Origin of the sequence: Chryseobacterium sp. MEBOG06 (assembly GCF_021869765.1) — a bacterium.
Classification (GTDB): domain Bacteria; phylum Bacteroidota; class Bacteroidia; order Flavobacteriales; family Weeksellaceae; genus Chryseobacterium.
Genome location: NZ_CP084580.1, coordinates 403,700 through 1,326,445, shown reverse-complemented (window position 1 = coordinate 1,326,445; position 922,746 = coordinate 403,700). Strand labels below are relative to the sequence as shown.

Annotated in this window: 827 protein-coding genes, 39 tRNA genes, 15 rRNA genes, 8 pseudogenes and 2 riboswitches (2 of these 891 only partly in view); of the genes and pseudogenes, 335 read left to right on the top strand and 554 right to left on the bottom strand. The window is 35.8% G+C overall.

Annotated features, from left to right (window positions below; translation table 11 throughout):
* From LF887_RS06175 to LF887_RS06150, 6 genes are all read right to left on the bottom strand, one after another.
* Window positions 1-386: the 5' portion of a hypothetical protein gene (locus tag LF887_RS06175; protein ID WP_236857961.1), read on the bottom strand. It extends 85 nt beyond the left edge of the window; the window shows 386 of its 471 coding nt (coding positions 1-386); its start codon is at window positions 384-386; its stop codon lies beyond the left edge, outside the window.
* Window positions 387-728: 342 nt separating this feature from the next.
* Entirely contained in the window at window positions 729-947 is a 219-nt protein-coding gene (locus LF887_RS06170) for a hypothetical protein (RefSeq protein ID WP_236857960.1), read from the bottom strand.
* 176 nt (window positions 948-1,123) lie between these two features.
* Window positions 1,124-1,891, bottom strand: coding sequence for a GLPGLI family protein (locus tag LF887_RS06165; RefSeq protein ID WP_236857959.1), 768 nt, complete (start codon window positions 1,889-1,891; stop codon window positions 1,124-1,126).
* 6 nt (window positions 1,892-1,897) lie between these two features.
* On the bottom strand, window positions 1,898-2,176 hold the full coding sequence (locus LF887_RS06160; RefSeq protein WP_236857958.1) for a hypothetical protein: 279 nt from the start codon (window positions 2,174-2,176) through the stop codon (window positions 1,898-1,900).
* Between the two features lie 1,144 nt (window positions 2,177-3,320).
* Window positions 3,321-3,920, bottom strand: a complete 600-nt coding sequence (locus LF887_RS06155) for an HAD family hydrolase (protein WP_236857957.1) — start codon at window positions 3,918-3,920, stop codon at window positions 3,321-3,323.
* A 15-nt stretch (window positions 3,921-3,935) separates the two neighbouring features.
* Window positions 3,936-4,325, bottom strand: a complete 390-nt coding sequence (locus tag LF887_RS06150; protein ID WP_236857956.1) for a VOC family protein — start codon at window positions 4,323-4,325, stop codon at window positions 3,936-3,938.
* A 113-nt stretch (window positions 4,326-4,438) separates the two neighbouring features.
* On the opposite strand from LF887_RS06150, the gene LF887_RS06145 reads away from it, so the two are divergent.
* Window positions 4,439-5,608, top strand: a complete 1,170-nt coding sequence (locus tag LF887_RS06145) for an MFS transporter (RefSeq protein WP_236857955.1) — start codon at window positions 4,439-4,441, stop codon at window positions 5,606-5,608.
* A 3-nt stretch (window positions 5,609-5,611) separates the two neighbouring features.
* Window positions 5,612-6,361 carry a DeoR/GlpR family DNA-binding transcription regulator gene (locus LF887_RS06140; RefSeq protein WP_236857954.1) on the top strand — a complete coding sequence of 250 codons (750 nt, stop codon included), beginning with the start codon at window positions 5,612-5,614 and terminating at the stop codon, window positions 6,359-6,361.
* 164 nt (window positions 6,362-6,525) lie between these two features.
* On the opposite strand, the gene LF887_RS06135 is transcribed toward LF887_RS06140, so the two are convergent.
* The 15 genes from LF887_RS06135 to LF887_RS06065 all read right to left on the bottom strand — a co-directional run bounded on the left by LF887_RS06135 (window position 6,526) and on the right by LF887_RS06065 (window position 21,656).
* Window positions 6,526-6,906: a hypothetical protein gene (locus tag LF887_RS06135; RefSeq protein WP_236857953.1), complete on the bottom strand. Its 381-nt coding sequence runs from the start codon at window positions 6,904-6,906 to the stop codon at window positions 6,526-6,528.
* Window positions 6,907-7,470: 564 nt separating this feature from the next.
* Window positions 7,471-8,235, bottom strand: coding sequence for a tetratricopeptide repeat protein (locus tag LF887_RS06130; RefSeq protein WP_236857952.1), 765 nt, complete (start codon window positions 8,233-8,235; stop codon window positions 7,471-7,473).
* Window positions 8,236-8,357: 122 nt separating this feature from the next.
* Complete coding sequence (locus LF887_RS06125; protein ID WP_236857951.1) at window positions 8,358-8,714, bottom strand: hypothetical protein; 357 nt, start codon at window positions 8,712-8,714, stop codon at window positions 8,358-8,360.
* A gap of 193 nt (window positions 8,715-8,907) precedes the next feature.
* Window positions 8,908-9,594: a hypothetical protein gene (locus LF887_RS06120; protein ID WP_236857950.1), complete on the bottom strand. Its 687-nt coding sequence runs from the start codon at window positions 9,592-9,594 to the stop codon at window positions 8,908-8,910.
* Window positions 9,591-10,787 (bottom strand): hypothetical protein, encoded by a 1,197-nt coding sequence (locus LF887_RS06115; RefSeq protein ID WP_236857949.1) that lies wholly within the window; start codon window positions 10,785-10,787, stop codon window positions 9,591-9,593. The genes LF887_RS06120 and LF887_RS06115 overlap by 4 nt, the downstream gene beginning before the upstream one ends.
* Before the next feature lie 736 nt (window positions 10,788-11,523).
* Window positions 11,524-11,943 (bottom strand): hypothetical protein, encoded by a 420-nt coding sequence (locus LF887_RS06110; protein ID WP_236857948.1) that lies wholly within the window; start codon window positions 11,941-11,943, stop codon window positions 11,524-11,526.
* Window positions 11,936-13,303 (bottom strand): glycoside hydrolase family 19 protein, encoded by a 1,368-nt coding sequence (locus LF887_RS06105; protein ID WP_236857947.1) that lies wholly within the window; start codon window positions 13,301-13,303, stop codon window positions 11,936-11,938. The genes LF887_RS06110 and LF887_RS06105 overlap by 8 nt, the downstream gene beginning before the upstream one ends.
* Complete coding sequence (locus LF887_RS06100; protein WP_236857946.1) at window positions 13,291-13,995, bottom strand: hypothetical protein; 705 nt, start codon at window positions 13,993-13,995, stop codon at window positions 13,291-13,293. The genes LF887_RS06105 and LF887_RS06100 overlap by 13 nt, the downstream gene beginning before the upstream one ends.
* A 2-nt stretch (window positions 13,996-13,997) precedes the next feature.
* Window positions 13,998-15,797: a phospholipase effector Tle1 domain-containing protein gene (locus tag LF887_RS06095; protein WP_236857945.1), complete on the bottom strand. Its 1,800-nt coding sequence runs from the start codon at window positions 15,795-15,797 to the stop codon at window positions 13,998-14,000.
* A 10-nt stretch (window positions 15,798-15,807) separates the two neighbouring features.
* Window positions 15,808-16,890 (bottom strand): DUF2931 family protein, encoded by a 1,083-nt coding sequence (locus LF887_RS06090; RefSeq protein ID WP_236857944.1) that lies wholly within the window; start codon window positions 16,888-16,890, stop codon window positions 15,808-15,810.
* A 78-nt stretch (window positions 16,891-16,968) separates the two neighbouring features.
* Window positions 16,969-17,334 (bottom strand): hypothetical protein, encoded by a 366-nt coding sequence (locus tag LF887_RS06085; protein ID WP_236857943.1) that lies wholly within the window; start codon window positions 17,332-17,334, stop codon window positions 16,969-16,971.
* 74 nt (window positions 17,335-17,408) lie between these two features.
* Window positions 17,409-19,268 carry a type VI secretion system Vgr family protein gene (locus tag LF887_RS06080; protein WP_236857942.1) on the bottom strand — a complete coding sequence of 620 codons (1,860 nt, stop codon included), beginning with the start codon at window positions 19,266-19,268 and terminating at the stop codon, window positions 17,409-17,411.
* Between the two features lie 253 nt (window positions 19,269-19,521).
* Entirely contained in the window at window positions 19,522-19,929 is a 408-nt protein-coding gene (gene tssD / locus LF887_RS06075) for a type VI secretion system tube protein TssD (protein WP_236857941.1), read from the bottom strand.
* A 202-nt stretch (window positions 19,930-20,131) separates the two neighbouring features.
* A complete protein-coding gene (locus tag LF887_RS06070) occupies window positions 20,132-20,827 on the bottom strand; it encodes a VIT family protein (RefSeq protein WP_236857940.1) in 696 nt (231 codons plus the stop codon).
* Between the two features lie 82 nt (window positions 20,828-20,909).
* On the bottom strand, window positions 20,910-21,656 hold the full coding sequence (locus tag LF887_RS06065; RefSeq protein WP_236857939.1) for a polysaccharide deacetylase family protein: 747 nt from the start codon (window positions 21,654-21,656) through the stop codon (window positions 20,910-20,912).
* A 239-nt stretch (window positions 21,657-21,895) separates the two neighbouring features.
* On the opposite strand from LF887_RS06065, the gene lgt reads away from it, so the two are divergent.
* Window positions 21,896-22,732 (top strand): prolipoprotein diacylglyceryl transferase, encoded by an 837-nt coding sequence (lgt, locus tag LF887_RS06060; RefSeq protein WP_236857938.1) that lies wholly within the window; start codon window positions 21,896-21,898, stop codon window positions 22,730-22,732.
* A gap of 79 nt (window positions 22,733-22,811) precedes the next feature.
* Here the strand turns inward: lgt and LF887_RS06055 are convergent, their stop codons facing one another.
* Complete coding sequence (locus LF887_RS06055) at window positions 22,812-23,567, bottom strand: SDR family oxidoreductase (protein WP_236857937.1); 756 nt, start codon at window positions 23,565-23,567, stop codon at window positions 22,812-22,814.
* Window positions 23,568-24,293: 726 nt separating this feature from the next.
* On the opposite strand from LF887_RS06055, the gene LF887_RS06050 reads away from it, so the two are divergent.
* Window positions 24,294-24,716 carry a cold shock domain-containing protein gene (locus LF887_RS06050; RefSeq protein ID WP_236857936.1) on the top strand — a complete coding sequence of 141 codons (423 nt, stop codon included), beginning with the start codon at window positions 24,294-24,296 and terminating at the stop codon, window positions 24,714-24,716.
* A 101-nt stretch (window positions 24,717-24,817) separates the two neighbouring features.
* Here the strand turns inward: LF887_RS06050 and LF887_RS06045 are convergent, their stop codons facing one another.
* The 7 genes from LF887_RS06045 to queG all read right to left on the bottom strand — a co-directional run bounded on the left by LF887_RS06045 (window position 24,818) and on the right by queG (window position 33,676).
* Window positions 24,818-26,260, bottom strand: a complete 1,443-nt coding sequence (locus LF887_RS06045) for a TolC family protein (protein WP_236857933.1) — start codon at window positions 26,258-26,260, stop codon at window positions 24,818-24,820.
* Window positions 26,241-29,363, bottom strand: a complete 3,123-nt coding sequence (locus LF887_RS06040) for an efflux RND transporter permease subunit (RefSeq protein WP_236857931.1) — start codon at window positions 29,361-29,363, stop codon at window positions 26,241-26,243. The genes LF887_RS06045 and LF887_RS06040 overlap by 20 nt, the downstream gene beginning before the upstream one ends.
* A gap of 28 nt (window positions 29,364-29,391) precedes the next feature.
* Window positions 29,392-30,480 carry an efflux RND transporter periplasmic adaptor subunit gene (locus LF887_RS06035; protein ID WP_236857930.1) on the bottom strand — a complete coding sequence of 363 codons (1,089 nt, stop codon included), beginning with the start codon at window positions 30,478-30,480 and terminating at the stop codon, window positions 29,392-29,394.
* 60 nt (window positions 30,481-30,540) lie between these two features.
* A complete protein-coding gene (locus tag LF887_RS06030) occupies window positions 30,541-30,873 on the bottom strand; it encodes a hypothetical protein (RefSeq protein WP_236857928.1) in 333 nt (110 codons plus the stop codon).
* Window positions 30,874-30,984: 111 nt separating this feature from the next.
* On the bottom strand, window positions 30,985-31,437 hold the full coding sequence (locus tag LF887_RS06025) for an SRPBCC family protein (protein WP_236857926.1): 453 nt from the start codon (window positions 31,435-31,437) through the stop codon (window positions 30,985-30,987).
* Between the two features lie 251 nt (window positions 31,438-31,688).
* Complete coding sequence (locus LF887_RS06020) at window positions 31,689-32,378, bottom strand: TIGR02117 family protein (protein ID WP_236857925.1); 690 nt, start codon at window positions 32,376-32,378, stop codon at window positions 31,689-31,691.
* A 359-nt stretch (window positions 32,379-32,737) separates the two neighbouring features.
* Window positions 32,738-33,676, bottom strand: coding sequence for a tRNA epoxyqueuosine(34) reductase QueG (queG, locus tag LF887_RS06015; protein ID WP_236857920.1), 939 nt, complete (start codon window positions 33,674-33,676; stop codon window positions 32,738-32,740).
* A 159-nt stretch (window positions 33,677-33,835) separates the two neighbouring features.
* On the opposite strand from queG, the gene LF887_RS06010 reads away from it, so the two are divergent.
* Together LF887_RS06010 and LF887_RS06005 are read left to right on the top strand one after the other, a co-directional pair.
* A complete protein-coding gene (locus LF887_RS06010) occupies window positions 33,836-34,135 on the top strand; it encodes a rhodanese-like domain-containing protein (protein ID WP_236857919.1) in 300 nt (99 codons plus the stop codon).
* 24 nt (window positions 34,136-34,159) lie between these two features.
* The gene (locus LF887_RS06005; protein ID WP_236857918.1) at window positions 34,160-34,780 is read left to right on the top strand and encodes a hypothetical protein; all 621 of its coding nucleotides are present in this window, start codon (window positions 34,160-34,162) and stop codon (window positions 34,778-34,780) included.
* Window positions 34,781-34,900: 120 nt separating this feature from the next.
* Here the strand turns inward: LF887_RS06005 and LF887_RS06000 are convergent, their stop codons facing one another.
* The 9 genes from LF887_RS06000 to LF887_RS05960 form a co-directional block, all read right to left on the bottom strand.
* Window positions 34,901-35,671, bottom strand: coding sequence for an alpha/beta fold hydrolase (locus LF887_RS06000; RefSeq protein ID WP_236857917.1), 771 nt, complete (start codon window positions 35,669-35,671; stop codon window positions 34,901-34,903).
* A 14-nt stretch (window positions 35,672-35,685) separates the two neighbouring features.
* Window positions 35,686-36,675 carry an NAD(P)H-dependent flavin oxidoreductase gene (locus LF887_RS05995; RefSeq protein ID WP_236857916.1) on the bottom strand — a complete coding sequence of 330 codons (990 nt, stop codon included), beginning with the start codon at window positions 36,673-36,675 and terminating at the stop codon, window positions 35,686-35,688.
* A gap of 254 nt (window positions 36,676-36,929) precedes the next feature.
* Entirely contained in the window at window positions 36,930-38,297 is a 1,368-nt protein-coding gene (locus LF887_RS05990; RefSeq protein ID WP_236857915.1) for a peptidylprolyl isomerase, read from the bottom strand.
* A gap of 86 nt (window positions 38,298-38,383) precedes the next feature.
* Entirely contained in the window at window positions 38,384-39,307 is a 924-nt protein-coding gene (locus LF887_RS05985) for a PfkB family carbohydrate kinase (RefSeq protein WP_236857914.1), read from the bottom strand.
* Between the two features lie 28 nt (window positions 39,308-39,335).
* Window positions 39,336-39,893 carry a gliding motility lipoprotein GldD gene (gldD, locus tag LF887_RS05980; RefSeq protein ID WP_236857913.1) on the bottom strand — a complete coding sequence of 186 codons (558 nt, stop codon included), beginning with the start codon at window positions 39,891-39,893 and terminating at the stop codon, window positions 39,336-39,338.
* A gap of 44 nt (window positions 39,894-39,937) precedes the next feature.
* The gene (gene mutY, locus LF887_RS05975; RefSeq protein ID WP_236857912.1) at window positions 39,938-40,972 is read right to left on the bottom strand and encodes an A/G-specific adenine glycosylase; all 1,035 of its coding nucleotides are present in this window, start codon (window positions 40,970-40,972) and stop codon (window positions 39,938-39,940) included.
* A gap of 84 nt (window positions 40,973-41,056) precedes the next feature.
* Window positions 41,057-41,515, bottom strand: a complete 459-nt coding sequence (locus LF887_RS05970) for a hypothetical protein (protein WP_236857911.1) — start codon at window positions 41,513-41,515, stop codon at window positions 41,057-41,059.
* Window positions 41,516-41,592: 77 nt separating this feature from the next.
* Entirely contained in the window at window positions 41,593-42,954 is a 1,362-nt protein-coding gene (locus LF887_RS05965; RefSeq protein WP_236857910.1) for a DUF5458 family protein, read from the bottom strand.
* 22 nt (window positions 42,955-42,976) lie between these two features.
* A complete protein-coding gene (locus LF887_RS05960; RefSeq protein ID WP_236857909.1) occupies window positions 42,977-43,423 on the bottom strand; it encodes a type VI secretion system contractile sheath small subunit in 447 nt (148 codons plus the stop codon).
* 354 nt (window positions 43,424-43,777) lie between these two features.
* Between LF887_RS05960 and LF887_RS05955 the strand changes: the two genes are divergently transcribed.
* Entirely contained in the window at window positions 43,778-44,824 is a 1,047-nt protein-coding gene (locus tag LF887_RS05955) for a hypothetical protein (RefSeq protein WP_236857908.1), read from the top strand.
* A 61-nt stretch (window positions 44,825-44,885) separates the two neighbouring features.
* Here the strand turns inward: LF887_RS05955 and LF887_RS05950 are convergent, their stop codons facing one another.
* The 4 genes from LF887_RS05950 to LF887_RS05935 form a co-directional block, all read right to left on the bottom strand.
* Complete coding sequence (locus LF887_RS05950; RefSeq protein ID WP_236857907.1) at window positions 44,886-46,982, bottom strand: M13 family metallopeptidase; 2,097 nt, start codon at window positions 46,980-46,982, stop codon at window positions 44,886-44,888.
* Between the two features lie 228 nt (window positions 46,983-47,210).
* Entirely contained in the window at window positions 47,211-49,268 is a 2,058-nt protein-coding gene (locus LF887_RS05945) for a M13 family metallopeptidase (protein ID WP_236857906.1), read from the bottom strand.
* Between the two features lie 76 nt (window positions 49,269-49,344).
* Complete coding sequence (locus LF887_RS05940) at window positions 49,345-52,743, bottom strand: polysaccharide deacetylase family protein (RefSeq protein WP_236857905.1); 3,399 nt, start codon at window positions 52,741-52,743, stop codon at window positions 49,345-49,347.
* Window positions 52,744-52,831: 88 nt separating this feature from the next.
* A complete protein-coding gene (locus LF887_RS05935; protein ID WP_236857904.1) occupies window positions 52,832-54,082 on the bottom strand; it encodes a CinA family nicotinamide mononucleotide deamidase-related protein in 1,251 nt (416 codons plus the stop codon).
* Window positions 54,083-54,198: 116 nt separating this feature from the next.
* On the opposite strand from LF887_RS05935, the gene LF887_RS05930 reads away from it, so the two are divergent.
* Window positions 54,199-54,672 (top strand): hypothetical protein, encoded by a 474-nt coding sequence (locus LF887_RS05930; RefSeq protein ID WP_236857903.1) that lies wholly within the window; start codon window positions 54,199-54,201, stop codon window positions 54,670-54,672.
* A 38-nt stretch (window positions 54,673-54,710) separates the two neighbouring features.
* Here the strand turns inward: LF887_RS05930 and LF887_RS05925 are convergent, their stop codons facing one another.
* The 4 genes from LF887_RS05925 to LF887_RS05910 all read right to left on the bottom strand — a co-directional run bounded on the left by LF887_RS05925 (window position 54,711) and on the right by LF887_RS05910 (window position 58,630).
* Window positions 54,711-55,253 (bottom strand): lipocalin family protein, encoded by a 543-nt coding sequence (locus tag LF887_RS05925; protein WP_236857902.1) that lies wholly within the window; start codon window positions 55,251-55,253, stop codon window positions 54,711-54,713.
* A gap of 74 nt (window positions 55,254-55,327) precedes the next feature.
* Window positions 55,328-56,062 (bottom strand): LytR/AlgR family response regulator transcription factor, encoded by a 735-nt coding sequence (locus tag LF887_RS05920; RefSeq protein ID WP_236857901.1) that lies wholly within the window; start codon window positions 56,060-56,062, stop codon window positions 55,328-55,330.
* 95 nt (window positions 56,063-56,157) lie between these two features.
* The gene (locus LF887_RS05915; RefSeq protein WP_236857900.1) at window positions 56,158-56,574 is read right to left on the bottom strand and encodes a DUF6326 family protein; all 417 of its coding nucleotides are present in this window, start codon (window positions 56,572-56,574) and stop codon (window positions 56,158-56,160) included.
* Between the two features lie 259 nt (window positions 56,575-56,833).
* Entirely contained in the window at window positions 56,834-58,630 is a 1,797-nt protein-coding gene (locus tag LF887_RS05910; RefSeq protein WP_236857899.1) for a histidine kinase, read from the bottom strand.
* Window positions 58,631-58,759: 129 nt separating this feature from the next.
* Between LF887_RS05910 and LF887_RS05905 the strand changes: the two genes are divergently transcribed.
* The 3 genes from LF887_RS05905 to LF887_RS05895 all read left to right on the top strand — a co-directional run bounded on the left by LF887_RS05905 (window position 58,760) and on the right by LF887_RS05895 (window position 62,401).
* A complete protein-coding gene (locus tag LF887_RS05905; protein ID WP_236857898.1) occupies window positions 58,760-59,434 on the top strand; it encodes an SIMPL domain-containing protein in 675 nt (224 codons plus the stop codon).
* A 154-nt stretch (window positions 59,435-59,588) separates the two neighbouring features.
* Window positions 59,589-61,190, top strand: a complete 1,602-nt coding sequence (locus LF887_RS05900; protein WP_236857897.1) for a DUF4139 domain-containing protein — start codon at window positions 59,589-59,591, stop codon at window positions 61,188-61,190.
* Between the two features lie 17 nt (window positions 61,191-61,207).
* Window positions 61,208-62,401 carry a vWA domain-containing protein gene (locus tag LF887_RS05895; RefSeq protein WP_236857896.1) on the top strand — a complete coding sequence of 398 codons (1,194 nt, stop codon included), beginning with the start codon at window positions 61,208-61,210 and terminating at the stop codon, window positions 62,399-62,401.
* A 40-nt stretch (window positions 62,402-62,441) separates the two neighbouring features.
* Here the strand turns inward: LF887_RS05895 and LF887_RS05890 are convergent, their stop codons facing one another.
* A complete protein-coding gene (locus LF887_RS05890) occupies window positions 62,442-63,647 on the bottom strand; it encodes an NAD(P)/FAD-dependent oxidoreductase (protein ID WP_236857895.1) in 1,206 nt (401 codons plus the stop codon).
* 115 nt (window positions 63,648-63,762) lie between these two features.
* Between LF887_RS05890 and LF887_RS05885 the strand changes: the two genes are divergently transcribed.
* Complete coding sequence (locus LF887_RS05885; RefSeq protein WP_236857894.1) at window positions 63,763-64,143, top strand: STAS/SEC14 domain-containing protein; 381 nt, start codon at window positions 63,763-63,765, stop codon at window positions 64,141-64,143.
* Window positions 64,144-64,212: 69 nt separating this feature from the next.
* On the opposite strand, the gene LF887_RS05880 is transcribed toward LF887_RS05885, so the two are convergent.
* A complete protein-coding gene (locus LF887_RS05880) occupies window positions 64,213-65,415 on the bottom strand; it encodes an MFS transporter (RefSeq protein WP_236857893.1) in 1,203 nt (400 codons plus the stop codon).
* 182 nt (window positions 65,416-65,597) lie between these two features.
* Here LF887_RS05880 and LF887_RS05875 point away from each other — a divergent pair, with 182 nt between their 5' ends.
* Window positions 65,598-66,497: an AraC family transcriptional regulator gene (locus tag LF887_RS05875; protein WP_236857892.1), complete on the top strand. Its 900-nt coding sequence runs from the start codon at window positions 65,598-65,600 to the stop codon at window positions 66,495-66,497.
* Window positions 66,498-66,685: 188 nt separating this feature from the next.
* Here the strand turns inward: LF887_RS05875 and lipA are convergent, their stop codons facing one another.
* Window positions 66,686-67,552 (bottom strand): lipoyl synthase, encoded by an 867-nt coding sequence (gene lipA / locus LF887_RS05870; protein WP_236857891.1) that lies wholly within the window; start codon window positions 67,550-67,552, stop codon window positions 66,686-66,688.
* A gap of 116 nt (window positions 67,553-67,668) precedes the next feature.
* Here lipA and LF887_RS05865 point away from each other — a divergent pair, with 116 nt between their 5' ends.
* Window positions 67,669-68,301, top strand: coding sequence for a hypothetical protein (locus LF887_RS05865; protein ID WP_236857890.1), 633 nt, complete (start codon window positions 67,669-67,671; stop codon window positions 68,299-68,301).
* Window positions 68,302-68,501: 200 nt separating this feature from the next.
* On the opposite strand, the gene LF887_RS05860 is transcribed toward LF887_RS05865, so the two are convergent.
* The gene (locus LF887_RS05860; RefSeq protein ID WP_236857889.1) at window positions 68,502-69,062 is read right to left on the bottom strand and encodes an RNA polymerase sigma factor; all 561 of its coding nucleotides are present in this window, start codon (window positions 69,060-69,062) and stop codon (window positions 68,502-68,504) included.
* A 156-nt stretch (window positions 69,063-69,218) separates the two neighbouring features.
* Here LF887_RS05860 and tyrS point away from each other — a divergent pair, with 156 nt between their 5' ends.
* On the top strand, window positions 69,219-70,514 hold the full coding sequence (tyrS, locus tag LF887_RS05855; protein ID WP_236857888.1) for a tyrosine--tRNA ligase: 1,296 nt from the start codon (window positions 69,219-69,221) through the stop codon (window positions 70,512-70,514).
* A 73-nt stretch (window positions 70,515-70,587) separates the two neighbouring features.
* Here the strand turns inward: tyrS and LF887_RS05850 are convergent, their stop codons facing one another.
* Complete coding sequence (locus LF887_RS05850; protein WP_236857887.1) at window positions 70,588-71,010, bottom strand: hypothetical protein; 423 nt, start codon at window positions 71,008-71,010, stop codon at window positions 70,588-70,590.
* Window positions 71,011-71,209: 199 nt separating this feature from the next.
* Between LF887_RS05850 and LF887_RS05845 the strand changes: the two genes are divergently transcribed.
* Entirely contained in the window at window positions 71,210-73,183 is a 1,974-nt protein-coding gene (locus LF887_RS05845) for a tetratricopeptide repeat-containing sensor histidine kinase (RefSeq protein ID WP_236857886.1), read from the top strand.
* Window positions 73,173-73,811, top strand: coding sequence for a response regulator (locus tag LF887_RS05840; protein WP_236857885.1), 639 nt, complete (start codon window positions 73,173-73,175; stop codon window positions 73,809-73,811). The genes LF887_RS05845 and LF887_RS05840 overlap by 11 nt, the downstream gene beginning before the upstream one ends.
* Before the next feature lie 48 nt (window positions 73,812-73,859).
* On the opposite strand, the gene LF887_RS05835 is transcribed toward LF887_RS05840, so the two are convergent.
* A complete protein-coding gene (locus LF887_RS05835; RefSeq protein WP_236857884.1) occupies window positions 73,860-74,291 on the bottom strand; it encodes a hypothetical protein in 432 nt (143 codons plus the stop codon).
* 247 nt (window positions 74,292-74,538) lie between these two features.
* Here LF887_RS05835 and LF887_RS05830 point away from each other — a divergent pair, with 247 nt between their 5' ends.
* The 3 genes from LF887_RS05830 to LF887_RS05820 all read left to right on the top strand — a co-directional run bounded on the left by LF887_RS05830 (window position 74,539) and on the right by LF887_RS05820 (window position 77,150).
* Entirely contained in the window at window positions 74,539-75,177 is a 639-nt protein-coding gene (locus tag LF887_RS05830) for an alpha/beta hydrolase (RefSeq protein ID WP_236857883.1), read from the top strand.
* 122 nt (window positions 75,178-75,299) lie between these two features.
* Window positions 75,300-76,619: a PDZ domain-containing protein gene (locus LF887_RS05825; protein ID WP_236857882.1), complete on the top strand. Its 1,320-nt coding sequence runs from the start codon at window positions 75,300-75,302 to the stop codon at window positions 76,617-76,619.
* A gap of 3 nt (window positions 76,620-76,622) precedes the next feature.
* Complete coding sequence (locus LF887_RS05820; protein ID WP_236857881.1) at window positions 76,623-77,150, top strand: hypothetical protein; 528 nt, start codon at window positions 76,623-76,625, stop codon at window positions 77,148-77,150.
* Here LF887_RS05820 and LF887_RS05815 read toward each other — a convergent pair.
* The 27 genes from LF887_RS05815 to LF887_RS05685 form a co-directional block, all read right to left on the bottom strand.
* Window positions 77,143-78,171: a L,D-transpeptidase gene (locus LF887_RS05815; RefSeq protein WP_236857880.1), complete on the bottom strand. Its 1,029-nt coding sequence runs from the start codon at window positions 78,169-78,171 to the stop codon at window positions 77,143-77,145. The two genes, LF887_RS05820 and LF887_RS05815, sit on opposite strands and share 8 nt — an antisense overlap.
* 572 nt (window positions 78,172-78,743) lie before the next feature.
* Window positions 78,744-78,817, bottom strand: a tRNA-Asp gene (locus LF887_RS05810).
* A gap of 32 nt (window positions 78,818-78,849) precedes the next feature.
* Window positions 78,850-78,923 (bottom strand) — tRNA-Asp (locus LF887_RS05805).
* Window positions 78,924-78,955: 32 nt separating this feature from the next.
* Window positions 78,956-79,029: transfer RNA gene (locus LF887_RS05800), tRNA-Asp, on the bottom strand.
* Window positions 79,030-79,061: 32 nt separating this feature from the next.
* Window positions 79,062-79,135, bottom strand: a tRNA-Asp gene (locus LF887_RS05795).
* 32 nt (window positions 79,136-79,167) lie between these two features.
* A tRNA-Asp gene (locus LF887_RS05790) sits at window positions 79,168-79,241 on the bottom strand.
* A gap of 125 nt (window positions 79,242-79,366) precedes the next feature.
* Window positions 79,367-79,684: a thioredoxin gene (gene trxA / locus LF887_RS05785; RefSeq protein ID WP_236857879.1), complete on the bottom strand. Its 318-nt coding sequence runs from the start codon at window positions 79,682-79,684 to the stop codon at window positions 79,367-79,369.
* A gap of 86 nt (window positions 79,685-79,770) precedes the next feature.
* Entirely contained in the window at window positions 79,771-80,946 is a 1,176-nt protein-coding gene (locus LF887_RS05780; protein WP_236857878.1) for a cysteine desulfurase family protein, read from the bottom strand.
* Between the two features lie 2 nt (window positions 80,947-80,948).
* The gene (locus LF887_RS05775) at window positions 80,949-81,416 is read right to left on the bottom strand and encodes a hypothetical protein (protein ID WP_236857877.1); all 468 of its coding nucleotides are present in this window, start codon (window positions 81,414-81,416) and stop codon (window positions 80,949-80,951) included.
* 24 nt (window positions 81,417-81,440) lie between these two features.
* The gene (locus LF887_RS05770; protein WP_236857876.1) at window positions 81,441-82,028 is read right to left on the bottom strand and encodes an HAD family hydrolase; all 588 of its coding nucleotides are present in this window, start codon (window positions 82,026-82,028) and stop codon (window positions 81,441-81,443) included.
* A gap of 4 nt (window positions 82,029-82,032) precedes the next feature.
* Window positions 82,033-82,758, bottom strand: coding sequence for an SDR family NAD(P)-dependent oxidoreductase (locus LF887_RS05765; RefSeq protein ID WP_236857875.1), 726 nt, complete (start codon window positions 82,756-82,758; stop codon window positions 82,033-82,035).
* Window positions 82,758-84,077 (bottom strand): FAD-binding oxidoreductase, encoded by a 1,320-nt coding sequence (locus tag LF887_RS05760; protein ID WP_236857874.1) that lies wholly within the window; start codon window positions 84,075-84,077, stop codon window positions 82,758-82,760. Before LF887_RS05760 ends, LF887_RS05765 begins: the two co-directional genes overlap by 1 nt.
* Window positions 84,074-84,961: a decaprenyl-phosphate phosphoribosyltransferase gene (locus tag LF887_RS05755; protein WP_236857873.1), complete on the bottom strand. Its 888-nt coding sequence runs from the start codon at window positions 84,959-84,961 to the stop codon at window positions 84,074-84,076. Before LF887_RS05755 ends, LF887_RS05760 begins: the two co-directional genes overlap by 4 nt.
* A gap of 109 nt (window positions 84,962-85,070) precedes the next feature.
* The gene (locus LF887_RS05750; RefSeq protein ID WP_236857872.1) at window positions 85,071-85,760 is read right to left on the bottom strand and encodes an OmpA family protein; all 690 of its coding nucleotides are present in this window, start codon (window positions 85,758-85,760) and stop codon (window positions 85,071-85,073) included.
* Window positions 85,761-85,785: 25 nt separating this feature from the next.
* On the bottom strand, window positions 85,786-86,277 hold the full coding sequence (locus tag LF887_RS05745; RefSeq protein WP_236857871.1) for a lipocalin family protein: 492 nt from the start codon (window positions 86,275-86,277) through the stop codon (window positions 85,786-85,788).
* Between the two features lie 124 nt (window positions 86,278-86,401).
* Entirely contained in the window at window positions 86,402-88,087 is a 1,686-nt protein-coding gene (locus LF887_RS05740; RefSeq protein WP_236857870.1) for a S8 family serine peptidase, read from the bottom strand.
* Between the two features lie 87 nt (window positions 88,088-88,174).
* Window positions 88,175-88,792, bottom strand: a complete 618-nt coding sequence (locus LF887_RS05735; protein WP_236857869.1) for a WbqC family protein — start codon at window positions 88,790-88,792, stop codon at window positions 88,175-88,177.
* 11 nt (window positions 88,793-88,803) lie between these two features.
* The gene (gene lepB, locus LF887_RS05730; RefSeq protein ID WP_236857868.1) at window positions 88,804-89,478 is read right to left on the bottom strand and encodes a signal peptidase I; all 675 of its coding nucleotides are present in this window, start codon (window positions 89,476-89,478) and stop codon (window positions 88,804-88,806) included.
* Window positions 89,478-91,121 carry a signal peptidase I gene (gene lepB / locus LF887_RS05725; RefSeq protein ID WP_236857867.1) on the bottom strand — a complete coding sequence of 548 codons (1,644 nt, stop codon included), beginning with the start codon at window positions 91,119-91,121 and terminating at the stop codon, window positions 89,478-89,480. The genes lepB (LF887_RS05730) and lepB (LF887_RS05725) overlap by 1 nt, the downstream gene beginning before the upstream one ends.
* Before the next feature lie 134 nt (window positions 91,122-91,255).
* Window positions 91,256-91,957: a 4-hydroxy-tetrahydrodipicolinate reductase gene (dapB, locus tag LF887_RS05720; RefSeq protein WP_236857866.1), complete on the bottom strand. Its 702-nt coding sequence runs from the start codon at window positions 91,955-91,957 to the stop codon at window positions 91,256-91,258.
* Between the two features lie 60 nt (window positions 91,958-92,017).
* A complete protein-coding gene (locus LF887_RS05715) occupies window positions 92,018-92,656 on the bottom strand; it encodes a DUF5683 domain-containing protein (protein WP_236857865.1) in 639 nt (212 codons plus the stop codon).
* Window positions 92,656-93,546 carry a ParB/RepB/Spo0J family partition protein gene (locus LF887_RS05710; RefSeq protein WP_236857864.1) on the bottom strand — a complete coding sequence of 297 codons (891 nt, stop codon included), beginning with the start codon at window positions 93,544-93,546 and terminating at the stop codon, window positions 92,656-92,658. Before LF887_RS05710 ends, LF887_RS05715 begins: the two co-directional genes overlap by 1 nt.
* A gap of 71 nt (window positions 93,547-93,617) precedes the next feature.
* Complete coding sequence (locus tag LF887_RS05705; RefSeq protein WP_236857863.1) at window positions 93,618-94,391, bottom strand: ParA family protein; 774 nt, start codon at window positions 94,389-94,391, stop codon at window positions 93,618-93,620.
* A gap of 167 nt (window positions 94,392-94,558) precedes the next feature.
* Window positions 94,559-95,404, bottom strand: a complete 846-nt coding sequence (locus tag LF887_RS05700) for an energy transducer TonB (protein WP_236857862.1) — start codon at window positions 95,402-95,404, stop codon at window positions 94,559-94,561.
* Window positions 95,405-95,723: 319 nt separating this feature from the next.
* Complete coding sequence (locus LF887_RS05695) at window positions 95,724-96,575, bottom strand: IS3 family transposase (RefSeq protein WP_236859472.1); 852 nt, start codon at window positions 96,573-96,575, stop codon at window positions 95,724-95,726.
* Between the two features lie 14 nt (window positions 96,576-96,589).
* Entirely contained in the window at window positions 96,590-97,024 is a 435-nt protein-coding gene (locus tag LF887_RS05690) for a hypothetical protein (RefSeq protein ID WP_236857860.1), read from the bottom strand.
* Between the two features lie 104 nt (window positions 97,025-97,128).
* Window positions 97,129-98,415: an adenylosuccinate synthase gene (locus LF887_RS05685; protein ID WP_236857858.1), complete on the bottom strand. Its 1,287-nt coding sequence runs from the start codon at window positions 98,413-98,415 to the stop codon at window positions 97,129-97,131.
* Window positions 98,416-98,596: 181 nt separating this feature from the next.
* On the opposite strand from LF887_RS05685, the gene LF887_RS05680 reads away from it, so the two are divergent.
* The 3 genes from LF887_RS05680 (at window position 98,597) to LF887_RS05670 (ending at window position 100,710) form a co-directional block, all read left to right on the top strand.
* On the top strand, window positions 98,597-99,181 hold the full coding sequence (locus LF887_RS05680) for a hypothetical protein (RefSeq protein ID WP_236857857.1): 585 nt from the start codon (window positions 98,597-98,599) through the stop codon (window positions 99,179-99,181).
* A 19-nt stretch (window positions 99,182-99,200) separates the two neighbouring features.
* Window positions 99,201-100,130 carry an alpha/beta fold hydrolase gene (locus LF887_RS05675; protein WP_236857855.1) on the top strand — a complete coding sequence of 310 codons (930 nt, stop codon included), beginning with the start codon at window positions 99,201-99,203 and terminating at the stop codon, window positions 100,128-100,130.
* 61 nt (window positions 100,131-100,191) lie between these two features.
* Window positions 100,192-100,710, top strand: coding sequence for a hypothetical protein (locus tag LF887_RS05670; protein ID WP_236857853.1), 519 nt, complete (start codon window positions 100,192-100,194; stop codon window positions 100,708-100,710).
* 151 nt (window positions 100,711-100,861) lie between these two features.
* On the opposite strand, the gene LF887_RS05665 is transcribed toward LF887_RS05670, so the two are convergent.
* Entirely contained in the window at window positions 100,862-102,451 is a 1,590-nt protein-coding gene (locus tag LF887_RS05665) for an ABC-F family ATP-binding cassette domain-containing protein (protein ID WP_236857851.1), read from the bottom strand.
* A gap of 195 nt (window positions 102,452-102,646) precedes the next feature.
* Here LF887_RS05665 and LF887_RS05660 point away from each other — a divergent pair, with 195 nt between their 5' ends.
* The 6 genes from LF887_RS05660 (at window position 102,647) to LF887_RS05635 (ending at window position 107,833) form a co-directional block, all read left to right on the top strand.
* The gene (locus LF887_RS05660; protein ID WP_236857844.1) at window positions 102,647-103,201 is read left to right on the top strand and encodes a phosphoribosyltransferase; all 555 of its coding nucleotides are present in this window, start codon (window positions 102,647-102,649) and stop codon (window positions 103,199-103,201) included.
* A gap of 127 nt (window positions 103,202-103,328) precedes the next feature.
* Window positions 103,329-103,907: an adenylate kinase gene (locus LF887_RS05655; protein ID WP_236857836.1), complete on the top strand. Its 579-nt coding sequence runs from the start codon at window positions 103,329-103,331 to the stop codon at window positions 103,905-103,907.
* 62 nt (window positions 103,908-103,969) lie between these two features.
* Window positions 103,970-104,953, top strand: coding sequence for a GTPase ObgE (gene obgE, locus LF887_RS05650; protein ID WP_236857834.1), 984 nt, complete (start codon window positions 103,970-103,972; stop codon window positions 104,951-104,953).
* Window positions 104,954-105,092: 139 nt separating this feature from the next.
* The gene (locus LF887_RS05645) at window positions 105,093-105,584 is read left to right on the top strand and encodes a DUF6438 domain-containing protein (protein WP_236857833.1); all 492 of its coding nucleotides are present in this window, start codon (window positions 105,093-105,095) and stop codon (window positions 105,582-105,584) included.
* Window positions 105,585-105,681: 97 nt separating this feature from the next.
* The gene (locus tag LF887_RS05640; RefSeq protein ID WP_236857832.1) at window positions 105,682-106,326 is read left to right on the top strand and encodes a porin family protein; all 645 of its coding nucleotides are present in this window, start codon (window positions 105,682-105,684) and stop codon (window positions 106,324-106,326) included.
* Between the two features lie 202 nt (window positions 106,327-106,528).
* A complete protein-coding gene (locus LF887_RS05635; RefSeq protein WP_236857828.1) occupies window positions 106,529-107,833 on the top strand; it encodes a DEAD/DEAH box helicase in 1,305 nt (434 codons plus the stop codon).
* Between the two features lie 62 nt (window positions 107,834-107,895).
* On the opposite strand, the gene LF887_RS05630 is transcribed toward LF887_RS05635, so the two are convergent.
* The 7 genes from LF887_RS05630 to LF887_RS05600 all read right to left on the bottom strand — a co-directional run bounded on the left by LF887_RS05630 (window position 107,896) and on the right by LF887_RS05600 (window position 114,950).
* Window positions 107,896-108,657: a TatD family hydrolase gene (locus LF887_RS05630; protein ID WP_236857826.1), complete on the bottom strand. Its 762-nt coding sequence runs from the start codon at window positions 108,655-108,657 to the stop codon at window positions 107,896-107,898.
* A 4-nt stretch (window positions 108,658-108,661) separates the two neighbouring features.
* A complete protein-coding gene (locus LF887_RS05625) occupies window positions 108,662-109,189 on the bottom strand; it encodes a DUF4269 domain-containing protein (protein WP_236857825.1) in 528 nt (175 codons plus the stop codon).
* The gene (locus LF887_RS05620) at window positions 109,190-110,140 is read right to left on the bottom strand and encodes a GSCFA domain-containing protein (protein ID WP_236857824.1); all 951 of its coding nucleotides are present in this window, start codon (window positions 110,138-110,140) and stop codon (window positions 109,190-109,192) included. It lies immediately after the preceding gene.
* A 74-nt stretch (window positions 110,141-110,214) separates the two neighbouring features.
* Complete coding sequence (locus LF887_RS05615; protein WP_236857819.1) at window positions 110,215-111,186, bottom strand: polyprenyl synthetase family protein; 972 nt, start codon at window positions 111,184-111,186, stop codon at window positions 110,215-110,217.
* A gap of 102 nt (window positions 111,187-111,288) precedes the next feature.
* Complete coding sequence (locus LF887_RS05610) at window positions 111,289-112,431, bottom strand: inorganic phosphate transporter (protein WP_236857811.1); 1,143 nt, start codon at window positions 112,429-112,431, stop codon at window positions 111,289-111,291.
* Window positions 112,432-112,444: 13 nt separating this feature from the next.
* Window positions 112,445-113,083 (bottom strand): DUF47 domain-containing protein, encoded by a 639-nt coding sequence (locus tag LF887_RS05605; RefSeq protein ID WP_236857806.1) that lies wholly within the window; start codon window positions 113,081-113,083, stop codon window positions 112,445-112,447.
* Window positions 113,084-113,234: 151 nt separating this feature from the next.
* A complete protein-coding gene (locus LF887_RS05600; RefSeq protein WP_236857805.1) occupies window positions 113,235-114,950 on the bottom strand; it encodes a DEAD/DEAH box helicase in 1,716 nt (571 codons plus the stop codon).
* A 227-nt stretch (window positions 114,951-115,177) separates the two neighbouring features.
* Here LF887_RS05600 and LF887_RS05595 point away from each other — a divergent pair, with 227 nt between their 5' ends.
* From LF887_RS05595 to LF887_RS05565, 7 genes are all read left to right on the top strand, one after another.
* Window positions 115,178-116,488 (top strand): TolC family protein, encoded by a 1,311-nt coding sequence (locus LF887_RS05595; RefSeq protein ID WP_236857804.1) that lies wholly within the window; start codon window positions 115,178-115,180, stop codon window positions 116,486-116,488.
* A gap of 3 nt (window positions 116,489-116,491) precedes the next feature.
* Entirely contained in the window at window positions 116,492-117,766 is a 1,275-nt protein-coding gene (locus tag LF887_RS05590) for an efflux RND transporter periplasmic adaptor subunit (RefSeq protein WP_236857803.1), read from the top strand.
* A gap of 85 nt (window positions 117,767-117,851) precedes the next feature.
* On the top strand, window positions 117,852-118,601 hold the full coding sequence (locus LF887_RS05585) for an ABC transporter ATP-binding protein (protein WP_236857802.1): 750 nt from the start codon (window positions 117,852-117,854) through the stop codon (window positions 118,599-118,601).
* 22 nt (window positions 118,602-118,623) lie between these two features.
* The gene (locus tag LF887_RS05580) at window positions 118,624-119,853 is read left to right on the top strand and encodes an ABC transporter permease (RefSeq protein WP_236857801.1); all 1,230 of its coding nucleotides are present in this window, start codon (window positions 118,624-118,626) and stop codon (window positions 119,851-119,853) included.
* A gap of 141 nt (window positions 119,854-119,994) precedes the next feature.
* On the top strand, window positions 119,995-120,660 hold the full coding sequence (locus tag LF887_RS05575; RefSeq protein ID WP_236857800.1) for a DUF2461 domain-containing protein: 666 nt from the start codon (window positions 119,995-119,997) through the stop codon (window positions 120,658-120,660).
* A 232-nt stretch (window positions 120,661-120,892) separates the two neighbouring features.
* Window positions 120,893-121,687 carry an FkbM family methyltransferase gene (locus LF887_RS05570; RefSeq protein ID WP_236857799.1) on the top strand — a complete coding sequence of 265 codons (795 nt, stop codon included), beginning with the start codon at window positions 120,893-120,895 and terminating at the stop codon, window positions 121,685-121,687.
* Window positions 121,688-121,695: 8 nt separating this feature from the next.
* Window positions 121,696-123,174, top strand: coding sequence for a lipopolysaccharide biosynthesis protein (locus LF887_RS05565; protein WP_236857798.1), 1,479 nt, complete (start codon window positions 121,696-121,698; stop codon window positions 123,172-123,174).
* A gap of 71 nt (window positions 123,175-123,245) precedes the next feature.
* Here LF887_RS05565 and LF887_RS05560 read toward each other — a convergent pair whose 3' ends face one another.
* From LF887_RS05560 to LF887_RS05545, 4 genes are all read right to left on the bottom strand, one after another.
* The gene (locus LF887_RS05560; RefSeq protein WP_236857797.1) at window positions 123,246-124,286 is read right to left on the bottom strand and encodes a hypothetical protein; all 1,041 of its coding nucleotides are present in this window, start codon (window positions 124,284-124,286) and stop codon (window positions 123,246-123,248) included.
* Window positions 124,287-124,437: 151 nt separating this feature from the next.
* A complete protein-coding gene (locus LF887_RS05555; RefSeq protein ID WP_236857796.1) occupies window positions 124,438-125,292 on the bottom strand; it encodes a glycosyltransferase family 2 protein in 855 nt (284 codons plus the stop codon).
* A gap of 76 nt (window positions 125,293-125,368) precedes the next feature.
* On the bottom strand, window positions 125,369-126,769 hold the full coding sequence (gene aspA / locus LF887_RS05550) for an aspartate ammonia-lyase (RefSeq protein ID WP_236857795.1): 1,401 nt from the start codon (window positions 126,767-126,769) through the stop codon (window positions 125,369-125,371).
* Window positions 126,770-126,841: 72 nt separating this feature from the next.
* Entirely contained in the window at window positions 126,842-127,867 is a 1,026-nt protein-coding gene (locus LF887_RS05545; protein WP_236857794.1) for an N-acetylmuramoyl-L-alanine amidase, read from the bottom strand.
* A 135-nt stretch (window positions 127,868-128,002) separates the two neighbouring features.
* Between LF887_RS05545 and LF887_RS05540 the strand changes: the two genes are divergently transcribed.
* From LF887_RS05540 to LF887_RS05525, 4 genes are all read left to right on the top strand, one after another.
* A tRNA-Ser gene (locus tag LF887_RS05540) sits at window positions 128,003-128,087 on the top strand.
* 17 nt (window positions 128,088-128,104) lie between these two features.
* Window positions 128,105-128,179 (top strand) — tRNA-Pro (locus LF887_RS05535).
* 32 nt (window positions 128,180-128,211) lie between these two features.
* Window positions 128,212-128,285 (top strand) — tRNA-Arg (locus LF887_RS05530).
* A 347-nt stretch (window positions 128,286-128,632) separates the two neighbouring features.
* On the top strand, window positions 128,633-129,457 hold the full coding sequence (locus LF887_RS05525; protein ID WP_236857793.1) for a 5'-nucleotidase, lipoprotein e(P4) family: 825 nt from the start codon (window positions 128,633-128,635) through the stop codon (window positions 129,455-129,457).
* A 208-nt stretch (window positions 129,458-129,665) separates the two neighbouring features.
* On the opposite strand, the gene LF887_RS05520 is transcribed toward LF887_RS05525, so the two are convergent.
* Together LF887_RS05520 and LF887_RS05515 are read right to left on the bottom strand one after the other, a co-directional pair.
* Window positions 129,666-130,796 carry a tetratricopeptide repeat protein gene (locus tag LF887_RS05520; RefSeq protein WP_236857792.1) on the bottom strand — a complete coding sequence of 377 codons (1,131 nt, stop codon included), beginning with the start codon at window positions 130,794-130,796 and terminating at the stop codon, window positions 129,666-129,668.
* Entirely contained in the window at window positions 130,793-132,346 is a 1,554-nt protein-coding gene (locus LF887_RS05515; protein ID WP_236857791.1) for a helix-turn-helix domain-containing protein, read from the bottom strand. Before LF887_RS05515 ends, LF887_RS05520 begins: the two co-directional genes overlap by 4 nt.
* A 479-nt stretch (window positions 132,347-132,825) precedes the next feature.
* Here LF887_RS05515 and LF887_RS05510 point away from each other — a divergent pair, with 479 nt between their 5' ends.
* From LF887_RS05510 to LF887_RS05485, 6 genes are all read left to right on the top strand, one after another.
* The gene (locus LF887_RS05510; RefSeq protein WP_236857790.1) at window positions 132,826-135,102 is read left to right on the top strand and encodes a fibronectin type III domain-containing protein; all 2,277 of its coding nucleotides are present in this window, start codon (window positions 132,826-132,828) and stop codon (window positions 135,100-135,102) included.
* Window positions 135,103-135,346: 244 nt separating this feature from the next.
* Window positions 135,347-138,424 carry a T9SS type B sorting domain-containing protein gene (locus tag LF887_RS05505; protein ID WP_236857789.1) on the top strand — a complete coding sequence of 1,026 codons (3,078 nt, stop codon included), beginning with the start codon at window positions 135,347-135,349 and terminating at the stop codon, window positions 138,422-138,424.
* A gap of 96 nt (window positions 138,425-138,520) precedes the next feature.
* A complete protein-coding gene (locus LF887_RS05500; RefSeq protein ID WP_236857788.1) occupies window positions 138,521-141,607 on the top strand; it encodes a gliding motility-associated C-terminal domain-containing protein in 3,087 nt (1,028 codons plus the stop codon).
* Between the two features lie 272 nt (window positions 141,608-141,879).
* Window positions 141,880-143,157 (top strand): erythromycin esterase family protein, encoded by a 1,278-nt coding sequence (locus LF887_RS05495; RefSeq protein WP_236857787.1) that lies wholly within the window; start codon window positions 141,880-141,882, stop codon window positions 143,155-143,157.
* On the top strand, window positions 143,157-144,059 hold the full coding sequence (locus LF887_RS05490; protein ID WP_236857786.1) for an ABC transporter ATP-binding protein: 903 nt from the start codon (window positions 143,157-143,159) through the stop codon (window positions 144,057-144,059). Before LF887_RS05495 ends, LF887_RS05490 begins: the two co-directional genes overlap by 1 nt.
* Window positions 144,052-144,834, top strand: a complete 783-nt coding sequence (locus LF887_RS05485; protein WP_236857785.1) for an ABC transporter permease — start codon at window positions 144,052-144,054, stop codon at window positions 144,832-144,834. The genes LF887_RS05490 and LF887_RS05485 overlap by 8 nt, the downstream gene beginning before the upstream one ends.
* Window positions 144,835-144,855: 21 nt before the next feature.
* Here LF887_RS05485 and LF887_RS05480 read toward each other — a convergent pair whose 3' ends face one another.
* The 13 genes and pseudogenes from LF887_RS05480 to LF887_RS05425 all read right to left on the bottom strand — a co-directional run bounded on the left by LF887_RS05480 (window position 144,856) and on the right by LF887_RS05425 (window position 153,609).
* The gene (locus LF887_RS05480; RefSeq protein WP_236857784.1) at window positions 144,856-145,377 is read right to left on the bottom strand and encodes a thermonuclease family protein; all 522 of its coding nucleotides are present in this window, start codon (window positions 145,375-145,377) and stop codon (window positions 144,856-144,858) included.
* Between the two features lie 206 nt (window positions 145,378-145,583).
* The gene (locus tag LF887_RS05475) at window positions 145,584-146,000 is read right to left on the bottom strand and encodes a hypothetical protein (RefSeq protein WP_236857783.1); all 417 of its coding nucleotides are present in this window, start codon (window positions 145,998-146,000) and stop codon (window positions 145,584-145,586) included.
* Window position 146,001: 1 nt separating this feature from the next.
* Window positions 146,002-147,027 carry an RHS repeat domain-containing protein gene (locus LF887_RS05470; RefSeq protein WP_262912512.1) on the bottom strand — a complete coding sequence of 342 codons (1,026 nt, stop codon included), beginning with the start codon at window positions 147,025-147,027 and terminating at the stop codon, window positions 146,002-146,004.
* Window positions 146,988-147,665: a hypothetical protein gene (locus LF887_RS05465; protein ID WP_236857781.1), complete on the bottom strand. Its 678-nt coding sequence runs from the start codon at window positions 147,663-147,665 to the stop codon at window positions 146,988-146,990. The genes LF887_RS05470 and LF887_RS05465 overlap by 40 nt, the downstream gene beginning before the upstream one ends.
* A gap of 19 nt (window positions 147,666-147,684) precedes the next feature.
* Entirely contained in the window at window positions 147,685-147,981 is a 297-nt protein-coding gene (locus tag LF887_RS05460) for a hypothetical protein (protein WP_236857780.1), read from the bottom strand.
* A 310-nt stretch (window positions 147,982-148,291) separates the two neighbouring features.
* The gene (locus LF887_RS05455; RefSeq protein WP_236857779.1) at window positions 148,292-148,798 is read right to left on the bottom strand and encodes a hypothetical protein; all 507 of its coding nucleotides are present in this window, start codon (window positions 148,796-148,798) and stop codon (window positions 148,292-148,294) included.
* Complete coding sequence (locus tag LF887_RS05450) at window positions 148,770-149,456, bottom strand: hypothetical protein (protein ID WP_262912542.1); 687 nt, start codon at window positions 149,454-149,456, stop codon at window positions 148,770-148,772. The genes LF887_RS05455 and LF887_RS05450 overlap by 29 nt, the downstream gene beginning before the upstream one ends.
* Window positions 149,454-149,660, bottom strand: a pseudogene (locus LF887_RS24225) (RHS repeat-associated core domain-containing protein); the annotation flags it as partial. The pseudogene LF887_RS24225 and the gene LF887_RS05450, both read right to left, overlap by 3 nt.
* A gap of 375 nt (window positions 149,661-150,035) precedes the next feature.
* Entirely contained in the window at window positions 150,036-150,191 is a 156-nt protein-coding gene (locus tag LF887_RS05445) for a hypothetical protein (RefSeq protein WP_236857777.1), read from the bottom strand.
* A gap of 16 nt (window positions 150,192-150,207) precedes the next feature.
* On the bottom strand, window positions 150,208-151,029 hold the full coding sequence (locus LF887_RS05440) for a hypothetical protein (protein ID WP_236857776.1): 822 nt from the start codon (window positions 151,027-151,029) through the stop codon (window positions 150,208-150,210).
* A gap of 8 nt (window positions 151,030-151,037) precedes the next feature.
* The gene (locus tag LF887_RS05435; protein ID WP_236857775.1) at window positions 151,038-152,321 is read right to left on the bottom strand and encodes a polymorphic toxin-type HINT domain-containing protein; all 1,284 of its coding nucleotides are present in this window, start codon (window positions 152,319-152,321) and stop codon (window positions 151,038-151,040) included.
* Between the two features lie 188 nt (window positions 152,322-152,509).
* Window positions 152,510-152,974 (bottom strand): hypothetical protein, encoded by a 465-nt coding sequence (locus LF887_RS05430; RefSeq protein WP_236857774.1) that lies wholly within the window; start codon window positions 152,972-152,974, stop codon window positions 152,510-152,512.
* A gap of 272 nt (window positions 152,975-153,246) precedes the next feature.
* Window positions 153,247-153,609, bottom strand: a complete 363-nt coding sequence (locus tag LF887_RS05425; RefSeq protein WP_236857773.1) for a pre-toxin TG domain-containing protein — start codon at window positions 153,607-153,609, stop codon at window positions 153,247-153,249.
* A 44-nt stretch (window positions 153,610-153,653) separates the two neighbouring features.
* Between LF887_RS05425 and LF887_RS05420 the strand changes: the two genes are divergently transcribed.
* Entirely contained in the window at window positions 153,654-153,926 is a 273-nt protein-coding gene (locus tag LF887_RS05420; RefSeq protein ID WP_236857772.1) for a hypothetical protein, read from the top strand.
* A 323-nt stretch (window positions 153,927-154,249) separates the two neighbouring features.
* Here LF887_RS05420 and LF887_RS05415 read toward each other — a convergent pair whose 3' ends face one another.
* The 9 genes from LF887_RS05415 to LF887_RS05375 form a co-directional block, all read right to left on the bottom strand.
* Complete coding sequence (locus tag LF887_RS05415; RefSeq protein WP_262912541.1) at window positions 154,250-155,245, bottom strand: RHS repeat-associated core domain-containing protein; 996 nt, start codon at window positions 155,243-155,245, stop codon at window positions 154,250-154,252.
* Between the two features lie 213 nt (window positions 155,246-155,458).
* Window positions 155,459-156,013: a hypothetical protein gene (locus tag LF887_RS05410; RefSeq protein ID WP_236857750.1), complete on the bottom strand. Its 555-nt coding sequence runs from the start codon at window positions 156,011-156,013 to the stop codon at window positions 155,459-155,461.
* 5 nt (window positions 156,014-156,018) lie between these two features.
* The gene (locus LF887_RS05405; RefSeq protein WP_236857749.1) at window positions 156,019-156,270 is read right to left on the bottom strand and encodes a hypothetical protein; all 252 of its coding nucleotides are present in this window, start codon (window positions 156,268-156,270) and stop codon (window positions 156,019-156,021) included.
* Window positions 156,271-156,464: 194 nt separating this feature from the next.
* A complete protein-coding gene (locus LF887_RS05400; protein ID WP_236857748.1) occupies window positions 156,465-156,815 on the bottom strand; it encodes a hypothetical protein in 351 nt (116 codons plus the stop codon).
* A 121-nt stretch (window positions 156,816-156,936) separates the two neighbouring features.
* A complete protein-coding gene (locus tag LF887_RS05395; RefSeq protein ID WP_236857770.1) occupies window positions 156,937-157,152 on the bottom strand; it encodes a hypothetical protein in 216 nt (71 codons plus the stop codon).
* A gap of 40 nt (window positions 157,153-157,192) precedes the next feature.
* Window positions 157,193-157,924, bottom strand: a complete 732-nt coding sequence (locus tag LF887_RS05390; RefSeq protein WP_236857769.1) for a barstar family protein — start codon at window positions 157,922-157,924, stop codon at window positions 157,193-157,195.
* Window positions 157,925-158,371: a hypothetical protein gene (locus LF887_RS05385; protein WP_236857768.1), complete on the bottom strand. Its 447-nt coding sequence runs from the start codon at window positions 158,369-158,371 to the stop codon at window positions 157,925-157,927.
* 473 nt (window positions 158,372-158,844) lie between these two features.
* Window positions 158,845-159,189 carry a hypothetical protein gene (locus tag LF887_RS05380; protein ID WP_236857767.1) on the bottom strand — a complete coding sequence of 115 codons (345 nt, stop codon included), beginning with the start codon at window positions 159,187-159,189 and terminating at the stop codon, window positions 158,845-158,847.
* Window positions 159,190-159,357: 168 nt separating this feature from the next.
* Complete coding sequence (locus LF887_RS05375) at window positions 159,358-160,275, bottom strand: RHS repeat-associated core domain-containing protein (RefSeq protein ID WP_236857766.1); 918 nt, start codon at window positions 160,273-160,275, stop codon at window positions 159,358-159,360.
* Window positions 160,276-160,340: 65 nt separating this feature from the next.
* Between LF887_RS05375 and LF887_RS05370 the strand changes: the two genes are divergently transcribed.
* Window positions 160,341-160,619 (top strand): hypothetical protein, encoded by a 279-nt coding sequence (locus LF887_RS05370; protein WP_236857765.1) that lies wholly within the window; start codon window positions 160,341-160,343, stop codon window positions 160,617-160,619.
* A 96-nt stretch (window positions 160,620-160,715) separates the two neighbouring features.
* Here LF887_RS05370 and LF887_RS05365 read toward each other — a convergent pair whose 3' ends face one another.
* The 8 genes and pseudogenes from LF887_RS05365 to LF887_RS05335 form a co-directional block, all read right to left on the bottom strand.
* A complete protein-coding gene (locus LF887_RS05365; protein WP_236857764.1) occupies window positions 160,716-161,396 on the bottom strand; it encodes a hypothetical protein in 681 nt (226 codons plus the stop codon).
* 19 nt (window positions 161,397-161,415) lie between these two features.
* Window positions 161,416-161,712 (bottom strand): hypothetical protein, encoded by a 297-nt coding sequence (locus LF887_RS05360; RefSeq protein ID WP_236857763.1) that lies wholly within the window; start codon window positions 161,710-161,712, stop codon window positions 161,416-161,418.
* Window positions 161,713-162,236: 524 nt separating this feature from the next.
* Window positions 162,237-162,728, bottom strand: coding sequence for a hypothetical protein (locus LF887_RS05355; protein WP_236857762.1), 492 nt, complete (start codon window positions 162,726-162,728; stop codon window positions 162,237-162,239).
* A 1-nt stretch (window position 162,729) separates the two neighbouring features.
* Window positions 162,730-162,939 (bottom strand): polymorphic toxin type 44 domain-containing protein, encoded by a 210-nt coding sequence (locus LF887_RS24370; protein WP_410681142.1) that lies wholly within the window; start codon window positions 162,937-162,939, stop codon window positions 162,730-162,732.
* A gap of 429 nt (window positions 162,940-163,368) precedes the next feature.
* Window positions 163,369-163,578 (bottom strand): annotated as a pseudogene (locus LF887_RS24215) (RHS repeat-associated core domain-containing protein); the annotation flags it as partial.
* Window positions 163,579-163,866: 288 nt separating this feature from the next.
* Window positions 163,867-164,466, bottom strand: a complete 600-nt coding sequence (locus LF887_RS05345; RefSeq protein ID WP_236857760.1) for a hypothetical protein — start codon at window positions 164,464-164,466, stop codon at window positions 163,867-163,869.
* Between the two features lies 1 nt (window position 164,467).
* Window positions 164,468-165,070: a hypothetical protein gene (locus LF887_RS05340; RefSeq protein ID WP_236857759.1), complete on the bottom strand. Its 603-nt coding sequence runs from the start codon at window positions 165,068-165,070 to the stop codon at window positions 164,468-164,470.
* 36 nt (window positions 165,071-165,106) lie between these two features.
* Window positions 165,107-165,340 (bottom strand): annotated as a pseudogene (locus tag LF887_RS05335) (RHS repeat domain-containing protein); the annotation flags it as partial.
* A 392-nt stretch (window positions 165,341-165,732) separates the two neighbouring features.
* On the opposite strand from LF887_RS05335, the gene LF887_RS05330 reads away from it, so the two are divergent.
* Entirely contained in the window at window positions 165,733-166,737 is a 1,005-nt protein-coding gene (locus LF887_RS05330) for a transposase (protein WP_236855060.1), read from the top strand.
* 60 nt (window positions 166,738-166,797) lie between these two features.
* Here the strand turns inward: LF887_RS05330 and LF887_RS05325 are convergent, their stop codons facing one another.
* A complete protein-coding gene (locus LF887_RS05325) occupies window positions 166,798-167,295 on the bottom strand; it encodes a hypothetical protein (RefSeq protein WP_236857757.1) in 498 nt (165 codons plus the stop codon).
* Window positions 167,296-167,300: 5 nt separating this feature from the next.
* On the bottom strand, window positions 167,301-168,356 hold the full coding sequence (locus LF887_RS05320) for an RHS repeat domain-containing protein (protein WP_236857756.1): 1,056 nt from the start codon (window positions 168,354-168,356) through the stop codon (window positions 167,301-167,303).
* 23 nt (window positions 168,357-168,379) lie between these two features.
* Between LF887_RS05320 and LF887_RS05315 the strand changes: the two genes are divergently transcribed.
* The gene (locus LF887_RS05315) at window positions 168,380-168,697 is read left to right on the top strand and encodes a helix-turn-helix domain-containing protein (protein ID WP_236857755.1); all 318 of its coding nucleotides are present in this window, start codon (window positions 168,380-168,382) and stop codon (window positions 168,695-168,697) included.
* A 58-nt stretch (window positions 168,698-168,755) separates the two neighbouring features.
* On the opposite strand, the gene LF887_RS05310 is transcribed toward LF887_RS05315, so the two are convergent.
* Together LF887_RS05310 and LF887_RS05305 are read right to left on the bottom strand one after the other, a co-directional pair.
* On the bottom strand, window positions 168,756-169,220 hold the full coding sequence (locus LF887_RS05310; RefSeq protein WP_236857754.1) for a hypothetical protein: 465 nt from the start codon (window positions 169,218-169,220) through the stop codon (window positions 168,756-168,758).
* Window positions 169,221-169,224: 4 nt separating this feature from the next.
* Window positions 169,225-170,160: an RHS repeat-associated core domain-containing protein gene (locus LF887_RS05305; RefSeq protein ID WP_262912539.1), complete on the bottom strand. Its 936-nt coding sequence runs from the start codon at window positions 170,158-170,160 to the stop codon at window positions 169,225-169,227.
* A 209-nt stretch (window positions 170,161-170,369) separates the two neighbouring features.
* On the opposite strand from LF887_RS05305, the gene LF887_RS05300 reads away from it, so the two are divergent.
* A protein-coding gene (locus tag LF887_RS05300; protein ID WP_236855320.1) for an IS3 family transposase occupies window positions 170,370-171,622 on the top strand; the annotation gives its coding sequence in 2 pieces (ribosomal slippage) (window positions 170,370-170,697 and window positions 170,697-171,622; 1,254 coding nt in all).
* 39 nt (window positions 171,623-171,661) lie between these two features.
* Here the strand turns inward: LF887_RS05300 and LF887_RS05295 are convergent.
* The 13 genes from LF887_RS05295 to LF887_RS05235 all read right to left on the bottom strand — a co-directional run bounded on the left by LF887_RS05295 (window position 171,662) and on the right by LF887_RS05235 (window position 191,653).
* Entirely contained in the window at window positions 171,662-172,114 is a 453-nt protein-coding gene (locus tag LF887_RS05295) for a hypothetical protein (protein ID WP_236857752.1), read from the bottom strand.
* The gene (locus LF887_RS05290) at window positions 172,104-173,024 is read right to left on the bottom strand and encodes an RHS repeat-associated core domain-containing protein (protein ID WP_262912538.1); all 921 of its coding nucleotides are present in this window, start codon (window positions 173,022-173,024) and stop codon (window positions 172,104-172,106) included. Before LF887_RS05290 ends, LF887_RS05295 begins: the two co-directional genes overlap by 11 nt.
* A gap of 213 nt (window positions 173,025-173,237) precedes the next feature.
* Complete coding sequence (locus LF887_RS05285) at window positions 173,238-173,792, bottom strand: hypothetical protein (RefSeq protein ID WP_236857750.1); 555 nt, start codon at window positions 173,790-173,792, stop codon at window positions 173,238-173,240.
* Window positions 173,793-173,797: 5 nt separating this feature from the next.
* On the bottom strand, window positions 173,798-174,049 hold the full coding sequence (locus tag LF887_RS05280; protein WP_236857749.1) for a hypothetical protein: 252 nt from the start codon (window positions 174,047-174,049) through the stop codon (window positions 173,798-173,800).
* 194 nt (window positions 174,050-174,243) lie between these two features.
* Entirely contained in the window at window positions 174,244-174,594 is a 351-nt protein-coding gene (locus tag LF887_RS05275) for a hypothetical protein (protein WP_236857748.1), read from the bottom strand.
* 377 nt (window positions 174,595-174,971) lie between these two features.
* Window positions 174,972-175,703, bottom strand: a complete 732-nt coding sequence (locus LF887_RS05270) for a barstar family protein (protein WP_236857747.1) — start codon at window positions 175,701-175,703, stop codon at window positions 174,972-174,974.
* A complete protein-coding gene (locus LF887_RS05265; RefSeq protein WP_236857746.1) occupies window positions 175,700-176,569 on the bottom strand; it encodes an RHS repeat-associated core domain-containing protein in 870 nt (289 codons plus the stop codon). Before LF887_RS05265 ends, LF887_RS05270 begins: the two co-directional genes overlap by 4 nt.
* Before the next feature lie 112 nt (window positions 176,570-176,681).
* Window positions 176,682-176,873 carry a hypothetical protein gene (locus tag LF887_RS05260; protein WP_236857745.1) on the bottom strand — a complete coding sequence of 64 codons (192 nt, stop codon included), beginning with the start codon at window positions 176,871-176,873 and terminating at the stop codon, window positions 176,682-176,684.
* 137 nt (window positions 176,874-177,010) lie between these two features.
* A complete protein-coding gene (locus LF887_RS05255) occupies window positions 177,011-177,736 on the bottom strand; it encodes a hypothetical protein (RefSeq protein WP_236857744.1) in 726 nt (241 codons plus the stop codon).
* A gap of 4 nt (window positions 177,737-177,740) precedes the next feature.
* Window positions 177,741-179,018 carry a polymorphic toxin-type HINT domain-containing protein gene (locus LF887_RS05250; RefSeq protein WP_236857743.1) on the bottom strand — a complete coding sequence of 426 codons (1,278 nt, stop codon included), beginning with the start codon at window positions 179,016-179,018 and terminating at the stop codon, window positions 177,741-177,743.
* A 301-nt stretch (window positions 179,019-179,319) separates the two neighbouring features.
* Window positions 179,320-179,919, bottom strand: a complete 600-nt coding sequence (locus LF887_RS05245; RefSeq protein WP_236857742.1) for a hypothetical protein — start codon at window positions 179,917-179,919, stop codon at window positions 179,320-179,322.
* A 1-nt stretch (window position 179,920) separates the two neighbouring features.
* Window positions 179,921-190,276 carry a SpvB/TcaC N-terminal domain-containing protein gene (locus tag LF887_RS05240; protein WP_236857741.1) on the bottom strand — a complete coding sequence of 3,452 codons (10,356 nt, stop codon included), beginning with the start codon at window positions 190,274-190,276 and terminating at the stop codon, window positions 179,921-179,923.
* A 9-nt stretch (window positions 190,277-190,285) separates the two neighbouring features.
* A complete protein-coding gene (locus LF887_RS05235; RefSeq protein ID WP_236857740.1) occupies window positions 190,286-191,653 on the bottom strand; it encodes a T9SS type A sorting domain-containing protein in 1,368 nt (455 codons plus the stop codon).
* Window positions 191,654-192,345: 692 nt separating this feature from the next.
* Here LF887_RS05235 and LF887_RS05230 point away from each other — a divergent pair.
* The 5 genes from LF887_RS05230 (at window position 192,346) to LF887_RS05210 (ending at window position 193,172) form a co-directional block, all read left to right on the top strand.
* Window positions 192,346-192,420: transfer RNA gene (locus LF887_RS05230), tRNA-Pro, on the top strand.
* A gap of 32 nt (window positions 192,421-192,452) precedes the next feature.
* Window positions 192,453-192,526, top strand: a tRNA-Arg gene (locus LF887_RS05225).
* 104 nt (window positions 192,527-192,630) lie between these two features.
* Window positions 192,631-192,705: transfer RNA gene (locus tag LF887_RS05220), tRNA-Pro, on the top strand.
* A 32-nt stretch (window positions 192,706-192,737) separates the two neighbouring features.
* Window positions 192,738-192,811: transfer RNA gene (locus tag LF887_RS05215), tRNA-Arg, on the top strand.
* Window positions 192,812-192,938: 127 nt separating this feature from the next.
* Window positions 192,939-193,172, top strand: a complete 234-nt coding sequence (locus LF887_RS05210; protein WP_236857739.1) for a hypothetical protein — start codon at window positions 192,939-192,941, stop codon at window positions 193,170-193,172.
* Window positions 193,173-193,514: 342 nt separating this feature from the next.
* On the opposite strand, the gene LF887_RS05205 is transcribed toward LF887_RS05210, so the two are convergent.
* The 5 genes from LF887_RS05205 to LF887_RS05185 all read right to left on the bottom strand — a co-directional run bounded on the left by LF887_RS05205 (window position 193,515) and on the right by LF887_RS05185 (window position 200,401).
* On the bottom strand, window positions 193,515-194,360 hold the full coding sequence (locus LF887_RS05205; protein ID WP_236857738.1) for an SH3 domain-containing protein: 846 nt from the start codon (window positions 194,358-194,360) through the stop codon (window positions 193,515-193,517).
* Between the two features lie 16 nt (window positions 194,361-194,376).
* Complete coding sequence (gene prmA / locus LF887_RS05200; RefSeq protein WP_236857737.1) at window positions 194,377-195,204, bottom strand: 50S ribosomal protein L11 methyltransferase; 828 nt, start codon at window positions 195,202-195,204, stop codon at window positions 194,377-194,379.
* 365 nt (window positions 195,205-195,569) lie between these two features.
* Complete coding sequence (locus LF887_RS05195; protein ID WP_236857736.1) at window positions 195,570-196,283, bottom strand: 3-ketoacyl-ACP reductase; 714 nt, start codon at window positions 196,281-196,283, stop codon at window positions 195,570-195,572.
* A gap of 155 nt (window positions 196,284-196,438) precedes the next feature.
* A complete protein-coding gene (locus LF887_RS05190; protein ID WP_236857735.1) occupies window positions 196,439-197,185 on the bottom strand; it encodes a glycerophosphodiester phosphodiesterase in 747 nt (248 codons plus the stop codon).
* 129 nt (window positions 197,186-197,314) lie between these two features.
* Window positions 197,315-200,401 carry a TonB-dependent receptor gene (locus tag LF887_RS05185; RefSeq protein WP_236857734.1) on the bottom strand — a complete coding sequence of 1,029 codons (3,087 nt, stop codon included), beginning with the start codon at window positions 200,399-200,401 and terminating at the stop codon, window positions 197,315-197,317.
* Between the two features lie 324 nt (window positions 200,402-200,725).
* On the opposite strand from LF887_RS05185, the gene ligA reads away from it, so the two are divergent.
* A complete protein-coding gene (ligA, locus tag LF887_RS05180) occupies window positions 200,726-202,729 on the top strand; it encodes an NAD-dependent DNA ligase LigA (protein WP_236857733.1) in 2,004 nt (667 codons plus the stop codon).
* A 92-nt stretch (window positions 202,730-202,821) separates the two neighbouring features.
* Window positions 202,822-205,374, top strand: a complete 2,553-nt coding sequence (locus LF887_RS05175; protein WP_236857732.1) for a T9SS type A sorting domain-containing protein — start codon at window positions 202,822-202,824, stop codon at window positions 205,372-205,374.
* Window positions 205,375-205,426: 52 nt separating this feature from the next.
* On the opposite strand, the gene LF887_RS05170 is transcribed toward LF887_RS05175, so the two are convergent.
* From LF887_RS05170 to LF887_RS05110, 14 genes are all read right to left on the bottom strand, one after another.
* A complete protein-coding gene (locus LF887_RS05170) occupies window positions 205,427-206,125 on the bottom strand; it encodes a hypothetical protein (protein WP_236857731.1) in 699 nt (232 codons plus the stop codon).
* A gap of 104 nt (window positions 206,126-206,229) precedes the next feature.
* Entirely contained in the window at window positions 206,230-207,945 is a 1,716-nt protein-coding gene (locus tag LF887_RS05165) for an ATP-binding protein (RefSeq protein WP_236857730.1), read from the bottom strand.
* A 5-nt stretch (window positions 207,946-207,950) separates the two neighbouring features.
* Window positions 207,951-209,060 carry a sensor protein KdpD gene (locus LF887_RS05160; RefSeq protein ID WP_236857729.1) on the bottom strand — a complete coding sequence of 370 codons (1,110 nt, stop codon included), beginning with the start codon at window positions 209,058-209,060 and terminating at the stop codon, window positions 207,951-207,953.
* Window positions 209,061-209,206: 146 nt separating this feature from the next.
* A complete protein-coding gene (locus LF887_RS05155; protein ID WP_410680922.1) occupies window positions 209,207-210,304 on the bottom strand; it encodes a porin in 1,098 nt (365 codons plus the stop codon).
* Window positions 210,305-210,366: 62 nt separating this feature from the next.
* Window positions 210,367-210,924 carry a K(+)-transporting ATPase subunit C gene (kdpC, locus tag LF887_RS05150; protein WP_236857727.1) on the bottom strand — a complete coding sequence of 186 codons (558 nt, stop codon included), beginning with the start codon at window positions 210,922-210,924 and terminating at the stop codon, window positions 210,367-210,369.
* A 10-nt stretch (window positions 210,925-210,934) separates the two neighbouring features.
* The gene (gene kdpB, locus LF887_RS05145) at window positions 210,935-212,974 is read right to left on the bottom strand and encodes a potassium-transporting ATPase subunit KdpB (RefSeq protein WP_236857726.1); all 2,040 of its coding nucleotides are present in this window, start codon (window positions 212,972-212,974) and stop codon (window positions 210,935-210,937) included.
* A 178-nt stretch (window positions 212,975-213,152) separates the two neighbouring features.
* A complete protein-coding gene (gene kdpA, locus LF887_RS05140) occupies window positions 213,153-214,847 on the bottom strand; it encodes a potassium-transporting ATPase subunit KdpA (RefSeq protein WP_236857725.1) in 1,695 nt (564 codons plus the stop codon).
* A 6-nt stretch (window positions 214,848-214,853) separates the two neighbouring features.
* Window positions 214,854-214,931, bottom strand: a complete 78-nt coding sequence (locus LF887_RS24365) for a potassium-transporting ATPase subunit F (protein WP_077415921.1) — start codon at window positions 214,929-214,931, stop codon at window positions 214,854-214,856.
* Window positions 214,932-215,284: 353 nt separating this feature from the next.
* Window positions 215,285-216,610, bottom strand: coding sequence for a sigma-54-dependent transcriptional regulator (locus LF887_RS05135; RefSeq protein ID WP_236857724.1), 1,326 nt, complete (start codon window positions 216,608-216,610; stop codon window positions 215,285-215,287).
* Window positions 216,611-217,020: 410 nt separating this feature from the next.
* Window positions 217,021-217,128 (bottom strand): 5S ribosomal RNA (gene rrf, locus LF887_RS05130).
* A gap of 141 nt (window positions 217,129-217,269) precedes the next feature.
* A 23S ribosomal RNA gene (locus tag LF887_RS05125) occupies window positions 217,270-220,027 on the bottom strand.
* Window positions 220,028-220,230: 203 nt separating this feature from the next.
* Window positions 220,231-220,304: transfer RNA gene (locus LF887_RS05120), tRNA-Ala, on the bottom strand.
* Window positions 220,305-220,391: 87 nt separating this feature from the next.
* A tRNA-Ile gene (locus tag LF887_RS05115) sits at window positions 220,392-220,465 on the bottom strand.
* Between the two features lie 204 nt (window positions 220,466-220,669).
* Window positions 220,670-222,186 (bottom strand): 16S ribosomal RNA (locus LF887_RS05110).
* Together the 16S, 23S and 5S rRNA genes with 2 tRNA genes alongside form the textbook arrangement of a ribosomal RNA operon.
* Before the next feature lie 802 nt (window positions 222,187-222,988).
* Between LF887_RS05110 and LF887_RS05105 the strand changes: the two genes are divergently transcribed.
* Window positions 222,989-225,856 carry a M16 family metallopeptidase gene (locus tag LF887_RS05105; protein ID WP_236857723.1) on the top strand — a complete coding sequence of 956 codons (2,868 nt, stop codon included), beginning with the start codon at window positions 222,989-222,991 and terminating at the stop codon, window positions 225,854-225,856.
* 84 nt (window positions 225,857-225,940) lie between these two features.
* On the opposite strand, the gene LF887_RS05100 is transcribed toward LF887_RS05105, so the two are convergent.
* The 3 genes from LF887_RS05100 to LF887_RS05090 form a co-directional block, all read right to left on the bottom strand.
* On the bottom strand, window positions 225,941-227,017 hold the full coding sequence (locus LF887_RS05100; RefSeq protein WP_236857722.1) for a GNAT family N-acetyltransferase: 1,077 nt from the start codon (window positions 227,015-227,017) through the stop codon (window positions 225,941-225,943).
* Entirely contained in the window at window positions 227,014-228,015 is a 1,002-nt protein-coding gene (locus tag LF887_RS05095) for a polysaccharide deacetylase family protein (protein WP_236857721.1), read from the bottom strand. The genes LF887_RS05100 and LF887_RS05095 overlap by 4 nt, the downstream gene beginning before the upstream one ends.
* A 72-nt stretch (window positions 228,016-228,087) precedes the next feature.
* The gene (locus LF887_RS05090; protein ID WP_236857720.1) at window positions 228,088-230,226 is read right to left on the bottom strand and encodes a S46 family peptidase; all 2,139 of its coding nucleotides are present in this window, start codon (window positions 230,224-230,226) and stop codon (window positions 228,088-228,090) included.
* Between the two features lie 335 nt (window positions 230,227-230,561).
* On the opposite strand from LF887_RS05090, the gene LF887_RS05085 reads away from it, so the two are divergent.
* On the top strand, window positions 230,562-231,053 hold the full coding sequence (locus LF887_RS05085; protein WP_236857719.1) for a copper resistance protein NlpE: 492 nt from the start codon (window positions 230,562-230,564) through the stop codon (window positions 231,051-231,053).
* Between the two features lie 27 nt (window positions 231,054-231,080).
* Here the strand turns inward: LF887_RS05085 and LF887_RS05080 are convergent, their stop codons facing one another.
* Complete coding sequence (locus tag LF887_RS05080) at window positions 231,081-231,728, bottom strand: MgtC/SapB family protein (protein WP_236857718.1); 648 nt, start codon at window positions 231,726-231,728, stop codon at window positions 231,081-231,083.
* Between the two features lie 195 nt (window positions 231,729-231,923).
* On the opposite strand from LF887_RS05080, the gene LF887_RS05075 reads away from it, so the two are divergent.
* The 3 genes from LF887_RS05075 to LF887_RS05065 all read left to right on the top strand — a co-directional run bounded on the left by LF887_RS05075 (window position 231,924) and on the right by LF887_RS05065 (window position 233,958).
* Window positions 231,924-232,508: a hypothetical protein gene (locus tag LF887_RS05075; RefSeq protein ID WP_236857717.1), complete on the top strand. Its 585-nt coding sequence runs from the start codon at window positions 231,924-231,926 to the stop codon at window positions 232,506-232,508.
* A 21-nt stretch (window positions 232,509-232,529) separates the two neighbouring features.
* A complete protein-coding gene (locus LF887_RS05070; protein WP_236857716.1) occupies window positions 232,530-232,934 on the top strand; it encodes an immunity 22 family protein in 405 nt (134 codons plus the stop codon).
* Between the two features lie 271 nt (window positions 232,935-233,205).
* Window positions 233,206-233,958 carry a protein phosphatase 2C domain-containing protein gene (locus LF887_RS05065; RefSeq protein ID WP_236857715.1) on the top strand — a complete coding sequence of 251 codons (753 nt, stop codon included), beginning with the start codon at window positions 233,206-233,208 and terminating at the stop codon, window positions 233,956-233,958.
* A 76-nt stretch (window positions 233,959-234,034) separates the two neighbouring features.
* Here LF887_RS05065 and polA read toward each other — a convergent pair whose 3' ends face one another.
* The 17 genes from polA to tssO form a co-directional block, all read right to left on the bottom strand.
* Window positions 234,035-236,869 (bottom strand): DNA polymerase I, encoded by a 2,835-nt coding sequence (polA, locus tag LF887_RS05060; RefSeq protein ID WP_236857714.1) that lies wholly within the window; start codon window positions 236,867-236,869, stop codon window positions 234,035-234,037.
* Between the two features lie 160 nt (window positions 236,870-237,029).
* Window positions 237,030-237,461: a hypothetical protein gene (locus LF887_RS05055; protein WP_236857713.1), complete on the bottom strand. Its 432-nt coding sequence runs from the start codon at window positions 237,459-237,461 to the stop codon at window positions 237,030-237,032.
* 94 nt (window positions 237,462-237,555) lie between these two features.
* The gene (gene tssD, locus LF887_RS05050; protein ID WP_230040876.1) at window positions 237,556-237,969 is read right to left on the bottom strand and encodes a type VI secretion system tube protein TssD; all 414 of its coding nucleotides are present in this window, start codon (window positions 237,967-237,969) and stop codon (window positions 237,556-237,558) included.
* A gap of 336 nt (window positions 237,970-238,305) precedes the next feature.
* Window positions 238,306-239,430 (bottom strand): hypothetical protein, encoded by a 1,125-nt coding sequence (locus tag LF887_RS05045; RefSeq protein WP_236857712.1) that lies wholly within the window; start codon window positions 239,428-239,430, stop codon window positions 238,306-238,308.
* Complete coding sequence (locus LF887_RS05040) at window positions 239,430-239,753, bottom strand: hypothetical protein (RefSeq protein WP_236857711.1); 324 nt, start codon at window positions 239,751-239,753, stop codon at window positions 239,430-239,432. Before LF887_RS05040 ends, LF887_RS05045 begins: the two co-directional genes overlap by 1 nt.
* A gap of 12 nt (window positions 239,754-239,765) precedes the next feature.
* Window positions 239,766-239,999, bottom strand: coding sequence for a hypothetical protein (locus LF887_RS05035; RefSeq protein WP_236857710.1), 234 nt, complete (start codon window positions 239,997-239,999; stop codon window positions 239,766-239,768).
* Window positions 240,000-240,219: 220 nt separating this feature from the next.
* Window positions 240,220-241,293, bottom strand: coding sequence for a PAAR domain-containing protein (locus LF887_RS05030; RefSeq protein ID WP_236857709.1), 1,074 nt, complete (start codon window positions 241,291-241,293; stop codon window positions 240,220-240,222).
* A gap of 2 nt (window positions 241,294-241,295) precedes the next feature.
* Complete coding sequence (locus tag LF887_RS05025) at window positions 241,296-243,491, bottom strand: type VI secretion system Vgr family protein (protein WP_236857708.1); 2,196 nt, start codon at window positions 243,489-243,491, stop codon at window positions 241,296-241,298.
* A 211-nt stretch (window positions 243,492-243,702) separates the two neighbouring features.
* Complete coding sequence (gene tssD / locus LF887_RS05020; RefSeq protein WP_236857707.1) at window positions 243,703-244,116, bottom strand: type VI secretion system tube protein TssD; 414 nt, start codon at window positions 244,114-244,116, stop codon at window positions 243,703-243,705.
* 355 nt (window positions 244,117-244,471) lie between these two features.
* Complete coding sequence (locus LF887_RS05015) at window positions 244,472-244,996, bottom strand: YdcF family protein (protein WP_236857706.1); 525 nt, start codon at window positions 244,994-244,996, stop codon at window positions 244,472-244,474.
* A 127-nt stretch (window positions 244,997-245,123) separates the two neighbouring features.
* Window positions 245,124-245,987 (bottom strand): lytic transglycosylase domain-containing protein, encoded by an 864-nt coding sequence (locus LF887_RS05010; protein ID WP_236857705.1) that lies wholly within the window; start codon window positions 245,985-245,987, stop codon window positions 245,124-245,126.
* A gap of 58 nt (window positions 245,988-246,045) precedes the next feature.
* A complete protein-coding gene (locus LF887_RS05005; protein WP_236857704.1) occupies window positions 246,046-248,541 on the bottom strand; it encodes an ATP-dependent Clp protease ATP-binding subunit in 2,496 nt (831 codons plus the stop codon).
* A gap of 396 nt (window positions 248,542-248,937) precedes the next feature.
* A complete protein-coding gene (tssD, locus tag LF887_RS05000; protein ID WP_236857703.1) occupies window positions 248,938-249,345 on the bottom strand; it encodes a type VI secretion system tube protein TssD in 408 nt (135 codons plus the stop codon).
* A 414-nt stretch (window positions 249,346-249,759) separates the two neighbouring features.
* Entirely contained in the window at window positions 249,760-252,165 is a 2,406-nt protein-coding gene (tssR, locus tag LF887_RS04995) for a type VI secretion system protein TssR domain-containing protein (RefSeq protein WP_236857702.1), read from the bottom strand.
* A gap of 48 nt (window positions 252,166-252,213) precedes the next feature.
* Window positions 252,214-253,125, bottom strand: coding sequence for a PKD domain-containing protein (locus LF887_RS04990; protein WP_236857701.1), 912 nt, complete (start codon window positions 253,123-253,125; stop codon window positions 252,214-252,216).
* Between the two features lie 45 nt (window positions 253,126-253,170).
* On the bottom strand, window positions 253,171-253,695 hold the full coding sequence (locus LF887_RS04985) for a type VI secretion system transmembrane protein TssO (protein ID WP_236857700.1): 525 nt from the start codon (window positions 253,693-253,695) through the stop codon (window positions 253,171-253,173).
* Window positions 253,696-253,706: 11 nt separating this feature from the next.
* Window positions 253,707-254,243: a type VI secretion system TssO gene (tssO, locus tag LF887_RS04980; RefSeq protein WP_236857699.1), complete on the bottom strand. Its 537-nt coding sequence runs from the start codon at window positions 254,241-254,243 to the stop codon at window positions 253,707-253,709.
* A 179-nt stretch (window positions 254,244-254,422) separates the two neighbouring features.
* Between tssO and LF887_RS04975 the strand changes: the two genes are divergently transcribed.
* The 7 genes from LF887_RS04975 to LF887_RS04945 all read left to right on the top strand — a co-directional run bounded on the left by LF887_RS04975 (window position 254,423) and on the right by LF887_RS04945 (window position 261,242).
* Window positions 254,423-255,094, top strand: a complete 672-nt coding sequence (locus LF887_RS04975; protein ID WP_236857698.1) for a response regulator transcription factor — start codon at window positions 254,423-254,425, stop codon at window positions 255,092-255,094.
* Window positions 255,095-255,410: 316 nt separating this feature from the next.
* The gene (locus LF887_RS04970) at window positions 255,411-255,701 is read left to right on the top strand and encodes an HU family DNA-binding protein (RefSeq protein ID WP_002984212.1); all 291 of its coding nucleotides are present in this window, start codon (window positions 255,411-255,413) and stop codon (window positions 255,699-255,701) included.
* 369 nt (window positions 255,702-256,070) lie between these two features.
* Entirely contained in the window at window positions 256,071-257,630 is a 1,560-nt protein-coding gene (locus LF887_RS04965) for a ribonuclease E/G (RefSeq protein WP_236857697.1), read from the top strand.
* A gap of 351 nt (window positions 257,631-257,981) precedes the next feature.
* A complete protein-coding gene (locus LF887_RS04960) occupies window positions 257,982-258,611 on the top strand; it encodes an NUDIX hydrolase (RefSeq protein ID WP_236857696.1) in 630 nt (209 codons plus the stop codon).
* A gap of 27 nt (window positions 258,612-258,638) precedes the next feature.
* Window positions 258,639-259,445 (top strand): lysophospholipid acyltransferase family protein, encoded by an 807-nt coding sequence (locus LF887_RS04955; protein WP_236857695.1) that lies wholly within the window; start codon window positions 258,639-258,641, stop codon window positions 259,443-259,445.
* A 15-nt stretch (window positions 259,446-259,460) separates the two neighbouring features.
* Window positions 259,461-259,898 carry a hypothetical protein gene (locus LF887_RS04950; protein WP_236857694.1) on the top strand — a complete coding sequence of 146 codons (438 nt, stop codon included), beginning with the start codon at window positions 259,461-259,463 and terminating at the stop codon, window positions 259,896-259,898.
* Window positions 259,899-259,904: 6 nt separating this feature from the next.
* A complete protein-coding gene (locus tag LF887_RS04945) occupies window positions 259,905-261,242 on the top strand; it encodes a UDP-N-acetylmuramate--L-alanine ligase (RefSeq protein ID WP_236857693.1) in 1,338 nt (445 codons plus the stop codon).
* 83 nt (window positions 261,243-261,325) lie between these two features.
* Here LF887_RS04945 and LF887_RS04940 read toward each other — a convergent pair whose 3' ends face one another.
* Complete coding sequence (locus LF887_RS04940) at window positions 261,326-262,384, bottom strand: NAD(P)H-dependent flavin oxidoreductase (RefSeq protein ID WP_236857692.1); 1,059 nt, start codon at window positions 262,382-262,384, stop codon at window positions 261,326-261,328.
* A gap of 174 nt (window positions 262,385-262,558) precedes the next feature.
* Entirely contained in the window at window positions 262,559-263,434 is an 876-nt protein-coding gene (locus LF887_RS04935) for an aldo/keto reductase (RefSeq protein ID WP_236857691.1), read from the bottom strand.
* Between the two features lie 362 nt (window positions 263,435-263,796).
* On the opposite strand from LF887_RS04935, the gene LF887_RS04930 reads away from it, so the two are divergent.
* Window positions 263,797-264,231 carry a GNAT family N-acetyltransferase gene (locus tag LF887_RS04930; RefSeq protein ID WP_236857690.1) on the top strand — a complete coding sequence of 145 codons (435 nt, stop codon included), beginning with the start codon at window positions 263,797-263,799 and terminating at the stop codon, window positions 264,229-264,231.
* Window positions 264,231-264,698: a GNAT family N-acetyltransferase gene (locus tag LF887_RS04925; RefSeq protein WP_236857689.1), complete on the top strand. Its 468-nt coding sequence runs from the start codon at window positions 264,231-264,233 to the stop codon at window positions 264,696-264,698. Before LF887_RS04930 ends, LF887_RS04925 begins: the two co-directional genes overlap by 1 nt.
* On the opposite strand, the gene LF887_RS04920 is transcribed toward LF887_RS04925, so the two are convergent.
* The 3 genes from LF887_RS04920 to LF887_RS04910 all read right to left on the bottom strand — a co-directional run bounded on the left by LF887_RS04920 (window position 264,672) and on the right by LF887_RS04910 (window position 267,618).
* Window positions 264,672-265,571, bottom strand: a complete 900-nt coding sequence (locus LF887_RS04920) for a LysR family transcriptional regulator (protein WP_236857688.1) — start codon at window positions 265,569-265,571, stop codon at window positions 264,672-264,674. The two genes, LF887_RS04925 and LF887_RS04920, sit on opposite strands and share 27 nt — an antisense overlap.
* A gap of 102 nt (window positions 265,572-265,673) precedes the next feature.
* Entirely contained in the window at window positions 265,674-266,609 is a 936-nt protein-coding gene (locus LF887_RS04915; protein ID WP_236857687.1) for an alpha/beta fold hydrolase, read from the bottom strand.
* Window positions 266,610-266,871: 262 nt separating this feature from the next.
* A complete protein-coding gene (locus LF887_RS04910; RefSeq protein WP_236857686.1) occupies window positions 266,872-267,618 on the bottom strand; it encodes a metallophosphoesterase family protein in 747 nt (248 codons plus the stop codon).
* A 190-nt stretch (window positions 267,619-267,808) separates the two neighbouring features.
* Between LF887_RS04910 and LF887_RS04905 the strand changes: the two genes are divergently transcribed.
* From LF887_RS04905 to LF887_RS04890, 4 genes are all read left to right on the top strand, one after another.
* Window positions 267,809-268,426 (top strand): NAD(P)H-dependent oxidoreductase, encoded by a 618-nt coding sequence (locus tag LF887_RS04905; RefSeq protein WP_236857685.1) that lies wholly within the window; start codon window positions 267,809-267,811, stop codon window positions 268,424-268,426.
* On the top strand, window positions 268,423-268,710 hold the full coding sequence (locus LF887_RS04900; protein WP_236857684.1) for a putative quinol monooxygenase: 288 nt from the start codon (window positions 268,423-268,425) through the stop codon (window positions 268,708-268,710). Before LF887_RS04905 ends, LF887_RS04900 begins: the two co-directional genes overlap by 4 nt.
* Before the next feature lie 80 nt (window positions 268,711-268,790).
* On the top strand, window positions 268,791-269,465 hold the full coding sequence (locus LF887_RS04895; protein WP_236857683.1) for a type 1 glutamine amidotransferase domain-containing protein: 675 nt from the start codon (window positions 268,791-268,793) through the stop codon (window positions 269,463-269,465).
* A gap of 179 nt (window positions 269,466-269,644) precedes the next feature.
* Window positions 269,645-270,628 carry an aldo/keto reductase gene (locus LF887_RS04890; protein ID WP_236857682.1) on the top strand — a complete coding sequence of 328 codons (984 nt, stop codon included), beginning with the start codon at window positions 269,645-269,647 and terminating at the stop codon, window positions 270,626-270,628.
* A 280-nt stretch (window positions 270,629-270,908) separates the two neighbouring features.
* Here LF887_RS04890 and LF887_RS04885 read toward each other — a convergent pair whose 3' ends face one another.
* The 3 genes from LF887_RS04885 to LF887_RS04875 all read right to left on the bottom strand — a co-directional run bounded on the left by LF887_RS04885 (window position 270,909) and on the right by LF887_RS04875 (window position 272,427).
* The gene (locus tag LF887_RS04885) at window positions 270,909-271,352 is read right to left on the bottom strand and encodes a carboxymuconolactone decarboxylase family protein (protein ID WP_236857681.1); all 444 of its coding nucleotides are present in this window, start codon (window positions 271,350-271,352) and stop codon (window positions 270,909-270,911) included.
* Window positions 271,353-271,359: 7 nt separating this feature from the next.
* The gene (locus LF887_RS04880; protein ID WP_236857680.1) at window positions 271,360-271,791 is read right to left on the bottom strand and encodes a DoxX family protein; all 432 of its coding nucleotides are present in this window, start codon (window positions 271,789-271,791) and stop codon (window positions 271,360-271,362) included.
* A gap of 63 nt (window positions 271,792-271,854) precedes the next feature.
* The gene (locus LF887_RS04875; RefSeq protein ID WP_236857679.1) at window positions 271,855-272,427 is read right to left on the bottom strand and encodes a Crp/Fnr family transcriptional regulator; all 573 of its coding nucleotides are present in this window, start codon (window positions 272,425-272,427) and stop codon (window positions 271,855-271,857) included.
* 64 nt (window positions 272,428-272,491) lie between these two features.
* On the opposite strand from LF887_RS04875, the gene LF887_RS04870 reads away from it, so the two are divergent.
* The 4 genes from LF887_RS04870 (at window position 272,492) to LF887_RS04855 (ending at window position 276,330) form a co-directional block, all read left to right on the top strand.
* Window positions 272,492-272,857, top strand: a complete 366-nt coding sequence (locus tag LF887_RS04870; RefSeq protein ID WP_236857678.1) for a DUF1304 domain-containing protein — start codon at window positions 272,492-272,494, stop codon at window positions 272,855-272,857.
* 537 nt (window positions 272,858-273,394) lie between these two features.
* A complete protein-coding gene (locus LF887_RS04865; RefSeq protein WP_236857677.1) occupies window positions 273,395-274,645 on the top strand; it encodes a glycine betaine/L-proline ABC transporter ATP-binding protein in 1,251 nt (416 codons plus the stop codon).
* A gap of 1 nt (window position 274,646) precedes the next feature.
* Entirely contained in the window at window positions 274,647-275,474 is an 828-nt protein-coding gene (locus LF887_RS04860) for an ABC transporter permease (RefSeq protein WP_236857676.1), read from the top strand.
* Window position 275,475: 1 nt separating this feature from the next.
* Window positions 275,476-276,330 carry a glycine betaine ABC transporter substrate-binding protein gene (locus tag LF887_RS04855; protein ID WP_236857675.1) on the top strand — a complete coding sequence of 285 codons (855 nt, stop codon included), beginning with the start codon at window positions 275,476-275,478 and terminating at the stop codon, window positions 276,328-276,330.
* Window positions 276,331-276,776: 446 nt separating this feature from the next.
* Here the strand turns inward: LF887_RS04855 and LF887_RS04850 are convergent, their stop codons facing one another.
* Window positions 276,777-277,154 carry a winged helix-turn-helix transcriptional regulator gene (locus tag LF887_RS04850; RefSeq protein WP_236859471.1) on the bottom strand — a complete coding sequence of 126 codons (378 nt, stop codon included), beginning with the start codon at window positions 277,152-277,154 and terminating at the stop codon, window positions 276,777-276,779.
* A 176-nt stretch (window positions 277,155-277,330) separates the two neighbouring features.
* On the opposite strand from LF887_RS04850, the gene LF887_RS04845 reads away from it, so the two are divergent.
* Together LF887_RS04845 and LF887_RS04840 are read left to right on the top strand one after the other, a co-directional pair.
* The gene (locus LF887_RS04845; RefSeq protein WP_236857674.1) at window positions 277,331-278,320 is read left to right on the top strand and encodes an NADP-dependent oxidoreductase; all 990 of its coding nucleotides are present in this window, start codon (window positions 277,331-277,333) and stop codon (window positions 278,318-278,320) included.
* Between the two features lie 3 nt (window positions 278,321-278,323).
* Window positions 278,324-278,794 (top strand): cupin domain-containing protein, encoded by a 471-nt coding sequence (locus LF887_RS04840; RefSeq protein ID WP_236857673.1) that lies wholly within the window; start codon window positions 278,324-278,326, stop codon window positions 278,792-278,794.
* 230 nt (window positions 278,795-279,024) lie between these two features.
* Here the strand turns inward: LF887_RS04840 and LF887_RS04835 are convergent, their stop codons facing one another.
* Together LF887_RS04835 and LF887_RS04830 are read right to left on the bottom strand one after the other, a co-directional pair.
* The gene (locus tag LF887_RS04835) at window positions 279,025-279,486 is read right to left on the bottom strand and encodes a thiol:disulfide interchange protein (RefSeq protein WP_236857672.1); all 462 of its coding nucleotides are present in this window, start codon (window positions 279,484-279,486) and stop codon (window positions 279,025-279,027) included.
* Window positions 279,483-281,552, bottom strand: coding sequence for a TonB-dependent receptor plug domain-containing protein (locus tag LF887_RS04830; protein ID WP_236857671.1), 2,070 nt, complete (start codon window positions 281,550-281,552; stop codon window positions 279,483-279,485). Before LF887_RS04830 ends, LF887_RS04835 begins: the two co-directional genes overlap by 4 nt.
* Window positions 281,553-281,674: 122 nt before the next feature.
* Between LF887_RS04830 and LF887_RS04825 the strand changes: the two genes are divergently transcribed.
* The 10 genes and pseudogenes from LF887_RS04825 to LF887_RS04790 all read left to right on the top strand — a co-directional run bounded on the left by LF887_RS04825 (window position 281,675) and on the right by LF887_RS04790 (window position 291,448).
* On the top strand, window positions 281,675-282,826 hold the full coding sequence (locus tag LF887_RS04825) for a homogentisate 1,2-dioxygenase (RefSeq protein ID WP_236857670.1): 1,152 nt from the start codon (window positions 281,675-281,677) through the stop codon (window positions 282,824-282,826).
* Between the two features lie 194 nt (window positions 282,827-283,020).
* The gene (locus LF887_RS04820; protein WP_236857669.1) at window positions 283,021-284,532 is read left to right on the top strand and encodes a succinate CoA transferase; all 1,512 of its coding nucleotides are present in this window, start codon (window positions 283,021-283,023) and stop codon (window positions 284,530-284,532) included.
* Between the two features lie 214 nt (window positions 284,533-284,746).
* Window positions 284,747-286,021, top strand: a complete 1,275-nt coding sequence (locus tag LF887_RS04815) for an acetyl-CoA hydrolase/transferase family protein (RefSeq protein ID WP_236857668.1) — start codon at window positions 284,747-284,749, stop codon at window positions 286,019-286,021.
* A 135-nt stretch (window positions 286,022-286,156) separates the two neighbouring features.
* Window positions 286,157-286,948: a hypothetical protein gene (locus tag LF887_RS04810; RefSeq protein WP_236857667.1), complete on the top strand. Its 792-nt coding sequence runs from the start codon at window positions 286,157-286,159 to the stop codon at window positions 286,946-286,948.
* A 238-nt stretch (window positions 286,949-287,186) separates the two neighbouring features.
* Complete coding sequence (gene hppD, locus LF887_RS04805) at window positions 287,187-288,317, top strand: 4-hydroxyphenylpyruvate dioxygenase (protein ID WP_236857666.1); 1,131 nt, start codon at window positions 287,187-287,189, stop codon at window positions 288,315-288,317.
* Between the two features lie 70 nt (window positions 288,318-288,387).
* Complete coding sequence (locus LF887_RS04800) at window positions 288,388-288,849, top strand: hypothetical protein (protein WP_236857665.1); 462 nt, start codon at window positions 288,388-288,390, stop codon at window positions 288,847-288,849.
* 42 nt (window positions 288,850-288,891) lie between these two features.
* Window positions 288,892-290,139, top strand: a complete 1,248-nt coding sequence (fahA, locus tag LF887_RS04795) for a fumarylacetoacetase (RefSeq protein ID WP_236857664.1) — start codon at window positions 288,892-288,894, stop codon at window positions 290,137-290,139.
* 137 nt (window positions 290,140-290,276) lie between these two features.
* Window positions 290,277-290,426 (top strand): GxxExxY protein, encoded by a 150-nt coding sequence (locus tag LF887_RS24360; protein WP_366915151.1) that lies wholly within the window; start codon window positions 290,277-290,279, stop codon window positions 290,424-290,426.
* Window positions 290,422-290,547: pseudogene (locus LF887_RS24210) on the top strand (GxxExxY protein); the annotation flags it as partial. The gene LF887_RS24360 and the pseudogene LF887_RS24210, both read left to right, overlap by 5 nt.
* A gap of 77 nt (window positions 290,548-290,624) precedes the next feature.
* Window positions 290,625-291,448 (top strand): annotated as a pseudogene (locus tag LF887_RS04790) (flavin reductase family protein).
* 49 nt (window positions 291,449-291,497) lie between these two features.
* Here the strand turns inward: LF887_RS04790 and LF887_RS04785 are convergent.
* Both LF887_RS04785 and LF887_RS04780 read right to left on the bottom strand, forming a co-directional pair.
* The gene (locus LF887_RS04785) at window positions 291,498-292,001 is read right to left on the bottom strand and encodes a hypothetical protein (RefSeq protein ID WP_236857663.1); all 504 of its coding nucleotides are present in this window, start codon (window positions 291,999-292,001) and stop codon (window positions 291,498-291,500) included.
* Between the two features lie 49 nt (window positions 292,002-292,050).
* Window positions 292,051-292,893, bottom strand: a complete 843-nt coding sequence (locus tag LF887_RS04780) for an alpha/beta hydrolase family protein (RefSeq protein ID WP_236857662.1) — start codon at window positions 292,891-292,893, stop codon at window positions 292,051-292,053.
* A 61-nt stretch (window positions 292,894-292,954) separates the two neighbouring features.
* Here LF887_RS04780 and LF887_RS04775 point away from each other — a divergent pair, with 61 nt between their 5' ends.
* The 8 genes from LF887_RS04775 to tenA all read left to right on the top strand — a co-directional run bounded on the left by LF887_RS04775 (window position 292,955) and on the right by tenA (window position 299,675).
* Entirely contained in the window at window positions 292,955-294,211 is a 1,257-nt protein-coding gene (locus LF887_RS04775) for a PKD domain-containing protein (RefSeq protein ID WP_236857661.1), read from the top strand.
* A gap of 15 nt (window positions 294,212-294,226) precedes the next feature.
* Entirely contained in the window at window positions 294,227-295,000 is a 774-nt protein-coding gene (locus LF887_RS04770; RefSeq protein ID WP_236857660.1) for a HipA family kinase, read from the top strand.
* Entirely contained in the window at window positions 294,987-295,370 is a 384-nt protein-coding gene (locus LF887_RS04765) for a DUF3037 domain-containing protein (RefSeq protein WP_236857659.1), read from the top strand. The genes LF887_RS04770 and LF887_RS04765 overlap by 14 nt, the downstream gene beginning before the upstream one ends.
* 24 nt (window positions 295,371-295,394) lie before the next feature.
* A complete protein-coding gene (locus LF887_RS04760) occupies window positions 295,395-296,429 on the top strand; it encodes an alpha/beta hydrolase (protein WP_236857658.1) in 1,035 nt (344 codons plus the stop codon).
* A gap of 195 nt (window positions 296,430-296,624) precedes the next feature.
* Window positions 296,625-296,717: riboswitch (TPP riboswitch) on the top strand.
* A gap of 61 nt (window positions 296,718-296,778) precedes the next feature.
* Complete coding sequence (gene thiM, locus LF887_RS04755; protein WP_236857657.1) at window positions 296,779-297,576, top strand: hydroxyethylthiazole kinase; 798 nt, start codon at window positions 296,779-296,781, stop codon at window positions 297,574-297,576.
* A complete protein-coding gene (gene thiE / locus LF887_RS04750; protein ID WP_236857656.1) occupies window positions 297,573-298,208 on the top strand; it encodes a thiamine phosphate synthase in 636 nt (211 codons plus the stop codon). The genes thiM and thiE overlap by 4 nt, the downstream gene beginning before the upstream one ends.
* Entirely contained in the window at window positions 298,205-299,038 is an 834-nt protein-coding gene (thiD, locus tag LF887_RS04745) for a bifunctional hydroxymethylpyrimidine kinase/phosphomethylpyrimidine kinase (protein WP_236857655.1), read from the top strand. Before thiE ends, thiD begins: the two co-directional genes overlap by 4 nt.
* The gene (tenA, locus tag LF887_RS04740; protein ID WP_236857654.1) at window positions 299,025-299,675 is read left to right on the top strand and encodes a thiaminase II; all 651 of its coding nucleotides are present in this window, start codon (window positions 299,025-299,027) and stop codon (window positions 299,673-299,675) included. Before thiD ends, tenA begins: the two co-directional genes overlap by 14 nt.
* Window positions 299,676-299,846: 171 nt before the next feature.
* On the opposite strand, the gene LF887_RS04735 is transcribed toward tenA, so the two are convergent.
* The gene (locus LF887_RS04735) at window positions 299,847-302,618 is read right to left on the bottom strand and encodes a TonB-dependent receptor plug domain-containing protein (protein ID WP_236857653.1); all 2,772 of its coding nucleotides are present in this window, start codon (window positions 302,616-302,618) and stop codon (window positions 299,847-299,849) included.
* Between the two features lie 227 nt (window positions 302,619-302,845).
* On the bottom strand, window positions 302,846-305,176 hold the full coding sequence (locus tag LF887_RS04730) for an ATP-dependent helicase (protein ID WP_236857652.1): 2,331 nt from the start codon (window positions 305,174-305,176) through the stop codon (window positions 302,846-302,848).
* A 188-nt stretch (window positions 305,177-305,364) separates the two neighbouring features.
* Between LF887_RS04730 and LF887_RS04725 the strand changes: the two genes are divergently transcribed.
* From LF887_RS04725 to secG, 3 genes are all read left to right on the top strand, one after another.
* On the top strand, window positions 305,365-306,678 hold the full coding sequence (locus LF887_RS04725; RefSeq protein ID WP_236857651.1) for a M16 family metallopeptidase: 1,314 nt from the start codon (window positions 305,365-305,367) through the stop codon (window positions 306,676-306,678).
* A gap of 8 nt (window positions 306,679-306,686) precedes the next feature.
* Window positions 306,687-308,717: a M16 family metallopeptidase gene (locus LF887_RS04720; protein ID WP_236857650.1), complete on the top strand. Its 2,031-nt coding sequence runs from the start codon at window positions 306,687-306,689 to the stop codon at window positions 308,715-308,717.
* 400 nt (window positions 308,718-309,117) lie between these two features.
* Window positions 309,118-309,474, top strand: coding sequence for a preprotein translocase subunit SecG (gene secG / locus LF887_RS04715; protein ID WP_236857649.1), 357 nt, complete (start codon window positions 309,118-309,120; stop codon window positions 309,472-309,474).
* Between the two features lie 51 nt (window positions 309,475-309,525).
* Here the strand turns inward: secG and LF887_RS04710 are convergent, their stop codons facing one another.
* Window positions 309,526-310,365: a glycosyltransferase family 2 protein gene (locus LF887_RS04710; protein WP_236859470.1), complete on the bottom strand. Its 840-nt coding sequence runs from the start codon at window positions 310,363-310,365 to the stop codon at window positions 309,526-309,528.
* Window positions 310,361-310,972: a recombination mediator RecR gene (gene recR, locus LF887_RS04705; protein ID WP_236857648.1), complete on the bottom strand. Its 612-nt coding sequence runs from the start codon at window positions 310,970-310,972 to the stop codon at window positions 310,361-310,363. Before recR ends, LF887_RS04710 begins: the two co-directional genes overlap by 5 nt.
* A gap of 326 nt (window positions 310,973-311,298) precedes the next feature.
* Here recR and LF887_RS04700 point away from each other — a divergent pair, with 326 nt between their 5' ends.
* From LF887_RS04700 to LF887_RS04680, 5 genes are all read left to right on the top strand, one after another.
* Window positions 311,299-311,904: a hypothetical protein gene (locus LF887_RS04700; protein WP_236857647.1), complete on the top strand. Its 606-nt coding sequence runs from the start codon at window positions 311,299-311,301 to the stop codon at window positions 311,902-311,904.
* A 23-nt stretch (window positions 311,905-311,927) separates the two neighbouring features.
* The gene (locus LF887_RS04695) at window positions 311,928-312,419 is read left to right on the top strand and encodes a hypothetical protein (protein WP_236857646.1); all 492 of its coding nucleotides are present in this window, start codon (window positions 311,928-311,930) and stop codon (window positions 312,417-312,419) included.
* Window positions 312,420-312,521: 102 nt separating this feature from the next.
* A complete protein-coding gene (locus LF887_RS04690) occupies window positions 312,522-313,964 on the top strand; it encodes an aminoacyl-histidine dipeptidase (protein WP_236857645.1) in 1,443 nt (480 codons plus the stop codon).
* Window positions 313,965-314,045: 81 nt separating this feature from the next.
* Window positions 314,046-314,627 carry a TIGR00730 family Rossman fold protein gene (locus LF887_RS04685; RefSeq protein WP_236857644.1) on the top strand — a complete coding sequence of 194 codons (582 nt, stop codon included), beginning with the start codon at window positions 314,046-314,048 and terminating at the stop codon, window positions 314,625-314,627.
* Between the two features lie 107 nt (window positions 314,628-314,734).
* Window positions 314,735-316,885: a prolyl oligopeptidase family serine peptidase gene (locus tag LF887_RS04680; RefSeq protein WP_236857643.1), complete on the top strand. Its 2,151-nt coding sequence runs from the start codon at window positions 314,735-314,737 to the stop codon at window positions 316,883-316,885.
* Between the two features lie 64 nt (window positions 316,886-316,949).
* Here LF887_RS04680 and LF887_RS04675 read toward each other — a convergent pair whose 3' ends face one another.
* Both LF887_RS04675 and LF887_RS04670 read right to left on the bottom strand, forming a co-directional pair.
* Window positions 316,950-317,279, bottom strand: a complete 330-nt coding sequence (locus tag LF887_RS04675; RefSeq protein WP_236857642.1) for a 2Fe-2S iron-sulfur cluster-binding protein — start codon at window positions 317,277-317,279, stop codon at window positions 316,950-316,952.
* Between the two features lie 12 nt (window positions 317,280-317,291).
* The gene (locus LF887_RS04670) at window positions 317,292-318,347 is read right to left on the bottom strand and encodes an NAD(P)/FAD-dependent oxidoreductase (RefSeq protein WP_236857641.1); all 1,056 of its coding nucleotides are present in this window, start codon (window positions 318,345-318,347) and stop codon (window positions 317,292-317,294) included.
* Between the two features lie 150 nt (window positions 318,348-318,497).
* On the opposite strand from LF887_RS04670, the gene LF887_RS04665 reads away from it, so the two are divergent.
* Window positions 318,498-319,268 (top strand): DUF3108 domain-containing protein, encoded by a 771-nt coding sequence (locus LF887_RS04665; protein WP_236857640.1) that lies wholly within the window; start codon window positions 318,498-318,500, stop codon window positions 319,266-319,268.
* 286 nt (window positions 319,269-319,554) lie between these two features.
* Here LF887_RS04665 and pheS read toward each other — a convergent pair whose 3' ends face one another.
* Both pheS and LF887_RS04655 read right to left on the bottom strand, forming a co-directional pair.
* A complete protein-coding gene (pheS, locus tag LF887_RS04660) occupies window positions 319,555-320,565 on the bottom strand; it encodes a phenylalanine--tRNA ligase subunit alpha (RefSeq protein WP_236857639.1) in 1,011 nt (336 codons plus the stop codon).
* Window positions 320,566-320,693: 128 nt separating this feature from the next.
* On the bottom strand, window positions 320,694-321,353 hold the full coding sequence (locus LF887_RS04655) for a YceI family protein (protein ID WP_236857638.1): 660 nt from the start codon (window positions 321,351-321,353) through the stop codon (window positions 320,694-320,696).
* A gap of 75 nt (window positions 321,354-321,428) precedes the next feature.
* Here LF887_RS04655 and LF887_RS04650 point away from each other — a divergent pair, with 75 nt between their 5' ends.
* Entirely contained in the window at window positions 321,429-322,373 is a 945-nt protein-coding gene (locus LF887_RS04650) for a sulfate/molybdate ABC transporter ATP-binding protein (protein WP_236857637.1), read from the top strand.
* A 418-nt stretch (window positions 322,374-322,791) separates the two neighbouring features.
* Here LF887_RS04650 and LF887_RS04645 read toward each other — a convergent pair whose 3' ends face one another.
* Window positions 322,792-323,136, bottom strand: a complete 345-nt coding sequence (locus LF887_RS04645; RefSeq protein WP_236857636.1) for a zinc ribbon domain-containing protein YjdM — start codon at window positions 323,134-323,136, stop codon at window positions 322,792-322,794.
* Between the two features lie 282 nt (window positions 323,137-323,418).
* Here LF887_RS04645 and LF887_RS04640 point away from each other — a divergent pair, with 282 nt between their 5' ends.
* The 14 genes from LF887_RS04640 (at window position 323,419) to LF887_RS04575 (ending at window position 337,378) form a co-directional block, all read left to right on the top strand.
* Window positions 323,419-324,624 (top strand): RsmB/NOP family class I SAM-dependent RNA methyltransferase, encoded by a 1,206-nt coding sequence (locus LF887_RS04640; RefSeq protein WP_236857635.1) that lies wholly within the window; start codon window positions 323,419-323,421, stop codon window positions 324,622-324,624.
* Window positions 324,625-324,809: 185 nt separating this feature from the next.
* Window positions 324,810-326,477 carry a GLPGLI family protein gene (locus LF887_RS04635; RefSeq protein ID WP_236857634.1) on the top strand — a complete coding sequence of 556 codons (1,668 nt, stop codon included), beginning with the start codon at window positions 324,810-324,812 and terminating at the stop codon, window positions 326,475-326,477.
* Window positions 326,478-326,797: 320 nt separating this feature from the next.
* Window positions 326,798-328,483, top strand: a complete 1,686-nt coding sequence (gene asnB, locus LF887_RS04630; protein ID WP_236857633.1) for an asparagine synthase B — start codon at window positions 326,798-326,800, stop codon at window positions 328,481-328,483.
* A 274-nt stretch (window positions 328,484-328,757) separates the two neighbouring features.
* Window positions 328,758-329,600, top strand: coding sequence for a hypothetical protein (locus LF887_RS04625; protein ID WP_236857632.1), 843 nt, complete (start codon window positions 328,758-328,760; stop codon window positions 329,598-329,600).
* A 140-nt stretch (window positions 329,601-329,740) separates the two neighbouring features.
* Window positions 329,741-331,144 carry an MFS transporter gene (locus LF887_RS04620; protein WP_236857631.1) on the top strand — a complete coding sequence of 468 codons (1,404 nt, stop codon included), beginning with the start codon at window positions 329,741-329,743 and terminating at the stop codon, window positions 331,142-331,144.
* 121 nt (window positions 331,145-331,265) lie between these two features.
* Window positions 331,266-332,141: a pirin family protein gene (locus LF887_RS04615; RefSeq protein ID WP_236857630.1), complete on the top strand. Its 876-nt coding sequence runs from the start codon at window positions 331,266-331,268 to the stop codon at window positions 332,139-332,141.
* A gap of 193 nt (window positions 332,142-332,334) precedes the next feature.
* Entirely contained in the window at window positions 332,335-332,646 is a 312-nt protein-coding gene (locus LF887_RS04610; RefSeq protein ID WP_236857629.1) for a GNAT family N-acetyltransferase, read from the top strand.
* Between the two features lie 60 nt (window positions 332,647-332,706).
* A complete protein-coding gene (locus tag LF887_RS04605) occupies window positions 332,707-333,606 on the top strand; it encodes a pirin family protein (RefSeq protein ID WP_236857628.1) in 900 nt (299 codons plus the stop codon).
* Window positions 333,607-333,630: 24 nt separating this feature from the next.
* Window positions 333,631-334,170 (top strand): NADPH-dependent FMN reductase, encoded by a 540-nt coding sequence (locus LF887_RS04600; RefSeq protein ID WP_236857627.1) that lies wholly within the window; start codon window positions 333,631-333,633, stop codon window positions 334,168-334,170.
* Entirely contained in the window at window positions 334,163-334,741 is a 579-nt protein-coding gene (locus tag LF887_RS04595) for a TMEM175 family protein (protein WP_236857626.1), read from the top strand. The genes LF887_RS04600 and LF887_RS04595 overlap by 8 nt, the downstream gene beginning before the upstream one ends.
* Before the next feature lies 1 nt (window position 334,742).
* On the top strand, window positions 334,743-334,961 hold the full coding sequence (locus tag LF887_RS04590; RefSeq protein ID WP_236857625.1) for a (4Fe-4S)-binding protein: 219 nt from the start codon (window positions 334,743-334,745) through the stop codon (window positions 334,959-334,961).
* Window positions 334,961-335,356 carry an OsmC family protein gene (locus tag LF887_RS04585; RefSeq protein WP_236857624.1) on the top strand — a complete coding sequence of 132 codons (396 nt, stop codon included), beginning with the start codon at window positions 334,961-334,963 and terminating at the stop codon, window positions 335,354-335,356. Before LF887_RS04590 ends, LF887_RS04585 begins: the two co-directional genes overlap by 1 nt.
* Before the next feature lies 1 nt (window position 335,357).
* Entirely contained in the window at window positions 335,358-335,645 is a 288-nt protein-coding gene (locus tag LF887_RS04580) for a GNAT family N-acetyltransferase (protein ID WP_236857623.1), read from the top strand.
* 170 nt (window positions 335,646-335,815) lie between these two features.
* The gene (locus tag LF887_RS04575) at window positions 335,816-337,378 is read left to right on the top strand and encodes a sodium:solute symporter (protein ID WP_236857622.1); all 1,563 of its coding nucleotides are present in this window, start codon (window positions 335,816-335,818) and stop codon (window positions 337,376-337,378) included.
* A gap of 139 nt (window positions 337,379-337,517) precedes the next feature.
* On the opposite strand, the gene LF887_RS04570 is transcribed toward LF887_RS04575, so the two are convergent.
* Entirely contained in the window at window positions 337,518-339,758 is a 2,241-nt protein-coding gene (locus LF887_RS04570; protein WP_236857621.1) for a reprolysin-like metallopeptidase, read from the bottom strand.
* Window positions 339,759-340,078: 320 nt separating this feature from the next.
* Between LF887_RS04570 and LF887_RS04565 the strand changes: the two genes are divergently transcribed.
* The 4 genes from LF887_RS04565 (at window position 340,079) to LF887_RS04550 (ending at window position 343,181) form a co-directional block, all read left to right on the top strand.
* Window positions 340,079-340,597, top strand: a complete 519-nt coding sequence (locus LF887_RS04565; protein ID WP_236857620.1) for a hypothetical protein — start codon at window positions 340,079-340,081, stop codon at window positions 340,595-340,597.
* A gap of 106 nt (window positions 340,598-340,703) precedes the next feature.
* A complete protein-coding gene (locus LF887_RS04560; protein WP_262912535.1) occupies window positions 340,704-341,558 on the top strand; it encodes a transketolase in 855 nt (284 codons plus the stop codon).
* An 8-nt stretch (window positions 341,559-341,566) separates the two neighbouring features.
* Window positions 341,567-342,220 carry a hypothetical protein gene (locus LF887_RS04555; protein WP_236857618.1) on the top strand — a complete coding sequence of 218 codons (654 nt, stop codon included), beginning with the start codon at window positions 341,567-341,569 and terminating at the stop codon, window positions 342,218-342,220.
* 16 nt (window positions 342,221-342,236) lie between these two features.
* Complete coding sequence (locus LF887_RS04550; protein ID WP_236857617.1) at window positions 342,237-343,181, top strand: transketolase family protein; 945 nt, start codon at window positions 342,237-342,239, stop codon at window positions 343,179-343,181.
* 88 nt (window positions 343,182-343,269) lie between these two features.
* Here the strand turns inward: LF887_RS04550 and LF887_RS04545 are convergent, their stop codons facing one another.
* From LF887_RS04545 to LF887_RS04525, 5 genes are read right to left on the bottom strand one after another with little or no spacing between them, the layout of a single operon-like run.
* Window positions 343,270-343,791: a hypothetical protein gene (locus LF887_RS04545; protein ID WP_236857616.1), complete on the bottom strand. Its 522-nt coding sequence runs from the start codon at window positions 343,789-343,791 to the stop codon at window positions 343,270-343,272.
* Window positions 343,769-344,248 carry a hypothetical protein gene (locus LF887_RS04540; protein WP_236857615.1) on the bottom strand — a complete coding sequence of 160 codons (480 nt, stop codon included), beginning with the start codon at window positions 344,246-344,248 and terminating at the stop codon, window positions 343,769-343,771. The genes LF887_RS04545 and LF887_RS04540 overlap by 23 nt, the downstream gene beginning before the upstream one ends.
* Window positions 344,249-344,294: 46 nt before the next feature.
* Window positions 344,295-344,840, bottom strand: a complete 546-nt coding sequence (locus LF887_RS04535) for a hypothetical protein (protein WP_236857614.1) — start codon at window positions 344,838-344,840, stop codon at window positions 344,295-344,297.
* A gap of 26 nt (window positions 344,841-344,866) precedes the next feature.
* Window positions 344,867-345,403 carry a DMP19 family protein gene (locus LF887_RS04530; RefSeq protein WP_236857613.1) on the bottom strand — a complete coding sequence of 179 codons (537 nt, stop codon included), beginning with the start codon at window positions 345,401-345,403 and terminating at the stop codon, window positions 344,867-344,869.
* Window positions 345,404-345,431: 28 nt separating this feature from the next.
* On the bottom strand, window positions 345,432-345,962 hold the full coding sequence (locus tag LF887_RS04525) for a DUF4303 domain-containing protein (RefSeq protein WP_236857612.1): 531 nt from the start codon (window positions 345,960-345,962) through the stop codon (window positions 345,432-345,434).
* A 656-nt stretch (window positions 345,963-346,618) separates the two neighbouring features.
* On the opposite strand from LF887_RS04525, the gene LF887_RS04520 reads away from it, so the two are divergent.
* From LF887_RS04520 to LF887_RS04500, 5 genes are all read left to right on the top strand, one after another.
* The gene (locus LF887_RS04520) at window positions 346,619-346,804 is read left to right on the top strand and encodes a TIGR04139 family peptide modification target (protein ID WP_262912510.1); all 186 of its coding nucleotides are present in this window, start codon (window positions 346,619-346,621) and stop codon (window positions 346,802-346,804) included.
* Between the two features lie 99 nt (window positions 346,805-346,903).
* A complete protein-coding gene (locus LF887_RS04515) occupies window positions 346,904-347,770 on the top strand; it encodes a hypothetical protein (protein ID WP_236857610.1) in 867 nt (288 codons plus the stop codon).
* Window positions 347,767-348,672 (top strand): grasp-with-spasm system ATP-grasp peptide maturase, encoded by a 906-nt coding sequence (gene gwsG / locus LF887_RS04510; RefSeq protein ID WP_236857609.1) that lies wholly within the window; start codon window positions 347,767-347,769, stop codon window positions 348,670-348,672. Before LF887_RS04515 ends, gwsG (LF887_RS04510) begins: the two co-directional genes overlap by 4 nt.
* 172 nt (window positions 348,673-348,844) lie before the next feature.
* A complete protein-coding gene (gene gwsS, locus LF887_RS04505) occupies window positions 348,845-349,864 on the top strand; it encodes a grasp-with-spasm system SPASM domain peptide maturase (protein ID WP_236857608.1) in 1,020 nt (339 codons plus the stop codon).
* A 13-nt stretch (window positions 349,865-349,877) separates the two neighbouring features.
* Window positions 349,878-350,054, top strand: a complete 177-nt coding sequence (locus tag LF887_RS04500) for a hypothetical protein (protein ID WP_236857607.1) — start codon at window positions 349,878-349,880, stop codon at window positions 350,052-350,054.
* 28 nt (window positions 350,055-350,082) lie between these two features.
* On the opposite strand, the gene LF887_RS04495 is transcribed toward LF887_RS04500, so the two are convergent.
* The 3 genes from LF887_RS04495 to LF887_RS04485 form a co-directional block, all read right to left on the bottom strand.
* Entirely contained in the window at window positions 350,083-350,460 is a 378-nt protein-coding gene (locus LF887_RS04495; RefSeq protein ID WP_236857606.1) for a hypothetical protein, read from the bottom strand.
* A gap of 68 nt (window positions 350,461-350,528) precedes the next feature.
* Window positions 350,529-350,999, bottom strand: a complete 471-nt coding sequence (locus LF887_RS04490) for an Lrp/AsnC family transcriptional regulator (RefSeq protein WP_103290738.1) — start codon at window positions 350,997-350,999, stop codon at window positions 350,529-350,531.
* Between the two features lie 134 nt (window positions 351,000-351,133).
* On the bottom strand, window positions 351,134-355,924 hold the full coding sequence (locus tag LF887_RS04485) for a translocation/assembly module TamB domain-containing protein (protein WP_236857605.1): 4,791 nt from the start codon (window positions 355,922-355,924) through the stop codon (window positions 351,134-351,136).
* A gap of 4 nt (window positions 355,925-355,928) precedes the next feature.
* Here LF887_RS04485 and tsaD point away from each other — a divergent pair, with 4 nt between their 5' ends.
* The 5 genes from tsaD to LF887_RS04460 all read left to right on the top strand — a co-directional run bounded on the left by tsaD (window position 355,929) and on the right by LF887_RS04460 (window position 360,636).
* Window positions 355,929-356,945, top strand: a complete 1,017-nt coding sequence (gene tsaD, locus LF887_RS04480) for a tRNA (adenosine(37)-N6)-threonylcarbamoyltransferase complex transferase subunit TsaD (protein WP_236857604.1) — start codon at window positions 355,929-355,931, stop codon at window positions 356,943-356,945.
* Window positions 356,942-357,337 carry a hypothetical protein gene (locus tag LF887_RS04475; RefSeq protein ID WP_236857603.1) on the top strand — a complete coding sequence of 132 codons (396 nt, stop codon included), beginning with the start codon at window positions 356,942-356,944 and terminating at the stop codon, window positions 357,335-357,337. The genes tsaD and LF887_RS04475 overlap by 4 nt, the downstream gene beginning before the upstream one ends.
* Window positions 357,334-358,029: an RsmE family RNA methyltransferase gene (locus tag LF887_RS04470; protein ID WP_236857602.1), complete on the top strand. Its 696-nt coding sequence runs from the start codon at window positions 357,334-357,336 to the stop codon at window positions 358,027-358,029. Before LF887_RS04475 ends, LF887_RS04470 begins: the two co-directional genes overlap by 4 nt.
* Before the next feature lie 61 nt (window positions 358,030-358,090).
* A complete protein-coding gene (locus tag LF887_RS04465; RefSeq protein ID WP_236857601.1) occupies window positions 358,091-360,121 on the top strand; it encodes an IgGFc-binding protein in 2,031 nt (676 codons plus the stop codon).
* Window positions 360,122-360,123: 2 nt separating this feature from the next.
* On the top strand, window positions 360,124-360,636 hold the full coding sequence (locus tag LF887_RS04460) for a hypothetical protein (RefSeq protein ID WP_236857600.1): 513 nt from the start codon (window positions 360,124-360,126) through the stop codon (window positions 360,634-360,636).
* Window positions 360,637-360,766: 130 nt separating this feature from the next.
* Here LF887_RS04460 and LF887_RS04455 read toward each other — a convergent pair whose 3' ends face one another.
* Window positions 360,767-361,438, bottom strand: coding sequence for a TrmH family RNA methyltransferase (locus LF887_RS04455; protein ID WP_236857599.1), 672 nt, complete (start codon window positions 361,436-361,438; stop codon window positions 360,767-360,769).
* A gap of 81 nt (window positions 361,439-361,519) precedes the next feature.
* Between LF887_RS04455 and LF887_RS04450 the strand changes: the two genes are divergently transcribed.
* Both LF887_RS04450 and LF887_RS04445 read left to right on the top strand, forming a co-directional pair.
* Complete coding sequence (locus LF887_RS04450) at window positions 361,520-362,536, top strand: asparaginase (protein WP_236857598.1); 1,017 nt, start codon at window positions 361,520-361,522, stop codon at window positions 362,534-362,536.
* A 54-nt stretch (window positions 362,537-362,590) separates the two neighbouring features.
* A tRNA-Ser gene (locus LF887_RS04445) sits at window positions 362,591-362,677 on the top strand.
* Window positions 362,678-362,772: 95 nt separating this feature from the next.
* Here LF887_RS04445 and LF887_RS04440 read toward each other — a convergent pair.
* Both LF887_RS04440 and LF887_RS04435 read right to left on the bottom strand, forming a co-directional pair.
* Window positions 362,773-363,723: pseudogene (locus LF887_RS04440) on the bottom strand (ISL3 family transposase).
* A 19-nt stretch (window positions 363,724-363,742) separates the two neighbouring features.
* A complete protein-coding gene (locus LF887_RS04435) occupies window positions 363,743-364,096 on the bottom strand; it encodes a transposase (RefSeq protein ID WP_236857597.1) in 354 nt (117 codons plus the stop codon).
* Window positions 364,097-364,300: 204 nt separating this feature from the next.
* On the opposite strand from LF887_RS04435, the gene LF887_RS04430 reads away from it, so the two are divergent.
* Complete coding sequence (locus tag LF887_RS04430; protein WP_236857596.1) at window positions 364,301-364,657, top strand: Arm DNA-binding domain-containing protein; 357 nt, start codon at window positions 364,301-364,303, stop codon at window positions 364,655-364,657.
* 44 nt (window positions 364,658-364,701) lie between these two features.
* On the opposite strand, the gene LF887_RS04425 is transcribed toward LF887_RS04430, so the two are convergent.
* The 5 genes from LF887_RS04425 to LF887_RS24355 form a co-directional block, all read right to left on the bottom strand.
* Complete coding sequence (locus LF887_RS04425; RefSeq protein WP_236857595.1) at window positions 364,702-364,947, bottom strand: hypothetical protein; 246 nt, start codon at window positions 364,945-364,947, stop codon at window positions 364,702-364,704.
* A 5-nt stretch (window positions 364,948-364,952) separates the two neighbouring features.
* Window positions 364,953-367,235, bottom strand: coding sequence for a cysteine peptidase family C39 domain-containing protein (locus LF887_RS04420; RefSeq protein ID WP_236857594.1), 2,283 nt, complete (start codon window positions 367,233-367,235; stop codon window positions 364,953-364,955).
* A gap of 579 nt (window positions 367,236-367,814) precedes the next feature.
* A complete protein-coding gene (locus LF887_RS04415) occupies window positions 367,815-368,771 on the bottom strand; it encodes a hypothetical protein (RefSeq protein WP_236857593.1) in 957 nt (318 codons plus the stop codon).
* A complete protein-coding gene (locus LF887_RS24205; protein ID WP_262912509.1) occupies window positions 368,771-368,905 on the bottom strand; it encodes a hypothetical protein in 135 nt (44 codons plus the stop codon). Before LF887_RS24205 ends, LF887_RS04415 begins: the two co-directional genes overlap by 1 nt.
* Window positions 368,856-369,467 (bottom strand): AAA family ATPase, encoded by a 612-nt coding sequence (locus tag LF887_RS24355; protein WP_410681138.1) that lies wholly within the window; start codon window positions 369,465-369,467, stop codon window positions 368,856-368,858. The genes LF887_RS24205 and LF887_RS24355 overlap by 50 nt, the downstream gene beginning before the upstream one ends.
* A 186-nt stretch (window positions 369,468-369,653) precedes the next feature.
* Between LF887_RS24355 and LF887_RS04410 the strand changes: the two genes are divergently transcribed.
* The 10 genes from LF887_RS04410 to LF887_RS04365 all read left to right on the top strand — a co-directional run bounded on the left by LF887_RS04410 (window position 369,654) and on the right by LF887_RS04365 (window position 377,330).
* Window positions 369,654-369,741: transfer RNA gene (locus tag LF887_RS04410), tRNA-Ser, on the top strand.
* A 452-nt stretch (window positions 369,742-370,193) separates the two neighbouring features.
* Window positions 370,194-370,403, top strand: coding sequence for a hypothetical protein (locus tag LF887_RS04405; protein ID WP_236857592.1), 210 nt, complete (start codon window positions 370,194-370,196; stop codon window positions 370,401-370,403).
* Complete coding sequence (locus tag LF887_RS04400) at window positions 370,393-371,133, top strand: hypothetical protein (protein ID WP_236857591.1); 741 nt, start codon at window positions 370,393-370,395, stop codon at window positions 371,131-371,133. The genes LF887_RS04405 and LF887_RS04400 overlap by 11 nt, the downstream gene beginning before the upstream one ends.
* Window positions 371,130-372,071: a hypothetical protein gene (locus LF887_RS04395; RefSeq protein WP_236857590.1), complete on the top strand. Its 942-nt coding sequence runs from the start codon at window positions 371,130-371,132 to the stop codon at window positions 372,069-372,071. Before LF887_RS04400 ends, LF887_RS04395 begins: the two co-directional genes overlap by 4 nt.
* Window positions 372,072-372,227: 156 nt before the next feature.
* Window positions 372,228-373,292, top strand: coding sequence for a grasp-with-spasm system SPASM domain peptide maturase (gene gwsS / locus LF887_RS04390; protein ID WP_236857589.1), 1,065 nt, complete (start codon window positions 372,228-372,230; stop codon window positions 373,290-373,292).
* A gap of 205 nt (window positions 373,293-373,497) precedes the next feature.
* Window positions 373,498-373,764, top strand: a complete 267-nt coding sequence (locus LF887_RS04385; RefSeq protein WP_236855179.1) for a transposase — start codon at window positions 373,498-373,500, stop codon at window positions 373,762-373,764.
* A 20-nt stretch (window positions 373,765-373,784) separates the two neighbouring features.
* Window positions 373,785-374,684: an IS3 family transposase gene (locus LF887_RS04380; RefSeq protein ID WP_236859468.1), complete on the top strand. Its 900-nt coding sequence runs from the start codon at window positions 373,785-373,787 to the stop codon at window positions 374,682-374,684.
* 341 nt (window positions 374,685-375,025) lie between these two features.
* A complete protein-coding gene (locus LF887_RS04375) occupies window positions 375,026-375,550 on the top strand; it encodes a hypothetical protein (protein WP_236857588.1) in 525 nt (174 codons plus the stop codon).
* Between the two features lie 452 nt (window positions 375,551-376,002).
* Window positions 376,003-376,416, top strand: a complete 414-nt coding sequence (locus LF887_RS04370; RefSeq protein ID WP_236857587.1) for a hypothetical protein — start codon at window positions 376,003-376,005, stop codon at window positions 376,414-376,416.
* Between the two features lie 179 nt (window positions 376,417-376,595).
* On the top strand, window positions 376,596-377,330 hold the full coding sequence (locus tag LF887_RS04365; RefSeq protein WP_236857586.1) for a hypothetical protein: 735 nt from the start codon (window positions 376,596-376,598) through the stop codon (window positions 377,328-377,330).
* 138 nt (window positions 377,331-377,468) lie between these two features.
* On the opposite strand, the gene LF887_RS04360 is transcribed toward LF887_RS04365, so the two are convergent.
* Window positions 377,469-379,937, bottom strand: a complete 2,469-nt coding sequence (locus LF887_RS04360; protein ID WP_236857585.1) for a TonB-dependent receptor — start codon at window positions 379,935-379,937, stop codon at window positions 377,469-377,471.
* A gap of 592 nt (window positions 379,938-380,529) precedes the next feature.
* Between LF887_RS04360 and LF887_RS04355 the strand changes: the two genes are divergently transcribed.
* Entirely contained in the window at window positions 380,530-381,333 is an 804-nt protein-coding gene (locus tag LF887_RS04355; protein WP_236857584.1) for a DUF2490 domain-containing protein, read from the top strand.
* Window positions 381,334-381,468: 135 nt separating this feature from the next.
* Here LF887_RS04355 and LF887_RS04350 read toward each other — a convergent pair whose 3' ends face one another.
* The 3 genes from LF887_RS04350 to map form a co-directional block, all read right to left on the bottom strand.
* Window positions 381,469-382,164 carry a hypothetical protein gene (locus tag LF887_RS04350; protein ID WP_236857583.1) on the bottom strand — a complete coding sequence of 232 codons (696 nt, stop codon included), beginning with the start codon at window positions 382,162-382,164 and terminating at the stop codon, window positions 381,469-381,471.
* A 276-nt stretch (window positions 382,165-382,440) separates the two neighbouring features.
* On the bottom strand, window positions 382,441-383,973 hold the full coding sequence (locus tag LF887_RS04345; RefSeq protein ID WP_236857582.1) for a M20/M25/M40 family metallo-hydrolase: 1,533 nt from the start codon (window positions 383,971-383,973) through the stop codon (window positions 382,441-382,443).
* Window positions 383,974-384,233: 260 nt separating this feature from the next.
* Window positions 384,234-384,998, bottom strand: coding sequence for a type I methionyl aminopeptidase (gene map, locus LF887_RS04340; protein WP_236857581.1), 765 nt, complete (start codon window positions 384,996-384,998; stop codon window positions 384,234-384,236).
* Window positions 384,999-385,232: 234 nt separating this feature from the next.
* On the opposite strand from map, the gene LF887_RS04335 reads away from it, so the two are divergent.
* Together LF887_RS04335 and LF887_RS04330 are read left to right on the top strand one after the other, a co-directional pair.
* Window positions 385,233-385,631, top strand: coding sequence for a helix-turn-helix domain-containing protein (locus tag LF887_RS04335; RefSeq protein ID WP_236859469.1), 399 nt, complete (start codon window positions 385,233-385,235; stop codon window positions 385,629-385,631).
* Between the two features lie 319 nt (window positions 385,632-385,950).
* Window positions 385,951-387,153, top strand: coding sequence for an IS256 family transposase (locus tag LF887_RS04330; RefSeq protein WP_236857580.1), 1,203 nt, complete (start codon window positions 385,951-385,953; stop codon window positions 387,151-387,153).
* Between the two features lie 245 nt (window positions 387,154-387,398).
* Here LF887_RS04330 and LF887_RS04325 read toward each other — a convergent pair whose 3' ends face one another.
* The 38 genes and pseudogenes from LF887_RS04325 to LF887_RS04140 all read right to left on the bottom strand — a co-directional run bounded on the left by LF887_RS04325 (window position 387,399) and on the right by LF887_RS04140 (window position 428,648).
* Entirely contained in the window at window positions 387,399-388,223 is an 825-nt protein-coding gene (locus LF887_RS04325) for an SDR family NAD(P)-dependent oxidoreductase (RefSeq protein ID WP_236857579.1), read from the bottom strand.
* A gap of 83 nt (window positions 388,224-388,306) precedes the next feature.
* Entirely contained in the window at window positions 388,307-388,873 is a 567-nt protein-coding gene (locus tag LF887_RS04320) for a Crp/Fnr family transcriptional regulator (RefSeq protein ID WP_236857578.1), read from the bottom strand.
* Between the two features lie 371 nt (window positions 388,874-389,244).
* A complete protein-coding gene (locus LF887_RS04315; protein WP_236857577.1) occupies window positions 389,245-389,637 on the bottom strand; it encodes a hypothetical protein in 393 nt (130 codons plus the stop codon).
* Between the two features lie 17 nt (window positions 389,638-389,654).
* Entirely contained in the window at window positions 389,655-390,035 is a 381-nt protein-coding gene (locus LF887_RS04310) for a hypothetical protein (protein WP_236857576.1), read from the bottom strand.
* A 55-nt stretch (window positions 390,036-390,090) separates the two neighbouring features.
* Window positions 390,091-390,330, bottom strand: a complete 240-nt coding sequence (locus LF887_RS04305) for a hypothetical protein (protein WP_236857575.1) — start codon at window positions 390,328-390,330, stop codon at window positions 390,091-390,093.
* A gap of 12 nt (window positions 390,331-390,342) precedes the next feature.
* Complete coding sequence (locus LF887_RS04300) at window positions 390,343-391,176, bottom strand: hypothetical protein (RefSeq protein ID WP_236857574.1); 834 nt, start codon at window positions 391,174-391,176, stop codon at window positions 390,343-390,345.
* 87 nt (window positions 391,177-391,263) lie between these two features.
* The gene (locus LF887_RS04295) at window positions 391,264-392,601 is read right to left on the bottom strand and encodes a hypothetical protein (protein WP_236857573.1); all 1,338 of its coding nucleotides are present in this window, start codon (window positions 392,599-392,601) and stop codon (window positions 391,264-391,266) included.
* Between the two features lie 614 nt (window positions 392,602-393,215).
* Window positions 393,216-393,914, bottom strand: a complete 699-nt coding sequence (locus tag LF887_RS04290; RefSeq protein WP_236857572.1) for a hypothetical protein — start codon at window positions 393,912-393,914, stop codon at window positions 393,216-393,218.
* A 6-nt stretch (window positions 393,915-393,920) separates the two neighbouring features.
* Window positions 393,921-394,982 (bottom strand): RHS repeat-associated core domain-containing protein, encoded by a 1,062-nt coding sequence (locus tag LF887_RS04285; protein WP_262912534.1) that lies wholly within the window; start codon window positions 394,980-394,982, stop codon window positions 393,921-393,923.
* 113 nt (window positions 394,983-395,095) lie between these two features.
* Window positions 395,096-395,764: a hypothetical protein gene (locus LF887_RS04280; protein ID WP_236857555.1), complete on the bottom strand. Its 669-nt coding sequence runs from the start codon at window positions 395,762-395,764 to the stop codon at window positions 395,096-395,098.
* Between the two features lie 8 nt (window positions 395,765-395,772).
* Window positions 395,773-396,579, bottom strand: coding sequence for a hypothetical protein (locus tag LF887_RS04275; RefSeq protein ID WP_236857570.1), 807 nt, complete (start codon window positions 396,577-396,579; stop codon window positions 395,773-395,775).
* On the bottom strand, window positions 396,566-397,465 hold the full coding sequence (locus tag LF887_RS04270; protein ID WP_236859468.1) for an IS3 family transposase: 900 nt from the start codon (window positions 397,463-397,465) through the stop codon (window positions 396,566-396,568). The genes LF887_RS04275 and LF887_RS04270 overlap by 14 nt, the downstream gene beginning before the upstream one ends.
* A gap of 20 nt (window positions 397,466-397,485) precedes the next feature.
* Window positions 397,486-397,752 carry a transposase gene (locus LF887_RS04265; RefSeq protein ID WP_236855179.1) on the bottom strand — a complete coding sequence of 89 codons (267 nt, stop codon included), beginning with the start codon at window positions 397,750-397,752 and terminating at the stop codon, window positions 397,486-397,488.
* Between the two features lie 53 nt (window positions 397,753-397,805).
* Window positions 397,806-397,961, bottom strand: a pseudogene (locus LF887_RS04260) (RHS repeat-associated core domain-containing protein); the annotation flags it as partial.
* Between the two features lie 457 nt (window positions 397,962-398,418).
* The gene (locus tag LF887_RS04255) at window positions 398,419-398,751 is read right to left on the bottom strand and encodes an enoyl-CoA hydratase (protein ID WP_236857568.1); all 333 of its coding nucleotides are present in this window, start codon (window positions 398,749-398,751) and stop codon (window positions 398,419-398,421) included.
* A gap of 1 nt (window position 398,752) precedes the next feature.
* Window positions 398,753-399,661 (bottom strand): hypothetical protein, encoded by a 909-nt coding sequence (locus LF887_RS04250; RefSeq protein ID WP_236857567.1) that lies wholly within the window; start codon window positions 399,659-399,661, stop codon window positions 398,753-398,755.
* A gap of 468 nt (window positions 399,662-400,129) precedes the next feature.
* Entirely contained in the window at window positions 400,130-400,684 is a 555-nt protein-coding gene (locus LF887_RS04245) for a hypothetical protein (protein ID WP_236857566.1), read from the bottom strand.
* Between the two features lies 1 nt (window position 400,685).
* Window positions 400,686-401,663: an RHS repeat-associated core domain-containing protein gene (locus LF887_RS04240; protein WP_236857565.1), complete on the bottom strand. Its 978-nt coding sequence runs from the start codon at window positions 401,661-401,663 to the stop codon at window positions 400,686-400,688.
* A gap of 158 nt (window positions 401,664-401,821) precedes the next feature.
* Window positions 401,822-402,355 carry a hypothetical protein gene (locus LF887_RS04235; protein WP_236857564.1) on the bottom strand — a complete coding sequence of 178 codons (534 nt, stop codon included), beginning with the start codon at window positions 402,353-402,355 and terminating at the stop codon, window positions 401,822-401,824.
* Between the two features lie 6 nt (window positions 402,356-402,361).
* Window positions 402,362-403,825 (bottom strand): RHS repeat-associated core domain-containing protein, encoded by a 1,464-nt coding sequence (locus LF887_RS04230; RefSeq protein WP_236857563.1) that lies wholly within the window; start codon window positions 403,823-403,825, stop codon window positions 402,362-402,364.
* A 345-nt stretch (window positions 403,826-404,170) separates the two neighbouring features.
* Window positions 404,171-404,827, bottom strand: a complete 657-nt coding sequence (locus LF887_RS04225; protein WP_236857562.1) for a hypothetical protein — start codon at window positions 404,825-404,827, stop codon at window positions 404,171-404,173.
* On the bottom strand, window positions 404,821-405,888 hold the full coding sequence (locus LF887_RS04220; protein ID WP_410681136.1) for an RHS repeat-associated core domain-containing protein: 1,068 nt from the start codon (window positions 405,886-405,888) through the stop codon (window positions 404,821-404,823). Before LF887_RS04220 ends, LF887_RS04225 begins: the two co-directional genes overlap by 7 nt.
* Window positions 405,889-406,178: 290 nt before the next feature.
* Window positions 406,179-406,820, bottom strand: a complete 642-nt coding sequence (locus LF887_RS04215; RefSeq protein WP_236857561.1) for a hypothetical protein — start codon at window positions 406,818-406,820, stop codon at window positions 406,179-406,181.
* Between the two features lie 230 nt (window positions 406,821-407,050).
* Entirely contained in the window at window positions 407,051-407,521 is a 471-nt protein-coding gene (locus tag LF887_RS04210; protein ID WP_236857560.1) for a hypothetical protein, read from the bottom strand.
* Between the two features lie 2 nt (window positions 407,522-407,523).
* Window positions 407,524-408,624: an RHS repeat protein gene (locus tag LF887_RS04205; RefSeq protein WP_236857559.1), complete on the bottom strand. Its 1,101-nt coding sequence runs from the start codon at window positions 408,622-408,624 to the stop codon at window positions 407,524-407,526.
* A gap of 343 nt (window positions 408,625-408,967) precedes the next feature.
* Complete coding sequence (locus tag LF887_RS04200; protein ID WP_236857558.1) at window positions 408,968-409,360, bottom strand: hypothetical protein; 393 nt, start codon at window positions 409,358-409,360, stop codon at window positions 408,968-408,970.
* Window positions 409,361-409,935: 575 nt separating this feature from the next.
* On the bottom strand, window positions 409,936-410,322 hold the full coding sequence (locus LF887_RS04195) for a hypothetical protein (RefSeq protein ID WP_236857557.1): 387 nt from the start codon (window positions 410,320-410,322) through the stop codon (window positions 409,936-409,938).
* 25 nt (window positions 410,323-410,347) lie between these two features.
* Window positions 410,348-411,289 carry an RHS repeat-associated core domain-containing protein gene (locus tag LF887_RS04190; protein WP_236857556.1) on the bottom strand — a complete coding sequence of 314 codons (942 nt, stop codon included), beginning with the start codon at window positions 411,287-411,289 and terminating at the stop codon, window positions 410,348-410,350.
* 170 nt (window positions 411,290-411,459) lie between these two features.
* A complete protein-coding gene (locus LF887_RS04185) occupies window positions 411,460-412,128 on the bottom strand; it encodes a hypothetical protein (RefSeq protein ID WP_236857555.1) in 669 nt (222 codons plus the stop codon).
* 8 nt (window positions 412,129-412,136) lie between these two features.
* Window positions 412,137-413,162 (bottom strand): RHS repeat-associated core domain-containing protein, encoded by a 1,026-nt coding sequence (locus LF887_RS04180; RefSeq protein ID WP_262912532.1) that lies wholly within the window; start codon window positions 413,160-413,162, stop codon window positions 412,137-412,139.
* Between the two features lie 281 nt (window positions 413,163-413,443).
* Window positions 413,444-413,776: a hypothetical protein gene (locus tag LF887_RS04175; protein WP_236857554.1), complete on the bottom strand. Its 333-nt coding sequence runs from the start codon at window positions 413,774-413,776 to the stop codon at window positions 413,444-413,446.
* A gap of 147 nt (window positions 413,777-413,923) precedes the next feature.
* Window positions 413,924-417,406: a DUF6443 domain-containing protein gene (locus tag LF887_RS04170; RefSeq protein ID WP_236857553.1), complete on the bottom strand. Its 3,483-nt coding sequence runs from the start codon at window positions 417,404-417,406 to the stop codon at window positions 413,924-413,926.
* A gap of 69 nt (window positions 417,407-417,475) precedes the next feature.
* Window positions 417,476-420,289: a hypothetical protein gene (locus LF887_RS04165; protein WP_236857552.1), complete on the bottom strand. Its 2,814-nt coding sequence runs from the start codon at window positions 420,287-420,289 to the stop codon at window positions 417,476-417,478.
* 11 nt (window positions 420,290-420,300) lie between these two features.
* Window positions 420,301-421,920 (bottom strand): T9SS type A sorting domain-containing protein, encoded by a 1,620-nt coding sequence (locus LF887_RS04160; RefSeq protein WP_236857551.1) that lies wholly within the window; start codon window positions 421,918-421,920, stop codon window positions 420,301-420,303.
* Between the two features lie 465 nt (window positions 421,921-422,385).
* Window positions 422,386-423,843, bottom strand: a complete 1,458-nt coding sequence (locus tag LF887_RS04155; RefSeq protein WP_236857550.1) for a TolC family protein — start codon at window positions 423,841-423,843, stop codon at window positions 422,386-422,388.
* Complete coding sequence (locus LF887_RS04150; protein ID WP_236857549.1) at window positions 423,815-427,006, bottom strand: efflux RND transporter permease subunit; 3,192 nt, start codon at window positions 427,004-427,006, stop codon at window positions 423,815-423,817. Before LF887_RS04150 ends, LF887_RS04155 begins: the two co-directional genes overlap by 29 nt.
* A 19-nt stretch (window positions 427,007-427,025) precedes the next feature.
* Window positions 427,026-428,108 carry an efflux RND transporter periplasmic adaptor subunit gene (locus LF887_RS04145; protein ID WP_410681133.1) on the bottom strand — a complete coding sequence of 361 codons (1,083 nt, stop codon included), beginning with the start codon at window positions 428,106-428,108 and terminating at the stop codon, window positions 427,026-427,028.
* Window positions 428,109-428,261: 153 nt separating this feature from the next.
* Window positions 428,262-428,648, bottom strand: a complete 387-nt coding sequence (locus LF887_RS04140; protein ID WP_236857547.1) for a hypothetical protein — start codon at window positions 428,646-428,648, stop codon at window positions 428,262-428,264.
* Window positions 428,649-429,301: 653 nt separating this feature from the next.
* Here LF887_RS04140 and LF887_RS04135 point away from each other — a divergent pair.
* Window positions 429,302-429,694, top strand: coding sequence for a hypothetical protein (locus tag LF887_RS04135; RefSeq protein WP_236857546.1), 393 nt, complete (start codon window positions 429,302-429,304; stop codon window positions 429,692-429,694).
* Window positions 429,695-429,730: 36 nt separating this feature from the next.
* Window positions 429,731-430,168, top strand: a complete 438-nt coding sequence (locus LF887_RS04130; protein ID WP_236857545.1) for an META domain-containing protein — start codon at window positions 429,731-429,733, stop codon at window positions 430,166-430,168.
* Window positions 430,169-430,241: 73 nt separating this feature from the next.
* Here the strand turns inward: LF887_RS04130 and LF887_RS04125 are convergent, their stop codons facing one another.
* The 9 genes from LF887_RS04125 to LF887_RS04085 form a co-directional block, all read right to left on the bottom strand.
* On the bottom strand, window positions 430,242-430,499 hold the full coding sequence (locus LF887_RS04125; RefSeq protein WP_236857544.1) for a SemiSWEET transporter: 258 nt from the start codon (window positions 430,497-430,499) through the stop codon (window positions 430,242-430,244).
* A 48-nt stretch (window positions 430,500-430,547) separates the two neighbouring features.
* Entirely contained in the window at window positions 430,548-431,582 is a 1,035-nt protein-coding gene (locus LF887_RS04120; RefSeq protein WP_236857543.1) for an NAD(P)/FAD-dependent oxidoreductase, read from the bottom strand.
* A 55-nt stretch (window positions 431,583-431,637) separates the two neighbouring features.
* The gene (gene gldN / locus LF887_RS04115) at window positions 431,638-432,576 is read right to left on the bottom strand and encodes a gliding motility protein GldN (RefSeq protein WP_236857542.1); all 939 of its coding nucleotides are present in this window, start codon (window positions 432,574-432,576) and stop codon (window positions 431,638-431,640) included.
* 21 nt (window positions 432,577-432,597) lie between these two features.
* Window positions 432,598-434,187, bottom strand: a complete 1,590-nt coding sequence (locus tag LF887_RS04110; protein WP_236857541.1) for a GldM family protein — start codon at window positions 434,185-434,187, stop codon at window positions 432,598-432,600.
* A 52-nt stretch (window positions 434,188-434,239) separates the two neighbouring features.
* Complete coding sequence (gldL, locus tag LF887_RS04105) at window positions 434,240-434,932, bottom strand: gliding motility protein GldL (protein WP_236857540.1); 693 nt, start codon at window positions 434,930-434,932, stop codon at window positions 434,240-434,242.
* 58 nt (window positions 434,933-434,990) lie between these two features.
* Entirely contained in the window at window positions 434,991-436,412 is a 1,422-nt protein-coding gene (gene gldK / locus LF887_RS04100; protein ID WP_236857539.1) for a gliding motility lipoprotein GldK, read from the bottom strand.
* Window positions 436,413-436,520: 108 nt separating this feature from the next.
* On the bottom strand, window positions 436,521-438,374 hold the full coding sequence (gene glmS / locus LF887_RS04095; protein ID WP_236857538.1) for a glutamine--fructose-6-phosphate transaminase (isomerizing): 1,854 nt from the start codon (window positions 438,372-438,374) through the stop codon (window positions 436,521-436,523).
* A 34-nt stretch (window positions 438,375-438,408) separates the two neighbouring features.
* A complete protein-coding gene (locus tag LF887_RS04090; RefSeq protein WP_236857537.1) occupies window positions 438,409-440,046 on the bottom strand; it encodes a DUF4270 family protein in 1,638 nt (545 codons plus the stop codon).
* 12 nt (window positions 440,047-440,058) lie between these two features.
* Window positions 440,059-440,829 (bottom strand): glycogen/starch synthase, encoded by a 771-nt coding sequence (locus LF887_RS04085; RefSeq protein WP_236857536.1) that lies wholly within the window; start codon window positions 440,827-440,829, stop codon window positions 440,059-440,061.
* Between the two features lie 171 nt (window positions 440,830-441,000).
* Here LF887_RS04085 and panC point away from each other — a divergent pair, with 171 nt between their 5' ends.
* Window positions 441,001-441,849, top strand: a complete 849-nt coding sequence (panC, locus tag LF887_RS04080; protein WP_236857535.1) for a pantoate--beta-alanine ligase — start codon at window positions 441,001-441,003, stop codon at window positions 441,847-441,849.
* A gap of 177 nt (window positions 441,850-442,026) precedes the next feature.
* On the opposite strand, the gene LF887_RS04075 is transcribed toward panC, so the two are convergent.
* The 3 genes from LF887_RS04075 to LF887_RS04065 form a co-directional block, all read right to left on the bottom strand.
* Window positions 442,027-442,099, bottom strand: a tRNA-Lys gene (locus tag LF887_RS04075).
* 55 nt (window positions 442,100-442,154) lie between these two features.
* Window positions 442,155-442,237: transfer RNA gene (locus LF887_RS04070), tRNA-Leu, on the bottom strand.
* A gap of 36 nt (window positions 442,238-442,273) precedes the next feature.
* A tRNA-Lys gene (locus LF887_RS04065) sits at window positions 442,274-442,346 on the bottom strand.
* A gap of 115 nt (window positions 442,347-442,461) precedes the next feature.
* On the opposite strand from LF887_RS04065, the gene LF887_RS04060 reads away from it, so the two are divergent.
* Window positions 442,462-442,977, top strand: coding sequence for a shikimate kinase (locus tag LF887_RS04060; RefSeq protein WP_236857534.1), 516 nt, complete (start codon window positions 442,462-442,464; stop codon window positions 442,975-442,977).
* A gap of 19 nt (window positions 442,978-442,996) precedes the next feature.
* Here the strand turns inward: LF887_RS04060 and LF887_RS04055 are convergent, their stop codons facing one another.
* Complete coding sequence (locus LF887_RS04055) at window positions 442,997-443,434, bottom strand: RNA-binding S4 domain-containing protein (protein WP_236857533.1); 438 nt, start codon at window positions 443,432-443,434, stop codon at window positions 442,997-442,999.
* 55 nt (window positions 443,435-443,489) lie between these two features.
* Between LF887_RS04055 and LF887_RS04050 the strand changes: the two genes are divergently transcribed.
* Entirely contained in the window at window positions 443,490-444,254 is a 765-nt protein-coding gene (locus LF887_RS04050; RefSeq protein ID WP_236857532.1) for a hypothetical protein, read from the top strand.
* A gap of 72 nt (window positions 444,255-444,326) precedes the next feature.
* Here LF887_RS04050 and LF887_RS04045 read toward each other — a convergent pair whose 3' ends face one another.
* From LF887_RS04045 to LF887_RS04025, 5 genes are all read right to left on the bottom strand, one after another.
* Window positions 444,327-445,844 carry an FMN-binding glutamate synthase family protein gene (locus LF887_RS04045; RefSeq protein WP_236857531.1) on the bottom strand — a complete coding sequence of 506 codons (1,518 nt, stop codon included), beginning with the start codon at window positions 445,842-445,844 and terminating at the stop codon, window positions 444,327-444,329.
* A gap of 54 nt (window positions 445,845-445,898) precedes the next feature.
* Window positions 445,899-447,245, bottom strand: a complete 1,347-nt coding sequence (mtaB, locus tag LF887_RS04040) for a tRNA (N(6)-L-threonylcarbamoyladenosine(37)-C(2))-methylthiotransferase MtaB (RefSeq protein WP_236857530.1) — start codon at window positions 447,243-447,245, stop codon at window positions 445,899-445,901.
* Window positions 447,246-447,311: 66 nt separating this feature from the next.
* Window positions 447,312-447,905 carry a DUF1572 family protein gene (locus LF887_RS04035; RefSeq protein WP_236857529.1) on the bottom strand — a complete coding sequence of 198 codons (594 nt, stop codon included), beginning with the start codon at window positions 447,903-447,905 and terminating at the stop codon, window positions 447,312-447,314.
* An 89-nt stretch (window positions 447,906-447,994) separates the two neighbouring features.
* Window positions 447,995-450,103: a T9SS type B sorting domain-containing protein gene (locus LF887_RS04030; RefSeq protein WP_236857528.1), complete on the bottom strand. Its 2,109-nt coding sequence runs from the start codon at window positions 450,101-450,103 to the stop codon at window positions 447,995-447,997.
* A gap of 158 nt (window positions 450,104-450,261) precedes the next feature.
* Entirely contained in the window at window positions 450,262-451,059 is a 798-nt protein-coding gene (locus LF887_RS04025; RefSeq protein WP_236857527.1) for a hypothetical protein, read from the bottom strand.
* A gap of 210 nt (window positions 451,060-451,269) precedes the next feature.
* Between LF887_RS04025 and glgP the strand changes: the two genes are divergently transcribed.
* On the top strand, window positions 451,270-452,934 hold the full coding sequence (glgP, locus tag LF887_RS04020; RefSeq protein WP_236857526.1) for an alpha-glucan family phosphorylase: 1,665 nt from the start codon (window positions 451,270-451,272) through the stop codon (window positions 452,932-452,934).
* A gap of 122 nt (window positions 452,935-453,056) precedes the next feature.
* Here the strand turns inward: glgP and LF887_RS04015 are convergent, their stop codons facing one another.
* Both LF887_RS04015 and LF887_RS04010 read right to left on the bottom strand, forming a co-directional pair.
* A complete protein-coding gene (locus LF887_RS04015; RefSeq protein ID WP_236857525.1) occupies window positions 453,057-453,239 on the bottom strand; it encodes a DUF6496 domain-containing protein in 183 nt (60 codons plus the stop codon).
* Window positions 453,240-453,250: 11 nt separating this feature from the next.
* Window positions 453,251-453,724 carry a hypothetical protein gene (locus LF887_RS04010; RefSeq protein WP_236857524.1) on the bottom strand — a complete coding sequence of 158 codons (474 nt, stop codon included), beginning with the start codon at window positions 453,722-453,724 and terminating at the stop codon, window positions 453,251-453,253.
* A gap of 123 nt (window positions 453,725-453,847) precedes the next feature.
* On the opposite strand from LF887_RS04010, the gene LF887_RS04005 reads away from it, so the two are divergent.
* The gene (locus LF887_RS04005) at window positions 453,848-455,977 is read left to right on the top strand and encodes a S9 family peptidase (protein WP_236857523.1); all 2,130 of its coding nucleotides are present in this window, start codon (window positions 453,848-453,850) and stop codon (window positions 455,975-455,977) included.
* Window positions 455,978-456,031: 54 nt separating this feature from the next.
* On the opposite strand, the gene LF887_RS04000 is transcribed toward LF887_RS04005, so the two are convergent.
* Complete coding sequence (locus tag LF887_RS04000; RefSeq protein ID WP_236857522.1) at window positions 456,032-456,334, bottom strand: hypothetical protein; 303 nt, start codon at window positions 456,332-456,334, stop codon at window positions 456,032-456,034.
* Window positions 456,335-456,552: 218 nt separating this feature from the next.
* Here LF887_RS04000 and LF887_RS03995 point away from each other — a divergent pair, with 218 nt between their 5' ends.
* The 6 genes from LF887_RS03995 (at window position 456,553) to recG (ending at window position 465,460) form a co-directional block, all read left to right on the top strand.
* On the top strand, window positions 456,553-458,208 hold the full coding sequence (locus tag LF887_RS03995; RefSeq protein ID WP_236857521.1) for a peptide MFS transporter: 1,656 nt from the start codon (window positions 456,553-456,555) through the stop codon (window positions 458,206-458,208).
* Window positions 458,209-458,340: 132 nt separating this feature from the next.
* Window positions 458,341-460,095, top strand: coding sequence for a peptide MFS transporter (locus tag LF887_RS03990; protein WP_236857520.1), 1,755 nt, complete (start codon window positions 458,341-458,343; stop codon window positions 460,093-460,095).
* A gap of 61 nt (window positions 460,096-460,156) precedes the next feature.
* Window positions 460,157-461,098, top strand: a complete 942-nt coding sequence (locus LF887_RS03985; protein ID WP_236857519.1) for a YhcG family protein — start codon at window positions 460,157-460,159, stop codon at window positions 461,096-461,098.
* A gap of 69 nt (window positions 461,099-461,167) precedes the next feature.
* Entirely contained in the window at window positions 461,168-462,679 is a 1,512-nt protein-coding gene (locus LF887_RS03980; RefSeq protein ID WP_236857518.1) for a peptide MFS transporter, read from the top strand.
* Between the two features lie 41 nt (window positions 462,680-462,720).
* Window positions 462,721-463,254 carry a thioredoxin family protein gene (locus LF887_RS03975; RefSeq protein WP_236857517.1) on the top strand — a complete coding sequence of 178 codons (534 nt, stop codon included), beginning with the start codon at window positions 462,721-462,723 and terminating at the stop codon, window positions 463,252-463,254.
* Between the two features lie 118 nt (window positions 463,255-463,372).
* Entirely contained in the window at window positions 463,373-465,460 is a 2,088-nt protein-coding gene (gene recG, locus LF887_RS03970) for an ATP-dependent DNA helicase RecG (RefSeq protein ID WP_236857516.1), read from the top strand.
* A 604-nt stretch (window positions 465,461-466,064) separates the two neighbouring features.
* Here the strand turns inward: recG and LF887_RS03965 are convergent.
* From LF887_RS03965 to dapA, 4 genes are all read right to left on the bottom strand, one after another.
* Window positions 466,065-466,511 (bottom strand): response regulator, encoded by a 447-nt coding sequence (locus LF887_RS03965; RefSeq protein ID WP_236857515.1) that lies wholly within the window; start codon window positions 466,509-466,511, stop codon window positions 466,065-466,067.
* On the bottom strand, window positions 466,504-467,085 hold the full coding sequence (locus LF887_RS03960) for a helix-turn-helix domain-containing protein (RefSeq protein WP_236857514.1): 582 nt from the start codon (window positions 467,083-467,085) through the stop codon (window positions 466,504-466,506). The genes LF887_RS03965 and LF887_RS03960 overlap by 8 nt, the downstream gene beginning before the upstream one ends.
* Before the next feature lie 291 nt (window positions 467,086-467,376).
* A complete protein-coding gene (locus tag LF887_RS03955; protein WP_236857513.1) occupies window positions 467,377-467,880 on the bottom strand; it encodes a GNAT family N-acetyltransferase in 504 nt (167 codons plus the stop codon).
* Window positions 467,881-467,978: 98 nt separating this feature from the next.
* Window positions 467,979-468,851 (bottom strand): 4-hydroxy-tetrahydrodipicolinate synthase, encoded by an 873-nt coding sequence (dapA, locus tag LF887_RS03950; RefSeq protein ID WP_236857512.1) that lies wholly within the window; start codon window positions 468,849-468,851, stop codon window positions 467,979-467,981.
* 107 nt (window positions 468,852-468,958) lie between these two features.
* Here dapA and LF887_RS03945 point away from each other — a divergent pair, with 107 nt between their 5' ends.
* From LF887_RS03945 to recO, 4 genes are read left to right on the top strand one after another with little or no spacing between them, the layout of a single operon-like run.
* Window positions 468,959-469,717: a 5'-nucleotidase C-terminal domain-containing protein gene (locus tag LF887_RS03945; protein WP_236857511.1), complete on the top strand. Its 759-nt coding sequence runs from the start codon at window positions 468,959-468,961 to the stop codon at window positions 469,715-469,717.
* Window positions 469,717-470,667: a bifunctional metallophosphatase/5'-nucleotidase gene (locus LF887_RS03940; protein ID WP_236857510.1), complete on the top strand. Its 951-nt coding sequence runs from the start codon at window positions 469,717-469,719 to the stop codon at window positions 470,665-470,667. The genes LF887_RS03945 and LF887_RS03940 overlap by 1 nt, the downstream gene beginning before the upstream one ends.
* 1 nt (window position 470,668) lies before the next feature.
* Complete coding sequence (locus LF887_RS03935; RefSeq protein ID WP_236857509.1) at window positions 470,669-472,918, top strand: T9SS type A sorting domain-containing protein; 2,250 nt, start codon at window positions 470,669-470,671, stop codon at window positions 472,916-472,918.
* Complete coding sequence (gene recO, locus LF887_RS03930; protein ID WP_236857508.1) at window positions 472,918-473,604, top strand: DNA repair protein RecO; 687 nt, start codon at window positions 472,918-472,920, stop codon at window positions 473,602-473,604. Before LF887_RS03935 ends, recO begins: the two co-directional genes overlap by 1 nt.
* A gap of 16 nt (window positions 473,605-473,620) precedes the next feature.
* Here the strand turns inward: recO and LF887_RS03925 are convergent, their stop codons facing one another.
* The 4 genes from LF887_RS03925 to LF887_RS03910 form a co-directional block, all read right to left on the bottom strand.
* On the bottom strand, window positions 473,621-476,287 hold the full coding sequence (locus LF887_RS03925) for an MGH1-like glycoside hydrolase domain-containing protein (RefSeq protein WP_236857507.1): 2,667 nt from the start codon (window positions 476,285-476,287) through the stop codon (window positions 473,621-473,623).
* 145 nt (window positions 476,288-476,432) lie between these two features.
* A complete protein-coding gene (locus tag LF887_RS03920; RefSeq protein WP_236857506.1) occupies window positions 476,433-477,242 on the bottom strand; it encodes a glucose 1-dehydrogenase in 810 nt (269 codons plus the stop codon).
* A 72-nt stretch (window positions 477,243-477,314) separates the two neighbouring features.
* Window positions 477,315-477,788 carry a GNAT family N-acetyltransferase gene (locus tag LF887_RS03915; RefSeq protein ID WP_236857505.1) on the bottom strand — a complete coding sequence of 158 codons (474 nt, stop codon included), beginning with the start codon at window positions 477,786-477,788 and terminating at the stop codon, window positions 477,315-477,317.
* Between the two features lie 2 nt (window positions 477,789-477,790).
* A complete protein-coding gene (locus tag LF887_RS03910; protein ID WP_236857504.1) occupies window positions 477,791-478,408 on the bottom strand; it encodes a DUF1684 domain-containing protein in 618 nt (205 codons plus the stop codon).
* A gap of 131 nt (window positions 478,409-478,539) precedes the next feature.
* Here LF887_RS03910 and LF887_RS03905 point away from each other — a divergent pair, with 131 nt between their 5' ends.
* Window positions 478,540-480,120 carry a GMC family oxidoreductase N-terminal domain-containing protein gene (locus LF887_RS03905; RefSeq protein WP_236857503.1) on the top strand — a complete coding sequence of 527 codons (1,581 nt, stop codon included), beginning with the start codon at window positions 478,540-478,542 and terminating at the stop codon, window positions 480,118-480,120.
* Window positions 480,121-480,122: 2 nt separating this feature from the next.
* Here LF887_RS03905 and LF887_RS03900 read toward each other — a convergent pair whose 3' ends face one another.
* The 3 genes from LF887_RS03900 to mqo form a co-directional block, all read right to left on the bottom strand.
* Window positions 480,123-480,989: an AadS family aminoglycoside 6-adenylyltransferase gene (locus LF887_RS03900; RefSeq protein WP_236857502.1), complete on the bottom strand. Its 867-nt coding sequence runs from the start codon at window positions 480,987-480,989 to the stop codon at window positions 480,123-480,125.
* Window position 480,990: 1 nt separating this feature from the next.
* A complete protein-coding gene (locus LF887_RS03895) occupies window positions 480,991-481,392 on the bottom strand; it encodes a hypothetical protein (protein WP_236857501.1) in 402 nt (133 codons plus the stop codon).
* Between the two features lie 66 nt (window positions 481,393-481,458).
* The gene (gene mqo, locus LF887_RS03890) at window positions 481,459-482,964 is read right to left on the bottom strand and encodes a malate dehydrogenase (quinone) (protein ID WP_236857500.1); all 1,506 of its coding nucleotides are present in this window, start codon (window positions 482,962-482,964) and stop codon (window positions 481,459-481,461) included.
* Between the two features lie 522 nt (window positions 482,965-483,486).
* On the opposite strand from mqo, the gene LF887_RS03885 reads away from it, so the two are divergent.
* Genes LF887_RS03885 through LF887_RS03875 form a run of 3 tightly spaced genes read left to right on the top strand, consistent with a single transcriptional unit; the run spans window position 483,487 to window position 486,216 of the window.
* Entirely contained in the window at window positions 483,487-484,593 is a 1,107-nt protein-coding gene (locus LF887_RS03885) for a hypothetical protein (protein ID WP_236857499.1), read from the top strand.
* Window positions 484,594-484,606: 13 nt separating this feature from the next.
* Window positions 484,607-485,428 carry a hypothetical protein gene (locus LF887_RS03880; RefSeq protein WP_236857498.1) on the top strand — a complete coding sequence of 274 codons (822 nt, stop codon included), beginning with the start codon at window positions 484,607-484,609 and terminating at the stop codon, window positions 485,426-485,428.
* A gap of 11 nt (window positions 485,429-485,439) precedes the next feature.
* Window positions 485,440-486,216 (top strand): hypothetical protein, encoded by a 777-nt coding sequence (locus tag LF887_RS03875; RefSeq protein WP_236857497.1) that lies wholly within the window; start codon window positions 485,440-485,442, stop codon window positions 486,214-486,216.
* A gap of 108 nt (window positions 486,217-486,324) precedes the next feature.
* Here LF887_RS03875 and LF887_RS03870 read toward each other — a convergent pair whose 3' ends face one another.
* Entirely contained in the window at window positions 486,325-487,365 is a 1,041-nt protein-coding gene (locus tag LF887_RS03870) for an NAD(P)H-dependent glycerol-3-phosphate dehydrogenase (RefSeq protein WP_236857496.1), read from the bottom strand.
* Window positions 487,366-487,590: 225 nt separating this feature from the next.
* Between LF887_RS03870 and LF887_RS03865 the strand changes: the two genes are divergently transcribed.
* Window positions 487,591-488,625, top strand: coding sequence for a M23 family metallopeptidase (locus tag LF887_RS03865; RefSeq protein WP_236857495.1), 1,035 nt, complete (start codon window positions 487,591-487,593; stop codon window positions 488,623-488,625).
* 94 nt (window positions 488,626-488,719) lie between these two features.
* Here LF887_RS03865 and LF887_RS03860 read toward each other — a convergent pair whose 3' ends face one another.
* The 5 genes from LF887_RS03860 to LF887_RS03840 all read right to left on the bottom strand — a co-directional run bounded on the left by LF887_RS03860 (window position 488,720) and on the right by LF887_RS03840 (window position 492,640).
* On the bottom strand, window positions 488,720-489,895 hold the full coding sequence (locus tag LF887_RS03860; RefSeq protein ID WP_236857494.1) for an MBL fold metallo-hydrolase: 1,176 nt from the start codon (window positions 489,893-489,895) through the stop codon (window positions 488,720-488,722).
* A 15-nt stretch (window positions 489,896-489,910) separates the two neighbouring features.
* The gene (locus LF887_RS03855; RefSeq protein ID WP_236857493.1) at window positions 489,911-490,564 is read right to left on the bottom strand and encodes an NAD(P)-dependent oxidoreductase; all 654 of its coding nucleotides are present in this window, start codon (window positions 490,562-490,564) and stop codon (window positions 489,911-489,913) included.
* A gap of 59 nt (window positions 490,565-490,623) precedes the next feature.
* Complete coding sequence (locus LF887_RS03850; protein WP_236857492.1) at window positions 490,624-491,034, bottom strand: Rrf2 family transcriptional regulator; 411 nt, start codon at window positions 491,032-491,034, stop codon at window positions 490,624-490,626.
* A 66-nt stretch (window positions 491,035-491,100) separates the two neighbouring features.
* Complete coding sequence (locus LF887_RS03845; RefSeq protein ID WP_236857491.1) at window positions 491,101-492,051, bottom strand: hypothetical protein; 951 nt, start codon at window positions 492,049-492,051, stop codon at window positions 491,101-491,103.
* Between the two features lie 154 nt (window positions 492,052-492,205).
* Window positions 492,206-492,640 carry an FKBP-type peptidyl-prolyl cis-trans isomerase gene (locus LF887_RS03840; protein ID WP_236857490.1) on the bottom strand — a complete coding sequence of 145 codons (435 nt, stop codon included), beginning with the start codon at window positions 492,638-492,640 and terminating at the stop codon, window positions 492,206-492,208.
* A 320-nt stretch (window positions 492,641-492,960) separates the two neighbouring features.
* On the opposite strand from LF887_RS03840, the gene LF887_RS03835 reads away from it, so the two are divergent.
* Window positions 492,961-493,968, top strand: a complete 1,008-nt coding sequence (locus LF887_RS03835; RefSeq protein ID WP_236857489.1) for a catalase — start codon at window positions 492,961-492,963, stop codon at window positions 493,966-493,968.
* Between the two features lie 158 nt (window positions 493,969-494,126).
* Here the strand turns inward: LF887_RS03835 and LF887_RS03830 are convergent, their stop codons facing one another.
* The 7 genes from LF887_RS03830 to LF887_RS03800 form a co-directional block, all read right to left on the bottom strand.
* A complete protein-coding gene (locus tag LF887_RS03830) occupies window positions 494,127-495,173 on the bottom strand; it encodes a TerC/Alx family metal homeostasis membrane protein (protein WP_262912508.1) in 1,047 nt (348 codons plus the stop codon).
* A gap of 85 nt (window positions 495,174-495,258) precedes the next feature.
* Window positions 495,259-495,867, bottom strand: a complete 609-nt coding sequence (locus tag LF887_RS03825; RefSeq protein WP_236857488.1) for a TerD family protein — start codon at window positions 495,865-495,867, stop codon at window positions 495,259-495,261.
* A gap of 73 nt (window positions 495,868-495,940) precedes the next feature.
* A complete protein-coding gene (locus LF887_RS03820) occupies window positions 495,941-496,888 on the bottom strand; it encodes a hypothetical protein (protein WP_236857487.1) in 948 nt (315 codons plus the stop codon).
* Between the two features lie 16 nt (window positions 496,889-496,904).
* Entirely contained in the window at window positions 496,905-498,074 is a 1,170-nt protein-coding gene (locus LF887_RS03815; protein WP_236857486.1) for a toxic anion resistance protein, read from the bottom strand.
* Between the two features lie 2 nt (window positions 498,075-498,076).
* On the bottom strand, window positions 498,077-498,634 hold the full coding sequence (locus LF887_RS03810; RefSeq protein WP_236857485.1) for a TerD family protein: 558 nt from the start codon (window positions 498,632-498,634) through the stop codon (window positions 498,077-498,079).
* The gene (locus LF887_RS03805) at window positions 498,624-499,448 is read right to left on the bottom strand and encodes a phosphoribosyltransferase family protein (RefSeq protein ID WP_236857484.1); all 825 of its coding nucleotides are present in this window, start codon (window positions 499,446-499,448) and stop codon (window positions 498,624-498,626) included. The genes LF887_RS03810 and LF887_RS03805 overlap by 11 nt, the downstream gene beginning before the upstream one ends.
* Window positions 499,449-499,456: 8 nt before the next feature.
* The gene (locus LF887_RS03800; RefSeq protein ID WP_236857483.1) at window positions 499,457-500,125 is read right to left on the bottom strand and encodes an HAD family hydrolase; all 669 of its coding nucleotides are present in this window, start codon (window positions 500,123-500,125) and stop codon (window positions 499,457-499,459) included.
* Window positions 500,126-500,751: 626 nt separating this feature from the next.
* Here LF887_RS03800 and fusA point away from each other — a divergent pair.
* Window positions 500,752-502,818 (top strand): elongation factor G, encoded by a 2,067-nt coding sequence (gene fusA, locus LF887_RS03795; protein ID WP_236857482.1) that lies wholly within the window; start codon window positions 500,752-500,754, stop codon window positions 502,816-502,818.
* 102 nt (window positions 502,819-502,920) lie between these two features.
* On the opposite strand, the gene LF887_RS03790 is transcribed toward fusA, so the two are convergent.
* A complete protein-coding gene (locus LF887_RS03790) occupies window positions 502,921-504,459 on the bottom strand; it encodes a SulP family inorganic anion transporter (RefSeq protein WP_236859464.1) in 1,539 nt (512 codons plus the stop codon).
* Between the two features lie 626 nt (window positions 504,460-505,085).
* Between LF887_RS03790 and LF887_RS03785 the strand changes: the two genes are divergently transcribed.
* Complete coding sequence (locus LF887_RS03785; protein WP_236857481.1) at window positions 505,086-505,514, top strand: transposase; 429 nt, start codon at window positions 505,086-505,088, stop codon at window positions 505,512-505,514.
* An 11-nt stretch (window positions 505,515-505,525) separates the two neighbouring features.
* Complete coding sequence (locus tag LF887_RS03780) at window positions 505,526-505,864, top strand: helix-turn-helix domain-containing protein (protein WP_236857480.1); 339 nt, start codon at window positions 505,526-505,528, stop codon at window positions 505,862-505,864.
* A gap of 1,097 nt (window positions 505,865-506,961) precedes the next feature.
* On the opposite strand, the gene LF887_RS03775 is transcribed toward LF887_RS03780, so the two are convergent.
* Together LF887_RS03775 and LF887_RS03770 are read right to left on the bottom strand one after the other, a co-directional pair.
* Complete coding sequence (locus LF887_RS03775) at window positions 506,962-507,627, bottom strand: hypothetical protein (RefSeq protein ID WP_236857479.1); 666 nt, start codon at window positions 507,625-507,627, stop codon at window positions 506,962-506,964.
* 144 nt (window positions 507,628-507,771) lie between these two features.
* Complete coding sequence (locus tag LF887_RS03770; RefSeq protein ID WP_236857478.1) at window positions 507,772-509,289, bottom strand: TROVE domain-containing protein; 1,518 nt, start codon at window positions 509,287-509,289, stop codon at window positions 507,772-507,774.
* A 400-nt stretch (window positions 509,290-509,689) separates the two neighbouring features.
* Here LF887_RS03770 and LF887_RS03765 point away from each other — a divergent pair, with 400 nt between their 5' ends.
* Window positions 509,690-510,139 carry a VOC family protein gene (locus LF887_RS03765; RefSeq protein ID WP_236857477.1) on the top strand — a complete coding sequence of 150 codons (450 nt, stop codon included), beginning with the start codon at window positions 509,690-509,692 and terminating at the stop codon, window positions 510,137-510,139.
* A gap of 105 nt (window positions 510,140-510,244) precedes the next feature.
* Here LF887_RS03765 and LF887_RS03760 read toward each other — a convergent pair whose 3' ends face one another.
* The 5 genes from LF887_RS03760 to LF887_RS03740 all read right to left on the bottom strand — a co-directional run bounded on the left by LF887_RS03760 (window position 510,245) and on the right by LF887_RS03740 (window position 519,138).
* A complete protein-coding gene (locus tag LF887_RS03760; protein WP_236857476.1) occupies window positions 510,245-511,588 on the bottom strand; it encodes an SWIM zinc finger family protein in 1,344 nt (447 codons plus the stop codon).
* A 3-nt stretch (window positions 511,589-511,591) separates the two neighbouring features.
* A complete protein-coding gene (locus LF887_RS03755; protein WP_236857475.1) occupies window positions 511,592-514,285 on the bottom strand; it encodes a DUF6493 family protein in 2,694 nt (897 codons plus the stop codon).
* Entirely contained in the window at window positions 514,282-516,813 is a 2,532-nt protein-coding gene (locus LF887_RS03750; RefSeq protein ID WP_236857474.1) for a DUF6493 family protein, read from the bottom strand. The genes LF887_RS03755 and LF887_RS03750 overlap by 4 nt, the downstream gene beginning before the upstream one ends.
* An 84-nt stretch (window positions 516,814-516,897) precedes the next feature.
* Window positions 516,898-518,952 (bottom strand): hypothetical protein, encoded by a 2,055-nt coding sequence (locus LF887_RS03745; protein WP_236857473.1) that lies wholly within the window; start codon window positions 518,950-518,952, stop codon window positions 516,898-516,900.
* 42 nt (window positions 518,953-518,994) lie between these two features.
* On the bottom strand, window positions 518,995-519,138 hold the full coding sequence (locus LF887_RS03740) for a hypothetical protein (protein WP_236857472.1): 144 nt from the start codon (window positions 519,136-519,138) through the stop codon (window positions 518,995-518,997).
* Between the two features lie 159 nt (window positions 519,139-519,297).
* On the opposite strand from LF887_RS03740, the gene LF887_RS03735 reads away from it, so the two are divergent.
* The 4 genes from LF887_RS03735 to LF887_RS03720 are packed head-to-tail and all read left to right on the top strand — an operon-like array spanning window position 519,298 to window position 521,397.
* The gene (locus LF887_RS03735; protein WP_236857471.1) at window positions 519,298-519,723 is read left to right on the top strand and encodes a MarR family winged helix-turn-helix transcriptional regulator; all 426 of its coding nucleotides are present in this window, start codon (window positions 519,298-519,300) and stop codon (window positions 519,721-519,723) included.
* 7 nt (window positions 519,724-519,730) lie between these two features.
* Window positions 519,731-520,069 carry a GIY-YIG nuclease family protein gene (locus LF887_RS03730; RefSeq protein WP_236857470.1) on the top strand — a complete coding sequence of 113 codons (339 nt, stop codon included), beginning with the start codon at window positions 519,731-519,733 and terminating at the stop codon, window positions 520,067-520,069.
* A 5-nt stretch (window positions 520,070-520,074) separates the two neighbouring features.
* The gene (locus LF887_RS03725) at window positions 520,075-520,506 is read left to right on the top strand and encodes a DUF1330 domain-containing protein (protein WP_236857469.1); all 432 of its coding nucleotides are present in this window, start codon (window positions 520,075-520,077) and stop codon (window positions 520,504-520,506) included.
* A 6-nt stretch (window positions 520,507-520,512) separates the two neighbouring features.
* Window positions 520,513-521,397, top strand: a complete 885-nt coding sequence (locus tag LF887_RS03720) for an alpha/beta fold hydrolase (RefSeq protein WP_236857468.1) — start codon at window positions 520,513-520,515, stop codon at window positions 521,395-521,397.
* Window positions 521,398-521,531: 134 nt separating this feature from the next.
* Here LF887_RS03720 and LF887_RS03715 read toward each other — a convergent pair whose 3' ends face one another.
* From LF887_RS03715 to LF887_RS03585, 28 genes are all read right to left on the bottom strand, one after another.
* Window positions 521,532-522,083: a 3'-5' exonuclease gene (locus LF887_RS03715; protein ID WP_236857467.1), complete on the bottom strand. Its 552-nt coding sequence runs from the start codon at window positions 522,081-522,083 to the stop codon at window positions 521,532-521,534.
* A 261-nt stretch (window positions 522,084-522,344) separates the two neighbouring features.
* Window positions 522,345-522,908 carry a metallophosphoesterase family protein gene (locus tag LF887_RS03710; RefSeq protein WP_236857466.1) on the bottom strand — a complete coding sequence of 188 codons (564 nt, stop codon included), beginning with the start codon at window positions 522,906-522,908 and terminating at the stop codon, window positions 522,345-522,347.
* A gap of 215 nt (window positions 522,909-523,123) precedes the next feature.
* Window positions 523,124-524,068 (bottom strand): MBL fold metallo-hydrolase, encoded by a 945-nt coding sequence (locus LF887_RS03705; RefSeq protein WP_236857465.1) that lies wholly within the window; start codon window positions 524,066-524,068, stop codon window positions 523,124-523,126.
* 216 nt (window positions 524,069-524,284) lie between these two features.
* Entirely contained in the window at window positions 524,285-524,875 is a 591-nt protein-coding gene (locus LF887_RS03700) for a DUF5565 family protein (RefSeq protein WP_236857464.1), read from the bottom strand.
* 52 nt (window positions 524,876-524,927) lie between these two features.
* The gene (locus tag LF887_RS03695; protein ID WP_236857463.1) at window positions 524,928-525,941 is read right to left on the bottom strand and encodes an RNA ligase family protein; all 1,014 of its coding nucleotides are present in this window, start codon (window positions 525,939-525,941) and stop codon (window positions 524,928-524,930) included.
* Complete coding sequence (locus LF887_RS03690; protein WP_236857462.1) at window positions 525,938-526,315, bottom strand: cyclic-phosphate processing receiver domain-containing protein; 378 nt, start codon at window positions 526,313-526,315, stop codon at window positions 525,938-525,940. Before LF887_RS03690 ends, LF887_RS03695 begins: the two co-directional genes overlap by 4 nt.
* A 3-nt stretch (window positions 526,316-526,318) precedes the next feature.
* On the bottom strand, window positions 526,319-527,104 hold the full coding sequence (locus LF887_RS03685; protein ID WP_236857461.1) for a hypothetical protein: 786 nt from the start codon (window positions 527,102-527,104) through the stop codon (window positions 526,319-526,321).
* 11 nt (window positions 527,105-527,115) lie between these two features.
* Entirely contained in the window at window positions 527,116-527,892 is a 777-nt protein-coding gene (locus tag LF887_RS03680) for an ATP-grasp domain-containing protein (RefSeq protein WP_236857460.1), read from the bottom strand.
* A gap of 24 nt (window positions 527,893-527,916) precedes the next feature.
* Window positions 527,917-528,729: a RimK family alpha-L-glutamate ligase gene (locus LF887_RS03675; protein WP_236857459.1), complete on the bottom strand. Its 813-nt coding sequence runs from the start codon at window positions 528,727-528,729 to the stop codon at window positions 527,917-527,919.
* An 88-nt stretch (window positions 528,730-528,817) separates the two neighbouring features.
* On the bottom strand, window positions 528,818-529,303 hold the full coding sequence (locus tag LF887_RS03670; RefSeq protein WP_236857458.1) for a ribonuclease H-like YkuK family protein: 486 nt from the start codon (window positions 529,301-529,303) through the stop codon (window positions 528,818-528,820).
* Window positions 529,304-529,486: 183 nt separating this feature from the next.
* Window positions 529,487-529,559: transfer RNA gene (locus tag LF887_RS03665), tRNA-Phe, on the bottom strand.
* A gap of 33 nt (window positions 529,560-529,592) precedes the next feature.
* Window positions 529,593-529,668: transfer RNA gene (locus LF887_RS03660), tRNA-Leu, on the bottom strand.
* 336 nt (window positions 529,669-530,004) lie between these two features.
* Window positions 530,005-530,076: transfer RNA gene (locus tag LF887_RS03655), tRNA-Glu, on the bottom strand.
* 723 nt (window positions 530,077-530,799) lie between these two features.
* Window positions 530,800-530,871: transfer RNA gene (locus tag LF887_RS03650), tRNA-Asn, on the bottom strand.
* Window positions 530,872-530,876: 5 nt separating this feature from the next.
* Window positions 530,877-530,948, bottom strand: a tRNA-Glu gene (locus tag LF887_RS03645).
* Between the two features lie 6 nt (window positions 530,949-530,954).
* Window positions 530,955-531,026, bottom strand: a tRNA-Pro gene (locus LF887_RS03640).
* 71 nt (window positions 531,027-531,097) lie between these two features.
* Window positions 531,098-531,171: transfer RNA gene (locus LF887_RS03635), tRNA-Arg, on the bottom strand.
* A 6-nt stretch (window positions 531,172-531,177) separates the two neighbouring features.
* Window positions 531,178-531,251: transfer RNA gene (locus LF887_RS03630), tRNA-Ile, on the bottom strand.
* Window positions 531,252-531,254: 3 nt separating this feature from the next.
* Window positions 531,255-531,329 (bottom strand) — tRNA-His (locus LF887_RS03625).
* 56 nt (window positions 531,330-531,385) lie between these two features.
* Entirely contained in the window at window positions 531,386-531,511 is a 126-nt protein-coding gene (locus LF887_RS24200; protein WP_262912507.1) for a hypothetical protein, read from the bottom strand.
* A gap of 387 nt (window positions 531,512-531,898) precedes the next feature.
* On the bottom strand, window positions 531,899-532,027 hold the full coding sequence (locus tag LF887_RS03620; RefSeq protein WP_236857457.1) for a penicillin-binding protein: 129 nt from the start codon (window positions 532,025-532,027) through the stop codon (window positions 531,899-531,901).
* 219 nt (window positions 532,028-532,246) lie between these two features.
* Window positions 532,247-533,272: a tetratricopeptide repeat protein gene (locus LF887_RS03615; protein ID WP_236857456.1), complete on the bottom strand. Its 1,026-nt coding sequence runs from the start codon at window positions 533,270-533,272 to the stop codon at window positions 532,247-532,249.
* The gene (locus tag LF887_RS03610; RefSeq protein ID WP_236857455.1) at window positions 533,259-534,956 is read right to left on the bottom strand and encodes an APC family permease; all 1,698 of its coding nucleotides are present in this window, start codon (window positions 534,954-534,956) and stop codon (window positions 533,259-533,261) included. The genes LF887_RS03615 and LF887_RS03610 overlap by 14 nt, the downstream gene beginning before the upstream one ends.
* Window positions 534,946-537,324: a hypothetical protein gene (locus LF887_RS03605; RefSeq protein WP_236857454.1), complete on the bottom strand. Its 2,379-nt coding sequence runs from the start codon at window positions 537,322-537,324 to the stop codon at window positions 534,946-534,948. Before LF887_RS03605 ends, LF887_RS03610 begins: the two co-directional genes overlap by 11 nt.
* Entirely contained in the window at window positions 537,315-538,058 is a 744-nt protein-coding gene (locus tag LF887_RS03600) for a hypothetical protein (RefSeq protein WP_236857453.1), read from the bottom strand. The genes LF887_RS03605 and LF887_RS03600 overlap by 10 nt, the downstream gene beginning before the upstream one ends.
* On the bottom strand, window positions 538,031-539,167 hold the full coding sequence (locus LF887_RS03595; protein ID WP_236857452.1) for an AAA family ATPase: 1,137 nt from the start codon (window positions 539,165-539,167) through the stop codon (window positions 538,031-538,033). Before LF887_RS03595 ends, LF887_RS03600 begins: the two co-directional genes overlap by 28 nt.
* Complete coding sequence (locus tag LF887_RS03590) at window positions 539,167-539,814, bottom strand: hypothetical protein (protein ID WP_236857451.1); 648 nt, start codon at window positions 539,812-539,814, stop codon at window positions 539,167-539,169. The genes LF887_RS03595 and LF887_RS03590 overlap by 1 nt, the downstream gene beginning before the upstream one ends.
* 229 nt (window positions 539,815-540,043) lie before the next feature.
* Window positions 540,044-541,198: an acyltransferase family protein gene (locus LF887_RS03585; RefSeq protein ID WP_236857450.1), complete on the bottom strand. Its 1,155-nt coding sequence runs from the start codon at window positions 541,196-541,198 to the stop codon at window positions 540,044-540,046.
* A 112-nt stretch (window positions 541,199-541,310) separates the two neighbouring features.
* On the opposite strand from LF887_RS03585, the gene LF887_RS03580 reads away from it, so the two are divergent.
* Both LF887_RS03580 and deoD read left to right on the top strand, forming a co-directional pair.
* The gene (locus tag LF887_RS03580; RefSeq protein WP_236857449.1) at window positions 541,311-542,162 is read left to right on the top strand and encodes an AraC family transcriptional regulator; all 852 of its coding nucleotides are present in this window, start codon (window positions 541,311-541,313) and stop codon (window positions 542,160-542,162) included.
* Between the two features lie 210 nt (window positions 542,163-542,372).
* Window positions 542,373-543,083 carry a purine-nucleoside phosphorylase gene (gene deoD, locus LF887_RS03575; RefSeq protein WP_236857448.1) on the top strand — a complete coding sequence of 237 codons (711 nt, stop codon included), beginning with the start codon at window positions 542,373-542,375 and terminating at the stop codon, window positions 543,081-543,083.
* A 93-nt stretch (window positions 543,084-543,176) separates the two neighbouring features.
* Here deoD and LF887_RS03570 read toward each other — a convergent pair whose 3' ends face one another.
* The 7 genes from LF887_RS03570 to LF887_RS03540 form a co-directional block, all read right to left on the bottom strand.
* The gene (locus LF887_RS03570) at window positions 543,177-543,896 is read right to left on the bottom strand and encodes a TatD family hydrolase (protein WP_236859463.1); all 720 of its coding nucleotides are present in this window, start codon (window positions 543,894-543,896) and stop codon (window positions 543,177-543,179) included.
* 147 nt (window positions 543,897-544,043) lie between these two features.
* On the bottom strand, window positions 544,044-544,871 hold the full coding sequence (locus tag LF887_RS03565) for an SIR2 family NAD-dependent protein deacylase (protein WP_236857447.1): 828 nt from the start codon (window positions 544,869-544,871) through the stop codon (window positions 544,044-544,046).
* Between the two features lie 20 nt (window positions 544,872-544,891).
* Window positions 544,892-544,961 (bottom strand) — tRNA-OTHER (locus LF887_RS03560).
* A gap of 11 nt (window positions 544,962-544,972) precedes the next feature.
* Entirely contained in the window at window positions 544,973-546,889 is a 1,917-nt protein-coding gene (locus LF887_RS03555; protein ID WP_236857446.1) for a hypothetical protein, read from the bottom strand.
* Window positions 546,876-547,310 carry a hypothetical protein gene (locus LF887_RS03550; RefSeq protein WP_236857445.1) on the bottom strand — a complete coding sequence of 145 codons (435 nt, stop codon included), beginning with the start codon at window positions 547,308-547,310 and terminating at the stop codon, window positions 546,876-546,878. Before LF887_RS03550 ends, LF887_RS03555 begins: the two co-directional genes overlap by 14 nt.
* Before the next feature lie 480 nt (window positions 547,311-547,790).
* Window positions 547,791-548,441 carry a hypothetical protein gene (locus LF887_RS03545; RefSeq protein ID WP_236857444.1) on the bottom strand — a complete coding sequence of 217 codons (651 nt, stop codon included), beginning with the start codon at window positions 548,439-548,441 and terminating at the stop codon, window positions 547,791-547,793.
* Window positions 548,442-548,444: 3 nt separating this feature from the next.
* Entirely contained in the window at window positions 548,445-549,146 is a 702-nt protein-coding gene (locus tag LF887_RS03540) for a DUF434 domain-containing protein (RefSeq protein ID WP_236857443.1), read from the bottom strand.
* Between the two features lie 229 nt (window positions 549,147-549,375).
* On the opposite strand from LF887_RS03540, the gene LF887_RS03535 reads away from it, so the two are divergent.
* Window positions 549,376-550,218, top strand: a complete 843-nt coding sequence (locus LF887_RS03535) for a DUF4822 domain-containing protein (RefSeq protein WP_236857442.1) — start codon at window positions 549,376-549,378, stop codon at window positions 550,216-550,218.
* 117 nt (window positions 550,219-550,335) lie between these two features.
* Here LF887_RS03535 and LF887_RS03530 read toward each other — a convergent pair whose 3' ends face one another.
* The 17 genes and pseudogenes from LF887_RS03530 to LF887_RS03450 all read right to left on the bottom strand — a co-directional run bounded on the left by LF887_RS03530 (window position 550,336) and on the right by LF887_RS03450 (window position 568,854).
* Window positions 550,336-551,382: an MBL fold metallo-hydrolase gene (locus tag LF887_RS03530; protein ID WP_236857441.1), complete on the bottom strand. Its 1,047-nt coding sequence runs from the start codon at window positions 551,380-551,382 to the stop codon at window positions 550,336-550,338.
* A gap of 10 nt (window positions 551,383-551,392) precedes the next feature.
* Window positions 551,393-552,973, bottom strand: coding sequence for a Na+/H+ antiporter (locus LF887_RS03525; RefSeq protein ID WP_236857440.1), 1,581 nt, complete (start codon window positions 552,971-552,973; stop codon window positions 551,393-551,395).
* A 390-nt stretch (window positions 552,974-553,363) separates the two neighbouring features.
* Window positions 553,364-554,053: a hypothetical protein gene (locus tag LF887_RS03520; RefSeq protein ID WP_236857439.1), complete on the bottom strand. Its 690-nt coding sequence runs from the start codon at window positions 554,051-554,053 to the stop codon at window positions 553,364-553,366.
* Window positions 554,054-554,327: 274 nt separating this feature from the next.
* Window positions 554,328-555,941 (bottom strand): ABC transporter ATP-binding protein, encoded by a 1,614-nt coding sequence (locus tag LF887_RS03515; RefSeq protein ID WP_236857438.1) that lies wholly within the window; start codon window positions 555,939-555,941, stop codon window positions 554,328-554,330.
* A 25-nt stretch (window positions 555,942-555,966) separates the two neighbouring features.
* Window positions 555,967-558,327, bottom strand: a complete 2,361-nt coding sequence (locus tag LF887_RS03510) for an outer membrane beta-barrel family protein (RefSeq protein WP_236857437.1) — start codon at window positions 558,325-558,327, stop codon at window positions 555,967-555,969.
* Window positions 558,327-558,581 carry a hypothetical protein gene (locus LF887_RS03505; protein WP_236857436.1) on the bottom strand — a complete coding sequence of 85 codons (255 nt, stop codon included), beginning with the start codon at window positions 558,579-558,581 and terminating at the stop codon, window positions 558,327-558,329. Before LF887_RS03505 ends, LF887_RS03510 begins: the two co-directional genes overlap by 1 nt.
* Window positions 558,578-559,153: a 2OG-Fe(II) oxygenase gene (locus tag LF887_RS03500; RefSeq protein WP_236857435.1), complete on the bottom strand. Its 576-nt coding sequence runs from the start codon at window positions 559,151-559,153 to the stop codon at window positions 558,578-558,580. The genes LF887_RS03505 and LF887_RS03500 overlap by 4 nt, the downstream gene beginning before the upstream one ends.
* Window positions 559,119-559,961: a cupin-like domain-containing protein gene (locus tag LF887_RS03495; RefSeq protein ID WP_236857434.1), complete on the bottom strand. Its 843-nt coding sequence runs from the start codon at window positions 559,959-559,961 to the stop codon at window positions 559,119-559,121. The genes LF887_RS03500 and LF887_RS03495 overlap by 35 nt, the downstream gene beginning before the upstream one ends.
* Window positions 559,945-560,268: a hypothetical protein gene (locus LF887_RS03490; RefSeq protein WP_236857433.1), complete on the bottom strand. Its 324-nt coding sequence runs from the start codon at window positions 560,266-560,268 to the stop codon at window positions 559,945-559,947. Before LF887_RS03490 ends, LF887_RS03495 begins: the two co-directional genes overlap by 17 nt.
* Before the next feature lie 167 nt (window positions 560,269-560,435).
* Window positions 560,436-560,888, bottom strand: a complete 453-nt coding sequence (locus LF887_RS03485) for a DUF1611 domain-containing protein (protein WP_236857432.1) — start codon at window positions 560,886-560,888, stop codon at window positions 560,436-560,438.
* Window positions 560,885-561,871, bottom strand: coding sequence for a S8 family peptidase (locus LF887_RS03480; RefSeq protein WP_236857431.1), 987 nt, complete (start codon window positions 561,869-561,871; stop codon window positions 560,885-560,887). Before LF887_RS03480 ends, LF887_RS03485 begins: the two co-directional genes overlap by 4 nt.
* 6 nt (window positions 561,872-561,877) lie before the next feature.
* A complete protein-coding gene (locus LF887_RS03475; RefSeq protein WP_236857430.1) occupies window positions 561,878-563,332 on the bottom strand; it encodes a radical SAM/SPASM domain-containing protein in 1,455 nt (484 codons plus the stop codon).
* A gap of 75 nt (window positions 563,333-563,407) precedes the next feature.
* On the bottom strand, window positions 563,408-563,551 hold the full coding sequence (locus tag LF887_RS03470; RefSeq protein WP_236857429.1) for a hypothetical protein: 144 nt from the start codon (window positions 563,549-563,551) through the stop codon (window positions 563,408-563,410).
* Window positions 563,552-563,576: 25 nt separating this feature from the next.
* Window positions 563,577-563,768 carry a hypothetical protein gene (locus LF887_RS03465; protein WP_236857428.1) on the bottom strand — a complete coding sequence of 64 codons (192 nt, stop codon included), beginning with the start codon at window positions 563,766-563,768 and terminating at the stop codon, window positions 563,577-563,579.
* Between the two features lie 236 nt (window positions 563,769-564,004).
* Window positions 564,005-565,759, bottom strand: coding sequence for a S41 family peptidase (locus LF887_RS03460; RefSeq protein ID WP_236857427.1), 1,755 nt, complete (start codon window positions 565,757-565,759; stop codon window positions 564,005-564,007).
* A 73-nt stretch (window positions 565,760-565,832) separates the two neighbouring features.
* Window positions 565,833-566,660, bottom strand: a pseudogene (locus LF887_RS03455) (UPF0489 family protein); the annotation flags it as partial.
* Window positions 566,661-567,102: 442 nt separating this feature from the next.
* The gene (locus LF887_RS03450) at window positions 567,103-568,854 is read right to left on the bottom strand and encodes a helix-turn-helix domain-containing protein (RefSeq protein ID WP_236857425.1); all 1,752 of its coding nucleotides are present in this window, start codon (window positions 568,852-568,854) and stop codon (window positions 567,103-567,105) included.
* Window positions 568,855-569,047: 193 nt separating this feature from the next.
* On the opposite strand from LF887_RS03450, the gene LF887_RS03445 reads away from it, so the two are divergent.
* Genes LF887_RS03445 through LF887_RS03430 form a run of 4 tightly spaced genes read left to right on the top strand, consistent with a single transcriptional unit; the run spans window position 569,048 to window position 574,527 of the window.
* Complete coding sequence (locus tag LF887_RS03445; protein ID WP_236857424.1) at window positions 569,048-569,242, top strand: hypothetical protein; 195 nt, start codon at window positions 569,048-569,050, stop codon at window positions 569,240-569,242.
* A 7-nt stretch (window positions 569,243-569,249) separates the two neighbouring features.
* Entirely contained in the window at window positions 569,250-571,451 is a 2,202-nt protein-coding gene (locus LF887_RS03440; RefSeq protein WP_236857423.1) for a prolyl oligopeptidase family serine peptidase, read from the top strand.
* Window positions 571,452-573,680, top strand: coding sequence for a lantibiotic dehydratase family protein (locus LF887_RS03435; RefSeq protein ID WP_236857422.1), 2,229 nt, complete (start codon window positions 571,452-571,454; stop codon window positions 573,678-573,680).
* A complete protein-coding gene (locus LF887_RS03430) occupies window positions 573,673-574,527 on the top strand; it encodes a thiopeptide-type bacteriocin biosynthesis protein (protein WP_236857421.1) in 855 nt (284 codons plus the stop codon). The genes LF887_RS03435 and LF887_RS03430 overlap by 8 nt, the downstream gene beginning before the upstream one ends.
* A gap of 368 nt (window positions 574,528-574,895) precedes the next feature.
* Here LF887_RS03430 and LF887_RS03425 read toward each other — a convergent pair.
* Together LF887_RS03425 and mce are read right to left on the bottom strand one after the other, a co-directional pair.
* Window positions 574,896-574,969, bottom strand: a tRNA-Ile gene (locus LF887_RS03425).
* Window positions 574,970-575,031: 62 nt separating this feature from the next.
* Window positions 575,032-575,430 carry a methylmalonyl-CoA epimerase gene (gene mce, locus LF887_RS03420; RefSeq protein ID WP_236857420.1) on the bottom strand — a complete coding sequence of 133 codons (399 nt, stop codon included), beginning with the start codon at window positions 575,428-575,430 and terminating at the stop codon, window positions 575,032-575,034.
* A gap of 93 nt (window positions 575,431-575,523) precedes the next feature.
* Between mce and rbfA the strand changes: the two genes are divergently transcribed.
* The 8 genes from rbfA to LF887_RS03380 all read left to right on the top strand — a co-directional run bounded on the left by rbfA (window position 575,524) and on the right by LF887_RS03380 (window position 585,553).
* Window positions 575,524-575,883: a 30S ribosome-binding factor RbfA gene (gene rbfA / locus LF887_RS03415; RefSeq protein WP_236857419.1), complete on the top strand. Its 360-nt coding sequence runs from the start codon at window positions 575,524-575,526 to the stop codon at window positions 575,881-575,883.
* A 3-nt stretch (window positions 575,884-575,886) separates the two neighbouring features.
* Entirely contained in the window at window positions 575,887-577,092 is a 1,206-nt protein-coding gene (locus LF887_RS03410) for an ABC transporter permease (RefSeq protein ID WP_236857418.1), read from the top strand.
* A 79-nt stretch (window positions 577,093-577,171) separates the two neighbouring features.
* A complete protein-coding gene (locus tag LF887_RS03405; protein ID WP_236857417.1) occupies window positions 577,172-578,953 on the top strand; it encodes an endonuclease in 1,782 nt (593 codons plus the stop codon).
* Window positions 578,954-579,016: 63 nt separating this feature from the next.
* Complete coding sequence (locus tag LF887_RS03400) at window positions 579,017-579,754, top strand: shikimate dehydrogenase family protein (protein ID WP_236857416.1); 738 nt, start codon at window positions 579,017-579,019, stop codon at window positions 579,752-579,754.
* Between the two features lie 74 nt (window positions 579,755-579,828).
* Window positions 579,829-581,631, top strand: coding sequence for a DUF349 domain-containing protein (locus LF887_RS03395; protein ID WP_236857415.1), 1,803 nt, complete (start codon window positions 579,829-579,831; stop codon window positions 581,629-581,631).
* 63 nt (window positions 581,632-581,694) lie between these two features.
* On the top strand, window positions 581,695-582,723 hold the full coding sequence (gene ribD / locus LF887_RS03390; RefSeq protein ID WP_236857414.1) for a bifunctional diaminohydroxyphosphoribosylaminopyrimidine deaminase/5-amino-6-(5-phosphoribosylamino)uracil reductase RibD: 1,029 nt from the start codon (window positions 581,695-581,697) through the stop codon (window positions 582,721-582,723).
* 61 nt (window positions 582,724-582,784) lie between these two features.
* Window positions 582,785-584,845, top strand: a complete 2,061-nt coding sequence (locus LF887_RS03385) for a YCF48-related protein (protein ID WP_236857413.1) — start codon at window positions 582,785-582,787, stop codon at window positions 584,843-584,845.
* 102 nt (window positions 584,846-584,947) lie between these two features.
* Window positions 584,948-585,553, top strand: coding sequence for an IMPACT family protein (locus tag LF887_RS03380; RefSeq protein ID WP_236857412.1), 606 nt, complete (start codon window positions 584,948-584,950; stop codon window positions 585,551-585,553).
* Here LF887_RS03380 and LF887_RS03375 read toward each other — a convergent pair.
* Complete coding sequence (locus LF887_RS03375) at window positions 585,550-586,260, bottom strand: zinc metallopeptidase (protein ID WP_236857411.1); 711 nt, start codon at window positions 586,258-586,260, stop codon at window positions 585,550-585,552. The two genes, LF887_RS03380 and LF887_RS03375, sit on opposite strands and share 4 nt — an antisense overlap.
* A 105-nt stretch (window positions 586,261-586,365) precedes the next feature.
* Here LF887_RS03375 and LF887_RS03370 point away from each other — a divergent pair, with 105 nt between their 5' ends.
* The 19 genes from LF887_RS03370 to LF887_RS03280 all read left to right on the top strand — a co-directional run bounded on the left by LF887_RS03370 (window position 586,366) and on the right by LF887_RS03280 (window position 607,061).
* A complete protein-coding gene (locus tag LF887_RS03370) occupies window positions 586,366-587,499 on the top strand; it encodes a GTP cyclohydrolase (protein ID WP_236857410.1) in 1,134 nt (377 codons plus the stop codon).
* A gap of 73 nt (window positions 587,500-587,572) precedes the next feature.
* Window positions 587,573-587,749, top strand: a complete 177-nt coding sequence (locus LF887_RS03365) for a hypothetical protein (protein ID WP_236857409.1) — start codon at window positions 587,573-587,575, stop codon at window positions 587,747-587,749.
* A gap of 121 nt (window positions 587,750-587,870) precedes the next feature.
* Window positions 587,871-588,242, top strand: coding sequence for an NADH-quinone oxidoreductase subunit A (locus tag LF887_RS03360; RefSeq protein ID WP_236857408.1), 372 nt, complete (start codon window positions 587,871-587,873; stop codon window positions 588,240-588,242).
* An 81-nt stretch (window positions 588,243-588,323) separates the two neighbouring features.
* Window positions 588,324-588,884: an NADH-quinone oxidoreductase subunit B gene (locus LF887_RS03355; RefSeq protein WP_002983540.1), complete on the top strand. Its 561-nt coding sequence runs from the start codon at window positions 588,324-588,326 to the stop codon at window positions 588,882-588,884.
* Between the two features lie 6 nt (window positions 588,885-588,890).
* A complete protein-coding gene (locus LF887_RS03350) occupies window positions 588,891-589,385 on the top strand; it encodes an NADH-quinone oxidoreductase subunit C (RefSeq protein ID WP_236857407.1) in 495 nt (164 codons plus the stop codon).
* Window positions 589,386-589,460: 75 nt separating this feature from the next.
* On the top strand, window positions 589,461-590,684 hold the full coding sequence (gene nuoD / locus LF887_RS03345) for an NADH dehydrogenase (quinone) subunit D (protein WP_106917368.1): 1,224 nt from the start codon (window positions 589,461-589,463) through the stop codon (window positions 590,682-590,684).
* A 103-nt stretch (window positions 590,685-590,787) separates the two neighbouring features.
* Window positions 590,788-591,297: a complex I 24 kDa subunit family protein gene (gene nuoE, locus LF887_RS03340; protein WP_047377758.1), complete on the top strand. Its 510-nt coding sequence runs from the start codon at window positions 590,788-590,790 to the stop codon at window positions 591,295-591,297.
* Between the two features lie 104 nt (window positions 591,298-591,401).
* Entirely contained in the window at window positions 591,402-592,760 is a 1,359-nt protein-coding gene (gene nuoF, locus LF887_RS03335; RefSeq protein WP_236857406.1) for an NADH-quinone oxidoreductase subunit NuoF, read from the top strand.
* The gene (locus LF887_RS03330; RefSeq protein WP_236857405.1) at window positions 592,761-593,636 is read left to right on the top strand and encodes a hypothetical protein; all 876 of its coding nucleotides are present in this window, start codon (window positions 592,761-592,763) and stop codon (window positions 593,634-593,636) included.
* A 41-nt stretch (window positions 593,637-593,677) separates the two neighbouring features.
* Complete coding sequence (locus LF887_RS03325; RefSeq protein WP_236857404.1) at window positions 593,678-594,676, top strand: 2Fe-2S iron-sulfur cluster-binding protein; 999 nt, start codon at window positions 593,678-593,680, stop codon at window positions 594,674-594,676.
* A 98-nt stretch (window positions 594,677-594,774) separates the two neighbouring features.
* Entirely contained in the window at window positions 594,775-595,836 is a 1,062-nt protein-coding gene (gene nuoH, locus LF887_RS03320) for an NADH-quinone oxidoreductase subunit NuoH (protein WP_236857403.1), read from the top strand.
* A 152-nt stretch (window positions 595,837-595,988) separates the two neighbouring features.
* Complete coding sequence (locus LF887_RS03315; protein WP_236857402.1) at window positions 595,989-596,546, top strand: NuoI/complex I 23 kDa subunit family protein; 558 nt, start codon at window positions 595,989-595,991, stop codon at window positions 596,544-596,546.
* A complete protein-coding gene (locus LF887_RS03310) occupies window positions 596,546-597,043 on the top strand; it encodes an NADH-quinone oxidoreductase subunit J (RefSeq protein ID WP_236857401.1) in 498 nt (165 codons plus the stop codon). The genes LF887_RS03315 and LF887_RS03310 overlap by 1 nt, the downstream gene beginning before the upstream one ends.
* A 4-nt stretch (window positions 597,044-597,047) precedes the next feature.
* On the top strand, window positions 597,048-597,377 hold the full coding sequence (nuoK, locus tag LF887_RS03305) for an NADH-quinone oxidoreductase subunit NuoK (protein ID WP_002983557.1): 330 nt from the start codon (window positions 597,048-597,050) through the stop codon (window positions 597,375-597,377).
* A 2-nt stretch (window positions 597,378-597,379) separates the two neighbouring features.
* Window positions 597,380-599,293 (top strand): NADH-quinone oxidoreductase subunit L, encoded by a 1,914-nt coding sequence (gene nuoL / locus LF887_RS03300; RefSeq protein WP_236857400.1) that lies wholly within the window; start codon window positions 597,380-597,382, stop codon window positions 599,291-599,293.
* A 2-nt stretch (window positions 599,294-599,295) separates the two neighbouring features.
* Entirely contained in the window at window positions 599,296-600,789 is a 1,494-nt protein-coding gene (locus tag LF887_RS03295; RefSeq protein ID WP_236857399.1) for a NuoM family protein, read from the top strand.
* A 161-nt stretch (window positions 600,790-600,950) separates the two neighbouring features.
* Window positions 600,951-602,330: an NADH-quinone oxidoreductase subunit N gene (locus LF887_RS03290; RefSeq protein ID WP_236857398.1), complete on the top strand. Its 1,380-nt coding sequence runs from the start codon at window positions 600,951-600,953 to the stop codon at window positions 602,328-602,330.
* A gap of 201 nt (window positions 602,331-602,531) precedes the next feature.
* Window positions 602,532-604,592, top strand: coding sequence for a S41 family peptidase (locus LF887_RS03285; RefSeq protein ID WP_236857397.1), 2,061 nt, complete (start codon window positions 602,532-602,534; stop codon window positions 604,590-604,592).
* 150 nt (window positions 604,593-604,742) lie between these two features.
* Window positions 604,743-607,061 carry a GAF domain-containing protein gene (locus LF887_RS03280; protein ID WP_236857396.1) on the top strand — a complete coding sequence of 773 codons (2,319 nt, stop codon included), beginning with the start codon at window positions 604,743-604,745 and terminating at the stop codon, window positions 607,059-607,061.
* A gap of 15 nt (window positions 607,062-607,076) precedes the next feature.
* Here LF887_RS03280 and LF887_RS03275 read toward each other — a convergent pair whose 3' ends face one another.
* Complete coding sequence (locus tag LF887_RS03275; protein ID WP_236857395.1) at window positions 607,077-608,246, bottom strand: Pycsar system effector family protein; 1,170 nt, start codon at window positions 608,244-608,246, stop codon at window positions 607,077-607,079.
* A 26-nt stretch (window positions 608,247-608,272) separates the two neighbouring features.
* Here LF887_RS03275 and LF887_RS03270 point away from each other — a divergent pair, with 26 nt between their 5' ends.
* Both LF887_RS03270 and LF887_RS03265 read left to right on the top strand, forming a co-directional pair.
* Window positions 608,273-611,989, top strand: a complete 3,717-nt coding sequence (locus LF887_RS03270) for a metallophosphoesterase (RefSeq protein ID WP_236857394.1) — start codon at window positions 608,273-608,275, stop codon at window positions 611,987-611,989.
* A 331-nt stretch (window positions 611,990-612,320) separates the two neighbouring features.
* The gene (locus tag LF887_RS03265; RefSeq protein WP_236857393.1) at window positions 612,321-613,040 is read left to right on the top strand and encodes a hypothetical protein; all 720 of its coding nucleotides are present in this window, start codon (window positions 612,321-612,323) and stop codon (window positions 613,038-613,040) included.
* A gap of 161 nt (window positions 613,041-613,201) precedes the next feature.
* On the opposite strand, the gene LF887_RS03260 is transcribed toward LF887_RS03265, so the two are convergent.
* The 5 genes from LF887_RS03260 to ruvX all read right to left on the bottom strand — a co-directional run bounded on the left by LF887_RS03260 (window position 613,202) and on the right by ruvX (window position 616,769).
* Window positions 613,202-614,074: a hypothetical protein gene (locus LF887_RS03260; protein WP_236857392.1), complete on the bottom strand. Its 873-nt coding sequence runs from the start codon at window positions 614,072-614,074 to the stop codon at window positions 613,202-613,204.
* Window positions 614,075-614,126: 52 nt separating this feature from the next.
* Window positions 614,127-614,894, bottom strand: a complete 768-nt coding sequence (gene mazG, locus LF887_RS03255; protein WP_236857391.1) for a nucleoside triphosphate pyrophosphohydrolase — start codon at window positions 614,892-614,894, stop codon at window positions 614,127-614,129.
* 257 nt (window positions 614,895-615,151) lie between these two features.
* Entirely contained in the window at window positions 615,152-615,709 is a 558-nt protein-coding gene (locus tag LF887_RS03250; RefSeq protein ID WP_236857390.1) for a DUF5606 domain-containing protein, read from the bottom strand.
* Between the two features lie 74 nt (window positions 615,710-615,783).
* Window positions 615,784-616,356: a peptide deformylase gene (gene def, locus LF887_RS03245; protein WP_236857389.1), complete on the bottom strand. Its 573-nt coding sequence runs from the start codon at window positions 616,354-616,356 to the stop codon at window positions 615,784-615,786.
* On the bottom strand, window positions 616,353-616,769 hold the full coding sequence (gene ruvX / locus LF887_RS03240) for a Holliday junction resolvase RuvX (protein ID WP_236857388.1): 417 nt from the start codon (window positions 616,767-616,769) through the stop codon (window positions 616,353-616,355). Before ruvX ends, def begins: the two co-directional genes overlap by 4 nt.
* 114 nt (window positions 616,770-616,883) lie before the next feature.
* Between ruvX and LF887_RS03235 the strand changes: the two genes are divergently transcribed.
* Together LF887_RS03235 and LF887_RS03230 are read left to right on the top strand one after the other, a co-directional pair.
* Window positions 616,884-617,360 carry a SixA phosphatase family protein gene (locus LF887_RS03235; RefSeq protein ID WP_236857387.1) on the top strand — a complete coding sequence of 159 codons (477 nt, stop codon included), beginning with the start codon at window positions 616,884-616,886 and terminating at the stop codon, window positions 617,358-617,360.
* Window positions 617,341-618,231: an archaemetzincin gene (locus tag LF887_RS03230; protein WP_236857386.1), complete on the top strand. Its 891-nt coding sequence runs from the start codon at window positions 617,341-617,343 to the stop codon at window positions 618,229-618,231. The genes LF887_RS03235 and LF887_RS03230 overlap by 20 nt, the downstream gene beginning before the upstream one ends.
* 172 nt (window positions 618,232-618,403) lie before the next feature.
* Here LF887_RS03230 and LF887_RS03225 read toward each other — a convergent pair whose 3' ends face one another.
* Complete coding sequence (locus LF887_RS03225) at window positions 618,404-619,948, bottom strand: serine hydrolase (protein ID WP_236857385.1); 1,545 nt, start codon at window positions 619,946-619,948, stop codon at window positions 618,404-618,406.
* 101 nt (window positions 619,949-620,049) lie between these two features.
* Here LF887_RS03225 and LF887_RS03220 point away from each other — a divergent pair, with 101 nt between their 5' ends.
* The 6 genes from LF887_RS03220 (at window position 620,050) to LF887_RS03195 (ending at window position 623,455) form a co-directional block, all read left to right on the top strand.
* Window positions 620,050-620,514, top strand: a complete 465-nt coding sequence (locus tag LF887_RS03220) for a hypothetical protein (protein WP_236857384.1) — start codon at window positions 620,050-620,052, stop codon at window positions 620,512-620,514.
* Window positions 620,515-620,599: 85 nt separating this feature from the next.
* A complete protein-coding gene (locus tag LF887_RS03215; RefSeq protein ID WP_236857383.1) occupies window positions 620,600-621,049 on the top strand; it encodes a hypothetical protein in 450 nt (149 codons plus the stop codon).
* Window positions 621,049-621,546, top strand: coding sequence for a metallophosphoesterase family protein (locus LF887_RS03210; protein ID WP_236857382.1), 498 nt, complete (start codon window positions 621,049-621,051; stop codon window positions 621,544-621,546). Before LF887_RS03215 ends, LF887_RS03210 begins: the two co-directional genes overlap by 1 nt.
* 25 nt (window positions 621,547-621,571) lie before the next feature.
* A complete protein-coding gene (locus LF887_RS03205; protein WP_236857381.1) occupies window positions 621,572-622,066 on the top strand; it encodes a Smr/MutS family protein in 495 nt (164 codons plus the stop codon).
* Window positions 622,067-622,084: 18 nt separating this feature from the next.
* Window positions 622,085-622,801 (top strand): DUF3822 family protein, encoded by a 717-nt coding sequence (locus tag LF887_RS03200; protein ID WP_236857380.1) that lies wholly within the window; start codon window positions 622,085-622,087, stop codon window positions 622,799-622,801.
* 81 nt (window positions 622,802-622,882) lie between these two features.
* The gene (locus LF887_RS03195) at window positions 622,883-623,455 is read left to right on the top strand and encodes an RsmD family RNA methyltransferase (RefSeq protein WP_236857379.1); all 573 of its coding nucleotides are present in this window, start codon (window positions 622,883-622,885) and stop codon (window positions 623,453-623,455) included.
* Here LF887_RS03195 and LF887_RS03190 read toward each other — a convergent pair.
* Window positions 623,452-623,799 (bottom strand): winged helix-turn-helix transcriptional regulator, encoded by a 348-nt coding sequence (locus LF887_RS03190; protein WP_236857378.1) that lies wholly within the window; start codon window positions 623,797-623,799, stop codon window positions 623,452-623,454. The genes LF887_RS03195 and LF887_RS03190 overlap by 4 nt on opposite strands.
* Before the next feature lie 82 nt (window positions 623,800-623,881).
* Between LF887_RS03190 and LF887_RS03185 the strand changes: the two genes are divergently transcribed.
* Entirely contained in the window at window positions 623,882-624,484 is a 603-nt protein-coding gene (locus LF887_RS03185; RefSeq protein WP_236857377.1) for a nitroreductase family protein, read from the top strand.
* 79 nt (window positions 624,485-624,563) lie between these two features.
* Here the strand turns inward: LF887_RS03185 and murI are convergent, their stop codons facing one another.
* The 5 genes from murI to LF887_RS03160 all read right to left on the bottom strand — a co-directional run bounded on the left by murI (window position 624,564) and on the right by LF887_RS03160 (window position 629,870).
* Window positions 624,564-625,394 (bottom strand): glutamate racemase, encoded by an 831-nt coding sequence (gene murI, locus LF887_RS03180; RefSeq protein WP_236857376.1) that lies wholly within the window; start codon window positions 625,392-625,394, stop codon window positions 624,564-624,566.
* Between the two features lie 61 nt (window positions 625,395-625,455).
* Window positions 625,456-626,580: a radical SAM family heme chaperone HemW gene (gene hemW, locus LF887_RS03175; RefSeq protein ID WP_236857375.1), complete on the bottom strand. Its 1,125-nt coding sequence runs from the start codon at window positions 626,578-626,580 to the stop codon at window positions 625,456-625,458.
* Between the two features lie 49 nt (window positions 626,581-626,629).
* Window positions 626,630-627,580 carry a PorP/SprF family type IX secretion system membrane protein gene (locus tag LF887_RS03170; RefSeq protein ID WP_236857374.1) on the bottom strand — a complete coding sequence of 317 codons (951 nt, stop codon included), beginning with the start codon at window positions 627,578-627,580 and terminating at the stop codon, window positions 626,630-626,632.
* 51 nt (window positions 627,581-627,631) lie between these two features.
* Window positions 627,632-628,705, bottom strand: a complete 1,074-nt coding sequence (locus tag LF887_RS03165; RefSeq protein WP_236857373.1) for an RluA family pseudouridine synthase — start codon at window positions 628,703-628,705, stop codon at window positions 627,632-627,634.
* A gap of 73 nt (window positions 628,706-628,778) precedes the next feature.
* Entirely contained in the window at window positions 628,779-629,870 is a 1,092-nt protein-coding gene (locus LF887_RS03160) for a PASTA domain-containing protein (RefSeq protein WP_236857372.1), read from the bottom strand.
* 156 nt (window positions 629,871-630,026) lie between these two features.
* Here LF887_RS03160 and LF887_RS03155 point away from each other — a divergent pair, with 156 nt between their 5' ends.
* From LF887_RS03155 to LF887_RS03145, 3 genes are all read left to right on the top strand, one after another.
* A complete protein-coding gene (locus LF887_RS03155) occupies window positions 630,027-631,019 on the top strand; it encodes a D-alanine--D-alanine ligase (RefSeq protein WP_236857371.1) in 993 nt (330 codons plus the stop codon).
* Between the two features lie 88 nt (window positions 631,020-631,107).
* A complete protein-coding gene (gene coaD / locus LF887_RS03150; RefSeq protein WP_115971715.1) occupies window positions 631,108-631,572 on the top strand; it encodes a pantetheine-phosphate adenylyltransferase in 465 nt (154 codons plus the stop codon).
* Window positions 631,573-631,824: 252 nt separating this feature from the next.
* Window positions 631,825-632,457 (top strand): trimeric intracellular cation channel family protein, encoded by a 633-nt coding sequence (locus LF887_RS03145; RefSeq protein WP_236857370.1) that lies wholly within the window; start codon window positions 631,825-631,827, stop codon window positions 632,455-632,457.
* Window positions 632,458-632,649: 192 nt separating this feature from the next.
* Here the strand turns inward: LF887_RS03145 and LF887_RS03140 are convergent, their stop codons facing one another.
* Complete coding sequence (locus tag LF887_RS03140) at window positions 632,650-633,216, bottom strand: DUF2892 domain-containing protein (RefSeq protein WP_236857369.1); 567 nt, start codon at window positions 633,214-633,216, stop codon at window positions 632,650-632,652.
* A gap of 75 nt (window positions 633,217-633,291) precedes the next feature.
* A complete protein-coding gene (locus tag LF887_RS03135) occupies window positions 633,292-633,786 on the bottom strand; it encodes a dihydrofolate reductase (RefSeq protein ID WP_236857368.1) in 495 nt (164 codons plus the stop codon).
* 74 nt (window positions 633,787-633,860) lie between these two features.
* Here LF887_RS03135 and LF887_RS03130 point away from each other — a divergent pair, with 74 nt between their 5' ends.
* From LF887_RS03130 to LF887_RS03110, 5 genes are all read left to right on the top strand, one after another.
* The gene (locus LF887_RS03130; protein ID WP_236857367.1) at window positions 633,861-634,466 is read left to right on the top strand and encodes a LemA family protein; all 606 of its coding nucleotides are present in this window, start codon (window positions 633,861-633,863) and stop codon (window positions 634,464-634,466) included.
* Window positions 634,467-634,468: 2 nt separating this feature from the next.
* Window positions 634,469-634,897 (top strand): TPM domain-containing protein, encoded by a 429-nt coding sequence (locus LF887_RS03125; RefSeq protein WP_236857366.1) that lies wholly within the window; start codon window positions 634,469-634,471, stop codon window positions 634,895-634,897.
* A complete protein-coding gene (locus tag LF887_RS03120; protein WP_236857365.1) occupies window positions 634,878-635,687 on the top strand; it encodes a TPM domain-containing protein in 810 nt (269 codons plus the stop codon). Before LF887_RS03125 ends, LF887_RS03120 begins: the two co-directional genes overlap by 20 nt.
* A gap of 202 nt (window positions 635,688-635,889) precedes the next feature.
* Complete coding sequence (locus LF887_RS03115; RefSeq protein WP_236857364.1) at window positions 635,890-636,411, top strand: NAD(P)H-dependent oxidoreductase; 522 nt, start codon at window positions 635,890-635,892, stop codon at window positions 636,409-636,411.
* A gap of 3 nt (window positions 636,412-636,414) precedes the next feature.
* Window positions 636,415-638,298, top strand: a complete 1,884-nt coding sequence (locus LF887_RS03110) for a monovalent cation:proton antiporter-2 (CPA2) family protein (protein WP_236857363.1) — start codon at window positions 636,415-636,417, stop codon at window positions 638,296-638,298.
* 1 nt (window position 638,299) lies between these two features.
* On the opposite strand, the gene LF887_RS03105 is transcribed toward LF887_RS03110, so the two are convergent.
* On the bottom strand, window positions 638,300-639,115 hold the full coding sequence (locus LF887_RS03105) for a GIN domain-containing protein (protein ID WP_236857362.1): 816 nt from the start codon (window positions 639,113-639,115) through the stop codon (window positions 638,300-638,302).
* A 255-nt stretch (window positions 639,116-639,370) separates the two neighbouring features.
* On the opposite strand from LF887_RS03105, the gene LF887_RS03100 reads away from it, so the two are divergent.
* Window positions 639,371-641,512 carry a M3 family metallopeptidase gene (locus LF887_RS03100; RefSeq protein ID WP_236857361.1) on the top strand — a complete coding sequence of 714 codons (2,142 nt, stop codon included), beginning with the start codon at window positions 639,371-639,373 and terminating at the stop codon, window positions 641,510-641,512.
* A 149-nt stretch (window positions 641,513-641,661) separates the two neighbouring features.
* Window positions 641,662-642,039, top strand: coding sequence for a YchJ family protein (locus LF887_RS03095; RefSeq protein ID WP_236857360.1), 378 nt, complete (start codon window positions 641,662-641,664; stop codon window positions 642,037-642,039).
* A gap of 302 nt (window positions 642,040-642,341) precedes the next feature.
* Here the strand turns inward: LF887_RS03095 and LF887_RS03090 are convergent, their stop codons facing one another.
* Together LF887_RS03090 and LF887_RS03085 are read right to left on the bottom strand one after the other, a co-directional pair.
* Window positions 642,342-642,842 (bottom strand): peptidylprolyl isomerase, encoded by a 501-nt coding sequence (locus LF887_RS03090; protein ID WP_236857359.1) that lies wholly within the window; start codon window positions 642,840-642,842, stop codon window positions 642,342-642,344.
* A gap of 112 nt (window positions 642,843-642,954) precedes the next feature.
* Window positions 642,955-643,206, bottom strand: coding sequence for a VF530 family DNA-binding protein (locus LF887_RS03085; protein ID WP_236857358.1), 252 nt, complete (start codon window positions 643,204-643,206; stop codon window positions 642,955-642,957).
* A 120-nt stretch (window positions 643,207-643,326) separates the two neighbouring features.
* Here LF887_RS03085 and LF887_RS03080 point away from each other — a divergent pair, with 120 nt between their 5' ends.
* From LF887_RS03080 to LF887_RS03045, 8 genes are all read left to right on the top strand, one after another.
* Window positions 643,327-643,479: a hypothetical protein gene (locus LF887_RS03080; RefSeq protein ID WP_236857357.1), complete on the top strand. Its 153-nt coding sequence runs from the start codon at window positions 643,327-643,329 to the stop codon at window positions 643,477-643,479.
* 124 nt (window positions 643,480-643,603) lie between these two features.
* Window positions 643,604-644,809 carry an exonuclease SbcCD subunit D gene (locus LF887_RS03075; protein WP_236857356.1) on the top strand — a complete coding sequence of 402 codons (1,206 nt, stop codon included), beginning with the start codon at window positions 643,604-643,606 and terminating at the stop codon, window positions 644,807-644,809.
* 3 nt (window positions 644,810-644,812) lie between these two features.
* Window positions 644,813-647,848 (top strand): SbcC/MukB-like Walker B domain-containing protein, encoded by a 3,036-nt coding sequence (locus tag LF887_RS03070; RefSeq protein WP_236857355.1) that lies wholly within the window; start codon window positions 644,813-644,815, stop codon window positions 647,846-647,848.
* Window positions 647,849-648,047: 199 nt separating this feature from the next.
* Window positions 648,048-649,136: a sensor histidine kinase gene (locus LF887_RS03065; protein ID WP_236857354.1), complete on the top strand. Its 1,089-nt coding sequence runs from the start codon at window positions 648,048-648,050 to the stop codon at window positions 649,134-649,136.
* Window positions 649,137-649,138: 2 nt separating this feature from the next.
* Complete coding sequence (locus tag LF887_RS03060; RefSeq protein WP_236857353.1) at window positions 649,139-649,813, top strand: LytR/AlgR family response regulator transcription factor; 675 nt, start codon at window positions 649,139-649,141, stop codon at window positions 649,811-649,813.
* A gap of 220 nt (window positions 649,814-650,033) precedes the next feature.
* Complete coding sequence (locus LF887_RS03055) at window positions 650,034-650,765, top strand: intradiol ring-cleavage dioxygenase (RefSeq protein ID WP_236857352.1); 732 nt, start codon at window positions 650,034-650,036, stop codon at window positions 650,763-650,765.
* A gap of 146 nt (window positions 650,766-650,911) precedes the next feature.
* Window positions 650,912-651,559, top strand: a complete 648-nt coding sequence (locus tag LF887_RS03050) for a hypothetical protein (protein ID WP_236857350.1) — start codon at window positions 650,912-650,914, stop codon at window positions 651,557-651,559.
* A gap of 53 nt (window positions 651,560-651,612) precedes the next feature.
* Window positions 651,613-652,110: a hypothetical protein gene (locus LF887_RS03045; RefSeq protein ID WP_236857348.1), complete on the top strand. Its 498-nt coding sequence runs from the start codon at window positions 651,613-651,615 to the stop codon at window positions 652,108-652,110.
* 57 nt (window positions 652,111-652,167) lie between these two features.
* Here LF887_RS03045 and LF887_RS03040 read toward each other — a convergent pair whose 3' ends face one another.
* Both LF887_RS03040 and LF887_RS03035 read right to left on the bottom strand, forming a co-directional pair.
* A complete protein-coding gene (locus LF887_RS03040; protein WP_236857347.1) occupies window positions 652,168-653,193 on the bottom strand; it encodes an LLM class flavin-dependent oxidoreductase in 1,026 nt (341 codons plus the stop codon).
* Window positions 653,194-653,518: 325 nt separating this feature from the next.
* Window positions 653,519-655,657, bottom strand: a complete 2,139-nt coding sequence (locus tag LF887_RS03035; RefSeq protein WP_236857346.1) for a S9 family peptidase — start codon at window positions 655,655-655,657, stop codon at window positions 653,519-653,521.
* Window positions 655,658-656,066: 409 nt separating this feature from the next.
* Here LF887_RS03035 and LF887_RS03030 point away from each other — a divergent pair, with 409 nt between their 5' ends.
* The gene (locus LF887_RS03030) at window positions 656,067-656,579 is read left to right on the top strand and encodes a YceI family protein (RefSeq protein WP_236857345.1); all 513 of its coding nucleotides are present in this window, start codon (window positions 656,067-656,069) and stop codon (window positions 656,577-656,579) included.
* An 81-nt stretch (window positions 656,580-656,660) separates the two neighbouring features.
* Window positions 656,661-657,488, top strand: a complete 828-nt coding sequence (gene ygiD, locus LF887_RS03025) for a 4,5-DOPA dioxygenase extradiol (RefSeq protein WP_236857344.1) — start codon at window positions 656,661-656,663, stop codon at window positions 657,486-657,488.
* A 97-nt stretch (window positions 657,489-657,585) separates the two neighbouring features.
* Here ygiD and LF887_RS03020 read toward each other — a convergent pair whose 3' ends face one another.
* From LF887_RS03020 to hutH, 4 genes are all read right to left on the bottom strand, one after another.
* Window positions 657,586-659,067, bottom strand: a complete 1,482-nt coding sequence (locus LF887_RS03020) for a S8 family peptidase (protein ID WP_236857343.1) — start codon at window positions 659,065-659,067, stop codon at window positions 657,586-657,588.
* A gap of 146 nt (window positions 659,068-659,213) precedes the next feature.
* The gene (locus tag LF887_RS03015; protein WP_236857342.1) at window positions 659,214-659,660 is read right to left on the bottom strand and encodes a GNAT family N-acetyltransferase; all 447 of its coding nucleotides are present in this window, start codon (window positions 659,658-659,660) and stop codon (window positions 659,214-659,216) included.
* 61 nt (window positions 659,661-659,721) lie between these two features.
* Window positions 659,722-660,171 carry a DUF2059 domain-containing protein gene (locus tag LF887_RS03010; protein ID WP_236857341.1) on the bottom strand — a complete coding sequence of 150 codons (450 nt, stop codon included), beginning with the start codon at window positions 660,169-660,171 and terminating at the stop codon, window positions 659,722-659,724.
* Window positions 660,172-660,174: 3 nt separating this feature from the next.
* A complete protein-coding gene (gene hutH / locus LF887_RS03005) occupies window positions 660,175-661,668 on the bottom strand; it encodes a histidine ammonia-lyase (RefSeq protein WP_236857339.1) in 1,494 nt (497 codons plus the stop codon).
* 130 nt (window positions 661,669-661,798) lie between these two features.
* On the opposite strand from hutH, the gene LF887_RS03000 reads away from it, so the two are divergent.
* Entirely contained in the window at window positions 661,799-662,560 is a 762-nt protein-coding gene (locus LF887_RS03000) for a hypothetical protein (protein WP_236857338.1), read from the top strand.
* 91 nt (window positions 662,561-662,651) lie between these two features.
* Entirely contained in the window at window positions 662,652-664,448 is a 1,797-nt protein-coding gene (uvrC, locus tag LF887_RS02995; RefSeq protein ID WP_236857337.1) for an excinuclease ABC subunit UvrC, read from the top strand.
* A 426-nt stretch (window positions 664,449-664,874) separates the two neighbouring features.
* Here the strand turns inward: uvrC and LF887_RS02990 are convergent, their stop codons facing one another.
* The 4 genes from LF887_RS02990 to LF887_RS02975 all read right to left on the bottom strand — a co-directional run bounded on the left by LF887_RS02990 (window position 664,875) and on the right by LF887_RS02975 (window position 670,548).
* Window positions 664,875-667,640, bottom strand: coding sequence for a T9SS type A sorting domain-containing protein (locus tag LF887_RS02990; RefSeq protein ID WP_236857336.1), 2,766 nt, complete (start codon window positions 667,638-667,640; stop codon window positions 664,875-664,877).
* A 173-nt stretch (window positions 667,641-667,813) separates the two neighbouring features.
* Window positions 667,814-668,563, bottom strand: a complete 750-nt coding sequence (locus LF887_RS02985) for a hypothetical protein (RefSeq protein ID WP_236857335.1) — start codon at window positions 668,561-668,563, stop codon at window positions 667,814-667,816.
* A gap of 10 nt (window positions 668,564-668,573) precedes the next feature.
* Window positions 668,574-669,656 (bottom strand): PorV/PorQ family protein, encoded by a 1,083-nt coding sequence (locus LF887_RS02980; RefSeq protein WP_236857334.1) that lies wholly within the window; start codon window positions 669,654-669,656, stop codon window positions 668,574-668,576.
* Window positions 669,657-669,669: 13 nt separating this feature from the next.
* A complete protein-coding gene (locus LF887_RS02975; protein WP_236857333.1) occupies window positions 669,670-670,548 on the bottom strand; it encodes a DMT family transporter in 879 nt (292 codons plus the stop codon).
* Window positions 670,549-670,796: 248 nt separating this feature from the next.
* On the opposite strand from LF887_RS02975, the gene LF887_RS02970 reads away from it, so the two are divergent.
* Together LF887_RS02970 and LF887_RS02965 are read left to right on the top strand one after the other, a co-directional pair.
* Window positions 670,797-671,324, top strand: coding sequence for a GNAT family N-acetyltransferase (locus LF887_RS02970; RefSeq protein WP_236857332.1), 528 nt, complete (start codon window positions 670,797-670,799; stop codon window positions 671,322-671,324).
* 301 nt (window positions 671,325-671,625) lie between these two features.
* Window positions 671,626-673,254, top strand: a complete 1,629-nt coding sequence (locus LF887_RS02965) for an acyl-CoA carboxylase subunit beta (RefSeq protein WP_236857331.1) — start codon at window positions 671,626-671,628, stop codon at window positions 673,252-673,254.
* 358 nt (window positions 673,255-673,612) lie between these two features.
* Here LF887_RS02965 and rrf (LF887_RS02960) read toward each other — a convergent pair.
* From rrf (LF887_RS02960) to LF887_RS02855, 22 genes are all read right to left on the bottom strand, one after another.
* Window positions 673,613-673,720: ribosomal RNA gene (gene rrf / locus LF887_RS02960) — 5S ribosomal RNA — on the bottom strand.
* A gap of 141 nt (window positions 673,721-673,861) precedes the next feature.
* A 23S ribosomal RNA gene (locus tag LF887_RS02955) occupies window positions 673,862-676,617 on the bottom strand.
* Between the two features lie 203 nt (window positions 676,618-676,820).
* A tRNA-Ala gene (locus tag LF887_RS02950) sits at window positions 676,821-676,894 on the bottom strand.
* An 87-nt stretch (window positions 676,895-676,981) separates the two neighbouring features.
* Window positions 676,982-677,055: transfer RNA gene (locus tag LF887_RS02945), tRNA-Ile, on the bottom strand.
* Window positions 677,056-677,259: 204 nt separating this feature from the next.
* Window positions 677,260-678,776: ribosomal RNA gene (locus LF887_RS02940) — 16S ribosomal RNA — on the bottom strand.
* 1,196 nt (window positions 678,777-679,972) lie between these two features.
* Window positions 679,973-680,080 (bottom strand): 5S ribosomal RNA (rrf, locus tag LF887_RS02935).
* Between the two features lie 145 nt (window positions 680,081-680,225).
* Window positions 680,226-682,983: ribosomal RNA gene (locus tag LF887_RS02930) — 23S ribosomal RNA — on the bottom strand.
* A gap of 203 nt (window positions 682,984-683,186) precedes the next feature.
* Window positions 683,187-683,260, bottom strand: a tRNA-Ala gene (locus LF887_RS02925).
* An 87-nt stretch (window positions 683,261-683,347) separates the two neighbouring features.
* A tRNA-Ile gene (locus LF887_RS02920) sits at window positions 683,348-683,421 on the bottom strand.
* 204 nt (window positions 683,422-683,625) lie between these two features.
* Window positions 683,626-685,142 (bottom strand): 16S ribosomal RNA (locus tag LF887_RS02915).
* 1,140 nt (window positions 685,143-686,282) lie between these two features.
* Window positions 686,283-686,390 (bottom strand): 5S ribosomal RNA (gene rrf / locus LF887_RS02910).
* Between the two features lie 141 nt (window positions 686,391-686,531).
* Window positions 686,532-689,289: ribosomal RNA gene (locus LF887_RS02905) — 23S ribosomal RNA — on the bottom strand.
* 203 nt (window positions 689,290-689,492) lie between these two features.
* Window positions 689,493-689,566 (bottom strand) — tRNA-Ala (locus LF887_RS02900).
* Between the two features lie 87 nt (window positions 689,567-689,653).
* Window positions 689,654-689,727 (bottom strand) — tRNA-Ile (locus LF887_RS02895).
* A gap of 204 nt (window positions 689,728-689,931) precedes the next feature.
* A 16S ribosomal RNA gene (locus LF887_RS02890) occupies window positions 689,932-691,448 on the bottom strand.
* 969 nt (window positions 691,449-692,417) lie between these two features.
* On the bottom strand, window positions 692,418-692,744 hold the full coding sequence (locus LF887_RS02885; RefSeq protein WP_236857330.1) for a VanZ family protein: 327 nt from the start codon (window positions 692,742-692,744) through the stop codon (window positions 692,418-692,420).
* Between the two features lie 25 nt (window positions 692,745-692,769).
* Window positions 692,770-693,147 carry a glycine cleavage system protein GcvH gene (gene gcvH / locus LF887_RS02880; protein ID WP_236857329.1) on the bottom strand — a complete coding sequence of 126 codons (378 nt, stop codon included), beginning with the start codon at window positions 693,145-693,147 and terminating at the stop codon, window positions 692,770-692,772.
* Between the two features lie 106 nt (window positions 693,148-693,253).
* Complete coding sequence (gene sprA, locus LF887_RS02875; RefSeq protein WP_236859462.1) at window positions 693,254-700,330, bottom strand: cell surface protein SprA; 7,077 nt, start codon at window positions 700,328-700,330, stop codon at window positions 693,254-693,256.
* Window positions 700,331-700,387: 57 nt separating this feature from the next.
* The gene (gene ruvA, locus LF887_RS02870; RefSeq protein ID WP_236857328.1) at window positions 700,388-700,972 is read right to left on the bottom strand and encodes a Holliday junction branch migration protein RuvA; all 585 of its coding nucleotides are present in this window, start codon (window positions 700,970-700,972) and stop codon (window positions 700,388-700,390) included.
* Window positions 700,973-701,211: 239 nt separating this feature from the next.
* Window positions 701,212-703,497: an NADP-dependent malic enzyme gene (locus tag LF887_RS02865; RefSeq protein ID WP_236857327.1), complete on the bottom strand. Its 2,286-nt coding sequence runs from the start codon at window positions 703,495-703,497 to the stop codon at window positions 701,212-701,214.
* A gap of 16 nt (window positions 703,498-703,513) precedes the next feature.
* Window positions 703,514-704,365 (bottom strand): ATPase, encoded by an 852-nt coding sequence (locus tag LF887_RS02860; RefSeq protein WP_236857326.1) that lies wholly within the window; start codon window positions 704,363-704,365, stop codon window positions 703,514-703,516.
* A gap of 85 nt (window positions 704,366-704,450) precedes the next feature.
* Window positions 704,451-704,714: a hypothetical protein gene (locus tag LF887_RS02855; RefSeq protein WP_236857325.1), complete on the bottom strand. Its 264-nt coding sequence runs from the start codon at window positions 704,712-704,714 to the stop codon at window positions 704,451-704,453.
* Between the two features lie 363 nt (window positions 704,715-705,077).
* Here LF887_RS02855 and LF887_RS02850 point away from each other — a divergent pair, with 363 nt between their 5' ends.
* The 4 genes from LF887_RS02850 to LF887_RS02835 all read left to right on the top strand — a co-directional run bounded on the left by LF887_RS02850 (window position 705,078) and on the right by LF887_RS02835 (window position 709,129).
* Window positions 705,078-705,536, top strand: coding sequence for a GtrA family protein (locus LF887_RS02850; protein ID WP_236857323.1), 459 nt, complete (start codon window positions 705,078-705,080; stop codon window positions 705,534-705,536).
* Window positions 705,537-705,539: 3 nt separating this feature from the next.
* A complete protein-coding gene (locus LF887_RS02845; RefSeq protein ID WP_236857322.1) occupies window positions 705,540-706,268 on the top strand; it encodes a lysophospholipid acyltransferase family protein in 729 nt (242 codons plus the stop codon).
* 40 nt (window positions 706,269-706,308) lie between these two features.
* On the top strand, window positions 706,309-708,078 hold the full coding sequence (locus LF887_RS02840) for an MFS transporter (protein ID WP_236857321.1): 1,770 nt from the start codon (window positions 706,309-706,311) through the stop codon (window positions 708,076-708,078).
* Between the two features lie 94 nt (window positions 708,079-708,172).
* A complete protein-coding gene (locus tag LF887_RS02835) occupies window positions 708,173-709,129 on the top strand; it encodes a DUF3810 domain-containing protein (protein ID WP_236857320.1) in 957 nt (318 codons plus the stop codon).
* 811 nt (window positions 709,130-709,940) lie between these two features.
* Here LF887_RS02835 and LF887_RS02830 read toward each other — a convergent pair.
* From LF887_RS02830 to LF887_RS02810, 5 genes are all read right to left on the bottom strand, one after another.
* Window positions 709,941-710,795: a thiopeptide-type bacteriocin biosynthesis protein gene (locus LF887_RS02830; protein WP_236857319.1), complete on the bottom strand. Its 855-nt coding sequence runs from the start codon at window positions 710,793-710,795 to the stop codon at window positions 709,941-709,943.
* A complete protein-coding gene (locus LF887_RS02825) occupies window positions 710,796-712,976 on the bottom strand; it encodes a lantibiotic dehydratase family protein (protein ID WP_236857318.1) in 2,181 nt (726 codons plus the stop codon).
* 4 nt (window positions 712,977-712,980) lie between these two features.
* Complete coding sequence (locus tag LF887_RS02820) at window positions 712,981-715,215, bottom strand: CocE/NonD family hydrolase (RefSeq protein ID WP_236857317.1); 2,235 nt, start codon at window positions 715,213-715,215, stop codon at window positions 712,981-712,983.
* Window positions 715,216-715,231: 16 nt separating this feature from the next.
* Window positions 715,232-715,429: a hypothetical protein gene (locus tag LF887_RS02815; RefSeq protein WP_236857316.1), complete on the bottom strand. Its 198-nt coding sequence runs from the start codon at window positions 715,427-715,429 to the stop codon at window positions 715,232-715,234.
* A 130-nt stretch (window positions 715,430-715,559) separates the two neighbouring features.
* Window positions 715,560-716,897, bottom strand: coding sequence for a helix-turn-helix domain-containing protein (locus LF887_RS02810; RefSeq protein ID WP_236857314.1), 1,338 nt, complete (start codon window positions 716,895-716,897; stop codon window positions 715,560-715,562).
* Window positions 716,898-717,597: 700 nt separating this feature from the next.
* Here LF887_RS02810 and LF887_RS02805 point away from each other — a divergent pair.
* The 9 genes from LF887_RS02805 to LF887_RS02765 all read left to right on the top strand — a co-directional run bounded on the left by LF887_RS02805 (window position 717,598) and on the right by LF887_RS02765 (window position 727,959).
* Window positions 717,598-717,822, top strand: coding sequence for a TIGR04139 family peptide modification target (locus LF887_RS02805; RefSeq protein WP_236857312.1), 225 nt, complete (start codon window positions 717,598-717,600; stop codon window positions 717,820-717,822).
* Window positions 717,823-717,883: 61 nt separating this feature from the next.
* The gene (locus LF887_RS02800; RefSeq protein WP_236857310.1) at window positions 717,884-718,774 is read left to right on the top strand and encodes a hypothetical protein; all 891 of its coding nucleotides are present in this window, start codon (window positions 717,884-717,886) and stop codon (window positions 718,772-718,774) included.
* Window positions 718,749-719,648, top strand: a complete 900-nt coding sequence (gene gwsG / locus LF887_RS02795) for a grasp-with-spasm system ATP-grasp peptide maturase (RefSeq protein WP_236857308.1) — start codon at window positions 718,749-718,751, stop codon at window positions 719,646-719,648. The genes LF887_RS02800 and gwsG (LF887_RS02795) overlap by 26 nt, the downstream gene beginning before the upstream one ends.
* Before the next feature lie 228 nt (window positions 719,649-719,876).
* Window positions 719,877-720,977 (top strand): grasp-with-spasm system SPASM domain peptide maturase, encoded by a 1,101-nt coding sequence (gene gwsS, locus LF887_RS02790; RefSeq protein ID WP_236857307.1) that lies wholly within the window; start codon window positions 719,877-719,879, stop codon window positions 720,975-720,977.
* A 110-nt stretch (window positions 720,978-721,087) separates the two neighbouring features.
* Window positions 721,088-722,602 carry a vitamin K epoxide reductase family protein gene (locus LF887_RS02785; RefSeq protein ID WP_236857306.1) on the top strand — a complete coding sequence of 505 codons (1,515 nt, stop codon included), beginning with the start codon at window positions 721,088-721,090 and terminating at the stop codon, window positions 722,600-722,602.
* Between the two features lie 292 nt (window positions 722,603-722,894).
* Window positions 722,895-725,087, top strand: a complete 2,193-nt coding sequence (locus LF887_RS02780) for a peptidase domain-containing ABC transporter (RefSeq protein ID WP_236857305.1) — start codon at window positions 722,895-722,897, stop codon at window positions 725,085-725,087.
* Window positions 725,088-725,151: 64 nt separating this feature from the next.
* Window positions 725,152-725,346: a hypothetical protein gene (locus LF887_RS02775; protein ID WP_236857304.1), complete on the top strand. Its 195-nt coding sequence runs from the start codon at window positions 725,152-725,154 to the stop codon at window positions 725,344-725,346.
* 45 nt (window positions 725,347-725,391) lie between these two features.
* Window positions 725,392-726,690, top strand: coding sequence for an HlyD family secretion protein (locus tag LF887_RS02770; protein WP_236857303.1), 1,299 nt, complete (start codon window positions 725,392-725,394; stop codon window positions 726,688-726,690).
* 435 nt (window positions 726,691-727,125) lie between these two features.
* Window positions 727,126-727,959, top strand: a complete 834-nt coding sequence (locus LF887_RS02765; RefSeq protein ID WP_262912506.1) for a GLPGLI family protein — start codon at window positions 727,126-727,128, stop codon at window positions 727,957-727,959.
* Between the two features lie 174 nt (window positions 727,960-728,133).
* On the opposite strand, the gene LF887_RS02760 is transcribed toward LF887_RS02765, so the two are convergent.
* Window positions 728,134-728,775: an ankyrin repeat domain-containing protein gene (locus LF887_RS02760; RefSeq protein ID WP_236857301.1), complete on the bottom strand. Its 642-nt coding sequence runs from the start codon at window positions 728,773-728,775 to the stop codon at window positions 728,134-728,136.
* Window positions 728,776-729,234: 459 nt separating this feature from the next.
* On the opposite strand from LF887_RS02760, the gene LF887_RS02755 reads away from it, so the two are divergent.
* Window positions 729,235-729,504: a transposase gene (locus tag LF887_RS02755; protein WP_317207803.1), complete on the top strand. Its 270-nt coding sequence runs from the start codon at window positions 729,235-729,237 to the stop codon at window positions 729,502-729,504.
* Between the two features lie 120 nt (window positions 729,505-729,624).
* Here the strand turns inward: LF887_RS02755 and LF887_RS02750 are convergent.
* From LF887_RS02750 to greA, 7 genes are all read right to left on the bottom strand, one after another.
* Window positions 729,625-729,698 (bottom strand) — tRNA-Met (locus tag LF887_RS02750).
* A gap of 43 nt (window positions 729,699-729,741) precedes the next feature.
* The gene (locus tag LF887_RS02745; RefSeq protein ID WP_236857299.1) at window positions 729,742-731,034 is read right to left on the bottom strand and encodes a TlpA family protein disulfide reductase; all 1,293 of its coding nucleotides are present in this window, start codon (window positions 731,032-731,034) and stop codon (window positions 729,742-729,744) included.
* 61 nt (window positions 731,035-731,095) lie between these two features.
* Window positions 731,096-731,308 (bottom strand): signal peptidase, encoded by a 213-nt coding sequence (locus LF887_RS02740; RefSeq protein WP_236857298.1) that lies wholly within the window; start codon window positions 731,306-731,308, stop codon window positions 731,096-731,098.
* Between the two features lie 5 nt (window positions 731,309-731,313).
* Entirely contained in the window at window positions 731,314-733,266 is a 1,953-nt protein-coding gene (locus tag LF887_RS02735; protein ID WP_236857297.1) for a T9SS type A sorting domain-containing protein, read from the bottom strand.
* 74 nt (window positions 733,267-733,340) lie between these two features.
* Window positions 733,341-734,528 (bottom strand): ATP-dependent Clp protease ATP-binding subunit ClpX, encoded by a 1,188-nt coding sequence (gene clpX, locus LF887_RS02730; protein ID WP_236857296.1) that lies wholly within the window; start codon window positions 734,526-734,528, stop codon window positions 733,341-733,343.
* 59 nt (window positions 734,529-734,587) lie between these two features.
* Window positions 734,588-734,977 carry an HIT family protein gene (locus tag LF887_RS02725; protein ID WP_236857295.1) on the bottom strand — a complete coding sequence of 130 codons (390 nt, stop codon included), beginning with the start codon at window positions 734,975-734,977 and terminating at the stop codon, window positions 734,588-734,590.
* A 55-nt stretch (window positions 734,978-735,032) separates the two neighbouring features.
* On the bottom strand, window positions 735,033-735,503 hold the full coding sequence (gene greA, locus LF887_RS02720) for a transcription elongation factor GreA (RefSeq protein WP_236857294.1): 471 nt from the start codon (window positions 735,501-735,503) through the stop codon (window positions 735,033-735,035).
* Window positions 735,504-735,612: 109 nt separating this feature from the next.
* Here greA and LF887_RS02715 point away from each other — a divergent pair, with 109 nt between their 5' ends.
* The 4 genes from LF887_RS02715 to LF887_RS02700 all read left to right on the top strand — a co-directional run bounded on the left by LF887_RS02715 (window position 735,613) and on the right by LF887_RS02700 (window position 738,969).
* Complete coding sequence (locus LF887_RS02715; protein WP_236857293.1) at window positions 735,613-736,068, top strand: hypothetical protein; 456 nt, start codon at window positions 735,613-735,615, stop codon at window positions 736,066-736,068.
* An 8-nt stretch (window positions 736,069-736,076) separates the two neighbouring features.
* Window positions 736,077-736,526, top strand: a complete 450-nt coding sequence (dtd, locus tag LF887_RS02710) for a D-aminoacyl-tRNA deacylase (protein ID WP_236857292.1) — start codon at window positions 736,077-736,079, stop codon at window positions 736,524-736,526.
* A 7-nt stretch (window positions 736,527-736,533) separates the two neighbouring features.
* Complete coding sequence (locus LF887_RS02705) at window positions 736,534-737,121, top strand: hypothetical protein (RefSeq protein ID WP_236857291.1); 588 nt, start codon at window positions 736,534-736,536, stop codon at window positions 737,119-737,121.
* Window positions 737,122-737,310: 189 nt separating this feature from the next.
* On the top strand, window positions 737,311-738,969 hold the full coding sequence (locus tag LF887_RS02700; protein ID WP_236857290.1) for a S8 family peptidase: 1,659 nt from the start codon (window positions 737,311-737,313) through the stop codon (window positions 738,967-738,969).
* 54 nt (window positions 738,970-739,023) lie between these two features.
* Here LF887_RS02700 and LF887_RS02695 read toward each other — a convergent pair whose 3' ends face one another.
* From LF887_RS02695 to LF887_RS02655, 9 genes are all read right to left on the bottom strand, one after another.
* Window positions 739,024-739,536 (bottom strand): hypothetical protein, encoded by a 513-nt coding sequence (locus LF887_RS02695; protein WP_236857289.1) that lies wholly within the window; start codon window positions 739,534-739,536, stop codon window positions 739,024-739,026.
* 60 nt (window positions 739,537-739,596) lie between these two features.
* Window positions 739,597-740,136 carry a hypothetical protein gene (locus LF887_RS02690; RefSeq protein WP_236857288.1) on the bottom strand — a complete coding sequence of 180 codons (540 nt, stop codon included), beginning with the start codon at window positions 740,134-740,136 and terminating at the stop codon, window positions 739,597-739,599.
* Between the two features lie 117 nt (window positions 740,137-740,253).
* Entirely contained in the window at window positions 740,254-741,624 is a 1,371-nt protein-coding gene (locus LF887_RS02685; protein ID WP_236857287.1) for a DUF4153 domain-containing protein, read from the bottom strand.
* Between the two features lie 50 nt (window positions 741,625-741,674).
* On the bottom strand, window positions 741,675-742,160 hold the full coding sequence (locus tag LF887_RS02680) for a ubiquinone biosynthesis protein COQ4 (RefSeq protein WP_236857285.1): 486 nt from the start codon (window positions 742,158-742,160) through the stop codon (window positions 741,675-741,677).
* A gap of 8 nt (window positions 742,161-742,168) precedes the next feature.
* Window positions 742,169-742,438, bottom strand: a complete 270-nt coding sequence (locus LF887_RS02675) for a hypothetical protein (RefSeq protein ID WP_236857284.1) — start codon at window positions 742,436-742,438, stop codon at window positions 742,169-742,171.
* A gap of 29 nt (window positions 742,439-742,467) precedes the next feature.
* A complete protein-coding gene (locus tag LF887_RS02670) occupies window positions 742,468-743,307 on the bottom strand; it encodes a metallophosphoesterase (RefSeq protein WP_236857283.1) in 840 nt (279 codons plus the stop codon).
* 60 nt (window positions 743,308-743,367) lie between these two features.
* Window positions 743,368-743,658 carry a winged helix-turn-helix domain-containing protein gene (locus LF887_RS02665; RefSeq protein ID WP_236857282.1) on the bottom strand — a complete coding sequence of 97 codons (291 nt, stop codon included), beginning with the start codon at window positions 743,656-743,658 and terminating at the stop codon, window positions 743,368-743,370.
* A gap of 273 nt (window positions 743,659-743,931) precedes the next feature.
* On the bottom strand, window positions 743,932-744,549 hold the full coding sequence (locus tag LF887_RS02660) for a hypothetical protein (protein ID WP_236857281.1): 618 nt from the start codon (window positions 744,547-744,549) through the stop codon (window positions 743,932-743,934).
* Between the two features lie 196 nt (window positions 744,550-744,745).
* Window positions 744,746-745,510 (bottom strand): enoyl-CoA hydratase/isomerase family protein, encoded by a 765-nt coding sequence (locus tag LF887_RS02655; protein WP_236857280.1) that lies wholly within the window; start codon window positions 745,508-745,510, stop codon window positions 744,746-744,748.
* Window positions 745,511-745,769: 259 nt separating this feature from the next.
* On the opposite strand from LF887_RS02655, the gene LF887_RS02650 reads away from it, so the two are divergent.
* A complete protein-coding gene (locus LF887_RS02650; RefSeq protein WP_236857279.1) occupies window positions 745,770-746,318 on the top strand; it encodes a phage tail protein in 549 nt (182 codons plus the stop codon).
* A gap of 37 nt (window positions 746,319-746,355) precedes the next feature.
* The gene (locus LF887_RS02645) at window positions 746,356-747,177 is read left to right on the top strand and encodes a T9SS type A sorting domain-containing protein (RefSeq protein WP_236857278.1); all 822 of its coding nucleotides are present in this window, start codon (window positions 746,356-746,358) and stop codon (window positions 747,175-747,177) included.
* Between the two features lie 85 nt (window positions 747,178-747,262).
* Here the strand turns inward: LF887_RS02645 and LF887_RS02640 are convergent, their stop codons facing one another.
* Genes LF887_RS02640 through LF887_RS02630 form a run of 3 tightly spaced genes read right to left on the bottom strand, consistent with a single transcriptional unit; the run spans window position 747,263 to window position 751,444 of the window.
* Complete coding sequence (locus LF887_RS02640; RefSeq protein ID WP_236857276.1) at window positions 747,263-749,944, bottom strand: DEAD/DEAH box helicase family protein; 2,682 nt, start codon at window positions 749,942-749,944, stop codon at window positions 747,263-747,265.
* Window positions 749,945-749,993: 49 nt separating this feature from the next.
* Entirely contained in the window at window positions 749,994-750,668 is a 675-nt protein-coding gene (locus tag LF887_RS02635; protein ID WP_236857275.1) for an SMUG2 DNA glycosylase family protein, read from the bottom strand.
* Window positions 750,669-750,676: 8 nt separating this feature from the next.
* On the bottom strand, window positions 750,677-751,444 hold the full coding sequence (locus tag LF887_RS02630) for a DUF4241 domain-containing protein (RefSeq protein ID WP_236857273.1): 768 nt from the start codon (window positions 751,442-751,444) through the stop codon (window positions 750,677-750,679).
* A gap of 211 nt (window positions 751,445-751,655) precedes the next feature.
* Here LF887_RS02630 and LF887_RS02625 point away from each other — a divergent pair, with 211 nt between their 5' ends.
* Window positions 751,656-752,348: a CPBP family intramembrane glutamic endopeptidase gene (locus LF887_RS02625; protein ID WP_236857272.1), complete on the top strand. Its 693-nt coding sequence runs from the start codon at window positions 751,656-751,658 to the stop codon at window positions 752,346-752,348.
* Window positions 752,349-752,365: 17 nt separating this feature from the next.
* Here LF887_RS02625 and LF887_RS02620 read toward each other — a convergent pair whose 3' ends face one another.
* From LF887_RS02620 to LF887_RS02530, 19 genes are all read right to left on the bottom strand, one after another.
* Window positions 752,366-752,902: an SMI1/KNR4 family protein gene (locus tag LF887_RS02620; protein ID WP_236857271.1), complete on the bottom strand. Its 537-nt coding sequence runs from the start codon at window positions 752,900-752,902 to the stop codon at window positions 752,366-752,368.
* Window positions 752,903-752,952: 50 nt separating this feature from the next.
* Complete coding sequence (locus LF887_RS02615) at window positions 752,953-753,201, bottom strand: hypothetical protein (RefSeq protein ID WP_236857270.1); 249 nt, start codon at window positions 753,199-753,201, stop codon at window positions 752,953-752,955.
* Between the two features lie 66 nt (window positions 753,202-753,267).
* Window positions 753,268-755,763, bottom strand: a complete 2,496-nt coding sequence (paaZ, locus tag LF887_RS02610; protein ID WP_236857269.1) for a phenylacetic acid degradation bifunctional protein PaaZ — start codon at window positions 755,761-755,763, stop codon at window positions 753,268-753,270.
* 121 nt (window positions 755,764-755,884) lie between these two features.
* Window positions 755,885-756,712 carry an alpha/beta hydrolase gene (locus LF887_RS02605; RefSeq protein ID WP_236857268.1) on the bottom strand — a complete coding sequence of 276 codons (828 nt, stop codon included), beginning with the start codon at window positions 756,710-756,712 and terminating at the stop codon, window positions 755,885-755,887.
* 19 nt (window positions 756,713-756,731) lie between these two features.
* Complete coding sequence (locus LF887_RS02600; RefSeq protein ID WP_236857267.1) at window positions 756,732-757,325, bottom strand: transferase hexapeptide repeat family protein; 594 nt, start codon at window positions 757,323-757,325, stop codon at window positions 756,732-756,734.
* Window positions 757,326-757,417: 92 nt separating this feature from the next.
* A complete protein-coding gene (gene pcaF, locus LF887_RS02595; RefSeq protein WP_236857266.1) occupies window positions 757,418-758,623 on the bottom strand; it encodes a 3-oxoadipyl-CoA thiolase in 1,206 nt (401 codons plus the stop codon).
* A 52-nt stretch (window positions 758,624-758,675) separates the two neighbouring features.
* Window positions 758,676-759,365 carry a DUF6624 domain-containing protein gene (locus LF887_RS02590; protein ID WP_236857264.1) on the bottom strand — a complete coding sequence of 230 codons (690 nt, stop codon included), beginning with the start codon at window positions 759,363-759,365 and terminating at the stop codon, window positions 758,676-758,678.
* A 32-nt stretch (window positions 759,366-759,397) separates the two neighbouring features.
* Complete coding sequence (locus LF887_RS02585) at window positions 759,398-759,811, bottom strand: PaaI family thioesterase (RefSeq protein ID WP_236857263.1); 414 nt, start codon at window positions 759,809-759,811, stop codon at window positions 759,398-759,400.
* 5 nt (window positions 759,812-759,816) lie between these two features.
* A complete protein-coding gene (locus LF887_RS02580; protein ID WP_236857261.1) occupies window positions 759,817-760,128 on the bottom strand; it encodes a hypothetical protein in 312 nt (103 codons plus the stop codon).
* 80 nt (window positions 760,129-760,208) lie between these two features.
* Complete coding sequence (locus tag LF887_RS02575) at window positions 760,209-761,342, bottom strand: 3-hydroxyacyl-CoA dehydrogenase NAD-binding domain-containing protein (RefSeq protein WP_236857260.1); 1,134 nt, start codon at window positions 761,340-761,342, stop codon at window positions 760,209-760,211.
* Window positions 761,343-761,425: 83 nt separating this feature from the next.
* Window positions 761,426-762,226, bottom strand: a complete 801-nt coding sequence (locus LF887_RS02570) for an enoyl-CoA hydratase/isomerase family protein (RefSeq protein WP_236857258.1) — start codon at window positions 762,224-762,226, stop codon at window positions 761,426-761,428.
* Between the two features lie 153 nt (window positions 762,227-762,379).
* Window positions 762,380-762,817, bottom strand: a complete 438-nt coding sequence (gene paaD / locus LF887_RS02565; RefSeq protein ID WP_410681130.1) for a 1,2-phenylacetyl-CoA epoxidase subunit PaaD — start codon at window positions 762,815-762,817, stop codon at window positions 762,380-762,382.
* A 279-nt stretch (window positions 762,818-763,096) separates the two neighbouring features.
* A complete protein-coding gene (gene paaC, locus LF887_RS02560; protein ID WP_236857256.1) occupies window positions 763,097-763,846 on the bottom strand; it encodes a 1,2-phenylacetyl-CoA epoxidase subunit PaaC in 750 nt (249 codons plus the stop codon).
* A gap of 106 nt (window positions 763,847-763,952) precedes the next feature.
* Window positions 763,953-764,234, bottom strand: a complete 282-nt coding sequence (gene paaB, locus LF887_RS02555; RefSeq protein ID WP_034703047.1) for a 1,2-phenylacetyl-CoA epoxidase subunit PaaB — start codon at window positions 764,232-764,234, stop codon at window positions 763,953-763,955.
* Window positions 764,235-764,246: 12 nt separating this feature from the next.
* Window positions 764,247-764,849 (bottom strand): hypothetical protein, encoded by a 603-nt coding sequence (locus LF887_RS02550; protein ID WP_236857255.1) that lies wholly within the window; start codon window positions 764,847-764,849, stop codon window positions 764,247-764,249.
* Between the two features lie 7 nt (window positions 764,850-764,856).
* On the bottom strand, window positions 764,857-765,795 hold the full coding sequence (gene paaA, locus LF887_RS02545) for a 1,2-phenylacetyl-CoA epoxidase subunit PaaA (RefSeq protein WP_236857254.1): 939 nt from the start codon (window positions 765,793-765,795) through the stop codon (window positions 764,857-764,859).
* 84 nt (window positions 765,796-765,879) lie between these two features.
* Window positions 765,880-766,965 carry a 2Fe-2S iron-sulfur cluster-binding protein gene (locus LF887_RS02540; RefSeq protein ID WP_236857253.1) on the bottom strand — a complete coding sequence of 362 codons (1,086 nt, stop codon included), beginning with the start codon at window positions 766,963-766,965 and terminating at the stop codon, window positions 765,880-765,882.
* A complete protein-coding gene (locus LF887_RS02535) occupies window positions 766,965-768,281 on the bottom strand; it encodes a phenylacetate--CoA ligase family protein (RefSeq protein ID WP_236857252.1) in 1,317 nt (438 codons plus the stop codon). The genes LF887_RS02540 and LF887_RS02535 overlap by 1 nt, the downstream gene beginning before the upstream one ends.
* Window positions 768,282-768,456: 175 nt before the next feature.
* Window positions 768,457-769,032: a TetR/AcrR family transcriptional regulator gene (locus LF887_RS02530; protein WP_236857251.1), complete on the bottom strand. Its 576-nt coding sequence runs from the start codon at window positions 769,030-769,032 to the stop codon at window positions 768,457-768,459.
* A 368-nt stretch (window positions 769,033-769,400) separates the two neighbouring features.
* On the opposite strand from LF887_RS02530, the gene clpB reads away from it, so the two are divergent.
* From clpB to LF887_RS02490, 8 genes are all read left to right on the top strand, one after another.
* Window positions 769,401-771,995, top strand: coding sequence for an ATP-dependent chaperone ClpB (clpB, locus tag LF887_RS02525; protein ID WP_236857250.1), 2,595 nt, complete (start codon window positions 769,401-769,403; stop codon window positions 771,993-771,995).
* A gap of 214 nt (window positions 771,996-772,209) precedes the next feature.
* Window positions 772,210-772,362, top strand: a complete 153-nt coding sequence (locus tag LF887_RS02520) for a hypothetical protein (protein WP_236857249.1) — start codon at window positions 772,210-772,212, stop codon at window positions 772,360-772,362.
* Between the two features lie 176 nt (window positions 772,363-772,538).
* On the top strand, window positions 772,539-773,096 hold the full coding sequence (locus LF887_RS02515) for a hypothetical protein (protein WP_236857248.1): 558 nt from the start codon (window positions 772,539-772,541) through the stop codon (window positions 773,094-773,096).
* Window positions 773,097-773,114: 18 nt separating this feature from the next.
* Window positions 773,115-773,759 (top strand): hypothetical protein, encoded by a 645-nt coding sequence (locus tag LF887_RS02510; protein WP_236857247.1) that lies wholly within the window; start codon window positions 773,115-773,117, stop codon window positions 773,757-773,759.
* 107 nt (window positions 773,760-773,866) lie between these two features.
* Window positions 773,867-774,523, top strand: a complete 657-nt coding sequence (locus LF887_RS02505) for a sensor histidine kinase (protein ID WP_236857246.1) — start codon at window positions 773,867-773,869, stop codon at window positions 774,521-774,523.
* Window positions 774,520-775,161, top strand: a complete 642-nt coding sequence (locus LF887_RS02500; RefSeq protein ID WP_236857245.1) for a response regulator transcription factor — start codon at window positions 774,520-774,522, stop codon at window positions 775,159-775,161. The genes LF887_RS02505 and LF887_RS02500 overlap by 4 nt, the downstream gene beginning before the upstream one ends.
* Before the next feature lie 244 nt (window positions 775,162-775,405).
* On the top strand, window positions 775,406-776,404 hold the full coding sequence (locus LF887_RS02495) for a zinc metalloprotease (RefSeq protein WP_236857244.1): 999 nt from the start codon (window positions 775,406-775,408) through the stop codon (window positions 776,402-776,404).
* Between the two features lie 95 nt (window positions 776,405-776,499).
* Window positions 776,500-777,885, top strand: coding sequence for a phosphatase PAP2 family protein (locus tag LF887_RS02490; RefSeq protein ID WP_236857243.1), 1,386 nt, complete (start codon window positions 776,500-776,502; stop codon window positions 777,883-777,885).
* Window positions 777,886-778,030: 145 nt separating this feature from the next.
* Here LF887_RS02490 and LF887_RS02485 read toward each other — a convergent pair whose 3' ends face one another.
* Both LF887_RS02485 and LF887_RS02480 read right to left on the bottom strand, forming a co-directional pair.
* The gene (locus tag LF887_RS02485; protein ID WP_236857241.1) at window positions 778,031-779,896 is read right to left on the bottom strand and encodes a M1 family metallopeptidase; all 1,866 of its coding nucleotides are present in this window, start codon (window positions 779,894-779,896) and stop codon (window positions 778,031-778,033) included.
* A 108-nt stretch (window positions 779,897-780,004) separates the two neighbouring features.
* Window positions 780,005-782,377: an outer membrane beta-barrel family protein gene (locus LF887_RS02480; protein WP_236857239.1), complete on the bottom strand. Its 2,373-nt coding sequence runs from the start codon at window positions 782,375-782,377 to the stop codon at window positions 780,005-780,007.
* A 155-nt stretch (window positions 782,378-782,532) separates the two neighbouring features.
* Here LF887_RS02480 and LF887_RS02475 point away from each other — a divergent pair, with 155 nt between their 5' ends.
* Entirely contained in the window at window positions 782,533-783,807 is a 1,275-nt protein-coding gene (locus LF887_RS02475; protein WP_236857237.1) for a sensor histidine kinase, read from the top strand.
* Window positions 783,797-784,483 carry a response regulator transcription factor gene (locus LF887_RS02470; RefSeq protein ID WP_236857236.1) on the top strand — a complete coding sequence of 229 codons (687 nt, stop codon included), beginning with the start codon at window positions 783,797-783,799 and terminating at the stop codon, window positions 784,481-784,483. The genes LF887_RS02475 and LF887_RS02470 overlap by 11 nt, the downstream gene beginning before the upstream one ends.
* A 2-nt stretch (window positions 784,484-784,485) precedes the next feature.
* On the opposite strand, the gene LF887_RS02465 is transcribed toward LF887_RS02470, so the two are convergent.
* The 4 genes from LF887_RS02465 to LF887_RS02450 all read right to left on the bottom strand — a co-directional run bounded on the left by LF887_RS02465 (window position 784,486) and on the right by LF887_RS02450 (window position 789,179).
* Window positions 784,486-785,313, bottom strand: coding sequence for an endonuclease/exonuclease/phosphatase family protein (locus tag LF887_RS02465; RefSeq protein WP_236857234.1), 828 nt, complete (start codon window positions 785,311-785,313; stop codon window positions 784,486-784,488).
* Between the two features lie 85 nt (window positions 785,314-785,398).
* Window positions 785,399-787,597, bottom strand: coding sequence for a M1 family metallopeptidase (locus LF887_RS02460; RefSeq protein WP_236857232.1), 2,199 nt, complete (start codon window positions 787,595-787,597; stop codon window positions 785,399-785,401).
* An 82-nt stretch (window positions 787,598-787,679) separates the two neighbouring features.
* Window positions 787,680-788,561 carry an SDR family oxidoreductase gene (locus LF887_RS02455; protein WP_236857231.1) on the bottom strand — a complete coding sequence of 294 codons (882 nt, stop codon included), beginning with the start codon at window positions 788,559-788,561 and terminating at the stop codon, window positions 787,680-787,682.
* Between the two features lie 207 nt (window positions 788,562-788,768).
* Window positions 788,769-789,179, bottom strand: coding sequence for a DUF1573 domain-containing protein (locus LF887_RS02450; protein ID WP_236857230.1), 411 nt, complete (start codon window positions 789,177-789,179; stop codon window positions 788,769-788,771).
* A gap of 170 nt (window positions 789,180-789,349) precedes the next feature.
* Between LF887_RS02450 and LF887_RS02445 the strand changes: the two genes are divergently transcribed.
* The 5 genes from LF887_RS02445 (at window position 789,350) to LF887_RS02425 (ending at window position 795,946) form a co-directional block, all read left to right on the top strand.
* Window positions 789,350-790,597: a sensor histidine kinase gene (locus LF887_RS02445; protein ID WP_236857229.1), complete on the top strand. Its 1,248-nt coding sequence runs from the start codon at window positions 789,350-789,352 to the stop codon at window positions 790,595-790,597.
* 18 nt (window positions 790,598-790,615) lie between these two features.
* Complete coding sequence (locus LF887_RS02440; protein WP_236857228.1) at window positions 790,616-791,302, top strand: response regulator transcription factor; 687 nt, start codon at window positions 790,616-790,618, stop codon at window positions 791,300-791,302.
* Between the two features lie 74 nt (window positions 791,303-791,376).
* Window positions 791,377-793,674 (top strand): GH92 family glycosyl hydrolase, encoded by a 2,298-nt coding sequence (locus LF887_RS02435; protein WP_236857227.1) that lies wholly within the window; start codon window positions 791,377-791,379, stop codon window positions 793,672-793,674.
* A gap of 186 nt (window positions 793,675-793,860) precedes the next feature.
* On the top strand, window positions 793,861-794,868 hold the full coding sequence (locus LF887_RS02430; protein ID WP_236857226.1) for an aldo/keto reductase: 1,008 nt from the start codon (window positions 793,861-793,863) through the stop codon (window positions 794,866-794,868).
* A gap of 181 nt (window positions 794,869-795,049) precedes the next feature.
* Window positions 795,050-795,946 carry a helix-turn-helix domain-containing protein gene (locus tag LF887_RS02425; RefSeq protein WP_236857224.1) on the top strand — a complete coding sequence of 299 codons (897 nt, stop codon included), beginning with the start codon at window positions 795,050-795,052 and terminating at the stop codon, window positions 795,944-795,946.
* Window positions 795,947-796,019: 73 nt separating this feature from the next.
* On the opposite strand, the gene LF887_RS02420 is transcribed toward LF887_RS02425, so the two are convergent.
* Window positions 796,020-796,979 carry a hypothetical protein gene (locus tag LF887_RS02420; RefSeq protein WP_236857223.1) on the bottom strand — a complete coding sequence of 320 codons (960 nt, stop codon included), beginning with the start codon at window positions 796,977-796,979 and terminating at the stop codon, window positions 796,020-796,022.
* 414 nt (window positions 796,980-797,393) lie between these two features.
* Window positions 797,394-798,728 (bottom strand): dihydroorotase, encoded by a 1,335-nt coding sequence (locus LF887_RS02415; RefSeq protein WP_236857222.1) that lies wholly within the window; start codon window positions 798,726-798,728, stop codon window positions 797,394-797,396.
* 100 nt (window positions 798,729-798,828) lie between these two features.
* Between LF887_RS02415 and LF887_RS02410 the strand changes: the two genes are divergently transcribed.
* The 9 genes from LF887_RS02410 to LF887_RS02370 all read left to right on the top strand — a co-directional run bounded on the left by LF887_RS02410 (window position 798,829) and on the right by LF887_RS02370 (window position 806,949).
* Window positions 798,829-800,256 carry an oligosaccharide flippase family protein gene (locus LF887_RS02410; RefSeq protein ID WP_236857221.1) on the top strand — a complete coding sequence of 476 codons (1,428 nt, stop codon included), beginning with the start codon at window positions 798,829-798,831 and terminating at the stop codon, window positions 800,254-800,256.
* Between the two features lie 136 nt (window positions 800,257-800,392).
* On the top strand, window positions 800,393-801,409 hold the full coding sequence (locus LF887_RS02405) for a sugar phosphate nucleotidyltransferase (protein WP_236857220.1): 1,017 nt from the start codon (window positions 800,393-800,395) through the stop codon (window positions 801,407-801,409).
* Window positions 801,410-801,518: 109 nt separating this feature from the next.
* Window positions 801,519-802,364 (top strand): DUF4292 domain-containing protein, encoded by an 846-nt coding sequence (locus LF887_RS02400; protein ID WP_236857219.1) that lies wholly within the window; start codon window positions 801,519-801,521, stop codon window positions 802,362-802,364.
* Window positions 802,361-803,923 (top strand): peptidoglycan DD-metalloendopeptidase family protein, encoded by a 1,563-nt coding sequence (locus LF887_RS02395; RefSeq protein WP_236857218.1) that lies wholly within the window; start codon window positions 802,361-802,363, stop codon window positions 803,921-803,923. Before LF887_RS02400 ends, LF887_RS02395 begins: the two co-directional genes overlap by 4 nt.
* 31 nt (window positions 803,924-803,954) lie before the next feature.
* On the top strand, window positions 803,955-804,167 hold the full coding sequence (locus tag LF887_RS02390) for a twin-arginine translocase TatA/TatE family subunit (protein ID WP_236857217.1): 213 nt from the start codon (window positions 803,955-803,957) through the stop codon (window positions 804,165-804,167).
* A 17-nt stretch (window positions 804,168-804,184) separates the two neighbouring features.
* On the top strand, window positions 804,185-804,799 hold the full coding sequence (locus LF887_RS02385; RefSeq protein WP_236857216.1) for a DUF4254 domain-containing protein: 615 nt from the start codon (window positions 804,185-804,187) through the stop codon (window positions 804,797-804,799).
* On the top strand, window positions 804,796-805,254 hold the full coding sequence (locus LF887_RS02380; protein WP_236857215.1) for a hypothetical protein: 459 nt from the start codon (window positions 804,796-804,798) through the stop codon (window positions 805,252-805,254). Before LF887_RS02385 ends, LF887_RS02380 begins: the two co-directional genes overlap by 4 nt.
* A 17-nt stretch (window positions 805,255-805,271) precedes the next feature.
* Entirely contained in the window at window positions 805,272-805,868 is a 597-nt protein-coding gene (gene ribA / locus LF887_RS02375; RefSeq protein WP_236857214.1) for a GTP cyclohydrolase II, read from the top strand.
* Window positions 805,869-806,019: 151 nt separating this feature from the next.
* Window positions 806,020-806,949: a hypothetical protein gene (locus LF887_RS02370; protein WP_236857213.1), complete on the top strand. Its 930-nt coding sequence runs from the start codon at window positions 806,020-806,022 to the stop codon at window positions 806,947-806,949.
* A 69-nt stretch (window positions 806,950-807,018) separates the two neighbouring features.
* On the opposite strand, the gene LF887_RS02365 is transcribed toward LF887_RS02370, so the two are convergent.
* A complete protein-coding gene (locus LF887_RS02365; RefSeq protein ID WP_236857212.1) occupies window positions 807,019-807,558 on the bottom strand; it encodes a hypothetical protein in 540 nt (179 codons plus the stop codon).
* 116 nt (window positions 807,559-807,674) lie between these two features.
* Here LF887_RS02365 and LF887_RS02360 point away from each other — a divergent pair, with 116 nt between their 5' ends.
* The 6 genes from LF887_RS02360 to LF887_RS02335 all read left to right on the top strand — a co-directional run bounded on the left by LF887_RS02360 (window position 807,675) and on the right by LF887_RS02335 (window position 813,236).
* The gene (locus LF887_RS02360) at window positions 807,675-809,396 is read left to right on the top strand and encodes a glycoside hydrolase family 3 protein (protein ID WP_236857211.1); all 1,722 of its coding nucleotides are present in this window, start codon (window positions 807,675-807,677) and stop codon (window positions 809,394-809,396) included.
* Between the two features lie 4 nt (window positions 809,397-809,400).
* Entirely contained in the window at window positions 809,401-810,549 is a 1,149-nt protein-coding gene (gene bshA / locus LF887_RS02355; protein ID WP_236857210.1) for an N-acetyl-alpha-D-glucosaminyl L-malate synthase BshA, read from the top strand.
* A 28-nt stretch (window positions 810,550-810,577) separates the two neighbouring features.
* A complete protein-coding gene (locus LF887_RS02350; RefSeq protein WP_236857209.1) occupies window positions 810,578-811,837 on the top strand; it encodes a DUF2851 family protein in 1,260 nt (419 codons plus the stop codon).
* A 110-nt stretch (window positions 811,838-811,947) separates the two neighbouring features.
* Window positions 811,948-812,424 carry a hypothetical protein gene (locus LF887_RS02345; RefSeq protein ID WP_236857208.1) on the top strand — a complete coding sequence of 159 codons (477 nt, stop codon included), beginning with the start codon at window positions 811,948-811,950 and terminating at the stop codon, window positions 812,422-812,424.
* 74 nt (window positions 812,425-812,498) lie between these two features.
* Window positions 812,499-812,720: a PspC family transcriptional regulator gene (locus LF887_RS02340; protein WP_167032978.1), complete on the top strand. Its 222-nt coding sequence runs from the start codon at window positions 812,499-812,501 to the stop codon at window positions 812,718-812,720.
* A 3-nt stretch (window positions 812,721-812,723) separates the two neighbouring features.
* Entirely contained in the window at window positions 812,724-813,236 is a 513-nt protein-coding gene (locus LF887_RS02335; RefSeq protein ID WP_236857207.1) for a GNAT family N-acetyltransferase, read from the top strand.
* A 63-nt stretch (window positions 813,237-813,299) separates the two neighbouring features.
* Here LF887_RS02335 and LF887_RS02330 read toward each other — a convergent pair whose 3' ends face one another.
* The 4 genes from LF887_RS02330 to LF887_RS02315 form a co-directional block, all read right to left on the bottom strand.
* Complete coding sequence (locus tag LF887_RS02330; RefSeq protein ID WP_236857206.1) at window positions 813,300-814,034, bottom strand: SIMPL domain-containing protein; 735 nt, start codon at window positions 814,032-814,034, stop codon at window positions 813,300-813,302.
* Between the two features lie 152 nt (window positions 814,035-814,186).
* Window positions 814,187-814,987: a carboxypeptidase-like regulatory domain-containing protein gene (locus LF887_RS02325; protein WP_236857205.1), complete on the bottom strand. Its 801-nt coding sequence runs from the start codon at window positions 814,985-814,987 to the stop codon at window positions 814,187-814,189.
* Window positions 814,988-815,006: 19 nt separating this feature from the next.
* A complete protein-coding gene (locus LF887_RS02320; RefSeq protein ID WP_236857204.1) occupies window positions 815,007-815,819 on the bottom strand; it encodes a hypothetical protein in 813 nt (270 codons plus the stop codon).
* Between the two features lie 14 nt (window positions 815,820-815,833).
* Window positions 815,834-816,580 (bottom strand): carboxypeptidase-like regulatory domain-containing protein, encoded by a 747-nt coding sequence (locus LF887_RS02315; protein WP_236857203.1) that lies wholly within the window; start codon window positions 816,578-816,580, stop codon window positions 815,834-815,836.
* A 182-nt stretch (window positions 816,581-816,762) separates the two neighbouring features.
* Here LF887_RS02315 and LF887_RS02310 point away from each other — a divergent pair, with 182 nt between their 5' ends.
* Window positions 816,763-819,903, top strand: a complete 3,141-nt coding sequence (locus tag LF887_RS02310) for a UvrD-helicase domain-containing protein (RefSeq protein ID WP_236857202.1) — start codon at window positions 816,763-816,765, stop codon at window positions 819,901-819,903.
* A 493-nt stretch (window positions 819,904-820,396) separates the two neighbouring features.
* Here LF887_RS02310 and LF887_RS02305 read toward each other — a convergent pair whose 3' ends face one another.
* From LF887_RS02305 to folE, 13 genes are all read right to left on the bottom strand, one after another.
* The gene (locus LF887_RS02305) at window positions 820,397-820,906 is read right to left on the bottom strand and encodes a ferritin (protein WP_236857201.1); all 510 of its coding nucleotides are present in this window, start codon (window positions 820,904-820,906) and stop codon (window positions 820,397-820,399) included.
* A 127-nt stretch (window positions 820,907-821,033) separates the two neighbouring features.
* Window positions 821,034-821,480, bottom strand: a complete 447-nt coding sequence (locus LF887_RS02300) for a hypothetical protein (protein ID WP_236857200.1) — start codon at window positions 821,478-821,480, stop codon at window positions 821,034-821,036.
* Between the two features lie 177 nt (window positions 821,481-821,657).
* Window positions 821,658-822,728 (bottom strand): hypothetical protein, encoded by a 1,071-nt coding sequence (locus LF887_RS02295; protein WP_236857199.1) that lies wholly within the window; start codon window positions 822,726-822,728, stop codon window positions 821,658-821,660.
* A 139-nt stretch (window positions 822,729-822,867) separates the two neighbouring features.
* Entirely contained in the window at window positions 822,868-825,519 is a 2,652-nt protein-coding gene (locus tag LF887_RS02290; RefSeq protein ID WP_236857198.1) for a 4-alpha-glucanotransferase, read from the bottom strand.
* 140 nt (window positions 825,520-825,659) lie between these two features.
* Complete coding sequence (locus LF887_RS02285) at window positions 825,660-826,826, bottom strand: T9SS type A sorting domain-containing protein (RefSeq protein WP_236857197.1); 1,167 nt, start codon at window positions 826,824-826,826, stop codon at window positions 825,660-825,662.
* Between the two features lie 395 nt (window positions 826,827-827,221).
* Window positions 827,222-827,329 (bottom strand): 5S ribosomal RNA (gene rrf / locus LF887_RS02280).
* A gap of 141 nt (window positions 827,330-827,470) precedes the next feature.
* Window positions 827,471-830,228, bottom strand: a 23S ribosomal RNA gene (locus LF887_RS02275).
* Window positions 830,229-830,431: 203 nt separating this feature from the next.
* A tRNA-Ala gene (locus tag LF887_RS02270) sits at window positions 830,432-830,505 on the bottom strand.
* 87 nt (window positions 830,506-830,592) lie between these two features.
* Window positions 830,593-830,666, bottom strand: a tRNA-Ile gene (locus LF887_RS02265).
* A 204-nt stretch (window positions 830,667-830,870) separates the two neighbouring features.
* Window positions 830,871-832,387 (bottom strand): 16S ribosomal RNA (locus LF887_RS02260).
* 1,005 nt (window positions 832,388-833,392) lie between these two features.
* Window positions 833,393-834,859 (bottom strand): cysteine--tRNA ligase, encoded by a 1,467-nt coding sequence (gene cysS, locus LF887_RS02255; protein ID WP_236857196.1) that lies wholly within the window; start codon window positions 834,857-834,859, stop codon window positions 833,393-833,395.
* Between the two features lie 122 nt (window positions 834,860-834,981).
* Entirely contained in the window at window positions 834,982-835,413 is a 432-nt protein-coding gene (locus tag LF887_RS02250; protein WP_236857195.1) for a DinB family protein, read from the bottom strand.
* A gap of 5 nt (window positions 835,414-835,418) precedes the next feature.
* The gene (gene folE / locus LF887_RS02245) at window positions 835,419-836,084 is read right to left on the bottom strand and encodes a GTP cyclohydrolase I FolE (protein ID WP_236857194.1); all 666 of its coding nucleotides are present in this window, start codon (window positions 836,082-836,084) and stop codon (window positions 835,419-835,421) included.
* A 177-nt stretch (window positions 836,085-836,261) separates the two neighbouring features.
* On the opposite strand from folE, the gene LF887_RS02240 reads away from it, so the two are divergent.
* Both LF887_RS02240 and LF887_RS02235 read left to right on the top strand, forming a co-directional pair.
* Window positions 836,262-837,413, top strand: a complete 1,152-nt coding sequence (locus LF887_RS02240; RefSeq protein ID WP_236857193.1) for a hypothetical protein — start codon at window positions 836,262-836,264, stop codon at window positions 837,411-837,413.
* 94 nt (window positions 837,414-837,507) lie between these two features.
* Entirely contained in the window at window positions 837,508-838,215 is a 708-nt protein-coding gene (locus LF887_RS02235) for a hypothetical protein (RefSeq protein ID WP_236857192.1), read from the top strand.
* Window positions 838,216-838,266: 51 nt separating this feature from the next.
* On the opposite strand, the gene metF is transcribed toward LF887_RS02235, so the two are convergent.
* The 7 genes from metF to LF887_RS02200 form a co-directional block, all read right to left on the bottom strand.
* Complete coding sequence (gene metF / locus LF887_RS02230) at window positions 838,267-839,226, bottom strand: methylenetetrahydrofolate reductase [NAD(P)H] (protein WP_236857191.1); 960 nt, start codon at window positions 839,224-839,226, stop codon at window positions 838,267-838,269.
* A 7-nt stretch (window positions 839,227-839,233) separates the two neighbouring features.
* The gene (gene metH, locus LF887_RS02225) at window positions 839,234-841,894 is read right to left on the bottom strand and encodes a methionine synthase (protein ID WP_236857190.1); all 2,661 of its coding nucleotides are present in this window, start codon (window positions 841,892-841,894) and stop codon (window positions 839,234-839,236) included.
* A gap of 5 nt (window positions 841,895-841,899) precedes the next feature.
* Complete coding sequence (locus LF887_RS02220) at window positions 841,900-842,991, bottom strand: fatty acid desaturase family protein (RefSeq protein ID WP_236857189.1); 1,092 nt, start codon at window positions 842,989-842,991, stop codon at window positions 841,900-841,902.
* 86 nt (window positions 842,992-843,077) lie between these two features.
* Entirely contained in the window at window positions 843,078-844,085 is a 1,008-nt protein-coding gene (locus LF887_RS02215) for a homocysteine S-methyltransferase family protein (protein WP_236857188.1), read from the bottom strand.
* Between the two features lie 72 nt (window positions 844,086-844,157).
* The gene (locus tag LF887_RS02210) at window positions 844,158-845,318 is read right to left on the bottom strand and encodes an O-succinylhomoserine sulfhydrylase (protein ID WP_236857187.1); all 1,161 of its coding nucleotides are present in this window, start codon (window positions 845,316-845,318) and stop codon (window positions 844,158-844,160) included.
* Between the two features lie 110 nt (window positions 845,319-845,428).
* On the bottom strand, window positions 845,429-846,967 hold the full coding sequence (locus tag LF887_RS02205) for an ACT domain-containing protein (protein ID WP_236857186.1): 1,539 nt from the start codon (window positions 846,965-846,967) through the stop codon (window positions 845,429-845,431).
* Window positions 846,954-847,910, bottom strand: coding sequence for an alpha/beta fold hydrolase (locus tag LF887_RS02200; protein ID WP_236857185.1), 957 nt, complete (start codon window positions 847,908-847,910; stop codon window positions 846,954-846,956). Before LF887_RS02200 ends, LF887_RS02205 begins: the two co-directional genes overlap by 14 nt.
* Window positions 847,911-847,968: 58 nt before the next feature.
* Window positions 847,969-848,075, bottom strand: a riboswitch (SAM riboswitch).
* Window positions 848,076-848,263: 188 nt separating this feature from the next.
* Here LF887_RS02200 and LF887_RS02195 point away from each other — a divergent pair.
* Window positions 848,264-850,882 carry an MGH1-like glycoside hydrolase domain-containing protein gene (locus LF887_RS02195; protein WP_236857184.1) on the top strand — a complete coding sequence of 873 codons (2,619 nt, stop codon included), beginning with the start codon at window positions 848,264-848,266 and terminating at the stop codon, window positions 850,880-850,882.
* A 64-nt stretch (window positions 850,883-850,946) separates the two neighbouring features.
* Here the strand turns inward: LF887_RS02195 and LF887_RS02190 are convergent, their stop codons facing one another.
* The 9 genes from LF887_RS02190 to LF887_RS02150 all read right to left on the bottom strand — a co-directional run bounded on the left by LF887_RS02190 (window position 850,947) and on the right by LF887_RS02150 (window position 858,234).
* Window positions 850,947-851,366 (bottom strand): OsmC family protein, encoded by a 420-nt coding sequence (locus LF887_RS02190; protein ID WP_236857183.1) that lies wholly within the window; start codon window positions 851,364-851,366, stop codon window positions 850,947-850,949.
* 71 nt (window positions 851,367-851,437) lie between these two features.
* Window positions 851,438-852,760, bottom strand: coding sequence for a DUF58 domain-containing protein (locus tag LF887_RS02185; protein ID WP_236857182.1), 1,323 nt, complete (start codon window positions 852,758-852,760; stop codon window positions 851,438-851,440).
* A 67-nt stretch (window positions 852,761-852,827) separates the two neighbouring features.
* Window positions 852,828-853,178: a four helix bundle protein gene (locus LF887_RS02180; RefSeq protein WP_236857181.1), complete on the bottom strand. Its 351-nt coding sequence runs from the start codon at window positions 853,176-853,178 to the stop codon at window positions 852,828-852,830.
* 60 nt (window positions 853,179-853,238) lie between these two features.
* A complete protein-coding gene (locus LF887_RS02175; protein ID WP_236857180.1) occupies window positions 853,239-854,270 on the bottom strand; it encodes an AAA family ATPase in 1,032 nt (343 codons plus the stop codon).
* 76 nt (window positions 854,271-854,346) lie between these two features.
* The gene (locus LF887_RS02170) at window positions 854,347-855,504 is read right to left on the bottom strand and encodes a DUF4350 domain-containing protein (RefSeq protein ID WP_236857179.1); all 1,158 of its coding nucleotides are present in this window, start codon (window positions 855,502-855,504) and stop codon (window positions 854,347-854,349) included.
* Window positions 855,505-855,515: 11 nt separating this feature from the next.
* Entirely contained in the window at window positions 855,516-856,307 is a 792-nt protein-coding gene (locus LF887_RS02165) for a DUF4129 domain-containing protein (protein WP_236857178.1), read from the bottom strand.
* A complete protein-coding gene (locus tag LF887_RS02160) occupies window positions 856,300-856,587 on the bottom strand; it encodes a hypothetical protein (RefSeq protein WP_236857177.1) in 288 nt (95 codons plus the stop codon). The genes LF887_RS02165 and LF887_RS02160 overlap by 8 nt, the downstream gene beginning before the upstream one ends.
* Window positions 856,584-857,261, bottom strand: coding sequence for a DUF4013 domain-containing protein (locus LF887_RS02155; RefSeq protein ID WP_236857176.1), 678 nt, complete (start codon window positions 857,259-857,261; stop codon window positions 856,584-856,586). The genes LF887_RS02160 and LF887_RS02155 overlap by 4 nt, the downstream gene beginning before the upstream one ends.
* Window positions 857,245-858,234, bottom strand: a complete 990-nt coding sequence (locus tag LF887_RS02150) for a stage II sporulation protein M (RefSeq protein ID WP_236857175.1) — start codon at window positions 858,232-858,234, stop codon at window positions 857,245-857,247. Before LF887_RS02150 ends, LF887_RS02155 begins: the two co-directional genes overlap by 17 nt.
* Before the next feature lie 27 nt (window positions 858,235-858,261).
* Between LF887_RS02150 and LF887_RS02145 the strand changes: the two genes are divergently transcribed.
* Together LF887_RS02145 and LF887_RS02140 are read left to right on the top strand one after the other, a co-directional pair.
* Entirely contained in the window at window positions 858,262-859,011 is a 750-nt protein-coding gene (locus LF887_RS02145) for an RDD family protein (RefSeq protein WP_236857174.1), read from the top strand.
* A 67-nt stretch (window positions 859,012-859,078) separates the two neighbouring features.
* On the top strand, window positions 859,079-859,369 hold the full coding sequence (locus LF887_RS02140; protein ID WP_236857173.1) for a GNAT family N-acetyltransferase: 291 nt from the start codon (window positions 859,079-859,081) through the stop codon (window positions 859,367-859,369).
* Here LF887_RS02140 and LF887_RS02135 read toward each other — a convergent pair.
* From LF887_RS02135 to smpB, 5 genes are all read right to left on the bottom strand, one after another.
* Window positions 859,358-860,329 carry a glycosyltransferase family protein gene (locus tag LF887_RS02135; RefSeq protein WP_236857172.1) on the bottom strand — a complete coding sequence of 324 codons (972 nt, stop codon included), beginning with the start codon at window positions 860,327-860,329 and terminating at the stop codon, window positions 859,358-859,360. The two genes, LF887_RS02140 and LF887_RS02135, sit on opposite strands and share 12 nt — an antisense overlap.
* Complete coding sequence (locus LF887_RS02130; protein WP_236857171.1) at window positions 860,330-861,154, bottom strand: UDP-2,3-diacylglucosamine diphosphatase; 825 nt, start codon at window positions 861,152-861,154, stop codon at window positions 860,330-860,332. It abuts the gene before it with no gap.
* 57 nt (window positions 861,155-861,211) lie between these two features.
* Complete coding sequence (locus LF887_RS02125) at window positions 861,212-861,952, bottom strand: YebC/PmpR family DNA-binding transcriptional regulator (protein ID WP_236857170.1); 741 nt, start codon at window positions 861,950-861,952, stop codon at window positions 861,212-861,214.
* A gap of 93 nt (window positions 861,953-862,045) precedes the next feature.
* Window positions 862,046-863,560, bottom strand: coding sequence for an OmpA family protein (locus LF887_RS02120; RefSeq protein WP_236857169.1), 1,515 nt, complete (start codon window positions 863,558-863,560; stop codon window positions 862,046-862,048).
* Between the two features lie 77 nt (window positions 863,561-863,637).
* Window positions 863,638-864,096, bottom strand: coding sequence for an SsrA-binding protein SmpB (smpB, locus tag LF887_RS02115; protein ID WP_236859461.1), 459 nt, complete (start codon window positions 864,094-864,096; stop codon window positions 863,638-863,640).
* A gap of 121 nt (window positions 864,097-864,217) precedes the next feature.
* On the opposite strand from smpB, the gene LF887_RS02110 reads away from it, so the two are divergent.
* Window positions 864,218-865,840, top strand: coding sequence for an ABC-F family ATP-binding cassette domain-containing protein (locus LF887_RS02110; protein WP_236857168.1), 1,623 nt, complete (start codon window positions 864,218-864,220; stop codon window positions 865,838-865,840).
* Between the two features lie 85 nt (window positions 865,841-865,925).
* Here the strand turns inward: LF887_RS02110 and LF887_RS02105 are convergent, their stop codons facing one another.
* A complete protein-coding gene (locus LF887_RS02105) occupies window positions 865,926-866,738 on the bottom strand; it encodes a M48 family metallopeptidase (protein WP_236857167.1) in 813 nt (270 codons plus the stop codon).
* Window positions 866,739-866,848: 110 nt separating this feature from the next.
* Here LF887_RS02105 and recJ point away from each other — a divergent pair, with 110 nt between their 5' ends.
* The 6 genes from recJ (at window position 866,849) to LF887_RS02075 (ending at window position 875,520) form a co-directional block, all read left to right on the top strand.
* Window positions 866,849-868,561, top strand: a complete 1,713-nt coding sequence (gene recJ, locus LF887_RS02100; protein WP_236857166.1) for a single-stranded-DNA-specific exonuclease RecJ — start codon at window positions 866,849-866,851, stop codon at window positions 868,559-868,561.
* A 37-nt stretch (window positions 868,562-868,598) separates the two neighbouring features.
* Window positions 868,599-869,183, top strand: coding sequence for a nicotinate (nicotinamide) nucleotide adenylyltransferase (gene nadD, locus LF887_RS02095; protein ID WP_236857165.1), 585 nt, complete (start codon window positions 868,599-868,601; stop codon window positions 869,181-869,183).
* Between the two features lie 256 nt (window positions 869,184-869,439).
* Window positions 869,440-869,781, top strand: a complete 342-nt coding sequence (locus LF887_RS02090) for a DUF3817 domain-containing protein (protein ID WP_236857164.1) — start codon at window positions 869,440-869,442, stop codon at window positions 869,779-869,781.
* Between the two features lie 241 nt (window positions 869,782-870,022).
* On the top strand, window positions 870,023-872,284 hold the full coding sequence (locus LF887_RS02085; protein ID WP_236857163.1) for an outer membrane beta-barrel family protein: 2,262 nt from the start codon (window positions 870,023-870,025) through the stop codon (window positions 872,282-872,284).
* Between the two features lie 44 nt (window positions 872,285-872,328).
* Window positions 872,329-874,581 (top strand): TonB-dependent receptor domain-containing protein, encoded by a 2,253-nt coding sequence (locus LF887_RS02080; protein ID WP_236857162.1) that lies wholly within the window; start codon window positions 872,329-872,331, stop codon window positions 874,579-874,581.
* A 78-nt stretch (window positions 874,582-874,659) separates the two neighbouring features.
* Window positions 874,660-875,520: an alpha/beta hydrolase gene (locus LF887_RS02075; RefSeq protein WP_236857161.1), complete on the top strand. Its 861-nt coding sequence runs from the start codon at window positions 874,660-874,662 to the stop codon at window positions 875,518-875,520.
* A 48-nt stretch (window positions 875,521-875,568) separates the two neighbouring features.
* Here LF887_RS02075 and LF887_RS02070 read toward each other — a convergent pair whose 3' ends face one another.
* The 3 genes from LF887_RS02070 to LF887_RS02060 form a co-directional block, all read right to left on the bottom strand.
* On the bottom strand, window positions 875,569-877,323 hold the full coding sequence (locus LF887_RS02070; RefSeq protein ID WP_236857160.1) for a discoidin domain-containing protein: 1,755 nt from the start codon (window positions 877,321-877,323) through the stop codon (window positions 875,569-875,571).
* A 172-nt stretch (window positions 877,324-877,495) separates the two neighbouring features.
* Window positions 877,496-878,419 carry a citrulline utilization hydrolase CtlX gene (gene ctlX / locus LF887_RS02065; RefSeq protein ID WP_236857159.1) on the bottom strand — a complete coding sequence of 308 codons (924 nt, stop codon included), beginning with the start codon at window positions 878,417-878,419 and terminating at the stop codon, window positions 877,496-877,498.
* 226 nt (window positions 878,420-878,645) lie between these two features.
* Window positions 878,646-879,560 (bottom strand): dimethylarginine dimethylaminohydrolase family protein, encoded by a 915-nt coding sequence (locus LF887_RS02060; protein ID WP_236857158.1) that lies wholly within the window; start codon window positions 879,558-879,560, stop codon window positions 878,646-878,648.
* A gap of 290 nt (window positions 879,561-879,850) precedes the next feature.
* Here LF887_RS02060 and LF887_RS02055 point away from each other — a divergent pair, with 290 nt between their 5' ends.
* The gene (locus LF887_RS02055; RefSeq protein ID WP_236857157.1) at window positions 879,851-880,009 is read left to right on the top strand and encodes a hypothetical protein; all 159 of its coding nucleotides are present in this window, start codon (window positions 879,851-879,853) and stop codon (window positions 880,007-880,009) included.
* Window positions 880,010-880,046: 37 nt separating this feature from the next.
* Here the strand turns inward: LF887_RS02055 and LF887_RS02050 are convergent, their stop codons facing one another.
* From LF887_RS02050 to LF887_RS02015, 8 genes are all read right to left on the bottom strand, one after another.
* Window positions 880,047-882,221, bottom strand: coding sequence for a TonB-dependent receptor domain-containing protein (locus tag LF887_RS02050; protein WP_236857156.1), 2,175 nt, complete (start codon window positions 882,219-882,221; stop codon window positions 880,047-880,049).
* 80 nt (window positions 882,222-882,301) lie between these two features.
* Window positions 882,302-883,363, bottom strand: coding sequence for a helix-turn-helix domain-containing protein (locus LF887_RS02045; RefSeq protein WP_236857155.1), 1,062 nt, complete (start codon window positions 883,361-883,363; stop codon window positions 882,302-882,304).
* Between the two features lie 312 nt (window positions 883,364-883,675).
* Window positions 883,676-884,962, bottom strand: coding sequence for a citrate synthase (locus LF887_RS02040; protein ID WP_236857154.1), 1,287 nt, complete (start codon window positions 884,960-884,962; stop codon window positions 883,676-883,678).
* 81 nt (window positions 884,963-885,043) lie between these two features.
* The gene (gene eno, locus LF887_RS02035) at window positions 885,044-886,336 is read right to left on the bottom strand and encodes a phosphopyruvate hydratase (protein WP_236857153.1); all 1,293 of its coding nucleotides are present in this window, start codon (window positions 886,334-886,336) and stop codon (window positions 885,044-885,046) included.
* Between the two features lie 340 nt (window positions 886,337-886,676).
* On the bottom strand, window positions 886,677-887,465 hold the full coding sequence (locus LF887_RS02030; protein WP_236857152.1) for a sensor histidine kinase: 789 nt from the start codon (window positions 887,463-887,465) through the stop codon (window positions 886,677-886,679).
* A complete protein-coding gene (locus LF887_RS02025) occupies window positions 887,462-888,094 on the bottom strand; it encodes a hypothetical protein (protein WP_236857151.1) in 633 nt (210 codons plus the stop codon). Before LF887_RS02025 ends, LF887_RS02030 begins: the two co-directional genes overlap by 4 nt.
* A gap of 2 nt (window positions 888,095-888,096) precedes the next feature.
* Window positions 888,097-888,822, bottom strand: coding sequence for a hypothetical protein (locus LF887_RS02020; protein WP_236857150.1), 726 nt, complete (start codon window positions 888,820-888,822; stop codon window positions 888,097-888,099).
* A 6-nt stretch (window positions 888,823-888,828) separates the two neighbouring features.
* Window positions 888,829-889,461, bottom strand: a complete 633-nt coding sequence (locus LF887_RS02015; RefSeq protein WP_236857149.1) for a response regulator — start codon at window positions 889,459-889,461, stop codon at window positions 888,829-888,831.
* 324 nt (window positions 889,462-889,785) lie between these two features.
* Here LF887_RS02015 and LF887_RS02010 point away from each other — a divergent pair, with 324 nt between their 5' ends.
* On the top strand, window positions 889,786-890,220 hold the full coding sequence (locus LF887_RS02010; protein WP_236857148.1) for a hypothetical protein: 435 nt from the start codon (window positions 889,786-889,788) through the stop codon (window positions 890,218-890,220).
* Between the two features lie 48 nt (window positions 890,221-890,268).
* On the opposite strand, the gene LF887_RS02005 is transcribed toward LF887_RS02010, so the two are convergent.
* The 32 genes from LF887_RS02005 to LF887_RS01850 form a co-directional block, all read right to left on the bottom strand.
* Complete coding sequence (locus tag LF887_RS02005) at window positions 890,269-891,093, bottom strand: N-acetylmuramoyl-L-alanine amidase (protein WP_236857147.1); 825 nt, start codon at window positions 891,091-891,093, stop codon at window positions 890,269-890,271.
* A gap of 282 nt (window positions 891,094-891,375) precedes the next feature.
* Window positions 891,376-892,194 (bottom strand): GLPGLI family protein, encoded by an 819-nt coding sequence (locus LF887_RS02000; protein ID WP_236857146.1) that lies wholly within the window; start codon window positions 892,192-892,194, stop codon window positions 891,376-891,378.
* Between the two features lie 9 nt (window positions 892,195-892,203).
* Window positions 892,204-892,413, bottom strand: a complete 210-nt coding sequence (locus LF887_RS01995) for a bacteriocin-like protein (protein ID WP_236857145.1) — start codon at window positions 892,411-892,413, stop codon at window positions 892,204-892,206.
* 372 nt (window positions 892,414-892,785) lie between these two features.
* Window positions 892,786-893,304, bottom strand: a complete 519-nt coding sequence (rplQ, locus tag LF887_RS01990) for a 50S ribosomal protein L17 (RefSeq protein ID WP_236857144.1) — start codon at window positions 893,302-893,304, stop codon at window positions 892,786-892,788.
* 6 nt (window positions 893,305-893,310) lie between these two features.
* Window positions 893,311-894,306 carry a DNA-directed RNA polymerase subunit alpha gene (locus LF887_RS01985; RefSeq protein WP_236857143.1) on the bottom strand — a complete coding sequence of 332 codons (996 nt, stop codon included), beginning with the start codon at window positions 894,304-894,306 and terminating at the stop codon, window positions 893,311-893,313.
* Between the two features lie 33 nt (window positions 894,307-894,339).
* Window positions 894,340-894,948: a 30S ribosomal protein S4 gene (rpsD, locus tag LF887_RS01980; protein ID WP_236857142.1), complete on the bottom strand. Its 609-nt coding sequence runs from the start codon at window positions 894,946-894,948 to the stop codon at window positions 894,340-894,342.
* Window positions 894,949-894,967: 19 nt separating this feature from the next.
* On the bottom strand, window positions 894,968-895,357 hold the full coding sequence (gene rpsK / locus LF887_RS01975) for a 30S ribosomal protein S11 (protein WP_034702879.1): 390 nt from the start codon (window positions 895,355-895,357) through the stop codon (window positions 894,968-894,970).
* A gap of 12 nt (window positions 895,358-895,369) precedes the next feature.
* A complete protein-coding gene (gene rpsM / locus LF887_RS01970) occupies window positions 895,370-895,747 on the bottom strand; it encodes a 30S ribosomal protein S13 (protein WP_002983260.1) in 378 nt (125 codons plus the stop codon).
* Window positions 895,748-895,756: 9 nt separating this feature from the next.
* Entirely contained in the window at window positions 895,757-895,873 is a 117-nt protein-coding gene (gene rpmJ / locus LF887_RS01965; protein ID WP_007839480.1) for a 50S ribosomal protein L36, read from the bottom strand.
* A gap of 62 nt (window positions 895,874-895,935) precedes the next feature.
* Window positions 895,936-896,151: a translation initiation factor IF-1 gene (infA, locus tag LF887_RS01960; protein ID WP_002983257.1), complete on the bottom strand. Its 216-nt coding sequence runs from the start codon at window positions 896,149-896,151 to the stop codon at window positions 895,936-895,938.
* 3 nt (window positions 896,152-896,154) lie between these two features.
* Window positions 896,155-897,534 carry a preprotein translocase subunit SecY gene (secY, locus tag LF887_RS01955; RefSeq protein ID WP_236857141.1) on the bottom strand — a complete coding sequence of 460 codons (1,380 nt, stop codon included), beginning with the start codon at window positions 897,532-897,534 and terminating at the stop codon, window positions 896,155-896,157.
* A gap of 9 nt (window positions 897,535-897,543) precedes the next feature.
* On the bottom strand, window positions 897,544-897,993 hold the full coding sequence (gene rplO, locus LF887_RS01950; protein ID WP_236857140.1) for a 50S ribosomal protein L15: 450 nt from the start codon (window positions 897,991-897,993) through the stop codon (window positions 897,544-897,546).
* A gap of 21 nt (window positions 897,994-898,014) precedes the next feature.
* Window positions 898,015-898,191, bottom strand: a complete 177-nt coding sequence (rpmD, locus tag LF887_RS01945; protein WP_027371710.1) for a 50S ribosomal protein L30 — start codon at window positions 898,189-898,191, stop codon at window positions 898,015-898,017.
* A 10-nt stretch (window positions 898,192-898,201) separates the two neighbouring features.
* Window positions 898,202-898,723 carry a 30S ribosomal protein S5 gene (gene rpsE, locus LF887_RS01940; RefSeq protein WP_042721505.1) on the bottom strand — a complete coding sequence of 174 codons (522 nt, stop codon included), beginning with the start codon at window positions 898,721-898,723 and terminating at the stop codon, window positions 898,202-898,204.
* Between the two features lie 19 nt (window positions 898,724-898,742).
* Window positions 898,743-899,096, bottom strand: a complete 354-nt coding sequence (rplR, locus tag LF887_RS01935; protein ID WP_236857139.1) for a 50S ribosomal protein L18 — start codon at window positions 899,094-899,096, stop codon at window positions 898,743-898,745.
* Between the two features lie 15 nt (window positions 899,097-899,111).
* Complete coding sequence (gene rplF, locus LF887_RS01930) at window positions 899,112-899,657, bottom strand: 50S ribosomal protein L6 (RefSeq protein ID WP_236857138.1); 546 nt, start codon at window positions 899,655-899,657, stop codon at window positions 899,112-899,114.
* 17 nt (window positions 899,658-899,674) lie between these two features.
* A complete protein-coding gene (gene rpsH / locus LF887_RS01925; RefSeq protein ID WP_236857137.1) occupies window positions 899,675-900,073 on the bottom strand; it encodes a 30S ribosomal protein S8 in 399 nt (132 codons plus the stop codon).
* 145 nt (window positions 900,074-900,218) lie between these two features.
* Window positions 900,219-900,488 carry a 30S ribosomal protein S14 gene (gene rpsN / locus LF887_RS01920; protein WP_076353267.1) on the bottom strand — a complete coding sequence of 90 codons (270 nt, stop codon included), beginning with the start codon at window positions 900,486-900,488 and terminating at the stop codon, window positions 900,219-900,221.
* Window positions 900,489-900,491: 3 nt separating this feature from the next.
* Window positions 900,492-901,043: a 50S ribosomal protein L5 gene (rplE, locus tag LF887_RS01915; RefSeq protein ID WP_123945195.1), complete on the bottom strand. Its 552-nt coding sequence runs from the start codon at window positions 901,041-901,043 to the stop codon at window positions 900,492-900,494.
* A gap of 13 nt (window positions 901,044-901,056) precedes the next feature.
* Window positions 901,057-901,383 carry a 50S ribosomal protein L24 gene (rplX, locus tag LF887_RS01910; protein ID WP_236857136.1) on the bottom strand — a complete coding sequence of 109 codons (327 nt, stop codon included), beginning with the start codon at window positions 901,381-901,383 and terminating at the stop codon, window positions 901,057-901,059.
* A 20-nt stretch (window positions 901,384-901,403) separates the two neighbouring features.
* Window positions 901,404-901,772 (bottom strand): 50S ribosomal protein L14, encoded by a 369-nt coding sequence (rplN, locus tag LF887_RS01905; protein WP_002983226.1) that lies wholly within the window; start codon window positions 901,770-901,772, stop codon window positions 901,404-901,406.
* A gap of 2 nt (window positions 901,773-901,774) precedes the next feature.
* Window positions 901,775-902,029: a 30S ribosomal protein S17 gene (gene rpsQ / locus LF887_RS01900; protein WP_027387210.1), complete on the bottom strand. Its 255-nt coding sequence runs from the start codon at window positions 902,027-902,029 to the stop codon at window positions 901,775-901,777.
* Window positions 902,030-902,041: 12 nt separating this feature from the next.
* On the bottom strand, window positions 902,042-902,227 hold the full coding sequence (gene rpmC / locus LF887_RS01895; protein ID WP_027371716.1) for a 50S ribosomal protein L29: 186 nt from the start codon (window positions 902,225-902,227) through the stop codon (window positions 902,042-902,044).
* Between the two features lie 12 nt (window positions 902,228-902,239).
* On the bottom strand, window positions 902,240-902,665 hold the full coding sequence (rplP, locus tag LF887_RS01890) for a 50S ribosomal protein L16 (RefSeq protein WP_172284535.1): 426 nt from the start codon (window positions 902,663-902,665) through the stop codon (window positions 902,240-902,242).
* A gap of 98 nt (window positions 902,666-902,763) precedes the next feature.
* Window positions 902,764-903,516, bottom strand: a complete 753-nt coding sequence (gene rpsC, locus LF887_RS01885; RefSeq protein WP_047491426.1) for a 30S ribosomal protein S3 — start codon at window positions 903,514-903,516, stop codon at window positions 902,764-902,766.
* Between the two features lie 7 nt (window positions 903,517-903,523).
* Window positions 903,524-903,922, bottom strand: coding sequence for a 50S ribosomal protein L22 (gene rplV / locus LF887_RS01880; protein ID WP_034702853.1), 399 nt, complete (start codon window positions 903,920-903,922; stop codon window positions 903,524-903,526).
* A gap of 2 nt (window positions 903,923-903,924) precedes the next feature.
* The gene (gene rpsS, locus LF887_RS01875) at window positions 903,925-904,203 is read right to left on the bottom strand and encodes a 30S ribosomal protein S19 (RefSeq protein ID WP_034702850.1); all 279 of its coding nucleotides are present in this window, start codon (window positions 904,201-904,203) and stop codon (window positions 903,925-903,927) included.
* 2 nt (window positions 904,204-904,205) lie between these two features.
* A complete protein-coding gene (gene rplB / locus LF887_RS01870) occupies window positions 904,206-905,027 on the bottom strand; it encodes a 50S ribosomal protein L2 (protein WP_236857135.1) in 822 nt (273 codons plus the stop codon).
* A gap of 22 nt (window positions 905,028-905,049) precedes the next feature.
* On the bottom strand, window positions 905,050-905,340 hold the full coding sequence (gene rplW / locus LF887_RS01865; RefSeq protein WP_105702145.1) for a 50S ribosomal protein L23: 291 nt from the start codon (window positions 905,338-905,340) through the stop codon (window positions 905,050-905,052).
* Between the two features lie 3 nt (window positions 905,341-905,343).
* Window positions 905,344-905,973 (bottom strand): 50S ribosomal protein L4, encoded by a 630-nt coding sequence (gene rplD, locus LF887_RS01860; protein ID WP_236857134.1) that lies wholly within the window; start codon window positions 905,971-905,973, stop codon window positions 905,344-905,346.
* Window positions 905,964-906,587, bottom strand: a complete 624-nt coding sequence (rplC, locus tag LF887_RS01855; RefSeq protein ID WP_236857133.1) for a 50S ribosomal protein L3 — start codon at window positions 906,585-906,587, stop codon at window positions 905,964-905,966. Before rplC ends, rplD begins: the two co-directional genes overlap by 10 nt.
* 249 nt (window positions 906,588-906,836) lie before the next feature.
* On the bottom strand, window positions 906,837-907,601 hold the full coding sequence (locus LF887_RS01850) for a DeoR/GlpR family DNA-binding transcription regulator (protein WP_236857132.1): 765 nt from the start codon (window positions 907,599-907,601) through the stop codon (window positions 906,837-906,839).
* Window positions 907,602-907,717: 116 nt separating this feature from the next.
* Here LF887_RS01850 and LF887_RS01845 point away from each other — a divergent pair, with 116 nt between their 5' ends.
* The 15 genes from LF887_RS01845 to LF887_RS01775 all read left to right on the top strand — a co-directional run.
* Window positions 907,718-909,316 carry a glycerol-3-phosphate dehydrogenase/oxidase gene (locus tag LF887_RS01845; protein ID WP_236857131.1) on the top strand — a complete coding sequence of 533 codons (1,599 nt, stop codon included), beginning with the start codon at window positions 907,718-907,720 and terminating at the stop codon, window positions 909,314-909,316.
* A gap of 7 nt (window positions 909,317-909,323) precedes the next feature.
* A complete protein-coding gene (gene glpK, locus LF887_RS01840; RefSeq protein ID WP_236857130.1) occupies window positions 909,324-910,820 on the top strand; it encodes a glycerol kinase GlpK in 1,497 nt (498 codons plus the stop codon).
* Window positions 910,821-910,846: 26 nt separating this feature from the next.
* Complete coding sequence (locus tag LF887_RS01835) at window positions 910,847-911,578, top strand: MIP/aquaporin family protein (RefSeq protein WP_236857129.1); 732 nt, start codon at window positions 910,847-910,849, stop codon at window positions 911,576-911,578.
* A gap of 5 nt (window positions 911,579-911,583) precedes the next feature.
* Window positions 911,584-912,387: a hypothetical protein gene (locus tag LF887_RS01830; protein ID WP_410680741.1), complete on the top strand. Its 804-nt coding sequence runs from the start codon at window positions 911,584-911,586 to the stop codon at window positions 912,385-912,387.
* Between the two features lie 220 nt (window positions 912,388-912,607).
* Entirely contained in the window at window positions 912,608-913,030 is a 423-nt protein-coding gene (locus LF887_RS01825) for a hypothetical protein (protein ID WP_236857128.1), read from the top strand.
* 280 nt (window positions 913,031-913,310) lie between these two features.
* Window positions 913,311-914,282: a hypothetical protein gene (locus LF887_RS01820; RefSeq protein ID WP_236857127.1), complete on the top strand. Its 972-nt coding sequence runs from the start codon at window positions 913,311-913,313 to the stop codon at window positions 914,280-914,282.
* A gap of 118 nt (window positions 914,283-914,400) precedes the next feature.
* Window positions 914,401-917,121, top strand: a complete 2,721-nt coding sequence (locus LF887_RS01815; protein ID WP_236857126.1) for a hypothetical protein — start codon at window positions 914,401-914,403, stop codon at window positions 917,119-917,121.
* Between the two features lie 110 nt (window positions 917,122-917,231).
* The gene (locus LF887_RS01810; protein WP_236857125.1) at window positions 917,232-918,179 is read left to right on the top strand and encodes a hypothetical protein; all 948 of its coding nucleotides are present in this window, start codon (window positions 917,232-917,234) and stop codon (window positions 918,177-918,179) included.
* Window positions 918,180-918,203: 24 nt separating this feature from the next.
* Complete coding sequence (locus tag LF887_RS01805; RefSeq protein ID WP_236857124.1) at window positions 918,204-918,629, top strand: hypothetical protein; 426 nt, start codon at window positions 918,204-918,206, stop codon at window positions 918,627-918,629.
* A gap of 164 nt (window positions 918,630-918,793) precedes the next feature.
* On the top strand, window positions 918,794-919,219 hold the full coding sequence (locus tag LF887_RS01800; protein ID WP_236857123.1) for a hypothetical protein: 426 nt from the start codon (window positions 918,794-918,796) through the stop codon (window positions 919,217-919,219).
* A 165-nt stretch (window positions 919,220-919,384) separates the two neighbouring features.
* On the top strand, window positions 919,385-919,807 hold the full coding sequence (locus tag LF887_RS01795; RefSeq protein WP_236857122.1) for a hypothetical protein: 423 nt from the start codon (window positions 919,385-919,387) through the stop codon (window positions 919,805-919,807).
* 242 nt (window positions 919,808-920,049) lie between these two features.
* Window positions 920,050-921,006, top strand: coding sequence for a hypothetical protein (locus LF887_RS01790; protein WP_236857121.1), 957 nt, complete (start codon window positions 920,050-920,052; stop codon window positions 921,004-921,006).
* A 2-nt stretch (window positions 921,007-921,008) separates the two neighbouring features.
* A complete protein-coding gene (locus LF887_RS01785; RefSeq protein ID WP_236857120.1) occupies window positions 921,009-921,218 on the top strand; it encodes a hypothetical protein in 210 nt (69 codons plus the stop codon).
* Between the two features lie 64 nt (window positions 921,219-921,282).
* Entirely contained in the window at window positions 921,283-921,630 is a 348-nt protein-coding gene (locus LF887_RS01780; RefSeq protein ID WP_236857119.1) for a hypothetical protein, read from the top strand.
* A 188-nt stretch (window positions 921,631-921,818) separates the two neighbouring features.
* Window positions 921,819-922,746, top strand: the 5' portion of a protein-coding gene (locus LF887_RS01775) for a hypothetical protein (RefSeq protein ID WP_236857118.1). Its footprint extends 62 nt past the window's final position; the window shows 928 of its 990 coding nt (coding positions 1-928); it begins with the start codon at window positions 921,819-921,821; the stop codon falls past the right edge of the window.

Sequence of the window (922,746 nt, the reverse complement as noted above, 5' to 3'; positions counted from 1 at the left end):
GAATAATATTTACAACTCAACGTGGTGTTTCTGTCAATGTACTTTAATTCTACATTTCCTACATAATCAGAAGCATTTAAAGCTGTAAATTTGGGTTTAAGAATTGAAGATTTAATCCAACTTTTTAAGCTGTCTTTTTCATTTTTGTCAAGATAAATTTTTGTCTTTATAGTGTCTTCAATAATGTATTTAGGGGGAATATTATAAATCTGTTTATTCCAGACAATATTTTCAACTTCTGAACTGTCAGAGTGATTTTCAATTGTAATTTTCTGAAAAAGGGTGATAACCTCTAATTTTTCCCAAGTGTCATTATCTATTTTATTTTCAGGTTGTTTTGCACAAGAAAACAAAAGACCTAGAATAAATATTGATTGTATTCGCATCGTTTTTTTGAGATTTATTATTAATTTTTAGTCTTTAAAATTATGTCTTAAAAATTAAACTTTACAATAAACTATATTTATTTTATCTTTTTTTGAGGCTATTTCGAATAGGTTAATTTCAGATCCATTTGTATACTATAAATTTTTATAGTTTATCTATATAGTTCTTCATTACGTTTCTCCCAATATTCATGCAACTCATGCCGGGTTGTAATAATTGAAGACTTCCCGTTTTTCAAATAGTTAATAAATATAAAATATACTCTAATTTGACCTTACCTCAAGATGATTTTAGCAAATAAAAAAGCCCCTACAATAATCTGTAGGAGCTAAAATATAAAGTTAGTTATTTTTACTTTTTTGAAGTGAGTGATAATGATTTGCTATATTAACCGCTAAAGAAATTACAAGACCTCTTATAAATGACCAAAGTATTATTTCATTTAATTCAGCTTTAGTAAAGTTAATATTGTCATGGTGTATATTAACTTCAATAACAAGTATAATTGATGTTAATGCTAAAGCTGCTAAGAATATATATCCTATCCTTCTTAAATTCATTTTATTTTAATTATTTTCAAATTCAACTTAATATATTAAGATTACAAAAATTAAATTATCTATTAAAAATCTGTTTTTTGACTAGTCCTGAATAGACACGCCTTAAAAAAGCTTCCCAGAAAAGGCTGGGAATATGACAAAGGTAAACTTCCCTGTTTTGTTTAAAAGGTGCTTTTTTAGTGAGCATACATTTGTTCAAACTCAAATTTTTTTTCCAAGCCTGCTCTGCCTTTTGAGTCGCTTTGGACTTTTGTGCCGGCTGGCATCCTGCTTAATAGATCCTTCATTTCATTGTTTTGAGTTCCATCCTTCAAATCAATAAACTCTTTCATTGTTATTTTAGGATAGCTGCTTAATTTGGGGGTAAAATTTATATTGGGATCAACACTTAATTCCACTTTTTCAGCTTTCCAGATGTTAAAATTTTTATTATCTTCTCTTATATCTAATATTATTCCCGGCAAGCCAAAGAATTTAAAAGGTCCGGCGGAATATGGCAATTCTTTTGTAAAATAGGCAGTGACCTCCGAGCCTCTAAAATTAGTAGTTGCTTTTATACAATTATAACCTAGAATTTTTTTTGTTTTCGTCTCGTCAATTTTCCAAACCGGTTTAGTTAAATTATCGTGAATAAAATATTTTGTATTTCTGTCAAGTCCAGTAAAGAAAAAATCTTTTGTTTTTCCTTTGTCCTGAAGCTTTGAAATAAAATAATTCTTGCTTAAAGGTCTGCCACTTGGTTTTACTGCAGACATTGTACCATTACTATTGAAGTTAACTATTGAATCCTGAATTGATATGACATCATTATCTTTTATGTATAGGTCTTCATATAGGGTCGCAATAGGAGATCTTACATGATAATATTTTACATGAATCTGTGCAAGTCCACGCAAGAAAAACATTACGAAAAATATCGTAAAATATTTTTTTTTGAAATTCATAATAATTTAGTTTGCAGAAAGACTAAATCCGGCTTTAGCAAGATTCCATTTTACCATAGCCTGAAAAGCCTGACAAGATGAAAGCGTAGGAGCATCGGTAACGTACCATTGAGAACCAGTTACATTTCCTTCACTGTCATAAAATGTAACATTCACGCCACAGAGGTCAAAAGCTTTCTTGATTTCTGTCTTCTCAGTTTTAATTGAGGAAATTTTAAAATCTTCGGATTTCGCGCTTACAAGTCCAGCAACTCCAAAAGCTGCTAATAAAATTAGTTTTTTCATAAATGTTTATTTTTTTAATTAATAATATAATTGTGATTGCAATCTGAGATAATTATAACAATTATTTTATTAATCCACATTACGGAAATCCGGATTTACTAAAACTTTATTATTATGCAGAATACATGTAAGGTGAAAAGGGTTTTAGCGTCATAAAATTCTTTAATTTTATTTAAATGCTTTTCAACTGAGCTTAAACTGTTTGGCTTAATACCTTCATTTTTTTAATCGTTCGGGTATTTCATTCTGACCAAAACCTTCTTGAAGATACTTAATAATCAATTTTTCTATTTCATATATGTAGTAAAATTACAATCTATGCTATTTTTCACCTTACAGAATCCCGTATGGATAGATCTGTATTGTATAGTAGTTTTACAATAAAAATAAAAGAATTTATCAATGGCTGTTTACTCTTAAAAAGTAAGGATAAACCAACTAAAGGATGATATTCTTCATAATTTGAAACAAACAGAAAAAAGGAACGCAGGTAAACAAAGTGAAGGAAGACTTATTGATGAACTAACTTTACTTCCTGCCTTTCAATATATATTTCCTATACCTGAATAGACACGCCTTAAAAAAGCTTCCCAGAAAAGGCTGGGAATATGACAAACAGGACAGAACGTTAGCTAACCGGGATGCTGAACTGGAAGCAAAAGTCTCAATAAGATACTCTCCATCTTGATAAGATCTCTTTCTTTATTTTAGATAGTTTTAATTCAATTTCTACTGCAATTCAATCTGCTTTTTCCTGATCGGTAAGCATTGTATAAGTCTCCAACTCATCTATCTGATGATTCAGTTCGGAATTTTCTTCTATTCCAATGTCTATTTTTCACGGATGGCTTCCCCTCGCTGCTGTACGATTGCATCGTGTGCTGAAGTAATAATAAACAACCACTGCTATTTTTGCAGTGGTTTTGTGTTTACTACTGAATACTACAATATTGCATTTTTTGTATTTATGGTAGAATATAAAATCATGATGGAAATATTAAGTAGTTTAATAAATCCTGACAACTCATCGCCCGTTGGGAAATTCAATGGGAATATTACAGAAATAGACTTGAATAAACAAAATAGGAGGTGTTCAAAAGCAGGAAAAGTTTACCTACCGACTTGGTATGGTTTCAATCACAATCTACAATACCCCTTTCAGTTTTAAAACTGAACTTAGCTGATTTGCACTGCTAAAATGTATACTTTCAAAGCCAAGTTCTGAAGCAGATTGAATGTTATCCTTATTATCATCAATAAAAAGGCAATCTTCAGCTTTAAGATTGTAGCGGTCTAATAATACCCGGAATATTTCTTTATCCGGTTTTATCATTTTCTCTGTTCCTGAAACGACAATACCATCCAATAATTTAAAAAAATCAAATCTATTATAAGCGATGGGAAATGTTTCCTCTGACCAATTGGTCAGCCCATATATAGCATATTTTTTCTTCAGCTCTTTCAAAACATGTACGGTTCCCGGTATTTCTCCGATGAGCATCTTCTCCCATTGTGAAAAATAGAATTGAATATTTACAGAATGCTGGGGATATTTTCTTTTCAAAATTGAAATACCTTCTTCAAAAGTTCTCCCCCTATCCTGCTCTAAATTCCAGTCGTCTGTACAGATGTTGCTGAGAAACCACTCCATCTCAGCGGGATCCTTAAATATATTTCTATAAAAATATCTGGGATTCCAGTCTAGCAGAACACCGCCAAGGTCAAATATTATTGTTTTAGTCATAAAAGATTTTATTGATTACGCTGATATTTCGACATAATTTCCTTCAGGATCAAGCACTACGCTTTCATAGTAACCGTCTCCTGTTGTTCTTGGTTCACTTTCAATAGTGTAATGATCTGCACGTAGCCTTTCTGTGAGCTTGTTTACAGCATTTTTTCCTCCTACAGAAATGGCAAAGTGAGCAATTCCCTTACTGAATCCTCTTTTTTCAGGCTCTTCATGAATATCCAACCTATTCATGATTTCTAAACGGGTATTACTTTCTCCGAATGTCAGAAAATAGGAAGTAAAACCTTTCCTTTCGTTGGTATATTTCTCTCCACTCACTGTATCAAAATACTTTAAATAAAATTCACGCATCTTTTCCAGGTCATCTGCCCAGATTGCTAAGTGTTCAATTTTCATAATGAAAAATTTTTAGGTGTTTGTCATTTTAAATAATCTATCAATTAAAATAATTAATTGTTTTTTTGCAAATTTATACAAATTTGCATAATATTGCAAAATATAAATTTAATATGTTAGACAAAAAAATAAGTGAAGCTAAAAGAGCCACCCAATTTATATTTTTAGTTTGCGGACTTGCATTGTCAAGCTGGGCACCTATGGTGCCTTTAGCCAAAGACAGACTTCTCCTGAACGAAGCTGAACTAGGATTTTTACTTCTTTTACTCGGAGGCGGAGCTTTAGTAATGATGCCGCTATCCGGATTTTTTATCAGTAAAAAAGGTACCAGAAAAGTTATTTTAACTTCTGTTTTATCAGCTGCCTTACTCCTTCCTTTTCTGCTCATTGTTTCAGATATCTATCTGATGGGAATAGTCCTTTTTGCATTTGGCTGTTGTATCGGGACCATTGATGTCGCCATGAATTCACACGGTGTACAGGTCCAGAATGCCTTTGGAAGGCCTATCATGTCATCATTACATGGACTGTTCAGTGTAGGAGGATTATTAGGGGCAATGGGATTAGGATTTTTAATTAAATTTGGGCTTAATCCCATCTATGCAGCCATCACAATTTCTGCTTTATTGATTGGATTATTGGTTTTCCAGTTTCGTCACTTATTAAACTATCCGGAAGAAAAAGAGATCATTCAAAAATTTTCTCACGTTGATGAAGCCCAAGTAGTGACCAGCCGTTTTCAGTGGCTAAATGGAACAGTATTTATATTAGGCTTCATGTGCTTTATCGTTTTTCTTTCTGAAGGCGCTATGCTGGATTGGAGTGCCATTTTCTTAAGAGATAATAAGGGAGTAGAATCTGAATTTTCAGGAATTGGATATGCTGCATTTTCTGTAGCCATGGCAGTAATGAGATTAACAGGCGATTCTTTAATCAGCAAATTGAACAGCAAAATTGTTGTCATTGGTGGAAGTGTTTTAGCTGCTTTAGGAGTCTTAATCCTGATATTCAGTCCGTGGCTGGCATTATCACTCGCAGGCTTTGTTCTGCTGGGAGTAGGTGCAGCTAATATTGTTCCCGTATTTTTCAGTGAAGGCGGAAAAATTCCGGGCTTATCGCCAACTGTTACTATACCTGTTATTTCCACTATGGGATATGCCGGCCAGCTGGCGGGTCCTGCACTACTGGGGTTCATTGCACATCATTTTTCTTTGATGGTTGCTTTTGAAAGCATAGCTTTGTTGTTTATAATCGTTGCTGTAATCTATAAATTCAGAAAGTAATATATGTTAAAGGAAGAACGCTTTGAAATAATTCTTAATGAACTTCAAAATAAGAAAAAGGTCAAGTTCGAAGATTTAGCGGTACAGATTAATGTCTCTGAAGATACTATAAGAAGAGATATTGATCTTCTTCATCGTAACGGCCTTCTCTCAAAAGCAAGAGGTGGTGCCATTGTAAGGGAAAAAGATCCGCTTACTTTTCATGACAGACAATCTTTCCTGACCAAAGAGAAAGATATTATCGCTCTAAAGACACAGCAATTCCTCAAAAACGGAATGACCGTTTTCATGGATGGAGGTACAACGATATGGGCTGTCGTAAATTATATGCCTTTAGATATTAAAATCCGGATTATCACCAATAATCTTTCTATAGTTCCAATCATTGAAAAGTTTAAAAATGTAGAATTAATAATTCTTGGCGGAAACTATGAGCAAGATCTGGCTGTCACCTCGGGAATGACTACTTGTTATGAAGTCTCTAAATATATTGCTGATCTTTTTATTATGGGAACATGTGCCGTTGATTCTTCGTTTGGAGTTTCTTCTGTTTCAATCTCTGATGGGGAAACAAAAAAAATGATGGTACAGTCTTCCAAAAAGACAATAGCCCTTGCCAGTCAGAATAAGCTTAATCAAAGCGAATCTTTCAAAGTATGTGATTTACGCCAGGTCAGCACCTTGATAACTGATCTTGATTCTGATGATTCTGTACTGAATGCTTACAGAAAACCGGAACTTCAGATCGTATAATCCATCATGTTTTGGTTGATTGTCAAATAGCGCATGTTAAGACATTTGATATCTCATAGTCACCATCAATCCTCTACCTTTACTTGAGGAGACTGCTTTTTTTAGATTCTTATCGAATGATAAGCACAGTATGAAGGTTGTTATTGATGATTTCTTGTGCTGCTTTATTTTAATAATGTCATTTTTGAAATATTGCCTGCTGTTAAGATAAATTCTCTGGAAGGAATAATTGTATTGGAAATCTGTTTAATTTCATATCTGGTTTCTTTTCCTAATCCCACTTGAATTGATATTACTTTTTCATCATAACTTTTTTTGTTACTGTCTATCAGAATTTCCCGATCAGTAATAAGTCTGCTTTCAGCATTGGTATGCGTTGTATATTTAAACACTCCTTTATTGGAAGATATCAGCTTCTTCTCTATTTGCTGATCTCCTTCTGTAGATTCTTTTAAAATATATTTTGGTATACCTGCTTCATTATAAGAAAACTTTACATTCCATTTATCCAGATAGTCACTTGCCTGGGTTCTGTGAGATTCCATATAGCCTTTTAATATTTTAAAATCTTTATGTTTATATTTTTCATATGATGAAATATATTTTAAATCATCAAGATTATAATCTGCTAAAAAATCCTCCAGGAAATCAATCAGATCAGTAATATTTAAATGATCTCCAATACTTTTACGGAGATATTTATAATAAGAATCATTTAAGTAAAAAATGTCTTTATCACCAATCGAAACTGTTTTTTGCTTATCACCGAATGTGATAGTAAGCTTTGTGCTATAGCTTTCATTTTTATAATTTAATAAAAGGCTACTTTGATTTTTTGTTAAAGTACATAGATTAGGAACTTTATTTTCCGATATTGGAGAGTCGTTAAATTCATAAAAAGCGACACTATCTTTTTTTTGAATTGAATATATAAATCAAGTTATTGATACTTATTCTGTCTTTTTTATCCATTCTCCGATCCTCTACATACTCTCCTTTATCAATAGTTTTGTTAATGATATGAGTTAAAATATATGATTTTGGTGCCTGTGCAAACGCGTTTATATGAAAGGCCAGCAGAAGAAATAATATATATGTTATCTTTTTCATTACTTCGCCCTTTTTTCTGCATACTTAGGAATTTTTTTCAAATCTTTTTTTTGATACTTCATCAAAGAAAGATACTTCTTATAATTTACTTTTGCTTTTTCCTTTTCCCCTATATTCCAATAACTATCTGCGATATTTAAATAGGCAACCGCTCTAGTAGGAAATTTATTAATGATTTGCTGTAAGAGTTCAATTGCTCCTTTTTGATTTCCATTTTCAGCAAGCCTGTATGCTACATTATTATAATCATCTAAATTAGAAAGAGATAACGCAAATTTTTTCTTGAAATCAGATATTACTGATTCATTAAAACTATTTGCCAATAAAGGATAGCTCGACACATCCGCATATAATTTTTTGAGATCTTTATAGGGTTTTATAACACCCTGTTGATCAAAAAATGTAAGTGATTTAAATCCTTTTGAATCGATGTCAAGCATTTCAGAATCAATGTTTTTGACAGGAATATTCATGCTTTTGGTTAATATTTTAAAATTCTGGTCTTGACATTCCTGACAAGGGTTATAAAAATTAACGTTTCTTATATACCAACCTTTCTTATAAAAAATAGTAATTGTGCTATACAATCCCCTGTCTCCAATATAATACACAGTTATCTCATAAGGATTAGAATATCCAATTTTTGTATTAATGAGTGCCGTTATTTCCGGTAGTTCAAAATTATCCGAAGTTTTATTCCCAAAATGAATATTTAAGAGACCTTTTTTCAGTACAACAGCATCCTGAAGATTATCACGATCCAAATCATAATAATTTGACTGGGCTGAAATAAAATTCACACAAAATAAACAGAACGCCAGTGTTAATTTCGATATGTTATTTTTTAATTTTATCACTATCCATAGTATATTGTATATAGATCATCTTATCTAGGATTTCTTTTCTTAGCCAGATGAATATACATTTCTTTACATTCTTTAAAACTAGTATATGGATTGATCGAATTCCCTGAATTCTGAATATAAATAGTATCATTGTCAAAAATCGCATTGATATTATTATTAAAATCCAGATAAGTCGTTTTGCCTTCTCTAAGTAACTTGACAACTCCCTCAATTCTTTTTCGTTTGTCTAATTCAAAAGCAAAATAAAAATTATTCTTAATTTTCAATTGAATTTTGCATTTAGAATCAAAGGATAGATAATTCCCGGAAATACTTTGGGAATATGAAAAATGTGGAATCAATAAAATAATGAGACTTGTGATTATATCTTTTTTCATTTATTTAAAATATTACTTTTCCCATCATTAACCCAACTGTTCTCTCTATTCCGGTTTCTTCCACAGTTTGTTTATAACTCTTTCATTACTCTAATTTTTTATACATCAACAATTACACCCTGTTTATTATACATTCTGACTCACCTTAAAATATAAATTCATCCTATTTCCTATAATATATTGCATTGATCCATTATTGAGATAATCTCCGTCTATACTGCGGTACAATAAAGTTCTCAATTTCCTTCCACGTAAAAAAAATTGGATATTTTAGATAACCACTATTTGTTCTATTTTTCTCATCATAAAAAATAAAACTAATACCTTCTACCTTGCCCACATTGTTCGTCTTTATTTTATATTGAGTCAGATTATTTATAAAAAAAGAACCCCCTTCTTCAACCTTTAATTTTATAAGACACAGTTTTAAAAGCTGTTCCTTATTTAGAAACAATTTTTCTCCAACTTCTATATTATTTTTATTATCAAAGAGATAATATTTTGCATCTTCCCAAGGCGAACCATAGGACTGAATATTTACGGACAAATTCAGCAAACCGTTTTTATCAAAAAATATTTTATATTTTTCAAATCCAAATTGAGAATCTCGTAAAGAATTTGTTGAAATTAACCTTTTTAAAGCATCTTTCTTTGCATTTAATCTTTTTTCGGGATCATCAAATAAAATACCATCAAAAATATCATAACTCTTTTGGATTTTTTTATAAACATTAATATTTATGGGGCTCATTTTCATTTCCTGCAGCTCAAGACATTCATTGGAAGTACATATAGAATCTTTTATAATAGAGATATTTTGGGCATAAGCAAAATAGCTAAGCAAAAAAACAAATAATATATTTAATACTGATTTCGTCATTTTTTTTCTTTTTTTATAAATTCATAATGTTCTTTAATTTCGAAAGCGATCTTAGCTCTTTCGTAATTTTTTGCTCTTTTAGGTAATGCCTTTGTATCATATCTATTAATAGCTTTTGAAACAGAATCCACATCATCATTATCAGCATGTTGTTTTGCCGACTTTTTATTATACTTTGTACCTTCATTCCAAAACCATATTGCAGATTGAGTAGCATACATTGGGTCTTCGGATAATTTTAAATATTTTCCTTTTAAAGAATCTCCCTGTTTTTCTTCTGTAAAATCTATTGCTCCAGTAGTATCATCAATAAAATTATTTTTCTTTCTATATTTTGAAAAACTTTCATAATTTGCCCGTCCTGTTACTTGTTTTAGCCCTCTACCCTTAAATTTCCACCCATCTCTAGTCAACTCATTCCCATTTCCAAGTCCTCTGGTATCACCTTGATAAGGAGCATAAGCTCTTGACATTAATGGAACGCCAAAATAAGTATGAGGTTTTAATATTATTCCGTAATCTAAAGACTTATCTGGCTTAAAAACTTGTTTAATTACTTTCCCTATCCTTTTTTTAGGGCTTTTAGGGTCCTTTACCCCTTGATATTTACCATACAATTCTCCATCTACAATAAGCGGATTTTCACTTAATAGTAATGATTTAAGTTCATCATTTGTTTTTGAAACTTCATTTCCTTTAGCATCCACTATACTGAAAATCGAAGTTAAATTATCTTTCAGAGATTCAACAATAGTAATATTAATCGGAATACTAGAAGAACTAAAAACGCCTAAGCTTATACTGGATGAATATTCTTCTCCTTCTTCAAAAGTTGTAAACCCAGCAGACTCAAGGGCTATTTGTGCTATAAAGTGAGCTTTTCTTAAACATGTGTCTAAACCAAAATCCTTTCTGTATTTATTTAAATAAGGTAATATTGAATTTATAATTCGCTGTTGTTTTGCACTTAAATTTTTTACACCAATCGTTTCTTTAATCAATTCAGAGGTCAGTTCTGCTGAACAATTTGGACACTTATCATCTTTCTGCTCCGGTACAGGAGCCCCTTTTGAATCAACACTCTCCGGTACGTTGATCTGTCCGGAAGTTACAAACTCTATCTTTCCGGTCTCAGGGGGTATATTCCCTGGCATTTTGCCTGTTCCCGGTAATGTTGATTTTTTTAATAACACATAATGATCCTGTACTTTAGCGGTCCCAAAATCCTGCCATTCTGTGAGGGATAGCATCTGAAAACCATCATAAAAGATAAAGTTGGGAATCTGTTTTTCTACAATGGTTCCGGTAAGTTTACCCTGTGTTGTGGGTACATCATTTAAAACTTTAAATTCACCCAAATGAGCATTGAATTTTATCTTTGCTCCATGTATTGCTAATAGCAATACATCTTCAACTTTATCTTTTTCCTCATTTTCTGAACGCTTCTCTTCCATTTTTTGGTTATTGGCGGCCTTTATCTGGTCACTATCCTGCGCAGCAGCCTGACTTTTAACTTCTGGAATGGATAAACCTGTATCTTTATCTAACCGATCATAGTAATGAATGTTTTAAATGATAATTGCTATTCTTCGTGGTAAAAAATTTTAAAATTCAGCCAACTAAATGTAAATAACTACCAATCATCAACTTAAAAGTAATAAGTTTTATTCTCAGTTTTAAATTAATCTGGTAATGTAAAAGCTGTACTTCTATTTCTTCTTTTAATAATAGGGATCATTCTTATTGAAAATGTAATGCGGGAAACTGAAGACTTTTCCTTTTACAAAACAATGAATATTTTTTCTTGAAAATGTAAACTACTCTATTTCAAACATGAACAATATTTTATTTCAGAATAAGTGTGCTATAATCTATCAATTATCATATTATTGCTTCATCTATTTTTGGAAATAAAATTCTGTTTAAAATTTATTCAAGATTTTTTTTTGAACATTTTATTAAATATTTTTTATTATCCAATATCTTATTCCGAGAATTATCAAATTTTTCTTCCTTAACCAGATGAATATACATATCATTACATTCCTTAAAATGTACATATGGATTCATGGAATTTCCAGAATTTTGGATAGAAATTGTATCATTAGAAAACATAGCGCTTATACCTTCACTGAAATCCAAATACATTATCTTATCTTCCTTAGAAATAGTGACAATTCCCTTATTCTTTTTTATTTTACCCATACTAAAAATAAAACTATTATCGTTGCCTATTTTTAGATTGAGTCTGCACTTAGGCTCAATAGAATTATATATCCCCATTATGTTTTGAGAATAGCTAAAATTAGAGGTTAAAGAAAATATAAGTAATAACAATAGCTTAATCATCAAATTTTTTGATTTTGGCCTTATTATTTTTACCCCATTTAAGATTTTTAATTCCGCTTGTTTCATAGGTATAAATAGCTATAGGTTTTAATTTATTGGTTTTACATTTCTCTTCGATCTTCATTAATTTAATAATCGATTTTACATTACTTTTTCTGTGATCAAAACCATTTAATCCTCCGTTTATTCTAACGGAAATAAAAATGAGATCGTCTTTATCAGCATAATTTCCAAGTTGTCTATCATCCCAAAACCAAGCAGCCGAATCACAGGTATAGGTCAAATCATTTGCAACAACTTCTGGTGTGTCAATCAGTTCTTTTTTACCAATATGCTTAAAGTATTTTTCATACGTGTCTTTCCATGTCAATTGTATCAGGCCTTTCCCTTTATACTTTGGTCCATAACCTTTAACATTATGTCCATGTTTTATACATTCATTATATCTGTTGTAAGCTCTTTGAATTTGTTTTATTTCCTGAGCATTAAACTTCTTATGAAGTTCGGAATTTAATTTTTTATCTTTTTTATAATTAACATAAGGTTTAAAACTTTCATATCCCTCTTGATGGGTGGAATGATCATAATCCCAACCAGAAGCATATTCCATTGTTGTATTAAGCCTATCAGATTCTGTTTCAATCTGTGCAAGAAAGTGAGCTTTTCTAAGACATGTATTGATATTATTATCTTTCATAGCTTTATTTAAAGCATCTGTAAAAACCTTGTATGTTTTCATCTCATCAGGTAATGGACAGTTTTTAGCGCTAAATAATTTTTTAGATTTATAAAACGATTTAATATCTTCCTCTGTAAACTCTTTTTCGCAGTAACATTTTTCATCATCTTTCTCCTTGGGTACAGGAGCACCCTTTGCGTCAACACTCTCCGGCACGTTGATCTGTCCGGAAGTTACAAACTCTATCTTTCCATTCTCAGGTGGTATATTCCCTGGCATTTTGCCTGTTCCCGGTAATGTCGATTTTTTTAATAACACATAATGATCCTGCACTTTAGCGGTCCCAAAATCCTGCCATTCTGTGAGGGATATCATCTGAAAACCATCATAAAAGGTAAAGTTGGGAATCTGTTTTTCCACAATGGTTCCGGTAAGCTTTCCTTGTGTGGTAGGTACATCATTTAAAACTTTAAATTCACCCAAATGAGCATTGAATTTTATTTTTGCCCCATGTATTGCTAATAGCAATCCATCTTCAACTTTATCTTTTTCCTCATTTTCTGCACGCTTCTTCTCCATTTTTTGACTATTGTCAGCCTTTATCTGATCACTATCCTGCGCAGTAACCTGACTTTGAGTTTCTGGAATGGGAGCTTTCGTATCTTTATCTAACCTATCCATAATAATGAATGTTTTAAATGCATATTATCTTTTTTGATTTCCATAAATCCTTCCTCATAATGATCTCCTTTGAATACAAATAATCCTCTGAAATGATCAATCTCTGTTGGATCCGGATTTTCAGGAGAAATTATTAAAGTCATTGTCTCTCCGTCTTTTACAGGAGTCATTATTTCCGTAAATCCATCAGGAGATTCTCTCTTTCTCTTAGTATCAAATGACTGTAATAAGCCATTAAAAAGCAATCCAAACATATTATAACCTCCCAGAAAATCGATAAGCCTGTTTTCATCTTCAAGTACATTACTGATTTGACTGAAATAGTTATCTATGACCTCTCCTTTATGGGTTTCTGAAAGTCTTGCAGCGATCTTCATCCATCTTAACCGAAGGAACTGAAGATTATTAACTTCAAGAATATTTCCATCTTTATCAACGGTTAATTCCACCTCATCAAACAAATAACTGATTTGTTTTAAAAATTTCCCCATTGCATTATCATCGTTTGAAAAATTGAAATCAACGACTAAAACATGATATTTAAAATGTCCTTTTTCATTTCCTAAATAATAGATCTCAGCTATTCTTACATATTTTTTTTCGGTAAGATAAAACAGATTTTTCTGTTCTGTAACAATCGTTTCCAGCCTATATGTTTTCTGATGAAGGTTCTTTAATATCTCCGGTACCATTCTTAATATATTCTTCTCTGATAATCATCGTTGGGGTCCATTCCCATCCAGTCTCTATTGGCAGACCAATGAAGATATTCATTTCTTATCGTTCTTAATAAACTTTGCCATCTATTGCCGTATATATTGACAGCGGGAATATTCATCACCTGATTGCCATCTTTATCAGCTGTCACACTAGGATATTCAACGGGAGCTTCCGCCCTCATTTTATCATATTCCTTTTCTAAATCTTCATCACTTCTGAATGCCCATGAGTCTTTACTGTCAAAAACATATTCGTGTAACCTTCTTTTAGCAGCCGGCAGGTGCTCATCATGCTCTATAGAATAGGTAGCTTCTGTTTTTGTTATAATCTTATGATCATAAAGCCTCAGCCCTTGTTCTTCCATAAAATGCAGTGGAATATAGCTGTACTCTTTTCGCAAAAATCGGGTTCCGGTAATTTTACGATATACATTTCCGAACGTTAAAATATTGAGAACTGTATTGTTGATTTCAATCTGATCATCATTAAACCAATGTTGATCAATTAAATCCTGCATTCGTTTTTTTAAAGCCCACAGTGGCTTGTGGTTGGAAGTTTCAATTTCATCTACTATTTCCATTCCATTTTCATAAGCTCCTCCGATGTCACAGTGAACCCCCGGAAATTCTTTTTCAATACTTCCCGGAAATCTGGTCAGCGAAAAGTTTTCACGATGTTCATCTGTTGCAGTAAAATGAACCGCTTTAAAATAAGAACCAGGATTTTTTAACTGCAGTTGTTCCACATCATCACCAAAATTGTGCTTAGGTCCTAATGCAGAATGCACCATCCCTCTATATCCTACTCTTTCCAGGGTTCCCATATCTCCGAATTCTTCATAAGATGAAACAGTTTCATAAACTCCTATAAAACGGACATCCAGCATCAGGTTTTCAAGTTGTTCCGGAGATAAGATTTTCTTACTTAAAAGATAATATCCCAAAAAGCCGAATTTTGGCAGCTTACCATTTATAAGATATTTGGGGTCTACTTCAATTTTGTCTTTATCTATCCAGATATCTCCATATTCAGGAACCATAACCGGGCCTTCATGAGCGTAGGATCCTACTTCTTTATACCCTACAATTTTCCTTGTTTTTTTTATTTCAACATCTTGGGCTCTCTTGTTGCCATTGATTTCATACACAAAATTTCTGGCAGCCGCCGCACCACGGCTGAACCCAAAAGCATCTATGGTGATTTTTGTTAATTTCTTTTTTGAACCAGCCTGCTTTATAAGTACCTTAATTCTATCTGCTATTTTTTCGCAACCTTTTCTCACTTTCCCACGTACTCCTGATTCACCGGAACCATACTGAAAACCATCATCAACATCCCTGCTGTTATTTAATGTACCAATCCCCTCTATATAAACTCCGTAATTGATCTGTTCACAACATTGATACATCCTTGCTACGTTGGTATAATCATTACTGAAACTATTATCAACCCCCTGACTATCTAACCACCCTCTATGGCTTCCTTTGAGATAACGGTCATATTCTGAATCTTTTTCAGAGATGTCACTGCTTTTCAAATCATCAAACTCTTCTTCCTGCTTTTCTCTTGTTTTTTTTATCGCTTCTTCTTTTGCCAGTATCTGATCTTTGGTATCCGTACTTTTTATTTTATTTTTGCCATCCCTGTATTTTTCTCTCAACGCTGTGTTTGTGAGATTATTTAAGGTACCATCGAAAAAAACGCCTATTTCCAGATTCAGTTCATCTATAGGAGGAACAGCATTACCTGTATTATACACCAATGTTTTTCCCATAATTTCCGTTTTAGAAAATTTCTACTTTATCTGCTTTTATAAAAGCTGTTTTACCATTCTCACCTCTCAGCTGTACCGTAAAATAACTGTTTGCTTCGTTTACCTTAATCACAATATAAGCTTTAGCTGAATCAGTATTTTCTCCAAATACAGTTTTAAAGGCATCAAAACTTGACTTTTCATTGAGATCACAATTGGCTCCATATTCTTTATTATCACTGCCAATAAAATCAAAAACTATTCTTGTAGGCATTGCTCTTTCTGCATTTTGAGCCACAGAAATTTCTGAAGCATCAAGTTGTTCTATTTCTCCATTAATCATATTGATCCCAACATCTGTTAAAGGGTTGAGCTTTGCTTTTTCCGGAAGTTCAAAAACAGGCTTCCAGCTATACCGTATTCTATAGGTATCCCAAATCCCAAATGGAATAGGTTTTCCTTTATTTTCTTCCCGTATTTTTTCAGGAATCACTTTGCCATTGTTAAATACCTCATCGAGATAATCTTTTCGCCAAAAACGGTTTTCATGGCTGTCCAGTTTGGCAATTTCTGATTCCGGAATCGTTATTTTCTTTCCCTGATACCTCCCTACTTCTTTCTGAACGCCAACACCGGCGACCCAGATCACAACAACTCCACCGGGAGCCATTCCTACGCCAATTTTATCATAATTTAAATGTTCAGTTTCCCCACTTCCGTTAGTAACTTTTACATCATATCCTTTGCTGAAATATGCTCTTAATTTATTGGTATCCACAGGGGTATCAATCAAATAAAACTGGTTTTCGATGTAAGACATCCAGATAAAATCCAAACGGCTAGGAAGGCTTTTAAAACCATTACCCATTCCATTATTTATAGCTCCCCAGGTATTTCCGCCGGGAATGATCCCAAAAGCCAGTCCAACCCACTCTCCTCCTTCACATTCCATTCCTCCCTTATATACTTCCATCGGATATCCTGAAGGAGCAGAAGTTCCCTCAGTCCATTCATATTTTGTCATTGTTTTTATTTTTTGATGGTCTTTCTTTTCCTGACACGAGATCTGAACAAAGAATAATAAGCTTAATAAATATTGTATTGATCGGTTCATTGTTTAAAAAAATTATTCTTTAATATCTTACTATAGCTGAGCTTGTTTTTTAATTTATTTTCCTTTTTCTTACAAGTACTAAGCGTCTGATTGCTTATGCCGCCTTTTAATTAGATTAACCGCAATTAAAATGATCAGAAAGGACAAAATCAATGAAATCAGCAGATATAAATCATTGTTTATACCGGATTTTTCTTTTCCTGAGACATTCAAACCCATAGTTAACAAAGCAAAAAAATAGACCATATTATAAATGTATATTGACGTTCTAACTTTAAGCTTTTTAAATTTATCTATTACTAAAAACACTACCAAGGACACTATTATCGATGCCACAGACGGTATTAAAATTTCTATTGGGATCATTCCAAAATCTGCTCCGTCCTCATTTAAAACTTTTGCCATCAGCATCATGATCAATACATTCAAAATTGTATTACTCATAAAAATACCTAAACATATTATATACTTCATTGGCAGCGAAGGTTAATTTTAATTTCTGAATTCATACTACCATTTTACCCTTTGTTCACTTTAGCATCTATTTTACCAAGCATTTTGGCAACGCCGGAACTCTGTAATAAAATATCACCATTTTTTGCCTTATGGGTTGTTGTAGAAGTTGTCTCTTTAAGATCTCCTGTAATATTGATCGTTTTATTTTCATTCACTGTCTGCGTATAGTTCTTTGAATTAAACCGATGATTATTGATAATATCAATGGAATTATCATTCCCTACACTGGTCTTCATATCCTTACCTACGTTAATTGAAAGATTTTCTCCCGCATTAAAGGTCATATTTTTAGGGGCTGTAACTATAATATTACCCGATCCATCCATAAAATAGTTATTACCGCTTGGGTCTATAATATTGACACTGCCTTCTGTATCATTCATTAAGATACGGATTCCGCTGCGGGTCTGTATGGATTTCAGGTGATTATCCACTCCACCGCCCAGGCCGGTTCCTCCATGAAACATTCCGCCCATTACAAAGGGACGGTCGGGATGGTTGTGTACAAAACCTACCATCACCTGATCTCCCACTTCGGGTATTGCTACATATCCTCTGTTTTGAGTGATCTGATCTGTTCCTCCTGCATCAGGAGACATCATCCGGATGAAATTTGTGGTATCATGTAACTGCCAGTCAAATCTTACAGTCACTCTTCCCTGCCCCAGCGGATCGGTATTGGATATTACGGTTGCAATTTGGGGCTGTGCAATAGGCAAGGTAAAATCCGGGGTCGGAATGTATCCTGTATCCGAAGCAATAGCTTCAAATCTTCCCGAATAACGTCCCAGAGCATCTACCTCGTGAATAACTTCCGTCATCATCAGTTTGGTAAAATAAGACGTTTTATTGGTATCTGTTTTCCGCATATTGATGTCAGCAACGCATCCTGGATATAAAAAAGGAATCGTAGTTCCTCCCGAAACGGTAAAAACCTCCACAGCTTTACTTCCCGCTGTACTCGTCTGAGAAATGACCACGTCCATATCAGTGGCAGCTTTTATTGGAGCTACCTGCAGTGATGGGGTTTTAAATATTCCGTCATTATTTTTATAAGCAGTTTGTGCAAGGTTTCCTACATGTTTTATAGGGGTTTCTCCGGAAGTAAGTTTAGCATTAGAACTGCTGTTATATCCATAGAACTGAGGTTTTATGTGTACAGCTTTTAATTCGACAGTGATATCAGTAACATTACTTCCGTAGACCAGTTCCAGTGATTTATTCTGAGGAGGCATATTCCCGAAGTGAAGCACTTCCCCATCATAATAAAACTGTTCACCATAAGCTTCTGCCATTCTGCAGAGATAGTTGTAATGGGTTTCGTTATACTGTGCACTGTAAAGGATCTGAGAGGAAGCTTTCGCGTTGATTTTAACATCAAACTTACTGTTTTCTATTCCTTGCTTAATAACATTGGTGGCAATAATCCCCATATTCACGGGCTGATCTCCACCAAAACTTTGTGTATGCGGGGCTGCATCCAATAAAATGGTAGGGCTGTATCCCTTTAAAACAATATTTCCAAGGCTGTGATTTTCCTGGCTGAATCCTACTTTTGTAATGACTCCAACAAAAGTTCTTTCCGGGCTACCTTCTACATCTTTATATTTAAATACTACTGTTAAACGTTTTCCCAAAAACTGCTGAGCCTCTTCCAGGTCATGATTTTGTACACCGTCGAGGGTATCATGTGCCAATGTAAGTTCAAAATCATGATGTCTTTTTACACTCTGATGCAGACGGAAGTATTTGAAGTGCTTTATCATTTTGCCCTCAATCACGATATCCATCTTCACCACACGGTTAATTCCCGGAATATGATTCTCCGAAATCTTTTCGGAATTCGAGATATTTTTATTCATATTATGCAAGGTGTTTGGTAAGATCTTTATTTTCCTTAAAAAACTAAAAATAACAGACCTTTCTATAAAGTTATAAATTTTTCACAACATATAATTCACTTTCATTAGCTTTATTTCAAAAATAACATTGATTTAATAAAGAGAATTATTCTACCTGGAACGGTATGATCAGAGACAAAAAAACAGAACAGCATCCCAATACCGGATGTACCATTCTGTTTTGATGTTATTTGATTTTCTAAGGAATCAGATCTTATACTGAAGGCCATCCTCCGTCGTAAGCAGAGTTTCCAAGATCAATTTGTTCCGCACTTACAACAAAACTGATGTACATACTGTTTTCATCTACGGCATCGAAATCTACTTCGTGCTGGATGACATAACCGTTTTGCCATTTTAATGTTGTTAAAGTTCCTTCTTCGTGAGACTTGTTGAAGGTAACCTCACCTACTGTTGGTTTGTATTTTCCATTTAGAAGGCTTTCCAGAATATCTGATTTTTCTGTAGCTTCTACGGTTATTTTGATAAGAGCATTGGAAGGATCTGATGCTACACGTCCTGAAACATCTGTAGATCTTGCTACGCTATAATTCAGCTTTAATAATTTCTGCCCTTCACCGTTGTTGAATTTTAAGATTCCTCTTGAATTTCTTTCTGCCATGATCGTAAATTTTAATCGTTAATATCTTGTGATTTGTTGTTGGTTATGTCACCAAATTTAGAAGTATTTACGATACTAAAATGATAATCAGGCATAAAAATGAAAAAGTGTAGTAATTCTACTACTAACACCTGTTAGGATAATTATTATTTGTAAATCAAAAACTTAGCATAAAAAAAAGAATATATAACCAATAAAAAAGTCACCCGACATTTACTCCAAAAACATGTCCTACAAAGGCAGTAATTCCCATAGCTACGGTTCCCCAGAAACATATCCTTAATACTGCAATCTTAATGCTGGACCCTCCGGTTTTTGCTGAAATGGCTCCCAGAAGCATTAGGAAAATGATAGAAAAACCATACTGAAAGTAAACCATCTGTTGGATAGGCGCCAAAAGTGAAACGGTAAACGGCAGCAAAGCTCCGACTGCAAACGAGCCAAATGAAGCTATAGCAGCCTGTAAAGGTTTTGCCTGTGTTATTTCATTAATGCCTAGTTCGTCCCGTGCATGGGCTCCCAATGCATCATGTTCTGTAAGTTCAACAGCAACCTGCATTGCGGTTTCTTTGCTGCATCCTCTTTTCTCATAAATTTTGGCAAGTTCTCTGAGCTCTATTGCAGGCATCTCTTCAAGTTCACGTTTTTCACGTGACAAATCTGCCTTTTCTGTATCTTCCTGTGAACTTACAGAAACGTATTCCCCTGCTGCCATAGACATGGCCCCGGCAATCATTCCGGCTAAGGCAGCAAGAATAATAATATCACGTTCCGGCTGTGCAGCGGCTACTCCTATTACAATGCTTGTTGTGGATAATAAGCCGTCGTTCGCTCCCAATACCGCTGCCCGAAGCCAGCCTACTCTGTTTACATAATGTTTTTCCAGCTTATGATGCATAATGAGAATTGTATTTGATTCCTAAACTCATGTTAAAGTTATCAAATCTTTTTTCAAGAATCATTTTAAATTACCCTCAGTCTTATTGCGGATAAAACCTCATCTGTTCAAAAATATAGTTGGGATTTGCTCTCAGCAGATCAATCAGCTGCTTAAGTTCAGATTCTTCCCAGGCTTTCTGAAACATTTCATCATGGATGAGCATCACCACATTATTTTTGGTAAATATTTTATCAGAAGTACACAGTTTCTGCACTGCGGTATACATCTCATTGACAGTTTGTACAGGAGTTCCATCTGAAGGACGGTGCTGCCATTCCACATCCCAGCCTACCACTTTAAAACCAAGATCTGCCAACTGATCTGCGGTCTTGATCCCATTGGTAACATCATTTTTTGATCTTCCTCCCAGACGCCACATATTTCGTCCCGGAAGACGTACAATTTTATAGGGTAATTTTAATATCGTCTGATTATACAGAATATCTTTTACCGATTTATCTGCATCATTATAAAAGGCTTCATAATGGTCATTAGCGTGGGTAAAACTATGGTTATATTCATCTATATAAGGATTCTGATCATAGTATTTAGCATAAGTATCCATCTGTTTATCTTTTACAACATGCTCGCCTACCATAAAAACACTGATCTTGATTTTTTCTTTTAAAATGATATCATTGATATTCTCGCTTCCATTAAGCGGGCCATCATCAAAAGTAAGATAGATATAGCATTTATCTGATGGTATTGCATTCACTTTCTGTGAATACAAAGCATTATTCATTATTAAAAAAATTCCGATAATGGTTCTAATAAACTTATTCATAATGTGTGATCTACTTACAAATATAATAAGGATTTCAGAATCTGGAATGTTAAACATCTGTTTCCCCTGTCACTTTTTCTGATAATGACTTTAAGATAAATTGCAGAGTATATCTCACGCTGCTGAATTTTGACTGTATGATTAGAAAAACAAATTCATAACACACTATTAACCAGTATTTAAAAACTCTAACCTGAGTTATCCTACCTGGAAATTCCTATTTTCTTATCTTTGCAGCAATGAATTTATTATACATCAATTGGGACATCAATCCCGAAATCGTCAATATTTTAGGAATTCCATTAAAATATTACGGACTATTATTCCTTGCAGGTCTTGTTTTATGTTTAAATATTTTAAAGAAGATTTACAAAAAGGAAAATCTAAGCTCACAGGCACATGAAGCTCTGTTTTCTTATGCACTTATAGGGATTCTAGTGGGAGCCAGACTGGGACACTGTATTTTCTACGACTTTGATTATTATTCCCAACATCCTGTTGAAATACTTCTACCTATTCAGAAAGGGCTGGACGGAGCGTATCATTTTACTGGTTTTGCAGGACTGGCAAGCCATGGCGGCGGTATAGGGCTTGTGATCATGCTTCTTTTGTATTCCAGAAAATTTTCTATCCCATTCATGACAGTCCTGGATGCCATTGCTATTGTACTTCCTTTAGGCGGTACTTTTATAAGGCTGGCCAACCTGATGAATTCGGAAATCATAGGGGTTCCTACCAATGTTCCATGGGCATTTGTATTCCGGCAGGTAGATGATCTTCCGAGACATCCTGCCCAGCTTTATGAGGCAATTTCCTATATTATTATCTTCTTCCTTATTTATTTTATGTACAGGAAGAATATTTTCAAAATTGGGAAAGGGTTTTATTTTGGGATCAGTATTCTTTTGATTTTCATCATGCGGATTCTGATTGAATTTATCAAAGTAGATCAGGCTGACTTTGAACGCGGAATGAGCCTGAACATGGGACAACTTCTAAGTATTCCTTTTGTTCTTCTCGGATTGTTCTTTATCATTAAAAATATATTGGAAAAAGGAAAAATGAAGACTTCATAATCCCCTTTTATCTTTTCATTATAACAAACTCACTGAAAATTATTTCAGTGAGTTTGTTTTTAATAGGGTTATTTAAAAATTATCTTGTCGTATATCCTCCGTTGGCAAAAATAGTCTGTCCGGTTATCCACCAGCCGTCAGTAACCAAAAATTCGACCAGTGGAGCAATGTCTTTGATGTCTGTAAGACCTCCCAACGCTGAGGCTGATTTGTGGTAAGCTACTGCATCTTCCGTTTCCTGTCCATAGAAGAACGGAGTATCCATTGGGCCCGGTGCCACAGCTGTTACAGAAATTCCTCTCGCCCCAAATTCTTTGGAAGCAGCTCTTGTGAAATGCTCCACCGGTGCTTTTGCTCCTGCATAGGTGGAATACAAACCTGTATAAGCAGCTAATAATGAAGTAACAATTGTACAGATCTTCCCATTGTCATTCAGTTTTTTACCGGCTTCCTGCAAAAAGAAGTAAGCTGACTTTGAGTTCACATTGAACATGGTGTCATATTCAGCTTCTGTAGTTTCAGCAAAAGGCTTTTTCAATACCATTCCTACGGTGTTGATGGCAATATCGATTCCTCCAAAACGGGAGACTGTTTCATCAAAAAACTTCGTAAGATTTTCAACTTTTGTAAGGTCACCCTGAAATAAAAACGCTTCTGCTCCCAATGCCTTAACTTCTTCCAGGGTTTTTTCACTCTCAGTTTTTGAACTTTCGCTATTATAGTGTACTGCCAATTTTGCTCCTTTTGCTGCAAAACTCCTGCTTAATAATCCACCCAGATTTTTACCGCCTCCGGCAATTAAAACAACTTTTCCCTTTACATTTTGTGCTGACATTATATTTATTTTTAAATGTTAATAGAGCAAAGATGGATAATAAAAGCCTCCTCAACATGGTGAAATTTTCGGAAGTTATCCTAAAATTTAAGATGATACGTCAGAAATATTATAGTTTATCTCTCAATTCGACATGACTCATCTAAAATTTATATAAACACGCATTTTTCAATATACTCCTATTTACCAACCAGATACGGGATGCAGGATAATTTTACTATTAAACATATTATAAATTATCCAACTTTAGGCACAACATTTGATACTTTCACACCCGTATGATACACCACTTCATTCTATAATATATTTTTTTTCATAATCCCCAGCATGCTGGGGATTTTTTATGGAGTTTTCAAAAAAGCTTTATGCTCGCTACATTCGGCTGGCAGAGTGTTTTTCTAAATCTATGCAAAAAAACTATTTCTGATAATCAATCATTTAAATGGGCATTATTCATTTTATTGTTGTATATTTGTACGTTAGTAACAGTAGTCACTACTTTTTGTTTTCTGTAACGACCAGAATATCTTTTTATTCAGTCTTTGCTTTTTGAGCAGGCATATTTTTAACTTTTATTCTTCTATTAAGAACAATACTTATCGGAATTTTAAAGGTCTGTATGATTGAGAAAATCCAAAACAGAAAACATAGGTGGGCTTTATAAGGTCTAGAATAGACCAGATTGAACTAATATAATTTATAGAAACTAAATACTAAAAATAATTTATGGCAGATTCTTTTTCTAAAAAGGAAAATTTCAAGAAAAAAATTCAAAAGCAAAAAGAAAAAGCGCTAAGACGCGAAGAACGTAAAACGAACAACAACAAGGGAATGGATGACGTGTTCATGTATGTAGATGAATTCGGAAGATTAACATCTACTCCACCTGAACAAAGACAGGAAGTGAACATTGAAGAAATTCAGTTGGGCGCAGCTCCAATCATTGACGAAGATCCGAGAAAACTGGGAATCATAACTTTCCACAGTGAAAAAGGATACGGTTTCATTACTGAAGATGTCACGAAAGAGAATATCTTCTTCCACAATAACAACTGTGCAGAAATGGTAAAAAAAGGAAACAAAGTATCTTTTGAAAAAGAAAAGTCTCCTAAAGGATTCTCTGCAGTTAACATCCAGATTGTTAAATAATACTTTGATCTATAAACACATTCTGTAGCATACAGATGCGTTTTAAACAATACAAAAAGCCACCTTTTTCAGGTGGCTTTTATCATTCTAAAAAGTAAGAATCAGTCCAGTTTTCCGCCCAGTGCCTTAAACAGCAGAACGTTATTTCTGGTATTCTGATGCCGGAATTGCAGTAAATCCAATTCGGCAGTCAGCTTGCTCTTCTGAGAATTGATCAGCTCAAAATAATTCGCATATCCTGTCAGATACAGATCATTGGAAACTTCAACACCGCGATCCAGAAAACCTACTTCCTCAGATTTCAGTTTCAAAACCTTTTCGTAGATTCTGGTCTGTTTTAAAATAGACTGCAATTCATTAAAAGCAGTAGTAATGCTCTTCTGATAATTTAAGAAGGCAATTTCCTGTTCTTTATCCGCCACTTTGAACTCATGCTTCAATTGTCCTTTGTTGAAAACTGGAACCATTAATCCACCCAATAACTGGCCTGCCAATGAACTTGGTCTGAATAATGTTTCAACGGAGAAAGCATTCAGCCCAATACCGGCACCCAGATCAATTTTTGGATAGAAAGCCGCTCTTGCAGCCTTTGCATCCGCGTGGGAAGCTTCCAAAACATAATAGTTAGATGCTACATCAGGTCTGGAATGAATAACGGCTTCTATATTAATGGTTTTATTTAAAACATCCATATTAGTAGGCATCAGTATTTTCCCACGCTTTACATCTCCGCCATAGCTTCCTGTGAGCGTCATTATTGCCTGCTCCACGGTAACAATCTCGACTTTGATATGTTCAATTTCTGCCAGCCAGTTATTGTTCTGAGCTTTAAACTGCTGTACCGCAAGTTCAGTAGCTTTTCCTACTTCGCGCTGTGCCAGGACAATTTCAAATGCCCTCTGCTGAAGATTATAATTTTTCTGATAAATGGCCAGACGATTGTCTAAAGCGACCAGCTGATAATACAAATTGGCAATATCTGTGAAAAGTTCTACCTGAAGCAGCCTCAGCCCTTCTGTAGAAGCCAGAAATTTCTTTTGTGCAGCGATCTTTTTATTTTTCAGCTTACCCCAGGCATCAATTTCCCAACTGCTTCTTGCTCCCACCCAGTAATTGGGTGTAAAATCTCTGTTGATCTTCTGTTGTTCTGTAATATTGGGAGAAAGATTGGTATCATAGTTTCCCACTCCTTCCATGGTATATTTACCATATCGGTTACCGGATATCTCAGTCCCTACTTCCAGTGAAGGCAAAAGGTCCATTTTGGAGCGCTGCAGGAAACTGTTGGCAATATCTACTCTTTGCTGTGCAATCTGAAAATCCGGATTAGCCTGTATCACTTTATCAAAAAGTTCAAGTAAATAGGCGTCTGTAAAATAAGCTTTCAGATTAAGCTGCCGGAATTCTTCTGAACCCACATTTTTAACAGGAGTTTCTGGCAAAGTCTGGGCTTTTTTCAAATCTGCAACCTGTGGAACAGCGCATGAGACTAAGCTCAATGCTGCAATTCCGTATATTATATTTCTATGATTTAATCTTTTCATCTTTCTTCTTATTTTCAAGTTTCGCAAAGAATATATACAGTCCCGGAATAACGATCAATCCGAAGATTGTACCTATCAGCATTCCTCCTGCAGCGGCTGTACCGATGGAACGGTTTCCTACCGCTCCTGCCCCCGATGCAATACACAGAGGAATAAGTCCTGCAACGAATGCAAAAGAAGTCATCAGAATAGGTCTCAGACGCTGTCTTGCTCCTTCAATAGCTGCCTGAACGATATCAAACCCCTGTTTGTTTCTGGCTACTGCAAATTCTACGATAAGAATGGCATTTTTAGCCAATAGCCCGATCAGCATGACCAGGGCAACCTGTGCATAAATATTATTATCAAGTCCTGCGAGCACCAAAGCGATATAAGAGCCGAAGATTCCCGTAGGAAGGCTTAGTAATACAGGCATTGGAAGAAGGAAACTTTCATATTGAGCTGCCAGTAAAAGATATACAAACAACAGACAGATCAGGAAAATGTAAACAGTCTGATTTCCTGACAGGATTTCTTCTCTGGTCATCCCCGACCATTCAATATCAAAACCCCGCGGAAGTACTTCCTTTGACACTCGCTCCACTGCTGCAATGGCATCTCCTGAACTGTATCCGTCCGCAGGTTCCCCATTGATCATGGCAGACATATACATATTATATCTGGTTAATACTTCAGGGCCATATACTTTTTCAATGGTAATAAATGTAGAGAACGGAACCATTTCTCCTTTATCGTTTTTTAAATATAAATTAAGAATACTTTCCGGGGTATCTCTATGTTCCGGACTTGCCTGAACCATTACTTTATACATCTGGCTGAAACGGATGAAATTGGTAGCGTAATAAGAACCCAGCATGGTTTGTAAAGTAGACATAGCATTATCTACAGATATTCCTTTCTTCGCTGCCATATCGTAATCTACATTGATCATGTATTGCGGGAAAGTGGCATCAAAACTGGTAAAGTTATTTTTTAACTCAGGGGCCTCATTCAGCTTTTTCACAAAATCCTTAGTGATCTTATCTGTATTCTCAATAGTTCCTCCGGTTCTGTCCAGCAAACGCAGTTCAAAACCACTTGTATTTCCGAATCCGGGAACAGTTGGAGGGGCAAAGATTTCAATCTGGGCATCTGAAATACCTTTTGTCTTTTCTGAAAGTTCTGCAATCAGATCATTGACTGAAATATCTCTTTCTTTCCAGTTTTTAAGGTTGATCATAGCCATTCCGTAAGATGATCCAGCGATTTCTGTTACAATACTGTATCCGGCAAGTGTGGTTACATTTTCTACACCTTTTATTTTATTTGCAATTACAGTAACTTCATCCAGTACCTTTTCTGTTCTTTCAACAGTAGCTCCCTGCGGAGTTGTAACGCTCACATACACCATCCCCTGGTCTTCCATCGGGATAAATCCGGTGGGAAGAAACTTACTGGTCAGAAACGTTAACGCAACAAATAAAAACAAAAGACCAAAGGTAACGGTAGTTCTGGTTGCAAATTTTGATAAAATGCCAACATAACCATTTGTTAACCGGTCAAAACCTATATTAAAACTTTTGAAGAACCTGTCTACAATTGTTTTCTTTTTATGATGATTATGAGGTTTTAAAATAATAGCACAAAGTGCGGGAGTGAGCGTCAATGCATTTACTCCTGAAATAACAATACTTATTGCCAGTGTTAATGAAAACTGGCGGTAAAAGACCCCCACAGGACCATCAAGAAAGGCTACCGGAATAAATACGGCAGACATAACAATGGTAATAGCCACTACTGCGCCTGCAATTTCTTTAGTAGCACTGATGGTAGCATCCATTGCATTCATTCCTTCTTCCATTTTAACATGAACTGCTTCTACGACGACAATGGCATTATCTACTACAATTCCGATGGCGAGAACCAAAGCAAAAAGCGTTAACAGGTTTACTGAGAAGTCCAGCATATTCATGAAGGTGAAAGTTCCTATAAGTGCTACGGGGACTGCCAAAACAGGAATTAACGTGGACCGCCAGTCCTGAAGGAATAGAAATACTACAATCCCTACCAGAATAAAGGCTTCAATAAGGGTTGTCAATACAGCACTGATGGATGCATCCAGAAATCGTGAAACATCATAGGCCATATTATATTCCATTCCCGGAGGAAAAGAAGATCCTTTCAGTTCTTCCATTTTTGTTTTTACACTTTCGATAACTTCGGACGCATTGGAACCCGGGCGCTGTTTCATCATAATAGATGCAGAAGGTCTTCCGTCTGTTTTGGAAACCATTCCGTAGTTCATGGCTCCGAATTCTACTTTAGCAATATCTTTAAGCTTTAAGATCGTTCCATCTACATCAGACCTGATGGGAATTTCTTCGTATTGCTTTGGTTCAAAAAACTTTCCTTTATACTTGATTACATACTGGAGCTGGCTTGAAGTTTTTCCTGAGGTTTCGCCTACTTTTCCGGGAGCTGCTGAAATATTCTGCTTTTGCAGGGAGGCAATCACTTCATCTGCTGAAATATTGTAGGCAGCCATCTTCTGCGGGTCCAGCCATACTCTCATAGAATATTCTTTCTGCCCCATGATTTCGGCACGTCCTACTCCATCAATACGTTTCAGCTCCTGAAGGACATTGATATCTGTAAAGTTGTAGATAAACTGCTCATCCTGGCTTGGATCCGTACTGGTGATGTTAAGATACATCAGCATACTGTTGACCTCCTTTTCTGTTGTTACCCCTGCACGAATGACCTCTTCCGGAAGTTCATCAAGAATTGTTGTCACTCTGTTCTGAACGTTTACTGCTGCTACATCCGGGTCTGTTCCCACTTCAAAGAAAACCTGAATAAGGGTAAGTCCGTCATTAGAAGTTACTGTAGACATATACGTCATTCCGGGAACTCCATTAATTGCCCTTTCCAGAGGAAGCGCCACCGCATTGGCAGACACTTCCGCATTGGCTCCTGTATATTTTGCCGTAACAGTTACAGAAGGCGGTACGATGTCCGGAAACTGTGTGATAGGCATTTTCAGGAGTGCCATAATTCCCAGGAGTACAAATACTATGGAAATAACCAACGAAAGAACCTTTCGTCTTATAAACATTTCTACCATTGTAAATTGATTTAAAGATTATGAAAGGTTAATATTTCTTTTTGATTTTGACCATATCTCCGTCTTTCAGAGACTGAGTCCCTTCATACACGATTAAATCACCTTTTTTAAGCCCGCTTTCCACCATATAAGAATCTCTTAAGGTTGTTCCGATCTTAATACTGGTCATTTTTACTTTATTCTTTTTATCAACTACAAAAACATAGGTTTTATCCTGAATGGAAAATGTAGATTTTTGCGGGATAAGAACTGCATTATTCTGCTGTTCGGAAATAATAAGTTTTCCGGACGTCCCATGCTTGATTAGATGATCAGGGTTTGGAAAAAGCACTTTATACCGGATAGAGCCTGTTGCTCTGTCAATTTCACCTTCTGCCGTTTTTAATGCACCATTAAACTGATAATTCACTCCGTTAGGCAGCGTCAGTTCAATTTTTTGATGATTCCCGATCTTATCGTTGGCCAAAAGCTCAAAGTATAGGTTTTCAGGAATTGAGAAGTAGGCATACACTTCATTAAGCTGGGATAATGTGGTCAGTAATGTTCCGTTTTCTACCAGACTTCCTTCTTTATGAGGAATAACATCAATCACTCCATCAAAAGGTGCGGTAATTCTTGTAAAACTTATTTTCTGAAGGACTGTTCTTTTTTCGGCATCGGCAAAAGAGTGCTTTGCCTGGGCAGAGGAAAGTTTTGCTTTTACCAGTTCCAGTTCATTATTGGCTACAAATTTTTTAGCATGAAGACTCTGGATCTGTTTCAGTTCTACTTCTGCAATCCTTACATCAGCCTGTGTTTGCTTCAGCGCAGCATTAGCTTTAAGAAGTTCCATTTGCAGCTCGGCATCATTGATTTTAAATAAGGCTTGCCCCTGATGTACAAACTGCCCCTCGTTCACATAAATATGGTGTATGATACCTCCTATTCTGGAACGCATTTCTACATTCTTTTTAGCTTGAATATCAGTAACAAACTGGTTACTCACCAGAGTATCTTTTTCTTTGATTTCAAGGACGGGAACTTCTTTATCTTTCTGATTGTTTTCTTTCTTGTCTTTACTGCATGACGCAGCGAATAATATTGCAAGAATGCAAATTATTACGTTTTTATAATACATTTTTAAATGTTTAAGTTATAAGATTTCCGTTAAAGCGATTTGGTTTTCAGAAACTTAAACTTAATACAGTTGAAGAAGATGGAGAAAAGATTTGACCCCGCAAATAATAGACAGGGCAATGACAGGAAGCTTAATTTTAGGAATATGATTTAAAATTCCTGAGAAATTCCCGGCAGCAAGATCGTCTTTGCGAAATGAATGTTTTACAATTTTAGAAGCCGCAGGCAATGCATGCGTATTCATATCCGCCTCCTCATAAACATCCAGCAGATGAATATTATTGACATGGGGTACATGAGGTATATCCTGCAATGATGCTTCTGCCCAATTCGAATTGAATAGGGAAAAAACCAGGATGATATAAAATAAGAAAAATGACCTCAGACTTGTCATGTCAATCAGAACGCGTTAGTTTTTTAGTAAAAACAATAGTTCTGCAAAAGTAAGGATTTTTAGCCGGGATCCTATGCCACGATTGTTAAAAAAACTTAAAAGATAAGTGTCTTAAAATAATTTTCTCAACACCTTGAAACGATAATCAAAAATATGCTCTAATTTCTTTCTCACAAAAAGATGATGCGCAATTTCGCCCAGAAACCCCATAGGAAGTTCATAATCAATTGTATCTTTCATTAATACTCCATCCTTATTGGTAATAAATTCATGGTGGTGGTTCCATAGTTTATAGGGGCCCTTTTTCTGGAAATCAATGAAACTTTTCTGAAAATCTACATGGGTAATTTCTGTCTGCCACTTCATTTTAATACCGAATAACGGAGAAACGTAATAATCAATAAGCATCCCTTTATAGATCTCATCTTCTTTCATTTCTGTCAAAACAATAAATCCCATATCTTTCGGTGTAATCTCTGAAAGATTGTTGGCTGAGGAGAAAAATTTCCAGGCAGTTTCTATATCACAGTTGAGCTGCTGTTCTCTTACAAGACGGTGCTTCATAAAAATGCTTTTTATATTAAAAAAAGAGGTATCGATCTTTCATATAATAATTCTGAAAATAGGGTACTGCAAAATAGCGATTATATATTAAGATACCCAATTATGTCACTACCGTAAATGACAGATTCTTTCGTTTTTTTAAGTACTGGAAAAAAATGATTGGCTCCTCAATGAAGTCTCATCCTTTTAATTGGGACAGATCAGTTGCGTGTTCCTTTTCAACTATTTCAGCAAAAGAAACTTTTCTTCTTTCACTGTGATTTATAATGCTGGAAAATTCCAAAATCTGAAGGGGTCCAGAGTGCTGCTTTCTGCCCTGCTGCTTTTAAAGCGTTATTGGACCAGGTATTACAGGTGTAAAGAAAACTATAGGTTCCCTTAGCATCGTAAAAGGCATCATTATCACTATAAACAGCATTGGTGGGAATAAGTATAAAATTTCCGTTCTGATCTCTGTCAAATTTATCTTCTACATACTTTACAAGACTCTCATATTGTCCTCTGCTGATCATGATCATCTTACAGTCTTCTCCTTCTTTCATCGTTTTATAATAAGTACAGTGCATAGCCGAATCACTCATCCAGAACGCTGCTTTTACAGCGGTAGAGAATTTCAGGTCAGCCCACGTTGGGGTATCCAGATAAAATCCTTTATCACCCCATCCGATTCCTATGTAATTATAGTCTGTTTTTTTAGATGCTGTATTGCCAAAAGGTATCTTCAGACTCCAGTCGTGAAGGTCATTTTTCACGGGCATTACAATATCCGTATGCACCCCGTTGGTATAAATATAGATTGGAATTTCTTTCTTCTGTCCGTCATCTTTGGCAGAGACCGTGATGAAAGGAAGCCCGAGCCCGAGCAAAACATAAATAAGCACTATTCCCAGGATAATTCCCAAGCCTTTCAGTATATATATCAGTATTATTTTCACAGTCATGTTTTTTAATAAAATTTAATCTTCATTTTTTTGTAAAAGTATTTGTTTTAATCGAAAAAATGGCTAAATTTATTTACGAAATATTCACAAATATGCGTAAAAACATCAAATCCCAAAAAAGATTTAAAGTAAGAGTAAAAACTGCTCCAAAAAGAATACAAAAAAAACGTTGATTTTCGGTGAGATCTGATCTCCTGAAGGTCAATTTTTCTTTTTAGGAAAGGCTTTTAAGAAACTTATCAGGAAAAAATCTTTACCTCCTTAAAACAAAAAACTTAAGGAATGGTCGATTGTCAGCTTTAGTTTGGAAGTCATAGAAATTCCAAAAAGGGAATCGTCACCAAAATTGTAAGCTAAAATCATTCTAAAGACTTCTCCAAAAACTCAATATTCCTTTTTAAGCCTGCAAATTTTGTTCTTTTCACGGGGGATTTTCTAAAGATTTCAGAGAAAATTTCCTGAGTCAGTTCTTTCCATTCTCCTTTTTTGAAGTTTTTGAGCGCTTCATTCGGGGTAAAACGGCTTTCTTTGTTAGGTGAAGAAAAGCGGTTCCAAGGGCATACATCCTGGCAAATATCACAACCGAACATCCAGTCTTCCATTTTATCTTTAAAATGATCCGGAATTTCGTTCTTCAATTCTATCGTAGCATATGAAATGCAGCGGCTTCCATCAATTATTTTTTCAGAAACGATAGCATCTGTAGGGCACGCATCAATGCATTTTCTGCACGTTCCGCAATGGTCAGTTGTTTCATGATCAGGAATCAGTTGTAGCTCACAGATAATTTCAGCCAGAAAATAAAATGATCCATTCTGTTTTGTAATAAGGTTGGCATTTTTTCCTACCCATCCTATTCCTGATTTTTTTGCCCATGCGCGTTCCAGAACCGGAGCAGAGTCTACAAAAACCCTGAAACCAAACTCCCCTATTTCCTCCTGCAGCTCAGCTACCATCTCACGGAGAATTTCTTTAATCACTTCGTGATAATCCTCTGCGTAAGCATATTTTGAGATTTTAAAATTCTCCAGTATTGATATTTTTTCTTCAGGGAAATAGTTGTACGACAATGAAATAACAGACCTGGCCCCTTCTACCAAAAGCCTCGGATCAAGTCTTTTATCAAAATGATTCTCCATATACTTCATTTCACCATTGAAGTTATTTTTAAGCCATTTTTCAAGACGGGGCGCCTCTTCTTCCAAAAAATCAGCCTTGGAAATACCACAACTTTGAAAGCCAAAACTTTTTGCTTTGGATTTTATGAGTTGAGAATATTTTTCGGCATTTGTATTCATAATTTCAGATTGCAAAATTAAGATTATTTTATCAATCTTCCGATTTTCAGCAGGTGTTCTATGCTTCTTCTTTTCTTAAAAATTATGTTTTAATTAAGATTTTTTTCAAAAAAAAATTGCGTAATTTCGTTCATAATTTAAATTTCAAAATAAACCACTATGTCTTTAATAGAAGTAATACAATCTGGAAACTATGAATTGATCGACGTTCGTGAGCCAATGGAGCTTGAAATGGACGGAAATATAGAAGGTGCTAAGAATATTCCACTTGGTGAAGTAGAAGACAGACAGGATGAAATTCTCTCTATCAAAAAACCGGTAATCTTATTCTGCAGAAGTGGAAACAGGAGTGGCAAAGCTTTAGAATACCTTACTTCTCAAGGATTAAAAGATGGCTATAACGGCGGCGGATGGGCTGAGCTGAAGGCTACTCTAGAAGCAAACAGAGGAACTTTTTAAAAGTTCCTTTTTTTATATCTTTTGATGATGAATCTGAGTAATCGATTTGAGGAGCTTTGTTTTCCATTGACAAAAAATCAGGAGTTCATAAGCCGTTTATGGAAAGAGATTGAGAAAAAATATACCGAAAAAGGCAGGCATTATCATAATCTTCTCCATCTTGAAAATATGTTTCGGGAACTGGAAAAAGTGAAAGACAATATTTCAGATTTTACAGCACTTTCCTTCGCTGTATTTTATCATGACATTGTTTATGACACTTCTTCTAAATCCAATGAGGAGAAAAGTGCGGTAAGAGCAGAGAAAAGGCTTACAGAATTGGGGTTACATCAAAATGAAACCGCATTGGTTTCAACTGAAATTCTCGCTACAAAATCCCACCAGAAATCCGAAAGTATGGATATCAATTACCTTCTGGATGCTGATCTCTCTGTCCTGGGAAAAGATTGGGAAATTTATCACAATTACACTCAAAATATCCGAAAAGAATATTCTGTTTACCCCGATTTTCTTTATAAACCGGGACGAAAAAAAGTACTTAACTACTTCCTTGAACTTGAAAGCATTTTTAAAACAGACTATTTTAAGGAAAGGTACGAGCTTCAGGCAAAGGAAAATATAACGGCTGAACTTCGTTTGCTGTAACTGAATGCGAAACTGCCGGTATTGTATTATGATATTAATTCTCATAATATTATCCGAAAAATAAAAGAGCGATCTGACGTGAGATCGCTCTTTGCTTTATTTTAAAATATAATTTTTGTACTATGAATTTTTCCTGATAAACTCTGCAGATTTCTCAAGTACCAGCTCAGAAGCCTCTTTGTGTGGAGTATGCCCAATATTAGGAATGATATATTTTTCAGCACTTCCGCTTACCTGCGTAATGGTTTTTTCAACCTGATCCAATGTACCGTACTCATCTGCATCTCCCTGAATAAATAACAACGGACAGGTAATATCTTTCAGAAGATATTCTATATTCCAGCTTCTGTAATCATCACGGGTCCAGGTTTCCGTCCAGGCTTTAAAAAGCATTTCTACCTTATCGCCATGATATTTCTGTAAACGTTCTGGAAGATTAGTTGTTTTATAAGCTTCCCAGGCATCATATACCCCCTTTAATGTTACTTCTTCCACGAAAATATGTCCTGCTTCACAAATTACAGCAGCTATTCTTTCCGGATATTTAGCAGCAGTAATAAGCGCAATTGTTCCTCCGTCGCTGTGCCCAAAAAGAATAGCATTGTTAATATTAAGTTCCGCCAACAGATCATTCAGTACATCAGCCTCCATCTCCATATAGTTAACCGGTCTTTCATGAATAGGCATAGGATATGATTTTCCGTATCCCAGGCGGTCATAAGAAAGAACATTGCATTGTGTGGTTTCAGATAGCTTAACAGGCAAATCCCTCCAAAGCTGTACCGACCCAAGCGAATCATGCAGAAAAACAAGAGTAGGTCTGTTTTCTAATGAACTGCTGTATTCAACATATAATTTTTTACCTTTTATATCAATTATTCTTCCTTCCATCGGGTAAAATTATATTAAAAAACAGGCATTTTTATTTCTTCAAATTCTTTTAACAGTTGTTTAAAAACGGTTTCTACCGAAAGAATATCGTCTATCAGAGCCGAAACCTGTCCTATTTCCAGTTCGCCATCTTCCATATCTCCTTCAAACATTCCTTTCTTAGCTCTGGCTCTTCCCAGGGAGGTAATCAAAGCTTCTTTATCTCTTCCTGTCTGATAGATATTTTCAAGCTCGTCAAAGAATTTATTTTTAACCATTCTTACAGGAGCTAGTTCTTTTAGGGTAAGATGAGTGTCTCCTTCCTGAAGTTCTGTAATTTTCTTTTTCCAGTTTTCGTGAGCGCTGGCTTCGGTAGTAGCTGCAAAGCGGGAACCAATCTGTACACCGTCTGCTCCCAGGATCATAGCAGCTTTCATCTGTGATCCCAACGCAATTCCTCCTGCAGCAATCAGCGGCCTGGAAATATGTTTTTTGACATTGGGAATAAGACAGAATGTTGTCGTTTCATCTCTTCCATTGTGGCCCCCAGCCTCAAAACCTTCGGCAACAATAGCATCTACTCCGGCATCTTCACATTTTACAGCAAATTTGGTAGAGGAAACTACGTGGGCAACTTTGATTCCTTCTTTCTGAAGAGTTTCTGTATATGTTTTTGGATTACCGGCTGACGTAAATACAATTTTCACCCCTTCTTCCAGAATAATCTGAATTATTTCTTCAATATTCGGGTACAGCATGGGAACATTTACTCCGAAAGGTTTATCTGTTGCCTGCTTACATTTTTGGATATTTTCTCTTAGAATATCAGGATACATACTTCCTGCACCTATTAAGCCTAATCCTCCACAATTGGATACAGCGGAAGCTAGTCTCCAGCCGGAATGCCAGATCATTCCTGCCTGAATAATTGGATATTTGATGTTAAAAAGGTGTGAAACTCTATTTTGGCTGGCCTGCATATCATGAAGTTTTTTTGCCGAATTGAAATCTATAAAATTACTCATGCGTAAAAATACTAAAAACAACCATTATCAGGACCTGCTATCGGTTAAAAAAACAGTTAAGAAAACTAAATATTATCATTTTTTATACTGCTCCAGTACCAGGTCTATAACAGGACTGATTTTCAAAATTTTTTGAATCAGCTTCTGCGTCTTTTTGTAGATTGCCATCGTTTACTACGGAAAGTTCTGAAACTGGTATTTCCTTTTATCAGAAGGCATAAAAAAAGCCTTCAGAAATTCTGAAGGCTTTGATTTTATTTTTTTAAAGACTCTTTCTTCCAGTTAGCCTTGAAGTTACAGTTATCATAACGTCCGTCTATAGAAATGAAAGTTGTTGGCAGTTTAGAGTTAACAAACTTTTCAACCATTTCACTTTTCTTTTTATTAAGTGCCATCTGCTTGATTCTGCTAAAGTCTGTTTCCAGAGTAATCTGGTGAGCAGGGATCACATCTTCCAGCTTAATAATCTTAATAGATTTTCTTTTATTTTCTTCATCTTCAAAAGCAGTAGTGATGTCTCCTTTATTCAACCCTGCCAATTCATAGCTGATTGTTCCGGGAATACTTTCTCTTTCAATTTTATCAGAACCGTCTGCACCGGGAACAACTCCCGCGTTAAACTTTGTTCTTTTATCATCTGAAAATCTGAAAGCAGCATCTTTAAACGTCATTTTACCTGCGATAATTAAACCTCTGATGCTGTCTAATTTTGCTTTTGCAGTATTAAGCTCTTCATCTGTAGGAGTCGCTTTTAAAAGAATATGTCTTGCATCATAAACTTTACCTGATCTTTTCAGAAGCTGAATAATATGATATCCGAATTCAGATTCAATAGGTTCTGAAATTTCATTGTCCTGAAGGTTCAGGGCAGCCGCTTCAAATGGCTTTACCATCTGACCTTTATTGATATTCTTATATAAACCTCCATTGGAAGCAGATCCTTCATCTTCAGAATAGATTCTTGCCTGGCTTTCAAAGGTTTCACCACCAAGGATATCTTTTTTGATCTTTTTCAGTCTATTGATCAGATCCTGCTTATGAGCCTCTGTCAATGATGGGTAAATCATAATCTGAGCTAAAGTAACTTCATCTTTTACCTCTGGCAGCTGTGATTTATAAAGATTATAAAAGTCAGTTACCTCATTTGGAGTTACGTCTGCTTTATCAGTAATTCTTTGATATTTTGCCTGTCCGTAATATTGATCGTTATCAATTTTTTCGATAGCGTTCTTCATTTCATAGGCATTTCTGAACTTATAAGCGGCAAGCAATGTTTTTTCATCCGGAAATTGAGAAAGCAACTGACGGTATTTTGCATTAGCCTGTTCTTTGATTGCTGCAGAACGGTTTTCAATTAATGTATCTTTTTTCGCTTCATATACAAGAAGCTTATTGCTGATAAGGTTTTCAAGGAACTCACATTTATCTGTGTTTGTAGCCCCCTGCTGTTTCCCGTAATTCATCTGCTCGGTTACATCAGATTCCAACACGATCTCATTCCCAATAACAGCAGCAATACCATCCACCAAATCTCCTGGTTTTAGCTGGGCATTCATCATATTGGAAGAAAACATCATGATGAAAATCCCAAGAAGAAAAGTGATTTTTAGTTTATTTGTCATTTTACTATTTTAACAAGTTGCAAATTTAGAATTCTTAACGAATTTTACTCAATTTTTTATTATAAATATTTCTTAAAAAGACTTATTTACTGCAGGTCAACATCAAATGTTGTTAATTCTTTAAATTGTCTTAATCTGCTGAACATATCAGATTCATCTACTTCCTGAATTCTTTCAGTTCCAAATTTCTCTACGGTAAATGAAGCCATTGCAGATCCTACGATAAGGGCAGATTTCATTGTTTCGAAATCAATTTTTCCTTTTTTAGCAAGATAAGCGGCAAAACCACCTGCAAAAGTATCTCCGGCTCCGGTTGGATCGAAAACGTCTTCTAACGGAAGTGCAGGGATAGCAAATACTTTATTATCATGGAAAAGTAAAGCACCATGCTCTCCTTTTTTAATGATTACATATTCTGGTCCCATTGTATGGATCTTCTTCGCTGCTTTTACTAAAGAGTATTCTCCGGAAAGCTGTCTCGCTTCTTCATCATTGATGGTAATTAAATCTGTTTTTGAAATCATCTCCATCAAAATATCCCACGCAGAATCCATCCAGAAGTTCATGGTATCCAGAATAACAAGCTTAGGACGTTTGTTCATTTTTTCCAATACGGATAATTGAACACCAGGGTGTAGGTTTCCAAGTAACAGGATTTCAGAATCCTGCATTGAATCAGGAATTTTCGGATCAAAATTCTCCAATACGTTTACTTCTGTAGCCAAAGTATCTCTGGTATTCAAATCGTTATGGTATTTTCCTGACCAGAAGAATGTTTTTCCTTCTTTTACGATTTCAATTCCTTCGATATTTACTTCTCTATTTGTGAACATATCAAGATGTTCCTGTGGAAAGTCTCCTCCTACTACAGAAACGATACCGGATTTAACGCCTAAAATAGATGAAGTAATCCCAATATAAGTGGCTGCACCTCCTAAAATTTTGTCCGTTTTACCAAATGGTGTTTCAATTGCATCAAATGCAACACTTCCTACAACTAAAAGTTTCATATATTTTTCAATGTATATTAAAAGTAATTTATTTTTTCCATTCAAAAGAGTCCAGCAGGTGCTTCATATCATTTTTGATATAACTCACCGCAGGAGCCAGAGAATCCGGTTTCGGTCTCGAATTAAAGTATAAATAAGCAGTTACGAAATGTTTCGTACTGTCTGTAATGTAAAACTGAAGATTGGAAGCACTCTGTCCTTTCAGTTCATAGAAATTCCCATATACTTTCTTTTCAGGGTATTCAAAGGATTTTGTATCTATAGAACTTGCTTTGATGGTATGTTCGTATACCATCTTTTCTGCTTCCTTGATATGTTCTGCAAAGTCATTCTGTATCGGGTAGTAAGTAACGAAAACCTTTGCCTTCATTTGAGGATAGTTCAGATAGAACCAGCATGGTTTCTTAGCTGGTGTAATCGAAGCAAAACCCGAATATTCAAAGGTATAGGCACAATCGTTTTCAAACTTCTGGTATTTCGGTGTTGGATATTCCAGACGCAGTTCTCCGTAAGGTTTCGGAGTCGTATCTTTTCCACATGAAATTAAAAGCAGTGATACAAAAATAAAAATGACTTTTTTAATCATTTTGCAAAAGTACAAATTAGATTTCAGATTTCGGAAGACAAATTTCAGTCTTTCAGAGAGTTTTGAATGTAATTTTCCAAAGGCTTCGGAAAGGATTTTTCATGCGAGTCTTCAACGTCAGTAATCAGGTATTGATTTTCAGTTATAAAATCATTCCACATCTTCTCTGAGGACACTTCCACGCTGAATATTTCAATGCTTAAATTTTTGTGTGTCAACTTATGGGCCACTGTTTTTGAGTTTGTAATAAACGGCTCCATCTCAGCTGGAATGGATGCAGGAAACTCAAACAATTTCTTCCAGATAAAGTCATCTTTTCTCTGGCGAATCAGAAATTCTCTGTTTCTGTGTACAAAATAGTAAGTTAAAGCAAGGTCTTCTGCTTTCACTTTTTTTGTTTTAACGGGATAATCGGAAATTTTATCCATAGAAAATGCAAGGCAGCCTTCATGAATAGGGCATTCACCACAAAGAGGATTTTTCGGTTTGCAGATCTCAGACCCCATATCCATCATTGCCTGATTGAAATCACCAACATTATCCGGCATCACCAGAGCAGCAAGTTCAGAAAAATAGGTAAATGCTTTTGAATTCGAAATATCAAAATCATCGGCAAAAAAACGACTCAGAACACGGTAAAAATTACCATCAACCGCCGGAGTTCTAGCTCCAAAACAAATGCTTGAAACTGCAGCAGCTGTATATTTACCTACGCCTTTTAGTTTTAAGATCTCATCATACTGATCAGGAAATATCCCATTGTAATCATTCATGATTTGCTGTGCAGCTTTATGAATATTAATCGCTCTGGAATAATATCCCAAACCTTTCCAGTATAGTAAAACCTCATTTTCTTCAGCATTTGCCAAAGTGGTCACATCCGGAAATCTTTCAATGAAATTATTATAGTGATTAAGTCCCTGACTGATCCTTGTCTGCTGAAATACGATTTCGCAAATCCAGATCTTATAGGGATCTTTTGTCTGTCTGAAAGGCAAATCTCTCGCATTATTTTTATACCACTCCAAAAGCCTGTTTCCTACATGAAGAAATTCTGAGGCTGTCCTATTTTTTTCCAAAAACCAATCTTATTTTAAAGTCAAGAAGAGCACGTTTTCTCTTCATTCCGGTGCATTATTTCAATATTGCAAAGATAAGGTTATTTATTTTTTCTTCACAGGATATACAGAAGCTCCTTTTAACCATTGATATTTAAGATTTCTATCCCTGGCAATAAGACGATAACCTTCCAGTTTTTTCAGATAAACGTACATTGAGTCGTTATTTTTCAGTTTTAGCTTATAAGGAGATAAGAACAGCATAGGAGTTTCTACGGTAGAATCTCTTACTGTTTTTAATACTTTTCCTGATCCTACTTTATAAAGAAAAAAAGATTTTCCCCGACCTTTTGAGCTGTCTGCTAATTTTACGCTTGAGCTTGCAATAACGAGCTCACTGCCTTCAAAGCATTCATCCTCATTCATGATGTACGCTTTCCCTTCCTGATGTTCATCTGAAAAGAGATCATTTTCATAATGAGCGGGACTTTGGTATTTTTTTTCACAGCCTATAATAAGAAGCATCAGCAAGGCAGGCAGGCCCATGATCAATTTTTTGTTCATATTCAATTTCATAGATATTGGTAGAAAAAAACCGATGTAAAAATTGCATCGGTTTTCATTATTTAAAATAAGTTTTTTTATTCCTGAGAGTATTCTGCATCCCATTCGTTACCATCATCTCCTTTGTGACCATCAAGTTTAATAACGAAACTTTTGGTTGGGAAATAGGGAGTCATACGGATGTCAAGCCATACTCTGTCTTTGTTCACTCTATCCTGCTCAAAACGAACAATTTTGAATTTTTCAATCAATTTGTCCGGTCCTTTAATATTATCAAGGAAGGTAACAATCTGTCTTCTCAAATCGTCTTCGTTTTTGGCGTTCCAGTTTTCGAAAGCTCTTCTGTTCAGGAAGTCCAGTAATACTTTGGTTACGTAGTCGAATACACGAACTACGGAATACGTCTGAAGACCTATATTGTCTCCTGTAAATAAGGTCTTTGCAGAGAAAGCCATAATTTTTCCGTATTCATTTACCATTGGTACCAGACCCATTTTTTCTAACTGAGAAATTTCACTTTTCTTCAATTCGAATTTTACAGCGTCTACTTCGTTGATATTACCGTGTTTTTTACCTGCTGCCACCTGAGACATCAGTGTTTTATGGATTTTTCCGGCTAATGAAGTGGATGGTGGAAGTTCTACGTTGTCTTCTTCCCCTACTTCTTCAGCTTTTCCACGTCCTACAAGCCAGTTACACGTCATAATAACGTTACTTCTGTGAAGTTCACCTCCTGTAAGGTTTGCAGAATGAAATAAATCTACAACGTCGTCCGGTTTATCAAGATTTGCGAAATCCGTAACCATCATTACTTTGTTTTCATTACAGATTTTTGCCCACTTTTCAATTACCTTATTGGAACCTAAGTATCCTGGAATGGCAAGGATTGAATAGTTATCTCTAAGGTCTAAACGGTCGTAGTAATTTTTGAATTCGTCAGAGATGGCATCAATGAATAAAGGGTTATCCAAATCTGAAACCTGATCGATGCTTGCATTCACAATACTCACGTTATCCACTTTGTCCAACTCTGTATTTTTGTAGAATTGAGCCACTGTTCTGTAGTTGGTTTCCAACATACGAACGGCATCCAGTGTATTTTTTAAGTTTGTCTTTAAGTTCTGGTCAGCCTGCTGTGCTTTAGTTTTGCACGTTTCGGCCATTTTATCTGCAGATTCGCTTCCTTCCAGAAGGCTTACCCAAAGGTTGATCTTCTGAAGAAGTTCTTTCCTTTCATCTGATTTATTACTGTCTGTAAGAAAGATTTCCTTTCTTGCTTTTCTTGTTGGGTTCATATTGGCGATACCGTCTACAACGGATTCAACAAAGCCAAAACCACCCATTTTATTGAGTTCAGCAAGCGGGTTTCCTTTCGGCTGCCCTGAGTGTTGCTGCTGCCCCTGCTGTTGGCTTTCTTGCGCCTGTAATTTGCTATCCATGATTTGATTTAAAAGTCTTTAATTATTTTTCAAGTTCTTGTGCCACTTCTTTTAATACGTCTATGAACGCCGCTCTTGTCTGATCGTTCTCCAGCATATTGCGTAAGATTTTATTTGTTTTCAGCTGACGTACAATTTTATTGTACTGCTCCTGTTCTATGCTCAGCTGCTGCAGATAGTCTGACTTTTGAGTAAGACTTTTGGGAGTAAATTCGCCAAGATGTTGAAAACGGAATTCTTCTTCAACCACTCCTCCGTCTTCTGTTTCGTGCTGTACAGACACTGAAGGCTGGAAATGTTTGAAAACGTCTTCTACTGTTTTCAATCCTGTTACAATTTCAGGGGTATAAGATTCTTCTGTTGTAAGCTGGCTTACTATCAGTGATTTATTTTCCTGTATTTCCTGAATAGCTTCATTAGCGTCTACTTTTACCTCGTTTCCGCCAACACCATAATTAAACATTGCCATATTATTATTATTTTGAGATTTACTATTTGGTTTTGGATCTGTCTTTGAGTAATTTACAGACGAATCAAATAAATTACCAATCCAATGTTTAAATTTAAAAAAAAACTGTAACATACAAAATTTTACCAAGTTTTTTCTTGGATTATTTAAATTTCCTTAAACATATTTAACATAAAATCATGATCTTACGATATCACTAAGCTATGAAAAAATAAATAAAATCGTTTAAGAAAAAATAAATAAAATTTTTGATTGGTTTACTGGTATAGAAAAACAGTAAATGAGTGTTAAAATGGGAATTCTTCAGACGCTTCAAAAAAAAAATCTTTATATTTAAGCAAAGGGAACAGTATTATGAAAGATGTAAAAATAGCGTTTAGAAAACCTATATTTCCAATTTCAGAAGCATTACATCAATATCTGGAAAAATATAACAGAACTACTAAAATTAAGTTTCTGTATGAAGACCTCCTGAGGTTTAGTGACAGTGTGAATATTCTGGATAAAGAGGGCAAAGATACATTGTGGCTCGGGGTTTTATATTCTGAATATGACTTTCTGGAAATAGAGGCTAATTTAAATAAAATCTACACCCTCCTTCATTCTGATGGAGATATTGCTACTTTACCTTATCTGAAAGTGGATACCATCGACTTTTGTACTTTTGGAAATTCTAAACCTTTTCGGATTAGGGTGAGAAATATACTTAATGATAATTATACTTATTTTTATATTAAACAGGCGGATGCTTCCCGAATATTCGGACTGGAACTTGAAGACCTGCTTTCTACCAACCGAATTAATTATCTGGTTTATAAAAACACTTTAATTGAAGAGCATATTTTAGGAATACCCGGAGATGTTTTTATTCAGAAACATCTATTCAACTGTACGGAACTTGAAAAGGCGCAGATTTCCAAGGAATTTGTAAAATTCAATGAACGCTGTCTCATTGGGCTTCTTGGTGATATGAGGTCTTATAATTATGTTGTTATTCCAATCCACGATTTCGACCAGGTTATTTACAGAATTCGTCCCATCGATTTTGATCAGCAAACTTATGAGGGAAATCTGAAGGTCTATCTTCCGCAGTATTTCAAAGAAAATAATCAAATGGTCCATATGGTACTGGAAAAACTTAAACCCAGTTCTATAGAGCAATACCGTAAGGAAGTACGTTCTCAAATCGTAAAAAGAGTGACAAGCAGTAAAGGCAGATTTGATGAACTTATTTCTATTATGAAAAAAGACAATATCGCACCGGAGGCCAATGTTACAGAACTAAAAACTGCTTTACAAAAACTTACCTATGATGTTAATTTCAAATATTGTACAACCATGGGAGACATTATGGAAACCGGAATAAAGTTTGTTCTCCGGAATTACAAGAAAGAATATTAAAAAGAGAATCCGTCTCAATCCAAAGTGAGACGGATTCTTTTTCTAACAATTTAAGGTAAAATTACCAAATTTTTATTCTGTCCTGAGGGGCTTTGTACATTTTGTCTCCAGGTTTAATATCAAATGCCTTGATGAATGAATCCTGATTAACCAACGGGCCAAATGCTCTGAACATTCCCGGAGAGTGCGGGTCTGTTTTCACCTGATTTGTCATATACTGATCGGTAGCTTTTGTTCTCCAAACGGTTGCCCAGCTCATAAAGAATCGCTGATCCTGAGTAAATCCACTGATTTTCCCTGGGTTTCCTTTGTCTTTCAGATACATCTGAAGAGCATCGTATGCTACTGCTACTCCACCAAGGTCACCAATGTTTTCACCACTCGTGAATTTTCCGTTAACAAAACTTCCTTTTACAGGTTCATAAGCACTGTACTGAGCTGCTAACTGACCTACTTTTGCATCAAAATTTTTACGGTCAGTATCTGTCCACCAGTTATTAAGGTTACCATCACCATCGAAACGTGAACCGCTGTCATCAAATCCGTGAGAGATCTCGTGACCGATTACAGCTCCAATACCTCCGAAGTTTACAGCGGCATCAGCTTTAGGGTTATAGAAAGGAGGCTGAAGGATTGCTGCAGGGAAAACAATTTCGTTGTTTGATCCGCTATAGTAAGCATTTACTGTCTGTGGAGACATTCCCCATTCTGTTTTATCAACAGGTTTGCCTACTTTATCCAAACTTCTCTGATATTGCCATGCTGACACATTCTGAAGATTGGAATATAATGTTGCTCCCTGTTTTGGAGATTCAACTTTCAACTGGCTGTAGTCTTTCCATTTGTCCGGATAAGCAATTTTCACTGTAAATTTGGATAGTTTTTCCTGAGCTTTTACTTTTGTTTCAGGAGACATCCAGTCCATATTGGCAATATGAGTTTTGAATGATTTTAAAATATAATCAATATAGGTTTCCATCTGCTGTTTTGCTTCCGGAGTAAAGTATTTATCGACATATAATTTACCAAAAGCTTCTCCAAGAACTCCATTTACAAGAGTAAGTCCTCTTTTGTCCATTGGACGCTGCTCTTTCTGGCCCTGTAAATATTTAGCATAAAAGTCAAATCTGATCTGCTCTAAGTTGTCATCCAGATTACTTGCATTCCCATTAATAATATGGTATTTCAAGTAATCTTTCAATAAAGGAAGATTCTTCTGCGTCACAAACTGATCCATATTCTGATAGTACTTCAGCTCTCCAATGATCACTCTGTCTGTATTTACTCCTGCATCTTTAAGATATTTTGCAAGATCTACATTTTTAACAAGACCTGATAATTCGGAAACATTTTTAGGATTGTATCTCAGATTGGCATCTCTGTTCTGCTCAAGAGTCAATAAATAATTGGCAAGCTGTTTTTCAAAATCCACAACATTCTGTGCGGTCTGAGTTGAATCTTTATATCCTAAAACACCAAATAGCTTTCCAACATAGGCCTGGTATTCTGCTAACGTTTTAGTATTTGCTTCGTTTACTTTTTGATAATAATCTCTTCCTAAGCCAAGATCCGGACCTCCAAGATAAACGGCATTCATCTTAGAGTTTTTCATATCTGCGCCCACTCTCCATCCGTAGAAAGAGTTATCCCCTAATCTTGTAGCCTCTAAAAGGTATTTCTGAAGGTCGTTAAGATTTTTAATGGCATCAACTTTTGCAAGATCAGCCTTAATAGGAGCCAGCCCTTCTGCATTTCTTTTAGCTGTATCCATAAAAGAAGCATACAGATTCTGAATTTTCTGGCCTTCTGATCCAGCAGGGTATGATTCTGTAAGAATTTTGTTCAATATATCTAATGAAGCATCATCTACATTTTCTCTCAATGCATTGAAAGATCCCCAATTTGCTTTATCGGAAGGAATCTGAGTGTTTTTCACCCAATTTCCGTTCACATAGCTAAAAAAGTCATCCTGCGGACGGACGTTGGTATCCATATAGGATAAATTGATCCCCTCCTCTTTTACTTCTTCTTTCACAGGCTTTGCTACAGTTGCCGCAGCTTCAGTTTTATTCTCTGTCCCAGCAGTCTTTGCTGCACCACAAGAATTAAGAAATACAATACCCGAAAGGGCAAGTATTCCAATATTTAGCTTTTTCATTAAAGATAATTTTTGATATTACACAAACTTACCAAATATACAAACTTTAAGGATATATGATGAAGGATAATTAAAAAGTGGAAAACTGAATTTGGAAAGTGGAAAATGATAAATGAGAAATTAGAAATTGTATGGCAAATTATGAGGCAGACTACCGTACTCTTAATCCTGACATATTTATATCTAAAAAAGCAAAAACCGTTCATTGCTGAACGGTTTTTATATTGATTACCAGATTTTAATTCTTTCTTCCGGTGTTTTGTATAATTTGTCTCCTTTTTTCACATCAAATGCTTTGTAGAAGGCATCAACGTTGATAAGCGGACCGAAACTTCTGAAATATCCAGGAGAATGCGGATCTGTTTTCACCTGATTGATCATATATTTCTCACTTGATAAAGTTCTCCAAACGGTTGCCCAGCTCAGGAAGAATCTCTGATCCTGAGTAAATCCACTGATTTTCCCAGGATTTCCTTTATCTTTCAGGTACATCTGAAGAGCATCGTAAGCGATATTTACCCCTCCCAAGTCAGCGATGTTTTCACCGTTTGTGAAGGTACCGTTTACGAAAGTTCCTTTTACAGGCTCATATTTGTCATATTGAGAAGCAAGCGCTTTTGTAGCTTTTTCGAAGTTAGCTTTGTCTTCCGGAGTCCACCAGTCAACTAAGTTACCATCTGCGTCAAACTGTGCCCCTGAATCATCAAACCCGTGGCTCATTTCGTGACCGATTACGGCACCAATTCCACCAAAGTTTACCGCTGCATCAGCCTTTGGATTAAAGAATGGCGGCTGAAGAATCGCTGCAGGGAATACAATCTCGTTATTTACCGGGTTGTAATATGCATTTACAGTTTGTGGAGTCATACCCCATTCTGTTTTATCAACTGGTTTACCGATTTTAGCTAAATCTTTATTGTACTGCCATTCACCGATGTTCTGAAGGTTTTTGTACAATGTACCACCTTTAGCTTCAGGAAGAATTACCAATTTTGAGTAGTCTTTCCATTTATCAGGATAAGCAACTTTTACAGTAAACTTATTCAGTTTCTGCATTGCCTTTTCCTTAGTCGTTGAAGACATCCATGCTAAATTATTGATATGAACTGCGAAACTTTTCTTTAAGTAGTCGATCAGTTCAACCATCTGAGCTTTTGCTTCGGCAGGGAAATATTTTTCAACATATAATTTTCCGAAAGCTTCTCCCAAAGAACCGTTGATCAACTCAAAACCTCTTTTGTTAAGCGCCCTTTGCTCCTGCTGTCCTCTAAGGTATTTACCATAGAAAGCAAACTTCATATTTCCTAAGTTTTCACTTAGATAAGAAGCACTTCCGTGGATCATGTGGAATTTCAGATAATCCTTGATCACCGGAAGATTCTGAGCATTTACCAATTTATCAAAATTCTTATAGAATCCTAATTCACTGATAATTACTTTATCTGTATTTACTCCTACTTTTTTAAGGTAACCAGGAAGGTCAACACCTTTTACCAAAGTGGAAAGTTCAGCCATCGTCTTAGGATTGTACTGAAGCGTATTATCACGGCTCTGCTCGTTTGTCAGATACGTATTTGCAATGCTTTTTTCATAGTTCACGATACCTTTTGCTGCTTCATCAGCATTTTTGTATCCTAATTCTTTTAGCATTGAAGCTACATACTTCTGATATTCAGCAATTGCTTCTGTATTTTTCTCGTTTACTTTCTGATAGTAATCTCTTCCTAAACCTAAAGAAGCATTTCCTAAGTAAACGGCATTCATTTTAGAATCTTTAAGGTCTGCATCCACTCCCCATCCGTAGAAAACGTTTTCACCTTCTTTTGTTACAGAAGCCAGGTAAGTCTGAAGATCAGCCATATTTTTAATCGCATCAATCTTATTCAGATTTTCCTGAATAGGCTTGATTCCGTCAGCATTTCTCTTCTCCATGTTCATGTAAGTAGCGTATAGATCCTGAATCTTTTTCCCCTCACTTCCGTCAGCAAATTTGTCTTTCAGAAGAGAATTCAGGATGGTCATGGAATTGTTATCCGTATCTTCAGCCAGTTTGTTGAAGCTTCCCCAAGTTGGTTTGTCAGATGGGATTTTAGCGGTCTTCATCCAGGTTCCGCTTACATAGTTATAAAAATCATCCTGTGGACGTACTGAAGTGTCCATCAAGCTAAGGTCTAAGCCTTTGTCTGCGTTATTAACTGCGGTTTTTACCGTTTTTGCTTGTGCGCTCATCGTATTCTGAGTACAGATCCCTGCTATTAAAAACAAAGAAAGCGTTATTTTTTTCATTATGATAACAATTTATATAATAGGTATAGTTAATTAACTATTTGTTACTTTTTAGAGAAACAAATTTAAACAAATATTAAGAAGCTGCTATCTCTTTTACATTTCCTGTTCTTTTCAGGAATCCCCAAGACTGCATTTCGCCTTTCAGTGCTTTTCTTAAACTTTTAAATAATACAATATACATCAGCCATCTATACCCGAATCTCTGCGGAATGATATACACAAGATTGGTGATTTTTTCCCTTTGCATAATAAAGGCTATTAAAGCCAGGGAAGCATCTACCAAAAGAAATATCAGATAATAGGTAAATATTTTACTTCCGTTTCCGGACAGGATTCCAAAAAACATGATCACATCTGCCAGCGGCGAGAAAAATGGTATGATATATTGGAATAATAAAATATTCGGCATTGCCCAAAGGCCCAATCCTTTATATTTGGGGTTAAGGAAAGTCTGTTTCTGTTTCCAGAACATCTGCATGATACCATAGGTCCATCGGAAACGCTGTTTTAAAAACTGTTTAACGGTTTCAGGCGCCTCAGTGACGGCAATTGCTTTATTTTCGTTAGCAATCGTATATCCTTCTCTCAATATTTTCACTGTAACATCACAGTCTTCAGCCAAAGTATCCGATGAGTATCCACCGACCTGAAGAACTACAGATCTTTTAAATGCTCCGATAGCGCCCGGAATTACTGTAATCGCATTAATATGTGCGTAAGCCAGCCTGTCAAAATTCTGACTTGTCGTATATTCTATTGCCTGCCATCTTGTAAGCCAGTTCACTGTATTTCCTACTTTCACATTTCCTGCTACTGCAGCTATTTTTTCTTCAGGACCTGAATTTAAAAACCTTGCTATAAGATATTTCACGGCATCCTGCTGTAATTTGGTGTCTGCATCTATACATACAACATATTCTGCATCGGTCTGCGAGATACCGAAATTTAAAGCTGTTGCTTTTCCTCCGTTTACTTTGGAGAAAATTTTCAGTTTCGGATGATCCGGGAATGCTTCTTTTGCCTTGGCATAGGTAGAATCCTTACTACCGTCATCTACCATAATGATGTTAAAATTCGGGTAGGTCTGCTTCAACAGATTATGCAGGGAAGAAACAATATTTACTTCTTCATTGTAAGCGGGAACAATAATGGAGACCTTAGGATAAGATTCCAGGATTGGAAACTCGCTTAGTTTTTTTTCTTTTTTTCTTTCTTTAAAAGCCCAGTAAGCCATTAATAAAAGTCTTATCAGTCCTAATACAATGAAAATGGTAAACAAAGCAACCAGAAAATGGCTTATTCCATAAATTGCTGTAGCCAATACCAGATTCAGCTGCATCACATAATAAGATCTCGTTTTGGGAACTTCAGGCATAAGCTCGTTTTTACTTTTATGAAGAATACTTCTAAGATTAGTAAAGTGATATCCCTGCTTCTGTAGAGTAGGAATTAAAACTTTTAAAGCCTTCACCGTTTCTTCTCTTGTATCACCTCCTGCATCATGAAGAAGAATGATGTTTCCTCTCTGCTGCTTGATACCCGCCATGACACGTTTTATAATTTCATCGGCTTTGATACCCGGCTGCCAGTCTTCGGGATCAATACTTTCACCGATATCCAGATAATTCTGCTGTCTTGCCAGTGCAACCGGAATGATCTCTTCTGAAGTAGTAGGTTCAGAATCCGCATTATAAGGTGCTCTGAATAGAATTGTACTGTGTCCGGTGATACATTCAATCAGTAATCTTGTAAGTTTCATTTCAAGTAAAGCTCTCTGCGGGCTTACTTTAGCCACATTTTCATGCGTGAATGTATGGTTTCCTATTTCATGTCCTTCACGGTAAATTCTTTTGACAAGCGGAAGGTTCTTTTCTGCATTTAAACCCACCAGAAAGAAAGCAGCAGGCACATGGTATTTAGATAATATATCCAGCACCTGCGGGGTATAAGTTTCATCCGGTCCGTCGTCGAAGGTCAGTACCAATTCTTTTTGAGGGGCACTTCCATATTTTTTTACTTCGTAAGAACTTGGATAGGTAATATAATTCTCGTCTGTAATAATTTTCTCTTTGGGATCAATCTCCAATTTGATTTTTCCATCGTGAGGAGTATTCAGAACATCCAGTACTTCCCCGTCTCCTATATAATCCACCATCGTCTGCCCTTTTACATTTTCCAGCGTTTTTAAATTCAGCTTGGAAAGACCTGCAGAAGTAAGATCTTTATCATAGAAATTCCAGACTCTGCTGTCTTCACTCCCCAGTCTCCAAAGTGCAGTTCCCGCCAAAGGATATTCTGATGAGAAGCGCATCGTATTAAAGATAGAAGCGGCATCGTTGAAGAATACAGTATGCGTCAGATTTTTAGAATCCGTATAGGAATAATTAAGGTTAAAAGTATTGTCATTAAAATCAATAACCGCTTTGCTAGCACTGGCTTTTGTAATCGCCTGCATGTAGGTCACAGAAGTATTGTCATCTTTATTGGAGCTCCAGTCATAGCCATAAGCTCCCAACCCAAGAATAATCTTGTGAGGAGAAGTCTGTTTCACTATTTTACCGGTTTGAGCTTCTATCCATTTCTGTGAAGAAACAGGGCCGGCATCACTTCCCGCGGAATACTCATCGTAAGCCATCAGAACAAAGTAATCTACATAAGGATCTAATCTGGGAATGTTGTAATCATCATTATCCGTCATAATATCCATGGTTACCAGCAGCTGATTCTGTTTGAAAGTCTCAGAAAGTTCTTTCATAAAGGCAATCAGGTTGTCATCAGAATTCAGATTCATATCTTCAAAGTCAATATTGATTCCTTTGAAGTGGTATTTTTTACACTGCTGGGTAATTTTTTGAATCAGGGCGGTTCTTCTTTTCGGATCGTTAAGTACTTTTACCAATCCTTCAGAACGGAATTCTCTGTCTGAGTTATTACTCAGCATCGGCATTGCGGCAACTCCCGTTCTTTTGATGACCTTATATCCTTCGGGATCTACATTTGTTTTCAGATCTCCTGTTTTGGGATCAATGAAAAACCATTCCGGAAAAACAAGATTAACGTGTCTGATATTTCTTTTTAAAGACATCAGAGACTGAGGATCCCATGCTACATAGAATGCAGAACGGATACCTCCGGGAAACTGAGCCCAGTTTCTGTTTTGATTTTTATATCTTTCTTCTCTCGCCTTTTCTATTTTGGCAAGACTTGTATGTATATTTTTTTCAGAAATGAAGTTTCTGAATCCTTTATATTCTTTGGAAATCTTATTCTCCTGAAGATAAGGTTTATTGGCAGTAATTACTGCTTTATAGTCTTCCTTAAAAGGAATTTTAGGACTTCTGTCCAGGGTCATCATCAGCCCTAAAGCAAGAAAAAGTAAAGCCGCAATAAAGATAAAAAAACGGCTGCTCCACTGTACGCTTTTCCAGCGTTTCTTGTTGTTGGTCTGAAAAATCTGTTTGGAATTTTCCACTATTTTAAATTTTAATGAATGATTCTCAAAAAGTGTGAAAAAGCGTATTAAAATTAATTAAAAAAAAATTAAAAAAGAAAAAAATAATCTAAGGATTTACCAAAAGACTCACAAGATCCTGAATCACTTTTTGAGAAACGAAATGCATAAAGTCCAGTCTTTCCAGATGAGGCATATATAATTTTGACGTCACTGCCTGATCATTGATTCTTATGGTATAAAAAACCGTTCCCACATCATTGCCATCCTCCCCTTTTCCCGGTCCTGCAACACCAGTGGTAGAAAGAGAAATATTGGTTTCAAACAACTCCTGACAACCTTTTGCCATTTCCTGCGCTACCTGCTCACTGACTACGGTAAACTGATCTACGGTTTCTTTGGAAACATTTAAAATTTTTATTTTTCTCTCTGTCGCATAAGGGACTATACCGCCAAGAAAGTATTTTGAACTCCCGGCAACGGAAGTGATCATTTTCGCCAACTCTCCTCCTGTACAACTTTCTGCTGTAGAAATGGTCAGCTTTCTTTCAGTAAGTATTTCTGCCAGAATATTTTCTATTTTATCTTCTGTTACCGCTATAACATGGTCCCCTAATAAAGGAAGCAGCTGCTGAATTTCATTTTCCACCTGCTGCTCTAAAGCAGCTTCATTATCTCCTGATGCTGTAATCCTCAGCTTAACTCTTGTTCCTACAGGAAGATAAGATAATGCCAGATTTTCAGGAAGTGCAAGTTCCCAGTTTTCAATGGTATCTGCAAGAATACTTTCGGGAATTCCCACTACGGATACAATTCTGGTATGGATATATTGAAGGTTAAATTTTTCCTGCAAGTAAGGAATAATCTGATCTTTGATCAATGGTTTCACTTCGTAAGGAACTCCGGGAAGACTGTAGCACAGTTTCCCATCCTGTTCCATCATCATGCATGGTGCTGTTCCATAATGGTTTTGAAAAACCAAAGATTTTGTAGGTACAAATGCCTGTTCTCTGTTTCTTTCCAGAATATCAGCACGTCCCCTTCTTTCCATATATCCTTTCAGATGGTTAAAAGTGACCTCATCCAGCGCTATTTCATCATTAAAAAATTCTGCCAGCGCTTTTTTTGTTTTATCATCTCTGGTAGGCCCCAGTCCTCCCGTTGTAATAATAAGGTCTCCCAATTCGAATGCGGTGCTCAATGTATTTTTGATAGTCTCAATTTCGTCTGAAATTGTAAAGATTTGCGAAACTTTTATGCCAATATTCTTTAGTTCAGAGGCAATAAAATTAGAATTGGTATCTATAGTATTCCCGGAAAGGATTTCGTCACCGATGGTGATAAGAACAGCTTTTTCCATATATCAATTTGTTGAAAAAAATTCTCTGCAAATGACGGAAAAATAGGTGGCTGCGGCAACATAAAATGATTTTTTCTATTTTTGGATAAAATTGTTTAAAACTATAATTTAAAATTATGTCTAAATATGATGATGCTTCATGGCATTATGGTGGTGATTTCCCGGAAGGACTTCCTCAGAAAAACGGAGCTACACATACGGGTATGTTCCTGAACTGGTGTGTTAATAACGATCTTATTTCCGATGAAATGAAAGAGGATGCAGGGGAAGAAATTGAACAGCTGAAACGAAGAGAGGTAACAGGTGCGGAATTTATAATGGACTGCTGTGACGGGAAATTTGCTGAGCATGACCTGAATGATCTGGGAAATAGCTTTGCAAAAGATTATTATGCAGATGACACCGATTTTGGAAACAGATATAGCTCATTTGCTGACGACTTCGTTAATATTTTTGATGGTAAGGCAGAGGAAAACGACTACGAGTATGAAACTTTTTATCATATCGAAGATACCTACGAAAACTATGATCTCATGAAACTGGTGATTGATCACCGTTTTGAGGAATGGAAAGAATATATCAGAAGTTAAAAAAACTAATGATGAAAGGGTGCTTTTGCCCTTTCATTTTATCTATCATGCTTCACCCAGATCAGTTCTTTTGTATTGTATCCAATTTTTCTAGCTTTTTCCAGGAAACGCTGTCTGATGCTTTCGGGGATATTGGTCCTTCGGGATAAGATCCACATATATTTTAAACTGCTTCCTGCTACAAGGGCATATTGATAGTCTTCATCAATATCAATAACATTATAACCTGCCCAGATCGGTTTGAAAAATGAAACTTTCAATCTGGCTTCAGTTTTATCTTTTACAAACTGTGCTTCTCCAATGGCCTCATCCCAGATTTTTTTGAGGTAGTTGTACCCTTTATTTCTTACCTGGATAGTACCATCCGGATTTTCGGAATATTCTGCGGTAACATTATCCATATTTTTTTCGAACCTGTAATTGAAACGGGCTATCTCGTACCATCTTCCGAGATATTTTTTAGCATCGAAATTCTTAACTGCTACAGCACCCCGGGGAATTCTTACAGAATAGGAGTTGAAAAGGATTAGTCCCAGTGCTCCCAATGAAACAGGAAGTATGATTTTGTGAATGGTTTTCATAACAGAAAGTTTTGGTATGACTGTTATAAGAGCTTCAAAAATAATGCCTTTAAGATGTTAAAAAACAAAAAAGTCTATGAAAATACTTTTAGAAACCCATCTTTAAAACTGCCTGAAACTTCTATTTCCGTATCGTCAGCAAGCATTACGGTTCCACTTTTATGATATGATTTAACAAAAGCTGTATTGATGATATGGGAACGGTGAACTCTTACGAAAGGGCTTTCTAAAAGATCATCAAAGTGTTTCAGAAAACGGCATACCATTTTCTTTGAACCGTCTGTAAGATATACCTGCGTAAAGTTCCCATCAGCCTGAAGTCTCAGAATATCTTCCGTTTTTACCACATCAAACCCTTGTAAAGTGGGAAGGATAAGCTGTTGCTTTTCCGGCTTTAGTTTTAAGTTTTCAAGCAGGATTTTATTCCGGTTAAGTTCATCTTTTTTCTCCAGACTCTCAGCGACTTTGTTCACTGCCAGTATCAACTCCTGAATATCAATTGGTTTTAAAATATAATAACTGGCTGACTTATTTAAGGCCTGTAGAGAATATTGAGAAAAAGCGGTAATGAAAATAGTTTCGTAGGAAAAATCTTTGGTAGCTTCCAATACATCAAAAGCATTTCCAAAAGGCATCTCTACATCCAGAAACACCAGCTGTGGCTGCTTTTCGGCAATCAACGGAACTGCATCTTTAATATTTTCGGCTTCACCAAGAATTTCAACCTGTGGACAGTATTTCGTAAGATAGCTTCTCAAAACTTCCCGGGCTATGATTTCATCGTCTACAATTACGGCTTTTATTTTCATTACGATCAGATATTAGGTAGCAGATTGCAGGTGCAAATTAGGAATATTTGATCAGTAGTACAATCTTACTCTAAGACTTTCTAAATTTTCTGATCTTATATTTTCTTCCATTGCCAGGCGTACTTTACAATCATGATCGTTATAATACACTCCAATGCTGCGAGAAAAATATAAAACAAATACCAGTCCGAAAAAGAGGATATACCGATAAACAGCATGATCAGCGTGAAAAATATTCCAAACACAATATTAAGGAACCTGTTGATCACCGGTTTTAAAATAAGGGAAAGAAATACCATTGCTGCTGGTATTGCCAGAATTGCTGAGGCTGTAAGTAACTTTAAGGGAGAATTCAATAAATTTTCACCTTCTAGAAGTCCCCACGCTTTTCCAGGAGTATACAGTTCAAAATAGTCGCCATATAAATAACATAACGTAACTGAAGCCCACAGCCCTGCCAGAATAATCTTTACGTTAACTTTAGTGTCTTCAAATTTTACAGATTTGTTCATAGTTTTGATTAGTTTTTGATGAATATCTTCATTATCTAGACAATCTATGTTTCGGTTTGGTTACAGAAAAACAGATCACAGATAAAAAACCAAAAACTTTTGAACTCTTCGGGTAATAACTAGCCGTTCATTGTTCAGATATAAATTATTACTGTTTTTAAACGCTAAAATTTATCTTTTATTTGCCGAACTTCCTTTTATATTCTGAGTCTGATTGAAACTGATCATTCATTTCAGAATCAATACAATCTTTCTATGCTTACACCAGATTCATTTTGAGAGTGACCAAAACACCACTACTCTCTTTCATATCTTTTATAGAACAGGTAATATCTTTTTTGTAAAGATCATTCAGCAGCTGGATTCTTTCGAGTGTATTTTTCATTCCACGTCCTTCTCTTGTCTTCTGATGTGTGGTTTTCTGCTTTTTACTTTCCTCAATTCCTATTCCGTTGTCTTCGACGACAATCTTCAGAGATTGTTTATCTTTTTCAAAGCTTAATTTCAACAATCCTTTTTCGGTTCTATAGCGGAGTCCATGCCAAATTGCATTCTCCAGAAATGGCTGTATAAGCATTCCGGGAATCTGCTGACTTTGCAGGTTCAGATTTTCATCTACCTCAATTTCGTAATCAAATTTATCTGCAAAACGTGTTTTTTCCAAAGCAAGATAGTTCTGGAGAAGATCCAGTTCCTGCTGAAAAGGGATAAAATCATCAGCAGAATTTTCCATGACACCACGCATTAGCTTGGAAAATTTTGTGAGGTACTGATTGGCTTCCAGTTCATTATTGGTTGCAATAAAATGATTGACACTATTTAGGCTGTTAAAAATAAAATGCGGATTCATCTCTCTCCGAAGCGACTGAAGGGCAATTTTTTTATTCTTAATCTGAACTTTCTTCAGAGTTCTGAAAATAAAAATAATCAACCCTGTTAAAATAATCAAAGCTCCTATCAAACCATAATTAAAAACATTTTTCTTACGGATGAGCTCGTCTTTCAGTTCTTTTTCCTTTTCCAGCTGCGAAATACGCTGTTCTGTGTCTTCAAGAACTTTATTATCTACAAGGCTTCTGTCTTTCGAAACCAGATTGGGAAGTTTTCCCAGGAAGTCTCTGTACAGCTGTACCGAAGCATTTGTGTTTCCAGAGATAGCATACAGACTGTCCAGCTTTTTCACACTTCTCTGAGCCTCCAGAGTATGTCCTTTTTCCAACGCAATTCCATAGGCATTTTTCAATAAAGTAACGGCTTCCTGCGGATCATTCTTCTTTATATAAATATCAGCAAGCTCCTGAATCTGGTTGACTTTCTCCTGTGAATTTTCTTTCACAAAGTCTTCTTTCAGAACTTTCTTTTTGGCTTCAATAGCTTTGTCAAAATTTCGGTTTTCTACGTAGAGATCAGCCAGTTTCTGATTAATTGCAAGCGCCTGCTGCGGAGCTTCCTTTTTTGAAATCTTATAGGCATTATTCAGATTCATTTCTGCCTTAGAAACATCTTTCTGCTGTATATTGACGTCTGCCAGCTGGCTGTAGCTTTCTGCCAGTCCGGCCTGTTCGCTTTCTTTTGTACTCAGGTTGATATTATTCTGGATGGCTTCTGCCTTTACTTCCGGTGCAGGAGAAGAAAGCCTTGCTACGTCATTGGAGTTCACAGCTTTGCTTTTTTTACTATAGCCCATCTGTGCTGCCGTACTGTAATTGCTGATAGCCGGAGAAATTTTATTCTGTTTTTCCTGTGACTGGGCTAATCTTCGGGTAGCTTTTTCAATATTGAATTTATCATTAAGCTTTTCATACAGCTTTTTGGCTTTCGTATAATATTCTTCACTCTTTGAAAAATTTCCGCTATTGAAAAATGTTTCTCCAATATTATAATAAGAACCTGCCTGCGCCGGCTCATCTTGATTATCAATGGCTTTCTGCAACTTCTTAGTTTCTACCTGAACTTCCTCCACAGTAGCATTGGAAGGATTATTAGTATTTTGGGAAAACATCTTATTTCCCCAAACTACCAATACAAAGATTATAAAAAGTCTGAACATTTTCATAAAGCAAAGATATACATATATATATCTGCGCAAAAACTATTCACCAAGTGAAAGCTTCATTTCACCAAGTCTCCCAATTTCCAGCTTCAGATCTGCGTAATTTTACTTCAGAATTTAAAACAAGAAATTATGAAATTAAAACATTTTTTATTAATCGGAGTCTTAACGTTAGGGAGCTTTGTAAATGCTCAGGAAGTAAAGAAAAACGCAATTGAAGTAACGGGTGTTGCCGAAATGGAAGTAGAACCGGACGAAATCATCTTCAGTATCGGGATAAAAGCGGATAACAAAAACGATCTGGCGGATAATGAAAAGAAATTATTTGAAATTTTAAAAAATGCTGGGGTAAAGAACGAGGATATCAAATTCAAGTCGATGTATCAGAATTTATATTCCAAAACGGCTAAGTTTTCAAAGAATTATCAATTTAAAGCCAGCACAAAATCAAGTCTTAGCAAAATATTTGAAGACCTGAACCAAAAATGGGTAAGCAGTCTGAACATCGCAGAAATCAAAAACACCAGAATTGCTGACTTTAGAAAAACAGTAAAGATCAATGCATTGAAAGCAGCAAAGGAAAAAGCTGATTATCTGCTGGAAAGTATGGGTAAAAAAACAGGAAATGCTCTTGAAATTGTAGAGATCGAAGATTATACCAGCGATATGATAATGCCGGCAGCCTATAAAACCAGAATGAACAGCGTACAGATGGAAATGGCAGATACCCCGGTAGACTATTCTTTTGATAACATTGAAAATATTAAACTTAAATACAGTATCAAAACAAGATACGAAATCCTTTAAAATAACAGATTTAAAAACACAGCTCTCAACGGAGCTGTTTTTATTTTTTCACCCGCTCCCACTCTCACCAAGTCAAACTGCCACTTCACCAAGTTGCCCGATTTTCAACCTTAAATAGGAATAATTTTACTTCAGGAATTTAAAATAACAAACGATGAAACGTTACTTTTTACTATTAATCATGTTTTCCGTCACTTTACTGAAAGCACAGGAAATCAAAAAAGAAATTGAAGTAAAACAGGCGACTGTCTATCTTCAGGGGGCAAAAGTCCTTGGAACGACCAGTGTAAACCTTCAGAAAGGAAGAAATACCGTAAAGATTGTCAACCTTCCCAATAATCTGGATGAGAATACCTATAAAATCAATCTTGAGAAAAATACAACGCTTCTTTCTATTACTCCCCAAAGTAATTTTTTGAAAAATGATGAGCTTTCAGACCGTGAAAAGAAGATCGCGCAGGAAACAAAAAAGCTTCAAAGACAAGTCGACCTGCTGAATATACAGATCAAAACCCTGACGGGAGAACAGAATATTATCAATGACAATTTAAAAGTTTCTACAAACGATAAATCTACGCCACAGGAACAGCTGATTAAGCTTACAGAATTTTACAGAAAGAGAATGCTGGAAATCGACAATCAGGTTTTTCTTCTGAAAGAACAGAAAGAAGTTATAGATGAATCTATTGCAAAATTTGACAAGCAATCCATAGAAGAGCAAACTCATAAAAATACCAATCGCAAAGAGCTTCTTCTTGAAATTCTTGCAGATAATGAAACCAACCTGAATCTTGGAATAAGTTATATCGTTTCTGATGCAGGATGGGTTCCTTCTTATGATCTGCGTGCACAGTCTGTAAAAAAACCTCTTGAGATGGTCTATAAAGGTAGAATTTACCAGAACACAGGACAGGACTGGAAAAATGTGAAGCTTTTTGTCTCTACTTACAGACCTTCATATAATCAGGACAGACCTATTTTGTCTCCGCTTTATGTAGCTGAATACACGCTGTATAACTCTCAGATGGAAATAGCGGGGTACAAATCTAAAAAGGAAATTTCAGCAGCCAATGCATATCAGATGAGAGAAGATATAGCTGTAAAACCAAGCCAGATTCCGGTAGCTACAGTTTCTGACCGCCAGATGAATGTGATCTATGAATTGAATTATAATCAAACCATTATAAGCCAGGAAAAGGAACAATATGTTATTCTGGATAAAAAACAGATTGAAGCTGCTTATAAATACCATACAGTTCCGAAAATCAATAACCAGGTATTCCTGATGGCTTTTGTAAAGAGCTGGCAGAGTCTCAATCTCATCAATGGGGAAGCCAATATCTATTTTGAAGATAATTATATAGGAAAAACAAATATTACCAGCAATTATGTCAAAGATGAATTTCCGATCTCTCTTGGGGTAGATGAAAGAATTGCGGTAAAAAGGATAAAACTGGAAGACAGAACTTCTCAAAAATCCATGAACTCCAATAAATGGGAAACAGAATCCTATCAGATCAGCATCAGAAATAATACAAAAGAAACTATTGAACTTGAAGTTCTTGACCAGCTCCCAATCAGTGAAAATTCAAAAATTATGGTAAAGCCAACGGATTCTGGAGGAGGCAGCTTTGATGAAAAAACAGGGAGTATTCTCTGGAATAAAAATATAAGTTCAGGAAGCTCAGACAAAATAAGCTTTTCATATGAAGTGAAATACCCAAAAGAGATGCAAGTTCAATATTACAGCAGATAACCCATAAAATAAATAGTATGACCATTTTAAAAACTTTAGCACTCGCAGCAGGAACCGCTTTTTTAAGCTCAGGTACTCTTTCAGACAGCCACTGCTCCAAGAAGAATCCAGACAAAAACAGTCTGTCTGTACAAAACGCCTCTGTAATTACCGCAAATACACTATCAAAGGATAATAAAATTCAGGTAGCACTTTTACTGGATACCTCCAACAGCATGGACGGACTGATTGATCAGGCAAAATCCAGGCTATGGAATATTGTGAATACCTTGACCACCCTGAAGTATAACGGAAAGGCTCCCCAGGTTGAGATAGCTCTGTATGAATATGGTAATGACGGAATTCGTGATGAAAATTACATCCGTCAGGTTACTCCTCTCACGCAGGATCTTGATCTTGTTTCTGAGAAACTATTTGCTTTAAGAACTAATGGCGGGAGTGAATATTGTGGTGCTGTGATTCGTGATGCTTCTTCCAATCTCAACTGGGATCGTAATGAGAATAGTATGAAACTGATCTACATTGCAGGCAATGAGCCTTTCAATCAGGGAAAAATTGATTATAAAGAAGTTATTTCAAAAGCAAAGAATAGAAACATCTATACCAATACTATTTTTTGTGGAAGCCGGGAGGAAGGGATTCAAAATTTATGGCAAAATGGTGCAAGTATAGGCAGTGGTAAGTACTTCAATATCGACAGCGACAGAAAAGTGCTCTATATTGAGACTCCATACGACATCAGGATTTCTGAGAGTAATGCAAAACTCAATGATACCTACATCTACTATGGCAGCCATGGTTCTGAATACAAACTAAAACAGATTGCCCAGGATAAAAATGCAGAAATACAGTCAGTCTCTAATCTTGTGGAAAGAACCGTCTCCAAATCCAAAAAGAATGCTTACAAAAATGAACATTGGGATCTGGTAGACAGAGCTGAAAAAGATGCAGGATTTATTGCTTCTGTAAAAGAAAGTGAACTTCCAAATGAGCTGAGGGGGAAAAGTAAAGATGAAATAAAGAAAGCTGTTGCCATAAAATCGGCAGAGCGTGAAAAAATTCAAAGGGAAATTGAAATGCTCTCTAAAAAGCGTCAGACCTATATTGATGATGAAATGAAAAAACGGGGAACTGATAATTCTGATGATCTGGGAAAAGCCATGGAAAGCTCTATTCTGGAATTAGCTAAGAAGAACGGATATAGCCTGTAATACAGAATCCACTGAGTTTAAAACTCAGTGGATTCTGTATTTATCTTCCAAATTTAAAATATCGGGATAATGGATGCTTTTTGTTTTTCATGAAAAGAGAAGCCATTTCCATTCCTGTTACAGAAAAGGTAATTCCATTGCCGCCAAAACCTAATACAAAATAAGAATTTTTAAACTTTTCGTGTTCTCCTATATACGGAAGTCCGTCTTTTGTTTCACCAAAAGTTCCGGCCCACACAAAATCTGTATAAAAGTCATAATCCGGTTTTATTTTTCGTAAGGTTTTTAAAATTGATTTTTCCTTTTTATCCAGTAAAGCATCACGTTTTTGAGCATCGTAAAAATCTTCATCTCCACCTCCTATCAGCAGTCTTCCGTCATCGGTAGTCCGCATATAGAGGTAAGGATCATCTGTATTCCAAACCAGTGTACTGCCAATATTTTTAAATTTATTTTTATCAATCTCAGAAACAACAGCATAGGTACTTTTCAGATCTACAAAATTTTCCTTCAATAGATTTTTGCTTTCATACCCAATGCAGTAAATAATCTTTTTTGCTTTGATCTGAAATCCGCTGTCTACCGTAACTAGATTAAAGCCTTTATGTTCCTTTACTTTTACCATTTCGGTCTTATCAAAGATCTTCATCCCTTTCTTTACATTATGCATAAAAAGCTCATGCGCAAACTGAAAGGCATCAATACTAGCTCCTTGTTTTGATAAAATACCACCATATGTATTCTCAAATTCAAACTGTTCTAAAATTTTTCCTGATTCCAGCCACTGCACTTCAAATCCGTTTTCTTTTCTCGCTTTATACTCCTTCTTCAACCATTCTACATCTTTCTTTTTTGAAGCAAAATAAAGTGATTTTTTGCGTTTAAAACCAGCTTTGGATCTTATTTTTTCCGAAAGTTTTTCTATAGTATCAATGGCGTTACTGCAAGCTTTATAACTTAACACAGCCCCTTTTTCTCCTATCTTGTCTATAAGTTCATAAAGAGGAACATCTATTTCATACTGCAGCATTGAAGTGGTGGCAGAGGTACTCCCGTTACAAAGTTCCCGTTTGTCTATGAGAATCGTATTATACCCCTCTTCCATCATCTGATGAGCAACCAAACTTCCGGTAATTCCACCTCCTACAATTAAGACATCACATTTCTCATCTGATTTTAAAGAAGGATACGATGCCATCAATCCATTTTTTAAAAGCCAGAAAGGTTCATTTGATTTAAGATCCATATTAATATTTTACATTATAAATAACAATATTTATACCTATTTTAACAACTTATTATTAAATTATGGTGTAGTTCTTGTTAGTTAAACAAAATCAAACCACCAAAAAATATTTATTATGATAACAATTATTCCAGAAGCTCCAGAGAATGTTGCGGCATTCAGTGCAACCGGAGAAGTAACGAAAGAGGATTTTGAAAGATTGGTAATTCCGCGTGTAAAAGAGAAGGTTGATCAATTTGGTGAGCTGAATTACTTACTGTATTTAGACACCGATCTGGATAATTTTACCATGGGCGCATGGCTCGAAGATTTGCTTTTAGGTTTTAAAAACCTGGCCAATTGGAACCGGGCAGCGATTGTTACTGATAAAGAAGGCATACAGAATTTCACAAGTATTTTCAGTGTTCTGATGCCTGGAGAGTTTAAGTCTTTCCCTAAGGAAAACCTATACAACGCCCTCTACTGGTGTAAAAATGGCGATGAAGTAGAGGTATAAAATTTATTTTGTAAAAAAGAGCCTGTTTCAAAGTATGAAACAGGCTCTTTTTTATAGTAGTTGATTTCCTTATTTATCACAAGGAGTATATTCTGTTGTGGATTCCTCTTCATTCTGCTCTTTTGAACCATACAGATACATATATCTTATGCTGACTACCACTCCAATAAAAGTCATCCCCACTCCTACCAACGATGGATAGTTGAAAGGTAATCCATATTCTAATGGAATTCCTCCCAGAAAAGCCCCCATTGCATTGGCGATATTAAAACCTGCCTGCATAAAAGCAGCAGCCATCATTTCGCTTTTCGGGGCAGCTTTCATCATCATAATATTAATAGGTGCTGCAATAGACATGGATAATGCTCCGCACATAAAGGTCAGCACAAGAGCTATATTCTGATGTTCGGCAAGAAAGAATACTCCTCCCAGAGAAATCATCATTAGAAAAATCAGCAATGCACAGGTTTTCTCAGGTCCTAATTTATCTGAAATAAATCCTCCTGCCAGATTTCCAACTACCATACCGGCTCCTGCCAGCACCATGACATAGGCCATCTGACTGCTCTTAATGCCTGCCACGACGGTCATCAGAGGCGTTATATAACTCAACCATGTGAACAGTCCTCCAAATCCTATTGCTGTAATAGCAAGTACAAGCCATGACTGTTTGTTTTTAAGGAATTTCAACTCTTCCAGGAAATGTGTATTCTGGTTAGATTCTGTTGCCGGAAGCCACAGTTTTAAAAACAAGATAGCAAAAAGGCCAATGACCGCTACAATAGCAAAGTATAATCTCCAATGGAAAGTATGCCCGATATAGGTGACCAGAGGTACCATCGCCAGATTGGCTACTGTGAGCCCCGTAAACATCATGGATATATAGAATGCTTCTTTCCCTTTTCCTGCCATTTTGGATGCTACTACCGTTCCTACTCCAAAGAATGCCCCATGAGGAAGTCCGGACATGAAACGTATGATCAGCATACTGTCATACCCCGGAGCAATAGCAGAAAGGCCATTAAATAAAGTAAAAAGAATCATAAAAGCTATCAGAACCTTTTTGGGTGGAAACTTCACAGAATAGCCTATAAGAATCGGTGCACCAATTACCACTCCCATTGCATAAGCAGAAATTAAATGCCCTGCCTGCGGAATCGTGATCTGTAATGTTTTAGCAATATCAGGAAGCAATCCCATGACGGTAAATTCTGTAGTTCCTATTCCCAAACCACCAATAGCCAGTGGTATTATTCTTTTATCAATCTTCATTGTATCTAAATCTTTTTTCTTAATTATTTTTTCATCAAACTAAAGCCGTTGCCGAGCTTTATTTTGAAAGTGCAAAAATCGTCAGAAAGTTTGAATTTCACTTCTCTTTGAATGATAAAAATTTGCTCCATATTAACCTTTTTACTTAATTTTAAATTCAGAAACAATCAAATTAGAACAAAATGAAAATTCAGAAAGAAATTATTGAGTTTGAAAATGGGAAATCATTCAAGCTGTTTGCTCCTTCGCTGAAAAATTGTTTTTTCTGGCATTATCATCCTGAAATTGAGTTGGTGTATGTAGAAGCCGTGAATGGGATCCGGCATGTGGGAAAAGATATTTCCGGCTTTACAGACAGTGATCTGCTGCTAATAGGAGCCAATGTTCCTCATCTGAATTTCGATTACGGTATCCAAACAGAATGTAAACAGCTTGTCTTGCAGATGCGGGAAAATTTTCTTCAGGATATTATTCTGCCTGTTCCCGAGTTCGAAAATATTAAAACCCTGTTAGAACGCTCATATCTCGGTTTGTCATTCTCCGGAGAAACAAAAAAAACAGTGGTTGAACGACTCAGGATCATTAAAGATAAAAACTCCTTTGAGTCATTGGTAGGACTGATTGAGATTCTTCAGATTCTGGCTGATTCAACAGAGGTAAAGGAACTCAATAAGGAAGATACAAGAATCAAATGGTTTCTTAATGACAAAATAAGAATGGGAACCATCTATGACTATATCCATGATAATTATGATAAAAAGCCCAACGTGAATGATATTGCCCGAATAATAGGACTAAGCACCCCCGCTTTCTGCCGTTATTTTAAAAAACAGACCAATATGACCTTCACAGATTTTGTCAATAACTACAGAATCAATCAGGCTAAGATTTTTCTGTTAAAAGATTATTCAATAACAGAAGTCTGTTTTCAGGTTGGTTTTGAAAGTCTTTCTTATTTTAATAAGTTATTCAAACAGCATACCGGTGAGACACCTTCTGAATTTAAGAAGAAACATTTCAGACCAATTGAAATAAACGGGCGAATTGGTGTAATGAACAGAGATTCTTTATATCATAAATAATAGATTGAGTAGAATCAGGTTTTGCACAAAGCCGAGTCAAGCGAAATTTATATTTAATTAAGCGCACTAAAGCCTTTTTCTATTTATTTTTGAATTATTCCGTTCATTTTATAACTCCCGATCCTGAACCTCTGGCTCGGCAGCTCTTAAAAACAAAAAACCGTTCATTTCTGAACGGTCTGTATTTTCTAATGAATATGTTTTTCTGCGTGGTAAGAACTTCTTACAAGAGGAGAACTTTCAACGTGTCTGAAGCCTAAGCTTCTTGCAAAATCTCCAAACTCATCAAACTCTTCCGGAGTAATGAACTTTTTTACAGGAAGGTGTTTTTTGGTTGGCTGAAGATATTGTCCAAGCGTGATAACATCTACATTAGCATTTCTGATGTCTTCAATTGTTTGGAAAACCTCATCTTTGTTTTCTCCCAAACCAAGCATTACACCTGTTTTTGTTCTTCTCTGCCCCGCCTCTTTTAAATATCTTAATACGTCAAGGCTTCTTTCATATTTTGCCTGAATTCTTACTTCCCTCGTCAAACGTTTTACCGTTTCCATATTGTGAGAAATTACCTCTGGGGCTACTTCTACCAATCTGTCTATATGTTTTGTAATTCCCTGGAAATCCGGAATCAGTGTTTCCATGGTAGTTCCCGGGGAAATTCTTCTCACAGCATTCACTGTTTCTCCCCAAAGAATAGATCCCATATCTTTCAGATCATCACGGTCTACAGAGGTAAGAACGGCATGTTTGATCTTCATTAATTTAATTGAACGGGCTACTTTTTCAGGTTCATCCCAGTTTACATCAAGTGGTTTTCCTGTTTTTACTCCACAAAAGCCACAGCTCCTCGTACAGATATTCCCAAGGATCATGAACGTTGCTGTACCTTCTCCCCAGCATTCTCCCATATTCGGGCAGCTTCCGCTTTGGCAAATTGTGTTTAGTTTATATTTATCAACCAATGTTCTCAGCTCTCTGTAATTCTTTCCGGTAGGAAGTTTTACGCGGATCCATTTTGGTTTTTGAACGGTAGTGTCTTGAACTGAATTTTCCATTTCTAAAATTGAAGTTCAAAGTTAAGGAATTTTTAATGGAAACCATCAACCAGAGAAATTGATGAAATTGATAATTCAAAATTTCATTGTACATTTATGTTTTCAAAATTCTTCCCATGAGAAAAATAGTTTTCCTTTTATCTGTTGCATCCAGTACACTTTTTTTTGCTCAAGAGCAATTTCAACCTGCAGGTTCTACCCTGCTTGAAACCATAGACGGAGATCTGGATGGTGATAACATTCCTGAAAAAGTAATGATCTATACGACAAAAGATGAGGGCGAACTGGGCAAAATCCGTGAAATTCAGATTTTGAAAAAAAACAATGGAAAGTGGACCTTGCTTGAAAAATCCAGAAATGCAGTTATGGAAAGCAGTGCCGGAGGAATGATGGGAGATCCTTATCAGAGTACTGAGATCAAAAAAGGAATTTTGATCATCATACAGGCTGGTGGAAGCAGCTGGAAATGGGATGTTACCGATAAATACAGATTTCAGAACGGACATTTTGAGCTCATAGGTACCTCTTCGTCTGCAGGAAGGCCGGGAGATTACTGGAAAGATACAGATTTCAATCTTTCTACGGGACAGCTTATCTTTAAAAAAGAGGTGGAGAATACTGCTGAATATGGTAAATCTCTAAGTGAAACGTATATTCATAAAGGTTTAAGGATCGATCTTCAAAATAGAAATCAGGAAAAACAGCGAAAAATCACGCTTCCCAAGACGAAAGAAGAAGTTTATTTCTAATGAATGCCTTTGAAAATTAAGCTTTGGCTCAACCCCGGTTTTGAATTTTGTCCTTCTGACGAAGGAAGAATCTTATTGATGAACAAATTTATGAGATTCTTCACTACATTTCTGAACTACGTTCGCAGACCTTCAGCCTGTGTTCAGAATGAAACTTTTGAGATAACTTGTTTTATTAAATAACTTGATATTTCTGACGCTTAATTATCATCAAACTCATTATTCTTCAATAATTCTGCAAGAACCTTTTTGGCTCGCATTACCCTTACTTTAGTATTGGCCACCGAAATCCCCAATTCTTCGGCAATTTCTTTAATACTTTTTTCTTCAAAAAACCTCAGCTTGATAATATCCTGATAGTTGGCATCCAGAGATTCTATGGTTTTGATGATTTTCTTTTGCTCTTCTTTAGAAATCAGAAGTTCTTCGGGAGATTTTGCAAACTGATTTTTAACTTCGTCAAGATTTTCAATGGAGTCTTCATTTTCGCGGCTTTTTTTCCGCCAGAAATCAATAACTGTATTCTGAGCTATGGTGAGCACCCACGTTTTAAACTGAAAATGGGGATCAAACATATCCAGTTTCGACAATACTTTAGAGAAAACATTTACGGTAATCTCATCTGCATCGTTTTCATCTCTTACCTTTTTCATAACAAAAGAGAAAACATCCACCCAAAAAATATTAATGAGTTTAGTCTGGGCCTTCTGATCTTTGTCTTTGGCCTTCTGGATGAGCAGGAATAGCTGTTCGTCGTTCATTAGTAACAAATATAGAGTATTTAGGGCAGAATTGCAAAGGGATAAAAAGTGAAAAAAGCTAATTAGAACATTAGCGGAATCGCTTTCTTTACTTTGTGCTGTCTTCCTTCTGAATTTATTATCTTTGCACCATAAAAATTTTAAAGTAAAAAATCAATGAATTCCTTTATAGAAGAACTGAAATGGCGTGGTCTGTTTGCCGATATGATGCCAGGAACCGATGAACAACTGAATAAAGAGGTAACTACTGCATATATTGGTTTTGATCCAACGGCCGATTCTTTACATATCGGAAGTCTTATTCAGATAAAAATTTTAGCGCACTTCCAGCAACATGGGCACAAACCTATCGCTTTGGTGGGAGGTGCTACAGGAATGATTGGAGATCCATCCGGGAAATCGGCTGAAAGAAATCTTTTGGACGAGGATACTCTTTTACATTATGTTGACTGCTTAAAAAATCAGCTTTCAAAATTTTTGAATTTTGAAGGAAATGAGCCGAATAAAGCTGAATTGGTTAACAACTATGACTGGATGAAGAATATTTCATTCCTTGATTTTGCTAAAAATATCGGAAAGAACATCACGGTTAACTACATGATGGCTAAAGATTCTGTGAAGAAGAGATTCTCCGGAGAATCTGGTGCAGATGGAATGAGTTTTACAGAATTTACTTACCAGTTAATTCAGGGATATGATTTCCTTCACTTATATCAAAATAATAATGTAAAGCTTCAGATGGGAGGCTCTGACCAGTGGGGAAATATCACCACAGGAACAGAATTGATCCGTAGAAAAGCACGTGGAGAAGCATTTGCATTAACGGTTCCATTGATCACAAAGGCTGACGGTTCTAAATTTGGAAAATCTGAAAGTGGAGAAAACTACTGGCTAGATAAAAAGAAAACATCACCTTATAAATTCTACCAGTTCTGGCTGAATGCTACAGATGAAGATGCTGAAAGATTCATCAAATTCTATACATTCCTTGGAAAAGAAGAAATTGAAGCTTTAGTGGAAGAGCACAAAACTGCGCCCCACGAAAGAAAGTTACAGAAGAAACTTGCTGAGGAAGTAACCGTTTGGGTACATGGAAGAGAGGAATATGAAAAAGCACTAAAAGCTTCGGAAATTCTTTTTGGACGTTCTACCTCTGAAGATTTGATAAGTCTGGATGAAGAAATCTTCCTTGAAGTTTTTGATGGCGTTCCTCAGAAGGAAGTTTCAAAAGCTGATGTATTGGGAGTTAATATTATTGATCTTCTTTCTGAAAAATCAGGATTCTTAAAGTCTAAGAGCGAGGCGCAGAGAGAAATAAAAGGTAATTCAATTTCCGTGAATAAGGAAAAAGTAAACGATACTTTCTCTGCCAATGAGACTGATCTTATTGATGGAAAATTCCTATTGCTTCAAAAAGGTAAGAAAAGCTACTTTATTGTGAAAGTAAACTAAGCTTAAGCACCATATAAAAACTGGCGCTGAGATTCATCTCAGCGCCAGTTTTATTTCCTAAAATGACTTAATATTAAAATGTATAGCTTGCAGAAGCAGATAAATACTGCCCGCTGGAAGTTCCTTCTTTTTTCAATTCTCCGTCTACCCAGATCTGAACCTTCAACGTAGAAGAAGCGTTTGCCCCGATTGCATTTACAGCGACATTAGCATTATATGCTCCCGGTTCTGATGTTATCTCAGGACTGGACCAGGTTGTTCCGCTAAGGCTTGAAGCTGTTGTAGGATTACCATCAACTCCGTAAACCGCTACATCAATATTACTTCCCGAAGAAGCGATAGCTTTAAAAACCACTTTATGGCTTTTTCCTGCTCCGTTCACATGGTTATCATCGTCATCATCTTTACTGCATGAAGCCACCAGCCCTATAAGCATTGCTGCCATTACGGCAATAAATGTTCCTCTTAACAGCTGACTCATTTTCATTTTTTTCATAATCTTTTTGTTTAAATTTTAGTTACTATATTGAATATTCTATGATTAATGATTTGATACCTGCAAAGCTATGGGAGTCATCAATTTCTATCAATCCTTAAAAACAGGTAATTTTTTCTACCTAAATTCAGGTATTTTTTATACTGAAATTTTTAATTAAATTGAACTTTTTAAAAATATCCTACAGAATTGATATCCAATGAAGAGATTACTTATCCTATTAAGCCTATTGTTGTCATTTAATTTACAATCCCAGCAAATCATTCCGCTTAATGAGAAATCTTATGTAGACAGCTTACAAAATATTACAAAAAAAAGTCTTCCTGACCCTTCAAAAGCAACAGCACTTTTTCTTCTGTCTAATTATTACAGAAACATTGATTCTCTTTTGAGTAAAAAGTTCCTTGAGAATGGGAAAATACTCGCCAAAAACGATCCTTTAATTTCAGCAAAATATTATTACTACGAAGGACAATATTATCTTGACCGGAACAGGACGAAAGCAGCAGTCTCCTATGAAAAGGCTATTAAAGCTTTATCTAAGTTCAGGAATGAGGAATCGGATTTCTTTCAGGCATTGGCCTGGTACAGCTATGGAGTTTCTCAAAAAAATAAAGAGGGTTATCTACCATTGGTCAAGATTATTCTTGAAAAGAGTCTTCCGCTTGTCAAAAAATATGAAAACAGCAGAAATCTAGGCTTTTTATACACACAGCTTGCTGTTATTCTTACTTATAATGCCCAGTTTAAAAAGGCAGAGAACTACAATAATAAAGCGTTAGAAATTCTTGAAAAAAAATTTCCAAATTCTGCAGAATTATTTTTCACTTACCTCAACTCCGCTAATAATTTCTGCTATCAGGCTAATGGAGATGAGGCTCAAAAGTATCTTAACAAGGCGGAAAAGTTAATTGAGCCTTATCCGGAATCTTCATCCAATGCTTTCTATTATTATAGCAAAACCCTTTTTTATATTACGAGGCAAAGGAATTCAGAAGCGCTCCCTATTATTGACAAAGGAATCTTTTACGCCAAAAAATTCAATCAGAATCTTCTCGCACAAATGTTTTATTTCAATAAATATGACATTTTAAAAAAGCTTAAAAGATATCATGAAGCCAAGAGCACTCTAGAAGATGTTTTAGCAGAAAAAACCTTAGCCATTGATCTCAATAACAGAAAAACCTTCTATAAACAACTCTCTTTACTAAATGAGGAACTAGGAGATACGAAAGAAGCACTGAAGTGGGAGCAAAAGTATTCCAAACTCAATGACAGCCTGAATATTGAAAATGTAAAACTGGAGATCAATAAACTTGAATCTAAATTCAACACTGCAGAAAAAGAAAGAAAAATAGCCACCTTAAACGCAGAGAAAAACCAAAAAGATCTGGAAGTAAATAAGAAAAATTCCTATTTATGGGGAATGGGACTCGTCCTGTTGCTGGCGTTGAGTCTCTTAGCTTTCTTTTATATTCTTTTCAGGAAAAATAATAAAATAAACACGCAAAAAATAAACGATATTAAGCAAAAGGAGGAATTATCACTCACCAAAGCTATTCTTGACGGTGAAGAAAGAGAAAGAGAACGTATTGCTCGAGACCTTCATGATGGTCTAGGGGGAATGCTGGCCGGTGTTAAAATTAATTTTTCGACCTGGTCTGCCAACCATTTACAGCCTGAAAAAGATGAAGAATTTTATAAGATTTTAGGACAGCTGGACAGCTCTGTAAGTGAACTCCGCCATGTAGCACGAAATTTAATGCCGGAATCACTGCTTAATTTTGGGCTCGAAACGGCCTTGGATGATCTTTGTGAATTCTATACCAGAAAAGATCTTGAAATTGATTTCCAAGCAATTGGCATTGAAAAAAAAGTGCCTTTAAATATTCAGCTTAATATTTACAGAATTGTACAGGAGCTTTTAGCAAATGCAGTAAAGCATGCACAGGCTACCAGTATCTTACTTCAGTGTTCCCAATCGGGAGAAAATTTTCTCATCACTATTGAAGATAATGGAAAAGGATTTGAGAAAGAGGTTGAAAAGACGACTAAAAGTATGGGACTTCATAACTTAAGAAACCGTGTCAACTACCTGAAAGGAAAAATGGAAATAAACTCTGACCATCAAGGGACAACTATTAATATAGAGCTTAACATTCATGAAGAATAGAAAAATAAGTATTGTCATTGTAGATGACCACCCTATTGTCATCGAAGGATTAAGAACCATGCTGAACAGCCAGCCATTTTTCAATGTTACCGAAACCTTCACGTCGGGTTCAGAAGTGATCAACTTTATCCGGTCCCATACTGTGGACATTATTTTTCTGGATATTACTTTACCTGATATCAATGGTACAGAGCTCTGCAGAGAAATTAAAGCTATTTCACAAGAAACGTCAGTGATCATGTTCAGTAACCGTTCTGAACGAAGTATTATTATTCAGTCGATACAAAACGGAGCAAGCGGCTATATTCTCAAAAACACTTCTATTGACGAGCTTGTCATATGTATCAAAGGGGCCCTTTCAGGAGATATTGTTTTTTGTAATGAGACGAAGCAAATCATCAGTCGGCCGGCTCACAACATTCTCCCTATTCCAAGGCTTACCAAAAGGGAAAAACAGATCCTGCAGATGGTAGCTCAGGGAAAAACAAGCAACAGGATTGCTGAAGAGCTTTTTCTAAGTCCGCTTACTGTAGATACCCACCGTAAGAACTTACTGCAAAAGTTTCACGCAAAAAATTCAACAGAGCTTATTAATCTTGCTGTACAGCAAGATATGATTGAAGAATAAAAAAAACCGCTGTTAAAGCGGTTTTTTTGTATATCGGTATCAATTTTTTTAAGGTTCCAAGAAGCTGTAATCAAGAGAAGCGACTAATACTCCTTTACCTTTTTTCTTAACGGTTCTGGCAACTTCCCCATCTATATAAAGGTTAATAGTCAATTCTGAATTATCATCCGGCATCGTTGCGTTTGCATCCAGATTAAGCTGTGCCTGGCTAGAGTTTACAAAGAATTCTCCGCTTGTCCAAGGTGATGTTACAGGTGATGTTGGAGTGTTATAAATGGTATTCTGAGAAGTACCCACTTGAGTTATAACGCTTATGATCTTACCTCCGGTAGTAGTTTTCACTTCAAACTGCACCACATGATCCTGAAATTCATCATCATCATCTTTTTTACAAGAGCTGACCACGGTAATGACAGAAAATAATAAAACGAATAAAAAAGAAAGTCTTAGTAAACTTTTTGAATTGTAAAATTGCTTCATTTCTCCAAATAGATTTTTTAATGTTTCAAATATAAGTTTTTTATTAATATAAAAATAACTTTTATGAAAAATTTCCAACAAAGATTTACAAATAATATCAAATCGACAAAAAATACACACAGGCTCTAAAACACAATAATACAGCTCAAATAATCAATCGTTGAACATCCGCCAGTCTATCATTAAAGTTCATTGTACACATAACAAAAGTTGATTTACAATGTAATTTATTAATTATATTTGCTGTATGAATTTAGATTATATAGTAAGAGAGCCGGAAAACATTACCCCCAGCACCCCTGTTCTTTTTATGCTTCACGGCTACGGCAGCAATGAGCAGGATCTTTTCAGTTTCAGGGAAACCCTTCCCGCCGACTGGCTTATTATCAGCTTCAGAGCTCCCAGAGATACACAGTTTGAAGGATATTCATGGTATGATATCAACTTCAATGATCCTGAAAACTTTATTGACGTACCTCAGGCGAAAGAATCTTTAAATGCTGTATTAGAAAACATCTTGAAACTGATCAACCATTATGGTCTTACTGAAAGCAGAGCACATTTGTGCGGCTTCAGCCAGGGTGGAATACTATGTTATGCTTTAGCTTTAAAATATCCTGACCTTTTTAATTATGTAGCCTGCCTTAGTGCTTATCCTGAAGATAAAATCCTGGACGGTGTCATAAAAGATAAAAAGAAACTTGAAAAACTGCGTTTCTTCATTTCCCATGGTACAGATGATGCTGTCATCCCGCTTGACTGGGGAAGAAAAGGGGCCGATCTTCTTTATGACCTTAGCTGCTATTTCACCTTCAGAGAGTATATGAGCGGTCATGGTGTGAATCAGAAAAATTATATGGACCTGATGGAATTTTTCTCCAAATAGTACATGGTACGATTTTAAAATAAATTTAACATTTCACACTACTTTATTGTAGTTTATATAAACATTCCTGCATTTGGAATGTTTTTTTATTACCATAACTATAATTTCAGTAAATTCAGTAAATGAAAATTAGGTTTCTTATACTGGGATTATTATTAGGCATTATTGTAAGTGCCCAAAACTCTTTTGAGCTGATCAATACAAAAAAAGCAGTCATCCCTTTTAAGTTTATCAACAATCTTATTTTTATCCCTATCAACGTTAATGGTGCGGAACTCACTTTTCTATTAGATTCGGGTGTTTCCGAGACTATTCTTTTCAGCCTTGAAAATAAGGAACTCAGGCTGGAAAATATTGAAAAAATCAAATTTTCCGGGCTTGGAGGAAGCTTAGATATTGACGGATTAAAATCCAACCGAAATTTGGGCAAAATAGGTGAAGTTCTTGTTAATACATCTATGTCTTTTTATATTATTATTGATGAAGACTTTAATATCTCACCCCATGTCGGAATTCCTGTAAATGGAGTTATAGGATATTATTTCTTCAAAGACCATCCTATTTCTATAGATTATGTTACAAAAAAAATAACAGTTTATGAAACCCTTGATCCTTTAAAAAAGAAGATCAGAAAGTTTGAAGAATTCCCTATCACTATTGAAAGAGACAAGCCTTATCTTCATGCTGATGTAGAGATGACGGCAGAAAGGAAGGATTCAAAACTTCTCATTGACCTTGGAAACAGTGATGCCATATGGCTCTTTCCTGCTCTCATTAAAAACTTTGTGTATAACAGACCCAATATTGATGATTTTCTGGGCCGTGGATTCAATGGAGATGTTTATGGTAAAAGAAGCAGAATTCATAATTTTTATCTGGGAAGCTTTAAGTTTGAAAAGCCGCTTACTGCTATGCCTGATGAGTTTTCTATCCAGCACGTCAATCTCGTAAAAGACAGAAAAGGCTCCGTAGGGGCAGAAATTATCCGCAGGTTTACCGCTATTTTTGATTATCCCAACAAAAAGCTATATCTTAAAAAAAATAAGTATTTTGATGATCCTTTCCATTTTAATATGAGTGGATTAGATTTCATGCAGGACGGCTTAGAATGGTCGGAAGACAAGTTAAAAATTGAAACCCAAAAATCATCAGCTGTAATAGCTGAAGTTTATAGAGACTCTTTTCAGTATAAATTCAGCTTGAAACCAATCTTTTCTATTGCAGGGGTAAGAAAAGATTCTCCAGCCTATAAAGCGGGTCTTCAGAAAGGTGACAAAGTACTAAGCATTAACGGCAATAAAACTGCTGATATGACATTGGAAAAAATTGTAGAACTTATGAGATCAAATGAAGGCCGAACCATTACGATTGTTGTTCAGAGAAAAACCGAGCAACTGACTTTCAGATTCAGTTTAGAAGATCCCATTCCTTATCAAGAATAGCATATGAATACCGAAGAAACCACCTTAGACAGAATAAGAACCAGACCCAGATTCAAAATGTTTACACATCTTACCAAGGAAGAGTATGCTGAGAACCTGAAACAATACTTTACAGAGCATAAAGATGAATTTGCCGGGAACATCAACAAAGAAGTAGCTACCATCTGGGTAGAAACCAAGTATGACAATTATTGGAAACCCCGCCTGGCACTGCGTGTAGAGATGGAGGATGAACATACGGTAATACGGGGAGTATTCGGTCCCAGCTCGGCGGTATGGACGTTTTTTATGTTTCTCTATTTTTCCTTTTCTATTCTCTGGATGGTCTTCTTCACGATGTACTATGTAGAAAAACAAATAAAAAGCGCCGAATACCCTTGGGCACTGAGCGCTTCTTTTGTAATGTTATTTTTTATTCTCCTCACTTATATTGCAGCAAGGTTTGGCCAGCATAAAGGGAAGAATGAAATGCTTAAACTGAGACGTTTTGCCGAAGAATCTACTTTACAATTTGAAAAGTTCATTAATTAGATAGCGGTTCTACAGGCTTTTCATTTTTTACAGGAGCCGCCATTGCTTTTGCAGCTTTTATTGAATCTGCTACTCTTTCTCTGTTGCTTTGTTCTTTCAGCATTTTTGGAACATCTGGTTCCAGCAGTTTCGTAAGTTCTTCCACTGAAATATTATTGGCATTGGGATCATTCAGAAGCTTTTTCCAGGGTCTTCTTCCGCCCCAGTTATAATCTCCGAATACCATTACCGCTGTACCCCGTGCTTTTGTAGTTGCTCCTCCAGGGTTTAGAATCCATGTATCTGCATAAGAATACAGCCATTGTGCATCTTTTCTGAGCAGTCTTAAACAAGAGTGTGAAGCCGGATATCCCGGAAGTGTATATTCATGCCATCCGATACCGCCTATATTATGGATATTAAAGTTATAAGGAAGCTTCCATTCACTGCTGACAGTAGAAATAGACAATTTCTTTTTCCAATTCGCAAAGGTAAGCCCCCTTGTTGTCTGAGCCGCCTTTTTCCCCATACTGGTTGGTCCCCATTTTACAAGGCTGCCGTTGGAATATACAGCATAGGCCTGAATAGGATATGAAAAGATGACAAACTTTTTTACTCCGCTCAGCACATCCAGCTGCATTGGAAATGGTGAATAAGCCATCAGTGTAGTATCTATTTTTGCAGGAACTACCAAAGTATCGGCATTCCATTTACTTTTAGAATCTAACCTGTTTAAAGCTAAAATAGCAGTACGTTCCTGCTCATTATATTTCTTACTGAACTGCGCGTATGCAGAATCTCTTGTTTTCTTATCTTTTGGAATCACAAAAGCATTATAAAACCCGTTCTCCTGCATCACCGGTGGTTCAGATTCTTTCTTTACAACCGGCACGGAGTCTTTTTTTATAGAATCTTTTTCTGCTTCCGGCATTTCAGAGGCAGCAACTGTATCTTTAAAAGTATCGCTTATTTTTTCTATTTCTTTTTTACAGGAAACGAGAAATACACCACATAAGCATGCATATAAAAATGATTTTTTCACAGATATGTTTTTCATAAATAAATCGGCCGTTTAGTTTGGCTACCCAGTACAAATATCAGACCTAAAATTGAATAACAAAAGACATTGATTAAAATACCGTAAAAAAACGGAGTTTTCAATTTATATCTTAAATTCACCGGAAACTTCAAAAACACAAATCCTGTTGTAAAAAATAAAGTCAAACAATAAAGCTTTTTAAACTATTTTAATTATTATGAATTACTATATCAGCAGGGGTTAAATCATAACCATCACCTTTTTCATATAATAATCAAAAATAAGACCTCCACAAGTGAAGGCCTTTATTTTTATTTCAAAATTTTTATGTTTTCAGAATACTTTAATACGTTTATCAAGCCGCATCGTTGGGAACTTTAAACTTGACGATGGCAAAAGTATGGATTAATATAAGACACTAAAAATAAACGACATAGAATATTATCAGATACTTTATAGAATTAGTTCTATATCACATCGGATCAGGTGCAAAAGTTGGGGGCTAAGCAAAAGTGATTGTATTAAAAAACAAAAAACCTGTAAAGAGACTTTACAGGTTTTTATGATCTTAGCTGCGATCCGGACGGGACTCGAACCCGCGACCTCCGCCGTGACAGGGCGGCATTCTAACCAGCTGAACTACCGGATCAATTTTTTTAAAGTAAATTGATAAAACTTATGCGATCCGGACGGGACTCGAACCCGCGACCTCCGCCGTGACAGGGCGGCATTCTAACCAGCTGAACTACCGGATCAATTTTTTTAAAGTAAATTGACAAAACTTATGCGATCCGGACGGGACTCGAACCCGCGACCTCCGCCGTGACAGGGCGGCATTCTAACCAGCTGAACTACCGGATCAATTTTTTTGAAGTAAATTGATAAAACTTATGCGATCCGGACGGGACTCGAACCCGCGACCTCCGCCGTGACAGGGCGGCATTCTAACCAGCTGAACTACCGGATCAATTTTTTTGAAGTAAATTGACAAAACTTATGCGATCCGGACGGGACTCGAACCCGCGACCTCCGCCGTGACAGGGCGGCATTCTAACCAACTGAACTACCGGATCAAAAATTTAAAGAACTTCGTTTCTTTTTCGTGGTTGCAAAATTACAACTTTTTTTATTCCCTGCAAATTATTTTCAAAAAAAAGCCTCCCAATCGTGGAAGGCATTCATTATCAAACTATTTTTTTTACAAGTGAGCGCTTAATTTTTCAGCGATTACCTCTTTTGGAGTTACTCCAACTAATTTGTCTACAACTTCACCGTTCTTAAAAATAAGAACGGTAGGAATATTTCTGATACCATACTGCATAGAAATCTCCTGATTGTTGTCCACATCTACCTTTCCTACTACTGCTCTTCCTTCAAAATCTGATGCTACTTCTTCGATGATTGGTCCTAAAGTTCTGCAAGGTCCACACCATACTGCCCAGAAGTCTACTAATACTGGTTTATCTGATTTCAAAACCGTATCCTGGAATGAGCTGTCTGTAATTTCTAAAGCCATGTTTGTCTCTTTTATTTTAATTAATATTATTCTCTTGTTTTTTATCTCTATTGAGTCCTCAAAATTACGACTTTTACATCATAAGACTATCTATGCTCAACATTAGTTTTTTCTATAGTGTAATCACTTGATATTTCTTTCAAAGCGCTCACCAGGGTATCGATATTCTCTTTGGTAGTCATATGGCTGAAAGAGATACGTAGTGGTGTACAGTGATCCATTTCATCCTCGGAAAGCACCATCATCATCACCATAGATGGTTTAGATGCCCCGGAAGAGCATGCACTTCCCTGTGAAATAGCAATTCCTTTCATATCCAGCTGAAGACCTATCAATGGATTTTTATAAGGCAGTAATGCGCTTAAAACAGTATAAAGGCTGTTTTCCTTCTCTGCGCTTCTTCCGTTGAATTTAATGCCATCTATTTCTGCAGAAAGCCTTTCAATGGCATAGTCTTTAATCTCCTGCATATGATGGGTATATTCATCCATATGAGCTAAAGAAATCTCCAATGCCTTCCCTAGTCCTACAATACCCGCTACATTTTCTGTTCCGGCTCTAAGACTTCTTTCCTGAGGCCCTCCCGTGATAATTCCTTTAAGGCCTGAAGCTTTTCTGATAAAAGCAAACCCTGCTCCTTTAGGCCCATGAAATTTATGGGCACTACATGAAGCGAAATCTACAGGAATATCTGAGAAATCCAGGTTCATATGAGCCATAGTCTGTACAGTATCTGAATGGAAAAGAGCATTATACTCTTTGCATAGCTCGGCAACCTTTTTCAGATTGATAAGATTTCCTATTTCGTTATTGGCATGCATTAAACTTACCAATGTTTTTTTATCTGAAGCTTTTAATAATTCTTCTAACTTATTAAAGTCGATATCTCCCTTTTCGTTAGGACGAATGTAACTTACTTCTACTCCTTTTCTGGTTTTCATATCCAGAATACTTTCAGAAACACATTTATGTTCCATAGGAGAACTGATGATTCTCTGTACTCCAAGATGTTCTACGGAGGACTTAATGATCATATTGTTTGACTCGGTTCCACAAGAAGTAAAAATGATTTCAGCAGGACTTACATGAAGATAGTCTGCAACCTGTCTTCTTACATTTTCAATAAGGATCTTTGCTTCCTGACCAAAACTGTGAGTTGATGACGGGTTTCCGAAATTCATTTTCATAGTGCCCACCATTGCATCTATAACTTCATCTGCAAGCGGAGTGGTTGCGGCATTATCTAAATATACTTTATCCATTATTATTTTGAATATTTTAATTCTACGGAGGTAAACTGGTAATCTGCAGGAACAGTAAAAATAAACCAGGGATTTGAGATCACCTGAATTTCCATTCCACCGGAAGGTTCTCCGGCCGGAACTTCTACATACAGAATTTTATTATTTACAGAAATACTTTTGATTTCTGAAATAGTATGGCTTCCTGACCTGAAACTACCTAAATTGTAAAGAACAACTTTTTTATCCTGAGGAAATGGTGGATATTTGATGTAAGATTCCGTTGCCAGACCCGCCAGACCAAAACTTCCTCTGATGGTGCTGCGAAAATCTTTTTCATCTTTAATAATTCTGAATCCAGCCTTATCTGCTCCTCCCTGTGATTCAGAGACAAGCAGTTCAGTCTTTTCCTTTATGGCATATGATTGATGAGACGGCGCGGATGCACAGCTCATAAAAATTATCATACATACCGATAAAAGACTTTTCATTTTCTACAATTTTATCTTCCAAAATTAATGAAAAAATTGGTAATGTCCCTCATTTGCCCATTTCAACATTGGCCGATCACCGGAAGTATCACCAAATGCGATAATTTTATCGTATTTAGAATCGTTAATTTCTTCTTTAATTCTTACTAATTTCTCGGGTCCGTTACAGTTTTTACCCACAAAGTTTCCTGTGAAAACACCGTTCTTAAACTCTGCCCGCGTAGAAACAAGCTCCATTTTAAGTTCATCAGCAAAAGGCTTCACCCAGATATCCAGTGAAGCAGTAACCAATAAACTTTGTGTATTATTCCTATCGATATTTTTTATAAAGTCTAACGCATTCTCCCTCACAATTTCAGGATAATGATGTTCAAAAAACTGCTTAGATTTCATTTCAATCTTTTCCTGAGTCTGCCCTCTCAAAATAGACCCGATAAAGCTTTTTTTCACTTTTTCTGTTTCAGCCAGTTTTAGCTTCAGCAGAATAAAGAGCGGTACATGTCTCAAAAATTGTATCCGGTATTTTGTAGAATTGTAGAATTTAAGATACATAAACATAGTATCTTTATAGGTAAGAGTCCCATCAAAATCAAAACAATACAATTTTTTCATTTTTTTAAAGCTTTAATTTTTTAAATATAAATTCAGGAATATTTCTGATAATCAACATGATAATACTCCAAACCGGCAAAACATATGCCACATTATTTTGTTTTTTGAAGGCTTTGTAAATACAGGCTGCTGCCTGCCTGGGACTGGCAGTCAATTTAGGGTTTAATGGCAGACCTTCCGTCATTTTAGTGGCCATAAATCCGGGCTTTATGGTAAGAACATGTACTTTTTTATCAAAAAGGTAATTCCTTAAACCACTTAAATAAGCTGTAAAGGCTGCTTTTGCGCTTCCATAGATAAAATTACTCTGTCTTCCTCTGTCTCCTGCCACTGATGAAAGCCCAATGATTGTTCCTGATCTTCTGTTTTCAAATTTATGGGCAAAATAATTCATTACAGGAACCAGCTTGGAATAATTAATATCAATAATACGCTGTGTATTTTTATTATCATACAAACCTTCTTCAGTTCCTTCTCCCAGATATCCTACGGCACAAAATAATACATTTGAATTGATCGTATCAAATCTGTTGTAATCAATTTCTTTTGTCAGATCCAGTTCAATCACTTCAGACTGCTGGAGAAACTTTACATCAATATGTCTTGCAAATCTCTCTGTAGTTTCTTTATTTGAGGTAAAAAGATAGATTTTTTCAAATTTTTCACCTTCCTGAAGTGCTTTTTCCACAAAAGCCTGTGCTACTTCAGATGTACTTCCGAGAACTATCATTATGAGTTATTATTTATGATTCTTTTGTGCTGTAAAGACACAAATTTGGAACTTCTAATATTTTTCAGGTAATTGGTAAGCGATGATCTGCTCATGCTGTCCTTGGTAAGGTAAATTCTCCCTCCAAATTCCTGTACAATGCCATCAAGCTGGTCTACCAATTTCTTTAGCTTTGAATTCACTTTAAAATCGAGTGCCAGGGTGTATCCTTCCATAGGGAATGAGTTGTAGGCATCGGGATTATGTTTTCCAAAAAGTTTTAAAACAGCTAAAAATGATCCGTTTCCGCTTTTGGCGATCGTCTCAAGAATCTTTTTCATTCCTTCTTTTCCGGCTTCTTTAGGGATGACCATCTGATATTGTATAAAACCAGATTTACCATAGATTTTATTCCATTCATTCACGGCATCTAAAGGATAGAAGAACGTCTCATAATCAATAAAGTTTTTAACTTCTTTTTTAGATTGCTTTTTATAATATAACCAATTGAAGAGTTTTACTGTCAGGGCATTCAATACAAATCCAGGAAAATAAAAGGGAACAGTTGGCTGCAGTTTTTTCTTTAATCGTAAAGGTGTTTTTCCAAGATTTTGAGGAAGCTCGTGTTGAAAGGCATGTTCCCCTCTCATCAGAATACTTCTTCCGATATCCTTTCCTTTCTGAAGACAATCAATCCAGGCCACTGTATAAGTCCAGCTTTCACTTTCATCAAAAAGCTTAAAAATCTCGTCCAGATTTTCTGCCTTGATACTTTCCTGACGGATGTAGGCAGATTCTATATTTTTAAGTTTAAATTTTGCAGTAAGAATAATTCCTGTAAGTCCCATTCCTCCGATTGTAGACCAGAACTTATCTGAATTTTCTTCTCTGGAGCAGGTAATAATATCTCCGCTCTCAGTCATTAGCTTGAACTCAATAACATATTCTGAGAAACAACCTTCGGCATGATGGTTCTTTCCATGAACATCAGATGCAATAGCGCCCCCTACAGAAATAAACTTGGTTCCGGGAGTCACATAAAGGAAGTATCCTTGGGGAACTGCTATTTCAAGGACATCCGAAAGCAATACTCCGGACTCACATTCTATAACGCCGTTTAAACGGTCAAAACTGATAAATTTATTTAATTTTTTGGTAGAAAATATAGATTCTCCTAATGAGGCATCTCCATAACATCTTCCATTTCCTCTTGCGATAATTTCGTTGTGATTGAGTACAAAATCTTTTATTTTTTTGAAGCTGTCTTCAGATCGCATTTCTTTTTCTACTACCGGGTAATTACCCCAGTTTGTAACTTTTTGTGTGAAATTCGGCTTCATTTTTTAAAGTAAATTTGAATTAAAAATGTGGCAACCCAAAGCAATAGAGTAACCTGTATATAACGGTCTCTGTATACAATTTTGGTAGGAGATTCTGTTCTGTTGTAAACTAATGTCTGCTGAAGATATCTCAGCAAGGCAAATACTACAAAAACTACGGTATAAAAAACCCGTTGATGGAATCTTGCCTGAACTTCCGGTGACAGGGTAAACATCAGATAACAAACGATAGCCAGTGTAATGGAAATAGATAATGCAATATCTGCAAACTGAACATTATACCCATCCAGAGATCTCCTTGTCTTTCCTGATATCTGTGCATTAATAAGCTCTCCTCTCCTTTTCCCGATCGCCAATACCAGCGCCAATACAAAAGTTAATAAAATAGCCCATTGTGAGATGCTGATCCCCGTAATATACCCTCCGGCAAGTACCCGCAGTACAAATCCGATTGCAATGATAAAAATATCAATAATCGGAACGTGCTTAAGCCTGAACGTATAGGCCAGATTCATTACGACGTAAAAACCTATGATGACAGCAAATTTCCATAAGGGCTGCTGAAAATAAAACTGTGCTAAAAATACGAGAATGATATCTGCTACCACCAGCCCTATAAGAATTCCTATAGCATTTGGTTTTGAAATAGCTCCGCTTGCCAGAGGTCTTCTTCTCTTTTCCGGATGTTTCCGGTCTGCCTCAATATCATTATAATCATTCAGGATATAAACAACGCTTGCTGCAAGAGAGAATATAGCAAAAGCGAAAATGCTTTTAGCAAGCAGATCAAAGTTGGTGATATTACCAGAAAAGAACAGAGGGACGAATACAAACAGGTTTTTCACCCATTGCTCCACACGGAGCAGTTTTAAATATTTCTTCATTTATGTTGTTTCAAATGCAAAAATAGTAAATTCAAAGTTTTCCAAGGATAAAAATACAAAAAAAACCGCCGGAGCGGTCTTTTACGAAAATATTTATATGTTAAATTACTTACTGCCCTTGTTTGGCATCGTTAATCATTTTCTCATTTGCAGTAATTGCGAATTCAACTCTTCTGTTTTTAGCTCTTCCTTCATCAGTATCATTACTTGCAACCGGCATATTTTTACCTTCACCTTTTGTAAACATTCTTGATGAAGCAACTCCTTTACCTGATAAGTAAGATTTCACAGCATCGGCTCTTCTTTGAGAAAGTGCCAGATTATAAGCATCTTTACCTACGCTGTCTGTATAACCGTAGATATTAATGTTGGTATCCGGGTTATCTGCCAATACCTGAGCCAGCTTATCAAGGTTAGTTTGGGCCACAGAAGTAAGGTTTGAAGAATCGAAAGCAAAGTTGACAATACTCTCGTTCATTGTTACTTTGATACCGTCTCCTACTCTTTCTACCTGAGCTCCCGGCAGTGTTTCTTTAATATCTTTAGCCTGCTTATCCATTTTGTTACCGATAACATTACCCGCAACACCACCGATAATACCTCCAAGTACAGCACCAATAGCACCATTTCCTCCTCTACCTACATTGTTACCAAGGATACCACCAAGAACGGCTCCTGAAGCAACACCTACAGCAGTTCCTCTTTGTTGGTGATTCGAATTCTGAACCGCTTCACAACTTGTCAGTAATAATGCTGATGACAAGAAAAGGGCTCCTACGTATGTTTTAGTAAATTTCATTTTTTTGATCTTTTATGTTGATAAATTATTTCATTCCTGCTCTCTGGAAGTTGTAAACAACTTTTACATTTCCTCCTTCAAACGGAACATCTTGCTGAAGTGAAAACTGATCTGTAGTCTGGTTAATCAGCGTCAGGGTATATCCTGCTGTATTTTGTTTTGCTTTAGTACCATCAGCAATTTTTTTAAACATAAACGTATTACCGTCTTTTACTTCAAATTTGATGGGTTGTGTAAATGCCGGGCAATTTCCACCACCGTTTAAAGTATACGCGCCTGTCCAGTTGTTCGGAATCAGTCTCCAGTGGCTTCCTACAAAACATTGTGCATCTGCACCTTCATCAAAGGGTTTAATTTTGAAACCTTTGTCGTAATCTACACTCACGATCTGCCAGTCTCCTTTCATTTTTAGAAAGTCTGCTCTTTGATTTTGAGAGGTAGCTGCTTTATTCGCAGAGGAACAAGACACTGCAAAAAGTGATGTTCCTAACATCCCTGCAAGTAGTAACTTTTTCATTTTGTTGTTTATTATTTTGTTACTATAAAGTTACAAAAAACCGTGCCAAAATTCATAATAAAAAATAAAAAGTCCGAAAAAATTCGGACTCTTTATGGTTTCTCCTTAAAGACAGGAAGATAAATTATTTTTTAACAGCCTTTTTTACGGATTTCGAAGGCTTCACAGTTTTGGTTGGTGCTTTACCATTATAAAAATGGGTATAGGCATATTCTGCTGCTCTTTTTACATCAATAACCCCTCCGGCCTGAGAATACTCTGCGAAACCATTGGCCGTACTTGGGTTGCTGCTTTTAACAAGGGATTCAATAATCTGGTAAGGCTTCAGATCCGGCATATATGCCAGTAAAACCGCCGCGGCCCCCGCGGCAACAGGTGAAGCCATCGAAGTCCCCTGAAGATATTTATACTCGTTTTTAGGAACGGTAGAATAAATTTCTTCACCCGGAGCGAATACATTAACCATTTTCTTGTTATAGTTAGAGAAATCGGCTCTTAATGCACTATTTTTATTAGTACTGGCACCTACTACCATTACATTGTTTACAAATGGTTTTTCATCTGTAACTTTTTTAAAGTTGGTAGGATAAGCAAGATGTTCTGCAACATCTTCATTTTCGTTACCAGCTGCTTTTACCAAAAGAACGCCTTTATCTTCAGCATATTTAAAGGCATCCCAAACTACGCTTTTACCTGGTGAAACAGGTTTTCCGAAGCTCATGTTAAGAATTTTAGCTCCATTATCAACTGCATATCTAATTGCATTAGCAACATCTTTGTCTCTTTCATCTCCATTGGGAACGGTTCTTACAGACATTATTTTTGCTACTTTGGAAGCCACTCCGTACTGAATTTCATTTCCCTGAGGAAGACCGGCAATAATTCCTGCTACGTGGGTTCCATGCTCCGCATCAGCACCTTCGTAATGGTTATTTCCATAGATTTTCTCAGAGTAATCATCATAATTATCTCCTACAATTTCTTTTCTTGTGTCATAACTTAAGTCATATTGCTTAGACTGAGGAGAATAGTAATCAATGGCTTCTTTCATTTGATCTTTAATCGCTTTTTCAAACTCTTCGGAAGATTTTCCTTTAAATTCCGGGCTCTGAGATACTCGCCCCAGGATATCTAGTGCGATAGCATCTTTTTGCTCTGTAGGAGGTTTTATAGCGGCTATAGTTTGTGCATTAACTGGTTTTCCTCCTAATAATTTCACCATATTAGGAATCAATTCGTTAATCATTGCATAGGTCTGAAGGCCCTGTTTTGCTTCTACACTTTTCTTATTGAAAAGTTCTTTAGACTTCATATACATTGCAAATTCTTCCGGCATTTTGGCCTGATTTGCTTTATTTTTTGTGGAATCGTCACCTTCAAAAACAGGTTTATATTTGGCAACTACTCTTGTTACCTCCATATTATCAATATCAACATCCCCGTTCTTTCCTCCCAGGAAATTCCAGCCATGTACATCGTCGATATATCCGTTCCCATCATCATCTTTACCATTTCCTGGAATTTCGTTAGGATTCGTCCATAGATTATTGATCAATCCCGGATGATCCACCTGTACTCCACTGTCCAAAACCCCAACAATTACAGGTTTAGGCTTTAGTCCTTTAGATTCCAGATATTTATAAGCGTTTGCGGTATTCACTCCATATACTTTTGAAGTGGAAAAATCTTTATGATACCAGGTCATAAGATCTTTATCTTCCTTAGGGTCAATACTTTTAGTTTTAGTCTCCTGTGCAAAAGAGAAATTAAAACCTGCTAAAAAAACGGCAGCTAATAATACCTTTTTCATATGTTGATATTTAATTTTTAAGGTAATATATAATCGCCACATTCATCTGTCTTACTAATAAAGAGTTGTAATTGCAACGATTTTATACTAATACAATTGTTTTATTTTTTTTATGTAGACCAATGATTCAGGCCCTTTGTTACAAACAAGGTCAAGAATCGATAAATCTTTCAAAAATCCGAATTTGTCTGAGAAAGTCTGATAGTATTCATCCATTTCAAATTCTGAAGGATTTTTTGCCGAAAACTTTTCTCTGAAATTGATCTCATCAGGATTTCTGATATATTCTTCATTCAAAGAGTGTGCCTTTTCTGTTTTCAGTATCTGTTGGATCACTTCTAACCCTTTAAGGTTAAAATCTAAAAGAAACTTTTCTTTGAGATCAAATATTTTCCTGAACTTATCTTCGTAATATTCAAAATAAGGAGAGCTCTGATAAGCTGTTTTAATGGACTTCCAGTGAAGATTTCTCCAGTCTTCTCTGTAAGAAATCTCAATATCTTTCGTCTCTCTCTTCCCATTATGATTTATAGGAATGATTAATGATAATTTTCCGTTTGCACCATAGATATTCGCTCTGTTTCTATAGGTTTGTTTTGGAAAACTTTCAAACTGTTCAAATACAATTTCCTTTTCAGCATCTAAAAACACTGAAAACCATGAAACCGGTGGCATATAAAATACCGGTAATAAAATATTTTGCATAATAATATATTCTAATTTTTAGGATAAAATACCCTTCCTACAATATCTTTCTTATCCACAAATCCCAAAAAACGGGAATCCATGCTCGCATTACGGTTATCTCCTAAGAAAAACATTTTTCCCTGCGGAATTCGCAGAGGTCCGAAGTTATCTGCGGTCCAGTTCTTGTGATACACTTTATTAATATCCTGATCGGGAGCCTGATTGATAAATCTTTCGTAGGTAAAACTGTTATTAAGTTCTTTATCACTCAACTGGGTAATGAAGTCGTTTTCATTCATTTGAAAGATCTCATGATCATCAAGACCTTTTAGGGTAAGATCATTGGCATATGCACGATCTATTTTATAGGAATGTTTAACGTTAAATTGATCTATTAAAACATTATTAATGTATAAATTCCCATCTTTAATCAGGACGATGTCATTCTCCTCTCCTATCAGTCTCTGCAGATATACTCCTCCGGGATAGTTCTGGTTATTCTGATTGTAGGCAAGCATGGTCAATTTCTCATAAGGCAGAATATTACTCATGAAAACGAACGACTTTCTTTTGATGGTAGGTTCGTTTCCCGCCTGGGGTACAAAAGCATATTGCAAAACCCCGGAGAGTTTTGCAATAATAAAAAGAGTTACAATAAAGCTTCCTGCTAAAAGGACTCTATTAAATATTTTATTTTTAAACACTATTCTTCTGTGTTTTTCTTTTTAAATAACTTCATGAAATATTCCCATCCGAAGAATAGTATCAGAATCATTGCTGCAATCCACCAGTAAGAAGTTTTATTTGCTTCTCCTGTATTGGTTGCTTTAAACATTCTTTCCCAACGGATTTTGAACGGAGCCTGATAAGTAGAACTGCTGTCTGCAAACGCTCCCTGAATACTCATCCATGTAAACATCGGCTTTCCTACGATATTTTCTTCCGGAACGAAACCAAAGAATCTTGCATCTAATGACGCATCTCTGTTATCCCCGATCATCATATAATAATCCTGCTGAATTGTATATTGATTGGCTTCTTTTCCGTTGATAAATATCTTTCCGTTCTTTTTCTCTAAACTGTTGTGCTCATATTCGGAAATAACCCATTGATACATTGGAAGAGTTTCGTTATTGATAGCAACAACATCTCCTTTCTTAGGAATTCTAAGCGGCCCGTACCAATCCTGATTCCATGGCTTGTTGATTGGGAAGATAGATTGGGTTGTATCAATTTTTGTTTTAGCCTGATCTCTGTAATATACAGCAGCTTCTCCTTTTACAGAAATATCTTCTGTCATGTTGGTTACATGAGGAATTTCTTTAATTTCTTTAGCAACCTTATCGGTTAACCCTTGAAAACCATAAACATAACTTCCGTTATCCTGTTGAAATTCCTGAACTGGTAAAAAACCATAGGCCTTATATAATGAAGGAATATCTAATTGGCTGTCCGTTGTTACAATATACCTGTGCTGTACTTCCTGATCACCTAAAACTACTTCCGGCTTTCCGTTTACGAAAAGTCTTCCGGCTCTCATTTCAAAAGTATCACCTGCTGTAGCCACACATCTTTTCACATAAGGATCTTTTCTGTCAATCGCTGTATGAACGGAATCCTGAGGATAGTTGAAAACAACTACATCATTTTTTTGCGGTTTATTGAATTGTAAGATTCTTGTATAAGGTAATTTTACTGCGTCTACATAAGATTTCGGATCATCTTTTGGATTTCCCTTCTTCCCAGTATCCATAATTGTTCCCTGAAGGAAAGGTATGGCTACGGGACGCATTGGCAATCTGTATCCGTAGCTCCATTTGTTTACGAAAAGGAAATCTCCTACTAATAAAGTTCTTTCCATAGATCCTGTAGGAATCCCGAAAGGCTGTGTTACAAAAACGTGAATGATGGTTGCAAAAACGACTGCAAAAGTGATAGATCCCAAAAATGTATCTTTCTTCTGATCGCTTACCTCTTCATCGGTAAGAAAAAGATTTTTTGTATTTTCATCTTCCAGTTCTAGATCTTTGGAATAGTTGATAACCGCCATATAAATAAATGGCAGGATCACGGTAAGAATCTGATCTTTAAAAAGAGTTTTTCCAAATTTCTTCACCAGGTAAAGATGGAAAACAGACATCATGATTGGTCCTACAATCGGAAGATATGAAAGAATCGCCCACCATTTCGGATGTTTGGTTTCCTTCAGGATAATGAAATAGTTGTAGAAAGGTATAAAAGCGAACAAGGGGCTATACCCCATTTTCTTGAACAGCTTCCAAGTTGAAATCCCCATTAATAAGGATAAAATGAGGACATACACTGTATACGTTAAAAAATAATTCATAGTTTTTTTGTGCCTATTCTTATGATATAAATGATAAATGATGAGTAATAAATGATCACAGCTTTCGCTCTATTTACAATTCACTATTCATCATTTTCTGTTATTGGTATGCAATTTAAAGATTTTGTTACAAATTAAAGCCCCAAAACATCTTTCATTCCGAAGTTTCCTTTTTTATCTTTAATCCATTCGGCAGCAACTACGGCTCCTAATGCAAAACCGTTTCTGTTGAAAGCGGTATGTTTGATTTCTATTTCGTCTACTTCACTTCTATAGTATACGCTGTGAGTTCCGGGAACTTCATCTTCACGTACGGCAAAAATACCTAGCTGCTTCCCTTCTGTTTCTTCCAGTTTCCAAGCATCAAATTTCGGATTATTCTGAATAATGCCTTCTGCTATGGAAATAGCGGTACCACTTGGGGCATCTTTTTTATGGATATGATGAATCTCTTCCAGCTGGCAATTGTATTCATCAACGTTTTTCATAAGACCCGCAAGCTTTTCGTTTAAGGCGAAGAATAAATTGACCCCTAAGCTAAAGTTTGAACCATATAAGAAAGCTGTATTATTTTCTACAGCCAGTTTTTCTATTTCTGCTTTTTGCTCCAGCCATCCTGTCGTTCCACAGATTACAGGAATTTTATTTTCAAGACAAGCTTTAATATTTTCAAATGCAACTTCCGGCAGCGAGAATTCAATCACAACATCCGGGTTGTTAAGATTTTCAGCAGTTGGAGTCTCCTTCAGGCGGGCCACTACTTTATGACCTCTTTTTTGTGCGATCTCATCAATGATCTTCCCCATTTTACCGTAACCAACTAATGCTATTTTCATATGCTCTTTTCTTTTATAATTGACCGTACAAATCTTACGGCTACCTGTTTAAATGTTTAACTAAAATCTATAGCTTAAACTAAATCCTGTTTTTGGCGCATCATATCCATACTGATCCTGAATAATGGATGGTTTAAAACTAAGATCCGGATCATGACGGCTTTCGTAAAGGTGTGCATCTACTACAGCGTCTACAATATTCAAAATATAAATTAATCCTGTAATTGCTATAGCATAGTCTCTCTGCCTTTTGGATCTGTCCTGTGCATTTCCCAAAGCTACTTTATCCAGCCAGGGGTGGCTGTCTACAAATTCATTGGGCGTACCATTCAGTTTCGCTACATAGTATTCACGATACTTTTTATACTGGTTATCATTCCAAATTGCAATTCCCACCCCGGCTCCTACAGCTCCCCAAACGATTGGAATCTTCCAATATTTTTTATTGTAGAACTGTCCTAATCCTGGGAAAACAGCTGAGTATAATCCAGCTCTGGTAGGATTAAGCTTTACCGTTTTCTTAGTAGGCCCATTGGCTTTTTCGAGATCTGCAATAATCTTGGATTCTGTTTTTCCCGGTTTTAAAGCAGGGATTTCCTCTTTCGGAGGGACCGGCATCCGAACAGTATCAATTGGCTTCACTTGTGAGTAGGCCATTGCGGCAATACACAAGAAAAATGTGAAAAATATTTTCTTCATTATTTAATATGAGATAAAATATACTCCAGCTCCTCTTCATTTTTGAAGTCCAGAACAATTTTACCTTTTTTACCGTTTCCAGAAGCTTTGATCTCCACTTTTATATCCAGGATATCTGCGATCGTCTTCTGGGCTCTTTTATAATTGTTAGAAAGCTCCACGTTTGCTTTTTTACCAGCCGGAGATTTAGGGTTCTTCAATGCAGCAGCAGCCTGCTCTGCCTGACGAACGTTTAATTTTTCTTTAATAATCAGACCAAATAAAACCTGCTGATCTTCTTCACTTTCAACACTGATAATTGCTCTTCCGTGTCCGGCAGAAATTTCGCCGCTTCTGATAGCATTCTGAATATCCGGATTCAATCTTAATAATCTGATTGAATTGGTAATCGTACTTCTGTCTTTTCCTATCCTCTGGCTAAGATTCTCCTGAGTAAGCCCGATTTCTTCCAAAAGTCTATGATAAGTCAGGGCAATTTCGATAGCATCAAGGTCTTCTCTCTGAATGTTTTCAACAAGAGCCATCTCAAGAAGTTCCTGATCGTTTACTAAACGGATATATGCCGGAATAGTTGTAAAGCCTGCAATTTTACTTGCTCTGTAACGTCTTTCCCCTGATATAATTTCGAATTTCTCACCGTCTTTTCTTAAGGTAATCGGCTGGATCACTCCTAAGTTTGTGATAGACTGTGCAAGTTCGTTTAATGCTTTTTCATCAAAATAAGTTCTCGGCTGCGTCGGATTCGGATAAATATCTTCAAGCGCAACTTCGACAATGTTTCCTACAAACTTATCTGCTCCCTCATCGGTAGCTGAATTGACCGTTGCTTTGGATTCTGCACTTAAAATAGCGCCCAAACCGCGTCCCATAGCTCTTTTTTTGTCCTTCATAGATATAACTGATAAATGATGTTTGATAAGTGATGGCTAACATTCACTTATATTGGCCATTTATTATTAATTTAATTTTTTACTAAATTTTCGTTCCTTAAAAGAACCTCTTCAGCTAACTGAATATACTGAACAGCTCCTTTACTTTCGGCATCATAATTCAGGATGCTCTCTCCAAAACTTGGTGCTTCACTCAACCTTACGTTTCTGCTGATAATGGTGTCAAAAACCATCTCCGGGAAGTGTAAATTCACTTCTTCCACAACTTGGTTAGACAATCTTAATCTGCTGTCATACATGGTAAGAAGAAGACCTTCTATTCCAAGATCTTTATTATGGATCTTCTGTACGTTTTTAACGGTATTTAAAAGTTTCCCAAGTCCTTCTAATGCAAAGTACTCACATTGAATGGGAATAATCACAGAATCTGCCGCAGTAAGTGCATTTACTGTAATAAGACCTAAACTCGGCGCACAGTCGATGATGATATAGTCATAATCATCTCTTACACTGGCCAATGCTTTTTTAAGCATATATTCACGGTCTTCCTTGTCTACCAGTTCTATTTCTGCCGCCACAAGGTCAATATGTGACGGAATAATATCCAAATTGGGAGTCGTAGTTCTCTTGATGCAGATTCTGGTATCTGCACTATGCTCCAATAGATTGTATGTAGAGTATTGAACATCTTCCACGCCCAGACCTGATGTAGCATTCGCCTGAGGGTCAGCGTCGATGATTAATATTTTTTTCTCCAATACTCCTAATGCTGCTGCCAAGTTTACGGCGGTAGTTGTCTTACCAACACCTCCTTTTTGATTAGCAATACCTATGATTTTTGCCATTATTCGAACTTTAAGTTTCAAAAATACACTTTTTTCTTTGCTCCCGATGAATGGTGAAAATTAAAATTGAGTTAAAATACTGTTAATAAGCATTTTAACTATTAAAAAAATTATCCACAAAAAAAAATCTTTGTGGATAACTATTTAATTTTTGTTTTCAGGATCAATTAATCAAACTTCATAGAGATCGGAAATTTAAAATAACTTCTTACAAACTCGCCTTTTTTATTTTTGGCGGGAGTCCATTTTCCCTTGTTAGAGATTGATTTAATTGTTCTTACCGCCTCATTGTTAAAGTCGGCATTAGTTCCATTAGCTTTTACCCCTGATATCGTTCCGTCAATTTCTACAATAAATGTAACGGCAGTTTTCACCACGTCTTCTGATTCAAATCCTGAAGCATCAAAGTTATTCATCACTTTACTTCTGAAGGAGTCTATTCCCCCTGCAAAACTAGCTTCAGACCCAAGCTCTCCAGGTTCTGCAATTTTATTTTTATCAACTGGCTGCGGAATTACCGGAGGAGGCGTAGTAATTACCGGTCCTGTTCCTACTGATACATGGGGAACACTTGGTGTATTAGGTATTACCGTTTCTCCTTTAAAGTGGTCTGTAAAGCCCGCGACAGCATCATCAGGAACGGGATCTTTTTTCAAATTATCCTTGGCCGTACTTGATGGTGTAGGAACTGTACTATCAAACGTTTTTACGGCGGGAGGCGGAGGAGTCGGCTTTACAACTTGTAATGGAAGTTCTTCTGTTTTGTCAACATCCTTGAGATCAACAGGCCCTGGATATTCACAAATTATGGTAGATCCTTCTGTAGTTTTGAATGCAGAAATCACAAACGGCGTAATGGATATTGCAGCCATTAAACTCGCTCCTATAAAAAGTGCTTTGGTTAATATTCTATCGGATTCGTTTCTTAATGCATAGGCACCATATTCTTTGTTTCGGTGCTCAAAAAGAACTTCGTTGAAGCGAAATTCTTGATTTTGGTTCAGGTGTTTCATCACTACTACTATTTAAACTGTTAAAAAAAAAATAGATTATTAATCTGTTAGTTGTTATCGATAAGCAATGTTTCAATATCAAAATATCTGCCATAATTTTACCAAAACAACATAATATTAGAAAATTTTATGATAAAGTTTAAAATTTAACATTTTTAAATAGAGAATTATGTAGTAAGTATCTGTTTTTTGTTTTTAATTCTTTAAAGGAGAAATTATAATCATCTTTAATGAGGGCAGGTCAGGAATCACAGAATTCTTACTGGGGTTTTGACTAGTCCTGAAAATCTGATACAGATTATAAGACAAAAATAAATAATTAAACCAGAGCAAATTTTCTTTTGCTTTGGTTTTTATTTTTATAAGTTCTCATTTTAATTTTCGACTGTGTATGCATCTGATTTGGTGTTAAATAATAATTCGAAAAATGAGGACGCAGACCATTGTAAATTTCAATGGATTCATCCACTAATTTTCTTCTTAAAGCATTGTTTATAGAATTCCTGTCAATATTAAATTCCTGCTTTAAAATACCATTAATCCTTTCTGCTACTGCATTTTCATAAGGATCAGAGTTTTGTGTCATACTGCATTTTAATTGATGTTTTTGCAAAACTTTCTGATATTCATTCGAGCAGTATTGTAAGCCACGATCAGAATGATGGATTAATGAGCCTGCCATACCTTTGTGTTTCTTTAAAGCTCTTTTCAATGCTACAAGACTACTCTCTGTATTTAAATTATCTGCTACAAAATGTCCCACTATTTTCTTGGAATATGCATCGGTTATTAAACTTAAATAACTTGGATTTTTCCTGTTCCCAATATAAGTAATATCTGCAACCCAAACCTGATTGGGTTTTGTTATCTGATAGTCCAGGATCAAATTTTTATGCTTTCTGAAACGATGATGGGAGTTGGTAGTAACATGGTAATTTTTCTTGGGTATAATCAATAAATGATTCGCTCTTAGGATGTCAAAAAATTTATCTCTTCCTACTTTAATAGAACTTAGTGATTCTTTTAAAATAAAATATAGTTTCCTTGCTCCTAATCTGGGCATTTTAATACGAATACCCTCCACCAGATCTACAACCTCTGAAGCCCTGTTCCTACAGACTTTTGTACGCTTGATACTTCTATAATAGATTTGTCTATTTAACCCTAACAATCCACAAGTAAAAATCAAAGTTTCTTTTTCTTTAGTGCGGAAGTAATCGATTGTTCGGGTGGTGAATTTTTTCGAATATCAATGTGATATTCTTTCTCTGCAAGTTGAATCATCATATCAAAAAATATCACTTTTTTATCAGCAATATAAGCCTGTTTTTCCAAGAAGGCTTTCTGTTTTTCAAGAAGCTTAACTTCTGCTTCTAATTCCATAATACGTTGTTCAGGTGTCTTTTCCATAGCATAAGGTCTTTGGTTTTCCCAATCAAAGTTACCATATTTTCTCAGCCAATTTAAAATAGTCCCGTGGGATTGTATACCATACTTCTTGCGACTAGTGGTAATGGTAGATTCTCCAGATTCAACTTCTTTTACTATTTGAAGTTTTAAACTTAAACTGTAATCTTTTTGTGTACGTTTGATGTACACAGATTTTAATTGTTCTTCCATAACGATTTGTTTTTATGTATCGCTATTTCAGGACTAGACATTTTAAACAAAAAAAAAGAGACTATCATGTGACAGTCTCTTTCTTATTTTATTTTCTAAGAATATTAGAATAATTCTTTTCTGATGATGTTCTGGCTTCTTTCCGGTCCTACAGAAACAAGGTATACATTAATTCCTAAATACTTCTCAATAAATTCGATGTATTTCTGCGCATTGTCCGGAAGTTCATCATAGCTTCTAGCTTTGGTGATATCTTCATCCCAACCTGGAAGATCCTGATAGATTGGTTCGTAGTTGTATAATTTCTCTGTTGATGAAGTGAAATAATCAATAATTTTTCCATCTTCAGTTTTGTAATGAGTAACGATTTTAAGGTTTTCAATTCCTGTAAGAACATCTAATTTTGTAATGACAAGGTTATTGATCCCGTTAATCATACAAGCGTGCTTTAAAGAAACCAGGTCTAACCAACCTGTTCTTCTCGGTCTACCGGTTGTAGCTCCGAATTCACCACCAATTTGTCTGATTTTCTCGCCTAGTTCGTTATCCAGTTCAGATGGAAAAGGTCCGTTTCCTACTCTTGTACAGTATGCTTTTGCAACACCGATCAGGTTCTGAAGTGAAGTTGGCGGAACTCCTGCTCCTGTACAAACTCCTCCTGTAGATGGAGAAGATGAAGTAACGTATGGATATGTTCCGAAATCGATATCCAGCATTAAAGCCTGCGCTCCTTCAAACAGAACGTTTTTACCATCTCTGATGGCTTCGTTCAATTCTAATTCAGTATCAACGATTCTGTCCTGAAGCTCTTTTCCGATTGCTAAGTATTCGTTGTAGATTTCTTCAACGTCTAATGTTGGTTTTCCGTAATATTTTTCAAAAAGAGAATTCTTAACTTTTAAGTTTTTCTCAATTTTATCTCTTAAAATTTCAGGATTTAAAAGATCTACCATTCTGATTCCGACTCTTGCGATTTTATCTTCATAACAAGGTCCGATTCCTTTTTTGGTAGTTCCTATCTGAGTTCCTCCGTGTTCTTCTTCACGGTAAGTATCCAAAAGGATGTGGTAAGGCATGATCACATGCGCTCTTCTGCTGATAAAGATATGATCTGATCTTAAGCCTTTGCTCTCAATCTGACCAACTTCTCTAATAAAAGATTTAGGGTTTACCACTACTCCGTTCGCAATGATACATTTCCCTTTGCATTGAAGAACTCCTGAAGGAAGAAGGTGTAGAACGAATTTTTCATCACCTACATAAACCGTGTGACCAGCGTTGTCTCCACCCTGGAAACGCACTACATAGTCTGATTTAGCTGATAAAACATCCGTGATTTTTCCTTTGCCTTCATCTCCGTACTGAAGACCTACAACTACATAAGTTGACATATTTTACTTTTGTTTTTAGATTCATGCAAAATTACTCTGAAAAAAAATGACGGCCAAATTATAGGGGATATTTATTTTTAGTCGGGGTGAAAATCATGGGGTTGAATATTACTTTATTCCTTGTATTTTTACTTTCACACCTGTATAAAATGGATTATATTTACTCTAAAAATTATTAAAAATGACATTTAAAGTTCTGATTCTACTTTTAATAGTTCCTCTGTTTTATATAAAGGCACAAAATAAAGTAAATGATTATATAAATGTACCTGGACCTATTAATTTGAATCAAAAAGTATATAATTTAGCCTGGAGCTCTCATCCTAATGAAAACTATTTCAAGCAGGAATACTTAAGTCCAAAAGAAAACATCAACCGATACAACAGTATGGTTTTAATTGAGTTTGTAAAAGGTAATTTCACTCTTAAAGATATTATTGATCAAAAAATAGGAGAACTTCAGGAAACAAAAAAGACTAACCCTGTTGTCAATTATCAGATTCTTGAAAATAATGGAGAATATATTTTGGATTTTCTTATTAATGAAAACTCAAAGGACGGCAAGGAAATACTGATTGCAGAAAGGAATATTTACCGTTATCAACTTATTAGTAATAGCAAAAATAAAGGAGTTCTTCTTTTTGCAGTAAGTGAAAGAGGATACGAGAAGAATATGGATAATTTCTTTAATAATTTAAAAGCCAACTCTTCTCAATTAATAGAAATTGTTGGGAATTTTAAACTTCCTGACATTGAGATAAAATAATACAAAAACCCAATTTATCATGCCATTATCCCAAAAATCATCATACCTCCCATCAAAAATAAACAACGAGTCCCAGCTTTTCTACACTCTATTTTCGCCCGAAACAATAAAAGCTACCTTGTTAATTGTTCACGGAATGCAGGAGCACAGCGGAAGATATGCAGAAATTGCAGAATATTTTGCATCTCATGGGATTGCTGTATTGACGTATGATCACTTGGGACATGGAAAATCTGTAAAAGAGAAAAAAGACATTGGTTTCTTCCAGCTTGAAAAACCGGACAAAAGGCTTGTGGCAGACGCAGAAATGATGGCAGATCATCTTGCAGAGCAGTATACGGAAGTTCCCCATTTTATTTTGGGGCATTCTATGGGATCTTTTATTACCCGATGTCTTCTGCAAAAAGCAAGCGGTAAATTTTCAGGAGCGGTTATTACCGGAACCGGAGGGCCTTTACCGGGTATTGACCTATTAAGAGGCTATTTATCATTAGCGAATAGCATAGCTCCTAAATACCATACTTTCTTAAATTCTGTTTTCACCACGGTCAATAACAAACATTTTAAAAAAGATAAAGATTTCAGTGATACCAGCTGGCTAAGCATCAATCCTGTCAACAGAAAAAACTTTGAAAAGGATGAACTTTGTGGAATTCCGTTCACTCATAATGCTTTTTATACTTTATTCACGATTTATAAAAGGGCTACGGCAAAAAATTGGGCTACTTCTATTTCTCAATCTTTTCCCTTCCTTTTTGTAAGCGGACAAAATGATCCGATCGGCGATTTTGGAAAAGGCGTAATGCATACGGTCAATAATCTAAAATCTGATGGTTTTCAAGATGTAGAGGTACATATGTATCCGGAAATGCGCCATGAGATTCTGAATGAGGAGATACGGGAAGAAGTTTTGGATGGAATATATAAGTGGATTTCTAAGCATTTCTAAATACACTTTTACATTTAAAAAGAATTCTAAATTAGAGTGCAGGAAAATCAAAATAACCATCATGACCCTAGAAGAACTATTTAAAGACAAAACAATAAAATCAAAGGAAAAAGCTAAAGTCATGAGCCAGTGGATCATAGAAAAATCTTTACCTACTGATGAATTAATTGCTTTCGCAGAGAAGTCAAAAGATCCAGTGAAGGCTGCATGCATCGAAGCTTTAGAATATGCAACAAAAGAAAATCCTGATCTTGCCGATGAAAGTGTATTCTTATTCGTAATCAATTCTCTTACTGAGAAAGCACCCAGAATAAAATGGGAAAGTGCAAAAGTAATCGGCAATACGGCCCATTTATTCCCTGAAAATCTGGATCAGGCAATTAAAAACCTTTCTTCCAATACAGAACATGAAGGAACCGTGGTACGCTGGAGCGCTGCTTTTGCATTGGGTGAAATTTTGAAATTAAAAACATCACATAATACGACACTGCTTTCTGCTCTTGAAAACATCAGTGAAAAAGAAGAAAAAAACAGTATTAAGAAAATCTACCTTGATGCCTTTAAGAAAACAAAGAAGTAAACAATTTAATCATAGAAATAAAAATCCCGGTCAGTCTAAATTACTTTCCAGGATTTGTTTTTTTAAGCTTTGGGTCAGAGTCCGCTCATATTGAAATAAAAAAGTGTATTAATAAGGGTCCAACAGCCACATTGTACGTCCACATTTAAAATTAGACCAACATCACTTCCCTATCTATTCCAATTTCCTCCATAAACTTCTCATCATGCGAAATCACCAGCAGTGTCCCATGATAATCTTTAACAGAATTTGTTAGAATTTCCACATTTTGCAGGTCAAGGTTATTCGTAGGCTCATCAAGAACCATCATATCCGGTGCTTTATTACTGATGGAAAGTCCGCACAGCAATAATCTCAATCTTTCCCCTCCACTCAGTACTCCGCATTTTTTATCCCAGGTATCTTTTCCAAAAAGAAATCTTGATAATAAAGTTTTCACATCGGATTCCTGCATTGCACTATCATTAAAAGTCTGTACAAAATCGTAAAGAGTTGAATCATTATCTATGAGGGAATATTCCTGATCAATATAAATACTGCTGAATTCTGCTTTAGTCAGATTGCCTTCAGAAGGATTAATACTTCCCAGCAAGAGTTGTATCAAGGTAGTCTTCCCGGATCCGTTGGCCCCTTTAATCCAAATTCTGTCACCGCTCAAAATCTCAAGACTAAGATTATTCTGCCAAAGCTTTCCTCTTCCATAACTGAAATTAATATTTTCAGCTGCAATTAAAATTTTACCGGAATGTAAACCCGAATCGCTAAAATTCACTTTCATCTGATCAGCATTCTTTAAAGAAGAACGCAGTTCCCTGAGATCACCCGAAATACCACTTATTTTATCAGCATGAACGCTTTTCAGTTTTGATGTATTTTTTTCAGCATTGTTCCGCAGAGTATTCATCATAATTCTCGCTACTCCGGATTTCTCCTGCTTTTGCTTTCCTTTTACATCCAGCTTCTGCTTGCGTTCCAGAGTTTCTCGTTCTTTCTCTTTTGCTTTTTTCAGTGCCCGTTCTTTTGCGTGGATATTACTATGTAAGGCTTCCATCTCCACTTCTTTTTGTTGCGCATAGAAATCATAATTTCCACCATAGGCTGCAATTCCCTGATTGCTTAATTCAAACAGGCTATCAACAAGATTGAGCAAAGTTCTGTCATGGCTTACGATAACAACGGTGGCATCTGTTTTATCAATAAGATCGTATAATAACTTTCTTCCTTCAAGATCAAGATGATTGGTTGGCTCATCTAAAATGACGATATCAGGCCGATTGATCTGAATTCCCGCAAGAAAAACCTTGGTCTTTTGTCCGCCACTTAAACCTTCAAGGGTTTGGTTCAACTGAAAATTTTCAAGTCCCCAATGTTCCAGAGCATTCTGACAGCGTTCTTCGATATCCCAGTGATCATTTAATATTTCAAAATAAATTTCATCTGCATGTCCACTTGTAATTTTTTGGAGTGCGTTTAGTTTTTGATCTATTTTTAAACATTGAGCTATGGTGAGGACATTAAAATTTCCAAACATCTGAGGTACATAGAAGATATCCCCCTGAACATTAGCGGTTCCGCTTAATGGCTGTATTTCACCGGCAATAATTTTCAACAGGGTAGATTTTCCCATGCCGTTACTTCCTACCAAAGCGGATTTGGTATGAGATTGTATTGTTAAATTGATATGATTGAATAGCAGGTTTCCTCCCGGAAACCCAAAGGACATATTTTGTAGTAAAATCATGATTTCTTTCTCAGTAATAGTTAAACATCAATAACTCTTTGGCTATCGTTTGATCAAATCTGAAAGAAATTATATCCTACATGTCTGTATTTTTGGGTTTTGAAAGAACAAAGATAGCACAAATCAAGGATTAAACACAAAAAGATTTTAATCAAAAATCAAAAATCCGTAACTTTGCCAACTACTAAAAATTTTATGGAAAGCATTAAAGTTCACGACAAAACTTTCGTTCCTTATTTAGAGGATGCCGAAATTCAGGAAATTGTAAAAAAGACAGCGTTAAGAATTTATGAAGATTACAAGGATGAAGTTCCTGTTTTCATTGGCGTTTTGAACGGAGTAATCATGTTCTTCTCAGATCTTTTGAAGTACTACCCGGGTGAATGCGAGATTGCTTTCATTCAAATGAGTTCTTATGTGGGAACTGAATCCACGGGAATTGTTTACCAGAAAATGGAACTGACAAAGGATGTAAGAGACCGTCACATTATTCTTGTAGAAGATATCGTTGACACAGGAAACACTGTAGAGAGTCTTTTTAAGTATTTCAAGGAAACACAACGTCCTAAATCTGTAAAACTCGCAAGTTTCTTATTGAAACCTGAGATTTACAAGAAGGATTTCAAACTGGATTATATTGGGATGGAAATTCCAAACAAATTCGTACTTGGATATGGATTGGATTATGATGAATTAGGAAGAAACCTCCGAAATTTGTATCAGTTGGAAGACGGACAAATCAATCATTAATTCTTGTCATTAGCTACTGGCTTTTGGCTGTTAGCTTTAAAATTTAATCGAAATAAAAGTAAAATATTAACTTAAAAAAGCTAAAAGCCAACAGTATATTGCTAAAGGCTGGCAGCGAATCAAACTTATGATAAACATTGTTCTGTTCGGCCCTCCAGGAAGTGGAAAAGGAACACAAGCTCAGAATCTAATCGAAAAATTCAATTTAAAACAGGTTTCAACAGGTGATCTTTTCAGATATAACATGAAAAATGACACGGAACTTGGAAAATTGGCTAAGTCTTATATCGATAAGGGAGAATTGGTTCCGGATCAGGTAACAACAGATATGCTGATTGATGAGATCAAAAAGCCTACTGATACCAACGGTTTTATCTTTGATGGATATCCAAGAACGACTGCTCAGACAGAAGCTTTGGAAACTATCGTTAAAGAGGAATTGAATGACAAGATTGATATCTGTCTTGCTTTGGTGGTAGATGATAAAATTTTGGTGGAAAGACTTCTGAACAGAGGTAAAACCAGCGGAAGATCTGACGACAGCAATGTAGAGATCATCGAAAACAGAATTAAAGAATATTATACTAAAACAGCAGAAGTAGCCGAGCTTTATAAGCAGCAGGGGAAATATGTAGAGGTAAACGGTGTAGGGGAAATTGATGAAATTTCCCAGAAACTTTTCGCTGAGGTACAGAAAATTAAATAATCGAGGTTCGGGATATGGGTTTTAAAATTCGCCCATAGCTTGCCACTCGCAACACAAACTATATGTCTAACTTTGTAGATTACGTAAAAATCCATTGTAAAAGCGGACACGGAGGTGCTGGTTCTGCCCACCTTCGCCGTGAAAAGTATATTCCTAAAGGAGGTCCTGACGGAGGTGACGGAGGTCGTGGCGGCCATGTCATCATGAGAGGAAATGCTCAGGAATGGACTTTACTTCCACTTCGATACACCCGTCACATAAAAGCAGAACGTGGTGAAAACGGAGCGAAAAACCAGCTGACCGGAGCTGACGGTTCTGATATTTACATCGATGTTCCCATTGGGACTATCGCTAAAAATGAAGAAGGTGAAATTATCGGAGAAATCCTTGAGGACAAGCAGGAAATCATTTTGATGCAAGGTGGAAAAGGTGGAAAAGGAAATGAACATTTCAAATCCTCAACCAATCAGACTCCAAGATATGCTCAACCCGGAATGGATGGTGAAGAAGGCTATATTGTTTTCGAACTTAAAATTTTGGCTGATGTAGGACTTGTTGGCTTTCCCAATGCTGGAAAATCTACACTTTTAGCATCTGTTTCTGCAGCAAAACCAAAAATTGCCAATTACGCCTTTACAACACTGACTCCTAACCTTGGAATCGTGGATTACAGAAATTACAAATCTTTTGTAATGGCTGATATTCCCGGGATTATTGAAGGGGCAGCAGAAGGAAAAGGTTTAGGACACAGATTCCTGAGACATATTGAAAGAAACTCTATTCTTTTATTTCTGATTCCTTCCGATTCTGAAAATCACTTCCAGGAATTTAAAATTCTTGAAAATGAGCTAAAGGAGTATAACCCTGAACTCCTTGATAAGGATTTCATTGTTTCTATTTCAAAATCAGATCTTTTGGATGATGAACTGAAAAAGGAAATTTCAGCTGAGTTCCCGGAAAACAAACAGCCTCTGTTCTTCTCAGGAGTTACAGGAGAAGGGCTTATGGAGCTTAAAGATGCAATCTGGAAGCAGCTACACGGATAGAAATCTGCTTTAATTTACTGTTCTAAATATAAACAGCCTCAGGTTTTTCCTTGGGGCTGTATTTTTTATATCCACCAAATGTTCCGTATTTGCTACTTTTGGAACAATTGTTGGGAGACTCTTTTAAATTGAAAAAACTATGAAATATCTGCTAGCCCTTTTTGCTTTTGTATTTTTACTTTCTTGTACAACGTCTAAGAAAGTAAATTCAAAATATACTAAAATAGAATATCAGGCAGGTCCCTGTTTTGGATTCTGCCCTGTTTTTAAAATAACCATCAACCCAGACCGGACTGCTGTTTTTGAAGCAGAACATTTTAATTTTGGTAATAAAACTTCAAAAGATGAGTTTTCAAAACCCCGTGAAGGAACTTTTACTGGAACCATCAAAGAAAAAGACTATAATAAACTGATCAGTTTACTGGATGGACTAAACGTAAAAAGTTTAGATGACAAATATGGAAAAAGAAATATCACAGATCTTTCAACTTCTTACTTAAGAATCAGTTTTGCAGATGGTACACAAAAAAATATAGAAGATTATGGAAAACGTGGCAGCGAAAAGCTTTCTGAAGTATATCATTTTTTTGAAGACTTAAGAAAAAATCAGGAATGGACTAAGGTACAGTAGTCTTTTTTAAAATATTTAAATTATTTTTGTGCAATAATTCCTTCATTTTGGAGGAATTATTTTTTTAGAAAACAATAATCGATTAATTCAAAAAAACATGAAAAAGAACTTTCTTTTCGTCTTACTACTTGCTGCTTCAGCTTTTATGAATGCACAAACCCAACAATCAACAAAAACGGAATCCTCTGTAAGCTTTGGTGTGAAAGGAGGTTATTCTTTATCCAGCATGAAGTTTTTTGATGAAAAACTGGATTCAAAATCTTATTTCTATGCTGGTATTGTGGCCGAGCAACCTTTATCACCAAAATTTGGATTACAGGCTGAAGTTCTTTATACTCAGTTAGGAGGTAAAATTGCCTATCCTGCAGTAGCCATAGTAGGAAATGAAGTTGTGAATGTAGGAAATATGACAGTAGAGTATCGCCTTAATCAGATTCAGGTTCCTATTTCTGCAAAGTATTATATTATTCCTAATCTTTCTGCTTCTGCAGGGATGAATTTTGGATTTAACATTTCAACAAAAGCAGAAACCAGCAATGCTATTACCGGAACTGAAAAAAGTAATTATGATGGAATAAAAACCTTAAATCTTTTTCCATTTCTGGGTGCAGAATACAAGATTAATGATAAGTTCTTTGTGGACGCCAGATATCATTTTAATTTTATAGAAATCAATAAAGGAAACGGTATTCCTGTAAAAGTAGGCTTTCTGCAGGCTGGTGTAGGTTATAAATTTAAATAGTTTCTATTTCCTAATAACAAGACAAATGGCTGCTAAGGTATGAGCGGTCATTTATTATATAATACCCTCTATCAGGAAAAACCATCTGACCTTAATAAGTCAAATAGAAGAATTAAAATTTTTAATTTTTTTTAGACTACCTTTGCAGGATGTAATTCTTTCAAACAGAAGGAATTTTTATATAAATTTTAAAATAATTCATTTGAATTTTACAGACTTAAACTTAATAGAACCTATTGCAAAAGCAATTCAGGAGCAGGGATATACAACTCCGACTCCTATCCAGGAAAGATCTATTCCTGATATATTAGATGGCAGAGACTTTTTAGGCTGTGCCCAGACCGGAACAGGAAAAACAGCTGCTTTTTCTATCCCCATCCTACAGAATTTATCCAAAAATAAAGTACCCAATAAACATATAAAAGCATTAATTCTTACTCCTACAAGAGAATTGGCTATCCAAATTGAAGAAAATATTAATGCTTACGGTAAATACCTTCCTTTAAAACAGCTTGTTATATTTGGAGGTGTAAAACAAGGAAACCAGGAAGCTGCATTAAGAAGAGGAGTTGATATATTGGTGGCTACACCGGGAAGACTTCTTGACTTTATTGCTCAGGGCATTATCAGTTTAAAAAATATTGAGATCTTTGTTCTTGATGAAGCAGACAGAATGCTTGATATGGGTTTTGTACATGATGTAAAAAGAATCATCAAGCTTTTACCACAAAGAAGGCAGACCTTATTTTTCTCGGCAACAATGCCTGGAGAAATACAGAAACTGGCTAATTCCATTTTAAATAATCCTATAAAAGTAGAAGTTACCCCTGTTTCATCTACTGCAGATACGATCAAACAGTCGGTTTATTTTGTTGAAAAAGAAAATAAACTGAATTTATTATCCCACATTCTGAAAAATGATATTTCAGATTCCGTATTGGTATTTTCAAGAACGAAACACGGGGCTGATAAAATCGCAAGAAAACTTCAAAGCGACCATATTTCAGCTGAAGCCATCCATGGTAATAAATCTCAGAATGCAAGGCAAAATGCATTGAATAATTTCAAATCCGGAAAGACAAGAGTGCTTGTTGCAACGGATATTGCAGCAAGGGGAATTGATATTGATGAATTGAAATTCGTCATCAATTTCGAACTGTCTGACGTTTCTGAGACTTATGTACACAGAATCGGAAGAACGGGAAGAGCAGGCGCTGAAGGAAGTTCCATATCTTTTGTGGACGGACTTGATCTTTTAAACTTAAAGAATACGGAGAAATTAATTGGGAAGAAAATTCCTGTAACCAAAGACCATCCGTTCCACACTGATGATCTGGTTGCCCAGAAAAGGGATTCCAATAACAGACCCTCTTCTGGAGGAGGTGACAAGCCAAAAGGGCCAAGCAGCAGTAATTCAAGGTCAAATAACAACCGTAAAAAGCCTTCTAATACGGCTTCAATCGGCTTAAAAAAACCTAAGAACAAGAATTTCACCAGAAAGAAATAAAAATAAAACCCTTTTCAATGTTTGAAAAGGGTTTTTCTTTATCTTACCGTTTAAAATACTTTTTATCTGAAAAGATTCTTCGCATTCTCTGTTGTAATCCTGTCTATCTCAGTAAAATCTTTTCCATAAATATTCACCAGTTTCCCGGCTACCAAATCCAGATATGAACTTTCGTTTCTTTTACCTCTGTACGGAACGGGGGCCAGATATGGAGAATCTGTTTCTAAAACGATTTTATCTAAAGGAATTTCATGTAAAAACTGATCTATTTTCCCATTTTTGAAGGTCACTACTCCACCGATTCCTAAGATAAAATTCAGATCAATGGCGTGTTTTGCCTGCTCCAGGTTTCCCGAAAAACAATGGAAAATCCCTCTCAATTTTGGATGTTTCTTTCTTTCCAGTACCTCAAAGGTTTCATCAAAACTGTCTCTTGTATGGATCACAATCGGAAGATCTTTTTCTATCGCCCAGTCAATTTGCTGTTCAAAAGCCTTTACCTGAATATCTAATGTTGTTTTATCCCAATACAGATCTATACCAATTTCCCCTACTGCCGGAAAATGTTTCTGATCAAGATATTTTTTTACAATGTCCAGTTCTTTTTCCCATGAGTCCGGCTTTACGTAACAAGGGTGTAATCCCATCATTGAATAAACCTGACCAGGGTATTCTGTTTCCAGCTGCAGCATTTTCTCATGTGATTCAGAATCAATTGCCGGAAGGTAAAATTCGGTAATTCCTTTATCTAAAGCTCTTTGAATAGTTTCTTTTCTATCTTCATCAAATTCTTCTGCATATAAATGCGTATGTGTATCAATCATTTTCTTATTGTTTTAACAGATCTTCATAGGGATCTTCAAGATTCATCAGCATTCCAAATGCGGGTTCTGTTTTGATTCCCTGTTTTTTAAGTTCTATTATTTTTAGTTTAAATTCTTCTCCTTTTTGCTGCAAAATATTGTATTCTGCGATCATATGTCTGTAAGCGTTCTGTTCTGTAACAGGTTTATTCTGACCAAAAATCTCAATAGGAAACTCTTCCAGCATGAAGTTCAGAACGATACTTTTCTCTCCTTTAATCCTACTCTTTTTAATTTTCAAATCAGCATTTGCCGGTATTAGCCCGCTTAATGTTACCTCATTCAAAAATTCATCTTCAAACCTGAGGTCAATTTCACAAATAATATCCAGATCGCTGGTCTCAATATCAATTTCTATGGGAATAGTTCCTGCCAATACCGGAGAATAATTCCCTAACTTTTCAAGAACTTTATATTGGGTAAGAACTTCGTAAGCTCTTTTCTGTCTTTCATTACCGTTTTTCAAATAGCCAATGCTGGTAAAGTCAATCATTTAAAATATTTTATGCTTTACTTTCTTACGCTGACATTCAATCCTTTCATCCAATTTTTCTCTGAATTCAATAAATTTAGGATCTTTTTTATCATTGGTCTTATGCTCTAGAGCCCTGATAATTTTAAAATTTTCTTTAATAAAATTTTGGGTATCTCCTGAAAAATAAGCATTCCCAAATTTATCAAAAATATAATTAACTGCCTGAGGACTTGGATGAATCATGTCTTCTTTGTAAAAGCGGTAATCTCTAAGATCATCCATTAAAATCTCATAAACGGGGAGGTAATGACAGTCTTCAAACATCGAAATAGATTCGTGAATGGCCGTAATTAATTTGGATTTACTCAGTTGATTTTCTACCATTCCGTCTTTGGTATGCCTTACGGGAGAAACAGTAAACAAAATCTGTACTCCTTCTTTACAAATATCTTTAAGATCTAAAACAGTCTGATAAATAGAGCTGGTAAGTTCCTGATGGGAGAGCAGCCTTTTTTCAAAAAATTTCTGCGGAATTTTATGACAGTTGGCCACCAGTTTTTCTTTCGGAACAAATTCATAGATAAAGGAAGATCCATAGGTAATGATAATCCAGTCTGCCTCCTGAAGGAAAGCATTCCCTTCTTCAATCTCTTTATTGATCTTATCCAGGGTCTGATGAATATACCGGGTATCAAAACTACTGTGATGATCTAAAGAAATGTATTCATTATTATAGATAATCAGCTCTTCTTCTTCATAAAATGAGGAATCATGAAGCCTTTTTACCGCATTATTGATGGAATATGGGTTAAAAATAGTTCCAAAAGGATTATTAAGGGTCTGAAGTTGCCCGTCTTTCAGTAAATCAGTCATTTCAGAAGCAAAACATGATCCTATTGAAAATATTTTATCTTCAATCTCTATCTTTTTTTCTGATGCGGGAATATCTACTTCAGTTCTGAATTTCATTGTATAGGAATTAGGTTGCAGGAAATAGGTTGCAGGTAGATTACCAACTGTCACCTATACCCTGCTGCCTATATTTAGCTTTCTCTTCTCAGCAAGTAATTTGCCAGTTCTATGAATGGCTTTTTCTTTTCTTCAGGGATATCTATTTTCTTAAGATAGCTTTGTCCGATTTCGTTATGTTTTTCGATCAGGCGTAATGCTTTTTCGTCAACTTTTGTTCTTCTGAATATTTTTTCTACCCCGTATACCTTATCTACGTTTTCAGTCTTTTTAGAATACCAGTAGTCAAGTTCTTTTCTTTCTTCATCTGTAGCATGTTCTCTTGCTAACAGGTATAGAACGGTCTTTTTATTCTCATAAATGTCTCCGGCATGTTTCTTCCCGAACTGAGCCTGATCTCCGAACACGTCCAAATAATCATCCATGATCTGAAATGCAATTCCAATATGCTTTCCGAAGTTAAAGATAGCTTTGGCATCTTTAAAATCAGCTCTTGCAATCAATGCTCCGATCTCAAAAGAAGAAGCACTCAGTACTCCAGTTTTATAAGTGATCATTCTGATATAATCATCGAATGTAACATTCTCCTGAGTTTCAAAGTTGATATCATACTGCTGTCCTTCACATAATAGAAGTCCTGTATGGGTAAAGATTCTGATACATGCTTTAAAAATTTCAGGTTCAAGATCTTCAAAAAACTTATAAGCTTTAAGCATCAACCCGTCTCCGGAAAGAATACCTACGTTAATTCCGTGTAAAGTGTGTATGGTGGGCTTGTTTCTTCTTAAAGGAGCTTCATCCATTATATCATCATGGATCAGCGTAAAATTATGGAAAAACTCGATAGCCAGTGCCGGCTTGATCGCCTCTTTAAGATCACCTCCAAAAAGATCACATGCCATCAGCACCATAATAGGGCGAAGACGTTTTCCACCGTGAGAAATGATATAATTCATCGGATCATATAACTCCGTAGGTTTATCTTTAAAAGTGTACTTGTTAATGGCGTCCGCAACAATCTGCTGGTATTTGTCTAAAAATTCCATAAAATCTTATAATTTGAACAAAAATACAATTTTTCGAGGCTTTATAAAACAAAAAACTTTGCCCAAACGGACAAAGTTTATATGATAATATGATTTTGTATTTTAAAAAAGGAAAGTTACTACAAGATAGGTAAATGCAGCCACTATTGCAGAGATTGGAATTGTTAAGACCCAAGCCCAAAGAAGACTTACGGTAATCCCCCATCTTACTGCTGAAATTCTTTTGGTTAATCCTACCCCAATAATAGAACCTGTGATCGTATGTGTGGTAGATACAGGAATACCGAAGTGGTCTGTGATAAACAAAGTAATTGCTCCTGCCGTTTCAGCACTCACTCCTTCCAGTGAAGTTACCTTTGTAATTTTAGTACCCATTGTCTTGATGATCTTCCAACCACCACTCATTGTTCCTAAAGCAATTGCAATAAATGAAACCAAAGGAACCCAGATATAATGCTGTGCAAAATAGTTGAAACGCTCTGCCGAAGGGATATCCAGATACTGCGCATCCTGAAGCATATTAACGTGATAATAAATTACCGCTGCTCCAATGATTCCCATTACTTTCTGAGCATCATTCAAACCGTGTCCTAAGCTAAACAGTGCTGATGAAGCCAACTGCAGTCTTTTGAAAGATTTATCTGCTTTATAAGGATTTGATCTTTTATAAAGGTGAACAATAATTAAAGTAATAATAATCGAAATAATCATCCCTATGATCGGAGCCATGAAAATAAATAAGAAGATCGGAATCACCTTATCAAACTTCACAACACTCTGATGGGTTACCTGATTGGCAGCTTCTTTTACAGTTTCCCACCATCCTAAGTTAGGCTGAGCAAGAGTAACAGCGTGATAATCAGACATAAAAGCATGCATAAGAGCAGCCCCTAAGAATCCTCCGATCAGCGTATGAGACGATGATGAAGGAATTCCAAACCACCATGTCAGAAGATTCCATGCAATAGCTGCCATAAGGCCGGAAAATATAACTTCAAGGGTGATAAAATTCTCGTTAACTGTTTTGGCAATTGTGTTACCAATTTTGAATTCTCCAATAATATAAGCAGCAATAAAGAAAGCTGCAAAGTTCCAGAGCGCCGCCCAAAGTACAGCCTGGAATGGAGTTAAAACTTTTGTAGAAACTATAGTTGCAATTGAATTGGCAGCATCATGAAAACCATTGATATAATCGAAAATCAGGGCCAACGCAATAATAACTACAAGTAAAATAGGAAATTCCATTTTTTGCTATGTATTAGGCGTATTTAATCATGATGTTCTCAATCGTGTTGGCAACATCTTCTGCTTTGTCTGTTACTATTTCAAGATAATTAAGTACAGATGAAATTTTAATGATATTGATGGCATCATTGGTTTCAAATAATTCTACCATTGAGTTGGAAAGCAGGTCATCTGCAATATTTTCAATAGAGTTTACCTTGATACAAGCTTCTTTTACCTGCTCCATGTTTTTGAATCCTTTAAGATTCTTCATTGCATTCTGAATTTCCAGACACGCTTTGTGGATCAGTAAAGAGAAGTCTGAATAAGCCTTCATCTCCGGAGATTTGTATAAGAAGATATATTTTGTAGAAGCGTAGATATAATCGGCGATATCATCTAACCCTGTTGCCAGTGTATGAATATCCTCACGATCGAAAGGTGTAATGAAGTTTTTCCCCAGTTCAACAAAGATCTCGTGCGTAAGCTCATCATTTTTATGTTCAAAATCACTCATTTTTTTCAACATAGAATCGTCATTAAGATCGAAATCTTTGATTCCTGTATTGAATTCCTCAGACATTGCAACTAGATTTTCAGTTACCTTTTCAAAAAGTACAAAGAAGATTTTATCTTTTGGTTGAAAAGCGTGGAAAATATTACCAATTCCCATTTTTTAGTATTTATAATTCGAGTGCAAATTTCCTAAAAAAGGATTGCACGTGAAACTATATAACATTAAGTTTTGTTAACATTCGCTTATCGCCTGAATATCAAATAAAAAAACCGACATTGCTGCCGGTTTTGTATGGTATGAAAAGCGATTAGTTAGCTACTTCAGCTCTCATATCTTTTCCTTTAAATTTCATTGATTGAATATTGCTTAAGACATTGTCTTTAAACGATTTTTCAACTTCGAAGAAAGAGAATTTCTCTAAGATTTCGATATCACCGATCTCAGCTCTTTTTTTGGATTTCCCATCACCAGTAGCTTTGTTGATAATATCTAAAACATCAAGTTTCTTCAAGTGATCTTTCTTTCCAAGGTTGAAGAAGAATCTAACCATGTTTTCATCTTTTCTTCTTGGCTTAGAACTACGATCTCTGTCTCTTCCACGATCTCTGTCTCTGCTATCTCTACTGTCTCTGTCACGACCTCTATCTCTGTCTCTATCACGTCCACGGTCTCTTCTAGAGTAATCATCATCTCTGCTGCTGAATTTCTGCTCAGCAAGATCATGTTTGTCTTTGTAGTATAAAGCAAGATCTTTCAATTGGAACTGTAGCAACTGGTGCACCAATTCTTCCTTTGTAAACTTACTTAGATCCGGGATCAGGCTATCATCAAACTCGAAAAGATCTTCATGCTCTGTTAATAACTTTTCGAAAACACCACCTACCTGAGCTTTGATAATATCTTCTCCTGTAGGAATGAATTTCTCATTGATTTCGATCTTCGTTGCAGACTTGATCTGCTTCAGTTTTCTACTTTCTTCAGGCTTAATCAAAGCCATTGAAATACCATCTTTTCCTGCTCTACCTGTTCTTCCGCTTCTGTGAACGAATACTTCAGGATCATCAGGTAAAGAAAAATGGATAACGTGAGTAAGAGAGTTTACATCCAATCCTCTTGCTGCAACGTCTGTTGCTACAAGAATATCAATGTTCTTCAGTCTGAACTTCTTCATTACGGTATCTCTCTGCGCTTGAGAAAGATCTCCGTGAAGAGCATCAGCTGCGTACCCATTCTGCATCAAGAAGTCAGCAACCTCCTGAGTTTCCATTCTCGTTCTACAGAAGATAATGGAGTACTGATTAGGGTTTGCATCGATAAGTCTCTTCAATGCTTCTTTTTTCTGACGGTACCCTACCACGTAATATTCGTGCGTAATGTTCTTCTTCACTTCGTTGATAGAACCTACTGAAATACGGTGTGGTTTTGTAAGGTAGTTTTTGGAAATTCTTTCCACTTCCTTGTTCATCGTAGCCGAGAATAAGAAAGTTTGTTTTGTTTCCGGAGTTTCTCTCAAAATGGTTTCCAATTCATCCTTGAATCCCATAGAAAGCATTTCATCTGCTTCATCTAATACCAACCAATGGATGGCAGAAAAGTCAAGCGCTTTTCTGTTGATAAGATCGATTACTCTTCCTGGAGTTCCTACAATAATCTGAGGCTTATCCTTCAAAGATCTCATTTGATCTACAATGCTACTTCCACCATAAACCGCAGTAGTTTTGATGTCTTTCATGTACTTAGAGTAGTTCTTTATGTCTTTCGAAATCTGAAGACATAATTCCCGTGTCGGACAAAGCACCAATAATTGGATTTTGCGACTCGTATCGTCAATCATATCCAAAATCGGAAGCGAAAACGCTGCTGTTTTGCCTGTCCCTGTCTGCGCAAGTGCGATCAAGTCGCGAATATCTGAAAGAATAAAAGGGATAGTCTGTTTTTGGATTTCTGTTGGGCTTTCGTAGCCCAGTTCGCCAATTGCCTTAAGGATATCAGGACTTAAATTGGTTTCCGTAAATAAATTCATTAACTATTTTAAAATTTTTGCAAAGATACAACAAATATTTGATTTGTTTTTGAATAAAGTATTAAATATACAAACTTAAATTCAGAATCTTTTAATATATTTTTAATTTTTTGAAAATTAAATCCAAAAAAACAAGCATTGGGTTAAAAAGTTGTTAAACATTATTTTTTTTTATTAAATTGGATTGATTTTTTCTGTGTTATTTATGAATTTTCAAAAATAAAACCATGAAACGCAAATTTTTCCTTCTGACATTCACTTTTATGGGGCTCGAAATATTTGCACAGTCGGCCAATTATCCAGCCAGCTGGACGCTGGAAAATTGTATAGAGTATGCAAAAGAGAATAATATCTCTATCAATTCACTGCGACTTTCAAAAAATTCTGCCGAACAGGATCTTCTTCAGGCAAAAGATGCCAAATATCCAAATCTGAACGGAACTGTATCTCAGGGGCTTTTTGCTCTAAATGGAGGTAATGGTCTTCAACTCAACAGTGTTCAGGCACAGAGTATAGGAGCTAATTCTTCCATGACCCTCTATCATGCCGGCTACATCAAAAATAATGAAGCATCAAAAAACCTGCTGGTTCAGATGGCTGATCTTTCAGTACAGGAATCACAGAATAACATTACGATAAATATTGCTCAGGCCTATTTAAACATCCTGATGACCCAGGAAAATATAATATCCCTTGAAGGTGTTCTGAAAACAAGCCAAACCCAATTAAAACAAGGGAATCAGTTTTATGCAGCAGGGAATATTTCAAAACTAAACTACCTTCAGATCCAGGCACAGGTAGCTCAGGATGAGTATAACTTAACCTCTTCTCAAAATACTTTGCGTACCAATATTGTTAATTTAAAACAAATACTGCAGCTGCCCTCTGGCTATGATTTTCAGATTGTAAAACCCGACAGCATCATTGTGGACAATCAGCTTAAATCATTACAGGAAGTTCAGGATCTGGCACAGAATCAACGTCCCGAGGTAAAATACGGAGAACTGAATATTGAAAATTCCAATACTGCTTTAAAAATGGCCCGGGCTTCCATACAGCCTACTTTAAATCTTACCGGAAATATTTCTACCAACTATGCGTATGGAAACGGTAATTATTTTAACCAGCTAGGCACCAATTTTTACATGCCAATCGGGCTGAGTCTCGGAATTCCAATCTATAACAACAGAATTTATAAAACTCAGGTCGAAAAATCTAAAATTGCTATTGAACAGGCCAATCTGGATTTATTGAATACGAAAACCGTCCTTAACCAACAGGTTGAGCAATCCTATATCAGCCTGCAGAACGCATTGTCACAATACGACTCAGCATCCAAACAAATGGACCTCAACAAACAGAGCTACGATATCATGAATGCCCAGATGAAAATTGGCAGTATTGACTATGTACAGCTTCAGCAGCAGCGATTGCTCTATATACAGTCTATCCAAAATTATCTGCAGGCTAAATATACTGCAGTACTCAATAAACAGATCTATGAATTTTATGCAGGTAACCCTATAAATCTAAAGTAAGCTATGAAAACAAAGAATAAAAAATGGTTGTACTGGGTTGTGGGCGGCATCATTGCTATTGGTGCAGTCTGGTTTTTCTTCATCAGAGAGAAAGAAATCAAAATACAACTGGAAACGGTGAAACCTGAGATGGGAGACCTCTCCAATTCTATCACAGCAACAGGAACTGTACAACCTGTAGATACTGTTGCTGTAGGTACGCAGGTATCAGGTATCATTAAAAGTCTTTATGTAGACTTCAATTCTACCGTCAAAAAAGGGCAACTTCTGGCTACTTTAGATCCTGACCTACTTCAGTATCAATCAGAACAGTATAAAGCTAATCTCCAAAATGCAAAGAGCAATCTTGCCTATAATGAGATCAATATTAACCGACAATCACAGCTTTACAAAGTAGGCGCCATCAGTAAAGCCGATTTTGACAATGCAACCAATCAGTATAACGCGGCGAAGGCTCAGGTAGGTACGGTAACAGCCCAGCTTTCCACGGCCAATAAAAACCTATCTCTTACGAATATCTATTCACCAATAGATGGAACGGTTCTTAACAGAAATGTAAGTGAAGGGCAGACAGTCGCTTCAAGTTTCAGCACACCTACCCTTTTCAGTATAGCCAAAGACCTTACCAAAATGCAGGTTCGCGCTTCAGTAGATGAAGCAGACATCGGGAATGTAAAAGTAGGTCAGAAATCTACCTTCACTGTAGATGCTTTCCCTGATGAAATATTTAAAGGGCAGGTTTCTGAAGTACGTCTCCATCCTACTGTTTCGTCGAATGTTGTGAATTATACAACAATTATTAATGCTGATAATTCCAGTTTAAAGCTAAAGCCTGGAATGACTGCCAATATTACTATTTATACTCAGGTTTTAGAAAATGTAATGAAAATTCCTGCGGCAGCGACAAGCTTCAGACCAGACAGTATCATTATTAAGAAATACAAGGTCAATTCACCTTTTGCTAATGGTAAAAAACATGAAAAAGGACAATGGAAAAAACAAGGAAAAGGAATGGATAAAAAGAATGAAGCAGCAGTCTGGATAATTGCTAAAGACAGTACCATCTCACGTAAAAGGATAAAAACAGGGCTGGACAATGATACGGAGATCCAAGTAATTTCCGGCCTGGATAAAAATGAAACAATCATTACCGGCTATAAAGTTCTTTCTAAAAAAACCTCCGGCGGACAGGCTAAAAGCCCTTTCATGCCGCAAAGAAGGAGTGGCGGAAACAATAAAAGCGGTGGTGGCAATGGCGGCGGCGGTGGACCGAGATAAAAGAATTTGAATTTAGTATTCACATTCTAATATCAATTTTCCATTTTCAACTTTAAATTTTCAATTTTCAACTAACAAAAAGGTTATGGCAGAAAAAATTCTGGAGATCATAGATCTTAAAAGAGAGTTCAAAATGGGTGAAGAAACCGTTCACGCCTTAAAAGGGGTAACATTTTCTGTAGAAAAAGGAGAATTCGTGACAGTGATGGGAAGCAGCGGCTCAGGAAAGTCCACTTTACTCAACATTATTGGCTGTCTGGACAAACCTTCAGGTGGAGATTATATTCTGGATGGGGTGAATATCAAAAACCTTGATCGTGATGAATTAGCTGTTTTGAGAAATCAAAAGATTGGATTTGTGTTTCAGTCCTACAATCTTCTGGCCAGAACTACAGCGAAAGAAAATGTGGAACTTCCTCTTCTCTACAATTCAAAAGTTTCTACTGAAGAGCGTCACAACCGGGCTCTAAAGGCACTTGCTGCAGTAAAACTTGAAAGCAGAGTTGACCATCTTCCGAATCAGATGTCAGGCGGACAACAGCAAAGAGTTGCCATCGCCAGGGCTTTAGTAAATGAGCCTGTAATGATTCTTGCCGACGAAGCTACAGGAAATCTTGATACGAGAACTTCCTATGAAATCATGGCCCTCATGCAGGATCTTAATCAACAGGGCCGAACGATAGTTTTCGTTACCCATGAGCCCGACATTGCTACTTTCAGCAGCAGGACCGTCACTCTAAGGGATGGCATAGTCATTAAAGATGTTAAAAATGAGAATATAAAATCTGCCAAAGATGCACTGGAAAACCTTCCTGTCAATGACGATTATAAATAGTTTAAATTAAAAACCAAAAGCAATGAATGTTTTAAATCTCTTCAGAATTGCCTGGAAAGCTCTTTTACGAAACAAACTTCGTGCATTTTTGACGATGCTGGGGATCATTATTGGGGTAGCTTCAGTAATTGCAATGACCGCTATTGGAGAAGGTTCAAAAAAAAGCATCAGTGACCAGCTTTCTTCGATGGGTTCAAATATGATCACCATACGGCCATCAAGTAACGTGAATGTTTCCGGAGGGGCCAGAATTGGCGCTTCGGGGCTACAGACGCTGAAGCCACAGGATGCTGACGCTATTTCCAGGGGTGCACCGGATGTTTCATACGTCTCCCCTGCAGTACAGACTAACGGACAGTCTATCAATGGTCCGAACAACTGGCCAACGCAGCTTCAGGGCGTTAATGAAGAATACTTTAAAATAAGAGACTGGAATAATTCTGATGGCAGTCTTTTTACTAAAAAAGATGTTTCTTCATCCAATAAAGTTTGTCTTTTGGGCCAAACTGTTTATGCCAATCTTTTTCCTAATGGTGAAAGCCCTGTAGGATCAATAATCAGATTTAATAAAGTTCCCATGAAGGTTATTGGCATTCTGGCAGCTAAAGGTTCCAATGCTTTTGGACAGGATCAGGATGATGTGATTATAGCTCCGTTTAACACCGTTCAGAGAAGATTTTTAGGAATCACCTATGTTCAGACCATTTATGCTGCTTCTACGAATGAAAATACTTCACAACAGGCGACAGATCAGGTTTCAGAAATTTTAAGAAAACAACATAAACTTCCTGTTGATGGAAGTAATGATGATTTCATGGTAAGAACTCAGGCTGAGCTTATTTCTACCATGAGTTCTACCAGCCAGCTTCTTACCGTACTATTATCTGCCATTGCCGGTATTTCCTTAATTGTAGGGGGAATCGGAATTATGAATATCATGTATGTATCCGTCACTGAGCGTACCAAGGAAATTGGACTGAGAATGTCTATCGGAGCCAGAGGAAAAGATATTCTTTATCAGTTTCTTATTGAAGCGGTACTTATCAGTATTACCGGTGGAATTCTTGGGGTAATTTTAGGTGTTCTGTCTTCAGAACTGGTTTCTTTTTTCTTGTCGTGGCCTACGTTTATCACAGAATCGTCTATTATTATTTCGTTTATCGTATGTGCTGTGACGGGAGTGTTTTTCGGATATTACCCCGCTTTGAAAGCTTCTAAGCTTGATCCTATTGAGGCATTGAGATATGAATAGTTTTTGTAAATTTGGTAAACAGCTGAGAATTGATAATGGAAAATTCAGAGTGGGGAGTGCTTTGAAAAAAGATTGCTTACGAAATACACTCTTCCAACTTCCAGCCAGTAAAACGAATTACGAAAAAAAATCTCTTAAAATATGTCAGCAAACATTTCTTCCAAAACATTTGATTTTCTAAAAAAGCTAAGCAAAAATAATAACCGCGAATGGTTTAATGAAAATAAAAACCTGTATACAGAATCTCAGCAAAATGTGGTTTCATTTCTGGACGATCTGATAAAAGAAATGTCCGGTTTTGATGAAGATCTTGCTAAACTTGATGGTAAAAAAGCATTATTCAGAATTTTCCGTGACGTTCGGTTTTCAAAAGATAAATCGCCTTATAAAACCAATTTCGGAGCATCCTTAGGAATGGGAAAAGGAAATCAAAAAGGAGGTTATTATCTTCATATGGAACCGGGTAAATCTTTTTTAGCCGGAGGAATCTATATGCCTGAATCTTCTGCACTAAAAGAGGTACGAAAAGAAATCTCTCTATATGGCGAGGATTTTCTTAAAATTCTAAATCATAAAGATTTTAAAAAGCACTTCCCTCAACTCGATCAGGAAGATAAACTCAAAAAAATACCTCAGGGCTTTGAAAAAGAAGATCCAATGGCTGAATATTTAAAGCTTAAGAATTTCATTGTGGTATATCAGATAAAAGACGAAGAGGTTTTGGATAAAAATGCAGCAAAGAACATGACAAAGATTTTCAAACTTATGAAACCTTTCAATGATTTCCTGAATACGCCTTTTCTATGATTTTCTGATATTTTTTAACAACCCACAGATTTCACAAATCGGGCAGCTCTTTTCAGTAAGTTGTCTGCGGTACAGAGACGTCTCTGTGACAAATTGAAAATACAATAAAGGGCAACGTTCTACAAAACAGACCCTAAACATTTCCCACTGAAAATCAATTCATTATAATTAACATTTTTTAAGATAAGTTTTACTTTTTTGCTTATCTTTGCTGTTCGTCAAAAAGTTAAGGATGTCTTTATACCAAAAAATTGCAGAAAAGCTACAATATATAAGTCCGAATTTCTACAAAAAAAGATATTTTAAGAGCTTAAACAATCTTAATAAAGATAATTTTTCGGAACGTAATGTAGAGCCGGAACTGGTATGGATCAAAGAATACCTTTCTAAAAATGCCATAATACTGGATATTGGTGCAAACGTAGGAACTTTTCTTTACCAGCTGGAAGATAAGTTGGATCATGAGCACGTGTATGCTTTTGAACCCAATAAAAAGCTCTACAGAAGACTAAAAAGGCTGTTCCCGACTATGCGGGTACTTCCTTTAGCACTTTCTGACGAAAATACGGTAGCCGAGTTCAAGGTTCCGATTATCAACGGAAAAACGATTGCTTCCCGTGGCACTTTAAATACCTCCTACAAGGAAAAGGGTGAAGAAAAAAGCTACACTGAAAAAGTAAAAGTTATCAAGTTAGATGAATGGGCGGCACTAGAGCACTTCAACAGATTAGATTTCATCAAGATTGATGTTGAAGGAAATGAAATAAAGACTCTTTTGGGGGCCAGAGAAACCATCAAACAGTTTCTTCCAACCCTTATGGTTGAAATGGAACAACGGCACCACGAGACACCAATATGGGAAGAAATTTCTGAAGTGATGAGTTGGGGATATGAAGCAAAATATCTGAACAGAAAAAGCTTTCTCCTGGAGACTCTTACTGAAGAAATTATCTCGCAAAACACAAACGACGAAAAAAATAAAACTCAGTACATCAACAATATTATTTTTATACCTAAAAACATTTAAAACGACTTATGAGTGTAGTAGCGAGACAAGGCTTCAAATATTCCATTATCGGTTATATTGGGTTTTTGCTGGGCACAGTTTCTGCAATATTTATTTTCCCGAATGACTTTGAATTTTACGGAAAACTCCGCTACATTCTTCCTACTGCTGAAATGCTGGTTCCTTTTGTTGTATTGGGAATCTCTTATTCTAATGTGAAGTTTTTTCACAAGGTAGAAAAAGATGGTAAAAAACAGAACATGCTGTCTTTGTCACTGCTCACTGTTTTTATTAATTTTATCATTTTCACAGCCGTCTTTTTTGTTCTGCCCTTTTTCTACCCAAAGTTTAAGCACTCGGAGGCATGGAAGATCAAGGAAATGATTCTTCCATTAATTTTAATTCTTTCTTTCTGTGCTATTTTTAATAAATACACCTCCAATTACAAAAGGATCGTAGTTTCCAATATTTTCGATAATCTTTTTCCTAAAATAGCCAATCTTGGAGCCTTCTGCCTCTTTTATTATTTTGCTTTGTCCCAGAAAATCGCATTTGCTTTTTTCTTCGGAATATTTGCATTAATGCTCTTTGGATATGTTTATTATACGAATAAGCTTGAAAAGATTCAGCTTGACTTCAATACGGATTATTTTAAGAAAAATGATTTCTGGAAAGACTTTTTCAACTACAGCTTCTTTGGATTTTTAGGAACTTTCGGAAATTATCTGGCGATCAACAGCTTTATGATCGGAGAATTTATGGGAATGGAAGAGGTAGGAATCTATTCTGTGCTGTACGCTTTGATCTCATTGATTTCCATTCCTCAGCTGGGATTGTTTAACATTTCCGCTCCTATCATCAACAAAACACTTGCTGACGGGGATATGGAAGAACTGGACAGGTTCCACAAAAAAACATCTTTATCGCTATACTTTTTAGGAGCTGTTTTATTCTCCTGTATCATGGTAGGATTTCCTTATCTGACTCAGTTTATGCCGAAAAACGGAACTATGCTCAGGGAGTATGAGCCGGTAGTATGGATCTGGGGCTCTGCTGTTTTGGTAGATCTTGCAACAGGTTTCAACGGAAATATTATTTCACTTTCAAAATATTACAGATTCAATATCCTGGTAATGCTTTTACTGGCAGGCTTAACGATTGGACTGAATTATTATTTCATTAAAAACACGGACCTGAAGCTTATTGGAATTGCCTTATCTACAGCTATTTCTCTTACCATCTACAATGTGATTAAGATCCTTTTTAATTATATTGTATTTAAAGTTTCGCCACTTACCATTGAAATGATCTTTGTTTCCATCATATGCACTCTTGCTATCACAGTAGCCATAGTACTTCCGAACTTTAACAGCAACCTGATCAATCTGGTCTATAAACCTTCCGTTGTACTTGTGCTGATCTATATTGGAAATTATTTCACAAAAATATTCCCTATTGAGAATTATCTTAATATGAAGTTTATTAAAAGTGTATTTAAGTTTAAGTAGTGTATGGGTAAGGCTTAAGAAGAAAAGGTATTTTTCTTAGATAAAAGAGAATAAAAACGTTCTTTTTAAGCTTAAATAAGATTATTTAAAAGCTTTTCTACTTTTTTTTGCACGCCTCCCTTTCCATAAGTTTTTTGAAAGTCAAAATCAACTTCAGGAAGATCATTACACTGTTCAAGAATATTTTCTTTTTCAGGAAGGATAAATTCAAGTTTTGACGGATAATTCTTAGGAAAAACGGCCCATTTTCCATAATTGATGGCGTCCCCCAGATTTCCTGTCATTTTGGTAATCCCATATCTCTCTTTTAAGCTGAAAAATACTGTTTCCAGCTGAATCGGACACCAAAGCACATCTGCTTTCTGCATCCATTTTTCAAAGTCTTCAGAAGAAACTCTTTCTGAAAAAAAGGTAATATGGACATTTTCAGGCACGTCAGCAGATAATTTTTTAAGCGCTTTCAATTCATTACCTTGTGCTTTTCCCAGAAATATAAATTCCCAGTTTTTATCTGTCTGTAAATGCTGAATGGTTTTAAAAATAGTATTATAATCTCTTCTTTTCTGTGAAACTCCGCCGGGTATAACGACACTCCAGTTTTCATTTTTAGCTTTATCAAAATTTCTGGTGTAAAAAAGAGGAAAAAAGCGATACTTTTCAGAAGCTAGAGCTTCATCCAGTACCAAAAGATGCTTTGCTTTCTGATAAACTTCTGACGAATAAAATAATCCTTCTTTCCACCAAAGTTTCAACCTGTAGATCACATCTTCCTTGAAGATACTCTTCATCAGATCCTGCTTTGAGGCTTTTGTAAAATTGAGATTATGGGTAATAACGGCAGTATTATATTTCTCAGTAACGGCCAGAAATGTATTAAAATAACGGTGAACTGTTCCAATAATCACAAGATCATAGCCTTTCGTCTTCAGCTGATCCAAAATCATAGAACTATCTGACAGGTATACCGTTTCACCATGCTTACCAATCTGATCTTTGATTCTTTTTGAAAAATAATAATCTACGGCAAAATGTTGATTATCTTCCATGATGTCCATGAAAGCCTGGGCAATTTCTGCATGGGTATCTATTTCTATATAGGCTATTCTTTTCACTGAAATGATTATTCTTTATTTTATTAAGTTTTAGCTGTTTTTATTTTTTATTAAGTGGGTTAAAGTTCATCTTTACTGAATTGAATAACAGTATATTCAATTTAAAATATTTAAATATATTATTTTCAATTATTTTCGCAACTCTAATTTACTACATTTTCAGCCATTTCTTCCTGAGCATTCTCCAACGTTGATCATTAACGGCTTTTTGCTCTTCTTTTGTAATCTTCAGTTCCAGCTTTTTAGATCTGCAATTCTCATAAACGTTCACAATATCAAAGAAAAATGCCACAGATTTACTTTTCATCGCTTCTTTTGACGAGGCAATATAAGCGAGAAACCTGTTTAATCCTAAAAAATAAAAGTATCGGCCATAGTAATCGGCTGGTCTTATGGTATAATCAGCACCTTTTACCTTTATCAGCTTTACATGAAGTTCCGGAAGAACGATTTCTTTCCAACCTAGATTTTCAAGTAAAATAGAGTCTATGTTATCCCAACCCAATGTTTCCCGTAGTCCGCCAATTTGAAGAAAACATTCTTTGCGATATGCCTTCATAGGTCCTCTCACATGATGTTTATTAGAATTCCCTTCGTACACCCAGTTCTCCCCTTTTTCTATATACAGCAATCCTCCTACCAATCCATATTGCGGATTGTGGGTAAAAGCATTTGCAACTGTTTCCAGATAGTTTTCCGGGAGAATGATATCGGCATCAAATTTACAGATGACATCAAATTCATCTGTAGATTGTGTATGAAGTCCGCTTTTAAAAGCATGAACAACCTTAGATCCTGGCTGATGTTCAGATTTCTGAAGATTAATGGTTCCAAAACGGACATCAGTCTCTGTATATTTTCTTATTATTTCAGGAGTTCTGTCTGTAGAACCGTCATTCACTATCACGACTTTAAAATCTTTGCAGGTTTGCAGCTTTAAAGAATCAAGGGTAAATGAAAGGTTTTCTTCTTCGTTATGGGCAGGAATTATAATTAAAAACCTCACGAATTATTGTATAAAGGATGAATGATAAGTGATAAATGATTACTCACTGAACCATTTATCACTTATTGTTTTTTTATTATTTATTATGCGGTTTCAGCATGTTTTTCGGATCAAGAATCTCATCAAGCTTCTCCTGAGAAAGAATTCCTTTCTCCAGAACAAGGTTGTAAACGCTTTTCCCGGTTTCTAATGCTTCTTTAGCAATCTGTGTAGATTGTTTGTAACCGATATATGGGTTAAGTGCTGTAACAATACCAATACTGTGTTTCACCATATTCAGGCAAACTTCTTTATTGGCAGTAATGCCTACTACACATTTGTCACGAAGGGTATCTAATGCATTGCAAAGGAAGTTGATATTTTCCATGATTGCATGAGAAAGTACCGGCTCCATTACGTTAAGCTGTAGTTGTCCTGCTTCTGCTGCAAAAGTCACTGTAAGATCATTTCCGAATACTTTGAAACAAACCTGATTCACTACTTCTGGAATCACCGGATTTACTTTACCAGGCATAATGGATGATCCTGGCTGCATTGGAGGAAGATTGATCTCAAAGAAACCTGCTCTAGGTCCTGATGAAAGTAATCTTAAATCGTTACAGATTTTTGATAGTTTCACGGCAAGACGCTTTGTAGCGGAAGAGTAAATTACATAAGATCCTGTATCTGGCGTAGCTTCTACCAAGTTGGGTGCTGAAACAATAGGGTAGCCTGTAATCTGAGCCAGGTTTTTAGCACAAAGTACAGCATAGCCTACCGGAGCATTTAATCCTGTTCCAATAGCGGTTGCCCCCATATTAACTTCTACAAAAAGACCTGCGTTGTTATTCAGTTTGGAGATATCCTCTTCCAAAGTGGCTGCATAGGCTTCAAACTCTTGTCCCAATGTCATTGGTACGGCATCCTGAAGCTGCGTACGTCCCATTTTAATAACATCATGAAACTCCTCTCCTTTCGCGCGGAAAGCTTCAATAATTTTCTCCAGTCTTTCTACAAGTCCGATATTCATCTGCAACAATCCCATTTTGATTGCTGTTGGATAAGCATCGTTTGTAGACTGAGAAAGGTTGATATGGTCATTAGGTGAGCAGAATTCGTATTCTCCTTTATTTTTCCCTAATTTTTCCAATACAATATTGGCAATTACTTCATTCGCATTCATATTGATTGAAGTTCCTGCTCCTCCCTGGATCATGTCTACCGGAAACTGGTCATGATATTTTCCTTCTACAATTTCATCACACGCTTCTGCTATTTTGAAATACAAGTTTTCGTCCAGAAGTCCTAATTCATAATTGGTTTTTGCAGCTGCTTTCTTTACAAAAGCCAACCCTCTGATAAAATCCGGATATGAAGACAAAAGCTGTCCTGAAATTTTGAAGTTGTTGATAGCTCTTTGTGTCTGAACCCCATAATAAGCATCTAAAGGCACATTCAGTTCGCCTAATAAATCACTTTCTTTTCTGAAATTTTCCATTACAGATATTTTACTGTTTTTGATCGTTTAAAGATAGCAAAAACGCATCTAACCGATGCGTTTTAATTTGAATTATTTTACAGGGTATTTTTGATTTAAAGCCTGCAGTATTGCCCATGTTTCAGCGTCCATAATTCCGTCATAATTCTGTGGACGGAAATGGTACTGGAAGGCTTCAATAGTTTTCTTGGTACCGTCATCCCATTTTCCGCTGAGATCCAGTCCGTAACCAAATTTCTGCAATGCAGTCTGAATAAGGAAGATAAAAGAAGGATCACTATACCTGGTAGAGAAATCCGCCTGTGCAATTGTGAAAAAATTCTGTTTTGTCATTTCATCATACCACATTCCCAACTGATACTCATCATAGAGCTTTTTCCATGGGAACATAGGTCCCGGATCTTGTTTTCTTGTAGGTGCAATATCTGAATGGGCAAGAACATTAGTTGGCGAAATCTGATATCTTGCAGCAATATCCTTTGCCAATGCAGCTACTTTTCTCACCTGTTCATCACTAAACGGCGCAAATATTCTTTTACCGGCACCATCTGTAGAATAACCCGCATTTACAATTTCAATCCCAATGGAAGTATCATTAAGGTTCTTATCATTTCTCCACGAACTTACGCCTGCATGGTAGGCACGCTTGTTTTCATCCACAAGCTGGTAAATCTCGTTATCTCCTGTGTTGTTTACCAGATAATGAGCGCTTACCGCCTGCTGAGTAAGAACGGTAATAGATTTGTCATCCGGAATTGCTGTATAATGTAATATTAAATAACGCTGTCTGAAATTCTGCGCAATAGCAGGAAAATAAGTTTTCACTACTTTATATCCTGCCGGTTTTGCAGACACTATAGAACCGTAGCTTGCTGTATTATCATTTTTTGCCGGGTCTGCTATATTGGTAGTAAAAAAGTCTACTCCATGATCAGATACAACTTTTGGTTTCTGAGCTTCCGAGGTCTGTGTCTGAACAGTCGGTTTCGCCTGTGTTACCGGGGTTTTCGGTTTGTAAGTATTTTTTTTCACATTTTGCTGGGAAGTACATGAAAAAACGAATGTGCTTAATCCGATGATATATAATGTTTTACGCATCAGTTTGGTTTTTGAATGATTTATTACTTCAAAAATACACAAAATTTTCTTGAATTTTATTTGGTAAATAAAGAAATCTATTCTATATTTGCACTCGCAATAACGGAACAACGATCATTAAAAAATAAACAAAAAGGAGGGTTGCCAGAGTGGTTAATGGAGCAGTTTGCTAAACTGTCGACGCGAAAGTGTCGCAAGGGTTCGAATCCCTTACCCTCCGCTTTTTTTATATATATTCGGGGCGTAGCGTAGTCCGGTCATCGCGCCTGGTTTGGGACCAGGAGGTCGCAGGTTCGAATCCTGCCGCCCCGACTGTTTTAGTAGTTTTATCAAAACTATTTAATGGGTGCGTAGCTCAGCTGGATAGAGCATCTGCCTTCTAAGCAGACGGTCAAAGGTTCGAATCCTTTCGCGCTCACTTTATTTAGACTCACAATATTTTGTGAGTCTTTTTTTTGTACTATATTCTCAAGATTTTGGATCAGAACTGATAGAGAAAAAGGGGATCAGGTGCAAAAGTTGGGGGCTAAGCAAAAAGTTTAGTTAATCTGAATAAAAAAAATGATCTGTCCTTCACCCCTCTGAGCTGCATCCTGAATATTAAATCTATATGCAAAAATTTAGTTACACCTTCGATCAGATGGTATTCAGTGAAGGCAGAGATATTCTCATCTTATTTTAAAATATACGTTTGTATAGTAACCAATATATTTAGTTGCAGTAAAAATCAAATTGTTTAATTTTGTCTCTCTCTATTTTAATTCAATGAAAAATTTTAACATCATTATTGCTAGCTGTTTACTTGTTTTGACTGTCTCATGCAAAACAACAGCTCCGGTTTCAACAGCTTCTGTTCAGGAGGCTCCTTATCAAAACCTTGGTCATCACGGAAAAATATATGCTGCATTTTATCAGCAGAGAGCGGCTGAATATGAAGCGCTTTGCTTACAGGCATATAATATTGCGAAATTCCGTTTGGATGAAGCTTTAGCACAGAAATCAGAGAAGCCTTTAGCCATTGTTTCAGATATTGATGAGACCTTTCTGGACAATTCTTATTATGCTGTGGAACGTTCAAAAATGGGTAAAGATTATGATCAGAAGACATGGGAAGAATGGACTGCCAAAGGAATTGCAAAACCACTTACAGGTTCCCAGGAGTTCTATCAATATGCTGCCAGCAAAGGTATTCAGGTTTTTTATGTTACCAACCGTATAGAACAGGAACGTGCGGGAACACTAAAAAATTTAAAAAAGTATAATTTCCCTATTCAGAGCGATACCAACCTTATACTTCGATCTAAGGAAAGCAGCAAAGAGAACCGAAGAAAGGATATTGCTAAAAATTACAATATTGTATTACTGCTAGGTGATAATCTCGCGGATTTTGCGGATATTTTTGATAAAAAATCAGAAACAGAAAGGTCAGCGGCAGTGAAAAATTCAGCAAAAGATTTCGGTAAAAAATTCATTATCATTCCGAATGTTGGTTATGGTGACTGGGAATCTTCATTTTATAATTACAAATACGATTACACAAATCAGCAGAAAGACTCGATGATGTATGATGCAGTGAAATCTACTCCTTAAAAAAATAACGATTGATTGTCTGCTAATTTCGTTATCAATATATTATCTAAATTAAATTGGAGCTGGTTTGATCAGCTCCAATTTAATCATATCTTACATTAGCAAGTGTTTTTGGACCCATCCCCGCTTTCTTTTCCCGCTTAAAACCCTCAAATCAAGCATTCATATTCTGAGTTAAGGCTATATTAAACTATGTAGACTGGAACATTTACGACCTGATAAGCTTTTGAATTTCATCCTGATATTTCCGGTTTTGCTTTCTCACTTTTACAACGAAATATAAAAATATACTCAATACTGAAAGCCCTATAATAATTGCAGCAGTAATAAAATAGTTGTACCGGGTTATTACTTTCTCGCTTTTTTTCTGTGTCTCTGTATTATGGACATCGATCGCATGATTAATGGAACTTAATTCATTCTGCTCTCTTTTAAATTTCGTTTCAAAATACTTTTTACTGTACACCTGATAAAGAGGAGCTTTTCCCATGGCCAGATAGTTATCAGCCATTTCTTTATATATCCCCTCATTCAGAGTAAGATCTCCAGCTTCGTTACCAAGAGTTTCAGCTTTAACCAGCAGTGCGAGAGCTTCCTGATTTTGGTGTTTTTGTTTATTCATCTCTGCCAGGCCTTTTAGTGCAAATGCTTGCAGACTTTTAGCTTTGATCAAATCAGCCAAACTCATAGATTTTATAAAGGCCGTCCCTGCATTTTCAAGCTGATTCAGGTTAAGGTAGCAATAACCAATATTATAATAAATGATACTCTGATTAAAATAGGTTTTATTTTTTTCTTTTATTTTTTCAAAATTTTTGATTGCGATCAAAAATTCCTGAAGAGCGATTTCGGGATTAGACTGGCTCTTATAAATCATTCCCCGTAAGGCAAAGCTTCTGGCTGTTTCGAAATGTTTTAAATAGGAATCCTCAGATAATTTTTCCCGATATTCATCTGCTTCATCCAGTGTTTCAAGGCTTTTACTAAAAAGTTCCATCTGCTGATACTGCATAGCCGCTGCAATTAAAAAACTGGTCTGTATTTTGGGATCATTTGTTTTTTGAACCAGCTCCCTTGCTTTCAAAATATACTGTAATGATTCATCAAAGTTTCTTTTTGCAGTTCCTGCTGTGGATAGAAGCAGATAAATCTTAATTGATCTACTCAGATCTTTTTCTTTTTGAAGCAGCTTTTTTCCAATATTTATAGCTTTATCAGGGTTATTATAAATTTCGTGATTGGCTATCTTCATCAGGGAGTCATCAGAAATTTTCTGTCCATAGAGAGGAGCCTGAGAAATCAGAACACTAAAAAAAATAATAGGGGTCAATAATTTCATGATTTTTTATTTTTAATAATTTCCTGAATATAGGTATGCGGGGACATTCCTGTAATAGATTTAAATACATTGGTAAAGGCTCCATGCGATGAAAATCCTGAGTATTCTGCGAGATAGCTCACTTTGTAATTCAGATAAGCCGCATCTGTTTTGAGGAGATGTGCAATATGATTAATCCTTAATTCATTGATATATCCATTGAAGTTCTTTCCTTTATTATTATTGATTACTTCTGACAAATACTTAGTATTTATTCCTGTTTGTGCGGAAAGAATGGCCAGCGACATATTTTTATTCAAATAGTTATCAGACAGTTCCCATTCTTCCAGTTTCAGTAGAATTTCTTCTTCTTTTTCTTTTGAAATTTTGGACGGATCTCTGTCCGGTGTTTTAATTTCCTTTTCTATTTTCTCTTTTGGCATGTTGGCATGAGCCAATACAGATTCTTTTTTCTTTTTAAGTTTTTCGAAAAAATCGATCTGTTTTTTCAGGTCCTTGCTTCTTCCGGATTCGTTAAAGAAATAAGCAACAGCTGCTGCAATCAGAATTAAACTCATAACAACTGTTATTTTGAACTGCCTTAGTTTATTTTGTCTTTCAAACTCAATACTTTTCTTATGATAAGTTTCCAGAAGTTTTACTACATACTGTATACCTTCCTTTTTATTGGAGTCGAGCTTCGCTTTAAGATCAGTATACAAATTATTGTAATAGTAATATTTTTCATCATTATTAAGGGCCAGATAATTCCGCGAATACAGGTCATAAAAAATGATTTTCAGGTCATTATAAGGGAGCTTTTCAATTTCGGAAAATCCTTTATCCAGATTTTTTACCGCAGAAGTATAGTCTTCTTTGAGAAAAAAATACCGGGACAAACTTTCATATGCAAACGCAGAAACGAAAGCATTATTTCCATGTTTTTCAATCTCTTCGATAACCCCGTCAAGAAGTATTTTTGACTCTTCCAGTTTATTCTGCCGCAACAGAAAAGAGGAACGGAAAATAATGTTTTCCCATTTAATAATCCTGTTTTCGTCATTGGTACCCGTCAGACAGCCATCACTTTTATCCAGGTTCAGTAAAGCAATATCATAGTTTCTCGTAATCCCGGAATTTATTGCCTGAAGCTGAAAAAGCTTAGCAAAGACCATCCGTTCTTTTGTATTCCTGCTCTTTAGCAGCTCCGGATCTTTTAAGATATCTGTAATGATTTTTTTTGACTGCCCGTACAGTCCTAGATTCTGGTACTGATCTGCCAGATTGTAATCATCAAACAACTGAATAAAACTTGAGAGACCTTCTTTCTTGTCATTATCTTCTTTTTGGTTTGAAATACTTACCGACTGTATATAGTTCCCTTGTAATGCATATGCCTGAGAAATAATATTCCTTAAAATAACTTTGTGCTCAATATTCTTATCACTCATCAGGAGACTCTGTGAATAGCTGATACATTCTTCAGGATTCTGATATAATTTTTGGAAGGCCTTATCTGTCAGAATGCTGAAATCCGGATTTGCCTGTCCAAGTATAAAAGCCGGCACCATAGTACGAAAAACAATATTGGTCTATTACTTTTCAGTATTTCCTTTAAAATGCGGATCATTTTCCTACTATTTTTATTTGATATCACTATCATCACCCCTTTTAAAGCAGCACTCAAAACAACACTGATTTACAGTATTTTACATTTTAAATTCTTGTAAATTCAATGAATTATGCAAGCTGATTTCTTGATCAAGGGCAAATATAACGTTAATATTGTTCAAACCTTTAAAGTGATTTAAAATATTAGACTTATTCTCAAATTTTAATGAAATCATCACACCTATTAAGCATTATTATTATAAAATAACTAAAGAAAATTCTATAATAAATCAATATATGATTTTCACATACAGTTCAGTATTCGTATATGAAGTGAAAGAATTTATAAAATTCCCTACAGTAATTAATTCTACACTCATTATCCGGGAACAGTCTGGCTGATAGAGGACAGTATACTTAACCCTAAAATAGAAATAAAATGAGAAAACACTATCTATTATGGATGATTTTGCTCCTTTCGGTTTTTAAACTGAATGCACAGACTTATTGCATCCCTGCTGCAGGGTCGTCCAATCAGGCTAATTATCTGAAAAATGCAGTATTTTCAGACCAGGGAGCCTTTTATTATGATGCAGATTCCTACCAGGCTTATGTGGATAACACAGCTAAAGTAGTAACGTCTTATCCCGGAGGAACTGTCAATGTGCATATGGAACCCAGTACAAGCGGATCCAAGTCTTATGTCTGGATAGACTGGAACAATGATGGCGATTTTGATGATTTTTACGAAGACCCAATAGGCCCATCCAGTTATACCATTGTTGATGATATTTTTTATGTACCGCCAACACAGGCTCCCGGAATTTATAGAATAAGAATTGCCACCGGTTCTTCAATTGCTGCGCCGGGAAATCCCTGTGGATCTAATAATTCAGGAAATTTTGTAGACTTCAGTTTAAAAATTGAGGCTAATCCCACCTGCTTTGTTCCTTCGGCTCTTACTTCCAGCAATATAACAAACAGCAGCGCTGCCATTTTCTGGACAGCACCAACTTCTGCCCCAAGCATCGGCTATGAATATTATTACTCATCATCCCACATTGTACCGGATGCTTCCACTCCTGCAACAGGAACCAGTACAGCTTTATCAGTACCTGTTAGTGGACTGAACTCATTTACTACCTACTATTATTATGTAAGATCAGTATGTGGTACATCTGATAAGAGTGCATGGTCTCTGAGAAAAACATTTAAAACCAAATGTGATCCTCAAACGTATATGTTTGAAGACTTTGAAACTGCCACAACAGGAACAGGCTATATTCTAAACTGTTGGGATAAAATAATTTCAGGAACAGGCTACCAAGCTATCAACACCGCAAGCGGGGTTAATAATTCAAAAGCAATGTACCAAAGTGCCAGTAGTACGGCTAATACAGTAATTGCAGTTCTTCCTGCTTTCAGTAATGTAAATGCGGGTACACACTGGCTGAGATTTAAAGCCAGAGTAAGTGGTACAACAGCAGGAGTATTAGATATTGGCTATGTAATCAATGATACAGATGCATCCAGTTTCGTCAACATCCAGTCTGTCAATATTGGTAATTCTGTATTTGATGGTTATGAGTATTCAGTAGTTATTCCCAACACGGTTCCTGCTAATTCACGGTTAGCAATAAGACATGGCGGAGTACCTTCCACCCCTGTATATTTGGATAACGTATATTGGGAACCTAAACCAACCTGTCTTACTCCAGGCAATGTTGTTTTATCTAATATCACCAGTATAAGTATAACTGCTGCCTGGTCTGCTCCTGCTTCAACTCCAGCTATGGGATATGATATCTATTACAGTACAGACAGTACTCCACCTACCGCTTCAACAGTACCTAATATAACTGGTATAACAGCTAATACTTATCTTTTACAGGGACTTAATTCTGCAACGACTTATTATATTTGGGTCAGAGCAAAATGCAGTAATACAGATCATAGTTCATGGACCAATATTACATCAGCATTGACATTGTGTGCTCCCATAGCTTCTCTTGTTGAAAATTTTGATTCTTACAATACCGGATTCATAACTAATGCACCATGCTGGGGAAAATTAGTTACCGGAACAGGAAGTGTAAATATTAATGGAACAGGTGCTTATTCAGGGACAAAACACATTATGCAGAGACCTTTAACAGGTTCTTCTATGGCTATTCTGCCTGAATTGAGTAACGTAAATGCAGGAACACATTCATTGAGATTCAGGGCATATTGCAGTACCAATGCAGGGATAATGCATATTGGATATATAACAGATCCTGCCAATATTAACTCATTTGTACTCATCCAAGACCTTCATATTACCAACACCTCATATACCGGGGCCAGTGAATATATAGTGAATATCCCCAATACCGTTCCTGCCACAGCAAGACTGGCCATACTTACTGATGGTGCCAATCTTATCTATTATTATGATGACCTATCCTGGTCACCTACTACCGGCTTAGGAGTAAATGAAATAACAGCAAAACATGACTTGGTTGTTTATCCTAATCCTTTTACGGATGTAATTAATATTACCGGAAATACTGAAGTATCCTCTGTCACAATATATGATACTGCCGGCAGAAAGATTACAGAATTGAAAGCTCCATCATCATCTATATCCTTAAAGAATATATTACAGGGAACCTATATGATAAAGATTTTCTTTAAAAACGGAACCAGTAAAACTGTAAAAGCAGTAAAGAAATAATATGCTGTCTCTGCCATTAATAAGCAGCGGTGATACTGCCGCTGCTTGTATGGCAGTTTGATCATGAGGCTGATTTTTCAAGCTAAGAATTTTGTTGTCTGCTGCATTCAACAGGATATTAAAGAAATATACAGGTAATAAACAACAGCAGCTATACTGTGTTACTAAAACAGAAAATTCAATGACAATAAACAATATTTACCATTTGACAAAACCTGTTTTACTGAAAAGGTTTTTGTTCAGTTTGATTTTAATCTTTTTTGCGGCAAGCCCTCTTTTTTCGCAAAGAGATACTGAACATTGGTTTGCCCCGATAAAGCAAGGTTTTACTGCGGACACCAATAAACAGGCTTTATTCCTATCAACCGATTCTATTACTCCTTTTACTGTTGCCATTTATAATAACAATACGATAATTGGAACAGTTACGATCAGTAAAGGTAATCCTCAGTCTTTTGATATTCTTAAAGATTATATGATTACAGAATCTCAGTCACAAGTATTTACGACCACAAACCGAGGACTTTATCTGAAAGGAGAAAAACCTTTCTTCTGTACTTTCAGATTTTCAATAGATAAGCACGGAGAGATCCTTACCTCAAAGGGAAAAGCAGGAATAGGGACCCAATTTTACGTTGCTCATGTAAATTTACCTCAGCCTGATTCTACTTATAATTTTAGCTGTGGTATTTTAGCTACAGAAGATAATACTACAGTAACAGTGTCAGGTTACAGCCCATCTGTTCAATTTTCTAATGGGAACACCGGCGCAACGACTCCCACCATGACGATCTCCTTAAATAAAGGACAGTCATATACAATTGACGGCAAGGGTTCTGTTGCGGGAAATCTTACCGGTTTCATCGGAGCTAAAATAGTGTCCAATAAACCGGTATCTGTAACTAATGGTAATTTTAACGGCCAACAGACTTTAATAGGTAATGGTGCAGGCGGAAGTGACATATTCATGGATCAGTCTGTTCCTGTGGAGCGTCTTGGTGATGAGTTTGTGTTAATGAAAGGAACAGCACCTCTTTCTTATGAGCTTGAAGGAGCTATTGTTGTTGCAACAGAAGATAATACCCAGGTTTATCTAAATGACGAAACTATTCCCAAAGCAACATTGAATGAAGGACAATTCTATCGTATCCAATCAACAGGTTATATCAGCCAGAATTTTAGCGGTCATTATAATATGCGTGTCCGCTCTACTAAAAAAATATATGTATATCAGCTGATCTCAGGAGGAGGTTCCGGAACCTATTATAATACAGGCGGGGCTAATTATATCCCTCCTTTAAACTGCTTTTTACCTAAGAAAATTGATGAAATCGGGATGATTAATGTTCTTCCTTATTTTACAGCAATCACTCCTAATGTAAGGCTTCAGATCATCACAGAGTCTGGCGCAACAGTATCTGTGAACGGAACCGTTCTGTCAGGTATCCAGGGTCCTTATCCTGTTACAGGCAATCCAAACTGGCAAACCTACGCCGTAGAAAATGTCACAGGCAATATTACAGTACAGTCAACAAAGGCTGTCACCGCAGGTATTACTGCAGGTTATGAAGCTGTTGGCTACGGCGGTTACTTTGCAGGATTCTCTTCTATTCCTGTTATTGCCAAAAAGAACGGCAATTGTATTCCGGGAATAACCCTGGAAGCAGATGATAGCTATGCTTCGTATCAGTGGAATTTTAACGGATCAGTGATCCCAGGGGCTAATACCAATACGTACATCCCTTTACAACCGGGAAATTATACAGTAACAGTATCAGCGGGAGGAAGCTGTCCTCCCGTCACAACGCCTGTATACAAAGTATTTTCCTGCATTTCCAGTACAACAAAAGCATTAACTATCTGTTCGGCGGGTACCCCTCTAACAATAACACCGGCCTTTACCAACTCTTCTCAAACTCCGGTTCCGGGTACTGTACAGATTGTGACTCCCCCTGCCAACGGTACACTAACCGTAAATCCATCAACAGGAATACTTACTTATACAGCAAACCCGGGAGCCACTGCTGATACTTTTATGTATAAGTTCTGCGGGAACGTTCCTGAATTTACAGACTGTGAAGAGGTGAAAGTAGGTATCGCTGTACAGTCCGTAACCGCAGTAAACACTACCCTTAAAGCCTGTAATAATAATGGTACCGGGCTTTTTGATCTTACCATGGCTAACGTGGGTGGGCCTGCCGGAAGTATAAAAAAATATTATCCAACCTCTGCCGATCTTTCTGCCGGAACTAATGAAATTATTCCAGCCAATACTTATACCTCTTCTGTATCTAAAGATATATATGTAAAGGTATTAACTCCGGAAGGGTGTTATGCTCAGGCAAAAATAAATCTCGAGTTTAACCCTTCATCTCAGGTAGAGAATGTTTCATTACAATCATGTTATATAGATAATACACCGGATAAGGGTAGTTTTGATCTTACTCAGGCCATTGTTACCAGCGAAACAGGAGTCACTAAAGAATATTATAAGGCCATGCAGGATGCCGTTACCGGAATTAATGCTATCCTTAATCCAGGTATTTACATTTCTTCCAGTGGAATGGCCTATATTAAAATAATTAATACTGCCGGATGTTTTGCTATTGCCACTGTAACTCTTACTGTAACCCCGCCTAATCCTTCGTCATTACTTAAGGATCAATTCATCTGTTCTGATTCTACAACAACATTAGATGCCGGTACTGGATATGATTCTTACGAATGGAGTACAGGGGCTACAACCTCTTCTATTTCTAATGCAGGACCTGGAAATTATTGGGTTATTTTAGGACATAATAAGTGTTTTACCCGGCAGAATGTGTCTGTAAAAAAGACTCCTGATCCTGTTATCAGGCAAATAGATCTTGATAATAACAAAGCAACACTCACTGTAACCGGCGGACATCCTCCTTATATGTATTCTACTGATCATATCAACTGGCAAAGCTCTAATGTATTTTCTGGTCTTCCTAATGGCCAGAACAGGTTTTATGTAAAAGATTCTTACAACTGTGAGCCTATTCAGGTAGAATTAACTGTTATCAATATCGTTAATGCTATCACTCCCAACGGAGATCACATTAATGATACAATTTCTTATTCAGATCTGGCCTATAAAAAAGATTTAGCTTTTATGATCTATGACAGATATGGAAATAACGTCTTTACCGGCAGTCATTTTAATAATTACACATGGGACGGCATGTTCAGCAACAAGAAACTTTTTACAGGGGCTTACTGGTATGTGATCACATGGAAAGAACCGACTCTGAAAGATGCCATTATAAAATATACAGGATGGATCTTACTTAAAAATTAATCCAGGACTATAAAACTGTTAACATTTGCAATATCATTAGCAGCAGTATGTAAAAAACAGCTGTTATGAAGTGCTTATCTAATTTTCTTATAATTTATGAAAAGAATCATACTACTCTTTATTCTGTCTTTTTTCTCTGCTTCTTTGTGGGCACAAAGAGATACGGATCATTGGTTTGCCCCTATGGTAGCCAGTTCCAGCAACGGATCTCCTAAGCAGGCACTCTATCTGTCTACAGATAGTACAACTCCTTTCCCTGTTAGTATTTATAATAATAATACTGTAATAGGAACCGTAACTATCAGCAAGGGAAGTCCACAGACATTTGATGTCCCGGTAAACCTTATGACAGGGCAGAACGCAACTGATGCTATGAGTGTAAAAACCAGAGGTCTTTATCTTCACGGGGATGTCCCTTTTTTTGCAACTTATAGGTTTTCGGAAATCAATCATGGTGAAATTTTAACATCGAAAGGAAAAGCTGGAATTGGAAAGACCTTTTATGCGGTATATGCACCACTGATGAATAATCAGAATACTCAAAACTTTACCTGTGGAATTTTGGCAACTGAAGACAATACCCAGATTAAAGTTTCAGGATATGCTATGACAACCTGGTTTTATAATAATTTTAACGGGCTTACCCACCCCAGTATTACAATTACTCTGAATAAGGGACAGTCTTATGTATTTGGCGGGTTAGCAAATAAACCCGGGAATAAAGACGGATTTATCGGAGCCAAAATAGAAGCTAGCAAACCGATATCTATAACCAATGGGAATTACCACGGCCAGTTTGGACTGACTCCTCCTTATAATGGAGAAGATATCATTATGGACCAGTCTGTACCTGTGGAACGCCTAGGAAATGAGTTTATCCTTATCAAAGGAATGGGTAATCTTCTTCCGGAGATTGAAGGAGCCATTATTGTAGCCACTGAAAACAATACTGAGATCAGACTGAATAACAATCCTGCACCCGTTGCCACGTTAAATGAGGGACAATATTACCGCGTTACTGCGATGAATTATGTAGTAAACGGGCCTTCTCATCTGAATATGTACATTAAAACTTCAAAAAATGTGTATGTCTACCAGCTTCTTTCCGGTATTGAAGATAATGATGCAACGCAAGGATTCAATTATATTCCTCCTTTAAACTGTTTTCTTCCCACTGTTATTGATGAAATAGGGAAAATAGGAGAACTGCCCTACTATACTACTTTTAATCCTCCACTTTTTGTAAAGCTCAATATCCTTACTCAAACAGGAGCCGGAGTAACCGTGAACGGGGTGGCCCCGACAGCAGCGCAGGGCCCTTTTCCGGTATCAGGAACTGCAAATTGGGTATCCTACTCTATTCCCAATATTTCAGGAAATATTACGGTAGCCTCTACAAAGGCTGTTACTGCAGGAATTATTGGAGGCAGCGGAAATTTGGGTTATGGAGGATATTTTGCAGGATTCAATTCTGTTCCTGTGATCAGTAAATCTTCCGGTGAATGTATTCCCGGAATTGTTTTAGAAGTTGAAAACGGTTTTGATCATTATCAATGGAATCTCAACGGCACTCCTATTCCAGGTGCCAACACCAATACTTATACTCCTACACAAGCAGGGAATTATACTGTATCTATCACTAAAAGCACCTGTGTACCACTTACCACTTATCCTTACAAGGTATATACCTGTCTGGCCAATACGGTGAAGCCTTTAAATGTATGCAGTACGGGAACTCCTACGGCAATTACTCCTTCTTTTACCAATTCAACGCAGATTCCTGTACCGGGTACCGTACAGATTATTACTCCACCAGCCAACGGTATTTTAACAGCAAACCCAACTACCGGAATTCTAACGTATACGGCCAATACAGGGACAACAACAGATTCTTTCACCTATAAATTCTGTGGAAATGATCCGGATTTTACGGATTGTGAACAGGTAAAGGTAAATGTGACGGTACAGCCTCTGATATTAACAGATACCACAGTACAAACCTGTGAAACCAGCGGAACGGGTATTTTTGATTTGACTACAGCTAATGTGGGAGGTCCTGCCAATGCTGTCAGAAAGTATTATCCTACCTTGGTGGACCTCAATGCCGGGATAAATGAAATCATTCCTGCCAATGCTTACCCCTCAGCAGTACCTGCTAGTGTATATGTAAAAGTTACAACAGCAGAGGGCTGCACTGCCCATGCAAAAATTACGCTTCAGTTTTTTCCCAAACCTGTTGTAATGGATGCTGTTCTTGCAGGATGTTTTGTACCCGCTAATCCTAATACGGGAACTTTCGATCTCACAACAGCCATTGTCACCACGACAACTCCTGTAACCAAAAAGTATTATCCAACACTTACTGATGCAATAAACGGAACTAATGAGATTACCACTCCGGCCCCTTACATTTCACCGAACACAACAGTATATGCAATGGTAATGAATGCCAGCGGATGTTTTGATTTTGCTAAAATAACATTACATGTAATTCCTCCTAAGCCTTCTCCTCTTTTGGCAGATCAGTATATATGTCCTGAAGCACATATCACCTTAGATGCGGGCCCCGATTATACGTCTTATCAGTGGAACACAGGAGCAACTACCCCTTCTATCCTTGCTTCTGTTGGAGATTATTGGGTTATTCTAACTTCTAATGGCTGTAAGACCAAGCAATTTGTAAAAGTAATGGCGGTTCCTGTACCAAAAATTAAAAAAATAGAGGTCACAGGAAGTACAGCCACCGTTATCGTGGAAGGCGGTACTCCTCCTTATCAATATTCCAGAGATGAAATGATATGGCAGGACTCCAATGTTTTCACTAATCTACCGCGGGGTAAAAATATTTTCTATGTCAAAGATTTTTATAACTGCCGCCCTGTGGAAGCTCAGATATTGGTGCCTAATCTTGTCAATGCCATTACTCCCAACAGTGACGGTATCAATGATACTTTGGACTATTCGGAGCTTGCCTATCTGAAAGATTTGAAATTTGATATATTCAACCGATATGGACAGCGTATCTATTCTTCGGATAAAAACAGCAGTTTCAAATGGGATGGCAGTATCGGAGGGACTCCTGTCAGTAGCGGAACCTACTGGTACGAAATAAAGTGGGCGGATCCGGAGACTCAAAAAACAGTTTCTTATACAGGGTGGATCCTGGTTAAAAACCGAAATTAAAAAACATATGCCGGCCAATAAGGTCTGTCATATTATTTATTCAAAGGGCGACTGTCTCATTTTTTGAGACAGTTTTTTATTTTTCCTAAAATACCACTCTTCTGATTATTACTCAATACTATAATAAAATTAACGAATTAACACGTTATACGGGACGGTATTATTTTTTGGCATCTGTACTTGAAAATCTTGTACTGAACCAATATTTCTTATTAAATTTAGAATTAAAAAAGAAATTAAATATATATTTGGCAACTAAGTACGTTTATTGAATGAAGAAAATACTTCTACTATTTATCATTTCTCTTATTGCAGTTTTTGTTCTGAACAAAATCGTTTTTAAAGAAACTCCGGAGCAACAAAAACAGGAACTTCTTCGTGAGGTTAAGCAGTATAAGCATCCCGTCAAAAGCATCTCTATGGAATCTACTGACAACAGTGATTTAAAATTCCTTGATACTGTTCTAAAAGATAATAAAGTCTTAATGCTTGGGGAAAACATTCATTATGACGGAGCCACTATGCAGGCCAAAAGCAGGCTTATTAAATACCTTCATGAAAATCTGGGTTACCATATTGTTCTTTATGAGGCCGGGCAATATGATATGTGGGTAATGAATGAGGAAATGAAAAATCATCAGCTTAAAGTTCCTTCGGATTCTATAGGAGGTCTCGGGCTTTTTAGCTTCTGGTGGAATAATAAGGAAACCCGGCCGCTGATCAATTATTATCAAAAGACCAAAACCTCAGCTCATCCGATAGAGCTTGGCGGATTTGATATTCAGCTTTCAGGAGATGTGCTGTATGACAGGCGCAGTAAGCTGCTGAAAGAATTTTTAAGCAAAAATAAAATTGATACCAGAGTCTTTAAAATCTTCCATAGGTATATTGACCAGCTTAATAATTTCATCTATCAGGGTTTTGTTTCAAGAACTTTAAAAGAAAACCAGAAAACTGAGTTTCTGAATGAGATCAGCCAACTGGAAATGATGGTTTCAAAACTAAAAAAAACACCGGAAAACATCATTTTTACAAGATATTTACATGATATGAGAAACAACTTCAACAAAGCATGGAAATATAAGCCAGGATCCATGCCGAGTATGCAGTTCAGGGATTCTTTGATGGCTAAGAACCTGATGTACCAGATTGACTCTGTTTATCAGGATCAAAAGGTAATTGTATGGTGCGCTAACATTCATACTTTTTCGGCTCCTTACAATAAAAAATACACTCCTTTAGGCACATATATTAAAAATAAGTATGGAAAAGCATCTTATATGGTTGATTTTTCATCATATGCCAAATTAAATGAAGTTAAAAGTTTATTCAACAAACCCGGAAAGCTTGCTATCGAAAATACATTTCATGCAACGAAAACACGTTACTTTTTTATTGACCTGAGAAGTATTCCAGGAAATTCTCCCTTAAAAAAGGAGTTTGTATCCACCATTAACCAGGGAACGGATCAAAAAAAGGTCTGGAGCCGTTATTTTGACGGAATATTTTATATAGATACGAACACTGTTTTAACTCCAATCAAGAAATAATGGATAGCATTACTACTCACGATCTCAGCTATACGATCGGTTCTAAGACCATTTTAAAGAATATCAATCTCAATATTCCGGAAGGTAGTATTTATGGTTATCTGGGAAGAAACGGGGCCGGAAAGTCAACGACGATCAAGCTCCTTCTGGGGCTTTTGGAAGCGAATGGTGACAAGATTTTTATTCAAAATAAAAGTTTAAAGCATAGCCGCACAGAGATTCTCGCCAACACGGGGAATCTGATTGAATCTCCCTGTTTTTATACAAAACTGACTGTTTCTGAAAACCTGAAATATCTGGACATCATCTATGGTAAAGGTAGTAAAAGAATTGATGAGGTTCTGGAGCTGGTAGATCTGCATAAAGAGAAAAAAAAGAAAGCAAGCGCCCTGTCTATGGGAATGAAACAACGTCTGGGAATTGCCATGGCCATTTTTCATGATCCGAAAATTCTGATTTTGGATGAACCTCTCAACGGACTGGATCCACAGGGAATTTTTGAAATGAGAAAACTTTTCCAGTATCTGAATGAACAGGGAAAAACAATTTTTCTTTCAAGCCATATTCTGAGTGAACTTGAAAAAACAGCTACCCACATCGGAATTATTGAGGGAGGTGAGATGATTTTTCAGGGAACAAAGAATGAACTCCTTGGTAAAGTAGAAAGAGATATTATGCTGAAAATTGATCATGCTGATAAAGCACTGGCAATATTGCAGGGATCTTTTTCCGCTACTTTAAACAGTCCGAATAAGATATCTGTAAAGATCAATGATGATAAAGATTTCAATCTGCTGTTAAAAAATCTGATCCAAAACGGAATTGAGATCTATGATACGGAATCTCAAAATACCAATCTTGAGCAGATCTTCATTAATTTAATTTCTAAAAAACATGACTAATACCAATACTTTTTTTAGGGCTTTTTCTTCTGAGCAGTATAAGCTTTCCAAAAACAAAGAAATCTTCGGCATACTGCTGATTCCTGTTCTTATTATCGTTGCGATTGACCTGTACATCGCCTATGACACCATCACTTCCGGTACCGATGCCGCAGAGGGAACAATCAATCCGTGGAAAATGTCATTGGGACGCACGGTATTTATGTTTTTTTACCTGCTCTTCCCAATTCTCGTTTCTCTTTTTGTACATGCGTGCTGTGATGTGGAGTATAAGAATAATAATTATAAAATCCTTTTCACACTACCGGTTTCAAAGGCTAAGATATTTTTTTCGAAGGCTTTGTTTATTCTGATAACCGTTTTTTTTTCTGTACTACTGTCTTATCTGACTTTTCTTCTGAGTGGCTGGGTTTTAAGTATGGGTTTTCCGGATCTGGGTTTTCAGAATTATGATTTTAGAGAAGTTCTATTTTATATTTTCCTAAAATTTTTTATCACTCTTTCTGCAATTGCTATGGTACAGCTGGCGCTGAGCCTTATGTTCAAGAATTTTATTTACCCTATCGGGTTTGGGGTATTTATGCTTCTTTTCTCAACTATTATCCAACAGAAACCATTTGCTGATTTCCTGGTTTATACCGGAGGCTATCGATCGCTGGAAGGTTTACTGAACGAGAATATTGTTTTTGAAAGACTTGATTATTTTAATATTCTGGCCATTTTTATAGGGATAGCCGTAAGCTTTTATCTGTTTGTGAAAAAGAAAGGAGGCTGAAATTAAAATACAAAGGAGTGCTTATGACACTCCTTTTGCTTTTATTTCGTTTTTAGCGGTTTCGTATTTTTTCTTTCTAAGTTCCCGCTTCATTTTCCGGTATTCCCACGGAGCCATTGCATGGATATCCTTCCATAGACCTATCTTTGCATTCTTCGCATTTTCCTGTAGTTTTCCTAATGAAGCATCTTTGGAATAGGAGAAATACCACCATCCTAATCCTGCTTTTATAAGCTCTTTTGAAAGGTATTTACCATTATCATAGTATACTTTAGCAATGGAACGTCCATAGCGGTCCGTGCTCGTCTCTACAACACTGACTGTTTTTCCAAATACCTGAGCAGACGTAAACTGCTTGGCATTTTTCCCGAATGGCTGTCCGCTTTCAGGGCAATCTACTTCTGCAAGTCTGATCTTTTTTTGCTGGTTGCCTTCTAGCAGTAAAGTAATGGTATCTCCGTCTGAAATTTTGATCACTTTTCCGGTAGTCTGTGAGAATAGGAATACAGGGAAAAGTACGTACAGCAGCATTAATCGTTTCATGCGGCAAATATATGGATTAGTGGAGTTTTTTAATGAAAAAACCCCGCAAAATGCGAGGTTTTTATAATATTGAATTGAGTTATCTTGACTTTTTTCACCTCAAAGTTGGGAGACTTTGCAGCGGGGACCACTGAAACTTTTTTCCAGTGGTCTTTATTTATTAGCTTGGTTGGAAGCTTTGCGCAACACAACTTTCAAATTAAAATTTATTTACAAAATGGTGAAATAAATTTTAATTTGAATAGCTTTTTATTATATAATGCATTTTTTTCACTAATTTGACTTATTGAGTCATCACTAAGAATATAATATAAATTCAATTGTTCTTTGTTATTTGAGCCTCTGTGGGTTGAATAAGAAAAAGAACCAGATTCTTTGGAAAAAATCATAATTTTATTATTAAACTGATAGACTTTACAAATATCAGGAATAACCAAACTATAGCCACCATATTTGCTACTCATCAAATTATAATTTTCAAATTCATCTGTTTTTAAAAGTAAATAATCGTTATTAATTTTAATTTCCTGATTATTTTTAAGGAAATCAGAAAACAAAAGCAACGCAGTTCCACAGACAAAAACTATTATAATAATTAAAAATAAAAAAATCTTACCCTTCATCTTATTTATGTTTACTTGGTTTATATGCTTCTATTGCCACATCTTTTAACGATTTTTGCCATATATAGGCTTGATAAGTTTTTGAAAAAGGTTTTCTAGCAGAACTTTTATTGTCTTGTCTTTTTAAAAGTCCATCGGTAAGAGATCCGACTGACTTTGTATCAAAAACAGAAAGCGTTACATTTTTCCCATCATCATTCATCCTCATTGTCATCCAAAAACTTCCTAATACATTTTCTCCTTGGAAGAACTCGTTATCATCAAAACTTTTACCTCCTAATAAATCACCTAAAGAGTTGGTGGCTATCCGAGAAAAATTAGCACCTGGAATAGTCCCAATATCAAACCAAGCTCCTTGAGTTTCCCCTTTTTTAAATTTCCCATCCGAAAAGGCTTGTTTTAATAATAGTTCTTGAGTTTTAATTACCGATCGAGCATTTTTTACTTGCTCTAATGCTCCTCCGGTTACCACAGTATTTTCCGCTCCAACTCCAAGCATAAACTTAGCGGGAATATTTTTTATCTGTTTTGTTTGATCAATACTAAATTGCTGAGAATTAGGATTCATTCTAAAATTAGCTTCAGGTGTTTTTGCTTTTAAAGAGTATGATTGTGTTCTTTTTATAGCATCCACCTGCTTTCCATTTGGATCTATGTACTTTATAGGATTCTGATAGGTATAAATATAAGGGTTAAGATTCCCCCAGAAGTATACTCCTCCATTATGCTGTCCATCTCCATAAAACTGAGTCTCCATTGCAGGGTTGTAAACTGCCAACGGTTCAACACCATACCAGATACTCGCTCTCGGGTTATAATACCTTGCTCCATAATAATATAATCCGGTTTCTTTATCCAGTTCTTTGGTATTGAACTTATATGGATTATTATATACTCCCGTTCTTTGCTCCAGCATCGTTTCCCCGAATGGTAAATTTAAGAAAAATTGTGTACTCTGACCGCTGGAATTGGTAACAAAGCCGGAAATTAGGATGTTGACACTAACATAAAATCTTCTATTTCCCAATAATTATCATGCAATCTTAGTTCAAATACAGCATTTCTATGGAAATAATTTTTTATACGATGGTCAACAAAAACTAATGCTCTTCTTTTAGAAGGATTAAATACAATCTCTGAAAAATAGACAACACCTATCTCACATTCATTTGTATGTTTATCATACTCTGCCAGATCTAGTACTTTTGCGGTACACAAATTAAATTGATTTGCTTTTAAAGAACTTCGTATGCTTAAATTTTTAATATCTGGACTATTAGAAAAGTCTTTAAAAGAATCCTTCGTTCTGATTATGCGTCTTAAATAAACTTCAGTATTATCTGTCCAGAAATATGTATTTTTATTTTTAGTAGAATCTATATACAAATTGCAAAATTTTTCAGGATGATTAAAAATTTCGTTGTGCGCTTTTGTCTTCTCTTCGATATATAAATCATCATCATGAACTCTTAAACTATCAAAATATCTTTTTTCACCTAAATAATCTTCTCTAAAAAAATAAGGTATCAACTGATCTGTTAAATCATTATATAGTTTTACATTAGTATCGGTTGATTGACTTACACATTTTTTCATTTCCTCCTTACAATTCGTAAGTAATAAAGAGGATAATAAAATTATAAATATTTTACTCTTAAAATTCATACTATTTGGAAATTTTAGATTAATAACATCCACTGGTTCGCAAATTATCTTTTGGTTTTTTATAAATATCTAAAATAGATGGCATTTTTTGTGATTTCGAGTCCCTGATTTCACGTTGTTGCCTAGAATCTTTTCTAAAATTATTCATCCTAATTTTGTCAAACTTTTCAGTAATTATGTCACGATCAGAAGCAGAAAATTGAGTATCTGTTCCAAAATAAATAACTTCCCAATTATCTCCTGCATCTGCCCTACCACTTTTTGATTGAAGACTCATCTTAAAAATTCCGTCTTTTTCCTGGGATTTACCGTCCATTTTATAGTCTGCCCAATGACCACCTTCATGAATTATAATTTCTGCTAAATTATCAATATACTTTTTATTTCCTTTATTTTTTGAAACCGTGTTTACTACGCCAGAATCTATTTTAATAACATCGGGGTAGCGGAGACAAGCAAACCATTTTCCGACTCGTGGAAAAAATGCTTACCAATAAAAAATTTAAAGACTTTTTTGCTAAAAATGCAGCCGCTTTATAACAAAAAACCAACTCATTGAGTTGGTTTTTACTACTATATCTTTGAAAAAAATAAAGTTTTTAGCTGTTCATGCAATTATTTATCAATTACTTTAAATATTTCTCTTTAAATACTCCAAATTTCGTAGTTCGCATGATTTCATAATCACTACTGTTTGGCAGATATTTTTTTGTAGAATTATCGTAAACCCTATAATCATTTTTATCCACTTTTAAAGGTATTTTTTTTATAACATCTTTTACATCAACAGCACAATTTAAATCAATAGAATCTAATGGTGCTATTTTTAAATCATTTGTTGACATGAAACTAAATGATTTCCGACTACTATTTTTGTATTTAATACTTAAATTTTCTTCAATATCTTTATAGGGAACAATCAACGTATCATTAGTATTATTTTTTATATTAAAAAAATTCTCAACATATATATTGTATGATTGGTTTTTATTAATTTTAAAAACTGCATATTGATAATGAATACTTACTGAATAAGAATCCAAATGTTTACGGTTACTACAACTTGTAAAGAGTAATAAAACCAAAACATAAAACTTATTTTTCTTAATTACCTCCATTGCCAGTTGCACCATTTTTTACAGCTCTAAATGTTTTATTCATTTGTTCTTGAAAATCTTTCGTTGTTTTCTTAAAAATAGGGGATTTATTTATTTGATAGTTATAAATCTGAGAATGTTCTTTGCTTTGTCCTTTATCTGAAGAATCATAAGGATTTACATTAACTGTAAGGTGACTCGGGACTGTTGATCCTCCTTCATGTTGTAGAGCACTTACAAAGTTATTTTTATCATTCAGTAAATAATTAACTTTATTATCATCAACAGGAATACTAATAATATTTTCTATTTTATTCGTTTGTAGTAAACATGTATAACAATACTCACCTCCATTAAAAGTTTTGTATTCTCCACTTTTTCGATCAGCTTCACCTCCTGAGTATACCTTTCCATTCCACATTGCAACAGAAACAGACTCTCCATGTAAATTTCCTAAATCAACTCCAGCTTCTTTAGCATAATGGTTACCTATATTCATTAATGTTTGCATATTGTTTTTATCAAACTTATAATCTTTTAACTGTGTTGATAGCCACGGAGCAGTATTCGAGCTTCCAGTAATTGGATTTTGAAAATCTATGACAATATTATTTGTCTTTTTATTATCTGTGTATAAAAATTTTCCGAATTGGTTAAAATGGTCATCAAAAGGTTCTCTGCCGTCAGGATCTATATAGCGTACAGGATTATCAAATGCATAAGTGTACGGCGACCAGCTCGGCATTTTCTCCGCCAATGGGTCAACTCCATACCAGATACTCGCTCTCGGATTATAATATCTTGCTCCGTAATAATACAATCCGGTTTCCTTATCCAGCTCTTTTGCATTGAACTTATATGGATTATTATATACTCCCGTTCGTTGCTCCAGCATCGTTTCCCCGAATGGTAAATTTAAGAAAAACTGCTTAGTCTAAGAACTGGAATAAATAATGTTACAAATGATAAAGGCTATTCTTAAAGTACAAAACCTCGCATTTTGCGAGGTTTTTATAATATTGAATTATGTTATTTGATTTTTTTGCCTCAAAGTTGGGGAACTTTGTGGAGTGGACTAAACTAGCGTCAACATTAATCATTGTTAATTTAGAAATATCTCTAAATCAGCCTCAACTTCATTAATAACATATCTTAGTTTTTCATTTTTAATTTTATTAAATTCTTCTTTTATTAACCTTTCATTTAACAGCTGTCCATAGATCCTAGCAATATCGCCTATACCATATATCGCTGTCCGGGCTATCCCAAAATCCTAACTAAGAATATATTTGATACAAATCTCTTCCAGCCATTCCGGATCATCTATTCCATTTATGGCTCCGATAATAACCTCTATAATATCTTTGTTATTATTCAACATTTTCACAACCTCTGATTTATCTGCAAAATAATAATTTTTATATTCCATAATCAAAGAATGACAATTATCCGTTACTAAATTTTTTGGAAAATTCTCTAATCTTATCATTCTCATCATTTTCTAATTCTTTACAAAGCAAACTAAGTCTGTACATATCATTATCTTCCATATAAATTCTACATAAGGCATCAAAAGATCTTTCTCTTTGATAGGTAACTTTACTTTTATTAAGAATATCATACAACTTATCTGTAATTTCTTCCAATAAGTTTCTATCTGCAATATTAACTGCGTTTGCAAAATGACAACCAAAATCGACCATTTTTTGATTATCAGAATTTAATAATATTAAAATATCATTTCGATCCCGTCTAAATCCAAATTGGAAATAAAGGTTATCCAAAAGTATATCTATATGATGCTTATTAATATAACTTAAAATTTTTGAAATTTCAAAAATAATATCAGGTTGTGACTTATTTTTGTTTCTTTCAATAAATTCTTCTGCATCATTTCTAATATCTCTAACTGGATGATTTATTAACTCGTTACATAACAAAATATAGCCATTCTCATCATCATTTTCAAAATACATTCCATATAATGCATAATAAGCTTTAACCATATTATTACTACTTGTATCATTCTTAAGAATATCATAAAGCTTAGCCATTATTGCTTTACGAGTCACCTTATCTTTAATAACTGTTTCATTTACAATACTACAGCCAAAATACCTTATTTGCTCATCCTCAGAATTTAATAATATTAAAATATCATTAGAATCTCTTCCTGCTCTAAACTCATCATAAAGACTATTCAGAAGGACTCCCGAATGATTGATATTTGTATAATTAAGTATGTCTAAAATTTCTTTAATAATCATTATTTTTATTATTTATTTCTTCTCAATACTTCATTTTGTAATTTTTGTAAGTAATCTTTCTCCATACTTATTCTAGTGGCATGTCCTCTTGCATCTCTAGCATTCCCTCTTCCTGTTCTCTGAAAATAAGCTGCTTCATCAGTTCTACTTTTTATACTTGTTTCAAATTTATTAATTACATCAGATAAATCTTTATTGGATAATTTTTTAAGTTTATCATCTTTAAAATAAGATATATTAAGTTTATCTCCAAAATTTGAGGATTTCATTGGAAAATCACAGTTGTTATGAACTAAAATTGCAAAGTCAGAAATATAATAATTATGATTTCCTTCAACTTCAAAATTATAAACATTTTCAGTTCTATTTTGCTTAGTTACAGAAGTAATTTCTATTAATTGACCATCCTTCTTAACTAAACTATTTCCAATTTTCAGATCTTTAGCTTCAACCCAATTTCCATCTACATAAAAAGGATGCTCTAGTGTACACTCAATCTTTATACTTCCTGCTTTAATCTCAATAATCTCAAAAGTGATATTTTCCGAAATTGATAATACTTTTTTAAGCTCATTCTTATTTGTTGATTCGTTATAAGACCAAACTTTATCACCTATCTTTATTTTCTCAATTTCAGTATATCCTTCAAGGGTATGTATTAATGTTCCTTTTACAAAACACTCAATTTTTACAAATAATTTTTTAGCAATACTACCTACAGCCGATACACCTCCAAAAATAAATAATTCTTTAGTAGCTTCTGCTCCTTCCTGTTCATATTTTTTTGCCTGAGACTCATTACCTCGATCTCGCCAGTGAGTCTGCATTTGCATACTATGAGCAGCTTCTCCACTAGCGTAAGCAATCATAATCTTAGTTCCCAAACCTCTGGTAATAAATGTGTCTACCAAAGCAAAGGAAGCCATATTGATATTTTTAGACAATTCTAGATATTCACCAGCAACCTGAGATCTTGTTTGAGGATTATCTCCATAAATATTATAGCTTAGTGTTTGTTTCCCATTAGGATCAACATACCTAATAGGATTCTGATATGTATAAATATAAGGATTTAGGTTACCCCAATAAAATACTCCTCCATTATGTTGTCCTTCACCGTAAAACTGAGTCTCCATTGCAGGGTTGTAAACTGCCAGCGGGTCTACCCCATACCAGATACTCGCTCTCGGGTTATAATACCTTGCTCCATAATACAATCCGGTTTCCTTATCCAGTTCTTTTACATTGAACTTATATGGATTATTATATACTCCCGTTCTTTGCTCCAGCATCGTTTCCCAGAATGGTAAATTTAAGAAAAACTGCGTAGTCTAAGAACTGGAATAAATAATGTTACAAATGATAAAGGCTATTCTTAAAGTACAAAACCTCGCATTTTGCGAGGTTTTTATAATATTGAATTGAGTTATTTGATTTTTTTCACCTCAAAGTTGAAAGACTTTGCTTAGCGAAGCAGCTTTTATAAAAAAAATTCGTTAAAGGTTTTATTACCAATTAATGTTGGATATAAAATACCTAATTCACGCAATGTTCTTTTCCTAAATTTTAAATATGCTTTTTTAAAGTCGTCATAATCACAAGATATTGTATATAGATTAGCATTTCCTTCATTTATAGTCAAATTATTATTAACATTTGAATATTCATACAAAAAATTATTGCTATAATAATCACAAGAGATTGTAAAAGTTTTATAAATCCCTTTTTCAATAGATAATATCAAATCATCAAATTGTAAAAGATAGTCTACAATACCTGTTTCAAGTATCATAAAATTTCTTTTATCTTTATATTGAAAAAAAACATATATTTTTCCATTGAAAAAACTCTTTAAATCATGAATTTCAAAAGCTTTAAAATCCAATTTATTCTCCTCATTAGTTGATACTAAATCTATCTTATAATCAAAAAAAATATTTTCCATAATTTTATTTATACTTACCTAATTGATTTTTGGAAACTGGATATGCATTCAAAACATTTCCATTACTATCCATAAATATCTGTAAAATCTTAGTTGATTTTCCATCTGAAGATGTTACAAAGTTTCATCAAATTTATGAATAACACTATAGTCTCCCCCTATTACTAGTAATAAGCTCGCCATTTGTAACTGCTTCAGAAACCAATTTTTTAACACTTTCAATATTACTAAATTTCTGGGAAAATCTACTTGTTGCTCTTCCTACTCTAGAATTAAAAAAATGACCATCTGCAATATGTTTTTATTGCTGTAGTAACGTCATTTCCATAACGTATTCCAGCTCCCCATAACGGTTTGGTGACTTTTCGTAATTTACCTGTTTCAGTTAAAGCTCTTGATCCTCTACCTACATCACTCAGTTCTGATAACATCGCTACAGAAATCAACCTTTCAAAACCTGACAATTTATTTCCCTGGAAATCAGTCCCCAAAATTCCTTCAGCGATACCTTTTGCATCTCCATACACCGGAACAAAATCTGCTTGATAACCTCCGCCCTGTCTTAATGATTCTACCCAGCCACTGATTACATTATCTTTTTCTTTATTCGGAATTCCAATAAAGGCACCAGCCATACCCTGTTTACCATTAGGATCAATATACTTAATTGGATTCTGATATGTGTAAATATAAGGGTTATGATACCAAACTTCGTTACCAACCCAACGACATCAACATACGCATCCTTTGGAAGCTCTGCCAATACGCCTACCCTAAAGTGAAAAACATTGATTATCTTATCCAAAAACTAACATTCGATTTTTTTGAGTTTCTTAATCCTTCTAAAAATCTGTATAAGAATTTCCGTTTTCTTGACGAAGATATTCTTTCTGTCTTCGATGAATTGGCGCAAAGTTTTCTAAATATTTTAGATGAATATTTTATAAATTAAATAAACAACCCCACCGCAATTGCGGTGGGGTTTGTTTATTTTCTACTCCGAGTCGGAGACTTCGCAGAGCGGGGAAATATTAGCATATTTTTCTTAATAACCAATATAAAAAAGTTATTAGTAAAGACCCAAATAATATTATTACCCACCAGTAAGGTAAAACCCAAAAAATAAAATATTTTATAGAATTAATAAAATAAGCTAATGGATTCTTTGAAGTATAAACTTTTCCGAAAGCACTATCTGTAAGACCTAAAAAATAAGCAAGCATTAACAATATAATAATACTTATAATAAATACTTTGTAAATAGAATTTTTCATATTATTTTGCTGATTTTCCAGATTGAACATTGCCATTTTGTGGGTTTAATTTTTCAAATTGTCCATTCCATTGAGTACGGCTATAATTTTTCCCTCGATAATTAACCCCTTTAAATGTATCATCTTTATTTAGCAAAACTTTAAATTTAAAACTGGACATTGGTCTATCATTATCTCCAGCTAAAGACGTAAAAGGAGAGCCATCTGCTCCAGAAACTCCTAAAAATAAAGAATTTCCTTTTGCATCTGTTATATAAGTTTCATTTGATGGGAATTTATCTCCATACACATTTCCTGAAATATCAAAACTTTGTCCTTTTCTAATATTAGACACTTCCATATTTACATTTGCATCTATATCTGGAGAAGCAATACCCCAAAGTAAAGCCTTATTACTACCAGATATATGCATATAGTAATTTTGCGTTTTTCTACCATTATCAGCGGAAGAAGATTCTACATTTGTTGGAGAGGTTGCACTACTAAATTTAGTACCAAGCCAATCTGAATGAGTATTTCCCGCCTTCGTACTCATACTAAATCTATCTAAGTTAATCGTTGCAGAACCAGCAATTCTGTATGAGCTATTACTTGCTGTAGAAAACTTCCTATTATCACCATCTCCTTCAAATCCTCCACCAAATCTATTAAAAGGAGCAAAACTTCTAGTATTTAAGAAAAATGTTTGCTTCCCATTCGGATCGACATAAACAATCGGATTTTGGTAACAATAAATATACGGATTGAGATTCCCTTGGTTAAAGACTCCACCATTATGCTCTCCATCACCATAAAACTGGTCTTCCATCACAGGATTGTAAACCGCTAACGGGTCAACACCATACCAAATACTCGCTCTCGGATTATAATATCTTGCTCCGTAATAATACAATCCGGTTTCCTTATCCAGCTCTTTTGCATTGAACTTATATGGATTATTATATACTCCCGTTCGTTGCTCCAGCATCGTTTCCCCGAATGGTAAATTTAAGAAAATATTGAGTTGGTCCTATGTATGTAAATTGACAACTTCATTATTATCTCAAAGTTTCAAATAAGAATTTTTAAAGCGAAATACATTTATTAATTTCCGGATCTCTTATGAAATACAAAACCTCACATTTTGCGAGGTTTTGTAGTGTATTAAAGTAAACCGTTTGCTTTATCTCTAAACCAAAAATTTGATGGAATATAACTTATATAGTTATCCCTATCTATTTTTTTCAATTTTAATTGTTTTAAAAATTTTTAGAAATGTCTTTTTATTTTCTTCAGTTACATCATTGCTAATAATAGCAAATTTATTATTATATGTATCTACACTATCAAAATAAATACCTATTAAGCCTTTATTAAATCTCTTAGGGAGCATTACCCGTGCTACATTTTTATTTATAGTGTCAAAGTAATAATAATTATCATTGAAAATTCCATTTTTATAGTCAATATCCAAATATTTAGAGTAATAAATTTTAGCTCCTTTTGAAGTGACTATGTCATAAATTTCTTTTTCTTCAGTGATAGAATAATCTTCTGTAAATGGTTTATAGTAAGCTCCCAAATAAACTGAGCCGATATTTTTTTTGTGGAAAAATATATCATAAACACTCGTATCTACACTATTGCTTTTTTTTAATACAAAGTTTGATGGAACTTCAAAACTAACATTTCTAATACTCATTTTTTCATATATATTTTCTGCCTTCTGCTTTTGACAGGAATTAACTATAATTGTTAAAACTATTAGTATAATAAATTTATTCATTATTTCTATCGAGTATTTGCCTTATTAAAATTTTCAACAGCTTTTTTAAATTCTGATGATCTTCTAAAATTTGGATTACTTCCAGATGCAGAAGCTTTGTATACGTCTCCTTCATTGACATTTAAAGGAACCCAAGCAGCTTCCCCTTTCTGTTGTGCAGTTACATTAAAAAGACCATCATTATCCATAATAATATTTGAATTTTCATTAGGATATGGAATTCCAGCTTGCTTATATCCTTCTCCTAGTCCTAACATATGACCTATTTCATGAAATATACTATGTTTAAAATTTTCACCTTGATAATTAACAATTCCAATTTGTCTGAAGACTTCCCTGTTTTTGAACACTTCCCACCTTTGGCACACTCAAAAGTAGAGTTTTTGGTTAATAATTTATTGTTGTCGTTATAAAAATTTTGTTGAAATGTGGGGATTTTGTTTTAATTAATCTACCTAACATAAACCGTATTATTAAAAATAATTTTATTTATTTTATAATCTTTATCATAGTGATATTCCATTTTCAGAATTCTTTTGTAACTAATTGATTTATATAAAGTCATATAATCTCCATTTTTATTTTTTTTTATAATTAAGCTATCTCCTTTATATTTATTTCCTTTGTAACTTTCATAATTTTTTATTGAAGATAACAAAACTTGCTTACCAATGCTATCGCTTGAGAACGATTTATCACAACTATAAAACTCTTTATCTTTTTTCAAAAAATAAAATTCCGTATCACTGCTTCCATCTTTATAAAGACTCACAATAGATAATTGGGTTCCATTATTTGTCATTGTTACATTATAAGAATTATCTAAATCTTTTGAACTTTTTAAAACAGAACTATAATCCTTATCTGAACAAGAGAACAAGAGAAGAAAAGAAATAAAAAAATATAATAAATTAATTTCATGATTACTTCGCTTTAAGTTCGTTTGGCCATTGTGGTTTTAATCCTAAATCATTCATTATCCCATCATAAACTTTTGCTCCTCTTGGGTTTGTAGATTTCATGTGATCCCCTTCAAAATTTATATTTTGTTCTTGTTCCAGTTGTTCAATATTACCCGAATTTAAAAGTTTTAAGTATCTCGCATGCATTGTTGCATGTTTTCCAAATTCATGAGCCATAACTTCTATAAGACCATCTGAGACTTTTTGGAGCAAGGTCTTACTCAGATGATATTATTTCAACTTTGAATTTAGCTTTTTCTAATAAATAGTTAAGTGTTTCAAAAAAATATTTATTTGTATTTTGAACTAAAATATCTACATTAGTAAATACTACGGTTGTACTTATATTGTTGTTTTTTGCAATATCAATTAAAAAATCACCTAACGAATCTAATCCACTTCCAAAATAACCTCTCTCACCCATTAATTGTTCTCCCAAATAATGATACAAATCTTCATCACATTCAATTAATTTACCATCAATATGTACTTCATTGATATTTTTAATTTCAAATAAATTATAATTCCAAACATAACAAGCGGTAAGATATGCTTCTTTCATATCCACATTTTTGATCTTAAGCCAATCAATTTCAATACCCTTGTTCCAGTTATAGAAAATATCAACAATATATTGATTATAATTCTCACCTAACGCACTATTATTATTTGACATAATAACGTCCAATACTATTTCTTCAATATTATTACGCTCTTCAAGTAGATAGACATAATCTGTAATAAATGTTGTTTCATACAAACAAAAAGTTGTTTTATCTCTAGTTTCAATATAAATACTTAATTTTCCACCATCTTCTATTTGTTCTAAAATATCTTGTCTATAATTTTTATCAATCTTTAAAAGTAATTTATCTCTAATTATATTTTCATTTCTCTTTAAATGAAAATAATTTATTCCTAAACATTTATTATTTAATTCTATTGTCATTTATTTTTTCTTTATTTCGTGAATTTTCTTATAATCCTTACTCGTGCTATATCCGTATTTAATGCTACCGTCACTATTCGTTTTTTTCAATATCCTATTATGTTGTAGAAATGCTCCACGAACATCATATTCGACAGCACCAATCCAATTCTTCTGAGAACCACACCCTTCTTTTCCTTGTAAATACTGATCTCCTCTAAATATTTTATCACTTCCATAATCTTCCTTTCTTGTTGTCCCTCTTCCTGCTGCCACTTCTATTATTTCTTTATTTATCTCCGTATTACCAGTTGGAGCAAATTCAGATTCTTTCTTGGAGTGTAAAATTCTATTCGACCAATTAACAGCTTGCTTATATTGATCAATTAAAGGTATGCATACATCAGATGTAGAAACAGCAACTGCAGTAAATCCAATTAATGTTACTGCCTTAAGGTCATTTCCCAATTTATTAATTGCTACTGTTTTTTGGAGAAGATCAATATAATCATAGTTTTTATATGGGCTATTATAGCATCCCTATTTATTGCTACAAATGGTAAATGTAAGAAAAATGGAATATGTAATCTCACCCTCTTTAGATACCTTCAAAAGTATAATTTTTCGTTAATAATTTCTTGTTGTTGAAGCCTTCATATACAGGTTTGTAAATAATACTTTTTTGATCGAAAGACATTACTGAAATATGAGAGTGTATCACAACTAGACGGTGTGGATTAAGAATCGTTTAAACGAAAACCTTTCTCGTATACGAGTACAGGAAAGTTTCATAAAGGAGGCCGTTTTCACGAGTTGTGAGACGGCCTCTTTGTATTAGAGCTTTCTGTTCTATTATTTCTTCATAGTCTAGAAATCCATAGAACAAATGCTTCTTTTTAATTTCAAATTATTCATTTAATAAGAAAGCATTTGACTAAAAATTACTTATTTGATCTCCAATACAATGCATAATAACCATCCGTTTTTTTTATAAGAAATTCTGCATTATTTCTTTCAAAAAATGGAGGCGCTTTCTTATCTAAATAAAAATCGACCAATAGGCGATTCGAATCAATTAAATTTTCACTGTTATAGTTTGCAAAAATTTCATAAACGATCTCTCCGTTAAGTAAGAATACGATCAACCTATCATTGAGGCTAATGTTTTTATTATATTTTATTCCTAAAATAGAAGAAATTTCTTCCTTGGTTAATGCTTCAGGATAATGGTTCTCGGAAAAAATATAAAACCGATCCCATCTGAATGGAAGATTAGTTAAATTCACTGTACATTCTTTAGTAGTATGACAATGATTAAAACTATTTATCACAAATTCATCAAATTCATTAGTCGACGAATTTTTACATGAAATTAAATTTAATAAAAAAGTGATACTATTAAAAGATTTTTAAAATTAAAAAATTTCATTTTTTGCAGTTTTAAATTAATATTTTTAGTCTTTATGTCCTCTATCCATTCTATTGTTCATATTCTGAATATTTTTATCATTTGATCTAGGGCTTACACCATCATTCGATAATCCTTCAAATCGGTTTTTAAGGGCATTATATTTCTCATCACTAAGCCTTCTTCTTACAACGTTGAATCGGTTATTCTCTTTTGCATTTTCTACTTGATATAATCCATCTGTATGATATATTTCTAACATACCTAATGCTATATCCCTGGATTCGGCATCTTTATGTTTTTCTCCAAATCTTCGACCAATCTGATTATTTAATTCATCAGCAATAGTATCTGCACCCATAATACCTAAAATATTACTAGTCTTATTTGTTTCCGTAGGTTTACCTTCATGAAGATCTCCTACCCATTTAGCATCTTTTGAGCCATATTCAGAAGCTATAAGTGCCATCCAAGTTGCATGTCTGAATGCACCTCTTTCTCCCCCTCTATCAGGATCAGATGCAACAGGGCCATTTCTCTCCAAAATAGCATTTGGTGATGATGCAGTTGCACCCCTTCTTGAGAATTCTCCTGCCCTATCTGCTAAGGCATTTCCTGCCCTATTCATTAAGCCAATTTTAAGAGGATTTCTAGCTGCAATTCCAATTTGTTGTCCTGTCGTTTGCTTTCCATTAGGATCAATTAAATTAATTGGATTCTGATAGGTATAAATATAAGGGTTAAGATTCCCCCAGAAGTATACTCCTCCATTATGCTGTCCATCTCCATAAAACTGAGTCTCCATTGCAGGGTTGTAAACTGCCAGCGGGTCAACACCATACCAGATACTCGCTCTCGGGTTATAATATCTTGCTCCATAATAATACAATCCGGTTTCCTTATCCAGCTCTTTTGCATTGAACTTATATGGATTATTATATACTCCCGTTCTTTGCTCCAGCATCGTTTCCCCGAATGGTAAATTTAAGAAAAACCGAGTACTTTAACTGTTGAAAGATAAAATCACCAATGATAAAAGCTATTCTTAAAGCACAAAACCTCGCAAAATGCAAGCTTTTATTAGGATCAACTTTAAATCTTAATTTGGACTCTCTGTTTTATTTGTACCTCAAAGTCAGGAGACTTTGCCAGCGGGGTATTCATTCGATTGATAAATCTTTAATTGAAAAAGTTACCATTCTCGAAAATCTTGACGAAGAAGAACGCAAAGGAATTTACTCTATCATTGACGGACTTTCTACCAAACAAAAACTCAAACAAACGCTTTCTAATGCGCTTGCTATATAAAATAAAAACTCCCGTCTTTTGGCGGGAGTTTTGTGTTATCAAAGGAACGAGCGAGACACTCGCACCAGCGGGGAAAAAAAAGAAAAGAGCCGGAAATTAGGATGTTGACACTAACATAAAATCTTCTATTTCCCAATAATTATCATGCAATCTCAGTTTAAATACAGCATTTCTACCGTAATAATCTTTTTTTATACGATGGTCAACAAAAACTAATGCTCTTTTTTTTGAAGTATCGAATACAATCTCTGAAAAATAGACAACACCTATCTCACATTCATTTGTATGTTTATCATACTCTGCCAGATCTAGAACTTTTGCGGTACACAAATTAAATTGATTTGCTTTTATAGAACTTCGTATGCTTAAATTTTTAATATCTGGACTATTAGAAAAGTCTTTAAAAGAATCCTTCGTTCTGATTATGCGTCTTAAATAAACCTCGGTATTATCTGTCCCGAAATATGTATTTTTACTTTTAGTAGAATCTATATACAAATTGCAAAATTTTTCAGGATTATTAAAAATTTCGTTGTGCGCTTTTGTCTTCTCTTCGATATATAAATCATCATCGTGAACTCTTAAACTATCAAAATATCTTTTTTCACCTAAATAATCTTCTCTAAAAAAATAAGGTATCAACTGATCTGTTAAATCATTATATAGTTTTACATTAGTATCGGTTGATTGACTTACACATTTCTTCATTTCCTCCTTACAATTCGTAATTAATAAAGAGGATAATAAAATCATAACTATTATAGTTTTAAAATTCATATTATTTAGGGATTTTGGGTTAATAACATCCTTTTGTTCGCAAATTATCTTTTGGTTTTTTATAAATATCTAAAATAGATGGCATTTTTTGTGATTTCGAGTCCCTGATTTCACGTTGTTGCCTAAAATCTTTTGCAGCATTATTCCTCCTAATTCCATCAAACTTTTCACTAATTATATCACGATCAGAATCAGAAAATTGAGTATCTGTTCCAAAATAAACAGCTTCCCAATTATCTCCTGCATCTCCAATACCACTTTTTGATTTAAAACTCGTCTTAAAAAATGGTTCAGATTCCTTGGAAGCATGGTCCATTTTATAGTCTGCCCAATGACCACCTTCATGAATTATTATTTCTGCTAAATTATCAATATACTTTTTATTTCCTATATTTTTTGAAACCGTATTTACTACGCCAGAATCTATTGTAATAACATCGGGGTAGCGGGGACAAGCAAACCATTTTCCGACTCGTGGAAAAAATGCTGACCAATAAAAAATTTAAAGATTTCTTTAATAAAAATGTGGCGGCACTATAAAATAAAAACCCTCGCTTTTGCGAGGGATATAGTACTTATCATAAACTTTGAATATCGGGAAGTGAAGAAATAGAAATACTATCTGTTAGATTACCTTTCATAAACTTATACTCCTTTTTAAAAACTGCCGTTTGATTTTTTTGAGTTTCTTAATTCTTCTAAAAATCTGTATAAGAATTTCCGTTTTCTTGACGAAGATATTCTTTTTGTCTTCGATGAAATGGCGCAAGGTTTTCTAAATATTTTAGATGAACATTTTGTAAATTAACAACAAAAATTCCCGCCAAATGGCGGGAATTTTTATTTTACAGAACATTGCTTGTATAAATACCAATCATTTTTATATTTTTCAAAATATGTTTTGTTTATATCTTTCAAACTGTTTTTATCTGACAATCGTAAAAACGTATATGAACATTTATCCGAGAAAAAAACAAATTGAATATTTTGAAAATCATCAACAGATAAATTTGCAATATCTAATCTATCAAATTTATCTAATAGCTTCTCTAAAGATTTGATATCTGAATCGGATTTAGTAATAAAATTATTATTTACGTCCTTGATGTTTTTAATCTTCCCCATAAGTCCTTTTTTAACGAAAATTCTTTTATCGTCTTTCTCTACATTCGCATTACTTATTAAATATATTCCATTTCTATAAGTTATCGAATATCCTTTAAAATCAGAGAAATTTTCATTTTCGAGTTTGAAAAATCTATCATTCCATTTAGTCGGATTACACCCTACAAGAATGAATAGACCTATAAAAATTATTAATATTTTTTTCATATTAAGGTCTTTTTAATCTATAATTGTGTTGTGCAGCGTGAGTAGCTCCTAATATTATGGATCTTTGGTCATCTTTAGAATCCCATTGAGATTCATAACCATTTCTTCTTGAATTAAATCTACTATTTGCGTGTGCTCCTATTTGAAGACCTGAATAATCAAACCCAGCTGTATAACCTGTGGCTCCCCATAGATAATTCCCAAAATTCATCTGGTTGTGTGCTGTCTTATCTCCTTCAGGTAAGAAAAGAGCATTTGAATAACTATTCAAAGGATCTGAACTTGCTTCAGAATATTTATTTGGAAGAACAGAATATGAATAATCAAAGTCTCCTCCTCCTTGACTCTCCCAGCCAAAATTAAATTTTCCAGATTCAAATGCACCTTGTTGCTTAAGCATCCCTTCCACATCTTTCTCGCTAACAAAAACAACTTTATTGATAATGCCTCTATCTATTTGCTTAGGATCCTCTTTCGGATCTGCAAAGGAATAATTAGTTCTGTCTTTTGTTTTAGAATTTTCTATGACAAGTCTATGAGGTTGGTTATTTTTCTCGGTTCTCACATAATTACCTTTTTCATCAAAAATATAATCATTAGGTGGTTTTACTTTTGTATCCTCTGCAATCATTCCTGTGGGATCAATAAATCTAATCGGATTATTCATTGCATAAGCATACGGCGACCAGCTCGGCATTTTCTCGGCTAGTGGGTCAACACCATACCAGATACTCGCTCTCGGGTTATAATATCTTGCTCCATAATAATACAATCCGGTTTTTTCATCCAGTTCTTTGGTATTGAACTTATATGGATTATTATATACTCCCGTTCTTTGCTCCAGCATCGTTTCCCCGAATGGTAAATTTAAGAAAAACTGCGTACTTTAACTGTTGAAAGATAAAATTACCAATGATAAAAGCTATTCTTAAAGTACAAAACCTCGCAAAATGCAAGCTTTTATTAGGATCAACTTTAAATCTTAATTTGGACCTTGTACCTCAAAGTCAGGAGACTTTGCGGAGCGGGCGGAAGGTTTTCTGGGTATTTTAGATAAGCAATTTGAAAATTAATAACAAACCCCATCGCAAATTGCGGTGGGGTTTATGTTATAAAATTTTAATTTATTTGACAGCCATTATTCTAAAGGAATAAAAGCTTCACATTCTTTTGAGTATTTGACTATATAATAAGAATTAATTCCTTTAATACTATAAGTTAAAACAATATTGCTTTGATCAAATTTCATATTGTCATAATACCAAATTGTCACTTCATTTCGACTGATATTAAATAATACATAGGCTTTGTTCTGTCTTGAATTAATTTTATTTAAAAAGATAAATTCCCCAATATGACAATCTCCATAATTTTCTACTTTCTTAAAATATTTTTTAAACTTAAAATTACCCTCAATAAAATCATTTGGCAGAAAATTCAAAAAAGGTATTTCAACCAAAAATAGTTTATAATATTGAAAATCATTTAATTTATTCTTATTAATTGTATTGATACCGTAATAAACAATATTAGTATTTAAAAAATTAAAATTATCTTGTATTTTTTTATTTTTAAATTCAATACAATCAAAGGATACATTCCTTCTTGTCAGACTACTACCATCTATAATTATGCTAGGTAGATTTCCTAATAGTTTTGATTTTTCTTCTTTCTGCGGGGTTACTTTATGGCAGTAAGATACTATTATTAAACAAAATAAATATAAAAAATTTTTCATATTAGTAATTTTTAGGCTGTGGTTTTTTTGCTGCATCTCTCATTATCAATACATTTCCATAATTTGAAGCTCCGCCACCATTATAGTTTTTACTTGCATTATCCCACTTCTTTCCACCTGTCCATCTTGTTTTTCCGCTACTTATTGTAAGCCCCTTTTGATACATCAATCCAATACCTGCATTAACTGATTGCTCTGGAGTAGCTCCTCCTCCTTTTGTTAGTCCAAATTGCATTTTATGTCCTTTTCCCCAATCATTTGAATTTTCACCATTGTAAACATTTGCTTGCATAATATCAGATTTTGAATTATTTAGATCATTAGGATTTGCATCATATGTTCCCATCATAGATTCTTGCATAATTGTAGATTTGACTAAAGTTGGATCTAAATCTGGTACTGTAGATGGATCGTCAATACTTGAACCATTTGTATGCTTAGGTGTAATACCAGCATTTTTGTATTGATTAAAATATCCAGTTTCTGCCGCAATTAAATAATCATATTTTTGATAAATTGATCCAGTAGTATCACCACCTCCTTTTTCTTGTATTACATTGGGCATTGCTGCTTCTGTCCATCCTTTACCTCCATTTGCTGTCAAGCCCACTCACTGCAACACTTCTTGTATTAATATCAATCATATAGGTCTTAAAAACCGTATTACTTTTAATTCTATGAATTTCTCGACCATTAAGCCCCATAAAAACAATATCATTCGGAACTTGCCCATCAGGTCTACACCATACCAAATACTTGCTCTCGGGTTATAATACCTTGCTCCGTAATAATACAATCCTGTTTCTTTATCCAGTTCTTTGGCATTGAACTTATACGGATTATTATATACTCCCGTTCGTTGCTCCAGCATCGTTTCCCCGAATGGTAAATTTAAGAAAAACCGAGTATTTTAACTGTCGAAAGATAAAATCACCAATGATAAAAGCTATTCTTAAAGTACAAAACCTCGCAAAATGCAAGGTTTTATTAGGATCAACTTTAAATCCTAATTTGGACTCTCTGTTTTATTTGTACCTCAAAGTCAGGAGACTTTGCCTTTACTTTGAATTCTATAAAAATGACTAAATTTATTCAAAGGAAAGCAGAGGTGAACTTTAGACTTTGCTGGTAAAGAACCATGCTGCGCATTAGTCCTCTGCCTTCTCTTTGAACCCCGTTGAACAGCTTCAAATAGAATGATAGACATTAAGGTCTAATAAAGGCTCTAAAGAAGTTCAACATTTTGTTTATCCTAAATCCAAAGTTATGAAAAATTATTGCTTCCACATTGGGATTGATGTTTCAAAATTGAAATTGGATGTAAATGTATTAAACATTCAAACCCTTGTATCTGAACACTTTGTCTTGAAAAACGACGTAAAGTCCATCAAGCTTTTCATTAAGACTCTCATAAAACGAAAAATTGATATTTGCGATGTCTTATTCTGTTGCGAAAACACAGGTATTTATACTAATCATTTAATTACAATCTCTACAGATTTGAAACTTGATCTATGGGTAGTTCCCGCCATGGAAATTAAGCGGTCCAAAGGAATTTCCAGAGGTAAAAATGATAAGACCGATGCTAGAGATATTTCTTACTATAGTCTTAGAAATATTGATAAATTAGCATTATACACATTAGCGGAACTAGATATTTTAAAGTTGAAAATGCTTTACACTGAAAGAGAAAAGGTCTTAAAATCTTTATTGATAATGCAAACCTCTAAAGAGAATATTGATTTTGTAAATAAAGAAATTCTCACTCAGATTTCAAAGATCAATAGCAGCTTAGTTTGCGCTATCAAAAAATCTATTAAGATGATAGAGTGCAAAATAAAGCAGATTATTCAGTCTAATGAAGAATTACAGAAACAGGACAGACTCATTAAATCAGTACCTGGAATTGGTGATCAAACAAGCCTTTATTTTATAATTGCTACAAAAGGTTTTACAGCCTTCCCAAGTTGGAGGAAGTTTGCCTGCTATTCTGGCGTTGCACCTTTTGAGTATAGTTCCGGCTCAAGTATTAAGGGAAGAACCAAAGTAAATCATCTGGCTGACAAAAAAATGAAATCCCTGTTACAAATGTGCGCTATGACTTCGATGAAATATGATGCCCAGATAAAAGAATACTATTATAAGAAAAAGGCAGAAGGCAAAAATTCCATGCTAATTTTAAATAATATACGATGTAAACTTATAAGCAGGGTTTTTGCAGTGATTAATCGACAAACTCCGTATATAAACACTTACAAATTTGCGTCATAAATTTTAACGGTTTTTATTTGCTTGTTGTCATAGAATGCGGAGCGGGGACTGGAGTATAAATTAAATATTAGGTTTATTATAGAATATATCATTTAATAATTGTCCATTAATGCTTTCTTTCTTATTAATAATAATTTCATAAATAAATTTCAATATTTTTGACAGTTCGTTTTTAAATAAATTAGAATCAATGTTTAAAAATGAATTGTCATTTAATGTTTTTTCATTATGACTCAATACAGTATTCCATTGTGATAATATACTAATATTATTACCCTCTTTTCTTATATTCCAAACAACGTTAAAGGTATTTGATGGAAAAGCCAATTTAAGTATTCTGTCTTTTGATTCTAAAAATTTGATTATATATACAAAATCTTCAAATATTATAGATAAGTCATATTTATAAGAAAGAGAAACATCAATATTATTCCAACTGATATAAAAAAAATCTGTACTTAAAGGAAAAATACCTTCAATTAATTCTCCTATTGATTCATATTCCTTCAATGATTGTTCCTCCACAATATGTGGAGGATTTAAAATTATTTTAAACATAAATATTATTTAACTTTTGGATAACCATGAAATGTTTTTCCATTTCCATTATTTCTAAGCCACATATGGGTGGCTTTCTTAGTACTCCCGTCAGGCATATGAACTACACTCTTTGTATCTATTGGTAGTTCAAATTCAGCACCTTCTCTTGGTTTTAGCTCAGAAGCCTTTTGCCCTGCATAATCCAAATCTTCTTTGCTTCCCCATTGTCCTTGCGGAATAAGTGTTTTTTTAGCTTCTGCTCCTCCTTCTTTCCATTTTAAGCCATGTTTTCCAGTACCCTCATAGCCTTTTTCAGGTCGAAGATTATCTGAAAACAATACTGATAAACTGCTTTTTGTTCTATTATACACCTCCTTAAAACCCTCTACAGCTACGAGTGTGAATCCTAACATTACAACGTTACTTTTATCCAGCTGTTTATTAACACCCTCTAATAAAGAACCAGTATCAAAAATAGGAAAAGGTATTCCTGGTCTATAATAAACTCCGCTCTCTTTTTTATTAGAAGGTATTGCACCTGGAACCAATGGAGGGGGTGGGACTATAAAAGGAGTAACAACCTGTTTACCATCAGGATCAATATACTTTATTGGATTCTGATAGGTATATATATATGGATTAAGATTTCCCCAGAAATATACTCCTCCATTATGCTGCCCATTTCCATAAAACTGAGTCTCCATTGAAGGATTATACACTGCCACCGGATCCACTCCATACCAGATACTCGCTCTTGGGTTATAATATCTTGCTCCGTAATAATACAATCCAGTTTCTTTATCCAGTTCTTTGGCATTGAACTTATATGGATTATTATATACTCCTGTCCGCTGCTCAAGCATCGTTTCCCCGAATGGTAAATTTAAGAAAAACTGCGTAGTCTGCGCACTGGAATTAGTTACAAATGTTGCCGTTCCTAAATGGTCAGTATGCAAATAATATAAACCTTGCTGCATTGTTGGCGCATTTAAAGTATTTAACTCCGAAACGGAAATATCTTCTACACCTGCTTTCTCAAGATATGTTTTAAAATCCACTTCTGTATCAGGCTCTTTCAATGCTGTTCCCTGATCAGAGACTTGTGCAAAAACAAGTCGCTACAGAAATTGGCTTGGGGATTTCTCACTACAATAAAATTGAGAACAACCAGCGTGAAGCTTCCGTTGGGATGCTTGATAAACTGGCTAAATTTTATAGCGTTTCCATTGATCAGATTGTGCATCCTGATAATGAAGTTCCTACGGAAGTTGTGGTAGAAGATAAAACCCTGATAGAACAGGTAAGATTAATAAATGGACTGGAAGAAAAAGACAAAAATGTAATCTTCGCTATGCTCGAAACTATGATTACCAAACAAAAATTTAAAGATTTTTTTAATAAAAATGTAGCAGCTTTATAAAACAGAATCCCTCGCTTTGCGAGGGATTCTGTTTTATAAACTTTTCGTAATGAGGTTTTTAAGTATCAATTAAAGATTCTCCTTGAATAACATTATATGACTTATTTTTTATAGTTAAAATATCACTATTCATTTTTTCTATTTCATCATTAAAATATAATCTCGTATAAGTTGAAAAATAAGAAGAAGACTCTATAATTTTATAATTACCGTCAAAAATCTTATTAAAAATATTCTGATAATTTAATCTAAAATTAGTATCATCAAAAAAGAACATTTCTTCAAAATGATTAATTATCAAATGAATATCTTTTTGATTAAAATTCAATTCAAAGAAAAAAGAATCATTTTTTTTTAATTCAACAAAATGACCATTTTTTGAAATTTCACAATCTAAAATACAAAACGATTTCTTTAATTTTTTGTATTTTTTTAACAAAAAAATTAATATCTGTTGATAAAATTCATCTTTATAAATAGGAATACTAACTTCTAATTTATCTAAGAATTCAATGAAATTCATACTATTATTTCTTAAGTGGTGGCCAATGCTTTTTACCTTGAGTACCGTGGTTTATATGCGTGTTCATTTTGCCATCAATTTTATGGCGCTCTAATCGTAAATGCTTGTTTGTATTCGTAGCCCTAGTACCAAGTTGCCATTTTCCGCTTTTGTTAACATTTTTAAAATCAACCATTGGTTCTAAATTCTTAGAACTTTTGACCGTTTTTCCTCCTCCTAAGCCCATAGTTGCAATATCAGCACCGGTAGCAATTTTCTCAGCTGTATCATCACTTGCACCTGCCGCTTTAGAACCCGCTACTACACCTTTGTGCAAATAAGTATCTTGACTTTCTCCTGTCCATAGCTGCTTTGCCCCAGTAATGGTATTGTCTATACCATTTGCCGCTGTGATATAGCCTAGAGCTGCCCCAACTCCTGTTTCCGAAGTAAGAACCCCACCAATACCTCCTACAACTGTTTCAACTGCTCCTCCTACCATTTGTACAGCTCCAAATCCTCTTGTTGTAACTTGAGAAGCTACTTCTTTTGATCCATCATCAATAGCTCTACCTAAAGCAGAGAATTTCCCACTTATTATTGAAGAATAGTTTTGCTTCCCATTCGGGTCAACATAAACAATTGGATTCTGATAACAGTAAATATAAGGATTAAGATTCCCAGAGTTGTAGACCCCTCCGTTGTGTTGTCCGTCTCCATAAAATTCACTTTCCATTACAGGATTGTAGACTGCTAGTGGATCCACCCCATACCAAATACTTGCTCTTGGGTTATAATATCTTGCTCCATAATAATACAGCCCTGTTTCTCTGTCAAGCTCTTTGGCATTGAACTTATACGGATTATTATATACTCCTGTTCGTTGCTCCAGCATCGTTTCCCCGAATGGTAAATTTAAGAAAAATTGCGTAGTCTGCGCACTGGAATTAGTTACAAATATTGCCGTTCCTAAATGGTCATTATGTAGATAGTATCATTTTAATAGTCTACAAAACATAATATTTCACCAAACCTCTACTCGTCTTCCGGACAATCGACTTCGGCCGGCCTGATCAATAAAACAATAAACCCTCGCAAAGCGAGGGTTTATTGTTTTATTGTCTCGTCCTGAAAAAAGTTGACTAAAAAACAATAAAACCAGTCAGCGTTATGGATTCAAAAAAAACATCAGGTCCTGTACATGAGTACAGTGAGGCCTTCAAAAGACAAGTTGTCTCTGAATATGAACGGGGATTATATACAAAATCCCAATTGCAAACACGATACAATATCCGTGGTAATTCATGTATTCCGAAATGGTTAATAAAATATGGTAACTTTACTTATGAAAAACAAATAAGTAAAGGCAGGCCCATGAAAGACCCACAGAAACAAAAGATTAAAGAGCTTGAGGCAGCTTTATCAAAAAAGGAAGAAGAACTCAAGGTCTTTAGGAAATTTATAGAAATCGCTGAACGTGAATTAAAGATTGAAATTGTAAAAAAGTCTGGTTCCAATCAATCCAGGAAATAAAGGCACATACGAATCTTCCAGTAGAAGATATCTGCCGATTGTTTGGATACAGTAAACAAGCTTATTACAAAAGAAGGAGCCGGCCGAGTTTAAATAATAATCAAGAAAGAATTATAGAATTAGTAGTATCAATTCGCAAAAAGATGCCTAAAATAGGTACTCGGAAACTTTATTTCTTACTTAAAAATGATTTTAACAAAGAAAGCATTCAAATAGGAAGAGATGGATTGTTTAAGATTTTAAGATCAAATTATCTTTTAATTCCCAGAAGACACAGTTACTTTAAAACAACGAACTCCAGACATTGGATGAAGAAATATCCCAATATCATCAAAGAAAAAGAATTGAAATGTTCAGAGAAGGTTTGGGTAGCAGATATTACCTATCTGAAAACTAAAGAGAGGAATTATTATCTTCACCTGATTACTGATGCTTATTCAAAAAAAATTGTAGGATATGAATTGAGTGATAATTTACAGACCAGTTCTACATTGAAGGCATTAAAACAAGCCATAAGGAATCGGGTATATAAACATCCCTTAATTCATCATTCAGACAGAGGTTTACAGTATTGTAGTAAAGAATATACCGAAATGCTAAAGAAGAATGATATTCTTATCAGTATGACAGAGAACTCGGATCCTTATGAAAATGCTGTAGCAGAAAGAGTGAATGGCATTCTAAAATATGAATTTGGATTGATTGGTACTTTTGAAAATTTTAAAAATCTCTCTCGACAGCTTGATCAATCAATTTACTATTATAATAATTTGAGACCCCATTTTTCATTACATTATAATATTCCAAGCCAAGTACACATGAAAAATAATGTGAAATTAAAAACCTATAAAAAACAAAATCAGAATAGGAAAATCCCTACTCTGATTTAAGTATATTTAACTTATAAAACTAGTCAACCTTTTTCAGGACTAGTCATATTTTAATTTTATATAGGGATTCTGTTTATCATCCCCTATCCATAAAGTTGATCTTATATCAAACTTATAATCATCATTCTTTTTTATTTCCTTATTTTCTGAATTTAGAATAGGACTAAATTTGATTTTATTTACAAAAGTACTATCAGCATATATAGATTCTTTTGTTTTAAAATAGGATATATATTCTACTTCATTTTGATTTCTTGCTTTTGGTATAAGTTTTATTTTGTCTTTTCCTATGGCTAAAAAAAACTCATCATCTCCTGTTTTTTTATCATATTTAAAAGTAGTTTTAAGAGAAACATCAAATTTATCCTCCTTTTTAGAGTGGTCATATAATAATTCTTGTTTTATTATATGCGGGGATTTTTCAAAATTGCATCCAACAATGAACTGTGAAACAATAATTATAATGAAAAATCTTAAAAACTTAATCTCCATTTGCTTTATAAAATTTGATATTATCATTAACGTGTTTTTTAAATTCCGGGGTCGTATATTGGAAGAGTGGTCTGTTTTTCTGATTAGTATATATAGTAGAATGCTTTGCATTCGGCATACCTAAATGTCCTTTTGAACTTCCCTCGTGCCCTAAAACACTAATGAAATTATATTTATTATTCAAATCAGAATCTGCTATACGATTATTGTATACATCAAAGGTAACTTTGTTTCCGTCTGTGTGCATCATTGGAATGTTCCCATTCTCATTTTGCCCCCAAAAATTCCCACCATTAAATCCTAATTTGTTACCAGAAGCTGTTCCTCCTTCATATTTGACATTGTTAAATGCTCCAACGGAAAAGTTATCGTTATATAAATCATTTACATTAACTCCAGCGTCTTTTGCATAATGCTTCGCAATATTATTCAGTACAGAAAAATCTTTAGCATTATTAAAATTATAATCTTTTAATTGAACTTCTTTAACACCTTTCTCAATTCCATAACTAGTTCCAAACATACTATTCGACATACCTTGTATAATGTTTGAATTATCTTTAGTATATGGCACGTGAATTACTATGTTATTAGTTTTTCTATTATCGGTATATAAGAACTTGCCGTTTTGATCAAAATGGTCATCTGGTGGCATTGGCATTCTTCCGTCCGGGTCTACAAATTTCACGGGATTATCAAAGGCGTAAGCGTACGGCGACCAGCTTGGCATCTTCTCCGCTAACGGGTCAACACCATACCAAATACTTGCTCTCGGGTTATAATACCTTGCTCCGTAATAATACAATCCGGTTTCCTTATCCAGCTCTTTTGCATTGAACTTATATGGATTATTATATACTCCCGTTCGTTGCTCCAGCATCGTTTCCCCGAATGGTAAATTTAAGAAAATATTGAGTTGGTCCTATGTATGTAAATTGACAACTTCATTATTATCTCAAAGTTTCAAATAAGAATTTTTAAAGCGAAATACATTTATTAATTTCCGGATCTCTTATGAAATACAAAACCTCACATTTTGCGAGGTTTTGTAGTGTATTAAAGTAAACCGTTTGCTTTATCTCTAAACCAAAAATTTGATGGAATATAACTTATATAGTTATCCCTATCTATTTTTTTCAATTTTAATTGTTTTAAAAATTTTTAGAAATGTCTTTTTATTTTCTTCAGTTACATCATTGCTAATAATAGCAAATTTATTATTATATGTATCTACACTATCAAAATAAATACCTATTAAGCCTTTATTAAATCTCTTAGGGAGCATTACCCGTGCTACATTTTTATTTATAGTGTCAAAGTAATAATAATTATCATTGAAAATTCCATTTTTATAGTCAATATCCAAATATTTAGAGTAATAAATTTTAGCTCCTTTTGAAGTGACTATGTCATAAATTTCTTTTTCTTCAGTGATAGAATAATCTTCTGTAAATGGTTTATAGTAAGCTCCCAAATAAACTGAGCCGATATTTTTTTTGTGGAAAAATATATCATAAACACTCGTATCTACACTATTGCTTTTTTTTAATACAAAGTTTGATGGAACTTCAAAACTAACATTTCTAATACTCATTTTTTCATATATATTTTCTGCCTTCTGCTTTTGACAGGAATTAACTATAATTGTTAAAACTATTAGTATAATAAATTTATTCATTATTTCTATCGAGTATTTGCCTTATTAAAATTTTCAACAGCTTTTTTAAATTCTGATGATCTTCTAAAATTTGGATTACTTCCAGATGCAGAAGCTTTGTATACGTCTCCTTCATTGACATTTAAAGGAACCCAAGCAGCTTCCCCTTTCTGTTGTGCAGTTACATTAAAAAGACCATCATTATCCATAATAATATTTGAATTTTCATTAGGATATGGAATTCCAGCTTGCTTATATCCTTCTCCTAGTCCTAACATATGACCTATTTCATGAAATATACTATGTTTAAAATTTTCACCTTGATAATTAACAATTCCAATTTGTCTGAAGACTTCCCTGTTTTTGAACACTTCCCACCTTTGGCACACTCAAAAGTAGAGTTTTTGGTTAATAATTTATTGTTGTCGTTATAAAAATTTTGTTGAAATGTGGGGATTTTGTTTTAATTAATCTACCTAACATAAACCGTATTATTAAAAATAATTTTATTTATTTTATAATCTTTATCATAGTGATATTCCATTTTCAGAATTCTTTTGTAACTAATTGATTTATATAAAGTCATATAATCTCCATTTTTATTTTTTTTTATAATTAAGCTATCTCCTTTATATTTATTTCCTTTGTAACTTTCATAATTTTTTATTGAAGATAACAAAACTTGCTTACCAATGCTATCGCTTGAGAACGATTTATCACAACTATAAAACTCTTTATCTTTTTTCAAAAAATAAAATTCCGTATCACTGCTTCCATCTTTATAAAGACTCACAATAGATAATTGGGTTCCATTATTTGTCATTGTTACATTATAAGAATTATCTAAATCTTTTGAACTTTTTAAAACAGAACTATAATCCTTATCTGAACAAGAGAACAAGAGAAGAAAAGAAATAAAAAAATATAATAAATTAATTTCATGATTACTTCGCTTTAAGTTCGTTTGGCCATTGTGGTTTTAATCCTAAATCATTCATTATCCCATCATAAACTTTTGCTCCTCTTGGGTTTGTAGATTTCATGTGATCCCCTTCAAAATTTATATTTTGTTCTTGTTCCAGTTATTCAATATTACCCGAATTTAAAAGTTTTAAGTATCTCGCATGCATTGTTGCATGTTTTCCAAATTCATGAGCCATAACTTCTATAAGACCATCTGAGACTTTTTGGAGCAAGGTCTTACTCAGATGATATTATTTCAACTTTGAATTTAGCTTTTTCTAATAAGCTAACAACTTCTTGAAAAAAAAAATTATTTGTATTTTTAATTATTACATCTGAATTAGTAAATACTATCTTTATATTGATTTTGTTATTTTTTACAATATCAATTAAAAAATCTTCAAAAGAATCTAAATTACTTCCAAAATAGCCCCTCGTACCAATTAAATATTCTCCTAAATAATAATACAAATCTTCTTTATATCTAATAAATTCACCTTTTATATTTATTTCATTAATATTTTTCAGTTCAAATGATTGACAACTCCATAGATAGCATGCATCCAGATATGACCGTTTTATTTCTAAGTTATTAATACTGAACCAGTCAGTTTCAATACCTTGCTCCCACTTATAAAAAATATCAACAATATGTTGGTTATAACTATCACTTAAAGCACTTTTATTATTCAACATAACAACATTTAATATTATTTCCTCCTCATTATTATGTTCTTCAAGTAAATAGATGTAATCTGTTATAAATTTAGTTTCATATAAACAAAAAGAATGATTATTTCTGTTCTCAGTATAGATTTTTAACCGACCATTATTTTCAATTTGATCCAAAATATCTTGTCTAAAAACATTGTCAATTCTTAAAAGCAATTTATCTTCTATAATATTTTCATTTCTCTTTAAATTGATATAATTTATTCCAAAATACTTATCATTTAATTGTATTATCATTTACTTTCTTTTTTCTTTATTTCATGAATTTTCTTATAATCCTTACTCGTGCTATATCCGTATTTAATGCTACCGTCTTTATTTGTTCTCTTTAATATTCTATTATGTGATAATCCAGGTCCTTTAACCTCATACTCTACAGAACCAATCCACCCTTTTTGACTACCATATCCTTCTTCTCCGTTTCTATATTCACGTCCTTCAAATATTTTATCACTTCCATCAGGGTTTTTTCTTGTAGTTCCTCTTCCGGCTGCTACCTCAACGATTTCTTTATTTACCTCGCCATTATTTGTTGGAGCAAATTCAGATTCTTTCTTGGAGTGTAAAATTCTATTCGACCAATTAACAGCTTGCTTATATTTATCAATTAAAGGTATCCATACATCAGATGTAGAAACAGCAACTGCAGTAAACCCAATTACTGTTACTGCCTTAAGGTCATTTCCCAATTTATTAAAACCTTCCCTATATTCTTCTTGGGTATGAACAGGAAAAGGAAGATAAACACCCTGATGTTCGTACATAGGTATTGGAATTCCAATACCTCTATAACCTCCTCCCCGATGAGCTTTAGAAGCTGCCTGTTTACCATTAGGATCAATTAAATTAATTGGACTCTGATAGGTATAAATATACGGGTTAAGATTCCCCCAGAAGTATACTCCTCCATTATGTTGTCCATCTCCATAAAACTGAGTCTCCATTGCAGGGTTGTAAACTGCCAGCGGATCTACTCCATACCAGATACTCGCTCTCGGGTTATAATACCTTGCTCCGTAATAATACAATCCGGTTTCCTTATCCAGCTCTTTTGCATTGAACTTATACGGATTATTATATACTCCTGTTCGTTGCTCGAGCATCGTTTCTCCGAATGGTAAATTTAAGAAAAATTGCGTAGTCTGCGCACTGGAATTAGTTACAAATATTGCCGTTCCTAAATGGTCATTATGTAGATAGTATCATTTTAATAGTCTACAAAACATAATATTTCACCAAACCTCTACTCGTCTTCCGGACAATCGACTTCGGCCGGCCTGATCTTTTTTGCTGGTTGCCTTCTAGCAGTAAAGTAATGGTATCTCCATCTGAAATTTTGATTACTTTTCCGGTAGTCTGTGAGAATAGAAATACAGGGAAAAGTACGTACAGCATTAATCGTTTCATGGGGCAAATATAGGATTACTCGTGTTTGCTTAATGAAAAAACCTCGCGTTTTTGCGAGGTTTTTATAATGTTGAATTAAGTTATTTGTTTTTTCACCTCAACGGAGCGAGGGTTGGGACTTTGTGGTGCGGGAGTATCTAAAATTCTACTGTCATTTTTTTAGATCTAAAAAATGTTATTAAATGTTTTATATCATTAATAATATTTTCAGAATTTAATTTATTAAAATTTTTAAAAACAATAAAAGGTAGTTCTTGTGGTCCTTTTGTACATATCATTGAAATGCAATCCTCAAACTGATAGAAATTTGAACCACAGTACGCTCTTTCTCCAAATATTTCTTTTCCTAAATAATAGAATAAATCAATTTGTTCTTTTATCATAAGACAGTCAATTACTATTTCATAATTAATAAATTTAGAGGGTGTTTTTGACCAATAAAAACAAGCTGACACGTATGAATATTTAAAATCAGTATCTATTTCATTCCAATTTATTTCTTTATCATTTTGCCATAAATTATATGTATCAATGACGTCTTGTTCATAAAAAATATGTTTATCATGTGACATTATTGATTTAATCTCAATATCATCCCCATCATTAATATCTTTTGTAAATATATCAGAAAAAATCATGTACATATCAAACCAATTAATTTCACCTCGTTCTAGTTTTTGATTTTTATATGCTACATAAAAGTCATACTCTCCACTTAGTAAATCAATATCTTTATTAATTAATTTAATATTTTTAAAAATTATTTTTCGTAAAGAAGTTCTGGAATAAGGAACTAATTGAATATAATTACATTTGAAAAATTCCTTTTCATTAATTCTAAGTGATATTTCTAGTAAATCCATAATACTAATCTTTCTTTTTATATTCGTGTATTGTTCTATAATGATCAAAGGTATATCCTACATGTTCTTCCCATTTACCTGTTTTTTCATTTATACTTGCTTTGTATAATATTCTGTAATTATCTCCAGCACCAGACACATTAACTTTATATTCTAAAGCTCCATCAAATAATATTTGTGTTTGTGATGGATTAGTTGTTAGGGAAACATTATATGTCTTTTGAAAACCATTATCATCAAATCGTGGTTCAACATATCTCCCTGCTGATAAATCTTTAATACCTTTATTTAATTCTTTTGCTCCTGCTATTTGCATACCAGTAGATTTATCTTTCGGCAAGCTTACTGGCAAATATTCACATGGTGAACCATTATGAACTAAAACTTTATTTTTCCCTACAAAATAAGAATGATAATCTTCAACTTCAAAATTATGTACTTTAAAATTTCCATTTCTTATAAAATCTATTTTATCTATTCTCTTTGTGGTTCCATCATATAAAGTAACATAATCACCAACTTTGAGTTCGTCAACTTTGAGCCATTTTCCTCCAATAAAGAAAGGATGTTCATGTGTTGCTTCAATGACTTCATCTCCAATATATAATTTAAAAACTTGCGAAAAATCTAGTGTAATAGTACTAATTACTTTCTTAAGCTCTAGGTTTCCACTTGTCTCATCATAAGCCCAAACCAGATCTCCTTCTTTTACTTCTTCAATATTTTTATATCCTTTTTCAGCTAAAACCTGTGTCCCAGATGTAAAGCAACCACATGGTTTGTTAATACCTGGTATTGGAATTACATAAGGCCTTTGTAAATTAGTTACAAATTCTTGAAATTTTATTAACCCACCTAAAGGTGTTTTCTTTAAAATATCTTTTTGAGTTTCTTCGTCTAAGCTATTACCCCATCTATATATCTTTCTGCCAATTTTTGTTTCATGTAAGATATTTAATCCCTCTTCTAGTAATTGTGGAAGGGATTGTTTACCAAGAGATTGTTTACCATTAGGGTCTATATATTTTATTGGGTTTTGATAAGTGTATATATAAGGATTTAGATTACCCCAATAAAATACTCCTCCATTATGTTGTCCTTCACCGTAAAACTGAGTCTCCATTGCAGGGTTGTAAACTGCCAGCGGATCTACCCCATACCAGATACTCGCTCTCGGATTATAATATCTTGCTCCGTAATAATACAATCCGGTTTCCTTATCCAGTTCTTTTACATTGAACTTATATGGATTATTATATACTCCCGTTCTTTGCTCCAGCATCGTTTCCCAGAATGGTAAATTTAAGAAAAACCGAGTACTTTAACTGTTGAAAGATAAAATTACCAATGATAAAAGCTATTCTTAAAGCACAAAACCTTGCAAAATGCAAGCTTTTATTAGGATCAACTTTAAATCTTAATTTGGACTCTCTGTTTTATTTGTACCTCAAAGTCAGGAGACTTTGCCAGCGGATGGAAGGTTGTCTAGGTATTTTAGATAAGCAGTTTGAAAATTAATAACAAACCCCATCGCAAATTGCGGTGGGGTTTATGTTATAAAATTTTAATTTATTTGACAGCCATTATTCTAAAGGAATAAAAGCTTCACATTCTTTTGAGTATTTGACTATATAATAAGAATTAATTCCTTTAATACTATAAGTTAAAACAATATTGCTTTGATCAAATTTCATATTGTCATAATACCAAATTGTCACTTCATTTCGACTGGTATTAAATAATACATAGGCTTTGTTCTGTCTTGAATTAATTTTATTTAAAAAGATAAATTCCCCAACATGACAATCTCCATAATTTTCTACTTTCTTAAAATATTTATTAAACTTAAAATTACCCTCAATAAAATCATTTGGCAGAAAATTTAAAAAAGGTATTTCAACTAAAAATAGTTTATAATATTGAAAATCATTTAATTTATTCTTATTAATTGTATTGATACCGTAATAAACAATATTAGTATTTAAAAAATTAAAATTATCTTGTATTTTTTTATTTTTAAATTCAATACAATCAAAGGATACATTCCTTCTTGTCAGACTACTACCATCTATAATTATGCTAGGTAGATTTCCTAATAGTTTTGATTTTTCTTCTTTCTGCGGGGTTACTTTATGACAGTAAGATAATATTATTAAACAAAATAAATATAAAAAATTTTTCATATTAGTAATTTTTAGGCTGTGGTTTTTTTGCTGCATCTCTCATTATCAATACATTTCCATAATTTGAAGCTCCGCCACCATTATAGTTTTTACTTGCATTATCCCACTTCTTTCCACCTGTCCATCTTGTTTTTCCGCTACTTGTTGTAAGCCCCTTTTGATACATCAATCCAATACCTGCATTAACTGATTGCTCTGGAGTAGCTCCTCCTCCTTTTGTTAGTCCAAATTGCATTTTATGTCCTTTTCCCCAATCATTTGAATTTTCACCATAGTAAACATTTGCTTGCATAATATCAGATTTTGAATTATTTAGATCATTAGGATTTGCATCATATGTTCCCATCATAGATTCTTGCATAATTGTAGATTTGACTAAAGTTGGATCTAAATCTGGTACTGTAGATGGATCGTCAATACTTGAACCATTTGTATGCTTAGGTGTAATACCAGCATTTTTGTATTGATTAAAATATCCAGTTTCTGCCGCAATTAAATAATCATATTTTTGATAAATTGATCCAGTAGTATCACCACCTCCTTTTTCTTGTATTACATTGGGCATTGCTGCTTCTGTCCATCCTTTACCTCCATTTGCTGTCAAGCCACTCACTGCAACACTTCTTGTATTAATATCAATCATATAGGTCTTAAAAACCGTATTACTTTTAATTCTATGAATTTCTCGACCATTAAGCCCCATAAAAACAATATCATTCGGAACTTGCCCGTCAGGGTCGGTAAATCTGACAGGATTATCAAAAGTATATACATATGGACTCCAACTCGGCATTTTCTCTGCTAGCGGGTCAACACCATACCAAATACTTGCTCTTGGGTTATAATATCTTGCTCCATAATAATACAGCCCTGTTTCTCTGTCAAGCTCTTTGGCATTGAACTTATACGGATTATTATATACTCCTGTTCGTTGCTCCAGCATCGTTTCCCCGAATGGTAAATTTAAGAAAAATTGTGTACTCTGACCGCTGGAATTGGTAACAAATGTAGCAGTTCCCAAATGGTCAGTATGTAAATAATATAATCCTAACTGGCTTGCTGGTCCGTTTAAAGTATTCATCTCTGATACGGAAATGTCTCCTATTCCAGCTTTTTCAAGATATGTTTTAAAGTCAGCTGCAGGATCCGGCTCTTTCATTGTCGTTTCCTGACCAGGAGTTCTTACAAGGTTTAATGGAATGAAAACATTACTGCCATCCATAACTCTGCTTGCAAAACGTGTTGAACCTTCAAAATAATGTTTGGTATACTGTCCGTTTAAAGCCACCGTTACATATGGGTTAGGATACAACGTATAATCATTCAGACTTAAACTGCCCGGATCTACCAGTTCTCCGTTCTGATACAGTTGAGAGCTTCCGTGAAGATTATACTTAATGGTTCTTTCTCCTTTATCATCATACGCATAATACTGATATACACCAGAGTCATCACTGTAAAAAGCCTTCATACGATCCTGTTCATCCCAGAACATCTGCTTCGCACCAAATTCATCGGCATGCTTGATCGTATTACCATTATCATCATAACTGAAAAACTGTTGCGCTCCACTGATATTACCATCAATGATCGCCTCTACCTTATGGGTATCCGGTATATACTTATAATTGTTAGAATACGTATTTAATGGCTCCGGCTGCTGATTAATTTGATGAACCTGCTCTTTCAGCACCATTCCCCCACTTTCGTTATATCTTATTCTCTTCAGATCGAAATGCGAGTTACTTTGTGAATAAGGAGAATTATTCGGCGTTGTAGGAGTTCCTCCTTTATCGTTAAGTCCCATATCACTTTCTGTACCAATCAATCTGTTTAAGGTATCATATCCATATTTGAAAGCATAGGTACCTCCCATCTGATTTTGAGTTACCCCTACATCATTACCAAGACGGACAATATTTCCTCTCTTATCATAATCATATCTGTTGGATAAGAATTGATTTGTCGTACTCCAAAGACCAAAATAGCTTAACCTTCTGTTGGTATCTAAATATGAATAAGTGGTTTTGGTTCCGTTTCCATAATCTGTACCTGTTCTCTGCTCATAATGATCATACCTGATGTTCTGAATATAATTGTAACTACCATTGGTTACAGTCTTTAAATTTCCTCCAAGATCATAGCTGTAGGAAAGTTGTTCTCCATCAGGATACGTCAGTTTTTTTAGACGATTCCAGCTGTCATACACATAATCTGTTTTGAATTCCATGGTTGGAATATTATATCCGAATATTCTACGTGTTTCCGATATTACTTCACCTAGTTTTCCATAATTATAGGTAGTATATCCTGTACCATCTGTTTTTGTAATGATCCTTCCTGAGTTATTTCCTGAATTGGCAGGCATATAATCATAATGAACGTTATTAGGATTTACTGTACCGGTTGGAAGATTAGGAAGTTCAATATCAGTAAGCCTGTTCTTATCATATCTATAATGAATCTGATGCGTCTGTATAGTAGGATCATTCGCAAGGTTTGCCGTCCCAAACTTAATTAAATGACCCGCAGAATCATATACATAAGTAGTGAGTCCTTTATCAGGATGCATCATTTCTGTCCTTCTTCCTGCAAGGTTATATTGATAGGTAGTTTTAATCCCCTGCGGATCAATCACTTTTAAGAGCTCACCTACCGTATTATATTCAAACTTTGTAGACAACGGATCACTATCTAGATAATTTACTTTCTCAACAACTTGCCCTTCTGCATTGGTAAAGGTTTCTGTTTTTGTAACATCAAGTTCTTCTGTGGTTTTAAAAAGATTACCTTCTATTTCGTAGCGAATTGATTTTTCAACCCCATCTTCGTATTTTACATTGGTAATTCTATCTGAAACATCATAAGTATTTGCCAGCATATATTGGCTGAGATTCAGATTCAAATTATTATCCTGAAGATCACCTTCCTGAGGTTGGTACTGATAAACCTGTCTTCCCAATACGTCAAATACCGGCCTTCCTGAAATGGATCTACGTTCGGTTCCGTTAATATCAACATCTTTCTTCACCTGTATCACCCTTCCCATAAAATCTGAATAGGAGTCTGTATTGATCAGATTAGTCGGATGATCAGCATCATAATGTGAGGTTGTGGCACGGAATATTTTAATAGTCTGGTTGGAATTTGGAATACCGTAGTGATCAAAATAATAAGAATGTGTTAAAGTAGAGTTTCCGGCAAGGCTATAAGGATCATTTACGGCAACCATTCTTCCAAAATCATCATATGCATAGTAAATTACATTACCTGTAATATCTGTACTCTTTGTCAAAACATCGAAATACGGGTTATATTCCCCAAAAGAAATATACCCAAAAGCATCGGTCGCTCTCGCTACATATTTACCTGTCTCACCATCATACTCATAAGATATTGAGTATCTGTTTGAAGTTTCATCAGGAGGATAAGTTACTGTTTTCACATTTCCTGATGTTTCATAAGTATAATCTGTTTCAATATTTTGAGAACCGTCAAATACAATATATTTTCCTATATCCCCGGTATTTGCATTAACGTTTTGTGTACTTCTCTGTCTTAAAAGTGTAGAACCTGTTCCGTCATATACATTAATTTGCTTTGGTACCCCTATAATATTATTATTTAACTGTCCCCAGTACTGTATGGCTGATTTATACGAATTGGTAGGGCTGGTATAGGTATAATTTGAAACCAATCCGGTATTATAATCATACTCCATTTTTTCCGTAGTTTCAACCTCTCCGCCATTTTCATATCTCGTATTGACTTTTTTATCCAATAGGACAACTGCCATTTTCCTACCTTCTGTTCCTCCCGTATCAAAACCTTCCGGTAAATAATTTGCATCAATTTTAGTTACATTATCTTTAAATCTATACACATGATAGTTATAGTTAACTTTAGAAATTAACTCATCATTTCCTGAAAGGATTTTACTTTCTTTAATTAATCCGTTTAAGAAATAGCTTGTATTATAATATGTATCTACTGTTTTACGGTATGTACTTCCGGCAGCACTTAATTGCTCGCTGGTTACTTTTTCAAATCCAAAGTTGTCTCTTTCTCTTCTGTCATATTTAGATTTTTCAAATGTATATTTCGTTACAATATCTTTCGTTGCATCCGACTGAGTATAGTTGGTACTGAATACATCAGGATTCAGTATTCTCACTTCATCTACCACCAGTTTAGCATGAGGGTCCTTATAATTAGGCTGTGTAAACTTATAATTCACAGTATACTGCCCCTTTGTAATAGCATGGGTAACTGTTTTAAGTTTGTTCGTTTGTCCGATTAAAGAATAGTTAACAATGAAACCATCATTAGTATCTACTACCAGATCAGGGAATCCATCCCCGTTCATATCTCTGAAAGCTTTTTTAGTTTCGGAAACATTGATCCCTAAATTTGCAGTAGCTCCTGCCCCTGCTTTTATGAAAATAACCAGAATTGCAGGTGGAATAATTGGAATAGGCCCAAAATTCAGCATCATATTTCCACCAAAAGACACATATCCGTTGTAAGATCCCGTTTCTTCTGTAAAGTCGACCTTTCCAGCTGCTTTAAGTAATGGAACTGCTGTATCAAATTTATTCCCCAGGTTATAACGAACTTTTGCTGATTTATTATTGTTATCTACCTCCACAATATCAATAAGTCCATCTCCATTAATATCTTCATATACGACTTCTGCTGTTCCTTTAGAACCAGATCCTCCTGCACTTGCACTTATTCCAAAACCAAAATTACTCAAAGCACTCAGATTAGCAAAAGATCCAAGGCCCCCTCCTATAGAAAAATTAAGGCCTCCTATTGGATGAGAACGATAAGAAATCATATTCTGATAAGACGTGGGTTCTGATAAACTTTTCCCAAGATTAAACATTATCGTATTATAATCGATAATTCTATCTGGTAATCCATCACCGTTAACATCTGTCCAAAATGCTCTTCCGGAATCATATGAATTAAAATAATCACTGGCCCCAGCCCCCGCAGTTACCCCTACAGACCAAGGCATTGAATTATTACTTTTTGAAGATGTACCGGTGGGTCCATTTGCTTTATCTCTTCCACTGGCTGAAAAGACATTAAAGGAAAATCCTAAGGAATTTACTTTTAAATAACTGTATGTATTTGTTGGAAAATCACCAGTAGCAACGAGTTTTATATCGTCCAAACTTCCTACAGAATTTGTATATTGTATAGATTCAGGATACACCATATCAGGATATCCGTCTCCATTCATATCAGAAAATGTCTGGGTTTCAATACTACCATCTTTAAGGGGTAGAGTTTCGGAATTCCCTGCACTTACAGTTCCCACACTTAGTCCATTGGTTGTATTCTTCGACCTGCTGCTTTGTTTCTTACTGATTGCTTTCATCGTTGTATCTAATGACAGCACTCCGTTCACAAGAGAGGTAGGTGAAATTGCAGGAGGATTTGGAACAGGGTTTGAAAAATAACTTATTTCTTCATGATCTCTAAAAGAAGTAGCCATTGAAAACTGTTCTGTACTAGTTCCTATCCAACTGTCTACTCTTTTCATCGGCAGAGGACGATTTTGAATTATCCATACAGAATAGGGTTTCATTGGGGAAACATATTGCGATACAGTATTGTTCCCTGAAGTCGGATTGCCATTTGAGGCCACACAATCTATAAAAGCCTGACCACTTAACCCCTGGCAAGTCGTGTTACCATTGGATGCCACACAATCTGTCAATGCCTGACCGGTTAATCCCTGACAAGATGGATAGGTATTCTGCAGTGCTACATTGCCAGTGAATGCTTCAGCTTCAATAGGGGTTCCATAGCTATACTCCACATCATTGTTCGGTTTATATAAGAACTGTCCCCAGTTATTATAAATAGCCGATTTTGTATTATACATTGCCGTATTCACAGACGTAGGCCATACCTTGGTTAATAAGATAGAAGTATCATAATATATATTAAAAGGTTTTCCCTGGAAATATTCTGAGTATTTATCAAATAATGCATATTCTGCTCCCGTCTGGCAATACACCTGCACATTGAACCCCAAATCAAGTGAAGGCTGTGTTAAATCACCTGAATAAATTATAATAGGATCGATCCCCGGAATTGCCTGACCTGTTAGCATATTTTCTTCTACCACAGTGGGAGCAATCCCTTGTGCAGCAGTAATAGTTACTTTTCTCTTAGCAATAACCTGTCCAAGTTTTTTAACTATATAGTAAAAACTTCCTGTTCCCAACGTAGAAGCATTGGCAATATCTTTATTAATCTGTACTCCAAAATCATGAAACCCACTCAATACAGGGTTAGTTTGCATCCCGCTAATACCAAGCCTTTCCTTGAGTTTAGTCACTGCAAATGAGGGATATTGAGCAGATGGAGAAAATTTCAAATTGACAGATGGGGAAGTTGCTTTATAGTTAACTGTAATTGCACTATTCCAGTTGTTACCTAAAAATCCTGTATTAGTATCTGACTCTACAATAAATTTCAAATAAACAGGTTCACCTGCATTTATTGTTATTGTATCTGTATAATCCTGAGTATCAAAAGAGGTGGTACTCTGATTATAACTTTGCGAATGAAGCACCGTTACAGCCCCAGTAACAGTATTTTCCTTGATTACTTTAAAAGTAAAACTATCTGATGAAGAAGGAAAATTAATACTATTAACTCTAATCTGTGCAGTTCCTGCTGCATCCAGATATATTGGTGCTATAAGATTATTCATAAACAAATTGATTCCATAACTTCCGTTATTCAATTTAAATTGATCTTGTTCAAGGTTTCGTCCTCTCAAAGCCAGCCCAGTGGCAGGATCAATATAGGTAACAGTAGGATTGGAATCTATCTGCAGATTTGTGTCCGCATTTTTATGAAGCCTTATATACACTTTATCCCCACTTTTCACAAATAATCTATTCGAATTATTGATTGCACCGTGGATATTATACAGTGTATTTCCTGCCGGCACATTAATAATCTGAGAATAATAATCATTATATCGGGAAATTGTTACAGATTGAGACAGATTATTAGGATTAAGCTGAGTAAGAAAAACTCTCGCATTATAAAAATTATTTGGCAGGGTACCTCCTGGCACATAATCCGGATTGGCAATCTCTATAGAATAATATGCCTTATCCGTAGGATTTAAAGGATTTACCGGGCTAGGGTTTAAAGGGTCAATACCACTTATACTCACATTATCATTGATAGTAATATAACCGTCTTGAGAAGCTATCCACACTTTTACTACATCTGCAATAGGAGTTGGAGGATAATCAGGCTCTACAATCGGCGGAACTTTAGGTCCCGGAGGTGGTATAAGAGGAGGAGCTATCGGCTTTACCTTAACTACCATATTCTCCGTATACTCTGAGTGCTGAGTCATTTCAGGCTGTCCTGACGAATTATATTTATTGAACCAAACCTTTCCATCACTTACAATATCAACCAATCCATCAGAATTGGCATCAATAAGATAAGTAGAGGTAATTCCTTTTGAAGTAGAAGTAATAGAAGACTTGCTGTATACAATGGCTCCCATATCCCATCCGGAATTATTGGTTTTAGTTTCAGTAAAAGAAAAATTACTATTATAATTTAAAATCGGTTTAGGAGATAAGAAAGACAGCCTACCGTATATATCTAATTTTCCTTCACTATAAGTAAGCCCGGAAGATGTTCTGTAGATCATATCCTGTATTCCATCTCCATTAAAATCAATAAGCTGCTGCACGTTTTTGGCCTCAGCCGTAGAATATCCGAAAGGGAAACCAAACATAAGGTGACCGTAGGCATCATTTGAAGAATAGAAAAAATTCAATCCTGCTGCTGCTCTAAAATTCAGGCCGCTTTCTGTAGAAATATTTCCATTAATTTTTGATGGTTTCAAAAGATCTCCAATGATGCTAGGATATGGATTTTCATAATTTACCTGTAACTGAGTATCAGCTCCAAATATCTGATTATTTTCTACTTCATTATAATATTCAAAATTATAATCATCCACAATAGGAAGCGGATGAGGATCTTTAATATTATATCCCTGAATATATAATCTTCTCAATCTGGTTTTTGAAAACTGACCATCTTCATACTCTGCTCTGTAACTGCGTATTTTTTGAGTTTTATAACTGACATCAACACTTTTTAGAAGATAGGGTTCTACCCTTTTGACTCCCTGTTTGGCATTGATATTAATATCCTTTCTGGTTAGGGTATTTTCAGTAACAAAACTGACACTATAATCCTGACCTTTTCCATAGGTTATCTTTTGAATATGGAAATAAGTTCCTCCATTAGCATTATTACCGGTACCAATGTTTACGTTTGTATTATTCTGGTAGGTAAACATCATTTTATTTTCATGGGTATCTTCTACCATCCTCAATCCCCAATGAACAATCTGGCCTTCTGCATTTTTTATAACCGAATTATCACTTCCACCATAATAGCTTTTCGTACCGTTTGTAGAAGTCACCTTCCATGAATAATTAGCAGGACCGTCTCCTTCCCTTTCTATAAGAGTAAAATCGTGATTCTTTCTAAGATAGAACTGCTTTTTTCCTGCCGGATTTCTTGGTTGTCTTGCTGTTGTGATATCTGTAGATGCTTCACTTACATTATTATGCCTGTGTGGAAGATAACCTCCGGGATACACCAGCATTTCTCCATCTAATGTATAAAGCTCGGTTTCTTCACTTCCAAACATAGGAGTGCCCCATCTGGTGTCCACTGTAATGGCTGACAATCCCTGAAGGTCCCATCCTTCACCCATCCATCCGTTTCCGGCGCCACTATTGTATCCAATAGCCAAAGAAGGCTGTACTCCTCCCAAACCTGCAGGCACTCTAATGGGATAGTTCATATTAGCATCACCTTTCTGGTTTGCTGTAGGGGCATTCATCAGCTGCATTCCAGCCATAGGATCGGCAGCCTTTAATCCGCTGATACTGGTTGGTGAAAAAGCTGTTGTCTGAGGAGACTCCGGAGCGGAAATAATTCCGTTGATATAATCGTGATCTCCTTTCCCTTCTACAGTTACTGTTTTATTTTTCTCGTCAACTACCGATTGATCTGCTACCCATTGCTTTTTAGCATAATCAAAATGGAAGATCTTAATATCTTTAGGAGAAAACATTCCCAATCTTTTAACATCATAAGGAATGCTAATTTTTGCATTTTTCTCCAGCTTTCCCGACAGTACGGAAAATCTATAACCAGAATTGTTCAGAGTCACATTTTTAAGCCCCTGAGATACCGCAGGAAGATCTTTCTCTCTTAGTTTTAGAACTTCTATATAAGCTGATTCAGATGTTTCTTTCTCAATAGAAACATTCATATTTTCGTAGCTTATACTAAATTCTTTATCTTTTGTAACTTCAATTCCTTTTGGTTTTGCATAGTAATTATCAACGATTTTAAAAGCTTTTGTAGAAACCGGGATTTTATAGGTGTTAACAATCCCTCCTGCAGTAATGGAAAATGCACCATCCGCTTTATTTTTCTCTGAAAGTCTGATTACTTTTTCAAACTCTCCTTTTTTTACAGCAATCACTTCATTATTAATCACTATATCTGATAAAGATCCGGTGTTTCCTTTCACATATAACTGATCACCCGAAAGCATAGAACTTACTATCGGCCTATCATTTGATTTTTTATCTTTTTCAAAAACCAGGCGTAAATTTTTTACTTTATATTTTACTCCAAAAGCAGGTGAAGTGAATAATATAGAATTAGAACCAGCCTTGATAAGCTCCGAATTAACAGCTTCTTTCTGATGACTCCATTTGGCACTAGGAACAATAATCCCTCCTCCCATTGCAATATTATGATTAACAGATCTGGATACAGATTCATGGGAAGCCAACCCAAATAAATCATATTCCAGATAAGCAATTGTGTTTTCTTCAACAGATGGAATATCAATGGTGAAAAAGTTATCAGAAACCTCATCTTCTTCCTGATCCGTGAAGGTACCAATGGTTCCTTCTTTCTCTTTGGATGAATAAAAATTATTATTATCAATAACTTCATTTTTAAACTCAGAAAGTCTGGTATTTTTCTTTGCCAAATCTAAAAATAAAGGATGATCACCTCCCAAAAGCTTCTTTTGAGGTGATGTTTCTGATTGTATTAATTGATTGAAAGAATTTTCTTTTGCATTACTGTCAGGTAAATCAACTTTTGTATCGGTCAATTTACTCATCAGTTCTTTCTTAAATCTCCGTACCTTCTGCCTGTCTTCTTTGGTAAAGCTTGCAAAAACAAACATACACACAAAGAAAGACATCAACAGAAACGATTTCTTGGTAACAGGAAATTGATCCGTATTTATTTTCATGGTAAAGTTTTAATCAACGATTAATTTGAAAGTTTTTATAATTTTTTTGTTTTGGGTAAGATTGATGATATAAGCACTTTGTACATCAAGTTGCCCGGTATAGTGGTTGGATTTCCTGTCTATATTATCCAGCTTTACAAGTCTTCCTGTGCCATCATAAATGGAAATCTCAAGCCCGTCCATTGACGGAAAAGTAACCGTAAAGATCTGTCCTTTTTTAACCGGGTTTGGATAAAGATTAATTTTAGTCAGTTCCAAAGATAATTCACTGCTATTGATTGATGATCCGGGTCCAGAATTCTGAATAGGATTTGTACTTTCTCTTTTTTGATCTTTTAATGGACTTACGGCAAAAGTAAAATGGGCCGTATCTCCGCTATCAAAATCATTCAGGAAATCAACTTTATTGAAGAATATATAATATTCATTTTCAACCCCCTGAATTTTCTGTATACTTCCATCAGGTTTTTTCAGAAGCATCCAATAAGCAGTAGGTAAAGATCTCGGATTTACCGTTTCTTTTAAAATCCTGACACTATAATCCGTTTTAGAAACTTTATTGCCAATAAAACTGATCTCCCAGTTTTTTTGCAGAACATCAAGACTTCCGTCATTTTTCAAAGCCAAATCCTTGTTATCATCTGACCAGATTACAAACTGATTGTTATCAAAAATCGCCTGATTTTCCACATTGGTTCTTTCAATGGAGTTTTTCCCGATAGTTAAAAAAAGATCTGCCTGATTGGATGATTGTTTCTGATAAAGTTCATTACCATTATCTCTGCCCAATCCTGTAGGCTTATATTTATATTCTTTATGTTGTTCAGGATCCCAGATTATTTTCCCGTCACTACTGTAATACTTCCCTTTTTCAAGAGAGATTCCGTATTTAATAGAAAGATAGGAATGAATTTTATTTAAATCTAAGGACCTGGCTTTTCTTGGCAGAAATACCATCTCATAGAGATTCTGATCCTCAAATTTAATTTTCAGACTGTCCGATTTTTCATGGTCAGAATCAGCCGTTGCCAGATATGAAAAAATACTTGGCTTTTTTCTAATTTCCACATTTTTTTTCCCTCCAGTCTTATAACTGTTATTTCCTAAAGATATTTTTTCATCTGTATTTTCCCAGATTAATTCATCTTCCTTGGAGCGATGAACAGCCGTAAGGGTATGACTTTTATTTTTACTGTATTTTATATATTTTTTGAACAGCTTATCCTTAATACTGCAATGGAAATTAAGCAGATTTTCATCTTTGCATTTTGAAGCTTCACGAAGCGTCGGATTTGCTTTTTCCCATAGCTGGACATCTGATCCCACTAATTGAGAATAAAAAGAGACAGAACACGATAAAGCAGTTATCGTAAACATCTTAGAATAAGAAAGTTTATACATGCCAGATATTTTACTAAAATTGATAGTTAGCAAGAACTATTCGAAGGTTTGGTTATAAAAAAATCAGTAAGAAAAAGAAATTATACGAGCGACATCAATAGCAACGCAATGATAATCAAAACAGTAAATAGAGAAGATTGAATTTTCCATGGATAATCAGGTATTAGTTTTTTGACTTTTGCAAATTAATAAAAGAAATAGATATAGCAAATTTTTTATTTAACAAAATTTAAGGAATTATGTGTAAAAAAAAAGAACCTTTACTTATTAACCATAAATTTGTTATAAAAGATTTAAATAATCAGTGTTTATTATTTTATTCTTTGTAATGGACATTATAAAGTGACCATCTCACTTATCTCTCTAAAAATAGCTCTAAAGCTTAATACTAAATCATGATTACTAGAATTGACATTTGAAAAATTTAATTATTCGTATAGCAAATTATTCTTAAGCCCTCAATTGGTACTAATAAAGAATGAAAAAGAAAAAAATCTGAAGAATTTTTATTCATTTTTAAAACAGGTTAATTCAATGGTTATTAGTCCGGTAAAATTAATTGGGTATTATTCACGTAAAATTAATTTAAATTTTATTTTTTTATTTCGAAAAGTATTGTACCTTTGCAACCGCAAAAACGAAGTAAAAATCGTTATTGATGACCTCTTCGGGGCGTAGCGTAGTCCGGTCATCGCGCCTGGTTTGGGACCAGGAGGTCGCAGGTTCGAATCCTGCCGCCCCGACTGTTTTAGTAGTTTTATCAAAACTATTTAATGGGTGCGTAGCTCAGCTGGATAGAGCATCTGCCTTCTAAGCAGACGGTCAAAGGTTCGAATCCTTTCGCGCTCACAAAAAAAATTCACAAATACCTTGTGATTTTTTTCATTCCAATTCAAAAGTCTTGTACTTCTGAAATAACATAACGAAGTAAAATTTGTTATTGATGACCTATTCGGGGCGTAGCGTAGTCCGGTCATCGCGCCTGGTTTGGGACCAGGAGGTCGCAGGTTCGAATCCTGCCGCCCCGACTGTTTTAGTAGTTTTATCAAAACTATTTAATGGGTGCGTAGCTCAGCTGGATAGAGCATCTGCCTTCTAAGCAGACGGTCAAAGGTTCGAATCCTTTCGCGCTCACTGTATTTAGACTCACAATATTTTGTGAGTCTTTTTTTGTACTATAATCTAAGAATTCTCAGAGCAAACCAGATAGAGGATCAGTCTCAAAAGTTGGGGGAATGTCTAGTGGTTGTATCTTTGTCTTATGCTAAGCGATTACGACCTTCTTAAATTTTTACTTCATATTTATTTTGAAGAAAAAAGCAGCATTCCTGATGAATTACAAGATAGATTACTAAAGTCCAAAGGTTTTCTCCCTGAAATTATTGTAGATAAATTACCCAATAAGAGGTACAACTGTCAAATCATATGTGAAAAAGAAGAAGATGGACTGATAAGCACTCACGTGAAATCCTACAGAGAGATTGGGGTGTTGTAGCTAAAGGAACACGCATGACAAATGAATTTGCCGTCTTCTTAAAAAAAATTAGCAGACACTAAAGATCTTCCTCTCAAAGTCATATCCGAACTTTTCGGTATCAAAGGCAAGACTTTTCAGAGACAATACAAGAATAAGGGATCAGGTGTAAAAGTGTTATTCAGACATTTTTGAGTTCTATCACTTAACAGGCAGAAATAATTGATACTGATCCATTTTTATTAAGGCGCTACCGGGCATTGCTTTAATCCCAAATACATTTTTCATGGCATAGTATAGCTGCTTAGAAAGCAAAAAAACCGCTGTACTTACAACGGTTTAATTTATTTCTGACAAATGCTCTTATTTTAATTGATAAGAATTTCCATTCCAAAGATATGTCTTAGAAGAACTTTTTTTTGTTTCCTTTTCTTTTTCATCCACCTCTACATCTTCCATTTTAAAGACAAATGCATCATGGATGCCCCCTTTATCATTAGGAAAAATATACACTTCACTGTGATAATAAACACCGGCATCTCCTACATTCATCAATTGTGGAAGTGCAACCAGTTTCTTGTCTTTAAAAAGAACATACTGATCATAACCTGCGATACCACAAGCTTCACCCGAAATCATTGCTTTTAAAGTAAACTCTACATTCTGCAGTTTATGATTGCTTTCAATATTGAAGGCAGCAGAACTCAACTCTTCTCCTTTTCCTGTATCAAAATAAACCTCATCAATCAGGTTATTTCCTTCCATTACTTTTATTCCGGCAATATTCTGCTTCTCAAAGCTATTCAATTCCTTAATTTTCTTACTTATTGTTTTTGAAAGGCCCAAAAGAAAATCATACCCATTTTTATTTCGATATCCTACACAAAGATTTCCTCCCCATACATATCCTTCAGAGGCTACGTCTCCTTTTTGATAAGAAATCTTATACCAATTTGCTTTTCTTTCTCCAAGCTGCAAAACAGGGACAGTTTCTTCTTTATTAAGAACCATTATTGTCTGGTTGCTCTGTAAAGAATCTAAAATTGGAGAATTGGCATCAGGTTCTTTTCTGACTCTTGTCCAGTTTGTGAAAATTTTCTGCGTTTTATTCTGTTCAAATCCAAAAATGCCATCTGCATATATTTCATTTTCCTGAGCTGTAAAAAACTGCAGCATCAGTAAACACCAAGCTGTCAATAAGGTTTTCATACTTGTGCGTGTGTTATTATTTTTCAAGTAACAGGCTCACCCATTCTTCGCGCTGCAACTGTTTTTTCAGCTCCAGACCGCTTTCTCTGCACACTTCAAGGATATCATCCACATCAAAGAAACAAAGTCCTGAAAGCAACAGTTTACCTCCTTTATTCAATACTGAAACATAAGTAGGGATATCTGAGATCAGAATATTTCTATTGATATTAGCTAAAATAACATCAAAATTTTCATGTCCTAAGTTTTCAGCTGTACCTTGTTCTATATCTAGTTCTACACCGTTTCTTACTGAGTTCTCTTTTGAGTTTTCTACCGACCACTCATCAATATCAATTGCTTTTGTATCTCCGGCTCCCTGCTGTTTCGCATAAATTGCCAGCACAGAAGTTCCACATCCCATATCCAATACTTTTTTACCTGTAAAATCAATATCCATCATCTGTTGGATCATCAAGTGAGTTGTTGGGTGATGCCCCGTACCGAAAGACATTTTAGGCTGAATAATGATTTCATGCATTCCTGGTACAGACTCATGAAATTCTGCTCTGATCAATACTTTATCATCAATATTGATGGGTGAGAAATTTTTCTCCCATTCTTCATTCCAGTTGATATTCGGCATTTCTTCGAAAGAATAATCAATCTTTACATTCTCATTTTCAAAGATCGGAAGGGCTTTCAGCTGATCTTCATGAAACAAATCTGTCTGGATATATCCTAAAATCCCGTCAATTTCTTCTGTAAAACTGTCAAAACCTATTTCTATAAGCTCCGCCATTAATATCTCGTTCCATGGTTGTAATGGAGAGATTTTGAAATTGAATTCTAAATAATTTTGCATGTAAGTAATTTACTGCAAAAATACTAATGTTATTATTGTTAAAAAAATAGAAGTGGTAAGTTTTGGCTAAAGCCAGAGGATTTTTTATGGTTTTTTGTTAAATGGGCTAAAGCCCATTTCTATTGAATAATACAGGAGCAAAATATCGCGGTTTTCAAGATCACACAATTATTCTGTATTGGAAGGATTATTTTATAGAAATCCAATTCACCACCCTTTCTGGACAATATTTTTGCTAAAACCTGCCATGATCTATCATAAATAAAGCGGGCAAAAGCCCGCTCCTATTGATTTTTATTGTTGAGTTACCACTTCAAAAAAGCTGAGAAGCCATTTTCAATTTTCAACTCTCCATTTTTACCTTATTAAGGATTTGTTGAGAAAATAGAAGCATTAGCGATTAAAGCTCTTCTGTTCATTTTCAAAATATCTCTTACCCATTCTGCAAAGTCTTCCGGCTGTAATACTTTATCAGGATTCCCATCTGTAAGTCCTCCCTGAATACTCATATCGGAAGCGATTGTACTAGGGGTAAGTGTGATCACACGGATGTTTTGTTTTCTCCATTCTGCCATCATGGATTGTGACAAAGAAATTACTGCTGCTTTTGAAGCTGCATAAGCTGACATATTAGGGCCGCCTTTCAAACCAGCTGTAGAAGCTACGTTTACGATGTCACCTTCACCTTTAGCTTTCATAAATGGATGAACTGCTTTAGCAGCATAATATACTCCGAATAGATTGGTATTAATAACCTGCTCCCAGGTTTCAGAAGGCATCTCTTCAATACTTCCGAAATCTCCGATCCCAGCGTTATTTATGAGAATATCAACACCTCCCAGCTGTTCTGCCAAAGATTCTATTCCAGCTTTTACCTGAATTTCATTGTCTACAGAAAAAACTGCATAGGCTGAGTTTACGCCTAATTTTTTGATCTCCTCAACTGCCATTTTAAGATTTTCTTCGTTTCGTCCTGTAATGGCAACGTTTACTCCTTCATTGGCTAAAGCAAGGGCTACAGCTTTTCCTAATCCTCTTCCACCACCTGTTACAATGGCATTTTTTCCGTTTATATTCATAGTAGTAATACTTTTCTTAATACAAAGTTACAAAAGAACCTTTTTACAAGACGGCGAAAAAGGAGATTTAATAGTTTTTTAATGGTTTTTAAGATGTCGGGATCTACTAACTGTAAAAACAGTATCTTTTTTGTATCTTTTATGAATTAAAAATCCTATTTATTTTTCAATTGGTCAGGTATATTCGTTGTTACGAATCCTATTCCCTGTTTTTTCAGTTCATCATACACAGCAGTATCATTCACTGTCCATGCATTGGTAATTAATCCCATTGCTTTTGCTTCAGCAATCCAGCCAGTATTTTTCTGGAAGACACTGTAGTGGTAATCCATCCCATCCAGTCCTTCTTTTTTGATCTGCTCTGGTGAAAGTTCTCCGTTCAGATACTGAACTTTAAATGCCGGCGCCAGCTTCTTTATCTCTTTGCAGATATTCAAACTGAAAGAAATAAACTCGGTCTGAGATTCAAGTTTCATATCCCTGATCATTTTGATCGTCTTCTGAGTAATCTCATTTTCTATTTCCGGAGTCTTGGCAGGCTTGATCTCAACGATAAGCTTCACAGATGAGTCCTTTTTTCCCTGTTTCAAATAATCTTTTAAAGTAGGGAAATTTTCTCCATTGGATAGTTTCAACTGTGCCAATTCTTTGAAAGTAGTTTCTGCAATATCCATCTTTCCATGATGCTCATCATGATTGATGACCAATATTCCGTCTTTAGTCATTCTTACATCAAATTCCGACCCATAAACTTTTAATTTCTGGGCATTTTCCAATGATTTAAGAGAATTTTCCGTTGTAGCAGGCTGGGCCTGAAAATAACCTCTATGGGCAATGATCTGGGTTTGTGCTTTCATCAAAACTGTACTTAAAACTGCTAACCCTAAGATAAAATTTTTCATAATATAATTTAGATAATTAAAATAAAGTTCTGGAACTTTTTGATAAAGGTAAGTATTATTATAAAAACTGTAAACCACAAAAGTCTTCCAGAAGGGGCTTTTGTGGTTTATTATGTCTATTTTTCTTTATTAAAAACTATACTTTGCTCCAATCTGAATCTGGTATGGATTTCCGGATAAAGGAGCAAGTCCGTTACCGCTTACATTTTTAGTGTATTCAAACTGTCTGGTTGCCTGATTGAATTTGGTCACTTTGTATAAAGAGACGTTTCCATAAGATTCATTCACTCCCCATTCTTTATTAAGAAGGTTTGCTACGTTGAAAATATCTACAGAAAATTCAAATGCTCCTATTTTATCAAATTTTATTTTTTTGGATAAACGCACATCCCAAACGCCGTAAAATCCATTTTTACCGCCATTTCGTTCTGCAATTTTACCGTTGTATTCGCTGATATAGTTTTTCAATGCCTGCCCCACCTGAGGATCATCTAAAATGGTTTGTGCAATATTAGGGAAGATATAGGCAAGATCATTGGAATCTACAAAATCTCCGTTGATATTTCCTCCTGCTGTTGCGGAGAAACGGGTCCCTCCCATTCCTGAATATCTTATTCCCAGAGAGAATCCTGCAATAGTAGGCGAGTTACCATAGATAACGACTTTATTTCGGAACTGATTATCGGAGTAAGACATTCTCAAATCTCTTGGGTCGCCCTGAACCAGGGTAGACAGGGTAGCAGAGTTTGCCACATTTCCATTGTAAGAGGTATTGTCTTTAATATCAGACCAGGTATAACTTGCGGTGATCTCTCCATCTTTCCAGTAACGGTAACTGGTGTCCGCTACCCAGGAAAACTGATTGACCTTACCATCACTTACCAACTCCAGTACTCTTCCGAAATTCTTATTGATTCTTCCGGCTTTCCAGTCGATATTTACGCTGTTGTTCGTGTTATTGGTGATCCCGGTGACAGGAACGAATACGCCTCTTCCATCCTCATTAGACAGCGTAAAGAATGGATTGGCCTGCATATTTCGGTCATAGTAAAAATAATTGTTTCTACCCAAAGCCATATATCCTGCAATTCCTACCCTGAATCTTTCGTTAAAGAAGTGAGTATAGGAGATATTGGCCTTATAAATGATTGGAATTTTTGCATCTTTCCCTGTATAATTGATGGTAGGAATCTGAAATTGCGCTAATGAAGGAACGTTTGCATAATTATCTCTGTAGCTATTGAAATCCGGGAACGGAACATCTTTACCGGTGACGTCCACTGTGGCAAGGTGCCTTCCGTCAAATACAAGGTTATTGATAATCATGTAATTGTTGATATCCGAAGAGAAGATCCCGGCTCCGAATTTAAGGAAGTCCTTGTTTTGCTCGTTGATATTCCAGTCAAACTGAAATCTCGGCTGGATCACAAATGATTTGATCTGGTTATCTGTTTTGATTCCCATTTCGTCATATAGCTTCTGGTTGAATTCAGCTTTCGGATAGCCTCCGTAATCCAACCTTAAACCTGCCATTAAATCAAGTCCTTTTGCAATTTTTGCCTGAAACTGCCCGTAAACACCGATGTTCCAGATATTGGACCTTACAGACGGATCAGCTACTAAAGGAACTTCTCTGTAGTATCTGTAAGGGGTCATATTATCAAAATTGGTAAGTCCCTGAAACTGAAATCTTCCGTTCACTTCGCTTCCATAGATTGATTTTGCATTGGTATACATCAAATCAGCACCAAAAGTATATTTTACTTTATCGGTATTGTAATATAAATTGTCTACGATCTGGAATACATTATTTCTAAAGCTTTCCTGCCCAAAACGGTGGCCTCCGATCTGAATATTGGTAGATCCCACTCCGGGAGCCGAAACATTTTCAACAATGGCTCTTGGAACAGGTTTTCCCAATTCAGCATTTTGGTAGCTGTCCTGAAAGGTATAAAGGTACTGCGCTTTCAGCTCGTTTGTTAAGTTAGGTTGCAGGTTTGACCTTAGCGTTAATAGTAAGCTGTTATCAAGGTTTTTGTCATTCCCGTAAGATTCAAAGAAATTAATACTGGTATTGTCAATCAGTCCGTTTTTATTAAGATCGGAAGTGAAGTTGTTTCTCAACGTTAGTAAATGTTTCTCATTGATCTGCCAGTCTAAACGCAAAAATGCGGCATCTGAATTTCTTCTTTTATCAAAAGTTCCGAACTGAGGTGTATTACCTACTCCATATTTAGATCTTGCAATATTCAAAAACTGATTAAGTGTTTCTGTTGTTGTATTAAATCTCTTCTCATCATCCGGAGATTTGATATCTGCAATAATTAATGGTCGTGAATCCAGCTGGTGGTCCCAAGCTACGAAGAAGTGTAGTTTGTTTTTGATGATTGGCCCTCCCAATGAAAATCCGAACTGAGAGGTAGAGAAATCATTTTGTCTTTTGTTTCCTCTGATATCATATGGACTGGAAAGCCAATTGGTTCTTAAATATTCCCATGCACTTCCCGAAAATTTATTGGTTCCTGATTTGGTAACAGCACTTACAGTTCCTCCCCCGCTTCTTCCTAGTGTAACATCATACTGGTTAGTGATAATTTTAAATTCACGTACCGCTTCTATGGAAATAGAGAAAGGAGCACCGCTTCGGCTGGTAGTAGCCCCTGCTGATGTAGGGTTTTTAGCAGTCATCCCATCAATGGTAAAATTGGTAGAGGATCCCAGCTGCCCGGACAAACTTCCTCCCTTTCCACTTAAAGGAGATAATTCCGCAAGATTGGCAAAGTTTCGCCCGTTTACCGGAAGCATACTTATATTTTTAGCTGAAATGGCTGTAGCCGCTCCGAGGTTTCCGATCTTATTTTTAAGGTTTCCGGTAATTTTTACCTCCTCAATATGCTTTTCACTTCCTAAATCCATATTTACCGTAACCTGATCGCCGAAGTTGACATTATACCCTTCTTTTTTATCCTCGTTTACAATTACCGTATAAGGCCCTCCAAGAGGAATTTCTTTAAAGATATATTCTCCTTTTGAGTTCGTTTCAGTGACAGTCCGGAATCCGGTGGATTCGTTCACGATCGTTACTTTCACTTTTTCCTGAGCCGTACTTCCCGGCCCGGTTACTTTCCCTACAATAGAAGCCTGTGTAGTCTGTGCATAAGCTAATGTTCCAAGCCCTAAAAACAATAATCCCAGTACAATCTTTACTTTTTTCATTTCTTCCGAAGTCTTTATATTTATTTTTAATGGTCATCAGGATCCTCTATTTTCACAATGTGAATGATTTTCAGAACATAGAGGTTACTCAAATAAGATGTGCAAAGGTATCTTGACTTTATCGGCTGTCTGTTTAAGGGAGTTTTAACATTTTTTTAATTAAATAGGAACATTATGTTAAATTACTTTTAACACTCGCTTTATACTCTACATAACCAGTCTGTTGAGGTTTATTACGTATTATTAATTTTCATGTATTATTTAATTCTGTTATTTTTTAAATGCGATTAGTTTAGTTATTTTTGCTCAAAAGATATAAAAGCAATGTCTGAAAATATTCAACAAAAGATAGAACAGCTCCGCAAAGAGCTTCACCAGCATAACGAAAACTATTATTTACTAGATACTCCTACTATTACAGATTATGAGTTTGATGTACTTCTGCAGGAACTACAGGATCTGGAGGCCAAACATCCTGAGTTTTATGATCAAAATTCTCCTACCATGCGTGTAGGTGGCGGTATTACTAAGGTTTTCCCTACTATTCAGCATAAATTCAGAATGTACTCTCTGGATAATTCTTATGATTTTGACGATCTTGAAGACTGGGAAAAAAGAATAATCAAAACAATTAATGATCCTGTAGAATTTGTTGCTGAACTAAAATATGACGGTGCTTCTATTTCTATTCTTTATGAAAATGGAAAACTTACACAGGCAGTAACTCGTGGAGATGGTTTTCAGGGGGATGAGATCACTCCTAATGTACGTACCATTTCAGATATTCCTTTAACATTAAAAGGTGATTTCCCTTCTCAGTTCTTTATGCGTGGTGAGATTTATCTGACGAGAAAAAACTTCGATAAACTGAATAAATTACGTGAGGAAGAAGGTCTAGACCCCTTCATGAATCCAAGAAATACAGCGAGTGGAAGTTTGAAAATGCAAGACAGTGCTGAGGTAAGAAAACGCAGCCTCTCTTCGGTACTATATCAGTTTATTTCTGATGAAGTTCCTGCAGATACGCATTGGGAATTGCTTCAAAAGGCTCAAAGCTGGGGCTTCAAGACATCACAGCAAGCGAAATTGTGTAAGACACTGGATGAGGTAAAAGAATTTATTACTTTCTGGGATACTGAGCGCCATAATCTTCCTTTTGAAATTGATGGTATTGTTTTAAAGGTTAATTCATTACAACAGCAAAGACAGCTTGGATATACTGCCAAATCTCCACGTTGGGCGATGGCTTATAAGTTTAAAGCTGAAAAAGTAGAGACCGAGTTACAGAGTGTTTCTTATCAGGTAGGAAGAACCGGAGCTATTACGCCTGTTGCGAACCTTAAACCGGTTTTATTGGCAGGAACGATAGTAAAAAGAGCTTCTCTGCATAATGAAGATATCATCAAAAAACTTGATCTGCATGAGCATGATTTTGTTTATGTAGAAAAAGGTGGTGAAATTATTCCAAAAATCGTAGGTGTAAATACTGATAAAAGAACAGAGGAAAGCAGGGAAATAGAATATGTGAAAAATTGTCCGGAATGTGGAACTGAGTTGGTAAAAGTGGAAGACCAGGCTATCCATTTCTGTCCTAATGAACTTCATTGCCCTCCCCAGGTTGTAGGAAGAATGATTCACTATGTTTCCAGAAAGGCATTGAATATTGATAACCTTGGAAGTGAAACTATCGAGCAGTTATACAGGGAAAAACTTATTGAAAATCCTGCGGATTTTTATGTTTTAACGAAAGAACAGCTTCTTCCATTGGACAGGATGGCAGAAAAATCTGCTCAGAATATCATTACCGGAATTGAAAAATCCAAAGAAATTCCGTTTGAAAAGGTATTGTACGGAATCGGCATCAAACATGTGGGTGAAACCGTTGCTAAGAAATTGGTGAAAAACTTCCCTACGATAGAAGACCTGAAAAATGCCACAGCAGAGGAACTTTGCCAGGTAGAAGATATCGGAGGTAAAATTGCTGTAAGTATTGTAGAGTTCTTCCAAAATACAGAAAATATTCTGATGATTGAAAGATTGAAATCTTATGGAGTACAGCTTGAAAAGGGAGAAAGCACCAATGAGGTTTTATCAAATGTTCTGGAAGGAAAAACATTCCTTTTTACAGGGAAACTATCATTATTCACCAGAGAATCTGCTGAGGAAATGGTAGAAAAACATGGCGGGAAGAATATTTCGGCAGTTTCGAAAAACCTTAACTATCTTGTAGTAGGTGAAAAGGCAGGAAGCAAGCTGAAAAAAGCTCAGGACATCGGAACTATCGAAATCCTGGATGAACAGCAGTTTCTGGATTTGATTGAAAAATAACATTTTTTTTAAATAATTACAAAATAAACCATTAAGATATTCACTTAATGGTTTATTTTTGCAATCTATTCGATAATAATCAAAACTAAACCATGAAAAAAATCTATTTAATCATTTCGATGATTCTGTTTCCATTGTTTCAGGCTCAGACGTTGAATGTCGATACCTATTTGAAAACAAAATTGTTTACTTACGGAGCAACAAGTGATTCTAACGGAAACTTTATTACTCTGGATACAAATAATGATGGACAGATTCAACTATCGGAAGCTTCACTGGTTTATAAAATAAATATATCTGATCTTTCAAATGCTATTACAAGTTTATCAGTACTTACTGAATTTCCAAATTTAACTGAGCTAAAACTAACAAATCCTAATATATCCTCTACTCTGGTTTTCAGTAATTATACTACTCTTCAAAAATTAATTTTTTCAGGTGGAACTGTAGGTAACGTAACGATTGAAAACTGCAATGCTCTAAATATCGCACAACTTGGTAGCGCGGGAGACGTTATAAATATTCAGAACACTTCCTTACAAGAAATTTCTGTTTCCAACATTAATGGGTTTAATATTTCTGGACTTCCTAATCTTAAAAAATTATCATTGGGAGCTTCAACGATGACTTCTTTAAATTTAAGTAATCTCCCCGCGCTGGAAGAAGTAAATGTCAGTCAAAACCAATTTCTAACAAGTATTAATTTTGCCGGAGATACAGCTTTGAAAAAACTAGAATTATACCGTAATAAACTAAGCAGTCTTTCGATTCCTAATCCTTCTTTAGTAAACTATTTAAGTATAAGCTTCAATCTTTTCCAGACTTTTGACGTAACTCCTTATACTGGATTGGGAATGTTTCTTGCTAACGACAACCAAATCACAAGTTTGGACTTTAGTTCAAGTCCGCTGATTGGAATGCTTTATATTTACAATAATCAGCTTACTACATTAACACTTAATAATAATCCAGTTTTAGGTTATTTGTATGCCAATAATAATCAAATAACTAATATTGCATTTGATCAGGCAAAAGGCTTAAAAGGTATTCAGGTAATGAATAATTCGCTTACGAATATTGATTTATCAAAGCAGACTATTCTGGATATTGCTGATCTTGATAATAACCTTACTTTAAATCTTAAAAACGGAAAGCATAATTATCTTGGCATTGGCTTTTCAAATACACCACAACTGCAATATGTATGCACTGACCCTATAGAAACTAACTATATAATATCACAATTAGCATCCTATAATCAACCCAATGCTGTCGTAAATTCTTATTGTTCTTTCACACCAGGAGGTTCTTCTTATTTTATCCTTCAGGGTAAAACAAGATATGACATGAACACAAATGGATGCGACATTAATGACATGATAAAACCTTTTCAAAAATTCAATATTTTAGGGCAAAATATGGCCATTTCAGATGCGTCCGGATCTTATTCTTTCCCTCTGGTATACGGAACTAATACGATCTCCCCGATGTTGGAAAATCCTTCTTATTTTAACATTACGCCACCTTTATTCACTACCAATTTTCCAACACAGCCAAGTCCTTATACGCAGAACTTTTGTTTAACGGCCAATGGTATACATAATGATCTGGAAGTTGTTGCTATTCCTATACAGGCAGCCATTTCTGGATTTGATGCTCAATATAAAATCGTTTATAAAAACAAAGGAACAGAAACACAATCCGGAAATATATCTTTTAATTTTGATCATAACCGAATGACTTACCAGACTGCCACAACAGCTCCTGCCTCTCAGTCTACAGGAGTACTCAACTGGAATTTCACAAATCTTCTTCCTTTTCAATCAAAGGAAATCACCGTTACGGTAAAATTAAACAATCTCACACAGAACCCACCTCTCAATAGTGGTGATACCCTGCATTATACAACACAAATCAACGGAGCAACAGATGAAACACCAACTGACAACAATTTCACCCTAAACCAAACCGTTGTCAATTCTTTTGACCTTAATGATAAAACTTGTCTGGAAGGAACTTCCATTGCACAAACAAAGGTTGGAGATTATGTACATTATCTGATCCGATTTGAAAATAAAGGAACGGCCAATGCCAAAAATATTGTTGTAAAGGATGAAATTGATACATCAAAATTTGATCTATCCTCTGTAGTTGCACTCAATGGAAGCCATAATTTTATAACAGAAATTAAATCACCGAATATTGTGGAGTTTATTTTTGAAAATATTCAACTGCCTTTTGATGATGCTAATAATGATGGATATGTAGCCTTTAAAATAAAGACAAAATCCACTTTAAATGCTGGAGATACTTTCAGTAATACCGCCAAAATCTACTTTGATTATCATGCTCCTATTATCACCAATACCTTCACTACAGCTGTTGAGACCACATTAGCCACTTCTGAAGTGAAGAACGATAAGAATGCGGTAAGTATTTATCCTAATCCGGTAAAAGAAACCTTATTGATTCAATCTAAAAATGAAGTGACTAAGGTTGAAATTTACGATGCAGCCGGAAGAATTGTGACTTCTACAGGAACAAAAGGAAATGCTGTGAATGTTTCTGATCTGCCCAAAGGAAACTATATCATTAAAATATTTGTTAAAGATAAAGCGACTGTACAGAAGTTTATTAAAGACTGAGATTACTGAAATCCTTATATTAAAGGCGCTGCGAAATATTTTTGTAGCGCTTTTAATTTTGTTTAAATCTTACACTGTTTTCAAGAATAAATAAAGCATTAGAAATAGTAGTGGCAAAGTTTTTATTTATTTTCTCAAAGTAAAAAAATCCCTCTTCCAGTATCTCAGATTTCTTTCTAATCCAACTATTTATTTTATCAATATCTACCGTCCCCAACTCTTTAAGATCAAGGTGTGTATCGTAATAAATACAATCAACCAACACAACAAATCCATTTTTTTTCACATCTGTCTCCCAATGTTTTAGCATCTGGTCCAGATTTCCGGTAATTTTATAGATACAGATAAAAGTATCATGATCAAAATAGGGTTTAGTTTTAATAAGATCTTTCCACCATTCTGAAAGAAAATTCTGAATAGCTAACCTTTCGCTTTCCGGCCATCTGTCAAAATTAGCATATTCAAGTTTTCCCAATATTGTAGCTGTTGAAAAATAAAAACCTTCATAAGTAAGTATCTCAAATATTCTGGGAAGAAAGTATTTAAAATCATCCGTATTCCCCCATGTTGTCATGGCCTTAAATACATATCTCGAAAGGTCTTCAGCTGAAAGTTTTTTTAATGGTTGAGAATGAATACACTCTTTATCTTCATTCGAAATGCAACATGGGCAGCCTTCTATTTTTTCCCTTAGAGGATAAACTGAAAAGGTTTCATAAAGTTTGTGGACGGATAATTCTAATGTACTCATATTTAGCCAAAAATAAGAAATGTATTCTTAACTTTAATAGATGTAAAAGAGTTAATCCTATATGAATTTAATCTAAATTTTAAATTATATCTGCTATAAAAACATCACGAAACCGGCAGTCTGAAGTAAAACGTACTTCCGTTATTCAGGGAACTCTTCACCCCAATCTCACCTTCCTGTTTTTCAATGAAATTTTTTGAAATAGCTAATCCCAGCCCGGTCCCATTCTGATGTTCACCGGGAACCTGGAAATAACGGTCAAAGATTTGGCGGTGGTACTTTTCATCAATTCCACTTCCGGTATCCGTAATGCTGAATTGAATAAATGAGTTCCGTTTTTCCACTACAATCTTTATTCCTTCATCCTGAAATGAATGTTTTACCGCATTGGTCAGAAAATTATTCATCACCCAGACGGTTTTACCAAAATCAGCAGATACAAAATCGCTTTCCTCCAGCAGATACTCGGTACTGATTGGGATATTTTTTTGTTCGGCAAGTTTTTCCACATTTTTTACGGCAGTCTCTACGATTTCTTTTGGAGAGCATTTTTCTATAGTTAAACGGATATTTCCGGATTCAACCTGGGAAAGATTCAGCAGTTCTCCAGTGATATCCAGCAAACGCTGACCGTCTTCATTGATGCTTTTCAGAAGTTCCTTCTGCTGCTCATTCAATGCTCCGAATTTTTGGTTTCCGAGCAGCTGCACTCCCATTTTTATAGCTGAAATCGGAGTTTTCAGTTCATGGGAAATGGTAGCTATAAAATTGGTTTTGGCAAAATCCAGTTCTTTGAAAGGCGTAATATTTCTTAATAAAATTACTTTTCCGATATATTTTTTTTCCTTTTCTCCGGTTTTTACAATATTGATGGGAATGATATCCTGTTCAAAATAGTTTTCTTTATTATCTCTGACAATCTTAATGGGATCTTTTATCGGGTGATCTATATTTTTAAGCAATTCTCTCATCAAGTCATTATTTATGGCCACTTCATGAGCTGTTTTTCCAATAATATCCTCTTTGTGAAGGTTTGTAATCTTCAATGCTTCGTCATTGATCATATAGATAAAATGATTTTCATCAAGCCCAATGACAGCATCATGCATATTGTTAACAAGAGTTTCAATCCTTTTTTTCTCCATCAGCTGCCTGGAAAGGCTGCTGCTTTCGTATTCCTGAAGTTTTTCGGCCATCACATTAAATGATTCCGCAAGGCTGTTGAATTCTTCACTTCCTTTAAAATGAACTCTCTCATTATAGTTTTTATCGGCAATCTGTCTGATACTGAACGTCAATTGTTTGATAGGCTCTGCAATAGTCTGAGGTAAATTGAAAAGCAGTGTAAAAGCAATCAGAAAACATACGGTTCCTAAGCTTACGATCCAGAAAGTGGCATTTTCTGCTGTAATGATCGCAATATCACTCTTCCGTTCTATACCTTTCATATTTAAAGACATAATTTTGGCCAGATCTTCCCGAATCAGTTTCTCTTTATTGGTTGAGGGTTCTTTCAGATAACTGCTGAAATGCAGGTTTAAATTCTGAGTGGCTTCTTTTTCTCCAAATTCTGTAAGGTTCTTTTCCTGCAGTTGATTATTTTTCTGAAAATCAGCGATTGCTACCGTGCTGTCTGTACTGATATTGTCCAGCGCAAGAAGCATATTTTTAGAAAATTCCAGACTGTTGTAATTGGCCGTAAGAATTTTTTCGGTATCGGATTTTAGTTTATTAATGTATACAGAACCTATTACTGAAAGCAAAACAATCAGCAGAAATAAAAGGCCAACACCTAGGGTAAGTTTCGTTTTAAGTTTCATTACTTTTAAGATAAAATAATAATATCTATCTGTTTTTCATTGAGCCTGTTCATCAGGGTATAGATCCAGCTATAGCCTAAGAGCCGCTGCCAGAATCTTGCATGAGGTTTCCCAATACAGACTGTAGTGATATTGTGAGCGATCACATACTCCAGAATTCCATTATGAATACTGCTTTCTTTGATCCTGACTACTTTGGCTCCCAATTCCTGTGCTAAATTAAAATTATTAATTAGATACCGCTGTTTGTCCAACGCTATTTTTTCAGGATTTTCGGACGGTTTCTGAATATATAAAACAGTCCACGAACTATTGTAATAACTGGCCAGTCTTGCTGTTTTCCGAATAATTGTTTTTGCAATCTTTTCATTACTGCTGATGCAGGCCAGGAATTTTACAGGTTTGAAGTTCTCCGTTTTGATTTCAGTTTCTACCTTTCTCTCTACATGCGTAGCGACTTCCTTTAAAGCGAGCTCGCGAAGCTGAAGAATATGTCCGCTCTGAAAAAAATTACTGAGTGCAGTCTGAATTTTCTCCTTTTTATAGATCTTTCCTTCCTTCAAACGGGTCAGCAGTTCATCGGCAGTAAGGTCTATATTCACCACTTCGTCGGCAAATGCTAAAATCTTATCCGGAACCCTCTCTGTCACTTCCACTCCGGTGATTTTCTTTACTTCTTCATTCAGACTTTCGATATGCTGGATATTCATGGCACTGATGACATTGATTCCGTTATCCAGGATTTCAAGTACATCCTGCCATCTTTTTTTATTCTTGGCACCTTCTACATTGGTGTGCGCCAATTCATCCACCAACACCACTTCCGGGTGTTCGTTGATAATCCCCTGAAGATCCATTTCTTCAAGACTTTTTCCTTTATAAAAAACAGATTTTCTTTCAATTTCGGGAATACCTTCTACCAATGCTACGGTCTCTTCCCGATCATGGGCTTCAATATAACCAATCTTTACATCAATGCCGTTTCGTAAAAGAGAATGAGCTTCCTGAAGCATACGGAAAGTCTTCCCTACGCCTGCACTCATCCCGATATAAATCTTGAATTTACCTTTCCGGGATTTCTGGATCAGTTCTAAAAAATGTTTTGCTGATGACATTGATTATTACTTTTTACAGTATTAAGTTATTGTATTTTTTTTAACCATCCTATCAAATCTTTGATGGGTAAGTACTCCAAAAGGAGAGGTATCTTCACCTCTCCGATTGAAATATTTATCTAAGCTGGAAGTTTTCATCCTTCAATTTAAAACCAAACTGCCAGGCTTGTTGTAATGAAAAAGTTTCCTTTTTTAATTTCATTATCTTTTACAAAAATGGCATCTTTAGAGGTAAATCCTCTTGCCTCTGTACGGAATATCACATTCTTTAATACAGCATAATCTACATTCAATGAATATCCAAATGTCTGAAAACCGTCAGGACTTCCTGTGTTGATAATAACTCCATTTTTATCATTATAATACTCCAATCTTCCTGCCAATGCCCATTTATTATCGAGTTGATATTTCATCTGAACATTCGGACTGTACCAGATGTTATACTGGTCACTTCCTTTTGATTTCTGTTCGGCTCCGATATCAAAGCCCAGCAAAGCTGAAAACTGTTCTGTCAGCTGAAACGTTCCATATAAATCATGGAAATAACGCATTCTTTTATCTTCCTTTACTTTATCATTCCCAATGAATGAACTGCTGTTCAGCGTCATCTTATCATTGAGTTTGTAAGTCAGCTGATGCCCGAAAGATATACTCTGATTGCCTTCCGGTTTGGCAATACGTTGCCAGCCATTAAGGACAAGCCCGCTCAAAAACCATTTTCCGCTATCAGAGGTGTAGGAAACTTTGGCTCCCGTCTCGAAATACGGAGAGTTTTCAGCAGCAAAGCTCCTTGTCAGGTTGATATTATCTTTTCCTATAGCACTTTCCCAACCGATATGGGAGGGCATGATTCCTACATCAACCCATAAATTTTTGTTTCCGGAAATTTTGAGTCCTATGTTTGCTTCGTTTACATACCGTAATCCATCCTGTTCTGCTGACATATTATCCTGTGCATAAGCACCAGCCATCAGGGCTAGATTAGCACGAAGATTATCACTTTGGTAAGCAGCTTTTACAAGTCCCAGATTAAGATTCACTTCATTATGTCTGTTATATGAGTATAAAAAATTCTGACGGAGATGGCTGGTTGGATTATTAAAATCATAAGTATAAAAAAGTTCTGCATACGCTGAAAATGTAACTTTATGAGATGCTTTTAATGAATCCGATGACTGCGCTTTTGAGAAAATAATTCCTAATAAAGCACTTATAACTAGATATTTTTTCACTTTAATTTTCATGTATCTGAATACATAACAGAAGTAAGTAAAAGGTTAAGCTTTCTGCTATGTAATAAATTAAATTATTTTAATTGGTCCAAAGCGATATTAAGCTTCAAAACATTTACTTTTGAGGGTCCGAAAAGGCCTAAGAACGGCTTCTCAGTTTGGGTATTGATAAGGCTATTGATCTGCTCTACTGATAGATTTCTCACTTTTGCTATTCTCTTTGCCTGATATAAAGCTCCTTCTTCTGAGATATCCGGATCTAATCCGCTTCCACTTGCCGTGGCAAGTTCTACAGGAACCTTAGTATTTCCCATTTCAGGGTTTTGCATTTTTAAAGTATCAATCCTTTTTTGCACAGTTTCAAGATATTCTTCATTACTTGGTCCCTTATTGCTTCCTCCACTTCCTGCAGCGTTGTAGTTTACAGATGAAGGACGCCCATGAAAATACTTTTCAGATTTAAATTCCTGCCCTATATTGGCATAGAACTTCTGCCCTTTATAATGAATAACTTCTGCATTTCCCTGGTTAGGTAATATTTTAGATCCTCCATAAACAAAAGCCAAATAAAGACCTGTGGCCACCAACATGACAAGAGTCAGTCTGAATGCTGAAACAATATAATTTTTCATTTTTTAAATTTTAATAGAATAAACTGATTACCAAGTCAATGATTTTGATTCCGATGAACGGAACAATTACCCCGCCCAGACCATATATCAGAAGATTTCTTCTCAATAATGCACTTGCACCAATCGGTTTGTAGGCAACTCCTTTCAACGCCAGCGGAATAAGGAACGGAATGATCAGAGCATTGAAAATAACCGCTGATAATATTGCTGTTTCAGGACTGTGAAGATTCATAATATTCAGCTTCTGAAGTGAAGGAATAAAAGTGATAAAGAGTGCCGGGATAATGGCAAAATACTTCGCTACATCATTGGCAATACTGAAAGTCGTTAATGTCCCCCTTGTCATCAACAGCTGCTTTCCGATTTCCACGATTTCTATCAGCTTTGTTGGGTCATTATCCAGGTCCACCATATTACCAGCTTCTTTGGCAGCCTGTGTTCCGCTGTTCATGGCTACCCCTACATCGGCCTGTGCCAGTGCCGGAGCATCATTGGTACCATCCCCCATCATGGCTACCAGTTTACCTTCCTGCTGTTCTTTTTTGATGTAGTTCATCTTATCTTCCGGTTTGGCCTCAGCGATAAAATCATCTACTCCAGCTTTTTCCGCGATAAATTTTGCAGTTAAAGGGTTATCTCCTGTTACCATTACCGTTTTCACACCCATTTTTCTCAATCTCTGGAAACGTTCCTGGATTCCTGTTTTAATGATATCCTGAAGCTCGATCACTCCCCATACTTTTTCATTAACGGATACGACCAGCGGGGTACCTCCGTTTTCAGAAATTTTCGTAACCGCCTCCTGAGTTTCCTGAGGGAAGATGTTCCCGGTTTTTTCGGTCAGTTTTTTTATCGTATCATAAGCTCCTTTTCGGATTCTTGTATCTTCAAAGTCAATTCCTGAAGTTCTGGTTTCAGCTGAAAAGTCAATATAAGTAGGATTTGGAACCAATAAATCTGCTGATTTTAATGAACTCAGTTCAATAATTGATTTTCCTTCCGGTGTTTCATCAGCTACAGAACTTAATGCAGCAGCCTTAATAAATTCTTCCAGTTGAATTCCGTTTGCAGGATGAAACTGCGTTGCTTTACGGTTTCCGATAGTAATAGTTCCCGTTTTATCAAGCAGCAGAACATCTATATCTCCCGCAGTTTCTACTGCTTTTCCACTTTTGGTAATGACATTGGCTCTCAGTGCCCTGTCCATTCCTGCAATTCCAATTGCTGAAAGTAAACCTCCAATCGTCGTAGGAATAAGGCAAACGAAAAGTGAAATAAATGCCGCAATTGTAATCGGCGTCTGTGCATAATCTGCAAATGGCTTTAATGTAAGGGTAACAATAATAAACGTAAGGGTAAATCCTGCTAAAAGTATGGTTAATGCGATTTCGTTGGGTGTTTTCTGTCTTGATGCCCCTTCTACAAGAGCAATCATTTTATCCAAAAAGGATTCTCCGGGTTTAGTGGTTACTTTTACTTTGATTCTGTCTGACAGTACTTTTGTACCTCCTGTTACGGAACTTTTGTCTCCTCCGGCTTCACGGATTACGGGAGCACTTTCTCCGGTAATGGCAGACTCATCAATGGTAGCAAGACCTTCAATGATTTCACCATCCATTGGAACCTGATCTCCTGCTTCACAAAGGAAAATATCACCTAATTTCATTTCAGCAGACATTTTCAGTGAAGTTTCTACCTGAAATCCGGGTTTGTTATCAACCACCAGTTTGGCAGGAGTTTCTTCCCTTGTTTTTCTGAGTGTATCAGCCTGCGCTTTTCCTCTTGCTTCGGCAATGGCTTCTGCAAAATTGGCAAACAGAACGGTTAAAAATAAAATAACAAATACTAAAAAGTTGTAGGAAAAGCTTCCCTGTGTTTTGTCACCAGTCAAGCTGAACATGCTTACAATAAACATGACAATTGTTCCGATTTCCACCAGAAACATTACTGGATTTTTAAACATAATTTTCGGATTCAGTTTTACGAAGGACTGTTTAATGGCTTCGTTTACCAAATCTTTCTGAAACAATGTTTGTGAGTTATTTTTCATTTTTTTGAAAAAGTTTTTATTATTGTAAATCAATAGTAACCATCAAGGCCGGCCAAAACTATAAGAAGTAGGAATGGATAATATTAAAGTGAACGTTTCAGTAAGTTTCAGACTAGCTTCTCAAACTTTTCGGTTTCCTTAATGGTTGTATATTGATTTTAATTTTTAATGTTCATATTTATTTAGAGAAGTATTGAATCTGCTCTGCAATCGGTCCTAATGTCAATGCAGGGAAGAAAGACAATGCAGCAATAAGTAAGATCACAGCCAGGGTCATAAATCCAAAAGTTGCCGTATCTGTTTTCAGTGTTCCGGCACTTTCCGGGATAAATTTCTTCTGTGCCAATAATCCCGCTATCGCTATCGGTCCTATGATCGGAATGAAACGTGACAACAGCAGTACAATTCCTGTTGAAATATTCCACCATGGTGTATTATCACCTAATCCTTCAAATCCGGATCCGTTATTCGCTGAAGAGGAAGTGAACTCGTACAGCATTTCACTGAAACCATGAAAGCCCGGATTATTCAATGTTTTGGCTCCAAATTCCGGTAAATAAGCGGTCAAAGCTGTTCCCACAAGAATCAGGAAAGGATGGAATAAGGCTACAATCATGGCAATCTTCATTTCTTTAGCCTCAATCTTTTTCCCCATAAATTCCGGAGTCCTTCCTACCATCAGACCACTGATAAATACGGCAAGAATGATAAAAATGAAATAATTCAGGATTCCCACACCACAACCACCATAGAAGCAGTTGATCATCATAGCAAGCAATTCATTCATCCCCGAAAGAGGCATCGTACTGTCATGCATAGAATTCACAGATCCTGTTGAAATAACTGTGGTTGCAATACTCCAGTATCCGGAGGCGGCACTTCCAAAACGGATCTCTTTACCTTCCATAGCACCGAGACTGCTGTCTGCTCCCATTCTTGTAATCAGAGGATTTCCGCCTGTTTCATTTACCACATTCGGAACAGCAAGTGCCAGAAAACCGACTGTCATTACTGTAAAAATAACCCAGGACAGTTTTCTTTTATTTAAATAAAAACCCAGCGCAAATACCAATGCAAAGGGAATGATCATTTGGGTGACCATCTCTGTCATATTGGTAATATAATTGGGATTTTCAAGCGGATGTGCTGAATTAGCTCCAAAAAAACCACCTCCATTGGTCCCTAAATGTTTAATCGCAACAAAAGCAGCTACAGGACCTCTGGAAACATTAATCTTCTGTCCTTCCAGTGTCGTTATATGATCTTTTCCTTCAAAAGTCATTGGACTTCCGTTCATAGAAAGGATAAAAGCAACAATTATACTGATAGGAATCAGTATTCTGATCATTGATTTTGTAAAAAAATCATAGAAGTTCCCCAGTTCTGTGCTTGTTTTTTCTTTAAAAGCTTTAAAAAGAACAGCCATTGCAGCCATTCCCGTTGCAGCAGTTACAAACTGCAGAAACATCAGATAAAGCTGGCTAAGATAACTTACTCCTGTTTCTCCTGAATAGTGCTGTAAATTACAGTTTACCAGGAATGAAATGGTCGTATTAAAAGCCAGATCAGGTGACATACTGGGATTTCCATCCGGATTTAAAGGAAGCCACGCCTGATTGAGTAAAAGAAGAAATCCAATGATGAACCAAATCAGATTAATCGTCAGCATGGCATACATATTCTGTTTCCAATTCATCTGACGGGCGGGATTAATTCCCGATAATTTATAAATTAACTTTTCAACCGGTCCAAAAAAAGGATCTAAAAAAGTTTTTTTATGTCCATAAACATTAGCTATATATTTACCTAAAAATATCCCGATAACTAATGTAACAGCAAACATTGCTATAATGCCTAAAATTTCTGTATTCATGACCGTTTAAAATTTTTCAGGTTTTATTAAAACATAACAGATATACACAAAGGCAAGTATTGAAAGGAAAAATAAACTCCACATAATTTATATTCTATCAAAAAATTCAACTGATTTATATAAAAGCCAAAACAACACTGCAAATAGCAGAATTAAACTTATGAGCATCATATCTTTATTATTAAGATTAAAAGAGTCAACAATACATACGATACAAGCAGCAGACTAAAAGTTGAGTGCCCCCGTTTTTTAAACGTTTTTCTTGAAATTGTCATTTTTAAATATTTTATTCTATTCCTATATGCCAAAAGAAGATCCAATCTAGAATAATATTAATTAAAACATTGATTTACAAAGCATTAAAGCATAAACAAAAAGATTATAAAAACAGAAAAGCCTATCAAAATGATAGGCTCTTTATTAAAATGATAAAAGATTTATTTTATTCCGTATTCTTCCAGTTTACGGTACAGCGTAGCTATTCCAATCTCTAATAACCGGGCAGCTTCTGCTTTATTTCCTTTGGTATATTCTAATACTTTCTGTATGTGTATTTTCTCCAACGACCGGATGCTTAGAGAATCGCTTTCCAGAACTTGTTTTTCTGAATAATGAGGAAGACTTTTGGCATCAAGAATATTATCGTCCATTAAAATAAGACTTCTTTCCACGGCATTTCTCAGCTCACGAATGTTTCCTTTCCAGTCATTTACTTCAAGCCTTTTATAATAATCAGGATTCACCTGAACCGATGTTAAATGAAGTTTATGAGAAAAAAGATCAATGAAATTCTTGGTAAGCATTTTCAAATCTTCTTTTCTACTGCGTAAGGGAGGCAGAGTAATCTCAAACACATTCAGCCTGAAATAAAGGTCTTCTCTGAAATTCCCATGTTTTATTTCGGTTTCTAAATCTCTGTTAGTTGCAGCAATTAATCTAAAATCAGACTTTGAAACTTTTGTTTCACCCATTTTGATAAACTCCTTTGTTTCCAATACTCTGAGAAGTTTTGCCTGAAGCTCTATGGGCATCTCTCCAATTTCATCCAAAAATAATGTTCCGCCGTTTGCTTCTTCTATCAGTCCCTTTTTATCTTTCAAGGCTCCTGTAAAAGCCCCCTGCTTATGACCGAAAAGTTCACTCTCCAGGATTTCTTTACTGAATGCAGAACAATTGATCGCTACAAAATTATTTTTATTTCTGTCACTTCCTTCATGAATAGCGCAGGCAAAAACTTCTTTCCCTGTCCCTGTTTCACCTGTTAAAAGGACAGCAGCATCCGTTAAGGCTACTTTCTCTGCCAGTTTTTTAGCCTGCAAAATTAAAGGAGACTTACCAATGATCTTTTCAAATCCTTTTGCCATGCATGTCTGCTGAACAGTTCGCGATCTGTTATCTTTTACTTTATCGAGTGCCTTGTACACCAGTGGTATAATCTTATCATTATCATCACCTTTTACAAGATAATCATAGGCTCCATTTTTCATGGCTTGAACGGCATCCGTTATATTTCCAAACGCAGTCATCAGAATAATTTCCAAATGTGGATATTTGCTCTTAACAGACTGTACCAATTCAACTCCAAAAGCATCAGTAAGCCGGACGTCGCTCAGCACCACATCAAAATCATGCTGCTCCAGCATTGTCATCGCTGAACGTGCTGTAGAAGCTTCTTTTACATTAAAATTTTCTTGAGAGAGGATCATTCCTAATAGTTTAAGAAGCTTGATCTCATCATCGATGATCAGAATGTTTCCGGACATATAATTATTTTTGGAAAGCCAGTACAAACTTATTGAATTTATTCGAGTAAAACAGACTTGTACAGTGAAATACTTTTTAGTAAGATTAAGGACTAAAATCATTTATCGGCCTGAACTTGTCTTTAAAGAAAAATTTCTTATCATTGGAATGTTAGTGGTCTTTGTCATTGCGTAAGAATCTACAATGAATAATGGAAAATGGAGAATGGAAAGTTGAAAGTTGAGAATAAATATAAATGTGTTTTTATCATAAGGAAGGAGTTATAAGAAAGACTATCCTTATTCAATAGAAGCGGGGTTTAGCCCGGCTGATATAGATTATGATTAGATTAGACTAGACTAGATCAGATCATATAGATAAAAAAAAATCCTTTATCGTTATGATAAAGGATTTTTAAAAATAAAATAAAAACTGGCGGCGACCTACTCTCCCGCTTTCGCAGTACCATCGGAGCTGGTGGGCTTAACTTCTGTGTTCGGAATGGGAACAGGTGAGCCCCACCGCTAAAACCACCCTAAAGAAGGTATATAAGGTTGCAGGTTAGAGGTAAAAGGCTGCAGGCTTATCCTGCTTCCTAATAGCCAACATCTGCTACCTGGTTTATCGATAAAAACTTTCACAAAGAGGTAACCTTGCTGCACTTCCGTGCGCCATATTAGGCTATAAATCTACGGGTAATTAGTACTACTTGGCTATGACATTACTGTCTTTACACCTATAGCCTATCAACGTCGTCATCTCCAACGACCCTTAAAAGATGTCTCATCTTGAGGCGAGTTTCGCACTTATATGCTTTCAGTGCTTATCTCTTCCAAACGTAGCTACTCAGCAGTGCACCTGGCGGTACAACTGATACACCAGAGGTTTGTTCAATTCGGTCCTCTCGTACTAGAATCAAGCCCTCTCAAACATCTAACGCCCGCAATAGATAGAGACCGAACTGTCTCACGACGTTCTGAACCCAGCTCGCGTGCCACTTTAATGGGCGAACAGCCCAACCCTTGGGACCTTCTCCAGCCCCAGGATGTGACGAGCCGACATCGAGGTGCCGAACCTCCCCGTCGATGTGAGCTCTTGGGGGAGACTAGCCTGTTATCCCCGGAGTACCTTTTATCCTATGAGCGATGGCCCTTCCATACGGAACCACCGGATCACTATGTCCTGCTTTCGCACCTGATCGACTTGTAGGTCTCACAGTCAAGCACCCTTATGCCATTACACTCTACGCACGGTTACCAAGCGTGCTGAGGGTACCTTTGAAAGCCTCCGTTACTCTTTTGGAGGCGACCACCCCAGTCAAACTACCCACCACGCAATGTCCTTCCATACAGAAGTTAGGCTCCAAGTAAGTAAAGGGTGGTATTTCAACGTTGGCTCCACAAACACTAGCGTGCCTGCTTCAAAGCCTCCCACCTATCCTACACATTACTTACTCAAAGTCAATACGAAGTTATAGTAAAGGTTCACAGGGTCTTTTCGTCCCATTGCGGGTACTCGGCATCTTCACCGAGACTACAATTTCACAGAGCTCATGGTTGAGACAGTGCCCAGATCGTTACACCATTCGTGCAGGTCGGAACTTACCCGACAAGGAATTTCGCTACCTTAGGACCGTTATAGTTACGGCCGCCGTTTACTGGGGCTTCAGTTAATGCCTTCGGTTTAACCCTAAGCACCTTCCTTAACCTTCCAGCACCGGGCAGGTGTCAGACCCTATACTGCATCTTTCGATTTTGCAGAGTCCTGTGTTTTTGATAAACAGTCGCCTGGGCCTCTTTACTGCGGCCACCATTGCTGATGGCGTCTCTTCTCCCGAAGTTACGAGACTATTTTGCCTAGTTCCTTAACCATGATTCACTCTAGCACCTTAGGATTCTCTCCTCGACTACCTGTGTCGGTTTTGGTACGGGTTGCTTCACTTCGGCTTTTCTTGGAAGCACTTTCCCTACAGCAGCTTCGCCCGAAGGCTAGGCCTTGACTATTCCGTCAGTCTCCAGTAAGTACGGCACTCCGTCCCCTTTTTAGTGTGAGCAAGTATGGGAATATTAACCCATTGTCCATCCACTACCCCTTTCGGGTTCGCGTTAGGTCCCGACTAACCCTCAGCTGATTAGCATGGCTGAGGAAACCTTAGTCTTTCGGTGAGCGGGTTTCTCGCCCGCTTTATCGTTACTTATGCCTACATTTTCTTTTCTATCCGCTCCACAATACCTCACAGTACTGCTTCGGCGCAAATAGAATGCTCTCCTACCAGATGTATATAAATACAAATCCATAGCTTCGGTAATATGTTTATGCCCGATTATTATCCATGCCGGACCGCTCGACTAGTGAGCTGTTACGCACTCTTTAAATGAATGGCTGCTTCCAAGCCAACATCCTAGCTGTCAATGCAGTCCAACCGCGTTGCTTCAACTTAACATATATTTGGGGACCTTAGCTGTTGGTCTGGGTTCTTTCCCTCTCGGACATGGACCTTAGCACCCATGCCCTCACTGCCGACGAACATTTATTAGCATTCGGAGTTTGTCAGGAATTGGTAGGATTTGACTCCCCCGCATCCAATCAGTAGCTCTACCTCTAATAAACTTAACATCGACGCTGCACCTAAATGCATTTCGGAGAGTACGAGCTATCTCCCAGTTTGATTGGCCTTTCACCCCTACCCACAGGTCATCCGAAGACTTTTCAACGTCAACCGGTTCGGTCCTCCACTCTGTGTTACCAGAGCTTCAACCTGCCCATGGGTAGATCACAAGGTTTCGCGTCTAATCCTACTAACTATACGCCCTATTCAGACTCGCTTTCGCTCCGGCTCCGGTACTTAATACCTTAACCTCGCTAGTAAAATTAACTCGTAGGCTCATTATGCAAAAGGCACGCCGTCACACCATATAGGTGCTCCGACCGCTTGTAGGCGTACGGTTTCAGGTTCTATTTCACCCTTCTATTCGAAGTGCTTTTCACCTTTCCTTCACAGTACTTGTTCACTATCGGTCTTTCAGGAGTATTTAGCCTTGGAGGATGGTCCCCCCATATTCAGACAGGATTTCACGTGTCCCGCCCTACTCATTTATCACTCAAATATGCCTTTCATATACGGGGCTATCACCCACTACGGCTGTTCTTTCCAGAACATTCTATTAAACATATATCAGCTTTTGGGCTAATCCGCTTTCGCTCGCCACTACTTACGGAATCTCTTCGATTTCTTTTCCTCCGGGTACTTAGATGTTTCAGTTCTCCGGGTTTGCTCCTCTTACGAGGTGACTGGTCTTCAACCAGCCGGGTTGCCCCATTCGGACATCTGCGGATCAATTCGTGTGTGCCAATCCCCGCAGCTTTTCGCAGCTTACCACGTCCTTCGTCGCCTCTGAAAGCCTAGGCATCCGCCATACGCCCTTAACGATTTCTTTCCTAATAATTATATTAGTTCAGTATTTTTTGATAAATTAAATTTATCGATATTTTTATAAACTCGGCACTCGAAAGTGCTCGGTTATCTCTTTGTGATGTCTTTACCGTTAATGTCAATGATCTTAATGTCTTCTCTTCAAACTGATGAACAAATGTTGTTTTTGGCTCCATTCGTAACTTTTAAATCAGTCATCCAAAACTGTGGAGAATAAGGGAGTCGAACCCTTGACCTCCTGCGTGCAAGGCAGGCGCTCTAGCCAGCTGAGCTAATTCCCCCTCTAGTAGACTAAGAGATTAAAGATGCTGAATTCAAGATTTACATCTTGCCTCCTGGCTCTTTCATCTTCCCGTCTTTTTAATTAGTAGTCTCGGGCAGGCTCGAACTGCCGACCTCTACATTATCAGTGTAGCGCTCTAACCAGCTGAGCTACGAGACTGTCTGTCAGACTAAATTCAGATAACAGATACCAGATTAACTGACTCTTTTATCTTCATCCTTGTCTCTCTCAATCCCTATACTAATTTCTAGTGGGTTTTGTATTATTATATATATAGCAACCAAATAAAAAACTAAAGCTTCGCTTTAAGTAAGTGCATGTATCTTGCGATACTAATTTTGTTTATCGTCTAAAGACGCTCTAAAATGAGATGTTCCAGCCGCACCTTCCGGTACGGCTACCTTGTTACGACTTAGCCCTAGTTACCTGTTTTACCCTAGGCAGCTCCTGTTACGGTCACCGACTTCAGGTACCCCAGACTTCCATGGCTTGACGGGCGGTGTGTACAAGGCCCGGGAACGTATTCACCGCGCCATGGCTGATGCGCGATTACTAGCGATTCCAGCTTCATAGAGTCGAGTTGCAGACTCCAATCCGAACTGAGACCAGCTTTCGAGATTTGCATCACATCGCTGTGTAGCTGCCCTCTGTACTGGCCATTGTATTACGTGTGTGGCCCAAGGCGTAAGGGCCGTGATGATTTGACGTCATCCCCACCTTCCTCTCTACTTGCGTAGGCAGTCTCACTAGAGTCCCCAACTTAATGATGGCAACTAGTGACAGGGGTTGCGCTCGTTGCAGGACTTAACCTAACACCTCACGGCACGAGCTGACGACAACCATGCAGCACCTTGAAAAATGTCCGAAGAAAAGTCTATTTCTAAACCTGTCATTTCCCATTTAAGCCTTGGTAAGGTTCCTCGCGTATCATCGAATTAAACCACATAATCCACCGCTTGTGCGGGCCCCCGTCAATTCCTTTGAGTTTCATTCTTGCGAACGTACTCCCCAGGTGGCTAACTTATCACTTTCGCTTAGTCTCTGAATCCGAAAATCCAAAAACGAGTTAGCATCGTTTACGGCGTGGACTACCAGGGTATCTAATCCTGTTCGCTCCCCACGCTTTCGTCCATCAGCGTCAGTTGTTGCTTAGTAACCTGCCTTCGCAATTGGTGTTCTAAGTAATATCTATGCATTTCACCGCTACACTACTTATTCCAGCTACTTCAACAACACTCAAGACCTGCAGTATCAATGGCAGTTTCACAGTTAAGCTGTGAGATTTCACCACTGACTTACAGATCCGCCTACGGACCCTTTAAACCCAATAAATCCGGATAACGCTTGCACCCTCCGTATTACCGCGGCTGCTGGCACGGAGTTAGCCGGTGCTTATTCGTATAGTACCTTCAGCTAGATACACGTATCTAGGTTTATCCCTATACAAAAGAAGTTTACAACCCATAGGGCAGTCGTCCTTCACGCGGGATGGCTGGATCAGGCTCTCACCCATTGTCCAATATTCCTCACTGCTGCCTCCCGTAGGAGTCTGGTCCGTGTCTCAGTACCAGTGTGGGGGATCACCCTCTCAGGCCCCCTAAAGATCGTTGACTTGGTGAGCCGTTACCTCACCAACTATCTAATCTTGCGCGTGCCCATCTCTATCCACCGGAGTTTTCAATAAAAAACGATGCCGTCTCTTATATTATGGGGTATTAATCTTCCTTTCGAAAGGCTATCCCCCAGATAAAGGCAGGTTGCACACGTGTTCCGCACCCGTACGCCGCTCTCTCGTTTCCGAAGAAACAATACCGCTCGGCTTGCATGTGTTAGGCCTCCCGCTAGCGTTCATCCTGAGCCAGGATCAAACTCTCCATTGTATGTTTGTCTGACTCACTCAAAGTTTTGACGCTTTAGTTTTTTCCTTACTTGGTTGTTATATTGTATGTCAATGATCTTTATATCTTCCGCTTTTTAATGAAGCACTCTATTCTGTCAGTGGCGCTCCATATTTGCGAGTGCAAAAGTAAAACTTTATTTCGTTATGACCAAATGTTTTGAAAGAAAAATTTAAAGTTTTTTAAGTAACCTTAACTCCCTTCCTTAACCTCAATCCCGATACTCCTGCGCTCCCCTATTTGGGACTGCAAAGATAAGAACTTCTTTTTAACCCGCAAATTTTATTATCTAAAATTTTAAAGTTTATTTCCAGATCTTCTCTCTTTAAAGTATACTGTTTCTGCTTATCTAAAAGCCCTTCTGCGCTTACTGAAGCTCTTTCGTTTTTCAGTGGGGCAAAGATAGAAACTTATACCTTACACAGCAAACTTATTTAACATTAAATTCATATCTGATTAATATTTGATGCTAAAACGCTGGCTGGTAAGGCTAAAATTTTTAAACAAATGTTTGGTCAGAAAAGAGCGGAGAACCAAAATAACACTAATGAGGGGAAAATGATATGATTTACCTATATATATAAATAGACATCTATATTATATAGCGTAGAGGGAAACGCCTATTATCTCTTCTCTCCTATTTATATTGTATCTATTTATTCCTTTTATTCAACTTTTCAACTATAATAATAGATGTAATAATGATAAAAACCCGAATCCTTTTTTTTCTATTGCTTACATTTGTATTACATTCTGAATTTTAAGGAATGAAATGCGTTTATATATGATTGACGAAAAATATAAGGAAACAGTTTATACTGATACCAATCACTACGAATATTCTACAATTACCCATGATGAAAATAAAGTCAGAATTTATACCCTGAAAAACGGACTTAAGGTTTTTCTTGCCCAGAATTTTGATGCTCCAAGAATTCAGACCTTTATCCCGGTAAGAACAGGAAGTAATAATGATCCGGCGGATAATACCGGCCTCGCTCATTATCTTGAACATATGATGTTTAAAGGAACTTCAAGGTTAGGCACTCAAAACTGGGAAAAGGAAAAAGTGCTTATTGATCAGATTGCGTCATTATATGAGGAGCATAAAGCTGAACAGGATTCTGAAAAGAAAAGAGAAATATATAAAAAGATTGATGAAGTTTCTCAGGAAGCCAGCCAATATGCTATTGCCAATGAATATGATAAAGCAATTTCTTCGTTAGGAGCCAGTGGAACCAATGCCCATACCTGGTTTGATGAAACGGTTTATAAAAACAATATTCCAAACAATGAGCTTGAAAAATGGCTGAAAATAGAAAAAGAAAGATTCTCTGAAATTGTACTGCGACTTTTCCATACAGAACTTGAGTCTGTATATGAAGAATTCAACAGAGCACAGGATAATGACACAAGACTCGTCAATTATGAATTGATGGATGCTTTGTTTCCTACACACCCTAACGGTCAGCAAACAACATTAGGAAAGCCTGAGCATTTGAAAAACCCTTCTATGAAGGCTATTCATAAGTATTTTGATGAATATTATGTTCCTAATAATTATGCAATGGTATTGGTTGGAGATCTTAATTTTGAAGAAACTATCCAGATGATTGATCAATATTTTGGAGCTTTACCATATAAAGAACTTCCTAAAAAAAACGCTGTAGTTGAACAGCCCATTACTGCTATTGTAAAAAGGACAGTAAAAAGTCCTACTACTCCACGTACTCAGCTGGCATGGAGAACTGACAGCTATGGAACAAGAGAGGCAATGCTGGCAGATATTGTTGCTAATATACTCAGCAACAGAGGTGAAGCTGGATTGTTGGATCTTCATATCAATCAGACTCAGAAAATGCTCTGGGCTCAGGCTTTTTCTGTAGGTTTAAAGCAGTATGGATATTTTTCTATTGTTGCTGTACCTAAAGAAAACCAAACTCTGGAGGAAGCGAAAGATATGGTACTGCAGGAAATTGAACTGATCAAAAAAGGAGATTTCCCGGATTGGATGCTTCCGGCGATCATCAATGATTTCAAGCTTCAGAGGATGAAAGGACTTGAAACAGCAGAAGGACTTGCTACTACTCTTTATGATACTTATATAAAAGGGATAACATGGGAACAGGAGCTGAATGAAATGGATGAATATGCTTCTTTTACGAAAGTGGATGTAATGGACTTTGCCAATAGCTTTTTCAAAGACAACTATGTGATAGTAGATAAAGAGAAAGGAGTGAATGACAGATTAATCAGAGTTGAAAATCCTGGTATTACTCCTATTAAAATCAACCGTGATGCACAGTCTGAATTTTTAAAGGAGATTCTATCTGATACAACGGAGGATATAAAACCTGAATTCATAGATTATCAGAAAGAAATTGCAACAGACAGCCTTAAAGGTAAGAAATTGAGTTTCGTCAACAATAAATACAACGACATTGCTCAGCTGCATTTTATTTTTCCTTTTGGAAGTGACAATGACAGGGATCTGGGTATTTCAACTCAGCTTCTCCAATATCTTGGAACAGACAGGCTTTCTCCTGAAGATTTAAAAAAGGAATTCTTCAAAATCGGGATCAGTAATGATTTTAAAACAACTAATCATCAGCTGATCATCTCCTTAAGCGGACTTGAAGAAAATATTGAAAAGGGTATTAATCTTCTTCAGCACTGGATGCAGGATGTAAAACCAGATCAGGAAATCTACAATCAGTTTGTAGGGACTGTACTGGAAAACCGTGAGGCCGTAAAGAAAGATAAAACCAGAATAATGACCGCGCTGACCAATTATACAAAGTTGGGAAGCATTTCCCGTTTCACGGATATCATTTCCAAAGAGGAACTTGAAAACACCAATTCTGTGGTCTTCACAGACCGAATGAAAAAGCTTTACAAATATCCTTATCAGATCTTCTTCTACGGAAAAAGTTTTGAAAATTTCAAAGAATATATCGGACAGTATATAGAGCACGAAAGTCTTGAGATGCCTGAAGCCAAACAGTATCCTGAACCTGCTACGGGAGGAAATGTACATTTCATCAACTATGATATGGTCCAGATGGAAATGACTCAGGTTGGAAAAGGACATGAAGTCAACCCGCTTCACTTTGGAAAGGTCAATGTATTCAATGAGTATTTTGGACGAGGATTATCTTCTATTGTTTTCCAGGAGATCCGTGAAAGTAAGAGTCTTGCCTACTCTGCCTATGTTTCTTATTCTGCTAATTCTGAATTGAAACATCCTGACTATATCACAACTTATATTGGTACGCAACCCGATAAGCTGATGATAGCAGTGGATACCCTGAATGAACTGATGGACGATCTTCCTGAAGTGCCAACTCAGTTTGAAAATGCAAGAAATGCCGCACTGAAGCAGATTGCTTCTACGAGGGTTACCAGAAATAATATATTTTTCAATACTTTAAGATTAAAGAAACTAAATATCCACCACGATTTCAGGAAGGATATCTATGAACAGATTCAAGGGCTGAAATTTGAAGATATTAAACAATTTTATCAAGCGGAAATAAAACCAGTCCATTTTAATACGGCCATTATCGGTAAAAAGGAAAACCTGAATATGGAAGCTGTCAGTAAAATGGGAACATTTAAAGAAGTAAGCCTGAAAGATATTTTTGGTCACTAAAAAGACAATCCGCTCTACATTTTTGTTGAGCGGATTTTTTATTATTGAATATTGAAAGGTTGAATACCTTCTTTTTATCATTGATTATGTCATCATACAATCTCCATCTCCATCCTGATAATGAGGGTTGAAATTTTTTGGAAGTTCTCGCAGCAGGTCTTTATGAAAAAGGTATTCTCGTTTGAAATTACGCTCGTAGATCTTTGGAAATGATTTTGACTGACTTATAGCATCATTGAGTTGGGTTTGGTAACTGGTAAAACCTTTCACTTTATTTTTAACAATAAAATAACTTAGAAACCGTACAACCTTGTCCAAATCAGAACTGGAAAAAAGATAAGGAATTTTAAGGTAGCCATCACGAAGCTGTAATAATAAACAAGCTATCAGAGTATCCTTTTCATCATATATCTTCACCCAGAAATAAGAGAAAACCTCAGCAAAGCTCGAAAACAAATATCTCTCCTCTGCCTTTCCTTCCAATACCCAGGGGTTATCTATGAATGTATTTATTGTTTCTGCATCGCGCATTCCGGGATTTTTTTTAATAAAATCAGCACTTTCCACATCAATTCGATCCAGGATTTCGTAGTGAAAATCCGGTTTTTGTGTTTTTAAATTTTTTACAGAGATCAAAGAATTGGCGGCGGTATCAAGAATATGAAAAAGAGGTTTCAATACTTTGGTATCTGGCTTTTTTTCAGGAATAATAACTGCTGCATCTGTCCTGAAATAATACCTCTTTCCTTCTTTTGGGAAAACATCATCAAAAACTCCCATAATGGTATACAGCGCTTCTGCTTCTTTGGTAAATTCTGTGATAGCAATCTTTCCTTTGTATTCTTCAAATACTTTTTTCAGCAGTATTTTTGCTGGTCTTTTTTTTCTGAATTCCGGATTTACATATAATGTACTCAGCCAGGCATAATGAATTATGTTTCCATCGATAATCAATTGGTCCGGAAAACATCCTACGTATGCCACTAACCGGTCTTCAAAAAAAGCAAGAATAAGAAGGGTGTCTTCATCTAATGCCTTTGGATTCTTAATTTGTGACAAGGCACGATGCTTTGTAATCGGGAGAAAATCGTACTGCTGATAAGCACCGGATAAGACAAAATCTTCCAGTTCTTTCCTGTTGAATGTTTTCAGCTGTATCATTTTCTTAGAATAGTATTTTTGTTAAGCAAACTTTTCAGTCTGAAGTATGCTGTTTGCTTTTTCAGTACTTTTTGTCCGCTCTCTCCCATTTCCATTGGTATTCTCTGGAAATTCATTTGTACACTGTCCAATTTTATTCCTGCACATCCAAAACTGCAATAGATTTCTTCATTTTTAAAAAGTTCATCGAAAAAATCCTTCTTTACCCCGAAATCGGTAAAAGGAAATGCAAAGCTTTCATACAGGAAACCATTATCTTTTAAATAAGCAAAAGTACGGTTAGTGGTTTCCATCTGATCTTTCAAAGACAGATCACCATATTTAGGATGATCCCAGCTATGCGAAGAAATACCGAATCCTTTACTAGTAAGTATTTTTAATTCTTCGGTGGTCAGATAGGGACTACGTTCTTTTGAATAGGCTTTGAAATCTATTTCGAGCTTTTCGGCAAGAACTTCCAGTATATTTTTTTGCTGATAACTGATTTTTAATATTTTTTGCCGTACTGCTTCTTTTGTTGAATTATTTTGAAGTGAAAGCAGAGGGTATATTTCAGAATCAATCACCTTCTTTTTCTTCACAGCATCGATAAGAAGACTAGCTTTACACCTGAACATCATATCTTTGTTATCAATAAAGGCAGGGTTTACAAAGTTGCACGCGTAAATTCCTTTACGTTCCAGGATAGGAGCTATCGTATCATAAAATTCGCTGAAACCATCATCAAAAGTCAGCAAAGCAATCTTTTTCTTTGTTTTAAAGTTCCCGAAAGTAAAGTCCTTAAATTCCTGCCAGTCTACAAACTGAAAGTATCTGGATAGGTAATCGAGATCTTCTTCAAACTGTTTTGTATTTTTATATTGGATTACATTCCGGATATGGGGAAGCTCTTTATCAGAAACAGTATGATAAAGTGGCAAACAGTAATCCAGCGGAAAAGATTTCCCGAGATGATCTGTTTGTAATCCCGCCAGTAGATTGATGATCCTTTCTTTCATCCTAATCAAAATAAAAAAGAATCTATTCGAAAGTGAATTCAAATAGATTCTTAAAGGTATAACTTTTAAAAATTATTTTATAATCTTCATTTCATCAACAAGCCACTTGGAATCTGCAAATTTCTCAATGATGAAAAGGATATATTTTGTATCTACCATAATGTTTCTACTGAAACGAGGGTCATAGTTGATATCACTCATTGTTCCTTCCCATTGTCTGTCAAAGTTAAGGCCTACAAGATTTCCGTTGGCATCAAGAGCCGGACTTCCCGAGTTCCCTCCGGTAGTGTGGTTAGTAGCTGTGAATCCTACCGGGACATCACCTGACTTATCTTTGTAGTTTCCAAAATCTTTTTTATTGTAAAGATCGATTAGTTTTTTAGGAACATCAAACTCGTAATCTCCAGGAACATATTTTTCCATTACACCAGCTAAGTGAGTCTGATAACCATAAGAAACAGCATCTCTAGGAGTAGATCCTTTCACTTTACCGTAAGCTACACGAAGTGTAGAATTGGCATCCGGGAAGAATTTTCTGTCTTTATCAGTCTGCATCTGCTGTGCCATGAATTTTTTCTGCAATGCATCAATTTTAGTCTGCATTGAAGTAAACTGAGGATCTGCAGTTTTCATGTAAGTTTCTTTCATAGAAACATACAATTGATAAATAGGATCTTTTTTCAGTGTTTTAATCAGCTTGTCCTGATTAGAGAATGCTTTTTCAATGTCTGCATTTAATGCTGCTCCATTTACAGCAGTTCTTCCTGTAATGATAGAGTTTTTAGACATATCTTCCACTACAGCAATGTTTGGAGTTTCATCTTTATATTTGTTGAAACCAGCCGGTAAAAACTGAGGAGCAGTTTTATTAACGTATAAAGCCAATAGTTTTGCAGTCACCTTAGCATCCAGTTCTGCACTGTAATCTTTGTAGAAAGAGGCTAGTTTTGATTTTAGTTTGGTAAGTTCTTTCTCATCCATTCTTCCCGCTTCTACGGAAGTAATAAAGTCGTAATAATCACCTGCCAGCTTCAATGTTTCTGCATTTCTTACCACTTCTGTGTAATAAGCATTGTTTAATGCAAAAGGAGCCTGATCATTGTACAGTTTGTTCAACTGATCTAAAGTAGTCTTGATCTCAGGGTTTTTAGAAACCAAAGATCCTTCATACATTACTTTTTTCTCAACGGCATTGGATTTTTTCAATCCTTCTACCTCTCCTATCCATTTTTTCCAGTAGTTGGCTACTGAAGCATATTTTGAAGCATACTTGATACGGGTTTCGCTGTCAGCACGCATTTTCTCGTCCAATGTTTTTAAAGCAACATCACGTACAGCAATTCTTGCAGGATCAATTTCCTTCATGATTTTCTCCACCGCTACTGCAGGAAGATATTCTGTAGTTTTTCCCGGGAATCCGAATACAAATGTAAAGTCGTTTTCATTTTTATCTTTGATGGAAACCGGAAGGTAATGTTTCGGAACGTAAGGAACATTGTCTTTTGAATATTCTGCAGGCTTGTTGTTTTTGTCTGCATAAATTCTGAACATTGAGAAATCTCCGGTATGTCTAGGCCAAACCCAGTTATCAGTATCGCTACCGAATTTCCCTATGCTTTGAGGTGGTGCCCCTACAAGACGAATATCTTTATAAGTCTCGATGGTATAAGCGTAGTACTTGTTTCCATAGTACATAGGTTTTACCATGATCGACTGATAAGATTCAATTTTTTGAGAGTTTTTGTAAACCTCAATATTATTGTTGATCTTTTTAGTAAGTTCAGGTTCTGTAAGATTGTCTGTCCCTTCTAAAATCGGTTCTGTCACTTCTTTTATATCGACTATAAAATCTACTTTCACTCCCGGATTAGGAAGTTCACCCTGGGTATTTTTTGCCCAAAAGCCATTTGAAAGAAGATCATTCTGAACTGTAGAATGAGCCTGAATCTGGCCATATCCACAGTGATGATTGGTTAATAACAATCCTTTAGGCGAGATGATTTCTGCAGTACACCCACCATTAAACTGTACAACCGCATCCTTTATGCTTGGTTTCTGAGGGTTGAAAATATCTTTAGCAGAAATTTTCATTCCCAAATCCTTCATTTCCTTTTCATTCAGCTCTGTAGGAATCCACATTCCTCCATATTGTTGTGCAAATGCCATTGCAGCCGGCAAAAGAAATACAGATAAAAGTATCTTTTTTGTCATAATCAAAATTTTGCCCGAATTTACGAAGAAAAATACGAACAGGCTTCATAAAACGCCTGGAATAGTTGAAAATGGAAAATTGAAAGTTGAAAATGATCCATTAAAAATGGAGAATAGAAAATTTGAAGTGAATATATCAATGATCAATTCATTGCGTTTGTCAACTTTTTTAAGAGCATTAAGATTATTGAGTTCAACAAAATAAAAACTCATTATTTCCTCTTAAGCTTGGCATCCTCCTTCATATTTCTTACCACATTCTTCATTTTCCACTTTCAATTAAGTATGGCTTATTTTTTGTTCATTGGAAAAAATTACTATTAAAAACAATTGTTATGATGAAAAGCAAAGTGCTTATTGCCGGAATTGGGGTATCTTTATTTTTGTCCTCTTGTACTAAGAATGAAAAAGCAGGTAAACCCACCGTCTCTGTAGCTGATTCAGCTACAGTGGTTGAACCCCCACCATCAGACAGTATAACAAAGGCTACTCCCACTGCTGCAGGTGATACTTCTGAGAATGCGCTGGACTGGGCCGGTACTTATGACGCAACGGTTCCTTGTGCTGACTGCCCTGGAATAAAGACTTTATTAACGTTGAATAACGATAGAACCTTCAGTATTACTGAGGAATATATTGACAGAAATTCAAAAAATCAGGATAAAGGGCCTTTTACATGGGATAACACTGGAAGCATTATTACATTAAAAGGTAAAACAGCTAACTATCAATATAAAGTGGGTGAAAATATCCTCATTCAACTGGATATGGACGGAAAAGAAATTAACGGACCTAACCAGGATCTTTACATTTTCAAGAAAAAATAAAGGCTCTTGCCTTTATTTTTTTGTTTTTTAGAATTGATAAGCTATGATTTTCGGATCAGCTACCAATCGTCTGATTACCTCTTCATGATAGGTATTTTTCCCTGTAACAGTCCAGGTTACGGCTAAGCTTCCCTGTGTATATTGCTGTTTAAGCATTAAATACTTCAAATGATGTTCTTTAAAGATGTTCTCACAGTAGCTGATGTCTGCTGAATTGGTAACTGTTACTCTATATTCTCTTACTTTATGATAGTTATCTATAAAAGTCTGCAGATAGGTAAGCGCACTCAAAACGATAAGCACTAAAGCTGTTCCCAGAAGTGAAAGATATACATATCCGGAACCTACAGCCATTCCTATAGAGGCAGTTGCCCAGATTGTAGTTGCTGTTGTAATTCCTTCAATTTTATTTTCTCCTTTAAATATTACACCTGCTCCCAAAAAGCCAATTCCTGTAATAATATTCGCAGCAAGACGATCCGGATTAGCGACTCCTATTTTAATGGAAAGAACGGTAAAGAGGCAGGCTCCAAAGCAGACTAGAATAAAAGTCCGCAGCCCTGCAGATTTATTGCGGTATTCACGTTCAGCACCAATCAGCAGTCCCAGAATAACAGAAATAAATATCAAAAACAAATCGTTTTTAACGATATAGTGGTCCTGAAGAAAATCCATAGTTTATATTTTACACTAAAAATAAAATTACAATAAAAAAAATTACGGAACTATTTTTGATGCCCCGAATTTGTCCGGTTACTCAAACTGATTTCCCGGAAAACTTTTGTAATATTACATTCTAAATATTGGAAATCCTTTAAACATGAGGATTTCAAAGTATAATGACTAAAACGAGACAATAATAACCTCTATATGAAAAACCTGATATTCAGTGTAATTACAGTACTATTTGGAAGTACGGTTCTGCATGCTCAAAAAGCATTTAATGAAAATTATTCTTTTAAAAATGATATTTCTACAGTGGCTTTTGTACCTATTATCAATGATTTTGAAGATAATGATTCTATTACAAAAGATATATTAAAAGATACACTTCAATTAAAGTTTATTGATGTAACTGGTTTACGTACTAATCTGGATACAAAAACCACAGACATTTTAAAAAAAGTTGCTGAAAAAGATTATAAATCTAAAGAAGTAAAGACCTTTCCTAACCTTAAAACAATACTGAGTACGGAAGAAATAAATTATGTCAAAGAAAAATTCAGCAATGCGGACTTATTGATGCTGCCTGTTGTTTTTAATGTTAAACAGACTGTAGGAATTACTTTTGGGAATTCAATATTCCGTCTTTATGATTTAAATAACGGAGATTTTATTCAACAGTTTTCGGAAAAAATCAATGTTAATGTGGGCGGCAAACCAGGTTTTGCGATGATGACAGGCATGCTGCTCATCAGTGAAAAAAACTATTTGCTTAAAAATATGAAAAAATAATACTTATATAAAATTTCACTTATGGACAAAGAAATTTCACACTTCTGGTTAGGATATTTTAAAAATGAAGAAGACTTTTATGATTTTGTAGAAGAGGATGAAAATTATTACATAGACGAAGAAACTGAAGACCAGTATATCTCAAAGTTTGCAGAATCACAAAATATAAAATGGTTTGATGATGATTTTATTGAATATGGTTTTGAGGATGAGAACTTAGGGATCTACGAGAAGTTTTCTGAATATTCTTATGCTGACCAATGGCTTCCGGTGCTTGAAAGCAAGCTTAATGAGCTTAGCCTTGATACTCCTGTGAATGCAATTATTTTTGCCAGCAGATTTGTGATTCCCAATCCTGTTTCTGTAGATGGCGAGGAAAACAAACTTTATTATATTGGTGAGATAGAATTCGATGCTGAATTATAACATAGACTGTTAACATCATTTATTAAATGAATAAAAGGTTAGTTTACATTAATATTATCTTTATCCTGTTGGTAGCAACAGTTTATATTTGGGGATATAATTTAATGAATTATCCGGCGATATATGGCATCAACTTTATCATTAAAGATTGCAAATTAGAATACATGGCTGTAATATTTGCTATTACAGCTGTGGTTTCTTTTCTGGTTAGTCATTTACATACTAAAAGCTTTAATTTACTGAAGCGCTTTCGTGTCATATCCTAAAACTCATGAAGTTCTATTCCTCATTACAAATCGGAGATTATCATGATCTCCATTGCGAAGATGATCTGCTGATCAAAAAAATAAGTTCAAATAAAATGGTCTGCGCTGTTATGGATGGCTGCTCCACAGCTATGGACAGTCACTTTGCCTCTACCTTGGTGGGGAAGCTTCTGCGCAAGATTATCACAGAATGTGGCTATAAAGAATTATATGAAAAAGATATTCAGCGAAACCCTGATGAGCAGCTTAAGGAAATTGTAAAAGATCTGTTCAAAGAAATTAGTTTTCTAAAAAAAAGTCTGATGCTTGATGAAAAAGAATTACTTACTACTCTGATCATTATGCTTTACGACAGTGCTGAAAACAAGGGGATAATTTTATCTATTGGTGATGGTGTTGTTTGTGTTAATGGAAATATCACTGAATTTGACAGGGACAACAAACCTGATTATCTGGCTTATCATCTTCATGAAAATTTTGAAGACTGGTATAATTCTCAGCATCAGAAAATATTTTTTGATCAACTGGAGGATGTATCGATTGCAACGGATGGTATTTTAACTTTTTCAAAAGTTAAAAAAACTGTTTCTGAAGAAACGATTAACTGTATCGAATATTTAATGAAAGACCAAAACTACGAAGACACTGAGGAAATGCTCAACAAGAAAATAAAAAAGCTAGAGCATCATTACGGAATAAAACCGACGGATGATCTGGCTATAATAAGATTGATAAAGGAACCTCAACCTAATATGTAAGAAAAAGAAAAACTTCCGCCCAAGAGCAGAAGTTTTTCTCTTTTATGATGGTAAGATCTATCTGAAAATATTTTTATTAATGGGCTTCCAGCCAGTTATCTCCTACTCCAATTTCTACCAATAACGGGACTTGTGTTTTTAAGGCACTTTCCATTTCGGTTTTAATTAATTTTGAAGCGGCTTCTACCTCATCTGCCGGAGATTCAAAGACCAATTCGTCATGTACCTGAAGCAGCATTTTAGTTTTCAACTGCTGTTCTTCAAGTTCTCTGTCTATTTTGATCATAGCAATTTTCACAATATCTGCGGCACTTCCCTGCACCGGAGCATTTACAGCATTTCTTTCTGCATGACCTCTTACTACAAAATTATTGGAATTAATGTCTTTTAAGTGACGTTTTCTACCTAAAATGGTTTCTACGTATCCTATTTCACGAGCTTTACTTACCTGCCCAGCCATATATTCTTTCAGTTTTGGGTAAGTTTCAAAATAGGCTTCGATCATCTGCTTAGCTTCTGTACGGGATAAGCCGGTCTGCTCTGCCAAAGCAAAAGCACCCTGTCCGTAGATGATTCCGAAGTTTACGGTTTTAGCTTGGCTTCTCTGGGTCTTTGAAACTTCTTCCAAAGGAATTTTAAATAGTTTTGCAGCTGTAGAAGCGTGAATATCTTCTCCGTTCTGGAAGGCTTTGATCATATTATCTTCTCCTGAGATTTCAGCAATCAGACGAAGTTCAATTTGTGAATAATCGGCAGAGATAATTTTTTTTCCTTCTCCTGAAACAAAAGCTCCACGGATCTGCTGCCCTCTCAATGTTCTGATCGGGATATTCTGAAGATTCGGGTTTACACTTGCCAGACGTCCTGTAGCGGCTGTGGTTTGTGAGAAATTGGTATGTACCCTGTTATCATGCTTGTCAATCTGTGAAGGCAAAGCATCTACATAGGTTGATTTCAGTTTCTGATAGGTTCTGTATTCCAGGATATGTTTGATAATCTCATGTTTTGAAGACAGCTTCTGAAGGACGTCTTCTGAGGTTGCATATTGTCCTGTTTTTGTTTTTTTTGCTTTTGGATCAAGCTGCATTTTTTCAAACAGAATTTCACCTAATTGTTTTGGTGAGTTCATGTTAAATTCTTCTTCAGAAAGTTCAAAAATCTTAGCTTCCAGCTGTCTAAGATCGTTTTCAAGGTCAATACTTTCCTGCGCCAGCCATTTTTCATCCAGAGAAATTCCGGTGAGTTCCATTTTCGCCAGTACTTCCATCAGAGGCATTTCAATATTGAAGAAAAGCTCTTCAAGGTTTTCTTTTTTCAGCTGCGGGGCAAACAATTCATATAGCTGGAACGTTACGTCTGCATCTTCAGCAGCATAGTTAGTCTGTGTTCTAACGTCTGCATCTCTGAATGTTCCCTGTTTTTTTCCTTTTTTCCCGATAATGGTTTCTATAGACACCGGTTTATAATTCAGATATACTTCTGAAAGGTAGTCCATCCCGTGTCTTCCGTCAGGATTCAGCAAGTAATGGGCAATCATAGTATCAAACATCGCTCCTTTTACGGTAATGTCGTACTGTTTTAATATTTTATAATCGAATTTTAAATTATGAGCAATTTTCAGAAGGTCTTCTTTTTCAAAAAACGGTCTGAAAATCTCCAGAGTTTGTAATACATTCTCTCTGTCTTCTGATAAAGGAATATAATAGGCAAGTCCTTTTTTATAGGAAAAACTCATTCCTACCAGTTCTGCTTCCAGCTCATTCAGTGAGGTGGTTTCTGTATCAAAACAAACAGCTCTTTGTTTCAACAGATTATCCACCAGTTTTTTCTGAGCCTTAGGATTGTCTATAAACTGATAAAGATGATCATTCTGTTCTATGGTAGATTTTGTAGAAGTAGCCTGATCCAGTTCTTCGAAATTGGCAAATAGATCTAGCTGCACTGCCTGCCCCTTTACGTCTGTTCCTGCCGGGGTCTGTTTTACTTCAACTTCGCTTACGACAACAGTTGCAGTAGCTGCCGGAGCAAAAGCTCTGTAAAGGTTTTCATAAAGTCTTCTGAATTCTATTTCTTCAAAAACTTCTTTTACTTTTTCAAAATCGGGAGTTTCAAGATCATATTGTTCCTGATGAAATTCTACGGGTGCATCACAGATAATGGTTGCTAATTTTTTAGACAGAATACCACGTTCTGCTGAAGCTTCTACTTTTTCTTTCATTTTTCCTTTCAGCTTATCGGTATTGGCTAACAACGTTTCAATATTCCCGAATTCTTTAAGGAATTTCATAGCAGTTTTTTCTCCTACACCTTCCAGTCCAGGGATATTATCTACTGCATCTCCCATCATCGCAAGATAATCAATAACCTGTTTAGGGTCTTCAATTTCATACTTTGCTTTTACTTCTTCTACTCCCAAAATTTCTATATCTCCACCTTTTAAGCCTGGTTTATAGATTTTAATTTTATCTGTAACCAGCTGTGCAAAATCTTTATCCGGAGTTACCATGTAGGTAATATAATCTTCTTTCTCTGCTTTGCAAGCAATAGTACCTATTACATCATCTGCTTCATAGCCTTCCACTCCAAGAATTGGAATATGCATAGCTTCAAGAATTCTGTGAATATATGGAACAGCAATTTTAATGGCTTCAGGAGTTTCACTTCTATTGGCTTTGTAATCCGCAAAATCATCAGTTCTTACACTTGCCCTTCCTACATCAAAAACCACAGCCAGATGAGTTGGTTTTTCTCTTCTGATCAATTCAATCAGGGAGTTTGTAAACCCGAAAATAGCAGAGGTATCCAATCCTTTACTTGTTAATCTGGGATTCCTGATCAATGCGTAATATCCTCTGAAAATCATCGCATAGGCATCGATGAGAAACAGCCTTTTATCTTGTGTTGCGTCCATATTATCTATAATGAACAAATATATGAAAATAGGAGGGAAAATGAGAATTGAAAATGGAAAGTTAGAAGTGGAAAATGAGTCCGGAATTAATAAAAGTTTAGTACTTAACTGATTCCGCGTTCATTTTTAGGATAGATTATATACTGCTATAATTCATGCTCTAGCAGTCATGATTTTCGTAATTAAGCTTTTCCATTTTATCCTCATAGGTTCCCATTTCTTTTTTACTAATTGTTACTTTTTTTAGTTGTACAGGAATTTGTTTTTTAGTGTCCGGGCTTATCCAGGTTCCATTCATCATATCGCCTTCTTTTTTTAAAATCATCAAACCTGTAAAGCCTTCTTCCACGAGTGCAAATTGCTGTTTTATTCCTTCTGTAACATTTAACTGCAACCAGTTGCTTACTTTTTCGTAGCGGTACATTGCGTTGTAATAAGGATCTCCTCCACAGCCGTTTTCTACAGATTGTATAAATAATGTAATGGGCATTTTCCCGTTCACTGTTCCTTTGTATAAAGCGGAAGTATTCTGTGCCTGAATTAAAGTAGAGGATATGGTAACAAAAAGAATAAGTAAAAGTTGTTTAAACATTTTTTGTTTAATTTTTATAAATGATTATTGATAAAAGACAGAACAGTATACTCTGTGAGTATACTGTTCAACATTATTTTTTTATTAAAGTGTATTATTTACCTGATGAAGGCCATAATCCAGCGTACTGAGAAGTACCGTAGTCAATAGTTTCAGCACTGATTACAAAGCTGATCAGCATACTGTTGCTGTCTATTGCATCAAAGTCTACTTCATGCTGGATAACGTATCCGTTTTCCCAGTTCAAAGTAATTAAAGTACCTTCTTCGTGAGATTTGTTGAAGGTAATTTCTCCTTTTGTCGGCTTATACTTTCCGTTCAATAAGCTTTCAAGAATGTCTGATTTTTCAGTAGCTTCTACAGTAACTTTGATTAATGCGTTGGAAGGATCTGATGCTACACGTCCTGAAACGTCTGTAGATCTTGATACACTGTAATTCATTTTTAACAGTTTCTGCCCTTCTCCTCCGTTGAATTTTAAGATTCCTCTTGAATTTCTTTCTGCCATGATGTGTAAATTTTAATCGTTAATAATATTTTGTTATTCAATAATTATATAACAAAGATAGAGCCCCTGTTTTTGAAAAAAAAGCTTTTAAGAAGAAATCTGAAAAAGTGTAGTAGTTCTACGATTTCTTGTCGTAATTCTACGATAATAGAATTAAACAATTCTACAACTTACTATTAATAAATACTTTAACTTCAATTTAAATTCGAAACCAAAACATCAATCCACACACTATTAAGAGAAATACAATATGCTAATAGCTGATATTTACAAACAATAAAAGACCTTTACAGGTCTTTAAATTTTTAGGTCAAAACGGTATTAGATGATCTTACTTTAAGAATTGAAGTGTGACTCATCTCTGACTTCAAATGTTAAATTATTAAAGGAATTAATCATAATCTGGATACATCTTCTATTAACCTCCCAATAATTATTTTGCAAATTAGGTTTAGGACCGATGCTTTCAAAGTAGTACCATCCTTTTAATGTTTTAATAATGGCTACTGTAATGCTGGCATGAAAATTTTCATTTTCAGAGTCTAATGTTCCGACGATATTATAAAGGATGTCTACCGCCGGGTTTTGAATCTCTTTGCTTTCTACCCTTTCTATGGGTGTCAGTAATGCCTGTAAGTCGTCAATTATTTCAAATCGGGCCAATTGAGAGTTAACAAGAAGCTCAACGCTACCGAATTCTTCGGTTTTATAAAAAAAAGAATTAATTACGCCTCTGTTTTTCCCATCCATTGAATGCTCAAAAATATAATTGGAAAAGCTATGATTCGTATTCTTGTTATACTTTGCTTCCCATGACTGAGGGACAAAGAATTTTACAGGTTCTGTAAATTCATCCATAAACGGAGTCAATAGTTCAGCCATTTGCCAATCTGACTTATTAATTAAATCCCAGTTGGTTACAATCTGCAACATGGAAAGGCTTAAATCTTCATAGTGCTCTTCTTCACAAGTGGCTTTAATACAAAAGTAGTTGGCTCCCCCTTTTCGGTTATTATAATCTTTTAAAACTGTAAATCTTGAAATAATATTGGTTCCTGAAATATTTTTTTTACAAAGAACGTCCAGATAATTGCCGGTGCTTTTACCCTTTATAACTCTTTCTGCAATGATTTCTTCCCCCATCATTACGAGTTTCTTTTTGATCCAGTCTGAAGCATTCATTTCAAATTCATAATGTTCATAAGCTACCTGAACTTCCAGATATGGACTGTTATCATCTCTTACATATTGCCCTATATTAGTAATGGAAAGCTCATTAATTCTAACAGGCTCCAATTTATTGGGTTTTACACTATTTGGTAATATGGCCCAGTAATGTAGATTTTCATCACCTGTAGTATACAGGCATTTCCAAAAATTGGCTTGAAGATATTCTTTGGTGTAGGTTTGCTCTACAGGAAAACTATACCAAATATTTCCTTGAGTTGTTTCACTTTTCATTATAGATCAAATACAATTAATATTAAAATTGTTGCAATAGCTAAAATACCAAAAAAAAGAAAAGTAAACACATTGATCAGGGTTGAAAAACGGAAAAGTACAGCATAGGGCTGTTCATTCTGTATTCCTTTCACTATTGACTTTTCTCTGATTGTATCAAAAATATAAGCAACGCCAAATGTTGTCCACAGATATCCAAAAAGGATAATCATCGGCATTTGTACTTTCATTAGTATATGATAGTCTTTCCAGATGAATACGGAGGCTATTACGAATATTGAAAGTATAAAAAAAACTACTGCAATAATTAATTTTGATTTCATAAGAACTCCTTTTTATTTTGAAGCTCCAAAACAAATTCCATAGAAAACAAGGAAGCCTCCCAAAAAGAAGAGTAGCTTAATTCCTACTTTGATTTTCTCAACATTTCCAATAAAAAACCTTACCGGATTTCTGTCTATATTTTGGGAATTATACGTCTGATGAAATCTCACCAGCACACTATCTAAAATTGTATCCACAAATAACAAAACAAAAAAGCTGAAAAAGAATAATGCAACAACTCCCATACATATATTTAGAAACTGTTTCTCGTATACCAAGAGGCTGTTATCATATTTTGAAGCGTACATTAAAAAACTAAAATATGCTATAACTAAAAATAAAAGGCCGACCAATATCCCACCGCCTGTTATTAATAAAACTTTCTTTTTTGAATATAATGTAGGCAATTTAAAAAGCAATAAACCATACAAAATTACAAATGTAACATACAATAAAATCTTCATATTATCCAATTATTACGGTTGCGCAACCAGTTAAAATTTTTCCTTCAATCACGGAAGGAAACATCCATTCTTTTAAATTTTTTATTCCATTAATGATAGGCTTAGCACTTAAAGTGACTTCGAGGTCTAACTTAAGACCTACTAAAGCGGCAACTTTACCTCCCACATTTACTCCCAATTCATAGTCATCGGTATCATAATACATTCCTCCTTTACCTCCAAGTGCACCTGAGCCTCCTGAAAGTCCTACTTTAGCTTTTGTTTTTAAAACACCAAAGAAATCAGACTGCCCTTCATAATCTGCTTTAGCAGCTCCCATATCTCCGGATAATTCTGCCTGAAAGCCATATCTGTTGTCAGATCCTCCGGTTAAAACCTTAGCTTCAGCTTTTCCTTCGATATAGGCGATGTCACCTTTTACTTCACTTTTATGATAAAGAACACCTTCTTTACCTAAGTGAACTTCTGCATTTCCGGACATCATCGAAGCTTTTCCTTCTCCCTCAGCACCGTATAATCCATTACTTCCATAGATTCCACCTTTCAGCTCTCCTTTATATTTTGAAAATCCTCCGCTTCCTCCTATTCCCCCGTTTCCTTTTCCTAAAGGTTCATAGTCTCCTTTAACATTCATCTCAAATACGGTAAAGCCTAAAGTTCCGTAATCATAACTCCCGTCTTTCGTCTTATCTTCTCTATTGGCATAGGCTTCAAAGACTTTTAATGACATATTATCTTTTAATTTATGATCAATAGTTCCGTCGCTATTAAGTTTATCTTTAGGGATAATGCTCCAGAAATGATTATCCACCGGAGCTCCTGTAGGTCCTGCCGGGGGTGGTTGTGGTGGTGTACCGCAGCTTGTTTTATCACCCATTCTTGCAGCAGCTACTCCATTGATAAATACAGATGACGATCCCTCTACAATACTCGCGACTCCGTGAGAGGAACAAGTAATGGGATCTCCTTTTCTAGCAGCCGGTTTTCCTCCGATTAACACATTAAAACTTCCGGCAGTTATAGGTCCGGTATGAGCCCCCTGATCTACAAGTGCCCGTGCAGCCAGTTTTCCCATATTTAACTATTTATTTTTGTTACAGCGGCTTTTAATTCTGCAAGGAAACTACCAAACAGCTGAAGGGTTATCCCCGTCACTTTAGTAAGCACACCACCTCCTACTTCTGTATTATTAGTTGCTTTAAAGGTAGAATCTTTTGAAGAGATATCAAAAGTTTCAGTACTTTCCATTTTCACATTTTTACCATTTAAAGTCACGGTACCATCTGCCAACATCTTTAAAATACTCTCGCCAATCGTAATGGTTAAACTTGTTTTACCATCTAGCGTAATATTTCCGGCACTGTCCATTTCCAAAATACATTGTGGAGGCGCATCTTTTTTTCCCCCAACATTAATGGTATTTTTACTTCCGGCATTTACAGTATGATTCGAATTGGCATTAGTGGTCGCATTTCCGGCACCGTCAAATTTCATATTTGCACCTCCCTGGTCTGTAAGATATACAGAACCTTCCCCGTCATTAAGCTCTAACTTATTCCCACTACGGCTACTGAGGCTTTTTATATTATTTCCGACTCCACCACCTGCACCTACCCGACCATGGAACATTCCCCCCATCACAAAGGGACGATCAGGATGCTGATGTACAAAATTAATGATAACCTGATCTCCTACTTCAGGAATAGCCATAAAGCCTCTGTTCTTATTCACCTTTTTACTGCTTCCCGCGTCAGGTGTCATTACCCGGATAAATTCCGTTGTGTCCTGCCCTTTTTGCCAATCAAACTGAACACGGACTCTTCCCTGATTTAAAGGGTCTGTATTGGAAATCACCTTGGCAAATTGAGCATCTGCTCTTGGATTTTCAAATTCCGGACGTGGAATAAATCCTGTATCTGCAGCAATAGCTTCAAATTTCCCATCATAATATCCTCTGGCATCTACTTCATGCGTAACTTCAATAATCATCAGTTTGGTAAAATAAGAAGTCTCATTACTGTCAGCTTTACGCATTTCTATATCTGCAGGACAGCCCGGATATAAGAAAGGGACAGTAGTAGTTCCTGAAGTAATAAAAACTTCAGATGCTTTACTTCCGGCAGTTCCTTTCTGAGAAGCATCAATATCCATAAAAGATGATGCCTTGATTGGGGCTACTCTTAATGAAGGGGTTGTAAAGGTTTTTTCTGATATTTCATACGCACGCCGCGCAATATCTGATGTATGATTGATTTTTGAACTTCCGGCTGTAAGCTTTTCATTTTTGCTGCTGTTATATCCATAAAAACTAGGGCTTACATGCTGTGCTTTCATTTTAATTGAAATATCGCTTACACTACTGCCGTAAGTAAGTTTCACAGGTTTCTCCTGAGGCGGCAGTTTTCCAAAATGCAGAACCTCCCCATCATAGTAGAATTGCTCTCCATACGCTTCCGCCATTCTGGCAAGATAATTATAATGGGTTTCTTCATATTGGGAACTGTAGGAAACATTTCCGTGCTGGGCGTCTACCCTAAAGTCAAATTTATTCTGCCCCAGCCCTTCTCTGATCACATGATCTGCAATACTGTTTAAGCTCACAGGCTGACTTCCCCCAAAACTCTGAATGTGGGGTGCTGCATCTAAAAGTACTGTTGGGCTGTATCCTTTAAGAACTATATTTCCCAAACTACCTTTTTCCTGACTGAACCCGACTTCTGTAACGACTCCCACAAAGTTTCGCTCAGCGCCATTAGGAATATCTTTATATTTGAAAACTATAGTAATTCTTTTTCCCAAAAAATTCTGAGCCTCTTCTAAATTATGATTTTCCGCGCTTCCCAATGTATCGTGAGCCAGTGTCAAACTGAACTCATGGTGCTTTGCGGCACTTTGTACCAATTTAAAATGTTTAAAATACTTAATAATCTGACCTTCAATAACCACTTCGAGTTTTACGACACGGTTAATTCCGGTAATAAAACTTTCAGCAATGGCTTCTACATTATGTATTTTTGAGGTGGGCTGTTTTGCCCATACTTTATTTTCAACAATAGATGCTGTATTAGGAACCAAAGTCTGATTCATAAACATATCTGCACTTTGTACAGAACTTACAGTCTGCTGGCCAGTTTTTACCGTTTTTTTTGTTTTTTCGCCAACATTACTTATTTTTCCTTCAGCTTTTTCTGCAACATTCTTAATATGCCCCTTGCCTGCTTTTGTAGCATTGCCGGGGCTTTCTATTTTAATTTTCTTGTCATCCTGAAACATAGCATATTGTGTTTAAATTAAAAAATGTATACACTACCGATTGTACAGTATATACAAAATCGAAATATAATATTGATCAATCTTCCGGAGAAACTCTTACAGAGAATAGCTTTCGGGATATCATGATTCTTCATGGAAAAAACAGAACAGTATACCCTTACGAGTGCACTGTCCTGTACCAATTTTATTTTTACTAAGATGATGAATAGGCTTATTTGCCAGATGAAGGCCACAGTCCAGCGTACTGAGAAGTACCGTAGTCAATGGTTTCAGCACTGATTACAAAGCTGATCAGCATACTGTTGCTGTCAATAGCATCAAAATCTACTTCGTGCTGAATAACGTATCCGTTCTCCCATTTTAAGGTAATCAATGTTCCTTCTTCATGAGATTTGTTAAATACAATTTCTCCTACTGTAGGCTTGTATTTCCCATTCAATAAGCTTTCCAGAATGTCTGATTTTTCAGTAGCTTCTACGGTAACTTTGATTAATGCATTGGAAGGATCTGATGCTACACGTCCTGAAACGTCTGTAGATCTTGATACGCTGTAATTCATTTTTAACAGCTTCTGTCCTTCACCATTGTTGAATTTTAAGATTCCTCTTGAATTTCTTTCTGCCATGATTTGTAAATTTTAATCGTTAGTAATATTTTGTGATTCGGTGATTGTGTAGCAAATATAGAGGCTCTTTTTTTCTAAAAAAAACTTTTCAATATAAATCTGAAAATTTGTAGTAGTTCTACGATTTATTGTCGTAATTCTACGACATTGGATTTAAAACAAACACCAAAACACCTTTTAATAAAGGACTTAAGCAATAATAATTATTTCACGAAAAAGGAACATTTTACACAATAAAGAGATATAATTACAGTTTAAAGTGGAAATCTGAGAGACAAAAATGGGAAATTCATATTGAAGATTTAAAGTTTGGGGTTCAATATTCAGATATAAATTATTTACCCAACTTATAAAATCACAGTGCTAATCTTTCAGCTTTATAGTAGGCAAAAAATTCTCTGAAAATTGAGTAAAAATCCCGTATTTCAAAATAGTCAGGACTTGAACTTTCTATAGCATAGAAATGATTTTCCTTAAAGAGTTTTTTTATTCTTGTCTGATGATCGTATTGTGAAACTGAAATAATACTTTTGAAATACAGACTGTCCGTGATCCGGATTGTATTTTTAACCGTCATTTCAGTATTGTTCCCATAGTTATCTACAATGATATTTTCCTGTGGAATATGGTTTCTTTTCAGATACTCCTCCATTTTGTTTCCCTCCCAATATCCTTCTTTTCCTAATCCACCACTTACCAGGATCTTCTCTACCCGCCCCGCATGATATAGTTTAATACTTTGATCTAACCTTGATTTTAACCTTTCTGACAGCGGACCGTCTTCATTAATTTTGTTTCCTAAAACCACTGCCAGATCAGCTCTTCCACCTTTATCATCAAGCCCATCGAATATATATAAATGGTATGTGCAACAAACCAAAAAGCAGGCAATAAGAGGATATATTTTACATTTTTTTCATAAATTGAATTGATAAGATAAAGATAAAATAGCAACCAGCTCAATGAAACTGATTGCTATTAATAATTTTCTATTTAAGGTATTTCTTCTATGGAGTATTTCCTCCTTCTTTTATGGATCGAACAAGGATTTTATTTTTTCGTAACAGAAAATCCGGCATCAGATCAGTCGGAAGATAAAAAGGGCTTTCACCTTTTTTCTGTAGTTCTTCCACAATTCCCGGATTCCAGACCAGAATTTTGTCGAAATCAACTTTGAGTTCATCAGCAACAATTTTCAGATTAAACCCAGCATTAATTTCGGTTTCTGAAAGGTTTTCACTGGCTATTTTTCTGTTCCCGTCTTCGAAGAATATTTTATTTATTCTTGCAGAGTTATAGTTATTCAGCACGCTTTGGAGCTCTCCTGTAGCGTAGCACGCATTCAGGTATTTTTTCACATGATTAATGGTTTCTCCGGGAAGGTATTTATAAAACTCGTGATATTGAGACGAGCCTGCAGCCTGCATTGCCTTTGCAATATTTCCTTCACCACAGTTATAGGCGGCTACTACTGTCACCCAGTTGTTATATTTTTTATAGAGATTTCCCAAAGAGATGACGGCCGTTTTTGTGCTTTTATAAACATCTGTACGATTTTGCTCTGTAAGCCCATACTGATTGGCATGAGCGGTCATCAGCTGCCAGACTCCTACGGCTCCTGCTCCTGAGGTAATATTTCTGTCAAAATGAGACTCTATCAGCGCCAGATTTCTCAAATGCTTGGGAAGTCCTTTCTGAAGGAGTAACTGTTCAATAAATTCTACAAGATCTTTATTGGCATTAATAATTCCTTTGTATCTTTTTACACTGTTTTCCGAAGTATCGGAAGCGGCAAGAAACTGTCCGTTCACAAAAATAACAGTTCCCAATATCATAAAACCTGTAAAGATATTTCTGACAATCGTTTTCATCTTAAATGTATTTATAAGCAAAAAGGCAATTTACCTTTTTGCTATTTTTTCTTCGTAACTAGTCTACTTTCCAGCTGATTTTTTCTTCTTCTTTATTCCAGTCTACATGAACCGTCTGTCCGGATTTCACTTCTTCTCTTACAATCATTTTAGAAATGGGTCTGGCAAGCTGTGCACGGATTACTCCTGAGATTTGTCTTGCTCCATACTTACTGCTGAATCCTCCTAACGCAAGGCTTCTCACAGCATCATCACTGATTTTAAGAGTAATTCCTAATCGGGTAAGTGAAGTGTGAAGTGATTTTAGCTGAATATTAAAAATTCTTTCTGCAATAGACTCTGTGATTGGTGCAAAAGGGATAATTTCTGTGATTCTTGCTAAAAATTCTGGTCTGAATCTTCCTGAATTCGACATAATCTGCATCAGTGAGGATGATTCCGGGATTTTTCCTTCTTCAAATTGCTTTACTATTTCTTCACTTCCAATGTTGGATGTGAACAGAATAAGTGCATTGCTGAAGTCTCCTTCTTTCCCAAGCTTATCATGTACTTTCCCTTCATCCATGATCTGTAGGAAAACGTCAAACACAGAATGATGTGCTTTTTCAATTTCATCAAACAAAACAACAGTATAAGGCTGCTGTCTTATTTTATTGACCAGCATCCCTCCTTCTTCATAGCCTACATATCCCGGAGGAGCTCCGTATAATAAGGCCGCGGAATGTTCTTCTTTAAATTCAGACATATCAAAACGAACCATCGCCTTTTCATCGTTAAAAAGCAGTTCTGCCATTGATTTCGCCAGCTCTGTTTTACCTGTTCCGGTAGGTCCCAACAGGAAGAATGAACCTATCGGCTGTCCTGGCTTATTCAGTCCACTCCGGTTCTCCACGATGGCATCAGAAAGAATTTTCAAGGCATGGTCCTGTCCTACTACCCTATTGAGTAAAAGAGACTCCATATTGAGTAGTTTTTCTTTCTCCTGAGCTTGAATTTTTCCAATTGGAATATTGGTTTTGGCAGCCATTACAGCAGCCAGTTCTAATCTGTCTACTTTTTCCCTTTTCTTTGCAGCATGCTGTAAAAGTTCTGCATACGTATCTTCAATAATCTTTTGAATCTGGTCTGCAGGCATAGAGTTATCTATCACCGGTTGTTCGCTTAGAGACCCCCAAAGAATAGGGCTAATTTTATCTCTTAACAGATTATAAGTCCAGATCAGTTCATCCGCTTTATCTTTATTGTCTGCAAATTCTTCTTTCAAAATGGTGTCATAGCTTTCTTTCCAGCTTCCAAGTTCTTTTTCTGAAAGTTCATCAAGCATTTTTATAGCAGCCATCGTCCTGTCTAACAAGTCGATAGCAGCATCCGGCAGTTTTTTACCTTTAGCATATCTTTTTGCTAAACGTACACATTCCGGAAGGGCCGTTTTTTCAACTTCAATGCCGTGGTGCTTTTTGTAGCCTTCTAAAAGTACATCAATCATTTTCACACAGGTCTGTTCATCCGGTTCATTAACTGTAAGCACCTCAAAACGACGATTGAAAGCCTGTTCCGGCTCTATAATTTTCCTATATTCTTCCTGGGTAGTAGCACCTATTACGGTAATTTCACCTCTTGCCAATTCCGGTTTAAGAAGGTTTGCCACATTTCCGATACTGCCTTTGGGATCTAAAAGAGTATGAATTTCATCAATGAAAAGGATTGCTTTTTCAATTTTCTTACATTCATTAATCACTTTTTTCAGCCTGTCTTCTATTTCGCCTTTATAGGAAGTTCCTGCTAATAATGCTCCTGTGTCCAGTTCTAAAAGGGTCCCGTTTTTAAGCATTTCCGGAACATTTCCTTTTGTAATTTCTATAGCAAAGCCTTCTACTAATGCTGTTTTTCCGACACCAGGTTCTCCAATGATGATTACATTTGGTTTGCTTCTTCGGCAAAGAATTTCTACCAGCATTCTGAGTTCTTTATCTCTTCCAATAATATTTTCAAGGTCTCCTTTTCTTGCCTGCGCTGTTCTGTCTACGCAATAACTTTTAATAGACGGAAAAGAGGTATCCGAATAGTCTGACCCATTTGAAAATAGAGATGAAAAATCACCATCTTCAGAAACGGTAAATGGGGTATCTTTTCTATATAAATTGAATATCTCGTGCTCCCTCAACGGAAGAGATTTTAGCTGTTGAAGGGAGAATACAACCTGCGGTTTTACAATGGCCGTCAGAATACAAATGGGCGTGATCTCATCCAGCCCCAATTTTAGACGGATATCATCAGCCTCTTCTATAAGGGTATCTACGGCATCATCCTGGCCAACCTCGTCCGGAAGATGGGCTGTCTTAGGGTATTCTTCAATGCGGACATCTGCCCATTCATAGAAGTAGCCAGGATCTTTATCTATGCTTTTCAGGAATTCATTGAGTCCTATATCTTTATGCATTAAAGCCTGCAAAATATGCGGACCTCCATAACTGCCATTATAATTTTCCTTCGCTATCGACTGAGCAATATGAAATAGCTGCTTTACTGTTTCGTTGGTTACTAGTACTCCCATTTATAATTTTTCTTATATTAATATATTTGCGTTCTGGTTTTGATGTGATTCACAGGGTATGATTCTCTTTATCTGTATTTTCATAACTGATTGCCAGAGAATCAAAAGCCTCGTTTTATTTTGCTAAAATTAAAAATTTTATTCTAAACGAGCTAAAGATAGTTAATTCTTCAATTAGAGAAGTAGCAACGACCTTTTTTCTTTTTCCAGATTCTTTTCTTTGTGAAAATTCAATAACAAATTACTGTCTTTGTTCCTTTTCTTTCTAAATTTCATGAAAGCTGTCCTCTGCTATTTTAATTCTGGCAATTGGCATAAAATCTTATTACAGGCAAAAAAAGACCGCCTTTAATAGGGACAGTCTTTTCATATGAATGTTGATAATGTGTATAAATATTAGCTGCTTGGCCAAAGTCCTGCATACTCAGAAGAACCGTAGTCAATAGTTTCAGCACTGATTACAAAGCTGATCAGCATACTGTTGCTGTCTATTGCATCAAAGTCTACTTCGTGTTGGATTACGTATCCGTTTTTCCAGTTTAAAGTAATTAAAGTACCTTCTTCGTGAGATTTGTTGAATGTGATTTCTCCTACTGTAGGCTTGTATTTCCCATTCAGTAAGCTTTCAAGGATATCAGATTTTTCAGTGGCTTCTACTGTCACTTTGATTAGTGCATTGGAAGGATCTGATGCTACACGTCCTGAAACGTCTGTAGATCTTGATACACTGTAGTTCATTTTTAACAGCTTCTGACCTTCTCCGTTATTGAATTTTAAGATTCCTCTCGAATTTCTTTCTGCCATGATTTGTAAATTTTAATCGTTAGTAATATTTTGTGATTCGGTGATTGTTCAGCAAATATAGAGGCTCTTTTTTTCTAAAAAAAACTTTTCAATATAAATCTGAAAATTTGTAGTAGTTCTACGATTTCTTGTAGTAATTCTACGACATTGGATTTAACAACTCTATTCAAATATGCTTCAATAAAGATTTTCAAACCATCATAAAATCATCATAAAAAAGGAAATTTTACACTAAAAAGAGAAATAACAACAGATAAAAGCATAAAATAGAACATGAAAAATTGAAAATTCACATCCGTTCTTAAAGCCCAAGTTTTATATTTTGTGCTTAAAAGGTACAACGTCTGGCTTCCATCAAAGCACAAAAAAAGCAGAAGTTTAGGTCTCCTGCTTTTTTATTATAAAAACTAAATCTTAATGTTTAGTATATTCCGGTTGTTCTGTCGGGATTCTTGTTGGCGTAAAATATTCGTTAAGCCAATAGAACGTCTGTCCGTTCTGCTGAATTTTCACCGCCGGATTATTTCTGTTGGCAAGCATTCTGTCTGCTAAATCTTTATAGTGGTGGAAGTAATTTCTTACTGTTTCACTAGGAACAATCTTCGATTTTCTCCAACCTTTTAATTTATATTTAGACATCAATTCTTCTTCTGAAAGGTCAAACCCTGTACTCATCCCAACTGCATAAGACATTGGAAGTTCGTAAAGATCTCCTTTATCCAGGAACTTTATGGTCGGATTATACTTCTTCAGTAGTTTTACATATTCTTTTATGGCTCTTCCCTGATTAAAGCCTGGACGATCCGCTTCTGTATTTCTGTACACTTCTGTATAGAAAGCTTTTAGATTATCATATTCCGATTCTGAAATAAGAATTCCTTTTTCTATACCGGGAGTAAATTCTTTCAATTCTTTTGGAATATACCCTTTTACCAGGAACGGGCTTCCATAGTTGATCAGCTGAGCAGCAATTCCTGCTGAAACCGGATTCGTAAGGCCTGGGTAGAGATACTTGTATTTTACATCTACATCTGTTCTTCCGGCTCCTACCGATGAATGGAAATACTCATTAAGAGATTTGTCCACAGTCTGATTATCTAAAGTAACCTGTGAAATAAGGCTGTCTACTGATTTTTTCAGGAAACCGGGAGTCGTAATATCTCCTTTTTTTGGAAAGATGACAAATCCCTGAGACATACTTTGCTTAGGATAAGCTAATGAGAAGAATCCTTCATCACCTTCTACGAGACTGAAATTATTTTTAGTAAGAACATCATATTGGTTAATGATCTTCTGCTTTTTAAGCTCAGCAATATTTTTTGCTGTATTGGTAACTACATTTTCAGCCATCAATACAAAGTCATTGTATGTATCTGAAGATCTTGCGCTTGTCTGAAACATAATCAGTCTGGCCTGAGCCTGAGTAAGAGAGCTGATTACGCTGTACATATTTCCACTCTGATTGGCGGAAGTACCTACAGTTATTACAATATTAGTTTCATCCGGAACATTGGAAAGAAGGTTCCCGGCTGCAGAAAGAGCTTCTCCTACCGGCTGATATCCATTGTTGCTTGCACAGTTCATCTCATTTGTTTTCTGATCAATAAACGACGTTATTTTACTATAATCCGTACTTAGGTTTGAAACAGAAAGGTTATTTCCACAAGGGTTATTTTTATATAAAACTACTCCGTATTTTACGTTGCTGAAATAAGAAGGCTTTTCAAATCTAAGCTGGAGATCTTGTAATAATGATTTTACAATAGGTGCATATGGCGCGTTCGGTGCACTTACATCCAGTGCAAAAACAATATTAATATTTTTGTCCCTTTCTGTAATCTCTCTGTAACGGTCAAAATATATAGGCTCACCTAATACATTGGAAACATAGTTCTTACTGTAATCTAAAATATTGGTGAAGTATTTTGTTTTAGAATCGGGAGTTGGAGCTTCTTCTAACGGAAGTGTTACCGGGAAAATATTTTCCAGTGGTGTTCTTTTATTAACTTCTGTAAGGAGAACTGCTGTTTTATTTTCTGCGTCAGATGCTGATCCACCCGGGTATCCTTCATGAATTCCCAAAGCAGAATCATTGATCCCTGTTGTATTTTTCAGCTTTACAGCGGAACGCTCTCCCCATTTGGAAATCACATTGGAACTTACCCATCCATACAGTCCTGTGCTGATGCTGTCTATATCTATTGAAGGTTTTTTACCTACTAAAAATCTTTTGTTGTTTTCAGCCTGCTTATAAACATATACAATCTGGCCATTAGGAATTTTCACCTTGGCATTTTCGATTAGACTTGGTGAGTTGAACACCATAATAGAATCATTTTTGTAGTATCTTTCAGCGTTTTTTATCACCTCACTGTTACTGGGTACTACAGCTACTCTTACCGGATAACCTGTCTTTTCGCTTTTTAAAGAGTTATTCCACAGGAGAAGGTCAGATTCTGGAATCCAGCCATATGTTTTAATAGATTTTGACGAAACTTTTTTCATTAAAGCATCAGGAACGTATTCCGCTACTTTTACCATTCCGTCTCTGTGTTTCAAAACCATTAATGGTTCTAAAAATTTCACTTCTTTATATGATTTTTCATCATCTTTATCCAAGTAAGCCGTATTTCTTGATCGATCTGAGATCACGATCCATGGAGTTGACTTTTTAGGAAAACCATTGACTACAGGAGAGTTATCCACCTGTCCATACTGGGACGGTTCAGGAGTTTTCTTTGACGGAAGCTTTACCTGGCAACTCGTCAGTAATACTGAAAGTCCTATATAATATGCTGCTAGAGGAAATTTATTTTTCATCCTATTTTATCTTTTTTATGATTGGCACATCCGTACAACCGGATGGTATTATTTGCTTTGGTTGATGTCAACTTTAGTTACACAGTTTTGTGTGTCATCAAGATTCACTTTTACAGTCTGGATCACCGTATTTTTGTCAAACTGAAGGCCTGCACAGTACATATAAAAGTTATTTGCTTTACTGTCATTTACCTTTACCACAGTATTTTCATTATTACACAAATAGGTTTTCAACAGGTAATTGTAATGCATATTGAAACTGTTTCCGTTGGCAATCTGCTGCAGGTGATATTTGAAATCATTATCTACTTTTGCATAAGAGTCTTCTACGGATATTTCATCTTCGGCAAGAGAGTTATAGGCAGGAAGGATTTTAATACGGTGATAAATCGGTTCCTGAGTTTCTTCAGTGTATAAAGTTACCACATAATCTCCAGGCTTTTTGTAAGAATAAATCGTAAACTTATCCTTGGAATCTGTATTGCCTGTTTCTCCGAATTTCCATGCAAACTGTTTCGCTTCAGAAACGGCACGAAATGGTACGTTTTCATTTTGCATAGCCTGAACAGGGGCTTCAATAGTAGACTTGATTTTTGTAGTATCTTTGGACTTCTGGAGGCTTCTTGCTCCTACCATTACAGGGAAAGATTTCGTGTATTTGTTGTCAACGATCAAGCTTACCTGGTAATATCCCGGTTTATTGTAGAAGTGAATTCCACTGTTTCTATCAGAAGTTGTACCGTCTCCGAAATTCCATCTTTTGGTCTTTGCGAATTGGGTTTTATCTTCAAATAAAAGGGTATCTCCTACCGCCAGTGAAGACGGATAAACCACTCCAACAATATCATCAGCAGAATGTATCACTTTTTTCTGCAGCCACAGGGCAACAAGTGCTGCTATGAGCAGGGTGGCGATAACACCGATAATAATGTTTTTCTTGTTCTTTTGAAAATAATTCATAATTAAGTAATTGTGATGTGTATAGTTCCTAGTATTTATATTGTATTACTGCGTTCTTGCTTTCAAAGCGGTTTCGCGTTCATAAAGTCTGTTTTGCTTATTTTTGAACCCGATTCTGCAATCTTCGACCTGTTTATCAAACTTTTTGATGTCTTCCGAAGTGGTGGAAATCACTTTTTTGTCTTCAAAATACATTTTATAGAATTTAGCGATCTGAGGATATGCATCTTTTCGGATATCGGTTACATCATAACCATTAAAATAACTGTTAAGATCGTTGATTCCTACCTGGATATTATTTTCAACAAAAGGCTGTGGCGCTTCATTTGTAAGTTTGCTGATCATGGCATATGTACTATCCATGATAGGAAGAACAACCTTTTGGTGCTGTTCAAATTCGGCTTTTTCTTCAAGATTCTGAATTCCTCTTACATCTTCATCAGAAAACGGGGAGACAAATCCTTTTAAAAAGATAATTCCCAGAAAAAACATTGCGGTAACAAGCATTAGTATCAAATAAAAAAACTGATAATGCCTTTCCTTTTTAGATAGTGTTATTTGTCCTTGCATATTTTCTGTTTTTATTTTCGTCTTTTACTTCCTGTGAAATTCCTGGTAGGATCTTTTCTAAGTTCGTTGTTGGTGACTTTTGTTTTATTCATACATTCTTCCAGATCCCTGAGAACAATTCTCTTATTGTATTCCACTTCTATAATTTTGGCTTTCAGAGACATCATAGGCTCTATTTGCTTCATCAGCACAGCATAATGTTTAAAGTTCTGGCTACTGTCTTTGTTCATAATATTTTTGGCGTCTCTCACGTTATCCATAATACTGGTTCGCAGAAACACCTCATTCTCCACCTTATTCACACTAAGCTGGTTCATTTTATCATAAATATCATCAACATGATTTTTCAATACGTCACTTCTGCGCATCAATTCTTTGTATGCTTCAGCTTCCCGGCTAATTCCTTCCCGCTGTATATCATAACTCTTGAAAAAGAGAAATAGACATGCGAAAGATACTACCGACAAAACGGCAAAAGACAGTATAAACTTCCAAATGCCTATTCTGACGTCAGATTTGTTCAATTTTTTTTCCCTGTTCGAAGACATAATTTGCGATTTGTTTGGCCTGTGAAAATATAAAAAAAAAAATTTATGTACAATACGTAATTTCCCCAAGTTTATTTCGTGAAAACCCTGATTAACTTAATATTAATTTCCGATTTAATAAGTTTTTCCTAAATTAGGCCTCTGAATTTTAAATATCATTCGCCAAATCGATATTAAGAATGAGTAAAATATTATCTAATACCGTACGGTTTTCTATTGCTGACAGCGATTTTTATTTTAAGAAAATAATGATCAAAACCCTTATGGAAAATCCATTCTATATGCTCCTGAACGACTGTAACAATGGCCACGAGCTTGTGAACAGGATCTACAGAAGACAGGAAGACGTGTTTGTCATAGAACTTTTCATGCCGGTATTAAGCGGAATTGAAGCCATAAAGTATATCAGAAAAAACAATGCAGAAACGCCTATCGTCACTTATTCCGGTACTTATCAGGAAGATATGGCAGAAATTCTTTCCAAAATCCCCAACACCTATTACTGTCAGAAAAAAAGCACTATCATAAAAGATATCATCAAAGGGACTATTGCTTCTGAAGAGTTTGATTATCATGCCTATTCTAAAGAGTGGGAACAGCAGCCACTGGCTGTGCAAGAGTATATGGACCGGCAGAAAAAGGGCCAGGAAGAGCTCTCTCCTGCTGAAATACAACTCATGAGGTTCTGCTATGAAGGACTTAGTAATAAAGAAATTGCAGAAAAACTTAATCTGAGCACAAGAACTATTGATACTTATATCAACCGTCTGACTGAAAAACTGGGGCTTAAAACAAAGCTGCATCTTATCCGTTTCTGTGTAGAAAACGGATATTACAATTCTAGTATGTAAAATAATATCAGGTTAAAAATTTCAGGTAATGTTTAAACAATTATTGACGTTGAATAGACATTGAACAGCAAAGAAAAAGGGATGACAAACCCTTGATAAGTATACCTGTAATCAATAATTTTTATTGCTTTTTGAAATATTTTTCGCATTATTGCAGTCTGTATTATATTATTATTAAGTTCGCTAAACCCGTCTTAATATAGCGTACATATTAAATCTCCAACTTGTTGAGCAAAAATATTTTGCCACTAATTTGCTAGTATTCAATTTTTTTAACTAAATTTGCACACCTAAAATTTAAAATTAAAATAAGGAAATGACAAAGGCAGAATTGGTAAACACCATCTCAAATAAGTTGGGAACAGAAAAGAATGAAACACAGAAAGTTGTAGAAGCTTTTATGCAGGAGATCAGAACTTCTATGTATAATGGGGATAACGTTTATCTGAGAGGTTTTGGATCTTTTATCATTAAAACAAGAGCTGCTAAAACAGGAAGAAATATTTCTAAAAATACTGCAATTGAGATTCCTGCTCATAACATTCCTGCTTTCAAACCTTCAAAATCATTTGTAGAGAAAGTAAAAACTAAAGTTGCAGTAAAATAAGAACATTAACTGAATATTAACTAGTTACTAAAAAATTAAAATTATGCCAAGCGGAAAGAAAAGAAAAAGACACAAGGTTGCGACTCACAAAAGAAAGAAAAGAAGAAGAGCGAACAGACATAAGAAAAAATAATCTCTTCTTCTCGAGATTTACAATATAATAATATAGTTGGTGGTTTTAAATTTCTAAAGTTCACCGACTATATTTTTGTTTGCAACTATAAGATTACGTGGAAAGCGGATGGTTTCAAATATTATTTTAATAAAAATATAATGGATTTCATTCTAAATTCATATATTTATTAGATGAATTAATCTACAAAAACACCCGTTTCCTAAATAATCTAAACAATTTTATCTTATAACAAAATGAAGAAAGAACTAATAGTTTCGCATGAAGATGATCTTACAAAGATTGCACTGCTGGAAGACGGAAGACTATGTGAACTTCATGAGCAAGAAGACAAAAGCGATTTTATAGTTGGAGATCTGTTTATAGGAAAAGTAAAAAAACTGGCACCAAATCTAAATGCCGCCTTCGTAAATATTGGATATGAAAAAGATGCATTCCTGCATTATCAGGATCTGGGTCCTCAATATCTTACATACAGGAAGTTTTTAAAAGATACTATTTCTAAAAAACAAAGCACTTCAAGCTTAAAAAATTTCGAGATACAACCCGAAATTGATAAAAACGGAACGGTAGATAAAGTAATTGCTAAAGACGATATCGTTCTTCTGCAAATTACCAAAGAGCCTATTTCTACAAAAGGTCCCAGGATTTCTACCCAAATCTCACTTACAGGACGTTTCCTGGTTTTAATTCCTTTCGACAATAAAGTTTCTATTTCCAAAAAAATCAGAAGTTTTGAGGAAAAAGAAAGACTGAGAACCCTTATCGACAGTATCAAACCTGAAGGTTTCGGAGTCATCATCAGAACGGTAGCCGAAGGAAAAAAAGTAGCAGACCTGCACAATGACATGAATCAGCTGGTTCAAAAATGGGAAACTACTTTTAAAAACATCCAGAGAAACAAAGTTCCATCCAAAGTTTTAAGCGAAGAAGACAAAGCTTCAGCTATTTTAAGAGACAATTTTAATCAGGATTTCGTCAATATTATCTGTGATGATGAACAGATGGTAAGCGAAATGAAAAACTATGTGGAGGTAATCGCTCCAGAAAGGAAAAATATTGTCCAGTTTTATGATTCCCATATTCCTCTTCTGGAATATTACAATGTTGAAAAACAACTAAAACAGAGCTTCGGAAAACACGTGAACATTCCGAGTTCAAAAGGCGCTTATCTTGTTATTGAACACACAGAAGCACTTCACGTCGTAGACGTCAATTCCGGAAACAATATTACAACCGGAGCAGCCGTTAATAAAGAACACGCGCTGAAAGTGAACAAAATGGCAGCCACCGAAATCGCAAGACAACTTCGTCTTCGTGATATGGGAGGTATTATTGTGATCGATTTCATCGACATGCCAAATTCTGATCATAGAAGAGAACTCTATGAACACCTTAAAGAGGAAATGAGCCGCGACAAAGCGCGCCATAAAATTCTTCCTCCAAGTAAATTTGGATTGATCCAGATCACCAGACAAAGAAACCGTCCGGAAAAACAGATCGAAACCAAAGAAGAAAACCCGAACAAAGACGGAGAAATTGTAGCTCCTATTGTCATCGTGGAAAGAATGGGTGAAACCTTAAGAAACCTTTTACAAAAAGAAAAAGGAAAAATTTATCTGCACGTACACCCATTTGTAGAAGCCTACCTAACAAAAGGCATAAAAAGTATCCAAATGAAATGGTTTATCAAATACAAAAAATGGGTAACCATTGTACCCAGGGATTCTTTTAAATATCTGGAATACAAAATCTACAATTCAAAGAAAGAAGAATTGATCGAATTCTCTAATTAAGACAAAATTTAAACCTTCAGTTGTACTGAAGGTTTTTTATTACCCGCCCTATCCTGAAAGCTTATCCAAAAAGCGACCTATTTCTGCTGAGAACAAAACTATTTTGAAGGTTCACCTGGACTTTCATTCCGAAAATTAGACAATATATTAAGAGTTCTGTCTTTTCTATTCTCCTGTCATATACTTTGGTATCTTCAAATGTTAATTCAATACGTCTGCTAATCTTTCATACTGCAGACTCTTTTTATAAAGCAGTAATTGAGGTTTGATATCCTTTACATTGTAATTTCATCATAGGTTAATTAATGTTAAGTGTCTTATTTCTTCAAGATATATTGTTAAATTTGAGGTATGGAAAGTTTTGGAAAAGATTTATTAAGGAAAATAAAAAGTGTCGCACTTCCCGGCGAACACGCGCATGGAGTATTCTCTCCTCCCTATCGTCCTGTTTTTACTTATGATGAAGTATTGGCAAAGAATCCTAAATTTGCAGCTGTTAACATCGTTTTGTATCTGAAAGACAACGAGTGGTATTTTCCCCTGATTCAAAGAACCATTAATGAACATGACAGACATAGCGGGCAGATTTCATTACCTGGCGGAAAACGTGAGGAAATGGACAGGGATTTTGCAGAAACCGCTATACGTGAAACCTCTGAAGAAATTGGGATAGACAAGCATTATATGAGAATCATAAGAGAAATGTCCCCTATCTATGTTCCGCCAAGCAATTTTTATGTATATCCTTATATTTCATATACAAAAAAAAATCCGGCTTTCATTCTTCAGCAGAGCGAAGCTGTGGAAACCATAGAATTTCCTATCACTTCATTTCTAAATTTATCTGATATCCCTGAAATGATGAATCTTCCCAACGCAGGCGGACATGAAGTTCCTGTCATTAATTTCAATGGATATATTATCTGGGGAGCTACAGCAATGATATTAAGTGAATTCAGCCAGTTGCTGAAAAAAATGTAACTTTGCACTACCGTGTTTAATTGAGAAATGGCGAAGAAAAATATTTTCACCGATGCATTCGGAACACCTTATTTTTTAAAAAGGTTAATTATTTTTATTTTAGGATTTGTATCCTACAGAAGGTTCAATGGCTTTAACAAACTGAAAATTACCGGCACAGAGCACCTTGTGGATCTTCCGGATTCCAATGTATTGTTTGTGTCTAATCATCAGACGTATTTTGCAGATGTAGCAGCCATGTACCACGCTTTCTGTGCCGTAAACAATGGATATTTAAATACCATTAAAAACCCGATCTACCTGTTGAATCCAAAGATCGATTTTTACTACGTAGCAGCAGAAGAAACCATGAATAAAGGTATTCTTCCTAAAATTTTTAAAATTGCAGGAGCTGTAACCGTAAAAAGAACCTGGAGAGCAGAGGGTAAAAACGTGAACAGAATGGTAGACATGAGTGAAGTTGACAACATCATGAAAGCATTGGACAATGGCTGGGTGGCTACATTCCCCCAGGGAACTACATCCGCTTTTGCACAGGGACGAAGAGGAACGGCCAAATTGGTAAAAAACCAGCGTCCTATTGTTATCCCAATCAAGATCAACGGATTCAGAAGGGCTTTTGATAAAAAGGGACTTAGGGTAAAGGTTACCGGTGTAAAACCTACCATGGAGTTCAAAGCACCCCTGGATATCGATTACGATAATGAAAAAGCACCGGAAATTTTATTGAAAATCATGACAGCCATTGAACAGACTGAAGATTTCAACATATTACACAGTTATGATGAAGAACTTAAAGCTAAAAAATTAGAACAAAAGGACTCAAATAATTAAAGTAAATAAAAAATTATGAACAAAATACTTGGAATCTTATTTGCAATCATAGTATTAGTTTCATGCAACAGCCAAAAAGTATATTCGGATTTTGACATCAGCTATTCGAAAAGCGGAGGCGTTGCTCCTATTTATGAAAACCTGCTTATAAAAGATAACAACGTACATTATTCTTTTGAAGGACAAGGAAAAAAGTTTAAACAGGATTTTAAAATTTCCAATGAAGATCTAAAAAAACTAGATCAGGTTCTTTCCCAGAATAATTTCAGAAGGATACAGGAAGACCGTAAAAAACTTTACGACCATGTTTCTACTTCAGTCAATATCAAGAAGGGGCCCAATGAAGGCAATAAAACAGATGCCAGCATGATCATGCCCAATTATCAGACCAACTGGAAGAACATTCTTGCAGCTTTTCAGGAGATCATTAATACTAATGTTAAAAAACAGTAAATACAATTGAAAACCCACTTCATTGCTATTGGCGGAAGCGCCATGCATAATCTCGCCATTGCATTAAAAGATAAAGGATATCAGGTTACAGGTTCAGATGACGCCATTTTTGAACCTTCAAAATCGAGACTGGAGAAAAAGGGAATTTTGCCTGAGGAAATGGGTTGGTTCCCGGAAAAAATAACTCCGGATATAGACGCTGTTATTCTGGGAATGCATGCACACCAAGACAATCCTGAGTTGGCAAGAGCAAAAGAACTGGGTCTGAAAATATATTCTTATCCGGAATTTCTATACGAACAAGCCAAAAATAAAACAAGAGTGGTTATTGCGGGTTCACATGGTAAAACAACCATTACCTCAATGATTCTTCATGTCCTGAACTTCCACCAGAAAGATGTAGACTATATGGTAGGGGCGCAATTGGAAGGTTTTGACTGTATGGTAAAGCTTACTCAGGATAATGACTTTATGGTACTGGAAGGGGATGAATATCTTTCCTCTCCAATTGATCTCCGCTCCAAGTTTTTACTGTATCAGCCGAATATCGCTTTGATGAGCGGTATTGCATGGGATCATATCAATGTTTTTAAAACATTTGATGACTATATCGATCAGTTCAGAAAGTTTGTAGCAAGCATTACAGCGGGAGGAGTTCTGGTATACAATGAAGAAGATCAGGAGGTGGTAAAAGTGGTGGAAAATGCTGAAAACTATTTCAGAAAAATACCTTACAAAACCCCTGAATATGAAATCAATAATGGTAAAGTATATTTAAAAACTGAAATGGGAGATGTTCCGCTTTCTGTCTTTGGTGCACACAACCTATTAAATCTGGAAGGAGCAAGACACATCTGCCACCATATGGGTATTATGGATGAAGACTTCTATGAAGCTATTATGAGTTTCAAAGGGGCATCTAAACGTCTTGAAAAAGTAGACAGAGAAGATAAGGGAACTCTTTATAAAGATTTTGCCCACGCTCCAAGCAAGGTAAAAGCGGCAGTAAAAGCATTCAATGAGCAGTTTAAGGGACAAAAAAAGCATGGGTTCCTGGAACTTCATACTTATTCCAGCTTAAATCCTGCTTTTCTGGAGCAATACGACCATGCCATGGATGGCTTGGATGAAGCTGTGGTTTTCTATTCTGAAGATGCTTTAAAGATTAAAAGAATGGAGCCTATATCTCCTGAATTTATCAAGGAAAAATTCAAGAATGAAAATCTGAGAGTTTTCACTAATGCTGAAGATCTTCATACTTACTGGAATACTTTAAACAAGACAGATGGAGTTTATTTGATGATGAGCTCAGGAAACTTTGGCGGACTGGATCTAACCAGATAAATTGGAAAACTATGTAACTCTTTTTGAGCTGCTCTATCGATAAAAAAATCCTTTCATTCTCTGAAAGGATTTCTTTATTTTATTTAAACTTCTACTTCCTGTATAAGCATCTTCAGTATTTTTTCTGTAGAAAGCTCACTATAATCATGAATCGACTGTCCAACCCAGAGACTAACAAATTCCGGATTACTCAAAGACTTTGATACCTTACGTAGTGCATTGGTCAATTTGTTCTGATAAGGATAAGGTAAAATATATTCTGTATTTTCAACAGCTTCTATATATTTATTTTTAATTCCTCTGGCATATCTTCCAGAGAAACTTTTTGTCAGCATTATTTCCTCTTCCTCTACCCGCTTAAGCCTATCTTTTTCAAAAGGCATTAACGCACTTTCATTAGAAGCCAATAAAAGGCTGCCTAGCTGGAAGCCTTGCGCTCCTAAGTCTTTAGCGGCAAGTAAAGTTTTTGAATTATAAATTCCTCCGGCATAAATCAACGGAACTTTTACATGATCATAAACCTGAGATAACAAAGACAGACCTCCGATTTGTGGAATATGATCCGGATCAAAGGTACCTCTGTGCCCTCCTGCTTCTGTTCCTTGTACACAAATGATATCAATTCCCGATTTTTCTAAAATCACAGCCTCTTTTACCGAAGTACAGGTACCTATAAGAGTGACGTTATTTTCCTTTAGCTTCTGAATACTTTTATCATCCAGATTCCCGAATGTAAAACTTAGTATTTTACAGTTTTCTTCAATAATTGCATCTACCTGTTCATGATAACTTTTTACATTCAGATCATCGAGATCAGGAAAACTGACTTCAATATTATTTTCTTTCGTAAGTTGTTCTAAAAACTGCCTGGCTTTAATAAACTTCTCTCTAAAAGCATCTGTAATTTCAGGAATATGATGCACAAAAATGTTCGCGGCAAAAGGTTGATCAGTTAGCTTTCTCGTTTCTCTGATCAGTTCTGCAGATTGGTCTGCAGAGAGATCTGCAAGAGCTAATGATCCCAAACAACCTGCTTTTGCCGCTGCTGCAACCATCTGGGTTGTACTTACTCCAAACATCGGAGCCTGAATTAAAGGATATTGTATCCCTAGTTTTTTACTGATTGTATCCGGCCAAAACATAAGAATTATTTTTTTTAAAATTTACCTGCAAATAAGCAATTGGAACCCCGCAAAGGGATTATATTGCTCACAATGATTGTTTTAAATGAAAATCCCACAGATTTCAAAGATAACGCAGAATTTAAATCTGTGAAATTTATGAAATCTGCGGGACTAATTTATAATTTCTAACCATTAAATATCCGCTACCGAATTCAGCATTTTCTGCTCCCATTCCGGATCTTTCGGATCAAAAAATAATCTTTTTCCTGTGTCTAATGAACGAACAGTATTCATTTCATCCTCTGTCAGTTTAAAATCAAATACATTAAAGTTTTCTTCAATTCTTGACGGAGTAACAGATTTTGGAATTACAACAAATCCTTCCTGTAAATGCCATCTTAAGATTACCTGAGCAACAGTTTTACCATATTTATCTGCAATAGCTTTTAAATCAGTATTACTTAAAAGATTGGCGTTTCCATTTCCCAGAGGGCTCCAAGGCTGTGTTACAATATTGTTCTCTCTGTCGTACACCTGCAGCTCCTTCTGTTGGAATACCGGGTGCAGCTCAATCTGGTTAATTACCGGTAAAACAGTAGTATTAGCTTTTAATTCCTCCAGTTTTTCAACGGTAAAATTACATACCCCAATTGCTCTGATTTTTCCTTCCTTATACAGTTCCTCCAAAGCCTTCCATGTTCCCAGGAAGTCTCCATAAGGCCAATGAATAAGATACATATCAAGATAATCCATCTGCAATCTGTTCAATGTTCTCTGGAAAGCAGCTTTTGCTTTTTCATAGCCATGGTCCTGAACCCATACTTTTGAAGTGATAAACAGTTCATCTCTGTCTACTCCATTATTTTTTACCGCAATACCTACCGCTGTTTCATTTTGATAAATAGCCGCAGTATCTATCATTCTGTATCCTGTCTGAATAGCTTTGATGACTGCATTCTCACATTCTTTCAAGTCCTCCATCTGCCATACTCCAAAGCCTAAAGCCGGAATATCCACTCCGTTATTTAAGGTTACCACAGGCTGCCCTGTATAGGTTTTCTTTTGCATAATCGTTTATTTTTGATTTTAATATAAAGTGATTAAACAAATTTGCAACAAAAAATCGGAACTTCTACCTACCAATTTTACTGTTCCTGTTAAAAAATTGTTATTTAATAAGCTTTTTAACTTATTGTCTTTTCGAATTATAAGGATAAAAATGATATCGAAAAAAGTAAGAAGACAAGGATTTTAAATTTATTTCCGACAAAGCTGGTCTTATAATGGCTTCGAGTAAAAGAATTTCATCATCAATCTATGAATTTCAAAATTCCTAATTCCCTTTTTTCCCATTTTCAATTTTTCATTCTCCCCTTTTCCCTTTCCCCTCACTTCCCCCAATTTTATTATTTTTGTACAAATTTCAAATCATGTCACATTCAATAAGGCTTGCCGATGCTGAAGATTATCCAAGAATTATGGAAATCTGGGAATCAGCGGTACAGGCTACCCACTACTTTCTTGCGGAAGAAGATTTTAATTATTTCAAAGAAGCCATTCCAAGAGATTATCTTCCGAATCTGGAAGTCTATTTAATTACAGAAAACGGTGATGCTAAAGGTTTTGCCTCTGTAGCAGAAGGAAATCTGGAAATGCTTTTCATTCATAATAACGACCGTGGAAAAGGTTATGGAAAGGCACTTTACAAATTTATGAAAGAGAAAACCGACCTTAGTAAAGTGGATGTGAATGAACAAAATCCGCAGGCAATCGGGTTTTATGAAAAAATGGGGTTCAAAAAAACCGGAAGATCCGAGAAAGATGGTTCCGGAAAAAATTATCCGCTTATTCATATGAGCCTTTAATGGAAAATTTCACTTTCAATATCGTTAAACCTGGAGAGAAAATTCCTTATGAACTTTTGCTGTTGGCTGATGAAACTACCGAAGCCATAGATCAGTATATTTTCAATTGTGATATTTATCTGCTTTATGATGGAGAGCACAATATTGCTGTAATGGCACTTTACAGAAACAGTAATAGTGAATTGGAAATCAAAAATATTGCGGTCATTGAAAGTTACAGAAATAAAGGGATAGGGAGAATTCTGATCAATAAAGCAAAAAGGATTGCCCTTGAAAAACTTTATCAAAAACTAACCGTTGGAACTTCAGACACTGGGTTCCAACAGATCAGATTTTATGAGAAAAACGGATTTCTAAAAACGGGAGTAAGGAAGAATTTCTTTATTGAAAATTATCCTGAACCTATCTATGAAAACGGTTTACAAATGTGTGATATGGTTCTACTTACTCATCACCTTTCGGAATAATCCTTTGATATGGTCTATTTCCGTTTGATAATTCGTCTTTTTTCGGCATCCGAAATACAGTGTATTTTCCAGCTTTTTCTTCCCTTCCCAAACCAGCTTGACGTCCCCGCTTTCAATTTCATTTTTACATAAAAAGTCCGGAATAACAGCCAGCCCGGTCCCTCCTTTCAGACAACGGATGATTGAGTTCAGGTTGGGTACAATATAATTGGGGCGAAAATTCGGTTTATGCCCGAAATTCAACGTCCAAAATTGGAAAAGATGCTCCATATCTCCTGTAGTTCCATACCATTTTTCTTTCTTCAGCCATTCTTCTATCTGCTCAGCATCTTTAGTCTTAAGTACTTTACTGAATGCTGCTGTATCCACATCTTTCCCGCCTACAAGAATAATCTGCTCCGAAGAAAATGCTTCATGTTCTATGTTAGGTGAAGATCCTTTTTTGGGCGTGATGATAAGGTCAAGGATTCCTTTATCCAGCTGATCCAGCATTTCCGGATATTCTCCGAAACTGATAATCAGATTGAAAGACAGCGAAGAAACATATTGTTCTAAAGTCGTCTGAAAAGTTTCAAAACACATTCCTACGCTGATTGTTGGGGTATGTTTTTCAGTAGATTTTTGAAAGTTTTTCTCTACATCTTCCAGTTTGGTAATAGGTTCTGCAACTGCATTAAACAGGACTTTTCCTCTTTCTGTCGGGATCATTTTCCGCCCTGTTCTGTCAAACAGTTTATAGCCGACATAAGCTTCCAGGGAACTTAAATGCAGACTTACTCCTGGCTGTGAAATAAACAATGCATCGGCTGCTCCTGTCAGGGTTCCTGTTTTATATATGGCTTTAAAAGTACGATACCATTCTAAATTGACCACAACTTATATTATTAATATTCTGATGCAAATTTACAAAATAATTATAATACTGATACTAATTTTAACACATCATCTATTGCCTGTAAATTTTCAATCCAGCTCTTATTTTACGACCTCCATAATTGTATTCTGGAACTTTTCCGGTTCATCTTTATGAATCTGATGTCCGGAATTTTCAAATAAAAACAAGTCTTTCTTAGGGGCTTTTACTTTTTCAAAATATCCAGTTGTAATTCTGGTGGAGGTTTGGATGTCATTTTTTCCGACAAAGAAATAAATAGGACACTTTATTTTCTTTAAAGTTTCTGGAAGATCAATATTCATAACTTCGTTCCATGCTGGTGACCATGTTTTTGACCATTGCAGAAAGCCTTTCTTGAAATCTTCACTTTTTACATACTGTTTTCCATCTTTATAAAAAAGCCATTTTCTTAAATAAAACAGATCTTCATCTACTGTAAAAGGAATATGTACATCTGCCAGTTCTTTACTGGCAACCGGATCTTCCTTAAAATAATCTTTTAAAATAATGAGCAATTCTTTCTCACTTTCTAATTGGCTGACAACTGGATTTACCGCAAAATAGGCATGTAAAAGTTCGGGATGATTTCTAACAATATAAAAACCTAAAGCATTTCCCCAGGAACTCCCTAACATATATATTTTTTCCTGTTTTAATTCTTTTTTCAAAAAATTAATCACCTGATAAGTATCTTGTCCCATAAGCTCCACTGAAGGCTGAACGGGTGAAGGATTTAGTTCCAGCGTTTTTCCGGCATCTCTCTGATCCCATTGAACAATAGTAAATTTATCCTTTAAAATATTTGTAAAAGAATCCGCATTTTTCCTCATTGAACTTCCCGGTCCGCCTGATAAAAAGAGAAGGATGGGTTTTCGGGAATCATCTGTTTTAATATCGATGGCTTGTTTTATTCCTCCTATTTCCGGAGTAAGCAGGGTATCTATTTTTCCCTTATGTAATTGTGCGAAACAAAATACTGATAATAGCACAAAAAGAAGAAGGCTTGTTTTTTTCATGATTTCTAAATTTTAAGTTGACTTGAATAATCTGATACAAAGATGCCATGGATAATGTTCATAGAAGTCCGGATAAAAAAAGTCGGACTGATTTTAATGATAAAGTCAGTCCGAATGCATACAAATCAAAGTCCGAATAATCACAAAGTACTACATATCAAAAGATTACACTCCTGAAAAAGAATATAAATCGTCTGTTTTTAAAATAATGGATGATAAGAAAATTTTGAATAAATTGTCTCTGAAAGACCCAAAACGATCGTTAGATCTCCGACACTTTTTGATTTTTTAAAAAAAAGGCATAATAATCAGGAATATCACTTTCTTCAATTCCACGGACAGTTTCTGCAAGAGGATACGCTATCTGTACAATTTCAGGAGAAATTCTTTCTTCTTCTATGGTAAGAATAAGGTAAGAAGCCAGGCGGTTTTCTTCTTTCGATCTACCTACAGAACCACAATTGACTGCCCATTTGCCATTTTCAAACTTTTTTTTAAAGGATAAATGAGTATGCCCCATCACAATAATATCAGACTGTGAGTCTTTCAGCATATTTTCAAAAACCTCATCATCTTCCGATTCATAAAGATAGGTATCATTACTTGATAAACTGGAATGAACAAGCTGAATATTCCAGTGCTTCTTCCCTACTTTATAGTTTAATTTTAAATGAAAAGGTAACTCTGATAAAAATTTTTTGTTCTCTTCTGTAATATGTTTTTTAGAATGATCAATCGCTACAAATCTGGCATTCGTTTCTTCTTCAGAATGCTTAGATAAAGGAACTACAGGAATATCAAAAGCAATTCTTTCGTCATGATTTCCAAGGAGACAAGGAATATTCATTTTTTTTATTTTTTCAGTGACTTCATTACCCCACGGTGCAAAATCTACCAGATCACCTAAACAGAATTTCTGATGAATTCCTCTTTCTTCTATATCCTTAAGTACCGAATCCAGTGCGGGAAGATTTCCGTGCACATCACTAAAAACTGCAATCTGTATCATATTCATTCTATTATTATAACAAATTTACAAGAGAACAATGAAATCGTGACCAGCGAGCAATATGATATTTTACACAAATAGCAAAATTTAATCTATTATTTTTATAATAGATATGTATAACTTATACTATTTTTATTATACAATAATCCCTCCTAACTTTGCAGAGTAAAATTTAAACAATCATCAAAAAATGAAAAAAGTATTAATTATCAACGGAGGACAGAATTTCGGACATTCCGGAGGAAAATATAATCAAACTATAGCAGAGAACACTTTAGCAGTTCTTAAAGAATTTGAAAATGTAGAGGTAAAGATAACGAATGTAAGTGAATACTATGACAAAAATGAAGAAGTCCAGAAATTTGTATGGGCTGATTATATCATTTATCATACCCCGATCTGGTGGTTTCAGCTTCCAAACGGATTTAAAAAATATATCGATGAAGTTTTCACAGCAGGACATGCAAAAGGAATTTATATGAGTGATGGAAGAAATGCTGAAAATCCCGAGATTAATTATGGTACAGGAGGAATGCTGGGCGGCAGAAAATATATGCTGACTACAAGCTGGAATGCTCCTGCAACAGCTTTCACGCTTCCCGGAGAATTTTTTAGCGAAAGAAGTGTAGATGATGGACCATTATTTGGATTCCATAGAATGAATGCTTTTGTTTCTCTGGAAAAGATGGAAAGCTTCCATTTCCATGATGTAGAGAAAAATGCCAATATAGAACGTGACATGAAACTTTACAGAGAACATGTAAAAAACGTATTTGAAAAAGAATTAAAACAAGAATTAGTATCATGAAAATCCACCTTACAGCAGTAATAAAAGCAAAAGAAGAACATCAGAAAGAAGTTTTGGAAGTTCTTCAGAATATGGTGAAAGAAACCAGAAAAGAAGAAGCGTGTGAGCTCTACAGCCTTCACCAGGGAATTGAGGACAAAAACCAATTTGTATTCTACGAAATCTGGAAAAGTAAAGAAGGATTGGAACAGCATAATCAGCAGCCTTATATTCAGGCTTTCGGAGCTTTGGTAGATGAAAAACTTCAGGAAAAACCTCAGATTTATACCACTCATATCATTTAACTATGAAAAAACTGTCACTTTTATGTTTTATCCTTCTCACCGTAGGATTTATCAATGCGCAACACCAAAAATCTAATCATATGAAAAAGAAAATTTTGTTCGTCGTAACCAGTCATGATAAAAAAGGAAATACAGGCGAAAACACAGGATATTACCTTGGCGAAGTTTCTCACCCGTGGGAAGTTCTTCACAAAGCGGGCTATGAAATTGATTTTGTAAGTCCAAAAGGCGGAACTCCTCCTGTAGATGGGTTCGATTTGAAAGATCCTGTGAATAAGGAGTTCTGGGAAAACAAAGAATACAAAGACAAAATTGACCATTCTTTAACCCCAGCTGAAGTTAACCCGAAAGAGTATTCAACTATTTTCTATGCAGGAGGGCATGGTGCGATGTGGGATTTTGCTGATAATACAGAACTGGCGGCTATTGCTTCAAAAATCTATGAAGACGGAGGTATTGTGGCAGGTGTATGTCATGGCCCGGCAGGCTTGGTGAATATCAAACTGAATACCGGAAAATACCTCGTGGATGGTAAAAAGATCAATGCCTTTACCAATGAAGAGGAAGCTGAAGTAAAATTAACAGATGTAGTTCCTTTCTTACTGGAAAACAAGTTGAAAGAAAGAGGGGCCAAATTTGAAAAATCAGGACTATGGCAAAATCATGTGGTGACTGATCAAAGGCTGATCACAGGGCAAAATCCGCAGTCTGCAAAGAGTGTTGGAGAAGCAATATTAAAAGAGTTAAACAAATAACATATAATTTTTAAGTACAAAAGTCACAAAAGTTCTGAAATTTAAATGATCATGAGAATAAAAGATTTTCTTCTTATATGAACTTTCATGTACAGAACATTTAAACGTCATAAAATAAACTTTATATATAGAAAAATAATCTTTTGTGACTTTTGCGGCTTATTATTTAAAATAAAAAAATGGAATACAGAAAATTAGGAAATACGGACTTAGAATTATCTACAATTACACACGGAGCCTTTGCCATTGGGGGAAATATGTGGGGCGGTAATGAAAAACAGGATTCTATCAATTCTATTCACGCATCACTGGATCATGGAGTAACTTCTATTGACACGGCTCCATTCTATGGCTTCGGACTGAGTGAAGAAATGATTGGTGAGGCCATTAAAGGAAAAGACCGTTCAAAAATCCAACTATTGACAAAATTCGGTTTGGTATGGGACGGAAGCAATAACGGAAAAGGAGAATTTTTCTTTGATGCTCAGGACGAAGGAAAAACAATCCCCGTCTACAAATTGGCTTCTAAGGAAAACATCATCAAAGAAGTTGAAGAAAGTTTAAAAAGACTAGGTACAGATTATATTGATCTTTTACAACTCCACTGGCCAGACAATACAACAGCAATCAGTGAAACAATGGAAGCGATGGAACTATTGATCCAACAAGGAAAAATCCTTGCAGCGGGGGTAAGTAACTACAGCATAGCACAAATGGAAGAAGCCGCCAGAACAATTACGCTAGCCAGTAATCAGGTTTCTTACAGCATGCTGAACCGTGCTATTGAAAATGATCTGGTTCCTTATTCTCTGGAAAACAATTCAGGAATCATTGTATACAGCCCGATGGAAAGAGGTCTTTTAACAGGTAAATATTTCAAAGAAACTCAATTAAAGGAAAACGATCACAGAAATGGTTATTTTTCACAGTTTGATTTAAATAAAGTAAAAACTTTCTTAGAAAAAATTGAACCTATCGCTCAGGACAAAGGAGCAACCCTTTCACAGCTGGTCCTTAGATGGACGGCCCTGCAGCCGGCAATCACGGTAGTACTAGCAGGAGCAAGAAATGCACAGCAGGCGATTGAAAATGCAAAAGCAATGTCTATTGACCTGTCTCAGGAAGAATTGAACTCCATCAATTCTGCTCTGAATGAAATATAATATGGAAACCCCGGTAAACTGTCTTTTTCTAGGAGATGATTTACCTGTTTTTTTTCCTCTTATTTCATAAATTATAAACAATGAAAAACAATCAATCAAAAACGTTTGAATTAATAAATTTTCTGAATAGCTCCAGGCTTGGATCATTATCAATCAGAACGATAAACCACGAAAATCAAGTCTTTAATTCTATTACCCTATAACTTATCATATAAAAGAGTTCTTCAAAATTGAAAAACTCTTTTTTTAAAATAAATAAGTAAATAGTCTGAAACAGATATTATTTTGCAATCGGAAGATGAGTACTAACTGCAATCCTGTTCCAGGCATTGATTGTAATAATAGCCATGATAATCTGTGCAATCTGAGCTTCGTCAAAAATAGCAATGGCTTTCTGATACGTTTCTTCTGTTAATCCATTTTGGCTGATCAGAGTAATTTCTTCAGTCATCGCTAAAAGTGCCTGTTCTTCTTCTGTAAATAATTCTTTTGCTTCTCTCCATGCGCTCAGAATAAAAATTCTTTGTGGAGTTTCTCCGTATTTTATGGCATCTTTCGTATGCATATCAAGGCAGAAAGCACATCCATTAATCTGGGAAGCTCTTATTTTTATCAGTTCTTTCTGAATATGACTTAAAGAAGTGGTCTGAAGATATCCTTCCAATCCCAACATAGCTTTATAAGCTGCTGAATCTACTGTTGCAATATTTAATCTTGCGCTCATTATTATATTATTTTTTGGTTAATTGATCGATACTCAAAGAATAGTATTGCTGGACCGCCAATAAAAGAGCAGCAGCGCTCCCTACCCATACAGAATAATTAAGTGGTGCTTTGGGTCCCATTGCAACAGTCATTGACAGGGCAAAAATCAACAATAATATACTGCTTCCGTAGGCTGCAATTCTGGTTTTAAACCCGGCAATCAGCATCAATGGAAAAAGAATTTCCAAAAAAGTTGCTGCATAAGCTGAAAAAGCACTTAAAGTTTCCGGAAGAAAAAAAGTAAGTTCTCTTGTATACATTCTGAAACTATCCATATTTCCCCATGAGGAATTTTCTTTGCTCCATAGCCCGAACCGGTCTGCTACTGCAGAAAGCATGGTTGCGGCAAGAGCAAGTCTCAAAAATAGCTGCGGAAATTGATTTTTTGTATCTGTCATTGTATTGGCTTTTAATAACATGACAAATTTCCGGTTTCTGATCCGTAAAAATCTTAAACTGGTTTAAGAACGTAATTTCGCCCTGATTTCACTAAGATATTCTGGTGTAAAACCTAAAAAGGAAGCAATTAAGTATTGCGGAATTCTTTGGATAAACCAAGGGTACAATGTACTGAAATGCACATAATATTCTTCTTTTGTCATCTCATAAATATAACGGATTCTTTTTTCGGCAGCAGCATAAGCTGTTTGGTATACCATTCTGAAATAGCGTTCCATAATGGGATGCTTTTCCAATAGAACTTCCTGAGACTGAAAATCAATGGTTAAGATTTTAGAATTTTCTACAGACTGAATATTGAAACTTGACTTCATCTGTTTTTCAAAAGCAAAAGTATCTGACATCCACCAGTTTTCTATAGCAAACTCTGTGGTTTGTTCTACTCCCTTTTCATTGACAAAAAATTTTCTCAGACATCCTTCCAAAACAAAATATTTAAACTTACAAACATCACCCTCAAGCATCAGGTTTTCTTTCTTTTTTACTTTTAAAACCTGAAAAAAAGAAATGATGGAAGCAAATTCCTCCTCATTGATTGTAATGAATTTATCTAAATGCGCTTTGAAAGTTTCCATTTTAAAATTTAGTAACCAAACTTAACTTTATTTTTTTAGTTTTACAATGACAAAATATTTAATCATGGAAATCGTAGCCAAAATTCTTATCGCTGTTGTTGCTCTGGAACATCTTTATATTCTCTGGATGGAAATGTTTGCATGGGAAACCAAAGGAAAGGAAGTTTTCAAAGCTGCTCTGCCCGCCGAAATGTTTAAGCCTACTAAAGGACTTGCGGCTAATCAGGGACTTTATAATGGTTTTCTGGCTGCCGGACTGATATGGTCGTTTTTGATTAAAGATCCGCAATGGCAGACTAACGTGGCCCTATTCTTTTTGGGATGCGTAGCGGTTGCTGGAATCTATGGAGCAATTTCTGCAACGAAGAAAATATTTTTCGTTCAGGCTTTACCTGCTATTCTGGCTATTATTGTTGTTTTACTGAGGTAATTTAATTAGTCATATTTCTAAAGAATTTTTTTTAAATATTAGGATCCTCAATATACTCCTATCTTCAATGATCATGAGAAAAACTGTTGTGAATTCACCCTTCCATAACCAGTCTTTAAACCAGCTCCTTACGTCTCAAAAATCCATTTAATATAAAATTTGTACCTTTGCACCGTCATAAAAAACTGATACACAGGTTTTTTCTATTGGCCTGCATTTTGATGAAATGTAGAAATTCAAGTTGTTCTGTACACATATCTTTAATTACTTCATCAGTAATTTAATTGTAAAATTTATGTAAGATATTAACCTATTTTTACATAATACACTCTTTTTCTAGAGTATAATCTATTGAAATATTTAAAATAAACATAAGGCCATTGGGTCCTTATGGTAATATTTTTTTGTTAAAAGCTTTTGTCATTATAAGCTCAGTAATTTATTTTACATGACCAGCAGCAGAATAACTAAATTTATCGTATATAATAAATTGGTATACAATTTATTATATCATTTATTAATCAAAAAAATCTGAATATGGAAAAAAATGAAAACACTAGAAAAGTAAAACTTAAAGTTGAAGATCTGACCATTATCTTTGGTAAAAACAAAGAAAAAGCTCAGGAACTTTTAGACAAAGGTTTTTCCAAAAAGGAAATTCTTGAAAAAACAGGATGCACCATAGGAATCAACAAAGCAAGTTTTGAAATCTATGAAGGTGAATTCTTTGTGATCATGGGGTTGTCAGGAAGCGGAAAATCTACTTTACTTCGCTGCCTTAACAGGCTGAACGAACCCACTTCAGGAAAAGTATATATCAATGATGATGATATCACCAGCAAAAACAATAAAGAGCTTCTGGAAGTAAGAAGAACGGAGATGAGTATGGTATTTCAGAAGTTTGGACTGCTGCCCCATCATACGATTCTGGATAATGCAGGGTTCGGACTGGAAATCAGAGGAGAAGATAAAGCTTCCCGTGATGAAAAAGCACAGAAAGCACTGGATATTGTGGGATTAAATGGTTTCGAAAACCAATATCCTTCCCAACTTTCAGGAGGAATGCAACAGAGAGTAGGATTAGCAAGAGCTTTGGCTAATGATCCTGAAGTATTGCTTATGGATGAGGCTTTCTCGGCACTGGATCCTTTGATAAAATCTGAAATGCAGGATCAGTTGCTTGAATTGCAAAATACATTACAAAAAACCATTGTCTTCATTACGCATGACCTGGACGAGGCCATTAAAATCGGAGACCGTATTGTCATCATGAAAGATGGTGTCATAGAACAGATAGGAACAGCTGAAGATATTTTAACCAATCCTGCAAGTGACTATGTAAAAGCATTTGTAGAGAAAGTGGACCGCAAAACAATTATCACCGCCAGATCTTTGATGTTCGATAAAGCGACTGTAGTGCGTTTTAGAAAAGACGGCCCTGAAGGGGCCCTAAGAAAAATGAGAGCAACAGGCTTAGAAAACTTACCTGTCGTAGATTTTCAAAATAAATTTCTTGGTTTTGTAACGCTTAAGGACGTGGTTCAAATTGCAAAAAAGAAAGAACCAACCGTAGAATCAATTATAAACGGCAATGTGCCTTCTGTCTACCCTGAAGCTACCGTTGAAGAAATGTTACCATTAATTTCCGGAAGTAAATCAGCCATCGCTGTGGTAGATGAAAACAATAAATTTCTAGGTCTTGTTACCCAATTATCTCTCATTATAGAGGCTACGAAATTTAACGAAGAAGAAATCATTGAATTAAAAGAAATCGCAAACAATCAATAAGATGAATAAAACTATAGATATAGGTCAATATGTAGAAACTGCAATCAATTGGCTCACAGAAAATGGAAAACCTGTATTTGATGTCATAAAACATATAGGAAACTCCTCCATCATGGGGATCGAATGGGTTCTTGTAAACACTCCCTTTTATGTTATTATTCTCTTCTTTACACTACTGGCATTATGGAAAGCCGGAAAAGGTGTTGCTGTGGTAACCGCAGCCGGACTGAGTTTAATATTTTTAATGGGATTATGGAAAGAAACCATGGAAACCCTGGCGCTTATTTTTGTATCAACTCTTACAGCCCTGATTTTTTCTATTCCTCTGGGAATTTTTGCGGCAAAAAGCAAAGTAGCCGCAAAAATCATACGCCCTTTACTGGATTTGATGCAGACAATGCCTGCATTTGTCTACCTGATTCCTGCAGTATTATTTTTCAGTATCGGGAAAGTACCCGGTGCTTTTGCAACGATTATTTTTGCAATGCCGCCTGCCGTGCGACTAACAACATTGGGTATTGAAGCGGTTCCGAAAGATATTGTAGAAGCGGCAAGGGCCTTTGGAGCGACCAGCCGTCAGATTCTATTTAAAGTAGAGCTTCCTTTAGCTATGAAAACTATTTTAACAGGGATCAACCAAACGATACTATTATCCTTATCCATGGTGGTTATTGCAGGGATGATTGCTGCAGGCGGTTTAGGGGAAAAAGTACTGGAAGGAATTAATAATCTGGATATCGGATTAGGATTTGAAAGTGGTTTATCCGTAGTGATTTTAGCCATTATCCTCGACCGGATTACCCAGGGATTTGTAAAGAAAAAACAATAAAATGAAAAAGTTAAAATATCTATTTTTTCCCGTGTTAATGATGATTTTTGCAACATTAAATTCGTGCGAAAATATAAAAAACTCTAAGTATATAACCATAGGAATGGTAGATGGCTGGGCAGAAGATGTTGCGATGACACACCTTGCAAAGGCTATCTTGGACCAGCAGGGGTATCATGTCATTATTCAAAAAGCCTCTACAGATATGATTCTGGCCTCGATGAATAATGAAGATACAGACCTTTTCATGGGAGTCTGGCTCCCACATACACATGCTAAAAAATTAGCTAAATTTCCAGAATTAACTCATCTCGGAACAAGCTACGACAACGGTCGTATAGGATTGGTAGTTCCGGACTATGTTCCTATTCATTCAATTGAACAACTAAAACAATATCAGGATCAATTCAGTCATAGAATCATTGGAATTGAAAAAGGAGCGGGATTAGCATCTGGAACAGATAAAGCGATTATTGATTATAAACTGGATTATAAACAGATCAACTCCTCTACCATTGCGATGATCACCGAGCTTCAGAATGCCATACAACGTAAACAGTGGATTGTGGTCACAGGATGGCAGCCCCATTGGATGTTTGGTAAAATGAAGCTTAAGTTTCTTGATGATCCAAAAAAGATCTTCGGTGAAGCAGAGCAGATTAAAACATATGCCCGAAAAAGCTTTGATAAAGATCATCCGGAACTGGCAAAGTTCTTTTCCAAATTCCATTTGGATGATGAAAATATGTCAGATCTTTTAATAAAAATGGAACAGAGTAAAAATAAAGAAGCCGCTGCTAAAGAATGGGCAAAAGATCATTCTGAACTGGTAAAATCATGGTTAGATAAAAATTAATATAACGATACAATTTCGTATTACTAAAAATCCTCAACTCTACTTTTCGGGTTAGACTGAGGATTTTTTTTATTGATTAAATTATACTTCGGAAGTACTCTCCGTTTTTATAACACACTTTAAAACAATACTTTTTGACAATAAAAAAGTCAAAAGTGAATTTAATAATATCATCTTATAATCAGCAAGATTGGTTAAACTCGTATTCAACAGTATACAATTTTATCGAAGATAAAATCCTTGCCTTAAAGCATCTTTAATGGGAAACTTTCCGTCTTTGCGTTTTCCAACCTATTGAAACTACATCATTATCTCTTTGATCTTCTCTCTATAAAACAATATCTGTTGGTAATCTGTAAGGCGCTAAGAAATTTAATACTTTATTATAGCAAGGAATTAATAAAAGGGGAAAAAATTGTGTCTTTGCACCCTCCAAACAATCAAAACTACTTCATCGACTCTTTGATCTTCTCTCTATGAAGCAGTCCCCAATTTACTAATGTTTCAGTAACAGGAAATACGGATTTTCCATATTCAGTTACTGCATAAGTTACAGTGATTGGTTTGGTATCCTGTATAGTTCTTGTAACCAACAAATTGATTTCCAATTCTTTTAATTCTTTACTCAACATTTTAGCAGAAATTCCTTCAATACTCCGTTCCAGTTTTTTAAAATGAATCTTTTGATCCGGCCTGTTGGTAAGATATCTTAAAATCATCAGCTTCCATTTTCCACCCAACACATCCAGACTGTCACGCATAGCAAACAACTCTTCTGTACAGTTTGCTTCTCTTTCGATCCCGTTTTCAATAATTTTTGCCATAATAGTTTCATGAAGGTAACTAGTAACCATTAGTTAACTAGTAGCAAATATAAACTATTCCGTATTTACATTTGTCTTTCCAATTAGCAATATCAAATCTTCATAATTTCTCAAACATCAATACTGATGAAGAAACTATGATGGCACATACCCTTTGAAATAATAAATATCTACCTATGAAAACAGTCATTTTAAATAAAAATTTTCAGCTTGAAGATGGTCATTCTGAGAAACCTCACCCCAAAAACCATGAAGTTTTAATTCAGATTAAAGCAAGCGGTTTTAATCCTATCGATTATCAGATGCTGGAAAATGAATTGGAACGTAAATTAATCAGTTCCCCCATATTAGGACGGGAATTATCCGGAATTATTGTAGAAAAAGGAAGTGCAGTTACTCAGTTCAACATCGGAGATGAAGTATATTGTGGCAGCGGCTCTATGGGAAGCAACGGAAGCTATGCAGAATTTATTGCAGTTCCTGATGCTATTGTTTCACTCAAACCAAAAAATATTTCTTTTGAACAGGCAGCTTCCATTCCTTCAGCAGGAATGACTTCTTTACAGATCTTTAACCGCCTGGAACTGCATCCGGAGGATTCTATTCTTATAACAGGTGCTGCCGGAGGGGTAGGTTCATTTTTAATCAAACTGTTATTAGCTCATGACATCCGGCAGATCACAGCTACTGTTGGAAGTGAAGAAAACAGACAGATTCTGCTCAATATGGGTTTACAAGATGATCAGATCATCAATTATAAAGAAGAAAATATTACCGAAAACATTTTAAAATCCAATAATAGCAAGCCTTTCGATTACGGAATTGATCTGGTAGGAAATTATATGGCAGAAGTCACTGCAGAAGTTTTAAAAATAAATGGAACCTACGTAGATGTAACTGCTCTGGTTACTAAATATGCTCATGAACTCCTTTTCAATAAAGGAACTTTGATTATGAACATATCCAATTATGCTTACAGTATGATCAGAAACTATGATTATTACCAAGCCAGTTTAATGGAAATAAAAAAACTCATTGAAACCCATGTTATTACTCCCCCTCTGTATAAAATCATTGGAAGCCTTTCTCTGGAAACGGTTTTGCGGGCTCATACTATTTTAAAAAACAATCAGACACAAGGTCATAAACTTATCATGAAACATTAATCTATGAACAAAATACCAAGACGTATTGTAACAGGAATTAAAGACGGAAAATCCATTATCATGGAAGACCAGCAAACAGAAAACGCTGTGGAACATTTTCCGGGGTTGATCATTTCTGATGTATGGAATACCCAAAAGATGCCGGCAAGCTTAGATTTTGAAACAACAATTCCCAATACAGGATTTCCGCACACCCCCAAAAACGGAACCTACTTCCGGTATGTTGTGGTTCCTCCTGATGAAGACTTAGGAATGGAATGGAAAAGTGGAGAACCTCATCCAATGATGCACAAAACTCCAACCCTGGATTACATCATCATTCTTTCAGGAGAATTATATCTGATCATGGATGAAGGAGAGACTCTGCTGAAACCGGGTGACATCGTTATTCAAAGGGGAACCAACCATGCATGGAGCAACCGTTCTGATGAACCGTGCATTCAACTGGCAGTGTTGATAGATGCGGGGATTTAAATTAAAATTTATTTTGTTGGAAAACGCAACGGCGCAAAGAAGAATAAATTATATGTTATTTTTAAGACGCAAGAAATGATCTATAAATTATAAATCCTTGCGACTTAAAAACAGAAAAGCTTTGCGCCTTCGCATTTTCCAACAAACCCCAGAAACATTAAAAAAACTCACGCAGATTTTACATAAACATCTGTGTAATCTGTGAGAAATAATATATAAATAACATTCAATTACAAAGCCGAAATTTCCAACAGTTTCTGCTTCATTTTTTCAGACGTCATCTGCCCCTCATGATAACATACTAAACTCTGATGCTTATCAAGAAATATCCACAACGGATAAACAGGCTGGTTTTTATTTTTAGAAAGTGCTAATACCAGCTCATGAATTCCTGAACTTCCATTGGACAAATAATTAAACTCATGATCCTGAAACCGGATCTTTTCTTTTGTCTTCTCTGCCTCAAAGTTGATAAAATAAAAATGTTCATTCATCATGTCAACCAATTCTTTATCTTTATTTAGATTAAAAGATTCAATTTTACAGATCATGCACCAATCTGTATAAATATGGATAACAATTGGTTTCGGATCTTTTTTCTGCCAATTTTCAAGTTCAGAAAAAGTGCCTGTCTTCATCTGAGACAGATAAAAACAGGGCACTAACATTAAAAATAAAGCTAATTTTTTCATTTTAAAGTGTATTTCACTCCCAGGAATCCCCGGATACCCTGCATGGGCGCATAGCCATAAGCTGTATCAAAGGTATAATGATTGGGATTGCCCACTGGATCATCAACATGTTTATCAAAGGGATCAAATGGCCTCATAAGAGGATCTTTAGGCGTAAAATTGAACAAATTTTTCAACCCGCAATACACTTCGAATCCGGATTTGAAACTTTTTGAAACCTGAATATTAGCAAGAGAATAGAATGGCGAATATTCAGGACGGTAGTCGTTAGGTAAAACCGGAAGTCTCATTGGTCCGTAAAACTGTCCGGTGAAATCTACAGTCAGATTATTTGGAAGCCTGTAACTCAGGCTATAAGTTCCACTCCATCTGGGGGCATGCAGCTGCTGGGTCTTTTGATTTTCATTATCGAATTTCTGGTATACATCAAGGTAAGTGACTCCCAGATTAACACTGAGAGGAAACTGAAAAGTGAAATCTGCATTCAGGGAAGCTCCCCTGGAAATTCCATATCCATGAAGATTATCATAAATGATTCTATCGGGATCAGAATCAAAATCACCAACGATTTTATTACTGAAATAGGTATAAAATGCAGAAGCATCAAGACTCAGCATACGGTTTCCTACGGGAATCTTCCAGATATAGTTCAAATTACCGTTAACTGATCTTTCCGGCTGTAAATCTGATTTCACAACCACTTCACGGGAACCCGTAAGTGCAGCATGATCTTCCGTAAACAAATTGACTACCCTAAAGCCTGTTCCAAAATTGAAGCGCATTGTATGATAAGGGTTTGGGGAAAATTTCCATGCAAACCTTGGTGAATGTACAGAATGATGGATTTTATCATAGTCATATCTGTATCCGATCAATAAGGTGTTTTTATCATTAATCTCCCACTGATCCTGAATAAAGGCTCCCCAAATCGGTGACTTCATAGGTGCGTTGGTTATCCCGTCCGGAGCAAGAGTTCCCGGCGTATTGTCATCATAAAAAGTTCTTTTAAAAGTAAGTCCGGCAGTAATATCATGTTTACCGAAACTTCTATCCCAATAGGTTTGTACAAAAGCAACCTTTTGAAGAGCATTAAATGGATTAGCGCCGTAAAATGAATTCTGATCATGGTAGTTATAAGAGAACTGAGTTACAATATGTTCTTTCATCGGCCATTCATACAATCCGAAAATTTCAGCTCTGTTGGTATAAATACTTTCCCCATATACTTCATTACTTCCACGAAATGATTTATTCCATTGCATTTCACCGCCAAAACGGTCTTCATACAGATATCTCATGGCGAAACTTGCCTGTCTGTTTTCTTTTCGTTTAAAATTCCATTTATTAAAGATAGAAATTCTGCTCTGTAAAGTGGTATCTGTGAAATTGTCCTTATTCTGGTCTATCCTTTCTTTAAAATTGAAATAATTTAAGCTTAATAAAGAAGCGGCATTCTTTCCTACATTAAATTTGGTTGAAAAATCAATATTATTTTCATTCCATGTAGTGGTCATTAGATCTACACTCAGTTTGGGTGCCGTCAAGGCATTTTTGGTAATAATATTGATCACTCCTCCCATTGCTTCGGATCCATAGATAGAAGAAGCAGGACCTTTCACCACTTCTATTCTGTCTACTAAACTATTGGGAATCCCGCTCAATCCGTATACTGTTGAAAGAGAGCTTACAATGGGCATTCCGTCAATCAGGATCATGGTATAAGGCCCTTCCAGACCGTTGATGTGAATATCTCCGGTATTGCAGACAGAGCAGTTCAGCTGAGGTTTGATGCCGTTTACCATTGCTATTGCTTCAAAAATACTTGGTGTCGGGTTTTTCTGGAAAAATTTCTGACCGTAGATTTCCACCGCCACGGGACTTTTGGATCTGCTCATCGGTTTTATAGTTCCGGTAACTACTACGTCATCAATAGTACTTGTCCTGATCTCCCTTTTAGAAACTCTGGCTGAATCTATGTTTTTATTTTGATGTAAACTTAAACTGTCTGTCTCCTGTGCAAAACAATAAGACGACAAAAAAGTAATAGAAAATAATATTCGCTTCATGAAATTATAATTGTTAGACAAATCTAACAATTATTTTTCAATTACAAAACTTAACGAGAAAATATTGATTGAGCCAATTCATGAAAAATGATTAAATTTGAGAAACTACATATGAAAGTAAAATGAGATATCATCTAGCGGGAAATATCCCACCAAAAAGACATACCACCTTTAAGTCTCCGGAAGATAAATTTTACTATGAACAGCTTTTCGGAACAGAAGGCTTTCACGGTATTTCTTCTTTGCTATACCATACGCACCGCCCTACCCAGATAAAATCGATAGGCGAACCAAAGGATGTAACTCCAAAAATTGCAGTAGAGAAAAACATCGCTCCGAGAATGTTCAAAGGAATGAATGTCACTCCTGAAGACGATTTTATGGACAGCCGAAAGATTCTTCTGATGAACAATGATCTGAAAATGGGATTGGCAAAACCAAGAAAATCAATGGATTATTTCTACAAAAATGCTGAATGTGATGAACTTTTATATGTTCATCAGGGAACCGGAATTTTAAAAACATTTGTAGGAGATCTTGAATTTGTTGCAGGTGATTATCTTATTATACCAAGAGGAACAATCTATCAGGTAGAACTGAAATCCGATGATACTGTATTTTTTGTACTGGAGAGCCACTCTCCCATTTATACTCCGAAAAGATACAGAAATGAATTCGGGCAGCTTTTAGAGCACTCACCGTTCTGCGAAAGAGATATGATTGCTCCTACTTTCAAAGAACCTGTAGATGAAAAAGGCGAATTTCTGATCAAAGTAAAAAAAGAAAACCAGATCACAGACTTCATTTATGCAACACATCCGTTTGATGTAGTGGGCTGGGACGGTTATTTCTATCCTTATAAATTCAATATTAAAAATTTCGAACCGATTACAGGAAGAATTCACCAACCGCCACCAGTTCACCAGAACTTTGAGGGGCACAATTTTGTAGTCTGCTCATTCTGTGCAAGAATGTATGATTATCATCCACAGGCTATTCCGGCACCTTACAATCACTCCAATATCGATTCTGATGAGGTACTGTTCTATACAGAAGGAGATTTCATGAGCCGTAACCATATTGATCTTATGGACTTTACCCTTCACCCGGGAGGAATTGTACATGGACCTCACCCTGGTGCGATGGAAAGAAGCATCGGTAAAAAATTTACAGAAGAATATGCGGTAATGGTAGATCCTTTCCGTCCTTTAAAAATTACAGAAGAAGCCTTAAAAGTGGAAGATCCATCTTATAAAACTTCGTGGCTAGAATAAAAAAAGAACAACAATGTAAAAAGCTATCCTAAGCATAAGGAAATTGTTACCAAATACATATAAAAGACACTTTAAATAACCCGTTTAAAGTGTCTTTTTTCGTAAATTTGTAAGGAATGGTTAACATTTATAATCATCATTATTTTTCATAACAAAGCCTTAAGTAATGGTGGTTAAATAAAAATCAATATTACATGTTAGAAAGAATCAGATTAGAAAGCCTGCACCAAAAAGTAACTACGGCGGAAAATGCTGTAAAAATCATTAAAGACGGTATGATCATAGGATCAAGCGGCTTTACAAAAGCAGGTGACAGCAAAGCTATTTTGCCGGCACTGGCGGAAAGGGGAAAAACAGAAGAGATTAAAGTCACTTTAATGACCGGAGCCTCACTGGGACACGGTACCGACGGAAAACTGGCAGAAGCAAACGTGTTAAAGAAGAGGATGCCGTTTCAGGTAGATCCTATTTTAAGAAATAAGATCAATAAAGGTGAAATTCTCTTCATCGACCAGCATTTAAGTGAAAGTGCCGAGCTTCTTCATACCAAAAATCTACAAAGCATTGATGTAGCCATTATAGAGGCAGCCTATATTGAAAGAGACGGAAGCATCGTTCCTACTACTTCTGTTGGAAATTCGGTGACCTTTGCGGCTATGGCTAAAAAAGTCATCATTGAGATCAATACAGAAGTTCCTGAAGAAGTTTATGGAATTCATGATATCTACCAGGCTGAAGATTATCCTTACAGAAACGTGATTCCAATTGTCGCTCCATGGAACAAAATCGGAAGAAAAAGTATTCCGGTGGATCCTGATAAAATTGAAGCCATTGTATTCACCAATCTTAAAGACAGCCCTGCAGACATTGCAGAACCAGATGAAAAGACAACAGCAATAGCAAAACATCTTCTTGGGTTCTTTGAGAATGAAGTGCTTTTAGGACGTCTTACAGACAGATTGCTTCCTCTTCAGGCAGGTATTGGGAAAGTAGCCAATGCAGTACTTACAGGATTCAAGGATAGTAATTTTTATGATCTGACGATGTTTTCCGAAGTCCTTCAGGACAGTACATTTGATTTGATAGACTCAGGAAAACTAAGTTTTGCCTCTGCATCATCTATTACCGTTTCTCAGGAATGCTATGAAAGAGTTTTAGGAAACCTCTCAAAATATAAAGAAAAATTTGTGCTAAGGCCTCAGAACATTTCCAATACCCCTGGTCTGATCAGAAGATTAGGAGTAATCGCCATCAATACCGCTATTGAATTTGATATTTATGGAAATGTAAACTCCACTCATATTGGAGGAACAAAAATAATGAATGGTATCGGAGGTTCCGGAGACTTTGCCAGAAATGCTTACTTAAGTATTTTTGTTACCCAAGCTGCTTCAAAAGGCAACAATATCTCTCACGTACTTCCTATGGTTTCCCACACTGATCATACAGAACATGATGTGGATATTCTGGTTACAGATGTAGGTCTGGCAGATTTAAGAGGATTAGCTCCTAGAGAAAGGGCTCAGAAAATCATTGACAACTGTGTTCATCCTGATTATAAAGAAGAACTTCAATCTTATTTTGACAGAGCATGTGAAAGAGGAGGCCATACCCCTCATCTGCTGGAAGAATCTTTCAGCTGGCATTTACGTTTCGCTGACACCGGAAGTATGAAACAAAAAGCAGAAAATGAAATTCTGAATTAAGAATTTCTATTAATATATATAAAAGGACTGAATGCAATGCATCTAGTCCTTTTTTTTTATCCTTCTACAATACATCCAATATGACAAAAGTCTTTTAAAATCAATTAGGTATATAGAATAAGATATGATTATAAAGATTATCTTTGAGAAAGACAGCTATTTTATGAGATAAAGATAATATCAACAACCTCATAAAACAGTATAAAAATAAAGTATGCCTAATTACATAACTGCAGAAGAAGCGATATATACCATAAAAAGTGGCAACCGTGTATTTTTCCATGGAAGTGCGTGTACTCCAAATTATCTGATTGATGAACTGGCAAGACAGTCAGCCCGGCTGCAAAATGTAGAAGTGGTTTCTATTACTCAGCAGGGAAATGTAGAAATCGCAAAACCAGAATACAAAGACAGTTTCTTTATCAACTCTTTATTTGTTTCTACACCTGTGCGTGATGCCGTAAATTCAGACAGAGGAGACTTTGTTCCTGTATTCTTAAGTGAGATCCCTATTTTGTTCAGAAAAAATATTCTCCCGCTAGATGTGGCATTAGTTACCGTCTCTCTGCCAGACAGACATGGTTTTTGCACATTGGGAACTTCAGTAGATATTGCAAGATCCGCTGTGGATACTGCGAAAATCATTGTTGCGGTCGTTAATCCCAAAATGCCCAGAACACACGGAGACGGTATGATCCACATTAGCAGAATTCATAAGCTGGTCTGGCATGAAGAAGAGTTACCAACAATAGACTATGGAACAAAGGTTGGCCATGAGGAAATGCTTGTCGGAAAAAATGTGGCAGAGCTTATTGAGGACAGATCTACCCTTCAGATGGGGATCGGAACAATTCCTGACGCAGTTTTAAAATGTTTAACCAATCACAAAGATCTGGGAATTCATACAGAAATGCTGAGCGACGGAGTTATTGATCTGATTCAGAATGATGTCATCAACAATAAATATAAAGGCTACAACGATAATAAAACCATTACAAGTTTCTGCTTCGGAACCCGAAAGCTGTATGACTATGTAGATGATAATACCGTTTTTGCATTCAGAGATGTGAGCGAGGTTAACTTCCCGATCAATATTATGAAAAATAAAAAAATGGTAGCGATCAATTCTGCTATTGAAATAGACCTGACCGGCCAGGTATGTGCGGATTCTATCGGGACACTTCAATACAGTGGTATTGGTGGGCAGATGGACTTCATGAGAGGTGCTGCATTAGGAGAAGAGGGAAAACCCATCATTGCAATAACCTCCAGAACAAAAAAAGGTATTTCCAGAATTGTCCCTTATCTCAAGCAGGGAGCTGGTGTGGTCACCACCAGAGGACACATTCACTATGTCGTTACTGAATACGGAACAGTCTATCTATATGGGAAAAATCTGCGCCAGAGGGCACAGGAGCTGATCAGCATTGCACATCCTGATGACAGGGAAATGTTAGAAAGGGCTGCTTTTGAAAGATTTAAAAACTGACAGCCAACCAATAAAGCAATGGTAAATCTTTTGATGCAAAATTCAAAACATATTTTTAATACAAGCCAGCAAAAGATAAAAAAGCACTAATCTTTTGGCAGTATTTTTGATAAAACTCTTTATAAAACAAGCAAATTGAAGACTATATATAATTCGATAAGAGAAGAAATTGTAAAGCATTCGAAAGTAAGGAATTCTGTTTTGGGGAATGTGACTGAATGGAAAAGAAGCCATTATATTATTCTTTCAGAAATTATTAAGAACGAGCTATCTGAAGCTGAAGAACTAAAAGGAGGAAAAAAATTTGAAATTGGAAATACTATTTCTCATGTCACCCTGCAGCGTTTTTTTGAAAATGATTATCAGGATAAAACTCATAATGATCTGAGATTCTTAAAGACCCTGGATAAGATATGTATTTTTCTGGGGTACAAAGAGCTTAATGACTATATTCATATACTAAAAGACAAACAGGAAGAAAGTCAGGATGCAGATGAACTTTCATTTGTTACTCAGATGGTTTATGATTACTGTGCTACTGCTTTTGAGTTTTGTAAACAGTTCCCCAATCATAACACTGATCTGTTCAAAGATCTGGTATTTGAGGATTCTCCATTTTTGGAAAGAGTTTCACAATTCAGCAAAGAACTCTGTGAAAAGGACTTTCATCTGGTAACCAAAAACAACCGTTCAAACTACGAAGTTTTTGACATTCATGTGGTAACTGATGAACCTGATAAAAAAATTCTGGAATCTCAGGAATTCTGGAACCTACTTTTCAAAGTAGGAGAAACAGGAGAAGAACACTTTGTCAATCAATTGAATATGCAAATTTATTTTATCAAGAAAATAGATAATACCTGGAAGATCTGGGACAATTACAATCCGGATGCCGGAAGATTAAACAGAAAGATAGAAACGACCTAAAAAATAAAAAAGCCGCAAATTAATTCTGCGGCTTTCATGTTCGAAATATTTTTTTTCACTTGTGTTTTGTATTACAAATGTAAGAGGTTGGTTTTAAACATATGAAACTTAAATATACTTAAGTAAACTCTTCTTTAATGTTATATTAAATATATTTAATCATTCCAGGGTTATATTTTCGCAATGTCTAAGATTTTTGTAATTTGCATACCAATAAAATAAAAGTAAAAGAGAAAATATGTCAACACTTACATTTGCCGAGAAAATTGCTCAAGCAGAAAATTTCTTACCAATTAACGGTACGGATTACATTGAGTTTTATGTAGGAAATGCAAAACAGGCTGCCCATTATTACAAAACCGCTTTCGGTTTTCAGTCTGTAGCATATGCTGGTCCTGAAACAGGAGTAAGAGACCGTGCATCTTATGTGCTTCAACAGGGAAAAATTAGATTGGTCTTAACAACAGGACTTTCTTCTGACTCCGCTATCAGCGAGCACGTAAAAAAACATGGTGACGGAGTAAAAATTTTGGCACTTTGGGTAGATGACGCTTATGCAGCTTTCGAAGAAACAACTAAAAGAGGTGGAAAACCTTATTTAGAGCCTGTAACTTTAACTGATGAGCATGGTGAGGTAAGAATGTCCGGAATCTATACGTATGGAGAAACCGTTCACATGTTTATTGAAAGAAAAAATTACAACGGTGCTTTTATGCCTGGGTATGAAAAGTGGGAAAGTGATTATAAGCCTGAAGAAGCAGGTTTATTATACGTAGACCACTGTGTGGGAAATGTAGACTGGAACAGAATGATCCCTACCGTAGAATGGTACGAAAAAGTAATGGGATTTGTGAACATCCTTTCTTTCGATGACAAGCAGATCAATACCGAATATTCTGCATTGATGTCTAAAGTAATGTCTAACGGAAACGGATTTGCTAAATTCCCGATTAACGAACCTGCTGAAGGTAAAAAGAAATCTCAGGTAGAAGAATATCTTGACTTCTATGAAGGAGAAGGAGTACAGCACATTGCTGTGGCTACTAAAGATATCATCCATACAGTAACCGAGTTAAAAAAACGTGGTGTAGAATTCCTCTCTGCTCCACCGGAAGCTTATTACAACATGGTCCCTGAAAGAGTAGGCCACATTGATGAAGATTTGAAAAAACTTCAGGATTTAGGTATACTTATTGATCATGATGAAGAAGGGTACTTACTTCAGATCTTTACCAAGCCTGTAGAAGACCGCCCTACTCTATTTTTCGAAATTATTGAAAGACATGGTGCACAAAGTTTTGGTGCCGGAAACTTCAAAGCTCTTTTCGAAGCATTAGAAAGAGAGCAGGAAAGAAGAGGTAATCTTTAATTTTACATTAAAAATATAAGTTTTGTCAGGATACCATATTCTGGCAAAACTTTTTTATAAAACACAGTATATGAGAAAATTTTTAATCGGAATTTTATTCTTTGGGACATTAGGGCTAAAAGCTCAATATGGAACTCTGAATGCAATTCTTAAAAGACTTGAAGAAAGAAAAGGCATCAATCAGAATCTTGAACAGGTAAGTATTGACAACAAGAAATTCGTTTTCATCAAAGATGAAGCCGATCATACGGAAAGAGATTTCATTATTATCAAGGGAAATAATGCAACTTATGTAGAGATTTTTGATGATAAAGCTACCGGAGAAAGCAGTTCCAATGTTTTTACAGGCGATATTGTCAGAAAGAAAAATATGATCTCTCTGAGAGCAGATATGCTTGAAAATAAAAAAGTACCTCTGCCGGTTACCAAAATGTTATTACTAACAAGACAGGATAATATTCTGTATCTTATTGATGTCAATACCAAAGACAGATGGATTGATGAACAATCATATTCTAAAAAGGCAAAATAAACATCTCAGGGGTGTTATTTAATCTAACTTAAATCTAAAATTATGAAATCATTTGTAGACTATTCCTCAAATTCGGATTTTTCAATACATAATATTCCTTTCGGGGTAGCAGTTTTTAATAAAGAATATATCGGATGCTGTACAAGAGTCGGAGACCAGGTTATTGATCTTGCAACATTGTATGATCTTGGTTATTTTGACGACATTGAAGGATTAGACGACAATGTTTTTGAAGCCTACACCATCAACGAATTTATTGAACTGGGTAAACCTGTTACCAATGCTATTCGTACAAAAATCCAGACTTTACTGCAGGAAGGATCCATATTATCGAAAGACCAGAAAACAATTGAAGAGGCATTCTATGACCTGGATAAGGTTAAAATGATGATGCCGATTCACATCCCGAACTATACAGACTTTTACAGCAGCATCGAGCATGCAACCAACGTAGGAAAAATGTTCCGTGATCCAGCCAATGCGCTGTTACCAAACTGGAAACATTTACCGGTAGGTTACCATGGGAGAGCTTCTTCTATTGTTGTTTCCGGAACAGACATCAACCGCCCAAAAGGACAAATGAAGCCTGCTGATGAAGACAAGCCTCTTTTCGGACCATGTAAGCAATTGGATTTCGAACTGGAAATGGCTTTCATCATCAATAAAAATACAGAGATGGGAGAAAGTATTTCTACAAAAGATGCAGAAGATGCCATCTTCGGAATGGTCGTTTTCAATGACTGGTCTGCAAGAGATATTCAATCTTGGGAATATGTTCCGTTAGGGCCATTCCTTGCGAAAAACTTCGGTTCATCTATTTCCCCATGGGTAGTTACTCTTGAAGCATTAGAACCATTCAGAACAGCATCTCCAACGCAGGATCCTGAAGTTCTTGATTATCTGAAATTTGAAGGTGATAAAAATTACGATATTAACCTTGAAGTTTATATACAACCTGAAAACGGGGATCAAAACCTCATCAGCGAAAGCAATTACAAGCATATGTACTGGAATATGACCCAGCAATTGGCTCACCACACAGTAAACGGATGTAACGTTGAGGTAGGTGATCTTTATGCAAGCGGTACTATTTCGGGAAGCGATCCGAAATCATTCGGATCTATGCTGGAACTTACCTGGAGAGGACAAAACCCTTTATCATTAAGCAACGGTGAAGAAAGAAAATTCATTGAAGATAATGATACCGTTACCATGAAAGCATGGGCAGAGAAAGACGGAATCAGAGTAGGTTTCGGTGAAGTTTCAGGAAAAATTATCCCAACGGTTTAAATTTTCACCACAAAAGTCACAAAAGATTTTATGGTTATACAGTCCTTTTTTACAGATTTGACTTATAAGATAAATAGTGCCTGCATAGAAGTTCGCAAAATTCCAGGCTCCGGTTTATTGGAAAGTGTGTAACATAAATGTCTGGAAGAAGAATTCAGATTAAGCAATCTGAGTTGAAAGTTCCGGTACATTACAAAGGAAAAGAGATTAATCATGATTTCTTTTGTGACTTTTTAGTTGAAGATTTAATTGTTATTGAATTAAAAATCAGTTGTTCAACCGAGTGATATTCATCGCGTCCAGCTTATAAACTATATTAACTTAATGAAGAAACCCAAAGGTATTTTAATAAGCTTTAATGTAAAAAATCTATATCACGAAGGTCAGGAAACCTTTGTGAATAAATAGTATATGCTTTTTTTAAACTTTAAGGGTTTAAAGCTATTTTACTTAAAATTTTTGTGCCTTTTATGGTTAAATAAAATATGAAAACAGTAATCCCTTCCGAGATAACCTCCGTACAACTCCAAACCATTATGCAGACGGCTGTCTCACCACGTCCGATTGCTTTGGCTTCTACGGTAGATAAGGACGGTAATCATAACTTATCTCCATTCAGCTTTTTTAACATGTTCAGTACGGTTCCTCCGATTCTGATCTTTTCACCATCAAGGAGAGTTCGTGATAATACCACGAAACATACACTGGAAAATATTCTTGAAGTACCTGAAGTAGTGATTGGAACTGTAAATTTTCCGATTGTACAGCAGATTTCTTTAGCTTCTACAGAATATGAAACCGGGGTCAATGAATTTATAAAGTCCGGTCTCACAATGAAAGATGCTGAACTTGTACAGCCCAAACTAATTGAAGAGTGTCCTGTAAACTTTGAATGTAAAGTTTTAGAGGTAAAATCTCTGGGAGATCAGGGGGGGCAGGAAACCTGATTATCTGTGAGGTTCAGAAAATTCACATCAGAGAAGAATATCTGAATGAAGAGGGGAACCTGGATCAGAAAAAATTGGATATGGTAGCCCGTTTAGGTGGCAACTGGTATTCAAGAAATAATGAAAACAGTCTTTTTGAGGTGCCTAAACCTTTGGTAACAAAAGGAATTGGATTTGATCTCCTTCCGGATGCTGTTAAATACAGCAAAGTGTTCACAGGAAATGATCTTGGAATGCTTGCCAATACAGAAGTACTGCCTTCCGGAGATTTCCATTCAGATGAAAATATTCATTTTGATGCTCAGAAACTACTTCTAGAAAGTAAAATTGAAGAAGCATGGAGTCTGCTTATCATAAAGTAAATCCATCCTATTATAAAAAAGGAAGCCTGAAAAATTTCAGGCTTCCTTTTTATTTTGCTTTTAATGATTCAGTGACTGTAATTTTTTTCTTTTCACTGAAATCTGTTAAACTTCCGTTCTGATCTATTAAAACATTCATATTGTCATCTTTTGAATCAAAATAAATATCTGTTGAATATCCCGGGCAGTCGTGCTGCTTACATCCTGTCACCTTGTAAATTCCGTTTTCAGAAGTAATAGGACTCTCCACATTAAAGTTTTTTACCATTTCATCATACTTCTTTCCTAACAATTTTTTGATTCTGTCTGTAAAGTTTTTATCCTCAAATAATTTGATATCGTGAGGATACTTCCCTACATTTTTGGTAATAATATTTTCTGTACCAGCTGCTGTGCCTGAATCTGCCTTTGTAGATGAGACAACAGAATCTTTAGGCATTGCTGTAGCCAAAGTATCTTTACCCATAGAAGATTCCGTTTTAGTTTCTTTCTTACATGAAACTACTGTTGTGAACAATGATAGCGCTACTGCGCCTGCAATAAGTTTTTTCATAATGGTATTTAAATGTGATGTTAATATATAAAACGGGATTAAAATCGTTTTATTTTAATTTTTCTTGTATAAATATAATGCATTTTTCCGTGACTGTGTTAAGATCTTCAGGCAATTTATCTTCTGCCCACGGCTCTTTTGCCCCAAAAGTATGATTGGCGTTTTCAATAAGAAACAGTTCCGAATTGGGATGAAGAATATGAAGATGTTCTGCCTGCTTCACATCTACGGCCTCGTCCCTTGTCCCATGAATGATAAGCATATGAGCTTTTGCCATCTCTGTTGCCCGTTCCACATCAAAACGATGTATATCTTTTTCATAATCTTCATAAAACTGATAATAATGCGGCATTTCCTGCTTTGTACGTCCATTTAAAGCATAATATACGCCGTTTCTTTTCCAGTTTTCAAAATGGTCTCCTTTTGGGAAACGATCGAGAGTATCCACACTGGCCAGTGTAATCAAACCATTAATCCTTTCATCTTCAAAAGTTTTAATAATAGAGATTCCTCCTCCCCTGCTATGTCCGATCAGAATTATTTTTTCTGCATCTACATGAGGATTCTGAATAAAATGATCAACGACAACACCAAGGTCAGAAAGTTCTTTAGAATAATTATTATTTCCGAAAGCCTCAAGATCTGCAAAATTGCGAGGATCTTCTACCGTTGTTCCGTTATGCGAAAAATTAAATTTAACAAAAAAAAGCCCTGCTTCAGCAAATTTTCTGCCCATCAGATCCCATGCTCCCCAGTTTTTATATCCTTTATATCCATGAACAAAGATGACCAGCGGTTGTCTCTTTCCGTTCTCTGTATAGAAAACATCAGCAAGAAAACCCTTTGTTTCTTTATTTTCTAAAAATATATCCTTTTCAATAATCAAATTCATAAAATAACCGATTTTTATTTAACATTTCTTATATTCACAATCCTATTTTAAATTGAAATTTATGAAAAAAACTCTATTTTTTTTATTTTTAATTACATTTTCTTTTGCATTCGGCCAGACTGTAAAGAGGGTTTTCTTTATTGGAAACAGTTACACTTATGTTAACAATCTTCCCGACCTTATCAAAGATGTTGCTGCATCCACTGGTGACATTCTGGAACATCACAGCCAGACTCCCGGTGGGTCTACACTTCAGGATCATGCTAATAATCCTATTGTAACTTCAGTCATCAACCAGGGAAACTGGGATTATGTAGTACTTCAGGAGCAGAGCCAGCTGCCTTCTTTTCCGGATTCTCAGGTGCAGAGCCAGGTTTATCCATATGCTCTGCAGCTTTCGAACTTAATTAAAAACTCAAATGGCTGTGGAAATGTTATGTTCTATATGACATGGGGACGTAAAAACGGAGATGCTACGAATTGTCCCGGCCTTCCGACCGTCTGCACTTACGAAGGAATGGATGATCAAATCTACAACCGCTATATGGAAATGGCAGCCACCAACGAAGGTGTAGTGTCTCCTGTAGGAAGAGTATGGAGAGCCATCAGAGCACAAGATCCATCTGTAGAGCTTTATGATCAGGACGAATCCCATCCCAGCTATATAGGTTCTATGGCAGCTGCTTATACATTTTATACGGTCTTGTTTAAAAAAGACCCTACCCTGGTTTCCTTTAACGGTAATCTTACTTCCGCAGAGGCACAGTTGATAAAAAATATTGTAAAAACGGAAGTTTACAACCAACAAAATAAATGGCTTATAACGTCCAATGATGTCCACAGTAGATTTACCCATCAGTTTACAGGAACCTCCACTGTTCAGTTTACTAATAAAACCCAAAATTCCAATACTTATCTATGGGATTTCGGAGATGGTACGACTTCCGTTCAGGAACATCCCCAGCATATGTATACTGCCTTAGGAAATTATAATGTAAAGCTGACGACAGATGCCTGCGGAACCAATACCACCAAAACAAAGCTGGTAACGGTAACCAGCCTTGCCACACAAGAATCCGATATCGAAGATCAGGTTCAGATTTACCCTAGTCCTGCACAGAATTTTATTATGATCACTTCTAAAAAGAAGTTTAAAATCCTGTCATTTATGGATAGTACCGGAAGAAATATTAGTTACAGCCAGAGCAAAACAGATTCCGGCTACACAATTCCGATACATTATCTTACAAGCGGAGTGTACTTTCTACAGTATAAAACCGGAGAAAAAGAATTCACTAAAAAGATTATAAAAAAATAAGCTTATTTTTGCCTTATGCAGAATTTAAGAACTGTAACTGTGACACGTTACATTCTGCCGTTGCGAGAAGGAGGTTCTCTTCCTGCGCTGGCAGAAGCTGATGATGACTTTAAATATGTCTTAAAATTCCGTGGTGCCGGCCATGGGGTAAAAATGCTGATCTCCGAACTTTTAGGCGGAAAAATTACGGAAGCACTGGGGTTGAAAATTCCTGAACTTGTTTTTGTAAATCTTGATGCAGATTTCGGGAGGACGGAAGCTGATGAAGAAATACAGGACCTGCTGAAGTTTTCGGAAGGTCTGAACCTTGGACTGCATTATCTTTCGGGCTCTATCACTTATGATCCGGGAGTAAGCGTTGATCCTCTGTTGGCTTCAAAAATTGTCTGGCTGGATGCTTTCATTACCAATATTGATCGTACGTTCAGGAATACGAATATGCTGATGTGGAATAGAGAACTCTGGATCATCGATAATGGAGCTTCCTTCTACTTCCATCACTCATGGCAGAACTTTGATGCAGCTGCAAAAACACCTTTCAAATACGTAAAGGATCATGTACTGCTTCCAAAAGCCAAGATGCTGGATGAAGCTAATCAATTTGCTCATGAAGTACTGAATGACAACCTTTTCAGGGAAATAGTCAATTTAATCCCTGAAGATTGGCTGCACTGGAATGATGCCGATGAAACACCCGAAGAAATCCGTGAGATCTATTTTCAGTTTTTGAAAACCAGATTCAAAAATTCTCAAATCTTTGTAAACGAAGCCAAAAATGCAAGAGGATAAAATATATGAATACGCGGTAGTACGCTTGGTACCCAAAGTTGAAAGAGAGGAATTTTTCAATATCGGACTGGTAATGTTTTCCAAAAAGGAAAAATTCATCAAGGCAGAGTTTTATTTATGTCCTGATAAATTCAAACTGATGCACAGTAAACTGAACTATGAAGATATCATTCAGAATCTGGAAAGCTTTTATAAGATTGCCAGCGGTGATAAAGACGGCGGTCCTATTGCCCTTCTGGACATTCCGGAGCGTTTCAGATGGCTGACAGCCGTAAGAAGTGCCGTTGTACAGACTTCAAGACCTCATCCCGGAAAATCAAAAGATCTGAACACTACTTTTGGTAAGCTTTTTGAGGAGTTAGTAAAATAACACTTCCCTCAAAAAAATCTTATTATGAATTTATACATCAACAACATATCAAACTACAGGTTTTCCAAAAACCTGTTTTTTGTTTTATTTTTAAGCATTTCTAGTTTATTATTTTCACAAAATTTTTCACAAACAACCGTTAAAGCCCCTGCTGTAAAAAGTACATTACTTCCTGAAATTTCCAACTTTTCTGAAGATATCACTTATAAAACCAATAAAAAGGGTGCCCCCATTAAGCTGGATCTTTATACTCCTAAAAATGTCTCAGCAGAAAAGCTTCCGGTAATGATCTATGTTCATGGCGGTGGCTGGATAGAAGGAAGCAAAGTCATCAATTCTGGTAACTATGTGGAAGCTACTATTGCCAAACTAATGGCGAAAAAATATGCTGTCATCAGCATCAATTATACTCTTCTGAATGACAGCATTCACTTTCCTCTTCCTCTGGAAGATACCAAAGACGCAATAAGATGGGTAAGAAAAAATGCGGAAAAATATAATTTTGACATCAATAATATAGGACTTTTTGGAGCTTCGGCAGGCGCTCACCTTTCATTAATGGCAGCCTATACTCCTGATAACACTTATATTGGAAGTCCTGAACTTGCTTCTTATTCTTCAAAAGTAAATTATGTTATTGATCATTATGGGCCTGCTGATCTCAACAAGCTTTTCCATACCAGATTGGGTACGATTCCTGTTTCTATGATTGGGCTAATTTCAAAAAAAATTGTCACTCTGCAGCAAAATCTGGTCAAAGGACTTTCTGGATATGACATCAAAAAAGATCAGGACAGGGCAATAGATTATTTCAAAACCATATCTCCTGTTTATTTTGTTTCAGATGCCGTTCCTACTTTAATTGTTCAGGGAAATAACGACAAAATAGTTCCATTAAATCAATCAAAAAAATTATACCGAAAATTAAAAAGAGCTAAGGTTCAGACTTCTTTAATCATTGTAGATAAAGGAGTACATGGATTTGGTACTACTGATAAAGCTTACCTGGATAAGCTGACAGATCAGATGGTGGATTTCATTCTCGCACAGAAGAAATAGAAAACGTAACATATGGATTTTATAGATAACCATATGTTAACCGTACTATTTATTTCCAGCTTTGCTTATTTTTACGATTACCCAATGGTATTTTTACAGCCAATAAAATATTATCGGCTAACGATAAAAATACTCCGTCTTCCCTAGAAATTCCGTTGCAAGATTTTTGTCTGCTCTGATAATTTTTATACATTTGTTTCGCTTTAGGGGTATTCTGAAAAGAATTGAGAGAGTCCCTTCGAACCTGATCCGGCTTACACCGGCGTAGGGAAAAGCAAAATTACATTATCTGCTAATGTACCTTTGTTTCAGATTTTTTCCTAAAGCTATTTTTATTTTAATGATAACAATGGAAAAAATTCTCTGGCAGCAAGTTCAGCTTGTACGACAAAATTCTCCCCTGGTTCACAATATCACCAATTATGTGGTTATGAACAATACAGCCAATGCTCTTTTGGCTGCAGGAGCATCTCCCATCATGGCCCACGCAAAATCTGAAATCAGGGAAATGATCAACATAGCCCATTCGGTGGTTATTAATATTGGAACCCTTGATGAATACGGGTCTGAATCTATGCTTATGGCCGCTGAAACGGCAGACGCCATCTATAAGCCGTGGGTTTTAGATCCTGTAGGAGCCGGAGCAACGTCATTCCGGGATCAGATTTTACATCAGCTTTTACAGTACCACCCAACAGTGATCAGAGGAAATGCTTCTGAAATTATTGCACTGGCTAAGATCAATAATACAGTCACCAAGGGAGTAGACAGTACTGCAGAAAGCAGCGAGGCTATAGATGCCGGTAAAATTCTGGTCAGCCAATACAATACGATTGTCTGTATTTCCGGTGAAGCTGATATTATCCTAAGCCCAGACCAAACTGTTTTTATCAAAAACGGACATTCCCTGATGACCAAAGTGACAGGTCTAGGATGTTCGGCCACCGCTTTGATAGGCGCATTCATAGGATGTACGGAAGCTAAAGTTAATGGGGTTGCTGCGGCAATGGCATTGCTTGGCATCGCTGGAGAACTGGCTGCTCAGGAAAGCAAAGGTCCGGGAAGTCTTCAGGTCAACCTGATCGATAAGCTATATAACATCACTGAGGAAGAATTTATCCGTCATTTGAAAATCGAACAGAAATGAGTGTACATTGTTTCCCTTACCAACTCTACCTCGTTATTTCTGAAGCCGACTGTGCTGGAAGAAATTTTCTAAAAGTGGCAGAACAGGCTATTCTTGGCGGTGTAGATATCATTCAGTTACGAGAAAAAAACGACAGTACTGATTTGTTTCTTCAAAAAGCCAAACAGCTTCTTGAGATCACAGATAAATATGGAATTCCCCTTATCATTAACGATAATATTGAGGTTGCTGAAAAGGTGAGTTCAGCAGGAATTCATGTTGGGAACAGTGATACGGCACCTACTTACCTGAGACAAATTCCTTTGATTAAAGATAAAATGATTGGTTATTCTGTGGAACATCTGATACAACTTGAAAGCGAAGAGACTGCAGTATCTGATTATCTTGGGATAAGTCCTGTATTTAAAACCAATACCAAAACGGATACGATTACGGAATGGGGGCTTGAGGGTATTGCAAAGATCAGACAGCTTACAGAAAAGCCTCTGGTAGCCATAGGCAGCGTTCATCTGAAAAATGCAAAAGCAATCATTCATGCAGGAGCAGATTGCCTTGCCGTAGTTTCGGCAATATGCAGTGCAGAAAATCCTCAGAAAGCAGCGTATGAATTAAAAAATGAAATTTTAAAATGAAAAAATACAAATACCCATCAGTATTAACCATTGCGGGTTTTGACGGAAGCGGAGGAGCTGGTATTCAGGCGGATATCAAAACGGCCTCTGCTTTAGGCTGTTTTTCTACATCTGTATTAACGGCTTTGCCTGTACAGAATACCCAGGGAGTAAGAAAAATATATTCTATTCCTGTTGAAGCGGTAGCTGATCAGATCAAAGCTATTTTGGATGATATTGTTCCGGATGCTATTAAAATCGGAATGGTTCATACTCCGCAATTAGTGGAGACTATTGTTTCTACATTGGCTCAGTATGAAAGAATACCAATTGTATTTGATCCTGTAATGGTAGCCACCAGCGGGCATCACCTGATTGAAGAAGAAACCATCACTGCAATTACTGAAATGCTTTTTCCGCTTGCTGATGTGATTACCCCAAACATGGATGAGGCAGCCATTTTAGCAGATATGAAAGTAGAAACTCTGGAAGATTTATACACAGCGGGAAGAAAGATCAAAAAATTGGGTTGTAAAACGATTCTTCTTAAAGGGGGCCATCAGACAACCTCAGCGATTACCTCTTTATTCTATGACGAATATGAGAATTTCCATTCTTTTGAAACGGTAAAATTAAACACTAATAATACCCATGGCTCCGGCTGTACCCTCTCTTCAGCAATCGCTGCCTATATTGCTCAGGGAAAAAATTTATATGACGCTGTTTCTTTAGGCCAGGGCTATATTTATCAAGCCATAGAAAACGGAATGGATATACAAACAGGACTTGGCAATGGTCCGCTTAACCACTTTTTTAACCCTCAAAAACTGATCAAAAATGAAATGGTCTGAACAAACCTGGAACACAATAGAAGAATGCTATCAGTCTATTCTTGATATGCCCTTTATAAAAGAATTATCAGACGGCAGCTTACCGCAGGAAAAGTTCCGTTTTTATATGGCTCAGGACTCTTTATATCTGGAACACTTCGGGAGAACACTTTCCCTGATTGCAGCCAAGATTCCGGATCTTCAGGATGTGCTTACTTTCATGCGCTTTGCGGAGAATGCTATTGTGGTGGAAAATGCACTGCATGAATCTTATTTCAAAGATTTCGGAGTGAGTGATAAAGGTATTTTACAACCTGCCTGCCATCATTATATTCACTTCCTGAGAAGTACCGCAGCCTTGGAATCAGTGGAAATAGCAGTTGCAGCAGTACTTCCTTGCTTTTGGATTTACAGAGAAGTTGGAAATTATATTTACCATACTCAAAATACAATTGATAATCCTTATGAAAAATGGATTGCTACGTATGCAGGAGAAGAATTTTCGGCGGCAGTGGATCAGGCGATTGCCATTTGTGATAAAATAGCCGAAAACAGCACTGATAAAACCAGAAAAAGAATGACAGAAGCTTTCACCATGGCCTCCCGAATGGAATATCACTTCTGGGAAGCTGCCTATGAGCTGAAAATCTGGAAATAAAGCTGAAAAATCCTTACGGATGTATAAATTACTTTTTATTACTCGTCCATTCTTAGCAATAAAAAACAACAATTATATATCTTATTTTAAATCTAATACACCAGTAATACCGTAAATAAAAAACGGAACCCAAATATTGGTTCCGTTTTTTTATTAAAAGTATAGTATTGATTAAAAATTGAAGTTCAATCTGGTGAAAACATATCTTCCGTTCTGTCCAAACTGTGAAGTGGAACGTGAATAAATAAACTGGTCATTATTGGTAGACACTGCAAGATTTTTAGTGGGATAAATATCAAAAACATTGTTCACGCCTAATGTCAGTCCTATATTTTTTGTAAACTGATACAGTACAGAAATATCGGTAATGATCTTATCACCTATCTTCTGGTGTTCATTAGGTTCTGTAATACCATCACCATTAGCATCCACAACATCTGCTCCGGTCACTTTTCCGAAATAGGTATTTCTGAGGTAGAAACTTGCATTCTTCCATGAAAGAGTGTGGGAAAGACTTGCTTTCACTCTTGGTACAGCCTCTTCCAGATACACTCTTGATTTTTCAGAGAAATAAATCTTTTCAAGAGCCGGAGATGCTAACAGTCCCGCAGAATGGACTTGCCCTACCTGCTTGGTCTGATTCAGGTTCACTGCAAAATTATTATCTAACTTAAAATCTGAGAATCTTGTATTATGAGAAATCACAACATCCAATCCTTTAGTTTCCGTATCAATCGCATTGGTAAAGAACTGGGCTGCATTCACATTTAATTTGTCGTATTCCAATTGTGCTGCTGCCGGCACATCCTTTCTTAAAAACTGGTCTGTAAGAATAATTCTGTTATTAATTTTTGTAAAATATCCATCAGCAGTAAATGTCAGATTCACAGATGGGATTCTGTAGGTAAACCCTACGCTTGCCGATTTTGAAGTTTCCTGTTTCAGTTTTGGCATATTCAACTGTTCTGCCAATTGAGAATCATTGCTGAAAGTTCCCACTTCCAGAAGCTGGTTATTGGTATATAAAGTAGAGGTTACATTATAATAGATCTGGTGAATAGAAGGTGCTCTGAATCCTGTAGACCCTGCAAATCTCACATTAAAATTAGGGGCTACTTTGATCCTTGAAGCCAGTTTATAATTAAAGGTAGATCCAAAATCAGAATAATTCTCATATCTGGCTGCGGCATCTACCAGAAACCAATTGGTAAAATTAAATTCTACATCCGCATAAGCGGCTAAAGACTGCCTGTTTTTATTCACAGCATTTTCAGGTCTAAAACCGTTAAATACCTGCGAACCTCCGGGAAGAGGCTGTCCAAAGAAATCAGTTGCTCTTTGAGTAGGATCTCCATTCCAGATGTTTCCGTACTGGTCGTATGTCTGATAAGATGCTTCTTCTCCCTGTGTTATTTTAAAATTTTCATAACGGTGTTCTCCTCCGAAGGCAACGTTGATTCCTTCCAATACATCATATTTTTTAGAGAAATCTAAATTGATCGTATTCTGGGAAAATCTTAAACCTCCGGCATTAAATTCATTAGGAGAAGCGAAACGCATTGAAGTATTTCCTGTATTTCCGATGTTATAAGTAAAAGAATTCTGTCCGAAAGTATTGCTAAAATCAATATTCCATCCTTCCCATTTCCCTTTGATCCCAGCGGCTAAAGAAAGGTCCTGAATATCGGTTCCTATTTGCGGTAAATAACCGCTAGGGTATAATCCTGTAAAGGTTCTGCTTTCTCTTGGTCTTCTGTAAAATCCTCCCGAAGTACCATGTCTTATGCTGTACCCTCCGAAAGTATAAACTTTCCAGTCATCACTTATTGGTAATTCAGCGTTTATAAAAAACTGGTGGTTATTGAGCTTGGATTGCCCAACCTGCATATTGAAATCTTTCCTTGTCTGACCTCTGTAAGCAAGCTCCTGATCGGTAATATAATTAAGCTGGTCTGTGGTAAATTGATTAGCACCCAAAACTCCTTGCAAGGCCGCGATAGAATTAGCACCCTGTATAGAACTTTGCAGAGTCGGGGAAAAATAACTTACCTCCTGGGCATATTGATGAACGTAATTAACAATTTGCTGCGCATTGGGGGTATCCTTAATATTACTAAAAAGAGAAGAAAGGTTCACTCCATTGTTCAAAGCACGCTGCTCAATAGCATTATAGGCATTATAAATAGGCGCATTTTCAGTTCCTGCTCTATAGGTTGGATTTCTGAACTGGGAAGTCCATGTAATATTAAAGAAACCACCTCTCTTTCCGATTTTATTTCCGTAGTTAAGGTCCACCTGAATATTCTGGCCATCAAAATCTCCGGTATGGTCATTGGCTGCAGGAGTCAGATTTCCTCCATAGCTGATCTGCCCTGCCAGTTTTCCGGTATCTTTTTTCAGTTCAAGGTTGATCACTCCTGCAATGGCATCCGATCCATACTGGGCTGATGCACCATCTCTCAATACTTCAATTCTGTTCAAAGCAAAAGACGGAATTGAATTCAGGTCGGTACCTACTGTACCTCTCCCCGGTGTCCCGTTTACATTCACCAATGCTGATGTATGTCTTCTTTTTCCGTTAACCAAAACCAATACCTGATCCGGTCCCAATCCTCTCAGCTGGGCAGGATCCAAATGGTCTGTCCCATCAGAATTGGTCTGAACCGTGGAAGTGAAAGATGGAGCAACGGCATTCAGAATCTGTCCGATATTCGTCTGCGGAAGAATCACAGATGATTCTTTTACGTTGAATACATCTACAGGAACCGGACTGTCTATTTTAGATCTGGCACCGGCTCGTGATCCCAATACAACCACCTCTTCAACATTATTTGTCTTTACACTGTCTTTTTTTACTGTAATGCTGTCTTTTTCCTGCCCGTAGGTAAAAACCCCAAGGAAAAACAGAACAGAGGCTGAAACAATAGTCTTTTTATTTCTCATATAGTTTACTTCAAAGGTTGAACATTTATGTTTTTTGAGTCAGCAAAGGTAAAATATATTTATTAGTCTACAATATCAATAGACTATAATTTTTATAAAAGATGTTAATTGTTTATTTCTATTCCCTTATTAAAAATACTAATTATAAAGTTATTTTCAGAAATTTTAACACACAAAAAAACGGACTCAAAAATTGAATCCGTTTTGTATTTTATACGTTTAAAAGTCTAAATCTTGGTCAGTTTAGCATATTTTAAAATCAGATTTTTCTCACCTTCATGGATAAAAATAACCTTTGCTTTGATATTCTGAGGGTCAGTTCCGTCCAGAAAACTAACTTCTCCTATTCCGAAACGATCATGCCTTACTTTATCGCCTACCTCAATATCCTGAGAAGAAGCTCCGCTTGGATTGATAATTTTGGCAGTGCTTACCGGTTTCAGCTTTCTTTGTTCCGGCGCCGGTTTTGAACTATCTCCCCTTTCAATCGTTTTTTTCTCAACCTTTTTGAAACTTTTCATTTCAGAAGGGTGTTCATCAAAAATATTGGATTTTACACCGGCATTATTGATAAATCTCTTTTCCAGTACAGGATTAAGGAATTCAATATATTCATCATCAATTTCACTTAAGAATCTTGAAGGTTCTGCATCAGTAATTTTCCCCCATTGGAAACGGGAAACAGCATATGAGAAGAACACCTGCTTTTCAGCTCTGGTTAATGCAACATAGAAAAGTCTTCTTTCTTCTTCCAGATCTTCCCTGGTTGCTGAACTCATAAAACTTGGGAAAAGATTTTCTTCAAGTCCCACCAGATGTACCACCGGGAATTCCAATCCTTTTGAAAGGTGAATAGTCATCAATGAAACCATATCATCTCCCAGATTCTTATCCTGAGTATCTGCAGAAAGGGCAATATTCTCAAGGAAATTGGAAAGGCTTGCATCTCCATCCTCCAGCTGCATCTGTTCTTCAATGAATCCCTGCATAGAGTTCATCAATTCCTGAACGTTCTCTACTCTGGAAACTCCTTCGGGCGTCTGATCATCTTTAAGGAATTTGATTAAACCGCTTCGTTTAGCTACTTCCATTGCAACACTGTAAGCCGTTTCAGTTTTAAGCAATACCTGGAATGCTTTTATCATGGACCAAAAGTCGTTCAGTTTATTTAAAACGCCATTGTTTAAGCCCAGCTGTGGAGCATACATTGGAAGATTATCTAAAACTTTTGATACCGCAATATTGTGTGCATCGGCAAAAACAATCAGTTTATTCTGTGTCGTTTCTCCAATTCCCCTTGTAGGATAATTGATAATTCTCATCAGCGCTTCAGAATCGTTTTCATTGATCAGAAGACGAAGGTACCCGATTAAGTCTTTTACTTCTTTTCTTTGGTAGAAAGAAAGTCCTCCATATACTTTATACGGAATATTTTTGCGTCTCAAAGCATCTTCAAATGCTCTGGTCTGAGAGTTTGTTCTGTATAAAATAGCAAAATCACTGTACTTTCTCTGATCACGGTTACGAAGTTCCCAGATATTTCCGGCTACAAAGTTGGCTTCATCAGCATCAGAAAGTGAGCGGTAAATCTTTATCTTATCCCCTTCTTCGTTATCACTGAATACATTCTTCTTAAACTGCTGTAAATTTTTTGCGATAACTACATTGGCCGCATTGACGATATTCTGAGTAGAACGGTAGTTCTGTTCCAAAGACACTGTTTTTGCGTCAGTATAGTCTTTTTTAAAGTTTAAGATATTATGGATATTTGCACCACGGAAAGAATAGATGGACTGGGCATCATCACCTACCACGCAAAGATTCTCAAACTTAGAGGCCAGAGCCTTTACAATCAGATATTGTGAGTGGTTGGTATCCTGGTACTCATCCACCATGATGTATCTGAATCTGTCCTGATATTTTGCCAGTACTTCCGGAAAACGGGTTAATAATTCATTTGTTTTTAACAAAAGATCATCAAAATCCATGGAACCGTTTCTGAAACATGCATCTACATATCTCTGGTAGATCTGGCCAATAAATTTCATATTTGCCTTTTCATCCGCTTCCATCAGTTCAGGGTTGTTGAAATATGCTTTTACTGTAATCAGGTTGTTCTTATAGGTTGAAATTCTCGCCTGAACTTTTTTAGGTTTATAAAGATCAGCATCGATATTCATATCCTTCAGTACTTTTTTGATCACGTTCAAAGCATCCTGTTGATCGTAGATGGTAAAATTAGAAGGATATCCTAAATAATGGGCTTCAATTCTTAGTATTCTTGCAAAAACCGAGTGAAATGTTCCCATCCAAAGGCTTCTTGAATTGCTCTCTCCTACTACTTTTGCAATACGGTCTTTCATTTCCCGTGCTGCTTTGTTGGTAAAGGTAAGCGCCAGGATATTGAAAGGATCTATTCCGTTATGGATAAGGTGGGCAATACGCATTGTAAGCACACGTGTTTTTCCGGAACCCGCACCCGCAAGTACCATCAGAGGGCCTTGTAAAGAGGTAACGGCTTCATATTGTGATTCATTGAGTCCTTTCAGGTAGTCCATACTGCAAAAAAAATTTTGGAAACACAAAATTAATGTATTCAGAGGAGAAATCAAATTTTGATTAAGGAAGTTGGATATTAGAGGTAGTATTCTGGTCGAGGGTCCATAGTTGGATGTTACTAAATTTTAAAGTATTTGTAACATTTAATTCACTTTTCTTACTAATTGACCAAACAATTTCTAATTTTATGAAAAAGCGACTTCTTTCTTCTGCTGCTGTGTCTTTCTTCGGACTCATGCTAAATGCACAGCAAATTAAATTTGAAGAGTATGACCTTCCCAATGGTCTTCATGTAATTCTTCATCAAGATAACTCCGCTCCGGTAGTTACCACCGGGGTAATGTACCATGTAGGTGCCAAGGATGAAGTAAAGGGAAGAACCGGCTTTGCACACTTTTTTGAACACCTCTTATTTGAAGGTACTCCAAACATAAAAAGAGGAGAATGGTTCAAGATCGTTTCATCAAACGGAGGACAAAATAATGCTAACACTACTAATGACAGAACGTATTACTATGAGACTTTCCCTTCCAATAACGAGCAACTCGGACTGTGGATGGAAGCTGAAAGAATGCGTCATGCGGAAATCAACCAGATTGGTGTAGATACTCAGAGAGAGGTAGTAAAAGAAGAAAAGAGATTGAGAATGGATAATCAGCCTTATGGAAATCTTTTCCCTACTATCCAGAAAAACCTGTTTACCAATCACCCGTACAACTGGCCAACCATCGGTTCTATGGAAGATCTTAATTCTGCAAAGCTTGAAGAATTCCAGGCATTTTATAAAAAATATTATGTTCCAAACAATGCAACTTTGGTGGTAGCAGGAGATATTAAGACTGAACAGACTAAAAAATGGATTGAAGAATATTACGGTGGTATTCCGAAAGGTACTATTTACCCGAAAGATTTTCCTAAAGACGCTCCTATTACTCAGGAAAAAGAAGTAACGGCAACTGACCCGAACATTCAGCTTCCTGCCTATGTCTTCGCATACAGAACACCAGCGAACAAAGAGAAAGATGCCTATGTTCTGGATATGCTTTCTTCTTATTTAAGCAACGGAAAATCATCTGTACTTTATAAAAAATTAGTTGATCAGGAGAAAAAAGCACTTCAGGTAGCTGCATTCAATCAGGGGCTTGAAGATTACAGTATTTTCGCCTTCTTTGCCATTCCGATGGGACAGACTACTAAGCAGACCCTTCAGACTGATATTGATGCTGAAATTAAAAAACTTCAGACTACTCTTATTTCCGAAGAGGATTATCAAAAGCTTCAAAACCAGTTTGAAAATCAGTTTGTCAACCAAAACTCAAGTATTCAGGGAATTGCGGCTTCTTTGGCAACCAATCATGTATTGATGGGAAATACAAATCTTATCAATAAGGAAATCGACATTTACAGATCTATCACAAGACAGGATTTGCAGAATGCTGCTAAAAAGTATCTGAATCCTAACCAAAGAATCATTATTAACTACGTTCCTGAGAAAAAATAATCTTACCCATGAAAAAGCAATTCACCTATATAGCAGCGGCATTTTTATTTGCAGGAATGCTCTCTGCCCAAAAAATTGACCTTAATGCAATGCCGAAACCAGGGGCTACTCCTGCGATCAATATTGCCAAGCCAAAAACTTTCCAGCTAAGCAACGGCCTTACTGTAATGGTTGTTGAAAACAACAAACTGCCAAGAGTAAATACCACTCTTTCCATGGACAGACCTCCTTATTATGAAGGAAATATTGCCGGAGTAAGTGAGATCATGGCCAGCCAGCTTGATAATGGAACCACTCATCTGAGCAAGGATGATTTTAATAAAAAAATAGACTTTTTAGGAGCTAATCTTAGTTTTAGTTCTAATGGAGCATCTTCCAATTCTCTTTCGAAATATTTCCCTGAAGTATTGGGGCTTATGGCTGATGCGATTGTGAACCCTAAGTTTTCTGCTGAAGAAATTCAAAATGCAAAAGAAAGAACAATTGAGGGCTTAAAATCTGATGAGAAAAATGCCTCGTCTATCGCTGCAAAAGTATCAAATGCGTTAATGTATGGTAAAAATACATCGAGAGGAGAATTTGAAACTATAGAAACGATCAACAAAATACAACTGGCAGATGTTCAGAATATTTACAATAAATATTATGTTCCTGACAATGCTTATTTAATAATTGTTGGAGATGTAAAATTCGATCAGGTAAAACCATTAATAGAAAAGGCTTTTGGAAACTGGAAAAAGTCAAACACAAAATTTGCAGCATTAGAGCCCGCATCTAATGTAGCGAAAACAGAGATTGATGTCGTAGATGTTCCTTCAGCAGTGCAGTCTGTATTATCAGTAAGCAATCTGAATACACTTAAAATGAAAGATCCGAATTACTTCCCTGCAACCATTGCCAATTATATTCTTGGTGGCGGAGGTGAAGCCAGACTTTTCATGAATCTGAGAGAAAAAAACGGATTTACCTATGGAGCTTATTCCACAATGAGCGCCAGCAAATATTCTCCTGAGTTCTCTGCAGATACAAGTGTGAGAAATGAGGTTACTGATAAAGCCATTCAGGAATTAATCAATGAACTTAATGCAATTTCTACGGTAAAACCTGAAGAACTGGCAAATGCTAAAGCCAAACTGAAAGGCGCTTTCATCATGTCTTTAGAGAAGCCTGAAACTATTGCAAGATTTGCATTGAATCAAAAAATACAGGATCTGCCTGCCGATTTTTATACCAATTATCTGAAATCTATTGATAAGGTAACTTCTGCAGATGTTTCCAATGCTGTAAAAACTACAATCCTTCCCAATCAAAGCAGAATCTTCGTTGCAGGAAAAGCTTCTGACATTTCTGAAGGGCTTGAAAAATTAGGATATCCGGTAAAATACTTTGATAAAGAAGCAAATCCTGTAGGTAAACCTTCTGTTCAAAAAGCAGATGCCAGTGTAAGTATCGGTTCTGTAGCAGATAAATACATCAATGCTATCGGAGGGCTGGCAGCTGTTCAAAAAGTAACCTCTATTACCAGAGATGCCACTACCAAAATTCAGGGAATGGATATGACCATGAAACTGATTCAGGCTAAAGGCGGAAAAATGGCTTTAGATATGAAAATGATGGGTAATAACATTCAGAAAATTGTTTTTGATGGTAAAGACGGTTATGCAGTAACGCAAGGAAATAAAACTCCTCTGAACGATAAGCAAAAAGCAGAAATGGCTGAGCCGGAACTTTTCCCTGAGCTTACTTTTGCAAAATCAACAGAGCTGAAATTAGCAGGTATTGAAAAATATAACAATGAAGATTCTTATGTAGTGAAAGGTCCGAAACAAACCTATTACTACAGTGTAAAAACAGGCTTGAAAACCGGAGAAGTAAAAGTTGGAGAAGGAGGATCTATTCCTACCAGCTTCGCTGATTACAAAGAGGTTTCAGGGGTGAAATTTCCGTTCACTATGATCCAGAATATGGGTGGAATGGAAATCAATCTCGCAGTACAGTCTTGTTTGATTAACCAGGCAAAAGATTCTGATTTTCAATAAAGACAATTCTTTTTATAGAAATGCCGACTCAACTCTGAGTTGGCATTTTTTTTACATTAAATTTTTCTCTACCCCTGATTTTATAAATTAAGCAAAAGTTTGTAGAAAAACGCTTTGGGTAGGTACAAAAATTTCATCTGCGATACAATTTATTAGCATTTTAGAATCATTTCAGATGCCTGAATCACCTTTAGGAGCACATTCCCGGCAACAAGCTAAAATTGTTTTAAAATTCCGGAAGCCATAAAAAGCTTATTTTTTTATCATACACCCTTGTTTTTAGCTTAAAATCATTGTCTGATCTTTAAACTTTTGCACTTAATCTATATTTACCTGCATCTTTTTTTGTCGTTCAGTAAAAAAAGATTAAATTTGCCCATTCAAAAAGATATCAGAATTAATGGATACTATATTTACACTATTGATGGTTCTTATTATGATTGCCAGTGTTTTATTGGTGATTATTGTTATGGCTCAAAACCCAAAAGGAGGAGGCCTTTCCAGTACATTCGGAGGTGCATCATCTGCACAGTTCGGAGTACAGAGAACCAATGATTTCATGGAAAAAGCAACATGGACTCTAGGGGGAACTATCATCGTTCTTATTCTTATAAGCGTTGTAATCACTGGTAAACCTTCACAGGTAGCCCCAGCTCAGCAACCGGCGAAGAAAGAAGCTCCTGCAAAACAGTCTGCTCCAGCTTCTTCTACAACCACAACTACTCCGGTATCAGCTCCTGCAGCACCGGCAAAATAAGAAGAATACCATCTTATATAAAACAAAAGCAACTCAAATTGAGTTGCTTTTTTATTTTAATCTTATCTTTTCAATCTGATGGCGGAGTTTTAATCCTGCTTTCAAAAATGAATACTGCATGGGCTTTGTTTCTTTATAATATTTATCAATAAAGATCTGCATAGCTCCATAAAACCTCCCCAGATACACTTCATCCCTCACCGTACTTTCTCCTTTATGATGAAGAATGGAAACCTTACCGTAATAAAAGTTCTTATAACCACTTCTTAGAAAAGTGTAGCAAAGATCAATATCTTCTCCATACATAAAGTAAGCTTCATCCAGCCCGCCGATTTTTTCGTAGACCTCTTTTCTGGCCAATAGAAATGCACCTGTAATCACATCCACCTCCGTTACAACATCTTCTTCTAAATCATTTCTATAATACGACTTAGAATTATTCTTTTTAAAATTGGTAAACAGTTTTTCAAATGAATTGAACATATCAGGTACTGACCGTTTGCTTTCAGGCAGAAAATTTCCTTTTGCGTCGTGCATCCTCACTCCCATACATCCGAAATCAGGCTCAGAATCAGCAAAATCCAGAAGCTCCTCCATATAGTACCCTTCCAGTTCGGTATCAGGGTTTAAAAGAAGCAGATATTCTCCAGCTGCAGTCTGTATAGCGTGATTATTTGCCCTTGAAAAACCACCGTTTATTTTGGAAGATATAAAACGCACTTTAGGAAACTCCGGGATAAGATCTCCCCACGAGCTGTCGGTAGAAGCATTATCAATGACAACCACTTCATAGTCTATATCTTTTATATATTTCTGAATAGATAAAAGACAATTTCTGAGCAGTTGGGTAACATTATAATTAACAATAATAATGGACAGCTTCATATTAATCTTTTTCGTTGTACGGCAATCTGTTGATAATAGATCTTCCTAAAGAAATTTCATCAGCATACTCCAATTCATCACCTACTGAAATGCCTCTTGCAATACTCGAAAAATTCACATTAAAACTTTTAAATTTTTTGTAAATATAGTATGCTGTTGTATCTCCTTCCATAGTGGCACTTAAAGCAAAAATAAATTCCTTCACATGTCCCTCATTTAGCTTCCTTTCAATACTTGGAATATTCAGCTGGCCAGGTCCTACCCCTTCCATTGGAGAGATTTTGCCACCCAGAATAAGATATCTTCCGGTATACTTTCCTGTGTTCTCTATAGCAATGACGTCTCTCACATCTTCTACGATACAGATCAGTTCACCATTTCTCTTTTCATTGCTGCATATTTCACAAATATCAAAATCAGAAAAATTATGACATTCTTTACAGTATTTTATTTCATTGACTAGGTTAATCAGGGAATTTCCAAGACTTACCGCTCTGGAGTTAGGCTGTTTCAATAAATGTAACGCCAGCCTCAAAGCTGTTTTTCTCCCAATCCCGGGCAGTCCCGAAATTTCATCCACCGCCTTTGCCAATACTTTACTTGGGTAATCCATAAGTACAAAAATAAGAATTATAGTTGAGGAAACAGTTTGGGAATGGAAAATTGAAAGTTGAAAGTGAAAAATTGAGAATTGAGAATTGCGAATGGTAATATGAGAAATGTGGATTTAAATAATAATGCTAAGTGATCAACAGTAAAAACATTGATTTACTGATGTATATTTCTCCCTTAAATTTTCAACTTCCTCTTTCAATTTTCAACCTCTCTTATAAAGCCTCATTTTAGGACAATAATGTATTACCGTATAAAACCGGTCTTTCGCTATAAAAAAAACATTTATCTTTGCCGCTTAAATTAAATATGAAAAAAATAAACTAAATGGCACTTAACAACCTTAATTATCCTCTGGATTTCAAATTCAAAATCACTACATTAGCAAGTGACTTCAACATTACAGACAAAAACGGGAATTATGTAGCCTATGTTCGTCAGAAAATGTTCAAGCTGAAAGAAGATGTTATTGTTTTCAATGACGAAAGTAAATCAAAGGAGCTTTTCAGAATCAGAGCAAACCAATGGATAGATTTCAATGCATCATATTCTTTAAATGATATTATTGGCAATAAAAACTTTGGAAGATTAGCCAGAAAAGGAATGCGTTCTATCTGGAAAGCAAGCTATGATGTATTGGATTCCAATGATCAGCCTAAGTTTAAAATTCAGGAAGACAATGCCTGGGTACGATTCTGGGACAGCTTTGTTGGCGAACTTCCTATCATTGGAATGTTTACAGGTTATTTCCTTAATCCTTCTTACACTGTAACAGGAATTGACGGAAAGACTTATTTCAAATTAAAAAAAATGCCTTCATTCTTCGGAAGAAGATTCCAGCTGGACAGAGTGATTGACATTGATGACGAAGAGGAAAGCCTGGTGATCCTTTCTTTATTAATGATGACATTACTGGAAAGAGCAAGAGGTTAAAAAATAAATAAAACCACCATACAATGAAATACCTAATCATTTTATTTTCAGCATTTCTATTGGTAGCCTGCAAAAAGGAGAAAGAAACCACTTCAGGTTCTGCCCCTATTGATTCTTTGAATATTGCTAAAGATTCTGTGGCAGCAGGACATGCTTCAGGAAATATTTTAGTAGGAACTATTCCTTTCCCAAAAGAAATTAAGGAATGCTCATGTTATTTTGCGATCAGCAAAGCCGATTTTGAAAACGAGAGATACATCTATGCAGATGATGCTGGAAAAACAGCCTACATGATGCTCGACGGTAAGAGACTGGCTATGAATCTTATCTCATCAAGTGATATGGAAGTAGATGAAGTACTTACCAAAGAAATAGAAAATGGTGATTACAAGATTTCTGTAAAAGGTAAAAAAATAAAAGGCGAAGAAGCCCTGCTTTTTGAAGGAACTCTTACCATCGAAAAAACGGATGGTACTATTTTCACAACTCCAATCTATGGAGAATGTGGATGTTAAAAATTACTGATTACCTTCCTTTGTCTTTTTATACCTACAAAAAATGCTTCTGTATTCTACGGAAGCATTTTTATTTCGTAAATTTGAGAAAAATAAAATTCAATGGAATTATCTAACATAGAACCGCAAATAATCTGGAAAAACTTCTCCAAATTAAATGCAGTTCCAAGACCATCAAAAAAAGAGGAAAAAGTAATTGCTTTCATCAAAGGATTTGGTGAGGATTTAGGACTTGAAACTACTGTAGATGAAGTAGGAAATGTAATTATTAAAAAACCTGCTACCACAGGAATGGAAAACCGTAAATCTATTGTGCTTCAGTCACACTTAGATATGGTTTGCCAGAAAAACAATGATGTCAATTTTGATTTTGAAACAGAAGGAATCAAAATGGAAATTGATGGAGACTGGGTAAAAGCAAAAGGAACTACTTTGGGAGCCGACAACGGTTTGGGAGTGGCTACTATCATGTCCATTCTTGAAAGTTCAGATATTCCACACCCTGCTCTTGAAGCGTTATTCACAATTGATGAAGAAACGGGAATGACAGGAGCTATCGGTTTAAAACCAGGGCAGCTAACCGGACAAATACTATTGAACCTTGATACTGAAGAAGATGACGAAATTGATATCGGTTGTGCAGGAGGAGTAGACGTTACTATCACTCAAAGTTATACCACTGAATCTTCAAAGGGGCAAGTGGTGAGAATTGAAGTAAAAGGTCTTCAGGGAGGTCACTCCGGAATGGATATCCATAAAGGTTTTGGAAACTCAAACATCATTTTGGGAAGACTTCTTTACAAAGGTCTTGATCAACAAAATATTGAATTGATTTCTATCGACGGCGGCGGATTGAGAAATGCAATTCCCAGAGAAGCTGCTGCAGTGGTCTCTGTAAGAAATGCTCATGAATTCATTGCAGAAGCAACTGCTCTTAAAAAAGAAATTTTAGAAGAATTCGCTTCTGTGGAACCGGGAATTCAAATCAATATCGAAAGCTCTACTTCATCTGACAAAGCAGTTTCTGAAGCTGATTCAAAGAAAATCATTCTTACACTGAAAGCTCTTCATAACGGAGTTTACAGAATGAGCCCGGATGTGGCTGATCTTGTAGAAGCTTCCAATAATGTTGCAAGAGTTGAGTTGAAAGAAGGTGGGCTTAAAATATTAAACCTTACAAGATCATCAGTAGATTCATCTAAATATTCTACAGCAGAACAGTTAAAATCTGTAGCAGAATTAGCAGGAATGAACGTTGAATTCAGCGGTTCTTATCCGGGATGGAAACCAAAACCAGGTTCTGAAATTGTAAAGGTTATGGAAAAGATCTACACAGAAAAATTCAATGAGAAACCTCATGTAGTAGCGTGCCACGCAGGTCTTGAATGCGGTATCATCGGAGCCAACTATCCTGAAATGGAAATGGTAAGCTTCGGCCCAACCATCAGAGGAGCACACTCTCCTGAAGAGAAAGCCAATATCCCTTCTGCTCAGAAATTCTGGAGTTTCTTAAAGGATATTTTAGCGAACATTCCGCAGAAATAGGAAATTAAAATTACTATATATGAATATCCAAAGTCTTTTGATTTTGGATATTTTTAATTTTTTAAACCTTAATTTAAAATAATGAAAAGTATAACAGTATTTTGTGGCTCAAGTTTCGGGTCTGATAAAATCTATGAAGAACAGACTTTTTTGCTTGGACAAACCCTGGCAAAACAAAATATCCAACTTATTTATGGTGGTTCAGAAACCGGTCTGATGGGGACAGTAGCCAATGGAGTCTTAAGTGAAAATGGAAAGGTAATTGGAGTTCTTCCCCACTTTCTGCAGTCTAAAGAAATTGCTCATAAAAACCTTACTGAGCTTATCATTGTAGAAACCATGCACGAAAGGAAGACAAAAATGAACGACCTTTGTGATGGCGTGATCGTTCTTCCCGGTGGATACGGAACCTTGGAGGAGTTCTTTGAAATGATAACCTGGGCACAGCTTGGTCTTCACAAAAAACCAATTGGGATATTGAATATTGACGGATTTTATGATGATCTGATCAAACTGATTCAAACTATGGTAGATAAAGGATTTTTAAAACAAGTCAATAAAGACATGCTGCTGATCAGTGAAAGCATTGATGATTTGTTGGAAAAAATGAAAAATTATGAGGCACCTACTGTTTGGAAGGTGATTTCTAAAGATAAACTTTAATAATAGAAAGAAGTACTCAATTTTTTTTATAAAGCTTATCTTTTTGATAACCTAACTTTAGTAAATTTGCAGCTATGAAGTTATCACCATCTAAAGAAATAATAAAGATGAAAAGTATATTTTTATCAGGCAGTTTATTTTTAAGCCAGCTCGCTTTTGCTCAATATAATTATCCTAAAACTCCGGAAAAACCAGTAACAGATGATTATTTTGGAACAAAAATAACTGATAACTACCAATGGCTGGAAGACCTGAAAAGTCCTGAAGTAAAAAATTGGTTCAAAGCTCAGTCAGATTACAGCCATACTATTATTGATAAAATTACCAATCGTGATGTGCTCTATAACAGCATGAAACAGATCCAGGAAATGGGTGGTGATTCTTACAGCTATGCAAGACAGAGAGGAAATATTTACTTCTATGTAAAGACTCAAAAAAAAGAAAAACTTTCCAAGCTCTATCAAAGAAATCTTTCTACAGGAAAAGAAACTTTGATTTTTGATCCGGAAACATATAAAAAAGATTCACAGATCACTAATTTCTCAATAGATTCTAAAGGAAATCAAATAGCAATATTGCTATCCAAGTCGGGTGGTGAAATTTGTGAGCTCAGAATTTTAGACTTAAAAACAAATAAAATACTGGATGATGCACTTAGCCCTATCTGGAGTGAATTCAACTTTGAGTTTACTCCTGATGACAAGTCTATCATTTATACCAAAATGAGTACCGGGGATCCAAATAGCAATATGCTGCTGAAAGAGATGAAAGCAATGCTGCATCAGATTGGTACTCATCCTGATAAAGATATTGTATTGGCATCAAAGGAAGAATATCCTGGGCTCAATATACTAACAGAGCAATTTCCGATGGTTCATTTTTCTGAAGATTATCAATATATCGTGTTAAACATTGGTTCTACAAAATCTGAAAATCCACAATTCTATGCACCTTATTCTTCAATAAAAGATAAAAAGACACCATGGAAACAAATTGTAAAAGCTTCTGACGAGATCACCCAAACCTTTATCAATGGAGATCAGCTTTATTTTCTCAGCCACAAAAAGGCACCAAATTACAAAATAGGGGTAACAAGTTTATCTAATCCTGATTTTGATCACGCAAAAATTATTATTCCTGAAAGCAATGATGTAATCAGGTCTATGAACAACTCTAAAAATTATTTATACTATTCATTGAGCAATGGTATTACCCAGGATAAATATCAGATTGATCTTAAAACATCAACGGTAAAAAAAGTTCCGCTGCATGATGGAGTAAATAATTCGAATCCGCTCAATTCAAGGGAAAATGACCATCTGCAATGCTATAACAGCAATTGGCTTACTCCAGCTACAGCATACGAATATAATCCTCAAAATGAGAAAGTTGTAAAAAGCAAATATTTCAATGGCAGCAGCCATTACCCAGATTATAACAAATTGTATGAAGTAAAAGAAATAGAAGTGAAAAGCCATGATGGAACAATGGTTCCACTTTCTATCATTTATCCTAAAAATATAAAAATGGATGGTAATAATCCTGCTTATATCACCGGATACGGTGGCTATGGAATTTCTTCTACCCCCCGCTTTTCCAACAGGCTGGTTGCATTGCTGGAACAGGGAGCTGTACTTGCAATTGCACATGTAAGAGGAGGAGGCGAAAAAGGTGAGAACTGGCATACTGGAGGAATGAAGGTCAATAAACCTAATACATGGAAAGATTTTATCGCCTGTTCAGAATATCTCATTAATCAAAAATATACTTCTCCTTCAAAACTCATTGGAAACGGAGCTAGTATGGGAGGGGTTCTTATTGGAAGAGCTATCACTGAGAGACCGGATTTATATGCCGTAGCTATTGCTGAAGTAGGAATGACAAATGTCCTCCGCTCACAGAATTCAGCCAATGGTGCTAACCAGATTCCTGAAGTCGGAAGCCTAAAAGATCCTGAAGATATTAAGTATCTCATTGAAATGGATGCTCAAAGCAAAATAAAAAAAGGAGTAAAATATCCGGCTGTCATTGTACGTACCGGAATGAATGATTCCAGAATTACGCCGTGGGAACCTGCGAAACTGGCTGCTGCATTACAAAACAGTACTGCCTCCGGAAAGCCCGTTTTATTATATGTTAACTACGAAAACGGTCATTTTACAAATGATCTGGATGTAGTATTCAAAGAATATTCTGATATTTTTGCCTTTGCATTGTGGCAGATAGGACATCCTAAGTTTCAGCCGGTCAATAAATAATCCGCAAAAACAAAGCCCGTCCGGAAAATCCAGACGGGCTTTTATTAAGATTAAAAAATATTTTCTAAGGATAAGGAGCAATTGCCACTTCAAGGCCCTCCATTTGATCTGCAATATGCAACTGGCAGCCCAATCTGCTGTTATCTTTCACGTGGAAAGCTTCAGCAAGCATGGCATCCTCTTCATCTCCCATAGGTTCCAGACCAGGATCATTCACTACATAAACCTGGCATGAAGCGCACATCGCCATTCCTCCACATACACCAATAGTACCTTCTTCTGCCAATTCATAAGCACGAATAATCTCCATTAAGTTCATGGACATATCCGTTGGAGCCACAACATCGTGGGTTACACCTTCTCTATCGGTGATTTTAATATTAATATCTGACATAATTCTGCAAAATTAGTCAATTTTTTTCACAACAGCCTTCTCTGCTTCTTTACGGCTTCCGTCAAATCCGTCTACCCCGCTTACTGTTGTATATTTTAATACGAATTTTTTACCCGGGTTTAGTCTGTTGTAAACACTCTGACACATTAAAGTAGCTTCGTGGAAACCACAAAGAATTAATTTAAGTTTTCCAGGATATGTATTAATATCTCCGATAGCATAAATACCATCAATATTTGTCTGATAATCTAGAGCATTGTTTACAACGATTGCATTTTTCTCGATGTTTAATCCCCAGTTTCCGATCTCACCCAGCTTTGGAGTCAGTCCGAATAAAGGAATAAAGTAATCTGTTTCAATGTCGTATGCCTCTTCACCGTCTTTTTGTACTGTAATTGCTTCTACTTTTCCGTCACCTTTAATACCTGTAACTTCAGCAGGAGTAATTAATTTGATTTTTCCCTGGTTTTTAAGATCCTGAACTTTCTCTACAGAATCCAAAGCTCCTCTGAACTCATTTCTTCTGTGGATCAATGTCACTTCACTTGCAACATTAGAAAGGAAAACACTCCAGTCCAATGCAGAATCTCCACCTCCGGCGATCACTACTCTTTTGTTTCTGAAATGTTCAGGTTCTTTAACGAAATATTCAAGACCTTTTTCTTCATAATCAGCTACATTTTCGAAAGTAGGCTTTCTCGGTTCAAAAGTTCCCAATCCTCCGGCAATGGCAATAGCTTTACATCTGTGAACGGTACCTTTGTTTGTGATCACTTCAAACCACTCATCATCAACCTTTGTATAAGAAACAGCAGTTTCTCCTAAAGTAAACCCAGGCTGGAACTGTTTGATCTGCTCCATTAAATTATCCACCAATTCTCCAGCGTTCACTGAAGGATACCCTGGAATATCAAAAATAGGTTTTTTAGGATAAAGTTCAGCCAATTGACCTCCCGGTTGTGGAAGCGCATCAATAATATGGCACTTCATTTTTAAAAGTCCTGCTTCAAAAACTGCAAAAAGTCCTGTAGGACCTGCACCTATGATCAATATATCAGTGGTTATCATAATTTAGATAATTTAATTATACATGTAACTGCAAATTTACTAATTTTAATGCTACGCATATTTAATTGATTCTAAATAAAAACCTGAGATTTGTCAAATATCTATCAATTAAGATTTTAAATTTGGCAATGTTTTTGTAAATGTCTTGTTATGAAGAAATTTTTAAACCTCTTTGCCCTATTAATATTCTTTTTCGGCTCAGCCCAGATTGATAACATCGCAGATGGAGAGTCCATCACCCTGAGAATCCATTATGGCTTTCTAAATGCCGGAACAGCCAATCTGACGACTCAAAAGACCAATTATAAAGGAGTTCCCCATCTCTATGTAAAAGGTACAGGGCAGACTACGGGGGCTGTAAAAGCATTCTTCAAAGTAGAAGACCTCTATGAAAGTTTCATCAATACAGAAACGGGGTTGCCAAGTTTTTATGTAAGAGATGTACGGGAAGGAAGTTACCGCCAGCACCTTGAAACCGTTTTCAATCACGATAACAATACTTTGATTTTAACAGATAAAAAAACACCGGCCAATGGTTCTAAGGTCTTAAAATCTGTAAAAGGGGTGCAGGATATGCTTTCATGCTTTTACTATTTAAGGAGCAAGAGCCCGGATGAACTAAAAACAGGAACCATTATCAATATGAATGTATGGATAGACGATGAAATGTTTCCTTTTCAGCTAAAAGTGGTAGGAACAGAAAACTTAAAAACTAAGTTCGGTACCATCAACTGCCTGAAAATTATCCCTTCAGTAAAAAGCGGAAGAGTATTTAAAGAAAAAGAAGGAGTTACCATGTGGGTGTCCAACGATGCCAATCATCTTCCGATGCTGCTAAAGGCTGAACTGGCTGTCGGTTCGTTAAAAGCAAGTATTGATGATTATAAAAACGTAAAATATCCTTTAAAGTTTACCAAGTAAGCGTATAGATTTAAAAAAAATCAAAAATGTCTGTAAAGTTTTTTGCAGACATTTTTTATTTTGGATGTAATAAAATCAACGCACTACTTGTCTTTATTATAGAAGCAGTTGAGGAGACTGCAGTATGTCAATACCTCATTAGAATGCCTCTGGCATACCTGAAGAAGTATGGACATAAGAAACAGACACGTGTAAATTTTTCAATAAAATTCCGTTTTTAGTTACGTTTTGTTTCTTAGGTCAGTAATTAAAAACAAAAACCTCCGGAGCTCCGGAGGTTTATTTTTTATAATGTTTTGAACTGTTCCAGTGTTCTGATATCATTTTCAAAGAACATTCTGATGTCACTCATCTGGTAAAGAAGCATTGTAATTCTTTCAATTCCCATTCCGAATGCATATCCCGAATATTTTTCAGCATCTATATTCACGTTTTTCAGTACGGCAGGATCTACCATTCCACAGCCCATAATTTCAAGCCAGCCTGTTCCTTTCGTGATTCTATAGTCTGTTTCTGAGTTCAGTCCCCAATACACATCAATTTCAGCACTTGGCTCTGTAAATGGGAAGAATGATGGTCTCATTCTGATTTTAGACTTTCCGAAGAGCTCTGTTGTAAAGAACTGAATGGTCTGCTTAAGATCTGCAAAACTTACGTTCTCATCAATATATAATCCTTCAATCTGATGGAAAATACAGTGAGAACGTGAAGAGATTGCTTCATTTCTGAAAACTCTTCCCGGAGATAAAATCCTGATTGGCGGCTGATTTTCTTCCATAAAACGAGTTTGTACAGAAGATGTATGCGTTCTCAAAAGAATATCCGGATTCTGCTCAATAAAGAACGTATCCTGCATATCTCTTGCCGGGTGGTATTCCGGAAGGTTCAGCGCAGTAAAGTTATGCCAGTCATCTTCAATCTCAGGGCCATCTGCTACTGCAAAGCCAATTGATTTAAAGATTTCAATAATTCTGTTTTTAACCAGGTTGATTGGATGTCTTGAGCCTAATTCCAATGGAAAAGCAGGTCTCGTAAGATCTTCTTTTTCTAAGACAACAGAAGATGCAGAAGTATTTTTCAAATCTTCTAATTTTACAGCAACTGCTTGCTTCAAAGTATTGATCTTCTGTCCGAATTCTTTCTTCTGGTCGTTAGGAACTTCTTTAAATTTTTCAAAAAAATCATTCAGAACCCCTTTTTTACCGTTGTACTTGATTCGGAAGTTTTCGATATCTTCCTTAGAGCTAGCATTGAAGCCGTTTACTTCGATCAGTAGTTCTTCTATCTTTTCTATCATTATTTTACCCTTTCAAAATGTTTTGCAAAAATACGACTTTTAAGTTTAATAATTAATTGAGTCATAAAAAAATCTGCCTCTTTTTCGGGAGGCAGACTTCAATCACTTATTTCACTTAAATAAAAAAATTATTTCTTCTCTAAAGCTTTAACGTTGATCTGAAGAGTTACCTCATCTTTAATGACCCCGTTTTCAGCAGGAGCCTGGAATTTCACTCCAAACTCTTCTCTTTTAATATCCTTTGGCTCAGTAGCTACACTTACTTCTCCTTCTTTCACAGATACATTAGCCTTAAACTGAACTGGTTTTGTAATTCCTTTAATAGTTAAATTCCCATCTAAAATAGTATTATAATCTCCTTCTGTGGCTGGGGTAACTTTTGTAATTTCATAAGAAGCTGTCGGGAATTTTTCAACTTCAAAGAAGTCACCACTTTTAAGGTGTCCATTTAGTTTTCCCATATCTTCCGGACTGTCTTTCAAATCTACAGAAGTTAAGGAGTTCATATCAGCAACAAATTTTCCGCTTTCCAGTTTTCCGTCTTTCACGGTCACATCTCCGCTTTCAAATCTGATTGTTCCAAAGTGGCTCGTATTTTCAGATTTAAATACTTTATATCCTTTCCATTCAACCTTACTGTTTAGCGTATCCAAACTGTACTGGCTACCATCTTTGGTAGTCACTACCTCGTTACTTTCACTGCTAAGCGGTTTATCTTTTTTACAAGAAACCATTACGGCAGCAACAAATAAAGCAGGAATTGCTAATGAAAACAGCTTTTTTCTCATTTTTGATTTATTTTTATTACTTCCGCTAATATAATAAAAAAAATTGTGTTTTCATAAAAACCTTACATTTGTAATATGCTACTAGAAATAAACAATTTATTTTTCTCTCACAATCAAGATAAACCCCTGTTTCAGAACCTTAATCTAAGATTTGAGGAAAACAAAATCATTGCCCTGGCAGGAGAAAGCGGATGCGGAAAATCTACCCTGCTGAGTCTGGTCTATGGTCTTCTTGACTGGGAGAGCGGAGAGATTATTTTTAACGGAAGAAAACTTTTGGGGCCTAAAGGAAATCTTGTTCCCGGAGAAGCAGAGATGAAATTTGTAGCACAGAATTTTGATCTTATGCCGTATGCTACCGTTGCAGAAAATGTAGGGAAATTTATTTCAAATATCAATCTAAAGCAAAAAAGAGAAACCGTAATGGAACTTCTTGAAGTGGTAGGACTTCAGGAATTTGCCCACGTACTTCCCAAGTATTTAAGTGGTGGACAACAACAAAGAGTAGCCATCGCAAGAGCGCTTTCTGTATTACCGAAACTGCTTATTCTGGATGAACCTTTCAGTAATCTGGATTTCCCGAGAAAAATTGAACTTAGAGAACGACTTTTCCGATATGTAAAGGAGCATCAGATCTCTCTGATTATATCCACACATGAAATTCAGGATATCATGCCATGGCTGGATCAGATTGTTATTCTTCAAAACGGAAGATTGATACAGAATGACAGCCCGGAAGAAACCTACCGAAAACCTTACAACTCATACGTTGCCAAATTATTCGGAGAAGTGAATATTTTCAATGAATCTGAAGCAGCGGATTTTCAGCTTTCTAAGTTTTCCTATTATCCTAAAGAAATAAAAATAACGGAAACCGGAATTGAAGCAGAAGTTCTGGAAAGTAGATTCGGAGGAAATTATTATTGGAATAAACTTATTGCGAAGGGAAAAGAACTTGTTATTTATACTGATAACAAGCTGGAAGGAACTATTAAAATCTCCTTTGTTCAGAACTCATAATCTGTATAATTTTAGTGCAGCATTGATGATGATCATATAACAGATAATATGTAGAGTAAAAAGTAAATTTATCATTTATTTTTGACAACTTTACAGCTTAATTTCTTCAGCATCCCTCGCCTTTTCCTGCCTTAAAGAAAAACATAACCTATAGATTTACTTATACTTATCCATAAAAAAAATACAAACATAAGAAATTGTTATCAAACTTTTTCTTACATTTGTACTTCTACAGCATAAGGAAATTTTTGGTTAATTCTCTTTCTGCCTTCCGGACGGACATTAGCAGTTTTGCAATTAAGTCTTTTGAAAGATTACACTGTCCAATTTTTTCCTTTTCTTATGCATTTATGTCAAACAATCTTTAACAATCGGTCAGCCTTTAAAGGCTAAATGTTGTAGTTAAAGATCTGTTATATTATGCCTTTTTTACAAATTCCGATTTTAAAGCCATTGCTCCAAAACCGTCAATTTTACAGTCTATATTATGGTCACTTCCGGGTCTTAAACGGATATTTTTCACTTTAGTACCTGCTTTTACTGGTTTTGGTGCTCCTTTTACCGGAAGGTCTTTAACAACCACTACAGAATCCCCATCCTGAAGTTCATTTCCGTTAGAATCTACTATCTTTCCTTCGCTTGCTGCTTCAGAAACTGCTTCTTCAGGATTCCATTCGTAGAAACACTGAGAACATACCATCATATTATCGCTTGGGTAAGTAAACTCAGAGCTGCATTTCGGACAAAGTACTGTATCACTCATATTTTTATTTTTTACAAAGGTAGAGCTTTTTGCATGATAGAGTCAAGAGCAAGGCGAAGAACCGGAAATGAAAATACGGAACAAGAGACTGAAACGGCAAAATCAGCAGCTTTTATTATTCAGACTAATCAATCTCTATTTTGAATTTTAAACTTTAAACGCTCAATTTTCCACGTTCAATTTCCCCTTCTAATCCTCCTATTATCAAACTCTCCTACTCCAAATCCCAAACTCTCAACTTTAATTCGTATTTTTGCAGATTCAAAACAGCGAAGCAAATTTATGGAACTTATTCACAGAAACTTAGCGATCGGAATTCACGATGCTTTACAGGAAACCTTTTTCGAAAAAAATAAATATGCGGATAAAGTAATTGAAAGACTTTTAAAAGCTAATAGAAAATGGGGAAGCCAGGACAGAGCTGTTGTTTCTGAAATTTTCTACAATATTATCCGTTGGAAGAAACGTATTGAGTATTATATGGGAGAAGGGGTAAAACCTAACAACATCTATAAACTTATCATTGCTTACCTTCTTTGGAGCAAAACCAATTATAAAAAGTTTGAAGAATTTGACGGAATCAAAATTGCGGACATTCTTACTAAACTTAAAAAAAATACAGTGCCTACCAAAGCTATCGAGCATTCTATACCTGAATGGCTAGCTGAAACACTGGAAAAAGAACTAGGTGCCAGCTGGGAAAGAGAAATGCTTGCCTTAAACGAGCAGGCTCCTACAGTTTTAAGAGCAAATTCTTTAAAAACCACAACAAGAGAACTGATCTCTGACCTTTCAGATGAAGGAGTAACAGCCTTCTCAATTAAAAATTATCCTGATGCTGTTCAGTTGGAAGAAAAAAAGAACGTTTTCTTAACAACAGCCTTTAAAGAGGGATTATTTGAAGTACAGGATGCTTCATCACAAAAAATCGGATACTTCCTGGATGTAAAAGAAGGCCAGAGAGTAGTAGACGCATGTGCAGGAGCGGGTGGAAAAACACTCCACCTTGCAGCATTAATGCAAAACAAAGGACAGATCATCGCACTGGATATTTTCGAGTGGAAATTGGCAGAGCTGAAACGCCGTGCTAAAAGAGCCGGAGCTCACAATATTGAAACCCGTATGATTTCTGATAATAAAGTAATCAAACGTCTTCATGAAAAAGCTGACAGACTATTGATTGATGCGCCATGTTCTGGTCTGGGAGTTTTAAAAAGAAATCCTGATAGTAAATGGAAAATCGATCAGGCTTTTATCGACAGAATTAAAAAAGAGCAGCAACAGATTCTTCAGGATTATTCTAAAATGTTGAAAAAAGGAGGACAAATGGTATATGCTACCTGCTCTATTCTTCCTTCTGAAAATAATCTGCAGGTAGAAGAATTCATCAAAAACAATCCTGGATTCAGAATGATCAAGGATCAGAAAGTAATGCCAAGTGAAGGGTATGACGGATTCTATATGGCTTTGATTGAGAGAGTTTCTTAATCTTAATACAATATAACATACAAAGACTGCTCTATTTTTAGAGTAGTCTTTTTTATGAATACATCCGGAAAAAAGTTTTTGTAACATTTTTTGTAACAATTCAATTAGGTTGTCTACTTATTATATAGATTAACCTGTTTTGATGCTGTGAAAAGTTAAGATAACTTTGCAGTAAACTCATTTATATGCATACAAGAACTGTCTTCAATTTTCTGGCTGTTTTCTTATTCTGTCTGTTTTCTGCACAGACCTATGAAATTCAATATAGCAGCTCGTATAACGGGAAGCTACTATCAGATCAGCCTTCCACAATAGTTTGGGCTGACGAAAAAGAAAATTACATTTTAAGCACTACCATTAAAGAACAAAAAAGCAGTTACCCTTTTGAAATCACCAAAGTGGAGAAACCCGGAAACACTATTGTTTCTTACGCTTTTTTAAAACCCGGATCTATTATTTCTGCCGCAGATAAAGAATCTGTAGGAAAGCAGAATTTTGAGCTTACCAATGAAACAAAGAAAATTTTAGGATATACCTGTAAAAAGGCAATTACCAAGGTAAATTCCAACACCATTGAAATCTGGTATACGAATGATCTGAAACTGCAGGGCGGGCCATCAGTCCTTGGGCAGAATTTAGGACTTGTTCTGGAGGTGGAGAGAAATAAAAACTCTTTAATTACCGCCAGCTCAATAAAAAAGATTAAAAACACCGGAATAGAAAATATTATAAAAGGTACCATCCAGACTACTGATCAGCTGGGATACAAAGATCTTCTATGGAAAAGCAGATTCACAACACTAAGCATTTTTGAAAATGAAACGATCAATTTCTCTGATGCTTCCAAATCCGATGATCAGATAAAAAGATATGCTAACGGAACTATTATTCTTAAAAAAGTAAAATTCCCTACTATCACAGAAGGGGAAAATATTTTTGTAGAACTGAAACAGCAATCCAATGGAGATGCTTATGACAGAACAGGAACTGTATTTTTCATTCCGCAGGATAAAGAACAGTCATTTTTTGACGGACTTGAAAAAGGAGCAAAAACACTTCCGGTCTTCGAAAATGGAAACGGGAAACAATACTTTGGAGTAACTGCCACAGAAAATTATACCCCTGCCACGGAAATGATGCGGTTCTTTACCGCATTTGGAATCCAGCAGTTCAACCATATTCAGCTTAAGGGAAAAAACTGGCAGACCATCAGTCCTTACCGGCAGGACATCACAGAATTAAAACCCTCTTTATCCGGAAAAGAACTTTGGGTGGGTACATTTATCGGAAACTATGATAAAGGAGGTCATAGAGTCAGCCTTGAAGTTACGATTCATAAAAGCGACCAGAATGTTTATAAAAACAATGTGGCTATCCCCTTATTCAATACTTTGAATATTATGGAAATGGCCGGGCAGGACTACTCTACAATGTTCAATCAGCAAAAGGGCCTTTTCATGGACTTCACTTTAAAGAAAGATCTGAAAAATGCTCAGCTAAGATATACAACTACGGGACATGGAGGCTGGGAAAACGGAGATGAATTCGTTCCCAAAATGAATTCTATTTTTATAGATGGGCAATCTGTATTTTCATTTTTACCATGGAGAACAGACTGCGGCTCATACCGATTATACAACCCTGCTTCAGGGAACTTTCAGGACGGACTTTCATCGTCAGATCTCAGCAGGTCAAACTGGTGCCCTGGAACGGTTACCAATCCCAATTTGATTCCTCTTGGAGATTTAAAAGCCGGAAAACATACCATCCAGATAAAGATTCCACAAGGTCCTACAGAAGGAACAAGTTTCAGCTCATGGAATGTTTCGGGAACTCTGCTTGGGATCCAATAAAAAACAAAACCTTCTTGCATGAGAATTGCAAGAAGGTAAAAACACAAATGATGAAAAAAAATTATTTCGAGCCACAAAGTAAGGGTTAATATTTGTATAATAAATTACCATACATTAATAAATATGTCATTTTTATTTTGTATAGAAATAACACTAATATAAGTGCGGCGAAAAAAATCAATCAAAATCATCATAATTGATATAAATAGTTAATATTTTTCTTCAAAAACAACTATTTAATTAATAAAATTCTATTTTAAACATTTTTCATTGTTATTTATAAACGTCCGTTCTACTTTTGTTTCATAAATAATAAGAATATGTGTGGAATTGTATGTTTATTTGACGCCAAACAGAAAACTGAAATAATAAGACCTCAGGTTTTGGAAATGTCAAAAAAAATCCGTCATAGAGGACCGGATTGGAGTGGTGTTTTTCAGGATGAAAAAGTAATCTTTTCTCACGAAAGACTAGCCATTGTAGACCCTACCTCAGGAAAACAGCCTTTATTTACAAAAGACGGAAAAGTAGTATTAGCCGTAAACGGTGAAATCTATAACCATAGTGAATTAAAAAAAGAATTTACAGATTATGAGTTCCAGACTCAGTCTGACTGTGAAGTTATTCTGGCACTCTATAGAAAATACGGAAAAAACTTTGTTGAAAAGCTGAACGGAATTTTCGCTTTCGCATTATACGACACCGAAAATGATGTTTATCTGATCGCACGTGATCATATGGGAATCTGCCCGCTTTATCAGGGTTGGGACAAACACGGAAACTATTACGTTGCCTCCGAGCTTAAAGCCCTGGAAGGTGTTTGCAGAACAATTGAGACATTTCTTCCCGGGCATCTTGTGTACAGCAGAGATGGTATTGAACTTCAGCAATGGTATACCAGACAATGGGAAAGTTTTGATCACGTAAAAGATAGCGAAACCGATATTTCAGCATTAAGAAAAGGCCTTGAAGATGCTGTCCACAGACAATTGATGAGTGATGTACCTTATGGAGTTTTACTTTCAGGAGGGCTGGATTCTTCAGTAATCTCGGCAATTACTGCAAAATTTGCAAGACAGAGAGTTGAAAGTGGAGACACTCAGGAAGCGTGGTACCCAAGACTTCACAGTTTCGCAGTAGGTCTTGCAGGATCACCGGATCTGGCAGCAGCACAAAAGGCAGCCAGACATATAGGATCTGTACACCATGAAGTTAACTTTACCGTTCAGGAAGGGCTGGATGCTATACGCGATGTCATTTATCATCTGGAAACCTATGATGTAACTACCGTCCGAGCATCTACCCCGATGTATCTTCTGGCAAGGGTGATCAAATCAATGGGAATCAAAATGGTCCTTTCCGGAGAAGGTGCTGATGAGTTATTCGGAGGATATTTATATTTCCATAAAGCTCCTGATGCCAGAGAATTTCATGATGAGACCGTAAGAAAATTAGGAAAACTACATCTTTATGACTGCTTAAGGGCAAACAAAGCCCTGATGAGCTGGGGAATTGAAGGCAGAGTTCCGTTTCTGGATAAAGAGTTTATGGATATTGCCATGACCATTAATCCACAAGATAAAATGATCAGTGCTGAAGAAGGAAAAATTGAAAAATGGATATTGAGAAAAGCCTTTAAAGATCTCCTTCCCGAATCTATTGTATGGAGACAAAAGGAACAGTTTTCAGACGGTGTAGGCTATTCATGGATTGACACTTTAAAAGAAGTCGCAGAAAAAGAAGTAAGCGATGAAATGATGGCCAACGCCAGATTCAGATTCCCGCTAAACACTCCTCAAAATAAGGAGGAATACCGATACAGAACTATTTTTGAAGAACATTTCCCAAGTGAAACCTCTGCTGCCACCGTACCTTCTGTACCTTCAGTAGCCTGCTCCACTCCTACCGCTTTAGAATGGGATGAAGCATTCAAAAAGATGAACGATCCCAGCGGAAGAGCGGTAAAGGTGCATGAAACTTCTTATGAGTTGAAAATGGAGAGTTAAAAATTGAAAACGAAAGCGAAAATGAAAATGGGATGATCAATCGTTAACAGTAAATTCACTATTGACATTCAAGGTTTAAATCTTAATGCTTAAAATGATGTGTCACCTTTTCATTTTCAATATCTGAATATTGTTTCAGGCCTGTCCGAGAGCTAACTTTCAGTATAATAATTATTAATCCTGTAGCAATACAGGATTTTCTTTTGAATTAACAGCAACAATATCGACATAAATTCACTGACAATCAAAAATAATATCTAATAAATAATTATATTTGGAAAACGAAAATATCAATTATAAAAAAATGAGAAGAAACCTTACTGTTTTATTTGCCATATTATCCTTCAGTTTAGCTTTTGGACAGGGAAAATATGGTAAATACCTGAGTTCAAAAAAGCTTGCTTTAGCTTATAAAAGTGTGAAAGATGCAGATAAAGATGACTACTATCAACAATTCTATTGGCTTGTAAAGGCAGAGCAGCTGAAAACGTATCCTCACCTTAAAGATATAAAACCTGTCGTTTTATATGAGTTTGTAAAAAAAGTAAACCCTCAGAATCCAACAAAAAAACTGGATGCTACCGGCAAAGAATTGAGAGCTACTGCAGAATTATCTTTAAATCAATATTTTAAAAATAAAAATTTTGAAAACAATTCTGTTTTGATGTATAATCTGGAAACCTATGTAGACCCTTCCAAAGGACAATTCTACACAAAGGTAGACCCGGAAAAGATCAAAGAACTGGTACCGAAAGAACTGTTTGCTTTCAACTCTGTCAACAGAAATATGGGTGAAGAAAAAACCTATTATCTTTGGGTAGATAAGAAAAAAGATGATTTAAACATTGTCGATATCATTCCTAATGAAAAAGAAGATAAAGCTTTCTACGCAAGATTAAAACAATATCTTCCTAGCTATAAGTTTTCAAAGTATGTTCCTACTGTAAAAAAAGGAAACAAATCTGACAAAACAGATATTGAATATTACTATATAATGCCGTTTGAACAAAATACCGATAATATAGAATACAAAACAAAGGATTTCAAAACCTTTATCCTGAGCCAGTATAGAAAAGCTGGTGATGAATGGAAAGGAGTAGAAAAACCTAGAAAATAAATCAAAAAGTCCTGTGAAATCTCGCAGGACTTTTTTAATTTTATATGGATTTCTTTATCTAAAGATCAAACCGCTTAAAGCAAGCATTTTCTTCAAAATAAAAATAAGTCTGGAAATCTTCCGATTCCAGCCTATACAAAATGACAGAAACAAGCCCGCAACAGACATCCATAAAGAAAATATTACCCCTGATTCTGGCCACCGCCATTTTCATGCAGATGCTGGATTCAACGATTCTGAACACGTCTTTACCTTCGATCGCTAAAGACCTCAATGAGTCTCCTCTCAATATGCAGAACGCCATTATCAGCTACGTTCTTACATTAGCTGTTTTCATGCCTGCAAGTGGATTTCTCGCAGACCGTTTCGGAACCAAAAAAGTATTTATCATCTCATTGGTGCTGTTCAGTCTGGGGTCCTTATTCTGTTCATTATCTCAAAACCTTACCCATTTGGTGATTTCAAGGGTTATTCAGGGAGTTGGAGGAAGTCTGATGACTCCTGTAGGGAAATTAGCATTGATTAAAACTTTTGATAAAAGCGAGCTTCTTAAAGCCATGAACTTTGCTATTATTCCCGCTCTTATAGGGCCTGTACTAGGTCCGCTTGTAGGAGGTTACATGGTAGATTACCTTTCATGGCACTGGATCTTTCTGATTAATATACCAATCGGATTTTTAGGAATTCTTTTAGGATTAAAATTTATGCCCGATTATAAATCTGATTCTGTAGATTTTGATTTAAAAGGCTTTTTAATTTTTGCAGCGGCCTCTCTTCTGCTTTCCATTTCTCTGGAACTTTTCGGAGATATGCAGAATATATCTCCGGTTTTACTTGTATTTATTCTTGGCTTCCTGTTTTTATATTACTATTATAAGCATGCAAAAAGAGGCGGAAATCCTATTTTCCCATTAGATCTGTTTCAGGTAAGAACATTCCGGGTAGGAATTGTAGGAAATCTGGCCACAAGATTAGGAATAAGCTCCGTTCCTCTGCTGCTGCCACTGATGATTCAGATCGCTTACAAACAATCGGCAGTGACGTCAGGATGGATCATTGCTCCCATGGCATTAACCGCCATCTTCGGAAAATCATCTGTTATTAAAATTTTAGATAAATATGGGTACCGTCAGACTCTGATGGTAAATACCTTCATTATCGGAACCCTGATCTGCCTGCTTGCCATTCCTGATATTCACACTTCTTTATATTGGTTTATCCCTATTATTGCGGTATTAGGATTTTTCAACTCTATCCAGTTCACTTCAATGAATACCATTTCCATTGCAGATCTGCGGAATTTTCAGACCAGCAGCGGCAATTCTCTTATATCCGTTAATCAACAGCTTGCCATCGGCTTTGGAATCGCTTTCGGGCTCATTGTTTTAAAACTATTTGAAAACACAGATCTCATCGGAGGTGAAATTCACAATGCATTCCGTTATACATTTCTTACGGTCGGAATATTGACTATCCTGTCAGGCCTGGTTTTCAGGAGACTGCATATTTCGGATGGAAAGAATATGAAATCAAAAGAGGATTAGCGGAACATTAAAAGTCACAGGAACTTATTTCCTCCCTTCATCATCCTACGAACTTAACACAGATCAATGCTTTTCACTTATAAGTATGGTAATTTTGTTTACATAAAAAATCAACAGTGTGATGGCAACAAAAAAAGTACAAATCGTAGTATCTCCAAAACCTGCCCATTTTGTAGGTGATGGTTTTAGAGTTCATAATTTTATTCCCGGCGTACCCGGATTGGATATGAAAAGAATGGATCCGTTCATTATGCTTGATTATAATTCAAAATTTCATTTCAACGGTTCAGACAGACCCAGAGGTGTGGGAGTTCATCCTCACAGAGGTTTTGAAACGGTCACTATAGCTTACAGCGGTAAAGTAGAACATCATGACAGCGCAGGCGGGGGTGGCGTTATCGGAGAGGGTGACGTACAATGGATGACTGCAGCCAAAGGAGTTCTTCATAAAGAATACCATGAAACAGAATGGGCAAAAAAAGGAGGAATCTTCCAGATGGTTCAGCTTTGGGTGAATCTTCCGGCAAAAGATAAAATGAGCACTCCGAAATACCAGGCTATTGAAAATTCTACCATGAAAAAAGTAGATCTGGGTGAAAATGGTTTTGTAGAAGTAATTGCCGGTGAATATAACGGACAAAAAGGTCCTGCAGAAACTTTCACACCAGTACATATGATGAATGCAAAGTTGAAAGCAGGTGGAAAAGCAGATTTTAGTTTCCCCGCTCATTTCAATACTGCAGCGTTAGTGATTGAAGGAAATATTATGCTGAATGGTGAAGACCATGTGAAGGCAGATCACTTTGCTTTATTTAAAAATGAAGGAGAAACGTTTACTATTGAAGCGAAAGAAGATACAGTCGTTTTAATCATCAGCGGAGAGCCTATCAACGAGCCCATCTATCCTCACGGACCTTTTGTAATGAATTCCAGAGAGGAAATCATGCAGGCTTTTGAAGACTTCAATACCGGAAAATTCGGTTATCTTGAGGATTAAAAAGAATTAAATTTATCTTAATCTTTGATTATTCCTTTTTTTATTAACTTTATATATCATTAAGTTGGGTTACTTATAAAGTAAGATTGATATGGAGGATAAACCTGATAGGCTTTAGAAATCTATAAGGTTTATCTATTCCTATTTTCATATCACACTCTATTACAAGCAGACCACTTTCAATACCAGAAATATGAAATCAGAATTTGAAAATATACCTCTCGTAAAAGCGGATAAAAGATTTGAAATCAATGTCAATGGATATTATGCTTTTATTGATTACCATGAGAAAACGCATCAGATCTCTTTGATCCATACTGAAGCAGACCCGGAACTGGCTGGCTCAGGTGCTGCCGCTGCAGTAGTGGAAAAAACGCTCAATTACATTGAAGAAAGTGGTAAAAAGCTTCTTCCGTTCTGCCCTTATGTTTTTGCATTTATTAAGAAACATCCTGAATGGAAACGCCTCGTTGATGAAACATTTGAAGGATATAATAAACTTTAGATTTTTTCGTGACCTCTATCAATTTAAATACAGTAAAATTTTAAAAAGCATCACATCGTTATGTCAAATATTGGACTTATCATAGAAGAAAAAGCGGCTGATATAGGAAACTTTCTGGTAGGAAGACTTCTTCCTTTCCGGGAAAAAAGAGCAGTGGGACCATTTGTCTTCATCGATCATATGGGACCGTCTGAATTAAAAGATTATCAGAATCTTGATGTACCTCCACATCCGCATATCGGATTGTCTACACTTACCTATCTGTTGGAAGGGTCTATTTTCCACAGAGATAGTATAGGAAGTTCCGTCGAAATAAAACCGGGAGCCGTGAACTGGATGACTGCCGGAAAGGGGGTTGTACACTCTGAAAGAACTCCTGAATATTTAAGGCACAGTGATAAGAGTCTTCACGGATTTCAGATCTGGGTAGGGCTTCCCAAGCATCTTGAACAGGCAGAGCCTACCTTCCACCATATTGAAGCGGATGATATTCCGGTTTGGGAAGAAGACGGCATTCAATATAAATTAATTGCGGGTGAAGCATTTGGAAGAATATCTCCTGTTCCTGTACACAGCCAATTATTTTTTATTGAGATCAAAACCAAAGAAGCGAAAAAAATAAGCATTGGTAAAGATCTTTATGGGGAGGCAGCCATGTATGTTCTGGACGGAACGGTAACTGCTGATGGAAATTCTTATGGTTCAAAACAGCTGATGATCGCCAAAGATACCAAGCTTTGTGAGTTTGAGATGAGTGAAAACGGTACTGTTTATCTTTTTGGCGGCGAGCCTTTTGATGAAGAACGTTTTATATTCTGGAACTTCGTTAATTCTGATAAGGAAGTGATTGACCAGGCTAAAGTAAACTGGAACGACCAGAACCACGAAGCCTTTCCATTGGTACCAGGTGATGACCAGGAATATGTTCCGCTTCCAAAAGCCATTTTAAACAGAAAATAATATCCGTACCGGATGACAAAAGCCATGAAAATATTAGCATTTGCAGGAAGCACTTCTTCCACCTCCATCAACAGAGAACTGGTAAAGTTTGTACTGCGGGATTTTCAGGATCAGGAAATCAACCTGATTGACCTCAACGATTTCACGATGCCCGTTTTTTCTGTAGATCTCGAAAAGAAAGGATTTCCGGACAGCGCTCATCAGTTTTTAAAAGTGATTGAAGAATGTGATGTTATTATCTGCTCTCTTGCTGAGCACAACAGATCTTACAGCGCTGCTTTTAAAAATATTTTTGACTGGGCATCAAGAATCAATGTAAAGGTATTTCAAAACAAACCTATGTTTCTGATGAGTACTTCTCCGGGAGGCTATGGCGGAGGAAATGTAATGAATACGGCGAAGACATTTTTCCCACAGTTTGCAGCAGATATCAGGGATACTTTTTCACTCCCTAAATTCTATGAAAATTTTGATATGGAAAGCGGAGTGATCAACCCTGATATGCTTACAGACCTGAAGAACAAAATAGAAAATTTTAAAATCCAGGTTAAAAACAATGACTAAAGGGAGATTAGAGGCTTTCAGTGATGGTGTACTTGCCATTATTATTACCATTATGGTGCTTGAGCTAAAAGTACCGGAAGGGAATACCTGGACCAGCCTCAAACCTCTTCTCCCAAAGTTTTTGGCTTATATTTTCAGTTTTATTTATATAGGAATCTATTGGAACAATCACCATCATTTGTTTCAAACGGTAAAGAAGGTTAACGGCAGTATTCTTTGGGCTAATCTTCATCTTTTATTCTGGCTATCCCTGATGCCTATCGCTACGGAATGGATCGGAACAACCGGTTTTGCAGAAAATCCTGTTGCAGCTTATGGAATGGTGCTCATTATGTCCGCCATTGCCTACACTATTCTGGAAAATCTGATTATAAGGTATGAAGGTGAAAATTCACAGCTCAAAGAGGCTATACATTCAAAATCTAAAGAATATATATCGATTATATTTTATGTACTCGGCATAGCAACTTCTTTTTTTTATCCTTATATTGCCATAGGTTTTTATTATATCGTGGCGCTCATATGGCTGATTCCGGACAGAAGAATCGAAAAATCATTAAAAGAAAATTAATATGGAAATACACGAATATACCAACGGTCCCATCACTGTCATCTGGCAGCCCCAGAAGTGTATCCACTCAACTGTATGCGTAAAAATGCTTCCAAAGGTCTACAATCCTAAAGAGAGACCCTGGATAAAGGCAGAAAATGCAACCCCGGAAGAACTTAAAGAGCAGATAGACCAATGCCCTTCCGGAGCATTAAGTTATAAATTCAACACAGAAAAATAATGGCGGTAACGGTAAAAGCAAGTTTAGGAAAAACAAAATATTATACGGAGGTAACGGCTGGCGAAAACCAGATCATTACTGATGAGCCTATCGATAAAGGCGGACAGAATAAAGGGTTCAATCCTCTGGAAATTCTGGCCACTTCTCTGGCAAGCTGTACAGCTGCTACTCTCAGAATGTATATCGAAAGGAAAGAATGGGATGTGGAAAATATCCATGTGGAAGTAGAACTCGAAAATTATCCACTCACCAAAAGAGCAGTTTTCAAAAGAGATATCACCTTTGAAGGGATTCTGGATGATGAGCAGCTAAAAAGACTGCACATTATTGCTGATGCCTGCCCTGTTCATAAAATACTAACTAACGACATAGAAATATTAACTAAATTCTCATAGTATGATCGAAGTAAAACAAAACAACGACGAAAAACACGGAAGTTTTGAAGCTTTCATAGACGGAAGACGCGCAGGAATGATGACTTATACCTGGGCAGGAGAAGAAAGATTTATTATTGACCACACGGAGGTGGAAGAAGCCTACAACGGAAAAGGTGTAGGTAAAGAAATGCTTTTGGCAGCTGTAGATTTTGCCCGGAAGAACGGGAAAAAGATTATCCCCCTCTGCCCTTTTGCGAAAGCGAGTTTTCAAAAGAGTGAGGATATTCAGGATGTTTTGGTGAATTAATCACTTTTCCACCCCTTACCATATAAGCCTTTCAGAAGTAAATTTTGAAAGGTTTTTTGTTTTATTGTTCAGCAAAACGGGATTATATATCTATAAAAACTGACTGTGAAGTAAATTCACGATTCACGAGTGATCTTTTTTATATATTTGCTAAAATTTAAAATTAAAGCATGAATCCAGGAACTATCCTTTTGCTATTTGTTTTTATCTACTTTATCGGTCTTTTGGTGATTTCTTATTTTACCAGCCGTAATTCTGATAACCAGTCATTTTTTATCGGCAACAAGAAAAGCAAATGGTGGCTTGTGGCATTCGGAATGATAGGAACCAGCCTTAGTGGGGTTACTTTCATTTCAGTTCCGGGAACGGTAGGTAAGATGACCGGCTCCGAGTATATCTACGGAGGTTTTGAATATTATATGATGGTGATTGGTTTTTTCATCGGGTATTTTATTGTGGCTGCGGTGTTACTGCCATTGTATTATAAGATGAACCTGACTTCCATTTATACCTATTTGGGGAGAAGATTCAATGTAGAAGCTCACAAAATAGGATCAATATTTTTTATCATTTCAAGAGCAATTGGTGCTACAGCAAGGCTATACCTTGTAGTCAATGTATTGCAGATCTTCTTACTGGAAGGTCTAGGGGTTCCGTTTTGGGTAACTTCGATGGTCCTTTTGCTGATGGTCCTTTTATATACTTTTGAGGGAGGGGTAAAAACGATTGTGATTACAGATACTTTACAGACTTCTTTCATGATTATCAGTTTGGTGGCCTGTATTATTTTTATTCTTTCGAATCTAAATCTTTCTTTTGGGGAAGCTTATACTATTTTAGGGCAGAAAAATTACACGCATTTCATCAATTTTGATCCGAATTCCAAGACATTTTTCCTTAAAACCATTTTAGGCGGAATTTTTATTACTATTGCGATGACAGGTCTGGATCAGGAAATGATGCAGAAAAACATCTCGGTGGATAACCTTAAAAATTCAAAGAAAAATATGCTGACTTTCGCAGGAACTCTACTTATTGTGAATCTGGCATTCCTGTTTTTAGGTGGATTATTATATCTTTTTGCACTTCAGAACGGTGCAGAATATGGAACAATAAACGCTGAGACGGTAACTAATATTTTTGGGTTCAAAGATTCAGCAGGCAATATTAAAAATATCATGGGGGATGACCTTTTCCCGGCTTTATCTCTTCAGGGATATTTCCCGATGTTTATTTCCATTATTTTTATTATCGGACTTATTTCAGCATTATTCCCTTCTGCTGACGGGGCTTTGACTGCAGTAACAAGTTCATACTGTGTAGACCTTCTTAACCTTAATGAAGATAAGACGAAAACAGAAAAAGAAAAGAAACACCTTCGTATGAAAGTGCATTTGATTTTCACTGTAGTTTTCTTCATCTTAATTATGATTTTCAAAGCATTGAATGACAAATCTATTGTGTATCTGATCATGGAAATTGCCGGTTACACATATGGACCTCTTTTAGGACTTTTTGCTTTTGGGATTTTTACGAAATTTCAGATTTCCAGAAAGTATTCTATTCTTGCGGTTACCATTTTAGCCCCTGTTATTACTTATTTTATCAATTTGGCCGTTACAACATACACTGATTACAGAATTGGCGTGGAATTGATTGTTCTTAACGGGCTGCTAACGTTTATTGGTCTTTGGCTGGTGAAAAACAAGCAGTATCTGAAACTTGTAAAATAATTATAAGTTCTGACTAAAACCAAAGAGCAAGTTCAATTGATCTAAAATAGAAAGATTATATTTTTAAATAATTAAAAAAGCTGTTTTCACAATGTGTGAAAACAGCTTTTTTTACCCAATTAGTTTATTTAAAAATTGTTTATTCTTTAATCCACTTTACAGTTTGTTCAAAGTCTTTGGTTTTAACTTTTACTAAATAATTTCCTTTTACCAGTTCGGTAAGGTTGAAAGTCCCTACTTTATCCTGATTAAGTTTATTATTCTGCTGAGTGAATACCAGTCTTCCGCTTACATCATATACTGTAACATCGTATGTTTCGTTTTGTTTAGCAAATTTAATATTAAGGATTCCCTTGCTTGGGTTAGGATATACCGCAAATACATCTTTATTTCCGGATATTTCATTAACGCCTAAGACTTCTTTATTAATTGTAAAATTAACAGGGTTAATATTAAAAAATACATTTCCTTCTCCTGCCACCATAATTCTGGCCTGTGTTGTATTTACATCAGGGATAGTGATGGTTTCTGAGCCATCATTAGGTGTAGAAGCTAAAATTGTGATTGGATAAGTGAAGCCTCCGTCAGTAGAAAGATAGATACTTACATTGGCACAGCTTACAGGAGCAGCAGCAGTATTTGCTACATTCCATGTTATGGTCTGTGTACTGTTGCCTGTCCAGCTTACTGCAGTACCCGGTGCTGTCACTGTGAATGGCCCTGAATTCCCATCAACAACAATACTAGCATCATCGTTGGCAACTCCCGCACAACCCGGATTATTATCTCTTACTGTTAATCTGAACTCCATTGTTCTTGCATACGATGGTAAAATCTCACCTATAGTAGTGGTATTATTGATGATATCAGTAATTTTCGGGAAATATCTGTAAGGCACGGTTGTTGGTAAAAAAGATCTGAAAATCGGAGAATTTCCTGCTGGAGCATTCCAGTTTCCTCCTGTTGATGTTGCATCGTTCTGTTCCCAGCAGTAGGTAAGTGCATTGTTCTCAGCATCTGTTGCAGAACCAGTTAATTTGAACGGTGTCCCCTTAGGTATAGTATAATTGTTTCCTGCATTTACAACGGGAGCTGTGTTGGTAACAGGAGATGTCACCTGACACGTTGTTGACTGTACTTTTGTAGTGATAGACTGAAAAGAACGCGTATGGAAAATAGCGATACTATTTGCTGCTAAATTATTTGCTGCTCCACAAATACCTGCATAGGCCATAATGGTAATTCCGCTTCCGGGTTCTACGGCATTCGCTGCGCTGCGGTTAGTTCCACCGCAATTTCCTGTTGTTGCATTGAAAGTATGCTGACCTCCAAACTGATGTCCTACTTCGTGGGCCACGTAGTCAATATCATAAGGATCACCTACAGGATTTGGTGAACCTGTAATTCCTCTTCCTTTATTTGAATTGTTGCAGATAACACCTAATCCGGCCAGTCCGCCGCCACCTGTACTGAACGTGTGTCCAATATCATAGTTTGCGTTTCCTATCAGCAAATCAATCTGAGTCTGGCTTTCATTAATTAATGTATTGGCATTATCATTTCCATTAAAAGGATCAGTAGCACCATTTGTAAAGATAACATTGGTCTCATTATCCACCAATATCAATCTTGAAGCAACTTCCTGTTCGTACACTCCGTTTACCCGGTTTACAGAGGTTACAATAGCTGATAAAGTCTGAGCGACTGTTGGTGTTGCAGAGCCCGTTGCTGCCACTGCATATTCTCCCGTACATGCTACTGCAAACCTGAAGATTCTAATTTGAGTTCCTACGCTTGGAGTGACGGTTTTTTGTGCATTTTTTTTTTCTAATGGAGCTTCCTCATCTTTCGATCCACATATTCTCGGATTTTTATCAATCAGATCACTTTTCTTATAAATAATATAATTGTTAGTATCCTGTTTTGCATAAGGATCAATGTAGGTATCCCCCGATACTACTGATTTTATCTGAGCATGGAATCCCAGTTCTGTAAAATCCAGTTTTATAGTAGCATACTGATCGTCAACTCCCTGGCCTGTAAAGGTAACAAGCTGAGGAAACTGCTGTGCCAGTTTAGGAGCCATTACTGATGATTTCCAAATTCTGAATTTAGCTTTTGATCCATCGGGCATTGGCAGCACAATAATCGGAGCTTTATCTTTAAAATCACTATCACCCAGTTCCGGAACTGTGTTAAAATAGTTTTTCATTGCAGCCACGTTCAGATGATAAGTAAGAAATTTTTCGGGCTGTACCGTTCTGCTTTTTGGGTCTGCTTTAATGGACCTTTCGCTGATTGAGGTAAAAAAATCCTGTGCTTTTCCCAGGGAAATGGATAAAACAAATATCCCCAGAGACAATAGTTTTTTAATTTTCATAATTCATGGTGTTTGAGTTTCACAAAATATAGTTAAATGGGTTAAAAACATAAAAAAAAATACATTTGCTGTAAAAAAACAACATTTTAAACTACAAATATTGATAAAAATAGTAAAATTTATTCAAAAAAAATTAAATAAAACACAAAACACTCACTATTACATAAAACGCTCAATACTAATCATACAATTAAAGTCTTTCGAAATACAGAAATCACTGAATATCACTGATTCCGGCGATACCTGTAAAAGATACTTTTTAAGTATCTTTGAATTCAGTAAATGAACGAAAATAATAACTCATTACTACCCCAAAAACTATGAAAAAAATCATTTCAACTTTCGCATTTGTATTACTATTTGGCTTTATAAATGCTCAGGAAAACTTTGAAGTCTCCACTTTAAGAATCGGACCTTATAAAATCTTTATGGACAAAAGTGAAGCAGAAAAAATTTCGGGTACTTCTCTTAAAATTTCTGACAGCGAGAAAAAGAATTTTGTAAAATATAATGGAGAGCTTATCAGCGTGGAAGTTTACCAGGGATATGGAGGTGATGCCAAGCCTGATGCGATTACGATCACAGGAATGACCACAACCAGTAAAAAATTTAAAACAAAAAGCGGAATGGGAGTTGGGAGTACCAGAGATGAACTTATTAATACCTATAGAAATTATCCTACATTCAGTATTCGTCCGGAGTATGATGATAACGGCAAGCGTCTGAAAGATTCGGGATACTTTAATATTGAAGATTATGATGCAGGAACAGAGCTTACGTTTAGATTTGTGAATAATATTGTCACGGAAATCAAAGTTTACGTCAATGAAGGCTGCTAAAACAGTGAAATATGCATACACATCAAAATCCGGGTTTTCATATCCGGATTTTTGCATTTCCATAAGCCGTTAAAAAATTGTAAATTCGCGTGCAAATAAATCAGATATAATGAGTAAAAGTATTGAAGAGTTAAAATCTCTTACTACGCAGATCAGAAGAGACATTTTAAGAATGGTTCATGCTGTAAATTCAGGACACCCTGGCGGAAGTTTAGGTTGTACGGAATACTTCACAGCCATTTATGGAAAGGTAATGAATTATAAGCTTCCTTTCACAATGGAAGGAAAAAATGAAGATCATTTTTATCTATCAAACGGGCACATTTCTCCAGTATTCTACTCTACTTTGGCAAGATTTGACTTCTTCCCGGTAGAAGAACTCAGCACTTTCAGAAAATTAGATTCAAGGTTACAGGGCCACCCTACTACCCATGAAGGGCTTCCTGGTATCAGAATCGCTTCAGGTTCTCTTGGACAGGGACTTTCTGTAGCTCTTGGTGTAGCGGAAGGTAAAAAACTGGATGGTGATAAGTCTCTTGTTTACACGCTTCACGGAGATGGTGAACTTCAGGAAGGTCAGATCTGGGAAGCTCTGATGTATGCTGCTGCTAAAAAAGTAGATAACATTATCTCTACTATTGACTACAATGGGCGTCAGATTGACGGAGATACTGATGATGTATTAAGCCTGGGTAATCTTCACGCTAAGCTTGAAGCATTCGGATGGATTGTTTTGGAAGAAAAGAACGGTAATGATCTTGAAGCTGTAGTTGCAATTCTTGAGAAAGCAAAAACAGAAACAGGAAAAGGAAAACCAGTTGTAATTATCCTTCATACGGAGATGGGTGCAGGTGTAGATTTTATGATGGGATCTCACGCATGGCATGGTAAAGCTCCTAACGACGAGCAGTTGGATACGGCATTCAAACAATTGTATTTAGAAGCTCCGGCAGATTATTAATTATTAAAGTGAAAGCTAAATTATTTTTTTTACTATTATTCATATCCATCAAACTATGGAGCCAGCGTTCTGTGATTTTAAAATATGAACTGGATTATCAAAATGATAATAAAGTATATGTTGATCAGGATAATGAAATGATAATAAAAGAAATTAGCGCAGACATTCCATATAATATTGAGATTATAAAAAACAGAAAATCCAACTATTATGGAGGGAGCATCAAAAAGACCTTTAATTTAGTAGTAGCTTCTGATTATAATACTGAGGTTAAAGATGTTGTAAATACCTATGAAATTTTATACAACGAGAATAAAGGAGCCACAGATATAAATGGCTTTACCTGTAAAGAATATGTAATTCTGAAAAACAAAGAAATTTATTTCCGCGTACTTATTGATAGTGAGAATGCTATAAATAATACAGAATTACTAAATTTTATGACAGGCATTCCTTTTTCACAGGTTATTTTTCCCAAAGGTTTAATTATAGGCATTAAAAATGAAAAAGGTAAAATGTCATTTGAACTAAAGAAAATAGCCAATATCAATTTCAAAATTAGGTACGATATTGAGAATGACATCAAGAAAAACAATGAATTGGAACGTAAAAAATCACAAAATTTCAAATCTAGCGGTGTTTATTATACTCCCCCTAATTAAATTTAAATAGAAAAAAATGAAATATACATATACAGAAAAAAAGGACACTCGTTCAGGATTCGGAGCAGGATTAGCTGAACTTGCTGATACAAACCCCAATGTAGTAGCACTTTGTGCAGACCTTATCGGTTCTTTGAAAATGGAGAAATTCATTGAGAAAGCTCCGGAAAGATTCTTCCAGATAGGTATTGCTGAAGCTAACATGATGGGTATTGCAGCAGGTCTTAGCATCACAGGAAAAATTCCTTTCACAGGAACTTTCGCTAACTTCTCTACATCAAGAGTATATGACCAGATCCGTCAGTCTATCGCTTATTCTAATAAAAATGTAAAAATCTGTGCATCTCACGCAGGTCTTACTTTAGGAGAAGATGGGGCTACTCACCAGGTATTGGAAGACATCGGTATGATGAAAATGCTTCCTGGGATGACGGTAATCAATCCTTGTGATTACAACCAGACCAAAGCGGCTACTATTGCTATTGCTGAGCACGAAGGTCCTGTATATTTAAGATTCGGAAGACCTACTGTTCCTGTATTCATCCCTGAAGATATGCCTTTCGAAATTGGAAAAGGAATTATGCTTCAGGAAGGTACTGATGTGACAATTGTTGCAACAGGGCATCTTGTATGGGAATCTCTTGTAGCGGCTGATGAGCTTGAAAAAGAAGGTATTTCTTGTGAGGTAATCAACATCCACACGATCAAACCTCTTGACGAAGAGATTATTTTAAAATCTGTTGAAAAAACAGGGAAAATTGTAACGGCTGAAGAGCACAACTACCTTGGTGGTTTAGGAGAATCTGTTGCGGGAATGCTTGCAAGAAGAAGACCTACAAGACAGGAGTTTGTAGCTGTAAATGATACTTTCGGAGAGTCTGCAACACCTGCTGAACTAATGAAGAAGTATAAGATTGATGCTGCTGCAGTGAAGGAAGCTGTCAAAAGAATTTTAGCTTAATATAAGCTAGCTTATATATAAACTCCGGCGGTTTCTTCGAAACCGCCGGAGTTTTGTTTTCATTAGTTATTATTGTTTTTACCCCCGCTTATGATTCTCGTGTCCTGTTTAACGGAACTCCTATGGCTTCCAGCACCGGACATAAAATCTTTTCTATATATTCATCTTCCCTTCTGTTGGAAGCTTTTGATCCTGAAAAATAGTTGCTGATCCTATAATTTTTTACAAACTGATTTCTCTTTTTTCCCATCGAGTAATAATAACCTCCGCTTTCATCATGCACAAAATAGGTCATCTCATCAAAATTCATAATTTTCTTAGAGAAAATCTGCTTTCTGTAAATACACTTTTCTGATTTATCAAAAGTATATTTCACAGGCACATGGAAAAGCAGATCAAAGAGGAAATAAGCCATATAAAGACCCCAAAGTCCCAAAGCAACTTTAAAATATTCTTCGGACATTTTATCCCGAAAGTAATAGGTCATTACCGGAAGAGCAATTACCCCCAGCCCCAGCCACCACACCAATGTACGCAGGAAACTGTAATTGGGCATGAAGCTTATTTCGCTTCCGTTGTTTTCAAATTTATACCGGTCTGTTACGTTCATTATCAGCCTCATTAATGTTCATAATATCTTCTGTTTCATTGATCATTTTTTGTATCCCTTTGTGGGTAACAGCCTGCCCTATCGTAAGCTTTTCCTGCTTTCCGTTGACTTCAAAATGCATAAAAAGGGCTACATTGACTGTAAAAAGGCCTAAATATTTAGTACCTATTACTTCAAAATTGGTAAAATCCTGTATTGAATACGTCTTCGCTGAGGCAAAAACAGTATGCTTCCCTGTAATGGTTTTCTGATCCATATCAATGATAAACTTCTTGGTAAAAAAATTGATTACAATAAGAACCACAAGGGCAATAAGAATAAGGCTCATAATCCTTACACTATTAAAAGTAAAGCCTGCTACTACCAAAAAAAAGAGAGAAAGGACAGCGACAAAAACCGGCTGATTTTTAAAAATGTACTGGCTTCCTTCTTTCTTATAAAAGTTATAGTTATTCATAATTTAATATTTATTTTTTTTGTTTTGATTGAGTGTGTCTGTAACCTTAGTACTGCCTTTGGGCAATCTCATCTTCATTGATGATTTTCAATGTATTTAAATCTGTTCTGAAATAGGAGTCATGAATTGAAAAATAGGCATCTATTTTTACCATAGTCTGTGCTGATGCTTTTTTCCAGCAGTCGAAAAACCATTGTTCAAACAGCAGATACTTTTCCTCATCATATTCCTCCAGAATATCATCCAGATCATCATCTTCATATTCATCCTGAAACTCTGCAGCAGCAGTCCATATTTTCTCAGGGATAAGGGCGGTCCATTCGCTATTTCCTTCTGTAGTCTGATTCTTTTTTGCAGGAAGAAATATTTTATTTGAAGCCATTCTGCCTGTAGCATCTACTCCCCAGGATATGATGTTCAGATAATCATATTCATACTCAAAATAAAAAGCTTTGACATCAGCCTTAGTATTCTCGTTAAGGTACGTTACAGATTCCCCTTTCAGGAGATGAATCAGATCTTCGGTAAGCTGTGAACTGATCTCGCCAAGATAATGTTTAAATTCAATATTGAGTTTTTTAAGATCTTCCATATCTATAGAATATTCATTTTTAGAGTTTATCTGTCTATTATATGTCCGGTCCATTTTTCCAGTTCAGAAAACATCTCATCAACAGTAAGTACTTTCAGATCCGGATGCTCCTTTAGCCATTGAGAATGAAGCTCGGTTATGTTTTCATCCAGACTGTAAAATGTATCGTTTTTCAAACCATCCCTTGTTTTGTTGGGACCGAAATACTCACTTTCCAAAAACTTCTGAAGTTCACTTTCTTGAAGCCTCTCTACTTTTGAGCATTGTTCCTGAAAAAGCTCCAGATGTTTTTCTGCTCCTATTTTCTTTAAACCTACTCCAATCATTTTATTAAGTTCTGGAGACCATCCGGAATTCCATACAAACTGGGAGAAATTCCCATTACTGTACTGACCTGCATAATAATCTATATAGTAGCTGGTTATTGAATCATCATGTATATTTTCTGCATCAATTCCCTCTTCGTTCAGAAGATTAACGACAGAAATATTAGAAAGAATCAAATCGTAAGGATCACTGCTCTTATAGGAGGTATCCGAAACAATTATTTTATCTGATTTCATATTATATAATAAGGTGTTGTTTTATTCTTTAATGCCATGTGGCCATCCACTCCAGATATTCATTTTTATATTCATTATCATTTAGTCTGATAATGATCTTTTCCAGATCCTCATTTTGAAATTCATAGTCTGAAACTGTAAAGGTGACGAAAATATCTTTGCCTGTGATCTGTGTAAAAAAGTTCTCATCTTTAAGCTTTTCCAGCACTTCAATACATGTAGAATACAGCTGGGCCTGAAAATCCCCAAACCATTGATCATCTTCTTCATTCTCATCAAGCGCGGCTCTCAGCCGGGTACAAATTTCCTCAAACTCATGATGAGCACCTTCCATTTCATAAGCCCATTCAGCAGGCTCATATTTGTAATAAAGAATATCATCCTCATCCACTGTTTCAAGCATCTCTAAAGTATTGGTTGCAGGACATACCGTCATAGCTCCTTCATCACTATACAATGCAAAACTGCAGATACCTTCTGTACCATGTTTTTCATACATTTCCAAGAAGGCTTTTTTAGCGGCATTTTCTATCTGCCCTTTCAAAATTTCAAAATCCATATTCCTCTTCTATTTTAAAATGGGCGGTAAAAATACCCTTATCCTACCAAATTAGTATGTTATATTTCATAAAAGTATAGCCAGTTTCATGATTATGGCTATATCATTTTGTAATTAATGCTTGTTTTCATTGCTACACATGAGCAGTCAGAGAATCATATCATTAGTATTGTAAAAAATGAGGACAAATTCCTTACTTTAATTGTTGAAACAGACAATCTGAAAATACGATTTTTATACTTGCCTATAATAATTGTACGACTATCGTAGATAATGGATTATTGTGTACAATAGAAAATATTAGTATTCCTGATTGTATTGATTAATATTTTACTCCTTTTCGACAGCCCCTTTTTTTCAGTTACTTTGATTTTTGGCATTCTATTAAATCTCACTACAGTTTTCTGATCTGAATGTGTACAAAATACATGGATAAACCAGTAAAATCAATACAGAAATCTGCACATAATATACAATAATTGTCACTTTAAAATGATCTAATTATTTATAGTTTTGAAAACATCAACGTTGACGAAATTTATTCTACATCTTTAAATTGTATATGTACAGTGCATGATAAACATGAGAATAATTCACCCCAATGTCAGGGATTGTATGACACAAATAATTTTATATAACACTAAAAAATTATCAAAATGAAAAAATTAAATGGAATGAAGAGCAATTTCTCTTCTTTAGAAAACAAAAAAATGAAAAGTCTACAATCTATCAAAGGTGGTGGAGAATCTGCAATCAACTATGTTTCTACAAATAATGGAGAAGTATATGATAAAGAAACATGGGTTGATCATGAACGCAAATCAACTTTATACATCGGCTAAACTCAATAACAAAGTAAATACATATTATGTAAGGGAGGAATTATTTCCTCCTTTTATAAACTAAAAGAATCTTATTGACTGAATAAAACTGATTATATAATGAAACGAAATTCCATTTTGATATATCTATTCATCATTATTTCTATTGTTCTTTCCTGCAAAAGCAATGATTATATTGTTTATTATAACAGAGTGAATGAAATTGATAGCCTTTTTCGGATTGCTAGCCAACCCGAGAAAGCTATAAAGCAATACAGAAAACTGTTTAAAAAATACAACCCTAAAAATCAGGAACGCATTAAAGAATATGAGACGTACATCAAACTGGCAGATCAATATCAAAAAAATTTCGGCGGAAAGAAAAGTCTTTACAAGCTTATCCCTTTGATTGCTCCTTATGAAGGGTCGGAAAAAAATTACTTCAGTCTGTTCCAAAAATACGGTATAGACAGCACTGAAGTGAAACAGAGAATTGCAGACTGGAAAAAAGGTTTGAATAAACGGCTTGTAGATTCTTTCAGTATTGCTTTTATCCGTGATCAGGCTGAAGGCCGAAGAAATCCTCAGCGTATGGAAAAGAACGACAGAATAAATGCAGAACTTTTGAAATGGACCTTTGAACATTATGGCTATCCTTCGATACAAAAAATAGGACTTATTGGAAATGATGGGGTATTTATGCCCATGCATCCCTTGTTCAGCCATATGGTAAATTCAAAAGAATATCCATATTTCAAAGCAAAAATGCTTGAATATATAAAATCCGGAGACTGCATTCCCAAAGACTACGCCAATATGGTAGATCGACACAATCTGCAAATCAGTAAGAAAGGAATACTATATGGTATTTACCTAAGCTATGATGCTATTGTAGATACAATAAAAGCTGATCAGGAAAGAAAAAAAATAGGTATACCTAGTATTAAACATTCTTCTAAAATCACAAAAGATTACTTTAAAAAATGATCCTTATTATTTCCAACAACAATGAAAGGACAACCGTAAAAATTATTGAATGGCTCCTTGAAATGAAAAAGAAATTTATCCGTATACATGAGGATGAAATTTTTGAAATTAAAGTTGAAAACAAAAAAATCTTTTTAGAAAGTAACAGAAACACTTTTTTCCTGAGTGAAATAAGCAGTGTATGGTATCGAAGAGGCAGGTTAAAAATCAAACGTCTGCGATGTGACAATCATTCTGTGAATGCTCATATGAATGAAGTACAGCATTGGCTGGAAGATTATGTAAGAAAAACGCTGGAATCTAAAAAACATATCAATAAAGAAAGTAACAGCGATATTAATAAGCTGCTGGTATTGGAACAGGCTAAAAAAGCAGGTTTAGAGGTTCCTGAATACTTTCTGGCAGACAATACCAATCAGGTATCTCTACATAATACCATTATCAAAACAATTGGCGGAAACCCAATATTGGACGATATAGATAAAGATTTAAACGGTATTATGTACACTACAACTATACAGCAAAAAGAGAAAAAAGATTTCTTTATCACTTTCTTTCAGGAGCAAATTGAAAAAGAATTTGAAATAAGAACCTTCTATCTGAACGGAAAATGCCACTCGATGGCCATTTTCTCTCAGAACGATGAACAAACCAAAACAGATTTCAGGAAATACAATTTAGAAAAGCCTAATAGAAATGTTCCTTATGACCTTCCTTATGATGTTGAAGAAAAAATTGATCTACTGATGCAAACCCTGGATTTAAATTGTGGTTCATTAGATTTTATAAAAGGTAAAGATGGAAGATATTACTTTTTGGAAGTCAATGCAATTGGGCAATTCCTCGGACTCTCCAATATATGCAACTATTCGCTGGATAAAGAAATTGCAGAATATTTATGAAAATCAAAGTAACAGAAACGAACAAATTACCCCTCACGTTCAAGCATATTGAAACTTTTCGTAATCAGAAACTTAAAAAAGGAAATGATATCGTCTATGTTTTAGATTGTGAAAAATATCAAAGTAATTTTCACATAAGAGAAAAACCTCAAAAACCCCTCACCCGGTTATCATGAAATATTTTAATCTATTCAGTAACATCCAGATCACCAAGGGAGCCTGCAGAATTCTGATTTCCGATTTACAGCGAAATGTATCAGAGCTGTATCCTTTAGAGTTGTATGAGATCGTAGAAGAGCTGAAAAGTCTTTCTATTGAGGATATCCGGAAAAACTACGATAAAGAATCCGTAGAAATCTTTAATGACTATCTCAGCCTTTTACTGGAAAAGGAATATGGTTTTGTCACAGAAAATGATTGGGACAAAAATTTCCCGCCTCTTTCATTAGAGTATCTGGAACCAAGCAGGATCACAAATATTTTTATCGAAACAGAAAATATTGATCTCATTAAAAAAATTAGACCTTCCGTAGAAAGTCTGGGAATACAGCATCTGACGCTTTACAGTACTGCGCCATTAAGCGCGGAAGATTTAATAGAAATTGATAAAATATTTGAAAGTTCAGTATTGTCCGGAATAGAAATATTTTCGCCATTTCATCAAAAAATCGATGAGTTTTTCATCCAGCAGCTTCATAAGAATACAAGGCGAATTTATAGTTTTGTTTTTTATGGTTGTCCGCAAAAACCATTCAAAACCAAAGAAGAATATAGATTTTCTATACAATACATCAAAGAAGACCTAAAAATATCAGCCTGTGGCAAAATAAATGTGAAATATTTTAACACTAACCTTCCCAAAGTCCTGGAAGCCGTCCATCACAATTCCTGCCTGCATAAAAAGATGGGGATCGACAGAAACGGCAATATTAAAAACTGTCCGCTGATGCCGGAAAGCTTTGGAAATATTCAGCATCACAGTCTTGAAGAAATCCTGAACCAAAACAGATTCAAAAAATACTGGAATCTCACCAAAGACTATATAGAAGTGTGTAAAGATTGTGAGTTCAGATATGTCTGTACCGATTGCAGAGCGTATACAGAAAATACTCACCACAATAAAAAAGGGCTGGACATTTCAAAACCATTAAAATGCAGCTACAATCCTTACACCTGCACGTGGGAAGAATAGGCAGGAAGAAAATATGAATATTACAATCGGTTCTGTTGTTGAAATCATATTGGTTCTCATTATAGGATTATGGATGGCTGCACGGTCTAAACCAAAGTACAGTGTGTATAATCGCTCCAAATATTCTTTAACACCCAAAGGCTCATTTATTTATTGCAGCCTGGAAAAACAGCCTTTAAATAATATTTAAAGGCTGTTTTTTATTATGGTATGTGTAATTATCTGAAAAACTTCCATTTTGGAATAATGGCCAGCATCCCAAATCCTGTGAAAAGGAAAAGGTTCGTAACATCTGTGTACAAAAATGTAGACAGATAGTAATTGTGCATAAAGAAATGCATTACCAGTAAAGCCGGAAACATAAAGATCCCTACTTTACGATAAAAGAACATCAGGACCAGGCCAACCATCATCAATACATCAATTGAAAAAATAACATAAAAATACCATCTTGGGATCTGAAGGTATTCGTGCTGCAAATATTCATCACCATCAATTCCCAATCCCATTATTGTAAACAACATCAAGGCTGCAAAGGCCAGTATAAATCCCCATCCTTTCTTCGGATCCTCGTCAAAATAGCTGTATTCTTCCATAGTACAAAAATAAAGAACTTATGAGAGATTTCATAAGTTCTTTTATAGTTATTCGTTTAAAATTTGAATTAAATAGAGATCGCGTTGATCAATCTATTTTTGTCGCTTAAATACTCTTCCATAGAGATCATACTTTCAGTCCTCATTACATCCTGAATGTCATCAATCTGATAAATAATTCTCTTGGCATCTTCTGTATTCTTTGCTCTTACTTTACAGAAAATATTATATTTTCCGGAAATAACACTCGCTTCGATTACGTTAGGAATAGTTGACAATTCTTTCAATACTTCCTGAGTACGGTTGGATTTTGTCAAAAGGATTCCGATGAAAGCTGTAAAGTGATAGTCCAGCTTACCATAATCGATGTTAAGAGATGATCCCAAAATAATACCTGCATCTTCCATCTTTTTCACTCTTACGTGAATTGTTCCAGCAGAAACGTCCATCTGCTTTGCAATTTCAGTAAAAGGCATTCTTGTGTTTTCTACTAAGAAATCAAGAATTTTCTTGTCTATTTCGTCCAGTTGATAGTTCATATTAGTTAAATTACAATTTCTTTAAAAAATCTATGTATTTTTTGCAAATTTACGAAAAATAATTTAACTAAAAAATATATATCAAATATTAACAATAATTAACACAGATGATAAAAATCATTAAAATATTCTAATTATTTACCATTCGATTTTATAGAATCTGTTTTTATTTCCCCTTTTGTTTCAGTGGCTTTTTTGTCTTTTTTCTTCTTTTTAAACAAAGAATTAAAGCTTTTACTCCACACAACTCCCCCTCCATAGGCTTGATTAGCAGTTCCGTTTGTACTTACCATACCGATATTTGTAGGCTTAGAATATGCCCTCACAACAAGTGTACCATCGTTTTTCTTAGAAAAGTCATACTCTACAGAGCCTTCTGTAGAAAGATAGTTATTCTGGGCACCGTCTGTTTTAGACAATGGAATTCCCAATCCGGTTTTGATATTCACTCTGGGAGAAAGTGCTACACTCACACCTGCATTGGCTCTGTCTGCCACACTTGCACTCTGATCCCCTTTTACATAATTAAGGTCAATCTGGAATTCATTACTCATCGTATTAAGAACAGATCCCAATTGCTTAAGAAGTATATTATATCCGGAGGATTCTGCCACATTTCCAACATTCACATCCACTCCTCCAGAATTGGAAACATTAAAGGTACTCAGTAACAGAACGGAACCGAACTGAAGAACCTTCTCTCCTTCCTGGCTCATTTTGGCTGCCAAAGTCTCTCTCACCTGGCTGGAAACATCCAATGCAGTAACATTCAGGTCAATTTTAGGTTCTACCAGCGACTGGGTGATATGAGCCTGCAGCAGGACGCTGATAGGCTGTAGTTTTCCCATACTCAGATATTCTCCTACATTGGAAACCATTCTTACATAGTTGGCATTGATATCTAATGCAGGCTTCATGGCATCTCCATCCCACCTTATACTACTGTTTTTCTCAATCTGGAATGTTTTATTAAGGATCGCCTTAGAGACAAATGTTCCGTTATCTACTTTATACGTTCCGCTCATACCGATATTCCCCTGTCTGTTCATCTGGAATTTCAGCGGGTCTGCAACTCCTTTTACCGTAATATTCCCCACATCATCACCCACCAGTACATTTACCGTAGTCCCTTTATCCACAGCCAGGTTGAAGTCAATGTTCATGTTGGCACCGGTCTTTTTCTTTTCTTCCAGCGTTACCAGCCCGTCTTTTCCTTCTTTCAGGAACCTCAGCATTTTAAACTCTTCAACGTTGGATGTAGAGCTTGAATTAAATGTAAAGGTACTTCCGTTAAGTGCCTTCATATTAGGTGTTGTGATACTCAGTCCTGAAACCGGCCCATCCACATAAAGGTCTCCCTGCCCGTAAACTCTTCCCCAAAACAGGTCAAAATCTTTCTGAGCAGTATTAAGCATCAGAAGGTTGTCTGCTCTCATTACCAGAGAGACTCCCATTGAAGAAAGGGTTTCAAACTGGATCGCACCGGAGATGTTTCCTTTGGAATTCGATCTTCCATCATGCACTTCAATATTGTTGAGAATCGCAAGTCCTTTAGTCAGCTGAATGACTGTATCATCAAATGCATAATCTACCCCTGTAAACAGAAGTTTTAATCCAAAATCTTTTAAAGCAATGTCTCCACTATAATCAAGGTTATTAAGCTTACCGTTAATCTTAAGATCTCCTGTTGCTTTTCCTCGAATATTTCCAAAAACAGTCTGTACAAACTGCTGTGTAAAAGACAGATCAAAATCACGCATTTCTGCTGTAAGATCAATAATAGGCGAAGACGTATTATTATTAACTGTTCCTGTCAAATTCAGGCTGTTACTTCCAAGAACCCCCGCAGAATGTACTTTTACATCGATATCATACACGTTCAGAGAGAAACCGTTGGTTGCCGAAATGGAAATATCTCCCATATCATTACCATTCATCTTAATATTATCAATGTTAAGATCTACCAGAGGCTGCAAGGTACTCTTATCCATTTTGATCTTTACAGTTCCATTGGCGAGCCCTTTGATATCCATACTGTTTCCTCCTGACTGCATGTCAAGAAGTTTTTCTATAGCAAACTCATTAATATCAGCATCTACATAGAAATCTTTCGCTGATTTAAACTGGGCTTCCTTAATAAACAGAGCACTTTTATCTGAATAAACTCTCAGATTCCGGATATCAAAATCTCCGGTTTTCTTTCTATAGGTAATAGAGTGATTAAGTTCCGGGCTGGTATCAACCGCCCAGGTCACTTCATTGAATTTTACTTCTGTAGGTTCGAATTTAAATACATAGTCACCAGCAGCATCAGTGGACTGATCTACATTAATAGCATAGTCTTTAAGCTTTTCGTTAATTTCATCATCAGGGCTTCCATGCTTAAATATTGTAGCAAGATGGAGTGTATTTCCATTTTCATTACTTCCTTTGAGCTCGAAGTCTTTGATGATATTCTTATTATATTCTGCCCTGTTGATCTTAGCATACAGCTGTTGATTAAGGTTGGCGGTGTTAATTCTTATTTTAACACTATCTACCATCGCACTGTCTTTGTTAATATTTTTTCTCTCGTGAATTTTATAATCAGGATTAGAAGTTGCCAATGCTTTATCTGCATCGGTAATTTCATCTTCTTTCGTCATAATATACTTTAAAGAAGCAGCATCAAGATTCAGCGTAAGATTATTGGAGTTTCCATCATACCCCCCTTCTACAACCGCTCCATGAGGCAGCTTCAGTTCGGGTAAGAAATAATTGACCAATCCCTGCTGAACATCAAAGTTCAGGGTAAAATTCTGTCCGTGATATAATTTTCTGGGAGGAGGCCCTACCAATATTCTACCCATTCCATTTTCCACCATTCCTACAAGATCTGCAAGGCTGTATCTCCCGGATATCTTTCCAGTAGCGGCTCCCGGAGCATCTACATCGATAACGCGGCCATCTGCAGTAATAAATGTTTTTAGCTTTGCCGTCGGAATATCATATTTCTGGGTAGCGGTTGCAAAATGAAGATTATTGGCATTCACATCCACCGTAAGGTCATTGATGGAAGACATTGACATTTTCCCTTCAACCTGTCCGCTTACCACCTGACTGCCCGGTTTACCGGTAAAATAATTCATATTCAGGTAGCTCACATCGGCATTCACATCCATCGCTACTTTAGAAGTGCTGAAATCTATTAAACCTTTGATCGTTGCTTTTGCCTGTTCATCATTAACGGTAATGAGTCCGTTGTATTTTTTATGGTCCAGCAACCCATCCAGATAGAGGTTATTAATGGTTTTATCCATAATTTCAACACTCGTAATCTTAGATTTCGTAGTCAGACGCATTGTATTCACATCAAAGCTTTGTCCGTTAAGATCAAATTGACCTGATATTAAGCCTACTGTTTTATTCTTGGTAATCACAGATGTATTAAGGTCTTTTACATCAAGATAGCCTGAGTATTTAGGCATTGCCGTACTATAACCTGTAAGGGTAAGTTTAGAAATCTTCGCCTGCCCTATTCCGGTCATTAAATTCCCGTTCTCTACATAGATCTGATCCGGATTTACTTTTGCGGTTCCATTGTACTTTAATTTCCCAAAATCATCCGCAAAGTTCTTCATCTTGTTGGAGATGAAAGAAGGCATCATTGCCTTTAAATCTTTATAGGTAAAATCTGTAGAAAGGTCTTTGGTTTCGATTGAAAAGTGTCCTTTCAGCAAATTGTCTACTTTCAATGTTTTGGTGGCAATATTAACATCAGGATTTCTGATGAGAAAATTTTCCAGATGAAATTTATTCAAAGGCCCCGTCATTGTTCCTGAAAGATTGAACGGCTTGATATTGTCCCAGTTCGTTACAAAATAGCTGATATCATATCCACTGATCTCGCTGCCCTGATCAATCTTCATATCCCATCGAACCCTGTCTGCAAAATCAGACCATGAGCCGTCATGAAGGTTAAATTTAATATTTCCCTGAAGTAAGGTATGATCTGTATTTAAAGTAAGATCCTTTAATGACAGAAACTGCTTGGTCAAAGACAATTCTGTGGAAAAAGTGTCCACAATATGGGATTTACCCCATCTTGAGGTAACAAATGACATATTATTAATTAGCGCCGATACATTCGGGCCATTGACCTTTACATTGGGTGCTTTCAGATTAAATTTTGTAGCAGTAAGCCATTTTCCATGTTCTCCCTCGGAGTTTTCGTTAATGATGGATACTTTAGAATCGATAATCTGCACTCTGGAATTCAGCTGAAAAGGAGGTTTACTGGGATCTCTTTTCTTTCCGTTATCAAAAAGTTCTGTAAATCTGACAAAGTTTGAAATACTGTCCCCTTTATAGGTAATAACTTTCACATCGGCATTCACAAGCGTAAGAGAGTTGAAACTTAAAGAATTACTGCTTCCGGAGATGGCATTTACGGCAAGTGAAATCCAGTCAGAATCGGCACGGAATTCACGGGCTGTAATAAAATTAAACCCTTTATAATCTTTGACCTTTAAGCCTTTTATGGTTACATCTCCAAAATAGTTAACATCTACACTTTCTGTAGAAAATCCTGATTTAAAATCCTGATTAACAATCTTAAGTGCCTGATCAGCTGCCCATTGTTTAGTCACCGGAAGATTGATAACCACCAATATGCTTCCCACCAGGAAAAGTCCTAACCAAAAGAGAATCAGGAGCAGTTTTGCCCACCAGGTATAGCTGACAACGTCTTTCATTGCCTGTTTCCCAAACTCTCCAGCCGTCTCTACGGGATGATGTATAGCATCTGAAGCAAGCTCAGAGGCTTCTTTTACGGTCTCCCGAACTTTACCTTCAACATTATCTACAGTTTTCTGTACCTGATCTCCTAGGTTTTCAGCTATAGATTTTTTATTTTCATTCTCGTTATTATTCTCTAACTTTGCCATTATTATGAGCGACTCTATAATTTTAGGTATTGAATCGTCCTGCGACGACACCTCAGCAGCTATCATCAAGGGAAATTCTATTCTTTCAAACATTGCCGCGAATCAGGCCATCCATAAAGAATATGGAGGTGTGGTTCCTGAATTGGCTTCACGGGCCCATCAACAAAATATTATCCCCGTTGTTGAAAAATCTTTTTCCCAAGCAAATATACAACAAAATGCTATCTCAGCTATAGGATTTACACGCGGACCTGGACTTTTGGGTTCTCTTCTCATAGGAACATCATTTGCTAAATCTCTGGCTATGAGCCTCAATGTACCTTTGATTGAAGTAAATCACCTTCAAGCCCACATTCTGGCCCATTTCATCGAAGATGCAAATCCTGTGCCGCCTACCTTCCCTTTCCTGTGTCTTACAGTAAGTGGCGGACATACGATGATTGTATTGGTAAAGGACTATTTCGATATGGAAATTATCGGAAAAACCATCGATGATGCCGCAGGAGAAGCTTTTGACAAAATTGGAAAAATATTTGATCTGGATTATCCGGCAGGACCTATTATTGACAGGCTGGCGAAAGAAGGAAATCCTGATGCTTTTACCTTTAATAAACCAAGATTAGAAAACTACGATTATTCTTTCAGTGGTATCAAAACGTCCGTGTTGTACTTCATTCAGAAAGAAGTCAGAAAAAATCCGGATTTCATCAAAGAAAACCTCAATGACCTTTGTGCTTCTGTACAAAAAACAATTATTGAAATTCTGATGAAGAAACTTGAAAAAGCAGCCAAAGAACTGAACGTTAAACAAGTTGCTATTGCAGGAGGCGTATCTGCCAATTCTGCATTGAGAAAGGCAATGGAAGATAATAAAGAAAAACTGGGATGGAATATTTATATCCCAAAATTTGAATATACAACAGACAATGCTGCCATGATCGCCATGGTTGCACAACTGAAGTTTGAAAGAGGCGAATTTACAGACCTGAGAACTACTGCTACAGCAAAATATGATTTATGAAAATACTTTTAGAAGAAAAAATACTGGGAACCCATTCTAAAAAGAACTCAAAATATTACTGGGTATTAGAAACAATTACCGGAAAAAATGCTGAAACGGAGAATTATGTAGATTATTTTCCATCAAGTTCTGAAAAAGGGTATATCCACGATATAAAAGATCAGATCCTGGAAAAAATAAATTCTGAGCATCTTTTCAGTTTTCCTTATACTCCAAAAGAAGGAGATTATTTATCGATCAAAAACAATTTGAGAAAACAGGAATACTTAAATCTGATTTTCATAAACAATATCTGGATTGAAGAAATTTTTATTTGCAGTTACAGAAATTGTGATACCGATATATACACAACCCTAAAAACGGGAGTAGCATTCTTAACTCAGGATATATGAAATTATTTTACGGAGAAATAGAAGGTCCGAAAGTTACGATCAACGACGAGGAGCAACAGCATATTGTGAAGGTTCTCCGCATGAGAACGGGTGAAGATATTCACGTAACGGACGGAAAAGGAAATCTTGCCTCAGGAAAACTTTTTATAGAAGGTAAAAAAGCAGGTATTGAAGTTGCAGAGATCCAGGAACATCTGCCTGACTTTAATCCTAAACTTCACATTGCCATTGCTCCGACAAAGAATATTGACAGGATAGAGTTTTTTGTAGAAAAAGCTGTGGAAATGGGTATTTCGGAAATCAGTATTATAATCACTGAAAAAACGGAGCGCAAGAACATCAATATTGATAAAATAAGAAAACAGAGTATTGCCGCTTCAAAGCAAAGTTTGAGATTCCATTTTCCTGTGATCAATGAGGTACTGAGGCTTCCGGATTTTCTGAAGAAAATAAACCCGGAACATACTTTTGTTGCCCATTGCAACGAGAATCTGGAAAGAATTGAACTCAAAAACATTCCTCAACTGGAACAGTTGACTTTTTTAATCGGGCCCGAGGGAGATTTTTCTGAAAAAGAAATCCAATATCTATCCGGTCATAAAGTAAAAGCTGTATCACTTGGAAACCAAAGACTAAGAACCGAAACAGCCGGTGTATTCGTATCTGCGTGGAATTACTACAGATTAAAATAGATCAGTCAAAACAATAAATACCAGCATATTTTAAATATTTTTGCGCCTTTAAATTTATAACATGAGGCGTTTTTATTTATTTCTAGTATTTTTTCTATTTAATTTCTATCATTCACAGCTTGACAAGGTTCATTATCTGCAGCCCATTATCTTTGGGGACTATACAACAGCAACCATTGTAGAGGAGTATGTATACCTGTCTACTCCGTCTACCACGAATATTACAGTTAATATTAAACTGGCAGATGACACCACCATTCCAAGATTATCGGTATATGACATCACTGCTGCAACTTCAACTGTAGTAACCAATGGTGTTGTGACCGTAAGCAACAGCAAACCGGTCAGACTTTCCGTTATCAATACATCCAATACAATATTGCCTCCAGGGCAGACCCCTCTCACCATGGCGGCTAATAAAGCAGGAACGATCATTCCGGCCAACACCGGTGGTATGATCTTCCGCTCTAATGATAACTTCTTTGTCAATTACAGAGGAGCATCAGGTTCTCAGGCCGGATCAGTTCTTACAAAAGGAAAAGTAGCCCTTGGTAAAAATTTCTTCTGGGGAGGAACACCCAACGAATTTACGACCTCAGTAGCTGAAGTAGGTAATATGGCTTCTATTATGGCCACTGAAGACAATACAGTTATTACAGTATCCAATATAGATACCGGCACAGAATTCATCAATGGATCCGGTACGACTCCAATCACCGGAAATACAGTTACCCGAACTTTAAGCAAAGGACAATCTTTTGTTTTATATGCCAAGGTAAAAACAGGCACACTAAGTATTCAGGATACCGGCTGGCTGGGTGCAAAAATAACTGCTGACAAAAATATCGCGGTAACGGTAGGAGGGCTTATGCAGCAGGGCAGCATTGATACAGGAACCAATTCCGACAACCGTGATTTTGCAGTAGACCAGCTTGTTCCTGTAGAACAGCTTGGTAATGAATATATTGTCATGCAGGGGAACGGAGGTGCTTACGAAAGAGTAATAGTTATTGCCACTGAAGCCAACACTACCGTACGTATGAACGGCAATACAGCAGTGAATTATACATTAAATAATGCCGGAGACTACGCGATTGTACCTGCTACATTTTTCACCAATAAAAATATGTATTTAAAAACAAATAAAGCAGTCTATGTTTTTCATAAACTGTTCGGAAGTGCAGGTTTAAATACAAACAGTTTTATGTTTATCCCTCCTATTTCATGTTTTGGACAGACTTCTGTAAATATGATTCCGGATGCCAAACAAATTGGAAGCACTATTTACCCCAATACTGAGTTAGCGGTGCTTGCAGCCACCGGTGCCAATAACATTCCCACTGTAACTGTAGGCGGAACAGCCATTACGGCGATATCCAATGCGGTAGTTCCCGGAAATCCAAACTGGACAAGTTACCGGTATAATATTGCAGATGCTGTGCCGGCAGCCGGAAATATAAAAAATGTAAAAATAAGCTCTGCTGGCACTATTCAGGCAGAACTTCTGGGTGCCAATAACGCTGCAGGCTTCGGTGGATATTATTCCGGTTTCGGAACTTCACCGATTCTTTCCATAAGTATGAATACTCAGTATCTGAGGCCTTGTACTTCTACTACCGGAAGCACTATCTTATCGGTTACATCAGGATTAGGAAACTATCAATGGTACAAAAACAACAGCCCTGTTTCCGGTGCCACTTCTAATACGTACGCGATTCCTTTGGCAGATACTTCAGCCGCAGAATACAATGTGATTGTGAATGTTCCCGGTGGATGTACTCTTTATTCCAATGTTGTGAAATCTTTTGCATGCCCGTGTTATAAAGCTGGCGCAACTGGAACTCCTGAAATCACAAAGATCGGTATATCAACAAGGGAAGTACATAGCAGCCCCAACTGGCCTGCGGATGTTAACAATGGTTTTATAGCTCTTGAATCCAATGATAAAGGTATGGTGATCACGAGAATACCTGATCCTGAAGCATCGATTAAAAATCCGGTGGACGGAATGATTGTTTTTGATACTGATGATGTATGTCTGAAAGTGTATAATGGAACCAAGTGGTACTGTATTAACCAAACCTGTAATTAATCATGAACTATAAATTGAACATATTAGCGTTAGCATTATCAACGGCCGTAAGTGCTCAGATTGGCATTGAGAAGAGTACAATAGATGGCAGCGGACTTCTTGATTTTCCATCCGGAACTACAAAAGGGATTATTCTTCCTCAGGTACAAAATGCCGCTGCAATGTCTGGAACTTCCGGAGGGACATTTGTATTCGACGGAGCCGCGTCTAAAGTAAAGTTTCATAACGGCAGTAGCTGGATAGATCTAACTAACGCGGCCGGAGTATCAAAAGCACTGTTGCCGGGCTCAGAACAGAACAGATCCAAAGGAGTAATTATGGGAGCGCCGGATTCCTCTGCAAGAGGCGTTTTGATATTGGAATCAACCGACAAAGCATTAATTCTTCCAAAAGTAATAAATCCGGCGTTCAATGTAAAATCTCCGGCAGCAGGAATGATGTGCTATGATCCTACAGCTAAACTGGTCTGTTTTTATAACGGCACCGAATGGAGCTTCTGGGGTAATACAGATTAGATCAAAGTCAAAATAAATGGGAAATTAATATCTATTAATTTCCCATTTATTTTTCAATATTTTCTTTTATATTTTTGATAAAGAAAGTTTTTATCATGATAAGTTCGTCATCATATTAAAGACCGAACCATTACATCTTTATATTATTCTCTCTGAGATATTTTTCAAAGATCTGCTGGCCGCTTCTTATGGAATTTACCGCCCATAGAATTTTCATTCTTAAAAGCTTTTCTTTATCTAATTTATAATCAATATCAGATTTTATAAGCTTTTGTTTCAATTCATACATACAAATTGAAGCGGCTACAGAAACATTAAAGCTTCTTGTAAAACCATACATGGGAATCGCCAGGGTCTCATCTGCAAAATCCAGAATTTCCTGAGAGACACCTTCCATCTCTGTTCCGAAAACTAAAGCAATAGGTTCGGTAATTTCATACTCGGGCAGCATTTTAGCGTTGTTTTCCAGGGAAACTGCAACAATTTTGTACCCTCTATCTTTAATCTTCTGAAAAGATTCCATACTACGGGGAAGTTTTTCTACCTCAACCCAGGTATCAGCTCCTTTGGTTACCCGAAGATTAGGTTCAAAACTATACTCCTCCTGTAACGCCACCACTTTATGAAAACCACAAGCTTCTACAGAGCGTACAATGGCTGCTGCATTTCGAAACTGATAAACATCTTCTACTACCGGAAGAACAAAATCTGAGCTTTCCTGGGAGAAATGTTCAATTTTCGCAAGTCTTTCTTCTGTTAAAAATTGTTTTAAATACTCAAAAGTTTGTGCTAAATCTTTCATTCATTTTCAAATCTTTGCAAATTAACGTAATTTTGGGCTATGAACCTTGATTAGGCTCCAATTCTTACTTAAAAATAATACATGAAGCGAAAAGTCCTGCTCATCTACACCGGTGGAACCATCGGAATGGAAAAAGATTACGAAACCGGAAGTCTCCGTGCCTTTGATTTTGGAAATATATTTGAAAAGATGCCTGAAATGAAGCTCATGGAATGTGAGGTTTTCGTTCATCCTTTTGCTAAACCGCTGGACTCTTCAGATATGGGGCCTGAAGAATGGAGGATTATCGCCAATTATATTCTTAAAAATTACAATGATTACGATGGTTTCCTGATTCTTCACGGAACGGATACGATGTCTTATACCGCATCTGCACTAAGCTTCATGTTAAAAGGATTGAGAAAGCCTGTCATCATGACCGGTTCTCAGCTTCCTATTGGAGATCTGAGAACTGACGCCAAGGAAAACCTTCTGACAAGCCTTTATTATGCCAGTCTTTATGAGAATGACGAAGCAGTTATTCAGGAAGTTGCGATTTATTTTGAGTACAAATTATTAAGAGGAAACAGAACGCTGAAATATTCTGCTGAGTATTTTGATGCCTATTCTAGTCCGAATTATCCTATATTGGGACAGTCGGGGGTTCATTTAAATATTCTTAAAGACAACTTATTCCGTTGTGATCCGAGAATAGAATTTCATGTGGATGAATATATTTCTGAAGATATTTTATTCTGGAGAATTTTTCCGGGGATGCACCTGAGCCACTTCAAAGAAATCCCCAAAATGAAGGTCCTTATTCTGCAGGTTTTTGGTTCGGGAACCATTTTTAGTAGTGAAAAAACTCAGGAAACCCTTCAGGAAATCAGAAATAACGGAACTGAAATTGTAGTAGTAAGCCAATGTATATCAGGAGGCATCTCATTTGGAAAGTATGAAAACAGTAATATTTTCTCCAGAATAGGTGCTATCAGCGGAAGAGATATGACTGCAGAAACAGCGATTACCAAAGCGATGCACCTTATAGGCAATCCAAGCTACTCAGGAAGCTTCGCTGATAACTTTACAAGAAGCCTTTGTGGAGAAATTACTGATTAATTGCAATAATAATTTGGATATTAAAGAAAATACACTATTTTTGCAATCTCAAAAAGAGAGGTGTCCGAGTGGTTGAAGGAGCTACCCTGGAAAGGTAGTATACGGGTAACTGTATCGAGGGTTCGAATCCCTTCCTCTCTGCAATAAAAAGTCTTAAGTTTTTACTTGAGACTTTTTTGTTTTATAACTTCATTACTTTTAAGTAGTTATACTGGATCAGGTACAAAAGTTGGGGACTAAGCAAAAAGTTTGGTTAATCTGAATAGAAAAAACGATCTGTCCTTCACCCCTCTGAGCTGCATCCTGAAGTTTTTAATTTTAGCATTGAAAGATTCAGCCGCTGCGTTAGTGCTTCTTTTATCAAAATAATTTAGAATATCTCTGTAATGGTGCATTATGGTCTTTCTTAAGGTGGAAAAAGATCTAAAACCTGCTTCTTCAACCTTTCTAAACCAATGCGCAAGTTTAGTCATAGCCACAGATTTTGTAATAGGCTGATTATAGATCTTTCTAAGGCCATCCGTTAATCCATACGCTTTTTCCAGATCAGGATATTGAGCAAAAAGGATGGAAGCTCTTTGCCTCTGGGACAGCGTCCATTTTTCCCGGCTCTTGTAAAGCAGATACCTGCTTCTTGCCAGAAGCTGTTTGCGGGAATCTCCATTTTCAAATACTTCCGTCTTTAAAATTTGCTCTTCAGAGGCTTCTTCAAGAGTCTTATTTTCCATTTCAAGGGCTTCCCAACGATGTTTGATCCTGATTTCCTGAAGGGCTTCCAGAGCAAGCTTTTGAACATGAAAGCGGTCGATCACCTATACTGCATTAGGAAAGCATCTTTTAGCAATACGCTTCATGGAGCCCGCCATATCCAAAGTTATTTCCTTTACCTTCATCCGAAGTCTCCTGCTGATTTTTAAAAGATGCGCGATGACAAAATCACTCTGAGTCCCTTTTATAATTGCAACAATACTTCCTTTTCTCCCTTTGGCTCTTTTGGAGGTAAGAACGGTATACAGTTCTCCATCAGATAAAGCAACTTCGTCTAAGGATAGGGATGCTGAGAGATTTTCAGGATAAATGATCCAGTCTTCTGCATGAGGTTTTTGTTCCCAGCTATGATATTCGCTGAGTTTATTCTTGTATTGTCTCTGGAAGGTCTTACCCTTGATACCAAAAAATCCTGCTATAACTTTGATAGAGAGAGCTTTAGTGTCTGCTAATTTTTTTTAAGAAGACGGCAAATTCATTTGTCATGCGCGTTCCCTTAGCTACAACCTGCCAGTTTCTTTGAAGGATTTCTCCTGAAGACTTATCGGTCCATCTTCTTCTTTTCACGTGAAGCTTTACGATTTTACCCCTTAACGGGTAATCATCTACAATAATTTCAGGTAAAAAGCCTTTTGATTCCAGCAGTCTTTCTTTAAATTCCTCAGGAATACTGCTTTTTTCTTCAAAATAAATATGAAGTTCACCAGAATGTTCTTCTGCTTTGAGGATATTAAAGTGTTCAACTAGAAATTCTGGAAGTAAAAATTTAAGAAGGTTGTAATCGCTTAGCATAAGACAAAGATATAACCACTAAACATTCCCCCCAACTTTTGAGACTGATCCGTTATACTCTTCTGTATCCTTAAATACAATTTTTCTTATGTTCTCATTAATCAAGTGAAACCTCATTTACAGGTTGTATAAAAGGTTGCATATTATTTCTTGAGGTTGCATATTAAAACAATAATAATCAATAAGTTAAAAACTATAAAAGTAATGGAGATAAACAAGTTAAATATCTTATTTGTTATATCTAAAAGCAGAATTAATAAGGTTGGTTTAGCACCTCTATTTTGCAGAATAACATACCAGGATCAAAGGAAACAGTTTGCCATAGGGTTATTCATAAATCCAACACATTGGCAGAATACCAAACAGAAAGCACATCCACCTAATGAACATAATAAGTTCATCAACTCTCAACTAAGCCTGATTAAGAATGAAATTAATCAGGCTTTTTTATTTCTACAGCTTCAAAAATCTGATTTTGATACTGAGAAAATCTATAAGCAATACAAAGGTGAAACTCAGAATGAGGATAAGACATTACTGGATATATTCGGTTTTACTTAAATACTCAATTCTAATACATATAAAGTTAATTAAGTAGGGTTTATTTATCCTTCTAAAGGGAAAACTTGTCTTACAAACTTCATGAGTTCTTCTATGGTTTTAAATTCTTTTTCAACAGGAATCTGTCCAGTGAAATATTCTATTTTTAGTTTTTTATCAACATCTTTAATAAAGAAAACAGAATTTAAATTACCTTCTATATAAGAGTAAAGACATTCTTTGTTATCAATAATTCTTACATTGGAATTATACCCCAATTCCTCTAATTCGTTTTTAATATCTTTTAGCATAATACTTATTTTACTTTAAATGCATAATTTCCTCCTTGAGCCCAAATAGTGGCAAATTCTGCTTCATTAATAACAGCTTCTACTCCCTTCCCTTTGTTAATACCTTCAATAGGCCAAGGGTCTCTAATGAAGACTTTCCCATCTTGAATTTTATCTATGATAATAGCATGAGGAATGCTTCCACTAGGTCTAACTATAGTAATCCAGCTACCACCTTCTGAAATAGCCTTTGCCATATCAATATCAGTAATTTTTGGATTATAAAACATACCAGCTTCAATTTCTTTATCTTTAAATACCTTTTTCAGTCCATCTAAAATTCCATCAGGAAAAGTTCCCATTTCTTCAGTAGTTCTTGCAAACTCCCTAATAACTTTTTCAGTTAGTTCAATTCCATGATCTTTAGCTAATTGCCTAATACATGCAGCAGCACAGGACATATTATGCTCTTGAGCAACCATATTTCTGGAGAGGACTTCAAGATATTTTAAAATTCCTCCTGTTCCAGTACCTAACTTTGGTTTCAGAGTCTTATTCCAGAAAGCATTGACCTCTTTGAAATCACCTTTGAAGATAGGTTTTTCCTTCCACTTCAAAAGATAACCATCAGCTTTAGCCAGAATCTCAATACCAAGCTTCTTAAAACCTATTCTGGCACTAGCAAGAATATTGAAAATGCTTTGAGCTTTTTTTCCTCTTAATACAATTTCTTCAATTTCCTCTGCTGTCATGGCTAAGTCCTCAGCCTTAACACCATTTTTAGCGCCTTGCAGTAACTCTTCAACAAACTTGATAAAACCTCTAAACCCTTTAGCACAAGCCTTTCCAAATCTAATAATAAATCTTGAAAGAAAAGCCAGTAAATCTGTAATTCCTAATGTAGCCACAGAAACAGTTTCTCTTGCCAGAACCTTTAATAAACTTGCTGCTTTTTGTACATAAGTAGCTCCTTTTACGACATTACCTGCGCCCTCTGTAAAGATAAGTAACAGGATGTTAATTAGTAGCTCAAAGGCAAAAATACCTGCATAGAAAGCTACTGTATATCTTGAAACATCACCAAAGTATTCTTTCATCTTATCCAGTATTCCTTCCATATCAGATTGAGAAATGTTTCCACTAGCTTTGAATAGGTCTTTAACTCCCTGCAAGAACTTAGGAACATTCTCTGTTACCCAATCCAATACATCTTCTGCTTTTTCCATCAAGTCTCTTCTTTCAAGATACTGCTGATAAGAAAAAGTTGTTGTAGGCTGTAAAAGAAACTCTAAAATATAAAGCAAACATTGTATAAGACTAATTAGACCACTATTAACACCGCAATAGAAGGCATTAGCTAATTTAAGGACCTCTACCCCTTGTTTTACCATGTCACTAAGATCATCTGTTATATTGGTAAGAAAGGATTTAATATCAGTAATGACTCCTGTAATCTTATTAACCAGCTTTTTAAAAGCATCAGGAAGATGGTCTATAGAAGCTTCTTTAACTTTGTTTGCTGCCTGTTTTACCATTGACCAAACCTTTGAAAAGGCAACTTCAGCTCCTTGAACAAAAGGATTGTCTCCCAAGTTCTCAAAGAATTGAGCAGCCTTATTTATATTAACAGGAACTGTAATACCACCTATAATAGGAACCAATGGAGAATAGTCTTTAGCTTCAGGATTATAATTTTTCTCAGTAGGCTTAAAGACTTCTAATTGTTCAGCACACCATCCAATAGCATCAGCAGGAATAGATGAAATATTTCCTATGATCTCTTCAAATCTTCTGTCTCCTGTATAAAACTGATATTCTCTCATTAAAGCCTGATGGACAAGGGTAGCATCTATTTTATCCTTCTCAAAAGTATAAGCTAGCTGTGTCAAGTAGGCAGCTTCATCTTCCATAGAGGTAATATTCCTGAAAAACTGACCATTTACATTGGAGGGTAATGGTTCTGGAAATCTCTTGAAGAGCTGTACAAAGTAATCTCCCATCTTGGCAATGTAAAAATCACCAGAAAAGTTTGATTTGTTAGGATTAGGTTTTTCATAGAACAGAAATAAAGCCTGTTTCTTTCTTGCATTAGCCTGATAGCTTCCATATACCTGTGAACCTGTTTCACTAGGAAGAACTTCTGCATAATACTCATATCCTTTTTCTCCTTTGTCATTGACTCCTGTTGAAGCAAATACAGATACTGGATTATCTGTAAGATAAGAATAGCCTAAAGGAGTATTTCTGTAGTCATGGAATGGGCTTCTGTAATCAGGGGAGTTATCTTTATTGATTATATGGTCACCCAAAGCATTTTTATCTCCTACAAATCCCTAGTTTAAATCTTCTATGGAAATGACCTTAAATTCAGAAAGATCATCACTCCACTCATCATCAAATAGTTTCTTCATAAGCTGTGTTTTAGCAATTAATATTTTGTTTTAATGTTACTAAAGCAAAGCTATATCTGGAATGCGCCAAAACTTGACGTGTTATATCTTGATTATTTATACACATAGCTAAAGAAATCAATCTCAACAAAAGACATGAGAAGTTGATCTATTCAAACATAAGTCTGATGTTGACAGTAGAGAGAACCACATGACAGTGATCAAAAAATCAGAACAGGAATCAGTTGAGTTATTTAAAATTTAGTAGTGACTTACGCAAAAAAATTAAATAATACTACCCTTTACGGAAAACCATTTTTTACTTATAAAGTAAAATATTATATTTACTCATCAAATTATGAAATAAACTATTATGTACACAAATTATGATACATGGGAACATTTTGAATACTCAATAAATTCTTTACACTTAGACTTAAGCAATCCCGTAAAACCATTCCTAAGTAAGAATGGTTTTATTTATATTATCTGATTCAATTAATCTGGTTTGATTATATCATTTTCAGTTATTTCTATTCTCTTGATTTCCCCCAGTTTACTGGCAGTTTCACCATCATACATATCAATCACTATAAAGTAATAAACCTTATTGTTAAAGACCAACTTAGGTGGGAAAATACTATTACTCTCATTAAACCTGAAATCATATCTGATTTTATCAAAGTTATATAGTACCAAATAGCCTACATCTTTACTATAATCTTCTGTATATTTAACAATCTGATGAAAGCCAGATTTTATTCTATTTAATCCATACCCTTTATCTTTATCTAATATTTTGATTTCAATTATCAAAGGATCTTCTGTATCTAATGCACCAACTATATCAGTCCTTCCAGATGCTGATTTTGGGGTAGAAAATGGATAGTCTATTCCTTGGTCAAATAAAAACAATCTTAAATCTTCTTCCAGAATGTCCTCAAATTCCTTTTGAGCATTCTTATACTTGCTTGCAAGATTTGATTTTGTAAACCATTCAACTCTTCTTTTATTCTTTTCAAGCAAATAGATGGTTGAATTAGACTTATCTAATTTATCATGAAAGAAATAGACTATAGAAGTTACTATATCATCAATGATAATATTTTTAGCTCTATCATAGCTGCCAAACAGATGTGTATGATGAATATTATAATTACCTAATAAATGATGCAGATATTTAAGCAGTTGATAACAAAAAGCAGGCTGTTCAGCATCATTTTTATAACTAGTATTATGAAATACTCCACCCCTGTCTTTAAATTTCACATCAAAATATTCTATATCAAAGTTATATTGATTAATTAATCCTAAAAGAAATCCATGTAATATTTTATTACCTTCAACATTGTTAACAAAGTAGTTAAGCTGATTTCCTAATTGAGCATACTCAGCTCTGGCAAGTCTATTTTTCCATTCTTGCAAATCAGTTCTTAAATTATGGTTGTAATACATTATTTACCTAAGTTTTTCAGAGTTTTATTTAACTTATCAAAAGTACTATTAATATCACTTATTCCTTTATGAGAAGAAGCATCATTATCTTTTGGTAAACTTCCCAGTGTCAGAAAACAATAGAGTATCTTCATCAAAAGAAAGGATTTTAGAATATTTTTTTAGCTTAGAAGAGATATAATTACCTTTGGTAATGGTCAGAGTTCTTAGGTTTTCATCATTTGGAAATGGTTTTAACTCAAGTACAACTCTCATCTTAGCTTCAAATGCTTGTGAGCCTAATACATTATCTTTGGAAGCAGAAAATTTACTAACTTTCTTTCCTGTATGATGAAGAAAGAGAATTAGACAATTGTATGTTTTAGCTATTTTACTAAACTGGTTTAAAAACTCTCTTACTTTTGTACTGGAATTAATATCACCACTAAAAATATCAGTAAAAGCATCAACTACAATTAAATCTGTTGGATTACTTTTCAGATCTCTTGCTAGTACATTGAAAATGTTATCAGGATTTGTCAGGTTGGTGTCTACTTCAAAAATAAACTTTAGATGATTTAATAGACTAATATCTTTATCAGTATCTTGAATGATCTTTGAAATAGGCTTCTTAATTGAAATACTGGTAGAAGTTGGATCATCTTCTGTACTGATGAAAATTACATTTTGATGCTGAGGAAAGAGCTTATATCCAATGAATTCATCTGCAGTTCTTCATGTTCAAAATTGAAGAGATTTAAAGCAGAATAACTATTAGTTTCAATCATGATTTACATATACAATTAATAACATAATTACACAGGAACATAAATGTCCAATGTCCATTTTATTATAGGGTTGGACAAATATAAGAAAAAGGCATATAAATAGGAGTACATTTAAGTAAAGGTAACATGAGTGGTTGAAGGAGCTACCCTGGAAAGGTAGTATGCGGGTAACTGTATCGAGGGTTCGAATCCCTTCCTCTCTGCTAATTTTAAATAAAACCTACTATAATCAGTGGGTTTTATTTTTTAGTAAAGTTTTCTTCCCCACATTTTCCCTATATTTCTTATATAACAAAGATATTTATTTCTAATTTCACTACCTTTTCAGGTTCAAAACTGACTGCTATATCTCTCAAAAAACCTCCAAACCAAAAATATTTTATCTTTTTTCAGATAAATAGGGATAAGCCCGATTTCAAAAAGAGTGGGCATTACCAAAACTAAACCTACAGGAGGGGCTTGTCGTTCATATAGTAGCTTGAACTACATATATAAGTGGTTCCGGTGTTTAAATGTGCTTTCACATTCTGGATAAAACCAAAATCTTCATCCAATGTGAAATTTAACATAATAAATTTGTTTGAAAAATAATCTAATAATTTTAATTGGGTAGGTATTAATTCATATATTCGTTATACAACAAATTCAATTTCTGATGAAAGATTTAAAAAAATTAAAAAAACTCTCACTTAAAGAGTTAAAAACAATTAAAGCTGGTGCCAATGGAATTACAGATGGTACTAATTTTCATCCCTCTGTACCCACTCCTACTACTCAAAGTTGTACAGGAGGATGTACATCGGATACAAATACAAGTACTGGAGCTTGGACTCCTACAAGTGGTACATGGACATATGATTGGTAGTCCTTTTTTTACTAGCTTAAAAAAAAATAAGAGGAAGTTAATATATTTCCTCTTTTTTATTAATTTTTCTTTCTATTCAGGACAGGTGGTGTTATCACAAAAAGTGTATAACCCATTTATAGACCAAAATGACAGTAAGGTTTTGATTTATAAGATTGAATCAAAAGACACAGTTTTTAATAAGAATATACTCCGGTTAGAATATAATTCACGTTTTTTCATGAGTAACCAAGAGCAGTTACTATTTGATTATTGCCATTCTTATGATGAATGTACAGGAAGTTTCGAAAAGATGGATGGGGATAAAACTATAATAAACCATTATGAAGTAACGGGTTTTACTAGAAAGAGCAATTCTTTATGGTTACACCCTCCACGTTCTGATTATTTCAAGATTCTAGAACTAAATGCTTTTCCTTATTATATAAAGGATAAAAATGAGTGGGATTATTCTGTTTCTTTTGGAAAAGATTGGGGTAACAGATTAGGATTAAATTATGAAGGTTATCTATTAACTGCATCAACAAAGTATAAAGCAGTAAGGGAAATATCTTATACATTTAAGGATGAGAAAATTTCATGCATAGAAATACAAGCAAAAACAACAATACCTCAGATTGGAGATACTAAAACCATTTTCTATTATAATGAAAAATATGGTTTTGTAAAAATGCTATTTACTACTTTAAACAAAAAACAAATACAGTTTAATCTAATTGAGATTTTATGATTTTAATTTTGTCAGAAAAGTTTGATATACCAACACAAAATATCATAACTAAATTAGATAATTATAATGCAAAATATAGAGTTATATATGGCTCTGACCTCTTAGAAAAGTCTTTTTTTATTGATGTAAATCAAAAATATATTTATTTCGATGATGAAGTTATTGCAGATATAACAGTAGTTTGGTATAGACGATGGCTGAGTTACAAATTTGTTTTTTCACAAAATCCCGATGAAGATAGATATTTGAGAGAGGAGTTTGAATCATTGTCTTCATATTTCATGAATAATATTACATCAAAAAGATGGATAAATACCCCTCCATTTATTCAACCATATCCATCAAAATCAACTCAGTTACAAAAGGCAGTTCAAGCTGGTTTAAATATTCCTAATAGTATTGTTACAAATAGTAAACTTTTTTTGAATGAATTTTATGAATCAAATAAAAGGAGTATAATTACAAAGAATCTAAACAATCCTTATTTTTTTGAGAAAGGGAATGAAATTTTGGGGACTTACACTACAATTATAGATGATGAAGATGTAAAAAGACAAGATAATATTTACTTTCCATCTCTTTTTCAAAACAACATAATTAAAGATTTTGAAATAAGAATTTTTTATTTTTTAGAAACCATCTATAGTTATGCTATATTCTCTTCTAATAATTCTAAAACAAATACTGATTTTAGGTTATATGATTTTAATAAGCCAAATAGAATTATGAAATGTGAACTTCCAAATGAGATTGAATTAAGCCTCATTAAATTCATGAAAAGTTTAAATCTACATACAGGTTCAATTGACATGATAAGAGATATAAGTAATAATTATTACTTTCTTGAAGTCAACCCACAAGGTCAATTTGGTGGGCTTGAAGAATATGGCTTGTTTATCGAAGAAGATATTGTTAAATATTTAATGTTTCAACACTAATAATTTTATCTTAAAATGAAAATTGACACATCAATATTGATGAAAAAAGCACAGAAAGTCCCTATTTATCAAGCACAGGTTTTGAAAAAAGAAAATAATGTATTTTATGTTGGTAAATACTATAAACCCATTGTAAAAATTCAATAAAGAGCTAAAATGTATTTAAAATTATTTTCATCTTGTAAAATAGTTGTAGGTAAAAAATTCGCACTAATACTTGACACTCAAAGACAAATGTATTATCAGATACCTGATACGATGTCTGAGGTTATTGATATGTTGAATGATTTCTCTATATCGGAAATAAAAGATTCTCTTCAATCTGATTCGATAGAGATTTTTGATTCATACATAAAATTTTTGATTGAGAATGAATTTGCATTTTATACTAATACTCCTCATCAATTTATATACAATGATTTCAATAAATCATATCTCAATGATGTAATGAATTGTATTTTAGAAATTTCTTCATTTGAAAGATTAGAAAATTATATTGGAGAGCTAAAAAAATTGAAAATTCAAGCAATACATATTAGTTTGTATACTAATGTTTCTTTACAACAGTTTTCTGAATTAATAAATAAAATAGCAACTGAAACAGCAATTATTTCAATTTCAATTTCATTTACTTCTGACTTAGTTTTCGATGTAAACAAGTTGAGTGGTTTAAAACACCAATATCCAATACTTACTAAAATATTTATTCATAACTCAACTCTTGAAAAAAATGAGAATTCAGATTTAGTAAACTATATCAAGAAAACACCATTAACATCCTGTGGAGCGATTAATTCTTGTTTTTTTTCATGCAATGCACAGTTTTATCAGGAATCACACTTTGTTAATTCATGCTTAAATAACAAAATTTCAATCGATAAGGATGGGAATATCAAAAATTGCCCTTCAATGTCTCAAAGTTTTGGAAACATAAGAGATACAACATTGGAAGATGCATTAAATCATGCTGAATTCAAGAAATATTGGAACTTAACCAAAGATAGTATTGAAGTCTGCAAAGATTGTGAATTTCGTTATATCTGCACAGATTGCAGAGCTTATACGGAACAAACTGATACCAATACAGAAGGTTTGGATGTTTCTAAACCCTTAAAATGTGGATACAATCCTTATACCGGTGAATGGGAAGAATGGAGTAAAAACCCATTAAAACAAAAAGCAATACAGCATTACGGAATGCAGGATTTGGTCAAGAAATAAAATCTACTGTTTTTCAGGCACAACTTCATATGTAGCTTTATAAAAGTAAAGTGAAAATATAATAACGGGAGTCATTCCAGAAATGCAAATATAAAAACCTAATTCGGAACACTTGAATTTTAAAGCCCAGCAAAGCATAGCTACCATTGTAATCTTCCCTAAAAACTATAGCACTTAAAAATATAGTTTTTAAATTTGGAATACTATGAAAAACAGTAAATTTTCAGAAGTTCAGATCATCAAGATTTTATCTGAACAAAATCAGGGTAAAACAGTCAATGAGATTTGCAGGGATTACGGTATCAGCCAACCGACCTTTTACAACTGGAAGAGTAAATATGGTGGATTGGATGTGCAGCAACTCTCTAAAATGAAGGAACTTGAAAAGGAACTTTCGCAGTACAAAAAAATCGTAGCTGAACTTACGTTGGAAAATGTTGTGATGAAAGATGTGATTGCAAAAAAGTTTTAACACCTTCCGAGAAACGGGAACTGGTTGTTTATTCCGGATCAGAACACGGAATAAGCACTCGGAATGCGTGTAGACTTTTCATTATAGGCAGTTCGGTATTTTACTATAAAAAGAAGCAGAACAATGAAGACGACAAGATTCGGGATGAGCTGTTTTTCCTTGCTGAGCAACACCAAACATGGGGGTTTTGGACGATGTACCACCGTTTAAGAAACTTGGGATTTTGGTGGAATCATAAACGGGTTTACAGGATTTATAAATCGATGAAACTGAATTTAAGAAGCAAGCGAAAAAAACGTCTTCCGGCACGGGTAAAAGAACCTTTGCTTCGACCGATTTATCCGAATGTAACGTGGAGTATGGACTTTATGCATGACACTTTAGAGAATGGTAAAAGCGTCAGAAGCTTGAATATCATTGATGATTTTAACAGAGAAATTTTGAATATTACGATTGACACCAGTTTACCTTCTGCGCGGGTAGTTTCTCAACTAGAACAACTGATCGACTGGCGCGGAAAACCGGAAAAAATAAGAGTTGATAATGGTCCGGAGTTTATTGCAGAAAAATTAAAAGATTGGTGCGGTAAAAATGAAATTACCCTTCATTATATTCAACCTGGAAAACCGACACAAAACTCTTTGGTAGAAAGATTCAACAGAACTTTCCGTACAGAATTCTTAGATGTCTATCTCTTTGAGAACATAAAACAGATGAGAAATTATGCGCAAATCTGGATGTGGATGTATAATAATGAGCGCCCACACAAGGCTCTCCAATATCTTACACCAAGGGATTTTTTATTGAAATATGGAAAACTCACCCAAGCTCAGGCTATGGAGTTTCCCACATTCCAACAAAATTATTACAACGACAACAATAAATTATTAACCAAAAACTCTACTTTTGAATGTGCATAGACATGGTGAGATTACACCATGAGGCAATAAACAATTAATGAAGTTGAGCAGGCTATTGCAATATAATTGTTAATTATTTTGTAACGACGGCTATTATAAATTTCTCTTTGCTTTAGTTTGATGCCTTTCCTGTAGGGATAAAGCATAATTAAAATTGTAATTACTGAGCAAAGCATGTTAACACACTATGTATAGGGACGAAAATTCCCTCTGAAATTTAGAGGGAATACGTTTTCTAAAACCTAGTAATATATATAGTTTTATTGAATCAAAATAAGACCTTACAGAAACCCGTAAAATATAAATATTCGAATAATTGTATATTTGATCAAAACGTAATCATGAAATTATTACTTTTATTTTTATTTTATCCCTTTTATTTCAGTTTTTGTCAATCTAACAATATGGCGAAAATGGATAGTATATTGAATAATTATAAATATCGTTATGATAGCATTGGGTTAAAATCAAAAATCATAAATGATCAAATAGGTAAAATAACATATTGTAAAATGTTTTTTAATAAATTACTACTTAATGAGAATTACAAAAGTAAGGACAAGATTAAGAATACTATCAATGAATTTGATTTTACTTTACCTAGTAAGTGGGATTACAATAAATTATTAAACGACAAAGAGGCTGTGTTGCAATTAATGAATACTGTTTTATTTTCAGAAAAATATAAGTTAAAAAAAATCTATTATTCAGAAATTAACAAGTATTACGATGAAGAGATTAATAAACTAGAAAACAGAATTTCATATCTTCTTACACTTGAAAATATTGACATCAACTATTACAATAATTTAACTGCAGATGAAAAAGAAAATTTACTAATTGAACTTCAAAAAAAGCACAAATAGAGCAAAATCAAGAACTATTAATCTTAAATTCTATATTGCGGTCTGAACATTTGAGTAAATGATTAAAAAACATCTGTTTTTTCACACAAACCCAACCTATAAATCACTAATAATCAATCAATAAATCTACATATTGGAATCCCTTCCTCTCTGCAAAGAAAAGTAAAGCCTGTGCTAATTTAGCACAGGCTTATTTTTTTATAAAAAAATAATAAAGGCTCAATCTCACATCCCGAAGATTTCCATAAAATCTTTATCTATTCCCCCCAAATACTTTTACTTTTCCAACTGATGATACTCTAAAATCAATTCTTAAAATATACCCTCCCATTTTAATTTTCCATTTCTCCGTATTTATACCTGATTCCACTATTGGTTATTTATACTATAAAAAATCTCTTTTGTTCTTTGTTACTTTGAAGTACAAACTAATCACCTAAAATCAATTTAATATGTCAACAACAAGCGTAAACGTAAATTCATCCGGCCAGGTACAACTTGGTGGAGGAGCACAATTCTGGGTATATCTTTCTCCTCAAAATGATACTTCCAGAATGATTTCTACATGGCGTGTCACTTTCTCACAGGGAAACTGGAGTGACACTATTTCAAGCGAGGATCCTACAAAGCAAATTAAGACCCCTAACCTATCAGGAATCTTTGAAATAAAAGTAGAATTACTAAGCGGCTCAACGGGTACATGGCGTCAGATTCCACCTCAACCGGGAAGTCATAATGAAATTGGCTGTAATTCCAATTGCGCTTCAATGGTAGGCATTGTTGCAGACAGCACCAATCCTCCTATAGGAGCCATTAATGCTCATTTCTGGACTACATGGGACGCGATGTGTAAAAGCGGAGCCTAAAAGCTTCTTAATAAATAAAACCAGTCCATAAACCCCGATTGCCACAGTATTGATATATTGTGGCAATTTGATCGTAAAAGTGATTTATTATTCTTGGTGATGAACACAGTTAATCAATACAGTCATTTTGATATTTTGCTTTTTTACTAAATTTGCCCTTTAAATACGATTCTATCAAAATGTATAAATTACGAACGATACTTTCTCTGCTCTTATTTACAGCTATTTTTCTTCTTCCGCAATTTACAAAAGCAAGTGCTTACTGGATGGAAATTCACGGATCAGGAAAACTAAAAGACCCGGTGAAAGTACAGATGTTTTACGGCTTTATCGATGACCTCAGCGAAAGACACCGTACTACCGGGGCTGAGTTTCAGGAGATCAAAAATTTTCATTTCTTTATTCTTACTGCTAAAGGAGAAAAAATGAAGCTTGAATTACTGCAGAAAGGAGATCACTGGGAGGGTACTTTCACTCCTGATAAAGAAGGGGTATACCGAATTCTGGGAATGAATGAACAGCAGCCTGTTCTTATCCGCTCAAAAAATCCTCAGGAAAATGTTCGCCCAATTGATTTTATGTCCGGAGCCTATTATGTTGGGAAATATTCTGCTAATGATTCACCGGCTCAATTTCTGGATATTATTCTTCAGGAAAAAGAAGGCATTTACACCATTTCTCCTTATCGAAATATGAAACCTGCCGAGAAAGGGACGATGCTGAGAATATTTAATCCTGAAAACTGGGAAAAGAACATTCCTGTTGATGAGAATCATCAGGCGGTTTTTAAGCCTACTCTTCCGGGGCTTTATGTGATCAGGCAAGACTGGTATGACAATACTCCGGGAACTTTTCAGGGAAGTCCCTATGGAAAAATACGTTACCGAAACAATTACTGCCTCTGGATCAACTGATTCTTTTTTAATCATAGGTTGGTTTAAACTTTTTCGTTAGAAAATCTATAAAAACAAAAGTTCAGACAGGCCTCATATAAAAGCAGAAAGCCCGGATTATGAATCCGGGCTTTCTATTTATTAATTTAAAATATAATTTTAGAATTTCAGTGAAACACTTCCAAGAAAACGGGAAGGCGCCTGAGGTGTTAAACGAACAGACCACGCTTTTTCATTGGTAATATTATCAAACTTCAGTCCTACTCTATATTTTGGCTGATCGTAGAAAATCCCCAGATCAAACATTTTGTAAGAAGGTATAATCACTTTTGCCGTTTGTGTATTTGTCTGATAGGAAGATGATCCCATATTTCCACCTCCGCCTATTCCAAGGCCTTTTAACTTACCTTCAGGAATTCTGTAGCTGACCCAGAAGTTAAACATATTAGCCGGGCCCGATAATGCAGGTCTTAAACCATTTACAGATTGATTGGCATTGGTAAACTTGCTGTCGTTATAAGCATAACCTGCCACAACATTGAATCCATCAAAAGGATTGGCAGTCAATTCTGCTTCAAATCCTTTGCTCAGCTGGGTTCCATCCTGTATTGAGTAATTGATATCGTCAGGATTTGTTCTCAGAACATTATCTACTTTGATGTTATAATAACTTAATGTTCCAACAAGCCTGTGATCAAAAATATCCGCTTTTACTCCAAGTTCCAGCTGATTGGCATATTCCGGCTTGAATGAGTTTCCATTGATATCAACACCACTGACGTTATTAAAGCCATTCATATAGTTCCCAAATAAAGACACTTTATTTTTCAATACCTCATATACGATTCCCATTTTAGGAGAAAGCGCAGTCTGTCCATAGGGTCCAGACTGTACTCCACTGTTACTTAACCCTCCTTTTATTTCTCCTGTGGTAATATCATATACTCCTTTGAACTGAAATCGGTCTATCCTCAAGCTTCCCATTACCATAAGGCGGTCTGTAATATTGAATACATCCGAAACATAAGCAGCATAGGTATTGTCACTATTGTTTTCTCTTCTGAAAGCAGAAGTTGCCGTAAGAGCGTCAATCGTATTCTGATTAACTCTGAAATCTGCCGAAGGGTGAACGAAATTAAACACTTTAGTGTTAGTATGATAACGGTCAAAATGATTGGAATTGTTATAATAATCCAATCCTACCACCATTCTGTTTCTAAAACGTCCGATACGAAAATCTCCGATGAAGTTCTGCTGAATATTGGTTGCGATAAACGACGTAGTTCCTACCATTACCTGAGCACTTGCAGTAGAGTCTGTCTTACCGTTAATGGCAGAAATATATCCGTTAATGGTAGATCTCGCACGGGATACAATGGTCTGGGAAGTCCAGTTTTCTGAAACTTTATAGTTCAGCTGGGCAAAGATATTCATCATCTGAGTTTCATAGGCCAGATCATCACTCAGAAAGTTTTTGTAGTAAGGAAACTTCATATCCGCAATAGACTGAGTTTTGTTACTTCCCGTATAAGGATTAAAACGTACTACAGAAGTTCCTTTTGCCTGATTGAACTCTACATCCAATAAAAGCGACATACGGTCATTGATCTGATAAGAAAAGCTGGGAGCAATTGCCAAAGAATTGGTAAATCCTATATCCTGAAAACTTTTCTCAAAAGTTCCTGCTGCATTCAGACGGAAAAGAGCAGTTCTGTCTTTATTGATGGGTGTGTTAAGATCCATCGTCAAACGGTTATAATTCCAGCTTCCCCCCACATAGCCTACTTCTCCACCAAAGTTGTTATAGGGCTTTTTTGTTACACGGTTGTACACGCCGCCGTAGCTGCTGGCAACACTTTTACCAAATAAAGTTGCGGAAGGTCCTTTAATAGCTTCTATACGTTCAAGGTTCACAGGGTCAATTACTGAAAACGCAGCTCCTGCCACCCCATTTCGGGCATTAGGTTCTGTTTCAAATCCTCTTGAACGGAACGTCACTCTTCCCTGATTGGCAATCATTGGTATTCCCGCTCCCGGTACATTTTTAGAAATACTTCCAAGATCTACAGCTACCTGCTCCTGAAAAAGTTCTTTGGTAACGGTATTGTATACCTGAGGGTTTTCCAGGTTTTTCAAAGGCATCCTTGCAACAAAACCACTTTCTTTTTTAGAAAATCTATTGGTATTTTTCATGATTACAACTTCCTGGATGGCCTGGATATTTTCTTTTGTAAGCTGATAATCCAGCGTCACATCCTCTCCTGTTTTAACTTCAACCTGAAGACGGATCTCTTTACTTCCCAGGATCTGTAATTTTACAGTATATGTTCCTGCATTCAGGTTCAGGAAATGATAATTCCCGTCATCATCTGTCAACGTCTGACGATCCGTATCCAATAAAGAAACTGATATTGCTCTTAGAGGCTGTCCGTCCACCATGCTCACTTTTCCCGTGATACCACCCTGAGTATCCTGAGCATATAGTGTTGTAAAACTCAGTAAAGAGAAGAAGAAAATTAAAAATGGCTTGAGCCATTGCATATTTTTTGTTGAAACATCATTCTGTACAGGTTCTACAGAATGAGTCATATACCTCATTGGAAGCATATTTACACTTGATTGTATCATTTTTTCAGCCTTATTTAAAATAATTATAAATAAAGTGCAAAATAAAGAAATAGTAATTTCTCTCACAATATTAATTTAAACTATTCTAAATAAATTTTAAAATCTTGTTGTTTTTATTTAAAAAGGCATTAAAAATTACTATTCCTGTAAAAGTGAAAAATAATAGGGCTTTGTTATTATCAAAAAAGCAATATGGTTATCAGTTATATACAATTTAATGGTATCAATCATAAAAATGCCTCATTGTGTTAATACAGACTTTTCCACAAGTTATCCACATTTTATCCGCAATCCATTTTATGTTAATAGTAAAAGCTTTACTGTGACACATTTTGAAGAGAAAATTCAAGCGGTAAAAGGATAAATGATGAGAACATTTTAAGAAGAAATTACTTTTCCATTCCTAAATCTATCCTAAATCAGGTATTTATTTTGTCATGTTTTTAAACAGTATTATAAGATTTTGAATAAACATATTATGAAGAAGGCGTCTAAATTTGTACGGATAAAGTATTCTCTCTGCGTATCAACGGTATTCTCATCCATTTTACGGTTTCGCAGTCATTTAAAATTAATAATAAAGCAGTTATCCATGAAGTTGAGCACAAAGAAAATTTTCATCGTATTCCTTTTACTTGGCTGTTGTGGAACATGGGTAAAAGCACAGATCAGCCCGCCCGGATTGGGAGATGCCAAAACAGCTTTCTGGTCAGCGTTTGGAGTAAAAAGACAATTAGATTCGTTAGGCAAAAAACAGGCATTAAGCTATATTGCCATTGGAAGGAAAAGCAGTCCGGATAATGATAATCTGTTTTCAAAGCAGGCTATTTTTGTATTAAACCATGAGGTTTACAATTCTTTTGCCCCTCACCAGCAGTACAGCTATGCCATCAGCTACCGGAGACAGCCTCAGTATGAAAGTGAAGCTCCCTATGATAAAGAAAATACAGAACAGGAGTTCAGGATTTACGGAAGATATGCCTATACTTTTGATCTCGGAAAAAAACTTAAACTGAAAAACACAGTCCGCCAGGAATTCCGGAAGTTTTTTGATGCCGACTTCCACAAAGTAGAAGAAGATTTTCAGTTAAGAACCCGTATCAAAAGCCAGCTCACCTATAATTTATCTCCGAAAAACAATCAGAAGATTGCGATAAGTGCAGAGGCTCTTTTTTCTATCAGCCACCTGAATGAACCTCAGCCGCAGTGGGAATCTTTTGGTTACCGGGAAATGCGTATTGCCGCCTATTATATGTTCAATATTCCCAACTCTCCTTTCACTGTAGATGTAGGGTATATGGATGATCTGATCAGAGGCAGCAACAGTATTCACCATGGAGGTGTTCATTATCTGGCCGCTGATGTGGTTTGGAATATTCCTTACAGAAAAAGATAAATACAAGCTGCGTTTCAAGTAAAGCAAAAAATCCTTTTAATAAACAAAATCCCAGTCATGTCTGACCGGGATTTTTGTTTGAAAAACATAAGTTTTTCTGCAATATAATTAAGTATGAAAATATGGTGTAAAATTTTAATTGCAAAGAGTGAGAAACTGACGGCTCATATGTACTTTGAATTTAGCATCCGCCCGTGATTTATGATAAATAGAATATTCAAATGCTTTTACTGTTCTCAGTTTTTTATCAATCAGTTCAGCAATATCTGCTATAGAGAAAATAAAATCCCTGTATAAGACCATGTTTACCATCTGCCCATAATAGGGAAGATAAGCTTTCAAAAAAGGAATCACCTTCTGATGACGGTTGTAGCTGATGCAGTACCCTACTCCTTCTACTGATGTCACGATATCATAATCATTGATATAATCATGAATATTTTTATGTCCATCCAGAGCGGTAGTATTCTTTGAGCAGTATTTATTGATTTTATCCAAAATATGCTGTGCATATTCCATCATCGAAATATTTTTAAATTCAAATACATGGTTCGGACCTTTTGGGGAAGATGAATCCTTTCCACAGTTGCTACAGAAAGAAATTCCGATTCTCTCATGGTAGGGAAAGAAACAGTCCTTGATTTCAATAAAAGCATCTGCCTGCAACTTATCTTCTGCAAAACTGTAGTACAGGTAAGGGCTGTACATCGCAGAAAGAGCTTTCAGATAATCAATTTCGCTTGTATTATGATATTCTTCAAACCATTTTTCAAGGTTGTCATAATAATGGCTTTCAAAGTCTTTAAGGTTTAAATAAAATGGCAATTCCATAGCTCTGTAATTTTGATGAAACAAAGCTATTGCTGTAATGCGACAAAACTTGACGTGATATATTTTTTTTATAATGGAGTTAAGAAACAAGAGTCATGAGTCAAGAACCAAGAACCAAGAACCAAGAGTCAAGAACCAAGAATCAAGATAATAGACTTACAGATTTGAGATCCGAACCTGAAAATTTATAAGTAATACCTTTGACTATTTGAATTCCTTCTTTTCCATTTTCAATTCACCACTCTCCATTTTCAATTTTCACCTCTCCCCTTCACCTCACTTATCATAATTTTTCATCAGATATTCAAAGTAGTGGATCATCTTCAGATAGTTTTCTATGCTGAGATATTCGTTGGTACTATGAATGCTCTGCTGTTCTGCACTGTTGATTTTAATAGGCATGAATCTGTACACATTTTTACTGACAATCTCATATTTGCCGGCATCGGTTCCTGCCATGGTAAGATAGGGGGTAACGATAGCTCCCGGATAGATTTCTTTCACTCCGGCTTCTATTAATTTAAAAGCTTTTGTATTGGTCGGGGAAATATGGGAAGCTTCTCTTGTATTATCTATTTCTTCTACCTCTACATCAAATCCTTCGGTTGCTTTAGCGATATGATCACGGACATCTTTTACCGTATTTCCTGGAAGCAGCCTGAAATTCACCACAAACTCCACTTCGGGAGAGAGAACATTGGTCCCGTCACTGCCTTTCATCATCGTGAGGGCTGTTGTAGTTCTTACCAGGGCATTTGTCGTATTATTTTTGGTAAGTTTTGATAATAATACAGGTTTTAAGAGCCATTGATTAGCTAAAGCCATTCTTGTTGTAAAGGGCATCTCGCCTCCGATATTATTGAAAAATTCTTTAATCAGCGGAGTGATAACAGGCTTCATCTGATGATCTTCCAAACGCTGCATAATGACTGCTGCTTTTCCGATAGCACTTTCCATAGGAGGCATGGAGGAATGTCCACCAAGCCCTTTCACTTTGATCTTTGCCGAAAGAAATCCTTTTTCTGCACATCCTACAACGGCAATATCCGAATCTATTCCGGCAACATTTCCTTTCCTCATAATCAAACCGCCTTCGTCATAAACGGCATCGAATTTCAATCCTTTTTTCTTAAAATAATCAGCAATCTGCATTGCTCCGTTCTTTCCGCCTACTTCTTCATCAAAACCAAAGGCAAGATAGATATCACGCTGCGGGATCTCCTTATTTTTTATCAGATTATTCATGGATTCCAATAAAGAGAAAAGCATACCTTTCATATCTATCGCTCCTCTTCCATAGATTCTTCCATTGGCAACTACCCCTGAAAAAGGGGCATACTCCCAGTCTTCAGCTACTTTTGAAACAGGGTCTGACGGTTGATCATCCGGACGGAATATATTTTCTTCTTTATTCTTGATATCAGCATCACCCGGAGGCACAACATCCATATGGGAAAGAAACAAAACAGGCTCAAGAGCAGAGTTGCTTCCTTTCAATCTGAATACCAATCCATACTGGTTCACTTCTACATTTTCTGTGTGCTGAAATACCAGAGGATAAGAAGTCTTTAAATAGGTTTTAAACTGGTCAAACGGTGCATAATTGAATGCTCCTAAACTGCCGGTAGAAACTGTAGGAATTTTTATTCCTCCTGAAAAACGCATGATTGCAGAATCGTTCTTTACAGGTTTCCATCCCTCTCCTGTTCCAATGGTATTTTTCTTAAAAGGATACGTGTAAGTCTTGATCAATACGATGGCGGCAATAATGACAAGAATCCCCAGAAGGGCTAAAAGAATTTTTTTCATAGCAGATAAGTTTGTGAAGTGGTTTGACTTTATAAATATAGCAAAGTATTTGTGCTTTAACAATTTTAAAATCAAACTTTTCCCATCCATCTCTCTGTAACAGGCAGCATAATAAAGGCCGTTCCCAACGAAACAGCCTTTATTACCAAATCAAAAATTTATACTTGTATCTGGTATCTATTTTCAACCTGCAGCATCCGGTGGATGCTATTATCATTTACTTTTAAAAATGTATTTACTTGAATGAAAATCTAAAGAGATCAGTTCATAATTTCATTCATATGAGTCAGAATAATAGGCTTTCCATCGGTCACCACAATAGTGTGTTCATGTTGAGCCATATACCCGCCTTTATTTCCAACCATCGTCCATCCGTCTTTAAGTTCTACAGCAAGATTGGAAGAAGTAGAGATAAAAGTTTCAATTGCCACTACTGAGTTTTTTTTAAACCGTCTGGAATCATTCCGGTTTCTGTAGTTCAGCAGTTCATCGGGTTGTTCATGCAGACTTCTTCCTACTCCATGGCCGGCAAGGTTTTTAATGACTTTCAACCCTCTTTTCTTTGCTTCGGTTTCCATTAAAAATCCTATATCAGCTATTTTCACCCCTCCTTTTATGTTATCAATTGCTTTCTGTAAAATATCCCGGGAAGCATTTACCAGTTTCTGATGGCCATGGATATCTTCTCCAATGATAAATGAACCTCCGTTATCTGCCCAATAACCGTCAAGCTCTGCGGAAACATCAATATTGATAAGATCTCCTTCTTTTAAAATACGCTGATCTGTAGGAATTCCATGGCAAAATTCATTATCTACGCTGATGCAGGTCCACCCCGGAAATCCATACGTCAGATAAGGTGCTGATTTCGCTCCAAAGTCTGAAAGGATCTTTGCTCCGTATTCGTCAAGATCTTTGGTTGTCATACCGGGTTTCGCATAATCAGTCATTGCCTTCAATGTGCAGGCAACTGCTTCACTCACTTTCTGCATTCCGATCATCTGATCTTCGTTGGTTATTGACATATTTTTGTTTTTTAATTGTTGATAACTGCAAAGTTAGGAAAATATGGATATGAATGTTCGACTAAAAGAATTTATCGATTTTCCTGATTTTTATTCTTAGGGAATATTGATGTTCTGAAAATTTGCTCTTTTATCATACTATTTATCAAAATAGATTTATTTTAATTTTTTTGAAAAAGAGGGGAGTTCACTGAAGGAATATTTATGATATATTTTTTTTATATTTAAAGTTCTATCTTTAATCCTCCAAAAATACATCAGGGAAGAAATATAAAACGTTTTAGAGAAATACTGGGAATTAAGCAGGAGGCTTTGGCTTTTGACTTGGGTGAAGATTGGAATCAGAAGAAAGTATCTTTGCTGGAGCAAAAGGAAATTATTGAAGATCAGTTACTTCGAAAAATTTCTGAAATCATGAAGATTCCTGTTGAGGCTTTTCAAAATTTTGATGAAGAACAGACCATTAATATTATTTCAAATACTTTTCATGAGGGATCTATAGCCCATGCTACTGCTGAAAACATACAATATATATTTAATCTGCTTGAGAAAATGGCTGAACTATATGAAAGAATGCTTAAAGAAAAAGACGAGACGATAACAAGGCTGGAAAGTTTGCTTAAACACAAATAAAAAGTTTTTAGTAAAAGCCATATACAAGCCAAAAGCAGTGGTTTTGTTATTGTTACCTTACCAAATGACACAATAGTGTGGCAACAAGGTAGAAATTCTTCTTGCTTTTGAATAATTTTCATTCAGCAATAGCTTCCGGTTTGTTGCCTATAAACTGAAAAGAAGATTCGCTATTATGAAGACTTGCAGTTTTGGTAAACTGTTGGTAGTGTCTCACTAACTGTGTAAGTTGAAAAGTTATTCTGGAAAATTTTGAGCCCTTAGAGCTCAAAAAATTTTACGGAAATAACTTTTTATTATTTTTAACCATTATATAGTTATGATAGACAAAGAAGACTTATTAAACAACAAGGATTTCTATAAGTCCTTTAAGAATGGGGAAGATTTAACATCCTTCTTCAAAGAACTACACAAAAAAGCTGTGGAGCACATGTTGGATGCAGAGCTGGACAGTCATCTGGACAACGAAAAGCATGGTAAAACAACTAATGGAAATTACCGAAACGGTCATGGAACCAAAAAAATAAAATCTTCTTTTGGGGAATCCGAGATTAAGGTTCCCAGAGATAGAGAAGGTAGTTTTGAGCCAGCATTAGTTCCCAAAAGGCACAACATTATCGATGGTTTGGAAAACATTATCATCTCATTCTATGCCAAAGGAATGAGCGTATCAGACATTGAGGAACAAATCCGTGAAATGTATGATTTTGAGGTTTCTACTTCCACCATATCACGAATCACCAATGCGGTTGCAAGTGAAGCAGTAAGTTGGCAGAACCGGCCGCTTGAAGATGTGTATCTCATTGTCTGGATGGATGGGATTGTTTTCAAAGTAAGGGAAAACTCCAAAGTCATTAATAAAACCGTTTATCTGGCTGTGGGATTAAGCCGTGACGGGAGAAAGGAAGTATTGGGAATGTGGCTTGGAAAAAATGAAAGCTCAGCCTTCTGGATGAGTGTTCTCACAGATTTAAAAGCTCGTGGTGTAGAGGATATTCTCATCACCGCCACCGATAATTTAAACGGATTTACCCAGACCATACGTTCTGTTTTTCCTGAATCTCAAACCCAGATCTGTGTTGTCCATCAGATCAGAAATGCCTGCAAATATGTAGTTTGGAAGGACAGAAAAGAATTTTCTGCCGATATGAAGCATATTTACACTGCTCCAACAAAACAAGCAGCTGAAGCAGCTCTGGACGATTTTGCAGAAAAATGGGAAAGCAAATATTCTTATGCTATTGCATCCTGGCGGAATAATTGGGATGAGCTGACTGTATTTTTTGAATTTCCTTTAGAGATCCGAAAAATCATTTATACAACTAATTTAATTGAAAATCTCAACGGAAAAATCAGAAAATACACCAAAAACAAAATGTCTTTTCCTACAGATGATGCCGTAATGAAATCAGTGTATCTCGCTTTAAAAGAATCTACTAAAAAATGGACCATGCCAATTCAAAATTGGGGTATTGTTCTTAACCAGTTTATGCTTATTTTTGAACAAAGGCTCAGATTATAAAATCCAAGCCCTAACTTTTTAACTTACACACTTCGTGGGATAGTGTCAAACTGTTTGCAACTGCTTGCCTTTTGCTTTCTTATGTCTTGTCAACGTATACATTTAATGTTTACTATGTTGTCTATAAAAATTGCCACTAACGTCTAGGTATTGGCGAAGAAGGAGGAACAGAACTCCGTCTGCACGACATTCACAAGTACATAAGAATTCCGTACCTCCAATTACTTCTGTATTCCTGTTGCTGTTTATATTTTTGCAATCTTCAGGCTTTCTTCCCACAGTTTAGCTGTACTTGCATCATCTAAATTTATTTTTTCTCTTACCGATGTATCGGCAAGTTTGGGATAAAAGTAACCGGACTCAACTTTATTAGCTGAGGCAAGTTCCAAAATATTTGCTATTGCTTTTTCGAGGCTGTTACCTTTGATAAGCAGCAACAGGCCAAAAGCTGTTCTCTCAAGCCAGTTGAGATTTCTGTCAATGTTAGTTTTTGTTACTCCGGGATGAATAACATTTATAGAAGGGTGCTCCCCATTTTTCTTTGCAAATTCCTGAGCGTGCATATGAACTGCCAGCTTATTTTGTCCCATCCGCTTGCTTACTGAATAATTTGATTGTAATTGGAGGTCACTAAAGTCAAATGTGACGCCTCTCGATAAAAGGCCACCTACAATAATTATTCTTCCTCCACCTTTTTTTAGTTCCTCCAGCAAAAGGTTATCAATCATAAATTTGCACAGGTAATTAACTACAAAAACTTCATCAAGACTTTCTTTGGTCTCTTTTCTTTTAGAATTAAGTGTTCCTGCAGAATGAATAAGAATATCAATTTTGGTGGTTAATTTTTTTACTTCAGCCACTAGATTTTTAATTCCATCCATTGTAGAAGTATTTGCTTGAATAAACTGACAGGTAGAGCCATTTATCTTTGAAATTTCTTCCGATATGCTTTTGCCTTTTTCAGCGTCACGTCCTTGTATGATGATATCGTTGCCTTGTTTTGCAAGCGCAATGGCAGCGGCTTTACCTATGCCACCAGTTGCTCCGGTTATAATTATTGTTTTTCTCATTTTCTTTTTGACGAATAAATTGTAATGCAAAATTGCGCTATGCAATACAAAACTTCGTTCACATTTGTGAAGAAATGAAAATATTAGCCCTCTTTTCTTATTCGGCTAATTGATTGGGGTTTTACGCCTAGATAGGCAGCGATATAATACTGCGGTATTCTATTGATTAGAGTAGGATTATTTTCCCTAAACTTAAAATATTTATTTTTTGCATCCAGCAATCTCAAATCTGCGCTGTGCCGTGCAACTTCCATAAGCGTATGCTCCAGATAATCATTTTTCAAAATCAGAAATTTAGGTTGTAGTTTGAAAAGCTGTTCCAGTTTATCAGCAGAAAGCCTGAATAATTTGGTATCTTCCAATGCTTTTATAGCTTTATCAGACGGGATTTTTTCATTAAAACTCTTCATTAATCCAATCCATTCATTTTCTGCCATAAAACAATAAGGTATTTCTATACCATCATTGTTTTTATAAACCATCATCAGACCAGTTTGAATATAGAAAAGGTGACGGCAGATTTGCCCTTCTTCAAGAATATGTTCTCCTTTTTTAATACATCTTTCTTCTAAAGAACCAGTGAATAAATCAACGTCAGATTGAGAAAAATTACTCAAAGATTTTATTTTGCTAATTAAGTTATCTAACATAGTTTAAGTAAAATTGCCACTACAGATTTGAAAGCGGACGTTTGTAGTAGTAAATTTACCATAAAAATTCAATAGTAAACAGGGAATTTTACCCCAGAGATATGGTTTAAACCAAAAGGATAATAGTTGTTAGTATCTGTTATTTCAGGAGCGCCTGCGCTGTTCTTGGGAAATGTTATCCTGGTATTTCCAAGATGATCTATGTACTGGTAAATATAAAGGTTTTAAACATATTTACAAATCTAAAAAAACACCGCAATTGCAGTGTTTTTTAGATTTAATTCTTTTGTGACACAAGCGAGACGCTTGGGCCATCGGGGAGTTATTTTAATTAACTTCACAAGTAAGAAATTTGTACTATTTTGATTGCATTATTTATTTTTTTTATAAACAATATTTTCATCAGCATGAACCTCAATTATTATTTGATCATTTTGTCTATAAATAGGATAAGAAGCTAACATTAAAAACTTTTTGGCATCTGTATTTGATAAAGGTTCTTGAAGCTCATTGTCTTCATTATTGTAAAATTCTTCAAGATTAATTCTATCTTTTGCAAAACTCCAATTATCTTTTGCTTGATACATTAACTCTGAATTTTTATTATAAATTTTATGTATATATATATCTTCTTTAATAATTAAACTATCAATAATATTTTTTCCAGTAAAAGAATATGTTCCTAGTAAATCTTTCTTATTTATACTACAGCTTATAGTAGTAGTAGTTAATCCTAGTACAACAGATACAATTAGCTTTTTCATTTTATTTTTTTAACATGTTATTTCATCCACAACAAATATGTTTGACGGGTTGTACTCTCGGGTACCCCAACTCCATTAAACCTAGGAATATTTCTTGACTCATCTTTATTTAAAGGATTTAAAGAATAAGAAGAGATTGATTTTGAGTCAAATGCCATTATAACAACTTTGTTGCCTACAGGATAAAAGCTGAAGTTTGTTTTCCCCATAAATTGGCCCTGCATATTTCTGTTCTCTGCAACAACACCTATAAGGCCAAACATTCCTTCATAAGTTGTTTTTTCATTCATTGATGTTTCCTTAAAATAATCAACTGCAGATTTATACATGTTTGTTCCCATTAATTGTCTTACTGCAGCACTTCCTTTTATAAGTAAACTATTTTCAGGACTAGTCATTTAGTGGCACAAGCGACACGCTTATACTAAATAGTTAGTGAAATGTTTTTACAATCTATAGAAATTTTAATTTATATGCAATATACACTATAACTATTGATAAAATACAGAATACGATAAGACCTACTAAAAAATTATAAAACCCTTGTGAAAATTGAGCACCTATATCATCTTTGTCATTTTTAAAATCTTCTTTTTTTAAATTTTTATTAAAAATTCTAAAAAAATAATATCTTGTATTAATTCCAAGAAAATTGATTATTAATCCACCGAAAATTATTTCTAATAATGTCATTATAATTATATATTAATCAAATTGAGGCCTATACCCTACATTTCTCTTCAACCAAGTTCGAGCGGGGCTATCCGGACTTGATGCATTTACAACACCAGTAACTATTGGTCTTGCTATCATTCCTTTCCCAGCGGTTCCATTTACATAATCTACTCCTTTGTTCAAAAGATTTATTGTACCACTTGTACCCGAAGCAGACTCAAATCTGTTTAAAATACTTATTCCTTCAGGCATAAGAGAATTTACAGCCTTGGCTCCTCTTGCATAAGGAGCTGCTGTTGCGACAGTACTAACCAGAGCATCTGCTTGTCTATAGTTAGGTGTACCATCTAGATTTCCATAATTTCCTCCCAAAGGATTTTCCCATTCAGGACGTTCTAAAGCACCCATATCAAAAATTTGAGCTGTAACATAGGCATTATTTACTATACCATAAGTAAATTTTGCAGCAATATTATTTGAATTTGCCCAACTTTTAAAAATTCCATCCTCAATATTATTATTAAAATATGTACCGGTAGATATATTTGTTCCTGCTGGAGTTGAAAAACTCCCCCCTAATATGGCACCATTCATATTATTAACTACTGATCCATTAGAATTTAAAGAATAACTATATTTTCCAAAACCTAAGAATCCTTCCCCCGATATATTGGCATAAGAATAAATTGCAGCCACATCCTTATAGCCGGCTTTTCTAGCTTGTAAAATTGTTTTTATATTTGCATCATAACTCCATGTTGACACTCCATTAATATTCTGTAAAATCCAATCATCTGTTCCAAAACCAGAAAAATTAAACCCAGTAAAAATATTCCCTCCTGATGTTTCAGTTCCTGTAGACATCGTTGCCACATACATTTTAAAAGCAAATTGTGCTGCTTCTCCCGAAGCGAACATTGCATCATTTCCATCCGGAGTAGATTTGCTACTTTATAAAGTCATGTTATTATGTTTTCTTCCCCACTTCTTATATAATTGAAAATCATTAATTTGTTTTAATCTGTAGCCTGGTGCATGAGAAATTTCTTTTTGAGAATTAACATTAACAATTGAAAATCCTTTTTCAAAGACTTTATTTCCTTTACCAAAGTTCTTTTCAATTATTGACATACAAGGTAATCCGAGAGAGTCATGTGGTGGAATAGAAATAATTGTTAATGCTTCAAAATTTATCTTCAGTGTATCCCTTTCATAAATATGTCGATACTTCGCTTGAATATCTTTAAGAGAAACTTTAAGGGTGTCATTTGTAGGATTTCCAAAAAGTAAAAAAGTCTCTACATTTTTTATCCTTATACTATCTTTTGTATAATCACATATTAAATTCTGAAAAGAACAAACAACATTATCATTCTTTAACATAGACTTTTTACATGATATAAATAGAAAAATTAATAGACATACATATATATTAAATCTATTTCGATTTGTAAGTGTTATAATACCATTTATCATTAGAATAATTTTTTTCATTAATTGTTGAAAGCCAGCTGTAGTCTTCTTAAAAAGAGGAGAAGAGATTTGATGCTCATAAATTGTGATATGCTCTTTTGCTAAATCTAATTTAGATAGATTAATATTATTAGGATTTACTGTTAAGTGACTTATTTTTCCTCCCTCATGACTTAATGCAGAAATCATATTGTTTTTATCATTATAATATGGATGCGGTTTTCCATTGCCAACCATCAAAGAGACAGTTTTAGATTCCTTGTTTGCCTGCATTAAAGCATCTGGATTATATTCACCTCCATTAAAACGAGAAAATGTACCAACCATTTTCCCTGCATCAAAATGATAATCTGCAATTCCTACAGACATGCTATTACCTTTAAGGTTATTTAAATTTATACCAGCATCTTTAGCATAATGATTAGCGATGTTTGCTAAAACAAACGCATTATCTTTATTAAATATATAATCCTTTAGTTCCACTGACAGCCATGGAGCTGTATTAAAACTGCCTGTAATAGGATTTTGAAAATCAATAATAATATTATTTGTATTCTTATTATCAGTGTATAAAAATTCACCAAACTGATTAAAGTGATCATCAAAAAGGTTAGAGCCAAATCCTGTAAAAATATTCTCTCCTGATGTTCCAGTTCCTGTTGACATCGTTGCTACATACATTTTAAAAGCAAATTGTGCTGCTTCTCCAGAAGCAAACATTGCATCATTTCCATCCGGATCAATCACCATCACAGGATTATTAATAGCATAGTTATAAGGACTCCAGGAACTGTATTTCTCAGACATGGCATCCATTGCTCCCCCATCTTCCCAGGTCAGGCATCATCATCCTTGCTCCGTAATCATACATCCCGGTTTCCTGTAATTCTTTACCGTTGTACTTACAGGATTAGAAACTTCCAAAGCTGAAGGTGCCAAACGCCCTGAGATATTGTTTATAAAGATAAAAATACTTATTGTTTTCAGAATAAACCTATAGACTTTCACATACAAAACAGAATTTTTTTTCACAAACAAAACCACCGCTTAATAGCAGTGGTTTCGCTATTATTACTACACTACAGGATATAATCTTACAGTAAAGAGGGATAGTTGTTAATACTCTTATACATTAGATTAAGCCATAAGCACTCATAGTTGCACTTTAGAATTTTATTTGGGAAAAACGCATTTTAGTAATCAAGCATATACAATCCGATAGCTATTATTGGTATGTAAATTCACATATATAGTAAGTATAGAATAATAGAGTATATACCTTTATGTTGCAGATTTATCAATTATTGTGTTTTTATTGATTTATTTTCAAGCATTGGGAGACAATAAAACCACCGCAATTGCAGTGGTTTATTATATCATCAAAGCCCAAGACTTTGCACAATGGGGTAACTTTAAAAGTTGGCCTTATATTACCTAATGGTATTTACATTTTTTATTGTGTCATCTATTAGAATTTCATTAATACCAATTTCTCTTTTCTTCTCATTAATTGAATGCTCCGAAAATGAACCCAATATATTTAATACAGGATGGTTTTTATATTTAGAAATATCCAAAGAATAACTATAACTATTATTCTTACTATTGCATTCAAAAGTCATTGGATATAGCAAAGGTTTCATATCAGCAATTATACCAATGTTTATTTTCGCAGAGTGTATTTTATCAATACTCTTTGGGAAATAAAAATTATATAAAATAGTATTATCTTTACTATTGTACTTCTTTACATAAAACTTACTGTTAGATGCGTTTATCTTATTATTCCTATAAAAAATAATTTGATTATTCAATTCTTTCTTTTTATCAAATTCTTTATAAAATTCTATGTCTAAATATTTTTCATTATTTTTCAGATCATAAGCTCTCCACCAACCTATTTTATATTTTCTTTGATAATTATATTTTCCTTTGATTAGAAATCGGTTATTAACTCCCTCATAATGAATAACAGAGTCATTAACTTTTTTTTGTTGTTTTGCTTGATAATTATTTAAATTAAACACTTCCTCACTGGCTTTCTTTATAGATAAAGCATTCGTTTGTTTATCTTCGTTACATCCTGTTATTATAACTAAAAACAAAAATCCTATTACTCTATTTCTCATCTTCTTTTATTTTATTCGATATTGGCTTGGAACTCTACTATTAAAGTTTCTGATATCCCTATTATAAGAACTGTCTTGAACTGGTTTATATGCTCTGTCAAAATCGCCTGATTTATTTCCATAGAATATAGTTGTATCTTTTTGATATGTAAAACCCGTAGATTTAATTGAGTCTAAAGATGTTACTTTTACAGACATAGAATTTAGACTATTATCACTTTTCTTTCCAACAAACAAATCTGACAATTCTCTAATTCTATCTACACCCCATACACCCGCATACACTCTACCTGCCCATGTTGGTACTCCTTTAGAACCGTCGGCTGGAAAAGTACTTGGAAATATAAAGCTTCCAGCATCTAAAGTAAAAAGCTTATCACCAGGTCTGAATTTGTCCCAGGTGCTTGCATCAAAATCAGTTCTTGCCAGTCCTCCAGTATTGGTGATCTGAGGAAATTCTTGAGATTCCCATGTACTCCACGTTCCTCCTAACCACATTGGTAATGCATCTACAATTGCATTCATAGAAGCTAGATCATCCGCACCAAGCTTGGTTATACTACCTCCTTCATTTAGTTGTGCATAAGCCGAGATACTTCCTCCATCTACACTTACATTTGAGAATATTGTTCCATTTTTAGCAAAACCGGTTATACCTGCCATTCGCATTGCCTTTTCTAAAGTAGTAATACCAGCTTCATATCTCCACTTTCCATCAAGTCCTCTGATCCAATCATCTGTTCCAAAACCAGAAAAATTAAACCCAGTAAAAATATTCCCTCCTGATGTTCCAGTTCCTGTTGACATCGTTGCTACATACATTTTAAAAGCAAATTGTGCTGCTTCTCCAGAAGCGAACATTGCATCATTTCCATCCGGATCAATGACCATAACAGGGTTATTGATCGCATAGCTGTAAGGACTCAAAGAGCTGTATTTCTCAGACATCGCATCCATTACTCCCCATCTTCCCAGGTCAGGCATCATCATCCTTGCACCGTAATCATACATTCCTATTTCGTGAAGCTCTTTGCCATTGTATTTATAATAGCGGGGCTTTGTTACTATTACTTAACACACGATTCAATCGGCAGCCGAGGGATATTGAAAACCAATTCTCTAATTTTCATCCCCCTTTGTTAGGGTATAAAATTTTTGTTCTAAAAAAGGTAGCAACTCCACTATTTCAATGTATCTAATACATAAATTTCATTCTCACCAACATTTCCATTTTTCATTTGAAACAATTCCCAAAAATTTCCACGAATAATTATTTTTTTAGATTCAATATCTTTTGGATATGGAAACTCACAACTAAAAATATTTTCAATTTGTAGACACTTACATTGCAAATGTTTTAGTTCAGTTCCATTGGAATAAATATGATAATTCAGCTTTCCTTCAGGTTCTAAACTTTTAGAGCTATTTGGAATATAAAAATTATATTTAATCAAATTTTTATTCCTATCAAACCAATAGAATTTACTATTTGTACTATCTATTTTTCCATTTTTGAACAAAATGTATTGATTAACAAACTCTTTATTATCAACAAATTTATATTCTAATTTAGCATTTATCTCTTTCGATTGTTTATTAGTAGCTATCCACCAACCTACTCTAATATTTTCATGATCTACAAATCCTGTAATTTCATAGTTATTGAATGTTCCCGTTATCTTATATAGAGAATCATTAATTTTATTTTTTTCAATATTTTTTAAGTTTTTTAATTCACTTGAAATTGAAAAATATTCTGAAGAATTGAGATTATCAAAATTTCTAACTTCTTGTTTTTTGCACGATATTATTAAAAAAAATAATAAATACAATAAAACTATTTTACCCATATTTTAAATTATTTTGAAGATTTTACTGAATCAATAGTTTTGCGAAGTCTTCTAGCAGTTTGCTGGAAAGACTCACCTTTTTTAGGAATTGTTTTGTACATTGTATCAATTGGCACTATGGAGTTCTGTTTAAATGTGTAATCTCTTAGATAAACTGTATCATTTATGTTAGGAAATGGATTTCCAATGCCCTGTATGTCAAGACCAAATTGAAAAGCACCATCTTGAAGATTAAGTTTTGTTGCTCTACCGTACCCACCTAAAATATACTCAAACATATTATTAAAATCAATTTTATCCTGTGGTTTTAATTTATTAAGTGTTTCTTTATCAGGATCATTTGATCCTGCGGAAAAACTGTAAAATGTTACATTGGTCCAGGTTCTCCACGTTCCTCCTAACCACGTAGGCATTGCACTTGTCAATGCATCTATCGCTCCGTATTGCTCTGCATAGCTGGCTTTTCCTCCCTCACCTAGTCTTACATATCCAATTTCTCCATTAGGTCCTATTTTTGTATTAGCCAGAACCGTCCCATTTTTAGCAAAACCATCAATACCTGCCATTCGCATTGCCTTTTCTAAAGTAGTAATATTAGCATCATATCTCCACTTTCCATCAAGTCCTCTGATCCAATCATCTGTTCCAAAACCAGAAAAATTAAACCCAGTAAAAATATTCCCTCCTGATGTTTCAGTTCCTGTTGACATCGTTGCTACGTAATTTTTAAAAGCCTGTTGTGCTTCGGATAATGGTTGAATATCATTTCCATCCGGATCAATCACTGTAATCTCACCATGTCTATGCACATTCAAAAGTAGAGTTTTTGGTTAATAATTTATTGTTGTCGTTGTAATAATTTTGTTGGAATGTGGGAAACTCCATAGCCTGAGCTTGGGTGAGTTTTCCATATTTCAATAAAAAATCCCTTGGTGTAAGATATTGGAGAGCCTTGTGTGGGCGCTCATTATTATACATCCACATCCAGATTTGTGCATAATTTCTCATCTGTTTTATGTTCTCAAAGAGATAGACATCTAAGAATTCTGTACGGAAAGTTCTGTTGAATCTTTCTACCAAAGAGTTTTGTGTCGGTTTTCCAGGTTGAATATAATGAAGGGTAATTTCATTTTTACCGCACCAATCTTTTAATTTTTCTGCAATAAACTCCGGACCATTATCAACTCTTATTTTTTCCGGTTTTCCGCGCCAGTCGATCAGTTGTTCTAGTTGAGAAACTACCCGCGCAGAAGGTAAACTGGTGTCAATCGTAATATTCAAAATTTCTCTGTTAAAATCATCAATGATATTCAAGCTTCTGACGCTTTTACCATTCTCTAAAGTGTCATGCATAAAGTCCATACTCCACGTTACATTCGGATAAATCGGTCGAAGCAAAGGTTCTTTTACCCGTGCCGGAAGACGTTTTTTTCGCTTGCTTCTTAAATTCAGTTTCATCGATTTATAAATCCTGTAAACCCGTTTATGATTCCACCAAAATCCCAAGTTTCTTAAACGGTGGTACATCGTCCAAAACCCCCATGTTTGGTGTTGCTCAGCAAGGAAAAACAGCTCATCCCGAATCTTGTCGTCTTCATTGTTCTGCTTCTTTTTATAGTAAAATACCGAACTGCCTATAATGAAAAGTCTACACGCATTCCGAGTGCTTATTCCGTGTTCTGATCCGGAATAAACAACCAGTTCCCGTTTCTCGGAAGGTGTTAAAACTTTTTTGCAATCACATCTTTCATCACAACATTTTCCAACGTAAGTTCAGCTACGATTTTTTTGTACTGCGAAAGTTCCTTTTCAAGTTCCTTCATTTTAGAGAGTTGCTGCACATCCAATCCACCATATTTACTCTTCCAGTTGTAAAAGGTCGGTTGGCTGATACCGTAATCCCTGCAAATCTCATTGACTGTTTTACCCTGATTTTGTTCAGATAAAATCTTGATGATCTGAACTTCTGAAAATTTACTGTTTTTCATAGTATTCCAAATTTAAAAACTATATTTTTAAGTGCTATAGTTTTTAGGGAAGATTACATCACCATCACAGGATTATTAATAGCATAGTTATAAGGACTCCAGGAACTGTATTTCTCAGACATGGCATCCATTGCTCCCCATCTTCCCAGATCAGGCATCATCATCCTTGCACCGTAATCATACATCTCTGCTTCCTCTAGTTCCTTACTATTATATTGATATCAACTGTTTGAAAAAGGGGAAGTGTTCAAAAACAAAGAAATTTACCTCTGTACCAGCAATTATCTGGTACGAAGTTACAAACTTCGCAGAGCGGGGATAATTTTATTTTGCATTTAGTACTATATTTAATTTAACTGATCTATTTTTTCTCCTTGATAAGCTGCTATACTATTATTCTCAACAGATACTAAGAGCTCAATTCGAGTAACTCGGAACTTTAATTGATGCTACTGGAAAATCTTTATTCTTTGTTATCCAATCTGAAGTTTCTTTTAAAGTAACATACCTCTATGCTCGTACAAACAAGATTATAATAGCAGTTAGTACATTTATTCTCATAAAACAATAAACTCTTACAAATAGTAAGGGTTGTTGTTATTTTATCAGGTACGAGCGAGACGCTCGCAACAGCAGGGAATAAGCAAAATCTGACTAATTACATTATCATTTTTCATCAAGTTCATTATCTAAATACCCAATAATTTTATCATAATTTTCACTTAAATAATACATCCCAGAATAATTTTTCCCATCAATAGTTACACCCTTTAATAAAATTCCAGAATCATTTTTTAATCCAATAAGTAATTGATGCATTTGCTCTGCAAGTTTATAGTTTTTTTGATTGATAGCTATCCCTTCTCTAATACTATATACCCCAATCATATTTTCCCTATCAAATCTCCCATTACTCAACCTTATATGATAATCGTTAAATTCTCCCCGTAAATTGATGCTTTTTTTTATTAAATTAAAAATTTCTTCTTCTGTTTTCATTTTATGGCTTTATATGTTCTACATTAGCTCTTATTACTGGTCCAAAAATTAACCATTCGCTTTCCTGCATTCTTTTTCCTGTCTCTGAAACATTAGGAATAGCAGTAACTCCAATTTTAAAACGTTTAGATAAAATGATTCCTGATGCTTTTCCCATAGCAGTTGCAAAATCTCTGGCGGTTGATTTATTAGTGGTCCACGATGTCCATACAGAATAATTATCGTTCATTGCATGATCATCCATATCCCAATGCGCTTTATTTCCTGGTCTTAGTCCATTTGGAATTGCAATTCCAAATGATGCCTCATTATACATCATAGCTTGTGTTTCTGTATGTGCAAAAGATGAAACACCCCTATATAGTAATATCCCATTTCTATTATTATCACCTCTAGAAATTTCTTTTGATAAAGATATATCCAAGTCTCTCGTCCAATCATATGCAGGATCTTTCATCATTGTAGGGGTTAAAACAGCTCCTAATGTTAAAGCTGATGTTGATGCGACTGCTGCACCCATTCTAGCAAAAAAGCCTTCTGCTGTTATTTCAGTTACTTCTCCTACCTGAAATGTTCTAGAAATATCAGCACCTCTTAAAAGAATTGAAATATCGGCCCCCTTATTCCCTCCAAACAAATTACTAAAGAAATTCCCTATGTTTCCCCAAAAGCCTGGTTGTGGATTTTCTTTAGGGTTATTATTCAATCCTGTAAATATATTCCCTCCTGATGTTCCTGTTCCTGTTGACATCGTTGCAACATACATTTTAAAAGCAAATTGTGCTGCTTCTCCAGAAGCGAACATTGCATCATTTCCATCCGGATCAATGACCATAACAGGGTTATTGATAGCATAGCTGTAAGGACTCAAAGAGCTGTATTTCTCAGACATGGCATCCATTGCTCCCATCTTCCCAGGTCAGGCATCATCATCCTTGCTCCGTAATCATATATACCTGTTTCCTGAAGTTCTTTACCGTTATATTTATAGGAGTAGAAACTTCCAAAGTTGGAGATGCCAAACGACCCTGAGATATGATTTAAACCAAAAGGATAGTAATTGTTGGTGTCAATAATTTCAGGAACGCCTGCGCTGTTTTTGGCAAAGGTGACTCTAACTGAACTGCGTTCACAGTTTTCGTAAAAGCTTTTCTTTTATTGGTCTATCAAGTTGGCCTTTATACTGATAAATATACTTAATGTTTTCAAAATAAATATATGGCTTTTCACAAACAAAAACAGAACGTTTTTTTAACAAAACCACTACATAATTGCAGTGGTTTTGTTATTATTACTTCTCCACACAGTATAATCTTGCGGCAGCGAGGTTATAAGGAGGATAAACTTTCTATCCTAAAAAAGGTAGCAACTCGATGGTTTAGTTTCTTTTAAACCTTGCAATACACTGCTCCATAAATTGTGTTGATGTGAAGATTACTTTTTTTTCATTTGTAAACATAAATAATGAATCGTTTTTAACTGTATTGGATTTTTTATCATAAACCTTTAAAAGAAAAATTGACTGATAGTTGCCTGTTTTAGTATTATTGGGTTTTAGATGTTCCACACTTTTTATAATTTTTATTTCGTGTTTCATACTGTCCTCTACTTTTGCATATTGTGATTTGATTCGTTCCAAATCTTTTATTGTTTTAATATTCTCAAGCTTTTTTGTTAACTGTTGCTGTTGTTTATTTAATATTATCAATCTTTGAGTAGAATAGTTAGATACAAAGTCAGCTTCTTGCCATTCTTTTAAAGTATCAAATTTTACAAGTTGAATGGATTCTAAAGTAGAACTGTCCTGTTTAAGTTCTTGTGTAATTTTTTTTTGGATAGATTGGGTTAATTCTTCTTTAAAACTTTCAGCCTTATCTTTTTTACAAGAAAAAATAATGAATAAAATTAGTGCGCAAATTATTTTAGTTCTCATATTATCTTGGTGTTATTCTTTTTAATATAGAATCAGCTTGTCTACCAAATTTCACACCATCAGCATTAAATCTATTAATCATTGAATCCTTTTGACTTCTTGACATATCATATTTATAAACGTCTTGAGTTTTAATTCCAGCGCCATTTATTCTGCCACCTTCTCCTCTATAAATATTGACACCTATTGCTTGAGGGCCATAATAACTAAATGTATCCAGTTTTACTGGTGCTGATCCTGATGAACCTCCAAATGGATTTCCAATGCCCTGTATGTCAAGACCAAATTGAAAAGCACCATCTTGAAGATTAAGTTTTGTTGCTCTACCGTACCCACCTAAAATATACTCAAACATATTATTAAAATCAATTTTATCCTGTGGTTTTAATTTATTAAGTGTTTCTTTATCAGGATCATTTGATCCTGCGGAAAAACTGTAAAATGTTACATTGGTCCAGGTTCTCCACGTTCCTCCTAACCACGTAGGCATTGCACTTGTCAATGCATCTATCGCTCCGTATTGCTCTGCATAGCTGGCTTTTCCTCCCTCACCTAGTCTTACATATCCAATTTCTCCATTAGGTCCTATTTTTGTATTAGCCAGAACCGTCCCATTTTTAGCAAAACCATCAATACCTGCCATTCGCATTGCCTTTTCTAAAGTAGTAATATTAGCATCATATCTCCACTTTCCATCAAGTCCTCTGATCCAATCATCTGTTCCAAAACCAGAAAAATTAAACCCAGTAAAAATATTCCCTCCTGATGTTTCAGTTCCTGTTGACATCGTTGCTACATAATTTTTAAAAGCCTGTTGCGCTTCGGATAATGGTTGAATATCATTTCCATCCGGATCAATCACCATCACAGGGTTATTGATCGCATAGTTATAAGGACTCCAGGAACTGTATTTCTCAGACATGGCATCCATTGCTCCCCATCTTCCCAGATCAGGCATCATCATTCTTGCTCCATACATCCCTGTTTCCTGAAAAAACAGGGAAGTTTACCTATTCTTGTAGCCAATTCCTGATAAGTTTGTAACACTTTTTTACTAACAAATTCTTTTCCTCCAGATTTGAAAAAATATTCACCTCAGCAGAATGATAGAATTTACAGAGTGAATTACACTATTTCTTACTTTCGCTTAAATAAAAATGTCTCATTATTATTTATAGAGTTATTTATATACCAATTTTCAAAATCCTTTAATTTTAACTGAGTGACTTTTTCGAATGTGTTAATATTCTTAGTAGTTTCTTGAACAAAAATGAAAGTTTTTTTATAACTTTTACTAATATTTATTAACTCTTGAATCATTAATTTTATACTGTCGAAATCTAGTCCCATTGTTCCTATTACCAAAACATCATAATTTTCAATCTCATTAATAATAGCGTAAATTAATTTATTAAATATATCTATAATCTGTCTAGGCTTAATTAATTCTAAATTATATTTATCTATTAATTTTTTATAAACATTAACAGATAAATCCTTGTTATTTGTATAGTTTGATAGATTAATAGAATTTTCGTTAGGTAAATTAATATAAAATACTTTTTCCGAAACATCTAATTTGCTATTTGATAAATTATTATTGAAAACAACATATACGCCTGAAGTTTCTAAATTTATATTTTTGTTTAAAATTATTACTTGTTTATGCATAGTTATCTATTTTGTGGGTAACTTGTATATACGATGGTTATCTATAACAGGATTTCGTCTTATAAAGTTCCCTTTATTAATAATCTGTTCAACATATTGAAAATCACCTGTTTCAATCCCATATTTAATTGCAGCATTCATTCTGTGATTTCCATCTAGTAAAATATATTTTCCTTCATGTATGTATCCGGCTCCGCCAGTCGATTTATAAGTACCATTTGACATTTGCTCAAAATATTTACCTATAATTTCTGGATTAATACCTTTCTGAGCACTTTTAATGCCATTAGCTTCTGCTTCTGCAGATATTTCTGCAGCCAAGGAAATTTCTTCAGCTATACTTGCAGCACCAGCAGCTTTCGCAACTCTCCCATATCCTCCAAACATATTGTAGCCACCTCCCCCAAAGTCCTGCATGATTTCTATATGAGAACTATTCATTAATCTAAAAGATCGGTCTAAACTAGTTTCTCCATCATTATAAAAAGAATTATCACGGCGTGCTCTGTATTCAGCCATTGGGTTATAATTGGCCCCTTGTATTAAACCAAATAATCTGCTTCCACTCGCACTATAATCTTCAGCGATTCTTTCCACAGGACCAACTTCTAAAGTTCCTTTTTTACCATTCCCAAACAAATTTCTAAAGAAGTTCCCTATACTTGCCCAGAAGCCTGGTTTTGGATTTTCTTTAGGGTTATTATTCAATCCTGTAAATATATTCCCTCCTGATGTTCCTGTTCCTGTTGACATCGTTGCAACATACATTTTAAAAGCAAATTGTGCTGCTTCTCCAGAAGCGAACATTGCATCATTTCCATCCGGATCAATGACCATAACAGGGTTATTGATCGCATAGCTGTAAGGACTCAAAGAGCTGTATTTCTCAGACATGGCATCCATTGCTCCCCATCTTCCCAGGTCAGGCATCATCATCCTTGCACCATAGTCATACATTCCCGTCTCTTGTAATTCCTTTCCGTTGTATTTGTAACTGTAGAAACTACCAAAGTTAGAAATACCAAACGACCCTGAGATATGATTCAGTCCAAAAGGATAGTAATTGTTGGTATCAATAATTTCAGGAGCGCCTGCGCTGTTTTTGGCAAAGGTGACTCTGGTATTTCCAAGGTGGTCTCTGTACTGGTAAATATAGCGGTTTTCTGTGAAACTGTAAAAACCTTCTGCGGTGGCTACAAAATCAAGTTTCCATTCCGGAATAACACCGGGATCCAGAATACCTCTATAAGCTTCTGCTTCGTAAGCATTTTCGGTTCTGCAGGTAATACAGTTTCCTCCGCCTTCAAAGTAGCTGTACTGAAAACCGTCCAGATAGTCTGTGATGCGGGTTGAGGTTGATCCTCTTGGTGAGGAAGAAGAAAACGTTTTACGAAGCTTGGTTCCGTCAGCACGGTAAAGGTAATTGATAGTACTATAGGTTGGCTTTCCAAAGCTATTCTGGTGGATCACATACTGATCAGAAAGATTCAGGTAGTTATATTGTACAGACTTCCCCCCTTTATCCAGCGAAGATTACACTTTATTTTCAGATAAAAAACAGAACACGTTTTACAACACAAAACCACTGCTCAATAGCAGTGGTCTTGTTATTATTATTTCACCACACGATGCAATTTTGCGTTAGCGAGGGAAAATGTTCCGTCGATTGACCTGGTTACAAAAATTGCGAATGCTTCAGGCGTCACCTTAGATTATCTCGTAAAAGATGGACTGTATGAGCCACTCTTAATAAACTAAAAGCGACACAGGAACTCGACAGCTACGAAGTTACAAACTTCGCAGAGCGGTGGAACTTTAATTATTAACAAACATACTTACAGATGAAAAAGTTGTTTCTTTTTTATTTTCACTTTCGGAAAAAAATGTTGCAACCCCTGCAATTGATTTTTCTTTTTTTTCCCCAGGAATAAAACATATGTAATAACCATTTTCGGTTTTACAATCAATCCTTTTATCTTCAATAGTATTATTATTTTTTGTCATATAATTAAATTCCACTCTGGTTTTTTCATCTTTATACTTTGGAAAATAAAATTTAAATTCATATCCATTATTCTTATAAATAATATCATAATATTGACTAAATCTATTTATCAATTTACCTTCTTCATAAAATTTAATCTGATTTTCTTTTTCCATATTTACTGACAAAAACTCAATCTCATACAAAAAATCGTTAGTTTTATCCTTAACTTTCCACCATCCTATTTTTTCATTATTTTTAACATTCTTATAGCCTTGCAAAGTATATTGATTACTCTCACCACTAATTAGAATTATTGAATCATTTTCTTTTTTACTACTAATTGCATAATTATCTTCATTAGTAATATCCTGAATATTGACGTGTTTACTAAAATTTTTATCATTTTTTTTACATGAAAAAAATAAAAAGATAATTAAAAGCAAAAAAAAATTTTTCGCCGTTCTTTTATTATTTTTTACTACCATTTTTTGCCGAGAAAATTTATTCTATTATAATAGTTTTTTAACTTTTGATCATTAACATTTTTAACAGCATTATTAAACATAATACTATCATTGGTTTTCGTTTGAGTAGGAACTTTTTTTATTGTATCTCTTGAGTAAGAAAATGGAGAATCTGAGATTTGCTCCACTAAAGCAGTACTATCATTACTCTTGAAATTAAAAGGATTTCCAATGCCTTCTACATCAAGCCCAAATTGGATAAAAGCATCTCCAAAACTTTTACGATCAAGCTTTGTATTTCTACCGTACCCACCTAAAATATACTCAAACATATTATTAAAATCAATTTTATCCTGTGGTTTTAATTTATTAAGTGTTTCTTTATCAGGATCATTTGATCCTGCGGAAAAACTGTAAAATGTTACATTGGTCCAGGTTCTCCACGTTCCACCTAACCACGTAGGCATTGCACTTGTCAATGCATCTATCGCTCCGTATTGCTCTGCATAGCTGGCTTTTCCTCCCTCACCTAGTCTTACATATCCAATTTCTCCATTAGGTCCTATTTTTGTATTAGCCAGAACCGTCCCATTTTTAGCAAAACCATCAATACCTGCCATTCGCATTGCCTTTTCCAAAGTAGTAATATTAGCATCATATCTCCACTTTCCATCAAGTCCTCTGATCCAATCATCTGTTCCAAAACCAGAAAAATTAAACCCAGTAAAAATATTCCCTCCTGATGTTTCAGTTCCTGTTGACATCGTTGCTACATAATTTTTAAAAGCCTGTTGCGCTTCGGATAATGGTTGAATATCATTTCCATCCGGATCAATCACCATCACAGGGTTATTGATCGCATAGTTATAAGGACTCCAGGAACTGTATTTCTCAGACATGGCATCCATTGCTCCCCATCTTCCCAGGTCAGGCATCATCATCCTTGCACCATAGTCATACATTCCCGTCTCTTGTAATTCCTTTCCGTTGTATTTGTAACTGTAGAAACTACCAAAGTTAGAAATACCAAACGACCCTGAGATATGATTCAGTCCAAAAGGATAGTAATTGTTGGTATCAATAATTTCGGGAGCGCCTGCGCTGTTTTTGGCAAAGGTTACACTTACTTAACTATATTAGCAGTTTTCGTAAAACCTTCTCTTTTATTGGTCTATCAAGTTGGTCTTTATATTGATAAATATACTTATTGTTTTCAAAATAAATATATAAAGTTTTTAAAACACAACACCACCGCTCAATAGCAGTGGTGTTGTTATTATTAATTCGCCACACGATGCAATCGTGCTGCAGCGAGGGGAATGTTAAATCACATTAATAACAGAAATCAACATATCTGAAACATGATCAATGTCTATAGTAAATCATTTATACTAGTCGCTTTTTTCTTTACACTGTACGGATCATGCAATAGTTCATAAACTATACCGTGACTATCAACAGCTAAATAATTGCCTTCCCCCAAGCTTTTAATAGTATAAAAAGTTCCTTCAGGAATTTCTATTTTAAATGTATCCTCTATATCTAACTCAACCAACTTATTCTTATTAACATCTTTAATTATTTCTAAAAGAACTTCTTTATCGTTCTCATTTTTAAAATGTTTTTCTTTTAGAGTAGAAGTATCATATTGATTTAAAGTATAATTATTCAAATTTATATCTTTAATAAAAAAACCAATAAACATTCCCTCAAGAAACGAAATATTAATTTTTTCTTTTTCTTTACTTTTTTTATTGTATATAAAAATATTTTGTAATTGAAAATACCCTAAATTAGGTTTGCTATATACTTTCTCTAATTTTGCATTTAATTGAACACTATACCAATCTTTAAAGTTCAAGTCGTTTGGTTTAAAGCTTATTAAAAAATATTTATTCAATTGATTAAGAATATAATGATAACGAGTAGGTAAAAGCTTAACGAGCTCTCTAAAGAAATTTATTTCTTCATCTGTAAACTCTTTTATTTTTTGTTTTTTAAATATTCTAAACATAATTATTTCCAATTTAGATTATACATTTCTTTCACCCATTTTGGTGCAAATCTAGCCCGATATGAGTCTGCTATAGCGTGCTCTAAACTACTAACAGAGTAAATTAAAGCGATTATTTAAAAGCCAATCATAGAAAAACATCATGCTTTTTACAATACAAAACCACCGCTCAATAGCAGTGGTTTTATTATTGCTATTCACCACGCAATGCAATCGGCAGCGGGGCAATATTACCGCAATTCTTCAAGAACTTTTCTCAAATCAGATTTTAATAAGTCCATTTTCGTATCCAGTTTTTTCTTCTTAACAACTTCCAAAAGTACTTCCATTTTTTGTAAAATAGATTGTTTTAGAAAATTGTAGCGTTCCTGCTCTGTTTTACTAAAAAAATTCTCATCATCAATAATAATCGGAATACCTATAGACTTTTCTTTTTTTCTATATGATTCAATTTCTTTCAGATTGTTTAATTCATATTCAATTGGATTTACATAGAATTGAAATAAAGCTAGTTCTAGATCATTACCATAATTTTCTTTTTTAAGTTCCTTCAAGCTATCACAAATTCCCTGATCTCCCCAGATATAGATGCGAAATAAATCACCTTGATTTTTTGCGATTTTTTTTTGTTCATCTGTTGCATCATACATCACCGAAGGATAGGAAACAAAACAGCCAAATATATTTGTATCATTACTCATAATTAATGCATATTTAAATTTAATGGTCCACGTAGAATTTGATTTTGCTGAAACTCCCATTGGTAAGCTGCAGCTCTATTAGGAAATAATATTTTTTCCATCATAACTTTATTAGACATAAAAGTCTTGGTATATCTTGTTTCTGGAATAAGCTTTGATGTAATCCCATTCTTTAAAAATGTTCCATCAGCTGAATAGAGTTTATATCCCCAAGTTGGTCTTAGACTTTTTAATGAGTTCCCATGTACTACAGCTTGTTCTGCCGTTTCACTAAAAGTAGCTACTATCTTAGGAGCGATGTTTGCATAAGCCTTGTTTACTACACCAGATAAATATCTTCCAGCTCCGGCTGCTCTCCAACCAGCGGCCAATATTTCTCCGCCAGCAAGGGACGCTGGTAACTCCAAAAACATGAAATTTTCAGCAGCAGATACAGATCTTCCTACTTTTGTGTTTTCTATGGCATCATATAGTAAAGATCTGCTTTGACTTAAGTTCCAACTCATTCTGGCATTGTTCATACCATTCTCCATCATAAAGCTGTTGTATGATCCCTCAAAGAAACCTCCACCTTTTCTTCCTGTGACAAAAACTTCCGGAACATAATTGGTTGCTTCACCAATTCCTCCTTCCTCAAAGTTAACATTTAAACTTTTATAGCTACCATTATACCCCAAAAGAGTACCATCACTATCCATAAAGCCAAAACCTGTATTAGACCAAGTTCCACCCAAACCGAATGCTGTATCAATAAGTCCAGCAGCAAACATACTATTTGCACCTCCACCATCTCCGGGATTTATACCAAAAAAAGAATTATAATATTGTCTACCCGTGGTAAATCCGGGAGTTCTTCCTGAAGTATCAATACTCCCATCCTGGTTAAACCATCTTCCGTCTACATCATACTGCGAAACAGGATTATTAGCTACATAAGCATATGGACTTGTAGAAATGTAACTTTCTGACAATTGATCTATCCCGTTCCATCTTCCCAGATCTGGCATATATTGTCTCCAGCCGTAATCAAACATCCCGGTTTCCTGAAGCTCTTTTCCGTTGTATTTGTAAGAGTAGAGACCTCCAAAGTTGGAAGAGTTCAAACCGTTTCCGCCCGTATGGTTTAAGCAAAAAGGATAGTAATTGTTGGTGTCAATAATTTCAGGAGCACCTACGCTGTTTTTGGCAAAGCTTACCCTGGTATTTCCAAGGTGATCTCTGTATTGGTAAATATAGCGGTTTTATATGCAACTTTACCCCTTTCTGAACATACCTTCCAAGCATATTTTTATGAGTCTAAAAAGCAAAAATCAGAATAGGAAAATTCCTACCCTGATTTAACTATATTTGATTTATTAAAATAGTAAACCTTTTTCAGAACTAGAACTAGTCAATCTGAAAACGAACGAGACGCTCGTACTAGCGGGGACTTTGCTCAGTGTTTTTTTATTCTATAATCTTTTTATAACAATTCTCCCCATCATGGTAGCCAAAGCAAAGTACAATATTCTTATCTTTTTTCTCAAAAAAAGTAGTATAGGTCATATCAGTATCATTCACATCTTCTGGAAAGGTAATTAAATCTTTATCTAAATTTAAATAAAAATCAGAAAACTTTATTGAAGAACCCTCTAATTTATATTTCGAATTGTAATTCAACACTTTCTTCCCTTTTATATTGTAAATTACCCTGTTATAACCCCCATCCTTGCTAATCGTTAGAGTGTCATATGTATTCTTGTATGATATGGGTGAATATTTTCCATATATATCTTCATTACTAATATTTTGGCAAGAAAATAAAAAAGGTAATAAAATTAAACTTATACTTTTTTTCATATTCATTAAATTTAAGTTGTTCGATTTAAAATCTAGGTCTTGTTAATATAGATGGTGGTGTTACAGCTTGTTCAAAAACGTTCTTTAAGGTTGGGTTAATTACTTTTTTTTTGAATTTCGGAGTTTCTTTCAGTCCATATATAAGTCTGATATGTATTTCCAAAACTATTTACCTTTCCATCGGTTCTTTCAAAATTATTTACTGGTAATCTATAAAACAATGACTCCTGTGACTTAGAATCAGTCATTAAAAAAGTGTTTCATCTCCTAATTTATACCAAGATACATTTGATCTTCCCCACATCTGCTCATACCAATCAAAATTTGCTGTGATGGGGTTAGCTTGAAGATAATCCATTTTAACAACCCCAAGCTGGTGCGAGCATCTTGCTCGTACCAACAATAACAATCTTAAAATTACACCTATTTTCTATATTTTAAAACATAGATTCGTACTTAAGCTTTAAATAAAAGTAATCAACCCCTTACTATTTGTAAAGGGTTGATGCTATTTTATCAGATACGAGCGTGACGCTCGCCACCAGCAGGAGCACTCAATTGAGTGCCAATTTTTGTTATTTTACCTTTTTATAACAATTTTCTCCATAATGGCCAAAGCAGAGAAAAATGTTTTTATCTTTTTTTTTGAAAGAAGTTATATAAGTTGTATTAGTGTCTTCTACATCCTCTGGAAAAGCAATTAAATCTTTGTCTAAATTTAGATAAAATTTTGAAAGTGTTATAGATTGATTATCTATTTTATATTTTGAATCGTAATCCAATAACTTTTTCCCTTCCCTATTATAAATAACCCTATTGTACACTCCATCTCTGTAAATTGTCAGGGTATCATATGTATTTTTATATGATAAAGGCGAATATTTTCCATACATATCTTCACTACTAATATTTTGACATGAAAATAGAAGTGGTAATAAAATTAAACTTATACTTTTTTTCATATTTATCAAATTTAAAATGTTCGATTTAAAATCTAGGTCTTGTTAATATAGATGGTGGTGTTACAGCTTGTTTAAAAACGTTCTTTAAGGTTGGGTTAACTACTTTTTTTTGAACTTCGGAATTGCTTTCAGTCCACATATAAGTCTGATATGTATTTCCAAAGCTATTTACTTTTCCTTCGGTTCTTTCAAAATTATTTACTGGTAATCTATAAAATAATGACTCCTGAGATTTTGAATCTAACATTAAAAAAAGTGTTTCGCCTCCTAATTTGTACCAAGATACAGTGGATCTTCCCCACATCTGCTCATATCCATCAAAATTTGCTCTTAGAGGATTAGCCTGAAGATATGTCATCTCTATAAACCCTTTTGGATCTTCTGAGTTTAATGATGCTTGTCTTGCTAAAGAAGAATACGGAGATGATGCTTTGTCTAGAGAAGCAAAAGGTCCATCATTAGAATCATTAAAATCACTAAATAGACTGCGAGTAGGCCCACTTCCTCCAAAATATTCACTTGTTATAGTTCCCCATCCAACATCTTTTCCTCTATGAATATAACCTCTAATAATAGATTCTCCTCCTTTAATAATATTTGAAGCCCCACTTTGTCGACTAATCACTTTAGTATCTCCATTTCTTTGATGATAAAAATCTATCTTATTTCCACCTAAATTACTAATCATCTTGCCATCCTTATCATACTCATTATCCAACCCCGTAAAAATATTCTCTCCTGATGTTCCAGTTCCTGTTGACATCGTTGCTACATACATTTTAAAAGCAAATTGTGCTGCTTCTCCAGAAGCGAACATTGCATCATTTCCATCCGGATCAATGACCATAACAGGGTTATTGATCGCATAGCTGTAAGGACTCAAAGAGCTGTATTTCTCAGACATCGCATCCATTACTCCCCATCTTCCCAGGTCAGGCATCATCATCCTTGCACCGTAATCATACATTCCTATTTCGTGAAGCTCTTTGCCATTGTATTTATAATAGCGGGGCTTTGTTACTATTACTTAACACACGATTCAATCGGCAGCCGAGGGATATTGAAAACCAATACTCTAATTTTCATCCCCCTTTGTTAGGGTATAAAATTTTTGTTCTAAAAAAGGTAGCAACTCCACTATTTCAATGTATCTAATACATAAATTTCATTCTCACCAACATTTCCATTTTTCATTTGAAACAATTCCCAAAAATTTCCACGAATAATTATTTTTTTAGATTCAATATCTTTTGGATATGGAAACTCACAACTAAAAATATTTTCAATTTGTAGACACTTACATTGCAAATGTTTTAGTTCAGTTCCATTGGAATAAATATGATAATTCAGCTTTCCTTCAGGTTCTAAACTTTTAGAGCTATTTGGAATATAAAAATTATATTTAATCAAATTTTTATTCCTATCAAACCAATAGAATTTACTATTTGTACTATCTATTTTTCCATTTTTGAACAAAATGTATTGATTAACAAACTCTTTATTATCAACAAATTTATATTCTAATTTAGCATTTATCTCTTTCGATTGTTTATTAGTAGCTATCCACCAACCTACTCTAATATTTTCATGATCTACAAATCCTGTAATTTCATAGTTATTGAATGTTCCCGTTATCTTATATAGAGAATCATTAATTTTATTTTTTTCAATATTTTTTAAGTTTTTTAATTCACTTGAAATTGAAAAATATTCTGAAGAATTGAGATTATCAAAATTTCTAACTTCTTGTTTTTTGCACGATATTATTAAAAAAAATAATAAATACAATAAAACTATTTTACCCATATTTTAAATTATTTTGAAGATTTTACTGAATCAATAGTTTTGCGAAGTCTTCTAGCAGTTTGCTGGAAAGACTCACCTTTTTTAGGAATTGTTTTGTACATTGTATCAATTGGCACTATGGAGTTCTGTTTAAATGTGTAATCTCTTAGATAAACTGTATCATTTATGTTAGGAAATGGATTTCCAATGCCCTGTATGTCAAGACCAAATTGAAAAGCACCATCTTGAAGATTAAGTTTTGTTGCTCTACCGTACCCACCTAAAATATACTCAAACATATTATTAAAATCAATTTTATCCTGTGGTTTTAATTTATTAAGTGTTTCTTTATCAGGATCATTTGATCCTGCGGAAAAACTGTAAAATGTTACATTGGTCCAGGTTCTCCACGTTCCTCCTAACCACATTGGTAATGCATCTACAATTGCATTCATAGAAGCTAGATCATCCGCACCGAGCTTGGTTATACTACCTCCTTCATTTAGTCGTGCATAAGCCGAGATACTTCCTCCATCTACACTTACATTTGAGAATATTGTTCCATTTTTAGCAAAACCATCAATACCTGCCATTCGCATTGCCTTTTCTAAAGTAGTAATATTAGCATCATATCTCCACTTTCCATCAAGTCCTCTGATCCAATCATCTGTTCCAAAACCAGAAAAATTAAACCCAGTAAAAATATTCCCTCCTGATGTTTCAGTTCCTGTTGACATCGTTGCTACATAATTTTTAAAAGCCTGTTGCGCTTCGGATAATGGTTGAATATCATTTCCATCCGGATCAATGACCATAACAGGGTTATTGATCGCATAGTTATAAGGACTCCAGGAACTGTATTTCTCAGACATCGCATCCATTGCTCCCCATCTTCCCAGGTCAGGCATCATCATCCTTGCTCCGTAATCATACATTCCCGTCTCTTGTAATTCCTTTCCGTTGTATTTGTAACTATAGAAACTACCAAAGTTAGAAGTACCAAACGACCCTGAGATATGGTTTAAACCAAAAGGATAGTAATTGTTGGTGTCAATAATTTCAGGAGCGCCTGCGCTGTTTTTAGCAAAGATTACTCTTACTGAACTGCCTTCGCAGTCTTCGTAAAAGTTTCTCTTTTACTTATCTTTCAAGAAGATTTTTGTATTAGTGCAATATAATAGTTTTCATAAATCAAGAGAATAAAACGATTGATAGTTTAGCTTGCAATGGTTTTATTATTTGTTAAAATCAAAACAGATATAACTGTCTAATTTTAGTACCAAGGAATTTTCTGGTACTAAAATAAACAGACTTCTTGTTATTATTAACGATTGCCTTAATTATTATAAAAAATAATACCCAAAATTACTTTATAGTCATCACTACTAAATATTGAACAGCTTCTTTTAGTTCCATCAATATATGATAATCGTATATTTTTTAGGCCTGAATATCTCATTTCTTCTACAACTTCTTCTAGCCCTTCAAAATGATTACCTTTATATATACTAAAATCTAATCTATCATTATAAATTTCAAATAAATGCTGCCTCGATTGAACAAACGAATCAAAAATATTTTCTTTAGATATTAATTTATTAATATAATCTTTAATTAGTTCCTTATTATCTTTAATATTATAAATCTCATTTACTATTAAATCATTCATAATCTATTCTTTATTTTAAGTATGGTGTCCAAGTTCCATGGTTCCAAGGTTTGATTGTTTGGGCTCCAAATACAGGTCCAAAAACTTGTACTTCATTTTCGCCATGTGCATCAAAAAAGGATAATCTTGATATAGGAAAAGTTTGTTTTAAAATTCTGCCGCCAGGACCTCTTCTAGATGCAGAATAATTTGCCATTTCAATACTTGTTGACCAAGAAGTAAACATGCTATTATTATCACCCCTATTATGTTGAGCTGCTGTAGCAGGTCCCCCCAAGGTATTGCGATTCCCATATATGCATTTATCAAATCGGGATGTTTTCCATGAACTCCTCTATATAGAGTAATTGTTTTTTCTGGAGCTGATTCATCAGCAGTTGTTGTAACAGGAATATCAGTAACTCCAGTAATAGGCTTTGAATTCGCAGAAAAACCACTGTCACCATTGAGCATTAAAGGTAAACTCCACATACCTGCTCTTAAAATACCTGCTATCTCTACACTAAGTTCTAACACTTCTCCGACTTCTATAACGCCTGTGCCTGCTCTAGATATTGCTGCTCCAGGTAGATAAGTCTTGATTCCCGTTCCATTACTACTTCCAAACAAATTACCAAAGAAGTTTCCTATACTTCCCCAGAAGCCTGGTTTTGGATTTTCTTTAGGATTATTATCCAATCCAGTAAATATATTCCCTCCTGATGTTCCAGTTCCTGTTGACATCGTTGCTACATACATTTTAAAAGCAAATTGTGCTGCTTCTCCCGAAGCGAACATTGCATCATTTCCATCCGGATCAATGACCATAACAGGGTTATTGATCGCATAGTTATAAGGACTCAAAGAGCTGTATTTCTCAGACATGGCATCCATTGCTCCCCATCTTCCCAGGTCAGGCATCATCATCCTTGCACCATAGTCATACATTCCCGTCTCTTGTAATTCCTTTCCGTTGTATTTGTAACTGTAGAAACTACCAAAGTTAGAAGTACCAAACGACCCTGAGATATGGTTTAAACCAAAAGGATAGTAATTGTTGGTATCGGTAATTTCAGGAGCGCCTGCGCTGTTTTTGGCAAAGGTGACTCTGGTATTTCCAAGGTGGTCTCTGTACTGGTAAATATAGCGGTTTTCGGTGAAACTGTAAAAACCTTCTGCGGTGGCTACAAAATCAAGTTTCCATTCCGGAATAACACCGGGATCCAGAATACCTCTATAAGCTTCTGCTTCGTAAGCATTTTCGGTTCTGCAGGTAATACAGTTTCCTCCGCCTTCAAAGTAGCTGTACTGAAAACCGTCCAGATAGTCTGTGATGCGGGTTGAGGTTGATCCTCTTGGTGAGGAAGAAGAAAACGTTTTACGAAGCTTGGTTCCGTCAGCACGGTAAAGGTAATTGATAGTACTATAGGTTGGCTTTCCAAAGCTATTCTGGTGGATCACATACTGATCAGAAAGATTCAGGTAGTTATATTGTACAGATTGAATGCTTTTGTCCAGCATATTTGTCATATTTCCGTTCACATCATAGGAAATAGGATTGTTTCCGCCTTCATATCCGGTGTCGTTCAGTGCATTTTCAATCACTTTTGTCAAACGGTTTCCGGTATATTCGTACACAAGGTCATCTACCTGAACAGATGTGGCTCCTCCGGTTGCAGGAAAAGCATTCCTCTTCAGGGTTTTAATATTTCCGTTCAGGTCATAGGTAAGATGCTCATTGTAATTATTGTTAAACGGAACAGAGGCATTGGGTTCAGAATATACGGCATCCTGAAGCCTGCCGAGTGCGTCATAAGTATAATTGTATCGTTTCAGGACATCTTCTGAGGCATTCTTCCAGTCGATCTCTGTGATCATTCCGGCGAATTTTCCGGGGGCTACATTGGCATTCACAGGATTGATATATCTCATCTCATATCCGAACATTTTTCCGTTCAGGCTTGAAGGGTCATTAATTTTAGTCAGCCAGCCTTTGATATTATAAGTATAGTCAATACTTTGCAGTGGCTGGGCAATATTGGTTCCGCCCAGTTTTTTATTTTTAAGCTGGGAAAGCTCATTGTACTCATTCTGCACCAGGATTTCTTCCGGATTGTTATCTACCTGATGCTTATGAACCAACAGCCTGTTTTGGGCATCGTAAGTGAACCTCTGGGTGATTACTTTTTCAGGATCTGTTGACAATCTTTTATGATAAGCCTTGCTTTGTTGGGTAACGCCTGCAAAGTCTATATCTGATTCTGTTCTGGTAGATCCGCCAAGATGATTTTGGGCATAAGACCCTATGGTCCTTCCTTTTTCGTCATAATAGGTGAAGGTTTTGGTCCAGGCATTGTCTTCTACATTTCTTATATAAGAAGCCAGTGGAAGGCTTTTTGTATTTTTAGAGGCCCCATTTTGCCCAGGCTGTTTCAGTACTGTTTTCCCCATAATAGTGGCCGGAATTTCTGCTCCCTGAGGAAGAGGCGGATAGGTGTCGTAATAATTGACACTTAAAATGGTCATACTTCCGGTAGGAAAAGCATTTTTGGTATAGTAAATATTTTCACCGTTTTGTACAATAGGAGTAGTATCCCGTTTTTCGTTATTCCCTGCATTGGATGACATATTGCTGAGGGCAGTCTGCATAGCGGTTCTGGTAGAGCTATTGGCAAAAAATCCTGTATAGACCACTCTTCCAAAAGCGTCATATTTGGAGAACATCCAGCCTTTGGCCACAAAGTTATTGTTGAGGCTTCCCAGCACGGCATCCTGAGACAGCACCAATCTGTTCTGATTATCATACACAAAATATTCCCATCCTTTTCCCGGCAGCTTTTTCTCTGCCAGGCGGTTTTTGCTGTCATACACATACTGGTAGCAAAGGTTATCTATGGCTGCCGGATCCATAGCTCCTGCTGCGGCCAATGGAGGAATGACGTAGGCAAGCTGTTTATACTCATTGTATACGTAATAGGTATCGGCATTTTTTCCGGCATTGATTACTTTTCTGGAAAGGACAGTCTGACCGGAAGCATCTTTAAATTCTACGATTTTATTGCCGTCTTCATCGGTCACCGTATTTTTTACAAGCTGGCCGGCTGCATATTCTGCCGGAGTATACTGTAATTCGTTTTTATAAATTTTTTCCACCTGATTCCAATGGGTAACCACCTGATAGTTTTTGACGTGGTCTGCAGGAATATTTAGATCATACCCAAAATCGGTAGATTTATTATTCCAGTCTTTTCCGATTGATTTTTGTTGCAAAATCCTTTGTAACGGAGAGTTTTCAATAACCTTTTCGGTATAAATTTTTTCATCCCCATAAACCAAAGGATATACTCCAAGAGGTCCTGAGTAATAACTCCCTCCTCCTGTCGAAAGTTGGGGAACAGGCAGGTATTCTTTAATCTGTCTTCCATATTCATCATATTCGATATGGGTAACGACATCCCTTTTTAATGGGGAAGCCTGAACATTTACAACCTGTTTGGGTCTTCCCAAAAGGTCAAAATACTGTACGGTGTATGTTTTTTTGGTACAGTCTTCATTCAGACAGTCTGTAGTGGATATATAGTTTTCAGATGCTGTCTGGGCCTCGGATAAGGTTACCGACAGAAAACTGAATAATAGCAATAGTTTTTTCATCTTAATTTAGAGATTAGAAATTAAAAATTCGAGAGACCTGATTTTCTACAGGCTGCTCATGGCTTACCATTAATGACCGTAGTTATACTGGTATTTCTTTAAAGGTTTTCCGCTTTCATCTTCTACTTTGTCCAGTCTTCCGGCGGTATCGTATTGATAAACAGCACGCACTCCGGTAGGAGGCGTCATAGTTTTCATCCTTGTTAAAGAATCATACACATAAGTTGTAATCTGAAAATCCACCAGATTGGCATTGGTTCTAAAGGCATCCAAAGCATTCTGAAGATCCGATTCCGAAATCACTGCGGCATCTGACTTGGCTATGATATCAGACAGATATGGTAGGATCTGCTCATAGGAAGCTCCTTCCACTTTCGCAATAGGCTGGGTCTTTTTGTAGCCCCAAACAATAGAAACAGGAATTCCGTTTTTAGGAGTATACTGCTCCGGATTTCCTTTGCTGTCATATCGGTTGAAGACCACTTCGGAAGCTAAAGTATTCTGAGAGTCATAAGAAACGGCTGAAGACGGATATTTGTTTCCGGCATTGTCGTACTTAGTTTCTGCTCTTGAGACTAATTTTCCGGGATCGGAACCATTTTTCTTAATCACAGAAGTTGTTTCTAAAGGAAAGCCTACCATATTGGCGTCTTTTAATTTCTGATTGTTCTTCTCCTGTGCATATTGATAGGTGGTCTCCTGAATGCTGCCATCGAAAGAAGTGGCTCTTTCAAGATTGGGCTTATTGTTGTGGGTATTTCTGAAGACCTCATTCTTGGTTTCTACCATTCCGGAATCAAAATAACTTCTTGAGGTTACTTTATTATTCTTAATCCAGGCGGTCTTTAAATAAAAATTAGTAGATAAGTAACTTGGGGAAACCAAATACTTAGGACTGTCAAATTCTTCAATGGTATAATCAAAAAGTTCTTCAGATAACTTTTGGTTTGCAGCGTTATAAACTTCCTTTTTATCAATAAGTCCACTACGGGTAATATTATAATTGGGCCAAAAATTATTATTACCTTGATAAGGATATGCATCCGGAGCTTTGTAATAATACTTCGTATGCCCCGTATTATTCCCCTGAGATACTTTTACATTTTTATAAATAAAGGTTGGGTTGGCCATTTCTAAATTTCCTGATACATCTATAGCTCCGCCTTCAACCAGATATCCACTTGAATTTCCAGGCTGATCAAAAAAACTGTAATCGTATTCTTCAATTTTTGCAGGGAGTGCATTAAAAATATTATCAGACGAAGTATTAAAATATTTAATATTTTTAATTCTGGGTAATCCGGATCTTGGAATCCATTGAATTTGTGAGGTGGGCTCTCCCACAATTCGAGACAAGCTGATTTCAGCAGGAGGATCTAGCTTTAAGTTACTGCAAGATAAATCATTACAATATAAATCAAGATAATACTCACCGGGTTCAAATATACGGCTTTGAATATATTCAAAGCTTGCACCAGGATCTATTGGAGCACTAATGCTATGTGAAATGACATATGAATTTCCATTTTTTTTCCAGAACTGAGCGGCCCATAAATAAGATGCCAAGTTACCAATACCAACTGCATTGATTTCTATTTTTTGGGTTTCTGTAAGTGTAAAGGCATACTTTCTGAGTCCATTGGATTTGGCAAATGTTATATCCGCTAAAGGAATTCTTGGAGCCGGAATTTTTATTTCCTTTTCACTAAACGTATGAGGAATCATATCAAAATCATATTGAATAATTCCTCCTGTAGGTAATTTTACAGTACTTATCAGAATATTTTCATCTCCATTTTCATTATCTCCATTTTCATAGCTGCTTACTTTATAAGTAAAACCATACTTTTCAATTGTATTTCCATTTTGATCAATCAGGCTAAAAGAGGTTAATGTTCTGTAATTCACCATATAATTCTGGACAGAAATGTATGAATAATTAAATAGGTATTTTTTTATAAAAGCATTATTGGCTGTTTTAAAAACTATATTATTAATCGAAAATATATCATGATTTTTATTCTCATTTTCATGTTTGTCATAATTAATTTCAACATTTCCATATCCTTTTGTATCTATATTTGTCAATTTATTAGTTTTGATATCCATTGTTGGAACATTAGAACCAAGTACATATTTGATATCTTTTAAGTAAGTGTATTTTACCAGTTCCTGACCGTTTTCATCAAGAATAGAAGAAAGATAAAATGTACTTCTGTACTTTTTTTCTACATGTCTTGGAACATCTCTAGGATCATTATGATAAAGCCATACTACCATTTTACTGATATCATAATCATTAAAAACATATTTTATTCCCGACTCACTTGTTACAGTAAACGAATCTATAATTAAAGTAGCCTGATTATTGGACCGACTATATTCAACCTTAGAGGTATATGGAGTGAGCTTTGTGAGGCTAAAAGTATTATTTATAGTGTCTCTTATGATCCTAAACTTTCCAGACTCACCCGGAATATTAAAATTATATATATCATCAAATTCATTTTTATAGTAAAAACTATAGCTATTATCATCAAATGCTTCATCAAAATCGTCCAGTATTTCCCTTGAAATAACTCCAGTTCCTAAAAATGACCAGCCTTTTCCAACTTCACTTACTGCGTTTCTATTAGAAGTATTGGCCGCATGATAATTTAACCCTAAACTGATATTAACTGATTTATTTCCTGTTTCAAGATTGACTAATGGATAAGAAATATCCGGAATTCCAGTCTGTACAGATACTGGAATAGTACTATAGGTTGATAACCCTGCAACAGATGGTGCGGGCCTCGTGATATCAGTATTCTGACTTTGCTGCTGGCTATGATAAGAAGTAAACCCTAAAATGCATATCAGCAATAAAAATATTTTCTTCATGATTCTTCGTTTTATTTTTTAATCAGCTTTGCATTCGCCGTTTTATTATTGTCCGTCTTTATCGTCACCAGATAAGCCCCTTGAACCAGAGCCTGCGTATTAATCTTAGTTACTTTATTCTTTGTTTTCAAGCTCTGAAGCTGCCTTCCGCTCATATCATACAGCATAATATCAGCCTCTTTAAAATCAAAACCGATTTCTATATAAGCATAATCGGATACCGGATTCGGATAGATCTTGATATCAAATTTCTCCATTAGCTGATCAACCTGTTTATCTCCCAGTTTTACAATTTTCCAGTTTTCTTTTCCCAGTTCTGTGGCACTGGTACCTGCCAGAATAATAGAGCCGTCTCTGTTCAGTTTCAGATCTGAAAGTCTCTCTTCTTTCTGTCTGGATTCTCCGGTTACATATTTTCTCCACTGTTCATTTCCATTTTGGTCTAAATATAGTATCCAAAAAGTCTCGTCATTTTCTTCTATTCTTCCTTCAGACTGAGTATATCCCCCTATAAGCAATCCTTTAGTTAGGTCCTGGTTCCTGGCTCTTGAATCTTGACTCTGAATGACACTCATTCCCATTAAGAGATCACGGTTCCCAAAATTGTAAGATTTCTGTGACTGTTCTTCTCCTCTCTCGTTTAAGAAAATCAACCATAAATCCGTACCCTCTTCAATGCCTACCGTTTTATTGCCGGATATTTCTGATCTGGATTCACCTCCGATAATGTATCCTGTGGAAGTTAAAGCAAGCGTTCTGATGTGATCATCACCTTTGCCACCAAAGTTTTTTTCCCACTCAATTTTTCCGTTTTTATCTATTTTAAGGACGGTATAATCTCCTTCACCGAAATTGTCGCTTTGTTTTTGTACAATAGTCAGGTGTCGGGTGTCGGATGTATTTTGGGCATCTTTTATGGGAGATGTCTTACCTTGTACCGCTGAACTTCTGGAATAAATTCCGAGTAAGGCTCCGCCGTCTTTCGTTGGGATCATTTTTTCAACTTCATCAAGTCCTTTTCCGCCCCAGATTAACTGGGACAGTTCTTTTCCGTCTTTGTCCAGCCTGATGATCAGGACATCTTTAGAACCGTAGCCTTTGGAAGAATTCTGAACATTTCCGGCGACTACGAATCCTAAATCTGTGGTTTGAATAACCGCTCTGGCTTCTTCGTCAGCGGCAGTACCTAATGTTTTCTGCCAAATCTCGTCTCCAAATTCATTAATTCTGATTAACCAAATGTCTGAATTTCCTTTAGAATCTTCTTTTTTGTCCAGACCTTTTCCTGAATGCGAAGTCCCTGTGACAACGAATCCTCCTTCCTGCGTAGCAACTGTTGCAGACAGATAATCATGATTGGTTCCGGAGAAATATTTCTCCCACACCTCTTCTCCATTCTGATTTAATTTGACTAATCTAAAATCGTAACCGTTATTGTGTTTGCTGCCTGAAGCCTGAAGCTTATTGCTTTGAATAGAACTTCCGCTGATCAGATACTGACCATCAATGGTAGTAGTCACCTGGCTCAAAAAATCCTGCGTTGAGGATTTTATATTTTTTTGCCATAAAATTTCCTGGGCTGATCCCAGAATGGTACATAAGGTAAATGCACCGAGGTAGATTTTTTTCATATGTATTTGATTTTTTTCAAATATAGTAGTAAACATTTCAAATAACAGGGATATAATGTGCATTTATATATACAATATTGTACACATTGTATATATTTCTATCGATTCCGGAAACTCCGGAAAATTGTTCAGTGTCAAAAAATTGTAATGATAAGATCGATCTAAGTATAAGACCGCAGTATATCCTGCACAGATATTCTAAAAAGTATTTTCATTCCCATGTTATTTTCAAGTTGGTATTAGTTTATTATTTTTGCAAATTTAACTATTTTTAACATATATTAAAATAGGTAAACAAAGTTTATTATACCCTATCAATCTATTATTATGTACATTTTTGTAATATTCTGAAGCAAATGTAGGCCAGTAAAGCGACAGAACGTGACGTAATAAAAAACAAAAAAGGCTAACCCCCGGAGGAATTAGCCCAAAACATTAACTGTTTATTGACTGAATTATGATATTTTATTTCCAGCCGCCACCTAAACTTTTGTAGATATCGACTATTGTGCTTAATTGTTTCTGTTTTGCTTCTATCAGTTCCATTTTAGCATCCAAAGCATCTCTCTGATTCAAAAGAACTTCAAGATAATCTGCTCTGGAGTTTCGGAACAACTGGTTAGCTATGTCAATTGATTGATCCAGAGCCTTTGTTTCCTGGGATTTCAATTGATAATACTGATCAATGTTTTTAACCTTCGACATCAGATTGGCTACATCCAGATAAGCATTTAATATTGTTTTATCATATTCATACAGTGCCTGGATCTGTTTTGCATCTGCAGTTTGAAAGTTTGCTTTTATAGCACTCTTATTGATAAGCGGTCCTGCTAACTCTCCTGCAAGATTATAGGCTATAGATTCAGGCATTTTTACCAGATATGATGGCTTAAAGGCTTCTAGTCCTAGGGTTGCAGAAATTTCCAGAGACGGGTAAAACTCTTTTCGTGCAGCTTCTACATCCAGCTTTGAGGATTTCAGCTCCAGCTCCGCCTGTTTGATATCAGGACGGTTAGCTAATAATTGTGAAGGAATACCAGTATATACCGTCTGCGGAATGGTAGACATAAAGTTTTCCTTTGTTCTCACAATAGATTGCGGATATCTTCCCAATAAAGCATTGATCTCATTTTCCTTTTCAGTGATTTGCTGACGGATTGTGTATTCTGATGCTTTAGATTTGGCCAGCTCTGCTTCAAATTTCTTCACCGCCAGTTCCGTTGCCGCTGCCGCTTCTTTCTGAATTTTAGAAATCTCCAATGCTTTCTGCTGAAGTTTAATATACTGCTGTATAATATCCAGCTGATTATCCAGGGCTAATAATTCATAATAATTATCAGCTACTTCTTCAATCAGGTTAGACAGTACAAAGTTTTTTCCCTCTACGGTAGAAAGGTAATGAGCTACAGCAGACTCTTTTTCAGTTCTGAGTTTCTTCCAGATATCAATTTCCCAGCTTGCATTTAAACCTGCCTCAAAATTCCCCAGGGGATCAGGCATTGATTTTCCGGGTTCTATTTCTGTAGTGGCATCACCAGCACCTTCACTGGTATATCGGCCTGCTTTTTTCAGCCCTGCTCCTATTCCTGCAGAAACTGTTGGAGTCAGTCTTCCTTTCTTTGCTAAAACTCCGCTTTTGGCAATTTCAATCTCCTGAAGGGTGATCAAAAGTTCCTGATTATTCTTTAAAGCTGTTTCAATCAGGCTTACCAGATTGGGATCAGTAAAAAACTGTCTCCAGGGAGTTGTCCCGCTGTTATTGTTAGCATCCTGCTGCTCTTCCTGGTTAAAGTTCTGAGGTATATTTTCTTTTACCTCGTCTTTTATGACGGTCGCCATTGGAGCCTTACAGCTTGCCAAAACAAGCGATAAGGCAACAGCTGTGATTATATTTTTAGTCTTCGAATTTTCCATCATGTTCATAAGGTTCAGTTTGTTCTGTTAAAGGATTTTCTTCTTCATATCTCGCGAGTTTGGATTTTTCAGCAATGGTTCCGAAGATGTAGTATAATCCCGGAATAATCATCAGTCCGAAGATTGTTCCTATGAGCATTCCTCCTGCTGCTGCTGTTCCAATAGTTCTGTTCCCTACAGCTCCCGGTCCGGTAGCTATTACCAAAGGAATCAACCCGGCAATAAATGCAAAAGAGGTCATTAAGATTGGTCGGAAACGGATAGCAGCCCCTTCAATGGCAGCCTGCATCACCGGAATACCTTCTTCTGCTTTTTTCTGTACGGCAAATTCTACGATCAATACTGCATTTTTACCTAAAAGTCCAATAAGCATTACCATCGCCACCTGTGCATAGATATTGTTTTCCAGTCCTAAAAGTTTTAAACATAAGAAGGCCCCAAAAATCCCCACCGGAAGTGATAAGATCACCGGAAGCGGAAGAATGAAACTTTCATACTGTGCAGAAAGAATAAGGTACACGAATCCTAAACACACAAGGAAAATAAATACCGCTTCATTTCCACGGCTCACTTCATCTTTTGAAATACCTGCCCAGTCAATACCAAAACCTCTTGGAAGTGTTTTATCTGCAACTTCCTGAATGGCTTTAATCGCCTGTCCGCTGCTGTATCCCGGTGCCGGGGTTCCACTTACCTGTGCTGAGTTGTACATATTATGTCTGGTCATCTCAGATAATCCATATACCTTTTCCAGCCTCATAAAATCAGAGTATGGAACCATCTGATCTTTGTCATTTTTAACATAGAGCTTAAGCAGGTCGCTTGGCAATGCGCGGTATTGCGGGCCAGCCTGAACAATTACTTTATAAGGTCTGTCAAAACGGATAAAACTGGTCTCATAGTTAGAACCAATCAGCGTTGACAGGTTATCCATCGCTTTTTCAATGGATACGCCCTTCTGTTCAGCAAGGTCATTGTCTATTCTAAGCATATATTGTGGAAAACTCGCAGAATAGAATGTAAATGCTGATCCCAGCTCAGGACGTTTTTTAAGTTCCTTTACAAAATCATTACTTACCTGCTCCATTTTATGATAATCTCCACTTCCTGCCTTATCCAGCAAACGAAGTTCAAAACCTCCGGCAGCCCCATATCCCGGTACTGAAGGGGGTTGGAAAAATTCAATATTGGCACCCGGAATATTCTTAGCTTTTTCCTCCAGTTTTTCAATAATTTCTGCTGCAGATTCTTTACGTTCATCCCAGCTTTTAAGATTGATCAGACAGGTTCCGGAGTTTGATCCTGTCCCTTCAGTCAGGATTTCATATCCTGCCAGTGAGGAAACAGACTGTACTCCGTCAATTCCTTCAGATTCTTTCAAAAGTTCTTTCGCAATCTGGTTGGTTCTCTCCAGTGTTGATCCCGGAGGAGTCTGGATAATTGCATAAATCATTCCCTGGTCTTCCGCAGGAATAAATCCGGAAGGAATTGAGTTAGTCAGAAAATAAGTACCTGCACAAAAGGCTAATAATAAGGGTAATGTAATTGTTTTCTTTGTTACCGTTTTATTAAGCATTTTTTCATATCGCCCTGCCCCTTTTGTAAATATATTATTGAATTTATCAAGGAAAACAGTAATCGGCGTTTTCTTTCTTGCTTTTCCATGATTGTTTTTTAAGATCAGGGCACAAAGCGCCGGCGTCAACGTAAGAGCTACCACCCCTGACAGGATAATAGACGAAGCCATTGTAATAGAGAACTGACGGTAAAATACCCCAACCGGCCCTGACATAAATGCAATAGGAATAAATACAGAGGCCATAACCAGCGTAATAGCGATAATTGCACCGCTGATCTCATGCATTGCTTCTTCTGTAGCCTTTAAAGGGGAAAGGTTTTTCTCTTCCATCTTGGCGTGAACCGCTTCAATAACGACAATTGCATCATCGACGACGACCCCGATGGCCATTACCAATGCAAATAACGAAATCATGTTCAGGGTAATACCAAATGCGGACATTACCGCAAAGGTTCCCACCAGTGACACCGGAACCGCCAGTGCTGGAATAAGCGTTGAACGCCAGTCTCCAAGGAATAAAAATACCACAATAGCTACCAATATAAAAGCCTCAAATAAGGTATGGATAACTTTTTCCATGGATGCATCCAGGAACCTGGAAACGTCATAACTGATCTCGTAATGCATTCCTTTAGGGAAATTGTTCTTTTCAAGGTCAGACATCAGAGCTTTTACATTCTTAATAACGTCGCTTGCATTAGATCCATATGACTGTTTTACTGTGATAGCCGCAGAAGGTTTACCATTCAGAGTAGAATAAATATCATACATTGAACTTCCGAACTCGATGTCTGCAACATCTTTTAATCTTACGGATTCGCCATTGGGCTTCGCCTTTAAAATAATATTTCCATAATCCTTTTCATTATTGAAACGCCCCGGATATTTTAATACATATTCAAAAGACTGCGCTCTTTTTCCTGAACTCTCTCCTGTTTTTCCCGGAGAAGCTTCCAAACTTTGTTCATTCAGCGCCTCCATCACTTCATCGGCAGAAATATTATACGCTGTAAGTCTGTCCGGTTTCAGCCACACACGCATTGCATACTCACGGGTACCCAGGATATCGGCAAAACCAACACCACTTACCCTTCTCAGTTCAGACATTACATTGATATCTGCATAGTTGAAAAGGAATTTCTGGTCAGCTTTAGGATCATCACTATACAGGTTAATATACATCAACATGTTAGGCTCTTCACGGGTAATTTTCACCCCTTCACGCACCACCAAAGGAGGAAGCTTGTTAACTACCGATGATACACGGTTCTGAACGTTTACCGCTGCTACATTGGGATCTGTTCCCAGATCAAATACAATCTGAATAGCAGCCTCCCCGTCATTTCCGGCATTGGATGACATATATTTCATCCCCGGAACACCATTCAGACCCCTTTCGAGGGGAATAATTACGGATTTAATCAACAATTCGTTATTGGCACCGGGATACTCTGCCGTAATATTTACTTTAGGCGGAGAAATGGACGGGAACTGAGTCACCGGAAGCTTTACCAATGACAGTACTCCCATAAATACGATAATCAATGAGATTACAATAGACAGAACAGGTCTGCGAATGAATTTCTTAAACATATTTCTTCACTTTAGAGTCCTACTCCGCTTTTAATTTCAATGATTGAAGAACCTTTTTAGGATCCTGGAATTTTGTTTTCAGCTTTTGATCATCTTTTACTTTCTGAACTCCTTCCAGCAGAATCTGATCTCCTTTTGAAAGCCCTGATCCTACCACATAGAGATCCGGAAGTTCATAGGCAACTTTAATATTTCTTGATCTTGCCATACCGTTCTTATCAATAACAAAAACATATTTCTGATCCTGTATTTCATACGTTGCTTTCTGTGGGATAATCAGAGCATTATGAACCGGCATCGTCATCTGTACTTTTCCAGTTTCTCCGTTTCTCAGTAGTTTATCCGGATTTGGGAATTTAGCGCGGAATGCTATATTACCTGTTTCGTTATCAAATTCTCCTTCAATAGTCTGAATTTCTCCTTTCTGCGAATACATTTCTGCATTAGCAGTAATCAGTGAAACCTGATTGCTGCCTCTGTCTGCAGCATGGGTCTGATAACTTAAATACTCTGGTTCAGAAACGTTGAAATACGTATAAATACTTGTATTGTCAGACAATGAAGTCAGTAAATCACCTTCGTCCACCAAGCTTCCCAGTTTCAAAGGAATTCTGTTGATAATACCGGAAAAAGGAGCTTTAATGTCAGTAAATGAAAGGTGGATCTGAGCCAGTTTCATTTCTGCATTTGCAGCATCAAGCTTGGCTTTAGCCATTGCTCTTTCATTTTTAGATACGATATTGTTACCAGCCAGAGTACTTGCATTTTTAAGCTCAATAGACGCCTGTTCTACCTCTGCTTTTGCTTTTAACAATTCTGCCTGATAAAGCTTAGGCATAATACGGAACAGCGTTTGTCCTGCCTGCACATATTGTCCTTCATCCACAAAGATCTTCTCCAGGAACCCTTTTTCCTGAGCTCTCACTTCAATGTTCTTTACAGACTGGATCTGAGCAACATATTCTTTATTAATGACAGTATCCATCACTACAGGAGATGTCACAGGATATACCGTAACTTCTTCCTTTTCTTCTTTCTTCTTATTACAACCAACGGCCAATAACAGGGCACTCAGTGCAATTCCCGAAGCAACTCTTTTTATCATAATTCTAGAGCTTATATAATTCGTTAATGTTTTGAATAGAAATAAATGGTAATAAAAGATGGTACGATGTGATGATTACCGGCATACACAACGAAAGATATCTCCCTGAGATAAAATCATCAGGCAGAAAATGAATTGGAAAGTGAAATTTTAAATTCTGATAGAACGGATAAGAATAAATCTTTTGGCAGCAAAGCCAAAAACAAAACCGTGAATATCCGGTTTTAGACGCTTATAACTTTTAAGGCCAAAAATGTAGATCAGACTGAAAACACTTGCAAAAGCAATAATTGCAGGCATAATATCCGATAGTTGGAAATCATTTTCGGTAAGTTCCAAAGTAGAACTGTCTACATTATCCCCCATCTGCTGAACAGAAAGCTTCTCAAAAGTCTGATTGAGGCGGTTGGCTTTTTTGGGCATATGATGAGAAGCATGACCTGTATAATCATTCCGAAGAGTTCTAACATCAATTCTACTTTCTACTACGAATAGCAGAAAAAGACCGGTTAAAAAGTATACTATAAAGTTTCTCATTTTGAAGTCGCAAATGTACACCCAGATTTTGATATTATCATACTGGATTAACAAAATTTAACTCTTCTTTAAAATACTTAAATTCCTATCCCTCACAAATATCCATCTTTCCCTTTATTAAAGGGCTATTTTGGCTATTATAGTGTTACATTAAAATAAACTTAAAATTCATAAAACCTTATTAATTTAAAACGAAAAAGCAGGAATAGATAACAGAGATGTTGCTTTTTTTAACATTCCATACCATCATTTTTTAAAAATTTTACTTGAAAATAATTCTTTATAAGGAAAAAAAATAAATGTAAGAAAAACTAAGTTTTATCATGATTCTTAATTATTTACATCTTCATATCAGCATTGTCTTATTTTTAAATTACTTTTGCAAAAAATTTACACACCAATGACAAATGAAAAAAAAATATTGATTTAATTGAAAACAAGACAGTTAAAATATCTTTATTGAATTTCTAAATCTACAGTTCGTAACCTCCTGTTTCTCCGAAAAATGTTTTTAAGATAGCCGTGCCACAGGCAGACTAATTAAAAAATACTATTATTTTATGTAAAATTAACATATATTGATTAAAAATATTCGTATTTTTATATAGTATTAACACCACAATTCATGAAACACTTTAAAATCACTTATCACTATGAAAAAATTATTAACACCTATCCTTTGGGGATTGACCATTGTTTCCTTAGCAGCGTGTAAACATCCGGGAAAAGAAGCCGAAACCATTACCGCAGCCACTCCTGAAAATACAGATGATATTTCTAAGAATATCTATGTAGACAGCGACGGAGAAAAGATAGAAGTATCTATCAACAGTACTAAAAATACAGCCACTGTACATTTAAACGGTAAAACTTATGACCTTAAAAAAAGCATTGCTTTACCTGAGTACACGGCTTCTAATGAAGAGTACCAATACTCTGAAATTAAAGGAAATATCACGTTTTTAAAGAAAAATGTAGACATGGTCCTTTTCCATCTTAAACAGGCAAAAAAAGACGCAGGGCCAGCAAAAATGGCATCATATTAGTATAATGTATCCAAATTCATATTAAAAATAACAATTATGAAAAGCTTTTATTATTATTTATCCGCACTTGTTCTGGCCACTTTCCTTGTTGTTTCTTGTAAACCACAAACCAGTGCACAAAAAACAAATGCTGATATTACAGGAAAAACCTGGAAATTAACTGAGCTTAACGGGCAGCCTATCAAGCTGAAAAATCCTAAAAACAACCCTTATTTCAAACTGGAGATGGATGGAATGAGGTATGAAGGTCATGCAGGATGTAACGGGCTGGGTGGTACTTTTGAGATAAAACCTGAAATAATGAGAATTAAATTCAATCAGGGAATGTCTACGATGATGGCTTGTGAAGATCTTGATATTGAAAATCAGTTTACGAAAGCAATTCTGGCAGCAGATAACTATTCTGTAAATGGAAATACACTGACTTTAAACAAAGCAAGAATGGCTCCTTTAGCTAAATTTGTTCTTCAATAGTCTGCAGTCTGCAGTTAAAATACAAAGACGCCTTATTCTGTAAGGCGTCCTTTTTTTATTCTTAATTTCAGAATTACTTTTTATTGTACTTCATGTAACAGATCAGAAGACTTATATTCACCAGTACGGCAAATGAATTCGATATTATAATAGGCAGTTCATACTTCTTGAAGCCATACCACACCCATAATGACAGCCCTGAAATAAGAACCAAAAGCATGAGTAAGGAAATATCTTCCACATTTTTTTCCCGAATAACCTTTATTAGCTGAGGAATCATGGAAATAGAAGTGAGAACTCCTGCAACGATACCTAAAATATTTTCATTCATAAATTTGACATTGGTTTTCTGAAATGTTGAATGACCTACTACTCGTAATTATTTAAACCTGTCCCATGAAACTTCTTCATGCAATGGGATATCTTCTTCAATAAAACGAATAAGGTCTCTTGAAAAATAACAGCCGTTCAAAATACCACGGGCCCCCAACCCATTAAATACATATAAGTTACTGAAATTTTCATGCCTACCAATAATTGGTCTTCGGTCTTTTACTGTAGGTCGAAAACCAAAGTGTACTTCCTCAACTTCAAAATTGTAAGGATAAAATTCGGAAAGTCCTTTAACCAACTGAGCAACCGCCGATTCATCAATATGCTGGTGAAGCTGTTCTCTGTCATAAGTTCCTCCATAAAAATAAAGCCCATTTCCCGTAGGGAATAAGAAATGTTTCTTTTTAATGGTTATGTTTTCAGGAATTGGCTGTGATAGTTTAACTTTTATATGATGTCCCTTATTGGGATTTACCATAATTTCTGAAAAATACGGATTGTCTTTCACTCCCATTCCCTCACAGAAAATAATATTTTTAAAAATAAAATCTTTATAGGATGATTCGGAAGGGTTTACTTTGGTATAATCAAACTTTTCATTTATTAAATGATCATTTTTTTTTAAAAAACTGAATAAACCTGCAAAAAAACCACTTACATTCAGTCTGGCAGACTGATTCACCTTTCCCGTCAGAAAATCGTTTTTTAACCCATTTAAGCGATCGAAATTTTGATCAAGAAAATTAGTTAATTCTTCATTTGCCGATTTTTTCAGCCACAGGTTCTGTTCATTCTCATCATGAAAGATTCTGTGGATAGGTGCATTAATCAAATAATTTTCTCCGGTATAGGATTCTATTTCTTTAAGACTTGCCTTAAGAAAATCAATCTGCTCCTGCGCTTTCCAGAATGTGGTAAACTTCTTAAGAACAACAGGATTAATGATGCCTGCAGAAACCTGTGAAGCACTCTTTTTTCCTTCGGAAAAGATCACAAAGGACTTTTTATTCATAATCAGGTGATGGGCTAAAAAAAGCCCTGCATATCCATCGCCTACAATAATATAATCTACATTTCTCATAATAAAAAAAACCTGAGTAAAAGTACTCAGGTTTTGTATAAATATCAAGTGAAAGTTAGTAATTCCACATATCATTTTCCATTTCCAGAATCTGTGCTTTGATTCTGTTACTTTCTTCTAACTGATCATCAGCATCTTTAGGAACATAATCTTTGATTGTACCGTCTCCTAAACCGCTTGAAGATTTATAGATAACAGAAGAGAATCTTCTTGCATTGATCACATCGTCAAAAGATAAGTCAGCAGAAGAATTTTTTCTATTGAAAACATAGTTATTTGCTAAAATATCTCTTGCATTAGGATAGAAAATCCAGAACAAATCGATCAGCTCATCGTTGCTGGCAATAGGTTTCCCATCAGGCCCAATAACACCCTGTACTGCAGGATCAGGACCCATTGCAGCAATTCCCAAAGGTCTGTATTTCATCTGCCCATCTCTCTTATCAATAAACCACATACCCATTATTTTAAGAACTTTTACTTTATCAGTAGTGGTCTTAAATACATCGGTATATTGTTTCTTTTCCTGATCTGTAAGCTGTCTTCCAGAATTTAGGATATCGATAGCAGCATCATTAATGATTACTTTTTCCAATCTTTTCTGAATTCCTTCAGGTGAAAGCTTTACGGTAAAGTTTTCATCATCATAAACCTGCTCAATTTTTCCAGTTAAAGCAGCATCTAATAACAACTGATATAGAGATCTTGTAGGAGTAGCAAGAAGGCCATCCGGATTGTCATAATAGAATGGCTGGTTGATCTTATCATTCATATCAATGATTTCCCAAACAAACATACTCTTAAGGATATCTTTATCCTCAACAAATCCATATTCAAGAGGCTTTACTGTTTTATCTATAATAGTATCACCAACTTTTTGTTTGTTGTCCGCTCTCATCTGTCTAAACTCTTCTGCAGAAGAAGCGTTTAGAATAGTCTGGGAAAAGGCAAATCCCGAAACTAATACTAAAAGAGTGCTAATATATTTTTTCATAATAAATTACAATTTTTAGTCCTATTGAACATTAATAATTATAGGAGTAATGTTTTTAATCACCTGACCATCAAGCCCCTGAGCTGTAGCTTTAATATCAAAGATAGAAACTACATCACCCGTTCTTAAATTCTTAACCAGACCTGCTGCTTCATCCAGTGAGTTACCATGAACAAGTAGAGCTGCTCTACCAGGTATTCTTACCATAAACTGAGTAACAGTAAATGAAACCGGGAAGTCAAAGTCAGGAATAGCAGCCTGTACAGATTGGTTAGGAATAGAAGTTGCCGGCATAGACAATACATTCTGACCTCTCATCTCACCTCTAGGTGGTGGAACATTCTTAATTCTATATTCAAATACCTGAGATACTGATTTTCCGAAAGGATCAACACCTGATAATGTTAATTTAACTACATTACCTGCAGCTGGTTTAACACTCCATTTACCCGGTCCAATATTCTTCACTGAAGCTCCAGGAGCGGATAATGAAAGTTTGGAATTATCGGCACCTAAGATTGATCCTGATACAGGGTTCTCAAGTCCTCTATACATTACATTCATTTTATCTGCAGAAAGTAATAATCCTTTTTCAAGTTTTACTTCTCTAGGTCCTGCAATTACGTTATAAGTATGCGTCCAAGGGAAACTTTGCGGCTTACCTGTAGCATCTGTTAATGTAATAGTTCCTCCTAATTTATGTTCACCAATTCCAGAACCTGAAATGGCAATAGAACCTTTACCATTTTCCGTTTTGCTCACTCCGGAAATGCTGATCTTATTACTGTTAGAATAAGTACCTAACATTACTTTTACTTCAGCTTGTTTTCCCGCCTGGATATCTACCGGACCTGAAACAATAGGTTCATAGCTTGAGAATTTAATATTCGCATCTACTTTTTCCTGAAGTAATAGTGCCAATGCATCAGACTGTACATTTCTGGCATCATTTTGGATAATTTCCAAATTAGATATCGCAGCAATTAAAGGCTGATGGTAAAATTTATTTTGGAACCAGGTCTTTTCATTTGGAGATTTTCCTTTAGGATATTCTGCAATAAGAGACTTGTTAGCTCTTTCAACTAAATCTTTAAGCTGAGCATTATTCCCAAAAGTAGCATTGATATATTTTCTTACTTCATCAATTTTATTTTTTAGGTCTAACGCATTCTTTGAAGGTGCATTTTCATCTCCTTCTTTAAAGAAATACTCAGTTGTAGCTTCATTATTATTTAATGCAGCAAAGTTTTCAGCTACATCAATATCTTTACCGTCTTTATCTTTCTCATGAAACTCAGATTGTTTTTTCAACAAGTCTTTGATATCCTGAGCTGATTTCACTAACACATCAATTTTAGATTTCAGTACTTTATACTGTGCCCAAGGTTCTGCGTAAGTATCCGGAACCTGTTGCGCCTTAGCCTCCAGGGTTCTTTCAAAAATCTTTTCGTTTTTCTTTTCTGTTAAAGTCCTAGTCTCATTCAACGCTTTTGTAGAGTCATAATAGGATCTGATGATTTCTGCATCAATATTTAGGGCCATCATCGCGATGAACACCAAATACATCAGGTTGATCATCTTCTGACGAGGTGTCTGTTTTCCTTGTGCCATTCTCTTTTCTTTGTTTTTTAATTAAGTAGTTAAATTTAGAAATGGTTAGGAATTAAGACTTCATAGCAGTAAGCATACCACCATAAACTCTATTTAAATTATTAAGATTAGTTGTTAAACCTTGTAGCTCTTGATTGAATTTTTCAGATTGCTCTGCTGACTTCTGCATATCTGCCACATATTTGTTAGCAAATTCAGATTGCTTTTTACCGCTTTCAAGCTGCATTGCGTATAACGCATTCATGCTTTCCATATGTTGAGCAGCTTTGTTTAGCTGATCGTTATATTTATGTGTAGAAGCAGATACATCAACTGTTTGATTAATTTGGTCTACAGAACTTGAGAATTTATCAATTCCTGTTCTTAATCTATCAAATAACTGAACATCTAATTTAGCATCCTGAAGCATTTTATCCAATTTGTTAGAAAGAGAGTTTTCTAATTCAGCAAATTGTGCGTTTGTATTTTTAGTCGTTACATTAGAATGTAGTGGGTTTGGGTGAGCATGCTTATCTAATAATTCAGGATAAACATTTTCCCATGCATAAGACTCTTCAGTTTTTGGAGGGTCAAATGCGAAAATAATAAAGATAATAGCCTCTGTAATAAGCCCTACCGTAAGAGCGATATTACCGTTAATTGGTCCCAGGGTAATGTGAGTAATTTTAAGCCAAGCTCCAAGAATTACAATTGCAGCACCGAATGAATAGAAGAAATTCATCCAAGCATCTTTAGTCTTAAACATATTGAGTTAGTTTTTTTAATGTTAAATAAAATTGTATTGAAAAATAATTGTCGGTTAATTATCTGTTAACTCTTCTTGGCTTAACTGCTGCTTCAGGAATATCCTGAACAGTTCTGAATCCGATATAGCTTCTTGCGGAATCTTTTCTTTCCCAGTCTCTAGCACCTGTCATTAGTGCATATCCTATATCTTTCCAAGATCCACCTCTTACAGATTTCTTCGTATCCTTTTTATCTTTAGTAGAAGGATTTAATGTAGAAGAGAATCCTGATGAAGAATTGTTAAACGAAGATAGTGTCCACTCAGAAACGTTTCCAGCCATATCAAATAACCCAAACCCATTTTTCTTAAATTTCTTAACTGGAGCTGTATATGTATAAGTACCTTTTTTCTCGTCTTCCATATAGTTACCTCTCTTCGGTTTGAAGTTGGCAAGGTAACAACCTCTGTCATCCATTAAATATGGACCACCCCAAGGGTAAGTAGCATTTTGCATACCTCCTCTTGCAGCATATTCCCATTCAGTTTCAGTTGGAAGACGGAACTGCAATGGTCTTTGTTTTTTTCTTTTTAAACTTTCGTTGTAATCAGTTTTCAATTTAGATCTGAAGTTACAATAAGCTCTTGCCTGATCCCAGGTTACACCAACTACAGGGTAGCTTTTGTAAGCTTTGTGCCAGAAATACTGTTCAAACAATGGCTCATTGTAAGCAAAGTGAAAATCTTTTACCCAAACAGTAGTATCAGGATAGATTGCGATACTCTGACTCTTCAGATAGTTTGCACCTCTTTCGTTATCTGCAAGTGCAGCATCCATATCCCCCCAACGGTAGGTATATTTAAGCTTACTTACATCTAAAATTCTTTCGTTTCCAATTCTTGAAGAAGAAGGTAGATACATAGATTCTAAAACCTCTGCGTACTCTACGTCAGGATATTTTGTTGTACTCCAGTGTAAAGGAATTTTCCAATCTAATCTTTTGCTGGAATCATAGCTTCCGTCATCACGGCCACCCTGGCCTTCCATATATTCTTGATAAGGCGTTAAATTTTCTTCTTTTTTAGCAAGGTATGCATAATCTCCTATAGCTGCTCCCTTACGGCCTCCTTCGTCACCACCTTCTCCGGCAGCTTCGGCTAGTAAAGTTCTTGCGATAGAATCTCTTACATAATTGATAAATACTCTGTATTCTGCATTGGTAGTTTCTGCTTCATCCATGAAGAAAGAAGAAACAGTAACGGTTTTCAATGCTGCTTTTTCAGGGGTATTTGTTGGATCCTGGTCTGCTAAACCGGCAACAAATGAACCTGCTGGAATTGCGACCATTCCGTATGGTCTTTCCGCAACAAATGATTTCGTTTTTTCTCTTGGTATCAATTCTCCTTTTGTTCCAGGCTTCCCTACAGAAGAGCTGCCACCACCTGAACAAGATACCGATGCTACTGACGCAGACAATAATAAAAGAAATATCCTTTTCATGTTAATTTTTATAATTAAGCCGTAAATATATAATTTTTTTAAGAAACTTTTAAGATTTTTTTTGAAATAACGGAAGAAATCTAAATTTATTTTATTTACAACTACTTTTTATTCCACGGTTACAGATTTTGCAAGGTTTCTCGGCTGATCCACGTTTGCTCCTCTATAGACTGCAATATAGTAAGCAAGCAGTTGTAGAGGTACGGAAGCAACGATTGGCGAGAAACATTCTGATGTTTCAGGAATTTCAATAACATAATCTGCCATTGCACTTACCTGACGGTCTCCTTTATTGACTACAGCGATGATTTTCCCTTTTCTTGCCTTAATTTCCTGAACATTACTCACAATTTTATCATAATGTCCTTTTTTAGGAGCTATAATTACGATTGGCATATTTTCATCGATCAAAGCAATCGGGCCATGTTTCATCTCTGCGGCAGGATATCCTTCTGCGTGAATATAAGAAATTTCTTTTAGCTTTAAAGCCCCTTCTAAAGCGGCAGGATAGTTGTAACCTCTTCCTAAATAAAGGAAATTGGTTGCTTTCACAAAGTCTTTTGCGATATTCTGAGTCAGCTCATGAGTGGTACTAAGTACTTCTTCTATTTTTTTAGGAATAGCATCAAGCTCAGCAATTAAACTCATGAATTCAGCATTTCCTAAATTCCCGTTATGCTTTCCTAATTTTAATGCAATCAAACTAAGGATGGTAAGCTGTGCTGTAAATGCTTTTGTAGAAGCCACCCCTATTTCAGGACCTGCGTGAGTATACGAGCCAGCATCTGTAATTCTCGCGATTGAAGAATCTACTACATTACAGATACCATATATAAATGCTCCTTTTTCTTTTGCCAATTTTAATGCTGCCATGGTATCTGCTGTTTCTCCTGACTGAGAAATGGCAATAACAACATCTTTATCTGTGATAATAGGATTTCTGTATCTGAATTCTGAAGCATACTCTACTTCTACTGGAATTCTTGCATACTCTTCAATCAAATATTCTCCAATCAGACCTGCATGCCATGAAGTACCGCATGCAATGATAATAATTCTGTTGGCATTTTTGAATTTTTCAACATGATCCCAGATTCCTGCCATTTTGATAACTCCCTCATCTACAAGAAGTCTACCCCTCATTGTATCATGTACAGACTTAGGCTGTTCAAAGATTTCTTTAAGCATAAAATGCTCATATCCTCCTTTTTCAATCTGTTCCAAGCTCATTTTAAGTTCCTGAATTTCAGGCTCAATTTTAGAGTTTTCATTGATTGTTCTGATATCTACACCATTTTCCAGAGAGATTGTTGCCATATGCCCTTCTTCAAGGTAGATTGCTTCTTTTGTAAATTCTACAAAAGGAGAAGCATCAGAAGCGATAAAGTATTCTTTATCTCCGATTCCTATTGCCAGAGGAGAACCTAATCTTCCTACTACCAATACTCCCGGATAATCTTCATGAAGAACTGTAATTGCATAAGCTCCGTATACCTCATTAAGGGCATATCTTACTGCTGTTGGAAAATCAGTTTCAGACTTAAGATCCATAAAATACTGGATAAGGTTTACCAACACTTCAGTATCTGTTTCGGATTTGAAAGTAAAACCTTTTTCTGTAAGCATTGTTTTAATGGTATCATAGTTTTCTATGATACCATTATGTACGATTGCTATTTTCCCATTGTTTGACAAATGCGGGTGGGAATTTCTGTCACTTGGAACTCCGTGGGTAGCCCAACGTGTGTGGCCCATTCCAACTTTGAATTTTCCTTTTAAGTTTTCTGAGATATTCACCAAATCCTCTACCTTCCCCTTTGTTTTTTCTACTTCAAGTTTATTATCTGGACCTTCTAAAACAATTCCGGCACTGTCATATCCTCTATATTCTAATCTTCTAAGACCATTGATTACAATTTCGTAAGCGTCTTGAAAACCTGTATATCCTACTATTCCGCACATATTTATTTTGTCTAGTGTTTTATTTTTTTGTGTTTTATTTTTTTGTAGCGTAAGTTACTCTCAACTGAACTCTATTCGGGTTCGTTTTTTCTGTCCCTGTAAGAATTACTCTGTTCATATCAAATGCTCTGGTTGTTCTAAGAGCACCTACAAGACTTCCTGTAGCACTGCTAACAAACGATCCTGTGTTGATATAAAAAGGTCTGTTAACTATCAGAACATCATCTCCTTTATCATCTTTCTCCTTTTTCCCTTCAATAATATCCTTAAGTGTTTTTGTTACCACAAAGTCATAGTACTCAGGTTTCTGGTTATAATAATATAGACTAAGACCAGCTAGCGTATCCAATGAAAAAGATGAGAAATCTAATATGGTACCTGTTTTTGTCTTAATAGGAACAATAGTAAATCTTCTGTCTTCCGTTGAATTTTTATTCACCCAGCTAGATGGATCTACATAAAATCTGATTTTAGCTCCTATGATACCGATCTTGTCTTTAACAAATAAATCTTTAAGTGCTGCAATAGTTTCGTCCGGGATTCTCACTACTGCAGATGGTCCTCCCATACCCTGAACAAAAATTTTCGGATCACCGACCTGGCTGCTGCTTGTTGCCAGAGCATTTGAAAGTGCTGACCCTGATCTGTTATATTCATACTGTCCGAGATGAGCATTAGCAGATCCTAAGTTGAACTTAAGTGTTGTCTGCGGTCTTGTTACAGTACCATTATCTGTTTTATCATATTTATAATACATGATCAGTTCCATATCATTAGGTGAGAACTGGAACAGGTATCTGTCTGTTTCTTCTACAGAAAGCTTTATTCCTTTAAAATATCTGGTAAAGTTGGACGCATCCTGAAGTTCAGGTTTTCCTTTTTTATCTATAATATGAGTCTGGAAAAAAGCAGTATTACTTAGTTTTATTCTGAATCCAAGGTTTCCTGTAAATACAGTTGAACCATCAGATTTTTTTGTAATAGCTAAAGAACTCACATTTCCGTCAAAAACACCGGATCCTAACAATTCACCTGTAGTTACGTTTGCATTAGAACGTGTAAGAGCATCGTTATTTGTATCCATGAACGTAGTAGATTCCTCTACATTGATTTTCATAGATTTGGAAATTCCTCCGATTTTACCATATTTACGAACAGGGTAAGTTTTTTTACTAATAGATACAGCGATATTTTCACCATCTACCGGGAAATCACTTTTCTCATAGGTATTCGTTTTTATTGAATCCTGTTCGAAGAAATATGTATTATTAGCTGTGTTTGCTGGAGGTCTCACAACCAAAACTACAGAGTCCACTTTTGCATTAGGCCCCGTAAAGTCAAAATTATCTACCGGCATTCTCAATTGAGTAACATAAGAAGCTTTCTGCATCCCAAACTGATTTTCAGTAAAAGCTCCCAGAACTCCGGTTGTCGGCACAGCTCCATTCTGATCATATCCGCTGATAAGCCTCGCAGCATCACTTCTGATAGAATCATTGTTGTTGTAGTTGTAAGCAATAAGGTCATATGGAATTTCAGTACCTGCTGCCGCATCTTTATCAAATAATTGCTCACCAAGAGAATCTGCATCAGGTTCACAGTTATAAAGGATTGTACTTCCGAAAATCGCCAGTAAAATTACGACGAAAGTCCTTTTAAGAGTATGAGTCATTAAAAATGTGTTTTAATAAAGTTGATTTATAGAATCTATGTCAAGATATTCCGACTTTTGGATAGCGGTTACATTGAAGGCCTGATCCAGGTCTTCATCAAGGAACTCATCTCCCTTCACCACCATATCTACATAGTTCATACTTTCGATAACAAAGCTTTTGATTGTTGGGTTATCTAACGCTTTTAATCCTGAAATATTATCAAATTGCAGCTTTTCATCGATCTTTTTGTCCAGATCAGCGTCTTTCTCATTATAGAGAGAAAGTACAATTTTAGCGTCTTTAAAATAAGTATCTGATTCGTAATACGTTTTAAGATAAATTGGAACAAATGAAGACATCCAACCATTTAAGTGGATCACATCCGGAACCCAGTTCAGCTTCTTGATCGTCTCAATCACCCCTCTTGCAAAGAAAATAGCTCTTTCGTCATTGTCATCGAAAGGAATTTCTTCATCGTCGAAATAATATTGCTTTCTTTTGAAGTATTCTTCATTGTCAATAAAGTAAACCTGAAGTCTTTCCCCCGGAAGAGACGCTACTTTAATGATTAAAGGCTGATCCAGATCATTAATGATAATATTCATTCCTGAAAGGCGGATTACCTCATGAAGTTGGAATTTTCTCTCACTTATTTGTCCAAATCTTGGCATAAAAACTCTTACATCATTGCCTTCATTGTGCATCTTAAGTGCCATTTTGTTTACCACTGCAGCCATATTGGTATCTTCCTGATATGGAAACATCTCTGTAGTAATGTACAGTATTTTTTGATTCGGCATAAACTTTCTATCTAATTTTTGTAAAAATGCTTTAATGTGCAAAATTACAAAAAAACATCCAACATTATTTTAATTAACATTTTTTTACGAAAATTCCCTTTTGCAATTTGTTAAAAACGCATTTTATTATGTTATATTTTTAGTATTTTTGAAATAGTATTAAAATAATCTATGGAAGTTATAAAAAACAGGAAAGTCCTTCAGGATTTCATTGAAAGACAGAAAGAAATGGGAAAAAGAATTGGCTTTGCTCCTACCATGGGGGCTTTACATAAAGGTCATCTTTCTCTTTATGAAGAAGCAAAAAAAGAGAATGACCTTGTTATCTCTTCAATTTTTGTAAATCCAACCCAGTTCAACAGCGCTGAAGACCTTGAAAAATATCCAAGAGATATCAACAGGGATATCCTGATCTTAGAAAATTCAGGTTTGGTAGATGCTGTTTACATTCCTGAGGTAGCAGATATCTATCCTGAGAAAGCGGAAAGCAAGCAATATGATTTTGAAGGACTGGAGAATGAAATGGAAGGAAAATCGAGACCGGGACATTTTGACGGAGTGGGAACTGTTGTAGAGGAGCTTTTCAGGCAAATACAGCCTGATCATGCCTATTTTGGAGAAAAAGATTTCCAGCAGCTTGCCATTATCAAAAAAATGGTTGAGAAAAAACATCTGCCGGTTAAGATAACAGGTGTTTCCATTTACAGAGCCGAAAACGGACTTGCATTAAGTTCAAGAAACCAAAGACTCCATGAAGACCGAAAAGAAGCTTCCAAAATTATTTTTGAAACTTTACAAAAAGTAAACGACTGGTTCCGTACTGTTACCATTCCGGAAATTAAAGAAAGGGTGACGGATATTTTTGATGATCAACCCGGAATGCAGCTTGAATATTTCTTAATCGCTGATGAAAACACCCTGCAGGAAACTGATTTTTTCTACAAAGACAGAAATTTCAGAGCATTTATAGTAGTTGTTGTGGATGGCGTGAGACTGATTGACAATATGCACTTAGATTAATAGCAACTATATACTTTCAAAAAAAATACAAACTCTGATCGTTACGATCAGAGTTTTTTAGTTTATAGATATTGACATCTATTATCAATAAAAAATCAAAGGCCTCCTGAAGGAAGCCTTTGAAACACCAAATCACAAAATATTAATATGAAAAAAATTTACTTTTCAGTAAACTTGTGACCCGGCTGGGATTCGAACCCAGGACCCATACATTAAAAGTGTATTGCTCTACCAGCTGAGCTACCGAGTCGGCCACAATTAAAATGAAATAAATTTCAATATTAACTATAAATTTTTCTTTGCAGTGCCTGCGACTGGACTCGAACCAGCACATCCTTAGGAAACCACCCCCTCAAGATGGCGTGTCTACCAATTTCACCACGCAGGCAATAAAATCACAGAATTTAGTAATATTTATTGCTAGTGACCCGGCTGGGATTCGAACCCAGGACCCATACATTAAAAGTGTATTGCTCTACCAGCTGAGCTACCGAGTCGGTCACTTACTCATCAAGTTTTCATTTAAGTAATGTCCCTTGTTTTAAGTGGTGCAAAGATATAACTTTTTTCTTTATCTCAAAACTTTTTCGCAAATTTGTTTAAAAAAAATTCATGGTAATTTCATTGATCGGATACATGGGAAGTGGCAAATCTCACATTTCCAAAATATTAAGCGAAAAAATAGATTTTAAACTGATTGACCTCGATAAAGAGATTTCCAGAAGAAATAAATTAACCATTCCTGAGATCTTTGAGAAAAAGGGGGAAATTTACTTTAGAAAGCTGGAAAGAGAGGCACTTGAAGAAATACTGGCCTCTGAAGAAAACGTTGTTTTAAGCCTTGGAGGTGGAACTCCGGTGTATTATAACAATATGGAAATCATCAATCACAGCTCAAGGAGTGTTTTTTTAAGAACATCCGTAGGAACTTTGGTAGAGCGACTGTCTAAACAGAAAGAAAAAAGACCAATAATTGCCAATATCTCTGATGAGGATCTCCCGGAATTCATTGCAAAACATTTATTTGAGAGAAATCAATTTTATAGTAAAGCACAATTCAGTGTGGGGACAGACTCCAGAGAACCGGAAGACATTGTAAAAGAAATAATAGAAAAGCTCTATCTCTAGAGCTTTTCTATTATTTCTTTTAATCTTCATTTTCAACTTCATTCTCTGTTTCTCCAAAGAAATCATCCCAATCTGTAAAATCAGAAGCGATATCATTACCTACATACTCATCCATATCCCTTCTGTCTCTTTTAGTAGGTCTTCCTTCTCCTTTATTCCTGTAGTAATCCTGTGACATTTTACGGAGTTTCAGTAATTCGTACTGCTCTTTATCTGTCACATCCTGTATATGAAGCGGGACCAGCTTTGCTCCTATTCTGCTTTTAGGAATCTGAATTACCTTTATTTTATAATCAATTTGATTCTTACGGATTTTGATAACATCTCCTTCTTTTACCTCCTTAGATGACTTTACGGCAGAGGTTCCTATAGAAACCCTGTTCTTTTTAATCTCCTCTGCTGCAATATTTCTTGTCTTATAAAAACGAATGCTCCATAAAAATTTATCTATTCTCATATTTTTTTATACTTTTGCCGTTATATTATTTGTAAAGTAATTAAAGTTTTTTGAAATGAAAAAAATATTTTTATATATCCTTGCGGGATCTTTGTGTTTTTCTGCATGTAAAAAAGATGATGATGTGCAAACATACCAGGAACCAAGTGACATCAATACACAAAATTCCTATGATGATCAGGCTATTAAGAAGTATATGGATGAGAATTATCTCGATACACAAGGAAATATAAAAGCTTTCAGTGCTACAGATACAATTGATGATCATGAAAAAAAGTTATCAGAGCTAAATTATAAGACCTTACCTTCAGGAACAATCTACATTGTGAGAGATGGAGCACAGCCTGCGGAAGATCAGGGAAAAACTATTGGTGATACTGATGTCATCAAAATCATGGGGAGAAGCTATGCTTGTCTTGCAGGTGACAATAACGGAACAGTGTCATTCATCAACACGCTTACTTTTCTGAATACGATTAACGGAAGTGGAATTCCTCTTGTTGATCCTATGTATTACTATGTAAAACAACAGGTGATAGATGCTGCTACCACTACCACTACCGCTGCCAAACAGCCAGGTTATTATCAAATACCCGGATTCAGAGAGGCATTACAGAAGTTCAAAGCTTTTGATAACCTGTCTGGAGGAAACCCATATAATTTACAGGGGGTAATTATTGTACCTTCCAGAGCTGCTTTTGCAAGAAACCCGCATTATCCTTATTTTAATGAATCTTACAGAAACAGAACATTTATCTTCAACTTCCAGATCTATGGAAGATCAGACAGACCAGCTGACGAAGTACAAAAACCACAATAAAAAAATGACAAAAATAAAAACCGCCTTATGTACATAAGGCGGTTTTTATTTTTATGCTTTCTCAATGGTTTTTTAAAATCTTGCTTTCTGTTTTACATTCCCCAAAATATCCGGGAAATAAAGATCTGCAAGGTGGTCAAATTCATCTCCTCTCATAAACATTGTAGCATCTACCTCTTCATAAGAACTTCTTCCTGCAGCGGCAATCAATTCATTACAGGTATGAAGTGTATTTTTATGGAAATGATACACTCTTTCACTTTTATCAGTGACATCAAGTCCTTTGATAAGCATTTTATCCTGTGTAGCCACTCCAGTAGGGCAATTGTTGGAATTACATCTCAATGCCTGAATACATCCTAAAGAGAACATAAATCCTCTTGCATTATTACACATATCTGCTCCCATAGCAACTGCTCTCAGAATATCAAGGCTGGTAAGAACTTTACCGCTGGCAATAACTCTTAATTTACTTCTTAAATTATAGTTATTAAGCGTTCTGTTTACAAAGATCAAAGCTGGTTCCAAAGGCATCCCTACTCCATCTGAAAATTCAGGTGGTGCGGCTCCTGTACCTCCTTCGGCTCCATCTATCGTAATGAAGTCCGGATAGATTTTCAGAACATTCATTTGCACACAGATATCTTCAAATTCTTTGGTATCTCCGATACACAGTTTAAATCCGATCGGTTTTCCTCCTGAAAGCTCTCTTAGCTGCTGTACAAACCTCAACAATCCTGCAGCATCAGAGAAAGAACTATGTGATGGCGGCGAAATTACAGTCATCCCTGGTGTGACATGACGGATTGCTGCAATTTCCGGAGTATTTTTAACTCCCGGAAGAACACCTCCGTGGCCAGGTTTTGCCCCTTGTGATAATTTGATCTCCACCATCTTCACATTAGGAAGGGTTGAGTATTTTTTAAATAATTCAGGATTAAACTTTCCTTCGTCATCACGGCATCCAAAGTATCCGGTACCGATCTGCCAGCATAAGTCACCTCCTTCCATATGGTAAGGTGAAATACCTCCTTCTCCTGTATTATGATAGAAATTTCCTTTTTTCGCCCCTTTATTTAATGAAATCTGAGCCCTATCACTTAATGCTCCAAAGCTCATTGCAGAAATATTCAATAAAGAAGCATGATAAGGCTGGGTACACTGCTCTCCGCCTACCCAAACTCTTGGAAGCTCTTCCGAAGGTGATTTTGCATAGATAGAATGTTTGATTCCTTCGTATTTTCTATGATTAACTTCCAGCTGTGTTCCAAATGCTACAGTATCACTTAAGTTCTTAGCTCGTCTGTATACTGCTGAACGCTGATTTCTTGGAAATGGTTTCCCATCAGTCTCCCTTTCGATAAAGTACTGCTGCATTTCGGGTGAAATACTCTCAAAAAAATATCTGAAGTATCCCAAAACAGGGAAATTCCTCAAAATAGCATGTTTTGATTGGTAAGCATTGTACACACCTAATGCATAAATTACGGATAACAGCGTAGGTATCCAGTAATGCGTTCTGATCAGCAGTGCTATAATCCATGTAGCAACTACTAATACAATTCCCCAAGATAAAAACTTATCTCTCATGAATGTAGTATTTAAAAGTTTAAAAATAAATTTAGTGGAATTTTTGCAAAGAGCCTATGCTTTTGCTAAAAAATTTTGGTAAGAAGATTGCACTGAGACCGTGCCATCTGACAGGATTTTTTCTAAATTTAGAAATTCGATTTGATTAACGAATGCGGAATCAAAGTCTTTCTGGACTCTCACATAATTTTCTGTGAAGCCAAACATTTTTCCGTCTTTATTTTCATGCTCCCAAAGTACAGGAAGCGTTTTTCCAAGTTGAGTCTGATAAAATGCCATTTTTTTCTTTTCAGAAAGGATTCTAAGCATTTTATTACGTTTTTTTCTTTCCGCTACCGGCACTACTCCTTCCATAGCTGTGGCTTCTGTATTTTCTCTTTCAGAATAGGTAAATACATGCAGATAAGTGATAGGAAGTTCATTAAGGAAATTATACGTTTCCATAAATCTTTCTTCAGTTTCACCAGGGAATCCTACAATGACATCTACACCAATAGCCGCATCAGGCATTACCTCGCGGATCTTATTTACTCTGTCATTATAAAGTTTTGTCAGGTAGCGGCGTTTCATCCTTTTCAATAAATCATCGCTTCCGGACTGCAGCGGAATATGAAAATGCGGAACAAAACTTTTACTTTTAGAAACCAGTTCAATACTTTCATCCTTCAACAGGTTAGGTTCAATAGAAGAAATACGGATTCTTTCAATGCCTTCTACCTTGTCCAGTTCTGAAATAAGATCAAGAAAAGTATGTTCGTGTCTTTTATTTCCGAATTCGCCTTTACCATAATCACCGATATTAACACCTGTAAGAACAATTTCTTTGATGTCTTTCGCAGCAATTTCCGTGGCATTTCTAAGAACATTTTCGATGGTATCTGAACGAGAAATCCCTCTTGCTAGCGGAATAGTACAGTAGGTACATTTATAATCACAGCCATCCTGTACTTTCAGGAAAGCTCTGGTTCTGTCTCCAATAGAGTAACTTCCGATAAAGAAGTCGGTCTCTTCGATCTCACATGAATGAACAATACCTTGATTGTCTGTTTTCTCCAAATCATCAAGATAGCTCAGAATATTAAACTTTTCTTTAGCTCCAAGAACAAGATCAACACCATCAATCTGTGAAATCTCTTCAGGCTTCAATTGTGCATAACAGCCTACAATAACAACCAGTCCTTCCGGATTGGCCTTCATTGCTCTTTTTACGTGAAGTTTACACTCACGATCAGCATTTTCTGTAACTGAGCACGTATTGATGACATACACATTCGCCTTGTCATCAAAACTTACCTTATCATAACCTGCATCTGTTAATTGACGGGCAATAGTAGATGTTTCTGCAAAATTTAATTTGCAGCCCAGTGTATGAAACGCGGCAGTTCTATGAAAAGTAGACATTTGTTACTCCTGAATTTTATGGGTGCAAAGATAGTAATTTTAATAATAACTCAAGATTGATTCAATCTATTGTTTGTATTCATCTCTTACTTCAGGGCTATTTTGAAAACAGACCGGAGATGAATTGATTTCTGATTCGCCTTTATCCGGAAATTTATTTTTCATGTCATGATTAAATTCCTGAGATTTATTTCTGGCAATGGAAAGTGTTTCCCAGTTTCCGTTTTTCATCATTTTAGCGATGTAGACAATCTGACCGATATGATAAGGATAATGTGCCAACTGTCTGAAAACAGCATCGATAACAGAGTGAGCTTCTCCTCTTATATAAATTGTTTCGTAAAGGTTTTTATCATTAATCTGGCTCAAAGCATCAAAAAAGCACTTCCATCCTTTTTTCCAGTAATCAAGAACGTCTTTTTTAGTCTTAAAACTATCTACAAATTCTTCATCACGGCTACGCCAGGGCTTTTCACCATCTTCCGTCAGAAAATTGGTCCACCTGGAAAGCATATTTCCTGCTATATGTTTCACAATAACCGCTATAGAATTACTTTCTTCGTTATACTTCCAAAAAATCTGTTCCTCCGTCAACTGATCAAAAGTCTTATCTCCAAGAGATTTATAATATTCAAAGCGTTTAACAAACAGGTCTTTCATATTTTCTGATTTTATCCACTAATGTAAACACTTTTAAAAACAAAACCACTTCGTTTGAAGTGGTTTTTTCTATGTATTATATTTATATATTATTCTCTGTTTTTAACCAATACCCAACCTGAAAACTTGACAGGAGTATTCTTTTTATCATTTTCATTCCATGTCACAGAATACCAATATGTTCCGGTAGGCACTCTTCTTCCTCCCTGGGTACCGTCCCATTTGTACCCGTTCTGTTTATCTGCCTGAAAGATTTTATTTCCATATCTGTCAAAGATACTCATGATCAGATTTTGCTTGCTGCCCAATGCAGAATAATCGATCACATCGTTAATACCATCAGCATTAGGAGTAATAACATTCACTAAGTTAGGCACGACAATTCCAATTTCTACAGGATCACAATCATAAGCGTCTTTTACCAGTATTTTATGATCTCCTCTTACAAGGTTATTGAAAACATTGGAATCCTGCCAGATAATATTGTCGGTTGAATATTTATACGGAGGATTACCTCCTATTACTGATACAGTGACTGTATTGTTGGCAATATCAATATTGGAAACAACAGGTTGTTCGGAAGGCAATACTTTTACAGCCTGTGTTGTAATACAATCACCAGTTTTAAGCTTCACCCAATACATTCCGATTCCTGCTTTGATTGTTTGAGTAGTAGCACCAGTACTCCATTCATAGCTTTTAAATCCGGGACCTGCATCCAATATCGTCTGGTCTTCAGCACAGATAGTCTGGTCTTTGAGAACACTGGAATATACCGGAGCAATGACTATTAGAGTAATTTTAGCCACATTATAGCAACCTTGTGCATTGAAAACCCTTACATAGACAAATCCGTTAGGGGCAGTATAAGCACTTGAATTGATAATTTCATTGGTTTGATTAATAGCATCCGTTAATGACGGATAATATTTTTTTAAAGGAATAGGGTTCTGCTGGGCAATTACAGAAGCATTCGTAAGATTAAACAGTGCTGTGGACGGATTAGTTTCAATAAAACATGATCTCAGCGTTGCCTCATTTACTACTATCGGAGGATAGAATTTTAAAGTAATCTGTGCTACAGCACTACATCCAAATTCAGAAATCACTTTCACATAAATAACTCCTTCTGCAGATACAAATGCCATAGGTGTTGTAATCTCATTAATCCCGGCATTCAGATCAGACATCGTATGATAATATTTCTTGGTAACGTTTGTCCCGACAAAAACATCTGCTGTGGTCAGGTCAAAAAGTGCTGTCCCCGCATTATTATTGTTACACTCTGTCAATGTTGCATTCTTAACCGTAATAGAACCATCTTTAAATTTAAATTTTCCGACCTGTTTACATTTATTAAGAGGATTCCCTGGATTAGCAGGATCTGTATAGTTGATACTGTAGTAATAAACAGTACTTGTATTAACCATTCTTGGAGCTGTAATAGGATTATTGCCTGTTAAAGCATCATTCTGAGTAACATGGTAACTTACCCCAAAACTCGAATTTCCGTTAATAATATCCGGAGACAATATAGAAAAATCAAATAATGCTGTACTTGAGCATATCACAACTTCTCTGGGATCAGCTGGATTAGCAGCCGGAACTCCCGGAGGATGGAAGGGATAAGTCTGAATATTCGGATCTGTAAATGGAGATGCCAGTGTTGCCGTTCCTCCCCATGTCAAAGCAAAGGGAGCCGTTGTAGTACTGGTACTGCTTACCCAATTGTCAATAAATAAATAATACGTCTGCCCTGGCAAAACGTCCATATATTTACAATAAGGGGTAAGGGAACCTCCTGCGGCACTTAGAATTGTACTGGTCATATTTAATCCTGTAGAAGCCCCTACTCCTATTACCGTTGCTGCATTGCATCGTATAGGAGCTCCCAGACTTCCACAGCTTACATTAGGGCCAAAAATCGCCCAGTCATAATCGGCATCCTGATCATTCGGTACCAGATCAAATGTAAGAGTTCCTCCTGTAGCAATTGTAATTTTATACCAGATTGAATTATGCTCACCAGTTGCATCTATACAACTTCCTGAATTCACCAATTCCTTAACATCACCATATCCGGTAGGGCTGTAAGTGATATTTGAATTTCCACAAACCGATAATGCTGTTGCACAATCTGCCTGAGCATAGAAAGTACGAAATAAACACAGAAAAAATAATAGTAAAAGTTTTCTCATATATTAGATGTTTTTATGGTTATAGTAGTGACAAACCAGTTGATATTCAACCTACATCAAATATACCTATATTTTAATTACAAATAACAAAATCTTAATAATTTTGAATTATTTTAAATTAAAACATGAAAAAATTAAACATATAATAACAATCAACACTATTTTATACTTGTAATATTTCCGCACAAATTTTCAAGGTGAAAGATTTTATGGAAAGGACTTTTTACTTCATTCAAATGTTCTTTATCCTGAATAAAAGTATATCTGGAGGCAATAGAGTTCATATCTGAAACGATAACCAGCCAGCATTCATCTACTGAAGTATCGTAATAGGGAAATTTTTCATTCTTTTTTTCAATAAGTTCTAAAATCTTTTCGGAACATAGCTCGTCAAAAAGGTTCATATTGTATTCATGGGTGATAAATACATTTCTTCTATGGAAAGATTTTCTTATACTTTTTACACAACCTGCCGCTTTATTTCTTTTGATACTTTTATAAATGCTGATAATATTTTCCTGCTGCATTTCCAGATGATCAAACTTCGTATCCGGATGAAATTCTAAAAAATAAACACCACGATATTTCGTAGTGTCTTCCTGTTCTAATAATATTTCTGCCTGACGGAACATCTTATTCAAAGTACTTTCTACTTTTTTCATTTCCAGATGATTGATAACTTCGGTCAGCTCTATTCCGATTTTTTTGTCGTTTAATTTTGCGATAAAGTCTGGGCTTTCGCAGGTAAGGTTTTCAAATTTAACTTCCGGAAAATGATGCATAAAGGAGTTAAGAAGCAAAATTTCTGACTTCTTTCTGTATTTTTCACGGTCATGAAGCGGAGATTCATCTATGGTACGGTGGTATTTTTCTATGGGCTTTTTTTTCAAATGCCTGTTCAGGTAGTATAAGCTCAGATTTTTAATCAGATCTTCCTCAGAAAATGTCTTTTTCATGTGTGATTTTTTATTTAAATTTTAATTAAAGAACACATGCAGCCATTGGCCTTCATCGTTAAAAGTTTTTGATAATCAAAATTTTACATATTTAAAGGTAAGTAAAAAAACGATTCAACACATACTTTTTAAATTAATTTATCTATTAATTAATGTAAAGTTTATTTTCATAATCAATACCTTTGCTTCTACTAACACAAACCAGCATTTATGGATTTCAGGAATTTCAGAATACCCTACAACATCAATCCCCAATATTCCAAAAAAACCGCTTATTTCTCAATGGAATTCGCCCTTGAACAGGTACTTAAAATATACTCCGGCGGCCTTGGCTTTCTTGCAGGATCGCACATGAGAAGTGCTTACAATCTTAAGCAGGATCTTATCGGAATTGGAATTCTATGGAAATTCGGCTATTATGACCAGGCAAGAAATCATGATCAGACTTTGCAGCCGGTATGGACCAGAAAGTTGTACAGTTTCCTTGAAGATACAGGAATAAAATTTCAAATCGAAATTCACAGTGCTCCGGTATGGGTAAAAGTATGGTACCTTGATCCTGAAATATTCAACACCGCACCGATGTTCTTCCTATCTACTGACGTTCCGGAAAATGATCATGTTTCAAAAACCATCTGCCATAAGCTCTATGATGCCAATGAATCTACAAAGCTTGCCCAATATATTTTATTAGGAAAAGGAGGGGCTAAACTGCTAGATGAAATGAATATCGAAAGAGATGTCTACCACCTTAATGAAGCTCACGGGCTTCCGGCAGCATTTTATCTGTTGAAAAAATATGACGGAGACCTGAATAAAGTAAGAGAAAAACTGGTTTTTACCACCCATACTCCTGAAGAAGCCGGAAATGAAAAGCATAATTTTAAATTATGCTACGATATGTCCTATTTCTCCGGATATAGTATGGAAGAAGTAAAAAGCATTGAGGGAACAGATGATGACCGTTTTAACCATTCTCTTTGCGCACTGAAAATTGCAAAAATTGCGAATGGAGTTTCTCAGCTTCACGGCGTAGTTTCAAGAGCTATGTGGAGCAAATACCCGGGAATCTGTGAAATAACCTCTATTACCAACGCACAGGAATTTAAATATTGGGCCGATAAACCATTATATAATGCAATGGATGAAAATGATGAAACCGTTTTCGATTATCGTAAAAAACATTTAAAGAAAAAACTTTTCAGTATTGTAGCAGACCAAACAGGAAATTTATTTAATCCCAATGTCTTCACTATTGTCTGGGCCAGAAGATTTGCCGGCTACAAACGTGCAGATCTGCTTTTACACGACAAAGACAGATTCTACAGGCTTCTGAACAACCCCCAATATCCCGTACAGTTTATATGGGCCGGAAAACCTTACCCAATGGACTATTCTGCTATTTCCACTTTCAATACTTTGGTGGAAGAAAGTAAGATTCATAAAAACATGGCCGTTCTTACAGGATATGAACTTTCTCTAAGTAAATCTCTAAAACAAGGTTCGGATTTATGGCTTAACAACCCAAGAGTTCCAAGGGAGGCGTCAGGAACTTCCGGAATGACGGCAGCCATGAACGGTTCTGTCAACTTATCCACAGATGACGGCTGGATTCCGGAGTTTGCAAAACATGGGGAAAACTCTTTCGTAGTTCCTAAAGCTGATTACCTGAATATGAGCATCTATGAACAGGACAACTATGATCTAAACAAACTGTATGAGATTCTTGAAAATGAAATTATCCCAGCCTACTACGACCGTCCGGATAATTGGAGAAAAATCCAGCAAACCGCTATGGAAGATGTAAAAGATCATTTTAACAGCGATAGAATGGCGGATGAATATTACAAAATCCTTTACAATAGTACAATATAGTGAAATGGTACATAACGAAGAAACCATGAAACAATCAGGTTTCATCAATAAATTTCACCTTTTTAATGTAAAAAAACAGATGCCCGAAAATTTCCGGGCATCTGTTTTTTATGAATTATTTCTTATTTTTTCTTTGCAGGCACCTTAAGTCCTTTTTCTCTCGCTTCAGAAATACCAATGGCTACGGCTTGCTTTCTGCTTGTCACTTTCTGTCCGGAAGAAGATTTCAACTTCCCTTCCTTGAATTCGTGCATAACTTTTCCTACTTTGTCCTGAGCTTTGTCTGAATATTTGGTCTTGCTCATAATAAGGTTTTTTAAGATTTTGGCAGGGATACCCCTAGTTCATAAACACATGCATGTTTCAAATATTTTGAACGCTCTCTTGAAGTTACCGATTCAAAATGATCATTTTTAATCACAATAATCGGGTCTTCTATATTTTCAATCTCGAAATTAGCAAAATATCGTTCATCCGGACTCGTTTTATCATTTTTTGCTTTTATTTTCTGCAGTTCTTCTGCATACTTTCTGAATCCGGGATCAGAGGAATGTATGAATTTATATTCATCTCCTGCATACACATAATAATGAAGTTTTTTTTCTATCAAACCCGCTTCATCGGCAATTTCGGGATTATCATTTCCATCTCTGAATACTATTTCCACCAATGCACCTCCTTTTTTATGAGCACATTCTTCGGCGTCTTTAAAGCTGGAAAAACCTGTATAAACAATCTGGTCGTTCAATACATAACGGTTAAGTTTCTGATTGTATGCATTCGTATCCATAATTATTAATTGATTTGATTTATACTTATTGTATATTCAATTTTTCTGCCAAAAAGTGTATTTGAAAAGCTTTTTAATACATTTTAATAAAATTATTATCTTTGAATTCCATTAATGTTAGAAATGAAAAAACTACTCTTAACTCTTACTGTAGCTGCAGCATTCCAAAATATGTCAGCACAGGAAATAACTTTAGATAAAATATACTCGGGATATTACCGTGGAAAGGGGATTGCTGGGATCAGCTCCATGAAAAACGGTGAAAACTATCTCGTTATTGAACCTACAGGAATTGCAAAATATTCTTATAAAACTTCTCAAAAGGAAGGAAATATTGTTGATGGAAGATTTGAAAGCTATATTTTCTCCGATGATGAATCTAAAATCCTTTTACAGATAGGAAGCCAGCCCATCTACAGACATTCTTTTCTTGGAAAATTTGATGTAAAAGACTTAAAATCCGGAAAAACAATCAGTCTGAACGAAGGAAAAACAGTTCAGGAGCCTACATTTTCACCTGACGCTACAAAAGTGGCCTTTATTTCAGACAACAATTTATTCTATCAGGATCTTTCTTCAGGAAAAATCACTCAGGTTACCACTGACGGTAAAAAAAATTCAATTCTTAACGGATTGGCAGATTGGGTATATGAAGAAGAATTCGGGCATGCCAAGCAATATGAGTGGACAAAAAACTCAGATGCTATTGTATTTGTAAAATCTGACGAAAGCCAGGTTCCGGAAATTTATATTCCAATCTATGGAAAAAATCTTTATCCTGCTGAGATGCGTTATAAGTATCCAAAAGCAGGTGAGAAAAACTCTGTTGTTTCTGCACAGCTATACCGCATTGATACCGGAAAAACAATGCCGTTGAACTTAGGTTCTTTCAAAAATTATTATATTCCTAATGTTTTCCAGACAGCTAAAGCTGATGAAATTGTTTTGGTCACTTCTGAAAGGGTTCAGAATGCATCAGATATTTTAAAAGTAAATACCAAAACAGGAGCGGTTCAGAAATTATTCACAGAAACGGATGATAAATGGATTGATACAGATAGTCCCACGATAGAATTCCTGGATGATGATTCTTTCCTTTGGGCTTCAGAGAGAGATGGAAACCGTCACCTTTACTGGTATGACAAGGATGGTAAACTGAAAAAACAGGTTACCAAAGGCAACTGGGAAGTAACCGACTATTACGGGTTCAATCCAAAATCTAAAGAAATATACGTTCAGACAACAGAAAAAGGAAGTATCAATAAAGTGGTTTCCAAAATAAATATTGAAAATGGAAAGTCTCAACTGATCTCCAATACGGAAGGAAACAACGCTGCCAATTTCAGTAAAAACTATAATTATTTCATTGAAACCTCCTCTACCGCAGCAAAACCTTTCACCTATATTTTGAAAGACGGTAATGGAAAAGCGGTAAAAGAACTTCAGAATAACAATGATCAGCTACAGAAATTAAAAACGGATAATTTTGCTGAAAAAGAATTCATCACTATTCCAAACACAGTGGGTGATCAGATGAATGCATGGATCATGAAGCCTAAGAATTTTGATCCAAATAAAAAATATCCTTTATTTATGTTCCAGTATTCAGGGCCCGGATCTCAGCAGGTTTCTAATTCATGGGATAATGGAAATGCAATGTGGTTTAACCATCTTGTACAAAAAGGATATATCGTTGCTTGCGTAGACGGGCGTGGAACAGGTTATAAAGGTGCTAAATACAAGAAAGTAACTTACATGAATTTAGGGAAATATGAGATTGAAGATCAGATTACTGCTGCAAAGTGGTTGGGGAACCAGTCTTATATTGATAAAAGCAGAATCGGAATGTTCGGATGGAGCTTCGGAGGTTATATGACCAGCTTGGCAATGACTAAAGGAGCAGATGTTTTCAAGATGGGAATTGCTGTGGCACCGGTAACAAACTGGAGGTATTACGATTCTGTATATACAGAAAGATTTATGAGAACTCCCCAGGAAAATGCTGACGGATATGATAAAAATTCACCTACAGAATATGCTAATCTATTGAAAGGCAAATTTTTACTAATCCATGGAACAGCTGATGATAATGTTCATTTCCAAAACTCTATGGAATTCTCTGAAGCTTTGATTCAAAACAAAAAACAGTTTGACTTCATGGCTTATCCGGATAAAAACCACGGAATTTACGGTGGACAGACTAGACCTCAGTTGTATCAGAAAATGACTGATTTTATTTTGAACAATTTATAATCAACATATTACTTATAACAAAAAAACCTTTCAAACTTTTGAAAGGTTTTTTTGCTAAGGATATTTTACAGCTTTATCCAGTTCTATTGGATTATTAAAAGACTTTATTTTTTTTCTTTCGTTGGCTTCAGCTGGTTTCAACTGTTCTTTGGTGAGAATGGTTCCGTCTTCAAGTTCTAATTTTTTTCCTTCAGGTAAGGCAAGCCGTCCATTCATTATATATTTAAAAGGGCTATCATATAATTCCAGTTTCAATTTATCCAGCTTGGCCTGATTAAAGGGAATTGCTCTGGAAATAGAATTTTCTAACGAAACCCATTGATAATCCTCTGTAATTTTTTCGCTCTTTATGATCACATAATGATTTTTAGTTCACAATTAATTCTCTTTCATGAACAAATCATTTCCCTCTCAAAAATTTGAAAGGGATTTTTGATTAAAGAAACTTTGCTCTTTATTCGTTCATAATTTTAAATGGCGAATTATATTTATTTCATTAATCGTTTACGTCTTCATTATTTATTTTATCAATTAAAATTAAAAACTTATTTTTGGGAAATTTGAAAATTGAATATATGAAGACTAAACATCCTAAAGGGCTGCCCTTTCTCTTTTTTACAGAAATGTGGGAGCGTTTCGGGTACTACCTGATTCTTGGAATCTTTGTTCTGTATGTTATTGAGCCTACTGGTATGAAAGGCGGGCTTGGACTTCCGGACAAAACTGCTGATGATATTTTCGGAACTTATATTGCTCTGACTTATCTTACCCCTTTCATTGGTGGATTTTTAGCAGACCGCGTTTTAGGGTACATTAAATCTATTTATCTTGGAGGTTTTCTAATGGCCGCAGGATATATAGGAATGGGTGTCTTTAAAGATTTACCTTTATTTTATAGCTCTCTGGCATTAATTATTATAGGAAATGGATTCTTTAAACCTACTATATCTACTCTACTAGGGAATCTTTATTCTGAAGAACCTTATAAAGCCAATAAAGATTCCGGATATAATATTTTCTATATGGGAATCAATATCGGGGCATTTATCTGTAATATTATTGCTGCTTTCATGCGTAATAAATTCGGTTGGGGTGAGGCTTTCATCACTGCGGGAGTCGGGATGCTGATCGGGATGGTTATTTTCACCATCGGAAGAAAGCATTACATCCACGCTGCACAGATGAAACCTGTACAGGAAGGTGATACAAAACTATCTGAAATCATGCTTAAAGTATTCGTTCCTGCTATCATTGCAGGAGCATTAGGCTGGTTTATCCCTAATAATATATTCGGAAGCGACAGTACAGATGCATTCATTTTTGCCTGCATACCCGTTATTTATTTCTATGCTTCACTTTATTTTAAAGCCAAGCCGGAAGAGAAATCTTCAATCGGAGCATTACTTTCTGTATTCCTGATCAGTATGTTCTTTTGGGCTGTTTTCAAACAAAACGGTACAGCATTGACAAGATGGGCCAATTATTATACAGACAGAAGTGTCCCTGCTGCCCTTGAAAAGCCGTTGGAGGGAATCTATATGGTGGAAGGGAAAGGATACGAAAATAAAGAAGTTCCGGTATATGACAATCAGTTCAGATCTCAAAAGGACGACAACGGAGAAACAAAAAAAGAAATAGGCAAAGATGTTTATTTTAAAAACATTTCTCCAGAACAGCGTGCTGCCCTTGAGAAAAATCCTGAAAATAAGGTTTATCTGTACAATACGGAACTATTCCAGTCTATCAATCCATTCTGGGTGATTGCACTTACCCCGGTTATCGTCGGATTCTGGGCTCTGCTGAGAAGAAAAGGTAAAGAACCATTGACGCCTACCAAGATTGTTTTGGGATTATTTATTTCCGGACTTTCATGTCTGGTGATGGTTTTAGCTGTCATGGCTGGAGATAACGGAGCTGTAAAAGTATCTCCTTTATGGCTTGTTGCCAGTTATGGAGTGATTACCATCGGAGAATTGTGCCTGTCTCCAATGGGGCTTTCTTTTGTTTCCAAGCTTTCTCCTGCAAGAATTACAGCTTTGATGATGGGAGGATTCTTCCTTGCCAACTCTGTGGGAAATAAGCTTTCCGGAATTCTTGCAAGTACATGGTACAATTATGAAAACAAGACCAATTACTTCCTGGTGAACTTCGCTTTGTTAATATTCGCGACACTTTTAGGACTTTCTATGTTAAAAAGATTGAATAAAATCATGAGAGAAAAAGGACATTAATCCTTGATATTATAAAGATTAGCAAGCTGCGGGAGTACCTCGCAGCTTTTTTATTTAAAAATAAAATTAAAACCTTGCCAAAAACCCAAAATAAACTATATTTGTCAGTCTTAACAAAAATTAACAATAGAAATGGATAATATTGAAGCATTGAGTCCGAAACCGGATGAATTTGTAGAGAATAAGAGTTCCAGGCACCCTAAAGGATTATGGGTTCTTTTCGGAACAGAAATGTGGGAGCGTTTCAACTTTTATGGGATGAGAGCACTTTTAACGCTCTTTATGGTAAATTCCTTATTAATAAAAGAAGCTGATGCAGCAATCATCTATGGTGGATTTCTAGCTTTATGTTATTTAACACCTCTTTTGGGAGGTTTTATTGCTGATAAATATATCGGAAACAGATATGCAATTATCATTGGTGGATCACTAATGGCTATTGGGCAGTTTTTGTTATTTATCAGTGCTTCAACTTTTTCTGCTGACATAGGAAGTGCTAAACTTATTATGTGGCTGGCTTTATTCGTTATTATCTTTGGTAATGGATTCTTCAAACCGAATATTTCTTCAATGGTGGGAAGTCTTTATCCAAAGCAGGAAAAGTCTAAACTGGATTCTGCTTTTACCATTTTCTATATGGGGATTAACATCGGAGCATTTTTAGGTCAGTTTATCTGCCCTTACGTAGGTGATGTAAAGGATGCAGCCACTGGAGTAAGAGATATTTTTGCTTTCAAATGGGGATTCTTAGCAGCTTCTATTGCAATGGTAATTGGAACTGTAACGTTCTTTATCCTTAAAAACAAATATGTAGTAACACCGGAAGGAAGACCTATCGGAGGATTACCAAAAAATAATACCAGTGCAGACTTTGAAGAAGGAGAAACACAAACAGCAAAATTCTCAGGAATATCTCTAGGTATTACCGGAGTAATATTTGTCATTCTGTTCTTCGCTTTCAGATATCTGTTGGTAGGAGAATTCGGATTCAAAGCAGTAGAAATGGGCCAGTTAATCAAAGGAATTATTTATCCTTTTATTTATGCAGCTGGTATTTCCCTTGCCTTTCTTATCATGAGTTCTGCTGAAAACAAAATTGAAAGACAGAGAATCTGGGTAATTTATATTGTATCATTCTTTATCATTTTCTTCTGGGCAGCTTTCGAACAGGCAGGATCTTCATTAACATTTATCGCAGATAACCAAACTGACAGAAATATCTTCGGATGGAATATGCCACCTTCAATGGTTCAGATTTTTAATGGAATTTTCGTGGTTCTATTGGCTGTTCCTTTCAGTTTAGCATGGGATAAATTAAGAACAAAAGGCAAAGAACCGGTGTCTCCGTTCAAGCAGGCAATGGGATTAGCATTAATCGCGCTTTCTTATTTTATCATTGCCCATAACGTGAAAGATCTAGGAAACTCTGGTCTATTAGCGATCAAATGGCTAATGTTATTATATTTCATTCAGACATGTGGTGAGCTTTGTCTTTCTCCAATTGGTTTATCATTAGTTGGTAAACTGGCTCCAAAAAGATTCGCTTCATTATTATACGGTGTTTTCTTTATTTCTAATGCTGCAGGGTATGCCTTAGCAGGTTCATTGGGAGCTTTGATCCCTGCAACAGGTGATAAATTCACAAAAGCACAGGAAATGGGAGTCAATCTTCAGGATGTTTTAGATAAAAAAGTAACCCTGACTGCGGATCAGGTGGCAGCTTTTGATAAAGCTCAGTTACCATTACACAATCCTACATTTGCAGGATTTGAGATCCATAATCTATTTGAATTCTTCATGGTATTTGTTGTACTTTGTGGTATCGCAGCTGTCATTTTAGGTTTAATTTCACCTATCTTAAAGAAGATGATGCATGGTGTAAACTAATTGTATCAACAAAATATAATAAAACCTCTGCTAAGTCAGAGGTTTTTTTTATTTTCGTACGATGGAAATTTCCGAAGATTCTTTATTCCAATCCGTAAAGGAAATTATTAGACAGTCGCGCGAAAAAGTTTTTCGAATTGCGAATTCTACTCTACTACTCACCTATTGGCAGATCGGAAAATTGATTGTTGAAGATGAACAAGAGGGAAAAGAACGCGCAGAATATGGAAAATATATTCTAAAGAATCTTTCTCAAAAACTTACTTTAGAATTTGGAAAAGGTTTTGATGAAAGTAACTTAAGAAATATGCGCTCCTTTTATCATGCATTTCCAATATGTGACGCATTGCGTCACGAATTGAGTTGGACTCATTATAGATTATTGATTAGGCTTGACAATGCTGAAAAAATAAATTATTACATCAATGAATCCGTTCAAAATAACTGGAACTACAGAGATTTGAAAAGACAGATTAATTCTCTAGCTTACGAGGGGGTTTTAGAACATAAAAGATCTTCCACAGAAAGTATTCACAGTGTTTTAAAAGATCCTTATATTTTTGAGTTTCTAGGATTAAAAGCTGATGAACAGTTTTCAGAAAAAGAAATTGAAACAGCCATCATCAATCATATTCAAAAGTTTTTACTGGAACTTGGAAAAGGGTTTGCATTCGTAGCCAAACAACAACATATTTCAACGGACACCTCAGAATTCTATAGTGGTCTTATCTTTTATAATTACATATTGAAATGCTTTATCATCATCGATCTAAAAACCGGGAAACTTTCGCATCAGGATATTGGACAAATTGATATGTATGTAAAAATGTATGATGATCTGAAACGTGGTGAAGCGGATAACCCAACCATTGGAATTTTATTATGTTCAGAAAAAGATGAAACTATTGTAAAATATTCTGTCTTGAATGATAAAAAACAATTTATTTGCAAGCAAATACCTGCTGTACCTCCCAAAAGAAGAAGAATTAAAACAAATTATTGACCAGGACAGAATCCGTTTTGAACTGGATCAGAAAGATAAAAACCCTAATTAAAACAATCATATATCATTATGAGCTTAACTTTAGATGAAATACAAAATTTCAAAGGAAAATACCCTAGGCAGATCTGGAGTCTATTTTTCTCTGAAATGTGGGAACGCTTCTGTTTCTACGGAATGCGTGGAATGCTGGTTTTCTTTATGATCTCACAGCTTAATTTCCATGAAAAAGAAGCTAACCTTCAGTATGGAGCCACACAGGCTTTTGTTTATGCATTTACTTTCATAGGAGGTCTTTTTGCAGATAAAATTTTAGGATTCAGAAAATCCCTGTTCTGGGGAGGTCTTCTGATGATTGTAGGAAGTTTAATTCTTGCCACAGATCCTCATAAATTCTTTTTTCTGGGAATTTCATTTACCGTTGTAGGAACAGGTTTCTTTAAGCCTAATATTTCATCAATGGTTGGCCAGCTTTATAAACCTAATGATTCCAGAGCTGATGCTGGTTTTTCCCTTTTCTATGCAGGAATTAACCTGGGCGCGTTACTAGGAGGTTATTTATGTATTGCCATTGGTAAAGGAGAATTCCTTAATAAAATTATCGCAGAAGAAATGAGATGGCATATTGCTTTTGGATTGGCTGCAATAGTGATGGTGGTAAGCCTTATTAACTTTATATTCACGCAAAGAAGGCTGGGAACTATTGGGTTACAGCCTGGACATCCTTTAGCAGAAACCAAAGCAGCACCCATTCCAAAATGGCAGGAATATGGAGTTTATGTTCTGTCTCTGGTGTTTGTACCTATTATCATGACAATGGTAGCCAAAACAGAATATACCGATTATTTTATGTGGACTATCGGGCCATTGACCTTAATTTATTTATTCTACGAAATGTCCAAAGTGACTGCATCAGAGCGTAAGAAACTTTGGGCGGCATTGGTTTTCATTATATTCTCCATCGTATTCTGGGGAATTTATGAACAAAGTGGCGGTTCTTTAAGTATTTTCGCTGCTAAAAACCTAAATAAAGATCTTTTTGGCCTAGACCCGAACGGTGTTAATAATTCAGGAGGTGCATTTTTCATTATTTTCTTAGCTCCACTTATCGGGCTTCTATGGATCTGGCTGAATAAAAGAAAAATAGAACCGAATACCATTATCAAATTCGGATTAGGATTTATCTTTCTGGGATTAGGATATTATGTTTTATTTGCAACCCGCCTATTTGCCGACCTTCAGGGGATTACTTCATTGAATTTCTTTACCATAGCACTATTAATCATCACTTTGGGTGAGCTATGCCTCTCTCCTATCGGATTATCTATCATGACCAAACTTTCCACTAAGAATCTTCAGGGAATGATGATGGGAATGTGGTTCCTTGCTTCCGCTTATGGACAGTATGTGGCAGGGATCATTGGGGCCAGTCTTGCTACGGCAAAAGAAGGTTCTACCAACTATGATGAATTGATCACTTATACTGATGGATATAAACAATTGGGATTATACGCTGTAATTGCCGGAGTGGTATTAATTTTGATATCTCCGTACGTGAAAAAATTAATGCAGGATGTAAAATAATAAAATAAGTAATTATGCTTATTTTTACATAAAATCACAATATGAAGAAAGTTTTAAGCATAGTACTTTTGTTATTACTAAATTTCAGTTTTGCACAGGTTAAATGGATGACTATTGAAGAAGCATTAAAGGCTCAGAAAGAAAATCCAAAAAAAATCCTCATCGATTTTTATGCAGACTGGTGCGGTCCATGCAAGATCATGGACAAAAAAACATATGGACATCACGTGATTGCCCAGATTTTAAATGACAATTACTATCCTGTAAAATTTAATGCTGAAGAAAAAAAAGCAATTGAGATTTTTGGAAGAACATTTTCCAATCCTAATACAGAACATAAAAAAGGAAAGAATGCACTGCATGAGTTTACCCAGTATATGAATGTAGGAGCTGTTCCAAGTACAGTTTTTCTGGATGAAAACGGTGATCCGATCACCATTCTTCAGGGAGAACTTTCAGCAAAAGAACTGGAGCCTTACCTGGAACTTATCTCCAAGGATTTATTTAAAAAGATCCGAACCAGAGAGCAATGGGAAGATTACCAGAAAAAATTCAAATCTAAAATCAAAGATTAAATTAATACAAAGGCTTTCATATTCTGAAAGCCTTTACTATATCCAAAAAAAAATAATTTTCCAGAAATAAAAATTTCAAATTCCAGCTATTTTACCGAAATTAGGGCTCGTTTTTCAAATGACATTAGAAACCTCCATAGAATACGTAAAAGGAATAGGTCCGGAAAGAGCTAAACTCATCAAAAGTGTGTTGGGCCTATCCACAGTAGAAGATATGCTTAACTTCTATCCTATCCGCTATCTGGATAAAAGCAAACTCTATACAGTCTCCCAGCTTAAAGAAGAAAGTGCCCAGGAAATACAATTAAAGGGAAAAATAACACAGGTACAGGAAATCCAGACCGGAAAAACCAAAAGACTGTCAGCCAAATTCAATGATGAAACCGGCAGTTTAGATCTGGTATGGTTTCAGTATTCAAAATGGCTGAAGGAACAGCTCCCTATAAACCGGGAAGTTTATATTTTTGGAAAGATCAATGTTTTCAACCGTCAGTTTTCTATGCCTCATCCGGAAATAGAAGCAGAAGAAAATAAAGAGGGGGATACCCGTCTGAAACCTATTTATCCAAGTTCTGAAAAACTAACCAAAAGAGGACTCAATCAAAGATTCTTTCAGAATGCTCTAAGAAATATCTGTAAGGAAATCCCAAACCTCATTGAGGAAAATTTCCCTGATTACATGATGAAAACCTTCAAGTTCATGTCCAGGCCACATGCTTTCCTCAATGTCCATTTTCCAAAAGATATGGAGCATTTTGACAAAGCAGATTACCGCTTAAAATTTGAAGAGTCATTTTTTTTCCAACTGGGCTATGGCTTAAAAAAGCTTCATCATAAAACTCAGTCTTATGGTAACCCTTTCCCTATAATTGGCGATCATTTCAATAATTTTTATGAAAACGAACTTCCTTTTGAGCTTACCAATGCTCAGAAAAGGGTTTTAAAGGAAATCCGAATGGATATGAAAAGGCCTATTCAGATGAACAGGCTTTTGCAAGGAGATGTAGGTTCAGGAAAAACAATGGTAGCCCTGCTTACAATGCTTATCGCCATGGACAATGGTTTTCAGAGCTGTATAATGGCTCCTACAGAGATTCTTGCCCAGCAGCATTATAATGGGATTAAAGAATTGCTGGAAAGAACGGACATCAATGTACGGTTGCTTACAGGCTCAACCAAAGCTGCAGCGAGAAGAGTAATTCATGAAGAGCTTGAAAATGGCAGTCTTTCTATCTTAGTGGGTACCCATGCTGTATTAGAGGATAAAGTTAAATTTAAAAACCTTGGCTTAGCTATTATTGATGAGCAGCATCGATTTGGGGTTGCTCAACGGGCTAAACTTTGGGCTAAAAATAAAATTCCTCCACATATCCTGGTGATGACAGCCACTCCTATTCCGAGGACATTGGCAATGAGTTTTTATTCTGATCTCGATGTTTCTGTTATTGATGAGATGCCGGTGGGAAGAAAACCTATCATCACGGCTCACAGACGTGAAAAAGACAGACTGTATGTTTACAATTTCTGTAAAGATGAAATAAAAAAAGGGAGACAGGCTTATTTTGTATATCCTCTTATTGAAGAGTCCGAAACTTTAGATTATAAAAATCTGATGGAGGGACTGGAGCACGTTATGGATTATTTCTCCGACTATAGTGTGACGATGCTTCACGGGAAAATGAAACCGGACGAAAAAGATGCAGCAATGGCTTATTTTGCTTCCGGAAAAGCTGAAATTATGGTTGCCACTACAGTTATTGAAGTTGGAGTGAACGTTCCCAATGCTTCTGTCATGGTTATTGAAAGCTCTGAAAGATTTGGTCTTTCACAACTCCACCAGCTCAGAGGACGTGTAGGAAGGGGTGCTGAGCAAAGCTACTGCATCCTGATGACTTCTGATAAATTATCTAAGGAAAGCAGAACCCGCATCAAGACAATGACGGAAACCAATGATGGCTTTAAGATTTCTGAAGTGGATATGCAGCTCCGTGGTCCCGGAGATATTCTGGGAACACAGCAAAGTGGTGTGGTAGATTTTAAAAGGCTTGATCTTATTAATGATTCAGCAATCATTAAAACAACAAAAAACACGGTAGAAAGAATTCTGGAAGCCGATCCAATACTGTCCAGACCTGATAATATGGTTATCAAAAATTACTATATAAGATATTACAAAGGAAAAAATAAGTGGAGTAAAATATCATAAAAAAAACCGCAGAAAAATTTCCCTGCGGTCCCCTTATAAAACTGTTATTTAGAAGAAATTACTTTTGATCTGTTTTAAAAATTTATTTTAATAGTTCAGGCTTAATATTTTGTGATGTGGTGTGAAAATATTTATATGATTTGAATATGCTAAACCATAAACTATTAAAATAAATTATAAAAAACAAAATGAATTATTTTTCCAACTTGCTTATTATAAAAACTAACTGTGGTCAGATGGAGATGAGGGAATGAAACGAATAAAAATACCTCCACCTGCTTTGAGTTTTCATGATTGTACCGTTTTGTTTAAAGATCTTCTATGCTTTAAAATTGGAAATTAACATAATTCATTTTGTTAACTAACATCGTGATTTATATAATCTTATTTTTTTAGAAACAATTACTTCTCATTCACCTGTATCTTCTTTCTATATAGTTAAATTTGTGTCGCTGAGTTTACTTTTACAAATGTCACACTATTAATTGAATTCTATTTTATATTATTTTAACTATTAGTTATAAAATTATCACCTATCTGTGAATAGCATGTAACAAATACAACCTTATTTTTATTTAAAAAAAACAAAAAAAGTCTCTAATAATCACACTTTTAGGATGAAGTTTTCTTTATTAAGTCCTGAGGTATAATACTGCCAATTAATCGTAATAATGTCAGTAAGCACCTTCTTAAATGTCTCAAAAGACTCCGGTTTTCTCATATAAATATTAGCTCCTTTCACAAAGATATCTTCAATTTCTATTTCCGGGATCGGGTCAGAAAATACCGCTTTTACCATGTTGCTAAACTTTAAATTCAAGCCCATTTCATCCAGGCATTCCATACTATCTTTTCCGGGAAGTGTGTATCTCATAAAAACGATCTCCGGAACTACAGCATCATCATTATTCAAATATTCCATCAAACTGTTTCCGTTGCTGAAGCACTGAACTTTTATAGAGACTTTTAGCTCTTTTAATATATTTTTAAAAAAAATTAAAGTGTTTTCATCGTTATCTGCTACTATTACGTTCAGAAATTCTTTATTCATACTGCATTTTAGGGTTAATAGCTGTGCTTTGTGCTTTTCTTCTTCTTCCTATTATTTTTTGAAACTGGGATGGAGTGATTCCTGTTGTATTTTTAAATTGAGTGCTTAAATGTGCCACACTTGAATAATTCAGTTTATGAGCGATCTCTGTAAGGCTCTGCTTGTTCCTTATAATCAATGCTTTCGCATGCTCTATTTTTTGAAGAATAACAAAATTCTCTATAGAGGTATAAGCAACTTCTGAAAACAGATTAGAAAGGTATCCATAGCTGTGATTCAGTTTCTCAGAAATATAAATAGAAGCTTTCACGGGAATGATCTCATCAGAAAAGACAAGTTCTACAATGGCATCTTTTATTTTCTGAACCAAAGCGGTTTTTTGGCTTTCTATGATTTCTATCCCATAATCTCCAAGATTCTTCTTAAAAAGATTATGCTGTTCCTGTGTAAAAGGTTCATAGAATTCCACTTCACCGAAATTCAGCAACCGGTATTTCAACCCGTGCTCCTTGAGTTTCTCGTCCAATACCTTTTTGCAAAGGGCATTGAAATCAAATTTAACGTACATTTTCATCCTAGTATAAATAAGCCAAATTTTTAGTAAATATAATGATTTATTTCAATTAAAAGTGAAATAGAAATTTTTTTTTAACATAATATGAACACAAAAAAATTCCTGTATTTGAGAATACAGGAATTTAAACACTAAGGATGAAAAAAATATACTGATAAAAAGCCGATTAAGCTAAAAACCAAGCATATGAATGTATTATTGTAAGTGATTTGGTTCTGAAGCAAAGATGAATCAAAAAAAGAAATCACTTGTTATAGAATTACAGGATAAAGTTACAAGATTATAAGTCAATTACATGTGAATTAGAAATTCCATAAGGTAATCATCCATCACAAATCCGCCTCCAATATCAAAAACCCCTTCATCATATACGCTGTACCCCTGCGATTCGTAGAAGTTTCTGGCTGCATTATATTTATTGACATTTAAAATAATTCTGCGGTTTCCGTTTTCGGAAGCTTTTTCATTCAAAAACTGTAAAGCTCCTTTTCCAAATCCTTTTCCTTTGCTTTCCGGTACGAGATAAATGCGATGCAGCTTGGTTGTATTTTCTTCATAATTGAGCTCATAGCCTATAAAACCCTCATAAGAATTATTATTTTCATCCTGAATCAGATAATACTGATAATCCGGATTCTGGAGATGGCTGTTAATTTCAGTTTCAGAATACATTTCAGAAAGCATATACTCCATCTGCTCTCCGGAAAGTATTTCGGCATAAGCATTTTCCCAAGATCTTCGTGCCAGATTCTGAATTAAAGGAATATCGTTTTTTGTCGCTTTTATAAATTTCATGATGTTATGTGATTATGATTAAAAAAAGTGAAAAGCCTAAACTTTTCACTCTATGTTGTGTCAATAATGATTTGTCAATTTTACCTGACGGCTCATAATTAAATGTTTGACATTTCAGCTTTAATTTTTGCATGAAGCCCTTCTGATGCTGTTACTAGAGGAAGTCTTAAGTAATTTTTAATGATTCCTTTTTCAGCCAGAATTACTTTGATACCACAAGGGTTTCCTTCTGCAAAAATCAAACGGGTGATTTCAACCAGCTTATTGTGAATTTCATATGCTTCTTTCACTTTGCCTTCGAAAGCCAGCTGTACCATCGTGGAAAACTCTTTTGGGTAACCCTGTGCTATTACAGAAATCACTCCGTTTCCACCTGCTAAAGTAACAGGAAGTGTATATTCATCATCTCCTGAAACCAAAGAAAACCCTTCGGGCTTCTTTCTCAGAATATCAAAATATTGTAAGATATTGGGTGCTGCTTCCTTGATCATCAATAAATTAGGAAATTCTCTTGCAATACGGATAGTAGTATCGGCATCAATATTCTGCCCTGTTCTTGAAGGCACATTATATATGATAATATTCTTACCTGTGGAAGCCAGTGCTTTATAATGCTGATAAAGCCCTTCCTGATTAGGCTTGTTATAATATGGAGATACAGAAAGTACTGCTTCAAATGCAGAAAGATCTGCTTCTTCTATCTGTTTCTTGACTTCAAGAGTATTGTTGCCGCCAATTCCTAATACTAAAGGAAGACGTTTATTATTCACCTTAATGATATGCTCAATTACCTGTTTCTTCTCCTCAGCTGACAGCGTTGCGGCTTCTGCCGTAGTTCCCAATACCACCAAATAATTGGTTCCGTTGTCAATATTATACTCCACAAGTTTTGTCAAACTGTCGAAGTCAACGGATAAATCTTCATTAAAGGGCGTTACCAATGCAACACCTACTCCTTTTAAAATGCTCATCTGTTCGAATTATTTTTGTCAAATTTAATCATTTACCATAAGAATTTCTAATAAATAATAATGTTTTATTGTACATATAGTTATATTTGCATATACTAAAAGATATTATGAAAAATAAATTCTTGTTACTAGGAATTGCTCTGGCATCACTTACAGCATGCAAGACGGCTTCTGTGCCGCAGTCTGTGAAAGTGAAGACTCAGCGCAACATTTCTATTAATAATGAGCTAAAGAATGATGAGGAGTTTGTAAAATTCATTGCACCGTATAAGCAGAAACTAGATCAGGAGATGAATCAGAAAATCTCCCACACGAATGTGGATCTTACGAAGCAGGGAGACAACAGCAACCTGGGCAATCTTTTAGCAGATTATACACTTGAAGGAGGAGATGAGTGGACCAGGGTTCATCTTAAACAGAATGTAGATGCAGCATTGATTAATATCGGAGGAATCCGCACTACCATTGGTAAAGGGGATATTATGCTGAAAAATGTTTTTGAAGTGATGCCTTTTGAAAATGAGCTGATCATTGTAAAAATGAAAGGAGCAGATTTACCCGGGCTTTTTGAATATTATGCAGAACATCAGGTGAACAATCCAGTATCTCATTTGTATATTGAAACAAAAAACGGACAGTTAACGAAATCTTTAATTAACGGAAAAGCAGTAGAGCCAAACAAAGATTACTATATTGCCACTTCAGACTATCTTGCTCTGGGAGGTGACAACATGAAATTTTTTGCAAAAGGAGAGTCGATCCCAACGGGAGTTAAACTTAGGGATTTATATATTGATTATTTCAAGAGAAATCCCGAAATAGTTCCTGCTACAGACGTTCGTTTAAATTTTATCGGTAAAAAGTAATGGATAGAAAAAGTTTTTTAAAAGCAATAGGTGGTGGATCTTTAGCAATGGCTTTGGCTCCCAATATGATGATGGCGGAGGAATTGAGAATTCTTGATTTAAAATCCGCAAACAAACTGACTATTCTTCATACTAATGACCAGCACAGCAGAATAGAACCTTTTGACGCCAGCTATACCAAAAATCCTAATCAGGGAGGTTTTGCAAGAAGAGCGAGCTTAATTCAGCAGATCAGAAATCAGGAAAGCAATGTACTGCTTCTTGATTCAGGAGATATTTTCCAGGGGACTCCCTATTTTAATTTCTTCGGAGGTGAACTGGAGTTTAAGTTAATGTCTATGATGAAGTATGATGCTTCTACCATGGGAAATCATGATTTTGACAATGGCCTGGAGGGTTTTCTAAAGGTACTTCCTAATGCAAAGTTCCCTTTCATCTGTTCCAATTATGATTTTAAAAATACCATTCTTGACGGTCATACTTCCCCTTATAAAATCTTTAATAAGAATGGGGTAAAAGTAGGAATTTTCGGAGTCGGTATTCAGCTGGAGGGTCTTGTAGGTAAAAAACAATATGCGGAAACGGTTTATTCCAATCCGATTGATGTAGCCCAGCATTATTCAAATTTTCTTAAAAAAGATCAGAAATGTGATCTCGTGATTTGTCTTTCACATATAGGTTACGATTATAAAGATGAACCTACCAAAATAAGTGATAAAATTTTAGCGGCCAATACAGAAAATATTGATATTATCTTAGGCGGCCATACGCATACATTCTTACCAGAACCTCAATCTTTCACCAACAGACAGGGTAAAAATGTCTTTGTCAATCAGGTGGGATGGGCAGGTCTTCTTTTGGGAAGAATAGATTTTTATTTTGATACAAACAAAAACGTACAGCATATCTCCTGGAACAATCAGGTAATAGACAGCAGCATAATAGCATAATATGAAAAAACTCTCTTTAATTTCTCTTGGTATTTTAGCCTCTCTGCAGCTTACTAAAGCTCAGGTCATTTCATCAAAAAAATGGGCGGATCTTTTTTCCTACAATGGCGTCATCGCTATGAAAGAAGACAATGGAAAAATAATTGCTGCCACAGAAAACGGAATATTCTATTATACAATATCAACAGGAGAAATTACGAAGTTGTCTAAAGCCAATGGGCTTCACAATGTAGGAATCACTGCCTTTGATTACAATCCACAAACCAAGCTGGGACTTATCGGATATAGCGATGGTTCTATGGATGTGATAACACCACAGGACATAAAATATGTTGTGGATATTCCAATTGCTGCCGGCTACAATGGAGATAAAAAAATCAATCATATTTCTATAACCGGAGACAAAGCTGCAATTTCTGTCGGATATGGTGTTTCCATATTTGATATGAAAAAGAAAGAATTCGGAGATTCTTCATTCTTTATTACCGGTGGTGTTTATCAGGCGAGTAATGAAGCTACAATATTTGGCAATAAGGTCTTTTCTGTTACTAATAACGGTTTGAAAAGTCATGAGATGAATACTACTTTCCCTGTTTATTCTACCTGGACTACAGAGATTCCGGGAGTATTCAAACATATAGATTCTGAATCTGAAATGGTCTTTTCAACCGCTACCACAGCCTATATCTATAATAATGGAACCCCAATGCAGCTTCCTACTGTTTTTGGAAACATCCGCGATGTTGTTATTACCCCCAGCACCATAGTGGTTACTGATAACAGAATATATACATACGGCATCAATGGAGTAACTCAAAATGCGGTAAGCCTTGGAGAGGAATGTAATACAGCAATAACATCAGCCGGAGGAAAAATTTTGGGTGGAACAGTATTTTCAGGGATAAAGGACGAAAGCAATAGTACCTATAAACCATCAGGCCCTTATTTCAATACGGCCTATAATCTCAATCTGTTTGATAATAATCAGATGCTTGTATCTAGCGGAGGAAGAGTAGATAACTTTAATGGCCCTGCCGTTAATGCTAAAAAACCAGGCTTCTATTATTTTAATGGCACAGAATGGATCTATCCTTCCTATTTCATTAATAATCCCGCTTCTGTAAATATTTTAGATGCTATCATAAGTCCTCTTAACAGTAATGAAGTATTCTACACCAATTATACGATGTTTGATCAGGGAGTATATAGAATGAAATATAATGCTGCCAGTAAAGATTTTGAATTCGTAAAATATTATAATCTTGGAGCCAAACCTTTTTACAAACGTCCGGCAGGGTTTGCCACCGATCCGCAAAATAATCTTTTTGTATCTTTTGGATTTGATGATGGAAACCCTTCAATAGGAATATATGATAAGGCAGCAGATGATTTTATTCTCAAGAAACTTGTTCTTGCCAGTGAATCTACACAGAAGCCTGTTTTTCATGAAAATATGTTGTGGATACCACTTCCAAGATCCAACAATTTCTGGACTTACGATTATAAAAACCCGACGAATCTTTCTGATGACTCAGATTATATCATGGGAGAGGCTAATGGATTCGTAGAGGGAACATTATCTGTAGCATTCGACAAGTCCGGTGACGCATGGATCGGGGCATACAATGGCTTAAAAGTACTGCAAAATGCGGCTTCTGAAATAAAAACCCCAAGTCCTAAACCTGAGCCTATCATTATAGAGCAAAATGGTCTTGGAGAAGAACTTTTCAGAGACGCTGCTATTCTTCAGATTGCCGTGGATGAAGGAGATCACAAATGGGTTTCTGTAGATGGAGGCGGTGTATATTATCTGTCTTCTGACGGCCAGAGAACAATCCAACATTTCACAAAAGAAAACTCCCCTCTTCCTACCAATAGTGTGACAGACATAAAAATAGATAAAAAGACCGGTAAAGTCTATTTTGTAACCTATAATGGAATTGTGACTTATCAGGGCGATGTTGCAGATGTTACTTCCAATTTTGGAAATGTTCTGGTTTACCCTAACCCTGTTGTATATTCTAATTTCAAAGGAAAGGTAACCATCAAGGGTCTGGCTGAAAAGACCAATATAAGAATTGTAGATGCTGCAGGAAACGTTGTTCATTCTGCTGTGGCCAGAGGAGGATATTATGAGTGGGATCTTAACAACCAGAAAGGGACGAGAGTGGCTTCAGGAATTTATTTTGTTCTAATGACCAATGAGGACGGTTCTGATAAAGCTACAGCCAAAATAGGAGTAGTCAATTAATGAATTCACAAAACGGATTTTTACTTTCATTTATAAAATATGGAGAAAACGATGCTGTTCTGCATTGTTTTACGGAGGAAGAGGGTTTTCAAAGTTATTTTCTAAAAGGAATTTATACCAAAAAAAATAAAAAGAAAGCCCTGTTACAACCGCTGAATAAACTCAATCTGTCAATCAACCCTGTCAGGGGTAATGGCATACCCACTGTTTCAAAATTTGAGATGGTAAAAAACACGGATATTTATAATGATATAAAGGTCAATACAGTTATATTTTTTATTTCAGATTTTTTAAGCCAGACCCTCAAATACGAAAATAAAAACAGTCAAATTTATCATGGTATTGATAAGTTTATCGATGAACTGATCAATAGAAATTATCAGGCCCATCTTCTTTTTTTACTTGTTATTTTAAAGATTCAGGGAGTAGCTCCACTACTGGGAGACGGAACGTTTTTAGATCCTGAAACAGGCACATTTTCTTTTACTATAACCCATCAGCTCTTCAATGAGGAAATTTCCACAATATGGAAAAATGCCCTTTGTGCAGAAAGTTTTTACACCATCAAAATCCATAGCTCTTTGAGAAAGGAATTTCTTGACAGTCTTTTGGTGTATTACCATTATCACATCACTGACTTCAAAACTCCTGCCTCACTGGAAATTATCCAACAGATATTTGAATAAAAGAACTTTTTTTTGACTATTCTTTTTTCTTTTCGATATCTTGCGGCATTTCGGTCTCAGATTCGGCTATTTCTTTCTTAGAGAATCTTGGCTGGAGGATCTTTGCAATAAGCCCTGTCCAGCCGGTTTGGTGTGAAGCTCCTACTCCACGTCCATTATCTCCATGGAAATACTCATAGAATAAAATATAGTCTTTAAAATCAGGATCAGTTTGGAATCTTTCATATTGACCGTTTACAGGTCTTCTTCCGTTTTCATCATTCAGAAAAATCCTGGCAAGTCTTTTATTCAAAGAATCGGCAATCTCATCCAGATTTGAATAATTTCCACTTCCCGTAGGATATTCCACCAAAAAATCCGGACTATAGTAGAAGAAAAAACGCTGAAGGCTATCAATAATCAAAAAATTGATGGGAAACCAGATAGGTCCGCGCCAATTGCTGTTTCCTCCAAAAAGACCACTATCGCTTTCCGCAGGGGTATATTTCACACTGTAATCTATACCATTTAAATTTAAAGTATAAGGATTATGCTCGTATTCCTTGGATAAAGCACGAACTCCATAGTCACTTAAAAACTCCTGAGGGTTCAGCATCCTCTTCAACAATCTTTTCAGACGGTGTCCGCGCAATAATGATAAAAGGTGTTTTGAATCCTGCCCTTTCACTTCCCATCTTGATACAAGTGAGGCAAGTTCCGGTCTATTGTCAAGAACCCATTTCATTCTCTTTTTAAAATTGGGCAGTTTTTCGATCATTTCGTCATCAATTACCTCAACGGCAAACATCGGTATCAATCCAACGATAGTTCTCATCCTTAAATACATATGACTACAATCACCGGAAACAATGGCATCATAGAAGAACTCATCTTCCTCATCCCAAAGGCTGAAATTTTCATCCCCCATATTATCCAGTGAATAGGCTATAGCAAGGAAATGTTCAAAAAATTTCATCGCCATTTCTTCATATACATTATTGTACAGAGCCAGTTCAAGAGCAATTCTCATCATATTCAGAGAAAACATCGCCATCCAGCTGGTACCATCAGACTGTTCCAGCTGTTCCCCATTCGGAAGTGTCATATTCCGGTCAAAAACGCCAATATTGTCAAGCCCCAGAAACCCTCCTTCGAAAATATTATTACCATTGCTGTCTTTTTTATTAACCCACCATGTAAAATTCATGAGCAGCTTTTGAAAAGCACTTTCCAGAAATTCAAGATCCGGTTTATCTTTCAGATATTCATCAATTTTGAATACTCTGAAAACAGCCCATGCATGCACCGGTGGATTCACATCACTCAAATCCCATTCATAAGCAGGAAGCTGTCCATTGGGATGCATATACCATTCAAGCAGGAAAAGCTTAAGCTGGTGTTTGGCAAAGTCCGGATCAATCAACGAGAAGCTTATGGTATGAAATGCCAGATCCCAGGTTGCATACCATGGGTATTCCCATTTGTCCGGCATTGAAATAATATGTTCATTATTGAGGTGTTTCCAGTCATAGTTCCTTATACTTTTACGCGATTTTGGAGGGCGTAGCTCTGCAGGATCTCCTTTCAGCCATTTTTCAACATTGTAGTGATAGAACATTTTATTCCAAAGCATTCCGGCAAATGCCTGTCTCTGTATCAATTTTTCATCTTCAGATGCTATTCCTTTCTGAACCTCAGCATAAAACTCGTCCGCTTCTTTTTGCCTCAACTCAAAAATAGCTTCAAAATCACCGAAAGGTTCTTTTAATTCTTTATCTGAAATTCTGAATTCAAATATTTTGGATTCTTTACCTTCAAAATCTTCATCAATAAAAAAGCAAGCTTTCGTTCCTTCGTTTCCGGGATTTATAGACTGAGAATTTCCTGTTATCACAAAATCATTAATCCCATCTTTACAATATCCTGATTTATTGGAAGAATGATAAAGCCTCTCATTATTAGTTTCATTTTCGCAAAACAAAACTTTTAAGGACTGTTTTGCATATAAGTTTTTTATCTCAAGATCTTTATGATTTATTACAATATGATCTGCCTCCTCACCGTACAGATTAGGTTTATAGTTATCATACCCCCAGTCCCAAGTGTTCCGGAACCATACTGTAGGCAATAGGATAAGAGAAGTTTCATGGTCTGACTTGTTAACAATTGTTACTTTAATTAAAATATCATTCTGATCTTCTTTAGCATATTCTATAAAAATATCAAAGTATTCATTCTTATCAAGAATTCCGGTATCTATTAATTCATATTCAGGCTCATCTTTACTTCTTTCTGCGTTGATTTTTATGAGATCTTCGTAAGGAAAGCTGTTTTGGGGATATTTGTACAGCATTTTCATGTAAGAATGGGTAGGGGTAGAATCCAGGTAATAAAAATATTCCTTCACATCTTCACCGTGGTTTCCCTGTCCATTGGTAAGGCCAAAGAAACGCTCCTTTATCATTTTATCTTTTTTGTTCCAGAACCCTATTGAAAATACCAGTTTTTGAAGATCGTCACAAATCCCACATATTCCTTCTTCACCCCATCTGTATGTTTTGGCCTCTGCTGTATCATGACCGGTGTAATTCCAGGCATCTCCATTTTCACTATAATCTTCCCGCACAAGCCCCCATTCACGGTTGCTGACATAGGGACCCCATTTTTTCCATGAAACATCTGAAATTCTATTTTTTTCTGACATAAGCAGATAACAATTAGTTATGAATTATAAATTATGATTAGTAGTAATTTGTAGAATTGCAAAATGTATTCAGGTATTAATGACTAAAATTCCTAAAATTTTAAGCCATTTCATCTTACCCTTTTCATTTTCAATTTCTGCTCTCCTAGCCTCCTGTAGAAAAGCTTTCAAACGTAGTCATTCCTCCGTCAATGAAAATACTGGTCCCACTGATATAATCTGCAAGATCACTGGCCAGAAATGCGGCCATATTACCAATATCCTCAGGCTGTCCGATTCTGTTGTATGGGATAAGTTTAAGAAGTGAATCAAGTGCTTCCGGTGTACTCCACGCCCCCTTATTAATTGGGGTCTGAATAGCACCCGGACAAATAGAGTTGACCCGAATTTTATTGGCGCCATACTCCTGAGCAAGAGTCTGCATGAGCATTCTGACCGCTCCTTTACTTGAAGCATAGTTCGCATGCCCTGCCCATGGAATGATCTCATGTACAGAACTGATATGGATGATTTTTCCACAGGCTATAGAACGTGATGGATCTATTCCCCGGCGCAGAAACTCCTTGATCGCTTCTCTAGCACAGAGAAACTGCCCCGTCAGATTAACCCCGATTACGGCATTCCACTGATCCAGTGTCATTTTGGTAAATTCAGCATCTTTCTGAATGCCTGCATTATTGACCAGAATATCAACGGTCTGATATGCAGAAATTACATCCCGGAACATTTTAACAACCTCATCTTCGCTGGAAACATCACACTGGTAAGTCATTCCGCTTCCTCCTGCATCGGTAATCTCTTTTAATACTGCCTGTGCCTCTCCCAGAGATCTTTCTGAAGAATGGTTTATAATAACTACAGCACCTGCTGATGCTAAAGATTTTGCAATTCCGGAGCCTATCCCGCTGGATGCTCCTGTAACAATAGCTACCTGATTACGAAGTGATATTTCCATATTTCGAATTTGATGTTACTCAAAGTTATGGAAAGAAATCAGCAGAAGAAAGATTATATTTTTAAAATTTCATTAAAGTTTTTTATACATCAGATATTGAGGTCCGCTTCTTCCTATTCTGGTTTTCCCATCATACAGATATCCTGCTGCAAGATAAATATGGTAGGCAGAATTGTTTTTCTGGTTCACCGCCAATACGACTTCATCACAGTTTTCGAAATTTTTCTTCACAAAATCATCCACCTTCAGCATGGCGTTTTTTCCGATTCCTTTACCCTGCATTTTGGGATTAACGGATAGTGACCGTATTAAAGCTGAGTTTTCATTATCAGTAAGTTCAAATTTATCTTTTCCAAAGTCAAGCACGAAAAAACCTACAGGCAATCCATCTTCCAGAATAGTAATTGGAAATGCATCCGAATCTGTTCTTTCTTTAATATTTTGTAAAGCCTGCTCAGCCGTAGCTGTGAAGCGCTGCTGGTTCTCATCCAGAGTATAGCTTACTCCTGAAAGGTCTTCCGGTTTAAAAAAATCCAACGTAATCATAACTAGTGATGATAGATATCTTCATACATTACTCCGGCACGGATTTCTACAGGAAGTTTATTTTCTTCCGGTACAATAGGACAGTTGTAATCATAAGCATTATAAGCACAATAGGGATGATAGGATTTGTTAAAATCCAGCACAATGGTATTTCCTTTCGGAATCTTCAGATCCATATATTTTCCTCCGCCATATGTTTCCTTTTCATTGGTTGCATCACGAAAAGGCAGAAAAAGATCGTCTTTGTATTTCTTTTGTTTAATCAAAGCCAGACTTTGATATAAAGTTACAGTGTAAGGCTTTCCATCCAGGGTAAATGTAGCTTTTCCGTATTCCTGATAAGATTTTGTTTTCCCTGAAGAAGTAGGAAGTTCAAAAGGTTTTGTATCCTTTGATTTTACAAATTTTGCTGTCACTCTGTATTTCATATTTATAGGAAAAAAAGGATGCTCTTTAAAATTTTTAAAGTTATCACCCCTTAATGGAGTCTCTTTTGGATTAAGGTATTCTGCATTAAGTTCCTTCTGAAATTTCTGAATATCTTTCTCTTCGTTTGATATTGTTTTTTGACAGAAAGCCCATAATGGAAGGATTAAAAAGAGTACTATATATCTTTTCATGAATTTTAAATTATAAGTAAAACTATGAATTTTCATTCCAAAAAAAGTTAAAATTGTAATAAAAATGCACAATCTGTTTTAAATAAAATATCCACCTCTTTATCTAGCATACTTTTTGAGAATTAAAGCACATGGACAGAAAGAAATTCATTAAGACAAGTGCTTTGGCGATATCCGGTTTTTATTTTCTTCATTCTAATTTATTTCAGGCGGCAGATTCTGTTGCCGGAAAACATAAAAGTATCACAGATGCTCCTATCATTATTATTGGCAGTGGATATGGAGGATCTGTATCAGCATTGCGTTTGTGTGAAGCCGGAAAAAAAGTCGTGATGCTTGAAATGGGTCTCAACTGGGAAAAATCAGGCATTCCGTTCTCCAACCTTCTTAAACCCGGGAAAAGTTCTGCCTGGCTGAAGAAAAAGTCTATTGCTCCTTTTATGAATATCTTTCCTCTGACTCCTTTCACCGGAGCACTGGACCGTCTGGATTTTGATCACATCAATATCTGGCTGGGAAGAGGAGTCGGTGGCGGCTCACTGGTGAATGGTGGAATGGCTGTAACACCCAAAGAGAGCTATTTCAAAGAAGTTTTCCCCAATCTTGATGCTGATCAGTTTTACAGCCATTATTTTCCTTTGGTACATAAAGAACTTAAGGTAAATGTCATTGATGAACAGTTTTTAAAAGATTGTCCATACTACAAATTTACACGGGTAGGAGAAGAAGAGGCCCATAAAGCCGGATTTAAAACCATCAGAGTTCCGAATGTCTATGATTTCAAATATATGGAGAAAGAATTCCTGAATGAAGTTCCCCGTTCTGCCCTCAATACAGAAGTGATCTACGGAAATAACCATGGCAAAAACAGTCTGGACAAAACCTACCTCAAAAAAGCGCTGGAAACCGGAAATCTGGAAATCATGGATCTCCACCGTGTTGATCATATTAAACTCAATGACGATAGCAGTTATAGTTTAAGCGTAAAACAGATTGATACTTCAGGGAATGTGATTGCTGATAAAACCTTTAATTGTCAAAAACTTATTCTTGCAGCCGGAACAATGGGAACTTTACAGCTTCTTTTACAGTCTAATGCGGTAAACGGCTTTCCTGTTCATGATAAGGTGGGAAAAAACTGGGGCAATAACGGAAATTTTATGACCGGAAGAAACTGGGTGAAACCTTTATCAGGAGGTACAGGCTCAAAACAATCTACTATTCCGGTGGGAGGAATAGATAACTGGGATGATAAGGAGCATCCATTCTTCACAGAAATTGCTCCTTTGCCTATGGGAATGGACGTAGCTACAGCTCTGTATTTATTAATCAACAGGGTTGATAAAAAAGGAGAAGTTACTTATGATAAAGTAAAACAAACGCTGAAATTGGACTGGAACGAGAGTAATACTGCCCCAATGAAGGAGAATGCTAAATATTTTATCCGAAAAATGAATAAAGCCAATGGCGGAACCAGAAGTCACCTTCTGTTCAACAACGGTTTTGGAGCAGATATCTGTTATCATCCACTTGGAGGCTGTGTATTGGGTGAAGCTACCAACGAATTTGGAAAGCTAAAAAATCATGAAAACCTGTATGTACTGGATGGATCTCTGATTCCCGGAACTATTGGTGTTAACCCATTCATGACCATTACTGCTATTGCAGAATACTGTATTGAAAATCTGATCAGGCAGGATGAGTTTGCCTGAAATTAAGATATAGACTTTACTTCCATCAGATAGTTCCGTATGTCTTTTTCCATTTTATGCGGATAAGAGAAATGAAGCTGATCAGCCAAAGAAGCTCCTAAGGAGTTTACAAGATCTGCAAATGCGAATAGAGCGCTCCAGTTTTCTTCAATATCACTTCCTGAAAAAGTAGCTTCTACTCTATTCCACAGATCAGCAGACAGATATTTTTTGAAAAGTCTGCCGTGTTTATTGGTGGTAATCATATTCCAGTCATAGGCAGCCGCAATATACCATTCAATTAAGGGGACAAGATAATCTGTCCTCAGGATATCTTCAGACATAAATTTGGCATAAAAAATATCTCCGCGTTTCAGGCATTTTGCCACATATGTTGTATCCCACCAAAAATCATTGATGAGCTGCCGGAACTTCTCCTCAGTTGGTTTCTGAATCATGATATGCTGATAAGTTGGAGATTTCAGTTCTTTTGCAAGACCATCTTTATCTATCAAAACTTTATAACCAAGGTCCCAGTCTTCAGGAAGCTGATCAGCTTTTACTTCCTCAATAAATTCTGAGATCTGATAAAGTTTAAAATCAACTTTTACATGATCTGTGTAAAGGACCATCTTCATGGCGTGTTTTCCATCAAAAACATGATCTTCTTCCTCAATCATAGAAATCGGTTCTCCAAAAAGGTGAATCCATTCATTATTGAGTTCATATTTTTTTCTGTCTATAAAGACCAGTTCTATATCAAGATCGCTAAGATCATCAACAGGAGCATAAGGATTAACCAATGAACTGGTTAAAAGCACAGCACGGATATCCGGGTTATTTTCTGCCCAGTGAATAATGCTCGCTAATTTGTCCTCTCTTAGCTTCATACTAATAGGATTCTGATATTTTCACCCGATAAACATCGGAGGAATTCCGTTTAATAGATTCTACAAAGAAACCGCCTTCTTCCGGGATAACTTCTTTGAGATCAAAGCTTTTACAGTCTTTAGGAAGTCCGGAGAATATCAGGGTAAACCAAAAATCCTTCATAAAAGGAACAGCCGTCCAGTAAGGAGAAATTGAAATATTCTCAGCATGAATCAGTTTACTCCTATGTTCAGACTGATTATCAAACAGATAGGTTGAATGCCAGATTCTGATGAGATTTCCCAAAAATGGGGATGCGGGAAAGCAGCAGTGTACAATTACCTGCTTCTCTTCTCCTGCTTTGGTTTTAAGAGACTCCAGGAGTTCTTTTGCAATGACTGGCTTTACAACTACTTCTTCCACGGTTTTATAAGTAATAAATAATGGGCAGCAGGTAATCATTATGTTACCTGCTGCCTATTACAGATGTTAATATTCTAATTCTAATTTTTCTTTTGTATATTTCCTTACTTCTTCAGTAAGCTCAGGATGTTCTGCCAATTTCTTTCCGTAAGATGGTACCATTTGAAGTAATTTTTCTTTCCATTCTCCTTCAAGTTTCTCAGGGAAACATTTTTCAAGAACATTCAACATCGCATATACTGCTGTAGATGCTCCTGGTGAAGCTCCCAGCAATGAAGCAATTGTCCCCGACTTGTTCACAACAACCTCGGTTCCGAATTCCAGTTTACCGCCTTCTTTATCATCTTTTTTAATGATCTGAACTCTCTGTCCGGCTACCTTCAATTCCCAATCTTCTTCTTTGGCATCTTTGATAAATTCCCTTAAATGCTGCATTCTCTGAGACTTGGTCATTGCTACCTGCTGGATAAGATACTTAGTCAGAGGAAGGTTATGCCACCAGGCTCCAAAGAGTGATTTTAAATTTTTAGTATTTACACTATCCGGAAGGTCCAGATAGCTTCCTTCTTTCAGAAATTTCGTAGAGAATCCTGCAAAAGGTCCGAAAAGGAGAGCTTTCTCACCATCAATAACTCTAAGGTCAAGGTGAGGAACAGACATTGGCGGTGCATCTACTGTTGCCTGCGTATATACTTTAGCCTGATGTTTTTGTACCAATTCCTGATTATGAGTTACCAGCCACTGCCCGGAAACGGGGAATCCTCCATATCCTTCACTTTCTTTGATATCAGAGCTGTCCAGCAGCGGAAGTGCATATCCTCCTGCCCCAATAAATACAAAATCTGCAACCACTTCCTGTTTGTGGCTGTGAATTCTGTCTTTAACCTTCATTTCCCACTTTCCGTTTTCTCTTGGGCTGATGTCTTTTACTTCGTGATATAGAAAGACTTCTACATTAGAATCTTCAAGCAGGTGTCTTCCCATCTTTCTGGTTAACGTTCCGAAGTTCACATCTGTTCCCATATCCATCTTCGTTGCGGCCATTACTTCAGAAGCATTTCGTTTGCTCATTACCAGCGGAATCCATTCTCTCAGTTTTTCATGATCTGTAGAAAATTCCATCCCTGAGAAAAGAACGGACTCTGACATTTTATCATGACGCTTTCTAAGGTATTCGGCGTCTTTTTCACCAAATACAAGACTCATATGAGGGCATGAGTTGATAAAATCTTTAGGCTCCTGAATATATCCTTTAGATATCAGATAAGACCAGAATTGTTTTGAAATTTCAAACTGCTCAGCAATGCTTTCTGCTTTTTTGATATCAATTGTTCCGTCTTGTTTTTCAGGAGTATAGTTTAGCTCACAAAAAGCGGAGTGGCCTGTTCCGGCGTTGTTCCATGCTGCTGTACTTTCTTTGGCAAATCTTCCAAGTCTTTCGAAGATTGCGATTTCTAGATTAGGATCAAATTCATGAAGCAGCGTTGCTAAAGTGGCGCTCATGATTCCGCCTCCTATCAGTACAACGTCGTATTTAGGTTTCGGTGTTCTGCTTGTAAGCGATTGTGACATAATTTTAAAATTTTACTTCAAATTTCGGGAAAAGTTTTAAAAAGAAGAACGCGTTTAACGATTTTAACACGTTAATTTTCGATGAAAAAACACTTCTTTAGCAGGCAACAAAAAATCATGGAAATTATCAATTAAGTTTCATTGAAATGATTGATAATATCCTATTATTACAAAAAATTTTCATCAAAATATTAAAATTAACTTAAATTTTAATTCACTATATGGTAACTAATTAAAATCCGTCTCAGTCTTTATATTTTATAGTTTTTTAAGTTAATTTAAGTTCACAACTTAAAACACTTTAACCATAACTATTTACACCAATATATTTTATCAACATAAAGTGAAAAAGCATTACATAATAACTGTTAAATTTCACTTTTAATTGATAAATATATAATTTTATAGATATAATTCTACAAACAAAACATAAAAAACAAATTTTCTTTACGTACCTTTCAATTAAATTAATACATATTAAAGCAGGTATTTGATTAAAATTATTTCGTAAACATATTAAAGATGAAAATTATTAACTTTGTTAGTACATTTTTCGCGACAGTGGCGTTAGCCCAAAGCGGAAGTGTAGGAATCAACACGTCCAATCCGGACCAGAGTGCTATTCTGCACATCGAAAATTTTAATGGAGTTTCAGCTGCAGCTACCGCCGCCATATCAGGAGGGGCAGTTACGGGAATTACCATCACTAATGGAGGAAGCGGCTACACTACTCCGCCAACAGTCAATTTCTATGACGGAGAATCTATTGTCAACGGTGGTTTTAAAGCGCGGGCAACTGCCGTGATCACCAATGGAGCAGTAACCGGAATTACCCTCAACAATGGAGGAAGCGGCTATACCACAACTCCCACAGTAATTATATCCGGAGGGAATAAAGGTCTTCTGTTTCCTAATCTGAACATTGCCAATCTGAACAGTACCACTACACCGGTGTCATCCCCAGCCAATGGGCTCATCGGTTATAATGGAGGGGCTAACAGTAATAACAAAGCGCTGCACTTCTTCAATGGCACAACGAATCAGTGGCAAAGTACAATTGATGCTGAAAATACCCCTAAGGTAGCATATCTGGACTTTACAGGATCTTTATCTGCTCTTGATAATGCAGTGGCAGGAGCCAATACTTTATTACTGGTAAACCGTCCGGCAATTTCAGGGGTATCAAACATTAATGGTTTTAAGGTCGTTCAGAATACTTCTTTAGGCGGTTATTCTCTCGTCCTTCCGCAGGGAAATTATCTGGTAGAGGTAAATCTTAATTTAAACTCCCCTCAGGAAAGTCCACCCGGGCAGGGAGGAACAGCACCTCTGACAGGAAGCAGCTATTACCTCATGGGCTATTTTATAGATTTTACCAACGACACTTATAATAACTCTACAAATACATTTACAGCAGGAGCTAACACAAGAAAAGAAGTTCCTATTGTATCTAAGGTCAATACCAATCATCTGGCCACCTGGTCTTACTATTACAGTGTCCCTTCCAATACCAGTGCCAATATTATAGGTGGACTGAGATTACGCTTAGGCAGGATGCAAAACAGTACATTCTATGATCTTGTGAATGTAATTCCTACCGGATCTTATATAAAAATATCCCAACTTTAAAAAACAATCACACATGAAAAAAAGTTATATCCTGCTATTATTAATGATAGCTCAGATCATATATGCACAAGTAGCTATAGGGAAAACATCTATTACTCCCTCTGCTGTGCTGGATGTATCCCAAAACAGCAACAAAGGAGTTCTTCTTCCAAGAGTAGACATTGTGGATATATTAAGTAATACCTCACCTGTAAACAATCCTGCAGAAGGGCTTGTAGTATATAATAAGGGAAATTCAATAAGTCCCGGACTTTATCTCTGGAAAAACAATAAGTGGACTCAGCTGGCAGATACTTATAATCTGGCGAGTTATATGATCCTTCAACGAACAGCAGATTATTCAATATTAGGTAATTTAGCAAACGGAACTTATAAAAACTTTACGGATGCTGCTTTCACAGTGGTCTCTAATGATATTGGAGCCTCTTATAATAATGCGACGGGAGCTATTACACTTCCGGGAGACAGCGGCTATCTGGTGAATGTATGCCTGAATATAAAAACAGCGCTTGAAAGTACAACTGCAGGAATTGGAGGTACTCCCGTTCACCTTCATCAGTATCTGGTAAGGCTTGTAGATCCTGTAAGTGGAACACAGTATGGTAAGACCATCAGCATCAACGCACAGTCTATAGCCACTAACAAGACTCATACGCTTAATCTGAGCTTTTCTTTTGTAGTGACTTCTACAACTCCTATTTCTTTGGTTCCTTCCATTGCTCATGATGCAGGAGGAACCTATCAATCAGGTGCGGGGGGCATTTCTCCCAACAATGGGGAAATCATTGTAACCAACACCAAAGTCGACATTCAAAGATCAGCTCTTAATCAATAATCCATTTTACAATGAAAACATATATGTATATTGTTTGTATAACTGCTATTCTGTTTGGTGCATCCATAAAAGCACAGGTTGGTATTAATACAAGCACGCCAAACCCCAGCAGTGTTCTGGATATTAACTCTTCTAACAGAGGAGTGCTTTTTCCTCAGTTTGACCTCGTTGTACTCAACAGTACATCTACACCTGTTGCGAATCCTGCAGATGGATTAATTATCTATAACAAAGGTGGGGCATCTACCTATACTAAAGGGTATTATGTATGGATCCGTAATCAGTGGCAGCGTACTATTCTTTCAGGTTCTGAGCCACAAATAATGTCCCTGATCATTAATTCGGGGATTTTGATTCCTACCGGGAGTACTAATAATACTTTGACAAGCTTCACTGTAACTTCCAATAAGATTACAGGAGCATCCCTGGGTACAGATACTTCTACTATTACCTTACCGGCAGGAACCTACATTGTACGATATTCTGTAGATTCCAGTAATGGAAATAACAATAACGGAACGGCTAATACACAATACCTTTCTCAAAATTTCACCTGTACAAGGTCTTACCTTGTTAATTCTGCAACAGGCTCAACGATCACAGAAACGAACAGAATGTGTCAGCTTTCAAGTTCTTTTACTTTTTTTCAGGGAAGTTATTTTCTTACATTGACTGCTCCTACCAATATCCGCCAGAAGTTTGAATTTGATACAGGAAATGGTTTTACAGCAAGTAATCTGAATGTAAGATCTTCACTGGCTCTGGTCATCACCAAAATGAGTCAATAAAAATAATCAAAGCACTCAACTTGTGTTTAATGATAAAAGGCTATCTCAATGTGAGACAGCCTTTTATCATTATTATAAGAAGACTAAGAGATTAAAGCTCCTATCTTTTTAGTTCAATTTTGCAGTTAACTTTTTAAACTGCTTCTCAGCACTTTTTCCTTCATAAAGAATCGCATATACGGTATCAACAATCGGTAATTTAAGATTCTTCTGTTTTGCAGTCTGATAAATTGAGTTGGCAGCGTAATATCCCTCTGCTACCATATTCATAGACTGGATCGCAGATTTTACGGTATATCCTTTTCCAATAAGGTTCCCCAGGTTTCTGTTTCTTGAGAAAAGGGAATAAGCGGTTACCAGAAGGTCACCTAAATAAGCACTTTCATTCACATCCCTAGGGGCTTCATAAATAGCTTCCAGGAATATTTCCATTTCACGGATCGCATTGGAAACAAAAACTGCAGTAAAGTTATCTCCATACCCCAGCCCACTTGCTATCCCAGCTCCAATTGCAAAGATATTTTTAAGAATTGCACTGTACTCATTCCCCAGGACATCTTTACTTGTATGAACTTTAATAAAGTCTGAACTGAAAATTCCTTCCAGCTTTTCTGCCGTCTCTTCTTCCGCAGCTGCTATTGTAAGATAAGAAAGTCTTTCCATCGCTACTTCTTCTGCATGACACGGTCCGGCAATTACAGCCTGATTTCTGAAGCCGATTTTAAATTCATCACGTAGGTAATGGGCTACCACATCATTTACTTTAGGAATAATCCCTTTAATTGCTGAAACAAAGATTTTATCTGAGTAATCACAGCTCATCTTATCCAGCGTATCGGAAAGGTAAATGGATGGCGTTGCTAAAACAATTACATCACAGGCAGACACAAGTTCATTGATATCTGTTGTCAGCTTTAAACTTTTAAGGTTAAAATGAGCAGCAGTAAGATAAGTAGGGTTATGTCCGCGAAGCTCAATCGCTCCTTTTACAAACTCACTTCTTACACACCAGTGTACTACTTTACAGTTTTCAACCAACATTTTTACGATAGCGGTTGCAAAACTTCCGCTTCCTACTACTCCTACAGAAACATCCTTTTTAGTCTTTTTCGGATTGGAAGATTCTGAAATTGTTTTCTTTTTAGCCATAATTGGAATGTGAACTGCAAAGATATTAAACAAAGATTTAACTGGTGACCTGAAAACATGATAAAATCCATATTCTGAAAAAATTAACGCTTCCGCACAATTAAAGACTTAATTTCACGTTAGATACAGAAAAAACTAAACTTTTGTTAAGAATAACTCACAATACTTATTTTTAATTAAATTTGCAGTGCTAAAACCGTTTTAAAATTTACTAAGAGAAGAAATATGAAAAAATTTCTAAACAGAAAGAAGAACGTAAATATTCTACTGGGAGGACTTTTGCTGGTAGTTTTTGCACAAAGTGTATTTATTGCAAAGCTCTTTTCTGAAAGAGATGACAAAACCTACGAGGTGAATCTTGTAAAAATAAACACTGAAAAAGACAGTGTAGATTATTTAAAAATGAAAACCGATCTCACCTTGGTGGATCAAACCGTAGGCCAGCTGAATTCTTTCCTTAAATCTAAGGATATTACCAATGAAAAACTGATGATGCTCAATCAGGACAGTATTTCAAATTCTATTTATCTTTCCAAACAAGCCAACCGGTACAGCCAATATCTGATGGACCTTCAGCAAAGACTGATGCAGGTTCCATTGGGAATGCCTACTGATGGATATATTTCATCTAATTTCGGAGTAAGAAAAAATCCTATCCCGTTCAAAACTGTTTATGCATCGGTAAAAACTGGTACAGCAACAGAATCTAAACCAATCGCTGCTGCTGCTCCAAAACCTGAAGTGAAAGCTGAACCTGTGGAAAAAATCATAGAACTTACTGACAGCTATGGCAACAAAAGGGAGGTAAAAGTAATGGTTACTCCAAAAGCAGCACCGGTTGCCACAGCACCTGCCACTACAACTCCTGCTTCTAAAACTGTTGCTGTAAACGGCACAAATAAAACAGCCGCTACTGAGAAGAATAATCCACCTGCTGAAGCAGACCAGATGCAGTTTCATAAAGGGCTGGACATTGCCGTTCCTTTCGGCTCTGATGTAAAAGCTGCTGCTGCGGGAACAATTATTTTCTCCGGGCAGAAAGGCGGTTATGGAAATTGTGTAATTGTCTCTCACGGAAACGGACTGGCTACCCTTTATGGGCATCTGTCTCAACTTGTTTCTAAAGTAAATGATAAAGTAAAAGTAGGTCAGGTAATTGCCAAATCAGGAAATTCCGGACGTTCTACGGGACCTCATCTTCATTATGAAGTACACAAGAACAATACTCCGGTCAATCCGAGATTGTTTATGAATCTATAATCACTTTAAACTTATCTTCAGGACTAGACAACTGTTTAAAAATAAAAGACTACCGTTTTAAGCGGTAGTCTTTTATTTTTAAACAATCATATATTTATTTCTGAATGCTTAATGTTCCTTTCAGATGCATCAATGATCCGTCAGGCTGAGCAATATTAGAATACACTATATTTTTGTTGTAATCCTGAATTTCAGTAATATTGGAATTCAGTTTAGGTTCATGCCAGTACACCATAAAAACATTCTTTGCTACTTCTACTGCAGTATATTTTACAGTATCTGTGTTATTTTTTGAACTTCCTGCGGTTCCCGTAAAGGTCATTGTTTGGTTATCTTTAAAATCCAGCAGAAATTTTACCGTTCCAAAATCAGCTTCTACCTTTTTGCCGATGGCAGGATATGGTGATTTTAAATCCCATTCCATTTCTCCTAAAAATACTTTCACTCCCATTCCAAGCTCATCTTTTCCGGGAAGGTCAGGATATTTTTTAACCATAAAATCCACAATAGAAGACGTTGTTTTATTGTCAGTTACCGCTTTTTTATAGTTTTCAAGATAACTTTTAACAAAATCAAGAGATTGAGGAGACAGAGACTGTTTTGTAAAATGAGAAGGAACCACCTGCTGAGGGCTCAGGGACTTCATTGCATCTATCTGTCCGATCCATTGGTCAATGGCTTTTATGTTCTGCGTATCTGCCATCCAAAGATGAGAATCTGTAGATACTGAAATTCCGCCTGCTATGGTTTTAATGGATGGTATCCAAAGAAAACTGTGTGCAGGATCTTCAGCGTTCCGGATAATCTCAATTTTATTTCCTTCAAGATCGGGAATGGCTGAGACAGCTTCAGGAACAATTATTTCCGAAGGAGCATCCGCTTTTAACTGCGGTTTCCATACAGCCATTTTATCATCCTTTGAAGCGGATATCAGATAAGCGGTCTGTGCTGTAGAAATAATCTTTGCACTGGGAAAAGCTTTCCTGATCACATCCAGCCCAAAATAGAAATCCGGATCGCTGTGAGAAATAAAAACAGTCTTAAGATTTTTACCTGTAGCTTTTATTTCTTTAACCAGCTGTTCTGCATACTGTTTCTGGAACTGTGCATCAATAAGTACAGCATCTTTCTCTCCGTAAATGATGGTTGAAGTCACGGCGAAAATAGCCTTTGCCCCCGGATTATAGACTTTTACTTTTAAGTTTCCTGCCAATAAGAGACTCATAAAGCCTAATAAGGAAGCCAATGATAACAATTTCTTTTTTAACATTCTTGTTCTTTTAGATTAGTAAGCAGCAGTAAAACGTTCACGGATGTGGTTGTTCTGCTCTAATTCATCAACCAGAACTACTGCTACATCTTCTACAGAAAGACGGCTTCTTCCATTTTCATCAAATACAGGAGTTTCTAATGAAGTTCTGTATTTTCCTGTTCTTTCTCCTACATTCGCCTGGTTCATTTCTACTGCAGGGCTGAAGAAAGTCCAGTCAAGCGTGTTATTTTCTTTAATCTTGTTCAAATAATCTCTTGCTGCTGTTGCCCCTGGTTTGTAAGCATCCGGGAAATCCGGCGTATCTACAATCTGTACGTTATCCGGTGTGTAAAGGCTTCCTGCCCCTCCTACTACGATAAGTCTTTTTACACCCGCCCCTTCTACTGCTTTTTGAATATTCTCAGAACCGTTTAAAAAGTCGTTGTAAAGATTAGGATTCGTCCAACCTGCGTTAAACGCACTGATTACTGCATCAGTTCCTTTTAATGCTTCAGCCAGTTCGCTTACATTGTTTACATCAACACTTTTTGCTGTTACATTGTCCTGTGTTTTTACTTTAGACGCATCTCTTACCAAAGCTTCTACAGCGTATCCTCTGTTTGCTAATTCATTGACGATCTGTGATCCTACAAATCCGGTTGCACCGATTACTGCTACTTTTTTCATAATGTTTTATTTTTAAATTAAATTGTAATAAATTTTGTTACATTTATAGTTAAAAAATTTTAGTCGAACTGGTCAACAAATTCCTGTAATGACTTATCTCCTAAAAAATTAACTACCAATTGATCTGTTTCTTCAAATAATGTATTTAAGTGACTATTGATTTCTCTTCCTACACTACAGTCAGGATTAGGATTCTGATTTTTCTTTCCTAATACTTCTGTATTTTTCACTGCTTTATAAATTTCAGAAATGGTAATCATTTCAGCATTTTTTGCCAGATGGCTTCCTCCTTCTTTTCCCTGTCTGCTGATAATAAGGCCTGCTTCTCTTAATACACTCATTTCTTTTCGGACAATCACCGGGTTTACGTTTATACTGCCCGCCACCCATTCAGAAGTGAGCCACTCCTGAGGACTTTTTGCCAATAAGGTCATAATATGTACTGCCGTAGCAAATCTTGTATTGTTCATTATAATTACAGGACAAAGGTAAGCATTTTTTCAAATGTAACAAATTTTATTACAGTTAATTTTTTCTTAAAGAATTAATTTGTCCAGATCCAGCAGTAAATAATTGATATTCTGATTAATAGTACGGGTTGCAGATTGCATCTGATTGAGCATGGCCGCCCGGTTGTGAAGATCATCTGCTCTGTAATATCCTCCATCACTGAAGATTACTGATTTATCTGCAGTCGTTTTATTATCATCAAACTGATAGTGAAGCCATCTTGTTTTCATATTTCCAATAATAGAATGCTCTTCTTTGTTGGAAAATTTTTTCTCTGTATACATATACCAGATAAAGGGCGGAAAGTTGGGTGATTCCAGTTTTTCCTTCCAGATATCTCTCAACAGGTTCCTTTGGTGAATAAATTCCACCTTTTTACCTTTCGGGTTGAGGGTTGCCAATCCAAATCCTGCCCCTAAAATACCTCCGCCGATGCCTATTGCATTATCCCAGCCGTTACTACTTACTATACCTCCTGCGATAGACGATGCAGCTCCTGTAATAATGGAATACAGAATCAGCTTATTATTTCTGGAAGAATTCAGGTTATCTACATAGTTTCCTATTTGTGCTACTCTTTCACCTTCACAGTCAAATTCTGCAGCTACTGCATCAAGCTCTGTTAAGGCAATCGTCACTCTGCTGTTGATTTTTGTTTTAAGCTGCAAAATCTTCACCTGTGAGGCCAGCGATGAATCTTTTTTCAGTTCAATAATTTTATGTACTTCGTCCAGATTATTCAAAGCATTCAGAATCAAAATACTTTGATCCGAAAACATGATTTTAAGATCTTTATTTGCCGTTAAAATAGAATCGGAATTGTGGGAAGGTACTTTATTATTGTAATTATACTTAAAAGGTGCCTTGCAGTAACTATCTTTAAGGGTAAGAATATTTTGTCTAATAGCCTGATTTTTCTTGGAAACACAAGAAGTTAATAGGCTAAAAACAGCAAAAAGGTAAACCAGTTTTTTCATTCAGTCATATTTTGTGCAGGGTTGACAGGTGGAAAAGAACAGCTGAGGTATGAAATGGTACTTCATCAGATTCACAATTCACCTATACGAATATAATACAAATAAAAAAATTGACCTGAATTCAGGTCAATTTTTAATCTATTTTTAAGCAGGCTTATTTGATGCCCAATAATTCAACTTCAAAAACCAATGTACTGTTTGGTCCGATTTCTTTGCTGATTTCCTGGTCTCCATATGCTAAATGCGGAGGAATGATCAGTCTCCATTTACTTCCAACTGACATAAGCTGTAATGCTTCTGTCCATCCTGAAATCACTCTGTTTAGAGGAAAAGATGCAGGCGTACCTCTTTTTACTGAACTGTCGAAAATTTTACCAGAAATGGTCGTTCCGTGATAATGGCATTTCACCGTAGACTTAGGTCCTGGTTTTGCTCCTTCTCCTTCTGTGATAATTTCATATTGTAAGCCGCTTGGTAATTGCACAACGCTCTCTCTCTTACCATACTCTTCCATATATTCTTTACCGTCATTCAGGTTCTTTTCTGCCAATTCTTTTTTACGTTTAAATAACATATCTGCTACTCCCATATTATATTTTTTTGCAAAGATAAGGCTTTTTGGGAATGGAAGACAGCGCCGGGAAACGAAGATTAAAAAATTGAGATACTACACTATTCAGTTTTCAGGTCTTCCGAAGTGATTCATTTATCATGATGTACGCTTTTTCAACGCAATAAATAAAGTATTAAAATACAAATACTTAAAACATTCTATTCATAAAAAACCAACAATTTCATGAGCTCTTATAAACCTGCTTCTCCCATCACTGCTATTAAAATTCAAATATTTTTAATACTGAATTAACACAGATTCAAAAACTTGGTGTTATAATTGAATTTAAAAACTAAATGCCAAATCCATTAAAATATAATAAGCAGTTTGACGAACTGAATGAAGAGGAAAAAAAACTTCTGGAAATCACAAAGAAAACGATTGCAGATTTTGTTGAACAGTCTTCTTCCATCAGCGATGTCAATTACGCAACCCGAAATGCCCATGCAAAGACCTATGCAACGGCAAAAGGAACCTTCTGGATTGATCCGAATATTCCGGAATCACTTCAGCCTTTTTTCGACAGGGAAAAGTTTGACCTTACAATAAGGTTATCCAATGCCCGGCTGAAAATTAAAAACTCTAAAAAAGATATTCCTGCTTATGGTTTTGCGGTACAGATCAAAGATGAAAACGGAGGATTACTTGCCAATTATCCATTAGTCAACTTTCCTTTGTTTCCAGTGAATACGGTTTCTACTTTTTTGAAACTGTTTACCGCTGTCAATAGGTTTTATATCAAAAAATGGAGCAGTTTATTTCCTATGCTGATTCAGGTTCTCAAGATGATGCCTTCTTTTTTCACTTTTGATTTTATCCTTAATATTATAAAATGGATTGGTAAAAGAAATGATTTTATTCTTTCTTTTAATTATTATTCTGTAGGCGCTTACCGGCTGGGTGAACAGATGATCAAAATAAAGTTATGCCCTCAATCTGTAGACAAGAATACCGGCAAAAAACAAAAGATAAAAGATTCTCTTAAAGACTATTTTCAATCTAATGATTTTACCGCAGATGTTTTGATCCAGATCTGCTATGATCTGAAGAATCAACCCATCAATAAGCTCAATGTAGAATGGAAGAATTCGCCATTTATCAAGATTGGGGAGGTAAAAATCAATAAAGATTCTTTACTGGATTCACGTAACTGTACGAATGAGCTTCTTTCATTCAACCCATTTGAAAGCAAGATCTTTTTTCAGCCTGTTGGCAAGATACAGAAGCTGCGTGATGAAGCTTACAGGGTTTCTGTACAGACGAGGAGAAAAATCAATAAGCTTCTTCATGGGAAAGCAACCTGAACTGCTCAGATGTTAGCAGCTGGAAAAGACAAAAAGATGCTTTAAGAGGAAAGATAATTACGTCATCACCTAAAATAATTTTCCTCTTCCTGCTTTTAGCCATAAAAAAACCTCCGGGATTAAACTCCCAGAGGCTATTCTGTATATTTTCGATACTTTTATTTTTCTTCTAATTCTTCTTTTTTATCATCTTCTTTTTCAGGAAACATAACAGATAAAAGAACTGAGATGACCAATACTCCTCCTACGATTCCTAATGAAACCGGAGATGAGATATGAATCCATGGAGCAATAAGCATTTTAACTCCAATGAATGAAAGGATAATTGCTAAACCATATGGAAGTTTACTGAACATATGAATAAAGTTTGCCAACAGGAAGTATAATGATCTAAGTCCCAAAATAGCAAAGATATTGGATGTATAAAGGATAAACGGGTCATCTGAGATTGCAAAGATAGCAGGAATGGAGTCTACTGCGAATAAAACGTCTGTAAACTCAATAACCCCAACCACTACTAAAAGAGGTGTTGCCATTTTGATTCCGTTCTGAAGTGTGAAGAACTTATCCCCATCATAGTTATCAGAAACTTTCCAGAAACTTTTTATCAATTTTGCACCGGCTGTATTACTGTAATCCTCATCTTCATCATCGTCACCGCCTCCCCATGACTTGATCCCGGCATACACAAGGAACAATCCGAACAAGGCCATTACTATGTTTATTTTTACAGGTTCTCCGAAAATGTTCATTTCAGGAAGATAAGTCAGGTTAATAAGCCCTACTCCGGCAAAGATAAATATCGCTCTGAAGATCAAGGCACCAATGATCCCCCAGAAAAGTACTTTATGATGAAGGTACTTTGGAACCTTAAAGAATCCGAACACAAGAATAAATACGAACAGGTTGTCTACAGAGAGAGCCTTTTCAATCCAATAAGCTGCCTGATACTGTGAAAATTTTTCTATTGCCAGCGCATGACTTTCAGGTGATCCATCTGTGTTGAAGGCCCAATAAACAACTCCTGAGAATATCATAGAAATTGAAATCCATACGATAGACCAGATGGTAGCTTCCTTAGAAGATACTTCGTGGCTTTTTTTGTTGAAAACTCCCAAATCGAGGAGCAGCATGATAACTACTGTTATCGCAAATCCCCACACCAAGCCAGGGTGCAGATCTAAAATACTTTGATGTTTTTCCACTTGAGTAATGTTATTATATGATAAAAGCAATAAGTGTACAGAGTACAAATATTGCTATTTTATTGATCGTTTGATTTACAATTAATTATAAGTAATTCATCTGTACAGTCTGAATCGTCTGCTCCAGCTTTCTATCTGCGGTAGGATCTCCAACAGCATTGAATTTCCATTCCCCGTTTCTCTTATAGAACACCCCCATTACCATAGCAACATGCCCTCTGAAAGAAGCATCATTGGCAATATCATATTTAGCAAAGACTTCTCTTACATTAGTAGGTGATCCTTCATAAATACGGATAGATGCAAAAGGAATCGTTCCGAAATCCTGGCCTTTATAGCTATTCAGAACCATAGCAACATGCTCTACATTTGGCTCCAGCTGGCTGAAATCTACTGTGATTACTTCGTTATCCAAACCATCATCTCCATCTACATCACCGGTAAGGTCATCTCCACTGTGTCTTACCGATCCGTTTTTGGATTTGAGATTTCCAAAATAGATTACTTCTGTAACATTTTTGTTTGAATCATATAAAATACAGCTTCCATCTAAGTCTACTGCTTCTTTTTTAGTTCCGAAAAATCCTTTTTTTTCAATTGCTCCCCAGTTGATTCCTACACAAGCCTGAGAAAGCTCAGCTCCGTTTTCTTTTTTAAGGTTAATTCTCTGACCTTTTTGTAAGTTAATAGCCATCTTTTTATGTTTAGTTGTTATTTATATTTTGCGAAGAAAACTTTTTGTCTTCTTTAGTTTTTCAAATTTCGTTTTATTGATTATTCAAATTCAAATTAAGCATTGCCCGCAGAATATTCGTTTCTTCGTCAAAATCAAATATTTTGCTCATAATATCTATATTTTCCAGATTCAGGATATAATCTTTAAGTACTCCCTGCACTTCAGGTGGTAACGTACGTTTTCTTTCGTTCATAGTGTTTTCCAACTGTTCGTTTTTCCTTTTCAGCTGATCAATGATCATTCCCTGATTGGACTGATTTTCAGAGGCATCCAGCTTATCCAGTTCTTTGTCAAAAAGATACAGTTTTTTCTCGTCTACACTGAAAATAAAATGATCATCAGACTGAAAGATTTTAAAAAGCTCATATTCATGGGTCCCTATAAGGTAACCACAGACAAAGCGGACTTTAAATCCCTGTATATTCAATCTTCCCAATAACTTTCTTTCAATGGAATAATCTCTGTATTGGTAGGCTGGAAAATTTCCGGATTTCAGCAGTGCCTCATCAGCATCTGTCCTGTAAAATTCCTGTGCATATTTTTTGTGAAAATACAGTACATTATCCCAATTGGCCGTAAAAATATCCTCTGTAAGATCTTTATACAGTGTTTTCAGATGTTGGGAAAATACACCGCTGTACATTTTCCTGTCGGTCTGAAAACTGTCTACTCTTCTTTCTTCAAAACCGGAAATATATTTATTGTTGATGTCAATTTCATTAATGACAGTCAGCATATCGTTTTCCTTCTGCCTTTTAATTTTGGTAAGAAGTTCTATGAGACTGTCTGTATACTGCAGGTGAAAAAGTTCCAGCTTATTGTAGTCAAGGGCAGTATTTTCCTGGAACAGATTGTGGATAATATCAGTTTTAATGTAAATTGATATTATGTCAATATGTTCAAAAAAATTCGCCAGAAGCTTAAGTTTTGTTAATCTTCTTTTGCTTTGTGACAATATGGTTGCTGCATCATCCCCCACCTTTGTACCTTATAAATTACCCTCTGACATTAGCTTTTAACTCATGCTCCAGTGTCTGAAGATCCTGATCCAGTTTTCTTCTGTTATCAGCTCCCTGTTTCTGGATTTGTTTTACTTCATTCAATGTGTTGATCAGCATAGATGTTGTCTCTCTCAATGTTTCTACAGATACGATAGTCTGCTCATTGGCTCTGGCAACATTCACTGAATTCTGACCAAGGCGTTCTGCATTCTTTCTCAGGATTTCTTCTGTAGTGGCGGATACTTTCTGCTGAATTTCAATATTCTGCTGCTGTCTGTACATTGCCACTGCCAGTGAAAGCTGGTTTTTCCATACAGGAAGAGTCGTGGTAAGAATGGTCTGTGCTTTTTCAGCAATAGAAACGTTATTATTCTGTACCAGTCTGATCTGTGGAAGCGACTGCATCATGATCACTCGTACCACTTTAAGATCAGCCATTCTTCGGTCTAATCTTGCAATGAAATCTCTCTTATCTGCGATCTGATAATCCTGGAAGTTCTGAGGGGCTGCCTCCATTTGGGCAAGCTCTGCTGCAGCTCTTTCCATTCTTATGTTTCCTGCGATCACAAGATCTTCAATCTGCTTGATGGAATTCACATTACTTTCAAAAATAGTCTGCAGAACAGCATTATCTTTCGTAGAAGTAATGATACCTGCGTTTACTTTATAAGAGATCTGCTCGATATTGTTGATGATCTTATCATATTTTGCAAATAAATTTTCTACCTGAGTCATCACCTTCTTCATGAATGGTAACTTGCTTAGGAAGCTTTTAACTTTATTTCCATGAAGTTCTTCTACATCTACATAGTTAAGCTCTACCAAAAGATCATTGATCAGTCCGCCTACTTCTCCTGAGTTTGATCTTCTTACATTTCCTAAAAAGCTGTCACTCTGGTTTGTTAAGGTCTTCTGCAATTCAGCCCCAAAATTCACGATTGAACCTGGGTTGGCTTCATCAATAGAATTCGCAAGAACTTCATATTTTTGACGCTCTTCCGTCTGCATCTGTGTCAGATTTACATTCCCTTCTCTGTCTACAAGAACTGCCGGTGCAGCATTTTGTACAGGCTGAGCCGGCGGAACCATTGGTGTAGGTTCAAATGTTTTAAGAGGTTCAATTGATCCAAGCGGATCTATGGGTTGATTTTCTTGATTATCCATGATTATTTCTGATAAATTGATACAAACTTTTCAAGGCCCTCTCTCTGTCCTGCTCCTACAGCCTCAAATTTCCATTCTCCGTTTCTGTTGTAGATTCTTCCGAATTCTACTGCCGTTTCGATTGAGAAATCTTCATCTAATTCATATTTTAAGATTTCTTCATTCGTATCTGTATTGAAAATTCTGATGAAAGAATTTCTTACCTGTCCAAAATTCTGCTTTCTCGCATCTGCATCGTGAATTGTTACAACCACTGTGATTTCCTTGATGGCATCATCAATTTTTGTAAGATCAATTTTAATTTGCTCATCATCTCCCGCTCCTTCTCCTGTAAGGTTATCTCCTGTATGGATCACTGATTTGTCCGGAGATTCAAGATTGTTATAAAAGATAAAGTGACTGTCTGAAACCAGCTTTTTATCATCGCCAAGCAAAAATAAAGAAGCATCTAAGTCAAATGCAGTTCCTGTAGAAGTGTTATTGGTATCCCATCCTAAACCTACAGTGAATTTAGGTGCGTTAATATTTTCTCTTTGTCCTTTTTGTAAGTTAATAGCCATAATATAATTCCGTTTGTGTTAAAGTATTGATGTTATTTTCGTATTCTGTTATTAAATGATAATTATTACTGATGGCCAGCTCCAGCAGCAGATCCATCTGTTCTTTTTTTACTTTAGACGTAAGATAATCAAAATTACTTGAATCCAGCCCTAAAATATATTTCACAATCCTTGTGTTAAACTGAAAGCTCTCTTTGTTCATCACTTCTGCAACATGTTTCACATTTTGTACTGCATAATAATTGAAAAAATTTTCAATCTTAGGATCAAGGTCAAAGTTCATCAGCTCTGCATAATACAGGAACATAAAATCTGCCTCAACGTTATATTCATTCAGTATTTTGTTCACTGTATATTCATGGCTTCCCGTAATTTTTATATCGTCTATAAAAATACAAAGTTTTCCTCTTAAAAAATCTTTATCTATATAATAAGTATCGTTCGCAATCAGATTTTTACGGTCTTCAAAATTAAGGTTCCCGTAATCTGTGATATAAGTATGATTTCTATTGATTTTTGATAAAATACTGGATTTTTTTCCCTTCTGAAACCTATATAAATCCAAATACTTCTTAAAGTAAAAGCATAAAAAGTTGGAAGCCGTAGGAATAGCCATATACGGGCTTGGAAGCACTACAATCTCTTTATCAGTCTGTAAAAGTGCTTCATTTTCGGAAATAAATCCCTCGAATAACTCTTTTGCAAATTTTTCAGCATACGACTTATCGCCATATTTGAAATAGCTGTACTCTGCAGGTGAGAAAGTAAACTCATCCGCTGAATGAATGTGGTGTAAGCTGTATCGTTTATTCATGTTTATTTTTAGTGTTTAAGTAAATAGGCACTGAAACCGAAGTCCTTCGCTCCCTTATAATCAGCAACCGGATTATCTCCGATATGTAAAACCTGAGACAACGGCAGGTTCTTATCCAGAAGATTATTTTTCACTTCCTGAAAAATAAGAGGATTCGGTTTGGAACAGTTGATTTCATCAGAATAGATATGAAAATCAATGTACTGATCAAGGTTTTCATGAATCAGAAACTTTCTCATCGTTTTTCCCTTGATAAATCCTGTGTTGCTTAAAATATTAATGGTCTTTCCCTGGTTTTTGATATCCTCAAAAAAACCATGGACATTTTCAAAAATCACAACCGGTCTGTACTCCAGAAATAAGTCTTCACTCTTTACATAAAACTCATTGAGTTTATCTTTATTCAACTCTTTTATATCTACATTCAGGGAACCAAGAATCATCAGATACATCTCAAATGTATCGATATTCCCTCCCGTCACCTCATTGATGGTATTACAAAGATCATCGTAATATTTTACGGTTTTCGCAACTCCCTCTATTGGTTTATCTACATTGAAAAACGAGGAGAACAGCTCAACTCTTTTTGCTTTAAATTCAGGATGAGATTTGATTAAGGTGAGCCACAGGTCAAAGGAAAAATGACAGTGGTTATGAATGTCGATATCTGTTTTCAATAGGTTTTAAGTTAAAAGTTTTATTTAGCTTTCTTGAAAAAGATTTATTTTTTTTTAATCATCAACAAGTGTTTAAATACTATTCTTCCCAAAGATAAAATTTTTATCATAAATGCATTACGTTAGTTGTGTGTTTTAAGATATTTTTATGAAAATTGAAAAATTTCACAGACTCTCAGAAGCTGATTTATGAACCGTTTAATTTCCGGTCGTAAAAAAAATATTTTCAAAAATTCTTTGGAAATCAAAAAAAAATTATAATTTCGCAACCGATTAACAATCAATAATGTCAACAAAAATGATAAATATTATAACTTTAAGCCATCCTGTCAGAGCTGTGTTCTTTGGCAGCACTGAATATTTATCTGAATAGTTCTATAGATCTTTTATACCCAAAAATATATTGAAGACCTATCTATTCGGATAGGTCTTTTTTGCTGCCTTATTTTCAGACTTTAACAATTTAAACAACTTCTGTTATTTGTTAATATCTCTGAAAATTTTTCTCAACTCAAAATACAAAAAAGTTTTGCCGGTTTTATCAAGCCGGAGTGTATTTTGTGTTCATTATTTTCAGAACCTTTTCAAAATACAAATCTAAAAATCAACAATTTAAATCAAACAAAATGAAATACAACACACGAAATATAGGGATCATAGCACATGTAGATGCAGGAAAAACAACTTTATCGGAAAGGCTTCTGTATTACACGGGACTCATTCATAAAATCGGTAATGTAGATGATGGAAACACCACCATGGACAAGGATATTCAGGAAAGAAACCGAGGGATCACCATTTCTTCAGCTGCTGTTTCAACGCAATGGAAAAAAGATCATAAAGTGTATAATATCAATATTATTGATACTCCAGGACACATTGATTTCGCAGTGGAAGTAGAACGTTCTCTAAGGATTCTGGACAGTGTTGTCGCAGTTTTCTGCGCTTCATCCGGTGTGCAACCGCAAACTGAAAATGTATGGTACCAGGCTGAAAAACATGGCACTTCTAAAATTTGTTTCATTAATAAAATGGACAGAATTGGGGCAGACTTCTTTGCGGTTGTACATGAGATAAAAACCAAGCTGAATGCCATTCCTATTGCTCTTCAGATTCCAATTGGCGCTGAAGTACATTTTGAAGGAGTCATTGATCTTGTCAAAATGAAAGCCTTATACTGGACCGATGAAAATGGGGAAATCATTGTTGAAAAAGACATTCCAACTGCATCCCGTACTGAAGCTGATGAATATAGAATGAAATTAATGGAGACTCTTGCAGAATATGATGAGACTTTCTTTGACATTTTTATGAATACCGAAAATACAGTCACCGTTGAAATGATCGTAGAGGCTATGCAAAGAGTCTGCAGATCCGGAGCAGCTGTTCCTGTTCTCTGTGGTTCTGCCTTTAAAAATAAGGGAATCCAGCCTCTTCTTGATGCTGTGGTAACTTATCTTCCAGCTCCGGATCAGCTTGCTGACCTTCAGGGAAGAGATCCTCATACAGAAGAAGCTGTAATATTGGAAAGAAATGAAGCGGCTTCTTTTTCGGGACTTGTTTTCAAAGTCGTGATTGATAAACATATGGGAAGATTGGCCATGCTTCGTGTTTATTCCGGAGTGATAAAATCCGGAGATACGATACTGAATGTAAGAACGGGTGAAAGTTTTAGGATTTCGAGAATTTTACAGATGCAGTCGGATAAAACATTATCAATGGATGAAGCTAAAGCGGGAGATATTGTTGCTTTAACGGGAATAAAGGATGCCAAAACCGGAGATTCTTTATCTTCTCTGGACAATCCAATATTACTGGAAGCGATTACCATCCCAACTCCTGTTATCAGAGTTGCTATTGAACCGAAAACGAATGGTGATGAGAAATCTTTTGGTTTGGTACTGGCTAAAATTAAGGAGGAGGATCCTTCTTTAGTTGTTGAGAGAGACAAACAGACTGGAGAGACTTTATTGAGTGGGCTGGGAGAACTTCACCTTGAGGTTACTTTGGAAAAAATACGTCTGAATCATGGTATTGAAATCAATCAGGGAAGACCTAAAGTTTCTTACCGTGAGATCTTAACGGGAACTAAAATCCATAGAGAAAAGCTTTCCAAACAAAACGGAGGAAGCGGTCAGTTCGCTGATATCAGTTTTGAAATCGGACCAAGGAATGACAAAGAATATGGACTGGAGTTTGTCAATGTAATCAAAGGAGGTGTCATCCCAACTGAATTTATTCCTTCTGTTGAAAAAGGATTCAAAGAAGCAATGGAGCACGGTCCATTAAAAGGATATCCTCTGGAAAACATGAAGATTACCCTTCTGGATGGTTCTTTTCATGCTCAGGATTCTTCTGCATTTGATTTTGAAATTGCTGCCAGAGAAGGATTCAAAGCCGCTGCCAGAGGATGCAGTCCTAAATTGATGGAGCCTGTCATGCAGATAGAGATTCAAAGTATTGAGGAATATACGGGGGCTGTCACTGCGGATATCAACAGAAGAAGAGGAATCATTACTTCTATTGATGAAAGATCAGGAAGAAAGATTTTTGCAGCGGAAGTTCCGTTAGCTTCAACTTTTGGGTATATTTCCGATCTGAGAACGCTGACAAGCGGACGAGCTTCCATCAGCATGAAATTGTCGCACTATGCTTTAGTGCCTGATTTTATCGCGAATACATTAATAACCTAAACAAGCAAGGACTGGAGATTTATCTTACAGTCCTTGTCTGGTTATTGAGGTGGTTTATATAGTTTAATTGATAATTGATAAAAATTCACTATTGCCTTTTTCCTATTTTTCCGGAATTACCTTATAAGTAGGGTCTTCTTCAATATTAATTTCAACTACTGCTTCGGCATTTTTCAATATTTTTCGGCAGTCCTCGCTGAGATGTCGTAAGTGTAATGTTTTATTTTGTTCTTTATATCGTTTCGATAACTTATCTAAGGCATCTATCGCACTCATATCCACAATACGGCTTTCTTTAAAATCAATAACCACCTGATCCGGATCATCCGCAGGATCAAACTTATCTGTAAATGCTGTCACTGAACCAAAAAAAAGAGGTCCATATATTTCGTAATGCTTCACTCCATTCTCATCAGTATGTTTTCTGGCTCTGATTCGTTTGGCGTTATCCCAGGCAAAAACCAATGCAGAGATAATGACTCCTATCAGAACGGCCAGCGCAAGATTATGCAGAAGTATGGTTATCAAAGCCACTGTAACTCCCACCAATATATCAGTCTTCGGCATTTTATTTATAATTCTGATAGAAACCCACTGGAATGTACTGACAGCCACCATCATCATCACTCCTACCAGAGCTGCCATAGGAATTTTCTCTATAACAGGAGCACCAAAGAGAATAATCAGCAAAATCATTACAGAGGCTATAATTCCTGACAACCGGGCTCTGGACCCCGCATTAAGATTCACCAGTGTCTGTGCTACCATTGCGCAGCCACCCATTCCTCCAAAAAATCCATTGGTAATATTAGCAAGTCCCTGAGCGAGCGATTCTTTGTTTGCACTTCCTTTAGAATTGGTAATTTCGTCTACCATTGATAAAGTCAGAAGAGACTCAATAAGACCTACACCCGCCATAATTAAGGCGTATGGAAAGATAATCTGCAATGTTTCCATAGAAAAAGGAACGTTTGGGATATGAAAACTTGGGAGACTTCCGCTTATATGAGCAATATCCACTACTGTTTTTGTTGGGATATTAAAACCCAGAACAACAGCAAATACCACTATAATGGCCACTAAGGAAGCGGGAACAGCTTTGGTAATTTTTGGAAAAAAATAAACGATAGCAATTGTAAGAGCAGTTAATCCTGCCATAATATATAAAGGAACTCCCTGAAGCCAGCCTACTGCTCCATTACTGTCTGTAATTCTAAACTGTTCAATCTGGGCCATAAAAATAATGACCGCCAGTCCATTCAGAAATCCATACATAACCGGCTGTGGAATAAGCCTTACAAATTTTCCTAGTTTAAAAATACCTACTAACATCTGGAGAATTCCTGCCAATGCTACGGTTGCAAAGAGATATTCTACTCCATGAGATTTTATGAGAGCAATCAGTACCACGATGGTTGCTCCTGCTCCTCCGGAAACCATTCCCGGACGTCCTCCCAAAACAGCCGTTACGAGCCCCATCATAAAAGCGGCATAAAGTCCGATAAGTGGGGAAAGCCCTGCCAGAATAGCAAATGAAAGTGACTCAGGAATCATTGTCATCGCTACGGTAAAGCCTGCCAGCAGTTCGTTTTTATAATTTATTTTCTTCGAAAAATCGAATAAGCTAATGGTATTTTTCATTGATGTGCAAAGGTATGGACTTGCCGGATGGTATACAATTTTTTCTTTTTCCACCTTTTTATTATTATCATCGTTTCTTTTAAAATAAATCACACATACGATTACATATTATGTTAATTTTAATTAAAATCTGATCATAAATAGACTTTTATATATTTCCGACTGGTTTTATTTTTAATTTTGTCTAAATTTGAAAGCAGATAAGCAATTATCCGGTACTAATCAAAAACATTCTATATATAAACAGCTGTATATCAAAACACAGCTGAGAATAAACAGTGTTACATCAAAAAACTTTAATAGGTTATATATTATTTACACAAATGGCAGAAAGAAGAAGCTAGAAAAAGAGGAAGAAAGATAAAACCCATTGATAATAAGGAATATATCCCAAAAGATACATTAAATAGACGATACCTACCTCCTTTTAATATATCAGATTTGTCCTAATCGAATTTGCGAAGATTTTGACCTTATTCCGTGTATTTAAAGATACCCGAACCTTTATTTTATCTTTTCCAATCTCATATATAAGTGAATTATACTCTGCTGTAAACAATAATACAAAACACCTATTTTCATTTTTTGATGTATAAATTTTAAACAAAAGATAATATTCAATAAAAATGTTATATAAAGAAATCCATATTGGGAAATTTATTCAGGAGAAGATTGATGAAAGTGAAATAACCATGGAGAGGATCTGCAAATTTTTAGGCAGTGATGAAGAATCCGTTGAAAAGATGTATAAAAGCAAATCTCTGGACGCTGACCTTCTTTTACGATGGAGTAAATTATTAGAATATGACTTTTTCAGGATTTACAGTTCTCACCTGATCTTATATGCTCCACCGTCTGCAGTGAATAAGAGCCAGCAGAAATCTGAAAAAATCCCTTATTTCAGAAAAAATATTTATACTCAGGAAATTAAAGATTTTATTATGAAAAGAATTCTTTCCGGAGAGATGACGCAGGGAGAGGTCATTAAAGAATATTCCATTCCTAAAAGTACACTCCACAGATGGCTTCAAAAGAGTGACAGTACTAACGGATAAAAAGAAATAAGATGCGCCCCAATTACAAAAAAATTTATCAGGATATGCTCAGGCTGGAACATCCTGAGAAGCTGAAAGATCCAAAGATTAAAGAACTTCTTGAAAAGCTTTACACTACAGAAGATGTCCTTAAGTTCAATGACAGACTTTTCAAGCATTCCAGAGAAAATCAAAAGCTTAAGACCTATGATAAGAAAACTATGCTCAAACTTCTTCAGTATCAGAAGAAACATAGTCATTCTACCAGCTATATGTCCAGAAAATATAAAATAAGCAGAACTACCCTTTCAAAATGGAAAACGATGTTTGAGGAAGAGCTTGAAAATACCATAAAAAATGCTGATAAGTAGTTTACCAGCATTTTTATAAAAATTCATCATCCGTTTCAGTATGAAACCGGAGGTGGGAAGAAGGAAGAAATTAAAGCCTGAAAAATTCTGACTTTATAGAAAATTATGATACAAAGATATCTTCCAGCTTCCCACTTCCGGCTTTTGACTGCATAAAAACAAGGCAAAAGCAAAAAGTGATGTCGTGCTCTAACCAACTGAGCTACTCTTCCTATATAGATTGTGTGTTTTTGTTGTGGAAGAGACGGGGCTCGAACCCGTGACACCGTCGCGAAGTAACACTGATTCTACGGCACTTGTTTTGTTTTTTTAAATCAAGGTAATATTTTCTGAATCTTCGGTGCATTTGCTCTACCAGCTGAGCTACTTCTCCTTTTCGAGGGAAAAGGCAGGATTCGAACCTGCGACCCAATGATTAAAATTTCGAAGTATGATTCTAAAACGACACTTGATAAGGCAAGATAATTATATCAAACAGAGACTTGCTGGCGGAGTGTTATCATTTTTACACTACCATAACAGGACAGGACTCAAACCCATATTGCCGCCTCTACATACGAAGTAACTCTGTTTTACGACACTTGCTTTTTATAGTTATTCATGACTATTAGTTTTATCTTTTGCAAATTTATATTTCATGTACGCATTCTTTTTACGCAGTGATTTTTTATTAAAAAACCAAGCAAATTAATGATAAGAGTAATTGATGTTCAATTGGAAGTTGACGATGAAACTCTTATCAACGGCATTGGTTCGTTACCGGGCAATCTGGTGAAAGACTCTGTCAGTTTGGAATCGAAGGATGTCTTTCTAACGGCACCAGTAATATTAACACTGCAAAATTACACTGTATGTACGCGATCTTTTTACGTAGTTTATTTTTTTATTTAAATTTTGTTCGTTTTGCCTTGAAGCAAAAGAACCAAAAGTTCAAGACTTGGAAACTACGGCTAAAAATAACCTATCCTCTCTAAAAATTCTAAAACTTGCGCGAATGTAATGTTACTTCTTCGATTCACTTTCTGTATCGCGCTTCAAACAATAGAATTTTCTTAACGTTCGCATAGCTTATTTTCTTAACGCCTCCATTTCCTATGTCACTTTCCAATTCCGGCTAATTGCTTAGAAACTTTCTCCGGAAATTTATAATTCATCATTTTTAAAATGGATAATATTCTGTTCTTAAAATTGATTTGATGCTGTATTACTTTTTCCAACTCAGTTTTGAGTTCGCATTCATCTACTTCTGCAACAATTTTTATATCTCCAAGATCATCCATACCTGATTCTGTATACTCTGAAAAACTTATTTTTCCGTTTTCTCTTTTATATAAAACCCATTGATGCCCAATCCATAACATAGTCCAGGCGGAAGTATGATTTTCAAAAATATCCTGCCAGTTCTGAATATCAGACATATCTCCACAACAATTGGGTTGAATAGGTATCTGATCATCTTCCTTCAGTACCACTCCCCCATCAAAGGCCATTACAAAATCAACTTCTTCAGGATCATCAAAATCTATCTTATCCAGTTTAGATTCTAAAATCATCTTTAAGTTTTCATCATCAATGGTTTCTTTATCCACCAGATAAGATCCTTGTTCAATAGGTTTAAAGTTAAAATTTAGCTTAGAAGCTAATTCTTCCCATTTCATATACCATTTTTCAGGATCCGGATAATCGGCGATTGAAGGAAGCTCATATTCTTCTTTAGCATAGATAAGTGGACTGACTTCAATAGTATTAATAAGTGTTATCATAATAAATACTTTAAATTTCCTTAGCCCCGATTGTAACGGCATCCTTTTTCTAAGCTGGCTCTGTAAGAAGCATTGGAGAAAAAGATAGAGTGGAAGGCGGGATTAAGCTCCTTAATAAATTGTTTATTTTAAAAGCAGTGCCTTTTACAGCACTACATTTTTTATCATTTCTACGGCAGATTTCTGATCTTCCAAAGCATTCAGTACATCAAAAATTTTTTCTGACCAGCCTGCAATAAGGTATACATCATTTTTTCTGATATCAAGCGGCTGTTTTCCATAGCCTGCCAGGTCAAAAATATACAGTTTTGCATTGGGAGCAATTGTCTTGTATCTGCTCCATGAAGCTTCAAAAGAATTTCCGGTTCCGGTACTATTCCACATCTGGGTATCTGTGAAGAGCATTACTTTATCTACATTTTCTTTTCTTTTGATCAGGTCTTCTATTACCAGATAGCCATTGGTGGAATATCCTACTTTGCCCTCACTCTTGTACAGGTCATCCACGTTTCTCAGAATACCTCTTTTAGGCATTGGAGTTCTCAGCCAACGGTCACCAAACATACCTGTCACCACATTTTTACAATGAGACTGTAAAATCATAGACATCAGTAAACCAATATCATAAAGTAAGATCTTACTTTTAGGTGAAACCGGCTGCTGCATAGAGCCGGATACATCGGCAGCAATCACTACTGACGTATCAAAACCAAAACCTTTGATATTTCCGGCACTTATCACAACGGCACTTTCCAATGCCTCCAGAAGTGAAGAAGTGTAAGGAGAATCTATTTTTTTCAATTCTCTGTATGCTGCCAGAAATCTGAAAGGCAGCTGTTTTGAGTTCATTACCGCTCTCTCATCTGATAAATAACCGCATATTTTTTCCATCGCATCAGGTGATACCCCAGCTTCCAAAATATTTCTAAGGTTTCTCAAAGTGGCCATATAGCCCATTTTGTTGCTGAAGATAAGCTCTTCCCATTTGTTTTTAAATGCCCGCTTTCTTTCTGTATCGTCGAAAAATTTTGCCTGACCTAAATTTGAAAGTTCAACCTCCCAGGTATAAGGCGTCTGTAAATTACCATTCACAATTTTATTGAAAATTTCCTGCTGGTTTTCATCTTTAGCTTTTGGATGAACCAGAAACAAGGCATCTTTCAATGTTACATCTGCTTTTCGGTTGTATTTTGCAAACTGGTATTCATCAAATTTATTGAATGACTTCACCAGACCTTTCTGAATTTGCTTTGACAATCTGTTCAGCTTTTTAGTTTGTGTTCTTTCATTGGCAAGTTGGTAATAAGCCAGCAGCTCTGTAATTTCATCAGCTCTCTGAACAACACCATCCACAGTTCTGCTCACCAGATCAGTTCCTGAAGTATGCTTAGCCAATTCTGTCGTCAAAACCAACGGAATAGTACGCAGATACATATCTCTTCTTGCATATACCGCCAATCTTGCCACGAATTCAGGATCATTTTTCTTAATCAGAGACTGGATTCTTTCCAATCTGTCATTTCCTTTTTCATAGGTGGTATTTGACAGCCCTGTTGTAACAACAGCACTATATAATTCTTCGGCAGGTGTCATTGCGTACGCTTTTTCACCTTCGTAGTTTAGCACTACTTTATTTTCTCTTTTTAAAAAATTAAATTTCATGGTTACTGTTTTTCTGTTAAACATCGGAAGGATTGATACTTCCTCTCTGATTTCTGATGCAAAATAAACGTTGTCTTACGCAATGTTTCTGCGTAGAACCTTAATATTTAAAATTTTTCCGGATTTAATTTCAATTATCTTCCGGATTGTCCTGATTATGCAGATTTTAAAAAGAGAATGATTCTATTTTAATTTTGGAAAAGCCGGATAAATGAGGCAATATATATTAAAGCGGAGTATAACCCACCTCTAAGGAATGACTATCATTCTAAATTTAGAATTTTTCACTTTCAATTATCAATTATAAAAACCTTCTATCATTCATTTCATATAAAGAGATCACGAATCTCTATCTTTTAAGGATTCGTTTTCTAGCTTTGTTCTTATTAAAATCAGAACTATGATTAAAGGATTATATGAAACACACGTTCAGGTAAGTGATTTGGAAAATGCTATTCAGTTTTATACAGAGGTATTGGGCCTAAAATTAGCTCATAGAGATGAGACCCGTCCTATTGCCTTTTTATGGGTTGGAGAAGGGAAAGAGTTTATGCTGGGACTATGGGAGCAAAAGGAGAATCTTCAGCCAAGACATTTTGCTTTTTCAAGCAGTAAGGAAGATATTTTAAATTATTCTGTAGAGTTTTTAGAAAAAAAGGATTTAAAGCCTTATAATTTCCTGAAAAACGGAAGTATAGAGCCGATGGTATTTTCATGGATGCCCGCTTTGGCTATCTATTTCAACGATCCGGATGGTAATCAGCTGGAATTTATTTCAATTCTTGAAGGAGACGGTCAACCAGAATTGGGTGTACTTTCTTATGAGGATTGGTTAGCTCAAAAAAAATAATAAAATCTTATTATCCTATAAGCTTGTTTTCAGCCACGAATCTTTTCATTTAACATTCGTGGCCAGAAAATAAAGCATTATGAATATCTTTAAAAAAAACTGTTGTTAAATATTAACCAGTTTTTTTACAGCCAGCATATGCTTACAAGGGCCTCTTTCCCCCTGATATTTGCTGAACCATTCGCATGTACACCGTTCTTTTTCATCATCAATGATTACGGTATGATGTACACCGGTTCCTCCTACTCTGGCTTCTGTTCTTTCTTTGTTACTATTTAATATTTCTACTTTTCCTTCGTGTATCAGCTTCTCTGCATTTTTCATACGGGGATTCATTTCCAGAATACGGCTAAGCTTAAAAGGCAATCTCCGGTAGAAAAATTCCTGATCATCAAGGTCATATCCTAATAGTCCCATGGCTGCAAGTCTTCCTGTAAGATTATCAGTGGCTGTAAGGCTTAGGTTTTCTTCCAGAGCCAATGCAGTTGTACTGAATGACTGATTGGCATATGCATATTTATCCAAAGCATCAATCCACTGATCTGAAATATCAGAAATAAGGCTATCCAAAACTGCCCCCTCTCCCGAAAATCCTCTCCAGCTTTCTCTTGATAAAGAAAAACTGAATTTTATATTCCCCATATAAAGCTGCCAGGTCGTAGACTGCATATTAGAATGCGAAAAGATCTGCATAGAGTCTATATAAGGAAGTAAAGGTTCCAGAAGGCGAAGCCTGTGAAGACCGCCAATGCATACAGCATCTGCTGATTTTACAGGAGAAAACATAGGTTTATTTCCTCTTACGATAAGATAATAGTCTGATTTCACTACTCCTTTCGGCATTCCCCGGAACAACTGCTGAGTCTGAATTTTGTTGAAGCTATGTCGTTTTTCAGATTGAGATAAATAAATCTGTACGGTTCCAAGACCTTTGATCCATTTTACAGGTAACGGAACTTTTCTTTCTATTACTTTTTTCTCTTCTTTGTATAAACCGACTTCTTTTTCTCCCACAGAAAGCATAATTCTCTCATTGGGACGGATACTTCCCAAAGCGGTTATCATGGGTTGATTAAAGTCCACATTGGTAGTTCCGTTTTCTAAAAATTCACCATCCAGACCATCAGGTAATACATCCACCCTTGCATAAACTCCCGCACAATGTGAAAATCCCTCAAAGCGCAGTCTTTCATTTCCCGCAGTGACAATAGGATCTTTGAGGAGTGATATCTGAAACGGTGACAGATTAAAACTGGACTTCACAATATTAGAAAGTGTAATCAGACATCTGGCCAGAATAAACGGCTGGCCAACATTTCCCCAAAAAAAGCAGGGAACATCCGTGTTTTTGTGTATCTCACTGTATTTAGCAAGAAACAGTTCTTCCAGATCATCTTTTTTTGCCAAAGAGGATGACCTGGAATAGTTGTAAATAAGCGTATCTTCCATAAATTATTTTTTTAGAAGAAGATTGCAGATTTTTTTCAGGCTCGAGTTTTCTTTCCAGTCGTTTAATTTTTCTATTAAGTTTATATGGGCTTCCGACTGATTTAAAGCCAATACTTCGTGATACACTTCAAGGAGTTTTTTCAGGTTGGTAACAGGTTCTCCCATTTGAAGCAGTATATTGGAAATAAGTTCTTCCAATGCTATATTATGATTTTTACTGACATTCAGCATATGATGCTGCATAAGGTCTGTTAATCTTTTAACAGGTGCCCATTCCAGTTTTTCGTGAAGTCCGATTACTCTTCCCAGTTCTGCATTGTCCATCATTTGATGAGAAACGTGTTCCAGCCAGATTTCGGCAGCCGTTCCACGGATTGTTTTATCCCCGTCAAGGAAGATTGTTCCTAAAAACAGATTTCCTATTTTATCCAGAGGTTTTTTGATCTGATAAAGAGCTTGTGAAGTATTCAAAACAAGGTTTCTTTCATAGACCTCAGCAATCCCGGAATAGAAAAGACAGTGTTTAATCACTTTCGCCAATGCATTTGCCGGAGTATTCGGAAAACACCACATTAATGCAGGAGTTTCAGAAAGTTCTTTCTGACCTGCAACAAAATATTCCAGAAATAAAGGTTCTTTTCTTTTTTCAAGATGATATTTTGGGATAACAATATTCAGCTCAACCGGATAATATGAGTTTTTCTTGTTGTCAATAGTTTTCCAGCTGTAGTTTCCAATAAGGAATTCTTCAGGAATATTATCATATCCAAAATTGCTGAATTCACTAAATACAGTTTCCGGTGAACGCGTAATCCCGGCTGTCATCCACCATGAAGGGTGTTCAAATTTTCCTTTCGGACGGATATCTTTGCCAAAGAAGAAAAGCAGTAGCTCTCTGTACTCACCTTTTAATTTTTCCTCAACTAATTTTATTGCTTCCGAGGTATTGTCTAAGGCACAGCGCTGCAATGCCAGCTGAACATCCAGGTGATGGGGTTCTATATTTTTATTCTGATAGATCTCAAATTTTTCCACCAAAGCCACGGGAGAAATCCAGCACGGTGAATGCGTGATTGTAAACAGCAATGGAATGCTGTCTCCCAGTTTTATCTTTTGATGTATAAATATGGCAATTTCCTTAAAAGCTTTCATTGCAGGAGATTCGGCGCCTACTTTTTCCATAGGGCCCAGTTTCTTCTGATAATTTGAATTGGCCTCTCTTCCAGCTTCCTCTTCACTGGTTTTCTGATATATTTTTTCTAGGTTTTTAAGCTGAATGGGATATTTTTCCAATAAGCTCAGTCCGTAATTGATAATCAGATTACACAATAAAACATTCAAATATGGAACTTCCCATTTTGCAATTGTTTTGCATGCTTTCAGGAATACGGGCTCTATGAGTTTTACAGATTCAGCATCTACTTCGTTGGCAAAACGTATAAATCCATCTAAAGCGATATCACAATGGTGGCTATAAGGGTCTTCCATTGCCAAAGGAAGAAAGAACATCAGATCTTCAAAGTTTTCAAGTACTTTGACTTTATTTTCTTCCGTAGTAAGAGAGAGTTTTTCAGAGGCTAAATCTTCCAGCTCCTGTTGTTTATCTTCTATATATTTTTCCAGAAGAGGACGTACATTGGTCAGGATATTGTCCGAATAATGTGATAACGCTTCTTTTATGTTTTCAGAAGGCGGGATATATTTCAGAATAATCTTTGCTGCTTTCGTCTGTATGCCATCATCTTTGCTTACAAATGCAGTACTTAAAGCCATTCCCAACATTTCCGGATCGAGTCTTTTTCTCTGAAAGATTTTTTCCGTTAGCGATAAGCCGGAGATCACTACGGTTTTCACTTCTGAACTCAGCAAGTTTGGAAGGTAATGGGAAAGTTCTTCGGTTTTAATGTCCGCTCCTGCTATTTTCTTCAGGTGCGTCAAAATGGTATTGACCGCTTTTGACTGTACCGATGCCAATCCGGCAAGCAATTCATTCTGAAGCTCCAGTAGTTCTGCTTCTGTAGGCTTTAAGGTAGTAAACGCATCCATAAACCAGCCCGTCACATTTTTGTTAAAGTTTCTGTTGGAAGCCAGCAAACATTCTCGTAAAAATCGTTTTCTTTCAATTTTCTGTTCTGCTACCAACTTTTGAACCAGGGGGAACCACTCTTTACGGAATGGTAAAGATTTGGATGGGTATTCACATAAATACCAAAAGTGGGTTGTAAGTGTTTCCGGATACTGATCCAAATCTGATGGATAATTGCTCAGGTGATGCCCAAGCAGCTCCGGTCTGGGTTCTACATATCCTTTTTTTGTCCATCCCAGGATGTCATGATAATTGAAGGCTGTAAACTCGGCTTCTACAGATTCATTGATAAAGTCCGAAAACCAATCTGGACACCCCCACTCCAAAATCTGCTCTGTCTGTTCGGCATTCCGGAAGAGGCTCCAGTAATTTTTACCGAAATTCTTTTTGTCCATACAAACAAATGATGCAATATCAATGATAGAATGCTGACTGGCAGAACCTACCGTATGATAGGAATTTTTAGTCATCACAATTTTACTGATTTCGCGGTCCATTTTCTTTATGGATGGCACCAATGTTTTTCTTTCTTCTACACTAAGTTGTTTTAGAAAAGGGATAATCTCATGTACTTGCTCCTCATTAAGGATCTCATAAAGTCTTTCTTTCATGTGCTTTTAATTTGATATATAATTTTTTTCAGGTTATTCTCTTTTTTCCATTCTTTAAGCAGACCGGAAACCGTTTCATCGGGTAACGTCTGATTCTTGCTAAGCAGTTCATAATAAAGCTCTAATAGCTTTTTAAGATTAAAAACCGGCTTTTCTATTGCTGAAAGAATGGCTGTCAGCAGTTTCTCGAAAGCCAGATTATGGCTGGTACTCAAATTAATAAGACCATATAATCCGTCTGTAAGTCTTTTAACAGGAGCCCACTCAAAACTGATCTTTTTACCGATCAGAATTCCTAGTTCCTGTACCTCAAAATCCTCGGAAACCGCCTTGTTTACTAGGACTTCAAAAGCTATACCACAAAATATTTTATCCTTACTAAATAGTCCCGCAGACAGTAGTAAATAATGAACAGGCTGAAAAGGAAGATGAAGTCTCATCCACGCATCCAGAAGTTCTATATTCTTTTTGATATCATACTGATAAACGGAATTGGATAGACTTTCATTATATTTCCTGCCTACAATAGTGCCGGAAAAATAAGGAGAAGTGTATAAAACAGGGATCAAATCGTCATCATACAAAGCATGATAAGAGTTGAATAAATGGTCTAAGAAGGAAGCTTTTTCCGAAAGTTCTTTCCGGCTATCAATAGAAACCAAGAGCTGTGGGACTTCTTCTGTATTATTCCATTTATAAATTTTCCGGTAACTGAACTCCTGGTTGAAGCTGCCATCCAGGTATACATGGTCATAGCGGTCTCTGAAATAATTCCCATCGAAAACAGGCTTCAGAAATTCAAAATATTTTTCATTTAACTGTTCTTTTGCATAATTTTCTTCCTGATCAGGATTTTCTTTTTTTACACGAAGAACCGCGATCTGCAAGTCAAAAGGTATTGGCAGTTCGTCATGCAGCTGATAGATTCTCAAGTTATTAACCAGATGATGAACACTAATCCAGCAAGGGGTATGATCAGGTACGCAGAGAAGAGGAAGTTTTTTATTTTCTTTAAGTAGTTCAAAAACACCTGAAAGAAGCTGGTGATATGCTTTAAAAACAAAAGGAGTCTTCTCTTCAACCCAATTTTCAAGGGTATGGAACTCTAGCTGTGCGTCTAACAGAATCTGAGATTTTCTCTTTTGTTTCAATATTCCATAATTGACAAAAAATGCAGCCAGCAGGTGACGCAGACCTGATGCTCCTTTTACCTTAAGTGCCGCTTTGAAAGCCGGCTCCAGCTGATTGAAATGTTCTTCCTGAAATTCACCATTAAATTTTAACAAAGCTTCTAAAAACTGTTCAAAATGGCAAACTTCATTGTTACTGAAAACCTGTGGTGCAAAGAAGATAAAATCATCAATGGTCTCAATGGATAGAACAGGTTCCGACAAATGCCATGAAACGGTCTCATAGCCATGGGTTTCTTTACTTTCAATCTTTACTTTTCCGGTAAGAAATTTCTCCAGTAATGTTTGGGCGTCTGAAAGAAGAGATTCTTTATAAAGTGTTAATTCTTGTTGTATTTTTTCGGATTCAGGGTTTCCATATTTAGCAATGATTTTTGCAGCTTTCGTTTGCAGTGTTTTATCTTTATTCAGAAAAACAGGTATCACAAGAAGACAGCTCTCTTCATTATATCTGTTATTATCTTTGGCTATTTTTTCTACAGTAAGAAGCAATGCACTGACAATATTTTTGGTAGGAAGTGTGATCAGGGAAGATCCTGCATGTAAAAACTCTTCTGTTTTAAATGCTTTGTCTGTGATGACTTGGTTAATTATTTTTAATGTTCCGGGGAATAGGGAATGCTGTGTTGAATGAAAAATCATAAACAGCTCCTCCTGGAGTTCTAAAATTTCTTTACCGCTAGGTTCAAGGTAAGCAAAAAGCTCTAAAAACCAGGTATTATGGTCCTTTGAAAAATTAAAATTAAGAGCTTTAAGACTGGATCTGAGAAGTTTGGAGCGATCAATTTTCTGGTCCTGAGCAAGGGCTTTCAAGACCTCTTTCCAGTTTCTGCCTTTGTAATGAGAAGTAATATCAGATTCATATTCAAACATGAGCCAGATATGCGAATCTAAGGTAACAGGATAAGTGAATAAAATTTCTTCTAATGAGCTTTCGAAACTTCCTGAAGATGAAAGTAATGAGGCACTTATATCGTCATTCAGATCAAGGTAGCCTTTCTGCTCCCATTCCAAAACTTTCAAATAGTTAAAATTTCTTAAAAATAAATGGCTTTCTCCCAACCAATCAGGAACATAAAACTCAAAAAGGTCATCGATGAGGTCCACCGGCATTGAATAATATCCGGGACTTAGTTTATCATATTCGGTTTTGCTTTTGCAACAGGCTAAAGCAGCCAACACAGAGATATTATTGTGCCCCCATTCTCTATTAATATATATTTTTAAAAGAGCAAGAACTTCTTTTTTATCTTTTGGTGTGAGCGTCTTAAGAAAAGGAACAGTTTCCTTGATTCTATAGTTTAAATATATGGTCTTAAACTCGTCCTCAATTAGCATAGATTCATTCTTGGTGGCTAAAATAACAAAAAATGATCTACAGGAAATAAATTATCCCTTGAAAGTGAATTTTTTAACAAAACTTTATGCTTTTAACAGGAGGCCTATCAGCAGTTCTGAATAAAAGGTTACGAAAATTTTCTTTTCGCCAACGTAAAAAAAGTAGACATTCGTAGCTTCATTAGAATGTTCTTTTCTAAAACTTACATCCTTCTCTACTGAATTTATAATTTGACACACTATAGTTCTGGAAGTCAGATCAATTGAAAAATGGGCATGAATTTTCATTCCGAAAAAATCTGTTTCAATGGTGTTTCCCGTATTTTCAATATTATAAAAGTAAAGATCGGATGTAGGAATCATTTTTATATAATCCTCCAGAACGGTTTCGGAATCCAGGAAATGTATTACGATATATTCCTCTGCGGCTATTTTAATTTTAGAATCTACCATCAATCCTGTGATTTGACTTTCTTTTCCAGGTTCAGTGGCATAAAAGATTGTACGACTGTTAAAATCTGCAAAAGGAAAGGCAGGATTATTAGGAATGATATTTTTTAAATCCTTATAATACTCTTGAGACACAGGTCCTTTTTCTTCATTTTTATTTTCGAAATTTTCTTTGGTATAATACTCAGGAAAAGTAAAACGGTTGTCAATGTAGCTTTCCACTTCTCCTGTATTGTTGAAATTAATTGTTATATATTTCTGACCCAGAAGAGGAGTTACATTCATATAAAGTTTCTTTATCCCTGAAATCAATTTTTTGGATTGGGCATCATATACTACTTTAGAGACTACTCTGTAAAAATTGTCGTAGACCACATTCCCCCAAAATTCAGCTTTTTTCTCATCCCAATAATTTCTGGTAATAAAATCATAGAGAATATAATTGTTCGCGGTTCTTTTGTTGTAATAAATTTCATCAGAATTATCTACAAAATTCTCCAGATCCGGTAGGTTTTCAAGATCATCGTAATAAGTAGCACTTTTTATATGATACTCATCGTTCTTTAAATCTTTATGTGAATGGGCTTTATAAGAAATTCGTTTTAAAAGATGGCCGTTTTGATAGGTTTCTTCCGAATATTCATACTGTTGTTTTGCTTCGTTTTCAGGAATAATTTCATCCAGATGATTTTTATATACAGTTTTAATGACTGGCATATTAACCGGAATTTCAGGAGAGGCAGACTTGAAATATTTTCCATATTCCGACTCAAAAAAACCATCCTGATGCATAGCTTCTATACTGTAGAACTCACTATCCCAGTAGTCATATAAAGTAACACCTTCAGTAATGAGCACCCCTTCAGAATCGTATTTCATATCGGTTGAAGAAGAACCGCCCAATGTTGAAAAATCTGCAAATTTATACGTCACAAGAACCTTTTTACTGAAAGGGTCAACTTCCTGATAGAAGAAACGCTGCCCTTCTGCATTGGTAACCAATACTTCTTTGGTATGTAATGTATTGTCTTTAATAGTTTTGATTTCCCACTTTTTGAAACCATTTTTCTCTTCTATGAGATTGTGTATTTCTACAGGAATATTCAGGCTTTCTTCAGGCGAAAATGAAGATTTGCCGTTAATAAAATAGGTTCTTTTGATCATTTCCAGACGTTTAAAATGATCTGTTCTCCGAAGCTGATGTTCAGTATAAATATTCTTATCAAACTCTCTTTCAAAAAATGCCTGCTGTAGGGTGATCTCTTTATTTTCGTAAAAAGAAAAGTAACGTACCGTTTCAAATTCAGGATCTTCTCCCGAAGGAAAAAATGGTAAAAATTCCAAATAATACGCTGGGTTGAGAGAACTGTTGTTTTCTGCTAAAACCTCATTGAGATAGCTGATAAATTTCTCTTTTTCAAGATAAGGATTTCTGGATCTAGAGTAATCTATTTCGCGATAGTCTCCGTCTTTCGGGTACAGATATTTTGTCAACTGTACTCCGTTAAGCTGATCAACTTTATATGATGCTATTTTCCTGCTGTTAAAGTCATTGATATACATTTCCTCTTTTGTGAGAAGAAGATTAGTATATTTTTTGTCATGAATCCATTGATATTCATCTTTATTCTTAATGCGAATGATCTGAACACTTCTGAGAAAAATATTCTCAAAATAGAATTTCTTCATCTGAAGTTTTTTCGTCTTCGGAGGGATATAAAGTGATGGAATCTACTTTATTCCTGTTCCAGACTTCTGTTTTTTCAATACCTCATTTTCGTAAATATGTTTAAGATATACTTTCTGTTCATTAAGAGTACTCTCTTCCAGTACAGTTTTCTCATCTCTTTTGGTGTATATAATACTTGTTTTCATGATGTTTTAAAAGTAGTGAAGAAAATTCATATTTTCAAATGGTATTAAAAAATCATTTACTATAATTCTTGATTAAATTTTATTTCAAAAACCAAACTTAACTCATTAAAATGTATATATTTGCAAAATAAAAATAATTGATAAATCAAATATAAATCAATGATAAGTTCTGAATTATTACTCTTAATGAATATCAATAAGCTTCAATCTGTCATCTCAAGAAAGTTTGATGCTTTGAGTGTGCACGGGCTTGGGCTCAATGATTTTATCATTCTTTACATTCTGAATACGTCTTCTGAGAGCAAGATGCGCAGAATAGACCTTGCGGAAAAGATAGGAATTACCGCTTCCGGGGTAACACGATTATTGAATCCCCTGGAAAAAATAGGGTTAGTAGGAAGAGAAACCAATGAAAGGGATGCGAGAGTAAGCTACGTGGTCATTACTCCCAATGGGAAAAAGATTTTTGAAGAAGCTCTGATCAGTGCGGAAAATATTACAAAAGATATTTTAGCCCCTAAAAAGAATAAATCTCTCCGTACCGTAAGTGATTTCTTATTTGAGTTAGGGGGAAATATACAATGACTATGATATGAAAAATGCATTAAAACAACAATTAAGAGAGAAGGCAAAAAACCATACCGTTACTATGGGCGTTCTGTCTTTAAAGAATAACAGCAACGGAAAACAATACATCCAAAGCTCATTGAACCTGGAAGCTCTTGTGAACAGGATACAATTTGAATTAAACAGCGGACTGTGCAACAATACAGCCCTGCAAAAAGACTGGACAGAATCTAGAAGTGAAGCTTTTACTTTTGAATTTGTAATGATTATACCCAAGCAGGAAAATTCATTCATCAATTATCGTAAAGAAATACAAAAGGCTGAGAAGGCTTATATTTCTGAGATAAATAATGAGTTATACTAAAAACTATGTCAACACATTATCTCTCTCCTACTTTTGAAGCAGGAAAACATCTTTTTTTGAAAAATATACAAGGTCCCATTATCAATATGAATCTTATCAAACTCAAGAAAGAGGCAGATTATTCTCAATATCCGGATCTTCAACCATCTGAAAAAACCAGTGGTTGGGATGCTTATTTTACATACATCAGAGAAACTGAACCATTTTTAAAAGAAAGCGGCGGCGAAATTATATTCATAGGAAAAGGAGAACAGTTTTTAATTGGTCCCGAGAATGAATATTGGGATATCTGTATGCTCATTAAACAGAAAAGCGTCAATGATTTTTTCAATTTTGAAAAGAATGAAGCGTACATGAAAATCGTAGGCCACAGAATTGCAGCGATTGAAGACTCCAGGCTTTTGCCATTGGAAGAAATACTGTCATACAAAAAATAAAAGCAGATGAAAACAGTAAAAATTGGAGAAGTAGAAATCTGTTACGAGATATTTGGGGAAGAAAATCCAAAGACTATTGTTTTGATTGCTGGATTGGGAAACCAGATGATTCGTTGGGAAGATCCATTCTGCCAATTGTTGGTGGATAAAGGTTTCAAAGTAATCCGTTTTGACAATAGAGATTCCGGATCTTCTGTCTATATTTCTGGAAAAGAAATTCATCTTAATGGAAATACTCAGGAATATTTTTCTACGCTGAAACCGGAAGATCTCCCCTATTCTCTAATGGATATGGCTAAAGATGTCATTGGATTATTGGATCATCTACAGATTGAAAAGGCTCATTTTGTTGGGCGTTCTATGGGAGGAATTATTGCTCAATTGCTAGGTTCTTACTTCCCGGAACGTGTTTTATCATTAACAATCATTATGTCAACATCTTTACATCCAGTTTTACCTTCAGCCGACCCAGAAATTATGGAAATGATGATGAAACCTTCAGCCAATCCTGTAACAGAAAGAGAAAAATATTTTGCTGAAAAAATTTCTTTTGCCCGAAAAATATCAGGCAGCGGGTATTCATTTGATCAAAACCTGGAAATTGCTCTTATAGAAGAAGAACTCAATCGTTCCAAAACTAAAAACGGTATAATCAGACAGATTATGGCCATGGGCTCCTATCAATATAATCCGGAAGTGCTTAAAAAGATAACAGCACCTGCTTTGGTCATTCACGGAACAGATGATCTGATCTTTCATCCGGAGTGTGGAAAAGATATTGCATATTCCATTGTAAATTCTGAATTTGTCCTGATTGACGGAATGGGGCATTCTATTCCTTCAGAATTACACAGCCTTATCTGTGATCTTATAGCTGATACAGTCCTATAATATCCGGCTGATTTTCAGTTTATGCACTATCTATTGGAAAGTTGAACTATGTATAATTAAGGCATCTTAAAATATAAAGGGGTCTGTTTCAAATTTGAAACAGACCCCTTCCATTTTCACTTCTATTGAGAAGTTTAATTATTATTCAAACACCAATGAAGGATTTTCGCAATATTCTTAGCATCATCAACCCCTCTGTGATGAGTACCCTCCAGTGTGAAGCCCAATTCGCCCAAAGCCCTGTTCATTCCCACACTTTTTCTGATGGTAGGATGAGTTGCCCCGAATAAGGTTTTCACATTGATATGATCATCACTCATTGGATAATCTGTATAGAATCTTCTGGCCTGGTCCTGAAGCATATTCAGGTCATAATTTCCATAGCTCGCCCATGTCAGTTCTTCAGAATCATATTCTGCTCTCAGAATATCAAATGCATCATCCAGCATGATCCCTTCACTATCAAGCATACTTTGTGTAAGTGTAGTAAGTTCGGTACAAAACGGACTTACTCTTGAGTATTGGGGTTTTACTAAAATTCCTTCATTTTTGGAAATCTTACCGGTTCTGGCATTCATAATGCATACACCGATCTCTATGATCTCACTTTCTTCACCTCTTGGCGGACGGTTATCCCAACACGTTGCTTCAAGGTCTACTATTAATATATTTTCTGTTGTTTTCACTTGTTTAAATTTTGTCTGCCGGAAGACTTATCCATATTCTAAAATGTATTTTCTTTTCCTGAGCTGAGATTATTATGGAATGACAGACAGGATGGAAAAATGAAGAATAAAATCTCCGTTCTTTATCTCTTCCGGCTTAAATTGTTACTAATTTGTTTTTTTACTACTTCAGAATTTCACTTAAAATTCTGGCAGTATTATAAGCATATTCACCATCTCTCCTCATTTTCACGCATTATTATAACTCATTATCACTCATCATCATTCTCTTGGTTCAAATGGCGGGGTCCATTTTTTCTGCTTCATGATTTCTTTTACTTCTTCGTAAGAAATCGGGTAGAAATGATGGCAGTCTACCCCTACATCAAAGCTTAATGCCATTTCATCATCCGGTAAAGTTCCATGAGAATGTCCGTATAACTGCCAGACACCACGGTGTGAACCGTTCCAGGTACGCATGGCGTAATGAAAAAGAATGATTTTTTGTTTTCCGTTCTTATTATCGGAATCATCAATTTTAAGTTCATGGTAATCTCTGATGGAAGCAAACCGTTTAGGGTACGTTAACGCCGCTCCTTCATGGTTCCCTTTTATCAGATGGATGTTTCCATTTAGCTTATCCAGAATTTCCTTTGTAAAATCCGGTTTTCCTAAACTGAAATCACCTAAATGATAGACGGTATCACCGGGTTGGATTCTTTCATTCCATCTTTTAATAAGTTCTTCGTTCATATGCTCCAAAGACTCAAATGGCCTTTCAGAGAATTTTATAATATTTTCGTGACCAAAATGATGGTCTGCTGTAAAAAATATAGTAGGTTTCATTTTTTTTATTGTTTAATTTTTTCCGTAAAAAGAGATCTTTAAATGGTGTAGTAATTTAAATCACATACACTTCTCATCGTTGAGGCTCCTGCTGAATGACCAACAAAATGCCTGCAGTTGCAATCCTTAAAATGTATTTTTAAAGGAATTGGGAACAGCTTAAATGCTTATTGTCTTTTTTAGCTTTTACGGTTTAGTTTTACTCTATCTATTAATTAATCCTTTTGGAATGCTGTATAAAAAGCAGTTTCAATTTCCTCCTGATCAGTTTCCGTATATCTTCTTGAAAAGTGAATGGGAACGGCTTCTTTTACCCGACATTCATTCATGATTTTTCCTGATGCAGAGGCAAAACTGTGATAATTGATTTTTGCAAATTCCTGATCGGTATCTTTGTAAAACGTTTCGATATACACAAGGTCTGCTCCTTCAAAAACAGCTTTTATTTTTTCATAATTTTCTTCACACGCTGCGTGGTCCATAATGACGCCCAGCTTATATCCGGGATTATTCGTCAGTAAATGAAACCAATCAGAAGCTTTATATACCGTTCCTTCGATTTCGATTTCCTTACCCTGGTCATTATTTCCAAAAGCCGTTTTCAGTTCACTAATCCATTTTCCTTTTCTAAATCCTGAGCCATTCTCATTAAAGGTAACGGAATCTTTTTCTTTAAACAGATAGGATATGGAATCTGTTTTATGATCCAGAATAGCAAAATCAACGTTTACATATTCATCTTCAAAAAGGAAATCCTGGGTTTTTACAAATTCAAGAGTCCAATATGGGGGATGGATTTTATAAATATTAATTTCTTTTTCTGAAACAATTTCCCGGATTTCATATTCAATAGCATTTTCATCAATCAGATTCCAGGTATACGATTTTAATCTTGCTTCAACCTGCTGATGAATATTGGCGGGTCCACAGATCACTACTTTTTCTCCACTTCCGATCTGATGCCTGAAAATTCCGTCAAAATTTGAAAAATGATCTATGTGGGTATGGCTGATGAAGACCGCTGATATCGACTGTATTTCTTTTACTGTCAATAAACTGGCTTCTCCGCAATCACATAAATAATGCTTTCCTGAATTGGGAACTTTAATCAATATACTGATGTCTTCTTTTAAAAGACTTTTTATTTCTGCCTGTACCATTTTTTTTATTTTTTTATTAACCACAAAAGTTCTATTCTCCGTTTATCCTTGAAAGAATCTAAACGCGAAATTTTAATCATTATTCCTACAAACTTTACCTAGATTTCTACGGAATAACAAAGAGAATGCTTCATAATAGTTCTTTGGCTTTTTATGGTTCAATTTAACACGTAAAAAAGTTCCGATAAAATGAATTACCGAAACTTAATCTTTATTTTAAACAATAAGTTCTTTTACCGCTTTTCTACGTAGACCAAAATCAGATTTCCTGATCTTACACATACGATTATCCGCTGGATGATGAAAAACAATACCTTCCATATTATTCTCAGGATTACTCAAAAAGCTTTTGATAAAATCAAAATCCAAACTTTCTAACCTAAGAATATTATGGCCATGTTTTACTAATAAATGACCTTTAATATTTTCAGGATTTTCTTGTACTTTCTCACCGATAAGTTCATAAGTACCATCTTCCACACTGCCCGATTCAGCTAAAGCATTGAACCCTTCCCAGAAGTATTGATCATCTTTTTTCTCAATACTGCATTCTACCCAATGCGGATGATGGCCTGTAATGGGATCTGCCTCCTGACACGGAATTGCGCCCTCAGGAGCTGTTTTACCTTTCTTGGCATCGTATCTTTTGTATAATCTACCGTTGATTACCGCACATGCGGAACCATCAAACTTTTGTGTAGCAATAGCTTTTTCATTAAAAACCCAATTGTTTTCAGGATTAATTTCGTTAATAACTCGTCCTAAATTATTTATATCTTTTTTGAATAATGTACTTATCTTTTTCATTTTTAATTGTTTTAGCGGCAAAAGTTTTTTATTCACTGGCATCACCAGCAAACTACACTTTTGCTGAAATTAATTCTTCATTTACAATATCAACCACTAAAGAATTCAACTTTTTGTTGATCCTTTTCTGCTCTTCTTTTTCAATAATTGTAAAAGCGGCCGGGAAGTCTTTTTCAAAATCTCCGAAAATATCCTTTGCAAAAAGGCCGATTACTTTTCCTATAATTTTGGGTTCGAATTCGCCAACTTTACTCACAACATTGTTCAATCTGTTTACTGTAGCATATTGTTGGATTTCGTCCCAGATATGCTGAGCTTTTTCACTAAAATGAACTGGCTTTTGAGCAGTTTTTGCCGTTTTTTTTATCATCTTTGATTTTTCTATCCATTTTTCATTCTTATTTTTCAGAATGACCCTTGCACCGTTTCCAAAATATTTGGTTTTCAAAGTTTTTATGATGGTTCCTTCACACATATTGTTTAATTCCGGGAATCCCAACCAGGTTGGAATTTTAGAATTAAAAACATTTGGAAACTTCAAAGCTTCTTCCAAAGTACCCTGAAACAATGTTTTAGCATAGAAAAAACCTGTTTCTTCGAAAATTTGGTTGATGATATCTGTATCCATGTAGGTCACTCCGTTCAACTTAATATCGAAGGCATAAAATTCGTTGTAAGGTGCATATTCAATCCCTTTTTGCACTTTCACAGCATCTTTTACCGGTTCTACTTCTTTATGTTTGTAACCGCTGCCGAACAATTCACCATAGATCACTATGGTTTCAATATCCGGATATATGGTTTTTACCTTTTGAAACGCTTTAATTACATTTTTTCTGTAACGCTCCAAAATTTGATGTGCATTGAAAAATTTTTCATCTTTTTCGATGAAAGCAGTTCTTTTCGCAATTTTAATCTCCTTTCCATCGGTAAAGAAAGAGAAATTAGCTCCATGAACTTTCTCCTGCACGATGAAAACCTCATCCCCATAGCCCTGCAGCCTGATCTGTTCGATCACCCGGGCCTGGTAAGCATTTTCTATAGTGTTATATGTTTTGAAAATCATTTTTTTTGTTCTTTAAAATTTTTTAAAAGGCTTTGAATATTTTCCTTTCCTACAGGATTCATGGAGTGGCAATAGAACTTTGGCAAGTCTAAATAATGATCCATACAATATTCTATGAGCCATTTTGCACAGTCATATCCTGTTTTTTCTCCATATTGCTGAGTATCCTGATTAAGATTATGGTTATCTGCAAGATCATGGTCAAAAGAGATCATTTCCGGAAGCCCTTTTTCCAAAATACTGTTGACAAACTGTTCGTAATTCCGAATGATATGCCAGTCATTTCTGAGGAATATCTCCTGTTTGGTGTACTGATACGCTTCAACAGGGTATCTTATATCGTCCAGAAACAATAATCTTTTTGTAATTTCCATTATTTAATTTTTAAAAATCCATTCTACCACAGTTTTTAAAAAGTGTAGTCTTACTTCTTCAAATCTCGTAATATTCGGAATATGATTGATCTCCAGCAAATGCCTGGTTCCGTCTTTTTGAACGATATAGTCATTGGCTATGACATCCATCCCCATTTTTTCTTTCAGCGTGAGCGTATCTTGTAAAAGTTCCGCATCTGTTTCTGTAAATTGGGCATCATCGGGATGAATGGATTTTAGCCATGTGTCTCCTTCCAGCTTTATCTGCCATGATTTTTCACCAATGTTTAAAATTCTTACGGCTTCTCCTTCAAAATAAGGTTCCAAAACGCTGTTTTCTGAAGCTTGCCAACTTCCTGTGAACTTATATTTGTTTTCTCCACAATGCCAGTTGCCCCATTTGGCGACCAATTCTGTGTCTGTATTCACATAAGCACCTGCAGAAATAAATCCTCTTGGAGAATTGAATTTTGAATATTTCATTGCCTTCGCCAGACAAGGAATTTTCAATCTGCAGTCCAACATTCCGTAAGCGTTTGGAAAACACGGTCCGTTCCACAGTGCCAGTCCGGCTATAAAATCAAGATCATCTTCAAAAATTCCATGGTATACCACTTTGTCTACCGGAAGCATTCCTGCTCCCTGGGCTTTTTCAACATACAATATTCCGTTAATTACTTTTATCTTCGGAATCGACTCGTGCCAGATCATAAGGCCGTCAAAATGTTTCCTTATATATTCATATTCCTGTTCGTGTAAACCGATAACGGCTATTCTATTATGAGTCATGTTGTTAGTTTTTATTTTGAAAAGTAGATATCTAAAGCTTTGATTATACTTTTCACGTTGGTATTGGGATAAAATCCAGAACTGTTGATACAGTTTATTTCAACAATTTTCCAGCCTTCATTCATTAAACAAATATCCATTACAAAAGCTTCTTCAAGATTGTAAAGCTCAATCATCTTATTGGCGAAAATTAATCCGTCATCTGAAACCGTTTCTTCAAAAGGAGCATTATCATTAAATTTATAATATCCCCCATCGATAATTTGTCCACCTACAATCCAAAGTCTGGCTTCTTTTATAGTTTGTTTTGCTTTTGAAACCTGAACTAAAGATTGCTCTGTAATTCTGTTGGATTCGCTTTCCAGTGATTCAAAAACAAAATCTTTCCATTCTATTTCTGTAAATACTTTTCCTGTAAAAATCTTTGCTTCATTGTAAGGTTTGATGAATTTCTTTTCACCTTCTTTCCAGTTTAATTGTTCAGAAATTCTATGAATACAAACCTTGTGATTAAGAAGATTCTCACCATAATATTGTGAATACACTTCATACAAGTGGTTGCCTCCATAAAAAGAACCGGGAAACCAGCCTGAATTTTGTTTAGCCAATCGTGCAATTGTCACCGAACCATACACAAAAACATTTTTCCGGTCTGTTTCGAAATCTATTCTTTCTGCGCCCGGAGGAATATTAATGACCTCATAATCAATATTTAACTCTTTCAGAGCATCAAAAATTTTATAATGATCGGGATCTAGGTATATATTAGCCTGAACTAAAAAAAACATGGTTATTACTTTTTGAAGGTTCTTTTATTTATTTTTTACTATATCAGATAATTCCAGTTTTACATCTTCAGGAAATCCTGAGAGACCTGGAATATCATTATATTCTACAATTATTTTTTTCCCGTTTTCTGTTTCCAGTATATCAATAGCCACAATATCTGCTTTAATGTTTTCCTGTAAAAGTTTTATTTTTTCTATCCATTCTTTTTCCGGTTCAATCATATGATATTCCTGAGTCAGAGAATTAGCTTTCCAATACCTGCCTTTTCTTTTCATTGCCCAGACTTTATCATTGATAGCGAGATAACGAATGTCATTTTGATAATTGATAAATTTCTCAACTGTCACATAATTCTGGTGAATGAAAAGCAAATCTTTCAATTCTTCCCACTGTTCTTCGTTCGAAACTAAGCTCTTACCATATCCACCGTGATGGTTTCCCACTTTAATTACAAAAGGAAATGTCATTTCCAGGTTTTTCAGCTGAGTAATTGCTGTGGCTGCATTAAATTCAACAACAGGTAATTCTAGTCTTTTTAATTTATTTAGCATTGATAATCTGTCGTATCCTATTAATAGCGTTGAAGCTGAGTTCACACATGGAACTCCGGCATAGTCAATCAATTCCAAAATGCTTCTGTGCTTTGCTTCAGGATTTACAGCTCCCAACCTCCAAAAAATTACATCCGGTTTGCAGACTCCTTCTGCATCAACAACATATAATGAAGAATCTTTTACGATAAATTCTGAGGTTTGAACTTTCTTCTGAACTACCTCATATCCGGCAAAATAATCTTTCCAGTATTTTTCTCCGTTAATGATTAAAATTGTTTTCATTAGTCTTTTTTTGGATAGATGCCTAAAGCTGGATGCAGAAAATTAATAATATACTGCAAAAAATTCCAGCTTCAGATCTCCGGTTATTTTATACCATCATATCAGCACAGTTGGAACTTGCGAAAGCAAAAGGTTTTGCTTTAAACACATACCCCATTCCCAGAATATATCCCATTGCGTCTTTCAAAGCAACATTGGATTTGAAATCCGGATCGGTATTGATGTCTGCGTGTACCTCCATTTCTACTCCATAAGTTTCCAACAGAGAGCAGATAGCGTATGCGATTTCTACGGATTTGTTTACTTCATTCAACATTCGCTCTTTGATACTGATACTCTGTATTTCTCTTTCTTTTCTAATAAAGGTAAACGCTCCTTTTCCTTCACGAATAAATACTACTGCCGTAGCATAATTGATGGCTTCTCCATATACATGGGAATCTGATCCCACACATACTTTCAGACGATGTCCGTGTGCCTGTTCGCGGATAATGGCTTTTTCTACCAGCTGTGTGATAGAGTCCTGGAAAATTTTTCCATTCATATTCTGCCATGTTTGTTGTTGCGTTTCCATTTTTTCTACATATTTTTTTTGATAATTAATAAATGATTATTGATAAATAATTGACTGGCAGATTTTCTCTGCCTTTTAGCTTCTAACTTATATTTAAAATTCAAGCTTGATTTTTCATGCCTACTTTAGTTTAGTTTTTGAAACTGTAATGCTGACATTATCATATCGAAGTAAAATATTTTGTGGAACAGACAGGAATCGAACCTGTACCTTTAGTTTTTCAGACTAACGTGCACACCTTGTACACCACTCTTCCAGGGAATAACTGATAATTTTTTATCATTTATCATGGTACGGGAAGGGGGATTCGAACCCCCAAAAGCTTGATCCTAAATCAAGAGTGTCTGCCATTCCACCATTCCCGCAGTTTTTTTAGGTTTGAGAAAGCTCTGTCTATTAATAAACTATGCCAATAGTATTTGTTTTGTAAAGATCTTCTGCTCCGGACAAATCTTTCTCTTTTTCCTAATTTTTATAAATACTGATTAATAACCGTTCAACAGTTATCACCATCTACTTCTATTTTTTATTTCAAGAAAGAAAAAGGCTGTCTGTGTTTATATTTGACTAAAGATCTTCTGTGCTTGACAGACCTCTTCTCTTTTCTTGTTTTGTGTGAATGGTGACTGATCAATTTTTTCTAATCTGAACTTTCATGGTATTAGTATTAATTCAAGATTGACCAGTTCATTCACATCCTGTACTCTATAAGGGAATCGAACCCTTATTTTCTGCTCGAAAGGCAGGCGTCCTAACCGTTAGACGAATAGAGTAATAAACCAACTGACCAGGAATCGAACCTAAACAACAAGAGTACATTTCCTGCATGCTGCCATTACATTATCAGCGGTATAGTGGAAGTAGCAGGATTCGAACCTACTCAGCAATGAAGCAACAGATTTTAACTTTGTATTTCTTCATTTTTTTAAGGAATCGTTCAATTCGTTCCTCATATCAGTCTGCCCCGACTCTCCAACGTCGGCGTACTTCCGGTTTTCATGAGCAATCAGTCATTTTTACAGCAACTGATTTTTCGATGGAGTTAATAAAGTTTGTCTTAATTTTTTTTTAATATAAGAACTTCTATGCTCGACAAACTTTTATTTATTCTCCGGAACTAATCTCATTTTAGTTATTTGAGATGGTTATGGGATTCAAACCCACTCAGTTTATACAGCGGTTTTGCAGACCACCCCGACTCTTCCACTTCGGCGAACCATCAGATTGATTATCAATTATAATTTGTGAGTACTCTTTTCCCCACTTTTATTATTTCATAAAAAATAAAGCCTGTTTTAATTTTCGTTTGATATAAGAACTTCTGCGCTTAACAAGCTTTATTTTTACCTAAAATTTTATAAATGATATTTTTTAATTCTAACTGTTTTTTAATGAGATCAAGAAAAGTCTGTCTGTATTTTTCGTGTTTGGCGTAAAGATCTTCTGCTCTCGACAAACTTTTTCTTTTTCTCCTGAAACAATTAACATTTTATCTGCGATTTTGGAAAGATTCGAACTTTCAACTTCCGGTTTAACAGACCGGTGCTCTGCCATTGAGCTACAAAATCTTTTGTATTCCATAAGGGATTTGAACCCTTGTCGTTCGGTAGAAAGCCGAATGCACTTACCACTATGCTAATGGAACAAATAGTCTGAAAAGCAAGATTCGAACTTGCGACCTCCCGCGTCCAAGACGGGTAAACAACCACCGTTATCTTTCCAGCTTTGGGGTTCATTTCCATTTCTTTTCCGGGAGACAGCCGGATCGGAAGCTTTCCATGAACCTTTCTTTTGTGATTCTGAGAGGATTTGAACCTCTAACCCTGGGTTTAGAAAACCCATGCTCTATCCAGTTGAGCTACGGAACCATTTTGTAATCTCAGAAGGAATCGAACCTTCAACCTTCGGTGTATCAGACCGATATTCTAACCAATTGAGCTATGAGATCTACTGGGGGTATCTTCGGGATCGAACCCTGTTCTCCGGTTCCACAGACCGGCGCTTTACCAAATAAGCTAAAGAAACCAAAAAAAAAGCGCCTCTTTTCGGGAGGCGCTTCATATATTTTAACGTAAGAGATCATTAGCTGACCCACGTATATAAGCACCTTTTATCCACCATTTCATTGTCAAGAATACACAGACTTCCTACCGGCTCCTGTCCGAATAGTCCTGAATATTGATTGAATATGCTATGTAATTGCTTCATTTTATTTTTGTTTGTTTCTAAATTATTTTTAATTGAATCCTGAAAACCTGTTGCTTTCAATTTTCGGTTGCAAAGTAAATATGATTTTTTTTAACTCGCAAATAAATATCAAATATAACAAATTGAAAATCAGTTAATTAACCCCTGTTTTTAGAGTGTAAAATTCCTCTCCGCAATACTTTGCGGATGTCTTAATTACCTAAATGACTGTCTCTCACCGGGTTACTTATCACTCTATTTTATCGTATTAAAGTTTCATTATTAATTAAAAAATTTTCATGTTTATAGTTATTTTTTTTCATTCTAAATAATTTCTGACCTAAAAAACAAAAAACGCCTCGAAAAATCGAGGCGTTTCTGCAGTATTTTGATTAAATTTTTACAAGTTTACAGTAAATAATTTCCAAAGTCAGCACATTTCGCCTCATTCCATATCATCCAATCATATCCGAACAATCCTTTGTTAGAAGGACTTTCGAATAGTTCTGCATTGATATGTGCTCTTTGTATTGTCATAATTTTCTGGTGCAAAGATAAATCTTTTTTGTTATTATTTTATAATTTTCACAACTCTGGGTAATACAATGATGTGCTTCAAAGCTCATTGTTATCATAAAAAGTTAAAATTATAATTCAGTTTTTAAACTCAAAGTTTTAACTTAATTGTATGGTATTTCAGGACACTAAAAAAATCAATTTTTAATTAAAGTAAGCTTGTTACTGAATGGTTTAATCTTAATTTCTGAACATTTTGTTACGTCCAGTTTTAAATCTGGAAATATCTTTCAGGATTACTCCATCATCCGGATTAAAGTATTTCAGCTCATTAACAATTTCTGAACGGGTTCCTATTTTTTCAGCAATAATCTCATATGCGATATTTTTGGTCACTTCCTGCAGTTTCGGATCTTTTCTAAATTCATGTTTCATGGCATCCAGATAAGTGGTCTTCCTGTAATCAGGAGTTTTTCTGTATAAATCACGAATTTCTGTTTTCAGCTCTTTGATATCAAAAATATTAGCGAAATAATTATTCAGACAATTGAATGCATCTTTATCTTCTTCCCAGCCTTTCAATAGTATTTTTTGGGCTTCTTCTGTTTTTTCCATTTTTTTACGATATATCAAAGAAGCTTTTACCATCTGGTTATTGGCTGTATAATCATCAACAACCATTTGATAATAAGTATGAGCATTTTTAAGATCATTGATCTCTTTATACAGATCGCCTACCTTTTCTTTTTGTTCCATTTCTTTGTACAGATCGATGGCTTTTTTGTATTGCTTAGCCTTTTCATAGCAGACTGCAGCATCGGATTTATTTTTCAGTTTCTTAAGATATACAACGGCTGCTTCATTATAAAATCCGCCATCTTCCAATGTTTTGGCTCCTCTGTAATTATCCTGAAGAAGGTTCATATAAACTCTTGCTGCTTTTTTATAGTCTTTCTCAGCAATATATTTTTCGGCAAGTTCTTCATATTTGCTTCTGATTCTGTCGAAAAGCGCATTTTCCAGATAAAAGCTTCCCCCGCTGCTTCCTCTTTTTCCTGAGCTGCGTTCATTTCTCTCTTTAGCTTTCAGGGAAGTGATGACAAGGAGTATGATAAAGACTACTACTAAAAAAATAGCCAGTGTTCCAACTACACTCCAGAAACTTTCATGGAAAAGCTGTGCTGCGATCCCGATGAGCTTAAATATGGCCAGCAGTACAAAAGCGGCCATAAACTTGTCTATAAATTTCTGTTTATTCATCATCATCTGAGTTTAAAATGGTTTTATCTTCTCTGAACAGACGGTAAAGCAGCAACATTACTCCTATAACAAGTGCCCATACAAACCAGTTATATCCAAACATTTTTACTAATGGGTAAAACAGATAGATCAGCATTGCGATAAGTATTGCTATTAAAATTAATTTCACCCATCCCGGTACATGATCACCACCCAGGTTTACGGATTTATTTTTAAAGAAAAAGGAATAAAATCCGACTGCAGCGATCATAAAGATAATCATATACAGGATATCAGTAACCGGAGGTTCTTTTTTTAGTGGAGAGCTATCTGTACTCATTCCTTTTACTTTAGATTTTTTGACTGATGCTGAAGAAGGATCTGCATTATTGAAGGTTCCGTAAAGTTTTCCAAGGGAATCTTCCATTAAAACCTGCTTTTTCTTTAAAATATATTTCACAACATCTCCATTTACAGGCTGTCCTCTGGTATATTGTTTCAGAGAATCCGAAATTCTGCGTTTCAGTTGTTCCGTTTTTCCGGCAACATGTTTTTTAATTTTTTTAGTATAAATTGTTTTGAGAGAATCTCTGCTCTGCTGCTCATTATTACCCAGTTTATCAATATCCTGACCTATTTCGCCCACGCTTCTTCCTCCGGACTTTTTATAGTTTTCTCTTTCTTTTTCGTTTCTGGATTCTACCACACCTGCGGTAATGAGTTCATTGGATAGTTTTTTTCTTTTCTGATGGTAAATAGAATCGATTTTGAGATCAATTTCTGAAATTCCAGACTGAAAAGCAATCATGTCTGAGGGAGCTTTTACGGCATCTGTCACAACAGTTCCTGAAGAAACACCTGTTTCTGCCTGTCCAGCCTTATCTTTTTCCGATGGCAGTACTATTCTTAAAAGAATCGCAATAATAATAACTGCCCAGAATATTCTACGAAAATTTCTTGTACCGGCACTCTCTTTTTTACCATTAAAATTCCCTCCAAACAATCCTCCCAGCCAGGTAAATTTTCCAAAGCCATCTCCTCTGGAAGTTCCCATGATATCTAAAGGTACCCCTAGTTCTATGGCTCTGTCAGGATATTTTTCAATATATTTTAAATATTTTTCTATTTCCTTTTTATTTCCTGCCATTACTTTCTTCAGGTCAAAAGGCAGGTTGTTCATCCATTCTTCTTCTGTCTGAGATGGCTCTAGTGCCTGAAGTACTTTTTCATCATCCATCTCAACGGTATAGCGGTCTATTTTCTGGGGAATGACAACTCCGTTCAGTGGTTTTCTGATACTTCCATCTGTTTTTTCAGGTTCTTTTATTAAGGCTATCCAATCAATTTCTTCGGATAGTTTTACCAGTCCAAACTCAGGATGCATTATCAAAAGAAATTCGTCAAGCAGTTCCCAATCTTCCTGATTGATCTTAGGATAAAAAGTAGTGTTTTCGGGAATAAAAAATCGGTGATCTACACACTGGAAATAAGCATTTTTTCCTATTTCCTGGGGAGCGTGATCATCAAAAACAAGAAAGCACCCATATAACTCATTGGGAAGATTTGCCGGAATAGCATAAGATTTTACTCCACTCAGTTTTATGCTGAGTTTTTCCATTTCCTGAAGCCATATCACAGGGGAAGAGCCCCTGATCAAAAGTCCTCTTCTTGGATAATTATTTTTCGGGAAAGGTTTTATTCTAAGTTCCATAATCCAAGATCTGTTCTATAAATGCTTTTAAAAACCGGGAACGCATATCTTCCATTGTTTTTATTTTCAATAAGGGATGTTCCGGAAGATAATATTCTGTTCCTCCGAACTCAATATAGGTAGCCAGAGACAGCAGGCCATAAGTGGTAGAAGGGATAAAAAACTCTTCAATTCCTTTGTTACTGCTTCTGAAAATAAGCATTCCCCGGGCATCGGTAACAATTTCACTTCCATCTGGAAAAGTAAATTTATTTTTATCCTGTTCTGCAAGTATGATAATATCAGATTGGTTCTTATGGAGGGTCAATGCGTTCTCATACAGGCTTCCTAATACATTGCCGGAAATGACAATATTATGATTTTCGTTGATTCCTATTTTGGTAAAATTACTGATAATCTTTAATCCGTTTTTATTTAGTTTGGCAACCTCTGCTTCTGCTTTTGTATTGTTTCTTTCGAGCTCTTTGTCTTTTCCGGAAATAGTTTCAAGGGAAATATTTCCATCTATATTTATTTTGTAATACAGTGGATTTTCTGGCTGATGCAGATAAAAGTTTTTACTAAAATAAATCAGCTTGTATGAATCGGGAATATTCAATCCGGTAAGATTCTGTTCTGAATATTCTTTGGTATTAATATTAAGCTTAGATACTAATTTTTTATCAGGCTGATATTGGCATAGTATAAAATGCTGTTGTTTATTTTTGGCTAAAGCAAATTGTCCTCTTGGTTTTACAGAAATATTATCAAACAAAACTTCACAACCATGGAATGTTTTATAGTAATCATAGGAATTTCTGTCGTAATAATTATCAGAAAGGTAGGTTTTCAGCAGCTGCTTTTTGACACTCAGAATATAAAATTCTCCTTCATATAGAAACTGAGCAATTTTATTAACCGGCGTTGGAAAGAGGATCGGATAGTTTTGCGGAAGGTCGGTTTTCTTACTGTTTACATTATTGACTGTTTGTTTTTGTCTGGGCGGATTAGCCCACAATTCCTGTAATGGCAGTTTTATTTTCTGAATATGCTTTCTTGTTCCTTTATGGTGTTTATAAAAATTAATTTCCCCATCTGAAGCGGTTGTAACCAAAAATCTGAGACGGTCTCTATTTTCATGAATGACCTTCTGAACCTTTTCATCAGCTATATTTTCCTGGTGGGTAATAAAAAAAACTTCAATATCTTTTTCGGAATGTTCTTCTTTAAAAAATTTCTCCAGTGCTTCTGAAACTTCCAAGACAGGACTTACCTGATTCAGATTTTCAACCACCTCTTCCACTTTGTTTAAAGAGATAGAAATTTCTGCCTGGCCGAGCGCAAATACTTGGCATTCTGAATGGGCTTTCGGATGTTTGATAATGGCAATAGCTGATGCAAAAGCCAATACTTTTGGGGTTCCCCAATTTCTAAGGGATGTATCGATAAGGATAATTCTTTCGAAAATATTTTCTTCAGGCGGTATTTCTCTTTGAATGTAAAGAGCTTCATTATTAGCTACACGATTCATAAAAACCTCATCTTCATTGGCAAACTCAGACAGAAGCATTCTGTTGAAATCACCTTTATTTGTCATATCCGAGATTCCGCCAATAGGCTGTTCTCCCGGAGAAAGATGGCGCATCGGAATTTTCAGGCCGCTCCAGATTCTTTTGATCAGGCTGCCCACCTGAAATGTTTTGGGTTCTTCAATGAGTTCTCTTATAAAATCTTTATCGGCATCTGCTGTTGCTTCTTCCTGTACAACCTCATCATCCAGTTCCGGCTCTTCAATAATACCTTTCATGGCATCAATGATAGATTGTACAGTTGGAAATTCCCTATTGAGATCTAAGGCGCTCAAATCTCTGTTTAGAGCAGTGGGGTTTGCATTTAGCTTTTCCGCACACCCCGAAATTTCATGTGGCCTTTTATAATAGATTTTCAGAATGGCCTCTGCATTCACGGAAGATATTCTATTGTGTCCATTTTTAAACAAGGTCTGCAAAAGAACAACTCTGTTCTGCTTTTGTTTATAAACTTTTGGAAGCAATTTTATCTTTTCAAGGAATTTAATTTCTTTTTCAGCATTGAAATCAAAATTCCCTATTCTATAAAAATCAGCAGTACGTCTCAACGGGCCTTCAAAATCTATATATCCATCCTGCATAGCATACAAAACCATCAGCAATGCCCCAAATGGAGGCCATCCCTGCGGTTGAAGTTCTTTTAGGATTTCCATTATATAGGGTCTGTAAGCAATAGCTCCTACTCCCGGAACCGAGAGAAGGTTATTTTCATGATATCCGGAATCTCCGGGAACATCTTCATCAGTTTTCCATTCCCAGAAGTAGTTTTCATAGGACTGGAAGTATACCTTTAATTCCATTCTTTAGATTTTTGAGTAAGACGAAATGAACTTATGGAAAGCTCTCGGAAATCTGATTTTTTTATTGAAAAATAGCTTCCGTTTTCATCCCATAAAAGCCATCCATCTGACTCTTTATTATACCTTTGATGCAGTAATATACTTACATTTTTAAACTCAAAGTCTAGTCCGGAAGGCAGTAAATGCCCATCTTTGGTCCAATATGTTTTTCCCGGAAGGCTTAATAATGGAGTTCCCACAAACAGGGCTTTATCTCCTATGACTACCCATTGTATTTTTTCAAGTTTAAATTTAGGTATTGCAGCCATACTTTCTTTAATATCAGCGATGTTGCACAGTAAACCTATTACCGGTTTTTCTTCATCACTTTGTATAAGGCTGATCTGAACTTTCTCACTGATTCCGAAATAGTTGTTATTAGAAACCGGCAATGTAAGTTTCAAAGCTTTATCAATAGGTATCCAAAGCAAGGCTGTTCTCATCTTTTTACTGGGAACCAAAGCGCCTTTTCTAAACAGAAGTCCGTCGCGCAGCTCATACAGTACAAAGTCAGGAAACTGGTGTATTTCCGAAGATACTGCCTGCTCCTCTGTAAAATCTTTCAGCCATATGGTGTCATCATCCAAGGCGATCTGCACATTTCTCCAGTCTCTGATAGATCCCAGAAAATCTTCATTGGCACGGGGAAGTTCTGCCCAGAATTCTTTTATATGCTTTGAAGAATCTTCTGCCATAAGGTTTCTATTTCTTGCTGAATATACTGCTTCTGCTCCGGATTTCTGATCCAGTCACAACGAGTTTGTAGATATCTTAATTTATCCTTGATCACGTTTTGCTCTTCAAAACTCAACACTCCCTCATTCCATTTATCTACAAGGATTTTCACATCTTTCATCACCTCTTCCGGATTGGGGGTCTTATTCTGCATAGCCTGAGGATGAGACTTTGGATGATCATCTTTCTCTATGGTTCTGTTAATAATTCCTTCAAGAATTTCAATTTGCTCCTCTGTATCCCAGATGTGTTTTAAAACCCAAAGATCTGAAAGCACAGCTTCATTTCTTCCACAGATCAGGGCACTTGCAGCAATTAGGTTTTGAAGCTTCACTGCTCTACGGTCCGAGATGGCAATTCCTGTATTTCGTAAACTCATGATGGTATTCAGATAAACTTCATAGATCGGCTTAAGATCTACTGTTCTGCACAGATTCTGAAGTTCCCTGATCTCATCTGCATGAATTTGCGGAACTTCTGTTTCCTCTTCGTTATTTTCAAGTTTTCTTCCTGCCAGGAGAACCTGATACAGTAGTTCAGGATTGACGTAATCTACATTAATTCTCACAAGGAAACGGTCGAATAATGCATTTAGAGCCTCATCTTCCGGAAGTACGTTACTTGCTCCTACAAACATTAGTGTAGGTAAGTGTTTCGTTTCTTTTCCTCTTTTAAATATTTTTTCATTGAGGGCCATCAGAAGCGAGTTCAAGATAGCGGAATTAGCATTGAAAATTTCGTCCAGAAAAACCAAAGAAGCTTCAGGCATCATCCCTTCCGTGTTAGTCAAAAGCTCTCCTTCCTTTAGTTTCCGGATATCAAAAGGACCGAAAATCTCATTGGGTTCTGTAAAGCGGGTTAGCAGATATTCAAAGTTTTTGCCGTCTTTTACCGTTTTTGATAAGGTTCTTACAATCGCTGATTTTGCTGTTCCCGGAGGCCCGTACAAAAACGCATTTTCTCTGGCCAGAAGGCAGATTCCCAGTAGATCCACCACATCATTTTTACCTACAAAAGTATCTTTTACGTAGGTAAGGACTGTATTGAGTTTATTGATATTCTGAGTCATTAGTTTTCTTGAGTTATTATTTTTAATTCTTTCCAGAATGTTTCTTTATGCATTCCAAATTCTGCAATGAGCAGTTTATTGATGAACGGAATTTCCGCCAGTTTATAATCTCTTTTTTCAACGATTCTTTCCAGGTACAGTTTCCGATATGTTTTATCTTCAAGTTCTTTTTCCCAGTTGATATTTTTAAGATCAAGATCGTATCCGATTCCGGAATAATGAAATAGTGTCAGAATATCCTCAAGTATGGTAATGAGCTTATCTTCAGAGTCTGCAATATTTAAAACAAGAATGATCTGAGGTAAAAACCTTAATGACAAATCAGCAGATAATATAGATGAAATATTTCTTACTCCTTTAAATTCCGGAATCAGTTTGTCCATATCTTTTGCTGTATTTTCTCTGATAAGGTGCAGCTGAGCACTATGATACAAAACTTTTGCCGCCCAAACTGCTGTTTCTTTACTACAGATCAACTGATCAGACAAAAATTCAAGTCTTTCTTTTTCAAACTCGGTTTCGAAATAATCTGCGGCATCCAATTCTTCTTTTAAGGAAATTTCATGTAAACTTGAAAAAAGGGTAATGCATTCATTCTTCCTGAGTAAAAAGATTGTATCTAAAAATGGGGATCCTGTTTCCATCATCTAACAAAAATAAAATTATTTTGCAGAGAATACAATTTTTAACTAAAGGATTGGCAATAAAAGACTGTTTATTGATTTAACCTTATAAAATTGCATAAAATAAAGTCTTTTTTAAGAATTAATATAATAGTAAATAAAACAGAGGTTCTACGTAATAAAAAACAGTTCACATGAAAAATGTGAACTGAGAAGCCAACACCAGGTTGTGCTTTGAGAATTAAACTATTTCTTATTTTCCTATTTTATTTTTTACAATCAACTTCGTGTTCAGCCACTTTCTAACCGGAATATCATAGAATCTCATGAAAAGGTAGGCAAGAATGACAGCAATAATAACCGTTATTATTCCCATGATCAATGTTTGTGGCTCTTCCAGTGTATGTTTGCCGTTGACTACCCAGGCCATATAAACATAGACTAAAGGAAAATGAGTAATATAAATTGGATATGAAATGTCACCTAAAAATTTGCATAAGTGGTTTGCTCTCTCCCCTACAACTTTTCCGCCTGCACCCAGCAGTATAACAGCCGGAAACATGATCATTAATGTAAAACATTCATAAAAAGCGTTTTGCCAATGGGCTGTATTTCCTCCTAACCGGGGAAATGCAAACAGGATAATCAATATAATACTGGTCGTTAAAAAAGCATTTTTTGTATATTTTAATTGAACTGCTCTTGCTAAAAAAATCCCCATCAAGAAAGGAAATGCTAATCTTGTAAAGCCTATTCTCATTTGAGTGGCATTATCTATAGACCAGCCACCAATGATATCTCCATTTGGATTAGTGAATGCATACTGAATGGTAACTCCCGCAGAGATCAATACTAAAATCCCCAACACAATTTTTGAAACTTTTCTTAAAAAAAGTGCGTAGACTATATTGGCTATATATTCAAAAAACAATGACCATGCAGGTCCGTTCAAAGGATGCATTTCGTTCCATCCCCGTATGTCTAAACTTTTGCCTACAGGAATCACTGTCATTCCTATAAACATTACCAATAGCAGCTTCCAAACCGGAGTGGCAGCAATTCCTCCCCAGCCCAGGCCTTCGGAATGCTGAAAATAGAATAAAATGCCCCCTACTAAAGATCCGATGATAATCATTGGCTGCAATCTTATCAGACGGCGCATAAAAAAATCTTTTAAGGTCATCTGGTTCCAGCGGTTGTCATAGGCGTAACTGATTACATATCCGGAAAGCATAAAGAAAAAATCCACCGCCAGGTATCCGTGATTAATAATTTGTTGGGTATGATCTCCATTTGAAAATGTTTCAAAAACGTGAAAAAAAACGACCATAATTGCCGCTATACCACGAAGGCCATCCAGAATTTCGTAGTGGGGTCTCGATTGAGAAATGTTTAAAGTTTGATTCATATTGTCTTAAAAAGATACAATACAAAAATAAAATGTTCTTCTTCAACAATATTGTTCTATATTTTTTAATTATTGTCTCATATTTGCATTCTGGCAATTTCACTTTATCACAATGAAACAAAATTTAAAATATTATCCAAAAAATAAAACCAGCACCTTTCATTTTGATCATGTGCATATTACATGGGATCAACAAGTGCCGCTCCATCAACAGCAAACCTGGGAGCTGTCTTATATTTTGACAGGAAGCGGAGTAAGAACGATTGGAAATGTTATTGAAAATTTTTCAAAAGGTGAAATTATTCTTATTCCCCCCAACATTCCGCATTGCTGGTCTTTTGACAAATCGGTACATGATGATGAAGGTAAAATTGAAAATGTAACAATAGTTATAGAGAATGATTTTTTAATACACTGTAAAAGTCTTTTTCCTGAATTATATTATAGTATTTCTGAGCTTCAAAGTAATGAAAATGCAGTATCATTTGAAGGTGAACTGCTGGAAAAGTTACAGATCTTAATGGCTTCCATGATTCATCAGAATCCTATTGAAAGACTTTCTTCTTTTATTCATTTATTACAGGTAATATCTTACTGCAAGGAAATGCATATTGTAGGGCGGCCAGTCATTGAAAACAGCAAAGAACGGAAACTTCAGGCAATTCATCTTTTTGTATTAGGAAATTTTCAACGGCATATAAGTCTTGAGGAGATTTCAAAATCGATGGGAATGCAGAAATCGTCATTTTGTGTATTTTTCAAAAAAATGAACGGCCAGTCTTTTTTCTCTTATCTTACCGAATTCAGGGTTGAATCTTCCTGCCAAATGCTGCTAAAAACAAAATTATCTGTTGCAGAGATCTGCATTGCCTCAGGTTTTAATGATATCCCATATTATAACCGTGTTTTTAAAAGGATAAAAAATACAACACCAACGCAGTATAGGAAACAAGTTGAAGAATGAGCCTGCAATTTTTCTTTGTGAACAGGCAGCAGTAAAAAGTAGAAAATAGCTTCCAATAATTAAGAATAAATAATCTCCGTGGCCTCTTTACAGGTCTTAAAAATCTGTAAGGCTTCACGAAAAATCAAGTGTTAAAAAGTTGTTTATACCTATTTCTGATGACTCAGTCAATCTAAAAGTTATTATCTTTGCCCCATTCAAAATAACATTATGAGTATTCACATCAGTGCAAAAAAAGGAGAAATTGCTAAAGTAGTATTGCAGCCGGGGGATCCGCTTCGTGCACAGTATATCGCTGAAAATTATTTAGAAAATGCGAAACTGGTAAGCAAAACCAGAGGAATATTTTATTATACAGGTCTTTATAAGGGTAAAGAAATTACTGTTGGAGCAAGTGGAATGGGTTTTCCAAGTATCGGAATCTATTCTTTTGAGCTCTATACAGAGTATGAAGTAGATACCATCATCAGAATCGGAACTTGTGGAGCCTATAATACCGATCTTAAACTTTTTGATATTTTAAATATTGAAAATGCAGCCAGTGAAAGTACTTACGCTAAATATGCATGGGGAATTGAAGATGAGATTCTTCCTCACCAGGGGAATATCTTTAGTACCATCAATGAAACGTCTAAGGAATTATCATTAGATGCTAAAGCGATCAACATCCACAGCAGTGATATTTTCTACAGAAAAGATCCTGAAACTCCTGCTATTGCTACAAAATATAACTGTCCCGCAGTAGAAATGGAAGCCTTTGGTTTGTTTGCGAATGCTCAGCATTTAGGGAAAAACGCAGCTACCATCCTTACAGTAACTGACATCATCCCAACTCATGAAAAGATTTCTGCTGACGAAAGAGAAACAGCTTTGAAACCAATGATGGAGCTGGCTTTGGAATCGGCAATCAAAAGTTTATAAGAACTAAAAGCAGACTGGCAAACATCAAATTTGCAAATATCTTTTCTGCTTTACTATACAAAAAGAGCTTTACTGTATCAGTAGAGCTCTTTTTTACAGGCTGAAAAATTTTCTAGCAGTTTCTGTAGTCTCATCTGCGACTTCGGATATACCGATTTTTTTCAAGTGGGCAATTGTTTGTGCCACATAGGGTAAAAATGAGGGTTCATTCCGCCTGTTCTGAATCCGGGGCATATTTTTCGGAAGCATAAATGGAGCGTCGGTTTCAATCATCATTCGATCGAGGGGAACATATTTGATCACATCTTCCAAATGTTTAAATCTTTTTTCATCACTGATTGCTCCGGTAAACCCCAAATAAAATCCTTTATCAAGATAAATTTTCGCTTCCTCCAATGTTCCGGTAAAACAGTGAACCACTGCTTTGGGTAATTTGGAAAGATAATCGTCTGTGATTTCGTTAAATCTCTTGAAAGCTGATCTTTCATGAAGAAAAAGAGGCTTATCAACTTCTATTGAAAGTTCCAGCTGAGCTTTATAACATTTTTCCTGAACAGGTCTGGGAGAAAAATCACGATCAAAATCCAGTCCGCACTCTCCTACTGATATCACATGATCCTGCTTTAATAGCTTTCTAAGCTCAGCGATACTTTCATGATTAAAGGATTTGGCATCGTGGGGATGAATTCCTGCTGTTGAAAACAAAATTTCCGCATATTCCTCTGCTATTTCAGCAGACTCTCTACTTCCTTTCACGCTGGTCCCAGTAAGAATCATATGTTCTACTCCATTATCCAGAGCCCGGTTAATAATTTATTCGTGTTCATTATAGAACTGTTTATTGGTCAGATTAATGCCAATATCAATGTATGTATTCATTTGTTTTACTTTTTTATGTGTTTATTTAAATTAAAAAGCAGAGGCATCAGTAGTTCTGACTGCTTCTGCTGTAAGGTAAATTTATGTATTTATAATTTCTTTTATCATTGTTTTCAATTCTGGAAGAGCAATACTGCTGCTCTCCTGTATACAGTTCAGTGTTTTAAATCCTTTAAGAATGTAATGGAAATAAGTATCATTTTCCGGATTGATGACCACAATGTGTTTTGCTCGTATTTTTACGGTTTCTACAATATTGACAGGCAATGTTGTAGATCCTGAAGTCCCAATTACAAAAAGAATATCCGTATGATCTGCAATATCATATGCAGTATCAAAGTAATAATATTTTTCATTATAACTTTCGTCAAACCATAAGGTATTCGGACGGAGCCAGTTTCCACATTTTTTACATTTCAATCCATCAATATCTTCTGGAGTCAGATCTTCGGTATATTCTTTAAATGCAACATTGTCTGGAAAATCAACCGGCCCGCTGCATTCTTTTGAACATCGAACTTTCTGTTTACTACCGTGAATTTCATATACCGTTTTCGTTCCAGCCTTTTGGTGGAGACCATCTACATTCTGAGTAATAAGCTTAAATCTATCCCCCAAAAGCTCTTCTATATCGGTCAAAGCAAGATGTCCTTTATTGGGTACTGCGTCGGCAATCATTTTTTTCCAAAAAAGGTTGTACTGCCAGACTTCTTCCGGCTCCTGGCTGAAATATCTGAAAGTTCCAAATTCTTCCGGACGGTGGAACTTTGTTCCTTTAATCCAGATTCCATCAATAGAACGGTAGGTAGGAAGCCCACTTTCTGCAGAGATTCCCGCTCCGGTAAGGAAAGTGATATATCCTTTTTTATATTTAATTATTGTATTTAAAATTGATTTTAATTCTTCCATGGTTTTAAATTTTAAAAAACAAAAACAGACCGGGATCGAACCGGTAACTTTTCCTATCGCGGAACGTTTTTCCCATTAAACTACTGTTTCTGTTATTTACATTATGATTCTGCTTCAAGAAGATCAAAATATTCTTCAGAAGTTAAAGGTCTTACATTTCCTTTCGGTATAACTTCTTTTTCCAGCTCACAAATTATAAGATCGCCCTGTCTTTTCAGACACGTTATGTGGGGAATAATGTTCTCGTGAATTCTGAATGTAGATGCTATTGCCGTTAGAGCATTATCTTTGTACTGTGGTTCTATCCATAGCCAATGTTCTTCCGAAGTAGAAGGGCACCAGCATTTCACTGCATAGGAATACTTTTCTGTCCCCCAGAAAAAGAGTTTAAATTTCTCATTTTCCACTTTATATACTTCGTAATGATTGGTTCTGCGCAGCGATATTTTATTGCCATTTTTATCATATTCAAAATAATTGACCAGAATATTCTCCTGGTTGATCTTCTTTGCTTCCAGTTTTTCCATTAATGCTCCCACACCGAAATAACTGAAGCATAAAAGCCTGAAATTTCTGTCATAATGGGTGAAAAATTCCTCATAAGTAATTGGAGTTACGGTATTCCATATTTCCTCAATAATATTTAGGATTTTCAAAAAATTAGGCGAAGTATAATTCGTCCATTCCCTTTCATAATCACGGGTTATAAAGTTTTGAAAACTCTTGTGTCTTAATTTTAAAATAGAAACCAGCTTGTGCAGCGGATGAAGAGAATGACTGGAAATAATATTAGGAAGTATTTGTGAAATATAAAAGTAATCTTTTGTGATGTACAGGTTTTCCTTCACTTTAAAATAAATCTGTTCCGCAAAATCCTCAAAACCATTTTTTTCATCATACAAATAATGACCGATCTTTTTTATTGAAGGAAGCTTTGATTCTTTTTGACTCTCATTCGTCAGACAGCCAATATATTCTAAAGATTTGAAATTAAACCTTTCATTACAGACCACACTGCTGTTAATCCTTTTTAACTTATTAAATTCACAGTATTTACTCATCACCAGATTGCCCACTTCCAGAATGTTTTCTGCAAGGATACGGTTGGTAAAAAATGATCTTTTTACCATCTCCAGCTTTGTCATCGAGCAGGTCTCCAAACCATAGTTATGAAGATCACCATTTACAATCCTCAAAACCGGAAACTTCGCCTCTGAATTTTGTCTGATAAAAACACTACCTGATTTCTCCAACAATGGAAATTCTGTATAAGAGCCTTTATTTATTTCAATATTACCAACTATTTCCTGCAGCTCAGGAAAGGAAACTTTGACATTATCAATCTTCAGATTTCCAATCATTTTTTTCAGGACCGGAAAATCATGTTTGAAATGAGCCCCGGCCTTATCACGACACTCAATTTTAAACCGTCCATGAATAAATTCAAGGTTAGGAAAAGAAACATTTTTACCATAAATATTAATCTTACCATGAATTTCCTGATGCGGAAAGGTAATATCATCGGCAAAGACATCTATATTAAAAACTCCATCTTTGGGCAGAAAATCAGCCTGATACTGATGGTTGACTGTCAACACCTTCTTTGTCCCGACCAGTTTTTTATTGGCTGAATATACTTCTGCATTCTTTAATTCAATTCCTCCTCCAATTTTTATTAAATTTTTAAATCCAAAGTTGACAATGCATTTAAAATTTCCTTTTACTGTTTCCAGTCTGTCCAGAACTGCCGAACTATGCATTGCCAAACTGCCACCTACACTTTTAAGACTGGGAAGCGAACAGTTTGCAGCATCTACGGATAGATTCCCTTTAATATTCACAAGATCCGGAAAGCGGCAGCCCTCTCCACGTACTAAAAGGTTACCTTCTATTTCTGTGAAACCCAAAGTCATGTTTTTAGCATAGATCTCTATCGACGAATACTCATCGGTAACTATTTCTCGCGCATCTTCTTCGGAGAATATTTTATATCTTTTTATGGAATTAGTCGTATGCATTTTCATTTAATTGGGTTATCGGATTATATTCCTGCTGAATATATTTTACAAAATACGGGCTCTCTATACGAATCATTTTATGCTCGTTGTGGGTGATAAAAGCATCATTCTGAATAAAAACCGTTTCGGTACTCTCATTGCGATTGATCACTTTGTAAGAGGATACTTTCATCATATGCTGATTGCTGGTTTTCTCAAGACAATATTCCATATAGTTTTCTGTGTACTCTTTGAAATCTTCAATTTTCTCCCTTTTTCTGACGATTGCTCTTTTTATAGGCACAATACCGGCAGGCACTATGACCTCAGGCATCTTTTTCTCCGACATGTGCATCGGTTTTCGGGCTGCTCCTCTTTTTATAGGGACAGGGATCTGAACTTCATCAATAATTTTGAAAAAAATTAATAACTTTTTAAGCATAACATTATTTTTTAAAGTAAAAGAAAACCGGGATCGAACCGATAATGCACTCTGTATGAATAAGTTTTTCCAGATTAAACTATTTCTTTTACTGTTTTTTATTGGAAGATAAGCGGGATTTGAACCTCAACCTCTGACTTGAGGGCCAGAATTCTTCCTTTGAGCTAACGTTTCCATTTTTATATCAGCAAAATTACAGGCATAGTGCGCAATCTTTTTACGTAGAAAAAAGAAAAGGTAATTTTTTAAAAATCGTTTATCTATAGGCAGTATAAAATGAAGCTTTTAAACTTTCTGTAACCACAACGGCTCAAGAAGACCCAATACTTAAGTCACTTTAAATAAGAAAGTTGAAACGGATAACACACACTTAGATTTGAAAAATATGAGATTCTTTTTAATTTCAAGGCCGGAAGAGCGAGAATCCCTCTAAAGGAAAGGGATGGGATAATCTAAACTATGGATTTTTACGATTTGTTTTTATTCGTTGATGAATTTTTCCAGAAAACCTATCAGCTTTGTTCCGCCATGGCTCCAGCGGATTCCATGGCCTTCTTTTTCCCTGACTTCAAAAACCAGTTCGTGTTTGTAATGAAAGAAAACATTCCACCAGGTTGCATTGCCTAAAATTTCATCAATTTTTGCCATTACTTTTTTCTGTTTTTCTTTATTATTTCCTTTGATCTCTCCCCAAAAGACATCATCCATTCTGCCGGTATGTTTTTCCCAGGCTCTCTGTGCAATCGTAATCTCACTGTTAAAATATTCTTCGCAGGCATTGATTAACGTACTTTTCAAAGGAGGAACCGCACTTTCATCCCGGATGCTTGCTGAGGTAAGCCTCTGCCCTAAAATATTCAGCCAATGTTCGAACGGAATTGTTTCCAGCTGTGCTGTTTTTACCTCATCAGAATCAAAGCTGTCAAGGATAAGAATAAATTTTTCAAAGCTTATCTGTCTGTTGATTTTTACTTCTTCATTAAAGTATGGGAGATCCCATTCTAAGGTATTTTCTTTAAACTTCCGAATGTTTTCGTCCAGATTTTTCAAATGTTGTTTTTCTAAAATGGGCCGATATTTACTTTTCCACTCTTCTGAAATCAGTGGGATATATTGTTCAAACATATTCATATTTTACTGCGTTTTGATCAGGTTCACAGAAAGATTTTCTTCTTTGATAAGGTTAAACCATTCTTTACAATGGTCCAGAATCCAGGCATCCGAGGAAACTACAACCTCTGGGCTTTCCGCCAGAAATTTATCCGGATTGTACTGTAGTTCGGCTTCCCAATTAAGTTTATTTTGATCTGCAAATTCAAGAAGAATCTGTTTTATTCTTCCGCTATTGGAAACAGGCTGGTCAAAAACCCATACGATTTTATGAATATTATTTTTTTTAAAAAAGGAAGCTGTAAGCTCAATGGCCCCTGAAGTCTGATTTACTCTTTTATAGGTCCCATGAACTCCGGAAAGGTCACGGAAACAGCCATCCATTCCTTCAAAAATATAAGCACCAGAAAGCAAACTCTCCAGCAGAATAAGAACATTGAATCCATCAAGAAATATTGTTTTTCCATTTAAAGCTGAAGGTTCTAACTGTTTTAATTTCCGATTCCGGATCTGTATCTCTGAGGCCGAGGCTCCTCTTAAAGCTTGTAATTGTCTTGTTTTTAATCTGTATCGGTTTCCCACAAGATCAGATGCTGCTTTTTCCGGGTAGTCTCTTGTCAGCAGATACAACATATCCTGAACAGCCAGCTTCAACTTATTAATCTGCTTTTCTGAAGCAAATAAAGTATCATCTCCTGTATTTTTTCCACGGTTTCTGTTATTCATACTCAAAAATATAATTTTTATTGCAGGAAATACTTATTACTACATTTTTCACCTTAAATACCTGATATATCTCTAAAAAACTAATTCCTCATAAGATTCTGAAACATTAAAATATCATGTTAAAAAACAAAATAAGATATCTGTTATGTTTTCTACAACAAAAGAGATATTTCATACAAGTGTTTGATGTTTATTAGAAATAAGTTTGTAAATACTTAAAAATACCCTTATGAATACAATGAAAAAACTATGTTATCTGTCTGCAGTAATACTTTTGTCAGCATCATTTGCTTCATGTTCAAATGATGACAACGAGATTGTAATTGAGCAGCAGACTCCCTCACAGGTTCTGTCTTCTACTCCATGGGAAACTACAGGAGCTAAAGATAAAAATGGAAATAGTGTGGCACTAACTGATACCAGCGTCGCTGGATATGTAGGTTTTGCTTACTTTAAAGCTGATGGAAATTTTGTTATTTACGGGCTGAATGATGTACTTAGATCAAGAGGTACATGGTCTGTGGATCCTCAGGGAAAAACAAGAACTATAGCTTCATTGAATCCGGATGGAACTACTATTTTTACGCGTGATGTTGAGATTCTTGTTTTAAACAGGAATGAATTCACCTACAGAATCCGTCCTAACTCTTCCGACCCGTCTATCTATTATGACATTATCCATACAAAGACGTCCCATGCAGAGCCCACTAACGGACAGCTTACATTAGCTTCTACTCCTTGGGAAACAACTGGTGCGAAGGATAAAAGTGGAAATAATGTGGCATTAAGTGATGCTAATGTAGCCGGATATGTAGGCTATTCTTATTTTAAAGCTAACGGAACTTTCAAAATTTTTGGATTAAATGATATTTTAAGATCTGAAGGAACATGGTCCATTTCTCCGGATGGCAAAAAGAGAACGCTTACCACACCTACATTCACCCGCGTTGTAGATATTCTGGTCCTGAACGAAACTACGTTCACTTACAGGATTACTCCTGATGCTGTTAATAATCCTGGTGCATTTTATGACATCATCCACACAAAGGTTAACCATAATGAGCCTTTGTAGTGCTTATTGTTTGATATAAAATAGAAACCTGCCCAAATTTGGGCAGGTTTCTATTTTATAAGAGTAATTAATTAAAAAGTTTTTTTTGAACAGTGGGTTTCAGGATCAATGTATTTATCAAATATATTCCTGCCACCATTTTTTCCAGGTAATGGCGCCCAACTGATTGAGGTCTACTTTTTCTCCGATCATTGGAAGAGTAACGGGGACGTTGTTTTCTTCTGCATATTTTGAGGTCAGTTCCAAAGGTTCATACCATGGATGTTGTGCCAGTTTGAATTTTGAGTTATGCACAGGAATAAAATTTCTGGCTTTTAATTCTTTTATTTCCGTGATCAGCTGTTCCGGCAATGTATGAATGTATGGCCATTTTTCATTATACTGCCCGTTTTCCATTATAGCTAAGTCAAACGGACCATATTGTTCTCCTATTTTGCTAAAATGATTTCCATAACCACTGTCACCACCTAAAAACAGATTTTTCGTAGGTGTTTTTAATACAAAAGAAGTCCAGAGGGAGATATTTCTGTTCAGTAATCTCCCGGAAAAATGTCTGGCGGGAGTCAGCGTAATTCTAAAACCATCTGCTATATCAATAGTTTCCCACCAGTTTTTTTCTATAATTTCATCAGGACTCCAACCCCAATACTCAAAGTGCTGGCCGGTTCCCAATCCACAAATCACTTTACCTATTTTATCTTTTAAAGCCAACACGGTTTTATAATCCAGGTGATCCCAGTGATCATGTGAAATAAGCAGAAAATCTATATCCGGCATATGTTCCGGTTTATAATAATCTGCTCCCTGAAAAGCCTTGATGAAACCTGGCATGGGAGAAGCATTTCCACTGAAAACTGGATCTATCAGAAATTTCTTACCATCCATCTGTATGAAATAGGAACTGTGCCCAAACCATACCAGGATATTTTCTTCGGGTTGAAGATTTTTCAGATCCGTTATTACAGACGGAAGCGGCAATCTGGGAGATGTATTTTCCACTTTACACAAACTGTGAAGAAGTGCTTTTGTCATACTTTCGCCTTCTAATAAAGGAGGAGTCGTCAATATATTTTGAAATTTCCCATTACTATAATTGGGAAGTGTATTGAAATATTCTTTTCTTTTTTCATCGGGAAACTGCCCGAGCTGTTTTACTAAATTCATTGCTTTCTTTTTACATTCTAAGTCTTTCCTCCTCCAGATCCAGTCTTGTTAAATAATGTCTTATGTATTCTTCGTCAATATTCGGGTTACGTCTGTTTTCTTCGCGAAGCCAGATACGCTGCTGTTCGAGGGTTTCAAAATAGATTTCTTTGGCTTCATCTGAGAGTTTGTGTACAGAATCTTCTTTGTCTTCCTGCTCCCATCGGTCCATTAGTCTGTTGAAATACTCGTTTTCACTTCTTCTTTCTTTATAATTTTCATCCAGATACTTAAAGGTAACACGACGCATTTCTTTTCGTAAGAAATGTTCTGATTCCTCTTCAGACATATATCCTCCTCCGGAATCTGATAAGTTAAGTTTCTTGATCAATGCCGGTAAAGTAAGTCCCTGGAGAATCAAGGTCACTAAAATCACTACAAAAGTAATAAAGAGAATAAGGTCACGATGCGGAAAAGGCTGTCCATTTTCCATTACAACAGGAATAGACAATGCTGCAGCCAGAGAAACCACTCCGCGCATTCCTGTCCAGCTCATCAGTATCGGTGCTTTCATTCCCGGATCTCTGTCTGCCACATTAATAAAATTCCGCATGATCAGGGTCGTAAAAACGGCTCCAAAGGAAGCGAGAAAACGTACAATGATCAGTACAGCTGTTATTAATAGTCCATAACTTACTGCATCTGATAAACTGATTCCTTCTTTATCCAGTCCTATCATAATTTCCGGCAGATCCAGCCCGATCAGCAAAAACACAATTCCATTAATAAGAAACACAAAGCTTTCCCATACATTGGAACCTCTTAGTCTGGATTCTGAGGTCCTGAAAATCTCATGTCTTCTCACAGAAAGAAATAATCCACCGCTTACAACCGCCAAAACTCCTGAAGAATGAACTTCTTCAGCGGCAATATACATGACATAGGGAGCTGCCAGACTGAGTATAGTATCCATATTAACATCTGTAGGAAATATTTTTTCAATTTTCAAAAAAACAAAAGCTAACAGCAATCCTATGCCTAAGCCTCCAAATACCATCCATCCAAAACTTGCAACTGCATCCTGCCAAATAAACTGCCCTGTTGCCACAGCAACCATTGCAAATCTAAAGATGATAAGCGAGGATGCATCATTGAACAAACTTTCTCCTTCCAAAACGGTAGAAACATTTCTGGAAACTTTTACAAATTTTAAAATAGCTCCTGCACTCACCGCATCAGGTGGAGATACAATGCCTCCCAATACAAAACCTAACGCCAATGAAAATCCTGGAATGTATGTATTGGCTATAAAAGCCACAGATATTGCTGTAAGGAACACTACAATAAAAGCAAAACTGGTGATGATACGCCTCAGCTTCCATATTTCCTTCCACGATACTGCAAAGGCACCTTCATACAGAAGAGGGGGAAGGAATATAATAAAGATAAGCTCCGGATCAATTTTTATGACTGGCAAGCCAGGAATAAAACTGATGATCAAGCCTGCAATAACCAATATGATTGGGTAAGCCACTTTTAAACGGTTGGCAAGCATAATTGCCCCAATAATTACGAGGACCAGCCCTAAATAATAAATAAAATCTTCCACCATCTGTTTTTGAATTAATTTTTAAACCAAATTAAATAATTTTTAATAAATATTCACTTTTTATCTGATTTTCAACTTAAAAATGGTTAAGGTTTCATTGATTTCTGAATACTTTGGGGGAGAGTCCTTTTTTTGCGGAAGATGGGCAGAGGAAAAAAAAATCGATGGTTACGGGTTCAGATTTTAGTCTAATATTATTCTGTGTCTCAAAATCTATGATGTAAAAATCATCACTTTTCAGAGGAGTAATCTTTAACTAGCCACATCTGGAATATTTAATATTTTCACGCTCATTGCAGAGGCTTTTAATAATGGGTAAAATTAAATATTCTGAGCGGTGTTATTATGATACTTGTTCAGGAAAAACAGAGACATTTTACGGTTTTCCTTCTATCACACTATCTTTATAACAATGAGTATTAAGACACTTATCAATAATAAAACACTTACTGTGACAGCAATCTCTATAATGTGTTTCATATATCTTTTCCCATCAAATGTAAACTTTTCTGGATGAATACTAAATTCTTCAAAAACCAATGGGTCTATTCTCAAATCGGGTCTGAAATGAGCAATTCCTTCAACAAATCTGGCCCGAAGAGCTCTTGCATTTTTTATGTAATAGATACTTCCAAGGTGTGTCCCGTCAAACGCCACCTTAGTTTCACTACGATCTATTCCTACAGCAAGCATCCAGCTTTTGCGTCGTTGTGAGATGTATACCTCATAATCATCTGAAAGGCGGGACAGTCCCAACTGGCTGTAAAGAATTTCATCTATGCCTCCATCTTTTTTATAAAAATGAATCCCTTTATCATCTACTATAATTTTTTTTATTGCTATAGCCATATTCTTTTTTACATAATGGAAAAACTGATACATACCTACAGCCCAAGCAGGATAATACAATATAGTAACTACAACAAATACCTTTATACTCCCGGAGACTAAAAAAGGGAACACAGCAAGTGTTATAAACATAATCAACAATACTGCTCCTCCGAAAATATTCATAAGCCAGGTGATTACCCAGCTAGGTTTAGAGACCATTGATGAAAATTCTTTCTTAAGATCCTCTTGCATATGTTCAAGATACGGAAAAAATGATAATAAAAAAACACAATGTTACATGCAGCTCTGTACAAAATTGAAAATAAGATATGTTCTTTAAAACTATGAGATTGTATGTGTTTTTTATGTAATTATACTATAAATTTCTAAAGTCGTATTGTCTACGAACCTCCATTCTGCAACGGCATCTGGAAAAGACGACTGTTAACTAAGGTTTAATTATCTTTTATGGCTTTTTTAAACAAACGCTTAATATAATACATAAAAGTCATTAAATTACTCAAACTCATAAATGAATAATATAATCAGATAGTATGGTCGTTTCTTTTCTGTGGGAAACAATAATGATGATACTATCAGGATGATGATTCCTAATATTATCAATTATCTTTTTTTCTAAAGCAATATCTAAGGATGAGGTTGCTTCATCAAAAATAAAAATCTTGGGAGATCTATATATCGCTCTTGCTATTGAAATACGTTGCTTCTGGCCATCTGACAGAGAGTTTCCGGTATGTGATAATATTGTATCTTTTCCTTGGGACATTTCAGTGATGATATCATTTAAATGAGATAATGATAATGCTAAATCAATATCTTTATTTTCTTCTTTTGTTCCATATTTGATGTTATCGGATACAGACTCATTAAATATCTGGTTATCTCTTTCTATCAAAGCAAAGTAAGAGTTCCAGTCTGAGATTTGATTCAAGTTTAATCCGTTCACTAGTATTTCTCCTGATGTAGGCTCTATAAGCCTGGTAAGAAGATTAATAATTGAACTTTTACCGCTTCCACTCGGCCCAAGAATTGAGTAGGTTTTTCCGTTTTCAAATTGTAAAGTAAGGTCTTTAAGGATAACTTTATTATTAATGACTAATGATATATTTTTAAGGTATATATGTTGAATCTCTATATCCTTAACAGGATAGTTTTCAGAGATATTCCCTAACCCTAATTTCAGATCGTCAAAGAAAACCTGAATTTTCTCAGCCGAAATTGAGGAACTTACAAGCTGGTTATAACTGTTGACTATTGTAGTACTAGGAGCAAAAATCCTGTTAAGATATTGAATAAAGGCAATAAGCACACCTAATGTCATTTCTTTTTCAAAGACTTTATGTCCTCCCACAATAAGAACCAATATTGGTGCTAGTGCAATAATAAACGTAGAAGAGTTACTGTTGATAGATTTATACCGACTATAGGTCATTACTTTATCAATAAATTTTTCATGAATACCGGATAATTTTTTAATCTCATACTGAATGGTATTATAAGACTTCACTACTCGTATATTTTTGATGATGACAATAAAATAATTTTGAATACTACTTTCCAGATCTCTTGCTTCTTTGAAACTCTTTTTAACAAGCGGAGTAAACTTTTTTAATAAAAGCAATAATGCGGGAATAAAAAGTATGCTATATACCGCCAATTCAGTATTCAGATAAAACAGCATTACCACAATACCAATAAAGGTAAAAATATTACTCATCAAGACCAGCACTAAATTCGAAAGGGACCTCTGTACATTATCAACGTCTTCAATCAAGGTAAAAACTACGTCCCCGATTTTCAGATTATTGAAAAAAGAGATTGGTTTCAAAAGTAAACTTCTAAACATTTCTACCCGAATATCCCTTGAAATGCTTTCTCCTAATTTTGTATAAAAAATTTCTGATAAAAGGGAAGAAAATATTCTAATAATATAGATACCAACCAGTGCCATCAGTACTTTTACCAAATCCGAAAAATTGCCTTTAGGAAATATATCGTCAATGATAATTTTCAAAGCGTATGGAGTCGCTAAGGAAGCAATACTAGTCGTTAATAAAAGGAATATAATTATTAATCCGAGTCTCCAATACTGGATGATATACTTGAAAAAATATGTCATTATTAATTTATCTAAAGCTAAACAATCATCGTTCTATGCGGTCTTTTTCATCTGAATTTTTCTCATCGTCATCATATTTTGTCGCCTCTTTTTTCCCTTTAGCAAAGTTATAAGAGAAGCCTACAGAAAAGACTCTTGTAGGGTATTTCGTTCTGGAATATTGATGGATGGTAGCATTATCGGTAATAACTCTTGAATCCAATGAATTAAAGACATCTGTAAGCTCGGCTGATAGTGACATGTTTTTCCAGCTTTTCTTGAAAGATAAATCTACACTATACTGGGGTTTAGATTTATAAATATAGAACAGGCTGTTCCCTTTATAAAAACCACTTAATTCCAACGAATAGTCATCGGGTAAATTAAATGTGTTAGAATTTCTGACAAAAAAGGAAGCTAAAGCATATCTGCCTTTATTTTCCCCCTCAGAAAAAACTACAGATTTATAATTGATATAAGAATAAATATTGGTCTCCCACCAGCTCGCAAATTTTAGAGGAATATTCGATGAAAGTGTATATATGTTTTCAGTACTGATATTATCATAAGTAGTTGCATACACCAAATTATCCTGAGTGGTATAAATTTGTCCTATCAAATTTTTTGTATTCTTGTAACTGAGCGTTAAGCTATATTTTGAACTTTTGATATATTTTAGTTCTACAAGATTTGAGAAGGCTGGTTTTAGGTTTGTATTTCCTGTTTTTATTGAATAAGGATCCTGATAATCAATAAATGGATTCAAAAATTCATATGCTGGTCTTTGAATCCTTAAGACATAAGATAGATTCAAAACCTGTTTATTATTCAATTTTTTTCTAAGAAAGAAAGAAGGAAAAACATCAAATCTGCTTCGCTTAAACCCATCTTCATTGGAAACTCCTTTGTATATTGTATTCTCTGCTCTTAAACCAAGTTTGGCAGTCCAATCCTTTTCAAAAGAATAGATAATATTAGAATAAATAGCCTGTATATCCTCCTGATAATTAAAATGATTAGATCTGGTGTTGTCTATGATATCCTGATTATTTTGTTTTTGAAAATAAATATTGTTATTATCTGTTTTTATAAAACTCAGTTTTGCTCCCGACTGCCATACGAAATGTTCAAACTGCTTATTAAAATCAGCTGAGAAAGTATTTATATTGATTTTTATCGGATTATCAATATAATACATTTCAAACGGAGTAGAATTCTGAGTAGAATTGATATAATAAGAATTTGAGGGATTGTTATAGTTTAAAAAATCATAATTAAGAGTTAAACTGGATTTGGATGAGTCTAATTTCAATTTATAATATACATTAACATTTTGATTATTAATAAACTCTTTTTTATTATTATGAGTCAGCGTTACTGAATCCATCTGTAATGATGAATTAGAATTAACATTCCAGTCTGTATAGTTCAATTGATATTTTGCCCCAATCTTAGAGTTTTTATTGATATCATATTCAGCTCCCACTGTCAATGCATAATTATCATATTTTTCCTTATAATAATAATCTTGATTCAGGAATCTATTCTCTTGTTTATATTGTCTTTCAGATTTGGTTTTACTGTAAAATACATTATTATCATAGTTGAGTACTGTAGAAAAATTCCATTTATTTTTCCTGTAGTTCAAAGTTCCTCCCAGATTGGTAGTTGTATATCTGGTTTGCAGAAGACTTGCATTCAGACTTCCGGAAAATCCATATTCGATATTCTTTTTTGTGACAATATTAATAATAGCATTAGTACCCTGAGCGTCGTATTCTGACCCGGGAGTTGATATTATTTCGTAAGAATTAATGCTTTCTGAAGGGATTGATTTCAGATATCCTTTAATCTGGCTTGAAGGGATATTAATTTTCCTACCATCAATATAAATACTCACGCCCTGATCACCTCTAAAGTTTATATTTCCCAAGGGATCTGCATAGACCTCCGGCAGCTTATTCAATAAATCGTATGAATTTCTACCTGTATCATAAATACTTTTATCAATAGTAATAACTGTTTTATCAGGTTTTTGATCAATAAGAGGTTTTTCCTTTATCAGTAAAATTTCTTTTATATTTTCTGTTTGTATATTACTTATGTAAAAATCTTTTTTAATAGACTGGTTGATATTAATCAGATCCAAAGATTTTACATTTCCGGAATGAAGCTGAAAATAATAAATTCCTTGTGGAATGTTATCAAAAGAAAAACTTCCATTTTCGCGGGACGTCGTTTTATATATTTTGGTGGAATCTTTTGCCAAAGATAACGTAATATCAGACTTTTGCATAGGATTACGGGATATAGAATCCAGAACCTTTCCGTCCAGAGAAAAGTTTTGAGACAGTAAAATATTACTACTGCAAATAATCAGAAAAAATATAATTCTTGATAGATACATTATTTAATATGCTTTTGAACCGTTTCTACTATTGAATCAATACTTGAGAAAAAATCATAATCTACCTCATCATCTTCAAATTCTATTTCAAATTCATCCTCCAGCGAACATGTTATCTGAAGAGCGATAAGTGATTCGGAAATCAACATTTGTAGTTTATCGTCCAGTGTTCCGTCTTCAGGAAAAATATGCGAGATATTATCTTCTTTGAAAATTTCTTCTAGTACGTTTATTACTTTTTCTTTAATAATCATTTTATATATGCAAATTTTAAGGCTAAACTAAATCTTGAAGCTTTACAGATTCTTGTGGGAACACCTCCCAAATGTTCTATATTTCCGGGAAATATAACTAATCTGCCAGGCTTTGGCAATACGGCTGCTTTTGAATCATGACTTTCGTAAAATAAGGTTTCACCTCCCCATTTGTAATCCCATTTATTATTTACATACAACAGTACAGTAATATCTTTTCGATCTATTGGACAATCATAATGAGGAAATTCAACATCTCCATAGTGAGACATATTAATAGAGGAACGATATAACAAGAACTGATCAAACATGTTTATACTTTGTAAATATTCTTTGATTTTTATTCCGATAAAAGTATCATTAATAAATTCTTCAGGAATAAAATCAACACTAAAGATTGGATACTCATCATATTCATCATCTTTTTCCTTTTTTACGAAAGAAAGATCTGAAACATATTCGTAAAAAGCATTGATTTCATCTGAATCCAGAAAGTTGTTAATAATTGTTATTTCTTTATTATCAACTTTTACCACTTCAATTGTTTTTTCTATCTTGGCTAGCTTTTCCATTTTTTTCTAATTTTAAATGATATTCTATAATTTCTAATAAGGATTTTGTACTACTATCAAAGTTCTTTTTAAAATTATCATATACTACATCATAATTTGTTTTATTAATAAAGTTTTCAGTTAATGAGATGGTCAGGTCTAAATTTACAACAGCATGATAATAGCCAGAGGGTGTATACACCAGATCACCTTCATTTTGAATGCAATATAATGGCTGAAGTTTTGGATCTTTATTATTAAGAATATTATCAATTATGTTTTGAATTTTATAAGAATCTATATCAGCTTTTATAATGGAATTTAATGATTTTGGGAAAAAAAACCAAAGTTTCCTTCCTTTTATCAGATAATTCCATGCACTGGTATCCCAAAGATCCTGATGGAGATCTGAAAAAGTATTTTGTTTTCCAACATATAGCCACGATAAAAATAATTTGGGTGGTTTACGATAGTTTTTATACCAACATCTTAATTCATCAGGAATATCATAATCATCAGATAATTCATTAGATGAATGACATTGAGTCTTGTAATATAATTTATTGATGAAGTCATTTTTTAGATATTCTTCCAGGCTTAATTTTTTATCATAACTGTCAAAACTTTCTTTACCAGGTAATTTTAAGATCAAATATGGCAATGTCCATTTCTCCTTAATTTTCCAGTGTTGATATGCATTCCTAATAACTACAGGAATTTTTTGATAGCCGTACTGCTCATTAAAATACTTTTCATCCATACTATAAGAAAAGTCTTCAGAAATAGGCGTTAAATTATTTCTGGTAATCTTGTCAATTAACTGTTGCATTTGAAAAATTGTTTTGGATTAATTCAAGTACTGATGAATAATTATTTTCATCTTTTATGTTTAATACAGGCTTCTCTAATTCTTTTTCCATTCTTTTCCTGCATTCTTCATATTCATCATCAGAAAGTCTATACATCGTACTTTTATCAATAATATTGTTAAGCTTTTTATAGGTATAGGGTGACAAAGAATAGAAAAGGAGCTGCCCGTCTACATACGAAGTGGTTACTGAAATAGTTTTTTTGATAAAATCGATCTCGTCATGTGGACTGATTGTGCAAATAATTGCATCGGGATAAACTCCCAAAATAAAAGCTAATTGTTTTAGTTGAGAACCTTCAAGACCAATATTAACAGGATACTTAGGAATTACTCCTCCTTGAATTCCAGTTATAAAAATTTCGGGTTTTTTTTCTCTCTGAATAGTCTGAAAAGCTATTTGTAATATTTTACTCCATTCCCCGATATTGATATCTATGGGGGGTTATAACCAAATGGGAAAATAAAATCACTATTGAAAAGAACCCCCTGAGGTTCTGTTGAAATAAGTGAAACTTTATAATCAAGCTCTTCCAACAATCTTTTCAATGTCATCTGAACTGTAAATTTCCCCTGTACACTGCCAGTTCCAATAACACAGATTGTAGGTGAATAATATTCCTGTAAAGGTGCTAAGCTGTATAATTTCCCAACCAAAGGCTTATCTACGTTATTGAATATCAGTTGTCCCTGATATGCCGGATAGCTGGTCTCAATCAATTTTTTTAAGAATCTGTATACCGTTTCATCCCATATGATAAAGTTTTTATCAAGTTCAACACAAGATTTTATTAAATTATAACTGAATATTAAATTATGATCTAATAATTGTTCAAGAAAATATCCAATAACCAGGGTATCAAAGCTATTAAGTTCATTGGATGTCAAGTGTTTATTGGTAAAAGGAATGTCGATATTTTCAAAGCAGAAAAGATATGATCCATTTTTATAGCTCTGGGATAACCGATAATAAGAGATATGTTGCAGCTCAACATATCTCTGAATTCTACGATACTCCGCATTTCCTTTTCTTCAAAAGGGAACAAGGCTATATTTTTCACATCGGAAGGCAACTTATAGGCTTTTAATATGCTATTGATTGTGTCTTCTTTGATAAGCTGACTAGATATTGAATGTACTTCTCTTTCAGTATCGGAATTTTTTCGATTAAAGCTTAATATGGAATCATTGGAATTTTCCTCACACCAGGTAACATATTCTTCTACACTATTTACTTCTCCATTTTTCAATACGTTGGCTAATATTCCTGTAAAATGAGCTGTTGCAAGACTTGTTCCTGAGCCAAATTTAAAGCTATTGTTTTTATTGGCAACCCTTTGCAACCCGCCTTTAGCGAGTATATTGGTCGGATTATTTTTCAGGTACCTAAAATGTGTTTTATCTTTAATAATCCCCGTTCCTACTCCAATAACAGTATTAAAATGAGCAGGATAACAAGGTTTTTCTGCAAAATAAAATGAAGACGCGCAAATAAACATATTTTTATCAAATGCTGCTTTACAAACCTTCTCTAATTCGTTGGAAATTGTATCAGAATTAATTCCCATACTGATGTTAATAATATCCACCTGGTAGTGCTCAACAATATGAGAAATCGCGTTGATTAAAAGATTTTCGCTTTTGTTTTCATGATAAGAGCTCAATTTAACCACATATAGTGCAGCTTCAGGAATATGTTTATGAATAATAGAAGCAATACCTGTCCCATGACCGTCATTATCGTCAAATTCATTTTTGATAAGATGAATACTTCCTGTTTCATCTTCATAAATGGTAATTCCTTCAATAAAACAGTTGTTCAAACGGGAATGAAACCTATCAACACCTGTATCTACTATAGCAATTTTCATAGTTAATTATTTATTTGTGTGTCCGGTATTTATAGCAAGATTGCTTACTGGTGATGATATTTGTTCAGGATTTGATCTAAGTCTTAAATATTGCTCTTTAATAAAATCTTCTGCCTTATATTTCCAGTAGGTACACTGAGGAATTGTATTTTTTAAAGCCTGATGAGAGCATGAAATTTGATCACATACCGGAAGGAATTTGCAATTTCTACAGATTTCATTTACATTATACCTGTTAAAATCAGTATAATCTTTAAAATGTTCTTTTTTATATCCTTCAAAAACATTTGAAGGAGCTTTTTTGGCTTCGTGTATTGTTTCCCAACATTTATGAATATTACCCAAAGGATCGATTACGAGTCCGTATGGAGAGACCCAGGTGGGGCAGTCAGATTGAAATTGAGGTAGCTCCCAGGCTAATTTTGCGGTCCTAATATTCTTATTTGTAGCCCATTCATTAAAAATTTTAATTTGAGTAAATCTAAAATTTTGTTTTACTTCAAAAAATTCATCAACGGTTAATCTTTTCTTCTTCTCTTGTTCTGAAATAATTTCTCCATCATACGTTCTCAACCATGCTGGGGAAAAGGAAAAGCTTCGGTATTTAGCCGGCCATATATTATATTTTTGTAAATCAGACAACAAAACAGGAATTGTTTTCGCAACTTCTTTATCTATATTCATTCTCAAGTTGATCTGAAAATTATCAGGAAGAAGTGATAGATTTTCTAAAATTTTAGTATAGTTTTCATCTCCATGCTTTTTTAAAGGCCGATATTTATCATGGGTTTCCTGCGCTCCATCCAGAGTAACCTGGGCTTGATTAACAGCATTTTCCTGTAGTATTTTTACATTTTCAGGAGTGAGAAAAATTCCGTTTGTAATAAGGTCCGTTTCGTAAGCAATATTATTTTTTTCACATAGTTCAATAAACATAGGCGATAAACTTTTTATTGCTTTCATGTTCAGTAAAGGCTCTCCTCCATACCATGTTACAAAAAGTTTTTTAATATTTCTTTCCATGGATAAAATCTCCTGAAGATAGCTTACAATTTTTTCAAAAGTTTTTTGATCTTTCAGCATATCTTTCGGCTTGTGAAACTCAAAACAATATGGACAAGCCATATTGCAAGTGATTGTGGTTCCTATTGTCAAATAGATCCCATTAGCACTTTCAAGCTTTTTTCTTTTAAGGTACAGATTTTCGGCAAAATTGATAAAATCCTGTTCTTTAATAATATAATCTTTGGATAATAGATATTTAAATAAATCTTTATGAAGAGAGGGAATCCGATCTTCATAAATTTTTTGTAAAGACATCAATTCTGAAAGTAATATTCCTTCTTTTTGAGTTAGGATTTCAATTCCTCCTAAAAAGGTATTATACAATAAGAATTCTTCTGTTTCTTCGATAGGAATTAACAGGTTGTAGGGGCTGGCTTTATATTTTTGTGATAACATCGTGTTGTTTTTTTGAAAAAGATAGCTACATCATGATGTAGCTATCCTCCTATATAAGGAAGTAAAAGATTAATATTAAGGTTGTAATTGGCTTAACGTTGTGGATCTGCATCCTGGCTCTAATCCTGTCCCCGGATCTACAGGATTAAGTAACGTTTGTACATTTTGATTCTTAGCAACGATTGACTTGGTAAGTGCTACTTTTTTAATTGTTTTCATAACTTTTGAATTTTAATGGTTAATGTTAAAATAAGATATCAGTATCTGTACCGGTAGAATCTCCGGATTGTCTTCTTAAAGCTCCACAGCTTCTAAGTTCTCCACATAAAGATTCTACTTCTTTACTTTTTTCTGAATTATAGTTTAAAGGCTTTACAAGCTCTTTTTTAACTAAACTGTTTTTAAGTTCTTCTTTTTTACTAATGTTTGATTTCATAATAATTTTTGTTTTTATTTTTACTTCCTTATTATTTTGTTAATTTACTTTTATATCTGTACCACGTTTAGTAGTATCACCGTTAGCCTTTCTTGTATTTACATATTTTCTAAGAACATAGGACTATGCAATTTCACTTACTTCCATCAAATTAAAGGATGAAAAATTTTAAGTTGTTTTTTAAAGTTTGTCTGTTTCATTATGTATTGAGTTTATACTAATTTTTATTTTTTTTCTCATGGTACTGTAACTACCTTTACTGCCTCTGTGAAAACCTTATCATTATAGGGTTGTAAATCATATACATCATTTATATCAACCATTATATCCGGTTCAATACCCACATTTTTGGGATTTTTTAGGACATATTTATAGGGAGCATAACTTCCAGTCAATAATGTTGTTTTATATTTATCACCAAAAGTAATGTTATAGGTAGGCGTGATGGATCCAGCGCTTCGTTCTCTTCCTATTACAGTCACCCTTTTTCTATTCTCCTTTAACGCACGTACAAATAATTCTGCCGCACATGCTGTATTGTGATCCACCAGTACTATTATTTTTTTGTTTTCATCAACCGAAAAAAGAGCTGCATTCGTTGATACCACTAAAGAGTCCAAATTCTTAGTATCTCTATTAAGGATATCTGTATATTTGAAATCTTTATTGATCATGTAGGAGAGTAATCGTGCTCCTTCATTTCCTTCTCCTCCTCCATTTCCCCTCAAATCAATAACTAATCCTTTTGAGGCATTAATTTCTTTAAGATGATTAACAAAAAGTGTTGGTATTTCTCTTGAAAATAAATTGATCTTAAAATAGCTGACGGCATCCGTAACTTTAAACTGCCCCTGTTTCGGCTTAAAATTATCAGGAATCGGATATCCGTCTTTTATCTTAAAGGAAACCGTTTTCTCCACTCCATTTGATTTAAGCTGAACAAGCACTTCTTCTCCTACTTTACCTGACAACAAATAATTTATCTTGTCAATGACTTTATCGTTCAGATAATGATCTTTTTCTTTTTTGTAATCAGAAATTTTCTTTTTTCCTACAGATAACAGTTCACTTCCTAAAGGAACTTGCTGCTGAAGGCCAGAATCTAAATTGGCTACAATAATATACCTTTTGCTCACCTTCTGTACCCTGAGTGGGCTTAATTTTCTTTCACCCTGCCCACATCGGGAATTAATTTTAAAATGAGGATCGTAAAAATTTTCAAACAAAAAATTGTTTAGCTTTTCGGTCAGCTCACAATCATCTATTTCAGTATTTAACAGAGTAGCTGCCAATTTTTCAAATTTTTGGGCAACATTCTTTTTCTTGATCTTTTTCTCTTCATAAAAAGAATATCTTTTAATATTATCTCCAGTAAGTTGAAGTAAGGCCTTTTTATAACTATCAGGGTATTCTATAGATATATTAGATAAGACCATATTTTGTAAATATTCCTTAGGATAATGACTATAAAGCGTATATAACCCAAAGGCAGAGGGAGAAGGTATTGCTGTCAATTTCTCATAGGATGCATTAAAAGGAGAAATATCCTCGTATTCGTTATAATAAGCTATATCCATTCTCCCAATAAAAAACTCGTAAGGTTTACTATCTTCTTGCTTGTAAATCTTATACTCTATACCAAGAATATTGTCTGAAGAGGAAAAAATTTTTTCCACAGGAAACTGATATCCATCCTCGGTATTTTTAACATTCTGAATTTTAATAGTATCTCTTTTTCGAATGATATTAATATCAAACTTTTTAACATTAGCTGTTTTATATTGAAGAATAAAAGATGTCGTTGGGTACTTAATATTTATATTATGTAATTCAATCGGAAGGTAAACAACATCATTTTCTGTCTTTGTTCCTGTTATTGTCTTCAAATCATACCCCTCTTTCTTTTCGCCATACACATTATAGCCGGGAAAAGGCATCTTCATTTTCAAGTATAAGCTGTTGCTCATGCTATAAATGATATTCAGTGTCATATCGTCACGATATTTAAGATGATACTGTGACTTTAAAAGGGAACACCCAATAAAAAAAATAAATATTATATACTTATGATATTTCATTGATATGAATAGTTTCAATATTATAAACATCTGAAAGAGCTTCAAGTAGAGATTTTTCAATAAATTCCCATTGATTTTCAGGAGTGAATCCACTAAATCTTGATCTGCAAATAGTGATCAGCTCCGGAGTAATATTTTTTGTGATCAGGTAATTTTTGAAAGAATTAATTCTGGTGAGAATCTCTTCTTGGGATACCTCTCTTGGACTAGGATATATAAACCTATGATTATTAATCACATAAAAATAACTTCCTTTATTTTCTACAGCTTCAATATTATTTGTGATAAATCTTAAATAATGATATTTATTGGAAAGAAAACTATTGTATTCCTCTTCTGTAATCTCAATAACAACATCCTTTTCATGATAGGGATTATCAATACATGAGAAAAAATCTAAATCAATATCAAGCAGTACCTTATTTGAGGTAAAAACTTTATCTGTATCCGACAATGATAGCTTATGATACTGATAATATTGTGTGCTTTTCGAAATCTGATGAGGAAGCAAAGTTTCTTTCTTTCCCGTAATTAAAAATCGATCATCATCCTGATAAGATTTTAAAAACATATCAAAAGTTTCTTCTGGCTTTCTGTCTATTTTAAACCAAAATATATTATTAACAATTTCTAGATATACAGCAGGAAGCATAAAACTTGCAATTCCCAGTTCTGAATAGGTAAATTCTTTTACCTTCTCAATTGTTTTTAAATGATCAAAAGTAAGAACTGTATTCAGCCTAGGTGGAGACATATCAGAATGATCATCAAAATGCAATAAGTCGTTATTAAGTCCTATTATTTGCTTTTTGTATGCATAGTTCCATACAAAAAAGCTTCATGGTGTTCCTCAATAATGAAAGCAGGTATATTATACATAAATAGTCTTTTAACTTTTGGATTTAATTTTTGAAATCACAATCAGAAATCAACTGATCACTACAAAATGTTTTAGTTAGAAAAAGAAGCTGAATAGTAAAAGAGATATTTTTGAAACTTAATCCTAACAGTTATTGTTTTGAAATTATGCTCAGATAGTATTTCCTTTTCGTAATTGGGATAACTCTTCATTTTGAAGTTAAATCTCTTAAAATTATACAGCTGATTTCCTCATATGTTCTTGAGACAAACATATAGGAGATTTTTTTTAAAACAAAAACAACGTTCCCTAGATTCATAAATCTATTAAAATAGATTTATGAATCTAGGGAACGTAAATAATTGTAATAAAGACTTTTATATAAAGCTTTTGAATTTTAATTATTTGATGTTACAGACTTTTCAATTTCTCTTAAATAAACCGAGAGAAGAGTTCCAGTTCTCTTTTTAAAAGCTAAAGTGAAAGCTTGTTCATTATTATACCCTAGTTCTTCAGCGATAAAAGGAATTTTATATGAACGAAACTTTCTATCTCTTGCTAATCTGCCAATCGCATAATCAATACGAAGATCGTTTAGATAGGCCGCAAAATTTTTTCCTTTATCAGTATTGATTACCTCTGATAAGTACTTAGAATTTGTTTTAATCATTTTCGCAAGAGTTCCAAGGGTGATTCCTTTATTTAAAAACTGCTCTTTACTTTCAAAAATATTAAGTTCTTTTAAAATAGCCTGTGTTATATCTTCGGAAACAGTTTTAGATGTTTTCTCTGTTGCATTTTCTGTTTTTGGTAATAATACATCATCTGCAATTATTTCTTTCTCTATTTTAGATTCCTTTTCAATCTTATTCTCATTCACAGACTGGATCAAATCCTGAGCAATTTTCTTGTACTTTCTTTCAGAATTTTTGTATTTAAAGTAAAAGTTTATTAATAATAAAAGAACTATTATCAAAACACCAACAGCAATATAAAAGAATATTTTTCGATGTTTCAGCTCTTTGATAATGGCTTCCTTTTCCTGTAACAGGTTAGGTGTATCATAACGTCGGGGAAGTTCTCTTGAGATATATCTGAACCGAGTATCTAATACATGATCCACTTCTAAAAATCTTTCAACATAATAAAGTTGCTTCTCTCTATCTTTCTTTTCTTTATAATAATCAATAAGATAGGTATAAACCTCTCTAAGCTCAGGAAAAACATAGTTTGTTTTAAGTACCATGGAATCAATTTTGGCAAAATTTTCTATTGCTTTGGTACTTTCCTGTAGCCCGGCATAAGATCTTCCTAAGTTTAGAAGAGTGTAATTTTGATTTCTCTTGCTTTTATAGCTTGTTGAAAAAAAATATTTTTTACACTGTTGCAAATCTTCAATTGCAATATTATATTTTTTTAATGTAAAATTATAGTAACCTAACAACCCTAAATTTTGATAATAACTATAAACACTTTTATTTTTTTTTGCGGTTTTCAACCCTTCCTGTATTAATATAAATGCCGAATCCATTTTATTAATTTCTATATAAGAGTCTGCCAAATTTAGTTTAAGAAGATTGTGTTCATCCTCATTGAGATAATCGGCATTGTATAAATAATGTCTAAGAGTTTTAGCTGTCTCGGCATGCTTCCCAATATAATTTTTTAAATAAGCAATGCTTATGTTTGCCATTGCTATTTGTCTTTTATTACCTTTCTCTTTAGCATATTTTAGTCCCAATACATAATTGTTCAATGCTGCCTGGAGGTTATCAAACTTAAAATATAAATTTCCTCTTAATAAAAAGGTTCTGGCCGGATAATAAATTTCTTTGGATTTTTTAGTGATAACCTGCAAACTATCAAGATATTTTAATGCATTTGGTAAAGTTTCATCAAAATGCAACATAACATAGGCCTCGGCAATTTGAGTTTCATCATGATCATCTTTGGCTTTTTCAAGATAAGATTTCGCAATATTTCTTTTACCATTGATATCATCCGGTTGAATTTCATAGAATTTTTCTTCCAGTTCCTGATATGTATAATTTTTTAAAACACTCTTTGGAATATTTTCAGTATTATTTTTTTGTGCAAAAAATAAATTACAAATAACTCCCAGCAGCAAAAGCAACCTTGTTTTAAACATCTTCCTCATTTTTTACAAAAATATTATTTAAAAATGAAAGTCTCACTAAAATTAAATAAAACAATATTAAAACACTAACAATCAAAACATTAAATACTCAAAAAAAATATAAATTCATGAATTTATGAAGCCTTTTTTTTCAAGTAAAGGGAAAAAATAACTTTATTTGCGAACAATTAAAAAAAAATTTAAAATGAAAAATGAAAAAAAAGCAAAAAAGAAACTATCTTTAGAAAAATTACAAATCGCAAAAATTGATAATCTTCACAAAGTATTTGGAGGTGGTCCTGGACATGTTGTACAAAATATTGATGGTTGTGCAAATGGTGATGATGGAAGCTCACTTGATGACGGATTAGGAGGACCTAAGATACCTATTACTAAATAATTTTCGCATGCAGTATAAAATATTTCTCATTTCTATTCTTTTAACAACATCCTTAAAAGCTCAATTTAATAATCATGCTCCATCCATTCCAGCTACAGATAGCTATTTTGGATTAAAAATAATTGATGAATACAGGAATTTAGAAAATTTAAAAGATCCTGCAGTAACCAATTGGATGAAGTCTCAATCAGATTTTACAACTTCTGTACTCAGCTCTATACCTAATAGGGATTACTATTCAAATAAAAGGTTAGAATTTGATAAAAGAGAAGGATATTCTATATCCGATTTAAAAGTAACAAGAAATGATAAATATTTTTACTTAAAAAGAAATGTTGGAGAAAAGACTGCGAAAGTTTATTACAGAAATGGTTTTAATGGAAAAGAAAACTTGCTCTATGATCCATCAGAGTTCATTTCCTCAAAGAAAACTACAGCCAACGCCAAAGCAGCAAACTTTATTATCAATCTTATAAGTCCCAGTTGGGATGCAAGCAAAGTGGCAATTTCATTAACACAGGGAGGTAAAGAACTGTCTGAGGTCATTGTAATGGATGTGGATAAAAAAAATATTTATCATCAAACCATTATAAATACAAATCCTTCCACCGTTGGAGGGATTAAATGGTTGGATGACAATAACGGCTTTTTTTATACCTACTATCCCGTGGTCGATTTGCAGTCAAAAGACTTCAGAAAAAACACACAGGCTATATTGTATAAAATAGGCGAAAACCCAAAAGAGCTTAATGATGTTTTTTCAAATACTCATAATCCTGATCTAAAAATCAGCAGTACCGAATATCCTGCTATATTGTCTTTCAATCCGGAAGATCAGTATTACATAGGGATATTGGTAGATGCAGAAAATTTTAGAAAAACATTTTTTATTGAAAAAAAGGATTTATTAGAGGGTAAAAAAGACTGGAAGCCATTGTATGATAAAGACAGTAAGGCATTTTCAATAAGATTATCAGGAAATGATATTTACTTTTTATCAGGATATAATTCATCCAATTATAAATTATGCAAAACCAGTATTACAGCAAGAGATTTTAAAAACCCCGAGGTCCTAATTCCTGAAAAAAAAGATGAAGTAATAAAGCAATACAACATTACAAAAGATGGCATTTATTATGTTACTACCAAAAATGGAGTTGAAGCCAAATTATACTTGTATCAGGATGGAAAAGACATCTCCATCAAATTACCATACGTTGCCGGCAGTGTAGATCTGCAGTCAAAGGGAGAGAGTTTTTCAGATATATGGATTAACTGTTCAGGATGGGCCAATGATGAGCAACGTTTTAAATATAATTTATCAACCAATACTTTTACCCAAGAAAATCTTGTTCCTCTTATAGATTTTCCGGAATTCAAAAATATTATTGTTGAAGAGCTTTCCATAAAATCTTATGATGGAACAGAAGTTCCACTGTCTATAATCTATAATAAAAATAGTAAGAGAAATGGTAAAAATCCCACTCTTATAGACTGCTATGGAGCTTTTGGTGAATCTTCGGTACCTTTTTTTGCAAAAAGTTATCTGTTGTGGGTGAATCAGGGAGGTATAGTTGCCATTCCACATGTAAGAGGAGGAGGAGAAAAAGGAGCACAATGGCATGTTGACGGACAGAAAAATAAAAAGCCTAATACCTGGAAAGATTTAATTGCTTGTACTGAATATCTGATCAGTCAAAAATTTACATCATCTGAAAAAATTGCGATTTGGGGGGCCAGTGCGGGAGGAATAGCCATCGGTAGGGCCATGACTGAGAGACCCGAATTATTTAAGGCAGCAATAATAGAATCAGGAGTGTTGAATACTATCAGATTCGAGAATAATGGTATTCAGGCAACCAGTATTAAGGAATATGGTAATCCAAATGATTCGATAGAATTCAAGGGATTGCTAGAAATGGATTCTTATGAACATATTAAAAAAGGGAAAAAATATCCTGCTACTTTACTCTCTGCAGGAATTAATGATCCTAGAATAGCACCTTGGCAATCAACCAAATTTGCAGCTAAATTATTAGCAAATAGCGATTCAAAAAAAACTATTCTATTAAATATTGATTATGAAGGAGGTCATGGCGGAAGTATTCCGGTAGCCCAAAGATATTCCAATCTGTCTGATATCTTTGCATTTGCTCTCTGGCAATTGGGACACCCGGATTATCAGCCCCTAAAAGCAACAAAAAAATAAATGTCTCATTTTCCTTATCAATTTTTTGAAGACTATGTTTTTCGTACCCCATTATTTTCGCGGAAGAAATTTCAGAAAATAACAGGTAAAGATGAAATTCCTATCGATGAACTGAAATCAATATATGCAGATCCTGTTTTTCAGGAGGCTATTTATCTTGCATCTCCTTACCTTCATAGAAAACTAAATGAGTGGATCAGGTCAGATCAGGATCTTCCCAATAAAGAAAACCAAAAGCTTAAAAATAGTTTTTTAAAGTATTATAGTCGGATGAGTACCCGCTCCATTCCATTTGGCTTATTTACCGAGGTCGGTCTCGGAAAGTTTAGCTCATCCATAAATCTCTTTACTAGAAAAGACCATCTCTCAAGCAATCATCTTTTTCGAGAAACTAAACTGGACATGCATTTCCTGGTTGGTCTGTCAAATCATCTTGTAAAAATACCAGAGATAAAAAGTCGTTTACTATTCTATCCTAACAATAGTATTTACAAAATAAGGAATAGAATCCGGTATTTTGAATATGAATATACTCATGGAAAAAGAGATTATATTATCTCATCAGTCCTCCATTCTGATGAACTACAGGATGTATTAGAATCTACACGTAAGGGCAAAACAATAGAACAGCTTTCAGGTATCCTGATCAGTGAAGAAATCACAAAAGAAGAAGCTACTGAATTCATCAACGAACTCATTGACAATCAGGTATTAGTAAGTGAGCTCGAACCTACAGTCTCCGGAAAAGATTTCTTAGATGTTATCATCGATTCACTCAATAGATTAGGAATAAAAAAAGAAGCAGATATTTTAACTTCTATAAAGATTAAACTGGATGAAATAGACACCAAAATTGGAAATCCTGTTTCGGTATATTCTGATATCGAGAACTTAATCAAATTATTCAATGCAGAATATGATCCAAAATATCTGTTTCAGACTGATCTGTATTTCAAAGAGAAGTTCATTCTACCTTCTTACTGGAAAAAAGAATTAAAAGAGGCAATTTCTTTTTTAAATAAAATCACCTTTCCTCCCAAGGATATTCACTTAAATAGTTTTAAACAAGCATTCTATGATAGGTTCGAAAAACAGGAAATGCCATTAGCTTATGTTTTGGATACTGAGATTGGGATTGGTTACAGACAAGATATTGCAACAAAAGGACTACATCCCTATATTGAAAACCTTGAATATTCTGATGGTCAGGAAAAATCAAATGTACGAATTGAAGTAGATCCTTTTCAGCAAATTCTGAATGAAAAAGTTCAGGAAGCCTTACTAAACCATCAATACAAAATTGAAGTATCTGATAAAGATTTTGAGAATTTTCGGGAAGATTGGGATGATCTTCCAGATACCATTTCTTTTGTAACAGAGATTATTTCTGATAGAAACCTGGAAAAACTTTCTCTGAGTGGAGGGGGTGGAAACAGCGCGGCTAATGTTTTAGCAAGATTTTGTTCAGAGAAATCAGAGGTACGAAATTTAACCAAGATAATAGCAAAAAAAGAACAGGAGTTGAATACAGATTATATTTCAGCAGAAATTATCCATCTTCCGGAAGCTAGAATAGGAAATGTAATAAGAAGACCTATATTGCGATCCTATGAAATTCCTTTTTTAGCTCAGTCAGTTTTACCGGAAGAAAATCAAATTTCTATTGATGATTTATATATTTCTTTGAAAAACAATAAAATTGTTTTACGTTCTAAAAAGCTAAACAAAGAAGTCAAACCTTATTTAACAAATTCACATAATTATTCCGCCAATCCCCTACCTATTTATCACTTCTTATGTGATCTTCATCGACAGAACATAAGACCGGCAATTAATTTTAATTGGGGAGATCTCAAAACAATTTATCAATTTTTACCAAGAGTTGAGTATAAAAATATAATTCTTTCAAAAGCCTGGTGGAAAATTACAGAAAAAGAGTTTACTCAATTTTCAGTATTTAAAAATGATGAAATGGATAATAAAGAGCAATTATTATCAGAAATAAGAACATGGAGAAATAAAAGGCTGATTCCACAATGGATACAATGGGTACAGTCTGATAATAAACTTACTATTAATCTTGAAAATTATGATTTAGTGAAAGTTTTTATTGATACTGTTAAAAAATCAAAATCTATTATTATTGAGGAGTTTCTGTACAACGAAAATAATGATTTCATGCACCAGTTTATTTTTTCAATTTACAATAAAAAAAAGAATAATGGCTGAACAAAAATCTACTATTGCAGATGAATGGCTGTATTTCAAAATTTATACAGGAATAAAAACAGCAGATACTATTTTAGAGGAATCCATTGAGCCATTAGTTAAATATTTGCAGGAAAATAATCATATTTTAAAATGGTTTTTTATTCGTTATAATGATCCGAAGTCACATTTGAGAATACGATTTAAATTAAATAGGACAAATAAAACAGAACACTACGTTAAAGCCCTTGATGAAATTAATCAAACCTTACAACAGTATATAGAAAGTGGTGAAATTTCAACTATTCTAATCGATAGATATAAGCAAGAAGTTGAAAGATATGGATCTAATACAATGGAAGATGCAGAAACATTATTTCATAAAAATAGTGAATTTACGCTTCAATGTCTGCACTACAATAATGTTGAAAAAATAACGGTCAATCTTTTTTATATTGATGAGCTCTTGAATAAGATCAATACATCCATTGAGAAAAAGCTTGAATGGATCATAAATTTAAATAATGCTTTCAAAAAAGAATTCAATGTAGATAAAAGACTTAACAGCCAACTGGATAAAAAATACAGGGAGTTTAAACCACAATATTTAAATTTTATACGATCAGAAGAGTTCTTGGAAGAAAGAAATCTTATTATTGCCAATATAGAAGCAAGCAACACTGCATTTCAAAATATTATCCATCATCATGAAAATCAATCTTTAGAAATACCTTTACAAAGCTTCTTCCAAAGCATATTCCATATGAATATCAATAGACTTTTTATATCTGATCAACGCTTATTTGAAATGGTAATTTATGATTATTTACGAAGGTATTATAAAACCGAAGCCTTCAAAAGTTCCTAAAAGATACAACCATAGCCGGTTGAAAGCTCGAAAGGCACTTATAATTAATCCTATTTAATTACAAAAATTCTTATCTCCAAAAGAGCCAAAGGGAGAAAAGGAAGTATTGTTGCAATTATAACCGGGACTCAGAGTGATTTTGTCATTGCCCATTTTTTTTAAATCAGCAGAAGGCTTCGTATGATGGTAAATGAGATTATTATGGATATGGCAGGTTCATGAAGTATATTGCCAAAACATGCTTTCCTTGTGCTGCTCAGGTGATCGATCCCTTTCATGTTAAAAACTTTACTCTTAAATTTGACCAGTACCTTTACCCATTACAAAACAAAAGCACCTACATTTCTGTAAGTGCTTGATTTAAAAAGTGGTCCCACCTGGGCTCGAACCAGGGACCACCTGATTATGAGTCAGGTGCTCTAACCAACTGAGCTATAGGACCTCAAAACTTGGTTAAATTTTGTGTTTGCAAAAATAGTAAAATTTCTTTCACTACAAAACTTTTTATCGCTTTTCTTCGCAAAGTTCTACCAGCACTCCATTTGTAGACTTGGGATGAAGGAATACAACTAATTTATTATCAGCGCCTTCTTTGGGTTCTTCAGAGATAAATTGAAACCCTTCTTTTTTTAATCTTTTTACTTCTTCCACTATATTTTCAACCCCAAATGCCAAATGATGGATTCCTTCACCCTTTTTATCTATAAATTTTGAGATCGGACTTTCTGGGTTACTGGCTTCCAAAAGTTCTATTTTGCTTTCTCCAGTTTCATAGAAAGAAGTAACTACTCCTTCTCTTTCCACAGTTTCTTTTTTGTAAGATTCTTTTCCCAATAATTTAGAAAAAAGTTCGTCTGAGAACCCTAAAGACTTTACGGCAATACCAATATGTTCTAGTTTCATAAGTAGTAATAAATATAATTAAATCTTAAATTTGATACTGTAGTTGAATTTCAAAGTACCAATTCAAACAAAAGTACTAAATTTGCATAAATTATGGAAAGTAACAGACAAAGAAAAGTAGCACAGATCATTCAGGAAGACTTCGCAGAACTTTTCCGCAAACAGGCTGCAGACAGCAAACAAAGTGTATTGGTATCCGTTTCAGATGTAAAAGTAACGGCTGACTTAGGGATTGCTAAAATTTATTTAAGCATTTTTCCTCAGGAATTCCGTTCCGCTGTAATGAAGGAAATCGAAGAAAATAAACCTCAGTACAGAAACTTCCTTGGCCAGAAAATGGCAAAACAGGTACGTATTATTCCACAACTTAACTTTTACCTGGACACCGCTCTTGATGATGTTGAAAAACTGGAAAGAGAATTAAGAGGCGAAGGCGACAATCCTGTTTTATAGATCTTGAAGAATATTGCATTTTACATAGCATCCAGGTATCTTCTGGCTAAAAAAGGCAGTACTGCAGTTACGTTCATTACGTGGCTTGCGGTAGGTGCCATGACGGTTGCTGTGGCTGCAATGTTCGTTATTATTTCAGTATTTTCAGGGCTTGAAGACCTGAATAAAGACCTTATTTCTAACCTTCATGCTGATCTGACTTTAAATAGTGCTTCCGGGAAAACCATTAAAAATCTGGATGCAGTAAATAAAGTTCTGACCGGCAATAAAGAGATCAGCAGCTTTTCAAGGGTAATTGAAGAGAAGGTCTATATCAATTTCAATGGAAAAGGAGATATTGCCTACCTGAGAGGTGTTGATTCAGCTTATATCAAAGTCAACCCAATCAATAAGGATGTATTCTACGGCACCTACCCTAGTTTCAGATATTCTAATGAGGTATTGATGGAAAACAGCCTGAACAACAGACTTTCCATTCCTATAGATTCTTCCAATCATTACGCAACGATCTTTATGCCTAAACCAGGTACCGGGATTATCAATAAGGATGAAGATATTTATAACAAAAGAGACATTCTCGTAACAGGAGTTTTCCCCGGAAAAGACCAACTTGACAATTATATTATCTCTCCTATTGAACTTACCGAGGAATTACTGAGTTTACCTAAAAAATCAGCTTATCAGATTGTTATTAAATTAAAAAATCCTGAAAATGCAGATTCAGTAAAGCAAAACTTACAGTCGTCTTTAGGGAAAAGTATTGAAATAAAAACCAAAGAAGAAGAAAATGCTGCTTTCTGGAAAATGATTAATACAGAAAAGCTATTTATTTATCTGATTTTTGCATTGGTAATTTTTATTACAACCTTTAATCTTGCCGGGGCTATTATTATCCTCCAGCTTGATAAAAAAGAACAGGCAAAATCCCTTATTTCACTAGGCTTCCCTTTGATCCATTTGAGAATGACCTATTTCTACACCGGAATTCTTATTGTGGTTTCCGGAGTAATTACCGGATTAATCTTTGGTACAGCACTATGCTATTTCCAACTTTATACAGAGTTCTTCAGAGCAAATGAAACACTTCCATTCCCTGTAAAAATTGTCGGGAAAAATTACTTCATCGTAGCTTTTACTGCAGGCTTATTTGGAATTACTATCTCATGGTTTTTTTCAAAAATAAGCAAAGAATATATTACTAAAAACTAATATATTAAGATCCTATATTACATTAAATTAATACACTTCAGTTTCATTTTTTTGTACCTTTACGCCCCAATTTAAAACAATGAAACGAATTTTATCTTTTTTCCTGCTAAACGTGGCATTAATAAACGCTTTAGCACAGGCTCCTGCCAATTATTATAACGGGACAGCTGGTTTAACTGGTCCTGCACTAAAAACCAAATTAAGCCAAATAATTTATCTTGCTCCTAACGTCTATATTGGCTATTCAGCCTTATGGACTGCCTATTATACAACAGATAGAGACACTTATTACGAAGGAGACAACACCGTCCTTGATATTTATACTGAAGTTCCTAATGGTCCCGACTTTTATACTTTTAACATGGGAACCAATCAATGTGGACAAAATGGTCCTGAAGGAACCTGCTATAACAGAGAACATATTGTTCCTCAAAGTTTGTTTGGTTCACAGAATCCTATGTATTCTGACGTTCATTTCATCAGACCTACAGATAGTAAAGTAAATGGTATGAGAGGAGCTTTTCCTTTCGGAAAAGTAGGGTCAGCAACCTATACTTCATCTAATGGTTCTAAACTAGGAGCAAGTGCATCTCCGGGTTACACCTCTACAGTATTTGAACCTATTGACGAATTTAAAGGGGATATCGCCAGAATGATTTTTTACTTTGTAACAAGATATGAGGATAAACTTTCAACATTTCAATCAGGTGGTATGCTTGGAAACACAACATTTCCAGGATTACAGATATGGGAAAAAGACCAATTATTAGCTTGGCATTTACAAGACCCTGTATCACCTACTGAAATTGCCAGAAATAACGCCAGCTATACTGTACAGGGAAACAGAAATCCATTTATTGACCACCCGGAATATGTTACTCAAATCTGGGGAACACCAGTTGTAGATACAGAAGTACCTACAATTCCTACTAATTTAATTGCCAATAATCCTACATCAAATTCTATTGCATTGAGCTGGACTGCTTCAACAGACAATACCGGAGTAGCAGGTTATGATATTTATGCAAATGGTACATTAAGAGCTACTGTTACAGGAACTTCTACTATTGTAACCGGATTATCACCACTTACACAATATACATTCTATGTAATTGCTAAAGATGCTTACGGAAACTATTCTCCACAAAGTACAACAGCTACAGAAACAACACTTGACGGACCTGCTGGAAGCGGAAGTTGTGGAACGGAAGACTTTAGCACAATGCTGGATGGTTCAGGCCAAAATACTTCATACTCTACCAGAACATGGACCAACAATAATATAACATGGACTGCTACATTAGCCAGAACTGACCAAACAATCAACGGTAAGGCAGTTTGTACTCAAAAAGGCACCTTAACAAGCTCTGTGATTTCCGGAGGTGTTCAGACTTTAACATTAACGACTCAACTTAAGTTTGGTGGAAACAACGCAAACTTAAATGTCTTAGTAAACGATGTCTTAGTAGGAACTATTCCTTATAGCGCTACAGTAAATACAAAAACAATCAATGTAGGAGTAAGCGGTGATGCAGTCATTAAAATTGTAAATCCGAACAATGACAGAGTAGCTATGGATGATCTTACCTGGACATGTGCTACATTAGCCACTTCTGAAGCCAAAAAAGACAAATCAAGTTTTACAGTATACCCTAACCCGGTAAGAAACAACGAACTTTTTGTAAAAGGAGAAAATCTTAACAAAATTTCGAAAGCTGATATCTATGATCTTTCAGGAAAATTAATTGAGACAATTGTAAATCCTTTCAAAAACTCAAACAAGATCAACCTTAAAGGGATGGTAAAAGGAACTTATATCCTTAAAGCAGATAATTTCTCTACTAAATTTATCGTAGATTAATTATTAAAAAATATTTCAAATCAAAGACCGGTTTTATCCGGTCTTTTTTTTATTTTTGATCATATGAATTCCAATAAAAAATTAGGGTTGATAGGACGCAATATTTCCTACTCTTTTTCTAAAAAATTCTTCGAAAATAAGTTTCAAAAGCTCATGCTGAAGAACTTCTCCTACGATATTTTTGACCTGAACGAAATCAATGAAGTGGAAAACCTATTTTCTTCTCCGGAACTGTTAGGGTTCAATGTAACCATTCCCTACAAAGAAAAAATCATTCATTATCTCGATGAATTAAGTGATGAAGCCGAAAAAATAGGAGCTGTCAACTGTGTACTGATTCAGGATGGTAAAAAAACGGGCTATAATACGGATGCTTTTGGTTTTGAAAAGACGTTGTTTCTGCACAAAAAACCTTCCCATGATAAAGCTTTAATCCTAGGAAACGGAGGTGCCGCAAAAGCAGTACAATATGTTTTAGAAAAACATAACATTCCTTCTATGATTGTATCGAGAAATTCTGAAATAAACTTTAACAACCTTGATGTAGAGACCGTTCAGGAACATAAAATAATTATCCAATGCACTCCTGTAGGGACATTTCCAAATATAAATGATTGTTTGGATTTTCCTTTTGAGGCACTGTCTCCGGAACACCTGGTTATAGATTTAATATACAACCCCAATTATACCCGATTTATCATCAATGCCTCGGAAAAAGGAGCAAAAACCGTCAATGGGTATTATATGCTTGAACAGCAAGCAGAAAAAGCTTGGGAAATTTGGAATTTTCAAAAAAAATAACATAAATTAGTACTTTAATTGGCCTTACAGCTATATACAAAGGATATTAACGCCACTCACATAAAAGATTTGCTATGATTACAGAAAACAATCTTTCTGAAAACGAAGAAAATAAAAATCCTAACGAAGTATCTCAGGAGACATCAGAAAACACAGTTTCTCATGATGCAGCCCCTCATGATGATGACACAGAACACGTGGAAGAACATGAAGAGGTAGAAATTTCTCTGGCTGATGCTTTAAAGGAAATGGAAAAAATCATCAACACTCCCAACGCTGGTGAGAATTTTAAAAGATTCAGCCAATTGAAGGAAAAAGCAAATCATTACATCCATGATGAAGTGGAAGATAAAAAGCATGAATATGCTGAAGGAGGAAATGCTCCTGAAAATTTCAGTTATGAACATCCTTTGCAAACTAAATATTCCGCTCTAGTCAACATCTTCAGAGAAAAGCATGATGATTTCCAGAAAGGTCAGGAGGAAGAACAGAAAAAAAACCTGGAACACCGCCAAAACATTATTGAAAGACTTAAAAATCTCTATACTAACTCTGAACCGGGAATTAATCTTTTCAAATCCATCCGTGAGATAAAAGAAGAATGGGCAAAAGCAGGACAGGTAGCCAAATCTGAATTTAAAATTCTTAACAACAATTATTTCCACCACCTCAATCAGTTTTATCAGATGCTGGATCTGAATAAAGAATTTTTGGAACAGGAATACAGCCACAATTTAGAGAAGAGACAACACATTATTGCTCGTGCTCAGGAACTGGAAAATGAGCCGGTAATTCAAAAAGCTTTAAATGAGCTTCAGTATCTTCACAAGCTTTGGAAAGAAGAGGCAGAACCAGTAGCAGAAGAGTTCCGTGAAAAAACATGGGAAGAATTCAAAGAAATTTCCAATAAAATCCACGAAAGGAAATCTGAACTTTCCGCTTCAATAGAAAAAGAGCAGAATACAAATCTTGAAAAGAAAAATCAGATTATCACGGAGATTAAGAAACTTTCTGAGCCATCAGAAACTCCTAACCACAACTATTGGCAAAATGCCATCAAAAGAGTGGAAGATCTTCGTTCTGAATTCTTAAAAACCGGAAGTGTACCAAGAAAATTATCAAACCAAAACTGGAATGATTTTAAAATAACACTCAGAGCTTTTAATACCACAAAAAACAATTACTATAAATCCCTGAAAGGTTCTCAGCAGGCCAACCTGGAAGAAAAATTACAACTAATCCAGACCGCACAGGACAACCAAAATAATGAAGAATGGGATATTTCCGTTCCATTATTCAAAAAGCTGCAGGAAGACTGGAAAAAAATTGGCCACGTTCCAAAGAGCATGACCAATAAAATCTGGGATGAGTTTCGTGATGCGTGTAATGCATTCTTCAATAATTACAGAGAAAAGAGCAACACCTCTACAGACAACTGGAAAGAGAATTATAAAAATAAAAAAGTCCTTCTTGATGAACTGAAAACTGTTTCCAATGAAGAAGGAAGCATCGAAAAAATTGAGCAGATCAAAACAGCATGGAACAACATTGGTAAAGTTCCTAGAGATAAAATCTCTATCAATACTGAATTCAACAAGACTTTAAGAGAGAAATTAAAAATCAATAAGATCAATGAGCTTGAACTGAAAGAAGAAGGTTTATCTGAAAACCAACTTACTGACAAAGCAAGAAAGATCAAAAATCAAATCTCTGATCTTGAAGGCGAAATTGTAAAGCTGGAAAACAACCTTGCCTTCTTTACCAAACCGTCAAGAGAAAATCCTTTATTAAAGGATACTTACAACACCATTGATGAAAAGAAAGCTCATCTGGAAACTTTAAAACAAAATCTCCACAACATTATTGCCGGAGAATAAATCTTAACAAAATAAATAAAGGCGGAGCAAAGCAATTTGTCTTCGCTTTTTCTTTTTACAGATATGAACAACGACGAATTATATATCAAAAGATGTATTGAACTGGCTCAGAAAGCATTGGGCAACACCTACCCAAACCCTCTTGTAGGAAGTGTAATCGTTCACAATGGAGAGATCATTGGGGAAGGTTATCACCACAAAGCAGGAGAAAACCATGCAGAAATCAATGCCATCAACTCTGTTACAAATAAAGAACTCATCCCGGAATCAACTATTTATGTATCGCTGGAGCCATGTGCCCATTATGGAAAAACACCTCCATGCGCTTTAAAAATTAAAGAATTGGGATTCAAAAAAGTGGTAATTGGCGCAATGGACTCTCATGACAAGGTGAATGGTAAAGGAAAAAAGATTATCCAGGATGCGGGAATTGAAGTTATTTCAGGTATTTTAGAAGATGAATGCATCAGGCTGAATAAGCGGTTTTTCACCTATCATGAAAAGAAAAGGCCTTATATTATTTTAAAATGGGCCGAGTCAGGAGACGGGTTTCTAGATAAAGATTTTAAACCTACAGCCATTTCTAACAAATTAACTAATCAATTTGTGCATCAATTGAGAGCAGATGAGCACGCAATCCTTGTAGGAACTCAAACAGCCTTAAATGACAACCCAAGCTTAACAGTTAGAAATTTAGAGGGTACCAATCCTGTCAGAATATTAATAGATTTTGACTTGAAAGTTCCTGAAAATTTCAATATTTACAATAATGAAGCACGGACATTCGTTTTAAATTCAATTAAAGAAGGACATGAAGGAAACATTCAATTCATTAAAATCGAAAAAGAAAATTTTCTACCGGCATTAATGCAGGTACTCTACAAAGAACAGATACAGTCTGTTATTATTGAAGGAGGTAGGTTTACGTTGAAGCAATTCATAGATAGCAGTCTTTGGGATGAAACTATTGTTATTAAAAATGAAAATTTAAAATTGGAAAATGGAACAAAAGCACCCAAGTTTGATTTTAATCCTTACAAAATTGAAAGTTTTAGAAATAATGACATTAAATTTTTCAGCAATTATTTTTAACATTTAGAAAGCATAACAACTTTCCCTTATTCATATATTTGTAAAAACTATTAACCCTTATATGAATAAATACTTTACACTTTTACTACTGGGATTTATATCAGTTTTAGAAGCTCAGCAATGGAAATTTTTAACGCCGGTAAAATCTTTTTCCACCATCACTAATTTGGAGATTACACCTGATCAGACATTGTACATGCTCGATCAGTCTGAAAATGGAGTTGTAGCCTCTTCAAAGGATGGTGGAAAAACCTGGAAAAAACTCTTTAGAAATGAAATTTACAGAGATATTCAAATGCTCAATAATAATGTCGGATTTGTATTAACCCAAACCGGAATTTATAAAACCACAGATGGATTTAATACTTCTGTTTACAAATCAGCAAATGCTGCTTTTTTAAGAAGTTTTTATTTTGTAAATGAATCTATAGGTTTCCTTGGAGGTAATTCAGGTGTCATATACAAAACATTAAATTCAGGAAATTCATTCTCTTTTGTTTCATTACCGGAACAAAGTAACATCAATGATATCTTTTTTATAGATGAAAATATCGGGTTTGTGTGTGCTGCCAATGGAAAGATCTATAAAACAACAAACCAGGGAGCAAACTGGACGGCGACAAATCTAAGTTCAACCAGCATCAATAAAATTCTTTTTATTAATAATACTGATGCTTTTATTGTCGGAAATAACGGTAAACTCTTTAAAACAAATGATCAAGGTGCAAACTGGTCTCCTGTAAGCATCGAAGCAACTTATAATTTAAATGATATAAAATTTTACTCCAGCCAACTTTATATTGTGGGGGGCGACAATAGAATTTATAAGTCTTCAGATTTGGGACAAAACTGGACGAATCAGAGATTAATTAATACTTATCCTTACTCCGGTCTTAATTCGATTGGTATTTTAAATGGTAATATGATCGTTGGAGGAGAATCAAATATTTATAAATCCACTGATACAACGAACTGGAGCTTTTTAGTTCCCGGAGTTTATCCTTCCGAATTAAAAAGCATTTCTTTTGCCAATGACAATCAGGGAACTGTCATAGGAAGCGGATCTACCGGATTCTACAGTGTTGTTTACCGCACAACTGACGGTGGTCACAATTGGATCAATCAAGCAGCAACATTTACATTAAATGCTTTTAAAGGTGTACAATTAAAAGAAAATGGAAAAGGTATTCTTGTTGGAAATGGAAGTTATTCTTTAACGTCAAATTTTGGTCAAACATGGAGTAGTTCCGGTTCGACCAATCCAACAATATATCCTTCTGCATTTTGGATTAAAGATAATGGAGATATTTTATTAGGTACTGCATCACCGTATGTAAGCCCTCCCAATGGAATACATTTTATATCACCAACTTCTACAGCTTCTCAATTTACTGAACTAGGAAAAATAGAAACCATTCAGTTCTATAACGATATGATTGGATATGCAGGTGGCTCGAAAAAATTGTATAAGACTACGGACGGAGGAATCACCTGGAATTCTATTTTCGAAGCAACAGGCTATTTAGATAATGTAAATGTAATTAGCGCTGCTAAAATTAGTATATCAGCAAATTATGGAAAAACATATACGACTGATAATTCTGGAGCAACATGGGTAGAAACTACAAATTCTAATCTCGCAAAATTTTATTTCATTAATGAAAATCTTGGCTATTACTATGATTCTAATTATGATCTTTACAGAACTACGGATGGAGGCGCTACCTCACAACTTGTTGTTCCTGGTATAAGTCACGATGATTTAAGCCTTGCCAATATTAATGCCTTCAAATATTTCAATAACAAAATTATAGCGGTAGGAAATTATTCGGATATCTATATAGTTGACTTTTCAAATGCATCTTTAGCAACCAATGAAAATGATATTGTAAACAACACTGACTCAAAACTATTATTATATCCTAACCCAACAACTTCGTCCATTTTTTTTAAAACAAACGTTATTTTAGATAAAGTTCAGATTTATGATACAAATGGAAAAATAGTTCTATTTACCAAAGAAAATAATAGCATCAATATATCACATTTACCACAAGGAGTTTACTTTGTGAAATTTGAATCCAATGGAAAATGGTTGACTCAAAAGATCATTAAAAAATAAAATACATTATTAAGCCATCAACTTAGATGGCTTATTTTTTTAAAATTGCTGGAATTTACAATGCAATTAATATTTTTGTAACATTCAAAGAAGGATATAGAAATGCAGTTCGAATACAAAACGATAGAAAAGCCAGTAGAAAACACTCTTTTAAAAGAAAAAGGCAGCAAATTCATAGGATTTGCGTACCCCGTAAATAATGAAAGGGAATTAAAGAATTCGCTGGAAAAAGTAAGAGAAGAACACCCAAAAGCTACCCACCACTGCTATGCCTTTAGAATAGGAATGAGTGGTGAAAATTATCGTGCAAATGATGATGGAGAGCCATCCGGAAGTGCTGGTTTACCAATTTATAATCAACTATTAGCTCATGAAATCACTAACGTTCTAGTGATTGTAGTCCGCTATTATGGAGGAACAAAACTTGGGGTTTCAGGATTGGTAAAAGCCTACAAGGAATCTGCAAAGATGACTCTGGAAGATGCCCATATTATTACAAGGGAACTGGAAACAGAAATTGAGATTCAATTCAGCTTTAATCAGCAAAATACAATCTTTACACTGCTTTCAAAATTGGATGCCAAAGTTTTAAACTTTGACGCCAATGAAAACTGTATTCTTACAGCTTCTCTGAAACTTGCACAAAAAGAAAACATCTCGGAAAAACTCTCCGAGATGCAATATGTTTCATTTGAATTTATAGATTAATCTCTTCTTCCACCCAGAAGCAAAGAGCCCCAGTAAAGAAGCTGTGCCAAAGACCCCAATGCAGCGACTACATAAGTTCTTGCAGCCCATGTCAAACTGTCTTTAACTCCAACAAATTCTTCGGCAGTTACAGTCCCTGTATCCTTTAGCCACTTCATCGCTCTGTTACTCGCATCATATTCTACCGGTAATGTTACAAATGCAAAGAGAGTTGTCATCGCAAACATTGCCACTCCAATCGCCAGAACAGTTGTATTTCCGTGAGGATTTTCAATCGTTCTTGATGCTGCCATTACTGCGATACCCGCTATAAGGACAAACTGCATCAAATTAGAACTTATATTAACAATAGGAACCAATTTTGAACGCAAATTCAACATAGAATATCCTACCGCGTGTTGTACAGCGTGTCCGCATTCGTGTGCTGCTACAGCTGCTGCTGCCGCATTTCTCTGCATATAAACCCCTTCAGACAGGTTTACTGTTTTGTCTGCCGGATTATAATGGTCCGTCAGCTGTCCGGGAACCGATATTACCTGAACATCATTAATCCCGTTATCTCTCAACATTTTCTCTGCTACCTCTTTCCCCGAAAGTCCATTTCGAAGATGCACTTTAGAGTAATATTCAAATTTTGATTTTAATCTGGATGAAACCCACCAGCTAACCAGCATCGAAATAACAATAATGATATAATAGACCGCCATTTTTATATAGATTTTGTGTTCATTTTTTATCCATAATGATGTAAAAACTGTGCCAAAGTATAGGATATTATTATTTATATTTGTTCTCTAATTCGCACAAAAATCATGTCTACAGTTTCAATTATTGAAGTGAAAACTCCCAGCCAGCTAAAGCAATTTGTAAGATTTCCTATGGATTTATACAAAAATAATCCGTACTATGTCCCATCCTTTATAAAAGACGAAATTAAAATTTGGGACCCAAAAGAAAATCCTGCCCTGCAATACTCAGAATCCAAACAGTTTCTAGCTGTAAAAAACAGTAAGGTGGCCGGAAGAATTGCTGTGATTATTAATCATAAAGAAGAAAAAGAATTAGGTATTAAAAAAGTACGCTTTGGCTGGATAGACTTTATTGATGATACTGAAGTTTCCAAGGCATTAATACAAACAGCCATTGATTACGCTAAAGAACACCGCATTAATACGATAGAAGGACCAATGGGATTCACCAATCTTGATAAAGCAGGAATGCTTACCATGGGCTTCGATAAACTGGCGACCATGATTGGAATCTACAACCATCCATATTATCCTAAACATCTTGAAAACCTTGGCATGACCAAAGAAAAAGAATGGGTAGAATATGAGATGAACTTCCCTAAAATACTTCCTGAAAAAGTAGAAAAATTCAGTGGCTTGATCGCTCAGAAATACAAACTTAAAGTTCTCCGATTCAAGTCAAAAGAAGAAATCCTTCCTTATGTAGAACCTATGTTTAAACTATTGGATGAAACCTATAAGCATCTTTCTACTTACACCCCAATCTCAGAAGAACAGATAAAAACATATAAAGAAAAATACTTCCCTTTCATTGACAAAAATTATGTAATCTGTGTGGTAGATGAAAATGAGCAATTGGTTTCTTTTGCCATTACAATGCCCTCTTATTCCAAAGCTTTACAAAAATCGAAAGGAAAATTATTTCCATTTGGATGGTGGCACTTTTTACAAGCCGGAAAGAAAAATGACCGTGCCAACTTTTATCTTATCGGAATTCATCCTGAATATCAGAGACGTGGTGTAACTGCCATTATTTTCAAGGAAATTTTTGTACGGTTTACAAGTATGGGAATTAATTTCGCTGAAACTAATCCTGAATTAGAAGAAAACAAAAGTGTTCAGCTTCTTTGGCAAGATTATAATCCTGTGAATCATAAAAGAAGAAGAACATATTCTATGATGATCAATAATGAATAGCCCAGTGGCTGCCTTACTGTCAGCTACTCCATTTAACGGTCACTCGTACCTAACTATCCCCTTACCTATCCCTATGAAACCACAACTTATCATCTTTACCGTTTTAATTGCCGGGTTTATTATTTACAACCTGTTTTTTCAGTTACAGGATGACAGAATGAATACCATTATCAATATTGCTTTAGCCAGTATTCTTTTTGGATATATCTCATTTATGGCCTATTCTCTGCTTAAGAAAATGAAGAAATAAATGTTATTTTTATTGATTCTAAATTATCGGTTTTCTCCATTTTCATCCGACTTTTAAGCTGATAAATTTCATGCTTTCTTGTTTATTCGCTAAATTTGCAAATTGAGATAATAATGCAAAAATGAATTTACCTGAAAGTTATATTCCAATCCTTATCCAGGCAGGGGTAGCAGTGGGATTTGTCGCTGTTTCTTTGCTTGGTGCACATTTCTTAGGTCCACAACAGAAGAAAGGAGATTCTGTGAAAAACCAGAGTTGGGAATGTGGGGTTCCTAGTGAGGGAAATGCAAGAACACCATTTTCTATTAAATATTTCCTGACTGCGGTATTGTTCGTACTATTCGATATTGAAATCGTATTTTTTTATCCATATGCGGTAAACTTCAGAGAATTCGGTATGGAGGGATTCCTGGCTGTACTTACATTCGTTGCGATCTTCTTCGTAGCGTTTTTCTATGTTTGGAAACGTGGCGCGTTAGATTGGGATAAATAAAGTAAAATTATGAATTGTGAATGATAGATTTTGAATGATAATAATTCAGAATTTATAATTCAAAATCTAAAATCAAAGAAAATGTCAGATAAAAAACCAGTAATAAGAACAGATGCACCTGCTCCCGAAGGCTATGAAGGAGAAGGGTTTTTCGCAACAAAACTGAGCAGTGTGATCGGGATGGCAAGAAAGTTTTCACTTTGGCCATTACCATTTGCAACCTCTTGTTGTGGTATCGAGTTTATGGCTACCCTGAACCCGACCTATGATGCTTCAAGATTTGGTATGGAAAGAAACTCTTTCTCTCCAAGACAAGCAGACATGCTGATGGTTTGTGGAACTATATCAAAGAAATTAGGACCAGTCCTGAAAGAAGTGTACACTCAGATGGCTGAGCCAAAATGGGTAGTAGCAGTTGGGGCTTGTGCTTCAAGTGGTGGTATTTTTGATACCTACTCTGTTCTTCAGGGCATAGATAAAATTATTCCTGTAGATGTATATGTTCCAGGATGTCCTCCAAGACCAGAACAAATTATTGAAGGGGTAATGCAGGTACAGGCTCTTGCGGAAAGCGAAAGCATCAGAAGAAGAGATATGCCTGAATATCAGAAATTACTAGATTCTTACAACATAAGCAACTAAACGGAAATGACAAACGAATTTGTATTAGAAGCAATTACCAGAGAATTTCCGGAATCTGTTATTTCAAGCTCAGAACCTTATGGAATGCTGACCATTGAAGTGAAAAAAGAAGATATTAAGAAAATCATTCACTATCTTAAAGATTCATCATTGGAAATCAATTTCCTTACTGATATCTGTGGAATTCATTATCCTGAATTTCCGGAAAAGGAAATAGGTGTTGTCTATCACTTGCATAATATGATGATCAATTTCAGATTACGCCTGAAAATCTTTATGTCCAGAGAAAACATTGAAGTAGATTCTCTTGTTGAGCTATATGCTGGTGCTAACTGGATGGAAAGAGAAACATATGATTTCTATGGGATTAAATTTAAAGGACATCCGGATCTCAGACCTATTTTGAATATGGAAGATCTTGGATACCACCCAATGTTGAAAGAATATCGCCTTGAAGATGGTACCAGAACCGACAAAGACGATAACATGTTCGGAAGATAAAAAATAATGCAATAAGCAATAAGCAGTAAGCAGTAAGCTTAAAGCCTAGAGCCTATAGCCTAAAGCATTTAAATTATGAAAGATAACTCATTATCTAATATACTAAACCAGTACGAAAGTAAGGAACAGATTGACGGGCAGCTATATACCCTGAATTTAGGACCTACCCACCCTGCTACTCACGGGATTTTCCAGAATATCTTAACGATGGACGGAGAAAGAATCCTTCACGCTGAACAAACGGTGGGATATATCCACAGAGCATTTGAGAAAATTTCTGAAAGAAGAAACTATTCTCAGATTACTACACTTACTGACCGTATGAACTACTGTTCTGCACCAATCAATAACTTAGGTTGGCATATGACAGTAGAGAAGCTGATTGGCGTTAAAGTTCCAAAGCGTGTAGACTATATGCGTGTTATATTGATGGAGCTTGCCAGAATTGGTGACCACCTGATCTGTAACGGGGTAACCGGAATGGACTCAGGAGCAATTACAGGTCTTACTTATATGTTCATCGAAAGAGAACGTATTTATGATATGTATGAGCAGATCTGCGGAGCAAGGATGACCACCAATATGGGAAGAATTGGAGGATTTGAAAGAGACTTCACCCCAAAATTCCATGAGTTATTACAAGATTTCTTAAAAACATTCCCTGCAAGATTTAAAGAGTTCGGTACTCTATTAGAACGAAACAGAATCTTTATGGACAGAACCATCGGTACAGGAGCTATTTCTGCCGAAAGAGCACTAAGCTACGGTTTCACAGGTCCCAACCTACGTGCAGCAGGTGTAGATTACGATGTAAGAGTGGCAGAGCCCTATTCATCATACGAAGATTTCGACTTTATTATTCCTGTAGGAACTTCAGGAGATACGTACGACCGTTTCATGGTTCGTCAACAAGAAATCTGGGAATCTCTTAAAATTATCAAACAAGCCTACGAAAACCTTCCTGAAGGACCATTCCACGCGGATGTTCCTGATTTTTATCTTCCTGAAAAGGCGGATGTATATCAGAAGATGGAAGCACTAATCTACCATTTCAAAATTGTAATGGGAGAAACTGATGTACCGAAAGGAGAAGTGTACCACGCTGTAGAAGGTGGAAACGGAGAATTAGGTTTCTATCTTGTCAGTGACGGAGGAAGAAGCCCTTACAGACTTCACTTCAGAAGACCATGTTTCATCTACTATCAGGCATACCCTGAAATGATTACAGGTTCTGTAATTTCAGATGCCATTGTAACGATGTGTAGTATGAATATTATTGCGGGAGAATTAGACGCATAACAATTGTAAAAAGTACAATGTAGGATGTACAATGTACTTGAAAATATAAATAGTTAATAAATACTTTGTACTTTGTACAATGTACATTTTACAACAAAATAAAATGAGCGAAACAATAGCTTTTAAACCGGAAAGTTTAGCACAGGTACACAAAATTATCGCAAGATATCCTGAAGGAAGACAAAAGTCCGCCCTTCTTCCTGTACTTCACTTAGCACAGAAAGAATTCGGAGGATGGTTAGATGTTCCTGTAATGGATTATGTTGCAGAACTATTAAGTATCCAACCGATTGAGGTATATGAAGTGGCTACTTTCTATACGATGTTTAATATGAAGCCGGTGGGTAAATATGTTTTGGAAGTTTGCAGAACAGGACCTTGTATGGTTTGTGGAAGCGAAAAAATCCTAGACCATATCAGAACCAAACTGAACATTAAGGATGGAGAAACTACTGAAGACGGGATGTTCACATTAAAGCCAGCTGAGTGTCTTGGAGCGTGTGGATATGCACCAATGTTGCAGCTAGGTAAATTCTTCCATGAAAATTTAACGATAGAAAAAGTAGACGAAATCCTTGAACTTTGCAGACAGGGACAACTTGCTTTAGACTAATAATGGTTTAGAATCCTGGATTTTTGGATTTCAAATCAGTTAATTTTTAAAATAAATACAAAAAAGCTAAAAGCATAAGCCAATAGCTAAAAGCATAATAAACAATGAGTAAAAAACTTTTACTTAAAGACGCACATATAGAAGGTATCCGTTACTTTGAAACTTACCGTAAACAGGGAGGTTACACTGCAGCTGAAAAAGCCTTGAAGATGACCCCTGACCAAATTCTTGAAGAAGTAAAAGCTTCAGGATTAAGAGGACGTGGTGGAGCTGGATTCCCAACCGGAATGAAATGGAGCTTTTTGGCAAAACCTGAAGGCGTTCCAAGACACCTTGTTGTGAATGCCGATGAATCTGAGCCTGGAACATTCAAAGACAGATATCTGATGGAATTTCTTCCTCATGTACTGATTGAAGGAATGCTGATCTCATCTTACTGCTTAGGTTCAAATGTTTCTTACATCTACATTCGTGGAGAATATTCATGGATTCCTGATATCTTGGAAGAAGCTATTGAAGAAGCAAAAGCTGCAGGATTTTTAGGTAAAAACATCATGGGAACAGGTTTCGATTGCGAAATTTATGTTCAAAGAGGAGGTGGAGCCTATATCTGTGGTGAAGAAACCGCATTGCTTGAATCTCTTGAAGGAAAAAGAGGTAACCCAAGATTAAAACCACCATTCCCGGCTGTAAAAGGTCTTTGGGAGAGACCAACGGTGGTAAACAATGTTGAGTCTATTGCAGCTATTGTCCCAATCATTGATATTACAGGTGCTGAATATGCTAAAATTGGCGTTGGAAGATCTACAGGAACGAAATTAATTTCTGCTTGTGGAAATATCAATAAACCAGGTGTATATGAAATAGATATGACCATCACTGTAGAAGAATTTATTTATTCTGATGAATATTGCGGTGGTATTAAAGACGGAAAAAAATTAAAGGCTTGTATTCCTGGAGGAAGTTCTGTTCCTATTGTTCCTGCTAACTTATTGCTGAGAACGGTGAACGGAGAGCCAAGATATATGAACTATGAATCATTGGCAGATGGTGGTTTTGCTACCGGAACTATGATGGGTTCAGGAGGATTCATCGTTTTAGATGAAGACCAGTGCATCGTAGAACATACAATGACTTTAGCAAGATTCTATAATCACGAAAGCTGTGGGCAGTGTACGCCTTGCCGTGAAGGTACAGGATGGATGTACAAGATTTTAAAGAAAATTGAGAAAGGAGAAGGTAAAATGGAAGATATCGATCTACTTTGGGATATCCAGAGAAAAATCGAAGGAAATACGATCTGTCCATTAGGTGATGCAGCAGCCTGGCCTGTTGCAGCAGCCATTCGTCACTTCAGAGATGAGTTTGAGTGGCATATAAAAAACCCTGAGTTATCTCAGACACAAAATTATGGACTGGCACATTATGCTGATCCTATTCCTGCTGTTGAAAACAATGCATAGATGAAAAAGTTATTGGTTGTCGGCTTAATGATGTCGAATTTTGTATTTGCCCAAAAGGCTAAAGATACATTAGTAGTAAGAGAGTTTGATGGTTCTACCGGCCCTGTTCGTAAACAGAAGCCAGCACCGTTAAGCAAGAAAGGTCAGATGTTCGTTTTTTATGGCTGGAACAGAGCTGCTTATAGTAATTCTGACATCCATTTTAGTGGAAACGGATATGATTTTCAATTGAATAATGTAACAGCACAAGACAGACCTACAAAATTTGGAATCGTTTATTTTGATCCAAGTTGGTTTACCGTAACGCAGTATAATTTCAGAATAGGATATTTTATTAAAGATAATTTAGCACTTGTTTTAGGGATTGACCACATGAAATATGTGATGGATCAAAATCAAACCGTTAACTTTAAAGGACATATCTCAGATCCTGAATACGCAGCAATGGTACAAAACGGACAGGTAAACCTGGCAGACGAGAAGTTCCTTACTTTTGAACATACAGACGGATTGAATTATGAAAATTTAGGTCTTGAGAAATACAAAAACCTTATTCATAAGAAAAATATAGATTTAGTATGGTCTTACGGAGCCGGTATTGGGTTCATGTTTCCGAAAAGTAATGTAAAACTTTTTGGTAACGAAAGAAGCGACCGTTTTCACGTTGCAGGTATGGGAACCGATATCAGATCCAGTCTTAACTTAGTTTTCTGGAAAAACTGGATGCTTAGAGTAGAAGGAAAAGCCGGGTATATCAATATGTGGGATATTAAAACCACATTAAATAACAAACCTGATAAAGCACGTCAGGATTTTGTCTTCGGACAAGTTCTAGCAGGAATTGGATATACATTTAACACAAAGAAATATAAATAACAAAGCCTATTGCTGAACGCATAAAGCTTAAAGCATACAATATGAGCGAAGAAGTTAAAAAATTCAAAATAACTATAGACGGACAGACTACTGAAGTTTTGCCTGGTACTTCTATTTTGGAAGCTGCAAGACAGATCGGGGGTAAATCTGTACCTCCCGCTATGTGCTACTACAGCAAATTAGAGACCAGTGGAGGGAGATGTAGAACTTGTTTAGTTGAAGTTTCTAAAGGATCTGAAGCTGATCCACGTCCTATGCCAAAATTAGTAGCAAGCTGCAGAACTAATGTAATGGACGGCATGGAGGTAAAAAACCTTACGTCTGAGAAAGCTCAGGATGGAAGAAAAGCGGTTACTGAATTCTTATTGGTCAATCACCCGCTAGACTGCCCTATCTGTGATCAGGCAGGAGAATGCCACCTTCAGGACTTAGGCTATGAGCATGGGGTGGAAAGTACAAGAACAGAATTCGAAAGAAATACTTACGAAGCTGATGATCTTGGACCGAACATCAAATTAAACATGAACCGTTGTATTCTTTGTGCAAGATGTGTGCTTACAGCTAATCAGCTTACAGAAACAAGAGAACACGGTATTCTTTTCAGAGGAGATCATGCTGAAATTTCAACCTATTTAAATAAAGCTTTAGACAATGATTACATCGGAAATATTATCGATGTGTGTCCTGTAGGAGCATTAACAGACAGAACAGCTCGTTTTGCAAGCAGAGTTTGGTTTACAAAACCAATGAACGCTTCTTGTAAGTGTGATAAGTGTTCCGGAAAAGCGGTTGTTTGGATGAAAGGTGATGAAATTGTAAGAGTAACAGCAAGAAAAGATCAATGGGGTGAAGTAGAAGAATTCATCTGTGATACCTGCCGTTTCGAAAGAAAAGCATTATCAGACTGGAATATTGAAGGTCCTAGACATATCGACAGACACTCTGTAATTTCATTGAATCACTACGAAAAGCCTAAGGACGAGCTAAGAGTTTTAGACAACCCAATGGCTAAGGAAATCAGTGAAAAAGACGAAAAATAATTTTAATTAAAGACAATTAGATTTCAGACACTAGACAACAGACCTTATCTTATCTCTAGTCTCTGACATCTCACATCTAAAAATCTTTACAATAAAAAATGGATTTACTTACATTTAAACTTATACTTGTATTAGCACTTTTCTTGCTATCGTTAACGATCGCAGCCTACTCTACCTGGGCAGAAAGAAAAGTTGCCTCAATCATGCAGGATAGAATTGGTCCTAACAGAGCCGGACCTTTCGGATTATTGCAACCTCTTGCTGATGGTGGAAAGTTTTTCTTTAAAGAAGACTTTACCCCTGCCAATGCTGAAAAATTCCTTTTCGTATTGGGACCAGCTTTAGTAATGTTTATTTCATTAATCACAGGGGCGGTTATTCCTTGGGGTAAAAGTTTAAATATTGCAGGTACTTCTTTTGATCTTCAGGTTGCCAACATTGACGTTGGAGTACTTTTCATCATCGGAATGGCTTCAATTGGTGTTTACGGAATCATGATCGGAGGTTGGGCTTCCAACAACAAATATTCATTATTAGGTGCTATCCGTGCTTCTTCTCAGATGATTTCTTACGAACTGGCAATGGGATTGGCACTTCTTTCAATCATCATGATGTCGGGAAGTCTGGATCTAAAAGTAATTACTGAAAGTCAGACTTCAGGAAAACTTTGGGGATTAATTCATATTGATGGTATGAACTGGAACATTTTCTACCAGCCAATCGCCTTCCTTGTTTTCTTTGTAGCAGCCTTAGCAGAAACCAACAGACACCCTTTCGATTTACCTGAATGTGAATCTGAATTGGTAACAGGATATTCTACAGAATACTCTTCTATGAAGTTAGGATTATATATGTTCGGAGAATATGTGAACATGTTTATCTCTAATGCATTCATGGTGGTTCTTTTCTTCGGAGGGTACAACTATCCTGGTATAGAATGGGTAACTCAGCACTGGGGTGAAAACACTGCAGGAATTTTGAGTATTGTAGCATTCCTTACCAAGACAGTAATTGGAATTTTGATCTTCATGTGGATCAGATGGACACTTCCAAGATTCAGATATGATCAATTAATGCATTTGGGATGGAAAACGTTGATTCCAATGGCATTAGTAAATCTATTAGTTACAGGAGCTGTAATTTTAGCATTTGCAAACTAGGAAAATTTGAAAATGAGCTGATTTGAAAATTTGATAATGAAATCAAAGCTTTATCTTTAGCGTGTCATATTCAATCATCAATATTAAATAATTAAGATAACAGACAAGATTAGTCTAAGATCTAATGTCTAACATCTAATATCTATAATTAAATGAAACTTACAAACAGATCAAAAGTTGTTTCCAATAAAGAGATGACCCTTGCTGAAAAAATCTACCTTCCTGCCATTTTTACAGGGATGGGGATTACCTTTAAGCATGCTGTAAGAACCGTGATAAAGGGTGCTCCCGCAGTATATTCGTATCCGGAAGTACAGAAACCTAGAGCTACTATCTGGAGAGGCCAGCACGTTTTAAAAAGAGACGAAGAAGGCAGAGAAAGATGTACAGCTTGTGGACTTTGTGCGGTAGCTTGTCCTGCAGAAGCCATCACGATGACTGCTGCTGAAAGAACCAAAGAGGAAAAAGGTCTTTACAGAGAAGAAAAATATGCTTCAGTATATGAAATTAATATGCTGAGATGTATCTTCTGTGGAATGTGTGAGGAAGCTTGTCCTAAATCTGCCATCTATCTTACAGACAGATTGGTGGATGTAGAAACCAACAGAGGTTCTTTTATCTATGGAAAAGATAAATTAGTTGAAAAAATAAATGAAAGGATTGACATTACGACAAGACAATCCGAGAAACAAAAAAATGCGGTAAAATAATGGATCAGTTTTTATTTTTCTTGGTGGCGTTTTTAGCAGTTGCAAGTGCTGTTTATTTTGTATTTGCAAAAAATCCTTTATATGCTATTTTGTCATTGATTGTTACGATGTTTTCAATTGCCGGAATGTACATCCTTCTGAATGCACAGTTCTTAGCAATTATCCAGATTATAGTGTACGCAGGTGCCATTATGGTACTTTTCCTTTACATCTTAATGATGCTTAACCTTAATAAAGGAGACGAAAGTAAGAAGAACAATACTTTAAAGTTTGTTGGGGTTTTTACAGCAGGTATTCTTCTAGTAGGTGTGCTAGGTGTATTCAGAGGCGTAAGAGACAACCACATTGTTGTTGAAAATGTAGACAGAGGGGTTGGTCTTACTAAAAATCTGGGTAGACTTTTATTCAATGAATATGTTTTACCGTTTGAGCTTGCTTCCATCCTAATTTTGGCAGGTATCGTAGGCGCGGTATTAATCGGTAAAAAAGATTTATAAAATTATGGGAGAAGTAAATACATTTATACAAAGCATCCCTTTGGACTACTTCATCATTCTTTCATCAGTTTTGTTCTGTTTGGGAGTGATGGGAGTATTGCTTAGAAAAAATGCTATTGTGATTCTGGGCTGTGTAGAGCTTATGCTGAATTCTGTAAACCTTTTGTTGGCAGCTTTCTCAGCATATAAAGGCAACGGCGACGGACAACTTTTAGTTTTCTTCATTATGGTGGTGGCTGCTGCTGAAGTAGCAGTAGGTCTGGCAATTATTGCTATGCTATATAGAAATACCCGTTCTGTAGATGTAAGTATATTTAATAAATTAAGAGGATAAGAATGGAGAATCTAGTATATGCAATAGTACTTTTACCACTTTTAGGGTTTCTTATTAACGGTTTATTTGGAAAAAATCTTCCAAAAATACTGGTTGGTTCTTTGGCCACTGCAGCAGTATTCGGATCTTTCTGTATCGCTGTAAGTCTTTTCATGAATTTCAATTCTGAAAGCCAGCCTGTAATCGTAAAAGCTTTTGAATGGTTTAGAGTAAATGGAGTACAAATTAATTTTGGATTCCAGATTGATCAGCTTTCATTAATGATGGTAATGATCATCACGGGTATTGGATCATTGATCCACCTATACTCTATCGGATATATGAGTCATGACAAAGGATTCTATAAGTTTTTTACTTATCTGAATCTTTTCATCTTCTCGATGTTACTTTTAGTGATGGGAAGCAACTACCTTATCTTATTCATTGGATGGGAGGGAGTAGGTCTTTGTTCTTACCTGTTGATCGGATTCTGGTATACCAACGAAGAATACGGTAAAGCAGCAAGAAAAGCTTTCATCATGAACAGAATTGGTGACCTTGCTTTGTTGATCGGCATCTTTATGATCGCCTCTCAGACAAACGCTGTAGATTATCTTTCTGTAGCAGAAAATGCTTCAAAATTTGAATTAGACGGAACAGTGATTATCTTTATCACAGCGAGTTTATTCATCGGTGCTACCGGTAAATCTGCTCAGGTTCCACTATATACATGGTTACCAGACGCGATGGCGGGACCAACTCCGGTATCAGCATTGATCCACGCAGCAACCATGGTAACTGCAGGGATCTATTTGGTAGTAAGATCAAATTTCTTATTTACTTTGGCCCCTACAGTACAGGGAGGGATTTTATTCATCGGATTCCTAACGGCAGCTTTAGCAGGATTCTATGCACTACGTCAAAACGATATCAAAAAAGTATTGGCCTACTCTACCGTTTCACAACTTGGATTTATGTTCATCGCTTTAGGTCTTGGAGCGTATACAACAGCAATGTTCCACGTAATGACGCATGCATTCTTCAAAGCTTTATTATTCTTAGGTGCCGGTTCTGTAATCCACGCAATGAGCAACGAACAGGATATGCGTTTCATGGGAGGTCTTAAAAAATATATTCCTCTTACCCACGCGACATTCCTTATCGGAACATTAGCAATATCAGGTTTCCCTTTGCTATCAGGGATGATTTCTAAAGACGAAATTTTAGTGGCAGCTTTCGCTAAGAATCCTATTTACTGGGTTATCTTATTCATATTAGCAGCAATCACTGCTACGTATATGTTCAGACTATACTATCTGACTTTCCACGGGGAATTCAGAGGTACAGAAGAACAAAAACATCATTTACATGAAAGTCCGTCAAATATGACAATACCATTGATCGTATTGGCTGTTCTTTCTGTAATCGGAGGTTTTATCAACCTGCCGCACTTCATCGGGCACGGGCACTATGCTAAGCTGATGGAATGGTTAAAGCCTGTTCTTACGGAACAAAGCTACAGCCAGATGGAAGCGACACTTTCAGGAGTGCCTTTCAATACTGAAATGATCTTATTGGCAGCTACAGTACTTATGTTCTTCTCCGTATGGTTTATCGTTAGAAATACCTATGTGAAAAAGAAAAAGATGGCTGTTGCAGAAGAAAACTACACCGGATGGGAAAAGCTTTCTGCTAAGAAATTATACGTTGACGAACTTTACAACGCATTGATTGTAAAAACTGTTGAAGGATTAGGACGCGGAGGAAAGATGTTTGATAAGGGAATCTTAGACCGTTTTGTAACCTTTGTAGGGGATGGTGCTGAAGACAGCGGAAAAGCTATGAAGCGTGTTCAAAACGGAAATGTAGAGACGTATATTCTTATCATGTCTTTAGCTGTGGGAATTATATTAATTGTTAACTTTTTATTACAATAATAATGTCTTGTTTATTATTAACATTATTACTTTTACCTCTAGTAGGTTCGGGATTAGTTTTTGCATGGAAGAGTAATTCCAGCAAATATTTGGCACTGGGAATTGCATTGGTCCAAATGCTTCTTACATTTTATATACTTTCGGATTTCGATTTTACTCCGACCGTAGATAGTGTATTGCAGCATGAAATCAATTATCCCTGGTCACAATTTATGAAGAGCTCTCTTCACTTCGGTATCGATGGGATGAGTATGCTTCTTTTATTGCTGACCAACATTTTGGTGCCAATCATCATTTTATCTTCTTTCAATGAAAGTGTAAACTACAGAAATACATTCTACGGTTTGATTCTGCTCATGCAGTTCGGTCTTGTAGGAGTATTCACGTCTTTAGACGGATTGTTGTTCTACATTTTCTGGGAAGTAACATTGATTCCAATTTGGTTTATCGCCGGACTTTGGGGACAAGAAAATAAAAGGTTTGAATTCACTACGAAATTCTTCGTATATACATTCGTTGGATCTTTATTTATGTTAGCCGGATTGATCTATGTGTACAACCACTCTGCATCATTCGCTTTAACAGATCTATATAATGCACAACTGAATGAAGTACAGCAGACTGTGGTATTTTGGTTTATTTTCTTTGCATTTGCAGTGAAATTACCGGTATTCCCTTTCCATACCTGGCAGCCTGATACCTATACCTACTCTCCTACTCAGGGATCGATGTTGTTATCCGGTATTATGCTTAAAATGGCAGTTTATGGTCTAATGCGTTATTTACTTCCAATTACTCCACTTCCTATTGCAGGAATTTCCGGACAGATTGTGATCATCCTTGCTATTGTTGGAATTGTCCACGGAGCACTGATTGCGATCATCCAGACGGATATGAAAAGAATTATTGCTTATTCTTCATTCTCTCACGTAGGATTGATGGTGGCAGGGATCTTTGCTTCAGCAGTAGTTACTCTAAGAGGAACATTCAATGTGGAAGGTGCTGAAGGAGCATTAGTACAGACTTTCGCTCACGGTATCAACGTAGTGGGATTATTCTACTGTTGTGATATTTTATACAAGAGATTTAAATCAAGAGATATCAGACAAATGGGTGGGTTAGCAAAGGTGGCCCCTAAATTTGCAGTATTGTTCTTGATCATCATATTAGGTTCAATGGGAGTTCCATTAACCAATGGATTCATCGGAGAATTCATTCTATTGAAATCAGTGTATGATTTTAACGGAACAGCAGCAGTAATTGCTGGTCTTACGGTAATTCTTTGTGCAGTGTACTTACTGAGATTCTACGGAAAAGCAATGTTTGGAGAAGGAGATGCAGCCGTTCTAAGTACAGCAAAAGACTTATCGGGTGTAGAATTTTCTGTATTGGCAAGTTTAGCGGTATTTGTGATCTTATTGGGTATTTACCCACAACCGGTAATCGACATGGTGGGTAGTTCAGTGAAGTTTATCTACACCGCAATGGCTAATTAAGAATTAAAAGATTTAAAAATTAAAAATTTAAGAGATTAGAAGAGAAAAAGAATAAAGAGAAAAAACAAAGACTTTAAGGAAATGGTTTACCATCATCGCAAGCTTTCAGTTTTCAACTTTAAAACTTTCAATTTTAAAATCTCACATCTCAAATCTATATTATGAGTGTTTTAATTATTGTTTTCCTAACGGCAGTTATTGCGTTATTTTCAGGAGTTTTTGAACAGGGAAAATTCGCAAGATACATTGGAATTTTAGGATTAATCATCGCATTGTACGTAAGTTTTATGCCTGAGTGTTCATTCTTTGATCATTACAAGCATATGTATGAATACAGTGCCAATGCTGCATTATTCACTAAAATATCAATTGTAACAACATTATTGTTATTCTTTCTGGGAGGTTTCGCATTCAGCAATCACAGAAGCCACCAGTCAGAATTATATGCATTGATGCTATTTGCATTATGTGGTGGGATCACCCTTTTCGGATATCAGAACCTGGTAACATTATTCCTGGGAGTTGAAATCCTTTCTATCCCATTATATGTAATGGCAGGTGCCAACAAAACTGATTTAAGATCAAACGAAGCTTCGATCAAATATTTCTTAATGGGTGCATTCGCAACAGGTTTCTTACTGTTTGGTATTGCGTTCATCTATGGAAGTACCGGAAGCTTTGATCTCTATAAAATTCATGACTTTGGAGTTGCAAATGCTTCTAATGTAATGTTTATCTTAGGAGTATTATTGATCCTTTGTGCATTAGCTTTCAAGGTAGCTTTAGCACCGTTCCATATGTGGAGCCCTGATGTATATGCAGGTTCTCCTTCATTGATCACTGCTTTTATGGCGAGTGTAGTAAAAATCTCCGGATTCTTTGCACTGTTCAGATTAATGACAATTGGTTTTGCAGGAGTTACTCATGAATGGATTAATGTTTTAGGAGTATTCTTAATCATTACATTGCTTTTGGCAAACGTTATGGGGCTTGCTCAGACCAATGCAAAAAGAATGTTGGCTTACTCTTCAGTTTCTCACGCTGGATATATCGGATTGGTATTCTTCGGAATGACAAGCCTTTCTACTTATAACTTAGCATTTTATTTATTTGCTTATTCTTTATCTACAGTAGGAGTTTTCATGTGCCTTATCTGGGTAGAAAAATTAAAGAGAGAAACTTCTTTTGGAGCTTTCAAAGGATTGGCAAAAACTGAACCTTTATTGGCAACAGTAGCAGCAATCTCTATGCTTTCAATGGCAGGAGTTCCGCTGACAGCTGGTTTCATGGGGAAATTTGCTTTATTCTCCCAAGCCATGAACGGTGCAGCTTTCTTAGTATTGGTAGCCGTTTTAGGTTCTGCCTTATCAATAGCTTACTATTTAAGATTAATTATTGCAATGTTCTTCTTTAAAGAATCAACATTCAAATCATCAGAGAAAGTTACTCTTACTTACAATATCGTTGCAGTAATTGTAATTGCTTTGATTATCATCCTGGGGATCTTCCCGGATCTGTTTGCAAGAATGTTCGGACTATAAAATCTGAATTCCAATATATAAAAAGACACAACTTTCCAGTTGTGTCTTTTTTATTATAAATAGTTGATGTATTCATGTACCTCTGGATAATATAAAAAAACAAAAACCTATATTTGAAAAAACAAACCAAATAACCCCTGTATAAATTGGACATTCTAATTGATGTTAAATTTATACATCCATCCTCTTTTTTTTATTACCATGAAAAAGCTTTTTCTCATCATTACATTTGCTTTAATATCGGTCAGCTGCAATTCTCAGCACAGTAAAGATTATAACTTAGGATTTGAATCAAAAACAAATAATCATAAATTACCAGACGGATGGTTTGCCTGGGGAAATAATATTGTAAAAACAGATTCGCGACTATTTCATTCCGGGGAAAAATCTGCGGTGATTGAATCTGATACAGCAGATCACTTGGGTGGTATTGCTTATATTATGATTAATACATTTCAGGGAGAAAATGTAACTCTGGAAGGATATGTTAAAACAGAAGGAGTAAAAAATAACGCAGGACTTTTTATCAGTCTTCAAGAAAATGAAGAAGTTCACCTTGAATCGAAAGATGTAAAAGCTGAATATATCCGCGGAACTACAGACTGGAAAAAATACACCATCACCCTGCCACTAACAAAAAAATCAGGTAAAATTTTGATTGGAGGCTTCCTCAAGGGAAAAGGAAAAGTATTGCTTGATACTTTTAAAATTTACATTGACGGAAAAAACATTGAAAAGATCTTTCAAACCGCTCAGGAACTTTATCAATCTCCTGATGAATTTTTCCTTGATTCCCGATTCAGGATAGATCGTCTGAATAACCGGCAGATTGATAATCTTTATCAGTTAGGGAAAATCTGGGGCTATCTGAAATATCACAGTCCGGAAGCTGCAAAAGGAAATATTAACTGGGATTATGAGCTATTCCGTTTTCTTCCCAATATCCATTCAAAAAATTTTGACAGCCTTTTATACAGTTGGAGCAGATCCTTCAGCGGAGGTGTCAATGCAGGCAGTAAAGAAAATTATTATATAGATTTTGTTCCAGATGCAGGGAACCCGATCTTTAAAAATGAAGAATCTTACAACCGTATGCAATGGGATGATGATGGGATGAAGCTGCTTGCTCTTTTCCGTTACTGGAACAGTATCAATTATTTTTTTCCATATAAGGACATTATAGGAAAAGATTGGGACAGTGTTTTAAAAGAATATATCCCAAAATTGGTTCAGACCAAAGATGAACTAACCTATAAACTGGCCTTATTACAACTTATAAAAGAGATTAATGATTCGCACGCTTTTAATTCCGATTTCAGGAGTACTCTTGAGGAATTTTATGGAACCAATACGGCACCTTTGGGGGCTAGATTCATTGATGACCAGCTTGTTGTCACTTACATTGATAACCAAAAAAAGACTTCTGCTCTTATGGTTGGAGATATCATTACAGAAGTTGATCACAAAAAAGTCGGCGACCTTCTGACAGAAAAATCCAAATATGAAGCGGCATCCAACAGACCTGCCCTGCTCCGGAATATGAGCGCCAAAATAGTACGCACCAACGACAACAAGATTACTCTTACGATTAAAAAAACTAACGGGAAAGTTGAAACCACCACTGTAGAAACAGTTCCATATGAAACATTTACTGTAAGAAAGAACATCCCTGCTCACAAAGAGATAGATCATAATATCGGCTATATTTACCCTGAAGTTATCAGGAAAGACGAAATTCATACTGTCATGAAAAAATTTATGAATAAAAAAGGAATTATTATAGATCTACGATGTTACCCCAAAGAATTTTCGACCTTTATTATTTCTGATTATTTCTTTCCCGATTCCAAAGAATTTGCACAGTTTAAGGCCACATCCTTACAGCATCCGGGAAAATTTCAGATAAGCGAAAACTCAAAAATTGGCAAAAGAAATAGCAATTATTACAAAGGTAAGTTGGCTATTTTAGTGGATGAAACTACACAAAGTGCATCAGAATTTATCGTTATGGCATTGCGTACCGCTCCGAAATCTGCAGTTATCGGCTCTCAGACAGCAGGTGCGGACGGAGATTTGTCATATATACAACTTCCGGGTGGCATGGGTACTTATATAAGTGGATTGGGAGTCTATTATCCTAATGGAAAAGGAACCCAAAGAACGGGTATTGCTATTGATCTTCAAGCTAAACAGACTCTACAATCCATAAGAAATGGAGAAGATCCTCTTATCCAAAAAGCCATAGAATTTATTAATCGCTAATACTGGCATCACTCTTTCCAAAAAACAACAACAAATTTCAATATAAGCCATATTATAATTCAAGAGATATCTAAATAATATACAATAAAATCAAATTTCCGCCTTATCAATATTCTCCTTTTTTCATAACTTTACTATAAATTTCAGCTCTTGGCCAATCTTTATAAAAAAGACTCTCCTTTTCAGGTTTATATATCGTTCAACAAATATTTGGATGTGCTGGAGCATATCCGATATAATGACCGCCTGGAATATAGGGTGAACTACGCCGAGTCTCTGATTGACAGTACCCGAAACTTCAAAGAGCTTAAAGAAGGATTTCAGGATATCAAGCTTCTGGAAAAAAATGAAGACCTCATCAGAGTACTTCTTGCTGATCTATTTCCTACAGGACTCACCAAAAATGAAATAAAAGCGGCAAGTATTCCCCTTTCCAATATTACGTTCAACTATACCGAAAGATTTAAAGATATTCTTAAAGATGCAGGAAAAGACTTTGAAATAGAGCTTAGAAATATTACAGACAATGAATTTTATGTTTTCTGCTGCTGTCTGATTCTTCAGAGCTACTTCAAGAAAGATATCAAAAGTACGATACCCTTTTATTATGATATCCCAAATAAACTGGGGATCATGAAGCATTATAAAATTACGGTAAACTCAGATTTTACTGAAATTTTCCCCACCGAAGATGCAAAAATTCCATCAGATGAAATTCTGGATATGCTTTTGGAAAATCTGGATGATTTTAAACTCTGGAAAAAATATTTTCCTTCTCAATCCTGGATTCTGAAAGGGTTTACAATTATTTCACTGGTAGACTGTACTTCTGAAGTGGCATTGTCTGATCTTAAATCAAGTATGATAGAGATCGATCCTGAAAATTTAAATCCCAATGAAGACCTGACCGAAATTTTCAAATCTTACTTTGATGTTTCACAGCTCAACTTTGGGCTTATGACTTTCAATAAGAAAGAGCAGAAACTTGACAAACTTCCAATTTATGAAAGCCTTCTTACCAATCATATTCTTGATTTCTGGATCAATACTTTTGATGAAGAGACCCGTAAAACGACTTTCAATAATTTAAGCCACAATTCAAAATCAATTGTCGTTTCCAATGTCAATAATCTGGATGAGAATGTAAGAAATCTTCCTTCCTTCAGTATTTTAAAGGATAATAACATCAATAGCTTTATGGTCATTCCCATCATGAAGGATAATGAGCTGCTTGCCATTATGGAGTTTACATCTCCTATTGTAGGCAGTTTCAATGGGTTAAAACTCAAAAAAATGGAGTTCTTCACCGATATGATTCTTTTCTCTCTCAGTAGATTTTACTTTGAGAAAAATTACCAGATTGAAGCCATTATACAGCGGGAATATACCACCATCCATGACAGTGTTGTATGGAAATTCAGAAATGAAGCTGAGAAATATTTCACAGCATCTCTTGCAAGAAAAATACATACTTTAAAGCAGATAACCTTTAAAAACCTTACTCCGTTATTTGGAGTTTCAGATATCCGTTCCTCATCAGAGAAGCGTTTTAATCTTATGCTTAAAGATCTCAATCAGCAGATTGATTCACTTAGTGCTATTTTAAAGCTTACCAACTCTGATTTTGAAAAATTTCAGCTGGCACTGGATATTTTTCAAAATGAGCTGAACAATGAGATTAAGGCTGATACAGAACAGCGTTTTCAAAGATTACTGCGGGAGGAAGTTCATCCCTTCTTACAGGGAAAACTGGAAGTAAGAACCTCCAGAGAAATAAAAGCAAAAATTAAAGACTATTTCTCACAGATTCTGCCTCAGACTGCTCTGTTTTACAGCCACAGAAAAAATCTGGACGATTCTATCACCCTTCTTAACAGGAAGTTTGCTGATATGCTTGATGAAAGCCAGATCAAGGCCCAGGAGATTTTCCCTCATTATTACGAACGGTTTAAGTCTGATGGTGTTGAGCATAACCTTTACATTGGGCAGTCCATTGCTCCGGATATGCATTACACTTCAAAAGTAGTGCACAAATTGAGATACTGGCAGCTGAAAACCATCTGCAAAATGGAACAGGAATTTCAGTCTTTCAAACTTGATCTGCCGGTTCAGATGGAGATTGCCTCGCTGATCTTTGTATACAATGAAAAAATAGATATCCGCTTCAGAATGGATGAAAAGCGCTTCGATGTAGACGGCGCTTATAATTCTTATTATGAAATCATAAAAAAACGTCTCGACAAAGCACATATCAAGGATTCCTCAGAACGGATCACCGCTCCTGGAAAAATTACCATTGTCTATTTCGGAATGGAGAACCAGAAAGAATACCTGGATTATATTTCCAAACTGCAGAAAAAAGATATTCTGCAGCATAATGTTGAGTTCTTAAAGGTCGAAGACCTACAGGGAATTACAGGATTGCTGGCACTGAGAGTTTCAATCAGCCAAAATACCATGGATAATTAATCTGAGCCTGTCTATTTAAAGACTCAGAAACGCAACCCCGAAAGACAGTACAGAAATAATAATTCCTGCCATAAAGATCTTATACGTAATTGATAAAAGCTTATATTTTCTCTCAAGAACCTTTCCAAGATAGTATAAGTCCTTCACCATAGAATCGTAAATATAATCTCTGTCTTTGATCAGATCCTTCATGGCATTGTGATAATCTTCAAACAGCATCTGCTGAAAATTTCCAAAGAATAATAAGTTTACTTTTCTGTTCACAATATCCTGTGCGGTAAACGTTGTTTTAGTCACATTCGGCTTTGTAGACAGGATTGCAAATATAATTGTAAGTACACTTGAAAGTAAAAGTATAAAACTTGGGAGGATAAGATGTGAGTTTTTCGGGGCATCTAATTTGGGAACCAGTACAGAAAGACAAACCGAAATAATAATCGCATTTACAGATAACAGGATATTTGCTTTGCTGTCCGCAATATCACTAAGCCTTGTATGATTATTAAGGGTTACTCTGAAAAGCGTATCTACACTTCTATCTGATTTTTCTTTATCTTTTTTTCCTTCAGAATTATCTTTTTTCTCTTCTTCCTTTTCTTTACCAAGTTTCTTTTCAATCTTCTTGATATTTTTCTTTTTTAAAGGCTCCCAGTTTTCCTTGGCATAGTCGGTATAAAAGGTATGCTTATTTTTCAGCATATCAAGATTACCGGCATTCCACTCATCATTAGAAAAGCATCTGAAATTGGTCAATTCCCACTCTTTTCTTAAAGCATCGGAAATATCATTATAATCGTGTCCGGCAAAATGACTGAAATCTGCATCTTTTACAATTTTTTCAAGTAAAGTCTGAGGTACATACGTAATTTTTGTTGCCAGGATCAGCTTTTCAACATCTGCAATATAGCTTTCAGGATAGTTTTCACTCTGCAAAAAGTCCCTCATCACCTCTACACTCCTCTCTTCGTGATTCTGAGCACATTCTATATAACCTGTATCATGAAACCATAATGCTACAAGTACCTTCTCCTGATCCTCTTCCGAAACAGGAGTATTTTTCATGATTTCCTCTGCCTTATTAACAGTATAGGCAGTATGGATAAAATTATGATAAAAATATACCGAAGATAACTTATCTTTGAATAAGATTTCAACATAATTTTTAGCTTTGTGTAGAATGCTCATTCCTGAATTTTTGTTAATGTAAATTTATGAATTTATCCTTTAAAACTCATCTAAAAAATACTTCTATTGTTCTTAGAACAGTATTATCTGCCGGAGCACTTTACTCCTGCGCTACATATAACGTACAAAAGGGCAAAAACTTATATGAAGTAAAAGATTCCGACATAAAATCTGAAACTGATTTTAAACTTTTTCTGATCGGAGATGCCGGTAATGCAGATGAACCTCAGGCACAGAAGACTTTAAATTTATTAAAAAACAAACTGGATTCCGCCGACAGTAATTCTATGCTGATCTTTCTGGGTGATAATATTTACCCTAACGGAATGCCTGAAAAAGGTGATAAAGACTATGCCTCTGCAAAACAGAAACTGGAAAATCAGCTTGATATAACCAAAAATTTCAAAGGGAAAACATTAGTGATCCCAGGAAATCATGACTGGTATAATGGACTGGAAGGACTCAATACTCAGGAAGGTATTGTCAAAAAATATTTCGACGATAAGAAAGCTTTTCTTCCTAAAAACGGATGCCCCATTGATGATATTAACATCACTAAAGATATAAAATTAATTGCCATTGATACAGAATGGGTTATTGCCAACTGGGATAATTATCCCGGAATCAATAAGAACTGTAATATCAAAACCCGTGAAGATTTTTTCACTGAGTTTAAAGATCTCATCATTAAAAACCAGGGGAAGAGAATTATTGTAGCATTACACCATCCTGTTATCAGCAGCGGAACCCATGCGGGATTCACCTCTGCAAAATCACATCTTTATCCACTCAACAGTAAAATCCCTGTTCCCGGTGTTGCTAGTCTGATCAATATCTTAAGAAGTTCTTCGGGAGCAAGCCCTGCAGATCTCAACAATCAGCACTATGCAGATCTGGCTAACAGACTGAAAAGTATTGTTCAGGATAAGGACAATATTATTTTCGTTTCCGGGCATGATCATAATCTTCAGTACCACGAAGATGGAAATATCAGACAGATCATCAGCGGAGCCGGCTCTAAAGTTGATCCGTCTACTATTGTGGAAAACACAGACTTTTCTTACGGTGGCAGTGGTTTTGCCATTTTAAATATCAGAAAAGACCAGAGTACGGATATTGAATATTTTTCTACAAAAAATGCTCAGGCACAAAAACTCACCCAAATTTCTGTAATTTCAAAACCGGATGTATTTGTGAATAACTTTCCCAATACTTTTCCGCCAACATTCTCTTCAACCATTTATCCTGTGGCTCTTACTGAAAAGAGAGGGTTTTACAGATGGCTTTGGGGTGAACATTACAGAAAATATTACGGGATCCCTATAGAAGCACCTACGGCCAATCTCTCTGAGCTGAACGGTGGTTATAAACCATTCAGAGAAGGAGGAGGAAATCAATCCAACAGTTTAAGATTAAAAGCAACCAACGGACAAGAGTTTGTAATGCGCGGGGTAAAGAAAAGTGCAATCCGTTTTCTCAATAATATGGCTTTTACAAAAAGTACCTTAGGAGAAGAACTTTCGGATACTTTCCCTGAAAAATTTTTATTGGACTTCTATACCACCAATCATCCGTTTACACCTTTTACCATTGGAAATATGGCAGAAAAGCTGAATATTTTCCACAGTAATCCGAAACTCTATTATATCCCGAGGCAACAGGCCTTAGGCAGGTATAATGAAAACTATGGTGATGAAATGTACATGATTGAAGAACGTTTTTCATCAGATCCTACAACATTGGCTTCACTTGACAATGCTAAAGATATTGTTTCAACTGATGACGTTTTAAAAAACCTTACCAAAAACTATAAATATTCTGTAGATAAAGAATCTTACATCAGGGCCCGCTTATTTGATATGCTTATTGGTGACTGGGACAGACATTCTGATCAGTGGAAATGGGCAGAATATGAAGTTGGGGGTAAGATCGTCTATAAACCTATCCCGAAAGACAGGGATCAGGCTTTCAGTAAGTATGACGGTGCTGCCTTTAAACTCATTATGAATGTTCCGGCAATCCGTCATATGAAAACCTTTACCGAAGATATCAGCAGTGTCAAATGGCTGGCTATGGAACCTTATCCTATGGACCTTGTTTTTCTGAAAAATTCTACTCAGGAAGAATGGGAAGCACAGGCTAAATATATTCAGGAACATCTTACAGATATGGATATTGATGATGCTTTTCATAATCTTCCGAAAGAAGTACAGGATGAAACCATTGCAGATATCCAGAGAAAGCTTAAAATACGAAAAACCAAACTACAAGGGTATGCCTCTCAATATTATGATGTTCTTCAGAAAAAAGTTCCTCTGGCAGGAACGGTAAATCCTGATAGATTTGTCATCACTAAAAATGGTCATTCTGTATTGGTACAGCAATATAATCTGGGAAAGAATAAAGATAAAAATGAACTTGTCTTTGAAAAAACCTATCATGATTCAAAAACAAAAGAATTATGGATCTACGGCTTGGAAGATGATGATATTTACGAAGTCATAGGAACCGGAAGACCTAAAATGAACATCAGACTGATTGGAGGATACAATCACGATGTATACAATGTTGCAGATGGAAGAAAAGTAAAAATTTACGATTTTGAATCTCAGAAAAACACCTATAAATCGGGCAATGCCACCAAAAATATTACCAATGACTATGATATCAACAGCTACAATTACAAACATCCAAAGTATAATTCTGTGGCAGGCTATCCAAATCTGGATTACAACCCGGATGATGGCGTTATCGTAGGGGTTCTGGCCAATTATACAGTCAATAATTTCATTCGTGATCCTTATACCCAAAAACACAGCTTAAAAGCTAATTTTTATACCGCTACTGCAGGATTCAGTCTTACCTATAAAGGTGTTTTCAAAAAAGCAATTTCAGGTTGGGATATCAATCTGGATGCCTTTTATACCACTCCAAGATTTTCACAAAATTTCTTCGGTCTTTCCAATGAGAGCGAGTATGATAAAGAAAATACGGAAAGAGAATACAACAGAGCAAGAATTTCCAAGTTCAATTTTTCACCTTCGATCACGAAAAAAAGCTGGATGAATCTTAGTCATCAGATTCAGCTTACTTTTGAAGACAATAAAGTACAGAGAAAAGACGGACGCTTCATCAATCAGTCTCCCGATGTAAGACCTGAGGTATTCAACAGCCAGCAATTTGCAGGAGCCAATTATACATTCGGTTATAAAAATGCAGATAACACAGCCTTCCCTACGCTGGGAATGGAATTCATGCTGAATGCTGACTGGAAAGCTACCCTTTCCGACTTTAACAAGAACTTTCTGACATTGAAAGGGAAATTAGCAATTGATCACAGAATTGACAAAAAAGGAATTTTTGTATTCGCCAATTCCAGCAATGTCATGTGGATCAATAATAACAACTTTGAATTCTATCAGGCTGCCGCTATTGGTGGCAATAACGGAATGAGAGCATTCAGAAATGAGAGATTCTCCGGAAGGTCCTATTTTATCAATAATTCTGAGGTCCGATGGGATTTTGGAAGAATCAGGAACAATATTGCTCCTGCGAATATGGGAATCCTTATAGGCTATGATGTCGGCAGAGTTTGGGATGATGGCGAAGATTCCAGAAAATGGCATCAGTCTGTAGGAGGAGGATTCTGGCTAAGTATTGTAGAAATGATATCGGCAAGGCTGAATTATTTCTATGGTTCAGATGGAGGAAGAATCTCTGCAGGAGTAGGAATGAAGTTCTAAAATTTGCTGATGCAACACAAATGAAATTAACTCTAACTTTTTCAATCAGAGTTATTACGTGAAATGAAAAATAAACAACTGTAAATCAAATTATTAAAGCAGTACGAATTGATTTTTATAAAAAAAGTCAATATAAATAAAATTTAATAATTCTAATTTTCAACTCACATTTCTTATCAATAATATAAATATGGCTTTTATTTAAAGGCCATATTTTCAGCAATATAGTCCAAATCTACCCATAGCTTAATATTCTTATCAATTCTTTAAAAAAAGCACATTTTAAAAACAGTTTATATTTGTTCCCACAAAACAAAAAACCAACAATTGAATGAAAAACAAGCTATTATACATGGCATTATTTGTTATGTTTGTAAATTCTAACGCCCAAGTAGGGATAAAAACTCCTACTCCCCAAAACACTTTACACGTTAACGGCTCGCTTCAGATAGTGAAAGACCTGAATGTAGGCGGCGATGCCAGAACAGCAGGAAATTCCGGGAATAAAGGAGAATTTTTAATGTCAAACGGAACCGGAAATACACCTGTATGGAAAACTATTGAGTCTGAGAACTTCTTAAAGGTGGTTTATGTAGGAAATAAAACAAATATAAGCCCTGCTAACGGAAGCTACACCGGTACACACAACACCCCGGTTAATACCCATGAAAATTACTCACAAACCTATATCTTTAATGTAACCAATAAGATTGACACAGCTTATCTTACTTATAATTCAAGCACAGGACTTTTCACAGTAGTAAAGCCAGGGTTTTATAATATTGTCCCTTATGATACCTATGACCTCAACCTGAATGGAAACGGACAGACAGCGGGAACTGCGAATTCCTATATACAAAAAGTAGCTCCGGCAGTAACAACCCTTGCGGGTATATCTACAGGACATGGGGAGCGTACTACAGGACTAAATCATAATCTATCCTCTATCAATTTCTTTAATACTGGTGAAACTTTCAGAATACGCTGCCGGTATACCCAAAACTTTAGGTTATCAAGTGGTAATATTCACATATCATATCTTACGCCTTAAAACTTTAACTTTAATCACTTTAATTATATTTTCAAAAAAATCCACAGATATTTTTCTGTGGATTTTGATTTATTTTCATTCTCAAAGTGAAAAGTATAATAATATCTGATCTTGGTGATTTTAATTATAAGTCCATTGACTGCCTGATAAGAATAGAGGCTCTAGAACGGAAATGTATATACGTTTCCTCCTTCTCCTTTAGTCTTCTCATCAGCAATCATTAATGTTTTATCATCAAAAAAAACAATAGCTTCCTTCTGAGAATTATGATGTAATGGAATTTTCTGAATCTTTGCAGCACTGAAATTATCAGCCGTAAATCCGGTAAGAACATGTACATTTTTGTGCGTCAGCAATACTATTTTATCTTTTGTACTGTTGATTGTTGCTGATGTAATAGCTGCATCATTATAGCCACCCTGAAGTTTTAACCTTCCTATTAATTTAGCTTCAAAATTTCCTTCTGTATTGGGAACTTTGAATACCAGAAAAGTTCCGTCAAATCCTTTACTCCTGTTTTTGGTAAAGAGATAGAAATTTCCGTTCATTTCTACAAAGGCTTCACAGTCATATAATAAATTAGATTTCTTTGGCGGAAACTCTGTCTGCCCCTGATAATGAAACTTTGTAGTCTGAACCACTTTTGTACTTGTCTGGTCACTATTTTTAAGATCTGTTTTTAAAATAGCAAGGTCTTGTCTGTCATTATCATTATTCCCAAAATCTCCAATATAAATATTTCCCTCGGTATCTGATATAATATCTTCCCAATCTGTATTTTCAGCGTTTATAACGGGTACTTTAGCAATCATTTCTCCTTTCTCATTAAGCCCGTATACCGCATTTTTATTCCCTCTGTCTTCAATTACCCAGGTTGTCTTTTTATCTTTGGATAAAGTCATTCCGGAAACTTCCTTTAGCTTTTTAGGCAAAGAATACTGTACTTTAAGTTCATCGTTTTCAGCGGATGACTTTTGGGCTTTTGGATTACAACTCAACAAAAACAAAGCGGGTAAAATAAGAAAACGTAACATATTTTATTTTTTTAAACTGAGAATAAAAAGCATTAATCATTCCAAGTAAGATTTATGAAAGCTGTTTGGCTTTTTCCCAAAAAACATCCATTTCTTCCAGAGACATATCTGCAAGATTCAAATTCTTCTCACTGGCAAGTTTTTCCATTTGCTGGAATCTTGAAATAAACTTCAGATTGGTTCTTTCCAATGCTGAATCCGGATTGATTCCCGAAATTCTTGCATAGTTAATCAATGAGAAAAAAACGTCTCCCAGCTCCAGTTCTTTCTTATCAGGATCTGTTTCTTCATGAAACTCCCGAATCTCTTCATCCACTTTTTTCCAGGCATCTTCTGCATCATGAAATTCAAAACCAATACCTTTTACTTTATCCTGGATTCTAAAAGCTTTTACCAAACTAGGCAGACTTTTCGGAACCCCTCCTAAAATAGATGTATTGCCTTCTTTCAATTTTAGTTTTTCCCAATTCTGTTTCACTTCTTCTTCATCTTTCACCTTGGTATCACCATAAATATGAGGATGACGGAAGATCAGCTTTTCATTAAGTGAGTTAATAACATCAGCAATATCAAAACTTCCCTTTTCAGAGCCTATTTTAGAGTAAAAAACCAAATGAAGCAGAACATCACCCAGTTCTTTCTTTATTTCCTGTAAATCGTCCTGTAAAATAGCATCTGAAAGCTCATAGGTTTCTTCAAGAGTAAGGTGGCGAAGGGATTCTAAGGTCTGCTTCTGATCCCATGGACATTTTTCACGCAAATCATCCATAATATCAAGAAGCCTTCCGAAAGCTTCTAATTTTTCCTGTTTCGTATTCATAAGTAATTGGCCATTCAATCTTATACAAATGTAAGGGTTATTTTGGGAAAAGTAAAAAATTGGAAATTGAAAGTTAAGAGTGAGAAATTGAGAGTGTAGAGTTAGCGTTTTTTTTAGTTTTCTGAGGTTTAAGAATTAATGTTGGGAACAAAAATTGGTAATGAAGAGAAATAGACCTCCGACTACTATCTTCTAAACAAAAAGCCTTGTTAAGAAAATTCTTAACAAGGCTTTATTTATAAAATTCAATAAATGAATTATCCTTTTTTAGTATGTGTACTTTTAGGAGCTGATTTTGCTGCTGAAGTAGCTTTTACTTTTGGAGCAGCAGGCTTTTCAGCTTTTGGAGCCGCTTTTTTTGTTTCTTTTTCAATGCTTATTTCTTCGGCAGGTTCACCTTCCAGAGTTTCAGGTTCTGCTTTTACAAAGCTATCCGGAGTAATATATCCAGCTTTGTGAAGAATGTTGTACCATTGCGCCAATTTCTTAATATCAGAAGCATATACTCTTTCTGTATCATAGTTAGGAAGAGAGCTCAACATAAAGTCCTTCAATTCCGAATCAGAAGATTTGTGAGAAATAGTCTCCTTATAGTCGTTGTTTTTTGCAACATTTTCAAAAACTTCGAACAAAGGAACTTCTTTATCAAATGTAAACATTGCAATATTATCCAATAAACTTACCTGGCTTGAATTTCCAATGCTAACTTTTTTCTTGTTGGTAACATCTTCAATGATGAATCCGTTTCTTAATTGAGAAACTAATTTGTAAAGTCCTGGCTTTCCAGAAATTGAAATTATTTTTTCTAACAGCATAATTTTATTTTTTGTAAATTCTGCAATCAGCACTAAGCCTTTTGCTTTTTATTATTTTTTTATCCTTGTTTTAATTATTTTGGAAATCTCATTTTATAACCGATGCTTACATCACCCTGAGAGATTTTTGACAGTTTTCCTTTTACCAGCTTCTTTTTCAAAGCACTTAGATGGTCGGTAAACAGAATCCCTTCAATATGGTCATATTCATGCTGAATTACGCGGGCTCTAATATCGGAAAAAGTTTCTGTATGTTTCACAAAATTTTCGTCATAATATTCAATAACGATTGTACCCTTTCTTTTCACGTCTTCACGCACATCCGGAATAGACAGGCAGCCTTCATTGAACTTCCATTCTTCACCGGATTCTTCAAGAATTGTAGCATTGATAAATACTTTCTTGAAGTCTGCCAGCTCATCTTTAATATCCTCGTAATCTTCATCTTCTGCAAGAGGCGTTACATCTATTATAAATACACGTATATCCAAACCGATCTGAGGTGCAGCAAGACCAATTCCGTTTGCACTGTACATCGTTTCGAACATATTATCTATCAGTTCCTGTAATCCGGGGTAGTCTTTTTCTATATCTTTTCCTACTTTTCTCAAAACAGGATCCCCAAAAGCTCTTATCGGTAGTATCATCTTAATCTTTGTTCTAAAAAATTCTGCAATATGATCGTTGCACTTACTTTATCTATTAATCCTTTTTCCTGTCTTTTCTTCTTACTCTTTCCACTTTGGGAAATAAAAAAAGAAGCCATTTTGGAAGTAAATCTTTCATCCAAACGGTGAACCGCAATATCCGAAAATTCTTTTTTAAATTCTTCAATGAATTTTAAAATATCTGTTTCGACTTCTGAAATATTTCCTTTCAAATCTGTGGGAAGCCCAATTACTAAACCATCTACCTTATTTTCTTTGAAATATTTTCTCAAAAAATCCAGTAATGAGCGGTTCTCTACAGTCTCCAGCCCACTGGCTATAATCTGCATATCATCCGTTACAGCAATGCCACAACGGGCCTTTCCATAGTCTATTGCAAGGATTTGTCCCATAAGTTTGCAAATTTAGTAAAATTTACTGATTTTATTCATAACGCAGTTTTTTTATATAAATCATGTTTTATTCCATTATTTTTTTTATAATTTTAATCTTCCAAAAACATATATATGAAGAGACTCATCCTCGTAAGACATGCAAAAAGCGACTGGCCGGAAGAAACGGAGGACTTTGACAGACCCTTGGCAGACAAAGGTTTGGAGGATGCTATGAACATGTCCCGATTCTTAAAACATAATAATATTTCTATCGATTATTTTGTATCCAGCCCGGCAGTACGTGCGCTGAATACCTGCAAAATTTTCAATCAAACTTATCAGTTGGGCTTTTCTACTGATCAAAAATTATATAACCCTTCGGAAACAAATTTTGAATCTGTAATCTATGATCTGGATGATAACTTAAGCTCGGTAGCTCTTTTTTCCCATAATAATGGAATTTCTAATTTTGCAAATTCTATTTCCGAAGATATTTTTCACTTTCCGACGTGTGGTGTAGCCGGCTTTGAAGTAGACTGCAGCTCGTGGTCGGAATTTGATGGTGCCAAAAAGAAACTTCTGTTCTTTTATGAACCCGGGAAGATATAGCTTTATCTCTACATTTTTTTGTTCCGTACTATTGATGATTCTTTTTTCATGCCAGAAAAAAGAAAAGACCTATTTCGAAACAATAGCCATCAATGATATACCGCTTCCAAAACCTAAGCCTGGAACCTGGAGATATAACCATGATGAAAAATTCCAGCAGTTTGAGGATTTTCAGAAAACAAGAAAAATTAAACCTGAACCCGGAAGAAATATAATTTATCTTCAACCTATCGGAATATTTAATGAGCTTCAGAAAAAAGAAATAGAACTTACAAAAGCATATCTGAAAATATATTTCCAGCTGGAAACTAAAGTGCTTCCCGCTTTACCTAATAGCATTTTCCCAAAAAAAGTAAAGAGAATATCTAAAGAAGGACAGGAACAGATATTGGCAGGATATGTACTGGACAGTATTCTAATAAAAAGAAAACCTAAAGATGCTGTTATCCTGATGGGAATTACAGAAAAAGATCTTTTTCCGACACCAGAATGGAATTATGTTTTCGGACTTGCATCTTATGATGACGGTGTGGGAGTAACTTCTATGTATAGATTTGCCAACGGTAATCTTACAGCATCCAATTTCAATAGAAGCTTTCTGCGGCTAATCAAAATCAGTTCTCATGAGATCGGACATATGTTTGGAATCAACCATTGTCTGAATGCCAACTGCGTTATGAATGGAACCAATTCCCTCACAGAAACGGATTATCATCTTGCAAGAGCCTGTTCACTTTGCCAGAGAAAATTAAATTCAAGTTTACATTTTGACAATCAAAAAAGGCTTCTGGAATTAAAAAAATTCTTTGAAAGGCAGCATCTTAATACAGAATTATCCTTTGCACAACAGGATCTGAATCGGCTTCATTAGCCCAATATTTCTTTTATACGTAACATATTTCCCCTTCTGGAGGAATGCAAAAAAATTACCAGACTGGTTATTTTTTGGATAAAGCCATTATCGACTGCATATAAAAAAGACGGGCTAAAGCCCGTCCCTATTGAATATATTTCGCGATTTTGCCTTTCTTATTTTTCGCAGCTTACTTCTTCTTCAGATCGAGATCATCAAAATCAAAACTGAAATCCGTTACATCAGAAATAGCTTTTAGCCTTGCTGATTCTGCTTTGCCATTCTCATCATAGTTGAAAATAATATAGGCATCTGCATCATAGCTTCTGTCATCCCATTTGATGATGAAAGAATTATTAGAATAAGGGAGTAATTCTCCTTTTAACCTTGGAGAATTTTTACATGAAATTCTGTAAGTACTTCCCTGCCGGGCAATTTCAACATCACCAAACCACACATCATTATACATCCCGATAAACTGTTCTGCTTTTGGCTGAAGAGCTTTTTCCTTTTTAAAGGCATCAGATCTCGCAAAAGATTCTTTCTTCTGTTTGTCATATTCAGCCTCTGCTCTAGACATTCTCTCTCCATATGTTTTCAGCCAGTTTCTGTCTGCTACTCCCAGATATGAATCTTTAACCGTATTTGTGATCGTATTAAATGCTGCTCCTGACTGTTGATTCGTTAATACAACGATTCCCAGTTTTAAATCCGGGATTAAAGTGAACTGTGTTACCGTCCCGATCAGTCCCCCTGTATGCTGAACTTGTTTATGCCCTTTAACATCACTAAGGAACCATCCTAGTCCATATCCGTAAAAACTTGTATCATATGGGTTTTTAGCTGCCACTCTATCAGGAATCTGCAGACTCCAAAGCTGCTGGGCATTTTTATCAGACACCAATTTTTTACCGTCTTTAGTGGTAAAGTTATTTAAGAGGCATTCTGCCCAGGTCGTCATATCTTTGATGTTACTCATAATTCCGCCTGCTGCATTTGCTGTTTCATTCCAATCATGAGGAACGGCAATTGCTTTCCCGTCTACAGGTGCGTGAGCATCAATTTTATTGGAGGCTGCTTTAGCTCTGTTGTAACTTCCAAAGCTGGAATTCATCCCTACAGGTTTCATGATTCTCTGCTCAATAAATTCTGCCCAGCTTAACCCGGAAATTCTGTGGATGACTTCTCCCGCAACAATAAACATGATATTATTATAATCTAATTTCGTTCTGAAAGGATTTTCCGGTTTCAGATATTTTACATTGCGTACAATATCATTAACGGTTAAATTTCCTCCTTCCGGAAAAAACATTAAATCTCCCTGTCCCAACCCTAGCCCCGCTCTGTGAGTAATCAGATCCTTTATGGTTATATTCTTGGAAACGTATGGATCATACATTTGAAATTCGGGAATATATTTTGAAACACTATCATCCCAGTTCAATTTTCCTTCATCAGCCAGGATGGCTAATGCTACACAGGTGAACCCTTTGGAATTGGAAGCGATCCCTACCAATGTATTGTCATCCATAGGTTGTTTAGTCGTAAGAGAACGGACTCCGAAGCCTTTAGAATAGATTACTTTGCCATCTTTTACAATTCCTACTGACATTCCGGGAACGTCGAAAGTTTTCAGGGTATTCTGGACCAGTTCATCCAGTTTTTTCTCTTCAACCTGCGCATTCGCTAATCCCACGGTCAAAAGAAAAATGAAAAAAGAAAATTTCTGTTTCATTATTATTTTAATTTTCCCAAATTTAGCAAATATTAGATGACCCCCATTTTGTTCGTGTTAAAAGTTTACCTATTTTTCCGGCAAATCAGTTTTTAATATCAATGAAAAAGTCAATTTGTATTTTTCTTCTCTCTTTTTTTGCGTTCAGTTTTATGAAAAGCCAGGATAAGGTTTCTAATCCTCTCCTTTTACAAACCTGGAATTTAAGAAACTCAGACACCTATATTTATACCTATGAAAAGCAAAATGCTTTTGATAAAAAGAGACAGGGTCTCAGATTTCAGAAAAATGGAAAGATAACAGGAAACCTGGGAAACTCTCAACGCAAATACGATACATTAGAAGAAATTACTCCTAAAAATTTAAAATTCGAACGTTATATAGGAGATTGGAAAAAAGTATCAGATACAACACTTACTGTAGTATTTCCTTCTAATTTCAGTATGAACGGTACTTTCATAATTTCAAAGCTGACAGAAAATGAATTAAAATTGAAAAGATTATTCAGCGCTGATGTAGAGAAGAAACTTGATTCTATACGCAGAACCAAAAATATTGCTGACTGATCTTCATGAAATGTATCCGGGGAATACGCTTACTTGATAAGTTTAGTAAAGCTTCTTTATATTTGCAGTATAAATAGTACTAAAAATGACCGCAAACCAATTATTGGCTTTCTTCATATTGATGATAAGCAGTAATTTATATTTTTCTCAGGAAGTTGTTATTAAAAATGATAAAGTTCTTCTGGATGGTAAACAGATCCTAAAGGCTGAAAAAATCAGCCTTGCTCAGTATTCATTTTTTTCTATGAAGGATGATGAAGAAATTTTACTTTATAAATATATGGATAACGAAACACCAAGTTATGTAAGTGATGATTACTTCATTCTTAATTTCTTAACTGAAAAAGTGAAGGTAGAGTCCACAGATTTGGGAAAAGTCGCCAATTTCATGAATTCCAAAAAAGGAATGGAAAAAATAATAAAATGGCTGCTAAAGGAAAGAGTTCTTAATCAGAATGGTGAACTAAATCCTGACCGTGTTATAGTATTTAAAGAAAAATACGACGAAAATATTACTGCAAGAACCCTTAGATAATGACAAAAATCCTTCTCCTTTCAGACTCCCACTCTTATATAGATGACCGGATTTTAGAATACGCTGCCCAGGCAGACGAAGTATGGCACTGTGGAGATTTCGGAAGCATAGACGTTATTGAACAGCTGGAAAAAATAAAACCTCTGAAAGGTGTTTATGGAAATATTGACAATCCTAAAATACGTGCAGAATTTCCGGAAGTTAGCCGGTTTTTCTGTGAAAAATTAGAAGTTCTAATGATTCATATTGGTGGTTATCCTGGAAAGTATACGCCTTTAACTAAAGCAGAAATTGAAAAAAAAGCTCCCAAATTATTTATTTCGGGACACTCTCATATTCTGAAGGCGATGTATGATGAAAAAAATAGTCTTCTGCACCTGAATCCCGGAGCATGTGGAAAACAAGGCTGGCACAAAGTGAGAACAATGATGCGTTTTGTAGTGGATAGTGAGGAAATCAAAGACCTGGAAGTTATTGAATTGGGTTCCAAAGTTTGAGAAAAGAGAAACAGTTTAAAAAATTATGAAAATTGGCGATAAAGTTTCGGTAGTAGATGAAGATTTAAGCGGAGTTGTGACTTCCGTTAAGGGAAATATTGTGGTTTTCAAAGATGGGTATGGCTTTACCCACCAATACGCTAAAGAGAAGCTTGTACCTAAAGACCCCGATCTTTATGAAAATATAAGAGTAATAAAAAAAGCTGAACCCAAAAAAGTAATTTCTAAAAAACATCAGAAAAATCATTTGGTTTTAGACCTTCATTTTCATAATTTGGTAAAAAATCCAAGTGACTATGACAGTTTTGAAAGATTGTTTATTCAAAAGGGAAAACTGATTGAGGTATTGGCCTTTTGCAGAAAGAATAATCTCAAACGGCTGGAAATCGTTCATGGTATTGGTGATGGGGTATTGCAGAGGATGGTTAGGGATGTATTAGAAAGCCAGGTCAATATTGATTTTTATAATAAGGAAATACTTCACCATCAATCGGGTGCGGTAATGGTAGAATTTCACTAAATTTGCAGGAATTGAAATATGAACGTACTTAATTTACTTTTTACCAAAGACGGATTGATTTACCAGATTGTGAAAAACAAAAACATTCTGGAGGAGAAATCTTATTTTGTTACTGAAGAGACCCCACCTAATCTTATTGAAGCAAAACTTGATGAAATTCTTATCAGACAAAGGTTTGATGAAATTCAGGTGATTTCTGCTTTTAATCACTTTACGCTGATGCCAGAAGGTTTTTCTGAGCATGATGCCGGATTTGATCTGATTGCCTTCAATGCTCCCAGCGACAGGGAAAAAGAGGAACTGATGCTTTCCATCAACAAAAAATTCGGTATTCAGTTTTACTATACTTTTCCGAAAAATTATTATAAAAAAATAAAAGAGCTTGCCATACCGGTGCATTTCAATTTCTCCGGAGAAAAGTTTCTAAGTTCAGTTCATAATAAAAACAGTAAGGAAATTCACATTAACCTTTATCATAATCAATGTGAGTTTTTTGCGATTGATAATAAAAAGATCATTCTTTATAATAATCTGGATGTCAACTCAGAGGTTGATTTCCTGTATTTCATTATGTTTACTTTGAGCAAAATAGGTTTTGGAATCAATGAAACCAGCTTTTATGCTTACGGAGAGACTACGGAAAATGAAACATTTATTTCCGAGCTTCAGAAATTTGTCAAAAACCTGAAAATTGTATTTGACAATATCCCCAATAAGAATTTTATATTAAATTAGATTACAGATTACGATCTATCAAAAGGGCCAAACCCAAAAAATAGCTGTCTGTAATCTATTCCTAAAACCCCTAACAAAAATATGTTCAGAATAATATCAGGCAAATGGAAAGCCAAAAAAATTGCCGCTCCTAAAAACTTTGAAGTAAGGCCCACAACTGATTTTGCTAAAGAGGCTTTATTCAGTATTCTGGAAAACAAATACGATACGCAGTCAATATCCGTACTTGATCTTTTTGCAGGCATCGGTTCTATTACATTCGAATTTGCTTCCAGAGGATGTCAGGATGTAACGTCTGTAGAAATGAACCCAAAGCATACTGCATTTATCAATTCCACGGCTTCAGATCTTGGTATGGGAAACCAGATCAATGTACAGAGAGGTGATGTTTTTGACTGGCTTAAAAAATTCAGAAATAAAAAATCTTTCGAAATCGTTTTTTCTGATGCTCCTTTTGAAATGGAAGAGAAAAAATATTACGAACTGCTTTCTCTGGTTTTAAAAAATAAATATTTAAAGCAGAACGGAGTTCTTATTGTAGAGCACCAAAGCCGTATGAAACTGGAACATCCTAATTTGATAGATACCCGAAAATACGGAAACGTGAGTTTCAGTTTTTTTGAACCTAATAAAGAAGATAATCAGGAAATTTAATTCCTGATTATTTTTTTTGACATATCCGGAGATTCCTCGCCCCATCTTGTTATCGCCTCCAAAACAGGCAGCAGAGTTCTTCCAAAATCCGTTAATTCATATTCAACAACTAAAGGAGGTTTCTCTGTAAAAACTGTTCTGCTGACAATATTATCATCTTCTAACTGCTTTAGCTGAAGGCTCAGTGTTCTTTCTGTAATAGTGGGGATTGATTTTCTCAATTCGCTGTATCTTCTTGCACCACCAATTAAATGGTGTAAAATTACTGCTTTCCATTTACCACCTATAAACCTCATTGTTACGCTGGTACAGCAAGGATAGGATTTATTATCTACTGTATACATTTATACTATCATTTTTTACCGTTATTGCAAAGTTACTAAACTTAAATTAATTTTGTAACTATAAAAATGATAGTATAAAATTATGAACTTTTTAGACAAAATGAATACGAGGTATACGGTAAAAAAGTATAACCCACAGGGAAAAATAAGTGACGAACAAGTAGCAGTACTGAAAGAAATTTTGAATCTCAGTCCCTCTTCGATCAACAGCCAGCCATGGAATTTTGTTTTTGTAAATGACCATTCTAAAGTAAAAGAGCAATTGGCGGAGGCTTCTTACTGGAATAAGGAAAAAGTTATTGAAAGCAGCCACCTGATTGTTTTTCAGGTCCTTAAAAATCCTGAAGATTTCGAAAAACAAATTGAAGAAAAACTGCCTGAAGGGTCTGTAAATTATTACAAAAATTTTGTAAAACCTAAAGGGGAAGCCGGAATCAAAGCATGGTTGAAGCATCAGGTTTATTTATCATTAGGTGTCTTTCTTTCTGCCTGTGCTGACATGGGAATAGATTCTACTCCTATGGAAGGAATAGAACCTGAAAAATACGATGCTATTCTGAATAATGAGAAATATGAGACTCTTTTTGCGGTAACCATTGGTAAAAGAGACGAAACAGATGCCAATCAGCCAAAATTCACTCCAAAGACAAGGCTGAACGCTGAAAAAGTGATCGTAGAGGCCTAAGGCTCCCCCCTGATTAAGCAAATACTTGTGGACAAGTCTGCGAAAATAAAAAGCTGTTTCATCTGAAACAGCTTTTTATTTATAATACTTTCAATTCTAAATCAATAGTCTTTCCAAAAAATTTCTTAGAGATTTTCTCAAAGTTCTTGGTAAGATCCGAAAGGTAGAAATGATAATTCGGTTTTGGGTTATTATCATTCATAAGATTATACTTATCAAGAATAATCTTCAGATGATTGGCTACAATATTCGGGGAATCTATGACACGAACCCTGTTTCCATAATACTGCTTGATCTCATCAATTAAAAGAGGATAATGAGTACAGCCCAGAATCAGCGTTTCTATATTCTTTAGTTTACTATTACTTAAATAATTATAGATAATAGCATGGGTAATCGGATGGTTTTTGAATCCTTCTTCAATGGCAGGAACAAGTAATGGGGTTGCCAGTTCATCCACCTTGATCCATTTATTATGTTTTCGGATGCTCTTCTTATACAGTCCGGAATTTACAGTTGCCTTTGTAGCAATAACTCCTACATTATTATGAATTTCGTAAGATACTTTTTCTGCAACAGGATTGATAACGTCTATTACAGGAACTCTTCCTGCCACAGACTGCATAACTTCGTTCAAAGCGTTTGCTGTAGCGGTATTACAGGCAATCACAATTGCTTTACAATTCTGCTGCAGCAGAAAATTGGTGATCTTTGTAGAATATTCAATAATCGCCTCTTTAGATTTTTCTCCATAAGGAAGGTGTTTGGTATCCCCAAAATAAATAAGGTCTTCATGCGGAAGGAGTCTCTTAATTTCTTTGGCAACGGTAAGACCTCCTACTCCACTGTCGAAAATTCCGATAGGCTGGCTTGGTGAAAGGTGCGAATAATCTTGTCTCTTAGTTTTCAAATGAGCTGAAATTTTATACAAAAATAGTGAATTTTATGGCACATTTATATATATGCAAGTATTATACAAGAAACAAATCTGAAGCAATACCATCTGCCATAAACCAATGCTTCTCAGGAATTTTTAAATGGTAATTTTCAATTATTAAAATACCATCTTCTATTTTGAGCTTTATTTCTCGTTGAAAATGATCAAGAAATCGGTCATCAAATTTATTTTTCAAGCTTTGAATGTCTACTCCCCAAATGGTACGCAGGCCAATCATAATCATTTCGTTAAACTGATCTTCTTTGGAAAGGATTTCTTCTTCTTTTGCAAGGGTTTTATCATTAAGTTTTTTAATGTACTGCTGATTATTAGCTACATTCCAGCTTCTCACATCAAAACCGTTATATGAATGTGCAGAGGGTCCTATTCCCAGGTATTCCTGATATTTCCAATAAGCAGAGTTGTGTCTGGAATAAAACTCTGGTTTTGCAAAGTTCGAAACTTCATAATGCTCAAAACCTTTATCTTTCAAGAAATCTGACAGATAATAAAATTCCCTGTTCTGTTCTTCTTCCTTAGGACTTTTTACTTTTCCTTTTGATATCCAGTTTTCCAAAGCGGTTTTCGGTTCTACCGTCAACGCGTAAGACGAAATATGAGGAACCTCTAATGCTATTGTTTTATTTAAGTTTTCTTTCCAGATCTCAAGATTGGAAGTAGGAGAACCGTAGATCAGGTCAATACTCAGATTTTCAAATCCGAAATCCTGAGCCCTTTTGATAGAGCCTTCTGCTTCAGACGCACTATGGGCACGGTTCATCAGCTTTAAGTCTTCTTCGAAAAAACTTTGTGTACCAATTGACAGACGGTTAACAGGGGTTCCGGACAGTTGTTTCAGGAAATTTTTGTCCAGATCATCAGGGTTGGCTTCCAAAGTAACCTCAATGTCTTTGTCAAAACTGAAATACCGCAGTGCTTCATCAATTAAAGAATTGATTTCGTCTACGGAAAGTATAGAAGGAGTACCACCTCCAAAGTATAAAGACTTCAATGTCTTGTTCTGCAGTTCATCTTTTCGAAGCGCTATTTCAGTCTTCATTGCACGAATCATTTCATCCTTAAAATTCAAAGATGTTGAAAAATGGAAGTTGCAATAGCTGCACTTTTGTTTGCAGAACGGGATGTGAATATATATCATAAAAAAAGCTCTGAAAAATCAGAGCTCAAATTTATTTAAATTAAATTGATTAATATCTAAATCCTCTAACATTAATAAAGTTGTCAAAGTTATAACCCAGACCAATCATGAAGCTGTTTCCTCCATAGCTCTGGATATCAGAGATTCCAAGGTTATAGGTTGCTCCGATCATGAATTTGTTGAATCTCACTTTTACAATTGGAGAGATACTCAGGTTCTGGTTATCAAATCGGTTTTGAACAGTTCTGTAGCTTACCCCAAAAGAGAAAGCGTTGATATCATTAGAGAATGTCGCCATAAGGTTCCAGTCAATCATTCTCGTTGAGTTTGTATTTAGGTTGATCAATGCTGATGGCGCTAAGGTAATGTTATCAGCGATATTCCAGTTATATCCTAAATTTAAGAAGAATTTAATTGGAGAAGGCTCGTAGTTGTTAACGATGGAAGCATCATTACTTAATGCAATATCATTCACGGAAACACCCCCGAATAAGCCTCTATAGGTAGCAGCCAAACCAAAGTTTGCATACACCATAAAGATGTTACTCTCTTCACCTCTCAATAATGGGTCTCCACCTTCTTCAGTATTGATTTTTGAATAATCAAAATTCATGTTATAGAAGTTAACACTTGTACCGAAAGAGAACTGGTCTTTTCTGTCTCCTTCACTACTTAGAGGAATAAAATATGAAGCACCAGCTGTAATACCTCCCGCAGAAATAGGACCATTACTGTCTCTAAACACGGAAATACCAGCACCTACTCTATCAAAGATATTCGCATTAATCCCAATAGACTGAACATTCGGAGAATTACTGAATTTTGAAAATTGTTGTTGATAATTGGCGTTGAGCTGTACGTAATCTGTTTTTCCGTATTGAGCTGGGTTGAACAGGAACTCACCATCCAAAAGATATTGCTGATAGTATGGTAGTGATTCTTGTGCTTTGTATGCATTTGACAAAAGAGCTAAACATACGATAGCATATAGTTTTCTCATAACAAATCTTGATTTCAATTCAACAAATATAAAAAAATTCTCAATATATTTTTAGTTTTCTAAATAATTTCTCCATTTTTTTACGGCATCCGTCATATCTTTGGGCATTGGGCTCTCAAAATACAATTCCTTTTTAGTTGTTGGGTGTATAAATCCGAGGGTATGCGCATGAAGAGCATGTCTTGGTAAAATTTCAAAAACATTTTTAATAAACTGCTTATATTTGGGAAGATTCACTCCTCTCAAAGGAGTATGCCCCTCATATCTTTCATCATTAAACAAAGTATGGCCAATATGTTTGAAATGAGCCCTGATCTGGTGCGTTCTTCCTGTTTCAAGCTTACATTCAACCCAAGTCATATATCTGAATCTTTCCAGCACTTTATAGTGCGTAACAGCGTGTTTCCCGTGACTTCCGTCTTCATAGACAGACATCTGCATTCTGTTTTTAGGATGTCTTCCAATATGTCCTCTGATGGAACCTTCTTCTTCCTGAAGATTTCCCCATACAAAAGCCCAATACAGTCTTTTGGTAGTCCTGTTAAAAAACTGCTTTGCCAGAAAGCTCAATGCATATTCATTCTTTGCAATAACCAGCAGTCCGGAAGTATCTTTATCAATCCTGTGAACAAGCCCCACTCTGTCAAGGTCAGACTTTTGTCCGTTCTTTTCGAAATGATAAGCTAATGCATTCACCAAGGTTCCGTCCCAGTTTCCAAATCCGGGGTGTACTACCATTCCGGGCTCCTTGTCTACAACCACCAGATCATCATCTTCATAAATGATATTGATAGGAATATCCTGAGGAACGATGACATTCTCTCTTGGAGGGTGCGTAAGAAGTACTGAGATTTGATCTCCGGGTTTCACGCGATAGTTCTGTTTTACCGCGATTCCGTTCACTATAACGTTTCCAGCCCTGCAGGTCTGTGAAATTTTATTTCTTGAAGAATTCTGTCTGTATATTAATAGGAATTTATCAATCCTTAATGGTTCCTGTTTGTTATCAACAGTGATATTAAGATGTTCATACAATCCCTTATTTTCTTCATCAATATCGATATTCTCAATACTGTTGGAATCTAATAATTCTTCATCTAAAAAATCTTCGTTATCTTCTGACATTGTTTTATATTTTTTACAGAAAAGGCTTCAACATTTTGCAGTTGAAGCCAGTATTTTTTATATTAATTTGATCTTATTCTACGACTACTTTCTTAGCTTTCGGCTTTTGAGCAGGTTGCTGTGCAGCAGTTGAAGCAGCTGGTTTTGCTGTATTTCCTGCAGCAGAGGTATTTGCAGACGTTTTAGGTTTTTCAGTCCCTGAAACAGCTGGTTTTGGAGTTGTAGTCTGAGGCTTAGGAGTCTCTACCTTTGGGGTCTCTGGCTTTGGAGTTTCTTTCCTGGGTACAGGAACAGGTACTACAGGCGCTTCATAGCTTGGTTCATTATGAACTTCTTCATATCGTACCGGAGGCAGAGAAGTATCTACTTTCATACGGTAGATGGAGTTCAGCTGTTCTACTTTAGCTCTAAGTTCCGCAGGTGTTCGCTTACTTGCCCAAAGGTCAATCTGCATTCCCTGATCACGAACATCTCCCGATGCAGGATCCTGATAATAAATAATATCAGATTCATCCTTACTTCCGTCTTCATGCTCTACAAGTCCTACTTCAAACATACTTTTTGCAATAACTGCTCTTGCTTCTTTTACAGAAAGTCCTACCACATTCGGAATTGAGATATTTCTCATCGGTCCTGATCCCACTACTACATCAATAACAGAGAATCTAGGTAAACGGGCACCCGGATTTACAACATTTCCTTTATACAAAATTCTTAAAAGAGCATCTTTCTGAATACTTGGTTCATAGATGGTATCCCCGATTTTAAGACCTACCTGATCCAATCTCTGGAATGCCAGACCTGAATATTTATTGATAACATCAGGAACAGCAATCTGTGCCCATGTTCTAGGATTTACTCTAAGACGCACTGTTCTTCCGTCTTTTACACGGGATCCAGGTGCAGGATAGATCTGAAGAACCTGAAAGGGTCTGTATTTAGGGTCATAATTGGCACTGTCTACTTCATACTCCAATCCTGTATCATCCAATATTTTAACAGCATCATGTATCGATTTATTTACAACATTGGGAACAGGAATTTCCTGACCATGGTTAGTATGGTACTCCAACCAGCGAAATGTGAACCATACCAGCGCTACAAAAACGCCGATGGCTACTACTAAATTCAGTAAAACTTTCCAATTGAAAAGTGATTTAAGCATACTTAAAAATACTTTAATTATAACGGCAAATATAGCTAATAATTTTAGAATGGGGTTTTTATTTAACACATTTCATTTTTGATTTTAAAATTTACCTATTTCCATTATTGCATTCCATAAAATGATTAAATTTGCCTTAATTGATACTATATGGTTATGAATAAAAAAAGTGTTGCCGTAGTAATGGGAGGCTATTCTGATGAATATGTAGTTTCCTTAAAAAGCGGGCAGTTGATCTATGATTCTTTAGATAGAAATCTCTATGATGTATATAAAGTAGTAGTCCTTAAAGATGAGTGGTATTTTTTAGGTGAAAATGATAAAAAACATGAAATCAATAAAGGTGATTTTTCTGCTATTCTAGATAATGGGGAAACATTGAAGTTTGATGTATGTTTCAATACCATCCATGGAACTCCGGGCGAAAATGGCATTCTACAGGCTTACTGGGATGCAATAGGTCAGAAATATACCGGTTGTGATTTTTATCAGAGCGCGCTTACCTTTAATAAAAAAGACACTCTTGCTGTATTATCAAAATATGGAATCCCTTCTGCCAAAAGTATCTATTTAAGAAAAGGAGAAACCATCAATGTAGATGAGATTGTAGCAGAACTAAACCTTCCTGTTTTTGTAAAACCAAACCAATCCGGATCTTCACTGGGAATTTCCAAGGTGAAAGATAAATCTGAATTGATTGCCGCTACAGAAATAGCCTTTAAAGAAGATGATGAAATCCTTATTGAAAGTTTCTTAGACGGCATGGAAGTTTCCGTAGGGGTTATCGATTTCAAAGGAGAAACTATTGTTTTAGGGATCACGGAAATTGTTCCTACCAATGAATTTTTTGATTATGAAGCCAAGTATGAAGGAGCTTCTGAAGAAATTACCCCTGCAAGAATAGATGAAGAAACCACAAAAAGAGTGGAGGAAATCTCTAAAAGAGCATACAATTCATTAGGAATGAGCGGTTTTTCAAGAAGCGAATATATCTTAATGGATGGAATTCCTTATATGCTTGAAATGAATACCAATCCGGGATTCTCCCCTGCAAGTATCCTTCCTCAGCAGGCAAGACATTATGGAATTTCCCTTATGGATCTTTGCGGAAATGAAGTTGAAAAAGCCTTAAATAAAATCAATAGATAACAGAAGTTTAAAATTAGAAGTTTGAAGTGAGTATAAGAATGAACTGATAACTGACAATTTATCACTTAAAATTCATAATTCATACAACATGAAAATTGCTGTTTTTCCAGGGTCATTTGACCCCATTACATTAGGACATTACGATATTATAGAAAGAGCGGCACCGCTATTTGATAAGTTAATTATTGCCATCGGGCAGAATTCTCAGAAGAAATATATGTTTCCCCTCGAAAAGAGAAAGGAATTCATTCAAAATTCTGTTGCCGAATTCCCCAATGTAGAAGTAGACTCTTTTGAAGGCTTAACGGTAGATTACTGCTTTGAGAAAAATGCTCAGTACATCATCAGAGGATTAAGAAACCCTGCAGATTTTGAGTTTGAAAAAGCAATTGCCCACACTAACAGAACTTTAGCCCATAAAAAACTGGAAACGGTTTTTCTGCTTACTTCTTCCGGGAAATCATTCATCAGCAGCAGTATTGTAAGAGAAATCATTACTCATGGAGGAGAATATGAGCTGATGGTTCCGGATTCTGTGAGAGTAGAGAAATAAATATATAAGTAATGAGCAATTCTGACAGGATAGACTGTAACCCAATTTTAAGATTGACCAAACTCAGTTTTGTTCTGAAATTATTGATAATTAGAAGATTTAAATCCGAAAAAAAAAATTTACATTTAAAAACAGAATCTGAAGAATTTGTAAAAGTTATGGCTCGATATAAGTCTAAACTTTCTCAAATTTAAATGGCATAATTTTTATTATTACTGATTGCTCATTACTTATCATTCATACCCATAATATATGCACGAACAGTTCAATTTCGCAATAGAAGTCCTTGGGACCATTGCCTTTTCCATGTCGGGAAGTTTTGCAGCGATGCAGAAACGGCTTGATCCGTTCGGAGTGCTTATTATTGCCTTTGTAACCTCTGTGGGAGGAGGAACTGTAAGAGATCTTCTTCTTGATATCCCCGTATTCTGGATGCATGATCTTCTGATGTGCTCCCTGATCCTGATTACCAGTATTTTTTCAATGATTTTTAAATCTATGGAAAAAAACTTCAAAGTAACGCTGTTTATTTTTGACAGTTTTGGTTTGGGACTATTTACCATTATCGGAATTCAAAAAGGACTGAATGCAGATATCCACCCTATGATCTGTATTGCACTGGGTACAATTACCGGCTGTTTCGGAGGAATTATCAGGGATATACTGCTCAACAGAATTCCGTTAATCTTCAGGAAGGAAATATATGCTACAGCATGTATCATGGGAGGAGCAGCCTTCTTCCTGATGACCAAATACACTGCACTTTCTTATACTTTCATACAGGTTTTTACTATTTTGCTGATCGTTGCTATCCGGACTTTTGCAGTAAAATACCATTGGCAGATGCCTAAATTTTATGGTTATGACCATAATTCAGAAATGTAGAGTGATAAAGACGATGACAGAAATTCTATACAAATAGTTTTCAGAACCTCTTTCAGAAACAGAATATCCTGCTCGCTTCAGGAAACACCTTCAATCCAAAAGATAATCTCTTCAAACTCCCCCCACCTTGCATGGTAAAAAAACAAAAAGTCCTGAAAAAATCAGGACTTTTATATTGTATATCAGAATGGATTAGAATTTCCCTCTCTGTCTCATATTCGGATTGTGCATATGCTTTTGCATAGATGGCATTTTCAACTGATCTTTCATCATTTTGATCTGATCCGTCATCATCCCTGCGCTATCTAGTCTTTTTGCTTCTTCCAAAAGCTTCTGTCCTTCCTGTCTTCTTCCTTTGGAAATAGCCGCTGCAGCAAGATTTAAAGTAGCCATAGCTCTGTCGTGTTTCATATTCAGACCATACTCCAGTGCTTTCTTCATTAAAGGCTCCACTTTTGTAGGGTGGTCCTGAGCTTGGGTCAATCCCAACAAATAGTGGAAATAACCATATTGAGATTTATAAAGCTGTCCCTGATAATCTGTTATTTTCGTTAACCATTCTCCAGCTTTTTCCATATTCTGTTTTCTCAGTTGCCAGAATGCCAAAAGTATATATTCATTTTTAAAGAAAAGTAAAATCGGAAATGCGGCAAGAAGAAAAACAACAATACCCCAGCCAAGATTTCTTGTGAAAATCATAAGATAAAGTCCTGCAAGGATAAGAAGTGCTGCTATTGCAATTTTTATGTATTTATTCATTATTAAATTTTAGAAGTGCAAAGATAAAAAATTTAGAGGTTAGAAGCCAGAGTTAAAAGTTAGATTTCTATCCCCTTACTCGCTTTTAATTTTTTCAAATGTCTGGAAACAGAAATCATAAGCGTTTTTCTCATCTTTCTCATGGCAGACTTCGTTTGTTTTTTTCCAGATCTTCTCATTTATTTTCGGGAAAAAAGTATCTGCTTTCAGATCAGCTTTTACTAAAGTAACCTCTAATCTGTCTGCGATATCCATAGTCTGTTCATAGATATTACCTCCACCGATAATAAAGACTTCTTCATCAATTTTTTTTGCAAACTTCATTGCTTCCTTGATGCTGCCTACAATAAGAATCCCTTCTTCAAACCAGTTTTTCTTTCTTGAAACAACAATGTTGGTGCGGTTCGGAAGGGCTTTTCCAATACTTTCATAGGTTTTTCGCCCCATGATCACCGGATGTCCTGAAGTAATATCTTTAAAATGTTTTAAATCTGTAGGAAGATGCCAAAGCAACTGGTTTTCAAAACCAATTTCATTTTTTTCTCCCATTGCCACCACTATTGTTGTCATGCAAATATAATTTTTTACAAAATTAGCACATAATTTGTATATTTGATTAGCACAAAAAATTAAAAAAATAAACTATGAAAAATAAAGGATGTCTGGGTGCAGGAACCATTGGTATCGCCCTCCTTATTATTGTTGCCGTTTTATTCTTCTGGGGAAAAAGCGGATATAACAGTTTTGTTAATAAAGAACAGACTGTCAACGCAAAATGGTCGAACGTAGAAACTGTATATCAGAAAAGGGCCAACCTTATTCCCAACCTTGAAAGAACGGTAAAATCGTATTCAAAATTTGAACAGGAAACTTTAACGCAGGTTGTTGAAGCGCGTTCTAAAGCAACTTCTATCAACATCGATCCTACTAACATGACTGATGCTGATATTGCTAAATTCCAGGCTGCTCAGGGAGAACTATCAGGAGCATTAAGCAGATTGATGGCAGTAGTAGAATCTTATCCTAATTTAAAAGCAGACCAGCAGTATATCAATTTCCAAAGAGAATATACCGCTATTGAAAACAGTATCAGAACAGAAACTGTTTATTACAATGACGCTGCACAGGATTACAACACTTCTATAAAGACTTTCCCGAATAATATTTTGGCGAATTTCACCAATTTTAAAGAAAAACCTTATTTCAAAGCTGATGCAGGAGCTCAGAAAGCACCTGAAGTATTCAAATAATAATGGGTAATTACCTTACAAATCAACAGATCGCTTCCCTTGTGGAAGCGATTCAGTCTGCGGAAGATCATTCTACGGGAGAGATCAGGGTGCATATTGATTCCAATACAGAAGACCAGATGGCAAAAACAGCTTTTGAAGTCTTCAGGGAACTCTGTATGGATAAGACAGCCGATAGAAACGCAGTGCTTTTTCATGTTAATTTTGAAAAAAAGTACCTGACTATCATTGGTGATATCGGGATTCATGAAAAGGTAAACCAATCTTACTGGGATCACCTGCATGATTACATTACTGCAGAATTTGCTAAAGGAAATTATTACAAAGCACTGAAAAGTGCTATCCTGGAAACAGGAATTGAACTCAAAAAACATTTTCCTGTAAAAGGAGAAAACCCAAACCAACTCCCAAATGAAATTACGTTCTCTTAAAATAGTATTTTCATTTCTATTGCTTTGCTTTTACACATTTGTATCAGCACAGTACACCGTTCCCGAAAAACCAGCAATACTCTATCCTGTTTTTGATGAAGCCGGTCTTCTTTCTCAGCAGCAAAAAGATGAACTGAATAATAAACTGATCAAGTTTGCCGATTCTACCTCAACAGAAATTGAAGTAGTGATCATCCGCTCCACCAAAGGAGAAGATGTCAACTTTCTGGCAACCATGTTTGGCGAAAAATGGAAAATCGGAAAAAAAGGAATAGATAACGGAGTGGTATTCCTGATTGCGACAGAAGACCATACAATGTCTATCCAACAGGGACGGGCTGTAGAACAATATCTGACAGCTTCAGTAGCAGGACAGATCCTTGATTATATTGTTACCCCAAATTTTAAGAAGGGACTTTGGTACGAGGGAATCAATGGCGGAACCTCAGCCATTATGGAAGCTGTTCAGGGGAAATTCAAGCCTGTAGCTACTACAGCACCTTCCGGTAATGGAAGCGCATTGAAAGTGCTCCTGATTGCTTTTGTTATTTTTATCATCATTGCGATCCTCTTTGGCAACAAAGGCGGCGGTGGTGGCGGTGGAAATAATGACGACGACGATGATGTGATCATTACCCGCAGAGGACGCAGAAACTATCCCGGAGGCTTTTTCCCATTCCCTGGTGGTTTTGGAGGCGGTGGATTCGGTGGTGGCAGTTCCGGTGGCGGTTTTGGAGGCTTTGGCGGTGGAGGAAGTTTCGGAGGCGGTGGTGCTTCCGGAGGATGGTAAGCTAATAAATAATTTTATTTATAATACAAAACACATCAGGTCTTAACGGCCTGATTTTTTTTATTTAAAAAACTAAAATAACGTCTATTTTTTAGTTTTTATTAACGTTAAATTGATCTTTATGTGTTAAAAAGTTAACAAAAACACATAAAAACCACCTTTTATTCAATATTTTTTCACTATATTTACTGAAAACAGGATTATGAAGAAGACGCTGGTAGTATTTGCACACCCTTATCTGGAGCACTCCAATTCGAATGTAGAGCTTATCAATTTCTACGTCCGCCACCAGCATTATACCTTGAGAGATCTTTACGAAGAATATCCTGACTTCCATATTGCCGCTTTCAGAGAAAGAAAACGCCTTAAGAACTATGACCGTTTCGTATTCCAGTTTCCATTAATATGGTTTGGAATGCCTCCCCTCCTCCGCTTGTGGATAGATGAGGTTTTCGATAGAGACTGGCTCAAAGAAGGCGAGTACAATCCATTAGAAGGAAAAGAGGTCTATATCCTGATTACAACAGGCGGTAAAGAAAGATCTTTCAGTAAAAACGGAACTTATGGATATACCATTGATGAACTCATCAGCGGGCTGATTGTTTCACTAAAGGTTTTCAAGGCTAATATCAAACATATTAAGATCGTATACGAAGCCAATAAGCTTTCAAAAAAAGACATTATTTTACACAAAAAAGAATTTACAGAACTACTCAATCAATAGCATATGGAATCCAGCTTAGCGATGAACACATTAATTTTTCTGGGTGTAGCCATTATTATGGTTCCATTAGCCAGAAAATTCGGATTGAGTTCTGTTATCGGATATATTTTAGGAGGAATCATTATAGGACCCTATGTACTCAGACTCACGGGAAATAATGTAAATGATATCATGCATGCCAGTGAATTTGGTGTAATTATGCTCCTTTTTATTGTAGGTCTGGAACTGGAACCCCGGAAATTCTGGGAAATGCGGAAGAAAATAATGGGATTGGGTCTCTCTCAGATGCTTCTCACCATTTCATTACTCTTCATAGTATTTATCACTGTCGGATGGAGGGTAGATAAAGCGATAGCTGTTGCTATGTGTTTTGCCTTATCTTCTACAGCTATTGTTCTGCAGACATTACAGGAAAAAAACAATCTTAAAACCACAGCAGGAGAAGCCTCATTCTCTACCCTTTTATTTCAGGATATTTCTGTCATTCCTATTTTGGCAATTCTTCCCATTATTGCCAATTATAAAGCAAAACATCATGATAACGAAATCCAGATCCTGATACAGAGACTTCCGGAATGGCTTCAGGCAGGCACTGTAATTTTCGGGGTTGTTTTATTGATTTTATTAGGCAGGTATGTATTCGTACCTTTTCTACGCTACGTTTCTAAATCCGGGATGACGGAACTGTTGACCGCTTCGTCTTTATTTCTTGTTATTGGTGTCTCTGAACTGATGATTGTTATTGGGCTTTCTCCTGCATTAGGAGCTTTCCTTGCAGGGGTAATGCTTGCCAACAGTGAGTTCAGGCATGAACTGGAAGCACAGATCAATCCGTTTAAAGGACTGCTTTTAGCTGTTTTTTTTGTCAGTGTTGGCTCAACGATCAATTTCAATATCATTCAAAAAGATCCTTTATTTATTTTCAGTACTGTTTTTGCGGTACTAAGTGTGAAGTTCGTCGTTTTGTATGCTATCGGAAAATTTTTCAAAATAGATACTCCACAGAGTTTTTTCTATGCTTTTGCCCTTTCGCAGGTAGGAGAATTTGCTTTTGTCCTGATCAACTATGCTTCGGACCTCTATCTTCTAAGTCCGGAACTTAATGCACAATTAATGGCTGTTACAGCTATTACGATGTGCATCACTCCTATCCTTCTGATCATTAATGAACGTTTTATAACCCCGAAATTCATTAAAGAAATACCTGAAGAAGATCATGATTTCAATATTCTCGACAGTGATGTAGCTCAAAAAAAGATCATCATCGTAGGATTCGGGCATTTTGGAAGTACCGTGGGACGTCTTTTAAAAGCGAATAAAATTTCGGCCACTGTTCTGGACAGAGATTCGGACCGTGTGAAGCTGCTGAGAAGCTATGGCTTTAAGGTTTATTATGGTGATGCTACCAGAATTCCTATTTTAAGAGCTGCAGGAATTGAAGATGCCGAGATTCTGGTGTTGTGCCTCGATGATCCTGATGACAATATGTTTATTGCAGAATTGGTACGTGAGCATTATCCCGATGTGAAAATTTTTGTAAGGGCAAAAAACAGAATTGATGCCTATGAATATCTTAATAACGGAATCAATCATATTTACCGTGAAACATTAGGAACAGCCGTGGATATGGCCGTAGATGTACTTCATGAAACAGGAATGAGAAAGTATGCTGCCAGACGTCTTGGACAAAGATTTATGGCTATTGATAAGGCCTCTGTAAGAAAACTGGCAAAAATGGCAGAAGACCAGGATGTTACTTTATTCAGTACAAAAGAAATCCTCCAGCGTGAGGAGGAATTATTAGCTTATGATAATCTTAATTTTGATCATAGAAACTGGGACTCTTCCTCATCGGCTGAAGAAGATGAAGAAGAATCTCAGGAATGATTTACTGGATGTTTACACTTCCTCCACTGCTTTCTTCTTTGCTGACATTTTTGAGCTCTCCTTTCTTAGCAATATTCACACTGCCTCCTGAAGATGCACTTGCTTTCACGCTGGAAGCAGCTCCTATTTCAATGCTTGCCCCACTGGATGCATCAGCTTCCACATTTTCTGCAATGACATCTTTTGCTGAAATACTGCTGCCTGAAGAAGCACTGATATCTGCATGTTTTGCTTTTCCAGAAATATCAAGACTAGAACCTGAGGATGATTCAATATCAAGATTTACAGCCCATATCTTCCCGCTGAAACTACTGCTGCTGCTGATATTAATATCCATATCATTAGCTTCCAGGTTTCCTGAGATGCTGCCGGCACTAGATACTTCAATATTTGTTTTTTCCTGAGTAAATTTATCTTTCACATCAATTCTTGCTGCTGAGTCAGCAAAAATTTTACTAAAATCTTTAGTATAAATCTTTGCAGTCACCTTATTGATATTCATAACTCTGATTCCAGGTTTATAATGAATATGAAGCTTCCCTCCTTCATTTTCCACCAAAATTTCATTGATGATGCTTTGTGGAGCTGAAATTTCCACCTTCTCTGTTTCTGATTTTATGACTTCAGCCTCAATAGCCTGGGAAACCTGAATTTCATCAAAATCTCCTGTAAATTCCTTATGCTGTATCGGGCCACTTTCTGTAGTAACCACCTTCTCTACCCAGCTGCTTTTTTCGTTGTTTCTTCTCTCGTGTTTTTCATTACAAGAGGCTAAAACCACTAAGGCCGAAAAAATAAAAAGAGTTCCTTTTTTCATGTTTATTTATTTTTTAGATTATTTAATTAATTTCTTATTTAAAAGACAACTAATTTATAAAAAATATTACATTACAATTGAAAATAGTGTCATTTTCCATAATGCATATGGTAAGAATAAAAATAGTGAACTTTATAACGCTTGGTTTATTCTCCTGAAAAACACCCATTACGCTATTTCAGCAAATACATCTGCCAAAATAGATTCTATGATGCAAGTTTTTAATATCTTTATGCTTTAATAACAACTATATTTATGAAGAATATTTCATCGGTATTATTAATTTCTGCCTTGGCGTTCAATCAATCTTGTACTACAATGAAACAGACCGATACACAACAGGAGCTTCCTGCACCTGACCCGTCTTTATCTTCAAATCCTTTCATGAAGAAGAGCAAGCTTCAATATGAAGCTCCGGAATTTGACAAAATCAAAAATGAGCATTTCAAACCTGCTTTTGATTTTGGTTTAAAACAGCACGAAGCTGAAATTGTAAAAATTGCCAACAATCCAGCTGCACCTACTTTTGAAAATACAATCGTTGCTCTGGAAAAAAGCGGTGAAGTATTAAGAAGAGCACAAATTGTATTCTCTAATCTTACCAGTGCAAATACCAACCCTACTCTGCAGGCTTTAGATGAAGAATATGCCCCTATTTTTGCGGCACATTCTGATAAAATGTACCTGAATGAAAATCTTTATAAAAGAATAAAATCCATCAAAGAAGATGGTCTTGACCCTGAAAGTAAAAGACTTGTACAATTTTATAAGCAAAACTTTGAAATTGCAGGAGCTAATCTCTCTGAAACAGATAAAGAAAAGCTGAAGCAGATTAATCAGGACCTGGCCTCTCTTTCCACGCAATATGCCAATAAACTGTTGGAAGCAAGAAAGCAAGGTGGAGTATTCTTTGCTGATGCAAAAGAACTGGACGGACTTTCTTCTGATGAAATTGAAGCCGCCGCCGCTGATGCCAAAACTGCAGGACAGCCTGGAAAATACCTTCTGGCTCTACAAAATACAACACAGCAGCCTCTTTTACAAAACTTAAAAAACAGAGCCACCAGAGAAAAGCTGTTTAAAGCTTCGTGGACAAGAGCTGAGAAAGGAGATGCTAATGATACCAGAGAAACGATTGAAAAACTGGCTAAACTGAGACTGAAAAAAGCTCAGACTCTGGGTAAGAAAAACTTTGCAGCATGGAAACTTCAGGATCAGATGGCAAAAACTCCGGAAGCTGCCACTAAACTGATGAACCAGATTGCTACTCCTGCGGTGGAAACGGCAAGACGAGAAGCAAAAGATATTCAGGATCTTATCGACCAGCAAAAGGGAGGTTTCCAGGTAGAGCCCTGGGACTGGAATTTCTATGCTGAGCAGGTAAGAAAAGCTAAATTTGATCTTGATGAAAGCCAGATAAAACCTTATTTTGAAATCACTACTGTTCTTGAAAAAGGAGTTTTCTTCGCTGCAGAAAAATTCTATGGCCTGACCTTCAAAAAAAGAACAGATCTTCCTGTTTATCATCCTGACGTAGTTACATATGAAGTTTTCGATCATGACGGAAAATCTATTGCTATCTATTATCTGGATTTCTACACAAGAGATTCTAAAAACGGAGGTGCCTGGATGAGTAATTTTGTTGAACAGTCTTATTTATTGGGAACAAAACCTGTCATTGTAAACTGCTACAATTACCAGAAACCGGCTCCTGGAAAGCCGTCATTAATAAGCTATGATGATGTTTCAACAATCTTCCATGAATTTGGCCACTCTATTCACGGAATGTTTGCAAGCCAGAAATATCCTTCTCTTTCTGGGACAAACGTACCAAGAGATTTTGTGGAATTCCCTTCACAGATTAATGAGCATTGGGCTTTAGACCCTGTAGTTCTTAAAAACTATGCGGTACATTACGAAACAAAACAACCCATTCCTCAGGCTTTAGTAGAGAAAATTAAAAAGGCAGCGACTTTCAATCAGGGGTATATGACCACTGAATTGGTTTCTGCTGCTGAACTGGATATGGATTGGCACACAGTAACTAACGAAAGTCAGTTTATTCCTGTTCTAGATTTTGAAAAACAATCTCTGGCAAGCCACGGATTTACTTTAGCAACAGTTCCGCCAAGATACCATACTCCTTATTTTGCCCATATTTGGGGTGGTGGATATTCTGCTGGATACTATGCTTATCTATGGTCTGAAACATTGGATAATGATGCATGGGAATGGATCAGTAAGAATGGTGGACTAACGAGAGAAAATGGTGACCGTTTCAGAAAATATATTCTTTCTGTAGGGAATTCTGTAGACCTTAATCAGGCATTCAGAGATTTCACAGGACATGATCCGGATATTAAACCTTTATTAAGAAACAGAGGGTTTATTAAATAAATACATCAGAAGCATTCTTTAAAAGAGTGCTTCTTTTTTTATGTTTCGGCTAAAGCCGTTGGAACTATTTATTTATTTTTTTTAACGGGCCAAAGCCCGGTTCTGCTGATATTTGTTATTTTTGCCGTTTACAATTTTAAATACATTATATGAATTGTCCCTGCTGTTCAGGAAAATCTTACGAAGAATGCTGCAAGCCTTATCATACGGGAGAAAAGCAAGCTCCTACCGCTGAAGCATTGATGCGCTCAAGATTTTCAGCTTTTGCTATTCCTAATGGAGAATATTTAATGGAGACTACTCTTCCTGGAAAACGAAAATACCACAATAAAGCAGATCTTCAGGAATGGGGAGAAATCAATCAATGGACAAAACTGGAAATCATAAGAACTCCTGCTTTAAATCAGGTAGAGTTTAAAGCCTATTATACAGATCAGGACGGGCATCCACAGCTCCACCATGAATTCTCTTTTTTCCAGAAAATGCATAACCGCTGGTATTATGTTTCAGGTGAATTTTTGGATTAATGAAGTGAAGAAAAAGATTATTTAGACTTCACTGATTTTGTGTTGCTGGTTCAGCTGCTTCAATATAGTCATTGTATATGCTAATCAATTTCCGGTTCAGTATTCCGTGAAAGATCAGAATGGTTTTAAAATCAATTCTAATTCTAAAATTATAGTTCCCTTTAATACTTTATGATAATAACCGGCAAATAGCTAATTATAGCCTATAAATAAGAATAAACCACAGAAGTCCTGTGGTTTATTTTTTCTTTACTGGTATTATAAAAAAAATGTCCGAAAAAACCGGACATTTATATTATTTTTTAGTGTGCATCTGTTCCGTCAACTCCATGAGCATGACCGTGTGCCAATTCTTCCTCTGTTGCGGGACGAGTATTTAAAATTTCCACCTGGAAATCTAAAACTTTACCAGCCATTGGGTGGTTAAGGTCTGCCACTACAGCTTCCGGAGTTACTTCTACCACAAACGCCTGGAAATTATTCCCCTGGTTATCAGATAAAGGTAAAATAGCTCCTACAGGAGGAATTCCAGATTCTTTAAACATATCAATTGGCAATTCTGCGATAGCATCAGGTTGTTTCTCACCATAAGCTTCTTCCGGCTGAATTGTAAAAGCAGCTTTATCACCAGCTTTCAAACCAAGGATATTTTGTTCAAACTTTGGAATCATCATTCCTACACCGTACAAAAATGTTAGTGGATTTTCTGTTGTTGTTTCTTCTACAAGAACCTTGCTTCCATCCTCTTCAATTGTATGAAGTATGTAACTTACAGCTACAACATGATTGTTTTCAATTGTCATATTTTCTATTTTTTTTCGCGAATCCTTTCACGATTAACAGCACAAATATACTGTTTTTTGATTGTTTAGAGAAAAGGGCTAAAAGAAGAATTTCAAAGCAACATCCAGCTTTCTAGTTTCCTTTTTTTGATTCGTCTCTCTTTTTCTGTCTCAGCACAAAAAGATACAGACTTTCAACTTTTGTTCTTGCCCAGGGCGTTTTCCTTAAAAATTTCAGTGAAGAATTGATACTAGGATTGTCTGTAAAACATTTTATATTGATCTGCTCTCCTAATTTCTCGAAGCCTTTGTAGTACTCTACCAGCTCTTCAAGAATCGCATCAAGCCTTTTTCCGTGTAAGGGATCTTTTGATTTCTCTTCCATAAAGCAGTAAAATTAAAATATTTTATCAGACTTAACAACTAAAATTGTTTAAACTCTTAATCTTTAGTATTTTTGATGAAGCTATTTCTTACCAACAAAAATTATTCGTTACAGAAAAATATGAGCAAAAATAACGAAGCGAACAGGAAAAAAAATAAAAAGAAAATTGATCAGAAAAAACGTAAAATACAAAATGCAGAAGCAGAAAGGAAAGCACGTTTAAAACAAATTCGCGAAGATTTCAAAGCAAAAGAAGCCGACAATACACTATGAAAATTTTGCGGCCTCAAACAGGAGAATTTTTACCTCAATATATTTCTTGATCCATTGAGGTAAACCGCATTTTTAAAATTAAAACTTCATTTAACTTTGGGTATTAAATAATGATAAACTTTTTATGAAAATCCTCCACACAGCCGACTGGCATCTGGGAAAACGGCTGGATCGTTTTTCCCGTCTGGAAGAGCAAATTCTGGTGATGGAAGAGATTACGGAAATTGCTGATAAAGAAAACATTGATCTTGTTCTGGTTGCCGGAGATCTTTTTGATAATTTTAATCCGGGCGTAGAAGCCGTTGAACTTTTTTATAAAACATTAAAACGTTTATCACAGAATGGTAAACGTCCTGTAATTGCTATTTCCGGAAATCATGATTCTCCGAATCTGATTAATGCTCCAGATCCTTTAGCCAGAGAATGCGGAATTATTCTCATAGGCCATCCAAAAGCTGAAATCATTCCTTTCAGTACTGATTATTTTAAACTAACAAAATCAAAAGCCGGTTTTATAGAATTGGCTATTGAAAACATAAATTTTCCTGTAAGGATACTGCACACTCCTTTTGCGAACGAAATCCGTTTAAAAGAATATTTTGGAGAAAATAAAGAAGAAGAAATCAACAAAGTACTTTCACAAACCTGGAAAGAACTTGCGGATGAATTTTGCGACTCTTCAGGGATTAACTTTCTGACCGCTCATTTATACATGAATAAAAGAGGAGCGGAAATACTAGAGGAACCGGAAGGGGAAAAACCTATCAAAATCGGAAATGCAGATCTGATATTTTCAGACAGTATTCCGGAGCAGATTCAATATACAGCGTTAGGACATTTACATGGTTTTCAGAATATCGGAACAAAGGAAAAACCTGTGGTCTACTCTTCTTCACCTTTATGCTACAGCTTTAGTGAAGCCGGACAGACTAAATATGTTTCTATTATTGATGCAGAACCTGGAAAAGCTGTCACTTACGAAAAAAGAGCTTTGAAAAGCGGAAGAGCTTTAGTCCGAAAAACATTTACTTCCGTTGCAGATACTGTTCATTGGCTGGCTGAAAACCCATATACTTTTATAGAGCTGACTCTTGAAAGTGAAACTTTTCTAACGGCTGATGAAAGAAGAGAGATTTATCAGTCTCATAATGGTATCGTTCATCTTATCCCAAAAGTCAAAAATCAGGAAATTACAGAACAGCAGAGCCAGGAAATTAATTTAAATCAGAATATAGAAATATTGTTCAAAGATTATTTTAAATCTAAAAATAGTGGCCAGGAAGCCAATGAGGAGCTGATGAGTTTGTTTAATGAAATTTTAAATGCTTAAGTTATGATTCCTGTTCAATTAACTATCGAAGGATTATACTCCTACCAGGAACGTCAGACTATTGATTTTAAAAATCTTACGGACGCCGGATTATTTGGTATTTTCGGTGCGGTGGGATCTGGAAAATCATCAGTTCTGGAAGCCATTTCATTTGCTTTATATGGTGAAACGGAACGTCTGAACATGCGTGATAAGAGGGCTTACAACATGATGAATTTAAAATCGAACAGTTCTTATATAGAGTTTGATTTTATCAATTATGAAAATAAACTCTTCCGTGCTACCAGGGATTTCAGGAGAAATTTAAAAAAATTCGAAGAGGTAAAGCCTAATGCGGTTACGTTTTATCAGCATATTGAGGGTAAATGGATTCCTTTGGATCATTCTAATGCAGAATCTATTATAGGTTTAAGTTATTCCAATTTTAAACGAACCATTATTATTCCACAGGGACAGTTCAAAGAGTTTCTGGAATTGGGTGCCGCAGAGAGAACGAACATGATGAAGGAAATCTTCAGTCTGCAGCGTTATGATCTTCAGTCTAATGTTTCCACCCTCCATATAAAAAACAGGTCTGAGCTGGATCAGCTGGAAGGCCAGTTAAAAGGTTTTGAAGAAATCAATGAAGAAAAAATTCAGGCCCAGAAAGAAGTTGCAGCAGAGGAACAAAAAAGACTTGCTGAAGCTCATGAAAAGCTTGAAAAAATGTCCGATATCTATCAGCACCTGAAAAGCTTAAAAAATGATTTTGAAAGTTTACAGCAGAACAAGGAAAAATTCGGAAAGCTGTCTGAGCAGAAATCTAAAATAGATGATCTGGAAGCCAAAACTGAATTATATGATCGTGTCTTCAGACTTTTCAATCCTTTAATTGTTGAGAAAAATAAGCTGTCAAAAGAAATTGCAGATCAACGGAATGAGCGGGAACAGCAGATAAAAATACTGCAGGAAACCGAAAGACTCTTCAGTGTTGTAAGAGAAAAGCTGTCTGTTCTTGAACCACAGTTTAAAGCTCTTGAGCAAAGCAAAATACAGGAAAATGATCTTCATATTATCATTCAGATTCTTACATTTTCCGGTGAAATAAAAGTTCTGAATGAAAGAACTCAAAAGGGTTCTGAAAAGGTAAAAGAGGTGGACCTCAACAGAGAGGAGATTCAAAAAAAGATTGACGAATTTTCTACTGGCGTTAAAAGTTTAAAGGAACAAAAGCTGGATTCGGCATTACTTTCTGAGGTTGGAAATTGGTTTATTCAGAAAAAGAATATCAAAAAGGCGAAGGAAGAACAGCTGGAAAAAATTGGAAAACATCAGAAACATATTGAAGGAATAACTGAGGAATTAAAGCTTTATTTTTATCATGAAAACTTTAAAGAAGCTTTCAACACACAAAAAGAAACGTTAGAAAACAGAAAAAAAGAATTTTCTCAGAAACTGGATCATCTCAAAATTCAAAAAGAACTCTCCCGTTTTGCCAGTGAACTTCATCATGGTGAGGATTGCCCTCTTTGTGGTTCCAGAGAACATCCGCATATTGTGGAATTTCATGATGTGAATGCTGAACTGCAGGAAACTCAGGAGAAAATAACCACCATTGATCAGGAGATTGTCAAGATTCAAAAACAGGAATCTGACATTGAAAAAATTCTGGATCGCAAAAAAATATTTGAAGAACAGCTTCTTTCAGAGCAGAAAACTTTACTTCAGATTGAAAAAGATCTTGAAAATCATATTCAACATTTTAGCTGGAAACAGTTTTCTCCCGAGGAGGAAGATGAATTTGAAAAAAAACGTTCTGACTCTTTTGCTTTAGAGAAAAAAATAGAAGAAATTGACCGAAATATAGCTTTGGAACGTAAAACTCTTGAAAAAGAAACTCAACTTCTGGAAAAATATAAAACAGCACTGGACGATTTCAGACAAAAAGAAATTTCTAAGCAGGAGCAGATCAATATCAGTAAATCCAGTCTAAAAATACTGGACTGGAATCTATATAGTCAAAAAACGGTGGCAGAGGTTGAAGAAGCTTATCAAAAGCTCTTGCTATCCAACAAAGAAACGGAAGAAAATTACCAAAAGGCATTACAGCAGGAAAAAATACTTTCTCCACAACTGGCAGAACAAAAAGGTATCGTCAGCCAATCTGAAAAACAAATTGCAGCTCTTGAAAAAGAAATTTCAGATAATGAAAACAGCTTGTTAAAAACGCTTTCGGAACAGAGTTTCACTGATTTTAAAGAAGTTGAAAACATTTTACTCCAAGAGATCAATGTTCAGACGGCCAGAACTGAAATTCAAAATTTCAGAATTGAATTTGAAACTTTAAAGAAATTTATTGAAGAACTGAAATCAAAGCTGAAAGATCTTTCATTTGATAATGAACAGTTTTCCCAGACTGAGAAGCAGTTTGGCGAAGCGCAGTCAGAACACAAACAGATCAGTGATTCTGTGGTCACAAAGAATGCAGAAATAGACCGGCTGGAAAAGGAATATATAAAAAAAGAACAGCTTCTTAAAGATCTTGTAAAGCTTCAGAAACGTTCGGAAAATTTAAAACTGATGATAAATCTTTTTAAAGGAGCCGGTTTTGTACAATATGTTTCTTCTATTTACTTAAGGCAGCTTTGTGATCACGCCAATGTGCGCTTTCACAGAATGACGAGAAACCAGCTGAGCCTCCAGCTTAATGAAAATAATGACTTTGAGATTGTTGATTACCTCAACGAAGGTAAAAGCAGAAGTGTAAAAACACTTTCCGGCGGCCAGGCCTTTCAGGTATCACTGAGCCTTGCTCTGGCATTAGCAGAAAGTGTGCAGGCCAATGCACAGGCTGATAAGAATTTCTTTTTTATTGATGAAGGTTTCGGAACTCAGGATACAGAGTCAGTCAATATCGTATTTGAAACGCTGACCAATCTGATGAAGGAAAACAGAATTGTAGGAATTATTTCTCATGTAGAAGAACTTAAAGAGAAAATTCCTACGGCCCTCAATATTGTAAAAGATGAGGAAAGAGGCAGCCTGATTGAGATTATCTAACATAAAGTTATTAATTAACATCTATAAAGTACACTTAAGGGAATGTAAAGACTTAAGTGTACTTTTTTTTTGTTTTCTGTTTTTGAAAGAAAATTGTTGACCAGAATTACATCTCGTTTTATTACATTTGAAATTAGAAAGAACTATCATTCATTTTCTGGCTTATAAGAGATAATTGATTTTTAAATGATTATACTGCGTGAAAAAAATTGCTCCCCATATTATCCTTATTCTTTTACTCTTAACCATTCCTATTGTTTCCTCTCCAGATTTTGACGGCACATTATCGGTTTTCAGGGTTTCTCCGTTTCAGAGGGAATTTATCCGCTTTGTGTTTGTTGTTCTCTTTTTTTACTTAAACCTGAACTTATTTCTGCCCAAACTTTACAGTAAGAAAAAATACTTTCTGTTTATCATTTGTCTTCTGATCTGTTTTGGGATCATGGTTTTCATTCCCAATTATCTTACTTCAGAAAACGGAATGTCTGCCCATCATCTTCAGATGCAGATGAAACCACATTCTATGGGTTCCCCGGAAAATATACCGCTTCCACCAAGGGAAGGACAATTTCCTGCTGAAAATACCGGGTACAGAAATCACAATCCCTACAGCCAGATGATCTTTTCTTCTCTTCTTCCTTTTCTGTTCTCATTCTTATCTTCTCTTTACATTTTTAAAAATATTGAGAAAAAAGAACTGGAACGCTCCAAGGCGAAAGCAGAATTATTAAGTTTAAAATATCAGTTACAGCCTCACTTTTTATTTAATATCTTAAACTCCATTTACTCACTTGCCCTTCTGAAATCAGATGATGCTCCCAATGGAATTTTAAAACTTTCTAATGTAATGCGTTACGTTGTACAGGAAAGCAGTAAAGATTTTGTAGGACTCAGCAAGGAGATTGAATATTTAAAAGATTATATTGCTCTTCAGCTGGTAAGAACAGACAGCAGCCTTGATTTTTCTTATACTGAAACCGGAATCATAAAAGATGAGCAAATTGCACCTTTTATATTGGTTAATTTTATTGAAAATGCCTTTAAATATGGTTTCAATGCTGAAGAAAACTCAAAAATATCTGTAAACGTCATTATTAAGGACGGAGTATTGAATTTTAATGTTTTTAATAATATTGTAAACCGGAATATTAGTGATGAAAACAGTTTGAAAATTGGAATGAAAAATACAATCGAGCATTTAAATCATGCCTATTCCGGAAAATATACATTAAATAGCCATAACAACGGAAAAACATTTGAAGTTGATTTAAAAATTAATTTACTCTGACAATGATCAAAGCTATTGCTCTTGACGATGAAATTCTCGCCTTAAAAATCATTGAGAATTATGCTGAAAAAATTGAAAATCTTTCTCTCGAAAAAATTTTCAATACGCAAATTGATGCTCAAAGGTACCTCAACAAATTTCCTGTAGACCTCATTTTTTTAGATATAGAAATGCCTTCCAAAAACGGGATGGATTTTTATAAAAGTATCTCCCAAAATACAAAGGTCATTTTCACTACTGCTTATTCGGAATATGCGGTGGATGCTTTTAATATCAATGCTGTTGATTATCTCCTGAAACCGTTTTCTTTTGACCGATTCAAAGCCGCTGTTGAAAAAGTGAAAATGAATACTGAAGCTGACGATGTAAGGCATCTTTCTATCCGCGCTGATTACAAGCTTCATAAAATCAACTTTGACGATATTCTTTTGATTGAAGGACTGGATGATTATATCCAAATCCACTTAACTGATCATTCTGTAATAACTGCACGTTCTTCTATGAAAAATATTCTGGAGAAACTTTCTGAAAAAGACTTCGTGAGGGTTCATCGTTCTTATATTGTTCCAGTAAAAAACATCAAAACAATTGTCAATCGCAATATTCACATCGAAAACTTTATTATTCCTATCGGAGAAACCTATAAAGAGATGGTGATAAAACTGGTAAACAGATAATCTTTTTTGATGCAGAATTATGTTCCTCAAATCTCAGAATATCTGCATCTGCAATTCTTAACGTCTCCTAAAAAACACTCATTTACCGACACATTTTATTTGTTTACCTCATAAATTTTACTGTATCATTTTTTGAGAATATTTTTGGATAAGAAATTCAAGAGGATGAAGAACTTATACTCATTGTCTTTTAAAGTATTAACCTTAAAAACCCTGTATTATGAAAACAATGAATAGAAAGGGCTTTCTGAAAAGCCTGGGTTTAGCAGGGGTAACTGCCGTTGCCGCTCCTCTTTTAATCCATTGCGGAAGTGATGATACAACAGATTCATCTTCCAATACTTCTTCGGGATCAGCATCCACAGGATGTTCTGTCACCAATAGCGAAACTGAAGGGCCTTTTCCTACAAAATCACCCTCAACCTTAGTTCAAAGTAATATTGTGAATGACAGAACCGGAATACCTTTTTCCATCACCATTACAGTCCAGAATGTGAATACAGACTGTGCTGTTTTGCAGGGTGCTTTTGTAGATCTCTGGCATTGTGACAAAGATGGAAATTATTCTGAATACGGAGGATCAGGAATGCAGTCTACCAACTACACAGCGGTTCATTTTTTAAGAGGAAGACAAACCACAGATGCTAACGGGCAGGTGAAATTTACTTCAATTTTTCCGGGTTGGTATAATGGAAGAGCTACCCATATCCATGTTCATATTTATAATTCAGCAGGGCAGTCACTGCTGGTTACGCAGATTGCTTTTCCTGAAGGAAGTAACAGTGCTGTAGTTCAGGTTGCAGCAAGTACCGGCTACAAAGGAATGAACGGTTATACATACAATGCGAATGACAATGTTTTCAGTGATGGAACCTCCAACGAAATGTCCGTTATTTCAGGAAGTGTAAGCGGAGGTTTCGCCCTTACCCATACTATAAAAGTTTCTGGCTAAAACCCAGGAGGATTTTTTTTAATCTTAGTGTTTTACCCATTTCCACAAAAAGCACAGGCATCATGATAATTCATATATACCCGAAGTGTAAAATCAAAAGCAATGTACCGGTCTGTGCTTGGTGGAACTATTAAGTTCAAAAGAATATGTTGGTTCAAACCCCGTCAAAGATTTTAAAGAACGATTTCAGAGTTTGGAATGAAACCGAACAGTATACAATGACTGAAATTTTCAAGAATGAAGAAAAAATTAACGCTTTACTCAGTGTAAAAGAAGCGGTTTTGAATATTGGAGGAGAATTAAGGCTTAATTTTGAAGGTGAGAGAACTATTCTTATTCTTCCCCTTTACGGAGAAATAATTATCAGCGATTTTTATGAGAGTATCTCTGCCGGAAAGTCTCTTACTTTCAACAGTGAAGCAGGAAAAGAAATTGTTATTAAAAACCTGGTTTATCATGACAAAACGGATCTTTTGATCTTTGAGTTTGAAAAGCAGGAAAATATTCTATCCTTTTCCAAAAAGGAGCTTGATTTTGCCTTAGAAAACAATTTTTTCAGAATTTCAGCAACCTTACCATTTCCTAATTTCATTGGTCTTTACAACGGTCGTGCTGAAGGATTCTATGCTTTGAAAGATTCAGAAAAATCTATTTTCGGAATTGTAGTGAATGGAGCTTTCGAATTTCAAAACAGATTGCTGGAAAACCGGGATGCCATTTTACTCTGGCAAATTCAGGAGCTGGAATTTGAGGCTTTGAGTGAAGATGCTCTTGTCATTTTTATGGAAATCTAAACTGATTGGAAAGAGCCGAGATCGGTTGAAGAACACCTTTATCTTTTTAAGCTATGAAAAAAGTAAAACTTGCCTTTCGTATTGTGATTGATCAGTCTTCTGAAATGGCTTGGGACCGGTATATTTTTGAGGATACCTATTTTGAATATAAAATTCAGCATCAGGTTTTTGATGATAAAGAAAATCCGGTGAAGAACTATTGGGAGTTACTGCAAAATAATCCGAATGCGAAACAAATTCCTTTTCTATTAAGCAGTGCTGCAGGTAATTATGTTACCCAATTAGGAGGTGTTATCAGAAGTCTTCCGGATGTTTTGGGAAATACATTCTTTCCGGTTGACAGTTTCACATTAGATTTGGTTTCTTCCCATATGGAAGATGCTTCCAAACATAAAGTGGGTCTTACTTTTTTTACTCCGGAACTTCTGCTTATTGATATTATTGACAATAAATACCTCTTGAGTAATGAAACAGATCAGGAAAATGGTTTTGAGACCTTTATGTTTCCATTTCATCCTCAGATTGCGATTGTCTTTTATCAGACCCTATAAATTTTTGTGACCACTTATAAAAAACCGCTGTTGAATATATCAACAGCGGTTTCATTTTTATAAACTCCCGACAACGGGTTTTACTTCTTTTCCAAATAACTCAATAGATTTCATCATCACATCATGAGCAGGATCTCCTACATCCATATGCCCGATAAACCTTGTAATCCCGAAAAGTTCTTTCATGTAAGCAATTTTATCAGCAACTTCTGCGGGGCTTCCTATAAATAAAGCTCCGTCTTTACTTCTTCCGCCTTCATACTGCGCTTTGGTATAAGGAGCCCAGCCTCTGGAAGCTCCTATCCTATCCATCTGTGATTTATAATTATGGAAATACCCATCTACAACATTCTGATCATCACTTACAAAAGTATGCGAATGAACGGCAATCTGCATTTTGGAGACATCATGCCCTGCTTTTTGATATTCCTGCTTATAAAATTCAATCAGATTTCTGAATTGGGCAGGCATTCCGCCAATAATAGCGACTACTAAAGGCATTCCTAACTGGGCAGCACTTAAAACGGACTGAGGAGTTCCTCCCACAGCTCTCCAGATGGAAAGTTTCCCATCATTTTTTGCTCTTGGGTAAACTGTTTGGTTCTGCATCGGAGCGCGAAGTTTTCCAGACCAGGTTACATTTTCTTCAGAGTTGATTTTTAATAATAATTCAAGCTTTTCATCAAAAAGTTCTTCATAATCATTCAATGAATAACCATATAAAGGAAACGATTCTATGAAGCTTCCACGCCCTACAAATATTTCTGCTCTTCCGTCTGAAATCAAGTCCAGTGTAGAAAAGTCTTCATATACTTTTACAGGCTCTGAAGAACTTAAAACAGTTACTCCGCTCGCCAGTTTTATATTTTTAGTAATACTTGCTGCTGCTGCCAGAACCATTTCCGGAGAGGAAACTGCGTAATCCGGGCGGTGGTGTTCTCCCATCGCAAATACATCAATTCCCACCTCATCCATCAGCTTCACCTGATCCAGTATTTCACGGATTTTAGTTCCTGCCTCTCTATATTTACCGGTTGACTGGTCAAAAGCCAGATCTCCGAACATTCCTATTCCTAATTCCATATTGTTGATTTTAGATATACAAAGATACCACTATGAAAAATCAAAAGCATTGATGTTTGTTAAGAACGGAAGTACCCACGGAAACTAATGGGGTTCTTGTTGGAAAAACGCACAAGTATAAGAATTCTTCATTTTCATACCGCAGTAAGATGCCGAAGATTTTCAGCAATACTTCATTCATATGGTATTAGAGGTATACAATTTTATCACAGAAAAAATCTTTCTGTCTTACAACATGAGGTATTCAATAAATTTACGCCTTTGTGTTTTCCCAATAGCATTATTAAAAAAAACCAGTCTAAAATTTTAGACTGGTTTTTTATTATTATTTCTTCAGATAAAGATCAAAATAATCTGTAATCTTTTGCATTAAGTGAACTCTGTCTTTACCAATTACATTATGCGGGTGCCCCGGATAAGTAAAGTAATCCAACTGAACACCATTATCAACTGCAGATTTGATGAATTTTATAGAATGCTGCCAAACCACTACGTCATCCTGCGCCCCATGAATCATCAGTAGTTTTCCTTTCAGGTTCTGAACTTTATCCAAAAGATTGGCTGCTGCATATCCTTGTGGATTTTCCTGTGGAGTATCCATATATCTTTCTCCATACATGATTTCATACATACTCCAGTCGATTACCGGTCCTCCTGCAACTCCAACTTTGAATACATCTGGCTTACGAAGCATAAAACTTGTTGTCATAAATCCTCCAAAGCTCCATCCATGGATTCCCATTTTTTCAGCATCTACATATGGAAGAGATTTTAAGTAATCTACTCCTTTCATCTGGTCGTTCATTTCTGTAGTTCCCAGATTTCTGAATACTGCCTGCTCGAATTTTAATCCGCGGTTAGAAGAACCTCTTCCATCCATTGTGAAAATGATATATCCGTTTTGAGCCATGTATTCATACCACAGATTTCCTGAAGCAGGGAAACTGTTTGTAATCAGCTGTAAGTGTGGGCCGTTATACAGATAAACAATTGTAGGATACTTTTTATTAGGATCAAAATTTGTTGGAAGAATGATTTTCCCATATAAAGGCGTTCCGTCATCAGCTTTTAATTCTATATTTTTAATTTCCGGTCTCTGATAATTCTTTAAAGGATTTTCAGAAGTAAGGATATTGGTAGATTTTAAATTAGCAGTATTAATGATATTGCCAACTCTTGGAGAGTTTGCATTGCTATAAGCATCATACAGATAATTTCCGTCACTGCTTAAAGTTCCGATATGCATCCCTTCAGCACTGTCCAGTCTCTGCATTTTGAAATTAGTCCAGTTGATTCTATATAAATGCCTTTCCAAAGGAGTTTCCTTTGTAGACGTGAAATAGATTTCCTTTTTCTTTTCATTAAATCCTAAAATATCGGTTACCAACCAATCTCCTTTTGTAATCTGTGCAATCAGCCCTTTTTCAAGGCTATAGTGAAACAAATGGTTGTATCCTGTTCTCTGGCTCTGCCAGATAAAATCTGTATTGGAATTCGGGAAGAAAGTAAGCGGATGCTGAGGCTCAACATATTTACTGTCTGTTTCTTCAAATAAAGTTTTCACCAATTCTCCGGTGGCTGCATCATACTGATTCATTTTCATATGATTCTGCCCTCTGTTCAAAACTCCTACAAAGATATATTTTGAATCCGGACTCCAGGTAACTGCTGTTAGGTATTGGTCTTTTTCCCCTTCAGTTTTCAGGAAAGTAGTAGATTGTGTTTTAATATTGAAAACACCTAAAGTTACCTGATGAGAAGCCTGGCCTGCCATCGGGTATTTAATATTATGATTAACGGCAGGAGTCACAGACCAGTCAATGATCGGGTAATCTGCTACCATACTCTGATCCATTCTATAGAAAGCTACACTTTCAGAATTAGGAGCAGGGAAGATTCCTGTGTCAATACCAAATTCGTTTCTGTGAACAGCCTGTCCGCTGATGATATTTTCATTGGCTTCATTTGTTACAGCAATGGTTTTACCATTTTTATTCACAAATAAATTATTCTTTGCCGTAAAAGCAAACGTCTGTCCGTCCCCGAACATTTTTACATTGGCAGCATCCTGATCTACGTTTGCCGAATTTTTTACTTTCCAGCCGTTTCCTGATTTTTCTATCCAGGACATTTTACCTGCCGTAGTAAAGTAACCGTTGGAAGTGCTTGTAAACCTGATTGGCGGAACAGCTTTCAGTTTGTCATTCGAAAACTGTCTGTTCAATTGAGTCAGGGATATCAATGTATCTTGTTTATTGGTTTTCAGATCTGTGATCAGATAACCTCCTTTTACTGCCTGGATATATGATTTTCCATCTGCAGACCATGAAAATTGTGAAATATTTTTCACTGCAAGATTGGTTCTCATTCCATTTACAGCTTCCGCCATCGTAAATTTCTGGCTCTGGGCAAATGCTGAACTGCCTACAACCAGCATCAATAAAGAAAACTTATGTAATTTCATTGTATAAAATTGAATCCCTCAAAAATAAGAAATAAAAATCACCCGTTAAGAAATGTTAAATTAAAACATTCATAAAATGAAAATCATGAATTGATGAAAATTATTCTTACCTTAATACTAAGTATTTTTAAGTTGAAAATGGAAAATTGAAGGTTGAAAATGGATAATGGATAATGGATAATGGATAATGGATAATGGATAATGGATAATGGATAATGGATAATGGATAATGGATAATGGATAATGGATAATGGATAAAATTAAATGATTCTGGGAAGAGATTGATCATTTTCAATTCTGAACTTTCAATTTTAAACTTAATTTCATTTCTTATCCTATATCAATGACTTGTATAGATAGTCTATCCTAAATTTGCATTATTAATAACAAACAAAAAATACAAAATACAATGGCTACAAAATGGAACCTAGACCCAACGCATAGTGAAATTACTTTCAAAGTAAAACACATGATGATCTCTAACGTAAAAGGAAGCTTCAGAACTTTCAATGCAGAAATTGAAGCTGAAGATGATACTTTTGCCAATGCCAAAACAACAGCAACTATTGAGACAGATTCTGTTTTCACAAATAATACAGACAGAGATAATCACTTGAAGTCTGCTGAATTCTTCAATGCTGAAAACCACCCTACGATCACTTTTGAATCTCAGGCGTTAAACGATACAGTTGTAGGAAATCTTACGATTAATGGAATCACAAAATCTGTAACTCTTGACGTAGACTTCGGAGGAATCAACGTTGACCCATGGGGAAATACAAAAGCAGGTTTCTCTTTTGAAGGGAAAATCAGCAGAAAAGACTTTGGACTAAACTGGAATGCAGCTCTTGAAGCGGGAGGTGTAATGGTAAGTGATGACGTAAAGGTAGCTGGTGAATTACAGTTTGTAAAACAGGCATAATTTTTTAACACCTATTATGGAAGGTTCAGGGATTTGTCTAAAAGCCTTGAACCTTTTATTTTTTATTAATCTTCAATATTTATGAACCTCAACGATCTTCAAAGTATAAGCGAAAGTTTTGGAAACACACAGAGAATGCCTGTTTTATTTCTTGGGCATGGCTCACCAATGAATGCTATTGAAGAAAATCAGTTTGTACAGGGTTTCCGAAAAGCGGCTACAGAAATACCTAAGCCTCATGCTATCCTGTGTATTTCTGCCCACTGGTATACCCAGGGAACTTTTGTAACGGCAATGGATATGCCTAAAACGATCCACGATTTTTACGGTTTTCCTAAAGAGCTGTTTGATGTACAATATCCTGCTCCTGGAAATCCTGAACTGGCTAAAGAAACAGCTGAACTTCTGTTACCGGTAGATGTGCAAGAAGACCACAGTTGGGGATTAGACCATGGTGCCTGGTCAGTGATCAGACATATGTATCCTAATGCTGATATTCCTGTAATTCAGCTTAGCATAGACTATACGAAACCTCCGCAGTATCATTATGATCTTGCAAAAAGGCTGAATAAACTAAGAGAGAAAGGAATTCTGATCATCGGAAGCGGAAATATTGTTCACAATCTCCGTCTGATCGACTGGAAAAATATAAATACAGTGGGAGCCGGCTGGGATTGGGCTATAGAAGCTCGTGAGAAAACAAATAACTGGCTTCTGGACGGAAATTTTCAGAATGTCATTGATTATCAGAAACAGGGAACTTTCCTTCAGTATGCCGTTCCTACTCCTGATCATTATCTTCCGCTGCTCTATACATTAGGGTTGAAAGATCAGTCTGAAGATTTGACTTTATTCAACGATGAGCTTATTGGCGGTTCTTTGAGTATGACCAGTGTAAGGATTGGATAAAGGGACAGATCCATAAATCACTATATATTAAAATTTTAAAATAAAATAGGTTATCCCTCATTGAGATAACCTATTCTTTTTTGTATTATATTATATTTTATTGTACAGCTTTCAGAACATTGATGTTTCCATAGCCGTAACTTGAATTGACTGTCGGATAATAAGTTGCAGACTGCCTCATTTTATTTAGAACCTGATCTCTTGTCCACGATGGATTTTTGGCCCATACTAAGGCAGCAATTCCAGCAGTAGCGGCTGTTGCCACTGAAGAACCCCCTACATAATCTGCCTGTCCGTTATAATAACTCAGAACTGGAACTGTATTTCCTGAAGCTCTCTCCATCTGGAAAGTAAAGTCGATCTGGCTTCCGGAATGGCAAACATCACATTTCTGATTGGATGTATTTTCTTTCACTCCTGTAACCGCCTGTGTTTCAGGCATTGATGCAGGGAAAATCACACCCACGAAATTGGTAAAGCTAGTAGAAGTTCCTCCGGCACAGAAAATAAGTTTTCCTTTGGAATAAGCGTATTTTACCCCATCTTCAATTTTTCCTACTGAAAAAATATGTCCCATAGACATGGAAATGATTTTCACACTGGTATTGTTTCCAAGTTCTGTAAAGGCGGTTTTCACAGCAGTCTGTTCGCTGGAAGTTTCCAGAACAACATTTTCTGCGGCTCTGTAAGCAATTAAATTCGCATTGTATGCTACTCCTACAGGTAATCCTGCATTATTTCTCGGAGCTGTCATCACTGAAGCCATTTTGGTTCCATGTCCGCACTGATCTGCTGAACCGTCTGAGTTGTACACTCCAACTTTACTGATTGTTCTTCCTGAAGAAGCACCATTGTTAAAACTTCCGCCCAGGAGAGTCTGCTCTGGAGAAACCCCTGTATCAATAAGTCCTATGGTTACTCCAGCTCCTGTACTGTAGTTCCAGGCATCAGGGATATTATGTTTTGCAAAAGCCCATGGAATTTTTGCGCTTGGCGTTGTGGATGTATAATCTACAGCACTTAAGGTAGCAGACGAAAAACCACATCCGGAAGAGCCGCTGCCTGAAGATTTTGCTGTTGTATTATATCTGGATTCGATTTCAAAATAGTGATAATCTGCCGGCTCCACATACCTGATTGTTTTCATTTGACGAAGAGCACTTATCGTTTCTTCTTTTTCAATCACAACGTCCATCTGATTGAGATATTGATCGGAAAGAAGAAGAAATCCTCTTTCATCTTTTCCTTCATATTTTTTGATAACAGCAAGAAGTTCTTTTTCCATCTCACTGCTATTAAGAGATTTACTTCTGTCAAAGTCTTCCTTAGAGGAGCCAAATCCTATGGATACCATTTTGTTTCCACGGAAAATAGCACTCCATAAAAAATGATCAGATTCATTTCTCCAATTGAACGCTCCGTCTGTTTTAATGGACTGATTTATCCTTTCATTGATTTGTTTTTCTGTCAACGGATCTTTCTGAGCCATTTCCATTTTCGGAGTTTCATTTTGAAGTTCTTCCCTGGTACAAGAGTTTAAAGCAAAAAATATTACTAATAGGAATACAGTTTTTTTCATATTTTATAATTTTTGATTGGAGTCACAATATAACACTTTACAGGGAATTACAAACTTTAAAAAATGAATTTACCATTACATAAATATTAATTAAAAGACTGAAAGAACAATGTTATGCTCATCATTTATTATTTTTATTGCTAAACTTATAATATCTTCTCTAAACAGATACTCTGCTCTATTCCTATATATGGTCCATAATTAGAAATCCTGTAAAATCCATTATGCTCATAAACAGAAATTGCGTTTTTAAGATCTTTAGAAGTTTCCAGAACTGCTTTTTGAAAATTCAGTTCTCTAGCCCAGTTCTCCAATTCCTTTACAATTTTGGATGCAAGTCCCCGCTGCCTGAATTCCGGCTGGGTATACATTCTTTTGATTTCAACGGTATTTTCCGAAAGTATCTTGAACGACCCACAAGCAGCAGGAATAGTATCAATATATATAACGACACAATTTTTAATAGCCTCTATTGTATTAAACTGATTAAAGAAATCGTGTTCATCACCATTATGCTCTGCAAGAATACTGTCAAGAAGTTTTACTAAGTTTTGGAAATCTGTATGTGAGGAGTCTGTTCTAAGTATATGCATGATTATTTGATTAAATAATTAGAGAAAACAAAAGCTTCCTTTTTCAGGAAGCTTTTTATTTTTATCGCGCAGGAGGTGGAGGGTTTTGAAAGTGATAATGTTCATTAATTTTATCATTAACTTTTTTGTTAAATGCCTCCACAAATTTATTTGTAACTTCCGTTGATTCAGTCATTAAAGATGGCATATTTTCAATCAGTTTTTGACCTGCCGGAGTTTTGTAAAACTTGATAAGCTCATCGATATCGGCATCCGAAAAGTACTTTTTATAAATAGGAATATAAAGGGTAACTATTCTTTCGGGAGCCATATCTTTTTTGAACTCATCCCAAAAATTATCTGGCAAGTCCTTATACTTATTGTTGTAATGATCCATAAACTCCTTAAATCCAATGGACAACATCCGATCTGACCTTGTAATACTGATCAGTTCCCTCACTTTTGCTTCGTTCGATTGAGAAAAAGCATTTATTCCCAGCAAAAGGAAACCCAAAATAATCCCTTTCTTCATTTTCTATTTTACATCAACAATAAATTTTCTTTCATTGATCAGTTCTGCAATCGCTAACATATCTTTACCGATTAATCTGTCATCTTCAAGCTTCGCAACTTTGGAACGAAGAATAGTAAAGTTTTCTTCTATCACTTTGGAGCACCTGGAAGGTCTTCTGAATTCCAGTCCCTGAGCAGCAAACATCAGCTCAACAGATAAAATATTCACAAGGTTACCAAGAACCTGATTGAATTTTCTTCCGGAAATACTTCCCATAGAAACATGGTCTTCCTGTCCTAAACTTGTAGGAATAGAGTCTGCCGACGCCGGGAAACACAATGTTTTATTTTCTGTAACCAAAGCTGCTGAAGTATATTGCGGGATCATAAATCCGGAATTTAAACCTGAGCTTTCCGTCAGTAATCTTGGAAGTCCATATTTCCCTTCTAATAATAAGTAACTTCTTCTGTCGGAAATATTTCCTAATTCCGCCGCCGCCAGTGTTGCATAGTCTAAAGGCAAAGCCATCAGCTGTCCATGAAAGTTACCTCCCGAAATAGATTCTTCAGCACTTAGTACAATTGGGTTGTCTGTTACAGAATTCAGTTCTGTTTCAGCCATACTCTTAAGGTGTTCAAAGGCATTTCTACTGGCTCCGTGAACCTGTGGTACACATCTCATAGAATACGGATCCTGAACTCTCTCGCAATCTTCGTGAGCTTTCATGTTTTCTGAGCCCTTTAAGAATTTAAGCATTCTTGCAGCTACTTTTTTACTCCCTTCAAAAGGTCTGATATCATGAAGTTCTTTTTTGAATGGGCTTTCTGAACCTCTGTATGCTTCAATACTCATCGCAGCAGTCATGTCCGCAAGGTCAAGCAGGTATTCAAACTTTTCTAATCCTTTGATGGCATGTGCCAGGATAAATTGGGTACCATTGATCAATCCTAAACCTTCTTTAGGGCCTAATACCAATGGCTCAAGGTCGTGTTTCTCCAGAACATCCATTGTTTCTGCAACCTGATCTCCTTCCCAAACCTGTCCTAACCCTAATAAAGGCAAGACAAGATGTGCTAAAGGTGCAAGATCACCGGAAGCTCCTACAGATCCCTGTTCAGGAACTACAGGAATAATATCTTTCTCAAGCATCAGGATCAGTCTTTCGATTACATCAAGAGAAACTCCTGAAAAACCTTTTGATAAAGCATGAACTTTCGCAATCATCATGATTTTGGAAAGTTCTTTATTAATCGGTTTTCCTACTCCTACGGCATGGGAAATAATTAAATTATATTGTAACTGCGCTGTTTCGTCAGCTGATATTTTAGTATCACACAATGGTCCGAATCCAGTATTAATCCCATATACACATCTATCGGACTCTACTATTTCCTGTACATTTTTCTGTGATTTTAAGATCTGTTCTTTTGCTGCTTTGTTCAGCTTGGCTTTATTAGGTTTTTTACAGATTTCCAGAATATCATGGAAAGTAAAAATATCTACTCCGTATATCATTTCTAAAAAATTTTCTTAAAATTACGCATTTAAGGATAATTGGAAAAGCTAAATTTCACCCTTCTATATTTTTATGAAATCAAATGATTTAATTTACTATTTTTGGCTCCGAAATTAAAAACAATAATACATGAGACTCAAATCTTTACTGCTTGTTCTATTGGTTGCCAGTACAACAGCTTTCGCACAGAAAGTAAAATATTCAAAAGAAGAAAAAAAAGAAATGAACAAGTACCTTTTTAACGAAGGCTTCGACACTGCATCGGATAAAAAAGTATCTACCATAATATTGAAAGATAATACTGAATACCAAGGCTACAGTAAATCATGGGAAAAACAAAGAGGCCAGATTCTTTCTATCACACTCGAAGACGTAGATACAAGAAAATCTAAGAAATTTGCTGCGGCAGATATTGCTGAAATGTATTTATATCCAACAGAAACTGAAAAATCTATGAAAGCGGCAAAATTCATTTCAAATATGAGAAATTACAGCACTAAAAAATATAAAAAGTCTGTAACAGATGAAGCAATTCCTTTTGAAAATCAAACCGTTTCTTTAAAAAACAAGAAAGAAAGCAGAACTTTTCTAATGCAGGTCATTAATCCGGAGTTTAATGATATTATTTCTGTTTATCATGATCCTTTTGCAACTACTACCTCTTCACCTGGTTTCGTTGGCGGCCCTGCATTCGGCGGCGGTGTTATCAAATCTTATTACATAAAGAAAGGCAATAAAGTCATGTGGCTTCATAAGGATGATTTTGAAGACAATTATGATTTTCTTTTTGGTGACAACAAGGAGTTCATGCAAAAATACCCTAAAGATTCTGTTAAATGGGATTACTTAAGTTTCCTTGTATATACTTATACCGAAATGGCAAACGGATAAAGTTATTATTATCATATCATTTATAAACCTGTAGATCAGTCTACGGGTTTTTTATTTTTCAAAATATAGAAAGTTTCCTTAATTTTGTTATATGAATCCTTCTTTAGAATTACAGCTCAAAACTTTACCATCCGAACCCGGCGTTTATCGTTATTATGATAAAAACGAACAGCTATTGTATGTAGGGAAAGCTAAAAATCTGAAAAAGAGGGTTCTCTCCTATTTCAACAAAAATCTTCCCGGATACAGGATTAAAATAATGGTGAGTAAGATCCAGCGTCTGGAAACTACTATTGTAAACAGTGAGTATGATGCTCTTTTGTTGGAAAACAATTTGATTAAAGAGCATAAGCCGTTTTATAATGTCATGCTGAAAGATGACAAAACGTATCCCTGGATCTGCATTAAAAACGAAGATTTCCCACGCGTTTTTCTAACGAGAAATATGATTAAAGACGGTTCGGAATATTATGGGCCTTATGCAAAGGTACGTCCTGCAAAGATCTTATTGGATACCATCAAGCATATTTATAAACTAAGAACGTGTAATCTAAACCTCTCCCCTGCCAAAATAGCAGACGGAAAGTATAAAGTGTGTCTGGAATACCATATCAAAAACTGCGAAGGGCCTTGTGAAGATCTTGAAAGTAAAGAAGAATATGATGAGAAGATAGACGCTATCCGTGGAATTGTTAAAGGAGATTTCCGGAAAGCTAAAGATTTTCTTGTAAATCAGATGATGAAACTTGCTTCTGACCTCAAGTTTGAGGAGGCTCAGATTATTAAAGAGCGGCTTGATATTCTGGAAGATTATCAGGCTAAAAATACAGTGGTTAATCCAAATATTGATGATGTGGATGTCTTTGGTATGACCAGTGATGAAACAGCAGCTTATGTCAACTTCTTTAAGATAAGAAACGGGAATATCATTCAAAGTTTCACTACAGAGATTAAAAAAATTCTTGAGGAAACAGATGAAGACATTATGGAAGAAGCCTTGATTGAGATCCGTCAGAAGTTCGCTTCGGACTCAAAAGAAGTTCTGCTTCCTTTCCATTTGTCTGTAGAAATTCCGAATGTAAAACTGATTGTTCCGAAAGTAGGCGACAAAAAAAGAATTGTAGAGCTTTCTGAAAAGAATGCTAAAGAATACCGTCTGGAAAAGCTGAAACAGGTTCAAATCGTAGATCCTGAAAGGCATACGAACAGAATCATGGCTGAAATGCAGAAACTGCTGAGAATGCCTGTAGAACCCAGACATATAGAAGGTTTTGACAACTCAAATATTCAGGGGACCAATCCTGTGTCGGCCTGTGTTGTTTTTAAAGATGGTAAACCCAGCAAAGCAGATTATAGAATTTTCCACCCTAAAACGGTAGAAGGGCCCAATGATTTTGCCACCATGGAGGAAGTGATCTACCGCCGGTATAAAAGAATGCTTGATGAAGGAGAAAGTCTCCCTCAGTTGATTTTGATTGATGGGGGGAAAGGACAGTTATCTTCTGCAGTTAAGAGTTTAAGATTACTGGGACTTTATGGAAAAATAACTATTGTAGGAATTGCCAAAAGACTGGAAGAAATTTTCTTCCCGGAAGATTCTATTCCTTTATATCTTGATAAAAAATCTGAAACTTTAAAAATCTTACAAAGAGTACGTGATGAAGCCCACCGTTTTGGAGTAAAACATCATAGAACCAGAAGAAGTAATTCTACGATAAAATCTGAACTGGAGGAAATTACCGGAGTGGGAGAAAAAACAATTGAATTATTACTTTCTAAATTAAAATCCGTAAAACGAATCAAAGAATCCAATCTGGAAACACTGGAAGAGATTCTCGGCAAGAGCAAGGCTAAAATAATCTGGGAGTTTTTCAATAACAACGGATAATTCCATTAGATTTTTTTTGTCAAAAACACTCTTTCATTCCATGGATACAGGCATTTCATCCATTATTTAGTGAAAATAAAAATACTAACAAATAGCTTTCGTTAAAATTAAATAATCACTAATATTCAATAAATATAAAATTATTCATTAAATATTAAGATTATATATATTTTTATTGTAAATTAGCATTAGTAACTAAAAGCAATAATACCATAAAAAAAATTCTAATTCTGCAGGTCTTATTTTCTCTTTGTTTCGCACAATAAATGACCTGTTTTTATATTTCAATCCAATTATTTTCATCAAAGAATAGTTGAACTTTTAAAGGTTAGTTTGTCAATAGTTTTACCTACAGAATCAGGAAAAGACACATCATCATATTCAAATATAAAAGGCTCCTTTTCAGGAGCCTTTTATAGGTATTATTTATTTTTTTATGATCTTGCTTAAGTAATCACCTTTTCCGGTTTTTATTTTTACAAAGTATATTCCTGAAGAAAGTTCTGCTACCCTAATATTCTCATTATGGTCAACTATATTTTTTATCAGCTTTCCGGAAGTATCGAAAATCTTGACCGTTTCAATTCTGTCATTTCCTTTAAGCTTTATTGAGAAATAGTCAGAAACAGGATTTGGATAAATCTGAATATCCATATTCCCATTTTTAGTATCAGCATTAGGAGTTTCACTCACTGCCAGATAAGTGGGTAGCGGGTCAGTAATTTCGTAGAATTCACTTCCGTGTTCTTTTGTAGCAATGGTCAGATATAATTGATCTCCATCAGTTCCCATTTTCTGAATATTTTCATTAGCCAGTAACTGATTATCATCATTGGTTATAAAAATATCCATAGGCATAGTTCCTGATGAAGTTCCGTTAGTTCTCCATACTTTCTGGGAATCACCATTAAGGAAATAAAGATAATTATTCGCACAAACCATGTCTTTCACTGAAGTAAAATTTTGGGCCAAATTGGAAGTTCCATTAGCTGTACCGTCGGTTTTCCATAATTGGGATGCATTGTTATGTGTAAAGAATAACTGATTACCACATTTTTTAAATTTAATATCTCCAGAAAAGTTCCCGGATAAAATTTCGGCTGTTCCTGCAGCAGTACCATCTGTAGAATGCAATGCTGAAGGATATCCTGATGTAACATAGATCAATTTATTATCTAAAGTACCAGTTTCCTTTGAAATACTCGCGGAACCATAAGGTACAGCGTAAGACTTTATCAGAACAGCTGATGCCTGATCACCATCTGAAGACCAAAGCTCATTCTGCCCCGAGCTGTAACTTGTTGAGGTATTCTCCTGCTGTTTTGTAAAGAGTAGCTTATTATTCAACGTATTTAATACCTTGATGTTCCCATCAGTTCCATCCTGATATGAAAACTGAATAGTTTTTAAGGTACCGGCATCAGTAGCATCAGTTTTCCAGATCCCCAGTTTTCCGTTTTCTTTGGCCACAAAATAGGCGAAACCATTCAGAACTGCCGTTTTAGAATCCACAGAATAAAGACTTCCCATATAATCTGCAGAGATATCTTTCACCAAAGTAACTGTATTGGAATTATTATTTACTTTCCAAAGTTCAGTACCTACTAAATTATTATAACCGGCAAAAAGCAGGGTATTATCATTTAAATTTGTGTACATAAACCTACTTGATACATCGGGAGATGTTATTGCAATAGTATTGGCTTCCGTTCCATCTGTCCTGTAAGTTCCTCCATCCGTGTAGAGATAATTTCCAACTTTAATAAAGTCATCATTAAAATCAGTATAAATCCCTGTATATGAATTCCCTCCCAGTGCAGATAATCTTTGAATCTGGTATGTACTGTTATTTCTCTTATAAATCTGGCTATTAAACTGGCGGTCCGTAGCAATAAAGATAAGATCATTATTCAGTACATTAAATGCATGAGGAGAAGCACTTTCAAATTTACTGATATCAGAAGCTATTGCGGCCTCCTGGGTAAGCGGATCTATTGAGTATAATTCTGTTCCATATTTTTGAGTGCTACCGGGAAGATAAATTTTAGAATTCAGATCTACAAAACTATTGCTATATGGCAATCCAAGACTTGTGATTTCAAAGCTATGGGCAGGGTTTCCATCAGTAATCCAATATCTGCTTCCATAGTTGGCCATGGTAAAGATCAAATGTTTATCATCCGAACTGGTTCCATAGATCAAAGCATCAGGATGAGTACTGAAAGGAACGGTGCCGGCTTCTGTACCATCTGTTTCCCAGATATAGTTGCCATAGGCCTGATTTACTCCGTTGGCACCACTTTCAAAGAATATTTTATTGTTGAATTTTATAAATTTTTTCATACCCATGGAACTTGTAGCTCCTGGAGTAAGATTTTTCAAGAGTTTAGTACCGGCAGCTGTTCCGTCAGAAATCCAAGGCTCAAGCCCGTTTACTGTATCAAATCCTGTAAATACAAAATAATCATCTGCTGCTGCACCTTCCAGCCTGATATACCCTATAGGTTTCACAGATACTGTTCCTGCTTCTGTTCCATCTGTTGAATATAATTCATATCCTGCGGTTCCGAGATTAGCGATAAAATAAAGTTTATTCTTAAAAATCAATGCTGCAAAGTCTCCGTCAATACTTCCATTGGCATTAGGGACGATGTCCTTTAACAAAGTGGTTCCTGTCAAAGTACCATCAGATTTCCAGATCTCCTTTCCATGTACTCCATCATTGGCCGCTATATACATGATACCATTCATGGAGTGCATTTTCACGTTACCGGAGTATTGAAATGTCTTTAACAGCTGCAAACTGTCTGCAACGGTATTATAAACCCAAAGTTCATTGTGATGATAAAAAAAGATATTATTTCCTGCTACAGCAGTGGTTTCAATAGCATATTCAAAATTCAGATCTTTCACTTTAGAAGTTCCGGAAGTAGTTCCATCGGTTACCCAAAGCTGGTTATTAGAATTATTGCTCTGTATAGCTATGAAGTACACCTTATTATTCAGCTTCATAAAGGTAGGATCACCGGAAATCCCAATACCATATCCAGGAAAAACATCTTTCAGTAAGGTAGATTTCTGAGTAACAGGATTAAAGGTCCATAATTCTCTGCTTTCTTCAGCATTTCTTGTAGCCGGAAAAATAAGCTGATCGTTAAATTTGATTAACTGGCTGTCCGCTTGAAGAACCAAAATGAATCTCCTGCAGCTTTGTATTTAAAACAGTCTGCGCGCAGGAAAATATTGACACTGCTGTCAACATCGAAATATAAATTTTTCTCATTTTCTATTAAAAGTAAATCCTTAGCTAAGATCTTTGTCTTAGCTAAGGATATGGTTATTCTTTTTTTGTTTTTATGTTCAAACTATTTTCCAGCAAAAACTTCTTTGGAATATCTTCCATCTGCCTGCGGAATATCTATTACAATATTCCCATTCTCAAAATAGCCTATGGTTGAATTTCCTTCAGCAAGTTTTACAGTGAAAACATCTTTTTTTGATGTTGTCTTAAAAACAGCAAATGGAACAGAGCTCCCTGAATTTGCTAAAATAAACTGATTAGCATCAATCTGTATTTTCTGCAATTCCATTTTTCCATTTGAATAGTGATTAGCTGATGGAGTGGCAGAAGATGTTGATACCTCAGAAACTGTAGTCTGGGCATTTTCGTTTACAGCGGTATTCTGAGCGGGCAGCATCGCAACAGGATTAGAAAACCCAACCTTTGTCAACGCCTGGTTCAATGCATCTGCAAATCCTTCTTCAAATTCTTTAATATCTGAGCTCCCTTTCGACTCAAAAACCACTTTTTTGTTACAATCTTTAAACTGTAAAATCACTTTATTGGTGAATAAGTTTTTATCATTCAGAACTTCTGCATTAAGCACATTACAGGAATTGTTTTTGGCATCCGATGGCCATTTATCCACACTTTCTGCCAGTACATCATACTTCTTTCCCTTCAGTGCTTTTGCTAAAGATTCTTCTAATCCAAAACTGCTCTTTTTAAAAGTCTGGAACTTCTCCGGAATAAAAATATACTTATAATCTGAAACTTTTTGGGCAAAAGCTGCTGTTGAGCAAATTGCCAACACAAACATTGAAATCTTTTTCATTTTTTCTGATTTAATCGTTTCTGAATGCTCCCATATCCATCTTTAGTGAGAAGAAATTAGAATAGAAATTAGATCCCCCTATGCCTGAATTTGTAATTGCATAATCCAGTGTAAGTCCTCTATATCTTATCCCAATACCTGCACTAGGCTGAAATGAAACTTTTCTTTTAAGGTCTTCTATATCTGTAATCGACTGAAATCTATTGATCCCCAGTCTCACAAAAATCATTTTCTGATATCCTAATTCTGCTCCTGCATAAGGGCTTATACTTGCAAAATCTGTTGAAATTAAAGAAGCCGTTTTAGCAAAATCTACATTTAATCCCGCTTCCGGTAATACGTAAACACTACTGTTGATTTCAAATAATTTGCTGGCTCCTACATTAAGTTTAGGCATTGTAAGTTCCATCTTATCTTTTGGTGCCGGGTTAAATTCTTCTCCGTTTACAACAGTAGAAAGTTCTTTCTGGTTAATGCTCCAAAAGTTTACAGTAGTTGTGATATCACGAATCATCCCCCCGAACTTCCATCCATTATTCCCTTTATAAATTGCTCCCACATCAAAACCGAAACCATAGCCATTGGCAAACTTACCTACATTTCTATAGACTATTTTTGCATTTACTCCTACATCAAGATTAGGATTTCCACCCGGTCTGAATGCATAAGAAAGAATTGCTGCATAATCGGATTGAGAGAACTTTGTAATTTTATCATAATCAATATTCCCTTCAGCATCAATCATCTGGGTGGTATTCAAAATATTATCTACTCCAAGTCTGACTACAGAAACTCCGAAAACACCTTCTTCTAAAACTTTAGCGTAAGCTAAATAGTCATATTTTGCAATTGACTCAAAGTATTCTGCATGCATAGCAGCCCCCTGCCAGTCTTTCTCTATTGCCATCAGACCTGCAGGATTCCACATAGGGGCATAGACATCATCCTGATTGGAGATTACTGCTCCTCCCATTGCCAGCCCACGAGCTCCCGCTCCTATATTTAAAAATTCATTGGAATACTTCCTGATAATCTGAGATTGGGACAGCCCAAACAGCAGTGAAAATGCAAGTAAAAAATATTTTTTCATCATATAAATTTGATGCTTAGTTAAAGTTTTTAGTTTTTCTGGCTTTTATTAATCCATTCACTATGATTGCCAGTATCATAACAGCTGAAGCAATATAAAATATAGGGCTCATATGTTCTGATTCCCCAAAGATAAAAAAAGCTAGTATAATTCCGTAAACAGGTTCTAAATTAACTGTTAAAATTAATGTGAAAGGTGATATATATTTCATTAATTTCACTGATTCTAACATTGGAAAAGCAGTGAAAACACTGGCTAACAAGCATATTAACGCCAAATCTCTATAGTTTATTTCATTCATTTGAAAAATTTGCCCTGAAAGCAGATAAAATATCATTAAAATAAACCAACCACAGAAAATTTCATAAAATATAATGTTCCCTGAACTCGTTTTCCCAAACATTTTACCATTAAATACGGAAAATATGGTTCCAAAAATGGCACAGAATATTCCATAAATAATACCTTCTTTGAAATGGAACTCGGTTTTAAAAATCAATAAAATACAGGCAACAATCACTGTACCCATGATGACCTCAGAAATATCGACTTTTCTTTTAAAAATAACGGGTTCAAGTATGGATGCAAAAAGAGTGGACAAAGACAGACAACTCAAAGCAATTGAAACATTTGATACTTTAATAGAGTAAAAAAAACAATACCAGTGAAGAGCCATGGCAAGGCCTATACCTGCCAGCTGAAAGAATATTTTTTTAGAAACCTTTATGCTTTCTTTTTTAAAAACTCTGATAAATACAAAAAGAAAAATAGCAGCGAAAAGCATTCTGTAGAAAACCAGAATCTGTGCATTTGCATGAATCAGCTTTCCTAAAATTGCAGTGAATCCCCATAAAAATACTATTAAGTGCAATCTGAAAAGTGCCAATTTATGCATAACCTATCTCCTTTTAATTTTTAACATGCAAATTTACAAATAGGCTTTTATAAATCTCATAAAAAATTATAAATATTACGTTAACAAATAATTATTTACTCAATATCTATATCTTTTTTAGTTATTTTTAAAAAAAATAATTGAAAATATATAATGTAGACATCTGCTATACCAATTTTGAAATTTATTATTTCGTAGCTATCTTTATAAGCGAATTATGCTTTTCAACAAAAACCACCAATCAGCTAATGGTATTAAATGCAGATATTATAATAAAAACAGACCGGCTCATCTTAAAACCTATTGACCCCCTATATATTGATGACATTAATAGGCATTTTACTGCAGAAACTACAAAGTATATGCCCTTTACTCCGAACGGTAATAGAAATGATATTACAAAATTTGTGGAGGAATCAAAAATGCTTCTTTCAAAAAATACCGATCTCGTAATGGTAGCTGTTGATCCAGATAAAAACTTCATTGGCTGTTGTGGCATTCATAATATAACTTCAGAGTCCGTAGAACTCGGCCTATGGTTGAAACAAAGTGTGCAAGGAATTGGATTGGGAACTGAAATAATAATGAATCTGATAGAATTTTTAGAAAATAATTTCACTTTCGAATATATAATTTATCCAGTAGATCAGGAGAATATAGCCAGTAAGAAAATACCTGAAAAATTAGGTTTTATTCCATACAAAAGGTATCAGAAAAATAAAGGTACATCATCATTTCTTAATATTATAGAATACAGAAAATATTATTCAGATTAACTTTCCAAACCACCTTTCAGTTTTTTTAATAGATATAAAAAAACCCTGAAAATTTGTTAAACTTTCAGGGCCTTCAAATAATAAACTATTAAAAAAATAAACTAGGAACAGAGTATTTTGCAGAGGATATCACCCTCTGTTACTCTATTGTAAAGTTAGAAAAAATATAAATAATTTAAAAGTATTTTTCTGTTAAAAATTTCACAATTTACTAAGAACCAAATCATTAAACGTCTGTTTTACTTCCAATCCATATTCTTCATAAAAATAGTATCTTTAAGCGTAAAAAATTGAAAATTTTATGGATATCGAATTCAATAAACGAGAAGACCAGAACAGATTAAAATTATCAGAGATTAATCGCTTACTCACAGAGATCAAAAAAGGGGGCGGTGAGAAGAGGCTTCAAAAGCTTCGTGATGAGGGAAAAATGACTGCAAGAGAAAGAGTAGACTATCTTCTCGATAAGGATTCAGATTCCATAGAAATAGGAGCGTTTGCAGGGTATGAGATGTACGAAGAGCATGGAGGATGTCCAAGCGGAGGAGTTATTGTTGTGATGGGCTATGTTTCCGGAAGACAATGTCTAGTAGTTGCTAATGATGCTTCTGTAAAAGCTGGTGCCTGGTTTCCTATCACTGGAAAGAAAAACCTCAGAGCACAGGAAATTGCAATGGAAAACAAACTTCCTATTATCTATCTTGTTGACTCAGCAGGTGTTTATCTTCCAATGCAGGATGAAATATTCCCAGATAAAGAGCATTTTGGAAGAATTTTCAGAAATAATGCTAAAATGAGTTCAATGGGAATCATTCAGATTTCTGCCGTTATGGGCAGTTGTGTGGCTGGAGGGGCTTACCTTCCTATTATGAGTGATGAAGCAATGATCGTTGACAAAACAGGCTCTATTTTCCTTGCAGGAAGCTACCTTGTAAAAGCAGCCATTGGAGAAAGTATTGATAATGAAACATTAGGAGGTGCTACTACACACTGTTCTATCTCTGGAGTTACCGATTACAAAGCGAAAGATGATAAAGATGCTTTAACCAGAATAAAAACCATCATGAAATCTATCGGAAGTACTGAAAAAGCAGGCTTCGACAGAATAGAAAGTTTTTCACCAAAAGAAAGTCCTGACAATATTTTCGGAATTATGCCGGTTTCCAGAGCCGAGCAATACGATACTTATGAGATTATCAAATGTATTGTGGATAACTCTGAATACGAAGAATACAAACCCGACTATGGTAAAAGTATTATCTGTGCAACGGCTAGAGTTGATGGATGGTCTGTAGGAATAGTAGCCAACCAAAGAAAGCTGGTAAAAAGCGGTAAGGGAGAAATGCAGTTCGGAGGGGTTATTTACTCCGATTCTGCGGATAAAGCCACCCGATTTATCGCTAACTGTAATCAAAGAAAAATTCCTTTAATCTTCTTACAAGATGTTACAGGATTTATGGTAGGCTCAAAATCAGAGCATGGAGGAATTATCAAAGACGGAGCAAAAATGGTAAATGCTGTAGCTAACTCTGTAGTTCCTAAATTCACCATCATTACAGGAAATTCGTATGGTGCAGGTAATTATGCGATGTGTGGAAAGGCCTATGATCCAAGGCTTATCGTGGCATGGCCATGGGCTGATTTGGCTGTGATGGGAGGAACACAAGCCGCAAAAGTATTGGCCCAGATCCAGGAATCAACCTTGAAAAAACAAGGCAAAGAAATTTCGGAGAAGGAACACAACGATATTTTAGATACCATTTCAAAGAAATACCAGAAACAAACTGAATCCACCTACGCAGCTGCAAGATTATGGACAGATGCTATTATCAACCCTGCAGACACCAGAAAATGGATTTCTATGGGGATTGAAGCGGCAAACCATTCTCCTATTACAGAAAAATTTAACTTGGGAGTAATCCAGGTATAAATACGACTTAACGATAAGAAAATAAAGAACGCCTCAATAGTATTGAGGCGTTCTTTTGTAATAAGTAAGATCTATATTTCAAGATTGTCTCTGTTATTGCGTAGGAATCTACAATGAATAATGGAGAGTTGAAAAATGGAAAATTGAGAGTTGAGAGTTGAAAGCTTAGAATGGAGAATGAATATAAATGTGTTGTGATCATAAGGAAGGAGTTATAAGAAAGACTATCCTTATTCAATAGAAGCGGGCTTTAGCCCGGTTGATATAGATTATGATTAGACTAGACTAGATCAGATCATATAGATGCAAAAAAAAATCCTTTATCGTTATGATAAAGGATTTTTAAAAATAAAATAAAAACTGGCGGCGACCTACTCTCCCGCTTTCGCAGTACCATCGGAGCTGGTGGGCTTAACTTCTGTGTTCGGAATGGGAACAGGTGAGCCCCACCGCTAAAACCACCCTAAAGAAGGTATATAAGGTTGCAGGTTAGAGGTAAAAGGCTGCAGGCTTATCCTGCTTCCTAATAGCCAACATCTGCTACCTGGTTTATCGATAAAAACTTTCACAAAGAGGTAACCTTGCTGCACTTCCGTGCGCCATATTAGGCTATAAATCTACGGGTAATTAGTACTACTTGGCTATGACATTACTGTCTTTACACCTATAGCCTATCAACGTCGTCATCTCCAACGACCCTTAAAAGATGTCTCATCTTGAGGCGAGTTTCGCACTTATATGCTTTCAGTGCTTATCTCTTCCAAACGTAGCTACTCAGCAGTGCACCTGGCGGTACAACTGATACACCAGAGGTTTGTTCAATTCGGTCCTCTCGTACTAGAATCAAGCCCTCTCAAACATCTAACGCCCGCAATAGATAGAGACCGAACTGTCTCACGACGTTCTGAACCCAGCTCGCGTGCCACTTTAATGGGCGAACAGCCCAACCCTTGGGACCTTCTCCAGCCCCAGGATGTGACGAGCCGACATCGAGGTGCCGAACCTCCCCGTCGATGTGAGCTCTTGGGGGAGACTAGCCTGTTATCCCCGGAGTACCTTTTATCCTATGAGCGATGGCCCTTCCATACGGAACCACCGGATCACTATGTCCTGCTTTCGCACCTGATCGACTTGTAGGTCTCACAGTCAAGCACCCTTATGCCATTACACTCTACGCACGGTTACCAAGCGTGCTGAGGGTACCTTTGAAAGCCTCCGTTACTCTTTTGGAGGCGACCACCCCAGTCAAACTACCCACCACGCAATGTCCTTCCATACAGAAGTTAGGCTCCAAGTAAGTAAAGGGTGGTATTTCAACGTTGGCTCCACAAACACTAGCGTGCCTGCTTCAAAGCCTCCCACCTATCCTACACATTACTTACTCAAAGTCAATACGAAGTTATAGTAAAGGTTCACAGGGTCTTTTCGTCCCATTGCGGGTACTCGGCATCTTCACCGAGACTACAATTTCACAGAGCTCATGGTTGAGACAGTGCCCAGATCGTTACACCATTCGTGCAGGTCGGAACTTACCCGACAAGGAATTTCGCTACCTTAGGACCGTTATAGTTACGGCCGCCGTTTACTGGGGCTTCAGTTAATGCCTTCGCTTACGCTAAGCACCTTCCTTAACCTTCCAGCACCGGGCAGGTGTCAGACCCTATACTGCATCTTTCGATTTTGCAGAGTCCTGTGTTTTTGATAAACAGTCGCCTGGGCCTCTTTACTGCGGCCACCATTGCTGATGGCGTCTCTTCTCCCGAAGTTACGAGACTATTTTGCCTAGTTCCTTAACCATGATTCACTCTAGCACCTTAGGATTCTCTCCTCGACTACCTGTGTCGGTTTTGGTACGGGTTGCTTCACTTCGGCTTTTCTTGGAAGCACTTTCCCTACAGCAGCTTCGCCCGAAGGCTAGGCCTTGACTATTCCGTCAGTCTCCAGTAAGTACGGCACTCCGTCCCCTTTTTAGTGTGAGCAAGTATGGGAATATTAACCCATTGTCCATCCACTACCCCTTTCGGGTTCGCGTTAGGTCCCGACTAACCCTCAGCTGATTAGCATGGCTGAGGAAACCTTAGTCTTTCGGTGAGCGGGTTTCTCGCCCGCTTTATCGTTACTTATGCCTACATTTTCTTTTCTATCCGCTCCACAATACCTCACAGTACTGCTTCGGCGCAAATAGAATGCTCTCCTACCAGATGTATATAAATACAAATCCATAGCTTCGGTAATATGTTTATGCCCGATTATTATCCATGCCGGACCGCTCGACTAGTGAGCTGTTACGCACTCTTTAAATGAATGGCTGCTTCCAAGCCAACATCCTAGCTGTCAATGCAGTCCAACCGCGTTGCTTCAACTTAACATATATTTGGGGACCTTAGCTGTTGGTCTGGGTTCTTTCCCTCTCGGACATGGACCTTAGCACCCATGCCCTCACTGCCGACGAACATTTATTAGCATTCGGAGTTTGTCAGGAATTGGTAGGATTTGACTCCCCCGCATCCAATCAGTAGCTCTACCTCTAATAAACTTAACATCGACGCTGCACCTAAATGCATTTCGGAGAGTACGAGCTATCTCCCAGTTTGATTGGCCTTTCACCCCTACCCACAGGTCATCCGAAGACTTTTCAACGTCAACCGGTTCGGTCCTCCACTCTGTGTTACCAGAGCTTCAACCTGCCCATGGGTAGATCACAAGGTTTCGCGTCTAATCCTACTAACTATACGCCCTATTCAGACTCGCTTTCGCTCCGGCTCCGGTACTTAATACCTTAACCTCGCTAGTAAAATTAACTCGTAGGCTCATTATGCAAAAGGCACGCCGTCACACCATATAGGTGCTCCGACCGCTTGTAGGCGTACGGTTTCAGGTTCTATTTCACCCTTCTATTCGAAGTGCTTTTCACCTTTCCTTCACAGTACTTGTTCACTATCGGTCTTTCAGGAGTATTTAGCCTTGGAGGATGGTCCCCCCATATTCAGACAGGATTTCACGTGTCCCGCCCTACTCATTTATCACTCAAATATGCCTTTCATATACGGGGCTATCACCCGCTACGGCTGTTCTTTCCAGAACATTCTATTAAACATATATCAGCTTTTGGGCTAATCCGCTTTCGCTCGCCACTACTTACGGAATCTCTTCGATTTCTTTTCCTCCGGGTACTTAGATGTTTCAGTTCTCCGGGTTTGCTCCTCTTACGAGGTGACTGGTCTTCAACCAGCCGGGTTGCCCCATTCGGACATCTGCGGATCAATTCGTGTGTGCCAATCCCCGCAGCTTTTCGCAGCTTACCACGTCCTTCGTCGCCTCTGAAAGCCTAGGCATCCGCCATACGCCCTTAACGATTTCTTTCCTAATAATTATATTAGTTCAGTATTTTTTGATAAATTAAATTTATCGATATTTTTATAAACTCGGCACTCGAAAGTGCTCGGTTATCTCTTTGTGATGTCTTTACCGTTAATGTCAATGATCTTAATGTCTTCTCTTCAAACTGATGAACAAATGTTGTTTTTGGCTCCATTCGTAACTTTTAAATCAGTCATCCAAAACTGTGGAGAATAAGGGAGTCGAACCCTTGACCTCCTGCGTGCAAGGCAGGCGCTCTAGCCAGCTGAGCTAATTCCCCCTCTAGTAGACTAAGAGATTAAAGATGCTGGATTCAAGATTTACATCTCGCCTCCTGGCTCTTTCATCTTCCCGTCTTTTTAATTAGTAGTCTCGGGCAGGCTCGAACTGCCGACCTCTACATTATCAGTGTAGCGCTCTAACCAGCTGAGCTACGAGACTGTCTGTCAGACTAAATTCAGATAACAGATACCAGATTAACTGACTCTTTTATCTTCATCCTTGTCTCTCTCAATCCCTATACTAATTTCTAGTGGGTTTTGTATTATTATATATATAGCAACCAAATAAAAAACTAAAGCTTCTCTTTAAGTAAGTGCATGTATCTTGCGATACTAATTTTGTTTATCGTCTAAAGACGCTCTAAAATGAGATGTTCCAGCCGCACCTTCCGGTACGGCTACCTTGTTACGACTTAGCCCTAGTTACCTGTTTTACCCTAGGCAGCTCCTGTTACGGTCACCGACTTCAGGTACCCCAGACTTCCATGGCTTGACGGGCGGTGTGTACAAGGCCCGGGAACGTATTCACCGCGCCATGGCTGATGCGCGATTACTAGCGATTCCAGCTTCATAGAGTCGAGTTGCAGACTCCAATCCGAACTGAGACCAGCTTTCGAGATTTGCATCACATCGCTGTGTAGCTGCCCTCTGTACTGGCCATTGTATTACGTGTGTGGCCCAAGGCGTAAGGGCCGTGATGATTTGACGTCATCCCCACCTTCCTCTCTACTTGCGTAGGCAGTCTCACTAGAGTCCCCAACTTAATGATGGCAACTAGTGACAGGGGTTGCGCTCGTTGCAGGACTTAACCTAACACCTCACGGCACGAGCTGACGACAACCATGCAGCACCTTGAAAAATGTCCGAAGAAAAGTCTATTTCTAAACCTGTCATTTCCCATTTAAGCCTTGGTAAGGTTCCTCGCGTATCATCGAATTAAACCACATAATCCACCGCTTGTGCGGGCCCCCGTCAATTCCTTTGAGTTTCATTCTTGCGAACGTACTCCCCAGGTGGCTAACTTATCACTTTCGCTTAGTCTCTGAATCCGAAAATCCAAAAACGAGTTAGCATCGTTTACGGCGTGGACTACCAGGGTATCTAATCCTGTTCGCTCCCCACGCTTTCGTCCATCAGCGTCAGTTGTTGCTTAGTAACCTGCCTTCGCAATTGGTGTTCTAAGTAATATCTATGCATTTCACCGCTACACTACTTATTCCAGCTACTTCAACAACACTCAAGACCTGCAGTATCAATGGCAGTTTCACAGTTAAGCTGTGAGATTTCACCACTGACTTACAGATCCGCCTACGGACCCTTTAAACCCAATAAATCCGGATAACGCTTGCACCCTCCGTATTACCGCGGCTGCTGGCACGGAGTTAGCCGGTGCTTATTCGTATAGTACCTTCAGCTAGATACACGTATCTAGGTTTATCCCTATACAAAAGAAGTTTACAACCCATAGGGCAGTCGTCCTTCACGCGGGATGGCTGGATCAGGCTCTCACCCATTGTCCAATATTCCTCACTGCTGCCTCCCGTAGGAGTCTGGTCCGTGTCTCAGTACCAGTGTGGGGGATCACCCTCTCAGGCCCCCTAAAGATCGTTGACTTGGTGAGCCGTTACCTCACCAACTATCTAATCTTGCGCGTGCCCATCTCTATCCACCGGAGTTTTCAATAAAAAACGATGCCGTCTCTTATATTATGGGGTATTAATCTTCCTTTCGAAAGGCTATCCCCCAGATAAAGGCAGGTTGCACACGTGTTCCGCACCCGTACGCCGCTCTCTCGTTTCCGAAGAAACAATACCGCTCGGCTTGCATGTGTTAGGCCTCCCGCTAGCGTTCATCCTGAGCCAGGATCAAACTCTCCATTGTATGTTTGTCTGACTCACTCAAAGTTTTGACGCTTTAGTTTTTTCCTTACTTGGTTGTTATATTGTATGTCAATGATCTTTATATCTTCCGCTTTTTAATGAAGCACTCTATTCTGTCAGTGGCGCTCCATATTTGCGAGTGCAAAAGTAAAACTTTATTTCGTTATGACCAAATGTTTTGAAAGAAAAATTTAAAGTTTTTTAAGTAACCTTAACTCCCTTCCTTAACCTCAATCCCGATACTCCTGCGCTCCCCTATTTGGGACTGCAAAGATAAGAACTTCTTTTTAACCCGCAAATTTTATTATCTAAAATTTTAAAGTTTATTTCCAGATCTTCTCTCTTTAAAGTATACTGTTTCTGCTTATCTAAAAGCCCTTCTGCGCTTACTGAAGCTCTTTCGTTTTTCAGTGGGGCAAAGATAGAAACTTATACCTTACACAGCAAACTTATTTAACATAAAGTTTAAATAGATTCCGTTTTGTGGAAAAATATAAGCATAAAGATCTTATACAAAGGGCTTTAAAAGAATACCAGAGTTATCCACAATGAGTGTTGATAATTATACAGAGGGAACTGAGGGCCTACATATCTATATCGTAAATGCTTAAGTTTATAAATAAGTGGTAAAAATGCTTTGGGTATTCTAGAGTAAATACAATGGAGAATGGAAAGTGAATAGTGGAAAATGGAGAGTTGAGAATTGAGAATGATTGATTGAGGGTAGAGAATGAGGGAGCCGGAGTCATTAACGCCGATCTACAGGTCTTTGTCATTACGTGGGAATCTACAATGAATAATGGAGAATGGAGAGTTGAGAATGATTGATTGAGGGTAGAGAATGAGGGTTCCGGAGTCATTAACGTCGATCTGCAGTCTTTGTTATTGCGTGGGAATCTACAATGAATAATGGAGAGTTGAAAATGGAGAATAAATATAAATGGGATCAGTCTCAAAAGTTGGGGGGAATGTTTAGTGGTTGTATCTTTGCTTAGCCCCCAACTTTTGCACCTGATCCTATAAATGTGTTGTAATCATAAGGAAGGAGTTATAAGAAAGACTATCCTTATTCAATAGAAGCGGGGTTTAGCCCGGCTGATATAGATTATGATTAGATTAGACTAGACTAGATCAGATCATATAGATAAAAAAAAATCCTTTATCGTTATGATAAAGGATTTTTAAAAATAAAATAAAAACTGGCGGCGACCTACTCTCCCGCTTTCGCAGTACCATCGGAGCTGGTGGGCTTAACTTCTGTGTTCGGAATGGGAACAGGTGAGCCCCACCGCTAAAACCACCCTAAAGAAGGTATATAAGGTTGCAGGTTAGAGGTAAAAGGCTGCAGGCTTATCCTGCTTCCTAATAGCCAACATCTGCTACCTGGTTTATTATTCGATAAAAACTTTCACAAAGAGGTAACCTTGCTGCACTTCCGTGCGCCATATTAGGCTATAAATCTACGGGTAATTAGTACTACTTGGCTATGACATTACTGTCTTTACACCTATAGCCTATCAACGTCGTCATCTCCAACGACCCTTAAAAGATGTCTCATCTTGAGGCGAGTTTCGCACTTATATGCTTTCAGTGCTTATCTCTTCCAAACGTAGCTACTCAGCAGTGCACCTGGCGGTACAACTGATACACCAGAGGTTTGTTCAATTCGGTCCTCTCGTACTAGAATCAAGCCCTCTCAAACATCTAACGCCCGCAATAGATAGAGACCGAACTGTCTCACGACGTTCTGAACCCAGCTCGCGTGCCACTTTAATGGGCGAACAGCCCAACCCTTGGGACCTTCTCCAGCCCCAGGATGTGACGAGCCGACATCGAGGTGCCGAACCTCCCCGTCGATGTGAGCTCTTGGGGGAGACTAGCCTGTTATCCCCGGAGTACCTTTTATCCTATGAGCGATGGCCCTTCCATACGGAACCACCGGATCACTATGTCCTGCTTTCGCACCTGATCGACTTGTAGGTCTCACAGTCAAGCACCCTTATGCCATTACACTCTACGCACGGTTACCAAGCGTGCTGAGGGTACCTTTGAAAGCCTCCGTTACTCTTTTGGAGGCGACCACCCCAGTCAAACTACCCACCACGCAATGTCCTTCCATACAGAAGTTAGGCTCCAAGTAAGTAAAGGGTGGTATTTCAACGTTGGCTCCACAAACACTAGCGTGCCTGCTTCAAAGCCTCCCACCTATCCTACACATTACTTACTCAAAGTCAATACGAAGTTATAGTAAAGGTTCACAGGGTCTTTTCGTCCCATTGCGGGTACTCGGCATCTTCACCGAGACTACAATTTCACAGAGCTCATGGTTGAGACAGTGCCCAGATCGTTACACCATTCGTGCAGGTCGGAACTTACCCGACAAGGAATTTCGCTACCTTAGGACCGTTATAGTTACGGCCGCCGTTTACTGGGGCTTCAGTTAATGCCTTCGGTTTAACCCTAAGCACCTTCCTTAACCTTCCAGCACCGGGCAGGTGTCAGACCCTATACTGCATCTTTCGATTTTGCAGAGTCCTGTGTTTTTGATAAACAGTCGCCTGGGCCTCTTTACTGCGGCCACCATTGCTGATGGCGTCTCTTCTCCCGAAGTTACGAGACTATTTTGCCTAGTTCCTTAACCATGATTCACTCTAGCACCTTAGGATTCTCTCCTCGACTACCTGTGTCGGTTTTGGTACGGGTTGCTTCACTTCGGCTTTTCTTGGAAGCACTTTCCCTACAGCAGCTTCGCCCGAAGGCTAGGCCTTGACTATTCCGTCAGTCTCCAGTAAGTACGGCACTCCGTCCCCTTTTTAGTGTGAGCAAGTATGGGAATATTAACCCATTGTCCATCCACTACCCCTTTCGGGTTCGCGTTAGGTCCCGACTAACCCTCAGCTGATTAGCATGGCTGAGGAAACCTTAGTCTTTCGGTGAGCGGGTTTCTCGCCCGCTTTATCGTTACTTATGCCTACATTTTCTTTTCTATCCGCTCCACAATACCTCACAGTACTGCTTCGGCGCAAATAGAATGCTCTCCTACCAGATGTATATAAATACAAATCCATAGCTTCGGTAATATGTTTATGCCCGATTATTATCCATGCCGGACCGCTCGACTAGTGAGCTGTTACGCACTCTTTAAATGAATGGCTGCTTCCAAGCCAACATCCTAGCTGTCAATGCAGTCCAACCGCGTTGCTTCAACTTAACATATATTTGGGGACCTTAGCTGTTGGTCTGGGTTCTTTCCCTCTCGGACATGGACCTTAGCACCCATGCCCTCACTGCCGACGAACATTTATTAGCATTCGGAGTTTGTCAGGAATTGGTAGGATTTGACTCCCCCGCATCCAATCAGTAGCTCTACCTCTAATAAACTTAACATCGACGCTGCACCTAAATGCATTTCGGAGAGTACGAGCTATCTCCCAGTTTGATTGGCCTTTCACCCCTACCCACAGGTCATCCGAAGACTTTTCAACGTCAACCGGTTCGGTCCTCCACTCTGTGTTACCAGAGCTTCAACCTGCCCATGGGTAGATCACAAGGTTTCGCGTCTAATCCTACTAACTATACGCCCTATTCAGACTCGCTTTCGCTCCGGCTCCGGTACTTAATACCTTAACCTCGCTAGTAAAATTAACTCGTAGGCTCATTATGCAAAAGGCACGCCGTCACACCATATAGGTGCTCCGACCGCTTGTAGGCGTACGGTTTCAGGTTCTATTTCACCCTTCTATTCGAAGTGCTTTTCACCTTTCCTTCACAGTACTTGTTCACTATCGGTCTTTCAGGAGTATTTAGCCTTGGAGGATGGTCCCCCCATATTCAGACAGGATTTCACGTGTCCCGCCCTACTCATTTATCACTCAAATATGCCTTTCATATACGGGGCTATCACCCGCTACGGCTGTTCTTTCCAGAACATTCTATTAAACATATATCAGCTTTTGGGCTAATCCGCTTTCGCTCGCCACTACTTACGGAATCTCTTCGATTTCTTTTCCTCCGGGTACTTAGATGTTTCAGTTCTCCGGGTTTGCTCCTCTTACGAGGTGACTGGTCTTCAACCAGCCGGGTTGCCCCATTCGGACATCTGCGGATCAATTCGTGTGTGCCAATCCCCGCAGCTTTTCGCAGCTTACCACGTCCTTCGTCGCCTCTGAAAGCCTAGGCATCCGCCATACGCCCTTAACGATTTCTTTCCTAATAATTATATTAGTTCAGTATTTTTTGATAAATTAAATTTATCGATATTTTTATAAACTCGGCACTCGAAAGTGCTCGGTTATCTCTTTGTGATGTCTTTACCGTTAATGTCAATGATCTTAATGTCTTCTCTTCAAACTGATGAACAAATGTTGTTTTTGGCTCCATTCGTAACTTTTAAATCAGTCATCCAAAACTGTGGAGAATAAGGGAGTCGAACCCTTGACCTCCTGCGTGCAAGGCAGGCGCTCTAGCCAGCTGAGCTAATTCCCCCTCTAGTAGACTAAGAGATTAAAGATGCTGGATTCAAGATTTACATCTCGCCTCTTGGCTCTTTCATCTTCCCGTCTTTTTAATTAGTAGTCTCGGGCAGGCTCGAACTGCCGACCTCTACATTATCAGTGTAGCGCTCTAACCAGCTGAGCTACGAGACTGTCTGTCAGACTAAATTCAGATAACAGATACCAGATTAACTGACTCTTTTATCTTCATCCTTGTCTCTCTCAATCCCTATACTAATTTCTAGTGGGTTTTGTATTATTATATATATAGCAACCAAATAAAAAACTAAAGCTTCTCTTTAAGTAAGTGCATGTATCTTGCGATACTAATTTTGTTTATCGTCTAAAGACGCTCTAAAATGAGATGTTCCAGCCGCACCTTCCGGTACGGCTACCTTGTTACGACTTAGCCCTAGTTACCTGTTTTACCCTAGGCAGCTCCTGTTACGGTCACCGACTTCAGGTACCCCAGACTTCCATGGCTTGACGGGCGGTGTGTACAAGGCCCGGGAACGTATTCACCGCGCCATGGCTGATGCGCGATTACTAGCGATTCCAGCTTCATAGAGTCGAGTTGCAGACTCCAATCCGAACTGAGACCAGCTTTCGAGATTTGCATCACATCGCTGTGTAGCTGCCCTCTGTACTGGCCATTGTATTACGTGTGTGGCCCAAGGCGTAAGGGCCGTGATGATTTGACGTCATCCCCACCTTCCTCTCTACTTGCGTAGGCAGTCTCACTAGAGTCCCCAACTTAATGATGGCAACTAGTGACAGGGGTTGCGCTCGTTGCAGGACTTAACCTAACACCTCACGGCACGAGCTGACGACAACCATGCAGCACCTTGAAAAATGTCCGAAGAAAAGTCTATTTCTAAACCTGTCATTTCCCATTTAAGCCTTGGTAAGGTTCCTCGCGTATCATCGAATTAAACCACATAATCCACCGCTTGTGCGGGCCCCCGTCAATTCCTTTGAGTTTCATTCTTGCGAACGTACTCCCCAGGTGGCTAACTTATCACTTTCGCTTAGTCTCTGAATCCGAAAATCCAAAAACGAGTTAGCATCGTTTACGGCGTGGACTACCAGGGTATCTAATCCTGTTCGCTCCCCACGCTTTCGTCCATCAGCGTCAGTTGTTGCTTAGTAACCTGCCTTCGCAATTGGTGTTCTAAGTAATATCTATGCATTTCACCGCTACACTACTTATTCCAGCTACTTCAACAACACTCAAGACCTGCAGTATCAATGGCAGTTTCACAGTTAAGCTGTGAGATTTCACCACTGACTTACAGATCCGCCTACGGACCCTTTAAACCCAATAAATCCGGATAACGCTTGCACCCTCCGTATTACCGCGGCTGCTGGCACGGAGTTAGCCGGTGCTTATTCGTATAGTACCTTCAGCTAGATACACGTATCTAGGTTTATCCCTATACAAAAGAAGTTTACAACCCATAGGGCAGTCGTCCTTCACGCGGGATGGCTGGATCAGGCTCTCACCCATTGTCCAATATTCCTCACTGCTGCCTCCCGTAGGAGTCTGGTCCGTGTCTCAGTACCAGTGTGGGGGATCACCCTCTCAGGCCCCCTAAAGATCGTTGACTTGGTGAGCCGTTACCTCACCAACTATCTAATCTTGCGCGTGCCCATCTCTATCCACCGGAGTTTTCAATAAAAAACGATGCCGTCTCTTATATTATGGGGTATTAATCTTCCTTTCGAAAGGCTATCCCCCAGATAAAGGCAGGTTGCACACGTGTTCCGCACCCGTACGCCGCTCTCTCGTTTCCGAAGAAACAATACCGCTCGGCTTGCATGTGTTAGGCCTCCCGCTAGCGTTCATCCTGAGCCAGGATCAAACTCTCCATTGTATGTTTGTCTGACTCACTCAAAGTTTTGACGCTTTAGTTTTTTCCTTACTTGGTTGTTATATTGTATGTCAATGATCTTTATATCTTCCGCTTTTTAATGAAGCACTCTCTTCTGTCAGTGGCGCTCCATATTTGCGAGTGCAAAAGTAAAACTTTATTTCGTTATGACCAAATGTTTTGAAAGAAAAATTTAAAGTTTTTTAAGTAACCTTAACTCCCTTTCTTAACCTCAATCCCGATACTCCTGCGCTCCCCTATTTGGGACTGCAAAGATAAGAACTTCTTTTTAACCCGCAAATTTTATTATCTAAAATTTTAAAGTTTATTTCCAGATCTTCTCTATTTAAAGTATACTGTTTCTGCTTATCTAAAAGCCCTTCTGCGCTTACCGAATCTCTTTCGTTTTTCAGTGGGGCAAAGATAGAAACTTATACCTTACACAGCAAACTTATTTAACATAAAGTTTAAATAGATTCCGTTTTGTGGAAAAATATAAGCATAAAGATCTTATACAAAGGGCTTTAAAAGAATACCAGAGTTATCCACAATGAGTGTTGATAATTATACAGAGGGAAGTGAGGGCCTACATATCTATATCGTAATGCTTAAGTTTATAAATAAGTGGTAAAAATGCTTTGGGTATTCTAGAGTAAATACAATGGAGAATGGAAAGTGAATAGTGGAAAATGGAGAGTTGAAAGTTGAGAATGATCGATTGAGGGGGCCGGAGTCATTAACGCCGATCTACAGGTATTTGTCATTGCGTGGGAATCTACAATGAATAATGGAGAATGGAGAATGGAAAGTTGAGAATGATTGATTGAAGGTAGAGAATGAGTGGTCCGGAGTCATTAACGCCGATCTGCAGTCTTTGTTATTGCGTGGGAATCTACAATGAATAATGGATAATGGAAAGTTGAAAGTTGAGAATAAATATAAATGTGTTGTGATCATAAGGAAGGAGTTATGAGAAAGGATAAGAAAGACTATCCTTATTCAATAGAAGCGGGCTTTAGCCCGGCTGATATAGATTATGATTAGATTAGACTAGACTAGACTAGACTAGACTAGATCAGATCATATAGATACAAAAAAAAATCCTTTATCGTTATGATAAAGGATTTTTAAAAATAAAATAAAAACTGGCGGCGACCTACTCTCCCGCTTTCGCAGTACCATCGGAGCTGGTGGGCTTAACTTCTGTGTTCGGAATGGGAACAGGTGAGCCCCACCGCTAAAACCACCCTAAAGAAGGTATATAAGGTTGCAGGTTAGAGGTAAAAGGCTGCAGGCTTATCCTGCTTCCTAATAGCCAACATCTGCTACCTGGTTTATCGATAAAAACTTTCACAAAGAGGTAACCTTGCTGCACTTCCGTGCGCCATATTAGGCTATAAATCTACGGGTAATTAGTACTACTTGGCTATGACATTACTGTCTTTACACCTATAGCCTATCAACGTCGTCATCTCCAACGACCCTTAAAAGATGTCTCATCTTGAGGCGAGTTTCGCACTTATATGCTTTCAGTGCTTATCTCTTCCAAACGTAGCTACTCAGCAGTGCACCTGGCGGTACAACTGATACACCAGAGGTTTGTTCAATTCGGTCCTCTCGTACTAGAATCAAGCCCTCTCAAACATCTAACGCCCGCAATAGATAGAGACCGAACTGTCTCACGACGTTCTGAACCCAGCTCGCGTGCCACTTTAATGGGCGAACAGCCCAACCCTTGGGACCTTCTCCAGCCCCAGGATGTGACGAGCCGACATCGAGGTGCCGAACCTCCCCGTCGATGTGAGCTCTTGGGGGAGACTAGCCTGTTATCCCCGGAGTACCTTTTATCCTATGAGCGATGGCCCTTCCATACGGAACCACCGGATCACTATGTCCTGCTTTCGCACCTGATCGACTTGTAGGTCTCACAGTCAAGCACCCTTATGCCATTACACTCTACGCACGGTTACCAAGCGTGCTGAGGGTACCTTTGAAAGCCTCCGTTACTCTTTTGGAGGCGACCACCCCAGTCAAACTACCCACCACGCAATGTCCTTCCATACAGAAGTTAGGCTCCAAGTAAGTAAAGGGTGGTATTTCAACGTTGGCTCCACAAACACTAGCGTGCCTGCTTCAAAGCCTCCCACCTATCCTACACATTACTTACTCAAAGTCAATACGAAGTTATAGTAAAGGTTCACAGGGTCTTTTCGTCCCATTGCGGGTACTCGGCATCTTCACCGAGACTACAATTTCACAGAGCTCATGGTTGAGACAGTGCCCAGATCGTTACACCATTCGTGCAGGTCGGAACTTACCCGACAAGGAATTTCGCTACCTTAGGACCGTTATAGTTACGGCCGCCGTTTACTGGGGCTTCAGTTAATGCCTTCGGTTTAACCCTAAGCACCTTCCTTAACCTTCCAGCACCGGGCAGGTGTCAGACCCTATACTGCATCTTTCGATTTTGCAGAGTCCTGTGTTTTTGATAAACAGTCGCCTGGGCCTCTTTACTGCGGCCACCATTGCTGATGGCGTCTCTTCTCCCGAAGTTACGAGACTATTTTGCCTAGTTCCTTAACCATGATTCACTCTAGCACCTTAGGATTCTCTCCTCGACTACCTGTGTCGGTTTTGGTACGGGTTGCTTCACTTCGGCTTTTCTTGGAAGCACTTTCCCTACAGCAGCTTCGCCCGAAGGCTAGGCCTTGACTATTCCGTCAGTCTCCAGTAAGTACGGCACTCCGTCCCCTTTTTAGTGTGAGCAAGTATGGGAATATTAACCCATTGTCCATCCACTACCCCTTTCGGGTTCGCGTTAGGTCCCGACTAACCCTCAGCTGATTAGCATGGCTGAGGAAACCTTAGTCTTTCGGTGAGCGGGTTTCTCGCCCGCTTTATCGTTACTTATGCCTACATTTTCTTTTCTATCCGCTCCACAATACCTCACAGTACTGCTTCGGCGCAAATAGAATGCTCTCCTACCAGATGTATATAAATACAAATCCATAGCTTCGGTAATATGTTTATGCCCGATTATTATCCATGCCGGACCGCTCGACTAGTGAGCTGTTACGCACTCTTTAAATGAATGGCTGCTTCCAAGCCAACATCCTAGCTGTCAATGCAGTCCAACCGCGTTGCTTCAACTTAACATATATTTGGGGACCTTAGCTGTTGGTCTGGGTTCTTTCCCTCTCGGACATGGACCTTAGCACCCATGCCCTCACTGCCGACGAACATTTATTAGCATTCGGAGTTTGTCAGGAATTGGTAGGATTTGACTCCCCCGCATCCAATCAGTAGCTCTACCTCTAATAAACTTAACATCGACGCTGCACCTAAATGCATTTCGGAGAGTACGAGCTATCTCCCAGTTTGATTGGCCTTTCACCCCTACCCACAGGTCATCCGAAGACTTTTCAACGTCAACCGGTTCGGTCCTCCACTCTGTGTTACCAGAGCTTCAACCTGCCCATGGGTAGATCACAAGGTTTCGCGTCTAATCCTACTAACTATACGCCCTATTCAGACTCGCTTTCGCTCCGGCTCCGGTACTTAATACCTTAACCTCGCTAGTAAAATTAACTCGTAGGCTCATTATGCAAAAGGCACGCCGTCACACCATATAGGTGCTCCGACCGCTTGTAGGCGTACGGTTTCAGGTTCTATTTCACCCTTCTATTCGAAGTGCTTTTCACCTTTCCTTCACAGTACTTGTTCACTATCGGTCTTTCAGGAGTATTTAGCCTTGGAGGATGGTCCCCCCATATTCAGACAGGATTTCACGTGTCCCGCCCTACTCATTTATCACTCAAATATGCCTTTCATATACGGGGCTATCACCCGCTACGGCTGTTCTTTCCAGAACATTCTATTAAACATATATCAGCTTTTGGGCTAATCCGCTTTCGCTCGCCACTACTTACGGAATCTCTTCGATTTCTTTTCCTCCGGGTACTTAGATGTTTCAGTTCTCCGGGTTTGCTCCTCTTACGAGGTGACTGGTCTTCAACCAGCCGGGTTGCCCCATTCGGACATCTGCGGATCAATTCGTGTGTGCCAATCCCCGCAGCTTTTCGCAGCTTACCACGTCCTTCGTCGCCTCTGAAAGCCTAGGCATCCGCCATACGCCCTTAACGATTTCTTTCCTAATAATTATATTAGTTCAGTATTTTTTGATAAATTAAATTTATCGATATTTTTATAAACTCGGCACTCGAAAGTGCTCGGTTATCTCTTTGTGATGTCTTTACCGTTAATGTCAATGATCTTAATGTCTTCTCTTCAAACTGATGAACAAATGTTGTTTTTGGCTCCATTCGTAACTTTTAAATCAGTCATCCAAAACTGTGGAGAATAAGGGAGTCGAACCCTTGACCTCCTGCGTGCAAGGCAGGCGCTCTAGCCAGCTGAGCTAATTCCCCCTCTAGTAGACTAAGAGATTAAAGATGCTGGATTCAAGATTTACATCTCGCCTCTTGGCTCTTTCATCTTCCCGTCTTTTTAATTAGTAGTCTCGGGCAGGCTCGAACTGCCGACCTCTACATTATCAGTGTAGCGCTCTAACCAGCTGAGCTACGAGACTGTCTGTCAGACTAAATTCAGATAACAGATACCAGATTAACTGACTCTTTTATCTTCATCCTTGTCTCTCTCAATCCCTATACTAATTTCTAGTGGGTTTTGTATTATTATATATATAGCAACCAAATAAAAAACTAAAGCTTCTCTTTAAGTAAGTGCATGTATCTTGCGATACTAATTTTGTTTATCGTCTAAAGACGCTCTAAAATGAGATGTTCCAGCCGCACCTTCCGGTACGGCTACCTTGTTACGACTTAGCCCTAGTTACCTGTTTTACCCTAGGCAGCTCCTGTTACGGTCACCGACTTCAGGTACCCCAGACTTCCATGGCTTGACGGGCGGTGTGTACAAGGCCCGGGAACGTATTCACCGCGCCATGGCTGATGCGCGATTACTAGCGATTCCAGCTTCATAGAGTCGAGTTGCAGACTCCAATCCGAACTGAGACCAGCTTTCGAGATTTGCATCACATCGCTGTGTAGCTGCCCTCTGTACTGGCCATTGTATTACGTGTGTGGCCCAAGGCGTAAGGGCCGTGATGATTTGACGTCATCCCCACCTTCCTCTCTACTTGCGTAGGCAGTCTCACTAGAGTCCCCAACTTAATGATGGCAACTAGTGACAGGGGTTGCGCTCGTTGCAGGACTTAACCTAACACCTCACGGCACGAGCTGACGACAACCATGCAGCACCTTGAAAAATGTCCGAAGAAAAGTCTATTTCTAAACCTGTCATTTCCCATTTAAGCCTTGGTAAGGTTCCTCGCGTATCATCGAATTAAACCACATAATCCACCGCTTGTGCGGGCCCCCGTCAATTCCTTTGAGTTTCATTCTTGCGAACGTACTCCCCAGGTGGCTAACTTATCACTTTCGCTTAGTCTCTGAATCCGAAAATCCAAAAACGAGTTAGCATCGTTTACGGCGTGGACTACCAGGGTATCTAATCCTGTTCGCTCCCCACGCTTTCGTCCATCAGCGTCAGTTGTTGCTTAGTAACCTGCCTTCGCAATTGGTGTTCTAAGTAATATCTATGCATTTCACCGCTACACTACTTATTCCAGCTACTTCAACAACACTCAAGACCTGCAGTATCAATGGCAGTTTCACAGTTAAGCTGTGAGATTTCACCACTGACTTACAGATCCGCCTACGGACCCTTTAAACCCAATAAATCCGGATAACGCTTGCACCCTCCGTATTACCGCGGCTGCTGGCACGGAGTTAGCCGGTGCTTATTCGTATAGTACCTTCAGCTAGATACACGTATCTAGGTTTATCCCTATACAAAAGAAGTTTACAACCCATAGGGCAGTCGTCCTTCACGCGGGATGGCTGGATCAGGCTCTCACCCATTGTCCAATATTCCTCACTGCTGCCTCCCGTAGGAGTCTGGTCCGTGTCTCAGTACCAGTGTGGGGGATCACCCTCTCAGGCCCCCTAAAGATCGTTGACTTGGTGAGCCGTTACCTCACCAACTATCTAATCTTGCGCGTGCCCATCTCTATCCACCGGAGTTTTCAATAAAAAACGATGCCGTCTCTTATATTATGGGGTATTAATCTTCCTTTCGAAAGGCTATCCCCCAGATAAAGGCAGGTTGCACACGTGTTCCGCACCCGTACGCCGCTCTCTCGTTTCCGAAGAAACAATACCGCTCGGCTTGCATGTGTTAGGCCTCCCGCTAGCGTTCATCCTGAGCCAGGATCAAACTCTCCATTGTATGTTTGTCTGACTCACTCAAAGTTTTGACGCTTTAGTTTTTTCCTTACTTGGTTGTTATATTGTATGTCAATGATCTTTATATCTTCCGCTTTTTAATGAAGCACTCTCTTCTGTCAGTGGCGCTCCATATTTGCGAGTGCAAAAGTAAAACTTTATTTCGTTATGACCAAATGTTTTGAAAGAAAAATTTAAAGTTTTTTAAGTAACCTTAACTCCCTTCCTTAACCTCAATCCCGATACTCCTGCGCTCCCCTATTTGGGACTGCAAAGATAAGAACTTCTTTTTAACTCACAAATTTTATTATCTAAAATTTTAAAGTTTATTTCCAGATCTTCTCTATTTAAAGTATACTGTTTCTGCTTATCTAAAAGCCCTTCTGCGCTTACCGAATCCCTTTCGTTTTTCAGTGGGGCAAAGATAGAAACTTATACCTTACACAGCAAACTTATTTAACATAAAGTTTAAATAGATTCCGTTTTGTGGAAAAATATAAGCATAAAGATCTTATACAAAAGGCTTTAAAAGAATCCTAGAGTTATCCACAATTGTGAAATTATATTTTTGGATGTCTTGTAGGGCTGTTTTGTCTCCTTTTTATTTATTAGAAAGGTCTTCCTTGTCTATATTATAATATAGAACCTCATCATTTATTGCTGGATAAAGTACAATAGATCAGAATCTGAACTGAAGAGAGTATACTTGATAGTTTTTGCTAAAGTTATTTTGGGAGAGGAATGGTTTGTTCTGAGTTCCATATCTTAATTGGATTACTATTCTAGCCCCGATAGTAACGGTTACCCCGCAACATGGATTGGAAAGCCTTAAGATTCGGCTGTAGGCAAAGCTGGCGTGAGGAGTATGAGTGGATAGCGGGAAAAAGCTCCTTATGATTTTTTAGAGTTGGGAAATTTTTATATCCCGAAAGTTTGTAAAGGATGGACTTTTTATCTTTCTTAAATGGGATGATCAGAAAAATCGTTTGATTAATATTTTATAGGTATAGTAACCTATGAGGCAACCGATAGTGTCTGCTACGAGATCCAGGGTTTCCATAGATCTTCCCAGACCCATTTCTTCTTGTAAGATTTCTGTAAGGAAGGCGTATATAAGGATGATCTGGAAAAAGTACGAGAACTTTATTTTGGGAAATGCAGCAATAAAAGAGAATCCCAAAGCAGCAAATATGCTTAAGTGCAACACTTTGTCTATACCGCTGAACATAAACCAATACTCATGATTTTCTTCTCCGGGCTTGAGAAGCATGTAAGTAAGAAATGCCCAATAAATGGGCAATATCTTACTAAATATTTTTGAAATTTTATCCAATGATAGCCTGGTACTCTTCTGCAGAAAGCAATTCAGACTGATCTGCTCCATCAGCAATTTCTAGCTTAATGATCCATCCGTCTCCGTAAGGTTCTGTATTCAACAGTTCTGGCTGGTTTTCTAATTCTGAATTAAATTCAATAACCTTTCCTGCAATAGGTAAGAATAAATCTGAAACAGTCTTTACTGCTTCTACACTTCCGAAAACATCTCCTGCATTAAGATCATCGTCTACAGTATCTATATCTACATAAACGATATCTCCAAGTTCTCCCTGAGCAAAGTCTGTAATACCGATTGTAGCTACATTACCTTCAATCTTGATCCATTCGTGATCTTTGGTGTACTTTAATTCTGATGGTGTGTTCATTTTTAAATTTTTATTTTGTACAAATGTATTCAAAAATATAGTAGCTTCAAATATTGGATATAAAAAAAGTCCTTCAAAACTGAAGGACTTTTAAGTTTATGACATTTTAGAATCCGCCTCCGGAATCTCCGAATGTAAATGTGGCAGAAATCCCTGCTCTGATTGTAGATAACGGGAATGCTGTTGATATCTTATATTTGGAGGTCATCTGTTCATAGAATACTCTGAGGTTCAGATTTTCTGAAACATTGTAATCAGCAGAAAGCTTTATATTCATGAGTCTTTGTCCTCCTGTAATCTGGGAATCATTTAACAGAATATTCATAATGCTGGTTTTACTGTCTCTTAATGAAATATCACCTCTGATATTAAGATCACTTCCTTTTCCTCTGGTACCTCTTCCTCTTACGTTGGCTGTTCCCAGTCTGAAGTTTCGGATGATATATCCAAGTCTTACGACATATTCTGTATTGGCATCTTCAGTAAGTGTCTGGTTTACCAATCCAAGCACTGTCATTCTGGTCTTATTGTACTGCAACCCGAACTGCATATTGTTTCTCATGGTAACATCTACTCCAATAAGCGGTGAGAAAGACTCTACATATCCTACCTGAGCAAATGTGTAAGGATTGATCTTATCTCCATCATTTTTGATTATAGCTCCTGTATTGTCTACTGTCTGATAATATCCCCCTGCATTGCCATGATAATCCACATTGCTTTGGATTCCTGTAGCTGTATAGGTAGCTGTATAAGCATGTAAAATATCAAACTTCGTAAACTGCCCGCTAATAATGGGAATATTCTTAAGTCCCGAATAAGTAATTCTCCAGTTTGGTAATGGGAATCCTGATTTTTTAGGGTTACCCATTGGTGTAACAGATTTTCCTTCCATCGCAGCTCTAAAGGCAGGAATCAGTACATAGGCATTACCAATACTATAATGTTTAGCAAAGCCATCATTATCTAATATAGCACCAGGGCCTCCAAGCTGCTGTGAAAGCGCTCTTGCATTTTCTCTGACTGCCTGGTAAATTGCCTGTCCATCTTTAAATGATGAGCTTAGAAGCATTGTACTGTTGGAATATGTCACCATCTCATTGGCAAATGTAAAGTCCGGATCCGGAACTCCATTATTGGTATAATTGAATCCTGTATGTGAGAAGTTACTGTTATAGGTATGCAAGACGTTAAGATCAATTCGGAAGTCGTTCAACGGCATCATTTGTAAGTCTGCTCTTAATTCTTTTGTTGACATTCTTACATAGGCATCTGTCATATATTTGGAATCACTTACCCATCCATTTTCCATCACTGTTCTTCTGATGTCAGCCTGTGATCCTAAAAGGAATCCTATGGTAGGACCTCCTAACGTCTGTCCATAACCATACCAGTTGGGCGCAGAGATTAATCCCGGAAGTACTGTCCCGTTATTTTCGGTATAACTCACGTTCAACTGTTTGAACGAAGTCAGGAAAAATGCTGCATTCTCAAGTACTGAAAGTTTATTTTTAAATTTATAACTCTTATATCTGTATCTGTTCTTTTCCCACTGCTTTGTATAGACATTATTCAGGGAATCCATTTCCTGCTTACGCTTCTGGAGTTTGGCATTTATATTTTTAAAATATTTAAACTGTCCAAAGAATTTAGGCAGATCCGCTGATGCTGTAGCCTGAATCATATTGGTATTTTGACCTATAGATCCTAAACTGGCAGATTTGTTTGTTTCCGGATCTACAAAGCTTAGTAAAGAGGTAGATCTTGCATTCCAGTTGTATGTAAATCCGTATCCTACTTCAGCATCAATGAAATCCAAATAAGGAAGATACTGGAACGGAAGTCTGTAATTTAACTGCACTCTGTGGTTATATAATACCGGTCTTCCTGATCTGAATACGTTACCGAAGATAGATTTACTATCCATAGCATTGGCATCAAGATTATCATTAAGGGTTCTGGTCGCTGAATTGATTTCCAGCTTTAATGACTTTGTAAAGTTGAATCCTAAGCCATACTGCCATCCGAAATAGAAGTTTCTGTTTCGGATCGCATCAAAGTCACTTCCTGCATTTCCATTTAAAATAGCTTCTACATTTCTAAACTCAAGTTCATTATAATTCCTGTCAATTTCAGTTCTGAAAGATAATCTTGTAGGAATAGGATTGAAGTTAAATTCTTTAACCCATCTCAGATACTTCGTTGATTTCGCGGTATCGCTGATCATTTTATTGAAAGGTTTCAATACCCAAGGTTTGAAAGTATAGTTGTAATCAATATATCCTCTCAGATATTGTCTGTAATTTCTTTTGGTGTAAATATCTCTGAAATAATCGTCGTTATAAACAGCAGTTACCGATACGTTTTCAATATCATAGAATTTAGGTTTTTTGTTAGGGTTCACCCTTTCTTTATGCATATTAACAACACCAATACTTCTCTGCTGCGTATAAGTTCTTGCCACTTTCTTAAGCTGTTCTTTGTTGGCTGCTTTGTTGAACTCCACATCGGTATCCAGAGGATTGTATTTTGGATCTTCAATGGTCTGCGAGTAGGAATAGTTTACAGGAATTTTCACCCCTGTCTTCTCCGGAAGGAATTTATCTACATTAACTGCTGTGTTGATACTGAAAGCAGATTGTGTAGACTGGTTTCTCTCTGCAGGTTTTGAGTCTATATTTCCGAAACCTACTGATGTGTAGGAAGCATTTGCATTCACGGTAGCAAAATCTCCCAAGTTGAAATTCAAGCTAGCATTTCCTGCATATCCTCCGTCATTTTCGATTTCAGAAAGGCGGATTTCGTTTACCCAAAGAATTCTGTCCAGGTTGGTTACAGTTCCTCCTCTTTCTATTCCATTTCTAACACCAATTACAATAGTTGAAATGTTTCCTAAACTTGGACGACCCTTGATATAAATCTTTTTAGAGTTTACCCCTCCGTCTAAAACGTTATCAAGAGTTCTATCTGTAATTTTTGCACTGGATTTATCTCTTCTGATTTTTGCATCCACAAAATTCTGAATTTCAAAATCTACATCATTTTCTAATGGCCAGATTTCCAAAGGAGCCGTTGCTGTAGTTGAAGTCAGATGCAAAGAAGCTTCATATTCATAGTAGTTATCTGTAGCATCTGTTCCAAAACGAATAAAGAACTTTGTTTTAGGATCTATGGCTCCCACTTGAGGATCTCTATTCTCAGGATCATGAGCATGAACAAAAAGCTTTAGTCTCTTGTATCTTCTCATATCCAGAGATGTATTTTTAAATACACCTCTTGCCTGGCCATTTGCAAGCTTGTCGGTTTTCATATACAACGAAGCTTCATTTTGTCTCTGTGCTCCGGCATTACCGCTCAACACCTGTCTATCAATCCCCGGAGGCAAAACATACGGTGGCTGATTTAAGGAATTTTCTTCGATATTCACACTTCCTACTTCAAGATTAGATGTATCCACCTCTGTACTTCCTTCGTCTTCTGCCGGATCTGCACCCCCTGTTTTGTACATGGCAAGGTTCTTAGGATATTTTCTCCAGTCTGATCTTACAAGGTCCATTGTTGCAAATCTTAATGTAGAGGTTTGTTCAAATCCTGCTAACATTAGTCTTGCAAATCTTACATTGTTCAATACAGAAGCATTTCCGGTTCCTTCACTTGTATCAAATTTAGAAACAGGAATTCTAAACAAATACCATTTGACATCTGCAGACTGTCCGTTTTGAAAGCTGGCTTTAACTGTTTTTACATCTACGATATTATTATCTGCAGTCAATGATAAACTAGCCTGATCTAATTTTACCACATACTGGTTATAGCTTTCAGTCTGATCAAGATTATAGTCTTTATTAATGTCTTCTGAATCAGGAGTTTGTGAAGCCACATTCAGTGAATTTGCTTCTGAGTTTCCATCCGGGTTTCTGAAATACTTGTAACGCTGAATAATAGATGCTGCCTGGCTTCCTGTAAATTTATCAGAAAGATAGAACACGAAATCATCTACTGCCGGGTCTGCTATATTAGTCACCGGGTTCACAAATGTATTTCCGAATTTCATAGATTCCTGATCTGAACTTAAACCGTCGTATCCTACATCCTGTCTTTTTCTATCATCTCCTTCTGTGGAGAATGCGTACAGAATAGGTGGCTGCTTTGGCTGTGTTCCCCAGTTTGAATTTGTTGTAGATGATGGTGATCCCGGAGTAGGAAGGCCATTCTCATACTGCATCTTTCCATCTTTCAATATATCTTCGGAAACATTTCCAAGGTGTAATAAAAGTTTTGGATTATTACCCAACTTATTACCATCTGCATAAGGGTCCATCATCCAGAATTCAACATATTCGATATTTGAGGTAACAAAGTTTGGAACACTGATGGATCTCATAATCCCCGCCCATCTGCTCTGTGCCTGCTCTGTTGCCGCATTCACGTTATAAGGGCCTCTTTCCTGAGGATAATAAGAGATATCAAAGGTATTGGTAAAGGTCTGTTCTCCTGCAACAAAATCTCTGTTGTTATAAATTTCCGAATACTGTACTCTTCTTGATGCATGGTTAGACACCGACTGCGGAGTAATTCCTGCAGGAGCTTTTCCTCCTACACCCCAGAATCGCGGATCAATATTATACCATGATAATAGTCCTCTTCCATAGCCGCTCGTTAAATCATCATTAGCGGGAACAATATTAAATGGTGGAAGTTTATTTTTTTCCGGTCTTGAAGCCAAACTCCATGCTGCCGGTTCTTTTAATGAAATTTTAGAGGTCGTCTGTTCGAAGTCATCTATATAAGACTGGTTGTTTGTCCCTTTATTTAATCCTGGCAGTAGATAGGCGGCTTCCATCTTAAAGTTGATATTGGAAGGAGCTTCAGTCTTTATCATAGGAAGCTTATTCGCAAATCTGGTAAGGTAAGGTGCCTGATTGTTATACATCAGGTTAATCCCTGCCATTGTATTATTCACCGCTTCCTGCCCAAAGTTTACTTTTTGGGTCAATGGGGATTCCGAGTAATTAACTACTGTTCCTCCTAATATAAAATGTTCATTGAACCTTCTTTCTAAGTTTAATCCTAAGAATCTTTTTCTTTGGGTATTAAAGGTCAATTGATTTTCTAATGCAATATTGATTGCTTGTCCAGACTGTTTTACATTCTCATTGATGATCGTCACCGTACCCAGCATATAATCTACAGTATAGTCTACCCCTTCGGTAAGCTGTACTCCATTTGCAGATACTTTTACAGACCCCTGAGGAACGTTTACTGCTCCAAGCGAAATACCTTGCCCCTGAACACCTTTGTATCGGCCTTCCATGGTATACCTCTGCGCCAGGTTACTGGAAGTAGCATATTGCTTTTGTTTGGTATAAAGATCCTGGAAAACATACTGAGGGTCAAAAGTTCCTCCTAATACCTTTTGCATATAATTACCAAAAGGCTGTACTTTGGTGAAGATAATCCTTCCTGTTTCCGGCCTGACTGTAATCCCGCTGACAAAGTCAAAAATACCATCTCCCTTACTTCCATCTTTGTTATTCTGAATATCTCCATTCATATTAAGACGGTCCCAGTTAAGCAACTTCAATAAGTTTTGGTCTTTTACAACGGTATCTGGAAGATAGTTTACTTTACCTCCTGTTTTTTGATCCCTGTAATATACATTAAGAATGAAACCATCCTGTGACACCTGTCCGGCATCTATGGAATAGATATTCTTCATCATCAGGTCCCACATCGGAGAATCTGTATTCACTCTATTGTTTACCCTAAGTACTTTAGTAATCAATACCGGGCTCTCTTCCGAGAATTCACCAACTTTATATACTTTATTGCTTCCGTTTACGGTATATGAATATGAAACCGCTAAAAGCTGGTTATCATTAAGTTTTTGGTTTAATGAAATGTATCCTAACTGCGGCTGAAATGTAAATTCATTAGCATTAAGTTTTCTCGCTTTTGTATTATAAATGAATTCTTCTCCATTATCGTATGGTGTTGTAGTTCCCGGAAAAGTCTGCCCCTGGAAAATAGTACCATAATTCTTCCCTGCTTCTCTGGTTCCTGCTGCAGATGATACAGCATCATATAATCCGTTTAATGAGTTATCTGGTAAGGTGGCACCTCCTGCAAATTCTCCTAAGTCCCTAATACCGACCACACTTTTCTGATAGGCCAGATTACTGTTCCCCTGATCAAGTACCCATACCTCTAATCTGGTGATATTAATGGTGGAATTGATTTGTGGGTAATTAAGTAAGGCATCATCATATTTGTTCAGGAAATAATGTCCTAAAAAGTAGTGCTGGTTTTCTTCGTAGTCAATTGCATTAACTTTAAAGTTATTCATTACCCCGCCGCCCTGTACTACAATATTCCGGGCTTCTCCCTGCTGCTGGGAAAGAACTACTGTTCCATAGGTTTTCCCCATCTGGAATTCTGTCTTCACCCCAAATAAAGACTGCGAGCCACGGATCAAACTTGTTGAAAGCGGCATAGTTACATTACCGAATTCAACTCTTTTAATAATCTTATCTTCTCCTCCCGCGTTAGGTTTATCAATATCTCCAAGACCTTTACTCTGAAGATCTTTCCAGCTTCCTTTTGCCTGCCAGACAAGGTTCATCCTGTTTTCAAAAGCAAATCCGCTCTGGGTATCATAATTAGCTTTCAGCTGAAGATTCTCCCCCACTTTACCTAATAATCCCAATTGAATTCTCTGATCAATATCAAAGGTAAAACTGGTCCTGTTCTGTGGCAGGATCATCGGGTTGTCTATTTTCTGGTAAAGTCCGGCAAAGTCAAGAGAGGCGTATCCTGAGGGGATAATTTCGATTTTATTACCACCGAAGATGGTTTCGAACAGTTTATTATTGATCATCAGGGATGGAATCAACCCTTGTTTTCTGGCGTCTGATCTGTCTCTTCTGAAAAGAAGGTTATATTTTTCAGATTTCTCTTTATAGTATGCTTTTGTCTGAGCGGCGAGCATGTATTCTTTATACTCTTCCGGAGACATAGCAACTGGAGGACCTGTGATGGTGTTCCCAATTTTAGGATATATATAATACATCCCTGTTTTTATATCGTAATAGGCTTCCTGCCTCGTAGGGTCAGCCACTTCGTATTGTTTTCGTATGATCAGTGTATCTTTTTGTGTCTGCTGTGCAAAGGCACTGACGGACATACACAGAAACGAAAGGAACAAAAATATGTTAAAATGCTTATTATTCGCCACCAAATGTTAAATGTTTTTTAAAATTTGTTTCACCAATTCTTCTACCGATATGCCAGGGTTTTGCTTTAATATTTTATCGGCAATCTTCTCGCTGGTACGTTTAGGAATTCCTAAAACTTCTAATGCAGATAACGATTCTTCCTTGATTTTATTATCTACCAAGACAGAAATATTCGCGGCAGGATCACTGAATTTCTGCACCTTATCTTTAAGATCAACAATAATTCTCTCAGCAGTCTTTGCACCGATTCCTTTTGCTTTCTGAATCAATGCACTATTACTTGAAAGTATCGCTGATGCAATCTCGTCGAGGCTTAATGTAGACAGCAGAATAAGCGCAGAAACAGCTCCTACACCATTAACGCTTATTAACAGATTAAACATCTCTTTTTCTGAACGTGTGTTAAATCCGAAGAGAAGATGAGCATCTTCACGGATGATCTGCTGGATAAATAAAAAGGTCTGCTGATTCAAAACCAGCATTTGTGAGGTCATTAAACTGATTCCCACGTAGTAACCAACTCCCTGTACATTGATAACAGCGTAGGTAGGCGTAAGTTCTTGAACAGTGCCTTGTAAAGAAAATATCATTATTAATTTTTAAAACTCCCAAATATAGCAATTTAAACTAATTAATATTTTCATTTCATGCACGAATGCCTTTTAACTTAAATTTTAACTAAGAATTCAAGGAATTAACATAAAAAATAAAAGACTCCAAAATATGGAGTCTTTAGTATATCAACACTGATGAAAGTGCTATTTTCTGAACATTAAGAAACTGAATAAATATTTCTGATTTTCAGATATTTTCTTCCAGTTTTTCTGATTTATTTTTTCTCTCTTCTCTGAGCATCCAAAACTGCAACGGTAGCAAGGTTTACAATCTCGTCTACGCTTGAACGCATCTGAAGTACATGTACCGGTTGTTTTAGTCCCATCAGGATTGGTCCAATTACCTGTGCTACTTTCATTCCTCTGATAATTTTGTAAGAAAGATTAGCACTTTCCAGATTCGGGAATATGAATGTATTGGCTGGTGTTGTTCCTAATTTCGAGAAAGGATAATCACTAAGGTGGTCTGCATTCATTGCAAAATCCGGCTGAATTTCACCATCTACGATCATTTTAGGATATTTTTCATGAAGGATACTCACTGCCTTAGCTACTTTCTTGGATGTTTCAGAAATTGCTGCAAAGTTTTCAAATCCCAGCATTGCAATTCTCGGTTCGATTGCGAAAGATTTCACTGTAAACTCTGCCATTTTAGCGATATTCACAAGATCTTCTGCAGTAGGATTCTGATTGATGGAGGTATCTGCAAAGAAAATAGGCTTCTTCTCAGACAGGATCATCATCATTGCCGCTACTTTATCTACTCCTTTATCCTTTTCTATAACTTCTAAAACAGGACGTAGTACTGAGGTATAGTTTTTAGAGAATCCTATGATAAGACCATCTGTATCACCATGTCTCAGCATCAAAGGTCCGAAATAGTCTCTCTGGCGGACATATCTCTTAGCTTTGTACTCGTTCATGCCTTTTCTCTGGCGAAGTTTCCAAAGGGTTTCTCTGTATTTCTTTCTGTTTTCTTTCTGATCGTCATCACTTGGATCAATGATTGGAACATCCAGATTGATTCCGTAACGCTCCATTTGCTCCTGGATGTATTTCTTATCTCCCAGAAGGCTTGGATAGGCAATTCCTTCTTCATAAAGAATCTGAGCAGCTTTCAATACATTGTATTCTTCAGCATTTCCAAGAGTAATTCTTTTCGGGTTTGATTTTGCACGGCTCTGCATCATTCTTACCAACTTCTCATCTCTTCCCATTCTATCCAAAAGCTGGTGCTCATATTCTTCAAAATCAGTAATTGATTTTCTGGCAACACCACTTTCAATAGCTGCTTTTGCAACAGCACTTGATACTTTTGTGATCAGTCTGTTATCAAATGGTTTTGGAATGAAATACTCTCTTCCGAACTGTAGGCTCTTCACATTATATGCTAGAATTACCGCTTCCGGTACAGGTTCTTTTGCAAGATCAGCAATGGCATGTACCGCAGCTAATTTCATTTCTTCGTTGATTCCTGTAGCCTGTACATCTAATGCACCACGGAAAATATAAGGGAATCCTAATACGTTGTTTACCTGGTTAGGATAGTCACTTCTTCCTGTTGCCATGATCACATCTTTACGGGTTTCAAGGGCAAGGTCATAAGCAATTTCCGGATCAGGGTTTGCTAAAGCAAAAACGATAGGGTTTTCAGTCATGCTCAACAACATTTCCGGAGTCATCACATTTCCTTTGGACAATCCAACGAAAACATCGGATCCTTTTACAGCATCTTCCAATGTTTCAATATCTGTCTGTGCAATAAAGTCTAATTTTTCCGGGGTAAGGTTTTGTCTTTTGTGGTTGATCACACCTTTACTGTCGCACATCAGGACGTTTTCTTTTTTCAATCCTAATGAAATATAAAGCTTAGTACAGGCAATAGCTGCCGCTCCTGCTCCGTTGACCACCATTTTCACCTCACTAATGCTCTTATTGGCAATCTGCAGTGAGTTGATCAATGCTGCTGCTGAAATAATAGCCGTACCGTGCTGGTCGTCATGCATCAAAGGAATATTCAACTCCTCTTTAAGTTTTTGTTCGATATAAAATGCTTCAGGAGCTTTAATATCTTCAAGGTTGATTCCTCCAAAAGTAGGAGCAATTCCTTTTACAATTTCAATAAATTTATCCGGGTCTTTTTCATCGATCTCAATATCAAAAACGTTGATATCTGCAAAGATCTTGAACAGAAGTCCTTTTCCTTCCATTACAGGTTTTGAAGCTTCAGCGCCGATATCGCCTAATCCAAGTACCGCTGTACCATTAGAAATAACCGCAACCAGGTTCCCTTTTCCTGTATAATCATAAACCGTTTCCGGCTTATCATGAATTTCCATACAAGGAACAGCTACTCCCGGAGAATAAGCCAACGACAAGTCTCTTTGAGAAGAGTGCGGCTTTGATGGGATTACTTCAATTTTTCCTTTGGGTTCTGCTTTATGATAATCTAACGCGGCCTGACTAAAGTTCTTTTCGTCGCGATGGTTTTTACTTGACATAAAATTTCGTTTTTTGTTAAAGGATATATTTAATGTGGTAATCTACTAAACTTTCAATTGGTTTCTGAACAACATGTCCCACATTCAAATTAAGTTCTGTAGCTACAGAACGTAGTATATTTTCATAATAATAGGCGATAGAGCCGATGAAATTGATTTCAGCATCTTTTGCTTCCTGATAAGGGAGAACCTGATATTCGAAGAAACTTTTCATTTCTTCAAAAACCATATCCCTGAAATAAGGATGGTCTTTTCTTTCGATCACAAATTTGGTAAAGTTGGCCAAATATGCATTTGGTCTTGGAGTATGGTACATATTTTTCAATGCATCCTCTACAGTAAGCTGATAGTCTGCCTCGAATTCACGATGAAGGTCTGAAGGCAGTTTTTTCATAAAATACCTTCTTACCAATTGCTTTCCGATAGCACTTCCGCTTCCTTCATCTCCAATCAGGAATCCAAGCGAAGGCAGTTCTATCTTCAGATTTTCACCATCAAAAAAACAAGAGTTTGAACCTGTGCCCAGAATGCACACGATTGCAGGTTTTCCGCTATAGGCAGCGTAGGCAGCAGCCATAAGATCTTCTTTTACGATAATTTCAGCTTTTCCAAATACCTTTGCCAGTTCTTCTTCTATGGTTTCACAATTTTTTTTCACACCACATCCGGAACCGTAAAAAAAGACTTTAGTAATTGAATTTCTCACTGATATCAGATTGCTATTTTTCTGTATTTCAGGTGCGATAAGTTCTCTGTTGATAAAATTAGGATTGAAACCGATCGTCTCCGTTTTCAGAAAAACTTTCTTAAAGTCATCGAGTATTACCCAATCCGATTTAGTAGAACCACTATCTACAATAGCAACCATATTTTAGATTTTAATTTAAGGATGCTAAATTATGAATTAATCTTCAATTAGCGTTTAAAAACAACCTGGAAGCTGTCTAAAATCATTAATGTTTAATATTCGTTTTTTTTTCATTGAACTGCAGAAGCCAATCTTCAATTTCATCTTCAAGATATGACGCCTGCAATACCATCGCATTAATAAAATCATCTGGAACGGGTTCTCCGCTCGAATTTTCAAGATTCCAAAGTTCGTTGGACATATTTTCATATTCAGAATACACTCTTTTGAAGCGGGTATTTTCTTTTTCAAGAGCTTCAATATTTTTCTGTTGAAGCTGGAATTTTCTGTATTTGTTTTGACGTTTCATACAAATATTGTTATCAATTGGTCATAAAAAAAAGGAGGATTATGCTTGCTACAGCGCATTACAAGATAGGAAAAACCATCAACACAAGGCGTTGAAAATGAATTTATTATCAGGTTATTATCATCTCGTTCTGAATATTAAAATTAGACATAATTTTAATTAAAAAAAATATTTTAACAACTTTTTTCAGTGTTTAACATATAGTTATAAATTTGCATATCCATATTGTAAAGTATCATAATTATTAATGCATAAAATCTATTATTAATAGTTTAGATACAATTGACTCGTTTTTTTAAAACACTAAACAATTTGATTTTTAATACAATAGGAACTATATTTTCAGTTTTTTATATTAATTGAATGAAAGAAATACTCATCCGCCAAAAACAGGTTTTGTTCTTCATCATAGCAGGAGGACTAAGTGCTATTGTAGAGATTGGGAGCTTTAAGATATTCAGCACTTCCCTGCCCCATTTCTTTGTAAGAGAAACCAATTTTCATGGGGTACACTATCCTTTAAGTAATATTTTCTCTACCTGCTGCGGGATTATCACCAATTACTTTTTGAGTATCTGGTTTGTTTTTGAAAGAGGAAAACATTCCAAGAAAAAAGAGTTTATTTATTTCATGGCGGTATCTTTTGTTTCAACTTTACTGAGTTTAACTTTTTTCCAGGTATTTTACAGTTTCGTATTTAAGGATAATATCAATTTAATTTTTTATACCTTGAGTCCGGAAATGATCAGTAAAATTGCAGCAATCTTATTGGTTTCTATCCTGAATTATTCGGTAAAAAAGAAAGTAATTTTTAACGGTTAAGTTGTGGCAAAAATTTTAAATTATCTATGGAGATTCTGGCTGCTGTTGCTGGCTTTTGTTTTAACGGTAATGATTGGAATCCCTGTTTATATTTTATCCTTTAATAAAAAGCATTACAAGTATGCTTATAAGCTCATCAGACTCTGGTGTTTCGGGATGTTCTATGGAATGGGTTTCAGATATGATCTCATCCGACTTTCGGAACAGAAAAAAGACAGGACCAGACAGTATGTATTCATTTCCAATCATACTTCCCTTATGGACATTATGCTTACCTGCATCCTATTTCCCCACCACCCTATTTGCTTTGTAGGAAAGAAAGAACTTGTAAAGATTCCTATTTTCGGTACTATCTACAAGAGAATATGCGTGATGGTAGACAGAACCAGCGCAAGAAGCCGTGCAGATGTCTACAGAAGATGCGCTGAGAAAATGGAGGAAGGAAGCAGCATTGCTATTTTCCCGGAAGGCGGTGTTCCTGATGATACTTCTATTATACTGGATGATTTTAAAGACGGGGCATTTATGTTATCTTCCAAGCATCATTCTCCTATTGCAGTATATACTTTTATCGGACTTAAGGAAATGTTTCCTTTTGAAAGCGGCAAAGGATACCCCGGAAGAGTAAAGGTTTATTTCAATGGAATTATCGAACCTACCAACTCTCCGAAAGACCTCAAAGAAGAAGCTTACCAAGTCATTAAAAAAACGCTCATAGAGCACTCTATTTAAAAGAATTAATTATATTTGTTTGCGAAATTTTCAATAAATTATGTCAAAAACCAACCAGCCGACTAATTACCCGGCATTGTACACACTTGTACTTGTATTTTTTTTCTGGGGTTTTATTGCTGCCGGCAATAGTATTTTCATCCCATTCTGTAAAAACTATTTTTCTCTCGACCAGTTTCAGTCACAGTTAATAGATTTTGCTTTTTATACTGCTTACTTCCTGGGAGCACTGCTGCTGTTCATAGCCAGTACGATAAAAGGAATTGATATTATCGGCAAATGGGGATATAAAAAGAGTATTGTTTACGGCCTCTTGCTCTCCGCCATTGGTGCCGCTATTATGATTGTTGCTGTCAAAAGTAATGTATATTACGGAATGCTTATAGGGCTTTTTGTAGTGGCATTGGGTTTTTCTATTCAACAGACTGCTGCGAATCCTTTTGCCGTCCTGCTAGGAGATCCTAAAACCGGAGCGAGCAGACAGAATCTAGCAGGAGGAATCAACTCTTTCGGAACGTCCATCGGACCTATTATCGTTGGGCTGGCTCTTTTCGGTACAACTGCTACTGTAGATGATGATCAGATCAAACATCTTGCTCTGGATAAGGTTATTTTACTGTATACAGCGGTAGGTGCGCTTTTCCTGATTGCTGCCGGAGTCTTCTATTTTTCAAAAAAACTTCCGGACGGCATTTCTACTGAACCTATGGAAAAAGCTGGAAAAGCCAGAAAAACATTGATTGCAATGACGATACTTGTCATTCTTTTCTTTATTCCGGTATTCAACAGCTACAATTCTGAAGAAGCAAAAACCATTGAAACATTGGGTAATGAAATAACAATGTTGGAAAAAACTTCGGAAAAAGAAACAAACACAGCAACCATTGATACCTATCAGAAAGAGATTGCTAAGAAAAAAATTGAACTGGAAACGGTAAAGCATCCATTAGAGAAAACAAGAATGCTCTACCTTGGAGGAGCTTTGCTATCAGTAATAATATGCCTTATTTTCGCTAATACCAGTGCTAAAAAAGATTCTGAAGGCTGGGGAGCGATGAAATATCCACAGCTTGTTCTGGGAATGATCGCTATTTTGGCTTATGTAGGGGTGGAAGTGGCTATAGGAAGCAACCTTGGAGAGCTTTTAAGTATGCCTGAATTTGGCGGCCACCAGTCTTCTGACCTGGCTCCCTATATTTCAATGTATTGGGGAAGTTTAATGATCGGAAGATGGACGGGTGCTATTGCAGTTTTCAATTTGAATAAGCAGCAGCAGACCATTGCAACTATTATTGTTCCTTTTATTGCTTTTTCAGTTATTATCGGGATCAATACACTGGCTCAGAAAGATATGTCCCATCTTTACTTCTATGCAATTTGTGTGGCTATTCAGGTTATATTATTCTTAATCAGTAAAAATAAACCTGCTGTTACATTGATTATTTTCGGATTGTTTGGCACAGCGGCTATGATCACCGGATTGCTTACTACCGGTAATTTTGCAATCTACGCATTCCTTTCCGGAGGACTTGCCTGCAGTATTATGTGGCCTTCTATTTTCACACTAGCCATCACAGGATTAGGAAAATATACTGCGCAGGGATCTGCTTTTCTGGTAATGATGATTTTGGGAGGAGGTATTATTCCGCCACTCCAGGGAAAACTTTCTGATATTATTGGTATTCACAGCTCATACATTATTCCTGTATTGTGCTTTGTGTATATTACTTTATTTGCATATCTGGCTAAAAAATCTTTATTTAGACAAGGAATTAACGTTGACGTTTTAGAATCAGAAGGTGCTCACTAAAAATATACTACATATATATAAGAAGAAGAGATTTTGGGCAGGTTTATTACTTGCCCAATTTCTTTTGTTTTATTGTTTTTCGAAATCACGGCTAATGGTTTCTTTTTTTGAAAGCTTTTTTGAGTTTCAGAAAACCGCTCATCAGCTGCTGTTCAGCTGGATCCCGTTTTCTATGGGAGATGCTATATATATACTATTGGGTATCTTTCTTTTGTATTATCTTACAGCAATATTCAAGAAAAGCAAAAGAAACAATGCCATTGTAAAGATTCTGAGCATCATTAATATCTTTTACTTCACTTATCAGATCTTCTGGGGAATGTTATATTTTCAGACTCCGATTATCAAGAAACTTTCAAGTCAGGATTCACCGGAAATCGATAAAGCAAAAGAACTTGCAATCCGTTACCTTGAAAAATGTAAAATAACAAGGGCTGCTGTACGTGAAGATCAACAAGGCGTATTCCTCATTACCAGTCTGAACGCTGTACAAAAGGAAATTTTAAAACAACAGACTAAATTACCCTCTTCTATTTCAAATAAGAAGGTATCACAGGTTTTATCCATTAAACCCAGTCTCTTTAAAAATGTCATGAGCTTTACAGGAATTCTGGGGTACTATAATCCTTTTACCGCCGAAGCACAGTACAACTCTGAACTGCCTGCCACTTTCGTTCCCTTTACTACAGCTCATGAAAGTTCTCACCAGCTGGGTTTTGCCAGAGAACAGGAAGCTAACTTTGTAGGATATTTGATAGGTGTTCATTCCAGTAATATGGATCTGAGATACAGCACTGAATACTTTACTTTAAAAAGTCTTTTAAGATTCATTGTAGAAGATGATCCGGAATTTGTAAAGTCTGTTCTTACCCATTATTCTCCAGGGATGAAAAGGGACCGCGCTTATGAAAAAAAGTTTGTCTACAGTCATCAGGGCTGGCTGGATGACTTTTTTGGATTTACTAACAATCTGTTCCTTAAAAGTAACCAGCAAGAAGGATCAGTCACTTATTCTTACTTCATAGATCTTCTTTTAAACTACGAAAAATAGAAGACGATATTACTTTTGGCGAATACTCCAGAAACTCTGCATCTTGAATTTTATTTTATCTGTAAAGATTATTTTGTTAGTATTTTTTAAGATAATAAATGTCTTATAAATCTTTTCTCCTAAAAAGGAATTTCATTTACTTTCTCAAAATAAAGTATTAGAATTACAATTCTGCTCTAATCAAACAAAATCCTATTTAATTTGGTTACAAAAACAGCATAATTTCAGATATAACTCCTATTTCGCCTTTGGGTATATTTCTCATATTTCTCTATACAGACATCTGGCCTGAAATCTTTATGATTGATCTTCAATAGGCATAAAAAAAGAATCGTATCAGGCGATACGATTCTAAAAACACAAATGATGAAAAAAAATTTATTACCTTGACTTGTTCCCTCATTCAAGGCGATGTAAAAGTACGATATATTTTATAATTACAAAAACATTTCTTTTCTTTTTTAAAACTTTATGAAAACTTTATGATTTTTTAAGTTCTCTTGAGTTTTTTTGAGTTCAACTCCCGCTATCACTCATCATAATCAGCACCTTAACATTACAATAAAATTATAGCTAAAGTCCATTTATGATATAAAAAGATCAAAAAAAAGGGCACTTAATTGAAAACAAAATATTCCTGTTATCTTATACTTTTAATGAATAGAAAATTAGAGTTATTATTCATTACGCTAAAAATATTTTTAAAATCAGATTTTTTAATTAATAGATTTAAGATATAATATTCTGGCTTTTTTGTTATCTAAAGAAATGGGTATTTTATATAGCAGCAACTTTACAAAAGCTACTGTCACTATTTATTTTCTTTCAAATTATTTTTAAAAGCAAGTTTTCTATAATGCCGAAAAAGATAATCATAAATAACCATTTCGAACAAACGCTGATTGGATATAAACATCCGGTTGATATGCATATGAAATATGCTTTGAAAAAAATCTTGTACTGATGAAGAATAATGTTCTAAAATATTCTGTATTATTTTCTCATTATCATAAACATCAGCAATAATATCCTGCCTAAAGTATAAGAATTCATTTGAATTTACAAATTCAGAATATTTTGGAGCAAACTTACGGTATTTTTTGTCAAGCTGACTGTTGAGCTTTTTATCTGCGTTAAATTCATTTTTAAAAGCGAGATTGAATTCTTTGATCCATCTCAGTTTCTCCGAAATAGGCACTCCAAGACTCTCCAGTGTTCTATCAATATAAAAAAGAGATACTATAATTTTTTCCTCATCATCAAAATGAAGATATTCACGAAGTATACTTACACTACTTTTCCAAAATAATAACTCAGCATCTTCCATTGTATTTTCTCCGTATCTTTCTATCTCCCTTTGATAGGTGTCCACTATAAATTTTGAAATTTCTCCTGAATCAATATATTCCTGTAAATAATTTTTAATTAACACAATAGCTTTGCCAAGCTTGTCAGGCTCTGGAATTTCAAAACGTATCCTCAAATGAGGATCGGGGTCACTATATCTGATAAAAAACCATTTCTCTGTTAGGCTTTCATTCTTAAATAGTTCTAGTAATGGCTTTATAGCCTCCTCTAAAATAATATCTGCTGTTTTTATTCCTGTATAAAGTTTAATATATAGCCATTTGCTTCCGGGAATGAATTTCCTTGTAATCTTTTTCATTTACTCATCTTTATATAGAGAAAATACAAACTGATAAGCAAAATCATTTTTTTCATTGTAAAGAAACTCTTCGATTACAATGGACTCTTTTAGTTCTATCGTATCAATGAGTAATTTTGTCCATTCATAATTTTCCAGATTAAAAGTTAGTGTATTATCTCCTTCCACCCATTGTATCCATTTTGGAATTCTTCTTTTTTCACGCCATTGTTTTATTTCAGATAAAAACAGACCTATATCATTAATAAACTGTAATAGTGAACTGATATCTTCTTTATTTATTTTCCATTTTGCCTTTGCAAGAATTATATTTTTATACTCCACCCGAGGTAAAAAGTTATACATCTTCTCAAGATTCCCCCAATGAAATCCTAGGTTAGAATGTTTTCCCTGTAATGAAAAATCAGAAAGAAAGTGATAAACCGGCAATGAATCCCAAGAATAGTTATGTGCATTGGTGAGATGAGGCTTTATTTCCTTATTCAGTTTTTGGGAACGCAGTATTATTTTATCATCTTTTAAAGAGATCCACAAATCATCTATTGCTATTTGATTTTCTATAGGCAATGTTGAAGAGGCTAGATAAGGAATTTCATAATCCCTAAGCAGAGGGCGGCGGATCACATTTCCAATTCTTGCATCAGGTAAGTGTACAATTTCTGCCAAGATAGTTTGTGAGTCTAGTTCTTTTTCTTTGTCTGCGATCAATTTTGTTAAATTTCTGACTTTCGATTTTTCTGAACAGAATCTAGCAGACAGATTTGCAGCACTACTCACTCCTCCGTATAAAAATAGTTTTTCTTCATTTGCTTCTGAAACAATTTCTGACATTACAGATAGGGTATCAGGAAGATAATCCCAGTGTTCTTCAAATTGTTTAAAGTCTTCATCAGCAAGCTGAATTATACACAGACCATCCAACAAACAATTCTGTATTTTGAGATTTAAAATAACTTCTACTGGATTTAAACAAATATGAATATCGGGTACCGATACATACGGAATATTCAAATCATCAAAATAAGGAACCAATCCGTTTCCTAGACTGTCTCGCCTATAGCCTATGCCGATTTCAGTGTCCATTACATAAGCCAATGAGACTTCTTGTGTTTCGAATCTTTCGCTAAAGGCTTTTTTAAATCTTTCAAAAACAGTCTGTTTATTAAATAATGTCATCTTATTGAGGAAAGCAATTCCCTTTTTTAGTTCTTTCTTCCAATATAAATCTAAAGAATGTTCATTCCGAAAATACAAATCCGTCTGAAATAAATATTTATGGTCATAATCTGTTGTTAAGGCTTTAATAAGTTCTTCAATTTCTTTATATAAAGAAACAGGGTTCCCAATATTCAAATCCAGTGCTTCAAGTTTTTTACGGATAGAAACTAACATTTCAACTTCTTTTTCAGCCTCAATATTCTTCAATTTTGTGATTATTATATTTAGAAATTCTTCACCAGAAACATTAGGTTCCAGATCACTGACCAAAATCTGGTTTTCAATCAACTCATCTACAAATCCTTTTGCTTCTTCAGGGCTGACTTCATCATTTATTATTATTTGAACAATCTGATCAATCCTCTTTCCTGCTTTAGCTAAATATAATATATCATCTAACTCTTTCGATCTATAAGCAGATGAAATAATATACTGCTTTTTTTCTTTAAAATATTCGTACTCTACATAACGTATACGACGTCCAACCTTATAAATACTACTATTAGGGAAATAGAGAATTTTATTCTTTATATAAGATAAACGAGCTAGATTCTGAGACAATCCTACCAGAAATTGCATATCTAATTTGGTATCTCTTATGTAAGTATTATCAACATGTTCATTATTCTTATTCTGAAAAGATCCTAAACCAACTCCTGCAAATAAACCGAATGGTGTGCAGCGGGTACTTATGCGATTATAGTACTTTAATATTGTCTGTATTAATTTCTCCTGTTTCTTCGATGAAAAGTTGACTCCGGATTTCACCCATCCTTCAATCTGGCTATGCAAATAAGGTGAAGCAAGATAAATGGCTTCCATAAAAACAGGATCTGAGCAGATCTTTTTCAATTCATTTTCTGAAATACAATCATGATCAGCCTTTATCAAAAAATCCTGAAGAGCAAATAACGATGAGCGGAAGATATATTGATCAAAAAATTGATAGGGAAATTTTGACATTCTATTATTTTAAGACAGAAACTTCTATATAACTATCCGTATACCATTTGATATCCAGAGGTTCTTTAGCATCAGCAATCGTTTCACTACTTACATCTTTTCCTGTTCCATAATTTATTTGGGCATCTGCACTTTTCCTGATTCCTAAAACCAGTATAAGTTTACTCCCTTTTTCTATCTTTCTTCCCGTAGAAAAGGTATTATGTATTGGAATCGACTCTTTAACAAATGGTTTTAACAATCTCCTTTTAGTATTATCTTTTGCATAACTTACTCTTGCAAAATAATCATGACATAATTTAAGATACTGCCCATTATGTAGTTTTTCGTAAAACTCCATAGTAATATCCATATCTTTTTTATTAATAGAGGCCTTTAATTCTCCAGTAAAATTCCCAATGATTTCTGTGGGCTTATCAAAAGCATCACTTTCAAAAATAAGTTTATACTTTATGAACGTCTCATCTATTGCATTATCAAGTATTTTTTCACTATCCAAACTTTTTAAAGTGTCTTCTCTTTCTAAGAAATCAATTTTTTGGGCAATGAAACCTGGCTCAGGCTTCAATTCCTGCAGTGTTGTTTTATTAAAAAACAGCTTTAATTTTCGACTCGTTATTTTATCTAGGCTTGGAGCACTCATCCATCGATTAGAACCCATTATTTGAAAATTAACTTTATCTTTTAGAAATTCAGGCTTCTTACTTCCTTTCAAAATATAATCAAACCATTGATAAGAAAGATCTTCTATATCAATATTTGCAACAGGATCAATCATATAACCCTTATAATTTTCACTTACTCCCGATACGACACCAGCATGGCTATAAGGCCCCATTACCAAATAATGATTGGCATTTTTATTATATTTATAATGTTCATTAAAATAATACATGGCACCTCTCTGATCTGCATCATAATATCCGGTAAAAGTTAAAACAGGAATATTAATCTTAGAAAAATCTTTTTTGTAAGGCATTTTAGATCGCCAAAATACATCAAAAGAAGGGTGTTTCAGCCATTCTTGAAAAATAGGATTTTGCCCTCCATACATGCTATCTAATTTATTGAAGGCTATTCCACTTTTATAATAAGAATTATAAACAGATAGCCATTCTTTTTCGTCACTAAAGAGTTTATAATCCGTTTCTTTTTTCACATAACTTAGCCAGCGAAGCATGTATGGACTATAACTATTATTAAACATTGGAAAATCTATTCCAAAACCTACTGATGCTGATGGGATAATTGTTTTCAGAGCAGGATGTAAATTTTTGGTAGCAGCCCATTGACTAAAGCCATCATAACTTCCTCCAAGCATTCCTACCTTTCCATTACTCCATGGTTGCTTTATAATCCAATCTATTACTTGGTTTACATCATTTATTTCAAATTCGAACGGGATAATAGTGCCATTACTCATAGATACCCCTCTGCTTGAGGCATTCACAATATTATAACCTTTGTCAGCACTTATCTTTGATTGCAAGATATGAGAATCGCTATTACGTGAATAAACCGAAAAATGTAAAATTGTAGGTAAAGGCTGCTCTATTTTTTTATTGAGAACATAGTAAAGGGAAATCTCCTTATCTTTTTCAGTTTTAACAATAATACTATCCTTAACTAAAAAGTTTTCTTTATCTAATTTTTTTAAAACTCTTTCTGCTATTGAAAAAGTTTTCTCTATAGTAATATGTGTATTATAATTTCTACACAATAAAACTGCATTTTTTAATGAAATACTATCATTCTTTATACTGTCTCTCAATATTTTAATTACCTCATTTTTATTAAAGCCTTTTTTAAACTTAAATGAATCAGGAATCAAATACCTAGATTGTATTGGCAACTGATTATACCTTTCTCTAAGTATATTTTCGTAAGCAGACTCAATATCTGTAGCTTTAGTTGCATTTTTAACTAATAAATATAATTCGAATTGAATACCTATTATTTTCGAATAATAAGGATATGAATTTTTATAGTTATTGCGTATACTATATATAGTTTTTATAGCACCATTATAATCTTTATCCAACATTTGAAGTCTAAAATAATTGTCTTGATATTTTAGAGAATCTTTTTCTTTATAGCTCCTTATAAGGTCCTTGTTAAGAAGAAGTAATCTATTTTCAAAATCTGGATTTTCTAGTTCTATTTTCTTAAAATAAAGTTTCTGAGAAGAACAATAAAATAAAAAAAATAAAAAAAACAAACACCATTTTCTTTTACTCATTTTAAAAAATTATTAATCAATTACCACCATTATCCGTTATTGGCTCAGTTGGCTCAGATGGCTTTGTTGGTTTCGTTGGCTTAGGACAATTGATACTTGTAGTAGTATCACCATTCGTTACATTATCATCTCCACCACCTCTTATCAAATTTAACTTTATCATCTGTATTTTTTTCAACATTAACTTTTTTTCAGATTTGTGCTCTTTTTTCATTTTATTCATTTTAAATTTAACAACAAACAAAATAAGTTTTTTAAAAAAAATTATCCAAAGTTTTCTTATCTAAATTGATCAATTTCGCATACAAAAAAAACATAACCGATTAAACAAAAGCACTTTAGTATCATTTATGTTCTTCTAATAGTTTTATATAATAAGAAGGCAAAGTCCCGGTTATTTTTCGAAATGCATTAGAAAATGATTCCGAAGTATTATATCCGATGTCATCTGCAATTGCTGCAATCGTATGTTTTCTTATTCTGGAATTGTTATTTAGTTCTTCTATAATATAATTAATCCTTAGCTCATTCAAGTATTGTGAAAAATTCTTCATTTTAAGCTCATTTACAGACTTCGACAGATAATCTCTGTTTGAACTGAACTCCTTAGCAAGACTAGCTACAGTAATATTCTTTTGTAAAAAATCTTTATTCTGTTCAAACCTCTCTAGTTTTGCTTTTATATCTTTTAATTTATCATCTGGCAGTACATTTTTGGGTTTCTGTTCTTTACTATTACGTATTACTTCAGTTTTTATACTCATAGTATCTGCCAATAGACGATCTGCCTGTATTTTATAGACATCAGTTTTCTTCTTATATCGAACAAACAAAAAGAATAAAATTCCTATAAATAAAATACCTCCCCCTAAAAGGAGATAAAGAACAGTGTTCTTATTGTTTAAGTCATCTATTAATCTTTCTTTTTCTTCTAAAAGAGCCGGAGTATCATATTTTTTATAAATTTCTTTTGATAGAAATTGTTTACTATTATTGATAATATTGTCTGCAGCAAAAAGTTTATCAATGAACTTTAACTGATTTTCTTTATCTCCCTCTTTCTTATAATAGTCAATCAAAATCTCATATCCGTTTCTTGTTAAGGGATCAAATTTTTTAGATAATGTCAAGACCGAGTCTGATTTAATAAAATATTTTATAGCATCATGTTCTTTTTGAGTGTCATAATTAATTTTTCCTAAAAAATAATAGGTAATCCCTAAATTCCAATTGTCATTATTTTTGATAAATTTTTGCTCTGCCTCTAAATGATTTTCAGCAGATTTTTTATAATTTTTCAAATAATAATTGGCTATTCCTGAAGCAGATATAAAATAAGGATAATGAGTATAATCCTTATATTTTTTACAATCCTTTATCCCCAAATCAATGTACTTCAAAGCATTTTTATAATGCTTAGTCTTATTATAACAATTTGCAACTGAAAAAATAGATCCAATATAACTTTTAATGTCTGTGTTATCAGTGTCTAATTTTTGTTTTTCATACTGATAATATTCCAGAAAAAGAGAAAGAGCTTCATCATTTTCACCTGTTGCCAGTTTTAAAATCCCAACAAGTTTTTTTATATAATAAAACTGATCAGGATTTTTATTTTTAGATAAATCTCTTGCCTGAATATACTCTTTTAGCGCTTCATTATATCGAAATTCATAATTCAATAAAATTCCTTTAATAATATGGGCTTTTGCCGGATATTCTTTGGTATTCACATTATGAGTTAATGTAAGTAAAGTATCTGCATAAGGAAATCCATTCTCAGATTTCAATCCCTTGCTGTATGCAATTTTATAATACCCATCATAAATAAAAGCATTATTTCTTTCAATTTTTCCTTTACTCAAAATTGCATTTGCATAAAGCTCAGCTTTATTATTATCAATACGAAATACTTTATCATAAGCTTTTTGTAGCGTTTCAATATTTTTACTTTTTAACGAATCCGGCATATAAAATCCTTTTATACTTTGAGAAAAGTATAGTCCATGTGTAAAAATCAACAGAAAAACAAAAAATACCTTTTGCATATTTTATTTTAAAGCATAATATTACGCATTTTCACTCTTTTTTCATTACTCCTATTTATCACCACATATGGATTTAAAAATCAGTACATTAATTAAAATTTTCATTATTGAATTTATAAATTAAAGGCAACAACCAACCCTGAATTTGTCAATTTCGACACCTTTATTTTGGAAAATTCAAAATGCACATGCATCTTTGCTTCAGGTAAAAACACAACGATTTATTTTTTGTATGTGTACAGTACAGAATCTAAATATAAAAGCTGGCCAGCAAAAAATTCCCATGTCAGGGCTTATATGACGAAAAAATTATTAACTTCAAAATCAAAACAAAATGAAAAAATTATCAGGTATGAAGAAAAACTTTTCTTCCGAAAATAAAAAACTTAACAGAGAAGAATTAAAATCTCTAAACGGAGGTTATTCTATTAAATCTAATCTTGTAAACTCTGAGGGCTGTGGAGAAACGGATTACTACTCAGGGCCAAATGGAACTGGTGATTATAAAGGAAGAGCATGGTTATGTACTGGCCCTGCAAAACCAACAGACTCTTATTAACTATAAAGTCGAGGAGGAATATTATTCCTCCTCTATATTATTTTAAAATAAAAATACCTTTATGAATCGTCAATTTTTACAATTAGTATTCTTAATGATTTTATGCTTGTTTTCTTTAGCTAGCTGCAGAAAGAAGAAAGCTAATTATATTTCTTATTATCAAAAAGTTAATAACATTGACAGTATATATAGATTAGCAGGAAATTCAAAATTAGCTGTAGAAAAATATAAAGAGCTTTTCAAAGAATACTCCCCAAAAAACCAAGAACGTATTGAAGAATATGCAACTTATATTATACTCGCAGATCAATACCATGAGGATTTTGGAGGCAAGAAAAGTTTATATCACTTAATTTCTCTAGTAGCGCCTTATGATCAGCAATATCAAGAGTATGTTCCACTTTTTAAAAAGTATGGAATAGACAGTATTGCAGTACAACAAAAAATAAAGGATTGGAAAAGTAAACTGAATAAGCAATTAATTGATTCTTTTCAAGTGGCATTTAAAAGAGATCAGCAAGGAAGGCCATTTGATACTGCATTGACAAGAAAAAATGTCGAAAAAAATGCCCGTCTTTTTAAATGGACCTTTGAAAACTTTGGTTTTCCTTCAAAAGATAAAATAGGAAGTGGCCCTATGCTTACACTGGTTAGTCATATGGCTGAATCAAAAGCTCTTTATCCATATTTACAAACTAAAATATTAGAATATGTAAAGTCTGGAGATTGCCCTCCTCTTGATTATTCAATGATGGTAGATGCACATAACTTTATACCAGGCCAAGGCACGTATTATGGCATGGGGAGAAGTTTCTTGAAAAAGATAGATTCATCTACTATAGATAAACAGAGAAAAAGCCTAGGCCTTCCAACTCTGAAACATACAACTATTATCACAAAAGATTTTTTGAAAAAAATAAAGGTAAATGATACTAATCTTATCAAGGAATAGAGAAACTACGACCGATGAAGTTATTAAATGGCTTTCAGCAATGAAAAAAAAATTCATTCGCATACACGAAGACGAGCTTTTTGAAATTAAGATAAAGGATAAACGTATTTGTATTGAAAGTTATAGAAATAGTTTTTTCATTGATGATATAAGCAGTATTTGGTACAGAAGAGGAGGATTAAAGTTTAAAAGGTTACATTATCGCAATTCCTCTATAGATTTATATATGCATGAGCATCAGAATTGGTTAGAAGACTATGTGATCAAAACATTGGAATCTAAAAAGCATATTAACACACAAAGTAATCGCAATATCAATAAGCTTTTAGTTTTAGAAAAAGCAAAAGAACAAGGATTAAGTGTACCTATTTATTTTCTGGCAGAAAATACGGATGATGTAGTAATTGGAAAAACTATTACAAAATCTATTACAGGAACTGCAGGTGTTGAATCTTTTGAAAGCTCACAATTATTAATGTACACTGCAGCTATTAAGAAAAAAGAAGATTCTCAATTTTTCATTTCCTTCTTTCAGGAAAAAATAGAAAAAGACTATGAAATTCGAAGTTTTTATCTTAATGGGAAGATATGGTCTATTGCCATAATCTCACAAAATGATGAACAAACAAAACTTGATTTCAGAAAATATAATAATAAAAGGCCTAATAGAAACGTTCGTTACAACCTTCCAAAGGATATTGATGAAAAGATACATTTACTAATGCAATCTTTAAATTTAAACTGTGGCTCTATTGATTTTATTAAGAAAGGAAACGAATATTACTTCTTAGAAATTAACCCGATTGGACAATTTTTGGGAATTTCATTAGTTTGTAATTATTCGCTGGAAAAAGAAATTGCAGACTATTTATAAGCACTTTACTCAGAATGATCATAAATTGATAATAAGAAATAAGCTTAATATGAAAAACACAAAAGAAAATTTTAAAGAAATACACAGATTACCTATTACTTTCAAATACGCTGAAGTGGTAAAAAAAACAAAAAAACGTTCCAAGGTAGTTTATTTTATAACATGCGACGCATATCAAACAAGCTTCCTTACAAAAGAACAACCTTATAAACAATTGATAAGATTATTATGAGGTACTTTAATCTGTTCAGTAATATTTTAATTACAAAAGGGATCTCCAGAATATTGATTTCCGATCTTCAAAGAAATATATCAGAATTATACCACCTAGAACTTTATGAAATCATTGAAGAATTGAAAATTAATTCTATTGAAAACATTCTTCAAAACTATGATCAAGAATCTCAAAAAGTACTCTGGGAGTATATAGATTTTTTGTTGGAGAATGAATATGGTTTTATTACAGAAAACGACTGGAATCATAATTTTCCCTCATTATCTTTTGAATATCATGATTATAATAAAATTTCAGATTTGTTTATAGAACTTGGAAATATAGATATTCTCTACAAAATACAAGCTTCAATAGAAAGTTTAGAAATAAGATATTTGATCATTTATTCTCAAATAAATTTTCCATTGGAGGATTTTTTGAAGATTGACCAATTATTTAGCCATACCCCATTAGAAAATATAGAAATATATTCTCCATTTCATTCTGATATTAATTTAGCATTTGTAGAAAATCTGGAAAACAATACATCAAGAATATCTAACCTGACTTTTTATAGTTGCAATAATGTTCCTTTTAAGACTAGAAAAAATTTTAGATTTATCATCCACTTTAGCCCTGAAAACCTCAAAATATTCTCTTGTGGAAAAGTAGATATAAAGCATTTCAATACCAATCTTCCCAAAGTACTTGAAGCTCTTAATCATAATTCCTGCCTACACAAGAAAATAGGAATTGATATCAATGGTAATATAAAGAACTGCCCATTAATGCCTGAAAGTTATGGAAACATTAACAACTCCAGCCTTGAGGATGCTCTTGCAAAGCCTGATTTCAAAAGATACTGGAATCTAACTAAAGATGGTATAGAAATTTGTAAGGACTGTGAGTTTAGATACGTATGTACTGACTGCAGAGCTTATACAGAAAGAACGCATACTGATAAAAATAGGCTTGATATTTCTAAACCTTTAAAATGTGGCTACAATCCATACACTACAAAATGGGAGGATTGGGCTAAAAATCCTTTGAAGCACAAAGCTATAAAATATTATAATATAAAAAATTCATCTTTCAAACCCACCACTAAAAAATAAAATACTGAAAGTCAAACCGAATTCATCAATACGTGTATATATCTCACTAATAAAAGAAAAAAATTTTTGTATATTTAAAACATCTGTGTATTTTAGATAAAAATATTAACATGATTTTTGACAAACTAATTAACTATCTCAAACTTGATAAACAGGAGTTCATTTTTCAGTTTAACTCTCATCCTAATTACCCGTCAGCACTCGCTTTTAGTGATACTTTGAATTTTATGGGGGTAAAAAATGATGCCTACGAGCTTGATAAAGAATATTGGGATGAGCTGCCGGAGGAATTTATTGCCATTGTTGAAAACTCTTTTTCTCTGGTAAAAAAATCAGGAAGCGGCTACTCAGTATATTCAGAAAAAGCAAAAAACTTTGAAAAAGAAGAGCTCTATAATAAGTCCACAGATTTTGTACTTCTATTTGAAAAGGCAGAAAAGGCAGAAAGTAAACTTGCTTTCAATTTTAAACCTGTCCTGTACTGTGTTTTTGCTGTTATTCTGGCCTATTCTTTTTTAAGCCAAACTATATATGAAGCTGTTTTTAACCTTCTTTCACTGGCTGGCGTATACATTTCACTGGAGATTTACAACCAGAAGTTCGGAAATACTTCTACTGTAATTGGAAGTATATGTGGTGGTGGAGCCCCTGGTACTGCACAAACAGTCAATTCCTGTGATAAAATTATTAAGCAAGATAAAACCAGTATTTTGGGATTAAAGTTTTCTGATTTTTCCCTGATTTACTTTGTGGGACTTGCCATATTAGGACTGTTTTTACCAGCAACAGCGTATCTCGTAAAGGGCTTTACTTTTGTTTCAGTGATTGCAATCGGGTACTCAGTATATATTCAGGCTTTTGTAGAAAAAACATTTTGTAGAGTTTGTCTTTTAATTATTTCGATCCTTGCCGGACAACTGATCTTAAGTATTCTATTTTTTCAAAACCTTTCTTTTGGAGTTGGAGCTCTTTTACTGACAATTATCCTTTGGGCTCTTGTCTTCTCGGCTGTCATTTATTTCAATACAATTCTTGAGGAGAAGGAAACCCTTCAGAAGTCTAATGCCAAAAACCTAAGATTTAAAAGAAACTATGAGCTTTTCAAAGATCAGCTTCAACAAAATGAGAAGATAGAATTCCAGGATACCCATACTTTTTCAGTAGGAAAGAAAGATTCAAAACTTCGCATTGCTATTGTTTCTAATCCTTACTGTGGCTTTTGTAAAGATGCTCATAAACTGGCTGAAGGCTTATTAGAGAAATATCCTAATGAAATCTCTCTGCAAATGAGATTCAACTATACTCAGGAAAGAGCCAACGAGAAATATACTCAGCTTATTTCTGACCTTACACATATCTATCATCATAAACATGAAAAAGATTTTCTTAATGCTGTAGAGACATGGTTTGAAACAAAAGACGAAGGTAAGATCAATACGCTCTCCGGAGGGGCTGCAACGTCAGAAAACCTGAATCCACTCGTTGAAATGTCAAGAGAAAACAGTAATGCGGGATTAAGCTTTACTCCCATCTTTATTATCAATGGATATCAGTTTCCGGATAAATATGACCGTGAAGATCTTCTCTTCTTTATAGATGAACTAATAGATGATGAAGACCTTTAACAATTAAATCTCACTCGTTTAAAAATTTCACTATCTTAGGAAAAACAAAAACCAGTTATTATGAAAAATCTAAAGAAATTCACCAGAAAGAATTTTAAAATATTGAAACACCAGATTACCCAACAATAGATAAAATTACGAGTGAAGCAAGCTGTTAAGATCTATATGAAGACAAAGAATCAACGCTTGCAAAAAATGGAGCTATCGGCTTTCCATTTCATTGAGTTAGAATATTGAATTAAAATTAAAAATGTCGTCATCCGTTGGCGACATTTTATAATGAGCATTAATTTTGAAAAAATTTCCTTTTTATAAGCAACCAGACACAAAAGACTGTGGACCTACCTGTCTTAGGATCGTAAGCAAGCATTACGGAAAAAGCATTTCGCTTCAGCAAATCCGTAACCTTTCTGAGACAACACGTGAAGGCAGCAGCCTCCTTGGATTGAGTGATGCTGCAGAAAATCTCGGATTCCGTTCATTGGGAGTCCAAATCGACTTTAATACGCTCACAGAAGAAGTTCCGTTTCCATGTATTGCCCATTGGAACAAAAACCATTTTGTAGTAGTTTATAAAATTGATAAAAATAATAAAGTATATATATCGGATCCCAGTTATGGCCTTATTACCTATACCCGGGAAGAATTCATCAAATTCTGGATCGGTGAAAATGCCAATGAAAATACAGAAGAAGGAATTGTCCTTATCCTGGAAACAACTCCTTCTTTCTTCCAGACTGAATTCGATGGTGAAGAAAGTAAAGCCAGCTTTTCTTTTCTCTCCAAGTATCTGTTTAAATACAAGTCACTTGTTATTCAGCTTGCTGTGGGATTATTGGCAGGAAGTTTACTTTCACTTATTTTCCCCTTCCTTACCCAAAGTATTGTAGACGTAGGTATTCAGAATCAGGATATTAACTTTATCTATTTGGTTTTGCTTGCGCAGGTGATGCTTTTCCTCGGAAGAATGGGAATAGAAACCATCCGAAGCTGGATCCTGCTCCACCTTTCGGCCAGAATAAATATCTCCATCATTTCCGATTTCTTTATCAAACTGATGAGGCTTCCAATAAGCTTCTTCGATACGAGAATGACAGGGGATATTATGCAGAGAATTAATGACCACCACAGAATAGAACAGTTACTTACAAGTTCTTCACTGAACACCCTGTTCTCATTGGTCAATCTTATTATTTTCAGTATTGTTCTACTACTTTACGATTACAGACTTTTCGTTGTATATCTGGTAGGTGCTGTATCTTATATTGGCTGGATCACTTTTTTCCTGAAAAAAAGAAAAGAGCTTGATTATAAAAGATTCTCTCAGGTATCGCAGGAACAAAGTAAAGTCATAGAACTGATCAATGGAATGCAGGAAATCAAGATGCATAATGCTGAAAAGCACAAGCGTTGGGACTGGGAGTTTCTACAGGTAAAACTTTTTAAAATCAGAATAAAATCTCTTTCGTTGGAACAATGGCAGTCTGTGGGAGGAAACTTCATTAATCAAATGAAAGATATTTTGGTCAGTTTCCTTTCTGCTAAACTTGTTTTAAGCGGAAACCTTACTTTAGGGATGATGCTTTCGGTACAGTACATCATTGGACAGCTGAACAGTCCTTTATTACAGCTTATCGATTTTATTAAACAAACTCAGGATGCTAAAATTTCCCTTGAAAGATTGGGTGAGATTCATGATAAAGATGATGAAGAGGATAAAAATGAACAATATGCTACAGACGTTCCTCAGAAAGACATTGAAATCAGCAATATGTCTTTCCGGTATATTGGATCTGATGTTCCTGTTTTTGAAAACCTTAGCCTTTCCATCCCTTATCAGCAGACCACAGCTATTGTAGGAGCCAGCGGAAGTGGAAAGACAACCTTATTAAAGCTTCTGATGAAATTTTATGAGCCTGATCAGGGAGAAATTAAAATCGGAAATACCAATCTCAGAAATGTTTCTCCAAGGTTTTGGAGAGATCAATGTGGAGTGGTAATGCAGGAAGGTTATGTATTCAATGACACCATCGCTAATAATATTGCTGTAGGGCAAGATCATATTGACAAACAAAAGTTGAGACGGGCTGTAGAAATTGCCAATATCAAAGAATTTATAGAAAGTCTTCCATTAAGCTACAATACCAAGATCGGAAATGAAGGAGTAGGGGTAAGTGGAGGTCAGAAACAAAGATTGTTCATAGCAAGAGCTGTATACAAATCTCCAGAGTACATCCTATTTGATGAAGCTACATCTGCTCTGGATGCCAACAATGAAAAGGTAATCATGGAAAACCTTGAGCAGTTCTTTAAAGGGAAAACAGCGGTAGTCATAGCACACCGACTATCCACTGTAAGACATGCTGATAAAATCATTGTGCTGGATAAGGGAAAAGTAGTAGAAGAAGGCAGCCACGCAGAACTTGTAGATTTACGGGGAGAATATTACAGACTTGTAAGAAATCAACTTGAATTGGGAAGCTAATCCAAATCATCAATACAGCGGAATCCGAAAAGCTTACAGAGTAGGAAATTAAAAACTAAATATTATGAAAAATCTAAAAAAACTTTCAAGAAAAGATCTGACTTTTGTCAAAGGAGGAGTAGTAATTCCTGGCAACAACTGTTGTGGTTCCTGGTGTCTGGGCAGCTGGATGCCATGTAACATCCACCACCTGGCGTGTCCACCGGATGCAGATACTTCACCACCATCATGGTATGATGGTAATTGCCCATTTGCTTAAACAATATTCCCCCTGAAATACTGGGGGAAATTTTACCTTAGAAAAATGAAAGAAGACATTTTAGACAATATTGAACTCCGTTCAGAAAGCGTACAGGATATTCTTACCCAGCCTCCCCATTGGATGATACGCTGGGGGAACTCTATTATACTTATTATTCTCTTGCTTATTCTTGCGATGAGTTACATTATAAAATACCCGGAATTTGTACCGGCTCCTATAATCGTTACTTCTCAGAATCCTCCTGAGAAAATAGAGGCCAGAACCAGTTCCAAGATTGAGAAAATATTCATAAAAGACCATCAGGAAGTAAAGAAAAATGAAGTATTGATGGTGATGCAGTCTGCAGCTAATTATAAAGATATTTTAGCCTTAAAAAAGATCGTAGACTCTACTGCACCCAACCAGCTAGGGTCCTTTCCTGTATCTGAAACCGGAAAATTCAAACTGGGAGAGTTACAGGGAGAATACAACAGCTTCGCAAAGGCCTTTCAGGATGAAGAGCTTTTCACAAGGCTACAGCCTTATGCTCCGGAAAATCTGGCAACCAACCAGAGTATTTCAGAATATAGAGTCCGAGCAGCTACACTGAGACAGCAGAAAAATCTAGAATCTGTAAAATATGATCTGACGAAAAAAAACTTTCACAGATCTCAGGAACTCTTCAATCAGGGGGTCATTTCAGCTATGGAACTTGAAAATGAAAAAATAAAATATCTTCAGGCGCAACAAAACCTTGAAAATATCAATATTTCCATATCACAAACAGAAGAAGGGATATCCAATCTTAATAAAACTAGAAGCGGAACTGCTATTAATACGGAAAAAGACAGAATAACCTATTCTTCGCAGACTCTGCAGCTATTTGAGCAATTGAGAAAATCTTTAAAACAATGGGAACAGAGCTACCTTGTAATATCATCCACTGATGGCGTTGCCAGCTTCCAGCAGTTTTTTGGGGAAAATCAGTTTGTAAAAAGCGGTGAACCTATCTTATCTATCCTTCCAAAGAATAAAGAGAAATTAGTAGGCAGAATGTCTGTTCCTACTATTAACTCAGGAAAGATTACTCCTGGAGAGAAAGTATTGATTAAACTTGACAACTACCGCTTTCAGGAATATGGGATTATAGAAGGAAAGGTTCAGAACATCTCTCTTATTCCTGATGAAAAAGGAAACTACTATGTAGATGTCGTATTACCGAAAGGATTAAAAACAAGCTATAATAAAACGCTTACATTCGATAAAGAGCTTAGAGGCAGTGCAGAAATTGTGACACAGGACCTAAGGCTTATTGAAAGATTTTTCTACCAGATCAGAAAATTACTTGGCTATCAATCCTGATAAAGCCAAAACAGAAAATATATAAACCGTCTCATCATTGATAAAGGCGGTTTTTTATTGATCTCCTGTTTTAAAAAGTAAAAGCCGTGGACAAAGCAAAAAAATAAATTAATTTAAGCTTATTTCTAGTAATGATTTATCCATATGCTTTAATATTCCACTTATAAACAATCTACGGGAACAATGGAAAAATATTTATAAAAACAACTTTTACGGATGAAGAATCTGTGGATAATGAGGTTGATAGTATAAGTTTTAAAATTAACGTGAACTATAATTATAAAGAAAATACGAGTCAGGTAAAATAGTACCAGTATCGAAAAATTCCATAATTTTATCGTAGAATAATGAGATATAAAAAGTCTGATATATAGTATAAAATGCGATAACTATTTCTCCTATTTTAAAAATATTCTTTAAAAACCAATAATCATTATGTCAACCCGACTATTCCTCATTTTATTGATGAGCTGTTTTTTTACTTCCGCACAGACTCATCGTTTTATTTACGAATTACAATTCAAAATAGACTCAACCTCCACTGATTACATTAAAACCAACATGGTCTTGGATATTAATCCAAAGGATGTCAAATTTTATGAAAACATATTTCTTAGAATGGATTCAATCAATAGAGCTAATCAGAATTCCCGCTTTCGAACCTGGGGCTTCCAAAATATTATCACAAGGGAGCGTAATTCCTTCAAAAATAAAAATTTCGAAAATTTGGATGATTTGTTTGTCTATCAAACTGATGATCCAATGAAATGGAATTTAAGCAATGAAACAAAAATGGCAGATATATATCTTCTACAAAAAGCCACTACATTTTTTGGGGGAAGATTTTGGACAGCATGGTTTTGCAAAGATATTCCTTTTAATGAAGGTCCCTATAAGTTTAGAGGTTTGCCCGGGTTAATATTTCAAATTTATGATTCAAAAAGTCAATTTAAATATAGCATGTTGCAGTCAAAGTCATTTGATATGATCTATGATACAACAGGTTTCATAGAAAACTATGCAGATACGAAACCTTTAGAGGTCAGTGAGCAAATGGTTCAGAAAAAAAAGTTAGAAAAATTCAATGAGCCATTCAAAGATTTTACTTTACAATTTGATAAGCAACCCGATGTACAGTATTTTTACAGAGGCACACAAATTACAAGTAAAGACCAGTTGAAAGTCTTTGAGAAACAGGCACAAGAAGTAATGGTAAGAGAAAATAATCCAATTGAAGTTAACAAAGTTATTCATTACCCAAAAAAATAATTCAGAAATAAAGTATTTAAAATTCGCTTAAAGAAAATTGAGCTGCGAACTATTTAAGATCAAGATGTAAAACTTGTGACGTATTCAGGAGTATTTATATTGAAACTGTTTAAACTTTTTCAAAGAAAGAGTTTAAAGAAAAGAGTGATGTCAAAACTCTTCATTGGTAGTGTCTCATTTTTCTTTTGTTTTATATTTGTCTATAAGAGCAAAAATCTCTTTTTTAAGATCCTCATCTATATCTCTTCGAATATTTTCAATCGTTAAATAACCTTCTCCATCATTTACATAAGGGTCTGCTTTATATTGTAGTAATAATTCTATCATTTCTAAATCTCCTTGATTAAATGCTAATCCCAAAGCTGTTTTCGCGTGAGAAGAACCGGATTTATTGATAAATTCTTCACTTGTATAGGGCAATACTAATCTCATCAACTCAATATTTGGGTAATAGGCTAAATCAATAAGCGGGGTCATTGACTCTTCTCCTACCAAATTTACGTTCGCTCCGTTTTCTAAAAGCAACTTCAGTACTTTCTGGCTTTTTAAATAGACGGCCTGAAAAACAGGAGCGTTAAATGGTGCATAAAAATAGTTTACATCAGCACCATTTTCAATTACAATTTCCAACATTTGAAGGTAAATATTCTCTCCGTCCTCATCTTCAATTTCATCTATGATATAATTTATTAGACTTTCTGCATATTCAGAATCTCCAATTAAAGTCGTTGCATCACCACCATTATTTATCCATTCTTTTAAAGCATCAATATCTTTATTTAATATGATTCTAATGATTTCTTCGTTATTTGTCATAATTTTAATTTTTTAAACCCCAATTGCTCATTCTCTACCTTCAGCAGTACATTTAATAAATTCGCAATTCGGTTAAGGTTTCATCATCATCCAAAGATATGTTAAATTTGGAATAAGTGGCAATTAAATGATGAATGTTCCTCCAGATGTTCCTTTGCTTCAAGACAGCCCCATTCGCCCTTTTTTCTATAGGGAATCACTTCCGCCCAATGTGCTTTCGAGGGATCAATTGCCAGTAAACCTGCTACGGTGTCGTGAAGCGCTTTTTCTTTTAGTTGTACCGAATCCAGAAACAAGTTCAGCCCTGTGCTGTGGCTGCGAAACGGAATAAGTAGTTCAGCATCCGCTTTGGAGAAGATGACAACATGTTATATATTTACTAATCATACATCTTTCGATCATCGGAATTGAAAAACAATGCTTCTGCAGCAAGCGGATTACCATTTAGGTTAAAAAAAGATCTATAATCAGCCTATTACAAAATCTGTGGCTATGACTAAACTTGCGCATTGGTTTAAAAAGGTTGAAGAAGCAGATTTTAGATCTTTTTCCACCTTAAGGAAGACCATAATGCACCATTACAGAGATATTCTAAATTATTTTGATAAAAGAAGCACTAACGCAGCGGCTGAATCTTTAAATGCTAAAATCAAAAACTTCAGGATACAGCTCAGAGGGGTGAAGGACAGAACATTTTTTTTATTCAGATTAACCAAACTTTTTGCTTAGCCCCCAACTTTTGCACCTGATCCCAGAAATACCATTTTTTTATTTTTAAAATGTAGAAATCGCAAGAAGAGTTGGGTACAAAAAAAAGAAAGACCGCAATCGATTGATTGCGGTCTTTTGTAGCGAAGACGGGAATTGAACCCGTGACCTCAGGGTTATGAATCCTGCGCTCTAACCAACTGAGCTACCTCGCCTTTTGGTGGTGCAAATATAGAAAATATTTATTTACTACCAAAATTATTTTAGCTTAAAATATTCTAAAACATCTCCAACATGATCTGGTTTGTTGATTATCTTATTGTTAGCATCTAAAATAAAATACGTCGGAGTTGCATGAACATTGTATGTATCTACATAACTACTGTTCCATCCTCTCAATTCTGAATCATTAATCCAGGGAAATGCAGTAATTTTTTTAGAATATGAACCTTTATCCACATCCAAAGACAAAGCAATAACCTGAATATTTTTCGATTTAAGGTCGTTATACTTTTCTAAAAGCTTCGGAAGTTCACTTTCACAGTGCGAGCATGTAGATGACCAGAAGATAATTACCTTTTTATCTGCTTTTACATCGTGAATTGACTTTGCCGTTGTATTAGAAGGTGACTGGAACTTATAATTAGGGAAAACAGCCCCCATTTCAATATTAGCGTTAGATTTTAATGTAGAAGCAAGTCTGTCATTAATGGTACATTTAAGTCCTTTGGCAAGCCCCAGATATTTGGTTTTAAATTCATCCATCTGGTAAACGTCAAAAATATCAATCAGTTCTGACAGAACAGTCTGCCCTCTTGGTGTCTCTACTTTCAAACGGTCTAAAAGTTTATCTACTGAAGCAGCAACATTGGTATTCCCTCCAGAGTTCAGATAAGCAACCAATACAGGTCTTAGCAGCGAAGAACTTTCGAGCATATCACCAGATTTATCCAGGAAGTTGATTACTTCATCAGGATTTACTTTTTTGGAAGGATCGGCCTGATTACCCAAAAACTTACTGTAATTCGTATTGTAATAAGTAATAAAAGGGTGCTGAGCTGGATCAATAGAGCTTGAAGAGCCAGAAAGTCTATCAATCTCTATCTTCAGTGCTTTTCCAAAGTCTGTATTATCCTTGTAATATTCTTTGATCTGTGCTAAAGCAGGTAGAATAAGTTCTTTCTTCTGTGAACCTTCCTGTTGTTTACTCATCAGTTCATTGGCTTCATCCAAATAGATAACATCCTTAATTTTATTATTCTGAATATCCAGTTTAAAGCTTACATTCTTATTTTCAGAAATAAAACTAACGGTATTATTGGATCCGGGGAAATAGATTTTCATCATTCCCATATAGTTATTTGGATATTTAAACGTCCAAGTATTATTCTTGCTTTGTTCTTTAGTAACAATAATATCTTTTGAGCCGTTTAATGTATATAGAATAGCATCCTGATCTTTAAAATCTGCCGAAGCCTGTACATTAACTGTAAATTGTGCTTGCAGTGCAAAGGCGGTTAAAACCGCAGATAGCATATAAATCTTTTTCATAAGGTAAAAATAAAAAAACTCTCTGACTAATCAGAGAGTTTAATATTATTTTAATAAAATTTTATGCTTTTACGTTTTTGTACTTTTTAGTAAAGTAAGCAATCAATCCAATTGCTACGATAACTAGCACATATACATACATATCGATTGGTGAAGCGGGTGCTCCGGTACCGTTTCCACCATTTCCGGTTCCTCCTGGAATAGGTGGAGCTGCGTGAGCTAGAAATATAGTGAAAAGGAAAAGAACCGCTACTAATTTATTTATAGTTTTCATGTTGCTTATTTTAAGATTTTAGTATTAACAGTTTCTCCTTTATCAGAAACGATTTTTACAATGTAAGAGTTTTTAAGAGAGCCATCAAGCTCAATTACAAAATCACTAGATGTATTAACCGCTTTTTTAGAGATGACCAGTTTACCGCTCATATCATAAACTTCAATATCTGCTTTTTTCCATTTTGGATCAAATCTTACAATATAATTTGTAATAGCAGGATTGTATACTACAAGTGTTCTAGAAGGGTTTGCTTTATTATTCACCGCTAAAGTAATATTACTAGGTTCTCCGTAATATAAATTAGCTTCTTCGTTAGTTACAGGAACTGTTTCCCCTTGCTTAGCTTCTATTAAGCTTCCATTTTCAGCTCTATAATAAAAACCAATTCCTGAAGATAACTGGTGAGCTCCAACAGGGATTAATTCTGCATTCTCTCTAATCTCAAATTTATAAGATGTTACTTTATCCTGGTAATAATTTACCAATTTAACATTTTTACCTTTGAAATTATCTTCATTAGCTTCGTTGATATATAACCAGTAGTTAGTATTGTTATCATCATAACCACCATTCAGTGATTCTTCAAAAGTACCGATGATATTTTTACCGGCTGAAGCCTGAACTGTGGTTGCTGCAGAAATCTGGTGTCCTGTTGTGAATGATGGAGAAACAACATAATAGGTTCTCGAAATTTCATTTCCATTAGGATCAAGACCTATTACTCCAAGCTGTTTTACAGTCCCTCTTTCTGAGATCTTATTACTGCTTCTGGCTGCTGTTACATCATAGTTAACACCCGCTGCTCTTGCAGTTTGTTTGAATCTTCTCAGTGTATTAAAGTTTAAAGTCTGTGCAGAATTGTCTCTCAACTTCATTTTAAATGACTGCATTGGCTTCATTACAACTAAATCCACATCCCCTACAGCCGGAGCAACTCCATCTCCTGTAGGTAAAAAGGTAACTACCCTTGAGCCTGTAGCATAAGTAGTTCCATTTGAAAGCGTATGAATTGTACCTGGGTCATATTCAATACCCCAGATGTTTTTCACTGCATTTCCATCTGATCCGGTAACACTCTCAGTATATCCTATATTAGATAAATCGATATTAGTGAGGAATGGGTTCCCGAATTGATAAAAATTCTTACCAAATGTTCCCGCCCACGGGCTTAAAGTAAATTCGAAGGAATCATCAAGGTAGGTATTGTAGGTCTCTCCATAAGAGTTAGTTCCGTTACCATTAACTCCGAAATTCAAACCTGCTGCTGCATTTTGCAATGTAACAACACCGGCAAGCGGAGCATATGGCATACCATTAACTGTAAAAACAGTCCCTGTAGCAGGTGTGCTTGGATTCCAGTCATTATTAGAAACTTTCAGCATATAATACCCTGACCCGTCAGTGGTAGTGGATGCTAAGCTTGTAAAATGCCTGGAAACGGCGTTCGTATTGTCCCACTTCAGAACCGGATTACTGTATCTTCCGGTGTCAAATGTTTTACCTAACTCTGTAGATAACGTACTAAGGGCCTTACCTGAAAAAGGCAAAGCTACCTGTTGAAAATAATTACCACTACCCTGGCTGGTAGTTCTGTATTCTTTACTTACAATACCGGTAATATTGGACTGGGATAATCCATCGATGTAAAGCTGTCCGTACGTGGAAGTAGCAAAGGAAGCAGGAGTATTGAGTCTTAAAATAATATTTCCGCCGTCGGTTTTATTATTACCGGTACCGTCTATTGTTTTAAAACCATCAGTAGCAGATCCTACAACCATGATATTTCCATGTACGTCCAAAAGGCCATTACCTTTTGTCTGTACACCTCCACCACTATAAACTAGGGTGCCTTCGCTCACATACATATTAGCATTAGTGTCAACATGACATAGTATCTGCGCCTGAACAGAGTAACTAATTGCTAAAAGACCTATAGCAAATAAACTTTTTCTCATTGTATAAATTATTTGTGTGTTAATACAATCTTCACCCGCAAAGGTATTATTTTTTTTCAAAAAAAAAAAATAATTTATCTATTAATCAAAATATTATGTTCTGTTAATACGATTTCTTGCTCCTCTCCAATAGAAAACATATAGTCTTCTAAAACTTTTTCTGTGGTACCTCTCAGCCCTCTGGCACCTAATCCTTTTTCAATAGTTTCTTCTACAATTCTTTCAATTGCACCATCTGTAATTACCAGATCTGCGCCATCCATTTTGAAAAGTTCCACAAACTGATTGACGATGGAATTTTTAGGTTCTTTCATAATTCTTACCAACGTCTCTTTTGTCAGTTTATCCAGGTACGTAATGATTGGAAATCTTCCTAAAAGTTCCGGAATTAATCCGAAAGAACGAAGGTCAGTTGCATTAATATTTGTTAATACATATTCGTCGTCATCGGTTTTATTTATTTTTTCAGAGCTGAAACCAATTGCCTGCTTATTCATCCTTCTTTCGATGATTTCCTTGATTCCGTCAAACGCTCCTCCGGCAATAAATAAGATGTTCTGCGTATTTACCTGAATATATTTCTGGTCAGGGTGTTTTCTCCCTCCCTGTGGCGGAACATTTACAATACTACCTTCCAAAAGTTTCAGCAGCCCCTGCTGTACTCCTTCTCCGGAAACATCTCTTGTAATACTTGGGTTATCTGATTTTCTTGCAATCTTATCAATCTCATCGATGAAAACGATTCCTTTTTCTGCTTTTTCCACATCATAGTCAGCTACCATTAATAGTCTTGACAGGATACTTTCAACATCTTCCCCTACGTATCCTGCTTCTGTTAAGATAGTAGCATCCACAATACAGAAAGGTACATTAAGTTCTCTAGCGATGGTTTTGGCCAACAGTGTTTTTCCTGTTCCCGTCTCTCCTATCATAATGATATTTGACTTTTCAAGCTCTACTTCTCTGTTTTCATCCTGAGCATGCATTAATCTCTTGTAATGGTTATAAACAGCAATTGAAAGCTGCTTTTTGGCCTGATCCTGTCCGATCACATACTGATCAAGAAATACTTTAATTTCTTTTGGCTTTTTAAGTTCAGCCATATTACTTGCAGGAGAATGTTCCGTTTTGGAAGCTCCGTCTTTCACGATTGCGTGAGCCTGCTCTATACAATTTTCACAAATAAAACCATTCTGCCCAGAAATCAGCATCTGTACTTCATTTCTTTTTCTACCGCAGAAAGAACATTGGTTTGAGTTCATACTAATAATATATGTTAAAGAAAATCGTAAAAAATTTCTTTTTTACGATTTTCTAGTTTTTAAGAATTAATGATTGAGTTTTGAATCTCTGTATATTCTTCGTTCGTTAATTTTAGTCTTTCATTTCTGAAGTTCATCTCTTCCACTTTGTTTAAAGGGATCAAATGGATATGAGCATGAGGGACTTCTAATCCCACTACCGCTACTCCTACTCGTACACATGGAATTGCAGTTTTGATCTTCCTGGCAACCTCTTGGGCAAATCCCCAAAGGTTTTTGTATTCTTCACTTTCAAGATCAAAAATCAAATCCACTTCTTTTTTGGGAACTACTAAGGTATGTCCTTTCACCAAAGGCATTGCATCTAAAAATGCGATAAAATTTTCATCTTCAGCAATTGTATACGAGGGAATTTCGCCATTGATGATTTTAGTGAATATAGTGCTCATTTTAGTAGAAGTTAGAGGTTAAATATTAGAAGTTAGAAATAAAAAGAGTATCAGACTATAGAGAGATGTCTAATACTTCGAAAGAAAGTTTGTTCCCGTTTGGCAAAGTAATTTCAGCAATCTCGCCAATCACTTTTCCTAACAGACCTTTTGCAATAGGAGTGTTTACAGAAATCCTTCCTGTTTTAAGGTCACTTTCGTTATCCGGTACCAATGTAAATACCTGTTCTTGCTTGGTAGCATTGTTTTTAAGTTTCACTGTCGTTAAGATAGAAACTTTTGAAGTATCTAATTGGCTTTCGTCTATAATTTTAGAAGTAGAAATAACATCTTTTAGCTTAGAAATTCTCATTTCAAGCATTCCCTGAGCCTCTTTAGCCGCATCATACTCTGCATTTTCAGACAAATCTCCTTTGTCTCTTGCTTCTGCGATCTGCTGAGTAATTTTTGGTCTCTCTACAGTTTCCAACTGTTCCAGCTCAGCTTTCATTTTCTCAAGGCCCTCCTTTGTTACATAGCTTGCCATAATTTTCAAAATTTAGTTTTGGTATAAAAAAATAATCCGACATTTGCCGGACAATGTTTTCGTGTTGTAATCGTTTAATTTTTACAAATATATAAAAATTTAAATTGAAATGAAAAAAACTTTTTCAATCTTATCTATTTTTACCTTATTGATTTTCAGTAATTTAATCATATATTCATGCGGGAGCAGAGAAGATACTGTGAGCTGCTTTCCAAACAATCCTATTAATGTAACTCTCAATCTGAACCTTCCCGCCTATTATCCTCTGAACAATATCAACGGCTGGATTTACGTGAATGAGCAACAGTCCGGAACAAGAGGTCTGATCGTTGTCCGTACAGGAACCGGATTCAAAGTGTATGACCGGAATGCTCCTCATATATGCCCGGATAACAACACTACTCTTGAGGTAAAAGATAATATTTCTGTTCTGTGTCCTAAGGATAATACACGTTGGATATTAACTACAGGACAGCCTGAATCAGGCTCTAAGACTTCTCTTCCCCCGAAAACCTATCCATATAACTATGATGCGGCAGGTAAAACATTAAATATTTACTATTAGAATAAAACATGAAGACTGTTATACAAAGAGTTTCTGAAGCCAGCGTAAAAGTGGACGGAACAACTGTAGGTAAAATCGGAAAAGGATTAATGCTTCTGGTGGGAATTGATGAAAACGATGAAAAAACAGATGCAGACTGGCTGGTACAGAAAGTTTTAAATCTCAGAATTTTTGGAGATGAAGATAATAAACTCAATCTTTCGGTAAAAGATATTGCCGGAGAAATCCTATGCATCAGCCAGTTTACGTTAATTGCTGATTATAAAAAAGGAAATCGTCCCTCCTTTATAAAAGCGGCAAAACCCGATAAGGCAGTTCCTCTTTTTGATTATTTCAAGGAAGAAATAGCAAAGTCCGGCTTAAAAACTGAAAGTGGAATTTTCGGAGCCGATATGAAAGTATCCCTGATCAATGACGGACCTGTCACCATTGTCATGGATTCAATAACCAAAAGCTAATAAAGAGATGAAGAATAAGAATATTGTTATTACTTATCTGGCGCTGACTTTGATTTTCCTTTTTGGAGTAGTTTTAAGTTTTAACAACTACAGCTTTTCCGGATATTATATGGATAAAGTAATTAACTGGCTTTGGCTGGCCATGACTGTTTTTATCATTATTAGGTTCTGGAAGAAGAAAGGAGCAAAAATATACTTTGGTATATTGTTATCAGGAACCATTCTTAGCATTTTACCCATGATGATTCCTTTTTTCGGTATGGTTCTGTATTTCTCCACTACTGGATGCGACCAGCATATTACACTGGATGATACTTACAGAATGGAAAGAGGACGCCCCGGTGTAATGTCTAACCCAATGATTACTATTTATAAAAAGGAAGGAATTTTTGAAAAACAGATTTCCAGAACTCCCTATTTAGATATTATAGAGCAAATACAATCCTCTTCACATATTAACGAAAAAGAACTACCTGTTCAGGGAGCAAAACTGATCAATATCAACAACGACAGCATCGGTATTGAATACCAGATCATGAATAAAAAGAAAGTAATTTATCAAAAGAACAGAATGAACTGGTTTGATGATTATTAAAGTCATTTCTTTCATTATATCCATATTAATACAATATAACATTTGCAGGCCTCATAGGATTAATCCCATGAGGCTTGTTTTTATATATAAATATTTTTCGCTTAAACTCACAAAAATGTGATTTGTTTTCTTTTTATTGTTATTTTTGATATCAACCAAACTACATTCACAACCATTTAACAAAATAATATGAAAACAAAAATTCATTTTCTTGCCTTCTCTGTATTGTGTTCCAGCTTTTCTTTTGGGCAGGACCACCATTCTAAAAGAGCTAATGACCTTAACGGTACATTTTATGTGTGTTTTTCAAAAGGAATCAATTCGGAAAAAGCAGCATTCAAAAAAAACGCTGACCTGGAAAGATTTACAAGAGAAAACAAAATTTCATTTACATACGATCTCGATTTCACCGGCAGCAAACTGGATGAAATGGCCAGAAGCAGCAGAGCAATTGGCAATTCGGGGGAATCTGTAGAAAAGCTGAAAAGGATATATAAAGCAGATCTGCCGATTCAAAATCAGGAATCGACTCAAAAAATCATTGAGGTTCTTGAAAGATTTCCTGAAATAGAATATGTATCAGTGATGAGCAGTACTCCTATTGAACCTCCATTGGTCAATACATTTATTGTCACCCCTGATTTGGAGAATCTGCAGACTTATCTGAATGACAACCCGGGAATAAACGCCAAATATGCATGGTCAAGGGGAATCACGGGTCAAAACATTCGTGTTCGTGATGTAGAATATGGTTTCTACAAAACGCATGAAATGCTGGCCAATCAAAATTCTATACAGCTGGAGCCGGGATATTCTCCCAATTCAGGGCTATCGGGTAATAATTACCGTGATCACGGAACTGCTGTGGTAAGTATTTTAGGGTCAGTAAAAGACAATATCGGACTGACCGGAGCAGCCTATAATGCTTCTGAGATAAAGGGATATATGGAATGGACTACTGTAGGTTATAACAGAGCTTCTGCAGTAAGCCGATCCATCAATGCTTCTCAGGCTGGCGATATTATTCTGTATGAAATGCAGACAGGTGGAAAAAATGGAGAATATTGCCCTGCAGAATATGATAAGGTGATCTGGGATCTTACCAAAGCGGCTACTGATTCTGGAATCATTATCATTGCAGCTGCAGGCAACGGAAATCAAAACCTTGATGATCCATTCTATGCTGCTTATAATGCAAGAGGAAACAGTGGTGCTATCATTGTAGGGGCAGGATCTCCCAATACTACCCATTCTAAGCTAAGCTTCAGCACCTTTGGAAACAGAGTGGATGTACAGGGATGGGGAAGCAGTGTGATGGCCGCAGGTTATGGTTCTTATCAAAAATATGATAATGATGACAACAGAACGTATAATTACTTCAGTGGAACCAGTTCTGCAACTCCTACGGTAGCTTCTGCTGCAATATTGATTCAGTCTTTCTATCGCCAGAGTACAGGCCAATATCTGACTCCAACAGCGATGAAAAATCTTTTGATTTCTACAGGAATACCTCAGGGCGGTACTGTTGCCAATCAAAAAATAGGACCGCTGCCTAATGTGAAAAATGCTATTCTGCAATTGGAAAGTAAATTCGCAACCCCCGTGAAGACTCTGCGGGAATTAGATGTTAAGATTTATCCTAATCCTACAACCAGCTTTATCGCAATTCAAAGCAATGAAGATAAAAAGCTTGATTTTGAAGTGGTCAACCTTCAGGGTCGAAGTGTTATTAAAGGTTCAGTCTCATCTGATGAAAAAATTGATATTTCAAAACTGCCGACAGGCCAGTATATCATCAACATCAATGACGGAGCAAGAAGAGTCGTGGAGAAATTCACGAAAATATAATCAAAAAAGCCTTTCAGAGTTTCTGAAAGGCTTTTTTTCACAAGTTTTTATAAATTATTTCGCAGGAACGCTGCTGAAATTAAGTGCCACTTTAATGTTCATATCTGAAGAGGTTTGATTCTTCAGTTCATAAACAGTTCTCACGGTTAATCCTGAACTTTTCACAATCTCATCCAGAAATCCTGTATCATTAAGATCCAGATTTAAGCTGGAAGAATTGGTAGATATATTAGAACGTGATGCTATAAGTCTTTCTCCCGTTCCATTGGATGAAACGTATATTTTTACAGTTTTAAATGCATTCAGATTACCTCCTGAAGGGGATGCTACAGAAATTTTAGCGTCAGAAATTCTTACATCTTTAATCTTTGCATTATTGTTTCCTCCGAACCATGTCTGTACATTGGTAGCAGTAGCCGTGGAAGAAACTTCTTTATCTGCAGGTACACCTGTAGAAACTAAAACATTCGTTGTATATGGAAAGGTATTCTGAACCAGCGACTGTACAGTTCCGCAACTTACAAGTACAGCTGAGGCGGCCATTGCTGTTAGAAATATATTTTTCATAATTTTAAATTTTAAACTTCAAGGTATAGTTTGCAGAAATTATACCAAATTGAATTTATCTTATTCTACACTTACAGTAAAGTGTCCTTTTGTATTTCCCGAAGCCATATTACTTTTACCTATAATAAGCCATACTTCACCTTTTCCGGGAGTTTCATAAGTAATATCTCTGCTGAAAGGTCCGTCATAGTCTCCATTAGGAAGTTTGATCTGATTGAAACGAATATTAAAGTCTTTCTCGTTCGTTGAAATTTTTGCTTTAATACTAGGCTTATCATAATGAGTAAGTTTCAAAATCAGTTCCTGACCATCACTTTTAAATTCCTCGCCCAATGTAAAAGGAAGCTGAGAGGCATCAGCAGTTCTTATGATCTGCCCTTCTTTGTCGCTTCTCATTACCCCTTTACGCAAAACTTCTTTAGTAGCCGGAGCGTTGTTAATAATTGAATCCTTTTTTCTCAACGCTACAGAATCTCTTTTATAAACGGAATCCGGCATTTCTGTGACTATGGTGGAATCTTTATCTGAAGTGGTGGTTACGGCAGGTTCTTTTTTACATGAAACAATAATCAAAGGAATTAACAATAGGCACTTTTTCATAACAATTAATTTTTAGAATGTAAAACGTATCATTCTGTTGGCTCTATCAAATGCTAAAATTGTTCCAAATTTATCTGATGACCTTCCTTTTCCGGCTTTCTTTACATTGCTATTGTATTATTTAATAGTTTCGTAATAAAGAATTTTTGAAAGAAATGTTCTGGATCTTTCTATCTTAATTTTATCGTGTAAATCTTTCTTAAGCTTCTGGTTATTTTTCTCTTCTGCATATTTCAATAAACCTTTTTCACTGAAATTAATAGAAGTAAAATGAAAGTTAACTGAAAAATCTTTCCGTTTCATATTCCGGGAAGTGATAAAGCCTCCCCAATTGATAGAGCTACAAACCAGAATTACCCCATAAAAATACCAGGCCATAGTGTTGAACAGGAAAGCATTCTTTTTTTTCTTTTGAATTTTAATAAAGGTTAAAATCAAACCTATCATTGACAAAAGCAGAAAGGCAAAAACGCCAAGCCTTTTATAGGTAAAAGCATAATGGACGATATATTCATAATTTTTCACTGCTGCTGATAATACAAGAACTGCATTCAAGAAGATCCATACTTTTGCTAATATCTTCAGCAAGCCTGCCTTCGGATCAAAATTAAAACCCGATTTAAAGTAAAACATGATCACTAAAATGGCCATTATAATAGACATAATCACGGCATTCACCCTCTCATGGGTTTCTTCGGAAAGCTGTACCGATGTTTTGGAAACTTCATAAAACTGTTCGTAATTATAGGTAATAATGAAAAAGATGAGCAGAATATTCAGGCAAAGGAGGGAAACTACCCCGCTCATCCTTTCAGAATTAAGATCAAGAAAAGAATAAGTAGCCTTGGGAATTTGGGAATCTCTCTGAAAATCATTATCCAAAACACGATTGTTTTTGTAGATGATCCTTTCCACCACATAGTTCCAATAATTAAAGGCAATAAAGAATCCTAAAACAGAAAGACAGAGCACCTGCCACAGATTGATATCCAGTTCATAGTCTGTAAAAAGAGCTGCAAAATGATCACTCCCTGCGGAATAAATTCCAAAGAAAATGGCTACCAGTACAAACGGAATCAAAATAAAAGCCAGTGTTTTCTGCCATATCCCCGACGCATTTCTTTTGGGAAGCCACTCATCAAAACTAAAAAAACGGAATAATGAAGTACAGCTGTTTAAAATAAAAACCGGAGGCAGAAGAAGGATCTTCATTTTCTTATTCTTTGCTTTATAAGCAAGCAAAAGAAGCGAGGTAGTCACAGCAAGTAAAGATGATAAATCTCCATACCATGCAAAAGCAATACTGGAAAGAATGCTTGTTCCAAAAAGGACATATAATGTTCTGGTTTTATTTTTTTCGGGTGTTTTAAAAAGGGTTCCTACTGCATAGATGATTCCCAGAATTCCAAGGTTCAGCCCTACCTCCTCGTTATAAAAGAGAAGGACAAATAAAAAGGCTGTAAGAAATATATAGTGATGTGTTTTCATGATATTTGAATATTTAAAAGATTAAGTTTCGTATCCTATTTAGTTTCAATTCAATAAAGAACCACTGATTCTTTTTGTTGAATAAAGTCTATCACATGGTCAAAATTCTGCCACAGCAGTTCTTCAAAGTTTAAGTGATAAAAAGGTCTCATGCTTTGTCCCTTTCTATAAGCTTTGATATAAATTTTCGCATATTCAGGCAGGATAACTGTTCCTAAAACGATTGCTGCCAGAAGATGGGCATTGAGTTTTCCATTTCCAAGAAGGAGATACTGCATAGCAATTTCATCTTCGAAGTTGGTTCCGCAACCGGTGATCAGATGATGTACGTCGTGATTTTCCATTTTTGGGATCATAGAAAATCCATGTTTCCTGTAAAATTCCCCGAGCTTTCTTCCCAAAGAGTCTTCCTGAAATTCCAGCAGCTGTTTTTCATTGAACTGCCACTGTCTTTTTTTCTTTTTAAAATATTTTCTGTATAATTTTTGAGTTCCATCATACACAAAAAGCAGAAACTGAACGCGTATTTTTTTCATTATGTATTTTAATTAAGGTTAAGTCCTATCAATGCATAAATAACAGCTATGGGGATATTAATCATAAGGATTCCAACCGCTTTGAGGCAGGCACTGAGCCTTGGTCTGTATATCAGACCGTAAATCAATAACCATAGTATCGTAATTACGTTTACTAAGGTTCCGAAAATGAGCAATAAGTAACCTCCTATTGCAAATGAACTTAATTTTGTTATCAATGCTCCTGCCAGACAGATGCTTCCCAATAAAAAGAACATTCCGAATATGCATTTACTCATATATATTATTTCGTGATCTTTCATTTTATTTAAGCTTGAGTTAAGGTAAAAACAGTAATTTCCGGGCGGACCATAAATCTGATCTGAAAAGAGTGTCCTATAGCACGATTGATGTAAAGCATTCTTCCGTCTTCAAGGTCGATTTCTCCGGATATATATTTTCGATTTTTCACAGGGAGGAGCGGCGTAATGACACCGGGGATTCTACATTGTCCACCGTGTGTATGCCCACTCAGAATCCAGCCCTGATAACCATTCCAGATATCCAGGTCACAGGCGTCCGGATTGTGGCAAAGAATGATATTGGCTTTAGAGGCGTCATACCTTTCCATTACTTTTTGAGGATTAAAATTGGGAGACCAAAGATCTTCGAAGCCTATAAAATTTAATCCATGACTTTCTTTCTGATCATTTTTCAACATAGTGATCCCAAAGTTTTCAAGCGTATCACTTATACTTGCGGCTACATCGAACTCTTTCCATTTGATTCCATAATCATGATTTCCCAGAATTGCAAATGTTCCCAGCCTTCCCATAACAGCGTGTTCCATCACTGTTCGAAGATCATTTCTTTCCTCAGCATTTCCATGATTGACAAAGTCACCCGTGTACACTACAAAATCAGGATTATATTTTTTTGCTTTCTGAAAAGAATCAATAAGAAAATTCCAATCAAAACGTTTTCCTACGTGTAAATCTGAAATCTGCATCAACTTTTTTCCTGATAAATTTTCAGGAAGGTTTTTAACCGGAAGCTTTTTTTCTACAAATTCAAGCCAGAATGGTTCTATCTGCCATGAATACAATGCTGGAAAGGCTCCGATAACAGAGAGCTGAAATATCCTTTTTAAAAATGTTTTTCTATTCATATTTTTATTTTAAAACAAAGAACTTTGAATTACAAAGTAAAATTTCAAAAAAATATAGGACTACCGGCCCAATAATTTTTCAAGAGCATCCAGATGATCTGTAAAAGCCTGTCTACCGCTCTGGGTAACACGGTAAGATGTTCTTGGCTTCTTCCCTACAAATTCTTTTTTCACCTCAATATAACCTACTTTTTCCAATGCATTACTATGACTTGCAAGATTACCGTCCGTAATTTCCAGCAATGTTTTCATTTCAGAAAAATCAACCCAGTCGTTGACCATCAGAACGGACATAATACCCAGTCTTACACGGCTTTCGAATTCTTTATTAAGTTGGCTGATTTTGATCATTTTAATTTTATCTTATTTATTCTGAAACCCGTCACTCAATAATGGTCTCTAAAATTTTCTTACTCTGTCACTCCTTTTCCTCATCTGAAAAAGAGGTGCAAAAATAAGAATTAAAAATCTTGTCTTCTTTTCCGGAATCTTTATTTATACTATCTGAAATGTTTTTCTAAAATCCAAAAAAACAAAATTTGTTTCTATATATAAGTTGCTCTTCCGCTGATAATGAAAGACAGCAATCGTACAAATGGATAAGCATTACAAAGTTTATTCCTATTATTGATATTTCTTATGCATAATCAATCCATAGACGATATGCAGAACCCCAAAACCAACGGCCCAGAAAACTAATCCCCAACCCAAAAAGAATAAAGAAAACAGTCCTAAAATAATCTCTAAGTATCCCAGGTATTTTACATCTGGTAACGTATACCGCTCCGCACTCACTAATGCCAATCCATAGAAAATAAGTGTGGCTGATGGTATGAATACAAATAGATGGTGATAAAGAAGTCCCAGGCAAAAGAACCCTCCTGCCACCAAAGGCACTGCAAAGGTAACCAAAAGTCGTTTAGTGGTTGCATCCCATATCTTCAAACCTTTCTTTTTGCTTTTATTGGCAGTGAAAATATATCCGCTGAGAACTGCAACAACCAAAATGATTGCCCCAATCAGGACCAGTTCTTTCACTAAAGCCGGACCAAGAATATTTCTGTCGCCATCAAAATAGCTGATCCCTTCTCTTTGAAAAACGAAGTATACATATACAGCGCCAATAATTGCAGCTAATCCTGCACAAACACCTGATAGCCCACTCAATGAAATAAACCTTGAAGAACGTTCCATCATGGAACGGATATGAGATAAGTCTTCGTGATAGTTTTTTGAATCCATAAAAAGAACTTTGAATTACAAAGTTATTAATTTTTATGAATCTGCAAAATATTTTTTTTAAAATATCTCATTTTAAATGCAATCAACGGATAATAGTGAGTATCTACATCTGATTCACAGCAAAAGGGCTTCATTTTCATCAGTAAAAAAGCCGCTGAATGAATCAACGGCTCCCTATTTTTATTAAACCGAAAAGTTACTTCGCTCTCAGTCTTTCTTTGATAGATTCTATATTTTTCTTAGCTGAATCTTTCAGAATAAGGCTTGCACTCATATGAATTCTGGCGGGCATCAGTTCATTAAAGTGATCGGTACCCTCCCATGATACTTTTTTGATTAACGCTAATGCATCACTGCTTCTTGACGCCAATGTCTGTAAGAATTTCTCCAGTTTCTCATCCATTTCCTGAATATTGTCTGAAACGGAATGGTAAACATTATGCTGTTCAGCCCATTCTGCTGATCTGAAATCAGCATCTATAGCCATTGCAGAAAACTGTGATTTTCCAATTTTTCTTTCAACGTAAGGGCCAATTACAAAAGGTCCTATTCCCAGATTAATTTCCGTAAGCGCCAAAGCTGAATCTTTAGTGGCAAAGCAATAATCAGCTCCACACGCAATTCCTACTCCCCCACCTGTTGTTTTTCCCTGAACTCTTACTACTACAATCTTTCCACAGTTTCTCATTGCGTTTAAGACTTTGGCAAAACCTCCGAAAAACTGAGTGGAAGCCTGCAGTTCATCAATCGCTAAAAGCTCGTCAAAACTAGCTCCCGCACAGAATGCTTTTTCACCTTCACTTTTTACCAGAATGGCCTTTACCTCACCTTTTGCTCCTTCTTCAAGAATAGTCTGAGCCAGCTTTTCTAAAATGACTCCCGGAAGAGAATTACTTTTAGGGGTTCCGAATGTGATTTCGGCAATATTATTTTTAATTTCTGATGCTACAAATTCGCTCATTTTAATTTTTATTGGATTCTTACAAAATTACGAAATACAGCTCGTTCAGAGAAACTTAAAGATTAAAAAATACCTCTTTAAACAACTTCTTTTTCATCTTTATTACGTAGAAATACGCAGTCTTTAATTTGGTATTTTCTACGCTACTGTCGCTTTGGTATTAATTGTTCCTTTGGCTTACCAAATCAAAACAATAAAGGCGGTATCCGAAAAGCCGGAAAACAGAGTAGGGAAATTTCAACTAAAAAACTATTTTACTATGGACGAGTACATTGGAATTGTTAAATTATTTGCAGGAAATTTTGCTCCAAGAGGATGGTTGTTCTGCGACGGAAGCTTATTAAGAATTTCAAGCAATTCAGCTTTATTTTCAATTTTAGGAACTACTTATGGTGGAAACGGTATAGATACATTTGCCCTTCCTAATCTTAAAGGAAGAATGGCAATAGGAGCAGGAAGCGTAAGTTCTAGTGAGAATTACCCTCTGGGAGTAGCAGCAGGGACTACTCAAACTACCCTTTTAGCTTCAAATCTTCCAAGTGTAGGAGCCGGATTTCAACTGAAAGTCAAAAATCAAAATGCCAATGTTGCAACGCCTACTGCAGCTTCAACTTTTGCGATTTCAGGAATTCCAAACGGAAGACTTTTTGATCCTGTACCAAGTTTCGTAGATGATGATCCAGATACGGTGATCAATTCAAAATCTGTAGCATTTGTAGGACAAAATCTTCCAGTGAACAACATGCCTCCATATCTTGGCTTGAACTATATTATCTGTGTTGAAGGTATTTACCCTCCAAGAAGTTAATATTATATATAGTAACCTAATATTTAAAACAACAATTATGAAAAGCACTACTTTTTTAATAATCTGTAGTCTGCTCATTTCAATTTTTTCATTTGGGCAGACCAGTACGGAGACTTTTGAAACGGAATCTCAAGGAAGCACTAACTTTACTGACAATGGAGTAACCTTTAATATCATTTCACATACTACAAATTTTGTGATAGGAATATTTCCTAATACCGGATGGAGTGGTACAGGCAATGATAACAGGTACATAGACAATTCCGCAAGTGTGGGTCAGGATAATGCTTCTTTCAGTATAAAGACGACTTCTAATTTGTATAAAGTAAACCGTTTTTGGGTGTATGTAGCCAATAAGTTTTCAAACCCTGCTGTAACAGGAACCCTTACTATAACAGGAAAACTGAGTGGAATTACAAAATTCACGCAAACAAAAACAACAGGTTTTTCTACCACTTTAGGGGCTACCAATGGATATACTCTGATTGATCTGACTAACCTGAACGGGCAAAATTACTCGAACATCATTATTGATGAGCTGCAATTAACCCTTGGGGGGAATTATTATTATTTAGGACTAGATGCTTTCACATGGGTAAAGGATAGTAATATGGTACTAGGAACTTCTGAAGCGAAAACTGCTCAGAAACAATTCAGTATTTATCCTAATCCTACTAATGGGCCTCTTACCATCAAAACAGAAAAAGGCTCCACCACGGAAGTGTATAGCCCGGAAGGTAAACTGCTGAAAAGTATTGAAACGCAGAAAGGTATTAACGAAATTAATATTTCAGAGCTGCCAAAAGGAGTCTATTATCTCAAAACAGGTAGTGAATCGACTAAAGTTATTAAAAACTAAGATCAGAAAACAGCCGACTTTGTTCCCCTTTAAAGACTTTAATTCATAAATGACAAATCCCTTCTTGCGAAGGGATTTTGTTCTTTTACCGGGTCCATTTGTGGAGATGTTCTATTCGTCCGTTTCTCTTTAATATAGCCTGGAATCGGAGTGCGAGTAAAATTTTGCGCCCATCAACCGTTCTTGTAAAAAGCAAATCAGATTTTCCTATTATTTTATCCCAGGATTTTTTAAAGAATTCAGCACTTTTTTTATTTTTCGCAAAGATCTCAGGTACGGGATAATAGACTTCTTTCTTCCAGAAGAAAAATTTCCGCTTCTGCCTGAGTAAATATCTGGGATTGTCTATTTGAGAAACTAATTCCTGTAAGGTCTGAATAAACTGGGAGTTTTCATACTGGCTGCCTCCTTCCAAATAGCAAAATGCACTTTTGGTTTTATCGGAGGAGCTTACAATTTTTAATTTTTCAGTGGATGTACGAATGATTTTTTCATCAATTAAACAGGATAAAACAACTTCTGCTAATGAATCAATCTGCTTAGCAGAATCTTTACATCTGAGGTATTGTTTTACGGATCGGTAGAGTTTTCCACCGTACACCAAAAAGCCCGCGGCTCCAAACAGCGAGGCAAAGAGAGAAAAGTTTTTAATAGAACTGATGGACTGTATGTTTCTTAGCAGGCCTAATAAAACATCCTGCCAAAATAAAATGACAGAAGCTACGATCACTTTGGCAAAATTCCCTGTCATCTTCCCCAGATAATCTATTCTCATCCCATTCATTGCAGCCATATTCTCTACCGGAACTTTTATTTCCTCTACTAAGACATTTCCCTTATTCAAGGCGGTCTTCCATCTTTTAATAAGATAATTTCTATCTTTTGCCAGAATGAAAGAGGCTCGATTTATTTCCGGAACTCTATCATTATTCTCTATGATTTTGATATTCAATCTTTCGAAGTTATTCTCAATGGTAGGATTGTCTCTATTGGAAATCCCGACAAAAGTTTTGAATCTTCTTTTCATCATATTCAGATCCTGACCTCCATCCACATCCTGGGAATCAAAACATACGAGATGCCATATATTGCCTGTTTTATGAATATTATCTTTATCTGTTCTGATCACTCTTCCTCTCATCTGGTTGGAAAGAACAAAAGAACTTACAAAACTGGCAAGGATCAGCGCATTCATTTTTGGAGCATCCCAACCTTCCCCCAGCAAAGATTTCGTTCCAATCAATATCTGAATTCCCCCACTTTGGAAAATTTCGGTGATGATATGTACGATAGTATGTTTTATCTGTTCCGAAAGACTGATGATAAGGTAATCCTGATCATAAACGAGAGAAGTAAAGGATATTTCATGTATGTTTTGCCTGGCACAAAACTGATCAAAAACTTCTTTTGTACTGGCAGGAATAATAACCACACTTCCTGTAAGAACGCCAATTTTTTTATTTTGAGAGTTTTCTCTTCTTAGTTTTTCAAAAATGGGTACAGCTCCTATTTTATCAAGAGTAAGATTATTCTGTGTTTCATTGTCCAGGTATTCTTTTTTTATAAAATCGGTAAGTATCACCATTCTGAGCTCTTCTTTGAGAACTGAAAACTCAAAATCTGCAATTTCTTTTATTCCCTGAAGTTTACCAATGCTGGAATTCAGAATCTGATTTAGACTTTTACTGTTAAAAAAACTAACCGTTTTCTGTTCAAGAAAGCCTTGTCTTTTTAATCTATTACCAAGATCTGTACGATGCTCTTCATAATCTTTAAAGTTAACTTCATCTACCAGCAGATAAAAGTCAAGGAGTTCTTCCATCCAGAAGAAATCAAATTCAGGGATATATTTTTGCTCGTCTCCAATGATTTTGAAATGAATATCCGGAATCTCCTTTCCTCTGAAATTAAGATAAACCAATCCTGAGGTATATGAAGACATATTTTCATAGATCCAGTCTAAATGTTCCATGGGATTCAGGTAAGTCTGATGCTGCCCGATAGCACTTAGAAGTTGATTATCATTTTTTATTTCTTCAAAAAATTCAGATGCCTGACTATGGTAATATTCAATTTTTTTCTGTTCTTCCTGCGATGGCAAGGTAAAGTAAACTAAATCCTGATGAGGACAGAGATCTCCTTCCATCATCAGTTCAGGAACGGATATTTCAGCATCAATAGGACCGTTCAGCTGAATATATTTTTGCCATTCTGCTCCGGAAACATCAAAAGGTGGTGTTGCTGTAAGTGCTACAACGGTAGGATTGATTATATTTTTCAATTCCATTAAGCTTCTCCACCAGGCATTTTTCAAATGATGGGCCTCGTCGAGGATAAGAGTTCCTAACTTTTGTTTCTGTAATTTTTTTATAATTTCAGAAAACGGAATTTTAGAAGATTTCCCTTCTGTGCTTTCTTCTTCGTCTGCATGAGAAGCAGAATGAATACCCTGATAGGTTGTAACTGTAATGATTCCTGGTTTTCTAATATCGGAAGAAATCCAGTCCGGAACGGCTTCTGTGTTTAGAAAAAGTTCGCAAAACCTTTGAATCCATTGATTTTTAATTGCCAATGTTGGGGTAACAATTAGAGTGGGTTTACCGAGTCTCAGCATCATTTCCAATCCCAGAACTGTTTTCCCGGAGCCTGGAGGGGCTGAAACATGCAGATGATTATCGACAAGATATTCATTAAGATTATCCAGAAATTTCTTCTGATAGGTCCGCCAGCTGTATTTGAAAGTAGTGTTTTCGGGAAAAACATTCATAAGCTCAATTTAATAAAAAACCTGATGATTAATAATAGAAGAGGTTATTTTATTTTTTCAGAGCCAAAATATATTTGTCTATATACAGTTGCTTTTCTTTGGTCTTATATTGCTGAATATATCGGGGATGCTCCAGAACGGTCATGGCATCAAAGAGTTGGGCTTCTTTATTTAATTTTGAAATAAATTCTGCATTCTTTTTACCTAGAACAAAAACTTCCGAGGTATCCAGATTTAGGCTGATATGCTTCTTCAGAGATTGAATCATAAAGTCTTTGACCGCCTCAAAAAGTAATTTATCATCGTAGTAATTGGCATTGACCCATCCATTTTTTGTTTTTCTAACGATAGCCAGCGGAAATGGAGAATTGATATAAATATCCTTGTAAAAAAGATCTGCTCCGCCATAGTCTTCAATCATATCATACATAAAAACTGAAGAAACTTCGTGGGTGTAAGCAGATTTCATTTTTATTCCACAAATGCTTTCAAGCCGTTTCGTATCGGTGAATGGCACTCCTGTAACCCCTGCTCCATGGCGGCTGGGATTGATACCTATTATAAATCTTCTTTTGCAGGAATCATTATAATATTTATGATAAAACTTTTGCATCACTTCCATTGTTTCCGGATTATCCAGATAAGGGTTCAGAACTTCAAAGCCTTCAGGAAGTTCTCCGGTATAGCTAAGGTTTTCATTGAACTCAATGACGGTTTTATTCATTGAAAAAATTATTTTAAAAAGACGAAGTTATCCGGCTGATCAGAAACCTCATCTTCGTCGTCATCATCTTCTGATAGTGCTAATTCAATATCAATAAATTGAATATAAAGACCACATATTTTTTCTTGTGCATCATAAGCAAAGTAAACTGGATAAGTACCATCACCAAAACCACTTGCAAACATAGGAATCTGATAATCAGTACCAGGAATCGTCCAATTGATCCAATCTCCTGCTTCTCTCTGATTGTTAGGGTTAGCTTTATAACTTTGTGCAAAAAGGTCGGCGAAATAATCGTCATACATATTATCGACATTTATTTCATCTACAAATTGATCTACAAAAGGCAACACTTCCTTATCTGTAATACAACCTAAACCGGCATCCACCCCGAAACCAAAATAATCGTCTTCGGCTACGTCTTCTAAGTCTTCAATTCCTACTAAGGCTTCTCTGTACACCACAGGTTTTTCCTTGGTAAATTCAACTTTTACAACAGCATATCGGTCTCCCCAATCTTCAGATTTTACCACCGCAACCGTTACAGGGAAATTTCCTTTCGGAGCCTGAATAAAGTAAGGTGATTGATTGGCATTGAGAGCCACCAGCGGATCTCTTACTACTATTTTACCGGAAGGAAGAGAAACTTCTCCGATTTCCATAGTCTCTAATTTCTTTCCCAGAATTTCATCAGAAGTAAAATAGGTTTCCAGGTCTGTAGGACAAACCATAATATTTTTCACTTCCTCCCATTGTTTCATCCAGCTTTCGTTCATTATTTTAAATTTTATGATTGAATTTTAAAGGTAGTGTTTCATTGAGGAATTATCAAATTCTTTTGTCAATTAAATTGGAAAAGAAGATGCAAATTACTGTTACAATCCTAACTTCTGATTTCCATTTGTTTTTTTTGTAAATTCGTGTTCAATGAAAAAGATTAATGCAGCCGCTAATTTCAGAATATCAATTCATTAAAAAAATTAATAAATGATTGGAATTATAGTTGAGCTTATCATTTCATGGCTCCTGCTTTGGTTTATTTCCAAAAAGAATCTCTCTGTTCTGGGTCTTAAACCTACCAAGATCAGAACAGCACAGTTAGGTATAGGATTTTTATTAGCTGCCTTAGTCTGTAGTCTTTATCATCTCATGACAACGGCTTTTATTGCCAACAACTGGATTTTTAATAAACAGTTTACTTTACCGGAAGCATTAAAAAGTTTGTGGTGGGTCCTTAAATCTGTACTATTTGAAGAACTTCTTTTCAGAGGAGCTTTACTTTATATCATCATTAACAAATGGGGAAACCATAAAGCCTGCATTCTTTCTGCAGTCTGTTTTGGAATTTATCACTGGTTTTCCTATAATGCATTTGGAAATCCATTTCAGATGGGAATTATTTTTGTGATGACAGGTATTTTTGGATGGATGCTGGCTTATGCTTTTGCCAAAACCCAATCCCTTTATCTCCCAATAGGTCTCCATATCGGCTGGAATCTCTTTACTATTATAATTTTCTCCAACGGACCTCTTGGGAAGCAGCTTCTATCTAAGCTTAATGAAAATCATCTTGAAGGTATCCTGTCTCTGTTTGTCTTTTTATTTCAAATATTTGCATTACCCTTTTTTGTTTACTGGTATTTCCGTTTCTTACAAAAGAAAAAAACAGCCATTCAGTAAAGAATACTGCTTTTATATTATTGGTCATCAAAATCATCCTCGGTTTTCAAACCTTTAATAAAGGTTTCGAAATCTTTGGCAAGAAAGGTTTTTTTATAATCATCTTCCTGATCTACATGTACCACTTCAGGCTCTCCCTCTTTTCCACATGTAGAATAGTCGAGTAAGATCATATCATGTCCTGCTGACGGGCAATCACAAATATAAACACCATCGTTTGGATATCCCCATTCTTCCATCATAAACTTGCTTCCAAGTTCTCCACAGACAGAATTTGTTTTACTTCTACCGATCCCCATAATTCCTGTGATCGCAATATGGCCGTCTGCCCAGGAAGTGGGTTCTGTTGTTGGAAAACAGTCTTTATCTACCAACCCTCCATTTTGAATTCTCATCAGTTCAATATAGGATGCGGGAAGTTTATAGCCCAGTTCTTCTTCCACGGAAGCAATCATTTCATCATCGGGAAATTCTTCAATATAATCTCTTTGCGAATAGCTGCTTTCATTCCAGAAGTCTGTAAAGTCAAAGTTTTTGAAAAAGTTTAATTCCATAATATTTTGTTGATTAAAACAAGAACTATTCAGTCCTTACTTGTGCAAAGTTAATATTCTAAAGGTTTGTAGTTTCTAAAAGTACGATAAAAGTCTTCATCATTTCCTTTGAATGGTTTTTCTTCGAGAACTTTGAACTTATCTGTAGAGTGTTTTTCTTCTGCTATTATTTTATCGGAAGTACCTACAACAGCTTTCTTTGTCAGGTTTGGGATTTCCTGAAGAGAAAAAAAATACGGAAGACAAAGTAGATTTTTAAAGATTTCATGATAAAAAATTATGAATTTCCAATACTTCACAAGGATGACTAAAAAGTCCCTTACAGTTAAACTGAAAGGGACTATAAATTTATATTTTATTTTGAATTAAATTAATCCAAACTGTTGGAAATGATGAGTGAAGTGCTTTCTGTGCATCAGTTCCCACATTTCTTTATTCAGTTTTCCGAATACATAATTCATGTGTTCTGCCTGTGGATTTTCTTTGTAGTAGATCACAAATTTCTTCAGGTTATCCATGAAAGAAGTTTTTGCGGCATCCAGATTTTTGTGTACAGCTTCCGGAAGTGATCCATCTTTTGGTAAAAACGGAGCGGTAAATTCTTTCGGCATCGTTCTGTGGTTATACAGAGAATCCTGCCATTTTTCAAGATGTTCTTCAGGAGTGAAACATTGATCTGCTTCAGGTTCCCCGACACTTACCAATAAAGCCTGCTCCAAATGCTCGATCATCTGTTGCGGAGACATTTTACCCCATTGTGCCGGAGTATTTTCTGTCAAACCGTTTAACATCTTTTGAACATTTTTCACATTAAGATCGATGAAGGGGGATTGTTTTGCCACTAATGTTAAAATTGTAGCCACACAAACTACCTCATCTCTCTGGTTGATCACCTCAACAAGCCATTTTACAACACCGGAAGGAATATTTCTTCCTTTTACCCCTCTGTTGATTTTTTCTTTGGCTGTTAAATAAACAGTGATGGTATCACCGGCGTAGACAGGTTTAAAGAAGCTACATTCTTCTAATCCGTAGTTCGCAATTACAGGTCCTTTTTTACCGGAAACGAATAATCCTGCTGCTGCTGAAAGGATAAAATATCCATGGGCAACAGTTTTATCGAAGATAGTTCCTGTCAAGCTTGTTGCATCGGTGTGTGCATAGAAGTGATCCCATGACACATTGGAAAAGTTAACGATATCTGCATCGGTAACGGTTCTACCTGCTGTTTCTAAAGAGTCTCCTACCTCAACTTCTTCAAAATATTTCTGGAAAGGGTGTTTGTCTGAGAATTTTTTCTGTGCTCCCTGCTGATAAATTTTAGTGATCGCCTTCAGTACATCAGGAGATCCCTGAATAGCTGTTTTCTGTAAGAAGAAATGAAGACCGCTTAATCCTCCCATTTCTTCACCTCCTCCTGCTCTACCAGGCCCTCCATGCATTAATGTAGGAAGTGGTGAACCGTGACCAGTGCTTTCTTTGGCGTTATCTCTGTTCAGTACAAAGATCCTTCCGTGTTGGGAAGCCATTTTCCACGAAGTTTCAGCGATAAAGTTCTCGTCATGAGAGATGATAGATCCTACTAAACTTCCTTTTCCTCTTTTTGCCAATGCAGCTGCTTCTTCAGCATCTTTATAAGGCATCAGTGTAGATACCGGTCCAAAGGCTTCTACATCGTGAGAGATATTTTTTTCGAAAGGCCTGTCATTCAGGAATAGTTTAGGACTCATAAATGCTCCATTTTCATAGCTTGCATCTACCAGTTCATGTTTTCCGTCGTAAACAAGTTCTGTTTCTGTTTTTAAAATGTCTACTTTTCTTAAGACTTCTTCATACTGCTGTCGCCCCACCAAAGATCCCATTTTGGTTTCTCTGCTTAATGGGTTTCCGATTTTGGTTTGATCCAAAGCCTTAGATAAAGCATTCTGTACATCACCAATTAAGTGTTCGGGAACGATAATTCTTCTGATCGCAGTACACTTCTGCCCGGCTTTCGTTGTCATTTCGTTACGAACTTCTTTGATGAATAAGTCAAACTCAGGAGTTCCCGGTTTTGCTTCCAGGCCAAGGATAGAACAGTTCAATGAGTCTGCTTCCATGTTAAAACGAACTGCATTTCCGGCAATGGATGGAAGTGATTTTAATTTTCTTCCTGTGTGGGCAGAACCTGTAAATAATACAGAGTCTCCATCTTTAATATAATCTAAAATATTTCCAGGCTCTCCGCATACTAACTGAACGGCTCCTTCAGGTAATACTCCACTTTCTATCATATCCTGGAACACCGCGTTCGTAAGATAAGACCCGAAAGGAGAAGGCTTTACAATGGAAGGTACTCCCGCCAATAATGAGGTGGATAGTTTTTCCAACATTCCCCATACCGGAAAGTTGTAAGCATTGATCTGAACAGAAACCCCTTCACTTGGTGTCAGAATGTGCGTTCCCAGAAAAGTTCCGTTAGCAGAAATTTTCTGTGTATCTCCGTCTACCCAAAACGGGGTATTAGGAAGCATTCTTTTTGCCAATCCGGAATAGGTGAAGAAAGTACCGAAACCTCCTTCGATATCCACCCATGAATCAACGTGTGTAGCTCCTGTTTTATATGATAAGTCGTAATATTTTTTCTTTCTTTCCAATAGGTAAAGCGCCACTTTTTTCAACATCTCACCACGGTCATAGAAAGTCATTGAAGAAAGATTTTTGTAGCCCACTGTTCTACCATAGTCAAGAGCGTGTTCAAAATTCAGCCCTTCTGTATCGGAAACAGCTACCTGTTCTCCTGTAACAGCGTTGTATAAAGGAACTCCGTTTCCGGTACCTTCTACCCATTCACCGTAGATATAGTTTTTTAATTTTTCCATAAAATATTTAATTTAGCAATGTATCAATCTAACTGTTTACCTATACTGAGATTCTTCGATTTCCTGAGAATGATAAGTGATCATTACATTTTTACATTGGTATATTGTTACAATCTATTAATTATTTTGGCTCCTGATAGGGAAACATTTTCACCAATCCTTCATACAAACTTCTATGAAGAATGGTTGCATGGTTATCTGTTTCCATCATTTTATATTCTAATGTCCAGTTTTTCTTTCCGGCTTTTTTTAAAACATCAAAAAATGCTTCTGCATCTTTTACCATTACCGGATGTTCTCCTTTTCCTACAGAGACATAAACAAACTTTTTAGTGTCCGGAGATTTTGAAAGTAATGCCCCGGCCTGTTTTAAAAGACTTTCATCATCCCACCATAAGCTTGGACTGATGATAAAATAATTATTAAACATTTCAGGTTTCTTCAAAAGAATTTCTGTTGCCAGAAGCCCTCCAAGAGATTGCCCGAACAAATATTTATCTGTAGTTTTAAACTGACCTTCTATATATGGCTTCAGTTCTTTTTCAAGAAAAGAAATGAATTTATCAGAATGTCCTGTCGTAGGATAGTCTTTCTGAAGATCTTTCAGATCCGTATGAAAAGTAAAATCTCTTTTTCTGTCTACATTAGCAACTCCCACCACAATGGTTTCCGGCATGGAATACATCTGATTAAAGAACTGTACTAATCCTGCAACATGAATGAAGTCTTCATTCATACTTCCATCCAAAAGATAGATTACAGGATATGATTTTGTTTTGTCAAATCCCTGTGGAAGATAAATGTTCAACGTTCTGTCTTCATTTAACATTTTGGACTTAATCGTCCTCACTTCTCCAATAGTCAACGGTTTCGTTATTGCAGTCTGCGCTGATACTGTACCTGTCACAGCAAGTAAAAAGCTACATACAATAGCTATTTTTTTTATCATATTTAATTTTGAATGGTCATTATTTTACATCATCCCAGATGCTGTAATCTACAACTTTCGTAGGGGTCTGCTGAATATATTCGGTAAACGGCTCACAAGGCAGAATAGCTTCTTTACCTTCTCTTGCAAGCTCCTGATACAACTTTGTCCCTTCTGTCTTCCAACGGATCATTTCATCAGAAACATCACGGATGATTTTTGCAGGGCTTCCCACAATTAATTTTCTGGGTTCGCATCTGAAATTGGCAGGGACAAAAGCCAATGCACCAACAATGCTTTCATCACCGATATAAGCTTTGTCCATAACCACAGAATTCATTCCGATCAAACAATTCTTTCCGATATGCCCGGAATGAATGATGGCTCCATGACCTATATGTGCAGATTCTTCCAATATGGTTTCTATATTTGGAAAAACATGAAGGGTACAGTTCTCCTGAACATTCGCGCCATCTTTAATGATAATTTTCCCCCAGTCTCCACGAATAACTGCATTGGGACCGATATACACTTCTTCACCGATTTCCACATTTCCTATGATTACTGCCTGTGGATGAATATAAGCAGAAGGTTTTATAATGGGACGGATTCCGTGGTATGAGTAGATATTCATATTAATTAGATCTTAGATATCAAACATCAGATTCCAGATATTTCTTTGATCCAATATCTGGCACCTGATTTTTTTATCTTTTAAAAATTTTATTATATTTTTTCAATAACCATTGCATATCCTTGTCCGACACCGATACAAAGGGTACACAATGCATATTTTTTATCTTGTTTCTGAAGTTCCATAGCTGCAGAACCTATAATTCTTGCCCCTGAAACCCCCAGTGGGTGACCAATTGCAATAGCTCCTCCATTCGGGTTTATTCTTGCATCGTCATCTTTTAAGCCTAAGCTTCTTGTCACGGCCAAAGCCTGTGCTGCAAATGCTTCATTCAACTCAATTACATCCATATCTTCAAGGGAAAGATTCAGTCTTTTCAGTAGTTTCTGAGTGGCCTCTACCGGTCCTATTCCCATGATTCTTGGTTCTACTCCTGCTACGGAAGATCCCAGGATCTTAGCTTTTGGTTTTAAACCATATTTTTTCACGGCTTCTTCGCTTGCTAAAATTAAAGCGGCAGCTCCGTCGTTCATTCCTGAGGCATTTCCAGCGGTTACAGTTCCTTCTTTTCTGAAAGCAGGACGAAGTTTTCCTAATCCCTCCATGGATGAAGTTGGCTTAATAAATTCATCTTTTTCAAAAACGATCGGATCTCCTTTTCTTTGCGGAATCTCAACTTTCACAATTTCTTCTGCCAGTCTTCCGCTTTCCTGAGCTTTTGTAGCTTTCTGCTGAGACCAAAGTGCAAATTTATCCTGATCTTCTCTATTGATCTGATGCATATCTGCAAGGTTTTCGGCCGTTTCTCCCATTCCGTCTACGCCATACATTTCCTTCATCTTTGGGTTAACAAAACGCCATCCGAAAGTGGTATCATACATCTGACTGTCTCTTCCGAAAGCTGCGCTTGGTTTTGACATTACGTAAGGAGAACGCGTCATGTGTTCTACTCCACCGGCAATGTAAATTTCGCCCTCTCCTGCTGCAATGGAACGGAATGCATTTGCTACAGCAGACATTCCTGAAGCACAAAGTCTGTTGACCGTCTCCCCTCCAATTTTATAAGGAAGACCCGCCAGTAGAAGTCCCATTCGTGCTACGTTTCTGTTATCTTCACCTGCCTGGTTGGCACATCCGAAAATAACATCTTCAATTTCTTCAACAGGAACTTCAGGATTTCTTGCTACCACTTCTTTGATAACAATAGCCGCCAAATCATCGGCTCTTACTTCTGATAATCCTCCCTGTAGTTTTGAGATGGGAGTTCTGACATAGTCTATGATGTATACGTTATTCATAATGTAAATTTGATAATGAGATCATCTGAAAATTACCCATTGCCTTTTTTATTTATTTGTTTTTATTTCTTAATTCTAAAACCTGTTTTAAAGTATAGGGTTCATATTTGAAATCCGGCCCGAACATCTTTTTTACGTTTTCTTCAAAGGTGGAATCAAATCCTGCTTCTTTTCTTCTTTTATTGACATTTTGAAGATCTTTGACCGGCCATACAAAATTCACAAAGACTTCTTTTCCGTTTTTATCTTTTGTCATTTCCCCTCTTCCTTGGGTTCCATAGATCTGTTCTTGGTTTTCGTTCATCAGATATCTGTCTTCCATCATGGCAACCCATGTGAAGGGAATTTCTTTCTTTTTTCCAGCTTCCTTAATGAGTGGCAGATATTTTCCAATTTTGGTTGAATGCTGGATTACATACCATGCAGCCTGATTGGTGGGTTCTCCAACAAGTGTTTTCCCCGGATAGCCATATTGAGAAATAATGCGTTCGATAGTCTTGATATTCAGACTGTCATGTTCAGCAACCATTTCCCAGCCTCTCTTTTTAAATTCTTCCTGATCAATATTTAAATTTTTCAGTATCTCATTTCTTTTCTCCGGCGTTGTGTCGGAAGTATAGAGCTTTCTGTAGCCCTGATCCACTTCCATGATTTGGTCCAATTCTTTTTTCAGATCTGCATTCTGCTGCGCACTTATAAAGAGCATGGACATTCCAAAAAACAGTATAAATATTTTTCTCATTCCGGTTAATTGGCTTATGATTATTTAGTTATTTATAATTCTGTTACTTTCTTACCAATTTTATAGACCGTTCCTACAAATTTGGCAACAAGATCATGGTCTTGATTAGTAATTTTAATATCGTAGACTGCTGTTTTTCTGGTATCATTTACCAAAATACTTTCAGCTCTGAAAATATCTCCTTCTCTTCCGGCTTTGGTAAAATTGATAATGCAGTTCAATGCTACTGCTGCATCTCCGGTATTGTTGGAAGAAAATGCCAGCGCAGAATCTGCGAAAGCAAATGTAACACCACCGTGAACCGTCTTCAGCCCGTTCAGCATTTCTCTCCTGACCGGCATTTCTATTAAACAATAATTTTCTTTTACTTCAATCATTTTAATATTCATCCACTGGGAAAAATAATCCTGATTGAACATATAATCTGCTACCTGTCTTGGATTCATTTCTATTATACGTTTGTTATTTCTTCATACAATTCATCTGATAATCTATCATAAACGCTCATGGTTTTTCCAAAGATTACCTGTTCGTATGAAAGTGCTGTTTCTGAATTTTCAGTGCTGTTTTCATAAGGAGCATCTAAATCAATACCGCTTTCACTGGCTAATCTCTTAATCAGCATTCGGTATTTTTCATTAAACTGTCCCAACAGTTCAAGCCTTTCCTGGTCATCTTCAATGGAAGAAGCTTCCTGAGTTAAATATTGTTTCTCAATCAGAAGTCTTACTTCCAATTCGGCCCTGAATTCTTCTATATTCATTCTTTCTTTAATGTAAGAACTACCATTATATTGGCTTGCCAATGAGATATTATATTGACAAACTGATACATATATTTTTTTTATAGTTTGCGAAGTAAAGGACTCTGTCTGTATCTTTCTTCCTGATATTCTTCGTAAAGATTCTGCAGGGTTTCGGAGATTTTTGCATACCCTATTTCTTTTCCCCAGCTTAATAATCCTTTCGGATAGTTTACGCCTTTCTGCATTGCCAGTTCAAGGTCTTCGTCGTTAGCGATGCCTAATCTTTTTGCTTCAACTGCTTCGTTGATCAGCATAGAAATGATTCTTAAAAATATTTGCTGATAAAGGGCATCATCTTTTATAGCAACAGGTTTTTCAGCCCCTTCAGAATAATTGTAGAAACCTTTTCCGGTTTTTCTACCGTGAAGTTTAGCTTCAGACATTCTTTGCTGAAGAAGAGAGGGTTTGTATTTCGGATCGTAGAAATAATCTTTGTAAACCGTTGTTGTCACAGCAAAGTTCACATCGACCCCAATAAGATCCATCAATTCGAAAGGTCCCATTTTGAAGTTTCCAAGAGTTTTCATTGCATCATCTACCTGCTCCGCTGTAGCCATGTTTTCTTCAAGAATTCTAAGTCCTTCCCCGTAATAGGGTCTTGCAATTCTGTTGACAATGAATCCCGGGATATCTTTTGCGATCACAGGAGTTTTCCCCCAGTCTTTCATGAGGATGTATATTTTTTCTGCTAATGTTTCTTCTGTTAATAAAGAAGGAATAACTTCCACTAAAGGCATCAGCGGAGCCGGATTGAAAAAGTGAATTCCGATGAAACGCTCCGGTTTTTTTAGTTCTGCACCAAGAGAGGTGATAGAAATGGATGAAGTATTGGAACTGATAATACAGCTTTCTGAAACATAGGTTTCAAGTTCTGTAAACACTTTGGTTTTGATATCTTTGTTTTCAATAATCGCTTCGATTACCAGCTCAGAATCTTTTAAATCCTTTAATTCTGTAGCAATGGAAATATTAGCTAAAATTTCAGTCATTTTCTCTGCCGAAATTTTTTGTTTATCAACCAATTTGGTTAATGTTTTTTCTAAACCTATGGTTGCCGTTTCTACTTGTTTTGCGTTGGCGTCATACACCCAAACTTTGCATCCGTTCGTTGCGGCTACTTGTGCAATGCCGATCCCCATCGTTCCGGCACCGATAATTCCAATATTTTTCATTTTTGTACAATGTAAAATGTACAATGTAAAAAAGTATTTTGACTGTACGTTGTACATTTTACTTTCTACATTGTACAGATTCTTTATTTTCCTTTATAATTAGGTTTTCTTTTCTGTAGAAAGGCATTCACTCCTTCCTTGAAGTCTTCTGTTTCTGCAGCTTCCTGTTGTAGGTCACCTTCCAACTCAAGCTGTTCTTTCAATGTATTGGTATAAGAATGTGCGAAAGCTTTTTTCGTCAGCTTAAGAGCTGCTGTCGGCATGTTTGCCATTCTTTCAAGAATCTCCATTGACTTCGGTACAAATTCTTCTTCAGTGAAAACTTCTGCAACAAGACCGTAAGATTTAGATTCTTCAGCAGAAAGCCTTTTTCCTGTAAAAGCCAGATAGTTGGCCAACTGCCTACCTAAAAGTTTCGGTAAAAAATAAGTCCCTCCTGTATCAGGAATCAGACCGATATTTGAAAATGCCTGAGCAAAGTATGCCTTCTCGTTTGCCAGTACAAAGTCACTGATTAGTGCAAGCATTGCGCCAGCTCCTACTGCAGGACCATTAACTAAGGCAATAACCGGTTTTCTGCAACGGGTAATCTCCGTCACTAGAGGATTGTAGTAATCTACTACAATTTTTCTGATGATATCACGATCGTGATGCTCTTTTCCTACCACAAAAGCTTCATCCAGATTCTGACCGGAACAAAAAGCTCTTCCTCTTCCGGAGATGGCAACACATCTTACGGTTTCGTCCTCACTGCATTCTTTAACAAAATCTTTCAGATCTGCTAAAGCCGGCTTCGTAAGGGCATTCATCGTTTCCGGCTGATTAAGATAGGCGATTTTGAGCTTACCGTCAAAATGCGTTTCAATATCGAGTTGTGTATACATAGTTTTTATTAATTTATTATTTAACAATGTACTAATTTAACAATATAAATTAATGTAACAGTCTAACAATTTAACAATCTGGCAATAGCATCGTTATGTTTTGCATAGCCCCTGATCTTTATTGGTCAACTGACCTATTGTTACGTGACCTCATCAATGACATTTAAAATAATCGAAGGGTTCCAGACAGTCCAGGCACTGATACGAAGCCTTACACAAGGTAGACCCGAATCTGCTGATCTGTTTGGTGTGCTCAGAGCCACAGCGCGGACATTTTTTCGGTTTACCGATGTGATGTTCGTCAGCCCCTTTTTCTGGTGGTGTAATTCCGTAAACACGGAGTTTTTCTCTCGCTTCATCAGTTATCCAGTCTGTTGTCCAAATTGGGAACATCTTGGTTACTACTTTTGCATCCCATCCGTTTTCTTTCATAATCTTTATGATGTCTTCCTCAATAGTGAACATAGCAGGACAGGCAGAATAAGTTGGCGTAATCGTTACTTCACAAGAATTCTCGCTGGTAACTTTTGCCTCTCTTACAATACCCAGTTCCACAATGTTGATCACAGGAATTTCCGGATCGGGGACCATTTCTAATATCTCTAAAGGATTTTTCAACCTCTTATCATTTTTCTTCTAAATATTAATAAAACAGCAATTAAAAAAGATCTGCAATAATCAAAATCCTATTCTGTTTTATATCCTGACATAAATCCCAGTTGGTGATGTGTGAAATGCAATCTCCAGGATTATTGATTTCATACTTTAAACTGACTTGAGTATTGATGATCCCAAAGTAAAATATTGGAATTAAAATAATCAGCACAATCATCAGTATTTAAAAATATTTCTTCTTCAAACTGAAGCTTCTTACCACGTACAACCCGGATATGCTCTCTGCATGTACTGAAGCTCGCAAAGAATAAATCCAAAATATTCTGTATGATATCCAGTTCTAGATTTTGGCTGCATGAAAGGATTAGTTGGATATTCTAATCCAAATTCCTGAAAATCTTTTTGGGTAACAGCAAGAAAATCCTGATAAAGAGCATCTGCATCTGGAGCAATATTCAGAGCAACCAAATCATCTTCACCCTCTGTTTTTGCGAATAACCCTTTTGTATATTCCCAGATATTTTCGATAGCGTTTGCCAAACGTAATTTACTTTCTTCTGTTCCCTGAGTAAAAATTTTCATCCAGGATGCAGCATGAGTATGGTGATATCTCACTTCTTTTAAAGACTTCTGAGCAATTGCAGAAAGTTCTTCATTAACAGAGTTTGATAATGCTTCATACATCAGTTTCTGATATACAGACAATACATACACTTTAAGAATCGTCTGTGCATAATCTTCATTGGGAAGTTCTACCCAATGTGCATTGACATATTCGTGTTCATATCTCAAAAATGCGATATCATCTTCACTTTTACCGTTATCTGCGACTCTTGAAGCAAAAACGTAAAAGTTATTGGCCTGGCCCAGTTCATCCAAAGCAATGTTTGTCAAAGCAATATCTTCCTCTAGGTAAGGACCTTCACCGCACCATGCAGACAGACGCTGTCCCATAATGAAACTGTCGTCTGCTAGTTTTAATAAATAATTATATAATGGATTCATTGTTTAATAGATTTGAAGATCAATAGATGATAGACGGATAGATAACAAATGAGTAAACCTTAAAGTCTTTTATCTATTGGTCTATTATCTTAAAGTCTTATTCTTATTACATATTTTTCACATCATTAGGAATATCATAGAAAGTCGGGTGACGATATAGTTTATCATCAGCCGGATCAAAGAAAGCTTCTTTGTCAATTCCTTCCGAAGTCACAATATATTTACTTGGAACTACCCAAACAGAAGTTCCTTCTTTTCTTCTTGTATAAACGTCTCTTGCGTTCTGCAAAGCCATTTCTGCTGTTGGTGCCTGTACAATTCCAACGTGTTTGTGGGATAATCCCGGTTTAGTCTGAATAAACACTTCCCACATATCTAATTGACTCATTATTTTAATTTTTTAATCTAACTTAATATTGAAATTAGCTTCAATGTATTTTAAAACTTTCATGAAACTTTCATATTCATCAATTCCTGGAGTATCTTTTAAATAGCTTTCAGGATTAGAATAATGAAATTCATTCTCTTTATTATTTGACTTGTATTTTACTAAAAAATCTATCCCGTCTGTAATTATATATTCCCTTGTAGATAATACATATTCTTTTTCATCATTGTCATATACAGCCTTTGAACGGGACATTTTATATTTGAAAAGGTCTTCTTTAGGAAGATAGCCGATATTCATTGCTTCAAAAGTAATAAAAGCTTTCTCCAGATTATCTTTGGATTTTAATTGGATTACTCTAGGCGGAATAGTTATAAATTCATCCTTACCTGTATAAGATGGTAAAAACCATTGTATCAGTTCAGCACTCCAATTTTCATCTTTTCTCAGATAAATTCTAAAAATTTTTCCTCCATTTGCAATCCCGGGTCCTTGATAAATTCTTATCTCTTTCTCATTTTCTATATTGAAAGGAATACCAGCAAGCTTATCTGCGTCCTGTCCTTTCATCATCGAAACAAAAACAAAAAATAAAATTTGAAGTAAAATTCTCACTAATTTCTTAGTTTACCTTTTCGTTTTGTTTCTCTGCAAAAGCTGCTGCCGCCTCTTTTACCCAAGAGTTTTCTCTCTGCGCTTTTCTCTTCGTTTCGATACGTTTCTTGTTGCAAGGTCCGTTTCCTTTTAAGATTTCCATGAATTCACCCCATGGAAGTTCTCCGAAGTCGTAATGTTGTCTTTCCTCATTCCATTTCAGGTCTTTATCCGGAATCGTTAATCCTAAGAATTCAGCCTGAGAAACGGTAACGTCGATAAATCTCTGACGAAGACTGTCGTTACTTTCTCTTTTTACTCTGTAATTCATAGAGATTTTAGAGTTGGGTGAGCTGTCATCATTAGGTCCAAACATCATCAAAGCTGGCCACCAGAAACGGTTTAATGAAGCCTGAGCCATTTCTTTCTGTTGTTTGGTACCCCGGCAAAGTGCCATTAAGATCTCATATCCCTGTCTTTGGTGGAAAGACTCTTCTTTACAGATCTTCACCATCGCTCTTGAATAAGGACCGTAAGAATTCCCCATCAGCATTACCTGGTTCATAATCGCAGCACCGTCTACCAACCAACCGATGGCGCCGATATCTGCCCAGCTTAATGTAGGGTAGTTGAAAATACTTGAGTATTTTGCTTTTCCTTCCAGCATATCATCATAAGTAGCGTCTCTGTCTGCCCGGATACTTCCGTCTCCTAAAGTTTCAGTGGCAGAGTAAAGATATAAACCATGACCGGCCTCATCCTGAACTTTTGCCAAAAGGGCCATTTTTCTTCTCAATGAAGGCGCTCTGGAAATCCAGTTCGCTTCCGGCAGCATTCCTACAATTTCAGAATGGGCGTGCTGTGAAATCTGACGAACCAATAGTTTTCTGTAATCATCCGGCATTACATCTTTTGGTTCTACTTTATTTTCTTCGTGAACATATTGAACAAATTTTTCTAAGTCCATTTCTTTTGTTTTTTTGTATTAAAGTAAATGTGGGGTGTACAATATATTTTGATATACTTTGTACATTTTACATTTTACAAAATATTAAACATCATAATTAAGCATCACCACATTCGTTGTCGGGTGACATTGACAGGTAAGAACGTAACCTCTGGCTACTTCATCTTCGGTAAGCGCAAAATTTTTCTCCATGAAAACCTCTCCTTCTAAAACCTGTGCTTTACACGTACAGCAAACACCTCCTTTACAAGCGAAAGGAACGGGAAGCTGGTCTTTCAATGCTTTATCTAAGATACTTTCTTTTTTAGAATTCAGGTGAAACGAATATTCATCGTCATCGATAATTACCGTTACCATACTTTCTAAATTGGCAATCGCCTTAAACTCATCACTCATTTCCGCCGTATTTTCTTCGTCAGGAGCGGTGAAGTATTCAAATAGAACCTGGATAGCAGGTACTTTTTTATCTTTTTTCAGATAATCGGCAATTCCTTTAATCATTTCTGCAGGACCGCAGATGAAATACGTGGAATCTTTTACATCAATCTCTGTATATCTTTCAAATAACTGTTCCAATTTTTCAGCAGAGATTCTTCCTTCAAAAACAGGATCTTCATGCTTTTCACGGCTTACCAGGTAAATAACTTTAAGCCTTCCGTTGAAATGCTGCACCAGCTTATCAATTTCAGCTTTTCTTAAAATATGTTGCATGCTTCTGTTGCTGTAAAACAGATAAGCATTACTGTTAGGTTCCTGATAAAGACTTTCTTTAATATTGGATAAAACAGGAGAAATTCCGCTTCCTGCTGCCAAACCTACATACGTTTTCGTGTTGGTTGGGTGATAAGAGGTATTGAAACCGCCCATCGGAGGCATTACTTCCAGCATTTCATCCATATGAAGATGCTCATTGAAATATCCTGATACTCTTCCGTTTTCCAATAGCTTTACCAGTACTTCAAGTGTATTGCTTTTTTCACTTGGAGCATTACAGATCGAGTAAGAACGTCTCTCTTCATTTCCGTCAATCATCATTCGGAAATTAAGATATTGCCCCTGTTTGAATCTGAACTTATCTTTCAGTTCTTCAGGAATTTCCACCGCTACATTTACAGCATCCGGTGTATCTTTCTGAACTTTAACCGTTTTAAGTTTATAAAATGAATTCATTATTTTTTTAGTATTCTATTAATTTTTCCACCTTCGCACTTTGGCAAACTGTCCTGGGCATGAACTTTCACTGTTGTAGTGATGCCTACCCGTTTTTTTATTTCGTTTTCTATACTTTTTCCAAAGCTTCCGACAAAATTAAAATAATCATCGGTATTGGCGCCTATTTTTTGAACCTTTAAAAATTCATCATCAATTTCTATATCAATATCCAAGGCTACACACATATGTTCTTTTTCGATGGGTGTCAGATAGTAATTGGGAACCACCCCTTTTACATAAGAAAAAGCATCTTCTATCTGGCTTGGGTAAACATTTACACCTCTTACGATCAGCATATCATCTGCTCTTCCCACAATTGGCTTCATTTTCACCATTGTTCTCTTGGCATTTTCGTCGTAGTAAAGACTTGTGATATCATTTGTCCAATATCGTAAAAGCGGCATTGCTTTTTTTGTCAAAGTGGTAATCACCAGGACTCCTTCTTCTCCAAATGGTACCGGCTGCTTGGTAATCGGATCTAAAATTTCAGGATAAAAGTGGTCTTCCCAGATATAGGCACCTCCTTTTTCTTCGAAATCCTCCATTGAAACTCCCGGCCCGATAATTTCGCTCAACCCATAAATATTAGTAGCATGAACTCCCAATCTCTCTTCAATATGGCCTCTTATAATTTCTGTCCAAGGTTCTGATCCCAATACAGCATATTTAAGACTGATTTCATCCGCTGAAATTCCTCTCCTGGCAAACTCGTCAGCAATTGTCAAGGCATAGGATGGTGAACAGCAGATTACTTCAGGTTTAAAATCCACAATCAGATCAACCTGTCTTGCTGTCATTCCTCCTGAAATAGGAAGAACACTCATTCCAAGCTTTTCTGCTCCGTAATGAAGACCAAGTCCTCCTGTGAAAATTCCGTAGCCATATGCATTGTGCAGCTGCATTCCCGGTCTTGCTCCTGCTGCATTTAAAGATCTTGCTACCACTTCACTGAAAAGATCTACATCTTCTTTTGTATATCCTACTACGGTTGGTTTTCCGGTTGTTCCGCTAGAACAATGAATTCTCTGAAGTTCATTCTTCGGAACTGTGAACAAACCAAAAGGATAGTTATCTCTCAGATCCTGTTTATAAGTAATCGGAAGTTTCGTGATATCTTCAACCGTCCTTATATCCTCTGGAGATATTTGCAATTCATCAAATTTCTTTTTATAAAATTCCGACTTCTCTCCCAGATAGCTGATCAGGCTGATCAACCGGTCGGTTTGAAGCTGTCTCAACTGACCCAGCTCCAGATATTCAACTGAAAAATCCATAAAACTAACTAACATTTGTTAGGTGTAAATTTAAAAAGATTTTGCTAGCTGGCAAAATTTTTATGACTTTTATCATATTTTGAATCATTCTAAATAACGAAATAGAAGCTGAACGGCTTTATCTGTAAAAAGTATAATGTAAAATGTATTAATGATTTTCCTTTGCAGTAGGTTATTATTTCTGATTTCCTAATAAACCGAAAAGAATTTTCTCTCTGATTTCATCGGTGATTTCATCAGTGGAATCACTGCTTCTTTTGAACCAAAAATAGGAATTGTTAAGGGTATGAAGAATAAATCTTGTTGTAAATGTGGGTGATCTCAGCTCCCAATTTTCTGCCTGATAGATCTCAGAAATAAGTTCTTCCACTTCCTGCTGATAGTTTTTCCTTAATTCAACAAATTCAGGAAGCCTTTCTTCCAAATGCCTCCACTCATTGGAATAAATATGGGTCACATCACGATTTTTAAGAACCACAGATAAGTGTTTATCAAGGAATAAATTCAGCTTTTCTTTTGGAGGAATCGCTGTGTTTTTTACTTCCTGAAGCTCATCAAAAAACTCCTGAGCAATACCAAAACAGACCCATTCCAGAATTTCTTCTTTTGAACGGATGTGTGCATACAGTGAAGCAGCCTTGATATTAAGTTTCGTAGCAAGGTCTCTTACCGAACTTCCCATATAGCCCTTCTCTTTGAAAAGTTCTACTGCTACGTCTAATATTTTTCTTTGTTTTTCTTTAAGTTCCATCTGGTAAAATGCAAAAGTAATTATTCTAAAATAAAAAGCTGAAATTTAACACAGACATTCAATATATTCTCTGATTTTCAAATTTGTTTTCATAAAAACCATTCATGATATGACGTATTGTTCATAGGTTTCGAAGAGATAATGATCAAATCGGAAATTTTGTCAAGTTAATTTTCCGTTAAAAATAACAAATTCGGAAATTTTGTCCTATTTTTTTGTAAATTTAATAATTGAACAGTTTTTGCGATACAGTCATCGAATAATAATTAAATAATTGATGGCATTAAGAAACTGAGCCTCACAATTTAGTTTCTTGATGTTTTTTAAAACTAAATTTTAAACCAATCATAACCAAAAATACATACAATATGAACTTAAACCAATATACCGTAAAATCACAGGAAGCCATCCAGGCAGCACAACAGGTTGCTATGGAATTGGGAAATCAAAGTATTGAACCTCAACATCTCCTTGAAGGAATTTTTCAGGCAGATGAGAACATCTCCCCTTTCTTATTAAAGAAATCCGAAGCGGACGCCAATTTAGTAAGAGAGCGTAACCGTGAAAGTTTAGAAAAACTTCCTAAGGTACAGGGTGGAAATATTTATCTGTCTCAATCTGCAAACAAAGTTTTACTGGATGCTCCCAATATTGCTAAAAAGATGGGTGACGAATATGTAACGATTGAGCACTTATGGTTATCACTTCTTGAAACAAGCTCTGAAGTTTCCAAAATGTTAAAAGACATGGGTGTTACAAAAAGCCTGCTGGAAGGAGCTATTAAAGAATTACGAAAAGGAAGCAAAGCTAATTCTGCAAGTTCGGAAGAGACTTATCAATCCTTAAATAAATATGCTAAAAACTTCAACGAGTTAGCAGCTGAAGGAAAACTGGATCCCGTAATTGGGCGTGATGAAGAGATCAGAAGGGTTTTACAGATCCTTTCCAGAAGAACAAAAAATAATCCAATCCTTATCGGGGAACCGGGTGTAGGTAAAACGGCGATTGCTGAGGGAATAGCTCACAGAATTATCAATGGTGACGTACCGGAAAACCTGATGGATAAAACCTTATTCTCATTGGATATGGGAGCTTTGATCGCCGGAGCAAAATACAAAGGAGAGTTTGAAGAGCGTTTGAAATCTGTAGTGAATGAGGTTATCAAATCTGATGGACAGATTATCCTCTTTATAGATGAGATCCATACTTTGGTAGGAGCCGGTGGTGGTGAGGGAGCTATGGATGCTGCCAACATTTTGAAACCTGCCCTGGCAAGAGGAGAGCTCAGAGCAATCGGAGCTACTACCCTGAATGAGTACCAAAAGTATTTTGAAAAAGATAAAGCGTTAGAAAGACGTTTCCAGAAAGTGATGGTGGAAGAACCGGATACTGAATCTGCAATTTCCATACTCCGAGGTATTAAAGATAAATATGAAGCCCACCACAAAGTAAGAATCAAAGATGAAGCAATTATTGCTGCGGTGGAAATGTCTCAAAGATATATTTCAGACCGCTTCTTACCGGATAAAGCAATTGACCTTATTGATGAAGCATCTGCCAAACTGAGAATGGAAATCAATTCCAAACCGGAAGAACTTGATGTTTTAGACAGAAAGCTGATGCAGCTGGAAATTGAATTGGCAGCCATATCAAGGGAAGGCAACCAGACAAAAATTGATCATTTGAAAGAGGATATTTCTAAAATTTCCGAACAGAGAAATGAAATCAATGCCAAATGGCTGAAAGAAAAACAGAAAAGTGAAGATCTTACCCAGATCAAAAAAGATATTGAATCTCTGAAACACGAAGCAGAAAGAGCTTCCAGAACGGGAGATTATGCTAAAGTAGCGGAAATCCAGTATGGAAAACTTCGTGAAAAAGAAGTTGAACTTGCCAAAGTTGAACTTGAAATGCAGAACCATCAGAATGAGTTAATCAAAGAAGAGGTTACTGCAGAAAATATCTCTGAAGTGATTGGTAAATGGACAGGTATTCCTGTAACCAAATTACTACAGTCTGAAAGAGAAAAATTATTACATCTGGAATCTGAGCTTCACCACAGAGTTGTAGGACAGGATGAGGCCATACAGGCTGTAGCTGATGCAATCAGAAGAAACAGAGCTGGATTAAGTGATGATAAAAAACCAATCGGTTCATTCCTATTTCTGGGAACAACAGGGGTTGGTAAGACCGAGCTTGCCAAAGCATTGGCAGAGTTCCTGTTCGATGATGAAAATAATATGACCAGAATTGATATGAGTGAGTATCAGGAACGTCACAGTGTTTCAAGACTGGTAGGAGCCCCTCCTGGATATGTAGGGTATGATGAAGGTGGACAATTAACTGAAGCGGTAAGAAGAAGACCATATTCTGTGGTTCTTTTGGATGAAATAGAAAAGGCCCATCCGGATGTTTTCAACACCTTATTGCAGGTTTTAGATGATGGCCGTCTTACTGATAATAAAGGACGTGTTGTTAATTTCAAAAACTCTATTATCATCATGACTTCAAATTTAGGTTCTCATTTGATTCAGGAGAATTTTGAAAATATTACTGAGGAAAATCAGAGTGAAATTGTGGATAAGACGAAAGATGAAGTCTTCGATCTTCTGAAACAAACTTTACGTCCGGAGTTCCTGAATAGAATTGATGAGATCGTATTGTTCCAGCCTTTAACGAAAAAAGAGATTGGAAAAATCGTTCAATATCAGTTGAGAGGTTTCAATGAAATGCTTTCTAAACGAAATATCATTATGACTTTCACTCAGGATGCTGTGGATTATCTGATGGATAAGGGATATGATCCTGCCTTCGGTGCAAGACCTCTAAAAAGAGTAATCCAACAGGAAGTGTTGAATAAGCTTTCCAGAGAAATCCTTGCAGGAAATGTAAATGATGGAGACAGAATCACTTTGGATTATTTCGTAGAAACAGGTCTTGTTTTCAGAGAGACCGAGCAATAAAATAGTTTTTTTCATATATATTATTTTTGTGAATAAGTGCTGTAGAGATATCTGCAGCACTTATTTTATTATTAAATGATGGCCTACGCTCAGGTTATTTTTGGAAGTCCTAATTACAAAATAATCTATAATTAATAAATATATTATATCTATTAGTCGTGATATATAATTACCTTTATCATTCAAACAAATTAATAACTAAAACAAAATCAGTATGAAAAAGTTAAAAAGAAATGAATTAAAGAAAATTGACGGCGGTTTACTTCCACCAGTAATCATGTGTGATCAGGACTGGGGCTGCCCCACAGGTCTCTGCTGCACACCAGGATTAATTTGCAGAGATCCCAAGAAATATCCATGCATCTAAACCTAAACCGGAGATTTTTCTCCGGTTTTTCATTACTAATATTTAGATTTACTATACAATCCGTGAAATCACGGTAAAATAAACAGTAAAATTCCCTATTTATTAATTTATTTTCTAAAGTATTTTTTTACGAAATTTGCAGATCATCTGAGATGTATATTATAAACAACTAAGCTATGAATGCAGAATCAAACAATCCGCAACGACCAGGGGTAATGTCAATCAACTTAATTCAACAACTGATTGACAATTACCGCCAAAATCATCTGAGTGCTATCAATAACACCCTGGGCATAGAAGATGCCCATTCCATCTGGTTTGACCTTCCTAAGTTGAAAAAATTCATTGCAATGATTGAAGAAGAAGCCAACAGAATAAATCCTGATACGACAGAAGAAGATCTGGGAATCAGATTCTACTACGCTTCTTACCCGAAAATAGAAAACTGGAACATTATGGAATCTCATCCCGTTCCCAAGGAATATGCTGAAAGACACACACTTGTAATGATTCCAACGCTAAAAAAAGAAAATGAAGCCGGTGACCTTCTTGACTATGATTTCAATTCTTTAGATGCTAACGGAGAAAAAATATCTTTAGCACTAAATGCGCGCAGGCCTATCCTTCCTGATGATGGTGATGGCGATGGTGATGGTGATGGTGATAATCCAGGACTTGGAGAAAATAATGGACAGCTTACACCTCCTAAAGCTTCGTTAGGTGAGTCATATTAACAATTAATTTATAAATACATGACAGATTTCCAAGAATTTGCAAGTAAAAGTATGCTCTGGGCTGAGGGGCTTGCTGCATTTGTTGGCCTTTTATATTACAATCGTATAAGAAAAGAGTATTGGAAATTTTTTGTATTTTTCTTAATTTTCATCTTTCTTAGTGAGGCATATGGTAGATGGGGAAAATTTGTTTATTTTTCTAAAGCTTATTTTTACAATTACTTTTTAATGCCTATCCAGTTTATATTCTTTTACTGGTTATACGCTGCAAAATCCTTAGAAAAGCCAAAGCTTTTTTACGGGTTATCTCTCCTATATCTTCTTTCGTTTATTCCCAATGAATTATATTTCTCAGGAAATAAAATTGTATTTGCTTTTAACTATACTTTTGGCTGCCTTATATTAATGCTTCTGGTAGTTATGGAATATTACAAGCAAATTAATTCTCAAGATATCCTTCACTTTAATAGAAACAGAATGTTTTATATTAATTTGGGAATAACACTTTCTTATATAGGAACACTACCTTTCATGGCACTTTATTCAATCTTGTTAGATTACACGGAAATCTGGAATATTTATTTTAGTTATTTTTTAATGTCGGGTGTAGTTATGTATATTCTATTTGCAAGTTCATTCATATGGGGAAAACAGAACTCTTAATTGTCATTATTCTATTTAATATCCTTTTTATAATGTTTGTAACTGCAGTATTAATCTATATTAGAAGTTACAAACAGCGAAAAAAAGAATATCTGAATGAGATTGAGATGAAAAATGAAATTCATCAAAGAGAGCTTTTGGCTACGCAACTGGAAATTCAGCAAGCTACTATGCAGCAAATTGGGAGAGAGCTTCATGACAATATTGGTCAGAAGCTGACGCTGGTGAGTTTGTATGTGCAGCAGATGCTTTACGAAAATAAAGTTCCAGGAGCCAATGAAAGAATTGATCAGGTATCACAGATTATCAATCAGTCACTTCAGGATCTTCGAAGTCTTTCAAAAACACTAACGGATGATAATATCAACCAAAAGGAAATTGTAACTTTGATACAGGAAGAGGTAAATAATACCAATTCTTTTAAAAAATGCAGTATAAATTTTGAATACAACTTCAACCAGCTGGATTTAGGCTTTGTACATAAGAATATGCTTCTAAGAATTACACAGGAGTTTATTCAGAACAGTTTAAAACATTCCAACTGCAAAAATATTTACATCACCCTGAATACTTCTGAGGATATCCTTTGGGATCTTACCATTCGGGATGACGGTACAGGATTCGATACGACTCATATCACTTCCAATGGTATAGGTCTTACCAATATGAAAAACAGAGCTGAAATTATCGGAGCCCAATTCAGCATTGATAGTCAAAAAAATAAGGGAACCACACTTCATATAATTTTTAAAAAACAGTCATGAAAAAATCTATTGTTATCGTTGACGACCATATACTTATTGCCAAAGCACTGGAAGGAATTATCAGCAATTTTACTGATTTTGAGGTGATCTATGTCTGTGAAAACGGAAAAGATCTTATTCAAAAGCTTGAAGAAGGCAACACAATTCCGGATATTATCCTTTTGGACATCAGTATGCCGATTATGGATGGTTTTGAAACAGCAGCCTGGCTCACGAAAAATCACTCTGACATTAAGATCATGGCTCTAAGTATGCAGGGGGATGACAGCAGTGTGATTAAAATGATCAAGAGCGGAGCAAAAGGATATCTTCTAAAAAATACCCACCCAAAAGATCTTGAAACAGCGCTTTCCAGATTAAACACTGATGGGTTCTTCTATCCGGAATGGGCTTCAAAAATAATTTTCTCCACCCTGAATAAAGATCATGAATCAGAAGTGGTTGTAAAAATTTCTGAACGTGAAAAAGAATTCCTGAAATATACTGTAACTGAGCTCAGTTACAAAGAAATTGCCGACAGAATGTGCTGCAGCCCAAGAACTGTTGAAAGTTATCGGGATCAGCTTTGTGACAAACTGGATTTAAAGACCCGTGTTGGTCTGGCGGTTTTTGCTATTAAAAATGGTTTTGGAACCTAACATAACGTAAAAAATTCCTTAAAAACACAATATTGTATAATTATTTACATTAAAAATCACTTATTTTAGAAATATTAAAAACAAAATCACAAAATAAATTAAAATCAAAATAAAGTCAAATAGATTAACTAAAAACCAATAATCAAACTAAAAAATTACGAAATAAACATGTATTAGTTAAAAAGCTTGCGCATTAATTTTAATTAATATAAATTCACAGCCACAAATCCAAAAATAATAGTATATGAAAAAATTTCTTTTGGGAGCTGGAATTATATTTTTAGCTTCTTGCAGCAATGATGCAAATTCTACCACGGAGCAACAACCGACATCATCACCATCTGAGCAAATGACCAGTAAAAGAGTTTGTCCTTCAGACTTAATGAGGGAAAACATTTTAAAAACAGATCCTGCTGCCAGAGCAAGAGTGGAAGCCATTGAACAATTTACTGAAAAGCGTATCGCTGATTTAAAAGTAGGTAAAGTACTCGCAGATGGAACGGTAGAAATCCCTGTCGTATTTAATGTTGTATACAATACAGCCAGTCAAAATGTAACGGATGCGAGATTACAGTCTCAGATTGATGTACTGAACAGAGATTACGGGAGTACAAATTCAGATGTCAACAATACTCCATCAGAATTTGTTCCTGTAAAAGCTGGAGATACCAAAATCAGATTCAGACTTGCCAAAACAGTAAGAAAACAAGTAAGCACCACAAGCTGGAATCCGGATGAAAATAAAATGAAATCTGCCACTACAGGTATTGCAGCCACTTCACCTGACAGCTATCTAAATATCTGGATCGTAAATAGTATGACTGGAGGTACACTGGGATATGCTTATTATCCGGGAACAATTACTTCTTCGCTAGACGGTGTTGTGATTGCGGCTCCTTATATCGGAACAGGTTCCGGAACCTCAGCTCCGTTTAATCTGGGAAGAACCGCCACCCACGAAGTTGGACATTATCTGAACCTTCCGCATCTTTGGGGATCTACCAACACAGGATGCCAGACTGACTATTCTAATGATACACCAGCTTCACCTGGTCCTAATTATGGGATTCCTTCTTATCCTCTTTACGCTACATGCAGCGGTGTAAGCCGTTCTCAGATCTTTATGAATTATATGGATTATGTAGATGATAAAGTAATGGTTATGTTCACAGCCAATCAAAAACAAAGAATGCAGGCAGTAGTAGCAGCTTCCGGACCAAGAGCAGGTTTGAGAGTTAACTAATAATTAATCACATTTTACTTATAAAAAAATTCATCTCCGTGGGGGATGGATTTTTTTTATATTTTTACGCCAGAAAAAACTTGAGGACACTAAGAATGAAAAAATTAGCACTAGCATCGGGAATACTATTGCATTTACACTGTTATAAAGCTCAGGATACTATCCAATCCAGGAACCTTCAGAAAGATCTAGCATTGATCCAGCCTGATATTTCAGTTCAGGATAAAACTCCTTTCTTTAAAAAAGAATGGGTAAGGAAATCAGTGGCCCCAGCCATACTTTTTACGGCAGCGGCAGCAACATGGGGAGAAAAAGAAAACATCCGTGAAGTCCGCAACCGATATCTTCCTAGCTTTAAAGCAAAATATGATGATTATCTTCAGTATGCTCCTGCAGCAGCTGTTTATGGATTAAAGCTTTCAGGAGTTAAAGGAAGAAACAATCTTGGAAGAGCCACTCTTTCCTATGTTACCAGTTTGGCTATCATGGGAATTCTGGTCAATTCCATTAAATATACGGCAAAAGTTGAACGTCCGGACGGATCCAAAAACAACTCATTCCCTTCCGGTCACAGTGCTATGGCATTTACTAATGCCAGCTTTCTGCATAAGGAATACGGAATGGTAAACCCGGCATACAGTATTGCAGGGTATGGTAGTGCTGCTCTTACAGGACTTGGCCGGAATTTGAATAACAGACACTGGATTCCTGATGTTCTGGCAGGCGCAGGAATCGGGATTCTATCTACAGAATTAGGATATTTCTTTATTGATAAAATTTATAAAAACAAAGGAGATAACTTAGGTCTTCTATCTAAAATACAAGGAAATGAAAATCCTTCTTTTATTGCATTAAAGATGGGAGCCGCTCTTGGAACAACTGACTTCCTGAAAGAAATTGGTCTTGATAACAAAAAGCAGGTAGGTTTTGAAGGTGGATTGGAAGGGGCTTATTTCTTTTCAAAGAAATGGGGAATCGGAGGAGACTTCAGCTTCAGTAGCTTCCCTGTTAAGCCTTTAAAAGTACCTCTTGAGGATGGAGAAAGCTTCGGTAATTACAGCATCATTACACAATCTATGGGATTTCTTGGCGCCGGATTGGGACCTTATTTTTCTCATGAATTTTCAGATAAATGGCTGCTTACCCTTAAGGCAACTGCAGGATATTCCGCTACAGCCAGTGGAAAGGTTTTTGTAAAGAGTGATAATGTGGAAGCCCCTAATCATGAACTTCCGATAGCCAGATATAAACCCAAACCGGCATTCCGATGGAATACGGGAGCTGCTTTGACGTACAAATTCAATCCGGAATTAGGACTAACTCTATATTCCGATTATAACCAGATAAAATCTTCCATTCGTTACCATTTCAGTGATAGCCTGGAAGACAATGATGAGCTAAACAATGAGCTTAATAATCTTATCACCAAAGAAAAGATCAACTATTTTACATTAGGTCTGCGATTGACAGCTTATTTTTAAACAAAAAGGAAATGTTTTTTAATGCAGGATAAAAATATTTTTTCACAAAATTTCAATTATCAGTCATGAAAGATTGTTTTTTTTATAAACAGATTGACGGCTGAAAAAAAAATGCTCTATCACTTTTGACAGAGCATTTTTATCTTTACAGTGTTTTACTGTTGTCTTCCGGTGTATAATCCATGAAAATATCGCCATCCAGTTTTACAGATTTGACTTTTTTCTTAGTAGGAATCGCAAGATCAGCCTTTTTCTGGTCGTTTTCCCAGATAGAAGGTGAGAAATGCAGTTTTTCTGTTGTTCCGTCTTCATAAGTCAGTATGGCATCAAATGGAATAGCAAATCCGCCTGCATTCATTACATTTACGGTAAGCAGATCATTTTTCTGGGATGCCCCTGCTACTTTTAAGTCAATATAATTATTGGTATAAAACCAGTTATTGAAAAACCAATTAAGATTTTTTCCGGAACCTGCATTCATCGAATTGAAATAATCCCATGGAACCGGATGTTTACCATTCCAGTTATCCATATAATGGTGCAGTGCTTTTTTGAATAATTCATCTCCTAAATAATCTTTCAGTGCCAGATAAGACAGTGATGCTTTCACATAAGAATTATTACCATATCCTGAACCGCTTACCTGCGTACTCATAGTAATCACCGGTTGATCTTCTTCTGCAGACGGATCATTGATCCATCTTTTAACACGGAAATTTTTATAAAACTCTTTGGCAGCAGCTTCTCCGTTTTCATCAATCCCGATGAGGTATTCCAGAGTAGTTGCCCAGCCTTCATCCATAAAGGCATATCTTGTTTCATTGATTCCCATATAGAAAGGGAAATAAGTATGGGCAATTTCATGATCTGCCGTAAGCCTTGCATCACGAAGATCATCAGGAATACTTGTATCATTGATCATCATAGGATACTCCATATCTGCATACCCCTGGATGGCAGTCATCACATTATAAGGATATTCTACTCCAGGCCAGTTTTTAGAAAACCAATCCAGGTTATAACGCATCCAGTCCACATATTGTTCAAAATCTTTTGCGCCATTTTTATAACCTGCCTGTACACTGGCTCTCTTTGTTTTCAGCTGTACACTTGCAGCGTCCCAGACATAATGATTGCTCATTGCAAAACAAAAATCAGTGATATGATTGGCTTTAAACTTCCATATATTCCACTTGTTCTGGCGGGTTACTTTTCCTGACTTCATCTCCTGCTCGGTAGCAACATGCATTACCTTGTCACTCTTTAAGGAAGCTTTATACCTTTTCAGGTATTCCGGCTGAAGTACGGCTTCCGGATTTAGAAAATCCCCGGTTGCCCAGACCACATAATTTTTCGGAGCCGAGATCGCAAAGCTATAATCATTGAAATCGCTATAAAATTCCTGTCTGTCTGAATGCGGAAGCATATCCCAGCCATTATAATCATCGTATACAGAAATTCTTGGAAAAGAATAGGCTACGTAAAATGTTTCAGGATCTATCTGACCTTCTCTTCCGCTCTGTACGGATAGAGGATATTCCCACTCTATTTTAACCTCAGCTTTAGATTTTGATTTTACAGCTGATTTTAATTTTACTTTTTCAACCGTTCCCCAATCGTCACTGTTGATATCGTATTTTTCACCATTCACGATAAAGGATTTAATCTTTAATCCTGAAGACAGAAAATCTTTAGACACCACGCCCGACCTTGGAGACTGCGGCTTGTGAAGATTATTCACAAATCTTATAGCCAGCTCATTAAGCTGATCAGGGCTATTGTTGCTGTACACAATTGTTTCTTTTCCTGAAACGACTTTTGTGCCGGCATCTACTTTCACATCTACATTGTAAATTCCCTTATTCTGCCAATAGTTCTTGCCCGGAGCCCCGGAAATATCACGCGTCCCTTTTTCATAGGCTTTTTTAATATTTCTGGGCATATATAACTCCTGTGCAGGTATCTGCAGCAATGAAACTACCATCAGCATTCCGGAAAAAATTTTCTTCATAACGCTATTTTTAAAGATAGGTATCAAAAATAGCGAAAATGTAACAGGAAGTTGTTCAATTCTTTTATAATAATGTTTTATAGATATTAGTTTTTTATATAATAGATTTTACATTCTCCCTTGTTCATCGGTTTTCTTAATTGGCTTGGCTGCTTTCACAGATTGATTTCCAAAGTTATACTTTAAAGAAATAGTAAAGTTTTGTGTATCTCCATAGTCAAGATAAAAATTATCCTGATTAGCATATTTTGTACTAACCTTCTTTTTTGATGTTCTAAAAATATCATTGAACATAAGGCTCGTTTCCAATTTTTTATTAAATAATTTTTTATTCATTATCAAATAAGTAGACGAAGAACCGGAGATTCTAAAAGTCCCCTGAATATGAGGCGAATTATATCTGTTTCCTATCTCTAGCTTCCACTCTGTAGCCTTATTCAATATAAAACTGGTAGAAATATCTGACTCCAGATTTACTATCTTATTTTTATGTAAAACAGCATCAACACCAATAAAATAATTTTCATTATGCTCCAGATTTTCAGAAATATTCAAAATCCACCATTTTTTAATTTGAAAATTTTTGTATAAACTAAACCCGAAAGCCTGTTCTTTTTCAATATTTGTCAAATGATAAATTAGATTATTATTGGTGGGATTCTGATATGAAATTTCCATTGATGGATTAATTTCCTTTCGGTAATAAAAATCAAGATTCCAATTTTTCCAGGTATAATTAAAATTTAAATTATGAATAATTGTTGCTTTCAGATTTGGATCTCCTTGAAAATAAGAGAATAAATTATAATATGACTTTGCCGGATTTAACCACGAATAAGATGGCCTGCTGATTCGTTTTCCATAAGACAATCCAAAATGATGATTGCTTTCTGTAGTATATTGAGTATATAGAGTTGGAAATAATTTCCAATATTTGTTTGTATTCACTTCATAAGGGTCTGAAACAACTCCCTGTATATCTGTATTTTCAGCACGTAATCCTCCTTTGAAATTCCATTTACCAATATTATAAGAAAGCGAGGTATAGAGTGCAAAATTATGTTCCTTATAATCAAAAATATTACTTTTATCATTTCGATAATTTAATTTTCCATTTTCATTGTCTGAAAAAACAAGTTGATTGCCGGTCTTTACAAAGCTGTATTTTAATCCAGATTCCAAATTCCATTTTTCTCCCTTCCATTGATAATCAAGCTGGGAAGAATACAATTCAATATTGCTTTTATTATTGGTGATAAAATTATTTTCTTTAGGAGATTGATTTGCAAAATTGAGAAGCGTAATAACATCTTGATAACTACAAGTATTATTTCCTGTAAAATAATTTGTCCAGGTTATCTGACTCTTTTTATTAAACTTTCTATTTATTTCAGCACTCAGAGCATTATTAGAAGAACTTGAATGATGATCATTAATTGTTCTATAATTAGACTCAACAATATTCTGGCTATTGTAGATCAATGTAGGAACATCATATCTCCCGAAAGATTTCGGTCTGAAGAGCCCTGAATAATTCAGGCTTAAATTTGTCAAGCTGTCAATCTCATATTCAACATTAAGGTTCACACTACTCTGGGACCTATTTTTATCTTTCCTATTCATTGTGCTTACCCATCTTGTCTGATCTTCTACATAATTAACCTGATCAATTCCTTCCCTAAAATAAGTCCCTCCATTCAGATAATAGCTGCCCATTAAAGAAAGTTTATCTTTTTTATAGTATTGAGAAATACCTACTTTTCCCTTTCCATATTGGGACTGTATATATTGGGAAAAAATACTACTGCGATAGCCTTTAATTTTATTTTCCTTCATCACAATATTAAGTACTGCACTGCCGGAAGCTTCATATTTTGCAGGTGGATTAGTTATCACTTCTACAGATCTTATATCTTGTCCCTGGGTATTTTCCAAAAGATTTTTGAGTTCATCTCCAGTAAGTATTACTTTTTTATCATTAATAGTAACTAAAATATTTTGACTGCCCTTAATTGCCAACTTTTCATTATTAACTGTAACTCCGGGGGTTTTTTGCAATATTTCCCAGGCACTGAGTGATGTAATATTGCTATTTTCAACGTTGAATTCCAAACGGTCTATTTTTCTTGTGACTAAAGGTTTTTTCTTGGTTAATACCACTTCCTGAATATCATGATCTTCCCTTTTCAGCACAACTTGAAGTATTTGACTTTGGCTTTTTATATCCAGTTTTTGCTCGTACGGCGCATACTCCAGCTCTTTAATTACTAGTTTTACAGAAGGATCTGCAATTCCATCTAAAATAAAATGCCCATCTTCATTGGTCCTGATAGTTTTCAGTAATAAATTTTGAAAATTATAAATATCTATGGGTACCAAAGAAAGTTTCTGGTTTTGTTCGTTTACAATGATCCCTTCTATTTTTTGTGTTTGGGAAAACATTACGGCAGGAAAACAAAGGAAAATTAGTAATTTCTTCATTATTTGTGTTATATATTAAAATATTTTAAGCCTTATTATTCTAGTTGGCTTCATTTTACAAATCTCCAAATTACCACGAAGAACTTCGGTTAACGGAAGGTTAAAGGACGGTTAATGTCAGTTTGGGAAAATTTAAAAATTTATCTTTGTACCCAATGATGTCAAAAAGTAAATTTCTTATTACAATTTTTTCTGGACTTTTTCTGCTTCTCCTTGGGATCCAGACCTATTTTATATACAAAACTTATCTGGTAAGGGAAAGGGAAATTTATAAGGAAGTATCTTTAAAACTAGAAGACTATACAATTCAATTAGCAAAAAAAAGAGGTGATGATAATGCTCAGAGAAAATTATTCATTGGTCTTAATAGCAACAGGATAAGCAAGCAGCAATTTCTGGATACCTTTGAAAAAAACAGAAAAAGCACAACCAATCAGATCAGCAACTATGTAGATCATGCATTTAAAAAGGAAAACTATAAAATAGCTTTAAGAGTTCGGTATATATCTATTATATTTGCTCCAACTGGTAATAAACTTATTGAAGAACCTATTATTATTTTCCAAACCAGAAATAAAGTTTCCAAACCAAGGCTCTCAAATTTCGGAACTTGGGAAACATCAAACAATAGTGAAACCTTTGTTATCCAAAGAGAAACTGATCTACAAATTCTGAATATTAAAAGTATTGTATTCAGGGAGCTTGCACTCTTAATACTCTGTTGTATAGCTTTATTAGCAGGTGTTTTGGTGTTGTACATTTTTACTACTAAAAATCTTATCCGACAACAGAAGCTTGTTGAAGTCCTGCATACTGCGGTTGATAATATTTCTCATGAATTTAAAACTCCAATTGCTACTCTAAAGGTAGCATCAAAAGCCCTAAAAAAGGAATGGAATCCGGAAACTCTCCCACTTATAGACCGGCAAATCTCCCGGCTTGAAAGTCTGATGTTTCAGCTTCATAAAGACGAAATCCCCAACGAACTCCTCCCTGTAAGACCTGAAGACTGGGATTTTTTCGTCCAGGATCTTACTTTTACCTACACGCAGACTAATTTTAAACTTGAAAATAAAGTGATGCACCAGCTTCCTTTTGATAAAAATCTCATGGAAACGGTCTTGAAAAATTTGTGTGAAAACAGTGTAAAATATGGTTCGTCTGCTGTACAAGTAAAGATTTTATCCTCACAACAAAATCTTGAAATTATAGTCAAAGATAATGGACAGGGTATTGAAAGAAAGGAACTCAAAAATATTTTCGAAAAATTTTATAGAATACAATCCAATAATATCCATAATACAAAAGGATTAGGGCTCGGTTTATATTTTGTTCAGAAGATTACAAAAAAATATAAGGGTACAATAGAAGTTACCAGCCAGCCTAAAGAAGGAACAACTTTTAAAATAAATATGCCCTATGAAAACTAAAATTCTTCTGGCAGAGGATGATCCGGACTTTGGAATGATCCTGAAACAATATCTGGAACTGGAAGATTTTGAAGTCACCTGGTTTCAGAATCCTGAGGATATTGTGGACCTCATCACTTCTGATTTTCCTTTTCAGATAGGTATTTTAGATGTAATGATGCCTAATATTGACGGTTTCTCACTGGCTAAAATGATTTTAAAGGAAAGAACGAAGTTTCCATTATTATTTTTAACAGCAAAAAATCAGAAAATTGACAGATTAACGGGTTTAAAAATCGGTGCGGATGATTATATTCCAAAGCCATGCGATCCGGAGGAACTGGTTTTAAGAATTAGAAATATATTGAAAAGAACCTTACCCATCAGTACGGAAACCCGGATAAAAATCGGACAATATCACCTGGACACGCAGAAACTTCAGCTTTCCCATCCCAAAGGAAATGTACGGTTGACGGTTCGTGAACAGGAACTTCTTCTATATCTTCTGAGGCATAATCATTCTACAATAACAAGGGATAATATTCTGGATAATCTATGGGAAACCAATGACTATTTCACAGGAAGAAGCCTTGATGTATTTATCAGCAGGCTCCGAAAGTATTTCATCAATGATACAGAAGTAAAAATCCAATCCCTCAGAGGAATTGGATTTGAAGTTGATTTTCCAACCAGTTAATTTTATAAAGAAAGATTTACAATAACCGGGAAATGATCTGATGGATAGAGAAGATTTTCTCTTCGGTCATTGATGTGTCTGTGAGATTTTATACTGAATCCTTTTGTGAAAATATAATCAATTCGTTCTTTGGGCACTTCATTTACATTAAAACCGGTAAAAGTTCCTACCGGACCATAGTGTTTGCTCTCAGAATGGTAAAAACTGTCTTTCATATTCTGAGAAAGGATTTTAATGGGTTCTGTATCGTCTGTAAGGTTAAAATCTCCGCTCAAAGTTACCGGAAGATTCTTAGGGTTGAGCTCTTTGGTCTTTTTCAGGATCAGCTCAGAAGATTTTACTCTTGCTACATTTCCTATATGATCAAAATGAAGATTCATAGCCAGAAATTCTTTTTTTGATTTTTTATCTTTAAATAAGGCATAGGTACAAATCCTGTTCAATGCTGCATCCCATCCTTTTGAAGGCTTTTCCGGTGTTTCAGACAGCCAGAATGTTCCTGATTTTACGATATCAAGTCTTCTCGTATCATAAAAAATCGCTGAAAATTCACCCTTTTCTTTCCCGTTATCTCTTCCTACCCCAACGTAGTCGTAGTTCTTTAATCCGTTTTTGATATCTTTCATCTGTTCCGGAAGCGCTTCCTGTACACCGAAATAATCAGGATGATAATAGGTTATTAAATCTGCAACGTCCTGCTTTCTCTGAGGCCATGCATTTTCTTTATCCGACTCTACATTCAGTCTGATATTAAAGCTCATTACGGTAAAATCCTGTGAAAATCCCAATGCAAAATACATCAGGAACACCATTGAAAATCTGAAATTCATATGCTATTTTATCAATAAGAGACAAAAATAAGGCTTCTCTGTCATAGAGAAGCCTTATTTATATGATTATATTGTTAAATTACGATTATTCTTTACTGAATTTGGTAGCTCTTCCCGCTTCTGTAAGAGTCATTTCTTTTTTGTCTTTACTGAAAACAATATCAAGATCGGACTGATCAGAAATAAATTTATTATCTCCCACATATTCAAGAGGAAATTCATATTTTTCCGAAACCTGCGCAGAGAGTTTCCCGCTGTGTTCAACGAAAGTTATCTTAAATTTAGTTTTGTCGTTCTTATAACTTCCTGTAAAATCTTTCACGTTAATTTTTTCAACCGGTTTTATATTGGAAGATAACCAAACATTATTTGCGGCATTAACATCCGGAACTACAGCATCGGGATCCAGTCTCACTTCACTGATTTCTTTATCAGAATCTACTCTGAAAGTCCATTCTGTATTTCTTTTCCAGACTTCCACAGGGATTTTTACAATTTTTGCTGTCCCATCTTTAAATTTCATCTGTACTGTAGTAGGCATTGGCATCTGTTCAATATTTTCAACAGTAATCTGAGCTCCGTTTTTAAAGTCTCCATCTACATATTTTACATTCTTAATCCCCTGATCAATTTTCCATTTATTAAAAAACCAACCCCTCCAAAACCAATTCAGCTCCTCACCGGAAACATTTTCCATAGTATGGAAGAAATCCCAGGGAGTAGGATGTTTGAAGGCCCATCGATCGATATAGGTTTTAAATGCTTTGTCAAATTTTTCAGGTCCCAGAACCGCTTCTCTTAAAACAGACAATCCTGTTGCCGGCTTATAATAAGCCAGAGATCCAATATTTCGTTCTCTCATATTATCAGGTCCTACCATAACGGGCTCCAGATAATCTCCCATAAGATAACTTCCTGACCGGGCAAGATTTGGTTTTCTGTAATATTCACCTTTATTAAAAGCTTCTGTTGAGAGTCCGTTGATAAATGTATTAAAGCCTTCATCCATCCATGCAAACATTCTTTCATTAGAGCCTACGATCATAGGAAACCAGTTGTGTCCAAATTCATGATCTGTGACTCCCCAAAGATCTTCTCCTTTGGAATTCATATGGCAGAAAACAATACCCGGATATTCCATTCCGCCCTCGTTCCCAGCAACATTGGTGGCAGCCGGATAAGTATATTCATACCATTTTTTCGAATAATGTTCTATGGCAGCCTTGGTATATTCTGTAGATCTGCCCCAGGCTTTATCACCAGCGCTCTCTACAGGGTATGCAGAAATGGCTAAAGATTTCTTACCGCTGGGCAGATCAATTTTTGCGGCATCCAGAATAAATGCGGCAGATGATGCCCAGGCAAAATCTCTTGCTTGTGTAATTTTAAATTTCCAGGTTTTTGTACCGGAAGGTTTATTTTTTCCAATTTCAGATTCGGAACGGATTGTTACCGTTTTATCACTGTTTCTAGCCTGATTCCATCTGTTGATTTCTTCTTTACTATAAACCGCTTTTTCATTAAGCAGTTCTCCTGATGCTACTACATAATGGCTGGCAGGCACTGTAATATCAGCCGTGATATTTCCATATTCTAAATAAAATTCAGAAGCCCCAAGATAAGGCATCGTATTCCATCCCAATACATCGTCATACACACACATCCTCGGATACCATTGTGCCATAGTAAAAACCTTACCGTTTTTGGTTTCCTGAATACCCATTCTGTCTGATCCGTAATCCGGAGAAACAAAGGAATAATCAATCACAATTTTTGCGACTCCTCCTTTTGCTTTTAATTCTTTAGCCAGATCAATCTGCATTCTTGTATCTGTAATGGTATATTTGACGTCTTTGCCATCAATTCTTACTGATTTAATAGTATACCCTCCATTAAACTCTTCGCCGTGAGCCCCGTTTCGGCTTCCTGAAAGCGGAACTACTCCATTTCCGCGGGAGTCTTTCGAAAACAAGTTCTGATCCAGCTGCAGCCAGAGAAAACTTAATTTATCCGGACTGTTGTTTGTATAGGTAATTTCAGAGGTTCCTGTAATTTCTTTTTTATCTTCATTCAGGCTTACATTCAGATGATAATCTGCTGAATTCTGCCAGTAAGCATGCCCAGGCTGCCCGCTTGCAGAACGGGTTTCAGTTCCGGTTTGAGGGTAGAAAAACGGTTTGAACGCTTCTACATAATCATATTTTGGTGTTTCCTGTGCATAAGCAGATCCTGAAAACAGTAAAACGGCCACTGCGGAAACCAGGGTTGGAAGTTTAACATTCATTTGAAAAAATTATTACTTGGTATATAGGTATAAAAAACTCCCGGAATTGTTACATCGCCGGGAGTCTTTTATATAAGTTTAATTAATTTGACTTTTTGGCTTTAATCATCGCCTCCAACGCATCCCACATTTCACCTGGGATTGCTTCAAGCATATTGAATTCTCCCGCTCCCTGGAGCCATTCTCCCCCATCAATGGTTACCACTTCACCGTTCATGTAAGCAGAATAATCTGAAACCAGATAAGCAGCAAGGTTAGCAAGCTCCTGGTGTTCTCCTACTCTTCTCAATGGAACTTTCTTTTTCATATCAAACTTCTCCTGAAGATCTCCCGGAAGAAGTCTGTCCCATGCTCCTTTCGTAGGAAAAGGTCCCGGAGCAATGGCATTGAAACGAATTCCATATTTAGCCCATTCTACAGCCAGCGATCTTGTCATTGCCAGTACCCCGGCTTTTGCACAGGCTGATGGAACTACATAAGCAGAACCTGTCCAGGCATATGTAGTAACAATATTCAGAACGGTTCCCGGAGTTTTAGAATCTATCCAGTGTTTACCAATAGAAAGAGTACAGTTTTTTGTCCCTTTTAAAACAATATCAAGAATGGAATCAAAAGCAGAGTGGGTTAATTTTTCTGTTGGAGAAATAAAATTTCCGGCAGCGTTATTAAGAAGGATATCAATTTTACCAAATTCCTTTAATGCAGCTTCTTTCATTGCTTCTACCTCATCCCAGTTTCTTACATCACAAGCTACACAAAGCACCTTACCTCCCGTTTCTTCTTCCAGTTCTTTCGCAGTGGTCTGTAATTTCTCCAGATTTCTGGAAGTGATTACCACATGGGCTCCCAGTTCAAGAAAATATTTGGTCATTGCTTTTCCAAGCCCGCTTCCGCCACCTGTTACAATTGCTACTTTATCTTTTAGTGCCCCTTCGCGAAGCATTGGCTGTGTATATAAGTTCATAATTCAGTAATTTTAAATAAATATATAATATAATCTCTACAGGCGACAAAAGATTCCCGCAGAAAATCAAATACCTTTTAATACGGTGTATGTAAATTTAATATAATTATTTGTCTTGGCATTTTTTTAAATTATGCACGAGATAGCAATACAAAAAAAGCCGTTTCACGGATAATGAAACGACTTCTGTTATTATTGAAATATGAGTTATGAAACAACCACTCCTTTAAACGAAAGTGTTTTAGGAGATTTGCTCTCGCTTGTTGTAACGTTTACAGTTTTCATAAATGCACCTGCAGCTGCCGCATTATAACTAGCTTCCACAAATCCTTTTTTACCAGGCTGAATAGGCGTCTTTGTATAATCTGCTGTTGTACATCCACATGAAGGTGCTACATTTTGTATGATGATTGGTTTTGAACCTGTATTGGTAAATTCAAATCTGATCAACTTTGGTTTACCCTGAGGAATATTTCCTACATCGATCGATTCTGATTTCCATTTAATAGCATCAGCAACCATTTTCACAATTGAAGTACCTTCAACAGGAAATACATTTGCATAAAACGGAGAGAAAGCTAAAACTGCTAACACTGCTGTGATTTTTAATTTTTTCATGAGTATAGATTTTTATTAATTTGAAGTAATAAAAGAACTTATTTTCTTTATGGTGAAACAAATGTAAAGCAGATCGACCATATAATTTGTTAACTGCTTTCAAACATTTGTTAACAAGTTGTTAATGATAAATGATTAATAGATATTTTTGGATAATATTGTTTGGGAAAATGAAAATAAAAAAACTCAATATCATTATAACGCTGGGATTCATTGCTATTATTGGAATTTTAATAGCTCAGCTGATGTGGACCCGGCAGGCTTATAATCTTGAAGATAAAAAATTTAATCAGAAAGTAAATATTGCATTATTAGAAGTTGCTGAAAAATTATCCGGAGGAAAAAATTCTTTCACGGAAAACCCTGTACAAAATATAGCTAATGACTATTATGTGGTTAATATTAACAATGAATTTCATCCCGTAGTTCTTGAGTATTATCTGAAAACAGAATTCACCCGTTTCCAGATCAATACAGATTACGTATATGCTCTTTACAACTGCCACAGTGATAAAATGATCTATGGGAAGTATATTTCCAGTCATCAGGAAAGCCCGAGTAACAAAGTGATCAATTTTCCAAAGCATAAAAACCTGATTTATTATTTTTCTATACGTTTCCCCGATAAAACAACGTATCTGATCAGCTCATTAAGGTTTTGGTATTTACTCACTTTTGCTCTTATTATTATTCTCCTTGTATATGTCTATTCTATTTATACAATCATTCAGCAGAAAAAGTTTTCAGAACTGCAGCGTGATTTCATCAATAATATGACCCATGAGTTCAAAACACCTTTATCATCAATACTTTTAGCTTCAGAAGCCCTCAACAAGCAAAATCTGATACAGGAGAACTCCAAGTTGCAAACCTATACATCTATTATTATCAATCAAAGCTATAAGCTGAATAGTCATATTGAAAAAATATTGAATATCGCCAAAAATGATGCTTCGGGATTGTCCTTAAAGCCTCAAAAAATCATCCTCTTCCCATTTATTCAGGAAATTGCTGACGCCATACAGCAAAAAAATGAAGACCTCAGCATTTATATAGAAATAGAAAACAATACTTCAATAATGGCGGATGAATTTCACTTCACCAATATTGTATATAATATTTTGGATAATTCCATTAAGTATTGCGAAACAAAACCTAGTATTGTAATTTCGTCCTTTAAAGACTCAAAAGGTTTATATCTGAAATTTAAAGACAACGGAATAGGCATTCCACCTAAAAATATTCCTCAGATTTTTGAGAAATTTTATAGGGTAAGTACTAAAAAAAGCGAAGAGGTGAATGGCTTTGGATTAGGATTATTTTATGTAAAAAAAGTTGTACAGCAGCATAACTGGAAAATTTCAGTGGAAAACAATACAGACAAAGGAATTACTACAACCCTCTTTTTTCCATTTTAAATTTAATAATAGCGAAGTATGGAGAAATCTAAAATTTTATATGCGGAAGATGACAAGACGATTGCATTCCTGATACAAGACAGCCTTGAGAGCTATTATGACATCCACTGCTACCCGGACGGAAAATCTGCACTGGAGGCCTATCACAGTCAAAACTTTGACATCTGTCTGCTGGACATTATGATGCCTGAGCTGAACGGATTTGAAGTGGCAGAGCAGATCCGCCATAAAAATTCTGATATACCCATCATCTTTATTTCCGCAAAAGCATTAAAAGAAGACCGCATCAAAGGGCTTAAGATAGGAGCCGATGATTATCTGGTAAAACCATTCAGCATAGAAGAACTGATTCTGAAAATTGAAGTTTTTCTCAAAAGATCAAAGAAAACCAATACCTATTCCTCAAGTTATAAAGTTGGCAAATATGACTTTGATCCCAAAAACTATACATTACAAGATGCTATAGCGACTATTACCCTTACCCAAAGGGAATCCGACCTGCTGTTATATTTTATCCGAAATAAAAATACGGTTCTGAAAAGGCAGGATATCCTGAAAGCCATTTGGGGTGATGATGATTATTTTATGGGGCGGAGTCTGGATGTATTTATTTCCAGGTTACGAAAGGTATTGGCAGATGAACAAAATATTCTGATCGAGAACCTGCACGGAATAGGTTTCCGTTTTTCCGAAAAGAATAAATGATATACAAATTTCGTCCACAACAGCACAGTAAATGATGATTTTAATTAATTTTAATCTTTGAAAACCTATCATTAATGAAAAATCACGGAACAACTGTTTTTCTGTTTCTTTTATTTTTCAGCTTACATTTTAAAGCTCAAAAATTTGAAAAATTAATACAATATGTCAATCCTCTCATCGGGACTGAAAAAATGGGGCATACTTACCCTGGCGCTACTTCTCCTTTCGGGGCCGTACAGTTAAGCCCTGAAACAGATACTATTTCCTATGAACTCAATGGGAAGTATAACGGGGAGGTTTACAAATATTGTGCGGGTTACCGTTATGAAGATAAGACGATTGTAGGTTTCAGTTCTACCCACTTCAGTGGTACGGGACATTCCGATTTAGGGGATTTTCTCATTATGCCTACTGTAGGAAAACTACAGCTTAATCCGGGGACTGCTTTGCATCCGGAAAATGGCTACAGAAGCAGCTTCTCTCATCAGAATGAAACGGAAGAAGCGGGTTATTATAAAGTAAAACTGGATGATCATCATATTTTGGCAGAGCTCACCGCAACATCAAGAGTGGGGGTCCACCGTTATACCTTTCCAAAGTCTGATCAGGCACATATTATTCTGGATCTGATGGCCGGAATCTATAATTATAACGGAAAAAATGTATGGACCTACGCCCGTGTTGAAAACGGAAATACAGTTACAGGATACCGCCAGACCAATGGCTGGGCACGAACAAGGACTGTTTATTTTGCTATGAAATTCTCAAAACCTTTTAAAAATTATGGTCAACAAAACTATGATGGAAAGCAGGTTTATAATGGATTCTGGAGAAAATTTGACCAGACTAAAAACTTCCCTGAAATTGCAGGAAAGAATTTGAAAATGTATTTTGATTTTGACACTCGTGAAAATGAAGCTATTGAAATCAGACTTGCCATTTCACCCGTAAGCCAGGCCAATGCTATGGAAAATCTTGAAAAAGAAACCGGAAATTTATCCTTCGATCAGGTAAAAGCTCAAACTCAGGATAACTGGAATAAAGAATTAAACAAGATTCTCATTAAAGGTTCTGATACGGAAAAGACTAATTTTTATACAGCAATGTATCATACTTTTATTAATCCAACAACGTATATGGACTTTAATGGAGAATATAAAGGGTTAGATCAAAACGTTCATAAAGCAACAGGATTTATCAATTACACAACATTTTCTCTCTGGGATACCTATCGGGCTTTACATCCGTTTTTTAATATTATTCAGCCAAAACGGAATAATGATATGGTAAGATCAATGATGGCTCATTACGATCAGTTCTCTATGAAGATGCTGCCAATCTGGTCGCATTATGCCAATGACAACTGGTGTATGAGCGGTTATCACAGTGTAAGCGTGGTGGCAGATGCTATTATCAAAGGAAATTATAATGGAGATCCGAAAGAAGCTCTGAAAGCCTGTGTAGAAACAGCCGGCAAAAGAGATTATGAAGGGATTGGACCATACATCGACCTGGGTTATATTCCCGCTGAAAAAAATGGAACTTCGGTTTCAAATACACTTGAATATGCCTATGACGACTGGGCGATTGCCCAACTGGCTAAACATCTGGGGGAAACAGAAGTTTATAATCAATTTATCAAACGTTCTGAAAACTGGAAAAATAATTTTGACCCCACAAGCAGCTTTATGCGTCCCCGATTGGCTGATGGAAGTTTCAAAAAAGATTTTGATGTACTAAGCACCCACGGGCAAGGCTTTATTGAAGGAAACTCCTGGAACTACAGTTTCTTCGTTCCACAAAATCCTGATGAGCTTATCAAAATGATGGGAGGCAAAAAGAAATTCGCTTCAAAACTGGATGAATTATTTTCCATGCATCTTCCTGACGAGTTTTTTGCAGATACCGAAGACATTACGAGAGAGGGAATCATTGGAGGATATGTCCACGGAAATGAACCGGCACATCATGTTGCCTATCTTTATAACTGGGCAGGGCAGCCATGGAAAACCCAGGCTCAGATCCGCCGTATTTTAGAAATGCAGTATAAAGCTACCCCTGATGGATTAGGAGGAAATGATGACACCGGACAGATGAGTGCCTGGTATATCTTAAGCTCATTAGGCTTTTATCCTGTAGCTCCCGGATCGGAAGATTATTCTATCGGAAGTCCTGCTGTTGACCATGCTGTATTGAATCTGGAAAATGGAAAAGTTTTTGAAATTGAGGCGGTCAATCAAAGTCCAAAGAATGTATATGTTCAGAAAGTTCTTTTAAATGGAAAAGAAATCAGGAACTTCACCCTAAAGCATTCTGAGATTATAAATGGTGGAAAATTAAGTTTTTATATGAGTTCTAAACCTAAAAAATAAACATTACGATTCCCAAAAGCATACTTTCAAACATTTTGCAGATTATTTAGATGGTTGTGCTATCAATATTCTTGATTCTAATTAAGGCAAAAGTCCTATTCGGTAATTTGCATACAACAACCCCTATTTTGCATACATCTGATTTTTAATTTCTGCTGAATTTTGTAGTCATAAAAAATCAACAATATGAAATTGAATCAGGTAAAATTAGGAAGTCAGGGTTTAGTCGTTCCGAATATTGGTTTGGGATGTATGGGAATGACGGGCTTTGGCGATGCAGATATGTACGGTAAAAGTGATGAGAAAGAAGCTATCTCAACAATTCACCGTTCTTTGGAACTGGGTGGAAATTTTCTGGACACCGCCGATTTATATGGTCCTTTTAAAAATGAACAATTAATTGCAAAAGCTGTTGAAGGTAATCGTGACCGATATGTCATTGCAACAAAGTTCGGTTGGGAAATTGATGATAATGATCAAATAACCTGGAAAATCAACGGAACCAAAGAGTATGTGAAAAAATCTGTTGAACGTTCGCTGAAAAACTTAAAAACAGATTATATAGACCTTTATTACATGCACCGTCTTGATAACAATACGCCGATCGAGGAAACTGTGGAAGCGATGAGTGAATTGGTGAAAGAAGGAAAAATTGGTTATATTGGATTGTCGGAAGTATCCCCTGAAACAGTAGAAAGAGCTCATGCTGTACATCCTATTTCTGCCGTACAAAGTGAATATTCTTTGTTTGAAAGAACCGTTGAAGAAAAAGGGGTTATTAAAACTCTGAATGAATTAGGAATTGGCTTTGTGGCATATTCTCCTTTGGGAAGAGGTTTTTTATCCGGGCAGATCCGCACCATTGATGATTTACCGGAGAATGATTTCAGAAGAGGAATTCCTCGTTTTCAGGAACAGTATTTTCATAAAAACATTGAGCTGGTTGAAGCTATTGAAAGTCTTGCGAAAGAGAAAAACATTACCTCATCGCAACTGGCCTTGGCCTGGATTATCAGCAAAGGGATCCTTCCTATTCCAGGAACGAAACGCAGAAAATATCTTGAACAAAATATTGAAGCTGCTACAATAGAATTATCTGAAAAAGAACTTCAAAAACTGGAAAGCATTGTACCTTTAGGAACAGATACGGGTGCCCCTTATGATGAATTCAGTATGGGATTGCTGGATTATTAATTGTTTGAATCTCGCTGCACAAGCTGATCATTATCAATTTTAATCCTGTCAGGCTTCTGATGCAATACCATCGCAGCCCGACTTGAGCGGAAATCCTTTTGTGAGGAAGAATGACGAACAAAAGATTGGGAGCGGAAGGCGGATAAAGCTGCCCAAATTATCATCAAAAAAATTAAAAGTTATGAACACAATACAATCTATTTCAGCATTTCACAGGCTGCTTTCGCTTCCCGAACCAAAGCATCCGATGGTAAGCATCATCAATCTTTCTGAAAGTCTTTTTATTGAAGATGAGGTCTGGAAGGGATTTGTGAGCAGATATTATTGTGTTGCTATGAAACGAAATGCTACAGGAAAAATAAAATACGGACAGCAGCATTATGATTATGATAAAGGGGTGTTGAGTTTTACGGCTCCCAATCAGGTTCAGTATCTGGATCTGAAGACAATGGATTGTGAGAATACAGGTTATCTTCTGATTTTTCATGAAGACTTTTTGCTGAAGCATCCTTTGGCAAAGACTATTTCGTCTTACGGATTTTTCTCGTATGCCGTGAATGAAGCTTTACATTTATCTGAAGATGAAGAGAATGACCTGATTGAAATTATGCATAAAATAGATAAAGAATGTCAGCATATTGACCATCATACGCAGGAGATTATTTTGTCACAGATTGAATTATTACTTAATTATTCAAAGCGTTTTTATGAGAGGCAGTTTATCACCCGAAAAAATGGAAGTCATCAGCTTTTGACAAAATTTGAAGCTTATCTGAATGATTATTTTGATCAGGATTCTTCAGACAAAAGACTTTTAACAGTTCATCACATTGCGGAAGCGATGAATCTTTCGCCGAACTATTTGAGTGATCTTTTGCGTGTTCATACTGGACAGAGTACGCAGCAACATATTCATGAAAAGCTGATCAGTAAAGCAAAAGAAAAGCTTTCAACAACTGAACTTTCGATAAGTGAGATTGCCTATGAATTGGGATTTGAACATTCGCAGTCTTTCAGTACATTATTTAAAAAGAAGACGAATATGTCACCATTAGAGTTTAGGCAGTCTTTTAATTAATTTTTTTCTGAGGTTATAAAGATTTTAGGGTTACTAGATCTGCGAGCGGACTAAAGCCCGCCCCTATTGATTATTATTTTCCTGAACATTTTTCGTTGTACAATTTGATCCCTTCCGTTTGTTCCAGATCTTTTAATTTTTTCAATGCTGTACATGCGACATCTGTTTTATTTTGTGCGATTGAAATCGATGCCACATTATATAATGATTCAGTATTTGTATTATCTTCTTCATGAGCCTTATTGAAAAAGTAAATTGCATCATCATACTTTTGACTGTTAACAGCCTTTAAACCTTTATTAAAATCCTCTACAGAAACTCTCTTATCTTTTATATTGACTATAATGCCTTTTCTTTCATGATAAGGAATCAAGTTATAAAAAGCTAAGGTACCAGAGCCATCTTTCATTTCGCTCTTCAATCGATAAGGAATAATAATTTTGTCAAAGTTCTCATAGCCTGTTATATCCCACAATTTATAGTCCTTCTGTAAAGTTACCTTGAATAAATCAATACTTTTCTGGTTATCTTTATTCTGTTTCTTATTGTCCGTTTTTACTTCAATTTCTTGTCTTTTGGGGAAAATTCTGATTTCGCCATCCACAATAAAATCGTGAATATACTTTTTTTGAGAATATGCCTCCATCATTTCAGTAATAAGTCCTTTAGTTAATGTTGGAGTGATATTTCTGGAAGTAATTATAATGGAATCACCTGTTGCCACATTTGTAAAGTTTTTCACGAGAATAGATGTTTTGACAAACTTCACTTTTCTTATTTTGTCAGGAAAAGTGATCCCATCTACTTTCTGGATGACAATTAATGAATCTGATGTTAGTGTTTCAATTTCATAAGCGGACTTATCTGATAACTTCATCAAGTTCTTTTCAAATTTAAAATCTTTACATTTTGTTCTTTCTGTAGCCCAAGGATCAATACTTTCACATATGTTATTTCCTTTAATCTTCCATACCAAAAATCGATATGATTCTGATGATAAATCTCGGCTCCCATCTAGCATAATGGAATTCACATGTGTCCATGATGTATTTGATAATAATTGAGTATTTATTTGTGAGCTAAGTTGTAAAGAAACTGAGAGAAATAAGATTAAAAAGAACTTACACATGGGTTATTATTTTTCCGCACAAAACTAGCCAAATAAAAGTTTATTACAAATAATACATCTTATAAATAAAGGAAACTTACGTTTTATAGGGAGAGTAAAACAAAAAAGTAAAATATTTTTGCAAATTGAGCCAATTTAGTAGATAATCATGTTAAAAAAATCTACGTAATCTCTAAAACCTGCGACAGCTTACAATCTTTTGCCTAAAGCCAAGGGAATATCAAAAATAAAGAAAACGGGCTAAAGCCCGCTCCTGTTGTATGATCATAATCTCCTATATTTTACAGAGTTTATTATAATTTTGTATTTCCTTTTCAATTACTCTACTTCAAAAAGTAAACGTTCCCCGAATTTTTCTTCTGCAATTTCACCCTGATCATAAACCAAATGTCCATTGACAAAAGTATGCGTAACTTTAGAATGGAAGTTCATCCCTTCCAGTGGGCTCCATCCACATTTGTATAATAAATTATCTTTGGAAACCATCCAGTCTTCATTTAAATCTACCAAAACAAGATCCGCTTTATACCCTTCTTTTACAAAACCTCTCTTTTCTACCCTGAAAAGGATGGCAGGATTGTGACACATTTTCTCAACGATTTTTTCCAGAGAAATTTTCCCGTTTTTATAATTTTCAAGCATTACAACAAGCGAATGTTGTACTAATGGTGCTCCTGAAGGACATTTCGTGTAGACATTGTCCTTTTCCTCGGCTGTATGAGGAGCATGGTCCGTAGCAATAACGTCAATTCTGTCATCCAGAAGTGCTTCCCAAAGTGCATCTTTATCCTTCTGTGTTTTTACAGCTGGATTCCATTTGATAAGACCTCCTTTTGTCTCGTAATCTTCATTAGTAAAGGTCAAATGATGAACACATACCTCAGCGGTGATCTTTTTATCTTTTAGTGGAATATCATTTCTGAAAAGCTCCATTTCTTTAGCCGTTGAAAGATGGAAAACGTGAAGCTTAGCCCCTGTTTTCTGAGCAAGTTCTACCGCTTTTGACGAAGATTTATAGCATGCTTCTTCACTTCTGATCAGATGGTGAAATTTCACCGGAATATCATCTCCGTACTCATCCATATACTTTTGTGTGTTGGCTCTGATGGTTGCTTCGTCTTCACAGTGAACAGCAATCAGCATTTTTGTATTGCTGAAAATATTTTCAAGCGTTTCAGGATTATCTACCAGCATATTTCCTGTAGATGAACCTAAGAATAATTTAATTCCGGGAACATTTCTTGGGTTTGTTTTTAAAACTTCTTCAAGGTTGTCATTCGTTCCTCCCATCATGAACCCATAATTCGCATACGCTTTCTGAGCCCCTATCTCATATTTATCTGCCAGTAGTTCCTGAGTAACAGCATTGGGAACCGTATTAGGCTGATCAATAAAGCTGGTAATCCCACCGGCAATTGCTGCTCTTGATTCACTTTCGATATCGCCTTTATGAGTCAGGCCCGGTTCACGGAAATGTACCTGATCATCAATCACTCCCGGAAGAAGATATTTCCCTGCCCCATCGATGATCTGATCGGCATTTTCAGAAATACCGGCACCTATTTTAGAGATTAGATCATTTTCTATTAAGATATCGCCTTCAAAGATTTCTCCTTCATTGACGATTTTTACGTTTTTGATAAGAACTTTCATTTCAATTTATTTCCTGGTAAAATTAAGATTTTATGTTTTAATTAGCTTCAAAATCACAAAACGAATCCTTAAAGTTTTACATTTGTAAAAAATTTCGACTTTGTACAAGAAACTATTAGGACAAACAATCATCTATGGAGCGGGGGCAATAGCACCAAGAATTATCTTATTTATCCTTAATCCTCTTTTGATTTATAAAATCCCCAATGAAGGCTTTGCCATTTTCACGCAGCTTTATGCATGGATTTCATTTGTGAACATTATACTTTCTTTTGGTTTTGAAACCGCTTATTTTAGATTTTCTGCCGAAGATGGTAATGAGAAAAAGACATTCAACACTTCGTTTTGGTTTTTGTTTTCAACTTCCACCATTTTTCTCGCATTGTGCTACCTTTTCAATCAGCCCATTGCTGATTATTTAGGGTATCATGACAATCCTGAATATATTAAATGGTTTGCTTTAATTGCCTTTTTCGACAATTTACTGGTGATCCCTTTTGCCTGGTTGCGTTTTCATAACAAACCTATTAAATATTCTGCAGTAAGGGTAGTTCAGGCAATATTTCAGGCAGTATTTACAGCCGCTTTATTCTTTTGGATCCCTGAAAACATATCAAAAAGTTTTGGTCTGGACCAAAATGTAGATTTCCCTTTCTTCAGTAACTTAGCAGGAAGTGCTTTGGGTTTTTTACTATTGCTACCTATTATACTAAAAGTAAGATTTCAATTTGTAACTTCTTTGTTTGGACGCATGATTAAGTATTCCTTTCCGCTTATGCTGGCAGGTCTCGCCTTTATGGTGAATGAAAACTTCGACAAATCCATCCAGAGAAATTATATTTCAGACGAAGAAGCAGGAGCCTATGGAGGCTGTTATAAACTGGCTGTGCTGATGACCTTATTTGTTACAGCATACAGAATGGGTATTGAACCGTTCTTTTTTAAACAAATGGACAAAGGTGATGCTAAAAAAACGTATGCTAAAGTGGCAGAATACTTCGCCTTTTTCGCCTGTGCTGTAGCATTAGGAATTATCGCTAATATTGCGTGGCTGAAAGACGTTTTTATCCCCAACAAATCTTATTGGATCGCCATAGATATTATCCCGATCATTGTTGTTGCCAATCTTTGCTTTGGAATTTACTACAACTTTTCCACGTGGTACAAAGTAACCGACAGAACCAGTGTGGGAACTGTCATTTCTTGGCTCGGAGCAGGAATCAATATTGGTCTCAACTTTTTAGCTTTAACATACTATCGCAGTATGATAGGTTCTGCATGGGCAACTTTCGGGGCCTATGTAATTATGATGATTGTCTCTTATCTGCTAGGTCAGAAATATTATCCTATCCCTTACAGAATGAAGAAAATGTCTTTCTTTTTGCTATTGCTAGGAGTTTTCAGTTTTATTATTGTAAAATACCTCAATTATAATATCATCACGAGTAATGTATTGTTTTTAATCTTCGTCGGAATTTTGATTTATTCTGAAAAAAACATGATTTTATCAAGAATCAGAAGGAATTAAACTTTGGTCTTTATTTTGATGCTACACAAATCTGTTATTAATTTAAAAATAGATAATCATACTCCAACAAGGGTTTTAATTACTATCTTTAACCTTCATATTTAACTAACTACTAAAAACATCTTTTATATAATTTATGAAAATTATTGTTCCTATGGCTGGACGTGGTTCCAGATTACGTCCCCATACACTGACAGTTCCAAAACCTCTTATTCCTATCGCTGGAAAACCTATTGTCCAGAGATTGGTGGAAGATATTGCTAAAGTTGCAGGAGAAAATATTGAAGAAGTAGCTTTTATAATCGGAGATTTTGGTCCTGAGATTGAAAAATCTTTGATTCAGATTGCCGAAAAATTAGGAGCAAAAGGAAGTATTTATTATCAGAATGATCCACTTGGAACTGCACATGCAATAAAATGTGCCGAGCAATCAATGACAGGAGATGTGGTAATAGCTTTTGCAGATACCCTTTTCCGTGCAGACTTTGTTTTAGATAAAAATTCTGACGGTGTTATTTGGGTGAAAAGTGTAGAAGATCCTTCCGCTTTTGGAGTTGTAAAGCTAGATAATTACGGTTTCATTACCGACTTCGTTGAAAAGCCACAAACTTTCGTTTCGGACCTTGCCATTATTGGTATCTATTATTTCAACAGTGGTGAAAAACTGATGGATGAGATCAACTATATTATGGAAAACAACATCAAAAACGGAGGAGAATATCAGCTGACAACAGCTTTAGAAAATCTGAGAGCAAAAGGAGCCAAATTCACTTTAGGAAAAGTAAATGACTGGATGGACTGCGGAAACAAAAATGCTACTGTAGAAACCAACAGTAAGATCCTGGAATATGAAAGAGAATCAATGTCTCATTATCCAGCTTCTGCGGTAATTGAAAACTCTTTGATCATTCAACCTTGCTTTATTGGTGAAAATGTAAAAATTTCCAATTCGAAAGTAGGACCTGGTGTTTCATTGGGTAACAATACTACAGTTGTAAATTCTAATATTGAAAATTCTCTGATTCAGGAAAACACAAGAATCAATCACGGAAACCTTTCCAATTCTATGATCGGTAATTCCGCTCAGTATTTTGGAGTGGCCAGAGAAATTTCTTTGGGAGACTACTCTGTTTTAGATTTTCTTTCTAAATAAATTAAGATCAGAAATTCTTTCACTTACATAAAACATAATCAAACCACACAATATATTTTGTGTGGTTTGGCTTTAATATTGCTGAGTTTTTTAAACAAAAGTTAAATACATGAAAAATTGGATATCCTTATTTTTACTGCTTCTTGCCTTGTCATCCTGTAAAACCCGTACTACCGCCCAAGGTGATACAGGTAAAACTCAGGATAGCATCACCATTACGAAAGATAACGGAAATCCAAAAGATGTCAATGAACCGGTTCGGGATAAATACACTTTTTTTGAACACGCATTAATCCCTCCAAAATTTGAACAGATTAAAATCGATAGTAAGGTGCGGGTAGAAACAGGAAGTTTTATACCTACCCTAGATGCTACTATTTATATTGAAAATGACAAAAAGGTATGGATGAATCTGAGAGCACTCTTCATCAATGCTGCCAGAGGAATAGCAACCCCTGAAGGAATAAAAGGCCAGGATAAAATAAATAAAACTTATATTGATTCTGATTTCGACTATCTCAACAATCTCCTGAATGTCAATTTCATTGATTATAAATCACTGGAAAAAATCCTTCTGGGCCGTACTTTTGTAAAGATCAACGACAGACAGTTTGATCTTACCCAGAATGCCCAGGGATTCAAAATGGTATCGAACATCAACCAGAAAATTGTAACAGACGAAAAAAACAGAGAGTATAAGATTACTCTGCAATATGATACCAATTACGATTTATTGAATGTCAATTTAAAAGATATTCTGTCTTCTGATGAGCTTGACATTTCTTACAGTGATTGGGACGAATATAATGGAGTACGCCTTCCTAAAAATGTTAAAATAATTATAAAAGGGTCAAAATCTAGTCAGATTTTAATTGAAAATACGAAATTTGACTTTTCGAGGATGGAAACACCTTATTCTGTACCATCCAGTTATAAGAAAATTGAGATTAAATGATTAAAAAATTTAGCTTTTTAATAGGTGTTTTGATGTTCGGACTGCACCAGGGCCAGCAGAATAAAGAACAGCTGCAGAAGCAGAATGCCGAACTTAAAAAACAAATTGCACAAATAAATTCCGATTTAGCCAAAACAAGAAGTGAATCTAAACTTTCTATAGCCTATCTTTCTAGTGTCAATCAAAAATTGGTGTTAAGAGAAAAGGTATATAATAATACCCAGAAAGAAAAAAGATTCATTGAGGATGATATCTATTTACGTCAGCTGGAAATTAACCGCCAGAATAAAGAACTGGCTGTTTTAAGAAAAAACTATTCTGAAGTTTTGGTCAATGCTTATAAAAATAAAGGCGTACAGAACAAAGTAACATTTATTCTTTCATCCAAAAATTTAGGAGAAGCTATACGAAGAGTACAGTACCTGAAGCAATATTCCGATTATCAGGATAAAAAAGCAGCTGAAATCACCGATGCAGCCAATCAAATCAAGAAAAGTATCGCACAAAAGCAAAGCTCTGTAAAAGAGAAAGAAAACCTTCTTGTCAATCAACAGAAGGATTTGGCGACAATCAATGCGGAAAGAGGGCAGAAAGAGCAGCTGGTAACCGAGTTCAAAAAGAACGAGTCTAAGCTGACTGCTGAACTAAAACAAAAACAAGTTCAGTCTAAAGCTCTTGAAGGACAGATCAGAGCTATTATTGCTGAGGAAATAAGAATTGCCAAAGCAGAAGAAGAAGCAAGAAAAAAAGCGGAAGCTGAAAAAATACGTTTAGCTAAAATAGCTGCGGAAAGAGAAAAAGCAAGAATTGAAGCTGAGGCTAAAGCAAGAGCTGAAGCCCTTGAAAGAGAGAGAAAGCTGGCTGAAGCCGAAGCTAAAAAAGCAGCTGATCTTGCAGCAAGAAGAGCGGAAGAAGAGAGAAAGCGTAATGAAGAAGCTGCAAGGGCAGAATCCAACGCAAGAGATGAAGCAAGAAAAGTTGCCGCCAAAAAAGCATCAGACGAAGCTAATGTAAAAGCAAAAGAAGCGGCAGATAAATTAGTGGCAGCCAGAGCAGCTGAAACAGCCCTTGCCAAGAGAAAAGAAGAAGATAAAAAAGCAGCTGAAACGAAAGCTATGACCAGCTATGGAGTTTCTACAGCAGCAGGAAACAGTTTTGCCGATAACAGAGGCAGACTTGGCTATCCTGCAGACAGAGCAGGGCAAATTACCCACCGTTTCGGAAGACAGCCCCACCCGGTTTTCAAAAATATTACTGAAGAAAATAATGGGATCAAAATCTCTGTTCCTTCAGGCACAAGAGCAAAATCAGTATTCCCGGGATCAGTATCTTCGGTATTGGCTAATAATGACGGAACAAAGACTGTTATCATTAAACACGGAAGTTACTTTACCATTTATTCCAACTTAGGAAACGTAAGTGTCTCCAAGGGACAACAGGTTTCCTCAGGGACTCCGGTAGGTACTATTGCTCAGGATTTTGATGGTGCTTATACCCTTGATTTCCAAGTATGGAACGGAAGTACACCAGTTGATCCATTAGGTTGGATTTCATATTAAAAAAAGTGTAACTTTGTAAAAATTTTAAGAGATGAATACACTAACTATACTTGCCTTATCTTGGCAGCACATCCTTATCGTAGCAATACTTTTAGTACTACTATTTGGAGGAAAGAAAATTCCGGAACTAATGAGAGGTGTTGGTTCAGGAATCAAGGAATTTAAAGATGCGGTAAAAGAAGAAGACAAACCAGGTTCTGAAAACAAATCTTCTTCTACGGACAATAATACATCCAGCAACTAAAAAATTCCTTAGAATTAATGAAATTTACTGAGACTGCATGGAAAGTCTTCAATCAATCTATTGAAGACTATCACGTGTCTGATGACGTTAACACTCTAATTAATAACCCGTTCGAAAAAGACAGTTTGGAACGGATTTTGTATGCAAAGAACTGGATTGATACCGTTCAATGGCATCTGGAAGATATTATTAGAGATGAAAATATTGATCCGGCTGAAGCTCTTCAACTCAAGAGAACAATAGACGCCTCCAATCAGAAAAGAACTGATCTGGTAGAATATATTGACAGCTGGTTCCTTAACAAGTTTGAAAATATAACTCCTAAACCTGAAGCAAAGATAAATACAGAGACTCCCGCATGGGCAGTAGACAGATTATCAATTCTTGCGCTAAAGGTTTACCATATGTCATTAGAAGCTAATAGAGAATCTGCTTCTGAAGAGCACAGAAACAACTGCCAGGCTAAACTGGATGTACTGCTTACTCAGAAAGAGGATCTTACAACTTCTATTAATCAGTTGCTTGCTGATATTGAGAACGGTAACGTTAAGATGAAAGTATACAAACAAATGAAAATGTATAACGATGAAAGTCTTAACCCAATCCTTTATCAAAAAGGGCAACAGAAATGAAAAGACTATTTTTTTTTGGAGTACTTATCATACTAACATCTTCCTGCGCAACGGAAAAGCTTAACCTTTCTCCGCTGTCAAACAGTTTTTACAGTGATACTAAAGGCTCTGATTCTGACCGAGGGTCCAAGAAGGGTTTTAATATCAATATTAAAGAAAATGTAAATGCTTCTGAAATTTCAAATATTATCTCCACTTTTCCTAAGTTTAAAGACAATGGATTAAATGACGAGGTTGTAAACTTGAAATACAGCCTTCAGAATTATTTATATGCTATTGATGCTAACAATTCTGCCGGAAAGAAAAGAGCACTTAAAAGCTTCGAAAAATCATACAAAAAAATTCAAAAGCAAAGACAAAGTCTGAGTAAAGATGATGACGAAGTTCTCAACAGATATTTGGTTCGTTTAAAAACCAATATTTCTGTCATTGAGGATACTTTACCAGGAAGTTAAAAAACAATTGACTATTAATGATTAAAATTCAGGCGGAAGCCAATGTTCCTACAGAACACGGTAATTTCCGAATGATTGCTTTCTCCGAAAATGAAAACGACTGGATGCCTCACATGGCTATCCTCGCAGAAAATACAGATTTCTCAAAACCTGTGAATGTTCGTTTTCATTCAGAATGTATTACCGGAGAAGTTTTCCATTCAAAAAAATGTGAATGCGGCCAACAGCTTGATGCTGCGATGAAGTACATCCATGAAAATGGAGGAATTATCATTTATCTTCGTCAGGAAGGAAGAAATATAGGCATCATCAACAAGCTTAAAGCTTACTCTCTACAGGAAAAAGGTTTTGACACTGTACAGGCCAATTTGCAGCTGGGACTTCCGGCAGATGACAGAAACTTTGGTGTAGCTATTGAAATCCTTAATCTATTAGAGGTAAAAGACATTAATCTTCTTACCAATAACCCTGAAAAGGTAAAATATGTGGTAGACAGCAATATTCATCTTAACTCAAGAATACCATTACAGATTCCTGCCAACGAAATAAGCAAAGGCTATCTGCAAACAAAGAAAGATTTCTTTGGCCATCTTCTGGATGATAATGATAATTAATCTTATAAAATACAATATAAAAGCTCTGGAAGAATAATTCTAGAGCTTTTTTGTTGTTAAAATAAATACAAATAGCATTATTAGTTGATATTTCACATATTGGTGTTTTTTATTGGCAAAAAAAGTATCTTTACAACAGAAAAACATTATTATGAAAAAAACATTATTCATTATTTCTTCTGCTATATTAATAAGTTGTACTAGTACTAATGATCTAATTTACTCGCAAGATGAAAACCTCTCACTTCTCAAAAATACTACTGAGTATCCTTTGATGTCTAAAAATGACATGGATCTATTAGCCAAAAATACGGTAGCACTAACTGTAATGGATTTAGATTTAAACAAAACTCTTATCCAACCAGATGGAGGAGGATGTTCATTTAAGGCTGGTCATAGTGTTGAGAATATATATACATCAACAGCAGCATTTGGTCCTAATCCACTTTCTTTTTTTGGGTATACATTCAGAGGATATGGAAAGCCAAGAACTGATGGATTTAATTGGAAAGGAATAAGATTTCGAGCAGGAAATCGTCCAAAAACAATTATCAATAGGGGCCAAAGTCACTTAGTTAACGATCCATTTGAGAACGCTCTTTCTATAGAATTTCCTTTCGAATCAAATGTAACTTATGAAATTACTCTAAATACAACTATAGAAGACTTCATATATCAAGAACAACATGATCAATATGACCAAAACGACGATTATCATGGCTTACAACAAAGTCAATCATTTCCTACAGTAGCGGTACAACTAGCAAATAGTCCAGAAATTGCTGGAGATGCTCCTTGTGCAGGAAGACCAGTAGTAGGTAATGGATTAGCTTCAGCTAATTATTATAAAAGGCAAAAAGCCGAAATAACAGTTCCTCCATCATATGAACAAAAAACATTTGTGTTCAATTTCTCAACACAAGAAACAAAAAATGCAATTATTATTTACTATTTGCCAGAGTATGGCTCAAACCCATTCATCCCTGAAAGTTCCTTTAACATGCTTCTTAAAGGAATAAAAATAATAAAAAAACCTTATGATCCCACTCATTATATCCAAGGTGGTGGTTTTAGAAATTAAAAATCAAAAGCTCCGAGATTTCTCCCGGAGCTTTCTTTAATTATAAAAAACTGAAAAGATATTTCTAAATTATTTAGTCTTGATTTTAGACTCGTCAATATTGTAATATTTAATTACACTCTTGTAATCGTTGTAATCTACAGCATTACCTTTAGCTGATTTTCCTGTTCCTGTTCCATTAGCTGGAAGAATAAGAACTCTGAAATTTTGATTCTGGTAGTACGACGGATTAGCTGTTAAACTAAATGTATTGGTAGAATTAATATTGATGGTAGCACTATTCTTAGTGAATTCATAAATATAATCTACAGCATCATTATTTACATTACCGACATAATAAGTATATGGTAGAAGCTTCCAGATAGGAGCGCCACCTTCAGTTCCAATCTGCATATAAATAAGGACCATATCAGATTGTACTAATGGACTATTGAAATTGTCTTTCCATCTGTAAAGATTGTCACTAACTTTTGTAAAAGTAGGACTAATATCAAATGCCTGATTTATTGTATCCTGACCTTGTTGTACCACAACATCATCATCTTTATCACAGCTATAAGCAGTAAAACCTACAGCACCCAGGAATAAAAAGAGAAGTATTTTTTTCATTTCTTATTAAAGTTTAGTTATTATTTATATTGCGTATTCAAATCATATACCAAAAATTGCAAAAACATTGTTTTCGTCGTTTTTTTAATCGTATTTTTGTTCTTATTCAAAAAGTCATGAAGAAATTATTATATACTTCACTCTTTATTGTTGCATTGATAAGTCCTAAGTTGAATGCTCAGTATCAGCCTAAAAATGCGTCCAAAGAAGATTTGAAAAAGGCTCAGCAATGGGTTGATAAAACCTATAAAAACCTTTCTCAGGATGAAAAATTGGGACAGCTCTTCATTGTGGCACTTTACACCAATAAAGGAGAAGAATATATCAGCCAGGTAAGAAACATTGTTGCTAATGATAAAATTGGCGGTCTGATTTTAATGCAGGATGATGCTGCAAGAGAAATTAATCTGGTCAATGAATTTCAACAAACATCTAAAATTCCTTTAATAATTGGAATGGATGCAGAATGGGGCTTGTATCAAAGAATTGCAACCGCTCATAAATTCCCATGGGCTATGACCTTAGGGGCTATTCAGGATAAAAACCTGGTATATCAGATGGCGGCAAAAATAGCAGAAGACTGTCACAGAATGGGGATCAACTGGGATTTTGCTCCTGTAGTAGATGTCAATACCAATCCTAACAACCCTATTATCGGAAACAGAAGTTTTGGTTCTGAAGTAGATAATGTAATCAGCTCTGCCCTATCCTATTCAAATGGGTTACAAGATAACAATATCCTTGCTGCTATCAAACATTTTCCTGGTCACGGGGATACCAGTACAGATTCTCACCTGGACCTTCCGGTAGTGTCTCACAGTATGGAAAGGCTTAATACTATTGAACTTGCACCATTCAAAGCCTTGATGAACAAAGGAATTGGCGGTGTAATGGTCGCTCATTTATACGTTCCCAGTTTAGAATCAGGAAAAGGAATTCCGGCTTCTGTTTCGAAGAACATCATTACAGGATTACTGAAAGATAAGCTTGGATATAAAGGCTTAATTATTACAGATGCTTTAAATATGGGTGCTGTAGCTAACAAATACAAACCGGGAGAACTGGATGCCATGGCTTTCAAAGCTGGAAATGATATCATGCTTTTTTCACAAGGGGTCTCTGAAGGTAAAAAACTGATCCAAAAGGCAATAGACAAGGGAGAAATTTCTCAAAACAGAGTGGAAGAAAGTGTGAAGAAAATTTTATTGACTAAATATTTTCTTGGACTAACTCAGTACACTCCAAAAAATCCTGAAAATATCAATACTGATCTTAATAATGATTCTCACAAAGCTTTGGTACAGAATCTATATGTGAACGCTCTGACTTTATTAAAAGACGAAAAAAAATTACTTCCTATTACCGGAAAACAGATTTACTACGTTCCTTTGGAAGAAGCCCCTTATCAGACTTTTGCGGATAGATTGGGAGCCAGTGTAATGGTAAAAAAAGCAAGTGAAATAAATACAATACCAGCAGGATCTACAGTAATTGTAGGTTTCCACAAGGATAATTCAACAGCTTATAAGCCTTATAAAATATCTCCGGAGTCAAAAAAAATCCTTACAGATCTTACCAGAAATCAAAATGTAATTCTTAATGTATTTGGAAGTGCATATGCTTTAAAAGATATTGATATCTCTAAGGTTTCAACAGTTCTTGTTTCTTATGAAAACAATGACGACTCTATGAATGCCACTGCGGATGCATTAAACGGAAAAACAAAAATAGGAGGCAGACTTCCCGTATTGGTAAATGACCAATTGAAACCGGGAATGGGAATAGATCTGAATTCTACCACCTCTTTACCAAATTATACAACATCAAAACAACAATAATCCAATGAAAATAGGCATACTTTGCTATCCAACATATGGTGGAAGCGGAATTGTAGCAACAGAATTAGGAATGTCTCTTGCCAATAAAGGATATGAAGTACATTTTATCAGTTCTGCACTTCCTGCAAGGCTTGATATTACCAATCCTAATATTTTCTTCCACCGAGTAAATGTTCAGACCTATCCTCTGTTCCAATATCAGCCTTATGATATTGCATTAAGTTCTATGATCTACAGGGTTGTAAATCTCTATAAACTTGATCTGCTCCATGCTCATTATGCCATCCCATATGCGTATGCTGCATTTACAGCTAAGCAGATGCTTCAGGAGGACAATAATGACATTCCTTTGGTGACTACCCTTCATGGTACTGATATTACCCTTGTGGGCCAGCATCCAAGTTATAAACATGCAGTAGAATTCTCCATCAATCAGTCAGATGCTATTACGTCTGTTTCTGAAAGTCTGAAAAAAGATACCCTTCAGTTTTTCAACATCAAAAAAGAAATTCAGGTAATTACCAATTTTATTGACAATTCTGAATTTGATGACTGCTCTGAGTGCCAGAGAACACAGTTTGCCAATCCTGACGAAAAAATACTGATCCATGTATCCAATCTACGTCCTGTAAAGCGTGTGGATGAAGTACTGCAGATCTTTAAAAATGTAGAGAAAAAGGTGAAATCTAAGCTTATCATCATTGGTGAAGGCCCTGATATGGAAAAGGTTAATCAGTTTCTGGAAGAGAATCCTGAGCTTATTTCCAAAATTCGTCTTTTAGGAAAAGTAAATGATTTATATAAAATCTTACAGCTTTCAGATGTATTTCTTCTTCCTTCGGAGCAGGAAAGTTTCGGTTTGGCAGCATTGGAAGCTATGGCAGCTTATACACCGGTAATCAGTTCCAATGCAGGAGGAATTCCTGAAGTGAACATTCAGGGAGAGACAGGATATCTGGCTGAAATTGGAAATGTAGAAGCAATGAGCAACTACACCATCAAACTATTGAGCAATGATGAACTTTTAGCCAAAATGAAGCAAAACGCGAAAGAACAGGCGATAAAATTCGATTTGAAAAACATTCTTCCTATATATGAGAAAATGTATAGAACAACCATAGAAAATTTTAATAAGGAGCTGACGAAAGTATAATATTTCTATTATATTTATCGTCATACTTATGACGGAAAAACTACTTCAATATCTTTGGAACTATAAGGTTTTCAAACATTTTAACTTCAAGGATATTGAAGGAAATTCCGTTGAGATCATCCATTTTGGAAAATGGAATAAAAATGCAGGTCCGGATTTTCTGGATGCAAAAATAAAAATCAACGGCTTACTTATCGCTGGAAACATCGAACTCCACGTCCGTTCTTCAGACTGGATTTTCCACAATCACTCTCACGATCCCAACTATCAAAACATTATTCTCCATGTCATATTTCAGCATGATATAGAAATCAATGTGCTCAGTGACAAAAATGTTCCTGCTTTGGAACTGAAAAATTATATCGATGAAAATACTTTATGGAAATACGAAAGACTCGTTGATAACAATCAGTTTATTCCTTGTGAAGGTATTTTTGACAAAAATAAAATTCCAATCAATTTTCATGAAGGAAATATTCTGAAAAAACTGGAAGAGAAATCTTTGGAACTTGAGCAGTCTTTAATACAACATAAAAATAATTTTGAGGCGGTTCTCTTTCATAGTTTTGCATATTCTTTCGGGCTAAAGGTAAATGCTCCTATTTTCAGGCAGATTGCAGAAAGTATAGATTATAGCATTGTTAATAAAATCCGTCAAAATCCTTCTCAGCTCGAAGCTTTATTATTCGGAATTTCCGGGTGGCTTGACTCTCCAAAGGATAATCAGATGAAAACCTGGAAAAGAGAATTTGAATTCATAAAGACAAAATTCAACATTTCTGATTTTACACTACATCCAAAGTTTTTAAGATTAAGACCTCCCAACTTTCCTACCATCCGCTTATCCCAACTGGCAGATCTTTACTTTCAGCATCAAAATTTATTTTCAAAAATCATAAGTGCCCGCAAGGCTGATCAAATTTATGAAGTATTTAATCCGGTAACAGCTTCAAAGTATTGGGATACCCATTTTAATTTCGGTACAGTTTCAGCATTTCATCCTAAAACATTAAGTAAAGATTTTATAGATCTCATCATTCTCAATACCATTCTTCCGTTACAATATGCTTATCACAGATATCACAACGAAGAAATAGCTGATGAAATCATAACATTCTACCAAAGTATACCTGCTGAAAAAAACTCGGTAACGCAAGGCTGGAAGAAACTGGGCTTAAGAATCAACAATGCTCTTGAAAGCCAAAGTTTAATCTATCATTATAAGAATAGTTGTGAAAATAAAAGCTGTCTGGCCTGTGGTATTGGGCTTAAGCTTTTGAAAGAATAAAAAGAAAATTACCTTTAAATAGCGAATGAAGTATTCTACACCTGAAACATCTACGTTTGCATTTCCAGTGAAAATTCTCACGTATTTATATGAATTTTTACAGAAAAAAAATGAAAACTATTCTCATACCGATCTTCATTCTTATGATGGGGCTTTATACTGCCCAGAGGTATACTCAACAAAAAAAAGAAATAGAAAGTATCATTACAGCAGTGAAAGAAAGTATCATTAAAAAAGATACAGCAACTTTCAAGAGCCTGTTTACGAAAGATTCTTTTAACTGGACCGCTGTCATTACGGATAAAACCCAGCAAAAAAGGATCGAAAAGGATCCTAAAGCAACTAACACTTTCACCAAAAATTTCAGCAATTTTCATTCTTTTCTTTTGGATAAGGGAGAACAGGAGGAAATATTCAGAAATATTTCTATAGAAAATAATGATGTGATTGCTTCAGTGATTTTTGATTATTCATTTCTTTCCAACCGTAAGGCATCAAATTGGGGGAAAGAATTCTGGCATCTGGCAAAAATAAATGGTCAATGGAAAATTATCAGTGTCATCTACAGTCTGGAGTTTAACAACTGATCTTCCTACGGATCAAAATCCTTTCTCAAAAAAATTGCTTACCTTGCAGTATTGGATTTAAAAGAATCTTAAAAATGCTAAGTAATATCCGTCATAAAATGGAAAGAGAATGGTTTGGTGTACTCACAAGAACCGGTGCCAAACTTGGGATTCCCGTGTCTAAACTGAGGATTTTCTTTATCTACTCTACTTTTGCTACAGCGGGCTTTTTCTTTTTAATTTATTTAGGATTGGCATTTACAATCTGGATTAAAGATATTTTCATCACAAGAAGACCCAGTGTCTTTGACTTATAAATTATGGAATTTTTACCGATTACTTCTGCGGAAGATCACAGAGTTCAGGAAATCTATACTTCTTATACCACTACTTTTCCTGTAGACGAACAAAGAGACAGGAAACAGTTTACCGCATTATTTTCCAATCCGAAGGTAAGATTCATGTCTGTAGTGCATGAATCGGAAGCTGTTGGCTACCTTATTTTATGGGAACTGAGCTCCTTTGTTTTTGTGGAACATTTTGAGGTGTTTGAAGCCTTCAGAAGTAAAAAGCTGGGTTCTCATATTATGGGCTATTTATTGGAAAACTATCCTCAAATTATCCTGGAAATTGAACCTGCAGAACTTAACGAAGATGCAGCGAGACGTTATTCTTTTTATCTGAGAAATAATTTCAGCCTGATAGACACCACTTATGTCCAGCCAAGTTATGGTGAGGGAAAGAGGTCTTTGAACTTATGGCTGCTGGCCAATTACTCTCCTGAAAATATAGAGGAAATTAAGAACGAGCTCTGTGATACTGTGTATCCTTAAAATATAAAACGCCGGAATTATTCCGGCGTTATTTTTTGATCTATTTTTTAAATTAGAGATTAATTAATTCACCTCGTATTCAAGCTTTATTGTAATACTCGCTTCTTTCTCTTTTGAAGAGGTATTGAAGGTTCCTCCATAGGAATAGTCTTCATTGGAATTGGGTGCTGTAATCTGAATAACTCCCATTGTTGCTTTCTTCAGACTGCCCAAACTGCTTCCGGAATTTTCTGCAATTTTCTCAGCACGCTCTTTGGCATCTTTGGTTGCCCCGGCAATCATTTCCTGTTTCACAGTCGCCAGTTTGGTATAGAAATAAGCGGGTGAAGAAGAGGTAAACTCAATTCCACGGTTGATGATTTCGGTAATATTTCTGGAGAGATTTTCAATTTTCCCAACCTCTTTACTTTCAATGGAAACTTTTTGAGTCAGATTATAACCGGAAAATTCTCCCTGCACATAATTTCCGTTCGAATCATTATAGCTTCTGAATTGTTTCTGGATATCCACAGATGAAAATACAATCTCGTTCTGTTTTATTCCTTTTGAAATCAAGTAATCATTGATCACTTTTCTATCGAGTGCCAGCTCATCATAGGCAGATTTCAGATCCGTATTGTTTTTCGAAAAACTTCCGGACCAGGTAATAAGATCTGAAGTAAACTGTTTAGTCCCCAGACCGGTAACGGAAATCGTATTTTCAGATTTGTTTCTGTTTTTTATCGCATTTCCAAGAAATCCGAGGCCGATTACAAAGCCTAAAGCTCCTACTGCAACCGCAATAATATTTTTATTCATAAAATTTGTGAATTGGATTTGTTTTTAAAAGGTATTATATCAATTTCCATTCCACTATTTTAAGATATTTTTAACAGGATAAAAAAGAAGACAGAACTTGCTAAAGCGCAGACAATGGAGTGAAACACACTAAAAAAAAATTAAAGTCTATCTTAATTACCTTTAATTTGTTTTAACCTTTCTATAAAAAGGGGTATTGTTTCTTCCATTCTCAACATTACACCAGATAAGTTTTTAGCTTTTACATAGGTACGTACCTGAGGCTTTGCAGTAAATGAAAATGCAATAAACTCTGAGATTCGGTCGGCAGGAATTCCTGCTTTGATAAAGTATTCATCCTCTACTCTATTCCGAACCCAAAGAATATGCTCCTGGAGATCATCATACCTGTATTGTCTTTTCTGCCGCCTTGCCTTACCGCTGATCAGATCATAAACGCCTTGTACATTCAGGTTTCCTAACAGTATTGGTAAAAGAACACTTTTCACTTCTGCCGGCTTTTCCCTCATCTTTCCTACAGGCTGCGGAAGGCCTACAGCATCTCTCACCTGTTCTCCTTTATCTACCTTTGCCACGATACGGGAATCTACCTCCAGGTCACCTGAAAGCTTTTTGACAATCTTTACCTCACCTATGTCTTTCGGAATCTGAAACAAGGTAACTAACAGCTGATTATTCACTCCATCAACAAGAACTTTTCGGGATGCTCTCCTGAAATCTTCTTTTACAAATCTCAATTCATCATTGGGACTGGCCTCAATGGAAAAATCCCCCTGTGAATTGGAATAGACTTTTTTGTCGGTAGACATATTAATGATAATGACAGCTCCAAGATTATCACCATTATCATCCACAACTTTTCCTGTCACGGTCTGCTGTGAAAATAAAAGGCTGGTGCATAGAAAGGCTATGAAAACAAAAAATTTTACGGGTTTCAATGTATATTTGTTCAATTTTTATTCTGTCTAAGAATTAGTCTTTGTTGTTACTTCCTTCCAGGTTATTTAATTTTTTATATTCCGCAAATGCTACTTTAATTTCATATTCTATGACATCAATTTGGAAATCTTTGCGGTTCTTTTTGGCGAGTAAACGGTTTCCATTGGCGTACAGCAGAAATTTATCGATCTGCTCTTCATCCATTCCGTATTTTTTCAGAAAATCCAGATTGATTTCTCTTTTTACTCTGGCCAGGAAATCCTGTGTCTCAAAATAGCTGGCTTTAGTAATCTTCGGTTTAGTTGCTTTCTTGACCAAACCTGAGAAAGTTCGAAAAACACCTAATAAATCAACCTGTCCTGCTTTGAAATCGTGTCCTGTAAATGTTTTAGACACCGTGTTATCCGGCAGAGGTTCATTAAGAGGGCCAAGCATATATTCTCCCAATTCAGATTTTAAGTTTTTCAGCTTCATGGACTCATTTAAATATTGATTGTCTTTCGCCAGATTTCCTGTAGGATTATATTTAATCTTAACTTCAGCAATCTCAATCTCCATTTTTTTGAGGCTTATCCGGAGTGGGGCGTTCAAATCTTCACGGGTAATCTTCTTACTGGTACGGTAATATCCTTCTTTTACAAATCTTACTTCATCATTTTCTTTGGCATCAATAGCAAACCTTCCTGTATCATCGCTCTGTACACTGGCATTATTTGTGATATTCACAACTAATACGGAACTCATATTTAAAGTCCCTTCATCCGTAGTTCTACCTGATATTTTTTGCTGTGCAAAAACAACAGTTCCCATAGAAATAAGAGAAAAGCAGAAAGTTTGTTTTAGCATTTTTCCATATCTGCTTATTTTTGAGTTTGCGGTGCACGATAAGATGATATTCTCGTCAGTACAAAACGCTGAAATCTATATAGATCTGCATCACTGCAAAATCCATATTTCAGGATCTTTTTCCTTTCAAAACCTCCAGCAAAAACATAATAAATGAAATGATCTATCAGTGGTTTCTCTATTTTAAGATCTGTGAAATATTCTTCTCCAAGACTTTTTTTGATATAACTCATCAGATCAATATCATCCCACTTGTCTTTTACCTTTCCAATGCTAAATCCTTCTCCTTTTGGCTGCACAAATTCTCCTGGTCTTGCTGCCAGGATTCTTGGATCTGATTTCTGTGAGATATACCGATCCATTTCTGCTGTCAGTTTTTCAACTTTTTTAGGCTTATTATAGTTTTTCGTGTCGATTTTAAGGTTTCCAGTAAGTCCCTTCTTTACTTCAACTTCAGGAATTTGAATGGTTGTACGCAAAAGGCTTATATTCATAGGAGCCTGTATATTTTCTGACGCTACTTTCCTTGTCAGACGTTCATAGCCCACTTTTATAAAACGTAATTCATCTCCTGCTCTCCCGGAAATCATAAAATGCCCATCTCTGTTTGAAAGAACCATTTCATCCGTCCGGATATTAATCACATTTACATCCTGCACTTCTGCACCATCTTCAGAAGTTATCTTACCAAAAATATAACTTTGGGCATGGGTATGAAGGAAGAAGATAAGAGATAAAAAAAAGAATAGTTTAAATTTCACTGGTTATTTTTTATAAAGCAAAGCTAAAATTATTTTTAATTTTTACCATAAGTTTAACCACAGTTAACGTGTTTTAATATTTCTTTTTAATTTTTACCCTGGAAACTGTTAAATAGCCATTCTAAATTGTTAAAGTTTCTTTTAAATTTTAGTTAACTTGCAGTTTCAATTCTCCTTTAACAATGCAAAATTCTTATACAGTTATCAATGCTTCTGCAGGATCCGGCAAAACCTACGCTCTGGTTCAGAGACTTCTGATGATCTGTCTCCGTTATCCTAATCAGCAGCAATCGATCAGGAATATTCTCGCACTGACTTTCACCAATAAGGCAGCCAATGAGATGAAGGAAAGAATACTGTCCTGGCTGGGAAGCTTTTCTACCAGTGAATATATAGAGAACACCGATCTTAAAAACATCCAGAAAGCATTTGAAGAACAAGGTTTAAAAATTACTATTGATGAACTTCACCATCGCTCAAAAAAGCTGCTGGATTATATTCTTCATAATTATTCTACTCTGAATATTGGGACAATTGACCGCTTTAATTCAAGGCTGGTAAGAAGTTTTTCTTATGAATTGGGACTTGCCAAGAATTTCAATCTTGAAATTGAAGCTGAGCCATTTTTGATTGAAGCAGTGGATAAAATGCTGGATCAGATTGGTGAAAATGAAACGATCTCCAATTCTTTCATGGATTACGTAGACTACAGTCTTGAAAATAATGAAAGAATCAACCTTAACAAAAATCTTTATGACTCTGCAAAAGAGTTTGTAAAAGATATTCATTATGAACATTTGAAAAACAATAAAAGTTTTGATGATGCGAGTTATGAAAATATAAAAAACACGCTCCGAAAAGAGATTGTTCTCAATAAAAAGAAATCTGCTGATCTTGCCGTCCAGTCTGTTGAGTTATTCAAATCCAGGAATATTGATATCGAAGATTTTGCACAGGGGAAAAACGGAATCGGAGGTTTCTTTACGAAAGTAACAGACTTTTATCAGCAGAAAAGAGCTGGTTTTCCTTTTCCCACCACACAGGAAGAGTCCGTTGTCAATAATTACAGAAAAGGAGCATCTTCGAAAGCAAAGCATAAAGAGTCTGAGATTTTTGAGATTCTTGATCAACTGATTGAAAACAGGATGCAGCTTATTCTTTTGTATATTGAAACTCAAAAAAAAGAAAAGGTATTGTCTGCTCTTCTTCCTTTAAAAGTCAATAAAGACATTCAGGATGAGCTTCAAAAAATTGAGGAAGAAAATGATCTTGTTCTGCTTTCCAAGTTTAATATTCTGATTAATGAAAATCTGAAGAATGAGCCTTCTGCTTTTATTTATGAAAAAGTAGGTTCCCAGTTTCAGCATTTTTTCTTTGATGAATTTCAGGACACCTCAGAACTGCAGTGGCAAAATTTTGTTCCCCTGCGGGACCATAGCGTTTCTTCAGAATATACTTCATTTACTTTGGTTGGAGATCCAAAACAGAGTATCTACAGATTTCGGGGTGGAGAAAGCAAGCTGATGCTTGATATCATCAATAAAAAAGAATTTTCCCCTAAACAGGCAGATCTTCTTGTTTTAAAAGATAACTGGAGAAGTGCCAGAAATATTGTACAGTTCAACAATGAATTATACCGCTACCACTCTGAAGGATTGGAAGAGGAGCATAAAAATATTTTCGGAATTGATGCCGAACAAAGTCCTAAATCGAAAATTGACGGCCGCGTAAAAGTCAATCTGATTGAAAACCTTACCAATGAAGAGTTTTATGATGACACTTCTGAAAGAATGAGGAAGGATATTCAGGAGTGCCTTAGCAATGGTTTTAAATTTTCGGACATTACGATTCTATGCCGTGGAAATTTTGATATTTTCAGCTATTCTCAAAAACTGGGAAATTTAAAAGTAACCTATCATGGCGAGGAAACCAATATCAAAACAATATCCGACAAAGGTCTTACTCTGGAACTTTCCAATACTTTAAAAGCTGTCATTGAGTTTTTAAGATGGGAAATCAATCCTAAGAATAAAACCTGCCTGATTATGATGATGTACTATCTGAATACTCTGGGGAAAATTAATATGCCGGATTTCAGTCTGGAAATGAAAGAGATTCTGGATATTGAAACTCATGAAGAGATCCTTCAGTATCTTCATTACAAATATTCGTTACAGCTTAAACAGGATCATTTTCCAAGATTCAATCTGTACAATTTCATAGAATATTATGTCAACGAATTTTCAGTAGAAAACAAGGAAACAGATTTTCTTCTCAACTTCCTGGAAATGCTTTTCAATTTCACACAAAATGCAGGCGCCAGTACAAAAGAGTTTCTAAAATATTGGGATGAAGAAGCTTCATCTTATACCATTCAGGCCTCAGAAAATATTGACGCTATTCAGATCATGACTATTCATAAGTCTAAGGGGCTTGAATTCCCTATTGTTTTCATCCCGATGATCAATAAAAACAGAGATAATGAATTTACCAACTGGTTTGAAACTAATGAAAGTGATGCTTTAAAATCGGTTAACATTAATCAGTTCAGTAAAAATCTTGAGGTGTATGATGAGGAGATTCAATCTTTTAACAAGAAAAACTCGTACAAAAATCTTATTGACAGACTATGTCTGCAATATGTTGCTACAACAAGACCGGTTGAACAATTATTTTTCTACCTTCAAAAAGCTAACAAAACTTCCAACAATCTTGAACTTCTGGAGTTCCTTCAAACAAAAAATACAGAGAACTCTGATGAGTTTGATTTGTATGAGATAAATCCGGAGATGCTGAAGAAGCATTCAAAAACCAAAAGTTCTTCATTTAAGACAAAAAATATCCAGGATCTTAAAAATGTCAGTGAAAAAAGTACTTCTATAAAAATTGCTACTCCTTCCAAAAACTATCAGGTTCGAAATGAGAAAGTGAGAATAGGGTTATTTGTACATGAACTTCTCTCAAAGATCAATACTGAAAAAGATATTCACAAAGTATTGGAAGGCTATGCGCTGGAAGGGCAAATTACCCTGGAGGAGAAAGTTGAAATAGAGGCTACTTTACAGGATATCGTAAGAACTTATTCAGAGTTCTTTGATGAGAAATGGGAAGTTATCAACGAAAAAGATATTATGATTTCTGAAAACGGAGAAAGTCATATCTTCCGTCCGGATCGTATTTTAAAGAATGACGAAGGCTATATCATTGTTGATTTTAAAACGGGAGAACAGAAAAGTAAAGATGAAGCGCAGGTGGAAGGGTATAAAAACATTCTCGAAAGACTGGGAAAAAAGGTTCTTAAAACTCAGATTATTTATCTATAAGTCCTTCAGCCACGGCATTCACAAAATATTACTTTATAATTTGCTAAAATTCCTCAAAAATATAAAAGGAATCATTATTTTTAATCAGAATAAACAATATACGATCAGTCATTTATTTTGATTACAACTAGCCATGAAAATATATTTAATTTCCTTTGTTATAAGTTTGGTCATCATGCTGATCTCTGCAGTTGTCACCTATAATATTATTGATTGTGTAGATCCGCCGGTCACGGAAGATAGTCACCGGAACATGCCCACTGAAAATATTGCAAAATCCTTGTTTCTCAGTTTTATATTGGGCGCAACAGTTTTTATTACAGCTATTAAGATCCTGAGGCGAGGACAGAAGAAATAATTATCTACAGCAGAGAGGCAATACAAACAATCTATTCTGCTAAGAGGATTCAAAACTCGTGACGTTAAATCCTTACAAAAACAAAAACCGCTATTCCCTAAGGCAGCGGTCTTATATTTTGAAGTTTTTTCGATCTTAAGCAGTCGTAGCAGGAGTAAATACTCTCTGGGATAATTCCTGATCAAAAAGATACAATGCTGATGGGTTATCACACACCATTTTGATTTTCGTCACATACTGAGAAGCACTTGCTTCTTCTTCTACCTGCTCATTGATGAACCACTGCATGAATGAAGTTGTTGCAAAATCACCTTCTTCATTAGCATTCTTTACAATATTGAAAATACTTTTAGTTACTATCTTCTCATGTGCCAATGCTTTCTCGAAAATATCTGTTGCACTATCGAACTCATGCGGAGGTTTTGCAATCTCCCCGATAATGATTTCCCCGCCTACATCATTTAAATAATCAAACATTTTGTCTGCATGCATCAATTCTTCTTTGCTCTGTACTCTGAAGTAGTTGGCAATTCCGTCAAGGTCTTTTCCTGAAAACCATGCAGACATTGAAAGATAATATTGAGCGGCATATTGTTCGTGGGCAATCTGTTCGTTAATTAATTTTGCAATTTTTTCGCTAACCATACGTATTAAATTTATAGTCAAAAATAGTGAATAAAAGCCCGTAATCAAAAGTTTTACGGAAAATTAATACAAAAAGGATGGAAAATCATCCATCCTTTTAACACTCAAAAATAAAAATTACTATCTATTATTTTGCTTCCGGAGCAGCAGTATTCATCGGTTTTCTCATCATTCTTCCATCTTTCATAGCTGTTTTTCTCTGCTCCATTTTAGCAGTTCTGTCAGCCTGCCATTTATCATATTGCTGAGGAGTAAGGATTTTTTTCATATCTGCATCCATTTGTGCTCTGTTGGCCTTCATTTCTTCCATTTTAGCCTGTCTATCGACTTTATTTTTTTCAAACTGAGCTTTCATTTCAGATTTTCTTTTTTCCTGAAGCGATTTTATCTGACTAACCTGAGACTGATTAAGATTAAGATCTTTCTGCATCTGTGCCAGATGATCCTGTTCTCTCTGCTGCATTTTTTGCTGCATTTCAGCTCTTCTAGCCTGTTTGTCCTGTGGAGTTGTCTGTTGTGCCATTGCAAAACTTCCCATCCCGATAAATGCTATTGCCAAAACTAATTTTTTCATCTTTTAAAATTTTATTAATTGTTATTATACCTTTTTGATAATGAAACAAAAGACAAGTTAAATTAACATAGTCATAAATAATGTTAAATTTTAACTAAAATAAAATAATCATAAACAAAAAAAAGGACAGATTACAAAAACCTGTCCTTCACACCACTTAAATATAATATATGAAAATTAATTCTTTACCAAACTTCCTCTAAATCCTCCTCCATTGCTACGAGAGTTCTGGCTTGGAGCTGAACTTTCCGTTCTTTGCTGTCTGAATCCTCCTCCATTATTTCCGCGGAAACCTCCGTTGTTATCTCTTGACGGAGCAGGAGCGCTTTCTCTTCGTACTTCACTGTTTCCTCTAAAGCCGCCACCATTATTACCTCGGAAACCTCCGTTATTATCTCTTGACGGAGCAGGTATATTAGTTTCTGTTTTCACATCACTATTCCCTCTAAAGCCTCCGCTGCTATTTCTGAAACCACCATTGTTATCAGTAGTTCCTCTGAAACCGCCATTATTATTTACTCCATTGTTCTGGTTTCTGAAACCGGAATTATCATTTCTCCCGTTATTATTCTGTCCGCGGAACCCTCCTGAGTTTCCTTCAGTTCTTGTATTTTTGAATCCATTATCCACTCTGTTATCTCTTCTGATGATATCAAAAGTAGGATTATCTGTTCTACGGAATCTCGATCTGTCTACTCTGTAAATATTGATATTAATATTTCTATATCTTGGCATTACAGTATATCTCGGGACATAATATGTTCTCCTGTAGTTCTGGAAATATATAATCGGGCTCGAACCTCTGTAATAGTTATTTTGGAAAACAACAAATACTCTTGGCCCCAAAATTCTTTCCATTGCATAAAACCTGTCATAATACCATCTGTCCGGGTTATATCTATAGAAATTATTCCAAGCTGCAAAACTTGAGTATAGATTATTCAGTCTTATTATCTGATCGATCTGCCATGGGTTCAATCTATTTTGCACGAAAAACCCATTCCAGTTAACATTCACAATACTGTTTCTATAATCGTTATAATAACTTTGATAATAATCGCTTGGATAATAATCCTGCGGGTAGTTGTAATAATAGTCATCAGGAAAGTAATTTCTATCATCCTGATCAGTATAGTAGTCTCCTCCATTCTGAGAATAACCATCATTTCCCCAACCATTATTCGGATACTGCTGCGCAGACGTCAAAACGCCTAAAACAAAAGCTAATCCTAAAAATATTTTTTTCATCCTTATAGTCGTTAATTGGTTAATATATAGTAGAATATCTCAATTCTATCTTTTTGATACAAATAAAAAAAAGAAGTTAAATCCTTAGATCAAACTTCTTTCAAAATATAATTAACTAACTGATAATCAATTGTTAAATTTACACTCTACCACTATCTTTTACCCAAAAAGCAATTTTTTCGTTAAAAGCATCTTTTCTTTTTAAATCTTCCAGATTAATATGCATTCTGTATCGCCAGTAATGTGGAAAAACTGCGGGATCATTGATTCTTTCGTTATCCATATTTATATTTGATAATTCTTCATCCGTTGCCATGAACTCCTGAATAGGGAAAATAGCCAGCATAGCTTCGTTATACAGATGCTGCTTCATAATAATTTCTGCCAAATGAGGAGTTAGGTATTCAGGTGCTTTTCCATACTGAACCAGTTGTTGGTTATAGTATTTCTGTGTCAACGCAGGGTCTTCTTTCCACCACTGCCGCAGTGTTGAACTATCATGTGAAGAGGCCGTAACCACATTCATATAAGTGGCATTTCTGGGATCATAGAACGGAATGTTTTCAGAAGGCATACGCTGAACTTTCAGAGCAATGATAGCCAATTCATCCATTACTACCGGAACACATGCAGGAACCATCCCCAGGTCTTCTCCACAAATCAGCATTTTGGTGGCATTCAGAATTACGGGAAGTTTTTCCATAGCTTTCTCATACCATAAATGATCTTGTCTTCTGAAAAAATAGTCGTGATACAGTTCGTAAATACTTTTCTGTTCTGCTTCTGACAGGAACTTGTAAGATTCTGTATTGTATACATTAAATCGGGGGTGATAAACCGTTTCACCCTTTCTTTTCTCTGTCAGAAACAGAACATTCGCACAAAGTGAGATCAGCTTCTCTTCAAGCGGGCCGTGTGGATTTTTCTTAAAGAAGTCGACCAGTTTTCTCTGTGTATCAAATTGTTCTTTCAGAGAATAAGTATCATCTTGCTTCTTTTCTAAAAACTCAAGTACTTTTCCACTATCTTTTTCAAAGTAATCCCACAAAACCTCATTGTTGATAAATGGCTTACAATATCTATCGAAGTCAAATGGAATTTTCAGTGCTTTAAATTCATCAAGAGTAATAGGAACAGCAGGATAAAAATATCCTAAAATTCCCTGCACAGCAGAAATCGGCATCCTCCATATTCTGAAGAAACCAAGAATGTGATCGATCCTCATTGCATCGAAATATTGCTCCAATGCTTTGAATCTATTTTTCCACCATTTATAATCATCGTTTTTCATGGCTTCCCAATTATAAGTTGGGAATTCCCAGTTTTGACCGAGCTCGGTAAATTGATCCGGCGGTGCTCCGGCTTGGAAATCCATCCCGAATAATTCAGGCTCAGTCCAGGCTTCTACAGAATATCTATAGATTCCAATGGGAAGATCTCCTTTCAGTGAAATTCCTAAACTATGGGCATAATCAACAGCGTCTTTTAACTGTATATGAAGCTGGTATTGTACCCAGGCATGAAGCATTGAAAGATCATAATCCTTACTTTTCGTAGTAAAGAATTGGGAAATCTTTCCTGCTATATATTTCTTATGGGTTTTCCAGTCGTTGAAATTTGGAGTCTTATATTTATCTCTTAATACACAGAATGCAGCATAAGGAACAAGCCAGTATTCATTGTCTTTTATAAATTTTTTGAAATTCCGGTCTTTATAAATTTTATCCTTTTGCGTATTGAAAACAGCAGTCAGGTATTTCCATTTACTTGTGATCACCTTTTCATAATCAACCAGATCAAGAGCGTTTAAAGCTTCTTTTTCAACAAGATAAGAGTCAACTAATTCTTTCGGTAAAGAATAATCAAGGGTTTCTAAAGAAATATACTGGGGATGCAGAGCATATACTGATACTGCTGCATAAGGATAGGAATCCGTCCATGAATAATTTGCAGTAGTATCATTAATCGGAAGAATCTGAATAATCCCAAGATTAGTTTCCTTCGTCCAATCTGCTAGTTTTTTAATATCAGCAAATTCTCCCACACCGAATCCATCTTCACTCCTCAAAGAAAATACGGGAACGGCAACTCCCGCATCGTGATACATCTGATATCCCTTAAATCTAAAATAATGATTGGAAACGATCTGAAGAACATCTGATAACGGATTGGCTGTTGTAAACCTATTTTCCCCGGTTTCAACGTCAATAACTCTTTTCTGCTTTATATCGTAAATACAATATTTGAACTGGATCCACTCATTTTCAGGAATCTCAACGGAAACTTCCCAAAGTCCAAAATCTGTCTGCGTTAAAGGAATAGCCTTATCATAATCCCAGCCCCCAAGGGATGCTGTATTTCCAAATAATACAATTCTCCAATCTGAATTATAAATGGGAGCTTCTATCCTAAATAAGTGAGTATGCTTTTTAAGAACAATTTCTCTCTCTGAAACAAAGCCGTGTAGTTTATTATAAAGAATCTTGTTATTTAAATAATTCTCAGGGAAGTTTTTATTATTCCATTCATCAAAAATAACAAACTCCTTGTAGTTATGTGGAAAATTAAGATGATGCTGAACAAATTCTTCTCTGATAACATTTCCTTTTTCATCTACAACACGGTATTTATACGAAACAGACTTTGAAAAATAATCTACTTCACATTTCCATAAACCATTCTCTGCATAAAACATAGTATGGATATGAGCAACAGTACCTTCCCCACCAATGGCGAGTTCAATATTTTCTCCTGCTTTTACAATATATCCTACGTTAAAGTATAGCTTCATCTATATTTTTTTATAAAAGTACATTATAATATCCAAAAATAAAACTTATTAAATATCAAATAATCATTAAAAAAACCTTTTCAATCAACTTGAAAAGGTTGTATTTGACACTTTATATTTATCATATTTTATGGAATCAATTATTTGGTAATGAGAACTTTTTTATTAAAAATCACCTTACCTGATTCGTCATTAAGATTTATAATATACGCACCAGTTACCAGTTCTTTACAATCTATTTTCTGATCCAAAGAACCGTTTTTCACAAATAAGCTCTGATTCATCACCTTCTTTCCTGACATATCAAAAACATTCAGCTTAACATTTCCTTTCACATTTTTATTATCAATATGAACATTGACAAAATGCTCGTCAACTCTGGTTGGATAAATATCCACATCAGTCAATGTATTAGATACCGATTTTTTTTCATTGACAAAGTACTTACTTGCCAGGTCATAGATATGTAGCCCCTTCTCACCAGAAAGCTGTTTCGCCTGTAAAGTCTGTACATCAACTTCATATAAAGAATCTCCTTTAGCACTGGCTATAACGACCTTTCCCTGCGCATTTACTGCCGAACCGTTCACCGAATAATTATCTGGAATACCGGTAATCTTACCTATAAACTTTGCCTTTAATTCTTTCGTTGAAACCTTGAAAACATTTCCTGAGGCAGAAAAGATATAAAAGTTATTATCGGTATCAGCAATCATATCCCCGCCAAAACCAGTTTCAACAGCCGTAAAGGAATTCTTGCCATTTGAAACATCGTCTTTAATGATTCCCAGATCTATAACAGCATATTGTCCGTTTTTTTTGCTGATTTCCAGAAACTGTGTTCCAGCATTATTAACTGCGTAAATATTGCCGTTATATCCGGTTGCCATTCTCGTGATATGAGAATTAATATCACATGAAGATACTCTTGCTACATTATTCTCTACCAATGTAATCTCTTTTGTTTGGGGCTGCAATACATAAATATTTGATGAAAACATAGGCATATACACCAAATTATTATTAGATGGATCATAAGCCAGCGCTGCCATCGTTATTGCCTGAGAATTACTATAAGAATTTTTATCTTCCGCTACAATAGCTTTTCTTCCTTGTGAATATACCTTTGCCGAAGTATCAGCAGTAAAAATTTTCTCACCGGAAGTTCCATTTGCAACGTCTATTACACGAAAATCATTGAAGGTTATACTTTGCGTATCTTTTCCTGTAATTGCAAACAAATCTTGCTGTGCCTGTGCGTTAGCACTTAATAATAACAAAAATAGAGGGAATAAATGTTTTTTCATAATATGTAAATTTTTGATTTGTAAAAAATTCAATATTACTAAGTTACGCAAATTATAGAGTAAAAAATAAATATTATCCAGTATTTAAATAAAATTTACAACAAATGAATATTAATAGTGAGAGTATGATAAAGGAATATTGTATTGTCTTAATTAGACTCAAAAAGACCTTTCAAGCGTTTGGATCTCTATGGGATAGTCATCCAGCTGGCTATTATGAATCATCTTAATCATAAGGAAGGAGTTATAAGAAAGACTATCCTTATTCAATAGAAGCGGGCTTTAGCCCGGTTGATATAGATTATGATTAGACTAGATTAGACTAGATTAGATCATATAGATACAAAAAAAAATCCTTTATCGTTATGATAAAGGATTTTTAAAAATAAAATAAAAACTGGCGGCGACCTACTCTCCCGCTTTCGCAGTACCATCGGAGCTGGTGGGCTTAACTTCTGTGTTCGGAATGGGAACAGGTGAGCCCCACCGCTAAAACCACCCTAAAGAAGGTATATAAGGTTGCAGGTTAGAGGTAAAAGGCTGCAGGCTTATCCTGCTTCCTAATAGCCAACATCTGCTACCTGGTTTATCGATAAAAACTTTCACAAAGAGGTAACCTTGCTGCACTTCCGTGCGCCATATTAGGCTATAAATCTACGGGTAATTAGTACTACTTGGCTATGACATTACTGTCTTTACACCTATAGCCTATCAACGTCGTCATCTCCAACGACCCTTAAAAGATGTCTCATCTTGAGGCGAGTTTCGCACTTATATGCTTTCAGTGCTTATCTCTTCCAAACGTAGCTACTCAGCAGTGCACCTGGCGGTACAACTGATACACCAGAGGTTTGTTCAATTCGGTCCTCTCGTACTAGAATCAAGCCCTCTCAAACATCTAACGCCCGCAATAGATAGAGACCGAACTGTCTCACGACGTTCTGAACCCAGCTCGCGTGCCACTTTAATGGGCGAACAGCCCAACCCTTGGGACCTTCTCCAGCCCCAGGATGTGACGAGCCGACATCGAGGTGCCGAACCTCCCCGTCGATGTGAGCTCTTGGGGGAGACTAGCCTGTTATCCCCGGAGTACCTTTTATCCTATGAGCGATGGCCCTTCCATACGGAACCACCGGATCACTATGTCCTGCTTTCGCACCTGATCGACTTGTAGGTCTCACAGTCAAGCACCCTTATGCCATTACACTCTACGCACGGTTACCAAGCGTGCTGAGGGTACCTTTGAAAGCCTCCGTTACTCTTTTGGAGGCGACCACCCCAGTCAAACTACCCACCACGCAATGTCCTTCCATACAGAAGTTAGGCTCCAAGTAAGTAAAGGGTGGTATTTCAACGTTGGCTCCACAAACACTAGCGTGCCTGCTTCAAAGCCTCCCACCTATCCTACACATTACTTACTCAAAGTCAATACGAAGTTATAGTAAAGGTTCACAGGGTCTTTTCGTCCCATTGCGGGTACTCGGCATCTTCACCGAGACTACAATTTCACAGAGCTCATGGTTGAGACAGTGCCCAGATCGTTACACCATTCGTGCAGGTCGGAACTTACCCGACAAGGAATTTCGCTACCTTAGGACCGTTATAGTTACGGCCGCCGTTTACTGGGGCTTCAGTTAATGCCTTCGGTTTAACCCTAAGCACCTTCCTTAACCTTCCAGCACCGGGCAGGTGTCAGACCCTATACTGCATCTTTCGATTTTGCAGAGTCCTGTGTTTTTGATAAACAGTCGCCTGGGCCTCTTTACTGCGGCCACCATTGCTGATGGCGTCTCTTCTCCCGAAGTTACGAGACTATTTTGCCTAGTTCCTTAACCATGATTCACTCTAGCACCTTAGGATTCTCTCCTCGACTACCTGTGTCGGTTTTGGTACGGGTTGCTTCACTTCGGCTTTTCTTGGAAGCACTTTCCCTACAGCAGCTTCGCCCGAAGGCTAGGCCTTGACTATTCCGTCAGTCTCCAGTAAGTACGGCACTCCGTCCCCTTTTTAGTGTGAGCAAGTATGGGAATATTAACCCATTGTCCATCCACTACCCCTTTCGGGTTCGCGTTAGGTCCCGACTAACCCTCAGCTGATTAGCATGGCTGAGGAAACCTTAGTCTTTCGGTGAGCGGGTTTCTCGCCCGCTTTATCGTTACTTATGCCTACATTTTCTTTTCTATCCGCTCCACAATACCTCACAGTACTGCTTCGGCGCAAATAGAATGCTCTCCTACCAGATGTATATAAATACAAATCCATAGCTTCGGTAATATGTTTATGCCCGATTATTATCCATGCCGGACCGCTCGACTAGTGAGCTGTTACGCACTCTTTAAATGAATGGCTGCTTCCAAGCCAACATCCTAGCTGTCAATGCAGTCCAACCGCGTTGCTTCAACTTAACATATATTTGGGGACCTTAGCTGTTGGTCTGGGTTCTTTCCCTCTCGGACATGGACCTTAGCACCCATGCCCTCACTGCCGACGAACATTTATTAGCATTCGGAGTTTGTCAGGAATTGGTAGGATTTGACTCCCCCGCATCCAATCAGTAGCTCTACCTCTAATAAACTTAACATCGACGCTGCACCTAAATGCATTTCGGAGAGTACGAGCTATCTCCCAGTTTGATTGGCCTTTCACCCCTACCCACAGGTCATCCGAAGACTTTTCAACGTCAACCGGTTCGGTCCTCCACTCTGTGTTACCAGAGCTTCAACCTGCCCATGGGTAGATCACAAGGTTTCGCGTCTAATCCTACTAACTATACGCCCTATTCAGACTCGCTTTCGCTCCGGCTCCGGTACTTAATACCTTAACCTCGCTAGTAAAATTAACTCGTAGGCTCATTATGCAAAAGGCACGCCGTCACACCATATAGGTGCTCCGACCGCTTGTAGGCGTACGGTTTCAGGTTCTATTTCACCCTTCTATTCGAAGTGCTTTTCACCTTTCCTTCACAGTACTTGTTCACTATCGGTCTTTCAGGAGTATTTAGCCTTGGAGGATGGTCCCCCCATATTCAGACAGGATTTCACGTGTCCCGCCCTACTCATTTATCACTCAAATATGCCTTTCATATACGGGGCTATCACCCGCTACGGCTGTTCTTTCCAGAACATTCTATTAAACATATATCAGCTTTTGGGCTAATCCGCTTTCGCTCGCCACTACTTACGGAATCTCTTCGATTTCTTTTCCTCCGGGTACTTAGATGTTTCAGTTCTCCGGGTTTGCTCCTCTTACGAGGTGACTGGTCTTCAACCAGCCGGGTTGCCCCATTCGGACATCTGCGGATCAATTCGTGTGTGCCAATCCCCGCAGCTTTTCGCAGCTTACCACGTCCTTCGTCGCCTCTGAAAGCCTAGGCATCCGCCATACGCCCTTAACGATTTCTTTCCTAATAATTATATTAGTTCAGTATTTTTTGATAAATTAAATTTATCGATATTTTTATAAACTCGGCACTCGAAAGTGCTCGGTTATCTCTTTGTGATGTCTTTACCGTTAATGTCAATGATCTTAATGTCTTCTCTTCAAACTGATGAACAAATGTTGTTTTTGGCTCCATTCGTAACTTTTAAATCAGTCATCCAAAACTGTGGAGAATAAGGGAGTCGAACCCTTGACCTCCTGCGTGCAAGGCAGGCGCTCTAGCCAGCTGAGCTAATTCCCCCTCTAGTAGACTAAGAGATTAAAGATGCTGGATTCAAGATTTACATCTCGCCTCTTGGCTCTTTCATCTTCCCGTCTTTTTAATTAGTAGTCTCGGGCAGGCTCGAACTGCCGACCTCTACATTATCAGTGTAGCGCTCTAACCAGCTGAGCTACGAGACTGTCTGTCAGACTAAATTCAGATAACAGATACCAGATTAACTGACTCTTTTATCTTCATCCTTGTCTCTCTCAATCCCTATACTAATTTCTAGTGGGTTTTGTATTATTATATATATAGCAACCAAATAAAAAACTAAAGCTTCTCTTTAAGTAAGTGCATGTATCTTGCGATACTAATTTTGTTTATCGTCTAAAGACGCTCTAAAATGAGATGTTCCAGCCGCACCTTCCGGTACGGCTACCTTGTTACGACTTAGCCCTAGTTACCTGTTTTACCCTAGGCAGCTCCTGTTACGGTCACCGACTTCAGGTACCCCAGACTTCCATGGCTTGACGGGCGGTGTGTACAAGGCCCGGGAACGTATTCACCGCGCCATGGCTGATGCGCGATTACTAGCGATTCCAGCTTCATAGAGTCGAGTTGCAGACTCCAATCCGAACTGAGACCAGCTTTCGAGATTTGCATCACATCGCTGTGTAGCTGCCCTCTGTACTGGCCATTGTATTACGTGTGTGGCCCAAGGCGTAAGGGCCGTGATGATTTGACGTCATCCCCACCTTCCTCTCTACTTGCGTAGGCAGTCTCACTAGAGTCCCCAACTTAATGATGGCAACTAGTGACAGGGGTTGCGCTCGTTGCAGGACTTAACCTAACACCTCACGGCACGAGCTGACGACAACCATGCAGCACCTTGAAAAATGTCCGAAGAAAAGTCTATTTCTAAACCTGTCATTTCCCATTTAAGCCTTGGTAAGGTTCCTCGCGTATCATCGAATTAAACCACATAATCCACCGCTTGTGCGGGCCCCCGTCAATTCCTTTGAGTTTCATTCTTGCGAACGTACTCCCCAGGTGGCTAACTTATCACTTTCGCTTAGTCTCTGAATCCGAAAATCCAAAAACGAGTTAGCATCGTTTACGGCGTGGACTACCAGGGTATCTAATCCTGTTCGCTCCCCACGCTTTCGTCCATCAGCGTCAGTTGTTGCTTAGTAACCTGCCTTCGCAATTGGTGTTCTAAGTAATATCTATGCATTTCACCGCTACACTACTTATTCCAGCTACTTCAACAACACTCAAGACCTGCAGTATCAATGGCAGTTTCACAGTTAAGCTGTGAGATTTCACCACTGACTTACAGATCCGCCTACGGACCCTTTAAACCCAATAAATCCGGATAACGCTTGCACCCTCCGTATTACCGCGGCTGCTGGCACGGAGTTAGCCGGTGCTTATTCGTATAGTACCTTCAGCTAGATACACGTATCTAGGTTTATCCCTATACAAAAGAAGTTTACAACCCATAGGGCAGTCGTCCTTCACGCGGGATGGCTGGATCAGGCTCTCACCCATTGTCCAATATTCCTCACTGCTGCCTCCCGTAGGAGTCTGGTCCGTGTCTCAGTACCAGTGTGGGGGATCACCCTCTCAGGCCCCCTAAAGATCGTTGACTTGGTGAGCCGTTACCTCACCAACTATCTAATCTTGCGCGTGCCCATCTCTATCCACCGGAGTTTTCAATAAAAAACGATGCCGTCTCTTATATTATGGGGTATTAATCTTCCTTTCGAAAGGCTATCCCCCAGATAAAGGCAGGTTGCACACGTGTTCCGCACCCGTACGCCGCTCTCTCATTTCCGAAGAAACAATACCGCTCGGCTTGCATGTGTTAGGCCTCCCGCTAGCGTTCATCCTGAGCCAGGATCAAACTCTCCATTGTATGTTTGTCTGACTCACTCAAAGTTTTGACGCTTTAGTTTTTTCCTTACTTGGTTGTTATATTGTATGTCAATGATCTTTATATCTTCCGCTTTTTAATGAAGCACTCTATTCTGTCAGTGGCGCTCCATATTTGCGAGTGCAAAAGTAAAACTTTATTTCGTTATGACCAAATGTTTTGAAAGAAAAATTTAAAGTTTTTTAAGTAACCTTAACTCCCTTCCTTAACCTCAATCCCGATACTCCTGCGCTCCCCTATTTGGGACTGCAAAGATAAGAACTTCTTTTTAACCCGCAAATTTTATTATCTAAAATTTTAAAGTTTATTTCCAGATCTTCTCTCTTTAAAGTATACTGTTTCTGCTTATCTAAAAGCCCTTCTGCGCTTACTGAAGCTCTTTCGTTTTTCAGTGGGGCAAAGATAGAAACTTATACCTTACACAGCAAACTTATTTAACATTAAATTCATATCTGATTAATATTTGATGCTAAAACGCTGGCTGGTAAGGCTAAAATTTTTAAACAAATGTTTGGTCAGAAAAGAGCGGAGAACCAAAATAACACTATTGAGGGGAAAATGATATGATTTACCTATATATATAAATAGACATCTATATTATATAGCGTAGAGGGAAACGCCTATTATCACTTCTCTCCTATTTATATTGTATCTATTTATTCCTTTGATTCAACTTTTCAACTATAATGGACAGTATCATTAATTATTTTCCGGAGATCATTTATAAGAATGATAAAAAAACATAGCCCTGATAGGAATGGTTACCCCGCAACAGGAAAGGGAATGCTGTCGGGTTTGAGCGAAGGGAGGTTTGGGAGTGAGGAGTATAAATGGATAGCAGGATAAAGCTCCTTATAAAAATAGTAAAACAAGGTATACATTTGTCTATAATTCTATTTCCACGAGCAAATAAAAAAAACATTCCGTAAGAATCCTGAGTGTCAGGGGAATCCTACGGAATGTGAATATAAGATATGGATGAAATTCTTAATTCAGAACATATGATGTTCCGTCTCTTCCATCTTTTAATTCAATTCCTTCAGCAAGCAATTTGTCTCTAATCTGATCTGAAAGGTCAAAGTTTTTAGATTTTCTTGCCTGATTTCTAAGTTCGATCAATACTTTCAAGGTCTGATCAAGCTTTTCATTATTATTTTCTTCTACAGACTGTAATCCCAGAACATCAAAGATAAAGGCATTCAATGTAGATTTTAAATCTTCAAGATCTTCTGTAGATATTGTCTCTTTATCATCTTTTAGAGCGAAGATATATTTTACTGCTTCGAACAAGTGGGCAATCAGGATTGGTGAATTGAAATCATCAGTCAATGCCTCATAACATTTGTTCTTCCATTCTTTAAGACTGAAGCCTGACTGTTTTGTATCGTCAGGAGTAATTGAGTTTAATACTTTTACGGCTTCCATCAATCTGATAAATCCTTTTTCGCTGGCCATCATGGCATCATTGGAAATATCCAGAACGCTTCTGTAATGTGCCTGCAGAAAGCAAAAACGTACAATTGACGGATGAAAAGGTTTCTCAAAGAAGTCATTATCTCCGGTTACCAACTGCGTCGGAAGAATATAGTTTCCTGTAGATTTACTCATACGCTGGGAATTCATCGTCAGCATATTGGCATGCATCCAGTAATTAACGGGAGCAGTATCATTACAAGCTTTCCCTTGTGCAATTTCACATTCATGATGTGGGAATTTTAAATCCATTCCTCCACCATGGATATCGAAGGTTTCTCCTAGATATTTTGTACTCATTGCTGTACATTCAAGATGCCATCCCGGGAATCCTTCTCCCCACGGGGAGTTCCATCTCATAATATGAGCTGGGGATGCTTTCTTCCAAAGGGCAAAATCCTGAGGATTCTTCTTCTCACCCTGACCGTCCAGGTCTCGGGTATTAGCAAAAAGTTCTTCTATGTTACGTTTTGAAAGTTCACCGTAGTTCAGACCTCTTCTATTGTATTCTAGTACGTCAAAGTATACTGAGCCATTGCTTTCATAGGCAAATCCTCTATCAATCAGCTTTTGAGTCAGCTCAATCTGTTCTACAATATGTCCTGTAGCTGTAGGTTCAATATTTGGAGGAAGCAGATTGAACATATCCAAAACTTTATGGAAATCCACTGTATATTTCTGTACGATTTCCATTGGTTCCAGTTTTTCTAGTCTGGTCTGCTTTACGAATCTGTCATTATCTACATTTCCGTCATCGGTAAGATGTCCTGCATCTGTAATATTTCTAACGTATCTTACTTTATACCCTAAATGCATTAGGGTACGGTAAATAAAATCAAAAGAAAGGAAGGTTCTTACATTTCCCAAATGTACATTGCTGTACACCGTAGGTCCGCAGACGTACATTCCTACGTTTCCTTCTAAAATAGGTTTGAATATTTCTTTTTCTGCTGTAAGAGAATTATATATTTTTAATTGCATTTATTTTAAGTTAAAAGATTTAATGATTCAAGATTCAAAAATTAGTTAAAAAATAATTCTGTCACAACAAATAATCGTTGTGATGAAAATTTTATCTGAAATTTTTTTAAATTTTATCATAATTAAATCGCTTTTAAATGGTGCTGCAGATGATTCAGGTAATCATTGATCATAAATTCCAATGTCAAAACCCGAGGTTCTGTTTTTGTGGTATCACAAGTTCTCTGCAGTGCTGTATCAGGAATATTTTCAACGATATGAGCAATCTGATCATTTAATGCCTTCCACAGGTGAATCAAATCTAATGTCGGAACGTTCTGATAGTCCTGAGCTTTCACCCAGGCGTTCTGATCGTATACAATATTCTCGTTCTCCTTATACTGCGTGACTACAAATCTACGGATATTCGTAAAAGCGCTGTCACAAAGATGCCCAATAATTTCTTTTTTAGACCATTTATCAGGTGAGATCTTCTCTGACCACTCTACTTCAGTGATATTTTGAAATCTCTGAAGCTCATTATCCGTGATATCTCTAAGGATCTGATATTTCATTCGTGTTAATCCAGTTTTGCATGGCTCCCTACGTAATGTAAGAATTCCTGTCTTGTAATAGGATTTGTTCTGAAGATCCCACTGAGTTCTGCTGTAATAGTGGAGCTTGCTGTATCTTTTATTCCTCTGCAGTTTACACAAAGGTGTTTTGCATCGATAATACAAGCTACATTTTTCGTTCCCAATGCTTCTTTTAAAGCATTTACGATCTGCATGGTCAATCTTTCCTGAACCTGTGGTCTTTTGGCGTAGTAGTCAACAATTCTGTTAATTTTTGAAAGACCAATTACTTCTCCGTTGGAGATATAAGCAACGTGTGCTCTTCCTATAATAGGTAAAAAGTGATGTTCACAGAATGAATATACCGTGATATCTTTTTCTACCAACATCTGACGGTATTTATATTTATTGGAAAAAGTAGATATACCCGGCTTATTTTCAGGGAGAAGTCCTCCAAAAATTTCATTCACATACATCTTGGCAACACGCTTTGGGGAATCTTTTAAGGAATCATCAGTCATATCTAATCCCAGGGTCTCCATAATTTCTCCAAAAAGCGCAGTAATTTTTTCTATTTTTTCCTGTGGCGATTTATCAAAAGCATCTTCCCTTATAGGCGTATGTTCTTTTCCAGTGAAAATATCATCGTCGTTATCAGTAAAATCAACCATTTTTATTTAATTTGCAGCAAAAATACGGATAATATCCATTCCTCTATTTTTTCCGAAAGTTTTTTATTAATTTTTTGGATCGTCAGGAACCTCTATGATTTCTATAATTTGAATCATGAAGGTTTCAATTGGGATGAAAAACATTATCTTTTATAACCTACTCTGATTAAAAAGTATATGATTATTGTTGAAGAAGTACAAAACAAGAACCATAAGAGGGAATTTCTTGAATTCCCTGCACAACTTTATCAACACGACAAAAATTATATCCGTCCTTTAGATAAGCATATTGAAGAAGTCTTTGATCCTGAAAAGAATAAGTTCTTCAAAAATGGAGAATGTAAAAGGTTTTTGTTTAAAAGAAATAGTAAAACGATTGGCAAAGTTGCCGTTTTTATCAATTCCTGCTATGAGCAGAAGCAGCCAACGGGAGGAATAGGTTTCTTTGACTGTATTAATGATCAGGAAGCTGCTAATTTTATATTTGACCACTGTAAAAATTGGCTTCAGGACAGAGGAATTGAAGCAATGGATGGACCTATTAATTTTGGTGAACGTGATAAATTCTGGGGGCTTTTGATAGAAGGATTTATTGAACCTTTGTTTGGAATGAACTATAACTTTCCTTATTACAGGGAACTTTTTGAAAATTATGGTTTTCAAATTTATTTTGAGCAGCTCTGCTTTACAAGGCCTATTTTTGCAGAAGTTTCGCGGGTTTTTACCATTGCGCATGAAAAAAACAGAAGAAATCCTGCCATCTCCGCAAGGCCGATGAAGAAGAATAATCTGTCTAAGTTTGCTAAAGATTTTACTGAAGTTTATAATAAAGCATGGGCCTCTCATGGTGAAGGGAAGCAGCTGGAAGCAGCTAAAGTACTGAAAATGTTTAATACCATGAAACCTATTATCAATGAGCACATCTCCTGGTTTGTGTATGAGAATGAAACCCCCATCGCAATGTGGATCAATATTCCTGACCTCAACCAATGGTTTAAATATCTAAATGGAAAATTCGGAATTTTTGAAAAGCTTAAATTTTTGCTGTTAAAGCGGTTTAAAAAGAATGAAAAAATGGTTGGTCTTGTCTTCGGTGTGGTACCGGAATGGCAAAAGAAAGGGATTGATGGGTATATGATCTGGGAAGGCACCCAACATTTAAGAAAGCATACGGGTTTCACAACTACGGAGCTTCAGTGGATTGGTGATTTCAATCCTAAAATGGTTAAGATTGCAGAAACTCTTGATACCACAGTCACCAGAAAACTGGCTACTTTCCGATATTTATTTGACAGAAACAGAGCATTTGAGAGGCATTCGACCTTATAATCCGTAATTTTTTTATTGCATCATTTTTTAAATAATAAAAAAATAGTATTTTTGAACCTAACCATTGAACAAACTTAAATAAAACAAACTCAAAATGAGAAAAGTAATTATATGCGCTTTATCCGCTGCATTTGGTATCATTAATGCCCAAAATTTAACACCTGGCTCTTACCAGCCTAACTATTCAAGTACTCTTTCTGTAAATAGCCTTGGTGGTGACCATGCTGTATTCGGAGTAAAATCAGAAAATTCAGGAAGAGCATTAAAATATGATGAAATTATTGGTTCACCTTATTATAATACTGAATTCTTCATGGCTAAAGTAGCAGAAAACTTTGATAAGGTACCTGTAAGATACAACAGCTATACGGATGAAATAGAATTCCAAAAAGAAGGAAAACCATTAGTTCTTCCCAAAGAAGATCAGTATGCCAGAATTGAAATAGCTTCGCCTAAGAATACTTTAGTATTTCTACAGACAAACGATGAACTAAGCGGTTATTTTTTTGAGATTGTAAACGGTAAAAATAAACTATACAAAAAGGTAAAGACTAAGTTTAATGATGCTGTTCCGGCTGCCAATTCTTACGCATCCGATAAAGCAGCTTTCTTCAAAGCTTTAGATCCGGTTTATTATATCCGTACAGAGCAGGGTTTTATAAAAAAACCTAAAAAAATAAAAGATATTCTGGAGGTCTTTCCTGGTAAAAAAGAAACTGTAGAAACATTCATTAAGTCCAATAACATTAAATTGAATAAAGAAGAAGATCTAATAAAAGTAGTTGCTTTTTTAAATGCATAAAATTAAACCCTGTGAATATTCACAGGGTTTCTTTCATTTATGGTACTTTTATTAGAATAGCTCACCGGCTACTTTTTTAATATTATCACTTTTACCCATTGAGTAGAAATGTAAAACCGGAACTCCAAAGTCTAAAAGTTCTCTGCATTGGGCAATTGCCCATTCTATTCCGATTTGCTTTACCGCTTCATTATTCTTTGCATTTTCGACTTCATTGATCAGCTCTTCAGGAAGGTCTATTTTGAATACCTGAGGTAGGATTTTCAAGTGTTTCTTTGTCGCTATGGGCTTAATTCCTGGAATAATCGGAACTGTGATTCCCATTTCTCTTGCTTTCTGAACGAATTCAATATACTTTTTATTGTCAAAGAACATTTGGGTGACGATATAATCTGCTCCGGCGTCTACTTTTTGTTTCAGCCACTTCAGGTCATAATTCATGGAGGGAGCTTCCATATGTTTTTCCGGATATCCGGCTACTCCAACACAGAATTTATTAAGCTCGTCACAAACCTGTTCTTCATTATGCAGGTATTTCCCTCTTCCCAGATCATTAATCTGATTGACCAAATCCATTGCACTGGCATGTCCTCCCTGTGTAGGCTCAAAATATTGATGTCCTTTCATTGCATCACCTCTCAAGGCCATTATATTTTCTATTCCAAGGTACATACAATCTACCAGAAGGTATTCTGTTTCCTCTTTGGTGAAGCCACCACAAAGAAGATGCGGAACAGTATCTACGTTATATTTATGTTGGATCGCGGCACAAATCCCTAAGGTTCCGGGGCGCATTCTGGTAATACGGCGTTCCATCAATCCATTCCCTTTATCAAGATAGATATATTCTTCTCTTGAAGTAGTAACATCAATGAAAGGAGGTTTGAATTCCATCAACGGATCTATATTCGAATAGAGGTCTTCAATACCAATCCCCTTTTGTGGTGGAACGACTTCTAAGGAGAATAAAGTTTTTCCATTTGCGTTTTTAATGTGTTCTGTTATCTTCATGTCAATTTTAATCTGCTAAATTGGGTGACAACCATTTTCTTGCTTCCTGCATGCTACAACCTCTTCTTGCAGCATAATCCTTAAGCTGGTCTTCTGTAATTTTTCCTAAGCCAAAATATTTTGCGTGCGGGCTTCCGAAATAGTATCCGGAAACTGACGCTGTAGGAAACATGGCTAAGCTTTCTGTAAGAAACACACCGGTATTTTCTTCTACTTTTAAAAGATCCCAGATGGTTTTCTTTTCCAAATGATCAGGACAAGCCGGATAACCTGGTGCAGGACGGATTCCTTTGTATTTTTCAGCAATCAAATCTTCGTTGCTCAACTGTTCCTGGACTGCATACCCCCAATATTCTGTTCTGACTTTTTTATGTAAAAACTCGGCATAAGCTTCTGCGAAACGGTCAGCAAGGGCTTTTACCATAATCGAATTATAATCGTCATGGGCTTTTTCATATTCTGTGGACAGTTCATCTGTCCCAAAGCCTGTACTTACACAAAAAGCTCCCATGTAATCGGTTTTACCAGAGCTCTGAGGGGCAATAAAATCACTTAACGCCAGGTAATCTTTTCCTTTTGATCTTTGAGCCTGCTGTCTTAGTGTTAAAAATCTAGCCTGCTCTTTATTATTTTCATCAAAAATTAAAATATCATCGGATTCATTTGAATTAGCTTTAAAAATTCCAAAGATTGCTTTTGCTGTTAAAAGCTTTTCGTCTAAGATTCTCTTTAAAATAACCTGGGCATCTTTGAATAATTCTCTAGCCTGAGCACCTACGACCTCATCTTCTAAGATATTCGGGTACTTCCCATGTAAATCCCAGCTTCTGAAGAATGGCGACCAGTCGATGAAAGGTAATAATTCTCTCAGGTCCTGATTTTCGACTACTTTTATACCTAGATTATTTGGGATGAAAATATCTTCATTTTTCCAATCTATTTTGAAACGATTGTCCCTTGCTTCTTCAATAGAAACATAGTCTTTGTCTACCTGTCTGTTCAGAAATTTTTCTCTGAAGTCTGAATAATCACTCTTCAGATCTGAAACATATTCTTTATTCCGGTCACCCAATAATGAACTTACTACATTTACTGCCCGTGAAGCATCATTAACATGAACAACAGCATTTTTATATTTTAAATCTATTTTCACAGCGGTATGAGCTTTTGAAGTTGTAGCACCACCAATCAGTAAAGGGAAATTCAGATTCTGTCTTTCCAGTTCTGAGGCTATATACACCATTTCATCTAAGCTTGGAGTGATCAAGCCGCTTAATCCAATGACATCTACTTTCTGTTCAATAGCTGTCTGGATAATTTTTTCGGCAGGAACCATAACACCAAGATCTACGATTTCATAGTTGTTACATCCTAAAACTACACTTACAATGTTCTTTCCGATATCATGTACATCTCCTTTTACTGTAGCCATCAGGATTTTTCCGTTGGCAGGTCTTGAGCCGTCTTTTTCAGCTTCAATGTAAGGCTGCAAATAAGCAACTGCCTTTTTCATTACTCTTGCTGATTTTACAACTTGTGGTAAAAACATTTTCCCGCTTCCAAATAAGTCTCCTACAACTCCCATTCCAGTCATTAGGTTAATTTCTATCACATGAAGGGGTTTTGCCGCTAATTGTCTGGCTTCTTCTACATCTTCTTCAATAAAACGGTCAATTCCTTTTACCAAAGCATGGGTAATCCTTTCCTGTAAAGGTTTATTTCTCCATTCCAGGTCTTCGGTTTTTTCTTTTTTTACGGATTTGTGTTTTTCAGAATAGTCGAGAAGTCTTTCTGTAGCATCTTCTCTTTTATCAAGAATTACATCTTCTACAAGCTCAAGAAGTTCTTTATTGATCTCATCATAAACTTCCAGCATCGCTGGGTTTACAATACCGATATTCATCCCAGCCTGGATCGCATGATAAAGGAATACGGAGTGCATTGCTTCTCTTACGGTATCATTTCCACGGAATGAAAATGAAACGTTACTCACTCCCCCACTTACAGAGGCGTAAGGAAGATTTTGCCTTACCCATCGCGTTGCTTCGATAAAATCGATGGCGTTTCTCCGGTGTTCATCCATTCCTGTTGCAACGGGAAAAATATTTAAATCGAAAATGATATCTTCTGCAGGGAAACCAATCTGATTGACCAAAATATCATATGACCGTTGTGAGATTTCTTTTCTCCTTTCAAGATTATCTGCCTGTCCAACCTCATCAAATGCCATTACAATTACAGCGGCACCATATCTCTTAATGGCTTTGGCATGTTTGATAAATTCTTCTTCCCCTTCTTTCAGACTGATTGAGTTTACCACACATTTTCCCTGGGCAACCTGCAGACCTGCCTCTAAGATTTCCCATTTGGAGGAGTCTACCATGATCGGGATTCTGGAGATATCCGGTTCTGAAGCGATTAAGTTCAGAAATTTAATCATTGACGCTTTTCCGTCAATCAGTCCATCATCAAAGTTAACGTCCAGAATCTGGGCTCCTCCTTCTACCTGATGGCGGGCAATATCTAATGCTTCAGAGAATTTCTCCTCTTTTATAAGTCTTAAAAATTTTTTGGACCCGGCAACATTGGTTCTTTCACCAACATTGATGAAATTACTTTCCGGGGTTATGATAAGAGGCTCAAGGCCTGATAATCTTAAATACTTCATCGATTTTATTCTTCTAAAATATAGTAGGCGTTATTTGCATTCTTCCTTAATAAATCTCTATGCTTACCTAAAGCGGCAAACAGTGGAAATCTTTTATAAGCTAAACCATGTTCTCTGGCAAAGCCTTCAATCTCTTCTGTGATCTCATTGTAATACATATAGCTGTAGTTCGGAAACAGATGATGGGCAACATGAAAATTAAAATTCCCCAATACGTTTCTTACCAGCCAGTTATTTTCTTTTAAATCATTAGTCACTTCCAGCTGATGGCGAAGCCAACTAAACGGAAGTCCGTTTTTCTGATCCAGTCTTGGAAAAGCATTATCAGGAAGCGGATGCAAGGGTAATAAAACAAACAAAGCAAAAATACTTGCTGAGATTACCTGTAAAAACCATGCTCCCAGTGCCAGACCAACGGATACTTTAAAGAACACAACAGGAATCACAATCTGATAAAAAAAGTAGAATAACTTATAACTGATCATTTTTACTTTTTCTCTAACAGGTATTCTTCCCTGGGTTTTCAAAATCACTCTTTCCTTATCAAAAAAGTCTCTAAAGTCTCTTATAAACATCCAGTTGAATAAATACAACGGATATACTAAAAAGAAGAACTTATCCTGATATTTCTGAATCCCTTTAGCTTTTATCCATGGAACTATTAAAAGCAGCCCGCTCTGTTCAATATCTGTATCCCATCCATCTACATTGGGATAAGCATGATGGCTTGCTATATGTCTTTTTTTCCAGATATAGGAATTGGCTCCCACAAAATCAAAAATGTGCAATACCATCTCATTCAACCTTCTACTTTTGTATATATTATGATGGGCGGCTTCATGAATCAGGTTTAAATAAATCAAAACCAAAAAAATTCCCATTGCAATAAAACTAAGAATATAAATCCAATGCTTTTCAGCATTAAGAACAGCAACGAAGTATAAACTCACATAGATCAGCGGCAGTATAATAGCTTTGATCTGAATGTAGATATCCCTGTTCTCAGGAATTGCTTGTACCCTTTGGTTCACTTTCTTTCTGAGTTCATTAAACAATCGGGCATCATCTGAATCTTTTAAATAAACCGGCTTTTCCATCTGAATAGATTTTATGATTTATTTAAAGTTAATATTTATAATTCAGCGGACATTATTGATTTTAATTAAAAAAATCTATCAAATAACTAAAATTCCTTCAATTTTCTTGGTGGATAATTTTCTACCAAATCAGCAATCGCTTTTATATGTTCCGGTGTAGTACCACAACATCCTCCGATAATATTAATCAATCCTTTTTCTGTATATTCTTTAATCTGTCTTGCCATATCTTCCGGTGTTTCATCATACTTTCCAAAAGCATTTGGCAGACCTGCGTTAGGATAAGCTGAAATATAGAATTCTGAGTTATGAGCCAATGTTTCGAGATAAGGAGTAAGCTGATCTGCTCCTAATGCACAGTTGAATCCTACACTTAGCAAATTCAGGTGGGATACAGAGATCAAAAATGCCTCAGCAGTCTGACCGCTCAAGGTTCTTCCTGATGCATCGGTAATCGTTCCGGACACCATAATGGGAATTTCAATACCTCTTTCTTCCTGCAATTCGTCAATGGCAAACAAAGCTGCCTTAGCATTCAGTGTGTCAAAAATGGTCTCTACCAAAAGAATATCTGATCCTCCATCCAGCAAAGCTTCACATTGTTGTCTATAAGCTACCCGCAATTCTTCAAAAGTGATGGCTCTATAGCCCGGATCATTCACATCAGGGCTTAAACTTGCCGTTCTGTTGGTTGGACCGATAGATCCGGCAACAAATCTCGGTTTATCCGGATTTTTCGCAGTGTATTCATCACAAGCTTTTCTGGCAATTTTTGCGGACTCATAGTTCAGTTCATACACGAGATCCTCCATGTGATAGTCTGCCATGGCAATTGTTGTTCCTGAAAACGTATTGGTCTCAATGATATCAGCTCCTGCTTCCAGATATTTTTTGTGAACTTCTTCTATTGCGTAAGGCTGTGTCAGAGAAAGCAGGTCATTGTTTCCTTTTACAGGATGTTCCCAGTCTTTGAAACGTTCTCCTCGGTAGTCTTCTTCTTCAAATTTATAACGCTGAAGCATTGTCCCCATTGCGCCGTCGAGGATTAAAATTCTTTCCGTTAAAGCTTTATATAATGGTTCTGAATTTTTCATTTTTTATCTATTTTGGCTAAAGCCGTTGGATATTTTGATCATCAAAACGGGACAAAGCCCGTTTCTCCTGAATTAATCTAAAGCCTGTTTAAGGTCTGCAATGATATCATCCACATTTTCCAATCCTACTGAACAACGTACAAGTCCTGCAGTAATACCTACTTCATTTCTTTCTTCATCTGAAAGTTTGGAATGGGTAGTGGACGCCGGGTGCGTAACGATCGTTCTTGTATCACCTAAATTGGCAGAAAGTGAACACATTTGTATCTTATCCAGAAAGTTTCTACCACCTTCTATTCCACCTTTGATTTCAAAGGCAACAATATTTCCTCCAAGCTTCATCTGCTTTTTGGCTACTTCATAACTTGGATGAGATTTCAGGAATGGATATTTTACAAGTTCTACATTCGGATGGCTCTCTAAAAACTCAGCTACCTTCAACGCATTTTCACAATGCTTTTCTACACGGATTGCCAACGTTTCCAAACTTTTTGATAATACCCAGGCATTAAAAGGAGATAATGCAGGTCCTGTATTTCTTGCAAATAGATAAATTTCCCTGATCAGGTCTTCTTTTCCTACTGCTATTCCTCCCAGAACTCTTCCTTGCCCGTCAATCAGCTTCGTTGCAGAATGTACCACAACATCTGCACCATATTTGATTGGCTGTTGAAGATAAGGTGTTGCAAAACAGTTATCTACAATAAAAATAAGATTATGTTTTTTCGCAATCTGTCCGAAAAACTCAAGATCCAGAATTTCAATAGCGGGATTGGTAGGAGTTTCAAGGTATAAAATTTTTGTATTCGGTTTAATATACTGTTCTACATTCTGTGCATCTTCTGCTTTGAAATAAGTGGTTTCAATATTCCATTTCGGGAAATACTTTGTGAATAAAGTATGAGTAGACCCGAAAACCGACTGGCAGCTTACAATATGATCTCCGGCATTTAATAATGCAGCAAATGTAGAATAAATTGCTGCCATTCCGGTTGCAAATGCATAACCAGCCTCTGCACCTTCCATTTTTGCAATTTTCTCTGTAAACTCTGTTACATTAGGATTGGAAAACCGGCTGTACAGGTTTTTAGATTTTTCTTCGGCAAAGCTGGCTCTCATATCTTCTGCATCCTGAAAGATAAAGCTGGATGTAAGATATAATGGTGTGGAGTGCTCATCAAACTGAGTTCTTTCTGTCTGCGTTCTTATTGCTGATGTTTCAAAATTTTCCATATAGTTTTAATTAATTGACCAATGCAGCAGTGTAACCATGAGATTCTTCGCTTTTGCTTAGAATGATCATCATTGGTAAACTGCTACATTATTATACTGTTGCCTTAATATTATTTCGTTTCACTTAGTCTTAAAATATCTCCAAAAACACCTCTTGCTGTTACCAGTGCTCCAGCTCCGGCTCCCATGATAACGATTGGGTTTTCACCGTAGCTTTCTGTATAAATTTCAAAGATGGAATCTGAACCTTTCAATTGTCCTAATGCTGAAGTTGCAGGAACAGAAATCAATTTTACATCCAATTCTCCTTTCTCTTTCTGAAGATCACCATGCAAATCACCTACATATCTCAATACATGACCCGGCTCCTGATTTTCTTTGATTTTTTGATATTCTTCGTCTAATTCTTCCAGCCTTGTAAGGAACTCTGATTTTGAAACTTCAAGTAAGCTTTCAGGAACAAGGTTCTGGATATTAATATCTGAGAATTCATTGATTAAGTCTAATTCTCTTGCCAGGATCAATAATTTTCTTGCCACATCATTTCCTGATAAATCTTCTCTTGGATCCGGTTCGGTATAGCCTTTTTCTAACGCTTCATTGATAATGGTTGAAAATTTATCGTTTCTCAAAGAAAAATTATTGAAAACATAGCTCAATGTTCCAGAGAAAACTCCTTTAATTCTTGTAATATTTTCTCCTGAAAGGTGTAATAATTTGATTGTATCAATTAATGGAAGACCTGCTCCTACATTGGTTTCATAGAGGTAACGTCTGTTCTTTTTATTCAAAGTATATCTCAACTTGCGGTATTCTTCGATAGGCAGTGTATTGAAAATTTTATTGGAAGAAACAAGGTCAAAGCCGTTTTCTGCCAGCGTATGGTAGTTTTTGACAAAATCTTTACTTGCTGTATTGTCAACAACGATCAGGTTTTCCAGTTGATTTTCGTTGGAGAAATTAATCAGCTCTTCAACTTTTGACGGATGTTCTGCTGTAAGCACCTCATCACTCCAGTTAGATTCAAATCCTTTTTTGTTGAATGCTATTTTTCTGGAGTTAGCTACAGCCACTACCTTAAGGTCTATATTTTTACGTCTTTTGATCTCATCAGAAGATTCTAATACCTGATTGATCAAAGTTTTCCCTACATTTCCATGGCCAATAATAGCCAAATGAACGGTTTTAGGCTTTTTGAAAATTTCAGATTCTATAATATTTTTAGTTTTTTCATCTTGTGAAGAGGTAACAACTATATTGACTCTGTTTTCCCCTGCTATCTGGTTTAACAGCAACGGAAAGACATTATTTCTGGCCAATTCTGCAAGAACTTTATTAAAATCTTCTGCGACGAAACCTATTACAGAAACATTGTTGATGCTATAAATCTGTGATACTTTTCCTGATTTTCTTTCTGATTCGAATTCGTCAATAAGACAAGCTACTGCTTTTTCCGCATCCACTTCCTGAACCAATATTGAGATTCCGTTTTCTATCGCTTGCTGGGAAATTACTCCTACACTGATACGCGCTAAAGTAAGCGCTTTAAAAATACGCCCGTCAATTCCGATTTCGCCTGAGAAATCTTCTCCTTCAAATTTGATGATTGATCTGTTCTTTAAAAACTTTATTTCGTTAACCTTTTTCATTACTGTATAAAATGTTTTTTATGATATTATTTAATTGTTGATATTCCATTAGGAAGGCATCGTGCCCGTGTATTGATTGGATCTCATGATAAGAGACATTCTTATTTTTCTCTTTCAGCTTTTCAAAGCACATTCGGATTTCAGAGGCTGGAAAGAATAAGTCTGTATCTACGGAGATCATGTGCATTCGTGCTTCTATCTTCTCCAGAGCGGCTTCATTTGCGTTAATATTCATCAAAAGATGATTCATCAGCCTGTATGCTTTTAAACTAAATCTTTCGTTTAGCGCATTACCGTGATAAACCAGCCAGTCTTCGGATTCTAAGCGCTGTTTCTCCTGATTGTATTTATTTTGAAATCTATCATTGAGCGATTGTGGAGTTCTGTAGCATAACATGGCATGGATTCTTGCCTTTTGTAAAGGTTCATCTTTATCATTCAATAAAAATTTCTGAACCATACATTGGGCATGAAGCCAGTCGTGAGTTTTGTAATCACAAGCTATAGGGATAAAAATATCTGCAAGTGCAGGTTGTTTTGCAAGCATTTCCCATGCAATGCCTCCTCCCAGAGAGCCTCCAATAATGGCATATAAGTTTTTGATCTTTAAAGCTTCAAGACCTTTCAGAAATAGACCGGCTATATCTGAAGGGGTGAAATCTTCATAATCTTCAATTAAAAAGTTATCGTAACCGTTTCCGGGTATATTAAAACAAAGAACTGTGTATTTATTGGTATCAACGATCTGGTTTTCGCCTACCAACTGCTGCCACCAGCCTTTTTCACCTGAAACTGCAGAGTTTCCGGTAAGGGCATGATTGATCAGGATGATGGGAGCTGTAAACAGGTCTTTCCCGAAAAGCTGATAGCTTAACGAGATATGATATTCCTTTTTGGAATTCGTTTGATACGAAAGATTAATATAGTTTAGTTCTGTTTTCAATTCTATTATTTTAATACAATTGAAAATGCCACAGGAAATGGCTGAAAAGAACTTCAGTAAGTTATCTGTCCAAAATTATTTGGTAGAACGTAGCACCTTCTTTGCTTGCACAAAGGGTTGCTAAGGTTTCATAGGGTCTAATCCCTCAACCTTTCTTGATAACATTTTCAATATTTGAATGAACGAATGGTGCAAAGGTAGCTATTTTCTTTTAATTTCAAAAAAAAAATAATTTAATATTTTTAAAAGCCTTTAAACACAAGTGTTTCAAAGCAATATTAATAATTATTCAGATAAAAGGAATTGGAATTATTTTTCAAAAAAACTAACTTCGTATGGAAAAATGATGATATATGACTGCCGAAAAGGAAAGATTGCAAGATACCAAATGGAAAAACTGGGGACCTTATGTAAGCAACCGGCAATGGGGCAATGTACGTGAAGACTACAGTACCAACGGAAATGCATGGAACCATACCAATCACAATAATGCGGAGAGCTACGCTTACCGATGGGGCGAGGAAGGTATTGCAGGAATTTCTGATGTTAAACAGCTTTTCTGCTTTGCTTTTTCATTCTGGAATAAGAGGGACAAAATTGTAAAAGAACGCTTCTTTGGATTGAGCAATCCACAGGGGAATCACGGTGAAGATATTAAGGAGATTTTTTATTATCTGGATAACACTCCCACTCATAGCTATATGAAAATGGTGTACAAGTACCCTATCGGAGAGTTTCCTTATGATGATCTTGTTACAGAAAATGGAAGGCGTAGCAAGAAAGACCCGGAGTATGAGATTTTTGACACAGGAATTTTTGATAATGATGAGTATTTTGATATTTTTATTGAATACTGTAAAGCAGATCACAACGATATTCTGGCCAGAGTTACTATCTGCAACAGAAGCCAGCATGATGCACCCATTGTCGTAATACCGACCGCCTGGTTCAGAAATAACTGGAAATGGGGCTACAATACTTATAAGGGAGCACTGAATGCGGATTCTCATGACGGAAGCATTAATATTGGGCATGACAGTATTTCAATCAAAAAAATATACTCGAAGAATGGAAATGCACAAAGTGTATTTTGTGAGAATGAGACCAATACTTCAAAGCTTTATGGAGCTCCTTTGGCTGAAAATAGTTATTTCAAAGATGGAATCAATAATTTTCTTATTCATCAGACCAATACGGTAAATCCGGAAAAAAGAGGAAGTAAAGCTTCTTTTCTGATTGATGAAATGATTGAGGCAGGCCAGTCTAAAGTTTTTGAATTCAGATTATGTCCAGTCGAAACAAATGAACCTTTTGCTGGGTTTGATGAAATCTTCGAGATCAGAAAAACGGAAGCTGAAGATTTTTACACCGAGGTTCAGTATGATACTGTAAACGAAGATGAGAAGAATGTACAAAGACAGGCTTTTGCCGGACTTCTTTGGAATAAACAATTCTATCACTATAATGTCGGAAAGTGGCTGAAAGGGGATCCAAATTTTGAGGCTCCAAGGAATTTTAATGACTATGTAAGAAATACGGAATGGAATCATCTTCACAATAAGGATATTATTTCCATGCCTGACAAATGGGAATATCCCTGGTATGCTACGTGGGACCTGGCATTTCACTGTGTTCCTTTTTCTATTATTGATGCAGAGTTTGCCAAAGGGCAGCTTTTATTACTGACTAAAGAATGGTATATGCATCCTAACGGACAGCTGCCGGCGTATGAATGGAATATGAGTGATGTGAATCCTCCGGTACATGCATGGTCCTGCTTCCGTGTTTTTAAAATTGATGAAAAAAACAATGGTAAACCTGATTTATTATTCTTAGAGAAAGTTTTCCAGAAGCTTCTTCTTAATTTTACCTGGTGGGTGAATCGTAAGGATAAGAACGGTAAAAATATTTTCGGAGGCGGTTTCCTCGGGCTTGATAACATCGGTGCTTTTGACCGGAATATGGAGTTAAAAGACGGACAGCATCTTGAACAGGCTGACGGAACAAGCTGGATGGCAATGTATGCATTAAATATGATGCGAATTGCGATGGAACTGGCTCAATATTACCAGGTATATGAAGATATGGCGATCAAATTTTTTGAACATTATCTTTATATCGCTGAAGCGATGGAAAATCTGGGAGAAGGAACAAAAGGTTTATGGAACGAGGAGGACGGATTCTTTTATGATGTTCTGCAGCTGGGAAATGGCGACAGTGTTTCTTTGAAATTACGAAGTATTGTCGGTTTAATTCCCTTATTCGCAGTAGAGATTGTAGATCACAGATTACTGGAAAAGATGCCTAATTTCAAAACCCGAATGGAATGGATCTTAAAAAATAAACCGGAGCTTACCAAGCTTGTTTCTCATTGGGATGAGGAGGGGCAAGGCAGAAAGCATCTGATGAGTATCCTTCGAAAAAACAGACTGACTAAGGTTCTCACCAGAATGCTTGATGAAAAAGAGTTTCTAAGTACTTATGGAATCCGGGCTATGTCTAAAGTATATGAAGAAAATCCCTTCATATTCTCTGTTCATGGGGCTGAAAATGTAGTGTACTATACTCCTGCAGAGAGTGACAGCAGGATGTTTGGAGGAAACAGTAACTGGCGTGGCCCGATCTGGTTTCCTATCAATTTCCTGATTGTAGAAAGTTTGCAGCGCTTCCATTATTATTATGGAAACAGCTTAAAGGTAGAACTTCCAACCGGAAGCGGCGATAAGAGAAACCTGGATGAGGTTGCTCAAAACATAAGTAAAAGGCTTTGCTCTATATTTTTAAAAGATGAACATGGGCAACGGGCTTTTAATGGTGGAAATCCAAAGTTTAATTACGATGAGCATTTCAGAGATTATATTACTTTCTTTGAATATTTCCATGGAGATAACGGACGGGGTGTAGGAGCTTCCCACCAAACGGGATGGACTGCTACTGTAGCAAAACTGATAAAACCAAAACTCAATTTTTAAGATGAGTGGTGATAATAAAAAACCGGATAAAATATCCGGTTTTTCTATTTTTTAAAATAAGAGATTAAATTTTTTCTCCATTCACATATACTTCATACCCGATTTCAACATTCGGTTCTAAGGTTTTTGATACGGAACAATATTTTTCAAAAGACAGTTCGGCAGCCTTCAACGCTTTTTTAGGATCTATTTCCCCTTCTAAAAGAAATTTAACTTTAATGGATTTAAAAGGTTTTGCATCATCTACCTGAATTCTCTCTCCTTCTACTTCTGCCTGAAAGCCTTTAATGTCCTGGCGCTGTTTCTTTAAAATAGAGACTACGTCAATCCCGCTGCATCCTGCTACTGCCATCAAAACACTTTCCATTGGAGAAACTCCTTTTGCTCCCGGTTGAGAAGTGTTATCCAGAAGGATAGAGTTTCCCTGAGCATTGGTACATTCAAATAAAAAGTCGTCGTTTATTCTGTTAAGTGTTATTTTCATTATTCAATAGATTAAAAACATTAAGACACCAAGTAGTGTCAAAATATAAATTGATTATTTACTTCGCAAAGTTATAAAATTCCTCTCGCTTTTATCTCCAAATATTTATTGATAACGTCAATATTCAAGTTTTCAGGAAGTGTATATACAGTGTAAATTCCATATTTACGAAGTTCCTGAATGATCAGTTTCTTTTCAAATTCGAATTTTTCAGCCACAATCTCGTCATATATTTCCTGCATATTTTCAGGATTATTGCTGGTCAGGGTCTGCAATTCAGAATTTTTGAAAAATACCACTACCAGCAAATGGTTTTTAGCAATCCCACGAAGGTATTTAAGCTGTCGGTTCAGCCCGTCCAGTGTTTCGAAATTTGTAAAAAGAAGAATTAAGCTTCTCTGATTGATAGAATATTTTATATCCTGATACAAACGGTTAAAATCACTTTCAAAAAAATCGGTCTTAATATTATACAGGGCTTCTGATATTTTTTTCAGCTGTCCGGATTTGTTATCAGCTGCAATTTTATTTTCTGCTTTTTTTGAAAATGTCATCATGCCTGCACGGTCTCCTTTGCGAAGGATAATATGTGATAATGCCATAGCAGCATTGATGGAGTAATCCAGAAGGCTTAATCCATTGAAAGGCATTTTCATGGTTCGCCCTTTATCAATCAGGATAAAAATACGTTGTGATCTCTCATCCTGGAATTGGTTGACCATTAATCTGTTCGCTTTAGAAGTTGCTTTCCAGTTGATTGTACGGATATCATCTCCGGGAACATAGTCTTTGATCTGCTCAAACTCCATGGTATGACCCAATTTTCGGATTCTTTTGATTCCACCCATCAAAAATTCGCTTTGCAGCGCCATCAGCTCATATTTTCTGAGGTGAATGAAAGATGGATAGGAAGCCAGTGCAGCATCTTTCTGAAAAGTATATCTCTTTGAAACAAATCCTAAGGCTGACGAGGCATAGATATGCAATCCTCCAAAATGGTATTCTCCCCTCTCTTTAGGTTCTAATGTATATTGAAAAAAAGTATTGGCCCCGGAATCTATATGCTTCTCTATTAAAAAATCTCTTTTTTGAAACTGGAAAGGGATTTCATCAATGACCTTAGCATCGATTTTAAAACTGTAATTATTTTTAATATCAATCTTTACAAAATTTTCATCACCGTTGGAAAGTTTTTCCGGTAAAATTCTCTGAGCCTGCAGGGCATTTTTTTGATTAAAAAGCAAAAGATAATCCACCATCAGGGCAAGAAAGCATATTAACAAGACAATATGAGCTCCCCACATGAATGCCGGAAAGAAAAATGCTAAGACATACAGCGCCCCCACTCCGATGAGTGTGAGAAAAAAGCGTGTATTGATGTATAAGTTTTTCATTGTTTAGGTGGTGGGTAGCAGGTTATAGGTTTTAGGTGGCCGCTTATTAACTTTATCTCTTTCATTATTATTGTAAGGAGTTAATTAAACCATTCAACATTTTAGTAATTTCAATAATTCCCTGATTTAATTTTAAATAACTTTCTTCATTTAATAAATTAAGATTTTTGCAAATGGTCAGCTGTGTTTCAATTTCAGCACAACTCCCTCTTGCTATTTTCAAAAATTGCAGATAGTCAGGTTTACTTCTTCTTGAATTTCCTTCAGCAATATTAGATGGTATGGAAACAGCTGCTCTTCTTATTTGCGAAATCAATCCATAAATTTCAATCTTAGGAAAAAGCTCTGTTGCTCTATAAATGTCAGTAACAAAATCAATAGATTTCTGCCAAACTAAAAGCTCTTTAAAATTTGCCATATGTAATAATTTAAGCATTCACTCTCTATCACCTGCTACCCGCCACCTATTATCTACTACCTATCTAGGAATCTCTATTCCTTCTAAAATCTGACGGATGATCTCATCTGCCGTAAGACCTTCCATTTCTCTTTCCGGAGAAACGATTACCCTGTGTCTCAGGACAGCATAACTTGCTTCTTTGATATCTTCAGGAGTCACAAAATCTCTTCCTCTTAGTGCGGCAAATGCCTTTGAAGCAGTAAGTAATGCCAGCGATGCTCTTGGGGAAGCTCCTAAATATAAGAACTGATTTTCCCGTGTGTTGATGATAATTTTAGCAATATATTCCATCAGCTGACCTTCCACAATGATTTCTTTTACCAAATGCTGATAACTCTTCAGCTGTTCAGCTGTAATCACTTTCTGTACGCCTTCTGTCTTATCTTCTTTTTTGCTTTCATGCTGATTTTTAATGATCGTAATTTCCTGCTCAAGGTTAGGATATCCTACATTGATCTTGAATAAAAACCGGTCCAGCTGCGCCTCAGGAAGTCTATAAGTCCCTTCATGCTCAATCGGGTTTTGGGTAGCTACTACCAGAAACGGTTCATCCATAATATAACGGGTTCCATCCATGGTAATCTGCCTTTCTTCCATTACTTCAAACAAAGCAGCCTGCGTTTTTGCCGGTGATCTGTTGATCTCATCAATTAATATAAAATTGGAGAAAATAGGACCCTTTTTAAATTCAAATTCAGAGTTCTTCACACTGAAAACAGATGTCCCTAAGATGTCTGAAGGCATAAGATCCGGTGTAAACTGAATTCTGCTGAAACCTACGTCTATTGTTTTCGCCAATAGCTTTGCTGTAATCGTCTTGGCCACTCCAGGAACTCCCTCAATCAGAACGTGTCCATTTGAAAGCAAAGCTGCCAAAAGGTGTTCTATCATATTTTCCTGCCCTACAATTACTTTACCGATTTCAGTTTTTACTTTATCAAGGCTTGTACGAAGTTCAATCATATCTATTCTTGACTGAAACTGTTCTTCGCTTTTATTAAGATTAATAGCGCTTTGGTTTTCTATATTTGAGTTTTCCAGGTTTTCCATAATTCTTTTCTTTGGTTTTTTGATAGGATTTTATTCTACCTTTTATTAAATCATCTGTTGGGATGTTTCTGTTTCTCTATTTTAATATTTCGTCTAGCAGTCTGTTGATTCTCGCAAGGTCTTCCTTCATTACGCTGGCATAAGGATCCTGAGCTTTTTTGATCAGCACGATTGCTTCATTGATCATTTCCATAGTTTTCCCTGTTTTTAGCTGCAGCTTTTTAGCAAATTCTTCATCTAAATTCTGGGTATCGATCAGCAGATCCAACCTTACTTTATTTAGAAAATATTGTGCTTTTTTTGCCATCATGTCATGAAAATCTCCTTCCTGTAGATAAAGATTTCCAATGCTTTTAACAAAATCCAGAGAGGTATTTCTCAATGGTTCTAGCACAGGTATTATTCTCTGCTTTCTTTTAGCATTAAATAAAATAAACAGCACAAGCCCTCCCAACAAAACCCACCATGCATATTTTAAGGCAGGGTTTGAAAGTACAAATTTCATAAAGAAGCGTGACTCTTTGGTATTGCTTTTCACAAACCAAACTGTTTCTCTATCCTGAAGATAGGAGAATACATCCTGCGCATATTTTGTATTTCCAGATTTGAGAAGATAATAGTTGGTAAGAAAAAGAGGCTCTGTATGGGCGTAAATATTCCCTTTTCCAAATTTCACTTTAATAAAGTTTGCCTGATCCGTGTTCTTCTTCTCCACCGTTTTCCCTAATACTTCAACTCCGGGTTTAATAAATGAAAATCCTCTTCCTGATGGAAATTTATCTAATATAACAAAATCGTTCTGGTATTTTTTCTCAGTAAACTTCAGTACATTTTCTTCTTCAAAAGAGATCTCAGAGTCGTAATATCCAATCGTATCTGAAACAGCTTTCGGCATACGGCTTACCATTAACATTGCATCTGAACCCTTTGCTACCTGATCCAGAATTTTTTTCCAGGATCCCTCATCAATATCATTTTCTATAACCAAAATATTATGGGTTTCTTTTGGCTGCTTGCTATAGTACTCGTAAGGAGATTGCTCAATAGTCTTCAGGTTATTTTTAAAAAGATTTTTTGCTTCATTACTGAAAACAAAAAGACCAAAAGGAGATTTTTCATGAATATCAAAATTCTTTTGCCAGTTTACGGTCTCTTTTTTATTAACTTCAAGCAACGCCAAAATAATCATCACAATGATGAAAATTACAGCATATATTTTGAAAGTTTTATTCATGGTTTGTTTTATTATGGTTTAAATGCCTGATATTGATTTTTAAATTTCTGATAACTTTGTTCTTCAATATTGAATTCCCCATACCAGACATAATCGAAAATATAGGATAAATCGGAAAAGTCTTTTTGAAGATTCGGAGCTTTTAATTCTCCGGCATAATCTTTATTGGTTTTTTCAGGATTCCAATTGATCAGTTTTTTATCACTTAATCTTTTAAGAATAAACAAAAACTGGTAACGAACTGCAGAACGATAGTCTTTTTCATTTTCAAACTTTGCGATACTTTCAGGAAAATTAATTTCATGAATATTTTCATTCAGCTCCTGTACGTTAAGATCCAATTTCCTGTTCTTTTTTCCAAACATGAAATTTCCCTCTTTCCCAAGAATATATTTTATAATAAAATAAAGCAAAAAACCTACAAGAATAATGGCAAACAGACGAATAAGAACTGTCGTAAATTCTGCAGATTTTGTAAAAGCTGTTTCCCCGAATATACTTTGTAAAAACTGGTTTATTTTTCTCATCAGCTTTTGCGAGAAAGATTCTCTTGGCTTTGATACAGAATAGTCAAATTCGTTTCCTTTATACCTTGACGGAATGTTTTCTTTAAACTGCTTTGGATAGACCACATTTTCTGAAGCCGGATTTTTCATCAATACCGAATCTGCACGAAGCATATTATGATAATGCCCGCTTATATAGAGAGAATCATCCAGATAATCACCTGCAGGCCCATCATCCTGAGCTTTGACAAGCCCAAAAGAGAGAGAAAACAATATGAAAAAAAGAATCTTATTCATTGATACCAATAGTGTCTATTTCTGCAAGTTCTACTTTCTGATGAAGGTCTGTTCTGCTGTCATAATACATTAATCCTGCATTCACATACATCAGATTCGAAAGAATGAATGAAAGCAGCATAGAAATTCCATAGAATACAAAAAATATAAGACCCAAAGCTCCTGTAAAAGGATTTTCCTCGAATTTACCATCTGGTGTAGAGGTAAGAACTGATCCGTAAAAAAAGATCAACGGAATATAGGTAAAAATGGAAGAAATGATTGATATAATAGTAATCATAACAATAGATCCCCCCAATATTTCCAGTAAGGGGATTTTTCCCTTCCGTTCGGGTAAGAAAACTGTGATCTTATAGAATAGCTCAGACTTTCAAAAAACGTTCTGTCTGAATTAAAATAATCATACATCAAAAATGTAACAGCGTTAAATATCGTAGGGTAGATTAAAAATATCAGGAAGATTCCTATGATTAGAAATATCAGGATATAGGAAAAGCCAATCACGAAAAAAGCCAGCGGTGCAACAATAAAAGTCAGTCCTATACATAGTTTGGCTATTTTGCCGGCATTTTTTTTAAAATCACTTAAAATCTCATCCGTTTTTACCTTTTCAGCTCCCTGGGCAATTCTTTTCAGGTAAAAAACAGGATAGAGATAACTTATTATCATCAAAATCATCAGCAACAGAAAAGTCAGTAATCCAATTCCTATCAACATTCCGGCGTTATCAGAGAAATACTGTTCGAAATAATAGGACTCACCGCCTAAATTGGAGGCAAAGATCTGAGCAAAAATCTCTTTATATCCAAAGATAGCCACAGCCACCATTAAGATCAACACCAATCCATTGATCAACAGATAGCTTTTGAAATAATTTTTCCCATATAATTTAAAGAAATTAAAGCTGTCACTGATAAAGCTTCCAAATTCTCTCTTTTTATAAAATTGCATCATTGATGTGTTTATTTGTTTTTTTATTGACAATAGAAGGGTACAAAAGATAGTAAAATATTACAATCGCAAGTGAACTGAAGATAATCACCAGATTTAAAACCAAAGGCATCTTCAGTGCGTGTCTTGTTACATAACCTTCAATAATTCCTGCACAAATTGTAAAGGGAATGGTGCTCAGAAATATTTTGAATGAATCTTTAAACCCTTTTTTAAAAGAATTAAATCTGGAAAAAGTCCTCGGAAACAGAATAGAAGCGCCTAAAATCAATCCACACATAGCCTCTATTACCATTGCAAAGATTTCAAATACTCCATGAAGCCAAATTCCTCTTGCACTATCTTTCAGGGCTCCGTAATCATAGAAAAAATATTGAAAGGCTCCCAGCATTACACTATTGGAAAGCAGCGCATATAAAGTCCCTACTCCTCCCGCAATACCATAAATATAGAGTTTGGCACCTACCTGAATATTATTGAAAATAATACCGATAGTGCTTCCCCAGGTAGAACCGCTTTCATATATTGCAACGGCATTTCCTTTCTTAATATTTTCTATGGTCTCATTCACGTAAGATTCTCCATTTGGTATGGCAACTGCTAAGAAACCTTTGTCATAGATCGCAGAAAGCACCCCTATTGAAGTAAAGAGAATAAAAAAAAGAAAAGCATAGGCAAGGTATCTCCGGTACTGGTACACCAATAAGGGAACTTCAGTCCTGAAAAAATAAATCAGCCTGTTTTGCTCTACCCTTTTTGTTTTATAGATCTTCTGAAAAATCTGAGAAGACAAATGATTCAGGTAAACCGTCGTATTACTTTTAGGGTAATAAGTCTGGGCAAAAGAAAGATCATTGATCAGGTTAATATATAACGAAGACAGGTCATCAGGATTTTTTTTAATTTTCCCATCAATAACCTGTTCTATTCCCAACCATTTTTCTTTATTTTGTTTAATGAAATAAACTTCTCTCATAATTGTAAGGCTAAAATAATAAAAAATATGTCTCAAATTGCGATAAATACCTCACAAAATGTAAATATTAGCTTTAATATGGCCAGTATAGGAGAAAGAATGCTGGCATTCATTATTGATCTTCTGATAAGGGTAGCATATGTGGTTATTGTACTCTATCTGTTCTTCAATATTTTTGATTTAGGGTATCTATTAAACGGACTTGATGAATGGTCTATCCGGGCAGTTTATATTATTCTTACATTCCCTATTTATATCTACCCTCTTGTATTGGAAAGCCTTATGGAAGGCCAGACTCCAGGCAAAAAGGTCATGAAAATAAGAGTTGTGAAAATTGATGGATATCAGGCTGGTTTTGGTGATTACCTTATTCGATGGGTATTCAGGATTGTTGATGTTTCTTTCGCAGGAGTGATCGGATTAATTTCAATGATTGTTTCGAAAAACAACCAGCGTTTAGGGGATATAGCCTCAGGTACTGCTGTTATTTCTTTAAAAAACAATATTAATATCTCTCATACCATTTTGGAAAATATTCAGGAAAATTATATTCCTACTTTCCCACAGGTTATTGCTCTGAGCGATAATGACATGAGGATCATCAAGGATAATTATACGAAAGCGCTAAAAGTAGATGACCGCCAAATTATCAATAAACTTTCAAATAAGATCAAAAGCATTCTGAAACTGGAAATAGATCCTACTAAAATGACAGAAAGACAGTTTATTAACGTTATTATTAAAGATTATAATTACTATACCGGGAAAGATAATTAACAACAAATCAACAGCTCATAAGGATGGCCAAGTTTTTGTATCTTTATTAACACTAAAGTGCTGAATCATGAAATTTGAAAACAATAAATCCGGAAACGGCGGAGTTCTTACTCTAAACAATGAAACAAAAGAGGTTGGAAGGCTTACGTATACTATTTTCCCTGAAGACCATAAACTAATCATTTCTTTTGTATTGGTTCACCCTGAATTTGAAGGCAGAGGAATGGGAAAATTTTTGGTAGAAGAGGCCCTGAAGTTTGCCAGAGAAAATAACTGGAAGGTATACCCTCACTGTTCTTATGCAAGGGCTGTCATGACAAGAATGAAAGATGTGGAGGATATTTTTTTAAAGAGTTAAAACTTCCTTCACCAGAATTTCTTCAATATCATTCGGGTAGTCTACTTTCAGATGATGATCGGAAGCTACCCACTCCATAATTTCCTGGAGATTTAAAACTTTAGAATTCGGTATGCCCATTTTGTCTAAAGCACAGGCATTACATTCCTGCTCATACTGATTGTGAATAGGAATTACAAATAACTTTTTATCCATAAAAAGTGCTTCGGCAGGAGTTTCAAAACCCGCATTACACAGAATCCCCTCGCAACCTTCAAAATACTTCAGATACTGACTTTCGTCAATTGGAAAGACTTCAACATTTTTAATCCTTACCTGTACTTTACTGTATTTGGAAAAGACTTTCCATTCCACAGGAATTTTTCTTAAAACTTTAATGATATTTTCGTCTGCAAAACTAGGAAGATATACTACGTAATAGCCCTGTTTATAAGGATTAAGTTTTCTTATCTTTCCTCTGATAACAGGTTTTTTTATCTGAGGATGATAATTTTCAAAATGAAAACCGATCTTTCGCTCACTGGGAACGTAGTATTTTAAAATCATCTCTCCCAGAAAATCTTTCTTCAAGGGTTTGGGTGTTTCAGCAAAACTCATGGATGCCTGATGGCTGAGTTCTATCATTGGCAGTTTCTTCAGTTTAGAGGCCCAACCTGTCAGAGGTTCATAATCATTGATGATCAAATCATACTGTGAAAGCTCAAGTTCTTTTATCGTTTTTATAGCTTGAATAAATTTATTCTCTGTAAAAGTTTTCCGATAGGATAATCCCCCTGTTTTATTATAAAGCAGCGAAATGCCTTTATGTTGAAAATCAAGATCAAAATCAGCCTTTAATTGCGACTGATGTCCGCTAATCAATGTATCAACTGAAGCGTATTTTTTTAGGATTGGAATAATTTCCTGTGCTCTTGCCACATGCCCGTTTCCAGTTCCCTGAAATGCATACAAAACCTTCATTTAAGAAAAATTGGTTACTATTTTTAAAAGAGCGGAAGGATCCATGTCCTGAATTTCTTCCATTTCATCGTCTTTCAGCAAATGCTTATGATCATCATAATAGAAGATCGACCATTCTTTATCATTATATTCAAGAGCTGACAGGTTTTCAATCCAATCACCGGAATTAAGATAGGTACATGATCCTTTTTTATTGACAACCTCTCGGATTTGTGGCTGATGGATATGTCCACACACTACATAATCATATTGATTGTCAATGGCCAGTTCAGAAGCCGTAAGCTCAAAGTCCCCGATATATTTTACCGCTTTTTTTACATTGTTTTTGATTTTCTTTGAAAATGAATATTTTTCTCTATCCATTTTTTCCAAGAACCAATTGACAACATTATTGATAGCAATAAGGAGATCATATCCCTTTCCTCCGAGTTTAGCGATCCATTTAGAATGTTGGACTGAGGCATCGAAAACATCGCCATGAAATATCCATGTTTTTTTCTGGTCGATATTCAGGCAGATTTTATTACAGACTTTAAGTTTTCCGAGTTCGAAATCTGTGAATTTACGAAACATTTCATCGTGATTGCCTGTAATATAGTAGACATCTGTGTTTTTGGTAGCAAACGAAAGGATCTTTTTGATCACTTTCAAATGAGGTTTAGGGAAGTAAGACTTTTTGAACTGCCAGATATCAATAATATCCCCATTCAAAACTAAGGTTTTAGGATGGATAGAATTGAGGTATCTCAGCAATTCTTTAGCCTTACATCCATAAGTTCCCAAATGAACATCCGATATAACAACTAGTTCAATGTTTCTTTTCATAGTTTTATACAAAGAAACTAATTGAAAGTTAACTGTATATGAATGCTATATTATTTTTTATAAAGAGTTCATCAGCTCTTCTGTGATTTCCATATTGTGGTAAACGTTTTGTACGTCATCATCATCTTCGAAACGCTCAAGCATCTTCATATTAGCTTTGAACTGTTCTGCATTCACCTCTTTTGTATTATTTGGAATTCTTTGAAGTTCTGCGCTCTTCGCTTCAATGCCAAGCTCATCTAATTTGTGAGATAAAGAACCGAAATCTTCAAACGCCGTTGTAATCATTACCTCATCTTCATCTTTTTCTACATCTTCAGCACCTCCATCAATCATTTCCATTTCAAAATCGTCCCAATCCATTTTGATTTGAGCTAAATCAATCGTGAAAATACCTTTTCTATCAAAGATAAATGCCAGCTCCCCATTTTTCCCAAGGTTACCATCAAATTTGTTGAAAATAGCTCTCACATTGGCTACGGTTCTTGTCGTATTGTTCGTAGTACATTCTACAAAAAAAGCAACACCACCTTGCCCGTATCCTTCATAAGTGATCTCTTCGTAGTTTTCAGCATCAGCACCACTTGCTTTCTTGATTGCTCTTTCTACGTTATCCTTAGGCATATTGGCCCCTTTTGCATTCTGGATACATCTTCTCAGCGCAGGATTGGCTTCAGGATCTGTTCCACCCGCTTTTACTGCCAATGCAATATCTTTTCCTATTTTAGAGAATGTTTTGGCCATCTTGTCCCATCTGGCCATTTTAGAAGCTTTTCTATATTCAAATGCTCTTCCCATTTTAATTTTTAATTTTCAACAAAATTACTCAAAAGTCAACAAAAAAAAAATACCTCCAAAGAATTGGAGGTATTCATTATTTAGAAAAATTAATTATTTTTTCTTTTTAGCTGGAGCTTTTTTAGCCGGAGCTTTTTTAGCACCTTTCTTAACCGCTTTTTTAGCTGGTTTAGCTACAGTTAAGTCATTTTTCTTGTAAGTATCCCACTCAGCACCTGAGATCGCTCTTACGATAACTTTTCTGTCTTTTTGTCTTTCAGCATCAGATGCAGTTGCAGGAACAGTAGCTTCCTGAGAACCGATACCAATAGATTTCAATGTTGCAGGGTTTACACCTCTAGCTTCTAAAGCACCTACTACAGAAGCAGCTCTTTCTTTAGAAAGTTTCAAGTTGTAAGCAGCAGCACCTTTAGCATCTGTCATACCTACTACTACGAAGTTTTCAGCGTCAGCTTCTTTGATGATCTTAGCAGCACTGTCTAATTTTTCGTTAGACTGAGGTCTGATCGTAGCTTTGTTGAAATCAAATAAGATATCTTTTAATTGTTCAGTTACTACTACAGCTGTTGGCTTCTTAGGAGCTGGACATCCGTTGTATTCAGGAAGACCTGGTACTGTAGGACATGCATCATCTTTATCTAAGATACCATCACCGTCAGTATCTGGCCAAGGACATCCGTTGTTTTCAGCAGGACCTGCTACTGTAGGACAAGCGTCATCTTTATCGATTACACCGTCACCGTCAGTATCTGGCCAAGGACAACCGTTGTTTTCAACTGGACCAGCAACATCTGGACATTGATCGTCTTTATCTGGAACACCATCTCCGTCTGTATCAGGACATCCCTGGAATTCTGGTAAACCTGGAGTATCTGGACAAAGGTCATCTTTATCTAGGATACCATCTTTATCTCTGTCTCTGTTTCCGAATCTAAATAAGATAGATGCAGAAGCTTGCCAGAAGTTAGCAACTGTAGAGTGATCACCTGGAGTTGATACATAGTCACCTTGGATACCAAGACCGAAGTTCTTAGTTACCCAGAAGTTAGCACCAGCACCTGTAGCTACAGTAAAGTGGTTAGCTTTACCATTTTCGTTACCATCCTTACCGTTACTAACAGTTTCGATATAGTTACCGTTAGCATCTACAGCGTTTCTTGGGAAAGTAAGTGCAGAATAGTCATGTCTTAAATAGTTAGCACCAACTCTTAAATATGGATCAAACCAAGATTCTTCGTTCCATAAAAGACCTGCAGCGTGAGCCTGGAAACCAAGACCTGTCATTAGGAAAAATTCTTTCCCCATGTTGAATTTTTTGTTTTCAACATTTCCAACAGAAGTTTGCCAGTCAATAACTAAACCTTTACCAATGTTTCTAGCAACTGTTAACTTAGACAATGGAGGTGTAATAGAGAAGTTGTTCACATTGAACATACTCTTTGTCAAATTGTTAGCAGAGAACGTATTACTAAAAGTACCTCTTGCTGCTATATGGTTTTCAGCGTGAGCACCAACCCCGATCAACCACGGATTGTTGGTAGTCTGCGCGAAAACAGTAGAGGCAACAGTAAGCGCCAATGCTGAAATTCCTAATTTTAGATTTTTCATAGAATTAAATGATTAAATAATTGATAATGCAAAATAAATATAATTTTTCTTTATATACAAAGTTTTTCAAATGATTTTTAACTTTTCTTTAATATTCTGTCCAGGTTACGTTTATTTTCTCTATCTTTTATCGTCTCCCTTTTATCGAAAAGTTTTTTCCCTCTACCAAGCGCTATCAGCACCTTTGCTTTCCCTCGATCAGTGATATATAATTTTAAAGGAATAATTGTGTTACCTGCATCCTTTAACTTTTTTTCAAGTTTTTGCAATTCTTTTTTGTGCAAGAGCAATTTCCGTTCCCTTTTTGTCTTGTGATTATAAAAAGTCCCCAATTTATACTCATCAATCATCATATTAATAATGTATAATTCCCCATCAATAAACTGACAGAACGATTCTGTGATGGATGCTTTAGATGAACGTAAAGATTTTATCTCTGTACCCGTCAAAACCATGCCGGCTTCAAATTCTTCAAGAATTTCATATTCAAAGCGGGCTCTTTTATTTAGTATACTAACTGTTTTTTCAATCTTCATCATTTTAAAATTTCGTTAATGAAATATATAAAAAATACCATACGTTTAAAAACTTGACTATTATATTATTACAAATTACCCAAATTCTTTTCGTATTTTTGCGCCAAATTTACAAAACTATATGTTAACAGTATCTAACTTATCTTTACAATTCGGGAAAAGAGTTCTTTTTGACGAGGTAAATATTATGTTTACCAAAGGAAACTGCTACGGAATCATCGGAGCAAACGGTGCAGGAAAGTCTACATTCCTTAAAATATTAACAGGAAAGCAGGATCCGACAACAGGAAACGTATCTCTGGAGCCAGGGAAAAGAATGTCAGTTTTGGAGCAGGATCACTTTGCTTATGATCAGTTTACTGTTCTTGAAGCTGTTTTGAGAGGTAATAAAAAATTATACGAGATAAAAGAGGAAATGGATGCGTTATACGCAAAAGAAGATTTCTCTGATGAAGACGGAATTAAGGCCGGTGAACTGGGTGTAATCTATGATGAAATGGGAGGCTGGACTGCAGAATCTGATGCACAGACTATGCTTTCTAACGTAGGTGTAAAAGATGATATGCACTGGCAGATGATGAGTGAACTTGAGAACAAGGACAAAGTAAAGGTTCTTTTAGCTCAGGCACTTTTTGGAAATCCTGATGTATTGATTCTGGATGAACCTACGAATGACCTTGACATTGACACGATCTCTTGGTTGGAAGATTTCCTTGCAGACTATGAAAACACGGTAATCGTGGTTTCTCACGACCGTCACTTCCTTGATACGGTTTGTACTCATATCGGAGATTTAGATTATGCTAAACTTAACCTTTATACCGGTAACTACTCGTTCTGGTACCAGGCATCTCAGCTGGCAACAAGACAAAGAGCTCAGGCCAATAAGAAAGCTGAAGAAAAGAAAAAAGAACTTCAGGATTTCATTGCCCGATTCAGTTCTAACGTAGCTAAGGCAAAACAGGCTACTGCAAGAAAGAAGATGATCGACAAATTAAATATTGACGACATCAAGCCATCTTCAAGAAGGTACCCAGCTATCATTTTTGAAATGGAAAGAGAAGCCGGAGATCAGATTCTTGACGTAAAAGATCTTGAGAAAACAAAGGATGGTGAACTCTTATTCTCCAACATTGATTTAAATCTTAAGAAAGGTGATAAAGTAGCTGTTCTTTCCAAAAACTCTTTAGCTATTACAGAGTTCTTCGAAATATTAGCAGGAAATGTGGAAGCTGACAAAGGAACAGTTGCATGGGGCGTTACCACAAACCAGTCTCACATGCCTTTAGACAATACAAAATTCTTCCAGGAAGATCAAAGCTTAGTAGATTGGTTAAGACAATTCACAAAGAATGATGAAGAGCGTCACGAAGAATTCGTAAGAGGATTTTTAGGAAGAATGCTTTTCTCAGGTGATGAAGCTTTAAAATCTTGTAAGGTACTTTCCGGAGGAGAAAAAATGAGATGTATGTTCAGTAGAATGATGCTTCAGAAAGCAAACGTTCTTCTATTAGATGAACCTACCAACCACCTGGATCTTGAAAGTATTACTACTTTGAACAACTCATTATCAAACTTCAAAGGAAATCTTTTATTGGCATCTCATGACCACGAAATGCTTTCAACAGTCTGTAACAGAATCATTGAATTGACTCCGTCTGGAATTATCGACAGAGAGATGACTTATGATGAATATCTTGCTGACAAAAAAGTAAAAGAATTAAGAGAGAAAATGTATTCTTAATCTGATACTCTACCAAAGTATATCAATAAAAACACCTCAAGGCAATGCTTTGAGGTGTTTTCGTTATAAACAATAAATAAAATAATTATCTTGTAAGCTTTGAAGTGGGAAGGCTAACAGTTCCCGGATCTTTCCATAATCCGTCTTTTTCAGCTCTTTTCTTGATCGCCTGAGCTCTTTTTTCACTATCCGGATGGGAGTTAAACATCTTCTCAAAACTGGACTGTGTACTTCCTTCTGAAAGTAAAGCCAATTTTTTAAAGGCAGTATAAGCTCCCACTACATCATATTTATTCGCTTTCATGAAATCATATGAATAGGTATCAGCTTCTGATTCTTGTTTTTTACTGTGAGAAGCATCTACAAATGCATTAGCCATTTTTCCGATCTGACTGTCATTAAGAGTAGCTACAGCTGATGAAGCTGATGAAGCAGCGTCTAAAGCAGCTGCCTTCAAATAAGCAGATTTCATCGCATCTTTGGTGTCCTGATTTTTAACGTGTCCTATTTCATGACCTATTACAGCCAGTAATTCATTATCCGTCATCACATCCATCAGGGAAGAAAATACCCGTACACTTCCGTCTGCACAGGCAAAAGCATTGATATCCTTAACCTTATATACTTTATAATTCAGATTCAGCCCGTCCTGAGATTTATGCTGTCCAAACAATTTGTTCAGTCTTACGGTATAAGGGTCTTTTGGGCCTGCTACAGTATTATTTTTATCCATCCAATCTACTGATTCTTTGGATAATTTGATAGCATCTTCATTGGTAAAGGTTAAAGCTTTTGCACCATTAGAAACAATTCCTGCAGCTTTACCAAGATTGATTTTTTGTGCATTAATTGAATTCATTGCCCCTAAGAATATCAGGCAAACTATAATTTTTTTCATAATCATTTTTTAATTTGGAGCACGAAGATAGCCCTTTTTTAACAATTATTAAGTCAAAACTTAGCTTCTGTTCTTTTCAGAATGCTATTTTTTTTCCCTATTTTTGTGAAATGAGTCAAAAATGGATTTACAAGCCCGAACCCGATGAGGAAGTTGTAGACAGACTAAGTTCGTCACTTGGTTTTGGTACTTTTGAATCTAAACTTCTCGTTCTAAGAGGAATTGACAATTATCAAAAGGCCAGAGAATTCTTCAAGCCGAACCTTACCGATATACACAGCCCATTTTTAATGGCAGATATGCAAAAAGCTGTAGAGCGTATTGCTACTGCAATTGAAAATGGTGAAAAAATACTGGTTTACGGTGACTATGATGTGGACGGAACCACGGCCGTTGCTCTGATGTATCTTTATCTCAGCAAAATTGTTGAGAAAAAATATTTAGACTATTATATTCCGGACAGAAACTCCGAAGGATATGGAATTTCTACTGAAGGCATTGATTTTGCCAAAGAGAATGGTTATTCACTCATTATTGCTCTGGACTGCGGAATCAAGGCACTTGATATGATCAGCTATGCCAGTAGTCTGGATATAGATTTTATTATTTGCGACCATCATCTTCCAGGCGAAGAAATTCCAAATGCTATTGCAGTACTTGATCCTAAAAGAAGTGACTGCAGATATCCTTTTAAAGAACTTTCAGGATGTGGTGTGGGCTTTAAACTTTGCCAGGGATTAAACACGATATACAAGCTTCCTGAAGCTGAATTATTTGAGCTTACAGATCTTCTTGCGATTTCTATTGCCGCAGATATTGTTTCTATGACAGGAGAAAACAGGGTTTTGGCAAAAATGGGATTAAAGGTTCTCAGAAAGACAAGAAATCTTGGATTAAGATTACTGATTCCTGAAGATAAGCTTTCTCATTTTGAAATTTCAAATATCGTATTTGAAATAGCCCCAAAAATCAATGCTGCAGGACGGATTTCACATGGTAAAGCAGCAGTTGAACTTATGGTTTCCGACAACCTGAAACACGCGAATCAGATTGTTAATGATATCATGGGTCTCAACGATGAAAGACGTGAACTGGACATGAATTCTACGCTTTCTGCCCTGAATCAGATTATAGAGTCCCAGCAGGAAACAAAACATACTACAATTGTCTACCATCCTGAATGGAATAAGGGAGTAATCGGTATTGTTGCATCCAGACTTATTGAAACGTATTATAAACCTACGCTGGTCTTTACGGATGGAAATAATGGTGAAATGGTGGCTTCTGCAAGATCTGTTTCTGACTTTGATGTCCATGAAGCCCTTGACCTGTGCTCGGAATACTTTTTGAAATTCGGAGGACATCATGCTGCTGCCGGACTTTCAATGGAGAAAAGCAAATTTGATGCATTTAAGGTAAAGTTTGAGCAGATTGTTTCTGAAAAAATTAGGGAACATCAGAAAGAACCTTCTATATCTATTGATACTGAAATCACAGTTGACGAAATCAACAGGGAGTTTATCAATTTCCACAGAAAACTGGCCCCTTTTGGGCCCCACAATATGAAACCTATTTTCACATTGACCAATCAGAAGCTTTCCGGATATGTAAAAACAATGGGTAAAGATAACAATCACCTGAAGTTCTACATCAAACAGGAATCTACAGGACGCAATATTGAATGTGTAGGCTTCAAACTTGGACAATTTGTTGAAGATTTTAAAAATAAAAATTTCGATCTTGCATTTACGTTGGAAGAAAACCACTGGAAAGGCAATGTCACTCATTATCTCAATATTAAGGATGTGAAATTCAGGGATTAACTAGTGCCCCTGTTATCATCATCTGCTTGCTAAACAAATGAAAAAAGTCGGTTTATTTTTCGGATCTTTTAATCCAATCCATATTGGACATCTTATTTTGGCTAATTATATTCTGGAAAATTCTGATATGGATGAGCTTTGGTTTATAGTCAGTCCACAAAACCCTTTCAAAGACAAAAAATCTTTACTGAAAGACCACAACAGACTGGACATGGTACAGCTTGCGGTAAAGAATTACCCGAATATGAGGGCTTCCAACGTAGAATTTTCTCTACCCAAGCCAAGCTATACTATTGACACCCTCACCTATCTTCATGAAAAGCACCCAGATTATTCTTTCAGTCTTATTATGGGTGAAGATAATCTGGAAAGTCTTCACAAATGGAAGAATTCTGATATGCTTATCAAAAATCATCACATCATTGTTTATCCAAGAGTGTTCGAAGATGAGAAAAAACATTCTGAATATTTACAGCATGAAAATATTTCTCTGATAAAAGCTCCTGTCATAGAATTGTCTGCGACAGAGATCCGTACTATGATTAAAGAAGGAAAGAATGTGAGACCGATGCTTCCCCCTGAAGTTTTTGAATATCTGGACGGAAGCAATTTCTATCACTAAGAGGCATGAGAAATGTTATCCGTTTATTTTTTCTGGTACTTGTACAATGTCATACCTTTACATTTCCTAAAGCTATGAACAAGGAAAGTAACTCATAGAAACACAGGACAGGCTCACATGCTATAACCAATGAAAATACAAAGTACTGTTTGAAAAGAATTATAAAAATTATTTTATCACATCCATGGACACGTATGACCTCTAAAGGCTATCCAGTCTAAAGCAAGATATCCGTAGCCATAACATAACGCTAATTATGAACTTCATCGAAAAATTTTTCTCAAAATATTCTCAGGAAAAAATCATTAAGTGGTTTAAACAGATCTGCGTAGCAGAAGCAATTACCTGTTTTCTTTTGTACGGGGTTGCGATGATCTGGAAAAGATATGACGATGAAGGTCTTCTTCCTACTATTTTCATTATTATTGTGGGAAATATCCACGGATTATTTTTTAGTCTTTATCTCTTATTTTGTCTGCCTGTAAGAAAAATTTTTAAGTGGGATGATGAAGACTTTGTGTTCGCATTATTAGCCGCTTTTTTCCCTTTTGCAACTATTTGGGTAGATAAAAAACTAGCCCGATTCGATAGAGAATAACATTTTTTTTTCATAAAATTTCATTTTTTACTGTAACAAAATTATTGTTACAGTTGTCTTATTATACAGAAAGGTAAAGAAATCATTTTTTTTGAATAAATTTTAACTACTGGAAATCAACGTTTTAAATTCATTTAAAAATATTTTTAAGTACTTTGTATTGCATGATACTAAATTTATTATATATCTTTGCAATGTAAAATAACAAACGATACAAGCTATTAAACTAAAAATAATAATCATGAAAACTCAAATTCTCATTGCAGCCCTACTTTTCAGCGGACTGATCACAGCCCAGCAGAAAAAAGACAGCTTGAAAGTAAATACTATTGAGGCAGTCAATATCAAGAAACAGGTTTTCAAAAAACAAGGTGACCGCCTGATTTATGATGTAGCATCCTCACCTATTGCCAAGGGAACCAATACATTCAACCTTTTGAAGCAAACTCCAATGATATCCAGTGTGGATGGAAAAACATTGAAGATTCTGGGAAAATCTGATGCTGTCATCTACATCAACAATAAGAAAACAAATATGGATGCTGAGGCATTGATTGAAATGCTAAAGTCCACTCCATCAGAAGATATTCAGAAAATTGAGGTCATTACCGTTCCGGGAAGTGAATTTCAGGTAGAATCTAAGGAAGGCGTTATTAATATTGTTATGAAAAAAAGCAAAAATAACGGCTATAATGGTACTCTGAAAATGCAGAATGAACAGGCTTATTATAACAATCCTTCTGCTGGAGCGTCTTTCAACTTCAGACAGGGAAAGTGGTCGGGAAATTCTAATTTCAGAACGGGAAGCTGGACTGAAAGACAAAGATATACATTGTCTAATGGTGATTCAACTTTCAAAAATGAGTCTTATGGATCTAATGATGACCCCAACAAAACAGTAGGAGGAGGTTTCAATCTTGATTATGAAATCAGTAAGAGACAAAGTATCGGATTTTCTTATAATATGAGATACAACAAAAGTTTCAATTCTATTCTGGATATTACCAACTTCCAAAATGGGATTTTAACAAACAGAACTGTAAATAATGAAGATGCACAGACCAGAAATCATTCTTTCAATTTAAATTATGAAATAAAGACAGATTCACTGGGCAGTAAGCTTACTTCTAATGTTTCCTACTTATGGTTCAACAGGGATAAAGTAAGTTTCAACGAAACTTTTCCTTTAAACAATGTAAAAGGTAATGATTATTCTGCCCTGCATCAGTCTGTACCCCAGATTATCAACAACTATGCGGCTAATATAGATTATCTGAAAAAGACTTCCAAAGGTGAAACATGGCTGATGGGGATTAGCTACAACCGAACCAACACTGATAATGATACGAAACAGGATAAATTTGAGGATAAAAATTTTGTAATAGATACTGCTCAGACGAACCATTTCATTTATAAAGAAAATATTCTGGGAATCTACCTAAACTACGAAAGAAAGCTGACAGAAAAGTTATTCGGAAAAATCGGAGCCCGTTATGAAATGACCAGAAGCACGGGAGATATCGTAGACAAAACCGGTTTTGAAAGAAATTATAATAACCTGCTGCCGTATCTTAATTTAAATTATGCAATCAGTTCAGACCATAACCTTAGCTATACTTTCTCCAGCAGAATCCGAAGACCAAGATTTTGGGAACTGAACCCTTCCAGAACTTACTTCACGCCAACCAATTATACACAGAACAATCCTTTTATACTGGCATCCAAATTTTATAATCAGGAACTGAATTATATGTATAAAAATGCATTCTATGCCAATCTGAGTTTTAATATGGTAGAAGATGCCGCCGCTTCTGATATGCTTCCTTTACAGGGAACTGTAACTGCTCCTGTAAAAGATGATAAAGGAAATTATATATATGATCCAGAAGGGAATAAAATCATGCAAACAACAAGATTCCTGAGATATATAAGAACCAATTATGGAAGTAACAGAGAACTTAGCCTAACTCTGGGAATGAACAAATCCTGGTTCAAAGACATCTGGACAACGAACTATTCTGTGAACCTGGGGTATGTAACCTTCAAAGGGGCAGTGTTGGAAGATCCTACTTCCAGACCTGGACCGGATGAAACGGAAGTAGTAGATTCTTATATCATTGACATTAAAAACTATAATATGTCTGCTACATTTAATAACACAATCAGGCTTTCCTCTAAAAAGGACTGGTTCTTAGGTGTTAATTACTTTTTTGCAAGCCAGACAGCCATGGAAGGTGGTATGATAGGAGCCAGACAGAGTTTTGACATCACTCTCAAAAAAATTATAGGCGACTGGACGGTTGTAGCAGAAGTTTACGACTTGTTTAATCAAAGCTTTTACAGTGTTAAAGGAGTACAGCCTAACGGAAAATTTAATAATATAACCAACTTCAACTATCCAAGATTACTAAATATCGGAGTTACCTATAATTTCGGAAATCAGAAACTGAAAAAAGCAAGGGAAATGAAATCAGCTAATGACGCTGTAAAATCAAGAACCTAATTTTTAAAGCCTCATATCACTTCACCACTCTTAAAAAAACAAACATGAAACGTATACTTTTGTCCATTGTAATCATATTCGGAACCTGCGCAGCAGCTCAGGAAAAGAAATCTGACACTGTAAAAACCAAAAGCATAGAAGGCATTACGCTTACGAAGCAGGTTTTCAAAAAGCAAAGCGACCGTTTTGTATATGATGTAGCAGCGTCTCCTGTAGCTAAAGGTAATACTACTTTTGATCTTCTAAAGCAGACTCCATTATTATCATCAACAGACGATAAAACATTAAAAATTGCAGGAAAAAATAATGCAATTATCTATATCAACGGAAGAAAAACGAATATGGATGCTGATTCTCTGGTTCAGTTTCTTAAAAATACTCCGGCAGAAAATATTCAGAAAATTGAAGTTATTACGGTTCCCGGAAGCGAGTTTCAGGTAGAATCTTCGGATGGGATCATCAATATCATTTTAAAGAAAAAGATGAGTGATGGCCTTAACGGAAATATGAGAATGTCTAATACTCAGAATAAATACAATGCAAGCCAGGCCAGCTTCTCTGCTAACTACAGAAAGGATAAACTGGGAATAAGCGCGAATGTAAGCGGCGGGGAAAATATTGAGCCACAAACTTATATTTTAAGAAACGGTACTGCAACTACCTCTAATGAATCTAAAGGTAACGTTGATGATCCGAATAAAAATATTGGCGGTTATCTGAATATCGATTATCAGATAAATGATAAAAGCAATCTTGCATTGTCCTATAATACATGGACCAATAAAAGCGATAACTCAACCGTAGATTTGTTTAATACGATCAGGACTGAAAAGGAAACAAAATATACCTGGTCCAAAAATAGAGAGAATACACGATCATACAATAATTCCCTGAATTTAAATTATGAATTAAAAACAGACTCTTTAGGCAGCAAACTGAATCTGAACGCAGCCTATCTTAACTACAGAAGGTTCCAGAATATTGACAATCAGACTTTTCTTTCAGATGTAAACATGGACGTAAAAAAAGGGACTATGCAGGTTTTACAAAGTCTCCCCCAGATCATTAATAATTTCTCCGGTATGGTGGATTATATTCAAAAGTTCAAAAATGATCTGACAGTTTCAGTAGGTGGAAATTATAATAAAACGAAAACAGATAACGATTCGAAAAATATTACTTATTCTTATGATCCTCTGTTGGCTCCTGATCCAAGGCCCAATCATTTTATCTATGATGAAAATATCTACGGTGCTTATGTAACCATAGAAAAGAAATTATCTGATAAAATTTCAGGAAAAGTTGGGGCCCGATATGAGATCACCAATAGTCTTGGAACTTCTGATAATGCACCTACGGAGGCACTTAAAAAGATTGAAAGAAATTATAATAATCTACTGCCCTATCTAAGTTTTAATTATGCTGTCAATGATAAGAACAATATCTCTTATTCCTTTTCAAGCAGAATGAGAAGGCCAAGCTTCTGGGAGCTGAATCCGGTAAGAAATATTCTGACTGAAGCCAATTATACACAAAACAACCCTTTCGTAAAGGCTTCTTCAACTTATAATCAGGAGCTTACTTATATGTACAAAAATTCATACTTCCTGATTTTAAATCATTCTTATATTCAGGATGCTATCACACAGGTTCCGTTACAGGGATATCCGGTATCGCCTGATGGTAAAGTAGGAGAAAATCCGGTATTAAGATATATCAGAACCAATTTTGGTAATAAGCAGGAAATGTCTGCAATGGTAGGTCTTCAGAAATCATTTTTCAAACAATACTGGACGACCAATTTCAATATCGGAGTCCAGCACAATATCAATAATGGAAGCCTTGACACGGATCCTACTACAGGCGATAAGTTCAGAAATGAGAAGGGGGAAGATATTGTTTATACCAATAAAACAAAATCTACCAGTCTTTTGATCCAGACCAATAATACCATTCGTCTTGATAAGAAGAAAAGCTGGTTCTTTGGGATCAATTATTACTTTGTAGACAAACAGCAGATTGAGCTTGGAACATTGAAAAGCTTAATGAGCTTAGACCTCAGCATCAAAAAGATGTGGAACGACTGGACTTTTGCGATCAATGCCAATGATATTTTAAATACCAATATCATCAAAATAGAAGATCAGCAGGATAACGGAAATTATAATTATATCCACCAAAACCGTTACAACAGAAATGTAATGATAAGCATGACCTACAACTTCGGAAACCAAAAGGTAAAAAAAGTGAGAGATATTGAAGGAGCATCTGACTCCATCAAAAACAGAACAAGATAAAAGTTATCATTCTTCATATTTAATTATTTTTATTACAAACCCGTTGATTGTTCAGCGGGTTTTTTATCTTTAATATCTATGAAAAAAAAAATATTTCTCACTTTTGTGTTTGCGAGCCTCTTTTTTCTATCCACAGCCTGTAAAGAGAAAAAGGTAAGCCTTGGCAATACTATCAGCTTTGATAAGGAAGAGAACATCCGTTATGGCAATGCTCCTGAGCAGAGTATGGACCTTTATATACCTCATCAAAAATCTGATAATAACAGAAATGTATTTATCATTATTCATGGCGGCGGCTGGCGTGGCGGAAACAAATCTCAACTCACCTTATTCACGCTTAGTATGATGCAGAGGTTTCCTGATGATATTTTTGTCAATATGAATTACAGACTGGCTTCCACTACTCAATACGCCATTCCAAATCAGATGATTGATATCCAAAGTGCCATAGCTTTTATCGAAAGGAAGCTGAATTACAACCCCCGGTTGATTCTTCTGGGAAATAGTGCGGGCGGACATCTTTCTATGATGTATGCTTATCATTTTGATGCAGATAAAAAGGTAAAAGCAGTGATCAATATTGTAGGCCCTTCTGATCTTTCAGATCCCGGCTTTGCAACATATGAAGATTATCCTTTTGTGGAAAAGCATCTGATTGATCCTAATATACTTCCTTCAGAGACCTCAGCTATTGATTTTGGAAGTCCGGTACACTGGATAACCAAAACCTCACCCCCTACTCTCTCTTATTATGGAAAAACGGACCGCGTTATCCCTCTTACACAGGAAAAAATATTAGATTCAGCGTTAGTTAATAATAATGTGATGCATGAATCATATGAGTTTAACGGAGGTCATCTGGATTGGGACAAAATTCCAAATAGAAAATTTCTGATAGACCAAATTGAAAAATTCATCCAACGTATTGATAAAAAATAACACGCCTTAATTCGTTAAAGCGTGCTACCTTTTGTATCTATAACTTATCTATTCAGATTTTGCAATTTCAGTCTTTTCAGACATTCCGCTGGCATTGAAAGCCTCAATCTGGAAATAATAAGCATCTGTTCTGTCTGCCCCTGTAAAGAAATATTCGTTTTTACCATATACCATAATACTTCCATATAATTTATCCGGAGATTTTCCCCAATAGATCACATATCCATCTGCTTCGGGATTCTGCTGCCATTTCATCCATATACTCCTTCTTTCACCGTACTTCTTAGGATCAGCTCTTAAAGGTACAAATCCTTCCACTTTTTTAGGTTTCTCACCTCCTCCTTTTCCGAAGACTCTGAAACCACTCAAAGCAAATTTTCCTGTAGGCATTTTCAGATTTTCCATTTTAAGGAACCTTGCAGTGACAGGCTTTTCAAGTTCAACATAATCATGGGGAACATCTTTTGTATTTTTGCTTTTATCAACAATTACATTCCATTTCTTCCCATCATTTGAACCATAAATTTTATACTGATGCATTTTCCCTAATGTTTTCCCCATGAATTCAGCATCCTGATCTGCATAGTTTATCTGGATAGCATTGATAGTGGACGCCTCACCAAGATCTGTCTGAAACCATTCTCCTGAATTTCCTGTTTTTGCACTCCAGTACGTTTTGATATCTTCATCCACCGCATAGTTTGGCTGATATCCTCCCAAAGTAGAAGAAACCTGAACGGGTTTGTTATAATTCAGCAGCATCCATCCTGCAAAAAGTCCTTTGGCAAAGTCTTTTCCCTGTGCATACTGCGGAAGGTAAGTAGGATAGTCTCCATACGCTGTATTACAGTACATTACATCATCTTTATCAAACCCTGCCGGCCAGATTCCCAGTCGTCTTTCGAAATTATTTTTAGTAGAAATAAAAATGGTTGAAACGTGCCACCAGTTTTTGTAATTATCTTCAAAAGTGGCCCCATGCCCGGCTCCTCTTGCAAAACCTCCCGGTTTATAAGAAAACGGATTGTGCTGCTGATATTCAAATCCTTCTAAAGGGCTTTTACTCACATATACCCCATCAGAATAGCCACTAAACTCAGTAGCCGGTGCTCCGTACTGCATATAATATTTATTGTTGTGCTTGGTCACCCATGCTCCTTCTACAAAGGGCTGCAGAAAAACGTTGTCATTATATTCCCCGAATCTCTCCCAGCCATGATCTTCTGGTTTTAACCTAAGAATTGGCTTTACGAAGCCTTCAGACTGCAATGTTTTGGTTTTCACTTCAGTTCCCAGCAATGGCCACTCATTACTTGAGCCCCAATACAGGTAAAGTTTATCTTTATCTTCATCGTAATGAAATGCCGGGTCCCATGCTCCTACTTTCAAAGTATCTACAGCTATTTTCCAGTCATCCTTAGTAGGGTTAGTACTTTTCCAGATCGGAAAATCCTGCTCCCAGGTAGAACCGTAAACGTATAATGTATCTTTCATTGCCCACACTGCCGGAGCATTAAGGTCATGGATATATTTTTTATCTCTGAGGAATTTTCTTTTTACAAACTTCCAGTCCAGCATATCATCACTGTACCAATATCCTTCCTGATTGGTTGAGAAAAGGAAAAGTTTATTTTTAAAATTGACAATCACCGGATCTGCTGTAGCACGATGTTTTCCCTGTGTGGAAAAAACTTCAAAAGGTGTATATCCATAATCGATGTTGATTGGATTACAGAAGGTTTTCTGCTGTGCTCCTACAATCATTCCAAAAAAAATTGCTAATGATAAAAAGTATTGTCTCATTTTCAGATTTTAAAAATTAAGACAAAGTTAGCTAACTTTTTTTGGTTTTCTAAATCCATACTCTATCAGTGGGGGACAGATATAAAAAACTGTAAAAACTTCAGGAGATCCTATAAAAAAACTTCTGAATTTATAAATAAAGTCAGAAGTTTAAATTTTTAATTGAGAATGATTATTTTTTCGGAAGAAAAACCTCAGCAAGCATGCATCTTGCACTTCCTCCTCCGTTTACTTCAATAGTATTCAGGTCAGAATAAATAATTTCGCAATATTTTTCAATAGCAGCTACCTGCCCAGATGTCAAAGACTTATAAGCAGTCTGGCTCATTACCAGAAATTTTTCACCGTCTTTATTTTGAACCTGAAGCATATTTCCAGCAAACTGCTGCATCTGCTCTTCAGAAATTTCGATAATTTCCTTTCCTGAACTCTTGATCGTTTCGATTATCTTTTCTCTTTCCAATTCATCATCAATACAATCAAGACAGATGACAACAAACTTATCTGCCACACACATCATTACATTGGTATGGTAAATAGGAAGTCTTTCTGTTCCCACAGTTTGATAAGAATGGAAAACAACTGGCGTAAAACCATATTTTTCACAGAATTCTCTGAACAGATTTTCATCCAGCCTTAAAGAAACTGAACCATAAGCAATTTTCTGATCGTGGTCAAAAATCATGCTTCCTGTTCCTTCCAGAAAATGTCCCTGCGTTTCAGAAAAAGACCAGTCATCAATTTCAGTAACTTCAAATCCCTGATCTTTGATACTTTCAATGATATCATCTCGTCTTTCCACTCTTCTGTTTGACGCAAACATAGGGTACAAAACCACTTTTCCGTCTTTATGGAAGCTTACCCAGTTATTTGGGAAAATGGAATCAGGTGTATGAGGGTCCAGGGTATCTTTTATAGTGATTACATTAATTCCTCTGCCTCTCAGGTTCCCGACAAAAGTATTGAACTCTGCCAAAGCTTTTGACTGAATATCTGAACCGGCCTGTTCTACCTGAAAGTAATTATTTTTCGCTGTCTCTGCGTTGTAACCGAATGCAATCGGCTCTATCATTAATACTGTATCTGTTGTTTGCATTGTTTTTAAGTTTGAGGGTGTTAATATATGAAGGTTTGAGAGTATACTTCTTATAACCTTTATAATCTTTCGGTCTTTTAAGTAATCTGGTTCTTATTGGGGGGAATATTTTTTTTAAAATACTTTTAAATGCTGATCAAATCTGACCTTTGAACTTGTTTATTCTTTAAGATCAAAAATCATCTCCAATATCACCTATAAAAACTCTTTTACTCTGAAACTTTTATTATTCTCTTACCAACGGCATGGTAGAGCATCTCAACAGACCGCCCATTTTAGAAATTTCTCTGTAAGGAATTTCTTCTACAGTCATTCCCCATTCGTTTCTCAAATGTTCATTCATTCTTGTGAAGGTCTTATCGGACACTACAATGTCCGGAGCTATAGAGAATATATTCGGGAACATTTCAAACATTTCTTCATCATTGATATGGAAGCAGTTTTCTTCTCCGAAAATATCAATGATTAATCGATAGTCACTTTCATCCACGAATCCGTTTTTATAAATAATACATTTATCTTCTCCTACCGGATTAAAAGTGCAGTCAAGATGCAGAATCCCCTCGAAAGGTACTTTATCATTTTTCTTCAGTTCAAGATCAATGATTCTTTTCTTTGGAAAGTATTCTTTTAAGATTTCAATGGCATACTCATTGGTTCTTGCCGTCTTATAGTTTCTGTAATCTTCGCTGAAGCAAGTTCCTATGAAAATAAAATCATTCCATACGATGACGTCTCCACCTTCAATATGGGCTGTTTCCGGAAGATTGATGATTTTTCTCCATGCTACCTTTTCAAAAACGCTTTTATATGCTTCCTGTTCGTCTGCTCTGTCTGCAATCACGTTGGAGATAATCATTTTATCGTCAATCACAAAGGCTACATCTCGTGAAAAAACCTGATTATAATCTTTGATAATGCTTGGGCGCAGCACTTCAACGTCATACTTTTTCAAAACTGCTTCAAAAGCATTCATTTCATTGATAATATCCTCTTCTTTGGGATACATATTGTGTTCGATTGAGTAATATGATTTTGCGTCATAACTTTCCTCTAATGTGGGGACCGCCCCCAATGAATTAGGCTGACCTAGAACTACTGACTTCAGCCTGCCCGTTTCGTTTTTAATGTTTAGTCTCATAAAGATTTATGCAATACTACAAATATAAGTAAAGGTCTCTATCTGGAAAACTTTTGTTCTGTTTTCTCCTTCAAATTTGACTATAACGGGAGAATACTTTTATGATTTTTATTTGTTTTTCTCTATTTCAATTCTATTTTCTCTGAAAAAAGTCTATAAACTACTATGTTCCATCTACATATAATCATAAATCACATCATGTTTATTAAAATATTTTCATACATTAGTGATATAATTTTCGCGAAATTATACATCATAAAACTTTACTATTAACATCAAACAACAAAATCATGAACAAGAACAATTCTGTGCTGAAAAATGCACAAAAACTAGGAAGAGAACAACAGAAAACTGTAATGGGAGGAGCTATAGCCGGCAGAAGATGCTGCGAATGGGATGATAATGGCAAGTGCTTTATCTGGACTTGTGACAAATGTTACTGCCCATAATAAGATCAAGAACCTGCTTTTTCAAGCAGGTTTACTTTTATCTGGCTCTGTTTTCTTCTTCCGTTTTCTGCGTTTCTTTTACCTGATATTTTGCGCTTCCAAAGTTATAACTGACCGAAATGACCAGCCTGCTGCTATCCCACCAGTGTGTAAGGCGATTATCCATAATCTTTTTATGCCGGAATTCCAATTTCTGGTCATAAGAATCAAGGAGATTATTATACCCGATTTTTGTGTTTAACTGATTGTCAAACCATGATTTCTGAATTGACAGATCTATGCTGTATCTTGGCTTGATGATGTAAAGGCTGTTTCCCGTTTTGGATTCATAATTGGCAAACAGGTTAACTGTGTATCCTTTTGGAAGAGAAAATACCTGGTTTATTCTCACTTCATAATTGTAAATATTCAGTGCAAAAACCTCATTCAAATAAGGTCTGAATTCATAATTGTAATATCCTGTAATCTGGCTGGTCAAATTCCACCATTTCATAATTCTAACCGGAAAGCTGGTTTCAAGGGCCGCAAAATTTCTATAAGGAAGATTAGTTCCCAAATATTCCAATACATTTGTTTCCGGATTGTACATAGGATATCGCGTCATTACGTCCTTTTCTTTTCCAACTGTAAAATTTGTGATCCAGTTTTTATAGCGATAAGTCGCTTTGATCTGAGTGGTAAAAGAAGGCAGCAAATAAGGATTGCCTATCCAGTAATTTAAAGGGCTATAATAAACCCGGAATGGGTTAAGCTGTGAAAATCCTGGTCTTGTAATTCGTCTGCTATAGGAAAGGGAAAGTTCACTGGATTTATTAAAAGTATAGTTCAGGCTTAAAGAGGGCAGCCATTTCAGGTAGTTTACTGAAACAATAGAATCAATAGTAACAGCATTGGAAATACTGTTTGTATTTTCGAATCTCAATCCTGCATTGATATGAATTTTTCCAAATTTTTGCCTGTAAGCAAGATAACCTGCCGTTATTTTTTCTTGATATGAAAATACATTGCTTCTTGTACGGTCAAAAGTAAATTGATCTCCTACGGATAATGTATCATATCTGATATTATTGTTTGTATCTGAATCGCTGTATTTAATACCTGCTTCTATGTCTGCATTTCCAATTTTCTGGGAAACATCGATCTGTGTACTATAAATATTAATTTTATTAAAAAGATCAGACTTCCAATAGGATAAGAGATCATTGGTAGGTTGATCTCTATTGATAAAATCATCTTTCTGCTTATTGACAACGGAAAGATAATTCCCTAGAAAACTGAGTTTAAATCCTTTATTTTGCAATGAATAATCAGCTGTGATCCCATAATTATCCTGTGAATAAGCTATAGGATTTTCACTGGTGGTATTAAAGATCAACTGATCCTCATTTTTATCAGTTGTATAAAGTGATCCTGCACGGGTACGCTCGCTTTCCCGGAAATTGGATCTCAGATTTAAGCCTATTCTATTTTTTTCATTTAATCTGAAATCTGCACCGGCCTGAATACTGTAGGTTTTACTATAATCTTTTTGATTGGTATTGGTACGCATAATATTGGTATTTGCCAGCCGCTGCAGTGCGTTATATCGATAGCTTGAAACTCCCTCGTTATATCCTGTCTGCAGATTATAAGTTGTATTTCCTGTATTGTAAGAAATATTAACCGTATTTTCCCTGTAATTGTACTTATTGATATATACATTACCATTATAATTTCCCTTCCAGCCGAGGTTGGCATTTTTTTTTAGTTTAATATCAATAATTCCTTTAAATTCTGCATCATATTTTGACGAAGGGTTGGCATTCACTTCTACAGATTCTATCATCTCGGGTGATAAAGACCGTAAGTATGCCTGTAACTCCTGGTTACCCATCACAACAGGCTTCCCATCAATAAAGATAGCGGGAGTGATTCTTCCCCCGATAAAAATTCCACTTTCCTGATCTACTGTAACACCAGGCGTTTTTCTCAAAACATCAAGAAGATGGGTGGATGTTTTAAAGTCTTTATTTCCAGCAACAGTCATTACCAGATTCCCATCATTCATTTTTATACTTCGTGGAGCTGACTGAATAATGACTTCTGAAATATTGGTGGTATTAGATGCGGAGCCAGCCAGAGAATCTGAAACTTTTCCTTTTACAGTGTCCTGTGCTCTTCCAAAAATTGAGACAAGCAACAGTAAGAGTAAAAACCATAATTTGATCATCATAAATCGTAAATTTTATGAAGTCAAAAGTATTGGCTTGTTGTAGAAATGAGGTTTTGAAATTAAAATTCCGCAGTACGAAATTATAAATTTGAACTCTGCAACCCCGTATCAGTAAGGGTTTGCGAATGTTTATATAGAAGAGGGGTTGTATTTTTAATCTTCTTGAAGGTAGAGAAAAAAGTCGATTTGGAATTAAATCCTACTTCATATCCGATTTCTTCAATCTTTAAATAGGAGCCACTTTCTATTTTTTCACAGGCTTCATTGATCCTGTATTCATTAATGTAGAGAGAGAAGCTTTTTTCCAGATTATCATTTAATAACTGGGAAAGCTGATGGGTTGACATATTCATTCTGGAAGCCAGATCATTCAGCTTAAGGTTTGGGTTTTTATAAAGTTCTTCGGCGTCCATTAGTCTTTCTAATCTTGACACAATATTATCTGCCTGTTCTTCTGATATTTTTTTGTTAGAATATCTTTCAGTTTCTTTTACCGGAAGCTGTTCTTCTTTTTTACTGAATAAAATCAAAAAATTGGCATACAGTACAAATGAAAATACCAGGCTTCCTCCTGCACAGTAGATCTGTATCCAGCCAGTAGAAATCAACTGATAGGTCAAAAAGATGATCACATTACTGAAGAGAACCGGGAAAACAAACTTGTTGGGGTTTTTATTATTCTGTTTTGAAAAAATATAGTATTGATAGAGGGTATAAAACACAAATCCAGCCCACACGGTATAAATAAAGGTTCCAAAATAATGCTCCCAGGTAACGGGAAAAACCACATACAGTAATCCTACTGCTCCCAAAATAGATGTGAATATTCCAAACCACTTTCTACAGCTTTTCAAATCAAATTGTTGTTGCTGAAAGGAAGATTTCACATAATAGTACAAAGCGGGGCCTGTGAAAAATAACGCGGATAGTCCTAAATGAGGAATTATTCTCGGCCAATCCAGATAGAAGTATATACATACGGAAATGCCTACTCTTAAACTAAGCATCAACAGCAACAGTCCCAGGAAAAAATCCGGCAGATATTTCAGTTTTTTAAAGGATAGCAAATAAATCCCTAGCAGAAGTCCATTGAATGCTCCTACTGCGCTAAAGAAAAATAACATTTGTTCTCCGAAAGTCATGATCAAATAGTTTTATTTTAAATACAGGCTGAAGAAATTACATTAATCCCTGTCCAATAGAAACGGAATTTAGCCCGTTTAATCAATACATATCATTCATCCGGCTTTACCCGAAACCTATATTTTGTAAAAGTAAATTTAATCATTAATTAGATTCAATTTCAATAAGATCTATATATTCTACAAAAGATCTATTTTAATTACACGTTTGAACTATGCTTTTTAAATGAATGCTCTGAAATCCCATTGCTGATCTGGAAAATAAATAATCCCAAAGCAAGCTTTGGGATTATTATATGATAAAAAAAAATATTATCTGTTTGAAATATCGATGTAATTTCTTTCCTGAGCACCTTGGTAAACCTGTCTAGGTCTTCCGATTGGGTCTCCTTTTAATCTCATCTCTTTCCACTGAGAAATCCATCCCGGAAGTCTGCCTAATGCAAACATTACTGTAAACATTTCTGTAGGGATTCCTAATGCTCTGTAGATGATCCCTGAATAGAAGTCTACGTTTGGATATAGTTTTCTTTCGATGAAATATTCATCTTCAAGAGCGACTCTTTCTAACTGCATTGCAATATCAAGCGCTTTATCCTGGATTCCTAATGCTGTAAGGATATCGTCAGCAGCTTTCTTGATAATTTTTGCTCTTGGATCGAAGTTTTTGTACACTCTGTGACCAAAGCCCATTAAACGGAAACTGTCATTCTTATCTTTAGCTTTAGCAACATATTTAGATACGTCACCACCGTCTTTCTCGATCAATTCAAGCATTTCAATTACGGCCTGGTTAGCTCCACCGTGAAGTGGTCCCCAAAGAGCAGATACTCCAGCAGAGATTGAAGCAAAAAGACCAGTGTGTGCAGAACCTACCATTCTTACTGTAGAAGTAGAACAGTTTTGTTCGTGGTCAGCGTGAAGAATTAGCAATTTATCTAAAGCACCTACAACTACCGGATCGATTTCGAAATCAGCGTTTGGTAATCTGAATGCCATTTTGTAGAAGTTCTCTACATAGCTTAGGTTGTTATCTCCGTGGTTTAATGGTAAACCTTGAGTTTTTCTGTATGTCCAAGCACAAAGGTGAGAGAACTTAGCGATCATTAGCTCAGCAGCATGATCCATTTCTTCTTTAGAGTTTACGTTAACTGCTTTTGGGTTGAAAGCTGTCAATGCGGAAGTCATAGAAGATAAAACTCCCATAGGGTGAGCTGAACGAGGAAAAACATCAATGATCTTTTTCATCTCATCTGCGATGAAGTTATATTTTTTAATATTATTGTCGAATGAAGCAAACTGATCCTGAGTAGGCAATTCTCCATGTAATAAAAGATACATTACTTCTGTAAAGTTAGATTTCTCAGCAATCTGCTCGATTGGATAACCTCTGTAGAATAACTCTCCTTTATCTCCGTCTAAGTAAGTGATGTCGCTAATGGTAGCTCCAGTATTTTTGTAACCTAAATCCAGAGTGATCAAACCTGTCTGGTCTCTTAATTTTGAAATATCAATCCCTCTGTCTCCGATAGTACTATCCACGATTGGATATTCATATGAATTACCGTCGTAATTCAATATTACTTTGTTGTCTGACATTATTTATTTTTTTTTAAATATACTACTTTCCATAAAATACGGCAAACAAAAAATATCGCTTGCCGTTATTTATAAATTCAATTATCTTTTAATTTTAAATGCTTCTAAACCTGGGAAAATTGCTGTTTCGCCAAGGGCTTCTTCAATTCTCAACAACTGGTTGTATTTTGCCATTCTGTCTGATCTTGAAGCAGAACCTGTTTTGATCTGTCCGCAGTTCATTGCTACTGCTAAATCAGCAATTGTAGCATCTTCAGTTTCTCCTGATCTGTGAGACATTACTGAAGTGAACTTGTTGTTCTGAGCCATCTGCACTGCAGCCATTGTTTCAGAAAGAGAACCGATCTGGTTTACTTTTACAAGGATTGAGTTGGCAATACCTTCTTTTACTCCTCTTGATAATCTGTCTACGTTGGTTACAAATAAATCATCACCTACCAATTGTACTCTGTCACCTATTTTATCTGTTAACATTTTCCATCCTTCCCAGTCATCTTCCTGCATACCGTCTTCGATAGAGATGATTGGATATTTATTAGCCAATTCTGCAAGATAAGAAACCTGCTCTTCTCTTGATCTGTGAGCTCCTTTATCTCCTTCGAATTTTCTGTAGTCGTACGTTCCGTCTTTGTAGAATTCTGAAGCTGCACAGTCTAATGCCAACATGATATCGTCACCTGGCTTATATCCAGCTTTTTCGATGGCCTGAAGTAAAGTATCCAAAGCATCTTCAGTTCCGTTGAAAGTAGGAGCAAAACCTCCCTCGTCTCCTACTGCTGTAGAAAGACCTCTTCCTTTAAGAATAGATTTAAGGTTATGGAAAATCTCAGTTCCTTTTCTCAATGCATGAGAGAAAGAATCTGCTTTTACCGGCATGATCATAAATTCCTGGAATGCAATAGGTGCATCAGAGTGAGATCCACCATTGATAACGTTCATCATTGGAACTGGAAGTGTATTAGCGTTTACACCACCTACATATTTGTATAGAGGCATCCCCAATTCTGCAGCGGCAGCTTTTGCTACTGCTAAAGAAACTCCCAAAATAGCGTTCGCACCAAGATTTCCTTTGTTAGCCGTTCCGTCAAGATCAATCATAATCTGATCGATATAGTTTTGTTCGAAAATTGGCTGTCCAACTAAATTCTCTGCAATTATTTCTTTTACATTTTCAACAGCTTTCAGTACTCCTTTTCCCTGGTAGTCTGAACCTCCGTCACGTAATTCTACTGCTTCATGTTCTCCTGTAGATGCTCCTGAAGGTACAGCAGCACGTCCCATTGCTCCACTTTCTGTAAATACATCTACTTCAATGGTGGGATTACCTCTGGAATCTAAAATCTGTCTTGCTTCTATGTAAGAAATTGCACTCATTTTTTATTATTTTTAGTTTATACAAATTTAATCAAAATTAAACTTTCAGGGCCATTTCGAGGGATTTTTTTGAAATAAATGCAAGTTAAATTTTAGTTAATTTATATTATGATAACCTTTATAATTGTATTCGTTAAATCCTATTAATAAATTAAAGTATAAAAATAAAAAACACTTCAAGTTTTATAAAATAAGAGAGCATTTCAGTCATTAAAAAATTAGGTGATATTTTATCGGGTTTTATGCATTCATAATTTATTTTCTATCAGGATTCAAAATGATCTATGTCCTCAAACAATAGCCTTATAAATGATGTTGTTTTTACTAATACGTTGTTATTTTATAATGTCATTTTGAAGAATAAACGGGTTCCTGTGTTTTCAGATAAGATGTCACAATTCCCATTCAGTTTATGCATTCTCCGTTTCATATTCCTAAGGCCGTTTCCTTCCTGATATTCTTTCGGGATTCCCTTGCCATTATCTGATATTTCTATCGTAAAAACATTTACATTTTGGATCAATGAAAGTTTTAGGTAATCTGCCTCACTGTGTTTATAAGCGTTATTAAGGGCTTCTTTTAAACAGAGAAACAGGTTTCTTCTCTGTTCTGTTGAAACAGGAGTGTCTGAAATGATATCAACACTTTCGCACGATAATTTTATTTTTGTTTTTTTCAGAAAATTATCTGCATATTGAATGGCATACTCTGTAAAGCTTCCCAAGGTATCATTTCCGGAATTGAGACTCCAAAGCATTTCGCGCATAGAAATATTCATTTCTTCTGAGGTTTTCAACAACTCGTCAATATCATTCTGCAAATCGATATCCTCTGCTCTCTGTTTTAGAAATTCTGCCTGAAGTTTCAATGCAGAAATACCCGCGCCGAGATCGTCATGCATATCATGGGAAATGCGCTCACGTTCCTGCTCTATTGATTTTTGTTTTTCAAGTTCTTTCTGAAGGAGCTGGTTTTGGTGTTCGGCTTCTTTAAGTTGCTGCTCTTTTAAGTAAAGGAGTTGTTTTCGGTTGTATGTTATAACAACAAAGATGATGAATAGCACAAAGAGCATCATTATTGCAATTGCAACAATATAGGCAAGCTTCATATCATCTTGAATTTGTGTCATGCATCTAATTGTTTTTCATATTTAATAAGTGCCACATAAAATAAAAAATAAGTAATCCCATTTATGAGATTCAAAACAAATTTAAGCTGTCCTAAAAATACTTTATCTTCAATTTCAAGGAAGTACATCGGAATAATTCTAAAAAGCGAAAAACTACTCCATAATAAAAGAGCGGTAGAAACCCAAAAATTAGGATCAACAGTGATTTTTGATATCACTTTAGTGTTTAATTTCTGGTAATACCAAAAAAGAGAAACAATAATATAATAAGTAACCAAACATATTCCCAGCCTGCTATCAAAATCAGTACTATAAAAGTTAGTAAATATTAAAATATAAATGATGCTGCATAAAAAAAAGACAGTAAAAACATGCTTAAGCCAGGATTTAAATATTTTTTTGAAAAAAAAATAAAAAAATATAATTGAGAATATAATGTAAATATTATACTGAAGGCCATTCTTTGAATTTTCATCAATAAGATCTCGAAGCCATGATATGGTTTCGTTCAAGAATGTAATTAATAAATAGATCATTAAATAGCCTTGAGCAGAAAGAGAATACTTTCTGCCCAAAACTATAGCTTTTATTGTTACAAATAATAGTATTATTTTATAAATAATTCCCATTTTTAAGGCTTTAGATCTCCTAAGTCATAATAACCTTCATAAAATAAAGCTCTTGTTGCCATAGCAAAATGATGAACCCGATCAGAGTCCTTTACCTTTACAGTAAGTGTTAATCTTAATTTATTTTCTACTGTTACACATATTACTTCAAATTTCAAATCCTGTTCAAAACCATTAAATAAAAATATTTTCCTCATTTGATAAGTAACGTACTCTGTAAGAACCGGATTTGAATCGATGCCAGCTATTATCTTGGTTCCTACTCCATTTTTATAATTTTGTTTAATATTAAAGAAAGACGGAGAACTTCTATTAAAACTTTCTGCCATCTGCCCTCTTAATATATAGGCTGTTTCATTGTTTAAATCTATTTCAAAGTTGGTAGGGCTAAATGTTTCAATATCTGAAAATCTGAATAAAATTCCCAAGTCACCATTATCATCAATAAAGAATATATGTAAGTATTTTTTATCCCAGTTTTCTCCTATAATTTTATTAATTTCTTTTTTAGTAATAATAAATTCATCTCTGAACTTATTAGAGTAATTAGTATTAAATAGCTCTTTTCCCCTTATGTACTCTTCATCTGGTATAGGATCACTGATATAATTCGCCATGAGATATCTGATTTCAAGCAATTGTTGATCATCACAATCCATGTTTGTTATTATAGTTATCAACTCTTCTTTAAGCTCTTTACATGATAACTCCTCAAATTTTTGCTTCATAGTTTCTTAGTTTTTAGTTTGATTAAATTTGTTAATAGCCTCCACTTTATTGTTTACGTGAAGTTTTCTGTAGATATTTCCAACGTGTTTTTTGACAGTATCAATGCTAATACATTTTTGATCGGCAATTTCTTTATATAAAAGTCCTTGCGAAAGAAGTTCCAGGATTTCCTTTTCACGTTCTGTAAGTTCATCGAAGCCTTTTATTTCCGGAAGTTTTTTTTCAAAGTGCTGCAGGACTCTCCGGGCAATTGAAAAACTCATTGGGGCTCCTCCGTTATATACATCGCGGATTGAAGAAAGAATTTTATCCATGCTTTCTCCTTTAACGAGATATCCCATGGCACCTGCTTTCAACGAATTAAAGATCTTTTCATCCTCTTCAAAGCTCGTACACATGATAAAATGGGTGTCCGGCAGTTGTGTCCGCAGCTTTTCAACAACCTCTATTCCAGGCATATCCTGAAGCTGAATATCCATCATCACCACATCCGGAGAAATATCAGGGAGGTTTTTCAGAGCATTATTTCCGTCAAAAAACTGAGCAACTACCTTCATATCGCTTTGATAATTGATGACCTTCTTCAACGCATTGTTGTAGTTTTTTTCATCTTCTACTATGGCGACGGAAATACTCATGTTCTTTTTTGTTTGAAGCAAATTTCAGCAGAAAACAGATAAGAGACAATTACACCTTTGTGTAATCTTATAATAGAAATTGGTAATTATGGTTAGTTTTTATTTTATTAAATTTAATCAATTTTTCATTCCAAAATTATTTTCACTTCAATAAATCATAAACTGCTTTACAAGCAAGTCCAGGATCCGAGAATATTCCTTGTGAGAAAGCAAAAATAAATGGAGAAAAAAAGTCTGAATAACCACATTAATATTGGCTGAATGCCCCCATGTTATAAGGCATGATTTTTGTAAAAAGTAAAAAATAGATAAAATAATATAATCATGAAAAAAACTCTTTTAGTACTTGGTGCAGTACTTACATTAGCAGCAGTCAGCTGTAAAAAAAATGAAAGCGGAAACAAGACTGTTATTAAAATGGACAGTACAGAAACCTCCGTTACCGATAACAATGGTAAGATAGATTCTGTAACTCAGAGTTCTTCAACAGTAGAGGTCAATGGCCAGAAGACTGAAAAAACAGATTTTGTTTATAAAGCTACGGACGGAACATTGGTAAAAGTAATCTTCAAAAATGACCCAAAAGAAAGTACAGTTGCTATCACCAGCAACAAGAAAACCTTTACACTTCCCAAGACTGAAACAAAGGGAGATGAAACCATCTATAAAAAAGACGATATGACCGCAAGAGTAAAAGGAGACAGCCTTCACCTTGAACAGGGTAATAATATCATTGAACTGAAAAGAACTAAGATCTAAAATACAAATGTCCCTCCGTATAGAGGGACATTTAATTTTTATAGTGGTTTAATTTTTTTTCAGCATATCACTATTGATCCAACCATAAAGAGGTTCTTCATCTTTTCCTGGTTTTAGCAAGACATACACATAGAACCAGCCAAGTTTACTTTTTATAAATTCAACTTCAGTATCTTTTTTAAGCTGTATAATCGAATCGAATTCAGTGGAAGGCCCTTTTCTTACATTCACATAGTTTGCGTTTACTTTATAAATATCCGCAGTATCATCTTCGCGTCCTACGAGCTTTGCTCTGAAATTTTCAATAGGAAATGCGGGCCCTGGGTCATTTTTCCTGAATGGTGCTATATCATCGTGTCCGAGAATATCTTTAATCTGGTAAGTTTCCATTAAAAGTTTACACACACGAAAGCAGCAATCTATTTGTTTTTCAGTAAAATTATGCCAGTACGAAACCTCACTATCATGTTTGTGTTTAGCTTCAACAACCACATCTTTTGAATATTCTTTTTCAAACCATGCATAGAATCTGTCATTTACTTTATTCAACTTTCCGGGATTTTCCAATTCAATACCAATAGAAAAGTTATTAAATCCTGATCGGTCTGCCCATCTGCTTCTCCCTGCATGCCATGCTTTTTTATTAAACTCTACCATTTGGGTGATTCTACCGTCTCTATCTATAATAATATGAGCAGAAGCTTTTGCTGTAGGATCCTGAAACCAATTTATAGAACTTTCAGCCCCTCTTCCTGCTGTAAAATGGATAATTATATATTCCGGAATCATCATTCCGTCTTTATTAGGAGTATCAACAAAGTTAATACTCTCTCCGGAAATTGTTTTTCCTAACTTATCTTTTAAAATGATCATGATCAAGATTTTTCAAAGATCAAATGTATTCTAAATTTATTAATTACATATTAAGGGAATAAAAAAAAACCACCCGGAATCCGGATGGTTTTCATTATATATCTGAATGAATAGAATATTATTCTTCAGTTAAAAAAAAGAATTTTACTAATATTAAAAATCCGCCTTTATAGTATACTCCAAATAAGTCAAACATTTTTAAAATTCACCATTTTGGGGCAGAAGTTAAAATTATATTGACAAACCAATATAGAGTTAAGAAATAATTTTGAAATCTAATTCTTATTGATACTTAACAGCCTTATCCAATTCTATGGGATTATAATTATTTATAATCTGAAGCTGGTAATCTTTTTTAATACTTTTTAACCCTTCTAAACTATTAATATGTTTATCAAATATAGTTAATCCCCAAGTTCCTTCTTTCATCGTATAATATTCACCGAATGGATTATTATAGTTATCAATTAATAATTTCTGATATTGTTTTAATGTAATCGATACAGGTTTCACTCCAAGATTGGACTCAACAATATTAGACGTATCATAGTCTGATAAAATTTTATTAATAGAAACTAATTTATAATTAAAATTATCATTGGAGTCTTTTACTTCAAATATTAATCCCGGCAATCCTTTAAATTTATACGGCCCTTCTGAAACGGGCATTTCAAGAGAAAACCATGCAATCCATTTTCGTCCACCCCAAATAGCCTCGGCTTTTTGTAATTTATAATTGTCTGAGAGTTTTGTCTGAGGTAGTATTTTCCATTTAATATCATCTATAGAAGGATAATTATAATATATACCTGCTACATTCACAAAATTTTCATTCTTAAAAGAGCTTGTTTTTCTTTTTATTATCTGCTGTATAGGAAAAGTATAAGAAATAATACTTCCACTTCTTACCAAGGAATCTAATTTAATTAATTTTCTATAATAAAACTTAGTATAATCTTTCTGTACATCAAGTACCATTTCAAGATTATCACTATCTTTTTTCAATGAGTCTGGTTTATAAGTAAAATCATAAATCACTCTATAGTTTTGAGAATAAGAATATTGAATAAAAAAAATGAAAAAAATGAAATATTTATGCATAAACAGATACTAACATAATGATTGCGCCATACTCAATGCTTTTCCACAATCTCCTTTTGGATCTGTATAACAAGACTGACTTCCTTGTCTATTAGAACACGATACGCATTGCTTACATCCCTCGGCTTCACCTGGATCTTCAGAAAAAAAAGGATTGATTGATCCAAATCCATTTAAAGTTTTCAACTCGTTTCTCGAAAGTTTTTTTAGATTTTTCATAAATAACAAATTTAATTTGTTTTTGCTTTTCTTGCTGAAAAGTGTTTATTAAAACTAAAATAAAAACTTATTATTTCCAAATTAAATTTGGAAAAATTACGTAATCAATACTTTAAACAACGTTTTAATTAAAATGAATTTAATATATCAATAACATATCGTAATAAATAGAAATATATTAATCAATAAAATTTAAAGACTAACATAAAAGTGCTAAACTTACATTATAATCCCTCCAAAAAATACAATTACAGCAACAACCATAATGAGGAATTGAAAAGTGATCCTATATACGTACCGGTTTTAAATTAAATACAAAACAAAAAAACCATCCGGAGTCCGGATGGTTTTCTATTGATATCTGAATGAATATTATTCTTCAGTTTTTTCTTCAGTAGTATCAGCTTTAGCTTCTTCTACTTTCTCTTCTACTACAGGAGCGTCAGCTACTACAGCTTCAGCTTTTTTAGCAGTTGTAGATCTTCTACTTCTTCTTGTAGTCTTCTTCTCTTCAGCATTAGGGTTGTAAAGCTCGTTGAAATCTACCAATTCGATAAGAGCCATATCAGCAGCATCACCTGGTCTGAAACCTGTCTTAATGATTCTTGTATAACCACCGTTTCTTTCAGCGATTTTAGGAGCTACAGTTCTGAATAATTCAGCAACCGCAAATTTATTTTGAAGGTAAGAGAATACTACTCTTCTGTTATGTGTAGTATCTTCTTTTGCTTTTGTTAATAGAGGCTCAACATATACTCTTAAAGCTTTAGCTTTAGCTACAGTAGTGTTGATTCTTTTATGCTCAATTAGAGAACAAGCCATATTAGAAAGTAAAGCACTTCTGTGAGAAGCTGTTCTTCCTAAGTGATTGAATTTTTTACCGTGTCTCATTATTAATTATTTATCAGCGTCTAACTTATATTTTGCAACGTCGAAACCGAAGTTAAGACCTTTTGAATGCACTAATTCTTCTAGTTCTGTCAAAGATTTTTTACCAAAATTTCTGAATTTCATCAAATCAGACTTACTGTAAGAAACTAATTCTCCAAGAGTTTCTACTTCAGCAGCTTTAAGACAGTTAAGGGCTCTTACAGAAAGATCCATATCTGCTAATTTAGACTTAAGTAGTTGTCTTGTATGAAGAGTTTCTTCATCATATTGGATAGATGCTTTTACAGCTTCCGTTTCAAGAGTTATTCTCTCATCAGAGAACAACATGAAGTGATAAATTAATATCTTAGAAGCTTCTGTCAAAGCATTTTGAGGACTGATGGAACCATCAGTTTCTATATCTAATACAAGTTTTTCGTAGTCTGTTTTTTGCTCTACACGATAATTTTCAATGCTGTATTGTACTTTCTTAATCGGCGTAAAAATAGAGTCGATAGCAATAGTCCCTACAGGAGCATTGTTTGACTTATTTTGTTCAGAAGGAACATACCCTCTACCTTTTTCAATATTGAAAGTAATTTCGAAAGTTACATCACTATTTAGGTTACAAATCACTAAATCCGGGTTTAAGACCTCGAATCCGTTGATCGATTTTCCTAAATCACCAGCAGTAATAATCGTTTGACCTGAAACTTTAGCAACAACCTGCTCATTAGCCTGGCCTTCTGCTGAAGCTTTTACTCTAACCTGCTTAAGGTTAAGAATAATTTCGGTAACGTCTTCGATTACTCCTGGAATAGTTGAAAATTCGTGCTCTACACCTTCTATTTTGATAGATGAAATAGCGTATCCTTCCAGAGAAGAAAGCAACACTCTTCTCAAAGCATTACCGATTGTAAGCCCGAAACCTGGTTCTAAAGGTCTGAATTCGAATTGACCTTTAAATTCATCAGAGTTAAGTAAAATTACTTTATCGGGTTTTATGAATTGTAAAATTGCCATATTATTGGGTTGAGCAAAAATTTGATTAAAAAATTATTTAGAGTAAAGTTCGACGATAAGGTTCTCCTTGATGTCCTCCGGAATTTGGATTCTCTCAGGAGCAGAAATGAAAGTACCTTCTTTCTTCTCATCGTTGAATTGTAACCACTCATAGTTTGACTTAGAAGCCAATGCATCGGTAACAACCTCAAGAGACTTAGACTTTTCTCTTACAGTGATCACATCACCAGCTTTTACCAAGTAAGAAGGGATATTAAGAATCTCTCCGTTCACAGTGATGTGTCTGTGAGAAACTAATTGTCTAGCACCAGATCTAGTTTTAGCAAAACCTAATCTGTATACTACGTTATCCAATCTTGATTCACAAAGTTGTAATAGAACTTCCCCTGTTACACCTTTACTTCTGTGTGCTTTTTCAAATAAGTTAGCGAACTGTCTTTCTAAAATACCGTAAGTATATTTAGCTTTTTGTTTTTCTGCTAACTGAACTGCATATTCTGATTTTTTAGCACCTCTTCTTTTGTTAGGACCATGTTGTCCTGGCGGTTGGTTTTTTCTCTTTTCGAAGTTCTTATCATCTCCGTAGATTGCAGCACCAAACTTTCTAGCAATCTTAGTTTTAGGTCCAATATATCTTGCCATAATGGGTAAATTCTAAAAATTAAACTCTTCTTCTTTTTGGTGGTCTACATCCATTGTGTGGCATAGGAGTCACGTCAATGATTTCGCTAACTTCAATACCTGAATTGTGAATTGTTCTGATTGCAGATTCTCTACCAGCACCAGGACCTTTCACGTACACCTTTACTCTTCTTAATCCAGCTTCATGAGCAACATTAGAGCAATTTTCAGCTGCCATTTGAGCAGCAAATGGAGTATTCTTTTTAGAACCTCTGAAACCCATTTTACCGGCAGATGCCCAAGAGATAACTTCTCCGCTTTTATTTGTTAAAGAAATGATGATGTTATTGAAAGAAGCTTGAATATGTGCTTCACCAATAGCCTCAACTTTTACTTTTCTTTTTTTAACTACTTTACTTTGTTTTGCCATAATTCCTAACGATTATTTACTTGCCTTTTTCTTGTTAGCAACAGTTTTTCTCTTTCCTTTTCGGGTTCTAGAGTTGTTTTTCGTTCTCTGGCCTCTTAAAGGTAATCCTAGTCTGTGACGTATTCCTCGTTGGCATCCTATGTCCATCAATCTCTTGATGTTCAATTGCACTTCAGATCTCAATTCTCCTTCTACTTTTACGTTTTCAGAGATATATGTTCTGATTGCAGCCAATTCATCGTCATTCCATTCGTTGACTTTCTTGTCTTCGCTGATACCGGCAGCTTTAAGGATTTCAGAAGAAGTACTTCTTCCTACTCCATAGATGTAAGTTAAACCGATAACACCTCTTTTGTTTTTTGGTAAATCAATACCTGCAATTCTCGCCATAATTTAATGTTAGCCTTGTCTTTGTTTAAATTTTGGGTTCTTCTTGTTGATTACGAATAGTACACCTTTTCTGCGTACGATTTTGCAATCAGCGCTTCTTTTTTTAATTGATGCTCTTACTTTCATTTTGATAGTATTTATTTTTTACAAATGCCAAATGGAATGCATATTCCATTTGGCTAATTGTTTTAATATCTAAATGTGATCCTCCCTTTCGTTAAATCATAGGGAGACATTTCTAGTTTTACCTTATCACCAGGTAAAAGTTTAATATAATGCATTCTCATTTTGCCTGAGATATGAGCAATAAGTATATGCCCATTTTCAAGCTCTACACGGAACATGGCGTTTGAAAGTGCTTCCACGATCACGCCATCTTGTTCAATATGTTTTTGTTTTGCCATAAATTAATATCCAGTCGTTCTTGATAATTTAGACTGCATTAAGCCATCATAATGATGGTTCAGCAGATATGTATTAATCTGTTGAACTGTATCTAAAATTACACCCACCATAATTAATAGTGACGTTCCCCCGAAAAATAGGGCAAACGCATCTGTCTGAACAAAGCTTCCATGCACAATTGCTGGAAGGACTGCAAAGATAGATAAAAAAATTGCACCTGGCAAGGTAATTTTTGATAAAATATCATCTAAATAATCAGCGGTCTCTTTTCCGGGTCTTACTTTTGGTACTAACCCACCATTCCTCTTTAAATCATCAGCCATCTGGTTAACCGGAATTGTAATCGCAGTATAGAAAAATGAGAAGATAATAATTAATAGCGCAAACAATACATTGTACTGCCAGCTAAAAACATTCTTGAAACCTGCAAGAAAAGTGTTAGACTCATCGAATTTTGTTAATAGTCCTGGTACGAACATCAGTGCCTGCGCAAAGATAATCGGCATTACACCAGCAGCATTTACTTTCAATGGAATCCATTGTCTCGCTCCCTGCATAAGATTTCTGTTTACACCTCCTCTTGCTTGAGCTCTGCTTACATACTGGATTGGTATTTTTCTAACAGCAACTGATAGAATCACTGCTAAAAGAACTACCACCATCCAGAATAATACTTCAATAAGGATCATAATAGATCCCATTCCTCCTTTTCCGTTCTGCACGGCCATCTCCTGTACGAATGCTTCAGGCAATCTTGAAAGAATACCTACCATAATAAGAATGGAAATACCATTTCCGATTCCCTTGTCGGTAATCTTTTCACCTAACCACATTGCGAATACTGATCCACCCACCAAGATAACAATACTTGGCAGCCAGAACATAATAGAATTTGGCTCTACAAAATATGCAGATTGGAATTGAGCATACGGTAAGAATAATTGAGTAATAGAAGTTAAATAAGAAGGTGCCTGTACCAGACAAACTCCGATTGTTAACCATCTTGTAATTTGGTTCAATGTATTTCTACCTGACTCTCCATCTTTCTGAAGCTTCTGAAGATAAGGAATAGCCATTCCCATCAACTGAACAATAATAGAAGCAGAAATATAAGGCATGATACCCAACGCCATTACGGAAGCGTGGCTGAAAGCCCCCCCCGTAAACGACGAAAGCAAGCCAAGGAGACCTGCTCCTTGCTTGTTACCGCCTTGATTTTTATAATGCTCTAAGAGATCTCCCACTTCTGCAAGGTTAATTGCGGGAAGTGAGATATAAGATGCGAATCTATACACAAGGATAATACCTAACGTAAAGAGAATTTTATCTCTCAACTCCTTTAGGCTCCATATATTTTTAAGTGTTTGTATAAATTCTTTCATTAGTAAGTATTATAAGGTAATTGCTTTTCCACCTGCCTTAGCAATAAGCTCTTCAGCAGACTTAGTGAACTTGTCAGCAGAGATTGAAATCGCAGATTTCAATTCTCCTCTACCCATAATTTTCACTAATTCGTTTTTAGAAACTACTCCGTTTGCTACTAATACTTCTTTCGTGATTTCTCCAGTGATGGATTTGTTCTCGATTAAAGTTTGGATAGTATCAAGGTTAACTCCTCTAAACTCTTTTCTGTTTACGTTTTTGAATCCGAATTTAGGTAATCTTCTTTGTAAAGGCATCTGTCCACCTTCGAAACCGATTTTCTGAGAATAACCAGCTCTAGCTTTCTGACCTTTGTGTCCTTTTGTTGAAGTACCTCCTTTTCCAGTACCTTGTCCTCTACCAATTCTTTTTGAATTGAATGTAGAACCTGCAGCTGGTTGTATATTGTTTAAATTCATTTTAAATTCTCTTTTATAAAATTATTTTTGAACTTCAAGTAAGTGACCTACTGCAGCGATCATTCCTAAGATAGAAGGAGTCGCTTCATGTTCTACAACTTGGTGAAGTTTTTTTAATCCTAATGCTTCAAGCGTTCTCTTTTGGGTTTTTGTTCTACCAATAGCGCTTCTTACTTGCTTTACTTTAATTGTTGCCATTGTTTATATATTAACCGTTAAACACTTTACTTAGAGAAACTCCTCTCATTCTTGCGATTTCTTCAGGTCTTCTGATGTCTAATAACGCTTTGAAAGTAGCTTTCACCACGTTGTGAGGGTTAGAAGATCCTTTAGATTTTGAAAGGATATCGTGAATACCAGCAGATTCTAATACCGCTCTTACCGCACCACCTGCGATAAGTCCTGTACCGTGAGAAGCAGGTCTTAAGAAGATATCTGCACCACCGTATCTAGCAGTAGTTTGGTGAGGAATAGTATGGTTCATTACAGGAACTTTCACAAGGTTTTTCTTAGCGTCTTCAACTGCTTTAGCAATTGCAGAAGCAACCTCTTTAGATTTTCCTAAACCAAAACCGATAACACCTTCTTCGTTACCTACTACAACAATAGCAGAAAATCCGAAAGCTCTACCTCCTTTAGTTACTTTTGTTACTCTGTTAACAGCTACGAGACGATCTTTTAATTCTAATCCTCCCGGTTTTACTCTTTCTATATTATCTAGTCCTAACATATTTTCCGAAATTTAATGATTAGAATTTAAGTCCACCTTCTCTCGCACCATCAGCTAGAGCTTTCACTCTACCGTGATATACGAAACCGTTTCTGTCAAATACAATACTTTCGATTCCTGCAGCGATAGCTTTAGCAGCAATAGCTTTACCAACTGCAGCAGAAATTTCAGTCTTAGTACCTTTAGCGTCTACACCTTTCTCTCTAGAAGAAGCTGCTACTAAAGTTTTACCATTTTTATCATCGATTAACTGAGCGTAAATTTCCTTATTACTTTTATATACAGATAATCTTGGCAATTCAGAAGAACCAGAGATTTTCCCTCTTACTCTTCTTTTGATTCTTATTCTTTTTTCTAATTTACTTAATGCCATAATACTTATAATTTATTAAGCAGATTTACCAGCTTTACGTCTAACAATTTCTCCTACGAATCTTACACCTTTTCCTTTGTATGGCTCAGGCTTTCTGAAAGAACGGATCTTTGCAGTAACCATTCCTAGAAGTTGCTTGTCGTGAGACGCTAAAGTAATAATTGGGTTTTTACCTTTTTCAGTCAATGTATCAATTTTTACTTCAATTGGAAGTTCTAATACGATACCGTGAGAGAATCCTAAAGCTAACTCAAGTTTTTGACCTGTGTGAGAAGCTCTATATCCTACCCCTACTAGTTCTAGTTTCTTTTCGAAACCTTCTGATACACCTACGATCATGTTGGCGATCAACGCTCTGTATAAACCGTGAAGCGCTTTGTGTTGCTTAGAATCAGATGGTCTGTTTACATTAAGCTCGCCATCTTTTTGTTCTAAAGTAATTCCTGCTGTAAGCTCCTGAGAAAGTTCTCCTTTAGCTCCTTTTACTGTTACAACACCGTTATTTTCAGTGACTGTAATTCCAGCTGGAATTGTTATAATTGCTTTACCAATTCTTGACATTTTCCTCTGATTAAAAATTAATAAACATAGCAGATTACTTCACCGCCTACTTTCTCTTCTCTAGCTTTCTTGTCAGTCATTACTCCTTTAGAAGTAGAGATGATAGAAATACCCAAACCGTTTAGTACTCTTGGAAGTTCAGTAGAACCTTTGTACTGTCTCAAACCTGGTCTAGAAGCTCTTTGAATAGACTTGATAGCAGGTTTGTTAGTTTGCTTATCGTACTTTAAAGCGATTTTGATCACTCCTTGAACAGCGCTATCTTCAAACTTAAAGTTTAAGATATACCCTTGATCAAATAAGATCTTAGTAATCTCCTTTTTGATTTTCGATGCAGGAATTTCCACCACTTTGTGGCCTGCGCTTTGTGCGTTCCTTACTCTTGTTAGGAAATCTGAAATTGGATCTGTTACCATTTTTCTTTTATAAATTATTGGTTAAAGACAATCAGTATTGAAAAGACTTGAAGAGAAAAATATCAGACTTCAGAAAACTTCGGTCTGATATTTATATTCTTTAGTATCTTGACAACTTAATTGTCTCGATTTTAATTAGTAATTATTACCAACTAGCTTTTCTTACACCTGGGATAAGACCGTTGTTTGCCATTTCTCTGAAAGTTACTCTGGAAAGTCCGAACGTTCTCATATATCCTCTTGGTCTACCTGTCAGTTTACATCTGTTGTGTAATCTTACAGGAGAAGCATTTTTAGGTAATTTCTGAAGTCCTTCATAATCACCAGCTTCTTTTAAAGCTTTTCTTTTGTCAGCGTATTTAGCAACTAGTGCTTCTCTTTTGCGCTCACGCGCTTTCATTGATTCTTTAGCCATTTCTTAGTTCTTTTTAAATGGTAAACCGAAGTGAGTTAATAATGCTTTAGCTTCTTTATCTGTCTTCGCAGTAGTAACAAAAGTAATGTCCATCCCTTGGATTTTTTTCACTTTGTCGATTACGATTTCAGGGAAGATAATTTGCTCAGTAATACCTAAGTTGTAGTTACCTCTACCATCGAAACCATCTGCTTTGATACCAGAGAAGTCTCTGATACGTGGTAAAGCAGAAGAAGTAAGTCTGTCTAAGAACTCATACATTCTGTGAGCTCTCAAAGTTACTTTCGCACCTACAGGCATTCCTTTTCTAAGTTTGAATGCAGCCTCATCTTTCTTAGAGATTGTACCAACTGCTTTCTGACCTGTGATGTTTGTAAGTTCTTCTACAGCATAATCGATAATTTTCTTATCAGCAGTAGCGTCACCTAAACCTTGTGATACAACGATTTTTTCTAATCTAGGTACCTGCATAACTGACTTGTACCCAAATTCTTCCATCATTGCAGGAACAATTTGCTCTTTATATACTTTTTTGGGTCTTGCTATAAATTCCATGTGTTAATTCAAATTATAAAGTTTCACCCGTTTTTTTGTTGATTCTTACTTTCGTATCTCCTTCGATTTTGTAACCGATTTTGATAGCTTTTCCGTCTTTACCAACTAAAGCTACGTTTGAGATATGAATAGAAGCTTCCTTTTCTGTAATTCCTCCTTGAGGATTTGCAGCTGAAGGCTTAACGTGTTTTTTAACGATATTAAGTCCTGCAACGATTACTCTAGGGTCTTTTCCTTCTTTCTTGATCACTTCAATAACTTCACCAGTTTTACCTTTGATATCTTTCTTACCAGTAGTAATGATTACGTTATCTCCTCTTTTTATTTTTAACTTTGACATTTCTTTAAAAATTTTAAAAATTAAAGTACTTCAGGAGCTAATGAAATGATTTTCATATATTCTTTGTCTCTCAACTCACGAGCAACCGGTCCGAAAACACGTGTTCCTCTCATTTCTCCTGCTGCATTTAGTAATACACAAGCATTATCGTCGAATTTGATGTATGAACCATCTTTTCTTCTTACTGCTTTTTTAGTTCTTACTACTACAGCTTTAGATACCTGACCTTTTTTTGCATTTCCTGATGGTGTAGAATCCTTGATAGTAACAACGATTTTATCACCAACTGAAGCATATCTTCTTCTGGTTCCTCCCAGAACTCTGATAACTAGTACTTCTTTAGCACCTGTGTTATCAGCAACTTTTAATCTTGATTCTGTTTGTAACATTATTACTTAGCTTTTTCAATGATTCTTACTAATCTCCATCTCTTGCTCTTGCTCATAGGTCTAGTTTCTTGGATAAGAACTGTATCACCTTCTGTGCATTCGTTGTTCTCGTCGTGTGCAGTATATTTCTTCGTCTTCAAAACGAATTTACCGTACATCGGGTGCTTTACTCTTGTAGTTTCACTAACAACAATAGTTTTTTCCATTTTATTGCTGGAAACCACTCCGATTCTTTCTTTTCTTAAATTTCTATCCATTGTAAAATGAAATTATTGTTTGTTAGTTAACTCAGTGTTTAGTCTTGCGATTGTTCTTCTCAAATCTTTGATTTGAATCGGGTTTTCAATTGGGCTGATTGCATGAGCTAATTTCAATTTAGAATATTGAGCTTTTGCTTCAGTTAATTGAGCTTGAATATCTCCCGCGCTTAAATTTTTAATATCAGCATTTTTCATTGTATTCAAAGATTATAGAGGTTTAACAAAATCGTTAGCAACGACGAATTTAGTAACTACTGGTAATTTTTGTGCTGCAAGTCTTAAAGCTTCCTTAGCGATTTCGTAAGGTACACCTCCAACTTCGAACATAATTTTACCTGGTTTTACTACAGCTACCCAATATTCAACAGCACCCTTACCTTTACCCATCCTTACTTCGGCTGGTTTCTTTGTAATTGGCTTATCTGGGAATATTTTGATCCATAGCTGACCTTCTCTCTTCATATATCTTGTTGCCGCGATACGAGCCGCTTCAATTTGTCTAGCTGTGATCCAAGCGCCTTCCGTCGCTTTAATCCCGAAAGTTCCGTAAGCAAGTTGATTACCTCTTTGAGCAATCCCCTTCATCTTCATCTTATGAACTCTACGGAATTTGGTTCTTTTTGGTTGTAACATAATTTCTAAATTTTAGATTTTAGATTTTAGATTTTAGATTTTTTTTATTTTAAAAAAGTAACGGTAATTTAAAATTCAAAATGTCTAATCTAAAATTTTTAATTATTATTGTTATTATTGTTATTATTTTTTCTAGGTCTTCTGTTGTCTCTGTCTCCTCCTCTGTTTCTATCTCCTGACTGACCTCCTTTTTTCTGTTGTCCTACTAGTGGGGAAAGTTCTCTTTTACCATAAACTTCACCTTTCATAATCCAAACTTTAACACCTAGTCTACCATAAGTAGTGTGAGCTTCAGCCCAGTGATAATCGATATCAGCTCTGAAAGTTGACAATGGAATTCTTCCGTCTTTGAAAGATTCGCTTCTTGCCATTTCAGCACCGTTCAATCTTCCTGAGATCTGAACTTTAATACCTTCAGCACCCATTCTCATAGTACTTGCCATTGCCATTTTAACAGCTCTTCTGTAAGAAATTCTGTTTTCAATTTGCTTAGAAATACTATCAGCAACTAGTACAGCGTCTAATTCAGGTCTTTTGATTTCAAAGATGTTGATTTGAATATCCTTACCAGTAAGTTTCTTCAATTCTTCTTTCAATTTATCAACTTCCTGACCTCCTTTACCGATGATAAGTCCCGGTCTAGCAGTAGTAATTGTAACTGTTACTAATTTTAGTGTTCTTTCAATATAAATTTTTGAAATACCACCTTTAGATAATCTAGCCTCAAGGTATCTTCTGATTTTGTAGTCTTCAGCGATTCTGTCTCCATAATCGTTTCCACCAAACCAGTTAGAATCCCATCCTCTGATGATACCTAATCTATTACCAATTGGATTTGTCTTCTGTCCCATACCTTGATTAATTTTCTTTATTACCTAAGATTAATGTAATGTGGTTTGATCTTTTTCTGATTCTATACCCTCTACCTTGTGGAGCTGGTCTTAGTCTCTTCAATTGTCTTGCACTATCTACAAAAATTTCTTTAACGATAAGATTAGCTTCTTCAATATCAGCGCCTTCGTTTTTAGCTTGCCAGTTGGCCATAGCTGAAAGTAGGACTTTCTCTAATTTGTTAGAAGCGTCTTTTTTAGAATATTTAAGGATGTATAAAGCTTTGTCTACTTCTACCCCTCTGATGATATCAGCTACTAATCTCATCTTTCTTGGAGAAGACGGGCAATCGTTATGTAATGCTTTTACTACATCTTGATTTGTTAATTTACGTGCTAATGCACTTTCTCTTTTTCTTGATCCCATGATTATCTACTTCCTTTGTTTTTATTACCACCATGACCTCTGAAAGATCTTGTTGGAGAAAATTCGCCTAACTTGTGACCAACCATGTTTTCTGTAACATATACAGGGATAAATGATTTCCCGTTGTGTACAGCAATAGTTTGTCCTACGAAGTCTGGAGAGATCATAGATGCTCTAGACCAAGTTTTAATAACTGTCTTCTTACCAGACTCTATGTTTGTCTGAACCTTCTTATCTAAAGTATGATGAATGAATGGTCCTTTTTTAAGTGATCTTGCCATAATTATTTACGTTTAGATATGATATGACGGTTAGACGCTTTATTTTTCTTTCTGGTTTTGTAACCTTTAGCAGGCATACCGTTTCTAGATCTTGGGTGACCTCCTGAAGAACGTCCTTCACCACCTCCCATTGGGTGATCTACTGGGTTCATTACAACCGCTCTAGTTCTTGGTCTTCTACCTAACCATCTGCTTCTACCAGCCTTACCTGATACAGTTAACTGATGATCTGAGTTGGAAACAGATCCAATCATTGCATAACATTCAGTAAGGATCATTCTTGATTCTCCTGAAGGCAATTTGATGATTGCATATTTACCATCTCTAGAAGTCAATTGAGCTGAAGAACCAGCACTTCTTGCTAAAATAGCACCTTGACCAGGCTTCATTTCAACACAAGAAATAACAGTACCTAATGGAATGTTTTTCAACTTCATTGCGTTCCCTACATTTGGTTCTACGCTTTCTCCAGAAATCACTTTCTGATCAACTTTGATACCGTTTGGAGCGATGATATATCTCTTCTCTCCGTCAGCATACTCTAATAAAGCGATAAATGCAGTTCTGTTTGGATCGTATTCTACAGATTTTACAGTGGCTTCAACGTTTTCTTTGTTTCTTTTGAAGTCAATAATTCTGTATTTCTTTTTGTGTCCACCTCCGGTGTAACGCATGGTCATTTTACCAGTTTGGTTACGTCCACCTGACTTACTAATACCAACTGTTAGAGATTTCTCTGGTTTGTTGGTAGTAATTTCTTCAAAATTGTTAACAATTCTGAATCTCTGTCCCGGGGTGATAGGTTTTAATTTTCTAACAGACATTACTATTATTTATAATTAATAATTAATTTACAGCAAAAATATCGATAACTTCACCTTCAACAAGCTTGATTACCGCCTTTTTCAATTTGTTTGTCTTTCCTACTTGAAGACCTTTTTTAGTGTACTTTGAAGAAACCTTCGGAGCATAAATCATTGTGTTAACGTCTGCTACTTTTACACCGTAAGCTGCTTCAACAGCTTTTTTAATCTGGATTTTATTCGCCTTAGGTTCAACTAAGAAAGAATAAGAACCTCTTAAATCTGTAAGGTAATTAGCCTTTTCTGAAATAACTGGTTTAATAATAATAGACATGACTTATTTCTTTAAATTTTCCTGGAATTTTTCAACTGCACCTTCGAAGAAAATAATTTCACCTGCATTTACTAAATCGTAAGAACTGATCTCGTTGAAGTTCATTACTTTAGTTTTAGGTAAGTTTCTTGAAGATAAATACACATTCTTGTTAGCTTCAGGAAGAACGAATAAAGATTTCTTACCGCTAAGTTCCAATGCGTTTAATACATTGATGAAATCTTTAGTCTTAGGAGCACCAAAGCTCAAATCTTCTAAAACTTTAATGCTGTTGTCTCTCATTTTCTGAGATAAAACAGATTTTTTAGCTAATCTCTTAAGAGCTTTGTTCAATTTGAATCTGTAGTCTCTTGGTTTTGGTCCGAATACTCTACCTCCACCTCTGAAAGTTGGAGATTTGATATCACCATATCTAGCAGATCCTGATCCTTTTTGCTTCTTAAGCTTTTTAGTAGAAGCAGTAATTTCGCTTCTTTCTTTTGCTTTATGAGTACCCTGTCTTTGTGCAGCAAGATACTGTTTAACTTCTAAGTAAACCGCGTGCTGATTTGGCTCAATTCCGAATACTGTTTCGTCTAGAGTTACTTTTCTTCCGGTCTCCTTTCCTGATGTATTTAATACTACTAGTTCCATTTTCTGATAATTACATAAGAATTTTTAGCTCCCGGAACAGCACCTTTTACTACTAAAAGATTTTGTTCTTGATCAACTTTTAACACTTGAAGGTTTTGAACAGTTACCTGCTCACCTCCCATTCTTCCAGCCATTCTCATCCCTTTGAATACTCTTGAAGGGTCTGAACCAGCACCGATAGAACCTGGAGCTCTAAGTCTGTTGTGCTGACCATGAGTTGCCTGCATTACACCTCCAAATCCGTGTCTTTTAACAACACCCTGGAAGCCTTTACCTTTTGAAGTTCCTGTTACGTCAACATATTCACCTTCGATGAATAGATCAACTTTTACTTCTTCTCCTACTTTAGCATCTGAGAATCCATCATGGAATTCTACTAATTTAGCTTTAGGAGCAGAACCAGCCTTTTTAAAATGGCCAGCTAACGCTTTACCAACGTTCTTCTCACTCTTGTCATCGAAACCTAATTGAACAGCTGTATAACCGTCTTTTTCTAAGGTTCTGACCTGTAAAATCGAGCATGGACCTGCTTGAATAACTGTACAAGGAATGTTTTTCCCTTCTTCGTTAAACAAAGATGTCATACCGATTTTTTTACCAATAATACCTGACATTGTTTATATTATAATAAAATTTATCCTCTATTTTTTCCCACTTTCCGGAAGTCTGAAGTAATTTCTACTTTTGATATAGGCATACTACGCTCCTAAAATGAGAGTGCAAATTTATGAATAATTTTATAACTGACAAATATTTTAAGTAAAATATTTTGATTTTTAATTGATTAGATAATTTTGAAAAAACTCAGAGCACATTTCTCCAGCATTTATTTTGTTTTTAAAAAAGAAATTAAGATGAGGGTATTATTTTGCAATTACATTAACTCCAATTTCTTCCAGCTTAGCCTGATCCTCAAAAGAAATACCATTATCTGTAATCAGGTAGTCTATCTGATCAAGACCTGCTATTTTACCAAATCCTTTTTTATTAAGCTTGGAAGAATCAGCAAGGATCACCGTCTGATCTGCACAATCAATCATCACCTGATTAAGATGTGCCTCTGCAGCGTTAGAAGTACTGATTCCAAATTCAAGATCAATACCATCTACTCCCAGAAAGAGTTTATTACATGAAAACTGCTTAATAATGCCTTCCGAAATGGACCCTACTATCGAAGTAGAGCTTTTTCTAACTTCTCCGCCTAACTGTATAATATTAATGTTAGGATTATTACAAAGTTCAATAGCAACCCTCAGAGAAGAGGTCAGTACGGTAAGCGGACCAAAATTCACCAGCATCCGTGCAAGATAATGCATTGTAGTACCGGACGCCAGTATAATACAGTCATTTTCCTGAATCAACGGAAGAGCAGCTTTTGCAATAGCCTGCTTAGCCTCTACATTTATATTTTCTTTCTCTACCACATTTTTTTCATAAGCATAACGTACTTGCTTGCTTGCTCCGCCATGATTTCTAAAAAGAAGCCCTAAGCTTTCAAGATAGTTCAAATCCTTTCGAATCGTAACTGAAGAAACATTGAGTTTTTCGCACAGATCCTGAACAAGCACATGCCCCTTCTCATCAAGCTCTTTCAATATTTCATCATGCCTTGGTATTAGCTTTTCCATTTTATTCGTTTCCTCAAAATTACCTCTTTTTTTTTAGATCTTAAAATTTCATTTATTTTCTTTTTGCTTTCATTTTTAATTTATATATTTGAAAACGAAACATAAACGAAACATTTATGAAACGAAACGAAGAACTCAGTAAATTAACCGATGTAAAGGAATGGGACTTTATTGTCATAGGAGGAGGAGCCAGTGGTTTAGGTTCGGCACTAGACGCAGTAAGCAGAGGATTCAAAACTTTATTGCTTGAATCTCATGACTTTGCGAAAGCAACATCCAGCAGAAGTACCAAATTGGTACATGGTGGAGTAAGATATTTAGCACAGGGAGATGTAGGATTGGTAAAGGAAGCTCTTAAAGAAAGAGGACTGCTGGCGAAAAATGCAGCGCATATCGTAAAAAATCAATCTTTTATTATTCCTAATTATACCTGGTGGGGCGGGATCTATTATAAAATAGGATTGTCCGTTTATGATTTCCTTGCCGGAAAACTCAGTTTGGGCAAAACGAGATACATCAGCAAATCAAAAACCGTTGAAAAACTTCCTACTATTGAACAAAACCATTTAATGAGTGGTGTTGTTTATCAGGACGGACAGTTTGATGACGCCAGACTTGCGATCAATCTAACCCAGACGATCATTGAAAAAGGAGGAAGTGCAGTCAATTATGTAAAAGTGATCAACCTTTTAAAAGATAGCTCCGACAAAGTGATTGGCGTTGTAGCAGAAGACCAGTTTTCGAAACAACAATATCAGATTCATGCTAAAGTGGTCATCAATGCAACAGGGGTATTTACCAATGATATTCTCAATATGAATAATCCCAAACATGGTAAATTAGTTGTTCCAAGTCAGGGAATCCATTTAGTACTGGATAAATCGTTCCTTAAAAGTGACGACGCCATTATGATTCCAAAAACGTCAGACGGAAGAGTTCTTTTTGTTGTTCCATGGCATGACAGAGCTTTAGTAGGAACTACGGATACCCTTTTAAAGGATGAAAGTTTCGAACCGCGCGCTTTAGAAGAAGAGATCAATTTCGTTTTAAATACAGCAAGACAATATTTATCTAAAAAACCGACTCGTGAGGATGTAAAATCAGTTTTTGCAGGACTTCGCCCGCTTGCTGCTCCAAAAGACGGAAGTAAAAGTACGAAGGAAGTTTCCAGAAGCCACAAAGTCATTACTTCTGAAACAGGATTAGTTTCCATTATTGGCGGTAAATGGACGACTTACCGTAAAATGGCTGAAGATACAGTGGACGAAGCAATGAAAGTTCACAGACTTGGAAATACATCTTCCAAAACAGAACACCTTTCTATCCATGGAAATGTAAAGCCCGAACAAGTAGACAGATCCAATCATTTATATGTTTACGGGTCTGACATTCCTGAAATAAAAACTTTACAAAACAGCAATCCGCGATATGCTCAAAAAATTCACCCTGATCATGATTTCACAGTTGCAGAAGTGGTATGGGCTTTAAGAAGTGAGATGGCAGAAACCATTGAAGACATTCTGGCAAGAAGAGTACGTCTGTTGTTTTTAGATGCAAGAGCAGCTATTGACAGCGCTCACAATGTAGCAAGAATCATTGCTGAAGAAAAAGGATATTCTGAAGAATGGGCACAGCAGCAGGAAAATGAATTCATAGAATTGGCAAAAGGATATTTATTAACACCTTATTCACCTAAAGTAATCAACCTCAATTAATCGCTTTATGAATGAACAATTAATTCTCGCTTTAGACCAAGGAACGACTTCCTCACGAGCGATCTTATTCAACCACAGCGGAGAAATAAAATATGTATCTCAGAAAGATTTCAGACAAATATTCCCTACCCCGGGCTGGGTAGAACATGATCCGAATGAAATCTGGTCATCACAGATCTCCGTAGCGGCAGAAATTATAGCCAAAGCAGGCATCTCCGGACTGGAAGTTGCTGCAATCGGTATTACCAATCAACGGGAGACTACTGTTGTCTGGGACAAAGAAACAGGGGAACCTATTTATAATGCTATTGTATGGCAGGACCGCAGAACTTCAAAATACTGCGATGAACTAAAAGATCAGGGACACGCCGAGGTCATTCATCAAAAAACGGGGCTTGTACTGGATGCTTATTTTTCTGCAACCAAGCTGAAATGGATTCTTGACAATGTAGAGGGAGCCAGAGAGAAAGCAGAAGCAGGAAAACTATGCTTCGGCACTGTTGATACCTGGCTGGTCTGGAAACTGACCCGTGGGAAAATGTTTATCACAGATGTATCCAATGCGAGCAGAACTATGCTTCTCAACATTCACACCCTGGAATGGGACAATGACTTACTAGAGTTATTTAATATCCCAAGGTCTATCCTTCCTGCCGTAAAACAGAGCAGCGAAATATATGGAGAAACTGCCACTACTCTATTTTCCACAAAAATTCCGATTGCAGGAATTGCAGGAGATCAGCAGGCAGCCTTATTCGGGCAGATGTGTACAACCCCCGGAATGGTAAAAAATACATATGGAACAGGATGTTTCTTATTAATGAATACAGGAACAGAAGCTGTTTCCTCAAAAAATAATCTTCTTACAACCGTTGCCTGGAAAATAAATGGAGAGGTCAACTATGCGCTGGAAGGCAGCGTTTTTGTAGGCGGAGCAGCCATTCAGTGGTTGCGGGACGGGCTTAAACTTATTCATTCTTCTGAAGAGGTAAATAAACTGGCTTCTACGGTAAAAGATAATGGTGGGGTTTATTTTGTACCTGCTCTTACAGGGCTTGGTGCCCCTTATTGGGACCAGTATGCCCGTGGAACAATCGTAGGAATTACCCGTGGTACAACAGATGGCCATATCGCAAGAGCAACATTAGAAGGAATCGCATTCCAGGTCTATGAAATTGTAAAAGCAATGGAGGCAGATTCAGGAAGAGAAAGCTTTGAACTGAGAGTAGATGGAGGTGCTTCGGCAAGTGATCTGCTGATGCAGATACAATCTGACTTATTTGGTTTTAAAATAACGAGACCAAAAACCCTGGAAACCACAGCACTTGGAGCAGCTTACCTGGCAGGCCTTGCAGTAGGATACTGGAAAAGCATAGATGAAATACAGGCTCAATGGATTGTAGACAAAGACTTTCATCCTCAATTGGAAAGAGAGCAAGTGGATAAAATGACCCACTTCTGGAAGAAAGCTGTAAAAAGCGCTCAAAGCTGGATAGAAGATTAATCGCCCTCACCTTAAAAAATACATATATGACTCCATTTATCGCAGAAGTAATCGGAACGATGCTTCTTATATTATTGGGCAACGGCGTTGTAGCTAATGTTGTCTTAAAAGATACTAAAGGAAATAATTCCGGATGGATTGTTATTACTACAGCCTGGGCACTGGCAGTATTTGTAGGGGTCACCGTGGCAGGACCAATAAGTGGAGCACATCTGAACCCTGCTGTGACAATAGGCCTCGCTGTAGCAGGAAAGTTCTCATGGGATCTGGTTCCTACTTATATTGCCGCACAAATGATTGGAGGAATGCTGGGAGCTTTTCTGGTCTGGCTGTTTCATAAAGACCATTTCGCCATCACGGAAGATGAAGGCGCAAAACTGGCCTGTTTCAGCACAACTCCAGCTATCAGGAGAACATCATCTAATCTTATAAGTGAGATCATAGGAACGTTTGTACTTGTATTCAGTATATTTTATTTTGCCAATCCAAGTATTTCTTTAGAGGCAGATCCTACAGCTAAAGTAGGACTTGGCTCTATAGGAGCCATACCTGTAACGTTTGTGGTATGGGCAATAGGATTATCTCTAGGGGGAACTACAGGATACGCTATCAACCCTGCCAGAGATTTAGCCCCAAGAATTATGCATGCTATTCTTCCTGTAAAAGGCAGCAGCGATTGGGGATACGCATGGATTCCCGTAGTAGGCCCTGTTACGGGAGCTATTATTGCCGCTGTTTTATATGGATTTTTAAAGTAAAAGCCATGATGAAAAAAATCTTACACGGAATCTTCCTTCTCACTCTGGGTACAGGAAGATTGTTTTCACAGGAAAACACTGATGCCAAAGAGGGAAGGCTGGACTTTACCGCCAACATTCAGAACAACCATATATGGAGAGGACTTATCATTACGGATAAACCTGTTGTGATGGGAAACTTGTCCTATGCTTTAGATGCGGAAAAGAAATGGAAGATTGGTATCTGGGGCGCTTCTGCCTTAGCAGATGATAAAGACAACACCCATTATAAGGAGATCAATTATTATGTTCAGTATTCTGACGGACGACTTTATATAGGATTATGGGATCTTTATAATTCAAGGAACATCAATACGGCAATAGCGGCAGATGACATCTTCAGCTATTCCCAAAGAAGAACTGCTCATATTATCGATCTAAGAACTAATTATACGTTTGGTCCTTCGTTCCCCATCAATATTGAAGCTGATATTATGCTTTACGGAGGAGCTAATGCCGGAGAAGTGGTTCTGGAACCAGATGGAAGCTATAAAAAGAACAAATATTCTACTTACATACAGGCCAGCTACCCTGTCATCAAGGGCCAGAAAGTGAACCTGGATGCTTTTGTAGGAGCAGGATTTACACTTAATGACAGTACGTTTCTGTATGGAAATGGTAAAAATAGCTTTGACATAGTGAATGTTGGAGTAAAAGCAGGAAAAGTGGTTAAAATCACCGAGCATTATAGTCTTCCCGTTTCCATGATGGCGATGTGGAATCCTTCTAACAAGTACGCAAGAATTCAATTAGCAGCTACCGTTTTTTAATATAACTTTAACTAAATTATACTAAACCACTTCTTTGGGGAGTGGTTTTCTTTATTCTACCGGCAGCCCGTAACAATTCTACCGACCTATGACCAATTATATTAATTCTAAACTTAGAAATCTTTAACATTTTCTAAAAGAATAGCCTCCGGCACAAAATAACCGGGTTTTTACGGTTTACAGGTTTCGCAGATATATTTAATTTTGAAGAAAAAGGATTATGAAAAAAATTTTCGCTCTAATGATCTTCTGTTTCAGTATTTTTACTTTAGCACAACAGGTAAAAGTTCCATTTGTAGGACATCGGAGTTTTGATATTCTGGAAGGATATAGTGGTACCGGAACTCCTCATTATTATCTGGATGTAAAAAAGAGCGGTGATGTCCACTTCGGATATGTGCAGGTAAATCAGGCTAACGGAAAGGAAACCACAGAAGAAATAAATGCCGGTAAATATTCTCCTGACAAAGTAATGAAAGTACATTTTAAAAAATTTAATGAAACTCTACTAGTCAAGTTTGATAAGAATAAAATTTATCTTACTGATGAAAAAGGAAATATTAAAAGTCTTGAAGGCTGCTGTTCTTCAAGTGAAAGCATTGATAAAGAAACCTGTACTTGTGAAAGCGGATTATATGAATAATTAAATACCGCAAGCCCCGGCTTCATCCTTCATTACGACCGAAAGCCAATCACCTGGGTTTTACGGTTTAAAATTTGTGTAGATATTTTTAACTTTGAAAGAAAATAATAAAAAAGGATTCAGAAAAAAATGGAGAAATTTCATTTTTAAAAATACAAGGAAACCTTTTATATAAAATTCAATCAAAAAAATCTACCCTTTCAGATCCGCTTGGAAAAATCAAAAAGTCCCAAATCTAAGATGGCTGAAATAAGTATGGTTGTAAAACTATCTCATATCAATGAAAATAATAAAATTCTTATTCCTGCTCTTCTTTATTACTTCATGCAGCAAGAAGGAAAACCATAATTATACATTCTATTACTGGAAAACCAATTTGAAATTGGACAAGGAAGAGACAAAAGTATTGGAGCAAGCTTCTACCCCATATTTATACACAAGATTCTTTGATGTTGATAAAGTAGGCGGAAAATTTCAGCCCGTTGCCGTCATCACAAAAGATAAAAGCTTCCAAACAGATAAAGAGATTGTCCCTACCGTCTTTATCACCAATCCAACGATGCTAAATATTTCTGCTGAGGAAATTCAATTTCTGGCGAAAAGCATTGATCATTTAATTCAAAAGAAAGCCAAGGAATATCATCTAAAAACTGGTAATGAGATTCAGATTGACTGTGACTGGACAGCTGGAACTAGGGATGATTATTTTAAATTTTTAAAAGAATTAAAAAAAGTTTCCGGAAAGGAAATCACCTGTACATTGCGTCTCCATCAGGTCAAGAATAAAAAACAAACAGGCATTCCTCCGGTAGAAAAAGTATATCTGATGTGCTACTCCACTTCTTCACCTTTGGAAAAATCTGATAAAAACTCTATCCTTGATGTCAATATTCTGAAAAGCTATCTTTCAAAACTGGAGGACTACCCGATCCGGAACATCGAAGTTGCACTGCCAATTTATTCCTGGGGGATCATTACCAACCATTTGGAAAAACACAAACTCATTAATGCATTATCTAAAAAGGATCTTGAAAACCCGAATTTTAAAAAAATATCAGAATATGAAGCTGAAATTCAGAAAGACGGATTCTACTTCGGAAGTTATCTGAATAAAGGGTTCCGAATAAAGGTGGAGGAAATATCCCAGAACCAGCTGGAGGATGTTATTCATTTCCTTGAGAAAAAAATACCGAACTTTACTATTATTTATTATCAATTAGATAGTAAATTTGTTTTAAATCGAAAATTTTAAATCTCGTGAAGATTGTGCGGAGTTTTCAGATTTTATCATAGTTTCTTCTTCTGACAAAAGCCGCCTGATATTTTAATAGTATAACGATTATATAAAAAACTAAAAAACACCACACCCTATGAAAAAGTATATTCTTTCGCTTGCGGTAGTATCACTTTTCTATACACAATCTGACGCCTGTGCGTGGTCAGATCCGGATTATGAATACTTTAATTTATTTACACAAAGCATCATAAAAGATAAGTCTTACCTTCCTTTTCTACATAACTACTCATCGAGATTTTACACGGATTACAATGCATCCCTGATCCCTGATGATAATATTGAAACGTGGAAAAAATTCTTCAACAATCAGCTCACTTATGCAGATACTCAGAATCTGGTTTATAAAATGAGCATGAATGATCTGAATGCACTAAAAGCCGGCAAACCTGCCAATCCGATTTTACAGAAACTGGGAACCGGTTTTTATCAGAAATATCATGAAGCTATTGATTACCTGATTGAGGCCAAATATCTGGAGCCTTATATGAGTATCAATTATGTAGAAAGTGAAAATTCATTTTATTATGACAGAGATGCCAATAGGAAGAATGCCACGGCTCTTGATTACAACAAAACAATTGCAGCTTTAGCATCTTTGTATAATGCGGCAAGAAATCCTGAAATTAAGCAGCGTTACGGATATCAGCTGGTTCGTCTGAATCATTATACAAGAAATTATGACGCTGCATTACAGGCATTCAAAACTTATATAGAGCCTGTCAAATTAAAAGGTGCTGTTTACTTTATGGCACTGGATCAGCTTGCAGGGGCACAAAGAGGTTTAGAGATGAACAGTGATGCCAACTGGAACTTCTTTCAGGTATTTATGAACAGTAAAGACCGTAAGGAGTCTGCTTTTGTTTCTATGAAACTTTCGGATACGGCTTCTTTCAGTAATATTATGAAAAGAGCGGGAACAAATGAGGAAAAAAACATGGCTTATTTTCTTTTGGGCTATGAGGATTACAACAATCCTATTCCTATTATGGAAAAGATGTACGACATCAATCCTGATTCTGAGATCCTGAAAGTAATGGCAGTAAGAAGTATCAATGAGCTTGAAAGAAACTACCTGCCTACTTATTATTATACCGAAGACGCTGCTCAGAAAACAGCCGCAAAAAAAGATAATACGGAAAATAGTTCTTCGAAAAATACTTCCGCAGACAAACCTACATCGGAAGTAAAAGAAGAAAAGCTTTCTTTCTGGCAGAAAATTGTAAGGTTCTTTAAAAATCTTTTCGGAGGCTCCAAGTCCGATAAAACCGATAATGAAGGCAAAGCTGACCTAAGTGATGATGAGCTTTTCAGCAACCCGGACCGAATTCCTTTTTATTCCAGAACAAACTATTGGTATGATGAGAAGACTCAGGATTATCTCGAGGATCTTGAGAAATTCACAGAGAAAACAAAAGAAAAATCCAAAGACGAATACTGGCAGATTGCTGATGCTTATCTTAAGTTTTTAAAGAAAGACTATAAAGGAAGTTCTGAAATCCTGAACGACATTAAAACCACCAATCCCGAATATCTGGAGGAAATCAAAAGAATGAAAGTTCTTAACGATATTGTTTCCCAGCCCAAAATTGATGCTGCCTATGAGGATCATTTAATGAAAGATTATGCGGAATATTTTGTAGAGAAAGAAGTAAAGAAGGATACTGTAAGTACAGATGATTATTACGGGGACACTCATTCAACCGCCGATTTCCTTAAAGATGTTATTGCCAACCGCTACTTCCTTCAGGGAGAAGACGGAAAGTCATTTTTAATGAATAATAAGCTTTCTGACTTACAATACAACCCGAACTCCAACCTGGTAAAGAGCGTTGAAGAGTTCTATAGAAAACCTAACAAAACCAAGTTTGAGCAGCAGATCATTGCTAAAAACATGGACAGCGTAGGAAATATAGATGCTTTTTTCAGTACTATTTATGGAGACCGGGCGATGAGGCTTGCTGACTTTGAAAAGGCAAAATCATATTACGAAAAGGCTCAGAACTTCAAGGGAATTCCGAGGGTAAACTATGACTGGACAGAGACGGAAGGTCGAAAAACCACAGAAAAACAATATGAATCTGCTGAATACAATGGTTTTAAAAACATCCCTAATCTTGTTTTCGGCCATAATGTTTGGGAAAGCTTTGGGAGCCCTGAAAATGAAAGTATGAAGGCCGAAAACTACTCCGATTTTCCTTTTATTAAAAACAGCATGGACAAACTTGAACTGGCGAATGTACTTATCCAGCTTAAGAAAATCGGAACCGGAAATGATGAAAAGGCTGCAAAGGCCAACCAGCTCATTGGGAATCTGCTATATAATACATCTATTTTAGGATATTACCGACAGCTTTTCGTAATGGACATAGACAACAGCAACGGAGGAAAATATAACTTCTCGAATACAGACAGGGCTAACCCTTACAAGTATTATTATAAAAACTTCCTTGACAAGACTTATATTGAGCCGGATAATTTTGATTTAGCCATTGGCTATTATCAGAAAGCCCTTAAGCTGTTAAACAATAAGGAAGAAAAAGCAAGAGTACTGTTCCAGATGGCAAGTGCTGAACAGGGTAAATATTACCAGTATGAAGCAAAAGCTCCTAAAGATTTTGACTATTCTGATCCAAAATGGTCTGAAAAAGAAGATGCCCGCCAGAAAGAGATGGATAATCTGAAGAACCAAAAATACAGAACCTACTTTGCACAGCTGAAAGCACAATATTCAGATACGGAAACTACAAAGGATCTGATGGGAAGCTGTTCATATTTTAGTTATTTTATGAAATAAAATTCACTAACAGGCCTTTTACCGCAACTACGGAAAACTCTTCTCAAAAAGGAAGAGTTTTTTGCAAAAAAGGTTGAATTTTGAACCTTAAAATTTAAAATACTAAATCCATGAAATCAACAAGTGCTGTAGAAAAGGGCAACAAGCCCCACCAGCAAGCGCCAAAGCAGACTGCTCATTCTTCGAATCTCAGTGCAGAAGCCCTGTATAAAAAACTCAAAGAAAGCTTAGACAGAACCGGCAATATCAATCATCCTGAGACTAAAAAGATTGAAAAAAGCTATATGATGACTTTAAGTATTGATCAGTTGCATCTTTATAATGACATGAAATTGAAAGCACTTCTTCCAGACGGATCACCTAAAAAAAGAACATGTGGTACCTGTGGTAGAAAAGAATCTAGTGATCAGAAGGCTTATAGGCTAAAATATCAGGAGATTGCTGAAACAGTTAATGCAGCTTCCGGAGGAGGGCTTTCCCGTGAAAAGTCAGATAAGGAAGTTGATCCCTATTCGTTGTTTTATCAATGGGTATTTGGAACAGGAAAAGCCGTGAGAAATTTTGATGAAAATTCTAAAATGGGAAACCAATTCTTAAATATTGAGGAAATATATTATGGGATAGAAAAGCTTGTAGACAGTTATATAGATAAAGGTACCAGAACCAGGGATGTCAGCCGAAATAATCCTGAGAAATTTAATACAGGGAATCAGTGGTTAGATGATAAAACCTATATGGCTGATGCTTTAAGCAACATTATTACTAATCCAACAAGTACATTTCATGGAAGTTTCAATGCAACGGCAAGGATTATAAAAGTGGATCATGGGAATCTTGTAGATACTTATACTGTGAGAGTAACTTGTACAGATCATATGGGCGCAACGTCGGGTACTAGAAATCCTCCGGTTAAAGGTAAATATTCCGGCAAGGCTACTATTCCCAACAACTATTATGGTCCCAATGGATATATGAGAACAATACAGGTCAATTATAATCTGACAACCAAAATACATAAGGCTGCTATCTCAAGACAAGTGTCTAATTTATTCAAATAAAAACATAATAACTTAATAAATAATATGAAAAATAATACGTTTGTAAAGTTTGTATTAATACTACTATTTTCTATCGGTTTATTCAGCTGTAACTATTACAGTGAAAAAGACGCAAAAAAATACTTACCCGGTAAATACTTATATACATTTCCATCAGGAGAGGCTTCAATACTAAAAGTTAATTCAGACTTTACATTTAACAATAGAGTTTATTCTAAAGATAAAAAACAGGTGTTATATGAAACGAATGGAACCATTGAAGTAGATGGGAGACACATTACATTTAATAATTTTTTGTTGTTTACTGATCACAATGAATCGGAGATGATATTTTCAAAACCTCTTGTGGGTGATTCACCAAACGGGTATTGGGAAAAACCAAAAAATGATAAAGATGTTTTAGAAATTGTATATAACGCATATAATTTCATATTCAAAAAAATAGAATAATGATCTTCATCTAAAGTTTGCGACGCCTTTTTGCTGTTCAAAGTCTCTACGACTGAACAGATAAAGAACAATACAGGTCATTATAATCTGACAACTAAGATACATAAGGCTGCTATCTCAAGACAAGTGTCTAATTTATTCAATTAAAAACATAATAATTTAATATGATAAAGAATAAGCTTGTAAAGTTTGTATTAATAATACTATTTTCTCTGTGTTTATTCAGCTGTAACTTTTATAGTGAAAAAGATGCAAAAAAATACTTACCCGGTACCTATTTATATCAATTTCCATCAGGAGAAACATCGATACTCGTAGTTAATCAAGACTTTAAATTTAACAATAAAGTTTATTCTAAAGATAAAAAATATCTACTATACAAAACGAATGGTACAATGGAGGTAGAGGGCAGACACATTACATTTTATTATTTCTTGTTGTTTTTTGATCACAATGAATCAGAAATGGTATTCTCAAAACCTGATGTTGGTCTTTTAACGAATAGTTATTGGGAAAAACCCAAAGATGATAAAGATGTTTCAACAATTGAAATTAACTCATACAATTACATATTCAAAAAAATAGAATAATGATCTTAATATAAAGTTTACGACGTCTTTTTGCTATTCAAAGTCTCTACCATTGAACATATAAAGAACAATACAAGTCCTTTATCATCTGACGACCAGGATACATAAGGCTGCTATCTCAAGACAAGTGTCTAATTTATTCAATTAAAAGCATAATAATTTAAGATGATAAATAATAAACTTGTAAAGTTTGTATTAATAATACTCTTTTCTATCGGTTTATTCAGCTGTAACTATTATAGTGAAAAAGATGCAAAAAAATACTTACCCGGTAAATACTTATATACATTTCCATCAGGAGAGGCTTCGATACTTATAGTTAATTCAGACTTTACATTTAGCAATAAAATTTATTCTAAAGATAAAAAACAGGTATTATATGAATCGAATGGAACCATTGAAGCAGACGAGAAAACCATTACATGTTATAATTTTTTATTGTTTAGTGATCACAATGAGTCGGATATGGTATTCTCAAAACCTGACATTGGTGCTTCGACTGCTTATTGGGAAAAACCTGAAGATAGTAAAGATGTTTTAGAAATTGAATTTAACGTATATAATTACATATTCAAAAAAATAGAATAATGATCTTCATCTAAAGTTTGCGACGCCTTTTTGCTGTTCAAGGTCTCTACCATTGAACAGATAAAATAATTACTCAATTCGGAAGTTTCTGATATTTCAAAAATATCAATACATTTACAAATACAGTAAAAGACTGTCCTAAACTTTGGAAAAAACTTCTTATTGCAATTACAGGAAACACCCCTTCAAAAACAAGGAATTCACCAAAAAAAAGGCGAATTTTGAATCTTAAAACTATTAACATGAAATCACTAAACCCTGTAGAAAAAAGCAATAAGCCTCACCTGCAAGTGCAACGACCAACGACTCATCATTCGAACTTAGGTTCAGAATTACTATATAAAAAACTTCAAGAAAGCCTGTCAAGAACCGGCAATATTAATCATCCTGAGACAATAGAGATTGAAAAAGACTATATAAGAACATTAAGTATTGATCAGATGCGCCATTATAACGATATGCAACCTGGCACTAGTGTTTCAGAAGGTCTTAATAATTCCAAAAATAAGGAAAATGTTTACCCAAATGCTGCATCAGGATGGTTTTTGAATCTTTTAACTGGTGAAGTTGGATGGTTTGCAAGTTCCCGTGATGCATTTATATTTTGGAATATCCCAATGTTGACCAGAGAAGAAGCAGTAATAAGGAATTTGGGACGCAATATAATGATTACTCCACCTAATTTGACTACTTCTCAAAAAATTGCCGTTGAATCTGACAGAAACTATTTTTTAAAAGGCCATGCAACTGATTTTGTTTATAGCCAATTTACTCAAGAAGAATTAATTATTAACCTAAAAGGAGTTGAATATAATGTAAACATAGATTTGGCACCCTATTTCATTGAGTTGACAAAGCAAAATTTAATAAATAAATATTATTCATATAAATTTATTAAGGCAGGAGAAATGGAACTTGATCAAAAAGCGGCTAAATTAATAAAGAAAAATGGTTATCTTATTTCTAGTTTTTTAGCAAAACAAGTTTTAAATAAAGTCGTTAATTTTGGAAGATTTGGAGGATTAGGCGGCCTGCTAAGCCCAATATTAGTTAATGATAAAAATAAAACATTACAAGGGCAAATTGATAGAAGAACAGAAGAATTATTTGAACAATATAATAAAAAGATGTTACCTTTATTGAAAAGTAAAGAAATATTTACTAGGGACAAAGATTATACAATTAGTGAAAAAAAATAAAAATGGAATTTTTTGATGTATTTGCCGGATATACTGTTGATATTCTATCAGCTATTATCCTTTACGCTTTTTTCAATGATAAGAAATTATCATTTAAGGATTTTTGTAGAGAGAAAAAAAAAGAAATAAGGAACCTTTCATGGGGTATTATAATTATTTCTGTCATTCTCCTAATTTGGGCCTTCAGCTATAATGATAGAACCTCTTTTTAGGAAAATCAAACATAATACTTCTTTGATTTTAGTTTTACTATTACTTTTATTTTCTTGCCAAAATATGAGGAGTGAAGATATATATGGAAAATATTCGCCTATATCGTACAGAAATTCATTTGATACCCTGACAATTAATAAAGACGGTACTTATAATAGAAGGATTTATGATAAAAACAAGAAGAGATTATTGAATTACAATTCTAAATACAAATTAGAAGGTAACACAATAGAATTTGATGATTTTTATTTAAATTTAGACAAAGACTTAGTTACTTTTCCAGAAGACATTAATGATGTCGATATGACTTATACTACTTTTTTTGAGAAAAAAGATAAAAATATTACCCTTTGCTTTGGTTATCATTCTGGAGAGAATTGTTATAAAAAGGTTTCAACTAAGAAAGACTGATCTAAAAAGTTCGAAAGCTCTTAGTTCATTTGAGCGTATTTTTTATTGCACAAACAAAATAAAAAGCTGCCCTAAAGCGTGGGTAGCTTTTTGAAAAACTCTTTGCTGCATCTACAGGAATCATCCCTTCAAAAACAAGGAATTCTCACGAAAAAAGGCGAATTTTGAACCTGAAAAACTAATAAAACATGAAATCAATAAGCCCTGTGGAAAAAAGCAATACCCCCCACAAGCAAATGCAACGGCCAACAGCCCCTCATTCCAACGTAGGTACAGAACTTTTGTATAAAAAACTTCAGGAAAGCCTGGCAAGAACCGGCAATATCAATCATCCTGAGACCAGAGAGATTGAAAAAAGTTTTATGATGACTTTGAACATTGATCAGACGCGTACTTATCTCGATCAGAAATCAGGAAGGTATACCTCACAGGCTATTACAGATGATAGCTGGCCATATCCTATTTACATAAGAGCATTTGCTCCATTTAAAACTTTTGGAATGGGCTTTGACGGAGATGGAGAAAACAGAGGATATACGACTTCATTAAGCGCTACTTCTAGATTAAGTCAAAGTTATATTATGGATCCATCCACTCATAAATATACAAATCTAGTGACAAAATCAGATCCATCACATCATCCTATATTTGGAACAAAAACAGCTTCAGACGATAAAGGAAGCGTTTCTGATTTTATCTATAAGGTTAATAAAGATGGTAGTAACACAATATCATGGACTTCAACAATGGCAGGACATAATCCACTGATACCGCTCTCCCCCAATATAAATGTTAAAACTAAATTTTCATTAACGGAGAATACTAAAACTGGGACTTTGGATATTATGGCACAACAATTCGGAGATCGATTTCCAGCGGCTGAAACATTTATCCAAGACACTAAAGGAAATGCCTTGTTTATTGGCGTAAGTCCATATGATGGTAACCCTTATACAAGTTTACCTGGAGAAGATAATGACAGATCTATGATGACTGCTAATTTTAGTGTCAATATTGATAAAAATGGAGTATTCACTGGTATAAAAATGGGTAAAACTATATTTAGTATACAAGAATGGAATACAATGATGCAAAGCACTCCACTAGATGCTGATG

Excerpts from the sequence above, each read along its gene's own strand:
- LF887_RS04605 (WP_236857628.1), top strand. The coding sequence starts at position 332,707 with ATGTCAAATATTGGACTTATCATAGAAGAAAAAGCGGCTGATATAGGA.
- LF887_RS05620 (WP_236857824.1), bottom strand. The coding sequence starts at position 110,140 with ATGAAATTCAGAACTGAAGTAGATATTCCCGCATCAGAAAAAAAGATA.
- mqo (WP_236857500.1), bottom strand. The coding sequence starts at position 482,964 with ATGTCACAATCGCTTACAAGCAGAACACCGAAACCTAAATACGACGTT.
- LF887_RS03995 (WP_236857521.1), top strand. The coding sequence starts at position 456,553 with ATGAAGACTAAACATCCTAAAGGGCTGCCCTTTCTCTTTTTTACAGAA.
- LF887_RS02210 (WP_236857187.1), bottom strand. The coding sequence starts at position 845,318 with ATGGAAAATTTTGAAACATCAGCAATAAGAACGCAGACAGAAAGAACT.
- LF887_RS03550 (WP_236857445.1), bottom strand. The coding sequence starts at position 547,310 with ATGCTTAAAAAGTTATTAATTTTTTTCAAAATTATTGATGAAGTTCAG.
- LF887_RS03130 (WP_236857367.1), top strand. The coding sequence starts at position 633,861 with ATGAAAAATAAAGGATGTCTGGGTGCAGGAACCATTGGTATCGCCCTC.
- LF887_RS03760 (WP_236857476.1), bottom strand. The coding sequence starts at position 511,588 with ATGGAAGATACGCTTATTTACAACTATTCCAGGTCATCCTCTTTGGCA.
- LF887_RS03505 (WP_236857436.1), bottom strand. The coding sequence starts at position 558,581 with ATGATTATTAAAGAAAAAGTAATAAACGTACTAGAAGAAATTTTCAAA.
- LF887_RS02645 (WP_236857278.1), top strand. The coding sequence starts at position 746,356 with ATGAAAAGCACTACTTTTTTAATAATCTGTAGTCTGCTCATTTCAATT.
- rplX (WP_236857136.1), bottom strand. The coding sequence starts at position 901,383 with ATGTCAAAGTTAAAAATAAAAAGAGGAGATAACGTAATCATTACTACT.
- LF887_RS05580 (WP_236857801.1), top strand. The coding sequence starts at position 118,624 with ATGAATGTTTTAAATCTCTTCAGAATTGCCTGGAAAGCTCTTTTACGA.
- asnB (WP_236857633.1), top strand. The coding sequence starts at position 326,798 with ATGTGTGGAATTGTATGTTTATTTGACGCCAAACAGAAAACTGAAATA.
- LF887_RS04545 (WP_236857616.1), bottom strand. The coding sequence starts at position 343,791 with ATGAACGTAACAGACCGGTATAAATTTGAAAACAACGGAAGCGAAATA.
- LF887_RS02685 (WP_236857287.1), bottom strand. The coding sequence starts at position 741,624 with ATGAAAACACATCACTATATATTTCTTACAGCCTTTTTATTTGTCCTT.
- rpmC (WP_027371716.1), bottom strand. The coding sequence starts at position 902,227 with ATGAAAAATGCTGATATTAAAAATTTAAGCGCGGGAGATATTCAAGCT.
- LF887_RS05430 (WP_236857774.1), bottom strand. The coding sequence starts at position 152,974 with ATGGAAAATATTTTTTTTGATTATAAGATAGATTTAGTATCAACTAAT.
- LF887_RS04470 (WP_236857602.1), top strand. The coding sequence starts at position 357,334 with ATGAAATTATTTTACGGAGAAATAGAAGGTCCGAAAGTTACGATCAAC.
- LF887_RS03705 (WP_236857465.1), bottom strand. The coding sequence starts at position 524,068 with ATGGTACAGGCAGAAATAAAAAGTCTTTTAAAAGAAGACATCAGTATA.
- LF887_RS05585 (WP_236857802.1), top strand. The coding sequence starts at position 117,852 with ATGGCAGAAAAAATTCTGGAGATCATAGATCTTAAAAGAGAGTTCAAA.
- LF887_RS05045 (WP_236857712.1), bottom strand. The coding sequence starts at position 239,430 with ATGAAAAGTGAAACAACTCAAGGAAATATTTGGTATAGTTTTCCTGTA.
- paaZ (WP_236857269.1), bottom strand. The coding sequence starts at position 755,763 with ATGGAAAAATTAAAAAACTATATCTACGGTGAATGGGTAGAAGGTACC.
- LF887_RS05030 (WP_236857709.1), bottom strand. The coding sequence starts at position 241,293 with ATGGGAAAACTGGCTGCACGGGCACTTGTAGATCAGGGGGCTCATACC.
- LF887_RS04590 (WP_236857625.1), top strand. The coding sequence starts at position 334,743 with ATGGAAATACACGAATATACCAACGGTCCCATCACTGTCATCTGGCAG.
- LF887_RS04720 (WP_236857650.1), top strand. The coding sequence starts at position 306,687 with ATGAAAAAGCAATTCACCTATATAGCAGCGGCATTTTTATTTGCAGGA.
- recO (WP_236857508.1), top strand. The coding sequence starts at position 472,918 with ATGAATTCACAAAACGGATTTTTACTTTCATTTATAAAATATGGAGAA.
- LF887_RS05295 (WP_236857752.1), bottom strand. The coding sequence starts at position 172,114 with ATGGAGATTAAGTTTTTAAGATTTTTCATTATAATTATTGTTTCACAG.
- LF887_RS04985 (WP_236857700.1), bottom strand. The coding sequence starts at position 253,695 with ATGCAAGGACAAATAACACTATCTAAAAAGGAAAGGCATTATCAGTTT.
- greA (WP_236857294.1), bottom strand. The coding sequence starts at position 735,503 with ATGGCAAGCTATGTAACAAAGGAGGGCCTTGAGAAAATGAAAGCTGAG.
- LF887_RS05040 (WP_236857711.1), bottom strand. The coding sequence starts at position 239,753 with ATGAAATCAAAATTAATTATTGCAGTAGTTTTTTTTATACTTTCAATA.
- LF887_RS04005 (WP_236857523.1), top strand. The coding sequence starts at position 453,848 with ATGAAAAAACTACTCTTAACTCTTACTGTAGCTGCAGCATTCCAAAAT.
- LF887_RS02505 (WP_236857246.1), top strand. The coding sequence starts at position 773,867 with ATGAAAAATGAAATTCATCAAAGAGAGCTTTTGGCTACGCAACTGGAA.
- LF887_RS06170 (WP_236857960.1), bottom strand. The coding sequence starts at position 947 with ATGAATTTAAGAAGGATAGGATATATATTCTTAGCAGCTTTAGCATTA.
- lgt (WP_236857938.1), top strand. The coding sequence starts at position 21,896 with ATGAATTTATTATACATCAATTGGGACATCAATCCCGAAATCGTCAAT.
- LF887_RS24365 (WP_077415921.1), bottom strand. The coding sequence starts at position 214,931 with ATGTGGAGTTTATTTTTCCTTTCAATACTTGCCTTTGTGTATATCTGT.
- LF887_RS05880 (WP_236857893.1), bottom strand. The coding sequence starts at position 65,415 with ATGAAGATTGATAAAAGAATAATACCACTGGCTATTGGTGGTTTGGGA.
- LF887_RS05445 (WP_236857777.1), bottom strand. The coding sequence starts at position 150,191 with ATGGAATATAAAAATTATTATTTTGCAGATAAATCAGAGGTTGTGAAA.
- LF887_RS02090 (WP_236857164.1), top strand. The coding sequence starts at position 869,440 with ATGAACTTCATCGAAAAATTTTTCTCAAAATATTCTCAGGAAAAAATC.
- LF887_RS02290 (WP_236857198.1), bottom strand. The coding sequence starts at position 825,519 with ATGAAGCTATACTTTAACGTAGGATATATTGTAAAAGCAGGAGAAAAT.
- LF887_RS05895 (WP_236857896.1), top strand. The coding sequence starts at position 61,208 with ATGACCATTTTAAAAACTTTAGCACTCGCAGCAGGAACCGCTTTTTTA.
- LF887_RS03220 (WP_236857384.1), top strand. The coding sequence starts at position 620,050 with ATGAAAAAGTCAATTTGTATTTTTCTTCTCTCTTTTTTTGCGTTCAGT.
- trxA (WP_236857879.1), bottom strand. The coding sequence starts at position 79,684 with ATGGCTTTAGAAATTACAGACAGCTCATTCCAGGATACGGTTTTGAAA.
- LF887_RS04330 (WP_236857580.1), top strand. The coding sequence starts at position 385,951 with ATGATAGACAAAGAAGACTTATTAAACAACAAGGATTTCTATAAGTCC.
- LF887_RS04585 (WP_236857624.1), top strand. The coding sequence starts at position 334,961 with ATGGCGGTAACGGTAAAAGCAAGTTTAGGAAAAACAAAATATTATACG.
- LF887_RS03155 (WP_236857371.1), top strand. The coding sequence starts at position 630,027 with ATGAATAAAAAAAGTGTTGCCGTAGTAATGGGAGGCTATTCTGATGAA.
- rpsE (WP_042721505.1), bottom strand. The coding sequence starts at position 898,723 with ATGTTAGGACTAGATAATATAGAAAGAGTAAAACCGGGAGGATTAGAA.
- LF887_RS03940 (WP_236857510.1), top strand. The coding sequence starts at position 469,717 with ATGGATAGAAAAAGTTTTTTAAAAGCAATAGGTGGTGGATCTTTAGCA.
- LF887_RS03140 (WP_236857369.1), bottom strand. The coding sequence starts at position 633,216 with ATGAATAAATACATAAAAATTGCAATAGCAGCACTTCTTATCCTTGCA.
- LF887_RS04840 (WP_236857673.1), top strand. The coding sequence starts at position 278,324 with ATGAACAAAATACCAAGACGTATTGTAACAGGAATTAAAGACGGAAAA.
- LF887_RS05495 (WP_236857787.1), top strand. The coding sequence starts at position 141,880 with ATGAAGAAAATACTTCTACTATTTATCATTTCTCTTATTGCAGTTTTT.
- LF887_RS05360 (WP_236857763.1), bottom strand. The coding sequence starts at position 161,712 with ATGGACCATGCTTCCAAGGAATCTGAACCATTTTTTAAGACGAGTTTT.
- LF887_RS02015 (WP_236857149.1), bottom strand. The coding sequence starts at position 889,461 with ATGAGTATTTCCGTCGCCATAGTAGAAGATGAAAAAAACTACAACAAT.
- LF887_RS03000 (WP_236857338.1), top strand. The coding sequence starts at position 661,799 with ATGAGACTCAAATCTTTACTGCTTGTTCTATTGGTTGCCAGTACAACA.
- LF887_RS04190 (WP_236857556.1), bottom strand. The coding sequence starts at position 411,289 with ATGTATGATTACGGTGCAAGGATGATGATGCCTGACCTGGGAAGATGG.
- LF887_RS05400 (WP_236857748.1), bottom strand. The coding sequence starts at position 156,815 with ATGACAAATAATGGAACCCAATTATCTATTGTGAGTCTTTATAAAGAT.
- LF887_RS03535 (WP_236857442.1), top strand. The coding sequence starts at position 549,376 with ATGAATACAATGAAAAAACTATGTTATCTGTCTGCAGTAATACTTTTG.
- LF887_RS02860 (WP_236857326.1), bottom strand. The coding sequence starts at position 704,365 with ATGGTTGCTATTGTAGATAGTGGTTCTACTAAATCGGATTGGGTAATA.
- LF887_RS03315 (WP_236857402.1), top strand. The coding sequence starts at position 595,989 with ATGAAACTTACAAACAGATCAAAAGTTGTTTCCAATAAAGAGATGACC.
- gldN (WP_236857542.1), bottom strand. The coding sequence starts at position 432,576 with ATGAAAAAATATATTAGCACTCTTTTAGTATTAGTTTCGGGATTTGCC.
- LF887_RS04540 (WP_236857615.1), bottom strand. The coding sequence starts at position 344,248 with ATGAATAACTATAACTTTTATAAGAAAGAAGGAAGCCAGTACATTTTT.
- LF887_RS03840 (WP_236857490.1), bottom strand. The coding sequence starts at position 492,640 with ATGGGAGTAGCAGATATGTTATTTAAACGTAAAAAAGAATTGGCAGAA.
- LF887_RS03810 (WP_236857485.1), bottom strand. The coding sequence starts at position 498,634 with ATGGCTATTAACTTACAAAAAGGACAAAGAGAAAATATTAACGCACCT.
- LF887_RS02220 (WP_236857189.1), bottom strand. The coding sequence starts at position 842,991 with ATGGAAAAGCCGGTTTATTTAAAAGATTCAGATGATGCCCGATTGTTT.
- LF887_RS02745 (WP_236857299.1), bottom strand. The coding sequence starts at position 731,034 with ATGAAAAAGATTTATATGCTATCTGCGGTTTTAACCGCCTTTGCACTG.
- LF887_RS01830 (WP_410680741.1), top strand. The coding sequence starts at position 911,584 with ATGATGAAAAAAATCTTACACGGAATCTTCCTTCTCACTCTGGGTACA.
- LF887_RS03515 (WP_236857438.1), bottom strand. The coding sequence starts at position 555,941 with ATGACATATTTTTTCAAGTATATCATCCAGTATTGGAGACTCGGATTA.
- glgP (WP_236857526.1), top strand. The coding sequence starts at position 451,270 with ATGGATTTCAGGAATTTCAGAATACCCTACAACATCAATCCCCAATAT.
- LF887_RS05345 (WP_236857760.1), bottom strand. The coding sequence starts at position 164,466 with ATGAAAAATTTTTTATATTTATTTTGTTTAATAATAGTATCTTACTGC.
- LF887_RS06095 (WP_236857945.1), bottom strand. The coding sequence starts at position 15,797 with ATGGGAAAAACATTGGTGTATAATACAGGTAATGCTGTTCCTCCTATA.
- LF887_RS04915 (WP_236857687.1), bottom strand. The coding sequence starts at position 266,609 with ATGAAAAAAACAAGCCTTCTTCTTTTTGTGCTATTATCAGTATTTTGT.
- tssR (WP_236857702.1), bottom strand. The coding sequence starts at position 252,165 with ATGAAAAATAAATTTCCTCTAGCAGCATATTATATAGGACTTTCAGTA.
- LF887_RS03385 (WP_236857413.1), top strand. The coding sequence starts at position 582,785 with ATGAATAAATACTTTACACTTTTACTACTGGGATTTATATCAGTTTTA.
- LF887_RS05275 (WP_236857748.1), bottom strand. The coding sequence starts at position 174,594 with ATGACAAATAATGGAACCCAATTATCTATTGTGAGTCTTTATAAAGAT.
- rpmD (WP_027371710.1), bottom strand. The coding sequence starts at position 898,191 with ATGGCAACAATTAAAGTAAAGCAAGTAAGAAGCGCTATTGGTAGAACA.
- LF887_RS04825 (WP_236857670.1), top strand. The coding sequence starts at position 281,675 with ATGAGATATCATCTAGCGGGAAATATCCCACCAAAAAGACATACCACC.
- LF887_RS01845 (WP_236857131.1), top strand. The coding sequence starts at position 907,718 with ATGAAACGAAACGAAGAACTCAGTAAATTAACCGATGTAAAGGAATGG.
- LF887_RS05250 (WP_236857743.1), bottom strand. The coding sequence starts at position 179,018 with ATGCTGGAGCAAAGAACGGGAGTATATAATAATCCATATAAGTTCAAT.
- LF887_RS03860 (WP_236857494.1), bottom strand. The coding sequence starts at position 489,895 with ATGTTAAAAAAGAAATTGTTATCATTGGCTTCCTTATTAGGCTTTATG.
- LF887_RS03675 (WP_236857459.1), bottom strand. The coding sequence starts at position 528,729 with ATGAAAACAATTTTAATCATTAACGGAGAAAAATACTGGAAAGATTAT.
- LF887_RS03355 (WP_002983540.1), top strand. The coding sequence starts at position 588,324 with ATGTCAGATAAAAAACCAGTAATAAGAACAGATGCACCTGCTCCCGAA.
- LF887_RS02965 (WP_236857331.1), top strand. The coding sequence starts at position 671,626 with ATGGATATCGAATTCAATAAACGAGAAGACCAGAACAGATTAAAATTA.
- nuoD (WP_106917368.1), top strand. The coding sequence starts at position 589,461 with ATGAAAGATAACTCATTATCTAATATACTAAACCAGTACGAAAGTAAG.
- LF887_RS04860 (WP_236857676.1), top strand. The coding sequence starts at position 274,647 with ATGAATAAAACTATAGATATAGGTCAATATGTAGAAACTGCAATCAAT.
- LF887_RS03470 (WP_236857429.1), bottom strand. The coding sequence starts at position 563,551 with ATGAAAACAATTAAAAAAGTAGCACTTACCAAGTCAATCGTTGCTAAG.
- smpB (WP_236859461.1), bottom strand. The coding sequence starts at position 864,096 with ATGAAGATTGAAAAAACAGTTAGTATACTAAATAAAAGAGCCCGCTTT.
- LF887_RS06125 (WP_236857951.1), bottom strand. The coding sequence starts at position 8,714 with ATGAAAAAAGATATAATCACAAGTCTCATTATTTTATTGATTCCACAT.
- LF887_RS02020 (WP_236857150.1), bottom strand. The coding sequence starts at position 888,822 with ATGAAGCAAAAATTTGAGGAGTTATCATGTAAAGAGCTTAAAGAAGAG.
- LF887_RS02055 (WP_236857157.1), top strand. The coding sequence starts at position 879,851 with ATGAACAAGAACAATTCTGTGCTGAAAAATGCACAAAAACTAGGAAGA.
- rplF (WP_236857138.1), bottom strand. The coding sequence starts at position 899,657 with ATGTCAAGAATTGGTAAAGCAATTATAACAATTCCAGCTGGAATTACA.
- LF887_RS05210 (WP_236857739.1), top strand. The coding sequence starts at position 192,939 with ATGCTAAGCGATTACGACCTTCTTAAATTTTTACTTCATATTTATTTT.
- LF887_RS04305 (WP_236857575.1), bottom strand. The coding sequence starts at position 390,330 with ATGACATTATTAGAAATAATTTTCGGTGGATTAATAATCAATTTTCTT.
- LF887_RS04530 (WP_236857613.1), bottom strand. The coding sequence starts at position 345,403 with ATGAAATCAGATAAAATAATTGTTTCGGATACCTCCTATAAGAGCAGT.
- queG (WP_236857920.1), bottom strand. The coding sequence starts at position 33,676 with ATGAATACAAATGCCGAAAAATATTCTCAACTCATAAAATCCAAAGCA.
- LF887_RS03350 (WP_236857407.1), top strand. The coding sequence starts at position 588,891 with ATGACAAACGAATTTGTATTAGAAGCAATTACCAGAGAATTTCCGGAA.
- LF887_RS02180 (WP_236857181.1), bottom strand. The coding sequence starts at position 853,178 with ATGGCAAATTTTAAAGAGCTTTTAGTTTGGCAGAAATCTATTGATTTT.
- LF887_RS03115 (WP_236857364.1), top strand. The coding sequence starts at position 635,890 with ATGAAGAAGACGCTGGTAGTATTTGCACACCCTTATCTGGAGCACTCC.
- LF887_RS01995 (WP_236857145.1), bottom strand. The coding sequence starts at position 892,413 with ATGAAAAATCTAAAAAAACTTTCGAGAAACGAGTTGAAAACTTTAAAT.
- LF887_RS05715 (WP_236857865.1), bottom strand. The coding sequence starts at position 92,656 with ATGAAGAAAATATTTTTCACATTTTTCTTGTGTATTGCCGCAATGGCC.
- LF887_RS05970 (WP_236857911.1), bottom strand. The coding sequence starts at position 41,515 with ATGAACAAAAAATTGATCATGGGCCTGCCTGCCTTGCTGATGCTTCTT.
- tssD (WP_236857703.1), bottom strand. The coding sequence starts at position 249,345 with ATGGCAGAAAGAAATTCGAGAGGAATCTTAAAATTCAATAACGGAGAA.
- LF887_RS03475 (WP_236857430.1), bottom strand. The coding sequence starts at position 563,332 with ATGTTATCACAAAAATATAAAGCCAGCCCCTACAACCTGTTAATTCCT.
- LF887_RS02815 (WP_236857316.1), bottom strand. The coding sequence starts at position 715,429 with ATGAAAAAAGAGCACAAATCTGAAAAAAAGTTAATGTTGAAAAAAATA.
- LF887_RS03725 (WP_236857469.1), top strand. The coding sequence starts at position 520,075 with ATGTCAACACATTATCTCTCTCCTACTTTTGAAGCAGGAAAACATCTT.
- LF887_RS03870 (WP_236857496.1), bottom strand. The coding sequence starts at position 487,365 with ATGGCTAAAAAGAAAACAATTTCAGAATCTTCCAATCCGAAAAAGACT.
- LF887_RS06065 (WP_236857939.1), bottom strand. The coding sequence starts at position 21,656 with ATGAATAAGTTTATTAGAACCATTATCGGAATTTTTTTAATAATGAAT.
- gwsS (WP_236857307.1), top strand. The coding sequence starts at position 719,877 with ATGAGGTACTTTAATCTGTTCAGTAATATTTTAATTACAAAAGGGATC.
- LF887_RS03265 (WP_236857393.1), top strand. The coding sequence starts at position 612,321 with ATGAAAAACAAGCTATTATACATGGCATTATTTGTTATGTTTGTAAAT.
- LF887_RS02800 (WP_236857310.1), top strand. The coding sequence starts at position 717,884 with ATGAATCGTCAATTTTTACAATTAGTATTCTTAATGATTTTATGCTTG.
- LF887_RS03080 (WP_236857357.1), top strand. The coding sequence starts at position 643,327 with ATGAGCAAAAATAACGAAGCGAACAGGAAAAAAAATAAAAAGAAAATT.
- LF887_RS03170 (WP_236857374.1), bottom strand. The coding sequence starts at position 627,580 with ATGAGAAAACTATATGCTATCGTATGTTTAGCTCTTTTGTCAAATGCA.
- LF887_RS04865 (WP_236857677.1), top strand. The coding sequence starts at position 273,395 with ATGGAAAAAAATGAAAACACTAGAAAAGTAAAACTTAAAGTTGAAGAT.
- rplQ (WP_236857144.1), bottom strand. The coding sequence starts at position 893,304 with ATGAGACACGGTAAAAAATTCAATCACTTAGGAAGAACAGCTTCTCAC.
- LF887_RS05610 (WP_236857811.1), bottom strand. The coding sequence starts at position 112,431 with ATGGAATTTCCTATTTTACTTGTAGTTATTATTGCGTTGGCCCTGATT.
- LF887_RS03825 (WP_236857488.1), bottom strand. The coding sequence starts at position 495,867 with ATGGCTATTAACTTACAAAAAGGTCAGAGAATTAACCTTAAAAAAGAA.
- dapB (WP_236857866.1), bottom strand. The coding sequence starts at position 91,957 with ATGAAAATAGCATTAGTTGGTTACGGTAAAATGGGGAAGATCATTGAT.
- LF887_RS05905 (WP_236857898.1), top strand. The coding sequence starts at position 58,760 with ATGAAATTAAAACATTTTTTATTAATCGGAGTCTTAACGTTAGGGAGC.
- LF887_RS05265 (WP_236857746.1), bottom strand. The coding sequence starts at position 176,569 with ATGCTCGAGCAACGAACAGGAGTATATAATAATCCGTATAAGTTCAAT.
- LF887_RS05075 (WP_236857717.1), top strand. The coding sequence starts at position 231,924 with ATGAAAAACCTGATATTCAGTGTAATTACAGTACTATTTGGAAGTACG.
- rplO (WP_236857140.1), bottom strand. The coding sequence starts at position 897,993 with ATGAATTTAAACAATATACAACCAGCTGCAGGTTCTACATTCAATTCA.
- LF887_RS02310 (WP_236857202.1), top strand. The coding sequence starts at position 816,763 with ATGCAAAATTCTTATACAGTTATCAATGCTTCTGCAGGATCCGGCAAA.
- LF887_RS03610 (WP_236857455.1), bottom strand. The coding sequence starts at position 534,956 with ATGGAACTTAGAATAAAACCTTTCCCGAAAAATAATTATCCAAGAAGA.
- LF887_RS04950 (WP_236857694.1), top strand. The coding sequence starts at position 259,461 with ATGAACAAAATACTTGGAATCTTATTTGCAATCATAGTATTAGTTTCA.
- rbfA (WP_236857419.1), top strand. The coding sequence starts at position 575,524 with ATGGAAAGTAACAGACAAAGAAAAGTAGCACAGATCATTCAGGAAGAC.
- LF887_RS03915 (WP_236857505.1), bottom strand. The coding sequence starts at position 477,788 with ATGATTACGTTGGATTTTTTTAAACCGGAAGACCTTTCAGGAGTAAGC.
- LF887_RS04200 (WP_236857558.1), bottom strand. The coding sequence starts at position 409,360 with ATGAAAAAAAGTATAAGTTTAATTTTATTACCTTTTTTATTTTCTTGC.
- LF887_RS02075 (WP_236857161.1), top strand. The coding sequence starts at position 874,660 with ATGAAAAAAAAAATATTTCTCACTTTTGTGTTTGCGAGCCTCTTTTTT.
- LF887_RS05775 (WP_236857877.1), bottom strand. The coding sequence starts at position 81,416 with ATGAAAAGTCTTTTATCGGTATGTATGATAATTTTTATGAGCTGTGCA.
- fusA (WP_236857482.1), top strand. The coding sequence starts at position 500,752 with ATGAAATACAACACACGAAATATAGGGATCATAGCACATGTAGATGCA.
- LF887_RS03110 (WP_236857363.1), top strand. The coding sequence starts at position 636,415 with ATGGAATCCAGCTTAGCGATGAACACATTAATTTTTCTGGGTGTAGCC.
- LF887_RS05425 (WP_236857773.1), bottom strand. The coding sequence starts at position 153,609 with ATGGCTGGTGCCTTTATTGGAATTCCGAATAAAGAAAAAGATAATGTA.
- LF887_RS02205 (WP_236857186.1), bottom strand. The coding sequence starts at position 846,967 with ATGAAAAAGGTTAACGAAATAAAGTTTTTAAAGAACAGATCAATCATC.
- LF887_RS04170 (WP_236857553.1), bottom strand. The coding sequence starts at position 417,406 with ATGAAAAAACTATTGCTATTATTCAGTTTTCTGTCGGTAACCTTATCC.
- gldD (WP_236857913.1), bottom strand. The coding sequence starts at position 39,893 with ATGATTAAAAAAGTCATTTTTATTTTTGTATCACTGCTTTTAATTTCA.
- LF887_RS01795 (WP_236857122.1), top strand. The coding sequence starts at position 919,385 with ATGATAAATAATAAACTTGTAAAGTTTGTATTAATAATACTCTTTTCT.
- LF887_RS02150 (WP_236857175.1), bottom strand. The coding sequence starts at position 858,234 with ATGAGAGAAGTTTATTTCATTAAACAAAATAAAGAAAAATGGTTGGGA.
- tenA (WP_236857654.1), top strand. The coding sequence starts at position 299,025 with ATGAAATGGTCTGAACAAACCTGGAACACAATAGAAGAATGCTATCAG.
- LF887_RS03365 (WP_236857409.1), top strand. The coding sequence starts at position 587,573 with ATGAAACCACAACTTATCATCTTTACCGTTTTAATTGCCGGGTTTATT.
- LF887_RS03735 (WP_236857471.1), top strand. The coding sequence starts at position 519,298 with ATGATAAGTTCTGAATTATTACTCTTAATGAATATCAATAAGCTTCAA.
- folE (WP_236857194.1), bottom strand. The coding sequence starts at position 836,084 with ATGGTTGATTTTACTGATAACGACGATGATATTTTCACTGGAAAAGAA.
- LF887_RS03835 (WP_236857489.1), top strand. The coding sequence starts at position 492,961 with ATGCCAAATCCATTAAAATATAATAAGCAGTTTGACGAACTGAATGAA.
- LF887_RS03260 (WP_236857392.1), bottom strand. The coding sequence starts at position 614,074 with ATGTTACGTTTTCTTATTTTACCCGCTTTGTTTTTGTTGAGTTGTAAT.
- LF887_RS02700 (WP_236857290.1), top strand. The coding sequence starts at position 737,311 with ATGAAAACAAAAATTCATTTTCTTGCCTTCTCTGTATTGTGTTCCAGC.
- LF887_RS03360 (WP_236857408.1), top strand. The coding sequence starts at position 587,871 with ATGAATTTACCTGAAAGTTATATTCCAATCCTTATCCAGGCAGGGGTA.
- LF887_RS05830 (WP_236857883.1), top strand. The coding sequence starts at position 74,539 with ATGAATTTAGATTATATAGTAAGAGAGCCGGAAAACATTACCCCCAGC.
- LF887_RS02980 (WP_236857334.1), bottom strand. The coding sequence starts at position 669,656 with ATGATGAAAAAATATTTTTTACTTGCATTTTCACTGCTGTTTGGGCTG.
- clpB (WP_236857250.1), top strand. The coding sequence starts at position 769,401 with ATGAACTTAAACCAATATACCGTAAAATCACAGGAAGCCATCCAGGCA.
- LF887_RS02605 (WP_236857268.1), bottom strand. The coding sequence starts at position 756,712 with ATGATAAAAAAAATAGCTATTGTATGTAGCTTTTTACTTGCTGTGACA.
- LF887_RS04675 (WP_236857642.1), bottom strand. The coding sequence starts at position 317,279 with ATGTCAGATATTAATATTAAAATCACCGATAGAGAAGGTGTAACCCAC.
- LF887_RS04150 (WP_236857549.1), bottom strand. The coding sequence starts at position 427,006 with ATGTTTAAGAAATTCATTCGCAGACCTGTTCTGTCTATTGTAATCTCA.
- LF887_RS04610 (WP_236857629.1), top strand. The coding sequence starts at position 332,335 with ATGAAATCAGAATTTGAAAATATACCTCTCGTAAAAGCGGATAAAAGA.
- LF887_RS06055 (WP_236857937.1), bottom strand. The coding sequence starts at position 23,567 with ATGTCAGCACAAAATGTAAAGGGAAAAGTTGTTTTAATTGCCGGAGGC.
- LF887_RS02775 (WP_236857304.1), top strand. The coding sequence starts at position 725,152 with ATGAAAAATCTAAAAAAACTTTCAAGAAAAGATCTGACTTTTGTCAAA.
- LF887_RS05915 (WP_236857900.1), bottom strand. The coding sequence starts at position 56,574 with ATGAACAAATCTGTAAAATTTGAAGACACTAAAGTTAACGTAAAGATT.
- LF887_RS06025 (WP_236857926.1), bottom strand. The coding sequence starts at position 31,437 with ATGAAGCACCGTCTTGTAAGAGAACAGCAGCTCAACTGTGATATAGAA.
- LF887_RS05875 (WP_236857892.1), top strand. The coding sequence starts at position 65,598 with ATGAAAATTCAGAAAGAAATTATTGAGTTTGAAAATGGGAAATCATTC.
- kdpA (WP_236857725.1), bottom strand. The coding sequence starts at position 214,847 with ATGAATACAGAAATTTTAGGCATTATAGCAATGTTTGCTGTTACATTA.
- rpsN (WP_076353267.1), bottom strand. The coding sequence starts at position 900,488 with ATGGCTAAAGAATCAATGAAAGCGCGTGAGCGCAAAAGAGAAGCACTA.
- LF887_RS05545 (WP_236857794.1), bottom strand. The coding sequence starts at position 127,867 with ATGCGTAAAACATTATATATCATCGGATTAAGCACATTCGTTTTTTCA.
- LF887_RS03605 (WP_236857454.1), bottom strand. The coding sequence starts at position 537,324 with ATGGAATTAAAGGTATACTTCCAGTCCTATGAAAACTACTTCTGGGAA.
- LF887_RS03085 (WP_236857358.1), bottom strand. The coding sequence starts at position 643,206 with ATGGAAGAGAAATCAAAAGATCCCTTACACGGAAAAAGGCTTGATGCG.
- LF887_RS04935 (WP_236857691.1), bottom strand. The coding sequence starts at position 263,434 with ATGCAAAAGAAAACCTATACAGGGCAGCCTGTGGTAACCTTAAATAAC.
- LF887_RS05165 (WP_236857730.1), bottom strand. The coding sequence starts at position 207,945 with ATGAAACTTAAAACGAAACTTACCCTAGGTGTTGGCCTTTTATTTCTG.
- LF887_RS05625 (WP_236857825.1), bottom strand. The coding sequence starts at position 109,189 with ATGATTGACTTTACCAGCATTGGCTATTTGAAAAACGGTAATGAAAGA.
- LF887_RS03925 (WP_236857507.1), bottom strand. The coding sequence starts at position 476,287 with ATGTCAGAAAAAAATAGAATTTCAGATGTTTCATGGAAAAAATGGGGT.
- tssO (WP_236857699.1), bottom strand. The coding sequence starts at position 254,243 with ATGTCTTCGAACAGGGAAAAAAAATTGAACAAATCTGACGTCAGAATA.
- LF887_RS02450 (WP_236857230.1), bottom strand. The coding sequence starts at position 789,179 with ATGAAAAAATTAAAAATCACAGCAGTGTTAGCAGTTTTAGCTTTCTCT.
- LF887_RS06105 (WP_236857947.1), bottom strand. The coding sequence starts at position 13,303 with ATGGATAGGTTAGATAAAGATACGAAAGCTCCCATTCCAGAAACTCAA.
- LF887_RS02235 (WP_236857192.1), top strand. The coding sequence starts at position 837,508 with ATGAGAAAAGTAATTATATGCGCTTTATCCGCTGCATTTGGTATCATT.
- LF887_RS05280 (WP_236857749.1), bottom strand. The coding sequence starts at position 174,049 with ATGTTAGGACTAGGAGAAGGATATAAGCAAGCTGGAATTCCATATCCT.
- bshA (WP_236857210.1), top strand. The coding sequence starts at position 809,401 with ATGAAAATAGGCATACTTTGCTATCCAACATATGGTGGAAGCGGAATT.
- LF887_RS04085 (WP_236857536.1), bottom strand. The coding sequence starts at position 440,829 with ATGCCGAATCAAAAAATACTGTACATTACTACAGAGATGTTTCCATAT.
- LF887_RS04360 (WP_236857585.1), bottom strand. The coding sequence starts at position 379,937 with ATGATACAATCAAGTGTAAATATGCTTCCAATGAGGTATATGACTCAT.
- LF887_RS04325 (WP_236857579.1), bottom strand. The coding sequence starts at position 388,223 with ATGAGAAAAACAATAATTATAACCGGAGCAACTGGTGGCATAGGTAAA.
- LF887_RS03235 (WP_236857387.1), top strand. The coding sequence starts at position 616,884 with ATGAAGAGACTCATCCTCGTAAGACATGCAAAAAGCGACTGGCCGGAA.
- LF887_RS02070 (WP_236857160.1), bottom strand. The coding sequence starts at position 877,323 with ATGAGACAATACTTTTTATCATTAGCAATTTTTTTTGGAATGATTGTA.
- LF887_RS03495 (WP_236857434.1), bottom strand. The coding sequence starts at position 559,961 with ATGCAACAGTTAATTGACAAGATTACCAGAAATAATTTAACGCCTATT.
- LF887_RS04870 (WP_236857678.1), top strand. The coding sequence starts at position 272,492 with ATGGAAATCGTAGCCAAAATTCTTATCGCTGTTGTTGCTCTGGAACAT.
- LF887_RS05480 (WP_236857784.1), bottom strand. The coding sequence starts at position 145,377 with ATGAAACGATTAATGCTGCTGTACGTACTTTTCCCTGTATTCCTATTC.
- LF887_RS02600 (WP_236857267.1), bottom strand. The coding sequence starts at position 757,325 with ATGAATATCTACTCATACCACGGAATCCGTCCCATTATAAAACCTTCT.
- LF887_RS04255 (WP_236857568.1), bottom strand. The coding sequence starts at position 398,751 with ATGAAAACAGAAGAAGAAATTTTTAATTTAATAAAAAAAAGCATCAAT.
- LF887_RS02495 (WP_236857244.1), top strand. The coding sequence starts at position 775,406 with ATGAAAAAATTTCTTTTGGGAGCTGGAATTATATTTTTAGCTTCTTGC.
- LF887_RS04580 (WP_236857623.1), top strand. The coding sequence starts at position 335,358 with ATGATCGAAGTAAAACAAAACAACGACGAAAAACACGGAAGTTTTGAA.
- LF887_RS03615 (WP_236857456.1), bottom strand. The coding sequence starts at position 533,272 with ATGATGATGAATAAACAGAAATTTATAGACAAGTTTATGGCCGCTTTT.
- LF887_RS05285 (WP_236857750.1), bottom strand. The coding sequence starts at position 173,792 with ATGAATAAATTTATTATACTAATAGTTTTAACAATTATAGTTAATTCC.
- rpsC (WP_047491426.1), bottom strand. The coding sequence starts at position 903,516 with ATGGGACAGAAGACAAATCCAATTGGTAATAGATTAGGTATCATCAGA.
- LF887_RS03275 (WP_236857395.1), bottom strand. The coding sequence starts at position 608,246 with ATGAGCATTCTACACAAAGCTAAAAATTATGTTGAAATCTTATTCAAA.
- LF887_RS04465 (WP_236857601.1), top strand. The coding sequence starts at position 358,091 with ATGAGGCGTTTTTATTTATTTCTAGTATTTTTTCTATTTAATTTCTAT.
- gldK (WP_236857539.1), bottom strand. The coding sequence starts at position 436,412 with ATGAAAAGGATATTTCTTTTATTATTGTCTGCGTCAGTAGCATCGGTA.
- LF887_RS05755 (WP_236857873.1), bottom strand. The coding sequence starts at position 84,961 with ATGAAGAAATATTTAAAACTGCTCCGTGTGGAGCAATGGGTGAAAAAC.
- rpsH (WP_236857137.1), bottom strand. The coding sequence starts at position 900,073 with ATGGTAACAGATCCAATTTCAGATTTCCTAACAAGAGTAAGGAACGCA.
- LF887_RS05205 (WP_236857738.1), bottom strand. The coding sequence starts at position 194,360 with ATGAAAACCTTATTGACAGCTTGGTGTTTACTGATGCTGCAGTTTTTT.
- LF887_RS05675 (WP_236857855.1), top strand. The coding sequence starts at position 99,201 with ATGCCATTATCCCAAAAATCATCATACCTCCCATCAAAAATAAACAAC.
- LF887_RS04905 (WP_236857685.1), top strand. The coding sequence starts at position 267,809 with ATGAAAAAAGTATTAATTATCAACGGAGGACAGAATTTCGGACATTCC.
- LF887_RS05270 (WP_236857747.1), bottom strand. The coding sequence starts at position 175,703 with ATGATAATACAATTAAATGATAAGTATTTTGGAATAAATTATATCAAT.
- LF887_RS03465 (WP_236857428.1), bottom strand. The coding sequence starts at position 563,768 with ATGAAATCAAACATTAGTAAAAAAGAAGAACTTAAAAACAGTTTAGTT.
- LF887_RS05080 (WP_236857718.1), bottom strand. The coding sequence starts at position 231,728 with ATGGATTTTCTTCAGGACCACTATATCGTTAAAAACGATTTGTTTTTG.
- paaB (WP_034703047.1), bottom strand. The coding sequence starts at position 764,234 with ATGAGTCAATTAGATATGTGGGAAGTGTTTATTCAGACTAAACCGGGA.
- mce (WP_236857420.1), bottom strand. The coding sequence starts at position 575,430 with ATGAAACTAGAACATATTGGTATTGCCGTAAAGTCTTTAGGGTTCTCA.
- LF887_RS02820 (WP_236857317.1), bottom strand. The coding sequence starts at position 715,215 with ATGAGTAAAAGAAAATGGTGTTTGTTTTTTTTATTTTTTTTATTTTAT.
- LF887_RS04640 (WP_236857635.1), top strand. The coding sequence starts at position 323,419 with ATGGAACTTATTCACAGAAACTTAGCGATCGGAATTCACGATGCTTTA.
- thiM (WP_236857657.1), top strand. The coding sequence starts at position 296,779 with ATGGAAAAAATTCTCTGGCAGCAAGTTCAGCTTGTACGACAAAATTCT.
- clpX (WP_236857296.1), bottom strand. The coding sequence starts at position 734,528 with ATGAACTCAAACCAATGTTCTTTCTGCGGTAGAAAAAGAAATGAAGTA.
- LF887_RS03585 (WP_236857450.1), bottom strand. The coding sequence starts at position 541,198 with ATGAATCAAACTTTAAACATTTCTCAATCGAGACCCCACTACGAAATT.
- LF887_RS03440 (WP_236857423.1), top strand. The coding sequence starts at position 569,250 with ATGCAGTATAAAATATTTCTCATTTCTATTCTTTTAACAACATCCTTA.
- dapA (WP_236857512.1), bottom strand. The coding sequence starts at position 468,851 with ATGAGCATTTTAAAAGGAGTAGGTGTTGCATTGGTAACGCCCTTTAAT.
- LF887_RS03885 (WP_236857499.1), top strand. The coding sequence starts at position 483,487 with ATGAAAATTATTAACTTTGTTAGTACATTTTTCGCGACAGTGGCGTTA.
- LF887_RS04365 (WP_236857586.1), top strand. The coding sequence starts at position 376,596 with ATGTATAAATTACGAACGATACTTTCTCTGCTCTTATTTACAGCTATT.
- hemW (WP_236857375.1), bottom strand. The coding sequence starts at position 626,580 with ATGATATATATTCACATCCCGTTCTGCAAACAAAAGTGCAGCTATTGC.
- LF887_RS05135 (WP_236857724.1), bottom strand. The coding sequence starts at position 216,610 with ATGTCCGGAAACATTCTGATCATCGATGATGAGATCAAGCTTCTTAAA.
- recG (WP_236857516.1), top strand. The coding sequence starts at position 463,373 with ATGACATTAGAAACCTCCATAGAATACGTAAAAGGAATAGGTCCGGAA.
- LF887_RS04195 (WP_236857557.1), bottom strand. The coding sequence starts at position 410,322 with ATGAAAAAAAGTATAAGTTTAATTTTATTACCACTTCTATTTTCATGT.
- LF887_RS04930 (WP_236857690.1), top strand. The coding sequence starts at position 263,797 with ATGTCACATTCAATAAGGCTTGCCGATGCTGAAGATTATCCAAGAATT.
- LF887_RS04815 (WP_236857668.1), top strand. The coding sequence starts at position 284,747 with ATGCCTAATTACATAACTGCAGAAGAAGCGATATATACCATAAAAAGT.
- LF887_RS04695 (WP_236857646.1), top strand. The coding sequence starts at position 311,928 with ATGAAATACCTAATCATTTTATTTTCAGCATTTCTATTGGTAGCCTGC.
- hppD (WP_236857666.1), top strand. The coding sequence starts at position 287,187 with ATGTCAACACTTACATTTGCCGAGAAAATTGCTCAAGCAGAAAATTTC.
- LF887_RS05410 (WP_236857750.1), bottom strand. The coding sequence starts at position 156,013 with ATGAATAAATTTATTATACTAATAGTTTTAACAATTATAGTTAATTCC.
- LF887_RS01825 (WP_236857128.1), top strand. The coding sequence starts at position 912,608 with ATGAAAAAAATTTTCGCTCTAATGATCTTCTGTTTCAGTATTTTTACT.
- LF887_RS02485 (WP_236857241.1), bottom strand. The coding sequence starts at position 779,896 with ATGAAGAAAATTTTTTCCGGAATGCTGATGGTAGTTTCATTGCTGCAG.
- LF887_RS05090 (WP_236857720.1), bottom strand. The coding sequence starts at position 230,226 with ATGACAAAAAAGATACTTTTATCTGTATTTCTTTTGCCGGCTGCAATG.
- LF887_RS04350 (WP_236857583.1), bottom strand. The coding sequence starts at position 382,164 with ATGGAATTGCCATTTTATTTAAACCTTAAAGACTTTGAAAGCCATTAT.
- ygiD (WP_236857344.1), top strand. The coding sequence starts at position 656,661 with ATGAACCTCAACGATCTTCAAAGTATAAGCGAAAGTTTTGGAAACACA.
- LF887_RS02435 (WP_236857227.1), top strand. The coding sequence starts at position 791,377 with ATGAAAAATCACGGAACAACTGTTTTTCTGTTTCTTTTATTTTTCAGC.
- LF887_RS05330 (WP_236855060.1), top strand. The coding sequence starts at position 165,733 with ATGAAAAATTATTGCTTCCACATTGGGATTGATGTTTCAAAATTGAAA.
- thiE (WP_236857656.1), top strand. The coding sequence starts at position 297,573 with ATGAGTGTACATTGTTTCCCTTACCAACTCTACCTCGTTATTTCTGAA.
- LF887_RS02000 (WP_236857146.1), bottom strand. The coding sequence starts at position 892,194 with ATGCATAAATATTTCATTTTTTTCATTTTTTTTATTCAATATTCTTAT.
- LF887_RS06070 (WP_236857940.1), bottom strand. The coding sequence starts at position 20,827 with ATGCATCATAAGCTGGAAAAACATTATGTAAACAGAGTAGGCTGGCTT.
- LF887_RS03850 (WP_236857492.1), bottom strand. The coding sequence starts at position 491,034 with ATGAACAATACAAGATTTGCTACGGCAGTACATATTATGACCTTATTG.
- LF887_RS03595 (WP_236857452.1), bottom strand. The coding sequence starts at position 539,167 with ATGACTCAGAATATCAATAAACTCAATACAGTCCTTACCTACGTAAAA.
- rplW (WP_105702145.1), bottom strand. The coding sequence starts at position 905,340 with ATGTCTATTATTATTAAACCAGTTATTTCAGAAAAGGCTAATTACCTT.
- def (WP_236857389.1), bottom strand. The coding sequence starts at position 616,356 with ATGATACTACCGATAAGAGCTTTTGGGGATCCTGTTTTGAGAAAAGTA.
- LF887_RS03395 (WP_236857415.1), top strand. The coding sequence starts at position 579,829 with ATGATTACAGAAAACAATCTTTCTGAAAACGAAGAAAATAAAAATCCT.
- polA (WP_236857714.1), bottom strand. The coding sequence starts at position 236,869 with ATGGACGCAACACAAGATAAAAGGCTGTTTCTCATCGATGCCTATGCG.
- infA (WP_002983257.1), bottom strand. The coding sequence starts at position 896,151 with ATGGCAAAACAAAAACATATTGAACAAGATGGCGTGATCGTGGAAGCA.
- LF887_RS04845 (WP_236857674.1), top strand. The coding sequence starts at position 277,331 with ATGAAAACAGTCATTTTAAATAAAAATTTTCAGCTTGAAGATGGTCAT.
- LF887_RS02340 (WP_167032978.1), top strand. The coding sequence starts at position 812,499 with ATGCTAAGTAATATCCGTCATAAAATGGAAAGAGAATGGTTTGGTGTA.
- LF887_RS04160 (WP_236857551.1), bottom strand. The coding sequence starts at position 421,920 with ATGAAAAAAATCTACCTCGGTGCATTTACCTTATGTACCATTCTGGGA.
- LF887_RS02530 (WP_236857251.1), bottom strand. The coding sequence starts at position 769,032 with ATGGAACTTAAAGAAAAACAAAGAAAAATATTAGACGTAGCAGTAGAA.
- LF887_RS04775 (WP_236857661.1), top strand. The coding sequence starts at position 292,955 with ATGAAAAAAACTCTATTTTTTTTATTTTTAATTACATTTTCTTTTGCA.
- LF887_RS06035 (WP_236857930.1), bottom strand. The coding sequence starts at position 30,480 with ATGTATTATAAAAACGTAATAATTTGCATTCTTGCAATATTATTCGCT.
- LF887_RS03920 (WP_236857506.1), bottom strand. The coding sequence starts at position 477,242 with ATGGAAATATCACTTCGTAATCAGGTAGCTATTGTTACAGGAGCATCC.
- LF887_RS03045 (WP_236857348.1), top strand. The coding sequence starts at position 651,613 with ATGAAAAAAGTAAAACTTGCCTTTCGTATTGTGATTGATCAGTCTTCT.
- LF887_RS02440 (WP_236857228.1), top strand. The coding sequence starts at position 790,616 with ATGGAGAAATCTAAAATTTTATATGCGGAAGATGACAAGACGATTGCA.
- LF887_RS05770 (WP_236857876.1), bottom strand. The coding sequence starts at position 82,028 with ATGAAAAAATTGTATTGTTTTGATTTTGATGGGACTCTTACCTATAAA.
- LF887_RS03620 (WP_236857457.1), bottom strand. The coding sequence starts at position 532,027 with ATGACAATACAAAGAGCACATATCAATGCAGAACTATTCGAAAGTCCT.
- LF887_RS05185 (WP_236857734.1), bottom strand. The coding sequence starts at position 200,401 with ATGAAAAAAGTAAAGATTGTACTGGGATTATTGTTTTTAGGGCTTGGA.
- LF887_RS02125 (WP_236857170.1), bottom strand. The coding sequence starts at position 861,952 with ATGGGAAGAGCATTTGAATATAGAAAAGCTTCTAAAATGGCCAGATGG.
- LF887_RS03295 (WP_236857399.1), top strand. The coding sequence starts at position 599,296 with ATGTCTTGTTTATTATTAACATTATTACTTTTACCTCTAGTAGGTTCG.
- LF887_RS24360 (WP_366915151.1), top strand. The coding sequence starts at position 290,277 with ATGTCTGGAAGAAGAATTCAGATTAAGCAATCTGAGTTGAAAGTTCCG.
- fahA (WP_236857664.1), top strand. The coding sequence starts at position 288,892 with ATGAAATCATTTGTAGACTATTCCTCAAATTCGGATTTTTCAATACAT.
- LF887_RS02630 (WP_236857273.1), bottom strand. The coding sequence starts at position 751,444 with ATGAACGAAAGCTGGATGAAACAATGGGAGGAAGTGAAAAATATTATG.
- LF887_RS05515 (WP_236857791.1), bottom strand. The coding sequence starts at position 132,346 with ATGGTGCCGGCTTTTATACTTGGACAGGCAAATCCGGATTTCAGCATT.
- LF887_RS04685 (WP_236857644.1), top strand. The coding sequence starts at position 314,046 with ATGAAAAGTATAACAGTATTTTGTGGCTCAAGTTTCGGGTCTGATAAA.
- LF887_RS03875 (WP_236857497.1), top strand. The coding sequence starts at position 485,440 with ATGAAAACATATATGTATATTGTTTGTATAACTGCTATTCTGTTTGGT.
- LF887_RS04800 (WP_236857665.1), top strand. The coding sequence starts at position 288,388 with ATGAGAAAATTTTTAATCGGAATTTTATTCTTTGGGACATTAGGGCTA.
- LF887_RS05525 (WP_236857793.1), top strand. The coding sequence starts at position 128,633 with ATGAAAAATTTTAACATCATTATTGCTAGCTGTTTACTTGTTTTGACT.
- LF887_RS03450 (WP_236857425.1), bottom strand. The coding sequence starts at position 568,854 with ATGTTTAAAACAAGGTTGCTTTTGCTGCTGGGAGTTATTTGTAATTTA.
- LF887_RS02425 (WP_236857224.1), top strand. The coding sequence starts at position 795,050 with ATGAACACAATACAATCTATTTCAGCATTTCACAGGCTGCTTTCGCTT.
- LF887_RS05765 (WP_236857875.1), bottom strand. The coding sequence starts at position 82,758 with ATGATAGTTCTCGGAAGTACATCTGAAGTAGCACAGGCTTTTGTGGAA.
- LF887_RS05630 (WP_236857826.1), bottom strand. The coding sequence starts at position 108,657 with ATGATTGATACACATACGCATTTATATGCAGAAGAATTTGATGAAGAT.
- LF887_RS03270 (WP_236857394.1), top strand. The coding sequence starts at position 608,273 with ATGAATTTATCCTTTAAAACTCATCTAAAAAATACTTCTATTGTTCTT.
- secY (WP_236857141.1), bottom strand. The coding sequence starts at position 897,534 with ATGAAAGAATTTATACAAACACTTAAAAATATATGGAGCCTAAAGGAG.
- nuoL (WP_236857400.1), top strand. The coding sequence starts at position 597,380 with ATGGAGAATCTAGTATATGCAATAGTACTTTTACCACTTTTAGGGTTT.
- LF887_RS03670 (WP_236857458.1), bottom strand. The coding sequence starts at position 529,303 with ATGGAAACGCAACAACAAACATGGCAGAATATGAATGGAAAAATTTTC.
- LF887_RS04290 (WP_236857572.1), bottom strand. The coding sequence starts at position 393,914 with ATGAGAAATAGAGTAATAGGATTTTTGTTTTTAGTTATAATAACAGGA.
- LF887_RS05885 (WP_236857894.1), top strand. The coding sequence starts at position 63,763 with ATGATAACAATTATTCCAGAAGCTCCAGAGAATGTTGCGGCATTCAGT.
- LF887_RS02460 (WP_236857232.1), bottom strand. The coding sequence starts at position 787,597 with ATGAATGTTAAACTTCCAACCCTGGTTTCCGCAGTGGCCGTTTTACTG.
- LF887_RS03210 (WP_236857382.1), top strand. The coding sequence starts at position 621,049 with ATGACAAAAATCCTTCTCCTTTCAGACTCCCACTCTTATATAGATGAC.
- LF887_RS04090 (WP_236857537.1), bottom strand. The coding sequence starts at position 440,046 with ATGACTCATACTCTTAAAAGGACTTTCGTCGTAATTTTACTGGCGATT.
- LF887_RS06145 (WP_236857955.1), top strand. The coding sequence starts at position 4,439 with ATGTTAGACAAAAAAATAAGTGAAGCTAAAAGAGCCACCCAATTTATA.
- cysS (WP_236857196.1), bottom strand. The coding sequence starts at position 834,859 with ATGCAATTAAAAATATATAATTCTCTTACAGCAGAAAAAGAAATATTC.
- LF887_RS04235 (WP_236857564.1), bottom strand. The coding sequence starts at position 402,355 with ATGCATAAACAAGTAATAATTTTAAACAAAAATATAAATTTAGAAACT.
- rplV (WP_034702853.1), bottom strand. The coding sequence starts at position 903,922 with ATGGGATCAAGAAAAAGAGAAAGTGCATTAGCACGTAAATTAACAAAT.
- LF887_RS05420 (WP_236857772.1), top strand. The coding sequence starts at position 153,654 with ATGTGTAAATATAAGGGTTATGATACCAAACTTCGTTACCAACCCAAC.
- LF887_RS02515 (WP_236857248.1), top strand. The coding sequence starts at position 772,539 with ATGAATGCAGAATCAAACAATCCGCAACGACCAGGGGTAATGTCAATC.
- LF887_RS05860 (WP_236857889.1), bottom strand. The coding sequence starts at position 69,062 with ATGAACGACGAACAGCTATTCCTGCTCATCCAGAAGGCCAAAGACAAA.
- LF887_RS03125 (WP_236857366.1), top strand. The coding sequence starts at position 634,469 with ATGGGTAATTACCTTACAAATCAACAGATCGCTTCCCTTGTGGAAGCG.
- LF887_RS04120 (WP_236857543.1), bottom strand. The coding sequence starts at position 431,582 with ATGAGAAATGTAGATTATATTATTGTAGGCGATGGATATGCAGGGCTT.
- LF887_RS02840 (WP_236857321.1), top strand. The coding sequence starts at position 706,309 with ATGTCAAAAACCAACCAGCCGACTAATTACCCGGCATTGTACACACTT.
- LF887_RS05310 (WP_236857754.1), bottom strand. The coding sequence starts at position 169,220 with ATGAATTTCATTGAATTCTTAGATAAATTAGAAGTTAGTATTCCTATT.
- LF887_RS04210 (WP_236857560.1), bottom strand. The coding sequence starts at position 407,521 with ATGAGTAATGATACAAATATATTTGGCTGTTTTGTTTCCTATCCTTCG.
- LF887_RS05930 (WP_236857903.1), top strand. The coding sequence starts at position 54,199 with ATGTCTAAATATGATGATGCTTCATGGCATTATGGTGGTGATTTCCCG.
- LF887_RS05465 (WP_236857781.1), bottom strand. The coding sequence starts at position 147,665 with ATGAATTTTAAGAGTAAAATATTTATAATTTTATTATCCTCTTTATTA.
- LF887_RS03975 (WP_236857517.1), top strand. The coding sequence starts at position 462,721 with ATGAAGAAAGTTTTAAGCATAGTACTTTTGTTATTACTAAATTTCAGT.
- LF887_RS02105 (WP_236857167.1), bottom strand. The coding sequence starts at position 866,738 with ATGAAAAAAATTATAGTTTGCCTGATATTCTTAGGGGCAATGAATTCA.
- LF887_RS03205 (WP_236857381.1), top strand. The coding sequence starts at position 621,572 with ATGAAAATTGGCGATAAAGTTTCGGTAGTAGATGAAGATTTAAGCGGA.
- LF887_RS05745 (WP_236857871.1), bottom strand. The coding sequence starts at position 86,277 with ATGAAAAAGTTACTACTTGCAGGGATGTTAGGAACATCACTTTTTGCA.
- LF887_RS04245 (WP_236857566.1), bottom strand. The coding sequence starts at position 400,684 with ATGAGAACTAAAATAATTTGCGCACTAATTTTATTCATTATTTTTTCT.
- LF887_RS03745 (WP_236857473.1), bottom strand. The coding sequence starts at position 518,952 with ATGAAGAAATTCTATTTTGAGAATATTTTTCTCAGAAGTGTTCAGATC.
- recR (WP_236857648.1), bottom strand. The coding sequence starts at position 310,972 with ATGGATTACCCAAGTAAAGTATTGGCAAAGGCGGTGGATGAAATTTCG.
- LF887_RS05990 (WP_236857915.1), bottom strand. The coding sequence starts at position 38,297 with ATGACAAATAAACTAAAAATCACTTTTCTTCTTGGGATTTTCATCATG.
- LF887_RS04835 (WP_236857672.1), bottom strand. The coding sequence starts at position 279,486 with ATGAAAAAATTAGCTTTATTTTTAATGTTAGTGCCCTGTTTTTATCTG.
- LF887_RS04250 (WP_236857567.1), bottom strand. The coding sequence starts at position 399,661 with ATGGGAGCAATGGATGCCATGTCTGAGAAATACAGCTCTTTGAGTCCT.
- LF887_RS01810 (WP_236857125.1), top strand. The coding sequence starts at position 917,232 with ATGAAATCAACAAGTGCTGTAGAAAAGGGCAACAAGCCCCACCAGCAA.
- LF887_RS02135 (WP_236857172.1), bottom strand. The coding sequence starts at position 860,329 with ATGAAGGTTTTGTATGCATTTCAGGGAACTGGAAACGGGCATGTGGCA.
- LF887_RS04925 (WP_236857689.1), top strand. The coding sequence starts at position 264,231 with ATGGAAAATTTCACTTTCAATATCGTTAAACCTGGAGAGAAAATTCCT.
- paaD (WP_410681130.1), bottom strand. The coding sequence starts at position 762,817 with ATGGTCCCCGATCCGGAAATTCCTGTGATCAACATTGTGGAACTGGGT.
- gldL (WP_236857540.1), bottom strand. The coding sequence starts at position 434,932 with ATGTTTAAGACTAAAGATGCTTGGATGAATTTCTTCTATTCATTCGGT.
- LF887_RS04060 (WP_236857534.1), top strand. The coding sequence starts at position 442,462 with ATGGTAATTTCATTGATCGGATACATGGGAAGTGGCAAATCTCACATT.
- LF887_RS03070 (WP_236857355.1), top strand. The coding sequence starts at position 644,813 with ATGATTCCTGTTCAATTAACTATCGAAGGATTATACTCCTACCAGGAA.
- LF887_RS03815 (WP_236857486.1), bottom strand. The coding sequence starts at position 498,074 with ATGGATAATCAAGAAAATCAACCCATAGATCCGCTTGGATCAATTGAA.
- rplP (WP_172284535.1), bottom strand. The coding sequence starts at position 902,665 with ATGTTACAACCAAAAAGAACCAAATTCCGTAGAGTTCATAAGATGAAG.
- LF887_RS04450 (WP_236857598.1), top strand. The coding sequence starts at position 361,520 with ATGAAGCGAAAAGTCCTGCTCATCTACACCGGTGGAACCATCGGAATG.
- LF887_RS03010 (WP_236857341.1), bottom strand. The coding sequence starts at position 660,171 with ATGAAGAAAGGGATTATTTTGGGTTTCCTTTTGCTGGGAATAAATGCT.
- LF887_RS05160 (WP_236857729.1), bottom strand. The coding sequence starts at position 209,060 with ATGTCATCAGCAAAACATTTTTTAGAACTGATCCAGAAATCCCGGAAA.
- LF887_RS06135 (WP_236857953.1), bottom strand. The coding sequence starts at position 6,906 with ATGGAATCTCACAGAACCCAGGCAAGTGACTATCTGGATAAATGGAAT.
- LF887_RS04280 (WP_236857555.1), bottom strand. The coding sequence starts at position 395,764 with ATGGGTAAAATAGTTTTATTGTATTTATTATTTTTTTTAATAATATCG.
- tyrS (WP_236857888.1), top strand. The coding sequence starts at position 69,219 with ATGAATTCCTTTATAGAAGAACTGAAATGGCGTGGTCTGTTTGCCGAT.
- LF887_RS03880 (WP_236857498.1), top strand. The coding sequence starts at position 484,607 with ATGAAAAAAAGTTATATCCTGCTATTATTAATGATAGCTCAGATCATA.
- LF887_RS03990 (WP_236857520.1), top strand. The coding sequence starts at position 458,341 with ATGGATAATATTGAAGCATTGAGTCCGAAACCGGATGAATTTGTAGAG.
- LF887_RS03855 (WP_236857493.1), bottom strand. The coding sequence starts at position 490,564 with ATGAAAAAAGTAGCAGTAATCGGTGCAACCGGATTTGTAGGATCACAG.
- LF887_RS01800 (WP_236857123.1), top strand. The coding sequence starts at position 918,794 with ATGATAAAGAATAAGCTTGTAAAGTTTGTATTAATAATACTATTTTCT.
- LF887_RS02715 (WP_236857293.1), top strand. The coding sequence starts at position 735,613 with ATGAAAAAAACTTTTTCAATCTTATCTATTTTTACCTTATTGATTTTC.
- LF887_RS04495 (WP_236857606.1), bottom strand. The coding sequence starts at position 350,460 with ATGGAAGAATACAGCTATTTTGACGAGGATCCGAAGAAAGGATGGGGA.
- LF887_RS04850 (WP_236859471.1), bottom strand. The coding sequence starts at position 277,154 with ATGGCAAAAATTATTGAAAACGGGATCGAAAGAGAAGCAAACTGTACA.
- LF887_RS04175 (WP_236857554.1), bottom strand. The coding sequence starts at position 413,776 with ATGAATGATTTAATAGTAAATGAGATTTATAATATTAAAGATAATAAG.
- LF887_RS05665 (WP_236857851.1), bottom strand. The coding sequence starts at position 102,451 with ATGATTTTACTACAAAATATGTCCTTTGGGTTTCCGGGAGGAAACCTG.
- LF887_RS04535 (WP_236857614.1), bottom strand. The coding sequence starts at position 344,840 with ATGGAAGATCTTAAAAAACTCAATATTGAATTTAAACATTATCTTGGC.
- LF887_RS05005 (WP_236857704.1), bottom strand. The coding sequence starts at position 248,541 with ATGGGAGTACTAGTAACCAACGAAACAGTAAAGCAGCTATTTCATATT.
- LF887_RS05655 (WP_236857836.1), top strand. The coding sequence starts at position 103,329 with ATGATAAACATTGTTCTGTTCGGCCCTCCAGGAAGTGGAAAAGGAACA.
- LF887_RS02240 (WP_236857193.1), top strand. The coding sequence starts at position 836,262 with ATGATTATTGTTGAAGAAGTACAAAACAAGAACCATAAGAGGGAATTT.
- LF887_RS05095 (WP_236857721.1), bottom strand. The coding sequence starts at position 228,015 with ATGAAAGAAAGGATCATCAATCTACTGGCGGGATTACAAACAGATCAT.
- LF887_RS05440 (WP_236857776.1), bottom strand. The coding sequence starts at position 151,029 with ATGATTATTAAAGAAATTTTAGACATACTTAATTATACAAATATCAAT.
- LF887_RS01835 (WP_236857129.1), top strand. The coding sequence starts at position 910,847 with ATGACTCCATTTATCGCAGAAGTAATCGGAACGATGCTTCTTATATTA.
- LF887_RS03770 (WP_236857478.1), bottom strand. The coding sequence starts at position 509,289 with ATGAAATTTAATTTTTTAAAAAGAGAAAATAAAGTAGTGCTAAACTAC.
- LF887_RS04910 (WP_236857686.1), bottom strand. The coding sequence starts at position 267,618 with ATGATACAGATTGCAGTTTTTAGTGATGTGCACGGAAATCTTCCCGCA.
- LF887_RS02430 (WP_236857226.1), top strand. The coding sequence starts at position 793,861 with ATGAAATTGAATCAGGTAAAATTAGGAAGTCAGGGTTTAGTCGTTCCG.
- LF887_RS06005 (WP_236857918.1), top strand. The coding sequence starts at position 34,160 with ATGATGAATCTGAGTAATCGATTTGAGGAGCTTTGTTTTCCATTGACA.
- LF887_RS02785 (WP_236857306.1), top strand. The coding sequence starts at position 721,088 with ATGATTTTTGACAAACTAATTAACTATCTCAAACTTGATAAACAGGAG.
- LF887_RS05925 (WP_236857902.1), bottom strand. The coding sequence starts at position 55,253 with ATGAAAACCATTCACAAAATCATACTTCCTGTTTCATTGGGAGCACTG.
- LF887_RS02675 (WP_236857284.1), bottom strand. The coding sequence starts at position 742,438 with ATGAGTAAATGCATATTCGGAATGTTCTTTTTATTGGGAAGCATCTGT.
- LF887_RS02850 (WP_236857323.1), top strand. The coding sequence starts at position 705,078 with ATGAAAGAAATACTCATCCGCCAAAAACAGGTTTTGTTCTTCATCATA.
- LF887_RS02660 (WP_236857281.1), bottom strand. The coding sequence starts at position 744,549 with ATGGATTCAAAAAACTATCACGAAGACTTATCTCATATCCGTTCCATG.
- LF887_RS02760 (WP_236857301.1), bottom strand. The coding sequence starts at position 728,775 with ATGACAAATAACGAAGAAATCATTAGAATCATATTAAATAAAGATATT.
- LF887_RS05240 (WP_236857741.1), bottom strand. The coding sequence starts at position 190,276 with ATGAAAATAAATACGGATCAATTTCCTGTTACCAAGAAATCGTTTCTG.
- LF887_RS03015 (WP_236857342.1), bottom strand. The coding sequence starts at position 659,660 with ATGCATATACTTAGAACAGACTCCTCACATACAGATTTCCAAAACTTA.
- LF887_RS04880 (WP_236857680.1), bottom strand. The coding sequence starts at position 271,791 with ATGACAGATACAAAAAATCAATTTCCGCAGCTATTTTTGAGACTTGCT.
- LF887_RS04885 (WP_236857681.1), bottom strand. The coding sequence starts at position 271,352 with ATGAGCGCAAGATTAAATATTGCAACAGTAGATTCAGCAGCTTATAAA.
- LF887_RS04615 (WP_236857630.1), top strand. The coding sequence starts at position 331,266 with ATGGCAACAAAAAAAGTACAAATCGTAGTATCTCCAAAACCTGCCCAT.
- LF887_RS03135 (WP_236857368.1), bottom strand. The coding sequence starts at position 633,786 with ATGACAACAATAGTGGTGGCAATGGGAGAAAAAAATGAAATTGGTTTT.
- LF887_RS06010 (WP_236857919.1), top strand. The coding sequence starts at position 33,836 with ATGTCTTTAATAGAAGTAATACAATCTGGAAACTATGAATTGATCGAC.
- LF887_RS02385 (WP_236857216.1), top strand. The coding sequence starts at position 804,185 with ATGAAATTTACTGAGACTGCATGGAAAGTCTTCAATCAATCTATTGAA.
- LF887_RS02575 (WP_236857260.1), bottom strand. The coding sequence starts at position 761,342 with ATGAAAAATATTGGAATTATCGGTGCCGGAACGATGGGGATCGGCATT.
- LF887_RS05700 (WP_236857862.1), bottom strand. The coding sequence starts at position 95,404 with ATGAAACACCTGAACCAAAATCAAGAATTTCGCTTCAACGAAGTTCTT.
- LF887_RS05370 (WP_236857765.1), top strand. The coding sequence starts at position 160,341 with ATGATAAAAGCTATTCTTAAAGCACAAAACCTCGCAAAATGCAAGCTT.
- LF887_RS05190 (WP_236857735.1), bottom strand. The coding sequence starts at position 197,185 with ATGAAAAATTTTATCTTAGGGTTAGCAGTTTTAAGTACAGTTTTGATG.
- LF887_RS04025 (WP_236857527.1), bottom strand. The coding sequence starts at position 451,059 with ATGAAAAAGACATTTTCTGAGGAAGATCTGATTAAAAATCTGAGCTTA.
- LF887_RS03845 (WP_236857491.1), bottom strand. The coding sequence starts at position 492,051 with ATGAAAAAACTGGTTTACCTTTTTGCTGTTTTTAGCCTATTAACTTCT.
- LF887_RS03590 (WP_236857451.1), bottom strand. The coding sequence starts at position 539,814 with ATGATGGAAACAGGATCCCCATTTTTAGATACAATCTTTTTACTCAGG.
- kdpB (WP_236857726.1), bottom strand. The coding sequence starts at position 212,974 with ATGAAAAATAACTCACAAACATTGTTTCAGAAAGATTTGGTAAACGAA.
- metF (WP_236857191.1), bottom strand. The coding sequence starts at position 839,226 with ATGAAGATAACAGAACACATTAAAAACGCAAATGGAAAAACTTTATTC.
- LF887_RS02025 (WP_236857151.1), bottom strand. The coding sequence starts at position 888,094 with ATGGGAATTATTTATAAAATAATACTATTATTTGTAACAATAAAAGCT.
- LF887_RS02215 (WP_236857188.1), bottom strand. The coding sequence starts at position 844,085 with ATGAAAAATTCAGAACCATTATATAAAGCTTTAACGGAAAGAATTTTA.
- LF887_RS04400 (WP_236857591.1), top strand. The coding sequence starts at position 370,393 with ATGATTGGTAGTCCTTTTTTTACTAGCTTAAAAAAAAATAAGAGGAAG.
- LF887_RS03050 (WP_236857350.1), top strand. The coding sequence starts at position 650,912 with ATGTTGGTTCAAACCCCGTCAAAGATTTTAAAGAACGATTTCAGAGTT.
- recJ (WP_236857166.1), top strand. The coding sequence starts at position 866,849 with ATGAGTCAAAAATGGATTTACAAGCCCGAACCCGATGAGGAAGTTGTA.
- LF887_RS05995 (WP_236857916.1), bottom strand. The coding sequence starts at position 36,675 with ATGAGTAATTTTATAGATTTCAATTCGGCAAAAAAACTTCATGATATG.
- LF887_RS04730 (WP_236857652.1), bottom strand. The coding sequence starts at position 305,176 with ATGGACTACCTGAAAGGACTCAATGAATCACAATATGAAGCCGTTACC.
- LF887_RS03230 (WP_236857386.1), top strand. The coding sequence starts at position 617,341 with ATGAACCCGGGAAGATATAGCTTTATCTCTACATTTTTTTGTTCCGTA.
- LF887_RS02635 (WP_236857275.1), bottom strand. The coding sequence starts at position 750,668 with ATGAATAAAACCGTCATTGAGTTCAATGAAAACCTTAGCTATACCGGA.
- tsaD (WP_236857604.1), top strand. The coding sequence starts at position 355,929 with ATGAGCGACTCTATAATTTTAGGTATTGAATCGTCCTGCGACGACACC.
- LF887_RS06150 (WP_236857956.1), bottom strand. The coding sequence starts at position 4,325 with ATGAAAATTGAACACTTAGCAATCTGGGCAGATGACCTGGAAAAGATG.
- ruvX (WP_236857388.1), bottom strand. The coding sequence starts at position 616,769 with ATGGGACAAATCCTTGCAATAGACTATGGAAAGGCCCGTTGTGGCATT.
- LF887_RS05670 (WP_236857853.1), top strand. The coding sequence starts at position 100,192 with ATGACCCTAGAAGAACTATTTAAAGACAAAACAATAAAATCAAAGGAA.
- LF887_RS02680 (WP_236857285.1), bottom strand. The coding sequence starts at position 742,160 with ATGAAAAAAATACGCGTTCAGTTTCTGCTTTTTGTGTATGATGGAACT.
- rpsS (WP_034702850.1), bottom strand. The coding sequence starts at position 904,203 with ATGGCAAGATCACTTAAAAAAGGACCATTCATTCATCATACTTTAGAT.
- LF887_RS04780 (WP_236857662.1), bottom strand. The coding sequence starts at position 292,893 with ATGAATTTGATTATTGAAAAGGATATATTTTTAGAAAATAAAGAAACA.
- LF887_RS05235 (WP_236857740.1), bottom strand. The coding sequence starts at position 191,653 with ATGTTTACGATAACTGCTTTATCGTGTTCTGTCTCTTTTTATTCTCAA.
- gcvH (WP_236857329.1), bottom strand. The coding sequence starts at position 693,147 with ATGAACACACCATCAGAATTAAAGTACACCAAAGATCACGAATGGATC.
- LF887_RS02400 (WP_236857219.1), top strand. The coding sequence starts at position 801,519 with ATGAAAAATTGGATATCCTTATTTTTACTGCTTCTTGCCTTGTCATCC.
- LF887_RS02345 (WP_236857208.1), top strand. The coding sequence starts at position 811,948 with ATGAAAACTATTCTCATACCGATCTTCATTCTTATGATGGGGCTTTAT.
- rpsD (WP_236857142.1), bottom strand. The coding sequence starts at position 894,948 with ATGGCAAGATATATTGGACCTAAAACTAAGATTGCTAGAAAGTTTGGT.
- LF887_RS02475 (WP_236857237.1), top strand. The coding sequence starts at position 782,533 with ATGATGTCAAAAAGTAAATTTCTTATTACAATTTTTTCTGGACTTTTT.
- LF887_RS05760 (WP_236857874.1), bottom strand. The coding sequence starts at position 84,077 with ATGAAGCCGAATTTCACACAAAAAGTTACAAACTGGGGTAATTACCCG.
- LF887_RS04690 (WP_236857645.1), top strand. The coding sequence starts at position 312,522 with ATGGAATTATCTAACATAGAACCGCAAATAATCTGGAAAAACTTCTCC.
- LF887_RS03865 (WP_236857495.1), top strand. The coding sequence starts at position 487,591 with ATGAAAAAATTTCTAAACAGAAAGAAGAACGTAAATATTCTACTGGGA.
- LF887_RS05025 (WP_236857708.1), bottom strand. The coding sequence starts at position 243,491 with ATGTTTCAGGATGACAAGAAAATTAAAATAGAAAGCCCCGGCAATGCT.
- LF887_RS04185 (WP_236857555.1), bottom strand. The coding sequence starts at position 412,128 with ATGGGTAAAATAGTTTTATTGTATTTATTATTTTTTTTAATAATATCG.
- LF887_RS02320 (WP_236857204.1), bottom strand. The coding sequence starts at position 815,819 with ATGCTAAAACAAACTTTCTGCTTTTCTCTTATTTCTATGGGAACTGTT.
- LF887_RS05965 (WP_236857910.1), bottom strand. The coding sequence starts at position 42,954 with ATGGATAGCAAATTACAGGCGCAAGAAAGCCAACAGCAGGGGCAGCAG.
- LF887_RS02985 (WP_236857335.1), bottom strand. The coding sequence starts at position 668,563 with ATGAAAAAGATTTCAATGTTTGTGTTGGCAATTTGCTCAACAGCAGCT.
- LF887_RS04110 (WP_236857541.1), bottom strand. The coding sequence starts at position 434,187 with ATGGCACAAGGAAAACAGACACCTCGTCAGAAGATGATCAACCTGATG.
- LF887_RS02535 (WP_236857252.1), bottom strand. The coding sequence starts at position 768,281 with ATGGATTTTTCAGTTGAATATCTGGAGCTGGGTCAGTTGAGACAGCTT.
- LF887_RS04665 (WP_236857640.1), top strand. The coding sequence starts at position 318,498 with ATGAAGAAATTTTTAAACCTCTTTGCCCTATTAATATTCTTTTTCGGC.
- LF887_RS05395 (WP_236857770.1), bottom strand. The coding sequence starts at position 157,152 with ATGGCTCATGAATTTGGAAAACATGCAACAATGCATGCGAGATACTTA.
- LF887_RS04425 (WP_236857595.1), bottom strand. The coding sequence starts at position 364,947 with ATGCTAAAAGATATTAAAAACGAATTAGAGGAATTGGGGTATAATTCC.
- LF887_RS03330 (WP_236857405.1), top strand. The coding sequence starts at position 592,761 with ATGAAAAAGTTATTGGTTGTCGGCTTAATGATGTCGAATTTTGTATTT.
- LF887_RS04130 (WP_236857545.1), top strand. The coding sequence starts at position 429,731 with ATGAAAAGCTTTTATTATTATTTATCCGCACTTGTTCTGGCCACTTTC.
- rpsQ (WP_027387210.1), bottom strand. The coding sequence starts at position 902,029 with ATGGATAGAAATTTAAGAAAAGAAAGAATCGGAGTGGTTTCCAGCAAT.
- gwsG (WP_236857609.1), top strand. The coding sequence starts at position 347,767 with ATGATCCTTATTATTTCCAACAACAATGAAAGGACAACCGTAAAAATT.
- LF887_RS04900 (WP_236857684.1), top strand. The coding sequence starts at position 268,423 with ATGAAAATCCACCTTACAGCAGTAATAAAAGCAAAAGAAGAACATCAG.
- LF887_RS04955 (WP_236857695.1), top strand. The coding sequence starts at position 258,639 with ATGGCGAAGAAAAATATTTTCACCGATGCATTCGGAACACCTTATTTT.
- uvrC (WP_236857337.1), top strand. The coding sequence starts at position 662,652 with ATGAATCCTTCTTTAGAATTACAGCTCAAAACTTTACCATCCGAACCC.
- LF887_RS02395 (WP_236857218.1), top strand. The coding sequence starts at position 802,361 with ATGATTAAAAAATTTAGCTTTTTAATAGGTGTTTTGATGTTCGGACTG.
- LF887_RS04940 (WP_236857692.1), bottom strand. The coding sequence starts at position 262,384 with ATGTTTTGGCCGGATACAATCAGTAAAAAACTAGGGATACAATATCCT.
- LF887_RS03790 (WP_236859464.1), bottom strand. The coding sequence starts at position 504,459 with ATGAAAAATACCATTAGCTTATTCGATTTTTCGAAGAAAATAAATTAT.
- rplR (WP_236857139.1), bottom strand. The coding sequence starts at position 899,096 with ATGGCATTAAGTAAATTAGAAAAAAGAATAAGAATCAAAAGAAGAGTA.
- LF887_RS04135 (WP_236857546.1), top strand. The coding sequence starts at position 429,302 with ATGAAAAAATTATTAACACCTATCCTTTGGGGATTGACCATTGTTTCC.
- LF887_RS02370 (WP_236857213.1), top strand. The coding sequence starts at position 806,020 with ATGAAAAAAACATTATTCATTATTTCTTCTGCTATATTAATAAGTTGT.
- LF887_RS04975 (WP_236857698.1), top strand. The coding sequence starts at position 254,423 with ATGAGTAAAATATTATCTAATACCGTACGGTTTTCTATTGCTGACAGC.
- LF887_RS02970 (WP_236857332.1), top strand. The coding sequence starts at position 670,797 with ATGGTATTAAATGCAGATATTATAATAAAAACAGACCGGCTCATCTTA.
- LF887_RS05155 (WP_410680922.1), bottom strand. The coding sequence starts at position 210,304 with ATGAAAATTAAAGTGAAAAAATATCTAGTTATAAGTGCTTTATTAGGA.
- LF887_RS02145 (WP_236857174.1), top strand. The coding sequence starts at position 858,262 with ATGTCTCAAATTGCGATAAATACCTCACAAAATGTAAATATTAGCTTT.
- LF887_RS05750 (WP_236857872.1), bottom strand. The coding sequence starts at position 85,760 with ATGAAATTTACTAAAACATACGTAGGAGCCCTTTTCTTGTCATCAGCA.
- LF887_RS03985 (WP_236857519.1), top strand. The coding sequence starts at position 460,157 with ATGGAAATTTCCGAAGATTCTTTATTCCAATCCGTAAAGGAAATTATT.
- LF887_RS02830 (WP_236857319.1), bottom strand. The coding sequence starts at position 710,795 with ATGAAAAAGATTACAAGGAAATTCATTCCCGGAAGCAAATGGCTATAT.
- LF887_RS05460 (WP_236857780.1), bottom strand. The coding sequence starts at position 147,981 with ATGGACGGTAAATCCCAGGAAAAAGACGGAATTTTTAAGATGAGTCTT.
- rpsM (WP_002983260.1), bottom strand. The coding sequence starts at position 895,747 with ATGGCGAGAATTGCAGGTATTGATTTACCAAAAAACAAAAGAGGTGTT.
- LF887_RS02380 (WP_236857215.1), top strand. The coding sequence starts at position 804,796 with ATGAAAAGACTATTTTTTTTTGGAGTACTTATCATACTAACATCTTCC.
- LF887_RS03910 (WP_236857504.1), bottom strand. The coding sequence starts at position 478,408 with ATGAAAAGATATATAGTACTCTTTTTAATCCTTCCATTATGGGCTTTC.
- LF887_RS03520 (WP_236857439.1), bottom strand. The coding sequence starts at position 554,053 with ATGCAAGAGGATCTTAAGAAAGAATTTTCATCAATGGTCTCTAAACCT.
- nuoE (WP_047377758.1), top strand. The coding sequence starts at position 590,788 with ATGAGCGAAACAATAGCTTTTAAACCGGAAAGTTTAGCACAGGTACAC.
- pcaF (WP_236857266.1), bottom strand. The coding sequence starts at position 758,623 with ATGAATAACGTATACATCATAGACTATGTCAGAACTCCCATCTCAAAA.
- LF887_RS02350 (WP_236857209.1), top strand. The coding sequence starts at position 810,578 with ATGACGGAAAAACTACTTCAATATCTTTGGAACTATAAGGTTTTCAAA.
- LF887_RS02765 (WP_262912506.1), top strand. The coding sequence starts at position 727,126 with ATGTCAACCCGACTATTCCTCATTTTATTGATGAGCTGTTTTTTTACT.
- LF887_RS04820 (WP_236857669.1), top strand. The coding sequence starts at position 283,021 with ATGTTAGAAAGAATCAGATTAGAAAGCCTGCACCAAAAAGTAACTACG.
- LF887_RS03720 (WP_236857468.1), top strand. The coding sequence starts at position 520,513 with ATGAAAACAGTAAAAATTGGAGAAGTAGAAATCTGTTACGAGATATTT.
- LF887_RS04375 (WP_236857588.1), top strand. The coding sequence starts at position 375,026 with ATGAAATTATTACTTTTATTTTTATTTTATCCCTTTTATTTCAGTTTT.
- mazG (WP_236857391.1), bottom strand. The coding sequence starts at position 614,894 with ATGAATACGAAACAGGAAAAATTAGAAGCTTTCGGAAGGCTTCTTGAT.
- LF887_RS02360 (WP_236857211.1), top strand. The coding sequence starts at position 807,675 with ATGAAGAAATTATTATATACTTCACTCTTTATTGTTGCATTGATAAGT.
- LF887_RS04265 (WP_236855179.1), bottom strand. The coding sequence starts at position 397,752 with ATGAAAAACAGTAAATTTTCAGAAGTTCAGATCATCAAGATTTTATCT.
- LF887_RS04570 (WP_236857621.1), bottom strand. The coding sequence starts at position 339,758 with ATGAAAATTAAAAAACTATTGTCTCTGGGGATATTTGTTTTATCCATT.
- LF887_RS05600 (WP_236857805.1), bottom strand. The coding sequence starts at position 114,950 with ATGAATTTATTTACGGAAACCAATTTAAGTCCTGATATCCTTAAGGCA.
- LF887_RS04770 (WP_236857660.1), top strand. The coding sequence starts at position 294,227 with ATGCAGAATTTAAGAACTGTAACTGTGACACGTTACATTCTGCCGTTG.
- LF887_RS03900 (WP_236857502.1), bottom strand. The coding sequence starts at position 480,989 with ATGAAGCTAAGAGAGGACAAATTAGCGAGCATTATTCACTGGGCAGAA.
- LF887_RS04315 (WP_236857577.1), bottom strand. The coding sequence starts at position 389,637 with ATGAAAAAGCTAATTGTATCTGTTGTACTAGGATTAACTACTACTACT.
- LF887_RS04875 (WP_236857679.1), bottom strand. The coding sequence starts at position 272,427 with ATGGAAACTTTCAAAGCGCATTTAGATAAATTCATTACAATCAATGAG.
- LF887_RS04045 (WP_236857531.1), bottom strand. The coding sequence starts at position 445,844 with ATGAGAGATAAGTTTTTATCTTGGGGAATTGTATTAGTAGTTGCTACA.
- LF887_RS02120 (WP_236857169.1), bottom strand. The coding sequence starts at position 863,560 with ATGAAAAATCTAAAATTAGGAATTTCAGCATTGGCGCTTACTGTTGCC.
- LF887_RS03040 (WP_236857347.1), bottom strand. The coding sequence starts at position 653,193 with ATGGAATTAGGAATAGGAATGTTCGGAGATCTGGCTTTTGACCAGTCA.
- LF887_RS06160 (WP_236857958.1), bottom strand. The coding sequence starts at position 2,176 with ATGAAAAAACTAATTTTATTAGCAGCTTTTGGAGTTGCTGGACTTGTA.
- LF887_RS02365 (WP_236857212.1), bottom strand. The coding sequence starts at position 807,558 with ATGAAAAAAATACTTCTCTTTTTATTCCTGGGTGCTGTAGGTTTTACT.
- panC (WP_236857535.1), top strand. The coding sequence starts at position 441,001 with ATGGAAGTTATAAAAAACAGGAAAGTCCTTCAGGATTTCATTGAAAGA.
- LF887_RS02130 (WP_236857171.1), bottom strand. The coding sequence starts at position 861,154 with ATGAAAAGAAACATTGAACTAGTTGTTATATCGGATGTTCATTTGGGA.
- LF887_RS04415 (WP_236857593.1), bottom strand. The coding sequence starts at position 368,771 with ATGTATTACAACCATAATTTAAGAACTGATTTGCAAGAATGGAAAAAT.
- LF887_RS02060 (WP_236857158.1), bottom strand. The coding sequence starts at position 879,560 with ATGAGACTAAACATTAAAAACGAAACGGGCAGGCTGAAGTCAGTAGTT.
- dtd (WP_236857292.1), top strand. The coding sequence starts at position 736,077 with ATGAAGACTGTTATACAAAGAGTTTCTGAAGCCAGCGTAAAAGTGGAC.
- LF887_RS04050 (WP_236857532.1), top strand. The coding sequence starts at position 443,490 with ATGAAAAAAATATTTTTATATATCCTTGCGGGATCTTTGTGTTTTTCT.
- LF887_RS03250 (WP_236857390.1), bottom strand. The coding sequence starts at position 615,709 with ATGCTGTTAGAAAAAATAATTTCAATTTCTGGAAAGCCAGGACTTTAC.
- LF887_RS02705 (WP_236857291.1), top strand. The coding sequence starts at position 736,534 with ATGAAGAATAAGAATATTGTTATTACTTATCTGGCGCTGACTTTGATT.
- LF887_RS03525 (WP_236857440.1), bottom strand. The coding sequence starts at position 552,973 with ATGGTGGAAGATTTTATTTATTATTTAGGGCTGGTCCTCGTAATTATT.
- LF887_RS05840 (WP_236857885.1), top strand. The coding sequence starts at position 73,173 with ATGAAGAATAGAAAAATAAGTATTGTCATTGTAGATGACCACCCTATT.
- LF887_RS02445 (WP_236857229.1), top strand. The coding sequence starts at position 789,350 with ATGAAAATAAAAAAACTCAATATCATTATAACGCTGGGATTCATTGCT.
- LF887_RS02735 (WP_236857297.1), bottom strand. The coding sequence starts at position 733,266 with ATGAGAAAAAGTTTATTTGCTATAGGTCTTTTAGCAATTAGTTACTCT.
- pheS (WP_236857639.1), bottom strand. The coding sequence starts at position 320,565 with ATGATAGAAAAGATAGAAGAACTACTGATCGAAGTAAACGGCTTCAAT.
- LF887_RS03060 (WP_236857353.1), top strand. The coding sequence starts at position 649,139 with ATGATCAAAGCTATTGCTCTTGACGATGAAATTCTCGCCTTAAAAATC.
- LF887_RS05945 (WP_236857906.1), bottom strand. The coding sequence starts at position 49,268 with ATGAAAAAAATAACGCTTTCTTTGTTTTTAATAGCAGGGATCTGTACT.
- LF887_RS04600 (WP_236857627.1), top strand. The coding sequence starts at position 333,631 with ATGAAAATATTAGCATTTGCAGGAAGCACTTCTTCCACCTCCATCAAC.
- LF887_RS03965 (WP_236857515.1), bottom strand. The coding sequence starts at position 466,511 with ATGAATAAAGAATTTCTGAACGTAATAGTAGCAGATAACGATGAAAAC.
- LF887_RS02665 (WP_236857282.1), bottom strand. The coding sequence starts at position 743,658 with ATGATCAAAATCAGCCAACTTAATAAAGAATTCGAAAGCCGTGTAAGA.
- LF887_RS04030 (WP_236857528.1), bottom strand. The coding sequence starts at position 450,103 with ATGAGAAAACTTTTACTATTATTTTTTCTGTGTTTATTTCGTACTTTC.
- LF887_RS03580 (WP_236857449.1), top strand. The coding sequence starts at position 541,311 with ATGAAACAAAATTTAAAATATTATCCAAAAAATAAAACCAGCACCTTT.
- LF887_RS02520 (WP_236857249.1), top strand. The coding sequence starts at position 772,210 with ATGAAAAAGTTAAAAAGAAATGAATTAAAGAAAATTGACGGCGGTTTA.
- LF887_RS04515 (WP_236857610.1), top strand. The coding sequence starts at position 346,904 with ATGAAACGAAATTCCATTTTGATATATCTATTCATCATTATTTCTATT.
- LF887_RS03105 (WP_236857362.1), bottom strand. The coding sequence starts at position 639,115 with ATGAAAAAAGGAACTCTTTTTATTTTTTCGGCCTTAGTGGTTTTAGCC.
- LF887_RS06155 (WP_236857957.1), bottom strand. The coding sequence starts at position 3,920 with ATGACTAAAACAATAATATTTGACCTTGGCGGTGTTCTGCTAGACTGG.
- LF887_RS03545 (WP_236857444.1), bottom strand. The coding sequence starts at position 548,441 with ATGAATATGTTTGAACAATATATCCCACTGATTTCAGAAGAGTGGAAA.
- LF887_RS05065 (WP_236857715.1), top strand. The coding sequence starts at position 233,206 with ATGAAGTTCTATTCCTCATTACAAATCGGAGATTATCATGATCTCCAT.
- LF887_RS03540 (WP_236857443.1), bottom strand. The coding sequence starts at position 549,146 with ATGAATAACAGAAACCGTGGAAAAAATACAGGAGATGATACTTTATTT.
- LF887_RS03460 (WP_236857427.1), bottom strand. The coding sequence starts at position 565,759 with ATGACACTGAATATCATTTATAGCATGAGCAACAGCTTATACTTGAAA.
- nuoK (WP_002983557.1), top strand. The coding sequence starts at position 597,048 with ATGGGAGAAGTAAATACATTTATACAAAGCATCCCTTTGGACTACTTC.
- LF887_RS04830 (WP_236857671.1), bottom strand. The coding sequence starts at position 281,552 with ATGAAGCGAATATTATTTTCTATTACTTTTTTGTCGTCTTATTGTTTT.
- LF887_RS03400 (WP_236857416.1), top strand. The coding sequence starts at position 579,017 with ATGAATTCCAATAAAAAATTAGGGTTGATAGGACGCAATATTTCCTAC.
- LF887_RS06110 (WP_236857948.1), bottom strand. The coding sequence starts at position 11,943 with ATGATTAAGCTATTGTTATTACTTATATTTTCTTTAACCTCTAATTTT.
- LF887_RS03960 (WP_236857514.1), bottom strand. The coding sequence starts at position 467,085 with ATGAAAATGTACGTTAAATTTGATTTCAATGCCCTTTGCAAAAAGGTA.
- LF887_RS04300 (WP_236857574.1), bottom strand. The coding sequence starts at position 391,176 with ATGTCTACAGGAACTGAAACATCAGGAGGGAATATTTTTACTGGGTTT.
- LF887_RS04990 (WP_236857701.1), bottom strand. The coding sequence starts at position 253,125 with ATGAATTATTTTCAAAAGAACAAGAAAAACATTATTATCGGTGTTATC.
- LF887_RS03730 (WP_236857470.1), top strand. The coding sequence starts at position 519,731 with ATGAAAAATGCATTAAAACAACAATTAAGAGAGAAGGCAAAAAACCAT.
- LF887_RS02625 (WP_236857272.1), top strand. The coding sequence starts at position 751,656 with ATGATTGGAATTATAGTTGAGCTTATCATTTCATGGCTCCTGCTTTGG.
- LF887_RS03030 (WP_236857345.1), top strand. The coding sequence starts at position 656,067 with ATGGCTACAAAATGGAACCTAGACCCAACGCATAGTGAAATTACTTTC.
- LF887_RS06100 (WP_236857946.1), bottom strand. The coding sequence starts at position 13,995 with ATGGTACCGGAGATATTAAAGAACCTTCATCAGAAAACATATAGGCTG.
- LF887_RS04965 (WP_236857697.1), top strand. The coding sequence starts at position 256,071 with ATGAAGAAAGAACTAATAGTTTCGCATGAAGATGATCTTACAAAGATT.
- LF887_RS06165 (WP_236857959.1), bottom strand. The coding sequence starts at position 1,891 with ATGAATTTCAAAAAAAAATATTTTACGATATTTTTCGTAATGTTTTTC.
- LF887_RS02585 (WP_236857263.1), bottom strand. The coding sequence starts at position 759,811 with ATGAATCCAAGACAGGTAGCAGATTATATGTTCAATCAGGATTATTTT.
- LF887_RS04355 (WP_236857584.1), top strand. The coding sequence starts at position 380,530 with ATGAAGTTGAGCACAAAGAAAATTTTCATCGTATTCCTTTTACTTGGC.
- LF887_RS02165 (WP_236857178.1), bottom strand. The coding sequence starts at position 856,307 with ATGAATAAGATTCTTTTTTTCATATTGTTTTCTCTCTCTTTTGGGCTT.
- LF887_RS03510 (WP_236857437.1), bottom strand. The coding sequence starts at position 558,327 with ATGTATCTATCAAGAATTATATTTTTTCTGATTATTTGCAGTAGTAAT.
- LF887_RS03555 (WP_236857446.1), bottom strand. The coding sequence starts at position 546,889 with ATGCATACGACTAATTCCATAAAAAGATATAAAATATTCTCCGAAGAA.
- LF887_RS02855 (WP_236857325.1), bottom strand. The coding sequence starts at position 704,714 with ATGAAACGTCAAAACAAATACAGAAAATTCCAGCTTCAACAGAAAAAT.
- obgE (WP_236857834.1), top strand. The coding sequence starts at position 103,970 with ATGTCTAACTTTGTAGATTACGTAAAAATCCATTGTAAAAGCGGACAC.
- LF887_RS01785 (WP_236857120.1), top strand. The coding sequence starts at position 921,009 with ATGGAATTTTTTGATGTATTTGCCGGATATACTGTTGATATTCTATCA.
- LF887_RS05490 (WP_236857786.1), top strand. The coding sequence starts at position 143,157 with ATGGATAGCATTACTACTCACGATCTCAGCTATACGATCGGTTCTAAG.
- LF887_RS04620 (WP_236857631.1), top strand. The coding sequence starts at position 329,741 with ATGACAGAAACAAGCCCGCAACAGACATCCATAAAGAAAATATTACCC.
- LF887_RS02390 (WP_236857217.1), top strand. The coding sequence starts at position 803,955 with ATGAATACACTAACTATACTTGCCTTATCTTGGCAGCACATCCTTATC.
- LF887_RS05740 (WP_236857870.1), bottom strand. The coding sequence starts at position 88,087 with ATGAAAAAGGTATTATTAGCTGCCGTTTTTTTAGCAGGTTTTAATTTC.
- LF887_RS02110 (WP_236857168.1), top strand. The coding sequence starts at position 864,218 with ATGTTAACAGTATCTAACTTATCTTTACAATTCGGGAAAAGAGTTCTT.
- LF887_RS05375 (WP_236857766.1), bottom strand. The coding sequence starts at position 160,275 with ATGCTGGAGCAAAGAACGGGAGTATATAATAATCCATATAAGTTCAAT.
- LF887_RS02590 (WP_236857264.1), bottom strand. The coding sequence starts at position 759,365 with ATGAGAAAAATATTTATACTGTTTTTTGGAATGTCCATGCTCTTTATA.
- LF887_RS01985 (WP_236857143.1), bottom strand. The coding sequence starts at position 894,306 with ATGGCAATTTTACAATTCATAAAACCCGATAAAGTAATTTTACTTAAC.
- LF887_RS03740 (WP_236857472.1), bottom strand. The coding sequence starts at position 519,138 with ATGAAAACAAGTATTATATACACCAAAAGAGATGAGAAAACTGTACTG.
- LF887_RS03690 (WP_236857462.1), bottom strand. The coding sequence starts at position 526,315 with ATGGAAATTACAAAAAGATTATTGTTTCTGGACGATATAAGATACCCT.
- LF887_RS24205 (WP_262912509.1), bottom strand. The coding sequence starts at position 368,905 with ATGAAGATACTCTATTGTTTTCTGACACTGGGAAGTTTACCAAAAGAT.
- LF887_RS05710 (WP_236857864.1), bottom strand. The coding sequence starts at position 93,546 with ATGAAGGACAAAAAAAGAGCTATGGGACGCGGTTTGGGCGCTATTTTA.
- prmA (WP_236857737.1), bottom strand. The coding sequence starts at position 195,204 with ATGCAAAATTATTTAGAATTCAATTTCAAAATCTCTCCATTACAACCA.
- LF887_RS05485 (WP_236857785.1), top strand. The coding sequence starts at position 144,052 with ATGACTAATACCAATACTTTTTTTAGGGCTTTTTCTTCTGAGCAGTAT.
- LF887_RS04385 (WP_236855179.1), top strand. The coding sequence starts at position 373,498 with ATGAAAAACAGTAAATTTTCAGAAGTTCAGATCATCAAGATTTTATCT.
- LF887_RS04055 (WP_236857533.1), bottom strand. The coding sequence starts at position 443,434 with ATGAGAATAGATAAATTTTTATGGAGCATTCGTTTTTATAAGACAAGA.
- gwsS (WP_236857589.1), top strand. The coding sequence starts at position 372,228 with ATGTATTTAAAATTATTTTCATCTTGTAAAATAGTTGTAGGTAAAAAA.
- LF887_RS04015 (WP_236857525.1), bottom strand. The coding sequence starts at position 453,239 with ATGAGCAAGACCAAATATTCAGACAAAGCTCAGGACAAAGTAGGAAAA.
- LF887_RS06050 (WP_236857936.1), top strand. The coding sequence starts at position 24,294 with ATGGCAGATTCTTTTTCTAAAAAGGAAAATTTCAAGAAAAAAATTCAA.
- LF887_RS03190 (WP_236857378.1), bottom strand. The coding sequence starts at position 623,799 with ATGTATACAGTAGATAATAAATCCTATCCTTGCTGTACCAGCGTAACA.
- LF887_RS02640 (WP_236857276.1), bottom strand. The coding sequence starts at position 749,944 with ATGAATGTTTTTCCCGAAAACACTACTTTCAAATACAGCTGGCGGACC.
- LF887_RS05565 (WP_236857798.1), top strand. The coding sequence starts at position 121,696 with ATGAGTGTAGTAGCGAGACAAGGCTTCAAATATTCCATTATCGGTTAT.
- LF887_RS05070 (WP_236857716.1), top strand. The coding sequence starts at position 232,530 with ATGGACAAAGAAATTTCACACTTCTGGTTAGGATATTTTAAAAATGAA.
- LF887_RS05735 (WP_236857869.1), bottom strand. The coding sequence starts at position 88,792 with ATGCAAAATATTTTATTACCGGTATTTTATATGCCACCGGTTTCATGG.
- nadD (WP_236857165.1), top strand. The coding sequence starts at position 868,599 with ATGAAAAAAGTCGGTTTATTTTTCGGATCTTTTAATCCAATCCATATT.
- LF887_RS03955 (WP_236857513.1), bottom strand. The coding sequence starts at position 467,880 with ATGAAATTTATAAAAGCGACAAAAAACGATATTCCTTTAATTCAGAAT.
- LF887_RS05170 (WP_236857731.1), bottom strand. The coding sequence starts at position 206,125 with ATGAGTACATTAGAATTATCCGTCCACAAACTTTATGAAACCTTTTCA.
- LF887_RS05835 (WP_236857884.1), bottom strand. The coding sequence starts at position 74,291 with ATGAAGCAATTTTACAATTCAAAAAGTTTACTAAGACTTTCTTTTTTA.
- LF887_RS06040 (WP_236857931.1), bottom strand. The coding sequence starts at position 29,363 with ATGGTAGAAATGTTTATAAGACGAAAGGTTCTTTCGTTGGTTATTTCC.
- LF887_RS03780 (WP_236857480.1), top strand. The coding sequence starts at position 505,526 with ATGCGCCCCAATTACAAAAAAATTTATCAGGATATGCTCAGGCTGGAA.
- LF887_RS02695 (WP_236857289.1), bottom strand. The coding sequence starts at position 739,536 with ATGAAAAATATATTTCTAACAGCAATGGCCGCCTCAGCTGTACTTGTA.
- LF887_RS05590 (WP_236857803.1), top strand. The coding sequence starts at position 116,492 with ATGAAAACAAAGAATAAAAAATGGTTGTACTGGGTTGTGGGCGGCATC.
- LF887_RS02195 (WP_236857184.1), top strand. The coding sequence starts at position 848,264 with ATGACTGCCGAAAAGGAAAGATTGCAAGATACCAAATGGAAAAACTGG.
- LF887_RS05325 (WP_236857757.1), bottom strand. The coding sequence starts at position 167,295 with ATGTTTAAAATAATTTTAAATCCTCCACATATTGTGGAGGAACAATCA.
- LF887_RS03160 (WP_236857372.1), bottom strand. The coding sequence starts at position 629,870 with ATGCTTAAATCACTTTTCAATTGGAAAGTTTTACTGAATTTAGTAGTA.
- LF887_RS24370 (WP_410681142.1), bottom strand. The coding sequence starts at position 162,939 with ATGAATTTTGGGAATTATCTATGGGGAGCCACAGGTTATACAGCTGGG.
- LF887_RS01805 (WP_236857124.1), top strand. The coding sequence starts at position 918,204 with ATGAAAAATAATACGTTTGTAAAGTTTGTATTAATACTACTATTTTCT.
- glpK (WP_236857130.1), top strand. The coding sequence starts at position 909,324 with ATGAATGAACAATTAATTCTCGCTTTAGACCAAGGAACGACTTCCTCA.
- LF887_RS02865 (WP_236857327.1), bottom strand. The coding sequence starts at position 703,497 with ATGTCAAGTAAAAACCATCGCGACGAAAAGAACTTTAGTCAGGCCGCG.
- LF887_RS04520 (WP_262912510.1), top strand. The coding sequence starts at position 346,619 with ATGAAAAAATTAAATGGAATGAAGAGCAATTTCTCTTCTTTAGAAAAC.
- lipA (WP_236857891.1), bottom strand. The coding sequence starts at position 67,552 with ATGGAAAATTCAGTTCAAGACACTACCGTTCAAAAACCAAAATGGATC.
- LF887_RS02005 (WP_236857147.1), bottom strand. The coding sequence starts at position 891,093 with ATGATCATTTTAAAAGATAAGTTAGGAAAAACAATTTCCGGAGAGAGT.
- LF887_RS05010 (WP_236857705.1), bottom strand. The coding sequence starts at position 245,987 with ATGAAAACGATTGTCAGAAATATCTTTACAGGTTTTATGATATTGGGA.
- LF887_RS04595 (WP_236857626.1), top strand. The coding sequence starts at position 334,163 with ATGACTAAAGGGAGATTAGAGGCTTTCAGTGATGGTGTACTTGCCATT.
- LF887_RS05680 (WP_236857857.1), top strand. The coding sequence starts at position 98,597 with ATGACATTTAAAGTTCTGATTCTACTTTTAATAGTTCCTCTGTTTTAT.
- LF887_RS05955 (WP_236857908.1), top strand. The coding sequence starts at position 43,778 with ATGAAAGATGTAAAAATAGCGTTTAGAAAACCTATATTTCCAATTTCA.
- nuoH (WP_236857403.1), top strand. The coding sequence starts at position 594,775 with ATGGATTTACTTACATTTAAACTTATACTTGTATTAGCACTTTTCTTG.
- LF887_RS05640 (WP_236857832.1), top strand. The coding sequence starts at position 105,682 with ATGAAAAAGAACTTTCTTTTCGTCTTACTACTTGCTGCTTCAGCTTTT.
- glmS (WP_236857538.1), bottom strand. The coding sequence starts at position 438,374 with ATGTGCGGAATAGTAGGATATACAGGTTTTCAAGACGCTTACGAAATT.
- LF887_RS02050 (WP_236857156.1), bottom strand. The coding sequence starts at position 882,221 with ATGATGATCAAATTATGGTTTTTACTCTTACTGTTGCTTGTCTCAATT.
- nuoF (WP_236857406.1), top strand. The coding sequence starts at position 591,402 with ATGAGTAAAAAACTTTTACTTAAAGACGCACATATAGAAGGTATCCGT.
- secG (WP_236857649.1), top strand. The coding sequence starts at position 309,118 with ATGGATACTATATTTACACTATTGATGGTTCTTATTATGATTGCCAGT.
- LF887_RS04680 (WP_236857643.1), top strand. The coding sequence starts at position 314,735 with ATGAAAAGTATATTTTTATCAGGCAGTTTATTTTTAAGCCAGCTCGCT.
- LF887_RS05595 (WP_236857804.1), top strand. The coding sequence starts at position 115,178 with ATGAAACGCAAATTTTTCCTTCTGACATTCACTTTTATGGGGCTCGAA.
- LF887_RS03100 (WP_236857361.1), top strand. The coding sequence starts at position 639,371 with ATGAAGAATATTTCATCGGTATTATTAATTTCTGCCTTGGCGTTCAAT.
- paaA (WP_236857254.1), bottom strand. The coding sequence starts at position 765,795 with ATGGACTTAGAAAAATTTGTTCAATATGTTCACGAAGAAAATAAAGTA.
- tssD (WP_236857707.1), bottom strand. The coding sequence starts at position 244,116 with ATGGCAGAAAGAAATTCAAGAGGAATCTTAAAATTCAACAATGGTGAA.
- LF887_RS01850 (WP_236857132.1), bottom strand. The coding sequence starts at position 907,601 with ATGGAAAAGCTAATACCAAGGCATGATGAAATATTGAAAGAGCTTGAT.
- rplB (WP_236857135.1), bottom strand. The coding sequence starts at position 905,027 with ATGTCTGTTAGAAAATTAAAACCTATCACCCCGGGACAGAGATTCAGA.
- LF887_RS02405 (WP_236857220.1), top strand. The coding sequence starts at position 800,393 with ATGAAAATTATTGTTCCTATGGCTGGACGTGGTTCCAGATTACGTCCC.
- LF887_RS05825 (WP_236857882.1), top strand. The coding sequence starts at position 75,300 with ATGAAAATTAGGTTTCTTATACTGGGATTATTATTAGGCATTATTGTA.
- LF887_RS03785 (WP_236857481.1), top strand. The coding sequence starts at position 505,086 with ATGTTATATAAAGAAATCCATATTGGGAAATTTATTCAGGAGAAGATT.
- LF887_RS05435 (WP_236857775.1), bottom strand. The coding sequence starts at position 152,321 with ATGCTGGAGCAAAGAACGGGAGTATATAATAATCCATATAAGTTCAAT.
- LF887_RS03290 (WP_236857398.1), top strand. The coding sequence starts at position 600,951 with ATGAGTGTTTTAATTATTGTTTTCCTAACGGCAGTTATTGCGTTATTT.
- LF887_RS06120 (WP_236857950.1), bottom strand. The coding sequence starts at position 9,594 with ATGACGAAATCAGTATTAAATATATTATTTGTTTTTTTGCTTAGCTAT.
- LF887_RS05510 (WP_236857790.1), top strand. The coding sequence starts at position 132,826 with ATGAGAAAACACTATCTATTATGGATGATTTTGCTCCTTTCGGTTTTT.
- LF887_RS04700 (WP_236857647.1), top strand. The coding sequence starts at position 311,299 with ATGGCACTTAACAACCTTAATTATCCTCTGGATTTCAAATTCAAAATC.
- LF887_RS05175 (WP_236857732.1), top strand. The coding sequence starts at position 202,822 with ATGAAAAAAATCTATTTAATCATTTCGATGATTCTGTTTCCATTGTTT.
- LF887_RS04125 (WP_236857544.1), bottom strand. The coding sequence starts at position 430,499 with ATGAATGAAAATATTTTAGGTATCGTTGCAGGAGTTCTCACTTCTATT.
- ribA (WP_236857214.1), top strand. The coding sequence starts at position 805,272 with ATGATTAAAATTCAGGCGGAAGCCAATGTTCCTACAGAACACGGTAAT.
- LF887_RS06000 (WP_236857917.1), bottom strand. The coding sequence starts at position 35,671 with ATGGAAGGAAGAATAATTGATATAAAAGGTAAAAAATTATATGTTGAA.
- LF887_RS05100 (WP_236857722.1), bottom strand. The coding sequence starts at position 227,017 with ATGATACAGCTGAAAACATTCAACAGGAAAGAACTGGAAGATTTTGTC.
- LF887_RS05890 (WP_236857895.1), bottom strand. The coding sequence starts at position 63,647 with ATGGATCTTAAATCAAATGAACCTTTCTGGCTTTTAAAAAATGGATTG.
- LF887_RS04490 (WP_103290738.1), bottom strand. The coding sequence starts at position 350,999 with ATGAACTATCAACTGGACGAAATAGACAAGAAAATTCTTGATTTCTTA.
- LF887_RS02330 (WP_236857206.1), bottom strand. The coding sequence starts at position 814,034 with ATGAATAAAAATATTATTGCGGTTGCAGTAGGAGCTTTAGGCTTTGTA.
- LF887_RS03480 (WP_236857431.1), bottom strand. The coding sequence starts at position 561,871 with ATGAAAATTGCTATAGTAGATACAGGTGTTGATAGGTTTCATTCCCGT.
- tssD (WP_230040876.1), bottom strand. The coding sequence starts at position 237,969 with ATGGCAGAAAGAAATTCAAGAGGAATCTTAAAATTCAACGGAGGAGAA.
- LF887_RS02670 (WP_236857283.1), bottom strand. The coding sequence starts at position 743,307 with ATGAATAGAAAAACATTTTTAAAAAGGATATTTCAGCTCTCTGTTATC.
- LF887_RS04405 (WP_236857592.1), top strand. The coding sequence starts at position 370,194 with ATGAAAGATTTAAAAAAATTAAAAAAACTCTCACTTAAAGAGTTAAAA.
- LF887_RS02250 (WP_236857195.1), bottom strand. The coding sequence starts at position 835,413 with ATGAAATATCAGATCCTTAGAGATATCACGGATAATGAGCTTCAGAGA.
- LF887_RS02175 (WP_236857180.1), bottom strand. The coding sequence starts at position 854,270 with ATGGAAAACCTGGAAAACTCAAATATAGAAAACCAAAGCGCTATTAAT.
- LF887_RS02045 (WP_236857155.1), bottom strand. The coding sequence starts at position 883,363 with ATGACTTTCGGAGAACAAATGTTATTTTTCTTTAGCGCAGTAGGAGCA.
- lepB (WP_236857867.1), bottom strand. The coding sequence starts at position 91,121 with ATGAATTATTTTTTAACGTATACAGTGTATGTCCTCATTTTATCCTTA.
- LF887_RS01815 (WP_236857126.1), top strand. The coding sequence starts at position 914,401 with ATGAAAAAGTATATTCTTTCGCTTGCGGTAGTATCACTTTTCTATACA.
- LF887_RS02770 (WP_236857303.1), top strand. The coding sequence starts at position 725,392 with ATGAAAGAAGACATTTTAGACAATATTGAACTCCGTTCAGAAAGCGTA.
- map (WP_236857581.1), bottom strand. The coding sequence starts at position 384,998 with ATGTCAATAACCAACGAAGATCAGATGATCGGAATGCAGAAAGTGAGT.
- paaC (WP_236857256.1), bottom strand. The coding sequence starts at position 763,846 with ATGAATCCATTATATAATTATTTATTAAAACTAGCAGACGACAGTTTC.
- LF887_RS02835 (WP_236857320.1), top strand. The coding sequence starts at position 708,173 with ATGGTTTCTTTTTTTGAAAGCTTTTTTGAGTTTCAGAAAACCGCTCAT.
- LF887_RS04565 (WP_236857620.1), top strand. The coding sequence starts at position 340,079 with ATGAAAAAAATCATTTCAACTTTCGCATTTGTATTACTATTTGGCTTT.
- LF887_RS03710 (WP_236857466.1), bottom strand. The coding sequence starts at position 522,908 with ATGAAACCTACTATATTTTTTACAGCAGACCATCATTTTGGTCACGAA.
- coaD (WP_115971715.1), top strand. The coding sequence starts at position 631,108 with ATGAAAATTGCTGTTTTTCCAGGGTCATTTGACCCCATTACATTAGGA.
- LF887_RS04735 (WP_236857653.1), bottom strand. The coding sequence starts at position 302,618 with ATGAGAAATAAAAAGACTATTGTTTCAGCCTCTGTTCTGTTTTTCCTT.
- LF887_RS06030 (WP_236857928.1), bottom strand. The coding sequence starts at position 30,873 with ATGACAAGTCTGAGGTCATTTTTCTTATTTTATATCATCCTGGTTTTT.
- LF887_RS04225 (WP_236857562.1), bottom strand. The coding sequence starts at position 404,827 with ATGGTAGTAAAAAATAATAAAAGAACGGCGAAAAATTTTTTTTTGCTT.
- LF887_RS05455 (WP_236857779.1), bottom strand. The coding sequence starts at position 148,798 with ATGGTGCAACTGGCAATGGAGGTAATTAAGAAAAATAAGTTTTATGTT.
- LF887_RS04485 (WP_236857605.1), bottom strand. The coding sequence starts at position 355,924 with ATGGCAAAGTTAGAGAATAATAACGAGAATGAAAATAAAAAATCTATA.
- LF887_RS05195 (WP_236857736.1), bottom strand. The coding sequence starts at position 196,283 with ATGAATATAAACGGAAAAAATGCCATTGTAACAGGTGGTGGAAGAGGA.
- LF887_RS03200 (WP_236857380.1), top strand. The coding sequence starts at position 622,085 with ATGAACGTACTTAATTTACTTTTTACCAAAGACGGATTGATTTACCAG.
- LF887_RS05055 (WP_236857713.1), bottom strand. The coding sequence starts at position 237,461 with ATGTTTAAACAACTTTTACTTATTCTTTTTGTTACCATATCCTCTACT.
- tssD (WP_236857941.1), bottom strand. The coding sequence starts at position 19,929 with ATGGCAGAAAGAAATTCAAGAGGAATCTTAAAATTCAACAACGGTGAA.
- LF887_RS03020 (WP_236857343.1), bottom strand. The coding sequence starts at position 659,067 with ATGAAAAAAACTGTATTCCTATTAGTAATATTTTTTGCTTTAAACTCT.
- LF887_RS04345 (WP_236857582.1), bottom strand. The coding sequence starts at position 383,973 with ATGAAAAAAATTCTTTTAGCCCTTCTGGGGATTCTTGTCATTATTGCC.
- LF887_RS05615 (WP_236857819.1), bottom strand. The coding sequence starts at position 111,186 with ATGGAATTTTTAGACAAATACCAGCAGATTGTTGCGGACGCCATTAAC.
- LF887_RS02170 (WP_236857179.1), bottom strand. The coding sequence starts at position 855,504 with ATGAATAAAACTTTCAAAATATATGCTGTAATTTTCATCATTGTGATG.
- thiD (WP_236857655.1), top strand. The coding sequence starts at position 298,205 with ATGAAAAAATACAAATACCCATCAGTATTAACCATTGCGGGTTTTGAC.
- LF887_RS03055 (WP_236857352.1), top strand. The coding sequence starts at position 650,034 with ATGAAAACAATGAATAGAAAGGGCTTTCTGAAAAGCCTGGGTTTAGCA.
- LF887_RS05245 (WP_236857742.1), bottom strand. The coding sequence starts at position 179,919 with ATGAAAAATTTTTTATATTTATTTTGTTTAATAATATTATCTTACTGT.
- deoD (WP_236857448.1), top strand. The coding sequence starts at position 542,373 with ATGAGTATTCACATCAGTGCAAAAAAAGGAGAAATTGCTAAAGTAGTA.
- LF887_RS03435 (WP_236857422.1), top strand. The coding sequence starts at position 571,452 with ATGTCTCATTTTCCTTATCAATTTTTTGAAGACTATGTTTTTCGTACC.
- LF887_RS05365 (WP_236857764.1), bottom strand. The coding sequence starts at position 161,396 with ATGAATTTTAAAACTATAATAGTTATGATTTTATTATCCTCTTTATTA.
- LF887_RS02580 (WP_236857261.1), bottom strand. The coding sequence starts at position 760,128 with ATGAATATAGAAGAATTCAGGGCCGAATTGGAAGTAAGACTTCTGATT.
- LF887_RS04165 (WP_236857552.1), bottom strand. The coding sequence starts at position 420,289 with ATGAAGAAAATATTTTTATTGCTGATATGCATTTTAGGGTTTACTTCT.
- LF887_RS05390 (WP_236857769.1), bottom strand. The coding sequence starts at position 157,924 with ATGACAATAGAATTAAATAATAAATGTTTAGGAATAAATTATTTTCAT.
- LF887_RS03695 (WP_236857463.1), bottom strand. The coding sequence starts at position 525,941 with ATGATTTTCAAAACATATAACACTATAGAAAATGCTTACCAGGCCCGG.
- LF887_RS05850 (WP_236857887.1), bottom strand. The coding sequence starts at position 71,010 with ATGAAAAAAATGAAAATGAGTCAGCTGTTAAGAGGAACATTTATTGCC.
- LF887_RS05685 (WP_236857858.1), bottom strand. The coding sequence starts at position 98,415 with ATGTCAACTTATGTAGTTGTAGGTCTTCAGTACGGAGATGAAGGCAAA.
- LF887_RS05920 (WP_236857901.1), bottom strand. The coding sequence starts at position 56,062 with ATGAAAATAAAAGCCGTAATTGTAGACGATGAAATCATAGCCCGGGAA.
- LF887_RS04010 (WP_236857524.1), bottom strand. The coding sequence starts at position 453,724 with ATGGATACGAATGCATACAATCAGAAACTTAACCGTTATGTATTGAAC.
- LF887_RS02655 (WP_236857280.1), bottom strand. The coding sequence starts at position 745,510 with ATGAGCGAATTTGTAGCATCAGAAATTAAAAATAATATTGCCGAAATC.
- LF887_RS04320 (WP_236857578.1), bottom strand. The coding sequence starts at position 388,873 with ATGTTAGATAACTTAATTAGCAAAATAAAATCTTTGAGTAATTTTTCT.
- LF887_RS03370 (WP_236857410.1), top strand. The coding sequence starts at position 586,366 with ATGTCTACAGTTTCAATTATTGAAGTGAAAACTCCCAGCCAGCTAAAG.
- LF887_RS03095 (WP_236857360.1), top strand. The coding sequence starts at position 641,662 with ATGAATTGTCCCTGCTGTTCAGGAAAATCTTACGAAGAATGCTGCAAG.
- LF887_RS03935 (WP_236857509.1), top strand. The coding sequence starts at position 470,669 with ATGAAAAAACTCTCTTTAATTTCTCTTGGTATTTTAGCCTCTCTGCAG.
- LF887_RS04460 (WP_236857600.1), top strand. The coding sequence starts at position 360,124 with ATGAACTATAAATTGAACATATTAGCGTTAGCATTATCAACGGCCGTA.
- LF887_RS02415 (WP_236857222.1), bottom strand. The coding sequence starts at position 798,728 with ATGAAAGTTCTTATCAAAAACGTAAAAATCGTCAATGAAGGAGAAATC.
- LF887_RS02650 (WP_236857279.1), top strand. The coding sequence starts at position 745,770 with ATGGACGAGTACATTGGAATTGTTAAATTATTTGCAGGAAATTTTGCT.
- rpmJ (WP_007839480.1), bottom strand. The coding sequence starts at position 895,873 with ATGAAAGTAAGAGCATCAATTAAAAAAAGAAGCGCTGATTGCAAAATC.
- LF887_RS03680 (WP_236857460.1), bottom strand. The coding sequence starts at position 527,892 with ATGTTTTTTTTAGTTCAGGCTAATATATACCTAGATCCCGATCATTAT.
- LF887_RS05605 (WP_236857806.1), bottom strand. The coding sequence starts at position 113,083 with ATGGGAATTGGTAATATTTTCCACGCTTTTCAACCAAAAGATAAAATC.
- gwsG (WP_236857308.1), top strand. The coding sequence starts at position 718,749 with ATGATACTAATCTTATCAAGGAATAGAGAAACTACGACCGATGAAGTT.
- LF887_RS02500 (WP_236857245.1), top strand. The coding sequence starts at position 774,520 with ATGAAAAAATCTATTGTTATCGTTGACGACCATATACTTATTGCCAAA.
- LF887_RS04525 (WP_236857612.1), bottom strand. The coding sequence starts at position 345,962 with ATGGATTTTGAAATTTTGAAAGGGCAGATAGAAAATGCCGCTAAAAAA.
- LF887_RS05570 (WP_236857799.1), top strand. The coding sequence starts at position 120,893 with ATGTCTTTATACCAAAAAATTGCAGAAAAGCTACAATATATAAGTCCG.
- LF887_RS02470 (WP_236857236.1), top strand. The coding sequence starts at position 783,797 with ATGAAAACTAAAATTCTTCTGGCAGAGGATGATCCGGACTTTGGAATG.
- LF887_RS02490 (WP_236857243.1), top strand. The coding sequence starts at position 776,500 with ATGAAAAAATTAGCACTAGCATCGGGAATACTATTGCATTTACACTGT.
- LF887_RS03185 (WP_236857377.1), top strand. The coding sequence starts at position 623,882 with ATGAACTTTTTAGACAAAATGAATACGAGGTATACGGTAAAAAAGTAT.
- LF887_RS03310 (WP_236857401.1), top strand. The coding sequence starts at position 596,546 with ATGGATCAGTTTTTATTTTTCTTGGTGGCGTTTTTAGCAGTTGCAAGT.
- rplN (WP_002983226.1), bottom strand. The coding sequence starts at position 901,772 with ATGTTACAAACAGAATCAAGATTAAAAGTTGCTGATAACACAGGTGCT.
- LF887_RS05520 (WP_236857792.1), bottom strand. The coding sequence starts at position 130,796 with ATGAAATTATTGACCCCTATTATTTTTTTTAGTGTTCTGATTTCTCAG.
- sprA (WP_236859462.1), bottom strand. The coding sequence starts at position 700,330 with ATGTCCGTCAGTGCCTTTGCACAGCAGACACAAAAAGATACACTGATC.
- LF887_RS02975 (WP_236857333.1), bottom strand. The coding sequence starts at position 670,548 with ATGCATAAATTGGCACTTTTCAGATTGCACTTAATAGTATTTTTATGG.
- LF887_RS02305 (WP_236857201.1), bottom strand. The coding sequence starts at position 820,906 with ATGGTTAGCGAAAAAATTGCAAAATTAATTAACGAACAGATTGCCCAC.
- LF887_RS02690 (WP_236857288.1), bottom strand. The coding sequence starts at position 740,136 with ATGAAAAAGTGCCTATTGTTAATTCCTTTGATTATTGTTTCATGTAAA.
- LF887_RS04140 (WP_236857547.1), bottom strand. The coding sequence starts at position 428,648 with ATGAGAAACTTTATAGTATACTTTTTAACCGGTCTTTTTCTGCTATTC.
- LF887_RS03380 (WP_236857412.1), top strand. The coding sequence starts at position 584,948 with ATGCAGTTCGAATACAAAACGATAGAAAAGCCAGTAGAAAACACTCTT.
- LF887_RS05690 (WP_236857860.1), bottom strand. The coding sequence starts at position 97,024 with ATGGAAGAACAATTAAAATCTGTGTACATCAAACGTACACAAAAAGAT.
- LF887_RS06020 (WP_236857925.1), bottom strand. The coding sequence starts at position 32,378 with ATGACTGTGAAAATAATACTGATATATATACTGAAAGGCTTGGGAATT.
- LF887_RS03980 (WP_236857518.1), top strand. The coding sequence starts at position 461,168 with ATGAGCTTAACTTTAGATGAAATACAAAATTTCAAAGGAAAATACCCT.
- LF887_RS03075 (WP_236857356.1), top strand. The coding sequence starts at position 643,604 with ATGAAAATCCTCCACACAGCCGACTGGCATCTGGGAAAACGGCTGGAT.
- LF887_RS05660 (WP_236857844.1), top strand. The coding sequence starts at position 102,647 with ATGGAAAGCATTAAAGTTCACGACAAAACTTTCGTTCCTTATTTAGAG.
- LF887_RS05475 (WP_236857783.1), bottom strand. The coding sequence starts at position 146,000 with ATGAAGGGTAAGATTTTTTTATTTTTAATTATTATAATAGTTTTTGTC.
- LF887_RS04430 (WP_236857596.1), top strand. The coding sequence starts at position 364,301 with ATGGAGATAAACAAGTTAAATATCTTATTTGTTATATCTAAAAGCAGA.
- LF887_RS04155 (WP_236857550.1), bottom strand. The coding sequence starts at position 423,843 with ATGAACATGATGGAAAATTCGAAGACTAAAAATATAATCACAGCTGTT.
- LF887_RS05845 (WP_236857886.1), top strand. The coding sequence starts at position 71,210 with ATGAAGAGATTACTTATCCTATTAAGCCTATTGTTGTCATTTAATTTA.
- LF887_RS03500 (WP_236857435.1), bottom strand. The coding sequence starts at position 559,153 with ATGGAAAAGCTAGCCAAGATAGAAAAAACAATTGAAGTGGTAAAAGTT.
- LF887_RS03765 (WP_236857477.1), top strand. The coding sequence starts at position 509,690 with ATGATTAAAGGATTATATGAAACACACGTTCAGGTAAGTGATTTGGAA.
- kdpC (WP_236857727.1), bottom strand. The coding sequence starts at position 210,924 with ATGAAAAATTATATTGTTTCAGCATTCAGACTGACTCTTGTCATGTTG.
- LF887_RS04370 (WP_236857587.1), top strand. The coding sequence starts at position 376,003 with ATGTCAACAACAAGCGTAAACGTAAATTCATCCGGCCAGGTACAACTT.
- LF887_RS06045 (WP_236857933.1), bottom strand. The coding sequence starts at position 26,260 with ATGAAAAGATTAAATCATAGAAATATAATATACGGAATTGCAGCATTG.
- LF887_RS02740 (WP_236857298.1), bottom strand. The coding sequence starts at position 731,308 with ATGAAAACTATAAATAAATTAGTAGCGGTTCTTTTCCTTTTCACTATA.
- LF887_RS04960 (WP_236857696.1), top strand. The coding sequence starts at position 257,982 with ATGGAAAGTTTTGGAAAAGATTTATTAAGGAAAATAAAAAGTGTCGCA.
- LF887_RS02465 (WP_236857234.1), bottom strand. The coding sequence starts at position 785,313 with ATGAATTTCAGATTTTCAATGGTGTTCCTGATGTATTTTGCATTGGGA.
- LF887_RS03225 (WP_236857385.1), bottom strand. The coding sequence starts at position 619,948 with ATGAAACAGAAATTTTCTTTTTTCATTTTTCTTTTGACCGTGGGATTA.
- LF887_RS03565 (WP_236857447.1), bottom strand. The coding sequence starts at position 544,871 with ATGGAAGAATTAAAATCAATTTTAAATACAATAATTAAATATAAAAAA.
- LF887_RS05105 (WP_236857723.1), top strand. The coding sequence starts at position 222,989 with ATGATTGACGAAAAATATAAGGAAACAGTTTATACTGATACCAATCAC.
- LF887_RS03120 (WP_236857365.1), top strand. The coding sequence starts at position 634,878 with ATGAAATTACGTTCTCTTAAAATAGTATTTTCATTTCTATTGCTTTGC.
- LF887_RS03905 (WP_236857503.1), top strand. The coding sequence starts at position 478,540 with ATGGACAGAAAGAAATTCATTAAGACAAGTGCTTTGGCGATATCCGGT.
- LF887_RS05705 (WP_236857863.1), bottom strand. The coding sequence starts at position 94,391 with ATGGCAAAAATCATAGGTATTGCTAATCAAAAAGGAGGTGTTGGTAAG.
- LF887_RS06080 (WP_236857942.1), bottom strand. The coding sequence starts at position 19,268 with ATGAATAAAAATATCTCGAATTCCGAAAAGATTTCGGAGAATCATATT.
- LF887_RS05910 (WP_236857899.1), bottom strand. The coding sequence starts at position 58,630 with ATGAAAATGTTCAGACTTTTTATAATCTTTGTATTGGTAGTTTGGGGA.
- LF887_RS02085 (WP_236857163.1), top strand. The coding sequence starts at position 870,023 with ATGAAAACTCAAATTCTCATTGCAGCCCTACTTTTCAGCGGACTGATC.
- eno (WP_236857153.1), bottom strand. The coding sequence starts at position 886,336 with ATGAGTGCAATTTCTTACATAGAAGCAAGACAGATTTTAGATTCCAGA.
- hutH (WP_236857339.1), bottom strand. The coding sequence starts at position 661,668 with ATGATATACGGAGTAGATATTTTTACTTTCCATGATATTCTGGAAATC.
- LF887_RS02620 (WP_236857271.1), bottom strand. The coding sequence starts at position 752,902 with ATGGAATTAAACTTTTTCAAAAACTTTGACTTTACAGACTTCTGGAAT.
- LF887_RS04500 (WP_236857607.1), top strand. The coding sequence starts at position 349,878 with ATGAATATTACAATCGGTTCTGTTGTTGAAATCATATTGGTTCTCATT.
- LF887_RS04650 (WP_236857637.1), top strand. The coding sequence starts at position 321,429 with ATGCTACTAGAAATAAACAATTTATTTTTCTCTCACAATCAAGATAAA.
- LF887_RS02825 (WP_236857318.1), bottom strand. The coding sequence starts at position 712,976 with ATGTCAAAATTTCCCTATCAATTTTTTGATCAATATATCTTCCGCTCA.
- LF887_RS02540 (WP_236857253.1), bottom strand. The coding sequence starts at position 766,965 with ATGAATTCATTTTATAAACTTAAAACGGTTAAAGTTCAGAAAGATACA.
- LF887_RS05985 (WP_236857914.1), bottom strand. The coding sequence starts at position 39,307 with ATGAAACTTTTAGTTGTAGGAAGTGTTGCATTTGATGCAATTGAAACA.
- LF887_RS02140 (WP_236857173.1), top strand. The coding sequence starts at position 859,079 with ATGAAATTTGAAAACAATAAATCCGGAAACGGCGGAGTTCTTACTCTA.
- LF887_RS05865 (WP_236857890.1), top strand. The coding sequence starts at position 67,669 with ATGAGAAAAATAGTTTTCCTTTTATCTGTTGCATCCAGTACACTTTTT.
- LF887_RS05355 (WP_236857762.1), bottom strand. The coding sequence starts at position 162,728 with ATGAAAAAAATATTAATAATTTTTATAGGTCTATTCATTCTTGTAGGG.
- aspA (WP_236857795.1), bottom strand. The coding sequence starts at position 126,769 with ATGGAAAATTTCAGAAAAGAAAGTGATTTATTAGGCGAACTGAATGTG.
- LF887_RS02160 (WP_236857177.1), bottom strand. The coding sequence starts at position 856,587 with ATGATTACTATTATATCAATCATTTCTTCCATTTTTACCTATATTCCG.
- LF887_RS05935 (WP_236857904.1), bottom strand. The coding sequence starts at position 54,082 with ATGGAAAAAGCTGTTCTTATCACCATCGGTGACGAAATCCTTTCCGGG.
- LF887_RS04655 (WP_236857638.1), bottom strand. The coding sequence starts at position 321,353 with ATGAGAAAAAAGCTGTTTTCATTAGCAATTCCTGCTTTATTTGTTGCT.
- LF887_RS04890 (WP_236857682.1), top strand. The coding sequence starts at position 269,645 with ATGGAATACAGAAAATTAGGAAATACGGACTTAGAATTATCTACAATT.
- rpsK (WP_034702879.1), bottom strand. The coding sequence starts at position 895,357 with ATGGCAAAACAAAGTAAAGTAGTTAAAAAAAGAAAAGTAAAAGTTGAG.
- LF887_RS04645 (WP_236857636.1), bottom strand. The coding sequence starts at position 323,136 with ATGAGTGATACAGTACTTTGTCCGAAATGCAGCTCTGAGTTTACTTAC.
- LF887_RS05780 (WP_236857878.1), bottom strand. The coding sequence starts at position 80,946 with ATGGATAAAGTATATTTAGATAATGCCGCAACCACTCCGCTTGCAGAT.
- LF887_RS02030 (WP_236857152.1), bottom strand. The coding sequence starts at position 887,465 with ATGACACAAATTCAAGATGATATGAAGCTTGCCTATATTGTTGCAATT.
- LF887_RS05260 (WP_236857745.1), bottom strand. The coding sequence starts at position 176,873 with ATGAAACGATTAATGCTGTACGTACTTTTCCCTGTATTTCTATTCTCA.
- LF887_RS04970 (WP_002984212.1), top strand. The coding sequence starts at position 255,411 with ATGACAAAGGCAGAATTGGTAAACACCATCTCAAATAAGTTGGGAACA.
- LF887_RS05035 (WP_236857710.1), bottom strand. The coding sequence starts at position 239,999 with ATGGGAGTTGTTGCATTATTCTTTTTCAGCTTTTTTGTTTTGTTATTT.
- LF887_RS05960 (WP_236857909.1), bottom strand. The coding sequence starts at position 43,423 with ATGGCAATGTTTAATTATGGTGTTGGCGGAAACGAGGTAAAAGTAGAC.
- ribD (WP_236857414.1), top strand. The coding sequence starts at position 581,695 with ATGAACAACGACGAATTATATATCAAAAGATGTATTGAACTGGCTCAG.
- LF887_RS03945 (WP_236857511.1), top strand. The coding sequence starts at position 468,959 with ATGAAAAATAAATTCTTGTTACTAGGAATTGCTCTGGCATCACTTACA.
- mtaB (WP_236857530.1), bottom strand. The coding sequence starts at position 447,245 with ATGTCTACTTTTCATAGAACTGCCGCGTTTCATACACTGGGCTGCAAA.
- LF887_RS03445 (WP_236857424.1), top strand. The coding sequence starts at position 569,048 with ATGAAAAATGAAAAAAAAGCAAAAAAGAAACTATCTTTAGAAAAATTA.
- LF887_RS04855 (WP_236857675.1), top strand. The coding sequence starts at position 275,476 with ATGAAAAAGTTAAAATATCTATTTTTTCCCGTGTTAATGATGATTTTT.
- LF887_RS03430 (WP_236857421.1), top strand. The coding sequence starts at position 573,673 with ATGGCTGAACAAAAATCTACTATTGCAGATGAATGGCTGTATTTCAAA.
- ligA (WP_236857733.1), top strand. The coding sequence starts at position 200,726 with ATGTCTGAAAATATTCAACAAAAGATAGAACAGCTCCGCAAAGAGCTT.
- LF887_RS03215 (WP_236857383.1), top strand. The coding sequence starts at position 620,600 with ATGACCGCAAACCAATTATTGGCTTTCTTCATATTGATGATAAGCAGT.
- LF887_RS05820 (WP_236857881.1), top strand. The coding sequence starts at position 76,623 with ATGAATACCGAAGAAACCACCTTAGACAGAATAAGAACCAGACCCAGA.
- LF887_RS04310 (WP_236857576.1), bottom strand. The coding sequence starts at position 390,035 with ATGACTAGTCCTGAAAATAGTTTACTTATAAAAGGAAGTGCTGCAGTA.
- LF887_RS05085 (WP_236857719.1), top strand. The coding sequence starts at position 230,562 with ATGATGAAAAGCAAAGTGCTTATTGCCGGAATTGGGGTATCTTTATTT.
- LF887_RS05575 (WP_236857800.1), top strand. The coding sequence starts at position 119,995 with ATGTCAGCAAACATTTCTTCCAAAACATTTGATTTTCTAAAAAAGCTA.
- LF887_RS03285 (WP_236857397.1), top strand. The coding sequence starts at position 602,532 with ATGAAAAAGCTTTTTCTCATCATTACATTTGCTTTAATATCGGTCAGC.
- LF887_RS04215 (WP_236857561.1), bottom strand. The coding sequence starts at position 406,820 with ATGTTTAGAATATTTAAAAAACAAAAAATAAAAGAGTTTACAGATGAA.
- LF887_RS03755 (WP_236857475.1), bottom strand. The coding sequence starts at position 514,285 with ATGAAAGAAAGACTTTATGAGATCCTTAATGAGGAGCAAGTACATGAG.
- LF887_RS03375 (WP_236857411.1), bottom strand. The coding sequence starts at position 586,260 with ATGGCGGTCTATTATATCATTATTGTTATTTCGATGCTGGTTAGCTGG.
- LF887_RS02285 (WP_236857197.1), bottom strand. The coding sequence starts at position 826,826 with ATGAAAAAACATTTATTCCCTCTATTTTTGTTATTATTAAGTGCTAAC.
- LF887_RS04035 (WP_236857529.1), bottom strand. The coding sequence starts at position 447,905 with ATGAAAGACCTGTTTGTTAAACGCTTTGAATATTATAAATCTCTTGGA.
- LF887_RS02190 (WP_236857183.1), bottom strand. The coding sequence starts at position 851,366 with ATGAAAATAACACTTAACAGAATAAACGACGACTTTTTATTTGAATGT.
- metH (WP_236857190.1), bottom strand. The coding sequence starts at position 841,894 with ATGAAGTATTTAAGATTATCAGGCCTTGAGCCTCTTATCATAACCCCG.
- LF887_RS03750 (WP_236857474.1), bottom strand. The coding sequence starts at position 516,813 with ATGCTAATTGAGGACGAGTTTAAGACCATATATTTAAACTATAGAATC.
- LF887_RS02155 (WP_236857176.1), bottom strand. The coding sequence starts at position 857,261 with ATGATGCAATTTTATAAAAAGAGAGAATTTGGAAGCTTTATCAGTGAC.
- LF887_RS03530 (WP_236857441.1), bottom strand. The coding sequence starts at position 551,382 with ATGAATTTAGTAAAACAGCTCGGGCAGTTTCCCGATGAAAAAAGAAAA.
- LF887_RS03145 (WP_236857370.1), top strand. The coding sequence starts at position 631,825 with ATGCACGAACAGTTCAATTTCGCAATAGAAGTCCTTGGGACCATTGCC.
- rplE (WP_123945195.1), bottom strand. The coding sequence starts at position 901,043 with ATGGAATTTATAGCAAGACCCAAAAAAGTATATAAAGAGCAAATTGTT.
- LF887_RS04395 (WP_236857590.1), top strand. The coding sequence starts at position 371,130 with ATGATTTTAATTTTGTCAGAAAAGTTTGATATACCAACACAAAATATC.
- LF887_RS06090 (WP_236857944.1), bottom strand. The coding sequence starts at position 16,890 with ATGAACCGATCAATACAATATTTATTAAGCTTATTATTCTTTGTTCAG.
- LF887_RS02570 (WP_236857258.1), bottom strand. The coding sequence starts at position 762,226 with ATGTATACACAACTCGATATTGAAACGCATTTTGACGGTAAGCTCAAA.
- LF887_RS04435 (WP_236857597.1), bottom strand. The coding sequence starts at position 364,096 with ATGCTAAGCGATTACAACCTTCTTAAATTTTTACTTCCAGAATTTCTA.
- LF887_RS03685 (WP_236857461.1), bottom strand. The coding sequence starts at position 527,104 with ATGACTCATAATAGAATAGCCGTTATCGGTTTACACGAACAGGAATAT.
- LF887_RS04455 (WP_236857599.1), bottom strand. The coding sequence starts at position 361,438 with ATGAAAGATTTAGCACAAACTTTTGAGTATTTAAAACAATTTTTAACA.
- LF887_RS06140 (WP_236857954.1), top strand. The coding sequence starts at position 5,612 with ATGTTAAAGGAAGAACGCTTTGAAATAATTCTTAATGAACTTCAAAAT.
- LF887_RS02185 (WP_236857182.1), bottom strand. The coding sequence starts at position 852,760 with ATGAAAAACTTATACATCAATACACGCTTTTTTCTCACACTCATCGGA.
- rplD (WP_236857134.1), bottom strand. The coding sequence starts at position 905,973 with ATGGAACTAGTAGTATTAAATACATCAGGAAAGGAGACCGGAAGAAAA.
- LF887_RS05500 (WP_236857788.1), top strand. The coding sequence starts at position 138,521 with ATGAAAAGAATCATACTACTCTTTATTCTGTCTTTTTTCTCTGCTTCT.
- LF887_RS02080 (WP_236857162.1), top strand. The coding sequence starts at position 872,329 with ATGAAACGTATACTTTTGTCCATTGTAATCATATTCGGAACCTGCGCA.
- LF887_RS02040 (WP_236857154.1), bottom strand. The coding sequence starts at position 884,962 with ATGTCAGACAACAAAGTAATATTGAATTACGACGGTAATTCATATGAA.
- LF887_RS04240 (WP_236857565.1), bottom strand. The coding sequence starts at position 401,663 with ATGTATGGAGCAAGAATGATGATGCCTGATCTGGGAAGATGGGGAGCA.
- LF887_RS04670 (WP_236857641.1), bottom strand. The coding sequence starts at position 318,347 with ATGATAACCACTGATATATTGATCATAGGTGCAGGTCCTACAGGACTT.
- LF887_RS02455 (WP_236857231.1), bottom strand. The coding sequence starts at position 788,561 with ATGAACTTATATACACAGCCAATGCTTCGCGAAGGGGCACTAAAAGAT.
- LF887_RS04575 (WP_236857622.1), top strand. The coding sequence starts at position 335,816 with ATGAATCCAGGAACTATCCTTTTGCTATTTGTTTTTATCTACTTTATC.
- LF887_RS02010 (WP_236857148.1), top strand. The coding sequence starts at position 889,786 with ATGAAAAAAACTCTTTTAGTACTTGGTGCAGTACTTACATTAGCAGCA.
- LF887_RS04550 (WP_236857617.1), top strand. The coding sequence starts at position 342,237 with ATGAAATATACATATACAGAAAAAAAGGACACTCGTTCAGGATTCGGA.
- rplC (WP_236857133.1), bottom strand. The coding sequence starts at position 906,587 with ATGTCAGGTATTATTGGTAAAAAAATCGGTATGACATCTTTGTTTAAC.
- LF887_RS03805 (WP_236857484.1), bottom strand. The coding sequence starts at position 499,448 with ATGAATAAACGATACAGCTTACACCACATTCATTCAGCGGATGAGTTT.
- LF887_RS02725 (WP_236857295.1), bottom strand. The coding sequence starts at position 734,977 with ATGAGCACTATATTCACTAAAATCATCAATGGCGAAATTCCCTCGTAT.
- LF887_RS04635 (WP_236857634.1), top strand. The coding sequence starts at position 324,810 with ATGCATACAAGAACTGTCTTCAATTTTCTGGCTGTTTTCTTATTCTGT.
- LF887_RS06085 (WP_236857943.1), bottom strand. The coding sequence starts at position 17,334 with ATGAGTAATACAATTTTGAATGTATTGATCATGATGCTGATGGCAAAA.
- LF887_RS05900 (WP_236857897.1), top strand. The coding sequence starts at position 59,589 with ATGAAACGTTACTTTTTACTATTAATCATGTTTTCCGTCACTTTACTG.
- LF887_RS04475 (WP_236857603.1), top strand. The coding sequence starts at position 356,942 with ATGAAAATACTTTTAGAAGAAAAAATACTGGGAACCCATTCTAAAAAG.
- LF887_RS04725 (WP_236857651.1), top strand. The coding sequence starts at position 305,365 with ATGAAAAAGCGACTTCTTTCTTCTGCTGCTGTGTCTTTCTTCGGACTC.
- LF887_RS02300 (WP_236857200.1), bottom strand. The coding sequence starts at position 821,480 with ATGAAAAAATTAGTTTTGGCAATAGCATTTATCGGGATGGGAAGTTTT.
- LF887_RS03090 (WP_236857359.1), bottom strand. The coding sequence starts at position 642,842 with ATGACAATTGAAAACAATCATGTTGTAGCTGTAAGTTACATACTTCAT.
- LF887_RS05645 (WP_236857833.1), top strand. The coding sequence starts at position 105,093 with ATGAAATATCTGCTAGCCCTTTTTGCTTTTGTATTTTTACTTTCTTGT.
- LF887_RS05255 (WP_236857744.1), bottom strand. The coding sequence starts at position 177,736 with ATGGATTTACTAGAAATATCACTTAGAATTAATGAAAAGGAATTTTTC.
- ruvA (WP_236857328.1), bottom strand. The coding sequence starts at position 700,972 with ATGATATTTTCTTTACAAGGCACTGTTCAAGAACTTACGCCTACCTAC.
- LF887_RS02335 (WP_236857207.1), top strand. The coding sequence starts at position 812,724 with ATGGAATTTTTACCGATTACTTCTGCGGAAGATCACAGAGTTCAGGAA.
- LF887_RS01820 (WP_236857127.1), top strand. The coding sequence starts at position 913,311 with ATGAAAATAATAAAATTCTTATTCCTGCTCTTCTTTATTACTTCATGC.
- LF887_RS04765 (WP_236857659.1), top strand. The coding sequence starts at position 294,987 with ATGCAAGAGGATAAAATATATGAATACGCGGTAGTACGCTTGGTACCC.
- LF887_RS02480 (WP_236857239.1), bottom strand. The coding sequence starts at position 782,377 with ATGAAGAAATTACTAATTTTCCTTTGTTTTCCTGCCGTAATGTTTTCC.
- LF887_RS04785 (WP_236857663.1), bottom strand. The coding sequence starts at position 292,001 with ATGAAAAAACTTATTGCAGGCGCAGTAGCGCTATCATTGTTCACAACA.
- LF887_RS03405 (WP_236857417.1), top strand. The coding sequence starts at position 577,172 with ATGAAACGAATTTTATCTTTTTTCCTGCTAAACGTGGCATTAATAAAC.
- LF887_RS01780 (WP_236857119.1), top strand. The coding sequence starts at position 921,283 with ATGAGGAGTGAAGATATATATGGAAAATATTCGCCTATATCGTACAGA.
- LF887_RS03325 (WP_236857404.1), top strand. The coding sequence starts at position 593,678 with ATGAGCGAAGAAGTTAAAAAATTCAAAATAACTATAGACGGACAGACT.
- LF887_RS03600 (WP_236857453.1), bottom strand. The coding sequence starts at position 538,058 with ATGGCAGAAGATTCTTCAAAGCATATAAAAGAATTCTGGGCAGAACTT.
- ctlX (WP_236857159.1), bottom strand. The coding sequence starts at position 878,419 with ATGCAAACAACAGATACAGTATTAATGATAGAGCCGATTGCATTCGGT.
- LF887_RS02510 (WP_236857247.1), top strand. The coding sequence starts at position 773,115 with ATGACAGATTTCCAAGAATTTGCAAGTAAAAGTATGCTCTGGGCTGAG.
- LF887_RS03775 (WP_236857479.1), bottom strand. The coding sequence starts at position 507,627 with ATGATAACACTTATTAATACTATTGAAGTCAGTCCACTTATCTATGCT.
- LF887_RS04760 (WP_236857658.1), top strand. The coding sequence starts at position 295,395 with ATGAATTTATACATCAACAACATATCAAACTACAGGTTTTCCAAAAAC.
- LF887_RS03165 (WP_236857373.1), bottom strand. The coding sequence starts at position 628,705 with ATGTCAGAAGATAACGAAGATTTTTTAGATGAAGAATTATTAGATTCC.
- LF887_RS02295 (WP_236857199.1), bottom strand. The coding sequence starts at position 822,728 with ATGAAAAAAATATTTTTAGGATTAGCTTTTGTTTTAGGCGTTTTGACG.
- LF887_RS24200 (WP_262912507.1), bottom strand. The coding sequence starts at position 531,511 with ATGAAGCAATTACATAGCATATTCAATCAATATTCAGGACTATTCGGA.
- LF887_RS03700 (WP_236857464.1), bottom strand. The coding sequence starts at position 524,875 with ATGAAAAAGATAAGTACATTATTCAAAAAAGATATAAATAATTTAGGA.
- LF887_RS02805 (WP_236857312.1), top strand. The coding sequence starts at position 717,598 with ATGAAAAAATTATCAGGTATGAAGAAAAACTTTTCTTCCGAAAATAAA.
- LF887_RS03035 (WP_236857346.1), bottom strand. The coding sequence starts at position 655,657 with ATGAAATTACATAAGTTTTCTTTATTGATGCTGGTTGTAGGCAGTTCA.
- LF887_RS01790 (WP_236857121.1), top strand. The coding sequence starts at position 920,050 with ATGAAATCACTAAACCCTGTAGAAAAAAGCAATAAGCCTCACCTGCAA.
- LF887_RS03195 (WP_236857379.1), top strand. The coding sequence starts at position 622,883 with ATGTTCAGAATAATATCAGGCAAATGGAAAGCCAAAAAAATTGCCGCT.
- LF887_RS05950 (WP_236857907.1), bottom strand. The coding sequence starts at position 46,982 with ATGAAAAAGCTAAATATTGGAATACTTGCCCTTTCGGGTATTGTATTT.
- LF887_RS05405 (WP_236857749.1), bottom strand. The coding sequence starts at position 156,270 with ATGTTAGGACTAGGAGAAGGATATAAGCAAGCTGGAATTCCATATCCT.
- LF887_RS04895 (WP_236857683.1), top strand. The coding sequence starts at position 268,791 with ATGAAAAAGAAAATTTTGTTCGTCGTAACCAGTCATGATAAAAAAGGA.
- gwsS (WP_236857608.1), top strand. The coding sequence starts at position 348,845 with ATGAAATATTTTAATCTATTCAGTAACATCCAGATCACCAAGGGAGCC.
- LF887_RS04295 (WP_236857573.1), bottom strand. The coding sequence starts at position 392,601 with ATGGATGCCATGTCTGAGAAATACAGTTCCTGGAGTCCTTATAACTAT.